772 protein-coding genes, 5 tRNA genes, 1 other RNA gene, 20 pseudogenes, 3 riboswitches and 1 other annotated feature (2 of these 802 running past the window's edge) are annotated in these 922,746 nt (G+C 51.8%); of the genes and pseudogenes, 566 read left to right on the top strand and 232 right to left on the bottom strand.

The window, feature by feature from the left end:
* Both DYE26_RS12920 and DYE26_RS12915 read right to left on the bottom strand, forming a co-directional pair.
* Positions 1 to 922, bottom strand: partial view of a YheC/YheD family endospore coat-associated protein gene (locus tag DYE26_RS12920; protein ID WP_036624429.1) — the 5' portion only. The gene continues 191 nt to the left of window position 1, outside the view; only the first 922 of its 1,113 coding nucleotides appear in the window; its start codon is at positions 920 to 922; its stop codon lies beyond the left edge, outside the window.
* A 14-nt stretch (positions 923 to 936) separates the two neighbouring features.
* Entirely contained in the window at positions 937 to 2,307 is a 1,371-nt protein-coding gene (locus DYE26_RS12915; RefSeq protein ID WP_036624427.1) for a YheC/YheD family endospore coat-associated protein, read from the bottom strand.
* 256 nt (positions 2,308 to 2,563) lie between these two features.
* On the opposite strand from DYE26_RS12915, the gene DYE26_RS12910 reads away from it, so the two are divergent.
* The 3 genes from DYE26_RS12910 to DYE26_RS12900 all read left to right on the top strand — a co-directional run bounded on the left by DYE26_RS12910 (position 2,564) and on the right by DYE26_RS12900 (position 5,080).
* Entirely contained in the window at positions 2,564 to 3,727 is a 1,164-nt protein-coding gene (locus DYE26_RS12910) for a DUF445 family protein (RefSeq protein WP_036624425.1), read from the top strand.
* 603 nt (positions 3,728 to 4,330) lie between these two features.
* Complete coding sequence (locus tag DYE26_RS12905) at positions 4,331 to 4,675, top strand: YlbF family regulator (protein WP_036624424.1); 345 nt, start codon at positions 4,331 to 4,333, stop codon at positions 4,673 to 4,675.
* Between the two features lie 111 nt (positions 4,676 to 4,786).
* The gene (locus DYE26_RS12900) at positions 4,787 to 5,080 is read left to right on the top strand and encodes a hypothetical protein (RefSeq protein WP_036624422.1); all 294 of its coding nucleotides are present in this window, start codon (positions 4,787 to 4,789) and stop codon (positions 5,078 to 5,080) included.
* Between the two features lie 595 nt (positions 5,081 to 5,675).
* Here the strand turns inward: DYE26_RS12900 and ilvB are convergent.
* Positions 5,676 to 7,385 carry a biosynthetic-type acetolactate synthase large subunit gene (ilvB, locus tag DYE26_RS12890; protein WP_036624418.1) on the bottom strand — a complete coding sequence of 570 codons (1,710 nt, stop codon included), beginning with the start codon at positions 7,383 to 7,385 and terminating at the stop codon, positions 5,676 to 5,678.
* 175 nt (positions 7,386 to 7,560) lie between these two features.
* Between ilvB and hemG (DYE26_RS12885) the strand changes: the two genes are divergently transcribed.
* Both hemG (DYE26_RS12885) and DYE26_RS12880 read left to right on the top strand, forming a co-directional pair.
* Complete coding sequence (gene hemG, locus DYE26_RS12885) at positions 7,561 to 8,994, top strand: protoporphyrinogen oxidase (protein ID WP_036624415.1); 1,434 nt, start codon at positions 7,561 to 7,563, stop codon at positions 8,992 to 8,994.
* Between the two features lie 5 nt (positions 8,995 to 8,999).
* Complete coding sequence (locus tag DYE26_RS12880) at positions 9,000 to 10,088, top strand: TIGR04053 family radical SAM/SPASM domain-containing protein (RefSeq protein ID WP_036624414.1); 1,089 nt, start codon at positions 9,000 to 9,002, stop codon at positions 10,086 to 10,088.
* Positions 10,089 to 10,635: 547 nt separating this feature from the next.
* Here DYE26_RS12880 and DYE26_RS12875 read toward each other — a convergent pair.
* Positions 10,636 to 10,872 (bottom strand): DUF2249 domain-containing protein, encoded by a 237-nt coding sequence (locus DYE26_RS12875; RefSeq protein ID WP_036624413.1) that lies wholly within the window; start codon positions 10,870 to 10,872, stop codon positions 10,636 to 10,638.
* A 20-nt stretch (positions 10,873 to 10,892) separates the two neighbouring features.
* On the bottom strand, positions 10,893 to 11,126 hold the full coding sequence (locus DYE26_RS12870; protein ID WP_036624411.1) for a DUF2249 domain-containing protein: 234 nt from the start codon (positions 11,124 to 11,126) through the stop codon (positions 10,893 to 10,895).
* Positions 11,127 to 11,372: 246 nt separating this feature from the next.
* Between DYE26_RS12870 and DYE26_RS12865 the strand changes: the two genes are divergently transcribed.
* On the top strand, positions 11,373 to 12,095 hold the full coding sequence (locus DYE26_RS12865; RefSeq protein ID WP_036624410.1) for a YwiC-like family protein: 723 nt from the start codon (positions 11,373 to 11,375) through the stop codon (positions 12,093 to 12,095).
* Between the two features lie 52 nt (positions 12,096 to 12,147).
* Complete coding sequence (locus DYE26_RS12860; RefSeq protein ID WP_036624407.1) at positions 12,148 to 13,482, top strand: DRTGG domain-containing protein; 1,335 nt, start codon at positions 12,148 to 12,150, stop codon at positions 13,480 to 13,482.
* A 228-nt stretch (positions 13,483 to 13,710) separates the two neighbouring features.
* Here the strand turns inward: DYE26_RS12860 and DYE26_RS12855 are convergent, their stop codons facing one another.
* The 3 genes from DYE26_RS12855 to DYE26_RS12845 form a co-directional block, all read right to left on the bottom strand.
* Entirely contained in the window at positions 13,711 to 14,010 is a 300-nt protein-coding gene (locus tag DYE26_RS12855; RefSeq protein ID WP_036628498.1) for a YtpI family protein, read from the bottom strand.
* Between the two features lie 985 nt (positions 14,011 to 14,995).
* A complete protein-coding gene (locus DYE26_RS12850; RefSeq protein ID WP_051985597.1) occupies positions 14,996 to 15,493 on the bottom strand; it encodes a sporulation membrane protein YtrI in 498 nt (165 codons plus the stop codon).
* On the bottom strand, positions 15,490 to 15,819 hold the full coding sequence (locus DYE26_RS12845; RefSeq protein WP_036624406.1) for a YtrH family sporulation protein: 330 nt from the start codon (positions 15,817 to 15,819) through the stop codon (positions 15,490 to 15,492). The genes DYE26_RS12850 and DYE26_RS12845 overlap by 4 nt, the downstream gene beginning before the upstream one ends.
* Positions 15,820 to 15,932: 113 nt before the next feature.
* Here DYE26_RS12845 and DYE26_RS12840 point away from each other — a divergent pair, with 113 nt between their 5' ends.
* The 10 genes and pseudogenes from DYE26_RS12840 to argS all read left to right on the top strand — a co-directional run bounded on the left by DYE26_RS12840 (position 15,933) and on the right by argS (position 30,919).
* Positions 15,933 to 19,904, top strand: coding sequence for a DNA polymerase III subunit alpha (locus DYE26_RS12840; protein WP_115311219.1), 3,972 nt, complete (start codon positions 15,933 to 15,935; stop codon positions 19,902 to 19,904).
* 391 nt (positions 19,905 to 20,295) lie between these two features.
* A pseudogene (locus DYE26_RS12830) lies at positions 20,296 to 21,485 on the top strand (IS3 family transposase).
* A 1,132-nt stretch (positions 21,486 to 22,617) separates the two neighbouring features.
* Positions 22,618 to 23,106: a phosphatidylglycerophosphatase A family protein gene (locus DYE26_RS12820; RefSeq protein ID WP_036624404.1), complete on the top strand. Its 489-nt coding sequence runs from the start codon at positions 22,618 to 22,620 to the stop codon at positions 23,104 to 23,106.
* Positions 23,107 to 23,448: 342 nt separating this feature from the next.
* Positions 23,449 to 23,637, top strand: coding sequence for a hypothetical protein (locus DYE26_RS12810; RefSeq protein ID WP_036624401.1), 189 nt, complete (start codon positions 23,449 to 23,451; stop codon positions 23,635 to 23,637).
* Between the two features lie 94 nt (positions 23,638 to 23,731).
* The gene (gene accD / locus DYE26_RS12805) at positions 23,732 to 24,625 is read left to right on the top strand and encodes an acetyl-CoA carboxylase, carboxyltransferase subunit beta (RefSeq protein ID WP_036624400.1); all 894 of its coding nucleotides are present in this window, start codon (positions 23,732 to 23,734) and stop codon (positions 24,623 to 24,625) included.
* On the top strand, positions 24,626 to 25,828 hold the full coding sequence (locus DYE26_RS12800) for an acetyl-CoA carboxylase carboxyltransferase subunit alpha (RefSeq protein ID WP_371861071.1): 1,203 nt from the start codon (positions 24,626 to 24,628) through the stop codon (positions 25,826 to 25,828).
* 192 nt (positions 25,829 to 26,020) lie between these two features.
* On the top strand, positions 26,021 to 27,442 hold the full coding sequence (gene pyk / locus DYE26_RS12795; RefSeq protein ID WP_036624399.1) for a pyruvate kinase: 1,422 nt from the start codon (positions 26,021 to 26,023) through the stop codon (positions 27,440 to 27,442).
* 115 nt (positions 27,443 to 27,557) lie between these two features.
* On the top strand, positions 27,558 to 27,977 hold the full coding sequence (locus DYE26_RS12790) for an acyl-CoA thioesterase (RefSeq protein ID WP_036624397.1): 420 nt from the start codon (positions 27,558 to 27,560) through the stop codon (positions 27,975 to 27,977).
* A 381-nt stretch (positions 27,978 to 28,358) separates the two neighbouring features.
* Complete coding sequence (locus tag DYE26_RS12785) at positions 28,359 to 28,751, top strand: FxsA family protein (protein WP_036624396.1); 393 nt, start codon at positions 28,359 to 28,361, stop codon at positions 28,749 to 28,751.
* Positions 28,752 to 28,793: 42 nt separating this feature from the next.
* Positions 28,794 to 29,018 (top strand) — a binding site (T-box leader).
* A 56-nt stretch (positions 29,019 to 29,074) separates the two neighbouring features.
* Entirely contained in the window at positions 29,075 to 30,919 is a 1,845-nt protein-coding gene (gene argS / locus DYE26_RS12780) for an arginine--tRNA ligase (protein ID WP_036624395.1), read from the top strand.
* An 8-nt stretch (positions 30,920 to 30,927) separates the two neighbouring features.
* On the opposite strand, the gene ytvI is transcribed toward argS, so the two are convergent.
* On the bottom strand, positions 30,928 to 32,046 hold the full coding sequence (gene ytvI / locus DYE26_RS12775; RefSeq protein ID WP_036624394.1) for a sporulation integral membrane protein YtvI: 1,119 nt from the start codon (positions 32,044 to 32,046) through the stop codon (positions 30,928 to 30,930).
* Positions 32,047 to 32,396: 350 nt separating this feature from the next.
* On the opposite strand from ytvI, the gene citZ reads away from it, so the two are divergent.
* From citZ to mdh, 3 genes are all read left to right on the top strand, one after another.
* Complete coding sequence (citZ, locus tag DYE26_RS12770) at positions 32,397 to 33,509, top strand: citrate synthase (RefSeq protein WP_036624392.1); 1,113 nt, start codon at positions 32,397 to 32,399, stop codon at positions 33,507 to 33,509.
* An 86-nt stretch (positions 33,510 to 33,595) separates the two neighbouring features.
* The gene (gene icd / locus DYE26_RS12765; RefSeq protein WP_036624390.1) at positions 33,596 to 34,891 is read left to right on the top strand and encodes an NADP-dependent isocitrate dehydrogenase; all 1,296 of its coding nucleotides are present in this window, start codon (positions 33,596 to 33,598) and stop codon (positions 34,889 to 34,891) included.
* 12 nt (positions 34,892 to 34,903) lie between these two features.
* Complete coding sequence (mdh, locus tag DYE26_RS12760; protein WP_036624388.1) at positions 34,904 to 35,845, top strand: malate dehydrogenase; 942 nt, start codon at positions 34,904 to 34,906, stop codon at positions 35,843 to 35,845.
* Positions 35,846 to 36,489: 644 nt separating this feature from the next.
* Here mdh and DYE26_RS12755 read toward each other — a convergent pair.
* From DYE26_RS12755 to yedE, 3 genes are all read right to left on the bottom strand, one after another.
* Positions 36,490 to 37,404, bottom strand: coding sequence for a transposase (locus DYE26_RS12755; RefSeq protein ID WP_051985596.1), 915 nt, complete (start codon positions 37,402 to 37,404; stop codon positions 36,490 to 36,492).
* Between the two features lie 283 nt (positions 37,405 to 37,687).
* Entirely contained in the window at positions 37,688 to 37,927 is a 240-nt protein-coding gene (yedF, locus tag DYE26_RS12750) for a sulfurtransferase-like selenium metabolism protein YedF (RefSeq protein ID WP_036624387.1), read from the bottom strand.
* A 68-nt stretch (positions 37,928 to 37,995) separates the two neighbouring features.
* A complete protein-coding gene (gene yedE / locus DYE26_RS12745; protein ID WP_051985595.1) occupies positions 37,996 to 39,210 on the bottom strand; it encodes a selenium metabolism membrane protein YedE/FdhT in 1,215 nt (404 codons plus the stop codon).
* Between the two features lie 345 nt (positions 39,211 to 39,555).
* Here yedE and DYE26_RS12740 point away from each other — a divergent pair, with 345 nt between their 5' ends.
* Positions 39,556 to 39,981: a hypothetical protein gene (locus tag DYE26_RS12740; protein ID WP_036624383.1), complete on the top strand. Its 426-nt coding sequence runs from the start codon at positions 39,556 to 39,558 to the stop codon at positions 39,979 to 39,981.
* 60 nt (positions 39,982 to 40,041) lie between these two features.
* On the opposite strand, the gene DYE26_RS12735 is transcribed toward DYE26_RS12740, so the two are convergent.
* A complete protein-coding gene (locus DYE26_RS12735) occupies positions 40,042 to 40,395 on the bottom strand; it encodes a helix-turn-helix domain-containing protein (RefSeq protein ID WP_036624381.1) in 354 nt (117 codons plus the stop codon).
* Between the two features lie 164 nt (positions 40,396 to 40,559).
* On the opposite strand from DYE26_RS12735, the gene DYE26_RS12730 reads away from it, so the two are divergent.
* The 12 genes from DYE26_RS12730 (at position 40,560) to DYE26_RS12675 (ending at position 54,727) form a co-directional block, all read left to right on the top strand.
* Positions 40,560 to 41,450: a glycosyltransferase family 2 protein gene (locus tag DYE26_RS12730; RefSeq protein ID WP_036624380.1), complete on the top strand. Its 891-nt coding sequence runs from the start codon at positions 40,560 to 40,562 to the stop codon at positions 41,448 to 41,450.
* 103 nt (positions 41,451 to 41,553) lie between these two features.
* The gene (locus tag DYE26_RS12725) at positions 41,554 to 42,420 is read left to right on the top strand and encodes an SDR family oxidoreductase (RefSeq protein WP_036624377.1); all 867 of its coding nucleotides are present in this window, start codon (positions 41,554 to 41,556) and stop codon (positions 42,418 to 42,420) included.
* Between the two features lie 251 nt (positions 42,421 to 42,671).
* Complete coding sequence (locus DYE26_RS12720) at positions 42,672 to 44,249, top strand: fumarate hydratase (protein ID WP_036624376.1); 1,578 nt, start codon at positions 42,672 to 42,674, stop codon at positions 44,247 to 44,249.
* 1 nt (position 44,250) lies between these two features.
* Positions 44,251 to 46,053, top strand: a complete 1,803-nt coding sequence (gene pnpS, locus DYE26_RS12715) for a two-component system histidine kinase PnpS (RefSeq protein WP_036624374.1) — start codon at positions 44,251 to 44,253, stop codon at positions 46,051 to 46,053.
* 105 nt (positions 46,054 to 46,158) lie between these two features.
* Positions 46,159 to 46,881, top strand: coding sequence for a response regulator transcription factor (locus tag DYE26_RS12710; protein WP_036624373.1), 723 nt, complete (start codon positions 46,159 to 46,161; stop codon positions 46,879 to 46,881).
* Between the two features lie 113 nt (positions 46,882 to 46,994).
* On the top strand, positions 46,995 to 48,161 hold the full coding sequence (locus tag DYE26_RS12705; protein WP_036624371.1) for a methyl-accepting chemotaxis protein: 1,167 nt from the start codon (positions 46,995 to 46,997) through the stop codon (positions 48,159 to 48,161).
* A 198-nt stretch (positions 48,162 to 48,359) separates the two neighbouring features.
* Positions 48,360 to 49,115: a phosphate ABC transporter ATP-binding protein PstB gene (gene pstB, locus DYE26_RS12700; protein ID WP_036624370.1), complete on the top strand. Its 756-nt coding sequence runs from the start codon at positions 48,360 to 48,362 to the stop codon at positions 49,113 to 49,115.
* An 18-nt stretch (positions 49,116 to 49,133) separates the two neighbouring features.
* Entirely contained in the window at positions 49,134 to 49,793 is a 660-nt protein-coding gene (gene phoU, locus DYE26_RS12695; protein ID WP_036624369.1) for a phosphate signaling complex protein PhoU, read from the top strand.
* A 176-nt stretch (positions 49,794 to 49,969) separates the two neighbouring features.
* Positions 49,970 to 52,639 carry a DNA polymerase I gene (polA, locus tag DYE26_RS12690; RefSeq protein WP_036624367.1) on the top strand — a complete coding sequence of 890 codons (2,670 nt, stop codon included), beginning with the start codon at positions 49,970 to 49,972 and terminating at the stop codon, positions 52,637 to 52,639.
* 23 nt (positions 52,640 to 52,662) lie between these two features.
* Positions 52,663 to 53,574, top strand: a complete 912-nt coding sequence (gene mutM, locus DYE26_RS12685; protein ID WP_051985594.1) for a DNA-formamidopyrimidine glycosylase — start codon at positions 52,663 to 52,665, stop codon at positions 53,572 to 53,574.
* Positions 53,571 to 54,167, top strand: coding sequence for a dephospho-CoA kinase (coaE, locus tag DYE26_RS12680; RefSeq protein WP_036624365.1), 597 nt, complete (start codon positions 53,571 to 53,573; stop codon positions 54,165 to 54,167). Before mutM ends, coaE begins: the two co-directional genes overlap by 4 nt.
* Positions 54,164 to 54,727 (top strand): lytic transglycosylase domain-containing protein, encoded by a 564-nt coding sequence (locus DYE26_RS12675; RefSeq protein WP_036624363.1) that lies wholly within the window; start codon positions 54,164 to 54,166, stop codon positions 54,725 to 54,727. Before coaE ends, DYE26_RS12675 begins: the two co-directional genes overlap by 4 nt.
* A 69-nt stretch (positions 54,728 to 54,796) precedes the next feature.
* Here DYE26_RS12675 and DYE26_RS12670 read toward each other — a convergent pair whose 3' ends face one another.
* Positions 54,797 to 55,027 (bottom strand): alpha/beta-type small acid-soluble spore protein, encoded by a 231-nt coding sequence (locus tag DYE26_RS12670; protein WP_036624362.1) that lies wholly within the window; start codon positions 55,025 to 55,027, stop codon positions 54,797 to 54,799.
* A 125-nt stretch (positions 55,028 to 55,152) separates the two neighbouring features.
* Between DYE26_RS12670 and nrdR the strand changes: the two genes are divergently transcribed.
* The 7 genes from nrdR (at position 55,153) to DYE26_RS12635 (ending at position 62,187) form a co-directional block, all read left to right on the top strand.
* Positions 55,153 to 55,623 carry a transcriptional regulator NrdR gene (nrdR, locus tag DYE26_RS12665; protein WP_036624360.1) on the top strand — a complete coding sequence of 157 codons (471 nt, stop codon included), beginning with the start codon at positions 55,153 to 55,155 and terminating at the stop codon, positions 55,621 to 55,623.
* 182 nt (positions 55,624 to 55,805) lie between these two features.
* On the top strand, positions 55,806 to 56,768 hold the full coding sequence (locus DYE26_RS12660) for a phosphate ABC transporter substrate-binding protein (RefSeq protein ID WP_036624359.1): 963 nt from the start codon (positions 55,806 to 55,808) through the stop codon (positions 56,766 to 56,768).
* 88 nt (positions 56,769 to 56,856) lie between these two features.
* Positions 56,857 to 57,759 carry a phosphate ABC transporter permease subunit PstC gene (gene pstC, locus DYE26_RS12655; RefSeq protein WP_036624357.1) on the top strand — a complete coding sequence of 301 codons (903 nt, stop codon included), beginning with the start codon at positions 56,857 to 56,859 and terminating at the stop codon, positions 57,757 to 57,759.
* Complete coding sequence (gene pstA, locus DYE26_RS12650; RefSeq protein ID WP_036624356.1) at positions 57,756 to 58,643, top strand: phosphate ABC transporter permease PstA; 888 nt, start codon at positions 57,756 to 57,758, stop codon at positions 58,641 to 58,643. Before pstC ends, pstA begins: the two co-directional genes overlap by 4 nt.
* Positions 58,644 to 58,655: 12 nt before the next feature.
* Positions 58,656 to 59,414: a phosphate ABC transporter ATP-binding protein PstB gene (gene pstB / locus DYE26_RS12645; RefSeq protein ID WP_036624355.1), complete on the top strand. Its 759-nt coding sequence runs from the start codon at positions 58,656 to 58,658 to the stop codon at positions 59,412 to 59,414.
* A gap of 310 nt (positions 59,415 to 59,724) precedes the next feature.
* A complete protein-coding gene (locus DYE26_RS12640) occupies positions 59,725 to 60,639 on the top strand; it encodes a transposase (RefSeq protein ID WP_051985593.1) in 915 nt (304 codons plus the stop codon).
* 918 nt (positions 60,640 to 61,557) lie between these two features.
* Positions 61,558 to 62,187, top strand: coding sequence for a DedA family protein (locus tag DYE26_RS12635; protein WP_036624352.1), 630 nt, complete (start codon positions 61,558 to 61,560; stop codon positions 62,185 to 62,187).
* A gap of 91 nt (positions 62,188 to 62,278) precedes the next feature.
* Here DYE26_RS12635 and DYE26_RS12630 read toward each other — a convergent pair whose 3' ends face one another.
* On the bottom strand, positions 62,279 to 62,467 hold the full coding sequence (locus tag DYE26_RS12630) for a hypothetical protein (RefSeq protein ID WP_036624350.1): 189 nt from the start codon (positions 62,465 to 62,467) through the stop codon (positions 62,279 to 62,281).
* 183 nt (positions 62,468 to 62,650) lie between these two features.
* Between DYE26_RS12630 and DYE26_RS12625 the strand changes: the two are divergent.
* Positions 62,651 to 63,485, top strand: a pseudogene (locus DYE26_RS12625) (helix-turn-helix transcriptional regulator).
* 39 nt (positions 63,486 to 63,524) lie between these two features.
* Here DYE26_RS12625 and DYE26_RS12620 read toward each other — a convergent pair.
* The 4 genes from DYE26_RS12620 to DYE26_RS12605 form a co-directional block, all read right to left on the bottom strand.
* Positions 63,525 to 64,358, bottom strand: a complete 834-nt coding sequence (locus DYE26_RS12620; RefSeq protein WP_036624349.1) for a carbohydrate ABC transporter permease — start codon at positions 64,356 to 64,358, stop codon at positions 63,525 to 63,527.
* Between the two features lie 22 nt (positions 64,359 to 64,380).
* Positions 64,381 to 65,268 carry a carbohydrate ABC transporter permease gene (locus tag DYE26_RS12615; protein ID WP_036624347.1) on the bottom strand — a complete coding sequence of 296 codons (888 nt, stop codon included), beginning with the start codon at positions 65,266 to 65,268 and terminating at the stop codon, positions 64,381 to 64,383.
* 36 nt (positions 65,269 to 65,304) lie between these two features.
* Positions 65,305 to 66,678 (bottom strand): ABC transporter substrate-binding protein, encoded by a 1,374-nt coding sequence (locus DYE26_RS12610; RefSeq protein ID WP_371861000.1) that lies wholly within the window; start codon positions 66,676 to 66,678, stop codon positions 65,305 to 65,307.
* Between the two features lie 260 nt (positions 66,679 to 66,938).
* Positions 66,939 to 69,038 (bottom strand): NB-ARC domain-containing protein, encoded by a 2,100-nt coding sequence (locus tag DYE26_RS12605; protein WP_036624342.1) that lies wholly within the window; start codon positions 69,036 to 69,038, stop codon positions 66,939 to 66,941.
* A 462-nt stretch (positions 69,039 to 69,500) separates the two neighbouring features.
* Here DYE26_RS12605 and DYE26_RS12600 point away from each other — a divergent pair, with 462 nt between their 5' ends.
* Positions 69,501 to 72,950 (top strand): S-layer homology domain-containing protein, encoded by a 3,450-nt coding sequence (locus tag DYE26_RS12600; protein WP_036624340.1) that lies wholly within the window; start codon positions 69,501 to 69,503, stop codon positions 72,948 to 72,950.
* A gap of 377 nt (positions 72,951 to 73,327) precedes the next feature.
* Here DYE26_RS12600 and DYE26_RS12595 read toward each other — a convergent pair.
* From DYE26_RS12595 to DYE26_RS12585, 3 genes are all read right to left on the bottom strand, one after another.
* Positions 73,328 to 73,400: transfer RNA gene (locus DYE26_RS12595), tRNA-Lys, on the bottom strand.
* Between the two features lie 14 nt (positions 73,401 to 73,414).
* Positions 73,415 to 73,490: transfer RNA gene (locus DYE26_RS12590), tRNA-Ala, on the bottom strand.
* Between the two features lie 303 nt (positions 73,491 to 73,793).
* On the bottom strand, positions 73,794 to 74,111 hold the full coding sequence (locus DYE26_RS12585) for a DUF2642 domain-containing protein (protein ID WP_036624339.1): 318 nt from the start codon (positions 74,109 to 74,111) through the stop codon (positions 73,794 to 73,796).
* Positions 74,112 to 74,272: 161 nt separating this feature from the next.
* Between DYE26_RS12585 and DYE26_RS12580 the strand changes: the two genes are divergently transcribed.
* From DYE26_RS12580 to DYE26_RS12515, 15 genes are all read left to right on the top strand, one after another.
* Entirely contained in the window at positions 74,273 to 74,560 is a 288-nt protein-coding gene (locus DYE26_RS12580; protein ID WP_036624338.1) for a Dabb family protein, read from the top strand.
* A gap of 66 nt (positions 74,561 to 74,626) precedes the next feature.
* The gene (locus tag DYE26_RS12575) at positions 74,627 to 75,055 is read left to right on the top strand and encodes a DUF86 domain-containing protein (RefSeq protein WP_036624337.1); all 429 of its coding nucleotides are present in this window, start codon (positions 74,627 to 74,629) and stop codon (positions 75,053 to 75,055) included.
* 193 nt (positions 75,056 to 75,248) lie between these two features.
* Positions 75,249 to 75,620: a YtxH domain-containing protein gene (locus tag DYE26_RS12570; RefSeq protein WP_036624336.1), complete on the top strand. Its 372-nt coding sequence runs from the start codon at positions 75,249 to 75,251 to the stop codon at positions 75,618 to 75,620.
* A gap of 159 nt (positions 75,621 to 75,779) precedes the next feature.
* Positions 75,780 to 76,595 carry a glutamate racemase gene (gene racE / locus DYE26_RS12565; RefSeq protein WP_172531699.1) on the top strand — a complete coding sequence of 272 codons (816 nt, stop codon included), beginning with the start codon at positions 75,780 to 75,782 and terminating at the stop codon, positions 76,593 to 76,595.
* An 80-nt stretch (positions 76,596 to 76,675) separates the two neighbouring features.
* The gene (locus tag DYE26_RS12560; RefSeq protein ID WP_036624335.1) at positions 76,676 to 77,305 is read left to right on the top strand and encodes a TraX family protein; all 630 of its coding nucleotides are present in this window, start codon (positions 76,676 to 76,678) and stop codon (positions 77,303 to 77,305) included.
* Positions 77,306 to 77,343: 38 nt separating this feature from the next.
* On the top strand, positions 77,344 to 77,505 hold the full coding sequence (locus DYE26_RS33420) for a hypothetical protein (protein ID WP_164815245.1): 162 nt from the start codon (positions 77,344 to 77,346) through the stop codon (positions 77,503 to 77,505).
* Positions 77,506 to 77,599: 94 nt separating this feature from the next.
* A complete protein-coding gene (locus DYE26_RS12555; RefSeq protein WP_036624333.1) occupies positions 77,600 to 77,839 on the top strand; it encodes a hypothetical protein in 240 nt (79 codons plus the stop codon).
* Positions 77,840 to 78,119: 280 nt separating this feature from the next.
* Positions 78,120 to 78,422, top strand: coding sequence for a heme biosynthesis protein HemY (locus DYE26_RS12550; protein ID WP_036624332.1), 303 nt, complete (start codon positions 78,120 to 78,122; stop codon positions 78,420 to 78,422).
* 350 nt (positions 78,423 to 78,772) lie between these two features.
* Positions 78,773 to 79,885: a thiamine pyrophosphate-dependent dehydrogenase E1 component subunit alpha gene (locus DYE26_RS12545; protein WP_240534165.1), complete on the top strand. Its 1,113-nt coding sequence runs from the start codon at positions 78,773 to 78,775 to the stop codon at positions 79,883 to 79,885.
* The gene (locus DYE26_RS12540) at positions 79,882 to 80,871 is read left to right on the top strand and encodes an alpha-ketoacid dehydrogenase subunit beta (RefSeq protein WP_036624330.1); all 990 of its coding nucleotides are present in this window, start codon (positions 79,882 to 79,884) and stop codon (positions 80,869 to 80,871) included. The genes DYE26_RS12545 and DYE26_RS12540 overlap by 4 nt, the downstream gene beginning before the upstream one ends.
* A gap of 27 nt (positions 80,872 to 80,898) precedes the next feature.
* The gene (locus tag DYE26_RS12535; RefSeq protein ID WP_036624329.1) at positions 80,899 to 82,245 is read left to right on the top strand and encodes a 2-oxo acid dehydrogenase subunit E2; all 1,347 of its coding nucleotides are present in this window, start codon (positions 80,899 to 80,901) and stop codon (positions 82,243 to 82,245) included.
* A 15-nt stretch (positions 82,246 to 82,260) separates the two neighbouring features.
* Complete coding sequence (lpdA, locus tag DYE26_RS12530) at positions 82,261 to 83,649, top strand: dihydrolipoyl dehydrogenase (protein ID WP_036624326.1); 1,389 nt, start codon at positions 82,261 to 82,263, stop codon at positions 83,647 to 83,649.
* A 170-nt stretch (positions 83,650 to 83,819) separates the two neighbouring features.
* Complete coding sequence (rpoN, locus tag DYE26_RS12525; protein ID WP_036624325.1) at positions 83,820 to 85,121, top strand: RNA polymerase factor sigma-54; 1,302 nt, start codon at positions 83,820 to 83,822, stop codon at positions 85,119 to 85,121.
* Positions 85,122 to 85,155: 34 nt separating this feature from the next.
* Positions 85,156 to 87,102, top strand: a complete 1,947-nt coding sequence (locus DYE26_RS12520) for a sigma-54-dependent Fis family transcriptional regulator (protein ID WP_051985592.1) — start codon at positions 85,156 to 85,158, stop codon at positions 87,100 to 87,102.
* A gap of 68 nt (positions 87,103 to 87,170) precedes the next feature.
* On the top strand, positions 87,171 to 87,404 hold the full coding sequence (locus DYE26_RS12515) for a YuzB family protein (protein WP_036624322.1): 234 nt from the start codon (positions 87,171 to 87,173) through the stop codon (positions 87,402 to 87,404).
* Between the two features lie 465 nt (positions 87,405 to 87,869).
* Here DYE26_RS12515 and DYE26_RS12510 read toward each other — a convergent pair whose 3' ends face one another.
* Together DYE26_RS12510 and DYE26_RS12505 are read right to left on the bottom strand one after the other, a co-directional pair.
* A complete protein-coding gene (locus DYE26_RS12510; RefSeq protein ID WP_036624321.1) occupies positions 87,870 to 89,177 on the bottom strand; it encodes an FtsW/RodA/SpoVE family cell cycle protein in 1,308 nt (435 codons plus the stop codon).
* On the bottom strand, positions 89,174 to 89,506 hold the full coding sequence (locus tag DYE26_RS12505; protein ID WP_036624320.1) for a PadR family transcriptional regulator: 333 nt from the start codon (positions 89,504 to 89,506) through the stop codon (positions 89,174 to 89,176). Before DYE26_RS12505 ends, DYE26_RS12510 begins: the two co-directional genes overlap by 4 nt.
* Before the next feature lie 437 nt (positions 89,507 to 89,943).
* Between DYE26_RS12505 and DYE26_RS12500 the strand changes: the two genes are divergently transcribed.
* A complete protein-coding gene (locus DYE26_RS12500; RefSeq protein WP_036624319.1) occupies positions 89,944 to 90,906 on the top strand; it encodes an acetylxylan esterase in 963 nt (320 codons plus the stop codon).
* Between the two features lie 39 nt (positions 90,907 to 90,945).
* Here the strand turns inward: DYE26_RS12500 and DYE26_RS12495 are convergent, their stop codons facing one another.
* Positions 90,946 to 91,332, bottom strand: a complete 387-nt coding sequence (locus tag DYE26_RS12495; RefSeq protein WP_036624318.1) for an MmcQ/YjbR family DNA-binding protein — start codon at positions 91,330 to 91,332, stop codon at positions 90,946 to 90,948.
* Between the two features lie 165 nt (positions 91,333 to 91,497).
* On the opposite strand from DYE26_RS12495, the gene DYE26_RS12490 reads away from it, so the two are divergent.
* The 3 genes from DYE26_RS12490 (at position 91,498) to DYE26_RS12480 (ending at position 93,799) form a co-directional block, all read left to right on the top strand.
* Complete coding sequence (locus DYE26_RS12490; RefSeq protein ID WP_051985591.1) at positions 91,498 to 92,160, top strand: TetR/AcrR family transcriptional regulator; 663 nt, start codon at positions 91,498 to 91,500, stop codon at positions 92,158 to 92,160.
* Positions 92,161 to 92,231: 71 nt separating this feature from the next.
* Positions 92,232 to 92,975, top strand: coding sequence for an SDR family NAD(P)-dependent oxidoreductase (locus DYE26_RS12485; protein ID WP_036624316.1), 744 nt, complete (start codon positions 92,232 to 92,234; stop codon positions 92,973 to 92,975).
* The gene (locus DYE26_RS12480; RefSeq protein WP_051985590.1) at positions 92,972 to 93,799 is read left to right on the top strand and encodes an EFR1 family ferrodoxin; all 828 of its coding nucleotides are present in this window, start codon (positions 92,972 to 92,974) and stop codon (positions 93,797 to 93,799) included. Before DYE26_RS12485 ends, DYE26_RS12480 begins: the two co-directional genes overlap by 4 nt.
* On the opposite strand, the gene DYE26_RS12475 is transcribed toward DYE26_RS12480, so the two are convergent.
* Positions 93,796 to 95,838, bottom strand: a complete 2,043-nt coding sequence (locus tag DYE26_RS12475; protein WP_036624315.1) for an LTA synthase family protein — start codon at positions 95,836 to 95,838, stop codon at positions 93,796 to 93,798. The two genes, DYE26_RS12480 and DYE26_RS12475, sit on opposite strands and share 4 nt — an antisense overlap.
* Before the next feature lie 93 nt (positions 95,839 to 95,931).
* A complete protein-coding gene (locus DYE26_RS12470; RefSeq protein ID WP_036624314.1) occupies positions 95,932 to 97,077 on the bottom strand; it encodes a THUMP domain-containing class I SAM-dependent RNA methyltransferase in 1,146 nt (381 codons plus the stop codon).
* Between the two features lie 181 nt (positions 97,078 to 97,258).
* Between DYE26_RS12470 and DYE26_RS12465 the strand changes: the two genes are divergently transcribed.
* Entirely contained in the window at positions 97,259 to 97,888 is a 630-nt protein-coding gene (locus tag DYE26_RS12465) for an O-methyltransferase (RefSeq protein WP_036624313.1), read from the top strand.
* A gap of 51 nt (positions 97,889 to 97,939) precedes the next feature.
* Here DYE26_RS12465 and DYE26_RS12460 read toward each other — a convergent pair whose 3' ends face one another.
* The gene (locus DYE26_RS12460; RefSeq protein WP_172531698.1) at positions 97,940 to 98,263 is read right to left on the bottom strand and encodes a winged helix-turn-helix transcriptional regulator; all 324 of its coding nucleotides are present in this window, start codon (positions 98,261 to 98,263) and stop codon (positions 97,940 to 97,942) included.
* Here DYE26_RS12460 and DYE26_RS33415 point away from each other — a divergent pair.
* Positions 98,255 to 99,058: an MFS transporter gene (locus DYE26_RS33415; protein WP_170180929.1), complete on the top strand. Its 804-nt coding sequence runs from the start codon at positions 98,255 to 98,257 to the stop codon at positions 99,056 to 99,058. The genes DYE26_RS12460 and DYE26_RS33415 overlap by 9 nt on opposite strands.
* 447 nt (positions 99,059 to 99,505) lie before the next feature.
* On the opposite strand, the gene DYE26_RS12450 is transcribed toward DYE26_RS33415, so the two are convergent.
* The 3 genes from DYE26_RS12450 to shc form a co-directional block, all read right to left on the bottom strand.
* The gene (locus tag DYE26_RS12450) at positions 99,506 to 100,219 is read right to left on the bottom strand and encodes a cupin domain-containing protein (protein WP_036624312.1); all 714 of its coding nucleotides are present in this window, start codon (positions 100,217 to 100,219) and stop codon (positions 99,506 to 99,508) included.
* Positions 100,220 to 100,340: 121 nt separating this feature from the next.
* On the bottom strand, positions 100,341 to 101,345 hold the full coding sequence (locus DYE26_RS12445; RefSeq protein WP_036624310.1) for a glycosyltransferase family 8 protein: 1,005 nt from the start codon (positions 101,343 to 101,345) through the stop codon (positions 100,341 to 100,343).
* Between the two features lie 143 nt (positions 101,346 to 101,488).
* Positions 101,489 to 103,393: a squalene--hopene cyclase gene (gene shc, locus DYE26_RS12440; RefSeq protein ID WP_051985588.1), complete on the bottom strand. Its 1,905-nt coding sequence runs from the start codon at positions 103,391 to 103,393 to the stop codon at positions 101,489 to 101,491.
* A 145-nt stretch (positions 103,394 to 103,538) separates the two neighbouring features.
* Here shc and DYE26_RS12435 point away from each other — a divergent pair, with 145 nt between their 5' ends.
* Complete coding sequence (locus DYE26_RS12435; RefSeq protein ID WP_036624309.1) at positions 103,539 to 104,717, top strand: alanyl-tRNA editing protein; 1,179 nt, start codon at positions 103,539 to 103,541, stop codon at positions 104,715 to 104,717.
* Here the strand turns inward: DYE26_RS12435 and DYE26_RS12430 are convergent.
* Complete coding sequence (locus DYE26_RS12430) at positions 104,706 to 105,620, bottom strand: LysR substrate-binding domain-containing protein (protein ID WP_036624308.1); 915 nt, start codon at positions 105,618 to 105,620, stop codon at positions 104,706 to 104,708. The genes DYE26_RS12435 and DYE26_RS12430 overlap by 12 nt on opposite strands.
* Before the next feature lie 151 nt (positions 105,621 to 105,771).
* On the opposite strand from DYE26_RS12430, the gene DYE26_RS12425 reads away from it, so the two are divergent.
* The 4 genes from DYE26_RS12425 (at position 105,772) to DYE26_RS12410 (ending at position 110,075) form a co-directional block, all read left to right on the top strand.
* Positions 105,772 to 106,548, top strand: a complete 777-nt coding sequence (locus tag DYE26_RS12425) for a class I SAM-dependent methyltransferase (protein WP_036624306.1) — start codon at positions 105,772 to 105,774, stop codon at positions 106,546 to 106,548.
* 237 nt (positions 106,549 to 106,785) lie between these two features.
* Positions 106,786 to 107,763, top strand: coding sequence for a carbohydrate ABC transporter permease (locus DYE26_RS12420; RefSeq protein WP_036624305.1), 978 nt, complete (start codon positions 106,786 to 106,788; stop codon positions 107,761 to 107,763).
* On the top strand, positions 107,760 to 108,584 hold the full coding sequence (locus DYE26_RS12415; RefSeq protein ID WP_036624303.1) for a carbohydrate ABC transporter permease: 825 nt from the start codon (positions 107,760 to 107,762) through the stop codon (positions 108,582 to 108,584). Before DYE26_RS12420 ends, DYE26_RS12415 begins: the two co-directional genes overlap by 4 nt.
* A gap of 84 nt (positions 108,585 to 108,668) precedes the next feature.
* The gene (locus tag DYE26_RS12410) at positions 108,669 to 110,075 is read left to right on the top strand and encodes an ABC transporter substrate-binding protein (protein WP_036628480.1); all 1,407 of its coding nucleotides are present in this window, start codon (positions 108,669 to 108,671) and stop codon (positions 110,073 to 110,075) included.
* Positions 110,076 to 110,711: 636 nt separating this feature from the next.
* Here the strand turns inward: DYE26_RS12410 and DYE26_RS12405 are convergent.
* Entirely contained in the window at positions 110,712 to 111,935 is a 1,224-nt protein-coding gene (locus DYE26_RS12405) for an MFS transporter (RefSeq protein WP_036624302.1), read from the bottom strand.
* 604 nt (positions 111,936 to 112,539) lie between these two features.
* On the opposite strand from DYE26_RS12405, the gene hemE reads away from it, so the two are divergent.
* The 13 genes from hemE (at position 112,540) to erm (ending at position 127,927) form a co-directional block, all read left to right on the top strand.
* Entirely contained in the window at positions 112,540 to 113,601 is a 1,062-nt protein-coding gene (hemE, locus tag DYE26_RS12400; protein ID WP_036624301.1) for a uroporphyrinogen decarboxylase, read from the top strand.
* A gap of 69 nt (positions 113,602 to 113,670) precedes the next feature.
* Positions 113,671 to 114,609: a ferrochelatase gene (gene hemH, locus DYE26_RS12395; RefSeq protein WP_036624300.1), complete on the top strand. Its 939-nt coding sequence runs from the start codon at positions 113,671 to 113,673 to the stop codon at positions 114,607 to 114,609.
* A 5-nt stretch (positions 114,610 to 114,614) separates the two neighbouring features.
* Positions 114,615 to 116,039: a protoporphyrinogen oxidase gene (hemG, locus tag DYE26_RS12390; RefSeq protein WP_036628478.1), complete on the top strand. Its 1,425-nt coding sequence runs from the start codon at positions 114,615 to 114,617 to the stop codon at positions 116,037 to 116,039.
* Between the two features lie 127 nt (positions 116,040 to 116,166).
* Entirely contained in the window at positions 116,167 to 117,525 is a 1,359-nt protein-coding gene (locus tag DYE26_RS12385; protein ID WP_036624299.1) for a CapA family protein, read from the top strand.
* A 66-nt stretch (positions 117,526 to 117,591) separates the two neighbouring features.
* On the top strand, positions 117,592 to 118,353 hold the full coding sequence (locus tag DYE26_RS12380) for a glycerophosphodiester phosphodiesterase (RefSeq protein ID WP_051985587.1): 762 nt from the start codon (positions 117,592 to 117,594) through the stop codon (positions 118,351 to 118,353).
* Positions 118,334 to 118,975 carry a fumarylacetoacetate hydrolase family protein gene (locus DYE26_RS12375; protein ID WP_036628476.1) on the top strand — a complete coding sequence of 214 codons (642 nt, stop codon included), beginning with the start codon at positions 118,334 to 118,336 and terminating at the stop codon, positions 118,973 to 118,975. Before DYE26_RS12380 ends, DYE26_RS12375 begins: the two co-directional genes overlap by 20 nt.
* A gap of 5 nt (positions 118,976 to 118,980) precedes the next feature.
* Entirely contained in the window at positions 118,981 to 119,829 is an 849-nt protein-coding gene (locus DYE26_RS12370) for a DUF92 domain-containing protein (protein ID WP_036628475.1), read from the top strand.
* A gap of 280 nt (positions 119,830 to 120,109) precedes the next feature.
* Positions 120,110 to 122,152 carry an ABC-F family ATP-binding cassette domain-containing protein gene (locus DYE26_RS12365; protein ID WP_036624298.1) on the top strand — a complete coding sequence of 681 codons (2,043 nt, stop codon included), beginning with the start codon at positions 120,110 to 120,112 and terminating at the stop codon, positions 122,150 to 122,152.
* Positions 122,153 to 122,722: 570 nt separating this feature from the next.
* Positions 122,723 to 123,316, top strand: coding sequence for an RNA polymerase sigma factor (locus DYE26_RS12360; protein WP_036624296.1), 594 nt, complete (start codon positions 122,723 to 122,725; stop codon positions 123,314 to 123,316).
* Complete coding sequence (locus tag DYE26_RS12355) at positions 123,282 to 124,484, top strand: DUF4179 domain-containing protein (protein ID WP_036624294.1); 1,203 nt, start codon at positions 123,282 to 123,284, stop codon at positions 124,482 to 124,484. Before DYE26_RS12360 ends, DYE26_RS12355 begins: the two co-directional genes overlap by 35 nt.
* Positions 124,485 to 124,636: 152 nt before the next feature.
* Positions 124,637 to 124,831 carry a hypothetical protein gene (locus DYE26_RS12350; protein WP_036624293.1) on the top strand — a complete coding sequence of 65 codons (195 nt, stop codon included), beginning with the start codon at positions 124,637 to 124,639 and terminating at the stop codon, positions 124,829 to 124,831.
* Between the two features lie 307 nt (positions 124,832 to 125,138).
* A complete protein-coding gene (locus DYE26_RS12345; protein ID WP_082208076.1) occupies positions 125,139 to 126,482 on the top strand; it encodes an MATE family efflux transporter in 1,344 nt (447 codons plus the stop codon).
* Positions 126,483 to 127,078: 596 nt separating this feature from the next.
* Positions 127,079 to 127,927, top strand: coding sequence for a 23S ribosomal RNA methyltransferase Erm (gene erm / locus DYE26_RS12340; RefSeq protein WP_036624290.1), 849 nt, complete (start codon positions 127,079 to 127,081; stop codon positions 127,925 to 127,927).
* Between the two features lie 66 nt (positions 127,928 to 127,993).
* On the opposite strand, the gene DYE26_RS12335 is transcribed toward erm, so the two are convergent.
* Entirely contained in the window at positions 127,994 to 128,497 is a 504-nt protein-coding gene (locus DYE26_RS12335) for a hypothetical protein (protein ID WP_036624289.1), read from the bottom strand.
* A gap of 117 nt (positions 128,498 to 128,614) precedes the next feature.
* Positions 128,615 to 128,830 carry a helix-turn-helix domain-containing protein gene (locus tag DYE26_RS12330; RefSeq protein ID WP_036624288.1) on the bottom strand — a complete coding sequence of 72 codons (216 nt, stop codon included), beginning with the start codon at positions 128,828 to 128,830 and terminating at the stop codon, positions 128,615 to 128,617.
* A gap of 476 nt (positions 128,831 to 129,306) precedes the next feature.
* On the opposite strand from DYE26_RS12330, the gene DYE26_RS33410 reads away from it, so the two are divergent.
* Positions 129,307 to 129,477, top strand: a complete 171-nt coding sequence (locus DYE26_RS33410; RefSeq protein WP_164815309.1) for a hypothetical protein — start codon at positions 129,307 to 129,309, stop codon at positions 129,475 to 129,477.
* Positions 129,478 to 130,127: 650 nt separating this feature from the next.
* Here DYE26_RS33410 and DYE26_RS12320 read toward each other — a convergent pair.
* The 10 genes from DYE26_RS12320 to DYE26_RS12285 all read right to left on the bottom strand — a co-directional run bounded on the left by DYE26_RS12320 (position 130,128) and on the right by DYE26_RS12285 (position 136,819).
* Entirely contained in the window at positions 130,128 to 130,406 is a 279-nt protein-coding gene (locus DYE26_RS12320; RefSeq protein WP_127463477.1) for a hypothetical protein, read from the bottom strand.
* Between the two features lie 47 nt (positions 130,407 to 130,453).
* Entirely contained in the window at positions 130,454 to 130,639 is a 186-nt protein-coding gene (locus DYE26_RS12315; protein ID WP_036624285.1) for a hypothetical protein, read from the bottom strand.
* Between the two features lie 145 nt (positions 130,640 to 130,784).
* Positions 130,785 to 131,078, bottom strand: a complete 294-nt coding sequence (locus DYE26_RS34200) for a phosphodiester glycosidase family protein (RefSeq protein ID WP_240534164.1) — start codon at positions 131,076 to 131,078, stop codon at positions 130,785 to 130,787.
* A gap of 3 nt (positions 131,079 to 131,081) precedes the next feature.
* A complete protein-coding gene (locus DYE26_RS34195) occupies positions 131,082 to 131,462 on the bottom strand; it encodes a hypothetical protein (RefSeq protein WP_240534163.1) in 381 nt (126 codons plus the stop codon).
* A gap of 231 nt (positions 131,463 to 131,693) precedes the next feature.
* On the bottom strand, positions 131,694 to 132,572 hold the full coding sequence (locus tag DYE26_RS12305) for a hypothetical protein (RefSeq protein ID WP_240534162.1): 879 nt from the start codon (positions 132,570 to 132,572) through the stop codon (positions 131,694 to 131,696).
* A gap of 193 nt (positions 132,573 to 132,765) precedes the next feature.
* Positions 132,766 to 133,803: a M42 family metallopeptidase gene (locus DYE26_RS12300; RefSeq protein ID WP_036624284.1), complete on the bottom strand. Its 1,038-nt coding sequence runs from the start codon at positions 133,801 to 133,803 to the stop codon at positions 132,766 to 132,768.
* A 39-nt stretch (positions 133,804 to 133,842) separates the two neighbouring features.
* Positions 133,843 to 134,217, bottom strand: a complete 375-nt coding sequence (locus tag DYE26_RS12295; protein WP_051985586.1) for a LapA family protein — start codon at positions 134,215 to 134,217, stop codon at positions 133,843 to 133,845.
* A gap of 91 nt (positions 134,218 to 134,308) precedes the next feature.
* Positions 134,309 to 136,099: an oligoendopeptidase F gene (gene pepF, locus DYE26_RS12290; protein WP_115311294.1), complete on the bottom strand. Its 1,791-nt coding sequence runs from the start codon at positions 136,097 to 136,099 to the stop codon at positions 134,309 to 134,311.
* A 244-nt stretch (positions 136,100 to 136,343) separates the two neighbouring features.
* Complete coding sequence (locus DYE26_RS33405) at positions 136,344 to 136,517, bottom strand: hypothetical protein (protein ID WP_036624283.1); 174 nt, start codon at positions 136,515 to 136,517, stop codon at positions 136,344 to 136,346.
* A gap of 68 nt (positions 136,518 to 136,585) precedes the next feature.
* Positions 136,586 to 136,819 carry a hypothetical protein gene (locus DYE26_RS12285; protein WP_115311217.1) on the bottom strand — a complete coding sequence of 78 codons (234 nt, stop codon included), beginning with the start codon at positions 136,817 to 136,819 and terminating at the stop codon, positions 136,586 to 136,588.
* A gap of 236 nt (positions 136,820 to 137,055) precedes the next feature.
* Here DYE26_RS12285 and DYE26_RS12280 point away from each other — a divergent pair, with 236 nt between their 5' ends.
* The 4 genes from DYE26_RS12280 (at position 137,056) to DYE26_RS12265 (ending at position 141,337) form a co-directional block, all read left to right on the top strand.
* Complete coding sequence (locus DYE26_RS12280) at positions 137,056 to 137,253, top strand: cold shock domain-containing protein (RefSeq protein WP_036624279.1); 198 nt, start codon at positions 137,056 to 137,058, stop codon at positions 137,251 to 137,253.
* A 510-nt stretch (positions 137,254 to 137,763) separates the two neighbouring features.
* Positions 137,764 to 139,155, top strand: a complete 1,392-nt coding sequence (ltrA, locus tag DYE26_RS12275; RefSeq protein ID WP_036621729.1) for a group II intron reverse transcriptase/maturase — start codon at positions 137,764 to 137,766, stop codon at positions 139,153 to 139,155.
* A 173-nt stretch (positions 139,156 to 139,328) separates the two neighbouring features.
* On the top strand, positions 139,329 to 140,360 hold the full coding sequence (locus DYE26_RS12270) for a helix-turn-helix transcriptional regulator (RefSeq protein WP_036624277.1): 1,032 nt from the start codon (positions 139,329 to 139,331) through the stop codon (positions 140,358 to 140,360).
* Between the two features lie 77 nt (positions 140,361 to 140,437).
* Entirely contained in the window at positions 140,438 to 141,337 is a 900-nt protein-coding gene (locus DYE26_RS12265) for a hypothetical protein (protein WP_036624276.1), read from the top strand.
* A gap of 309 nt (positions 141,338 to 141,646) precedes the next feature.
* Here the strand turns inward: DYE26_RS12265 and DYE26_RS12260 are convergent, their stop codons facing one another.
* On the bottom strand, positions 141,647 to 142,294 hold the full coding sequence (locus tag DYE26_RS12260) for a nitroreductase family protein (RefSeq protein ID WP_036624275.1): 648 nt from the start codon (positions 142,292 to 142,294) through the stop codon (positions 141,647 to 141,649).
* A gap of 166 nt (positions 142,295 to 142,460) precedes the next feature.
* The gene (locus tag DYE26_RS12255) at positions 142,461 to 143,654 is read right to left on the bottom strand and encodes an MFS transporter (RefSeq protein WP_036624273.1); all 1,194 of its coding nucleotides are present in this window, start codon (positions 143,652 to 143,654) and stop codon (positions 142,461 to 142,463) included.
* Positions 143,655 to 143,782: 128 nt separating this feature from the next.
* On the opposite strand from DYE26_RS12255, the gene DYE26_RS12250 reads away from it, so the two are divergent.
* The 4 genes from DYE26_RS12250 to DYE26_RS12235 all read left to right on the top strand — a co-directional run bounded on the left by DYE26_RS12250 (position 143,783) and on the right by DYE26_RS12235 (position 146,950).
* A complete protein-coding gene (locus DYE26_RS12250) occupies positions 143,783 to 144,103 on the top strand; it encodes a hypothetical protein (protein WP_036624272.1) in 321 nt (106 codons plus the stop codon).
* Between the two features lie 162 nt (positions 144,104 to 144,265).
* Positions 144,266 to 145,291 carry a DUF2600 family protein gene (locus tag DYE26_RS12245; RefSeq protein ID WP_155621186.1) on the top strand — a complete coding sequence of 342 codons (1,026 nt, stop codon included), beginning with the start codon at positions 144,266 to 144,268 and terminating at the stop codon, positions 145,289 to 145,291.
* A gap of 20 nt (positions 145,292 to 145,311) precedes the next feature.
* Complete coding sequence (pfkA, locus tag DYE26_RS12240) at positions 145,312 to 146,283, top strand: 6-phosphofructokinase (RefSeq protein WP_036624269.1); 972 nt, start codon at positions 145,312 to 145,314, stop codon at positions 146,281 to 146,283.
* 454 nt (positions 146,284 to 146,737) lie between these two features.
* The gene (locus DYE26_RS12235; protein ID WP_036624267.1) at positions 146,738 to 146,950 is read left to right on the top strand and encodes a DUF3906 family protein; all 213 of its coding nucleotides are present in this window, start codon (positions 146,738 to 146,740) and stop codon (positions 146,948 to 146,950) included.
* Here the strand turns inward: DYE26_RS12235 and DYE26_RS12230 are convergent.
* The 4 genes from DYE26_RS12230 to DYE26_RS12215 form a co-directional block, all read right to left on the bottom strand.
* Positions 146,929 to 148,299, bottom strand: coding sequence for an MATE family efflux transporter (locus DYE26_RS12230; protein WP_036624266.1), 1,371 nt, complete (start codon positions 148,297 to 148,299; stop codon positions 146,929 to 146,931). The genes DYE26_RS12235 and DYE26_RS12230 overlap by 22 nt on opposite strands.
* Positions 148,300 to 148,492: 193 nt before the next feature.
* Positions 148,493 to 149,686 carry a putative glycoside hydrolase gene (locus tag DYE26_RS12225; protein ID WP_036624265.1) on the bottom strand — a complete coding sequence of 398 codons (1,194 nt, stop codon included), beginning with the start codon at positions 149,684 to 149,686 and terminating at the stop codon, positions 148,493 to 148,495.
* Between the two features lie 184 nt (positions 149,687 to 149,870).
* Entirely contained in the window at positions 149,871 to 150,071 is a 201-nt protein-coding gene (locus DYE26_RS12220; protein WP_155621168.1) for a hypothetical protein, read from the bottom strand.
* A gap of 169 nt (positions 150,072 to 150,240) precedes the next feature.
* On the bottom strand, positions 150,241 to 151,068 hold the full coding sequence (locus tag DYE26_RS12215) for a YitT family protein (protein WP_036624263.1): 828 nt from the start codon (positions 151,066 to 151,068) through the stop codon (positions 150,241 to 150,243).
* Positions 151,069 to 151,299: 231 nt separating this feature from the next.
* Between DYE26_RS12215 and cshA the strand changes: the two genes are divergently transcribed.
* Positions 151,300 to 152,862, top strand: coding sequence for a degradosome RNA helicase CshA (cshA, locus tag DYE26_RS12210; RefSeq protein ID WP_036624262.1), 1,563 nt, complete (start codon positions 151,300 to 151,302; stop codon positions 152,860 to 152,862).
* A gap of 56 nt (positions 152,863 to 152,918) precedes the next feature.
* Here cshA and DYE26_RS12205 read toward each other — a convergent pair whose 3' ends face one another.
* Positions 152,919 to 153,023: a sporulation protein YjcZ gene (locus DYE26_RS12205; protein ID WP_082207865.1), complete on the bottom strand. Its 105-nt coding sequence runs from the start codon at positions 153,021 to 153,023 to the stop codon at positions 152,919 to 152,921.
* A 179-nt stretch (positions 153,024 to 153,202) separates the two neighbouring features.
* On the opposite strand from DYE26_RS12205, the gene DYE26_RS12200 reads away from it, so the two are divergent.
* From DYE26_RS12200 to DYE26_RS12190, 3 genes are all read left to right on the top strand, one after another.
* The gene (locus tag DYE26_RS12200; protein WP_036624261.1) at positions 153,203 to 154,006 is read left to right on the top strand and encodes a YesL family protein; all 804 of its coding nucleotides are present in this window, start codon (positions 153,203 to 153,205) and stop codon (positions 154,004 to 154,006) included.
* A gap of 107 nt (positions 154,007 to 154,113) precedes the next feature.
* Positions 154,114 to 154,303: non-coding RNA, 6S RNA (gene ssrS / locus DYE26_RS12195), on the top strand.
* A 176-nt stretch (positions 154,304 to 154,479) separates the two neighbouring features.
* A complete protein-coding gene (locus DYE26_RS12190; RefSeq protein WP_036624260.1) occupies positions 154,480 to 154,878 on the top strand; it encodes a DUF1499 domain-containing protein in 399 nt (132 codons plus the stop codon).
* Between the two features lie 118 nt (positions 154,879 to 154,996).
* Here the strand turns inward: DYE26_RS12190 and tpx are convergent, their stop codons facing one another.
* On the bottom strand, positions 154,997 to 155,518 hold the full coding sequence (gene tpx, locus DYE26_RS12185; RefSeq protein ID WP_036624259.1) for a thiol peroxidase: 522 nt from the start codon (positions 155,516 to 155,518) through the stop codon (positions 154,997 to 154,999).
* Positions 155,519 to 155,626: 108 nt separating this feature from the next.
* Here tpx and DYE26_RS12180 point away from each other — a divergent pair, with 108 nt between their 5' ends.
* Together DYE26_RS12180 and gltC are read left to right on the top strand one after the other, a co-directional pair.
* Positions 155,627 to 156,241 carry a rhomboid family intramembrane serine protease gene (locus tag DYE26_RS12180; protein ID WP_036628469.1) on the top strand — a complete coding sequence of 205 codons (615 nt, stop codon included), beginning with the start codon at positions 155,627 to 155,629 and terminating at the stop codon, positions 156,239 to 156,241.
* Positions 156,242 to 156,340: 99 nt separating this feature from the next.
* The gene (gene gltC / locus DYE26_RS12175; protein WP_036628467.1) at positions 156,341 to 157,252 is read left to right on the top strand and encodes a glutamate biosynthesis transcriptional regulator GltC; all 912 of its coding nucleotides are present in this window, start codon (positions 156,341 to 156,343) and stop codon (positions 157,250 to 157,252) included.
* Between the two features lie 91 nt (positions 157,253 to 157,343).
* Here the strand turns inward: gltC and DYE26_RS12170 are convergent, their stop codons facing one another.
* On the bottom strand, positions 157,344 to 158,042 hold the full coding sequence (locus DYE26_RS12170; RefSeq protein ID WP_036624258.1) for a zinc metallopeptidase: 699 nt from the start codon (positions 158,040 to 158,042) through the stop codon (positions 157,344 to 157,346).
* 73 nt (positions 158,043 to 158,115) lie between these two features.
* Positions 158,116 to 158,541: a MerR family transcriptional regulator gene (locus tag DYE26_RS12165; RefSeq protein WP_051985585.1), complete on the bottom strand. Its 426-nt coding sequence runs from the start codon at positions 158,539 to 158,541 to the stop codon at positions 158,116 to 158,118.
* Positions 158,542 to 159,155: 614 nt separating this feature from the next.
* On the opposite strand from DYE26_RS12165, the gene DYE26_RS12160 reads away from it, so the two are divergent.
* The 3 genes from DYE26_RS12160 to DYE26_RS12150 all read left to right on the top strand — a co-directional run bounded on the left by DYE26_RS12160 (position 159,156) and on the right by DYE26_RS12150 (position 162,441).
* Positions 159,156 to 160,556, top strand: a complete 1,401-nt coding sequence (locus tag DYE26_RS12160) for an ammonium transporter (protein ID WP_036624254.1) — start codon at positions 159,156 to 159,158, stop codon at positions 160,554 to 160,556.
* 65 nt (positions 160,557 to 160,621) lie between these two features.
* A complete protein-coding gene (locus DYE26_RS12155; RefSeq protein WP_051985584.1) occupies positions 160,622 to 161,713 on the top strand; it encodes a DUF294 nucleotidyltransferase-like domain-containing protein in 1,092 nt (363 codons plus the stop codon).
* Entirely contained in the window at positions 161,710 to 162,441 is a 732-nt protein-coding gene (locus tag DYE26_RS12150; protein ID WP_036624252.1) for an exonuclease domain-containing protein, read from the top strand. Before DYE26_RS12155 ends, DYE26_RS12150 begins: the two co-directional genes overlap by 4 nt.
* 434 nt (positions 162,442 to 162,875) lie before the next feature.
* On the opposite strand, the gene DYE26_RS12145 is transcribed toward DYE26_RS12150, so the two are convergent.
* Entirely contained in the window at positions 162,876 to 163,352 is a 477-nt protein-coding gene (locus tag DYE26_RS12145; protein WP_051985583.1) for a M67 family metallopeptidase, read from the bottom strand.
* Positions 163,353 to 163,471: 119 nt separating this feature from the next.
* On the opposite strand from DYE26_RS12145, the gene DYE26_RS12140 reads away from it, so the two are divergent.
* Complete coding sequence (locus DYE26_RS12140) at positions 163,472 to 164,062, top strand: TlpA family protein disulfide reductase (RefSeq protein ID WP_036624251.1); 591 nt, start codon at positions 163,472 to 163,474, stop codon at positions 164,060 to 164,062.
* Positions 164,063 to 164,147: 85 nt separating this feature from the next.
* Here the strand turns inward: DYE26_RS12140 and cimA are convergent, their stop codons facing one another.
* Complete coding sequence (cimA, locus tag DYE26_RS12135; protein ID WP_036624250.1) at positions 164,148 to 165,767, bottom strand: citramalate synthase; 1,620 nt, start codon at positions 165,765 to 165,767, stop codon at positions 164,148 to 164,150.
* A 188-nt stretch (positions 165,768 to 165,955) separates the two neighbouring features.
* On the opposite strand from cimA, the gene DYE26_RS12130 reads away from it, so the two are divergent.
* From DYE26_RS12130 to DYE26_RS12115, 4 genes are all read left to right on the top strand, one after another.
* Positions 165,956 to 167,263: a DNA polymerase IV gene (locus tag DYE26_RS12130; RefSeq protein ID WP_036624249.1), complete on the top strand. Its 1,308-nt coding sequence runs from the start codon at positions 165,956 to 165,958 to the stop codon at positions 167,261 to 167,263.
* 99 nt (positions 167,264 to 167,362) lie between these two features.
* The gene (locus tag DYE26_RS12125; protein WP_036624247.1) at positions 167,363 to 167,605 is read left to right on the top strand and encodes a ferredoxin; all 243 of its coding nucleotides are present in this window, start codon (positions 167,363 to 167,365) and stop codon (positions 167,603 to 167,605) included.
* Positions 167,606 to 168,015: 410 nt separating this feature from the next.
* Positions 168,016 to 168,756, top strand: coding sequence for a Bax inhibitor-1/YccA family protein (locus tag DYE26_RS12120; RefSeq protein ID WP_036624246.1), 741 nt, complete (start codon positions 168,016 to 168,018; stop codon positions 168,754 to 168,756).
* 264 nt (positions 168,757 to 169,020) lie between these two features.
* Positions 169,021 to 170,487 (top strand): L,D-transpeptidase family protein, encoded by a 1,467-nt coding sequence (locus DYE26_RS12115; RefSeq protein WP_036624244.1) that lies wholly within the window; start codon positions 169,021 to 169,023, stop codon positions 170,485 to 170,487.
* Between the two features lie 14 nt (positions 170,488 to 170,501).
* On the opposite strand, the gene DYE26_RS34545 is transcribed toward DYE26_RS12115, so the two are convergent.
* Complete coding sequence (locus tag DYE26_RS34545) at positions 170,502 to 170,633, bottom strand: hypothetical protein (protein WP_255310295.1); 132 nt, start codon at positions 170,631 to 170,633, stop codon at positions 170,502 to 170,504.
* A 170-nt stretch (positions 170,634 to 170,803) separates the two neighbouring features.
* Between DYE26_RS34545 and DYE26_RS12110 the strand changes: the two genes are divergently transcribed.
* From DYE26_RS12110 to DYE26_RS12085, 6 genes are all read left to right on the top strand, one after another.
* Positions 170,804 to 171,898: a quinone-dependent dihydroorotate dehydrogenase gene (locus DYE26_RS12110; RefSeq protein WP_036624242.1), complete on the top strand. Its 1,095-nt coding sequence runs from the start codon at positions 170,804 to 170,806 to the stop codon at positions 171,896 to 171,898.
* Positions 171,899 to 171,931: 33 nt separating this feature from the next.
* Positions 171,932 to 172,747 (top strand): GTP diphosphokinase, encoded by an 816-nt coding sequence (yjbM, locus tag DYE26_RS12105; RefSeq protein WP_036624241.1) that lies wholly within the window; start codon positions 171,932 to 171,934, stop codon positions 172,745 to 172,747.
* Positions 172,737 to 173,228 carry a DUF309 domain-containing protein gene (locus tag DYE26_RS12100; RefSeq protein ID WP_036624239.1) on the top strand — a complete coding sequence of 164 codons (492 nt, stop codon included), beginning with the start codon at positions 172,737 to 172,739 and terminating at the stop codon, positions 173,226 to 173,228. Before yjbM ends, DYE26_RS12100 begins: the two co-directional genes overlap by 11 nt.
* A gap of 523 nt (positions 173,229 to 173,751) precedes the next feature.
* Positions 173,752 to 175,296 carry an RsmB/NOP family class I SAM-dependent RNA methyltransferase gene (locus DYE26_RS12095; protein WP_036628463.1) on the top strand — a complete coding sequence of 515 codons (1,545 nt, stop codon included), beginning with the start codon at positions 173,752 to 173,754 and terminating at the stop codon, positions 175,294 to 175,296.
* 3 nt (positions 175,297 to 175,299) lie between these two features.
* Positions 175,300 to 176,055 carry a pseudouridine synthase gene (locus tag DYE26_RS12090; RefSeq protein ID WP_036624238.1) on the top strand — a complete coding sequence of 252 codons (756 nt, stop codon included), beginning with the start codon at positions 175,300 to 175,302 and terminating at the stop codon, positions 176,053 to 176,055.
* A 437-nt stretch (positions 176,056 to 176,492) separates the two neighbouring features.
* Entirely contained in the window at positions 176,493 to 177,314 is an 822-nt protein-coding gene (locus DYE26_RS12085) for a Cof-type HAD-IIB family hydrolase (protein WP_036628462.1), read from the top strand.
* A gap of 19 nt (positions 177,315 to 177,333) precedes the next feature.
* Here the strand turns inward: DYE26_RS12085 and DYE26_RS12080 are convergent, their stop codons facing one another.
* From DYE26_RS12080 to DYE26_RS12065, 4 genes are all read right to left on the bottom strand, one after another.
* Entirely contained in the window at positions 177,334 to 178,341 is a 1,008-nt protein-coding gene (locus DYE26_RS12080; protein WP_051985582.1) for a GNAT family N-acetyltransferase, read from the bottom strand.
* Between the two features lie 434 nt (positions 178,342 to 178,775).
* Positions 178,776 to 180,083 carry an MFS transporter gene (locus DYE26_RS12075; RefSeq protein ID WP_036624236.1) on the bottom strand — a complete coding sequence of 436 codons (1,308 nt, stop codon included), beginning with the start codon at positions 180,081 to 180,083 and terminating at the stop codon, positions 178,776 to 178,778.
* Between the two features lie 155 nt (positions 180,084 to 180,238).
* Positions 180,239 to 180,820, bottom strand: coding sequence for a DUF2087 domain-containing protein (locus DYE26_RS12070; RefSeq protein WP_036624234.1), 582 nt, complete (start codon positions 180,818 to 180,820; stop codon positions 180,239 to 180,241).
* A 524-nt stretch (positions 180,821 to 181,344) separates the two neighbouring features.
* On the bottom strand, positions 181,345 to 182,889 hold the full coding sequence (locus DYE26_RS12065) for an RsmB/NOP family class I SAM-dependent RNA methyltransferase (protein WP_115311293.1): 1,545 nt from the start codon (positions 182,887 to 182,889) through the stop codon (positions 181,345 to 181,347).
* Positions 182,890 to 183,060: 171 nt separating this feature from the next.
* On the opposite strand from DYE26_RS12065, the gene DYE26_RS12060 reads away from it, so the two are divergent.
* The 3 genes from DYE26_RS12060 to DYE26_RS12050 are packed head-to-tail and all read left to right on the top strand — an operon-like array spanning position 183,061 to position 189,084.
* Positions 183,061 to 184,182, top strand: coding sequence for a glycosyltransferase family 4 protein (locus tag DYE26_RS12060; protein WP_036624233.1), 1,122 nt, complete (start codon positions 183,061 to 183,063; stop codon positions 184,180 to 184,182).
* Positions 184,183 to 184,195: 13 nt separating this feature from the next.
* A complete protein-coding gene (locus DYE26_RS12055) occupies positions 184,196 to 185,698 on the top strand; it encodes a metallophosphoesterase family protein (RefSeq protein ID WP_036624232.1) in 1,503 nt (500 codons plus the stop codon).
* Complete coding sequence (locus DYE26_RS12050; RefSeq protein WP_036624230.1) at positions 185,695 to 189,084, top strand: AAA family ATPase; 3,390 nt, start codon at positions 185,695 to 185,697, stop codon at positions 189,082 to 189,084. The genes DYE26_RS12055 and DYE26_RS12050 overlap by 4 nt, the downstream gene beginning before the upstream one ends.
* Positions 189,085 to 189,417: 333 nt before the next feature.
* Here the strand turns inward: DYE26_RS12050 and DYE26_RS12045 are convergent, their stop codons facing one another.
* The gene (locus tag DYE26_RS12045; RefSeq protein WP_036624229.1) at positions 189,418 to 190,464 is read right to left on the bottom strand and encodes a YkvI family membrane protein; all 1,047 of its coding nucleotides are present in this window, start codon (positions 190,462 to 190,464) and stop codon (positions 189,418 to 189,420) included.
* 169 nt (positions 190,465 to 190,633) lie between these two features.
* On the opposite strand from DYE26_RS12045, the gene DYE26_RS12040 reads away from it, so the two are divergent.
* The 6 genes from DYE26_RS12040 (at position 190,634) to allD (ending at position 194,632) form a co-directional block, all read left to right on the top strand.
* Positions 190,634 to 191,206 carry a xanthine phosphoribosyltransferase gene (locus tag DYE26_RS12040; protein ID WP_036624228.1) on the top strand — a complete coding sequence of 191 codons (573 nt, stop codon included), beginning with the start codon at positions 190,634 to 190,636 and terminating at the stop codon, positions 191,204 to 191,206.
* 113 nt (positions 191,207 to 191,319) lie between these two features.
* Positions 191,320 to 191,652 carry a hypothetical protein gene (locus tag DYE26_RS12035; RefSeq protein ID WP_036624227.1) on the top strand — a complete coding sequence of 111 codons (333 nt, stop codon included), beginning with the start codon at positions 191,320 to 191,322 and terminating at the stop codon, positions 191,650 to 191,652.
* Between the two features lie 149 nt (positions 191,653 to 191,801).
* Entirely contained in the window at positions 191,802 to 192,017 is a 216-nt protein-coding gene (locus tag DYE26_RS12030) for a hypothetical protein (protein ID WP_036624225.1), read from the top strand.
* Positions 192,018 to 192,097: 80 nt separating this feature from the next.
* Positions 192,098 to 192,442: a carboxymuconolactone decarboxylase family protein gene (locus tag DYE26_RS12025; RefSeq protein WP_036624224.1), complete on the top strand. Its 345-nt coding sequence runs from the start codon at positions 192,098 to 192,100 to the stop codon at positions 192,440 to 192,442.
* Positions 192,443 to 192,745: 303 nt separating this feature from the next.
* The gene (gene allE, locus DYE26_RS12020; RefSeq protein WP_036624223.1) at positions 192,746 to 193,534 is read left to right on the top strand and encodes a (S)-ureidoglycine aminohydrolase; all 789 of its coding nucleotides are present in this window, start codon (positions 192,746 to 192,748) and stop codon (positions 193,532 to 193,534) included.
* A gap of 24 nt (positions 193,535 to 193,558) precedes the next feature.
* On the top strand, positions 193,559 to 194,632 hold the full coding sequence (allD, locus tag DYE26_RS12015; RefSeq protein WP_036624222.1) for an ureidoglycolate dehydrogenase: 1,074 nt from the start codon (positions 193,559 to 193,561) through the stop codon (positions 194,630 to 194,632).
* A 73-nt stretch (positions 194,633 to 194,705) separates the two neighbouring features.
* Here allD and DYE26_RS12010 read toward each other — a convergent pair whose 3' ends face one another.
* On the bottom strand, positions 194,706 to 196,337 hold the full coding sequence (locus tag DYE26_RS12010) for a PucR family transcriptional regulator (protein ID WP_036624221.1): 1,632 nt from the start codon (positions 196,335 to 196,337) through the stop codon (positions 194,706 to 194,708).
* A 336-nt stretch (positions 196,338 to 196,673) separates the two neighbouring features.
* Here DYE26_RS12010 and DYE26_RS34190 point away from each other — a divergent pair, with 336 nt between their 5' ends.
* The 4 genes from DYE26_RS34190 (at position 196,674) to allB (ending at position 200,984) form a co-directional block, all read left to right on the top strand.
* Positions 196,674 to 197,123, top strand: coding sequence for a hypothetical protein (locus DYE26_RS34190; protein WP_240534161.1), 450 nt, complete (start codon positions 196,674 to 196,676; stop codon positions 197,121 to 197,123).
* Entirely contained in the window at positions 197,039 to 197,899 is an 861-nt protein-coding gene (locus DYE26_RS12005) for a hydantoinase/carbamoylase family amidase (protein WP_240534160.1), read from the top strand. The genes DYE26_RS34190 and DYE26_RS12005 overlap by 85 nt, the downstream gene beginning before the upstream one ends.
* 194 nt (positions 197,900 to 198,093) lie before the next feature.
* Positions 198,094 to 199,605: an allantoin permease gene (allW, locus tag DYE26_RS12000; RefSeq protein WP_036624220.1), complete on the top strand. Its 1,512-nt coding sequence runs from the start codon at positions 198,094 to 198,096 to the stop codon at positions 199,603 to 199,605.
* Positions 199,602 to 200,984: an allantoinase AllB gene (gene allB / locus DYE26_RS11995; RefSeq protein ID WP_036624219.1), complete on the top strand. Its 1,383-nt coding sequence runs from the start codon at positions 199,602 to 199,604 to the stop codon at positions 200,982 to 200,984. The genes allW and allB overlap by 4 nt, the downstream gene beginning before the upstream one ends.
* A gap of 163 nt (positions 200,985 to 201,147) precedes the next feature.
* Here allB and DYE26_RS11990 read toward each other — a convergent pair whose 3' ends face one another.
* The 3 genes from DYE26_RS11990 to DYE26_RS11985 are packed head-to-tail and all read right to left on the bottom strand — an operon-like array spanning position 201,148 to position 202,967.
* The gene (locus tag DYE26_RS11990; protein WP_036624217.1) at positions 201,148 to 202,080 is read right to left on the bottom strand and encodes an AEC family transporter; all 933 of its coding nucleotides are present in this window, start codon (positions 202,078 to 202,080) and stop codon (positions 201,148 to 201,150) included.
* A 13-nt stretch (positions 202,081 to 202,093) separates the two neighbouring features.
* Complete coding sequence (locus DYE26_RS33135) at positions 202,094 to 202,537, bottom strand: hypothetical protein (protein WP_127463419.1); 444 nt, start codon at positions 202,535 to 202,537, stop codon at positions 202,094 to 202,096.
* Positions 202,538 to 202,580: 43 nt separating this feature from the next.
* Positions 202,581 to 202,967, bottom strand: coding sequence for an alpha/beta hydrolase (locus tag DYE26_RS11985; protein WP_036624216.1), 387 nt, complete (start codon positions 202,965 to 202,967; stop codon positions 202,581 to 202,583).
* 182 nt (positions 202,968 to 203,149) lie between these two features.
* Between DYE26_RS11985 and fdrA the strand changes: the two are divergent.
* The 4 genes and pseudogenes from fdrA to arcC form a co-directional block, all read left to right on the top strand.
* A pseudogene (gene fdrA / locus DYE26_RS34185) lies at positions 203,150 to 204,871 on the top strand (acyl-CoA synthetase FdrA); the annotation flags it as partial.
* A gap of 30 nt (positions 204,872 to 204,901) precedes the next feature.
* Complete coding sequence (locus DYE26_RS34180; protein ID WP_240534241.1) at positions 204,902 to 206,164, top strand: YlbE family protein; 1,263 nt, start codon at positions 204,902 to 204,904, stop codon at positions 206,162 to 206,164.
* Positions 206,157 to 207,059: an oxamate carbamoyltransferase subunit AllH family protein gene (locus DYE26_RS11975; RefSeq protein ID WP_036624213.1), complete on the top strand. Its 903-nt coding sequence runs from the start codon at positions 206,157 to 206,159 to the stop codon at positions 207,057 to 207,059. Before DYE26_RS34180 ends, DYE26_RS11975 begins: the two co-directional genes overlap by 8 nt.
* A complete protein-coding gene (gene arcC, locus DYE26_RS11970) occupies positions 207,025 to 207,966 on the top strand; it encodes a carbamate kinase (RefSeq protein ID WP_036624212.1) in 942 nt (313 codons plus the stop codon). Before DYE26_RS11975 ends, arcC begins: the two co-directional genes overlap by 35 nt.
* Before the next feature lie 199 nt (positions 207,967 to 208,165).
* Here the strand turns inward: arcC and DYE26_RS11965 are convergent, their stop codons facing one another.
* Positions 208,166 to 208,633 (bottom strand): YhjD family protein, encoded by a 468-nt coding sequence (locus tag DYE26_RS11965; RefSeq protein ID WP_051985581.1) that lies wholly within the window; start codon positions 208,631 to 208,633, stop codon positions 208,166 to 208,168.
* Positions 208,634 to 208,982: 349 nt separating this feature from the next.
* Here DYE26_RS11965 and DYE26_RS11960 point away from each other — a divergent pair.
* Positions 208,983 to 209,070, top strand: a tRNA-Leu gene (locus tag DYE26_RS11960).
* A gap of 2 nt (positions 209,071 to 209,072) precedes the next feature.
* Here DYE26_RS11960 and DYE26_RS11955 read toward each other — a convergent pair.
* The gene (locus DYE26_RS11955; protein ID WP_082207862.1) at positions 209,073 to 210,362 is read right to left on the bottom strand and encodes a tyrosine-type recombinase/integrase; all 1,290 of its coding nucleotides are present in this window, start codon (positions 210,360 to 210,362) and stop codon (positions 209,073 to 209,075) included.
* An 80-nt stretch (positions 210,363 to 210,442) separates the two neighbouring features.
* On the bottom strand, positions 210,443 to 210,688 hold the full coding sequence (locus DYE26_RS11950) for a helix-turn-helix domain-containing protein (RefSeq protein ID WP_036624211.1): 246 nt from the start codon (positions 210,686 to 210,688) through the stop codon (positions 210,443 to 210,445).
* 712 nt (positions 210,689 to 211,400) lie between these two features.
* Between DYE26_RS11950 and DYE26_RS11945 the strand changes: the two genes are divergently transcribed.
* Both DYE26_RS11945 and ltrA (DYE26_RS11935) read left to right on the top strand, forming a co-directional pair.
* Positions 211,401 to 212,591 (top strand): M48 family metalloprotease, encoded by a 1,191-nt coding sequence (locus DYE26_RS11945; protein ID WP_036624210.1) that lies wholly within the window; start codon positions 211,401 to 211,403, stop codon positions 212,589 to 212,591.
* Between the two features lie 1,180 nt (positions 212,592 to 213,771).
* Complete coding sequence (ltrA, locus tag DYE26_RS11935; RefSeq protein ID WP_036624208.1) at positions 213,772 to 215,172, top strand: group II intron reverse transcriptase/maturase; 1,401 nt, start codon at positions 213,772 to 213,774, stop codon at positions 215,170 to 215,172.
* 115 nt (positions 215,173 to 215,287) lie between these two features.
* On the opposite strand, the gene DYE26_RS11930 is transcribed toward ltrA (DYE26_RS11935), so the two are convergent.
* The 3 genes from DYE26_RS11930 to DYE26_RS11920 form a co-directional block, all read right to left on the bottom strand.
* Positions 215,288 to 215,644, bottom strand: a complete 357-nt coding sequence (locus DYE26_RS11930) for a hypothetical protein (RefSeq protein ID WP_036624207.1) — start codon at positions 215,642 to 215,644, stop codon at positions 215,288 to 215,290.
* 549 nt (positions 215,645 to 216,193) lie between these two features.
* Entirely contained in the window at positions 216,194 to 216,394 is a 201-nt protein-coding gene (locus DYE26_RS11925; protein WP_036624206.1) for a helix-turn-helix domain-containing protein, read from the bottom strand.
* 72 nt (positions 216,395 to 216,466) lie between these two features.
* Complete coding sequence (locus DYE26_RS11920; RefSeq protein WP_036624205.1) at positions 216,467 to 216,847, bottom strand: sigma-70 family RNA polymerase sigma factor; 381 nt, start codon at positions 216,845 to 216,847, stop codon at positions 216,467 to 216,469.
* Positions 216,848 to 217,468: 621 nt separating this feature from the next.
* On the opposite strand from DYE26_RS11920, the gene DYE26_RS11915 reads away from it, so the two are divergent.
* The 5 genes and pseudogenes from DYE26_RS11915 to DYE26_RS11900 all read left to right on the top strand — a co-directional run bounded on the left by DYE26_RS11915 (position 217,469) and on the right by DYE26_RS11900 (position 219,922).
* Positions 217,469 to 217,672 carry an AbrB/MazE/SpoVT family DNA-binding domain-containing protein gene (locus DYE26_RS11915; protein ID WP_051985580.1) on the top strand — a complete coding sequence of 68 codons (204 nt, stop codon included), beginning with the start codon at positions 217,469 to 217,471 and terminating at the stop codon, positions 217,670 to 217,672.
* A 328-nt stretch (positions 217,673 to 218,000) separates the two neighbouring features.
* A pseudogene (locus DYE26_RS34850) lies at positions 218,001 to 218,171 on the top strand (SIMPL domain-containing protein); the annotation flags it as partial.
* A 153-nt stretch (positions 218,172 to 218,324) separates the two neighbouring features.
* The gene (locus tag DYE26_RS34680; RefSeq protein ID WP_051985578.1) at positions 218,325 to 218,642 is read left to right on the top strand and encodes an SIMPL domain-containing protein; all 318 of its coding nucleotides are present in this window, start codon (positions 218,325 to 218,327) and stop codon (positions 218,640 to 218,642) included.
* A 309-nt stretch (positions 218,643 to 218,951) separates the two neighbouring features.
* Complete coding sequence (locus DYE26_RS33130) at positions 218,952 to 219,335, top strand: hypothetical protein (RefSeq protein ID WP_127463418.1); 384 nt, start codon at positions 218,952 to 218,954, stop codon at positions 219,333 to 219,335.
* A gap of 14 nt (positions 219,336 to 219,349) precedes the next feature.
* The gene (locus DYE26_RS11900) at positions 219,350 to 219,922 is read left to right on the top strand and encodes a hypothetical protein (protein ID WP_036624204.1); all 573 of its coding nucleotides are present in this window, start codon (positions 219,350 to 219,352) and stop codon (positions 219,920 to 219,922) included.
* Between the two features lie 374 nt (positions 219,923 to 220,296).
* Here the strand turns inward: DYE26_RS11900 and DYE26_RS11895 are convergent, their stop codons facing one another.
* Genes DYE26_RS11895 through DYE26_RS11880 form a run of 4 tightly spaced genes read right to left on the bottom strand, consistent with a single transcriptional unit; the run spans position 220,297 to position 224,692 of the window.
* Positions 220,297 to 220,962: a class I SAM-dependent methyltransferase gene (locus DYE26_RS11895; RefSeq protein ID WP_115311215.1), complete on the bottom strand. Its 666-nt coding sequence runs from the start codon at positions 220,960 to 220,962 to the stop codon at positions 220,297 to 220,299.
* A 36-nt stretch (positions 220,963 to 220,998) separates the two neighbouring features.
* Positions 220,999 to 221,940 (bottom strand): hypothetical protein, encoded by a 942-nt coding sequence (locus tag DYE26_RS11890; RefSeq protein WP_063836319.1) that lies wholly within the window; start codon positions 221,938 to 221,940, stop codon positions 220,999 to 221,001.
* Positions 221,941 to 221,975: 35 nt separating this feature from the next.
* Positions 221,976 to 223,583 (bottom strand): glycosyltransferase family 2 protein, encoded by a 1,608-nt coding sequence (locus DYE26_RS11885; RefSeq protein WP_036624203.1) that lies wholly within the window; start codon positions 223,581 to 223,583, stop codon positions 221,976 to 221,978.
* Positions 223,580 to 224,692 (bottom strand): tetratricopeptide repeat-containing glycosyltransferase family 2 protein, encoded by a 1,113-nt coding sequence (locus DYE26_RS11880; RefSeq protein WP_036624202.1) that lies wholly within the window; start codon positions 224,690 to 224,692, stop codon positions 223,580 to 223,582. Before DYE26_RS11880 ends, DYE26_RS11885 begins: the two co-directional genes overlap by 4 nt.
* Positions 224,693 to 224,910: 218 nt before the next feature.
* On the opposite strand from DYE26_RS11880, the gene DYE26_RS33125 reads away from it, so the two are divergent.
* The 4 genes and pseudogenes from DYE26_RS33125 (at position 224,911) to DYE26_RS11865 (ending at position 228,867) form a co-directional block, all read left to right on the top strand.
* The gene (locus DYE26_RS33125) at positions 224,911 to 225,108 is read left to right on the top strand and encodes a hypothetical protein (RefSeq protein WP_127463417.1); all 198 of its coding nucleotides are present in this window, start codon (positions 224,911 to 224,913) and stop codon (positions 225,106 to 225,108) included.
* 209 nt (positions 225,109 to 225,317) lie between these two features.
* Positions 225,318 to 227,300 (top strand): annotated as a pseudogene (locus DYE26_RS11875) (collagen-like protein).
* A gap of 75 nt (positions 227,301 to 227,375) precedes the next feature.
* Positions 227,376 to 227,675 (top strand): hypothetical protein, encoded by a 300-nt coding sequence (locus DYE26_RS33790; protein WP_176599715.1) that lies wholly within the window; start codon positions 227,376 to 227,378, stop codon positions 227,673 to 227,675.
* Positions 227,676 to 228,120: 445 nt separating this feature from the next.
* Positions 228,121 to 228,867 carry a succinylglutamate desuccinylase/aspartoacylase family protein gene (locus DYE26_RS11865; protein WP_063836318.1) on the top strand — a complete coding sequence of 249 codons (747 nt, stop codon included), beginning with the start codon at positions 228,121 to 228,123 and terminating at the stop codon, positions 228,865 to 228,867.
* 244 nt (positions 228,868 to 229,111) lie between these two features.
* On the opposite strand, the gene DYE26_RS11860 is transcribed toward DYE26_RS11865, so the two are convergent.
* Positions 229,112 to 229,873 (bottom strand): YheC/YheD family protein, encoded by a 762-nt coding sequence (locus tag DYE26_RS11860; RefSeq protein ID WP_036628448.1) that lies wholly within the window; start codon positions 229,871 to 229,873, stop codon positions 229,112 to 229,114.
* A 195-nt stretch (positions 229,874 to 230,068) separates the two neighbouring features.
* On the opposite strand from DYE26_RS11860, the pseudogene DYE26_RS34845 reads away from it, so the two are divergent.
* Together DYE26_RS34845 and DYE26_RS11850 are read left to right on the top strand one after the other, a co-directional pair.
* Positions 230,069 to 230,188: pseudogene (locus tag DYE26_RS34845) on the top strand (DUF6492 family protein); the annotation flags it as partial.
* 350 nt (positions 230,189 to 230,538) lie between these two features.
* Positions 230,539 to 230,679, top strand: a pseudogene (locus tag DYE26_RS11850) (transposase); the annotation flags it as partial.
* A gap of 274 nt (positions 230,680 to 230,953) precedes the next feature.
* Here DYE26_RS11850 and DYE26_RS11845 read toward each other — a convergent pair.
* Positions 230,954 to 232,348, bottom strand: coding sequence for a helix-turn-helix domain-containing protein (locus DYE26_RS11845; protein WP_036624201.1), 1,395 nt, complete (start codon positions 232,346 to 232,348; stop codon positions 230,954 to 230,956).
* Positions 232,349 to 232,799: 451 nt separating this feature from the next.
* Between DYE26_RS11845 and DYE26_RS11840 the strand changes: the two are divergent.
* Positions 232,800 to 233,170 (top strand): annotated as a pseudogene (locus DYE26_RS11840) (transposase); the annotation flags it as partial.
* Between the two features lie 82 nt (positions 233,171 to 233,252).
* Here DYE26_RS11840 and DYE26_RS11835 read toward each other — a convergent pair.
* Positions 233,253 to 233,786 carry a hypothetical protein gene (locus DYE26_RS11835; RefSeq protein WP_036624200.1) on the bottom strand — a complete coding sequence of 178 codons (534 nt, stop codon included), beginning with the start codon at positions 233,784 to 233,786 and terminating at the stop codon, positions 233,253 to 233,255.
* A gap of 383 nt (positions 233,787 to 234,169) precedes the next feature.
* Between DYE26_RS11835 and DYE26_RS11830 the strand changes: the two genes are divergently transcribed.
* The 4 genes from DYE26_RS11830 (at position 234,170) to DYE26_RS33115 (ending at position 237,050) form a co-directional block, all read left to right on the top strand.
* Complete coding sequence (locus DYE26_RS11830) at positions 234,170 to 235,300, top strand: hypothetical protein (RefSeq protein ID WP_036624198.1); 1,131 nt, start codon at positions 234,170 to 234,172, stop codon at positions 235,298 to 235,300.
* 95 nt (positions 235,301 to 235,395) lie between these two features.
* Complete coding sequence (locus DYE26_RS11825) at positions 235,396 to 235,950, top strand: hypothetical protein (protein WP_036624197.1); 555 nt, start codon at positions 235,396 to 235,398, stop codon at positions 235,948 to 235,950.
* A 345-nt stretch (positions 235,951 to 236,295) separates the two neighbouring features.
* Positions 236,296 to 236,478 (top strand): hypothetical protein, encoded by a 183-nt coding sequence (locus DYE26_RS11820; RefSeq protein ID WP_036624196.1) that lies wholly within the window; start codon positions 236,296 to 236,298, stop codon positions 236,476 to 236,478.
* A 260-nt stretch (positions 236,479 to 236,738) separates the two neighbouring features.
* Positions 236,739 to 237,050 (top strand): hypothetical protein, encoded by a 312-nt coding sequence (locus tag DYE26_RS33115; protein WP_127463416.1) that lies wholly within the window; start codon positions 236,739 to 236,741, stop codon positions 237,048 to 237,050.
* A 475-nt stretch (positions 237,051 to 237,525) separates the two neighbouring features.
* On the opposite strand, the gene DYE26_RS11810 is transcribed toward DYE26_RS33115, so the two are convergent.
* Entirely contained in the window at positions 237,526 to 237,864 is a 339-nt protein-coding gene (locus DYE26_RS11810) for a helix-turn-helix domain-containing protein (protein WP_051985576.1), read from the bottom strand.
* Between the two features lie 551 nt (positions 237,865 to 238,415).
* Between DYE26_RS11810 and DYE26_RS11805 the strand changes: the two genes are divergently transcribed.
* From DYE26_RS11805 to DYE26_RS33400, 14 genes are all read left to right on the top strand, one after another.
* Positions 238,416 to 239,258, top strand: coding sequence for a hypothetical protein (locus tag DYE26_RS11805; protein ID WP_036624193.1), 843 nt, complete (start codon positions 238,416 to 238,418; stop codon positions 239,256 to 239,258).
* 411 nt (positions 239,259 to 239,669) lie between these two features.
* Positions 239,670 to 240,371, top strand: a complete 702-nt coding sequence (locus tag DYE26_RS11800) for a hypothetical protein (RefSeq protein ID WP_036624192.1) — start codon at positions 239,670 to 239,672, stop codon at positions 240,369 to 240,371.
* A 3-nt stretch (positions 240,372 to 240,374) separates the two neighbouring features.
* Complete coding sequence (locus tag DYE26_RS11795; protein ID WP_036624191.1) at positions 240,375 to 241,874, top strand: phage baseplate assembly protein V; 1,500 nt, start codon at positions 240,375 to 240,377, stop codon at positions 241,872 to 241,874.
* Positions 241,875 to 241,890: 16 nt separating this feature from the next.
* Entirely contained in the window at positions 241,891 to 243,003 is a 1,113-nt protein-coding gene (locus DYE26_RS11790; protein WP_036624190.1) for a pentapeptide repeat-containing protein, read from the top strand.
* Between the two features lie 15 nt (positions 243,004 to 243,018).
* Positions 243,019 to 243,549, top strand: coding sequence for a hypothetical protein (locus DYE26_RS11785; protein ID WP_051985575.1), 531 nt, complete (start codon positions 243,019 to 243,021; stop codon positions 243,547 to 243,549).
* Positions 243,549 to 243,929 (top strand): DUF4280 domain-containing protein, encoded by a 381-nt coding sequence (locus tag DYE26_RS11780; RefSeq protein WP_051985574.1) that lies wholly within the window; start codon positions 243,549 to 243,551, stop codon positions 243,927 to 243,929. The genes DYE26_RS11785 and DYE26_RS11780 overlap by 1 nt, the downstream gene beginning before the upstream one ends.
* A 17-nt stretch (positions 243,930 to 243,946) precedes the next feature.
* A complete protein-coding gene (locus tag DYE26_RS11775) occupies positions 243,947 to 249,736 on the top strand; it encodes a DUF6531 domain-containing protein (RefSeq protein ID WP_051985573.1) in 5,790 nt (1,929 codons plus the stop codon).
* A 4-nt stretch (positions 249,737 to 249,740) separates the two neighbouring features.
* The gene (locus DYE26_RS11770; protein WP_051985572.1) at positions 249,741 to 250,274 is read left to right on the top strand and encodes a hypothetical protein; all 534 of its coding nucleotides are present in this window, start codon (positions 249,741 to 249,743) and stop codon (positions 250,272 to 250,274) included.
* A gap of 313 nt (positions 250,275 to 250,587) precedes the next feature.
* The gene (locus DYE26_RS11765) at positions 250,588 to 252,690 is read left to right on the top strand and encodes an ATP-dependent nuclease (RefSeq protein ID WP_036624188.1); all 2,103 of its coding nucleotides are present in this window, start codon (positions 250,588 to 250,590) and stop codon (positions 252,688 to 252,690) included.
* A gap of 1 nt (position 252,691) precedes the next feature.
* Positions 252,692 to 254,446 (top strand): UvrD-helicase domain-containing protein, encoded by a 1,755-nt coding sequence (locus DYE26_RS11760; protein ID WP_051985571.1) that lies wholly within the window; start codon positions 252,692 to 252,694, stop codon positions 254,444 to 254,446.
* 743 nt (positions 254,447 to 255,189) lie between these two features.
* Positions 255,190 to 256,050, top strand: a complete 861-nt coding sequence (locus DYE26_RS11755) for an ATP-binding protein (protein ID WP_036624187.1) — start codon at positions 255,190 to 255,192, stop codon at positions 256,048 to 256,050.
* 77 nt (positions 256,051 to 256,127) lie between these two features.
* A complete protein-coding gene (locus DYE26_RS11750; protein WP_127463415.1) occupies positions 256,128 to 256,688 on the top strand; it encodes a helix-turn-helix domain-containing protein in 561 nt (186 codons plus the stop codon).
* Positions 256,689 to 256,928: 240 nt separating this feature from the next.
* Positions 256,929 to 257,120: a hypothetical protein gene (locus DYE26_RS11745; protein WP_036624185.1), complete on the top strand. Its 192-nt coding sequence runs from the start codon at positions 256,929 to 256,931 to the stop codon at positions 257,118 to 257,120.
* A 64-nt stretch (positions 257,121 to 257,184) separates the two neighbouring features.
* Positions 257,185 to 257,349, top strand: coding sequence for a hypothetical protein (locus tag DYE26_RS33400; protein ID WP_164815214.1), 165 nt, complete (start codon positions 257,185 to 257,187; stop codon positions 257,347 to 257,349).
* Between the two features lie 203 nt (positions 257,350 to 257,552).
* Here the strand turns inward: DYE26_RS33400 and DYE26_RS34540 are convergent, their stop codons facing one another.
* From DYE26_RS34540 to DYE26_RS11640, 20 genes are all read right to left on the bottom strand, one after another.
* The gene (locus DYE26_RS34540) at positions 257,553 to 257,771 is read right to left on the bottom strand and encodes an RHS repeat domain-containing protein (protein ID WP_172531697.1); all 219 of its coding nucleotides are present in this window, start codon (positions 257,769 to 257,771) and stop codon (positions 257,553 to 257,555) included.
* 808 nt (positions 257,772 to 258,579) lie between these two features.
* Positions 258,580 to 258,744, bottom strand: coding sequence for a transposase (locus DYE26_RS11735; protein ID WP_082207860.1), 165 nt, complete (start codon positions 258,742 to 258,744; stop codon positions 258,580 to 258,582).
* A gap of 545 nt (positions 258,745 to 259,289) precedes the next feature.
* Positions 259,290 to 260,084, bottom strand: coding sequence for a hypothetical protein (locus tag DYE26_RS11730; RefSeq protein WP_036624184.1), 795 nt, complete (start codon positions 260,082 to 260,084; stop codon positions 259,290 to 259,292).
* Positions 260,085 to 260,838: 754 nt separating this feature from the next.
* Positions 260,839 to 261,852: a hypothetical protein gene (locus DYE26_RS11720; protein ID WP_240534158.1), complete on the bottom strand. Its 1,014-nt coding sequence runs from the start codon at positions 261,850 to 261,852 to the stop codon at positions 260,839 to 260,841.
* Between the two features lie 95 nt (positions 261,853 to 261,947).
* Complete coding sequence (locus tag DYE26_RS11715; protein WP_036624182.1) at positions 261,948 to 263,762, bottom strand: VirB4 family type IV secretion system protein; 1,815 nt, start codon at positions 263,760 to 263,762, stop codon at positions 261,948 to 261,950.
* Positions 263,763 to 263,779: 17 nt separating this feature from the next.
* The gene (locus DYE26_RS11710) at positions 263,780 to 264,604 is read right to left on the bottom strand and encodes a C39 family peptidase (protein ID WP_036624181.1); all 825 of its coding nucleotides are present in this window, start codon (positions 264,602 to 264,604) and stop codon (positions 263,780 to 263,782) included.
* A gap of 3 nt (positions 264,605 to 264,607) precedes the next feature.
* Entirely contained in the window at positions 264,608 to 265,288 is a 681-nt protein-coding gene (locus DYE26_RS11705; protein ID WP_036624180.1) for a hypothetical protein, read from the bottom strand.
* Between the two features lie 21 nt (positions 265,289 to 265,309).
* Positions 265,310 to 266,971, bottom strand: coding sequence for a DUF8193 domain-containing protein (locus tag DYE26_RS11700; protein WP_240534157.1), 1,662 nt, complete (start codon positions 266,969 to 266,971; stop codon positions 265,310 to 265,312).
* A 72-nt stretch (positions 266,972 to 267,043) separates the two neighbouring features.
* On the bottom strand, positions 267,044 to 267,619 hold the full coding sequence (locus DYE26_RS11695) for a DUF6550 family protein (protein ID WP_051985570.1): 576 nt from the start codon (positions 267,617 to 267,619) through the stop codon (positions 267,044 to 267,046).
* 108 nt (positions 267,620 to 267,727) lie between these two features.
* A complete protein-coding gene (locus tag DYE26_RS11690) occupies positions 267,728 to 268,264 on the bottom strand; it encodes a hypothetical protein (protein WP_036624179.1) in 537 nt (178 codons plus the stop codon).
* Positions 268,261 to 268,656 (bottom strand): DUF4320 family protein, encoded by a 396-nt coding sequence (locus DYE26_RS11685; RefSeq protein ID WP_036624178.1) that lies wholly within the window; start codon positions 268,654 to 268,656, stop codon positions 268,261 to 268,263. The genes DYE26_RS11690 and DYE26_RS11685 overlap by 4 nt, the downstream gene beginning before the upstream one ends.
* A gap of 22 nt (positions 268,657 to 268,678) precedes the next feature.
* Positions 268,679 to 269,551 carry a hypothetical protein gene (locus DYE26_RS11680; protein WP_036624177.1) on the bottom strand — a complete coding sequence of 291 codons (873 nt, stop codon included), beginning with the start codon at positions 269,549 to 269,551 and terminating at the stop codon, positions 268,679 to 268,681.
* Positions 269,552 to 269,569: 18 nt separating this feature from the next.
* Complete coding sequence (locus tag DYE26_RS11675; RefSeq protein ID WP_051985569.1) at positions 269,570 to 270,322, bottom strand: JAB domain-containing protein; 753 nt, start codon at positions 270,320 to 270,322, stop codon at positions 269,570 to 269,572.
* A gap of 15 nt (positions 270,323 to 270,337) precedes the next feature.
* Positions 270,338 to 270,559, bottom strand: a complete 222-nt coding sequence (locus DYE26_RS11670) for a hypothetical protein (protein ID WP_036624176.1) — start codon at positions 270,557 to 270,559, stop codon at positions 270,338 to 270,340.
* 11 nt (positions 270,560 to 270,570) lie between these two features.
* Positions 270,571 to 271,509: a type II secretion system F family protein gene (locus DYE26_RS11665; RefSeq protein ID WP_036624175.1), complete on the bottom strand. Its 939-nt coding sequence runs from the start codon at positions 271,507 to 271,509 to the stop codon at positions 270,571 to 270,573.
* The gene (locus DYE26_RS11660) at positions 271,506 to 272,849 is read right to left on the bottom strand and encodes a CpaF/VirB11 family protein (RefSeq protein WP_036624174.1); all 1,344 of its coding nucleotides are present in this window, start codon (positions 272,847 to 272,849) and stop codon (positions 271,506 to 271,508) included. The genes DYE26_RS11665 and DYE26_RS11660 overlap by 4 nt, the downstream gene beginning before the upstream one ends.
* Positions 272,846 to 273,691 carry a hypothetical protein gene (locus tag DYE26_RS11655; protein WP_051985568.1) on the bottom strand — a complete coding sequence of 282 codons (846 nt, stop codon included), beginning with the start codon at positions 273,689 to 273,691 and terminating at the stop codon, positions 272,846 to 272,848. Before DYE26_RS11655 ends, DYE26_RS11660 begins: the two co-directional genes overlap by 4 nt.
* Positions 273,684 to 274,436, bottom strand: a complete 753-nt coding sequence (gene cpaB / locus DYE26_RS11650) for a Flp pilus assembly protein CpaB (protein WP_036624173.1) — start codon at positions 274,434 to 274,436, stop codon at positions 273,684 to 273,686. The genes DYE26_RS11655 and cpaB overlap by 8 nt, the downstream gene beginning before the upstream one ends.
* A 24-nt stretch (positions 274,437 to 274,460) precedes the next feature.
* On the bottom strand, positions 274,461 to 274,898 hold the full coding sequence (locus tag DYE26_RS11645; protein ID WP_036624172.1) for a prepilin peptidase: 438 nt from the start codon (positions 274,896 to 274,898) through the stop codon (positions 274,461 to 274,463).
* Positions 274,895 to 275,230: a hypothetical protein gene (locus DYE26_RS11640; protein WP_036624171.1), complete on the bottom strand. Its 336-nt coding sequence runs from the start codon at positions 275,228 to 275,230 to the stop codon at positions 274,895 to 274,897. Before DYE26_RS11640 ends, DYE26_RS11645 begins: the two co-directional genes overlap by 4 nt.
* A 186-nt stretch (positions 275,231 to 275,416) precedes the next feature.
* Between DYE26_RS11640 and DYE26_RS11635 the strand changes: the two genes are divergently transcribed.
* Positions 275,417 to 276,682 (top strand): HipA domain-containing protein, encoded by a 1,266-nt coding sequence (locus tag DYE26_RS11635; RefSeq protein ID WP_036624170.1) that lies wholly within the window; start codon positions 275,417 to 275,419, stop codon positions 276,680 to 276,682.
* 33 nt (positions 276,683 to 276,715) lie between these two features.
* On the opposite strand, the gene DYE26_RS11630 is transcribed toward DYE26_RS11635, so the two are convergent.
* The 11 genes from DYE26_RS11630 to DYE26_RS11580 all read right to left on the bottom strand — a co-directional run bounded on the left by DYE26_RS11630 (position 276,716) and on the right by DYE26_RS11580 (position 285,373).
* Positions 276,716 to 276,925, bottom strand: coding sequence for a hypothetical protein (locus DYE26_RS11630; RefSeq protein ID WP_036624169.1), 210 nt, complete (start codon positions 276,923 to 276,925; stop codon positions 276,716 to 276,718).
* A 4-nt stretch (positions 276,926 to 276,929) separates the two neighbouring features.
* Positions 276,930 to 277,766, bottom strand: coding sequence for a conjugal transfer protein TrbL family protein (locus tag DYE26_RS11625; protein ID WP_036624168.1), 837 nt, complete (start codon positions 277,764 to 277,766; stop codon positions 276,930 to 276,932).
* 30 nt (positions 277,767 to 277,796) lie between these two features.
* Positions 277,797 to 278,036, bottom strand: a complete 240-nt coding sequence (locus DYE26_RS11620; protein WP_051985567.1) for a DUF6133 family protein — start codon at positions 278,034 to 278,036, stop codon at positions 277,797 to 277,799.
* A 62-nt stretch (positions 278,037 to 278,098) separates the two neighbouring features.
* Positions 278,099 to 278,371, bottom strand: a complete 273-nt coding sequence (locus DYE26_RS11615) for an Mbov_0395 family pilin-like conjugal transfer protein (protein ID WP_218032579.1) — start codon at positions 278,369 to 278,371, stop codon at positions 278,099 to 278,101.
* A gap of 65 nt (positions 278,372 to 278,436) precedes the next feature.
* Positions 278,437 to 280,026 carry a VirD4-like conjugal transfer protein, CD1115 family gene (locus DYE26_RS11610; RefSeq protein ID WP_218032578.1) on the bottom strand — a complete coding sequence of 530 codons (1,590 nt, stop codon included), beginning with the start codon at positions 280,024 to 280,026 and terminating at the stop codon, positions 278,437 to 278,439.
* Entirely contained in the window at positions 279,986 to 280,489 is a 504-nt protein-coding gene (locus tag DYE26_RS11605; RefSeq protein ID WP_063836316.1) for a hypothetical protein, read from the bottom strand. Before DYE26_RS11605 ends, DYE26_RS11610 begins: the two co-directional genes overlap by 41 nt.
* Entirely contained in the window at positions 280,486 to 281,337 is an 852-nt protein-coding gene (locus DYE26_RS11600; protein ID WP_036624166.1) for a hypothetical protein, read from the bottom strand. Before DYE26_RS11600 ends, DYE26_RS11605 begins: the two co-directional genes overlap by 4 nt.
* Positions 281,338 to 281,350: 13 nt before the next feature.
* Positions 281,351 to 282,055 (bottom strand): hypothetical protein, encoded by a 705-nt coding sequence (locus DYE26_RS11595; RefSeq protein ID WP_036624165.1) that lies wholly within the window; start codon positions 282,053 to 282,055, stop codon positions 281,351 to 281,353.
* Positions 282,056 to 282,328: 273 nt separating this feature from the next.
* Positions 282,329 to 283,567: a MobP3 family relaxase gene (gene mobP3 / locus DYE26_RS11590; RefSeq protein WP_036624164.1), complete on the bottom strand. Its 1,239-nt coding sequence runs from the start codon at positions 283,565 to 283,567 to the stop codon at positions 282,329 to 282,331.
* On the bottom strand, positions 283,545 to 284,024 hold the full coding sequence (locus DYE26_RS11585) for a hypothetical protein (protein WP_051985565.1): 480 nt from the start codon (positions 284,022 to 284,024) through the stop codon (positions 283,545 to 283,547). The genes mobP3 and DYE26_RS11585 overlap by 23 nt, the downstream gene beginning before the upstream one ends.
* A 371-nt stretch (positions 284,025 to 284,395) precedes the next feature.
* The gene (locus DYE26_RS11580; RefSeq protein WP_036624162.1) at positions 284,396 to 285,373 is read right to left on the bottom strand and encodes a DUF3991 and TOPRIM domain-containing protein; all 978 of its coding nucleotides are present in this window, start codon (positions 285,371 to 285,373) and stop codon (positions 284,396 to 284,398) included.
* Between the two features lie 259 nt (positions 285,374 to 285,632).
* Here DYE26_RS11580 and DYE26_RS11575 point away from each other — a divergent pair, with 259 nt between their 5' ends.
* From DYE26_RS11575 to gapS4b, 3 genes are read left to right on the top strand one after another with little or no spacing between them, the layout of a single operon-like run.
* Positions 285,633 to 286,685 (top strand): nucleoid-associated protein, encoded by a 1,053-nt coding sequence (locus tag DYE26_RS11575; RefSeq protein ID WP_036624161.1) that lies wholly within the window; start codon positions 285,633 to 285,635, stop codon positions 286,683 to 286,685.
* Positions 286,686 to 286,702: 17 nt separating this feature from the next.
* Positions 286,703 to 287,626, top strand: coding sequence for a GapS4a family protein (gapS4a, locus tag DYE26_RS11570; RefSeq protein ID WP_036624160.1), 924 nt, complete (start codon positions 286,703 to 286,705; stop codon positions 287,624 to 287,626).
* Between the two features lies 1 nt (position 287,627).
* Positions 287,628 to 288,773: a GapS4b family protein gene (gene gapS4b / locus DYE26_RS11565; RefSeq protein WP_036624159.1), complete on the top strand. Its 1,146-nt coding sequence runs from the start codon at positions 287,628 to 287,630 to the stop codon at positions 288,771 to 288,773.
* A 253-nt stretch (positions 288,774 to 289,026) separates the two neighbouring features.
* On the opposite strand, the gene DYE26_RS11560 is transcribed toward gapS4b, so the two are convergent.
* From DYE26_RS11560 to DYE26_RS11525, 6 genes are all read right to left on the bottom strand, one after another.
* The gene (locus tag DYE26_RS11560; protein WP_036624158.1) at positions 289,027 to 289,554 is read right to left on the bottom strand and encodes a DUF4367 domain-containing protein; all 528 of its coding nucleotides are present in this window, start codon (positions 289,552 to 289,554) and stop codon (positions 289,027 to 289,029) included.
* 156 nt (positions 289,555 to 289,710) lie between these two features.
* Entirely contained in the window at positions 289,711 to 290,205 is a 495-nt protein-coding gene (locus tag DYE26_RS11555) for a hypothetical protein (protein ID WP_036624157.1), read from the bottom strand.
* A 798-nt stretch (positions 290,206 to 291,003) separates the two neighbouring features.
* The gene (locus DYE26_RS34840) at positions 291,004 to 297,525 is read right to left on the bottom strand and encodes an SNF2-related protein (protein WP_036624156.1); all 6,522 of its coding nucleotides are present in this window, start codon (positions 297,523 to 297,525) and stop codon (positions 291,004 to 291,006) included.
* A 45-nt stretch (positions 297,526 to 297,570) separates the two neighbouring features.
* On the bottom strand, positions 297,571 to 298,017 hold the full coding sequence (locus DYE26_RS11535) for a DUF6075 family protein (protein WP_051985561.1): 447 nt from the start codon (positions 298,015 to 298,017) through the stop codon (positions 297,571 to 297,573).
* On the bottom strand, positions 298,001 to 299,062 hold the full coding sequence (locus tag DYE26_RS11530) for a ParB N-terminal domain-containing protein (RefSeq protein WP_036624155.1): 1,062 nt from the start codon (positions 299,060 to 299,062) through the stop codon (positions 298,001 to 298,003). The genes DYE26_RS11535 and DYE26_RS11530 overlap by 17 nt, the downstream gene beginning before the upstream one ends.
* Complete coding sequence (locus DYE26_RS11525; protein WP_036624154.1) at positions 299,052 to 299,843, bottom strand: ParA family protein; 792 nt, start codon at positions 299,841 to 299,843, stop codon at positions 299,052 to 299,054. Before DYE26_RS11525 ends, DYE26_RS11530 begins: the two co-directional genes overlap by 11 nt.
* 454 nt (positions 299,844 to 300,297) lie before the next feature.
* Here DYE26_RS11525 and DYE26_RS11520 point away from each other — a divergent pair.
* The 18 genes and pseudogenes from DYE26_RS11520 to DYE26_RS11445 all read left to right on the top strand — a co-directional run bounded on the left by DYE26_RS11520 (position 300,298) and on the right by DYE26_RS11445 (position 311,820).
* Positions 300,298 to 300,556, top strand: a pseudogene (locus DYE26_RS11520) (hypothetical protein).
* Positions 300,557 to 300,751: 195 nt separating this feature from the next.
* On the top strand, positions 300,752 to 301,441 hold the full coding sequence (locus tag DYE26_RS11515) for a class I SAM-dependent methyltransferase (RefSeq protein ID WP_036624153.1): 690 nt from the start codon (positions 300,752 to 300,754) through the stop codon (positions 301,439 to 301,441).
* A 204-nt stretch (positions 301,442 to 301,645) separates the two neighbouring features.
* Positions 301,646 to 303,256, top strand: a complete 1,611-nt coding sequence (gene nikA / locus DYE26_RS11510) for a nickel ABC transporter substrate-binding protein (RefSeq protein WP_036624152.1) — start codon at positions 301,646 to 301,648, stop codon at positions 303,254 to 303,256.
* 12 nt (positions 303,257 to 303,268) lie between these two features.
* Entirely contained in the window at positions 303,269 to 304,210 is a 942-nt protein-coding gene (gene nikB / locus DYE26_RS11505; RefSeq protein WP_036624151.1) for a nickel ABC transporter permease, read from the top strand.
* Positions 304,207 to 305,070: an ABC transporter permease subunit gene (locus DYE26_RS11500; RefSeq protein WP_051985560.1), complete on the top strand. Its 864-nt coding sequence runs from the start codon at positions 304,207 to 304,209 to the stop codon at positions 305,068 to 305,070. The genes nikB and DYE26_RS11500 overlap by 4 nt, the downstream gene beginning before the upstream one ends.
* A 2-nt stretch (positions 305,071 to 305,072) precedes the next feature.
* The gene (locus DYE26_RS11495) at positions 305,073 to 305,939 is read left to right on the top strand and encodes an ABC transporter ATP-binding protein (RefSeq protein ID WP_051985559.1); all 867 of its coding nucleotides are present in this window, start codon (positions 305,073 to 305,075) and stop codon (positions 305,937 to 305,939) included.
* Positions 305,917 to 306,720, top strand: a complete 804-nt coding sequence (locus DYE26_RS11490) for an ABC transporter ATP-binding protein (RefSeq protein WP_036624150.1) — start codon at positions 305,917 to 305,919, stop codon at positions 306,718 to 306,720. Before DYE26_RS11495 ends, DYE26_RS11490 begins: the two co-directional genes overlap by 23 nt.
* 140 nt (positions 306,721 to 306,860) lie before the next feature.
* The gene (gene rpmG / locus DYE26_RS11485) at positions 306,861 to 307,010 is read left to right on the top strand and encodes a 50S ribosomal protein L33 (RefSeq protein ID WP_036624149.1); all 150 of its coding nucleotides are present in this window, start codon (positions 306,861 to 306,863) and stop codon (positions 307,008 to 307,010) included.
* A 21-nt stretch (positions 307,011 to 307,031) separates the two neighbouring features.
* Complete coding sequence (locus DYE26_RS11480) at positions 307,032 to 308,237, top strand: GTP-binding protein (RefSeq protein WP_036624148.1); 1,206 nt, start codon at positions 307,032 to 307,034, stop codon at positions 308,235 to 308,237.
* Between the two features lie 109 nt (positions 308,238 to 308,346).
* Positions 308,347 to 308,484 carry an ATP-binding cassette domain-containing protein gene (locus tag DYE26_RS34160; protein ID WP_227872656.1) on the top strand — a complete coding sequence of 46 codons (138 nt, stop codon included), beginning with the start codon at positions 308,347 to 308,349 and terminating at the stop codon, positions 308,482 to 308,484.
* Positions 308,471 to 308,689, top strand: coding sequence for a hypothetical protein (locus DYE26_RS34155; protein ID WP_227872655.1), 219 nt, complete (start codon positions 308,471 to 308,473; stop codon positions 308,687 to 308,689). Before DYE26_RS34160 ends, DYE26_RS34155 begins: the two co-directional genes overlap by 14 nt.
* Positions 308,658 to 309,053 (top strand): annotated as a pseudogene (locus DYE26_RS33390) (metal ABC transporter solute-binding protein, Zn/Mn family); the annotation flags it as partial. The gene DYE26_RS34155 and the pseudogene DYE26_RS33390, both read left to right, overlap by 32 nt.
* A 51-nt stretch (positions 309,054 to 309,104) precedes the next feature.
* Positions 309,105 to 309,527 carry a Fur family transcriptional regulator gene (locus tag DYE26_RS11470; protein ID WP_036624147.1) on the top strand — a complete coding sequence of 141 codons (423 nt, stop codon included), beginning with the start codon at positions 309,105 to 309,107 and terminating at the stop codon, positions 309,525 to 309,527.
* Positions 309,528 to 309,544: 17 nt separating this feature from the next.
* The gene (rpsN, locus tag DYE26_RS11465) at positions 309,545 to 309,814 is read left to right on the top strand and encodes a 30S ribosomal protein S14 (protein WP_036624146.1); all 270 of its coding nucleotides are present in this window, start codon (positions 309,545 to 309,547) and stop codon (positions 309,812 to 309,814) included.
* 217 nt (positions 309,815 to 310,031) lie between these two features.
* On the top strand, positions 310,032 to 310,238 hold the full coding sequence (locus DYE26_RS34150) for a DUF3024 domain-containing protein (protein WP_082207856.1): 207 nt from the start codon (positions 310,032 to 310,034) through the stop codon (positions 310,236 to 310,238).
* Between the two features lie 43 nt (positions 310,239 to 310,281).
* Entirely contained in the window at positions 310,282 to 311,091 is an 810-nt protein-coding gene (locus DYE26_RS11455) for an AAA family ATPase (protein WP_036624145.1), read from the top strand.
* 52 nt (positions 311,092 to 311,143) lie between these two features.
* On the top strand, positions 311,144 to 311,311 hold the full coding sequence (locus tag DYE26_RS11450) for an NAD(P)-binding domain-containing protein (RefSeq protein ID WP_082207855.1): 168 nt from the start codon (positions 311,144 to 311,146) through the stop codon (positions 311,309 to 311,311).
* 17 nt (positions 311,312 to 311,328) lie between these two features.
* Positions 311,329 to 311,820: a hypothetical protein gene (locus DYE26_RS11445; protein WP_036624144.1), complete on the top strand. Its 492-nt coding sequence runs from the start codon at positions 311,329 to 311,331 to the stop codon at positions 311,818 to 311,820.
* A 74-nt stretch (positions 311,821 to 311,894) separates the two neighbouring features.
* On the opposite strand, the gene folE2 is transcribed toward DYE26_RS11445, so the two are convergent.
* The gene (folE2, locus tag DYE26_RS11440; RefSeq protein ID WP_082207854.1) at positions 311,895 to 312,824 is read right to left on the bottom strand and encodes a GTP cyclohydrolase FolE2; all 930 of its coding nucleotides are present in this window, start codon (positions 312,822 to 312,824) and stop codon (positions 311,895 to 311,897) included.
* 278 nt (positions 312,825 to 313,102) lie between these two features.
* Between folE2 and DYE26_RS11435 the strand changes: the two genes are divergently transcribed.
* The 7 genes and pseudogenes from DYE26_RS11435 to DYE26_RS11405 all read left to right on the top strand — a co-directional run bounded on the left by DYE26_RS11435 (position 313,103) and on the right by DYE26_RS11405 (position 319,033).
* A complete protein-coding gene (locus DYE26_RS11435; RefSeq protein ID WP_036624143.1) occupies positions 313,103 to 313,552 on the top strand; it encodes a Fur family transcriptional regulator in 450 nt (149 codons plus the stop codon).
* A gap of 234 nt (positions 313,553 to 313,786) precedes the next feature.
* Entirely contained in the window at positions 313,787 to 314,548 is a 762-nt protein-coding gene (locus tag DYE26_RS11430; protein ID WP_036624142.1) for a class I SAM-dependent methyltransferase, read from the top strand.
* A gap of 38 nt (positions 314,549 to 314,586) precedes the next feature.
* Positions 314,587 to 315,627: a FecCD family ABC transporter permease gene (locus DYE26_RS11425; protein WP_036624141.1), complete on the top strand. Its 1,041-nt coding sequence runs from the start codon at positions 314,587 to 314,589 to the stop codon at positions 315,625 to 315,627.
* Positions 315,624 to 316,403 (top strand): ABC transporter ATP-binding protein, encoded by a 780-nt coding sequence (locus DYE26_RS11420; RefSeq protein WP_036624140.1) that lies wholly within the window; start codon positions 315,624 to 315,626, stop codon positions 316,401 to 316,403. The genes DYE26_RS11425 and DYE26_RS11420 overlap by 4 nt, the downstream gene beginning before the upstream one ends.
* An 81-nt stretch (positions 316,404 to 316,484) precedes the next feature.
* Positions 316,485 to 317,498: an ABC transporter substrate-binding protein gene (locus tag DYE26_RS11415; RefSeq protein ID WP_036624139.1), complete on the top strand. Its 1,014-nt coding sequence runs from the start codon at positions 316,485 to 316,487 to the stop codon at positions 317,496 to 317,498.
* 73 nt (positions 317,499 to 317,571) lie between these two features.
* Positions 317,572 to 317,913, top strand: a pseudogene (locus DYE26_RS11410) ((2Fe-2S) ferredoxin domain-containing protein); the annotation flags it as partial.
* Between the two features lie 52 nt (positions 317,914 to 317,965).
* Positions 317,966 to 319,033: a CobW family GTP-binding protein gene (locus DYE26_RS11405; RefSeq protein ID WP_036624138.1), complete on the top strand. Its 1,068-nt coding sequence runs from the start codon at positions 317,966 to 317,968 to the stop codon at positions 319,031 to 319,033.
* A 65-nt stretch (positions 319,034 to 319,098) separates the two neighbouring features.
* Here the strand turns inward: DYE26_RS11405 and DYE26_RS11400 are convergent, their stop codons facing one another.
* Entirely contained in the window at positions 319,099 to 320,097 is a 999-nt protein-coding gene (locus DYE26_RS11400; protein WP_036624137.1) for a CobW family GTP-binding protein, read from the bottom strand.
* A 205-nt stretch (positions 320,098 to 320,302) separates the two neighbouring features.
* On the opposite strand from DYE26_RS11400, the gene DYE26_RS11395 reads away from it, so the two are divergent.
* The 7 genes from DYE26_RS11395 (at position 320,303) to DYE26_RS11365 (ending at position 326,582) form a co-directional block, all read left to right on the top strand.
* On the top strand, positions 320,303 to 321,121 hold the full coding sequence (locus DYE26_RS11395) for a MerR family transcriptional regulator (RefSeq protein ID WP_036624136.1): 819 nt from the start codon (positions 320,303 to 320,305) through the stop codon (positions 321,119 to 321,121).
* Positions 321,122 to 321,171: 50 nt separating this feature from the next.
* On the top strand, positions 321,172 to 321,846 hold the full coding sequence (locus DYE26_RS11390; protein ID WP_036624135.1) for a DUF554 domain-containing protein: 675 nt from the start codon (positions 321,172 to 321,174) through the stop codon (positions 321,844 to 321,846).
* A 614-nt stretch (positions 321,847 to 322,460) separates the two neighbouring features.
* On the top strand, positions 322,461 to 323,495 hold the full coding sequence (locus DYE26_RS11385; protein ID WP_036624134.1) for an amidohydrolase family protein: 1,035 nt from the start codon (positions 322,461 to 322,463) through the stop codon (positions 323,493 to 323,495).
* Positions 323,496 to 323,513: 18 nt separating this feature from the next.
* Positions 323,514 to 324,140, top strand: coding sequence for a hypothetical protein (locus DYE26_RS11380; protein WP_036624133.1), 627 nt, complete (start codon positions 323,514 to 323,516; stop codon positions 324,138 to 324,140).
* 240 nt (positions 324,141 to 324,380) lie between these two features.
* Positions 324,381 to 325,052 (top strand): response regulator transcription factor, encoded by a 672-nt coding sequence (locus DYE26_RS11375; protein ID WP_036628423.1) that lies wholly within the window; start codon positions 324,381 to 324,383, stop codon positions 325,050 to 325,052.
* Entirely contained in the window at positions 325,049 to 326,128 is a 1,080-nt protein-coding gene (locus DYE26_RS11370) for a HAMP domain-containing sensor histidine kinase (protein WP_036624132.1), read from the top strand. The genes DYE26_RS11375 and DYE26_RS11370 overlap by 4 nt, the downstream gene beginning before the upstream one ends.
* A gap of 73 nt (positions 326,129 to 326,201) precedes the next feature.
* Positions 326,202 to 326,582, top strand: a complete 381-nt coding sequence (locus DYE26_RS11365) for a hypothetical protein (RefSeq protein ID WP_036624131.1) — start codon at positions 326,202 to 326,204, stop codon at positions 326,580 to 326,582.
* An 81-nt stretch (positions 326,583 to 326,663) separates the two neighbouring features.
* Here the strand turns inward: DYE26_RS11365 and DYE26_RS11360 are convergent, their stop codons facing one another.
* Positions 326,664 to 327,431, bottom strand: coding sequence for a MurR/RpiR family transcriptional regulator (locus tag DYE26_RS11360; RefSeq protein ID WP_036624130.1), 768 nt, complete (start codon positions 327,429 to 327,431; stop codon positions 326,664 to 326,666).
* 180 nt (positions 327,432 to 327,611) lie between these two features.
* Here DYE26_RS11360 and DYE26_RS11355 point away from each other — a divergent pair, with 180 nt between their 5' ends.
* From DYE26_RS11355 to DYE26_RS33110, 3 genes are read left to right on the top strand one after another with little or no spacing between them, the layout of a single operon-like run.
* A complete protein-coding gene (locus DYE26_RS11355; RefSeq protein ID WP_051985558.1) occupies positions 327,612 to 329,054 on the top strand; it encodes a PTS transporter subunit EIIC in 1,443 nt (480 codons plus the stop codon).
* 43 nt (positions 329,055 to 329,097) lie between these two features.
* Positions 329,098 to 330,576 carry a sulfatase family protein gene (locus DYE26_RS11350; RefSeq protein WP_036624129.1) on the top strand — a complete coding sequence of 493 codons (1,479 nt, stop codon included), beginning with the start codon at positions 329,098 to 329,100 and terminating at the stop codon, positions 330,574 to 330,576.
* A gap of 15 nt (positions 330,577 to 330,591) precedes the next feature.
* Positions 330,592 to 330,747, top strand: coding sequence for a PTS glucose transporter subunit IIA (locus tag DYE26_RS33110; protein ID WP_144245273.1), 156 nt, complete (start codon positions 330,592 to 330,594; stop codon positions 330,745 to 330,747).
* Positions 330,748 to 331,159: 412 nt separating this feature from the next.
* Here DYE26_RS33110 and DYE26_RS11345 read toward each other — a convergent pair.
* Positions 331,160 to 331,398: pseudogene (locus tag DYE26_RS11345) on the bottom strand (transposase); the annotation flags it as partial.
* A 321-nt stretch (positions 331,399 to 331,719) separates the two neighbouring features.
* Here DYE26_RS11345 and DYE26_RS34835 point away from each other — a divergent pair.
* Positions 331,720 to 331,875, top strand: coding sequence for an NAD(P)H-dependent oxidoreductase (locus tag DYE26_RS34835; protein ID WP_213510683.1), 156 nt, complete (start codon positions 331,720 to 331,722; stop codon positions 331,873 to 331,875).
* A gap of 179 nt (positions 331,876 to 332,054) precedes the next feature.
* Here DYE26_RS34835 and DYE26_RS11335 read toward each other — a convergent pair whose 3' ends face one another.
* Positions 332,055 to 332,708, bottom strand: a complete 654-nt coding sequence (locus DYE26_RS11335) for a GntR family transcriptional regulator (protein WP_036624127.1) — start codon at positions 332,706 to 332,708, stop codon at positions 332,055 to 332,057.
* Between the two features lie 152 nt (positions 332,709 to 332,860).
* Here DYE26_RS11335 and uxuA point away from each other — a divergent pair, with 152 nt between their 5' ends.
* The 3 genes from uxuA to DYE26_RS11320 all read left to right on the top strand — a co-directional run bounded on the left by uxuA (position 332,861) and on the right by DYE26_RS11320 (position 336,792).
* Positions 332,861 to 333,937: a mannonate dehydratase gene (uxuA, locus tag DYE26_RS11330; RefSeq protein ID WP_036624126.1), complete on the top strand. Its 1,077-nt coding sequence runs from the start codon at positions 332,861 to 332,863 to the stop codon at positions 333,935 to 333,937.
* Positions 333,937 to 335,547: a mannitol dehydrogenase family protein gene (locus DYE26_RS11325; protein WP_036624125.1), complete on the top strand. Its 1,611-nt coding sequence runs from the start codon at positions 333,937 to 333,939 to the stop codon at positions 335,545 to 335,547. Before uxuA ends, DYE26_RS11325 begins: the two co-directional genes overlap by 1 nt.
* A 222-nt stretch (positions 335,548 to 335,769) precedes the next feature.
* Positions 335,770 to 336,792, top strand: coding sequence for a LacI family DNA-binding transcriptional regulator (locus tag DYE26_RS11320; RefSeq protein ID WP_036624124.1), 1,023 nt, complete (start codon positions 335,770 to 335,772; stop codon positions 336,790 to 336,792).
* A 72-nt stretch (positions 336,793 to 336,864) separates the two neighbouring features.
* Here DYE26_RS11320 and DYE26_RS11315 read toward each other — a convergent pair whose 3' ends face one another.
* Positions 336,865 to 337,824: a sugar kinase gene (locus tag DYE26_RS11315; protein ID WP_036624123.1), complete on the bottom strand. Its 960-nt coding sequence runs from the start codon at positions 337,822 to 337,824 to the stop codon at positions 336,865 to 336,867.
* Positions 337,825 to 338,123: 299 nt separating this feature from the next.
* On the opposite strand from DYE26_RS11315, the gene DYE26_RS11310 reads away from it, so the two are divergent.
* Entirely contained in the window at positions 338,124 to 338,762 is a 639-nt protein-coding gene (locus DYE26_RS11310; protein ID WP_036624122.1) for a bifunctional 2-keto-4-hydroxyglutarate aldolase/2-keto-3-deoxy-6-phosphogluconate aldolase, read from the top strand.
* Between the two features lie 69 nt (positions 338,763 to 338,831).
* Here DYE26_RS11310 and DYE26_RS11305 read toward each other — a convergent pair whose 3' ends face one another.
* From DYE26_RS11305 to DYE26_RS11295, 3 genes are all read right to left on the bottom strand, one after another.
* Positions 338,832 to 339,146 carry a DMT family transporter gene (locus DYE26_RS11305; RefSeq protein ID WP_036624121.1) on the bottom strand — a complete coding sequence of 105 codons (315 nt, stop codon included), beginning with the start codon at positions 339,144 to 339,146 and terminating at the stop codon, positions 338,832 to 338,834.
* Between the two features lies 1 nt (position 339,147).
* A complete protein-coding gene (locus tag DYE26_RS11300; RefSeq protein WP_036624120.1) occupies positions 339,148 to 339,495 on the bottom strand; it encodes a DMT family transporter in 348 nt (115 codons plus the stop codon).
* A 108-nt stretch (positions 339,496 to 339,603) separates the two neighbouring features.
* The gene (locus tag DYE26_RS11295; protein WP_036624119.1) at positions 339,604 to 340,188 is read right to left on the bottom strand and encodes a TetR/AcrR family transcriptional regulator; all 585 of its coding nucleotides are present in this window, start codon (positions 340,186 to 340,188) and stop codon (positions 339,604 to 339,606) included.
* Between the two features lie 232 nt (positions 340,189 to 340,420).
* Here DYE26_RS11295 and DYE26_RS11290 point away from each other — a divergent pair, with 232 nt between their 5' ends.
* The 13 genes from DYE26_RS11290 (at position 340,421) to DYE26_RS11230 (ending at position 358,059) form a co-directional block, all read left to right on the top strand.
* A complete protein-coding gene (locus tag DYE26_RS11290; RefSeq protein WP_036624118.1) occupies positions 340,421 to 341,077 on the top strand; it encodes a response regulator transcription factor in 657 nt (218 codons plus the stop codon).
* 2 nt (positions 341,078 to 341,079) lie between these two features.
* Complete coding sequence (locus DYE26_RS11285) at positions 341,080 to 342,510, top strand: HAMP domain-containing sensor histidine kinase (RefSeq protein WP_036624117.1); 1,431 nt, start codon at positions 341,080 to 341,082, stop codon at positions 342,508 to 342,510.
* A complete protein-coding gene (locus DYE26_RS11280) occupies positions 342,507 to 343,265 on the top strand; it encodes a hypothetical protein (RefSeq protein ID WP_036624116.1) in 759 nt (252 codons plus the stop codon). Before DYE26_RS11285 ends, DYE26_RS11280 begins: the two co-directional genes overlap by 4 nt.
* A gap of 244 nt (positions 343,266 to 343,509) precedes the next feature.
* Positions 343,510 to 344,628: a DUF418 domain-containing protein gene (locus DYE26_RS11275; protein WP_371860950.1), complete on the top strand. Its 1,119-nt coding sequence runs from the start codon at positions 343,510 to 343,512 to the stop codon at positions 344,626 to 344,628.
* Between the two features lie 358 nt (positions 344,629 to 344,986).
* Positions 344,987 to 345,445, top strand: coding sequence for a PTS sugar transporter subunit IIA (locus tag DYE26_RS11270; RefSeq protein ID WP_036624115.1), 459 nt, complete (start codon positions 344,987 to 344,989; stop codon positions 345,443 to 345,445).
* A 314-nt stretch (positions 345,446 to 345,759) separates the two neighbouring features.
* Entirely contained in the window at positions 345,760 to 347,580 is a 1,821-nt protein-coding gene (locus tag DYE26_RS11265) for a cache domain-containing sensor histidine kinase (RefSeq protein ID WP_036624114.1), read from the top strand.
* Positions 347,581 to 347,623: 43 nt separating this feature from the next.
* Entirely contained in the window at positions 347,624 to 349,207 is a 1,584-nt protein-coding gene (locus tag DYE26_RS11260) for a response regulator (RefSeq protein ID WP_036624113.1), read from the top strand.
* A gap of 162 nt (positions 349,208 to 349,369) precedes the next feature.
* The gene (locus DYE26_RS11255) at positions 349,370 to 350,275 is read left to right on the top strand and encodes an ABC transporter permease (RefSeq protein ID WP_036624112.1); all 906 of its coding nucleotides are present in this window, start codon (positions 349,370 to 349,372) and stop codon (positions 350,273 to 350,275) included.
* A gap of 2 nt (positions 350,276 to 350,277) precedes the next feature.
* Positions 350,278 to 351,147: a carbohydrate ABC transporter permease gene (locus tag DYE26_RS11250; protein ID WP_036624111.1), complete on the top strand. Its 870-nt coding sequence runs from the start codon at positions 350,278 to 350,280 to the stop codon at positions 351,145 to 351,147.
* An 18-nt stretch (positions 351,148 to 351,165) separates the two neighbouring features.
* On the top strand, positions 351,166 to 352,749 hold the full coding sequence (locus DYE26_RS11245; RefSeq protein ID WP_036624110.1) for a type 2 periplasmic-binding domain-containing protein: 1,584 nt from the start codon (positions 351,166 to 351,168) through the stop codon (positions 352,747 to 352,749).
* 114 nt (positions 352,750 to 352,863) lie between these two features.
* Entirely contained in the window at positions 352,864 to 355,515 is a 2,652-nt protein-coding gene (locus DYE26_RS11240) for a glycosylhydrolase-like jelly roll fold domain-containing protein (RefSeq protein WP_036624109.1), read from the top strand.
* Between the two features lie 68 nt (positions 355,516 to 355,583).
* Positions 355,584 to 356,447, top strand: a complete 864-nt coding sequence (locus tag DYE26_RS11235) for a beta-galactosidase trimerization domain-containing protein (protein WP_051985556.1) — start codon at positions 355,584 to 355,586, stop codon at positions 356,445 to 356,447.
* Positions 356,448 to 356,484: 37 nt separating this feature from the next.
* Positions 356,485 to 358,059, top strand: coding sequence for a glycoside hydrolase family 43 protein (locus DYE26_RS11230; protein WP_036624108.1), 1,575 nt, complete (start codon positions 356,485 to 356,487; stop codon positions 358,057 to 358,059).
* A gap of 574 nt (positions 358,060 to 358,633) precedes the next feature.
* Here DYE26_RS11230 and DYE26_RS11225 read toward each other — a convergent pair.
* The gene (locus DYE26_RS11225) at positions 358,634 to 359,389 is read right to left on the bottom strand and encodes a class I SAM-dependent methyltransferase (RefSeq protein ID WP_036624107.1); all 756 of its coding nucleotides are present in this window, start codon (positions 359,387 to 359,389) and stop codon (positions 358,634 to 358,636) included.
* A gap of 149 nt (positions 359,390 to 359,538) precedes the next feature.
* On the opposite strand from DYE26_RS11225, the gene DYE26_RS11220 reads away from it, so the two are divergent.
* Genes DYE26_RS11220 through DYE26_RS11200 form a run of 5 tightly spaced genes read left to right on the top strand, consistent with a single transcriptional unit; the run spans position 359,539 to position 364,474 of the window.
* Complete coding sequence (locus tag DYE26_RS11220; RefSeq protein ID WP_036624106.1) at positions 359,539 to 361,140, top strand: ABC transporter substrate-binding protein; 1,602 nt, start codon at positions 359,539 to 359,541, stop codon at positions 361,138 to 361,140.
* Positions 361,140 to 362,087, top strand: a complete 948-nt coding sequence (locus tag DYE26_RS11215) for an ABC transporter permease (protein ID WP_036624105.1) — start codon at positions 361,140 to 361,142, stop codon at positions 362,085 to 362,087. The genes DYE26_RS11220 and DYE26_RS11215 overlap by 1 nt, the downstream gene beginning before the upstream one ends.
* Entirely contained in the window at positions 362,087 to 362,887 is an 801-nt protein-coding gene (locus DYE26_RS11210; protein WP_036624104.1) for an ABC transporter permease, read from the top strand. The genes DYE26_RS11215 and DYE26_RS11210 overlap by 1 nt, the downstream gene beginning before the upstream one ends.
* Positions 362,887 to 363,741: an ABC transporter ATP-binding protein gene (locus DYE26_RS11205; RefSeq protein ID WP_051985555.1), complete on the top strand. Its 855-nt coding sequence runs from the start codon at positions 362,887 to 362,889 to the stop codon at positions 363,739 to 363,741. The genes DYE26_RS11210 and DYE26_RS11205 overlap by 1 nt, the downstream gene beginning before the upstream one ends.
* The gene (locus DYE26_RS11200) at positions 363,686 to 364,474 is read left to right on the top strand and encodes an ABC transporter ATP-binding protein (RefSeq protein ID WP_051985554.1); all 789 of its coding nucleotides are present in this window, start codon (positions 363,686 to 363,688) and stop codon (positions 364,472 to 364,474) included. Before DYE26_RS11205 ends, DYE26_RS11200 begins: the two co-directional genes overlap by 56 nt.
* 2 nt (positions 364,475 to 364,476) lie before the next feature.
* Here DYE26_RS11200 and DYE26_RS11195 read toward each other — a convergent pair whose 3' ends face one another.
* A complete protein-coding gene (locus DYE26_RS11195; RefSeq protein WP_036624103.1) occupies positions 364,477 to 365,442 on the bottom strand; it encodes a LacI family DNA-binding transcriptional regulator in 966 nt (321 codons plus the stop codon).
* A gap of 147 nt (positions 365,443 to 365,589) precedes the next feature.
* Here DYE26_RS11195 and DYE26_RS11190 point away from each other — a divergent pair, with 147 nt between their 5' ends.
* Positions 365,590 to 366,912 carry a 6-phospho-beta-glucosidase gene (locus tag DYE26_RS11190; RefSeq protein ID WP_036624102.1) on the top strand — a complete coding sequence of 441 codons (1,323 nt, stop codon included), beginning with the start codon at positions 365,590 to 365,592 and terminating at the stop codon, positions 366,910 to 366,912.
* Between the two features lie 96 nt (positions 366,913 to 367,008).
* On the opposite strand, the gene DYE26_RS11185 is transcribed toward DYE26_RS11190, so the two are convergent.
* The gene (locus tag DYE26_RS11185) at positions 367,009 to 369,327 is read right to left on the bottom strand and encodes an AraC family transcriptional regulator (protein ID WP_036624101.1); all 2,319 of its coding nucleotides are present in this window, start codon (positions 369,325 to 369,327) and stop codon (positions 367,009 to 367,011) included.
* A gap of 259 nt (positions 369,328 to 369,586) precedes the next feature.
* Here DYE26_RS11185 and DYE26_RS11180 point away from each other — a divergent pair, with 259 nt between their 5' ends.
* From DYE26_RS11180 to DYE26_RS11075, 22 genes are all read left to right on the top strand, one after another.
* Entirely contained in the window at positions 369,587 to 370,525 is a 939-nt protein-coding gene (locus tag DYE26_RS11180) for an ABC transporter permease (RefSeq protein WP_051985553.1), read from the top strand.
* Between the two features lie 9 nt (positions 370,526 to 370,534).
* Positions 370,535 to 371,419: a carbohydrate ABC transporter permease gene (locus DYE26_RS11175; RefSeq protein WP_036624100.1), complete on the top strand. Its 885-nt coding sequence runs from the start codon at positions 370,535 to 370,537 to the stop codon at positions 371,417 to 371,419.
* Between the two features lie 83 nt (positions 371,420 to 371,502).
* Positions 371,503 to 373,035, top strand: a complete 1,533-nt coding sequence (locus tag DYE26_RS11170; protein ID WP_036624099.1) for an ABC transporter substrate-binding protein — start codon at positions 371,503 to 371,505, stop codon at positions 373,033 to 373,035.
* Between the two features lie 32 nt (positions 373,036 to 373,067).
* Entirely contained in the window at positions 373,068 to 374,114 is a 1,047-nt protein-coding gene (locus tag DYE26_RS11165; protein ID WP_036624098.1) for a glycoside hydrolase family 130 protein, read from the top strand.
* A 234-nt stretch (positions 374,115 to 374,348) separates the two neighbouring features.
* Positions 374,349 to 378,935: a polysaccharide lyase family 8 super-sandwich domain-containing protein gene (locus DYE26_RS11160; protein WP_051985552.1), complete on the top strand. Its 4,587-nt coding sequence runs from the start codon at positions 374,349 to 374,351 to the stop codon at positions 378,933 to 378,935.
* Between the two features lie 491 nt (positions 378,936 to 379,426).
* Entirely contained in the window at positions 379,427 to 380,395 is a 969-nt protein-coding gene (locus DYE26_RS11155; protein WP_036624097.1) for a helix-turn-helix transcriptional regulator, read from the top strand.
* 235 nt (positions 380,396 to 380,630) lie between these two features.
* Positions 380,631 to 380,831 carry an S-layer homology domain-containing protein gene (locus DYE26_RS11150; RefSeq protein WP_036624096.1) on the top strand — a complete coding sequence of 67 codons (201 nt, stop codon included), beginning with the start codon at positions 380,631 to 380,633 and terminating at the stop codon, positions 380,829 to 380,831.
* A 956-nt stretch (positions 380,832 to 381,787) separates the two neighbouring features.
* Positions 381,788 to 382,900, top strand: coding sequence for a Gfo/Idh/MocA family protein (locus tag DYE26_RS11145; protein WP_036624095.1), 1,113 nt, complete (start codon positions 381,788 to 381,790; stop codon positions 382,898 to 382,900).
* Positions 382,900 to 383,790, top strand: a complete 891-nt coding sequence (locus DYE26_RS11140) for a carbohydrate ABC transporter permease (RefSeq protein WP_036624094.1) — start codon at positions 382,900 to 382,902, stop codon at positions 383,788 to 383,790. The genes DYE26_RS11145 and DYE26_RS11140 overlap by 1 nt, the downstream gene beginning before the upstream one ends.
* 11 nt (positions 383,791 to 383,801) lie before the next feature.
* The gene (locus DYE26_RS11135) at positions 383,802 to 384,644 is read left to right on the top strand and encodes a carbohydrate ABC transporter permease (protein ID WP_036624093.1); all 843 of its coding nucleotides are present in this window, start codon (positions 383,802 to 383,804) and stop codon (positions 384,642 to 384,644) included.
* A gap of 120 nt (positions 384,645 to 384,764) precedes the next feature.
* Complete coding sequence (locus DYE26_RS11130; protein WP_036624092.1) at positions 384,765 to 386,129, top strand: ABC transporter substrate-binding protein; 1,365 nt, start codon at positions 384,765 to 384,767, stop codon at positions 386,127 to 386,129.
* Between the two features lie 188 nt (positions 386,130 to 386,317).
* Positions 386,318 to 387,013, top strand: a complete 696-nt coding sequence (locus tag DYE26_RS11125) for a response regulator transcription factor (protein ID WP_036624091.1) — start codon at positions 386,318 to 386,320, stop codon at positions 387,011 to 387,013.
* Between the two features lie 224 nt (positions 387,014 to 387,237).
* On the top strand, positions 387,238 to 388,569 hold the full coding sequence (locus DYE26_RS11120) for a 2-hydroxycarboxylate transporter family protein (RefSeq protein WP_036624090.1): 1,332 nt from the start codon (positions 387,238 to 387,240) through the stop codon (positions 388,567 to 388,569).
* A gap of 46 nt (positions 388,570 to 388,615) precedes the next feature.
* Positions 388,616 to 390,862 carry an ATP-binding protein gene (locus DYE26_RS11115; RefSeq protein ID WP_051985550.1) on the top strand — a complete coding sequence of 749 codons (2,247 nt, stop codon included), beginning with the start codon at positions 388,616 to 388,618 and terminating at the stop codon, positions 390,860 to 390,862.
* 42 nt (positions 390,863 to 390,904) lie between these two features.
* Positions 390,905 to 391,198: a citrate lyase acyl carrier protein gene (citD, locus tag DYE26_RS11110; RefSeq protein WP_036624089.1), complete on the top strand. Its 294-nt coding sequence runs from the start codon at positions 390,905 to 390,907 to the stop codon at positions 391,196 to 391,198.
* Positions 391,199 to 392,071: a citrate (pro-3S)-lyase subunit beta gene (citE, locus tag DYE26_RS11105; protein WP_036624088.1), complete on the top strand. Its 873-nt coding sequence runs from the start codon at positions 391,199 to 391,201 to the stop codon at positions 392,069 to 392,071.
* 19 nt (positions 392,072 to 392,090) lie between these two features.
* Positions 392,091 to 393,641 (top strand): citrate lyase subunit alpha, encoded by a 1,551-nt coding sequence (citF, locus tag DYE26_RS11100; protein WP_036624087.1) that lies wholly within the window; start codon positions 392,091 to 392,093, stop codon positions 393,639 to 393,641.
* Positions 393,642 to 393,704: 63 nt separating this feature from the next.
* Positions 393,705 to 394,877: an NAD(P)-dependent malic enzyme gene (locus DYE26_RS11095; RefSeq protein WP_036624086.1), complete on the top strand. Its 1,173-nt coding sequence runs from the start codon at positions 393,705 to 393,707 to the stop codon at positions 394,875 to 394,877.
* A 5-nt stretch (positions 394,878 to 394,882) separates the two neighbouring features.
* Positions 394,883 to 395,944: a [citrate (pro-3S)-lyase] ligase gene (gene citC / locus DYE26_RS11090; RefSeq protein WP_036624085.1), complete on the top strand. Its 1,062-nt coding sequence runs from the start codon at positions 394,883 to 394,885 to the stop codon at positions 395,942 to 395,944.
* Entirely contained in the window at positions 395,941 to 396,555 is a 615-nt protein-coding gene (citX, locus tag DYE26_RS11085) for a citrate lyase holo-[acyl-carrier protein] synthase (RefSeq protein ID WP_063836313.1), read from the top strand. The genes citC and citX overlap by 4 nt, the downstream gene beginning before the upstream one ends.
* Positions 396,552 to 397,424, top strand: coding sequence for a triphosphoribosyl-dephospho-CoA synthase CitG (gene citG / locus DYE26_RS11080; RefSeq protein WP_036624084.1), 873 nt, complete (start codon positions 396,552 to 396,554; stop codon positions 397,422 to 397,424). Before citX ends, citG begins: the two co-directional genes overlap by 4 nt.
* A gap of 456 nt (positions 397,425 to 397,880) precedes the next feature.
* Positions 397,881 to 398,909: a LacI family DNA-binding transcriptional regulator gene (locus tag DYE26_RS11075; protein WP_036624083.1), complete on the top strand. Its 1,029-nt coding sequence runs from the start codon at positions 397,881 to 397,883 to the stop codon at positions 398,907 to 398,909.
* Positions 398,910 to 398,953: 44 nt separating this feature from the next.
* On the opposite strand, the gene DYE26_RS11070 is transcribed toward DYE26_RS11075, so the two are convergent.
* Positions 398,954 to 399,865 (bottom strand): helix-turn-helix transcriptional regulator, encoded by a 912-nt coding sequence (locus DYE26_RS11070; protein WP_036624082.1) that lies wholly within the window; start codon positions 399,863 to 399,865, stop codon positions 398,954 to 398,956.
* Between the two features lie 170 nt (positions 399,866 to 400,035).
* Here DYE26_RS11070 and DYE26_RS11065 point away from each other — a divergent pair, with 170 nt between their 5' ends.
* The gene (locus DYE26_RS11065) at positions 400,036 to 400,887 is read left to right on the top strand and encodes a sugar phosphate isomerase/epimerase family protein (protein WP_036624081.1); all 852 of its coding nucleotides are present in this window, start codon (positions 400,036 to 400,038) and stop codon (positions 400,885 to 400,887) included.
* A 47-nt stretch (positions 400,888 to 400,934) separates the two neighbouring features.
* Positions 400,935 to 401,957, top strand: a complete 1,023-nt coding sequence (locus DYE26_RS11060) for a Gfo/Idh/MocA family protein (protein WP_036624080.1) — start codon at positions 400,935 to 400,937, stop codon at positions 401,955 to 401,957.
* Between the two features lie 375 nt (positions 401,958 to 402,332).
* Here the strand turns inward: DYE26_RS11060 and DYE26_RS11055 are convergent, their stop codons facing one another.
* Genes DYE26_RS11055 through DYE26_RS11045 form a run of 3 tightly spaced genes read right to left on the bottom strand, consistent with a single transcriptional unit; the run spans position 402,333 to position 405,725 of the window.
* The gene (locus DYE26_RS11055) at positions 402,333 to 403,937 is read right to left on the bottom strand and encodes a response regulator transcription factor (RefSeq protein ID WP_036624079.1); all 1,605 of its coding nucleotides are present in this window, start codon (positions 403,935 to 403,937) and stop codon (positions 402,333 to 402,335) included.
* Positions 403,938 to 403,951: 14 nt separating this feature from the next.
* Positions 403,952 to 404,587, bottom strand: coding sequence for a sensor histidine kinase (locus DYE26_RS11050; RefSeq protein WP_164815202.1), 636 nt, complete (start codon positions 404,585 to 404,587; stop codon positions 403,952 to 403,954).
* Positions 404,550 to 405,725, bottom strand: coding sequence for a HAMP domain-containing protein (locus tag DYE26_RS11045; RefSeq protein WP_115311210.1), 1,176 nt, complete (start codon positions 405,723 to 405,725; stop codon positions 404,550 to 404,552). Before DYE26_RS11045 ends, DYE26_RS11050 begins: the two co-directional genes overlap by 38 nt.
* A gap of 201 nt (positions 405,726 to 405,926) precedes the next feature.
* Here DYE26_RS11045 and DYE26_RS11040 point away from each other — a divergent pair, with 201 nt between their 5' ends.
* The 4 genes and pseudogenes from DYE26_RS11040 (at position 405,927) to uidA (DYE26_RS11025) (ending at position 410,891) form a co-directional block, all read left to right on the top strand.
* Positions 405,927 to 406,820: a carbohydrate ABC transporter permease gene (locus tag DYE26_RS11040; protein WP_036624078.1), complete on the top strand. Its 894-nt coding sequence runs from the start codon at positions 405,927 to 405,929 to the stop codon at positions 406,818 to 406,820.
* A gap of 13 nt (positions 406,821 to 406,833) precedes the next feature.
* On the top strand, positions 406,834 to 407,664 hold the full coding sequence (locus DYE26_RS11035; RefSeq protein ID WP_036624077.1) for a carbohydrate ABC transporter permease: 831 nt from the start codon (positions 406,834 to 406,836) through the stop codon (positions 407,662 to 407,664).
* 60 nt (positions 407,665 to 407,724) lie between these two features.
* Complete coding sequence (locus DYE26_RS11030; RefSeq protein ID WP_036624076.1) at positions 407,725 to 409,077, top strand: ABC transporter substrate-binding protein; 1,353 nt, start codon at positions 407,725 to 407,727, stop codon at positions 409,075 to 409,077.
* An 11-nt stretch (positions 409,078 to 409,088) separates the two neighbouring features.
* Positions 409,089 to 410,891 (top strand): annotated as a pseudogene (uidA, locus tag DYE26_RS11025) (beta-glucuronidase).
* Between the two features lie 198 nt (positions 410,892 to 411,089).
* On the opposite strand, the gene DYE26_RS11020 reads toward uidA (DYE26_RS11025), so the two are convergent.
* Positions 411,090 to 412,172, bottom strand: a complete 1,083-nt coding sequence (locus tag DYE26_RS11020) for a hypothetical protein (RefSeq protein ID WP_036624075.1) — start codon at positions 412,170 to 412,172, stop codon at positions 411,090 to 411,092.
* Between the two features lie 820 nt (positions 412,173 to 412,992).
* Between DYE26_RS11020 and DYE26_RS11015 the strand changes: the two genes are divergently transcribed.
* Positions 412,993 to 413,370 carry a hypothetical protein gene (locus DYE26_RS11015; protein WP_127463407.1) on the top strand — a complete coding sequence of 126 codons (378 nt, stop codon included), beginning with the start codon at positions 412,993 to 412,995 and terminating at the stop codon, positions 413,368 to 413,370.
* A gap of 74 nt (positions 413,371 to 413,444) precedes the next feature.
* On the opposite strand, the gene DYE26_RS11010 is transcribed toward DYE26_RS11015, so the two are convergent.
* Complete coding sequence (locus DYE26_RS11010; RefSeq protein ID WP_036624073.1) at positions 413,445 to 414,356, bottom strand: hypothetical protein; 912 nt, start codon at positions 414,354 to 414,356, stop codon at positions 413,445 to 413,447.
* A 90-nt stretch (positions 414,357 to 414,446) separates the two neighbouring features.
* Positions 414,447 to 415,883, bottom strand: coding sequence for a hypothetical protein (locus DYE26_RS11005; protein ID WP_036624072.1), 1,437 nt, complete (start codon positions 415,881 to 415,883; stop codon positions 414,447 to 414,449).
* A 521-nt stretch (positions 415,884 to 416,404) separates the two neighbouring features.
* Between DYE26_RS11005 and DYE26_RS11000 the strand changes: the two genes are divergently transcribed.
* From DYE26_RS11000 to DYE26_RS10990, 3 genes are all read left to right on the top strand, one after another.
* A tRNA-Leu gene (locus DYE26_RS11000) sits at positions 416,405 to 416,489 on the top strand.
* Positions 416,490 to 416,832: 343 nt separating this feature from the next.
* Positions 416,833 to 418,893 (top strand): polysaccharide deacetylase family protein, encoded by a 2,061-nt coding sequence (locus tag DYE26_RS10995; RefSeq protein ID WP_051985548.1) that lies wholly within the window; start codon positions 416,833 to 416,835, stop codon positions 418,891 to 418,893.
* A 236-nt stretch (positions 418,894 to 419,129) separates the two neighbouring features.
* Complete coding sequence (locus tag DYE26_RS10990) at positions 419,130 to 419,453, top strand: iron-sulfur cluster biosynthesis family protein (protein WP_240534154.1); 324 nt, start codon at positions 419,130 to 419,132, stop codon at positions 419,451 to 419,453.
* Here the strand turns inward: DYE26_RS10990 and DYE26_RS10985 are convergent.
* Complete coding sequence (locus tag DYE26_RS10985) at positions 419,440 to 419,676, bottom strand: LysR substrate-binding domain-containing protein (RefSeq protein ID WP_082207845.1); 237 nt, start codon at positions 419,674 to 419,676, stop codon at positions 419,440 to 419,442. The genes DYE26_RS10990 and DYE26_RS10985 overlap by 14 nt on opposite strands.
* Here DYE26_RS10985 and DYE26_RS10980 point away from each other — a divergent pair.
* The 8 genes from DYE26_RS10980 to DYE26_RS10945 all read left to right on the top strand — a co-directional run bounded on the left by DYE26_RS10980 (position 419,651) and on the right by DYE26_RS10945 (position 426,776).
* The gene (locus tag DYE26_RS10980) at positions 419,651 to 420,370 is read left to right on the top strand and encodes a YbfB/YjiJ family MFS transporter (protein WP_227872645.1); all 720 of its coding nucleotides are present in this window, start codon (positions 419,651 to 419,653) and stop codon (positions 420,368 to 420,370) included. The genes DYE26_RS10985 and DYE26_RS10980 overlap by 26 nt on opposite strands.
* Before the next feature lie 100 nt (positions 420,371 to 420,470).
* Entirely contained in the window at positions 420,471 to 421,544 is a 1,074-nt protein-coding gene (locus DYE26_RS10975) for an NAD(P)H-dependent flavin oxidoreductase (protein WP_036624071.1), read from the top strand.
* Positions 421,545 to 422,087: 543 nt separating this feature from the next.
* Complete coding sequence (locus DYE26_RS10970; protein ID WP_036628404.1) at positions 422,088 to 423,155, top strand: methionine ABC transporter ATP-binding protein; 1,068 nt, start codon at positions 422,088 to 422,090, stop codon at positions 423,153 to 423,155.
* Positions 423,152 to 423,832, top strand: a complete 681-nt coding sequence (locus tag DYE26_RS10965; protein ID WP_036624070.1) for a methionine ABC transporter permease — start codon at positions 423,152 to 423,154, stop codon at positions 423,830 to 423,832. Before DYE26_RS10970 ends, DYE26_RS10965 begins: the two co-directional genes overlap by 4 nt.
* Before the next feature lie 96 nt (positions 423,833 to 423,928).
* Positions 423,929 to 424,390 (top strand): S-ribosylhomocysteine lyase, encoded by a 462-nt coding sequence (locus DYE26_RS10960; protein WP_036624069.1) that lies wholly within the window; start codon positions 423,929 to 423,931, stop codon positions 424,388 to 424,390.
* Between the two features lie 5 nt (positions 424,391 to 424,395).
* A complete protein-coding gene (locus tag DYE26_RS10955) occupies positions 424,396 to 425,166 on the top strand; it encodes an SDR family NAD(P)-dependent oxidoreductase (protein WP_036624068.1) in 771 nt (256 codons plus the stop codon).
* A gap of 38 nt (positions 425,167 to 425,204) precedes the next feature.
* Entirely contained in the window at positions 425,205 to 426,053 is an 849-nt protein-coding gene (locus DYE26_RS10950) for a MetQ/NlpA family ABC transporter substrate-binding protein (RefSeq protein ID WP_036624067.1), read from the top strand.
* A gap of 9 nt (positions 426,054 to 426,062) precedes the next feature.
* A complete protein-coding gene (locus DYE26_RS10945; protein ID WP_036624066.1) occupies positions 426,063 to 426,776 on the top strand; it encodes a 5'-methylthioadenosine/adenosylhomocysteine nucleosidase in 714 nt (237 codons plus the stop codon).
* A 307-nt stretch (positions 426,777 to 427,083) separates the two neighbouring features.
* On the opposite strand, the gene paiA is transcribed toward DYE26_RS10945, so the two are convergent.
* The 3 genes from paiA to DYE26_RS10925 form a co-directional block, all read right to left on the bottom strand.
* Positions 427,084 to 427,611: a spermidine/spermine N(1)-acetyltransferase gene (paiA, locus tag DYE26_RS10935; RefSeq protein WP_115311209.1), complete on the bottom strand. Its 528-nt coding sequence runs from the start codon at positions 427,609 to 427,611 to the stop codon at positions 427,084 to 427,086.
* Between the two features lie 150 nt (positions 427,612 to 427,761).
* Positions 427,762 to 428,076, bottom strand: coding sequence for a DMT family transporter (locus DYE26_RS10930; RefSeq protein ID WP_036624065.1), 315 nt, complete (start codon positions 428,074 to 428,076; stop codon positions 427,762 to 427,764).
* Positions 428,073 to 428,414 carry a DMT family transporter gene (locus tag DYE26_RS10925; RefSeq protein ID WP_036624064.1) on the bottom strand — a complete coding sequence of 114 codons (342 nt, stop codon included), beginning with the start codon at positions 428,412 to 428,414 and terminating at the stop codon, positions 428,073 to 428,075. Before DYE26_RS10925 ends, DYE26_RS10930 begins: the two co-directional genes overlap by 4 nt.
* A 272-nt stretch (positions 428,415 to 428,686) precedes the next feature.
* Positions 428,687 to 428,787, bottom strand: a riboswitch (guanidine-I (ykkC/yxkD leader).
* A gap of 344 nt (positions 428,788 to 429,131) precedes the next feature.
* Here DYE26_RS10925 and DYE26_RS10920 point away from each other — a divergent pair.
* The 7 genes from DYE26_RS10920 to DYE26_RS10890 all read left to right on the top strand — a co-directional run bounded on the left by DYE26_RS10920 (position 429,132) and on the right by DYE26_RS10890 (position 439,991).
* Positions 429,132 to 430,874: a sensor histidine kinase gene (locus tag DYE26_RS10920; protein ID WP_036624063.1), complete on the top strand. Its 1,743-nt coding sequence runs from the start codon at positions 429,132 to 429,134 to the stop codon at positions 430,872 to 430,874.
* Positions 430,875 to 430,877: 3 nt separating this feature from the next.
* Positions 430,878 to 432,479 carry a response regulator gene (locus tag DYE26_RS10915; protein WP_036624062.1) on the top strand — a complete coding sequence of 534 codons (1,602 nt, stop codon included), beginning with the start codon at positions 430,878 to 430,880 and terminating at the stop codon, positions 432,477 to 432,479.
* On the top strand, positions 432,476 to 433,981 hold the full coding sequence (locus DYE26_RS10910; RefSeq protein ID WP_036624061.1) for an ABC transporter substrate-binding protein: 1,506 nt from the start codon (positions 432,476 to 432,478) through the stop codon (positions 433,979 to 433,981). The genes DYE26_RS10915 and DYE26_RS10910 overlap by 4 nt, the downstream gene beginning before the upstream one ends.
* Positions 433,982 to 434,153: 172 nt before the next feature.
* Positions 434,154 to 435,956, top strand: a complete 1,803-nt coding sequence (gene uidA / locus DYE26_RS10905) for a beta-glucuronidase (protein ID WP_036624060.1) — start codon at positions 434,154 to 434,156, stop codon at positions 435,954 to 435,956.
* Between the two features lie 20 nt (positions 435,957 to 435,976).
* Positions 435,977 to 437,386: an MFS transporter gene (locus DYE26_RS10900; RefSeq protein WP_036624059.1), complete on the top strand. Its 1,410-nt coding sequence runs from the start codon at positions 435,977 to 435,979 to the stop codon at positions 437,384 to 437,386.
* A gap of 184 nt (positions 437,387 to 437,570) precedes the next feature.
* Positions 437,571 to 438,764: a hypothetical protein gene (locus DYE26_RS10895; protein ID WP_036624058.1), complete on the top strand. Its 1,194-nt coding sequence runs from the start codon at positions 437,571 to 437,573 to the stop codon at positions 438,762 to 438,764.
* Positions 438,765 to 438,788: 24 nt separating this feature from the next.
* Entirely contained in the window at positions 438,789 to 439,991 is a 1,203-nt protein-coding gene (locus DYE26_RS10890) for a macrolide family glycosyltransferase (RefSeq protein ID WP_036624057.1), read from the top strand.
* Between the two features lie 94 nt (positions 439,992 to 440,085).
* Here DYE26_RS10890 and DYE26_RS10885 read toward each other — a convergent pair whose 3' ends face one another.
* The gene (locus tag DYE26_RS10885) at positions 440,086 to 441,024 is read right to left on the bottom strand and encodes a VOC family protein (RefSeq protein ID WP_036624056.1); all 939 of its coding nucleotides are present in this window, start codon (positions 441,022 to 441,024) and stop codon (positions 440,086 to 440,088) included.
* Between the two features lie 195 nt (positions 441,025 to 441,219).
* Here DYE26_RS10885 and DYE26_RS10880 point away from each other — a divergent pair, with 195 nt between their 5' ends.
* The 11 genes from DYE26_RS10880 (at position 441,220) to DYE26_RS10830 (ending at position 456,733) form a co-directional block, all read left to right on the top strand.
* A complete protein-coding gene (locus tag DYE26_RS10880; protein ID WP_036624055.1) occupies positions 441,220 to 442,224 on the top strand; it encodes an ROK family protein in 1,005 nt (334 codons plus the stop codon).
* Positions 442,225 to 442,407: 183 nt separating this feature from the next.
* Positions 442,408 to 443,628 (top strand): MFS transporter, encoded by a 1,221-nt coding sequence (locus DYE26_RS10875; RefSeq protein ID WP_036624054.1) that lies wholly within the window; start codon positions 442,408 to 442,410, stop codon positions 443,626 to 443,628.
* A gap of 454 nt (positions 443,629 to 444,082) precedes the next feature.
* The gene (locus tag DYE26_RS10870) at positions 444,083 to 444,889 is read left to right on the top strand and encodes an HAD-IIB family hydrolase (protein ID WP_036624053.1); all 807 of its coding nucleotides are present in this window, start codon (positions 444,083 to 444,085) and stop codon (positions 444,887 to 444,889) included.
* Positions 444,890 to 444,917: 28 nt separating this feature from the next.
* Positions 444,918 to 445,184: an LbetaH domain-containing protein gene (locus DYE26_RS10865; protein ID WP_036624052.1), complete on the top strand. Its 267-nt coding sequence runs from the start codon at positions 444,918 to 444,920 to the stop codon at positions 445,182 to 445,184.
* Positions 445,185 to 445,277: 93 nt separating this feature from the next.
* Positions 445,278 to 445,403 carry a hypothetical protein gene (locus DYE26_RS34535; protein WP_255309995.1) on the top strand — a complete coding sequence of 42 codons (126 nt, stop codon included), beginning with the start codon at positions 445,278 to 445,280 and terminating at the stop codon, positions 445,401 to 445,403.
* Between the two features lie 270 nt (positions 445,404 to 445,673).
* A complete protein-coding gene (locus tag DYE26_RS10855) occupies positions 445,674 to 446,009 on the top strand; it encodes an RpnC/YadD family protein (protein ID WP_036624051.1) in 336 nt (111 codons plus the stop codon).
* A gap of 306 nt (positions 446,010 to 446,315) precedes the next feature.
* Positions 446,316 to 447,395, top strand: coding sequence for a FecCD family ABC transporter permease (locus DYE26_RS10850; RefSeq protein WP_036624050.1), 1,080 nt, complete (start codon positions 446,316 to 446,318; stop codon positions 447,393 to 447,395).
* 4 nt (positions 447,396 to 447,399) lie between these two features.
* Entirely contained in the window at positions 447,400 to 448,161 is a 762-nt protein-coding gene (locus DYE26_RS10845; RefSeq protein WP_036624049.1) for an ABC transporter ATP-binding protein, read from the top strand.
* A gap of 16 nt (positions 448,162 to 448,177) precedes the next feature.
* Complete coding sequence (locus DYE26_RS10840) at positions 448,178 to 449,206, top strand: ABC transporter substrate-binding protein (RefSeq protein WP_036624048.1); 1,029 nt, start codon at positions 448,178 to 448,180, stop codon at positions 449,204 to 449,206.
* A gap of 147 nt (positions 449,207 to 449,353) precedes the next feature.
* Positions 449,354 to 450,415: an NAD(P)/FAD-dependent oxidoreductase gene (locus tag DYE26_RS10835; protein WP_036624047.1), complete on the top strand. Its 1,062-nt coding sequence runs from the start codon at positions 449,354 to 449,356 to the stop codon at positions 450,413 to 450,415.
* A gap of 237 nt (positions 450,416 to 450,652) precedes the next feature.
* The gene (locus tag DYE26_RS10830) at positions 450,653 to 456,733 is read left to right on the top strand and encodes an S-layer homology domain-containing protein (RefSeq protein ID WP_051985546.1); all 6,081 of its coding nucleotides are present in this window, start codon (positions 450,653 to 450,655) and stop codon (positions 456,731 to 456,733) included.
* A gap of 687 nt (positions 456,734 to 457,420) precedes the next feature.
* Here the strand turns inward: DYE26_RS10830 and DYE26_RS10825 are convergent.
* Entirely contained in the window at positions 457,421 to 458,158 is a 738-nt protein-coding gene (locus DYE26_RS10825; RefSeq protein ID WP_036624046.1) for a cyclase family protein, read from the bottom strand.
* A gap of 50 nt (positions 458,159 to 458,208) precedes the next feature.
* The gene (locus DYE26_RS10820) at positions 458,209 to 458,778 is read right to left on the bottom strand and encodes a GNAT family N-acetyltransferase (protein ID WP_036624045.1); all 570 of its coding nucleotides are present in this window, start codon (positions 458,776 to 458,778) and stop codon (positions 458,209 to 458,211) included.
* Between the two features lie 165 nt (positions 458,779 to 458,943).
* On the opposite strand from DYE26_RS10820, the gene DYE26_RS10815 reads away from it, so the two are divergent.
* The 5 genes and pseudogenes from DYE26_RS10815 (at position 458,944) to DYE26_RS10795 (ending at position 465,017) form a co-directional block, all read left to right on the top strand.
* A complete protein-coding gene (locus tag DYE26_RS10815; protein WP_036624044.1) occupies positions 458,944 to 459,582 on the top strand; it encodes an Imm41 family immunity protein in 639 nt (212 codons plus the stop codon).
* Positions 459,583 to 459,686: 104 nt separating this feature from the next.
* Entirely contained in the window at positions 459,687 to 460,679 is a 993-nt protein-coding gene (locus DYE26_RS10810) for a LacI family DNA-binding transcriptional regulator (protein ID WP_036624043.1), read from the top strand.
* Positions 460,680 to 460,782: 103 nt separating this feature from the next.
* Positions 460,783 to 462,618 carry a beta-glucoside-specific PTS transporter subunit IIABC gene (locus DYE26_RS10805; protein WP_036624042.1) on the top strand — a complete coding sequence of 612 codons (1,836 nt, stop codon included), beginning with the start codon at positions 460,783 to 460,785 and terminating at the stop codon, positions 462,616 to 462,618.
* 91 nt (positions 462,619 to 462,709) lie between these two features.
* A pseudogene (locus tag DYE26_RS10800) lies at positions 462,710 to 464,179 on the top strand (glycoside hydrolase family 32 protein).
* A 31-nt stretch (positions 464,180 to 464,210) separates the two neighbouring features.
* Positions 464,211 to 465,017: a Nif3-like dinuclear metal center hexameric protein gene (locus tag DYE26_RS10795; protein WP_036624041.1), complete on the top strand. Its 807-nt coding sequence runs from the start codon at positions 464,211 to 464,213 to the stop codon at positions 465,015 to 465,017.
* A gap of 342 nt (positions 465,018 to 465,359) precedes the next feature.
* Here DYE26_RS10795 and DYE26_RS10790 read toward each other — a convergent pair whose 3' ends face one another.
* Positions 465,360 to 466,175, bottom strand: coding sequence for a lipase family protein (locus tag DYE26_RS10790; protein WP_036624040.1), 816 nt, complete (start codon positions 466,173 to 466,175; stop codon positions 465,360 to 465,362).
* 168 nt (positions 466,176 to 466,343) lie between these two features.
* On the opposite strand from DYE26_RS10790, the gene DYE26_RS10785 reads away from it, so the two are divergent.
* The 5 genes from DYE26_RS10785 (at position 466,344) to metE (ending at position 472,666) form a co-directional block, all read left to right on the top strand.
* Positions 466,344 to 467,051, top strand: a complete 708-nt coding sequence (locus DYE26_RS10785) for a metal ABC transporter ATP-binding protein (RefSeq protein WP_036624039.1) — start codon at positions 466,344 to 466,346, stop codon at positions 467,049 to 467,051.
* Positions 466,997 to 467,869 (top strand): metal ABC transporter permease, encoded by an 873-nt coding sequence (locus DYE26_RS10780; protein WP_036624038.1) that lies wholly within the window; start codon positions 466,997 to 466,999, stop codon positions 467,867 to 467,869. Before DYE26_RS10785 ends, DYE26_RS10780 begins: the two co-directional genes overlap by 55 nt.
* Entirely contained in the window at positions 467,850 to 469,019 is a 1,170-nt protein-coding gene (locus DYE26_RS10775; protein ID WP_036624037.1) for a metal ABC transporter substrate-binding protein, read from the top strand. The genes DYE26_RS10780 and DYE26_RS10775 overlap by 20 nt, the downstream gene beginning before the upstream one ends.
* A gap of 332 nt (positions 469,020 to 469,351) precedes the next feature.
* Entirely contained in the window at positions 469,352 to 470,263 is a 912-nt protein-coding gene (locus DYE26_RS10770; RefSeq protein WP_036628402.1) for a LysR family transcriptional regulator, read from the top strand.
* A 114-nt stretch (positions 470,264 to 470,377) separates the two neighbouring features.
* Positions 470,378 to 472,666 carry a 5-methyltetrahydropteroyltriglutamate--homocysteine S-methyltransferase gene (metE, locus tag DYE26_RS10765; protein ID WP_036624036.1) on the top strand — a complete coding sequence of 763 codons (2,289 nt, stop codon included), beginning with the start codon at positions 470,378 to 470,380 and terminating at the stop codon, positions 472,664 to 472,666.
* Between the two features lie 123 nt (positions 472,667 to 472,789).
* Here metE and DYE26_RS10760 read toward each other — a convergent pair whose 3' ends face one another.
* From DYE26_RS10760 to DYE26_RS10750, 3 genes and pseudogenes are all read right to left on the bottom strand, one after another.
* On the bottom strand, positions 472,790 to 473,104 hold the full coding sequence (locus DYE26_RS10760; protein WP_036628401.1) for a DMT family transporter: 315 nt from the start codon (positions 473,102 to 473,104) through the stop codon (positions 472,790 to 472,792).
* Positions 473,105 to 473,114: 10 nt separating this feature from the next.
* Positions 473,115 to 473,297, bottom strand: a pseudogene (locus tag DYE26_RS10755) (SMR family transporter); the annotation flags it as partial.
* A gap of 269 nt (positions 473,298 to 473,566) precedes the next feature.
* Positions 473,567 to 475,471: a BglG family transcription antiterminator gene (locus tag DYE26_RS10750; RefSeq protein WP_036624035.1), complete on the bottom strand. Its 1,905-nt coding sequence runs from the start codon at positions 475,469 to 475,471 to the stop codon at positions 473,567 to 473,569.
* A 194-nt stretch (positions 475,472 to 475,665) separates the two neighbouring features.
* Between DYE26_RS10750 and DYE26_RS10745 the strand changes: the two genes are divergently transcribed.
* From DYE26_RS10745 to ptsP, 7 genes are all read left to right on the top strand, one after another.
* Entirely contained in the window at positions 475,666 to 475,974 is a 309-nt protein-coding gene (locus DYE26_RS10745; RefSeq protein WP_227872675.1) for a PTS sugar transporter subunit IIB, read from the top strand.
* A 15-nt stretch (positions 475,975 to 475,989) separates the two neighbouring features.
* Entirely contained in the window at positions 475,990 to 477,219 is a 1,230-nt protein-coding gene (locus DYE26_RS10740; protein ID WP_036624033.1) for a PTS sugar transporter subunit IIC, read from the top strand.
* 32 nt (positions 477,220 to 477,251) lie between these two features.
* Positions 477,252 to 477,596 (top strand): PTS lactose/cellobiose transporter subunit IIA, encoded by a 345-nt coding sequence (locus DYE26_RS10735; RefSeq protein WP_036624032.1) that lies wholly within the window; start codon positions 477,252 to 477,254, stop codon positions 477,594 to 477,596.
* Between the two features lie 18 nt (positions 477,597 to 477,614).
* Positions 477,615 to 479,054 (top strand): glycoside hydrolase family 1 protein, encoded by a 1,440-nt coding sequence (locus DYE26_RS10730; RefSeq protein WP_036624031.1) that lies wholly within the window; start codon positions 477,615 to 477,617, stop codon positions 479,052 to 479,054.
* A complete protein-coding gene (locus tag DYE26_RS10725) occupies positions 479,051 to 479,695 on the top strand; it encodes a YczE/YyaS/YitT family protein (RefSeq protein WP_036624030.1) in 645 nt (214 codons plus the stop codon). The genes DYE26_RS10730 and DYE26_RS10725 overlap by 4 nt, the downstream gene beginning before the upstream one ends.
* Positions 479,696 to 479,798: 103 nt before the next feature.
* On the top strand, positions 479,799 to 480,080 hold the full coding sequence (locus tag DYE26_RS10720; RefSeq protein WP_036624029.1) for a phosphocarrier protein HPr: 282 nt from the start codon (positions 479,799 to 479,801) through the stop codon (positions 480,078 to 480,080).
* On the top strand, positions 480,065 to 481,780 hold the full coding sequence (gene ptsP / locus DYE26_RS10715) for a phosphoenolpyruvate--protein phosphotransferase (RefSeq protein ID WP_036624028.1): 1,716 nt from the start codon (positions 480,065 to 480,067) through the stop codon (positions 481,778 to 481,780). The genes DYE26_RS10720 and ptsP overlap by 16 nt, the downstream gene beginning before the upstream one ends.
* A 124-nt stretch (positions 481,781 to 481,904) precedes the next feature.
* Here the strand turns inward: ptsP and DYE26_RS10710 are convergent, their stop codons facing one another.
* Together DYE26_RS10710 and DYE26_RS10705 are read right to left on the bottom strand one after the other, a co-directional pair.
* Complete coding sequence (locus DYE26_RS10710; RefSeq protein ID WP_036624027.1) at positions 481,905 to 482,213, bottom strand: hypothetical protein; 309 nt, start codon at positions 482,211 to 482,213, stop codon at positions 481,905 to 481,907.
* 100 nt (positions 482,214 to 482,313) lie between these two features.
* Entirely contained in the window at positions 482,314 to 482,733 is a 420-nt protein-coding gene (locus tag DYE26_RS10705; RefSeq protein WP_036624026.1) for an RrF2 family transcriptional regulator, read from the bottom strand.
* Positions 482,734 to 482,907: 174 nt separating this feature from the next.
* Here DYE26_RS10705 and DYE26_RS10700 point away from each other — a divergent pair, with 174 nt between their 5' ends.
* From DYE26_RS10700 to DYE26_RS10685, 4 genes are read left to right on the top strand one after another with little or no spacing between them, the layout of a single operon-like run.
* A complete protein-coding gene (locus DYE26_RS10700; RefSeq protein WP_036624025.1) occupies positions 482,908 to 484,500 on the top strand; it encodes a spore germination protein in 1,593 nt (530 codons plus the stop codon).
* 35 nt (positions 484,501 to 484,535) lie between these two features.
* Positions 484,536 to 485,741 carry a Ger(x)C family spore germination protein gene (locus DYE26_RS10695; RefSeq protein WP_036624024.1) on the top strand — a complete coding sequence of 402 codons (1,206 nt, stop codon included), beginning with the start codon at positions 484,536 to 484,538 and terminating at the stop codon, positions 485,739 to 485,741.
* A complete protein-coding gene (locus tag DYE26_RS10690; RefSeq protein ID WP_036624023.1) occupies positions 485,738 to 485,959 on the top strand; it encodes a hypothetical protein in 222 nt (73 codons plus the stop codon). The genes DYE26_RS10695 and DYE26_RS10690 overlap by 4 nt, the downstream gene beginning before the upstream one ends.
* Before the next feature lie 45 nt (positions 485,960 to 486,004).
* A complete protein-coding gene (locus DYE26_RS10685; protein ID WP_227872644.1) occupies positions 486,005 to 487,099 on the top strand; it encodes a GerAB/ArcD/ProY family transporter in 1,095 nt (364 codons plus the stop codon).
* 59 nt (positions 487,100 to 487,158) lie between these two features.
* Here the strand turns inward: DYE26_RS10685 and DYE26_RS34145 are convergent.
* A pseudogene (locus DYE26_RS34145) lies at positions 487,159 to 487,384 on the bottom strand (TetR-like C-terminal domain-containing protein); the annotation flags it as partial.
* A 189-nt stretch (positions 487,385 to 487,573) separates the two neighbouring features.
* Here DYE26_RS34145 and DYE26_RS10675 point away from each other — a divergent pair.
* From DYE26_RS10675 to DYE26_RS10600, 16 genes are all read left to right on the top strand, one after another.
* Positions 487,574 to 488,176, top strand: coding sequence for a TetR/AcrR family transcriptional regulator (locus tag DYE26_RS10675; RefSeq protein ID WP_227872674.1), 603 nt, complete (start codon positions 487,574 to 487,576; stop codon positions 488,174 to 488,176).
* A 26-nt stretch (positions 488,177 to 488,202) separates the two neighbouring features.
* Positions 488,203 to 488,571 (top strand): OsmC family protein, encoded by a 369-nt coding sequence (locus DYE26_RS10670; protein WP_051985545.1) that lies wholly within the window; start codon positions 488,203 to 488,205, stop codon positions 488,569 to 488,571.
* A 40-nt stretch (positions 488,572 to 488,611) separates the two neighbouring features.
* Entirely contained in the window at positions 488,612 to 489,949 is a 1,338-nt protein-coding gene (locus DYE26_RS10665) for a cytosine permease (RefSeq protein WP_051985544.1), read from the top strand.
* 64 nt (positions 489,950 to 490,013) lie between these two features.
* Positions 490,014 to 492,110 carry a hydantoinase/oxoprolinase family protein gene (locus tag DYE26_RS10660; RefSeq protein WP_036624021.1) on the top strand — a complete coding sequence of 699 codons (2,097 nt, stop codon included), beginning with the start codon at positions 490,014 to 490,016 and terminating at the stop codon, positions 492,108 to 492,110.
* A 3-nt stretch (positions 492,111 to 492,113) separates the two neighbouring features.
* Complete coding sequence (locus DYE26_RS10655) at positions 492,114 to 493,613, top strand: hydantoinase B/oxoprolinase family protein (protein ID WP_051985543.1); 1,500 nt, start codon at positions 492,114 to 492,116, stop codon at positions 493,611 to 493,613.
* A complete protein-coding gene (locus DYE26_RS10650) occupies positions 493,597 to 495,354 on the top strand; it encodes a hydantoinase B/oxoprolinase family protein (RefSeq protein ID WP_036624020.1) in 1,758 nt (585 codons plus the stop codon). Before DYE26_RS10655 ends, DYE26_RS10650 begins: the two co-directional genes overlap by 17 nt.
* Before the next feature lie 892 nt (positions 495,355 to 496,246).
* A complete protein-coding gene (locus DYE26_RS10645) occupies positions 496,247 to 496,978 on the top strand; it encodes a FadR/GntR family transcriptional regulator (RefSeq protein ID WP_036624019.1) in 732 nt (243 codons plus the stop codon).
* Between the two features lie 94 nt (positions 496,979 to 497,072).
* Positions 497,073 to 499,139, top strand: coding sequence for a hydantoinase/oxoprolinase family protein (locus DYE26_RS10640; protein ID WP_036624018.1), 2,067 nt, complete (start codon positions 497,073 to 497,075; stop codon positions 499,137 to 499,139).
* Complete coding sequence (locus DYE26_RS10635) at positions 499,136 to 501,109, top strand: hydantoinase B/oxoprolinase family protein (protein ID WP_036624017.1); 1,974 nt, start codon at positions 499,136 to 499,138, stop codon at positions 501,107 to 501,109. Before DYE26_RS10640 ends, DYE26_RS10635 begins: the two co-directional genes overlap by 4 nt.
* 67 nt (positions 501,110 to 501,176) lie before the next feature.
* Positions 501,177 to 502,352, top strand: a complete 1,176-nt coding sequence (locus DYE26_RS10630) for an ABC transporter substrate-binding protein (RefSeq protein WP_036624016.1) — start codon at positions 501,177 to 501,179, stop codon at positions 502,350 to 502,352.
* 30 nt (positions 502,353 to 502,382) lie between these two features.
* Entirely contained in the window at positions 502,383 to 503,498 is a 1,116-nt protein-coding gene (locus DYE26_RS10625) for an ABC transporter ATP-binding protein (protein ID WP_036624015.1), read from the top strand.
* Positions 503,495 to 504,412, top strand: coding sequence for an ABC transporter permease (locus DYE26_RS10620; protein ID WP_036624014.1), 918 nt, complete (start codon positions 503,495 to 503,497; stop codon positions 504,410 to 504,412). The genes DYE26_RS10625 and DYE26_RS10620 overlap by 4 nt, the downstream gene beginning before the upstream one ends.
* On the top strand, positions 504,402 to 505,223 hold the full coding sequence (locus DYE26_RS10615; RefSeq protein WP_051985542.1) for an ABC transporter permease: 822 nt from the start codon (positions 504,402 to 504,404) through the stop codon (positions 505,221 to 505,223). The genes DYE26_RS10620 and DYE26_RS10615 overlap by 11 nt, the downstream gene beginning before the upstream one ends.
* Before the next feature lie 60 nt (positions 505,224 to 505,283).
* The gene (locus DYE26_RS10610) at positions 505,284 to 506,516 is read left to right on the top strand and encodes a M24 family metallopeptidase (protein WP_227872643.1); all 1,233 of its coding nucleotides are present in this window, start codon (positions 505,284 to 505,286) and stop codon (positions 506,514 to 506,516) included.
* 61 nt (positions 506,517 to 506,577) lie between these two features.
* Entirely contained in the window at positions 506,578 to 507,780 is a 1,203-nt protein-coding gene (locus DYE26_RS10605; protein ID WP_036624013.1) for an MFS transporter, read from the top strand.
* A 132-nt stretch (positions 507,781 to 507,912) separates the two neighbouring features.
* Entirely contained in the window at positions 507,913 to 508,623 is a 711-nt protein-coding gene (locus DYE26_RS10600) for a Crp/Fnr family transcriptional regulator (protein ID WP_036624012.1), read from the top strand.
* 65 nt (positions 508,624 to 508,688) lie between these two features.
* Here DYE26_RS10600 and rd read toward each other — a convergent pair whose 3' ends face one another.
* Genes rd through DYE26_RS10585 form a run of 3 tightly spaced genes read right to left on the bottom strand, consistent with a single transcriptional unit; the run spans position 508,689 to position 511,329 of the window.
* A complete protein-coding gene (gene rd, locus DYE26_RS10595; RefSeq protein WP_036624011.1) occupies positions 508,689 to 508,853 on the bottom strand; it encodes a rubredoxin in 165 nt (54 codons plus the stop codon).
* A gap of 28 nt (positions 508,854 to 508,881) precedes the next feature.
* Complete coding sequence (locus DYE26_RS10590) at positions 508,882 to 510,069, bottom strand: NAD(P)/FAD-dependent oxidoreductase (RefSeq protein ID WP_036624010.1); 1,188 nt, start codon at positions 510,067 to 510,069, stop codon at positions 508,882 to 508,884.
* A 24-nt stretch (positions 510,070 to 510,093) separates the two neighbouring features.
* A complete protein-coding gene (locus DYE26_RS10585) occupies positions 510,094 to 511,329 on the bottom strand; it encodes an FprA family A-type flavoprotein (protein ID WP_036624009.1) in 1,236 nt (411 codons plus the stop codon).
* A 185-nt stretch (positions 511,330 to 511,514) separates the two neighbouring features.
* Between DYE26_RS10585 and DYE26_RS10580 the strand changes: the two genes are divergently transcribed.
* The 4 genes from DYE26_RS10580 to DYE26_RS10565 all read left to right on the top strand — a co-directional run bounded on the left by DYE26_RS10580 (position 511,515) and on the right by DYE26_RS10565 (position 516,554).
* Positions 511,515 to 511,823, top strand: coding sequence for a cupin domain-containing protein (locus DYE26_RS10580; protein ID WP_036624008.1), 309 nt, complete (start codon positions 511,515 to 511,517; stop codon positions 511,821 to 511,823).
* A gap of 46 nt (positions 511,824 to 511,869) precedes the next feature.
* Positions 511,870 to 512,199, top strand: coding sequence for a cupin domain-containing protein (locus DYE26_RS10575; RefSeq protein ID WP_227872642.1), 330 nt, complete (start codon positions 511,870 to 511,872; stop codon positions 512,197 to 512,199).
* A gap of 387 nt (positions 512,200 to 512,586) precedes the next feature.
* Positions 512,587 to 513,501 (top strand): transposase, encoded by a 915-nt coding sequence (locus DYE26_RS10570; protein WP_115311208.1) that lies wholly within the window; start codon positions 512,587 to 512,589, stop codon positions 513,499 to 513,501.
* Positions 513,502 to 514,337: 836 nt separating this feature from the next.
* The gene (locus tag DYE26_RS10565; RefSeq protein WP_036624005.1) at positions 514,338 to 516,554 is read left to right on the top strand and encodes a heavy metal translocating P-type ATPase; all 2,217 of its coding nucleotides are present in this window, start codon (positions 514,338 to 514,340) and stop codon (positions 516,552 to 516,554) included.
* Between the two features lie 106 nt (positions 516,555 to 516,660).
* Here the strand turns inward: DYE26_RS10565 and DYE26_RS10560 are convergent, their stop codons facing one another.
* Positions 516,661 to 517,041 carry an ArsR/SmtB family transcription factor gene (locus DYE26_RS10560; RefSeq protein WP_036624004.1) on the bottom strand — a complete coding sequence of 127 codons (381 nt, stop codon included), beginning with the start codon at positions 517,039 to 517,041 and terminating at the stop codon, positions 516,661 to 516,663.
* A 245-nt stretch (positions 517,042 to 517,286) separates the two neighbouring features.
* Here DYE26_RS10560 and DYE26_RS34140 point away from each other — a divergent pair, with 245 nt between their 5' ends.
* The 8 genes from DYE26_RS34140 to DYE26_RS10525 all read left to right on the top strand — a co-directional run bounded on the left by DYE26_RS34140 (position 517,287) and on the right by DYE26_RS10525 (position 526,943).
* Positions 517,287 to 517,562 (top strand): LacI family DNA-binding transcriptional regulator, encoded by a 276-nt coding sequence (locus DYE26_RS34140; protein WP_227872641.1) that lies wholly within the window; start codon positions 517,287 to 517,289, stop codon positions 517,560 to 517,562.
* Complete coding sequence (locus tag DYE26_RS10555) at positions 517,562 to 518,104, top strand: substrate-binding domain-containing protein (RefSeq protein ID WP_255310096.1); 543 nt, start codon at positions 517,562 to 517,564, stop codon at positions 518,102 to 518,104. The genes DYE26_RS34140 and DYE26_RS10555 overlap by 1 nt, the downstream gene beginning before the upstream one ends.
* A 291-nt stretch (positions 518,105 to 518,395) precedes the next feature.
* Positions 518,396 to 520,138 (top strand): sensor histidine kinase, encoded by a 1,743-nt coding sequence (locus DYE26_RS10550; protein WP_051985541.1) that lies wholly within the window; start codon positions 518,396 to 518,398, stop codon positions 520,136 to 520,138.
* The gene (locus DYE26_RS10545) at positions 520,135 to 521,772 is read left to right on the top strand and encodes a response regulator (protein ID WP_036624003.1); all 1,638 of its coding nucleotides are present in this window, start codon (positions 520,135 to 520,137) and stop codon (positions 521,770 to 521,772) included. The genes DYE26_RS10550 and DYE26_RS10545 overlap by 4 nt, the downstream gene beginning before the upstream one ends.
* 197 nt (positions 521,773 to 521,969) lie before the next feature.
* Entirely contained in the window at positions 521,970 to 522,827 is an 858-nt protein-coding gene (locus tag DYE26_RS10540) for an ABC transporter permease (RefSeq protein ID WP_051985540.1), read from the top strand.
* 27 nt (positions 522,828 to 522,854) lie between these two features.
* Positions 522,855 to 523,742 carry a carbohydrate ABC transporter permease gene (locus DYE26_RS10535; RefSeq protein ID WP_036624001.1) on the top strand — a complete coding sequence of 296 codons (888 nt, stop codon included), beginning with the start codon at positions 522,855 to 522,857 and terminating at the stop codon, positions 523,740 to 523,742.
* Positions 523,743 to 523,792: 50 nt separating this feature from the next.
* Positions 523,793 to 525,505: an extracellular solute-binding protein gene (locus tag DYE26_RS10530; protein ID WP_051985539.1), complete on the top strand. Its 1,713-nt coding sequence runs from the start codon at positions 523,793 to 523,795 to the stop codon at positions 525,503 to 525,505.
* Between the two features lie 16 nt (positions 525,506 to 525,521).
* The gene (locus DYE26_RS10525) at positions 525,522 to 526,943 is read left to right on the top strand and encodes a glycoside hydrolase family protein (protein WP_036624000.1); all 1,422 of its coding nucleotides are present in this window, start codon (positions 525,522 to 525,524) and stop codon (positions 526,941 to 526,943) included.
* 89 nt (positions 526,944 to 527,032) lie between these two features.
* Here DYE26_RS10525 and melA read toward each other — a convergent pair whose 3' ends face one another.
* A complete protein-coding gene (gene melA, locus DYE26_RS10520; RefSeq protein ID WP_036623999.1) occupies positions 527,033 to 528,331 on the bottom strand; it encodes an alpha-glucosidase/alpha-galactosidase in 1,299 nt (432 codons plus the stop codon).
* Positions 528,332 to 528,508: 177 nt separating this feature from the next.
* Between melA and DYE26_RS10515 the strand changes: the two genes are divergently transcribed.
* Complete coding sequence (locus tag DYE26_RS10515; protein WP_036623998.1) at positions 528,509 to 529,384, top strand: helix-turn-helix transcriptional regulator; 876 nt, start codon at positions 528,509 to 528,511, stop codon at positions 529,382 to 529,384.
* Positions 529,385 to 529,389: 5 nt separating this feature from the next.
* Here DYE26_RS10515 and DYE26_RS10510 read toward each other — a convergent pair whose 3' ends face one another.
* Entirely contained in the window at positions 529,390 to 529,845 is a 456-nt protein-coding gene (locus DYE26_RS10510; protein WP_036623997.1) for a VOC family protein, read from the bottom strand.
* A gap of 156 nt (positions 529,846 to 530,001) precedes the next feature.
* Here DYE26_RS10510 and DYE26_RS10505 point away from each other — a divergent pair, with 156 nt between their 5' ends.
* On the top strand, positions 530,002 to 530,433 hold the full coding sequence (locus DYE26_RS10505; protein ID WP_036623996.1) for an Lrp/AsnC family transcriptional regulator: 432 nt from the start codon (positions 530,002 to 530,004) through the stop codon (positions 530,431 to 530,433).
* 713 nt (positions 530,434 to 531,146) lie between these two features.
* Positions 531,147 to 532,673, top strand: a complete 1,527-nt coding sequence (locus tag DYE26_RS10500; protein WP_036623995.1) for an ABC-F family ATP-binding cassette domain-containing protein — start codon at positions 531,147 to 531,149, stop codon at positions 532,671 to 532,673.
* 434 nt (positions 532,674 to 533,107) lie between these two features.
* On the opposite strand, the gene hcp is transcribed toward DYE26_RS10500, so the two are convergent.
* Positions 533,108 to 534,793, bottom strand: coding sequence for a hydroxylamine reductase (hcp, locus tag DYE26_RS10495; RefSeq protein ID WP_082207839.1), 1,686 nt, complete (start codon positions 534,791 to 534,793; stop codon positions 533,108 to 533,110).
* Between the two features lie 198 nt (positions 534,794 to 534,991).
* Here hcp and DYE26_RS10490 point away from each other — a divergent pair, with 198 nt between their 5' ends.
* The 6 genes from DYE26_RS10490 to DYE26_RS10465 all read left to right on the top strand — a co-directional run bounded on the left by DYE26_RS10490 (position 534,992) and on the right by DYE26_RS10465 (position 543,492).
* Entirely contained in the window at positions 534,992 to 535,549 is a 558-nt protein-coding gene (locus DYE26_RS10490) for a sigma-70 family RNA polymerase sigma factor (RefSeq protein ID WP_371860998.1), read from the top strand.
* Positions 535,536 to 536,762, top strand: a complete 1,227-nt coding sequence (locus tag DYE26_RS10485; RefSeq protein ID WP_036623994.1) for a DUF4179 domain-containing protein — start codon at positions 535,536 to 535,538, stop codon at positions 536,760 to 536,762. The genes DYE26_RS10490 and DYE26_RS10485 overlap by 14 nt, the downstream gene beginning before the upstream one ends.
* Before the next feature lie 26 nt (positions 536,763 to 536,788).
* On the top strand, positions 536,789 to 537,784 hold the full coding sequence (locus DYE26_RS10480; protein ID WP_036623993.1) for a DUF5643 domain-containing protein: 996 nt from the start codon (positions 536,789 to 536,791) through the stop codon (positions 537,782 to 537,784).
* Between the two features lie 164 nt (positions 537,785 to 537,948).
* Positions 537,949 to 538,935: a DUF5643 domain-containing protein gene (locus DYE26_RS10475; protein ID WP_036623992.1), complete on the top strand. Its 987-nt coding sequence runs from the start codon at positions 537,949 to 537,951 to the stop codon at positions 538,933 to 538,935.
* A gap of 149 nt (positions 538,936 to 539,084) precedes the next feature.
* Positions 539,085 to 540,047: a DUF5643 domain-containing protein gene (locus DYE26_RS10470; protein WP_036623991.1), complete on the top strand. Its 963-nt coding sequence runs from the start codon at positions 539,085 to 539,087 to the stop codon at positions 540,045 to 540,047.
* 340 nt (positions 540,048 to 540,387) lie between these two features.
* Positions 540,388 to 543,492 carry a X2-like carbohydrate binding domain-containing protein gene (locus DYE26_RS10465; RefSeq protein ID WP_036623990.1) on the top strand — a complete coding sequence of 1,035 codons (3,105 nt, stop codon included), beginning with the start codon at positions 540,388 to 540,390 and terminating at the stop codon, positions 543,490 to 543,492.
* Here DYE26_RS10465 and DYE26_RS10460 read toward each other — a convergent pair.
* Positions 543,489 to 543,989 (bottom strand): hypothetical protein, encoded by a 501-nt coding sequence (locus DYE26_RS10460; RefSeq protein ID WP_036623989.1) that lies wholly within the window; start codon positions 543,987 to 543,989, stop codon positions 543,489 to 543,491. The two genes, DYE26_RS10465 and DYE26_RS10460, sit on opposite strands and share 4 nt — an antisense overlap.
* Positions 543,990 to 544,114: 125 nt before the next feature.
* Here DYE26_RS10460 and DYE26_RS10455 point away from each other — a divergent pair, with 125 nt between their 5' ends.
* The 6 genes from DYE26_RS10455 (at position 544,115) to DYE26_RS10430 (ending at position 552,328) form a co-directional block, all read left to right on the top strand.
* Entirely contained in the window at positions 544,115 to 545,158 is a 1,044-nt protein-coding gene (locus tag DYE26_RS10455) for a LacI family DNA-binding transcriptional regulator (protein WP_255310095.1), read from the top strand.
* Between the two features lie 130 nt (positions 545,159 to 545,288).
* Positions 545,289 to 545,471, top strand: coding sequence for a glycoside hydrolase family 30 beta sandwich domain-containing protein (locus DYE26_RS10450; protein WP_155620184.1), 183 nt, complete (start codon positions 545,289 to 545,291; stop codon positions 545,469 to 545,471).
* Positions 545,472 to 545,498: 27 nt separating this feature from the next.
* Positions 545,499 to 548,726 carry a hypothetical protein gene (locus DYE26_RS10445; protein ID WP_036623986.1) on the top strand — a complete coding sequence of 1,076 codons (3,228 nt, stop codon included), beginning with the start codon at positions 545,499 to 545,501 and terminating at the stop codon, positions 548,724 to 548,726.
* Between the two features lie 187 nt (positions 548,727 to 548,913).
* A complete protein-coding gene (locus DYE26_RS10440) occupies positions 548,914 to 549,507 on the top strand; it encodes a TetR/AcrR family transcriptional regulator (RefSeq protein ID WP_036623985.1) in 594 nt (197 codons plus the stop codon).
* 90 nt (positions 549,508 to 549,597) lie between these two features.
* Complete coding sequence (locus tag DYE26_RS10435; RefSeq protein ID WP_036623984.1) at positions 549,598 to 550,827, top strand: MFS transporter; 1,230 nt, start codon at positions 549,598 to 549,600, stop codon at positions 550,825 to 550,827.
* 235 nt (positions 550,828 to 551,062) lie between these two features.
* Positions 551,063 to 552,328 (top strand): Nramp family divalent metal transporter, encoded by a 1,266-nt coding sequence (locus DYE26_RS10430; RefSeq protein WP_036628385.1) that lies wholly within the window; start codon positions 551,063 to 551,065, stop codon positions 552,326 to 552,328.
* A gap of 6 nt (positions 552,329 to 552,334) precedes the next feature.
* Here the strand turns inward: DYE26_RS10430 and DYE26_RS10425 are convergent, their stop codons facing one another.
* On the bottom strand, positions 552,335 to 553,180 hold the full coding sequence (locus tag DYE26_RS10425; protein WP_036623983.1) for an HAD-IIB family hydrolase: 846 nt from the start codon (positions 553,178 to 553,180) through the stop codon (positions 552,335 to 552,337).
* Between the two features lie 88 nt (positions 553,181 to 553,268).
* Between DYE26_RS10425 and DYE26_RS10420 the strand changes: the two genes are divergently transcribed.
* Both DYE26_RS10420 and DYE26_RS10415 read left to right on the top strand, forming a co-directional pair.
* Complete coding sequence (locus tag DYE26_RS10420; RefSeq protein ID WP_240534153.1) at positions 553,269 to 554,261, top strand: LacI family DNA-binding transcriptional regulator; 993 nt, start codon at positions 553,269 to 553,271, stop codon at positions 554,259 to 554,261.
* A 451-nt stretch (positions 554,262 to 554,712) separates the two neighbouring features.
* Positions 554,713 to 557,178, top strand: coding sequence for a family 43 glycosylhydrolase (locus DYE26_RS10415; protein WP_036628382.1), 2,466 nt, complete (start codon positions 554,713 to 554,715; stop codon positions 557,176 to 557,178).
* A gap of 74 nt (positions 557,179 to 557,252) precedes the next feature.
* Here the strand turns inward: DYE26_RS10415 and DYE26_RS10410 are convergent, their stop codons facing one another.
* Both DYE26_RS10410 and DYE26_RS10405 read right to left on the bottom strand, forming a co-directional pair.
* Positions 557,253 to 558,356 carry a DUF4179 domain-containing protein gene (locus DYE26_RS10410; protein WP_036623982.1) on the bottom strand — a complete coding sequence of 368 codons (1,104 nt, stop codon included), beginning with the start codon at positions 558,354 to 558,356 and terminating at the stop codon, positions 557,253 to 557,255.
* A complete protein-coding gene (locus DYE26_RS10405; protein WP_036623981.1) occupies positions 558,343 to 558,882 on the bottom strand; it encodes an RNA polymerase sigma factor in 540 nt (179 codons plus the stop codon). The genes DYE26_RS10410 and DYE26_RS10405 overlap by 14 nt, the downstream gene beginning before the upstream one ends.
* 246 nt (positions 558,883 to 559,128) lie before the next feature.
* Here DYE26_RS10405 and DYE26_RS10400 point away from each other — a divergent pair, with 246 nt between their 5' ends.
* The 7 genes from DYE26_RS10400 (at position 559,129) to DYE26_RS10370 (ending at position 569,232) form a co-directional block, all read left to right on the top strand.
* Positions 559,129 to 560,160: a hypothetical protein gene (locus tag DYE26_RS10400; protein ID WP_036623980.1), complete on the top strand. Its 1,032-nt coding sequence runs from the start codon at positions 559,129 to 559,131 to the stop codon at positions 560,158 to 560,160.
* Between the two features lie 190 nt (positions 560,161 to 560,350).
* Entirely contained in the window at positions 560,351 to 562,669 is a 2,319-nt protein-coding gene (locus DYE26_RS10395) for a helix-turn-helix transcriptional regulator (protein WP_036623979.1), read from the top strand.
* A gap of 202 nt (positions 562,670 to 562,871) precedes the next feature.
* Positions 562,872 to 564,188: an ABC transporter substrate-binding protein gene (locus DYE26_RS10390; RefSeq protein ID WP_036623978.1), complete on the top strand. Its 1,317-nt coding sequence runs from the start codon at positions 562,872 to 562,874 to the stop codon at positions 564,186 to 564,188.
* 51 nt (positions 564,189 to 564,239) lie between these two features.
* Positions 564,240 to 565,130 (top strand): carbohydrate ABC transporter permease, encoded by an 891-nt coding sequence (locus DYE26_RS10385; protein ID WP_051985538.1) that lies wholly within the window; start codon positions 564,240 to 564,242, stop codon positions 565,128 to 565,130.
* Between the two features lie 37 nt (positions 565,131 to 565,167).
* Positions 565,168 to 566,019, top strand: a complete 852-nt coding sequence (locus DYE26_RS10380; RefSeq protein ID WP_036628378.1) for a carbohydrate ABC transporter permease — start codon at positions 565,168 to 565,170, stop codon at positions 566,017 to 566,019.
* A 27-nt stretch (positions 566,020 to 566,046) separates the two neighbouring features.
* Positions 566,047 to 567,510: a sulfatase gene (locus tag DYE26_RS10375; protein ID WP_036623977.1), complete on the top strand. Its 1,464-nt coding sequence runs from the start codon at positions 566,047 to 566,049 to the stop codon at positions 567,508 to 567,510.
* A gap of 255 nt (positions 567,511 to 567,765) precedes the next feature.
* Positions 567,766 to 569,232, top strand: a complete 1,467-nt coding sequence (locus tag DYE26_RS10370; RefSeq protein WP_036623976.1) for a sulfatase family protein — start codon at positions 567,766 to 567,768, stop codon at positions 569,230 to 569,232.
* A 16-nt stretch (positions 569,233 to 569,248) separates the two neighbouring features.
* Here DYE26_RS10370 and DYE26_RS10365 read toward each other — a convergent pair whose 3' ends face one another.
* The gene (locus DYE26_RS10365) at positions 569,249 to 570,286 is read right to left on the bottom strand and encodes a LacI family DNA-binding transcriptional regulator (RefSeq protein ID WP_036623975.1); all 1,038 of its coding nucleotides are present in this window, start codon (positions 570,284 to 570,286) and stop codon (positions 569,249 to 569,251) included.
* Positions 570,287 to 570,875: 589 nt separating this feature from the next.
* Between DYE26_RS10365 and DYE26_RS10360 the strand changes: the two genes are divergently transcribed.
* From DYE26_RS10360 to DYE26_RS10335, 6 genes are all read left to right on the top strand, one after another.
* Positions 570,876 to 572,243: an MFS transporter gene (locus tag DYE26_RS10360; protein ID WP_051985536.1), complete on the top strand. Its 1,368-nt coding sequence runs from the start codon at positions 570,876 to 570,878 to the stop codon at positions 572,241 to 572,243.
* 69 nt (positions 572,244 to 572,312) lie between these two features.
* The gene (locus DYE26_RS10355) at positions 572,313 to 573,767 is read left to right on the top strand and encodes a sulfatase (protein WP_036623974.1); all 1,455 of its coding nucleotides are present in this window, start codon (positions 572,313 to 572,315) and stop codon (positions 573,765 to 573,767) included.
* Between the two features lie 50 nt (positions 573,768 to 573,817).
* A complete protein-coding gene (locus DYE26_RS10350; RefSeq protein ID WP_036623973.1) occupies positions 573,818 to 575,524 on the top strand; it encodes a glycoside hydrolase family 3 protein in 1,707 nt (568 codons plus the stop codon).
* Positions 575,525 to 575,625: 101 nt separating this feature from the next.
* Positions 575,626 to 576,267: a beta-phosphoglucomutase gene (pgmB, locus tag DYE26_RS10345; protein WP_036623972.1), complete on the top strand. Its 642-nt coding sequence runs from the start codon at positions 575,626 to 575,628 to the stop codon at positions 576,265 to 576,267.
* 189 nt (positions 576,268 to 576,456) lie between these two features.
* Positions 576,457 to 578,025, top strand: a complete 1,569-nt coding sequence (locus DYE26_RS10340) for a PTS transporter subunit EIIC (protein ID WP_036623971.1) — start codon at positions 576,457 to 576,459, stop codon at positions 578,023 to 578,025.
* A 5-nt stretch (positions 578,026 to 578,030) separates the two neighbouring features.
* Positions 578,031 to 578,741: an N-acetylmannosamine-6-phosphate 2-epimerase gene (locus tag DYE26_RS10335; protein WP_036628376.1), complete on the top strand. Its 711-nt coding sequence runs from the start codon at positions 578,031 to 578,033 to the stop codon at positions 578,739 to 578,741.
* A gap of 57 nt (positions 578,742 to 578,798) precedes the next feature.
* Here the strand turns inward: DYE26_RS10335 and DYE26_RS10330 are convergent, their stop codons facing one another.
* A complete protein-coding gene (locus DYE26_RS10330) occupies positions 578,799 to 579,602 on the bottom strand; it encodes a MurR/RpiR family transcriptional regulator (protein ID WP_051985535.1) in 804 nt (267 codons plus the stop codon).
* Positions 579,603 to 579,834: 232 nt separating this feature from the next.
* On the opposite strand from DYE26_RS10330, the gene DYE26_RS10325 reads away from it, so the two are divergent.
* The 7 genes and pseudogenes from DYE26_RS10325 (at position 579,835) to DYE26_RS10295 (ending at position 588,322) form a co-directional block, all read left to right on the top strand.
* Positions 579,835 to 581,322 carry a sulfatase-like hydrolase/transferase gene (locus tag DYE26_RS10325; RefSeq protein WP_051985534.1) on the top strand — a complete coding sequence of 496 codons (1,488 nt, stop codon included), beginning with the start codon at positions 579,835 to 579,837 and terminating at the stop codon, positions 581,320 to 581,322.
* A gap of 17 nt (positions 581,323 to 581,339) precedes the next feature.
* Positions 581,340 to 582,665 (top strand): annotated as a pseudogene (locus tag DYE26_RS10320) (MFS transporter).
* A gap of 86 nt (positions 582,666 to 582,751) precedes the next feature.
* Positions 582,752 to 583,429, top strand: coding sequence for a FadR/GntR family transcriptional regulator (locus DYE26_RS10315; RefSeq protein WP_036623969.1), 678 nt, complete (start codon positions 582,752 to 582,754; stop codon positions 583,427 to 583,429).
* A 686-nt stretch (positions 583,430 to 584,115) separates the two neighbouring features.
* Positions 584,116 to 585,576 carry a sulfatase family protein gene (locus DYE26_RS10310; protein WP_036623968.1) on the top strand — a complete coding sequence of 487 codons (1,461 nt, stop codon included), beginning with the start codon at positions 584,116 to 584,118 and terminating at the stop codon, positions 585,574 to 585,576.
* Positions 585,577 to 585,625: 49 nt separating this feature from the next.
* Positions 585,626 to 586,453: an ABC transporter permease gene (locus tag DYE26_RS10305; protein WP_082207834.1), complete on the top strand. Its 828-nt coding sequence runs from the start codon at positions 585,626 to 585,628 to the stop codon at positions 586,451 to 586,453.
* Positions 586,450 to 587,244, top strand: a complete 795-nt coding sequence (locus DYE26_RS10300) for an ABC transporter ATP-binding protein (protein ID WP_036623967.1) — start codon at positions 586,450 to 586,452, stop codon at positions 587,242 to 587,244. The genes DYE26_RS10305 and DYE26_RS10300 overlap by 4 nt, the downstream gene beginning before the upstream one ends.
* A 13-nt stretch (positions 587,245 to 587,257) precedes the next feature.
* The gene (locus DYE26_RS10295; RefSeq protein WP_051985533.1) at positions 587,258 to 588,322 is read left to right on the top strand and encodes an aliphatic sulfonate ABC transporter substrate-binding protein; all 1,065 of its coding nucleotides are present in this window, start codon (positions 587,258 to 587,260) and stop codon (positions 588,320 to 588,322) included.
* A 29-nt stretch (positions 588,323 to 588,351) separates the two neighbouring features.
* Here the strand turns inward: DYE26_RS10295 and DYE26_RS10290 are convergent, their stop codons facing one another.
* The 3 genes from DYE26_RS10290 to DYE26_RS10280 form a co-directional block, all read right to left on the bottom strand.
* Positions 588,352 to 589,074: a response regulator transcription factor gene (locus DYE26_RS10290; RefSeq protein WP_051985532.1), complete on the bottom strand. Its 723-nt coding sequence runs from the start codon at positions 589,072 to 589,074 to the stop codon at positions 588,352 to 588,354.
* A gap of 29 nt (positions 589,075 to 589,103) precedes the next feature.
* Positions 589,104 to 590,606 carry a sensor histidine kinase gene (locus DYE26_RS10285; protein WP_036623966.1) on the bottom strand — a complete coding sequence of 501 codons (1,503 nt, stop codon included), beginning with the start codon at positions 590,604 to 590,606 and terminating at the stop codon, positions 589,104 to 589,106.
* Between the two features lie 168 nt (positions 590,607 to 590,774).
* On the bottom strand, positions 590,775 to 592,025 hold the full coding sequence (locus tag DYE26_RS10280) for an anaerobic sulfatase maturase (protein WP_227872635.1): 1,251 nt from the start codon (positions 592,023 to 592,025) through the stop codon (positions 590,775 to 590,777).
* 208 nt (positions 592,026 to 592,233) lie between these two features.
* Here DYE26_RS10280 and DYE26_RS10275 point away from each other — a divergent pair, with 208 nt between their 5' ends.
* The 8 genes from DYE26_RS10275 (at position 592,234) to pgmB (DYE26_RS10245) (ending at position 603,018) form a co-directional block, all read left to right on the top strand.
* Positions 592,234 to 593,250 (top strand): helix-turn-helix domain-containing protein, encoded by a 1,017-nt coding sequence (locus tag DYE26_RS10275; RefSeq protein WP_036623965.1) that lies wholly within the window; start codon positions 592,234 to 592,236, stop codon positions 593,248 to 593,250.
* A complete protein-coding gene (locus DYE26_RS10270; RefSeq protein ID WP_051985531.1) occupies positions 593,247 to 595,073 on the top strand; it encodes a cache domain-containing sensor histidine kinase in 1,827 nt (608 codons plus the stop codon). The genes DYE26_RS10275 and DYE26_RS10270 overlap by 4 nt, the downstream gene beginning before the upstream one ends.
* Positions 595,074 to 595,086: 13 nt before the next feature.
* Positions 595,087 to 595,614 (top strand): extracellular solute-binding protein, encoded by a 528-nt coding sequence (locus DYE26_RS34525; protein ID WP_255310273.1) that lies wholly within the window; start codon positions 595,087 to 595,089, stop codon positions 595,612 to 595,614.
* Entirely contained in the window at positions 595,517 to 596,602 is a 1,086-nt protein-coding gene (locus DYE26_RS10265) for an extracellular solute-binding protein (protein WP_306436779.1), read from the top strand. The genes DYE26_RS34525 and DYE26_RS10265 overlap by 98 nt, the downstream gene beginning before the upstream one ends.
* Before the next feature lie 519 nt (positions 596,603 to 597,121).
* Complete coding sequence (locus DYE26_RS10260) at positions 597,122 to 598,471, top strand: glycoside-pentoside-hexuronide (GPH):cation symporter (RefSeq protein WP_036623964.1); 1,350 nt, start codon at positions 597,122 to 597,124, stop codon at positions 598,469 to 598,471.
* Positions 598,472 to 598,980: 509 nt separating this feature from the next.
* Positions 598,981 to 600,531: a sulfatase family protein gene (locus DYE26_RS10255; RefSeq protein WP_036623963.1), complete on the top strand. Its 1,551-nt coding sequence runs from the start codon at positions 598,981 to 598,983 to the stop codon at positions 600,529 to 600,531.
* A gap of 37 nt (positions 600,532 to 600,568) precedes the next feature.
* Positions 600,569 to 602,275, top strand: coding sequence for a glycoside hydrolase family 3 protein (locus tag DYE26_RS10250; RefSeq protein WP_036623962.1), 1,707 nt, complete (start codon positions 600,569 to 600,571; stop codon positions 602,273 to 602,275).
* A 101-nt stretch (positions 602,276 to 602,376) separates the two neighbouring features.
* Positions 602,377 to 603,018 (top strand): beta-phosphoglucomutase, encoded by a 642-nt coding sequence (gene pgmB / locus DYE26_RS10245; protein WP_036623961.1) that lies wholly within the window; start codon positions 602,377 to 602,379, stop codon positions 603,016 to 603,018.
* A gap of 24 nt (positions 603,019 to 603,042) precedes the next feature.
* Here the strand turns inward: pgmB (DYE26_RS10245) and DYE26_RS10240 are convergent, their stop codons facing one another.
* Positions 603,043 to 604,158, bottom strand: coding sequence for a GerAB/ArcD/ProY family transporter (locus tag DYE26_RS10240; RefSeq protein ID WP_036623960.1), 1,116 nt, complete (start codon positions 604,156 to 604,158; stop codon positions 603,043 to 603,045).
* Between the two features lie 190 nt (positions 604,159 to 604,348).
* On the opposite strand from DYE26_RS10240, the gene DYE26_RS10235 reads away from it, so the two are divergent.
* Genes DYE26_RS10235 through DYE26_RS10225 form a run of 3 tightly spaced genes read left to right on the top strand, consistent with a single transcriptional unit; the run spans position 604,349 to position 607,328 of the window.
* Positions 604,349 to 605,869, top strand: coding sequence for a spore germination protein (locus DYE26_RS10235; RefSeq protein WP_036623959.1), 1,521 nt, complete (start codon positions 604,349 to 604,351; stop codon positions 605,867 to 605,869).
* A 3-nt stretch (positions 605,870 to 605,872) separates the two neighbouring features.
* Positions 605,873 to 607,087, top strand: coding sequence for a Ger(x)C family spore germination protein (locus DYE26_RS10230; RefSeq protein ID WP_036623958.1), 1,215 nt, complete (start codon positions 605,873 to 605,875; stop codon positions 607,085 to 607,087).
* Positions 607,088 to 607,094: 7 nt separating this feature from the next.
* The gene (locus tag DYE26_RS10225; protein WP_036623957.1) at positions 607,095 to 607,328 is read left to right on the top strand and encodes a hypothetical protein; all 234 of its coding nucleotides are present in this window, start codon (positions 607,095 to 607,097) and stop codon (positions 607,326 to 607,328) included.
* A gap of 401 nt (positions 607,329 to 607,729) precedes the next feature.
* On the opposite strand, the gene DYE26_RS10220 is transcribed toward DYE26_RS10225, so the two are convergent.
* Positions 607,730 to 608,920 carry an ROK family protein gene (locus tag DYE26_RS10220; RefSeq protein WP_036623956.1) on the bottom strand — a complete coding sequence of 397 codons (1,191 nt, stop codon included), beginning with the start codon at positions 608,918 to 608,920 and terminating at the stop codon, positions 607,730 to 607,732.
* A gap of 273 nt (positions 608,921 to 609,193) precedes the next feature.
* Between DYE26_RS10220 and DYE26_RS10215 the strand changes: the two genes are divergently transcribed.
* Both DYE26_RS10215 and DYE26_RS10210 read left to right on the top strand, forming a co-directional pair.
* Positions 609,194 to 609,829 carry a chromate transporter gene (locus tag DYE26_RS10215; RefSeq protein ID WP_036623955.1) on the top strand — a complete coding sequence of 212 codons (636 nt, stop codon included), beginning with the start codon at positions 609,194 to 609,196 and terminating at the stop codon, positions 609,827 to 609,829.
* A gap of 13 nt (positions 609,830 to 609,842) precedes the next feature.
* The gene (locus DYE26_RS10210; RefSeq protein ID WP_036623954.1) at positions 609,843 to 610,376 is read left to right on the top strand and encodes a chromate transporter; all 534 of its coding nucleotides are present in this window, start codon (positions 609,843 to 609,845) and stop codon (positions 610,374 to 610,376) included.
* A 329-nt stretch (positions 610,377 to 610,705) separates the two neighbouring features.
* On the opposite strand, the gene DYE26_RS10205 is transcribed toward DYE26_RS10210, so the two are convergent.
* The 3 genes from DYE26_RS10205 to DYE26_RS10195 are packed head-to-tail and all read right to left on the bottom strand — an operon-like array spanning position 610,706 to position 612,934.
* Positions 610,706 to 612,145, bottom strand: a complete 1,440-nt coding sequence (locus tag DYE26_RS10205; protein ID WP_036623953.1) for an erythromycin esterase family protein — start codon at positions 612,143 to 612,145, stop codon at positions 610,706 to 610,708.
* A 48-nt stretch (positions 612,146 to 612,193) separates the two neighbouring features.
* Entirely contained in the window at positions 612,194 to 612,397 is a 204-nt protein-coding gene (locus DYE26_RS10200; protein ID WP_036623952.1) for a helix-turn-helix transcriptional regulator, read from the bottom strand.
* A 36-nt stretch (positions 612,398 to 612,433) separates the two neighbouring features.
* Entirely contained in the window at positions 612,434 to 612,934 is a 501-nt protein-coding gene (locus DYE26_RS10195) for a DUF6773 family protein (RefSeq protein WP_196427608.1), read from the bottom strand.
* Between the two features lie 274 nt (positions 612,935 to 613,208).
* Here DYE26_RS10195 and DYE26_RS10190 point away from each other — a divergent pair, with 274 nt between their 5' ends.
* From DYE26_RS10190 to DYE26_RS10170, 5 genes are all read left to right on the top strand, one after another.
* On the top strand, positions 613,209 to 614,564 hold the full coding sequence (locus DYE26_RS10190) for a PTS sugar transporter subunit IIC (RefSeq protein ID WP_036623951.1): 1,356 nt from the start codon (positions 613,209 to 613,211) through the stop codon (positions 614,562 to 614,564).
* 62 nt (positions 614,565 to 614,626) lie between these two features.
* Entirely contained in the window at positions 614,627 to 614,938 is a 312-nt protein-coding gene (locus DYE26_RS10185; RefSeq protein WP_036623950.1) for a PTS sugar transporter subunit IIA, read from the top strand.
* Complete coding sequence (locus DYE26_RS10180; protein WP_036623949.1) at positions 614,939 to 615,244, top strand: PTS sugar transporter subunit IIB; 306 nt, start codon at positions 614,939 to 614,941, stop codon at positions 615,242 to 615,244. It abuts the gene before it with no gap.
* Between the two features lie 77 nt (positions 615,245 to 615,321).
* On the top strand, positions 615,322 to 616,818 hold the full coding sequence (locus DYE26_RS10175) for a sulfatase family protein (RefSeq protein WP_227872634.1): 1,497 nt from the start codon (positions 615,322 to 615,324) through the stop codon (positions 616,816 to 616,818).
* Positions 616,819 to 616,835: 17 nt separating this feature from the next.
* The gene (locus DYE26_RS10170; protein WP_051985530.1) at positions 616,836 to 618,701 is read left to right on the top strand and encodes a BglG family transcription antiterminator; all 1,866 of its coding nucleotides are present in this window, start codon (positions 616,836 to 616,838) and stop codon (positions 618,699 to 618,701) included.
* 729 nt (positions 618,702 to 619,430) lie between these two features.
* Here DYE26_RS10170 and DYE26_RS10165 read toward each other — a convergent pair.
* Positions 619,431 to 620,744 carry a helix-turn-helix domain-containing protein gene (locus DYE26_RS10165; RefSeq protein WP_051985529.1) on the bottom strand — a complete coding sequence of 438 codons (1,314 nt, stop codon included), beginning with the start codon at positions 620,742 to 620,744 and terminating at the stop codon, positions 619,431 to 619,433.
* Positions 620,745 to 620,881: 137 nt separating this feature from the next.
* Here DYE26_RS10165 and DYE26_RS10160 point away from each other — a divergent pair, with 137 nt between their 5' ends.
* The gene (locus tag DYE26_RS10160) at positions 620,882 to 623,173 is read left to right on the top strand and encodes a glycoside hydrolase family 3 C-terminal domain-containing protein (protein ID WP_051985528.1); all 2,292 of its coding nucleotides are present in this window, start codon (positions 620,882 to 620,884) and stop codon (positions 623,171 to 623,173) included.
* A 474-nt stretch (positions 623,174 to 623,647) separates the two neighbouring features.
* Positions 623,648 to 624,760: a POT-type proton-dependent oligopeptide transporter gene (locus tag DYE26_RS10155; protein WP_036623947.1), complete on the top strand. Its 1,113-nt coding sequence runs from the start codon at positions 623,648 to 623,650 to the stop codon at positions 624,758 to 624,760.
* 235 nt (positions 624,761 to 624,995) lie between these two features.
* Here DYE26_RS10155 and DYE26_RS10150 read toward each other — a convergent pair whose 3' ends face one another.
* Positions 624,996 to 625,853, bottom strand: a complete 858-nt coding sequence (locus DYE26_RS10150; protein WP_036623946.1) for a helix-turn-helix domain-containing protein — start codon at positions 625,851 to 625,853, stop codon at positions 624,996 to 624,998.
* Positions 625,854 to 625,997: 144 nt separating this feature from the next.
* Here DYE26_RS10150 and DYE26_RS10145 point away from each other — a divergent pair, with 144 nt between their 5' ends.
* On the top strand, positions 625,998 to 628,277 hold the full coding sequence (locus tag DYE26_RS10145; protein WP_036623945.1) for a beta-L-arabinofuranosidase domain-containing protein: 2,280 nt from the start codon (positions 625,998 to 626,000) through the stop codon (positions 628,275 to 628,277).
* Between the two features lie 434 nt (positions 628,278 to 628,711).
* Here DYE26_RS10145 and DYE26_RS10135 read toward each other — a convergent pair whose 3' ends face one another.
* Both DYE26_RS10135 and DYE26_RS10130 read right to left on the bottom strand, forming a co-directional pair.
* Positions 628,712 to 629,626 (bottom strand): transposase, encoded by a 915-nt coding sequence (locus tag DYE26_RS10135; protein WP_115311206.1) that lies wholly within the window; start codon positions 629,624 to 629,626, stop codon positions 628,712 to 628,714.
* 461 nt (positions 629,627 to 630,087) lie between these two features.
* Positions 630,088 to 631,626: a sulfatase family protein gene (locus DYE26_RS10130; protein ID WP_036623943.1), complete on the bottom strand. Its 1,539-nt coding sequence runs from the start codon at positions 631,624 to 631,626 to the stop codon at positions 630,088 to 630,090.
* A 183-nt stretch (positions 631,627 to 631,809) separates the two neighbouring features.
* On the opposite strand from DYE26_RS10130, the gene DYE26_RS10125 reads away from it, so the two are divergent.
* The 15 genes from DYE26_RS10125 to DYE26_RS10055 all read left to right on the top strand — a co-directional run bounded on the left by DYE26_RS10125 (position 631,810) and on the right by DYE26_RS10055 (position 652,748).
* A complete protein-coding gene (locus tag DYE26_RS10125; protein ID WP_036623942.1) occupies positions 631,810 to 632,664 on the top strand; it encodes an AraC family transcriptional regulator in 855 nt (284 codons plus the stop codon).
* A 68-nt stretch (positions 632,665 to 632,732) separates the two neighbouring features.
* A complete protein-coding gene (locus DYE26_RS10120) occupies positions 632,733 to 634,532 on the top strand; it encodes a cache domain-containing sensor histidine kinase (RefSeq protein WP_036623941.1) in 1,800 nt (599 codons plus the stop codon).
* A 3-nt stretch (positions 634,533 to 634,535) separates the two neighbouring features.
* Positions 634,536 to 636,164 carry a response regulator transcription factor gene (locus DYE26_RS10115; RefSeq protein ID WP_036623940.1) on the top strand — a complete coding sequence of 543 codons (1,629 nt, stop codon included), beginning with the start codon at positions 634,536 to 634,538 and terminating at the stop codon, positions 636,162 to 636,164.
* A 111-nt stretch (positions 636,165 to 636,275) separates the two neighbouring features.
* Positions 636,276 to 637,847, top strand: a complete 1,572-nt coding sequence (locus tag DYE26_RS10110; protein ID WP_036623939.1) for an extracellular solute-binding protein — start codon at positions 636,276 to 636,278, stop codon at positions 637,845 to 637,847.
* 33 nt (positions 637,848 to 637,880) lie between these two features.
* Complete coding sequence (locus DYE26_RS10105) at positions 637,881 to 638,840, top strand: ABC transporter permease (RefSeq protein ID WP_036623938.1); 960 nt, start codon at positions 637,881 to 637,883, stop codon at positions 638,838 to 638,840.
* Between the two features lie 14 nt (positions 638,841 to 638,854).
* The gene (locus tag DYE26_RS10100; RefSeq protein ID WP_036623937.1) at positions 638,855 to 639,760 is read left to right on the top strand and encodes a carbohydrate ABC transporter permease; all 906 of its coding nucleotides are present in this window, start codon (positions 638,855 to 638,857) and stop codon (positions 639,758 to 639,760) included.
* A gap of 53 nt (positions 639,761 to 639,813) precedes the next feature.
* Positions 639,814 to 641,835 carry an alpha-L-arabinofuranosidase C-terminal domain-containing protein gene (locus tag DYE26_RS10095; protein WP_036623936.1) on the top strand — a complete coding sequence of 674 codons (2,022 nt, stop codon included), beginning with the start codon at positions 639,814 to 639,816 and terminating at the stop codon, positions 641,833 to 641,835.
* 267 nt (positions 641,836 to 642,102) lie between these two features.
* The gene (locus DYE26_RS10090; protein WP_036623935.1) at positions 642,103 to 643,866 is read left to right on the top strand and encodes a glycoside hydrolase family 2 protein; all 1,764 of its coding nucleotides are present in this window, start codon (positions 642,103 to 642,105) and stop codon (positions 643,864 to 643,866) included.
* Between the two features lie 197 nt (positions 643,867 to 644,063).
* The gene (locus DYE26_RS10085) at positions 644,064 to 645,839 is read left to right on the top strand and encodes a sigma-54-dependent Fis family transcriptional regulator (protein ID WP_036628363.1); all 1,776 of its coding nucleotides are present in this window, start codon (positions 644,064 to 644,066) and stop codon (positions 645,837 to 645,839) included.
* Between the two features lie 174 nt (positions 645,840 to 646,013).
* Positions 646,014 to 646,895, top strand: coding sequence for a 4-hydroxy-tetrahydrodipicolinate synthase (gene dapA / locus DYE26_RS10080; RefSeq protein WP_036623934.1), 882 nt, complete (start codon positions 646,014 to 646,016; stop codon positions 646,893 to 646,895).
* 35 nt (positions 646,896 to 646,930) lie between these two features.
* Positions 646,931 to 648,115 carry an iron-containing alcohol dehydrogenase gene (locus DYE26_RS10075; RefSeq protein ID WP_036623933.1) on the top strand — a complete coding sequence of 395 codons (1,185 nt, stop codon included), beginning with the start codon at positions 646,931 to 646,933 and terminating at the stop codon, positions 648,113 to 648,115.
* 10 nt (positions 648,116 to 648,125) lie between these two features.
* Positions 648,126 to 649,409, top strand: a complete 1,284-nt coding sequence (locus tag DYE26_RS10070; protein WP_036623932.1) for a four-carbon acid sugar kinase family protein — start codon at positions 648,126 to 648,128, stop codon at positions 649,407 to 649,409.
* Positions 649,406 to 650,404 carry a 4-hydroxythreonine-4-phosphate dehydrogenase PdxA gene (pdxA, locus tag DYE26_RS10065; RefSeq protein ID WP_036623931.1) on the top strand — a complete coding sequence of 333 codons (999 nt, stop codon included), beginning with the start codon at positions 649,406 to 649,408 and terminating at the stop codon, positions 650,402 to 650,404. The genes DYE26_RS10070 and pdxA overlap by 4 nt, the downstream gene beginning before the upstream one ends.
* 25 nt (positions 650,405 to 650,429) lie before the next feature.
* Complete coding sequence (locus tag DYE26_RS10060) at positions 650,430 to 651,380, top strand: phosphoglycerate dehydrogenase (RefSeq protein WP_036623930.1); 951 nt, start codon at positions 650,430 to 650,432, stop codon at positions 651,378 to 651,380.
* Positions 651,381 to 651,428: 48 nt separating this feature from the next.
* The gene (locus DYE26_RS10055) at positions 651,429 to 652,748 is read left to right on the top strand and encodes an MFS transporter (RefSeq protein ID WP_036623929.1); all 1,320 of its coding nucleotides are present in this window, start codon (positions 651,429 to 651,431) and stop codon (positions 652,746 to 652,748) included.
* A gap of 107 nt (positions 652,749 to 652,855) precedes the next feature.
* Here DYE26_RS10055 and DYE26_RS10050 read toward each other — a convergent pair whose 3' ends face one another.
* Positions 652,856 to 655,198, bottom strand: a complete 2,343-nt coding sequence (locus DYE26_RS10050) for an AraC family transcriptional regulator (protein WP_036623928.1) — start codon at positions 655,196 to 655,198, stop codon at positions 652,856 to 652,858.
* 137 nt (positions 655,199 to 655,335) lie between these two features.
* On the opposite strand from DYE26_RS10050, the gene DYE26_RS10045 reads away from it, so the two are divergent.
* Complete coding sequence (locus tag DYE26_RS10045) at positions 655,336 to 656,880, top strand: extracellular solute-binding protein (RefSeq protein WP_051985526.1); 1,545 nt, start codon at positions 655,336 to 655,338, stop codon at positions 656,878 to 656,880.
* A gap of 492 nt (positions 656,881 to 657,372) precedes the next feature.
* On the opposite strand, the gene DYE26_RS10035 is transcribed toward DYE26_RS10045, so the two are convergent.
* Positions 657,373 to 659,334, bottom strand: coding sequence for a hypothetical protein (locus DYE26_RS10035; RefSeq protein ID WP_036623926.1), 1,962 nt, complete (start codon positions 659,332 to 659,334; stop codon positions 657,373 to 657,375).
* 275 nt (positions 659,335 to 659,609) lie between these two features.
* Between DYE26_RS10035 and DYE26_RS10030 the strand changes: the two genes are divergently transcribed.
* From DYE26_RS10030 to DYE26_RS09980, 11 genes are all read left to right on the top strand, one after another.
* On the top strand, positions 659,610 to 661,157 hold the full coding sequence (locus DYE26_RS10030) for an extracellular solute-binding protein (protein ID WP_036623925.1): 1,548 nt from the start codon (positions 659,610 to 659,612) through the stop codon (positions 661,155 to 661,157).
* A gap of 98 nt (positions 661,158 to 661,255) precedes the next feature.
* A complete protein-coding gene (locus DYE26_RS10025; protein WP_036623924.1) occupies positions 661,256 to 662,224 on the top strand; it encodes an ABC transporter permease in 969 nt (322 codons plus the stop codon).
* 69 nt (positions 662,225 to 662,293) lie between these two features.
* The gene (locus DYE26_RS10020) at positions 662,294 to 663,169 is read left to right on the top strand and encodes a carbohydrate ABC transporter permease (protein WP_036623923.1); all 876 of its coding nucleotides are present in this window, start codon (positions 662,294 to 662,296) and stop codon (positions 663,167 to 663,169) included.
* A 177-nt stretch (positions 663,170 to 663,346) separates the two neighbouring features.
* Entirely contained in the window at positions 663,347 to 664,465 is a 1,119-nt protein-coding gene (locus tag DYE26_RS10015) for an IS110 family RNA-guided transposase (RefSeq protein WP_036622457.1), read from the top strand.
* A gap of 661 nt (positions 664,466 to 665,126) precedes the next feature.
* A complete protein-coding gene (locus DYE26_RS10010) occupies positions 665,127 to 666,251 on the top strand; it encodes a glycoside hydrolase family 88/105 protein (RefSeq protein ID WP_036623921.1) in 1,125 nt (374 codons plus the stop codon).
* A complete protein-coding gene (locus tag DYE26_RS10005; protein ID WP_036623920.1) occupies positions 666,238 to 667,590 on the top strand; it encodes a glycoside hydrolase family 28 protein in 1,353 nt (450 codons plus the stop codon). The genes DYE26_RS10010 and DYE26_RS10005 overlap by 14 nt, the downstream gene beginning before the upstream one ends.
* A gap of 147 nt (positions 667,591 to 667,737) precedes the next feature.
* The gene (locus DYE26_RS10000; RefSeq protein WP_036623919.1) at positions 667,738 to 668,727 is read left to right on the top strand and encodes a pectinesterase family protein; all 990 of its coding nucleotides are present in this window, start codon (positions 667,738 to 667,740) and stop codon (positions 668,725 to 668,727) included.
* Between the two features lie 773 nt (positions 668,728 to 669,500).
* Positions 669,501 to 670,853: a citrate transporter gene (locus DYE26_RS09995; RefSeq protein ID WP_213510780.1), complete on the top strand. Its 1,353-nt coding sequence runs from the start codon at positions 669,501 to 669,503 to the stop codon at positions 670,851 to 670,853.
* 15 nt (positions 670,854 to 670,868) lie between these two features.
* Positions 670,869 to 673,001: a hydantoinase/oxoprolinase family protein gene (locus tag DYE26_RS09990; protein WP_036623918.1), complete on the top strand. Its 2,133-nt coding sequence runs from the start codon at positions 670,869 to 670,871 to the stop codon at positions 672,999 to 673,001.
* 34 nt (positions 673,002 to 673,035) lie between these two features.
* Entirely contained in the window at positions 673,036 to 673,743 is a 708-nt protein-coding gene (locus tag DYE26_RS09985; RefSeq protein ID WP_036623917.1) for a hypothetical protein, read from the top strand.
* Positions 673,727 to 674,395, top strand: coding sequence for a GntR family transcriptional regulator (locus DYE26_RS09980; RefSeq protein WP_036623916.1), 669 nt, complete (start codon positions 673,727 to 673,729; stop codon positions 674,393 to 674,395). Before DYE26_RS09985 ends, DYE26_RS09980 begins: the two co-directional genes overlap by 17 nt.
* Positions 674,396 to 675,391: 996 nt before the next feature.
* On the opposite strand, the gene DYE26_RS09970 is transcribed toward DYE26_RS09980, so the two are convergent.
* The gene (locus tag DYE26_RS09970) at positions 675,392 to 676,321 is read right to left on the bottom strand and encodes a DMT family transporter (RefSeq protein WP_036623914.1); all 930 of its coding nucleotides are present in this window, start codon (positions 676,319 to 676,321) and stop codon (positions 675,392 to 675,394) included.
* Positions 676,322 to 676,428: 107 nt separating this feature from the next.
* Between DYE26_RS09970 and DYE26_RS09965 the strand changes: the two genes are divergently transcribed.
* The 12 genes from DYE26_RS09965 (at position 676,429) to DYE26_RS09910 (ending at position 692,073) form a co-directional block, all read left to right on the top strand.
* On the top strand, positions 676,429 to 677,874 hold the full coding sequence (locus DYE26_RS09965) for an aminotransferase-like domain-containing protein (protein WP_051985525.1): 1,446 nt from the start codon (positions 676,429 to 676,431) through the stop codon (positions 677,872 to 677,874).
* 185 nt (positions 677,875 to 678,059) lie between these two features.
* Positions 678,060 to 679,619, top strand: a complete 1,560-nt coding sequence (locus tag DYE26_RS09960; RefSeq protein ID WP_036623913.1) for a response regulator transcription factor — start codon at positions 678,060 to 678,062, stop codon at positions 679,617 to 679,619.
* Between the two features lie 4 nt (positions 679,620 to 679,623).
* Positions 679,624 to 681,420: a cache domain-containing sensor histidine kinase gene (locus DYE26_RS09955; protein ID WP_036623912.1), complete on the top strand. Its 1,797-nt coding sequence runs from the start codon at positions 679,624 to 679,626 to the stop codon at positions 681,418 to 681,420.
* Between the two features lie 172 nt (positions 681,421 to 681,592).
* Positions 681,593 to 682,936: an ABC transporter substrate-binding protein gene (locus DYE26_RS09950; RefSeq protein ID WP_036623911.1), complete on the top strand. Its 1,344-nt coding sequence runs from the start codon at positions 681,593 to 681,595 to the stop codon at positions 682,934 to 682,936.
* 110 nt (positions 682,937 to 683,046) lie between these two features.
* Positions 683,047 to 683,955 carry a carbohydrate ABC transporter permease gene (locus DYE26_RS09945; RefSeq protein ID WP_051985884.1) on the top strand — a complete coding sequence of 303 codons (909 nt, stop codon included), beginning with the start codon at positions 683,047 to 683,049 and terminating at the stop codon, positions 683,953 to 683,955.
* Complete coding sequence (locus tag DYE26_RS09940) at positions 683,948 to 684,772, top strand: carbohydrate ABC transporter permease (protein WP_036623910.1); 825 nt, start codon at positions 683,948 to 683,950, stop codon at positions 684,770 to 684,772. Before DYE26_RS09945 ends, DYE26_RS09940 begins: the two co-directional genes overlap by 8 nt.
* Before the next feature lie 506 nt (positions 684,773 to 685,278).
* Positions 685,279 to 685,860 carry a pyridoxamine 5'-phosphate oxidase family protein gene (locus DYE26_RS09935; protein WP_036623909.1) on the top strand — a complete coding sequence of 194 codons (582 nt, stop codon included), beginning with the start codon at positions 685,279 to 685,281 and terminating at the stop codon, positions 685,858 to 685,860.
* Between the two features lie 102 nt (positions 685,861 to 685,962).
* Complete coding sequence (locus DYE26_RS09930; RefSeq protein ID WP_036623908.1) at positions 685,963 to 686,463, top strand: MarR family transcriptional regulator; 501 nt, start codon at positions 685,963 to 685,965, stop codon at positions 686,461 to 686,463.
* Between the two features lie 91 nt (positions 686,464 to 686,554).
* A tRNA-Leu gene (locus DYE26_RS09925) sits at positions 686,555 to 686,639 on the top strand.
* A 716-nt stretch (positions 686,640 to 687,355) separates the two neighbouring features.
* Positions 687,356 to 689,107, top strand: coding sequence for an FtsX-like permease family protein (locus DYE26_RS09920; protein ID WP_244927435.1), 1,752 nt, complete (start codon positions 687,356 to 687,358; stop codon positions 689,105 to 689,107).
* 57 nt (positions 689,108 to 689,164) lie between these two features.
* The gene (locus DYE26_RS09915; protein ID WP_051985524.1) at positions 689,165 to 690,640 is read left to right on the top strand and encodes an ABC transporter substrate-binding protein; all 1,476 of its coding nucleotides are present in this window, start codon (positions 689,165 to 689,167) and stop codon (positions 690,638 to 690,640) included.
* Positions 690,641 to 690,675: 35 nt separating this feature from the next.
* On the top strand, positions 690,676 to 692,073 hold the full coding sequence (locus tag DYE26_RS09910) for an ABC transporter substrate-binding protein (protein ID WP_036628355.1): 1,398 nt from the start codon (positions 690,676 to 690,678) through the stop codon (positions 692,071 to 692,073).
* Between the two features lie 254 nt (positions 692,074 to 692,327).
* On the opposite strand, the gene DYE26_RS09905 is transcribed toward DYE26_RS09910, so the two are convergent.
* The gene (locus tag DYE26_RS09905) at positions 692,328 to 693,206 is read right to left on the bottom strand and encodes an AraC family transcriptional regulator (protein WP_036623906.1); all 879 of its coding nucleotides are present in this window, start codon (positions 693,204 to 693,206) and stop codon (positions 692,328 to 692,330) included.
* Between the two features lie 403 nt (positions 693,207 to 693,609).
* Between DYE26_RS09905 and DYE26_RS09900 the strand changes: the two genes are divergently transcribed.
* From DYE26_RS09900 to DYE26_RS09880, 4 genes and pseudogenes are all read left to right on the top strand, one after another.
* On the top strand, positions 693,610 to 694,980 hold the full coding sequence (locus DYE26_RS09900) for an MFS transporter (RefSeq protein WP_036623905.1): 1,371 nt from the start codon (positions 693,610 to 693,612) through the stop codon (positions 694,978 to 694,980).
* 28 nt (positions 694,981 to 695,008) lie between these two features.
* Positions 695,009 to 697,498, top strand: a complete 2,490-nt coding sequence (locus DYE26_RS09895; RefSeq protein WP_036623904.1) for a glycoside hydrolase family 31 protein — start codon at positions 695,009 to 695,011, stop codon at positions 697,496 to 697,498.
* Between the two features lie 414 nt (positions 697,499 to 697,912).
* Positions 697,913 to 699,199: an MFS transporter gene (locus tag DYE26_RS09890; RefSeq protein WP_036628354.1), complete on the top strand. Its 1,287-nt coding sequence runs from the start codon at positions 697,913 to 697,915 to the stop codon at positions 699,197 to 699,199.
* Positions 699,200 to 699,407: 208 nt separating this feature from the next.
* A pseudogene (locus DYE26_RS09880) lies at positions 699,408 to 700,491 on the top strand (GerAB/ArcD/ProY family transporter).
* A 55-nt stretch (positions 700,492 to 700,546) separates the two neighbouring features.
* Here the strand turns inward: DYE26_RS09880 and DYE26_RS09875 are convergent.
* The 3 genes from DYE26_RS09875 to DYE26_RS09865 all read right to left on the bottom strand — a co-directional run bounded on the left by DYE26_RS09875 (position 700,547) and on the right by DYE26_RS09865 (position 703,645).
* Positions 700,547 to 701,377, bottom strand: a complete 831-nt coding sequence (locus DYE26_RS09875; RefSeq protein WP_036623903.1) for a carbohydrate ABC transporter permease — start codon at positions 701,375 to 701,377, stop codon at positions 700,547 to 700,549.
* Positions 701,378 to 701,401: 24 nt separating this feature from the next.
* Positions 701,402 to 702,289, bottom strand: coding sequence for a carbohydrate ABC transporter permease (locus DYE26_RS09870; protein ID WP_036623902.1), 888 nt, complete (start codon positions 702,287 to 702,289; stop codon positions 701,402 to 701,404).
* Between the two features lie 105 nt (positions 702,290 to 702,394).
* Positions 702,395 to 703,645, bottom strand: coding sequence for a sugar ABC transporter substrate-binding protein (locus tag DYE26_RS09865; RefSeq protein WP_036623901.1), 1,251 nt, complete (start codon positions 703,643 to 703,645; stop codon positions 702,395 to 702,397).
* A gap of 468 nt (positions 703,646 to 704,113) precedes the next feature.
* Between DYE26_RS09865 and bglX the strand changes: the two genes are divergently transcribed.
* The 7 genes from bglX to DYE26_RS34675 all read left to right on the top strand — a co-directional run bounded on the left by bglX (position 704,114) and on the right by DYE26_RS34675 (position 714,733).
* Entirely contained in the window at positions 704,114 to 706,279 is a 2,166-nt protein-coding gene (gene bglX / locus DYE26_RS09860) for a beta-glucosidase BglX (RefSeq protein ID WP_036623900.1), read from the top strand.
* 45 nt (positions 706,280 to 706,324) lie between these two features.
* A complete protein-coding gene (locus DYE26_RS09855) occupies positions 706,325 to 709,681 on the top strand; it encodes a GH36-type glycosyl hydrolase domain-containing protein (RefSeq protein ID WP_036623899.1) in 3,357 nt (1,118 codons plus the stop codon).
* A gap of 17 nt (positions 709,682 to 709,698) precedes the next feature.
* On the top strand, positions 709,699 to 710,664 hold the full coding sequence (locus DYE26_RS09850) for a LacI family DNA-binding transcriptional regulator (protein WP_036623897.1): 966 nt from the start codon (positions 709,699 to 709,701) through the stop codon (positions 710,662 to 710,664).
* 174 nt (positions 710,665 to 710,838) lie between these two features.
* Positions 710,839 to 712,191 (top strand): glucoamylase family protein, encoded by a 1,353-nt coding sequence (locus tag DYE26_RS09845; RefSeq protein WP_036623896.1) that lies wholly within the window; start codon positions 710,839 to 710,841, stop codon positions 712,189 to 712,191.
* A 116-nt stretch (positions 712,192 to 712,307) separates the two neighbouring features.
* Positions 712,308 to 712,898, top strand: a complete 591-nt coding sequence (locus DYE26_RS09840) for a TetR/AcrR family transcriptional regulator (protein ID WP_036623894.1) — start codon at positions 712,308 to 712,310, stop codon at positions 712,896 to 712,898.
* 329 nt (positions 712,899 to 713,227) lie between these two features.
* Positions 713,228 to 714,280, top strand: coding sequence for an NADH:flavin oxidoreductase (locus DYE26_RS09835; RefSeq protein WP_036623892.1), 1,053 nt, complete (start codon positions 713,228 to 713,230; stop codon positions 714,278 to 714,280).
* Between the two features lie 354 nt (positions 714,281 to 714,634).
* On the top strand, positions 714,635 to 714,733 hold the full coding sequence (locus tag DYE26_RS34675) for a DUF2262 domain-containing protein (protein ID WP_304363942.1): 99 nt from the start codon (positions 714,635 to 714,637) through the stop codon (positions 714,731 to 714,733).
* A gap of 136 nt (positions 714,734 to 714,869) precedes the next feature.
* On the opposite strand, the gene glpK is transcribed toward DYE26_RS34675, so the two are convergent.
* The 6 genes from glpK to DYE26_RS09800 all read right to left on the bottom strand — a co-directional run bounded on the left by glpK (position 714,870) and on the right by DYE26_RS09800 (position 723,549).
* A complete protein-coding gene (gene glpK, locus DYE26_RS09825; protein ID WP_036623891.1) occupies positions 714,870 to 716,366 on the bottom strand; it encodes a glycerol kinase GlpK in 1,497 nt (498 codons plus the stop codon).
* A 10-nt stretch (positions 716,367 to 716,376) separates the two neighbouring features.
* Entirely contained in the window at positions 716,377 to 717,315 is a 939-nt protein-coding gene (locus tag DYE26_RS09820) for a transketolase family protein (RefSeq protein ID WP_036628353.1), read from the bottom strand.
* Entirely contained in the window at positions 717,315 to 718,163 is an 849-nt protein-coding gene (locus DYE26_RS09815) for a transketolase (RefSeq protein ID WP_036623890.1), read from the bottom strand. The genes DYE26_RS09820 and DYE26_RS09815 overlap by 1 nt, the downstream gene beginning before the upstream one ends.
* A 53-nt stretch (positions 718,164 to 718,216) precedes the next feature.
* Complete coding sequence (locus tag DYE26_RS09810; protein WP_036623889.1) at positions 718,217 to 719,680, bottom strand: L-fucose/L-arabinose isomerase family protein; 1,464 nt, start codon at positions 719,678 to 719,680, stop codon at positions 718,217 to 718,219.
* 645 nt (positions 719,681 to 720,325) lie between these two features.
* Positions 720,326 to 722,197: a beta-glucoside-specific PTS transporter subunit IIABC gene (locus tag DYE26_RS09805; protein WP_036623888.1), complete on the bottom strand. Its 1,872-nt coding sequence runs from the start codon at positions 722,195 to 722,197 to the stop codon at positions 720,326 to 720,328.
* Between the two features lie 77 nt (positions 722,198 to 722,274).
* Complete coding sequence (locus DYE26_RS09800) at positions 722,275 to 723,549, bottom strand: glycoside hydrolase family 140 protein (RefSeq protein WP_036623887.1); 1,275 nt, start codon at positions 723,547 to 723,549, stop codon at positions 722,275 to 722,277.
* A 250-nt stretch (positions 723,550 to 723,799) separates the two neighbouring features.
* On the opposite strand from DYE26_RS09800, the gene DYE26_RS09795 reads away from it, so the two are divergent.
* On the top strand, positions 723,800 to 724,849 hold the full coding sequence (locus DYE26_RS09795; protein ID WP_036623886.1) for a LacI family DNA-binding transcriptional regulator: 1,050 nt from the start codon (positions 723,800 to 723,802) through the stop codon (positions 724,847 to 724,849).
* A 54-nt stretch (positions 724,850 to 724,903) separates the two neighbouring features.
* Here DYE26_RS09795 and DYE26_RS09790 read toward each other — a convergent pair whose 3' ends face one another.
* Positions 724,904 to 725,872, bottom strand: a complete 969-nt coding sequence (locus tag DYE26_RS09790; RefSeq protein WP_036623885.1) for a LacI family DNA-binding transcriptional regulator — start codon at positions 725,870 to 725,872, stop codon at positions 724,904 to 724,906.
* Between the two features lie 125 nt (positions 725,873 to 725,997).
* Here DYE26_RS09790 and DYE26_RS09785 point away from each other — a divergent pair, with 125 nt between their 5' ends.
* The gene (locus tag DYE26_RS09785; RefSeq protein ID WP_036623884.1) at positions 725,998 to 727,440 is read left to right on the top strand and encodes a glycoside hydrolase family 1 protein; all 1,443 of its coding nucleotides are present in this window, start codon (positions 725,998 to 726,000) and stop codon (positions 727,438 to 727,440) included.
* Between the two features lie 231 nt (positions 727,441 to 727,671).
* Here the strand turns inward: DYE26_RS09785 and DYE26_RS34135 are convergent, their stop codons facing one another.
* On the bottom strand, positions 727,672 to 727,776 hold the full coding sequence (locus tag DYE26_RS34135) for a hypothetical protein (protein WP_036623883.1): 105 nt from the start codon (positions 727,774 to 727,776) through the stop codon (positions 727,672 to 727,674).
* 171 nt (positions 727,777 to 727,947) lie between these two features.
* Here DYE26_RS34135 and DYE26_RS09775 point away from each other — a divergent pair, with 171 nt between their 5' ends.
* Together DYE26_RS09775 and DYE26_RS09770 are read left to right on the top strand one after the other, a co-directional pair.
* On the top strand, positions 727,948 to 729,993 hold the full coding sequence (locus tag DYE26_RS09775) for a TOMM precursor leader peptide-binding protein (RefSeq protein ID WP_082207828.1): 2,046 nt from the start codon (positions 727,948 to 727,950) through the stop codon (positions 729,991 to 729,993).
* A 19-nt stretch (positions 729,994 to 730,012) separates the two neighbouring features.
* A complete protein-coding gene (locus DYE26_RS09770) occupies positions 730,013 to 731,971 on the top strand; it encodes a hypothetical protein (protein ID WP_124332870.1) in 1,959 nt (652 codons plus the stop codon).
* Positions 731,972 to 732,508: 537 nt separating this feature from the next.
* Here DYE26_RS09770 and DYE26_RS33385 read toward each other — a convergent pair.
* From DYE26_RS33385 to DYE26_RS09755, 3 genes are all read right to left on the bottom strand, one after another.
* Positions 732,509 to 732,661: a hypothetical protein gene (locus tag DYE26_RS33385; protein ID WP_164815231.1), complete on the bottom strand. Its 153-nt coding sequence runs from the start codon at positions 732,659 to 732,661 to the stop codon at positions 732,509 to 732,511.
* 67 nt (positions 732,662 to 732,728) lie between these two features.
* Positions 732,729 to 734,768: a methyl-accepting chemotaxis protein gene (locus DYE26_RS09760; RefSeq protein ID WP_036623882.1), complete on the bottom strand. Its 2,040-nt coding sequence runs from the start codon at positions 734,766 to 734,768 to the stop codon at positions 732,729 to 732,731.
* Positions 734,769 to 734,894: 126 nt separating this feature from the next.
* Positions 734,895 to 735,593: an N-acetylmuramoyl-L-alanine amidase family protein gene (locus DYE26_RS09755; protein WP_036623881.1), complete on the bottom strand. Its 699-nt coding sequence runs from the start codon at positions 735,591 to 735,593 to the stop codon at positions 734,895 to 734,897.
* Between the two features lie 156 nt (positions 735,594 to 735,749).
* Between DYE26_RS09755 and DYE26_RS09750 the strand changes: the two genes are divergently transcribed.
* A complete protein-coding gene (locus DYE26_RS09750; protein ID WP_036623880.1) occupies positions 735,750 to 735,965 on the top strand; it encodes a YqzE family protein in 216 nt (71 codons plus the stop codon).
* Positions 735,966 to 736,001: 36 nt separating this feature from the next.
* Here DYE26_RS09750 and DYE26_RS09745 read toward each other — a convergent pair whose 3' ends face one another.
* A complete protein-coding gene (locus DYE26_RS09745) occupies positions 736,002 to 736,148 on the bottom strand; it encodes a hypothetical protein (RefSeq protein WP_164815232.1) in 147 nt (48 codons plus the stop codon).
* A 22-nt stretch (positions 736,149 to 736,170) separates the two neighbouring features.
* On the opposite strand from DYE26_RS09745, the pseudogene DYE26_RS09740 reads away from it, so the two are divergent.
* Positions 736,171 to 736,443, top strand: a pseudogene (locus tag DYE26_RS09740) (sigma factor-like helix-turn-helix DNA-binding protein); the annotation flags it as partial.
* A gap of 253 nt (positions 736,444 to 736,696) precedes the next feature.
* Here the strand turns inward: DYE26_RS09740 and DYE26_RS09735 are convergent.
* From DYE26_RS09735 to DYE26_RS09720, 4 genes are all read right to left on the bottom strand, one after another.
* The gene (locus DYE26_RS09735; RefSeq protein ID WP_115311203.1) at positions 736,697 to 737,893 is read right to left on the bottom strand and encodes an IS4 family transposase; all 1,197 of its coding nucleotides are present in this window, start codon (positions 737,891 to 737,893) and stop codon (positions 736,697 to 736,699) included.
* 429 nt (positions 737,894 to 738,322) lie between these two features.
* Positions 738,323 to 739,369, bottom strand: a complete 1,047-nt coding sequence (locus DYE26_RS09730; protein WP_036623875.1) for a hypothetical protein — start codon at positions 739,367 to 739,369, stop codon at positions 738,323 to 738,325.
* Positions 739,370 to 739,529: 160 nt separating this feature from the next.
* Complete coding sequence (locus DYE26_RS09725; RefSeq protein WP_036623873.1) at positions 739,530 to 740,642, bottom strand: YqhG family protein; 1,113 nt, start codon at positions 740,640 to 740,642, stop codon at positions 739,530 to 739,532.
* Between the two features lie 5 nt (positions 740,643 to 740,647).
* On the bottom strand, positions 740,648 to 742,423 hold the full coding sequence (locus DYE26_RS09720) for a DEAD/DEAH box helicase (protein ID WP_036623872.1): 1,776 nt from the start codon (positions 742,421 to 742,423) through the stop codon (positions 740,648 to 740,650).
* A gap of 119 nt (positions 742,424 to 742,542) precedes the next feature.
* Between DYE26_RS09720 and DYE26_RS09715 the strand changes: the two genes are divergently transcribed.
* The 6 genes from DYE26_RS09715 (at position 742,543) to DYE26_RS09690 (ending at position 750,043) form a co-directional block, all read left to right on the top strand.
* Positions 742,543 to 742,806, top strand: a complete 264-nt coding sequence (locus DYE26_RS09715) for an oligopeptide/dipeptide ABC transporter ATP-binding protein (protein ID WP_036623870.1) — start codon at positions 742,543 to 742,545, stop codon at positions 742,804 to 742,806.
* Positions 742,807 to 742,916: 110 nt separating this feature from the next.
* Positions 742,917 to 744,674: a sensor histidine kinase gene (locus DYE26_RS09710; RefSeq protein ID WP_036623868.1), complete on the top strand. Its 1,758-nt coding sequence runs from the start codon at positions 742,917 to 742,919 to the stop codon at positions 744,672 to 744,674.
* A 4-nt stretch (positions 744,675 to 744,678) separates the two neighbouring features.
* Positions 744,679 to 745,917, top strand: coding sequence for a response regulator (locus DYE26_RS09705; RefSeq protein ID WP_036623866.1), 1,239 nt, complete (start codon positions 744,679 to 744,681; stop codon positions 745,915 to 745,917).
* 3 nt (positions 745,918 to 745,920) lie between these two features.
* Positions 745,921 to 747,213 carry an ABC transporter substrate-binding protein gene (locus tag DYE26_RS09700; RefSeq protein WP_115311202.1) on the top strand — a complete coding sequence of 431 codons (1,293 nt, stop codon included), beginning with the start codon at positions 745,921 to 745,923 and terminating at the stop codon, positions 747,211 to 747,213.
* Positions 747,214 to 747,354: 141 nt separating this feature from the next.
* Complete coding sequence (bglB, locus tag DYE26_RS09695; protein ID WP_115311201.1) at positions 747,355 to 748,455, top strand: beta-galactosidase BglB; 1,101 nt, start codon at positions 747,355 to 747,357, stop codon at positions 748,453 to 748,455.
* 22 nt (positions 748,456 to 748,477) lie between these two features.
* Entirely contained in the window at positions 748,478 to 750,043 is a 1,566-nt protein-coding gene (locus DYE26_RS09690; RefSeq protein WP_155620433.1) for an MFS transporter, read from the top strand.
* Positions 750,044 to 750,114: 71 nt separating this feature from the next.
* On the opposite strand, the gene DYE26_RS09685 is transcribed toward DYE26_RS09690, so the two are convergent.
* The 5 genes from DYE26_RS09685 to DYE26_RS09665 form a co-directional block, all read right to left on the bottom strand.
* Positions 750,115 to 751,032, bottom strand: coding sequence for a TraB/GumN family protein (locus DYE26_RS09685; RefSeq protein ID WP_036623859.1), 918 nt, complete (start codon positions 751,030 to 751,032; stop codon positions 750,115 to 750,117).
* Positions 751,033 to 751,127: 95 nt separating this feature from the next.
* On the bottom strand, positions 751,128 to 751,844 hold the full coding sequence (locus tag DYE26_RS09680; protein WP_036623858.1) for an ABC transporter ATP-binding protein: 717 nt from the start codon (positions 751,842 to 751,844) through the stop codon (positions 751,128 to 751,130).
* A gap of 16 nt (positions 751,845 to 751,860) precedes the next feature.
* On the bottom strand, positions 751,861 to 753,162 hold the full coding sequence (locus DYE26_RS09675) for a hypothetical protein (RefSeq protein ID WP_036623856.1): 1,302 nt from the start codon (positions 753,160 to 753,162) through the stop codon (positions 751,861 to 751,863).
* A gap of 16 nt (positions 753,163 to 753,178) precedes the next feature.
* Complete coding sequence (locus tag DYE26_RS09670; protein WP_240534150.1) at positions 753,179 to 755,260, bottom strand: peptidase domain-containing ABC transporter; 2,082 nt, start codon at positions 755,258 to 755,260, stop codon at positions 753,179 to 753,181.
* Between the two features lie 22 nt (positions 755,261 to 755,282).
* Complete coding sequence (locus DYE26_RS09665) at positions 755,283 to 755,558, bottom strand: response regulator transcription factor (protein WP_036623854.1); 276 nt, start codon at positions 755,556 to 755,558, stop codon at positions 755,283 to 755,285.
* 235 nt (positions 755,559 to 755,793) lie between these two features.
* On the opposite strand from DYE26_RS09665, the gene DYE26_RS09660 reads away from it, so the two are divergent.
* From DYE26_RS09660 to DYE26_RS09625, 8 genes are all read left to right on the top strand, one after another.
* Positions 755,794 to 756,006: a mersacidin/lichenicidin family type 2 lantibiotic gene (locus DYE26_RS09660; RefSeq protein ID WP_036623852.1), complete on the top strand. Its 213-nt coding sequence runs from the start codon at positions 755,794 to 755,796 to the stop codon at positions 756,004 to 756,006.
* A 77-nt stretch (positions 756,007 to 756,083) separates the two neighbouring features.
* Positions 756,084 to 759,272 (top strand): type 2 lanthipeptide synthetase LanM family protein, encoded by a 3,189-nt coding sequence (locus tag DYE26_RS09655; protein WP_036623850.1) that lies wholly within the window; start codon positions 756,084 to 756,086, stop codon positions 759,270 to 759,272.
* A 394-nt stretch (positions 759,273 to 759,666) separates the two neighbouring features.
* Positions 759,667 to 761,439 (top strand): sensor histidine kinase, encoded by a 1,773-nt coding sequence (locus DYE26_RS09650; protein ID WP_036623848.1) that lies wholly within the window; start codon positions 759,667 to 759,669, stop codon positions 761,437 to 761,439.
* Positions 761,432 to 762,229: a response regulator transcription factor gene (locus DYE26_RS09645; protein ID WP_036623847.1), complete on the top strand. Its 798-nt coding sequence runs from the start codon at positions 761,432 to 761,434 to the stop codon at positions 762,227 to 762,229. Before DYE26_RS09650 ends, DYE26_RS09645 begins: the two co-directional genes overlap by 8 nt.
* Before the next feature lie 139 nt (positions 762,230 to 762,368).
* Positions 762,369 to 763,712, top strand: coding sequence for an ABC transporter substrate-binding protein (locus DYE26_RS09640; RefSeq protein WP_036623845.1), 1,344 nt, complete (start codon positions 762,369 to 762,371; stop codon positions 763,710 to 763,712).
* An 11-nt stretch (positions 763,713 to 763,723) separates the two neighbouring features.
* Entirely contained in the window at positions 763,724 to 764,587 is an 864-nt protein-coding gene (locus tag DYE26_RS09635; RefSeq protein ID WP_371861041.1) for a carbohydrate ABC transporter permease, read from the top strand.
* A gap of 2 nt (positions 764,588 to 764,589) precedes the next feature.
* Complete coding sequence (locus DYE26_RS09630; protein ID WP_036628346.1) at positions 764,590 to 765,420, top strand: carbohydrate ABC transporter permease; 831 nt, start codon at positions 764,590 to 764,592, stop codon at positions 765,418 to 765,420.
* Positions 765,421 to 765,462: 42 nt separating this feature from the next.
* Positions 765,463 to 767,007, top strand: a complete 1,545-nt coding sequence (locus DYE26_RS09625; protein ID WP_036623843.1) for an alpha-L-rhamnosidase-related protein — start codon at positions 765,463 to 765,465, stop codon at positions 767,005 to 767,007.
* A 424-nt stretch (positions 767,008 to 767,431) separates the two neighbouring features.
* Here the strand turns inward: DYE26_RS09625 and DYE26_RS09620 are convergent, their stop codons facing one another.
* Entirely contained in the window at positions 767,432 to 768,334 is a 903-nt protein-coding gene (locus DYE26_RS09620; protein ID WP_051985518.1) for a transposase, read from the bottom strand.
* Between the two features lie 590 nt (positions 768,335 to 768,924).
* Here DYE26_RS09620 and DYE26_RS09615 point away from each other — a divergent pair.
* From DYE26_RS09615 to DYE26_RS09550, 13 genes and pseudogenes are all read left to right on the top strand, one after another.
* Positions 768,925 to 770,727 (top strand): sensor histidine kinase, encoded by a 1,803-nt coding sequence (locus DYE26_RS09615; protein ID WP_036623842.1) that lies wholly within the window; start codon positions 768,925 to 768,927, stop codon positions 770,725 to 770,727.
* Complete coding sequence (locus DYE26_RS09610; protein ID WP_036623841.1) at positions 770,705 to 772,261, top strand: response regulator transcription factor; 1,557 nt, start codon at positions 770,705 to 770,707, stop codon at positions 772,259 to 772,261. The genes DYE26_RS09615 and DYE26_RS09610 overlap by 23 nt, the downstream gene beginning before the upstream one ends.
* A 210-nt stretch (positions 772,262 to 772,471) precedes the next feature.
* Positions 772,472 to 774,174, top strand: a pseudogene (locus DYE26_RS09605) (ABC transporter substrate-binding protein).
* Between the two features lie 45 nt (positions 774,175 to 774,219).
* Positions 774,220 to 775,191 carry a glycosyl hydrolase gene (locus DYE26_RS09600; RefSeq protein ID WP_036623840.1) on the top strand — a complete coding sequence of 324 codons (972 nt, stop codon included), beginning with the start codon at positions 774,220 to 774,222 and terminating at the stop codon, positions 775,189 to 775,191.
* 148 nt (positions 775,192 to 775,339) lie between these two features.
* Positions 775,340 to 775,939, top strand: coding sequence for a GNAT family N-acetyltransferase (locus tag DYE26_RS09595; protein WP_306308149.1), 600 nt, complete (start codon positions 775,340 to 775,342; stop codon positions 775,937 to 775,939).
* A gap of 181 nt (positions 775,940 to 776,120) precedes the next feature.
* On the top strand, positions 776,121 to 776,876 hold the full coding sequence (locus DYE26_RS09590) for a lipid II flippase Amj family protein (RefSeq protein ID WP_051985517.1): 756 nt from the start codon (positions 776,121 to 776,123) through the stop codon (positions 776,874 to 776,876).
* A gap of 386 nt (positions 776,877 to 777,262) precedes the next feature.
* Positions 777,263 to 777,415 carry an ATP-grasp domain-containing protein gene (locus tag DYE26_RS34130; RefSeq protein WP_240534149.1) on the top strand — a complete coding sequence of 51 codons (153 nt, stop codon included), beginning with the start codon at positions 777,263 to 777,265 and terminating at the stop codon, positions 777,413 to 777,415.
* A gap of 525 nt (positions 777,416 to 777,940) precedes the next feature.
* Positions 777,941 to 779,449 (top strand): malate:quinone oxidoreductase, encoded by a 1,509-nt coding sequence (locus DYE26_RS09575; RefSeq protein ID WP_082207827.1) that lies wholly within the window; start codon positions 777,941 to 777,943, stop codon positions 779,447 to 779,449.
* 264 nt (positions 779,450 to 779,713) lie between these two features.
* Positions 779,714 to 781,984, top strand: a complete 2,271-nt coding sequence (locus DYE26_RS09570; RefSeq protein WP_036623836.1) for a helix-turn-helix domain-containing protein — start codon at positions 779,714 to 779,716, stop codon at positions 781,982 to 781,984.
* A 235-nt stretch (positions 781,985 to 782,219) separates the two neighbouring features.
* Positions 782,220 to 783,182, top strand: a complete 963-nt coding sequence (locus DYE26_RS09565) for an ABC transporter permease (protein WP_036623835.1) — start codon at positions 782,220 to 782,222, stop codon at positions 783,180 to 783,182.
* A 25-nt stretch (positions 783,183 to 783,207) separates the two neighbouring features.
* Positions 783,208 to 784,107 (top strand): carbohydrate ABC transporter permease, encoded by a 900-nt coding sequence (locus DYE26_RS09560; protein ID WP_051985515.1) that lies wholly within the window; start codon positions 783,208 to 783,210, stop codon positions 784,105 to 784,107.
* A 51-nt stretch (positions 784,108 to 784,158) separates the two neighbouring features.
* Positions 784,159 to 785,805: a type 2 periplasmic-binding domain-containing protein gene (locus DYE26_RS09555; RefSeq protein ID WP_036623834.1), complete on the top strand. Its 1,647-nt coding sequence runs from the start codon at positions 784,159 to 784,161 to the stop codon at positions 785,803 to 785,805.
* A 117-nt stretch (positions 785,806 to 785,922) separates the two neighbouring features.
* Positions 785,923 to 786,963, top strand: a complete 1,041-nt coding sequence (locus DYE26_RS09550) for a glycoside hydrolase family 88/105 protein (RefSeq protein ID WP_036623833.1) — start codon at positions 785,923 to 785,925, stop codon at positions 786,961 to 786,963.
* A 30-nt stretch (positions 786,964 to 786,993) separates the two neighbouring features.
* Here DYE26_RS09550 and DYE26_RS09545 read toward each other — a convergent pair whose 3' ends face one another.
* The 4 genes from DYE26_RS09545 to DYE26_RS09530 form a co-directional block, all read right to left on the bottom strand.
* Positions 786,994 to 788,922: a sucrose-specific PTS transporter subunit IIBC gene (locus DYE26_RS09545; RefSeq protein WP_036623832.1), complete on the bottom strand. Its 1,929-nt coding sequence runs from the start codon at positions 788,920 to 788,922 to the stop codon at positions 786,994 to 786,996.
* A gap of 24 nt (positions 788,923 to 788,946) precedes the next feature.
* Positions 788,947 to 790,422, bottom strand: coding sequence for a glycoside hydrolase family 32 protein (locus DYE26_RS09540; protein ID WP_036623831.1), 1,476 nt, complete (start codon positions 790,420 to 790,422; stop codon positions 788,947 to 788,949).
* Between the two features lie 140 nt (positions 790,423 to 790,562).
* A complete protein-coding gene (locus tag DYE26_RS09535; RefSeq protein ID WP_036623830.1) occupies positions 790,563 to 791,564 on the bottom strand; it encodes a LacI family DNA-binding transcriptional regulator in 1,002 nt (333 codons plus the stop codon).
* Positions 791,565 to 791,675: 111 nt separating this feature from the next.
* Positions 791,676 to 792,254 (bottom strand): NAD(P)H-dependent oxidoreductase, encoded by a 579-nt coding sequence (locus DYE26_RS09530; protein WP_036623829.1) that lies wholly within the window; start codon positions 792,252 to 792,254, stop codon positions 791,676 to 791,678.
* Positions 792,255 to 792,343: 89 nt separating this feature from the next.
* Between DYE26_RS09530 and DYE26_RS33105 the strand changes: the two genes are divergently transcribed.
* The 9 genes from DYE26_RS33105 (at position 792,344) to DYE26_RS09490 (ending at position 799,270) form a co-directional block, all read left to right on the top strand.
* Positions 792,344 to 792,535, top strand: a complete 192-nt coding sequence (locus DYE26_RS33105; RefSeq protein WP_124332889.1) for a hypothetical protein — start codon at positions 792,344 to 792,346, stop codon at positions 792,533 to 792,535.
* Between the two features lie 36 nt (positions 792,536 to 792,571).
* A complete protein-coding gene (locus DYE26_RS09525; protein ID WP_082207826.1) occupies positions 792,572 to 792,742 on the top strand; it encodes a helix-turn-helix domain-containing protein in 171 nt (56 codons plus the stop codon).
* A gap of 65 nt (positions 792,743 to 792,807) precedes the next feature.
* Positions 792,808 to 793,494, top strand: a complete 687-nt coding sequence (locus DYE26_RS09520) for a FadR/GntR family transcriptional regulator (protein WP_036623827.1) — start codon at positions 792,808 to 792,810, stop codon at positions 793,492 to 793,494.
* Positions 793,495 to 793,552: 58 nt separating this feature from the next.
* Positions 793,553 to 794,782 (top strand): MFS transporter, encoded by a 1,230-nt coding sequence (locus DYE26_RS09515; protein WP_036623826.1) that lies wholly within the window; start codon positions 793,553 to 793,555, stop codon positions 794,780 to 794,782.
* 12 nt (positions 794,783 to 794,794) lie between these two features.
* Positions 794,795 to 795,577, top strand: a complete 783-nt coding sequence (locus DYE26_RS09510; RefSeq protein WP_036623825.1) for an ABC transporter ATP-binding protein — start codon at positions 794,795 to 794,797, stop codon at positions 795,575 to 795,577.
* A gap of 159 nt (positions 795,578 to 795,736) precedes the next feature.
* On the top strand, positions 795,737 to 796,696 hold the full coding sequence (locus tag DYE26_RS09505; protein ID WP_036623824.1) for an AAA family ATPase: 960 nt from the start codon (positions 795,737 to 795,739) through the stop codon (positions 796,694 to 796,696).
* Positions 796,697 to 796,714: 18 nt separating this feature from the next.
* Positions 796,715 to 797,362, top strand: a complete 648-nt coding sequence (locus DYE26_RS09500) for an RNA ligase family protein (RefSeq protein WP_036623823.1) — start codon at positions 796,715 to 796,717, stop codon at positions 797,360 to 797,362.
* Positions 797,363 to 797,724: 362 nt separating this feature from the next.
* Positions 797,725 to 798,789, top strand: coding sequence for a suppressor of fused domain protein (locus tag DYE26_RS09495; protein WP_036623822.1), 1,065 nt, complete (start codon positions 797,725 to 797,727; stop codon positions 798,787 to 798,789).
* Positions 798,790 to 798,796: 7 nt separating this feature from the next.
* Complete coding sequence (locus tag DYE26_RS09490) at positions 798,797 to 799,270, top strand: hypothetical protein (RefSeq protein WP_036623821.1); 474 nt, start codon at positions 798,797 to 798,799, stop codon at positions 799,268 to 799,270.
* 51 nt (positions 799,271 to 799,321) lie between these two features.
* On the opposite strand, the gene DYE26_RS09485 is transcribed toward DYE26_RS09490, so the two are convergent.
* Together DYE26_RS09485 and DYE26_RS09480 are read right to left on the bottom strand one after the other, a co-directional pair.
* On the bottom strand, positions 799,322 to 799,927 hold the full coding sequence (locus DYE26_RS09485) for a pentapeptide repeat-containing protein (RefSeq protein ID WP_036623820.1): 606 nt from the start codon (positions 799,925 to 799,927) through the stop codon (positions 799,322 to 799,324).
* Between the two features lie 28 nt (positions 799,928 to 799,955).
* Positions 799,956 to 800,192, bottom strand: a complete 237-nt coding sequence (locus DYE26_RS09480) for an RNA chaperone Hfq (RefSeq protein ID WP_036623819.1) — start codon at positions 800,190 to 800,192, stop codon at positions 799,956 to 799,958.
* A gap of 338 nt (positions 800,193 to 800,530) precedes the next feature.
* Here DYE26_RS09480 and glpX point away from each other — a divergent pair, with 338 nt between their 5' ends.
* The 6 genes from glpX (at position 800,531) to DYE26_RS34830 (ending at position 804,072) form a co-directional block, all read left to right on the top strand.
* Positions 800,531 to 801,523 (top strand): class II fructose-bisphosphatase, encoded by a 993-nt coding sequence (gene glpX / locus DYE26_RS09475; protein ID WP_051985514.1) that lies wholly within the window; start codon positions 800,531 to 800,533, stop codon positions 801,521 to 801,523.
* Positions 801,524 to 801,607: 84 nt separating this feature from the next.
* Positions 801,608 to 801,775 (top strand): hypothetical protein, encoded by a 168-nt coding sequence (locus DYE26_RS33380; RefSeq protein WP_155620417.1) that lies wholly within the window; start codon positions 801,608 to 801,610, stop codon positions 801,773 to 801,775.
* A 93-nt stretch (positions 801,776 to 801,868) separates the two neighbouring features.
* Positions 801,869 to 802,426 (top strand): GNAT family N-acetyltransferase, encoded by a 558-nt coding sequence (locus tag DYE26_RS09470; RefSeq protein ID WP_227872893.1) that lies wholly within the window; start codon positions 801,869 to 801,871, stop codon positions 802,424 to 802,426.
* Complete coding sequence (locus DYE26_RS09465; RefSeq protein ID WP_127463422.1) at positions 802,408 to 802,902, top strand: YdbC family protein; 495 nt, start codon at positions 802,408 to 802,410, stop codon at positions 802,900 to 802,902. The genes DYE26_RS09470 and DYE26_RS09465 overlap by 19 nt, the downstream gene beginning before the upstream one ends.
* 24 nt (positions 802,903 to 802,926) lie before the next feature.
* On the top strand, positions 802,927 to 803,448 hold the full coding sequence (locus DYE26_RS09460; protein ID WP_036623818.1) for a hypothetical protein: 522 nt from the start codon (positions 802,927 to 802,929) through the stop codon (positions 803,446 to 803,448).
* A 444-nt stretch (positions 803,449 to 803,892) separates the two neighbouring features.
* Positions 803,893 to 804,072: a SecDF P1 head subdomain-containing protein gene (locus DYE26_RS34830; RefSeq protein ID WP_371860971.1), complete on the top strand. Its 180-nt coding sequence runs from the start codon at positions 803,893 to 803,895 to the stop codon at positions 804,070 to 804,072.
* Positions 804,073 to 804,077: 5 nt separating this feature from the next.
* Here DYE26_RS34830 and DYE26_RS09455 read toward each other — a convergent pair whose 3' ends face one another.
* On the bottom strand, positions 804,078 to 804,899 hold the full coding sequence (locus DYE26_RS09455) for a class I SAM-dependent methyltransferase (RefSeq protein WP_036623817.1): 822 nt from the start codon (positions 804,897 to 804,899) through the stop codon (positions 804,078 to 804,080).
* A gap of 185 nt (positions 804,900 to 805,084) precedes the next feature.
* Here DYE26_RS09455 and DYE26_RS09450 point away from each other — a divergent pair, with 185 nt between their 5' ends.
* The 14 genes from DYE26_RS09450 to DYE26_RS09385 all read left to right on the top strand — a co-directional run bounded on the left by DYE26_RS09450 (position 805,085) and on the right by DYE26_RS09385 (position 823,679).
* On the top strand, positions 805,085 to 806,662 hold the full coding sequence (locus DYE26_RS09450; protein WP_036623816.1) for a sensor domain-containing diguanylate cyclase: 1,578 nt from the start codon (positions 805,085 to 805,087) through the stop codon (positions 806,660 to 806,662).
* Positions 806,663 to 806,760: 98 nt separating this feature from the next.
* On the top strand, positions 806,761 to 808,359 hold the full coding sequence (gene dcuS, locus DYE26_RS09445) for a DcuS/MalK family sensor histidine kinase (protein WP_082207825.1): 1,599 nt from the start codon (positions 806,761 to 806,763) through the stop codon (positions 808,357 to 808,359).
* Complete coding sequence (locus DYE26_RS09440; RefSeq protein WP_036623815.1) at positions 808,356 to 809,066, top strand: response regulator; 711 nt, start codon at positions 808,356 to 808,358, stop codon at positions 809,064 to 809,066. Before dcuS ends, DYE26_RS09440 begins: the two co-directional genes overlap by 4 nt.
* Before the next feature lie 158 nt (positions 809,067 to 809,224).
* Entirely contained in the window at positions 809,225 to 810,580 is a 1,356-nt protein-coding gene (locus tag DYE26_RS09435; protein ID WP_036623814.1) for a 2-hydroxycarboxylate transporter family protein, read from the top strand.
* 336 nt (positions 810,581 to 810,916) lie between these two features.
* On the top strand, positions 810,917 to 812,080 hold the full coding sequence (locus tag DYE26_RS09430) for an NAD(P)-dependent malic enzyme (protein WP_227872901.1): 1,164 nt from the start codon (positions 810,917 to 810,919) through the stop codon (positions 812,078 to 812,080).
* 360 nt (positions 812,081 to 812,440) lie between these two features.
* A complete protein-coding gene (locus DYE26_RS09425; RefSeq protein ID WP_036623812.1) occupies positions 812,441 to 813,379 on the top strand; it encodes a toxin Cry1Ac domain D-VI-related protein in 939 nt (312 codons plus the stop codon).
* Positions 813,380 to 813,772: 393 nt separating this feature from the next.
* Positions 813,773 to 814,318: a GrpB family protein gene (locus tag DYE26_RS09420; protein WP_036623811.1), complete on the top strand. Its 546-nt coding sequence runs from the start codon at positions 813,773 to 813,775 to the stop codon at positions 814,316 to 814,318.
* 24 nt (positions 814,319 to 814,342) lie between these two features.
* A complete protein-coding gene (locus DYE26_RS09415; protein ID WP_036623810.1) occupies positions 814,343 to 815,233 on the top strand; it encodes a PhzF family phenazine biosynthesis protein in 891 nt (296 codons plus the stop codon).
* 687 nt (positions 815,234 to 815,920) lie between these two features.
* Positions 815,921 to 816,937 carry an NAD-dependent epimerase/dehydratase family protein gene (locus DYE26_RS09410; RefSeq protein ID WP_036623809.1) on the top strand — a complete coding sequence of 339 codons (1,017 nt, stop codon included), beginning with the start codon at positions 815,921 to 815,923 and terminating at the stop codon, positions 816,935 to 816,937.
* Complete coding sequence (locus DYE26_RS09405; RefSeq protein ID WP_240534148.1) at positions 816,937 to 818,139, top strand: dihydrodipicolinate synthase family protein; 1,203 nt, start codon at positions 816,937 to 816,939, stop codon at positions 818,137 to 818,139. Before DYE26_RS09410 ends, DYE26_RS09405 begins: the two co-directional genes overlap by 1 nt.
* Positions 818,140 to 818,193: 54 nt before the next feature.
* Complete coding sequence (locus DYE26_RS09400; RefSeq protein WP_227877117.1) at positions 818,194 to 820,281, top strand: alginate lyase family protein; 2,088 nt, start codon at positions 818,194 to 818,196, stop codon at positions 820,279 to 820,281.
* A gap of 129 nt (positions 820,282 to 820,410) precedes the next feature.
* Positions 820,411 to 821,835: an extracellular solute-binding protein gene (locus tag DYE26_RS09395; protein ID WP_371860969.1), complete on the top strand. Its 1,425-nt coding sequence runs from the start codon at positions 820,411 to 820,413 to the stop codon at positions 821,833 to 821,835.
* Positions 821,836 to 821,855: 20 nt separating this feature from the next.
* Positions 821,856 to 822,815 (top strand): carbohydrate ABC transporter permease, encoded by a 960-nt coding sequence (locus DYE26_RS09390; RefSeq protein ID WP_036623807.1) that lies wholly within the window; start codon positions 821,856 to 821,858, stop codon positions 822,813 to 822,815.
* Positions 822,816 to 822,854: 39 nt separating this feature from the next.
* On the top strand, positions 822,855 to 823,679 hold the full coding sequence (locus tag DYE26_RS09385) for a carbohydrate ABC transporter permease (protein WP_036623806.1): 825 nt from the start codon (positions 822,855 to 822,857) through the stop codon (positions 823,677 to 823,679).
* On the opposite strand, the gene DYE26_RS33100 is transcribed toward DYE26_RS09385, so the two are convergent.
* Positions 823,672 to 823,947, bottom strand: a complete 276-nt coding sequence (locus DYE26_RS33100) for a hypothetical protein (protein ID WP_127463421.1) — start codon at positions 823,945 to 823,947, stop codon at positions 823,672 to 823,674. The genes DYE26_RS09385 and DYE26_RS33100 overlap by 8 nt on opposite strands.
* A 710-nt stretch (positions 823,948 to 824,657) precedes the next feature.
* Here DYE26_RS33100 and DYE26_RS09380 point away from each other — a divergent pair.
* The 5 genes from DYE26_RS09380 (at position 824,658) to DYE26_RS09360 (ending at position 830,588) form a co-directional block, all read left to right on the top strand.
* Positions 824,658 to 825,656, top strand: coding sequence for a Gfo/Idh/MocA family protein (locus tag DYE26_RS09380; protein WP_036623805.1), 999 nt, complete (start codon positions 824,658 to 824,660; stop codon positions 825,654 to 825,656).
* The gene (locus DYE26_RS09375; protein WP_127463420.1) at positions 825,640 to 826,803 is read left to right on the top strand and encodes a sugar phosphate isomerase/epimerase family protein; all 1,164 of its coding nucleotides are present in this window, start codon (positions 825,640 to 825,642) and stop codon (positions 826,801 to 826,803) included. The genes DYE26_RS09380 and DYE26_RS09375 overlap by 17 nt, the downstream gene beginning before the upstream one ends.
* A gap of 43 nt (positions 826,804 to 826,846) precedes the next feature.
* Positions 826,847 to 828,175: a helix-turn-helix domain-containing protein gene (locus DYE26_RS09370; protein WP_036623804.1), complete on the top strand. Its 1,329-nt coding sequence runs from the start codon at positions 826,847 to 826,849 to the stop codon at positions 828,173 to 828,175.
* 103 nt (positions 828,176 to 828,278) lie between these two features.
* Complete coding sequence (locus DYE26_RS09365) at positions 828,279 to 829,577, top strand: beta/alpha barrel domain-containing protein (protein ID WP_036623803.1); 1,299 nt, start codon at positions 828,279 to 828,281, stop codon at positions 829,575 to 829,577.
* A 24-nt stretch (positions 829,578 to 829,601) separates the two neighbouring features.
* A complete protein-coding gene (locus tag DYE26_RS09360) occupies positions 829,602 to 830,588 on the top strand; it encodes a dihydrodipicolinate synthase family protein (protein WP_051985510.1) in 987 nt (328 codons plus the stop codon).
* Here DYE26_RS09360 and DYE26_RS09355 read toward each other — a convergent pair.
* Positions 830,563 to 832,887: an Ig-like domain-containing protein gene (locus tag DYE26_RS09355; protein WP_051985509.1), complete on the bottom strand. Its 2,325-nt coding sequence runs from the start codon at positions 832,885 to 832,887 to the stop codon at positions 830,563 to 830,565. The two genes, DYE26_RS09360 and DYE26_RS09355, sit on opposite strands and share 26 nt — an antisense overlap.
* A gap of 418 nt (positions 832,888 to 833,305) precedes the next feature.
* Here DYE26_RS09355 and DYE26_RS09350 point away from each other — a divergent pair, with 418 nt between their 5' ends.
* The 7 genes from DYE26_RS09350 (at position 833,306) to DYE26_RS09320 (ending at position 838,857) form a co-directional block, all read left to right on the top strand.
* Positions 833,306 to 833,833, top strand: a complete 528-nt coding sequence (locus tag DYE26_RS09350; RefSeq protein WP_036623802.1) for a SecY-interacting protein Syd — start codon at positions 833,306 to 833,308, stop codon at positions 833,831 to 833,833.
* 126 nt (positions 833,834 to 833,959) lie between these two features.
* Positions 833,960 to 834,535, top strand: coding sequence for a DUF1572 family protein (locus tag DYE26_RS09345; protein WP_036623801.1), 576 nt, complete (start codon positions 833,960 to 833,962; stop codon positions 834,533 to 834,535).
* Positions 834,536 to 834,551: 16 nt separating this feature from the next.
* Entirely contained in the window at positions 834,552 to 836,084 is a 1,533-nt protein-coding gene (locus tag DYE26_RS09340; RefSeq protein WP_051985508.1) for a YcdB/YcdC domain-containing protein, read from the top strand.
* A gap of 525 nt (positions 836,085 to 836,609) precedes the next feature.
* A complete protein-coding gene (locus DYE26_RS09335; protein WP_051985507.1) occupies positions 836,610 to 837,017 on the top strand; it encodes a hypothetical protein in 408 nt (135 codons plus the stop codon).
* 10 nt (positions 837,018 to 837,027) lie between these two features.
* Complete coding sequence (locus DYE26_RS09330) at positions 837,028 to 837,381, top strand: DUF3139 domain-containing protein (protein WP_036623800.1); 354 nt, start codon at positions 837,028 to 837,030, stop codon at positions 837,379 to 837,381.
* Positions 837,382 to 837,436: 55 nt separating this feature from the next.
* Positions 837,437 to 837,997 carry a GNAT family N-acetyltransferase gene (locus tag DYE26_RS09325; protein WP_036623799.1) on the top strand — a complete coding sequence of 187 codons (561 nt, stop codon included), beginning with the start codon at positions 837,437 to 837,439 and terminating at the stop codon, positions 837,995 to 837,997.
* Between the two features lie 50 nt (positions 837,998 to 838,047).
* Positions 838,048 to 838,857, top strand: coding sequence for a GNAT family N-acetyltransferase (locus tag DYE26_RS09320; RefSeq protein ID WP_036623798.1), 810 nt, complete (start codon positions 838,048 to 838,050; stop codon positions 838,855 to 838,857).
* 123 nt (positions 838,858 to 838,980) lie between these two features.
* Here DYE26_RS09320 and DYE26_RS09315 read toward each other — a convergent pair whose 3' ends face one another.
* Positions 838,981 to 840,228 carry an RICIN domain-containing protein gene (locus tag DYE26_RS09315; protein ID WP_036623797.1) on the bottom strand — a complete coding sequence of 416 codons (1,248 nt, stop codon included), beginning with the start codon at positions 840,226 to 840,228 and terminating at the stop codon, positions 838,981 to 838,983.
* 335 nt (positions 840,229 to 840,563) lie between these two features.
* On the opposite strand from DYE26_RS09315, the gene DYE26_RS09310 reads away from it, so the two are divergent.
* From DYE26_RS09310 to DYE26_RS09270, 9 genes are read left to right on the top strand one after another with little or no spacing between them, the layout of a single operon-like run.
* The gene (locus DYE26_RS09310) at positions 840,564 to 841,202 is read left to right on the top strand and encodes an NUDIX hydrolase (RefSeq protein WP_036623796.1); all 639 of its coding nucleotides are present in this window, start codon (positions 840,564 to 840,566) and stop codon (positions 841,200 to 841,202) included.
* Between the two features lie 20 nt (positions 841,203 to 841,222).
* Entirely contained in the window at positions 841,223 to 841,672 is a 450-nt protein-coding gene (locus DYE26_RS09305) for a VanZ family protein (protein ID WP_036628324.1), read from the top strand.
* 33 nt (positions 841,673 to 841,705) lie between these two features.
* The gene (locus DYE26_RS09300) at positions 841,706 to 842,164 is read left to right on the top strand and encodes a GNAT family N-acetyltransferase (protein ID WP_155620427.1); all 459 of its coding nucleotides are present in this window, start codon (positions 841,706 to 841,708) and stop codon (positions 842,162 to 842,164) included.
* Between the two features lie 13 nt (positions 842,165 to 842,177).
* Positions 842,178 to 842,690: a GNAT family N-acetyltransferase gene (locus tag DYE26_RS09295; RefSeq protein ID WP_036623795.1), complete on the top strand. Its 513-nt coding sequence runs from the start codon at positions 842,178 to 842,180 to the stop codon at positions 842,688 to 842,690.
* Between the two features lie 25 nt (positions 842,691 to 842,715).
* Entirely contained in the window at positions 842,716 to 843,231 is a 516-nt protein-coding gene (locus tag DYE26_RS09290) for a hypothetical protein (protein ID WP_051985506.1), read from the top strand.
* Positions 843,232 to 843,270: 39 nt separating this feature from the next.
* A complete protein-coding gene (locus DYE26_RS09285; RefSeq protein ID WP_036623792.1) occupies positions 843,271 to 844,002 on the top strand; it encodes an SDR family NAD(P)-dependent oxidoreductase in 732 nt (243 codons plus the stop codon).
* A 29-nt stretch (positions 844,003 to 844,031) separates the two neighbouring features.
* Positions 844,032 to 844,913 carry a pentapeptide repeat-containing protein gene (locus DYE26_RS09280; protein WP_036623791.1) on the top strand — a complete coding sequence of 294 codons (882 nt, stop codon included), beginning with the start codon at positions 844,032 to 844,034 and terminating at the stop codon, positions 844,911 to 844,913.
* Positions 844,910 to 845,830, top strand: coding sequence for an AraC family transcriptional regulator (locus tag DYE26_RS09275; RefSeq protein WP_082207823.1), 921 nt, complete (start codon positions 844,910 to 844,912; stop codon positions 845,828 to 845,830). The genes DYE26_RS09280 and DYE26_RS09275 overlap by 4 nt, the downstream gene beginning before the upstream one ends.
* Positions 845,827 to 846,525: a YjjG family noncanonical pyrimidine nucleotidase gene (locus DYE26_RS09270; RefSeq protein WP_036623790.1), complete on the top strand. Its 699-nt coding sequence runs from the start codon at positions 845,827 to 845,829 to the stop codon at positions 846,523 to 846,525. Before DYE26_RS09275 ends, DYE26_RS09270 begins: the two co-directional genes overlap by 4 nt.
* Positions 846,526 to 847,477: 952 nt before the next feature.
* On the opposite strand, the gene gcvPB is transcribed toward DYE26_RS09270, so the two are convergent.
* From gcvPB to gcvT, 3 genes are read right to left on the bottom strand one after another with little or no spacing between them, the layout of a single operon-like run.
* Positions 847,478 to 849,163: an aminomethyl-transferring glycine dehydrogenase subunit GcvPB gene (gene gcvPB / locus DYE26_RS34125; protein ID WP_036623789.1), complete on the bottom strand. Its 1,686-nt coding sequence runs from the start codon at positions 849,161 to 849,163 to the stop codon at positions 847,478 to 847,480.
* A complete protein-coding gene (gcvPA, locus tag DYE26_RS09255; protein ID WP_036623788.1) occupies positions 849,151 to 850,515 on the bottom strand; it encodes an aminomethyl-transferring glycine dehydrogenase subunit GcvPA in 1,365 nt (454 codons plus the stop codon). Before gcvPA ends, gcvPB begins: the two co-directional genes overlap by 13 nt.
* 18 nt (positions 850,516 to 850,533) lie before the next feature.
* Positions 850,534 to 851,673 (bottom strand): glycine cleavage system aminomethyltransferase GcvT, encoded by a 1,140-nt coding sequence (gcvT, locus tag DYE26_RS09250; RefSeq protein ID WP_036623787.1) that lies wholly within the window; start codon positions 851,671 to 851,673, stop codon positions 850,534 to 850,536.
* A gap of 111 nt (positions 851,674 to 851,784) precedes the next feature.
* Positions 851,785 to 851,914: riboswitch (glycine riboswitch) on the bottom strand.
* 3 nt (positions 851,915 to 851,917) lie between these two features.
* A riboswitch (glycine riboswitch) is annotated at positions 851,918 to 852,022 on the bottom strand.
* 198 nt (positions 852,023 to 852,220) lie between these two features.
* Here gcvT and gcvH point away from each other — a divergent pair.
* Positions 852,221 to 852,616, top strand: a complete 396-nt coding sequence (gcvH, locus tag DYE26_RS09245) for a glycine cleavage system protein GcvH (RefSeq protein ID WP_036623786.1) — start codon at positions 852,221 to 852,223, stop codon at positions 852,614 to 852,616.
* Between the two features lie 108 nt (positions 852,617 to 852,724).
* On the opposite strand, the gene mtnB is transcribed toward gcvH, so the two are convergent.
* From mtnB to DYE26_RS09215, 5 genes are all read right to left on the bottom strand, one after another.
* Positions 852,725 to 853,378: a methylthioribulose 1-phosphate dehydratase gene (mtnB, locus tag DYE26_RS09240; RefSeq protein WP_036623785.1), complete on the bottom strand. Its 654-nt coding sequence runs from the start codon at positions 853,376 to 853,378 to the stop codon at positions 852,725 to 852,727.
* Positions 853,379 to 853,417: 39 nt separating this feature from the next.
* A complete protein-coding gene (gene proC, locus DYE26_RS09235; protein ID WP_036623784.1) occupies positions 853,418 to 854,278 on the bottom strand; it encodes a pyrroline-5-carboxylate reductase in 861 nt (286 codons plus the stop codon).
* Between the two features lie 68 nt (positions 854,279 to 854,346).
* Positions 854,347 to 855,594 carry a glutamate-5-semialdehyde dehydrogenase gene (locus DYE26_RS09230; protein WP_036623783.1) on the bottom strand — a complete coding sequence of 416 codons (1,248 nt, stop codon included), beginning with the start codon at positions 855,592 to 855,594 and terminating at the stop codon, positions 854,347 to 854,349.
* 29 nt (positions 855,595 to 855,623) lie between these two features.
* Positions 855,624 to 856,730, bottom strand: a complete 1,107-nt coding sequence (gene proB, locus DYE26_RS09225; protein WP_036623782.1) for a glutamate 5-kinase — start codon at positions 856,728 to 856,730, stop codon at positions 855,624 to 855,626.
* A 1,255-nt stretch (positions 856,731 to 857,985) separates the two neighbouring features.
* The gene (locus DYE26_RS09215; protein WP_036628320.1) at positions 857,986 to 859,161 is read right to left on the bottom strand and encodes an aminotransferase class I/II-fold pyridoxal phosphate-dependent enzyme; all 1,176 of its coding nucleotides are present in this window, start codon (positions 859,159 to 859,161) and stop codon (positions 857,986 to 857,988) included.
* 440 nt (positions 859,162 to 859,601) lie between these two features.
* Here DYE26_RS09215 and DYE26_RS09210 point away from each other — a divergent pair, with 440 nt between their 5' ends.
* The 5 genes from DYE26_RS09210 to DYE26_RS09190 all read left to right on the top strand — a co-directional run bounded on the left by DYE26_RS09210 (position 859,602) and on the right by DYE26_RS09190 (position 863,774).
* Positions 859,602 to 860,615 carry a LacI family DNA-binding transcriptional regulator gene (locus tag DYE26_RS09210; RefSeq protein ID WP_036623780.1) on the top strand — a complete coding sequence of 338 codons (1,014 nt, stop codon included), beginning with the start codon at positions 859,602 to 859,604 and terminating at the stop codon, positions 860,613 to 860,615.
* Positions 860,616 to 860,718: 103 nt separating this feature from the next.
* Positions 860,719 to 861,378: a ribulose-phosphate 3-epimerase gene (gene rpe, locus DYE26_RS09205; protein ID WP_036623779.1), complete on the top strand. Its 660-nt coding sequence runs from the start codon at positions 860,719 to 860,721 to the stop codon at positions 861,376 to 861,378.
* A gap of 28 nt (positions 861,379 to 861,406) precedes the next feature.
* Positions 861,407 to 861,838, top strand: coding sequence for a ribose 5-phosphate isomerase B (gene rpiB, locus DYE26_RS09200; protein ID WP_036623778.1), 432 nt, complete (start codon positions 861,407 to 861,409; stop codon positions 861,836 to 861,838).
* Between the two features lie 59 nt (positions 861,839 to 861,897).
* Positions 861,898 to 862,857 carry a DUF7916 family protein gene (locus DYE26_RS09195; protein WP_082207822.1) on the top strand — a complete coding sequence of 320 codons (960 nt, stop codon included), beginning with the start codon at positions 861,898 to 861,900 and terminating at the stop codon, positions 862,855 to 862,857.
* A 104-nt stretch (positions 862,858 to 862,961) separates the two neighbouring features.
* Entirely contained in the window at positions 862,962 to 863,774 is an 813-nt protein-coding gene (locus DYE26_RS09190; RefSeq protein ID WP_036623776.1) for a carbon-nitrogen family hydrolase, read from the top strand.
* Here DYE26_RS09190 and DYE26_RS09185 read toward each other — a convergent pair.
* Entirely contained in the window at positions 863,762 to 864,682 is a 921-nt protein-coding gene (locus tag DYE26_RS09185) for a LysR family transcriptional regulator (protein ID WP_036623775.1), read from the bottom strand. The two genes, DYE26_RS09190 and DYE26_RS09185, sit on opposite strands and share 13 nt — an antisense overlap.
* A 174-nt stretch (positions 864,683 to 864,856) precedes the next feature.
* On the opposite strand from DYE26_RS09185, the gene lepB reads away from it, so the two are divergent.
* Together lepB and DYE26_RS09175 are read left to right on the top strand one after the other, a co-directional pair.
* The gene (gene lepB / locus DYE26_RS09180) at positions 864,857 to 865,411 is read left to right on the top strand and encodes a signal peptidase I (RefSeq protein WP_255310022.1); all 555 of its coding nucleotides are present in this window, start codon (positions 864,857 to 864,859) and stop codon (positions 865,409 to 865,411) included.
* A gap of 260 nt (positions 865,412 to 865,671) precedes the next feature.
* Positions 865,672 to 866,592, top strand: coding sequence for an AEC family transporter (locus DYE26_RS09175; protein WP_036623774.1), 921 nt, complete (start codon positions 865,672 to 865,674; stop codon positions 866,590 to 866,592).
* A gap of 11 nt (positions 866,593 to 866,603) precedes the next feature.
* Here DYE26_RS09175 and DYE26_RS09170 read toward each other — a convergent pair whose 3' ends face one another.
* Genes DYE26_RS09170 through DYE26_RS09160 form a run of 3 tightly spaced genes read right to left on the bottom strand, consistent with a single transcriptional unit; the run spans position 866,604 to position 870,350 of the window.
* Complete coding sequence (locus DYE26_RS09170) at positions 866,604 to 867,716, bottom strand: GerAB/ArcD/ProY family transporter (protein ID WP_036623773.1); 1,113 nt, start codon at positions 867,714 to 867,716, stop codon at positions 866,604 to 866,606.
* Positions 867,713 to 868,867 (bottom strand): Ger(x)C family spore germination protein, encoded by a 1,155-nt coding sequence (locus DYE26_RS09165; RefSeq protein WP_036623772.1) that lies wholly within the window; start codon positions 868,865 to 868,867, stop codon positions 867,713 to 867,715. The genes DYE26_RS09170 and DYE26_RS09165 overlap by 4 nt, the downstream gene beginning before the upstream one ends.
* 4 nt (positions 868,868 to 868,871) lie before the next feature.
* Positions 868,872 to 870,350 carry a spore germination protein gene (locus DYE26_RS09160; RefSeq protein WP_036623771.1) on the bottom strand — a complete coding sequence of 493 codons (1,479 nt, stop codon included), beginning with the start codon at positions 870,348 to 870,350 and terminating at the stop codon, positions 868,872 to 868,874.
* Positions 870,351 to 870,657: 307 nt separating this feature from the next.
* Here DYE26_RS09160 and DYE26_RS09155 point away from each other — a divergent pair, with 307 nt between their 5' ends.
* From DYE26_RS09155 to DYE26_RS09105, 10 genes are all read left to right on the top strand, one after another.
* The gene (locus DYE26_RS09155) at positions 870,658 to 872,055 is read left to right on the top strand and encodes a transposase (protein WP_155621591.1); all 1,398 of its coding nucleotides are present in this window, start codon (positions 870,658 to 870,660) and stop codon (positions 872,053 to 872,055) included.
* A gap of 681 nt (positions 872,056 to 872,736) precedes the next feature.
* Positions 872,737 to 874,161 (top strand): 3-isopropylmalate dehydratase large subunit, encoded by a 1,425-nt coding sequence (leuC, locus tag DYE26_RS09145; protein WP_036623769.1) that lies wholly within the window; start codon positions 872,737 to 872,739, stop codon positions 874,159 to 874,161.
* A 27-nt stretch (positions 874,162 to 874,188) separates the two neighbouring features.
* Entirely contained in the window at positions 874,189 to 874,779 is a 591-nt protein-coding gene (leuD, locus tag DYE26_RS09140) for a 3-isopropylmalate dehydratase small subunit (protein WP_036623768.1), read from the top strand.
* A gap of 479 nt (positions 874,780 to 875,258) precedes the next feature.
* Entirely contained in the window at positions 875,259 to 876,797 is a 1,539-nt protein-coding gene (locus DYE26_RS09135) for an N-acetylmuramoyl-L-alanine amidase family protein (protein ID WP_036623767.1), read from the top strand.
* Between the two features lie 38 nt (positions 876,798 to 876,835).
* Positions 876,836 to 877,462 (top strand): GerMN domain-containing protein, encoded by a 627-nt coding sequence (locus tag DYE26_RS09130; RefSeq protein ID WP_036623766.1) that lies wholly within the window; start codon positions 876,836 to 876,838, stop codon positions 877,460 to 877,462.
* Positions 877,463 to 877,787: 325 nt separating this feature from the next.
* The gene (locus DYE26_RS09125; RefSeq protein WP_036623765.1) at positions 877,788 to 879,236 is read left to right on the top strand and encodes an N-acetylmuramoyl-L-alanine amidase family protein; all 1,449 of its coding nucleotides are present in this window, start codon (positions 877,788 to 877,790) and stop codon (positions 879,234 to 879,236) included.
* A gap of 21 nt (positions 879,237 to 879,257) precedes the next feature.
* Positions 879,258 to 879,860, top strand: a complete 603-nt coding sequence (locus DYE26_RS09120; protein WP_036623764.1) for a GerMN domain-containing protein — start codon at positions 879,258 to 879,260, stop codon at positions 879,858 to 879,860.
* Positions 879,861 to 879,932: 72 nt separating this feature from the next.
* Positions 879,933 to 882,251 (top strand): S-layer homology domain-containing protein, encoded by a 2,319-nt coding sequence (locus DYE26_RS09115; protein ID WP_164815271.1) that lies wholly within the window; start codon positions 879,933 to 879,935, stop codon positions 882,249 to 882,251.
* A 178-nt stretch (positions 882,252 to 882,429) separates the two neighbouring features.
* Positions 882,430 to 883,101 (top strand): endonuclease III, encoded by a 672-nt coding sequence (gene nth / locus DYE26_RS09110; protein ID WP_036623763.1) that lies wholly within the window; start codon positions 882,430 to 882,432, stop codon positions 883,099 to 883,101.
* A gap of 39 nt (positions 883,102 to 883,140) precedes the next feature.
* Positions 883,141 to 883,419 (top strand): hypothetical protein, encoded by a 279-nt coding sequence (locus DYE26_RS09105; RefSeq protein WP_036623762.1) that lies wholly within the window; start codon positions 883,141 to 883,143, stop codon positions 883,417 to 883,419.
* 270 nt (positions 883,420 to 883,689) lie between these two features.
* On the opposite strand, the gene DYE26_RS09100 is transcribed toward DYE26_RS09105, so the two are convergent.
* Positions 883,690 to 883,908, bottom strand: coding sequence for a hypothetical protein (locus tag DYE26_RS09100; RefSeq protein ID WP_036623761.1), 219 nt, complete (start codon positions 883,906 to 883,908; stop codon positions 883,690 to 883,692).
* 361 nt (positions 883,909 to 884,269) lie between these two features.
* Between DYE26_RS09100 and nifB the strand changes: the two genes are divergently transcribed.
* The 10 genes from nifB (at position 884,270) to DYE26_RS09050 (ending at position 895,460) form a co-directional block, all read left to right on the top strand.
* Entirely contained in the window at positions 884,270 to 885,706 is a 1,437-nt protein-coding gene (gene nifB, locus DYE26_RS09095) for a nitrogenase cofactor biosynthesis protein NifB (protein WP_051985504.1), read from the top strand.
* A complete protein-coding gene (nifH, locus tag DYE26_RS09090) occupies positions 885,703 to 886,566 on the top strand; it encodes a nitrogenase iron protein (RefSeq protein ID WP_036623760.1) in 864 nt (287 codons plus the stop codon). The genes nifB and nifH overlap by 4 nt, the downstream gene beginning before the upstream one ends.
* A 58-nt stretch (positions 886,567 to 886,624) precedes the next feature.
* Positions 886,625 to 888,079 (top strand): nitrogenase molybdenum-iron protein alpha chain, encoded by a 1,455-nt coding sequence (gene nifD / locus DYE26_RS09085; protein ID WP_036623759.1) that lies wholly within the window; start codon positions 886,625 to 886,627, stop codon positions 888,077 to 888,079.
* The gene (gene nifK, locus DYE26_RS09080) at positions 888,076 to 889,608 is read left to right on the top strand and encodes a nitrogenase molybdenum-iron protein subunit beta (protein WP_036623758.1); all 1,533 of its coding nucleotides are present in this window, start codon (positions 888,076 to 888,078) and stop codon (positions 889,606 to 889,608) included. Before nifD ends, nifK begins: the two co-directional genes overlap by 4 nt.
* Positions 889,609 to 889,690: 82 nt before the next feature.
* Entirely contained in the window at positions 889,691 to 891,058 is a 1,368-nt protein-coding gene (nifE, locus tag DYE26_RS09075; protein WP_036623757.1) for a nitrogenase iron-molybdenum cofactor biosynthesis protein NifE, read from the top strand.
* Complete coding sequence (gene nifN, locus DYE26_RS09070) at positions 891,048 to 892,373, top strand: nitrogenase iron-molybdenum cofactor biosynthesis protein NifN (RefSeq protein ID WP_051985503.1); 1,326 nt, start codon at positions 891,048 to 891,050, stop codon at positions 892,371 to 892,373. The genes nifE and nifN overlap by 11 nt, the downstream gene beginning before the upstream one ends.
* A complete protein-coding gene (locus tag DYE26_RS09065) occupies positions 892,348 to 892,758 on the top strand; it encodes a NifB/NifX family molybdenum-iron cluster-binding protein (RefSeq protein WP_036623755.1) in 411 nt (136 codons plus the stop codon). Before nifN ends, DYE26_RS09065 begins: the two co-directional genes overlap by 26 nt.
* Before the next feature lie 16 nt (positions 892,759 to 892,774).
* Complete coding sequence (locus DYE26_RS09060) at positions 892,775 to 893,374, top strand: DUF269 domain-containing protein (RefSeq protein ID WP_036623754.1); 600 nt, start codon at positions 892,775 to 892,777, stop codon at positions 893,372 to 893,374.
* 40 nt (positions 893,375 to 893,414) lie between these two features.
* Positions 893,415 to 894,245, top strand: coding sequence for a HesA/MoeB/ThiF family protein (locus tag DYE26_RS09055; protein ID WP_240534147.1), 831 nt, complete (start codon positions 893,415 to 893,417; stop codon positions 894,243 to 894,245).
* A gap of 87 nt (positions 894,246 to 894,332) precedes the next feature.
* On the top strand, positions 894,333 to 895,460 hold the full coding sequence (locus tag DYE26_RS09050; RefSeq protein WP_036623753.1) for a homocitrate synthase/isopropylmalate synthase family protein: 1,128 nt from the start codon (positions 894,333 to 894,335) through the stop codon (positions 895,458 to 895,460).
* 512 nt (positions 895,461 to 895,972) lie between these two features.
* On the opposite strand, the gene modB is transcribed toward DYE26_RS09050, so the two are convergent.
* Together modB and modA are read right to left on the bottom strand one after the other, a co-directional pair.
* On the bottom strand, positions 895,973 to 896,647 hold the full coding sequence (modB, locus tag DYE26_RS09045) for a molybdate ABC transporter permease subunit (RefSeq protein ID WP_036623752.1): 675 nt from the start codon (positions 896,645 to 896,647) through the stop codon (positions 895,973 to 895,975).
* 9 nt (positions 896,648 to 896,656) lie between these two features.
* Positions 896,657 to 897,505: a molybdate ABC transporter substrate-binding protein gene (gene modA, locus DYE26_RS09040; protein WP_036623751.1), complete on the bottom strand. Its 849-nt coding sequence runs from the start codon at positions 897,503 to 897,505 to the stop codon at positions 896,657 to 896,659.
* A 190-nt stretch (positions 897,506 to 897,695) separates the two neighbouring features.
* Here modA and DYE26_RS09035 point away from each other — a divergent pair, with 190 nt between their 5' ends.
* The 3 genes from DYE26_RS09035 to DYE26_RS09025 are packed head-to-tail and all read left to right on the top strand — an operon-like array spanning position 897,696 to position 900,967.
* The gene (locus DYE26_RS09035; protein WP_036623750.1) at positions 897,696 to 898,715 is read left to right on the top strand and encodes a helix-turn-helix transcriptional regulator; all 1,020 of its coding nucleotides are present in this window, start codon (positions 897,696 to 897,698) and stop codon (positions 898,713 to 898,715) included.
* A gap of 34 nt (positions 898,716 to 898,749) precedes the next feature.
* Entirely contained in the window at positions 898,750 to 899,724 is a 975-nt protein-coding gene (locus DYE26_RS09030) for an aldo/keto reductase (RefSeq protein WP_036623749.1), read from the top strand.
* Between the two features lie 49 nt (positions 899,725 to 899,773).
* The gene (locus DYE26_RS09025; RefSeq protein ID WP_036623748.1) at positions 899,774 to 900,967 is read left to right on the top strand and encodes a hypothetical protein; all 1,194 of its coding nucleotides are present in this window, start codon (positions 899,774 to 899,776) and stop codon (positions 900,965 to 900,967) included.
* Between the two features lie 204 nt (positions 900,968 to 901,171).
* Here the strand turns inward: DYE26_RS09025 and DYE26_RS09020 are convergent, their stop codons facing one another.
* Positions 901,172 to 901,561: a hypothetical protein gene (locus tag DYE26_RS09020; RefSeq protein WP_036623747.1), complete on the bottom strand. Its 390-nt coding sequence runs from the start codon at positions 901,559 to 901,561 to the stop codon at positions 901,172 to 901,174.
* A gap of 478 nt (positions 901,562 to 902,039) precedes the next feature.
* On the opposite strand from DYE26_RS09020, the gene DYE26_RS09010 reads away from it, so the two are divergent.
* The 12 genes from DYE26_RS09010 to DYE26_RS08955 all read left to right on the top strand — a co-directional run bounded on the left by DYE26_RS09010 (position 902,040) and on the right by DYE26_RS08955 (position 919,550).
* A complete protein-coding gene (locus DYE26_RS09010) occupies positions 902,040 to 904,001 on the top strand; it encodes a hypothetical protein (RefSeq protein WP_036628313.1) in 1,962 nt (653 codons plus the stop codon).
* 20 nt (positions 904,002 to 904,021) lie between these two features.
* Positions 904,022 to 904,606 carry an RBBP9/YdeN family alpha/beta hydrolase gene (locus DYE26_RS09005; protein WP_036623746.1) on the top strand — a complete coding sequence of 195 codons (585 nt, stop codon included), beginning with the start codon at positions 904,022 to 904,024 and terminating at the stop codon, positions 904,604 to 904,606.
* A gap of 270 nt (positions 904,607 to 904,876) precedes the next feature.
* The gene (locus DYE26_RS09000; RefSeq protein ID WP_036623745.1) at positions 904,877 to 906,526 is read left to right on the top strand and encodes an S-layer homology domain-containing protein; all 1,650 of its coding nucleotides are present in this window, start codon (positions 904,877 to 904,879) and stop codon (positions 906,524 to 906,526) included.
* Between the two features lie 195 nt (positions 906,527 to 906,721).
* Positions 906,722 to 910,474, top strand: a complete 3,753-nt coding sequence (locus tag DYE26_RS08995; RefSeq protein WP_172531696.1) for a dynamin family protein — start codon at positions 906,722 to 906,724, stop codon at positions 910,472 to 910,474.
* 278 nt (positions 910,475 to 910,752) lie between these two features.
* Entirely contained in the window at positions 910,753 to 911,940 is a 1,188-nt protein-coding gene (gene purT, locus DYE26_RS08990; protein WP_036623742.1) for a formate-dependent phosphoribosylglycinamide formyltransferase, read from the top strand.
* Positions 911,937 to 912,392, top strand: coding sequence for a GNAT family N-acetyltransferase (locus tag DYE26_RS08985; protein WP_036623741.1), 456 nt, complete (start codon positions 911,937 to 911,939; stop codon positions 912,390 to 912,392). Before purT ends, DYE26_RS08985 begins: the two co-directional genes overlap by 4 nt.
* A 421-nt stretch (positions 912,393 to 912,813) precedes the next feature.
* A complete protein-coding gene (locus DYE26_RS08980) occupies positions 912,814 to 913,728 on the top strand; it encodes a transposase (protein WP_051985501.1) in 915 nt (304 codons plus the stop codon).
* A gap of 750 nt (positions 913,729 to 914,478) precedes the next feature.
* Positions 914,479 to 915,726 (top strand): branched-chain amino acid ABC transporter substrate-binding protein, encoded by a 1,248-nt coding sequence (locus DYE26_RS08975; protein ID WP_036623740.1) that lies wholly within the window; start codon positions 914,479 to 914,481, stop codon positions 915,724 to 915,726.
* Positions 915,727 to 915,762: 36 nt separating this feature from the next.
* Positions 915,763 to 916,746, top strand: coding sequence for a branched-chain amino acid ABC transporter permease (locus DYE26_RS08970; protein ID WP_036623739.1), 984 nt, complete (start codon positions 915,763 to 915,765; stop codon positions 916,744 to 916,746).
* Between the two features lie 19 nt (positions 916,747 to 916,765).
* A complete protein-coding gene (locus tag DYE26_RS08965; RefSeq protein ID WP_036628310.1) occupies positions 916,766 to 918,052 on the top strand; it encodes a branched-chain amino acid ABC transporter permease in 1,287 nt (428 codons plus the stop codon).
* Positions 918,049 to 918,849, top strand: a complete 801-nt coding sequence (locus DYE26_RS08960; protein WP_036623738.1) for an ABC transporter ATP-binding protein — start codon at positions 918,049 to 918,051, stop codon at positions 918,847 to 918,849. The genes DYE26_RS08965 and DYE26_RS08960 overlap by 4 nt, the downstream gene beginning before the upstream one ends.
* Entirely contained in the window at positions 918,846 to 919,550 is a 705-nt protein-coding gene (locus DYE26_RS08955) for an ABC transporter ATP-binding protein (protein ID WP_036623737.1), read from the top strand. Before DYE26_RS08960 ends, DYE26_RS08955 begins: the two co-directional genes overlap by 4 nt.
* Positions 919,551 to 919,995: 445 nt before the next feature.
* Here the strand turns inward: DYE26_RS08955 and DYE26_RS08945 are convergent, their stop codons facing one another.
* Complete coding sequence (locus tag DYE26_RS08945) at positions 919,996 to 920,586, bottom strand: C40 family peptidase (RefSeq protein WP_036623735.1); 591 nt, start codon at positions 920,584 to 920,586, stop codon at positions 919,996 to 919,998.
* Between the two features lie 247 nt (positions 920,587 to 920,833).
* Between DYE26_RS08945 and DYE26_RS08940 the strand changes: the two genes are divergently transcribed.
* Complete coding sequence (locus DYE26_RS08940) at positions 920,834 to 922,507, top strand: response regulator (RefSeq protein ID WP_036623734.1); 1,674 nt, start codon at positions 920,834 to 920,836, stop codon at positions 922,505 to 922,507.
* Positions 922,504 to 922,746: the beginning of a sensor histidine kinase gene (locus tag DYE26_RS08935; protein ID WP_036623733.1), read on the top strand. Its footprint extends 1,548 nt past the window's final position; the window shows 243 of its 1,791 coding nt (coding positions 1–243); it begins with the start codon at positions 922,504 to 922,506; its stop codon lies off the right edge, out of view. The genes DYE26_RS08940 and DYE26_RS08935 overlap by 4 nt, the downstream gene beginning before the upstream one ends.

The raw sequence follows: 922,746 nt of genomic DNA, 5'->3' as shown, positions 1-922,746 counted from the left end.
ACTCCAGGTATTCCGGTACCCGCAAGGACAGATGGCGGATGGTTTGAACGACGGATTTACCGCCGTCTTCCCCAAGCTCCCGAATCAGATAAGGCAGCGCTTGATGCGCCGTGCCGCCGCCGTGAAGATTGGAGGTCAGCGAATGCTTCGGACCGACCCGCACCGCCATTCCCGTTAAGCTCCATTCCCCTTTTTCGTTTTTTTGCATGAGAACTCGAATATCGAACGGCTCGCCTTGCGCGTTGTTTAACTGCAGATAAGGCTGGATCAGAAAGGGGCGGGCTCCGATAAACTTATCGATCCATTCCAGCCCGGCTTTACGGGAAGAGAAACGCCGTTTAAACAACGCGTTGCTGCCGCTCCGGCCGACCATTCCCATTCCCTTGCCGGAGTCCGTCAGCTTGACGTAAAGCGTCCTTTTGCCGTGCGTACCGTTTCGGGGTTTCAGAAAAGCCTCTCCGTCATGGGCTTCAAGCCATTCGGCGAGCTGCAGCGGACCTTCGTACAGCGCGGTTTCCGGCAAATAAGGAGCGAGATCCCGGTATTTGCTTAACGCCTGGTACACCGCCCATTTTCCCGCAAGCCCCCGCGCCAGGTAGATATACGGATGTTTGGCGGCCAGCTTAGACAGCAGGCGCTGTTTGCGCAGCTGCCCTTTGCGGTCATAGGTCAGGCAGCGGTCATAAATGATATCCGGCAGGGGGAGCCGTTTGCGGACCCAGCCTCCCCGCTCAAACATGTAACCCGGAATCCCGCTTGCGTTGCCCTCCGAAATCGAAGGCAAACAAAATACGTAAACGCACACGCCCTTCCTTTCGCCGATCCGGCAAAGCTTGCGGCAAAAAGAAGCTTCAGCGAAAGGAAGCGGGCCTTCGCTTTCGGCGACAAGAACGCCGACGCTGCCTTTGAGAGCATGATCCATCGGATGATTCCTCCTTAGAAGCCGGACAAATAGCGGGTGTATTCTATAACTCGCTTGACCGACGGGCGGATCTTTCCGGCGCCCATCGGGGTGTTGTCGTTTTTGGAAGGTTTGGAGTTGACCTCAATCAGCCAAACCCGGCCGCTGATGTCGACCGCCAGATCGATGCCGAATTCCCCGAAATGGGCCGGCAAATTGGCGTCAACGCCCTGGGCGATGTCCAGCGCCGCCTTTCTCAATCTGGCGTCGACCCTGCTCTTCATTCCCGGCTGCAACGAACTGCGCGAGATCGCCTCCTTAACCGTGCTTAGCGTGCCTCCGCGGGCCAGGTTGGACACGAAGTGCTGGTTTCCGGCAATCCGGGCGACGATCGAGGTCGTGCTCCACTTGCCGGCCAGATTTTTCTGGACAAGAGCGCGGAAATCGACCGGCCGATGATCGATCTCGATCAGGTGCAGCCCTTGCTGAATCTGGTACCGGGTCGCCTTCATGCGGCCGGACAAGGCGGAGAAAAGCTTGGTTAGGCTGGGATAGGTATGGCGCCGCGTACCGCCGACCTGGGTGGTTAGCGCCTGATAGACGCCGTTTTCGAGCCTTGAAATGCGAATGATCCCTTTTCCCAAACTGCCTTTGACCGGCTTCAAAAAAACGATCGGGTATTTGGCGCACATGGCTTTGAGCATGGAGTAGCCCCGGAACAGATGGGATTCCGGCAAATAACGGAGCAGCGAGCCGTCTTTGGCCAGCGCGTCGAACACCTCGGTTTTATCGAGATATTTCTCGTTGAAAAAATGGCTCCCGTAACGGGATTTTACTTCTTTCATAAAATGCTGTACGCTAGGTTTGTTCTCCAGTTTGCGGGAGGTCAGCCGATTGTAAAATACGTCTGCGGCCGGCAATTGGGTCTTTTTCCATTCGTCTTTGTAGAAGACCCAGCCGGACACTTGTTCGGAATTTTTGCCGATATGCTCCGGCGTAAAAAAGTAGACATACACCCCTTGCCTGGAGCAGGCGTTTGCGAGTTCCCTGCAAAATAACGTCATTTTACCGAAAGGTCTTTCCGGATTTTCCGCATAGTCCTGGCTAAGCAAAACGCCGAGCAAGGGGCCGAATTGAATGGTAGATGAATGAGGGCGATATGTGAGCCGCAGCGGCGATCGCGGCTGAATTCCCATTTTCCTTGCAAGTCCAGCACTCATTCGAACTCCGTCGGATCTGGTTAAAGGGATGACTTTTACACTGTGCCGGAATGATCCGAAGGCCAGGAAGAGTGGAAGATCGGTCGGTATTTTCCACTGTTTGATCAGCATGTCTCCGAGCGCGAGAGTATCGTCTTCAAGCAGGCCCGGACTCATGATCTGTACCGTCATTTTTTTGGAGGGCATGTAGCGGATCTCCTTCCAAGCTAAGCTTGAGTCTTGGATGCAAGCAAAGATCGTCTGCGTCAAATGCATGTAATGCATCATATGAGGACATAGAATCCTTGGTGATTGACCTATGCCCGTTTTCGCGGGCTATCGGGCGGGTGATGAAGCAATGTTTCCCGGTCCGGGCGCGGGCTGAAAGCGGAAACTGCGAGCGAAGAGTTAGGTAGTAGCCTAAGATATTAGGTAATTGCCTAAGATAAAGGAGGAAACCTGGGTGGCCGATTGGCTTTATGTTGTCATTAACGTGGTGGTGGCTGCCTTCGTGGGCGGAATAACCAATCATTTTGCGATTAAGATGCTGTTTCACCCCAGAAATCCGGTACATATCGGCAAGTTCAAGGTTCCGTTTACGCCGGGGCTTATTCCGAAGCGGCGGGACGATATCGCCGAGTCGCTGGGCCGGGTGGTGGCGGAATACCTGGTTACGGCCGAAGGGCTGCAGGAGACCGTGCAGCGGCCGGCCTTCCGGCAAAAAGCGGAGGGGTATTTGCAAGGTTTGATCGAGCGCTGGGAGGCAAGCACGTTGACGCTTGGCGATGCGGCCGTGCGGATATGGGGCGAAGCGGGATGGGAAGCGCTGAAACCGCGGCTGGCCGCCGAGGCGCGGCGAGCGTCGGCGGCAGGATTTGAAAGCCTGTGGCGGCGTTACGAGTGGGATAGCATTCCTCTAAAAAAGCTCATTCCCGGCTGGTCGGAGGCAAGCCGCAAGAAATGGAGCACCGCCGCGGCGGAAGCGATTCTGCAGGCGGTGGAAGAAGAGCTGCTGTCGGCCGCAGGGCAGCGGATGCTGTCCAAGATGGCTTCGGGCCTGATGGACAAGGCCGGCGGATTCCTCGGAACGATGGCGGCGATCTTTGTGGATGAAGATAAGCTGGTGCAAAAGCTGACGCCGGCCCTTGTCCGGGCGCTGCGAGGGGAGGAGGCGGTAAGCAAAACGGCGAAGGCGATCGAAACGCGGCTTGAGCAGTACGGAGACAAACCGGCCGCGGAGCTGCTTGCCGCCCTGACCGGGGAGGAGGCTTTGGACTGGCTTATGGGGAAGCTGGAGCTTCTGCCGGTGGAAGCATGGATCGAACAGGCGGAAGGAATGCCGCTCCGCTCCTTGCTGGCCCCCTGGAAGGAGCGGGCGGCCGCGGCGATTCCCGCGGTGGCCGAACGGGCGCTGCGCCTCACGGCTCAGGGGATCCCCGCGGCCATGCAGGCCGTTCAACTGCCGCAGCTGGTTGAGGAGCAGGTGCGGAAATTCCCGGTGGAACGCCTAGAGGAGATCATCCTCAGCGTGTCCGGCAAGGAATTCCGCGCGATCACCTGGCTGGGCGTGCTGCTCGGTGGGGGCATCGGCTTGTTCCAGTCTTTGTTGATGCTGGTGGCAAGGTAAAGCGGGTAATACTGGGTGGAATTGATGATTTTGGGTGATTATAGGTAACGTTGGGGCAATGCTGGGTAAAGTTAGGTAATTATGGGTAAAATAAGGTAAAATTAGGCAACTTTGGTCAATGCTTGGTAATACTGGATAAAGTCAGGTAATGTTAGATAGTGTTAGGTAGTGTGGTAAGAAGGGTTCACCGCATCTCGGGCGCCGTGGTGCAGGCTTTTGCCGCATAACTTTGACGTTCCGAGTGCCGGAGATGGTTTCGCACCGCGCGCCGGGAGCTGCGCGTGGTGCGAAAGTAATGGCGGCCGGCGAATTGCTTCTGCTCATTTGACGCAGGGATAGTGGAGTGATGCAGGGATAGCGGAGTGTGACGCAGGGTTAGCGGCGTTGCAGCATTAATGGGATGCAGCGTTCAGAATTTCGCGCCGGTGCCTCCTTCGGTGACGGCGGCAAAAATAGCGGAAATTTATGTGCTTATTATCTTGATATGAGCCTGTCCATCTCCATTAGCGGCATTTTTTGTTCTTATGTTAGCTAGCGTTCCAAAATTATTTTTCCGAAGAAAGCATAAATTTTTGAATAAGGCCAATTTTAGGAGGAAAACGGATGAATATTTATGACAAAGCGCATGATTTGGCGGCAGCCTTGAAGGACAGCCCGGAAGTGGCGGAAATTACGGATGCGTTGAAGCTTATAGAAGCCGACCCGGAGGGTAAACGGATGCTGGACGATTTCCGCGTCCGCCAAAACGCGGCGCAGCAGCGGATGATGGCGGGGGAAATGCCGTCTCCCGAAGAAATGGAACAGATGGAGAAGCAGTTCGAGGCGCTGAGCCTGAACCTGAACATTCGCCGTCTGTTTGACGCGGAACGCCGGCTTAGCATCATTATCCAGGACATCAACAAGATCATTACGGACAGCTTGCAGCATTTGTACGGGGCGGGAATGTAAAACTTAAAAAGGTTCTCATATTCTTTCGTTTCCCTTCATAGATTAGAAGAGAACAAGAGGACAGGCGAGAGTGCGAATCTCTTAATCTATGAAATGAAGGAGCTGCGAAAGATGAAAACGGTAAAGAAACCGAACAAATGGAAGCATGTCGTTTATTTGATTCTGGCGCTGGCGATGCTCGTGTACGCGCTGCCGCTCATTTCCTTTGATCCAGGGGCCGGCTGGGTATCGCTGTTCGGCGCGGTCTGGGCGGGTTTTGCCTTTCTCGTGATCGGGGCTCATCTGCATTTTTTGCTGGGCGTTAGCGAAGAGAAGCAACGCGAGCTCGACAAAATCCGGCGGGCCAAACTTCGGGAATGGGAGCTAAAGTGGCAGGAGGAAGGCGGCCGCGGCCAGAGTGTATAACGCCGGTTGCCCGGCAAGGCGGGTTCGTTGGAACCATGCCGAGCTTGGGCTAAGACAAAAAGGGCTTTCCCGACGAAGACGGTTCTTCTCGGGGGCCCTTATTTGCATTATTTTAAAAAAACTCGGCAGGGTAGAGGACGACGCGCAGGTAGAGGAGGGAAGGAGTTTTATTTACCTCGAATTGGCCAAGGTGAGCTCGTTTAGCGCAAAATAGTTATATGGGTCCGTTAGCTAGGTTGGGAAATATCCGGGAAACGGGCGGACAAAGTCTCTGGAGTGCGTTGGCGCAGCGTCCATAAATCAGCAAGAGCCCCGGCCCAGGAAAAACCTCGCCGCCGGCGAGGTCCTTTGCCCGCGCAAACCCATACGCTCAGCGCAAGGGGAGGGATGGATATGGGGGTCCACCCGCTGTAAGTTTCAGGTTCTTATCAAACTTGCTTTAAGGTTAGAACCTGACTCTAAAGGCGGGCCGTAAACCTTCCACCCCATACCCATTTCCTCTTCTGTTCTACTACGAGAATCCGTTCCCTTCTTTGATGTGCAGCAGCACCGGGGACTTTGGTTTTGCCTGCCTGGGCCATGCTTCCACCGGGAGCTACAGCTCGCCTTCGCCCGTCAGCATCTTGTCGTTGCTTTCTCCGGGCGGCACCATCGGATAGACGTTCTGCTCTTCCCGGACGTTGAACTCCATTAACGCGGGGCCCGGAATTTCCAGCGCCTGGCGAATCGCAAGTTCGGCCTCCTGCACCGTCTGCGCGCGAAATCCGGGGACCCCGTAGGCGTTCGCGAAGGCCGCAAAGTCCGGCGAGGAAATTTGCACGGAGGAATAACGCCGTTCATAAAACAGCTGCTGCCACTGCCGGACCATGCCCAAATAACCGTTGTTCAGGATGGCGATTTTAACCGGCAGCCGGTAGTCGACGGCCGTCATTAATTCCTGCAGGTTCATTTGAAAGCTCCCGTCTCCGGTCACGCACAGGATCGGCCGGTCATCGCCCTCCAGGGCGATCGCCGCGCCGATGGCGGCGGGGAAGCCGAAGCCCATCGTGCCGAGTCCGCCTGAAGTCAGGAATGAACGGGGGCGGGAAAATCTGTAGTGGTGAGCGGTCCAGATTTGATGCTGTCCGACATCCGTAGCCACGACCGCATTGCCCTCCGTCAGTTTGTCGAGCAGCTTAATGACTTCCTGCGGGTTCAACGTGCTTTTGCCGTCAGAGGCGGTAAATTGCGGGACCTTTCGTTCCCAGCCGGCGGCGTCTTCCGCCCATTCGCTTCCCAGGCTATCGCAGGGTTGAGCGTTCAGCTGGGCCAGCAGTTCCCGAATACCCCCCTGGATGCTCAGATCCATGGGGATATTTTTGTCCAGCTCGGCATCGTCGACATCGACCTGGATCTTCCAGGACTGCGGGGAAAACGATTTGGCTTTGCCGGACAAACGGTCGTTTAGCCTCGTGCCGAGGCAGATAAGCAGGTCGGCCTGATGGACGGCCCGGTTGGCGGCATAGGTGCCGTGCATGCCGAGCATGCCGAGGTACAGCGGATGCCGGGAGGGAAAAGCCCCGATCCCCATCAGCGTAGTCGCGACGGGAATCCCGGCGTTCTCGGCGAACCGGACGAGCTCCTCGGCGGCGCCGGACGAGACTACCCCGCCTCCGGCTACGAGAACCGGGCGGCGGGATGCCCGAAGTTTGACCCGGATGAGGCCTGCGGACTCGTCAGGAATCGGCGGGGCGGGTTGATAGCCGCGGATCGAAGCTTGCAGGGCCGGAACCAGCCCCGTTTTGGCCGCCATTATATTTTTGGGCAGATCGATCAGCACTGGTCCGGGTCTTCCCGTCGTGGCGATATAAAAGGCTTCCTTCACGATCCGCGGCAATTGGGCGATATCCGTAACGGCATAATTATGTTTCGTCACATCCATCGTCATGCCGAAAATGTTCACTTCCTGAAAGCTGTCGCGCCCGATCAGATCGGTGGATACCTGCCCCGTCAACACCACCAGCGGCACCGAGTCCATAAAGGCGTTGGCAATCCCCGTCACCGCGTTCGTAGCTCCCGGTCCCGAGGTGACCAGGGCCACGCCGGCCCGTCCCGTAACCCGCGCATAACCGTCCGCCGCATGTACGGCGGCCTGTTCGTGCCGGGTCAGAATATGCCGGATGCCGGAGCATTCATAGAGCGCGTCATAAATCGGGATCACCGCTCCGCCGGGATACCCGAAAATCGTATCGGCTTTTTCCTCCAGCAAGCATTCGATCAACAGCTCTGCTCCCGTTTTAAGCCGCAATGTCTGGTTTATACTCATCGTTAGCTTCCTTTCCGTTTGATTTTTGACAATTTTAACCGAGAAATGTTGATCTCGGAGTGACTCCAGTCATAAAATGCGCGGGGGTCCGGAGGTTACGATAGCATTAGGAGTTCATAGGCCGCTTAAGCATGAGGCGTTTGGCTTGCGGCATTAAGGAGGTCGAAACTTAAACGTGAGCAAAAAAATCGCCGTCATCGGCGGAGGCATAACCGGGTTAAGCGCGGCTTATTACGTGCGTAAATTGCTGCGTGAACAGGGGGTAAACGCTGGGGTTACCCTCGTGGAACAGTCCGATCGGCTGGGCGGCAAAATCCGTTCCCTACGACGTGACGGCTTTACGATAGAACAGGGCCCGGATTCAATGATCGCGCGCAAGCCCGCCGCGCTGGAATTGATCCGGGAACTCGGGCTGGAGGATAAGCTGGCGGGAACGAATCCGCAGGCGAAGCGAAGTTATATATTGCATCGCGGCAAATTCCATCCCATGCCGCCGGGGCTGATGCTCGGCATACCGACGCAAATGTGGCCGATGGTCAAGACGGGGCTGCTCTCTCCGGCCGGCAAGCTGCGGGCCGCGATGGATCTGCTGCTTCCCGCGCGGCGCGGCGGCGGCGACGAATCGCTCGGCGGCTTCATCCGCCGCCGGCTCGGCAGAGAAGTGCTGGAGCAGATGACGGAGCCGCTTCTAGCCGGCATATATGCCGGGGACACCGAACAGCTTAGCTTGAAAGCGACGTTTCCGCAGTTTATGGAGATGGAGCGCAAGCACCGCAGCCTGATCCTTGGGCTGCTGGCCGGCAAAAAGCAGCCGCCGCGGCCGGGGGGAAGCCAGGTCCCGCTGCCGAAGGCCGCGCAAACCAGCATGTTTCTGACGTTGACGGGCGGTTTGGAGGGACTGACGGAAGCGCTGGAGGAATCGCTAAGCGAAGAGAAAATAATTACCGGCCAGGCGGTAACCGGACTGTCGCAGCAAGAGGCGGGTTATGAGCTTAACTTAAGCGGGGGCGAGCGTTTGAACGCGGACGGAGTCATTTTGGCAGTTCCTGCTTTTGCTGCGGCCCGGCTATTGGATGGCGTTCCCGAAGCCGCTTACCTGGAGCGGGTCCGTTATGTGTCCGTGGCCAATTTAGCCTTCGCCTACCGGCGGGAAGACGTTCCGCACGATTTGAACGGCTCCGGCGTGCTTATCCCGCGCGGGGAGGGGCGAATGATTACGGCCATTACCTGGGTTTCTTCGAAATGGCTGCATTCGGCTCCCGGCGATAAAGCGCTGCTGCGAGCCTATATCGGCCGCCTGGGCGACGAGGCATGGACCGCGATGTGCAGGGCCGACATCGAGCGCCGGGTGGCCGCCGAGCTGCGCGATTTGCTGGGCATCGCCGCCAGCCCGCTGTTTTGCGAGCTCGCCGCTTTGCCGGAGTCGATGCCCCAATATCCGGTCGGGCATGTCGAGCGGCTTGAGGCGCTGCGCGGGGCATTGTGCCGGGCGAAGCCGGGGCTGCTGCTGTGCGGCGCGGGATATGCCGGCGTAGGCATTCCCGACTGCATCCGGCAGGGCAAGGAAGCCGCTGAAAGCATGGCGGCTTATTTGAGGGATGGACGGTGAGGCAAATGATTCAAGACAGGGACTACAACGTAAATCCGTTTATCGTCATCTGGGAGGTGACGCGGGCTTGCGCGTTAAAATGCCTGCACTGCCGGGCGGAAGCCCAGTATCATCCCGATCCGCGCCAGCTTAGCCTCGAGGAAGGGAAGAAGCTGATCGGCGATATCGCGGAAATGGATAAACCGCTGTTCGTGTTTACCGGCGGCGATCCGCTGATGCGCCCCGATTTGTTCGAGCTGGCCCGGTACGCGATTCAGGACAAAGGGCTGCCGGTCTCGATGACGCCAAGCGCCACGCCGCGGGTCACATTTTCCGCCGTGCGTAAGGCCAAGGAGGTCGGCTTGTCCCGCTGGGCATTTAGCCTTGACGGTTCGACGGCCGCAATCCATGATCATTTTCGCGGAACACCGGGTTCCTATGAAATGACGATGAAAGGGATCGGTTTTTTGCAACAGCTCGATATTCCGATCCAGATCAACACGACGGTCTCCCGCTACAACCTGGACGACCTGCCGCGGATCGCCGAAGCGGTAAAGGAGATGGGGGCCGTGCTTTGGAGCGTGTTTTTCCTCGTGCCGACGGGCCGGGGGATGGTGAGGGACATGATTACGCCCGAGGAGCATGAACGGGTGATGGAATGGCTGGCCAAGATGCAGCGGGCGATGCCTTACGGCATCAAAGCGACGGAGGCGCCGCACTATCGCCGTGTGTTTTTACAGCAGCAAAAGCGCGGAGGCGGTGCCGGCGAAGAGGCCGGGGCGGTGAAGCGCAAAGATGTGCTCGGCCGTTCGCCCAAGGGCGTTAACGACGGGGACGGCTTCGTGTTTATCAGCCATACCGGCGAGGTGTACCCGAGCGGATTTTTGCCGGTAAGCTGCGGCAACGTCAGGGATTCTTCGCTATCCGACATATACCGGAACTCGCCCGTCATGCGGCAGCTCCGCGACAAGACATTGCTGAAAGGCAAATGCGGCGCCTGCGAGTACAAGCAGCTTTGCGGCGGTTCCCGGGCCAGGGCGTACGCCGTGACCGGCGATTATCTGGAAAGCGATCCGTACTGCGCTTATGTACCGCGGGGGTATGAGCGGAAGTAGCTTCCGGTCGTGGAGCTTGAGGAGCTCGAGGAACTCAAGGAAACGGATTTTTCGCGAATATTCAGACTGTTGAGAAAGTCCATTTTTTAAAATTTGAACACAAAATTCGGGCTCAAGTCCAAAATCAGTGCTTGATAAAATAAATGATGACGTAGATGTGGGGGCTCTCCAGACCATTTTGCACGATTATCCCTATGGTTCAGGAAGTCAGGTCACCTGCTCAAACGGGATAATCGTGCAAAGCCTCCGGATAGCTAGTCTCGCTCCAGGCCACGGTCTGTTGCCGGCAGATCGTTTTAAATCGATTTTTCTTTGCGAAGGCGAGAGTCACCACACAAAATTTTAAATTATGGAAAAGTCTAAAGACTTTCTCAACAGTCTGGAATATTGCGGCTGCTCGGCCGAACCGTTGCGGCAGCTATGCAAAAAGAGAGGATACAGGGGCCGGCATCACCGGTTCCCGTATCCTCCTTCGCTTTAACGGCCGTACATTCCCGGGTCAAGAAACCCGCTTGCCGCTTGCCTCTAGCCTTTGATTTCCGGGGGTTCACTTGCTTTTTCGTTCGAAGGTTACTTTCCAGTGCTCCTCCGCCACCTGCTCGCATTGATTGCGGTACCCTCTAAGTTCCATCAGCTTCAGCAGCGGAACGGGCTTGAGCGTGGCGTGCAGGACGAAAATCTCGCCTCCCTTCAACTGCTTAACGGTGCTCATAATGATTCCTAACGGCTCCGCTCCCTGGCGCAGCTGCGGGCGTACATCAAGCTCGACAACCCGGTTCTCCATGATTCGTCCACCTCCAAACTTTAATTTTTGCCGATTTTCACCCGGAATGTGTCCGGCCCTTCTTCAAGATACTCCCAAGTGAACCGTCCGGGATGCATCGCCTCAAATTGATAACGCAGCGGCACCGGGTCATGATCGTTGATCAGCAGCATGGCTTCTCCCGGATGCAGGGCTTCGTAAGCGTCAAAAATAGTTTTATGCTTAAGCTGCGGCGGATACTCGGTGGCGTTTACGGTTGCTTTAATCGGATTCATTTTGAAGTCCTCCCTAATTGATTAGTTAAAATTTAAAATCTTATCGTTCGCCCTCATTATATCAACGGCTTCGGAATGGATTGTGATATCAGTCACAAGATAAAAAACGGCACGATATTCGCTCTTTTTTCTGTTGGGAAGCTGTCATGATTACAGTGACCGGCGTCACTGGAGCGATTTCCTCCGGCGGATATAATGATCCGTAATTTGCCCCATCCATTTGAAAAATAAGGAGAGGACGCCGTCATGCGCTTGAAGCATTATATCCCCAATCAGCATGGAGCCTGGGCGATGTTGGTCCTTCCGTTCCTGTTCGGCATGGCCGCCTCGACCCCCGGGTGGATCCATGCCCTGCTGTTTGCTTGCTGGCTGCTGATCTACTTGCTGATGTTTCCTTTGCTGCAGTGGGTCCGCACGGGCAAAGGCGATCGCTACCGCAAACCGGCCTTGCTGTATGGAACGCTTCTCGTCCCTGCCGGAACGGCGCTCGCCTTGCTTCGCCCCGACATCATCTTGATGGCCCTGCTGTTCCTGCCTCTGTTTGCCGTCAACGTCTACTACGCCAGGCAAAAACGCGAACGCGCCCTGGTTAACGACATCGCCGCCATCGTGCAGTTCAGCATCATGGTGTTTGTTTCTTTCAGGTTGGGCGGAGGTACGGACTACGGGGCAGCCGTGGAGCTGTTTTTGATCAGCATCGGCTATTTCGCGGGCACGGCTTTTTACGTCAAAACGATCATCCGCGAGCGGAACAACCCCCGGTTCTATTTCTATTCCGTGAGCTATCACCTGATATTGTCGCTGCTCGCCGCTTGGCTGTTCCCCCTTTCGCTATTGCTGCCGGCTTTGCTGCTGCTGGCCAGGGCCGCATGGTGTCCGCGCATACGGATCACGGCAAAGCAAACCGGAATCATGGAAATTGTCTATTCCGTGATCGTGCTTGCGGCCGTATGGATGACTTATGCCTGAACGTGTATAATGGAAACAGAGTAGTACAGATTCGGGCAAGGGGGTATAACAGTTGGAGGGGCAGGAAGAAAGCGTCACAAAACACGAGCAGCTGCTTCAACATATCGAACAACTTAAGATCGGTACGAAAATTTCCGTGCGCAAGCTGGCCAAAGCGATGGGCGTGAGCGAGGGAACGGCTTACCGCGCGGTCAAAGAGGCGGAAAACCTCGGCATCGTCATCACCAAGGAGCGGATCGGCACCGTTCGCGTGGAGAAGAAGCCGCGGAACATCTCCGATCAGCTTACGTTCGGCGATGTAGTCGACATCGTGGAGGGACATGTGCTTGGCGGCGGCGAAGGGCTGGACAAAACGCTGCACAAATACGTCATCGGCGCGATGAAAATCGATGCCATGGCGCGGTATATCGACGCCGGAAGCCTGCTGATCATCGGGAACCGCGACAACGCCCATTCGCTCGCTTTGGAGCAGGGAGCGGGGGTGCTGGTGACCGGGGGCTTCGGCACAAGCCGCGAGGTCAAAGCGCTGGCGGACAAGCTGGCGCTGCCGATCATTTCCTCGCGCCACGATACGTTTACCGTTGCATCCATGATCAACAGGGCCATTTTCGACCGGTTGATCAAGAAAAAAATCATGCTGGTGGAGGATATCGTCGCCCGTAAGCCGCGGGTGAACATGCTGAAAGCCGCGAGCAATATCTCCGATTTTGACGAGTTGTCGCTGGAGACGGGGCATCAGCATTTTCCGGTCGTGGACGAGTGGAACCGGGTCATCGGGATCGTCAGCCGCAAAAACGTGGAGGAGCTCAGCGGGGATCAGCCCATTGAAAAGTGCATGACGCGCCATCCGATTACGGTGGGACTGCAGACGTCGCTGGCTTCGGCCGCGCAAATCATGGTTTGGGAAGGGATCGATTTTTTGCCGGTGGTGGACCGCAACCGGAAGCTGGTTTCTTCCGTCACGCGCCGGGAGGTGCTGCAGGCGATGCGCGACGTGCGCAACCAGCCGCAGCTCGGGGAAACGTTCGAGCACCTGATGTGGAACGGTTTTGCCGAAGAGCGCGACGCGGAGGGGAAACTGTTTTTCCGCGGGATGATAACGCCGCAGATGGCTACCGACCTCGGCACGATTTCGCACGGCGTGCTCACCTCGCTGATGACCCAGGCCGGCCTGCGCACCGCCAAGGACGCAAGCGGCATGGACTTCGTCGTCGACAACATTACGACGTATTTCGTACGTCCGGTGCAGATCGAAAACCCGGTCGTCATCCTTCCGGTCGTGCTGGAAATGAGCCGCCGGGCCTGCAAGCTGGAGATTATGTTAACTTATCAGGACTATCTCGTTTCCAAGGCGGTCATGGCGCTGCAATCGATCGATCACGCATAGCGGGCCGGATGAAACCGGCCGGTTGGAAGAACCGCTCATAGGCAGCACGGGCGGACCATGCGGATAAGGCCGAAAGATCGGAATTCAGCGGAGTCAGCCGAACCGGATGAGCAAGCCAGTTGACTCGGGCGAGCCGGGATTTTGGGGAATTTCCTGCATATAAATTCCAGCAGGCAACTACTTTCCGGAGGTAATTTCTTGGCATAAATTTCTCATAGATGAGCTTAACTACTCCGCCTTTTGGCGGGAAAAGATGCCGTGATTGCGGATGCCGGCAAAAATGTTAAACGCGCCCAGCACCATAAACAACGCGCCGATCACGACGCGGAGCGAAGAGCCGCTGAACATGAACATTTGGATCAGCGCCAAAATAATGAGCGTGACCCCCATGCTGATGTTGGTTTTGGCGGCGGACAGTCCGCGAACCTTAGGGTCGAGCGAACGGCGCGACTTAAAGCTGAAAAAGACGGAACAAACGCAGGCGATAATGAGTACGGCGTACAGAATGTATTGAATCGTTTGGATCATGGGAAGATCTACAGCTCCTTTTTTACAATTGGCTTGATGGCTTTGAAAAATGCGGGTGATGATCATCGCGGGGATGATCATCGGCTTGGCTTGGGAATAGGCGCTCTTAACCCCGGCTAGCCGGCTACTGCATCAACGAACCGCTGATTACTGGAACAATGAACCGCTGATTGCTGGAACGGCCGACCGTGGCCTTCAAAATAGCGGCACTTTTATGTCCTTATTATCCGGAGCCAGGCATGTTCATCCCCTTTAGCGCCATTTTTTGTCCTTATTTCCCGATGAATGGTCAAAGCGACGGCATTTCCTAGCGATCGGGGGAAAATAACGGCATAAATTGCCTCTATTTCTCTCAAATGAACGGATATCGCCGGAATAACAACTTTTTTTGCTCTTATTTTTCACTAGCGTTGCATTAAAGATTTCCCAAAAAGCTACCCGGGATCTAACGGTTGTAGCAGTTGCTATTTTACGAAAAAAGGCCTTTTCTAAATTCTAACGGTTGTAAGCGTTGTTATTTGCCTGAATCTAAGCCCAAATAGCCGGATTTCAGTGAAATTAGCACCATGGCAACCGTTACGATTTAAAATCAACGTTTTTGGAACAAATAGCGCTTGTGGCAACCGTTAAAATATGGGTATGGGCTAGAAAATGTATCTTGTCAGATTTAATGCAACGCTAGTGTTTATTTTTCCGCCGCAGTTTCCCGGTCTCAATCATCCTTGCAGTCAGCCTGTTTTTTGCGGGTGTGCTCGTGATCAAACTCCGTTTTTTTAATAACCGGGTTCGATAAAAGTTAAAAAAACGGAGTTTCAGCACCGAGAAGGTTGGATGAAGCTAGGGTCTGAGGAGCGGAGCGTACGTTTAAGGTACGTGAGCACCGGAAGACCCGGCTGAATTCAAGATTCGATGCCGAATCCGCTTCGAGCACACAACTGCGTGATCAAACTCCGTTTTTTTAACAACCTTATTGTAGCATGAAAAGTTAGAGCCGGATATACGGCCGCATATCCACCCACACCTGCAGCACCCCTTCGCTCACGAGCATCGTTTTAACCTGGATGCTGTACTCCTTGTCGCGTACGATATAGATTTTCCGGTTCAGCAGCGTCCGGGCCATTTTGGCATCGGAGTCGATGTCGAAAATGTTCCTGCCGCGAAGCACCTCAAGCTCGTCATGGAGCTGCTTGGTGACTTCCTTGACCGCCAGCGAATCGAGCGGAGGATCCCGTTCCTCCACGCGCACCTTGATCTCTTTGATCACGGTCGAGCGGTTATTGTATTTTTTCAGCGTCCGGAGGTCCTCCTCGGCTTGATGCAGCTGGATTTGCAGATCCTTGTTTTGAATCCACAGCACGTTGTAGCTTGTCTGATAGATTACGTTGTATACGATGCTTCCCGCCACCATCCCCAGAATAAACACGGCGGCAAGCTGCAAAAACCGACGGAATCCCTTGATTTCCGGCCGCTTTGCTTCATTCATCCCCGGCTTCCCCCGCACATCCATCTCACCAGCTCGGAACCCATGTGGGCGCCAAAGAATGCAAACAGCAAATACAAAATCTGCTTGATGGCCGGGGACAGGTTTCCGTCAAAAAAATTGCTTTCGATGACCCGCATCGGATCGATTGTGCCCCCGATCGCGGCGGCAAGCGCCCAAATTTTAATGCGGTCGGCGATGTCCAGCATCGTTTGGGTCGGCGGCTGCAGGGAAACGACGGCCCCGATCCCGCCAACCATAGCTCCGCCCACGACGATTCCGAATGCGATAAAAAAGTCCATAACCGCTTTGCTCAAAAACGAACTCACGATACAAGCTCCCCTTTCCGAGGTCTGTCCTATCCTCTACCATTCTATGGGCGCGCTTGGGCTATGTATGATAAAATATTTATAGAGTTTGAAAGCGAAAAGGAGGGGATCGCATGGACAGCTTCGTTCATCTGCACGTACATAGCGAATACAGCTTGCTCGACGGCGCGGCCAGACTGGAAGAGCTCGTCGCCAAAGCGGCGGCTTCCGGCATGAAGGCGCTCGCGCTGACGGATCACGGTGTCATGTACGGCGCGGTTCCTTTTTATAAATTGTGCAAAGCTCACGGGATCAAGCCGATCATCGGCTGTGAAGTTTATTTTACGGCAGGCTCGCGCAAGGAGCGGGGGAGCCGTCAGGATCAGCCGATCCACCATCTGATTTTGCTGGCTAAAAATGAAACCGGGTACCGGAATTTGATGAAACTCGTCTCGATCGGCCATCTGGAAGGCTTCCACTACAAACCGCGGATCGATTGGGAGGCGCTGGAGCGGCATCGGGAAGGGCTGATCTGCTTGAGCGCCTGTCTGGGCGGAGAGGTGCCGCATCATTTGCTGCGCGGATCTTACGAGGAAGCGAAAAAAGCGGCGCTGCGCTATAAGTCGGCGTTTGGCGGAGATTTTTATCTGGAGCTGCAGGATCACGGTCTGCCGGAGCAAAAAAAGGTAAACCTCCAGCTTATTCAGCTGGCGCAGGAGACGGGGATCGAACTGGCGGCCACCAACGATGTGCATTACTTGAACAGGGAGGACGCCGAGGTTCAGGATGTGCTCATTTGCATCGGCACCGGCAAAACGGTCGACGACGAAAACCGGCTCAAAATGAACACGGACCAGCTCTACCTGAAAACCGGGGATGAGATGGCCGCGTTGTTCCCGCATGTGCCCGAGGCGCTGGCCAACACGGTAAAAATAGCCGAGCGCTGCGAGCTTGAGCTGGAATTCGGCCGCCATATTTTGCCGGCTTACCGCCCGATTCCGGAAGGGCTGACCGCGGAGAGCTATTTGGCTGAGCTGTGCGAAAAAGGGCTGGAGGAGCGCTACGGCCATCTGGACGTGTGGCAGGACAAAGCGGATCGGGAACGGCTTGAGCAGCGGCTGCGTTATGAGCTGGAAGTGATCGGCAAGATGGGATTTTCCGATTATTTTCTCATCGTTTGGGATTTCATTGCCTTCGCTCACCACAGCGGGATCGTTACCGGCCCGGGCCGGGGATCGTCGGCAGGCAGCCTGGTTGCTTACGTGCTGCGCATCACCGATGTCGACCCGATCAAGTATAACCTGCTGTTTGAACGGTTTTTGAATCCCGAGCGGGTGACGATGCCGGATATCGATATCGATTTCAGCGACGAGCGCCGCGACGAGGTGATCGCCTATGTGGCAAGCAAATACGGGGCCGAGCACGTGGCCCAGATCATTACGTTCGGGACGATGGCGGCCCGCGCCGCCGTTCGCGATGTGGGCCGGGCGCTGAACGTGCCGTTTGGCGAAGTCGACAAGGCGGCGAAGCTGATTCCGGCGCATCTGGGCATCACGATTGAACGGGCCCTTAAGGAAAGCCCGGATTTAAAAGCGATGTACGAATCGGCGCCGCGGATCAAAGGGCTGCTGGACATGGCGATGAAGGTGGAAGGCATGCCGCGGCACGCCTCCACGCACGCCGCCGGGGTCGTCATCTCGCGCGATCCGCTGACGGACGCGGTGCCGCTGCAATCGGGGAGCGAGGATGCCGCTTTAACCCAATATTCCATGGAAAACCTGGAAGCGATCGGCCTGCTCAAAATGGACTTTTTGGGCCTGCGCACGTTGTCCATCATCGAGCGCTGCCTGCGCTGGATCGAAGAGCAGACGGGAAGTGTCCCCGATTTCCGGCATGTTCCCGATAATGATCCGGCTACCTATGACATGCTCGGACGAGGCGAAACGACCGGGGTGTTCCAATTGGAGTCGGCGGGGATGCGCCGGGTTTTGCGCGAATTGAAGCCGACGTTGTTCGAAGATATCATTTCGGTGAACGCGCTTTACCGTCCCGGCCCGATGGAGTTCATTCCGAAATACATCGCCAGCAAGCACGGGCAGATTACCGTCGAGTTTCCGCATCCGGATCTTGAATCAATACTGAACGACACGTATGGGATCATCGTTTATCAGGAGCAAATCATGCAAATCGCCTCCAAAATGGCGGGATTTTCCTTGGGAGAAGCCGATTTGCTGCGGCGCGCCGTCTCGAAGAAAAAGCGGGAGGTGCTGGACGAGCAGCGCGGCCATTTCGTCAGCGGCAGCCTGGACCAGGGTTATACCGCCGAGGAAGCGAACGCTGTATACGATATGATCGTCCGCTTTGCCGATTACGGCTTCCCGCGGGCGCATGCGGCCGCCTATGGCGTGCTGGCGTTCCAGACGGCGTATCTGAAGGCGCATTATCCCGTCCAGTTCATGGCCGCGATGCTGACAGCCGTTATGGGCAGCCACCGCAAGGTGGCGGAGTATATCGTCGAATGCCGGCGGATGGGCATCACCGTGCTGCCGCCGGACGTGAACGAAAGCGGCGTGTTGTTTACGCCGCAGGCTCGGGTTGGCGCCGGAGCTGCGGACGGGAGCTTCGCGGGAGGAACGGCGGGAGGCCCGGAAGCCGGGGGAGACGTCACCGCAGCGGAAACCGTCTTGGCGGCGCGGGGGCAGGCCGGCGCTTCCGGCGGAGAAGATGCCGCGGAGCCCGTTAGCCCCGCCGCGGCCTTGGGGGTGATCCGCTTCGGGCTGGCAGCGATCAAAAACGTCGGCACCCAGGCGATCGAAAGCATTATGCGCGAGCGGAAGGAGCGGCCGTTCGACAGCCTGCTCGATTTTTGCCGCCGCGTCGATCTGCGCACGTGCAACAAGCGCGTTATCGAATCGCTGATTCAGGGCGGCGCGTTTGACTCCCTCCCGGGGCACCGCGCCCAACTGCTGGCGATGCTGGACGAGACGGTGGAAGCCGCGCTTAAATGGCGCAAGGAGCGTGAGGATTTGCAAATCCAGCTGTTCGATTTTGTGGAAACGCCAAACTGGGACATCGAGTACCCGGATGTTCGGCCGTTTACCGCCGCGCAGCAGCTGGAATTGGAGCGGGAGCTGCTCGGACTGTACCTGTCCGGCCATCCGCTGGACGATTACGATGAGCTGCTTGAGCAGGAAGGCGCCGACCGGCTGATGGATTTGGCCGAAGCGGCGGATGAAAGCCGGACGGTGGTGGCCGGGATGGTCGTGTCGGTCAAAGCGATCACGACGAAGCAGGGCAAGGCGATGGCCTTCATGGAGCTGGAGGACCAGATCGAGCGCTGCGAGGTCGTGTTGTTTCCCGAAGTGTGGCGGCGCTGCTCGGCACACGTCAGCAAGGGGGCCTTGCTTGCGCTGCGCGCCACCGTCCAGCTGCAGGACGAAGGCTTCAAGCTGCTGGCCGACGAGGTGGCCCCGCTCGGCGCGCCAGCGCTGGCGCAGCTGCGCCGCGGGCTCACCCGCGGGCGCGGGGCGTATGGCGGCGCCGGGAGAAGCGCCGCAGCGGGCAGCGGCGGCGGAGCGGACGCGGGCGCGGGCTCGCGCGCAGGCGGCAACGGCAGCGCCGGCAAGGGCGCGAGCGCCAGCCGAAGCGGCGGCGCCGAGCAGCCGCCCGCGCGCGCAGCGGCGGCGCAGGGCGCGCCTGCGGCCGCGGCCCGGCCCCGGCGCGAGCCCGCCGCCCCGGCGCCGGCAGGGGCGCCGCAAGGCGCCGCCGGGCAGGCGCCCGGCCATGGCGCCGCTGCCGGGCGTCCCGGCGCCCGCGATGCCGCGGCCAACGCCGCACCGCCCGCCGCGGGCGGCCGCCGCGGACAGAAGCCGCCGGCGCAGCAGCGCGTCTTCATCAAAATCACGGCCGCGGCGGAGAACGCGCGCCTGCTGGAACAGCTGAAGACGCTGCTGGAGCAGCATCCCGGACCGGTCGGGACGGTGCTGTTCTACGAGAGCACCGGCAAGCTGCTAGCCTTGTCCGAACGTTACAACATCAAACCGTCCCCCGCGCTTTTCCGCGAAATGGAACAGATGCTCGGTCCGGATACCGTCAAGGTGAGATAACCGGACTTGGCGTTCTTGCCATTGGTCAAGTTCGCATCATGTCCGTTGCCCGGTCTATTGCTTGGCTCCTGGCAAAACTTGATGGTGAAGTGCTGAGAAAGGTGCGCTTCGCGAAAGACTAGCAAATCGATCCGGAAGTAACATAGCTTGTCTCTAAGTGAGTACCATAAATAGTGTTTGCCATCCATTCCTGGCGATAGTATGGCAAGTGCTTAGCGAGCATGGTGCAAAAGTCAGACTGGTGGATCACCAAAAAATAGCGGAACTTTAAGGCCTTATTTTCATGAAATGTGCATGTTCAACACCATTAGCGGAATTTTTAGAGCTAGAATAAAAAGTGGACACCTCGTTAAGAGAAAAAGATAATGGAACTATCTGAGGAGGTGTTCACATGGGTGAACAACGGAAACGATATAACGAAGAATTTAAGAGACAAACGGTAAAATATCTCCAAGAACAGACAAAGTCGGTGGAGGACGTAGCCTTGGAGCTAGATATCCCAGCAAAGACATTGCATTCCTGGAAGGCGAAATACCGTGAGTTTAAGAACGAACCCATCACAAACGTCGAACGCGTTCGGGAACTCGAACAACTCTTGAAAGACAAAGAGCGTGAACTCCGCGAAAGCCAGCAGCGTATCGCCGATGTGGAAGAGGAACTGGCCATCGTAAAAAAAGCAGTGCACATCTTCAGCAAACCAAAGAAGTAAGGTTTCAGTTTATTGAAGATCACCGCTCCGAGTTTTCTTTGGAGAAGATGTGCCAGGTTTTTAGAGTTTCCCGGAGCGGCTACTACAAATGGCGAAACAAAAAGCCGAGTGAGCGAGCATTGCGTAAGTTACACCTGCTGAAAAGGATTACTTATCACTTCAACGATTCCGAGCAGCGTTACGGGGCCCCTAAAATCACGTACTTGCTGAATCAGGAAGGCGAGAACGTAACGGAGAGGACGATTGGTTTATACATGCGGGAGCTCGGCTTTCGCGCCTGTGTCGCACGTAAATACAAAGTGCAAACTACCGATTCTAACCATGACTTACCGATTGCTCCCAATATCCTTAACCAGCAGTTTCAAGTGAACAAACCCAATAAGGTTTGGGTTACCGACATTACGTACATTCCTTGTAGAGAAGGTCGGCTGTACCTTGCCAGCGTTATGGACCTATGCACCCGTGAGATCGTGGGCTGGCGTTTGAATGACCGAATGACAACCGATCTTGTTCTGGACGCTCTGAAGGATGCCTATGTGGCCAAAAGGCCTAAAAAAGGGCTCATTCATCATTCGGATCGAGGGAGCCAATATGCGTCCCACGAGTACAGAGAACAACTCAAAATTTACAAAATGACAGCCAGCATGAGCCGCAAAGGCAACTGCTACGACAATGCTTGTATTGAATCCTTTCACAGCATCCTCAAGAAGGAGTTGATTTACTGCAAGCGATTTAAGACCAAGCAGCAAGCCTATGACGAGATCTACCGTTACATTGAATTCTTCTACAACCGAAAACGGATCCATGGTTCACTCGGCTATTTGTCACCGGTTCGCTTTGCTGCGCAATTTAATAAGAGAAAAGTTGCTTAAAAGGGTGTCCACTTTCTTGACAGAGGTCCATTTATGGCCTTAATTCCCAACGAATGGTGCACAAAATGGCTATTTTCATGCGATACGAAAAAATAACGCCATAAATGTCCGCTATTTCACTCAAAGTGGGGAGATTGCCGAAATAGCGCCATTTTTTTCCTTATGTTTTCTCCCGAGCAAGCTAACTTGAAAAGGATGTAAAAGCAGCCCTCCTTGCAAAATGGAAGCGACAAGCAACCATTGAAGGAGGGTTTCGTTATTGGTAAGCCCAGATGTACAGTGGAGGCGGTACAGATCCAAAAAGGCGTTAGACTCTGCCGCATTGGGATTATTGGATACCAGTAACACGGGCGGTCAGCAGGGTCTTCTAATTTTGCAGGCAACCCCAGCCTGGCCCAAAAAATACAAAGCAGCCCACTCGTCCCCATTTACCTCACATTGGAAAAATCCAATAGATGGACGAAGTTCGAACGGAATTTTGAACTCTCCTTGGAAATATCCAATAGAATTCGCAGCGAACCGTCCCATTTCACTGTGCCGCTCCTAATCTATTGGAAATTACCAATTACGCTGAAGACCGGCCATTCGATTTCCAATTCTATTGGATAATTCCAATCTGAACGATGTGTTAGGCTGCGGAAGTCTATCGCCCGGCTATACTGGCTATTCAAGCTCTATAAGAACCCCCTATACCAGCGGATTTTCAGGCTTGGCTCCGTTTTAACGAACATTTTTTACGCTTCAAGCATACACTTAGGAACACAATACGCCATGAACAAGGACCCCCCGGGGCCCGAGTGAGATGATATTTCGGAAAAACGCGCTGCATCCGGCACCTGCTCTGGCGCCCGCACCTGCACCCGCTCCGCGCGGTGCTGCGCCGCTTGGCGGCGGCCAGTCGACCGAGGCGCCCGTATAGTTTGCGGTAAACGCACAATCGGCCGCACAGTGACGCACCACGGTTGGCCATGCCATAGAAGCCGGCATTCGTTGCCGTGCTTCCCCCGCCGGGACAAGGCAGCGGTGCGGGTATGGCCTTGACCCGGAGCGCACCTCGGGGCACGCCCCGGAGCAGGCCTCGGAGCACGCCCCGAGCCGGACCGCATTTTTTCGGAATGAAGGAGGAAATCGGATGACCTATGAAATTGCGGAAGCCCAGTTGCTGCGCAGAGGCGTTAGGCTGGAGGAAATTGCGCAAATCGTGTATTCCTTGCAAATTGCCTATCATGACGATTTGACGCTGGAGCAGTGCTTGGACAGCGTAAAGGCGGTGCTGCAAAAAAGAGAGGTGCAATACACTTTGTTTACGGGGATCGCTTTGGATGAGCTGGCGGAGCAAAAGCTCCTTCCCGAGCCGCTGCAATCGATCATGGAAGCGGATGAGCCGCTGTACGGCGTTGATGAAACTTTGGCATTAGGCATTACGAGCGTTTTCGGAATGATCGGGCTGACGAGTTTTGGGTTTTTGGACAAGGTTAAGCCCGAAATCATCGGCAAGCTGAACAACAAAGGCTCCGATATCCACGTATTCATGGATGATCTGGTGGCCGGACTAGCCTCGGCCGCTTCGGCCAGAATCGCCCATAACCACAAAAATGCCGCCACTTATTCCCAAAAATAACAGCGCTCCCGCCTCCGAATTAAAGGAGTTGCGCTGAAGAAGAGGAAATGCTATTGAAAATAAGGGAGCTGCTATTAAAGATAAAATTTCAAGCAGAGGCAGTGCTTTTTTTAGCTGGACAGCTTATGACAAGCTTCGCGGCAAAGCGGAGCCCGCGGGTCCCCTCTCCGGCGGGAACGGGGCGTTTTACGGCGCGGGATGACAGCCTAAAAATCCGACGGATTTCGCGCGCTCCGCTTCCATTTTGCGACCTTTCCCTTTGTTGCGGGGGATTTGAAAATTATGTTATCATAACTCTATTATACGGGCTCAAAGATTAAAGTAGGGGGCTTTGAAAAGGACATGTGGACTGTAATGTATATTGCGCCAACCGCCAAGGTTGCGGATATGATCAAAACGAAACTCACCGAAGAAGGCTTCCTCGTCCAAACACGTCCTGTCAATTTATCCAAGCAGCAGTTCGAAATTCTGGTTCCTTCCGGGGAGCTTGAGGAAGTGCAAGAGGTTTTGAATTCGATTTTGCATCCTTAGGCGGAATTGTCCACAAAAGGGCGCAAGGCTACGGTGCGATAGATCCATGACTGTATTACTGGCCATGAATATAAACGGCTGAAGAGGTGTAGTTGTGTTTAAAGACTTGTTTCAGAAAAAAAGAAAATACGCGACCATTCCTTCAGAACGTCGAGGGAGCGAAGAGGGATCGCAGTCGATGGACCGGCCTAAACGGGAGATTCCCGAAGGCCTGATGAATAAATGTGCCCGTTGCGGCAGTATTCAGTACAGCAAGGAACTGGAGAAGAACTTTAAAGTTTGCCCTTCCTGCGGCTATCATATGCGGCTTAACGCGCTGGAGCGCGTCCGCTACACGCTGGACGAAGGAAGTTTTACGGAATTCGACGCCGACCTGATCTCCGTCGATCCGCTCGAATTTCCGGGGTATGCCGGCAAACTGGAGCAGCAAGCGCTGAAGTCGGGTTTGCGGGAAGCCGTCGTGACCGGACAAGGCACTATCGGCGGTTTTCCGGCCGTTGTGGCGGTCATGAGCTTTGATTTTTTCACCGGCAGCATGGGTTCCGTAGTCGGGGAAAAAATTACGCGCGCCATCGAAGCGGCGACGGAGAAACGGCTGCCGATGATTATTTTTTCGACGTCGGGCGGAGCGCGCATGCAGGAAAGCATTCTGAGTTTGATGCAAATGGCGAAAACGAGCGCCGCTTTGGCCCGATTGAGCGAGCAGGGCGGCCTCTACATATCGGTCATTACGGATCCGACGACCGGAGGCGTATCGGCCAGCTTTGCCATGCTTGGAGACATTATTCTGGCCGAGCCGGGTGCGGTGTTTGGCTTTGCCGGCAGAATCGTGATCGAGCAGACGATCCGGCAAAAGCTGCCGGACGATTTTCAGACGGCCGAATTCAACCTGCAGCACGGGCAGCTCGATTTGGTGGTTCACCGCAAGGAAATGAAAGCCACGCTGTCCAAATTGCTGGATTTGCACGGTGTGAAGGGAGGAGCATAAATGGCGGGCGAATTGCCTTTCGAAACGCCGCTTGTGAAGCTGCGCGAGAAAATTCAGGAATTGGAGCAGTTCGGTAAAGAAAAAGGCATCGATTTTGCCGAGGAGATTGCTCGTTTGGAAGAACGGTACCGGCAATTGGAAGAAGAGATTTACAGCCAGATTACGCCGTCGCAAAAAATGCATCTGGCCCGGCATCACCAGCGTCCGACTTCCCTGGATATGATCGGCCTGATCTTTGAAGACTTCATTGAGCTGCACGGGGACCGGGTGTTTGGGGACGATTTGGCTGTCGTCGGCGGATTGGCCAAGCTGAACGGGGTTCCCGTGACGGTGCTTGGCCAGCAGCGCGGGAAAGATACGAAGGACAACATCGCCCGCTTCTTCGGAAGCGCGCATCCGGAGGGCTTCCGCAAAGCGCTCCGGCTGATGCAGCAGGCGGACAAGTTCCGGCGGCCGATCGTTACGTTTATCGATACGAAAGGGGCCTATCCGGGCATTACGGCGGAGGAACGGGGACAATCCGAGGCGATCGCCCGCAACCTGCGGGAAATGGCGATGCTTCGGGTGCCCGTTATTTGCGTGGTCCTTGGCGAAGGCGGCAGCGGCGGAGCGCTGGCGCTGGGCGTCGGCAACCGCGTGCTGATGCTGGAGAACGCCATTTACTCCGTCATTTCGCCGAACGGGGCGGCTTCGATCCTGTGGAAGGACGCTTCCAAGGCGGACCAGGCGGCGGAAGCGATGAAGATTACCGCCCAGGACCTGCTGGAAATGGAAGTGATCGAAGAGATCATTCCGGAGCCGCGGGGCGGGGCCCATCGCGATTACGAAGCTACCGCAAGCGCCATTAAAGAAGCGGTCGTCCGCCATTTGGAGGAATTGTCGATCATGCATGCGGACGAGCTGCTTGAGGACCGGTACCGGAAATTCCGGAAAATCGGCAAGTTTACGGTGGCCGGAAAGGCGAAAGCGCGTGTATACACGGGATCTCCGGCGGGTTCCGCCGTGCCGGCGGAGGGCTCTAGCCAGGAAAAGACGTCTCCGGCTGATTCGGGCGCTGCCGGGCGTGCCGGCGGAGAGGCCCGCGAAAGGGAAGCCGCCGCCGGGAAAGCGGCTGCCGAAGTGGAAGCGGCAGGGAAAGAAACCAGCAACGAGGGCGGTACTGAAGAAAACGCGTCCTCGGAATTGGTCCACAAGCAGGAGTAAAACGATCGGTAGCCGAAAAATCGGGGCTTTGGCCTCGGATTTTTCGGCTATTATAGATTGTTTTCGCAGTGTAAAACAATAGAATGTTCGTGACAATATGATAAACTTCCTATACAAATCGACAAAATTGTAGTAAATTTAGTTGTTGGAAAAGACTATATAGAGAGAACTATTAAAACGGAGGAAACCCAAATGCGCAAAACAAAAATCGTATGTACCATCGGTCCTTCCAGTGAATCGTTAGAGAACATCAAAAAGTTGATCATGGCCGGAATGAACGTCGCTCGCCTGAACTTCTCCCATGGAGATTTTGATGAGCATGGAGGCCGGATCAAGACGATCCGCCAAGCGAGCGCGGAGCTGGGGAAATCAATCGCCATACTGTTGGACACCAAAGGTCCGGAAATCCGCACCGGCAAATTGAAGGAAGAACCGATCGAACTCGTGCAAGACGAATTCATCACCCTTACTACGGAAGAAATTCTCGGGGACAAAAATCGCATCTCGATTACGTACAAAGAGCTTCCGGGTGACGTGGAAGTAGGTTCGACCATTTTGATCGACGACGGTTTGATCGGACTGACGGTAGTTGACATCCAAGGTACGGAAATCAAATGCCGTATCGTCAACGGCGGCACCATCAAGAGCAAGAAAGGCGTTAATGTTCCCGGCGTTAACATTTCCCTGCCAGGCATCACCGAGAAAGACGCTAACGATATCAAGTTTGGGATCGAGCAAGGCATCGATTTTATTGCCGCTTCCTTCGTTCGTAAAGCGAGCGACGTGCTTGAAATCCGTCAATTGCTTGAGAAACATAACGCAACCCATATTCAAATCATCTCCAAAATCGAAAACCAGCAGGGCGTCGACAACCTGGACGAAATCCTGGAAGTGTCCGACGGTTTGATGGTAGCCCGCGGCGACCTTGGCGTGGAAATCCCTGCCGAAGACGTGCCGCTGGTGCAAAAAAAGATGATCGAGAAATGCAACCGCGTCGGCAAACCGGTTATTACCGCCACGCAAATGCTCGACTCGATGCAGCGTAATCCGAGACCGACCCGCGCCGAAGCGAGCGACGTGGCGAACGCGATTTTCGACGGTACGGACGCAATCATGTTGTCCGGGGAAACGGCTGCCGGGAAATATCCGGTGGAATCGGTGCTGACGATGGCCCGCATTGCGGAAAAAGCCGAATCCGGCCTCGAATACCGTGAAATTTTCATCAAACAAAGCAACGCCCAACAAACGACCGTTACGGAAGCGATCAGCCAGGCGGTGGCCAACTCCGCGCTGGAACTGAACGCCAAAGCGATTATCACTTCCACGGAAACGGGTTATACGGCGCGGATGGTGTCCAAATATCGTCCGAAAGCGCCGATCATCGCGGTGACGACCGAAGACCAGACGCTGCGCCGCTTGGCTTTGAACTGGGGCGTTACGCCGGTGAAGGGCCAGGTTGCTTCGTCCACGGACGAAATGTTCGACAAGGCGATGAAGGGCGGCCTGGATTCCGGAGTGGTGAAGGAAGGAGATCTTGTTGTCATTACCGCAGGGGTTCCGCTTGGACGCTCCGGTTCTACCAACTTGATCAAAATCGGCCAAATCCGCAAGTAGTTCCATTTAGTATATAGCAGCGATCGTGCGAACGATTTAAAAAAAGGCAATGGGGAACCCTGTAAAACGGGAACCATTGCTTTTTTTGCAGCGTGAGAAAGGAGCGGGGGATCACGTGTATGTCAGCGAACTGGCGATAGAGCCAAAATATTTTGAATTCGATATGATGGGGATTATTTATCACGCCCACTACCTCGGTTGGTTTGAGGCGGGACGTTCGAAGCTGTGCGAGGACCTAGGCTTTAAATATATCGATATGGAGCGGGCGGGATATATTTCTCCGGTTCATGAAATGAAGGTGGAGTATAAAAAGGGCATCCGCTATGGCGACAAGGTGCTGCTTAAGACATGGATCATCGAAAACGGCGGCGTGAAGACCGTTTACGGGTACCATGTGTTTAACGGCGAAGGCGTGCTTTGCGTAGAGGGTTCGTCCTCCCACTACGTTGTACGGCGCGAGGATTTCAAGCCGGTCCAGTTTAAAAAGGTATTTCCCGAGTGGTTTGCGGCCTTTGAGGAAGCGAGCAAACCATGATTTTTGATTCTCCTCCTTTGTAGCGGTAAAATACATATATACGATCAATATTTTATTATGCTGCGAGGATAAAGTGCGAGTTCAAAAAGTCGGCTTTTCAGCACCGAGAAGGTTGGATGAAGCTAGGGAATGAGTAGCGGAGCGTACGTTTTGGGTACGTGAGCAACGGAAGGTCCGGCTGAATTCAAGATTCGACGCCCGATCCGCTTCGTGATTTGCTTCGTGATAAGAAAAACTCTATCGATGAACAATCAAAGAAGACAGACCGCCCTAAGATGAAGTTTTTCTTGCGATTTAAGGAAGAAACGCTTCGGTGACTATTCATTCTTAAATCTTCAAAAGATGACTTTTTGAACTACCTCTTAAAGGAGTTTTATATATATGCGTAAATGGATTGCTGCTTTAGTCATCATCGTCCCGCTTGTGGAATTTTGGGGATATTTGTTTGTCGGCGAAAGATTGGGGGTCGGGAAGACGATCTTTTTGACCTTGGCCACTTCGGTGATCGGCGGGTTGATGATGCAGTTTGAAGGGCGCAAGGTGCTGGCGGATGCCAGAGCCCAAATGACCGGCGGGCAGATTCCCGGGCGGATGGTGCTGGACGGCATTTGCGTTTTTGCCGGCGGCATCCTGCTATTGATCCCCGGATTTGTGACGGATATCATCGGGTTTACGATGGTGTTTCCGCTAACCCGGCCGTTGTACCGTTTCCCGCTGATGAAATGGATCCATAAAAAAATGAAGGATGGCACGATCACCTATTTCCGGCGTTGACTTTTTGTGCTTTTTCCAGTATATATATTTAAAATTACATCGTTAACATTGATGAACGGGATAGTAGTTCATGCCGGATAGTCACAGCGAGCCGGAAGGGTGGAAGCCGGTACGAATGGCGTGAATGAAGCGGACCCGGGAAATGGTTTGCCGAACCTGGAACAAGTGTAGGCAAATCCGGCAACAGGCCGTTATACGTATAGAGTGGCTAATTATGGTTAGCACTTAGAGTGGCACCGCGGGAACCAAAGGTCTCTCGTCTCTTTTTGAGACGGGGGCCTTTTTTGTTTGCTGAATTTTGGATAAGGGAGCGGGTTTCGTTTATGGAAAAATGGAGAAAAATGACGGCCTGTCTAGTGGCGCAGAGCCTTGCCGGAATCGCCGCCGAAGAGATCGAGGCGATGCTGGAATATCCGCCCGAGGAGGAGATGGGGGATCTGTCTTTGCCTTGTTTCAAGCTGAGCAAGCAGCTTCGCAAGCCGCCGCAGGAAATCGCGCTGGAACTGAAGCAGAAACTGGAGTGCAGGCTGGGGGAACAGTCGAGGGAACAGTCAGGGGAACAGCCGAAAAAACAGCTGGAGAAGCAGCCGGATAAACAACCGGCCGCTCCGGATGCGCCGAATCTCCTTCACACGCACGCTGACGTTTCCGCGATCTCGCGCCTTGAGGCAAGTTCGGGCTATTTGAACTTCCATTGGAACAAAGGGATTTTTGCCCGGGAAGTGATCGGTGAAATAGACGCCGCCGGCGAAAAATACGGGGAACAAAATATCGGCCAAGGCCGCGTGATCGTCATCGATTATTCCTCCCCCAACATCGCCAAGCCTTTTCATATCGGGCATTTGCGTTCGACGGTGATCGGAAGCGCGCTGTACCGGATCTTCTCCTGTCTTGGATACCGCGTGATCGGGGTCAATCATCTGGGAGACTGGGGGACGCAATTCGGGAAGCTGATCGTCGCCTACCGTTTATGGGGGGATGAAGAACGGCTGGCGTCGGGGGCGATCGACGAACTGCTTCGCCTGTATGTTCAGTTTCATGATGAGGCGGAGCAGCGGCCGGAATTGGCGGATGAAGCGCGCGCCTGGTTCGCGAAGATGGAGCAGGGCGACGAAGAAGCTTTGCGGCTGTGGCGGAAGTTCGTTGTTTTGAGCATGACCGAGTTCGAAAAAGTGTACCGGCTGCTTGACGTGCGTTTTGACTATGTGACGGGCGAAAGCTTTTACAATGACAAAACCGCTTCGGTGATCAGGGAGCTGCGGGACAAGCAGCTGCTGGAAGAGGACGGGGGTGCTTGGCTGGTGAAGCTGGACGCCTTCGCTATGTCCCCGGCTTTGATGCTCAAGCAGGACGGCAGCACGCTGTATCATACGCGCGACGTGGCGGCCGCGCTCTACCGCAAACAGGCCTACGATTTTCATAAGGCGGTTTATGTGACGGATTACTCGCAAAGCTTGCATTTTAAACAGTGGTTTAAGGTGGTGGAGCTGATGGGGTACCCCTGGGCGGCGGATTTGGTGCATGTTCCGTTCGGACGGGTGGATTTGGGAGGAGTCGGCCTGTCCACACGCAAGGGGAATGTGGTTAAACTGGAGGAACTGCTGGAACAGGCGGTGATGAAGGCGCGGGAGATTATCGGGCTAAAAAATCCCCATCTGGAGCAAAAGGACGAAGTGGCAAGGCAGGTGGGCGTCGGGGCGGTCATTTTTCACGATTTAAGCGGCAGCCGGATCAAAGACATCCATTTCTCCTGGGAAGAAGCGCTAAGCTTTGAAGGGGAAACAGGGCCGTATCTGCAATATGCGCATGTCAGAGCGTGCAGCCTGCTGCGTAAAATGGAACAACAGGATACACGCGGCGATGGGCGAGACGGCTGCGGCTGCGCAAAAACCGAGCTGTTGAAGCATCCGGCGGAGTACGAGGTGGTAAAGCGGTTATCGCAGTTTCCGGAACGGATCCAGCTGGCCGCGGACAAAATGGAGCCTTCCATCGTCAGCCGTTATTTGCTCGATTTGGCCCAGGCGTTCAACCGTTTTTATCGTGAATGTGCGGTGCTTGTCGATGATCGCGAGCTGCGGGAAGCCCGGGCCGCTTTGGTAAAATGCGTGCAAATCACGCTGTACAACGGGCTGCGTCTCCTGGGCCTGCAGGCGCCCGAGCGAATGTAGGGAATTTTTCACCTCAACCTTCCGTGCAGGATGTAATTGCGCAAGTCCCGCACCACCCCGGCGCGGAAGGCCGCGCCGAGGACGACCAGGGTCACGGGCCCGACGATCAGGCCCAGCACGCCAAACAGCTTCAGACCGGCAAACATGGCGATCAAGGTGGGCAAGGGGTCAAGGCCGACGCTGCTGGCCAGCACTTTCGGTTCGATGAGCTGCCTGGCGACCAGGATGATGCCGTACAGGACCGACAGGCCTATGCCGAGCGTCATGTCGCCGGTCGCAAAGGCATAGATGAGCCAGGGGATCATGATCGTTCCTACGCCCAAATAAGGCAGCAGGTCGACGAGCCCGATCAGCAGAGCGTAAGTGAACGCCGATTCCACCCCCAAAATCAGCAGCCCGATCAGCACGATGAAGGCGGTAATGGAGATCATGATAAACTGGGCGCGCAAGTAGCCGGATAAAGCCTTTTGCAGATCTTTCCAGATGTCGCCGGCGGTTCTCCGGAACGGGGCGGGAATGCTGCGCGCCAGAAAGCGCATGTCCCGCTCCCAATGGCTGCTGATAAAAAAAGTCGCGAGCAGTATGACGGCGAGAATGACGCCGAGGTTCGGCAGCGAAGATATCAAACCTACCACAATGTTTAAAAAATTGTTGACGAGGTGCGAAACGGCGGAACCTATCTTTTCCGCGGTGTTGTCGATGTTTTTGTGGATCGTATTTTCATAGCCGGGATTGTCGGCGATAAAACGGTTGATTTCATTAAGAATCGACTGGATACTGTCGCTTTGCGTCCAGGAGATAAACAGGCGCCTCCACTCCTCGATGCGGACGTCGAAGGACTCGGCCAGATGGATCAGCTCCTTGACGAGCCGCGTCAACGCCGCGGACAGGATGATGGCGGCGCTGCCGAAATAGACGAGCAGCGAGACCGTAACCGCCAGCCACCTTGGCAGCTTCATATTTTGCTGAAGCCAGAGGACAAACGGATTCATCGCATAGGAGATCAACCAGGCGATCAGAAACGGGTACAGGAGCGGGATCAGCCAGTAAACCGCGGCGAGGGAACCGACAACGACGACACAAATCCAGCTTCCGCGCAATACGCGTTTGACGACTACGCTATCCAAACGGCATTTCTCCTTTTTCGTGAATACATGTCCTAGTTCTATGATATTATCGGTCAGCAGGGAGTATGACGAGCCTACTTTTTTCAATTAATGTGACATTTTTTATTGCAAAACTGAAATCGTTTACAAAAATTCTTTATGATCGTGAAAGAAATTTTTGATCTGACGGGCTGCGCCGTAGCGGGTTCCCATGCTCCGAGAAATCCAGTATGATGGATTAGTAAGGATTTATAGCGTGATTCCTTTTTTCAGGGTCGTTTTCGCGTCAGTTCATAAAAATTTAAAATTTTAATTTGAAAATGTTTTCACAGCTTGTTGCTCACAAAATGTTAACAAAGGAGAGATGTATCATGACAGCTACGAAAGGCCTGGAAGGCATTGTTGCGGCAACTTCCTCGATCAGCTCCATTCATGACGGCGTGCTCTGCTATCGCGGCATTAATATCGATGATCTGGCCGAACGCGCTAGTTTTGAAGAAACGGCTTACTTGCTGTGGAATGGCAAACTGCCCAATAAGTCCGAGCTGGAACGGCTGCAGCGGCAGCTGAGCGACTATGCCGCGGTTCCGGAGGCGGTTCTCGCGCAGATGAAGTTGTACCCGCAGGATGCCAACACGATGGCAGTGCTTCGTACTGCCGTATCGGCTCTTGCTTTGTACGATGAGAACGCCAACGACAACACACGCGAAAGCAATTTGAAAAAAGCGATCAAGCTGCAAGCTCAAATTCCGACATTGGTTGCCGCGTTTGCCCGCATCCGCCAAGGCAAGGAAGCGCTGGCTCCGCTGAAGGGCGTCTCCATCGCCCACAATTTCTTATACATGCTGACCGGCGAAGAGCCCGACCCGATCGCTGTCCGGGCGCTGGACCAGGCGCTGGTGCTGCATGCGGACCACGAGCTCAATGCTTCCACGTTCTCCGCGCGCGTAACGATCGCAACGCTGTCGGACATCTACTCCGGGGTGACGTCCGCGATCGGAACGTTGAAGGGGCCGCTCCACGGCGGGGCCAACGAAGCGGTGATGAAAATGCTGAACGAAATCGGCACGCTGGATCAGGCGGAAGCTTATATTCAGCGGAAGCTGGCGAACCGGGAGAAGATTATGGGCTTCGGACACCGCGTTTACAAAAACGGGGACCCGCGGGCCAAACATCTGCAGAAAATGTCCCGTCAGCTCAGCGCGCTCAAAGGCGACTCGACGCTGTACGACATTTCCGTCAAGGTGGATCAGCTCGTAACGGGGCAAAAAGGGTTGAAGCCCAACGTAGACTTCTATTCCGCTTCCGTCTATACGATGCTGGGCATTCCGGGCGATTTGTTTACGCCGATTTTTGCGATCAGCCGCCTCTCCGGCTGGACTGCGCATATTTTGGAGCAGCTTGAGGACAACCGGCTGATCCGTCCGCGCGCGGAATATGTAGGGGCCACGAACCAGACTTACGTACCGATTGAACTAAGATAAGCAGCAGTGCGGGAGCTCCATGGCGATTTATGATAAAATGGAGACCGTGAATAGTTGAAACGATCAACGAGGAGGAAACCGAAAACATGTTGAAGCTGGAAAAGTTTGATCTCCCTACCGAAGGTGAAAAAATTACGATTCAAGACGGGAAGCTGCAGGTGCCGAACCACCCGATCGTTCCGTTTATCGAGGGCGACGGCACCGGCCGCGATATCTGGAAAGCATCCAAACGCGTATTGGACGCCGCCGTGGAGAAAGCTTACGGCGGCGACAAGAAAATCGCCTGGTACGAGGTTTTTGCCGGGGAAAAGGCCTTCAATGCCTACGGAGAGTGGCTGCCGGCTGACACGCTGACCGCGATCCGCGAGTATATTGTGGCCATCAAGGGACCGCTGACGACGCCGATCGGCGGCGGCATCCGCTCGCTGAACGTGGCGCTCCGCCAGGAGCTGGACCTGTACGTCTGCTTGCGCCCTGTCCGCTATTTTGAAGGGGTGCCTTCCCCGGTGAAGCATCCGGAGCTGGTGGATATGGTGATTTTCCGGGAGAACACGGAAGATATTTATGCGGGAATCGAATACAAGGAAGGCTCCGAGGAAGTCAAGAAAGTGCTTGCGTTCCTGCAAAACGAAATGGGCGTGAAAAAAATTCGCTTCCCGGAAACGTCCGGCATCGGCATCAAGCCGGTTTCCGAGGAAGGCTCGAAGCGCCTTGTCCGCGCCGCCGTGGAATATGCGATCAAGCATGGCCGCAAGAGCGTTACGCTGGTGCATAAAGGCAATATCATGAAATTCACCGAAGGCGCGTTCAAAAACTGGGGTTACGAAGTGGCTGAAGCGGAATTCGGCGACAAAGTGTTCACCTGGGCCGAATATGACCGGATTAAGGAGCAGTCGGGTACGGAAGCGGCGAATCAAGCGCAAAAGGCCGCCCAGGAAGCCGGCAAAATCATCGTGAAGGACGCCATTGCCGACATCGCGCTGCAGCAGGTGCTGACGCGCCCGACCGACTTTGACGTCATCGCCACGCTGAACCTGAACGGCGATTACTTGTCCGACGCTTTGGCTGCGCAAGTGGGCGGCATCGGGATCGCGCCGGGGGCGAACATCAACTACGTTACCGGGCATGCGATCTTTGAAGCGACGCACGGCACGGCGCCGAAATACGCCGATCTGGACGTCGTGAACCCGGGCTCCGTCATTTTGTCCGGCGTCATGATGCTTGAGCATCTCGGATGGCAGGAAGCGGCTGACCTCATTTACAAAGGACTGGAAACTTCGATTAACAATAAGACGGTAACCTATGACTTCGCCCGCCTGATGGATGGCGCCAAAGAGGTGAAATGCTCCGAGTTTGCCGATGAAGTGATCAAAAACATGTAGGGAGGCCCCCGCATGGCTATCCAACGCAAAAAGATAACCGTTGTCGGCGCCGGTTTTACCGGCGCAACCACGGCGTTTATGCTCGCGCAAAAGGAACTTGGGGACGTTGTGCTGGTTGACATTCCGCAGTTGGAAAGCCCAACGAAGGGCAAAGCGCTTGATATGCTCGAGGCCGGCCCGGTTCAAGGGGTCGACAGCCGGATCGTCGGCACTTCCTCCTACAAGGATGCGGCCGGCTCCGACATCGTTATCATTACGGCGGGGATCGCCCGTAAACCCGGGATGAGCCGGGACGATCTCGTCAACACGAACGCGACCATCGTCCGCTCTGTATGCGAAAACGTGAAGAATTACTGCCCGGATGCCACGGTCATTATCCTCAGCAACCCGGTGGACGCGATGACTTACGTGGCTTACCAAACGCTCGGTTTTCCGAAAAACCGCGTCATCGGCCAGTCCGGTGTCCTCGATACGGCCCGGTACTGCACGTTTATCGCCGCAGAGCTGAACGTTTCCGTGGAAGATGTGCGCGGTTTTGTGCTTGGCGGCCATGGCGACGACATGGTCCCGCTCGTGCGCTATTCCAGCGTCGGCGGGATTCCTATCGACACACTGCTCCCGCCGGACCGCATCGAAGCGATCGTACAGCGGACGCGCGCCGGTGGCGGCGAAATCGTCAGCCTGCTTGGCAACGGCAGCGCTTATTATGCACCTGCGGCGTCGCTGGTGCGGATGACCGAAGCGATTCTCAAGGACAAGAAGCGGATATTGCCGGTGATCGCCTTGCTTGAAGGCGAATACGGCTACGACAATTTGTTCATGGGCGTGCCGGTCGTTCTTGGCGGGGGCGGCATCGAAAAGGTGTTCGAGCTTGCCTTGACAGCCGAGGAAAAAGCCGCGCTCGACCAATCCGCCGCCTCCGTCAGAAGCATAATTGCGGTCGTGAAAGGTTGATCGTTGGATAATCCACTGTTTATTTCTGCCCTTAAAACCCGCCCATTTAAAACTGGGCGGTTTTTTTAAGATTAAGGATTTATAACTCAACTTTCTCGCAGAGCAAAAATCAGCTTGAGTCCCTGAATTGAAGGTGTTCAAAGAATTAAGAGGGGCGGACAGAAGAGGTGTCTGGCTCAACCTTATAATCCTTGCTTGCCTTGCCAGTCAAGTCGAAAACCGATCGTGGCAAGAACCACGGAAGGGCGTTGAAAGCTTGAGGATAGGGAAGTGGGGTGGGCGGCAGATCAACACTCGCTGTCCGGAGACTTTGCACGATTATCCCCTTTGATCAGGTAGCAGAGAGTTGATCAGGTAGCAGAGAAACAGACAAACTCGGGAGAAGAAAATACTTGGTAGAGGAGCAGATAGGTTCGAGATAATTTAGACGGGCTTAGGAGAAGGAATCAGGTTTAGGGGAGGTGAAACAGACCGGACAAGAGACCAAGACAGGAGATCAAGGCAAGACGCCAAGAAAACGAAAAGATCGTAATTTTGCTGTTGCCTGAACCCTTCCATCTGCAGCAATGCCCGCACAGTTCATGCTAACCCCTACCCATTAAGTTGATCCGCATCAAGTAACCCCCACCGTTATAGCGTCTCGATCAGGCCGCAGCCGCAAGGGGCTGGTTCGGTTGGCGCGCGATCAGCCGGCGGTAAGGGATCGCCGGAATCGCCACACACATGCGCAGTAACTTCTGCCGCATCGTTTCTTCCGCTCCGGGCCTTTCTTCTTGCAGGCGCAGCCGGCGGCGTCCGGTGTACTCGTTCAGATACGCCTGCAGATGCTTTAGTCCTAAGGCTCCATACGTACTCTTCAGCGATTCCCACGCCTCTCTCACCACTCTCCGCAAGGGAGCATACAGCCGAAAGGCTTGAGGGAACGACTGCACCGCCGATGTACGGACATCCACATGCCCGCCAATAAACGCGATTAGATTGTGACGGCTTGCCCTTTCTTCGCTTCCCCGCTTATACGGCACCAGGCGGATTTTGACCTGTTCCAGCTCGCCCGACTCCGTGACCGTGCAGCCCGCTACGACCGCCGAGGCGTACGGATGCGAAAGCTGACACCGGGACGGATTACGCCCGTACTGATCGCTATTCACCTTCACGTCTCCGGAGAGCAGTTCCCGGGCATCGAACTCCCCTACGGCATGGCGTATTTTGTGCAGCATTGACCAGGCGGTCTTGTAGGTGACCCGGATCACCTGGCGGAGCCGCAGCGCCGAGATGCCGTCAGGGAGCAAGAACAACTCCAGGGCCTGGAACCACTTCACCAGGGGCAGATGCGTTCCTTCAAAAATCGTGCCGACCAAAGGCGATGTTTGATGCTTGCAATTTCCGCACTCGAACAAAGGGATATGCCGGGAAGTCAGACGGCTGCACCGGGTGTGAGCGCAGCGCGGGCAGACGAAGCCGTTTGGCCACTTCATCGCGATTAGCGCCTCCATGCAGTCCTGCTCGCTGTTAAAACGGCTGCTGAATGGTTGAAGTTCCGTTCCCGCATTGATCTCCATGTTTGCTCGCCCCCGAATCAAGAATATACGAACACAAGTTCCATTTATTTCATTATACCAAACATTCGTTCCCTTATCAAGCCGAAAATCTCACCTGAACCGCCTCATTTTTTTCCTATCTTTTTTGATCTTTTCTTCTCACTTTTTTTGGAACCCTTGCTCTAGCCCCCCCTGCTCCCTGCTCCATGAACAAAAGGGATAATCGTGCAAAGGCAGGCAGCAGGCAGGAGCACCAAGACGCGATAAAAAAGCCGGCTGCCTAACGGCAACCGGCCGATTTTGCTCATGCCCGAATGTAAAACCGCATTTCCCGGCCTTCCAGGACAGGTTCCTGCTCCAAAGCATAGCCATGCTTGACGACCTCTTCCGGCACGTTGCGGAAGGCGGCCGGGCAATCCGCGATCACGAGCAGCAGCTGCCCCTTGGTCATTTCCCGCAGCGTCTCCAGCGTATATATCACCGGGTAGGGGCATGATTCCCCTCTGACATCCAGCGTGTAATCAACAGTTAATTCAACCGACATGCTTATTGCCTCCTTTATTGGGTTGTATAGACGACTAAAATAGACGACAAGGTAAACGGCGCGTCGCCCTAAAGGTTTGGACGGCGAAGCCGGTTCCTGAGTCCGCTGCCGAAGCGGTAATGCTTGTTCCAATAAGCCGCAATCAGGTTTCCGGCGGCCAGCACGGCGAGCGTTGCGAGCAACGCCGGTCCCGGTCCCATCGCTTCGAGCAGATTGATTTTCGCTCCGTTCTTCACCAGCGCATTGTAGACGCCAAGGTGATCCCAGGCGTAGGCCAGAGCCGTGGCGCCGATGATGTTGCCGGCGAAGACGGGAAGAAATACGATCTGGCCTTCCATCAGCCGGTACATCATCCCCGTTTCGCAGCCGCCGGCCAGGACGATGCCGATGCCGAACAGCACGCCGCCGACGAATGTGCTTGGAGCGGAAATTTTGGTGATCGGGTCCATTCCGCAGACCAGCAAAATGATCAGTGTAGCGACTGTGCTGATCGCCATCCCGATGATAATGGCTTTGGTCATCGTCGCGCGGCCGCTGATCCACAGATCGCGAAACGCCGAGGTGAAGCAGATTTGCCCCCGCTCGATCAAGATCCCGAAAGCAGCGCCGAAAGCAGCGGCCACGCCGAGCATAGTCCGGCCGGTGATGAAGAAATAAACGATGAGTCCCGCGTAGCCGAGCGCCAGCACGATACCGATCAGTGGCTGTACCGTGCGGGAGACTGCGGCCGGGGAAGCGGCGTTGCCTTTGGTCAGCATGGGCCTGCCTTTCCACCAGGCCCAATTGACGATTTTCACGCCTCCGTAAGTGCCAAGCGCCGTAGCGATCATAAAGATCCAGGAGTGAAAGGAGAACTGCGGAACGCCGGTGAAGAAGGCGGCCAAATTGCAGCCTAACGCCAGGCGGGCGCCGAAACCTGCGATGATCCCGCCGATAAAGCCCTGTACATAGCGGCGCTTCTGCCTGGGGACGCGAATTTTAAAATTGTTGCTGAGCAAAATCATGATGAGCGCGCCGATAAACATTCCCCAGACGATCCACCCGTCCGTCCGGCTGAAGGTTGTTCCTTTCATCGGAACGAGCTGAAAATAAGCCCAATCCGAGAGATCCGCGCCGAACAGCTGAAGAACATGTCCTCCAAGGCGGGTGAATTCGCCCGTCACAGCCCACACTGTCCCGGTAATCCCAAAATATACGGCGCTAAGCAGACCGGCCAGCCCGATCGCCGCGTAAGGATTCCAATACGAGGTTAGCCGCGAATCCTGCAAAAACTTCACAATCATTACTCCCTTGCTTGTCATAATTAAGTTGAGCCGCTGCCTGCCAAGGGCATGCCCAAGGGCCACAGATCATTTTATCATACTCGCCGCGGGATGAAAGGGAAAATTTGGGGGCAGAAAGGGGTAACCTTAAGAGTCGGCGTTAGACTAGAAGGCTGGCGGCTTATCCGTGGTTCGTCATCCTGGGGCAAAGGCTCGGTTACGCAGGAAAAAGGCAAAATCAGCTAGACGGTGAAGCGACTGCCTTGACCCTTCTCTACTAAATTTAAGCCCTTCCCAACAGCCGTTCCATTTATTTTTATAATAGTTTATAATAAATGTAATTGACGTTGAAAGGCGGTTGTGTTAATGTATCAGGTCATGTTATTCCTACATATTATCGGGGCTTTGGCGCTCGGCTTTTATTTGGTTTTGCCGTTTGTGCTGGGTACGCTGGGCAAATTGTCGCTCGCCGGGCAGGAAGGCACCGTATCGGCCGTAAGAACGTTGAACCGATTTGCGCAATTTGGCCTGATTCTTCAGCTTTTGACGGGCGGGTATTTGATCGGTCAGGGCGACTATTCGGTGCCTTGGATGATCGTCATCGTCTTATTGTTCCTGGCCATCGGCGCGCTTAGCGGGATTATGGGCAAGCCGCTGCGTCTCGCGCTTGAGGGTATTCGCCAGAACAAACCGATTACGGCCGAAGAAGGCAAACTGCGCACATTAAGCGCGGTGTTGGCCGTAGCCGTGCTCGTCATTTCGTTTTTTATGGTGTTCAGCACCATTATCTAAATCCGCAAACAAAGACCTGCCGGAACTACCCGGCAGGTCTTTGTTTGCTAAATAGCGGTCTTATGAAGGATCTTTCGTTTCCTTCTGCAATTCATCCAGATGGGTGAACATCAGCTTCAAGATATCCAGCGCGAGCTGTTTCTCTTTTGAGGTGCGGCCAGCCATGATTTGCTGAATTTGATCCATAAAATGGTCATCGCTGATTTCCAGCGAATCATGGAGCAAATAATCGACGGTAACTCCCAATTGGTTAGCAAGCTTCACGAGCGTTTCCAAAGATAAACTGCGTTCGCCTCGTTCAATCTGTCCTATGTATGCGTCCGAAACCTCGATTTTTTCGGCGAGTTTCTCCTGGGTCAAGTGCATTTTATGCCGTTCCTGGCGCAGCCTTTTCCCTAATGCCTCGTAGTCCATAAAACCCCTCCTGTATTTACCATAGTGAGAACTAAAGGGAAAGATAATAAACTAAGTGTTTTGTTTGGGTTTACTGAAAGTATGAATTGGGTTATTATGGAATCATAGTCTTTACTGATTTACAATAATTTATAAATAATACCCATTTTTAAGGAGCTTATATGATGTCTAGCGAATCAAAGACCGTATCGATTATTATTACCGTAAAAAACAACGGAGTCGATCTCTACACGACGATGGAGTCGCTTAAGGTGTCGCGCACCTCGCTTCCATATGAAGTAATCATCGTCGATGAAGGCTCGGTGGATGGATGTTGCGATTTTTTGCTGGGTTACCGCTTTGAGAAACCGTTCAAACGCCTGAAGGGCATGGCCGGGGTGTCGGCTCGAAATCTCGGCGCCGCGCATGCCGCCGGAGATTACCTGATCTTTTGCGGGGCACATCTGTATTACGATGACGGGTGGATGGAGGCGCTGCTTGACCCGCTCTTTAAGGGAGAAGCCGATTGCTGTTCGCCTTCCTTTGTTATGCATGAGCGTTCCGTGTCGCCCAAGACGGAAATCGTTTCGGGATGGCTTAAATCCATCCGAAGTTATCCGGCCGTTGCGGAAGATAAGATGGACTTGCCGTGGTTGTCCTGGGAATGTTTTGCCATCCGGAAGGACCGGTTTCAGGAGATAGGCGGGATGGAGGACGGATTTGCCGGCAAAGAGCTGGAAACCGCGGAATTTTCGTTTAGAATGTGGCTGCTGGGAGGGACCTGCCGTTATGTTCCGGAGGTGTCCCTCGTTCAGGTTTTTCGGCAAAATTTTCCTTACGATCATAGCGGGGAACGCTGGGGACGGGATCTGATGATGCTGGCCTGTTTGCATTTCTCGGAACCCCAAATCTCGTTTTGCCGGCAGTTGGTAGAAGAGGTTTTTGGCCGCGAAGGCGGGGACGAGCGGGAGCTGCGGGAGTTGCGGGAGTTGACGGAGGAAAGAAGGCGGAAGTATGCGCTTCGCCGGCAGCACGACGAAACGTGGTTTCTCAAACGCTTTGGCATTGTGTTTTAACAAAGGGGGAAGGGCATAAGCTCGCCGGTACGGGTCTATCCTATAAGTGCGCGAACAACCTCTATGAGGAATAGTCGACAACACGGCAAAGGAGAGTGCCAGGATGGACCTTGGACAGAGCAAGCAAACGATGCCTCCCCAGCATCAAAATCAGCAGCCCGGCGTCGAAGCGGACATGTATCCCCGCCCGGTATATGAAGGAACGTACAAAGCGGCCGGCAAGCTGAAAGGCAAGGTGGCGCTGATCACCGGCGGCGACAGCGGCATCGGACGGGCGGTTGCGGTGGCTTACGCCAAAGAGGGAGCCGGCGTGGCGATCGTCTATTTGAACGAGCACGGCGATGCGGAGGCGACGAAAAAAGAGATCGAGCAGGAAGGAAGCAAATGCCTGCTGATTTCCGGGGATATCGGCGACGAATCTTTCGCAAGGGAAGCGGTCAAGCGGGCGGTGGACGGGCTCGGCGGCCTTGATATTCTGATCAACAACGCGGCGGAGCAGCACCCGCAGCAGGATATTTCAGGAATTACGGCCGAGCAGCTGGAGAGGACGTTCCGCACGAATATTTTTTCGATGTTTTATTTGACCAAAGCGGCCTTGCCCCATTTGAAAAAAGGCAGCGCCATTATCAATACGGCATCGGTGACCGCTTATAAAGGAAACCCGCAGCTGCTGGATTATTCGGCGACCAAAGGCGCGATCGTCAGCTTTACGCGCTCATTGTCGATGAACCTGGCCGGCAGCAAGGGGATACGGGTCAACGCCGTCGCTCCCGGACCAATCTGGACGCCGCTCATTCCGTCCACCTTTGACGCGAAGCAGGTGGCGGAATTCGGCGGGACGACGCCGATGCAGCGCCCGGGCCAGCCGGAGGAGGTCGCGCCGGCCTACGTCTTCCTCGGCTCGGAGGATTCCTCTTACATGAGCGGCCAGGTCCTGCACGTCAACGGTGGCGAAATTGTGGGCGGATAGTGATCATAGCATATCCCCTGCCTCTCCGGCTTATCGAGAGGCGGGGATTTTTTTGTGCAGTGATAAACCTCTCTTTTTCGGAGTTTATTTTGGACAGAAATCGTCATCTTAAAGTAGTTCTTATGTTATTATAAACTTGTTGAAGAAGATATGATTTGCGATGCAATTTTCAATTTAATAAAGAAAAAGCTTGCCGGGCTTTTTCGGGCTTATGTGCTTATCAAGAAGACGAGAGAGGGGATTCTTGGACCATGCGACAGTTTGAAGAAAGCGTATACCAATTAATCGTGGAGACCTCCACCAATTTGCCGGGGGACGTGCGGCGGGCGATCAACCTTGGCCGCTCCATGGAAAACCGGGCCACGCGGGCCGGACTGGCGATGTCGACCATCTCCCGCAACATTAAAATGGCGGAGGAGCAGGTGTCGCCGATCTGCCAGGATACCGGAATGCCGACTTTCATCATCCATACTCCGGTCGGGGCAAACCAGATTGAAATGAAGCGGGCCATCAAAAGCGCGGTACAGCGGGCCACCAAGGAAGGCAAGCTGCGCTCGAACTCCGTGGATTCGCTGACCGGAGCGAACAGCGGCGACAATTTGGGGCCGGGCACGCCGGTCATTCATTTTGAACAGTGGGAAAACGACTTTATCGATATGCGCCTGATTCTGAAAGGCGGCGGCTGCGAGAACAAAAATATTCAATACAGCCTTCCCGCCGAACTGGAAGGCCTGGGCCGCGCGGGCCGCGATCTGGACGGGATCCGCAAGTGCATTTTGCACGCGGTGTACCAGGCTCAAGGCCAGGGATGCAGCGCGGGCTTCATCGGCGTCGGCATCGGCGGCGACCGGACGACGGGCTACGAGCTGGCTAAACGGCAGCTGTTCCGCACCGTTGACGACGTCAACCCGAATCCGGACCTGGATCGTTTGGAACAATATATTATGGAGACGGCCAATCAATTGGGCATCGGCACAATGGGCTTCGGCGGCGAAGTTACCCTGCTGGGCTGCAAAGTGGGGGCCGAGAACCGGCTGCCGGCCAGCTTTTTCGTGTCGGTAGCTTACAACTGCTGGGCTTTCCGCCGGCAAGGGGTGGCGATCGACGCGGCCACCGGCGCGATCAGCGATTGGTTGTACGAGCGCGGCAGCGGTGTTTCCGTCGAGGAACCGGCGGAGCAAGGAGCCGAAGATATTGCCGCAGCAGGGATTGCCGCCGGCGCCGAGGCGTCCGCGCCCGCGGGGCAAAGCCGGGAAATCGTGCTGCAGACGCCGGTCACCGAGGAGCAGATCCGGCAGCTTCGCGTGGGCGACGTGGTAGTGTTCAAAGGCGAACTGCACACCGGCCGCGACGCTTTGCACAAATATTTGATGGATCACGATGCCCCGGTGGATTTGAACGGCGCGGTGATTTACCACTGCGGGCCGGTCATGCTGAAGGACGAGGCGGGCTGGCATGTCAAGGCGGCGGGACCGACGACCAGCATCCGGGAGGAGCCGTATCAGGGCGATGTCATGAAGAAGTTCGGCATCCGCGCGGTGATCGGCAAAGGCGGAATGGGCCCCAAGACGCTTGCCGCTTTGCGGGAGCACGGCGGGGTATACTTGAACGCCATCGGCGGGGCCGCCCAATATTATGCGGAGTGCATCAAGAAGGTGAACGGCGTCGATTTTATGGAATTCGGCGTACCGGAAGCGATGTGGCATCTTGAGGTTGACGGGTTTGCCGCGATCGTCACGATGGATTCCCATGGAGACAGCCTGCATGAAGGAGTGGAAAAGGACTCGCTCGCGAAGTTGTCCGCATTCAAAGAGCCGGTTTTTAAATAAGATGAAGACGTTCAGAACCAAGCTTTCCCTCATTTTGATGGGCCTGGTCGGCATCTCGATGCTGGCTGCCGGCCTGACGATGGCCCAGCTGTTTAAAAATTCCCATATCCGTGCCCTGGAGGAAAACATGGAGCGGGAAATCAGCCTGCTGGAGGACACGTTCCGGTTTGTCCCGGTCCAGGGCAACGCAAGCGCGGAAGCCTATTACACGGAACAGGCCAAAGCCCTGAAAAAAATGACCGATTCCCGGGTCACCTTCATTACCCTGGACGGAAAGGTGGTCGGCGATTCGGAAATGGATCCGGAGGGAATGGATAATCACGCCCATCGGAAGGAAATCGAGTCAGCGGAGGGTGGGAGTGCAGGCAGCGCGATCCGCTATAGCCATACGGTCGGCGAAAATATGCTTTACGTCGCCCGCCGCGTCACCTCCGCGGACGGATTTGACGGATACATCCGCCTGTCGATGAGCCTGGGCGCCGTGGAAAAGGGACTCACCCAAGGATGGCTGCTGATGGCCGGCGGGCTGCTGATTTTATTCCTCGTTGCCGGCTTCGTCAGCTACCGGATCGCCGCGGGAATGACCCGTCCTCTGGAGCAAATCACGCGCGTCGCGCATCGCATCTCCAAGCTGGACTACAACGCCCGGGTCAAGCTTGCCCGCCGGGACGAAATCGGCCAGCTGGGCGAGGCGATCAACGGGATGGCGGACAGCCTGCAGCAGCAGCTCAAGCGGATTCATGACAACGAAGATTTGCTGCAAAGCGTGCTGGCCAACATGACCGGCGGCATCGTGATGGTCGACGCTTCGGGCGCTATCGCCCTGATCAACCGGGAGGCGGAGCGTATCCTGCACGTCAAGGGCTATCAGCTCCTGGGAAGACCGTACCGCGACATCAAACGCAACTATGAATTTACGAAGTTCGTCGAGGAAGGGATTTCCCGCCAGGAAAATGTCCAGGAGGAACGCAACGTTTACGATCCCGAGGAAAAAATATTGCTGTTCGACAGCGTGCCGATGTTCGAGGATAACGGGAAATACCGGGGGATGCTGTTTCTGCTCCGGGATGTGACCGACATCCGCCGGCTGGAAAGAATGCGCAGCGAATTCGTGGCCAATGTGTCCCACGAGTTAAAAACGCCGATCGCCGCGGTCAAAGGCTTTGCCGAAACACTGCTCGCCGGAGGCGTCAAAGACGAGGAGACGGCCCGTTCGTTCCTGCAGATCATTTACGATGAAGGGGACAGGCTGAACCGTCTGATCGGCGACATTCTCGACCTGTCCAAAATCGAATCCAAGCTCGTGCCGCTCGAATACGCTCCCGTAAATCTGAAGGAATTGTTCGACAGCATCTACGAGGTGCTGCTGCCCGCGGCCAAAAAGAAGTCGATTGCCATGGCCCACGACATTCCCGACCACCTGTTTATGGAAGGGGATGAAGACCGGCTGCGGCAAATTTTCATGAACCTGCTGTCCAATGCGATCAGTTACACGCAGGAAGGCGGCAGAGTCCGCGTCGATGTCGCAATTTTGGGCGAAGGCGGGGAAGACGAGAAGGTTCGCATCGTCGTCAGCGATACGGGGATCGGCATCCCGAAAAAAGATCTGCCGCGCATTTTCGAGCGTTTTTACCGGGTGGACAAAGCGCGGTCCCGCAGTTCCGGAGGAACCGGTTTGGGGCTGTCCATCGTGAAGCATCTCGTCGATCTGCACCACGGCACGATCAGCGTGGAAAGCAAAGTCGGCGAAGGCTCCTCATTCATAGTCGAGCTCCCGTTCATGCATACTTTGGATGAGGGTTAGTACAAGTTGAACCGATTTTACCCATTTTTATATTTTTTACACCGCGTTAACATTCCCGTGATATGCTGGGCTTGTCATCATCACATGTAGAGATGAGGGGGTTCTATGACGCAACGTCTATTGGTTATCGAAGATGAACCGACGTTATCCAGGCTGCTGTCTTACAATCTTACCAACGAAGGCTATGAGGTTGTCGTGGAAGATCATGGGCAGACCGGATACGAGACGGCGCTCAAACAGAAGTTTGACCTGATATTGCTGGATTTGATGCTTCCGGGCATGAACGGGTTTGAAATCATGTCCAAGCTGAGAAGCGAAGGCGTGACGACTCCGGTAATTATTCTAACCGCCAAAAATACGGAGGAAGAAGTGGTGCAGGGCCTCAAATCGGGCGCTGACGATTATATTACCAAGCCTTTTGGCGTTGCCGAACTGTTGGCCCGGGTGGCGGCGGTCCTCCGCAGAGCGAACGGCCAGGAGGAGCGGGAATCCGCGGTGCCGGACAACTCCCAGATTTCGCTGGGGGCATTGACCATTTTCCCCGAGAAATACGAGGTTACTTTAAACGGGGAAGCCATTACGCTAAGGCCGAAGGAATTTGAGGTACTGCTGTATCTGGCGCGCAAACCGGGGGTCGTGATGACCCGCGACGATCTGATGAACGCGGTCTGGGGCTTCGATTACATCGGAGGTCAACGTACGGTGGACGTTCATGTCAGTTCGCTGCGCAAAAAGCTGGAGCTCGATCCCCAATCGGTGCATATCGATTCCATTCGCGGCGTCGGATATAAGCTGGTCGTAAACAAGAAAAAAACGCCCATCACTTAAGCAAGATGATGGACGTTTTTTTACATACGGTCAAAATGCCGCAAACATTAAGGAAACAGTTTCCGGTTATGCTGTTTTAATGAATACGCACCAATCTGAGGGGAGTTGTTCGTGTGGGAGCACAGACGGTAGCGGAATTGGAACGTCCGGAGCCGGTTCAAACCATAGCCGGGGAACCGGGGACGGAGGTGGCGGTTGCGCCTGAGCGGGAGGAAGCCGAGGTGGATGTGCGCATGTACTGCCGAAGCGTGCCGGTCATCGGGCGGGAGGAGTCCTGCCGCAGCGTGCTGCGGCGGTTCCAGCGCGAATCCGATCTTTCATGCATCGTCCTTTGTGATGAAAGTAACAAACCGCTGGGGATTTTGATGCGGGACCGGTTTTACCGCTTTTTGGCCGGGCGTTTTGCGGCCGATTTGTTCTACGATCGTCCGGCGTCCGTTTTTGCCGACGAGCATCCGCTCGTATGCGATTTGCTGACTCCGGCCAGCGATGTGGTGGATGCGGCGTTAAACCGGGAGGACGCCCATTTTTACGACAGTTTGATTATTAGCGAAAACGGGCGTTTTTACGGCATTCTGACGGTGCAGGATCTCATGCGGATGTCGCGCGATCTGCAGCGGGAAGCGGACCAAATCCGGGGAGAAGTCGTTCGCGAAAGCCGTTCGCTGATCAAAGATATCGAACGTTCGGTTCGGCAGGTGTCCGAATCGGCCGGACGCAGCTTGCGGGAGTCGGAACTGATGAGCGGGCAAGCCGAAACGGGCCGGGCCGAACTCGAAGAAGTGAAGGCCTCCTTCGACAGAGTGCTGGTGACGTCCCGCAGCCAGGCCGCGCAAATGGCGGAGCTGCTTGAACGGACGCAGCAAATTTCGTCGATCACCGCCAGCATTCAGGAGCTGGCTAATCTGAGCGGGATCCTGGCGCTTAACGCTTCGATCGAAGCGGCGCACGCCGGAGAACATGGACGCGGTTTTGCCGTCGTTGCAAGCGAAATCCGCAAGCTCGCCCTGCAGACGCAAAAATTGTCGGGGGATATCGGGGAAACGCTGGATATCGTCAACCGTCATGTGCAGCAAGCGGCTGCGACGTCCGGCCTGACGGCCGCGGAGATGGAAGCCGGCCATAGGCGGGTGGGCAAAGCGGATGCAACGTTCGAAGCCTTGGTCCGGTCGGTCCGGTCGGTGGAGGCCAGGGAGCGGGAGATGCGCGATGCCGCGGATGTCGCTGCGCGAAGAACGGAAACCGTGCTGCGGGAGCTGGACCAATTTACGAACGCGTAAACATATTTTACATTGCGTTTACATTTTGATTCATTTTCTTTTACATAAGGAAGCTAAAATAGATAAGTATTTGATCATAATAGAACTATACATGCAATTGATATAAGCCAAGGCTGCTTCTAGCACGGACTTTCGTTTTGACGCGGGTGCGTGCTTCGAGTTTATAAGTGTGCGCTATTTTAACTAAGGAGATCTGACATGGAAACCGCGATCCGGATTCAGCATTTAAACTTATACTATGAGCAATTTCATGCGTTAAAGGACGTTTCTTTGGATATCCCCGAGAGAACGATTACCGCCTTCATCGGACCGTCCGGCTGCGGCAAATCGACGCTGCTGCGCACGTTGAACCGGATGAACGACATGATTCCCGGCACGCGGATCGAAGGTTCCGTGGAAATCGCGGGGGACGACATCTACGGCGATGAGGTGGAAGTGGAGGAGCTGCGAAAACGGGTGGGGATGGTGTTTCAACAGCCCAATCCGTTCCCGAAATCGATTTACGATAACGTGGCTTACGGTCCTCGCCTGCACGGGATCAAAAACAAAGCCGCCCTCGACGAAATTGTGGAGCAAAGCCTGCGCCAGGCCGTTCTTTGGGACGAGGTGAAGGATTTCCTCAAGCGCTCGGCGCTCAGCCTGTCGGGCGGGCAGCAGCAGCGGCTTTGCATTGCGCGGGCAATCGCGGTGCAGCCTGACATTCTGCTGATGGATGAAGCGACTTCGGCGCTGGACCCGATTTCCACTTTGAAAATCGAAGAGTTGGTCCAGCAGCTCAAAGACAGGTATACGATCGTGATGGTCACGCATAACATGCACCAGGCGGCGCGAATTTCCGGCCGGACTGTCTTTTTCCTGAACGGGGAAATCGTAGAGGCCGACGATACGCAGAAGCTGTTTTCCACCCCGCAGGATTCGCGCACAGAAGATTATATTTCCGGTCGTTTCGGATAACAAGGAGGCTGCTGCTGAATGATTCAAAGAAAAGAATTCGATCAGAACCTGGAGGAACTACGGCAATTGCTCGGGCAGATGGGCGAGCATGTCGAACAAGGGCTTGCGGGAGCTATCGAAGCCCTGCGGACCATGGATTCGCAGAAAGCCAAACAAATCGTCGAGCGCGATATCGAGCTGAACCAGATGGAAGAGCAGGTGATGGAAATCGGCTCACGGCTGATTGTGACGCAGCAGCCGGTGGCCAAGGACCTGCGGCGGATTATCGTCGCGTTCAGAATTTCCAGCGATCTTGAACGGATGGGCGATTTGGCCGTCGATATCGCGAAGGTGACGATGCGCCTGGAAGGCCAGAAGCTGATCAAACCGCTGATCGATATCCCGAAAATGTCGGACCTGGTCATCCTGATGCTGCGGGAGTCGCTGCAGTCTTACTTGGACGAAAATACGGATCTGGCCTATAAGATGGCCAAGGACGACGACGAGGTCGACCATCTGTACAGCCAGATGATCCAGGAGCTGTATACGTTTATGATCGAAAATCCGGATTCCCTGCAGCAGGCGATGCTGCTTACCTTGGTCGGACGGTATATCGAGCGGATCGCCGACCATGCCACGAACATCGGCGAAAGCGCGGTGTATCTCGTCACCGGACACCGCCCGGACCTGAATCAGTAAGATTGTGCCAAAAACACGTTATATACCGGTTGATCAACCGGCAGTTGCTTGCATAAGATGCAGGCCGCTGCCGGTTTTATCGTTTTTGCGCTATTTGCGGGGCATCGCGGTGTTAACCGGGGGCGCGCTGTGTTATCATAGGTAACAGGAACAAAACACTCGGGACGAGGTGTCGTATGGATAAATTGATCCTTATAGATGGCAACAGCATTATTTACCGGGCATTTTTTGCGATGCCGCCGCTGACGAACTCCGGCGGGCTGCATACGAATGCCGTTTACGGTTTTACCAATATGCTGCTCCGGCTCATTCAGGAGGAGCAGCCGACCCATATACTTGTGGCGTTTGACGCGGGCAAAACGACGTTTCGCCACGAAGGCTACCAGGAGTATAAAGGCGGGCGCGACAAGACGCCTCCGGAGCTGTCGGAACAGTTCCCGCTGATGCGGGATCTGCTGGAAAGCTTCGGCATCTCCTGGTTTGAACTCCCCGGGTACGAAGCCGACGACATTATCGGCACGATCAGCAAGCAGGCCGAGGATTCGGGCCGCGAAGTGCTTGTCGTCACCGGCGACAAGGACATGCTGCAGGTGGTCACGGACCGGGTCAAGGTGGCGCTAACGCGCAAGGGCGTTAGCGAAGTGGAGCCTTACGGGCCGAAGGAAATCGAGGAGCGCTACGGGCTTAAGCCGCTGCAGATCATCGACTTGAAGGGGCTGATGGGCGATGCGTCCGACAATATCCCGGGCGTGCCGGGCATCGGGGAGAAGACGGCGCTGAAGCTGCTGCATCAATTCGGCTCCGTGGAGGAAGTCTTGGCCCATACCGATGAGCTCAAGGGCAAAATGAAGGAAAATCTCGTGAACCATGCCGAGGATGCGCGGCTGAGCAAGCAGTTGGCGACGATTTTCCGCGAGGTGCCGGTAGAGCGGTCCTGGGAGGATATGAAGTTCTCCGGCATCGAAGAGGACAAAGCGGTGCCGATGCTGCGCAAGCTGGAATTCAAATCTTTGCTGGAGCGCTTGTCCTTTACCGCGGGAGCGGGCGGGAACGCCGCGGCGGATGGGGAGGCGGCGCAGGCGGCGGAGGACGTCAGCGTGACGATGGTGGACGTGGACACCTTGCCGGAAGTATCCGCGCAGCTTGCGGAAGTCGAAGGGATCATCATCGAATCTTACGGGGATAATCCGCACCATGCTACGCTGATGGGACTGCTGCTGTCGACGCCGAAGCGGCATTTCTTCCTGCCCTTTGAATTGTTGAAGCGGGAGGAAGCGGCGGACGTGCTGTCCTGGCTGGCGGACGAAAACGTGCCTAAACGGGGGTACGATTTGCACCGCGCCGACCTCGCCTTGTTTTGGCAGGGGATCGCTTTTGCCGGGGCCGAACATGACGTCCAGCTTGCCGCTTACTTGCTCGATCCGACGGAAAACGACCAGACGATCAGCGGGCTGGCCGCAAAATACGGGCTTCCGCACATGCCTGCGGATGAAGACGTATACGGCAAAGGCGCGAAATTCAAGGTGCCCGATCCCGAGACGCTCGGCCGGCATTTGGCCCGCAAAGGGGACGCCCTGCTGCGCATCGTTCCGCTCCAGCGCGCCGATCTGGAGAAATACGAGATGCACGGGCTGTTCTACGACCTGGAGATGCCGCTGTCGCGGATTCTCGCCGATATGGAGAAGCAGGGCGTAGCCGTCAACCGGGAAGACCTGAAAGAGCTCGGAGTTGAGTTCGAAGCGCAGATCAACAAGCTGGTGGCGCAAATTTATGAAATCGCCGGGCAGGAATTCAACCTGAATTCACCTAAACAATTAGGAGAAATTCTGTTCGATAAACTGGGGCTGCCGGTCATCAAAAAGACCAAAACAGGTTATTCCACCGACGCGGAGGTGCTGGAGAAGCTGGCGCCGTATCACGAGATCGTTCAGTTTATTCTGGAATACCGCCAGCTGGCCAAGCTGCAGTCCACCTATGTGGAAGGGTTGCTGAAGGAAATCATGCCGCGGACGGGCAAGGTGCACACGTATTTCCGGCAGACGGTCGCCGCCACCGGGCGCTTAAGCAGCCAATATCCGAACCTGCAAAATATTCCGATCCGCCTGGAGGAAGGCCGCAAAATCCGCAAAGTGTTCGTTCCTTCGGAGGAAGGGTGGTTTATTCTCGCCGCCGACTACTCCCAGATCGAGCTTCGCGTCCTGGCCCATATTTCCGGCGACAAGGGACTGCAGGAGGCCTTCCTGCACGATATGGACATCCACACGAAGACGGCGATGGACGTCTTTGGCGTCGGGCCGGACGAGGTGGACGCGAATATGCGCCGTTCGGCGAAGGCGGTCAACTTCGGCATCGTGTACGGGATCAGCGACTACGGATTATCCCAGAACCTGAACATTACGCGGAAGGAAGCGGCTCGCTTTATCGAGCAATATTTTGACGCGTTCCAGGGCGTCCGCCGGTATATGGACGACATCGTCAAAGACGCCAAACGCGACGGTTACGTTAAAACTTTGCTGGAACGGCGGCGTTATTTGCCGGAAATCAACGCGTCGAACTTCAATTTGCGTTCGTTCGCCGAACGCACCGCGATGAATACGCCAATCCAGGGAACGGCGGCGGATATCATCAAACTGGCGATGGTGAAAATGGACAAAGCTCTGTACGAGCACGGCCTGAAGAGCCGGATGCTGCTGCAGGTGCATGACGAATTGGTATTCGAAGTCCCTCCGGAGGAGCTGGACATCATGAAGAAGCTCGTGCCGGAAACGATGGAGAACGCGATCAAGCTGTCCGTGCCGCTGAAGGCGGAGGTTAGCAGCGGGGTCAACTGGTACGAAGCGAAGTAAAACGAGTTAAGAGGTGACTTGGTATGCCGGAATTGCCGGAAGTGGAAACGGTCAGAAGAACGCTGACCGAATTGATCGTGGGGAAAACGATCCGCTCCGTCAAGGTGTCCCTGCCGCGAATCATCCAGCGGCCGGACGATGTACAGCGGTTTGAGACGGAGCTTGCCGGCCATAGAATCGTGGAAATCGGCCGCAGGGGCAAGTTTTTGCGGATCGTGATGGACGGGCTTGTGCTCGTTTCCCATTTGCGTATGGAAGGCAGATACGGATTGTATGGCGAGGGTGAGCCCGTCGAAAAGCATACGCACGTGATTTTCAAATTTACGGACGGCACGGAGCTGAGGTATAAGGATGTAAGGCAGTTCGGCACGATGCATTTGTTTCCGCCGGGGGAGGAATTTACGAATCAGCCTTTGGCCAAACTGGGACTGGAACCGCTGGACCCTTCCTTTACGCCGGAGGTGTTCCGGCAGCTGATGTCGCGGCGGAAGACGAAAATCAAACCCGTGCTGCTGAACCAGGAATATGTTGTCGGTTTGGGGAATATTTATGTGGATGAAGCCTTGTTCCGGGCCGGCATCCATCCGGAGCATCCGGCGGACAAGCTTAGCGGCCTTAAGCTTGACCGTTTGCACGATGCGATTGTGGCCACGCTGAACGAAGCGGTGAACGCCGGCGGCTCCTCGATTAAATCGTATGTGAACGGTCAAGGGGAGATGGGCATGTTCCAGCATGCCTTGCGCATCTACGGACGAACCGGCGAGGCTTGTCTCGAATGCGGGCATCCGGTGGAAAAAACGGTCGTAGGCGGCCGGGGAACCCATTTTTGCCCCAAATGCCAAAAGCCATACCGCCCCGGCCGCGAGCAAAGCAAAGTTAAACCCGGACGGCCCGCTTCCCGCGTAAGCGAAAACAGTGAGGTGTTGAAAGGATGAACATCGGCCTGACCGGCGGCATCGCCACCGGCAAAAGCACGGTATCCCGCATGCTGGTTCAGAGGGGAGCCGCCCTGATCGACGCGGACGTCATCGCCAGGGAAATCATGGAGCCCGGGCATCCGGTGCTGGCCGCGGTAGCGAAGCGCTTCGGACAAGCCGTACTGCACCCGGACGGGACGCTCGACCGCAAAAAGCTGGGCGAAATCGTGTTCGCGGACCCCGAGCGGCGAAAAGCGCTGGAAAGCCTGACGCATCCGGCGATTCGCGCCGAAATGAAACAGCGCCTGGACGCGCTTGAAGCCGCAGCTCCCCGCCGCCTTGTCGTCGCGGATATTCCGCTGCTGTACGAATCGGGACTGGAGCGGTTTTACGAACGGATTATGGTAGTCTACGTGCCGCGGGATCTGCAGCTGGCCAGATTGATGGAGCGGGACGGCCTAAGCCGGGATGAGGCGGAACGCAGGCTGAATGCGCAAATGGATATCGAACTGAAAAAAGAAAGGGCGGATATCTTGATTGACAACAGCCGTGGACTGGATGAGACGGAACGTCAGATTGACGAGTTTTGGCGGGATCAGGGAATGCTATGAGGTGGCTTCGCAAAAAAAGAGTGCTGCTTTTGTTATTCCTGGGGTTTATCGTTCTGATCTTTTTTAATTCCGCTTGGCTCTCGTTGTTTTATCCGATTTATTATAAAGAAGAAATTCGTTATCACGCGAAAAACAACGGCATCGATCCGTTTATCGTGGCGGCTATTATAAAAGTGGAAACCAATTACAAGCCCGGAGCCCAGTCCAAAAAGGGAGCTTTAGGGGTTATGCAAATCATGCCGGACACCGCGAATTGGGTCATTGCGAAGGCGGGCTTGCCCGATACGTCGCTCGATCAGGTGCAAAATGAGATCGGGACCAACATCGAAATCGGGACTTGGTATTTAAAGTCGCTGTCGGAGCAGTTTGACGGCAATGCGATCGCCATGATCGCCGCTTACAACGCCGGGCCGACCAATGTGAAAAACTGGATCAAAAGCGGGAAATGGGACGGCCGTCTGGAAACGTCCAAGAACATTCCGTTTGGCGAAACCCGCCATTATGTGCAACGGGTAACGCATTACTATAAACAGTATTCCGACATTTACAACGAGTTTTGATCGCTGGTACGATAATAAAGAAGCACTGACGGGCGTCAATTCGCCTGTCAATGCTTCGGGGTGATCGGCTTATCTGAATTGGCCAGCTTGGCCAGCCAGCTGTTGCTCAGCGATGGTAACCAAGCGTTTCGTAATGAAACCACCGATCGAACCGTTTTCGTAAGAAGTCAGGTTACCAGCATATCCGTCTTGTGGGAAAGAGATGCCAAGTTCCTGAGCGATTTCATATTTCATTTGATCCAATGCTCCGGAAGCTTGTCTAACCACCAGGTCGTTCGAAGAGTTATTATTTTGTGCCATGATGTTCACCTCCTTGTGGTTGGTAACAGTATTATGTGCCGGGACTATCAACTTCATTACTTTTTTTTGAAGTTATTTATTGGCATTAATGTAAATTGCATTTTTTGGAAAGGAGGGAACTTGCGTTGAAATGTCCGTATTGCGATTATTTGGGGACAAAGGTGCTGGATTCAAGGCCGGCCAACGAAAACAGGTCGATCCGCCGCCGGCGGGAATGCGAGCAATGCAGCCGGCGGTTTACGACCTTTGAAATGGTGGAAGAAATGCCGCTGATCGTCATCAAGAAGGATGGAAGCCGCGAGGAGTTCAGCCGCGAGAAAATGCTGCGCGGGTTGATCCGGGCTTGCGAGAAACGCCCCGTTTCCGTGGAGCGGCTGGAAAGCATCGTGTCCGAGGTGGAGCGGTCCGTGCGCCATTCGGCCAATGCCGAAGTGGAAAGCCGCGAGATCGGCGAACTGGTGATGGAGCAATTGTATCCCGTGGACGAAGTGGCTTATGTTCGTTTTGCTTCGGTGTACCGCCAGTTTAAAGATATCAATATGTTTATGAAGGAACTGACCGGGCTGCTGTCCAAAAATACGAGAGAACTCGAATAGCCGGATTTGAATAAACACTCCCTGTATTTAATTAAGGGAGTGTTTATTTTTGTTTGCCATTGTCGAAATTAAGGGATAACCGCCAGGTGCATTTTACACAAAGTTTACATTACGAAAACACGGGATTGATCTTCGCCGCCTATAATCAGGTTGTAAAACAAATAAGGGGGAAACCTGAGACAATGAAAAAGAGTATGCTTATGGTTTTGACTTTGGTATTAAGCTTGACCTTGGCGGCTTGCGGTCAGGGCGGCAACGCGAAAACTAACACCTCGGGTGCTGAAGGCGGTAATGGAGGTGCGACGAGCGAGGCAGCGGCAAACAATGGCGGGAACAAGGCGACTTCGGATTTGTCCGGTTCGGTCCTGTCTGTAGGTTCCTCGGCGCTTCAACCGCTGGTAGATCAAGTTTCGAAAAAATTCATGGAGCAAAATCCGAACGTATCCATTCAGGTTCAAGGCGGAGGCAGCGGCACGGGGCTGACGCAAGTTTCCGGCGGACAGGCTGACATCGGCAACTCCGACGTGTTCGCTGAAGAGAAGTTGGAAGCCGCTCAAGCTTCCGAACTGGTTGACCACCAAGTAGCGGTTGTCGCTATGGCCGCTGTAGTAAATCCGGATGTAACGGTCGACAACCTTACGAAAGATCAACTGGTGCAAATTTTTACGGGTAAAGTAACGAACTGGAAAGACCTGGGCGGCCCGGATCAAAAGATTCAAATCGTAAACCGTCCTTCGAGCTCCGGTACGCGCGCCACCTTTGAGAAATACGCGCTTGGCACGAAGACGGAAGACCTGCAAGGTTCGATCCAAGAGGATTCCTCCGGTACGGTTAAGAAGCTTGTCGGCGAAACGCCGGGAGCCATCGGTTATCTTGCGCTTTCCTACCTGGATGAAACCGTAAAAGCTGTGAAATACGAAGGCGTGGAAGCAACAGTGGACAATGTGGCTAACGGCACTTATCCGGTATGGGCTTACGAGCATATGTACACGAAGGGCGAGCCGAACGAAGTCGTTAAGGCGTTCCTGGACTATATGGTCTCCCCTGAAGTACAAGGCGATAACGGCGATGTTGTGGAACTCGGCTATATCCCGATCAGCAAAATGCAAGTTAAACGCGATGTGGACGGCAACATTACCAAGTAAATAACAGTATATACGATAACATCATATCGGCAGAGAGAAGAGGCGGACATTTCTGCCTCTTTCTGTGCTGTGTAAAGGGAGAGGTTTCATGGCTCAATCCGGCGGAAACAAAAAAGTACAGCCGCACATTATAGAGGAATGGACCGGTAAAATATTTACGTCATTTTGCATCGTGCTGCTGGTTGTGACGATATTTTCGATGGTGTATTTTGTCTCAACCAGAGGTTTAAGCACCTTTTTTCAGGACGGGATTTCGATCGGCCAAATTTTCGGAAGCACGGAGTGGAGACCGGACGGAGTTCCTCCGGTGTTCGGAGCGCTCCCATTCATTTTGGGATCGTTCAGCACTTCGATCCTTGCGGCCGTCATTGCGGCGCCGCTCAGCATCTGCGCAGCCCTGTTCATGGTCGAAATTATGCCTAAATTCGGCAAAAAATTTCTGCTGCCGGTAATCGAGCTGTTGGCCGGGATTCCTTCGGTCGTTTACGGTTTTGTCGGCCTGAGCGTGATCGTCCCGTTTTACCGGGATATTTTTCCCGGACAGGGCCTGGGCATTTTTGCGGGGGCGACGGTATTGTCGATTATGATTTTGCCTACGATTACTTCCATCGCCACGGATGCGATCACCGCTCTTCCTCCCGGATTGAAAGAAGGTTCTTATGCACTTGGGGCCACGCGGTGGCAAACGTTGTGGCGGACCGTCCTGCCGACCACGATGCCGTCGCTGCTCACCGGGGTCGTGCTGGGGATGGCCCGGGCCTTCGGGGAAGCGCTCGCCGTACAGATGGTCATCGGGAACGCGCCGCACATTCCGCGCTCGCTGTTTGAATCCACCTCCACGCTGACCAGCGTCATCACGCTCAGCATGGGCAATACGGCCATGGGAACGACGCAGAACAACGTGCTGTGGACGCTTGCCTTGATTTTGATGCTGATGACCTTCGTCTTCGTCTTTATTGTACGTGGGCTGGAAAGGAGAGCAAAGCGATGAGTGCAAAAACCGCAGATAAAATCGCCACTGCCGTCATTGTTACGCTGGCAGGCGTTATTGTGCTGATCATGGCCGGGCTGCTCGGATTTATTTTAATCCGCGGGCTCGGGCATGTCAGCTTTGATTTTCTGACCTCTCCGCCGGAAACGATCAAGGCGGGCGGGGGGATCGGTCCGCAATTGTTCAATTCCCTGTTCCTGCTTGTTCTGACGCTGATTATCACGATTCCGCTTGGACTCGGGGCGGGCATTTATATGAGCGAATATGCGAAACCGGGCAAACTGACGTCTTTTATCCGGCTGATCGTTGAGGTGCTGTCCTCTTTTCCGTCGATTGTCGTCGGCTTGTTCGGTCTGCTCGTGATCGTTAACGTGTTTGGCTTCGGCTTCTCCCTGTTCTCCGGGGCGTTGGCGTTAACCGTGTTCAACCTGCCGCTGATGGTGCGGATTACCGAACAGGGCATGGCCAGCGTGCCGCAAGCGCAGAAGGAAGCAAGTCTGGCGCTGGGCCTGTCCAAATGGAAAACGATCAAATCGATTATGCTGCCGATCGCGATGCCGGTGATCTTGACCGGGACAATTCTGGCCGCGGGCCGCGTGTTTGGCGAAGCGGCGGCGCTGCTGTTTACGGCCGGCATGAGCAGCCCGAGGCTCGATTTCGGGAACTGGAACCCGCTCAGTCCAACGTCGCCGCTGAATCCGTTTCGCCCGGCGGAGACGCTGGCCGTCCACATCTGGAAGATCAATTCCGAAGGGCTGGCTCCGGATGCTCCCGAAATCGCCGCAGGCGCTTCGGCCGTGCTTATCATCACGGTGCTTCTGTTCAACCTGCTCGCACGTTGGGTCGGCCGCCTGATGTACAAGAAATTTACGGCTACGAAATAGGAGGGCTCCGAGGTGCAAAATACCGCATTATCCACCAAAAACTTGAGCGTGTTTTACGGAGAAAAGCAGGCCGTGAAAGAAATCTCACTCGACTTCGCCTCACGGCAGGTGACGGCGTTAATCGGCCCGTCCGGCTGCGGGAAATCGACGTTCCTGCGCAGCTTGAACCGGATGAACGATTTGATTTCCGGCGCGCGGATCACCGGGGACATCTGGATCGGGGACGACAATATCAACGATCCGAAAACCGACGTCGTGCTGCTGCGGCAAAAGATCGGCATGGTATGGCAGAAGCCGAACCCGTTTCACAAATCGATTTATGAAAATATCGCTTTTGGACCGCGTTACCACGGGATTCGCGACAAGAAAAAGCTGGATCAGATCGTAGAGGAGTCGCTCATCAAAGCCGCGCTCTGGAACGAGACGAAGGACCGGCTGCACAGCTCGGCGCTCGCGTTGTCCGGCGGCCAGCAGCAGCGGCTTTGCATCGCCCGTTCGATCGCCGTTAATCCGAGCATCATTTTGATGGACGAACCGGCATCCGCGCTGGATCCGATTTCGAGCGCCAAAATCGAGGAACTGATCGCCGAATTAAAACGCGAATACTGCATTATTATCGTAACCCACAACATGCATCAGGCTGCGCGGGTATCGGAAAAAACCGCGTTTTTCCTCATGGGGGAACTGGTCGAATATGACGACACCAGCAAGATCTTTACGAATCCGTCGGAAAAACGGACGGATGATTATATTTCCGGCCGGTTTGGATAAACCGGTTGCTTTATAGGACCGAGCCAGGGGAGACTGCCTTCTCAGGCTCGGTTCTTGCCCCTTAAGATTATTAAACTCTTGATGTTCCTGCATGCTGCCTGCCTTTGCACGATTATTCCTTTCGCTCAGGGAACAGGGGATGGGGGCTAGAGCAAGGATTCCAAAAAAGAGAGAAGAAAAAACAAAAAAAGATGAGGAAAAAATGAGGCGGTGCAGGTGAGATTTTTGGCTTGATTAGGGAACGTAGGTTTGGTATAATGAAATAAATGGAATTTATGTTCGTGTATTCTTGATTCGGGGGCGAGCGGGCATGGAAGTCAATACGGAAACGGAACTTCAACCATTCAGCAGTCGTTTTAACAGCGAGCAGGCCTGCATGGAGGCGCTAATCGCGATGAAGTGGCCAAACGGCTTCGTCTGCCCGCGTTGCGCTTACACCCGGTGCAGCCGTCTGACTTCCCGGCATATCCCCTTGTTCGAGTGCGTAAAGTGCAAGCATCAAACATCGCCTTTGGTCGGTACGATTTTTGAAGGAACGCATCTGCCCTTGCTCAAGTGGTTCGAGGCCCTGGATTTATTCCTGCTTGAAGGCGGCATCTCGGCGCTGCGGCTGAGCAAGGTGATCCGGGTCACCTACAAGACCGCCTGGTCGGTGCTGCACAAAATACGTCATGCCGTGGGGGAGTTCGATGCCCGGGAGCTGCTCTCCGGAGACGTGAAGGTGAATAGCGATCAGTACGGGCGTAATCCGTCCCGGTGTCAGCTTTCGCATCCGTACGCCTCGGCGGTCGTAGCGGGCTGCACGGTCACGGAGTCGGGCGAGCCGGAACAGGTCAAGATCCGCCTGGTGCCGTATAAGCGGGGAGGCGAAAAAAGGGCAAACCGTCACGATCTAAACACGTTTATCAATGGGCATGTGGATGTCTGTACATCGGAGGTGCAGTTGTTCCGTCAGGCCTTTCGGCTGTATGCGCCCTTGCGGAAAGTGGTGAGAGAGGCGTGGGAATCGTTGAAGAGTACGTATGGAGCCTTGGGACTGAAGCATCTGCAGGCGTACCTAAACGAATACACCGGACGCCGCCGGCTGCGCCTGCAAGGAGGACGGCCCGGAGCGGAAGAAACGATGCGGCAGCAGTTACTGCAAATGTGTGTGGCGATTCCCGCGATCCCTTACCGCCGGCTGATCGCACGCCAACCGAACCAGCCTCTTGCAGCTGCGGCCTGATCGAGACGCTAGAACGGTGGGAGTTACTTGATGCAGTACAACTTAATGGGTAGGGGTTAGCATGAACAGTGCGGGCTTTGCTGCAGACGGAAGGGTTCAGGCTACAGCAAAATCACGGTCTTTTCGTTTCCTTCGCGTTTTGTCCTTGATCTCCTGTCTTGATCTCCTGTCCGGTCTGTTTTACCTCCCCTAAACCTGATTCCTTCTTCTATGCCCGTTTAAATTATCTCGAACCTATCTGCTTCTCCACCAAATATTTTTTCTCCGAGCTTGTCTTTCTCTCTGCTACCTGATCAAAGGGGATAATCGTGCAAAGTGTCCGGACAGCGAGTGTTGATCTGCCGCCCACCCCACTTCCCTATCCTCAAGCTTTCAACGCCCCTCCGCGTTTCTAGCCGAGATCGGTTTTCGACTTGACTGGCAAGGCAAGCAAGGATTATAAGGTTGAGCCAGGCACCTCTTCTGTCCGCGTATCTTAAATCTTTGAACACCTTCAGCTCAAGGACTCAAGCTGATTTTTGCTCTGCGAAAGTTGAGTTATAAAATTCCGGCGTGGTAGAGGGCGATGCGCAGGTAGAGAGGGGAGGAGAAGAGGGTTCAGGGGGCTAAGGGACACCAGAGCCGTTATTTTCGAAAAAACGGAGGTTTGTAACATATAAAACACGAAGGACGGACACAGATGATCTTATTTACTTTAAATCGGCCCGGATGCACTGGTTTTGAGCCAAGAGTCACGTGGGTCCGTTAGAGCGGCGTCTATTTTACGGATTCGAGCTTTCCCTTCCCCCGGCCCCCGGTCCAGGATGGAACCCGCCCTAGGGCCATTTTGGATTGGAAATTCTCCGCGTATACTGTTAACATAAAAAAGAATAGGGCGAATTGATGGCGGCGCCTTGAACTCATAAAAGGAGAACGATCATGAACGTGCTGGCTTGGATTGAGCGGATGTTCGAGCATTACGGTTACTTTGTACTGCTGCTCGGACTGCCGGTGGATTTTATCGCGCTGCCGTTGCCGCCGGGGCAAACGACGCTGACATATACCGGTTATTTGGCCTATAAAGGGGTACTCCAATTCGTTCCGGCTTTGCTGGCCGGTTACGCAGGATCGGTGATTGGCGTAACGATTACGTACTGGCTTGGCCGCCGGATCGGGGCGCCGCTCGTTGAGCGCTACGGCAAATGGATATTTTTGAAACCTTCCCACTTGGAGAAAACCAGGCGCATTTATGAGAAATATGGAAACAAAATGCTGTTGATCAATTTTTTTGTGCCGGGGGTCAGACAGTTTTTCGGATATTTCGTAGGCATCATTCGCATCCCTTACCGCACGTTTGCCCTCTATGCCTATACCGGGGCAGCTATATGGGTCACCGCTTTTGTAGGCATCGGATTCGTGTTCGGCGAGCAGTGGCAATACGCGATCGGGCTGGTGGAGAAATATCTGAAATATTTCTTTATGGGCCTTGGGGCTCTGCTGCTGGTGATTGTATATATGAAGTGGAGAAAATGGCGGTTGAAAGTGGCCAAGCTATCGCGAAACTCTTGAAGAGATAGTTCACACGCACTTAAAGGCGCCCTGGGCAGGTGATCCCGCGCCTTTTTTTCTTATTGATCCCTTTATGAACATTTTGAAATTGTTATGATCCTTTCGGCTTAGGGTCCTTCGCCGCCGTCCCGTCGGCTGCCTCTTCCTCGCGCAGCTTCAGCAGGGACAGCAATTCGAAAAAGTTGCCCAAGGCGGCGAATCCGGCTCCGATAATGGCCAGGTCACTAGCGGTAATTATCCCATCGTCCGTTTTTTTCGTCTTTCGTTTTCTTTTTGTCAAGCACACCACCTGCTTTGAAGTCAACTTGCTTCATCATATGCTGCAAATGAAAGCGATGGTCATGTTTAAACGAAACTGGGCGAACCGAAAACGGCGCTTGGCCCATCCGAAGTCCGAAGTCCGATATTCAAAGTTCGAAGTACGCTTCAATTTAAGACGCGGCCCCGCAAGCGAGCTGTCATTATGTCCAAAGTCGATAACATGCTATCCATTCTTTGGCTGCTCCGGTCGGGAAGGAAAATGACCGCCCGGCAGCTGGCGGACGAGTTGGAAATCCACATTCGAACCGTATACCGCTGCATTGACTCTCTATGCGCCAGCGGCGTGCCGATTACCGCCGATTCCGGACCTAACGGAGGCTATCGGATTCTCGGCGATTTTATGGAGTCGCCGTTGCTGTTTGACGCAGACGAGCAGAAAGCGCTGGTGCACGCTTCGATATTCGCCAGGGAGGCGGGATATCCGTTTTCCGCCGCGCTGGAGCGGGCGGTAGCTTGTTATGGAGTATGCGCGGGGCAAGGATTCGGCTATGGAGTGCCGCGTGTTTGATTGCTATGGCATCATCCACTGGAAAGGGACCTGGTATACGGTCGGATTTTGCCGCCTGCGCCAGGGGCTGCGCAGCTTCCGGGTAGACCGCATCGTCCGCCTGGAGCCTTCGGATCACCGGTTTGAACGGCCGGCGGATTTCTCCGCGAAAGATTTTTTGCTGGGCGGTTTGCTCCCGCCTTCGCTGCAGGAGAAGTCCCTGGTTACCGTTCGCATTGCCGGACATGACCGGATCTTAAATGAACTGCAAAACCATTGGATGTTCGGGCACACGCTGGTGCGGCGGAGTGAAGGGGAGGCGGAATTCAAAATGGATGCTTCCGCCTTGCATACCTATGTGCCGTACTATTTGCTGCCTTACGGCAAAGCGCTGAAGATTCGCGAACCCCACCGGCTTGTGCGGCGGATGGCGGAGATCTGCGCGGACATGGCCGCACACTACGAGGGAATGAACATGGAATTTGAATAATAAGGAGGCCGCGTTCGAGGACGCAGCCCTGCTTCATTTTTAGCCTTTCGTTCCGCCCTGAAGGCCAAACCCTTTGGACATAAAGCGCTGCGAAAGGATATACAATACGATGGAAGGGATCGCATACAGAATGGAGAAAGCAGCCAGGTTCCCGTACTCGACCATCCCGTATTGTCCGAAGAACTGGTACAGTTTTAAGGAAGCCGGGAAATTTTCGGGATTCTGCAGCAGAATGTACGGAACGAAGAAATTGCCCCAGCTTCCCGAGAACGTAAAGATGGCCACCGTGCAAATGCCGGGGATCATCAGAGGAGCAACCACTTTGCGGATGCCCGTAAACACCGACGCTCCGTCGACCCATGCCGCCTCTTCCAGGTCCTGCGGCACGGAATCCATAAAGTTTTTCAGCATCCAAATTCCATAAGGCATCGAGGAAGCGACGTAAAACAGAATCACCCCGTAAATTTGGTCATACAAATTCAAGGTAAGGAACAATTGGTACACCGGGACCATCACCGCCGTAATCGGCAGGGAGGTCATAAATAAAATGGTCAGCATGAACGGCTTTTTGTATTTCATTTGGTACCGCGATAAGGGATAGGCCGCAAGCAGGGCCAGGATGACGACGAGCACCGCCTGGCCGAGCGACATGATGAGCCCGATCAGGAAGGCGCGCTGATTTTCCCGGCTGGTGATCACCTCGATGTAGTTCTCCGCCGTGACCCGGTGCGGCAGCTTAAGCGTCTGCATCGCGTTCGAGTCGATCGAGGCGACGATGACCCAAAGCAGCGGCAGCACGAAACAGATGCCGATAAAGGTAAGAATGGCGTACGGCAACATCCTGTAGACGATTTTGCGTTGTTTGGCGTTCATACGAAGTCTCCTTGTCAAAAGGTTATTTCAACGAGCGGATATAGAACAGGCTGAGCACCACTCCGATCAGCAGGAGCAGCAGGGAAATCGCGGTTCCGTATCCAAGCTGGTAATTGACAAAGGCCTGATTGTACATAAAGATCGGCAGCGTCGTCGTCGAAGTGCCCGGCCCTCCGCCGGTCATGGCGTAGATCAGCCCGAAAACCCCAAGCGTCTGCAAGGTAACGAGCATCATATTGGTGACAAAGCTTTCCTTAATATAGGGCAGGATGATCCGGGTGAGCACCTGCCATCTCGAGGCCCCGTCGACGACGGCGGCCTCTTCGACCTCGCTTGGCACATCGTCCAGCGCCGCTTGAAACACGAGCATGGAGAAGGCGGTTCCGTGCCAGATGTTGGCTAGGATAATCGTTAGCATCGGCATGGTGAACAGCCAGGTGACCGTCGGGATGCCGAAAAAAGCGAGACCTGAGTTTAACGTGCCTTCGTCCCCGAAAAAACTGTACAGGCACAAGGCGCAGACGATTTCCGGAGTTACCCAGCCGGCCAGCACGATCGTGCCGATGACGCGGCGGAACAGCTTGTTTTTATGCTTCATCAATAAAGCGATGACAAAGCCGAGCACCTGCTGGCCGATCACCGCCGAGCCAAACAGGAAAATCAGCGTATTCCAGATGCTGATGCGAACCGTCGGGTCCTTGAACATATGGATATAGTTATCGATCCCGACAAACTTCAGCTCCTTCGCGGACTCTCCGGTTAAGGCCAGGTTCGTGAACGAATAGAAAAAGGTCAGGAACACCGGATATATAAAGAAAATCAGCATGATGAGGACGGACGGAAGCAAAAAGTAGAGCCACGTTATTGAGTTTCTTTTTTGCCGATACGGTTCGGCCGTTATGCTGCTCATATCGTTCTCCTCCCCCGGTAGGCAAAGCGCTCTCCGCTATTTTTGCATCACATGATCTTCGCCGACGATGCGGGTGACGTCTTGAGCGTATTTTTTGGCGGCGTCGGCCGGAGAGGTTCCCGTTGCCACGGATTCGACCATCGTTTGGATTTGAGTGGACACCTCGGGGTACTTTTCCTGGGCCGGTCTGAACTCGGCGTTTTGCAGATATTCCGTGGCGATTTCGTTAAACGGCATTTTCGTGTATTCCGGATCTTTGGCCACGTCGGCCCGGACCGTAATGTTGCCGGAGGACATGACGAGTTTTTGGCTGTTTTCTTTACTTAACGCATATTTGATGAACTCCCAAGCTTCGTCTTTATGTTTGGCATTGCTTGGGATGGACAACGCCCAACCGCCGGCCAGCGTGATCGTGCCGGGATCCTGGCCTTGACTCGTCGGCATCGGGGCAAAGCCGAGCACGTCTTTATATTCGGGCCAAGGGGCGGCCCCGGTGTCCAGATAATTGCCGGTAATCCAGGAACCGTCGAGCGAAATCGCCAGCTTGCCCTGGGGCAAATATTCGCGTGAAGCGGTGTTGCCGGCCTGGCCGTTCAGCACTTTGGAGAGTGGCGGCCCGTGCTGCTCCTTGTTCACGGTTTCAATAAATCCGAGCGCGTCGAGGATGCCTTGGCTCTGTACGATCCATTTCCCCCCGGCGTCGTCGTATAGCCGTTCGCCCGTGCCGTACAGCAGCATTTCATAGGTCTGCATCGAGGTGGCTTCGCCCGTCGCCTTGCCCATGTTCATCCAGATCGGCACGACGTCCGGCTCCTTCTCTTTGATCGTCCGGGCCGCGTCCAGCACCTCGTCCCAGTTTTTGGGCCGCCAGTCCTCGGGAAGTCCGGCCCGCTTGAAAATTTCCTTGTTATACCAAAGCCCGCGCGAATCGGTATTGTAGGGCACCCCGTACACCTTGCCGTCGCTGGCGGTTACGCCTTTTTTCATCGCTTCGATAAACGAGCCGTTGGTCCAATCCTCCCATTCTTTCAGCCGTGCATCGAGCGGTTCAAGGTACCCCGCGCTGGCGTCGGAGTTCAGGATAAAAGTATCCTCGGTAACAATGTCCGGCGCCGTATCTTTCGATTTCAAAGCCAAAGCGACTTTGGCAAAATAGTCCCCTTCGGACGCCTGAATCGGCGTCGGCTTGATTTCCACGTTTTTGTCGGGATAGCCGGCGGCAACTTCTTTAATCCATTTGTAAAACGTGCCCTTTTCCCCGGCGCCGTCGTCCCGGTACGTGACCGTAATCGTCGTTTTTCCGGACCCGCCGGCCCCTTCGTTGCTTTTGCCCGAACAGCCAAACAGCAAAGCTCCGCACAACGCGATGCACAACACGACGGACGTAATCCGCCAACCTTTCTGGTTCATGAAGGCCATGTTTTTTCCCTCCCAAAGTAAGTATGCGGATAGAGAAGCGAAAAAGCTTGCCGGATTGTATCCGCTTACAAGCCCTTTTGATTAAAACATACTTTCCTGCCGGAACAATTATTCTAAATTTGAATGGTTCTTTATAGGTATGCAGGGTTGGGAATAGAGGTGATTGGCGGAGAAAAGGGAAGGAAGCGCCGGCTCAGCGTGAAAAAAACGGACCGACCCCGGACGGATCGGCCGCGTATATTACCGGACTTCTAGTTTGAAACCAGGCGTGTCAGAGCAAGCGCAAAATGTTCCAGGGCAGTCCGGGAATGGCGGTAAAATGTTGCCCGGCTCATATGGAAACGGGCGGCGAGCTCGTTTTTGTTCCATTCTTTCTGTAAATAACTTGCCATAAGGATTTGCTGTTCCGTTTTCGTTAACGGGTAGGCGGGCGGCTCGGCGGTCAGAAGATCGAGCGCGTATTTTTGCGCGGCGGCAGCGGGCAAACGCAGCGCACGAACGGCCGGTATCCGCTCCAACTGCTCCGTATCGTACAGATGCTCCAGCAATTGCTTAGCGGCTTTGCCGTCGATCGCCACGGATGCGCTTTGCCCAGCTTCCGGCAGAGGCACGTTTGGCGCCTTGTCTGCGGGACCGGTCTGCCGGATCACATTTTGCACCCACTCGTCAAACGCAGCTTGCCGGAAATCGAGTTCCCAGCGGGTCAGTTCTCCCGTTTCCGCGGGCCCTTCGGGCTTGATCCGGCCGGTTTCCTTGAAGCCCAGCAGGGAAAACAAGCTGCTTAAATGCGGATCTGCGGTGATATTGATGCCCTTGAATCCGCGGGTCATAAAAATCAGCCATTGCCGCATCAGCAACGCGCCCAGTTCCTCGGGGCCGTACAGCGGGTGCCGGCTGTTTACCGCGGCGAGCAGCACGCAGATCGTGTCGGCCGCTTCCGCGGGAAGACGGCGCAGCGCGGGGGCCTCCTCGCCAAGGATGGACAGAAGCCGGGGAGCGTAACGTTCCATGAGCGGCATCGTCCCGGCATGCAGCCAGAAGCCGGCGCAAAACGCCAGCGGGACTCCGCCCGGATCACGTACGACAAAAACCCCCTCGGGATGTTTGGCGGCGATGGTTTCCAGCAATTCGTGATATTTTTGCGGATCGACCAGCTCGGATTGCCAATCGGAGTGGGAAATCGACCAGGCCAGAAACCGCTGCAGACCGTTTAGATCTTCCGGACGAAAAGGGCTATGTTCCTGCGGCTTCAGGGTGGAAGAAAAATCGGCGTAGGCATGGGCGGCCGGCAGGAACTCGCGGTACAGCTCCAGCACATGAGCGGCAATCTGCATCTGCCGGCGTTTATCCGCCAGCCGGAATTGTTCGGCGAGCAGCTTGAACACATCAAGGCGCAGCTGCTGAAACTGGCTGGGGTTTCTTCGGGCGTGCTCCTCCCGCAAAAGGCGGGCGACGACATGGTGCAGGGACAGGCCGTATGGAGTGCTGCGGATAAAGGACAGCTTGCCGAGTTCAAAATAGCCGGAAGCGCTGAGCGGTTCGTCCAGCAATAAGTTGATGGCGGGCTGATCGGCTGCCGGCAGCAGCGATAGGACGGTTAACGCCTGGTACAGGGAAGGGGAAGCGGCCTCTTTTAAAAATTCGGCGCTAAGCATGCTGGGGATTTCCCGGACATCCCCTTCCCGGGAACGCCGCCAGTCCACGATCGTCGCCAGCAGCAGGGGAAGACCTTCCGTTTTTTGGGCAATTTCCTTCTGCACGGTTTCTTCCAGGCCGCTATTTTGCAAATACTCGTGGATCTCTTCACGCGAAAAAAGCTTGAGGGGGAACGTTTGAATGCGGCCGCCCCAAAGCGGATTCGTGCGCCATTTAAGGGGGAGGCCGTTTCGCGAGGCGATGACGAGCAGCACTCCCGCGTCTTTCAGCCTCGGCAAAAAGCTGGAAAGCAGCCAGCTTTCAATCAGGTCCAGACGTTCGCAGTTATCCATCACCAAAACGGAACGCTGCCTGGACAGCTCCGCAATCAGGTAAGGCAGAAGGGGAACCTCCGGGTCCCTGAATCTGCCGTATTCGCTTTGCAGGCTCATTTCGAGACTGGATAAAAAAACTCCGGAAGTCGTTAGCTCGGACTGACCGTCCAGCCATACCGTCAGCAGCGAAGCTTGCTTGGCCTTATGAAACATTTCCGTCAGCAGCGTTGTTTTGCCGATGCCGCCGATGCCGGAAACCGAAAATAACCGCAGCTTCCTGCCGGGGTCCGCCAACCAGTGCTCCAGACTGTTCATTTCCCGGGAAAAGCCGATCACTTGACGGCGGGCAATTTCATTTTTTTCTGTCGATAATGACTCCATTCCCCATCTTCCTTCTGTATTTAAAATCTGAAACAAAAATGAAACACCACGATCATGCCACTATATTACACTATGAAATGCGACTATTAAAAATAAAAATTCGTATTTTTTAAGATTATACAGGTTCAACCTAATCATCAGTGCTTGACAGTCAAGCCGGCAACAGACCGTGGCCTGGAACGAGACTCGCTATCCGGAGGCTTTGCACGATTATCCCGTTTGACCAGGTGACTTGGCTTCCTGAACCAAAGGAATAAAGGTGCAAAGTGGTTTGGAGAGCCTACCTCCATCTCCGTCATCATTTATTTTGTCAAGCACTGATTTTGGTCTTGAGCCATTATAGAATCTATAAATTCGTAGGTAGAGAGGGGGGAGAAGAGGGACTGGACCTGGTGGGCTAAGGGACACCAGGGCCGTTATTTGTGAAAAAACGGGAGTTTGCAAAATGTGGAGGGAGCCAATATGACAAAACGCTTATCTGCTTTCTTAGCCTTACTAATGATTTTTACGATATTTGAACCGTGGGGAATCCGTGCCGTCCGTGCCGAAGCCGGCCTGGCTCCGCCTGAAGCGGATGGCTGGGTTCAAATATCCACGGCGGAACAGCTGATTTATATCGACCGGAACCAAGAGGCATATTTAAACCGAAACCTGTTGCTGCTGGGCGATATTGATTTGGCCGGGTATGGCTGGATTCCTTTCGGCGGCAACGAGCATGCCGCATTTAGCGGAGTTTTTGACGGAAGGGGCCATTTGATCACCGGGGTCAGGGTCATCGACGATGAGCGGGAAAATGTCGGATTTTTCGGCAGCTCCACCGGCATGATCAAGAACGTGGGGGTAGATGTTCATATCGAGGGAGGCGCCTATACCGGCGGTCTGGTCGGTCTGATGAGCGATGGCAGCATCGACCGTGCTTATGTAACGGGCAGCGTCAAGGGAGGGACGAACGCCAATCCGGCTGCGGTTACTGGCGGATTGGCAGGAGGTGCCATAGGCGAAATCACTCGCTCCTTTTCTTTGGCTTCCGTCGTTAGCGGTACGGCCCCCAACATCTATGTCGGCGGGTTGGCCGGCAGTCAGGGCAGGGGCGGGATCAGCGATTCGTATGCGTTAGGAAACGTATCGAACCAGACCAGCGATAATTATTATCTCTTATCTGCCGGTCTTGTGTCTCATATCGTTCGCGGCAGCGTTCAGCGCACTTATGCGGCCGGAAATGTCGACAAGTCCAATTTGGCGGGGGCATCCTACTCGTTGATCGTTGGATTGGTGGGTGTAGCCGATTTCGCAGGTTCTTTCGTTGCGGATTCTTTTTTCGACTCCGTTACCACCGGGGTAACGGCCGGCAGCGATCCAAGCGGAGCGAACGCCCGCGAGACGAGCGAGATGCAGCGGCAATCCACATATACGGATGCGGGCTGGGATTTTACGAATACGTGGGCGATCAATCCGAACGTGAACGGCGGGTATCCTTACCTCAGGCCGGCGATTCTGACCGTGGAATTGCCGGATGCGGTCAAAGCTGTCTCTTATTCGGTTTCGCTTGCGGGATTTGACGGTGCAAGAGGCGGAATCACCTGGAGCGCGACCGGCCTTCCCGCCGGCCTGAGCCTAATCGGTACGGGGGTGCATACGGCGGTACTTCAGGGCACGCCAGCGCAGCCCGGCACCTACAGCATCGATATCACGGCAACGGATGCCGGGGGCGCCACCGATCGTACGACGCTCCAGTTGACGGTTAAAGAGCAAGCGCCCGAGTTAGCCGCCTTCCGCGTCGGCCCCGGCGCCGTTTATAAATCCGTCAAGGCAGCGGCAGAGCCCCAAGGGGCGGATCATACGTTTGCTTATACGCTTACTGATTCCGCGGATGTTCGGCCGCTGCTTGGCGCCGAGCTTCCGGCCGCTGCGGCGGCGTACCGGTTGGAGGAGGACATTCCGAACGTTGCCGCAGGACAGTATTTAAACGTATATGAGGCGGATTTGCATGGCTTGATCCGGGCCTTGAGCAGCGTCCGGCTTGCGGCCGAAGATATTCAGGCGGTGGTTCGCGTCACCGGCGTAAGGCTGGAGCCGGACCGGCTGACGTTTGTCTTAGGCGAGGGGCCGCAGAAGCTTGCGGCTATCGTCGAACCCGAAGGCGCGACCGAGCCTGCGGTAATTTGGAGCTCCAGCGCTCCGGGGGTGGCCGAGGTTAGCCAAAACGGCGAAGTCGCTCCTGTGGCGGCCGGCGAAGCCGACATCACGGTCACGACCGTGGACGGCTCCTTTGCGGCAGCTGCAAAGGTGACCGTAACGCCGCCTCCGGCCACCGCCGGAACGGTGACGGGAACCGTTTACGGAACGGGGGACGCCCCGCTTCCCGGGGTCACGGCTGCCGTGTACGGCAGCAGCGCCACGACCGACAGCCAAGGGAATTTTACGTTGTTTAACATTCCCGAAGGCAAGCAAACCGTTTCATTTACGGCTTCAGGCTATAAACCTTATTCCCTGACCGTTAATGTAACTGCGGGCGAGATCACGGATACGGGCCGTATCGTGATGACGGTCGAAGACACAGCGGAAAATCCGGGCGGCCCCGATGATCCGGATAATCCGACTGACCCGACCGATCCTGCAGATCCGGGCACCCCGGGGAGTTCCGGCTCCTCGCGATCGCATCGCGACGGTTCTTCAGGCGTGGCGGATAAAACGGTAAATGCTCCGGGGGAGAGTGCGGGGGAACGGATTTATATAAACGGCAAGGAAGTTCAGACAGCTATCGTAAAAGAAACGGCGGGCGACGGCAGAGCCGTCACGCGGTTTATCCTGGACGGCCCTCTCTTAAGCGCCGCATTTGGTGCAGAACGCGAAGTTATCATAACCGTTAACGGCTCGGATCCGATCATGGTGACCGATTTTCCCGCGGAAGCGCTGCGGGAGTCGCTCCTGAGGCAGCCCGAGGGAATGCTGCGGATACGCGCCAATGGGGCGAGTTACGGCTTGCCGCTGCACGTCATGGACAGCATACCGGGCGGTTTGGTCCTAAGCGCCGCCATCGGCAAACAGACGGATGCCGCAGCCGGGGAACTGCAAGAAGCGCTGGCCGGACAAGGCTGCCAAATGCTTGCGGCACCGGTAGATTTCTCGCTTTCCTTAGACGGCAAGGAGCTGGCCGATACGGGAGCGGTTTACACGGAACGCTCGATCAGGCTTGACGCCGGGGTTAATTCCGCCAAGTCCACCGCGGTGCGGGTCGATGCAAACGGGCGGGCGCATTTTGTCCCTTCGGTATTTCAAGCGGCAGGGGACGGAACCGAAGCTTTCATCTATGCGCCGCATAACGGCACGTACACCGTGGTTCAATCGGAACGCACTTTTTCGGATGTCCAGGATGGGCACTGGGCGAAATCCGAAATTGAGCTGCTCGCGAACAAGCTTGTCCTGACCGGCGGCTTTGACGGGCGTTTTACGCCCGACGGTCAAGTCACCCGCGCCGAATTTTCAGCGATGCTCGTACGGTCCTTAGGGCTTCTTGAAAAAACGGGCCCATCCGCTTTTAACGACGTTCCGGAGGGGGCCTGGTATGCAGGGGCGGTGGAAGCTGCCGTTGCTGGCGGGCTCATTAACGGGTATCCGAACGGATCGTTTAAGCCGAACTCGCCGATCACCCGCGAACAAATGGCGGTCATGATCGCCCGCGCCGTAAGCTTCGCCGGGGAATTGCCGGGAACGGATCCCCTTTCGCTCGAGCGCTTTTTCGACCATTCCGGCATCGCGGGCTGGGCTCAGGAACCCGTCAAGCAACTGCTTGCGGCAGGGATGATCGAAGGCGCGAAAAACAACGCGTTTGCTCCCGGCGAATTCGCTACCCGCGCCCAAAGCGCCGTTTTGCTGAAGCGTATGCTGGAATACCTTGGGTTTATCGATTAATATATGAAAAAAAGAAGCCCCCTTAGGCGGAAGCGGTAAGCAACCGTTATAAGGGGGCTTCTTTTTACTAGCGTTGCATCGTCTAGTCGCACAAATATGCTAACGGATGCCATGGCCGCTATTTGTCCCAAGAACGTTGATTTCAAATCGTAACGGTTGCCATGGCGCTTATTTCGCTAAAATCCGGCTTTTTTGCTTAGATCCAGGCAAATAACGACGATCACAACCGTTAGATTTCGGGACGCTGCCTGCGGGAAAACTTGAGCAGAAGTTAACTTTCTTCTTTGGTCTAAATAGGGACCTTTATTACCGTTATTTCCGTGACCACCGCAAAACACGAGATAAATAAAAAACGGCATCTCTGCCGTTTTACTCTATGGATCGTCAGGGACTCGAACCCTGGACCAGATGATTAAGAGTCAACTGCTCTACCAACTGAGCTAACGATCCTTAAGGTGTAATTATGGTGGAGCCAAGGGGGATCGAACCCCTGACCTCATCGCTGCCAGCGATGCGCTCTCCCAGCTGAGCTATGGCCCCGTGAGCGACTATTTTATTATATAAAAGTGAGTGCTGGGTGTCAAGCTATTTTTTAAAAAAATATTCTATGAAAATTAAAGCGAGCTGGATTGTGCGAATCGTTTTTTGTCGGACGATGATCAATATGTTACGTTATATTGTCAATATCGCGTTGTGGACGGCAAGATCGCCGAGCATCGCGGACGGCTCGATAGGATAACGATGCGGCACCAAATTTGGGGCAAAGGGCAGTGGCCTGAATTGTTTTGTATTCTCGCAAAAAAAATCCGGCAATGATTAGCCGGAAGCAAAAGGTGAAAAAGATCAGTTCTCTCTCAACCGAATCGCCGTAATTCTGGCGGCGGGCACGATTACGCGCTGCCCAAGCTCGTCGCTCAGGTCCAGGGAATCGCTTTGCACGGAGATTAAAATTCCGCGCAGGGCCGAGTTTGACGTTTCGATCGAAATGTTTTGGCCCACCGATTGCGACAGTTTTTGCTGCGTGCCGGGATCGGGAAAAGAGGCGGCGGCGATGCTTTCCTCCAGCCGCTCGACGCGGCCGGTCAGCAGTTCCAACTGCGCCTGAAGCCTGCGAATCCGTCTGCGCAGCGGGCCGTTAAGAAAGAAGCGAAGAAGGCTCATTAGGTGTCACCTCCTCTATCAAATACGGTCTCTATCAAAAGAGACAATATATAGTATGTTGATAGATTCATAGCGTGCGGGTGCTCGTCTTTCCTGCGGATAGCGGTTATGTTATATTTTGTACAGATACCGAATTTGAGCATAGGGAGAGACGTTTAAAGATGATAAAGCATATCGTTTTGTTTAAATTAAAAGACGCGTCGCCGCAAGGCGTGGAGCGTACGGCCGCGGTGCTGCGCGGATTGGAAGGCAAGGTGGAGCAGCTGCGGGGGCTGGAGGTCGGCATTGACGTGGTCCGTTCCCAGCGTTCCTATGACATCGCGCTGATCGCCACCTTTGATTCGCTGGAGGATCTGGAAGGATATCAGGTTCATCCGGAGCATAAAAAAGTGATCGAACATATGACCCAGGTCCGGGAAAGCCAGGTGGCCGTCGATTTTGAATTTTAACGTTCCCGGAGGGGGACCGTTCTCGAATAAGACAGCCGCTACGTACGGGCTGAAGGAGGAAACGCCGTGTATTACGTAAACCGGGAACAAATCGAACGCAGGCTGGAACTTTTGCCGGAACTGACCAAGGTGTTGCGGGGGGCGGCCAAGGCGCCGCAGCCTTCTTTGCTGGAGCGCTACGCGGAGGAACGCGCCTTGCATTTGGCGGTGGAGATCGTCACCGACGTCGGCAGCTACTTGATCGACGGCTTTATCATGCGCGACGCCAGCAGCTATGAAGACATCGTGGACATCATTTTTGACGAGAAGGTGATCGATTCCGGGCAGCATGCGATGTTAACGGAATTGGTACGCCTCAGAAAACCGCTGGTGCAGGACTATTATGCCTGGGACCGCTCGCAGGTTCGGGGACTGGTGGAGCGGCTTCCTGGCGTTCTCCCAGCATTTGCGGAAAGCGTGCGGGACTATTTGACCCGTGAGGACATTACTTCCTGAAGCAAACGGGCTAATCATTGACAAGCCGGCAAAAATTGAGACTCGTCCGGTGTGACCAATTTGGGCGCCGCTGCTTATATATAAATTAACTATATAGGCATTCGCCCTGATCCAGGGTTGACCGGAAGTCCGCAAAGCGGCTCCGCGCCGCCCCCGTGTGGGCAGGGAGATGCCGGCAAGGGAGAGATGAGCCGTGAGCAAAGGAAACAAAGGTTGGTTGTGGGGTGCCGCTGTCGGCACGATCGTCGGTTCGGTGGCCGCGCTGTTGTTCGCTCCGAAACCCGGACGCGAGCTGCGCAAGGATATCGCGGACGGGGCCCGGCAGGTCGGCGAGAAGACGCAGGAGATCGCCGGCAAGGTGACGGAGCAGAGCGCTGCCTTGGTCGGCAAAATTAAAGACAAAGCCGAAGGAATCATCGGCGAAATTCAAGCGCGCCGTGCCGGCCATGTTCCGGAAGAGGAAGAAGCGCAGACGGCGCAAGCGTCGGGATTTGCGGACGATACCGCAGGCGAAGCGGAAAAGGACGCGTTACTGGCCGGCGCCGCGCCTAAAGAAGAATCCTAATCCAGCGAAGAGGACCCCGTTTTGCGGGTCTTTTTCTATGTCCGGGGCACGGCTTATTCCTTGTTCCGCCCTCTAAATTGAGTTAATATTTAGGTACGCTTTGCGCGCCAATTTCATAAAGTAACGGGAGAGAAGTAAACTACACATGAAGGATGCGGTATGTTCGTGCAGCAAGCCATCGCTATACTAGACTCGGGAGTGGGAGGCCTCACCGTCTGCAAGGAAGTGATGCGGCAGCTTCCCAGAGAGAAAATTATTTACTTCGGAGATACGGCCAGAGCTCCCTACGGTCCCCGTTCTCCCGAAGAAGTCCGCTTGTTTACCGAGCAAATCGTCGATTATCTCATTCAGTTCGATCCGAAAATGATCGTCATCGCCTGTAACACGGCAACGGCGGCTGCGCTGGATTATATTAAGGCGAAGGTTAAAATTCCTGTCATCGGCGTGATTCATCCCGGTTCCAGGGCAGCCATCAGCGCCACCAAAACGGGGAAAGTCGGGGTTATCGGCACGATCGGCACCATTTGCAGCGGCGCATACGACAAGGCCCTCCGCGAACTCAACCCGCAAATCGAGATCGTCAGCGAAGCTTGTCCCGACTTTGTCCCCCTTGTTGAGCGAGGGCTCTATGAAAATCCGGAGACGCTTTATGTCGTTCAGGACTCGCTGCGGGATATGAAGGAACATCCGATCGATTGCCTGATTCTGGGCTGCACTCATTATCCTTTTTTAAAACGGCCGATTCAGCAGGTTATGGGTCCCAAAGTCAAACTGATCAGCTCTGCGGATGAAACGGCCCGGGAGATCAGCACGGTTTTGCATCAAAAAGGCTGTTTGGCGCGCGGGGACGGAATTCCGGTGCATCAGTTTTTCTGCAGCGGCGATCCGGGGATCTTCCGCAAAATCGCCCGGCAATGGCTGGGGGAGCAGATCGAGCTGACGCCCATCGTGTGGCAGGTGTTCAGCGCAATCTGATCATGCCTTGAAACCTTTGGCGGGATGTTCTCCCGGCCAAAGGTTTTTTTCAAAACTGTCCAAGAAAAGAGGTGCGGGCCATGCAATTCATAGCGATGATCACAATGTTGATCGACCATGTCGGGCTGCTGTTTTTTCCCGGAGAAATGCTGTTGCGGATCATCGGGCGGATCGCGTTTCCCCTTTATGCCTACGCGCTGGTACAGGGGCACGTCTACACTTCCAATTACCGGAAATATGCTTGCCGTTTGTTTATCATCGCCGTTTTGTCGCAAATCCCCTATCAGCTCGCTTTCGACACCAACGGCCTGAACGTCGTCGCCACGCTATTCGTCTCTTCTCTGATACTCAGGCTGCTGGATTCGGTCAAACCGGGGATTGTATCCGCTCTCACGATCGCGGCGGCCTGCGTCATTATGGAGGTTCTGCCGTTCGACTACGGCGCCTACGGACTGCTTCTCGTGCTGATTTTCAAGTATGCGGGCCAGGGCAGGATGGTCGTGATGCATCTGCTCCTGAACTTGGCCTATCTTTTCGCCTACGGCTGGGTGATTCAACTGGCCAGCATCGTTCCGACCCTGGTGATTGCGTACGGGCCCGGGCTGTGGAGAAGATTGGAGTCCTGGACGCTGCCGCGCTGGGTATGGCGGGCTTTTTATCCGGCGCATCTGGCTGTTTTGGCGGTGGTGGTGTATATTTTAAGGATATAACGGAAAAAACCGAACAGCACGGGGGAGGAGGCTCCCCCGTGCCCGCGTTAATAAACGGCGGCCGGTTCGTGCCGGGAAACGGCCGCCGCGTTCATTCGCTCGTATTTGGCTTGATCTTGAATCAAAACAATCCGGAGAAGGCCAAGCAACTGTCGCAGGTTACGACATCCGCCGGTTTATCGAAGTCACCCGAGCTATAAATTTTGCGCCGGGAAGGTTCCGGATGCTGAAATCAACGATTTGGGATAAACTATATAGTAGGAAATAAGGATTCAAAGAGGAGGGGGAAGTCATATGAGATGGACGAAAATGTTATCGCTTCGGCATTGGTCCCATATTTTTCGCCGTACTCTGCCGCTCCTGACCTCCGGGAACGTGCCGTTCACCGACAAACTGCTGCTGGTCGCGCCGGCACTGTTGTATTGGTTTCTGCCGGACGTGCTGCCGTTTATCCCGATCGACGATATGGCCGTGACGATGCTGTTGATGAATTGGTTCGTCACCCGGGCCGAACGGAAATATCCGGGAGTTTAGCTATGGCCTCGCCCGGCGTACGCCGGGGGGCTTTTTTCGGTTAAGTCTTCCCGGCGGTGTTGCTGGGAGATTATCGGTGCTGTGGCAACCGTTAGAATAATTTCGTGTTTAGAAATGTATCTTGTTAGATCAGATTTGATGAACTGATGGTGCAAGGCGGATTTGTAGCAGACAGTTTGCAGCGGGCAATTTTTAGTAGACAGCCTTGCTTGTTTAGCTGGGTTTCTTTACAATAGGAATGTTAGATGTCTACCCATTAACTTGATATAGGAGCGATCGTATGAACGTGAAAATTACCCGCAACGCGGCGAAAGTGATAAAAAAAGAATTGGAAAAGGAAGAAAACCAAGGCCTGGTGCTTAAAGTATTCATCACCCACTCGCATGGCGATCACGCCCACTATGGCCTGGATCTGGTGAAACCGGACGAGAAGGGACAAATCGTAAAAACGGACAAGGAGATCGACGTGCTCGTGGAAGGTACCGATCCGCTGCTTGACGGCGTGAAGATCGATTACTTGTATTTTCCGGAGGAAGGCTTCGTCATCACCAACCCGTCCAAAGGCAATCACGGAGATCATTAATTATTCGGTTCAGTTCGGTTTATGTGTTAAGTTCGCCATTTTAGAATTCCCAAAATGGGACGATTCTCGCACTCGAGATTCCCGTTTTGGGAATTTTTTTGCACCCGGTTGATTGCGCGCCGGTAGGGCAGCCGTGCGAAATGTTCCTGTTGGCGCGGAAAACTCAAAAATTTCTGCCCGCCGTGGCATGTTGGCACGGAAATTGCTTGTTATAAAGGTGAACCGCTTGTTGTTAGATTTTAAAATGCATCATTTTTCGGCCGAGCAGAAGCGTTCAATAATCGCGTAAGAAAAGCTGCCGCTAAATTGCGGTTTGTTTCCCTTTAATTTTCGTCGTACAGAAGCTTTTCTTGTGGGGAAGACGCGGCCGGGGAAGGGAGGGGGGCTGTGAATCCGGGGACGGCTGGGCCCGGTATGACAAGCGGTATTGTCCAAACGAAGCGAACCGGGAGGGGATTGTTTTGAGCGGGAAGGCATTAAATATTCCGAATGAACTTGTGATAGAGATGTATACAAAAATGCAGCGGATCCGCAAGTTTGAAGAAACGGCGGGGGCGTTTTTTTCCGAAGGGAAGATACCGGGATTCGTGCACTTGTATATCGGCGAGGAAGCGATAGCCGTAGGGGCCTGCGCAAATTTAAGAGACGACGATTTCATTACGAGCACGCATCGCGGCCATGGGCATATCGTTGCCAAAGGCGGCAATCTGAAGCTAATGATGGCGGAGCTGTTCGGCAGAGAAACCGGATACTGCAAAGGCAAAGGCGGCTCGATGCATATTGCGGATGCGGAGCTTGGCATTCTGGGGGCGAACGGCATCGTCGGGGCAGGCCACAATATTGCGGTCGGCGCGGGCTGGAGCGCGCAGTACAGGGGGACTGACCAGGTTAGCGTTTGCTTTTTTGGAGACGCTTCCACGAATATCGGTTCATTTCATGAGGCGCTGAATCTGGCCAGCGTGTGGAAGCTGCCGGTTATCTTCGTGTGCGAAAACAATCTTTACGGCATCTCGGTTAGCCAGGAAAGGCATCAGGCGATTAAGGATATCTCGCTGCGCGCGGCGGGGTACAACATTCCTGCCGTAACCGCAGACGGCAACGATGTCTTCGCGGTGTATGAGCATGTGAAAGCGGCCGTTGAAAGGGCAAGATCCGGCCTGGGCCCCAGCTTGCTGGAATTTAAAACCTACCGTCACCGGGGCCATTTTGAAGGGGACCCGGCCGCATACAGACCGGCGGAAGAGGTCGAGGAGTGGCTTAAGAGAGATCCGATTCCGAAGCTGGAACGATACCTGCTGGACCAAAAAATAGCCGATGCGCAAGGATTGGAAAAAATCCGCTCGGAAGTGGATGCCGAACTTCAGGAGGCGCTCGATTTTGCCTCCGGCAGCCAGGTGCCGGCGATCGGGACATCGGTTGAGAATATTTACTCTGACTTGATCGAGGAGGCGCGCGTACGATGAAAAAAATGACTTATGGCGAAGGAATCCGGGAAGCACTGCGCATCAAAATGCTGGAAGACCCGAACGTCGTGCTGCTGGGAGAAGATGTAGGGCCGTACGGCGGCACGTTTGGCGTGACCAAAGGGCTGTGGGAGGAATTCGGCGAGAAGCGGGTCCGCGACACCCCGATCTCCGAAGGCATCATTGTCGGTGCGTCGGTCGGGGCGGCCGCGACGGGACTGCGCCCTGTTCCCGAGCTGATGTTCATGGACTTTCTGGCGTTCGGGATGGACAGTCTGGTCAATCAGGCGGCCAAGATGAGATATATGTTCGGCGGCAAAATCTCCGTCCCGATGGTCCTGCGCCTGCCGACGGGCGGCGGGATGAACGCGGGCGCGCAGCATTCCCAATCGCTTGAAGCCTGGGTGACCCATATCCCCGGCCTGAAAGTGGTGTTTCCATCCAATGCGGAGGATGCCTGGGGGTTGATGCTGACCGCGATCGAAGACAATAACCCGGTCTGTTATTTGGAGAGCAAGGCGTTGTATGCGCGCAAGAGCGAGGTGCCGGACCATGTCGCCCCGATTCCTTTCGGAGTGGCCAAAGTAAAACGGGAAGGCCGCGATGTTTCGGTGATCACTTACGGAAAGCAGGTCCACGATGCGTTGACGGCGGCGGAGCAGCTTGCGCGGGAGGGGATCGAAGCCGAGGTGATCGACTTAAGATCGCTGTATCCGCTCGATAAGGATATGATCCGCGCTACTGTAGCCAAGACCCACCGGGCGGTCGTCGTTACGGAAGAAGTGAAGCGGGGCGGATATGGCGGGGAGCTTTCCGCGATGATTTCCGAGGAAATGTTCGATGAGCTTGATGCCCCGGTGGTAAGGATAGGCGCGCTGAATACCCCGGTTCCGTATGCTCCCGATCTGGAAACGGTTGTGCTTCCGAATGCCGCGGACATCGTCAACGGAGTCAAAAGCATGGGGTTGAACAAAGCGATCCTGTAGAACGAGCTCAAACATGGAGGGACGAAAATGGCCGAAATTATCGTGATGCCCAAGCTGGGACTGACCATGACGGAAGGAAACCTGTCCAACTGGCGCAAAGCGGAGGGAGACCGCATCGAGCAGGGGGACATCCTGTTCGACGTGGAGACCGACAAATTGTCCAATGAAATCGAGGCAAAAGTAAGCGGAGTGCTGCGAAAAATCCTCGTTCGCGACGGCGAGGTCGAAGTGCTTCGTCCGGTCGCGATCGTCGGTACGGAGGATGAGGATATTTCCGCATTGTTGGCCGAAGCCGGCGGCAGCGTACCGCAAGCCGGGACCGGCGAGCTGAACCGGCCGGAAGGGGCGGAGGCGGGGGACGCCCCGCTCTCTGATGCGGTCGAAGCGGCGGCGGTGGAAGGCAGAATCAAAGCTTCGCCGCTCGCCAAAAAAACGGCGGCCGAACTTGGCGCGGATCTGACGCGTATTCCGGGAACCGGTCCGGGAGGACGGATCACCGCAGCGGACGTTCAGCGGTTTACGTCGGTTTTAACAGGCGAAAAGAAGGCGAAGGCATCGCCTGCCGCCGTAAAAACCGCTGCCGCTTTAGGCGTGGATATCTCCGGCATCCAGAAAGATGGGAGAATTATGAAGTCCGATGTGCAGGCCCACTTCGCCAAGGCAAACGCCCAACCGGGCGATGCCGGTTCGGAGCCGGCAGAAATGACGCGCCGCGTGCCGATGAACGCCATGCGGAAAGTCATCGCCAAGCGAATGCGGGAAAGCCAGGAGATTTCGCCTGCGGTTACCTACAATCTGAAGGTGGATACGACGAATTTGGGGCTGCTCCGGGAGCAATTGAAAGACAGCTGCAAAGTAACTTACACCGATCTGCTGGTAAAAATCGCCGCGAAAGCGCTGATCGAACATCCGTTGTTAAACTGCTCCATAGAAAATGATGAATTGGTGCTAAGAAGCTATGCCAATATCGGCGTTGCCGTCGGGCTGGAGGACGGCTTGGTCGTACCGGTCATCAAAAACGCCGACCGCAAAGGCCTGCGGGAAATCGCGGAGGAAGCGCGGGCACTGGTTGGCAAAGCGAGAAATAACGGGCTTGCTTCAAGCGATATGTCGGGCGGCACGTTTACGATTACCAACTTGGGGATGTACGGGATGGAATCATTTACTCCGATCATTAATCAGCCCGAAGTGGCGATTCTGGGCGTTAACGCGATCCTTGAGACGCCGGTGGCCGTCAACGGCCAAGTCGCCGTGAAGCCGCTGATGAACCTGAGCCTCACCGCCGACCACAGAGCGGTGGACGGCGCGGTGGCGGCCGCTTTTATGCAAAAGTTGAAACAGTATGTCGAAACGCCGGCACTGCTTCTACTATAAACGGGGGGAGAAAAAATGAAGATCGTGGTGCTAGGAGGCGGTCCCGGCGGCTACGTAGCGGCGATCCGGGCGGCACAGCTTGGCGCGGACGTAACGCTGGTGGAGAGAAAAGCGCTCGGAGGGACCTGCCTGAATGTCGGCTGCATCCCGACCAAGGTGCTGCTGCACACGGCGGAGCTTTACGCGCAGCTCAAACGGGACGGAAAAGAACTCGGGCTGGAGGCGGGGGACATTTCGTTCAATTGGCCGCAGCTTCAAAAAAGAAAGGATCACATGATCAAACTGAACGCAGGGGGCATCGACGCTCTGCTGAAAAAGCACAGAATCGCCAAAGTGATGGGCAGCGCAACCTTTACCGGCGAGCATGAGCTGCAGGTGACAGCGGCGGATGGAAGCAAGCAAACGAGGCATTTTGACCGGGCGATTATCGCCACCGGCTCCGAGCCGGCGCAAATTCCGATTCCGGGCGCGGATTTGGACGGGGTGATCACCAGCGATGAGGCGCTTTCCCTGCCCGAAGTGCCGGGCAGGCTGTGCATCATTGGCGGCGGGGTGATCGGCTGCGAATTCGCCAGCGTATACAGTAGCCTCGGGTGCCGGGTGACGATCGTCGAAATGTTGCCCGAACTGATCGCGGCCATGGATCAGGATGCGGTAAGCTGCCTGAAGAAGCAGTTTGCCAAAGAGGGAATACAAATCCATACAGAGACAAGAGTGGAGAGTATCGAGAAAACGGGCGGAGGATTGGTCGTAAGTACGGCGTCGTCCGCAGGCAGCCGCACGATTGAGGCCGACAAGGTGCTGATTTCGACCGGGCGGAGGCCGGTTACCGACGGATTGGGGCTGGAGCGCATCGGAGTCGATGCGGACAGAAACGGAATCAAGGTTAACCGGCGCATGCAGACGAACCTTGCGCACATCTATGCGATCGGCGATTGCACCGGCGGAGTCATGCTCGCGCATGTCGCCTCCGCCGAGGGGATGATTGCCGCAGAAGCGATCATGGGCGCGCCTGCGGACATCGATTTCCGCACGATCCCGTATTGCGTCTACACGAGACCGGAGCTGGCCTCGGTAGGGATGACGGAGAAATCGGCCAGGGAGCGGGGGTATGAAGTGAGAACGGGGGTATTTCCGCTGCAGGTCAACGCGAAATCGATGATTATGGGCGAAACGAACGGGCTAATCAAGGTTGTCGCCGACGCCGCTACGGATGAAATCCTCGGGCTTCATATCGCCGGCCCCAGGGCAACGGATTTGATCGCGGAAGGTGCGCTGGCCATCCGGCTGGAAGCGACGCTGGACGAAATCGTCACGACGATCCACGCTCATCCCACCGTGGCCGAGTCGCTTCCGGAAGCGGCTCACGCAGCCCATCACCGGGCGATTCACCTGTACGGATAAAAAACAATCGAAGCCGGCGGACCCGGCAGCTCCACTAAATCGCCTGGGTAAGATGAATGTTTCATATTTTATTCATCTTATTCAGGCTTCTTGCCGATACAAACGAATTATAATAAGAGTAAGCGAATTTGTAAGCGCATTCAATAATATTTTTACAATCAGGTGAGCGTATGAAAATTGCTATGGAAATGAAACAGACAACGTCGCTTTCCCCGCAAATGAGGCAAGCGGTGCAAATTTTGCAGATGGGTTCACAGGAGCTTGAGGAATACGCCTTGCGGCTCGCCGCCGAGAATCCGCTTATCGAGGTGACCACATTCGCGGATCGTCTAAGCCGCAGGAACAGGAACGATACCGGCATGCATTTTCCGGATGTAGAAGCAATGGCCGCTCCCGGCGAAGAAAGCCTGCACGATGTTTTGATGGGCCAGTTGAATCTGCTGACCCTATCCAAACGGGAATATCGGACAGCCCGCTACTTGATCGGCTGCCTGGACGGGAACGGTTACCTTGAGATTGCTCCGGAGGAGGCGGCGAAAGCGTTGGGCACGGATACGGATAGCGTGCTCCGCGCTCTTCGCCTCGTGCAGTCTTTGGAGCCGGCCGGCGTCGGCGCGGCGGATTTACAGGAGTGTCTTTTGCTGCAACTGGAGCATAGAGAGGAGATGACACCGCTGCTGAAAGAACTCATTGAGCGGCACTTCGAACAGCTCTGCAAACAACGCTTTGATGCGATTTCCAAACGATTGGGCGTTCCCAAGCGCGCGATTGTTGAAGCGTACCGGGTGCTTCGTTCGTTGAACCCCCGTCCCGGCGGCGGTTTCGAAAGCGGGCAAAAAACCGTATATATTGTGCCTGACGTCCTGGTTGCCGCTAAGGACGGGGGCTTCGACATCAAGCTGAACGACGCCGTTTGCCCCGAAATAGCGATTCAGCCTTCGTACCGGAATTTGCTGGAGCAAAATCTCGACGACGGTACCCGGCAGTATATGGCGCGAAAACTAGAGCAGGCAAGATGGACCATGAGCTGCATCGCGGCTCGCCGGCGGACCTTGTTTCGCGTAACGGAAGCGATAGTGGAGTGGCAGGAAGCCTTTTTTCGAAAAGGGCCGAAGCATATGGCGCCGATGGTGCTGAAGGATATTGCCGGCCGGCTGGGCCTGCACGAATCTACGGTAAGCCGGGCGACCAAACATAAGTATGTCCGCTGCGATTGGGGAACTTATGAACTGAAGCGGCTTTTCGCGCCTTCGCTGAACCGGAGCGCATCTTTGCGGTTGGGCGGGGATGCTGCGAAGCGGATGATTCGTGATATTATCGATCGTGAAAATAAGAACAAAACCTGGAGCGACCGTGAAATCGCCGAATTGCTGCTTAGCGAGGGGATTCGCATATCCCGCAGAACCGTGGCCAAATACCGGGAGAGCATGAATATCGCCAGCGCGGCCGATCGAAAGCAGCGCCTGATCTAAAAGAAACAAACCGGACGCGAGGAGTGATTGTCGTTTGCTGATCAGCTATGAAAAGTCGATCGAAAATTGGGAGCAGTTCACGAAATATGGTACCATAACGGCGGATACAAGGATGGAGATTGCCGAATCGTGGATTCGCTGCAGCGAGGCCGGCGTCGATCCTTTGCACGGCAGAGGAGAGCAAGTCTCTTCCGCAGAACTTTCCGTTCGCTTAAACGACCGGAAGCAATTAATCGCCGTGGCCAGGCCGGTAATGAACAGCATTTTTCAAATTATTAAAAGCACGGTATACGGCATTGTCTTAACCGACCAAGACGGAGTTATTTTGGAGACGGTGCATCATGAGACGATCGAGCCGGAATGCGCGAAAGTGAATTTTTTTCAAGGAGCCCGCTGGGATGAGCGAAGCGTGGGCACCAACGCGGTCGGAACGGCGCTGGCGACGGGCCGCCCGATCCAGGTGCTCGGGGGAGAGCATTACTGCACTTCCCATCATCCGTGGACCTGTTCGGCCGCACCGATCCGCGACAGCAGGGGAAATATCATCGGCTGTCTCGATTTGTCGGGAAAAGTGGAGGACGTTCACATTCATACGTTCGGGATCGTGGTCTCCGCCGTGATCAGCATCCAGGAGCAGCTCAATGTGATGGAGACGAACGGACTGATGGATACCGTGTTTAATTCAATGATGGATGGGCTGCTCCTGATCGATACGGAATACCGCATTCAGCGAATCAACAGCCGGCTTGCCTCGATCTTCAGGCTGGACGCGAACGAGATCTATCGGCTGAACGTGAGGGAAATGCTGAACGCGCGGGATATCGAGAACGTGGTTTTTCGCGGAAAACAGCATCTGAGTTACGCGGACTGCACCATCAAGGCCGGAGATCAGCGGGTTGACTGCATGGTCAACATTTTTCCTTACGAATTTAATAACCGGGTCCTGGGCGCTGCCATTTTGATCAGGGAAGCGGGACAGGTGCGCAAGGCGGTCAATCAAATTGCCGGTTTTAAAGCCAACTACAGCTTTGAAGATATTGTAACGCGCCATCCGGCGATGCTTGAAACGATTGCTTTTGCCAAAAAAATCGCCAGAACGGACTGCACCGTCCTGATTGAAGGAGAAAGCGGAACCGGCAAGGAGTTGTTCGCGCAATCGATCCATCAGGCCAGCAGCCGGGCAAACGGACCGTTTATCGCGATCAATTGCGCCGCACTCCCCAAAGAACTGGTAGAAAGCGAGCTGTTCGGCTACGAGAAGGGCTCTTTTACAGGCGCGTTGCGCGAAGGCAGTCCGGGAAAATTCGAACTCGCACACGGAGGGACGCTCTTTTTGGACGAAGTCGGCGAGCTGTCATTGGAAATCCAAGCCAAGCTGCTTCGGGTGCTGGATAATCACAAGGTCAGGAGAATCGGGGGACGGCATGAGCGGACGCTGGACGTCAGGGTCATCGCCGCGACGAACAGGGACTTGGAGGAAGAGGTGGCGCTCAATTCATACCGGAGCGATTTGTATTATCGCTTGAATGTGATCAACATAAAACTGTTGCCCTTGCGGGAACGGCAGGAGGATACAGCGGAGCTGGCCAAGATGTTTTTGCACGCATGCAACCGGGAGAACCCGGGGCCGCCGAAGAAGTTCAGCGCTTCCTTCCTGGGGGCGCTGCAGCGGCAGGAGTGGAAAGGAAACGTGCGGGAGCTGCAAAATATCGTCAAAAGGGCGTATTATGTAAGCGAAGCAGAGATCATCGACGAATCCCATTTGCCGGAGGGCATGCGGATAAGCCGGCATGACGGCGGCGCAGCGCTCCCGCAGCACGGAATGAAAAGCCTGCGGGACAGGGAAAGGGAGGACATTGTGCAGGCGTTGCAAGCCTGTGGCGGCAATGCGGTGTCCGCGGCGAAACTTTTGAATATCGGCAAGTCCACCATCTACAGAAAAATCGGCGAATACGGAATCAGAGGCCGGTGGAATGGATAATCAGCGGGTTTAGTGCTATAATCAACTATTGGATATTAGCAGAGTAGACAAAAAAGAAGGGAAACAGCATGGCTAACGATATTCGGATTTGCGATAAATGCAATCATATCCGTATGAAGACGATTGTACCGAAATTGCAAAAGCTGGCGCCGGACGCCGAAATCAAAGTCGGCTGCAAATCGTATTGCGGTCCTTGCGGCAAAAGAGCGTTCGTATATATTAACGGCCGGTACATCAGCGCGCCGACGGAAGAGGAAGTGCTGGCCAAAGCCGCTCCGTTCGTGAAAAAACCGAAACTTTAGAAGGCAGCCGGTATAGAGCTGCCTGGAAATTGGGCCGGAAGACGCGGCCCAGGGATGGCCGCCGGGGTTTGTGCTCCGGCGGTTTTTTAGAGCTGGCTCAACTGAGCTAACTGGGTCAACTGCGTTAATTACGCCAAGTGCGCCAAGTGCGCTAAGTGCAAAAGTGCATGCGATTTTCGTCGAAATTCCTCGAAACGGGTGGTTCAACTGCAAAAATGCAGTTCATTTTTTATCCAAAACACTCTTTTTTATCAAACAGCCCCTAAAGAGATGCACTTTTGCATTTGGCAGGTCTTATCAGGGGAGTATTGGCCTCAATCGCCTGCACTTTTGCATTTCATGAAATGACGTAACATTCTCCAATTGTCGCATTGTCCTCTATCGTTACATGACCTCAAATTGTAGCACCGAGCGCAACACCAAGCGCTGGGAGCTGGCGCGGGCCTCAAGCGCGAGCGTTTCCTGTCACCTTACGCGAATCATATCCTTCCGCCGGTATACGCTGTAGATGAGTCCGATGGCCGCCAATTGCGCGAGCAGCCCGCTTCCTCCGTAGCTTAACAGAGGAAATAATACGTCGGAGATCGGCAAAATCCCGAGCGACATCCCGATGCTCCAGACGAATTGAACGGCGAATAAGGCTCCGAGACCGGTAATGAGCATTTTTCCGTAGGATTCTTTTATGGCCAAACCTGCCTTCATCAAATGGAAAATGAAAAACAGGACGCTGAGCAAAACGAGGGCCCCGAACAACCAACCTAAACTGTAAACAAGATATGTAAATATGGTATCCGAATGAATGGAGGGCAACCAGTCCATTTGCAAACCGAAGCCATGTCCCCGCCATCCGGCCGAACGAATAGCCTCATCGATTTTCGTATAAGTGTATCCGTAACCATCGGGGTCCCGATAGCGCCATAAAAAGCCGATTAGCCGATTCTGGCCATACCCGCTAAGCAGCGCCGGCAAAAGAAAAATCGCCGTGACCAGGGAAAGGTACGCCATCACCCAGCGCCGTCCATACCCGGAAAAAAACAACATCAAGGCGAAGGTAACGGCGTAAAGCATCAGGTTCGCGATGGACGGGATCGATGCAAACAGCAGCAGCGGGATGATGCCGAAAACAACGATCTGCCGTAAAGCGGTCCGGCCGTTTTCATATCCCCGGGAAAAAACGCCTGCCGCCGCGATGGTAAAAAGATAGGGGCAGAAAACATTGAAATTCAAACTCAGCCCAAGCGCCCCGATAACCCAAAAACTTGCACCGTTAACCTGTTGGCCCAGTAAATGGGCCCCCAGCAAAATCACGATCGCTGTTCCGTAAATCGCCCACGAATAACTGCGGAGACCTCGATAATGAATCCGGCTTAACACGAACAAAACCGTCAATCCTACCGCCATATAAAAAGCTTGTCTGACAAGCAGATCATAGTTCGACATCCTTCCGCTACCGGCAGCATAACTAAGCTGCACGGCATACATAGCCAGCAGCGCAATCCCCAGCAGCAGCGTCAAGACGGACAGCATGGCCCATGGAACGCGCGGTTTGTGCACCCGGTTTAACCCCCGCGCGACCGCATCCGTATCTCCCATCTGGGCGATGGCCTGCCGGGCGGCCGTCTCGTCGTCCAAGCCTTGGGCGCGCAGGGATTCCGACAGCTCGTCCAAATGGCCGGCTATCTCCTCGCTTATTTCTTGGCGCAGCTCTCGCGCCTTTACTTGCCTGCTTACCTGTTTCGTGTACTCTTGCAAAAGCGGATGCAAATTTCTCATGCCGGTCCCTCCCCTAGCACCCGGTCCACGGCACCCCGGAACAGCTGCCATTCCCGTTTCTTTTCCTGAAGCTGCCGTCTGCCGCTATCCGTGATCCGGTAATACTTGCGTTTACGCCCCTCGGCTTCTTCCCAATAGGACTCCAGCCAGCGCTCCGTCTCCATGCTGTGGAGAATCGGGTAAAGCGTGCCCTCCTTCAAGGCAAATGTGCCTTCCGACATACGCTCCAGCTCTTTGATCAACTGGTAGCCATATAAGTCCTGCTTGTCCAGCAGCGTCAGGATCAGCATGCCTGTGCTTCCTTTAAGCAGTTCTTTATTTACTTTCAACTTTGGCGCCCCCTTCCCAATTCATACCAACCATTATACATAGAATTAGTATGCATCGCAAATCTATGTATAAACAAGCGCCGATTTTGAGATTGAGCCCAATTTTAACGGTAAAAAAGTCCGCTATTCATGGCGCTCCAACGAATTTTGCCGCGATAGCGGACTTTTTTGTCCTTATTTTCCCAGCGAAGGGTTGTAAATGGTGGTTACACCACTTGCGCTGAGAAATAACGCCATAAAATGTCGTTATATTATAATAGAGTAGTCCCATCACCGATATACCGCCCAAAATTACCGCTATTTCTCTTAACTTCCGACTTGCTGCTGGGTGACTCGGCTAACTTAACCTAGAATAAGCGGTTTGATGTATTCCGGACGGAAGGATAGAATGGACTCAAGCGTGTTTTCAGTAATATATGAAAAACAAGGAGAATGACATGGGAGCGATTCAAGAACGCATTGCGGAAGTGGCGGGATACCAGGCCAAACGTACGGCGAGAGAGGATTTTGACGAGTTCTGGAGCCGGACGCTGGACCGGTTTGCGTCCAAACCTTTGAACGGCCGCCGGGAGCGTGCGGAAACGATGATGCAGGGGATTACGGCCGAGCATGTGACGTTTGAAGGCTTCGACGATACGCCGCTGCACGGCTGGTTTTTGGTGCCCAACGGGAGCGGAGAAAAGAAAAAGCATCCCTGCCTCGTGATCTATCAAGGCTATCAGTGCCATCGGGGGCTTCCGGAAAATTACGCCGCTTGGCTGCTGATGGGATACGCCGTTTTTGCCGTCGATACGCGGGGGCAAACCGGGGAGACGGGGAACCGGCTGACCTCCGGCCAAGGCATCGTGAAAGGGTGGATGACCCAGGGCATCTTGGAGCCGGAGCAATTTTACGCCAAAGCGATGACGATCGACGCTTGGAAGGCGCTGCAGTGGGTCAAAGCGCAGCCGGAGATCGATCCGCAGCGGATCGGGGTGTACGGATCGAGCCAAGGGGGCGGCCTGGCCCTGCAGATGGCGGCGTTAAGCGACGTTCCGCGCGCGGCCGTGGCCAATGTCCCCAATCTGTGCCATCTGGAGTTCGCCTTGATGAATTCGACCGGTTCGGTAGCGGAAATCGCCGAGTTTCTGGCCAGAAATCCGGGAGAACTGGAGCGGGTGCTGACAACGCTAAGCTATTTCGATAATCTGAACCTGGCCGAAAAAATCAATATCCCCGTGCTGTATTCGGCGGGCTTCAAGGACATGATCTGCTGGCCGGAGACGATCGCCGCGGCATACAACCGCAATCCCGCGCCGGGGAAGGAACTGCTTCTCTATCCGTTTATGGGCCATGAGGAAGGTCCCGACGAGCACCGTTTGAAGGTCTACGCTTTTTTGCGGGAGCAGTTACAACGTTAGCCGGGCAGCCGCCCGGCCTCTTTCATTTGTTCCGCAGGTTCAAATATCGCCGGCGCGGTCCCCTTCTATTCTCATCAGGACCGCCTCGCGAGCCGCCTTCGTTAATCCGTTTAGCACCAGATCATAGGAATGATCGATCATCGCTTGCAGATCGTCCATCGGCAAGCTGCCATCGGCGGTCACCGTGTTCCAGTGCTGCTTGTTCAAATGATAACCAGGCTGTACGCAAGCATGCTGCTCCCTTAGATTGGCGGCGATCACCGGATCGCATTTTAAGGAAATCCGTACGGCGGACTCGTTTTCCGAGGCGGAAATCAGGGCGAATATTTTCCCCCCCACCTTCATGACCATCGGGTCCGGACCAAAGGGATATTCCTGGACGGCTCCTTTTTTCGATAAGCAATAGGCTGTTAGTTTGTTGTACATAGTCACTGGCATCTCCTTCCACAATCGGCTCTATGATTTCCGTGCTACTAACTATACCATGTCCGCCGGAAGCGTGTTAAGAGCCCGCAGCGGTTATTGCTTGACACGTTCCTGATTTCACATTAAAATCTAAACGGTTAGTTTATTTTAGTGGAGAAGATGATGATGACCGACAAAAAGAAGAGGACTTACGATGCCGCCCGCACTAAAGCGATCATTCTTGACGCGGCGGAAGGATTGTTTGCGGAACATGGCTACTCCGCAACGCGAATCGATGCGATCGCCGATGCGGCAGGCTATAATAAAAGTCTTATTTATCAGTATTTTAAAGATAAGCTGGGACTTTATACCGAAGTGGTCAAGCGGGCCGACCTGTTCGGCAATAAGATGCTGGAGGAGCAGGCCGGGGACCTGCTTAAGGATGAGACAACCGCTTCCGACCCGAACAAGTTCCGGCAGCTGCTTGAACAAGTGGTGGATTTTTCCTATCAGCTATTGATGGAAAACCCCCGTTATTTGAAAATATTCGCCTGGGAAGCGGCTGAGGATTGGAAGACATGGAAGAAAATCGCCTACAATCCGGACGATTTTTCCCGGTTGTATGAATTGGCTTTGGCGGCCAAGGAGAATGGAATGATCAGGCGGGATATGGAACCGATGATGGTCCCGATGATTCTGATGAATACGGTGATCCCGTTCCTTCAATCTTTCCGGAGATTTAGCGAGATTTTTCCGGATGACCGTATGCCGCCGATGACGCAGGAACAGTTTAGAGAACAGATCGCAAAATTCGTTATTTACGGTGTAATGGAGCCAAGTATCCTGTAGCCTAGGGAGCTTGGCGTTCTTTTCGCCTTAAATATAAATAACTAGTTAGATTTAAATGGAGGACTGATTTTATGAGATTTCAGCAAAAGGCCGTTATTGTCACCGGAGGAGCCGGCGGGATCGGGGCCGCAGCAGCCCGATTGTTCGCGGAGGAAGGAGCTAAGGTGGTAATTGCCGATTTATCCGAGGAAGGGCAGATGCTGGCGGATGAATTAACAAAAAGCGGGCTCACGGCAAGTTTTATAAAAACGGACGTGACCCAAGAAGGTGAAGTCGAGCGGATGGTGGAGAAAACCGTCGAGCGCTACGGCAAGCTGGATATTCTGTTCGCCAACGCCGGAGTCGGAGCCGATGGCTTGGCGGATGAGTTAAGCCTTGAGGATTGGCAGCTTGCCATAGATATCAACCTAACCGGTGTGTTTCTTTGCAACAAATATGCCATCAAGCAAATGCTCAGCCAGGGGAATGGCGGCGCGATTGTCAACTGCGGCTCTGTGCATAGCCATGTTGGGAAAGCGAGAGTGACCGCTTACGCGGCGGCTAAAGGCGGCGTGAAAATGCTGACCCAATCTGCGGCGATAGCTTATGCGGCCAGAAATATCCGCGTGAACGCTGTGTGCCCGGGGTACGTCGATACGCCGATGATCAACCGCTTGGGCGAAGAGGTCAAAAACTACCTCATAGGTTTGCACCCTGCAGGCCGATTGGGCACGGCTGAGGAGATCGCTAAAGCGGTTCTGTTTCTGGCCAGTGACGACGCTTCATTCATCACAGGAACCAGCCTGATGGTGGATGGGGGATATACGGCGGTATGACGAGCATGCAGATTTTTTATTTTTCGGGAACGGGCAACTCCCTTTTTATCGCCCAGGAGTTGCATAAATCGTTTCCCGAAGCCACCGTTGTACCGGTCATCCAATTAACGGACTATCATATTAAGGCTGATGCCGTAGGTTTCGTTTTTCCGGTTCACGCGTTTACGATGCCGGCACCGGTTAAGCATTTTTTGGAGAAAATAAACCTGGACGAGGCCTCCTACCTTTTTGCTATAGCAACCCGGGGAGGCTCTCCCTGCAATGTATTTCGGGATATGGACCGTCTGCTTCGAAAAAAAGGAAAGGTGCTGAACGCGCACTGGTTTATCGATATGCCCAACAATTTTTGCCATATCGCGGATACGCCTGATCAGGCGCTCATAGAAAGGTTGTGCGCGGAAGCGCTGGTCAAGCTGGAACCGATAAAAACGGCCATCAGGAACAGGGATGAGGTTCACGCGCCGGACTCGGAGAAGTCGTTTTGGAGAAAAAAGCTGCTTTTTCCGGCTTTGTCGGCCGTCTTGCGCAAAACGAACTATTTGCACACGGACAAAAATTTTTATGCCGACGACCGTTGTATCGGGTGCGGCCTGTGTTCGAAAGTTTGCTTATCCGCAAAAATTGAGCAGAAGAACGGCAGGCCGCATTGGAATGAAGAGAAGAAATGTTATTTTTGCTTCGCCTGCATCAATCACTGTCCGCGCCAAGCCATCCAAATCCGGAAAACGAAGTCGATGACCAAAGGCAGGTACCGTCATCCGCTATACACTGCATATGATATCGCACAGCAGAAAGGGAGGCTTAACAATCCGTCGTCATCCTAGTTTTCCTTTCTAAAATCAGCGATCAGGTTGCCGGTGATGATCGCGTCGGAGATGCGCAGCCGTGTCTGAGCTTGCTCGTAGGGGGCGCGGCAGCGCCCGATCTCCGCCGCATCCCGGGTTTCCAAGTCGTAGCACTGCCCGTTTTCGAAGCGGTTGTCGGCCGATGGAATGTAATACAGCTTGCCGTCCGTAAACGCCCCCGAGCGCAGTACGACGAATCGGTCCGTTTCGGCGCCGGCGAACAAGTTGTTGCCCATCATGTAATATGGCGCCGAAGAAATGCCCAGCAGATGAAGCAGCGACGGGGCCATATCCAGCTGTCCGGCAGGCCGCTTATCGGTGCCGGTGAATTTGCCGTCCGGCAAATGGATCAGCAGCGGCACCTGGTTCATGATTTGATGCATGTCCAGATCGGTCAGAGACCTGCCGAGAAACCGCTCGTAATCCGCTTTATCCGTAAGCGAATTGTCGTGGTCCCCATAGAAATACAGGATTGTGTTGTCCCATAACCCTGCTTGCTTAAGCCCCTCGACCAGCTCGCCCAAGGCGGCGTCCACGTAATGGACGGACTGCAGGTAATCGCCAAACATCGTGCCCTCGAACTCCCCGGTGTCCAGTTCTTTCTTGTCGGCCGGCAGCGTATACGGATGATGGCTGGACAGGGTGATCATAAAGTTATAAAACGGCTGCTTTTCCTGCGTCATCAGGGCCAGCGACTGGCGGAAAAACGATTTGTCGCCCAGGGACCAGCCGAGCGGTTCGTCCATCGTGAAGTCTTTTTTGCTGAAAAAGCGTTCGTAGCCTATTGCCTGATACATATTGTTGCGGTTCCAAAAGCTGCCTTCGTAAGCGTGAAAAGCCTCTGCCGTATATCCCCCTCGCTCCTTCAATATCCGCGGCAGGACATCATACATATGGTTCGGATAACGCATGGCCACCGAGCCGACCGGCAGCGGATGCAGCGAGCTGTGCGATGAAAAGTCCGCATCCGAGGTGCGCCCTTGTCCGGTCTGGTGATAATAGTTCGGATAATAAAGGCTGTCTTTCATCAATCGGTTGATATTGGGCGTAATTTCCTGACCGCCGATTTGTTTGCCGATCACAAAATTCATAAACGCTTCGGCTTGAATCACGAGCACGTTGCTGCCCGCAAAGCCGCCGAACGTTTCGTTCCGCACCGCGCGGCGGCTTTGCGCTTCGTCAAACCAGCGCTGGATTTCCGCCCGTTCCTGCGCGGACACCGCGCTGGTTCCGGCGAGCCGCTCTTTAACGTATTTCGATGCGTCGTAAAAATGAAATCCCAACAGGCCGGTCACATTGTATAGCGAGACGTTCCACCAGTTGTTTTCGAACAGGCTCCCCGCCCATGTTTTGGCGTAATGGCGGATCGGTCCCAGGGTGAGGACAAAGCCGAGCGCAAAGGCGATGACGCCGGCGGAAAAGCGCCCCAGCAGGCGGCGCCGTCCTTCTTGGCGCCGGGCGGCTTCCGGCAAGAAGCCTGCACCGCCATCCGCCCGCCGGTCTGCCTGGTGGAACATCGGTTCACCTTGTCCTAGTCCGCCGCCGCGTTCGAATCCTTTCTTCAGCGCCGTCATCCCCAGCTTAAGCGCCAGCCAAGCTCCCCAATCCGCGATCAGCCATAGGTCGTACGGATAAATCAGCGACCGGATGCTGCCGCCAAGCTCCCCGACCTGACCGGCCTGCAGCAGCACGGGCACCGTAATGAAATCCCTGAAATAGCGGTAATATACGAGAGCGGAAAAAATCAGCGCGGTGAGCAGCACGTTCAGCACGGCCAGAGCGAGCGATCTACCCCGCGGCGGCAGCCACAAGGTCCAGAACGAGACAAGCATCGCCGAACCGATGGCAATCAGGTCGTCGAGCAGGTTCATGTCGATATAGAGGGCGTGCAGCTGACTGTGCAGAATCTTAAGCTTTAAAAGAATCGCAAGCACGAACAAAATATATCCAAACGGGCGGTACCGCAGCAGCCAATTTATCCGCTTGGCAAACCCGCGATCCCCGGCAAAACGCAGCATGTTCTAAAAAAACTCCTTTCCTTAACTTAATCGTTCAAAAAGTCAGCTTTTCAGCACCACTACCTATTTAAAAGGGAGACCCTTCCTCCGCGGTTAGTGGCGTGGAGGAAGGGGCCCGAGGAACTGCAAATATTGGCATTCGATACGGCCGTTGTACAGCTTGCGGCGTTTGTCCGCCTTGCGCTGAAAATCATGCTCGAACTGTTTGGTCGGCGTCAGGGCGAAAAAGGACCAGGTAGGCAGTCCGGCCATGATCCGGCCGAGCTGGGCGATCAGCTTCCGCACTTCCTTTTCCTCACCGATCCGCTCGCCGTAAGGCGGGTTCGTAATCATGCAGCCGTAATCGCCCTGCGGTTGGATTTTGACGGCGGGGAGGCATTCGAACTTGATCTCTTTTGCCAAACCGGCGCTTTTGGCGGCGGCCTTGGCGATTTCGACCGCCGCCGGGTCGATGTCGCTGCCGGCGATGTTCAGCGGGGTATCGTCCCGCACCGCGTCAAACGCCTCTTCCCGGGCCTCCTGCCATAAGCGCTCCGGCACGGCCGGCCAGCTTTCGGCATTAAACGTGCGGCGCAGCCCAGGCGCCAGGTTCCAACCGATCATCGCCGCTTCGATCGGCAGCGTGCCCGAGCCGCAGCAAGGATCGTAGAACGGCCGCACCGGATTTTGGTTCCAGCGGCTGAGCAAAATCAGCGCGGCGGCCATCGTTTCCTTTAGCGGCGCCTCCGTCGCATGCTTGCGGTAGCCCCGCTTGTGCAGAGCCGGCCCGGTCGTATCGAGCGTGAGCAGCGCCTTGTCGTTCAATAGATTGACTTCGATGACATAACGCGGGCCGGTCTCCTGAAACCATTCGGTAGAGTGCGACTGCTTAAGCTTTTCGACGACCGCTTTTTTGACGATTCCCTGGCAGGCGGGGACGCTGCTGAGCTGCGACTTGTGCGACCGGCCTTCCACCGGGAATTCCCCGTTGGCGGGAATCCACTCCTGCCAAGGCAGCGCTTTGGTGCCTTCAAACAGCTCGTCGAAGGTTAGGGCGCTAAATTCGCCCATCTTGATCAAAACCCGGTCGGACGTCCGCAGCCACAAATTGCAGCGGCAAATATCGATCAGGTCGCCGGTGAAATGGACGCGGCCGTTTTCGACCGCCGTATCTTCGTATCCCAATTCTTTCAATTCGCGCGCCACCACGGCTTCCAGCCCCATCGGGGCGGTCGCGATCAGTTGCAAAGGTCCAGACATTCCTGTAGATCACTCCAGCTTCGGCATTATACTTGTGAGAACTGCGCAAAAACCATACAATTCAGTATAGGCCAATGCTTGCCAAGTTACAAACGGTTCTTTGGATCGCGATGCAAAAAATGTTTGCGCGGCGATCTGTGCCGTATACATAAGGAAACCAAAAGAAAGGATGTAGATTGCGATGCTGACGCCGGAACAATACGGAGACGAATTATACGCCAAAGATGAAGTGCTGGAGCGGGTGACGCGGTCCATTTTGGACAGCGGCTTGCGGGACGTGTCGATCGCGCCGGGGTATGGGCGGCTTTTGACCTTGCTGGTTAAACTGGCAGGAGCTAAAGCGGTGCTGGAGATCGGCGCCCTTGGCGGCTACAGCGGGATCTGCCTGGCCCGGGGGCTGCCGGCGGACGGGCGGCTCGTGTCGCTGGAGCTGAAGGAGGAGAACGCCGGATTGGCGCGGCGGAATTTGGCTGCCGCCGGATTCGGCAGCCTGGCCGAGTACATGATCGGCCCCGCGCTGGACAGTCTGGCGACGCTGGAGGCCCGGGAGGAGCGGTTCGATTTCTTTTTTATCGATGCGGACAAAGAAAACTATCCGGCGTACCTCGAATATGCGATAAAACTGGCCAATCCGGGCGCGCTCATTGCCGGGGACAACATTTTGCTGCGGGGGCGTACGCTCAACGAGGAGAAAAACGGCCCGTCGGTGCAGGCGATGCGCAGGTTCAACGAGATGATCGCCCGGGACGGGCGGCTGATCAGCACGCTGCTGCCGGCTTATGACGGCCTTGCGCTGGCGATGGTGAAATAAGGCTTATCATTCGTCCCCCGGCGTCAAACTCCGCGCCGGGGGATGCTTGCGTTATCCTTCAGCCGCTGCGTGTTCTTTCTCCGCGCTTTCCTTCGCTTCGGCCTCTTTCCACCTGGCCGCCCATTTCTCCATTTCCTTAAGCGAGCTTTGAAAATCCAGGCCTTTTGGGGTCAGTGAATATTCGACCGTAACCGGGACGGTGGGAAAAACCTCGCGGCGCACGATGCCGCTTTTCTCCAAATGCCGCAGCGCATCGGTCAACGATTGCGTACGGACGATCTTCAAATCGCGGTGGAGCTGCTGAAAGCGCCGCGGGCCTTTGGACAGCTCGGCGATGATCAGAAAAGACCATTTGGCCCCGAGGATTTGCAGCACGGAGCAGATATCGGAAAGGTCCTCGGTTTCAGCAGCGCGATGATTTTGGGAATTCCGCTCGGCATGGCCATTGCCGAATGGCTGAACTGGCGGGCGATTTTCCTGATCCTGGCCCTGCTTAGCATTGGGGTGGTGTACTTGATTAATAAGTTGGTTCCCCCGATGGAAGGAGATGCGGCGGTTCCTTTCCTCCGGCAGTTTAAAGTTCTCGGCAGCGCGGTCATCGTCAGCGGGCTGCTGATTACGTTGTTTAGGGAGTCGGGCAATAACCTGCTGTTTACGTACGTCATTCCTTTTTTGCAAAATATTCTGGCCTTGCCTGCTTCCTCCAGCAGCTTCGTCATGCTCTGGTTAGGCATTGTCGGGGCTGCCGGATCGCGCCTGGGCGGTTACTGCATCGACCGCTGGGGAGTCTCCCGCGTGCTGCTCGCCGGTCTGGTGATGCACGCGGCCACCATTTCAACTTTGCCTTTATGGGCGGGCCGGACGATACCGGGGATCGCCTTCCTTTCCTTGATGGCGCTAGCCATGTTTGCCACAGGAACGGCGATTCAAAGCTATTTTATTGCGCGGGCGCCGCAGTCCTCCAACCTGGTGTTAAGCATCAATACCTCGATCACCCACTTGGGGCTGGCGCTTGGCGCCGGCGGGGGAGGTCTTGTGCTGGGGTCGACGGAAACGCTGTACTATCATCCTTGGCTGGGGGGCCTTTTGGTCGGACTAGGCCTTGCGGCCGCCTCCGTAAGCATCGCTTGGGGGAGAAAGAAAAGCCGGAGCGAATTGTCGCTGAATTAACTTTGCCGGACATGCGGTTCTAATTGCGCTGCGAAATGAGCCCTCACGAGCGCTAGACATAGAGTCTCGTGCCCCGTTTATTGTTGGAGCAGGGGGTTGGAGCAGGGCCAATTCCGGAAAGCTGCAAAAGTGCAGTTGATTTTTAGCAAAACGCCCCAAAACGGCTGATCAAGTGCAAAAGCCGAAAGTACATCTCATTAGAGATTGTTCGATAAAAAAGGGTCTTTTGGCCGGAAATGAACTGCACATTGCAGTTGAGCCACCCTTTTTGAGTAAATTCGACGGGAATCGCATGTACTTTTGCATTTGGCGGGAAATCTCGCACTCGCATCCAACGGAAATGCATCGGAACTCTTTAAATTTAACGAATAAGGGGCGTCCCCAAGCCGTCAGACGACTTACGGGACGTCCCTTGCTGTTCATAGCGGAGTCCTCCTGGCCGATTTTTTAAGGACCGTCGTGATACAGATGAGCCCAGCCGTTTCCGATGACCTGCGGCCGCCGGGGATTGCCGTCGCTTTGCTGGTACGGGCGAAGACCGTAGCCCTGGTTGTAGGGGGGATGGCTGGTGTGGGCGGTATTGGGCTGGTGATTCTGCGTTTGGTAATAGGCGCTCTGATGTTCTTTCGGACAGCCGGATGGCGGCCCGATGATTACGGTTTGGTTCAGCGGGGCAAGCGCCTCGCGAACTTTGGCCGGATCGAGGCAGTACATATGCGCCAAGGCCTCGGGCGGCGTGAGCCGCAGCATATCGGAGGCGGGGATGATTTCCGGAACCGGCGCGTCGAATATGGCTAAAAAATGCGTTCCATCCACGGTAGCCGTGTCATAATGCCACCAGCCCTGCGGGATGCTGGTCGCCTGGCCGGGCCGGGTCGGATAATGCCGCAGCTCTTTCGTAAACGGATTGATGATCGAGACGACGACCTCGCCCGAAATGCAGTATGCGAGCTCCGAGGCGTTTGGATGGTGGTGCGGTTCGATGGCGTTGCCTTTGTCCAAATAAGTGTCCAGCATCGACATATTGCCGAGCGTATTCAGCTGTTTGATGGACAGCTCGTTGATAAAATTGCGGTTATCCTTTTTAAAGGAGGTGTTGCGGTTGACGTCGTACGTAAATTGCGCGGATGGTGAAGTGAAGTTCATGCTAGAGACCGCCATGATTGTTCCCTGCCTTTCTTATTTCGCTTAGGCGTTGTACTTCTACTGAATATCTATGCACAGGGCCGGTAGACTATGATTCGGAACGAACCTCAGGTTTGCATTTGCCGCAAGAACCTCGTCAACGGTAGATTCGCCGGCGAATTCGTCTTCTTTTTCGGATTCCTGCCGCCCTGTTGCTCTTGGCTGATTTGACAGATGTCAAATTGATTAAAGCAATCCGGACAAATCTGCTTCTTCTGATTCGGAGCCTTCTCCCGGCTGGTTTCCGCTTTCCCGATTTCCTGCGGCTCCCCTGTCTTCTCGGGCTGGAAGAGCCCGGATACACGGGTTTTGCGGCCGTTTGTTCTGCCCATGGCGTCATGCTGAGGTAATGCTTGTAAAGTTCCCAGCCTGAAGACTTACGGTCCCAGCATTTTTCATCCCCGGCGAAATGGACGATTTTATTGGTAAAGTCGTGATCGGCCGCGGCCATGTTGAATAAGTTGAAACGCACATCCAAAGGCAGGTAATTTCCGCCGAAAACCGCATTGAGCGCATCCTGGTCGGGCATGGTGGTATCGGGGAAATTCCGTAAGAAGTTTAACGTTTCTTCGTACCAGTTAGGATTAGCGCGGATCGTGTTCAAGGCGAATAAAATAACTCCGGAGTTAAAATAATGTTCCGGATTCAGCCCTTTGGAGCTGATCAGATGCGTGACATTCATGATGTTCTGGTCCCAAACCGCGCCCAGATAATAATTACTTAAATCGACCTGCCACAGTTCTTCAAGGTCCATGTTCACCAAAACATCGCAGTCCAGGTAAATAACTCTATCCGCCGGTATGACGGCGGGCAGCAGCAAGCGATACATGCAGGCCGGCGTCCACACTTCAATCGAGCCCACGCTCGTCATCACCTGGAGCATATTTTCAGGCAACACTACGGGATAAAACTGAATCGTCTGATTGTAGCTGGCGGCTAAATTAATGAGTTTTTGCCGGTTATCCTCGCTCAAAGTCTCGTCGTGCAAAATATGCACATTTACTGAGGATCTCGTATTTTGGAAAACCGACGCCAACACGACACCGGCATGCTCGGTATACTGCCCATCCTTATCCTGAAAAGCCAAAGCTAATTCGATCATCGGATTTATCCTTTCTTCACGTTAGTTGTCTGCACATTATACGTTAGCCGCGGATAAGTGGATAAGGCGTTAAACCTAAGCAATGAACCCAAATTTGCCGCCGCGCTCCGAGGGACAGGCGCTTATTGCCGCACCCGCCCCGCTTAATCTCCTCCATACTTCTTCCGGTAATGCCCCAGCGCCAGCAGCGGCCAGATATAACGGTAGCTGTGGTAGTGTACGTAAAAATACCCGGGCAGGCCGGCGCCTGTGGGATAAGAGGCGGTCCAGCCGTCCTCGTGCAGCATCGCGATCAGCCTAGCGATTCCTTGGTCGATCTCGGCCGTGGGCCGGTCGTGCACGGCGATCAGGGCGTCCAGCGCCCAAGCCGTTTGCGAAGGCGTGCTGGCGCGAAGCGGCACATAGCGCTCTTCACGGTCGCTGCGGCAGGATTCGCCCCAGCCGCCGTCCGGATTGCGCACGCTCAACAGCCAGCTTACGCCTTGGGCAACGGCATCGTGATCCGAAGCCAGGCCGGCGGCCTTCAGCCCCGTAAGCGCGGCCCACGTCCCGTAGATATAGCAGATTCCCCAGCGGCCGTACCATGATCCGTCCGCTTCCTGATGGCGGATCAGCCAGTCGGCGCCGCGGCGGATGAACTCGTGGCGGGCGTCCAGCCTTGCGAAATTCCCCAAAAACTCCAGCGTCCTTCCGGTAAGATCCGCTTCCGAAGGATCGATGGCCGCCGCTTTGGCCCCGTCGATGGCGAGCCAGGTGAGCATTTCCTTGTTCGTGTTTTTTTCGAAGGCCGGCCAGCCGCCGTCGTCGTTCTGCATGGAGAGCACCCAGTTGAGCCCGCGGTTCCACGCTTCGAGGCAGGCGGGTTCCCGTCCGGCCAGGCTGTGGATCGCCCGCAGGGCGGCCGTTGAATCATCGACGTCGGGAATGATCGTGTTGGTGTCGGAAAATCCCCAGCCCCCGGGGGCGACGCCGGGATTGTGAATTTGCCAGTCCCCGGCTTTGCGGTGCTGCCGGGAACGAAGATAGGCGGCGGCTTTCCGGATCGCGGCGTGATCCTCGCTTAGCCCGGCTTCCTGCAGGGCGTAAGCGATCAGCGCGGTATCCCAGACGGTGGAAGGGGAGTTTTGGATCGTGACTTCGCCGCCTGTACCGCCCGCGCTGCAGCGCATCGCCGCCAAGCCGTCGACGGCATGCGTGATGAGCGGGTCCCGGCGGTCGTACCCGAGGGCAAGCAGGGCGAACACCATCAGCACCGTGCAGCTGGCATACGTATACAGGCTGCCGTCCGCCTCGATCCGCTCCAGGATGTATTGTTCGGCCTTCTTGACGGCGGCCTGGTGGATACGCTGCGGGGAGCCGATCAGCCGGCCGATCCCCGCTTGGATGTGGGCGAGCAGATCGCGGTTTTCCCGGGAAAGCTCCTCCTCGTCAAAGCCGCGGCCGCCGCCATACAGATCGCTTAAATCCGGAGTATGCGGCGTTTTCAGGGAGAAGTCCCGGTCGGCCATGATCAGCAGCGGAACCAGATGAACCCGCGAATATCCGGAAAAATCAAAAAAACTGACCGGAAAAGACGGCGGCAGGAGCAGAATTTCCAGCGGAATGGAGGACAGGGCCACGGGCCATTTGCGCTGTCCCGTGGCGGCGAGCAGCGCTTTCGTGAGCAGGCCGCCCGCCATCTCGATCCCTCCGGCGGCTTGAATGTAATTTCTGGCCCGGCGGATCGGCTCGTCCTCCGGCCGGCTGTACCCGGAGAACAGCAAGGCGTAGTACGCTTCCACCGTCGCGGACAAGTTCCCTTCCCGCTCGTCTTCAAACCATCGCCAGCAGCCCTCGGGCTGCTGCGCGGCGAGGATGCGGTCGTGCAGCGAACGGATCAGCTCTTCGCTGCCCGCGCTTAGCGAGCGGAGCAGCACGATCACGCTCACGTCCATGGCCGTTCCGTTTTCGAAGCAATACCGCCAGGTCCCGTCCGGCTGCTGCCGCCGGACCAGTTCATCCGTCAACCGGCCGATTTCCCGGCCGACCCCGCTGATAACATGTCCCATTCCTTGCTCCTCCTTAAAGCCGTTTTCACTCGTAACAGTATATGAAGGACGAAAAAGGGAAATGAGGGGAGGCGCATCTTTCCTTTACCGCAGGCGGGAAAAATTGTATGGTAAGGGTACTTGGACACGGGAAGGGAAATGAACGATGACAAAAAGACTGTATTTCGAATCTGCTTATCTTACCGAATGGCAAACGCGCGTCAGCCGGACGCTGCAGCGCGCGGACGGGGATTATGTCGTCCTCGAGGAAAGCGCCTTTTACCCCCATGGGGGCGGGCAGCCGAACGATGAAGGAACGATCCAGGGGATCCCGGTGCTTGACGTGATCAGCGAAAATGACGAGGTGCTGCATAAAGTGGAGCGCTTGCCTGACGATACGGCCGTGAACTGTACGGTGAACTGGGAGCGCCGGTTTGACCACATGCAGCAGCACAGCGGCCAGCATCTGCTGTCCGCCGTCTGCCGCGAGCTTTACGGGGCGATGACGGTCAGCTTCCACCTGGGGGCCGACTACTGCACGATCGACGTGGAGCGCCCCGAGTTCACGCCGGAACAATTAGCCGCCATCGAGCTGGCCGCGAACCGCCATATTTATCTGAACCACGAGATCGTCAGCTATTTCGTGACCGGGGAGGAGGCGGCCAAGCTGCCTTTGGTGAAGCGTCCGAAGCTGACGGAGAACATCCGCGTCGTCGAGATGAAGGACGTGGAATACAACGGCTGCGGGGGAACGCATGTCTCCTCGACGGGCGAAATCGGAATGATCAAGCTGTTAAAGGCCGAAAAGCAGAAGGGCAACACCCGGGTCTACTTCAAATGCGGTTATCGGGCCTTGGCCGAATTCAACGAAAACCAGCGGATTTTGGGGGTGCTGACCGGCAAACTGAAAACGAGCCGGGAAGGGCTCGCCGAGCGGATCGAAAAATGGGAGCAGGAGCAAAAGCAGCTGCAGCAGGAATTGGCCAACGTGAGGGCCATTAATGACGAATACTTGGCGCGGGAACTGCTGTCGCGGCGGGAGGGCGGGATCGTGGCCCATGTTTTTGCGGACAAGCCTTTGAAGGATGTGCAAAGCCTGGCGGCAAAGCTGACGGCGGACTTAGACGCAGACGCGCTCGTGCTGCTTGCGACCATGGCCGGCAACAAAGCGGTGATGGCTCATAACGGGGAAGCGGCGGTTTCCTGCGGCGCTTTTTTCAAAGAGCATCTGCCGGCTTTTAACGGCAAGGGCGGCGGCAGCGATAAGCAGGCGCAGGCCGGGTTCGAATCTTGGGAGGAAACGCAAGCTTTCGTGGAATTCGCCAAACGGACCTTAGGTTCCTAAATCCAGCCTCCGTCCGTATGGATTTTCCCGAACGAGCCGGATAAAAGCCTCCGCCGCCGGAGACAACGGCTCGTTTTTGCGCATGCAGACGGAAAAAATATTTTGCGGCTCAGGTCCCTCCACGAACACGCGGGACAATCGGCCGCGTTCCACCTGCTCCCTGACGACCAGCGACGACACAAAGCTGGCTCCGTACCCGGCGATCACGGCTTGCACGGTTTCGTTCAGCCCGTTGAACTGCAGGGCGATCCGCGGCGCGGGGGCGTTAAACGTCCGGCACAAGGCCAAAAAGCGCTCCCGTGTGGAACTGCCCGTCTCCCGCATGACGAAAGGCTCCCTGACCATTTCCGCCAGGCTGACCTGCCGGCCCGCGTACCGGTGATCCGGGGCGACGACGAACCACAGCTCGTCCCGGAACAACTCCTCCGAACGGATCGTCTCCGGATATTCCTCGGCCAATCCGCCATAAAACGCCAGATCCACCTCCACCCCCAGCAGCTGCTTCAGCGCATCGCTGGAATTCGTCGTATTGATCGTCATTTCCACCTGATCATACCGCTGCTTGAACTTGGCGATCCAGGTCGGGATGAGAAAATGGGCGGGCAAATACGTGGCCGCCATCCGAATATGGCCGGTCTCGCCCTCCCGATAATCCTGCAAAAACCGTTCGATTTGCTGCTCGACGGCAAACAGCCGTGCGCTTAACGCATACAGCTTGGCGCCGCCGTCCGTGAGGGCGATCCCTCTTCCGTGCGCTTTCAGCAGGGGGAGGGCCAGCTCTTTTTCTAATTTTTTGATCTGCGCGGAGATCGCCGGCTGGCTGATGTTTAACAGCTCCGACGCGCGCGTCACGCTGCCCGTGGATGCGATTGCGTGAAATAGCCGCAAGGCGTGCAGGTTCATAAAGACGCTCCCTTTCTACCCTTTCTTTATCGATTCATATACCAAATCTATAGATAGTTAATAAAGATATATTATATTTATCGTTTGTTTTCAACTACAATGGTTTCAAAAGGAAGAGGCCACCCCTTCCGGACAAAGGAGCTGAACAGCCATGGATATTTTGAATCCGGCGTTTGATTATGACAAGTATGGTCACGAGTACTCCGGGTACCGGCGGACGGACCCGCGGATTGCGGAGTATGTGCACCGGGCCCTGGGGGACGCCAAAACCGTCCTGAACGTAGGAGCCGGGGCGGGCTCATACGAGCCGGCGGATCGGTATGTCGTTGCCGTGGAGCCTTCCCGCGTCATGCGCGAGCAGCGGCTGGCCCGGGGGAAAGCTCCGGCGGTGATCGGCCGGGCGGATTCGCTGCCGTTTGACGATCAAGCCTTCGATGCCTCCATGGCGATGATCACCGTCCACCACTGGCCCGATATCCGCCGGGGCCTCACGGAGCTGCGGCGGGTGACGCGGGACACGGCGGTTGTGATGACCTTTGATCCCGCCGCGCTGGAGGGGATTTGGCTGGCGCATTATTTTCCCGAACTGATCGAAATCGAACGAATCCGGATGCCCGCGCTGGACGTCATTGCCGAGGCTTTGGGGGGAGACTGCGAAATCGTGCCGGTCCCGATCCCGTTTGACTGTATTGACGGTTTTCAGGAAGCTTTTTACGGGCGCCCTGAAGCTTTTTTGGTGAAAGAGGTGCGGGCGGCCCAGTCGGCCTGGGAATTCCTGCCGGAAGGGGCGGAAGAGAAGCTGGTCCAACGGCTGGCCGACGACCTTCGCTCCGGCGAATGGGAGCGGCGGTTCGCGGCTTACCGGCAGACGCCTTTTCATACCTGCGCGTTAAGCTTGGTCGTGGCGGATGTGCGCGGCCGGGTGTAGAAGCGGAAAATTTAATTTAATGGATGCCAGGCGCGATGCCGCCGTTATGAAGCGTTATGAAGGCGCAGAAGGACGGCGGTTTTTTGCGGTTTCCTGCGGCTTTATTTTTTAACGTAATTTTACATATTTGACTTTAGATTGATGTTCCGATAACGCTCTGTTGACACCCAAGCCTTACACTGGCAAAGGAATTATCCTGTACGACAAACTTCATTAGCAAAAAAGGAGGCATCCTCCATGAGCGAGCTGGACAATCCGCTCAGTCTGCCGGGAAGCGGCCCGTCCGCCGCGTTAACCGGATCCAAGACCCGCGCTGCCGGCCGGACCGCTTCGATAAAAAGGCAGAAGCTCCGCGAGAATACGCTCGCCTATGCATTTTTGGCCCCGTCGCTGCTGTTGTTCGGCGTTTTTTTGTTCTATCCGCTGCTGAAGTCGGTTTACTTAAGCTTGCACAGCACCGATCCGACCGGCCGCGTCGCCGCGTTCGTCGGCATGGACAATTTCGCCGGCCTGTTCTCCTCCGGTTTGTTCGTGAACGGAATGAAGGTCACCGCGCTGTTCGCTTTGCTGACGGTGCCGGCGGGGATGCTGCTCGCCCTCGCGCTCGCGGCGCTGACGCATACGCGGCTGCCCGGCAAACGGTTGTTTCAATTTGCTTTTTCGCTGCCTTTGGTATTGTCCGTCGGCTCGGCCGCGGTCATTTGGAAGTTTCTGTTCCACCCGACGCTGGGGATGCTGAACTATTTGCTGGGGCTTGCCGGCGTCTCCCCGGTGCAGTGGCTGGTCAGCCCCGATTGGGCGCTGGTATCCATAGCGCTGATGACCGTGTGGATGAATCTTGGCTTCAATTACATCATTTTGTCCAGCGGCATGCAGGGCATCCCGGACGAACTGTACGAAAGCGCCACGATCGACGGAGCCGGACCGATTACCGTGTTTCGCAAAATAACGCTGCCGCTGCTGTCGCCAACGCTGTTTTTCCTGCTGGTCGTGTCGATCATCAGCGCGTTCCAGTCGTTTGGGCAAATCAATATTTTGACCATGGGCGGGCCGATGAACCGCACGAACGTGTTCGTCTATACCATTTACCAGGAGGCGTTCGTAAATTTCCGGTTCGGCACCGGAAGCGCCCAGGCGCTGCTGCTGTTCCTTGTCATCATGCTGCTGACCTTGATTCAGTTTAAGTGGGTGGAAAGGAAAGTGCATTATCAATGACCAAACTTACCGCAGGCCGGGCCGCCGTTACGCTGCTGCTCGCCGTTATGGCCGTGCTCGTGCTGTACCCCGTCGTCTACAGCTTTTTTATGGCGGTGATGACGCCGGAGGAAGCGAGCATGTATCCGCCGCGCATCGTGCCGCACTCGCTGAATGTGGCCAATTTCATCGAGGTGTTCGGCATTGTGCCGATCGCCGCTTTTATCGGGAACACGTTCCTTGTGTCCGGCGCCGTTATGGCCGGGCAGCTGATGACGTCCAGTCTGGCCGCCTACGCTTTTGCCAACATGCGCTTTAAAGGCAAAGGCCTGATGTTTGGCCTGTTCATGGCGACGATGATGGTCCCGTGGGAAGTGACGATGATCCCGAATTACCTGACCGTGCGCAGCCTGAATTGGCTCGACAGCTATCAGGGCTTGATCGTGCCTTTTTTGGCCACGGCGTTTGGCACGTTTATGCTGCGCCAGTTTTTCCTGCAGCTGCCGAAAGAATTGTTCGAGGCGGCAAAAATCGACGGATGCGGGCATCTCCGCTACTTCCTGTTCCATGTGCTGCCGCTGTCGCGGCCGGCGCTGGGGACACTGGCGGTGTACTCCTTTTTGAACATGTACAATGCTTATCTATGGCCGCTTCTCATTACGAACAGCAAACCGATGCGCACGGTACAGATCGGCATTTCGATGCTGGAGTTTCAGGAGACGACCTCCTGGAACCTCGTGTTCGCGGGGATCGTGCTGGCGATATTGCCTTCCCTGCTGCTGCTCGTGTTCGGGCTGAAGCAGCTGGTCCGCGGAATGGCGGCGGGAGCGCTGAAGGGCTGAGCGGTGAAAGGATATGCCGTGTGGCCGGTCGTTGTCAACTGCCGCTGGCAGATGATGAATATAAACAAGGGAGAGATTCGTATCATGAAAAGGTTTCGCCACAAAAACAGCATGCTGCTGCTGATCGCCGCCTTATTCGTCGTCCTGGCCGGCTGCGGCGGAAATTCGCACGGAGCCGCGAACGGCGCTGCCGGCCAGACGGGCGGGGGGACGAACGCCCGCAGCGAAGACACCGCCAGCGCCAGCGGCAACGCCAAAAAACCGGTGCACATCACCTGGTGGCATTCGATGTCCGGCGCCGGGGAGAAAGCGATTAACGAGCTTGTATCCGATTTTAACGCCAGCCAATCCGACATCGAGGTAGAAGCGGTGTTCCAGGGGAAATACGACGAAAGCTTAAACAAGCTCAAAGCATCGCTCGGTTCAAACAGCGGGCCGGATTTGATCCAGGTGTACGAAATCGGCAGCAAATTCATGATCGACTCCAAGGCGATCACGCCGGTCCAGCAGTTCATCGACGCGGACGGATACGATTTGTCCCAACTGGAGCCGAACATCATCCGTTATTACACGATTGGCGGTAAGCTGAACGCGATGCCATTCAATACGTCCAACCCGATTCTCTACTACAACAAGGACGCTTTCAAAGCGGCGGGGCTCGATCCGGAAAATCCGCCGAAAACGTTCGAAGAATATGAAGCGGCGGCCAAGGCGCTCAGTAAAGACGGCAAGCCGGGCGCAGCGATCGCGATTTACGGTTGGTTTATGGAGCAGCTGTTCGCCAATCAGAACGCCGAGTACGTGAATAACGGCAACGGCCGGGAAGGAGCGGCCACCGAGTCGCTGCTCGCCTCCGAAGCCGGCGTGCAAACGCTGGAATGGTGGAAAAAGATGGTCGACGAAAAGGTTGTCGCCAATCTGGGCCGCAATACGGAGGACACGAACGCCGCCTTCGCCGCCGGCCAGGTCGCCATGACGCTGGATTCGACCGCTTCCCTGCGCAACATCGTGGAGATGGTCGGCGACAAATTCGAAGTGGGCACCGGTTTCCTGCCAAGACCGGCCAGCGCCAAGGAAGGCGGCGTGATCGTGGGCGGAGCCAGCTTGTACATCATGAATAACAAGCCAGAAGAACAGCAAAAAGCCGCCTGGGAGTTTATCAAATACGTGGCCTCGCCGGAAGCGCAAGCGAAATGGAGCGTGAACACGGGGTACTTCCCGATCACCAAAGCAGCCTACGACCAACAGGTGCTAAAGGACAACATGGCGAAATATCCGCAGTTCCAGACGGCCGTCGACCAGCTTCACGCATCGGCAGCGTCAACCGCGACTTCCGGCGCCGTGATGGGCGTATTCCCGGAGGCGCGCCAAATCGTGGAAGGCGCGATCGAAGAAGCGCTGAACGGGCAAAAAGCGCCGCAGCAGGCGCTGGAAGACGCCGCCAAGCAAATTACCGATAAGATCGGTCAATACAACGCGACTGTGAAATAAATCCGAATTTGAAGCGGAAAATAAGGAGGAAGCCGGGCGACCCGCGCCCGGCTTTTTCAATCGGGGGGAAAATTTTGATTAAACAACCGCTAAACGAAGATCCGGCTGCCTTATGTGTACGTTTGACCCTGAGTCAAAGGGGGATGCTGTTTGAGGGTTGTAGCTGTTTGGTGGTTGTAAAAGGTACAGTTATTTATCGGCAAGTGGAGCAAGGAGCTTGGTTAAATGCAAAACATGCAATTAACTTCGTTGGTTCCGCTAGACTGGCAAAAATGTTTGGATGCAGTTGCAGAATATGCGATTAAAACGTGCTAACCCGCTTTTTCGTTGAAATCTAGTTGTACGTTTTGCAATTAATCGTTCGAGCCGGATCTTCCGACGTGAATATGGATGCGAATGCGAATGTGAATGGACCCCAATACCTGCGACCGGCTGCCGTTGGGCTAATGGACTAGCCCCGCCTATGAGCCGCCCCAACCTCTCCCCAGCCGTGTATGAGCCGCCCTAACCTCTCCCCAGCCGTGTATGAGCCGATGCACGCCTTATCAGCAGCTATGAATGGGCCGATTCATGCTACCGCAGCAGCTATGAATGAGCCGATTCATGGCACTCCAGCCGCCACGTATGCCGCCGCACTCACCCGCGCCCATGGCGCAGCAGTGTGAATTTCGGCTTTTCGTACAGCTTGATTCGTACCCATATCGTGTTGATCAGGAGCAGGATGCCGGAGATGATGAACAGGCCCTCGATACCGATAAAGCCGGCAAGGAAGCCGCCGATCAGCGAACCCAGCATGTTGCCGAGGGCGAGCGTGCTGCTGTTGAAGCCGAACGCCCGGCTTTCCATCCCGTCGGGGGTGTAAAAGCGGATCAACGCGTTGACGCTCGGCAGCAATCCGCCCATAAAGACCCCCATCAGAAACCGGATGACGATAAGCTGCCAGACGGTATGGACAAACGCTTGCGGAATCAGCGTGGCCGCCGCCCCGATCAGGCAGTACGTCAGGATGCGATGGGCTCCGACCTTGTCGCTGACCCGGCCGAGCACCGGCGAGGTGGCCATGTTGGAAATGCCGGTGACCGCGCTGACAAATCCGGCCCAGAACGAAACATTGGCCGCCGCCCCGTGCAGCTTCTCCACGTATAGCGGCAGCAGCGACATCGGGCTCAGCATGGCGAATTGCAGCAGAAAGGTTACGGCGAACAACGCCGTCAACTGCGGCGTTTTGTTGAGCTCAAGGAACCCTTGCAGCACGGAGGGCTGCGGGGTATGGGCCGCTTCCTCGCGGTCGAAGTTTTCTTTCACGAACACGAGCGCAAGGACCGTGCCGATAAACATTAACGCCCCGGTTATGTAAAAGATCGGGCGAAAGCCGATATACTCGGCCATTAGGCCGCCGATGAGCGGCCCCAGAATCGTGCCGGCGACGTTGCCGGATTGGATCGTGCCCATGGCAAAGCCCATCCGTTCCTTCGGCGCTGTGCCGGAGATGAGCGAAACCGAAGCGGGATTGAACCCGGAGATCGTCCCGTTGAGCAGCCGCAGCGCCAGCAGATGCCATGGCTGAGTCGCGAAGCCCATCAAGGTAATCACGATGGCCATGCCGAACCCCGAGCGAAGCAGCATGATTTTGCGCCCGTATTTATCGGAAAGCTTGCCCCAAAACGGCTGAAAAATAAATGACGTCGCAAAGTTGGCGGCGAAAATCGTCCCCGCCCACAGGCCGATGGCGTGCTCGCCTTGCACATGCAAATCCCTGGCCAAATACAGCGAGAGGAACGGCGTAATCATCGTCATCCCGGCATTGACCAAAAACGCTCCAAACCAAAGCACGATGAGATTGACTTTCCACGTCTTCAAAGTGCTTTCACTTCCTTTCCGCGCATCTGGTTGCAAACGACAAACTTTAAGAGCTATATAAGTGGAACTATTGATTGTCCGGATCGGGGCAGCCGTGTGAAATGTTCTTACGATCGCTGTTGTTCGCGGATTTCTGTAATTTAACTAAATTCAGATACGGTAGAAATCCGCTCACAAAGGCGACCAAGCATATGCTTCCGATGCGGCTTTCTTACAGAAAGCTTTGAGTTTCTTCAGAATCATTTCACACTCTTGCCTACTTCCGCATTTCTATAGTTCAACTTATATAGTTCAAAAAGTCCGTTTTTGATCACGTCTTCTAAGTATATCACAAGTAAGCCGGCGTAGTTTGCGGGCGGTTTCATCGCATTTTCATGCGATTGTCATGCGATCGTCATCCGATTTGCCGTTGTGACAGTTGTTACTTACTTTTAAAAAGGGCATAATGTAAATTAGAATGTTTATAGAGGAAGTTCAAAAAAGTCATACTTTCTCGGTGCTCTCGGTGCTGAAAACCTGACTTTTTGAACATCGCTTAGAATGTAAGTCCTAATGGCCTAACTGCATTTAGAATTGCTTTTATAGCGTATTGGAGGCGTGTTGGTTGGTTTATAACGATCGTTTGATCCGGGCCTTGAGAAGCCAGGAGGTAGATCGTCTTCCTGTTTGGTACATGCGCCAGGCGGGCAGATATGATCCCGATTACCGAAAAATCAAAGAAAAATACAGCTTGCTGGAAATTTGCCGGCAGCCCGAGCTCGCGGCGGAAGTCACCCTGATGCCGGTCCGCAAGCTTGGGGTGGACGCGGCCATTTTGTATTCCGACATCATGAATCCGGTTGCTTCGCTGGGCGTCGAATTCGACATCGTCAAAAATATCGGACCGGTCATCGAGCAGCCGATCCGTACGGCGGCGGATATCGATCGTTTGAAGCCGATCGAGGTGGAAAAGGACTTGTTCCATATTTTGGAAACGATCTCTATCCTCGACCGGGAGCTGGACGTGCCGCTCATTACGTTTGCCGGCGCGCCGTTTACGATCGCCAGCTATTTGATCGAAGGCAGCCCGTCCAAAAGCTATATCCGCACCAAAGCGATGATGTACGGCGAACCGGAGCTTTGGTTTAGGCTCATGGACAAGCTGGGCGATATGGTCATCGCCTATTTGCGGGCCCATGTACGTAGCGGAGGCAAAGCGTTTCAACTGTTCGACAGCTGGGTCGGAGCGCTGGCGCCGAAAGATTTTCAAAAATATGTGCTGCCGACGGTCACTCGTATTTTTGCCGAACTTCGGGATTTGGATGTACCGAAAATTTATTTCCCCGGGGTGAGCTCCGGGGAGCTGCTGCCGGCGCTGACCGGCCTCGCGGCGGATTGCATCGGCTTGGACTGGCGCGTGTCGATTTCGGAAGGCCGGCGCCGGACGGGCGGGAAGTTTGCCGTTCAGGGCAATCTGGACCCGTACGTGCTGACCGCGCCGATGGACGTCATCAAGCAGCAGGCCAAGGAAATTATCGACGATGGCATTAAAGCCCCCGGTTTCGTATTTAATCTCGGCCACGGCCTGTTCCCGGAAGCTTCGATCGACAAGCTGCGGGAGCTGACCGAATTTGTGCATGCCTACTCGGCCGAAGCGATCGCCAGCCGGGCGGTGCCGCGGACTTAGGCAGACGGCGCGGACGGCGTAATTTACTTTATTTTGAAATAATAATGGATCAGAGGTGACCCCATAATCGTGAAAACAAAAATCGGTGTTTTGGTGATGTCTTACGGCACGCCGGAGAGTATGGACCAAGTAGAGGCTTATTATACGCACATTCGGCGCGGCCATCCGCCAACCGCGGAGCAGCTCGCCGAACTCGTCGGCCGCTATGAGGCGATCGTCGGAGGCGTTTTTCCGCTGCGCGCCAACACGGACAAACAGGTCGCCGCGCTGCAGGACACGTTAAACCGCCTGAACGCGGGCGCGGACCGGGAATTCGTTTGCTATCAGGGACTGAAGCATGCGCGGCCGTTCATCGAGGACGGCGTGGCCGAGATGGCCAAAGACGGGATCAAGGACGCCGTCGGCATCGTTCTGGCCCCCCATTACTCCGTGATGAGCATCGGCGGCTACATCAAACGGGCCGAAGCGAAAGCCCAGGAATCCGGGATCCGCATGAGCTTCGTACATAGCTACCATCTGCATCCGAAGCTGATCGAGGCTTTTGCCGCTCGGGTGTCCCGCAAGCTGGACCAGTTCGAGGAAGCCGGCGCCAAGCGGAATGAGGTGAAGGTGCTGTTCAGCGCCCACAGCCTGCCGGAGAAAATTTTGGAGATGGGCGATCCGTACCGCGACCAGCTGATGGAAACGTCGCAAGCCGTTGCGGACAAAGCCGGGGTGAGCAACTGGCAATTCACCTGGCAAAGCGCGGGGCGGACGGCCGATCCATGGCTCGGTCCGGATATTCTGGACACTTTGAAGGACTTGAGCCCGGAGGTGGAGGACGTGCTGGTGGCTCCCGTCGGATTCGTGTCCGACCATTTGGAGGTGCTGTACGACCTTGACATTGAGGCCAAAACGATCGCCAAGGAGCTGGATATGCGGCTGGAACGGATCGAATCGCTGAACACCGAACCGCTGTATATGGAGGCGTTAAGCGACGTCATTATGAATACATGGGAAAAGAGATGAGAACGATGAGCGAATCTTCCCGCAAGGTTGTCGTTATTGGCGGAGGATTGACCGGACTCAGCGCGGCTTTTTACATCCGCAAATTTTATGGGGAAAAAGGTGTTGAACCGCAAATCACGCTGCTCGAAAAAGGAAAAACGATGGGCGGCAAAATCGACACCCTGGAGCAAGACGAGTTTGTGATCGAAAAAGGTCCTGACTCCTTCCTGGCCCGCAAAACGGCGATGATCGAGCTGGCGCGGGAATTGGGGCTGGAGCAGGAACTGGTGCAAATGAATCCGAACGCGAAAAAAACGTATATCGTCAGCGGCGGCCGCCTGCATCCGATGCCGTCCGGCCTGGTGCTCGGCATTCCTACCGAGCTGGAGCCTTTCCTCGCAACCGGCCTCGTGTCCTGGAACGGCAAAATGCGGGCGATGCTCGACCTGGTCGCCCCGCCGCGCATGAGCGAGGAGGACGAATCGCTGGGGGCCTTTATCGAACGGCGGCTCGGCGTCGAGGTGCTGCAAAATATCACCGAGCCGCTGCTGGCCGGCATCTATGCGGGCGACACCTACAAGCTCAGCCTGCAGTCGACCTTCCCGCAGTTCGGCGAGGTGGAGCGAGCCTACGGTAGCTTGATCAAAGGCATGATGAGCGGGAAAAAGCCGGTCGAGACCCACACCGGAACGAAACGCAGCGCCTTCCTGACGTTCCGCAAAGGCTTGAAAACGCTCGTGGAAGGCCTGGTGAAGGGGCTTTCCGGCGTGGATCAGCGGCTGGAAAGCGAAGTGGCGGAAATCCGGCGTTTGGGTGAAAGCCGCTACGAGGTCGTTTTAGCCTCCGGCGAAAAGCTGGCGGCGGACGACGTCATCGTGACCGTGCCGGCTTTTGCCGCGGCCGACCTGCTTAGACCGCACGTCGACGTTGCCGCGCTCGATGCGGTCAATTACGTCTCCGTGGCGAACGTCGTGCTTGCCTTTGAAAGGGAGGACGTGACCGGCAGCTTCGACGGCTCGGGGTTCCTCGTGCCGCGCAAGGAAGGCCTGAACATCACGGCCTGCACCTGGACCGGGATCAAGTGGCTGCACACGAGCCCGGAGGATAAGATGCTGCTCCGCTGCTACGTCGGCCGATCCGGAGACGAGGACAAAGTGTTCCTGTCCGATGAGGAGATCACCGCACTGGTGCTGCGCGATTTGCATAAGCTGATGGGCGTGACGGCCCGGCCGCTGTTCGCGGAAATTACCCGCCTGCCGAAATCGATGCCGCAGTATCCGGTTGGCCATTTGCAAAGCATCGCCGCTTTCCGGAAAGGGCTTGAGGCCGCGCTGCCGAACGTTTATGCGACCGGGGCTGCGTTCGAAGGCGTAGGTCTGCCCGATTGCATCAAGCAGGCCAAAGAGCTGGCGCAGCGGATGGCTGAGAAATTGACGGTTCCTCAGGCCTAAGGAAAGTTCCCCCTGCGGGGGAATTTGCGACCCCTTGCCTATAAAATAGGCGAGGGGTTCTATTTATTTTCCGATCCCTGATATAATAAAATTATACGGTCAAATACAGCGTTAAAAGGAGTCCGTAATGTACCCGCCAAGATCGGAAAAACGTAAGCAACGAAAACAAGAAAAACAACACCGGCAAAACCGCTTGTGGGTGTTGATCAATTTGACTCTCATCTCGTTGATCATCGTGCTCGGGACTTATTTCTATTTGGAAGAACGCACGCGGCAGGACAGTGCCGGGAACGGCGCGGAACAAACGGGCGGCGATCCGAACATCGCTCTGGGAAATCAGGGAGATCATGAAAGCCCGAATGTCTCTCCGGCACAGGAGGGAACCGGTGAAGATTCCGCTAAGGCGGAGAACGGTTCTTCACCCGGGAACGGGAACGCCGGGGCAGGAGACGCTGCTGCGGATGACGGAGCACCTTTGAACCCGGACGAATCCAGCTTGGAAGAGACACCAAATACCGACGGCGACAAGACGGAGAGCGGAGAGGAACTGCTGATCCATTTTGCGGGCGATACGATTTTTTCGGGCAAGGTGGAGGAAAAGCTCGAGCAAGCCGGCTATGATTATCCTTATAAGTTTGTTCAGGATTTGTTTCAAAACGACGATCTCAGCGTGCTGAACCTGGAAACGCCGGTCACGGCGGGCGGCGAAGCGGCCGAAAACAAAACGTTTGTGTTCAAATCGCCGCCCAAAGCGCTGGGCCCGATGGCCGCTGCCGGCGTCGACGCGGTGAACCTGGCCAACAACCATGTATTGGACCAAGGCGTGCCCGGTCTCAAAGATACGTTAAAGAATTTGCGGAAGAACGGAATTTTATATGTGGGTGCGGGCGAAAACAGCAAGGAAGCGTACGCGCCGGTTTACGTCGAACGCAAAGGCGTGAAAATCGCTTTGTTCGGCTTCAGCCGCGTCATCCCGGAGTATGAGTGGACCGCTTTGAAGAAGCACCCGGGCGTGGCGGCCGTATATGATCCCGAACCGGCGCTTGCGGCGATCCGCGAGGCGCGCAAACAGGCCGATCTGGTGCTGGTGGTGGCTCATTGGGGCAAGGAGCGTGTGACCGAACTCGAAGACCATCAGCAGGAATTGGCCCACGCGTTTATCGACGCCGGAGCCGATTTGGTGGTCGGCGGCCATCCGCATGTGATGCAAGGTTTGGAGAAATACAAGGGGAAATGGATTGCCTACAGTACGGGCAACTTTATTTTTACGAGAGCGCTGGATCAGAAAACTTGGGATACCGCCGTATTTGCGGCAAAATGCACGCGTGAAGGGGACTGCAGGCTGCAGCTTGTCCCGTACCGCACGGAGCTGGGGCAGCCGGTGCCGATGACGGCGGAGGACGGGAAGAAGCTGCTGGAAGAAGTGGAGAGCTTATCGCCCGGCGTAACCATCAATGAGAAGGGCGAGGCGTCCGCCTCGGGGTGATCGGTGCGGCGAGCAAATGAATGGAACATGAGTGCGAACGTCTATGGCTGCAGGGAGGCGATAAGCTTGCGTAATCAATGTGTAGCCCATCGGGGATTTTCCGGCATTGCGCCGGAAAATACGATGGCCGCGGTCAAGCTGGCGATGGAGCAGCCCGAAGTCCACTGGATCGAGGTCGACGTTCAGCTCTCCAAAGACGGCGTTCCGCTGCTGATTCATGATTTTACGCTCAACCGGACGACGAGCGGAAGCGGTCCGGTCAAGGACAAAACCTGGGCCGTGCTGCAGGAGCTCGATGCCGGCAGCTGGAAATCGCAAGCTTACGCGGGCGAGCGATTGCTCAGTCTAAGCGAGTTCCTGGACGCGATCGCCGGCCGCCTGCGGGCCAATATCGAAATCAAAACGGAAGGAAATCTCTACCCCGGCCTGGAGGAAAAAGTGATTTCCGCCGTCAAGCGGCGGCATATGGAGCAGGAGGTTGTGCTTACCTCCTTCGAACCTCGCGTGCTGGCGAAAATCAGAGAAATCGGCCGCGGCATCCGCACCGGTCTGATCATCGACCATTATCCGAAAGACCTGCTGCTTCGGCTGCAGCTTCTGCGCTGCAGTTTCCTGTCCATCCATTACCGCGCCTTAACGGCGGAGCTTGCGGACAAGGCGTCAAAGCGCGGGATCGAGGTGATGGCCTGGACGATGGACGAAGTGCGGCTGCTGCGGAAGGTTGCGGCGCTTCACCCCGGTATCCTGCTGTGTACGAACCGTCCGGATGTTTGGCGTACGGCTATTTTAAATTGGAGGAAATGCCATGATGAACAAATTGATCGCTAACGTATTTTGCGTCGGCCGGAATTACCGGGCGCACGCGGAGGAACTGGGCAACGACGTCCCGGCCGAGCCGATGATTTTCCTGAAGCCGTCCCACGCCGTAACCGTGATGGACGGGAGCGGAATCGCGCTGCCGGCGGACCGGGGAGAAGTGCATTACGAAGCTGAACTCGTACTGCGGATCGGCCGCGGCTATGAGCCGGGCATAACGGTCGACGAACTGGTGGACGCGATGGCGTTCGGCATCGATTTTACGCTGCGGGACGTGCAAAGCGAGCTTAAGAAGAAAGGCCATCCCTGGACGGCGGCGAAAGGGTTCCTCCATTCCGCGCCGCTCACGCCTTACATCGCCTTCCCCGGAGCCGCCGAAACCGCGCAGGAGGACTTCGTGCTGCGCAAAAACGGGGAAATCGTGCAGCGCGGCAACATCAGCCGGATGATTTTTTCTTTGCAGCAGATCGTGGATTACATCGCCGAACATTACGGGCTGGGCGCAGGGGACCTTATTTTTACGGGAACGCCCGAAGGAGTGGGGCCTGCCTGTCAGGGGGACAAGCTGGAACTGGCGTACGGTTCGCGGACGCTCGGCAGCTGCGTGATTGAAACCGGCCCGTCGGCAACATGATGATGATGGATTGGATCGTAGGGGCGCTATGCGCCCTGCTTGTGTCTGGGGCGGCTTACCTGAAACGTTCGTTGTCCCTGTCGGGGATGGTTGCGGCTGCGGTGATGGGGACGGTGTATTACGGCGCGGGCAGCCTGTTTTGGTTTGGCCTGCTGTTGCTGTTTTTCATCAGCTCGTCCGTGCTGTCTCATTATCGCGGCGACCGCAAGGAGGAATTGGAGCGCTCCTACGCCAAAAGCGGGCGCCGGGACGCCGGGCAGGTGCTGGCGAACGGCGGGCTCGGCATGCTGGCTTGCCTGGGCAACTGGATTTGGCCGGACCCGGGCTGGGGCTGGTTTTTTGTCGGCACGATGGCCGCGGTCACCGCGGACACCTGGGCGACCGAACTGGGCGGCCTTAGCCGTACGGCGCCGCGCTCCATTGTGACCGGACGGCGAATCCCTCCGGGAACGTCGGGCGGCGTGACCTTGCTCGGCAGCGCTGCGGCGCTGGCCGGGGCCGTCTTCATCGGCGGTGGGGCCTGGCTGCTGCTTGCCTGGACGGGGGATGCGGCGGGCGGCGAGCCCGCTGGCACTGGCACTGGCACTGGCACCGGCGCATTTGGGCTTGTGCGCTGGGCGCTGATCGGCGGCCTGTCCGGTTTGTTCGGCGCGTTTGCCGACTCCTGGCTTGGGGCGACGGTGCAGTGGATGCACCGCTGCAGCGTTTGCGGCAAAGAGGTTGAGGTCGCTTCCCATTGCGGCCGGGAGACCGTGCCGGTGCGCGGCTTCCGCTGGATGAACAACGATGCGGTGAATCTGCTCAGTTCCCTGGCCGCAGGCGGGCTGGCCCTAGGAATCGGTATGATACTATAAATTGCGAGTTCAAAAAAGTCGGCTTTTCAGCATCGAAGCGTATGCTTTCGATGTGCGTTTTTTCTAAACGCTGTAGGTCGGATGAAGCTAGGGACGTCAGGAGCGGAGCGTACGTTTTGGGTACGTGAGCACCTGAAATGTTTCCGAAGGAAACATGCTTCGAAAGCATAAGCTTGGCCCGGCTGAATTCAAGATTCGATGCCGATACGCTCCATGGTCTTGCTTCGTGATCAAAAGCTGACTTTTTGAACGACATCTAAATATAAAGTAGGGATCAGGCATGAATATACTAACCGTCGAACATATCACGAAAACCTATGGAGAAAAAGTGCTGTTTCAGGACGTCTCCTTCGGCATGGAGGAAAACGACAAAATCGGCGTCATCGGCGTCAACGGTACGGGCAAATCGACGTTTCTGCGGGTGATTGCCGGGCTGGAAGCGGCCGATGACGGACGTATTGCCATAAACCGGGATGTACGGGTGAATTTCCTCGCGCAAAACCCGCAATACGATCCGGAAATTTCCGTCCTGCGCGGGGTGTTTCAAGGCGGGGGGCCCGAGCTGCAGGTGGTGTCCGCTTATATGGAGGCCGAGGAAGCGCTGGAGCAAAGCCCGGAGGATGCCGCCCGGCAGGCGGAGCTTACGCGGCTGGCCCAGGAGATGGACCGGCTGCAGGCCTGGACGCTGGTCAGCGACGCCAAAAGCGTGTTGTCCAAGCTGGGGATCGGCGATTTTGGCCAAAAGATGGGCACCTTGTCCGGCGGGCAGCGGAAACGGGTGGCGCTTGCCTCCGCGCTGATCGTTCCGTCCGAGCTGCTCATTATGGACGAACCGACGAACCATATCGACAACGATTCCGTGGCCTGGCTGGAAACTTATTTGCAGAAGCGGCGCGGGGCGCTGCTGCTCATTACCCATGACCGCTATTTTCTCGACCGGGTCTGCAACGTCATGCTGGAGCTCGATCACGGGCGGCTGTTCCGCTACGAGGCGAATTACAGCCGGTTCTTGGAGCTGAAAAGCGAACGCGAGGAACGGGAAGCCGCATCCGAGCAGAAGCGGCAAAATTTGCTGCGCACTGAACTGGCCTGGATTCGGCGCGGGGCGAAGGCCCGCTCGACGAAGCAAAAGGCGCGGATCGAACGGTTTGAGCAACTGCAGGCGGCGAAAACCGAATACAAAAGCGATGCGCTTGATATTTCGGTCGCTTCCACGCGCCTCGGGCGCAAAATCGTGGAGATTCACGGGATCCGCAAATCGTCCGGGGACCGGCTGCTGATCGGCGATTTGACCTATACGGCGGTGCCCGGAGACCGCGTCGGCATCGTAGGTCCCAACGGCAGCGGCAAATCGACGCTGCTGAACATGATCGCCGGGCGGATCGAGCCGGATCAGGGAGAAATCGTGATCGGCCAAACGGTCAAGCTGGGGTATTTCACCCAGGAGCACCAGGAGATGGACGGTAAACAGCGGGTGATCGAATATATCAAGGAAGCTGCGGAGGTCGTCGCCACCGCCGACGGGACGCGGATTACCGCGGCGCAGATGCTCGAGCGTTTTTTGTTTCCGCCGGACATGCAGTGGACGCCGATATCCAAGCTGTCGGGCGGCGAGAAGCGGCGTTTGTATTTGCTGCGCGTGCTGATGGGCGCGCCGAACGTGCTGCTCCTCGACGAGCCGACAAACGATCTCGATATTCAGACCCTGACCGTCCTGGAGGCGTATTTGGACGAGTTCCCGGGCGCCGTATTCGTCGTCTCCCATGACCGCTATTTCCTGGACCGGACCGTCGATAAAATCATGGCGTTCGAAGGCGGCGGCGTGGTGGCCGTGCATGTCGGGGACTACAGCGACTATGAGGAGCGGCTGCGGGCAAGCGGCGGCGGATTAAGCAAGACCGCAGCTGGCGGCGGACCGGGCAAGCCGGGATCCGGTGCCGGAGCGGGCAAGCCGGCGGCCGGCGGGGCGAAAGCTTCCGCAGGGAGCGGTTCGTCCGATCCATCGGGATCGGGAACCGGCCATTCGGACGCGGCAGCGGGAGCAGACGCCTCGAACTACCGCGGCGCTTCCCGCGGCGACAAGCTGAAATTCAGCTATAATGAACAGCGGGAATTTGAAACGATCGAGGCGACGATCGAAGCGGCCGAGCAGCGCCTGGCGGATATTGCCGGGGAAATGGAAGCGGCGGCGAGCGACGCTGCCCGGCTGCAGGAGCTGATGAAGCAGCAGGAGGAAGCTGAAGCGGAGCTGGAACGCCTTATGGAGCGCTGGACGTATTTGAACGAACTGGCCGAAAAAATCGCAGCCCAGCGCAATTCATGAAGCGGATGGCTTCATGTCAGGTTGTGGAATGCACACAGCTTAAGATAACGCTAAAAATGCGCTATTCCAGGACTTGAGCGCCCAAAAGATTGATTCACCTTAAAAATCGGCGTTTGGGCGCTTGATGGCATGACCATGACCCCGTTACCAATATCAATTCCAATACCATTGGGTTAACTAACCATCATCCTTCAAAAATAGCGGCACTTTATGTACTTATTATCCGGATAAGATCATGCCCATCCCCATTAGCGGCATTTTTTGTCCTTATTATCCTATGAATGGTGCAGATCGCGGGCATTTCCTGGCGATTCGAGAATATAGCGACATAAATTTACGCTATTTCTCTATCAATGGGGGATATCGCTGAAATAACGTCATTTTTTGCCCTTTTGTTTTTCGCCGGAGTTTCTCACATCTACATCCGATGGACCCGAATGATGGCCACTTTGCAAAAGTTGGCCTCATCCGGGCCTTTTTTTTGAGATTCACGCCAAAATTGAGGGGCATGTCACAAAACGGCATTTTCGGGTTGTTATATAGGTGTAAACAGCAAAGGAGGTGAGCTTTTTGCAACCAGTCATCCCCGGGGAAACGACGGATCGGAACCTAAAAATCGAAGCGCTGATTGAGCGCGTGAAAGCTGGCGATAAAGAGGCTTACGCTCCCATTATTCAACGGTTTGAACGGCAAATGTATACGTATTGTTATTACATTTTGCGCAATCACGAGGAAACAAAGGACGCGGTTCAGGAGATTTTTATCAGGGCCTATATGAATCTTCATCAGTACAGCAATCAAGTTTCGTTTTCCGCCTGGCTGTACAAGGTAGCCTACCATCATTTGATCAATATGAAGAAGAAGCAGGCCCGATTGTTGAAATTGATCGACCGCTGCCAGGAACAGCATCCGGTGCCGGAGATCTCTCCGCATCAGTCGGCGGTAGAGGAACTATTAACGTATCTGACGGCGGAGGAACGCCATATCCTGCTGCTCAAGTCGGTAGAACAATACCGTTTTGAGGAGATTGGCGAAGTGATGGGAATCAAGCCGGCGACTTTGCGCAAAAAGTATGAGCGAATACGCAAAAAGCTGATGGAAAAAGCCACTGAAAAAGGAGTGTTGGCCCATGGGACGTTTGCCGGATCGAACGGAGTCCGCTGAAATGGAGGCGATCGAACGAATGATTCGTCATTCGGCGATGCCGAAAACAAGCATGAGCGGTGAAATTATCGACAAAATTGGAGAGATGAATATGAGCAGAACGAGAAAACACGCTGCAAACAATAGGAAAGTATGGAAACGGACCGTAGTTGCCGCTTCGGCCGCCGCTATTCTCGGGGGAGGGATCATCGGCTCGGGATTCGTGTCCCCGGCGATGGCCGAGGCTTTAAAGCAAGTTCCGGTGTTCAGTACGCTTTTTAAGGGGACTACTGAAGAGTCCGTGAAGACTGCAATGGATCAGGGAATCGTCAAAGCCCCGAACCTGAGCGTAACGCATGACGGGGTGACGCTGAAACTGAGCGATCTATTGTATGACGGGACAAGACTGTCCTTTATGCTGGACCGGGAAGGCGTGGATCTTGAGGGGACAGCTTCCCCATACCCTAGAACAGAGGGAGTTATTGTGTATGGTGATGCGCCTAAGGTTGTTCCTGAGGAAGAGCAGGAGAAGGGCTACGTAAGTAATGTAGATGTTCTTATTAATGGTGAACCGGCACGATTTGGCGGGTTTGGGGATACTGGGAAACGTGAAAATGCGTACGAAGTCGAGATGTCGGTGGGCGAGAACCCGGAAGTGAACTGGGGCGACGAATTTGAATTGACGATTCGAGCCGAAGTAACGCGGATCGACGAGCCGTTTGAATTTAAAGTTCCGGTCAAAATCACGGACAATGCCATCTTACTGCAGCCAAATGCCACCAAAACCTACGAGGATTTCAGTTACACGGTAAAGCAGCTTAAGCTTACGCCTGTAACCACCCGACTGGTCATCGACAGCACCGGGAAGGTGCCGAGGTCCGCGGAGCAAACCGGCGATTATATCGCCAGCATGATGTATTACGATATTGTCGACGATCAGGGCAACCTGCTGGACCAGAATAAGTTCGGATATTTCCACAGCGAGCCCGAAACCGAATACCATGTTGACGAGCTGTACAGCCCGTTTAACGGGACGCCGAAGTCGATCACCATCAAACCGTTTACCCTCACGGTGAATAAAAACGACTGGAGCGTTGTCGGACAGGGCAAAGACAGCAACGGAACTTACAGCCGTGGCGACAAAACTTACATCAAAGAACTCGAAGTAACGATTCCGGTTGAGAAATAAGTGACGAACGGGGCGGTTCTCGGGGCGAAAGCTCGGAGAATCGCCCCTTTGACTCACTACTGCAGGTGGAGGCGCAGTTTTCCTTTTTATGATATCATGGGGCTAAAGATTGAATGTTCGGAGCCCATCTTGAATCAGGAGAGTGAGAGAACGTGGAATTTTACGGCGGCGATCAGCGGCCTTTTTTGAATTCGATGGATGAAGAGGCAGCCAAGCTTAAATTCAAGGAAAAAGAACAGCGGCTTCTAAATGAGGGGGTGCGGGGAGTTTTTCGTGAGGCGGCGAATTTGTTGATCACTATGGGGATTCTCGCGCTGATTTTCGCCCTGTTCATCGCCTTTAGGTGAGGAACTTTAAAAACGGAAGCTCCGGAGAGGTAAATGGGGATTAGTCCCTATTAATCTCTCTTTTTTTCGGATAAACGGGGAAATGGGCGATTTCAGCGGGGAGCCTTTATTTATGATTGCTGATATAATATTGTGCGGACCATTTAAAACGATCCATAAGCTGTAACTGATAGAACTCTTCGCGCTGAAGAGTCTTTTATTTTTTCTCTTTAAATATTTTTGACGAAAAAGAAGTGATTACGTGGTTAACGCAGCCATCCGCGCCAAAACGCACCGTTTTTTGCACAAACATTTCTCCGCCGAATCGATGGATTACCGGCAGATTATCGCCTTGATCATTCCGATCCTGATCGACCAGGCGTTTATCGTCGGACTCAATCTGGTCAACACGGCGATGATCAGTTCCTCCGGCGTCGCCGCGGTCAGCGCCGTCAATATGGTCGATTCGCTGAACATTTTTTTGATCAACGTTTTTGTCGGCGTCGCGACCGGGGGCACCGTCGTGGTGGCGCAGTACAAAGGAAACCGGAACGATCAAATGGTGTCCAAATCGGCGGCCGGCTCGGTCTCCTCGGTATTTTTGCTGGCGCTGGCGATCAGCTTGCTGATTATTTTGCTTCATAATCCGACCTTGAACCTGCTGTTCGGTTCCGCGGAGGCCGACGTGTTCAGCAACGCCAAAACATACTTGATCGGCAGCAGCGTTTCCTTTTGCGGGATTGCGATCGTCGAGGCGGTGTGCGGGGTGCTGCGGGGCATAGGGAGGTCGCGGGCATCGCTTTTTCTGTCGCTGATCATGAACTTATCTTACGTCCTGCTGAACTTCGTGTTCATTAATCTGGCCGACATGGGCGTGTTCGGGATGACCATAGCCGTCAATGTTTCGCGGTATTTGGCCGCCGCCTGCGCGATTTATTATTTGGTCAGGGTGGACGCTGCTCTGCACATTCGGATCCGGGACATGTTGATGGCCAACTGGGGGATGCTGAAAAAAATCATGTCCATCGGCCTGCCGTTTGCCGCAGAGCAGATGTTTTTTAACGGCGGGAAGATCCTGACGCAAATTTTTATCGTCAGCCTGGGAACTTACGCGATCGCAGCCAATGCGATTAGCTCGTCGCTGGCGGGCGTGGTGCAAATTCCGGCCAACGCCTTGTCGATCGCCATCGTCACCGTGGTGGGGCAGTGCATCGGGCGGGGAGACGTTGGGGACGCCAAAAAATTGACGCGCTCCTTCATCTGGCTGTCGTCGGCCACGTTCATCGTCATGGGGCTAATCATCCTGCCGCTGTTTCACCCGCTGGTGTCGCTGTTTCATCCGCCCGCGGAAATCGTGGGCGAAATCTTTGCGATTATCCTGATCAACACGATCATGCAAATTCCGTTGTGGTCGATCAGCTTTATTACCCCATCAGCCTTGCGGGCGGCGGGCGATGCCAAATATACTTCGGTCGTGTCGATGCTGTCCATGTGGCTGTTCCGCGTCGTGCTTGGCTACATTTTGGGCGTCGTCCTGCCGTTTGGCGTCATCGGCGTATGGCTGGCCATGAATATTGAATGGGGAATCCGGGGAGCCATCTTCCTGCGCCGGTTCTACGGGACAAAATGGTATCGGCATCGGCTGGTTGAGGCGGAGCCGGCGAAAATTTGATATTTCCTAGTTTCTATGCTATTCTTTCTCATATCTTAGTTGAACGGAGGGTTACGTGTGATAGATTTTTCCCGATAAGAAAAACGTGCGCTTACACGGTTTTCTTGACATTCTGCCTGTAGCGGAGTAATCGGGATTGGTCTGCCCATGCGGTAACCTGTCATTTGATATGCATCTGGAAAAGAAGCTTTCCCCAGCGAATCGCGGGGAGGTTTATTTTCCGCACCCGATTACGGCTTGCACAGGCAGAGAACTGCCTGTGTTTTTTGTTGTCCAAAATGTGGATTTTTACGGAAAGGAGCATCACGTGTGATAAACGACAGACTGAACCGCCGCGAATTGAACAATTAAATAACGTTCAAGCGCTCTGCCTGCGAGGCGGAGCAACGGGTTCAGTCTGCCTTTTTTCTGCATACAATCGTAACGGTTTGAAGGGAAGGTGGGGCATCTGCCTTCTTTTTTGCGTGCTTAAATGATCTTTTCCCGGCTGGGGAGGGATTGTTTTCGCTGCACATTCGGGCTTTTTTACGTGCTGACTCCCTTTGCTCCGGCCGCAGGCTGGGAAGCTGCGACGTTTTGCGAAGGGATGAGCGCAAGTGAGCCGAAAAATTAAAAAACCTAACCAAACCCGATTAAAACGAGGAGAACCTCCCAATGACTTGGCACAGCATTTGTTGCATAACCGGAAGCTCATTCGGGAGATCGTCGCCATGGCCGGTATTTCGGAAGGGGATACGGTGCTGGAGCTGGGGGCCGGCCAAGGGGCATTAACGGCCGAGTTATGCCAAAAAGCACAAAAGGTAGTGGCTGTCGAATACGACCCGGCCTTCGTCGAGATTCTGAAGCGGAAAACCGGACACTACGCGAACATAAAGGTAATTCACCAGGATATCCTGAATATCCGTTTTCCGAAGGAAGCTTTCCTCGTCGTGTCCAATATCCCTTACTCCATCACGACCCCGATTCTAAAAAAATTATTGAGCCAGCCGGCAACGCCTCTGCAAAGGGCTGTCCTGGTCATGGAGAAGGGGGCCGCCAGGAGATTTACGGGAAGACAGGTGAAAGACCCGTACGTATTGGCGTGGAAAATGTGGTTCGATTTCAAATTTATTCAGATCATCTCCAGGGACAATTTCGCTCCCCCGCCAAGCGTCGATTCGGCGCTGGTGCGGATCGATCGGAAACGCGAACCGCTTGTACCTTATCATGAACGCAGCGTTTTTCTGGGGCTTGCGGAAGCTGCGCTAAAATCTCCGTATGCTTCATTTGATGCCGTTTTAAGCGCCTTTTTCACCAAACCGCAATTAACGGTTTTGAGGAGAACATTAGGCATCGATGGCACGCGGACAGCGGTCGGAACCTTAACCGAAGCGCAATGGGCGACGGTCCACCACGCCTTGATCCGCTACGTCCCCCGCCACCGCTGGCCGAAACCGCGAAAATGATGGCCTAAGCGGAAGAAGCCTTAGTTGACTTTATGCCAACTGAGGCTTCTTTGTCTTGTGATATAGTTAATCGATTGCTCCCAGCTTCCATTGGCCGCTTTTGTCCTTGACTAACCAATAATCTTCAGAACGTTCAAAGACTTCACTTTCCATTCTGGCTTTTGTTTTGACTCTAACAATTAATCTATCATGGTCCTTTGTAATACCTTCTAAAGACTCAAAACTATAATCTCTATCAAAAAAATATTCACTTATACCTTCGGAGTCCTCTCGGTAATATATTCTCCGAAGTGCCTGTTCATCCTTATTGGCCAAGGCTTCCAAAGTGGTTTTCATAAGGGACTTAATTTCTTCCGTGTACAACGGATCGTCCAAGGCGTCGAAGTCTACAAAAACACCGGTTTGAAAAGAGTCGTCATTTTCTACTTGCTGATTTTGAGAAGCGTTAGCCCCAATGAATTGAGTTTCGTTTTGCTCCTGAAGATGATCCTTATTGCTCTCATTTGAACACGATGTTAGTATCCCTAGTGTAACAATTACTGTTACAGAATATATAATCAATTTGTTCATGGATTTTTCCCCCATATTTTGCTTTTTATCTATATTGACGTTTGTAAGATGGAAAATGTCTCCTTGTTTTTTGCGAAATAGAAAGTAAAAAGTGTGTTTGTCAGGAATATGAGTAAATTAATCCGCTTTCATAAATAAATCTATCATTTCCACAACGATACTTTGAACCGCGTCTTCTTGTGGCATTTTCATATACATGCTAAGTTTGTAGATGTCATTCTTATAATATTCAATTAGTTTATACATCGCGGTCTGATCATGATTTCTTGCCAATTGCAACAGGTTCAGGAACTCATCTTCTGACATAGGTACTTCAAGGTTTTTCTTTTCCATTGATTTACCCCCTGTTGGCTTATATTCAATTCTTTAGCAAGTTGAACTTCGGTTTTTTCGTTTATATAAATCTCGAAAATAATTTTCCTTCCGATGTCTGTAGGGATTGAGTTGATTAGATACTCTACATATAACTTACGATCCACTTCGTTTTGAAAGTTGGCTGCTCGGCTAACGTTTTCCGACTTTAAAGGTAATTCATGTTTAGAGGTTACTCTTGCCTTGTATTGAATCTTCCAAGCAATTCGTTTTAGTTCTCCTCTATAGTAATCCATAATCGTTTCTTTCTTCACACTAATCACCCCATATTTTAGAATTTTATATAATATATGGCGATTCATAACTACATTTAACAAGTGAAAAGAATGGGCGTGTGAGACAGTTCAATAAAATATAACAAAATGTTCTTAAATTAGATATTGTATTTTCATCTCTCAAATTACCATATTTAAAAAAAGTATGAAGGAGAGAGTTTTATGGATTATGAGGAATTTGCTTCATTCGTCACAAATGTTGGTTTTCCGGTCGCCATGTGTTTTATTTTGTTGAGGTATGTGCTTCAAACGATTGGAAAAAAGCTGGACAAGCTAGATTCATCACTTAATGAATTGTCTGATGCTATTAAATGTATTAAGCAGAAAGAATGAATCTCTATTAATAGTACAAAAAGCAACAAAGCCTTAGTTGGCTCTTATGCCAACAAGGCTTTGTTGTTAGAAATATCGATATGTTCATGTTGTTGACATGCCGAATATTATGGTTATTTTAATAAGGGAAGCAAGCTAAATTAAACCCACAACTTCCAAGACCGTTCTTGCCCTTGACTAAGCAATAATCTTCATTACGTTCAATGACTTCATTTTCAATTCTGGCTTTTGTTTTGACTTGAACAATTTAATCTATTATGGTCTTTCGTAATACCTTCCATAGACTCGAAATAATAATATCTTTCTAAATAATCTTCAAGAATTGTTTCGGATGGCTTGGTGTAATATATACTTCGAAACGCCTGCTCGTCCTTATTGACCAAGGCTTCCAAGGTGGTTTTCATAAGGGACCTAATTCCCCAGTATACAATGGATCGCCCAAGGCATCAAAGTCTACAAAAATGCCAGTTTTAAACGAGTCGTTATTTTCTGCTTACTGATTTTGAGAAGTGTTTGTATCAATGGTTTGAGTTTCGCTTGCTTCTGAACATGATCCTTATTGCGACATGATGTTAGTATTCCTAGAATAACAATTCCAGTTGCAGTATAGATAACAAACCTCCTCATAAGTTAACCCCCATCCCGCAATCCTAATCAATCGCTCCAAGTACCCAGTGCCCTTCTTTATTTTTAATAAAGTAAAAAAATCCGTTAGGTGTCTCCCTGATTCCATGATCATCTTTGACTTTGCCTCTGACTTCAACAACAATTCTACCCGAACGATCTTGTTCGATAGTTCCCAAATAATCATAATAATAATCTTTACCAAATAAGTACATATAAGTATCAGCGGATTGCGTATCTCTAAAAACACTCCGATACGATTCTTCATCTTTATTGGCCATTGCTTCCAGGGTAGTTTTCAGCAATGTCTTAATTTCTGCATTGAATAATGAATTGTCAATGGCATCAAAGTCTATATAACAACGCCGGTTTGAAACGAGTCGTTATTTTCTGTTTGCTGATTTTGAGAAGTATTTGTATCAATGGTTTGAGTTTCGTTTTGCTCCTGAACATGATCCTTGTTTTTCCCATTTGCACATGATGTAAGTATCCCTAGAGTAACAATTCCAGTAACCGTATAGAAAATCACCTTATTCATAAATTATCCTCCATATTTTCTTTATATAAATATAGACGTCTAAAATATGGAAAAGTTACCTTGTTTATATTGCAAATTTGAAAATGAGACCGCCGGCTACCAATAAGGTAAACCGGGGTCTCAATCTAGGGTATATTTTTTGTATTTATTCGTTTCTTAATGCAACCATTTGATAAACTTCTCGCTCATCACCATACACTTTTTTCTCTTTGCACTTCATTTGTGAAGAACCACTGCCATCCAAGAATATCCCATTGACGAGCGTTCCTGAGCCGACCTTTTCCTTAATTGCGGTTCTAAATTCTGCGGCAGTACATTTTACATCAGTAACAATAAGCCAAATGTTATTAGTATTGTTGTATACAAGGCCAGTTCGAAATGCATTTCCGGTTCTATTCTGCATATTTTCTTTATCAGCCTGAAGCCCAGGTACTGTCACTGTTTAGAGACATGCTAATACCGCCTTGCGCCAATATCTCGTTCGTTTAATGACGTGGAGATCAGCAGCGGACTTAACGATTTGTACGGAAAATTGACTTTCCGTAGCGTCCCAAACCAATGTACCGCGAGCAACCTTAACATTTTCATATCCGCTTCCGTAATCATTTTTAGTCCCATTTACCGGTTTATCATTGTTTAAAGCAATTTGAAGTAAGTTTCCAGTATCAGGATCGAAATAACCACCATTAACACCATAGTAATTTTGACTGGGTACATTAGACGCACCAATATAATTAATCCAGATATTATTCGGGGAAGTTTTGATCGTGTGCAACTTAACTCCATTCGAAGCCGTGTAAGCAGCATATGTGTAATTTGCCATTTCAATCGCTCCTCAAATATTATTAGTGAGGGGATATTAGGGGGAATCAGCGGCTGTAGGTCATTCCCAAACCTGCAAACTCGCTGCCGTTTTCTCTCTCACCCATAAAGGTAAATTTAGGAGCGAAAATACAAGCAGTTGATATAAATTTCTAACTGAAAAATAAAAAAACAATTCTCCGGCAAAAATCCATCGAATTGTCTTTTTGTTAATTCTATTTGTTTTATGCCATTACTGAATCGCAATAATCTGCCGCAGATCGCGCGAGTCGCCGTGGAGTTTGACCTCGGCGGCGTTCAATTGCGAGGAGCCGTCGCCGTCGAGGAAGATGCCGTCCACGGCCGAGCCGGGAGCGATCGTCTCCTTGACGGCGGCGCGGAAGGCCTCCGCCGTGCAGCGGGTCGGCGTGACGATCAGCCACAGCCGCCCCGTATTGTCGTAGACGAGGCCGGAGCGGAGGCGCTCCTCGTCCGGGTAGGGCAGATGCTCGGCGTCCACGGCGGCCGCCCGCCATCCGGCATCGTCCTGCAGCTTCATGCTGACGCCGCCCTGGGCGAAATAGCGGCTGCGGTTGGTGACGGTAAGCTCGGCGGCGGCGGAGACGACCTGCACCGAAAAGCGGCCGGCCGCCGCATCCCAAACGAGCGTGCCGCGCGCGTATTTGGCGTTGAACCAGCCGGAGCCGTAGTCGCCGGCAGCGCCGTGGACCGGCCGGTCATCGTTGACCGCGATGGACAAAACGGCGTCATTGTAAAAAAATCCGCCGTTAATGCCGTACACGCGGTAATCGCCCAACGGCCGGTCCGCGGCCCGCAGCTCGATATGCTCCGGCGAAGCGGACAGCGCGTGCAGCTTCACGCCGTTATCCGCGGCGGTTTCAACATAAGCGTAAGCATGGGGAAGGAGGAATCGGCTTCCCCACAAGAGCATCGCCAGGACGCCGAGGAAGATGACCGCCGCTGCAGCGGAGGCAGCGGCCCAGCGCCCGAGTCCACCGAGTGCTCCTGGCCTTTTGGGTCCGTCCGGACCGGTGAACTCGGACGATTCAGGGCCTTTGGTTCCGGACAATTCGGTTTCCTCGGGCGATCCTGGGCCTTTGGTTCCGGACATCCCAGTTTCCCCAGGCATCTCCATTCTGCCGGTCCGGACTTGTTCCACGGTTTCCTTGTGCCCTCCCGGGCCTGCGGTTCCGGCCGTTCCGGTTCCAGCGGACCGATCCTGTCCCCCGGTCCCCTCGGATCCTCCCCGGTTCTCGCTGCGCGAACGCTCTGCTTCCGGGCCATCGAGCTCCCGGCGAGGCTCGTTACTCGGCCACATACGCGGCGAGCAGGCGGGTCGTGTTGATGACGGCCTGCTTGTGCGTCCGCTCCATGGCGTGCGATGCGTGCACGCCCGGACCGATCAGCGCGGCGCGGATGTTGTGCCCGCCGCGCAGCGCCGCCGAGGCGTCCGAGCCGTAATGCGGGTAAATGTCGACCGCGTGCGGGATTCCCAAGCCTCGGGCGAGTTCGATCAGCTTGCCGGTCATGTCGTAATCGTACGGCCCGCTGGAGTCTTTGGCGCAAATCGACACATCGGTCTCTTTGCAGCTTAAATCGTCGCCCATCGCGCCCATGTCGACGGCGATCATTTCGTTAACGCCGTCCGGAATCCACGCTGCGCCGTGCCCGACTTCCTCATAGTTGGAAATGAGGAAAACCAGATCATGGCGCGGCGTCCAGCCCTCGCGCCGGCTTGATTCCAGCAGGCCGAACAGGGCGGCCACGCTCGCTTTGTCGTCGAGGTGGCGGGACTTGATGTACCCGCTGGATGTAATGACCGCGCGGGAATCGAAGGAAATAAAGTCGCCGGCGGAGATCCCCAGCTTCAGTACGTCGTCTCTATTTTCCACTAACTCGTCAATCCGCACTTCCATATTTTTCTCCTCGCGTTTGAAGTCGCGGGCGTCGGTGTAAACGTGGACGGAAGGCTGCGCCGACAAGATCGTTCCTGTGTAAACCTTGCCGCTGCGGGTATGGATTTGGCAGTATTCGTTTTCGATGCTGTGCATCATAAATCCGCCTACCGAGGTGATTTTCAGTGTGCCGCGCTCGGTGATCGAACGGACCATCGCCCCCAACGTATCGACGTGAGCGCTCAGCGCGATCCGCCGGGACGAATCGCGGCCGGGCAGCGTCAGGATGGCGCCGCCTTTTTCGTTAAACGAACAGGGGATGCCCAGGGCCTCCGCTTCGCGCCCGATCAGCGTCATTATACCGCGCGTAAAGCCGCTCGGGCTTGGCGTATCGAGCAGCATTTTCAAAATGTTTAAAATATAGGTTTCATTGGGTTGAATCTTCATGGGAACCTCCTCAAAAATTAGGAACTCGCTGCCGCCGGATCAATGATCGGACGAAGATAAATCTTCCGCGGAAGGTTCCGCCTTGCCGGCGGATTTTTCGCTTTTGCCGGCCGCTTTTTTCCCTTTTTCGGCTTTTTCCGGTTCGGGGAAAATGTAGCCGGTCGCTTCCTGGATATGTACGAGTTTGGCCTGCAGGCCTTTCACTTCCCGCTGCAGCCGGTATCCGCGGTAGATGCCAAACGAGCCGACGATGATGCCGCCGAGCAGCGTGCAACCGAGGATCAGCAAGATCAGCGGAAGGCTGACCGCGCCGAACAATAAATTCACCTGCACCGGGTTGACGTTGATAACGGCAAACACGGCGGTGATCAAGGCGAAAATAAGCGCTAAAATCAAGGACCATTGAATTCGCATGAGGTAACACCTCCTTTAGGTCAGTATAAAATCCCTTGCCCGCTCGGGGCAAGGGATTTTATGGAACCGGGCGGCCGCATGGGGCGCGACGCTACTTCGTCAGTTGCTCCATTTGCTCGATGACGTCTTCGAACACGCTCATCGCTTCGCGGATCGGCTCCGGCGAGGACATGTCGACGCCGGCTTTTTTCAAAATATTGATCGAATAGTCGCTGCCGCCGCTCTTCAGGAAGCCGAGATAGCGGTCGACCGCCGGCTGACCTTCCTCCAGGATCTGCTTGGAGAAGCTGGTCGCCGCGGAGAAGCCGGTGGCGTATTTGTACACGTAGAAGCTGGTGTAGAAATGGGGGATGCGCGCCCATTCCATTTCGATATCCTGGTCGACGGCCATGTCTTTGCCGTGGTATTTTACGTTCAAATCGTAATAAATCGCAGACAGCTCCTGCGGGGTCAGCGATTCGCCGGCTTCCGCCTTCTCGTGGATGATTTTCTCGAACTCGGCGAACATCGTTTGCCGGAACACGGTCGTCCGGAACTGGTCGGCGTAATACGTCAGCAGGTACAGCTTCTGCTTCGGATCGGTCGATTTTTTCAACAAATAATCCATCAGCAGCGCTTCGTTGGTCGTCGAAGCGACCTCGGCCAGGAAAATCGTGTACTGGGCATCGCGATACTTCAAAGCTTCGTCCGAAAAATGGGAATGCAGGGCATGGCCCATCTCGTGCGCGAGCGTAAACATGCTGTTCAGGTTGTCCTTGTGGTTGAGCAGCACGTAAGGGTGGGTGCCGTAAGCTCCCCAGCTGTAAGCGCCCGTCCGCTTGCCTTCATTCTCGTACACGTCGATCCAGCGGTTTTCGAAGCCGGAACGAAGCGCTTTGAGGTAATCTTCGCCGAGCGGCTTCAGGCCGTCCTCGACCATCTTTTTCGCTTCCTCGTAGTTGATATCCCATTTGTATTCCTCTACGAGCGGGGCAAACAGGTCGTACATGTGCAGCTCATCGACGCCAAGCAGCTTCTTCCGCAGCTTCATGTAGCGATGCAGCAGCGGCAGGCTTTCATGAATCGTGTCGATCAGGTTCGTGTACACTTCCTTCGGAATGTTGTCGCCATACAGGGACATTTCCAGCACGGAAGGGTATTTGCGCACCCGGGAATAAAACATGTTTTTGTTAATGTTGGCGGTTAAAGTTGCCGCGATCGTATTTTTTTGCTTGCGGTACGTTTCGTAAACGGCTTTAAACGCCCGCTCCCGCACTTCGCGGTCCGGGTTTTCCAGGAACTGAATGTAGCTGCCGTGCGTCAACTCGACTTCGTTCCCGTGTTCGTCTTTGATTTTCGGGAACTTCATATCCGCGTTGTTGATCATGCCAAAAATTTGCTGCGGCGCCTGCGACAGATTGCCGACCTGGGCCAGCAGCGCCTCTTCCGTTTTGCTCAGCACATGCGCTTTCTCGCGTTTGATTTCCTGCAGCGTAAATTTGTAATCCGCAAGCTCAGGGTCGCTGATCAGACGGTCAAGCTCCTGTTCCGGCAGGGACAAGATCTCCGGAGTAATGAACGACAGCGCTTCGTTGACCTCGACGCTGAGTTTTTTCGCCTTTTGCACAAGCGCCTGGTATGTAGGGTTGGTCGTATCCTCATCATGATGCAAGTGAGCGTAAACGTACAACCGCTCGATTTTTAAGGAAAGATCGTCTTCCAGCTCGAAAACGGCCTTGATGTTTTTGGCGTTGTTCAGTTGGCCTTCGAATTCGGAGGCTTTGCCCTTCAATGCCTTCAGTTCTTCGTACGATTTGTCCCAAGAAGCCTGGTCGGAAAACAGATCCTCAAGCTTCCATGTATTCTCCTGCGATACTTCCGAGCGTTTCATTAAGGTGCTCATCGGAATCCTCCTTTGTTTTGGGTAAGGTGAAGCCGCGGGCTGGCCCGCGGCGGAGCCGCCTTGCAGCGTGGAAATCAACAGGCAGCAGGACAGCAGCAAGGGGATGGTACGCGGCCATTTCATAACTAGGAAACCTCCCGGATGTCTTGATCGGAAGCCCGGCGCAGTACGATGATTGAATTTGCTCGCCATGGGCATTATCCTAGTATGGGCCGCCTGCCGAAGAAATATTTGCCACCCGCTCCTATGCCAGAAAGCTGTAGATGATTAAGCCAAACGACACCACTACCATAATCAGGGCGGTGAGGGCGAGGCCGCGTTTAAGCCGGGGGTGGATGTTGTTCTTGTTCATGATCAGTATGACGGCCAGCGCAAACGCACAAATAATGAAGATTAAAATGCTGGAACTGCTATTCATTCATCGTTGCCCCGTTTCATTAATATGATTGCCAAGCAGGCTTGGCAAAAGGAGAAATGACCGGCCGTCTAAACCTGCCTGAAGGCGTTCATGATGTCGCTCCATTCCGCTTCGTTGCCGGCAAAATCCTCTTTGGGAAAACGGCGGTTCACCCACTCCATCATCGCCGGGCGGCTGAGGAAGGTGTGCGATTCTTCGCCCCACTGATCGGAAATTTCGCGGAGAATGATGTATTTGCCTTGAACTTCTACAGTCATCATATTCCACTTGTCTTTTTTGTATATTTCGTGTTTTTTGATCATCGCAATTCTCCAATCTTTGGCTTTGCTCGCAGGCTTAGAAGCCGCGCATAATTGGTAATATTTTTATGTAAAATGATAACTCACGCTCTGGAGGAAAGCAAATAAAACGATCGTTTCTTCGCCGCCGGCGACCCGGAAAAAACCTTTCGAAAATTGTCACGTTGCATTGTCTGTGGGCATAGAGTATAATATGGATATTCGCCAACGATGGCGGTTATTTTTAGGAGGTTGTTCATTTGAAAGGTACAGTTAAATGGTTTAACGCAGAAAAAGGCTATGGCTTCATCCAAGTTGAAGGTGGCGAAGACGTATTCGTACACTTCTCCGCAATTCAAGGTGATGGCTTCAAAACTCTGGAAGAAGGTCAAGCCGTAGAATTCGAGATCACTGAAGGCAATCGTGGTCCTCAAGCTGCTAACGTAATCAAATTATAAGATCACTTCCGGCAACGGATCACTTATAAAGTTTGGTTCCAAGCGCGATAATGAAAAGCACAGCTCTTTATAGGGCTGTGTTTTTTTGTATGTACGCCCAGCATGGGCGTCATCTATAGGGTGAAAGTCCCGAGCGGGGGCTGGCGAGCGCCTACCGCTAGCCAAGGGCAAGGGTGTCCATCGCGAGGTGGAATCTGAAGGAAGCCGGAGGCAAAAGCACGGGCCAAGGTACACAAACTGGATTTGAGGCAGGATGAACCGGATGAGCTGCCATAACACAGCGAAATCCAAAGCCGCCAAGGATCACTCCTGTAAACTCCAGTGGTCGTGGGCGGAAAGATGACGTTCTTATCTGGGGAGGCCTGCGGGAGAAAAAAAAAAAATGCGAAGTCACTTCGTAACCGCAACCGAGAGGCTGCGCTGAACCCGCAGGAGTCAGCAGAGGCCATAGTACGCAAGTACGGGACGCCGGAAAGCGGAAGGGCCGAACCGAAAGGAGAGAGGAAACCGATGCGTTCGCGTGAAGAGCAAAGACAGCCGAATATCCCAAAAGGGAGCTGCCAACAAAGAGAAGCGGTGAAGCCGTCAGGGTATGTTGGAGCGCCGAGTTCTTCATCGGCACAAATCGATCCTTCCTCTCACGAGGCAAGTAACGACTTGTTGGAGCGAATGCTCGAAGGGGAGAACCTCAGGCTCGCCTATAAGCGAGTGGTACAAAACGGAGGTGCCCCCGGTGTAGACCGAGTAACGGTAGCGGGGCTACAGGCTTACCTGAACACACGCTGGGAAACGGTGAAAGATGAACTCCTAACGGGAACGTACAGACCGATACCTGTCAGACGGGTGAAAATCCCCAAACCCGGAGGCGGTGTAAGGCTGCTCGGTATCCCGACCGTGATGGACCGCTTCCTCCAACAAGCACTTCTGCAAGTGATGAACCCGATTTTCGATGCCCCCTTCTCTTGGTACAGCTACGGCTTTAGACCGGGGAAGAGAGCACACGATGCCGTGAAGCAAGCCCAGCGATATATCCAAAGCGGTCTGCGATGGGTCGTAGATATGGATTTGGAAAAGTTCTTTGACCGGGTGAACCACGACATTCTCATGGCAAGAGTGGCAAGGAGAGTGACAGACAAGCGAGTCTTGAAGCTGATTCGGGCCTACTTGGAAGCCGGAATGATGGAAGGTGGCATCTGCCAGAAGACGGACGAGGGAACTCCGCAAGGCGGTCCGCTAAGTCCGCTTCTGGCAAACATCTTACTCGATGATTTGGATAAAGAACTGACAAAGAGGGGGCTGCGGTTTGTTCGTTACGCGGACGACTGCAACATCTTTGTAGCGAGCAGGCGAGCAGGTGAACGAGTCATGGAATCGGTCACACGATTTGTGGAAGGAAAGTTGAAACTGAAAGTGAATCGGGACAAAAGTGCAGTGGACAGGCCATGGAACCGGAAGTTTCTTGGCTTTAGTTTCCTGTCGAATAAACAGGCGACGATTCGATTGGCTCCCAAGACAATCTCTCGATTTAAAGAGAAGATCCGGGAGTTGACAAACCGTACCCAATCAGTCTCCATGGAGGAACGTATATCTAGACTGAACCGTTACCTCATGGGATGGATTGGATATTTCCGAATCGCATCGGCGAAGAGCCACTGTGAAAGATTCGACCAGTGGATTCGAAGAAGACTTCGAATGTGCCTATGGAAACAATGGAAGCGGGTACGCACCCGAATTCGTGAACTTCGGGCACTCGGAGTCCCAGAATGGGCCTGCTATGTTATGGCAAACTCCCGCCGGGGTGCATGGGAAATGTCTCGAAACACAAATAACGCCCTTCCGACTTCCTACTGGGAAGTGAAAGGGCTGAAGAGTTTGCTTTCTCGTTACCTGGAGCTTTGTTAACCTTTTGGAACCGCCGTATGCGGACCCGCATGTACGGTGGTGTGAGAGGACGGGGGTTAGTCACCCTCTCCTACTCGATATATTCGTATTTTAAAAAAAGACGGCAGATTGGTGACAATTCGTTGTCACCAATAGCCTGATATAGTGAACATAAGCGGGAGGCAAAGAGCAGGATGAAGCGAATGGACAGGATGATGGCGATCGTCATGGCGCTGCAGCAGCGTCCGGAAACGGCGCTGTCCCTGGCGGACAAGCTGGAGGTTTCCAAACGGACGGTGCTGCGCGATATACAAGCGTTGTCGGAGATCGGCGTTCCGATCAGCGCTGTGTCCGGGCCGGGCGGCGGCTACCGGCTGATGGACGGCTACCGGCTGCCGCCGCTGCAGTTTGATGCCGGCGAGGCCTTGACCGTTTTGCTTGCTTTGGACGCGATGGCCAAATACAGCGACAGCCCCTTTGGACAGGCGAAATGGACGGCGGCCGACAAAATCCGGTCAGCGCTGCCGGGGTCCATGCTCGGCCAAATCGCCCCGCTGCTTCAACATGTGGAGATGGAGGTGCCGGACCGCCGTTATAAGACGCCGCATCTGAAGGCTTTGATGTCCCACGCCGCCGCGGGGCGATGGCTGCGCGTGTTGTACCGGTCGCAAAACTACCGCCGGCACCTTACGATTCGGCCGAAGCGGGTGTATGCCGCAAACGGGTTTTGGTACTGTGAAGCCGAGTCGCTGGAGCACGGGGAGCCGCGGACCTTCCGCGTCGACCGGTTCGAGGACATCGCCGAAACTTCGCCCCCGCAGGCCGCGGGGGCCGAACAGAGGGAGGGCGGCACGGACGTCAAGGGAGTCAAGGGAATTGAGGGTGATAGGGATGTTTCGGACATAAACGGCAGCTCGGACGTCACGGATGTCAAAAGCGGCAAGGAAAGTACCGCACCTCCGGCGGGAAAAAACGCCGTGCATCTCCGCGTGAAGCTTACCTATCGCGGTTCACTGCTTGCCGAGCAGGATCCGCATTTCGGCCATGAGGTTCAGCAGACGGGCGATGAAGAGTGGCTGCTGGATTGCCGTTTGCCCGCCTCGGAGCTGAATTGGGCGGTGTCGTTCTTTTTTGCGATGGGGCCGGACGCCGAAGTGGCTGAGCCCCAGGAATTGCGCCGGGCGATTCGCGAACGGGCATTGGCTTTGGCGCAAAAATACCAGTGAAGACGAACATCTGCCGTTCCATTGCGATCGGGCGGTGTAACGGCCAAGAACTTGAACCTATATAAGGAGGAAGCGATATGGAAAAAAGAGAACGGGAAACTTTGCGGCGCGCCAGGGAGTTTATTTACACAAACGCCAGACTGCTGGATCGCAAAAGATTTGCGTTCCATTTTGAAGCCGGTTCGGCCGAGGAGGTTTTGGATGCGCTGAAACCTTACCAGAACGCGGACGGCGGCTTCGGAAACGCGCTTGAAGCCGATATGCGCTGCCCGCAAAGCCAGCCGGTCACGACGGAAACGGCGCTGATGGTGATCCGGGAAGCCGGCGGGTTTGGCTCGGACATGATGGACGGGGTGCTGAGGTATTTGCGGAGCATCACTTTGGACGGCGGCGGATTGCCTAGGGCGACCACGGACGTGAACGCCTATCCCCACGCGCCTTGGTGGACCACCGAGCGGGACGGGATTCCTTCGCTGAACCCGACCGGCAGCATCATCGGGATGCTGCTTGCTCAGCGGGAGCGCACGGATTTTGGGGAGGAAGCGTGGTTTCGGAGCAATATCGCTTTTCTGTGGCGTTCGCTGGAGAGCGGTGGCGTTCCGGGGGATTACCATGACGCTGCGCAGTGGATCGCATTCTTGGAGCATGCGCCCGAGCCGGACCAGGGGAGAGCGAGCCGGTTGAAGGCGGCGCTTGATGACTGGCTGGCCGGGCCGGGCGGCATCGAGCGGGACCCGCTGGCAGGCGGATATGTCTACAAGGTGCTGGATTATGCGTCTTCGCCGGACAGCTACGCCGCCCGTCTGGTGACCGCGGAGGAGGTCAGCGGCCATCTCGACGCGCTGATCGCATCGCAACAGGAGGACGGCGGTTGGCCCTTGTCGTTTCCGGCGGTAAGCCCGGCGGGAGAACAGGAGTGGCGGGGCTGGCTCGCTGTGGACAGGCTGAAGACGCTCAAGGCCTACGGGCGGTTGTAAGATAAAAGAGGTCCCCGCGAGCAGCTTCTGCAGCTGTCCGGGGACCTCTTTTACTTGAAGCCACCTTTCATTGGAAAAATCCAATAGACTGACGTGGACATCGAACGCAATTTTGAACTCACATTGGAGATATCCAATAGATTTCGCGTAAACCGCCCGGTTTGCACTCTGCCGAGACTAATCTATTGGAAAAATCCAATCAAGCAGCTGTGTTTGCAAGCTATTTTACGATTCTATTGGATATTTCCAATCAGCGCGTTTCAGCACGTTGTGTCAGGCCGTGGCCGGCCAAACAGGCGCTGCTGGGAGCTACTCCACGATTCTAAGGATTTCCGCGACCTCCTTGCGGGGAACGGGTTTCGGCGCGATGGCCGGGTGGCCAAGCGCGATCACCATGTTTACTCCGCGGTCGGCGGGGATGTCGAGAAATTCGCGCAGCTTCTCCTCGGCCAGCAGCACCGGTCCGGTCATCGGGCAGGTGGCGAGGCCTTTGGCGTGGGCGGCCAGCATCAGGTTTTGGGCGGCGAGGCAGCTGCTTTTCAGCCCTTCCTCCTGCCACACTTCCGGCGAAACAAAGTCGATCGGATCGAAGATTTTTTCGCGGAATTTGGAAGTGTATGGGGTCGAAAGGCAGACGATCAGGGCAGGTGCCCCGGAAAATGCCGTGGCATAAGGCCCAAACGATTTCACGAGCAGCTTCGCTTCCCGTTCCAGCCCTTTCCCGGCGGCGCGGGCCGCCGTTTCATGCAGCTTCGACCAGGTAAACTCTTCGATTTGTTTGATTTTCTCCGAATTGATCACTGCGATAAATTCCCAGGTTTGCGAGTTGGTATCGCTGGGGGCATAACGGGCGCAGTCGATAATGTCCTCGATATCGGAAATACCGACGCGCTCCTCGGTAAATTCCCGGATGCTGCGGCGGGTTTTCAGCACGTCTTGAAACGATGCGTACTCCATGTTTTTCACCTGCTTTATATGATTTAATACCAGGTACTATCATCTAATATTAACTATTATATAGTAACAACCCTATCGCAACAACTGATCTTTCAGCAGGTTAATAGGGAGAGCGTTTTGCGGAACTGCGGTCTTTCGGGCGCGGTCCGGCTACAGGGGAAGCGCCTCAGGCTTCTTCATCCAAACCGGCAGATTTGTTCAGGTTAGCCCGGCGGACGAAATAGCGGCCGGCAAAGCCGATAAACGCGACGAGCGAGGAGCCCATGGCTACCCAATAAAAAATTTGTCTTCCCAGCTGTTCAAAGACGATGCCGCCAAACGTGCCGCTGAGCAGGCCGGACAGGCTCGACCACATGATGGTGTAAAAGGCCATTCCCGTTGCCCGGAATTGTTCCGGAACCAGCCGGGTCAGCATGCGGATCGCCGTCACGTAAAACACGCCGAACGTCAATCCGTGCATCATTTGGATCAGCAGGATGCCGTAGGCCGATTGGGTTAATCCCATCAGGAAAAAGCGGACCGCAAACAGCAGGCTGGCGAACAGCAGCAGCGGCAGTTCCTTGTATTTGTCCCCATGGAAGCTGAGATAGATAAACACGGGGATCTCCGACAACGACGAGGCCAGCATCGCCCAGCCGATCAAGTTTTCGCCGGCGCCAAGCTCCTTAAGGGAAATCGTCAGGAAAGCGTCGTTCATCCGCGTGCCGATCGCCAGGCAGAAGACGCAGCCGAAAAACCAAAGCAGCTCCTTCTGCTTTAAAATCGTCCAAATCCCCGACAAGTTCATTTTTGCCAATGATGCCGGCTGATCCTTCACCCAAAGCACGAGCAGCAGGGCAAGTCCGGCGACCGCCATTTCCACCCACATCGTGTTTGCGGAGCCGACGCGGTCAAGCACATAACCGATGGCGATGGCAAATACGGCGAATCCGACGGACCCGAACAAGCGGATCGAGATAAAATTGATGCGATACCGGTTGGCGGTGGAGATGAGGATCGTATCCGACAACGGGAACACGGGGTAATAGAAAAAATAGAATACGGTAATCACGGCGATAATGACGGAAAACGCGGTGGACTCCGACAGGACGAACGCCAGCGCGGCTTGGCCGGCCAGCAGGATCAGCAAAATCCGTTTGATCGTTTTATAGCGGTCGCTCGCGAGGCTCCACAGTAAATTGGAAAATAAGGATATCATCGGTCCAAGGGCGTACAGGAGGCCGATCTGGCTGTTTGTGAAGCCAAGCTGCGCATAAAAAAGCGGAAAATAGGAGGAAACAAGGACGCTTGTTCCGTATACTGTAAAGGTAAAGGCTCGAAGCCACTGAATGTCGGGTTCGGCCAACGGTCTTATTTTCATGCCGGTTTCAAAACTCCGTTTCTGATGAATGAAGTTACCGCTAGTATAACAGAAAAAACCAAAGCGGGCGGTACTAAAATTTCCAATACAGGCAGTTTATTTTATACGATAAAAGGAGGCTTTTCGCCATGAATCATTCCTGTTTTGTTTACGACGAGCGGCTGGACATCCACGTTCCGCTGCTGGAGCGTCCTTTTGAGGAATACGCTTTGGAGGAACGGTTGTCGATGATCGAGGTTTGGGAGGACATCCGCGGCCGCATTCCGAGCAAAGTGATGGTGCTGGAGCGCGCGATCGAACGGATGCTGCGGGAGATGAACGAGGAAAGCGATTTCGAGAGAAGCTGCCGGATTAACGGGGAAATTGCCGAGCTGGCCAGCCGGATTAACGATCTGCATATTTGGTACCGGACGACCCAGGACGAATCCTCGGTCAAAGGGCATATGTGATATTGATTATATTTGTGCTAAAAGTTGGATCATATTATAATAAAGAATGATTTTCTTTTCAGTTTGATTTTCAAACTGCGCATTACACAATGTAATGGGGGCAGGGCAGTGATTGAACTTGAGCAAAGCCGAAATCAGTTTCCGAGAGAGCCGATCCGGCTGATGAGCCGGGTATACAAGTTTATTTTGCCGGACGTCCGTCAGAAACTGGATGGCTGGAGAGAAGAGGCGGAAGCCATTCCCGACCCTGAACTCAGAAGGCAGGCGCTCGCCAGCATCGCTACGAAAGAATTTCACTGCCAGGGCGGCGCCGTCTACGCTGCCGCTAACCTGCCGATGCGCCATATTTTGATCCCCTTAATCGTAGCATTTCAGACGATCAGCGATTATTTGGACAACCTGTGCGACCGCAGCACCTCCAAGGATGAGCAGGATTTCCGCTTATTGCACCAAAGCATGCTGGATGCCGTTAATCCCGGCGGCATGCTGCAAAATTACTATGCCCTGCGTGCGGAGCAGGACGATGGGGGCTATTTGCACCGGCTGGTGCGCACTTGCCGGGCCAATATCGCCGAGCTTCGCGGATATGCCGCAGCCATGCCGTTTATTATCGATTTGGTTGGGCTCTACTGCGATCTTCAGGTGTACAAGCACATCGATCCGCAGCTGCGCGAAGCCAAACTGTTAAGCTGGTGGGAAACGCATGAATACCGGGCGCCGCAATTGCGCTGGAACGAATTTGCCGCCGCCACCGGTTCGACCTTGGGCGTGTTTATGCTGTTTTTGGCGGCCAGCAACCCGGGTTTGGACGGGAAGAGCGCCAAGGTGATTCATGATGCTTATTTCCCCCATGTGTGCGGGCTGCACATTATGCTGGATTACTTAATTGACCAGGCGGAGGACGAGCTTGGCGGAGATTTGAATTTTTGCAGCTATTACGATAATAAGGAAACGATGCTTGACCGAATTGCGTTTATCGTCGAGGGAGCGCGGCGGGACATCAAAAAGTTGCCTGCTTCCTCGTTTCATAAAATGATTATAGAAGGGCTGCTGGCGCTTTATTTGTCCGATCCGAAAGTCAGCCAGCAGGAAGACATCCGTGAGGTATCCCGGCGACTGATGCGAAGAAGTCCGCTGATGAGGTTGTTTTTCTTTGTCAATAGCCGTTGGATTCGCAAATATTTGTAAATTTTTTAGGAGGAATTATCATGTCAGCAGTGAAAAAAATCGCAATTCTTACGAGCGGAGGAGACTCCCAGGGCATGAACGCTGCAGTGCGGGCCGTCGTGCGCAGCGGATTGTTTTACGGGCTTGAGGTTTACGGCATTCAGCGCGGCTATCAAGGCCTGCTCAACAACGACATTTTCGCGATGGATATCCGCAGTGTGGGCGATATTATCCAGCGCGGCGGAACGATTCTGCAGTCGGCGCGGTGCCTGGAGTTCAAGACGCCGGAAGGACAGCAGAAAGGGGCGCAGATTTTGCGCGACCGCGGCATTGACGGACTGGTGGTCATCGGCGGGGACGGCTCCTATCAAGGGGCCGAAAAGCTGAGCAAGCTGGGCATCAAAACGATGGGCTTGCCGGGAACGATCGACAACGACATTTCCTTTACGGACTACACGATCGGCTTCGATACGGCCGTCAGCATCGTCGTGGACGCCGTCAACAAGCTGCGTGACACGATGTCCTCCCATGAGCGGGCGTCCGTCGTCGAAGTCATGGGCCGCCACTGCGGGGATATCGCGCTGCACGCCGGTTTGGCCGCAGGCGCCGAAACGATCCTGGTACCGGAAGTTCCGTTTGATCTGAACGAAGTGGCCGACCGTATGAGACAAAACTTCGACAACGGCAAGCGGCACAGCATCGTCATCGTGGCCGAAGGCGTGGGCAAAGGCGATGATGTCGTGGAAGCGATCAAGAAGCGCCAGCCTTCCCTGGAGCCGCGCGCAACGGTGCTGGGCCATATCCAACGCGGCGGTTCGCCGACTCCGTTCGACCGCAACCTGGCCAGCCGGCTTGGCGACTTTGCCGTTCGCAGCCTGATCGCGGGCGAATCGAACAAAGCTTGCGGCATGATCGGCGGCGAAATGGTGCTCACCGACATCGAGAAGGTCGTCGCCACGAAAAAGCAGTTTAATATGGAATTGTACGAGCTGGCTTCGCGGTTGTCGCAATAAGGGCGGGGAGCTTGGCATATTTATTATTAAGCAAAATAAAACGGGCAAGTTAAAAGCCGAGCCGGGTTTTCCCGGTTCGGCTTTCTATTCTTTGCGATTAACGGACATCATAGGCTTTTCGAATCAAACTATCGTCCGCCGGAAATCTAACGGTTGCAGCAGCGGCTAATTCGCGAAAAAAGCCTTTTTCAAAACTCTAACGGTTGTGATCGCCGTTATTTGCCTGCATCTAGGCACACTAAGCCGGATTTCAGTGAAATAAGCGCTATGGCAACCGTTAGAATATTGGTGTGGCTAGAAAATGTATCTTGTCCGATTTGATGCAACGCTAGTGGGTTCAGTATTTTTCGAGCAAATAGGGGCTCTCAGGTCCCTCGGCCCAAATGCGATGCGCTAGTCTTAGCCAGTAACCTGCCGGGAAGTAAACTAATGTAAAACAAAGGAGGACATCGACATGTACCTGTATCGCCTGGAGGCGGAGACTTCCGCCGGGCTGCTGGCGCTGGTCATTGCCGCGGAGGGGGAGGAGCAGGCGTTTGCCGCCGCGGAAGAACATGTGCGGCGGCATATTTCGCCGGCTCCGGCGATCGGCGAGATCAGCATCGTGGAGAAGAAGCGGATCGCGCCCGGCGCGGGATATGTGATTCAAAGCGGCTCGCCGGCCTGAAGCTTGCGGCCGATTCTCCGCTGGATGACGACAAGGCGGCGCAGCAGCAGGACGGCGGCGACGGCGAGTCCGGTAATTAGGCCGATCCAGTAGCCGTAGGGGCCTTGCGGCGTATAGTTGGCCAGCACAAATCCGAGCGGAAGCCCGATGATCCAGTAAGCCAACAAGGAGATCCAAAAACCCGGATTAACGTCCTTGTATCCGCGCAGCACGCCCTGGGTAGGCGTGGCGATCGCATCCGACAATTGAAAGAAAATGGCGTAGATCAAAAAATGCTTGGTCAGCGCGACGACTTCGGGATCGCTGGAGTAGATTTCGGCCACGCTTTGGCGGAACAACATCAGGAGGACGGCGGTAACCAGCGCCATCCCCGCGGCCGTGCCGACGCCCAAAACGGCATATTGGCGGGCGTCCTTCAGGCGCGCGGCTCCGGTCTCGAAGCCGACCAGGATGGTCAGTGCAAGACAGATGCTAAGCGGAATCATGTAGAGCGTGGAAGCAAAGTTGTTGGCCGCTTGATGAGCGGCGATCGTAAGCGTGTCGAACCGGCTCATCAGCAAGGTGACGGCGGCAAACACCGCCGTTTCGAAGAAGATCGCGAAGCCGATCGGCACGCCGAGCTTGGTGAGCTCACGCCATTTTTCGAGCGATACTTTATGCAGTTTGCGAAATACGCCGTAGGAAGCAAACGGCTCGCTGCGATGCACGATCCAGACGGCGATGAGAAAGATGCACCAATATGTAAAGGCGCTGGCGATGCCCGATCCGATGCCGCCGAGCCTTGGGAAACCGCCGTGGCCGAAAATGAGCAGGTATCCGGCGCCCACGTTCAGCGGCAAGGAGATCAAGGTAATGATCATCGAAGTGCGGGTTTGTCCCAACGCGTCGATGAACGAGCGCAGCACGATGTATCCGAACAGCGGCAGAATCCCGGTTGAAATGGCCGCGAGAAAATAAAAGGCCACATGGTGCACCTTCGGCTCGAGGTTCATCCCGTTCAGCAGAGGGGAGATCGCGAAGCCGCCGGCAAGGAGCACGACCAGCCCGACGGCGAACCCGAACCACAGCGCTTGAATTACATGGTATCCGACCTTGTCGTGCCGGCCGCCGCCCACCAATTGCGAAACGATGGGGGTGATGCCCATCAATATTCCGCTAAGCCCCGTCTGCACCGGGACCCAAAGGCTGGACCCGATCGCGGTTCCGGCCAGGTCCGCGGGGCTCGCGTGCCCCGACATCATCGTATCGAAAAATGTCATTAAGGACATCGTTACTTGGGTAACTAAAATCGGGATAAGAATACGAATAAATTGCCCGTATTTTTGTTTCAAGCCGTTAGTTACTTTCATTGGCCCATTCTCCATTTCCTGTGCCGGAAACCATGCCAAAACGCAAAAACGCCAAACCAAACCCGGGCGCTTGTAGCCCGGGTCCGGTTTGCTCGATGATCCCGGGCGCTTATGGACCGGGTTTGGTTGGATGGTTTACCGTTAATTTCCCTATTAAGTAGTCTGGCCGCAAATGTTGCAGCATAACGTTTTTTTACTTATAGGACACGCCCTCCGTATACCGGTTGGACGCGTTCCATAACAGGTACTCGTCGACGTTCATGTCGCGCAGCGCGCGGATTTGCTCTTCAACTTCATGTTTGCCGTATTTTATATAATGTCCTTTCCCCAGCCAGCTCGCCGTAAAATCCTGAATCCACGGACGTATGATCGGCTGCTCCTCGCCCAGCGGGGCCAGTTTGTCCTGGGTATCCTTGATGGCTCCTTTGATCGTCTGGTACGGCGCTTTGTCGGGATCTTTGGCGTTGAACCAGCCCGTCGAATAATGGCTCGGGTAGATCATCGGGCAGATGATGTTGACCTGGTCTGAGATTTTGACAAAATCCTGGCCGATGCCCTCCGCGGCCGGCACCGATGCCGCATAGCCGAAAATATCGACCGAAACGCGGATGCCGAGCGGCTCCAACTGCTCTTTGGCGTATTTCACGAACGAGGAGACGGCGTCCACGCGGCTCATCTCGCTTTTTTCATAGTTTAACGAATCGGCTCTTTTCTCAAAACCTTCCGGGAAACGCACGTAATCGAACTGGATTTCTTTAAAGCCGAGTTTGGCCGCTTCCTTGGCGATTTCGATGTTGTAGTCCCACACCTCTTTGCTGTACGGGTTGACGAAGCTGTCGCCGCCTCCGTTGCTCCACACGGAGCCGTCTTTTTGCACAAACGAATATTCCGGATGCTTTTTGGCCAAAATCGTATCCTTGAATACAACAATCCGGGCGATCGGGTAAATGTCGTGTTTTTCCAGCCGCTCCATCAAGGCCCCGATGTCGCGAATGAACGGCTGGGCTTTTCCCAGCTTGTTCAGCTCGGGATTTTCCGTTTTGTAAGTGATGTAGCCCGAATCGTCTTTAATGTCGATGACCATGGCGTTCAGCTCCGTCTTATCGACGAGGTCGACCAGCTCGTTCATGCGCGAGCCTCCCGCGCTGTACGCCGTGACATATATCCCCTTCACTTTGGGCGCCTCCCCCAGCGAAGCGGCCTTCACTTCGGCAGGGGTTAACGGATCGTCGATCCGGCCGGCGGCCAGGTTGGCGGCCATCGTTTGCACGACTGCTGGAAGAATGGATTCCGGTCGGCCGTTCCCCGCGGCTTGATCCGCCGCCGGCTGCACACCTCCATTCCCCATACTCATAACTAGCAGCAGCAGCGTCCAGATGATATTCATTTTCCCTTTCCTCTCCCTTGTATACACTCGCTTTTGATTATATCGGAAGGAGGGCTGTCAGAGGGAAACAGGATTGTCACTATTGGAAATATTTTTAAAAGTTTCATAGATTGCCGCGCAAAAAAGGCCGCTTCTCTCGCCGCAGCAAAAGAAACGACCGGGTGTTGCGTTTGTTTATCGCTTTTCAATGAAGAAAAGCCGGGTTTTGGTGCTCGCAGATGCTGAATTGAATGATCTCCAGCGCGTCCTGCGGTTCCAAGATGGTCAAGCCATCCCGGAGGACGATCATCGAATCAAGTTCCTTCTGCTTCAAGAAAGGCAGCATGTCAGGGAACCACTTCATGACGATCTGTTCCAGTTTTACCGTTTCCATTTCCACATTCATCACCCTTTCCACTTAAGAAATATTCACCCCGGAATGTTCCTAAATCGGAAAAGCACAAAGCCTGTGAAAGCAGGTAAAGCTGATATTTATGGAATTGACGAAGGAACCGCTTAGTTCATTATAGCAGAGAAACCGGCGCTTGAAAACGGAGGATCGTTCCATAAACCGGTCATCTTCGGCGGAAGGAACCCATGATCCCGACGGTCTCCACGATATTGACGAACGCCTGCGGATCGGTTTGCTTGATGATTTCCCGCAGCTCGGTCAGTTCGTATCTCGTCGTCACCGTCATCAGCATATCTTTTTCCTTATGGGAGAAAGCGCCCTCCGTTCTAATCTTCGTCACCCCGCGGGGCAGGGTCAGCAGCCGCTGCACCATCGCTTCGGTTTTGTCGGTCACGATAAACAAAGTAATTTTGATATGGCTGACATGAATGAGATCGACGACTTTGCCGGTGATGTAAATCGAAATCATCGAGGCCAGCGCGAGATCCCAGTTGCCCTCCAAATATCCCATCGCCAGAATGACGCTGGCGTTCAGGCCGACCAGCACGTTGCCGACCGGAAAATCGCGATACCGGGTAATGATCGAGCCGATGATATCGAACCCTCCGGACGATCCGCCTACCCGGAAGGAAATCCCGCTGCCGATCCCCACGAGCACGCCGCCGAATACGGCGGAAATCAGCGTATCGGAAGCGAGCAGCTTGTCCGGCGTCGGGATGAGTTCAATGAACCAGGTGGCTCCGGCTACCGACAGGATGCTTAGTCCGACGAAACGTCTGCCGAGCAAAAACAGGCCGGCGATCAGAATCGGCGCGTTGTAGGCCAGATACATCGTGCTGATGCCAAGCGGCGAAAAATACGCCGTAAGCATGGCCAATCCGGATACGCCGCCGCTTAGCAAATGGAGCGGAACGAGGAACAAATTGAAGCCCGCGGCGATCAGGAGCGCTCCAAGCAGAATGACCGCGGCATTTCGAATTTCTTTAATCATGGATCTTCACCTCGGAAATAATAGAAGTATCCCAACCTGCTTGCTGGTGTTCCATTTATGTTTTGTGCTATAATGTTTGAGATATTCTTGAGTAGGGAACCTTTTCGGTTATTACAATAGAGCGATATGTAAAAATTACAGGCTGTTTGGACAGTCTATAAACGTTTAGCGCTACTTAAGAATACAGTTAAGCCGGTGGGAATGTCCACTATATAGAAGGAGTAGAACAAGTTGAGCACATTTGCAGAATTCGGCCTAGAGCCTAAAGTATTACAAGCCATCACGGAACTCGGTTTTGAGGAAGCGACGCCGATCCAGTCCAAATCGATCCCGATCGCCTTGACCGGACGCGATTTAATCGGACAAGCCCAAACGGGGACGGGGAAAACGGCGGCGTTTGGCCTTCCGCTGATCCATAAAATCCCGAAGGAAGAAGACCGCATCGTAGCCCTGGTCATGACGCCGACCCGTGAACTCGCCATTCAGGTCGCCGAGGAAATCGGCAAGCTTTCCCGCTTCAAAGGCATACGCTCCCTTCCGATCTACGGCGGACAAGATATCGTACGCCAAATTCGCGCTTTGAAGAAGAGACCCCAAATCATTATCGGCACGCCGGGCCGTTTGCTTGACCACATTAACCGGAAAACGATCAAACTCGACGATGTACAGACCGTCGTTCTCGATGAAGCGGATGAAATGCTGGATATGGGCTTTATGGACGACATTCAGTCGATCCTGAAGCTTGTGCCGGAAGAACGGCAGACGATGTTATTCTCGGCCACGATGCCGGCGAATATCCAAAAGCTGGCGCAGCAGTTCCTGAAAAATCCGGAGCATGTCTCCGTCATTCCTAAGCAGGTTAGCGCGCCGCTGATCGATCAAGCCTACATCGAAGTGCACGAGCGCCAGAAATTCGACGCTTTGACCCGCTTGCTGGATATGGAATCGCCGGAACTGGCGATCGTGTTCGGCCGGACCAAACGCCGGGTTGACGAACTTTCGGAAGCTCTGCAAAAACGCGGTTATTCCGCCGACGGGCTGCACGGCGACTTGTCGCAGAACCAGCGCGACAACGTGATGCGCAAGTTCCGCGACGGCAGCATCGATGTGCTGGTGGCTACGGACGTAGCGGCGCGCGGGCTGGACGTATCCGGCGTAACCCATGTCGTCAACTTCGACCTGCCGCAGGATCCGGAAAGCTATGTGCACCGGATCGGCCGGACCGGGCGCGCGGGCAAGGAAGGGGCCGCCTACTCGTTTGTGACGCCGCGGGAAATCGACCATCTGCATTTTATCGAGCGCATCACGCGCCATAAAATCACCCGCAAACCTCTGCCGAGCATCGCCGAAGCGATCGAAGGCAAGCAGCGGATCACCGCGGAGCGCCTGCTGGAGCTTGTTGAAGCCGGCGAACTGAATGAATATAAAGGCATCGCCATTCAGCTGCTGGAGCAGTACGATTCGGTGAACCTGCTGGCGGCGGCATTCAAGCTGATTACCGGGGATAAAACGGAAAATTCGGCGATCGAATTAACGCCGGAAGAACCGATCCGGGTAAAACGCCGCAATCCGGACATCCGGTCCAGCGGGCGCAAGCCATCGGGATACGGCAGCCGCGGCGGAGGGTACCGCCGGGACAACCGCGAGGGCGGCAGCCGCGGCGGTTATGGTTCCAAAGGAGGCTACGGCCGGGACGGCGGGCGCGACTCCTACCGTTCCTCCGATCGCAAACCTCGCTCCGGCGGCGACCGCAGACCTTCCAAATACAGCGAAAACAAATCTTTTGACAATTGACAAAACAAAGAAGGCGGAGATTATCTCCGCCTTCTTTGTTTCATATGTGCTTTGAATTAGATGAACAGCGAACGGCTCACAATAACGAGCAGAATAAACAATACCAGAATTACACCTGTAGAAGTAAAGAAACCTCCTCCAAATCCCAAACCTGCAGACATGAGATAACCTCCTTTAAAAATTTGAGATGTTTTGTGGTTACGGTATATAGTATGGCAGACCCCATGCATGGGATTAGACGCCAACCCATAATCGTCAAATTAGGCGCTGGAATGGGATGGACGAATCATGTATAGTTAAGATAGACGGAAACAAACTATGCTCGAGAGGAGATTTTTGCTTGGAATACAAAGGTTTTATGGGCGGTTTTTATAAAATCACCGAATGGATTATGAGGATCTCAGGCAGCAATCTGCTGTGGCTCCTGTGTTCATCTCCGTTTTTGTTTTTCCTGCTGACGAAGCTGCTGTTGCTGCAAAGCCCTGACGCGCCCCAGGAAAATCTGACGTTATGGGCGATGGGGATATTGGCACCGTTTACATTGTTTCCCGCCACGGCCGCGCTGTTTTCGGTGACGCGGAAATGGGTGATGGGCGAGGCCGATCTAAGCATCATCAAGGTGTATTTCAAAGGATATAAGGAAAATTATAAGCAAAGCATGCTGGGCGGAATTTTCTATACGCTTTTGATCGTGATTATGTACGTGGACTACACGGTATACATGAACCAAATCAGCAATATGCAGATTATCGGCATGATCATGCTGTTTTTGCTGTTTCTGCTGCTTTTGTCCCTGTTCAATTTTTTCTCGCTGGTGGCGCATTACCATTTGGGCGCGGTCCAATTGATCAAAAACGCCATTTTGTTCACGATCATCCGCCCGTTCCGCACGTTGTCCACGCTGATTTGCGCGGTGGTGCTCGGATTTTTGACGATGCGCTTCGGCTGGCTGATCCTATTCGGCTTCGGCAGCTTGACCGCGCTGGTCGCTTTTTACAACTTCTACATCGCGTACAATAAAATCCAGGAGAAAGTGGAGAAAATGCGCCAGGCGGAAGAGGAATCAAACGGCATAAACTTGTCCAAACCCGATGACGATCTGGAGCTGAACCTGCCGGCGGGCGAAGACAAGGAGAAGGACTAAAGCGGTTTGATAACTTGCTTTCCCGCCCGTTAAACCGCTTTCAAATTTTCTTTGTTTTTCCATCCGGCCTTGGTTTACATTTCGATGATGAAGCACTATAATAGGTTTACGTCCTGCGATGTGCGTTGCGGTTTCATGTTGTTTTGAACCAATGACAATGTCTCGGGAGACCTATATTGCGGCGCAGCTGAAAGGCCCTATCCACCGGATGAGGGGACTTCAAAAACGTCGTTGCGGTCACCCACCTGCGGGTGCAGGTTCGAGACAGCGTAACCGGACGGCATAGGCGGGTCTACATACGAAACGCGAACTGCACCTTGTCCTCTTTTTGCACAAAAGGGAACGGGGTGCTTTTTTTTGTTGCGCGCTATCTGCGGCGCTCGCTTTTGTTTGTCTTCCAACAATGTTAAACTATGAATAAAGAAAACGCATACCCTAAAGGTTTTTTAAGGATCGTGAAGGAGGAAGAACAGTTGTCATTGAAGCGAACGTTGACGGGAATATTCCGGAGCCAGGAAGGAACGAGCGATCGCGCCAAGGTGCCCGAACTGAAAACGAGATATTACCAGCTATCGAAAGAGAAGCTCTGGGACGAAGTGTCATCCACGCTCAAAAAAATCCCGGGGTACAAGGTGCTGCACGAGGTGCCGAACGTCGGCGAAATTACGCTGGAGAAACGCACCGCCTTTGGGAGAACGATGGACATAACGGTGTCGATCGTCGGCACGGGGCCGGTCCGCAGCGCGGTGGACATTTATTCCGCGACGCGCGGGTCGCTTGGCGATTTGGGGGCAAACTACCGAACGATTCTGCATCTGTTTTCCGTTCTGGATAAGAAGCTGTCCGCGTATAAAGTGTCCTCATCTACATAATGTACGTCAGTAACAAGCTTGCCGTATGGACGCCGAAGCTTCAGAGGTGCACCGCCATACATCAAAAAAAGCGAGCAGGGAGAGCTCTCTCCTACTCGCTTTTCATTTTGACCCTGGTTTAGGACAGCAACGCTTTAACGGCCGCTACCGCCTTGTCGTAATCGGGATGCTCGGTCATTTCGCCCAGCACTTGAACGTATTGGATTTTGTTCTCCTTATCCACTACGAACACGGCGCGCATATCGAGCGCGAACTCTTTGATGAGAACGCCGTATGCTTTGCCGAAGGAGTTGTCCTTGTAATCGGACAGCGTAACGACGCGGTCAACGCCGGCGGCGCCGCACCAGCGGGCTTGGGCGAAAGGAAGGTCCGCGCTGACGGTCAGCACAACGACATCGTCGCCCAGGCCGGCGGCTTCCTCGTTAAAGCGGCGGGTTTGCGCGTCGCATACGCCCGTATCCAAAGAAGGAACGACGCTAATCAGCTTGATTTTGCCGGCAAAGTCCTGAAGGGTCGCTTCCTCCAGCAGATTTTTATTCAAGCGGAAGTCTGGGGCCGTGTCGCCAACCTTGAGCTCCGGTCCGACCAGGGTAAGCGGATTGCCTTTGAATGTAGCTACGTTTGCACGTTCTTGCGCCATGTACATTTCCTCCTAAACAGATGGATTTATTCATTCAAAATTAATTATAATCTTTTTAAAAAGAAAATGTCCAACATCAGGAAAAAAAGAATGCAAAGGATGGATCCGATGATTTTTATCCGCTATGAAAACTGGAGAAGTTATATCCGTTACTATCCCGTGACCTGCTTGTTGTTGGCCGCGAACATCATCATGTTTCTCGTTTTGACCGTTAACGGGGGTTCGCTAAACACCGATACGCTGCTGAAATATGGCGCGATAGCCAATTTCGGACCGTTCGAGCACGAGTGGTGGCGGCTGTTCACGGCGATGTTCCTGCACATGGGCTTCGGCCATTTATTCTCCAACGGCTTTGCGATTCTCGTGTTCGCCCCGCCGCTGGAGCGGCTGCTTGGCCACTGGCGCTACGCGCTGCTGTATCTCGGCAGCGGCATCGTCGGCAATCTGCTCAGCTTCGGGATGTATCAGCAATCGGGGGAGCTGCACCTTTCCGTCGGCGCTTCAGGCGCCGTCTACGGGGTGTACGGGGCGTTTTTGTACATCGCCCTGCTCCAGCGCCACCTGATGGACGAAAGCTCGCGCAAGACCCTTTACAGTTTGCTGATCGTCGGTGTCATTTTTTCGCTGGTGGCCCCCAAAATCAACTGGATGGCGCATTTCGGCGGGCTTGTCGGCGGCTTTTTCATCTACGGATTGATTATCCGAGTGTTAAAACGGCGTTGAACCGGGGGCGGGGAAATGGTACATTTATGTTAAAAAGCCTTATTTTTTAAAAGCCCTAATTCGGATTATCAGTGGATGCGAAATGGAGCGATCGGACTCGTGGAATTAAGACAATTGCAATATTTTGTGAAAGTGGCCAGAAAAGAACATGTCACGCAGGCGGCCGAAGAGCTGCATGTGGCGCAATCTGCCGTAAGCCGGCAAATCCACCAGCTTGAGCAGGAACTGGGCGTCAATCTGTTTATGCAGAAGGGAAGAAACCTGCATTTGACGGCCGTCGGACAACTGTTCTGCAGCCGGGTGGAGACGATTTTGAAGGATTTGGACCGGGCGGTGAACGAGGTTCACGAGTTTATCGACCCGGAGCAAGGGGAAATCCGGCTCGGATTTCCGAATAGTCTGGGCATTCATATCATTCCCAGCGTCGTGGCGGAATTCCGCAAGCTGTATCCCAACGTGAAATTCCGTTTCCGCCAGGGAACCTACCCCACGTTAATCCGTGACGTCGTCTCGGGAGAAGTGGATCTGGCCTTTATTTCTCCGTTTCCGGAAAATCATGACCAAGTGACGGGCAATGTGGTGCTGACCGAGGATTTGGTGGCGATTTTGCCGCCGGGACATCCCTTGGCCGGGGAGCAGAGCATCAAGCTCAGCCAGCTGAAAGACGAGAAGTTTATTTTGTTCAGCAAAGGCTATTCCCTGCGGCCGATCGTTTGGCACGCCTGTCTGGAAGCGGGATTTACCCCGAAAATCGCCTTTGAAGGGGAGGAGACCGACACGATCCGGGGGCTGGTGGCCGCCGGTATGGGCGTCAGTCTGCTGCCGGAGATGGCGCTGTTTCAAAGCTTTACGCTTCAGCCCAGCCGGGTGCGGATTTCCGAGCCGAAGGTGACGCGAACGATCGGACTTATCCACAGGATGGATGAAAAGCTGCCGCTGGTGGCCCAGTCGTTCCGGGTGTTTTTGCTGGAATATTTCGGACTGCAGGTCGATACACCGCCGGCCCAATAGCAGTGCTCAAATCTTTGCCGAAACAAAACAAGCGCCAGCGGCCGGGGAGAATCCCCAGACCGCTGGCGCTTGTTTTTTGTAAAATGAACGATTAGTTGTCCTCGCGGCTGCTCGTGCCGCCGAAGAAGATCAAAGCATAGCGGAACAGCTCGAGTAAGGAAACCAGCGCGGCGGCGACATAGGTCAGCGCGGCGGCGTTCAATACTTTGGCAACGCCGCGTGTTTCGTCGTGCGTAATGAACCCTTGCTGCACCATGATTTTCCGGGCCCGGTTGCTGGCGTTGAACTCGACAGGGAGCGTAACGAGCTGAAACAAAACCGCGGCCGAGAAGAAAATTACGCCAATGCCGACCAGGTTGTACGCTCCGAACAAGAATCCTGCGAGCAGCAGAAACGGAGCGACGCCGGAAGCGAAGTTGACGACGGGGAACATCCGGTGGCGCAGCACCAGCATCGGATATTTCTGTTTGTGCTGAATCGCGTGGCCCACTTCGTGGCAAGCCACCGCCACGGCCGAGATCGATCTTTCATAATATACCGGCTCCGACAAACGGACGACGCGGTGAATCGGATCGTAGTGGTCCGACAGGGCGCCGGGGACCGGTTCGATCGGTACATCGTACAGCCCGTTGGCGTCAAGCATCCGTCTGGCGGCGTCATGTCCGGTCAAGCCGTACATGTTGGCCACCTGCGCATATTTGTTGAAAGTGCCCTTGACCCGAAACTGCGCCCACAGCGACAAGGCGAAGGCAAGAAGAATCGGGATCAGCATAACGTCTGAATATAACATGCATCATTCCTCCATTTAGGATTAAAGTTGCTCGTTGATGAGTCAGAGGCTTCCTGCTGCAGGCAATTATACGTTATGAAAAAGGGCCGTGATTGACCAGGAACCGGAGCGCTTCCATGCAGGCAAGGCTTTGCGGCATCAGGTGCGCAAAGGCGCGTTTCACCTGGTTCGGCTGCAGATTGGAGATCAAGGGCTCCAATTCTTTAACCTCTCTTTGCAGCTGCTGCAAGTGAAGTTCCAGCGAACTCAGCTTCTCGGACACCTGTTCCTCGTGCGTGACGCGATCCCACTGCTCCAGCTTTTCACGGATTTCTTCCAGCGTATATTTCTCCTGCTTCATTTGATTAATACGTTCCAGTCTGGTCAAGGTTTCAGCGCTGTATAAACGGTAATTTTTCTGCGTCCGTTTCTCCGGGGAAATCAGCCCGAGCTTGGTGTAATAATCGATCGTGCGCTCGCTGACGTTTGCGGCCTTGGCCAGTTCCCCGATCCGGTACATTTTCTTTACTCCAATATGATCACCTCTCCCGCCTATCCAATGCTTATATTTATATCTTATGTATATTTATGATACCGATCATTAAGCGTACAGTCAAACGTCATACTTTATTTTTTATAGTAACTGTTTGGAGGCAACCTAGAAATCCGTCCTTGACAGCCGGCTAGAGCCAGACAATTGGTATGGCGAATTCTCAGCCTGCAAATAGCGGTATTTTTTGTACTTAATAACCGGTACTATGCATGCTCAGCCCCATTAGCAGCACTTTTAGTCCTTATTTTCCTGTGAATAGTCCAGAACACGGGCGTTCCCTTGCAATTCGAGAAAATAGCGGCATAAATTTCCACTATTGCTCTCAAATGGACGTAATTCACCGGTATAGCGACATTTTAGGACCTTATATTATTCGCTGGAGTCCGTGGCGATAAAAATTGTACTCTGCCGGAGCAAACTTCATACAAAAAACGCATTAAAATCTAACATCTAGTGTTAATATATATGCGATTAATTAGATTTTTTCAAAAAAACTATTGTCATATCTGCTTCTTTAGTCTTATAATCACTTTAACAATTCATTTTGTGTTAGGAAACATAACATTAGGGGAGTGTGTAAGATGAAAAAGAAATGGCTCTATGGTCTATTGGCATCGGCAGCAATATTTGCATTTCCGGTCTCGGCTTATGCGGCGGAAGGGGAGATTACCGCACCGGTGCTTGAGCTGGGCTTGAATTCATTGTTTGTTTTCGTCGCGGCGATGCTGGTATTTTTCATGCAAGCCGGATTCGCCTTGCTGGAGGCGGGCACGGTCCGGATGAAAAACGCCGGCCACGTAGCCGGTAAAACGGTGCTGACGCTGGGCATTGCCGTGCTTGCCTGGTGGCTGCTCGGCTTCGGCTTCGCATTCGGCGACGGCAACAGCTTCCTGGGAACAACCGGGTTCCTGTTTGGAGGCGCGGGGGATATCGGTTCGTTCAGCGTTTTTGCGGAAAACGGCGTCCCGCTTAACCTTAACTTCCTGTTCCAAATGGCTTTTGCGGCCGTATCGCTGGCCATCGCTTGCGGCGGCATGGCGGAACGCGCCAAGCTTAGCGTATATATCGTTTTCGGAACGATCTTTATCGTTATTATTTACCCGATCGTGGCTCACTGGGTGTGGGGCGGCGGTTGGCTCGGCAACTTGGGAATGCAGGATTACGCGGGTTCGACCGTCGTCCATCTGACCGGCGCAACGGCGGCGTTTGCGGCAACGATTTTGCTTAAACCCCGTCTTGGCAAATACAACAAAGACGGCAAGCCAAACAACATTCCGGGGCACAACCAAGTATTGACGGTTCTCGGCGTTATCATTTTGTGGATCGGCTGGTTCGGTTTTAACCCGGGCAGTGCCTTGACGCCGCTGAACGATGGATTTTTCGGTTATGTCTTGATGACGACCAACCTGGCCGCTGCAGCGGGCGCTGTGGCCGCTCTGCTGATCTCCTGGGCGGTTATGGGCAAATCCGACATTCCGAGCATGCTGAACGGGGTGCTGGCCGCGCTCGTCGCCATCACCGGTTCTTGCGCATTCGTGGACGCTTGGGCTTCGGTCGTGATCGGCGCCGTCGCCGGGATCCTGACGTTCTTCACCGGAAGATGGATCGAGCGGGCCGGCATAGACGATCCGATCTTCGCTGCCTCCGTGCACGGGATCGCCGGGGTATGGGGCGCGATTTCCACGGGGCTGTTCGCCACGCCTGAGCTTGTAGAGAAGACCGGAGTTGGCGCTCCAGGCCTGGTTTACGGCGGCGGATTCGGACAATTGGGAGTTCAGCTCCTTGGGGTTATCGGCACGTTTGCGTTCGTTCTGGTGCTTTCCTTCCTGATTCTTGGGGCCATGAAATGGCTGATGGGGCTGCGCGTGACCGAAGAAGAGGAAACGATGGGCCTTGATATGAGCGAACACGGCACTTACGGTTATCCCGAACAAATGAGTTTGCTGAACAAAAATACTTCTTCCGGTATTCCGGCTGAATAATAATAATGCGAGAATATACCTTATGAAAGCTTGGGGTTCCGGGAACAGGAAGGGAGATGGCGCCCATGAGCCACGAAACGGCGATGAACAGCGGCGGTCTGCAAGCGATCCGGTCGGCATCTTCTCCCGGATCGCTCAGGTCGGCCAGAATCGAGGAGCAGAACCGGCTGCACGGCCGCTTCGCCTCGATGCCGATTCTGGAATGGAACCGCGCGGTTGGGGAAATGCATGACGCCGTTATGGGGCAGGCTTGCCATTTATGCGAAGAGTTGTTGCGGCAGGAGGGCTTTGGCCCTCCTCCTTCACATTATGCTTTCGTTGCATTTGGCAGCGCCGGACGGGCGGAGCAAACGCTGTGGAGCGACCAGGACAACGGCCTGGTTTACGGGGACGGCGATGACGCGGAGAACGCCGCTTATTTTGCAGCGTTCGGGAACAAGCTCTCGCAAATTTTGGAGCAGGCCGGTTATCCTCCGTGCCCGGGCAACGTGATGCTGTCGAACCCGCTGTGGCGGGGCGGTTTGAGCCGTTGGGAGAGGCAGTTCATGGAGTGGCGCGAGGCGCTCGGATGGGAGCAAGTCCGCTACTTGATGATCGCTTCGGACATGCGCCATATCTACGGGGATCAGGCGTTATCCTGCGCTTTGCGCAAAACGATGAAGCGGATTATGGAACTTGATCAAGGGACCGAGCGGGACGTGATTGCCGCGGTTTTGCGCAATACGGTGCGCCACAAAGCCGCGCTCAATATCCTCGGGCAGGTGATTACCGAAGCGGCCGGCGAGCACGCCGGAGATTTTGACGTAAAATACGGCCTCTATATACCGATTGTGAACGCGGTGCGTTATTTTGCCCTGCAATATGGGATCGAGTCTTCCTCGACCGGGGAAAGGATTTCACAGCTGTACCAGCTTGAAGCGGTTCCGCCCCGGTGGCTAGAATCGTGCCGGAAAGCTTTTGCTACGGCGGTTAAATTCCGGTCTATCGCTCCGCCGAAGCTCGAAGACGGGATGTTGACGGGGACCCACTATTTGCCGCAAGCGATGATCAAGCAAAAAGAGCTGCGGCGCGAGCTGCGGGATGCTCTCGGCACAGTCAGGCTGATGTACCGGACGCTGCAGAGACAACATCGGTACGCGGAAAGGAAATGGCTATGAAAGAACCTATGAAAGGAAACGGCGGTTTTTGGGATGCGTTAAAGGCCGGCGGAGTGCCCAGGATCGCTTCGATGCTTGGGGCTCCCAGCGCCCAGCAAATCGCGTTTGTCCGTTCGCTGACCAAAGGGCAGCGGCGCCCGGAGACGCTCCACGTTCCGCTATCGGAACTAAAAACAGCGGTCTTTGACCTGGAGACCACAGGATTTCATTACCATTACGGCGATGAAATCCTGTCCTTCGGGGCCGTCAAAGCGGAAGGGGAGGACATTAGCGAAGAAGTCTACTATTCCCTGACTAAACCGGCCTGCACGATCCCGGAGCGAATCATCGAGCTGACCGGGATTACGCCGGAGATGGTTCAGGATGCGCCGACCCTGCTCGAGGCGCTGCGCGAATTTATGGCGTTTGTGGACGACCGGGTGCTGGTTGCGCACGGAAGCGCTCATGATAAAGCTTTTCTCGATGTGGCGTTGTGGAAAACGTCCAAGGCTCACCTGGGTCACCGGGTGCTCGATACGATGATGATCGCGCGCAAGCTGGAGCCGGACCGGCCGATCTCCGGGCTCGACGAGTGGCTGAATGTATGCGGGATTCCCATTACGCGGCGCCATCATGCCCTGGAAGACGCCAAAATGACGGCGCGGCTGTGGACGGTGCTGATCGGCCGCTTAAGGGATCGGGGGGTAATTACGTTAGGTGATCTGTACACGTTCCTGAGCAAAAACTGATGATAAGGAAGAGTAATTGCTAAGTATAACTTCCTTTTATCGCAAGAGAAACCGCCGGAGAAATTTTCGCTCTATTCGTCCGGCGGCCCCTTGGTTTGCAATTCGTGTCCTGGTATCCCTGCATGCTGCTTTGCACGATTATCCCTCTTGTTCAGGGGGGGAGAGGGTGGGGGCTGATCACGGCACTTTCATTTTTCCCGGTGTTTTGCCCCATTCCTCCTGTCTGGTCTGCTTCATTTCTCCATAAACCTCCTTCTCACAAACCTGTCTGACGATCTTGAACTAATGATCTCGAACTAATGATCACGAATATGTCTGCTTCTCCCAAACCTATTTTCTGCTCCTGAATTTTTCTTCCTCTCTGCTTCCGGATCAAACGGGATAATCGTGCAAAAGCGTCCGGACAGCGGATGTTGATCTGCCGACCAACCGAGCTATGGGTTTAGCTTAATCACGTCCTGTCTTCCCACAGATGCGCGTTGCAGCGTATAGCGGCCGTCCGCTTCGCGTACAATGGAATAAGCGTTTAAACTCCAGCCGTCCGGTTCGCCGGGCGGCTTGTCATTTCCCGCAGGCGAGCCGATAAGATAGAGCTGGACTTGCGCGGCGAAATGCTGCAGCTGTTTTAAATCCTCCGGCGAAGGCACAGGCCTTGACGTGGGATGGGTGTGAAAAATCCCTACTAACGACGGATCAAAGCAACTGCGCACCCATTCGTCCGGAGCCAGTTCAAATCTGTGCAGCGGGGCTGGCGACGTATTGGCTACAGGGAGGTAGCCGGTGATGACTGTGAACGGGGATTCCGCGTTCGTGCCGAACAGAAGCCCGCAGCCTTCCTCGGGGAAACAGTTCCGCCCATGTTCAAGCATTTGCCTGCGTATGCCGTCCGGTATAATCCATTTATTTTCCATTCATTCTCCCGCTTTCCGTGTCCTGCCCGCTCCAGGTTGTTTCGAATATTGTAACAAATCGCGAAAAAAGGGTACAATAGCGTAAAAAGAACTATAATAGCCGGAAAAGGAAGAACAGGATGAAACGAAACCGATGGATTTTGTCCGGCGTTCTGCTTGTGCTGCTGGTGCTTGTGTTGATGGACCGGGGCACACAGGAGGGCTGGCGGTCGATCTTTGGCGGGGCCGGTTCCGAAGCGGCAGCCGGGAAAAACGGGCAGTCGCTCGCGGCGATGGCTGCGGCAGGAGCGCCGAAGCCGGGCACGCCGTCTCCGTCTTTTTCACTGATGGGGCTCGATGGAAAGCAATATGACGTCGGCGGCAAACGGGATAAACCGCTGCTGCTCAACTTTTGGGCTTCCTGGTGCGATCCTTGCAAGGAAGAGGCCCCGGAACTGGTCAAGCTTGCGGATAAATACAAGGATTCGCTTGACGTATACGGGGTCAACGTGACGTTTTACGACAAGCTGGACGACGCCAAGGCATTTGTCAAAAATTACGGATATACCTTTCCCGTCTTGCTCGATGAGAAAGAGGAAGTGTACAGCCGGTTTAACGGCGTCGCTTTTCCCACCAATGTGCTGATCGACGAGAACGGCATCATTCAGGACGTCATCCTCGGCGTCATTTCTCCGGAAGAGCTGGAGGCGAAAATTAAACAGCTGCTGTAAAGCAGGGATTGGCCGGCAAAAAAAGCGCGGGCGGCAGGAGACTTCTCTCCTTGCGCCCGCGCTTTATGTTTAGCCAAACGGCGGATCATTGATTCACCAAACCCGTGCCGGCGTACGGGAGTTCTTCGTAATCCTCGCGTTTGGTCTGCCCCAGCAGAGCATACCGGATACTGTCGACCAGCGCTTCCCAGCTCGCTTCGATTACGTTACTGGATACGCCGACGGTGTTCCAGGAGTTGGTGAAATCCTTGGATTCGATCAATACGCGCACTTTGGAGGCGGTGGCGTCTTTGTCGTCGAGGACGCGGACTTTATAGTCCGACAAATGCATATCCTTCAGCCCCGGATAATACGAAATCAGCGCTTTGCGCAGCGCATTGTCGAGCGCATTGACCGGACCGTTGCCTTCGGCGGCCGTATACACGCTCGCACCGTCGATGTTCAGCTTCACGAACGCTTCGGACACAACCGGTCTGTCGGCCGTTTTTTCCACCAGCATTTTAAAAGATTCGAACACGAACAGTTCCTTCAGTTCGCCGCTTGCCTGGCGGAGCAGCAGCTCGAGAGAGGCGTCGGCGCCTTCAAATTGATAGCCCTGATGCTCCAGCTCCTTGATTTTGCTGATCACCGCCCGCGTGCTCTCGTTTTCCGGATCAAAGTCGATGCCCATTTCCTGCGCCTTGGACACGATATTGCTCTGGCCGGCAAGCTCGGAGACGAGCACGCGCTGGCGGTTGCCGACCAGCTCCGGCTCGATGTGCTCGTATGTGCGGGAATCGCGAAGGATCGCGGACACGTGGATGCCGCCTTTGTGCGCAAATGCGGCCGTGCCGACGTAAGGCTGGTTCACCGGCATATGCACATTGGCGATTTCGCTGATGTAGCGCGCCGTATTGGTCAACTGCTTAAGCTGCTCTGGTTCGAGAACCTGGTAGCCCAGCTTGAGCTGCAGATTCGGGATGATTGAGCATAGGTTGGCGTTGCCGCAGCGTTCGCCGTACCCGTTCATCGTCCCCTGAATTTGCGTCGCCCCCGCCCGCACCGCGCTAAGGGAGTTGGCCACCGCCAGCTCGCAGTCGTTATGGGTGTGAATGCCAAGCTGCGATCCGGTGATCGTACCGGCCAGCACGCTGACGATATCGTGCACCTCATGCGGCATCGTTCCGCCGTTCGTATCGCACATGACGAGCCAGTCGGCTCCGGCTTCTTCCGCTTTACGCATGACGGACAAGGCATATTCCGGGTTGTTTTTGTAACCGTCAAAAAAATGCTCGGCGTCGAAAATAACCTCCAGCCCTTGCCGTTTCAAATAAGCGATGGAATCGTAAATCATCGCCAGGTTTTCCTCCAGTGTCGTTTGCAGCGCCGTATGCACGTGGAAGTCCCAAGATTTGCCCACCAGCGTGGCCGCCGGCACGCCGGACTCGATCATACGCTTCAAATTGGCATCATGTTCGGCCAAACTGTCCTTCCGGCGCGTGCTGCCAAAAGCGGTGATTTTCGCCTGAAGCTTGAGCTCCTTGACCCGCTTGAAAAACTCGATGTCTTTGCTGTTGCTGCCCGGAATGCCACCTTCAATGTAATGGACACCCAGCTGATCCAGCTTCCCTGCGATCTTCAACTTGTCGTCCGCTGACAGGCTGATGCCCTCGCCTTGAGTGCCGTCGCGCAAAGTGGTGTCGAAGATGGATAAAGCCTTTGACATGATGGAAGTGTCCCCCTTTGGTTGTTTTCGAAAATACAAGCTCCGTGTGTATTAATTTCTAATTATAGCATCTGCTATTTTAAATGTAACACGCTTTTTGCGAAATTGCATGGTCCAATATTGACCGGCATTCCTTGGAAAGGTATGCTGAGGGGGAGAATAACGAATGATAAACGAGGGGAAGCAACGTGAAAAATGCCGCTGATTATTATCCCGCCCGGGGCAGGGTCATTCTTCATGTCGATATGAACGCCTTTTACTGTTCGGTGCATGAGGCGGAGGAGCCGGAGAAATACCGGAACCGTCCCACGGCCGTGGCCGGCAGCGTCGAACTGCGCAAGGGCGTTATCGTCACCTGCTCCTACACGGCGCGGAAAAGGGGGATTTCCACCGGAATGACGGTCAGCCAGGGACTAAAAAAATGTCCGGAGCTTCTTGTCATTCAGCCGGATTTTCATTTGTACCGCAAATATTCCCGGGCGTTCATGGACATCGCTTACGAATACACGCCTTTGCTGCAGGCGATGTCGATCGACGAATGCTACCTGGATATTACCGGGTCCAAGCAGTTCGGCACGCCGCTGGAGATTGCGGCCCAAATTCAGCAAAGAATTAAAAACGAACTGGACCTTCCCTGCAGCATCGGCGTTGCTCCCAACAAGCTGCTGGCGAAAATGGCCTCCGATATGAAGAAGCCCAACGGCATTACGGTGCTCCGAATCCGCGATGTGCCGCGGCTGTTGTGGGACAAACCTTGTAACGAGTTGTTCGGCGTCGGCCGCAAAACGGCGGAGAAGCTGAAGAAGATGCGGATCTACACGATCGGCCAGCTCGCTGCCGCGGACGAAAACAAGCTGATCGAACGCTTCGGCGTGGCCGGAGCCTGGATGAAGCGGGCGGCGAACGGGATCGACGATTCCCCGGTGAACGACGAACGCGAGAAAAACAAGTCGATCGGCCATACGACGACGCTGCCGGCGGACATCAGCCGGATGGAGGATGTGCAGCGGGTTATGCTGAATTTGGCCGACCAGGTTGCCCGCAGGCTGCGGCGGCAGCAGCTGATGGCGCAAACGGTGCAGATCACGATCCGCACGCCGGATATGAAGACGATCACCCGCTCGCAAAGCCTTGAGACGGTGACCGAGCAGGCGGAGGAAATCTACCGCGAAGCCTGCGAGCTGTACCGGCGGCACTGGAGCGAAGATAAACCGGTGCGCCTGCTTGGCATCACGCTGCAAAATCTGGTGCCCAAAGAGGAGGCCGCGCTGCAGCTCGATTTGTTCGATTACGAGCAGCAGCCGAAAAAGGAATCGCTCACGCGGGTGATGGACATGCTGCGCGACAAATTCGGCGAAAACGCCGTTTTGACGGCGGGCATGCTGACCGACGATCCTTCGGCGCTGATCCGCGACCACAAAATTCGCGGCACCTCGCTGCAAACCGATTTTCTCCGGGAACAACGGGGGAATCATCCTGATTCTCGATTGGAATAATACGGAAAATGAATTGAAATTGCTTTCTATTTATATTATAGTGGTCATGGTGATATAAAACACCGGACTTGTACCGTTTATTCAGGAGGCAGATTAAAGATGGCAAAATATACTTGGGTTGAGAAGGACACTTGCATTGCGTGCGGCGCTTGCGGCGCTACTGCACCGGATATTTACGATTACGACGATGAAGGCTTGGCGGAAGTTATCTACGGTGAGGACAAGAACCGCGGCGTGACGGAAATCCCGGAAGATTTGTACGACGATCTTCAAGACGCTTGCGACGGCTGCCCGACCGACTCCATCAAAGTGGCGGATGAGCCGTTTAATAAAGAAGGCTAATTTCCGATAGCGAGTACAAGCAGGAGACCTCACCGCAGCGGTGGGGTTTGTTTTTTTTAACAGACAGTTTGAAGGGACGGTTTGGGGCCGTGGGGAGTTTGAGCGGTTCAACTGCAAAAGTGCATCTGATCATGAGCTTTTTGATAAAAAAGAGGTTTTTGAACGGAAATGAACTGAAGTTTTGCATTTGAACCACCCTTTTCGAGGAGTTTCGACGAAAATCGCATGCCCCTTTGCATTTCGTGGATTTCGTGGATTTCGTGGATTTCGTGCATTTCGTGGATTCGCGGGAACTTCGCGGGATTTAGGCAGGTTAGTTCGAGCCCAAAATGGAAACGACAATATGTTCTAGTATAGTTGGAATATTTTATGATATCATAGTAACAAATTGATAAATGAGGTGTTGTTTCTTGATCGGACGCAGCGGTAACCCAACTTTAAGGAGCGATACGTTTGACAGGCCGGACTCATTTTCCGGAATGAACGCGATGACCGTCGAGGGGACGGTAAACAAATCGTTTATCACATTAGTCATCCTCCTCGGCAGCGCGTTCAGCGCATGGATGCTGTATTTCGACGGGATGAACGTTGTCCCGATGGCGATCGGAGGAGCGATCGTCGGGTTGATCCTGGCGCTGATCGTCAGCTTTGTGCCGAGAACGGCCCCGTATCTGGTCCCGGTTTACGCCATTGCCGAAGGGATGTTCCTGGGGGCCCTTTCAGCCACTTATGAAGCGAAGTTCAATGGAATCACGCTACAGGCGACGCTGCTGACCATGGGCGTGTTTGTGGCTCTGCTTATCGCCTACAAGACCCGGCTGATCAAGGCGACGGAAAACTTCAAGCTCGGAGTCGTCGCGGCTACCGGGGGCGTGGCCCTCGTCTATCTGCTCAGCTTTATTCTCGGTTTGTTCGGAATTCAGGTGCCGTATCTCCACAGCAACGACTGGATCGGCATCGGCATCTCGGTCGTGATCGTCATCATCGCCGCCTTGAACCTGGTGCTGGATTTCGATTTCATCGAAGAGGGAGCCCACCGGGGAGCACCGAAATTTATGGAATGGTACGGCGCATTCGGCTTGATGGTCACGCTGGTATGGCTGTACCTGGAAATCCTTCGCCTGCTCGCAAAATTGGCGAGCCGGGATTAAGCAATTGGAACCAAGCGGCTGTATAGGTTGAACCTACGAATAAGCAAGAGTCAGGCAATTTATATAGTTCTAAAGCGCGGAAAAGCAGGGCTTCCTGCTGGCCGCGCTTTTTGCTTTTTCCGAAATGTCCCGGAAAATGTTAAAGCGATGTAGGTACTAAGTCGCAAAATCCGCTTTTCTCGCAGGTTTGGGTTAGAAACGCCATCCATTTTGCCGATATAGTAATAGTTGAAGCTTAACTTTTCCATTTGATGGAGGAAACGTATGGGGGATTCAGCCTACCTCAAAAAATTTGTGGAAAACCACCCGAAAAACAAAATGGCCTGGTATTTGCTGGGCAAGGAATACGAAGCAAGCGGCCAGACGGGAAAGGCACGGTACTGCTATATTCAGGCGGGCGGCGTCTATGAAGCTTTCGAAGCGAGCAAAATTCCGGAGGATTTATGGATGGGCTACAAAGCCGACTTGCTGCAGGAGACGAAGCAGCGGGAGAAGCGTAGCCGCTTTCTGCGCAAGCTGGGCATCGCCCTGCTGATCGCCCTGGTGGTGATCGGGCATCCCTCGGCTTATGCGCCGAGTGAAAAAACGGCCGAACCGGCCACGGCCGGCCTTCAAGATGAACCGGGAGCGGAGACGGATCCCGCTGTACCGGATGCCAAGCCGGCCACGCCGCCGGGAAAAGCTCCGGCAAAGGCCGGTTCGGCCGGCTCGGCGGACGCCGTCAAAGGGCCGGTGTTTACGGCGCAAGGTTACGCTTTCGGTAAAGCCAAGGCCGGCGCCGAGGCGCTCGGCGGGCTGATCGATTTGCAGAACCGCACCGGCGCGCCGATTCTGAATGCCGTTGTGCTCGGCATGGAGCGGGAAGGAGATTATTTGCTCTGGACGGACGGCATGCCGGTCGTTTATGAACTGGAGCAAAACCCGGATCAAGGAACGACGACGATCCAATCCTATGACGCGGAAGCATGCCGCTGCACCCCGCCGGACGCTTCCGGCTTGCAGGCGGCGGCCGAGCGGTGGATTCCGTACCAGGAGTCGCTGGGCGTGCTTGCTTCGGCGATGCAGAGATACAAGGAAGGTACGGGAGCATGGCCAACCGGTCTTGACGATCTGACCGGCCCTTTTCCGGACAATTGGCTTGCCGGCAGCGATCCTGTTATGGTCAAAACGTTCGGGCCGCTGCTGAAGAGGCTGCAAAACGCCGCCGGTTCCGGTGCGGCGGGTCAGCCGAGCGCGAATTCGGACGCGGTTAAGGATAGTTTAGCTCCGGAAGAACAACCGTACTTCAGCGAGCCGTTTGAGATTATCGTGGACAAGAAAACGCATGTGCTGGCCGTCGTCAGCGGTGACAAGCTGATTCGCAGTTATCCTGTGGGACTGGGCGGCGACAGGACGCCGGAAGGTTCTTTCGCTATTTCGGACAAAGTGATCAACCCGAATGGAAGAGACAACGGCGAGTTCGGCAGCCGCGGCATGCAGTTATCGGACACGAACTACGCGATTCACGGGACGAACGATCCGGACAGCATCGGCAAAGACGAATCGCTGGGCTGTATCCGCATGGGGAAAAAGGATGTCGAAGAACTGTTCGATCTCGCCCCGAAAGGAACGAAGGTGACGATAGGAAAGGGGATTTTGCCAGACCTGGAGAGCGTCCCGAAAGAAAGATTCAAGCTCGGACACCGCGAGGATCAGACCAATCCCCATCGAGTATATCACTGGCTTAACTAAAAAGACTTTGAGTTTTACGTCAAAATCAAGAGGACGGTAGTTGCCACAATAAGCGCCGCGGCGATGGAGATCGACCAGATGAGCGCCTTCTTGTTGACTTCGTCCTTTTTTTGCTGGAGCGTGGGCGGTACACGTTTGGTTGACATGGTTATCCCCTCCCTTTTTATTCCTATTGTAATGGCTTTCATTTTAAAATTCCATCACTTTGTAGTGGTTTTCACATGCGGCGAGGTTAAACTTTTCTTTTTGGCCGGAAACGGCTAAACTGTTTATAGAAAAAATGCACAGGAAACAGCGATCGGAGTGGACAAATAACGTGTTGTATCGGCTTTTGGGGAAACCCGTTTTTTTTCGGATGGATCCGGAAAATGCCCATCATTTAGTCATTGACGGTTTGCATAATGCGGCAAAAATACCGGGGGCCCTCACCCTCATGCGCGGTATGTACGGCGTTCCGGAAGTGCCGGAGCTGGCCACGGACTTATTCGGAATTCATTTTCCTTCCCCGGTGGGACTCGCCGCCGGACTCGATAAAAACGCCGACGCGGTGGAGGGTTTTTCGGCCATCGGCTTCGGTTTTATGGAAGTGGGGACGGTGACTCCGGCCGGGCAGCCGGGCAACGACCGGCCGCGGCTGTTCAGGCTTCCTCCGGAGGAAGCGCTGATCAACCGGATGGGCTTCAACAATCGCGGCGCGGAGGAGATGGCGGCAAGGCTGCGGGCGTTAAAACAGCGGCCGATTCCCGTCGCCGTGAACATCGGAAAAAACAAAACGACGCCTAATGAAGAGGCGTTTCGCGATTATGAGAAATGCGTTTCGGCGCTGTATCCGTATGCGGACTTTTTTGTCGTTAATATCAGCTCGCCAAACACGCCGGACTTGCGTAATCTGCAGCATGGCGACGAGTTGTCCGGGCTGCTGCGGGCGGTGACGAACCAGATGGCGGCGGAGGCAAAGAAACATGGCGCGAGCAAAGCGGTACTGGTGAAGATTGCCCCCGACGTAAGCGACCGGGAACTGGAGTATATGGTCGATACGATCGAAAAAAGCGGCGTCTCCGGCTTGATCGCCACGAATACGACCGTTTCCAGAGAAGGGATTCACCATAAGAACGCCAAGGAGACCGGCGGGCTTAGCGGCAAGCCGCTGGCCGCCAGATCGACGGAAATCGTCTCCCGCGTTTATCGCCAAACGGGCGGCAAACTGCCGATTATCGGTTCGGGCGGGATTTTTTCCGCTGCCGACGCCTATGACAAAATACGTTCGGGCGCCAGCCTGGTGGAAATTTATACTGCGCTGATTTATGAGGGGCCGGAGATCAACCGGAAGCTGCATCGCGGCTTGAGGGAGCTGCTTGCGCGCGACGGGTTTAGCCATATTTCCGAGGCGGTGGGGGCCGACCACCGCTAGAAAACCGGGTTACAGAAGACAGGAGGCATAGGGATGGACAGTAGAGATTGGGGAACATTTTTGCTTCCATATGAACAGGCTGTTGAGGAATTAAAAGTGAAATTCAAAACGATGCGGTCCGAACTAAAAAAACGCGAAGAATACGCGCCGATTGAATTCGTGACCGGACGGGTCAAAAAAATTTCCAGCATTCTAGAAAAAGCCAAACGGCTGAATGTGTCCATGGACGATCTGGAGACGGGCATCGAGGATATCGCCGGCATCCGCATCATGTGCCAGTTCGTGGAGGATATCCGGCGGGTCGCGGAATATATCCGCATGCGCAAGGACCTGAAGGTGCTGTACGAGAAGGACTACATCACGAACTACAAGGAAAGCGGCTACCGCAGCTTTCATATGATCGTCGAATACCCGGTGCAAACCGCGCTTGGGCAAAAAAACGTGCTCGCCGAAATCCAGATTCGCACGCTGGCGATGAACTTCTGGGCGACGATCGAGCACTCGCTGAACTATAAATACCGCGAAAGCCTGCCGGAGGAAATGCGCGCCCGGCTGAAAAAAGCGGCCGAGGCCGCTTTTGTGCTGGACAATGAGATGTCGAGCATCCGTCAGGAAATCCTGTTGGCGCAAAAAAGCTTTGAGGACGACTCCAATATCGTGTCGTCGCTGCTCACGGCCATTCACCAGCTATATTTCTATCATCTCGTCTCGGAGGCGATCGACGCGCAGCGCCGGTTTAACAAGCTTTGGGAAGCGAAAGACTTTGAAGGCTTCAAGGAACTGCTGACCGAGGTCAAAGAGCTAATCAAGCGGCACAAAAAAGTGGAGGAGCCCGGCGATGAGCTATGAGCCGCTGTACGTGGCGTATCTGGTTTATTTTAACCGGGACCGCGATTACTTTGAGTGCCATGAGGTGCTGGAGGAGCTGTGGCTGGAGCGGGATCACGATCCGCTGTACAAGGGCCTGCTGCAGGTAGCCGTCGGGCTGTTCCATGCGCGGAGCGGAAACGTTTCGGGCGGCCGGAAAATGCTGCTGTCGGCGCTGGAGCGGCTCGGCCCGTATCCGGAAGGGGCGCTGGGGATCGACCTCGGCAAGCTGCGCCGGGAGGCGGCGGCTTATGCGGAAGCTTTGGAGCCCCGGCAAAACCGTTCTTTTGCGTATTATGATTTAACGATTGATATTGTCGATCCGGCGCTGCGTGACGCCGTGGAGCAAGCGGCGGCGGAGATCGCCCCAAACGTCCCGCAGCGGCGCAAGCCGCAGCGGGGCGAAAAACATGAGGAACGCCGGCTGAAGCTGGAGCAGCGACAACGGGAATTAAACGGCTGATATTAAGGCTCGCCTATATCGTTTATTGGGGCGGGCTTTTGCCGTTTCCGGGGCAAAACGGGCGGCCTAAGCGAAGTCTATTGGATATTTCCAATGTGAGGTTGGACAGTGCGGCTGCGATTTTCTGGTGAAGAAATCCGTGAGTCCGCTTCAGGCTCCAATAGTTGCAAAATGAACGGTTATTTATCCGGAAATGCTGTTACAGCGCTTGAATAAGTGCAAATCCTGCAACTACTTCGCTTCTTTCGAAAGAAAAGCCAAAAGAATGGGATGTAGTTGTATGAGATGCAATTAAAACGATTGGCTTGGCAATTCGGTATACTATAGCTGTATGATTTACAGTTAATCATTAGATAATCATCAGATAATCGTTAGATAATCGTCGGAGTCTAGTCATTTGCAGCGGAGTTTTACACGGTTCGCGCCGCTGTTTTGGATGAACGGGCGTTTCCCGGAAATAGGGAACCTGTGGTACAATAGCGTTGTTTTTCAACAAGAGTTTCTGAAGAATGGATGGTACGAGATGACGGTGCAACTACCGAGCGTTTTTCTGGATAGAATGCGGGAGCTGCTTGGGGATGAGTATGAGGCGTTCCTGTCCTCCTATGACGATCCCAGGCATGCGGGAATCCGCGTCAATACGTTAAAAATCGGCCTGGACTCGTTCCTGAAGCTGTCCCCGTTTGCGCTCCGTCCGATTCCGTGGTGCGAGGCGGGCTTTTATGTGGATGAACGGGTCAAGCCCGGCAAACACCCGTACTACCATGCCGGATTGTATTACATACAGGAGCCGAGCGCGATGGCGCCGGCGGAGCTGCTGAACGTCTCGGAAGGGGAACGGGTGCTGGATTTATGTGCGGCTCCGGGGGGCAAGTCGACGCAAATCGCGGCCCGCCTGAATGGCAAAGGGGTGCTCGTTACCAACGATATCCATGCGGAACGGACGAAGGCCTTGGCCAAAAACATCGAGCTTTACGGCGTGCGGAACGCGGTGGTGCTGAACGAAGCGCCGGAGCGGATCGCCCGGGCTTTTCCGCATTATTTCGATAAAATCCTGATCGACGCCCCGTGTTCGGGCGAAGGCATGTTCCGAAAGGATGAAGGCATGGCCCGGCAGTGGGAACGGCATTCGATCGAGAAATGTACGGTCATGCAGCGGGATATTTTGAAAACGGCGGCGGCGATGCTGGCGCCCGGCGGCAGGATCGTTTACTCCACCTGCACGTTTGCGCCGGAAGAGAACGAGGCGATGATCGCGGAATTTTTGCTGGGGAACCCGGACTTCGAGGTTGTCCCCGTGCCGCGGGACGCCGGTATTGCCCCGGGACGGCCGGATTGGCTTTGGCTAAGCAGCGAAGAAGGGGGCGTTATGGCTTCGGTCCCTGAGGAAATCAAAAAGCAAACCGCCGGCTGCGGCAGATTATGGCCGCATAAGGTGGAAGGCGAAGGGCATTTTGTCGCGGTGCTGGAGCGAAATAGGGAGGCGCACGTTCCGGAGGCCAAGCTTGCGGGCGGGCATGAACGCATCGCTTCGCGGCAAAGCGGAGCAACTCGCGGTGGAGCGGAGGCTCGCCCTGCGCTGCGTTCCCGTCAAGCGGCCGGCGCGGACAAAAGGGGCTTCGGCGAACGGGAGACGCTGGATAGCTGGCGGGCTTTTGCCGCGGAGCATTTGCGGGCCGAACTGCCCGGGACGAAGCTGACGTTCGGCGGGAACGTGTACCTTTCGCCGGTCGCCAAAGAACAGCTGGACGGGCTAAAGGTCGTTCGCCCAGGCTGGTATGCCGGCACGGTCAAAAACGGCCGGTTTACGCCAGGGCATCCGCTGGCTACGGCGCTGGCGCCTTCCGAGGCGGCCAGAACGCTCGACTTGTCCGTGGACGGCGGGGAGGCCGTCCGCTATTTAAAAGGAGAAACGCTGGAAATCGAAGCTTCGCGGGTCCATACCCGCGATGGAGCTAATCCGAAAGGTTATGTGCTTGTCACCGTGGACGGTTATTCCCTCGGCTGGGGCAAATGGCAAAACGGCCTGCTCAAAAACGAATATCCGGCCGGCTGGAGGTGGACATAACGAATGAGTCCAGGCAAAAAAACGCAAAGACTCGACAAAATCCTGGGGAATCTCGGATACGGCTCGCGAGCCGAAATCAAAAAGCTCGTGAAGCAGGGCCGGGTGACCCGAAACGGCGCGGTCGTCAAAGATAGCGGCGCGCAATGCGACCCTTTCGGGGACGTCATCGAGCTCGATGGAGAACGAATCGTATACCGGGAATTTGTTTATCTGATGCTGCATAAGCCGCCCGGTGTCATTTCCGCCACCGAGGACCTCCGGCAACAGACCGTGCTCGACTTGCTGCCGGCGGAATTCCGTGTGTTCGACCCTTTTCCCGTCGGACGTTTGGACAAGGATACCGAAGGCCTGCTGCTGCTCACGAACGACGGCCAGCTGGCCCATGATTTGCTGTCCCCGCGCAAGCACGTGCCCAAAACGTACGAAGCCATCGTCGACGGCCACGTCGGGGACCGCGAAGCAGAGCGATTCAAACAAGGCGTCGAACTCGACGACGGCTACATCACCCTGCCCGCCGAGCTCGACGTCCTTGAGCGAAACACACTCGCCGACGGCACCCTAACTTCGCGCATACGCCTCACCATTTCCGAAGGCAAGTTCCACCAAGTGAAGCGAATGTTCGAAGCCGTCGGCTCCAAAGTCGCTTACTTAAAGCGCATTTCCATGGGCCCGCTCGTCCTCGACGAAGTGCTCCCCAAAGGCGCCTTCCGCGAGCTGACCGAAGCCGAGCTGGCCGCTTTGAAAGCATATAAAAAGTAAACAAAAGTAGCTAACGCTTTGCGCTGAAGTAAAGTGAATCCCGAAGGGAGAGCGGCTCCCAGGCACGAACGTTACAGTGAAAACAGCCTGCGTAGCAGTCCCCGCCCCCGCAGGAGCGCCAAAAGCAGAGCGTGCCCAAAGGGCGGCAAGCGGCTGATTTCCCATAGTTACCCGGGTGCGTGCGAAAGCAGCAGTGCCTGCAGCGTGTTTCCAGGTAACCCGGGAGCGCCCCAAGTAAGACGTACCCGAAGGGGGAAAAGCGTTCCACGCACGAAGCCAGGCGCATTCCCGCAGGGAACAGCCGCAGGAGCGCCTCTGCAGCTCCCACGTTAGTCCAGTTTGCGGGTATCCAAAGGGCAGCAGGCCCTTGGGGCCCTCCCTTACGGTAAGGGAGGGTTTGGGAGGGATGAGACCCGTTGAGAAAGGAAATGACAATGATGAAATACAAGCTAATCGCTTTGGATGTAGACGGAACTTTATTGACCGATGATCATGAATTGACGCCGGGCACGATGGAAACGATTCGGGCCATCGCCGATCAAGGCGCGGAATTTGTGCTGTGCACCGGACGGGCCCCGATCAGTTCGCTCCCTTTTATGCGCCGGATCGGCCTGGAGGGGTATGTCATTACACATAACGGCGCGGTCACGGTCGACGTGCGTACGGAGGAAGTCGTTCATGAATTTGCGCTTGACCGGCAAGGGCTGGAGCCATATATGGAGTATTGCCGCAAGCATAAAGTGCATTTCGACATCAATACGACGTTTACCGTATACGTGGAAGGAGCATCCCGCTTGAGCCAGGAAGTGCTGGATATCTACAGCAAATTTTTCGTGGTGCCGCAGGATCTTCCGGCTTGGGCCGAGCTGCGCGAACCGATCGTCAAACTAACCGTTTCGGGGGAGATGGAGCAGCTGGACCGCGTGTTTGCGGAATGGAGCGAATGGCCGCAGAAGTTAAACATGCTGCGCAGCGGCGATTTTTTCATCGATTTGATGCATAAGGATGCTTCCAAGGGCGCCGCGCTGCAAAAGTTGGCGGAAAAGCGGGGCATTCCGGTGGAAAACGTCATGGCCATCGGCAATTATTATAACGATTTGACGATGCTCACCTTCGCTGGGCTTGGCGTGGCCATGGACAATTCTCCACAGGAGGTTAAAGCCGCGGCCGATGCCGTAACGGCGTCCAATAACGAAGAGGGCGTTAAACTGGCGCTGGAAAAATATTGCTTGGGAATTACCCGGGAAATGGGCGAATAGCGACTAGCCACGAGATAGCTTAAAAATGCAGGCCAAGCTCTCGCTGTAGCTCGCACACCATCTTGTAAGTTCCCGGCTCCGCCCGGAAACCGATCAGATCGCGATTTATGTGCAGCATCGGCCCGTTCATGGAGTCGTTGTGCGTTTTTAAATAGGGAACCGCGCAGGCGCGTGCCGTTTGGATGCCAAGCATCTTGAGGGCGAGTGCAATCCGGCGTCCGCGGTATTCCCGAAGCACGCCGGTATACTCATGATACATCGCCAGCGTCTGTTCGTTCTGCTGCAGCGTAACGACGCCCACGTATCGGCCGCCGTCCTTGGCGATATGAATCCACTCCGGGCGTACCCCGGGCTGCTCGATGCTCCACTTTTTCCATTCCTCGAACCAGGGAAAGTCGCCGGAGAATCCGGGAATGTCCAGGTGCGTGACTTTGTACAGCTCATGCAGCTTTCTCTCGCTTGCTTCTCCCGGCTCCTCCGCCAGCGTAACGAACCGGATCCCCGATTGCTCCACTGCCTTGATCGATTCGAACAGCTTATCGTTATCAAACGCAAACGGGTCCAGTACGGATTCGAAAGTATGCCGTTCCTTGATGTAGCCGCGCCGTTCCGCAAAAGCTACCCCTTCCTGATCGTTCTCACGGACGTGGCTGATCAGGCGGGAAGCCTTGACTTCAACGGACCACCGCAGAAGCGCATCGTACAAAGCCCGGCCAACTCCGTTACCGCGTTTTTCCGGATGCACGACAACGGTTTGGAGCAAAGTCCCCGGGTCCGACCAGGGGGCCCTCCACGCATGGGCGTAACCGATGACAAGCCCGTCTTCGTTTTCAGCCACCCATTTAGGGCGATCCCAACCCATCAGCTTTCCTTCTTCGTTGTAATGCAGCTTTCCCGGAGGAATTTTGTCCTCTTCTTCCTTGAGCAGTTCGGCCGTCGTCGGCTCGGACCAAATGAAATTCAGCAGCGGCGCAACTTCCGTAAAATCGTAAGGCCGCTCCATTTTGCGAATCGTAAATTTAGGCAAATGATCTGCCTCCTCTTTGTTTTTATAAGAGCGAGTTCAAAAAGTCGGCTTTTCAGCACCGAAGCTTATGCTTCCGATGTGCGTTTTTTCAAAACGCTTTAGGTTGAATGAAGCTAGGGACGAAAGTAGCGGAGCTACACGTTTTCGTAGAAAACGGCTTCGGAAGCATCCGCTTGGCCCGGCTGAATTCAAGATTCGATGTCGAATACGCTCCATGTTCTTGCTTCGTGATAAGAAAAACGTATATCGAAGCACCTTCTAGGAAGCCAGACCGCGATTAGCGGTAGTTTTTCTTGCGATATAAGGAAGCTAATACTTGGACGTTTATTCTTTCTTACATCTTCAAAAGATGACTTTTTGAACAACCTCTATAAGAGCTTCTACCGCATTATCCCATATGCGGCTTCCCGGTTCACGGTAAAGTTCCGCTATATTTAAAGTGACTCGGACTCTATGTTCGTACGAGCCTGCCGGGATTGGGACATGGCCCAGGCGATTCCTGCTACGGCTCCCAACAACGTAAATAAAATTCCGGCAGCCAGGCCAAGGAATCTGGGGGCCACTAGGTCGAGGAGAAAACCGGCAGTCAACATCGACACCCCCATGATCGCATTTTGCAGCGCGGCCAGCGTACCGAAGAAGCGCCCTTGCCAGCCGGCGGGAACCGTCTTCATCAAAACCGTTTCGTTGCAGGCGTTGCCGATGCTGGACACCATGGCCGAACCGATCATCAGGATCAGGGCGAGAACAAAAACAGCGCTTTGGCTGATCAGCATATGGATCGCACCTTCCAGCAGCAGGGCGAATATCGCCACCGTTTCCATGCGCCGGCCGATTTTCCCGGTGATTTTGGAGCCCGCCACAAGACCGATCCCCAAAGCGCCGTACAGCAGGCCGATGCCGATTTCTCCCATATGAAACACTTCCGACGCGTAAACGCTAATCAGAATGTTAATCATCCCGTCGCCGATCGGCCAAATAGCAAACACGATGATCATCAGCCGCAAATACAACGAATGGGACAACAGCAGGCGAAGCGCTCCCGGAGGCTTGCTTTGGGGCTCGGGGAGGGGCCGCGAGATCTCTGGGGCTGCCTCTGTAAACGCCCCGTCCGAAAGCCCCGACGATGCAACCGAGCCGCGTGCTTCCGCAGCTTGTCCACGTTCCCGGGGGAGATCCAGTCCGGACAAAAGCAAAGCCGACGCGAGAAAAGTCAGGGCGTTCAGCATGAACGACGCCTGACCGCCGCTCAGGGCGGAAACGAACCCACCGGTCACGGAGCCGGCGATCAGCACGTAACCGACCAGCGCCTGCTCCAAGCTGTTGACGGCCAGGAGATTTTCCCTGCGGACCAAACGGGGAATCACGGACATCCGGGTTGGAGCATACAGCGCCTCGCCGGCCGATAGCACAAACGAGCTGACGTAAATGATCCATACATCGTCCGCCTGCCGGACCAGCAGCGGGGTCAATGCAAAGAAAAAACGGGCGACATCCGTAAAGATCAGGAGCGATTTTTTGGAAAAACGGTCGGCGAGCATCCCTCCCAGCGGCCCGAACAGCAGATAGGGAACCAGGCGAACGGCAAAAGTAATGCCGACGGCCAAACCCGATCCCGTCAGCGACAGCAATAGACCGAGAACGGCAACCTGGCTGAAGCGGTCTCCGATGCCGTTCACGATCCCGGCGGCGAACAGGCGCGCATACTGTTTTTCTTCACGCAGCGTATGCTTGTGCTTCATTTTTGTATCAGACTCCTCTGTAAGCAGAATAAGATAGCAATCTAATTTGATATTTATCTAATTTGTTAAGCAAAAAAAAGCCATGCGGCCAGACGTCCTAAGTACGCCCGCTACCGCATTACCGGCCAAAATAGTTATTACGCCGAACGGCGGTTCTAGCTTTTGCCCCACATTTCCGGAGGGTTCAGCTCGTAGATTCCGTTTTCCCGGTACATATAGTGGTTCATGATAAACTCGCGGCGGATGGTCGCAAAATCCTCGTGAAATTTCCGGATGTACTCGTTGATCTCCTTCTCCGTATATTTCCGGCGCGGCTCCAAACCTTTGACAAGGCGTTCGAGCACGATCAGTTTTTTCTTGCGCTGGGCAGGCAGATGCTTTAACGTGCCGTCCTTGTTGAAAAAGCTGCTTTCGACGGACGCTTTTCGCTGCGCTTCATCTTGTTTGCCGTCCGCTGCCAGGGGCTGCGTTTTGCCGACATTCAGAATGGCCTGGGCCTGCTGGGTTAAGCTTTTTTCGTTCAGATAAAAATAAATCGTATTTTTGTCCCGGCGCTCATAAATCAAATCGGCTTCCCGGAGCTTGGTGATGTGATGGGTAATGGTCGGCGGCGTGACGCCCAATTTTCCGGCAAGGGCCTGGCCATGAAGCGGCCCGCTTTGAAGCAGCGCGATGATCCGGATGCGGGTGACGTCCCCGACGGCTTTGTGGAAATGAACGAGGCGGTCAAGCTGCATGTTTATCGCTCTCCTGATTTTATAATCATCTAATTAGATAGATGTATTATTCCATGGAAAAAGCTCGTTGTCAACAAGCATGAGGCGGGAACCCGGTTGATTGCTCAGGAAACCGCTTGGTAGGGCCGCGGAATGCTGGGGATGATACGTTCTTTTTGCGGGGTGAAGGGGGCGGTTGGCGAGCTTGGGAGAAAGGTTAAAAAAACCGGCTGTTTATAGCGTTCGTGTCCTGGTATCCCTGCATGCTGCTTTGCACGATTATCCCTCTTGTTCAGGGGGGAGAGGGTGGGGGCTAATCACGGTCATTTTTCCCGGTGTTTTGCCCCATTCCTCCCGTCAGGTCTGCTTCACTTCTCCTAGACCTCCTTCTCACAAACCTGTCTAACGATCTCGAACTAATGAACTCGAACATGTCTGCTGCTCCAAACCTATTTACTTGTCCTGAATTTATCTTGCTCTCTGCTTCCGGATCAAATGGGATAATCGTGCAAAGCGTCCGGACAGCGGATGTTGATCTGCTCTCATTAACAGTGCTGCCGCAAGCCTTTGGGCAGGTGGTTTTTGAGCTGGCCGCCGCTGGCTTTGCCCCAGCCGAGCGGGAAGCTGGCCCCGCCGCAGGCGATGGTGACGAGGTGCCAGCCGCGCAGATCGGCGGGCACCTCCAGCGTTTCGCCGCGCAGGTATGCGGCCGCGGAAGGCGAGTCTTCGCCGAGCGTCCAGACCCGTGCGGCTTCGGGCGCGCCGAGCGCCATCGCGAGCGCGTGGGCGGGCTGGAACCGGCCTTTGCGGACGTCGCCGAGGTGCAGCCCGGCGCGCGGGACCTTCAGGCCGGCCAGGTGGTCCGGCGACAGCGGCAGGCTGCTGCTGGCAGGCAGCAGGTACAGCGCTTCGCCGAACAGGAGCGGCGTGCCGCTCCCGGGCGCGAAGGCGTCTGAGGCGGGCAGCTCGTCCGCCGCCCAGGCGCGGAAGGCGTCCCAGGCTGCGGCGGTCTCCCGGCCGGCGTGGCCGGCACGCAAGTCGCGGCGGCCGCGGCTGGGGCGCTCCCCGCGCCCGCCTTTGGCGGCGGTGCCGCCCGGGTGAGCGTCCGCGCCGCGCCGGAGGGCGGGCCCCCCGCCGCCCGGGACGACGCTTTGCACGCCTGCGGGGAGGGTGCCGCCGTGTCTGTGCGCGCCTGCGGCGAGGATGCCGCTGCGCCCCCCGCCGTCCGCTTCGCCGTCCCGCTCGAGCAGGGCGACGTAGTGGCCCTCGCCTTCCTCGCGGTGCGGCCAAACCCGCTTCTCGGCGATCAGCCGCAGGAACGGGTACGCCTCCAGCAAGCGGCGGACCGTCTCTTCGTTTTCGCGGCGGTTAAACGTGCAGGTCGAATAAGCGAGCCGCCCGCCGGGTCTGAGCATCGCCACCGCGTCCTGCAAAATATCCCACTGCCGCGCCGCGCACTGCTCCACCGCCTCCGGGGACCATTCGGCCACGGCCTCCGGGTCCTTGCGGAACATGCCTTCGCCCGAGCAGGGGGCGTCCAGCATGATCCGGTCGAAGGCCAGCGGGAAGCGCGCGGACAGCTCCCGGGGTGCGGCCTGCGTCACCACGGCGTTCCGGATGCCAAGCCGCTCCACATTTTCCGCCAAAATGCGGGCGCGCTGCGGATGGATTTCGTTGCTGACGAGCAGGCCTTGTCCGGCCATTATGGCGGCGATTTGCGTCGTTTTGCCGCCGGGAGCCGCGGCCAGATCCAGTACCGTTTCGCCCGGCTGGGGATCGAGCAGCTCCACGGCCGACATCGCCGAAGGCTCCTGAATATAGTATAGTCCGGCGGCATGATAGGGATGTTTTCCCGGCCGGGTGCGCTCCTCGTAATAAAAGCCCGTACCGCACCAAGGAACGGGGCGCAGCGCGAACAGCTCCGCAAGCCGCGCCGCCGCCGTGCCGTGCAGCCCGACTTTCAGCGTATTCAGCCGCAGCCCGTATGCGCGGGGGCGGGCATAGCTGGCGAGGAACCGTGCTCCTTCGTCCCGGCCGAGCATCGCCAGCACCGACTCGCGAAACGCGGCGGGCAGGGTAGGCATACTCATCATGTTTACTGCTCCTTTCACCAAAAAAATCCCGGTACCTATTTACTTCAGCAGTGTATCATATTGCTTTTCAATCTCAAAAGGGGAATGGATGTTCCTTCCTGCCTATGGCATAATGGAAAAAGAAGCGGTTCATCCGCCAAAAAGAACGACGCGATAAAGGAGAACCCTATGAGACTGTTGCAGGCTTTATTTTTTCCCCCGGAACAGCCGGGGGGCGTATCGTCGATGATCCCGCATCTGCAAGACCGGTTTAATCTTCCCCACTGGGAAATGGAATTATTTTCGCTGCCGAAACGCATCCGCTCCAAAGGGACCGATCCCGTACAATTTGCCACCTTTGATTGGAAGGAGTTCGGGGACAGTCCGATCGTGCAAAAATATGTGCAAACGTATCGCGATTACTTATGGTGGACCAAGCTGCGGATTAAACAGCCGTACGATTTGGTCCATGCCCATCACCCGATCGCCGGGCTGGCCATGAAGGAGGTTTTCCCGGGTACCCCCGTGATCCAGAGCGTCCACTCAAGCTACGAGCGCGAGCTGATCTTAAACGGGCGGATTCGTGCGGACGGGCCGGAGCACCGCTTCCTCACCTCGCTGTATAGGGAGCTTGAGCACCGGACGGATCGGCTGCTAACGGTGTCCCGGTCGTTTGCCAAGTACCTGGCTTCCTATGTGGAGAAGCCCGAGGCGATCGGCGTCATCCCGAACGGTTTTGACGAGAAACGGTTTAAGCCGGTGCCGCACGAAAATGAAGTGGCTCAGTTGGTGACGGTCTGCCGCCTCGTTCCGGCCAAAGGGCTGGACGTCTTGCTGAACGCGTGCGCCGAGCTCAAGAAGCGGGGGCACAATTATGTACTGCATATTATCGGCGACGGTCCGATCCGCCAGGAGCTGGAGCAGCTCGCCCAGCGGCTGGGCATTTACAATGAAACGATTTTTTACGGGTACACGCTGCATCCGGAGGAGTTTATGCCGTTTTTCGATATCTTCGTCCTGCCTTCGCGGGCCGAGGCGTTTGGCTCCGTGTTTGCCGAAGCCGCCCTTTGCAGCCTGGCGCTCGTCGGCACGGCGGTCGGCGGGATCGCCGAGCAGATCGAAAACGGAACGAACGGCCTGCTCGTGCCGCCGGAGGACGCTCCGGCACTGGCCGAGGCGCTGGAGAAAGTGATCGTCGATCCGGACTACCGCTATCAGTTGGCGCGCAGCGGTTCGGAGAAGGCCAAAGCGCACTATTCGCTGAACCGGGTTGTGCATGAGCTGAAAAAACTGTACCTGCAATTCAAATAATGGAGCTGGTATCATGAAATCATTTCGTTTTCTCCACGCCGCCGATCTGCATCTGGACACCCCGTTTTCCGGGATGTCCGGCGTGCCGGATCGGCTGCGTATCTTTTTGCGGGACTCGACCTTCGCCGCCTTCGAACGCCTGATCCGACTGGCGATTGCGGAAGCGGTCGATTTCATCGTCCTTGCCGGCGACATTTACGATGCCGCCGATTCGTCGCTGCGCGCGCAGCTGCGGCTGCGGGAAGGCTGGGACAAGCTGGGGCGGCACGGCATCCCGGTTTATCTCATCCGCGGCAATCACGACCCGCTCGGCAGCCGGCGCTTGCGCCTCGAACTGCCGCCGCATGTGACGGAGTTCGGCGGTCAGGCGGAAAGCCGGGTGGCTGTTCGGCGGAGCGACGGAGCGCCGGTTGCGGTCGTCAGCGGCATCTCCTACATAACGCCGTCGGTGACGGAAAATCTGGCGCTGCGGTTTCGCCGCGATGAGGCTGAGGCGAACTCCTCGCAGCTGTACCGCATCGCGCTGCTGCACGCGAATGTGGACGGCCAGGAGGGCCATGACGCTTACGCTCCATGTTCGCTGCGCGAGTTGAAGGAATCGGGCTACGACTATTGGGCGCTCGGGCATATTCACAAACGCCAGATCCTTAGCGAAAATCCTTGGGTTGTTTATCCCGGCAACATCCAGGGGCGCAGCTTGAAGGAAACCGGCCCCAAAGGATGTTATATCGTCGATGTGCATGAGAACGGGCAGGCAAGCTTGGCGTTCCACCGGCTGGATCAGGTGCTGTGGCGGGAAATTGCGGTGCCGATCGACGGTTTGACGAGCGAGGAAGCGTGGAAGGACCGGGTGGAGGAAGCGCTGGAGGCGGTACGGGAAGCTGAAGCCGCGCGGATCAGCGTCGTGCGGCTGACCTTTACCGGGCGCGGCCCGCTCCATACGCTGCTGCAGTCCGGGCAGGAGGCCGCGGAGCTGCTGCAGGAGCTGCGGCGCCGGGAAAGCCGGCTGCTTGAGGAAGGCGGCTTGGGCATTGCTCAAGAGAATGCGCCGTTTGCTGCAGCGGACGGTTCAGCGGAAGTTGGATCCGGCGGGACGGCAGACGATGCAACGGGGAGCGCTCCGGGCAAAACGTTAAACGATGCGGCAAGGAACCATGGCATGACGGCAACGGATGCGGCGGGCGATTTAGCGGCGCGGGCGCCCTTGAGCGGCGTCGTTTGGCCGGCCGGCTTTAAAGTGGAGACATCGCTGGAGATGGACCGCTTGGGGCTGCTCGAAGAGGACAGCTTCCTCGGCGAGCTGCTGCGGCTTGGCGAACGGGCCGAGCGGGAGCCGGGGCTGCTTCAGGACCTTACCGGCAGCGCGCTGGCGCCGCTGGCGGAGAACCGGACGCTAAGACGGCTATTGAAGGAACTGGCGCCCGAAGAGCGGCTCGGCTTGCTGCGGCGGGCGGAGGAGCTCGCTTGGGCGCTGCTGGCGGAAGATGAAACGGCTGGCGGGAGGGGAGCATCATGAGGCTGGAGAAATTGCAGGTGAGCGGGTTTGGCCATTTGCACGGCCTGGATGTGGAACTGCCGGGCCCGGTCACCGTTTTATACGGACCGAACGAAGCGGGAAAAAGCACGCTGCTCGGTTTCGTCCGCGCGATGCTGTTCGGCATCCCGTCGCGGACGTTTGCCGCCGAGCGGTTTGAGCCGGCGCGCGGCGGCGTGCACGGCGGCGCGCTGACGATTGCCGCGGAGGACGGCTCCCGCTGGGTCATCGAGCGTTATGCGCAGCCGCCGGAAGGCCGAAGCCTGCCGGGCACGCGCGGCGACCGGCTGCGGATTACGCGCAGCGATGCGGACGGCCGGCTGCAGGAGATGACGCAGGAACAGATGCAGCGCGAGCTGCTGGGCGGCTTGTCCAAAGCGATGTTCAAACAGTTGTTTGCCGTCTCGCTTACGGAGCTGCAGGAGGTGGGCGTTTTGCAGTCCGAGGAGCTGAGCCGCTATTTGTTCCACGCCGGGATCGGCGGGGGCTCAGCGGTGCTGCGCGGGGAGAAAAAGCTGGCCCAGGACATGGACAAGCTGTACCGCCCGCGCGGCCGCAATCAGGAGATCGCCCAGCTGCTGCAGGCGGTCGAGCGTCTGGAGCGCGAAGCGGAGGCGGCCAAAGCGCTGCTCCCGCGCTACAACGAGGTGCTCGAGCAGCTGGAGGAGCTGGCCGGGGAGTTGACGGCCAGCGAGGCGGAGCGCGCTGCGGTGGCGCGGGAAACCGCCCGCTTGCAAAAGGCGGCGGAGAGCCGCGGCGACTGGCTGCAGCGCGAAGCGATCCGCGCCGAGCTGGCCGCGCTGCCGGCAGCGGCGCGCTTCCCGGAGCAGGGGCTGGCGCGCTGGCAGGCGCTGCAGGCGGAGAAGGACCGCCTGCAGCTGGAGCGCAGCGACTGGGCCCGGCGGCGGGAAGCGCTGCGGGCGGAGCTGGCCGCACTGCAGCCGCGCGCGCCGGTGCTGGCGCGGGAGCCGCTGCTGCGGCAGCTGGCCGGCCGTCTGCCGGCCTATGAGGCGCGGCGGCGCGAGCTGGCCGAACTGGCGGGCGAAGCCGCCCTGGTCCAGGCCCGGCTGGCGGAGTGCCTGCGCAGCATCCATCCGGCATGGCGCGCCGAAGACCTGCGCGCCTTTGCCGGGACGGTCGGCGAACGGGAACAGGTTCGCCGGTTCAGCGCGCGCTTTGCCGCCTACGATAAGGAGATGGAGCTGCTGCAAAGCGAGCGCTCCAAGCTGGAGCGGGCGGCGGCGGGCGCGGAGACGGCGCGCGCGAACGCGGCGGCGCGGCTCGAGGACAGCGCGGCGGCGGGACGCCGGCAGTTTGCGATGCTCCTCCCGCAGGAGCGCGGCGAAATCCGCGCTTTGTGGAGCGAGCTTCGCGGCGAGCTCGACCGCTGGCGGGATAGCGCGGCCTCCCGGCGCGCCGAAGTCCGGGCGGCCGACGCGGAAGCGCTGGCCGAAACGCGGCTGCGCGCGCTTTACCGCAAGCTGTTTGCCGCCGCCTGCGTGCTGACGGTCGCGCTTCCCGCCGTGTTGTGGCTGGCCGCGGAATCGCTCTGGAGCGCTGCCTTCACGGGCGTGCTGCTGCTGGGGCTTGACGTTTACCTCGCCATCGGCGCTTTCCGCGGCAAGCCGGCGGGGGAGGCCGGGCGGCGCTCCGCGCCGGCGTCTCGCCGGCCTGCCGGAAGAGCCGGGGAAGCCGGCGAGGAGATGGAGACGCGCCTTGAGGCGCTGCTGTCCCGGTTCGTCCGGCATCCGCTAACGGCGGCCTCCGCGGCGGGAAGCGGCTTCGCGGCTTCGCTTCGCACGGAAGCCTGGGACGAGGAGGAGCGGCAGCTGCGCCGGCTGATGGAAGAATGGCAGCTGTGGGATCAGCGCCATGACGCGCTCGAAGCGGATGCCGCGGCCGCGCAGGGCCACGCTGCCGCCGTCAAGGATGAGCTGCAGCACGTGGAGCGGGAGCTGTCCCGGCGGGAAGGAGATTTTGCCAAGCTCGCCGCCGAATGGGAGCGCTGGCTGGAGGAGCGGCGGCTTTCCACCGACCTGTCGCCGGAGGCGGCGATGGACGTGTTCCATTTGGCCGGGCAGGGACGGGAATGGCTGAGCCGGATCGACGGGCTGACGGACAAGATCTCCGGGCTGCGGGCGGAAAACGAGCGGTTTGAGCGGGAATGCCTGGCTTTGCAAGACGACGGCGGGCCCGGCGGGCAAGCGGCGGACGCTCCAGAAGCGAAACGTGCTGCGGACGATCCGGAAGCGAAACGGGCGGCGAACGGCGGCGTTTACGCCGGAATTCCGCTGTCTTCCGCTGCGGCGCCCGGTCCGGAAGCCGGCTCGGACGGCGCTAACGGGAGAGCGGCACCAGAAACGGCGGGCTCCGGGGCCGGCGCGGCGATAAAGCTGTTGGAGGATGCCCTGGCGGAGCTTGAACGCGAGCTGGAGCGAAAAGCCGGGTACGACCGGCTGGCCGCCAAGCTGGCGCCGCTGGACGAGGAAGGGCGGCGCTTGGAGGATCGGCTGCAGCAGGTGATGCAGGCGGAGGAGCATCTGCTCGCGGAAGGAGAAGCCGAGGGCGGGGAAGAATTTCTCCGCATCGGGGCCGCAGCCGAGCGGCGGGAAGCGCTGGAAAAGGAACTGCGGCAGCGCGAGCTGGCGCTGTTTGCCGGTATGGATGAGGACAAGCGAAACGATCTGGAGCGGCTGCTGAAGGGCGTGGACGAAGCGGAATTAAAGCGGCGGCTCGAAGAAGCGCGGGCGGCAGGCGAAGGCGCGGAAGTCCGCTGGCGCAAGCTGCAGGAACGGCGCGGCCGTTTGCTGCAGGAACAGGAAAGTCTGGAGGCGCGCTGCCGGCAGGAGGATTTGGCGCAGCAGCTGGCGGAACAGCAGGCGGCGCTGGAGGAATACGCCGATAAATATGCGGTGATGGCCGTATGCCGCGAGTTGATTTCCCGCGTGCGGCGGATCTATGAGGTAGAGCGCCAGCCGGCCGTGCTGCAGGCGGCATCGCGGTATTTTGAGCGGATGACGGGCGGAACGTACCGGCGGATTGTGATGAAAATAGGCAGCCAGGAGCTGATGGCCGAGCATGCGGAACATGGTCCGATCGACAGCGCCCGTTTAAGCCGGGGGACGGCGGAACAGCTGTACTTGTCGATGCGGCTGGCTTTATCCGAAGCGGTCGCGGGAGGACAAGGGAGTTTGCCGCTGCTGCTCGACGATCTGTTCGTAAATTTCGATGCCTCCCGTCTCGAAGGAGCGCTGTCGGTGCTGCGGACGGTCGCTAAGCGCCAGCAGATCATCATGATGACCTGCCACGAACACGTCGTGGGCCGGCTCAAAGCGGAGCTGCCGACGGCGCATATCGTTGAAATGTAACGTGGGTCGCTGCGGCCGATCCAATGCATGTAACGCTTACTACATTTCATTTCTAACCATTAAAACGATTCTAACGGTTGCCATAGCGCTTATTTAGCTAAAACCCGGAGATTTGGGCTCAGATTAGAGCAGATAACAACGCTCACAACCGTTAAAATTTAGAAAGGGTCGTTTTTGGCAAAATAGCGACTGATACAACCGTTAGATTTCTGGCGTGATCTCAAATAGAATAGCGGGCAAGGTATTCCGGAGATCAGGCAAGGTGTACCGGAGATTTTGTGTAGGCGTTAATGCAACTCCAGAGGCTTCCGGCCCTGGAACAGCCGCAGTCCGCTAGTTTCCGGTTTTTCCTTTGCTCTTATAGGTCGCCAGCATAAAGGCCCAAAACAGGCTGAACAGGCCGAATATCGGGTAAAGCACCGAAAGCAGCGAGCTGAAGCCGAACTGGCTGGTTATGTAGCAGATCAGCAAAATCGTGACCGAGATCAGCATCGGCGGTACTTGCAGGTGCTGCCGCAGCTGCAGGGTCACGCCGTAGACGTCGGCCACGAACGTGCTGAAGATCTCCATAAAAATCAGCAGCACATAAATGAGCTGGACGGTTGTCCCAAGCTGCTGGGCAATGCTGCCCATCGGAATCTCATATTGCACGATCCCCGGCATATTGGCGGAGAGCGCAAAGTGGCCGGCCATCAGCATGAAGCCGACGCCCGCGCCGCCGATAACCCCGCCCATGACGATTACCTTCCGGCTTGTGGTGTGGCTTCCGATCGGCACGAGCACGGCTTGGGCCATCGACAGGTTAAACGCGGAATACATGAGCGGAGATACCCATGCGGCCAGCACCCCGGAGTCGGTTTCCAGCGTTAAGAAACGGGCCGCTCCCGGCGAGCCGAGCGTATAAAAAATGATCACCAGCGAAAGGATCAGCATCAGCGGCACGACGAGGGAATTCAGCTGCATAACGCCTTTGATCCCCCGTCCGAGCAGCAAAAAGGTAAAAATCAAAGTGATCCAAAGTCCTGTCTGATAATGCAGACCCAGATGCTCCATGAATACGGAGCCGGCTCCCGCCAGCATGACGCTGTTGACGCCGATCAGGACGATCAGGGTAAACAGGCTAAGCATACGCCCGGCGCGCTCTCCGAACAGCTTGCGGTTCAGGTCCTCGTACGAAGCGGCCTTGATCTCGCGGGCGAGCAGCATCATTTTGGTGCCGAGCCAAACGAACAGCAGGGTGGACAGCAGAATCGTAAGGACGCCCCATTTTCCATACCGGGTGAAAAACTGGAGAATTTCCTGTCCCGTCGCAAAGCCGGCGCCAACAACGGTACCGATATATGTGAAAGCGATCTGCAAAACCTTCACGCTATTTTTCATGGTTTTCCCCCCGGTTCATGTGCTATATATAGTACAAGGTATGTTGTCCAAGAACGGGACATGACTCAAACCCATAGAGAGGTAGTTCAAAAAGCCAGCTTTTAAAGATATTAAGGAAGAATGCTTTTTGAACTCTCACTATAGAGAATGACTTATGGAGGAAAAAAAGATGGAGCTGTTAAAGCAAAAGATTACGGAGCAAGGCGTGATCGTTTCGGACCAGGTGCTGAAACTGGACGGTCTGCTGAATCATCAGGTGGACCCGAAATTGACGATGGAAATGGGCAAAGAGTTTGCGAAACGGTTTGGGGATGCCGGGGTTACGCGGGTCGTGACGGTGGAATCGTCGGGGATCGCCGTGGCGTTCGCGACGGCGTACGAGCTAGGGGTGCCGCTGCTGTTCGCGCGCCGCAAAAAAACGCTGCTGGCCGAGCCGGACATGCTGTGCGAGCGGGTGCCTTCATTTACGAAAGGCATCGTCACGGACATTCTCGTATCGCGCGAGTTTATTAGCGAGAACGACCGGGTTTTATTCATCGACGACATCATTGCCAACGGCGACGCGGCCCGGGGGCTGATCAAAATCATCGGCCGCGCCGGAGCGGAGTTGGTCGGAGCGGGCATCGTCGTAGAAAAATGTTTCCAATCCGGGGCCCGGGCGATTCGCGATCAAGGGATCCGTTTGGAGTCGTTGGTCCGCATCGCGTCGCTGGATGGCGGGCAAATCACGTTTGCGGACTAGGTGCGGATAAGGACAAAGCAAGCTCGGAAAAAGAAACAATTTTGCAAGCAATCCTTTGCAGCACCCCTTTTTTTCGCTATAATGAGGATTACTAGGGAGAGGAGGCTTAAAAAATGGGGAAAGAATTGGCAGTAGACGCGGAGTTTTTCCTTTCGAAATTGTCCGAAGCGAAGATTACCTTTGAACGTGCCCTGGATTGCAAACATACAGAGTTTGACGACCTTTATCCCTATATGCTGGAACATCCTCAGTTTTTCTGGTACAAACGCTATGTAGCATGGTCGCAATTGTTGACGATAACCGGGCTGTGCCAAGAGCTCGATGTGCCCTGGAAGGAACAGTTCAGTCCGCAGCAGGTGGGGTATTTGGAACAACGGGTCATGTCGGCCAAGGTGCTTGATTTTTGGTTCGAGACGAATGACAGCAAGGAGCATGCTTCGCGGTAAGCGGCAGGCTTAAGTCATGATGATTTTTTTCATAAGGTTCTGGAGTACTGAAGACTCCGACTGGCTTAAAGGCCGGCGGGGTCTTTTTCTGCATGGCTGGATATCGGATGGATCTATTGTATAATGAGAGCTGGAGGTGGGTGTTACCGATGATCACGGATGAAGAATTAAACGCATACCGTTTATCCGGCGAAAAAGTTCGGGTGATTCGCGATGCGATCGAAGCCAACGACGTCCGCGGGATTGTGGTGGCCTGGGATGATACGCATGTGCTCATTCGCAGGCCCAACCGCAATGTGGTCAAGCTGGACCGGAATTATATTTACCAGCCTTCGCGGGAACCGCGGGTTACGCCGGAGGTTTAGCATATTTTTTGCCGGGCGGGACATCGTATAAATGATACGATTGACTATCCTCTACATTACAGGAAAGGATGCTTAAGCCCATGTCGCTCGTGAGCGAGAAAATCAAAGCGTACAAAGACGAGATCGGCCGATACGGCGATTTCCTGCCGGGCATCACGGAAGCTTATCACGCGTTTACCGGAGCAAGCCTTGGGGACGGCGAGCTGGACGCCAAAACGAAGCAGCTGATCGCGCTCGGGATCGCTTTGTCCACGAATAACGAAATCTGTACGTTCTACCATGCCGAGGAGGCGAAGTCAAAGGGAGCGACCGATGCGGAAATTTTGGAAACGGTCGCCGTGGCTTCCGCGGCTTTGGCCGGAAACGCGCTGTCGCAGGGGGTAACCCGCGTGCAGCAGGCTTTGTCCTCGCCGCCTGTGCAGTAACGGAGGAAAGGGACCTTTCAGGTGATGGATCACACCTTGGAGGGTCCCTTTTTTGCTATACTTGCCGGGAAGGCGCCATCGTGCGCGTTCTGGAAGAGGGCTTCGAAGGAAGACTGCCCTTGATAGAAGATGCATCCATACCTCGAATTTTGTGTGAGATACCGGATTTCTTTGTTCATCATCAACAACTTTGCAGCGAGAATTGTAGCTTTTGAAACTAGTTTCATACTGAATAAGCGTTTACAATGAATTGAAACAGTGCTGTTGACTGTCATACTATTCATGGAAGGGAATCGATCAAATATGGGTTATAAAAATAGTAACGTCGGCTATCTTGACGGTGTATTGACATCGCGTGCAGTCGTTAAAAAAAACAACTACGCCATTTTGCCGCATGATGGTTTAGTGAATAACGTTGTCCCGGGATTTGAGAATACGCGAATCAGCATTTTGGGTTCTCCCAGAATCGGAGCCAGCTTCTCCGACTTTATCGCCGAATTTTTAGAAGGCGGAAAAAATGAGTTGGGCTTTGGCGGCGAAGGGATTGAAACGTTTGTTTATGTAATATCCGGAAAGTTAAATGTAAGCGATAGCAATGAAACGCATGAATTAACAGAGGGAGGTTATGCTTTCTTCCCTGTAAACGAAAAAATGTATTTCGAAAATGGACAGACTGAAACAACGGAAGCTTTCTTGTACCAACGCAAATACGAGCCGTTAGAAGGGCATGAAGCTTATAAAGTGGTAGGCAACCGCGCGGATCTTACGCCTATTCATTATGAAGGTATGGAAGATGTATTATTCTGGAATTTATTGCCTGCCGATGATTTAGGATTCGATATGAATATGCATATTTTAGACTTTGCTCCTGCTGCCAGTCACGGTTATGTAGAAACCCATTATCAAGAGCACGGCGCTTATTTATTGTCCGGTAAAGGGATGTATAATCTGGACAACAATTGGTATCCGGTTGAGAAAGGCGACTATATCTTTATGGCCGCTTATACCCCGCAAGCCGCTTATTCGACAGACCGCAAGGAGCATTTAGCTTACGTATACTCCAAAGACGCGAATCGCAACCCGGGTGTATAAGTGTTGAGAAAGGAGCTATAAAGAGTGTCGAATGTTGAAGAAGAAGTAGTAAAAGTTAGCGGGGAACATTTGCACATATTAATCAAAAACAAGCTTATCAAAGCGGGTTTGAAAGAAGAGCAAGCCGCGGAAACGGCTAATCATTTAGTATATGCCGACTTATGCGGCATCCATTCTCACGGAGCTGTGCGCGTTGAATATTACGCAGAGCGTATTCACAAAGGCGGCATCAATATTCATCCCGAGTTTTCGTTTAAACAAACGGGTCCAAGCTCCGCGATCTTCCACGGTGAGAATGCTCAAGGTCATTATGCAGCCAACGAAGCATTGGCCCCAGCCATAAAGATGGCAAAAGAAAGCGGCGTAGCGGTTGTCGGCGTATCGAGAGTGGGTCATACGGGAACGCTGTCCTATTATGTGCGTAAAATTGCCGAAGCCAATTTAATCGGGATCTCGATGTGTCAATCCGATCCAATGGTTGTACCGTATGGCGGTGCGGAAACCTATTACGGAACCAATCCAATCGCATTTGGCGTGCCGAGTAACGGAGCGGACCCGTTAATCTTTGATATGGCCACAACGGTACAAGCATGGGGTAAAATTCTCGATGCGCGTTCCAAAGGCAAATCGATTCCGGATACCTGGGCAGTGGATAAAAACGGCGCTCCGACAACAGATCCGAATAAAGTGAACGGATTGCTGCCTATTGCCGGACCGAAAGGCTACGGCCTCATGATGATGGTAGACATTTTATCCGGGATATTGCTTGGACTGCCGTTTGGCAAAGAGGTTAGCTCGATGTATCGGAATTTGCATGAAGGGCGAAATCTTGGACAGCTTTATATTATTATTGATCCCGAGCGTTTTGTCGGTCTTGAACTGTTCAAACAATCTATTTCGCGTACGATGAAAGAATTGAATGAGATTAGACCCGCAATCGGCTTTGACTACGTTCAGTACCCGGGACAAGGCAGTCATGAACGTTACGCGAAAAACTTGCAAGAAGGGGTAGAGATTCCCGAATCGATTATTAGCTACCTTGAGTCAGACGACATTCATTACAATCGTTATGAAGGACTCGGCGCTTTTGCAAATTAATTTAAATAGATATAAGCATTGAAGCTTGAATCGTGAAGGCTTGTTGATGATTCAAGCTTCAATGCTTTTTTGTTTAAAGATCTTCTTCGCTGAGCGCGAGCGCGAGGCGTAAATTCAGTGAATGACTGGGCGAATTGACGGCGTGACCGAGTATTTCTTCGCAGCGAAGAATACGGTATTTGACCGTATTGCGATGCACGAATAAAGTGGAGGCTGCGCTGGCAATTTCGCATTGTGCGCCTAAGTATACCGATAACGTTTTGCGTAGTTCGATTAGGGCAGGGTCTTTCGGATAAGCAAAATCTTTTAATATATTCTCGCAGAAAAATCGAACATCATTTTTTTCAAGATGATGGAACAACTGAACCATCCCTTTATCCTTATAATGGATAATCGGCTGAGTTTGCAGCTTGCTTTTACGTTCGTCGAACACCAGCTTTGCTTCAATGTAGGATTGGTTAATGCGTTTCCAATCTGTATACGGGTTTCCGATACTAAAAATCAACTCTATATTCAGACTGTCATTGAGCTGGGTACGAATAGCCAATAATTTTTCGTCCAGATCCGGGGCTTCGCGTTGGATTAAAATGATAGTCTCTTTTGTAACACTAAAGAACAACACCAAGCCGTTCGTGAAGTAATCCGGAATATGTTTTTGCAACCATTGCGAGGCTAATATTAATCGTTCCTCCTGATTGAGACTAGGCGCCGTATCTTCTAAAGCCGCTTGGCTAAAAACGTGAACAACTTGATAATAATCGGACAATAAGTAACCGTATTTCATGTTTAATTCAAAGGAACGTACGGACGGATCCGAACTGGAATGGTAATCAATCAGTTCTTTGAAATATTCGGTTGCAATCGACTGTTGAGATTCCGATACTTTTTCGTTTTTGAATAAAACAAACGATAATACCATAGCCGCCTGGTCAATCGCAAAACTGGAGATCGGATAAGGAATTTGTTCGGGATTAACCACAACCAAATAATGCGGAAAGTGAGAATGGACTTGAATCGGAACAAGCGAGATCTGAATTTCATGCCCTTTTGGACTATGGATAATAAATGAATCGTCCTCTTTATTTGTTTCGTGAATTTTCTGTATGATCTGATTCACATAATGCTGCACAGGATTGCTGGAATGATTGAAATGTTTGGAATATTCCATAATTTCTTTGAATGGATTCAATAAAATAATCGGCGTTTTAACGATCTGGCTTAATTTGTTGATAATAATTTGATTAGTCGCATTTTGCAGCAGTAAGTTAAAAAATTTTTTTTGAATATCCAGGGCAAAAGAGATTTCTTCATAACGCGTTCCCCATATTTGATTTAACAATTGATGCAATAGCGAGCCTAACGAATAGTTATTGGGAATTTCAATCAACGGGAAATTAACTTTCTCTGCATATTCAATAATTTGAGGCTCGATCTCACCCAAGAACCGTCCAGTCTTAATCCCTAAACCCACCGCTTTGGCGCGAATCAAAGAATCGATTAAAGAAATTAGTCCTTGTTGGTCGTCCGCATAGCTCATCGCCGTTGTTAAAAGCAAGACACCATTCGGAATATAGTATTCAATATCGGGTGTTTCAGAAATCTCTACACTTTGAACGGTTTGGTCGGTGTCGGTCTGACCAACATTCGTTAATAATCTTAGGTCTGAATAGCGGGGTAAATTTAAAATATCAGCAATCGTAGTCATATTCGTATCCTTTCTTTAACTATGAAATAAAGATCGGAATGAAAGAATCGACAGTCATCTGGAAGTACAATTTAGTATACAGATATTATTTGACTTGTTCAATCTGCACATAACTTAGAGGAATTCGAACAGGTTTTTGCTATTGACGGCACACGTCCTGGGCACCGTTAAACAGATGTGACTTTTTAAACATTAATCGCAGCTGTACAGAGTCAACAAAAATAAATAACCTTTTGTGTAAATGAACAGTGATTGTGAAAGCGGTTATCATTATACTATTTTTAGAAAAACCGTTCAAATTATGTTTAGAGAAGGTCAAATTAGGAGGGAATCTTGGTGATAAAGTTAGAACCACAAACTGTAGATGATTTGATGGATTGGATATCCGGGATATCAGATAGACAAGGTCCTGGAACAACGCGTTTGCTTTATAGCAAATCGTGGCTTGAAGCACAAAATGCATTGAAGGAAAAATTCGAAGAACTTGGCATGACAGTTGAATTTGATGAAGTAGGTAACTTATTTGCGACATTAGAAGGAACTGACAGCCCAGAAGAGATCATTGCGACAGGATCTCATATTGATACGGTAGATAAGGGTGGACGTTTAGACGGACAACTTGGGATAATAGCAGGTTATATAGCCATTAAGGAATTATTGAAAAAAAAGGAAAGCCTAAAAAAACGCTGCAGATTATCTCGATGGCTGAAGAAGAAGGATCACGTTTCCCATATGCGTTTTGGGGTTCTAAAAATATCTTTGGCATTGCGGACCGTAATGATGTAGAGCATATCAAGGATGCTCAAGGCGTGAGCTTCGTCGATGCAATGCATGAGAGCGGGTTTAATTTCTTGGAAGGAAAACCAAGGCACAATAAGATTTCTGCTTTTATTGAATTACATATCGAACAAGGTAATTTCCTAGAGAATACGCATAAGCAAGTTGGTGTCGTGAATGCCATCGTGGGTCAGAAACGCTATGATATCACGCTTAAGGGACAAGCCAACCATGCTGGTACAACATTGATGGAGTACCGAAAAGATACGGTTGAATGTATGGCACGAATCATTACGCAAAGTATCGATAAAGCGAAAAAAGAAGGCAATCCACTCGTTCTTACGTTCGGTAAAGTTGAGCCTAAGCCTAATACAGTGAATGTCGTTCCTGGTGAGACGCTCTTCTCTATGGATTGTCGTCATACAGAAGAAGCCGTATTAGATCGATTTACGCAGGAAATTGAAAGAGACATGAAAGACATTGCGCGGCAAATGGGTATCGACATTCATATCGATCATTGGATGAATGAGAAACCAGTTCCTATGGACCCTGAAATTATCCGTATTATTGAATCTGTATGTAAAGACAACAAATTGAATTATGAAGTGATGCATTCAGGGGCTGGACATGATTCTCAGATTTTTGCAGCTTATGTCCCAACAGCTATGATCTTTGTACCTTCTATTGATGGGATTAGCCATAATCCTAGAGAACATACTGAAGCGGTAGATATCGTACCTGGTATTCAGGTTTTGGCGGGTGCCATTGAGAAACTGGCCTATTGATTTATCACAGAAAACTCGCTGAAGACGAAAGTTAAGTCTAATCAAAGTAACCAGTTGTTTTGATAAATTTAGCTATTGTAGACAATGTTTTAATGAATATAAGCGCTTACAATTAATTTGTAACCATTGTTGGAAGTTATCGGTTCCGTAGGAAATAGGTTATTGAATTGGCGAATGTTGAAGGGGGGAAACAGTTGGAGAATCTAGATTATCAGGTTACAAATGATGATATTGAAGTATACCGGCAGAGGGGCTATCAAAGTGAGGATATTTTGCCCAAGACTCCAAATAAGCGGAATATGAGTACTTTGAATTATTTTACATTGTGGATGGGTTCGATTCACAACATTCCTAACTATGCTGCGGTTGCAGGTTATTTGTTATTGGGACTGTCATCATTAAATGTAATCATTGCAATAACTCTCAGTGGATTGGCTGTTGCATTATTCATGGTTATTAATGGGCGGGCAGGGGCTAAATATGGGATTCCTTTTGCCATGCATTTGCGTTCAATTTACGGCAGCGTAGGAGCGAAATTACCAGGATTTCTAAGAGGGTGCGTAGCTGCGATCGCATGGTTCGGTGTTCAAACATATACCGGGGCGGCAGCTTTAACGATTCTGGTTGGAAAAGTGTGGCCAACCTATTTAGAGATTGGCGGCGGAGCGGATATCTTAGGTATATCTGTGCCGGAATTAATTAGTTTCGTCATATTTTGGATTGCGAATATGGCGATTGGTCTTGGAGGAGGTGGAACCCTTAATAAGTTTACAGCAGTACTTAGCCCAATTATTTATATTGTATTCGGCGGGATGACGATTTGGGCAATCCATGTTGGAGGAGGAATTGGCAATATTCTTTCATACGAGGGAGTTCAAACAACTGCCGTAAATCCCGTCTTTGGTTACCTTGTCATCATTGCTTCAGTATTAGCAGTATGGGCGGCACCAGGAGTGAGTGTATCTGACTTTACCCAGAATGCTAAGTCACAAAAAGACCAAACCGTTGGCCAGACAGGTAGTTTATTTATAGGATATCTCATTTTTGCAATCATGTCAGTTATTATCATTATTGGCGGCACGATTCATTATGGTGCACCAACTTCAGGCAATGGAGTATTGGATTTTATTAATCAATGGGATAACGTGCCTGCGATATTATTGACCACATTAGTGTTTTTGATGACGACGATTTCAACCAATGCAACGGGCAATATTATTCCTGCAGGTTATCAACTAACAGCACTGTTTCCTAAATCGATCAACTATCGTAAGGGCGTTATCATCGCTGGAGTCATTAGTTTCTTAATTATGCCATGGCGTTTTATGGCTGATGGCAGTGCGATTATTGCTTTTCTCAATGCGGTCGGTGCATTATTAGGACCTGTTGCAGGTGTAATGATTGCTCATTATTATTTTGTGAAAAACCAAGTCATTGATTTAGATCAACTATATTATGATGCTGAAGACGGTTCAGTGAAAAGGATATATTACGGAGTTAATCGTAAAGCGTATACAGCAACCATAGTAGGTTTGATTTTATCACTTATTGGGCAGTTTATTCCGGTATTATCCGTGCTTTCTGATATTGCTTGGATAGCGGGGTTTGTGTCTGCATTTACTATTTATTTTGTTTTAACAAAGTTATCATCCAACGAATTAAGTATGGGGATTGAAAATAATAAAAAAAAGGAGGAAGCTAAATGAGTTATGATTTAGTTATTAAGAATGGTTTAGTGATACTAGACAGTGGAGAAATCCAAACAGATATTGGTGTTAATAATGGCGTGATCGTTACGATTGGATCTAACCTTGAAGGAACAAAGATAATAGATGCAGAAGGGTTAATTGTTAGTCCTGGTATGATCGATGCTCATGTTCACATCACTGAACCGGGTGGCGGGTATCGCGATGAATGGGAAGGTTATTCTACCGGGACTGCTTCTGCAGCAAAGGGTGGTGTAACATCATTCTTAGAGATGCCGCTCAATCAAGTTCCTGCTACAACAAATGGCGAGACATTGAATATTAAATATGCGGCGGGTAAAGGGAAACTGAAATCCGATGTATATTCTTACGGCGGACTGGTTCCTTACACAGTCGATGAAGGTGGTATCCAAGAATTAGATGAAGGCGGCGTTATAGCTTATAAGTGTTTTATGGCGACATGCGGAGATCGTTCTATTGATGGTGACTTCATGAATGTTGATGACTACTCTCTATATGAAGGTATGAAACAAGTTGCTAAGACAGGAAAAATATTGTCTATTCATGCTGAAAATGCCCGGATCACTGATCGACTTGGAGAAATTGCTTACAAAAACAATGAAACAACACTAAAAGCCTATGTAGCAACACGGCCCGTATTTACAGAAGTTGAACCTATTCAACGCGCCATCTTATTCGCAAAAGAAACCGGTTGCCGCATTCATATCTGTCACGTTGCTTGTCCAGAGGGTGTTGAAGCTGTTGCGAAGGCGCGCCAAGAAGGTGTTGATGTAACTTGTGAGACATGTACGCATTACCTATACTTTGAAACAGAAGAATTGGATGCGATTGGTCCAGTTGTAAAATGTTCACCACCAATCAGAGATAAGAAAAATCAGGACGGTTTGTGGAAACAATTATTAGCAGGCAATATTGCCTTTGTTACATCAGACCATTCACCATGTACACCGGACTTGAAAGACAAAGAAAACGCCTTTGAAGCATGGGGCGGTATATCCGGATTGCAAAATAATGTGGATGTTCTATTCGATGAAGGCGTCCAAAAACGCGGGATGTCATTAAAACAATTTGCTGAAATCATTGCAACAAACGTTGCTGATCGATTCGGGATCGATAACAAAGGACGTATTAGTGTAGGTAAAGATGCAGATTTTGTATTAATCAAACCAGATGCACCTTACACATTACAAGCAGAAGACTTGGAATACCGCAACAAGATCAGCCCATACATCGGTCGTGAGATTGGTGCACAAGTTGCGATAACGATTTTACGAGGTGAGGTCATTTATTCCCAAGCAGAAGGTGTGACAAAGGATTTTCCTGGAGAATTTGTAAAAATACAGTCGAAAAATGTATGAAACCTAATATCGTTTAGTAATGGTTCGTGACCCCGGAATGTAGATGAAAATCTAGCTTTCCGGGGTCAACTTGTATTGAACCTAATTTTCGAAATTCAGGTTGATAACTATCAAGAAAATACTCCTCTTTCAAAGCGATCAGCTTATGGAAGAGGAGTATGAGTTAGAATAATAATGTAATTATAGGAATAGAGATCATTGACATCAATGATGATAAGAATACGATCTGACTCGCAAATTTAGCATCATTACCGTAATTATTACTGAACATGGCCACATAGGAGGCAGTAGGCATTGAAATCATCATAGCCGGAATAACTAGAGCCGGACCAGTCAGACCAAACAATTTAAGCACCATTGTTATAATAAATGGAACGATGAGTAGTTTGAATGCAGCAGCTATATATAAGTATTTATTCTTAAATGCCTCATTGATATTACTGCGTGACAACATCAGTCCGATCACTATCATTGCAAGGGGGGATGTCGCAGGACTCATTGTATCAATCACACTGTTAAGTGGTTCAGGTACTGACCACTGGAAAATAAAGAAAATCAAACCAATGATAATTGAGAGGATTCCCGGACTGAAGAGAACTTTCTTCCAATTGAATCCTGTAGTCTCTGATCCATTGCGGGAGATTAAATAAACGCCTACTGACCACGATACGATCTCAAATATAAAGCCAGCTCCAACAACGGCATAGAATAGGGCATCAGGTCCTAGTAGACTTAGGATGATGGGATACCCCATGAACGATGTATTGGATAGTAATAATGCCGTTTGGAAGATATCTTTTTGCCCTTTAGATAAGGAGAGTCGTCGTGAGACTAAAAAGCCTGCAATAAACATAACAACATAGCAGAAGATCAAAACTCCCAATATGACAAACGACGTGTTCAGTCGCTCTTGATTCATCTCAAGCTGCATGGCAGAAAAAATTGTAGCCGGCATCGTTATATAAAGAACTAACTGCGTTATATCTTTTTGCCCTTTTTCGGAGATTAAATTTACGCGACCTGCAATAAATCCAATAACAATTAGTAGAAATAAAACAAATACTTTCTGTAAAGTTAGAAAAAAATCTATTTGCATCAAATAATTCCTTTCAACTGTATTTTTGTTGGGGATTATTCAGCCATTCAACTAATACCGTATATATGTTTATTCCTAAAGTATCGATATGAGTTCGGTCAAAGTCATGTTCATTTGATTCAACGATATGAAGTGTGCTTTCCGGTATATATTTATGCAGCCATTTTGATTGTCTTACAGATACATCGGGATCTTGGTGAGCCGCAGTAATGAATGTTGGCGGTAAGCCCATCAATTGTTCCTTTGTTAAAGAATATGTTCTTTGATGATCTATATCATCAAGGATAACACGGAGCCAATCCCCACGTTGACGAGCTGCTAAGTAGAGAGGATAGCGTTGATCAGTCGGCGCTGAGCTAATAGGTCGATTTCCCGCCAACTGCTGGATCATCTTATCCGATACTTTCGGATAATTGAGGAAGTGTCGACTAGGTACAGTGAAGCTTGCATCGCTCAATGTGTAATATCCGTAAAACACAATCACCCCGCGAGGCCGAACGCTAGCATGAACAGCATGATACAAAGCCAAATACCCCCCCGGCAGAACGTCCCATTACATAGTAATTAGAAGGATCGATCTTTAACGTATGCAGCCCTTCTTTCATAAACCATTCGATTGAACGATGTATAGCCTGCATAATAGCCGGCAGCTTACTTTCAGGGGCAAGCAAATAATCCAGGGCGAGCAGGCCATAGCCGTTTTCCGCTAATAGAGATATATATTTTGGGGGCAAATCTTCTCTGTGACCGAAAATCAATCCTCCCCCATGAAAGTAAAGAATCGTTCCTTTATAGGTTTGATTTTTACTTCCGCGATAAAAAGTTCCATATAATTGCAGCTCGTTAATCGTATGAATCGGAATCGTAATGCGTTCATAGGCAAACAATTCACTCAGCACCTTTTGTACAAACTTTTATTTGGTTTGACGATTGTATTTATTAATATATCACAAAGCATCCTCGACTCTTTTATTTAAAGTGCACAAAAATATAGGCGTTTTTATAGAGAGTGCTCATATTTCGACCTTATGAAAGCGGTTATACTTATGAAGTGAAAAGGAGGGGTATTATGTTGTATTCCGTAATTCAAAAAAATAATTATCAAGATTCGATCAATTTAATGTTGTTAACAAACTCCATTAATGAATTAGATGGCGTTAAACAAGGTCAGGTTATGATGGCAACAGACGCTAATAAAGATATTTTAAAAGCGGCTGGGCTATTCACCGACGAAGTCGAAGCCGCAGGCGCTAACGATATGGCGATTGTTGTCGAATCCGATGATCAGCATGTGCTCGATTCGGTTGTTGAAGAAGTAAAGCGCTTTTTAAGCGATCTTTCCGGTAAGAAAAAGGACAGTGGGGTATCAAGCGTTGACAATTGGAAAGATGCTTTAGAAGCGATGCCGGACGCCAACCTGGCCCTATTCTCCATTCCGGGCATCTATGCTGCCGACGAGATTGAGAAAGCTTTGGATTTAGGGTTACACGTATTTTCGTTCAGCGATAATGTGAGCCTGGAAGATGAAGTGCGCCTCAAACAAAAAGCGCATGAAAAAGGCTTGCTCTTGATGGGTCCAGACTGTGGCACCGGCGTATTATCAAGTGTTCCATTGGCTTTCACTAACGTAACCAATCCTGGGAATATCGGAATTGTTGCCGCATCGGGTACGGGCATCCAGGAAGCCACCACGATCATCGATCGCCTGGGCGGCGGCGTCGTTCATGCGATCGGGACAGGCGGACGAGACTTAAAGGAGGACGTTCAAGCGCGGACGATGATTGATGCGGTTGTCGCTCTTGAGCAGCACACTCCGACCGATGTGATCCTCATTATTTCCAAACCGCCGGCAAAAAAGGTCCGCGACCACGTCATGAAGCTGCTGCAATCGTTATCCAAACCGGTCGTTGCCCTGTTTTTGGGCGAGAAACCCGAAGCGCACGTCGGCAATGTGTCGTTGGCCTATACATTGGAAGAAGCCGCCAAAATTGCGGTCGATATCGCCAATGGAGATGAAGTCAAAGCGAACTACAACGATCCGATTGAGTTCCAGGTCGATCAACCGCTGCCGGCAGGCAAAACCGTAAAAGGCTTATATTCCGGCGGAACGTTGGCGAACGAAGCCGCTACCCTTATTTCCGATGCGCTCGGATTAAACAATGTTAAAGGCGAAGAAGGCTATATTTTAAACACGCAAGGATTTCAAGTGATGGATTTGGGCGACGATGTCTATACGCAAGGCAAGCCTCATCCGATGATCGACCCGGAAGTCAGAGTAAATAAGTTAAAGGAAGTATTGAAAGACCAAACAACCGGCATTATCTTGGTCGATGTGGTGTTGGGATACGGAGCGCATCCGGATATGGCGGGCGCACTGGCGCCGAGTATCCAAAAGGCTTTGGAAGAAGCTAAAGAAACAGGGCGCCAGCTGTATGTCATCGCCAGCGTTGTCGGAACAGACAATGATCCGCAAAATTATGCGCAAGCCGTTCAAACGTTAAAAGAGGCCGGCGTCATCGTTGAAAGCAGCAATGCGCGTGCCGTTCGACTTGCCTTGAAATTAATGGGACATGAACTGCAGGTAGCCGATAAAGGCCGCGTCGAATATACGGAAGCGAAAATGGATGTACCAGAACCAAGCGAGAAAGTCCTGGATTTGTTGAATAGCGTACCGAGAGTAATTAATGTCGGGCTTCAAAGCTTCACCGAATCCATCATCCAATTTAATGGGCAAGCTTTACATTTCTCATGGCGGCCAAAAGCCGGCGGCAATCAGAAGTTAATTCGCATCTTGAATAAACTGGAAAAACGCGAAGCGGAAATCAACGCGGCAAATGATAAAGTCGTTAGCCGATTGTTGGAATCTCAACCCTTCTTGGTAGATGCGCGTCCAGCCAAAGAAGTTATTCCGGAACTAAATACCGGCGAAAAAGTCATTCTTCATGCCGGACCGCCGATCAAGTATGAAAATATGACCGGGCCTATGAAAGGTTCTGTAATCGGCGCTATGTTATTCGAAGGATGGGCAGCGGATCATGAGGACGCCCGTCGTCAATTGGAAAACAATGAAGTGAAATTTATCCCATGCCACCACGTCGGTGCAGTAGGACCGATGGGCGGAATCACTTCCGCCAATTTTCCTGTATTCATCGTAGAAAATAAAGCGGACGGTACAACCGGCTACTGCATTATGAACGAAGGTATCGGTGAAGTGCTTCGTTTCGGCGCCAATAATGAAAACGTCATCCAACGATTGAAATGGATGCGCGATGTTCTGGGGCCGGTATTGGGACAGGCTTTAAGAACGTTCGGCGAAGGATTGAACTTGAACGTCATGATCGCCCGGGCAATCGGTATGGGAGATGAATTCCACCAGCGTAACATCGCGGCGTCACTCGTATTTCTAAAAGAAATTACGCCTGCGATTGTCACACTTGACGTGGAGGAACAAGATAAAGCGGACGTGATTCAATTCTTGGCGAATACCGACCAATTTTTCCTGAATATTATGATGGCCACAGGCAAAGCGATGGTTGATTACGCGCGTAAAGTAAAAGAAGGCTGTGTCGTGACGACCATGTCGCGCAACGGGGAGAACTTTGGGGTTCGGATCAGCGCTTTGGGCGATGAATGGTTTACAGGTCCCGTGAACACGCCGGACGGATTATACTTTGCGGGCTATTCGGCAGAACTGGCCAATCCGGATATCGGAGACAGCGCCATAACGGAAACAGTCGGTGTCGGCGGCATGGCTATGATCGCAGCGCCGGGTGTGACACGTTTTGTCGGATTAAGCGGACTGAACGATGCGCAGGCCATTTCGGAAGAGATGCAGCGCATTTCCATTACGAACAATCCGGCCTGGGCTATTCCGAACTGGAACTTCAAAGGCGCGTCATTGGGGATTGATATCCGCAAGGTTGTAGAAACCGGCATTACGCCTATTATCAATACAGGTATTGCTCATAAGGAAGCCGGTGTCGGTCAAATTGGTGCGGGTACGGTCAGAGCGCCTCTCGTGTGCTTTGAAAAAGCATTGGTTGCTTACGCCAAATCGTTAGGCATCAAAGTGGAAGATGAATAAACGCAATATAAAATGCGAAAAAGTTTATATCAGCCCGTACGTGCAGCATATGATCCAGCAAAAAGGAAGTATCCTTGCGCGAATCCATTCGATTTTTTCGAATGGATTCAACCTAACATACAAAGATCGCTTATTGTTCGTCGGAAAAGATTTGGAGAGCTTATCGGCAATCGGACTCGCGATCGACGCTGCAGATTTCAAGCTTATCCAAGCAGGGCTATCTGTCGGCGATCCGGTAAAGATAAGCAGCAGTTTTTCCCGACCCGAAGAAAAACTTAGCCTGATATTTATTTGTTACACCCGGCCTCAGGTGACAACGATGACGATCCCGTCGGTCCACAGCGTGGATCTATCGATACCGTACGTGCCGCATGAGCAGCTGGACAAAAGCGATTTATTGCATCTGCTTGAAGAAGCGGTTATCTGGGAGCAATCCGGATTCGCTTCATCGCCGCTGAAACCATTGTACGAAAACTTCGTTAACGAACCGAATTGTTTATCTGAAGAAGCTGTCCGAGCTTTGATCGGCGCGGGAGTCGGCTTAACGCCTGCCGGCGATGATTTTTTACAAGGGCAGATCCTGTTTGAGCGCATAACCGGCAGCGGAACTTTCTTAACCGATATGACGCAGCGGCAATTACAGCATCGCTCAACGACAGATGTGAGTCGAGGGTACTATCAGGCTCTGTTTGATGGGTATGCAAATGCCCAGTGGATAAAGCTTTGTCAAGCGATTCAATCCGAAAATAAACAGCAACTAACAGAGGCGATAAAAAAGATACAAGCATACGGCGCAACCTCTGGAAACGACACTTTAATAGGTGTTCTTACTTTTTTAAAACAAGCAAATGGAGGAAGTTATGGGCAAAAGAATCGTAATCGCGTTGGGCGGTAACGCTATATTGAACGACGATCCTTCCCCTCAGGGACAAATTGAAGCTTTGCGTTATACGAGCAAACAATTAATCGAATTAATCAAGCAAGGACACCAGCTCATTATTAGCCACGGTAATGGGCCTCAAGTCGGGAATTTGTTGTTGCAACAAACATTGGCTAAATCCGATAAAAACCCGGCTTTACCGCTCGATGCATGTGTGGCGATGACTCAAGGGAGTATAGGCTACTGGCTGCAAAACACAATGAATGAAGCTATGGTTGAAGCCGGACTTCACCATCAAGTGGCATCGATTGTGACTCAAGTCGTCGTTGACGAAAACGATCAGGCATTCAGCAACCCCACTAAGCCGATAGGACCGTTTTTCACTCAGGAAGAAGCGGAAAAAGCAGCTGCTGAAACGGGCGAAATCTATGTGGAAGATGCGGGCCGAGGGTATCGAAAAGTTGTGCCTTCCCCTAAACCCCTAACGATCGTCGAGTACCCAATCATCAAAACCCTGATCGAAAACGGATATGTCACGATCTCGGCCGGCGGAGGGGGGATTCCCGTAATAGAAGTAGCACATGGTTATAAGGGAGTCGAAGCCGTCATCGATAAAGACTTTGCCTCTGCGAAGCTGGCGAATCTTGTCGAGGCCGATTATTTGTTCATGTTAACAGGCGTCGATCATGTTTATGTCAATTACAATCAACCCAACCAGGAGAAATTAGAAGCGGTCACCGTCGATCAATTAAAAAAATGGATTGATGAAAATCAATTTTCGCCGGGCAGTATGTTGCCCAAAGTTGAAGCCGCCATTTCTTTTGTAGAAAGCCGCCCGCAAGGCAAAGCGATTATTACTTCACTGGACAATATTAATGCTCTTTTTGCCGGAGGCTCGGCCACAGTTGTGTTAGCAGGGTAAATTACCCAATTATGTGAAAATCCTTGATTTCATGAGTCAAGTCAAAGGGAGCGACCGATGCGGAAATTTTGGAAACGGTCGCCGTGGCTTCCGCGGCTTTGGCCGGAAACGCGCTGTCGCAGGGGGTAACCCGCGTGCAGCAGGCTTTGTCCTCGCCGCCTGTGCAGTAACGGAGGAAAGGGACCTTTCAGGTGATGGATCACACCTTGGAGGGTCCCCTTTTTGCTATACTTGCCGGGAAGGCGCCATCGTCCGCGTTCTGGAAGAGGGCTTCGGAGGATGACCGCCCTTTGGCCGCCGCGCCGCCGCTGCCGCCCAGATACGCGCGCATCCGCGAGGACACCTCCCGCTGCAAGCCGGCCCACAGAATGCGCATCTTGCCATGGAAACCGCGGCAGCGGTACTCCGCCTGGATGCCGTTCTCGTCCTGGCTGATCCGGTATATTTCGATGTTGCGCTCGCGGAACTTGCCGTGAATCTCGGCCAACACGAGGGCCACCCGCCGTTCTCCGCCACGAATGAAATCGGCGTAAACCTCGGGGCTTTTCAGCACCCCGCTTTGCTCGAGAATCCGGGCGTCCCGCTGAAATACTTTCTGTAAAAATCCTAGCAGCAGCGCGCTTTTGATTAACGCGAGCTCATCCTCCTTGAGGCCGGGAACAGCCATGGGAAAACACCGCCTTTATATGCGAATATATGCGAACTTATGTTCTTATCATACCCTATTGGAGCGGTTTTAATCAAGGGGAGGTTTTATACCGGTCCAAGCAAAAAAAGGTTGTTGATTTACATCAAAATACATGTTATTATATATAACGTTGCTGCAAAAACAATGCACCGACAAAATACGCGGTCGTGGCGGAATTGGCAGACGCGCACGGTTCAGGTTCTAGTGCGGATGTCAAGGATTTGCCCTCAAAAACCTTGGTGTTATGCGGTTTTTCGTAAGTAGTGGTTTCAAGTTCTCTCCTGTAGTTCTCTCCTTTTTCTGAGGAGCGATCGGAGAGGTAAAAAATGCGGTCGTGGCGGAATTGGCAGACGCGCACGGTTCAGGTCCGTGTGGGCTAACCCCCCGTGGAGGTTCGAGTCCTCTCGACCGCACCAATCTAACAATTAACGAGCTCTTGAGCTTCCTCTTGTGGAGATTCAGGAGCTTTTTGCATACTTGGAATTTGCAAAGTATTACTCATCACTTGAGCTGAAGAAAGCTTTGAGCTGTATTCAAGATGAACATAAATATTGGCGGTAGTGGAATAATGGCTATGCCCTAACCATGCCTGAATTTCCTTTAAGCTGACACCGTTCGCAAGCAGTAAGCTGGCGCAACTGTGCCGAAGATCGTGAAACCGAATCCGCCGTAAATTATGCTTTTTCAGGACGAGCGGAAAATGTTGAGTAATGTAACCCGGCTTAATTCGCTCTCCCAACTTATTGACGTAAATATAGTCCTGATATTGGTTGCTGTAAGAGTCCTTGTACATAGCCTGATTCACTTGCTGCTCTTCAAGCAGTCGCAGTAGCAACTCTAGGAAGACAGGAACGAGCGGCAAAGTACGATAACTCGATTTGTTCTTGGCCCGGTCCTTTTCCACTATAATTTGTTTGCCCTGATACGACACAGGGATAACTGTGTGCTTAATGGTAATCGTCTTGTGTTGAAAGTTGATGGCGCCCCATTTAAGTCCAACAATTTCACTTCGCCGCAGCCCGTAAAAAGCTGCCAGAATGACAGCCAACTCAACCGGATCGCCTTTCACGACTTCGAACAAATCGTTTAGTTCATCGCTCGTGTAGTAGCTTCCGATAAATTGGTTTTTCTTGAGCCGCTTGACTTTGTCTGCTGGATTCGAAGGAATCATGTCCAATTCAAAAGCATGCTGCAAGGCCTGTCTGATGTTGGCATGATAATGCAGTACAGTGTTTGTAGTCAGCCCAAATTCTTTCAAGACATACTGATAAAAATCGTGAAGGTGTTTGGGTTGCAGTTCCTTCAGATAAATTCCTTTTTCCCGGAAGTACGGGACGATCCTGGTGTTAACTGCAAAACTATAAGCCGAATGGGTGGTGATTTCAACTTGGTATTTCATCATTTCAAGCCATTCCACCATGAAGTCGGCGAATAAAACGTTGTCCTCTTCCATTTTTTCGTTTTCTTGGAGTTCCAATGTCTCCTCGATTTTTTCTTCAGCAACCAGCTCTTCCGCATTCTCCAGGACAGCTTCTGAGGGGGGCACAAAATTCTTGCGCGCCTCTAGCAACATGCTTTCCGCTTTTTTCTTGTTGCCTTTTACCGGAAGCTTGGTGGGAATCCATTTGCTTTTTCGTTTTCCGCCATCTTTGTAGTTCAGAACGATATAAAAAAGCCCCTTCTTTTCCTGTAGGTGGCCTGCTACCATATTTGAAGATATCCCTCCTTGGTTAGCAGCCCGATCTCCTACCATTGACACTATTAGCATATCATAGTGCTGAGATTGGTTCAATGCACTAAAGCGTCGCAGTGAATAGTAAGAGAATCGGTCATAATGCTGTGAAGGTAGGAGATGATGTTGGCTTTGGGGATTTTGTAAGCTCTGCCGATTCTAAAATGTTTGATTTTGTTTTCTTGCAGGAGCTTGTAAGCCGATTTGGTGCTAATGCCGCCTAGCATCTCGCAAAGTTGCGGAACATTGACGACATCGGGGTAATTTTGAAACATCAGTTTGAAAAGCTCAGGCGGGCACATACTAATAATCTCCTCTCTTAAATAAATTTTTTTATGTAGGAAGAAGGAGAAATGAGAGTAACAGAGAAATCATGTGGAAAAGGGAATGAATGCCTGTTTCAAGCTACAGGTGGCAAGCCTGCATCATAACTTCGGTTTTCCGAAGCTCCCCCTCATCCGAGCGGGCTGCCCCCAATACCGTGACGTTGGCCAGGCAGAAGTATCATTATCCCTCATGCCAGTTATCGCGATTCAACCCGCCACAGATTGATTTCAGCCGGTAGTTGGTCGCTCGTGTTAGAAACAGTCATGGCGCTACCGCTTCGTCGCTTCCGCTATTTACGGAGGCCGAGGAACGTACTTGAAATAGGCAGTATGAATTTGTCAAGGAACGTGATTTTAGAGAATGAACACAGGGAAGATCATCAATGATCTTCTACATACTTAAATGGGGTTTCCCGTCAAAAAAGCAACCAATGGTTGTACGATTATATGAGTTAAATAGCGAAAGTGCCTTTTTATGTTGGATGGACTACATGATAATGAAGGAGAGATCAGTATAAGCGGCAGGGAGACTGCGGAAAGATCATTTCAAATTCCAAGTAGTGATTTTAAAGATTTATGTCGTTTTTAGAATAGTTGACTTTTGATTATTTTGAAGTTCAGATTCCTTTCGAAGAACGAGCTTTAGAAAAGTAGAATACAATTGGGTACAACATGTGAGGGAAAGAGAATGGGAGTCATTTATTCCATTAGTTTTATGTTTGGCAACCTATTTGCTTATGCTCGATTACTTTCATTAGCAAAACTAGTTGTTCAAAAAAGGGATATCCAGCATTTATATTCATTTTTACTTATTCTATTATCGCATCTGGTCCCCGCAATAATTGTTGTAATGTTTTTTCAATCGAACGTGTCGATTTTTTATCATCTAATCATGATAGCTGCTTTAGTAATGACAGGAAATAGGTGGACAAAAATATGGTCTGAAGTGTTAGATAAGTTTGAAGAACAACTCGATCTCAATGAAAGCGAACCGCCCTTCAACCACACAAATATTAATCAAAGGTCAATTAAAGAGCAATTTATTTCGAGATTTAAGAAGCAGTTGATTTTATTCATTAACCGTATTTTAATCGTACTTTTTAAGCGCAAACTATTGATTGAAAAGTTGATGTCGGAAACTCTACTATTCCCTCCAAACAAACGAGTAGTAAAAATTTTTATGGATACCCAAGAACAGTTGGGGATGCACGGTATAGAGCTTTTTATAACAATTAGTAGTCGATCGCCAGGTTATGCATATTTAAAACCATGGTTCCGTAAAGGAAGGAACGCTGTTGTTTTAACGACTGAAGCTTGTGAAGAATTCTCAGATGAAGAGTTGAAAGCTTTAATTGCTCATGAATTGATACATATTAAGTATAAGGATTATGATTTTAAAAGTACTTTGTTTTCTACGAGTACAATTTTTTTGTTTATCGCTGGGATGCTCACTTATGTATATATCGTAGGCATTATTAGTGCGTACTTAGTCTATGTAGCACTTGTTTTGGTTTTAGCAATCCCTGTTATGATGATTGTTTTTTTGGGTATGTTAATTTACTTGCTGTACGCCAAACATGGATATTGGTATCAGATTCGAGAAATGCGTGCAGATAGAAAAGCATGTGAGTTAATTCCTGAAATCAGATTAGGGTTGATAAAGCTGCTTAAAAGAATGCAGAATGAAAATATGGAGACAAATATACCTTGGTATAGGAAGCTTCCGGAAAGATATAGCAGGTGGCATACACACCCTAGTTTAGACTACAGGATTCACTTACTTCAGAATTATAAGAAATGGTCATATAAAGAATATATAAGGCATTTCTTTCAGACATTAAAATGGGCAATTACTGGAAAAGGATGGAGTGGGGATTAATTGCTTATTGCAACGATGAGACTTAAAATGTCAATGCAAGAGTCGATTCCAAAATACAATTAGTAGCTCCATGGTATTTGGGTGGGGGAAAACTAATGATAGTCAGACTTCCCTCGATCCTTGGCAAATCGCTTATATATGGCCTACCTTTTTAATTTTCCTACCGGTTCCAGAATCCAATAACCGGACACCCCCTTCTCCAGTATTAAATTAGACTCGCTTCAATTCTCGACCGCACACCAACACCATCGGAAGAAAACGCCCACTTCTTCGGAAATACGATAACTAATAATAGATTTCTTGAATTTTATTATTGGGATGCTATAAACGATAGAATACAACAGATTGGTTTACGTGCTTATATTACCATATTTTCTGAAAATGGATTTATATGGATGAATTTTGAATAAATTTATTTAGGATTTGTTTATTTTCTTAGTTTTTGTAATAGTCGATCTAAAATGAAACCAACAAGATACCAGAAAACTAATGTGGTGAGATAAACTACCGTTATTGGAATATCTACTTTTCGTACAAAAAGAGAGGATTCGTATAACCAGACCAACGGACTAAATATGGCAAATAGTATGTTGTAGTCATCATTTCCCGAAATATTTACAATTATAATGAAAAATGAAATTAAAACTAACCAAAATCGAAATGATTTCATTAAAAAACGAAAGGGCTTCATAATTTATACCTCCAATTTACAAAAGCTCATCGTTTCCAAATGCAAACGATGAGCTTTTTTGGGTGTGCGCCCGGCATGGGCGATAACTCGGCGGTGAAAGTCCGCTACAGGCTTGGCAGTAGGAACTGCTAGCTGAAGGCAAGGGTGTCCGCCGCGAGGCGGAATCTGAAGGAAGCCGGAGGCAAACCCTCGGTCTGACGAACAGAAATCACATAGAAGGCATCATGGGACGGACGAGCTTGCACTACAAAGCAAAGTCCAATACTGCCCGAATCCCATGGTGTAAATGTGGCAGATAGATGAGGGGAAAGTTATCGCTCTTACCCGGGGAGGTCTCACAGACGACAAGTAGGAAAAAAAAAATCCGAAAGACGGAGTAAAGCTTGCTGTGAGAAGTCAGCAGAGGCCATAGTACCCGGAAGGTTTTTTTTCGGGGAAGGGCCGAACAATCGTAAGTCTCGAGTACATACCGAAAGGAGAGTCGACGCGATGAAAGCAGAATACCGAAAGGGCTACCTGCAAAGGGATAGCGTGGAACGCGAAGAGCATGCGGGAGTGCGGAGCGCCGGCATTCGGGAACGTAAAGAAAGAGGCGGTGCAACAGACCTGCTGGAGCAGATTCTGGACAGAGACAATTTGAACAGAGCCTACAAGCAGGTCAAACGCAACCATGGAGCGCCAGGAATCGACGGAATGACCGTAGAAGACGCGCTACCATGGCTGCAGGAACATAGAGACGAGCTGTTGCAAAAGATCCGGGAAGGCAGATACAAGCCCAGCCCGGTACGGCGCAAGGAAATTCCCAAAGCGGATGGAAGCGGAGTACGGAAGCTTGGAATACCCACGGTCGTGGACCGAGTGATTCAGCAGGCAGTCGCCCAGCAGCTCCAGCCCCTGTTCGAGCCGCTCTTCTCGGAGGAAAGCTATGGCTACCGCCCCGGTCGGAGCGCACAACAGGCCATTCGTAAGGTGAAAGATTATGCAGAACAGGGATACGGTTACGCAGTAGAAATCGACCTCTCCAAATACTTCGACACGCTGAATCATGAGCTGCTTATGCATCTTTTGCGCAAACAAATTCAGGACAGGCGCGTAACCGAGCTGATTAAGAGATATCTGAAAAGTGGGGTTATGGAGAACGGGGTGCACTGCAAAACAGAAGAAGGTTCCCCTCAGGGAGGCCCCCTGTCGCCGCTTCTGGCGAACATCTACCTGAACGAATTTGACCAAGAGATGAAAGGCCGCGGAGTGAACGTCATCCGCTATGCAGACGATATTGTGGTGCTTGCCAAAAGCAAACGGGCAGCGGTGCGGCTACTGGAATCCTGCGGGAAGTACCTCGAGACCAAACTGAGACTCCAGATAAATACGCAGAAAAGCAAGGTCGTTAGCGTAGTGGCCCGAAAGCACTTCAAATTTCTCGGCTTTGCCCTGGGAAAGAACAAGAATGGTGTGTACATCCGTGCCCATGGACAATCCCTCGCAAAAGCGAAGAAGAAGTTGAAAGAACTCACGAGTCGCAGCCAGGGCAGAAATGTTCGCCAAGTCATGGAAAAGGTGAAAGTCTACATTCGGGGATGGATTGGTTACTACTATGTGGCCGACATGAAACGGATCTTGCAAAGCTGGAGCGAATGGTTGCGAAGACGACTGCGGATGTACATCTGGAAACAGTGGAAAAAGCCGCGAACAAAAGCACAAAACCTGCGGAAGCTGGGGATACCGGAATGGCAGGCTTACCAGTGGGGCAATTCCCGTCTCGGGTACTGGCGCATCGCCGGAAGTCCAGTGTTGTCTCGTTCTATAACAAACAAAAAGCTCGTACAGGCAGGATATTATGACTTTCCTGCGCAATACGAGCGTCTACGTAAATTGCACTTATGCGGTTGAACCGCCGTATACCGAACGGTACGTACGGTGGTGTGAGAGGTCGGCTACTCATCTAATGAATAGCCTCCTACTCGATTAATGGATGGTGAAGGTAATACTGCAATGTAATGTATTCCTATTCCAGATAAGTAGTCAAGGCATGATACGGTGTCATTTTAACAGCACTTCTAAGAAGCTCTGTGGCTTTTTTTTCATTCATAAGGTGTTGCATGGGAGAAAGGGCCTGAATTAGTTCAGTCTTTAATTCTTTCAACTGAACAGGTTTATTGTCTAGGTGGATCAGAACATGCTTTTTTAAAACGGTTTTAATTGCAGTCACTTGATCAGGAGTTAATTCGTTTGCAATAATCCAATCCCAGAGCCGATACTCTTCTGGCTCAAGTACAATTTGCCGGAACAGTTGTAAGTATAATTCCAGTCGCTCAACCTTTTTTTCTAAGGCCTCAACTTTTTTTTCCATAGTTTCACTCATGTTGTTTAACCTCTCAATTATAAGAAAATTAATACTAAGACATTAGCGATCCTATTAGCGACAGAACTATTGATTGATCCACAGGTAACACTTATTATAGCTTGTACAATTGCGTTTTGTACAGTTCCTTCGAGAGCATCACCTAGACTTGCTACAAAGTCTAATTCATCCGCAATTTCCCCGACAGCTTTATCAACAAGCATCTTTTAATTTTGTGATAGTAATTAGTTACGCAATGAGTTAAAAAATCGAACGCTTATAACCATCATAAAAAAGAAAGGGGAAGCATAGGGGCTCCCCCTTTTCGACCAAGACGATAAAACTGATAATCTCCATAGGCTGCAATATCTATTTTTCGCTAGGTTGCCGCAATGAAGTCAACTGAAAATAGCAATTGTTTTAAATTTTAAAAGGAAAAATTGGGGGTGAGGATTCTTTTCGACTCCCTAATTTCAAGGGACCGCATTTATTTCACAAAAGCCTACTTGCAGGTGAAAAAAAGTATATAAAAACAAGCTCCGATTACTTATACAGCGCTTATTTATTATTTTAATGATAATACCGATTGAGATCGAAACGACGAACAGCAAGAATGAACTCCAGAATTAATTGTTGCTTGCAATCTTCATTAAGTCTCCCATTTTGTCTCGAGTATTTATTAATTAGCGGCTCGTAACGATGAATAAGTTCGGCTTCAGCCTGTGTATCACCGTTTTGAGCGGGTTGAATCAGATCTATAACTTCACGCATAAGCAATGCCCTCCTTTGATTAATGTTTTCATCACAATTAAAGAAGGAGGAGCACGCATGCGACAGTAAAAATTATGATTGAACCTCCAGGTGACTTTTAAGCTTCACCAATACATTCGATTTTGATTTAGTGATGGCCTGTCTCGTAACACCAATAAATTGAGCGACTTCTTTATCTGTTTTGTCCTGAAAAAATTTCAGATATAGCACCTTTTTTTCTGAGGAGCTCAAAGACTCAATGGCTTGTGAGAGTGCTGCATAATCTTCAAAAGTTATTGTAGTACTTGTCCGGATGTTAATGGCGATCTTTGGCTCACATTCATCAAACGGTACAAGAACAGAATCTCGATATAGCTTCTTGAAATAATCCCTGCTAGCGTGTTTAAGACATACTTTAATATAGTTGCTAAACCCTTTTTCAACTGCTTCACAAGCCCCAAGTTTTGAGCCCATTTGTACCTCTCCTTTCATTTGTCTCTTATTTGGTAAATAGGAACTAGGTGGCAAAAAGGCAACTCAAAAGACATAAAAATATCCCTCAGAACAACTAGAGACCATATTTGAGTTTGATCTCTAGAAATTGGAGGGATATATTATAGCTAAACTATGCGATTCTTTTATATGAAAAGTTATGTACTGTTCGAGTACACGCAGTTGAAGATCTGAATGCAGGAAGGACACCACAAACAACGAACCTGCCCTCCGTCAGTAAATACGTGTCCTAAAGGTGATTCAAATTCCGCTACCAATGGTACTTGACGACCCTGATTACTTTTTTAGAATAACAAATAATCTCTGGTTTTCCAACTGCTTGGTAGGTCTTTATATCTATAATGAATCAAGACTCCAGAATTTGATGGTGGTGTTATTGATCTGTCTTATATGCCTTACTCCGACGCACTAACAGCGGAAGAAAAGCAAATGGATGGAGAAAAATAAAATGAAATTGAATTCCGGTTCTGAATGAAATTCCTTTGTATGAAGCTACAAAATCCCTTTTATTCATGATTCAGTATATAATAAGATAAAATATACAAAGGTTAGGAATATGAAGAAATATTTGGGGGATAACTCATGAAAAGTACAGGGATTGTTCGGACGATAGATGAGTTGGGGCGTGTCGTGTTGCCCATTGAATTAAGGCGATTGTTGGAAATCGAAGAAAAGGACCCTATGGAGATTTTCGTTGATCATGATGCTAAGCAGATTATGTTTCGCAAGTATCAGGGACAAACATGCATATTCTGTCAAATCCTCAATCTGCATGCCCATGAATGACGAACATCGGAAAGCCGTATGAGGGAAAACCTCACGTACGGTTTGATGGGGGCAGAAAATCATATGCCCTTTACTCTTGCGGAAAATCAGTGGGCCAATCCATTTTTTGGAGCTAGCGAGGGCTTACATCCCGGATCAGTAGTATGTCGTTAACGATCGAGCTTATTTAACCGAAAAGACGGGATTTCAATTTCTAACAGTTGAATTCACGCTTGTTTGGGTGAAAAAGGCTAGAATTAATTTATTCGCCGATTATTCTTATTTGCTGAAACATTTGTCCGTGGAGCGTGTTTAGTAGTTAAATTCAACCAACGCCCCCGAGAGCAGTATTAATACTAACGTTGTCAGCGTTCAAGGAAAAGGCGAGATTACCGTGAAGCCGGATGTGGCTTATTTGTCCATCGGCGTCGTCACCAAAGCGAAAACAGCCCAGGAAGCGAAGAAATCGAACAGCGAGAAAGCGGCCAAACTGACCAAACTGCTCAAGGAAACTTGTGGCATTAATAAAAAAATATCTAAGCCAGTCAATTCTCGGTCCGCCCCGATTATACGTATAACGATAAAACGGGAGCGGAATCCATCAGCGGGTATATGGCCTGTTATTCGCTGGATGTGACCTACCGCAACCTGGATAAGGTAGGAGAGCTCCTGGATGCGACTTCCGCTGCCGGGGGCCAATCAAATCGAAGACATCCGCTTTGGCACCGAGAAACCGGATCAATACGAAGAGGAAGTCATCCAAAAAGCAATGGCCGATGCGGGCCGGAAAGCGGGCATCCTTGTCAAAGCGGTTGGCCTCACCTTGGGTCAGGCGGTAAGCATCAACATGGAGAACGCCAGCATGCCGAGCATTTCGGTGCAGTACAAGACGGTTAACGAGGCTGCCATGGACAGTGCGGGAAGTGCCCACGTAGAAGCAGGAGAAATCGAAGTGCAAGCAATGATCAACGTGGTTTATGAGATGAAGTAACTATCAATATTTATAGTTGCCGACCTATGAGCGACTAAAAGGTAAAGTTCGCCCAAACTGTGAAATGATGAGGGTTAATTCTTACAATGTTTAAGTGATAGACGGTTAAAGTTGTCAGGCATTCATTAATCCAATTTTGGAAAACAGGACTTGAATTGGGTATACTTCCCTTTTATAATTATACTGTACCAATTGCTGGTGGTGGAAACTAAATAAGGGTAGTTGGAGGTGTCTTTGGGAGGGAATAAAGTTTTTAAATAGTGCCAAGCCACTAGTGATGCTAAGTAAATAGGAAAGGGGACAGGACAAATGAGGGGACTACGGAAACGATTAACTGCAATTTCAATACTCGCATTAATCTTAAGTTTTTCATTTGTGTCAAATGCAAGTGCTTGGTTGGAATATAGCGCCGGTATTAGTTATGGTTGTAGTCGGGACTATGTTCAGGGTGCTGTATCAGCGGATGACGGCCCAGGAGACCCAGTTTATGTATATACTCGCGTCTATTTTGAATTTTATCAGGACGGTGAATTTGTAGGCTCAAAAGAAGATGATGGTTATCCGGCATCTGGAGCCAAAACGGCATATTGCACGCACCCTAGTTCGTCAAGTTACTGGATGCCGTACAATATCTACCGTGAGACGGATTCAGGTGAAGGTGACGATTTCGGCGGTAATGAATACTGGCCATAAGGAGATGATTTCCAATGAAAGCTAAAAAAATAATAGCCTTGCTTTCCACAGTTTCTATATTGGCAATCGGTTTTGCATCCTACTCATTTGCAAGCAATGATCAAGAACAGGTGGAAATAAATGATCAGAAACCTTATACCGATATTAAACCACAGTTACTGGATGAAAAAGCAGAAGTTCGCGATCACAAACCTTTTACTGAAGTCACAAAACCGGAAGTATTGGATTTTTTGAACAAGAGTTGGGAAAAGGGAAAGAACAAGTTAATAGAGATTAAAGGTGAAAAGATTAAAGATTGGAAATTAATAAATGTTGGTGATGTCGATATTGAATTTGTCAAAAATCTTAGTAAAGAAGAAGCCAGCTCATTTAATAAGGCTTTTTTCAGTGAAGAGAGAAAGAACTCTTTGCAAGTTGGTGATCGTTTTCCAGCCCTTCTCTTAAGCAACTCCTCTGATGAAGCCATACTATTTTGGGAACGTAAAAATGGCAATATTGTTTATATTGAATTGTCCAAATCAACCGGTACCAAAAGTGTCAACGGAACAGGCAGTTGGTCTAATGGAACGGCCACAGAACTCCGATAATTTTCTGATAAAAAGATGCTGCTAAAGAAATAGTCAGTTGTGGCTATTTCGGTACAGTTAATTAGTTAAAACCACCCGCATAGGGTGGTTTAGTTTTTTATTTTAGGCCACGGTCGAAGGTCTGATGAAAAATGATAACGGAGTTTTGCAGAGACAGCTAAGCGTCACCTCCAACGAGAAGGTAAAAAACATCATCGCAGAAGGGAATTTTGTTACAAAAATAAACAAAGAGCAGAGTTCTCCCGGCTCTGCTCTATTTTACTTTACCCAGTTTACCGCATTATTGACTTCCTTTCTACAAGGAATGGTTGGCCTGGTTAAACATTCTGAGAAGGGGAAATTTTTTTCTGGTAATGACAGTTCTGTTCGCTTGGTCAGGAAGGGTTTACCATTTCAATTTGTTTTTCATATTCAAGCAGCGGAACCCGACAAATGGTAACGAGCAGATAACCGGGGAAGTTATCCTTCTGCGATGAATGAAGCGACTCATACCATGAACGGAAGGCTGTTTTAACAGGTTCGGACTCATGAATGAAATCGAGAAAAGCAAGGCTGTCAAGAAACCCGGTGTGCTTCTCTTCCAGAAATACAAGCCCGCTCCGTTCGGCAACGGTCCGCAAGCTAGTCACCGGATGTTCTTTGCCGTACATCCATGTTCCTTCTTTTTCCGCGATCGCTTTCCCCACCACATAAGGCAAGCATCTCGCGTTTGGCGTCATCACCAGTATTGTCCCTCCCGGCTTGGTAATCCGGGCCATTTCCCGCAGCATCGCGACTTGCTCATCCTCTTCGAAGTGTTCAAGCACACCGGCATTCCAGGTCAAGTCGAATCGGGCATCTGGAAGTCCGGTATTCCGAATGTCGGCTTGAAGAAAGGTCGCGGGGACATGTCTCTCGAAAAAGGCTTGCCGGCTGTTTCTCAGGGCTTGTTCCGAAAGGTCGATCAAAGTTACGTTAGCACCTTCTTCCGCCAGTTTTAAGGAGACTTTGCCCGTCCCCGAACCAGCTTCAGCAATTTGTACACGGTCATTCAAGGTGATTACTTCTCGAATTTGCTCGTAGATCGTTTGGCTGAGCTAATCCCACTCGTAAGAGACATTTCCCGACCAAATTCGATCCCAAACCTGATTCTGATATGTCCCTTGCATTTCGCAAGTCATAAGTTCCTCACTCTTTCTCAAAGGGATGTATTTATGGAAGAGATCCCGGAAGCCGGAATGATCTCCATGAAGGCGGGACAATTGCCGGAAACCGTAAGCACCATACTGGCTTGCCAGACCTTCTTCGTTGCGAAGAACTTCCGTTCCAAAATTGGGCAAAGACATGCGCTGAGCGAGCGTGGCGTGGTAAACCCAACTGGATAAACAGCATTTGGGGCGCCATCCGCTACGGGTGCCCATGTAGTAGGCATAAGCCAACAACAGACTGTCATCCTCGAATCCCTGTGTGCCCTGCAAAAAACGAACATCGTAACCCCCAAACTCGCGGAGAAGCTCAGCACGATGCAGGACCGGATGTACAAATCCCGGTTTCAGCCCCTCCCGAGGCAATTGCTCCAGAAGCTGCAAAATGGCTTCGGGCGAAGAGGGAAGATCGATCCGTTTTCCCAGCGGCTGCAGCTCTCCGTAGGCCGTTAGAAGGCCTGGACAAATCATGGGTTCATCGGATGACGTTAAGAAAGAAATTAGAGGTGCATACCAATTCCGAGGAAACAGCATGTCGACGTGAATCTCCGATATAAACGGAACACTCGGATATTGCTGCTCGATATAGTTGAAGCATGCCTGGCGGGCGAACGCGATCCCATCATTGTTGCCGCTTCCGAGAATGTCGGCCGACACTTCGCTTCGTGTGACTAGGGATTCCACTTCCTCGAATGACAGCGATCCTTGGTTGTAAATGACAACATGATGGTCGCGGGAAGCGCCAAGGCTTTTCAAGCACTCGAAAGCCATCGCGATGTCCGCTTCCCGGTTTTCCGGGCGGATGAACAAGGGCAACGTATGAATAACATCCATTTCAGTTGTTATCTCCTTTCATTGCGATAAGCCGCTTACTCAGTCCATTCCACCAAATTCGGCACGGGATCTAAAATCGAGTCGTATTGTTCCCGCCAGCCGTAAGCGCCGCCGGGATCCAGCTCCCGGTAGCGGTGCAGCTTTTCGTGCCGATCCTCTTCCTTGGCCCAGCCGAAGTGCTTCACTCGAAGGGGAGAAAGCCGATGCGGCAATTCAAATATATTTGCGGGAAATCGGCCGCAGTGCTGAGGCGTTTCTTTCCAACGGTAGGTGAAGGATGGGCGGTAACGAACCAGAAACGGACGGTAGGTCAAATGCGAACGCCAGTAGGCGTCTTCCCGGTAATGCGTTGCGTTCCAAAAATCGTATAAACGGAAACAGAACACATCCGTCTCGTTTTGCTGAAGCATTCCTTCGATTTCTTCGGCGAAGCGCCGTTCAAACCATTCATCGGCATCCAGATTAAGAATCCATGTTGGATCGGTACGAATCGTCTCCTGCCATTGCTGCCGGCGCAGCTCGACTTCATTGTCGAATTTGGACCTTGAGTTGCGGACGAGTTTGACGGGAAGTCCCTGCAGCGTATCCATAACCACATCAACCGACTCATCGGTGCTTCCGTCGTCAATGACGACCGCTTGACCGATATAGGCGCTATGTTCTTGCAAGGCTTGCTTCAGATACCGTCCGGCCTCGTTTCTCACGATCATTGACAAGGTGAGGGGGAGGTGACGGCGAAGGAAATCCGCGCATCCGGACCCATCCGGTTGGCTCGCGGAAGGAATTGCTGCCTTAGTGTTTTTTTCGGATCGGACAGGAATGGGGGTTGGCTTCTCATAATGAGCAAGAAAGTCGTCGGCCCCAGGCAAATCGCTATTCCGATAAATGTGGTACGCGGGAAAATGAGTATCCGCATATAAAGACAAGCCAAGAGCGGCGGCACGGATGCAAAAATGACGGTCTTCACCCCAGAACGACAAATTCGGAATCGGCCGAAAGTTCACGCCGGCATCCAGTGCCCGTCTGCCGATCAAGGTGCAAGCGCCCAGTCCTCCTACTTCATAAAACCCCGGAGTACGCAGCATGTCTATGAACGATTTATATCGCTCTGCAATTTGTTCATCGTTAAGCTGCTCGCCCCGTTTTTGCACCCACTGGGTGTACTCATCTTGCAACCAAACCTGGGGCTGGGGTTCGGCCTCGGGCTGCCACCGGGTCCAGAACACTTCCGAAACGATGTCCACCTTGGCCTCCAGAAGCTGTTCTATCGTATGCGGGTGAAGCAGAATATCCGAATCGACGAGAAAAAGGCCGTCGAATTGCTGCTCTCGGGCATGCTGAATAAATATATTTTTATAACCCGCCACTTTCCAGACTAAATGCTCGTTCCAATAATGAGTTGTGTCGTTGCGGATGTAATCGGAGGACGAGGTCATCCGCTTGATGATCGTTCCGGCGTGATGAGAAGAAAATTTTTGAAGCAGTTCGGCAGATGCCGGATCGTCGTTATCGTCGATAAAAAAGAAGACAGCCTCATAGGAAGTTCGTTCAAGGTTCGCGAGCGAGGCTAGAAATCTTTGGAGAATTTCGGGCTGCTGGCGGATCGGACTTCCAATCAAAATACGAAGTATTCCCCCGCTCATGAAGACATTCCCCCTGCTGCTGCTTCAAGGGGCTGCTCAAGTCTCGTTCGGAAGTATTCCCGGTTCTTCAGCATCCGCGGGTCCTCCGGCCGGTAATGCAGGGCAAGTTCATTGTGCTGGGAAGCAAGTTCGTATTTGCCGATCCGGTCGTAGCATACGCTTAATTGCAAATGCGGCAGCCAGGTCCAGAAGGCGGGATTGGCAAATCCTAAGTGATCATCCTCCGGTTTTGCTTGAATCGCCGACCTATACCAGAAAATAGCGGCTTTATAGTTTTGTTCGTTAAGAAAATGGTACCCGAGCCTACAGCAGAATTCAGCCCGTGGGTGGTCATATTGCAAGGAACGCAGGGTAGCTTCCAGCTCTGATTGGCGGTCCCCCAAGGCATGGTAACAGTCGGCCAGCTTGCCGCAGGCTGAAATATTATCTTCGATCCAGCCCTTGCCTCCGTTCAAGAACGTCTCATAATACCGGATTGCTTTGCGGTGAAACCCGTGATCCTTTAGTTCGTTAGCATAATAATAGATATCCCTGGGAGTGAGTTCTTCTTCTACGGACAGGCGGCGTTCATATATTTTTAAATTGCGATCCGAATCTTTCCCGTCATTTTTGCTGAGATGGGTAATGGCGATATCGCTGTGTACGGTATGGCCGCCGACTTCCAAGTATTCATGAACCGGGCCGATCCAGCGGAAATTCCGTGATCGCCGGACGAGCCGGTTACGCCTCAGACTGAACGTAACGTTCCCGTACTCGTCCTTGCTAAGATGATACAACATGGTAACGGAATCCGCGTTAGGATCAAGCGTTTGCTTTAATTCGCGCAGTTTGTCCCGGTCCGCCGGCTCGATGACATCATCCGCGTCCAGCCAAAGAATAAAATCCATCGTCGCCTGTTCGAAGGCGTAATTCCGTGCGGCGGCAAAATCGTCGACCCAGTTGAACGTATAAAACTGCGAGGTAAAACGGCTGACAACGGATTTAGTGTCGTCAGTCGAACCGGTATCGACAATCACAATTTCATCGACGAGGTCAGCCGCCGTTTCCAGGCATCGCCCGATGGCAGCTTCTTCGTTCTTCACGATCATGCACAGGCTTATAGTAATCACTCCATGCCCTCCATCTAGGTCGAGTTAATCTAAATTACTGCTATGTATTCAGAAATTGCCTAACTGGTTACTGGTACATCTGGTGTGAGTGTCGTTACGGTGTTTTTAAATTGAATATAGGTTAACACCGTGGTGATATTCGCCTCCCAACCATAGACTATTATGATACATGGAAGTTCTGGGCTAACCGAATAAATCAGCTAGATGGGGGAGGATTAATGACCAGCCGACGAAGTTTTAACCAATTGTTGAAAGATGCTAATTGTCGTTTATACAAAGCAGAGCGTTTTTTAAATTGCGGAAAAGTTAAGCAAGCAAGAAATGATATTGTCGATTCCATTAACATTTTGAGTCGTGCGCTTGTGAGTTTAAAACGCAGGAGAGCTAAGAAAAAAATGAGGAAGAGTACAACATGAATAACATGGAACGCTCGGGGAAAAAGGGGATAAGAAAAATAAAATTAACCAGGAGGTTACTGCGAGTAGCGAAGAAACTTGCAAAACAACAAAAAATAAGCTCAGCTAAGCGGAAAGTTGCAAAATCTCTTCTTTATCTAAGTCAAGCATTAAGATGTATCGATATGCATGAAATAAGAAAGATAAAGGAGCGAACAAGACCATTACAAGTGGGTGCTCCCCCAACGAAAGCACCTGGACCAGTTGGTGTACCAGGGCCGACCGGTTCCACTGGCCCTAACGGAGGGCTAAGTCTCGGACAGCATCTTTTTAATGTTATCGGCACGACGGGGGCGGCCAGTGTTGGGGCTGGGGAGAAGATAACGTTCTTGTCTGATACCTTGGAAATTGAAGTAACCCCGGGATCGGCAAATGTAAGAATAGAAGATCCGGTGCCAGGGGCAGGAGCTATAGGGGCAACTGGATCGACGGGTGCTACAGGAGCCACAGGTGCTACAGGAGCAACAGGAGCAACGGGAGCGACGGGGCCGACTGGAGCAACTGGAGGGACTGGTGCAACAGGAGCGACAGGTGCCACGGGTGAAACAGGAGCCACGGGCGCGACGGGAGCAACAGGAGCAACTGGATCGACGGGTGCTACAGGAGCCACAGGTGCTACAGGAGCTACGGGAGCCACGGGAGCCACGGGAGCGACAGGAGCAACAGGAGCCACGGGACCAACAGGAGCCACAGGAGCACAGGAGCAACAGGAGCCACGGGAGCCACCGGAGCCACAGGAGCAACAGGTGCCACAGGAGCGACGGGTGCCACGGGAGCGACAGGTGCGACAGGGGCAACGGGAGCGACCGGAGAAACTGGAGCAACGGGAGCGACAGGAGTAACGGGAGCAACCGGAGCAACAGGGGCAACAGGAGAAACGGGGGCAACAGGAGGAACAGGAGCTACGGGAGCAACAGGTGCAACGGGTCCGACTGGAGCAACAGGAGCGACAGGAGCCACGGGAGCCACGGGAGCAACTGGAGAGACTGGAGCAACTGGAGAGACTGGTGCCACAGGTGCCACGGGAGCGACAGGAGCGACGGGTCCGACTGGAGCAACTGGAGAGACTGGAGAGACTGGAGCAACGGGAGCCACAGGAGCAACAGGAGCTACGGGAGCAACGGGAGCGACGGGTCCGACTGGAGCAACTGGAGAGACTGGAGCAACGGGAGCAACAGGTGCCACAGGAGCAACGGGTCCGACTGGAGCAACTGGAGAGACTGGAGCAACAGGAGCGACGGGTGCTACAGGAGCAACTGGTGCCACGGGTGCGACAGGAGCAACAGGAGTGACGGGTCCGGCTGGAGCAACTGGAGAGACTGGAGCAACAGGTGCCACAGGAGCGACGGGAGCAACGGGAGCGACGGGAGCAACAGGTGCCACAGGAGCGACGGGAGCGACGGGAGCAACAGGTGCCACAGGAGCGACGGGAGCTACGGGAGCAACGGGTGCAACGGGAGCGACAGGAGCAACAGGAGCAACAGGTGCCACAGGAGCGACGGGTGCCACGGGAGCGACAGGTGCGACAGGGGCAACAGGAGCAACCGGAGCAACGGGAGCCACAGGGGCAACAGGAACAACAGGAGCCACAGGAGCGACCGGAGAAACTGGAGCAACGGGAGCAACGGGAGCCACAGGGGCAACCGGAGCAACAGGGGCAACAGGAGAAACGGGGGCAACAGGAGGAACAGGAGCTACGGGAGCAACAGGTGCAACGGGTCCGACTGGAGCAACTGGAGAGACTGGAGCAACAGGAGCGACAGGAGCCACGGGAGCAACTGGAGAGACTGGAGCAACTGGAGAGACTGGTGCCACAGGTGCAACGGGTGCGACAGGTGTGAACAGGGGCAACTGGATCGACGGGAGCAACAGGAGCGACCGGAGCAACAGGAGGAACGGGAGCCACAGGAGCAACAGGGGAAACGGGAGCAACTGGAGCCACGGGTGCAACTGGAGCAACGGGAGAGACAGGAGCAACAGGAGCGACAGGTGCAACGGGAGCCACAGGGGCAACCGGAGCAACAGGTGCAACAGGAGCGACCGGAGCAACAGGAGCGACCGGAGCAACAGGTGCAACAGGAGCCACAGGAGCCACAGGTGCAACAGGAGCAACAGGAGCAACAGGAGCCACTGGTGTAACAGGGTCTTTTTGAGAATTTCAAGTATCTGAAAATTCACCTAATACAACAGGTAGTTCAGCTATCCCAATCACCACAGTTGCAACCACCTTGAAAACAATCACAATTACTGGAGTAACAGCAGGAAGCAGTGTTTGGTTAACCGGAATTGTCGGATGGGAATCAACGGCAGGAGCTACTGCAATTCAGCTACAAATTCTTCGTGGGGCGACTATAATTTTCAGCATTAATCAACATGCAACTGCAAATAACACATTTGAAGTCACCAGTGTCGATCATGTAGATTTAACCCCCGGAACAGGAAATATTACGTATTCCTTAGATGCTTTAACTTTGGAAGGTACTGCGAATGCTATTGGAGCCATTACTTTTACCGGGGCATTGATTTAGGCACAAAAAGTGATGCTGTCTTGCCATAATTTTATGCAGCAATCCTTGTGTATACTTTATTTAATTAAGCAAAAAACCGCCTCTGAATTGTGATCAGAAGCGGTTTTTTATTTTGTCTTGTTCGCCATCAACATTAAAGGAAGATTTGGAGACATCGGAGCGGGTTAGTTAGCTTTGGTACTGCTGTCCTGAAAGAATTTTACATCAGTTTGCCTTTTTGAAGGCAAAACCCGACGTACAGTTGTGTAATGGAGTTCCACCATTCTGTATCGAGCGGAGTGACCGTCACACCAAGTGATATTCGTACGATACCTCTTAGTCTTATCAAGGGCATTTCCTTAACATATCTAACCCCAATAATCCGCAGATTGCTCGGTCATTCTGTACGTGTCTCCCAATAAAACATACCCGTATGATATCTTATCACACAGGAGGTGAGAGCCTTATGATGATCAGGAAACAGTTTCTAGCGCAAAATTCCAGTTATAAAACACCGTATTATGTTATTGAAGGTAAAAATCCGGGAGAAACCGTCTTTATTACTGCGGGAATTCACGGCAATGAAATAGCCAGTATCCGTGCGGCCCAGCAATTATTGGATAGGTTGCGTAGAGGAAACTTGAAGATAGAAAAAGGCAAACTCATTCTCGTTCCGACAGTAAATAATCAAGCATATAAAAAACGCATTCGCGGCATTCCTGATTTGAATAGGACTTTTCCTAGGAGCGTGCATAAATCGGCCAAGCATCCGCTCGCTAAAGAGTTGTTTGAATTAGCAAAAAAACATCGCCCCAATTGGTATATTGATCTTCATGAAGCAAACGGGTTGTCTAAAGTAAATCCCAAAAGACTGGGTCAGACACTCATAATCAACCCTGGCAGTAAAGCTCAGCCTACAGTTAGAAGAATTGTGGGCAAGATAAATAGCAGTATCGATATTCCAAAACATCGCTTTAGCTCACGTATTAAACATAAGGAAGGTACAGGGCGTACGGCAGCAAGCCGGCTGCTTCATGCCAAAGCCATAACTGTAGAGACATGCTGGAGCCTGCCCCTATCCAAAAGAGTTCATTATCAAGCTCGTATCATTCATTATTTTCTTGAAGAAGCAAATTTAATGGGGAAGCGTCCTCCAAAAACAAACAACAGAAAGCATGTTAATTATGGTTTTGTTGGGGCAACGCTATTCTAGATCATGTAATGAATGAAGCGTATATCATTATATGCTTAACAATGACGAATAAAATGCAATTATATACAAAAACTTAAAAATCAAAAGCGGGCGTTATCCTCAACAGAGGATATGCCCGCTTTTGGAGATAGCGTATTTTGTCTTTAATAAGCAATCATACTCATGTTCTCGTTTAGTTATATGGAGAAGTATAAGTTAATTCCTACTTAAAGTAGAATACATAAATTAAAGCAATGCCATTTTTTTATTTCACTTTTGAAGCAGCGCGCCGGTAGCATTGCCTGACCCTACGATACATCGTCTTGTCCTTTAATTGATTAAAAATAAAGGGATCCGGTTTGACATTCACCTCAATAATCCAGGGCTTCATACCACGGTCCAGCCCAATATCCACGCCGATTTGCTTCAGGTGAGGGTATTTTTTCTTCATATGACGGGCTATGTGCAGGCTAAGCTCATTCATTTCCCGAACCAGTTCTTTTCTTCGTTTTGGGGATGCATGGGATTCCAACAGCTTATGAACATCCATCGGCTTACCGCCGCTATGATAATTGGTTACGATTTTTTTCGGATGACCAAGGCGACCGATAATGCCGGTAGCTTCCCACTGATGGCTTGGGTTTAACTGGATCATGACCCGGATGTCAAAACGTCTGTTGTTGTGCTTGAGCAGATGGATACCTTTCTGAACTAGATAGCTTTTTTTGCGCACCAGACGTTCTAGACTTGCATGGAACGATTCAAAGTTGTCGAACGTCAGTCGTTTTTGCTCAATTTGGTAGGCAAAACTTTGAGGATTCACCTTCTCTGCTTTAATGACACCCATTCCGTAAGTACCGCTCTCAGGTTTAATGTACACCATACCGTATTTGCTAATCATAGACTTCAGATTGGCCTTGTTATACCTCTGTGTGTCAGGGATAAACGGTTTAATGAAGCTGTTATTGAGAATTACTTTTGTTTTCACCCATTTGCTTCTTAAAGGCTGCAATTTTCCAACCTTCACATTTACCTCTCCCTTCAGCAGATGCAATAGACCTGCGACTTCACCATGACCATGCATTATATGCAGTAATGATAAAGCAACCCTAAGCAAAAGCCCCCCTATTTTAAAAAAGGCATACTCGCTTACGCCCTGACCAAACCGTATTTGTACACATACCATGAAAAAAATGTAATCATTTGTGCAAGGAATGAGGAGATGGAAGTTCAGCGTAGAAGACAGTTAAATCGTGCGCCTATGATCGATGTGCTAATACCTGCTATCGAAAAAGATTTAGGTACCCTTCCCTACGTTATCGATAGCGTTCGCCGTTATGTATAGCATCCGATTGGACACATTTTTATTGAAGATGGGCGGTAACGAACTAGAAACGGATGGTAGGTCAAATGCGAGCGCCAGTAGGCATCTTCCCAGTAATGTGTTGCATTCCAAAAATCGTATAAACGAAAATAGTATACATCCACCTTATTTTGATCAAGCATTCCTTCGATTTCTTCGGCAAAGCGCCGTTCGAACTCCGCATCCAGAAGCGTTGCAGGTCTCACTTTAATTGGAGATTATACTGGAAATGCGGTTGTCCCCCAAACAGACCGTCTTGTCAGCGTTTGGACAGATACTCGCACAGGAACGGAAAACATTTGGTTTGGCGATAATCAATAGACTTCTGCACGATTGAGCGAAGTTTCGCGGATGCCAAAGAGCTCCACGGACTTCACTATTGTCGGTTTCGCAGCAAGAAAAAAGTCTTAGAGCAAGCGCTCATGACCGCTATATGTCAAAAAATCAAGAAGATCGCCCTATCTGGTTAAGCTGGCCAGGTGGGGCGATCTTCTTATATTTTAATACTCAATACTTCAGAAATTCATCCAACTTATTCAAACGAACTCAAAAAACAGAGCTTTGCCAATAGCCTGAAGTGGGTATCCACACTCCTTTTCTTATTTCAGCTGTGTATTTACATAATCGGAGTCAAATAAACCGCAGCTTTCAGGTTTTCTTTTCAATCAGCCGCCTCCATGAGTGAAACCCAAAAGTTGAATGAGGTTTTGTGTGTTAACAAGAACGGAAGTAACAAAAAGCAAACTAGTTGCCAAATAGAGAAGCGGCCTTGTCTTTTTCATCTTCATACACCTCATTAATCAGATTTTGATAGGTTGATTTCGTTTCAGATGAAGCTGCAGCTCTAAAGCGTTCAAACAATCCAACTGATTTAATTATACATGATCTCTTATTGATTTTTGCAGATAATTCCAAACAGTGCAATAAATATTTAAATCCAAACGGATACAGATTACGATTAAAATAATAAGCCGCTAATTCGTGCAAGAAGTCAGCGAAAGCTGTAGCGATCAATTGGTCTGTATATAAACCAATAGTGTGCTGATCCTTTATATAGTCGACGATATATGAATCAAATCGTTCCAGGATATCATCTATTTCGAGATCAAATCGGTTTGCTGCTTCAATAATATTGAACAATCCAGGCAAAACCTCATCTTTATTCGTTTCCATGTAATCGATATACTTCGGAATTACACTTGAATCCCCTGATAGAAGCGTATACGCATAAGTATTGACTCTGGCCCATTCTTTAAATAAATGAAGCCAGTGAAGCGCATCGTTATCTTTTTCCTCTACCCATTCCAAATCAGAGTAAATATTCGTATAATGCAACGCCTGCTTATAATCTTTCCTTGCCTCACATACACAAGCACGGAGAAGATTGGCATATGCACAATAAAAGAATAATGGTCTCCCAGGCTTTTTGGAAGTTTCTCTTTTTTTGATTTGATGTGCTAATTTATATTGAATCCTTCCCTTACACTCCAAAATTACCGCCAATTCCTCAACCTTATCCCAATTATAAAGTGCACGGTAAATGTTTGCCAAATCCTTCAATGCATCCAGTTGATCTATTTCATCCAGACGCTCTACATATGGTTCAAACTGATGGGATAGCAGCATATTGTGAGACTGGTTATTGCCAAGCCTAATCTTAAATAGGCGATATTGGCACAAGGCCAACCGTTCAGAATGCTGATTTCGTTCGCTCATAGCCACATTTTCGTAAAGAATCGCCGCCGCTTCATGTTTGCCTATTTCAAACAATTCCTCAGCCAGATCAAACAAAAGCGGGGAGTATAACAAATTATCGAGCAGTAAAGCCACAACTTCGCGTATATGATCTAACTTGTCCAGTTCGGCACAATTATGTATAAAAGGTCTTACTCTTCGCCAGTCAGGGTTCATCTCCTGAAGATAATCCCGAATATAGGTCTTATAAAAATGCCCTTTTGAAAGCCCCATTGCTCCAGTTATCCGATCCATTTGATCGACCGCCAGCGGACGTGCACCGCTTAGAACTGCGCTAATAGTTCCCGTGTTGATCTCGGATCTCCTTGCCAATTGTGTAAGGTTTAGATTATTCTGCTGCATAAATTTATTAATTTCTGCGATAATCGTGGTTGTCTGAATCATTCAAACCCCCCCTATTAGGACCATGCAGACTAGGAACCCCAAATTATAAATTTTCTTTTTGATCAACGGTCAATTTCTACTAATAATCTATTACAAATGTTACCATTTGTCAATAAAATACATTTTGAGGGTTGATTTTAAGATAAATCCAGAAGTCTAGCTCAAAACGGAAAACGACGAAAAAGATGCTTCTGTTTAAGTGTTATGATAACTGTTGTGCAATTGGCAAAGTTAGACATAACCAATTATAAGTTCAGTCGAGGGGAGGACCAAGCAATCCTGTAGTTAGTTTCCCCTGAAAAAATCAGGACTGGAGCAAAAATAAAAAGGAATTCAAACACTTAAAACGGAAATTGTTATTGACCAGATAACAATGCGTTTTGAGGTGAGTTGAATTCCCTTTGTTCATGAATTCAACATAACCTCGGAAATTCCTTTTGAGGTGATGAAAGTGTTGAAACTTCGTGAAGAACAGTTGACCTTATGGGATACCATCATTCCAGAATCTGTATGGTCACTGCCCGAACTAACAAAAGTCGATGCGCTACTTAACGATAAGCGATTTATGCAGCCCTTCATAGAAAAGCACAACACCCGACGAGGTCGTCCTACAAAACAATTGAATCCTTCCTGCGATTAATGTACTTGAAACGTCGGTACAACTTTGGTTACGAGACACTCGTTCAGGAAGTCGGTGACAGCCTCACTTGGCGTCGTTTTTGCCGGATCTCTATTGACGAGAAGATGCCGGATTCCACGACTTTAATCAAAGCTCGCAAACGCTACGGCGATGAATGGGTGGAACAACTAATGGAGATATTGGATCGAGAAAAAAGACGGTTGAGTAAAATTCTCAACCGTCTTTTCTTGTATGTACAAACCATGAGAGAGGTTATTTGAAAAATTATCTATCTCCCTTAACCACAGCCAAAGAATTTGCAATTTTTTGCAAGTATTCTATAACTGCGTCTTCTTTGATATGCTTACCATTTATTTTATCAATGACGATCATGTAGTTCCTCTCTTCTTTATCAAACCGCAATACATAAAATAATTTGCCATCCTTGTATTCAGCTTTTGTTCCATCACTTAAAGAGACGGCGTAACTCCCGCTTAATTTGGAATTCTCAATTTGAGCATTAACGTGAACACGGATTTTCTGATTATCACTTACATATTCCGTTTTTAGGACAGATCCACATCCTACAATACGTACACTTTTTAAAGTTGCATCAAATGGTAACCATGTTGGCATTAATACAGGACTCGAAGAAGCCGTTAATTCTTTATATTCTGTAACAGCTTTTTCAAGAGTATCAAAAAATGTTATCGGATAGCACTCCCCATTCGCTTTTGGCGATGCCAAAACATAGGAAGTATCTGTCAGCCCAACCAATGCAACTAATGCTAAAGAACACTTCATGAGAAACTTCTTCATAAATATCCTCCTCCAAGCCGGCTTTCAGTACTTTCTGTTGATATGATTATTCCCTATAATCCCCTTATCTCATCTTTATTATTAATGATTTGTTTAGATACCCACCCTGCGAATGTGGATAGCCCTTCCTGTTAGTAGAACCTAGTGCTTATAGAGGTTCGCTCACAATATGACGAGCGGCAACTGATTCGGACAATGTCAGCTTATCTCCGCCCCATCTCATATACGCTATCTATCCGCTTACAAACGCTACTCTCCCGATGAGGCTGGAGTTATAATTTTTTAATATTAATGTACTATATACCGACTTGAACCAACATGGTAGTATGTGGAATAACATGGTAAATATCTCAAAAATATATTTTGTAGGGAGGATGGAATTAGTGAAGAAATTGCTTACCGCTACACTTTCTCTAGTAATTTTATTCGGAGCAGTTCCATTAGCAGGTGCAGATGAAATAGCTGAAGATGAACAAATTGTTCCTTTTCGCGAGAGTACCCCTGTGAAAATCGAAGCTGACATATTTGAAAGTATTGTTAGTAACTCTATAGAACAATCAGCTTATGAAATTAGTTCAAATGAGAAGAATTTTGAGTCTAAAATGGATGAACTTAGTAGGATAAATTCAGAACTGCTTTTAGCTGAAGCGATAGAGGAAAAAGGTATTTCAGGAGAGCTTCCGTTCACAGTAGAAGCAAAACGAGAAGAGTACAATAGGGTTGAGGCTGAATTGGTTTCTATGGGGATGAAAAAGTTGAACAATAATGAGGTGAAGACGTTATTAGAAAATGAAGGGAAATACTCAATCAATGCCATACCAGAGTTTCCAGAAGTACCTGACAGTACGAGTTCAAATACTTGGTATTCGAAAGGACCTTCTAGGACTTACGATAGTAAGACCAAACAATACTATAATGTTTATTCTATCTATGCTGTACCTAAAAATTTAACAAGTAGTATGGCGGATAGAGTAGACTTCGATATGTGGTATAAACAGGACAATGCCGAAAGACTTTTAAACAAATTAATCTCTATTTATGCTCAAAAAATTGTTGCTACTGTTAGGGCAATTTCTTGGTACCCTTGGGAGCTGCTTTGGCCAGATGGAGGTCAACCGGAGAGTCTTTCAGGTTCTGATTATAATATTTATGGCTCTGCGGCTACAACAGTTTGCTTTGCATTTGTAAAACCTGAGAAAAAAGAAGATACCTATTATCATTTAACACTCACATCACACTCATTAAGTCTAGCTGTTTTGCATAATTTAAGAGGAGTTGGGAAAAATGGTGAGGCTATTGCGGTATCAATACCTACATACGATACTATTCAATCAAGTTACTGGGAGTCGGTAATACGTGCCCGGCAGTTTTATATTGAGTCACAGACCGCCGGACATGTAGTTAGTGCCATTCCTACACTTAAGTACTACAGCGGAACACACAGTGACCCTGATCAGGATATTATTAAAGAATACTATCCACCTATGGCTTCTTTTATGGCAGATGTATATTAATAAATAGTTATTGCTGAATAGAAAACTGAAAATTATCAGTTTTCTATTCTTTATTTTGTATTTATCCATATTTATATACAAAAAGGAGGCTCTTAATGAGTAAGAAGGGGACAGTTACATTTATATTAATCATTTGTGTAGTAAGTACTATTGTATTGCTTTTAATCTACATACGTCCTATCTCAGTGGACATAAAACTAAATGGAGTTCGTTACTCAACGGTTTTGAATGATGAGTCTATTATCCAAACTGAAACTGTCGTTATGCAAGGGACTTTAAAAAGAAAGTTGAATGGCGAGCGTACCTTTTCAGGTACTTTAGGTAGTGGAAAAAATGAGTTAGAGTTACAAAAAAATATGAGGAAAGTAGATATTCTGTTTGATCCTGAGGGGTATGGTAAGATGATGTCAACACAAGTTAATCAACAGGCTGATTGGAAGCCTGAGAACTACAGATATGGTATCATTTTTGCAGATTTTAATAGAAAAGAATTAACAATTCAATTGAATGAATTAAACGAAAAAAGTGTTGAACGGTGGGTTCAGGGCGAAGGAAACTTAATAACTGCACCAGCTTCTAACAAAGCCGACGCGTTGAAAATATCCAACAGACTTATGGAGAATTTCGTAAACTTAGAAAAAAAACAATAACGAAGGTCTTCCCATTTACGTATAGGAGCGTAGATTTCAATTGAGTCCTTCATAATGAATCCTCCAAAATAAATAATTATATTTACAAATATATACCAAACGGTTTATAACTTGTAAATAGGTAGTATTTTGAACAAAGGATTTTTTTCTGAGCATTGGCAAGATATTTGACGTGGGTAGCCAAGCAAAGGTTAAACAATCGGTGCCTACACCAGAAGGGACAGTATTTGTGATTATGGCAGTAAGAGAATATGCAAAAAGAAGGTTCCAAACCCGAAGTGGGGACACCAACAAGAATTAGAGTTGTCTATGACAAGAGCACACAAGATTATGGGGGGGAGTGCAATGGACAAATGGGAAAAACAAGAAAAAAATAAGTTTGAAGAGTATAAACGTAAGCCTTTCATCAATTTTGCTGATTCGATGAATCGTGCTGAGATCGGTGATTGGAACGCCTTAGCAAAGGGCGGTTATTTGACTACCATAGTCATCATTGTAGGACTTCTTCTTTTCTTATACTTTAGATAGAGCTTGTGGTTCCCAAAGAGTTAAAGCCATTCTAATAGTGAGGTGTTTTATGGGTACAAAATATAAGCATATAATCTGTTTGACATGGGGATACAGATTTCCATATTCTGATTCAGACTCATGTGTATTATTTGCGGTTTATATCCTGAAGGCAATCCGAAATACGATCGAATACTCGAAGATATTTATTTTGAAGGCGATACTGGAGCTAATTGTTATAAAATTATCGAAGGCATTAAGGAAAATTTTCCACAAAAAAATTGTGGAAATATCGAGCTACTAAAAAGTTAAGCCAAACCGGTTTATATCAAGCTGAATTTAGACATCCATTAGATATTAAAACTGGAAGTTTAGATAATCTTACTAGTCGTCAGGGTAATATTTTGAGAAGAGTTATTAGCAAGGAGAGAAATTCAGAAGCATACGCGGAAATGATAATTGATGAATTAAATCAAATTTTAGCCGAGCCTGATTACTGGTTAGGGGAAGGAAAAAATTTGGCATTAAAAAAGTTTCGCGAAGAAACAATAAACCTTTTTATACCCCAACTAAGCCAAGGTAAATATTTTTAGAATTAAATCAAGTTGGGATCTGATTCATTATTAAACCCTTCTATAAAATAATGATGTGATCAACAAAGAATTTATTAAGATAAAATGATGTCATAAAATTAAGAGGACCAGCTTATGAACTGGTCTTTTTTTTTCTCTATAAAAATTTTAAAGCCTTCGTTCTACATACCTCCGTGATGACCTAACACATGGAAAATTAATGGAAAAGAAATAACAATTAATGAGAAACTTGCCAACAGGAGTTTTGCTTATGATCGGCACGACTTTGCTTTCTGTAGCGAAGCGGAAAGCCTCCTTCAGGTCGGACCGCTTTCAGGATTGTTCTACTAGTTCGAAAAGACGTGCTAAGAAACACGTCTTTTTCTGTAGAAAAGGATCAGGAATGAATCTCAGTCTTATGGACATGCGGCCGCGGCAGAAAAAGAAGACGGTGAAAGCGGAGTTGATATGATAAGTATAGGTGAATGAGTAGGGGCTAATTATTTTCCTCATTCACTATTGCATGAATTACATGATAAATCATCTTTTGCTTAGCATCGCTTTGTTGGAGCATGAGTGTTAAGCTATCCCAGACCCACTTTTTCTGGTAAAGATACTCTTCATGATCGTTTTCGAGTAGCGCAAATATGCTGATATCAAGTGCTTCAGCGATTTTAACAAGCGTTTGGATTCGTACATTTTTTTCTCCGCGTTCTAACCGCCCTATGTATGTGCCTGTTGAGCCAATGCAATCTGCTAATTGTTCCTGAGTCAAATGCTTGGCCAAACGGTATAAGCGGATTTTTGCACCGATATGTTGCATTATATTTAACATAACTACACCTCTTAGTCAGTGTAGACGATGGAATGCTTTAAGTTGGAGGCCTTATAGAGTCAAATTAATAAATAAGATTGATGTTTTAGGAATGGTTAGGTATAATTTTCCATAGACCTCCATTTTTTTTACGAAAATCATATGTTAATACAACCAAGGTTCTTATCCAAATTGTTAGCCAAATCTATATAGAATAAACAATTTTCCTGTTTTGTTCTATTAGGGGAGGGATACCAGATCCAATTGTGCAGTACTATTCGCCAGAAGGATATTTTTATTTTTTGGTACAGTTGCTTATTACAGGTTCTCTTGGTCGATTGCATAATTCATCGAGAAAAGATCAAAAAACTGCGATATGGATGATGTAAATGGAACTGGGTAATCAATCGTTAAGTAGCTTATTCCATGAACGACTAGGGAGAGAGTGTGACCTAAAGTTCATAAAACATCTTTAGTGTTAAAATTATACATTTCAGGACACTTTAATTGACTGCAGGTAAATTATGCCTTATATTATTTTTAGGAATAAAATGGGGTAGGAGGTAATTTCAGTGAGTGAATTACGCCTGGATGATTTGAAAATCGATTCCCTGGTTGATCTGTTAAAAGCCACATATGCCCTGGAAGATTGGGACAAGATGATCGAAATAGCGAATAAGCTTCACTTGTCTGCACTAGGACTTGAAGAGGAAAAAACAACCAAACACAAAACCTATGACAGGCATCCAATCTATTATTTTGGATTTAGCCAACTGGCAAAAGGCGTTGCGCTGCAGAATAAGGGGCTATATAAAGAAGCAAAGGCCCTTATCGAGAAGTACAGCGATCTATCCTGGTTAGATGACGGAAGCAAGGAAGCCCGCGAAGAAATTAATTTTTTTAAAATGTTCGCCAAAGCAAACATGTTCGCTGTAAACGTGCTTCAAGGCAATTTAGAATATCTGGATCCATATGTTCAATTCCTGAGAGAATCTAGAATTGATGAGTTGATGCCAGGATTACTTAACATTACCGAAGCAGCAATAAAACATAATTTCGATGTTGAAGAGATATTAGAATCTTTTGAAAACGATATAAATAAGGCAATCGAATATTACAAACAACGGCGAGCATTATACCTGATGAAAGTATTCTATAGATTATCGCTGTATTACTTTGTTCGTCAGCAATACAGTGTTGCAATAGACAAAACATTTCAAGGTTTGGAATTATCTGATATACTAAAAGACACAGTAGCGTTCAAAAAGTTTACTGCTCTGTTTGAGTCATTTAGAGAACATGCCAACGAAGATCAGCAAAAGCGGTACATTGTTTTCATGAATGAAACTCTCAAGGAGGAATTAAGCAATGAAAAAGGCATTTTTTTCGATGGTCGTCGTATTGGGATTAATTAGTGTTGTCGTAGCACCTGTTGTACCGAGTACGCCCGGAACAATAACTGCAAATCATGGGTTGGAACATTAAGCTGGCTGGATAGCTTTCACTGGAGACCGGAACCCGGAAGGGGGCCGGTTTCTTTTTTTATGCCCGCTTGAAAATTACCCCAAATTACGGAGATCGGTGTAAAACAAATGGAAGTTTATACCGATATACATAAGAAAGGGTTTTGTCATTCCTTTATCCTATACATCTCCAACGGTTAGTGCAAGAAAGGACGTACCTGCGCAGCTTAGACAGCGATTGCTTTCTCGACGGTTTTATCGGGATGGGGTCGCTGTTTTTTGTAACTGTCGGGGTGTTGGCTGGGGGGAGCGGCGGAAGTTGTTAGGTCTTAAGCGAGTACATATGGCGAAAGAGGTGCTTAAATGACCAACTTTATCGATGAGCAGTTTCTGAGGATGATTCAGGAGGAAGAACAGCAGGAACAAGAACGGGTTCGGGAGAATCGGCTTTCCATTCCGGAGGTAACAAGAGCGGTTCTTGCCGGGGAGCTGGAACTTGAAAAGGAAAGCATTGAGTTTACTGTAACGGAGGTGGTCCCGGGGCAGGTAGCCTTGCGTTTGCCGGTGTCTTTTAGCGAAATGCCAGAGGCCTATGCGAAAATCAAATACCCGTCCGAACGGCGTCCCAAGCTGATTTACACCAATGATACCCTGACGGTCAATGTGACGGTCAATCCTACGGAGAATCGGCTGTTTGACGATGAGATGGAGGTGTATCAGGCGGAATTGCTGAAGATGCTGAAACGCATGCAGCCCAATGCCTCCTGGTTGTCCAACGGGGTGTTTGCGTTGGGCGAGGTTGAACCGGAAGCAGGACAGCATTCCCAGGGACGACCCGTGCAGACGGAACAACAGGGCAAAAAACGGGCCGGATATTACGAGTTTGTTTCCCCGGCGATGGACGGGAACATTTATAACTTGACTTTTTTTATGGCCTGGGAAGAAAAAGGGCTTTTCTTCGGGGTGAATTGCATGGAAAAAGAGATGAAGTTATGGCGTCCGATCGCCCACGGTATGATGGCATCCTTACAGGTGATTGGCCAGGAACACAAAGGGGAGGGATAAGGCATGGAACAGACGCTGAATTCGTACATTGTGATCGAACCGTTTGAGCTGGAGCGGTTGCAGGAACTGAAGATCGACAAGCGGATGAACGAGCATGTCAAACTGACGTTTAAAGGGATCGTTCCGGAGAGCCGTAAAGACAGTTACGTGCAAATGGCTGACGCGCAGACGGAGATCGTGGTGAAGGAGGTCGATGAGCAAGGCAAGCGGGTGACGCTGTTCCACGGCATGATTCTGGATGTTGAAATCCAGATGGCTCAAGGGGTGCACTTCATTTCCGTGGATGCGGTGTCAAACACCTATAAGCTGGACTTACAGCCGGTGGACCGGTCTTTTCAGCAAATCGGTTTGGCCTACCGGTCCTTGATGAATCAAGTCATCGGCGCCTATCCCCAGGCGGACTTAATCGATTACGCGTCGAACGGGTCCTCGCTGGAGAGCATGATTTTGCAGTATCAAGAAAGCGATTGGCAACTGCTTAAGCGGCTGGCTTCGCATTTTCATACGGGGATTGTCCCCGCTGCCATGGATGAGCGGATCTTGTGTTATGTCGGGCTGCCCGAGCTCGGCAGCAAAGGCAAGCTGACCGTGCACAATTACCGCGTTCAAAAACGGATGGACCTGTATCAGCAGGCGCAGCGTGCCCGTATTCCAGGGGTCTCGCAGCATGATTTTGTGTTCTATGAAGTGGAGTCGCCGCAGGTGCTGGATGTCGGGCATGAGGTGGAGTTTAACGGGAAAAAGCTGCTTGTGAGCCAGGTCGGGATGGTCCTGGAACAAGGGGTTTTAAAACGCAGATATACGTTAGCCAGAGAAGGCGGGTTGGTGATCCCGAAACAGTATAACACCATGATCGTCGGTGCTTCGGTCCAGGGGCAAGTCCTCGCCGTAAGCAAGGATACGGTCAAGGTACATCTGAACATGGATTCAGCTCAGGATGAAGGAACGGCCTGCTGGCTACCGTACTCGACGATTTACGCATCTGCGGACAATGCCGGATGGTACTTCATGCCAGAGCAGGGGGATAATGTGCGGATTTATTTTCCGACGCATGAGGAGAAGGACGCCTTTGCCACCAGTTCAGTGGCGAAATCCGGAAGTTCCGGCGGCGGCGCTTCGGGTGGTGGAGCAGCCGGTTCGGGCGTAGGCGCGGCGAGAGCGGGGACTAGCGGCTCTGGCGGTTCGGCCGGCGCGGGAGGCAGCGATCCGATGCAGGACCCGGAAATCAAAACGCTCAAGACGAAGAACGGAAAAATGATCGTGCTGGCACCGGATTACATTATGATTTCCGGGGACGGTGTATCGATTCTGCTGGAGGATGAGAACGGCATCACCTTGACCAGCAGCAAGGATATTAAAGTGACCGCGACAGAAAATGTGATTTTGCAGTCAAAGAACATTACGCTGGCGGCGAGCGAGAAGGTGGAGATGAGCTGCAAGGACAGCTCGCTGGTGATCGAAAACGATGTCGTGCTGAAAGGAAATCAGGTGCGAAACAATTAGGACAGGGGGGAAGAGCTTGACGGATCCGGTAGTAGAACAGGAGATTGCCGCACTGCGGGACGCGCTGCTGCTTAAAGCCGACGGGATTTGGCGCAGCGGGATGATGGAGCCGCATTCCGCCGAGCTGATCGAAGCGTTTCGCAAGCTCTGCTTGCGTATCCGCGAGCAGCAGGTAGGCGGGACGAAAGCTGGAATCGCCTTTATTCATTTTTCTTATTTGCGGTCCTGGCTGCTGCAGGGGAAGCTGGTTTACAGCCTGGAAGCTTACGATGACCGCTGGTATGTGGACCGAAGCGAGTGTATGGAGCTGGTTGAACTGCCTTGGTTGCACTTGTTTTTACAGGACTTTAAGCAAGAATTGCGTAAAAAACTGCTCAGAATTATGCCTGAGCTGGACCAGGATGCGATCCTGCTGCGGGAGATCGCGGTTCTTCACCAGTTTGTAAGAGAGTGGATACGGCGGATTGTGCCGCGGCTGCTAGACCTGCCGGAATTCCGGCTGGTGGAGCGGGCCGATGTGCTTAGATTCCGCACCGGGGAGTATAAGGACTTCAGTGAACAGATTTGGATGGAAGACGTTTCGGAGAAGGATGCGGCGGTCCTGAAGCGCTGGCTGGAGCAAAAATTGCCGAATGTTTATATGAACAGCGACTTCCGTGGATTGAATTTGAGCGGAGGGAGTTATGAAGACATCGATCTGCGCTACAGCCACTGCACGGGGAGCGATTTTAGCGGTTCGCGGTTGCAGCGAAGCGTCTGTATCGGCACCGATTTTAGCGGCAGCAACCTGAGTGGCGCCGACTTAAGCCAAAGTTTGCTGTACGATGCCGATTTCAGCGGAAGCGATCTGCGCGGTGCCCGGTTTACGGAAGCTGTGGGCGGGGAACGGTTTATCCACGAGGGGATGGTGCTGGGGTTTGGCGGCGTCCGGTTTAACGATGCCAACCTGGAGGGAGCGAGCCTGCTGTATGCCGATTTGGGCGGGGCTGATTTTCAGGGCGCAAATTTAGCCGGGGTTACGGTGATGAAACAAGATTCCATGAAATGGCAGCTCAGCGAGGAGCAAAAGCGCAGCATCATCTGGATGGAGGAAGACGAAAACGGCGTTCCCGTACCGGCTGGGGGATAAGAAGGGAAGGTGGCTATGCATTATTTTTTACTGGAGCAGGATGAACGGAGCAAGCCGCTGCTGGTGATCGGCGGCCAGCGGGATAGCGATAGCGGCAGCGGTAACGGTGGGCAGGAATACAACAGTTTGTATGTCCGGGAGGAAGCGGAAGTCGAGTTTATCGATTACGTGGAGGGGCCACGGCGTCTGGTGTCCAACCGGATGAAGCAACTGCTGGAATTATATGAATTCGGCTTGGGCTGGACTTCCGTTATTCTAACGGCAAAAGAAGCAAAGCGGCAAGAGCTGTACTGGTTTTTGGAACCGAAAGAACGGGATGTGTTATCGAAAAAAAGCAAGCGCGATCAGTTCGGCAGGGTGACCGCGTTGGTCCTGGACGGAAATCGGCTGCGGCGGGAGCGGTTGTTTTGCGCGGAAGGGCATGTGGTTGTCCATCTGGACGTAGCCGAAAGCCTGCTGCGCCGGGCTTATACGGGGCTGCGTTTGATTCCGGTGGAAGTGGACGGTGGATTGGACATCTTAAGGAACCAGAAGGGGGCTAAATGATGGTATCTGCAAAAATGGCACGCACCGTCGTGCAGGAAGGGGCCAGCGAGGAGTTCAGCTACGTGGTGCGTGGAGCGATGCTGCGTTGCGCGTGCGGCAGTCATCCGAACATGCTGAATTTACCTACATGCCACGGCATGTATATCAAAGGCCAGCCGCTGATGAATGTGGCCGACAGCAAGGTCGACGATAATATTTCCACCTTCGGGGTCTGCGATGCGAGAGACAAGCCGTGTGAGCCGGAGGTGCATATGGAGTGGGTAAACGGCAAGCCGGACCTCTTGGTCGAGGGCAAACCCGCGCTGCTGAGCTGCTCTTACGTCAATTGTGTGCATCATGAGAATGGCATTATTTATGTGGAAGACGACGGTCAGAAATAAAAGGAAGGAGGAGCGGGATGCTGGATCAAAAAGAACGAAAGTACGAGAGTCTGACGCTCCGGGATCTTTATCTAAAGTGGCCTTACGGCCAGCTTCGCCTGGAACGGATCAAGATTATCCGCCATCCAGGGGATCACGCGCGAATGCTGCTGCGGGGCCTCTTGCCGGAGCATAACGGCGAGCAAATTGTCGAGCGGGCAAGCAGTGACGATCCTATCGGGTTATGGGGGCATGGCCGAGACGGCCGGCAGGACTATCCGCTGTTCCTCGGGCAGCTTCATCAGCTTGACCTGCATGAGGTGCAGAATAATCAATACGTGGAGCTGGTCGTGATCTCGCCTACATATCAACTGGATGTTGAGCGCAAAAGCCGCTCGTTCCAGCAGATGAATATGCGCTACCGCGAAGTCGTCGATGAGGTGTTATCGCCTTATCGGCACCAGCTTCAGGAAAATACGTTCGATACGTCGCGGTCCATCGGCAAGCTGCTGCTGCAGTACGAGGAAACGGATTGGGAGTTTCTGCAGCGAGTCGCTTCTCAAGCGGGGGCGGTGTTAACCCCGGATGTGGCCGGCCATGAGGCGCGGATCTGGATCGGAGCCCCGGCCGGATCGGGGCGGCTGAAACTGCCGGAAGGGACGGCTTACCGGATCGGACGCAAGGTTGACGCTTTCTTGACTGCGATTGCGGCGCCGAACGAAAGGCTGCAGGAGAGATCTTTTACCCGTTGTGTGGTCAGACTGGAGCAACTGCTGCAGTTAGGCGATCAGGTGGAACTGAACGGAATATGGTTTACGGTGATGGGCCTGGAAGCGGAACTACACAAGGGAATTCTGGAGTTTGATTATTTGTGCGCTCTTCCGGAAGGGATCCGGCAAAATCAGCGGTATAATCCGTATCTGGTCGGGCTTGCGGTTGAAGGCAAGGTCATCGGGGTCGCACCGAACAGGGCCAAAGTGCATCTGGATATAGATCAGGAGCAGGATGAAGCGGAAGCTGTCTGGTTCCCTTATTCTTCGCCGTTCAGCCACTTGCTGCATACGATGCCGCAGGTCGGGGCGCGGGTTAAGCTGTATTTTCCGGGAAAAGACGAAGACGACGCGATGCTGATCAATTCGGTGCGCACGCCTCTGTCCGCCGGCGGGGAAGCGGCCGCCAAAGCCAATCAGAAAATGGCCGATTCCACGGTAAAGTCGTTTACGACCAGCTATGGTAAGGATTTTATGCTGGGGCAGCAGGACATTTCTTTTACGGCCAAGGAGGGCTCGCTGTTCCTGTCGATTCATGAAGATACGGGGATAGAGCTGCATAGTGAACAGGATATCATCTGGATGGCGCCGGAGGAGATCGACTTTAGCGGATTTAAGCAGTTTCAGGCCGTCGCGGAGGAGGAGATCATCGTCGTCGGCAAGGGCGGCAGCGTGATCATTAACGACAATGTGGAAACATCCGGCGAGGTCATTGTGGCCGAGGGCCGGGATCGGCAGTCGTTTGCGAAGCTGACCAATCCGGAAGCCGAGCAGGCGAAGATCGATAAGGAGAAGGAAGGGTTTTGGGATAAGGTTCAAATGGGGCTGGACGTGCTTGGCATGTTGCCGGGCGTCGGCGCCGTATTTGATGTGATTAATGCGGGGGTTAGTCTGGCGCGCGGCGATTTTGTCGGCGCGGGGTTATCGCTCGTCTGTATGATTCCCGGGGTCGGAGACGCCTTTGGGGCCGCCCGCCTGGCGGGGAAAGCCGCCAGCAAGATCGGCAAAGCGGTGATGAAGGTTGGCGGCGAGAAAGTATTGAAGTTAGGCAAAAGCCAGATGGACAAGGTGCTCACGGCCGCGAAAAAGGTCATGGGTCAGACCGATGTCATTCAGAAGCAGGTCGCGGAAAAGCTGGCGAAAATGCAGGACGAGCTGGCGGAGAGAACGGGCAAGCTGGTGCAAGCGGCCTTGGAGAAATCCGGTTTGGATAAGGCGTTGACCGCTCTAAATCACAAGGTACTGGCTAATTTCAATTGCACGAAAAAGCTTAAGGATAAGTTTTGTCACTGGGGCTTTGAACCGGTGGACTTGATCACCGGGGCGATGATGAGCCAAGCGACCGACTTTGAATTCCCTGGCCCGCTGCCCTTGGTCTGGGAACGCCGATGGATCAGCGACAGCCGGTTCAGCGGATGGCTGGGCCATGGCGTGCATCATGCGCTGGATATGCGTTTAGCCGTGTTGAAGGAGGGCATCGGGGTACTGCTCGGCGATGGCCGGGCGGCGGCGTTTGAACTTCTGCATCGTGGCCGCGTGGAGACGTTTAACCGCTCCGAGCGGTTGACGCTGCGCCGTATGGGACACAACTATGCGATGTTTGAGCATGAGCGGCGGTTGACGTATTATTTTGCACCTGTGACCGGGAACGGGGGTTGGCGGGCACCTGCCGCGTTAGCCGACGGTTCGCCTCGGGGTATGGAAACGGGTTCGAAGGCGCAGGGGATGCTGCAAGCAGAAGCGAAGGAACAAGCTGAATCGAAGGTGTGGGCTATAACAGCAGGAGCGAAAGTAAAGGTCGGAGCGGGAGCCAAGGCGGAAGTTGAAGCGGATGTAGACACTGAAATGGAAAATGAAGTTTCCGTTCCGTACCAGTTGGTGCGGGTAGAAAATGAGCTCGGACAGCGCATTGAGCTGCATTATGACGAGCGGGGCTTTTTGCAGCAGGTCATCGACAGTGTGGGACGGGTGCTGGATATCACTACGGATACGGCGGGACGAATTACGAAGGTCACCCATTTGTACCGCACGAATCCGGACAGCCCGCTGAGCGAACGGCGCGAAGTGTTGGTGCAATACCGGTACAACGAAGCGGGTGATCTGATCGCCATTACGGACGCGCTGGGCCAGACGACGTATCAAACCTATGACCAGCATCTGATGACCGAGAAAAAGGATCGCAACGGGTATAGCTTCTACTGGCGCTATGACGGCCCAACCACGGGAGCGCGCTGCGTGCATACGTGGGGCGAAGACGGGCTGCTTGAAGGGCGCATCGCTTATTTTGACGGATACAACGAGGTGACGAACAGTCAGGGGCATACGACAAAGTATGAATATACGCCGGAGTATTACTGTACAGCGATCACCAACCCGCTAGGCGGCAGATACGAATATACCTATAGTGATACGGCCGACCTGCTGAGCGAAACAGATGAGAATGGCCGATTGACGCAGTATGTGTATGACGAGCTTGGACAATTGGTTCAGACGATCCAGCCGGACGGCGGCAGTTGGCAGTATATGTACAGCGAGCAGGGGCAACTGCTGCAAGTGACCGACCCGGAAGGCGGGAGCCAATCGTGGGATTATGATGAACAGGGGAGATTAAACAGGGTCGCTAGCGCGGATGGGACCGTGGCAACGTTCATGTACGATGAACGTCATCGGATTTGCGAGGTGCGGAACCCGCAGGACGCGGCGACGTTGCTGACGTACGACGATCACCATAATCTAACCCGAATGACGCTGCCGGATGGAACGAGTGCCGAGTGGAGCTACAATCACCGAGGAGAATGTTTGCAAACAACGAGTCCGCTGGGCGCAAATCAGTATTTTACCTACGATGCTTTGGGACGGGTAGTCCGGGCCGAACTGCCGGATGGCAACGTGGTCAAGCTGCAGTATAATGCGTACGAAGATGTCATCGTCGCGGAGGATTCCAAGCAGCGCGTTACGTTCGGGTATACACCGCTCGGACAAATGACCTGGCGCGAAGCAAAAGGCAAGCGGGTTGAGCTGGTATATAACAACGAGGAAGAGTTGACGGCAGTCGTTAATGAGCATGGGGAGCGGTATGAGTTGGAACGTGATGCCAACGGTGAAATCGTTCGAGAAACCGGGTTCGACGGCATCGTCAGACAATATGTGCGTAGTCCTGGCGGTGTGCTGGAAAGGGTAGAGCGTCCCGGCGGCCGGTGGACGGCATTCAGCTATGATGACATGGGCCGCATAACGCAAACAGCCTACAGTGACGATATGACCGAAACGTTCAAGTACAACCGGATCGGGGCTTTGCTGGAGACCACCAATCCGTTTGCCACGGTCAAGCTGGAGTATGATGCAACCGGCCATCTGATCCAGGAATGGCGCGACAAATATTGGATCGCCAGCAAGTATGATGAACTCGGCAACCGGACGGAAGTAATCAGCAGCCTGGGTGCTCGCATCAAGATAGACCGGGATATGCTGGGTCAGATTAGCCAGTTGCAGGCAGAGCAAAAAGTGCAGGAGCAAGAGCAGGCTGGTCACGGCCCAGCCGGAACGGGCATACCTTGGACTGCGGAAATGATCTATAACAAGCTGGGTCAAGAGATCGAAAGGCTGCTTCCCGGCGGAGTAGTGAGTAAATGGCAATACGATATTATCGGAAGACCGGAACGGCACAGTGTTAGTAGCGGTGGCCGCGAAAGCCGAAAAAGAAGGTATGCCTGGGATATCAATTACCGCCTGAAATCGCTGACGAACGAACTGACAGGTAAGGCGATCCGCTATAACTATGACGATTTCGGCACCTTGATCGGGGCTAGCGACGAGTTCGATAAAATCTTCCGCATGGCGGACGATGTAGGGAACTTGTACAGCAGCGGCCATCGCACGGACCGGAAATACGGCGCAGACGGGCGATTGCTCGAATTCCAAGGAACGAAATACAACTATGATGAAGAAGGCCAACTGATCGAAAAACTGGAGCAGGACGGCAGTCGCTGGTGCTATGAGTATTACGGCAACGGCATGATGAGCAGGGTCGTTCGTCCAGACGGCAAGGAAGTGGTGTTCACCTATGATAGCCTAGGACGCCGGATTGAGAAGCACTTCAACGGCGTAGTATACTGTTATATGTGGGATGGGAACCAAATTTTGCATGAATGGACAGCGGTGAGTAAGCAGGACAAGCATGAGGGAAAACTGGAGTTTGACTTAGCTGCACCTCAAGGAGCGGCAGAAAAATTTAGGTCCCTATTATCTCAACCTTCTCCACAAGAGCCCGACCCTACCACAATGACGACCTGGGTGTTTGAAGACGGAACCTTCCGCCCGGCCGCCAAAATCACGGCTAACGGTACGTACAGCATCATCACTGACCACCTGGGCACCCCGGTAGAAATGTATAATGAACATGGGGAACGAGTATGGTCTTGTCAACTGGACATTTACGGCAACGTCCAAAATATTTATCTCCAGGGCAAAAGATCCGATTGTCCGTTCCGTTACCCAGGTCAATATGAGGACGAGGAAACAGGCCTGTACTACAACCGCTTCCGCTACTACTCGCCGCATGAGGGGATGTATACGCAGCAGGACCCGATAGGGCTGGCAGGGAATAACCCGACGTTGTATGGGTATGTGGATGATCCGAATGTCTGGGTTGATGAGTTTGGGTTAGCCAAAACCCCAACGTATAAACTTCAAAAATTATGGAAAATGTTTACCGGAGAGAATGCATCTGGAGATATACATCATGGTTTTCCGGAACAATATAAAGATATTTTTAAACAAATGGCAGACATTGATGTTAATGATCCTAAATATTTTTACGATTTAAGCAAGAAACAACATACTAAAAAGCCTGGAATTCATACTAATAGTAGTAAGTTGGGTAAAAACTGGAATATTGTTTGGAAGAATATTTTGAATGAATCTAAAATTAAATTTTCAAATGCTTCAAAACAAGAAATGAAAACTTATTTTGAGATGGTTTTAGACAGTATGGCAAAGAAAAGTAAAATAAACTCCAGAAGTTCCACGTCAATTAAAAATTATTCGTATAAGAGGTGAGACTGTGTTTAAAAAGAGAAGCTTTGAGGAAATAGTAAACGGATTGCAAAGAAGAAAAAACTCAATTGCTGTTAGCGAATTATTTCCGAAGGAGTACTTATGGGTTTGTGAAAATTTAGCTGATAATAAAATATCCGAAGACTGCATTCTCCTTTCGTATGAAAAAGCAAAACAGTATAACAAAGATTATCGTAAAGATTTTACTGAATTTGACGAAAATTTTTGGATATTTGGGGAAAGCGGACAAGGGGATCTATGGTTAATTAATTTAAACAATAATTTTAATAGTTTGATTTATTTCTATGATCATGACATTGGAGATTTTCTTTCTGAACATGCATTGAATTTAAATATAAATTTAGAAGAATGGTTTATATTGGCTGATCTAATATCACAAATGGAAGGACTTATAGATACACAAGCCGACATTTATTTTGATGAATATTTGAACCTTAAGGCCGAGTATAGACAAGAGCTGCTTACTGAAATTGAAGAAATAAAAAAAGGGTTATCGAGTATTTATCCATTTGAACTATAAACCTTTTAAAGTCACAAAAATAATTCAAATGAGCGCGGGGTATACTGAGTTTGACTTACGTGGGGTGGTTGATTATTCCAGCACGGAGTCGGAGGTCTATCTCGTGCTTTTTTTATGTAATCTACATATACACTTTCGATAAATAATGACATTATACTGTGATGATTTATGGGTTGTGACACAATACACAGATGAATAATAGGACTGCCTTATGTTGCATTTTATAGTGTAATAGACCTATATAGAAAACGAGTATTATGGTAGAATTTCCTATTAGAAGAAACAGGATAATACTACGAATGGAGGATTTTTTATGCATATATCCAGTCTGAAAATCAGGAACTTTAGAAACTTCAAGAGAGCTAACTTTATTTTTAAGGAAGGCGTTAATACAATAATAGGTGCCAATGGATCGGGAAAAACAAATGCCTTGTTTGCACTTAGACTCATAATAGACGATAGTTTACCAAGATCGTCTACAAACCTGCTCGATACGGATTTTAACCGTTCTCTTTTGAATTGGCGTGGGCATTGGATTGTCATTAGTCTGCATTTCGATAACCTCTCTAATGATGATTCGTCTCAAGCCCTCGTTTTTCAGGGTACGCATACAACTGAAAATAGCGGTTCATTAAATCTTTACTTTAGGCCAAAGTACGAAGTTCGTAAAAGATTATTTGAAATGAGTCAGGAATTTGTGGAAGATGAACAGTTTTTAGAGTACCTCTCATCTATAAAAATTAATCAGTACGAATCAGTTTTATATGGGAGAGGATTAGCTGACTTTAGTCAGGATGATGTATATACAACGTTAGTTGGTGACTTCTCTAGTTACAATTTTCCTAATCCAGATGAAGAAGATAATAGTCTCCTTGGCACACCTGCTAACCAATATGTATTTAAAAATGATTTTGCTTGTACATATGCTAAAGCCCTAAGAGACGTAATAGGGGATTTGAAAAACCCACGAACATCACCGTTGCTTAGAATGCTAAGTAACTTAAACATTAATGAAACAAGCACTGAAACTGTCAGTAGAACGATAAAAGATTTAAATTGGCATATAACTAACTTACCAGAAATTAGAGAATTGGCAGATGGAGTTTCTCAGTCATTACATAAAACAGTTGGTTACACTTATGCGCCTAGAATCGAAATCAACTCAAACTTATCTGATGATTTCAAAAATACTTTAAGAGCATTAAATATAAAAGCTGGTGAATTTGCAGGTGAAGACTATATTGGTGATTTATATGAAATGAGCCTGGGTGGGGCTAACTTGCTTTACTTAGCTCTGAAACTCGAGGAGTATAATCGACTTGACCATGAACAAAATAAAGCAGCTCATTTCTTGCTAATAGAAGAACCCGAAGCTCACTTACACAACCATATCCAAAAAACCTTATTTCAAAAATATCATGACCATGAAAACACCCAAATTATATTAACGACTCATTCAAGTCATATTTCTTCATCGTGTTCACTCGATTCCGTAAATATTCTATATGTTGAGGACAATTGCTGTGAAGTTTCACAACCTAGTAGTGGATTGGATGTCGACGATGTAAAAAGAATTGAACGTTTTTTAGATGCCACAAGATCGACATTGCTATTTGCAAAGTCTGCGATTTTGGTTGAGGGCGATGCTGAATTAATACTCATTCCTGAAATGGTAAAGAAGGCATTTGGAATTACGTTGGATGAAATAGGAGTTAGTCTAATTAATGTTGGGAGTACACAATTTACAAATTTAGCAATCCTGTTCTCTAAAGAACGAATTAGAAGAAGATGTGCTATAGTCACGGACAATGATATTTCAATCGTACCATTAAATGACGAAACGTATGCGGATAAAGAATTTCAAAAAAAATGCAAACAATCGCAAGAGTCTGGAGAAGAACGAAGAAAAAAACTTGATGAGTTTTGCCAGGACAATAGTTTTATTTCGGTATTTTATGCAACTAATACATTTGAAGTGGAATTACTTAAGGAAGGAAATAGAAACGTTATAGAAAATGTTATAAGAAAAGATATTTACAAACGAAAAACGGATCAAGATAGTTCTGTTGAAAAAATAAATAGCCCGGATCTGAGTGTTTACGGGAAAGAAATTCTGCGTTTAGCAAATAAAGAAGGTAAAGGATGGTTAGCATTAGCTATTGCAGCTAGGTCAGATAAGAATGTTGTATTTCCTGAGTATTTACTAGAAGCGTTAGCATTCGTTGCCACTTTACAAAAAGATCAAATTACATCGGTTATTAAACATCATTTGGGGAATGGGTATAAAAGCTTTATTAGCACAGTTAAGATGCTTTACGGAGAGAAACCAACTGAGACGGAGATTATTGAATCATTTTGTTCACTTCATAAAGATAGTATGGTAACTAAGTTTATCACTTTGATGGGGAGGGGATAGTTTGATTCTCCTTAATACATTAAGCACTGAACAAAGGGAAATCGTCGAATTTAATGATAACTTGCTAGTTATTGCTTGTCCCGGTAGTGGGAAAACAAGAACGCTTGTAGCCAAATTAATCTATGAGGGGATGAAACTAAAGAAAAATGAGAAAGTCGCTGCAATAACGTATACAAATTTAGCTGCTGAAGAAATAGAGCTTAGGCTTGAGGCTAACTTTGTCGATAATCAATTTTATTGGGGTGGAACGATACATTCTTTTTGTACAAATTGGATAATTAAGCCCTTTTCTCATGTTCTCGATGAATTAAAATATGGATACTCCTTTTTGGACGAAGACGATGTTCAAGAAATTACTGATAATATTATGGATACCCTAAATTTAAGAAATATAGATTTTAATACTCGACGTAATCAAAATGGAGATTTTATAAGCATTAATGATGAAAACGATTTAATACTTAAAGAATACGACCGCAAGCTAAAGAAAGAAAGACTTGTTGATTTTGACTTAATATTATTTTATTCCTATAAGATATTAAAGAAAAACACCTCGATAGCGAAGAACTTATCGACTATATTTAAATGGATTCTTATTGATGAGTATCAAGATACTCAAGAATTGCAGTACTTAATAATTGGTGAAATAATAAAAGCTGGTTATAATGAAACGAAACTGTTAATTGTAGGAGACCCGAACCAAGGAATTTATCAGACATTAGGTGGGGTTTCAAAAACAAAACAAGAAATTGTTGAATGTATAGGTGGCTATCAAATTAATGAGAAAAGTTTAAATGGTAATTATAGGTCTACTCAACAAATTATTAATATCTATAAAAATTTTCAAATTTATGGAGATTCAATAGAAGCAAAGGGCAAGAATAAAGATAATACTTCACTTATTTCTTTTAATAGAGATGTAAAAGTAGAGAGTTTAGCCCAGTATATCAGAAACCTAATTTATGAATTACATAATAGTAAAGGTATACCGTATAATGAAATAGCTGTGATAGCTCCACGATGGCAAGAATTAATAAATATGGCAAGATCAATAAAACAATTAGATCCAAATTTACCTTTAGATGCTGCTGGACTATCTCCACTTTACAGAGATGATAATAATTTATTTTATCATCTTGCAAAACTACTCTTATCCACTCCAGCACCAGATAAGGTAATATTGCGCATGAGATGGGCAAATGTTCTACTCGAGTCTTTGGAAGAAAAATTACCGCAAATATCTGACTCAAATCTCAGTCCGCAAAAAATTTTAAAAGTAATCAACTCATTTTCTTCTTCCAGTGTATTGGGGATAGAGTACTTAAAAGAAGGTTTTTCGTATTTCTTTAACAGGATAAATATCGACATTAATTTGTTTTCAAATTTGGTGTTGGAACTGAATGAATTTGAGAAAAAGTGCATCAAAAGGCAGACAAGAAATGGTATAGGGGATTCGATTGCTATATATAAGAATGGATTTGCAAAATCGGGAGGAATAACATTTATCACCACTCATAAATGTAAAGGACTTGAATTCGATACGGTAATTGGATTTTGTTTATTATGGGGATACCTTCCTCATTGGACCAACATATTCTCACATGAAACAGATGAAAATGAAATATCAAGAAAGTTACTTTACGTCCTCTCATCAAGAGCAAAGAATAATCTGTTTTTGATTGCAGAGTCAGGTAGAAGAACAACTCGAGGCACACCTTACAACGCAAATCGTCATTTAATTGAGGTCTTTCGTTAGTAGAAACAAAAGGTTTTCACATTAAAAGAGGCAAGTAAATCATGAAAAATAATGATTACTTGCCTCTTTTTAAAATATTGTATATTTCGAAAATGTTCTTAATTCTGAAATATCACTTTCATTTATCAGTGAATATCTAAATCAGCTTTTTTTCGGATGATTATCTGATACAAATAGTGTTAAAAACAATAAAAAAATTATATGAATATACTACCTGAAACACTCGAAAAATCTGAAAAATTCAAAACTACAGAAATAAAAGTAGGTGAACTTGATTTTAAAATATTAAGTTAGGTCGGGATATCGAAAGGGTTAAAGGAAGATATATGTAACTTTCAAAGAAAGAACTTGTTAAATTATTCGTAAATGCAGAACAGTACATGCTAGAGCAGTATCGGATTTGGATAAGATCTCAGTTTGAGTCGTATAAATAACTAAAAGAACGTTTGTTTAGTGTAATAACATAAGGCACTAGTTGCCGCTAATGCCAGGCGAACTCGGGTAATTGTACCATATTTATGAGTAGCGTTATGTTGTTGGTTTAGAATTTCAGGATTATATATAATTCCTTCAGAGATATGTAGATCATTATTATCAAAGGTTGTTTTGAAATAGTCCATCGGTTTCCGGTGGATATTTTTCTTTTGCAGTAAACAAGAACTAAATATATAATTATATATACCTATTTCAGTAATTATTGCCAGTTATTTAGGCGATTTGACTTTAAGGGAAGGGGTCAGTAAGTGGAATTAAAAATTCGTAATAAGTTAACTCGATTTACAATTAACAACACAATTGATGACGTAACCTTAAAGAAAATAACAAGATTGAAAAAACTTGATCTTTCAACAGTATCCTTTGCGGATCCGTATGGAATGATATTGCTGTTACATCTTTTTGATTATTTAAAAGGTATCGATGAAATTATTTTTCCAGATAATGTTGCATTAACTTATTTAGAACGTGTGGGATTCTTCTCGAACGTGACCTCATATATTCGATTAAATCAAGAAATTTTAGATCTTAATGAGAAAGTGGTTAGAAATAATAACAATACTTCAATGCTGGAAATAACTAAAATTTCAAATATGAATGATATAGTTCAGGTACTAAACAAAGTAAACAATCAAACAGGAATAATTTTGGAAAAAGAATTGTATTACAATTTCGATGATACAATTGATTTCCTGACTATTTTGTCAGAGCTTCTTAATAATATAACACGACATAGCAAATCTTACGGTTATGTTTGTGCTCAAGTTTATAAATACCCAAATTCCAATAGAAAATTTGCGTCAGTCTGTATTTCAGATAATGGAATAGGAATAAAACAATCAATAAATGAAAGTAAATATATTGGGGCTACCAATTGTTCAGATAGATCAGCATTAAGAATTGCAATTATTGATGAAGTAACAAGTAAAAAAAATGGGGGATGTGGATATAAAGGTATTAAAGAAAAACTAAAAAAATTCGGCGGTTCACTTTATGTTAGATCTGGTTCAGCCGAGATCCTTATTAGTGGAAAAAGTAAGCCTAAAATCACCGACAGGCGTTCTTCATTTTATGGGACTCAAATTGAGCTTATACTTCCACAGAGGTAGTTATTGACATATAGATAAAAATAACGTAAGCTTGTACATAAGGTGTTAAATAAAATATGTTTAAAGGGTGCGCCGAAATGAATACAAATATGACTATCATCGATGTTGGAGTAATAAGTCGAAATATCATTGGTTCCGATCTTATGTTTCTCCGTGAACAAGGCGCAAAGATTCGTGCTGCTATAGAACCATTGATACATAATGCTGAACATGATGTTGTTGCACTTGATTTTTCAAATGTAAAAGCCTTGGATTTTTCATGTTCTGATGAAGTTGTTGTCTTTTTTCAAGAACATGTAAACAATTTGAAGGGTAAGGGGCTTGTTCTTCAAAATTTATCTAAGAATCACATTGAAAACATATTAATTGCTCTTGATCGAAAAAAACAAGCAATATGGTATTACAACGGATCATATTGGACATTATTAGGAGAAAAATTGCCTAAACATCTGACTGAATTAGCTCAAGTAATTAGAGAAAAGAAAACAATAACTGCTAGGCAACTCGCCGATGAATTAAATGAGGATATAAACAGTCAAAGTACAAAATTAAAAAAGTTGTATGATCATGGTTTAGTGCGACGCATCGAAGAGAAATCTTCTGAAGGAGCACAATATATTTATAAATCATTAGTTTGATCCTACTAAAAGTGGGATCAAAAATTACATAATGGTTTAAATAAAATCTGTTTAAACCATTATGAGAAGGAGTAGAAATATGCGGGAAGAAAAAAACCGTCAGCCTGTTAGAGGACCAACGGTCAAATAGTTTTGCAGCAGTGATAGCCGCAAATTAAGACCTTCACCTGAGAAATGATTGGTTTTAATTTTATCATTGTCGTTGGCCTCTGACAAGAAAAATATCAGAGGTGTTGTGTAATGTTAGTTTGTACTCCATATATTACTCTTAAGAATGGGCAAAAACTTTATGCTCATGAAAAAGGTCTCGAGGTTTTTTGCTTTGAGGTTTCTGAAGAGCAGCATAAAAAATACTTGGAGAAAAAAGATAAAAGAAATAGCAAATCATCAAATATAACTAAAGATAAAGTTAAAGATAAAGATACTGAGTAAGGCATTTAGTTTAAAGGTTTTGTGCGGCCAAAACCTATTTTGTTTGAAAGAAGGCAACTAATAAATGGCAAAAAATACTGGAGAGGGCTTCCGTCGTGGCGCTGTAGATAAACGTTCGCAGTTTCAAGGACCTAATGGTAACTATATAAAGAGAGATGTTGAGACAGGACGATTTTTAGACCAAAAAACATCTGGTGGAAAATTTAAGGGAGTGAGAAAAGAGAAATGAATTTTAGGGCCCGGCCGAACATCGACCGGGTTATTTTTTTAGGAATCACGCGCTACTTTTAAGATGTAAAAAAATATCATATTCTTGATAATCTACTGCCCCCTTCCCCTTAGGGACACATCCATTACTACTATCCATTACTACTAAACCCAAACACGTCCACTTCCGTATTCGGATCATACACATACCCATACAACGTCGGGTTATTCCCCGCAGCCTATCGGGTCCTGCTGCGTATATATGCCCTCATTAGGCGAATAGTAGCGGAAACGGTTGTAGTATAGACCTGTTTCCTCGTGCTTATATTGACCCGGGTAACGGAACGGGCAATCGGTACTTTTGCCCTGGAGATAAATATTTTGGACGTTACCGCAAATGTCCAGTTCGCAAGACCATACGCGTTCCCCATGTTCATTATACATTTCTACCGGGGTGCCCAGGTCGTCGGAGGTTTTCCTATTGAAATATTATATCCATTTGATATGAAAATGGCTAATATTGAATTATTAGGAAAAGAATATAGGTGAGAATCTGACTGGTGATCGTAAGATCCATGTTGCTTCCCTGATCTGCAGATATACCTTTCTAAATCCCAATAGAGCCTGTTTGCTAAAGTAAACGTTCTTGTCACCTTTACGAACTACTCGTACTAAAGCTTTATTCATATCTAAGTTGAGAAGTATCCAACCAGCCCGGGTCCGCGCATAGTCTATCTTTATGTATTCGCCCAAGCTGCTGCTTACTTCCGTCAGGTTGCCAAGTCATACCTTCTGGTGATCCGATATTTATCCCACCATTCCTGGATCAAACTGCCGGTTGCATTATATTTCAGCCCAGCGATCGGATTGCTTATATCACTAGTACCTATCACCTGGGCAAATACATACAATACTCCAAAAGAGAATGGATAGTTAACCGAAATAGGGTCGAAGTCGGTGAATGCCCAGAATGTGTGCTTTCAGATCAGCATCCCGGTCTACTCGTTTCTCCCTCTGTTTATTTAGAAGTTGGTGGGATACGAACGGCGGCATAGTTGATTCGCCCCCTTTTTCACACCAACGCTTAAATCCTTGCCTAGCAACACCATGGCCAGGAGAGCAGTCATACACTCCGTGAAGGCTTCTTTCCATTCCTATACACTGCGCAGAAGCGGATGGTAACTGAGCAACGTTTCCAATCGCTTTCTTTACCAAGGGATTCTGCGGGCAGATTGAGCAGACGATGGTTGGATTATAGATCGGCTTTCGTCCGAGGTGACAGGGAGTTCTGGACGGTTTTCCGAATCTCCTGCACACTTTCAATCACATAGCCATGGACGTGGAAGCGATCGGCGATGCGAACCGCATTCGGAAAAAATTTGCGAATCCAGGTGTGGTATACCTGAGCTAAATCCATCACCACGGCCTCGGTATCCAGCAAAAGGAAGCCGGGATATTGATTGGCATAGAGGCAAGGGGACCCTCCAACTTGCAGTTGGGAAGCAGAACCAGCATAGCTTCTACTCTCTGGTTGTGGATGCCTGTGTTACAGGTGTGCCCTTTCTTAATGGCAAAGTCACTGACACCTAAAACCAGGTCCTTAGTTTTCTGTGTCTTTCCAAACTTGCTTATAGATCTGCTCGTATTCTACGGGGACTGCCTCATTATCGATGCGTTGTACTGTGCTCGCTGGTGCTTATTGCATCCGGGCACTATGCGCAGAGATGAACCTAGGGCTTGTTCGAAAGCCTGGGGGCCGGAGGGCCTGCTGTAACGCTGCTTGGGGCCGACGAAAGCGAACCAATGTTTCAGCACGTGAAATAGTCGATCTTCTCAAACGCGCCAAGATGGCGGACACTGCTCACGCCATTATTTTCTTTCCAATTAACCGGCTGGGCGGATCCGCAGCAGGAAGTATCTATGCTCTTTTATAAAAGCATAGATTTCTTTTTATTTAAGTAATTATTCATATTTTCTCTTCGGATAAGACTTGATTGTACGCAAAATACTAGCTATATACAGGTAATTGTTTGATTTTGAGAAAAGAATAGCTTCAATATTTCTTCTCCAAATCCATATATAAGATGACAAGAGAATAGCAAAAATAAATAACAGGATATTTTTATCGATATCAGACCAGTTCAAGGTTTTGCTTACTGTTGCATTCCAAAATGGGAATAAGAACGCAGAGAAAATCGCGAAAGGCAACCATTTTTGTTTCCGGATGGTTTCGCTCTTTTCAGTGTAATGTCCAATCAAATAATCAATGTAATCACAATCTAATTTTCTTTCATTCTTTAAAAACTCATACACAGCGTCACAACGGACAGAAAAGAGAATATCTGTATTGAATTTGATGGAGAGTCTACTGACTAGAAATGAGAGGTCACTATACTTTCTTTTTACATGCAAGTTTGATGATACTCCTGTAGCAATCAAACAAAAGATTCCGATCAACAGAAGTCCTGCGAAAGCTGGGCCATAATAAGTAGGCGGATCAACATCCTTAACAGCTATGTTGATGGTACTTAGCGTAACAAGAATAATAAGAATACACAATGTGATAATTCCAATAACTTCAAAGACAATGGCCCGCTTATCCATTATGATTGACCATCTAGAATTTTCCTTAAAGCAGATTTTATATAATTTCTGCTTCAACTTTTGGTCTTTAACCGAATGTTTTGTCCCATCAGATACAGAGATTCTGTTCCTGGATCTACTTCTATTTCTAAAAGTTCTTGAGTTTTTACTCATTGGCATCCCTCCTATATTATTTATCGACTCAAAATCAAATTTATGTAATTCAGGAAATAATGACCAAGGAATGTATTAAGGCAGCAGGCATAAGCGTCGTGTGAATTCTGGACGTAAATTCCTATGACGCAAAAGATTGCGAATGGTCTTGAAATAGATACATAATTAATTTGAAAACAAAGCCAGCATGACCAGAAGGGGGAACGACCTTGAGCTGAAGGTTCAGGAAAATGTGGTTAATGGCAAAATTCAAACGACAGAGCCAGGGGAGAAATGGATAACGGAGATCACCTGGGATATGTTGGGTCAGATTAGCCAGTTGCAGGCGGAGCAAAAGTGCAGGAGCAAGAGCCGGCTGGGCACGGCACATCCCCAGCCGGGGGAGCATTTGTCATGATTGGCAAACGAAACGAGATACATAAAATTGTACTAAAATGGGTTATTATCGGAGTTGCAGCATAATGTCATCCGCATATGATAAAGTATAGAGATAAGGAGCAGTGATTAGAAGAGACTCCTTTATACAATAATCGACTAAGAGCTTACAGAATGAGACCGTTAGCTTCAAGATTTGATACACTTCCCCTTGGCTCCCCCCCTTCCGGAAGATGTGTGAAGCCCTTATACGCCTTGCGTTGCTCGTTAATAGAGCATTGCAGGCTTTTTTGTATTTTATAGAAAATAGATCGAGGAGTATGCGGAATATTTAATGCTATGGGGGTCCTAATTCATTCCGTTAGGAATTGCTATTCATTTAATTAGAGGTATATTTACTTAGCAATTTCTGATAAACGGATGCGTTGATTTTGTCATCAAATAAATCGTGCGAATTCTCGCCAAACATCAAGTTATTATTCATGCTCTCCACATAGGGACGAATGTTTTTTGGGACGCACAGCGCCAAAGAATAGACCTCAATTTCTTTGCACCGCTGCATTGCCCGATAAAATACCGGCAATTCATACGGCATTGCCGAGCCGCAGAGGATACGTATATCTGAATTTACAAACGTTTCGGGTAACATCTTTTCGCTAAGAACACCACAATCGATCACAATAAAATTGTATTCCCGAGTCAGCTCATTAGTAAAATAGAGATGGTTGCCTTCAATGACGTAAGCGTTCCCTTCTTGTTCAGGTTGAAAGAGTTGCACAATATGCGCCAGATGCTTGCTCACATTTGCTTCCACATAACAAGCAGAGCCTCCATGATGGTTGATCCAACACATCAAATTCATTGCGGTCGTTGTTACCCCTACGCGCCTGTCGCTTCCGGCAATGGCGATCCTAATATTGGTACATTCAAAGCGGTATTGTCGTTCTTCAAAAGTGAAAAGGTTCGGTTCATTGACTTCCAAGATAGATGGAGCAGGGGAGATAAACCGCTGCATCCCCTGTTCAGAAAAGCACTCTCGGATTTCTTCCCGCAATGGATCAATTTCTGCGGCCGAAGCGATATTCGTAATGCCAGCTTGTATCAACTGCTGCAGGAAAGAAGTGTTTTCTGAAAGCCCGATCGCAATAACAATAACACGAATTTCGTACATCGTTTGAAATGATAATAGCGCCTGTACCATTTCCTCATCGGATTCCAGGATCGCTTTTCGATCAATAGCTACAAATCGTACATGGATGAAATGCCGCATGTCTTTGACCACAAAAGAAAGGAGCGAAAACTGTCCAATCAGTTTCTTTACCGGTAGATTTTGCTCCTGCTCTATCATATCCAATAAATTGACGTGATCGTTACTGGTCAGATACAAAATCATGGTCAGCCTTCCTTCATAAACAATAAAATCGTCCCGACAACCACAAGGGCGACGTAGAGGAAAAGCTCAAGAAGCTGTTTCTTTTTATCCAACTTTTATCGCCCTCCCGCTGTTCCCATATAAGCAAACTTATACTCGGGAATTTCAAAATGAACATGCATTCGTTTGGAGCCGATCATGAGCAAAGCGTGTTCGCGTTTTTTACTTGCCAATAGTTCCTCTTCCGCTTCAGTCAGGTTGTATAGCTCCCGTGTTTCTTGCAGGTTTTTCCCATCGGTTCCCATCAGTATTTTGATGCAAGGGATGTCAAGCAAGGCTTGTCCGTACATTTTGACCTCGGGGGCAAGAAAGTCAACGACACTGTGGGAGATGATCGCAAGGCCCGCCTCGTATTTCCGGGCGCGCTTTTCAACATTTCGGAGGAAGACGAGGCTTTGCGGTACGTTCGGGTCGATCATGAGGTAAGATTCATCGCAGATGAGCAGTACCCGCTCATTCCGATCCCGTGACATCTGTTCCCAGCACCAGGACAATAGGTTAAAATACTGCGTTCGTTTAATGTTGTCGGAGGTATTTTGTAATGTGTGGGTATCCAAACAAATGCAGCGGCTGCGGGTTTGAATGGTACTATGGCCGTTCCACAGAAAAGCGTCTCCGCCGCGGGCAATATCATGCAGCAGCAGTGACAACTCTTTATAGATTTCATCGCCGTGCTTTTCTTCTTTGGCTTGCAGGAGTTCGTACAGATCGGAGAATGTAGGAAAGTCGGTGTTGCGTAACTGGCTAATGTCGGTATTCCAAGTGATTTGGAACTGATTATATAGTTCAATCAGGCATTGTTTGAGAACGGCTTTCTGCATCATCGTCAAATCGGGGACGTAAAGGTTAAAAAAGATCTCCAAGTTTTTCAAATGCAGCGCCAAATCAGACATTCCGTTGCCTTCGTCCTTGTAGAGCGGGTGCGGTTCGTCTTCATCGTCGCGGGGAGCGGGGCGGATTTGCAACGGATTGATTTTTCCGCCTGCTCCGCCGCCCGCATTAATCCAGTCGCCGTTCAGCCGCTGGCATAACTCCTTGTACTCGGACTCCGGGTCGATAAAAATAATTTTGGTTCCCTTCATGTATTCACTAAGCGCGATATGTTTAACAGCCGTTGATTTGCCGACGCCGGCCACACCCATGACGACGATATTGGAGTTAGTCCGATCACCTCCCCGTCTCCAGAGATCGACGATCACCAATCCGCCGTTCGTATCTCTAGCCAAATAATATCCGGTTCCGTCATTAAAACCGGAGCTGGCAAAAGGAAAACCGCCGACAAAGGAACTCATCGGCATGATTTTGTCCAGCACCTGCTGAATCTGTTCCTGTGCGGGGTACAACGGGGAGAGGTGTTGGAAACTTTCTTTTTGCAGATGAGCCAGCGTGCGGATTTTGCAGCGCATCATGCTGAATGTGTTTTCCACACGCCGAAAGGCGCGCGTGAACAATCTTTCTTCATGGGCAAACGGCATGACGACTAAATTCATGAGTCCTACCGTCTCGCCGTTTTGGTCGATTTGCAGCATAATATTCTCGCCGTCAACCGCCGCCTTTTCGGCCCGTTGCCTTGTGAGCGGGTCTTTGGCGGTATCGGCGAGACTGCGGTTTTGCGTGATTGATTTAGAGATGGCATTTATCAAGGTGCTGTTATCGATAGGGTGGAAACCAATAGCCACCATTGTCGCGGGAAGGTTGGTCAGCGTGGACAGCCAGCCAATCTCAACTTTTTGCGGATATTGGATCACACCGTAAACTTTGGCTGATTCTTCTCCGACGGTCAGACCGTTCCGGGCAAAGGAAAGGCCCATGGGGGTGATCGCATTTAAAAGAGAGGCATTGACGCTTTGCTCAGGTATTTTTGTACTCATTGGACATATTACTCTCCTTACTTATGGATAATCCAAAACGGACCGCCGGCACCGGCGTTCTTCCGGGCTTCCTTTAGAATGATGGAGAAATCCCATGCCTTTTCGCTGCGTTTCTTGCTTGCTGGGTCCGCAACCAGGATTTGACCGTCATCCGTAACGCCGCGCAGGACGATAAAATGGCCGGAGGAAGTGAAGTGGCCTTTGCCCATGATGGCGATGACCAATTTGCCGCTAGCCAGGGCGTCGATGATTTTTTGTTGCTCTTTGGCCGTAGCTCCATCTACTTTTAAACCGAAATGTCTGGCTCCGTCGGGAATCAAGCTATGGTAACTGCCGGTCCCTTCCGCCAAATAGCCGTTATCATAGGCCCATTTGGACATGGAAACGGGATCGACGGTTTTATCCGTAAGCGTGGACACGACTATCGCCAGTGATGTCGGCCCACAACCGGCAACCCCAATCGTATCGCGAGGGCCATAAGGCTTATCCGCCCAACGCGAATCGAGCTGGTTGTAGTACACCACCTCGCGGCTGCCGTCTTTGAACACAACACCTTCGTATTGCTGGCCGTAGCTCTCCCTGTAGCTGTCATCGTCTTTTTGAACCAACTGCGTGTACCCGTAATCGGTTCGCATTTCATCTACAACGAACGCTTCATCTTCGGTCAGCCAAAGTTTGAGCGTTTCAAGAGGCGAGGTCAGCAGTTGTAGCACCATGGCAGCAAGCAGCAAGAAAGCCACGGCTGGAGCGATGATCAACATCAATATTTGCTTGCGGGCTTGTTCATCTTGAGCGACTTTTACAGCCAGATGTGCCAGCAGTTTTGCCGTTGTCGGGTCCAACCATCACGCCTCCTTTCGTACCAGAAACGGAATCGCGTTCTCCGGTTCGTCGAGGTCCAGATGCGTATAGGACGGATTGTTGACCAGATTACATAATCGAACGATTTCTTGTTGTTTCAAAAGATGAGCCTGTACTTGGGCGTCTTCAAAATGCTGAACCAGCCGCTTGGCTTTCTCCAAAAGCTCCCGTTCGCCGCCTGTGTCCTGCTTTTGCCAGATTGCCAGATAAAATTGACGCTCCACCACCTCGCCCGATAACGCTAAAGCGTTCATTTCCAGCACTTCATGGCGCAGCAACTCCTTTTGTGTGGCGTCGGCAGCGGGAAGCAGGGAGGACAGATCGTTGATCAATGGCGAAATGTCAACCGGCCGGCTGACTGCTAGAAACTTGAAGGGAAACCGGATAGAGGAGAGTTCAGCCGTTAATTTGCGAATTAGCAGCCGCTTTTCGGTCAAGCTTAGTAAATCCAGACTGATCGGGAAAATACGCAGGTAGCAGAGCAGGTAGCTGTCCTTGGTGTAGAGAAAATGACCGTGAATATCTCTGACATTGACAAATTGCTGAGCCGTTTGCACCGCGAGATCCGCCGTTTCTTTGGAGCGGCGTTTGCCATGACGGAGAAAAAAGAAAGCTGCTCCTCCGCCGAACAGGCAGAGAAGCAGCATGAGGATTGGCAGCAGCATGTTCGTAGCACCATCCTTTCGCTATTTGTTTTTTTGTGGGGCGATATGCCAGTCGGAAAACAGGTTGCCGGAAATGGTTATCGGGGTTTGAAGTTGTAACGTAAGCATGCCGTCGGGCGTCCATGCATCCATTACCCGGGTGATTGGAGTGTACGATCCGTCCGGGTACCAAATAGGGGTGAAATGCACGCGGCTCTCATAAGTGGAAAAGTCATTGGGCTTCAGCCAGAAGCTGACGTTATATCCGCCCGTTTTCAGATCGTGCAGCCGCCAATACGACTGATATAGAAATTCGGGAAAGTAGGATACGGCAGTTTGCGCGCCAGTGATATGGCTGCCAGGTGCATTCGAAGATAAGATGGTGGACGTGCGGAGATCAATACCGTATCCGGATTTGAGGAAATTGGTTGTTGAGGGGGATTTGGAGTCGGGGAGAATGGATTGCGATGCAGACAGCGTGGCGAAATAATCTGTCCAATCGAATTCCCACCAGCCGTGACCTTCCCCATCCGAATGCCAATGTGCCGACCAGACGCCCCAAGAGGAAGATGTCTTCGTAGTGTAGGAGGGGACGGAGGGTTGGCGGAAGCTGTCATTTCGATCCGTAGCTTTGGGGTCGGGCGGTACATTTTGATTGAGATCGACAATGGAGGCGGTAATGGAGGTAGCATTCAAATTTCCGGTGGAGGAACTAACATGTATGGAAAGAGCCTGCGGTTTGCTAGGTGTACGCCACTTCATCCAAACAAGCTGACTTTCTCCTTCCGGAATGACGATATCGGTTACCTTATAGCTGCTTCCCAAGATGCGGAACGTCACGCTGGCCGGGGAATCGGGTGTGATCTGGTCTGAGGTCGAAAGCCATACGGAAGTAATGACGTCGGTGTTGGTTCTGTACTGGAAGTTTTTTTGGCTAGGCGGAGGCGTCACTGGCGCCTCATTAAACCGTACAATACCAAGCCCTAGGGAAGTGATGATCTGGTGATTGCTGACCCGACCGCTGGTAGATCCGTTCCAAGCGGGATATCCCAGGTCAGGAGTTTCCAAAAACATCGCCAGAGGTAAGTTTTGATGTGTAAGGCTGACCATTTTGGAGCGCAGACCGCCATTCAGGAGTTGATCGTACAAGGCCGCTTCGTGAGCTGTCATCCCCATAAAACCGCCTTGAAACGTGAAATATGCAATCGGCTCCAGAAGGAGTTTGTAGTCTCCGCTCGTCAATGTGTTGTAATCGATTCCGGTATCATTGGCGACCATTTTGACGGCGCCTTCTGAACAAAAGTACCTTTTGATAACCTCAATGTCGGTAACTGAATCGCCGGAGCTGATGATTTTGGGGAGGGGGACAGCGGGCTGTTTGTACTTGTAGCTATCATTGTAGGGGGTTAATCGGCCGTGGTTTTGGTATTGTATCTTACTGACCTTCCCGAAGTGAAATAAATTATTAGGTAACGTCTTGTTCGTATAGTCGATTGGGTTAGAGACTACGGCTTTATCACTTGAGCGGATGACGGTGATTCGTACCCCATCATAACCAGGAGTCCATTTATTTTGAGATGTTCCTGAACCCATTCCACCCCCGCCGTTATCGATATTTCCGTCACCGTCAGCAAAAACCCAAGTTGCACTAAAGGAAAGGGTGATTACAGAAATGATGAGAAGGATGAGTGTCCGCTTCAACACACAGTCGCCTCCAAAAATCAAAGGAGCACAGGTTTTTACCTGTACTCCCTGAAGTATTATTATAGATTTCGACTAGTCCATGGTCCCCACTTGCTTATCCCAATCCCCGTCCGATTCGCTCTTACTACCCTGATTAGGCTCTCCTTTTTCAACCCATCCAAATCCGGGGAAATACACCTTTCCGCTGCTATTTTGCTCGCCTACCTTAGGCTCTTCCTTCGGTTTGCTCGGCTTCGTTTCCTGATCATCATTTTTCGAAGGAGAGACCGGGGATTGCGGCTTGTCTGTTGTTTGTGGCTTGGATTTTGGTGGTTTTGTCGGTTTTGGCGTAGACTCTGGTTCGGTAATCGGAACTTCAATGTGCTGAGGGCCCTTTTCCGGCTGCAGGATAGGTGATTCAGTAATTGTTGGTTCCTGTTCGGGTTTTACGTCTGACACTTTAGGTAAAGAACTTGGTTGCTCAGTTTCGGGAGAATTCGATGTTGAATCTTCCGGTATAACAATGGGAGTGGGAACAGAAGGGGAAGGAGTTGCATTTGTTACGGGTTCAGTTTGAACTGGTTTATCCGATGAGAGGCCCATGGCCCAAATTCCGATGGCCCCAAGAACTACGATCCCGCCTGTCACTAGCCAAACTTTTCGCTTCATACGGATTCATCTCCTTTTACGTTAGAAGATCAAGAAAAGGAATGATTTCACTTTTATTATACTGTATAAATCTGTAAATTCCAACTCGAACCGTGGTATGATTTGTCGTTAAAATCGCGGTCTATATACGGCTTGCACATTCAAGTCGGCTTGCATGGGGGGCAAATGGCCCCAACCAAAAGAGAGCGGAACCGTCAAATGTATCTTCGCCTCGGCGGTGAATTGGCGGGCCGAGCCTGGCGATGCCGGGGCAAAAGGTGAATTGAGAATCTTTACATCAAGTCCGGAAATGCTGTATTCGATTCGATCTGAGGACTTACGAACGTACGCAGTCCCTTCTTGCATAAGCCCCAGATCACGACGAATTCGGCCATTAATATCGCCGGCCGACCATAGTTCCCGCCACTCGTTCCCGGACCGGCTAAAAGCACCGGAGTAACTTTGACGCAAACTACTGTAAATATGGCTGTAGTTTTCCGTCGCGACAGCAATAATGGCGCTTTGAGTGGTGCCTCGTACCTGTGCGGCGATGATAGTTAACCGAAAATATTCAAAAATACCGCAGGAGAGAAGCATGATGAATAATACGACGGTCACCGCAAACGGGTATCCGCTGCCGGATCGGTTGTTCCAAAGAAGGTTCATTTCCAGTATACCTCGGACTTTCCGGTTGCGGTGGCCGACAGTTCGATGGGGAACGAACCGAAATTCCCAAACAACCCAATGTTAACGTTCGTTCGAAGGATGACCGTCACTTCCTCGTTAATTTGAATCCTTCCGGTTTTGCTCCATTCGATGGCAGGATCTACCCCGGTTTGTTCTTGCAGTTCTTTTATCCGCTGCGACGTTTCCGGTCCGATTCTGCCAGCAGTTTCTGCTTCGCGCGTCAGTTCATCGGCGAACGTGTTAAGCTGCTGTTGTGTTATAAATACCGGGAACACTTTGATCGCAAGGGCGATACACAGCAGCGCAACGAGTACGATAACAACCACATCGACATACCCTTCTCCACGGCGGGAGGCGATCACTCGCTTCATAGAAAGCCTCCTTTCTGAACTACTAAAACAGCTTGCCGAGCGCTCTGAATATTTCCATGCCGATAATGACCATGTATGTTAGCATGAAACAAGCCAGCATCAGGAACGAATATTTTCGGATTTTACCGGGGCGCTTCATCGCGATGCGTTTCAACCGCTGAATTTCCAACAGCTTGAAATCATGCGCCAGCATTTCGAAATAGACGACGCCTTGGTCGCCGCGCAGGACGGCAAGCAGGCCACGTACCACGTCGGACAGCATCGTGCTGCCGATTCGGGTTTCCAGCCGTATCAGCGCAGTTTCTAAATTGCCGCTTTTCATATCCGCAATCGTCATTTGCAATTCATGGTTCAAGCTTTCCCCGGCATTGCTGGCGTAGGCTTCCAGTATGCGTAAGACATCCCGTGAAGCTTTCAGTTCCTGGGAAATGGTTGCGACAAAACGCGGCAGTTCCGTCTCGATTTGTTCCCTTTTTTTTCTTACCGCTTCATCTGCGGAGCGAATGTCTTTAAAAAAAAGGGTGATTGCCAGAAAGATCAATAGCGGTGAGAGGAGCGGGAGTAATGGGAGCAATGCGATACCGGCGCAAAAAATGAGTCCTGCCTTGATTACTGCTTGCGCGACAAACACTTCAGGAGTGAGACGAATGCCTGCGGAACGAAGCGTTGCTTCCATTTTGCGCCTGTAGTAATCTGTCAGCGGCAAACGTTCGGCCAGCCATGCCGAAAGACGAAAGTGCAACACCTCCAAGCCTGACGTATTGGTTTTTCCTAACTTGGCTGCCTGTAAAATAGCTTTCGTATTGGCCCGGGTTGAGATATGAAAAAGGTCGGCCAACAGTAAATAAGCTCCGGCTGCAAAACACATTCCAAAGCCAAAGAGAAGACCGGTCATATTCGGGTAACACCTCCTTTACCGTTCCCAGTCCTCTTCAAGAGGGGCTTGATTGGCGAACCAGGGTTTCAAAGAATCATTGTAGGAAGGCCATTCTACCTGTTCCATGACATTCGTGGTAATGGCTTCATAATTTGCAACTCTCTCAGCGATTTTTGGCAATTTTCCCAGTTCGGCTAGAGAAACGTAACCGGTATTCCCGATAATGATATGGTCAAGAATATCGATGTTTAATGGTTCAAAAATGTCGACCAAGCGTTTCGTTAGCAGGATATCTTCGGCAGTGGGCCTCATCGTGCCGCCGGGATGATTGTGAGCCAAAATCATCGAAGCACAGTCGCAGTTGAGCGCTGCTTTCAAAATATAACGCGGATAAATAGGAGCCTGGTCGATGCCGCCCTCGGCAAGCGTGCGCGTTTCAATGATGTGATTGCCGTTGTCCAAAAAGGCAACCATAAATCGCTCCCGATCCCGGACACCTTCCAGCAGCGCGTTAAAGTAACTTCCCGCGTCATGCGGGGAACGTATGACTTGCTTGGCGTGTTCCTCTTCCCATTTCAGGATTCGATAGGCCCGAAGAAAGGCATTGAGCTGATCGAGTTTTTTTAACTGCAAAGCGGTAGGTTCCAAGGCGAAGGGGCGCTCCAGCACGTTCATCAGATTGTTTGAAGAACCGTATCGTTCCAGTTTGCGAAGCGGGATTTGGGTTAGTTTATGAACAGATTGAATAAATTCTCGAGCATATTTCCCCATGGAGGCGAGGTCGTCCATACCTGTGTCCTCCTTTCAGTGTGCGGACGGGACATTTGGTCCGGAAAAGTGACGGATCATGACTTGCACCGCCTGCAGCTTCTCTATACTCGCGGCGGAGAAAGACGACCATTCTTGGAGTTGCCGAAAAAAATCGTCCAGCCCGTACAGCCGAATGAGCTTTTCTAGACTATCGAATTCCTTGGCATCAGCATCAATCAATGTGCCCAGTATAACGGCAATTTCATTGTCGTTCATGGTCTTCCTCCCTATCGTTTGTACTCTAACGGGCGCGTCAGTCGGATAGCCGCAGCCAACGAGATCAGTAGAGTAAAGACGCATAGCGCCAGCACAATTTGACCGGGGGGCGTGTGCATTAACGCGCTGTACCAGTCCCGGTTCAGGAAATAAAGCAGCGGAATATTGCCGATAAGCAATAGCGCCATAGTCAGAAACTCTTTAAGCGGTTCGTACAGCGCCACGTCCAATTCAGCGGATACGACGCGCATATCCGACAGCTTGGTCACGATCGGCATCAGCGTTGTTTTTAATGTCCGGTCCTCTTGGCACGCCATAAGTGCATCACACCACTCCTGGAACACGCCATTGTCAATTCGCCCGCGCAGTTGCGTGAGCGCTAAACGAAGATTGGTATGGATCAGTTTGGATTCCGCCAGAAATGCTTGAAACACATCGGAAACAGGCGGATGCAAGTAAGGCAGATTTTCTTCTACGGCAGATATAATGTTCTCGCTCCGCAGATAAGAAGTCGTTACGACGGATAACGCCGTTTCGAGTTCGGCGTGAAGCCGCTTTTTATAGAATGTGGCAGCAAACAATACGATCCAGAACGGCAACATAGCAAAGCCGCCTGTGAGTACAGGCAGCAGCCAGACATTGCTGAGCAGCAGCGCCAACATTGCGCCGCCGACAGCGAGCGAAAGTGAGAGGACGAACAGCCATCCGATCCGCTCCCCGTGGCCGGTTTGCTGCAAGATGGCTCTAGCCTCGGCAATGGTAGCCTGCCAACCTTTCAGCTTTTTCGGCTTTTGCACCATGCGGATTTGTCGGCCGATTGGCAGTTTGCGGGTTTGCCGGTGCTGCATTCGGTCGGCAAGCTCCTGAAATAACAGCCGGGGGGACAAGCGGAGCAGAAGCAGGATGCCAGCGGACAACCCGATAAAGGAGAGCAGCAGCAAGAACGTCAAAGCTCTTCACCTCTTTCTACCAATTGCTCAAGAACGGATAGCGGCAAGCCGTTTTCCACTAAGCGCTTTTGCAGTCCGGATGAGATATCGTTTACCTTTTCAAAATCTCCTTCAATGCGAATTTGTCCGGCGTTTTGCTTGGTGGAGCGGACAGCGTAGCGATATAACGGTACGATTTCCCGGGTTCCATCCGGCAAAATACGGCATTCGGTGATTTCCATAATGCGGCGGACGTTATCTTCCAGCTTTTTTACGAATAGGACAATCGGAAATGCTTCGGTCACCAGGTTATACAGCGTTTTGTCGTTCATTTCGTATTTTTGCGTACAAAGCGTTACCATCCGATAATACGTGGCCAGGCAAGAATTGGCGTGAGTTGTGGTTATCACCGTATGGCCGGTTCGTGCAGCTTCCTGGGCGGCGAAAGCTTCGGCGGATTTCATTTCCCCGACGCAAATGACGTCGGGGTTGGCGGTCAAGGCATATTCCAGCAGCTTCTCCTGATCGATATTTTGACGAGGGTCTTCGCTGGAACGGGTGACCGTATGCACCACATTGTTCAATACGCTCCCATCATCGTCGGTAATAACGAGGTCAAACTCCCGGGTGCCATTTTCGATTGTAAAGATACGCTTGTCATATGGAATCGTGGATAGCAGCCAGCTCATCAGTGTCGTTTTACCGCTGCCGGTCGCTCCGGTGACACAGATGGATAAGCCGTATCGCAAGCAAAGACTCAAGAAATCCAGCATATCGCCGGTTGCCGTGCCGCCGCGGATAAAATCCTCCCGCACAAGCTTCTGCGGATTGACAATCCGAATGGAAGCGGAAATGCCTTTGTCTTTGTCCGTAACCGGCGCACCGAACACGGTAATGCGGATATTGTTGGCCAGGTGTCCGCGAACGATAGGTTGCGAGTAGTCGAGAATCATGTCGGACTGATGCAGCAAACGCCGGATGACGTTGAGCGCATGTTCCGGGGAAGAAAATTGCTCGTCGGCAGGTAATATACGGCCATCCGTGTAGCTGATTTTCACGTCGTTATAGCTGTTGATATTGATTTCCTCGACTTCCCGTGAAAACAGATACCGGGTCAAGAAAGAATACTCTACCATCTCCGCGTACAATCGATCGGCCAATTCATCAAAAGAAAATCCCGGTACATGCAGGCGATGGTCGATTAGGTACTGGTTGATATAGGCGATTAGCTGCTGCTTTTGTTCAGCCGGATGACGGCTGAGCAACGTCGCATATTTACCCGAAAGATAGACTTGCACTTCTTTCAATACGTCGTCAAACGGTTTGGATTGGCTGGAAAAGTAAAGGGCGGCTTGATTCACTTTCTTTCACCTCGCCGTCTCAAAAGCAGTTTCTTGAAACCCTGAACAATAGCCGCGCCATTCAGTGCGGGGGACGCTTTGGGCCGAATTGGTGAAAGTTCTTCGGGTACAATGAGCTGCATCATTTGAGCAATGCCTTGTTGGTAGGCAGCCGTTTCCTTGCTGGCCGGCAGTGCTTCCAGCAAACGGGCTTCGAGTGCTTGCTGCTCCAAGGCGTGGAGATGCGGAAGCTCAATCCGAATACCGCCGACAACTTGACTGTACGCACGGCTGTCCTGTCCGGGCCGAACGTTGGATAGAACCGAAACCGAGGAGGCGTGCTGAAAGCGGGCATCGGACAACAGAGGCAAACTGGAAGCGTGGAACATCATGCTTTTCAAGTCACAAGTATGGAAGCGGAATACGGTATCGGCCAATTCTAGCGCCACGGTGGAAAGCAAACTTGAGGATACGTAGCTGGTGCAATCCACCAGAACGACATCGGCGATATGCCTCGCCAAGGTCAGAAAGTCCACGGCCCGCTCCCGATCGTAGTTGGCATACGAAAAGGCATGATCTCCCTTGCTGTAGCCGAGAAGGCCCAGCCTAGGCGAGCTTTTGATCGAGAACGAAAAACGAAGCAGATCATCCTGGGCAAGCGCTGGTAAGCTGAGCAGTTCTCCGAGAGAATGTTGTTTGTTCACGATTTGCGGAACCAAAAACGGAATGGAGGGGCAAAGCGGATCGCTAAAGATCGTGAGTACATTTTTATTTTTAGCGCCAAGTGTTTGGGCCAGTTTGAGCGTAGTAATCGTTTTTCCGCTGGATGGACTGCCCCAGATGGCGATGAGTTTGTTACTCATGGGCAAGGTCCTCCGTGTTTGCTTGTTTGGACGTAAAATATTCATCCTGTTTGTCGATGAACATCTGTGAGGTTTTTGCATCTCCGCGATAAACGAGTGCTGCATGCAGTTTGCCTTTGGTTTCGATGTCGGTCAGAAGCACCGCTTGCTCCGGTAGCACGTGAAGAGTAATTGTGGAAGGCAGTTCCCTGTCATCCTCGGGAGTTTCCCCGCTGTTTCCGGTCTGCGCGTCGAGACCGCTGCTGGTCGTTACCGACAACACCTCCACATATTTCAGTTCCGGGGGCAGGGTTGTCGTGCGGAGCTCGCCGTAGTCGGCGGCTATCAAACTGATAATGTCGCCGGGCTGCAGCTTGCCCGACAGCCCTGCCGCAAGACTTTTGATCGTGACAGACAAAGCTTGTTTTTGTCCATCCAGCCGAGTCAGGTAAGCATCAAGCGGAACAGCCGATAGCTTGGACGGCAGCAAGTAGTCCCCCTTTTTGAGGTCCGTCGCAGCATACTTTCCGACCACATCGTCGACGGATTTCAGTACCTCTTGAGGCAGATGGAAAGCCCCCACTTCAACGGTTTCCAACTGTTCGGATTTGATTGGTATTCCTTTGTCTACGTCTTCGATAACCCGCACAATAGCAACCGTTTTGCTGGCACTTCGATTAAGCAGCGGGGCAATGCCGAGGCAAAGAATCAGGGAGAGGATAATGCAGCATGCTCCAAGGATGGAGCGATTTTTGAACCAATTCATTGACCGTCGAATCCTCCTCGTTTCTCAACAAAAATGGAGTAGCCAAAACGCCGCAAAACCGCCGGCCGAAAGAAAAGGGGCCAGCGGCAAGGGAGTTTTTGCGGCTTTTGCTTTGCCGCCGCGAATAGCAAGTCCGGCGGCAAAGAAGAGTGCAAGCGACAAACCTAAGATGCTTTGCATTAAGGCGCCGATAGGTCCCAGCACAAAGCCGGAAGCCGCCATAAGCTTGATATCGCCGCCGCCGATCTTCCCGTTGGTAATGATAGCCGCAAGCAAAAAGGGAAGGCCGGCGACAACAAGCCCGGAAACGGCTGAGATCAGGGAAACTTGCAGCATGCCAGTGCCGAAGATCGCGAGCGGCAACCTATTGGGGATTTCACGGGTTCGGATGTCATGGTAGCTGGCCGCTAGAAGCAGGGTACCGAACAACAAACCTTTGGCAATCAGAAGTGTAAGCATCATGATTTGCACTCCGTCAGCGGCCATTCGTCCAAGCGGCGATAAGGATACGTTTTCTGACTTTTGATAAAGTGAATCATAAATGTGATCTGATCAAGCACAGACAGATTGTGCCGGTCTTTCGTCGTCATCATCACCGAAGTGGACACTCCGATCAGAAAGACGACCACGGCCATCGGCACACCGCCCCAAACGATCCATAACACGATGGCGGTGAGCGCGGCAGCGAGCGATCCAATGACCGTTTGACCAAGCTGACGTTGACCGAAGCCAGGAAACCATTCCGCTTCCGGTTTCACTCCGAGAGGAATATACAAGGATTGATCCTGTTCCATGGAATACGGAACCTCCTTTTTATGACGCATGAGACTGGTTTTATTAAGCAAAGGAAAGTCGACAAAAATGAAGCAAAAAAAAGGAATTTGAGCTATGATAGAAGTAATCGTGCAACTGCTTGTACATGAATTGATTAATAATGCATAGCAGGTTCGTACAAGATGAGGGGAAGAGGAGTGGTGACAATGGCGGATGCATGGAACAAAAAATATTTGTTAAAACACAAAAACGTTCCGGTTGCGGAGATCGAGCTTGACGAAGCGACCGGCGCCATTTCCGCTATCGGCGATGTGTATGACGAACGCCACGTTCCCATTGGAATACCGGTCAAAAAAGGACGCATTGATCGTTCAGCACTCAATGAATGGTGGCGGGGCCGCGCCATTCCTGCCAGCCGGGACGGCATTAAGGAAGCTCTGATCGAGTTGAAGCTGGCCACGACCCAAAAGCTGCTGGATAAAAGTTTGGGCCTCAGTTTGTCCGACCAATATTGGATTTGCCCCTCAGATTCAGATGTCGATTGGTCGCGAGTCAATTTTTTCGACAACGCTTTTTCTGAAGATGTCGGGAATGTGTTGCTCGGCAGAGGCATACAGGATGAAAGTTTAAGCTTGATGTCGCCGGATAACACTTCGGATGGCTGGTTAAAAAAGAAATGGACGATCTTGGATGGGAAACGTTGTCTCATCAAGGGCGGAAGCGGTGCCATTCAACAGGAACCTTATAATGAAGTGCTGGCCAGCCGATTAATGCAGCGGCTCGGTATTCCCCATGTTACTTATTCGCTGCTTGTACAGGACAATTATCCATTTAGCGTCTGTGACAATTTCATCACGCCGCAGACGGAACTGGTGACGGCCTGGTATGTGATGCAGACCCGGCAAAAACCGAATCACATTTCGGTTTATCAACATTACGTGAATTGCTGCGAGGCATTAGGCATTCCCGGCATCGTCGATGCGTTAGATCGGATGATTGTCGTGGATTATCTTATTGCCAATGAGGACAGGCACCAAAATAACTTCGGCGTCATTCGGAATGCGGAAACGCTGGAATGGATCGGGGCCGCTCCGATTTACGACAGCGGGTCTTCTCTGTGGTTTACCAAGCCGCAGGCGCTCATTTCGCCAACGGTTAAACTGACCTGCAAGCCCTTCAAAAATGATCATAACGAGCAAATCAAACTGGTTACATCCTTTGACTGGCTGGATTTGTCCCTACTTCGTGGGCTGGATGAAGAGTTTAGGGAAATCCTGAAGGGTTCGCTGTTTATTGACGATGCACGATGCGATGCTCTTTGCTCCGCCTTGCAAAAGCGGGTAGACATGCTTGCCGAAATTGTGCATTCCCGCACGCCCCGCTATTGGGTGGATGATCGAAGCGCTGATGTCCTGGAGAATACAGCTTATAGCGGCGAGCTATCCGATGACGATTGGGAACCTGAACAATGATGAGAAAGAGCCTGCGTCATCGCCCTTTTCCCTTTACCGGTAATAATAGAGAATCAACTCCTTGATTTGCCAAATGCTTTCTGCAAGCACATAAAACAGCGCCACGTTACGGGCGCGTTTTTTATAGCGAGCAGCCTCTTCATCGGCTCCGGCTAATCGTACCATGCAGTAAATAAAGCGGGCCGAGCAACCCAGGCGAATCAGGACAATGAGCGCTTGCGCCAATTCTTCCAAGGTGACCATAGGATCACCCGGCTTTCATCATCTTGCGAGCCATGCCAACCAGTCTGACGCTGTGGTATACATTGTTCACAATGCCGCCTCCACCGCCTGTTGTAATCAAGAAATCCGAAAGGAAGCGCGGCGTGCGAATAGCCAGCACCATACAGGCCATGCCCCAGAATACGTGGTTTTGCAGCATCAGCCCGACGCCTAGCTTGGCCAAGGCGATCTGAATAACGACCGCCAACATGGACTGCATGAATTTTTGGGCGTAAGCGCGAAAGACGCCTCGGTCATTGTCTAGCAGTCCGGCGCAAGCAAGCGGAATCCCGACACGCAAGATGAACATTTCCAGTCCCCGCATCAGGAATTGAAAATAGAGAATGAAAAAGCAGATGACAAAAATGAGCCCAAAAATCGCGGTTACAAGCCCCGCCGAACTGATGGCCTCTACCCAGACTTGCCAGTCATAACTGGTCGATTGCCCAATCGCGTTAAGCAGCAAATCGGTCAGTTCTTCCACAATTTGAGCAAGCCAAGAGTAGATGGTGGGAAAACAAACGGCAACCGCCATCGCCCGGAAAAAGTTGGTTAGCAAAAATAGCGGTTCTTCGTCAGGGTCGCCGTCCGTCCACAGTACATAGATTTCAAATCCTTTCTTTAAAAACTTGAGAATCATTAGAGCGATGCCAAACGAAAACAAAATGTCGTACAAGCTTTCGGCGAGGTCCACGCCGGTTGATAGCGACATGAACTGTTCCGCGTATAAGGAAATCGGCATAATGTCTTTTAACAGTGTGTCCATGTAAATTAGGGCACCGTTCAAAATCGCGACGATGAGCAGTAGCAGGATTTTCTCCATCGCCTTCTCCTTTTCACGAGGTTGCTTCGATCACCGTAAGGATCCCCCGTAATCGAACATAGCTTTAATTCGCTCCGATAACGTAGGCAGAATCGTGTCTTCAAACAAAAGGTACAGCCCCGCCAGCACCAGCGCCCCGATGACAACGCCCATCAAGATTTTGACCGCCGTATCAACAAACCCCTCGGCACGCCGGTTGCCGAGCGCTTGCTTGGTCCGAGTAACCGAGTGGGCGATTTTCTTTTTCGCAGCTTTCAGCCATTGCTTCATATTGGGTAACCTCCTAAATGGTATGAAAATTGAAAAGCCTGCCGTAATCGAGCAGGCTTGCCTTACTTATAATAGCCAACGATGATGTTCAATGTAGCCGAGCCGAGCACCGCGCCAATGCAGGAGACGACAGCGGCAATGATTCGATTGTTCCATTTTTTCTGATCCATTTCGTCTGCTGCGGACCGGCGAATAAAAAAGTAAATGATGAGTACGCCGGACACGACAGGAGACAAAATCATCAGCCATGTGGTCACATCGTTAATCAATTTTTCCGTGCCGGTAGCCAGCTTGCTATCTTTGATATCGGAGGCAAAGGTGGAGGAATCGGACATAAAGAAAAGGAGTCCTGTCAAAGCTGCAGATACCGTGTACCGAATTACCGCTTGCCCTCCTTTCTTCAATCGTCGAACGAAAAAGGGGGAAAACCATTTTGCGCTGCCGCCGCACGCTGCTGTTCCGCTAGTTGCCGGGTGATGTCCTTGTGGTAGTACACCCATATGTTCCATAGTTTCACCTCCTCTCGCGTGTTGGTCCGAATCGGCCGCCGTGCTTCCCGTTCCTCCCGAACTCTGCGGTTATGCTCCTTGTCCCCGAGCCCCATCATGCGGTTGAATGCCCATTTACCGAGATCGGGAGCATACATCATGGCCGGATGACTGCGGGATAGGACGATTTGATAGGGACGCGAGATGCGGCGCACTTCGTCCACGGTGAGCAGCTTGCGTTCCAATAAATTGAGCGAATGCGAAGTGCTCGGTGTCGAGTATTTGCCGTGCGACGAAGAGAGCGAATAGCTGGAAGTGGTGTATGTTCCTAACTTTTCGCTAATTTCTCGCAAGGTTTCGAGGTCGTCAGCCTGCATATATATCCACGTCTGGCAGTTAGACTTGATTGTGCTGGCGGCATGGGCATCATACTTTTCTTTGAGTTGCTCGAAGCTTTGCAGAAACAGGTTGAAACGCATCCCGCGTCCGCCGCCGACCGTCAGCTTGTTCGTGAAGTCGGCGATCGGCGTAAAGTTGCCAAACTCGTCCAGCAGGAAGTTAACGCGCCGTTTCAGTCGTCCGCCGCGCTTGTCAGCCTCGGCTGTTAGCAGTTCATAAAGCTGCGAGACCATCAGGGATGCAACAGGGTAGAACGTGGTCTTTTCATCCGGTAAAACAATAAAAAGCGCTTGTTTCTTTTCGCCGAGCTGGGCTAAAGAAAAGTCGCTTTTATGGGTAATCGCGTATATGGATTTGGAGGTGAACAGCCGCAGCGTCGTTAATGCCGACGTATAGAAGCTGCCTTTGGTACGGGAAGGTGCGATATCGGAGATACTAAGCAGCGCTCGGGCCGGATGATGCTGCGGCAATCGTTTGACGTACTCTTGCATCGGCGTTTTGTTACCGATTTGCTTGTTCATCTCGGCCAGAAACCAATACGAATTGGTCAAGTTCTGGTATTCGGGCCATTTGATATTATCCCATACGACACTGAGAATGGAAGCAGCTATAACCGACATTTCGCCGTTGGTCCAGATCTTCTCTCCTTGGGCTTTGCCGACCAAGACATTTGTCATATCCCAAGCGAGCATTTCGGCCTGTTCCTGATCGCCAGCAAGAGCGGCATCGATAATCGGCTGAAGCAAATTGTAGTGGTGACTTTTTTCAGGGTGGCGAAAGTCGAGTTCCAGCACTTCGTAGCCCAGTTTCTCCAGCATGGGGCCACTATAGTGAAGCAATTCCGCTTTCGGATCAGAAATCACCATCGATTCGCCTGCGAGGGCCAGCAAACCGATGGATTGCAGAACAACCGAACGGGATTTCCCGCTGCGGGTTGCTCCAATGCACAGCGTGTGCACATCATCGCCGACAAAGTAAAGCTTCTCACGTCCGCGTTCCTGACTCATTCCCAGCACGATACCACTGGAATTGAGGTTGAGCGGATATTCCTTGGCGGGTGAATCAGGTTTGGGGATCGTTTGCGGATGAAACAGCTTCATCATGCCATTCCTCCTGTTTCGGCGGTTTTAGAAAGTTTAAGTCGTCATAACCGGTATCGATCAAATGACGGATCAGCGGATGGCTAAGATCAAGCGAATAATGGTCAAAAGCTCGAGACCATTCCTCTTCCTTTAACCAGCGAGCCGATCCGTGTTGATGCTGACCGGTTGGAATCGGGGTTTCAATTCCAGGGGCCACCCGTTGCAGCTTGCTTTGATAGGGACGGCTGTTTGCTGTGAAAAACAGAATGGCAAGCAGCAAAAGGAAGCCTTGCAAACAGACGAACAGCAGAACATGCTGTCGATTTGATATCAGACTAGACAAGCACGATTCGATAGGGGGCCACGCAAGTCGGGACGTATAGCCGGACAACAGACGATGAAGGGCGGTGCTGATAAAGAGATTTAGAATACCTCCAATCCCGAACAGAAGCAAAGAAATAGCCCATCTTTGTTTCGTTTTCACAGTTCCAGTTCCTCGGTCGGTTCAAAAAAGTCGTCGGGCTCCAGTTCATTGGTACATAACGTTATGAGGGTGGGATTGTTTGCAGCATGGGGTGTACGGTATTCCTGTTTATGAGCTTGCTCCGCAACCTGATCCAATTGAAGTTGCAAAAACATAGTTTTGGGTGCAGGGCGGTCGTGGATATGCCCCCATTCTTCGGTGTGTTGGTTATGCATTGCTACATACAGCGGCTCATCCACGCAGAGCGTATGCAGCAAACTGTCTTCATCGACCACCTGGGCCATGACGGCGGGATGAGAGGCAGATAACTCATAAACAGGAACCGCACAACGGTCCAGTGGATAATGCAAATATTCACCGTGATTTGCAGCGTGCTCTTGTGCAAAGTCCGATAAGCAATGGTTAGCGACGGTCTGGTGCACGGCAAGCTGCCATTTTCCGTCGCTCTCCAAAAAATACAGTCCATTATGGAGAGGTTGGCTATTTGTCACCGTTCCCCAAGGTGTATTTTCCGGAGCCTGTAGTGAGCCGAAATATTCTGGAGCGAAAAACTTGCCTTCCTTGGCAAGCTGCTCCGGACTGCCGCAGCGCTCTTTGAACTCAGGATCCGTAATCGCATTATTTTGGAGTAATTCGTAGGCAGGAACTACACTTTTGGCATCGTCAAAGTATACATGGTCACCGTGTTGTTCACCGATGTTGAGCGCTTCTTCGCCTAACAGTTCTTTGGCGTGGTCGGCGTCGATGACGATTCCGCTGCCCCGTTCGGCTATTATTTCATACACATGCAGGGCAATCTCCGCGCAGGTCAAAATGTTGCCCCAGATGGAGCTTTCCGGTCTGGGCATGGGAGTCCTCCTTTCAGCGGTCTTCGGCAAATTCCAGTGCTTCAGGGTTGCCGTCATAATCGTGGGCAAATTGCTGATCGTAATTTAGTTGAATGTCCCGATCTTTTAGCTCGGGCAGCACATCTTCCAGTTTCTCTATCAGGATTTGTGCCTGTTCGAATTGGTCGATCGTTTTGTCGTTTGGGCTGATGAGGAATTTAACCATTTCGTCGTGAATGAGGATAAGTTCGTTCTCGAAGAACAGCTTCTTTTCATTCACTAATCCGCTGCGGCACGCGAAGTTTTCCAGCGCTTCTTCCTTGTTGTAGAAGTATTGCCGCTGTACCGGCGCGCCGTTGTCCGGAGACAAGCGGTACGTGGAAAAGACGTATTCAAACAACGGATGGTGCTTGCACGCCAGGACGACATTGTCGTATTCGCAGAGTTTGTAGACAGCATTTGCAATTTTGGGCGTATTCTCGGAATATGGTTTTTCGGTGCATATCCCAAGCTGCAGCGCCGTCTTCCGGGCGAAGTCCTGTATTTGTGACATCAGCCGATCCGGGACGGTCACAAACGGATTGCGCTCGATCGAATCCGTACGGGTATAGAAGGCGACGAGTTGGTCCTTCAAATAAAGGTCTGCCAAATAATCCGCCGAAGTTGAGCGTTTGACTTCGATGCCCAGTTCCGTCAGGGCTGTGAAGAACGCCTTGTAAAATTCACTTTTGCTTTTCATTGAACGCTTCGTTCCTTTCGGATATGACGGCTTGTTTTTAGATGAAAGAGGATATAGCGTGGGGATTCAATCGATCATTTGGTTTCACGGTCGTTCTTTTGCTCAGGCCGAGAAGCGGAAGGCGCAGCGGCCATATTCGTTTGCTTGGACTTGTCCGATTGGACGGATTTTCGGCGCGGAGGCTGTTTCATTAACTGTTCCAGGGATTGCAGATGTCCATCTGTAAAAAGCATGTCGTTTCATCCTTTCGGTTTTTTATAGGTTTACCTATGATTACCATTCCATACCGCGATCCTTGTGCCGGAGCAGCCATTCCTTTTTGGCGAGCTTGGAGAAGTCTCCGCCCATGACTTTGGCTTTGTCGTCATAGTCTAGTTCTGCCCGCATCATCCAACCTTCCGCCGCAGTAAGCAGTTCCAGTAGCATCTGCTCGGCCAGCGCATATTGCCGATCGGCTTCTCGAATGCTCGACTTGGCTTCCTTCTCCAACTGAATCATCGTCCGGACGGTTAGAAGAATACGGTTCGCAATACGTTTTTCCGCTTCGTTTCGATAACCCGTACGGAGTTTTTCCAGCCGGTCCGGATGGCTGTCGTAGAGCATAGCCAACTTCAGTTTGGCTTGCACATAGTTCTCTACCATTTGTGCCAAATACCGATTGTCATTCAGCATGTCATGAACCATTGCATCCACTCGTAGCTTGGTTTCCGGGGGCAATAGCTTGTAGACAAGTCTGCCGCTTTTCGGCATGTTCCTGCGCAGCTCGAATAATTTTTTGGCCCATTGCTTGACCGAATCGGGTTCGATCAGGTGATGCTTGGGGTAGCGGAGCAGGGAATCCTCATCATCTTGTTCAAATCGATGTTGTAACGCTCGAAAAGCTCTTGGATTTAGTCGCTTCATATAGGCTTCAAATTCTTCAATGATGCTGTCCGTCACTTCGGTGATACCAGTTTTGAATTGGTCTCGTTGCACGCAAAATTCCCTGATTTTGTACGCGAAGGTGTCTTTGATGAGCTGTTTGCGAATACGGTTCGGAATTTCGGGATGAGTGAAGTTCTTTATGATAGTTTGCGACTTGTCCCAAAACACAATATGGAGATGAGGGTGATTGCGTTCATTATGGAAGGCAGCGGCCCAGCACAAGTTTTCAATCTTGATCCGATTATGAGCGGCAAGGGTGGAGATATGCTGTTCGATATACTGTTGCCAATCGGTGAAATCCGTTAAACCGAGTTCAAGCGCGGTCTCGGTTCGAAATGAAATGACACTGCGGTACATATTTTTGCCTTCCCGCGAAATTTGCCGGGCAATTCGTGCGACTTCCTGCCAGGAATCAAATGTTTGCAGACTGCCGGGCTTAAGTTTGCCAAACAATCCGTGGCTCATGTTTTCATGCCGAACCGCACCGGGGCGGGTGGCAATATAACCGATATGCACATAGTTGCTGACTGCGGTTTTCGGGTGATTGGGATGAAAAAAACGTTGTTTATAGATCAGCGATATCGCCATCACCTCCGCGTAACCGTTCCAAATTACGCTCGAATGAGTCGCCAGAGAGGAACAGCTTTTCCGCATCGGTCAGCTTCATCTTGGTATATTCGACCGCAAGCTGCCGTGCTTTCCGCTCGATTTCCCGAAAGGTGGTATAGCGGTTCGTATCAATGAGATCGGCAATGATCGCTATGGTGGAATAGTACGCCGCGGCGGACATAATGAGGTCTTTGCTGGCAAGTCCGGCCAGACGGTTGCTAAGGCCGTTAATGGCAATCGAGATCTCTTGCCGAATGATGCCGGTGATGAAGTCGATCTCCTGGGTGTAGGCTTCGATGGACATTCCCTTTTGTACGAAAGCCCGTACAATATCTGCCATGCTAAGATGTTTGGAGGCTGCGTATTTCTTCAGCGCTTCATATTGCTTTTTGGGAAGCTTGACGGTGATCTGGACTGTTTTCTCGGTATTGGCCAATGGCACCACCTTCCTTTTGTGAATTCCGTGTGACATTCGATCATCGGGGCAAAACCGGTAAAAATGTCGGTGGAAGCTCTGCTTCCACGCGGTGTTTCACGCAAAATGACATTTTGCTATTCCTGCCTTTAACCTCCACCCCAAGAGGCGGGCCTCTCGGGGCGGAGGACGGCAGTTCTTTGATCCGATGAGAAAAAAGGGAGGGGGACATGATTTCATCGCTCCTTATTAAGGATAGAACAGCAAAAAGCCACATCCCTCATTTGGAATGTGGCAGATCGCAGTATGCTCAAATTCTTATTCGTCTACCAGTGATAAAATATCCGTTTCCTGCGCGTGTTGAAGCAGGATCTCTTCGATGTGCTTAGTTCTTATCGTCCAAGCATGTCTTCTTGAACACTCCGTTTTCGTTCTTCCTCTATTATATACCGTCGGGTACACAAATCTTCATTCACATCTTTGCTTACAGGTGTTTCGACGGAGGTTGCATATCCTAGGCAGGCGTACTTAGCGGCAAATTTAAAGGCAGCCTCTTGTCCCCAATTGGGAGCCGGGCTGCTGTCCTGAAAGGTGGCGTTAACATCGTTGTCCAAGCAAAAAATGATCTTCTTGATGTCGTGATGCCGCAAGAAGCGTTCCAGCGCCTGATCTGACAAACAACCCAGCGAAATTCGATGGTCGACTTTCCAGTCCTGACCGTCCAATTTCAACAAGGTGGCATGGCTCATCGCGTCGATCGGGCTTTCGCAAACATAGACCTTCCGACTGGTTCCGGCAATATGGAAAGGATAACTTTTATCCGAAAACGGTCGATCCTGTTTGAAAGGTCGATTCGCCCATGTCCCGCGAAGGGAACAGTATTTGGCCGAACCGTCCTGATCGTACCCGACAAAGACACAATTTCCGGTCATATCCTGCTGGTATAGCTTCTTTTCACGCATCAAACGGAAGACGATTTCTGGTTCAATGCCCCGAACATGGATAAGATACCAGGAAATACGCCTATAATTGGGCGCTTTGTCCGGGAGCTGCAGCTTGCCGGAAGGTTTGGGAAGGATAGGTGCGGATTGATGCTGCGGTAAGTCAGTTCCAAGCAAATACGCAACGGCCTCTTTAAAATCCATCCGCATAAATTGCATTACAAAGTCGATGGGTCCGCCACGAGAATCGGTTGAGAAATGGTAGTATTTGTTGCTATCCCGGAAAAAGTAAAGACCGCCACTTTGCTTCGCATGAAGCGCGCGGCGGCCGCCATTTTCGAGGATGTAACCATGTAATTTGGCGAATTGGATTAGGTTGATGTTATTCGCTTGGGTGATTTGGGATTTTGTAAAGGGAGGCTTATTCATGACTTTTCCTCCAAAATTAGATGATTGAGAAAAATTTTCAAAATGATGATTGTAAATCATCAAAGAAAAAAGGAATTCATAGGAAAATGTCGAAAATAATACTTACATTTATGAAAAAAGATTCTTTAGCCTCTTTTTAAATTAGTACAGGTTCTAACGATGAGGTTCTTATAGGTCTATTGGGGACGGTATTTTGAACTATCAAATTTTAGGGGTAAAGTGTATAAAAATATTTTTAAGTAAGAGAAGGTGAATCTTAATGGTTGAATTTGATGAATTGGATATAGAGCAATTAGTCGTACATAAAATTGGGAACAAGATGCGAGATGAAGGAATCGAGATATCTCAGAGGCTGCATGACTTAAATGACTCAAGTATGAAGGAAATACTCTTGAAATTTTTCCTGAGACCATTTAAAGCGGAGAAATTTTTCAATTTTACACATGAAGGTCAGCTTGATTTAAACGAAGTCTACTTCTACGTGAAGAATATCTTTACTGGAAAAGGAAGCTTTTATGATGAATCGGTTAGGATTTTAAAACACTTATATGAAAAATCAAACCATCCGAATATTAAGTCAGGCGAGTTTTATGTGGCGTATTTTAAAAATCATTCTTTAACCAATAAAAGAATTGATGTAATAGGACTTTTTAAGACCGAGAACAGAGATACATATTTGAAGGTAAATCAAGCCAATGACAACTTCAACATCAATTATGATAGAGGAATTAATATTGATAAGCTAGACAAAGGTTGTTTAGTAATTAATGATGAAATGCAGAATGGATTTAAAGTATTGATTATTGATGCTTCTGCTAAGTCACAAAATAATGAAGCACAATATTGGAAAAATAGCTTCTTAAATTTAAAAGAGGTTATGGATGATAATTACACCACAGATGCATTCCTTAAAATCTGCAATTCCTTTTCGTCGAATATTAATGTTGATCAACTGAATAATACGACCATCAATGATACATTCAAGTTTAAAAATTCTACATATAACTACTTTGAACAAAACAGCACATGTTCTTTGAACGATTTTCTAGAAGATGTTTTTGATAACGAAGAGTTAAAAGATGAGTTCCTTGAATATAAAGCAAGGTATGAGGAAAAAAATCACATAATTCCTATTGAAACATTTAATATATCACCTACAACTGTTATGAAATTGAAAGAACGATTTAAAAGCAAAATCAAGTTAGACACTGGGTTTGAAATAAAAGTAGTAAATGATAAATATCTAGAGAAGGGCTTTGACGAAGAAAAAAACATGTCTTTCTATAAGGTTTATTTTCGTAGCGAAAAGTAAAGTAAGGAGCGATATTTATGTCAGGAGAGAATTCAAAAAGTTCTGGTGAGTTTGGAGAGAAGATTGTCCTAAATTTACTGAAACTAATCGGTTGGGGAAGTGCTGATTACAATCCAACAATAGAATGTTTCAATGAAGAACACGATAGAAAAAATAAGGAGCATGGTCTCGATTATATTTTTTCATTTGAAAGTCCTTTAATTAATCACTTGCAAGATGACGTATTGATTTCTTGTAAACATAATAAAGAAAAGTACCCGGATTATCCAACATCAGTATTTAAAAAATATCTCTATGAGTTAGCAGAAGCGATGGATTGCTTTCCTTATGACCAAAAATATAGTGAAACTCGAGTCGGCAGAAGAATTCAAGAACGGAAAACCAGTGGAATAATTTTTTGGTTATCAAGTAAAGAAGACATAGAAAGAGATATTATTAAGGAAATAAAGGCATTTAGAAATACAGACAAAAAAGCCGAATATGGTCCCATTTACTTGGTAGATAACAATAAAGCAAATTTTCTTTACAGATCGATTAATTATGCCATAAGTAAATATGGTGACTATAACTTTTTTTATCATCCAACAGGATACAATGATGTTGATCCATTTGTGTCGACTAATTATGGTAAGAAACTTCCTGTACAACTAATTAATTCGAATGTCTTGCCTTTGCGTGTTGATCCAAGTGAATCAGGACCAACACTATTGATGTTTGTCAATGAAAACTTTAATGAAAATTCTTTAAAAAGAATTATGGGATTTACGCAAAGATTAACGAATAGCTGGGCAAAACAAACTGTTATTCTATATTACGATTATTTAGAAATTGAGCATAGAAATATCGTGCAAACAACTAAGCGTTTATTTGAAGGTAATTTTATTGAAACAGTTGAAGTTCGATCGTTTAAGGATACTATTTCAATATTGGGAGAGGAATAAAATGCTGGACAATAATTTGCCAAAGCTGAATGTAGAAACTATTCTTCCCTTTGGAGACAATTTAAGACCTTTAGTTTCTTCATCTAGAGTATTATCGGATAATGATTTAAAAAGTTTTCTTTCTTCAAAAGGAATTTTTACTAGTTCCAATGATCGGAATGAGACAGTTCCTTTGATTACAATGTCATTACTAAGCCCACTAGAGTTCGAAGTGCTTCTCGAGAAACAAAAAGATAAAGAATCACAAATAAAGAGAAGAAATAGAGATTTAGAGTGGCTTTCTGACAAACCCTTATTTGAAGCATTAAAAGGTATAAATATTCCTTTAAAAGACTTAATACCTCAACACTCAAGTAGTTATGAAATAATAAGTCAGAGTCCATTGAGACCTGTAAATGGAGATCCGAATCATCTTTCTTGCGATTTTGAAATTGAGAGAACGGACCGTTCAAAGGACATGTACACACAACATAGTCTGCATAAAGGATATATCGAACTAAAATTATCCGATGATAAGAAATTATTAAATATCGCTATGGAACATACAGCAGAAGAAACACATGAAGTAAATGAAAAATGTACTAGATATTTAAGGGATATTCTTTTAAGAAAAAATTGTATTTCTAACAAAGAAACACAAAAAGTTACCTTTAATGATTTTGATAATGCTGCTCGTGTTAGATTTTTCTTAAATTTACTAAACACATCGCTTGATAAATCAGATACATTTGAATTTCTTCAGATAACTAATGTTGAGATTTCTGTTGATGCAGAAAAGCCGCTTCCAGAAGGTATTAAATGGATGGAACGAAAAATCGATAATATGAAATTTAAGGGAAGGGCTATTCATGAAACAGAGTTGTTAAGAGATCCTAAGTACCATAATTCTTTAATCTTATCTTCCGTTAGAGCAAACTATGATTTTAAAAGTCTTTACTCAACAGGAAGTTGTACTTTTGAGTTTGGCTTTCCAGCTAGAGGAAATATACCACAACCTAATACTGAGTTTATATATAAGTTACTGAACTTTAATTTTGAATCAAAAACCAAGGCCAAAAACAAAGTACAAGGTTTTCTTTACGCCAAATTTGACGAATTTAAAACTATTGCCTATAAAGTAACTAAGGGTGAGAAGGTAACTCAATAAGCAATTTGTTTTATTCAAGCCGCTATCTGCGGCTTTTTGTTTTTATTTAAGTCAATTATTTTCTGCTGACTGTGTTCATCATAGCTTCGACTTCATTAAATCATAAAAGGTTCTTTATCAAGTTGTTCTGCTCTTAGTTTCGTAAGGGGTGTTGTTCTCCAGCAGATAAATTGCCGCTAGGAAAGGGAGACAACATCTGCATCCCATCTGATCTTCTTTAAGCAAGTAGCCTTTCTTCAGGTATGGATTGAGATCATTCGACTGCTACCATTGATTCAGCAATTTTTATTAACGAGGCTTTAGGCAATTTAGAAGTATCTAATTCCATATAAGTATTTCCCTCAATCCATTTCAGGACTCCACCAGTAGGTTGTTTTCCTACATAGGGTATATACCACCCTTTCTGCCCATTAAGGAATACTTGCTCACCTTGGGGCTTTAATTCAATCTTCTGAGTAATTTTCTTTGAGTGTTGGGTTCCTTTGTTTATATCCAAATTAACTATTTCTTTTTCGACAATAGAATTATTTTTTAATTGTCTCACTCCAAATAAATATGCATCATTGTCGTCAAAATAATTAATCAGAATATAATTTGCTTTGGCAGCGATACTATCAGGTACTTTTATTTCGTAATTTGTAGCCGATTCAAATACTGTTGGTACATATATTTTAAAGTCCGTCCTTTGTTCAAGCTTTTTAATTGCTGTGCTATCCTGTACCGAAGTTCCAATTATGTTTGAAAGCAGCAACGTTATTGTCAAAAAAAACGACTGCAACATATCCCTCGCTCCTTTAAACTGTTTTTTTTTGATAAAAATATTATATCCACTAACAAAAATCTTATTCAAAAACGATGAAAAACCTTTCGACCTCTTTTAGAGAAGGGAAAGGTTTTTCATGATTGTTTATATTTTTACTGATGGTGATTTAAAAATTCAATCGTATGCATATCCGTCAACAAGCACATAAGTTCCGCCAACAACATCAGTGTTATCCATGTTTTGCCAACTTACATTAATAGTCGCGCCGCTAGGTAATCCCGAAACTAAAAAGTCCGTCGGAGTTGTTGTATCACCAATGCTCTTATTGAGCAGAACTTTACCAGTATTGAAATCAGTGAAAGTCCACATGATATGAGCTTTTTCACCAGCGTGTACTCCATAAACTTTATAGTCAGAAAGGTAGAATGAGGTTACACCGCTGTTCAACACCACAGTAAAGCCTCCATATTCCCCCACATTCTCGGAGCGAACGTAGAAAGGACCATACTCACTATAAGCCTGGACTGAAACTCCTTCTTGCGATGGTGTTACTGGGATGATTGAAGTAGTTTCATTGGCTGTCGAATCGGCGTAAATAGAACCTCCTAAACTTAAAATGAGTACAAGGGAAAATAAAGAGGACAGAACGATTTTTTTGGAAAATTTCATTTTTCTTCAACTCCTTATTCTAAAGTTTAGAAAATTGAAATATATATGAAGCAGACAATAAAAACAATTGCCAATTTCTTGATCAGAGAAATTGGTTTTTTTGTGATGCATCACCTGATAGAATTATATCAATATATTTCCATTTTTACTAGAGAATAAAAAATCGCTTTGTGTCGAATGCCAAATAATTTATCAATTTTCGTTCTTCGATAAAAATTTGTCTTTTTTCCCTTTAGTAGATAGCTCTATAATAACGTTTGTCTTAAAGATACAACTCGATTCGCTGTTTTAACTTATCCCCTGATTTGACTCGTAGGTGGCAGAGTACTTGTTTGGTCTTCTTGGCAAAGGAACTTTTGATCACATTCAGCCAGGAACCCTGCTTGGAGGTGAAGTTAAACTCAAATACGTTTCGTTTCTTTGAATATATGGACAGAAATGGTTGTCTAAAATGGTTTAAACGTGCAGTTCGGGTTGTAGTGAGCGTTACAACTATTTTAGAAAATCAACAAATTCTCGGATCCGTGGGCTATCTTTCACTGAACCGATGACTTCGTCCTTCACTAAATACGCTCGGCTGCAAACTTAGCGTTCCATAACTTTTATATTTGAATCACGGCCTAGAGTGAATGCTCACCAGGAACGGTAGGCAGGTTTTCGGCTACATTGCGAAATTTTGTGCCACGGATATTCAATTAAAAATAAAAAGTGGAGGGGGTTGAAGTTGAAAGTCAAAAACCAAGAAATAAAAAATGCGATGTAGAGTTGCCGACTATAATTGCTATAACTTTAAAATTCTTATTCTAGCTCAGAGGAAAATCCTTTATTTCTTTGTCCAGATTGCCCGTCCTCAATTTGCTCATCCATCATGATTTCTTGTCCTTGCAGCTCCTGAAACTCCAGTGCCGAGTTGATTTCAGATTGCCGTGCCACCAATTCCTGCAATTTCTGTTCAAATTCGAACGGCTTTGCTTTCTCAAGCTGTGCAGCCTTGTATTGATCATCCAATTCCTTCTTCTTTTGTTCCGCAGCCTGAAGCAAGGTAGGGATTTTCTCAATGGCATTTTCGATTCGAGAAATATTGCCCAGTTCAGAGTCGCCTAAATCGATAGCATAGCTTTTCGCTCCTCTAATCTCCACATGCATGTTGTACATAGACTGCCGTGCGAGGTGAATTTCAAATCCCCGATAAGCCCCAATCCGAAGTGACTCATCAGGTTGTAAGACCGTCATATTATACAGGAGCAGAAGCATTTCGCCTGCTTTTGGACGTTCCGTAAAGGTTTTTCCGTCCAAGTCCATGAAAAACGGTTTGTTCCGGGTCTGCTCAAGCAAACGAAAGTCTTTTTGGAGTTGCGAGATTTCTTGTTCTGTTCTTTGAAGCGATTGCGGATACTGTTTGATTTTGGATTCGAGCATCATTTGCTCATTATGCCAGTTGGACTTTAGCAATTTCAGGCGAGTCACTTCATTATCGACTTGCATCTTTTCGGCCAACAAAGGATTGTCCGTCGCGATCGCTTTCACTTCCGCCGCGGATAACACGGTTTCGTCCGCGTCATCACAGGAGCGGGAAATGCTTTTGCCGGTCATCACTTGCGAGATGTATCGGAGCTTTTGCTCCTGGATTTGCCAAAGATAAGCATCAAATGTCCCTTTTGTGACATAGCGGAAGATCTGGACAACGTCGTTCTGGTTACCTTGCCTCAAGATGCGGCCGTCCCGTTGTGTGATGTCTGCTGGACGCCATGGACAATCCAGGTGATGGGCGGCAATGAGCCGGTCCTGAACGTTTGTGCCGGTCCCCATTTTTTGCGTGGAACCCAGCAGTATCCGAACTTCGCCGCGGCGTACCTGTTCAAATAAGGCTTCCCGCTGGACATCCGTATGTGCGTCATGAATAAAGGCAATTTCATGCTCTGGGACGCCTCGCAGAATAAGCTGCGTTTTGATTTCATCATACACATTAAATTGCCCTGGTTTCGGAGTGCCGCTATCGCAAAAAATCACTTGAGTCAATCGATCCGTTTCTGTCCGTTTCCAAATGTCGAATGTGTTGGAGATACAACGGTTCAACTTTGATGTTGGATCGGAAGGAGCGGTTTCATCCACCAGACGGGGATCGATGGACATCAACTTTGCTTCATTCGTGAGCTTGAGCATATTGTCCTCGGTGGCGTCCACTTCATTGTTTCGGATCTTCTCGGCGCGTACGACAAAGTCGTCCATCATTTGCTTTTGAAAGAAAGAACATTCGCTGACGATAACGGTCGGTTTTCCGCCTTCCAGTTGTGGGGTGGGCAAATTAAGCATGTCCGCCGTTTGGATGTCTGCTACTAAGCGAAACAAACTCATTAGCTCCGGCAAATTATGAAACTTGGCGAAGCGGGATTTCATCCGGTACCCACTACCCTCTGGAGTGATCTCCAGCGACGTGACTACTTCCCCGAACGTCGCCGCCCAGTTATCGAAAAAGTTCAAGCCAAGTTTTTGCAGCAAATGTGGTTGAAGGTAGCGCTGCATGACATATAACTCCGACATGCTGTTGCTGATCGGCGTACCGGTGGCAAAGATGACACCGCGGCCATTGTTCATTTCCTGCAGGTACTGACATTTGAGCAGCATATCCGTTGCCCGCTGGCTGCTGGATTTGCCGATGCCGGCAACGTTACGCATTTTGGTGAACGTGAAGCAATTTTTATACGCATGCGCTTCATCCACGAACAACATGTCTACGCCCAACTGCTCGAAGGTGAGCAGGTCATCCTTCTTTTGTTCGTTGACTAGACGCTCCAAACGGGATTTCAAATTGTTCTCGAAAACGACCATCTGCTTGATGCTCCAGTTGTCTCCCTTTTCTTTTTTCATTTGTTCGATCATGCGGGAGACGTTGCGGATTTCATCTCGCAGCAGTTGTTCCTGACGTTCCTTGGAAATCGGGATTTTTTCAAATTGGCTATGGCCGATAATGATTGCATCGTAATCACCCATAGCTATCCGTGAAACGAAACGTTGGCGATTGGCGAGGGCAAAGTCTTTCTTCGTCGTCACTAAAATGTTGGCTGCGGGGAAGAAGCGCAGAAATTCGTTGGCCCACTGTTCGGTCAAATGGTTGGGGACGCAGTACATCGGTTTCTGAACGGCTCCAATTTGTTTCAAATACATGCCAGCGGCAATCATGGCTGCGGTTTTGCCCGCCCCCACTTCATGGGCCATCAGAGCCGTACCCGAGTAGATGATTCTTGCAACGACATCTTTCTGATGCTTGCGCAGCTCCATTTCTTCGTTCATGCCTTGAAAAACGAGATGATCGCCATCATAGTTTCGGGGCCGGATCGTATTGAATTTGTTGTTGTAAATGGCAAGCAGGTCTTGGGCACGGTCTTTATCTCGAAATAACCAGGACGAGAAGGCTTCTTTCATCTGCTGCTGTTTGGCGCGGGCGATCATCGTTTCTTTGGCATTGACGACATACTTGGTTTGCTCGTTACCGTTACTGTCCAGGTAGGTGACAGGATCGCGAACGGTGATGCTCTGCAGATTCAGACTGCTTTCAAAAATCTCGTAAGCGTTGACGCGAGAGGTTCCGAAGGTTTGATTGACTTTAATCGAATTCCGTTCCAGCGATTTTCCGGATACGCGCCAAGTATTGGTATATTCCAGATAATCCACATCGATAGTTTGATTAGCCTGGAACACCTTGGCCGATCCAAACGTTTCGTACATAAAGTCACGATAATAACGAACGGGAATCCACGGACTGCCGATGCGAAAATCTATATCTCCCGGCATAAGTGGAGGAGGTTGCACACGGGTTAGTGCTTCGACGTTGCGGGTAAACAGCTCGGGATGTTCCTGAGCTTTCAGCGTGGCATAGGCCAGCTTATCTTTGACATTGCCGGATAAATACTCTTCATCCAGTTCCCAGCCTTCTTCCTCGTCGCCGGTATATTTTTGAGGATTGAGAAAAATGCGATCGTCCAGTTCCTCACGGACTTCGGAGGTGGTTTTCCTGCACAAATGAGCGATGTAGGGCAGGTCGATTTTCATTCTCTGGTTCAGGCAAATTTGTAGGGCTTCTAGTGCAGTCTCCGCACGGTCTGGCAAACGGTGTTGCCTGATGGTTGGTCGGAAAAAGATGGCGGCTTTCGTCCACGTTTTGTCTGCTGTTAGATCCTCGATAGAACGAAGCAGCGGTAATTGATCGTCATCGGCAAAGGCTGTGGTGTTGGCCCGTTCGTTTATTGCACCGTGTTCCCGAACAAAACGGTCGTACACCTGATTCAGCATTCGCTGCGCTTGCTCCAGCTCGGTCAACGGATAGCCGTCGCGGGTTTGAATCTGAATGACATCAAGCAATGCCGCTTTGATTTCGCATAGCCCTTTGATCCTTTCGGCTTTTTTGCCCTTGATGTCCTGGGGCAACAAGTAGCCATCTTCACAATAGTAAATCCGATCATTTCTAACGACATAGGTAAAGTTCTTGGTCCCGGAAGGAGCTTTGATTCGATCTGGCTCTACGTCAAGAATATCCAATTCTTCTTCCGGCACATCCGGCAGCGCGGCGAAATTGGCTTGTAACGCAGCAAGCGCCTGCTCCAGTGCTACCGACAACTCTTGGCCCTCATGCGGCATGCAAGCTGTACTTCTTTCTCCCCCATACATGCCGCGATCCCAAACCATGTTTCCAAGTACCATATGGGGATGGGAGAGATAGTAACGGTTCAAAGGAATCCCGTCCATTGTTGTGCCAACATACACCCACTCGGGCATTTCTGCTTTTTGAAGTTGGATGGGATGTTCCCGTTTTTGCAAAAAAACAATGTCGGTGGTTACTTCGGTACCTGCCAATGATTGAAAAGCGGTATTGGGCAAACGGACGGCGCCGATCAAGTCAGCCTTTTGTGCCATGAGCTCCCGCACTCTGGAATCCTGCTTATCCATCGTTCCTTTGCTAACAATGAAAGCCAGAATGCCGCCGGGTTTAAGTAAATCCAATGCTCGAATGAAGAAATAATCGTGAATCAGATAGCTATTTGTATATCGTGGATCAAAGACGCGAACGTTGTGGAACGGGATATTGCTAAAAATGGCGTCAAAACGTGTATCTCCGAAGTCCTGCGTTTCAAAGCCTTGCAGATGGATATTTGCTTTAGGGTACAGTTGGCGCGCAATACGGCCCGTTATACTGTCCAGCTCCACACCGTGCAGTTCGGCATTCTCCCATGCTGTCGGCAAAACAGAAAAGAAATTACCGGTTCCCATGGAAGGCTCCAGCAGTTTGCGGTTCGTTCCGTCGGTCAAGCCAAAGCGAAGTAAGGCATTATGGATAACCTGAATAACAATCTGTTCCGTATAAAAGGCGGTAATGGTCGAGTTTCGTGCCGCGGCGTATTCCGTTTCATCCATCAATTGTTTTAACTCGTGGTACTCGGATTCCCAACCGGTAGCCGAAGGGTTAAAGGCATTGGCCAGTCCGCCCCAACCTACATAACCTGCTAAGACCTGTTGCTCATCTGGAGTCGCCAGCCGATTCTCCGTCTCCAATTGTTTCAGCAGTTGAATAGCTTCGACATTGCGTTTATATTTGCTTTTTGGACCGTTAGGATAGGGGGAGGCTTCTGGGTTAAAGCGATAATTGCCGGTTACCGTTTGAATTGGTAAAGCAGGCGTGGCTTCAGGGATGCTGTCGGTGGATTCTTGGCGGTTTGAAACAGCGTCGGAGCCGGAATCCAAAATTGTAGACTCAGACGCCTCATGTTCGATTTGGGCAACGTAATCGAACAGCGTCCATTCCGGTTCAATCGGTGGGTAGGGGGCAAAACGTTCATCATAACGCCCCTCTTGAATCAATCGCAGGGTCGTCGCGGCGACTTTATTCCATGTAAATGCCGCTTCATGAGAGCCGTCAGCATCTATCCATTCCAGTCGCATTCCTTTACTGTCGTGGTCGTAACCACGCAATCCATTCCCGAATTCGCCTCTAGCGCCGCCAATACCATATAGAGATTTGAGTACAGTGCTAAGATTGGCGGCTTTGACGGGGTGGTGCTCCATTACGAACGTATAGACACGTTCTTTGGTTGTTGATCCGCTTCTGCTGCTTTGCAGTAGGAGTTCCAACATGTGATCTGCGGATATCTTTTCTTGCTGGCCGTGTTCCTTTCTGGGCAGAAAAAAAGAACCGCTGGTGGGCGGCTCTGGATCGGATGAGAATGTTGTTATCGCGGTTTCAGTATGATGTCGTTCAGGACCAGTTCCTCGGCGGTCGCTTTGATCTGATTGAGGTGGCGTGTCCGCTCCAAGATGTCTTCCGTCTGCGGCATGGGGTGGTGCCTCATAAGCTGCTTGGTCAATGTGTCCATCTTCGCGTGGGCTTCCTGCTCTACTTGGTGCATTTTTTTCATCAGATTGCCTTGCATCTTGAGAATCAGGAAGCGCTGCGGGTGATGATTGCGGAGGAAATTCAGCGCCATCCGGCCGTACTTGCCCAGCGGCTGCTGGTCGGCTTCCGCCTGGTTCGAGATTTGCAGGTCGGGATACTGAAGGCCGTCGATCTCGTGATAATTCAAGTTGGACTTGCTGTTGCTCATGATAAATTCTCCTTTCATTAGTAAGGATTTTTACATGGCGGGCGATGTCTTGCAGGATGTCGCGGGATACCGTCGTTACTTGATGCCCCAATCGGGCGGCAAGCGGCAGCGAATCGAAATGGACAATGGTGGAGAAATCCATTCGCTCCGGTTCCGGCAATTTGCATCGCCGATGAACCAAAAACACGACGCTATCCTGAATGATGTCCTGCATGTGTTGTTCAAAGCCCGTTGCAGGAAGCATATCGAAAAAATGATCTTGCATATCTAAGGTCCAGTCTTGCAATACCTCATCCATGGAAGAGATGACGGCATCCTTTGCCATGTTGGATATACAAACGCTAATATTATGTGTTTCGTAAGAAGACAACCGTCCGGCCAATTCCGTAAGATCGATTTGTTCCAGATTCCAAAGGACAGGCGGCGCTTTGCCCGTTGTTTGCGTTATGTCAAACAAGTGGTTTAGAACAAGGTTGTCTTGCCCGAAATCGCAGACGGCAATACTTTTTTCTCCTTTCTTTACATAACGACCAATCTTGTTCCAAACGGGCAGGGGGGCCAGCATGGTGGCCTCCGGGTTTTGACTGTAAATGAGCAACATATTGTCGAAAGAATACTTGTAGATGGAGGCGGCAAAGGATAGAAAATCGGTCCAAGCATTTCCGCTTCGGGTCAAGTCTGCTATAGCTGACTCATATAGGCTCTGCAACCGTTCGACTCGTCGCATGTTGGCCCTCCTTTCTTTGGCGACTTTCCCTTCTCGAAACTGCAATCAATGTTCTAGATCGCATTCCTCATATCTTTCCGCCGCGCTATATGGAAATTGCACAAAATCGCGAGAATGAATCTTCGCATATTCGGGATAACGCAGTTTAACGGCTTCAAAGAAGTAAGGCAACAGACCGGTATCAAACATAAAGTACGGGCTGTAGTTGCGAGATGCATCCCGGTCTTCGTCCCCGGAATATCCATTGTACAAGTTGAACGCAAGACGAGTTAATTTGAGGGTGGAACTGGTTTGCCAGCCTTTATTCAAGCCTTCCAGGCAAATGCTGTTTCCATCGAAATCGTACAGGTCGCGAACGTGGGAACGGGTTTGTTCTGTCAAGCCGAACAAAAAAAATAAGGCTTGGCGATACGGGTCCGTCTGGCTGTGTGTCATGCGAATCATGCCTTCATAAAATTGGTGATGGTCAATGTCTTTAAACTTCGTTAGCATGGTCATCCTCCTCAATTTCTTTAGATTGATGTTGCTGACGTTGATGGGCAAAATACATGCCCAGTGCTTTGTCGATAATCTCTTCTACTTCCGAAGCTTTGCTTTGCGGTGAGAAATATTTTGCGTACACCTTATGCTTAAGCTTGAAAGGAGCCGGTGTTTTACTTCTCGGCTTGCGAGTGGCCTCCCCAGATAAAATCCGTACGACCTGTTCATCAGTGAGTTTGCCGGAGTATTCTCGCAGCAGCGAGGATTTCTTCATATCCACCTTGTAGCCTTGTCCCGAAAGGAGGCCGTCGACCAGACGTTGCTCGGCCTCGGAAAGGTAGGAGAGATCGACTGCAGGGTAAATGCCGATTTCGGCATCGTCCACGCGTCGTTTTAACTCAATAGTTAAATGGTTGATCCGCAACAAACGGGCAACCGTATTTTTTGACAAACCATATTCAATCCCCAATTTTTCATCCGTTCGCAACTTCGCCCCTACTAGGGGCGAAGTTGGATTTTCTTTGATGTACTGCGGATTTTCGAGCTTTTGAAGCTCCTCAATGATGTCATTTCGCTTCCCTTGAGAGAACATATCCGAATATCGCAGCGACAACACTTTGGCTTTTTCGGAAGGGAGCATCTCTGAAAAGGAGCGTTGCAACACATTGGTTTCAACCACGTACATGAGCGCTTCTTCATCCGATAGATTTTCCTTGACGATGCAGGGAAGGTGATCGAGTCCTACCATCCCGGCGGCGTTCATCCGGTTGTGGCCGGCCAGCATTTCATACTCGCAGCCATTTTCGTCCGGTTCAATCTTGCGGATAATAACCGGAACCAGAACGCCGTTGACCTGGATGCTGTCTGCCATGTCCGTCAGTCTTTCGTCTTCGTAGAGACGGAATGGATGATCTTTATACATTCTGATTTTACTTATAGGAATAGTTTGGATTCCTCCGGACTGCACAGAGGGAGCGGAGGGCTCCGAAGGTTGTTCCGAAAGCAACAGCAATTCGTCGATGCTGGCAAGTTTGGGGACAGGGCGCTTACCCGCCATGATTCATCAGCTCCTTTGCCAAACCTTGATAGGCGCCAGCCACTTTGGATTTCGGATGAAACTCTATGATGCTTTGGCTGTAAAAGTTCGCTTCACCAACTTTGACGGACAAGGGAATTTGCGTTTCAAAAATACGAATGCGATCACCGTAATAATCCTCAATCAGACGGAAAGCCTCTTTGTACAAGTTGGTTCGAACATCGCACATCGTCATCAGGATGCCTTCAATAGAAATGCGGGGGTTGATCCGCTTTTTTACCTTGACGATAATGTTTAATAGTTGCGTAAGTCCTGTTGCCGACCAGAGCTGCGGATTGACGGGAATCAAAACGCTATCGCTGGCTGCGAGCGCGTTGATCGTCAGCAAGCCGAGTGACGGGTTTGTGTCGATGATGATGAAATCGTACTGCATTTTCATCGGCTCCAGCAGCGCGGCCAACGTCTTTTCGCCGCCCATCTCATCCCGGAGGTTCATTTCAGCAACCGACAATTCAATGTTGCTCGGGATGAGGTCAATGTTCCCTTGGGAATGAAGATATTGGTTAGGGGAGGGCAGAGGCTCATCTCCCATGACTGCGTTCATGATGTTGAACATGCTGACGTCCAACTTGTCGGGCTGCTCGATGCCGAAACATAAGGTTAGATTACCTTGCGGGTCGAAATCTACCAGAAGAACCTTTTTTTCTTCATTGGATAAGGCGTAAGCCAAATTGTAGGCGGTGGTCGTCTTGCCGGTGCCGCCTTTTTGATTAGCGACGGTAATCGTCGTTGCGTGTCTCATATTAACCCTCCCCGAAGCGGTCGCTTCGTTAATTTGTCAATGGCAGGGAGTGGGCTGGTTTGGTCGTTGTTCTCTCCGAGTTCTCTCAAACGTCCAAAATTGGCCGCATTTTAGGGCATTACTGGGAGTCCTTGCGGGGCTTGGATTTGAACGAAAAAACCGCCAAAAACCCCGATTTCACAAGGCTTTTGACGGTTTTTTAATTCCGTTCCATTGACTTATATTCCGCTTAGTTCCGAATCGCATACAAGATTCAGGTCCGTGTGGGCTAACCCCCCGTGGAGGTTCGAGTCCTCTCGACCGCATCAATCCCTTCAACAACAGGTTTCAGATCTGCTCTTCTGTGCAGATCCGAAACCTTTTTTAACATTATGGAATTTATAAATTTCGGGGTAGGAGTAGGACTGCCATTATTTTAATATTGTTAATGCACCAACGGGTGGGAGGACAGGCCATGAACAAAGAAGAACAGGTCATAGTGGGTTTCAGGGACTTATTCAACAAGATGGTTTACCTTAATAAGTTCAAGATGGAAGACAGTCTTAAGGGTTATAAGCCTTCTGAAGTGCATTGCATCGAATGCGCGGGATAAAGCCGTATTTGAGCAGGAAACCGAGAAACAATTTGACAGTATGCTTGGATTTATGGAAAAGTATAGCAGGCATTTGGATGCGGAAATAAAGAAACAGGGTATAGATATGAAGCCGGAATAAATTTTAATCATGAAAATGACACCACGGGCAGCTGGACTCTTATTGAGAACGGGCTGCTTTTTTTTTGCTTTTAAAAGAGCGTGAAATGTCTCGTAGTCAATTTGAATTGACATCATGGAAATATGTTGGTAAACTTCTTAAACGTAATAATTACGATTAATAATCTGGATATCATATTTGAAAGGAGTCAGCTATATGAAAGAGGAAGCGTTGTATGACCGGTGGTGGCATGCGCCGGCGGAGAGCGAACAGCAAATGGAGGATAGTCACGCCCCCTTTTGGGAGAAAGTGCTGGACCGCATAGTGGAGAAGGAGGGGATGCGGGATTTCTCCGTTTTGGATTTTGGGTGCAATCAGGGCGGATTTCTGCGGTTTCTATACGCCCGCCATTCGTTCAAGGAAGGCGTCGGAACGGACCTGGGGATCGAATCGATCCGGGTGGCCAATGAGCGGAAGGGGGACTTGCCGCTTACGTATGTAGCGACGGCGTCTCCGGAGCAATGGGGGCAGCGCTTTGACCTGGCCGTAAGCACCGCGGTTATCTATCTGATCTCCGATCTGCGGGAGCATGCCCAAAAAATCAAAGCAGCGCTCAAACCTGGAGGCGTATATTACGCAAGCTACAGCGATTACAGCAACAACCCGAGCCTGCCCCAAATGCGCGAGAAAATCGACAGCGGCGGCAAGCTTCCGATGAATCTTCACTCGCTCGACGATATTGCCGGGGCTTTCCTCGCGGAAGGTTTCACGGCGGGCATCACTCGGCTGACGCCGAAAACGTTCATTCCGCTGTCCGCCAATGAGCGGTTCTTCCAAAGCGTGCGGGATCGCATTCAATACGAATATGAAGAGGCCTATCTGTTCCGTTTTACGGCGCCTTTATAAAGGTTGTTCAAAGAGTCGTCTTCCCATGACGAAGTAGGTTCAAGGAGCGGGATCGACGTCGAATCTTGAATTCAGCCGGGCCTTCCGTTGCTCACGTAGGTTTGCCTACGCTCCGCTACTCAGTCCCTGGCTTCATCCAACCTTCTCGGTCCTGGAAACCCGACTTTTTGAACTCGTACTTAAATAAATAGAGGAGATTTATTTATGACGAACCTTAAAATGAAAACCGGCTTGTTGGTGCGAATCGTGACGGTGCTGCTGTTGGCGGCGCTGCTAGGAGCCTGCTCCAACGCGGAACAGAGCCAAACGCCGCTTAAAGCGATCTCAATGGCGTGGCCCCGGGACGTCGGCCCGCTGAATCCGCATCTGTACACGCCCAGCGAGATGTTCGCCCAGTCGATGGTGTACGACTCGCTTGTTTCTTACGGCGCAAACGGGGAAATCGAACCCGCCCTTGCCGAAAGCTGGGAGATATCCGATGACGGCTTGACCTATACGTTTCATCTGCGGCAGGGGGTTCGATATTCCGACGGCTCCGCTTTTGATGCCGACAATGCCGTGCGAAATTTCGAGGCGATCCTGGCCAATCGAAACCGGCACAGCTGGATGGGGATCGTTCGCCATATCGGCGAGGTGAACAAGGTGGATGAGCACACGATCCGCTTGCGCTTGACCGATTACTATTATCCGGTGTTACAGGACCTTTCCTTTGTGCGTCCGTTCCGCTTTCTGGCCGATGCGGGGTTTCCGGAGGACGGCAAAACGTCCGAAACGATTGCGGGGCCGATCGGTACCGGTCCCTGGAAGCTGAAGGAGTATAAAAAAGACGAATACGCGATATTCGAGCGAAATGAGCATTATTGGGGCGACAAGCCTCGCCTGGAGCAAATTACGGTGAAGATCATTCCCGATCCTGAATCGATCGTCATGGCGTTCGAGAAGGGCGACATCGGCCTGATTTATGGCCAGGGCGTGATCAGCCGCGACAGCTTTCAATATTTGAAGGACTCGGGGAAATACGGCGTCGCGCTGTCGGAGGGACTCAACACCCGCGGCATCATTATGAATACGCAGATGGACGGCACCTCCGAGCTGGCGGTGCGGCGGGCGATCCAGTACGGCATCGACAAAGACGCGCTGCTGCAAAACATCACCAAAGGAACGGAGCTCAAGGCGGATACGGCGCTCGGGCGCAACGTTCCATATGCGGATCTCGATCTGAAGCCGATCGATTACGATCCCGGCAAGGCCCGGCAACTGCTGGATGAGGCGGGGTGGAAGCTTGACCCCGGTTCCGGCATACGGATGAAGCAAGGCCGCCCGCTCAAGCTGAAGTTTGTTTACATCGAGACGGAAGCTGTGCAGAAGCAGATGGCGGAAGTCATCCAAGGCGATTTGGCCAAAATCGGCATCAAGCTCGATCTCCAGGGAGCCGAAGTAATGCTGGGGCTGCAAATGCTGCGAAACGGCGAAGCAAATATGAACTTTTGGTCCAGTTACGGAACGCCCAACGATCCGCACAACTTTGCAACGGTCATCGCGACGCCGACGATGGACGGATTGTACGAGGCTTTTTCCGGCCTGCCGGAAAAAGCTGAAATGGACGGCATCGTACAAAAGGCGCTGATCAGCAAGAACGACGAAGAACGCAGCCGTCTCTACGCCGAGCTGCTGTCCCGCATTCATGAGCAGGCAGTCATTTATCCGATTTCGTACGAAGCCAACGCGGCGGTCTATCAACCGCAGTTGACCGGCGTCGCGCCGACGGCGTCCAAATACCGCTTCCCGTTGGAAACGATCGACGTTGCTCCATAAGCGGGTGGGCGGATGACACGGTTTATTTTCAGACGTCTGGCCGAACTGCCGTTTGTGCTGCTGGGTGTGTCCCTCCTGACTTTTCTGCTGGTCCGGCTGGTGCCCGTGGAGCCGGCGGAAGTGATTCTGCGGCTGTCGAACTTGCCCGCGACCGATGAGGCGGTGGTGGAGGTTCGAGCCGAATTGGGGATGGATGAGCCGTTCTACGTCCAATATGGGCTATGGCTTTCCCGGACGATCACGTTTGATTTCGGGTCTTCCTATGTGAGCAAACTGCCGATTGCGGACGAGATCGCCGCCAAATTTCCGGCCACCCTCCAGCTGGCCCTGTCGGCCTTGCTGTTAACCGTCTTGATCGGCGTGCCGCTGGGCATTCTATCTTCACGATTTCATACCCGCTGGATGGATCGGGTCGCTGCGGTTTTCATGTACATAGGAGCGGCAATGCCGCGCTTTTGGCTCGGTTTTTTGCTTCTTTATGTCTTTTCGCTCAGGCTCGATTGGCTTCCGTCTCAGGGCAAGGCGGGCTTAGCGCATCTCATTCTGCCGTCGCTCACGCTGGCATTGCCCCAGATAGCGGTGGTGGCTCGGCTGCTCCGCAGCCAAATGCTGGAACAGATGCGGGAGACCTTTGTGTTGTTTGGCCGATTCAGGGGGCTGGGCGAAGGCTTCATTTTGGTCCGTCATGTGCTGCGGAACGCTCTGGCGCCGATTGTTACCGTTCTGGGACTCGGCATCGGGAATATGCTCGGCGGGACGGTGATCGTCGAGCAGGTGTTTGGTTGGCCCGGCATGGGCCGATATTTGATGGAATCGATCCTGAACCGTGACTATCCGGTGATCCAATGCTACGTATGGCTGATGGCGGTTGTATATGTAACGGTGAATCTGGTTGCGGACGGAATACAGCGGCTGCTCGATCCCAGAGCGGAGTATGGAGAGGGGAAGACATGAGGCTGAATCCGTCGAAGATGAACGCTTCGTCCTCCGGAGCTCGTCTGATCCAAAGCGGGGATATGCGGCTTGCGGGAGCCGCGCTTGTCTTCTTGCTGCTGCTCGGCACGGCCGGGGCGCTGGCCCCCTGGATCGTGCCGAACGATCCGGACCTGGTCGCTCTGGCCGTCCAATTCAGCCCGCCTTCCTGGGAATATCCCTTTGGAACGGACCATCTGGGCAGGTGCATCCTATCCAGGCTCTTGATGGCCATTCGATATTCCCTGGGGGGAGCTGTCGCCGTTATGGTGTGCAGCGTTGTCACAGGTACGGTTACGGGGGCTTTCTTTGCCTGGAAAGGCGGCCTCCTTGATCGGTTGTTTATGCGCTGCTGCGATCTGCTGCTGGCGTTTCCGACCCTTGTCCTGGCTTTTGCGCTTGTCGGAGTCATGGGCCCCGGATTTGTCAATTTATTGCTGGCCCTGATCTTTTCGCAGTGGATTGCCTATGCCCGATTTGTCCGCAGTTTGGTTCTGTCTTTGAAAACCGGCGATTATGTGCGGGCGGCGATCGTATCGGGGACCACAGGCTGGAAATTGGTGCGGAGGCATTTGATACCGCAGGTGGCCATTCCCGTGGCCGTGCTCCAATTCCTGGAAACGGGAGGCGTCGTGCTGGACATGACAGGTCTTACGTTCCTCGGGCTGGGGGTTCAGGCGCCGGAAGCGGAGTGGGGGATGATGTTAAATGAAAGCAAGTCTTATATTTGGCAGTACCCTTGGCTTATGGTGTATCCCGGAATAGCCATTTTGCTTACGGTCATTGCCTTTAATTTGATCGGGGATGGGCTTCGAGCCTGGTTCGACCCCAGGGGGCGGTGAAGATGCGGACGGAATTTGCAAGCAATGCTGCCTTGTTGGACTTGGATCATGTCACGGTTAGCCATCAGCGGAGTCAACATCGCGTATTGGAAAATATCTGCCTGTCGCTTCCTCCGCATGGGGTTCTGGGCGTTGTAGGCGAGAGCGGCAGCGGCAAAACGATGTTGTGCCGGGCCGTGATGGGCCTGCTACCTTCGGGGTTCCGGATAAGCGAGGGCGAGATCCGGTTCAGAGGCAATGCTCTGGGGAGGTTGACCCCGCGACAGTTTCGTTCGCTGCGAGGCAGTAAAATGGCGATGATTATGCAGAATCCCATAGCGTCGTTTAATCCTCTGCGCACGATTGGAGCTCATTTGACGGAAACGTTTTGCCTTCATCTTGGCGTCAGCAAGAAGGAGGCAACCGATTTGGCGGTAGCGTCTCTGAACAGAGTCCGGCTGCCGCGTCCGATGGACTTAATCAAGCAATATCCGTTTCAGTTAAGCGGAGGCATGCTGCAGCGGGTGATGATCGGCATGGCTCTGGCCTTGAATCCGGATCTGATCGTTGCGGATGAACCGACCACCGCGCTGGACGCCTGCAACCGGAAATCCGTTTTGCAGGAGCTGAAACAGGCGCAGCGGGAGACCGGGGCCGCGGTTTTGCTCGTCACCCACGACCTGGACGTGATCGCCGAAATGGCGGACACGGTCGTGGTGATGCGAAGCGGTAGGGTGGTGGAAACCGCGCCCTGCGCCCGATTGTTTGATGCTCCCGAGCATCCTTATACCCGCCGTCTTTTAAGTGCCCGCCTAAGCTTTCCGTTGAATTCGGACACGCTATATCCGACTGTAGGAGATGTTGCTCATGATCCTGCTGGAACTAGATGAGGTTACCAAAACATTTCCCGCGAAGATCGGGGGCTGGCGAGGGAGAAAAGACCTCTACCTCGCGCTTGATCGGGTTTCGCTGCGGATCGGAGAGCGGGAATGCGTTGCTTTGGTGGGGGAATCAGGGTCGGGGAAAAGCACCCTGGGCCAGCTTATTCTGGGACTGGAGCGGCCTGACTCGGGCGCGGTGCGGTTCATGGGACAAAATTGGCATTGCATGACGTCCCGCGAGCGCCAACCGCTTCGAAAGTTTATGCACGCGGTTTTTCAAAACAGTTCCGCCGCGCTAAATCCCAGGATGAAGGCAGGAGACATCGTGCTCGAACCGCTGTATAACTACGAGAAAATGGGGAAGCAGGCGTATAGGGAGTGTGCAGGTGAGCTGCTGGCGAGGGTAGGACTTGATCCGTCGTCCGCGGACCGTTACCCGCATCAGTTCAGCGGCGGAGAGCAGCAGCGGCTGGCGATAGCCAGGGCAATCGCTGTGCGGCCAAAGCTGATTGTTTTGGACGAAGCGACAAGCAGTTTAGATGCTATCACGCAGTACGAAGTCCTCGCATTGCTGAAAGAGCTGCAGCGGAAATTGAATATGTCCTACTTGTTTATTACCCATGATATGAAGGCAGCTTGTGCTTTTGCCGACCGGCTGCTGGTTATGCACGAAGGCCGGATTGTGGACGAGTCTTCCGTCGACTTCGTCAAGAACCTCTCGCATCCCGCCGCGCTGAAATTGCTCGATTCAATGCTCATAACGCATCCGAGTCAAAGAGCGCGCCCTTGACCTTTAGGGCAGCTCCTTTCTTTATTTTTGGCTCGCATACATATGAAATGACGGACACCATCGGAGTGATTGACAGGAAGGGGAAGGGAGAGTAAAATAATTAAATCGTAATGATTACGAATAAAAGGAGATGTTTTAAAATGAGGGTTGTGATTACCTTGGCGTGCACCGAGACGGGAGATCGCAATTACACGACCACCAAAAATAAGAAGACGCATCCCGAACGCATGGAATTGCGCAAATACTGCCCTCGGCTCAAAAAATACACGCTGCACCGCGAAACGCGTTAATGGATGAGAGGAGATCGGGTTATGTTAGCGCAGCAGGCAACGAAGAAAATACCGATAACGGTTTTGAGCGGTTATCTGGGGTCCGGGAAAACGACCTTGTTGAATCATGTTTTGCATAACAGGGACGGATTGAAGGTAGCCGTCATTGTCAATGACATGAGCGAAGTGAATGTGGACGCCAATCTCGTAAAATCGGGGAATGCATTATCCAGAACGGAAGAAAAACTGGTGGAGATGTCCAATGGCTGCATCTGCTGCACGCTTCGGGACGATTTGCTGCGCGAGGTGCAGAAGCTGGCCGGTGAGGGGCGCTTTGATTATATCCTGATTGAATCGTCGGGAATCAGCGAGCCTATTCCGGTGGCGCAAACCTTTACTTATGCCGATCCGGATTTGGACATCGATTTAACTGTCCTGGCCCGATTGGATACGATGGTTACTGTCGTCGATGCCAACCGCTTCTGGCACGATTTTGCGTCCGGGGAAAGCTTGCTTGACCGGAATCAGGCAGTGGGAGAAAACGACTATAGGGATATTGTAGATCTTTTGATTGATCAGATTGAGACCTGCGATGTTTTGCTGCTCAACAAATGCGATTTGGTAGAGGAGCAGGAACTGGATAAGCTGGAAGCCGTCTTGAGGAAGCTTCAACCGACGGCCAAAATCATTCGCACTGTGAATGGGGTTGTGGATCCCAAGGAAATTTTAAACACAGGTTTGTTTGATTTTGAAAAGACGAGCATGTCCTCCGGGTGGATTTCGGAGCTTATGAAAGAAGAGCACACTCCGGAAACCGAGGAATACGGAATAGGGTCTTTTGTGTACCGCAGCAGAATTCCATTCCACCCCCAGCGTCTCAGCTATTTTTTTAGCAATTGGCCCGTAGAAGTCGTTCGCGCCAAAGGACTGGTATGGATCGCGGCGCGCGGCGATCTGGCGGCATCGTTAAGTCAGGCGGGTCCTTCCATTCAGTTTGGTCCCGCCGGATATTGGCTCGCGGCTTTGCCGGAAGATCAGCAGCGCGAAGTGCTGGACAGCGAACCTGAAGTTCTGGAACGCTGGGATGATACATGGGGAGATCGAATGACCGAACTGGTCTTCATCGGTATGAATATGGATCAAAAAGATATTGAGGCAAGGTTGTCCCGTTGCTTGTTGAATGAAGAAGAAATGAAGCAGGATTGGAACAAATTCCATAACCCGCTGCCTTGGCCGGTTGAAGTCTAAGCCGGTTTGGCGGTCGGGATTTACAAATCGTAATAATTACTATATTATGTTTTTTGGTAATACGTAATAATTACGATTAAAAGAAGAGATCGATGCGATTTTATCATCCATGCATGAGGTTGTATTTGGATATGGGCATGAGCCGGTCATTGAAAACTTGTCTCTGGACATCCATGCCGGGCAATTCATCGGCATCGCGGGGTCGAACGGCGCGGCCAAAACGACTTTGCTGAATGGGACTGCTTAAGCCCTGGAGCGGTTCGGTCCGGTTGGGCGGGGTTCAGGAAGACGGTTCAAAGATGACGGTGGGGTATGTGCCGCAGCAAGTGGCTTCCTTCAATGCCGGCTTTCCCAGCAAGGTGATCGAGCTGGTCCGTTCGGGCTGTTATTCCCGCGTAGGACTTCGGCCGGTTCAAGGAAGCCGAGCTGGAGGCGCTCGACAAGGAATTTAGCGAAAGTCTGAAAGATGCCAAGCGTAAAGACTTCATTACACAGTATGCCGCATTTGGATACCTTGCCAAACAATATGGATTGACTCAGCTTTCGATTGCCGGGTTATCCCCCGATCAAGAACCGTCGGCTGCTCAAATGACGGAGATTATCGAGTTTGCCAAAGAGCACAACGTGAAGACGATCTTCTTTGAAACTCTGGTCTCTTCCAAGGTGGCCGACACGATCGCTTCCGAAATCGGGGCAAAAACGGCGGTGCTGAATCCGATAGAAGGTTTGACGGAAGAAGAGTTGGCCGGCGGCCTCGATTATATTGCGGTTATGCGGCAAAATCTGGATGCGTTGAAGGCGGCGTTGAACGAATAACGCCATAATCACAGTTGTGATGGGGATGTGCAAACCGGGGGAGATGAAAAAATGGGGAACAAGCCGAATCAGTTGATTCAAGCCATGAAGTCCAAAGGCTTACGCATGACCTCGCAGCGCAGATGGATCGCGGAGCTGTTCTCCGTCTCCACCGGTTTCGTGTTGCCGCGCCAAGTTCACGCTTATATCGCGGAGCGCCTTCCGGGGGTCAGCTACGACACGGTATACCGCAATCTGCGATTGCTGACGAAGATCAATCTGATTGAACAATTCGATTTTCCGGAGGGGGTCCGCTTTAAGCTGAGATGCGGTCCGGACCGTCACCACCATCATCTCATCTGCATCAAATGCCAGCAAACCTTTCCGCTCGATTTTTGTCCGCTGGACAACGATATCGATCTGCCGGCATCGTTCCAGATCGTTTCGCACAAATTCGAAATTTACGGCCTATGCGGCGCGTGTGCCGCAAGTTAAAGGAGGGAAGATCAGCCATGGCCAAGAAATCAAAAGTGGTTAAAGAACTGAAAAGACAAGCGCTGGTGCAAAAATATGCCGAAAAGCGCAGAGAGCTGAAAGAAAAAGGGGATATTGCGGCTTTGCAAAAGCTGCCCCGCGATTCATCGCCCACTCGTCTGCATAACCGTTGTGCGGTAACGGGGCGGCCGCGAGGATATATCAGCAAATTCAAGGTGTCCCGGATCGTCTTTCGCGAGCTGGCCCACCAAGGGAAAATTCCCGGCGTGAAAAAAGCCAGCTGGTAATACCGACGAGAGGGGCCGATGTCAATAGCGCACACCGTAGTTCGCGGGCGTGCGCTATTGGCGTTTGCGGTCAGCCGAACCCGCCGGCCCGCCATTCCGTCAATAGCGCGGGTTCATCCAATTCGTATCCAATATTGACCAAATAATAAGGACCTAAGAAAAAAGGCAGATTGTTATATTGGTTACATCACAGCTGACTATGAGGTGATCGTGGTGGATTCGTTTACGGCCCTATTCTCACGGACGAAAATGGATCGGTTCCGCTATCGTACAGTTCCGTTTGGAGCAAAATAATTGGAGCGTGTATGTCAAAAATGCGAACCAAGACTGGGAACCGGTTAAATCCATTGCGCCCCATCCGGATTTCGAGCGGCAGTTGGAACAGGTCGAACTGGATCGTGAGGGGATCTTTTGGGTTTTATAGGCAGGACAAAAAGTCGCGAATCGAATAAAGGAGTATTGCATACATGAGCAAAAACAACAACGCAAATTTTCGCCTTCCCCGCTCCAAAGGTACGGATATGGCAACATATTATGCGCCGAAAGAGTGCAAAAAAAAAGTAGAACGCATCGTTCTTGCGCCTATCAATCGGCAAATCGTTGAAGAGTTTATTACGATTCTCGGGATGAAAGAGAAGTTCGAACAGTACGATGTTCCGATTCCCAATAAAATCGTCCTGTTCGGACCGCCGGGTACCGGAAAAACGCTAACCGCCTTTTATATCGCCGCTTGTCTGGAACTCCCGTTAATTTTAGTCAGGCTGGATGCGCTGATTCACAGCCATTTGGGAGAGACGGGGAGCAATATTCGCAAAATTTTTGACTATGCCAAAACGACGCCGTGCGTCTTGTTCCTGGATGAGTTCGACGCTGTCGGCCGAACGCGCGATAACAACGATGAGGTCAAGGAAATGGCCAGAGTGGTGAATACCCTGCTGCAATGCCTGGATGAATTCGAAGGGAACAGCGTCTTCATCGCCGCCACCAACCTGGAGGCGGAATTGGATCAAGCGGTATGGCGCCGGTTTGATACGAAAATGACTTACGGCATGCCGGAAGATACGGACAGAGAACAATTTATTCGCCTGCACCTGGAAGATTTCGAGCATGAGGAGACGCTTCATAAGGCGGCGCCGGATTTGCTGACGGGGTGCAGCTTTGCCGATATGGAACAAATCCTGCTCAAAGCCAAGCGGAAGGCGATCATTGGAGGTACCCCGCTTGGCCGCACGCATATCGAAGACGCTTATTCGGAATACAAGCCTAAAATACTTTGATCAAGCCATAAATCGACGGCATAGAAGGATAAATAACTGGGAGGTGTTGGCCATGGAGCTTTTCGATTGCGTTGTTGTTGGCGGGGGAGCTGCGGGTATTGGCTTGGGCAGCTTGCTGCAAGAGCTTAACGTAAAACGCTTCGGTATTTTTGAAAGAGCGAGCGTAGGCGCTTCCTTTAGAATGTGGCCCAAGGAAATGCGAATGATCAATTCTGGCTAACCAGAGGAGGGAGCCTGTTGGCATACATTAGCAGCAAGAACGAGAAAGAGAAGGTGATCAGCGTACATTCCGCAGAAAGGTGGCAACGGAGGGACCTGGAGCTTACAAACTGGTTGCGAAGCGTCAAACAAAGAAAGCGAGCCAAGCAAACGGTATGGCTCGGCAATATAGAGGTTGATGCGGAGATGTTCCCGGCGCTTGTTTGCCTTAAGCGAATACAGATCCAAACCGAATTTTCCTGTGCGGGCGTCAGCCCGCTGGATGAACCGGAGGATCATTCGCTTTATGCTTATATAACTATGCTCGCCTCCGAGAAAACCGATAGGTTCGTGCAATTTGCCATGGAGCGGATGAGGCATCGTCTGCTTGTAACGTTTGAGCCGTCGCGGAAGCGGTACGACCTTTCCTCTTTTTTTATCGGACATAACCGTTCCTTTTGTTTGCTCTTGCAGCGTTGCGCCGAGACGTTTGCCCGGCTTGAACAAGATCGGACAGCGGACAGTCGATAATCGTATCGGGGGCGTTCCTGGGAACCCCCCTCTTTATTTTCAAATTGTGGAGTGCAGGAGAAGAAAAGTCGCTGTTAATGCGTCAGCGCTTCATTTCTTTTATCGTACGTAATCACTGCATAAGCATCATGCATATGAATCGATTCCTCATTTCGACATTCCACCGTGAAAGCTTGCACCGCCTCCATTTCATACAAATCCGCAGCGACAAGCCTCACCATATCTTCCACGAAACGAGGGTTTTCATAAGCCTGTTCCGTGACCCTCTTCTCGTCCGGGCGTTTCAGAACCGGGTGAAGCGCACTGCTGGCATTGGATTCCGCTGCTTCCAGCAACATCGCTTTCCAATCACGCACCGGGGGCGAAGCCGGATCGATCTCGACGGTCATCGTCACCATCCCGCGCTGATTATGAGCACTGTATTCGCTAATTTCCTTGGAGCATGGGCATAACGTGGTTACGGCTGCTCGCAGACTTACTTCAGCAGTAAAGGGCTTCCCCTTCTCATACGCGGTTTTGATCGAGGCCTCCGCATGATTTAGCCCCGCATTCTCCGTAACCGGGGCCGTTCGTTCGTAAAACCAAGGAAAAGTCATCGTTATTTCGGCCTTGTCCTGTCCCATCCGTTCCGCAAGGTCACGGACAAAATCGCACAGATCCGGAAGTTCGCTTGTCCAGCCTTTTTGACGATATCGTTCCAATTGTTCCGTCAGCCTGCTCATATTAATGCCTTTGGACTCCCGAGGCAAGCTCGTAGTCAGCGTAATCGTCGCAACACTGGTTTGGGTGCCCGGCTCCATTTCGGAACAAACCAGGATCGGGTGTTGAACCCTGCAAATACCGACACGGTCAATGGGAAACAGGTAGTCTTCCCGACGATTTTGTAAATCGGCCATTTGTTCTTTGACTGTCGGTTTATTTCCGGGAATGGGGGCAGTGGAACCGAAGCGTCGATGCCGCTCCGGTTTGGCGGGGAGAATCTTTTGGTTTTTGATTGGTTGCATTGTATACACCTCATGATCGTGCGGTGCGGTTCAAGCGGATCGTTGATTTTTTTGCCGTAATTAACGATTTGCCCGGGGAACCGATCATGCACATATGTTTATTCGTAATTATTACTAATAAAGTTTACTATAAAATTCGGATCGGGTAAACATATCGCTTGGTGAAAATGACAATCCCCCCCTTTCTTTGCTAAAATAAAAAGACAGAATTCTTTCTGACGAAACGTCCGTACGCAAGCGGGATGCTTCGTATACCGAAGAAGGGAACGTGCGATGTTATGAAAGAAAGCCAATCCAAAGTAAGAGAGATGCTGGATACAATGGCGCGGAACGGATGGAGGGTGACCGAGCAACGAAGAACGTTGGCGCAAATTTTTGCCGACCATGAAGGTTACCTGTCGCCCAAAGATGTCTACGATCAAATGTCCGTCCGTTATCCGAGCATGAGTCTGGATACGGTTTACCGCAATCTCCGGATGTTAAGCGAGATGGGGGTATTGGAGCATTTCTACTTTATGGATGGCGGCTTGAAATTCAAGGAGAATTGTACGGCGCACCATCATCATCACTTGATTTGCGTCAATTGCGAAAAAACGCTTCCTTTTGATTATTGTCCGATGGACCATGGCCTTGAGTTGCCGGGGAATTACAAAGTGCTGCGGCATCGTTTTGAGGTTTACGGAATTTGCGAGTCCTGCCAGGCACAGCAGAATGAAGAACAACCATAGGGTAGATAACAGGCTGCCTGTATCCATTGATCAGTAAGCATGCAATCTCTTCGGGAGAGAGCATGCTTTTTTTACGGGATGGATAAAATCTATTGATAATCGTAAAAATTACGAATAATATAGTAGAGTAGCACTTATTCCTAAGGAGGACGTGGAGATGGAGAAAAAAGACGGGAATATCAGGTTGTATATTAATCGTAATTATTACTATTAAAATGGCGGGTGGAGAAATCGATGAGCATAGGCGAAACGATAAAATGGTATGAAAAAAGCTTTGGCGAAGACTATTTGCTTGTCTATAAGCATCGCAATCAACAGGAAGCCGATCGTTTGGTTCAAAAGGTTATGGACTGGTTGAAGCTGCCCCCGGGAAGCCGAATCCTCGACCTTTGCTGCGGAGCGGGCAGGCACGCCTTGGCACTGGCCGATGCCGGCTATCGCGTCACAGGCGTAGATCTTTCCCCCGTACTGCTGCGAAAGGCAAAGGAAGCCGATTCCGGCGGATGCGTTAGGTGGGTTGAAGCCGACATGCGCGCTTTGCCGGAAGACGGCACTTTCACGGAATACTTTGATGCGGTCGTCAACCTGTTCACTTCGATAGGCTATTTCGAGACGGACGGCGAACAGCTTAACGTCCTGAAGCAAATCCGGATGGCGCTCATGCCGGGCGGACGTTTTGTCATCGATGTTTTGAACGCCGGGTATATCCAAGATCATCTCGTTCCTTTTTCCAAGCGGAAAGAGAACGGCGTGGTCATTTCAGAGAGCCGATCGATTCAAAACGGCTTCGTGACCAAGGAAATCGTGATCGAAGAACCGGGGAGCCGGTCCCGCAGCTATACGGAACGCGTGAAGCTTTATTCGCCGGAGGTGATGAAAAGCATGTTGGATGGCGCGGGCCTTCAGTTGGAAGCGATGCGTGGAAGTTACGACGGAGAGGCCTACGATGAGCGGCATTCTCCGCGAATGATCCTGCTGGGGTATCGGGAGCCATGAACAACAAGAGGCAACCCCAAGCTGCCGGGAGCCGCTTCATGTTCTCCGGGATCGTGATCATGCTGGCAGCCTTGCTGCTGGTGTCGGTTACGATCGCGGTGATGCTTGGCCCGGTGGCGATCGGCCCGGCGACCGTCTGGAAGATCGCATTTTCCCATGTGCCGGGCTTCTCCGGATGGGTGGAGGAAACCTGGAGTGCCGGTCAAGGGCATATCATTTGGGATATCCGCTTCCCCAGGGTCCTCCTTGGCGTAATCGTCGGTGCCGGATTATCCGTTGCCGGCGTCGCCGCTCAAGCGCTCATGCGCAATTCGCTGGCCGATCCGTATATTCTTGGCGTATCGTCGGGAGCTTCGGTCGGGGCGACACTCGTCATCCTGTTCGGAGCGTTTCAATTTTTCGGACAATATGCCTTGTCTCTCTCGGCTTTTCTCGGTTCGCTGGCCGCGATGGGGATGGTGTATCTGCTGGCGCGGGTAAGGGGAACCCTTTCCACCACGAGGTTGTTGCTGTCGGGAATCGCCATTTCCATGATGATGTCGGCGGCCACGAACTTTATCGTTACGATGGCGCCGCGGGAGGAGGGCATCCGCACGGCGCTGTACTGGATGATGGGCAGCTTGACGGGGGCGAAATGGGGGGATTTGGGCCTGCCCGCTTTCGTTGTACTCGCCGGCGCTGCGCTGCTGTTGTTCCAGTATCGGGCGTTAAACTCGCTGTTGATGGGCGATGATGCGGCCGTTACCTTGGGCGTGAACATCCAAAGTCTCCGCATCGGCTTGATATTGACCCTGGCTATGCTTACGGGCACGCTTGTAGCGATCAGCGGCTCCATCGGGTTTGTCGGGCTCATGATCCCGCATATCGTCAGGCTGCTTTTTGGTTCCGACCATCGCCGGGTACTCCCGATCAGCTTGCTGCTGGGAGCTCTCTTTATCGTATGGGCGGATGTCCTGGCCAGACTCGTCCTGGCGCCAGAGGAATTGCCGATCGGCATCGTCACCGCGTTATGCGGCGGCCCGTTTTTTATCTGGCTGCTGCGGCGCAGCTCGTATACGTTCGGGGGTGGACAGGAATGAACATCAAAGTGGAGGAGCTGTCTTTCGGCATTCGGGACAAACGCTTGATCGAAGCCATATCCCTGGAAATCCGCGAAGGGGAGTTCGTCGGGCTGATCGGTCCGAACGGCAGCGGAAAATCGACGCTACTCAAAAATATGTACCGCGTGCTGAAGCCCGACAGGGGCGGTGTCTACCTGAACGGACAGGATCTGTTTCGTATGACGCAAAAGGAAACGGCGCGGCAGATGGCAGTCGTCAGCCAGGAAGCAAACGTCGCCTTCGATTTTGCGGTCAAGGATATCATTATGATGGGGCGCGCTCCCCATAAGCGCATGCTGGAGGCGGACTCCGCGCGGGATCACGAGATCGCGGAACAGGCTTTGGCGCGGGTAGGTATGGGGCACGCCGCATTCAGCAGCTTTTCCACCTTGTCGGGGGGCGAAAAGCAGCGCGTGCTGATCGCAAGAGCGCTGGCTCAGGAAGCCGGCTTTTTGATCCTGGATGAACCGACCAACCATTTGGATATCCGCTACCAGCTGCAGATGATGGATTTGGTCAAGACGCTCCAGCTGACCTCGTTCGCCGCACTTCACGATTTGAATATCGCCGCCTATTACTGCGATCGCATCTATGTGCTGGAGGCAGGCAGGATCGTGGCGTCGGGGAGCCCCGATGAGGTGCTGCGGCCGGATTTGCTGCGCCGCGTTTTCGGAGTGGAGACGCAAATTTCACGGCATCCGTATACGGGAAAACCGTCGATTACCTACTTGCCGGAGATGATCGCAAACCGATGAAGAAGGAGTCCTAATATTTGGGGCCCGCAAGCTTTATGAGGTTGTTCAAAACAAACAACGATCATACGGAGGAGAAAGATCATGAAAAAGAACATCACCCCGGCGCTTCTGCCGGCCATCCTTATTCTGCTGGCGGTGCTGATCGCATGCGGCGGCGGCAAAGGTCCGTCGGCATCCCACATCTCACCGTCAAGCCCGTCCATATCTTCAACAACCGCCGGGGAAGGGTCTGTCGAATTGGAGAATATGGGGGAAAAGCTGAGCTTCCCGGAAGCGCCGAAACGGGCTATAACGCTCAATCAGCACGCGACTGAGGTAATGCTGGCGCTGGGCCTCGAATCGTCGATGGTGGGGACGGCCTATCTGGATGACAGCATCCTGCCCGAATTCAAGGAAAAGTATGACGATATCCCGGTATTATCGGATAAATATCCTTCCAAAGAAGTTTTTCTGGACGCTTCGCCTGATTTCGCTTACGCGGGCTGGCAAAGCGCGTTTACGGAGGAGACGCTCGGTTCCCGGGCGGATTTGGCTGCTCAAGGCGTGATGACCTATGTGCAGGAATCCTCCAATACACCAAAGCCGACGCTTGAGGATGTGTATCGGGACATTTTGAATATCGGGAAAATTTTCCGCGTGGAGGACCGGGCCGAAGCGCTGGTGGACGGGATTCGCGGCGAGCTGGAAGAGATTCAGGCGCAAATCGGCTCCGTAGAACAGCCGCTTAAGGTTTTTGTCTATGACAGCGGGGAGGACAAGGCGCTTACGGCGGCCAATACGTATTTGACCAACCTGATCAATCAAGTGGGCGGAAAAAATATTTTCGACGATATCGATAAGGGATGGGCAGAAGTAAGCTGGGAAGAAGTGGTCCATCGCGACCCGGATTTGATCATTATCATCGACTACGGGGACACGACTGTAGAGCAAAAGAAGGAACGCTTAATGAGCCTGTCCTCGTTGGCCGATGTGAAGGCGATCCGCGACGAGCGGTTTATCGTGTTGCCGCTATCGGCGGCGGCCGAGGGCGTCCGGGCGCCGATCGCGCTAAAAACGCTTGCCGCCGGTTTGTATCCGGATAAAGTAAAACCGTAACTTGACACGAGCCCCCGCGAAAGGCCGATTTTCAGCTTTTTGCCGGGGAGATCTATCGACAGGGAGGCTGTTCATGGCAACTTGGGATTTGCAAGAGACGTTCTGCCATTTTCTTATTTGTAACGGCGGCAGCTGCATGCAGCGGCAGGCCGAGGAAGTAACACAAGCGATCAGGGACGAAATCAGTTTGCTCGGAGCGGATCGGCAAATGCACACGACGCGTACGCGCTGCAACGGACGATGCGCCGACGCTTGCGTCGTGATCGCTTATCCGGAAGGGGTATGGTACAAAGATATGACTCCTGAGTTGGGCAGGGAATTGGTACGCCGACATGCCGCCGAAAGTCGTTTAGAGGAACGAATCGTCTATAGGTTTGAGCAACGATTTGTGGCTACCGGGCTTTCTGTGGCAGGCCAAAAAAAGCCATCCGAAACTGTGATTCGCGGCGAAAGGGGGAGCATACAAGATGAAAATCGTTCCGATTCTGATATTGTCGGGGTTCCTGGGAAGCGGGAAAACGACCTTGCTGACCCGAATGCTGGATGACTGTTTAAAGAAGGGGATCAAGCCTGCCGTGATCATGAATGAAGTGGGCGATGTCAATTTGGACGGCCAACTGGTGGATGGGGCGGTACCGATGAGCGAAATGCTTAGCGGCTGCATCTGCTGCACGATTCGCGGCGACTTGGCCATGGAAACCAGGCGGCTGATTCATGAAGCGTCCCCCGATCTGATTCTCATTGAAGCAACGGGGGTTGCCAACCCGATTGAAATCTTGGACGCGATCACGGAAGCGGCTTTGCTTACCCCTATCGAGATCCGGGCGATGATTACCGTCGTCGACGCGGCGCATGTTCTGCATCGCTCCCGCGGAGGAAAGGGCAAAACCTACCGGTTGATGACGGATCAAATCCGGTGCGCGTCGATGCTTGTCCTGAACAAAAGCGACCTGGCAGGTACGGAAGAATTGGAGGAAATTCGGAAGATCATGACCGAGTTGAACCCGTTCGCTCCGATCGTAACGGCAGCTTATTGCGACATGGACGAAGCCGTTTGGTTGCGGCTGCTTGCGGAGAAAGCCGAAGATGGCGCGATCGATCGCTTGCTTGCAGTACGGGAGGAGCGGCCCGGCGGCGGCAATCCTGACGACCATAGGCACGAACATGAGCACGATCATGAACGTGAACAAGAGCATGAACATGAGCATGAGCATGGACACAGTCACGGCCATTCCGGACACCATCATTCCTACGATCATGTCATGGTGTGTTCACACTATTTTCCGGAACCGATCGATGGCGGCCAGTTGGAGCGGGTGATGAGGGAACTGCCCAAGGGGGTTTACCGGGCAAAAGGCATTTATACATCCAAGGAAACCGGGGAACGGGTGATGTTTCAATTTGCCTATGGGCAATTGGAACTGATTTCGATCCGGCCGCAAGGTCAAGTTCAAGACGTGGCCGTTTTTATCGGGGAGCATTTTTCAAAGCAGGTTCTGCTTAGGAAATTGGAGGAAGCCGTTAGGTCTGCATAAGCTAATCAGAAAACAAAAAGAAGCGGCACGTTAGCGTGTTCGCTTCTTTTTTACACCAATCCGATTTAGTCGGCTACGCAGGCGGCAAACTGCTTGCGGAACCATTCCTCGTCCAAATTTCGCCCGATCACAACGAATTCGCTGGCCGGCACCTCATCGAGTTTCCAGTCCCGGTCCGGATACGCGCCGAACAGCATGTGAATGCCTTGGAAAACCACTCTTTTTTTGCTGCCTTTGATATTGAGGACCCCTTTGTAGCGGAACGTGTCCACGCCATGTTCGATCAGCCATTCGTTAATGAAACGTTCCACCTTTTTCAAATCGAGCGGGCGGGATTCGCGGAAAAACACGGAGAAAACCTCGTCATCGTGATCGTGGTGTTCTTCTTCCAGAAATCCGGGTTCAACCTCCAGTTTCTTCTCCAAATCGAAAGCGCCTATGCCCAGGATGCGGTCGATTTCAATTTGCGATTGCTGCGTACGGTAGATCTTGGCCGCATGGTTCATCGCGTGCAGGCGCCCTTCCAACTGCTCAAGCTCTTCTTCGGAAACGAGGTCCGTTTTGTTGAGCAGCAGTACATCGGCAAAGGCGACTTGTTCTTGCGCTTCATGGCCCTCATCCAGATGTTGTCCGGCATGCTTGGCGTCCACCACCGTGACGATCGCGTCCAGCTTGTAGAAATCGGCAACTTCGTCGTCAACGAAAAAGGTTTGCGCCACCGGGGCGGGATCGGCCAAACCGGTGGTTTCGATCAGGACGCGGTCGAAATCGGCTTGACGGCGACCGCCCTTTCCGAGCTTCGCATTTTTCAAATCAGCGAGAATGCGGATAAGATCGCCCCGGACCGTACAGCAAATACAGCCGTTGTTCATTTCAAATATTTCTTCATCTGCGCCAACGACAAGTTGGTTGTCGATGCCGACTTCTCCGAATTCGTTGACGATGACCGCGATTTTCTGGCCGTGTTCTGCGGTTAACACATGATTCAACAGGGTCGTTTTTCCGGCGCCGAGAAACCCCGTCAAGACCGTAACAGGGATGCGAGGATCTTGTAAGGTTGCCATCTAATTCACTCCTTCAAATAGGGTAAGTTGCTTAATCGTAAATATTACTATTAAATTATAGGATTTGGTGAATGGATTGTCAAACTGCTTTTTCATCGGCTTCAGCAGCCGCTTCGTTAAACCAAACTTTTCTTTCGAGAAGGGTTTTTATTTTGCACTCTAGCATGGTATTGTAACTTTATCCATTATAAAAAAGAGGTACATTATGAATGAACTATTTTCAATAGGAGAAGTTTCCAAACTGTTTAATATAGATGTCCGCCTGCTTCGGCATTATGACAAAATATCCTTGCTGAAGCCGGAGTTTATCAATGAAGAGAATGGTTACCGGTATTATTCTACACGTCAATTTGAGTGCCTGAATACGATCCGTTATCTTCGCTCTTTAAATGTGCCGCTTCCTATTATCCGCGAGTTTTTTGATAATCGCGACGATAAAAAAATGCTTGAAATTCTTATGGAACAAAAAAGACAGGTAGATGAGGAACGGAAACGACTGGATCGGATAGAAAAGAAGATTTACAGTCGGATTCAGCAAATTGAAGATGCCTCACAAACTGAATACGGCAGAATAGAAGAGCGCACATTGGACGACAGGACGCTTGTCATGCTGAAGAAAGAAATCTCCGTTGCAGAGGATTTGGAACATCCTATCCGAGAATTGGAGCAAAAGAATTCTCTCAACTCCGTTATGTTTCTCGGAAAGGTCGGTGTCTCGATTTCATCCGAAAATCTATTGAAACGGAATTTTGATAAATTTTCTGCCATTTTTGTTGTTCTTGAGCCAGGGGATGATGATGTGAAAGACACATGTTGTCTGCCGGGCGGATGTTATCTTACCCTGCGCTTTCATGGTACACACAAGGATGCGGAGCCGGCCTACGTCAAAATGTTTCAGTACATGGAACAAAAGGGATATGTTCTCGCAGGAGATTCATTTGAATTTGCTTTAATAGATTACGGACTCACCAACGATCCTTCAAAATTTACTACCGAAATACAAATTCCATATAAAACAACTTGACCCTCCAACTATTGGAGGGTTTATTGTGTTTCAAAAAAGGAGGAGGATTAATGTTAGGTACCATTGTAAACACTGCTGCTATTTTGATCGGCAGTGCAGTTGGAGCATGTTTGAAGAAAGGAATAGGGGAAAAACATCAAAATGCATTATATAACGCTATGGGACTTGCAGCCTGTGGTCTAGGCATTCACGCTATTGTTCAAAATATGCCCAACAGCCATTTCCCAGTGATGTTTATTATCAGTCTGGCAGCAGGAAGTCTGATAGGCTCCATGTTGAGTTTGCATGAAAAGTTTGAAAAACTTACTGCGAGTTTTACAAAAGGAAATATTGGGCCAGGACTTTCCACGGCAATATTGTTGTTTTGTGTTGGAACATTATCCATTTTGGGCCCGATGGAAAGTGCTCTTCATGGCGACAACACCTATTTGTATACAAATGCTACACTGGACTTTGTCACTTCGCTGGTTTTGGCATCAACCTATGGAATTGGGATTGCTTTATCTGCAGTACTGTTATTTTTATGGCAAGGGGGGATATATCTCTTTTCAGGATATTTATCGAGTTTTTCTGCAGAATTATTAACTGAAATCTCGCTTGTAGGTGGTTTCCTAATCTTTAGCTCAGGTCTTTCCATCTTGAAAATTAAGGATTGTAAGGCTCTGAACATGTTGCCATCCTTATTTGTGCCAATTCTGTGGTTTTTGATAAAAACTGTAATCTAACACATAAAGGGGAAATTGCCGTGAAATTTATTGTTCAACCGGGGGTTTTTCAAGTTCTGAATGATGTCCGATATTTCAATTGCAAGGTGCAGACAGGTTGGGTTGATTCTGAAAATAGAATGTTTAATGTAAGTTCATAGGCTTTGTGATTATTTTTACGATTTCTTGACCTGTTGATCTCACTTTTACTACACCTTCCAGCTATATTACCCCCCCTGGAGGTTCGATTCCTCTCGTCAGCCTTTAACAAATGAAAGAGCTCTTGAGTTTCCCTTTGTGGAGATTCAGGAGCTTTTTGAATTTTGGAACCTGCCATCAAGGATATTACTAACTTTAATATATCTTAAACATTTCGTAATCAACTTAAAAACAACTGCACAATACAATACAGGCATCAGAACGAAAGGATGATTCATTTGGAAAACAAACTTCGAAGAAAAAATCAAAAATCGTCTGCATCGCGCCTGGGAGGAATGGAAGCCCGGTTACGAAGACTGGCTTAAGTGCCCAGATGGGCTTTACAAGACTTGAGCTGATTTGAAAACAGCCTGTAACGAAGCAATGCCGGTTATCATCGCATGGCGAAAGCTCAAAACTCTAAAATGGAGGTTTTTATGGAGGATACAAAAAAGAGACGGATGATGCCACTCCTTCTGTTGTTAACGGTGGTCTTTTCGTTCAACGCTTGGAGCAGTGCTTCCATTTCCGCTGCCAAAACTATGGATACTAAAGCTGAAACTAAGGGGTCCGAAAAAAAGTCGGATGAGCGGCAGAGCACGCCGGCGTTGGATGTGGTTGACACGCAAATCCATATTGGGCCAGGCGGGATCAAGGAAACGCTGGCTGCGATGGATGCGATGGGGATTCAATCTGTGCTGATTGATGAATTTTGGCTGCCGGGTACGGATTATAAACCCCATCATGATCTATCGGAGGGGGCGATCCGGCCTATCAACCCAACGGCCGAGCTGGCTGCCCAACTCTACCCCGAACGCTTCTCGTGGGTTCTCAGGGTAGATAGAATGGACCCGGAATACGCAGCTATCATTCGGATGGTCCGTGATGCGCCATCCGGACGCGGGATAAGAATTATTCCCGGCATGACGCTCAAAGATACGCAAGCCTTTGCCGACGGCGAGTATGATCATATCCTGGCGGCTACCGAAAAAGCCGGTCTTCCGCTGTTTCTTTACCTGCCCGATCATCCTGAACTCATCGCTGATGCTGCAAAGAAATTCCCCAACCTGCGCATCATTGTTGATCATATCGGACTTTACAGCAATGCTATGCGTACGATGTTCGGCGGTGCCGTCCCGGCGCGTTCCCCGGAGGAACAGCAGGCCTTGTTTGATAAAGTGCTGGCGCTTTCTACATTTCCTAATATTGCGCTGAAATGGTCCCACGCTTCAGAAATGTTCGACACCCCGGTCTACCCCGGTGAGGACCTGCAGCCCCTTCTGCGCAAGGCAATTTCAAGCTTTGGCGCGGATCGGATCATGTGGGCCAGCGACTTTTCGGTCAATCAGCGGGGAGAAAACTGGTCAGAGATCCTGTACGGAGTTAAGGGGAATTTTAAACTGTCCGACCAGGAGCGTGCGGCTATACTTGGCGGAACTGCACGCAAGTGGTTGAATTGGCCTGTTCAATAACCTTCTAAGGAGAAAAAAATGACTAAAACATTCAAAAAAATCGGTTTATTATTTGCGGCAACTACTCTTGTTTTTGGCTTAGTAGCATGTAGTTCAAATGTATCAAGCCAGAGTGCAAATGAGTCAACAAGAAGTGAAGTTCTTTCACAATCCCACGAGGTAATTTACGAAATGAATGAAGTAACCAAGGACAATAGCAAGGAGTTGCGCTTGACTTCCCAAAAAGAAGCAGAAAAATTATACGGAGATTCAAAGGAACTTTCTGATCAAATCAAATTAACTTTATTTAATTGGTGGGGAAATTGGCAACCAGACTATGAGTCTTGGTTAAAGATTGCGGATGGCTTATATGCTGAGAACGCTGATATTACAGCTATTGGTGGCGAAAAGCAGAAGTACAGCGATTACAGAGTTGCGATGAAATCTCAACGTGACCAATTCGATATGGAAATGGGACCAATTATGAATATTACTGTGGATGGAAATACAGCGACACTGATTTATTATATGTACCTAACACCAAAGGCTTCACCTGATACAACAATTAGTATGATTGTGACAGAATATAATACCTTTGGAGAGGTAGATGGTAAATTAATGGTAACCGACCTGCATCTCTATACCGATGGCGGCGGTATTCATTAATTTTATTGATTCGTTTTAAAACCAACTCTGAAATTAGATAAGACAATAAAACAGACTAGCCGATGATGGCAAAACTTAAGCTGATTTCCAACAGCCAGTAACGGAAGTAAGCCGGTGCGTGTATTGATCACGCGCATCGGCTTTATTTTTTTTGAAGTTGCTTAATGCAAGGGGGAAACCGCAAACATAACTTTAATATCTCTCTGTTATAATAGGAGAAAATTCATGGGGGCGTGGCCTATGTTTAAAATATTGGTTGTGGAAGATGACAGGGAGTTAAATCACGCTGTCTGCTCTTATTTGAATCAGAATGGGTATCAGGCTCTGGGGTGCCTGAACGCCAATGAAGCATATGACGCCATGTACGGAAATCTGTTCGATCTGATCGTCTCCGACATCATGATGCCAGGGACGGACGGCTTTGAATTTGCCGAAAGCATCAGGAGCCTGAATCAAGAGATCCCGATTCTCTTCATGACGGCGCGGGATGATTTTGCTTCCAAACAGCGGGGATTTCGTGCGGGGATCGATGATTACATGGTAAAACCCATCGACCTGGACGAACTGGTCTTACGACTTGGCGCCCTGCTGCGCAGAGCGAAGATCGCGTCCAGCAAACGGCTGGAAATCGGGAGCCTGACCCTGGATAGCGAGGAATATACGGCCTATTTGAAGGACGAGGAAATCCCATTAACCGTCCGCGAGTTCAACCTGCTGTACAAGTTGTTGTCCTATCCGAAGAAAACATTTACCCGTTCGCAGTTGATGGACGAGTTCTGGGATTCCGACACCTCCTCCGGCCCCAGAACCGTGGATGTGTACATGACAAAACTGCGGGACAAATTTTCTGAATGCAGGGACTTTGAAATCGTTACCGTGCATGGGCTGGGATACAAGGCGGTGGTGAAATGAAAGGGTACGATTCAGACATACGGGTGACCCGCAGCCTGTTTTCTCCTTGGCATTATCTGTTCTTTTTCCTGGTGATCTCCTTTGTGGTCAGCTGCTGTTTCCTGCTGTTTTTTGCGGGATTGGATCTTCCGGAGGCGGTAATCTCGCGCAGCGCACCAATGACCTTTGCGAATGTGGTTTTCCTGAGTGCACTCTTTTGCCTGGTTGACGGTATCCGCCGGAAATTTACCGTAGAGCGTCCCGTAAAACGAATTCTGAAAGCCACGCGCCGCATCACTAAGGGCGATTTCAAGACACGTATCCAGCCCATTCATGGACCGAATAGCAGAAATGAATTCGATATCATTATCGAAAATTTGAATCAAATGGCGAAAGAACTCTCCGGTATCGAAACATTGCGTACGGACTTTATCGCCAATGTCTCCCACGAACTGAAGACACCGCTGGCTGTGATCCAAAATTATTCGACCATGCTGCAAACCCCTGCTCTGCCGGAAGAGAAGCGGATGGAATATGCCAAAACGCTCACATTAGCTTCCCGGCGGCTGTCGGACTTGATCACCAACATTTTGAAACTGAATAAGCTGGAAAATCAACGGATTTTTCCAGAAACCCAAAAATACAACCTGGGCGAGCAGCTTCGCGAATGCCTGTTGGGGTTTGAAAACACATGGGAAAAGAAAACGTTGGAGATCGGCATAGACATTGAGGAAGACATCGCGGTTGAAGCGGATGCAGAACTTTTGACGCTGGTGTGGAACAACCTTTTTTCCAATGCCGTGAAGTTTACCGAGCCGGGCGGTAAAGTGAGCGTCAGTCTGACAGCGGAAGAAAATTGGGCCGTGGTCAAGGTATCGGATACAGGCTGCGGGATCAGCCCGGAGGTAGGAAAGCACATTTTTGAGAAGTTCTATCAGGGCGACAAATCCCATGCAATGCAGGGCAACGGCCTTGGACTTGCCCTTGTTAAACGTGTCATTGATATTGTCGGCGGCGAAATTTTGGTGGAAAGCGAACCGGGAAAGGGAAGCACCTTCCTTGTTAGGCTGAGGAGAGGAACCGAGGATGCGATTTAAAAATATCCATCTAAATATCGCTCGCTCATTCTGAAATATAGCTTCATCATTTACCTAAAGGGAGGCATTGGACATGGAAAACGAAAACAAAACTTTTACCTATATGTATTCCGCAAAGCAACAGGAGGAAGTGAACAGCATCCGTCAAAAGTATATCCCCAAAGAAGAAAACAAGATGGAACAGTTGCGCAAGCTGGATAAAAGCACTGAAACACCCGGAACCATCATTTCGATCATAGTCGGGGCGATCGGCGTGCTGCTCATTGGCGTTGGACTATGCTGCACGTTGCTTTGGATAAACGCCATGCTGATTCCGGGGATCGTCGTCGGTGTCATCGGTATCGCGGGCGTAGCTCTAGCCTATCCGCTGTTCAACTTCATCACGAAAAAGCAGCGCGAGAAGTTGGCTCCGCAGATTATGAGACTTAGCCAAGAGCTGATGGATGAGAAGTGAGCGGTAAATAGCTTAATGCGTAGCGGCAGCACTGAAAGGAGGAAGTATGCGAAGGAAACACATAAAAAAGAACACAGTATTTTATTTTAAACGCGCACTCATTTTCTCCTTAAGATATTGCTCAAACTCAAATGTAATTAAATCAATAATATTGTGTATGAAACTGGAGGTAAAATGAGTCTCATCAGAGTCTTCAGAATAAGTTGAAATATTAAAGACAGAATGATGACTAAGCCAGTTTTGACTGGTGTTTGTAAAGGATATAACCGGAATTTTTTTAAGTAAAGGTATGGCCAAGGCTTCTTTCATGGCATGATTTTCGCCGGAAAATGAAAATACGATCAACAGATCCTCGGGTTCCAATTTTTCGATGACCGCGCTTGTTAAATGAGTTCCGATGTCTAAAGGGATCAGGCTCATGCTGATGCCCATTTTTAAGAAATTGCGTTGCAGCACCTGGGCCTGAAGCTGCTGGCTCAATCCTGTAGACAGCAAATAAATCCGCTTACTATTATAGATTTTGTCATACAGCTTTGGTAAATCCATTTGCTTTGTTTTATTCAAGATATGAATCAATTGCTGCCCAACATGCTCAATCGGAATGACCGGAGAAGTCTGATTATTGTGATTGTCCCATTGAATCAGATATTTAAATTCCGAGTAGCCTGAAAAGCCCAGCTTTTGTACAAATCTGAAGATGGAGGACTTGGAGGTAAAGCTTTTTTCAGCCAATTCCACAATACTGAGGTTAGAAATCTCCGCTTTGTGGCTCAGAATAAAAGCAGCGATTTGGTGATCCAATTCATTTAGTTTGGCATAATGTTTCTCTAAGATTTTTTCAAACTTCATCGTAAATCCTTTCTTTCCCAATCATTTTCTGAATGTTGGACAATTTCCCAAGGTTCTTTGAAAGTGTTTTTTTTCGTTTGCAGCGACTTTATACTAAGTTTATCGTAAGCGCTTGCTTAAAGGCAATGGTTCGACTAATCCGGATTAGAACTACTTGCAGCTGCGGAAGGAGCAAACAGGATGAGCTATGAAGCACTGGCTAAGGAAATCATTAAAAACGTAGGCGGGTCCGGCAACATTTCAAGTTTGGAACACTGCGCGACACGCTTAAGGTTTAAATTACATGACGACGGACAGGCACAGACAGAAGATTTAAAGAAATTAGATGGAGTAGTAACGGTTGTAAAAAGCGGAGGACAATATCAAGTTGTCATTGGGCCGCATGTAGCCGATGTATATAAGGAAGTGGTGAAGGCAAGACAACAAGGCGGCGGTGATGCTTTATCCGAAGGCGAAGGTGCGTCAGCCGCTCAAAAACCCGACAAGAAGGCAAAGGTACTTGATCGCTTTATCAATGTGATCTCGGGCGTATTCACACCGGCATTAGGTCTTTTAGCAGCTTCAGGCATCGCCAAAGGCTTGGCGGCGGTCTTATTGGCCACGAACGTATTGTCCGCGCAATCCGGGGCTTATATTTTATTATGGGCGATTGGGGATACCTTCTTTTATTTCTTCCCGATTATCTTGGCCTATACTTCCGCAAATAAGTTTGGATTGTCGCCCATTTTGGGCATCATCATCGGAGCTTCCCTGGTCTATCCAAGTTTGACCGCTTTACTGAGTGAAGGAAAACCGATCTATACCCTCTTTGAGGGAACGATTTTTCAGGCGCCTGTATACTTTGAGGTGTTCGGAGTACCGATTTTGTTAATGAAGTATGCGCAGTCGGTCATTCCTTCAATCATAGCCGTTTTCTTTGCCGCCAAAATCGAGAAATGGTTAAAAAGGGTGCTTCCCAAGGTGATTCAAATGTTTATGGTGCCTTTTGCCACTCTGATTATTATTGTTCCGCTCACTTTTTTAATTATTGGTCCTGCGGCGACCTGGTTAGGAGCTATATTGGGCTTTTTGGCCAAGGGAGCATATGATTTGAATCCAACGCTTGCGGGTTTGTTTATCGGCGGATTATGGCAGGTGTTTGTGATGTTCGGCCTGCATTGGGGATTGATACCTATTAGCTTAATTACGATAGCCCAATTTGGCTTCGATCCGCTTCTGGCTTTGATGCTGGGCACGCCATTCGCCACATTGGGTGCGGTGCTGGGCGTCTTTTTGAAAACCAAAAACTCCAAGCTGAAGACGCTGTGCGTTCCATGTTTTGCGACGGGGATTTTTGGCATATCGGAACCTGCCATTTATGGAATAACGTTACCCAATAAGTATCCTTTTATCTTTACCCTTGCAGGGGCTTCCATCGGTGGAGGGGTAATGGGATTCCTGGGCTCCAAAGCTTATGTGGTCGGCGGTATGGGGATTTTGGCGTTGCCTAATTACATTAACCACGGGAACTTCGACATGGGCTTTTTCGGGGCTGTCATCGGAATTACGATTGCCTTCATCGTCACTTGCTTGCTTACCCTTTTCTTTTGGAATGACAGTAAAAGCGTAAATGCCGTTAAATAACCGCCGTGAAAATAAAGAAGCAACTCAAAAGGATGGAGAAACCATGAGAGCTCTTATGATTATGTTTGATACATTAACCCGCAGTTTTTTGCCTAACTATGGAAACGATTGGGTACAAGCGCCTAACTTTGAACGTTTAAGAGAGAAAACCGTGACTTTTGCCAACTTTTATGGCGGAAGCATGCCATGCATGCCGGCAAGAAGAGAGCTGCATACAGGGAGATATAACTTCCTTCATCGTGGCTGGGGGCCGCTGGAAAGCTTTGATAACTCGGTTTTTGAGAGGCTGCAGGAAGCGGGGGTTTACTGTCATCTGGTCACGGATCATTCTCATTATTTCGAGGATGGCGGAGCTACGTACCATAACCGTTATTCGACTTGGGAGGGGTTTAGAGGGCAGGAAGGCGACCGTTGGGTTCCGCGCAGTCAAGCAATGTCCATGGATAATCAAAACCCTTTCAATAAAACAGGAATTTCGGCAGTACAGCATTACGCCAACAGAACCAGACAAGTAAACGAAGAGGACATGTCCAGCGTTCAAACGATTCAGGCCGGCTTGGATTTTCTTGCCCACCATCATGATAAGGATAACTGGTTTTTGCAAATTGAATGCTTCGATCCCCATGAGCCTTTTTATGTTCCGGAGAAGTATCGGCAGCTATATGATTGCAAGGAAGATAAAGACATCCCCTTTTGGCCAAAGTATCAAAAAATCGATTCGGACAGTAATCATGAACAAATCGACGGGATGAGAAAAGAATATGCTGCATTGCTGAGCATGTGTGATTATCATTTGGGCCGGGTGCTGGACTTTTTGGATGATCACAACATGTGGGAAGATACCTTGGTTATCGTCAATACGGATCACGGCTTCCTGCTGGGAGAACATGACTGGCTGGGCAAAAATATTGCACCCATGTATGAAGAAATTATCCATCTTCCGTTCTTTATGCATATCCCCGGAGAAGATTATAATGACGGGAAAGTTTACGATGGATTGTGTCAAACCGTAGACATTGCGGCAACCCTGTTGGATTATTTCAATATTTCCGATGATTACCATCGTGACGGCAGGTCTTTAATCTCCATGATCAAAGAGGAAATGGGTCATCATGCTGAAATTCTTTTTGGGGTCAATGGCGGACATGTTGGCGTGTATGACGGCAGGTACGTGTATATGCGCAGCTCGGCCAAACCGGATAACGGACCTTTGGTTAATCAGACGCTGGCGATGACAAGAATGAGGGGCTTCTTTACCGATGATTCCTTATCGCAAGTGAAACTGGTCCCGGGAAATCGCTTTACCAACGGCATGCCCGTATTGCAGCTGCCTGTTGAAAACTATATTAATTCTTACGGAATCGGAAATTTGCTGTTTGATATGAAAAAGGATCCAAAGCAAGAAAATCCGTTGACTGATCCAGAAATTGAAAAAGCCATGATTGAAAAGCTGGTTAAAAAAATGAAGGAGATCGAGGCGCCGCTGGAAGAATTCGAACGGCTTGGCCTAATCAAGAAATAGGAAGGAATAAAGCTTATGTTTGATATCGAGCTTATTCAACAGGCCGGTTATCCATTCGTGACGCCGGTCATTGTACCGGTTGGCCAAGAGTTAGTTAAGCGAGTTGACATCTTACAGAATAGTAACGATGATACACGGCCTGACATCGATTTGTTGCGTATTGTTTTATGACATTGCCTAAATAGAACGGGTTCCCGCTCTGCCTTTTCCGGCAGAGCAGGAACCTTTTTGTTATTTAGCGTACCTAGAGGCACGGATGGATGACTCATCCAATTTACGGAATATTGTGAAAGTTGAGGCAGATCAACATCCGCTGTCCGGACGCTTTGCACGATTATCCCGTTTGATCAGGGAAGCAGAGAAAGAGATAAATTCATGAGAAGAGATAGGTTTGTAAGAAGCAGACTGTTCGAGATCATTAGACAGGTTTGTGGGAAGGAGGTTTCGGAGAAGTGAAGCAGACCTGACCGGAGGGATGGGGCAAGACACCGGAAAAAATGAAAGGACCGTGATCTTGCTGCAACTAGAATCCGTTTGCATCAATGCCGGCACCGTTCAACCACTTCTATCAAGCTGCTGCCGCAAGGGGCAGATGCGTTCCTTCAAAAATCGTGCCGACCAAAGGCGATGTTTGAGGCTTGCATTTTCCGCACTCGAACAAGGGGATATGCCGGAAGCCAGACGGCTGCACCGGGTGTGAGCGCAGCGTGGGCAAACGAAGCCGCTTGGCCACTTCATCGCGATCAGCGCCTCCATGCAGTCCTGCTCGCTTTGGTAACGGCTGCTGAATGGCTGAAGTTTCGTTCCGGTATTGACCTCTATGTTCACTCGCCCTCGAATCAAGAATTCACGAACATAAGTTCCATTTATTTCATTATACCAAATGTATGTTCCCTCATCAAGCCGAAATTCTTACCTGAACCGGCTCATTTTTTCCTTATTAATCCCTTACCCTAGCCCTCAACCCCTCCCCTCTGAACGAAAGGGATAATCGTGCAAAGGCAAGCAGCATGTGCAGGGACACCAAGACACGAACGCTTTCATGCGAAAAACCTTGTCCGATAGAATGCTCGATCGTGCTCTTTATCAGATGTCCGCCCAGATCCGTCAATTTTTCAAACTTTCTATATATTCCAAGACGATGTGCTGACCTTCGGATGGGCATTCGGGCCCGGCGGCGACCATTTGAGGGGCAAAGAGTTTGTCGTGGCGACAACGACAGGCGGGGAGGAGAAGGGATACCGCGCTGGCGGACACAATTGGTTTACGCTCAGCGAATATTTGCGACCGATCCAATGAACATTGAGCCGGTGCAACGGGACTTATTTACCGGCCTTCGTCTCTTACAGGCCATCGCCCGAGGAGCTGCCGCATGAGGTTAAGCGGTATGTTCAGCATATTATGAGCCCTCTGGCCGCCTTGGCCCAGTAATAACAAGATAAGCGGGGCTTCGGCCCCGCTTTTGCTATGAAAAACGTCTATGCCTTAATATACTCCGAGAAATTCTCCTGCAAGTACCGTGAATTAATATCTTCCCGCAGATGATGGTCGATCAGTTCGTCAAGTTTATCCAGTTCCTTATGCATCATCATTTCGAGAATGGTTTGATGCTCTTTATGGATGTCCACCAGCTTTTCCTTCCTCAACATATGCAGTCTGCGGTATCTGGCGTAATGGACACTCGTCTGCTGGATCAAATTCCACAGGAACTCTCGCCCGGCCAATTGAAACAAGGACTGGTGAAAGGCGTCGTCCAGGCCCAGAAATCGTTCGCTGTCCTCGTCCTCATCGATGACGGCCTGCTGCTTGTCCAGGATCTCCCTGAGCTCATGAACTCCTTTGAGCGGGAGATGGGCGGACAAATCTTTGCTGATTTCTTTTTCGAGCACGCTTCGCAAATAAATCATTTGTTCGACCGACTCCAAATCAATAAAGGAAACAAGGTTGCCTTTTTTGGGATAGATATCGATATAGGATTCCAGACTGAGCTGCTTCAGCACATCGCGAAGCGGGGTCCTGGAGATCCGGAAACGTTCGGACAGGGCGGTCTCGCTAAGAATGGCGCCGGGTTTTAGCTTTAGGGTAAGGATTTCGGTTTTTAGTGATTTCATGATCTCATCTTTAATGGACATGTTGACTCCTGCTTTGGTTTTTGTGTTTATCTGGCATACATCATGTTAACACAATTAAAATTCGGACCTGGTGATAAATCTTACAGACGCTTACCAATCTTGTGTTTTATGATCAACTCAATCTTGTATACAAGAAGGAGGAGATCATTGAAATGAATATGACATGGCGCTGGTATGGGGAAGGGAACGACAATATTACGCTTGACCATATTCGGCAAATTCCCGGAGTTATGGGCATCGTCTGGTCCTTGCATGACAAGGTGGCCGGGGAAGTATGGGAAATGGAACGGATTCAGGAAGTGGCGGATCAGATCACCAGCAAAGGCTTCAGCACCGCCGTCGTGGAGAGCGTCAACGTTCATGATGATATCAAAATCGGCTTGCCGACACGCGACAAATATATCGACATCTATATCGACACTATCCGCAAGTTGGCCAGGGTTGGCGTTAAGGTGATCTGCTATAATTTCATGCCGGTTTTTGACTGGACGCGCACGGAACTGTACAAGGAGCTTCCGGATGGCTCGAACGCGCTTTTTTATGAAAAGGCTGCCATTACGGATAATCCGCGGGAGATGGTGAACCGGATTCTGAAAGGGGCCGGAGAATTCACGATGCCGGGCTGGGAGCCGGAACGGCTGGCGAAGCTGGATGAGTTGTTCGCCGCCTATGCGGATGTAACGGAAGAGAAGCTGTTCGAGAACCTGAAATATTTTTTGGAGCGGATTATTCCGGTATGTGAAGAGGTGGATATCAAAATGGCGATTCACCCCGACGATCCGGCTTGGCCGATCTTTGGCCTGCCGCGCATTATCCGCAGCCGGGACACAATCCGCCGTATGCTGGACGCCGTGGACAGTCCGTACAACGGCCTGACTTTCTGTACGGGCTCGCTGGGCACGAATCCGGAAAACGATCTGCCGGCGATGATCCGCGAGTTCCATGACCGCATTCATTTTGCGCATATCCGTAATGTGAAAGTGTTTGATAACGGAGATTTCATCGAGGTGTCCCATCGCGGGCGCGATGGCAGCGTAGATGTCGCGGAAGTTGTAAAAGCTTATCACGAAAACGGATACACCGGTTATGTGCGTCCCGATCACGGGCGGCATCTGTGGGGAGAAGAGAAAAACTGCCGTCCGGGCTATGGCCTGTATGACCGGGCGCTGGGCGTGATGTATTTGCTGGGCGTTTGGGACAGCCTGGAAAACGCTAGGGAGGCCAAGTAATGCTGCGTCTTAGCCGGGAAAGTCTAAAGGCTGGCCGATCCGCCTGGGAAGCGGCGGGCGTTGAGCTGCCGAAGTTCGAACTGGAGACGGTAGCGGCGAATACGCGGGTTAATCCGCGGTGGGTTCACTTTGGCGCAGGCAACATCTTCCGGGGATTCGTGGCGAATGCCCATCAACAGCTGCTGGACAGCGGCCAAGCGGATACCGGAATTATCGCCGCGGAATCGTTTGATTTTGAGATGATCGACAAGGTCTACAAGCCTTACGACAATCTGACGCTGCTGGTGCTGATGAACGCGCGCGGCGAGTTTCAGAAGAAAGTGGTCGGCAGCATTGTCGAAGCCCTTGCCGCGGACAAAAACCGGGCAGCGGATTACAGCCGCCTGATCGAAATCTTTGAGCAGCCGAGTCTGCAAATGGCCAGCTTCACCATTACGGAAAAAGGATATTCGCTCACCGGTCCGAACGGCCAATATCTAGGGATCGTGGAACAGGATATCGCGAACGGTCCAGCACAGCCGATTCATGCGATGAGCATCGTCACTTCGCTGGCGTACCGCCGTTATTTGAAAGGCCGGTATCCGATGACATTTGTCAGCATGGACAATTGCTCCCATAACGGAGACAAGTTAAAGCAAGCCGTCTTGACGATGGCCAAAGAGTGGGCGAAGAGAGGTTTGGTTGAAGGCGGATTCATCGACTATCTTGAAGATGAACACAAAATTACGTTCCCGCTGTCCATGATCGATAAAATCACGCCGCGTCCGTCGGAAACGGTGCAGGCGGCGCTCTTGGAGCAGGGGATCGGCGATATGGAGGTGATCGTCACCTCCAAGCACACGTATACCGCGCCTTTCGTCAATGCGGAGATCAGCGAATATCTGGTGATCGAGGACAAGTTTGCAAACGGCCGTCCGCCGCTTGAAGAGGCCGGGATTATATTCACGGACAGGGACACCGTCAACAAGGTGGAAACGATGAAGGTCACGACCTGTTTGAATCCGCTCCACACCGCACTCGCCGTTTCCGGCTGTCTTCTAGGATTTACATTGATTGCGGATGAGATGAGGGATGATACGCTGCGCAAGTTCGTAGAAACGATAGGCTACACCGAGGGGCTTCCGGTCGTGGTCGACCCCGGCATCCTGAGTCCCAAGGGGTTTCTGGACGAGGTGCTGCAGGAACGTTTCGCGAATCCGTTTATTCCCGACACCCCGCAGCGGATTGCGACCGATACTTCGCAGAAAGTAGGCATCCGTTTTGGTGAAACGATCAAATCCTACATGCGAAGGGAAGACCTTAACCCGGAAAGTTTAACGGCCATCCCGTTGGCGATTGCCGTCTGGTGCCGTTACTTGCTGGGCGTGGACGATGAAGGCAAGCCGTTCACTTTAAGTCCGGACCCGCTTTTGGAAACGCTGCAAAGACATTTGGCAGGGGTGAAACTAGGTGATAAAACTGCGGGAGTCCGCGCCATTCTTGAGGATGGGCAGATTTTTGGCGTTCCTTTGTACTCGATTGGGCTCGGCGAGAAAATTGAGGGCATGTTTTATGAGATGCTGGAAGCTCAGGGGGCCGTGCGGCGAACGCTGGATAAATATCTGAAATAAACGCAAGGGAGCTTTTGGAACTTATTGAGCTCGGATATCTCGTATATTCGGAAGCCTTTCCGGAAACAAACCGAGGTAGGGACTAACAAGGCATGTCCTGAATCGGGTTTGTGAAAGAAGGGCTTTTTTACTTTTGGGCTATTCGGACCGGAATCTGTGTTATTATGAAAGATATGAACTGTTTTTGCACAAAACTTATTTGGAAAGAGCGGAGCTTTAATGATGAAAAAGCTGACTATCGACGATGTCGCCCGTAGGGCCGGCGTTTCCAAAAGCACAATATCCCAGTACTTGAACCAGCGGTATAAGTATATGAGCGAAGCGACGCGGCAGCGGATCGCCGAAGTCATTGAGGAGTTGGATTATCGGCCGAACGGCCTTGCCCGCAGTCTGAAGCAGAATCGCACTCATCTCGTTGGGATCATTGTGGCGGATATCGACTATACTTTGTCCATCCAGTGCGTCCGCGCCATCGAAAGCGAGCTGCAGAACCGGGGGATCCAGGTTTTGATCTGCAATGCTGACGAAAATCCGGAGAAGGAGCAGCTCTATATTGAAACACTGATTGCCAGACAGGTTGACGGTTTGATTGTGTTCCCTACGGGGCATCAATCTTCGGCCTACAGCCGTCTTGGCGAACTGGAGATGCCGTTCGTTTTCATTGACCGTCTGGTTGACGGCGTCAGCACCCAGAGCTTGCTGCTTGATAACGAAATTGCCGCCAAAATGGGAGTAGAAGAGTTGGTCCATAACGGGCATACCCGGATCGGTATGATGACGCTGCCGCTGGGGGAGCAAGGGATTACTCCGCGCAAGGAGCGGCTTGGCGGATTCCGCAAGGCCATGGAGGAGGCGGGCTTGCCGCTGCGGGAAGAATATCTTGTGAGTGCTCCGGCGCAGGAGCTCGGAGCCCGGCTCTCGGAACTCATGGCGCTTCCGGAGCCGCCGACATCGCTGATCGCCGGCAACGATATTGTGCTGGCCGAGCTGTTGAAAGCCTCCAACCGGCTGGGGATTTCCATTCCCGAGCGACTGTCGGTCATTGGCATAGACGATGCCGACTTTGCCCGCATCTACAACCCGGTCATCACCACGATTTGTCAGCCCGCCCATGAGATGGGCGTTCAAGCCGCCAAAGTCATTCTTTCCGGCATCGAGGATCGGGACAGACCGATACCTATTACGTACCGTTTTCCGCCCGCGCTTCGGCGTGGGGAGTCGGTGAAAAAATTGGAGATTCGGTAAAGCCGGCAAGAACCTAAAAGGACTTTGACTTCCTCAGCGTGTGGAGGTCAAAGTCCTTTTAATATCGCGATTTTAACTGACAGTTACGGCTGATGCCATAAATGCCTCCAATTCAGCGCGGCTTGGCAGGCCGTCCGAGTCGCCCGGCGACATAACCGCCAGCGCGCCGATCGCATTCCCCCTGGAGACAGCCGACTGGACATCCAGCTTCTCCAATAGTCCGCTAATCACGCCGGCGGCGAATCCGTCGCCCGCGCCGACTGTATCGACAACCCGTTCCACTTTAAAGCCCGGCACAAAGCCGTGGCCCTGTAAACTCTTGTAGAAAGCCCCGCCCGGCCCCATTTTGATGACGACCAGCGAGACGCCCTGCTTGAGATAGAAATCGGCAATCTCCTCAGGCTCCTCCAACCCGGTTAACAGGCGCCCTTCGCCGATGCCGGGAAAAAACCAGTCGGAGCGGCAGGCCAGCTCGTTGATCGTCCGAATCATCGTCTCTTGGTCGCTCCATAATACCGGCCGCAGATTGGGATCAAACGAGATTGTCCGGTTTTGACTTTTCATGTAGTCCATAGCATGGCGCGAGAATTCCAGCATGGATGGTGAAAGCGCAGCCGAAATACCCGTGACGTGCAGATGAGCGGCCGAAGCAAAGTAATCCGGGTCAAAGTCGGCGATACCAAGGGTGGAGGCCGCGGACCCTTTACGGTAATACTCCACCTTAGGATCCCCGTTTAGTACCCTGGACTTTAGAAGCAGGCCGGTCGGTTTCTCATGAGTTAACTTCACCTTGGAGGTATCGATGCCCTCTTTGTTCTGGGCATCCAGAATAAATCGTCCCAGGCTGTCCTCCCCAAGCTTCGTGATATAGCCGGTTTGATGACCGAGCCGGCAGAGACCGATCGCTACATTGCTTTCGGCTCCGGCCAGTGCTTTGGAGAAAGCAGCGGCTTCGTGAAGTTCGCCGACTTCATCGGCGCGGAACATGACCATCGGTTCGCCGAAAGTGACGGCGGCCAAGGCTTTTGACATGTAAGATTCCCCCTAAAGACTAATTATCCTCAAAATATCATATAAACCGGTTTTGTACAATGCTGGTGTTTACATTTAACATGAGGATGTCAACAAAATCGATTAGAAAATAGCCGTTTTTATTGTTATTTACGGAAATTCTAAAAAAACATTGACGGAGCCGATAATTGTGTTTAGTATCTAGTTGAAGCAGAAAATGCTAGGTTTTAATCTTATTTTGATAAAATAATTTAGTAAATTTATTTAGGTGTGTAATGACTAGTCATGATCAAAGTAAAGAGGCAAAGGAGAAGAGTTCTATGAAGAAGCTAAAAGTGTTGGGAAATTTGCAGGAATGCGGCGTAGTAGCGGTAATCCGGGCGGAAAATGCGGAAGATGCCTGTAAAATGTCGGCAGCCTGTATTGAAGGCGGCTTAACCAATATAGAAGTGACGTTCACGACGCCGGGCGCGGAAGAAGCCATCCGCCGGCTGGTATCCGAGTATGGAAAGCAGGCGGTCGTCGGCGCCGGTACCGTGCTTGATCCGGTTACGGCGCGAATTGCCATTCTAGCGGGGGCGGAATTTGTGGTTAGTCCGTCGTTCGACAAGGAAACGGCGCAGCTTTGCAACCTCTACGGAATTCCTTATATGCCGGGCGTTCTGACGCTGGGCGAAATCAAGGAGGCGTTGAAGCTGGGGGTTGACATCCTGAAATTGTTCCCGGGCAGCGCTTTCGGTCCCGATTTCGTCAAGGCCGTTAAGGGCCCGATGCCGCATGTCAGCATTATGCCAACCGGCGGCGTTGATCTGGAAAATATGGAACAGTGGCTTAAGGCCGGCTGTATCGCCGTCGGGATCGGCAGCAACCTTACGGCTCCGGCGAAGCAAGGCCGCTACGACCAAATCGCGGAATTGGCGGAAGCGTATGTATCCAAGTACCGGGCACTAAGTAAATAGAACGGGGCGGGAACAACGCCAGGCTGTAAAGAGATGGCTCCTGTATGGATCAGGAGTCATCTCTTTAAGTTATGAAACTGCTTTGAGACCAACAACACCAACGACAATGATCAAGAGACTTATCATGCGCCCGATGCTTTTGGATTCACCAAAAAAGATCATGTTTACCAGAACGGCAGCGGAGGTTCCTATTCCAATCCAGACCGCATAGGCGATGCTGACTTGCAGATAATTAAAAGAAGCGTAAAGAAAGGCAAAAGAACCTCCAAATCCGCCAAAAAACATCAGCAAATTCAACATGGATTTCTTTTGGCTGAATTTTTTTAAACCAATGACTCCAGTCAGCTCAAATAGAGCAGCAATCAATACGAATAGCCAACCCATATTAACGAACTCCTTTTGCCGATCCGGTTTCCGGCTTATTGTCGAATAGTTTTAAGGCAATTACCCCAATGACCAGAATCCCCATAAACAGACCTTTTGCAATGCTGAATTCCCCATCAAAAATCAGGATGTCCATTAGGGCCGTGCCCACTGTACCTGCGGCTGCAAAAACGGCGTAAACGGTGCCGGTCGGCAATGACTCGCAGGCTTTTGCAAGAAACTGCATATCGACGAGAATTATGACCATGATGATAACCCAGTGCCACCAAGTATCGGCAACATTGAATCCAAAGACCCAAAGCAATTCGAATAGAGAAGTTAAAAGGACAAAAATCCAACCTTTATTCATAGACCCTTTTCCTTTCCGAAAATTCAAAAAAAGTCACCGCACGATTAATGAATGAACGTCAGTCATAATAATTCAAAAAAATAAATGCAGATTTGCCGGTACTTTGCTTCAGTTTCTCCATAATGATCTCTTGATGAAATGAAATACCCGCGTCTTATAAACGTCCAGGGGTTCTTCTTGTTCAAGTCCGATATAAAATCGTTCGGCAGCATTTTCAATCAGATTGATGAGAAGTTTGGCCGTCCATTTGGCATGAAGATCGCTGACGATCTCATTATTGTTCATGGCTTTCACTAATATGTTCTCAAGCCAATCATAATAAGGAGAATAGATGGCTTCCCATTTTTCCATGGAATGATCGATCGCAAGACCGGAATAACAAAGGACAAGGATTTCTTTGTATGAATCGGTGATGTCGAAGGTTTCGCTTATTACAACCTCCAAAACGTCCCAAAAGCTTTCTTTATCCTGTGCTTTTTCTTTGATTTTACCAAAAGTGATGCTAAGAAGATGATCCGCAATCGCGGGGATTAACGCTTTTTTGGATGAGAAATATAAATAAAACGTTCCTTGGGCAACGCCCGCTTTTTTTACGATATCCGAAATAACCGTCTTATCATATCCTTTTTCCGTTATGACCTCCATGGCCGCGTTTAAAATAAGCTGGTATTTCCCATCAGAGAAGTTTGCCAATATTCATCCCCCTCCTTTTTGATTAATGAATGATTATCATTCATAATACGTGAATGCGAAAATACTGTCAAACGTTATTCCCGGTTAGCTGGACTGGCAGAACTGTCTTTAGTCCAAAAAAGAATTTAGATGAAGCAAACGTAAACCACTATACAAATTCACTTTTTAAGAAGAAAGATATATAATCAAAGGCATATTTTGAATCCTTACGGGTTAGGAGTGCGAAAATGTTTTGGGCAAAAAAATCTTAATTGTTGAAGACGACATCAATATTTCAAAAATCATCAAAATGAACTTGAATGTCGTAAATTATGAGACGACCGAAGTATACGATGGACAGGCCGCCTGGGAGATGATTCAGCGCGAAAAGTTCAACCTGGTTTTGCTGGATGTCATGATTCCGGGGATCGACGGGTTTGAACTCATGGAGAAAATCCGCCCGCTGCAGATCCCGGTGATTTTTTTAACGGCGAAAAATGCAGTAATTGATAAGGTCCAGGGTTTGAAGCTGGGGGCGGAGGATTACATCGTGAAGCCGTTCGAAACCCTTGAACTGCTGGCCCGCATTGAGACGGTATTACGCAGATTCGGCAGTGAAGAGCATGTCATTGAATTTAAAGAGCTTCAGGTCTATTTGGATAAAAGGGAAGTAAGGGTCAAGGGACAGCCCGTGGAACTGACCATCAAGGAATTTGATCTGCTCGTCGTTCTTTTGAAGAATAAAAACATCGCTCTGTCCCGGGAACAACTGTTGGATAAAGTTTGGGGGATCGCTTATTTTGGCGAAACGAGAACCGTAGACATGCATATTAAATCGCTGCGCAAAAAGCTTGGACTGCATGACCACATTATCACGGTCTATAAAATCGGGTACCGGTTGGAGGACTAGGCATGAGGTTTTGGCAGAAAATATCCCTGTTCTCGATCTTGACTTTTATCGTCATCTTTAACCTGGCTTCGGTGCTGATCATCGAGCGGAACCACAGCAAGATGCTCCAGCAGGAAATCAATACGATGTTACGGGAAAATATGAATATTCGTTCGACGATGGAGGCCGTGGCTCCGCTCCTGAAAATTTACAATGACTTTGATTATGAAAAAACGGTGTTTACGAATATAGGAAATGAGTTTGTTGCCAGAAACAACGACCAGAAAATGTATTTAAACATCGTAGATAATATGAACCGCAAGGTATTCAACAACGTCGATTTTACGGGGCAACATCCGGAACTGCAGGGGTCGTCAGAGGACGAGATCCGGTATATGCTAAGCGATGTCGGTCGGAGGACGATTTTGTTTACCTCCAGCCTGGTTCATATTAATCAAAAAAAATACGCCATCGGCTATATGAAAGATGTCACCCCGATTTATCAGGAGCGTTTCGAACAGTATAATTTTTTCTTGAAAGTTGATTTAGCCGCCTGCCTCATCTATATGATCGTGATGTTTTTGATCAGCAAAGGACTTACCAAACCGATCGACAAGATGGTTAAAACCGCAAAGGTGATTGCCCAAGGGGATTTCTCGAAAAGGGTGGAGCTCAAATCCAAAGATGAAATCAGCAACCTGGCCCATCATTTTAATCATATGGTTTCGGTGGTTGAAGATAAAATTATTGAACTGGAGCGGCACAATCTGGAGAAGCAGCGGTTTATCCAAAACTTCACCCATGAACTGAAAACGCCGCTGACCTCGATCATCGGCTACGCTGATTTTTTGCGGGTGACGAAATACCAGGAGGATGTTTTTCTGGATGGGCTGAATGTCATTTACAACGAGGCCAAAAGGCTCGAATCGCTCTCTTTGAAAATGATGGATTTAATTTTGGTACAAGCGGACCATTTTGAGATGAAGATGGAGAATCTAAGAACCGTGATTGACGAAATGGATTCGGCTTTGGCCATGGAAGCGAAGGATAAAAACATTCGCCTGGTTTATGACTGTAAGGATTGCCGGCTCTGGATGGAGAAGGATTTAATGAAGAGCCTCATCTTCAATCTGGCGGATAACGCGATCAAGGCTTCCGCCGAGCATGGGGCGGTAACGATTCGCACGTATGAGGACCATCATCAGTGTGTCCTCACCGTGGAAGACCGCGGTATCGGAATAGCTCCGGAGCATGTGGACAACATTTTCGAACCGTTTTATGTATCGGATAAAGCAAGAACGCGCAGCTACAATGGAGCAGGGTTAGGATTATCCATCTGTCAGAGCATCGCTAAGATTCATCATGGGACGTTTGAAGTGGCCAGTGAAGAAAACAAAGGAACAACCGTCACCGTTAGGTTTGATGTGAAGCGCGAAAGCGAGGTGGACTCATGAAGGCAATAAAGCTGCTTATCAGCGGGATAGCCTGCCTGATCTTCCTTACGGGTTGCAACGAATTTTATCAACCTGTCGCCAAAGATACGGTCATGATCAAAAAAATAAATCAAGTCATGCCGGAAAATAAGCTGGAGTACCCTGGAACATTATCGGAGGACACCGTGAAAACGTTAAGTGTTGATGCGGTAAATCGGCTTTTAAAGACCAATTTATTGGTGGAGGACATAAACCTCGAAGTCAGCGCATCCGATCTGCAGGAGATCAAAAGTATGCTGTATTCTATTATAGGAGATACGAGCGCAGACCCCCTTGTGCGGTATAAAACGGAATTGAACGCTATTCCTAACGGGATATACCGTGTAATCATAACCAATCCGCACAATCCTTATATTCAATATACCGTGGCATTGAATTCAAAAGACGGAGATATCCTGGAAATTAACAATTATGCACGAACGGAGTATTCCCCCGGTAAAGGAAGCGAACCCGACAAAGATGAAGCGATATTCACAGCTAAGCAGTTTCTGAAACGGTTGAGCGATGTAAATCCGGATGAGTTGGAACTAGGGAAGGACTCGTTTTTCTGGGGAGCAACAAACGACGCAACTTTATTCTTCCGGGATAAAAAGACGAAAAAAACGCGGTACGTCGTATCGGTTGACTCGAGTACGAAAGAGATATCAGGTTTCAGCAAGGGGATTATGACGGTGTTATCTTATTCATATCTGGCTAACCTCTCCCAATCTGACTAGCTTTAAGCTCCCCTAATTCTAATTTGCCGATCAAGAGACGCATGGCGTCTCTTTTTGTTTGGAATGCGGACATGATTATATGTTCCACTTTTTCCCTCCGCAAGTTGCAATATTTTTTACATCTTCTTTACATGTTGATCTAACTTTTACTACATCTTCCCGCTATATTGGAATAGCATCACATCCCCCATCGGGACAGGGAATTATGAAACAAAGTTTTGAACTTTTAGAGGAGGAGTACATATTGTCAATCGGTAATAAATCGCGGGGAACGGGGCGTCTTTTGGCGCTTGATGCAGCGCGGGGGTTGGCGGTCATAGGGATGTATGTGCAACACTTTGCGCTGAACGGCATGAATGGCGCGATCGTCTCCGGAAACACGACGCTGCTATTTGTGCTCTGCGGGGGCATCTCCTACTCGATCATGGCGGGGCGCATGAAGGATCTAGGAACGGAGCCGACCGCGTTCCGAGCGCGGATGCTCGCGCGCGCGGTATTTGTCGATACTATCGGGTATCTTCTCATTATGCTGAATACTCCGTACGGGGTGATTTTGCCCGCCTATGCGGCATTGTTCGTACTAGCGCTGGTGCTGGTGCGGCGTTCGACGCGTGCGCTTTTTGCGGCGGCGGCCGTTCTGCTCGTGGTGAGCCCGCCGCTGATGGTTCTCGGAGGGAGCTTTCTATCGGGGGCGTTCCTCCTGCGGGATATAGCGGGCGGACCGATGTCCGGTCTGGCACTCGCTCCAGCTTTCGTCGCCGGGATGGCGATCGGGCGTCTCGATCTCACCAAAGCGCGCACCGCACTCTCGCTTGCGGGCGGCGGCGCGGTCATGCACGCTGTCGGTAAGCTGCTGGGCGCTTACGTCCTTCCCGGGCTAAGCCGTTCTTTTGAGCAGTGGCTCATCCGCGTTCAAGGTGCCGCCCCCGTCCAGCCGGACCCTTACGCCATCTGGCCGCTTAACGTGGAACAGCCGTTGTGGCACAGTCTGCTCTGGACAGCTCCGCACAGCGCCTCGACGTTCCAGACGCTGACGGGGCTGGGGGCCGCGCTTTTGGTGCTGGGACTGGCTTGTCTCGTCCCGAAGCGGACCGCTGTCGTGCTGGGGCCTTTCGCGGCAGTCGGACGCGTGGCGTTGACGATGTACGCGGCACAGTTCGTCGTGATCTGGGTTCTTGAACGGGCGGGGATCGATTATGGCCTCGGAGGGATTCCATTCGGCGACCTGCTCGTCGTCATCGTGACGCTGGCGGCGGGCTGGCTGATCGCGCGGCTTCCCGCCGGTCCGCTCGAGGCGCCGATGCGTCGCTTCGACCGGGCGTTCAGCGCCTCACGGCCGGCTGGGGCACCGCCGTCCGGATAAGCGTGCGCCTGCCGGAACAGCTCACCCTTGGGGTGGGCTTTTTTTATAGGGTTAAACGATTTTACAACTCTATTACGCCTCGACCTCACTTCTAATATATGAAAGTTCTATTATTTATACCTGAACGGGAGGCGAATGATTAAAATAGCCCGCTCAGCAACAAAGGAAAAGGGGATGCATTATTCCATGTTTAGAAAATTGATCACCAGGCGCCGTCTGACACTGGTTTTATTGCTTGCGCTGCTGGTCGGAGCGATAAGCTGTTTCAGTGACTGAGGCAAGTGCTGCAGCTCCTGCTGCAGAAGGGCAAGCTGTTCCGGCGAAAGCAAGTTCAAACTCTGCAGGGGATTCGCCGAGCTTGAAGAAAGAGGTGCTTCACAGTCCATTAACTGGAGATGTGAAATCCTTGACTGAGGTTCCTGATCCTGCTTTTGCAGAAGGTGCTATGGGGAAAGGGGTTGCCATTGTTCCGAGTGTTGGCCAAGCCGTGTCGCCAGTGAACGGTACGGTTGGCACCATTCTCAAGTCAGGTCATGCTGTAGTTCTGCTATCCGAGAGTGGTGCGGAAGTACTTATTCACATTGGAATCAATACGGTGCAATTAAAAGGGCAGTATTTCACCCCTCGGGTTAAGGTAGGAGATCAGGTCCGCAAAGGGGATCTATTGATTGAGTTTGATCTGGAGAAAATTAAGGAAGCCGGTTACAATCCGATCACACCAATTATTATCTCGAATACCGACGATTATTTGGATGTTATTGAAACAACAAGCTCAACGGTTACAGCCCAAGATAAGTTGCTGACGCTTGTTGTCTAAGTGAACTACGCTGAAAGGAGACTCATCTATTAGAATGAGGCTGGCGGATTGATCCGCTTGGTCTCGGGATTGCTTCTTTCTAAGCTCTTGAACCAGCCTCAAAGGCCGTTTCAAGAGCTGTTTGCGTTCTTGGCGTATTCATGGGAACTATTTTATTCCCAAAAATGACCCGGCAGCAACTTAAATTCGTCCTCTTTACGTAATTTGTAAAAGGGATATAATCAAAGCTTGAAAGCGGATACAATTAATGTGGTAAAATGGTGGAGGGTTGGTTTTCGGCAATATGAGACACTAATTCAAGGAAGGACTCGGATATGGAGCATAACCATTGGATCCGCAAGGCGGTTTTGAGAATAAAAAACATGAGGTTCCAAAACAAATTAATGTTGGGATACCTGCTCATTTGCGTTATTCCGCTTATCGTTGTAAGCGTAATCATATTCCGCCAGTCGGCAGTGGAACTGGAAGAGTCTTCTCAAGAGTTCGCGGCTCTGTACACGTCTCAGATCAGGACTTCCTTGAACGAATTCATGAAAGAATACGATAAGGTGACCAAGTCGGTGCTCATCGACGGCGAACTGATCTATAAGCTCGGGGACGAGCGGAACAGGTCGATGGATGAATTGATTTTACAGCGGGTGGCCGTTCAGCGGTTGCTCATGCGGGTCGCTCTGCTTAAACCGGAGATCGGTACCGTGATGCTGGTGAGCCGCGATAACGCCGTGTATCAGTATACGACTACCACTAACGTGGTCAACGAGAACGCACTATTATCCCAAAATTGGTTTAAGCGGCTCCGCAGCTCCGATGAAACGTTTTTTATTACCGGGCTGCATGATCGTTCCTATTACGATGACCAAGGAGAAGGCGCCATGGTGACGGTAGGAAGAGTCCTCCTCAACTCGGACGGGGCCTATGCGGGAATCCTGCTCATCGATTTGGACCCGTTTGCCTTGCTGCAGCTTGATCAAGATTTCGTCTCGGCCCGGGACAAATACGGGATGAGCGTCACTATTAGCAATCGCCATGGAGAAATCGTCTATCAATCCGACGCCGCCAGCGGCCGGCTGTCCTGGCAGCAGGTATTGGAATCAGGCGGGGGAGCTTATATCAAAGTTAAAGGCGGCAAGAACAGGATTATTTTAACGGGAAACACCGAACTCGGCAAATTGTTGGTCAGGACGGAGATCCCCCGCGAAAAGCTTCTGGCCAAGATCAATCAGATCCAAGGGGTGACCTTGATTGTGATCCTGGCAAGCTGTTTGATCATCGCACTCATGTCGTTTGGATTAAGCTATACAATCACGAGGCCGATCAAGGCGCTCCGCAAGAGCATGAAGCAAGCGGAACTAGGCCAATACCTGCCCATCGAGAAAAAGCAGGCCAATGACGAGATCGGCAGCCTGGTCAATAGTTACAACAAGATGATCGTAACGATCCGCACCTTGATTGAGGATGTGTACATCGCGGAGATTAAGCATCGCCGAGCCAAGTTCATCGCGCTCCAGAACCAGATCAACCCGCATATGCTGTACAACACCTTGGAATCCATCCGCATGAAGGCGCTGGTGAATGATGATGAGGAGACGGCCGGCATGATCAAAATTCTGGCTCGCATGTTTAGGCTTGCTTTGGGGAAAGAAGGCAGGCAGCATTCGGTGAAGCATGAATTGGAATATACGGCGAATTATGTGCAGCTCCAGAACCTAAGGTTCGACCATAAGTTCCTGCTGGATATTCGAATTCCCGAGGATATTCAGCAATGCAGCATCATCCCGCTGGTTTTCCAGCCGATCGTGGAGAACAGCATCAACCATGGGTTCGAAGACTACAGCCAGACGATGAATATCGCGATTGAAGGTTTTTGGACGGAAGAAGGCGAGATCCTGATCCGGATGACGGACGACGGAATCGGCATGACTGAGGACAAGCAAAAGGAGCTGCAAGTTTTGTTGGAGGCGGCGGGGTCGGACAAATACAAGCTGGATATGACGGATGAGCCCGCCGGTAAAGGGTTGGGCTTAAAAAATATCGCGGAACGCATCAAGCTTCATTATGGAGACCGGTATTATCTGATGATTCGTTCTGGAATCGGGCAAGGGACGACGGTAGAAATTTTAATCCCCAAGATCTAAAGACGCTATGATGGTGCGAAATGAAAAAGAGAGGTGCCCTGGGATGAAGCTAGTCTTAGTGGATGACGAGAAAGGAATTGTGGACGGCCTTAAAAAAATAATCGGCCGCTATGTTCCGGATTGTGAGGTCGTTGGCGCAGCTTACAACGGTTTGGAAGGGGTCAAGTTAATTCAAACACGGCACCCCGACATCGTGATCACGGATATTCGGATGCCGCAGGCGGATGGCCTGGAAATGATCAAAATGCTGAAAGAGGCGGGCAACCCGGCCAAATTCATTCTTTTGAGCGGGTATGCCGACTTCGAATATGCGAGGCGGGGCATGCAGCTGGGGGTCCAATTTTACATCAATAAGCCGGTGGAGGAAGAGGAGCTTCGCGACTGCGTCCGTCAGGTCATGGAGGACATCCGGACGGAACGGGCTAAACTTCGGGAAGTGGACGACCTGAAGCAGGAGGCTCACAGCCGGATGCAGGAAAATGTACTGCGGGATATTCTTGATAACGGCAGCGATGGTTTGGTTCATATGGAAGAAACCCTGCGGATCGCCGGTATAGAAGCGGTGGGGGTCCGGTTTATATGCGTCTTGCTGGAATTTGACGAAGGTTTCGGCTGTATAAAAGAATTCGGTCTTCGGCCAGTGTTTCAGCAGATCGACCGGGCCTTGGAGCGGTACCGGGCCGTATACCGGTTCCGATATTCCGGTTCTCAGGTGGCCGTTGTAGTCACCCATGACGGAGCTGCCGGGTACGAGGAACTGGTCCGTACCATACTCGGCCTGAAGGATACGCTGTTTCGGGAACTGAAATTGTCCGTCACCGCCGGAATCGGCACTTTTCAGGAACGGGCGGCGGGACTCGGCCAATCTTTTGAGGAAGCCCGCTATGCCTTAAGCTACAAGGTCATCAAGGGGGAGGGGGCCGTGATCGCTTATCCCGAGACGGTCAATCTGACGGGACGGCGCCATCCCGTTCCTGAAGAACTGATTAACAAACTGGAAGCAGAGCTCGACAATATGAATGAAGAGGGATGTGTCGCCATCATCCGCGAGATTTTCCGGGGCATGGAAGTTCAGCAAGGTATGAGCCCCACGGATCTCCAGGTGTATTGTATAAACATCCTTTTATCGAGCGTGCGGAAGATGTCGTTTCAGCAGCTGCAGCAGAATGATTTTCTCGGGCGCAATATCCTGTCTCTAGAGGCCATCTCCAGCTTCCGAACGCTGGAGCGCCTGGAGAAATGGATGATTCAGGTCATTCGCTGCATCATTGTGTTTAAGGTAGAGCATCATGTGCCCAAGAAGAAGGATATCATCGCCGAGATCAAGGAATACGTAACGCAGCACTACCATGATCCGATCACCCTTGCGGAACTGGCCTCCCGGTTTTTCATCAGCCCTTATTATTTAAGCCAGTTGTTTAAGCAAAAGACGGGGGATACCTACATGAATTTTCTGGCTCAGGTCCGAATCGGCAAAGCGAAAGAACTGCTGGAGCGAACGGATTTGAAGGTTTATGAAATTTGCGAGCGGGTAGGGTACTCGGATACGCAGTATTTTGCTCGGCTATTCGAGAAATTGACAGGTTTGAGACCTAGCGAATACCGCAAGAGCCGATCGCGCGCTTAATTGAAACTTATTGTTAGGCCACTCCGCGCGGGAGTGGTTTTTAATTTATCCTTAAAAATGGCCTGGTTGGAACTTAAAAACGACCGATTGGCGATGGTTGCCCCCGATTGTATAGTAAAGATGTAAGCGAATTCAACAACCAGATATCAAGGGGGGAACCAATTGAGAGCAGTTCCATTTCATCGAATGAAGGTATATTGGCCGCTGTATGTGATGGCGATTCCGGGAATCGTTTTTCTGATTGTGTTTAAATTTATTCCGCTGGCCGGTTCTGTAATCGCCTTCAAGGATTATTCGGTTTTCCGGGGTTTCATTGATAGTCCTTGGGTAGGTCTCAAACATTTTAGCACCTTGCTTCACCATCCGGACTTTGCCCGAGTGTTCGGCAATACCCTGACGCTGGGATTTTTCAAGCTCGTTCTGATTTTCCCGGTGCCCGTTTTGCTGGCGCTGATGATCAACGAGATTCGAAAATCGGCGCTGAAGAAAGGAATCCAGACCGCGCTGTACATTCCGCACTTTTTGTCCTGGGTGATCGTGGGCGGTATTCTCTTCGATTTCTTTGCGATCAGCGGCTTGTTCAACATTGTCATCGGGTGGTTTGGTCATGAACCGGTGTTGGCCATGCAAGAAAGCGCATACTTTCGGCCTGTTTATGTGCTCGCTTCGATATGGAGGGATGCCGGGTGGGGAACCGTGGTGTATATGGCCGCCATTAGCGCGATCGACCCGCAGCTCTATGAATCGGCGATGATCGACGGCGCCTCCAAGTTCAGGCAAATCCGCCACATTACCTTTCCGCTTTTGCTGCCGACCGTACTGGTGCTATTTTTGCTTGAGATCGGCAATTTCCTGGATCTTGGCTTTGATCAAGTGTATAATCTGCTCACTCCGATGACATACAACGTAGGGGATATCCTGGATACGTACGTATTCCGGACGGGCATTCAGCAAGCGCAGTACAGTTTCGCCACGGCGGTAGGGCTGTTTCAATCGGTGATCGGGTTTATTATGGTGTACACCTTCAATAAGTTGTCCAAGAAGGTTTCGGATGGGGGGCTCTGGTAGGCATGGCTGAATCAAGAGGGGAAAAAATATTTGGTACGGCAATAACTGTCCTGCTTATCCTGTTTTCCATTATAGCGATCATACCGCTCCTGTCCGTGATTGCGACCTCGTTTAGTTCCAGAAGTGCTGTCGATATGAATCTGGTAACGTTATGGCCGAAAGAGTTTACGTTAGACTCATGGAAATATATTATCGATCGTCCCGACTTGTGGAAATCGTTTTTCCTGACGCTCGGCACGACGTTAATCGGCACGGTGTTGGCGCTCCTGATGACCGCCTTGTTCGCCTACCCGCTGTCGAAGCCCGAGTTCCGCTGGGGTTCCGTGATTATGGTGCTAGTTGTGATTGCCATGATCTTTAAAGCGCCGATTGTGCCTTATTTCCTGACAGTCCGCGGCGTTGGCCTTTATGATAATCCATTGGTCCTGGTCATACCGCATATTCTGAATCCGTTCAATTTAATCATCATGAGGACCTTCTTCAAGCAATTCTCCAAGGAATTGGAGGAGGCCGCCTTTCTTGAGGGCTGCGGATATTTCCGGATGCTGTTCCAATTCGTGCTTCCGCTATCCAAGGCTGTACTGGCGACCCTCGCTTTATTCTACGGTGTGGTGTTATGGAATCAGTTCCAGCATCCGCTTTTCTTCTTGCAGAATCCGGACTGGTTTCCGCTGCAGATTAAGATCCGGCAGTTCATCACCGACGGTAACGTGATTATGGCCGGTGCCCCGACCACGGCTGATCTTAACTATAACGAGCGGACTTTAAGAGCGGCGACCGTGATTTTTGCGATCATCCCGATCATTCTGGTGTATCCTTTCCTGCAGAAATATTTCGTTAAAGGAGCCATGATCGGCTCCGTAAAAGGGTAATTAAAAGGGGGAAACAGTATGAAACTTAAAAAGATCAGCCTATTGCTGGCGACAAGCATTCTTGCAATAACCACTGTATTAACGGGTTGCGGCGGAAACAAAAACGCTTCCGAAGGTTCAGCGGCTGCGAACCAGAACCAGAACTCCAGCGGGGATGAAGTTGTCGATATTGAAGTGTGGGGCACCAACATCGGATATAAACCGATCGAAAAGGGCAGCAAGCTGTATGAATTTTATAAAGAAAAGCTTGGCGTCGGCGTCATTCATCCGTATGTGGAATGGAACGGGGGCACCAACTACCTGAATCAGTTGAACCTGAAAATCGCCGCAGGGGAAATGCCCGACTTGTTCTTGCCCCAGCAGGGCATTGAAGACAGCTTGGCTAAAAACGGGGCGATCGCCGATCTGACTGATTTGTTGCCTCAATATGCGCCGAATTTATGGAATGCCATTCCGCAGGATATGTGGGATATTGTTAAGGCCAACGATCCTACCGGTCAAGGGAGAATCTACTATATCCCCGGTGTGGTGGACTACGGAAGATATGCCGGTATGATCCGCCAGGACTGGCTCGATAAGCTGGGGCTGCAGATGCCGAAGACCCAAGACGAATACGTTAAGGTTTTGGAGGCGTTCAGGGACAAGGATCCTAACGGCAACGGCCAGAAGGATGAGCTTCCGACCGGCGGCCGGGAGGAAGCGCGCTGGATGGATCATTTGTTCGCCATGTATGGGGTAGCCATGTTCGAAGGTTATCCGGACTGGGACATTTATGGCGGCGAGCTGACTTATTCCGCGGTGACTCCCAATATGAAAGCGGCTTTGGAGTTCCTATCCAAGCTGTACAAGGAAGGATTAATCGACAAGGAATCGCTGTTGAACACCAAGGATAAGTGGGACGGCAAGATTCATTCGGATAGGGTAGGAAACTATTTTCACTGGGTAGAGTCCGGCTATTTGCCTTTAGAAAATTTATATAAGAACACCGGCGTGAAGGCAGAATTTACCGTACTCCCTGTACCGGAAGCCGAAGGCTATAAGGGCTTTTATACATGGAAGAGATTTACGCCGCCGGCCTGGGTGGTCAAGAACAACAAGGATGAGGAGAAGCTGATGGCCACCATGAAGCTGTTGAACAATATGTACGATAAGAAAAATTGGAAGGATCTGTACCTTGGGGTGGAAGGAATGCATCATACCCTAAAGGATGGCAAAGCGACCTTGCTTCCGGACGACAAGAGCACGCAGGAAAACCGGATTCTCGATCCGTATGCCAAAATATCCACCCTTGATTTCATGATCGATCTGAACAAGAGCACCGCTTCGGAAGATCGAATGTGGGCCATTGATCAAGTGAACCGGAATATGCAGGAAGCTCAGAAGTACGCCAAAATCATCGCCGGTGACGGCATGCCGGCCAGCGTCTACGATGGCTACCCGGACATTAACAATCGCACGCTGTACGTGGAATACGCCACCAAGATCATTATTGGCCAATATCCGATCAGCAAGTTCGACGAATTCGTCGATAAGTGGTATCAATCGGGCGGCGAAGAAGTGACAAAGCGTGCTAGAGAATGGTACGCGAAAGTGAAAAGATAATTACCCGAACAAGTCTATCCGCCCGGCATCCCTTTGAAGTCGGGCGGATATTTCCATCTACATCTAAGCTGCGGCATCTGAAAGGCTGAAACTAAGTTGAAACAGGGGGCAATCATGAACAAACGTTTACAAGAAGTGCTTGAGGGTCAAGAACAAAATTATATTCTTCCATTTCTCTGGCAGCATGGCGAGGAGGAGCAGGCGATTCGGGAAGAAATGGCCCGTGTTCATGAAGCCGGAATCGGCGCCGTGTGCGTGGAGTCCCGGCCTCATCCGGATTTTCTAGGGCCGAAATGGTGGAAGGATATGGACATTATTATGGAGGAAGCCCGGAAGCGGGGCATGAAGGTATGGATTCTTGATGACGATCATTTTCCAACGGGACATGCGGGAGGCAAAGTGAAGGAGGCTCCTGCGGAGCTTCACCGGGTGTTTTTGGGGGAACGTTATGTCGATACGATCGGTCCTGCCAAAGGGGCGTCTTTGTTAGTGGACACTTTATTAATGTGCGGACTTCGGCCAACGATCTCTGAGCCCCAACACGCGAGCGGCAAAAATAAGCTGGTTTCGGTGGTCGCGGTCCGCCGCGATCCAGCTAATGGAGTATTGCTGGGTGACCGTGTTGATTTAACCGACCTTGTGCATGACGGTATCCTTTATTGGGATATCCCTGAAGGGTATTGGCGGGTATTTGTTCTTTCGGAAAATAAGGATGGCGGCAGCAAGGCCCAGGAAGATTATTTGAACCCGCTGGACCGGGAATCGGTGCGCATTTTGCTTGATACGGTGTATGAAGCTTTTTACGAACGGTATGGGGAGGATTTCGGAAAGACGATTGCCGGTTTTTTCTCGGATGAGCCTGGATTTTATAATGACCCGGCAACCTTTGATTTCGATTCGAAGCCTGGAAAACGGGGAGTTCCGCTTCCCTGGAGCCGGGAGATGCCGGCCCTGCTCGAACAGGCGCTGGGGGATGATTACCGTAAATGTCTATATCTTCTCTGGGAGGATGCGGGAGAACAATCCAATATCGTACGGTACACCTATATGAATATCGTCAGCAAGCTTTATGCGGACCATTTCTGCAGCCAAATCGGTGCATGGTGCAGAGCCCGCGGCGTAGAATACATCGGGCATGTCCTGGAAGACAACAACGTTCATGCCAGACTTGGTTCCGGCGCCGGACACTTCTTCCGCTCGCTCTGGGGGCAAGACATGTCGGGCCTTGATGTGGTGCTGTGGCAGATCGTTCCCGGCTTCGATGAATTGTCTTACCGCCAGCCAACCGGAGAGACGGATAGTGAATTCTACCACTATGGCCTCGCTAAGCTTGGCGTGTCGCTCGGACATATTGATCCGAAAAAACAAGGCCGGACGATGTGCGAGCTGTATGGGGCGTATGGCTGGACGGAAGGGTTAAAGCTGATGAAATGGCTCACCGACCATATGCTGGTTCGCGGCGTCAACCAGTTTGTCCCGCATGCTTTTACCCAAAAAGCTTTTCCGGATCCGGATTGTCCACCGCATATGTACGCAAGCGGGAAAAATCCGCAGTACCGTTACTACAAGCATTTAAATCGGTATATCAATCGGATCAGTCACCTGATTTCGGAAGGCAGGCATGTGGCGACCGCGGCCGTCGTGTATCACGCTGAAGCCGAATGGTCCGGGAAAGCAATGTATTTTCATAAGCCGGTGAAGGAATTGATGCAGCATCAGATCGACTGCGACGTTCTGCCTATCGATGTTCTTTTGGAAGCGGCCACCGTCAAGGGCGGCAAGCTGCATGTTCATCGCGAGGATTATAAGTGCTTGATCGTACCTTATGCAGAAGCGCTTCCGGCGGCGACGGTCCGGAGTTTGGCCGAGTTTGCCGAACAGGGGCTTGCCGTTCGTTTTGTTGACGGGCTGCCGCTAAGATCGAGCGAGGGGGAGGATGTATCCGCCGAACTGTCCGAGCTTGCCGGTCACCGGAATGTGAAGGCCGTTTTATTGGATAAACTGGCGCAAGACCTTATTATAGACGGACATTTCGATATTAGAGTTGACCAATATGAGCCGTATTTGCGGAGTTATCACTACAGCCATGACGATTTGGATGTGTTTATGTTCTTTAACGAACACCCGCAGCAAACGATTCGTACGAAGCTGGTTTTGCCTGTCCAAGGCGCTGTATATGCCTATGACGCCTTCCTGAATCGATTGACCCGCGTGGAAGCGGCCGAGGGGGATGACGCGGGAACGGTGCATCTTGTCCTCCATCCCTATGAATCTATCGTACTGCTCCATGGCACCGCGCTTGAAGGTTATGCAGCCGCGCCGGCACGCTATGCGACGGGTTCGGGGGTGGAGCTTGCCGGCGAATGGACCATATCCCTCGCTAAAGCTGAAGCGTATCCTCATTTCCAGGAATGGGGAAAGGTAACGGCTCTACCGAATATGAGCGGGCCTGATGGTTTGCCGCGATTTACGGGCACCTTCCGTTATGAAACGGAATTTGAGTGGGACGAAACCGCGAACGGGGCTTTGCTGGATTTGGGCGAGGTCTATGAAACAGCGGAAGTATGGTTAAACGGCGAGCACATAGGTGTCCGCATCTGTCCGCCTTATCGCTTTGAAATCAACGGTCTGCTTAAGAAGGGCAATAACAAGCTGGTCATTGAAGTTACGAATACGTTGGTCAAAGAACAACGCGACTTCTTGTCGTCCTTTGCGCAGCAGGAACCTAGCGGACTGATCGGGCCCGTTCGGGTTTGGTGTGCTTGAGAATGGTACGTACGGATTATTTTCCATCTGCCGCGACATCAATAAGGATAAGAAAGGTGCCATTTATGATGAAGCATACATTTAATGTGCCAGACCTTAAAAAAATCCGTTTGATCGTGAACAGTGATGCCAAGAACGAAGCAGACGACCAATATGCAATCGTTCACGCACTGTTATCGCCCCAATTTATCATGAAAGGCTTGATTGGTGCCCATTTCGGCGAGGAGAGAAGTCAAACCTCAATGATGGACAGTGTGAAGGAAATCGAGCTTCTGTTGGACCTCATGGGTTTGTCGGGGGAATACCCTGTTTTTTGTGGAGCCGAACGCGCCGTCGAGGGCGGGGGGCTACTTGTGCTCGGCTGCCGCAGCGGCTACAAGGACATGACGGGACAGTGCTATATGCTGCCGTTTCCGGGACCGCTTGCCGATTTGTGCGGGATTGAGGTGGAGGACTTTACGCTGATCGGACCGCTGCAGCAGGCGCCGGATATACAATGGGAAGGCGGCGCTGTCCTTAAAGGAGACACCTTTGCCGACATTTTGCGCGTGACATCGGACAGCGCCGAAGTGCTGGCTGCTTATGCATCCGAATATTATGCGGGCAAGCCTGCTCTCGTACGATGCAAGCGTGGCGAAGGGAGCACGTATTACTACGGAAGCGTGTTTACCGAAGCGGTAGCCGGCGCGCTGCTTGACGAGATTGGACTGACGTCCCCGGCTGCGGAATGGGCCGAGTTGCCTGAGGATGTAGAGTTGGCCATCCGCACGCATGAAAAAACGCAAAAAAGCTATGCCTTTTTAATGAACTATGCCCATACGGAGCAGACGGTCGTCTTTCGAAGCCCCAAGCGCGATCTGCTCACGGAAAAAGTACTGCAAGGCGGTTTCCCGATGCAGCCCTTTGAAGTATGCGTCATCGAGCTTTCTTAAAATGAGGGGAAATGAAACAATTTGTAGGAGGAGTCCGATGAGCTATATTATTAATCCCGTATTGCGCGGCTTTAACCCCGATCCCTCGATTCTTCGCGTCGGAGACGATTATTATATCGCCACATCGACCTTCGAGTGGTTTCCCGGGATCCAAATTCATCATTCCAAGGATTTGATTCACTGGAGAGTGTTGACCCATCCGCTCAATCGGACATCCCAGCTTGATATGCTGGGCAACGTAAATTCCGGGGGAGTCTGGGCGCCTTGTCTGAGTTATGACAACGGGATCTTTTACTTAATTTATACGAATGTCAAGTCACGCAAAGGGGCCTTCAAGGATACGCATAACTATTTGGTGACTTCAACCGATATCATGGGTCCGTGGTCGGAACCCGTTTATTTAAACAGCAGCGGCTTTGATCCTTCGCTGTTTCATGATGATGACGGCCGCAAATGGCTGTTGAATATGATCTGGGATTTCCGCAAAGGGAGAAACCAGTTCGCAGGGATTGTCATTCAGGAATACGCTCCAGCGGAGAAAAAATTAATCGGCCCGGTGACCAACATTTTTCAAGGAACCGAGCTTGGGTATACGGAAGGTCCGCATCTCTACAAGCGTAATGGCTATTACTATCTGCTAACCGCCGAGGGCGGAACGAAATACGAGCACGCCGCCACCCTGGCAAGATCGACTTCTATTTTCGGGCCTTATGAGGTGGCTCCCCATAACCCGATTCTGACCAGCTTCAGCCATCCCGAACTGCCGCTCCAAAAGGCGGGACATGCGTCATTGGTCGAAACCCAAACGGGCGAGTGGTATATAGCCCATCTTTGCGCAAGACCTACGGCGGAACGCTATTGCACCCTGGGCCGGGAAACGGCGCTGCAGCGCTGCTATTGGGATGAAGACGATTGGCTGCGGCTGGATGGCGCGGGGAATATTCCAAGCTTAGAGGTGAAAGCTCCGAATCTGCCGGCTCACCCGTTTGAGACCGAACCTGAAAGAGATGATTTTGACGAACCGCAGCTTCGTATCCAGTGGAACACGCTTCGCATTCCGCCGGATTCAAGCTGGCTCTCCTTAAGTGAAAAGAAAGGGTACTTGCGTCTAAGGGGGATGGAATCGCTAAGCTCATGGCATAGACAAAGCCTTGTGGCTCGCCGGCAGCAGGCATTTTGCTGCGAGGCCGAGACGGAGCTCGAGTTCAACCCGGAGCACTTTCAGCAAATGGCCGGCTTAATTCTCTATTATGATACGGATGATTACGTGTACTTAAGAATAACGCATTTGGAAGGGACGGGAAGGGGGCTTGGGATCATTCGAACCGCAGGAGGGGAGTACAATGAGGTTCTTGAAGCCGATGTTCCGCTTCCGGCTGAGGGTCCAATCAAGTTGAAGGCGGTGGTAAACCGGGAGAAATTGCAGTTTTCGTATGCTGCCACTGGTTCCGAATGGAAGCCGGTAGGCCCGGAAATCAATATCCTCCACCTTTCGGATGACAGCGCCAACCCGCTCCGATTCACGGGAACGTTCGTTGGAATGTGCGTGCAGGATTTAAGCGGTACTCGCAAAAATGCGGATTTCGATTATTTTGTATACAGGGAGTTATAATTAGCCCCGGTTTTCGAGGCGACTTTGTGGATCGGATCCAGCAGTTGTAATAAAGCGATCGCTCCATCCGAGCGTATCTGTTTCCTATTCCAGCTTTCTCTTGGTCTATTGTTGAAAGGGATAGTTGCAGAATATACAGTTACTTACCCGGAAAAGCTGCCACAGTGCTTGATTAGATGCAAAACCTGCAATTACTTCGCTATATTTCGAAGAAGAACCAAAGAGGCGAGGAAATACTTGTATAAAATACAATTAAACGAATAATTGGGTAAATGGATGTAAAGTTAGTTGTATGATTTGCAATTATTGGTCAGGGCAAAACGATCAAGCACATTTTGCCCGCCATCCGACCAGCACGCAAGGCGAAATAAATAGGCAGCAGTGTTTTTCTGTTTTGGTCAAGGCTAAGATTTTATTCGCACTCCGTCTGTACAGCTTCAGCGGTTAGGCCGATTTTAGCCCTGCGAAAGTTGAGCAACTATTTTTTACCCGTTCGGGCTTTTCCTACTCCAACAACCATCGTATGGGAATAGGACTATAGAAATCAGAGCCGTAAATAGACGCCGCAAGGCGTCTATTTTTCGGCAACGATCGCGAACATAGGTCTGTGGCGGTTTAGGATTTTTTCTCCTGGACTATAAAATTCAGCATCGAACCCTTCATGGACTTGGATTTTAGTAAAGCCAATAAATTTAAACATTTCGCTGTCCCATCCAGGTCTTCTTACATAAGTCAATGGCAAGGTGAGCGCCAGTCGATCTCCTTCCTCGATGTCTTGCTCTTCGCGGTACGGCAAGTAACCTTGCTCGATCGCCTCCTCCTTGGCTTTTCTGAAGAGCTCTGCCTCCTGGGGATGGCTCAAAAACAAATTCCAATTTGCGTCGAAAATAATAACTTGGCCATCGTCGCCCAGCATCCCATGCCAATTTTGATAAGCCGCAACAGGATTGTATAGGAACCAGGTGACATTCCTGGAAATGATGACATCAAAAGTTTCCTCAGTTTTGTATTCGATGATATCCGTCTCCACAATCCTGATATTGCAGTTGTATTTTTGCGCATTTTGCTTAGCTCTGGCCACCATTTCAGGCGAGGAATCGATGGCGGTAACCCGGTGCCCCATACGGCTAAGCAAAACCGCAAAAAATCCGGGCCCCGTTCCAACATCGAGGATTTTTAAATTCCGTTTTCCGGATAAAAGATTACTCAGGATCGCGTTCCATTGATCGTATGTATCCGTTGCAAATTCGGTATTAACGATTTCATCATACACCGCTGCTCCTTTGTCCCAATAATCACGATATTGCTCTGCAAGCTTATGCTCAGTCATTAACCCGGTCTCCTTTATTAAAAAAATATGTTGCAAATCGTAACAATTACGATTAATAATATACAAAGATTACTCTGTTTGCAAGTGGCCATGATCATTGCGCCCGTTTAATCGCCAACATCGAAGGAGAAGAAGTAGGAGGAGTAGGGATGTTTAGCAGATATGGTTTCAGTGTTGCCGCCGTTTTGACGTTGTTGTTGCTTATAGGGTGTACGCAAGCCCAAAGTCCGGTTTCCGATGCCGGCCATGAAACAGACAAACAAATCGTTGTAGCGGTAACCCAGGATACGGAAGGGGATAAACTCGATGCCGCGACCTACAATGGAGCACGGCATGTGCATGCCGCTATATATGATGCGCTGGTGGGATATGAAGGGGAAGGCAAAATGGTTCCCGGCTTGGCCGAATCATGGGAAATCTCCGCTGACGGAAAGAAATATACTTTTCAGCTAAGAAAACAAGTGAAATTCTCGGACGGCAGTCCATTGAATTCCGCGGCTGTTAAGTTTTCTTTGGAGCGGGCGGTCGGCAGAGAAGAGAACGCTACGAATGAAATCTCCCGGTTGCTGACAAAAATTGAAACCCCCGATGACAACACCGTCGTACTTACGTTCAAAGAAACCGCAACTCAAATCTTGTATGAGCTTAGCCAGGCCAGGCCTTTTCGGATCATGAGTCCAAACGCGGTAACTCCTGCGGGAGATGTGGATGGAGAATTTCATCAAGCAATCGGCACGGGGCCCTGGAAAATAGGCAGCTATCGGCAAGGAGTCGAGACGGTTCTGGTTGCAAACGAACATTATTGGTTGGAGCAACCGTCGGCGTATTCGCTTGTTTTTCGAGTCATTACGGATCCGCAGGCCAGGGTGCTTGCGCTGCAATCCGGAGAGGTAGATCTTGCGGGCGGGGAAGTGGGCAATATTCCGGCGGAAAGTCTAAGTATTTTTCAAAATAACGGCAAATATGCGGTAGAAACGGGCACCAGCACCATGTCCTATTTTTTGGTGATCAATCAAAACCATGCGGCTCTGTCGGATAAAAATATACGCCAGGCGATCAATTACGGAAATGATACGAGTAAATACACGGATGGCAGCGGTGAACCGGTCAAAGGGTTGTTTCAACGGGAAGTCGCCTTTGTCACGGACGATAACCAGCCTTTTTATCCTTACGACCCTGAGAAGGCAAAACAATTGATCGCAGCCGCGGGCTACGAATGGAATGAGAAAAAGCAGCTTTATGAGAAAGACGGACAAGTCCTGGAGCTGCGACTGGTAATTCAAACGGAAGAATATCCGGAGTGGAAAGAGATGGCGGAAATTTTCCAGGACAACATGAAGCAGATCGGCATCCAAATAAACATCGTAAATCAGGAACGGGCCGCTTACTACGATACGTTATGGAGCAGCAAAGAATATGACCTGCTTATGTACCGGACTTATGCGGATGCGCAATTGCCGTACCGATTTCTGTCTTCTTTATTCTACAGCTCACCGTCAGCGCCGGGCGTTGCTTATCAAGACCGGCCATTGTCCGACCTGCTGGATCAGATTGCTTCCACCGTCTCGGCAGAGCAGCAGCAGGCGTTATTTGACCAAGTGTTTGTTCGCATGCATGAGGAAGCGATGACGGTGCCGGTTTACTACGCCAAGCAAACCTTTGTTCATACGCGCGAACTGGCCGGCTTTACTTTCAATGCCATAGAGGATGATCCTGTAAAGTGGCATCACTTGAAGAAGGAAGCACAATAATGCTGCGTTCCATTACCCAGCGTCTGTTGATGTTAATGCTCACGTTGGTCCTGTTTTCATTGTTCGTCTTCACCCTAATGCGTCTGGCGCCGGGAGATCCGGCGTCGATGATGCTGCTGAACATCGGGGCGGTGCCGGAGCGATCATTGGTGGCTCATTTGCAGGCGCAATGGGGGCTTGATCAATCGTTTATTCAGCAATACATGGCTTGGGTTGTTCAGATATTCCAAGGAGAACTGGGAAATTCCTTTATGTCCGGCGAACCGGTGTTACACGAAATCATGAACCGTTTAGAACCGACGCTGACCCTGATCGTAGGCTCCTTTTTACTTACGGTGTCTATTTCAATACCGGCCGGAATTTGGTTAGGCTTGAATGCAGGTTCGTTTGCGGATCGCGTAGTTTATTCGGTTACCATTTTGGGGCTATCCATTCCCTTATACTGGCTCGCGATTCTGCTGATGTATGCTTTCGGTGTGATCTGGCCCGTTCTTCCGATCGTTGGCAGCTCTTCCGTACAGCATTATGTGCTTCCGGTAACGGCGATCTCCCTAATCCAAAGCGTTTACTTCATTCGGATGGTGCGCTCATACACCGTGCAATACAGTAAATTCTCTTATATTGAAGCGGCAAGAGCCAGAGGTTTGCGGCCCGCTATTTTTTATCCGGCTTATCTATTCCGCGCCATGTTCATCCCGATCCTGACGTTAATCACGACCAGCTTGCCAAGCTTTTTTGGAGCCTCGATCATCACGGAAACGATTTTTAGTTTTCCGGGGTTCAGCAAATATATGCTCGAGGCGATTTACCGCCGTGATTTTCCCGTCATTCAGGGGAGTGCGCTGCTGGTGGCCGCTTTTATATTTGGGTTTAACTTTGTGGCCGATATCCTTTATTTTGTGGCCGATCCGCGTGTTCATCTTGATAAACAGAGGTGGGAACTATGATGAACCTCGTTTGGGCGAATAAACTTCCTGCAGCGGCTTTGTTGTATATTGCGGTTCTTATGATTGCCGGGCTGAGCGCATCGTGGATTTCACCTTATGACCCGTTCCAAACCGATCATCAAGCAAAGCTCCTTCCCCCAAGCCTCGCTCATCCGTTTGGAACGGATTATCTGGGAAGAGATTTGTTAAGCCGGGTGATTCACGGGATCGGCGACTCCGTGTTCCCCGTTTTCATAGTCCTCAGCGTCGTCATGTTGATCGGACTGTTCGTCGGCGCGCTGAGCGCTTTTTGGGGGAATAAACTTGACCTGTTGATGATGAGCGTGACGGATATTTTTACGGCCTTGCCGAATGTCCTGCTCACCATCGTGGTGGTTGGTTTTCTCGGTTTTGGCATGGAGAATGTTTATTTCGCGGTGATTCTTTCCTGGTGGGCCAAGTACGTAAGATTAATTCGCGGTTTGATCCATGATGTGAAAAAGGAGCCGTATATTATGGCCAGCAGGGTAAGCGGATCGTTTGGCATGAGAACGATAATCCGGCATATGATCCCGAATATCGCCCCGCAGCTGGGAACCATGCTGATTCTGGATGTAAGCAAGGTGATTTTGACTTTATCCGGTTTATCCTTCTTGGGAATTGGCGCGCAGCCGCCTTCACCCGAATGGGGGGTTATGTTATTGGATGGGAAAAATTATTTGCAGGTTGCGCCATGGATGGGGTTTTTCCCGGGCTTGATGATTTTTCTGACCGCCTGTTCGTTCCAGATTGTCGGCGAGCGGCTCAGGAGGGAGAAATAATGGATACCGTAGTAGACATAAAAAATCTGCATATTCGGAACGCATTCGGCCAGCCGCTGGTACACAATAGCAGTTTTTGTTTGGAGTCGGGGAAAACTTATTGCCTATTGGGGGAAAGCGGAAGCGGCAAGACGTTAACAAGCAAAGCTGTTTTAGGGATGCTGCCTGCCGGTCTGCAAATGTCGGGCGAGATCCTGTTGCGCGGCCAAAACCTGAATCGTTTATCCCAAAAGGACTGGCGCAAAATCAGGGGGAAACAGGTGGGCGTCATTTTTCAGCACCCTGAGCAAGCCTTGCATCCAGCGCTCCCGATCGGCAGACAATTAGGTGATCATATGCTTAGCCATTTACCGATATCGAGGCATGAGGCTGAGCAACAAGCGGAAAAGATGCTGTCTCAAGTGCTCTTGAACGATACGGCGCGCGTGATGAAAAGTTATCCTCATGAGCTGAGCGGCGGAATGAATCAACGTGTCATGATTGCGATGGCGCTGCTGTTAAAGCCTGAGGTAGTGATTGCCGATGAGCCGACGAGCGCCCTTGATGTCACCACCCAGGCTGAAGTCATCTCCTTATTGCACCATCTGATATCGGAGCTGAACAGGAGTATGTTGTTTATTACGCATGATGTGCTTCTGGCCAGTTATCTTGCGGATACGATCGGTGTGATGCGTGACGGAGAAATCATCGAGCAGGGAAGCGCCGAGCGAATATTAGGACAACCCGAGCAGGAATATACCAAACAATTATGCAGGTATCGATCGCAAAGATTCCTTAACAAAGGAGGTGCCGGTCCGAATGCTCCAAGTGCTGCAGCTATGCAAAAAAATGAATGGAAAGCAAATTCTGAGTGACATCCATTTTACGATAGAAGCTGGAGGGTCCCTGGCTATCGTAGGCGAGAGCGGCAGCGGTAAATCCACGCTGGCCCAGCTGATCATGGCCTTAAAGCAGCCGACATCGGGGCAAATTATATTTAACGGGCAACACCTGCCCCGCAAAGGAATAAAAGCGTATAAAGAATGGTATCGCGATATTCAGATTGTTTTGCAAAATACAGCCTCAACCTTAAACCCGGCGCTGAGCTTGTTTCAGTGTCTGGAAGAACCGTTAAAGAACTTTACAAGCTTGAACAGAACGGAACGCAAAAAGAGAATTTTAGAGTATTCGGACAAAGTGGGGCTTCGTGAGGAACTTCTTAGATACCGGCCAGGTAAATTAAGCGGGGGCCAGTACCAAAGAGCCTGCCTGGCCAAAGCGCTGATCATCCATCCCAAACTATTGATCTGTGATGAAATCGTCTCGAACCTTGATATCGTATTGCAACAGCGGATCATAGAACTGCTTAAGTCCATTCAGCGGGAACAAGGGTTGTCTCTTCTGTTCATTACCCATGACCTCTCGCTTGTGCCCGGACTGTGCCAAGATATTTTAGTAATGAAAGACGGAAAAATGATCGAGCAATTTCATACTTCCGACCTCTATAATGAGCGCGTGCGGGACGCCTATACGATCGCGTTGCTTAAATCAACCGAAATGCTTGAAGCCAAATGGATGATCTGGAAAGAGCCGGGCCCTCTTCATTAAATCTATGTCGATCTTCGCTCAACCACGTTAAACTCCAGAGAATGCAGTTTAGGGACGGCTTGCTCCAGCATTCCCTTTATAATATTAAATGCATTCTCTGCTTGTTTATCTACGGGATAATGGATGGTTGTCAGATCCAGCAGGTGGGCGATGTCTGTATTATCAAATCCCATAATTCCCACATCATCCGGCACCGAAAATCCGGCGCGCCGCAGCTCCGTTAAAATCCCTGCCGCTACCTCGTCGGTCGAGCAGGAAATCGCATCCGGCTTGTCCGCTTGTTTTATCCACCATCGCGCTACTTCTTCTCCATCGCGAATGGTCATCTTATTATGAAATTGCGGGAAGCCTTTATCTTTTAATCCGTACTTTTGAATAAAATCCTCATAGGCTCTGATTCGTCCCAGGGTATTCAGGCCTTTGGACGAGTATACGTTTAAAATTTTCCGGTAACCTTTGGCGTATAGATACTCGAGGCCAAGCATGTAGCCTTGATATTGATCCATAAAAACGGACGGTATCGTGTCACTGACGAGACGTTGCCAAGTTACAATCGGTCCGTATTTCGTGTAGGATTCGATGACATCCCACTCATTCGTGCGGAGCAGGCAAAGCAGGGCGTCCAACTGCTTGCTGCGCAACATTTCAAGAGCTTCAAGTTCCTTATCGCAGTTTCCGTTTGTCATGAAAAGCATGACGTTAAATCCGTATTTTTGGGCAATCGTATGAAATGAGCGTATGAGCGACATTAACAGTGTACTGTATGAAACGGCGATAACCCCAATGATCCGGGTCATGCCTTTTTTTAAAGATTTCGCATTGGAATTGGGTACATAATCCAACTGTTCAATGATGTTTAAGACTCTTTCTCTCGTTAAATCGCTTACATAGGGGTGCCGGTTAATTACGCGTGAAACCGTTGCCGTAGAAACGCCTGCAAGCCGTGCGATCTCTTGGATATTTGCCACCTGTGGACCACCTCCTCATTAAGCATAGCATTGTTTTGAGTACTTACAAAGTTGAACAACCCCTAAAAATAGGGTTTGACCTGTAATGCATTACATCATCTACAATCGAATTGTCAAAAGAAACGAAGAACGAAGGAGGGTATTTCAATGAAAAAAGGATTAAAAATCGTTACGATCGGCGGCGGGTCAAGCTATACCCCCGAATTGATCGAAGGGTTTATTAAACGGCACCATGAACTTCCGCTCAGGGAACTTTGGCTTGTCGATATTGAAGCGGGGAAAGAGAAGCTGGAAATTGTCGGAGCCATGGCAAAAAGAATGGTAAAGGCAGCGGGAATCGACTGTGACATTCACTTGACGCTGAATCGGAGAGAAGCGCTGGTTGATGCCGATTTTGTCACAACCCAATTCCGGGTGGGCCTTTTGGATGCTCGCATTAAAGACGAAACGATTCCGCTTCGTCATGGGATGATCGGTCAGGAAACCAACGGAGCAGGCGGCATGTTTAAAGCGTTCCGCACCATTCCGGTCATCTTGGAGATCGTCAATGATATGAAGGAGCTTTGCCCTGATGCCTGGTTGATCAACTTTACGAACCCGGCGGGAATGGTAACGGAAGCCGTGCTGCGATACGGCCGGTGGGAGAAGGTCATCGGTTTGTGCAACGTTCCCATTATGGCGACTAAGAACGAAGCCGCTGTACTGGAAAAAAGCGAAGAAGAATTGTTCTTCAAATTTGCCGGCATTAATCACCTGCACTGGCACAAAGTCTATGGCCGAAGCGGTGAAGAACTTACCGCTGAAGTGATCGATAAACTTTACGGTCCCGATGCCAAACCGGAAAAAATCGTGGAAAATATAAAAAACATGCGCTTCTTGTATGAACAAATCCGTCAATTGGAAATGCTGCCTTGTCCTTATCATCGTTATTATTACATGACGGATAGCATGCTGAAAGAAGAGCTGGAAGAGGCCGATAAGGAAGGGACCCGCGGGCAGGTAGTGAAACGTCTGGAAGAAAGTTTGTTTGAGCTTTATAAAGATCCCAACCTGGATTACAAGCCCAAAGAACTGGAGCAACGCGGGGGAGCATACTACAGCGACGCAGCTTGTGAAGTGATTAATGCCATCTATAACAACAAAGGAACGCGCATGGTAGTCAACACACGCAACCGCGGGGCGATTAGCGATCTGCCTTATGACAGTGCCATTGAAATTACGAGCATGATTACGGCACACGGTGCGGAGCCTGTACATTTTGGCGCATTCCCGTCCGCTCAAAGAGGGCTATTGCAGTTAATGAAGGCGATGGAAGAGCTGACGATTGAAGCGGCCGTCACAGGAGATTACCCAACAGCACTACAGGCATTTACATTGAATCCCCTGGTGACAAGCGGCGACGTGGCTAAAGTGGTTTTGGATGAATTGTTGGAAGCGCATAAAGAGCATCTGCCGCAGTTTAAAAAATGATGATTTGGTAACGTTCATAGCAGTGCATTAGGAAGAACAAATGGATGGGCCTGTACGGACCATCCATTTGTTTAAAGGTAATTAAAAGGATTCTTATTAGGATGTGGTGTTTTTATGCATCCTCCGATATTGGGCTGGCGTCATTCCATACACCTTTTTGAAGATGGAATAAAACGTGTTAAGCGACGAAAATCCGTATTTCTGGATGATCGGCTCAATCGGCGAGTCGGAGGCAAGCAACTCCTGACAAATGTAATTTAGGCGCTTCTCCGATATCTTTTCCGTAATCGACTGGTTTGTCTCCGCTTTATACAAACTGCGGAAATAGTTCACGGACAGACCCAAATGGTCGGCCAGCATTTTTGCGGACAAGTTCGAATCGGTTAAATGTGCTTCAATGAACTGGTCCGCCTGCTCGATCAGGGCCGCGTTTTTGGACAGACTGCGGGCAGCCTCAATGTCTTCAAGCGTCTTGGTTATAAGCGCTTCCATCCAAGGCACTACGTTTTCCATCGTCTCCTGCTGTATGATCTGATTCTCGATAGAAGTCAGCCCCCATGAACTGGGCAGCGGCTGACTGGAGTGCTCCTGCATAAGCCGGCGTATGTTCATAAACAAGGTAATCAGCGACATTTTACATTCAAAATAGGGCAGTCCCCGCAGCTTGACCACGGCTGAGCGTATGATTTCCAGAACCGTATCCGCGTTACCCTTGGGAAGAGCCTGAGCGATCTGCCGCTCTTTGTCCACAGGCAGATGATACAGTTCTCCGGGCGCGTCGGCCAGCCATGCTTTCACGACGAGCGCTCCGTGCCCGAATCGGAACCGTTCCTGCGTCAGTTCATACGTCTCCATATATACTTCATGCATGTCGGTCAGGCTGGGCAACGTCCTACCCCAAGCGACGGTCGTGCCGATTGACAAATACTGCTCCATTAACTGCTTAGATACTTGCAGCTTCTTTGCAAATTCTTCGGACAATGGAGCCGATAAGACAACCGCCACGTGATCGTTCCCCATGTCCACCGTTTGCAGCTTGTGCTTGGAAAATTGCAGCGACTCTTGAATAATATTGGACATTGCAAATCGGAGTAGACGCCGGTCCTTTTCCGGGTAGGCCTCCGTAAATTCCGAGAAGTGGTCGATCCGGAAGATGGCCACCGACAGCTGATCTTCCGGCAGAGCAATTCCCCATTCTTGAAATTGAGCACATATTTCCTCTGCCGTATGATAGATACCCCCCAGAAAATCCCGTAAAAACCGCTCCCTACCCAGAATTTTAGTATGCCGCCAGTGCTCGGTCAGTTCATAAATCCGATTGTGTTGGGCTGTAAACACATTGGATAAGTAGTCAAGTTCATTTGCGCTATATCCTTCGCCGGGCTTTTCCGCTTGATGCTGGCGCATCACTCTGCTAATCAGTTCTTGAATAGGCGAGTACACCCGTTTGGAAATCAGAACGATCACGGTCAATGATGCTATGAACAGAATGAGGAACAAGATCAGGCTTGTGTTGCGAAGAACAGTGATTTTTCCCAAAATGACAGACTTCGGGATAGTTTCGATAAAACTCCAATCCTGAATCCCTTTAATGGAGGAGCCTGCGTAAACCATCAGTTGCTCTTCCTGATTGCGGGGCTGAAACAGCTTCCATCCGCTTTCGCCCTTATTCCCTTGGCTCCTGAGCTCCGCAATTTGTTCCTGATTCAAAGGAATGCTGCTAAAAACCGTCTCATCCCGATCATTCAGAACAGTGACCGACCTGTTCGCATAATTCGAATTGTTCTGAAGCAAGGTCATTAAATTATCAGTATCTATATTCAGAACGAAAGCCGAGATGGAACTGCCTTTTTCGTAAAATCTTACGATGCTAATCACCTCTTTGGCCTTAATCCCGACAAGCGGAATGGACAAGGTTCTCGGAATGAGAACGCTGTGATCCGTTGTAGCCGGATCCTGCAAACGCTTAATAATGTCCTGGTCGTAAAAAGCTTCCGCATCACTCAATCCAAGTCTGGAATCTACTACAGTATTTGTGTAATCGTTGATTAGGTATACCGAATCGATAGACGGATTGGCGTTCTTGATTTCGATAAGCCGTCTCCATACCCCATAAGTTTCAAAATCGCTGTATTGATCCGAAAGGGCATTCACCTTGAGGGTACTGTCATCGCTGGAGGAGAAGCTGAATTCCAAAGACCATTCCATCAGACGCGCAGTGTTCCGGGCACCGTTCAATAGCAAGGATTCGGAATGATCGCCGATCTCTTCCAGAAGCGTCTGGGAAGACTGCCAATAGAGCAGCGCAAAAGATACAGCCAGAACCAGAACGTTTGCACTGACAAAATAAAAAATAAGTTTCATATAAGTAGGATGCCGCTTCAGCGATGTGAAAAGTGGAAGTCTGAACTTCATTGCTCTGAATCCCCCGTTATTATAACTTCCGATTCTTATCATTTTTAGATTATTAATTATAGCATAACGAGCATTCCTGTCTGCAGAATCGGTTATTTTCGAGGGTAGTGTTGTTTTTGGGAAGTTCGTAAATCTGCGCTTGCAGGAAAAATTGGAGCTTGCCGGAATTGCCGTTGCAGTGAGGGCTCGGTAAGGTAACGGTATAAATAACGGGACGCAGATGCGATTGCCTGTTTTGATGAAAGGGGGAAGTAAAAGTATGCAATACCAACTTAATGCAAGGAAACGGTCCAAGCTGAAGCATATTGTTCGTAATCCTTTTCTCTATGCTATGGCCGTACCGGGGCTGCTGTTCTTTCTCGTATTCAGTTATTTTCCCATATACGGGATTATGATTGCCTTCAAAGACTATAATTTTGCCAAAGGAATTACGGGAAGCGAATGGGTCGGTTTTAAAAACTTCAACTATTTTTTTACTTCGGATGACTTCTGGGTCATCCTGCGCAACACGCTGATGCTGAACATGCTGTTCATTTTGTTTACTACGGCGGCTGCTGTATTAATCGCGCTAATGTTCAATGAAATTCGCAATAAGTATTTCAAACGAATTTCGCAGTCTCTCATTTTTCTTCCTTATTTTATGTCCTGGATTGTGGTAGGAATGATTGTCCAATCCTTATTCGGCGGGGAAGAGCCGATGATCAATACTTGGCTGCAAAATTTCGGCTTGGAACCGGTCAACTGGATGTTTGAGTCGAAGCTGTGGCCTTTCATTCTGACGGTTATTCGCGTGTGGCAAGGAGCCGGTTATCTTTCGATTATTTTTCTGGCCGCGATTACCGGCATATCGGAGGATTTGTACGAGGCTGCCCGGATTGACGGGGCATCTAAGCTGCAGATTGTGTTGCGCATTACGCTGCCGCTGCTCGTTCCTACTGTTATGATCATGACTTTGCTGGCCGTAGGCAAGATTTTCAACGGGGACTTTGCCATGATCTATGCCATCATTGGAGACAATTCCTTGCTGTATCCGACTACCGACGTCATCGACACCTTCGTATTCCGCTCCATGAGACAGCTGCATGACTTCGGCATGTCTTCGGCGGTCGGCCTGTTCCAGTCGGTTATGGGTCTGATCTTTGTCATTGCCGCCAACTGGGTAACCCGAAGGGTGTCTAAAGAATCCGCTTTATTCTAGGAGGTAACGATGAGACAGAAACAGAGTGCTGCGGATCGGACTTTTACGGTATTTGCCTATACGTTCATTTTGTTGTTCACTTTATTTTGTCTGTTTCCTTTTCTGCTGATGATTATCGGATCGTTTACGGACGAGGGGGAACTGATTGCGCACGGGTATACTTTATTTCCGCAAAAATTATCGCTGGACGCTTATAAAGCGGTTTTGCAATCGGATGTGCTGCTGAGCGGCTATGCGGTCACGATTTTTATCACCGCCGTAGGCGCATTAAGCGCGCTGTGCATTTCCGCAATGCTCGGCTATTCTCTGGCCAACAAGCGGAATGTCCTGCAAACGCCGTTTCTGATTTTCTGCTATTTGCCTATGCTTTTTTCCGGAGGCATCATTCCGTTTTATATTGTGGTCAGTCAGTGGCTGCATTTGCAGAATACCGTTTGGGTGCTAATTTTAACATTATTATGCCAGCCGTTCCTCGTCTTTTTGCTTGTCAGTTTCTTCCGCACAATTCCCGAGGAATTGGAGGAAGCCGCAAGAATTGACGGGGCGAATGAGATGAGAATTTTCTTTCAAATTATGATACCGATCTCGAAGCCGATTCTGGCTTCCGTCGGTCTCTTTTATGCCCTGAACTACTGGAATGACTGGTTTATGGGATTGATGTTCGTGGATAATGAGAAGCTGTTCCCGCTGCAATTGATTCTGCGCCGGATGGTATCCAATATGGAGGCCGCCAGAAATCTCATTCCCGCCGCCGCAGCCATTGCCGTAACGCCACCAACCTATGGTGTGCGGATGGCGACAACCGTGCTGACGATCGGCCCGATTGTCTTGCTGTATCCCTTGCTTCAAAAGTATTTTGTCAAAGGTCTAACGGTAGGAGCTGTCAAAGGGTAATCGAGAATTTCCGGCATTAACCGGATCAGCCCGGTTAATCATAGATACTTTTTTTCTTCATTATATAAAGGGAGGTTAACGAAATGAGATTGAAAAAATGGTTTGGCGCGGTGACGGCCACAGTATTGGCTTTGTCATTGATGCTGGCGGGCTGCGGAGGCAAAACGGGGACTGGCGGCAATGAAGGGAATGCTCCAACGAATACGGAAAACACTACATCCGCACCGAAGGAAACGGTGACCCTGAAAGCTTATTTCCCGGGAGATAAGCCGGCGGGCTTTGACGATGTGCTGCAGGCGGTCAACGACAAATTGAAAGCGGATAACGTCGGAGCGGCCTTGAATATTAATTTCTTGCCGTGGTCCGATTACGGGAATGCGGTATCTGTGAAGATGTCTGCCGGGGAAGATTTCGATATGTATTTGGATGCCCCATGGTTGTCGATGAATCAGATGATCGCCAGCAATTCTTTGCTGGAACTGGATGCCATGGTGGCCGAGCGTCTGGAGCTTAAAGCGTCCATTCCCGATGAAATGTGGGAATATAACAAATTCGACGGCAAAATTATGGGCATTCCGCTCGGCACCACCCAAGGCCCGGTATACGGCCTGCTGATCCGCAAAGATTTGCGCGAGAAATACGGACTTCCCGAGTTGAAAACGCTCGAAGATCTGGAGAAATTTTTGTATACGGTCAAGGAAAACGAGAAGGACGTCAGACCCTTCGTCATTAACGGCATAAAGGCCGATAAACTTCCATTTATTCTGAGCGAATCCGCTAATCTGGCGCTCGATGAAGTGCTGGAAATCGGCGTCAGCATGTTCTCCTATTCAACCAAGGACAAGAAAGTTGTCGGTCAATGGGCAAGCCCGATGATTGCCGATGGTTATGAACGCGTCACCAAATACTACAAGGACGGCATAATTTCCAAAAATATCGCGCAGGAGCAAAATGCGGAAACCTTGTTCAAACAGGGAAAATATGCGGCCACCTATTATGCTGCAGACGGTGTGGAGGGATTGAAATATTCGGATATGCTGAAGGATGGCAGCGACAAGCTTGAGGTTTTCGTTCCAAACGGTGATAAGGCGGGGCCGTATACCGCTTTCCAGCAATGGAATTTCCTTTGCATTCCGACTTCATCCAAGCACAGCGATTTGGCTCTGGACGTAGTCAATTGGTTGTCCATTAAGGAAAACCACGATTTGATGGAATACGGCATTCAAGGGAAGGATTGGGAGCCTGCCGGCGATACGAGCTATAAGGCGCTGTCCAACTATTCGTTCCCGGGCTTTGTGCTGACCTGGCGGCCAACGCTGAACCGCACGCCGGATACGATGATGCCGGATGACAAGAAGTGGTTCGACTTCTCCGCCGACCCGGCTAATTTCACGCTTAGTCCGACGGCAGGCTTCAGCTTTAACGCTGAAAAGGTGAAGACGGAATATGCCAAAATTACGCCGCTTCACGATTCGTTTTTCCTGCCGCTTAGTCAAGGTGTGCTGTCTGCGGATGAAGGCAAGGCGACGCTGGAGGAAAAAATGGCGAGCCTCGGCGGACAAAAAGTGATCGATGAAATTCAAGCGCAAATCGACGCCGTTACATCCGGTAAATAACAATCATTGAAAGACGGAAAGAGGTATCTTACATGAACGTAAAACGCTGTGCGCAAAATCCTGTTATACGTGTCGGGGACGTTGCACCCTCCCGCCCCGACTTTCGAGTGCTTGGAGCGTTTAATGCAGGCGTTGCGCAAGTACGGGATGAAATTATTCTGTTGCTGCGCGTTTCGGAAGCTCCGGTATCGGACCGGGTGGACGAAGTGCTTGTCCCCCGGCTTAACGAAGCGGGCACCGATGTACTTATAGAGCGCTACGACAAGGCTGACCCGAGCTATGATTTCTCCGACTCGCGCTTCGTAGCAAGGGACGGACGAACGGCCATGCTCACATCCTTATCCCATCTGCTGGTGGCGCGAAGTAAGGATGGCGTTCATTTCGACATCGAGCCGCAGCCGGCCTTGTTTCCGGAACACGCTCTGGAAGCGTGGGGGATTGAAGATCCGCGCGTGACCCAAATCGGGGACATGTATTATATCACTTACAGCTCCGCCTCCGCTCGCGGCGTTGGCGTTGGCCTGGCGGAGACCCGGGATTTTCGAACATTCAAGCGTCACGGGCTTATGCTCGCTCCCGAAAATAAGGACGTCATGATATTCCCGGAGAAAATTAACGGCAAATACTACGCTTTGCACCGTCCGGTGCCGAAGTCGTTCGGTTCCCCCGAGATGTGGATTGCCGAATCGCCCGATCTCATACATTGGGGGAACCATCGCTTCTTGATGGGGCTTAGCGAACAAGGCTGGGATTCGGCTCGAATGGGCGGCGGCGCGGTTCCGATTCGAATCGATCGCGGCTGGCTTGCGCTGTACCACGGCGCGGACAGCAAGCATCGCTATTGTATGGGCGCAGTGCTGCTCGACTTGAAAGATCCGGCCAAGGTGATAGCAAGATCTCGTGTACCCGTATTGGAGCCGGAAACCGCCTATGAGGTGAATGGATTTTTCGGCGGGGTCGTGTTTTCGTGCGGAGCCATTTTACTAGATCAAACGATCCGCATGTATTACGGTGCCGCGGACGAAGTGATGGCTGTAGTGGACATCCCGTTGGAGGATATATATAGTACGTTTTTTTGAAGGGTTGAAGGCAGTATTTGCTGCCTTCTTCAATCCATTAATGTGAAAGCGTTATCAACAACGTTTTTGAGCTTAACAAGGAGGAGCATGAGAATGGCTAACCCAAGGCAAAGGTTTGTAAAGAGGTGGATATGTCTTACTACGGTTTGTTTAATGATATCATCGATATTTTTATACTCGCCCGTATCGGCGAGCACTCCCGGGGAAACGAATGCTTCTCAAGAGCTCGCTGATATGAAAATGATGAAAAAGCGTATGGTCGATTTTTACATCTCCAAAGATATTATAAATGATGGAACGAACGGTCGGGTCGAATGGACCTTCAAATCACAGGCTGGTACTTATTTATCCAATCAAAACCCGGATGGAAGCTGGAGCGATGTCGATTACGCGAGTACAACCTCCGCCGCCAATGGGAGAGGTTGGTCGCCCTACCTTGCCTTAGACCGGATGCAGTCGATGGCGCAGGCATTCGCTGACCCGAGTGATCCAAACTATCATAGTGCAACACTTTTGGAGGGGATTCAAAAGGCGCTGGATTATTGGTTCACGGTAAAGCCGACTTCAACCAACTGGTGGGAGACCGGAATCGGCAAACAATTAAGGCTGGAAAAAATTGCGCTTCTATGTGAAGGCTATTTAACGGCAACGCAAGTCTCCAATATTATCGGCACATTAGACAGCAGCCCGCACACGGTCGATGGAGCGAATTCGTCCTGGTACAATCAAAATTATATGTACCGCGGCTTATTGCTGGAGGATGCCCAGATCGTCCGGAACGCCGTGGATGCGTTTAACGTACTGTCGAATGTGACGACGACGGTGACGGGAATCCAGTCGGACATGTCTTTTTTCATGCATGGAAAAACGAATTATACGACGGGCTATGGAAGAAGTTTTGCCAGAGATATGTCATTCTGGGCCTACATTACCTCGGGCACCGCGTTCTCGTACAGCGAGGCGGCGATTGATTCGTTATCGTCATACTTGCTGGACGGCACAAGGTATCTTGTGAAAGGCGATGTTGCCGATCTGGGCATCGGGATGAATGGACCTGATTGGCCGGATTATGCGAGCGCGGCTTTGACCTTCTATGAAGATCCAATGCAATGGATGCAGACGGCCAATCCGAAGCGGGCTGCGGAGTTTGCCAGTTTTCTTGACAATATTCGCATGATCGGCACGAACACGAGCAACGGGCTGGACGTGAGCAATATGACGCAATGGCAGACGCTTGTCTCCTCCCATATGCGAACGGACTACGGAATTACGGTCAAGATGGCCTCCAGCACGGTTAAAGGCGGCGAATGGAGAACGATTCATCCCAGCGGATATAACCTGTTGTACTGGACACCGCAAGGAGCCACTGCCATTCAGAGAACCGGTGACGAATACAGACCTGTTTACCCGTTGATGGACTGGGCCCATGTTCCCGGTACGACGGCCCCGTACGTGCTCACGAAAGACGGGAATTTCAACAATCCCAAAACGTTTGTAGGCGGAGTGACAAACGAGCGTTATGGGGCCACCGCATTTGATTTTAACAAGTTGAATACAAGCGGAAAGAAAGGCTACTTCTTTTTCGATGATGAGATGGTGGCGCTTGGTGCAGGAATCGCTTCGACGAATACCGCGCCGATCCACACGACATTGAACCAAAGTCAGGCGATAGGCGAAGTTCTCGTAGACGGCACCCCGTTAGCAGACGGAACGATGCAAACGGGCGGACGCTGGGCCTATAACGATCATATCGGCTATATATTCCCGAATCCGACAGATTTTCAAGTAAAACGGGAGACGAAAACCGGAAAATGGAGCGATGTCATCTTGGGAAGCTCAACGGAGGCGATGACCAAGCCGATTTTTTCGATTTGGCTCGATCATGGCGTGAAACCCACAAACGCTTCCTATCAATACATTGTATTGCCGAACAAAACCTCCGAGGAGGTCAGCAGCTACGCGAGCGACAACCCGATAAGTATTCTTTCGAATACATCGTCCGTCCAGGCTGTCCGGCATAATTCTCTGGGAATTGCGGAGTTGCTGTTTTATCAACCCGGAACGGTGACGGTGAGAGACGGTTTGATTGTCACAGTAGATCAACCCGTAATGGTTATCGTTGACGAATCCGCAGCACCTGTCCGTATTTCGGTCGCCAATCCCGAAACACCGGGGATTACCGTGAACGTGACGCTGGATCGAAACGGAGAAACATCCACGACAAGCTATACGCTCGGCAAGGATACGTTCACAGGCCGAAGCATGACTTTGGATGAGGGGGCCTCCATCGACGACAGCGGATTCGATCTCGCTTACAGTAAAGGCGCGACCGCTTCATCCAGCAAAGACAATCGATATGCCTCGAATGCCACGGATCTTTACAGAACTTCGTATTGGAGTTCAAACGATGCGGATCATGAATGGATTTATGTTGATTTGCAAAATCAATATTCGATCAATCAAGTTAGGCTAAATTGGGAGAAAGCGTACGGGAAGAGTTATAAAATTCAAGTATCGGACGACGCTGTCACCTGGACGGATGTTTACTCAACGACGACGGGTGAAGGCGGAATCGAAGACATTTCTTTCAGTCCGGTAAGTAGCAGGTACGTTCGTATGCAAGGAGTTCAGCAGGGTGCCGGAAATGGCTACTCGCTTCATGAATTTAACGTGTATGAAGCAGTACCGCCCAATCTTGCAGAAGGCAAGCCGGTAGTGGCAAACTCGTCCAAAGCCGCGAACGTGGGGCCCGGTTATGCAGTCGATGGCTCACTTAGTACCCGTTGGGGATCTAACTATTCCGATCCGCAGTGGATCTATGTCGATCTTGGCTCTAGCAGGTCCATCCAGGAGGTAGCTCTACATTGGGAAGACGCGTATGGCGAAGCGTACCAAATTCAGGTTTCCGACGACGCGACGAATTGGACCACCGTTTACAGCACCACAACCGGAGACGGCGGAATCGATAGAATCTCCTTCGAACCCGTGAAAGCAAGATACGTTCAGATGTATGGTACGAAAAGAGGAACCAAATACGGCTACTCACTCTGGGAATTTAAAGTGTATTCGGCTCTTGCTACCGCCCCGGACGCACCTGCCGATGTGCATGCCGTCGGTCATGACGGGTCCGCTGAGGTAAGCTTTGCCGCGCCGATCCATAACGGCGGAAGCGAAATTACAGGCTATAAGGTCACCGCGTGGGCAAACGGAGAAGCTGTTGCGACGGCGGAAGGTTCGGACAGCCCAATCACCGTCACCGGTCTGACGAACGGTACGGCGTATACCTTTACGGTGATCGCAAGGAACGCCACATGGGAATCGGCCTCGTCCGCGCCGTCGAACGAAGTGATCCCATCGCCGGATGAAGCATCTGTTCCGGCTTCGCCTGCGAATTTGACGGCGGCGCCCGGCGACCGAGCCGTAACCTTAAGATGGGACGCTTCAGCGGAAAACGTCACCTATTCCGTGTACCAATATGAAGGCATGGCGGCGCCGGCCGATCCGGGCAACTGGCAGTTGACTCAAGCCAGCGTAACGGAAGCTACGTATACGGTAACCGGATTGACGAACGGAACGAGCTATGCGTTCACGGTGAAAGCCGTAGATGCGAGTGGTGAGAGTGATTTCTCCATGGCCGTGACGGCGACGCCCAATTCGACATTGTCGCAGGTTCCGGCAGCGCCGGTTCTTCTTGCCGCTTTGGCGGACGACCGGAAAGTTTCGCTGAGTTGGGATGCCGTGGCTGGAGCGGGTCGCTATGTCGTTTACAAGTATGCAGGGTCTGCGGCTCCGGTTGATCCAGCCGATTGGGAGCAAGTGCAAGCGAACGTCACAGAAACCGCACACACCGTAACCGGTCTGACGAACGGCACGCGATACGCGTTCTCAGTGAAAGCCGTGGGAGCGGGGGGCGAGAGCAAGTTCTCCAATGCCGTGACGGCGACACCGAAGGCTCCGCAACCGGAGACGCCGGGCAGCGGCACAGGCAATGACAATGATCATGATAATGGCAATAATACTTCCGTTATCAAATCGGCCAACGGCACCATCCTTATTCCGAGCGGCAGGACCGGTGAGGTTAGTCTCGATAACGAAGTTATCCTTACGATCGGCGCAGGAGCGGCGGAGCAAGAGCTGCGCATCGAGATCGAGAAGCTGCTCAGTACGGCAAACCTCGTATTCGATAAGGAAACGCTGGTCAGCAACGTCTTTGAATTGACGAAAAATATGGCTGGAAACTTCAAGAAGCCGATCGTCATCTCGATGAAGTTCGATCCGTCTCTCATAGGAGACAATCAAAGAGTCGCTATTTTCTATTATGACGAAGCAAAGAAAGTATGGATTGAAATAGGCAGCGTCGTGAAAGGCGATCGAATTACGGCCGAGGTGGATCACTTCACCAAGTTTGCGGTCATGGCTGTTGGCGAGAAGAAGGACGATAGCGGCGAATCGAACGAGCCGGCGCCATCGTTCATAGACATTGAGAAACATTGGGCGAAGAGCGCCATCCTGAGCGTGGCGGGCATGAAGTTTGTCAGCGGCTATCCCGATGGAACGTTCGAGCCGAATGCCGCCATTACCCGCGCTGAATTTACGGTCATGCTGGCCAATGCGCTTAAGCTGGAAGGAGCAGGTTCAGCGGCTGCGTTTACGGACGAGGCCAAAATCGGCGGATGGGCGAAGCAAGCGATCGCGAACGCTGTTGAAGCAGGCATTGTGAGCGGGTACGCGGACGGCAGCATCCGGCCGAATGCGCGTATTACCCGAGCGGAAGCGGTGACCTTATTGGTGAGAATATTGGAGCTTGGTACAGAACAATAAAACCTAGAAATTACGTTTGGAATTGTCTTTGTAAGCGGTCTTCCACGGACAACTGCGGGCGGGTATGCGTGATCTGCGCAGAACCCGCTTTTTTTGTGTTTTCATAAGGGGCCTGCCGTTTTGGTGCAGGGTTTCTTTAAGACAGTTTTCTTATTTGCTTGTCGACTCACTTGGTGATGCAAGATATCATATATTTCGTTGCTGCAAAACATCGCACAACAAAAAAATCGCGGTTGTGGCGGAATTGGCAGATGCGCTGGATTGGATATTATTGGATAACGCAAATCGGTTGCTTCATGCAGTGGCCTCAAAAGGATAAGGCGAATGTATGATGAATGCACGTAACCGTTGCGCTATTACGATAAGTTGGACTGTTGTTTGGTTAGGACAAAACAAAACAGATTCTCTCTTTTCCGCAAGTAAAATCAAGTAGTGCGATTTCCATTACTCTATAATGACTATAGGGTGGTTGAAACGAGGTGAACTGACGAATGTACGAGTGGCATAAGCAAATTCAAGTAATTGTTGATGAAATTGACGAATGTATTAAACACCGTAACGGTGAAGCTATAACGCTAAGGTTTCTTTCTCGCAAGTTGGGTTATTCCGAATTTTATACTACGAGAAAATTTAAGGAAATATCGGGTATGCAATTTAGGGATTATCTGCGGCATAGAAAATTAGCCTTTGCGCTAAAAGAGCTTCGGGATTGTGAAAAAAGCATTTTGGATATTGCTTTTGAGTATGGTTTTTCATCACATGAAGCTTTTACCAGAGCTTTCAAAGGAACATATGGTGTAACTCCAAGTGAATACCGAAAAAAGCCTAAGCCTGTCGTTCTTCGCACAAAAATAAACCCTTTCGACCGCTACTTTTTGGGATTGGGGGAGATTGGTATGATGAAATCTACAGATGATGTTAAAATTTATTTTGTAACCATTCCCGCACACAAATTTTTGCACATTAAAAACTATGAGAGTAATGGGTATTGGGATTTTTGGCAAAAGCAAAGTTTTATTCCGGGACAGGACTGCGAAACAATTTGCGGCTTACTTGATAGTATCAAGGGCAAACTAGATGACGAAGGTGGGAGCGAATCTAACGGCGGCAGCGGTCAGATTATGGCGTACATTAATGACCCGGACGGCAGACTCTGCGATTGGGGTATTCCACGTACAGAGTGTTATGGTGTACGACTTCCTTTTGATTATAAAGGCGAAGTACCACCACAAATGCTTATGATCGATGTTCCCGAAGCCGAGTATATTGTTTTTGAACATGGGCCGTTTGATTATGAGCAGGAAAATCGCAGTGTGGAGGAAAAGATTGAAAAGGCAATGGCAACTTTTGATTTTGTGGGCACTGGTTACTGCTTTGATACTTCCTCCGGTAGAATAATTTACTTTTATTTTAATCCGGAACGGTTTTTTAAGTATATCAGACCAGTGCGGAAGTCATAATTAATAAACGGCACCTGTCCCATGCGATAGGTGCTTTACTACATATGATTAAGTCCTGACACTGCTCCTCACAGATTGATTTAAATATAGAAAGTGAAAATATGAACAAAACCGGTGATGAAAGTCGTAGCGTCCATCCGTTAAATTTAACGGATACTCAAAACGTGGAGGTGAAGAAATCTTTTGTCGCCCGCTGTTGCTTCGTATGTCGTCCTGAAGAAAAATAATAAAATGCATGAAGCTTGTCAGCGGCTATCCGGATGGAACGTTCAAGCCGAATGACGCCATTACCCGCGCGGAAATGGCGTCGCTGATCGCTAGAGCGCTTAAACAGTCTGATGAAGCAGGCGCCACGACCGGCTTCGCGGACGATAAGGACATCCCGAAGTGGGCGAAAGGCGCGATTGAGGCGGAGGTACAAGGTAAGAGGAGTTGAAAATATGGCGGATGCTTGGAACAAAAAATATGTGCTGAAACAAAAACGTCCTGGTTGCGGAAATCGAGCTTGACGAAGCGACGAGTGCCATTTCGGCGATCGGCGAGGTATATGACGCACCGCACGCCATCCGCGGACGATGGGGAACCGGAACGATGAGAGGTTAAAAATGCGAAGGTGATGGAAAATGATCCAGTGGGCTAACTCCCCTTGGATCATCGAGCCCTCTCGACCGCGCCATATTAAGAGTGAATCTAGCCACAAATATTCTAACGGTTGTCACAAGCGCTATTTGTTCCAAGTACGTTGAGTTCAAATTGTAACGGTTGCCATGGCGCTTATTTCGCTGAAATCCGGCTATTTTTGCTTAGATTCAGGCAAATAACGGCTCTCGCAACCGTTAGAATTTAGAAAAGGTCTTTTTTCGGAGAATAGCCGCTGTTGCAACCGTTAGATTTCCGGGTAATCCTTTGCTTCCTCGCTGGCGGGTAAGCAGATGGTGTCCTCTTTTGTATCCTCGGGAATCATCATGCTTTTGGCGGTCAGATCATTTCAAAATATCGGATTTTTTCCGTAAGCATGCGCTCTTTGTCGGAGAGGCATGTTTTTTTCGTACTCGGAATATGTGCAAAAAGGCGCAAACAATAATGGCAAAAAATCGTTGACAAACGAAAAAAACGTGCAATAATTTATGTTAATAATATCAAATTTGCCGCAAATATAAGTGCAATATTTCGTGAAATTTGCCTATGGCGTGAACCCGTTTTTTCTTGCGTTACAGAATGGAGAGTGCGTAAAACAATGGTATCTAAGCAGTGTGTCTTCTTAGGGCAATATTTTATTCAGGATGACATTCGCTAAATCCGAATCCTTTGCAAGGAAAAACGCGGCGATAACCATCACGTATTCAATCGGACAATTTGCGGCAAATCAATGCGAAAAAGGAGTGTGCTGCTATGGGGAAGATCAGAATGGGATTTATCGGTGTTGGCGATATGGGATCACACCACGCCCTGGGGTTTGACCAACTGGACGACTGTGAGGTGCTGTACATATGCGATATGAACGAAGGGAACGTAGCCCGGGCGTTAAAGGAACTTCATAACAGCAAGCCGGTTATCTGCTCCGATTACCGCGAACTGCTGGACAAGGAAGATCTGGATGCCGTCGTTATCAGCGTGCCGAACTATATGCACCGGCCGATCGCGGTGGCTTTCCTGGAGGCGGGCAAGCATGTTTTTCTGGAAAAGCCGGTCGCGCACACGCTGGAAGATTGCGATGCCATCATCGCGGCCGCGGAGAAGCATCAGCGCATCCTGCAGATCGGTTTGGTCTACCGCTATTCGAATGTCTACCGCAGACTGGCGCATGAAGTGGGGATGGGACGGCTCGGCGAGGTGAAAATGATGTGGTGCAAGGAATTCCGCGATTCTTTTCCGCCGGCGGACTGGTTTTATGATAAGACGAAATCGGGCGGATCGATCGTGGAGAAGGATTGCCACCACTTTGATATTTTCAACTGGATGATCGGGGCGAACCCGGTGCGGGTGTTTGCCTCCGGCGGACAACACATGATCAAGCAGGGGCAGCCAAACCTGATCACCAATTCATACAGCCACTATCCGGCGAAAAATATCGACAATCCCACGGTGGTGGACCACGCCTTTATTACGATCGACTACGATAACGGAAGCAAGGCCAATCTCGGTTTGTGCCTCTACTTGAAGCCGATGAATTTAATGGGAGACGGGCTGGAAATCGGCCTGATCGGCAGCAATGGCGCGCAGATGGTGGTGAAAAACGACAAAACGATCGATATCGCCGGCGGGGAGAATTCCACCCGGGACCATCTCGACATCGACGTCATTTCGGACTCGATTATGGGCGGACACACCGGCGGGCAAGCTCAGCGCATTGATTTCCTGAATTGCATCCGCAGCAACAGGCAGCCTTTTGCCAGCGCCGAGGTGGGAAGGAATGCTTTGCTGATCGCTTTGGCCGCGGAGAAATCGATTACCGAGGAGCGGTACGTTTATTTGAAGGAATTAACCAATCACGGGGTGTCGTGATGAACCAATTACGCAAATATGACACACTGGTCTTCTTTCTTTTTATCCTGCCCTGGATCATCGGGTTTACCGTCTTTTTTCTGGTTCCGTTCGGCACCTCGATCTTCTACGCCTTTACGGATGCGAAGCTGCCCGGTGCGGTCAATTATCAATTCATCGGCCTCGCCAACTTCGTCGAAATGCTGAGCGATCCCATCTTCAGCAAAAGCTTGTTTAATACGATGTTTTTTGTGATCATCGGGGTTCCGATCGTCTGTGCCGGGATGTTGCTGCTGGCGATGCTGCTGAATTTCAAGGTGAAGGGAATCGCCTTGTACCGGACGTTTTATTATTTGCCCACTTTGGTGCCGATTGTGGCCACTGTGATTATCTGGCGGCTGGTGTTCAACTCGGAATTCGGGATATTGAACGCGGTCCTCGGTATGTTTGGTGCCGATAAAATCGATTGGCTCGGCGGAGAGCATACCATCAAGCCGGTCATCATCCTGCTCCAGGTGTGGATTTCCGGCAGCGGCGTGCTCATCTTCCTGGCCGCCTTAAAAAATGTTCCCCGGCATCTTTATGAAGCGGCCGAACTGGACGGAGCAAGCGGCGTCCGGCGATTTTTTTCGATCACGCTGCCCATGATCAGCCCGTCCATTTTGTTCGTGGTCATTATTCAAACGATGTACAACTTTCAGATGTTTACGGAAGCGATGCTGCTGTCCAAAGGCGGGCCGAATTATGCCTCCTACACCTTCGTCTACAACATTTATAAATCCGCATTTACCGATCTGAAGTTCAGCATGGCGATGGCGCAATCGCTGTTCCTGTTTGTGCTGATCGCTCTGGTGACCGCTGCGCTTATGAAATTATCCAACCGGTATGTTTACTATGAAGCCGAAAATTAGGGGGAACACGAATGAATGATGGACGAAAAAGCAGTTTCGCTGCGATCTTATCCAAGTATTTGCTGCTCTCGGCAACGCTTTTGTTGTTTGTCGGACCTCTGGTGTGGCTTCTCTCCACGATGATGAAAACCAAGGCGGAGACCTACAAGGTACCTCCCGCTTTATTGCCCGAGCATTTTACCTTTGAAGCTTTTGAACGGTTGTTTGCCGTACAGCCGCTGATGTGGCGCTGGATTCAAAACTCTTTTGCCATCTCCATTCTTGTCGTCCTCGGGGCCGTCTTTTCAAGCTCGATTGTGGCCTACGGATTCTCGCGGTTCACGACGAAATACAAAGACAGGCTGTTTGCGATTGTGCTCATGACCTTGATGATCCCGCCCTCCATCATGATGATTCCGTCCTATGTGCTGTATACCAAGCTCGGGTGGATCGATACGTGGTTGCCGCTCATCGTTCCAGCTTGGCTTGGAAGCGCATACTACATCTTTTTGTTTCGCCAGTTTTTCCTGACCATTCCTTTGGAACTGGATGAAGCCACCTATTTGGATGGCGGGAACCGCTGGACGGTTTATGCGCGGGTGATGATGCCGTTATCGAAGCCGATTATTATCACCACGATTATTTTTGCTTTCGTTAACTCCTGGCTTGATTTCCTCGGACCTTTCCTGTACATCAAGGACAACCTCAAGTTTACGCTCAGCGTGGGGCTGCAGCTGCTGATCGGGCAGACCAGCCAGGACTTTCCGGCGCTTGCGGCCGGAGCCTTCATCAGCATCATTCCGATCGGCCTGCTTTATCTCTTCGCCCAACGCTACATTGTCGAGGGGGTGGTGCTGACCGGAACGAAAGGATAATTCAGCGGAGCTGAGCAATTCTATAATCGCAAGAAAAACTACCTTTAAACGCGGTCTAGAGCTTCCTTGAAAGTACCTCGATAGACGTTTTTCTTACTATCCAAATAGGGGGTAATTTGCTTGAAAACAAAGCGCAAATGGTTGATCGGCAGCTGGGTTCTGATATTGACTTTGGTGATGGGGCTGGCAGGCTGCTCCCAAGGAGCGGATAAACCCTCGGCGGCGGCGGCGGATTCTGATTCTGCCGGACAAACGGCCGGTAGCGGGGCGGGAGAACCCGTCACGATCACGTATTCCCAGTGGGGAACGGCTGAGGAACTGCAGCGCGTGCAAGAGCTGCTTGATCAATTTATGGAGGCCAATCCGAACATCACCGTGAAGCTGGAAGGCAAGGCTTGGGGAAGCTACTGGGACGGGCTGACCGCGAACGCCGCCGGCGGCACGCTGCCCGATGTTTTTAAAACGAGCTACGCCTACATTGAAAAATACGCCGAGCTTGGCATCTATAAAGAACTGGACGGCTTGCTGTCCGCCGGTTCGTTTGATTTGAACCATATCGATGCAAGCTTGCTGAGTTTGCATAAATATAAAGACAAACAGGTGTCGCTGCCGATCGACGGCAACGTGATTGTCTGGTATTACAACAAAGCGCTGTTTGACGATCCCAAAACAAATCCAAAGGGCGCGGCTGTCCCATCGCTTGAACCGACCTGGGATGAGATCATCGACATTGCCGCGAAAATGACGCTCGACAAAAACGGCAAAAGCGCGGATGAGGCCGGCTTTGATGCCAAATCAATCGTCCAATGGGGGATGTCGATCTCTCCGGGCTCATCGATGGACTGGTTTCTTGAGCCGGAGCTGTGGTCGAACGGGGCCAAGCTGGTCAACGAGGACGGTTCGCTGGCGCTGGATACTCCGGAGGCGCAAGAGGTGCTTGAACTGTTTATCGATCTGACGAAAAACAAAAAGATCAACACGACCCCCGCCCAGATTGAGGGGCTTGGCGGCCAGGTGAACCTGAGCATTACCACAGGAAAGGTAGCCATGAACCCGGGCGGCAACTGGAATACAACGAACTATAAAGAAGCGGGCATCGATTACGGGATAACTTACCTGCCCAAGTTTAAAACGGCGCAGACGGTGGTGCAGCCGGCCGGCGTAGCGATCAGTGCGAATACGAAATATGAGGAGGCGGCTTATAAGCTGCTGTCCTGGCTGGCGGGTCCCGAAGGCCAGATTGCGCTGGCGAAGCAGGGATATTCCTTGCCCGCCAACAAAGCGGCAGCCGGCACGTATGTGCAAACCACGGGCGAGGCGAATCAAATTTTCCTCGACGCTCAGAAGTTCGGCATTATCTCGCCGTTTACGGCGAAGAAAACCGATCTCGTCTGGACCTACGGCGAGCAGGCGCTGAAGCTTCCGCTGGCGGGCGAGGGCGATCTGCAGGCCGCGCTTCAGGATTTGGCGGCACAGATCAAATGAGGTAGCTATAAGCCCGCTCCACGAGCGGGCTTTTTTCGTTCCAGGGAGCTCACTCCTTATACCAGCCCATTGTCCCATTTTTGTCATCGCCTTGTGCATTAATTCACAAGTTAATGTTATAATAGGGAGCGGATGTTTTCTTAACAGGGGAGAGGCATGATTTTTGACAAAGGGAGTGCAGCAAGGGAATGAGTAAAGCCAAGGTGCTTATCGCCGACGATGAAGATTATATTCGAAAGCTTGTCAAAAATGTACTTGAAAGCGATAACATGCAGGTGGTTCAAGCGGAAAACGGAAGTGAAGCGCTCAGTATAATCCGGAATCAGGCTATTGATCTGATCATATTGGATATCGTGATGGATGATTACGACGGGTATGACGTGCTTGGAAAAACCCGGGCCATGGGCATCTATACGCCCATCATCTTTCTTAGCGGCAAAAAGGAAGACACAGATCAGATTATCGGTTTTGGTCTGGGAGCCGACGCTTATATTACGAAACCGTTCAGTCCGTCGGTGCTTAGCGCACAGGTCAAAAACCATATTAAGCGCTACCGCGAGCTGATCGAATTAAAGGACGCGTATACGAAGCTGACTCAAGGTCCGTTCCTGTTTAATCTGAAATCCTATACATTTTATAAAAACGGTGCTGAAGTGCCGCTTTCTTCCAAGGAAGCTCTGCTGATGAAATTTTTCATGGAGAATCCCAACCAAGTATTCAGCAAGGAGCAGTTGTACCAAAACGTTTGGAAGGAAACGGTGATCGACGATAATACGATCATGGTCTACATCCGGCATTTGCGAATGAAAATCGAGGATAACCCCGAGAAGCCCAAGCATATACAGACCGTATGGGGTATTGGATACCGTTTCGCCGTGGATTAAGCAGGCTCGAAATACAAGCGGTTGGATTGGGAGATTTCCCGATCCGGCCGTTTTTTTGTATGGCGGGATTCTTAAAATATTTTAAGATTCAGTCAGAATACTTTAAGCTTTGCTCTTTATGATGAGGATGTGTCTCGAGACAGTATCAAACTTGGATCACAACAGGAGATGAAAGCGTTTGTTTATGATTGTGAAAAAATGCCCTAATTAAGAGGAGGAAGAATATGATCAATAATCCGTTAGAACTCCCTCTGCAGCAACAACCGGTTTGGAAAAAGGTGTTAAGCTACCGGATTGGAGGCGTCATACCGGTAGGGGTGTATATTCCGTTTATGCTGGTGGTCTATTTTCTGATTCACAGCGGTCATTTTCCGCAAGATATGCTCGGGGCCGCATCCATTATGATGCTTTATGGTTTTATTCTGGGCGAAATCGGCAAGCGAATTCCGATCCTTAAGGATCTCGGAGGCGCTCCCATTTTGGCGACATTCGTACCGTCCTATATGGTCTATGCCGGACTGATGCCGCAAGCAGCAATTGATACCGTTACCGTATTCATGGAACAAACCAACTTCCTGTACCTGTACATTGCCATCGTCATTTGCGGCAGCATTCTCGGGATGAATCGGGATTTAATGGTGAATGCGATCGTAAAGCTGTTCGTGCCGATTATTGCCGGTACCCTTCTTGCCACAGGTGCAGGCATGCTTACAGGCATCGGTCTTGGGCTCGGCGCCTACAAAACATTCTTCTATGTGCTTGTTCCGATTATGGCCGGCGGCGTAGGGGAAGGTGCGATTCCGCTGTCCATTGGCTATAGCCAAATTCTAGGCACAACACAGGAAGAAAATTTCGCGGCCGTTCTACCGGCAGTGATGCTGGGCAGCTTATGCGCGATTATTTTATCGGGGTTGTTGAACAAATTGGGGCAAAAGAAACCGGAGCTGTCAGGGAATGGCACATTGCTCAAATCAGGAGACAGCGACGTATTAAAGTATGCGGAAGACAAGGACAAAAAACCGATCAACCTGAACCAAATGGCAACAGGTGCCGTCATGGCCGTCGGTTTTTTCATGCTCGGGAACTTGGCGGCTGAAGCTGTTGGGCTGCCTGGTGTAATCGTTATGCTATTCGCTGCTGTTATTGTGAAGTACTTCAATCTTCTGCCAAAGCAGCTTCAAGATGGAGCGCAAATGATGCAGCGTTTCTTCGTCGTCGCTGTAACTTACCCGCTGCTGCTTGGTATGGGCGTGGCTAAAACACCTTGGGAAAGCCTAGTTTCCGTATTGAGTCCCGCTTATTTGATTACAATTGCCGTAACCGTCATCACTATGGTTGCAACGGGCTATTTTATAGGAAAGTGGATGAATATGTACCCGGTTGAAGCGGCGATTATTACCGGAACCCGCTGCAGCCAGGGAGGAACGGGCGATGTGGCGATTCTGACCGCTTGTGACCGGCTGCAATTGATGCCCTTCGCACAGGTGTGTACCCGTCTAGGCGGCGCGGCTACTGTAACCGCGGCTATCTTCCTGCTTCGCTGGCTAACGCTCTGAGCAATTTCTTGCCGTTTATGGAACAGCCCGGAGGGAATGAGCCTGTATGCATTTCAACTTGAGAAAGCAGCTGAAACGAAAAAGCTTGCCTTATAACCTAGTATTATTTGCGCTTCCATTCATCGTTCTGATCCTCGTTCGGATGGCTTATTCGGTTTATATGGACAGCGAACGGACGGTGATCCGCCAGCAAGAGGAGCAACTGCTGACCATAGCCAAACTGACAAGCAAAAATTTGGAGGCTTCCTTTGAGGAGCAAATCCGCAATCTCGAAATTGTGGCGGGAAACCGCAGTGTCGCTGCCGGTTTGGCGGATAGTGACACGGGGCCTGTACAACAAGCGATAGAAGCTTATTACAAGGCCAAGAAAGAAAGGGTTAACAGCATTATTGTGATCAACAGAGCGGGAAGCATAATGAACACCTATCCCCGAATGAACGATGCCGAAGCCCAAAAAATTTATGACCTGGTCAACGAGGATATCAAGCGGGCCATGAAGGAAAAGAGACCTTTGATCGGGGATGCGAAGCTTGAACAGCCGGAATCGTATGTATTGCCTATTATTCATCCGGTATTTCTGGACAATGAATATGAAGGCATGCTGATCAGCAGCGTGGATCTGAACGCCTTGTATGAACAGCTCGTCAAACCCGTCAAGGTTGGGATGAAAGGTTACATTCATGTGAAGAACGCTCGGGGGATTTATCTTATGAATCCGAAACGGGACAATATCGGGAAGTCCGTTGAGACCTTGAAGAGGATCTATCCGAACCTGGATTACAAGGACCTAGACAGGCTGATAGATATGCAGATGAGCCGGGAGGAAGGGTCCGCGGAATACAATTCTTACTGGTGGATGGATAAGGATTTCAAAAAAACAAAGAAATTCGAATCTTTTTCCAGGCTCCGATTTAATGAGTTCTTTTGGGTCGTTACCGCCGTTATGGATTATGAAGAGGTAAAAGGCCCGATCGCTCAAAGCAGGATTAGGCTCCTTGAGATCTTTGCCACGATTCTGCTGATCCTTTCCTGCGCTTTCTTCATTATTATGAAGACTCAGCGAAAAAAAGCGGCACTGGAAGTGGAAACCAAATATTTGCGGAAGCTGAATTCCACCAACGAGGAATTAAGAAAGAAAGATATGCAGCTGCTGCATTCCCAGAAACTTCAGGAACTCGGCATGCTTACCGGGGGCATTGCCCATAATTTCAACAACCTGTTGACTCCGATTCAGGGTTATTCTGAAATCATTTTGCACAAGCTTGACCCCAAGGATGAGATCCATGAGTATGTGAACGAAATCTACGAAGCTTCCGAGAAGGGCAGGAACATCATCGAGCAGATTCTCGTCTTCAGCCGTACCGACAGCGGTAAAGGCAAGCATGCAGCCGTAAGTTTAGAAGAACTTATTGCTGAAACGCTGAATCTGGTGAAGCCGATTATTTCCCCCAATATCAAAGTGATTTTCGAAAAGAAGGGCGGCTCATCGGCGATTCTTGCCAATAAAGTACAGATTCAGCAGGTAATTATGAATTTGTGCAACAATGCCTGTCATGCCATGAAATATAACGGCGGAGTATTGAATGTCACGCTGGAGAATGTGCCCGCACAGGAGCTTGAGCAAATTCAGGACGAAGTAACTGATACGTCTGGCGCATATGTGAAACTTTCTATTTCCGATACGGGTCACGGGATGAGCAAGGACACCATGTCTCGAATCTTCGACCCGTTCTTTACGACAAAGGTTGCAGGCGAAGGCACTGGGCTGGGACTGTTCATCGTTTACGGCATCATCAAAAATCACAATGGCTTTATTACCGTGGATAGTGCAGAAGGGAAAGGAAGCTCCTTTACGGTCTACCTCGCTCAGGCACGTTCGCTGATTGCCGGCCGGCAATCGGATTTGCCGCCCGTTACTGTAGAGCCCAAAAGCATTCTGTTGATCGATGACGACAGGAAAGTATTGAGGGCCATGAGAAGAGGTCTTGAGTCGGTGGGCTACAAGGTGTTCCCTGAGCAAGACAGCATCGAAGCGCTGAAAATTTTCGAGCAGGCTCCGACCCGGTTTGACGTTGTCATTACTGACCAGGCTATGCCTTACCTTAAAGGTCTGGAGCTTGCGGAACGGATGAAGGCGCTGCATCCCCGGATCAAGATCATCCTGGTGACGGGATTGGTCGAGGAAAATGTTACCCGGTACAAGGAACGTCTGATTATAGACGATTATATGTGCAAACCAGTTACGGGCTCGGGATTGGCAAGGGTGATCGGTGACATTTTCCGGTCCTCGTAAATCGGCATTACAAAAAGCACATTATCAAAAGAGGTGTTTCATGTGAAGATCAAACAGACGGCTATTGCAGGCACGCTGGAATCAAGCGACATATCCATTGCCGTCGAAGATAATGATGGCAGAGGGATCGAGATCGAACTTGTCAGCACGGTTGAAAACCAGTTTGGCGGTCAAATCCGCAAAGTAATCCGGGAAACGCTGGAAGGATTGGGAGTCAAGGACGTATTGGTGCGGGCCAATGACAAAGGCGCTCTGGATTGCACCATTCAAGCAAGAGTCAAGACAGCGGTAGGCCGTGCGGTTGATGGGAACCTCCGCCCATGGGAGGAGAAATAAATGAGCAGGCTTAGAAGAACGATGCTTTATGTACCTGGCAATAACCCGGGAATGATCCGGGATGCTCATATATACGGCGCGGATTCCATAATGATTGACCTGGAGGATTCCGTTTCGCTGAATGAGAAGGACGCCGCACGTCTTCTCGTCTATCATGCCTTGAAGACATTGGATTTCGGCAGCACCGAGATCCTGGTAAGAGTCAACCCGCTTAATACCCCCTACGGAAGAGACGATTTCGAAGCCATCGTAAGAGCCAAGCCGGATGCAATCCGGCTGCCCAAAACCGAAACGCCCGCAGATGTGGTCGAAGCGGATGAGCTGATATCCGAGATTGAGACAAAGATTGGTTTGCCTTGCGGCACCATCAAACTGTTTGCGGCTATCGAAAGCGCCAAGGGGGCCTTGAACGCCGAGCGGATTGCCACGGCAAGCAGCCGACTGATCGGGATCGCGATCGGAGCGGAAGATTTCGTAACGGATCTGAAGACAACCCGTTCCCGGGAGGGAATCGAACTGCTTACGGCCCGCAGCTTCGTCTTATTCGCCGCCAGGGCAGCGGGGATAGCCGCGGTCGATACCGTATTCTCCAACGTGAAGGATGATGAAGGATTCGCGGGGGAAGTGAAGCTGATCAAGCAGCTTGGTTTTGACGGTAAATCGATCATCAATCCGCGCCAGATCGAAATTGTCCATCGGATCTATTCGCCGACGGAAGATGAAGTGGAGAAAGCGCAGCATGTTATTGAAGCTATAGAAGAAGCGGAAGCCAACGGTTCCGGTGTCATCAGCCTGAACGGGAAGATGATTGACAAACCGATCGTGGAGCGGGCCCGCAGGGTGCTGGATCTTGCGGCTGCTGTAAAAATATAAGCGAAAAAAGGTGAATGTTATGTTTAACGAGGCGGGAAGAGAGATTCCATCGTTTATTGACGGGATCGGACCGCTTGTCCCCTACCGCGAGAAAGCGGCCAACGGCCAGTATAAAAATACGGAGAGATCGAAGGACCGACAGCATAACCCGTCCAGGGACAAAGTCATGGGCTCCATCGAACAGGTCATTGAAGCGACCGGCTTAAAGGATGGAATGACGATATCCTTCCACCATCACTTCCGGAACGGGGATTATATCGTCAATATGGTTATGGATGTTATCGCCAAAATGGGTATTCGCGATCTTACCGTTGCGGCCAGTTCCCTCACCGACATCCATGCCCCTCTGGTAAAGCATATCCAAAGCGGTGTTGTCCGCAGAATCGAAACAAGCGGACTGAGAGGCGAGCTTGCCCATGCTTACTCCCGCGGGATGTTTGACATTCCCGTCATAATCAATTCCCATGGCGGACGGGCGCGTGCTATTGCGTCGGGAGAATGTCCGATTGACGTCGCCTTTCTGGGCGTGCCTTCCTGCGATCCTTACGGAAACGCCAACGGCTATTCCAGAGGAAACGATGCGGCCTCCGCGTGCGGTTCGCTCGGTTATGCCAAAGTAGACGCCCAGCATGCCAAGAATGTCGTTCTCATTACTGACAATCTTGTAAGTTACCCGAATGTGCCCTTTGCGATACCTGAATCTCAGGTGGATTATGTGGTGGTGGTGGATTGTATCGGCGATCCCAAGGGCATTGTATCGGGTGCAACCCGGTACACCAGCAATCCGAAGGAACTGCTGATCGCAAGGCATGCTGCCGACGTAATCGGTGCCTCCGGCTATTTTTACGACGGCTTTTCGATGCAGACCGGGTCCGGAGGAGCCTCTCTGGCTACTACACGGTTCTTGCGGGAAAAGATGCTTGCCGCGAACGTCAAGGCCAGTTTCGCTCTTGGCGGAATTACCCAGCAAATCGTCGATCTCCATGAAGAGGGGTTGATTCACAGGCTGCTGGATGTCCAGAGCTTTGACCTGAGGGCGGTGGAATCCTTAAAGAACAACAGGTTCCACCACCAAATCGACGCCGAGTATTATGCGAGCCCCGACAACGCGGGATGTGCGGCCCACCAGTTGGACGTAGTTGTATTGAGCGCCCTTGAGATTGATCTGGAGTTTAATGTGAATGTTATCACAGGCTCCGACGGTATGATTCGGGGAGCCTCCGGAGGCCATTGCGATACAGCAGCGGGAGCGGCCGTATCCATTATTGTCGCGCCGCTCATCCGCGGTCGCATGCCATCGATTTTGGACAGGGTCAATACGATTATAACGCCGGGTCATACGGTGGATGTTCTGGTAACAGACCAAGGCATTGCGGTCAATCCGCTGCGGCAAGATTTGCTGAATAACCTGAAGTCGGCCAAACTCCCGGTTGTGTCCATCGAAGAGCTAAAGGAAAAGGCAAACCGGGTCGTTGGCCATCCTGAGCCGATCAAGTGGGCGGATAAGGTCGTAGGCATTGTCAAATACAGGGACGGGTCGGTTATCGATGTTATACGCCAGGTCAAGTAAGGAACGATAAGAGCCGAACGGATCTGGATCAATATTACATGTTCATGCTGGAGGTTGGGACAAATGAGCATAAGGGAAGAAGCGCTACAGGCGCACAGGGTGAGCAACGGCAAGCTGCAAATTGCAGCGAAAATTCCGCTTAATAACAAGCACGATCTAGCGCTGGCGTATACGCCGGGGGTAGCGGAACCTTGCAAAGAAATTGCTAAAGACAAAGAAAAGGCCTATGAGTACACGATTAAAGGCAACACCGTCGCCATTCTAACGAACGGGACGGCCGTTTTGGGGCTTGGCAATATCGGTCCCGAGGGGGGATTGCCCGTCATAGAAGGCAAAGCGCTGCTGCTTAAGGAGTTTGGCAACGTAAACGCATTCCCGATCTGTATCGACAGCCTTGATCCCGATGAAATTGTAAGAACCGTTCAAGTCATCGCACCCGGTTTCGGAGGTATTCATCTGGAGGATATTAAAGCGCCTGAATGCTTCTACATCGAGGATAAGCTGAAGGAAACGCTGAATATTCCCGTATACCATGACGACCAGCACGGGACTGCGGTTGCGGTGCTCGCGGGTCTGTACAACGCCATGAAGATTGTTGATAAAGCTCTGGATGGCATACGCATCGTGATCAATGGCGCGGGCGCGTCGGGTATCGCCATCGCGAAACTGCTGCTTGCGGCGGGGGCGAAGCATATTGTGCTGTGCGATATCGACGGCGCGATTTCGGAAAACGCCGGATCAATGAACGAGGCCCAGGAAAGAATCGCAAAAGTCACGAACAGAGATTTTGAGACAGGAACTCTTGATGAAATCATTAAAGGCAAGGATGTCTTCATTGGGGTGTCGGTTGAAGGGGTGTTGACAAAGGAAATGGTGCAAACGATGAATCCGGACAGCATCGTTTTCGCTCTCGCCAACCCGGTGCCGGAAATTATGCCAGAGGATGCTTATCAAGGCGGAGCAAGAATTGTGGCGACAGGCAGATCCGATTTTCCCAATCAAATCAATAATCTGCTGGTATTCCCGGGTATTTTCAGAGGCGCTTTGGAGGCAAGAGCCCGGGATATTACGGACGAGATGAAGCTTGCCGCAGCTCAAGGCATCGCCGGGCTGGTGAAGGATGAGGAACGGAATGAACACTACATCGTTCCGGACGCTTTCGACAAGAGCGTGAGCCGTGCCGTCAGCGAAGCGGTGATCCGAATCGCCCGGGCGGCGGGAGCCGCAGGGAAATAATTCGCATGTGGATATTGGAAATGGAGGAGCAGGTTCTCAATCTGGAGTCGGGCAGGGATAAGGACAGACTGATTGCTTTTTTGAAAACCCGGGGTCTTACGCTGGATAACGACATTCAGTACGCTATGGCGATTGAAGAGGAGGGACGTATTGTCGCAACGGGAGCTTTTTCGGGAAGGGTGCTGAAATGCATCGCTGTAGACGAAGCGTATGCAGGCAGGGGATTGTCCGCCCGTATTATGAACCACTTGATCCGTGAGCAGTATAGAAGAGGCCGATCCCGTCTCTTTATGTTCACGAAACCCAAGAACAAGATGATATTCTCCGAACTCGGCTTTCACATCGTTGTCGAGACACCTACTGCTGTTCTGTTGGAGAACCGGAAGGATGGCTTAAGCCGGTATCTGGATGAAATCGGGAGAGAGTGCGGGTACGGGGATGAAGTTCATGTGGAAGAGATTCATAATGCAGGCGCGGTAGTTCTCAACGGCAATCCTTTTACGCTGGGGCATCGGTATTTGATCGAATACGCTGCCGCGAGGGTACAAAAGCTTCACGTATTCGTGATATGGGAAGACCGGTCCGTGTTTCCGCAGGAAATCAGATACAGGCTGATTGAGGAGGGCACCAGGCATCTATCCAACGTGGTGCTTCACCAAGGGCGGGACTATATTATATCCGCCGCGACCTTCCCGTCTTACTTCCTCAAAAAAGATGCGGATGCGGCCGAGGTCCATGCCGAGCTGGATCTGACCTTGTTTTCCCGGCATATCGCCCCCCATTTGCGGATCACCAAGCGGTTTGTCGGGGAGGAACCCTCCTGTAAAGTAACCCGAACCTATAACAGAGTCATGAAAAAGCTGCTTCCTGCATGGGGGATCGAAGTGGAGGAAGTGCCCCGGATTTGCAACGGCCAGGAAGCGATAAGCGCATCACGGGTGCGGGAGCTGATCCGGAAGGGGGATGTGACTGCGGTGAAAGAGCTTGTTCCGGAGACCACTTACCGGTTCCTGCAGTCACCCGAGGCCGGTGAGGTCATTCGTTGCATACGGGGAGAATTGCGATGACAGATGCGGATGATGAGTTTGAAGTTACGCTGGAAGAGATGCTGAAAGCGCGGGACCGCAGAGCGGCAAAACAGAGACAACTCCTCCTGACCCATTCGCTGCCGCTGATTTCCATGACGGTCAATATTCCCGGTCCCAGGAAATCGACTTTAATGAGCCGGCGGATTTTTCGGGAAGGTTACGATGCGTTGCTTGAGCGGCTTGCCGGGACCGATATGAAGCTGGTCTTTAAACAGATAGACGACCTGATCACAGGTCCCGAAGGATATATTATTGTCAATGCGGATGAACGGATCCTGAAGCAGTTTGCCGTTCAAACAGAGACGATTCACCCTCTCGGCAGATTGCTTGATATTGACGTTCTGGGAAGAGCCGGTCAACCCATTTCGAGAAGCGATTTGGGTTATCCACGCCGAAAGTGTCTGTTGTGCAGGCAGGATGCGCACATTTGCGGAAGAAGCAAGGCCCATTCCGTAAATGAACTTTTGTACGCCATTCGTTCTATCGCTGATGCCTATTTTCAGGCAGCATGCGGTACGCGGGCCGATATTCGCTGCGGGAAAACCATCAAGGAAGTGGGGGAAACAGAAGGGGAGTATGTCTATCGATGAAAATGCAGAAGACGGAAATTAGCGGGAAGCTGGAAAAGACGGCGTTGCTGTCGCTGTTGCTTGAAGTTTCCTCCAGCCCGAAACCGGGCCTGGTTGACCGGTTTAATTGCGGCGCTCACCGGGATATGGACTTTTTCACCTTTATGGAGAGTTCGGCCGCCTTATCCGGCTATTTCGTCAAATGCGCGCTGCTGGGCACGGAATTTCAGGGAGATCATCCTAAGGAACTGTTCCGCAGATTGCGCCCTGTCGGAATTGCAGCCGAAAGGACGATGTTTCAAGCCACGGGAGGCGTGAATACCCATAAAGGTCTTGTATTTTCGCTCGGGATCTTATGCGCGGCTGCGGCACACCTCATGGCGGTGCTTGAAACGGAACTGCTGGATGCGGAAGAACTCTGCGGACTGATCGCCAACATGACGGAGGGGTTAAGCCGCAGTGAGCTGGCATCCATGAACAAATCCGCAGGACTCTCCAACGGGGAGAAGCTGTACCGTAAATACGGCTTAAAGGGGATACGCGGAGAAGTGGAAAGGGGATTTCCCACGGTCAGAAACGGATCACTCCCGGTTTTCCGGCAGTTAAAGGCGGCGAACACGCACCATATGAACGAGATCTGCGTGCAGACCCTGCTTCACTTAATGGCTGTTAATGAGGATACGAATGTTGTGGCAAGACATGATTTGGATACGCTGGAGTATGTCCGGCAGTATGCCCGCCGAGTTTTGGAAGCCGGAGGGGTGCTGACGGAAGCGGGCAAATCAATGGTTCTTCTTATGGATAAGGAATTCATCAAAAGAAATATCAGCCCTGGCGGGTCGGCAGATTTGTTGGCCGTTACCGTCATGCTGGATCGGATTTGCATTTAATTTGGGGCCGGCCTTTCGGTCCGGTCCTTTCCCTATTTCCTCCCTGCGTAGTATGAATATATGTTGAGAGGCATTTTCTGACAGTGAAACTGGGAGGTATCATCATTCTCATTGGATTTATCCAATAGAATGGGAACTTGAGTGGTCATACGGCCGATTGATTGGAAATTTCCAATAGATCAGACTCAGCAGGGCGCAAATCGGGCGACTTGAGCGAAATCTATTGGATATTTCCAATGAGAGTTCAGAAAGGCATTTTATTACCGTCATTCTATTGGATTTTTCCAATCTAAAACTGCCCGCCTCCGCCTAACTCAGGTAATCAGGAAGAACTTGACATATCATGGCATGAACTATAAAATGAGTTTGCCGCAACTTTGCGCAATTTTCTTTGCGAGTTGCATAAATAAAATGTCCTTATTACTTGAAGCGGGATTGTAGAGAGGAACAGCAAAAATGGCGAGATTAAAAGATATAGCCGAACAGGTGGGAGTGTCGATCTCAACGGTTTCAAGGGTAATGAAAAATGATGCCAACCACTCGGTGAGTGAGGAAACACGGCGGAAAATCTGGGAAACGGCAGAGCAAATGGGCTATCATTCGCAGCGCGCCGCCAAGGCAAAAAAGAACCAACCCAAACACGGTTTCCGGGTCGGTTGCGTTGTAGCGATGCCCCAGAACAAATATAACAATCCTTATTTTTCGATTATTCTGGAAGGGATCGAGAAAGAACTGGCCGCTTCCGGAATGCGTCTGGAGTTTGTGCACAGTCTGGAAAAGCAAGGCGACCTCCAGCAGCTGCAAACTTTGGTGAAGGAACGCCGCCTTGACGGACTGCTGATTGTGGAACGGATCGAGCAGGAGGCGTACAAGTGGCTGAAAGCGAACGTCGGCATCATCGTGGGGATTGATCTGGCGGACAAGGAGATCCCTGTGGTCAGCTACGACCGGTCGGCCGCGGCGAAAGAAGCCGTGCAATATCTTATTGCCCAAGGCCACCGGCGGATCGCCTATATCGGCGGCGCGGAGCTCGATGACGATTTCCGCAGCGAAAAACGTTTTCTCGGCTACCAAAGCGCGATGCAGGAGGCCGGATTACCCGTCCAGGAAGATTGGGTGATCGATGTAAAATGGGATGTTTCCTTGAGCTATGAGCTGACCAAGCAGGCCTTCGAGAAAAATAACGATCGGCCAACGGCTATTTTTGCCGCCAGCGATATGATGGCGATTGCCGCGATGCGGGCGGCCGCCGAGCAGGGACTGAAAATTCCCGAGGATATCGCTTTTTTTGGTGTGGACAATATCGAAATATCGGAGTTTACCTCGCCCCCTTTATCCACCATCCATGTACCCAAGCTGGAAATGGGCATGTTTGCCGTTAAAATGCTGCTGGATTACCTGAACAACCGGTATACCGTTCCGGTCAAACTGATCGTACCTTACACCATGATGCTTCGCCGGTCCTCGGGCGGCAGCAGCGAATGAAGCTGGCCGTAGGGCCTTTTTTCGCTTTGCGCCAAATCCGTACTTTAGAGAATCCGTGAAAGCTTGCGGTAAGCGCGCGGCGAGATTCCTTCGTTTGCGTTAAATAAACGGCTGAAATAATGAATATCGGAATACCCCACCTGAGCTCCTACTTCTTCAATCGTCCAGTCCGTATCCCGAAGCAGTCTGCATGCCTCGCGATGCCGGACGGTGCGCAGGAATTCCCCGGGAGGCACGCCGATGATTTGCCGGAACAGCTTGGCGGCATGATCCACGCTCATCTGCAGCTCGGCGGCAATCCGTCTGCCCGACCAGTCCTCCGCAGGAGCGGCGTCGATACGTTCCGCCAGGCGCTTGATGCGCTCTCCATGCTCCGAAACCCCGGCGATCCGGCGGGCCATTTGGGAACGCAGTAAATGCGCCAAAATCTCCAACATTAACCCCTTGCATACCAGCTCAAACCCCAGAGAACGCCTGGCAAATTCATGGATAAGCTGTTCCATCGCCTGAACGCACTCCACAGACGGCGAATAGACGGGATCCGCGGAAAAGGCCAGCCCTCGATCCGTTCCCGTCACGGCCTCGGCGGCGAGCTTGTCCCATACCATTCCTTCCTCGGGGATCAGCAGATCCTCCTCCTTTTGAATCGTCACATCGCTGAAAAAATCAAAGTGAATGCCCATCAGCTTGGCTTCAGGCACGGAAACAATTTCGTTTTGATGGTAGACCCCGCACGGCAGGAAAATGAGCTGCCCGGCCGAAAGCAAATAGCGCTGCCCGTTCATGGTCGTGGCCATTTCGCCATGGCAGACGTACAGCAGCTCGAAATCGTACAGCCTCCTTACGGGAAACCGGCATGGGGGGAGGGTTTGAAATTGAGCGTAATGAATGTTGGGCGACCAGGCCGTGAAGGGGGCGGTGCGCGTTTTTACGGATAAAGGGCGATTTTCACTCACGGGAAAGAACCTCCTTGCTCACAAAATCACGGAATGAGATAAAAATTAACTTTTTTCGCTAAATAAATTATGTCTTGGAGTCAATATAATGAGTGTATAAACACAAAAAAACAAAATTCATAACTATGGTATCACCTTAACGGAAAAATGCAAAATAGGGAGGAAGGACGATGAAGAAGGGAATTAACATCTGGTCGTTCCGCGAAGGGACAACCATTGCGGAAAGCGCGCGCCTGGCGAAGGCGGCCGGCTTTGAAGGGATTGAACTGTCCTTGAATGAGGAAGGCGAGCTTGGGCTGCAGATTACGGAAAAAGAGGCTGTCCAAATCCGCCGGCAGGTGGAGGACGCAGGTTTGGAAATATGCGGCCTGGCTACCGGCTTGTATTGGTCTTATTCCATGACCAGCGAGCAGGTGTCAGTCCGTAGCAAGGCGTCCGATATCTGCAAAAAGCAGTTGGAGCTGGCGGCGGCGCTTGGAGTTGACGCGATTCTGGTGATTCCAGGGGCGGTCGGCGTGGATTTCATTCCCGGCTCCGAGGTGGTGCCTTACGACACAGCTTACGACCGTGCTTTGGAAGCGATCGGCAAGCTGGCGGGGGAAGCGGAGAAGGCCGGCGTCTCCATCGGCATCGAAAATGTGTGGAACAAATTCCTGTTGTCGCCGCTGGAAATGCGCGGTTTTCTTGACGCCGTGGGCTCGCCTTATGTCGGTTCCTATTTGGACATCGGCAATGTTCTGTACGCGGGTTATCCGGAGCATTGGGTTCGCATCCTGGGGCCGCGCATCAAAAAGGTGCACTTCAAGGATTACCGCCGCGAAGCCGGCGGGCTGCATGGATTTGTGGACCTCTTGGCGGGCAATGTAGATTACCCCTCCGTTGTGGCCGCGCTGCGCGAGGTTGGCTACACCAATTACGTCACGGCCGAAATGATCCCGCATTATGAACATTATTCCGAACAGATCATTTTCAATACTTCGGCGGCTATGGATGCCATTTTGGGACGAAAAGAGGCTTATTAACTTTAAGAGGCAGTTTTATTGAACGCGTACTTTAAGGAGGCAGCGCGATGCTGAAAATTGGTCTTGTCGGCTTCGGCTTTATGGGCCGGATGCATTTTGACAATTATGTTCGTCTGATGGCCGAAGGGGAGCCGATTGAGCTTGCGGCGATTTGCGATCTGAGGATCGATGAATTGAAGGACAGCAAAGCGAACGGCAACATGTCGACGGGACAGGAGATTTATGATCTGTCTTCCTACCGGCTGTATGATCATGTGGAGAAAATGCTTGCCGCAGAGCAGCTCGATATGATCGATCTGGCCGTTCCCACCTACCTGCATGCGGAGATGGCTTGCTCGCTTCTGGAACGCGGGTACCATGTATTCTGCGAAAAGCCGATGGCCCGCTATTCCGCCGATGCCCGCCAAATGGCGGAAACCGCCAAGAAGCACGGCCGCAAGCTGATGATCGGACAGTGCCTGCGCTTTTGGCCGGGTTACGTATACCTGAAAGAAGTGATTGAGGACCAACGTTTTGGCCAGCCGACGGCCGGATATTTCTACCGCGGCTCGGGAGCGCCGAAAAATTGGTTTCTCACCGAGCAATTAAGCGGTGCGGCTCTGCTGGATATGCATATTCACGATGCCGATATGATCCAGTGGCTGTTTGGACCCCCGGAGAAAGTGTCGACCATCGGGCGCAATGTCATCCCGGGCAGCGGCTACGATATCGCGTCCACCCATTACGCCTACCCGGACGGCAAGGTGATCAACGCCCAGGTTGACTGGACGCTGGAGGGAGATTTCGGTTTTTACATGGGCTACCGGGTCAACTTTGAACGGGGGAACATCGTATTCGACGGCAGCTCCGTAACCGTAAATCCCAATGACCAGCCGGGCTTTAAGCCGGAACTGCCCGCGGATGACGGCTATTACCGGGAGTTGAAGCATTTCATCGCGGCGATTATCCACGATCAACCGCTCGTCATTTGCACGCCGGAAAGCGCCGCCGCCTCGGTCGCGCTGGTCGAAGCGGAAGAGAAGTCGGCCAATGCTGGTGGGGCTTGGGTAAGCGTTGATGTAATGGGGTAAAGCCGCGATTCATTGCTCTTGGTCTGCTGTTGAATGGAATAGTTGCAAAATAGACAGTTACTTATCGGGCAATGCGGCCACAGCGCTCGGGTAATTGTAAAACATACAATTACTCCGCTATCTTTTGAAGAATAGGGGGAGAGACGAGGTTATAATTGCATGAAGTGCAATTACAACGAATGATCGGGTAGATAGATATAAGTTAGTTGTATGATTTGCAATTATTCGTCAAAGCATAGGGTGATTTTGTCTCTACGACAGTTAAGCTGCGAATTCCGCAATCTTCAAAAAAGCTTCCAGACCACTGCTTGAGTGGGGTTGGAAGCTTTTTCGCCTGCTGCATCGTCTGAATAAGTAAACTCAATTTAGAACAAGCTAAATCGACTTCCGGAACTCGTTCGGGGACATGCCGGCGAAATTCCGGAAAAGCTTGATAAAGTAGCTCGTATGCTCATAACCAAGCTGCTCGGAAATTTCCGCAACGTTCAAATCGGACTGGTTCAACAATTCCTGCGCTCTTTCCATTTTCGTACGGGTAACAAATTCGACGAAGGTTTCCCCGGTTTCCTGCTTGAAAATCCGGCTGAAATGAGACGGGTTCAGGTTTAGACGATGCGCCATTTCTTCCATCGCGATTTTCTCTCCCGTATGGATCTGAACGTATCGCTGCGCCTCGGCAATTTCCCGGCGTACGGTCTGTTCCCGCAGCGCCTCTATTTCGACGGATTTTTTTTCGAGAAATGCCTGAAGCCATTCCAGCAGATGGTCCAGCGTTTCGATCGAAGCGATTTTCCGCTGCAGCATTTCGGTGTTGAAGCTGGTGACGAAGTTTTGCATGACGGTGTACTTGAGCTGGAGCTCCATGGTCATTTTCAGCACCCAGCATTTAACGGCTTCGACGGGATAGACTCTGCTTTCGATAAATTTTTTCCATTCCTTGACAGCCAGCGATATCCGGGCCTTGTCCCCGGCAACAATGCAATCTTTCATCTCCTGCAGGGCTTTGGAATAATGCAGGAAGATGTCCTCTTTCGTTGTCTCCACAGGCAGCATTTTCGCATAGATACGCTCGCCCGCATAGAAACGGAACGTTTTGGCGTCAAACAACCGCTGAATTTCTTTTTTCAATTGGAGCAAATCGCCGCTGACCTCACCGCGGACAAACGAAATGCCGACGCGCAGATGTTGATACATCTGTTGTTGAACGCGCAGCAGTTCTTCCCGCACGTCCTCATAAAGATTTCGTTTTAACGTATGGGGAAAGGGGAACAAAAACAGGTATTGCTGTTCGTTCAGCACAAATATAAAGCTCTCGCTCAACCGGACTAACTCCTGCAAGGCGTTATCGATGACGAACTGCATGTTGACGGCTCCGCCAAAGCGGATTTCCAATTCAGCGGCCCGTTCCGGCCAGGCGGCAACCGGAAGATAAGGAACGCCGCCCCGGAGAAGGATTCCGAAATTTTGAAATTCTTTTGCCCATTCCACTTCGTTCCAGACCGGCTGTTCAAGAAACTTGCGGATGAATCGGGAACGTATAGCGGATAAATTCTGCTGAACTACGTTTTGGAGTTGGTTCCGGTCGTTTTCCAAGCGTTTTTCCTCGGTCAATTGATTCGTCAACCGGTCCAGTACGGAAACGACCTGATCGATCCGGAGACTTTCCTTCAAAATATAATCGCTTACGTTCAGCTTTACGGCCGACTGCGCGTAGTGAAAATCTTCGTGACAAGACAAGATGACCGCCTTCAGCCGAGGGTTGAGCGCGCTCGCTTTTTCGATTAATTCCAGGCCGTCCATCACGGGCATTCCGATATCCGTAACGAGAATGTCCGGACGATGGAGTTGGCAAGCCTCCCAGGCTTGGCCGCCATCGGAACAAACGGCGGCCAATTCCAGGCCAAGGTTCGGCCAGGGGATGCCGGCGCTCAAATATTCCAATACCGTATAATGATCGTCAGCGATAAGAACTTTAAACATGATGGTCATCCTCCTTACGTTTTCTCGACCGGCAACAGCAGCTCCACGCTGGTGCCCCGGCCCCGTTCGCTTTGAATGTCCATATCGAACCGATCCCCGTACAGCAATTTCAAGCGGCTGTAAACGTTAAACAGTCCGATTCCGGCGGACGGGATTTCTTCTCCTAGGGCCATTTGCTCAATCAGCTCCCGCTTTTGGAAGTTCAGCCGCTTTTTTAATGCTTCAAGCGTTTCTGGAGTCATGCCCTGGCCGTTATCTTCAACCGTTATTTTTAAGGAGGAACCGGCGCTCTGCGCCTTGACCGAGATCATCCCGCCGCTCCGGGAAAATCCATGTTTGTAAGCGTTCTCGATAATCGGCTGCAAGATAAAACGCGGAACGGTAACGGCAAACGGGTCGGCATGAATTTCCCAACGGGTCTCGATTGGAAATCTTGTGGTAAATTTCATTAAGTCCGTATATTGCTTGGCCGTTTCGATTTCGGCGTAGAGAAGGGCGAATTCATCCTGCTTGGAAAGGCTTGCCCGCAGCAACGAGGACAGCGAACCGACGACGAGGGCGGTTTCTTCATCGCCTTTCATCAGCAATTTCAAGCGGATCGAGCTCAGGACGTTAAATAGAAAATGCGGATGAACTTGCGCCTGCAGCATCGCCATTTCCGCTTGACGCTTTAATTCCTGCTCCATCTTCACTTGCGTCAGGATTTGCTCGATGCGATTCGAGCATAAAGTCGAACGAACGGCCAAGCCGGCCGATTTCATCGGGGCCGCGAATGTTGGAACGCACGCTCAAATCCCCGGACTCCACTTTCTTCGCCGCTTCCCCGAGCGCCAGCACCGGCCTGGTGAAGCGCCGCAACAAATAGGTTAGGGCGAGCAAAAAGCCGATCGCGAACATGGCTTGCAGTATTAACATCGTTCGATACATTCCGTTTAATTTTCCCGTAAGCTGCTCGTAAGGAGCCACGCTCACGAGCTTCCATCCCGAAAAACGCAGCGGGAGCGAAAGAAACAATTGATTTTCTCCGCCTGCTTGAATGATCTCCGGCGAAGCGGGCACCTCCCGCGGCAGTACGCTCTCAAACCGGCTTCCGATCAAATCGGGATTCCGATTTGAGATGATCCGGTTGTTTTCGTCCAGCAGGAACACGTCCTCCTCCATACCGGCAAAAAGCTCACGGATGGTGTTTTCCGTACGGCTGACCATGAGATAGGCAAACGGCGGTTTATTTACGGTCTCGGTCAAGGCCCGTGCGGTCATATACACGTACTTCTGTTCAGGATACAGCGGAGGCAGGTAGTTTTCGAGTCCGCCTAAAAACAACGTCTCGTAAGCCGTCAGGTGCTCCGCCCTTGAAAACCAGTCCTCCCGGAAAAAAAGCTGCGGCTCAAAGTCATAGAACGAGTAATCGGAATAGGCCCGGCCGTCCCTCGTCAGTAAAGTCAGGCGCAGGTCCCGCTTCTCGCCGGCGATTTGCTCCAACCGGGTCGTCAGCTGCCGCGCGGCGACCGGACTTTCTTTCGCCTCTTCCAATAACGTTTTAATTTCCGGATCAAATTGCACGAAATTCGATATGGAAACCATTTCTTCCAATATCGATTCCACTTGAGACTGTACAATCATAAGCGATTGCCTCGCTTTTCCCAGCGTATGCTCGCGAATAATGATTTTGGAATAAACGCCGGTCGTGTAAAGCATGCCGAGCGCAGGCAGTACAAGGCAGGCGATTGAAGTAAGAATCAGTTTTTTCCGCAGGGACACATGCTTGAAGTTCAGCCTTATTCCCATTTGTTGTCCACCACCTCGGCCGCAATGAATCGATTGTGTTATAAGGAAATATTAAAGCATTTCTTGGGCCGATTCATTCAACATTTTTTTCTAAGCGGAAAAAAATATCGCAAATTTTTTTTCGATTAGAAAAAATCGTTCCATGTGCGCCGGACACGCCGCGCCTATAATGAGGGAGAAACAGAGAACGACAATGAGGTGATGAAGGTGACTCGAAAGCAAGCGTTTTATGAAACCGTTACCGGATATCTGTTTATTTTACCGATGCTCGCTCTGACAATGACGCTGGTCGTCATTCCGATTCTGCTGTCGGGGGTGATCAGTTTTTCGGACTGGAATTTCATTGCTGGCATCGGCGGACTGAAATTCGTCGGATGGGACAACTATATCAATCTGTTTCAGGACGAAGCGTTTCACCGCTCCTTGCGGAACAACGTGGTGTTGATCGCGGTCGTTCCGGTGTCCATGTTCATCGCAATGGTGCTCGCGGCGCTGATCAACAAAGGAACGTACTTTAAGAGTTTTTTCAAAGTCATTTATTTTATGCCGTTTATTTCCAGTATTGTGGCGATCGCTTTGCTTTGGAGAGTGCTGTTTCATCCAAACAGCGGCCCGATTAACGGTTTTTTGCGGTCGATCGGCATCGATCACCCGCCGATGTGGCTGGCGGATCCGAATTATGCGCTGCTGGCCGTCATGATCATCATGGTCTGGACTTCGCTAGGGTTTAACATGATCATTTATCTGGCCGGACTGCAAGGGATTCCCCAGGATCTCTACGAGGCGGCTGACGTGGACGGTGCTTCGCCGCTCCGCCAATTCTTCAGCATTACGCTGCCTATGCTGTCGCCGACGACCTTTTTCCTGTTGATTACGGGGGTGGTGGGATCTTTCAAGGTGTTTGACCTGATTATGGTGTTGACGAACGGCGGGCCGGCCGGCTCGACCTCTGTCATCGTGTTCTACCTGTATGAAGCGGCTTTCGTGAATCTGGAATCCGGATATGCTTCCGCCATGGGCATCGTTCTTTTAATTCTGATTTTGTTCATCACCCTGATCCAATGGGTCGGACAGAAGAAGTGGGTAAATTATTAGGAGGCCGTTAAACATGAAATCCATACGTCTAAACCGGGTCATCATCACGGCGCTTATGGGCATCGCGGGAATCTTCTTTATCCTGCCGTTCCTGTGGATGTTGTCGGCATCGTTCAAGCCGGAGCTTGAGGTGATGACTTATCCGATTCAGTGGATCCCGAGCACGTGGAAAATCGTTGAAAACTACAGCCAGGTCTGGCTTGGAAGCATCCCGTTCGCGCTTTATTACCTGAACAGCATCGAAGTGACCTTGCTGACGACCGCATTGTCTTTGATCATTTCCGCCATGGCAGCCTACGGATTCTCCAAGGTTAATTTCAAAGGACGGGACGTGGTGTTTATGCTGGTGCTGGCCACGTACATGATTCCGCATCAAGCCATTCTCGTACCGCAATTTATCATGTTTCGCTGGCTTGGGTTGTTCGACAATCACCTTGGCCTTGTGCTGTTGGGCGGCTCGGGGGTGCTGGGGACGTTTTTGCTGCGGCAGTTTTTCATGGGGGTTCATAACGAAATTATCGAATCGGCAAGGATCGACGGAGCGAATCACTGGCGAATCTTTTTCCGGATCGGGTTGCCGCTGGTCAAACCTGCGCTTGCGACTTATATGATTCTCCGTTTCATTTGGACTTGGAACGACTATCAGAACCCGCTTATCTTCCTGCGTACCGATTCGTTGTTTACACTGCAGCTTGGCATCCGTAAATTTGCCGATTTTAACGGCGAATTTTATTCGCTTATGATGGCGGGCGCCGTGTCCGCAATCTTGCCGTTGTTGATCATCTTCATCGCAGGCCAGAAGCAAGTCATTGAAGGGGTGGCCTCGGGAAGTGTCAAAGGATAAAGAGGAAATCAAAAAGTCATCTTTTGATCACGAATTTTAACAAACCAAGGGGGAAATCGCATGTTGAAAAGAAAATGGACTCGTTTTATCGCCGCGTCGGCAATCCTTGCGCTCGTCGTTTCGGGATGTGCTTCCGGTTCGGGAGAAAGTCAGAAGCAGGGGGCCGGTTCGAACGGCGGCGCGCCGGAGAACGGTACGGTAACCATCAAACTGCATACCTGGTACCCGAAGAAAACCGACAATTGGGATGTTGCCATCGCGGAATTTGAAAAAAAATATCCGAATATTAAAGTGGAGTTCGTTTCCGCGGAAGACAACAATTCCAACGAATATTACAAGAAGCTTGATCTGGCGGCCGCCTCCGGGGAGGATCTGGACGTGATGATGTTCGGCAACATGAACTACCTCAGCCAGCGCATGGAGCTCGGCATGCTGGAGCCGATCGACGGCTATTTGGAGAAGGAAGGCGTCGTGCTTGCGGACGAGTATACGGTAGATACCGGAATCGCGGGAAAAACGTACGGGTTGCCGGGCAAATCCGTCCTGCCGATGGTGTTCATCAATGAAAACCACCTCAAAGAGGCGGGGCTTGAGCTGCCGAAGGACTGGACGTGGGAGGAGTATATGCAGTATGCCAAGGCGATGACGAAAACCGATGGCGGCAAAACAAGATACGGAACTTATTTTCATAGTTGGGCCACGCAGGCGTACTTTATTCAAAATATGAATCAAGCTGTCGGCGCAAACCTAACCACAGAGGATGGAACAAAAGCGAACGTGGATACGCCGAACGTTCGCAAGTCGTTGGAGCTCCGGCTGCAAGGGGAGAAGGAGGGCATCGTGACGCCGTATGCCGAAGTCGTCAGCCAGAAATTGAACTATCGTCCGCAATATTTTAATCAAGAAACCAGTATGATTACGATGGGCTCGTTCCTGGTTCCGGAAGCCGGGGGGACGGAACAAGTGCCGGCCACGTTCAAAACGGTATTCGCTCCCCTTCCAAAAGTGAACAAGGAAGATTCGATTTCGGGCAATGTCAGCGGCGATGTGTTGGGGATCTACAGCAAATCGAAACACAAGGAGGAAGCGTACACGTTCATCCGCTGGTACACGACGGAGGGAATTACGCTGCAAGGGAAATACTTCCCTTCCTGGAAGAAAGCAAATATGAACGAAGTCATCGATCGTATTATTGCCGGCACAAAAACCCCGGAAATGATCGACAAGGATTCCTTGCTCTACGTTCTTGAAAATACGAAGCAATCGACGGCGGCGGTCGCGGTGCCGTTCCATGCGGAACTGGAAAAAGTGTTTGTGGAAGAATTCGACGCGATGATGCTGTCGGCCCAGGACCTGGATACGACCGTTAAAAACGCCCAGGAACGCATTCAGAAAATCATTGATTCCAAATAGGAGGGATTTCCTTGCTTTACCCTATTGTAACCGCTTCCCGGTCGGTCATTGATTTAAGCGGAATATGGAATTTCAAACTCGATCCCGGCCGCGGATTCGCCGAGAAATGGCATGAACAGCCGCTCTCCGCTACGATCCCGATGGCGGTTCCTTCTTCGTACAACGACGCGGGCGTTAGCGCCGAGATTCGCCATCATGTCGGCTGGGTTTGGTACGAGCGGGAATTCGCCGTGCCGAGCGCGCTTTCCTCAGAGCGGATCGTTCTCCGCTTCGGTTCGGCCACGCATGAAGCGAAGGTGTACGTCAACGGCCGGCTGGCGGCCACGCATGTCGGCGGGTTTACGCCGTTCGAGGCGGAAATCAACGGACTTTTGGCCGCGGGGAAAAACCGGCTTACCGTTGCGGTCCATAACGTGCTGGATGAATCGACGCTGCCCGTCGGCAACTATACGGAGCAAGAGGTGGAAGGTCTCGGCAAAATCGTCCGCAATCGTCCGAATTTCGATTTCTTTAATTACGCGGGACTTCACCGGCCGGTCAAAATCTATACGACGCCTTGGGTCTACGTTCGGGATGTTGAAATCGTATCCGACCTGCGGCCGGACGGTTCCGCCGCGGTGCATTATAAGGCGGACATCGGCGGCGGGACGGCCGCAGCAAAGGTCAGTATCCTGGATGAGGACGGAGCCGTTGTCGCGGCGGGGGAAGGGGCGCAAGGCAGCCTGCTTGTCGCGGAAGCAAAGCTCTGGGAGCCGCTGCGCGCTTACTTGTACACGCTGAAAATCGAGCTGCGGCAAAACGGCGAGACGATCGACGAATACGAGCAGCCCTTCGGAATCCGCACCGTGGAGGTGAAAAAAGGCAAGTTCCTCATCAACGGAAAACCGTTTTATTTTAAAGGATTCGGCAAGCATGAGGATTCCCCGATTCACGGCAGAGGATTCAACGAGGCGGCCAATGTGATGGATTTTCGTTTGATGAAATGGATCGGCGCCAATTCGTTCCGTACGTCCCATTATCCGTATTCGGAAGAGCTTATGCGCTTGGCCGACCGGGAAGGATTCGTCGTCATCGACGAGGTGGCGGCCGTCGGCTTGCATTTGAACTTTATGGCGGTTCAATCGGGCGGCCCGAAACGGGACACATGGCGGGAAATCAAAACCCACGAGGCGCACCGGCAGGCGATCCGCGAATTGATCGCTAGGGATAAAAACCACGCATGCGTCGTGATGTGGTCGATCGCCAACGAACCGGCGACGGCGGAGGACGGGGCGTAAGAGTATTTCGAACCGCTGTTCCGGCTGGCGAAGGAATGCGACCCCCAGCGCCGCCCGGTCACCGTGGTGACCTTGCAGGAAGGGAGCCCCGAGCACTGCAAAGTATCGGATTTGGCGGATGTTCTGTGCTTAAACCGCTATTACGGCTGGTATGTGGAGGGCGGGGAGTGGGAGCTGGCTAAAGCTAAGCTCCGCCAGGAATTCGCTGGTTGGCAAAAACGCTGCCCGGATAAACCGATCATCATGACGGAGTACGGCGCGGATACGATCGCCGGGTTCCACGATATCGACCCCGTCATGTTCACCGAAGAATTCCAGGTTGAGTTTTTGCGGGCAAATCATGAGGTTTTCGACGAGTGCGGCAATTTCGCCGGGGAACACGTCTGGAATTTCGCCGACTTCCATACCAGCCAAAATATTATTCGGGTTCAGGGCAACAAGAAAGGGGTCTTTACCCGCGACCGCAAACCGAAATCCGCCGCACACGAGTTGAGGAAGAGATGGCATTCGATTCCGGATTTTGATTATAAACCTTAATTTTTTTGGGGCGTTTATTAGTATTTTTATATAAGAAAAAAATAAGTAAAGGCGATCGAGACGGTTACCCTGTTCGATCGCCTTGTTTAACGCTATAATCATCTTCGAGCGCTTTGCTTGGGGGGGATGCATTTGTTGTTAAGCCGATTTGCCGTTTTTTACTTGGTAAGTCGATCATAAAAGAACTGATTAAAGAAGTTAGCTTAAAAACCATTTCAGTTCATAACGATTTGAATTCCCAAGAATAATATGTTCTTCTTGTTTAACGTTCACATAAATTTGCTCTAACACTTTATGAATTAGGCTTATTTCAGTAATAGAAAGGGATTTTACGCCTTGAATCATTTCATTGATTTTTTTAGTGTCTTTTCTCATAGTTTGCTTTATCATTTGATTTCGATAAATTAGAGCGGTTCTCTCAAGTTCTTGGTAAGTTTTAGCGATGTCCGGGTTCCTTATGATTCCTAGCGTCTCCATATATCTAATTCTGTCTATCATACATTTCTTATGTTCCCATAAAACATGAAAAAGTCTAAGGTCTATGCTAACCTTATTCTCGATTAATAGAAACAAGTACTCGACTACCTTATCGTAAACCGCTACACCTAAAGTTAAATTTTTGGCCCAACTTAAACTTTGATCGTCCCGTATTCGGGTATCTCTCGATGCCAAAAAGTCCTCTAATGAGTCTTTGACTTTAAGCAGATCAAATTGAAATTTTACATTTTGTTTAGGTTTGAGTAAAAGTACCTTCTCGTAATTATCGATGTTATAAATCGGCGGACTCGAATAAGCCTGATCGAATTCTTCAAAAGTGCACGTTGTAAACTTATACTTGCCCCCGAAATTGTCTGCAATCTTTATTGTTTGCATATTTGTGTCATAGCCATAAATCAGTAATTCATGTGCATGATCAGCTTGTTTATACCATTTAAGGTTGGAAGCCGAGAGGAATTTATGATTCACCTTCATATGAATATAGTATCCTGAATTAATACAATTCACGATAAACGAAATGGCATTGAAATTTCCCAGTACTTCTTTATTGATGATTTGCACATCCAGAAAAGGACAATAGTAAGGTACCCACGTGATCCATTGTTGAAAGAAATCAAGCTTAAGATGTGAGCCCTCTGGGTGAGAAGATAATTGTATAAAGTTGCTTAACATCCAGGGCATAAATTCCTCACCTGTAGCAGACATAATCGCCAAAGGGTTGGCATAATAAGGGTAACAATTGATTCCCGGGTACTCTACCGGGAGTTTCCGTTCTAAACTCATTTTTCCATCCTCCCATTATTTACAGCACAGAACTTGTGAATATAATTACAAAGCGGTGAGCAATTGTCAAATTTGAACACAGTATCCTTTATTGTTACTGCATTTGCTTTTTATTGATCTCATTTGTATATGCAAATTTTAAGAAACAATCTTAATAAAAAATCCCGAAAAAGCTTACCACCATCATTTTACTGGCAGTACATAGAAGTGGAATTGTGCAAAAAGTCAAAAGAAATAAACAATTGAACATAAAAATGTGCAGTATTTTAAGCATTAAGATGATTTTATGACTTATAATTTTATGCAAATGTAAATAATAATTATTGACTTATGGTTTGATTTGGAGTAAGTTTTTGTTTGTAAAGTATTGGAAGTTGGAATTTGAAGTTATTTTTGACAATGTTAAATGTGCAAATGTAATTTTTTGATTATGTAGCTCAAGTAAGGGCTTATTATTGTGACTTAGAGTTAATGCAGAAATTAGAGTATATTTCCCGAAAGAGGAAGGGCTGTTTTTCAGGTTTAAATATTGGAGGCAAAATGCTTAAATCAAAAAAATATACGACATTGGATTTCATAATTGTACCATTAAAAATATTACCGGTGCCAACTATTTATACTATTCTAATAACGATTCTAAATTCGTTTATACCTGCTTAGCTAATGTTATCAATACAGCGACGATCTTTCTAATAGTAAGACTGATTATTCGTCTATTTATTTCATTGGCCGGACTAAATAATATACATAGGGGAGTAACTTGTGCAAGATGGTCAGCACAGTCAACTTATAAATACGGATGGTGAATATAAAAATATATATGAATCCCAGAGAAAATGGTATGTTGTTGTCATTGAAGGAGGCGATTCCGCTTGTAATTCGATTGCTGGAACCAGACGGTGAAATGCTTTGCTTGGTAAGACCTTTGTTTGAGGTTGCGGATCCGCAAATCCGTAGAACTGGGATAATAGACAATCCCGGAATATATCGACAAATTCTCAAAGAGCTTGTCGGTTTTACAGAAAGCATCGGGCTTCGCGTTTTGGGTATCACGAACAGCCCGGTTACTGGGAATAAAGGAACGAAGGAATTTTTTCTATGGCTCGGTCAGGGCGGACCCTTTGCAGGTAGAGATATCCACAAAGACATCGATGTTGCTGTTAGCGAGGCTGCCAAACTAAAAGCATATAGTAAATAAGAATATGATTTCGCCTGCGATCGAGTATAAAACCGGCCCGCAAATGCTGTATAAGCCATTTGCGGGCCGGTTTCTCATATCTGCTTTCCGAGGATAAGCGCGAAGTACTCTATATTTCTTGTTAAAAAGTCTTTGTTCTCAAAGGCTGTATTCTGGAACTTGCTGTTCATATCTTCTAAGAACGTTGCCATATCTGAGGTGTCGGCGCCTGCAAACCGATTGTCGATTTTCGTGTTGTTCAAAACCGAATTCAAATGGTTGTTTTCAGCGCGGTAGCTGTTCGACCATTGCGGATTCTTCGCCAGCTTCTGATTAAATTCCCGCAGAATTTCCGCAAAGCCCGCGCCGCTGCCGCCATTCACCGCATCTTTGAGAATCTCGGCTATTTTATTGGCGGATTCCGGATCATATTTTTTCATCAAGGAGTCGATATTGACATAATCATCAGGCGCTCCTTCAGGCTTGCGGGGGATATCGATATAGCTTGCCTGGCCGGTCTTTGGATCGACCGTTCTCGTTTTGGCATATGCGGCGATCTTATCCATAGTGGCAAGGAAATCGGCCGCTTCGCCCTTTGTCATGTAATTGTCCGCGATAAATTTCGCCTGAGACAGACCGCTCTCAAGCAGCGCCGCCCGTTTGCTTTCATCCGCGACGGAGCCGTCCGGAACAAAGTTGGAGCTAATTAAGTAGTTTACGGCTTCTTCCACTTCCGGCGCTTTTCCTTTAAGCAATTGCTCTAAGGAAGTATCAATTTCAGCAGTAAAAAACGGCCTTATCGAATGGTGCTTAATCGCGCCTACAGGCAATTCGCGACTGCTAACCCCTTCAGCCAGCCGCTTGGCCGCCTCGCTGATTTCCACGCTGTCGTGCCCCGGCAGGGCGAAGCCCGTTTCCAGTTTCAATTCGTTGTTCGCTTGGTTGTTATCCCGATTTTGAGTGTAGAGTCTAGGAAGCGATGAGATCGCATTACTTTCGATTTTCATGTTATACCTCCTTGTACAACCCCATAAAAAAATATGCCGATATACATAAATATATCGGCATATTTTCCCATACTTTTAACTTAATCTCATTTATCCTCCGTAGATGCTGTACGCAAAATGATAAACTTCTTGCTGAGCATTAACGTCGATATTGTCGGCTACCGCCGCGATTACTCCGCATATATCGTAATAATGGGTGAAGCTGATCGGACCGGGCAAATAATTGCTGATGCTTCCCGTCGAGGGCGGTAAACTCAGGGTTACGGAAAACTCTCCGGCGCTGTTGGTATTCGCGTACCCGACTCTCGTGCGGTTACCGCTGGATTCGGACCAATACGGATTTTCCCAAAGGACGATGACGCTTGTGTTCGCAACCGGAACATTATCCGCAGTGGAAACCTTGCCGTTCACCGTAAATGTTCGTCCGGTGATTCTATATTTTTTTCCGTAATAATAAGATGGATAATCGTTAGGTCCGCCGTCCGAGTTGAATCCGGTAATCTGAATTTTTTCGGCTCGCAATACGGGCGTCAGGGCCAAAGTATAATTGGTAGTTTCAGAGTATGTCCCTGTGGTATAAACGCGGAGATAATATGAGCCGGTGCCTAGCTGTACGTTATTGTTGGCCGGCGTGATTAACTGCAGCCGGTTGTCGCTCAGCACCGCATAGACCTCCGCTTTATAACCTTTCGCGGCAGAAGCGCTGTCTAAAGTGATATTCATGGCATCATAATTCCGGCTGCTTGGCACGGTCAGTACATACCAGTCGTTATCAACGATGGAGTTAAGCGAACGGCTGGAGAGATAGGACCCGCCCGTATTTACCGTGATCCCATAAGCATGAAAAGCATTTTCGTCCGTTTCGAAGCTGTCGTACACCCTACTTATAGCAACGGTCAGATAAAACGGATCATTGATGCTGCCGCCCTTTTTGGCGTGAACTTCAAGCAAATAAGCTTTTTCCGACGCAGAAGCGTTGTTTACTCCGACATTTTCCGAAATGGTGGATCTTCCGTAACTATAATTGTTAAAATAGGTGCCGTAGATGGAGTAGTCGATTAGAGCAACCGGGGTATTTGTAGACGCATCGAGTTCATATAAATACAGATCATAGTCCAGCTGCTCCGAGCGGGGAAGGTCGAGCTGGGCCTGCAATATTTCGCCGGCTTGTACATAAATGGGGTATAAGTACGCGGACTCCCCTTCCCTGGCCAATACCCCCGTGTAAGTGGCATAAGTGGCCGTTGTGGCGGAAACGGTGCTTGTTTTAGCAAGTGTACGGGCGGCATGTGAGGCTATGCGTTGAGAACTTTCAATACTATCCAAATCACTGACAATTTTATGCTGATTGGCTTCGCTAACGTCAACCCCTGGTTCGGCCTTAACAAGATGGTTAATAACATCAGGTTGATTCGCGGTTTCGGTTCCGGTTCCGGGTTCGGGTTCGGCGGCAAATACAGTGAGATTAAACGCAAGCAACAACACGAGGCTTAAAATCATGACCATAGACATCCTAGCAGCCTTCATGATTATAACTCCTTTCGTAATAAGGAAATGTGGAGGAGTTCAAGTTCTAAAGCAGGTGACGGCTTTCTACTTTAGGCCTCCTAACCTGTCCGTTTGTGCTTCATCCGTTGAACTGCCTGCCCGTAGCCGATGAAGTTCACGGTTGTTTAATCTACTGTTTTCACAGGTACTACTATCTATTAAAGCGCTTTTATTAATAGAAAATCAAGGAAATTTATAGAAAAATTTAGGATTTTGTTAGAATCAGGTTTCACCGCCCCGGCAATACATCGAGAATTGTGTTCACGACCAGTTCCGGCTGCGCTCATCGACGGATTGGTCGTGCATAGAATCATGCAGCCCATGCAGCCGGACCGGCTGCCGGCGGAAAGGCTGGAAAAAATCCTGGAATCTTATTTGGCGGGTTTATGTGCTTAACCACTTTTGAACTGCTGCTGCGGGTGTGAATTTTTTGTTGACTCTTCTGGAGATGCATGATATTATAAATTTCGTTGCTGCAAAACAATGCATCGACGAAACACGCGGTCGTGGCGGAATTGGCAGACGCGCACGGTTCAGGTCCGTGTGGGCTAACCCCCCGTGGAGGTTCGAGTCCTCTCGACCGCATCAGCTTAAACAAACGAGCTCTTGGGTTTCCCGTCGTGGAGATTCAGGAGCTTTTTGCATATTCGGAATTGGTAAGGTGCTGCTCCTCCACTTGTACTGAACTGATCCAACAATATCGTACGTTAATGGGATGCGGGAGCGCCATAAATTTGTGCTTGTAATAATGCGCTCTATTTTTGTACGGAATACTGCGTCTAATTTGCAATTATGATAGATTATATGATAGTCTTTCATTTGCTCCAATTTCATGTTTTACAATTTAGCTACTAGTTCTCTAAAACTCTGATACAATTACTATATATACTATTTTAGTACATAAAATAATATTGCTGAAAGTAGGTCAATGGAAATGAAGCAAAGGCATCATTGGTTCAGACTTGTTGTGTTTACCGTAATGGCGCTGGCCTTGGTTTTTACAGCCGGAGCCGATTACGCGGCGGCGGCCTCCTCAAAGGGGACCAAAGCCAATAAAATGGTGGCGTTAACCTTTGATGATGGACCGGACAAAAAATATACCGATAAGGTGCTTGATATTTTGAAGGAACACAAAGTAAAGGGCACGTTTTTTGTAGTAGGAGACAGGGTTAAGCAGTATCCCGATGTTATGAAACGCATCGTACAAGAAGGTCATGCTCTGGGCAATCATTCGTGGAGTCATTCTGAATTAACCAAGCTAAGCAAAGAGAAGGCCCGCCAAGAAATTGTAAAGACGGATAATGCGATTCGCGAGATTACCGGCGCTGCACCGACCATGATGCGCCCTCCCTATGGGGCGACATCGGCTCGGGTGAAGGGAGAAATTAAGGCGTTGGGACATGCCGAGGCGCTGTGGAATATAGATACCCGGGACTGGGCGGCGGACAGCTCCGTTGCCGATATTCTCAAAGCGGTGAAGTCCAACTCCAGTAACAAGATCACCGTGCTGATGCATTCCGGGGGAGGAAAACGGGATAAGACGGTCAAGGCGCTTCCCCAAATTATTGATTACTACCGGTCGAAAGGCTACACTTTTGTTACGATGGCCGAACTTAACGGTTTGCCTGACAATCTGGGAGGATCCAAAGCTTCCAGCGGCTCTACGGACGCCGCCGACGCCGCCGACGCTGCCAACGCCGCCAACGCCGCCGACGCCGCCGACGCCGCAAAATCGCAGGCTTTGCAGGATACCGGCAAAATAGCTACGGTTACTGTTGACAGTTTAAACATTAGAAACGGCGGCGGCTTGCAGTATGAGGTAATCGCCAAAATTCCTGAGGGCTCGCAAGTCACCCTTTTGGCCAATGAAGGGGATTGGTTCCATGTCAAGTTGCCGGATGGACGGACGGGTTGGGCAAGCGCCGGCTATTTAAGCGTCAAGTCGGATGCTTCTGGCGATACGCCTCAACTTGATGAGGCGAATAGCGCTACCCAACGCAACATCCGTTTGATTTACAATGGCTCGGAAGTTAATTTTCCGGATGCAAAACCGTATATGGATGCAAACAGCAGAATACAGGTGCCCGTCAGGTTTATGGCAGAATCCCTGAGCTTTTACGTGAAATGGGAGGGAAGCGTGACTCAAAAAACGCTTATTTTATCCAAAGGCGATGTGAATGTCGAATTGAAAATCGGCGACAACTCCGCTGTTGTCAACGGGATGCCAATAAGTATGGATACTAGCGCGATGTTACTTCAGGGAAGAACCTATGTCCCTTTACGATTTTTGAGTGAACTTGCCGGAATGGATATTACGTGGAGCTCCGCCGACGATACCGTTACACTGTCTTACAAGAAGCCGGTAGAAGACATCGCCAAACCGCCAGAAGACACCGCCAAACCGGCAGAAGATTACACCGCACCGCTAGAAGGCAACGCTGCACCGCCAGAAGACAATGCCGAGGATTGGACCACGTCCGGCGATACTTACATATTGTCCGCTCCAAGGGCTACTGTCGAGCAAGCCAAAGCATGGGCAAGGGCCAAGGGAGCGACGGACGTGTTCATAGATCTAGCGGATATTGTCTGGGAGGAGGCGCTCGAAGCGGGCGTCGATCCGGTTGTGGTGTACTGCCAGGCTGCAAAGGAAACGGGCTTTGGAAAATTTGGCGGCTTATTGGATGAAACGTTTAATAATCCGGCCGGCTTAAAAACGCAGGTAGGCGGCTCCGACACGGATCATCTGGCACATCAGCGCTTTTTCAGTTGGCAGGAAGGGGTTCAGGCGCAGATTGATCACTTGGCCCTGTACGCAGGCGCTCCAGGTTATCCTAAAGCGTATACACCCGATCCAAGGCACTTTCCAGGTTTGTTGGGGCAGGTCGTTACGGTGGAAGCATTAGGCGGATCATGGGCGACCAGCCCCACTTATGGCATCGAAATTGTTGGGATGATGACGGAATTGGAAACGACGGCAAGCAACTTCTAAGAGATCGTCTCCCTGGCCTGAATCGCGACGCGAAAACAACGAATGTCTTTGATTAGTACACCGATAAATTTAAACCCATGGCTGAATTTTGTAGTCATGGGTTTTTTATATTAATACTTATAAGCTCACTTTAATCAACGCTTTTCAAGCTGTAAGCAACCGAGGTCGTGTTATAATGTAAAAACACCGTTAAAGCTACTGAACCAAAAAATTGAAGACGGATGGAGGGACTGAAGGTGATCATTTCAATTGATGCCTACACGGAAGAAAAACTAGCGGAAAGTTTGGCAGGACGTCCCGGTTTTTTTAAGCTTTTTTATGATACCGAGGATTGCGGGTGCAATGGGGTGTTGGTCATCCACATTCTTGAGAAACCGCTTGAAACCGATATTACGATTACGGTAAAACAGTTTACTTTTCTGATCGACAAGCAGCAGGAGAGCTTGTTTGACAATACATTGAAGCTGGAAGCGGATCGAGCATATCCGTCGTTCAAGGTGACCAGTGATTCGGCATTATACAGTGCCAACATCAGGATTAAAGACGTCAGGGGGAGTTGAACCTCTGTCTTGAAATCCGGATAAATTCGGACATAGCTGCAGTTTCATAAGTATCTTTACGGCGTATGAATAGAGTTGGTGTTAAATAGGATTTATCCGAAATCTGATGAATGCGCAAGTTATATTGGACCATGGCTCTTTCAACCACCGAGCGAGGTAACAGGGATACCCCGAGACCCGCATGAATACATCCAAGGATGCCTTCCAATGTTCCGAACTCCATGATCTTAGCCGGAATAATTCCTTGCAAATGCAACCAATCCTCGAGTTTTGTTCAAAATGCTGAATCCCCGAGTTTATCAGCGGAAAATCCAGCTATCTTCGCCTGGCTTCTTGTTGCTTATGGGCTCGAGGGGTTGGGTTATATAGTAAGCGCGACGTTTCTTGTAGCCATGGTTAAGCAAATGCCTCAAGTGTCAAGTTTTGCCGACTATAGCTGGATTATCGTTGGGATAGCGGCGGTACCATCAACCGTGTTCTGGTCCTGGTTGGCAAGTAAAGCCGATTACATCAAACCGTTGATTATTGCGCTTGTCCTTCAGGCCGTTGGGGTCATACTGCCGGTATGGCTTCCCAATATATTCGGCGTAACGTTAGGGTCTATCCTTTTTGGCGGCACGTTTATGGGCATTTCCATGCTTGCTCTCGCCGCGGCTCGTATGTCTAGACCATCCAGTGGGAATAGAGCCATTGCTTTGATGACGGGCTTTTTTGGTATCGGGCAAATACTCGGTCCCATCGGAGCCGGAATCGTGTTGGAAGTGACGCATAGCTACAGCCTATCGCTTCTTTTGGCCACATTGGTGCTTGTTGCTGCCGCTATAATATTGCTAATTGGTGCAGTTATTTCAAGTCAAAAAGCGGCGATGGGAAATTTAAACCAAACTCGTATTCATCCTGATCAAGAGCTAATTTAGATCGTAGGCAATTTGCGTTGGAACCAGATACAAATGGAATGGATGATTAACGAAAAAAATTAAAAGTCTGAGATTTTACAATAAAAGGAGGTCCTTAAAAGTGCTTGAAACTGATTTGACGCGTACGCTTAAAATTCGCTACCCGATTTTTCAAGCGCCGATGGCCGGTGGCGTTTCGACACCCGAATTAGTTGCGGCTGTTTCAAATGCCGGCGGGCTGGGCAATCTGGGGGGCGGATACTTAACGCCGGAGCAACTCCGGAGCGAGATCCAAAAAATCAAGCAGCGAACGGACCGGCCTTTCGGAGTAAATTTGTTTGTGCCTGAGCAAGCGGAAGAGTCGGAAGAAGCAATTTACCGGATGACGGATTATCTGAATAAATACCGCATCGAACTTGGCACGGCTCAAAATCCATCGCTTATGAAGTTTTCAGAATCATTTGAGGAACAGGTACAGGTACTTTTGGAGGAGCGTGTACCCGTATTTAGCTTCACGTTTGGCATACCCTCTCAAGACGTGATCCAAACCATAAAACAGCATGGAATATTCATCATTGGAACGGCAACAACGGTTGATGAAGCCAAGCAATTGGAAGCAGCCGGCGCAGATGCCATTGTGGCTCAGGGGAGCGAAGCAGGCGGGCATAGGGGGACCTTCACGAAAGACCCTTCTCATGCTTTGATCGGCACGATGACTATTGTTCCGCAGATCGTTGACCATGTGTCGATCCCGGTCATCGCAGCGGGGGGAATCATGGATGGGCGGGGACTTGCAGCAAGCCTTATATTAGGAGCTTCAGCCGTACAGATGGGCACGGCGTTTCTGGCCTGCCCCGAGAGCGGAGCCCACGAAACGTACAAACAGAAAATCCTCTCGACAAACGAGGACTCCACGGAAATTACGCGTGCATACTCCGGAAAAGCTTCAAGAGGCATTCAAACCCAATTTATGATTGACATGCATCAGTACCCGGGAACCATCCCGGCTTACCCTATTCAAAACGCGATGACCCGGGACATTCGCCAGGCGGCTGCAAAAGCGAACAACCCCGAGTATATGTCACTTTGGGCGGGTCAGGGCCTTCGGTTAGCAAGCGGCCAAACTGCCGCTTCAATTGTTAAACAAACCATCGATCAAGCCAGTGTTCTTGTCCGAAAACGATCTTCTATTTGAATGTTTGACAATAAATAGGGCTCAAAACCGAGATCAGTGCTTGACAAAATAAATTATGATAGTGTTCGTGTCTTGGTATCCTTGCATGCTGCATTGCACGATTATCGCTTTTGTTCAGGGGGGGAGAGGGTGGTGGCTAATCACGGTCCTTTCATTTTTTTCGGTGTCTTGCCCCATTCCTCCCGTCAGGTCTGCTTCACTTCTCTTAAACCTCATTCTCTTAAACCTCTATCTCACAAACCTGTCTAACGATCTCGAACATGTCTGCTGCTCCCAAGCCTATTTTCTTCTCCTGAATTTATCTTCCTTTCTGCTTCCGGATCAAACGGGATAATCGTGCAAAGCGTCCGGACAGCAGATGTTGATCTGCCGATATTTCTTGCCATGATCGGTTCCCGGCTTGACTGTCAAGCGCCAATTATTAGGTTGAGCCATAAATAGGGAAAAAAATTTTGTAGCAATTCCGAGTAAACTGATGTAAAATGACAGAAATAAATTTTCCGGAACAGTCGTAGTGTAGAAGTTTAGAAAGGGTTGGGCATCATGATTACTTTATCCAATATTCAAGTTACCTTTGAAACTGGGTCACAACCGGTTACAGCCGTTCAGGATATCAGCTTGCAGGTTGACGCGGGAGACGTATACGGCATTGTCGGCTACAGTGGGGCCGGGAAGAGCACGCTGGTTCGTGTGATTAATCTGCTGCAGCGGCCTAAGGCGGGAAGTGTGGTAGTAAATGGGCAGGATTTTCTGGCTTTGCAGCCTAAGGATTTGCGCTTGGCCAGGAAGCGGATCGGGATGATCTTTCAGCATTTTCATCTGATGAACTCCAGAACAATCTATGACAATGTGGACTTTCCCTTGAAGAGTTCCAAGCTCTCGAAGCGTGAAAGGGACCGGAAGGTTAAACAATTGCTAGAGCTGGTAGGCTTATCGGATAAACTGAATGCTTATCCTTCACAATTGTCAGGGGGGCAGAAGCAAAGGGTAGCTATAGCCAGAGCGCTGGCGAATGATCCGGAAATATTGCTGTGCGATGAAGCGACCAGTGCCTTGGACCCGAAGACGACGCTATCCATTCTGGAATTGCTGAAAAATTTAAATCAAACGCTGGGACTGACTATTGTCATTATTACGCATGAAATGCAGGTCGTGAAAGAGATCTGCAATAAGGTTGCCGTTATGGAAGCCGGGCGGATTATCGAGCAGGGCGATATCGTCTCGATCTTTAGCCGTCCGCAAAATACGTTGACCCGTGATTTCATTAATACGGCTACTCATATTGAGCAGATGCTGGACAAGCTCACGTTGCATCCTTCACTCCTTCATCTGAAGGATAACGATATGCTGTGCAAGATTTCTTATATCGGCGATAGTACAAGTGAACCGGTTATCTCCGAGCTTACTGCCCGTTACCGGGTTAAGACGAATATTTTATTCGCGAATGCGGAGATCTTACAGCAGACGCCTATTGGCAATCTGATCGTAGTGATGTCCGGCTCTACCAGTGATCTGGAGGAAGCTTTGCGCTACTTGCAGTCGGCTCGGGTAGACGTTGAAGTTATCAATTCCCGGCTTCTTCAGAATAGTAAGGTGGGTGATCCAGCATGAATGAGTTTTTTACGAAATATTTCCCTAACATCTGGAATTTAAGAGAGGACATCCTGCTAAGCACCTATGAGACGATTTATATGGTGGTCGTTACCTCGTTATTTTCCGTGTTATTTGGAATATTGTTTGGCGTCACCCTGGTTGTGGCGGACAGGGGAGGGATTCTCGAGAACAGGCTGGTTTATAGTGTGTTGGAGAAACTCATTAACTTGTTCAGATCCATTCCCTTCATCATTCTTATCGCTGTTGTCGTGCCGCTTACCCGTCTTATTACAGGCACATCGATCGGCATGAATGCGGCGATCGTGCCCCTGGTCATCGGCATCGTGCCTTTCTATGCCCGGCAAATACAGAATGCGTTAGTGGAAGTTGATTCCGGGATTATTGAAGCAGCTCAGTCAATGGGGTTGGGGCCGCTTGAGATTATTTTCCGCGTGTACCTGAAAGAAGGCTTGTCTGCGATTATCAGGGCCTCCTCGGTGACGATCATTAACCTGATCGGACTGACCACGATGGCTGGGGCCATCGGCTCGGGCGGCTTGGGTAGTTTGGCTATCAATAAGGGGTACAACCGATTCCAGACGGATATTACACTTGTAGCTACGATTCTGATCTTGATTCTGGTGTTCGTGTGCCAATTCATCGGGGATTATTTCACCAAGAAGACGACGCATTGACATCGGGGTATTACTAGGGTTTGCGCGGGATACTGCCTCTAATCTCTGGGCGGGTACCGGTCAAATATACAACATTATAAAAAGGACTGAAAAACAATGGCAAAAGTAGAAAGCTTCCAATTGGACCACACGATCGTAAAGGCTCCTTATGTCAGGGCGGCAGGGCTTGAGCATGACGAAAAAGGCAGCACTGTGCAAAAATATGATCTTCGCTTCCTGCAGCCGAATAAAGACGCTATTCCGACGGCAGCACTTCATACCCTTGAGCATCTGCTCGCTACCTATATGAGAGACGAGATTCAAGGCATCATCGATATTTCTCCGATGGGATGCAGAACCGGATATTATCTGATTCTCTGGAATGAGCATGATCCCGAAGAGATCGCATCCGCATTGGAACGAACGCTGAAGCGCGTGCTGGAAACAACCGAGGTTCCGGCTGTCTCAGCGCTGGAATGCGGCAATTACAAGGATCATTCCCTGTTCTCTGCTCAAGAATACGCGAAGATCGTATTGCAATCCGGAATCAGCAGAGATCCTTTTGAAAGAGTATTGTAATCGCCATGATTACTTTGGATTTATCGCCTCAAACGGCGGTTGTAACCGGCGGCAATTCAGGCATTGGACAAGGCATCGTACAAATTTTACTGCAGAGCGGGGCCAGGGTCATTTCTGCCGATCTCGCTCATGAAGGGGATTATAAAGAAGTTAACGGGCAGTTGTTTGAGTCCAGATTGGATTTGTCCCGATCGGAGGATATCTATCGCTGGTCAAATATTGTGTTGGAACAGGCGGGGATTCCGGATATCGTCGTGAATTGCGCTGGCACTTCCACGATGGATTACGTGATTGACAGCAAGCTGGAGGATTGGGAGAAGGTATTCTCCATTAATTCTACGGGGTTATACCTGGTATCGAAAATATTTGCGAAAGCGATGGTCGATGCCGGAAAGCCGGGCAGAATTATCCAAATGGCTTCGCAGGCCGGCAAGAACGGCTACCGGGCTATGGGCGGATATTGCGCATCGAAGCATGCGGTGCTTGGATTAACCAAGGTGATGGCGATTGAACTGGCGCGGCATAACATACTCGTCAATGCGATATGTCCGGGTATTGTGGAGACGCCAATGAAGCATCGGGAGCGCATCGAAGGCGGATTAATCCGCGGCATGACGGCCGAGGAGATCTATGCGGAGGACTGTTCCCAAATTCCGCTGGGCAGAACGGCCGAGGTCAGGGATGTTGCCAACGTCGCTCTTTTTTTGGCCAGTCCCTTGTCTTCGTATATGACAGGGCAAGCCATCAATGTAACTGGCGGTATGACCATGCATTAGGAGAAATTTGCATCCAGATATAAAGGGGAGAAGATTATATGAGAAAAAGTAAACTATGGGGCGGACTAGCACTCGGATTGGTATTGATACTGACGACTGCGGGCTGCGGCGGCAACTCATCGGGCGATGGCGAGAAGATTGTTATTGGTTCACAGGGTTCCGATGCTCAGATTTGGAAGCATATCGCGCAATCACAAGCGGCTAAGGATGCCAAGCTTAATATTGAAGTCAAGGAGATCAATGGCGGCGTTGAGTTGAACAACGCTACCAAGGAAGGCGAAGTCGATGTGAACGCTTTTCAATCCTGGGCTTATCTCGTCAACTATAATAAAGAAAGCAATGCCAATCTGGTAGCAACAGCGACCACATATCTTGAACCGATGGGCATCTATTCACAGAAGATCAAGGATATTAAGGAGGTTCCGGACGGCGCCCTCGTCGCCCTGGCAGATAACCCGGCCAATACGGCCAGAGGCTTAAGCCTGCTGCAGGCTGCCGGGCTGATCAAATTGAAGGATGATTTTAATTTGGGGACAGGTACGGTTAACGATATTGTCGAGAATCCTAAAAATCTGAAGTTCAAGCTGATCGACGATACGACCGGCCCGCGGGTGATTCAAGACGTCGATCTGGTACTGATCGGCAATACGATTGCTCTGGAAGGCGGATTGAATGTCCTGAAGGACTCTTTGTTCCATGAGGAAATTTCCGTAGATACGAAGAACAGCATCAATGTGCTGGCGACTACTTCCGATAAGCAGAATGATCCAGGCATTCTGAAATTAGGTGAGTTGTATCACAACGAGGATACGCAGAAATATATTGAGCAGGAGTTCGGCGGCACAAAGGTGCCTGTAAATAAGCCGATCTCTTATCTGCAAGAATAGAGAGGCTCTATGCGGATTGCTATAATTGCGGCGATGGAGGAGGAGATAACTCCTTTTCGCAGTCGGGCTCAAATTACGGCCAGGACCCAAGTAGGCAAGGTTATCATTGAGGAGGCTGTGTACCGGGGCCAATCCCTAATCCTCGTAGAAAGCGGCATCGGCAAAGTCAACGCAGCCGTCGCAACCACGCTGTTGATCGAACGGTATCAGCCGGATCTGATCCTAAATTCCGGATCGGCTGGCGCATTTGGCGCAGGATTGAGCGTCGGCAATGTCGTTGTTGCAACGCGGTACATTTATGGCGATGTTGATGCTACTTGCTTCGGATATGAACCCGGTCAGGTTCCGCAAATGCCAGCCAGCTACGATTTGGATGCTGGCTTGCTGGATCGGGCGAGGAGAGTAGCTGCAGCGGCAGAGCTCCAGTATTCTCTCGATTTCGGATTAGTACTGACCCTGGATTCATTCATGAGTGAGCCGGAGCGGGTAGAAAGGATCAAATCAACCTTCCCCGCCGCCAAGGTATCGGATATGGAAGGGCTGGGCATAGTGCAGGCCGCTGCGCAATATGGAATACCGGTATTAGCTGTAAAAGCGGTATCCGATATCGCCGGACATGGCGGTGTGACGGCTAACAGCTTCGATGATAATTTGGATGCCGTTGCCGCTCATGCCGCACACTTTACGGATCTGCTAATTCAGCAGCTTCAGTTGGGTCTATGAAAAGGTATTAAATGAATCCATTTTGAAATTCAAAAAGAGCGAGTGTTCGTGGCCGGATTTCCACAAATGCTCGCTTTTTCTTTTTTTGAATTCAGAAAGCTGATTACTCTGCAGTGTAACAACCCAATTCTTAGTAAGTATTATTGTTGAAATCAAAGCTTTTAATCACGTCAAGACCAAGCTTTTTGGTATGGGCAGCGTATGATCTGTGATTGATATGGTTTATAAAAGTTATCAAAATCGGATATTTTTTGCTCATTTGCATCCACTATAGCAGATATATCCTCAACAGTAGCGTTTCTATATATCATTGTGAACCTCCTAGTGTTTTGGACATTATCAAATCAACCTGCTCTTCATCCCCCATATAAAAAGAGTGAGCCCCGGTTTGAACAAAACCCATTTTTTTATAAAAGTCGATGGCGTTTTCGTTCTTTTCCCAAACTCCCAGCCAGACCGTCTTTTTGGCTTGGCTTATGGCTATTTCCAGCGCTTTGTTGATTAGATATTTTCCCAGCCCTTTTCTTTGAAATTTGTTTCTTATATAAATCCGCTCAATTTCGAGGGACTCATCACCCATGTTTTCGGATTGGGCGTCATTCATATTTACCTTTAAATATCCGGCGGGTTCTTCATTAAACCAGATGAAATAGAATTCCGAAAAGCTATTGGACAGTTCCTTTTCCAACTGGTCAGCGTTAAATGCTTTTTCCAAATAGGCTTGCAGGTTTTCGGGTGAATTTTGATCTTTAAATGTATCGTTGAAGGTTTCAATGCTTATTTCTTGGAGTGTTTGCAAATCTTCACGGCGGCATTTTTTTATTTTTACGGTCATTGTTATAAGCTCCTTTTTATTTTTATCGCCTAGTCGGATGGCGGGCAAAAGTGTGTTTGACCGGCCCCACTCTGACCATTAATTGCAAATACATCGACGCTTATTTCCCAATTTCATGTTTCCTTGAAAGTACGCCGATATACGTTTTTCCTAACTGACTAGTTTCAGCCCCACAGCAGAGCCGAGGACCAATCCTATACACAAAATGCGCATTATGTTTCGCGGCTCATTATAGAGGATCATTCCCAGGATCGCTCCGCCAGAAGCGCCGATTCCAGTCCATACGGCGTAAGCTGTTCCCATGGGGAGTGTTGTCATGGCCAATGACAAAAATACAAAACTAAGGCCAAAACCAGCTATCAAAAGAGTTAACGATTGCCAATTGCGGGATTGATTAAACTTGTTGATAAGCAGTACCCCGGTCATTTCAAAAAGGCCGGCCAGAATCAAATACACCCAGTTCATATTCCGCTTGCCTCCTCCTTCTTGTTTTTGCTAAGCACTTTCAGTCCAATCACGCCAATGAGCAGCAGGCCGATCAAAACTATTTTCGCAGCGCTTAAGTCAGCGTTAAACAGAAGGATATCGGCAACCACAGTCCCTGTCGTCCCCAAGCCGACAAATACGGCGTATACCGTTCCAACCGGTAATGAACGCGCTGCCCTGATCATCAAATAAAAGCTGATGTAAATAGCGATCAGTGTACCACCCCATTCCCAAAAGTGATCCGCATGCTTCAACCCAATAACCCAAGCAACCTCGAATATAGCCGCAACAATGACGGAAATCCACGTTTTGTTCATAACTCTTTCCTCCTTAAACTCTTTTTTTAAATTTGGGCTCAAGACCAAAGTCGATGGAGGTAGGCTCTCCAAACCACTTTGCACCTTTATTCCTTTGGTTCAGGAAGTCAAGTCACCTGGTCAAACGGGATAATCGTGCAAAGCCACCGGATAGCGAGTCTCGCTCCAGGCCACGGTCTGTTGCCGGCTTGACTGTCAAGCACGGATGATTAGGTTGAACCTAAATTTAGCCACAAAAAAATAGCCTGGGAAATAAACCGCTAAATGCGTTTATCTCCCAGGCTTTTATCCCTCCGTGTCACAGCCGCTTGGCTGTGCGTTTTCTCTCGGACCGGACCAGTCTTGCGACCGCGGAACCCTAGAAAACTTTTATATTCGGTTATTGGCTAAAATCATGCTAACACACGATGTGATTTAAGTCAATTTTCAATACCTGGTCAGCCTTGCCCCCAATATATACCATATGGAACAAGCAGAGTTCACGAGGAGAGGGGGCCCCCTCTCTTCTTTAGCGTTTAGAGAAAATGGCCTTACGCTTGTGAGAGCTTAAATAAGAGTATGTCGTAAGATGCACAGTGAATTGTCGTCAAAACGGTAGTGTGGGAATGAGAAATTTGTTATGATTCTGTAATCGAAAAATAACCGATAATAGGATGATGACAGGACTGCCCTAGCCCGCTTCGGCAGTCTTTTAATGAGAACGTGGGGTGAAGAGTCGTGAAAATCCGGCATATTTCACTGAATTCGCTGCGATTCAAGATGGTTGTGGGGCTGCTGCTGGTTTTGATTCCGCTCATCACGCTGCTGATCTATAACAACTACTACAGCATCCACGTTGTGCGTAACCAAGTGACGCTCTCCAATAAAAATTTACTTTCTTTATACACAAGACAGATCGACACCCAACTGCAGGATGCGGATCGAAATCTAATTCGTTTGTTGACTTACGACTACAGCATCCAGTCTATGGGCGCCCCTAATTCGGAGGACGAGTACCAAATGGCCAAGTACCGTGTCTCGCTTACGCTCGCGAACGATATTACTCTCTACAAATCCGTCGATGCTTTTTTTGTGTATTCCCGTGCAAGGCAGGATTTATTGGACGTTTTTAAGGACGGGGTTCCCTTTTCGGAAAGGGATCAGGTAGAGCAGTTTTTGCACCGTTTCCTTGGTGATCGCACCATTCTTGCGGAGACCGGCAGCAGCAAATGGTTTGTGCGGAAAATCGGACAAGACTACTATGTACTGCGAGTGCTTCAATCGGGCGACCTTTATATCGGGGCATGGGTAAACGCGAAAACATTGCTTATCCCGCTTCATTTGATCGATCTGGGCAAGGAAGGAAGCGCGCTGCTCGTAACCAATCAGGGAGAACCGATGGTCAGCACCAATCCTTTGATGGTTGAAAATATCGATTTCACGATGGGGTTTGAGCAGTCTTACACGTCTGGAAGTAAAAATAAGGTGTTAATCGTCGGGGAATCTTCGCAAATAGGTGATTTTAACCTGGTAGCGGCTATCCCGAATGAGCAAATTTTGCAGAATCTGCCGCATTTGACGCGAATCATTGCGTTCATTTCACTGGCTTCCATTGGTCTTATCCCGCTCAGCCTGCTGTTGCTTCGCCATATCCTTCTCCTGCCGCTCAAACGGTTGATTTCCGTTATGAGAAGGATCAACGACGAGGGCAACGTAAAAATGCGAATCAAGCCGTACCGTACATCCGATGAATTTCTGTTGCTTAATGAAACCTTCAACACGATGATGGGGCAAATTGAGGATTTGAAAATCAGCGTGTACGAAGAGCAGTTGAGTAAACAAAAGGCGGAACTGCAGCACCTGCAGCTTCAGATTAATCCGCATTTTTTCATGAACTCCTTGAACATTTTGTTTAATCTGGCCCAAGTAAAAAACTACGAATTGATTCAAGAAATGATCTTGTGTTTGGTGCAGTATTTCCGTTTCATGTTCCGCAGCAACTTGACGTTCGTCTCTCTGCAGGAGGAATTGCAGCATGTCCGCAACTACGTCCGGATTCAGGAACTCCGCTTTCCGCACAGCTTAACCTGTACCATCAACGTTCCTGACTTTCTGGAGAATGTTCAAGTACCGCCGCTAGTAATCCAAACCTTCTTGGAAAATTCGATCAAGCACGGCGTGACGCTGGAGGAGCCTATACATTTATCTGTAGATATCGATTTACAGGAAACCGGGCTGGAGCCATATATCGAGATCTTCATCCGCGATACGGGGAAAGGGTTCGAGGAGGAGATACTAACTCAGATACGCTCAGGAAACCGTGTCGTTGACGAAAAAGGCGAGCATATCGGAATATGGAATGTTCGCAAGCGATTGCAGCTGTTGTATGGCGATAAAGCGGCCCTTTCTTGTTATAACGGTTTTCCGCGCGGTGCCGTTGTAGAAATCAGGCTTCCATATTATTCGGAAAGAGGAGTCTAAGGAATGCTTCAATTATTGATTGTTGACGATGAAATTCATGCCGTAGAGGGGATCCGTTCGGGAATGGATTGGCATAAGCTAGGCATAACAGCCGTGTTCACCGCTTTTACCGTAAAACAAGCCAGGGAGCTGTTCGAAAAAGAACGGATCGATATGATGCTGTGCGATATTGAAATGCCGCAGGCCACAGGATTGGAGTTGACGGCATGGGTCAGGGAGCGGTATCCGCAGACGGAAACGATTTTCCTGACCTGCCATGCCGATTTCAAATATGCCCAGGAGGCTCTCCAATTAGGGAGTCTGGATTACATTCTCAAACCGGTCCCTTTTGGCGAGCTTGAGAAAGTACTTCTTAAAGCGATCCATAAAATTAACAAGAAAACGGAATTAGCCGAATACAGCCAATATGGCCGATTCTGGTTCCGGCATCAGCCGGTGTTGATCGAACGGTTTTGGCTGGATATTTTGGACCAGACGATCCCGCCGCAAGCGGAGTCGGTAAAGCGGGCCGCGGACGAGCGCAATCTCCCTTATACCGAAGATATGAAATTTGTGCCGGTTCTTATTAGTGTGCAGAGGTGGCATAAACTATTGACTTTGCGCGATGAGAAGATTTTGGAATTTGCGCTTAGAAGTTCTGCCGAAGAAATTTTGCTCGGTCCCCGTCAAGACGGAAAAGTAATTGTGATCGGCAGCGGACGATTGCTGGCCATTTTATCCGCGGAGAGCAATGGAGAGATCGAATCATCGCTGAGGGAAGCTTGCGAACAATACATCGCGAGTTGCAGGCAGTATTTTTACTGCGATTTATCCTGTTACATCGGAGAAAGTGTCCGCGGACACGAGATGTTCGATATGGTAAACCGGCTTAACGCTTTAGAGGTAAACAATGTTGCATATAACAATAAGGTTTTCCTGCTGTCCCGTGTTCGATTACTACCTCCCGTCAATCGGCTCCCTGATATGAGCTTGTGGGCGCTCATGCTGAAGGAGGGAAAGGACAGCCGGGTATTGGAAGAGGCGGCCGGTTATTTAGATCGGCTCGTGCAGCAGGATGCATTGGATGCGAAGCTGCTGCGCCAATTTTATCAGGATTTCGAGCAGATGTTGTATTATATGCTTCAGACCAAAGGGATTCAGGCTCATCAATTGTTCAGCGATAACGTTTCAGTGGGACTTGCTGCGAGCGCAACCCGTTCCGTGACCGAACTGACCGCATGGATGAAGCATACGGTTGGCAAAGCGCTGGAATATGTAAACACGGTTGAGCAATCGAAGAGTGTTATCGAAAGAGTCAAGCATTACATTAAACTTCATATTGCACAAGATCTGTCGCGGGAAGACATAGCGAATCACGTGTTTTTGAACCCGGACTATCTGACCCGGATCTTCAAGAAAGAGACCGGGATGGCTGTCTCGGATTATTTGTTTCAGGAACGGCTCAAGCGGGCGCAAGAACTGCTCGCCAATACCGATATGCCGATCAGCGCCGTCGCATCCCATATCGGTTACGCTAACTTTTCTCATTTTTCCCGGATGTTCAAGAGGTACACCAGCCTTACTCCAAACGAATATCGCCAGGCAAATCAGGGGGAATGGTCATGACGATAAGCCTAAAGGGTGTAAGCGCTCTCCTCGTTGCGGCGGCGCTTCTTTTATCTGCATGTGACGGCAATAATGGACAAGCGCCGGCAGCGGGAGATCGGTCCGCGAAGCCGACGGAACAAGCGGTGGAGCTGAATGTGGCTTTCCCGATCTTCAGAGCAGTGCCAAAGGACTTGCCTTTGGTGCAGGATTCGATTAACAAGATCGCACAGGAGAAAATCAATGCAACCGTAAAATTAATACCGATCAGCTACGGGAACTGGGACCAACAAGTCAATCTGATGCTCAGCAGTGAGGACAAGCTGGATTTGATGTTTGTCGAAGCAAATAATTACAGCAACTATGTTGCAAAAGGGCAACTCGTTGCGCTGGACCAGCTGCTTGAGCAGCATGGCCAAGGGATACAAAAAGCGCTGGACCCCGTCTATTTGAAAGCGGCCCGAATTTCAGGGGCTATTTACGGTATTCCGACGGTACGCGACTTTGCCAACAATCATGGATTTACCATGCGGCAGGATCTCGCGGATAAATATCATATTGACGTCAGCCACATTCGTACGCTGGATGATGTAGAGGCGGTCTTGAAAACGATCAAGGCTAATGAGCCCAATGTAGCGCCGTTGATTCCGGGCAACATTGGCCGGTCCATGCTTGATTCGTACCACACGTTCGACACGCTCGGCGATTCGATTGGCGTATTGCCGAATTATGACAACAATTTCAAAGTCGTCAATTTATACGAATCTCAGGAATATGCGCAGTTTCTCCAAAAGATGAGAAGCTGGTACACTCAAGGTTTAATCCAGAAAGATGCCGCAACGAATAAAACGTCCCAGTTCGATTTAATCAGGTTCAATCGCGGTTTTTCCTACTTCTCCAACATGAAGCCCGGGTTTGAACAGCAAGAATCGAAGAGCAGCGGCGTAGCGGTGGTTACGGCAAGCTTGCTTCCGCCGGTATCGACAACCTCAAACGTAACGAGTGTTATGTGGGGGATTCCGGTCAATTCCAGAACACCGGACAAAGCAATGGATTTCCTGAACCTGATGTATTCGGACAAAGAAATCGTGAATCTATTCGATTGGGGGATCGAAGGGAAGCATTATGTGTCACACTCGGATAACGTCATTGATTTTCCTCATGGCATCGACGCTCAAACTTCGGGCTACAGTTTAAATTTGGGATGGTTGTTCGGCAATCAATTCCTGTCTTATGTATTTAAAGGAAGCGACCCGACGATTTGGCAGCAAATGGATGAATTCAACAAGTCGGCAATAAAATCCAAGGCGCTTGGCTTTACGTTCGATGCAAGTCCTGTTAAGACGGAATACGCCGCGGTGTCCAATGTGGTTACGGAATACAAGCTTCCGCTCGAAACGGGCAGCGTCGATCCGGATAAGATATTGCCCGAATTTATTTCCAAGTTGAAATCCGCCGGAATCGATAAAATTATCGCGGAGAAACAAAAGCAGCTCAACGAGTGGGCGAAAAACAATAAGTAACGAGTTCGGAAAATTGCTTATGCTCCGGTCAACCTGACGTTGACCGGTTTTTTTGTTGGCGCAAAATAGTCGGCAAAGTGCAAAGAGGAAGTCGGGGAAACGGTAGTTGGACAAACAGGATTTCATTATTATGAGGGTACATGACCAGAGCATGAAACAAGGAGTGTTGTTGATGTTGTATCCCATAATGACCGAAACCCGCAGTTTGCTTGAGCTTAATGGAGTGTGGAACTTCAAGCTCGATCATGGTGCCGGTTTTGATGAGCAGTGGTATAAATCCAGATTGCAAGATGCGATTCCAATGGCCGTCCCAGCCTCTTTCAACGATATCGGGGTAACCGCCGATATTCGTGATCATGTAGGTTGGGTTTGGTACGAGAAAGAATTTACATTGCCCGGTGCGATGAAGGACGAGCGTTTGGTGTTAAGGTTTGGGTCAGCCACAAATACGGCCAAGGTTTATGTCAACGGGGAGTTTGTTGTCGAACATAAAGGGGGATTCCTTCCTTTCGAAGCGGTGATTGATGATTTCGTCCATACGGGGGCAAATCGTTTGACTGTGGCCGTTAACAATATTGTTGATTATTCGACGCTGCCTGTAGGGCTTTATACGGAGATTGAGCTTCCGGGAGGCGGTAAAGAACTTAAAAACCGTCCCAATTTCGATTTCTTTAATTATGCCGGCATTCAGCGCCCCGTGAAGATTTACACGACTCCTCAAACGTTTATTCAGGATGTCACGGTGGTTACGGACATTGCCGGGAATTCCGGTGTGGTGAATTATTCTGTAGATTTTTCGGGCTCCGCCGACGTTCACGTAACCGTGCTTGACGAAGACGGGCGAGCGGTGGCCGCGGCAGACGGTGCCGAAGGTGCTGTCACCATTTCCGATGTACGGCTATGGCAGCCTTTGAACGCTTATTTATATACATTAAAAATAGAGCTAATCCGGGATAACAGCTTGATCGATGTATACGAGCAGCCCTTTGGCGTGAGAACTGTGGAAGTTAGGAACGGACAGTTTCTGATCAACCATAAACCGTTTTATTTTAAAGGGTTTGGCAAACATGAGGACACGCCCATTCACGGAAGAGGGATGGATGAAGCCGCTAATATCATGGACTTTAATCTGATGAAATGGATGGGGGCCAACTCTTTCCGCACCGCTCATTATCCCTATGCGGAAGAAATCATGCGTCTCGCCGACCGGGAAGGGTTTGTGGTTATTGATGAAACTCCTGCTGTAGGTCTGGATCTGAATTTTCTGGTGATGTTAACCGGCGGTGAGAAGAAAAATACGTGGAAAGAGGTACAGACTTTTGAGCATCATCAGCAGGTGATCAACGATTTGGTTAAACGCGACAAAAATCATCCTTGCGTAGTGATGTGGAATGTAGCTAATGAGCCAGCTTCTTATGAAGAAGGTGCCTATGAATACTTCAAACCGCTTATTGAATTGATGAGGGAAGCCGACCCGCAACAACGCCCGGTTACCTTAGTCACTCATATCGAGGCTTCGCCAAAGGCGGATAAAATCGCCGAGCTGGTGGATGTGCTGGCATTTAATCGTTATTACGGCTGGTATGTTGATGGGGGAGATTTAAAGTCCGCGAAAGCCAAGTTACGCGAAGAACTTAACGGTTGGCTGCAGCGCTGCCCGGAAAAGCCGATTATGATGACCGAATATGGAACCGATACGATCGCCGGCCTTCATGATGTGGAACCCATTATGTTTACGGAAGAATACCAAGTGGAGTTTTACAAGGCAAACCACGAAATCTTTGATGAATTTGACCATTTCGTGGGGGAGCAGGTCTGGAATTTTGCGGATTTTGCCACAAGTCAGGGAATCATCCGTGTACAGGGCAATAAAAAAGGGATCTTCACCAGGGATCGCAAGCCTAAAGCCGCAGCCCATGAATTAAGGAAACGGTGGACGCAAATTCCTGATTTCCATTATAAACAGAGCGAATAATCAGCGGGGGTGGAGGAAACATGAATCCGGAAAAAAATCTCGAAACTTTGCAAATTGAGCAAACAGGCACACAGACCAGAAAGTTTGGTTTTAGAGATAAGTTCGGCTATATGTTGGGGGATTTAGGCAATGACTTCTTCTTTATGCTCGTAGGATCCTACTTATTGGTCTATTATACAGACATTCTGGGGATCAGCCCAGTTGCTGTAGGGGTTCTCTTCATGATCGCAAGACTATGGGATGCGCTCGCGGACATTACATGGGGCAGATTTATCGACACAAGAAATCCGGGCAAACAGGGGAAGTTCCGGCCCTGGATTTTTAGAATGTCATTTCCGCTCGTCATTTGTGGCGTGTTAATGTTTGTACACATTCCCGGGTTGTCAGACGGCTTTTACGTTGCGTATGCCTATGTGACTTATATTTTATGGGGTACTTTGTACAGCACGGTCAACATTCCTTATGGTTCTATGGCATCTGTCATCACAGGTAATCCTGTTGAACGCACTACTTTATCTACTTTCCGTACGCTCGGTGCCACCATCGCTCAGTTGTTTGTCAATGCGGTAGTCCCATTGATTATTTTTGTAGACAACAAGATAGACGCAAACCGAATTTTGCTTGCTGCTGTTCTCTTTGCCATTTTATCTTTGGCTTCATATCTTGGATGCTTCCGATTGTCTACAGAGCGAATTACTTCCTACAACTCAAATAATAAAGTTAAATCCTCTATGTCTACAACATTAAAGGGATTGCTTAAAAACAAGCCGCTGATTTCAATTTTGGCTGCATCGTTGATTTTTATAGTGTTTTTGACCTTGATGGGAAGTACCAACGTATATTTGTTTAAAGATTATTTTAGTAGCTCTACAGCATTAAGCCTGGTAGGTGTAATGCAGGTGGCAACCGTTCTCATCGCCATGCCCCTGGCCAAACCGCTGGTTGCAAAATTTGGCAAGAAAGAAATTACCTGTGTGGGGTTGCTTCTGACCGTCATGGCATATGGAATACTGTACTTCTTACCGGATCTTTCAGCCAATCAATTTGTGGCCCTTTCCGCTATCGGCATGTTTGGTTACGCTTTCTTTAACTTAATGATCTGGGCCTTTGTCACGGACATCATTGATTATCATGAATCTCTAACAGGTTTGAGGGAGGACGGTACCATCTATTCTGTCTATTCATTTTCGCGAAAGGTGGGCCAAGCGGTCGCCGGAGGAGTTGGCGGATTTGCCATCGGACTTGTTGGCTACAATGTTAAGCTTGAAGTTCAGGAACAAAGAACCTTGGACGGTATCTATATGCTGGCTACTCTCGCGCCGGCGATCATTATTCTCTTTGCATTTTTAGTTATCGTTCTGCTGTACCCGTTGAGCAAAAATCGGACTCTGCAGCTTGCGGAAGATTTGAAGAAAAAAAGGAACGGTTAATTCAACAAACAGCCAAAATGAAGAAGCGATCCTGTATCACTCGCGTGATATCGGATCGCTTCCTGGTTTTTACCTCTTTTTCTTGATGTGTATAATAAGAGTTACAGCAAAACAAGGAGTAATATCAACTTTTTCCATGTTCATGCGTCTATAAGAGTATCATAGTCGTTTGGAGTGATCTTATTTGAATTTTAAAATTTTGGTCATTAGCGCCGCCTGCTTGTTGTTGAGCGCAGCTTACGGGAACGTTGCGGATCCCGGGCAAGCTTCCGGGGCAAAGGACAGCCCGGCATCGCCGCAAATATCGAATACGGCCAGCGCTTCGGCAACCTTTGCAGATGCCGCTGAAGGCGGGGAACTGCCGCTATTGTGGCAAAAATATGAAGGCTCCGGGAAAGTCCAAGTGCTGGAAGAAGGGTTGCAGCAGGCGGATCGCATCGTGAAAGAAACAGCTTTGAGCGGGGGAGACGCTTCCCGGGGAAACAAGATCGTCATTTATACCCGCAAGAACGATACCGATTCTCTTTATGCAGCCTTAGTCCGAGATCATCTCGTGTACGATTTGGGAACGGTAGCCGGATATCATTACGATCAGGACGACGCTGTGACTGTCGAGAGCATTATGTTATTCGGTAAAAAAGTCGTCAAAATCCAGGGCGCCGTCGGCGCGGCCGCTTCCATGACCCGTTACATTGAGTTGCAAGACGGGGAGCCGGTGCAGCTTATGGTGATCGATGAAGGTTATGCCGCGGAAACGGATGTGGACCACGACGGCTTGCCTGAGGTGATCGTGAGCTCGGGGACGGTCCCGCATACGTCGATTTACCGGTGGAAAGACGGGCATATCGAGCGGAGCAACCTTAACGAAGCGTTGCGCGCGGAAGCTGTTTCCATCACCGAGGAGGGGGCGGTTTTGGCCGCGTTCGGCAAGGATCAGTCCCACGTCAAGCTGTATTGGATGAAAAAGGGCGGACTGCAAGAATTTAGCCAGTACGCAAGCGACGAATACTACTCCGACCGTTTCGTTACCATCCCATATACAAGCGAAGAAGTAAAACACATCCGGGAACAAGCCGAAGCCGCCCGCGTTTTTGATCCTTACGTACCGCGAAAAGGCGTTGCTACGGACTACGGAATGACAGCGGAGCAAGAGAAAGCTGGGGTGGTGAAGCTGACATACCCGCATTTTGCCGTCCGGCAGTCGAGCATGGATTTGCGGCAGCAGGAGGAAGGAAACGGGACTTGGTATATCACGCGCGGATCGACGCATATTTCCATCAGCACGGCCAAGTCGGTCAGCAAGGAGCAATTGCTGTTTGCCGCCGCGTCGCTTGTTCCGCTTGACGAATTGAAGCCGACCGGCGGAGAATACGAATAAATTTGTCAAGAAAGGGTGATGGCTATGGCACGCGTTTTATTTATCAATGGAGGCTCCGAGGGACATATCAATCCAACTCTCGGTGTGGTGCAGGAACTTGTCCATCGCGGCGAAGAGGTGGTGTATTTCGTTGCCGAGCAATTTCGCGATCGCGTGGAGCGGACGGGCGCAAAAGCGATCACCTTCGACGTCGGGAAATTTCTGGAGGCGTTCCTTGCGGGCGGAAGAACGCCTTGGGCGCGGGTAGGCGGACTATTGCGCACCGCCGATAACGTCATTCCCAGCGTCCTGGAGCAAACCAAGGGAGAGCGCTTTGATTACATCATCCATGACTCGATGTTCGGCTGCGGGCGTTTGCTTGCGCAAATCCTCGGTTTGCCGGCGATCAACTCATGCTCGAGTTTTGCCATGGAGCAAAGCGGCTTTGACCGTCTGCAGGAGGGCTTGTCGCGCCATTTTCCGGCAGACGTGAATGAACGGGCCATTAAGGAGTTCCAGCAGCTGGTCAGCGAGGTGCAAGCGAAATACCATGTGCAAGCGGGCTCCGCTTACGAAGTTTTTTGCAATCCAGCGCCCATGACCATTGTTTACACTTCGAGACCCTTCCAACCCGATGGAGCAAGTTTCGATGAGACGTACAAGTTTGTCGGGCCGTCTGTCGTGCCGCGCTCCAACGATTCATTTGATTTCTCCCGAGTGGACACGGAACGCCTGATTTACATATCGCTCGGCACGGTTTTCAACCAGGCGTTGGATTTTTACAAGCTTTGTTTTGCGGCGTTCGCCGAAACAAAGTACACCGTGATTTTATCCGTTGGCAGCCGAACCCGGATGGAGGAATTGGGAGATATTCCGGCGAATTTTATCGTGGCGGGCTACGTACCGCAGCTGGAAGTGCTGCAGCGCGCTAAATTGTTTATCACCCACGGCGGGATGAACAGCACCAGTGAAGGCCTGTATTATGGCGTGCCGCTGATCGTACTGCCCCAAAGCGCCGACCAGCCTGTAATAGCCCGGCGTGTCGCTGAACTGGGCGCAGGCGTCCAGTTAAATCAAGCAGACTTAACTGCGGGAGAACTCAGAGAGGCGGCGGAGAAGGTGCTGGGCGATCCGTCGATCCGCAAGGCATGCGTTGAACTCGGCGATTCGTTCCGGGCCGCGGGCGGCTATCAGCAGGCTGTCGAAGAGATTTTTGCGTATAAACGAAGTTTGGGCATAACTGAATAATTTGAACGGCAAAATAAAGTGCAAAACGGGAGGATGCCGGCCGGCGGGCCGTGTCATTCTCCCGTTTTTTACGAGTTCATTCAAGCGCGGCGATTTATCCTCGATCCCCTTGGAACGCTTTTTGCAGCTCCGCAAGGTCGAACTTTTTCATTTTCAAGAACGCCTGCGTGACGCGGTCAATTTGCTCGGGCGTGCCCTTGGTCATCATTTCGTCCAGCAGAGCGGGGGAGATTTGCCACGAAACGCCGTATTTGTCTTTGAGCCAGCCGCACTGCTCGGCTTCGGGGACGGCGGAAAGTTTTTCCCAGTAGTAGTCTATGTCCTCCTGCGCCTCGCAATTAACCAACAGGGAAACCGCTTCGTTGAAGTTGAAATGGTGTTCATGCGCGCTGTCCATGGCCGTAAACCAGGTATTTTCCAGCATAAAGTCGGTGAACATCACCGCTTCCTCCCGGTCCGGCTCATGGCCGGGGCCATACCGAAACAGGTTTCCCGATTTGGCATTGCGGAAGACCGAAAGATAGAACTCGCGCGCTTGTTCCGCTTTACCGTAATTTTCGCCCACGAACATCATGGAGGGGATGATCGCCGGCCGCGGCTCCCCGTCCGGATTCGTCAGCATAAGCTGCCACGAAACGCCATACTTGTCCTGAATCCAGCCGTACCGTTCGCTGAACGGGTACTTATCCAGCGGCATAAGCGCGGTGCCGTCTTTGGACAGCTTGCTCCACGCCTCGTCGAGCATCTCCCTTGCGTTCTCCTCCCGGGACGGGTCGAAATTTACGATAAACGAGATGGAAGGGTTGATCTTAAAGTACGGCCCCGCAGAGATCGCCATAAACGGATGTCCCCAGACGGTAAACGTAACGAGATCGGAATCGCCCGAGGGCGTATCGCGCAAGGTCACTGCGCTCGTGACTTTAGAATCCGGGAAGACGGTACAATAGAACTCCGCGGCTTCCTTGGCCGCTTTGTCGAACCACAGGTGCGGGATGATGGAACGGGTCAGCGAACCGTTTTTGGCGTCATTCATCACATTTTCCTCCTAAATTGTAAGGTGGACAATCGTTTTTATTGTACCCGAAAAATTGAATTTACGTTTCTTATCGATTGCTACCCTGTCGGCGGCATATAGAAAAAGATGAAAACCGGGGGATATCCGTGTAAAATTATCTATATGTGCGAACAGGTTATGGATTGGAAACATGCTCATTAAAGAGGGATACTGATGAAAAAAGCAAACGCTAATTTAATAAAAGAAATCAATTTAAACAATGTGCGCCAGGCGATGAAACGGGTGGAAACGGCAACCAAACCACAGCTGGCTGCGTTGACCAAACTGAGCGTAGTTACGGTGAATTCCCTCGTAAAAGAACTGCATGACCTTGGTGAGATATTTGAGGACGAAACCGTTCCGTCCAACGGGGGAAGACCGGCGCTAACCTATCGATACAATTACGATTTTAGTCTCGCGCTCGTCATTTACATGAAGGAGACCCAAGGGCAGGAGCTTATTTCCGCGGCAGTCGTGAATCTGGAAGATCATATTTTGCAAAAAGAAGAATATGTAATGCCTGTTTTTGACCGGCAACAGTTCTATGACATGATTGAACGCTTCCTCACGTTGTATCCCTCCATTAAAGTAATTGGCATCGGCATTCCCGGACAGGCCGTCAATGGCGAGATTACGGTGAGCGCTCATCAGGCGCTGATGGGTGTGCGCATGATTGAAGATATTGAAACGCAATTTGGATTGCCCGTTATGGTGGAGAATGATGTTAATGCCGCTATCAGCGGGTATTGTGCGAACCGGGATCCGGATGACGAGCAATGTGTACTGGGTATTTATTTTCCCGCGAAATACCCGCCAGGTATGGGCATTTATCTTGATGGAAAAGTATTCAAAGGAAAAAACGGCATGGCCGGAGAGATCAAGTTCCTTCCTATGGATGTGGACTGGTATCATGAGATGGACAAGGAAACGTTTGTGGGCTCGGTATGCCAAGTCATTCAAAGCGTAAATGCCGTGCTTGCTCCGGACAAAATCGTGATATACCAGGACATGGTGGGAGCGGATATCTGGAACTCCGCGTGGGAAGCTTATCGGACTCAGCATCCCATGCCGTCATATCCTGAAGTGATTCTGCAGGAGACCTTTCAACAGGATTTTGAGACGGGCATGCGCTGGCTGACGCTCAAAGAATTGGAGCCGGCCTTAAGCCATTTTAATTGACTTGGAACCCCTTGATCGAATCTTGGGGTTTTCTTTTTGCCGTTCAACTCCATGTATTGACAAAAGAGAGCTGCTGATGCATATTAAATAAATGAACTTTATAAAGTGATTTAAGTAAGGTGCTTTCATTAGGAAGCAGATGAAACTGGGATCATATACCTTCACTATGAAAGGGGAACTGCTATGGCAACTTGGTTCTTAATCATTATATATCTGGCGTTTATTAGCCTGGGGCTTCCCGATTCTTTGCTGGGATCGGCCTGGCCCGTGATATGGCCCGACATCGGTGCTTCCTTCGGCTCTGCCGGGATCTTGTCCATGGTTGTGGCGGGAGGGACCATCGTATCCAGTCTGGCTAGCGGGAGCCTAATTCAGCGCTTGGGGACGGGCAAGGTTACCCTGATTAGCTGCTGTCTGACTGCCGGTGCGCTGCTTGGATTCTCTGTGGCTCCCTCGATGATCTGGCTTGTTCTTCTGGCCATTCCTCTTGGCCTTGGCGCAGGTGCCGTTGATGCGGCCCTGAATCACTATGTGGCTGAAAATTACAACGCCTATCATATGAACTGGTTGCACTGTTTCTGGGGTGCGGGGGCAACCATGGGGCCGATTATTATGTCCGCCTATATTGCCGGCCATCACTCCTGGAGAGGGGGGTATGCAGCAATTTCGATGGTACAGTTCGGACTCGTCATTATCTTGTTTGTTACGCTCCCCCTATGGAAAAGCGTCGCCGCCCGCCGCGAGCTTGAACATTCGCAAAACGAAGTACAACAGACCCAAGTTGAATCCGTGATCGTGCAGCCGAACGGAAGTTCCAAAGCCAATGTCCTCCGCATCAAAGGCGTCAAATATTCCCTTATCGCTTTTTTATTCTATTGCGGGGTTGAAACCACGGTAGGGTTATGGGGAGCCACCTACCTGGTCGGTGCGGGAAATATTGCGGCGGAGACGGCTGCCGGCTGGATCTCTTTATACTACGGGGGAATTACCGTCGGAAGGCTGGTTACCGGTTTTATTACGATGAAAGTCCATAATCGTGTGTTAATCCGGTGCGGTCAGATTGTCGCCATTGCCGGCGGGATCATCCTTTTGCTTCCGCTGTCCGTTCCGCTTTCCCTCATTGGATTCATTCTGATTGGACTCGGCCTTGCTCCCGTCTATCCAGGGCTTCTTCATGAAACGCCGGCCCGGTTTGGAAGGGAAAATTCAGCGAGGCTGATGGGGTATCAGATGGCGGCCGCATATACGGGAACCACATTTCTTCCCCCGCTTTTTGGAATCATCGCCACACAGACGGACATAACCTTGTTCCCGTTTGTTGTGCTTGCTTTTCTTATCTTCATGATGTTGAGCGCGGAGAAAATAAACCGCATTTTAAGCAAACAAGAGAAAGCGAGGATTTAGGATGCTTTCATACATTATCTTATGTGCCGTCATATGGACTGGAACCTACACGTGTCTATCGATGTCGAAACAGCCCGTGGAGGTGAAACCGGTTCGTTCCATTGAGGATTTATTTGAATAGAATTAAACCTTGACATGTAACGCGTTCCAACATTTATGCTTTTAATGTATCAGCCAAGTTATCACGTGATTGGTGCAGATACTTTATAAAACTACATTATAAAGGGGTTGTATTAACTTTTATAAAAGGGGGTAGAGTGCGCCATGTCAATCATCGTTCAAGCCGTTTTAGGTATATGCATACTGATTGGCGTCTATTTTGCGGTTAGAGGTGCGGTTGAATCTCCCCGGACACATATTTACGCCCGACGTTTACATGAGAAGTTCACACGCAATGTTCATGGAAATGGGGATGAGGACGAAGATAAGAACGTGCACTAGAAGGAGGACTGACATGATTAAACTCGTCGTGACCGATCTGGACGGTACTTTTTTAAATAATGAGGGATCGTTTGATATCGATTTGTTTAACCGGGTATATGCCGAAATGCAGAAAAAAGGTATGGCTTTCGCTGCCTGTACCGGGAAGCAATGCGAGAGAGTGGAGAAGTTGTTTGGAGAGCATGGCAAAGGCATCTGGATTCTGGGAGATAGCGCAACAAGAATCAAAAAGGATGGGGAGGTTGTCAAGGAGTTTACGATTGATTATGATCTGGCCCGGAAATCCATTGAAGAGATTCAAAATTTTGACCCGAAGATGACGATTATTGCCTGTACCAGCGAAGCGGCTTATGTTGATGCCACGATAAAAGACGAATTGTTCAGCGTGGTTAAAGGCTCTTATGAAAAAGTGGTTAAACTTGACTCGTTTAGGCAAATTGACGGTCATTTTATTAAAATTACCGTTTACGATCCCGAAGGCCGCAGTTCTGCGTTAAGAAAACATGTGGAAAATATGCTGCTGGGGCAAATCTACATCGTTGATTCTGAACCTAGATGGCTGGACATTACCGCGCTCCACACCCATAAGGGGGAAACGGTCAAAAAACTCCAGGATATGCTCGGAGTGACGTTCGAGGAAACGATGTCCTTTGGGGACGGTGAAAATGACGTGGAACTGATGCGCATTGCAAAGTACAGCTTTGCGGTCGGCAATGCTTGCGAGAATACCAAAAAAGCGGCCAGTTTTATCACAAAGTCCAATGAAGAGAATGGTGTGTTGTTGACCATACAGAAGCTGATGGATCTAACGAAAGTATAATTTAATACGCCCGGACGAAAAGGCAAAAATGGATGAAATGATCCGAAGTACTCTTGGAAAAGCAGGCGCAAATGTACACATTGAACCGCCTTTTCACTGTGATTATGGAAAAAATATCGAGGTGGGCAACAACGTTGTGATCGGGGCAGGCAGTGTGGTGACGAAAAATATTCCGGATAATGTGATTGCCGTAGGAAGCCCATGCAAAGTGGTCCGGGAAATCACGGAAGAGGATCGAAAATATTATTTTAAAGATAGAGAATTTGATGTAGAGGACTATCTTCCAAATGGATAGACCGCAAAATTCGGCATAACCCACTTCATGAAAAACGATAGTCTGAGACAGTTACGATTACAATTATTTTCATGGAAATTTTGGGGGAACCTCATGGACAAGATCACAAACCTTTTGAAAAAGCATTACGATCTAGAAGTTACCAATAAATTACCGCAACAGGGCGGTTGGGCGGCGCTTGCTTTTAAAGTATACAGCCACGAGAGCTCCTTCTCCTAAAGGTTTATGAAAAAAGCCGGGCATCGACCCCAAAATGGACCGCTCTCATTGATCATTATGTGCCGATTACGATTTGGCTTATGGAACATAGCCGCTTGAAAGGCAGGCTCCCCGTTCCCGTGCCAACCCAAACCGGCGCCTGTGGAAGCCGATTTGATGTTTTTGATTGATGAGCCAAATTATGAAGATTTTGTTGACGTCTATCGCAAAGTTCATAACGATTTATTTACGGAGGATTTTACGGCTGCAAGGAAGGTTGGATGATGCGCGATGGCCCTGATCATGTCGGTGGCGGATCTGTATTTCAATACCGATCCCGAGGAAGATAAGCGGTTGCTGGAAGAGTTGAAGGAACAATACCCGGAGGAAGGTGAATCCATGATGAAACTGATGCCCGCGTGGAGTCGTTTGGGATACGAGGAAGGTTTGAAAGAAGGTATGGAGGAAGGTATAGAGAAAGGGATAGAACAAGGCATGGAAAAGGGCATCGAGAAAACTGCCCTCAATATGCTCCGTGAGGGGATGGAGATATCGCTGGTAGCCAAAGTTACGGGGCTGTCCGAAGAGCAAGTGGTGAAGCTGAAGAAAACAAGCTTTATAAAATGAACTAAATACAAGAGAATTTGCGAACAAAACTGAATCCGGACACGGGATTTCTTTCGCTGCTTTCGAATCCTGCCAGACGGGCTTTGGAGCACAAGGGGATCACCACTTTTAAAAGCTTTCCGCCTTTATCGAAAACTAATGTACTATTACAACAGCAGTAATTGAGAGCGACTCTCAGTTACTGCTGTTTATTTTTGCGATTTTCTCAATAGCGATTGAATTTTGGCAAATTATAACGTAATATATGATAATGATTCTCATTATCATATATTTTTTTGCTAGCGCAATGGCTGAGGAGGTGAATTTTTGAACAGCGTAGACGTCCAAAAACAAAAGCTAGGCAGCATCTACTTTGTTTTCATATTTTTCTTATTATGCTTGATTCTCATATCCGCCGTTTTTTCCGTATCCATCGGTCAGGTTCATATTCCGTTCCGTCAAGCCATGGAGATCATGGTACATACATTGACAAACGGCCAATGGGGGTCATTGGATCAAGTCGAAAGCGAATCTTACTTGAATATCATTTTGCAGGTTCGAATGCCCCGCGTCATTTTTGCCTTGCTCATCGGCATGGGGCTTTCTTTGTGCGGAGCCGTGATGCAGGCCGTGGTGCAAAATCCGCTCGCCGATCCTTATATTCTCGGCATTTCGTCGGGGGCGTCGCTAGGGGCGACATTCGCTATTCTGGTCGGGTTTGGCAGCGGCGCCCTGTTGTCCCAGTTCGGCGTTGCTTTTGGAGCCTTTGTCGGCGCTATGATCACTTCGGTCGCGGTGCTTGTTTTGTCCAGCATCGGCGGCAAAGCGACCTCAGTGAAGCTCGTTTTGTCGGGGGTTGTCATCGGCGCGTTGTGCAGCTCCTTTTCAAGTTTGATCATCTATTTTGCCAACAATGCCGAAGGCATTAAGACGGTCACTTTTTGGTCCATGGGGAGCTTGGCCTCGTCCAGTTGGGAAAAAGCGCCGATCATGGCGGTTGTCGTTTTGCTGGGATGCGCCCTGTTTCTGTTTCAACACCGGGTGCTCAATACGATGCTGGTTGGCGACGAATCCGCCATTACCCTCGGCATCAATTTAAGCGCCTACCGTAAATTTTATATGATCGCCGCCGCTCTTATCACGGGAACCATGGTTGCTTATGCTGGAATGATCGGTTTCGTGGGGCTGATTGTCCCGCATATTTCCAGGGGCCTGTTCGGCGCGGACCACAAGCGGTTGATGCCGGGAACGCTTCTGCTCGGGGGGCTGTTTTTGATATGGTCGGACATCTTATCCAGAACGCTCATACACAATGTCGAATTACCCATCGGGATCATTACTTCGGTGATCGGTTCGCCGTTATTCATCTACATGATCGTAAAAAAAGGCTACAATTTCGGAGGGTGACAAAATGGAATTGACCGCGAAAGGAATGGAAGTCCGCATCGGCAAAAAGGAAATCGTCAAAAATGTTTCGATTCTGGTGAAGAACCAGCAATTCGTCGGCCTGATCGGGCCTAACGGCTGCGGAAAATCGACGCTGTTAAAAAGCATATACAAAAGCTTAGTGCCCCAAAAAGGCACCGTTTTTTTGGATGACATGGACGTGCTGAAGACCTCCGAAAAAAAAGTTTCCCAGCGCCTCGGCGTGGTCGGCCAATTTAATGAAATGAATTTTGATTTAACCGTTCAGCAAATGGTGATGCTGGGCCGAACGCCGCATAAAAAATTGCTGGAGTCGGATAAGCGGGAAGATTATGCGATCGTGGAGGAAGCGTTGGCGCGAACGAATCTGATCGATTATAAAGACCGCAGTTATTTATCGCTGTCCGGCGGGGAAAAACAGCGGGTGAATTTGGCGCGAACCATCGCGCAGCAGCCTAAATTTATGATTTTGGACGAACCGACGAACCATTTGGACATCCGCTATCAGCTGGAAATTTTGTCCTGTGTGAAAGGTTTAAACATCGGCGTACTGGCGGCTCTTCACGATTTGGAGATGGCCGCGCATTATTGCGATTATCTGTATGCGATCAAAAACGGCGAGGTGTATGCGCACGGCACGCCGGATCAGGTACTGACGCCGGAAACCATCGAGTCGCTCTATCAAGTCAAATGCCAGACTTATATTAATCCCGTTACGAACGGGCTGGGGTTCGCTTTTGGAATATAAAGGGGGAGAATGATCAGTGAAAAAGCATGTGCTAACAGGCATCGCTTTAGCCGTGATGCTGACATTAAGCGCTTGCGGAGGGACGGCGGCGACAAGCGGCCCGGACGAAACGCAAACCGAAGCGCAAAGCCGCTATCCTGTAACGATTCAAAACTTTACGAAGGCGGAGGGCGGAACGACTTGGGAAAAGAAAGAGCAAGTGTTCGATAAAGCGCCGGAACGTATTATGGCCAATACCCGACCGGCGGCGGAGTTGCTGCTCCATTTGGGGTTGGCCGACAAAATCGCCGGGGTAGGGGCAAATTTCGGAGCCCCGGATAAAGCGGTGGAAGCGGAATACGGCAAATTGAATATTTTAAGCGACGAATACGTCGGCAAAGAGGTGACGTTGGGAACGAACCCCGACCTGGTATTCGGCCGCGGCGGTTTGTTCGATAATGCCGACTGGGGAGTGGGAACCGTAGACGCGCTTAACGACATGGGCATTAAAACGTACGTCCTGGAATCTTCGGTCGCCGGGGGAACGTATGACTCGATCTATAAAGATCTGGAGAATTTAGGCGAGATCTTTAGCGTGCAGGATCAAGCCAAGAGCTTTATTCAGGAGTTAAAGGACAGACAAGCAACCATCGCCTCGAAACTATCAAGCATTACGGAGGAAAAAACGTTCGCTTACTTGCATATAAGCGATCCCAAAGAAGTGAACGTCTACGCGGCCCAAGATGAAACGTTCTTCAACGACGCTTTCAAAATGGTTAAATTGGACAATATTTTTAAGAATGAAACCGGGGAGGTTAGCGTAGAATCGCTGATTGAGGCTGACCCGGACGTGCTAATCATTCCGGATTGGGCCACAACCGGCGGCGTTAGCGCCGACAAGCTCAAAGAAGCGCTTTACGCCAATCCCAAATTATCCAGCATGAAAGCGATCAAAAACCAGCAAATTTACGCGGTGGATTATAACTATATGTTCGGATACAGCTACAATACGATCGATGGGATGGAATGGTTGGCCAAGGAGATGTACCCGGACTTGTTTAAATAGCAAACAGCCGACCGCATCGTGGTTGTGACCGACCGGGGACCGGGGCATCGCCGAGCAGGGCCGGCACCAAAAGCTGGTGGCCGCGGCGGGATTTACAGCCGCTTGCACCGGGCGCAATTTGGGACTTAAAAGGCGGGAGGGAAATAGATGACGCAAGATTTGGAACTTTATGACGTGACGATTATCGGAGGCGGACCGGCCGGATTGTATGCGTCTTTCTACAGCGGAATGCGCGACATGAAAACGAAGCTGATCGAGGCGAAGGAGGAGCTCGGCGGCCGTACGCTGATTTATCCGGAAAAGATGATTTGGGATGTCGGCGGAGTAACGCCGATTCGCTGCGAGCGGCTTACGCAGCAAATGATCAAACAGGCGATGACGTTCGATCCTACGATCGTATTGGGGCAGCAGATCAGCGAACTGGAACGGCGGGCCGACGGCACGATGATGCTTACGTCGGCAACGGGCGAGCGTCACTGGACAAAAACGGTGATCCTCGCTTTGGGGCGGGGGGTGTTAAAACTCGCGAAGCTGGACATCGAAGGGGCCGAGCGTTACGAGGTCGGCAATCTGCATTATACGGTGCAGGAACTGGAGGTATTCCGCAACAAACGGGTGCTCATTTCCGGCGGCGGCGATTCTGCGGTGGACTGGGCGAACGAATTGGAACCGTTAGCCGCAAGCGTCACCGTCGTACATCGCCGCGAGCGTTTCGGAGGGCATGAGCGCAATGTGAAACGGATGATGCAGTCCTCGGTTCGCGTCCTTACGCCGTATGCCGTGAAACAGCTGCGCGGCAGCGCGGACGGCAAGGCGATCGAGGGGGTATCGATCGCGCGCGTCGACGCGGAAGGCCGATTGTCGGAAGAAGCGGTATGGCTCGAAGTGGATGCGGTGATCGTAAATCACGGATTGCGCGGCGATTTCGGCAATATCGTCAACTGGGGGCTGGAGATGGGGCCATGGGACATCCGCGCGAACGAAAAACTCGCAACCAACCTCCCGGGGATTTTCGCCGCCGGAGATGTGGCTCATTATGCCGGCAAGCTGCATTTGATCGCCGGCGCCTTCACCGATGCGGCGCTGGCGGTGAACAGCGCCAAGCTGTACCTGGAGCCGGATGCGCCTGCGGCGGCTTACGTCTCTTCCCATAATGCCATATTTAAGGAGAAGAACATTGCGCTCGGCGTCGCGGAGGAAGACGCATGAGCGGGAAAATGGTTGAATGTATCCCCTTCAAGGACTGCCGATTGGCAGTCTTTTTTTGATTGCATGTTAATGTTCATTTGAACGAGATTTCATAAAAAGGGCGGGATAATTTACCTGCATATAATCGTCGTTTTACATAACCGTTGTATATTTTTCAGAGTGCCTTTGAACAAGGACAGAAAAAAATGTCGGGAAAATCAGACACTATTAGAAAGGGTGCAAGGAAAGTTGAACTGGGTGTACTTGAAAAAATGGGGTTCGATCGCAGCCGTTGCCGGTCTGCTGCTGGGAACGGCAGCGCCTGCCGGATACGCGGAAGCTGGCGGTCAAAACGGATTTCAAGCTGTGGCCGCAGCGGCAGATGAAAGTACGGGGAACGAGGCGGAAGGACAGGAGCAAACGCTGCAGATTGTGCATACGCCGGCATCGGCTACGCATGAGGCCGGGCAAGATTTAACGATAGCGGCCCTCATCACGGGCGCCCAAACAACGGTGACCGCTTCGGTATATTACCGGGTGGACGGTCAGGGCTTGGAAGAGGTGTCCATGGCCGGCGGCAGCGGAGATGAATATTCCGCTGATCTGAATGGCGGCGGGCTGAGCGGAAGCAGCTTGACCTATTATATTGAAGCCCGCGATGAAGAAGGAACTTCGGCACGAAGCGACGACTTCACTGTGGAGCTTGTGAGGGGCGGGCAGCCCGGCATTGAAGCAAAGCCGCTGGATTTGCTGATTACCGAACTGGTGCCGGACAGCGATAACGTAAACGGAGCGGACGCCTACGAGTTTGTGGAAGTGTACAACAACAGCGGGCGCGATTTGGATTTTGCCGACTTCAAGCTCGTTTATAACACGAGTACGGAGTGGCCGCTGGAGGGAAGCGCAAACGCCGTCATCCCGGCCGGCAAAGCCATCGTTTTGTGGGTCATGAACGGAAAAAACAACCAGCTTACAGCCGGCGATTTTAACCGGAATTATGGAACGGGGCTGACCGAAGGAACGGATTTGTTCCGGATCAGCGGCGGCGGCGGTATGTCCAATGCCGGCCCGCGCCAGCTTGAAATCAAGGACGCTGCGGGCGCGACGCTGGTATCGGCCGCTTATGAGAACGATGCGCAGACCCAGATGAACATGGGTATTTTCTATCAGCGTCCGACGGACGGAAACGTTGCAATGATCATGATGGACGGTCCGGGAACGCTGCCCGCAACGCCGGGGGCCGTAACGCAGGAGCAGACGGAAGCTCCGGCGGGGGCTGCTTTTTCGATTAAGCATGCCCCGGTGACAAGCGTGGACGCCGCGGCCGGCATGACCGTGGAAGCCTCGTTGGAACCGGCCGGGCCGGAGATGGCGGGCGTTACCCTGAATTTTTTATATAAAACGGCTTCCCAATCGAGGTATGCGGTTATTGCGATGAAAGCGCAGGACGGCGTTTATACGGCTTCCGTCCCGGCGGACCAGCTCACCGAACCTTCCTTGGAATATCGGATTGAAGCGGTCGGCGGGAGCCAGCCGGTGTCAACGGACCTGTATACGGTTCAAGTTGTAAACTTTCCAGATTTCGATCCGCAGAAGGCGCCGCCGCTTCTGGTAACGGAAATCGTCGCCAACACGACCAACGTTAATGGAGCGGACGGGTACGAACTGGTGGAAATCTACAACAATTCGGACCGGGACGTGAATTTCCGGAACTACAAGCTGTACTACCGTTATACGGATAAAGGTCCGCCGGGGGACGTATTATGGTCTCCGGACAAGCAGGACTTCGTGATTCCATCCGGGCAGGCGGTTGTGTTCTGGATCATAAGCGACAGCATCACGGCGTTGACCGCTGCCGATTTCAATAAATTTTACGGGACAAGCCTCGAGGAGAACGTGGACTTGTTCAAAGTCCCGGCCGGCGGCATTTCCAACTCGGGACGACGCGGATTTGTCATTAAAACGAATGCCGGCAAGGAAGTTTCGGCGGCTTATTATGATGCCGACACCGTTTATGAAGACGGCAAAACGGAAACGAAAGAGAACACCGGCCTCCAGTATAAATATCCGGTTAACGGCAGCAACCAAATGATTAAAGTGAGCGGGGGATTGCAGTTTCCTGCGCCGGGCGCCGTGGATTCCGCTCAAGTGCCGGATACTCCGGTCTCGATTGCCGATGACACGGTGCCGCCTACCATAGAAGACCGTACCGGCATTACGACAACGGATCAAAGCCAGGGCTTCGAAATTAAAGGCTGGGCGCAGGACGACAAAGAAGTGGCGTCCGTGACCCTGTACGTTAAATCGGACAAGCAAACCGAATACGTTCCGTATCTGCTGACCGAGGATTACGGCGATTTGCATTACCATCACAAGGTTTACGCGGCCGATCTCATCGGACGCAAGTTCATCCAATACTACTATGTGGTATCCGACGGTTTCAATGAAGTGACCTCCCCGGAATACAAGGTCGAGATTACGGGCGGACCGGATCAGTCCGAGCTGCGCCTCAATCTAAAGGACGGCGACCTGCTCAGCGGAACGAAGACGGTCAAAGGCACGGCCAAAACCGGCGGACCTGACAGCGTGACCTTTGAGATCGACGGAAAGCCCGTTACGGAAGGCACGAGCGCTGCTCTGGAGCACGACGCTTACTTTGTGTTCGATGTCAAAAACGTCGACTACTATTTCAAAAATGCCATTACCATGGGCCCGGAGGAGCTTAAGGACGAAACGATCCTGTATACGTTCCTTGATCCGATTACTTCGTACCAGACGTTAAGCTTCCCGATCGAAGGGGGCCGTTTGCAGCCGGGCGGCGACAACGTCATCTATATCCGCGCCGGTTCCAAATCCGGTCCGTTTGACGATCGGGCGGAAGAGAATAAGGACGATTTCGAGATCAAAAACGTGCGGCTGGTGCTGGCCGACGGTACGGAAATTACCGACCCGGCTTATGCCGAGCGGGACAAAGAGATCAAGATGGGCGATTCGGCGGGTAAAAATGAATCCATCGGATTCCGCTTCGAACTTCCGGAGAGCCTGTTTGCGTCCAAGGCGTTTATGTGGGACACCACGGGGGCAGCGGACGGGGAGCATACCGTCAAGGCGGTCAGCGGCGAGCTTGCGGCCAGCGCCAAAGTGACGGTCGATAACACGCCGCCGAACATTGCTGCCAGCGTCGAAGACGGAAAAATGTACCGCGGTAAATTTACGATCCGGGCCGAAGCCAGCGATGCCCTTGCCGGGGTGGAAAAGCTCGAAACCGCGCTTGACGGAAAAGCCGTGCAATTGCCGCTGGAGACCAGCTCTTCCAAGCTTGCGCCGGGCAGCCACGAACTGTACGTCAAAGCAGCAGATAGGGCCGGAAACGCGGCGGAGAAGACGATTCGCTTTGAAGTGCCGGCCGAAAATCCGGAGGCGCCGCAGCTGATTGCGCCGGCCAACGGCCAAACCGGAGTAGGCAGCACGGCCGAACTTAAGGTGAACGTCAAGGACCCTAACGGTGACGACATGAACGTTTCTTTTTACCGCGGGTATCTGTATGACGGAGCGCATCAGGACCGCTTTACGGGATTCCAGAACACGGCGGATACGGAACCGCCCGGTGAGCTGGCGCCTGCCGGGGAGAAGAGTCTGACCGGCGAGGATTACGCTAAAATCGGGGCGGTCGACGGTGAATACCTGACCACGGATGCGGATGACCGCTTCCCTTATCAGCGTTATGAGATCAAACTGGACCCCTCCGTGAAGCCAAGCGACCGGGTGGACGTGGAATGGAAGGGCAAATCCCTGCCTGGGCGCAAAGTCAGCCTGTATGCTTGGAGCGCGGCGGAGTCGAAGTGGGTCACCTTGGATCAGGTGATCGCCGGCGCGGAGGATTTTATCCTGAAGTCGACCGTGACTGCAGGAGCTTATGCGGCGGGTGGCATTATCTCGGTGATGGTGCAGGATGAGATCGCCGGAGAAGCCGCCGCTTTGGCGGACAAGAGCGGTCCGGTATCCGAAGATCCTTATGATTTTTCGTTTATCTGGATGTCGGATACCCAGTACTACGCGCAGGATTATCCTTACATTTATCAGAAGAACGTGCAGTGGATCGCCGAAAATAAGGATAAATTGAAGCTGAAATACGTCATTCACACCGGCGACGTTGTCGATAAGGCCGACCAGGAATACCAGTGGATCGAAGCCGACAAGGATATGAAGGTGCTGGAGAACGCCAATATTCCGTACGGGGTGCTGGCCGGAAACCATGACGTGGGCCACCAGAATAACGACTATTCCCAATTCACCAAGTATTTCGGGGATTGGCGCTTTCAGGACAGCCCGGTGTTTGCGGGCTCCTATGAAAACAACCGCGGACATTACGATCTCGTCTCCGCAAACGGCAATGATTTTATTATCGTGTATATGGGCTGGGGATTGGGCGATAAAGAGATCGAGTGGATGAATCAAGTCGTGTCCATGTATCCGGAACGGAAGGCGATTCTGTGTCTGCATGAATATTTGCTCGTCTCGGGCAACCGGGCACCGATCGCGGAGAAAATTTTTGAGAAAGTCGTCAAACCGAACAAAAACGTCATTGCGGCCTTGTCCGGCCACTATCATGATGCCGAACTCAAGCTGGATGCGCTTGACGACAACGGAGACGGCATCCCGGACCGCAACGTATATCAGATGCTGGCCGATTACCAGGGCGCTCCGGAGGGCGGCCTGGGTTATATCCGGCTGATGCAGTTCGATATGGCGAACAACAAACTGCATATCAAAACCTATTCGCCATACTTGGATGACTATAATTTCTATGATCCCGCGGAGTATCCGGGCAAAGACGAATTTTCGCTGGATTTGGACCTTCAGGCGGCGACCAAACGGGTGGCCACCGATTATATCGGGGTGAAGGTGTATACCGATCAGTTGATCGGCAAGCAAGCGGGCGTAAAGAGCGGCGAAAACGCTGCGGTTAACTGGACGGGACTGGGCAGCAGCGCCTACTATCAATGGTACGCCAAGGCGGAGGATGCCAACAGCGGTCTAACGCTGTCGGACATCTGGGGCTTTTATACCGGCGCCGGCGGCAGCAAGCCGGGAAGCGGCAGTTCGGGAGGAGGCTCCAAATCGTCGTCCTCAAGCAGCGCCGCCACTACCGCTCCGGTCAACCCGCCTGCGGCCGAGCAGCCTGCAAATGACGGCGTAACCAGCGGCGTGATCGCGGCGGCTCCGGCCGGAAACGGCCGCTATGAGGTTTCCGCCGATCAGCTTCGGAAAGCGGCGTCCGCGGCTGCGAACGGTAAGATCGAAGTTCAGGTGAAGCCCGAGGATGCCGAGGCAGGTCGTCCCGTTATCGTGGACCTGGATGCGGCCACCCTTGCCCAATTGGCGAAGGAGCGCAAAGTATCTTTGTCTTTGAGCGCACCGGGCAGCCAAATTACATTTGCCCAGGATTCGCTGCGGAATCGCGTTGGAGATGCCGATAAACTCAGCGTTAAACTGGGATACCAGGCTGCCGGAAATAGCGGTCTGGAAAAAGGGATGACCTCCACCGGCATCGCTTATGAGTTAGGGTTGTCTTTAGTCAAGGGGAGCGAATCGGCGGATTACGGGAACCTGGAATCTGCCGCGGAAATTCGGCTGACGCTAACGGAGGAGCAAGCGAAGCTGCTGAATTCCGCTTATGCCGGAGTGTACGAACGGGTGAACGGCGGACTGCGTTATATCGGCGGATCGTTTGACGGCCGGACGGTTACTTTTACGGCCGATCATGCCGGAATCTATGAAATCGTTGAGCTGCGGAAGGATTTTGCCGATCTGCGCGGCCACTGGTCGGAGGATGTCGTGCGGCAGCTTGCGGCCAAACATCTGATTCAAGGGCTGGACGCCGAGCGTTTTGCCCCCTCCGCTCCGGTGACGCGGGCCGATTTTTCGGTCGTGATGATGCGGGTGCTTGGGGCTCGGCCTGACGCTGTCGTAGTTCGGTTTACCGACCTGCCGCCCGGGGCGTATTATGCGGAAGCGGTGGAGCAAGCCGCATCGCTTGGCCTGGTTCAGGGCAGCGGCGGACGCTTCCGTCCGGCGGACGGCATCACCCGGGAGGAAGCGGCGGTCATCTTAAGTAAGATGGCCCTGGCCATGAACGCTTCCCTGACGCCGTCCGGCCAAGGCAAGGATTTTGCCGACGCTGCTTCCATCTCCGTATGGGCGCGGGATGCCGTAAGCCAAATGCAGGCCGCTGGCATGCTGAACGGAAAAGGCAACGGCCGTTTCGAACCGAAGGGCTCCGTCACCCGCGCCGAGATGGCTAAAATGATGAGCGAAATGTTAAAGCTGAAGCGTTAGGGCTTCGCAAATACCGGATGGATTAAAGCGAGAGGCGATTGGTGCCGGATATATCGGCCCGATCGCCTTTTTTAAGATACTGGAACTCAACGTTCGCAGGACGAAAAAACGGCTTAACCGCTGATACTGTACAGATGGACTACGAGTAAAATTTTAATCTTGACCATTAATTGCAAATCATACAACTAACTTTACATCTTTTTGCCCAATTACTTATTTAATTGCATTTCATACAACTACTTCCTCGTCTTTTTGCTTCTTTATCGAAATATAGCGGAGTAATTGCAGGTTTTACACTTGATCAAGCGCTGTGGCAGCATTTCCGGATAAGCTACTGTATATTTTGCAACTATTCCTTTCAACAATAGACCCAGAAAGCTGGAGTACGAAGCAGGTACACTCGGATGGAGCGATCGCTTTACCACGACTGCTGGAATTAATCCACAAAGTCGCCTAAACGACCGGGATAGTTTTTCAGTGTCAACTTCAGGTCTCGATAGCTGCTTCGACCAATTATATCAACACTTACTTGCCAATTTTCATATTGCGAAAGTTGAGTTAGATAATTTCCGGCGGGGTAGAGGACTGTGGCCCAGGTAGAAGGGGGAGAAGAGAAATCTGGAAGCTGACGGGCTGTAGTAGAAAAACACGCCGCTTTGGCAACGGCGCGTTTCAATTGGGGCGGCTTTACGGCAAAATGGCAAATGACCGCACCGGAAATCCCGATGCTTTGTGCGGCTTCGGTACGATATTAAAGATGACGGCGCCCGTGGCAGGCACTTTATCCAAATTGCGCAACAGCTCGACCTGATAGGTGTCTTGCTCAAGCACGTAATACTCGGCGAGAAGGGCGCCGTTTTTTTGATAATCGCTGCTTGCGTCCGTGTCAAACGTTTCATGGCCGATCGCCTTGATGTTCCGTTCTTGAAACAGAAATTTCAGCGCGGCCAGCGACCAGCCGGGGGTGTGGCTGTTGCCGTCGGCATCCTTGTTGCTGAACGCTTCTTTATCAGGCCAGCGCTTGCTCCAATCGGTGCGCAGAGCGACAAAGCAGCCCTCCGCGACCTTGCCGTGTTCGGCTTCAAATTGCAAAATATCTTCTATGCTGAGCGTATAGTCATGGTTTTCCGCCGCTTCTTTGGATTTATCGATCACAATGAGCGGGAGCGCCAGCTCCTTCAACTCCAGCTCGTCCAGAAAGCGCTTGTTCCGGACAAAGTGAATCGGGGCATCCAGGTGGGTTCCGTATTGCCCTGCGAACGTAAAGCTTTGCGCCAAAAAACCGTCATCATGATCGAACAATGTCGTAAATTCGGCGTCGGGAAAAGCCGCAAAATGAGGGGAGTCCGGACCAAACGTATGCGTCAAGTCCACCCATTCTTTTTCTTTCAACAATTGAAATGCGCGAATTAATTCGTTGCCCATATTATCGTCACCTCATCCTTTTTTTGCTTTAGTTACACCTGTTAGCGCCGTTATGCACCTTCTTGGGAATGCAGAGCGCGAAATTCGTCCTCCAGCATCGACATCAGGATCGAATCATGGAATCCGCCGTCCATAAAGAGCTCGTCGCGCAGCACTCCTTCCCGGCGGAAGCCTATTTTCTCATACACATGAATCGCGCGCGGATTAAACGAGTAGACCCCCAAATGAATCCGGTGCAGCCGCAAAACCTCGAAGCCGTAACGCAGCATATGCATCAGCGCTTCCGTTCCGTACCCCTTCCCGCGATGCTCGGTTCCTTTGATCCCGATCCGGATGTTTGCGCTCCGGTTTACGGGATCGATCTCGTTTAAGACCACTTCGCCAATCAATTCGCCCGAATCCTTCGTTACGATGATCAAGTCGATCCGGTCCTCATTCGCCTGGCTGATCTTTTGCAGCCAAACTTCCGTACTTTCCCGGGTAAAATCCCCCTGGCTCCCCGTCAGCCGCAGCATCTCCACATCCTGCAAAAAGGCGAAATAGGCGTCCAGATCCGTGACGCGCGCATAACGCAGTTCAATGGCCTTTCCTTCGATACGGATTAAATGATCCTGCACCATTTCCATACCTCCCTGGTTTTAAGCCTGTTTTTCGAATTACCTTATTTTAACTTGGACATCACGTTTTGGCGATATAATTTACAAAAAAAGCGCTCCCGGTTATCGTAGAGTTATACAGAATAACTAACCGCCAAGATTTCACTTGGAACCAAGGAAGGGAACCTGATGAACCAGCATTTGCAAGTATTAATGGATAATTTTCATGGCGCGGAAAATAGCTTTTTGTACCGGTTAAGCGAAGAGGCGTTTTTCGATGCGGACTTATTTGGGGAGTATTATCAGAGCTTGAAGGAGATCGTCCGGCAGACGCTCGGACAACCGCTTGACCGGGAGCTCGCCAGGGCCGTCAGCTTCACGCAGGCCAAAATCCTCGAGCATCTCCTTTGGGAATATGCCGACGATGACGCGTTTCAAATCGGCAACTTCCCCTTCGGCCGGCTGCATGCTTTCATCGAGCGGCTGAACGCCGCGGTTGACGGCTATTTTCAAGGTTATCTCGTGGACGAACAAAGCTTCGGCGGCGAATGGCTCACCGAGCCCGGTCCTTCCGTGATTCATCTGGACTTTTTGAAGCAGGGGCTTGATATCCACGCCGTGGGCTTCAAAAACAAAGACGGCGCCTACGAAGTATTTCTGGACGAAGGGGAGGACAAAGCGCTTGCCGATTCTCGCGTTAGCCGCAAGGAAGCGCGCGGCAGATTCATATTTCCGGCGCCCGATGCCAGTGCCGCCTTCCGGATTTTTCACGAATGGGTGATGAAAAATTATGCGCCGTACAGCTCCGCGATGGGGAGGAGAACATGAAGCCGCCACCGGACCGATATCGTGATCTAAGTGGCTTTGTTTAACAATATGGGATAAAATACATCCCATAGAATCATAATTTTTTGATACACGGGGTTGGAAGAATGAAAACAATTGCGGATATCGCCAAGCTGGCCGGCGTGGCCAAAAGTACGGTTTCACGCTATCTGAACGGCGGGCCGATCAGCGAAGCGACCAAAAAGAAGATTGAACAAGTTATCCATCATACGGGGTACGTCCCCAACACCTTTGCGCAAAGCCTAAAAGCCAAAAAAACCAACATTATCGGAACGGTGGTTCCCCGGCTCGATTCTTTTGCTTCGTCGCAGGTGTTAATCGGGATTGATGAGCAATTGAGAGCGCTGAATTACCAAATGTTGATTGCGAATACCAATCAGGATTTGGAGCGGGAAATTGAAAGTATCTACAGTTTGTCCAATCAAAAGGTGGCCGGCATTATTTTGCTTGCTACGCAAATTACCGACGCTCATCTGGAGGCGTTCGATAAAATGAACATTCCTGTGATCCTGGTAGGCCAGCAGCATGACCAAGTGTACAGCGTGATACATAACGACGAATCGGCCGGCTACGAAATCGGCAAATACGTTCTTCGGAATGGCCACCGGAAAATCGCCTATCTGGGCGTTTCCGAAAAAGATATCGCAGTCGGCTTGAAGCGCAAGGAAGGGTTCAAACGGGCCGTGAGCGAAGCGGGGAACTGTGAAGTTAAGTACTATGAGACAAGCTTTAAAATGGAGGAGGCGGTGAAAAAAGCCGGCGGCATCATCGACGCCTTCCATCCCTCGATTCTGGTATGCGCGACCGATAACATTGCGCTTGGCGCATTAAAAGCGGCTCACCTAAAAGGGATTCGCGTTCCCGAGGATTTGTCGATCACAGGTTTTGGAGGGTATGAAGTCACCGAGATCACCCACCCCGGATTGACTACGATTAAGTTTTATTATAAGGACGCAGGCCGGGACGCGGCAGGCGGGATGATCAAACTGGTTAACGGAGAGGATTTTCCGCCGGTCACGTTATCCAAATTTGAAATGATTGAGCGAGAAAGCGTTGACAATAAATCGAAAAGGGAATAGAATAACTCGCATGGAACCGGTTCTAGTCATCGGTTTTCTTTTTCAGGAGTTTTGGAACCGGTTCCTCTTAGCGTTTTAATTTACATTTTAGGGAGAGAAGGAAATGAGCTATCAAAAGTTGGCGAAGGATATTCTCCAATCCGTCGGAGGGGAAGAAAACGTATCAAGCCTCACTCATTGCGTGACCCGATTAAGATTCATGCTCAAGGACAATAACAAGGCGGATAAAGAAAAGCTTGAAAAATTGGATATTCTCCAAGTTGTTGAAAGCGCGGGCCAATTTCAAGTCGTTATCGGCATGCATGTCCCCGAGGTGTATAAAGAGATTACGAAAATCAGCAACATCGGGAGCGGGAATGAAAGCGCTGCAGAAGACGGCGGCAAATCGAACGGCAAGAAAAAGTCCAAAATTTTCGATGTGATTCAGGGCAGCTTTTCGCCCATTATTCCGGCCATTTTAGGCTCGGGTATGTTAAAAGCGTTGATCGGCATTCTGGTCATGCTGGGCTGGCTTTCGCCGGAAAGCGGCACCTACTTTATTTTGTCCGCCGCTGCCAACGCCGTATTTTATTTCCTGCCGATCATCCTCGGGGTTACGTTCGGTATGAAAATGGGGGTCAATCCCTATGTCGCAGGCACGATCGGGGCCGCTTTGCTGGAGCCCAACTTTACAGGGTTGCTGCAGCATGGAGACAAAAGCTCATTTATAGGCATTCCCGTCGTGTTGATGACCTACTCGTCCACGGTGTTCCCGGTTATTTTGGCGGTCAGCACCTATGCCGTACTGGAAAGATTCCTGAAAAAAATCGTTCACAAAGATTTGCAAACCTTAGTGATCCCCATGCTGTCATTGATGATTGTCGTGCCTCTGACCGTCATCGTGTTTGGTCCGTTTGGCGTTTATATCGGGAATGCGCTTGCTTCGGCCATTAGTTTTGCCATGGGCAAAAGTGCGATTTTAACGACTTTTGTGTTCGGCGCGGTTTCAATCCCGGTAGTCATTATGGGGCTTCACTGGGCGCTGGTTCCCGTGATGATTTCAAATCTCGCAACGATTGGATACGATCATCTGTTGGGACCCGTACAAGCCACGGCTTTTGTGGGAGCGGGCATTGCGCTGGGCGTTTTTTTGAAAACGAAGGATAAAAATATTAGATCCACGTCACTCTCCAGCTTTATCCCGGCTTTTTTATCGGGGATTACGGAGCCGGTTATTTATGGTTTGTTTTTCCGCTTTAAGCGTGTGTTTATTATCGCCATCATTATGAATGCGATTGCGGCCGGGCTGTGCGGCGCGTTTGGAGTCAAAGCGACGCAAATGGCCGGGGGGATTTTCGTCATTCCGACTTTTCAGCCGGTTTGGGGATATGTGATTAGCATGGGCGTTGGTTTCTTTGGCGCGATGCTGCTGGTTCTGCTTTTTGGTTACGAAGAGAAGAAGAAAGCGCCGGAGAACGCGCTTGAAGCGGATAATAAGGATGCCAAAGAACTGACGGTGGCAAGCCCGCTAACCGGAAGCGTTAAAGCGTTAAGCGAAGTGAACGACCCGGCTTTCTCGTCCGAAGCGATGGGAAAAGGGGTGGCCGTCGAGCCGGCCGAAGGGAAGGCGGTATCACCGGTGAATGGCGTAATTTCCAACGTTTTTCGCACGGGTCACGGCATCTATATTACTTCGGATGAAGGTACTGAAATTTTAATCCACATCGGCATTGACACTGTCAAATTAAAAGGACAGCACTTCTCGCCGCAGGTGAAGGAAGGCGATCGTGTCAAACGCGGAGATCTGCTTGTCAGCTTTGATCTGGACAAGATTAAAGAAGCGGGCTACGAAGTCACCACGCCGATCATAATTACCAATTCAAGCACTTATAAAAACATCGCTCGGACGGAAAAAGAAACGGTACGGATCAATGAGACCTTATTGAGTTTAACGCTTTGATACGAAACTTTATTGCCTTTTGTGGAACCGGTTCTGCAAAAGGCAATACCCATTTTAAATTGCAGATGCAGAATATAAAGGAGCAACACAAATGGAGTGGCTGAGAGAACAAAAATACCGCCGAATCGAGGATGCAAGTGAAGATGAGATGAACCTGCTGCTATCCAAAGTCAATCGTTGTCCTTGGCGGCAAACCTTTCATGTACAGCCTGTCATGGGACTTCTTAATGACCCTAACGGATTTTCTTTTTTTAATGGAGAATACCACTTGTTTTATCAATGGCACCCTCTGGGCCCGGTCCACGGTTTAAAATATTGGTACCACACCAAATCCAAGGATCTGGTTCATTGGGAAAATGCCGGAATCGGCCTGAAGCCGGACGCTGTTTTTGACCGCCACGGAGTTTATTCGGGCAGCGCCAATGAGAACGACGGGAAGCTGCACTTATTTTATACGGGCAACACGCGGGATGAGAATTCGGTTCGACACCCCTATCAATGCATTGCCGTGATGGACTCATTCGGAAACATCTCCAAGCTGGACAAGCCGGTGATTGATCACGCCCCAAGCAGATATACGGAGCATTTTCGCGATCCTAAAGTGTGGAAGGACGGGAACAAATTCTACGCGGTGATTGGAGCTCAAAGAACGGATGAAACAGGCTGTGCCGTCCTATACAGCTCACTCGATTTGCTGGAATGGACATTTGAAGGAGAAATCGGGACTGAGTTGGGGCGTTTCGGTTACATGTGGGAATGTCCGGATTATTTTGAATTGCAAAACCATGGAGTGTTTATTTTTTCGCCGCAAGGATTGGAACCGGCCGGAGAGCGATATCGGAATATCTATCAAGCGGGTTATGTCCTGGGCGGAACATTGGATTTGCGGGAAAAAACGCTGCGGCACGGTCCGTTTGCCGAGCTTGACCGGGGCTTTGATTTTTACGCTCCGCAAACGATGGTGGATCCTGCGGGACGGCGGATTTTAATCGGCTGGATGGGCTTGCCAGAAATCGATTATCCGACCGACCCGAGCGGATGGGCGCATTGCTTAACGCTGCCGCGGGAATTAACCGTTCATGGCGGGAAACTGATTCAACAGCCTGTTCGGGAGCTTCAGACTCTCCGCAAGAAAGAAGCTAGAGCGGCCGACACCATTTTTAACGATGCTAAAAGGTATGAAGGTTTTACGGGAGCCGCATATGAACTGATTTGTGAATTTGCAACTGGAGATGCGGCGGAATTCGGGATTGAATTTCGCGCGGGCGATAAGAACAAAACCGTGGTGAAATATGATGCCGTGCAAAAAAAGGTAATTCTCGACCGCACCTTATCCGGCGAACCAACAGGTGTGGAGTATGGTACGGTGAGAGCTTGCTAAGGGGATGGCGATAAGATAAAGTTTCATTTGTTTGTGGATACTTCCTCCGTAGAGGTATTTGTAAACGAGGGGGAAGAAGTGTTCACCGCCAGAATTTTTCCGGACCAAGCCAGTCAAGCTATTCGTTTTTTTGCAAAGGAAGGGCAAGTTGCATTTCAAGCCGTAATATGGGATTATTAAAACCTTTAGATAGAGAGGAAGGCGGAAGCAGATGAAAGTAGGGGAAGTTATCGAGGCGATTATTGAGGATTCATGCGGTGCTTTCCGGCTGGAAAAAACATGCGATCAGTTAATTAGCGGAAGCTATGATACGCCGGTGGAAGGAATCGCAACGACGTTTATGGTCACGATTGAGGTGATCAAGCAGGCCGTTGCCGCCGGCGCCAATATGATCATCACGCATGAGCCGAGCTTTTATACGGGGAAGGATGCCACCGATTGGCTGAAGGAAGATCCATTATATGCCGCCAAAAAAAAGTTGATCGAAGACAACCGTTTGGCGATTTGGCGTTACCATGATTACATGCACCGGGCCAAAACGGACCGGATTTACGATGGACTTCTAAGGGAAATCGGCTGGGAAAACAACTTGGTGGACGAGCAGCGCCCTTTTCTCTATCGGATTCAAGAGACGACTTTGGCCAAGTTGGCGCGGTTTTTTAAACGGAAATTGGCGATGGACATGATCCAAATTGTCGGCAATCCCGAAATGAAATGTTCCAGGGTCGGGATTTTGGTCGGTGGAGGCAGCTTAGGCCTGGGCAGAGAACAAATGCCCATGGAGTTAATGCGGGACGAGGACTTGGATGTGATGGTTTGCGGCGAGATCACGGAATGGACCCTTTGCGCTTATGTCAATGATGCAGCGATGCTCGGCATGAACAAGGGCATGATTGTGCTGGGCCATGAGCGGAGCGAGGAATGGGGCATGAAATTTATGGCGGAATGGCTGAAGCCTTTGGTGGGCGGTATTCCGGTTACATTTATCGATTCGAAAGAGCCGTTCGTTTATTTATAATATGGAAAGATGATAAGCCACTAGCTGCAGCATTTGCCGGTTAGCGGCTTCTTAACTTTGTTTCGGATGCCTCGATGAGACAGCCGGAACGACCAATCGTTGGCCTTCAAAATAGCGGAACTTTATGTTCTTATTATCCGGAGCAAGGCATGTTGATCCCCATTAGAGGATTTTTCTGTGCTTATTTTCTATGAATGATCCAGAGATGCGTTCATTTCCCTGCGATTCGAAAAAATAGCGACATAAAATTCACCTATTGCTCCCAAATGGACGGATATCGCCGGAATAGGGCCATTTTATGTCCTTATGTTTTTCGCTGGAGTTGGAGCCCAATTGTAGTTTTTAAACAAATGAATTTAAAGACAGCCGGGAGGATACCGGGACCGGGCAAAACCCCGGGCTTGCCGCGGCCAGCCGCTCGGCGTAATCCGCATCCAGCTTGGCCAGTTCCGCAAAGTAACTTTCGATGACGTGATTGGCGGGTACGGAGCCGTTCTGGAAAATCAGCGGGCAGGAAGCCGGAACGTGGCGGTAATAGTACGTTTTTTCTCGTTTCGGAAGCTTGTAGATATAGGGCGGCGCATGGCTAACGACGTCGAACGGGTTGGCGATTCGGTAGCTGTTGGGGACGTATTTGGCGAAAGCTTTGGCAAAATCGGGATCGCCGACGCGCGGGGAGCCGAACGTAAACAAAACGGGGGTACGCGCGGTGTTTGCCGCCATGTCGACGGCGCATAAGGTGGCAAGGGCCCCGCCTAGACTATGGCCGGCAACGAAAAGGGGTTTTTCCTGCGGCAAGCGGCGCAGGGCGGACAAGACCTGCTTCCGGGCCGAAGCGTAAATGCCGGTGAAGCCGCGGTGAGTGAGGGAGGACTCCTTGATATAACCGCAGCTTTTTTGCGAGGCGATGGCGTCGGCGATCCAGTTGGTCGTCGAACTGGTGCCGCGAAAAGCGATCACGATTTCCTCCGGGGAATGGAGAATGAATCCGAAGCGTTCCCAAACGCCGATGAAGGATTTGGCTTCGATCGTATCAAACAGCGAATATCCGGGCGGGAGGACAAACGATCCGTCTTCGTTCGAAAATTGCGCGTAGGTCTGACTGCACACCGCGGCCAGAAATAAAGCCCGCTGAACTTGAGCCGCATTTAATTCCATTTCTAATCCCCCCTTTTTCCTCAATATATTTAAAAATCCAGGGAAAGGTGCCCATTCCGCCGCAACTAATGAATAAGTAAAACAGCAAAGGGGTTTACAAATCGTAATGATTACGATAATATATTTGACGTTAATACGTAATGATTACGATTAAAGGAAGAGGTTAGCATGATTTTATCGTCCATGCGCGAGGTTGTTTTTGGATACGGGAACGAGCCCGTCATCGAAAACTTGTCCCTCGACATCCATACCGGACAATTTATCGGGATCGCGGGGGCCAACGGTACGGCCAAGTCGACTTTGCTCAAGCTGATGCTGGGGCTGCTTAAGCCTTGGAGCGGTTCGGTGAGGTTTAACCGGTTCCAGGAAGACGGTTCAAAGGTGGTTGTCGGCTATGTGCCGCAGCAAGTGTCTTCCTTTAATGCAGGTTTTCCCAGCAAAGTCATTGAACTGGTCCGTTCGGGCTGTTATTCCCGCTTGGGGTTGTTTGGCCGGTTCAAAGAGGAGCAGCGGCAGGTTGTAGAGCGCAGCTTGAAACAGGTGGGCATGTGGGAGTTTCGTAATCGTAAAATCGGCGAGCTGTCGGGAGGCCAAAAACAACGCGTCTGCATTGCCCGGGCGCTGGCCCAGGAGCCTCAGGTGCTCATATTGGATGAGCCCGCTACGGGCATGGATGCGGCGAGCCGGACGGCGCTTTACGAGTTGTTAAGGCAAGACGTAACGAGCCAAGGCCGGACGGTGATTATGGTCACCCACGGGCTGGAGGAAACGGCGCCGTATCTCGACACCTTGATTAGGTTGGAGCGGGAGGAGGATGAAGGATGGCGATGTTCGGTTACGAATTCATGCAGCGCGCCTTTTGGGCAGGAGGTTTAATCGGGATCATCGCTCCGCTGCTCGGGGTTTACCTTATGCTTCGCCGCCAGGCGTTGATGGCGGATACGTTGTCCCATGTATCCCTGGCCGGGGTGGCTTTGGGCTCGGTGCTGCATCTGAATCCTGCGCTTTGCGGTTTTGCGGTGGCCATTGCCGGAGGAGTCGTCATCGAGCAGCTTCGCCGTTCCTACCGTACATACAGCGAACTGCCGGTAGCGATCATCATGAATTCGGGGCTGGCGCTTGCCGTCGTGCTTATGAGCGTGAAGCAAAATTTGAGTCAAAGCTTCAGCTCTTATCTGTTCGGCTCCATTGTCGCGGTTGGCGATACTCAATTGTTCCTGATCGCTGTCGTTGCTTTGGTCAGTTTGATTTATTTTATTCTGCTGCGGCGCCCGCTTTATCATCTGACGTTCGATGAGGAAACCGCCGCGATTTCCGGCGTCCGGGTTAAGCTGCTGTCCTTTTCCTTCGCGGTGTTGACCGGGATGACCGTAGCCGCGGCCATGCCCGTCGTAGGCGTGCTGCTGGTGTCGGCGCTAATCGTGCTGCCGGCCTCGCTGGCTTTGCGCGTCGCTTCCGGTTTTGCGGCGGCGATCGCCATCTCTGTCGGCACCGGGCTGGTTGGCGTTTTTTCCGGCCTAAGCGTTTCGTATTACATCAACACCCCGCCTGGGGGAACGATTGCCTTGATTTTGCTCGTTTTTCTGGTGGTCACGATCCTATTGCAAAAGCTGCTGCGGGTTCGCGGCCGGCGGGCTGCCACACAACAAATTAAAAAGAAGGAGTACATGAAAAATGAAATTTTGGAATCGTAGTATCATCGCTTTATCTCTATCTATGATGTTGGTTGTGGCCGGCTGCGGATCAAACGCCAATACACCGGCCAATAGCGCGGGAACGGGCGGCTCGTCCACTGCGCCGGAAGCGTCCGCCAATACGCCTTCCACGGAAAAATTGGAAATTAAAACGAGCTTCTATCCGATGTACGAATTTACGCGTCATGTGGCGGGGGAACTGGCCAACGTGGAAAACCTCGTTCCCGCCGGCATGGAGCCGCATGATTGGGAGCCGACGCCCCAGGACATGGCCGCGATTACCGAGGCTGACGTACTCGTGTACAACGGAGCTGGGATGGAAGGCTGGGTGGACCAGGTGCTGGAGAGCGCCACGGGGAAAGGGCTAAAGGCGATTGAAGCCAGCCAAGGGCTTGAAATCGTGGAAGGCGCGGAAGGGCATGAGCATGCACATGGCGATGAGGCCCATGAAGATGGGGAACATGCGCATGAAGAGGGTGAACATACGGATGAGGAAGGTGACCATGTGCACGAGGAGGGTGAACATACGCATGAGGAAGGTGACCATGTGCATGAAGAAAGCGAGCATGCGCATGAAGAAAGCGAACATGCTCACGATGATAGCGGGCACCACCACGATCACGGCGGCTTGGATCCGCATGTGTGGTTGTCGCCGGCGCTGGCGATAGAGGAGGTTCGCAACATTGAAAAGGGACTGTCCGCAGCCGCTCCGCAGTACGCGGACCAGTTTAAAGCCAACGCCGATGCATATGCAGCCGAGCTGGAGGCGCTCGATAAGGAATTTGCCGCAACGCTCAAGAACAGCAAACGCAAGGACTTTATTACCCAGCATGCCGCCTTCGGTTATCTGGCCAAACAATACGGGCTGACCCAGGTGCCGATCGCCGGGCTGTCGCCGGAACAGGAGCCGTCGGCAGCCCAGATGGCCGAAATCGTCCAGTTTGCCAAAGAGCACAACGTGAAGACGATCTTTTTTGAAACCCTGGTGTCCTCCAAAGTGGCCGATACGATCGCTTCCGAAATCGGAGCAAAGTCGGCGGTTTTGAATCCGATCGAAGGCTTGACCGAAGAAGATTTGGCTAAGGGGCTGGATTACATTGGCGTGATGCGCCAAAATCTGCAGGCCCTGAAGGCTGCGCTTAACGAGTAGGAACTAGCACAAACGGCCTGACACAATGTTCTGATTGGATAAATCCAATAGAATTGAAATTGGAAAGTGAATACAGCGACACTCATTGGATATTTCCAATAGATTAAGCTCGGCAGGGTGCAAAACGCCCGACCTGAGCAAAATCTATTGGATTTTTCCATTTAAAGCTGCAAATCACATTCGATCCCGCCAATCTATTGGATTTTTCCAATGAGAGGCGGGTATTTGCTTGCTATAAATTCCCCGGGTGCTTGCCCGAAAACGGGTTCGGTGTTACGTTAGGAGAAACCTGTATAATCGATGAATGCCAAAGGGTGAATATATCTATGAAAATAACGTTACAGCAGCTTCGTTACGTCGTGGAAGTGGCCAACCGCGGTTCGATGAACGAGGCGGCGAGAAGATTGTTTATTTCCCAGCCCAGCCTTTCCAACGCCATCCGGGAGCTCGAGGAGAACATCCAGATGACGATTTTCGAGCGGACGAACAAAGGCATTACGCTCTCCAAGGAAGGCGCCGAGTTCCTCGCGTACGCCAGACAGGTGATGGAGCAGGCGGAACTTTTGGAAAACCGCTACCTGAACGCCAAGCCGTCGCCCCAGCATTTCTCGGTTTCCACCCAGCATTACGCGTTTGCGGTTAACGCGTTTGTGCAGCTGGTTCAGGAATACGGGCAGGACGAATACGAGCTGGCCTTGCGGGAGACCAAAACGCACGAAATCATCCAGGACGTCAAAAGCCAGCGCAGCGAAATCGGCATTTTATATATCAATGAATTCAATTCGAAGGTGATCAACCGGCTGCTGAAGGACGGAAATTTGATTTTTAACAGCCTGTTTAAGGCGAAGGCGCATATCTTTGTCAGCATCCGCAATCCTTTGGCGCAGCATGCCGTGGTCACGCTGGATCAGCTTCAGGATTATCCGTATTTATATTTCGAGCAGGGGGAGTTCAATTCGTTTCATTTTGCCGAGGAAATATTGAGCACGCTTTCTCATCGGAAAAGCATTAAGGTGAACGACCGGGCCACCCTGTTTAATCTGCTGATCGGCTTGAACGGGTACACGATCTCCACCGGCGTGCTTAGCTCGGACCTGAACGGAAATGAGATTATTCCGGTTCCGCTGGCCAGCGACGAAACGATCAATGTGGGGTGGATTTGCCATCGCAACGCCAAACTGACCAAGCTGGGCGCGGCCTATATTGAGGCGTTGGAGCAAACGGTGGTGAACGAAGCGCGTTGATATAGTTTTTGGTTATAACAGGTAATAGGTAATTAGATTTACTCTATAAACTTTAAAGTATGCTATCTTATTCCTAACCATTTTGAGAAGGATGAAACGAGGAGTGAGACGCATATGAAAAGCGCTAATTTGGGGTATCCACGCATCGGACGAAACCGCGAGTGGAAGAAGGCGTTGGAAGCTTACTGGTCCGGCAAGCTGGAGGAAAAGGAGCTCCACGAGGAACTCAAAGGCATACGGCTTCAGAACTTGAAGCTGCAACAGGAAAAAGGAATCGAAGTGATTCCGGTCGGCGACTTCACTTACTATGACCATGTGCTGGACACGGCCGTTATGTTCGGGCTGATTCCGCAACGGTTCGGTTACGAAGGCGGAACGCCGGATTTGTCCGTTTATTACGCCATGGCCAGAGGCAGCCGGGAAGCCGCGGCCTGCGAGATGACGAAGTGGTTTAATACGAACTACCACTATATCGTGCCGGAGCTGGGGGAGAACCTCGAGCCTAAGCTGACCCGCAACCGTCCGCTTGAAGCCTACCGCGAGGCCAAAGCAGAGCTGGGCATCGAAGGCAGACCGGTCATCGTCGGGCCGTATACGTTCCTGAAGCTGTCCAAGGGGTATGCCGCGGATCAGCTTGAGAACTGGATCGACCGGCTGCTTCCATTGTATGGGCAGATTCTGAGGGAACTGGCGGCGGAAGGGGCGGAATGGGTGCAGATCGATGAGCCGATTTTGTGCACCACGCTAGCCGAAGAAGAACTGCCGCGCATAGCCCGCATTTATGACAAACTGGCGCAAGAAGCCCCGGGCATCAAGCTGTTCCTGCAAACATACTTCGAAGCGGTCGATCACTACCAAGCCGTCACGGCGCTTCCGGTTCACGGCATCGGTTTGGATTTCGTGCATGACAAAGGGCGCAATTTGCAGGCGGTTCGCGAGTTCGGGTTTCCCGCAGACAAGCTGCTGGGCGCAGGTCTGATCGATGGCCGCGCCATTTGGCGGGCGGACCTGGACAGCAAGCTGGAAACGCTGCAGACGCTGGTGGAAGCGGTCCCGGCGGACCGGATTGTAATCCAGCCTTCCTGCAGCCTGCTGCACGTCCCGATCAGCGCCGAAAATGAGCGCACGCTGGAGCCGGTTTTGCGCGGAGCGCTCGCTTTTGCCGACGAGAAGCTGGAGGAGGTCGCGCTGCTGGCGAAGGCCGGCCGGCTTGGCTACGATGCCGTCCGCTCCGCAGCGGAAGGCGCGAACCATGCGCGCCGCGCGCTGCAGCAGTCGCCGTCCCGCAACAGCCGGCAGGTCCAGCAGCGGATGGCCGCTTTGGCCGCGCAGCCGACTTCCCGCCCGGACAGCTATGAGGTGCGGAGCAAGCTTCAGCGGAAGCGCTGGAACCTGCCGCTGCTGCCGACGACGACGATCGGCAGCTTCCCGCAGACGCCGGAAATCCGCAGCGCCCGGCAAAAATGGCGCAAGGGCGAATGGACGGGCGAGCGTTACGAGGCGTTTATCAAGGAGCAGATCGGGATTTGGATCGAGCTGCAGGCCGAACTCGGGCTGGATGTGTTGGTGCACGGCGAGTTTGAACGGAACGATATGGTGGAATTTTTCGGGGAGAAATTGAACGGGTTTGCCTTTACGGCGAACGGCTGGGTGCAGTCCTACGGTTCGCGCTGCGTCAAACCTCCGGTCATCTATGGCGATGTGGAATGGACGGGGCCGATGACCGTGGCGGAAACGGTGTACGCCCAGTCGCTAACGGATAAGCCGGTGAAAGGAATGCTGACCGGTCCGGTGACGATTTTGAACTGGTCGTTTGTGCGCGACGATAAGTCCCGCGAAGAAGTGGCTTATCAGATCGCGCTTGCGCTAAGGGAAGAAGTGGAGGCGCTGGAAGCCGCGGGCATCGGCATGATCCAGGTCGACGAACCGGCGCTGCGCGAAGGCTTGCCGCTGAAACGGGAACAATGGCCGGCTTATTTGGAATGGGCGGTACGGGCGTTCCGGCTGTCGACCTCCACGGTCCAAAACGAGACGCTGATCCATACGCATATGTGCTACAGCGAATTTCATGACATTATCGATTCGATCAACGCGCTGGACGCCGATGTCATCTCGATCGAAACCTCCCGCAGCCACGGGGAGCTCATTGAAAGCTTTGAGAAGAACACTTACGACAAGGAGATCGGCCTCGGGGTATATGACATTCACAGCCCGCGCGTGCCTTCGGCCGCCGAAATGGGCTTGATGATCGACCGGGCCCTGCGCGTTCTCGAGCCGGCCCAATTCTGGATCAATCCGGATTGCGGCCTGAAAACCCGTAAATACGAGGAAACCGTCGCCTCCCTGCGCAATATGGTGGAGGCCACCAAGCAGGCGCGCGAAAAATACGCCATCAAGGCGTAAGTTCCGGCCAGCGGCGGACTTGTCCAAAAAAACAAAAGCATGCGTTCCCCTTCCGGGAGCGCATGCTTTTTTGGATTTCGATTATTCCCGAGCAGGCAGATTCACATTTTGCTTGTTAAAGGGTTATGAAACCGCTTTGAGTCCAACAACACCAATAACAATGATCATGAGACTGATGATGCGCCCGATGCTTTTGGATTCACCAAAAAAGATCATGTTTACCAGAACGGCAGCGGAGGTTCCTATTCCAATCCAGACCGCATAGGCGATGCTGACTTGCAGATAGTTAAAGGAAGCGTAAAGAAAGGCAAAAGAACCTCCAAATCCGCCAAAGAACATCAGCAAATTCAACATGGATTTCTTTTGGCTGAATTTTTTTAAACCAATGACCCCAACCAGTTCCAATAGAGCAGCAACAAATACGAATAGCCAACCCATATTAACGAACAAAAACGGCGTAAACGGTGCCGGTCGGTAACGACTCGCAGGCTTTTGCAAGAAACTGCATATCGATGAGAATAACGACAATGATGATACCCCAGTGCCACCAAGTATCGGCAACATTGAACCCAAAGACCCAAATCAATTCGAATAGAGAAGTTAAAAGGACAAAAATCCAACCTTTATTCATAGACCCTTTTCCTTTCCGAAAATTCAAATAAGTCGCCGCACGATTAATGAATGAACGTCAGTCATATTGCTGCAAAAAAAATAAATTCAGATTTTCCGGTGCTCTTCTTTATGTTCTCCGCAACGATCTTTCGATGAAATGAAATACCCGCTTTTTATATACGTCCAGGGGTTCTTCTTGCTCTTGGCCGTATAATATCGTAACGGGAAATCCTTGATTATGAATGACTTTCATTCATTATACGGAGGTGCGTAAACATTGTCAAAACCTTACTCCCAGCAGGCGATCAGTTGATTGATAAAATCATCGAAGTGCTCCAGGGATGACAGCAGATTCACATTTTTGTCGTCCGTCAATATGGTGGCGAGCGCATCGAATACGTCGCGGAATATTTTTCGATCCTCTCCGCTGACGGTGATCAATAACACAATTTTCACGGTGGAAGCATCCCATTTAATCCCGTTCGGATTCAAATAAATGAACATGCCCGTTTTGCGGGATTCCATTTTGATCGCATGCGGAAGGGCCACTTGTCCGAACGCGGTAGAGGACATCGCTTCCCGTTCCATGATTTTGGCGAAAAAATCCTCGTCCGTATAGCCGTCCCGGTTCATCGTTTGACAGATAAACCGTAAAACTTCCTCTTTCCCGGACCTAGCCGTGGAGCTGCAGAAATGCCTTTCGTCCAAAAAAGATTTTAGATGGTACTTAAATTGATTTTTCTTTTTTTGCTCTTTTAACTCAAAGATTTTGTCCGACACTTTTTCCCGGTCGCCTTCAATAAAAAACGGAGTGATCACGACATACGGGATTTCCGGAATTTTGTGCAATTGGGCGGTAGAAATGATAAAATCGCTGGAAGCATAATTCAAATCGCTTTCGTCCGTGACAATCGAATGAATCGATATATCGTTGCCAAAATACTGCTGCAATTTATTGATCATCTGCACGTTCATGTTGTAGTAGAGCGGAAACAGCACCGTGCACGAGATTTTTACGTTCGTTTGCCGCTGCAATTCAATTGCATACCCGAGGTGAAAAGCCAAATAGGCGATTTCATCGTCGCTGATCCGATAGCCCGTTTTTTCTTTAATCACATGGGAAGCGTGCACGGCGCAATCGTAAATAAGCGGGCATTCCCTTTTAATCGTATTGGTTAGCGGATTTTTCGTTGAATGGTTGTTTTTTAAACGCATCAACAAATTTTTCACATGCAGCGTAAAACGCGTAATAAAATCGGCATCGGCAATACTGATATAGTAATACTTATCCAAGTCGGAGGCGATTTCGCTAACCAACTCGATACAGTCTTTCCCGGCAATCCGTTCCAGGTCGCTGACTTCAATTTGCGTAAAGTTGACGTTTGTTCCGTTACACGAAATCAAGAGCGCCAAATCGGCGATTTCCTCTTCCGAATATTGGACGTGAAAATAGGATTCCAATTTAAAGGCGATTTCCTTGGCGATTTGATGTGCGGTGTTGTCGGTATGATAATTTACGGTCTTATTTAAAAACTGAGAATCATGTTTCATTCTGTCCAGCGCAATCGTGATGTGGATGATCACATTGGTTAAATAAAAATCATTGGTGAAAAAGTGATGGGAAGAAAAGGTTTCAACCACGGCTTTCCGGATGTAGTCCACATTTAATTCATGATAAAACCTTTTGATTTTATCGATGTCGATAAAGCTTCCGTCGGCTTCCTCGTACAAAATGCTGCTCATGAGTTTGCGCTTGTCCTTTTCTTTGCCGCGCAAACTTAAATGATCCTTCACCAAACTCAATTCCAGGTTGTTTTTGGCCAGCTTTTCCTTAATCAGCTTTAAATCCAGCCTTAGCGTGGACTCGCTGATAAACAGAGCGTCGCTTAAATCATAAATGGAAATAGGCTGACTCGTGTGCACCAGTTTTTTCAGAATATAAGCGATTCGTTCGGATTGCGTTTGCGGGATAGCTTTTTGTTCGTTGGCCAGAAAAGTATTCACCTGATCCGTATCGACTTTATAACCTTTATTCGACGATAGGATTAACCCATGGTGAATAGCATTGATCTCGCTTATATAAGATTTGATGGTGCGTTTGGACACGCCGTACTTGTCCGCCAAGCTTTGCGACGAAATCCAGTGGTTACAAGAGCTTAAATATTGAATTAAATCGATATACTGCATTTTCATAGGCGATTCCTCACTTCAAAATGTTGCACCATAGGGGTGCAGTTATTTATTTGAGACCGGTTTCGGGTTTGTAATATAGTTTGGTTGTAGATGATAGCGCTGTCAACTACGATTATGGGAAAAACATTGAAAACTTATACTTTCTTTAATCTTAGACAAAAGCGAGGAGGATTACCATGGCAAATGCAGGCGAAATGGTAAACGTGTTATTAATCTGCGGGTCGGGAGCAAGCTCCGGTTTTATGGCTGCCAATATTCGCAAAGCCGCTAAAAAAAGAAACTTGAATATGGATATCAAAGCCAGAGGGGAAGCGGAAATCGAAAATTACATTCATGATATCGATGCTTTATTAGTCGGCCCACACTTGGCCTATATCATGGATGATATCAACGAGCTTACCAAAGACACCGATGTCAAAGTGCTCTTAATGAAGCCTTCTTATTATTCCACGTTGGATGGGGAAGCGGCTTTAGATGATTTGCTGAGCGAGTTGAACAGCTAAAAAGGGGATAAGACAATGAACAAATTAATGGAATGGCTGAAAAACGACTTTTCTCCGAAGATGAATAAAGTAAATAACAATGTATGGATCGTCACGCTGAAGGATTCCGTCATGCAACTGTTGCCTTTCATTCTTCTGGGATCGGTATTTTGCCTGCTCACCATCCCCGGCGATGTTTATCAAATCAAAAACTACCCTAATTTTTGGGTTCCGTTCGGATGGACGATGGGCATGCTTTCGCTGCTCGTTTCATTCCTGATTCCATTCAATTTGATGGAGAAAAAGAAGTTAAGAAAGCAGCGTTTTATCGCCGGTTGCACCAGTTTGATCGTTTTCTTGATCATCATTACTCCCCAGGTCGTTAAAGACGGCGCGGTTGGTTTTTCCCATAGTTCTTTGGGAACCGGGGGCATGTTCGTTGCCATCATCGCCGCTCTTTTCACCGGATATATCATGAGTCTTTTTGGAAAATTCTCTTTTTTCAAAGAAGAGTCCGTCATCCCGGACTTTGTCAGAGCCTGGTTTGACTCTATGCTGCCTATCGGAATCACTTTGGTTGCGGCTTGGGTATTGGTCGATATCGTTCATGTGGATATCTACAACATCATTTTGAATATTTTTATGCCGTTGGCAAATGTAGTAGAGACGCCTTGGGGATTCATGCTGATCATATTTATTTACTGTTTCCTGTATTCCATGGGGATCTCCAGTTGGGTGTTAACCCCGGTCACCAAACCGATTTTTCTGGCGGCCATTACCGCCAACGCGACCATGGGGGCGCATAATCTCGTCACGGCCGAAACAATTTTTTCCGCATACTTGTTTGTAGGCGGCGTGGGCTGTACGTTACCTCTGGTTATTATGCACGCGTTCTCTAAAAGCACCAAGCTAAAAGCGCTGGGCCGGGCAAGCTTTATACCCGCCATCTTTAATATCAACGAGCCTTTGGTATTCGGTTCGATCGTATGGAACCCCTTATTGATGCTGCCGATGTGGATCATAGGGATTATCTTGCCGGCGCTCGTTTGGATCGGGACCAAAGTCATTCCTTTCGGCTCCATCCCGAAAGTGATCTTCGATCTGTGGTACGCTCCATTTCCCATCTCCACGTGGATTACGACAGGAACGATCACAGGCATGATTTTGATGCTCATCTGCGTCGGGGTAGCTACGCTGATTTGGTACCCATTTTTCAAAACCTACGAAAAACAAGAACTTGAAAAAGAATCACCGCAAACCAATTAAACGATTAACACCTCTATAAAGGAGATTTTATTATGACTTCGGAACAAGTAGCTCAACAGGCGATGCAAATCATTTTGCACGCCGGGGAAGCAAGAAAGCATTGTACGGAAGCTTTAAAAGATATTGAAAACAGCGACTTCGCCGGAGCGAAGGAGAAGATGAAATTAGCCAACGACGAAATTGTGATTGCCCATCGCGTGCAAACGAACTGCATTCAAAAAGAAACGGAAGGCGAACAAGGAGAGTATTCGGTTTTATTTGCCCATGCGCAAGACACGCTCATGACGATTTATAGTGAAATAAATATGGCCAAGCGGCTGATTGACATTTTCGAGCGCTTTGATCAGAGGCTGAGCCAATTAGAAATCAATAAATAAAGAGAGGAAGTAAGCAAAATGAAGAACATTCCATCAGGATTTCCGGCCGATTTTTTATGGGGAGGAGCCATCGCCGCCAATCAGGCGGAAGGGGCTTACAATGTGAACGGAAAAGGGTTAAGCGTTGCGGATATTAATGAATTTACGGATAAAGTTCCTTTAGATAAAAAGTACAATTTAGAACTGACGACGGACTATGTTAAGGAAGCGATGCAAAGCGAGGACCGCGTTTTCCCGAAACGTTGGGGCATCGATTTCTATCACACTTATAAAGAAGACCTGAAAATGCTCAGCGAACTTGGACTAAAAACCTTCCGCACCTCGATCAATTGGACAAGAATTTTTCCAAATGGCGACGAAGCGGAACCGAATGAAGAAGGTTTGAAATTTTACGATAACCTGATCGACGAAATTATTGCGAACGGGATGGAGCCGATGATCACCCTGTCCCACTATGAAATGCCGCTGCATTTGACCCTGGCTTATAAAGGGTGGTACTCCAGAGAAATGATCGATTTCTTCGTCCGCTTTAGCCAAGTCATTCTGGATCGTTACCATAAAAAAGTAAAGTACTGGATTATCATTAACCAAATCAATTTAATTGTTCACGAATCCTTTAACCATCTGGGCATTGCGGAAGATGTAGTGGATGATTTAACCTCCGCCAAATATCAAGGTGTACATCATGAATTTGTGGCTTGCGGTCTGGTCACGAAATATGCCAAAAGCCTGGATCCTAATTTACAGATCGGAATGATGCTCTGCGGGGGGCCGGCCTATCCGGCGACCTGCAAACCGGAAGATGTCTTCGCTGCCGTTCGCAATAATCAAATGGAGTACTTCTTCTCCGATGTGTTGCTGCGCGGATATTATCCCGGTTACGCGTTCCGCTATTTCCGCGACAACAACATTACCGTGGAATTTGCGGAGGGCGACGAAGAAGCGTTGAAGCATACGGCCGACTTTATGTCGTTCTCCTATTACTACACTCGTATTGTCGATGAAGAGAGCATGAAAAACAAAACAGGTCCTTACCGCAATTTTGAACTTCCGGCCAACCCTTGGGGATGGACGATTGATCCGCTCGGGCTTCGCACCATGCTGAACCTGTTCTATGACCGGTACCAGTGTCCGATTTATATCACGGAAAACGGGATCGGCTACCATGACACATTGGAAGAGGACGGTTCCATCCATGATTCCTATCGTATTGACTATTACCGGGCCCATATTGAGCAAATGAAAGAGGCCATTAAAGACGGGGTAGATTTACGAGGTTATTATGCATGGGGGCCGATTGATATTGTAAGTTGTTCTTCCTCGGAAATGAGCAAACGCTACGGATTTATTTACGTGGACCAGGATGATTACGGCAAGGGCAGTAAAAAGCGCCTCCGGAAAGACAGCTTTTACTGGATGCAAAAAGTGATCGCTTCCAATGGAGAAGACTTGGATTGAGGTTGCGTTATCTCCCGGCCCTTGGGAAATTTGGCGGGCGTTTGATCATTGTGGTCGTTGCCACGATGTTAAGCGCCCTAGCCGTTAATTTATTTATCGAGTGCAATATCGGATCCGATACACTGACGGTTTTGTTGGATGGACTGCATAAAAGCCTCGGAGTCAGCGTCGGTCTTGCCAGCTTTAGCGTAAGTATTGTATTTCTGGCTGCGGGGCTACTGCTGAATCGCAAATCGATCGGCTTTTCTTCCATCATGTATTCCTTTTTGATTGGGCCTTTTATTAATTGGATTCATCCGTTTATTGCCAATCTGGAGCTGGCGGATTTATCGCTAGTAGGCAAAATCGTCATCGTCATCCTGGCTAATTTTTGTTTCTCCATGACTTATGTGTTGTTGATGAATTTTGGCAATGGCATGTACGCCTTAGACGCGATTTTGCGATATACGGAAGCAAAGTTCGGAATCAGGTATGATCTTGGCAGAATCGGTGTAGACGCGATCTTTTTAAGCGCCGGATTCTTGTTCGGCGGGATCGTGGGGATCGGAACGGTTATAGCGTTTGCTTTAACGGGGCCGGGAACTTTGCTGCTTGAAAAGTTGCTATTTAAATTTGGAAGGCGATATAAGTTGAACGGATGAAAAGGCGGTAATTCAAGAGCGATCGTAAGCATATTTCACGCGGCCCCCCATTACATGCAATCATTAGTTCAACCTATATAGAGGAGGAGAGGAGATAGAAACTATGGTAAGAAAAACATTTACAGTCATTGACGAGCTGGGAGTACACACACGTCCGGCTTCAACTTTGGTTCAAGCCGCAAGCCAGTTTGATGCCGAGGTGAACATCGAATATAACGGCCGATCCGTAAACCTAAAATCGATTGTGGGCGTGATGTCTTTGGGTATTCCGCAAGGAGCGCAAATTCAAATTGCTGCGGCCGGTTCCGATGCGGATCAGGCGATCCAAGGGATTGAAGAAGCTTTGAAAAACGAAGGGCTTGGCGAACCATGCGAAGTCATCTGAAAGGCATCGGCGCTTCAGCCGGTATAGCGATCGCCAAAGCCTACCGCCTGGAGGAGCCGGAGCTTAAAATCGTAAACAAGAACATCGGAGACAGGGACGCCGAAAAACGGCGATTGGAGCAGGCCATTAGCCAATCAAAGGCGGAGCTTGAAAAAATTAAAGAATACGTAAACCGTGAGTTGGGTGCTGATAAAGCGGAAATTCTCGCCGCTCATTTATTAGTATTAAACGACCCGGAACTATTAAATCCGGTTTTCGATCGGATAAGCACGGAAGGCGTGAACGCGGAATTTGCCTTAAAAGAATCAGCCGACAGATTTGTTTCCATGCTAGAATCGATGGATAACGAATATATGCGGGAACGCGCCAAAGACATCCGCGATGTAACGAATCGGGTGACCGCGCATTTATTAGGCGTGCAAATTCCCGATCCAAGCTTGATTTCCGAAGAAGTCGTCATCATCGCCGAGGATTTGACGCCTTCCGATACCGCGCAGTTAAATCGCCGGTATGTGAAAGGTTTTGCAACAGATATCGGCGGCCGTACTTCCCATTCGGCGATCATGGCCCGCTCCATGGAAATCCCGGCTGTCGTCGGCACAAAACAAGCCGTGTCCAGGATTGAACATGGTGTAATGGTGATCGTTGATGGTTTAGAGGGCGATGTCATCATCGACCCATCATCAGAAATCATTGCCCAATATGAAGCGAAAAAAGCAAACTACGAAACGCAAAAAGCGCAGTGGGCCAAATTGGTTCATGAGCCGACGGTAACGAAAGATGGCGTGCATGTGGAGCTGGCCGCAAACATCGGCACGCCGGCTGACGTGAAAAGCGTGCTAGAAAACGGAGCAGAAGCGGTCGGACTTTACCGTACGGAGTTCCTTTACATGGGCAGAGACCGGCTTCCGACAGAGGCAGAGCAGTTTACCGCTTATAAAACCGTTCTGGAAAAAATGGAAGGGAAGCCGGTGGTTGTCCGTACGCTGGACATTGGCGGCGATAAAGAGCTGCCTTACTTGAAGCTGCCCAAGGAAATGAATCCGTTTTTGGGCTTTAGAGCGATTCGTTTATGCTTGGAAGAGCAGACGATTTTCCGTACCCAATTACGTGCTTTATTACGGGCCAGCGTCTATGGCAATTTGAAGATCATGTTCCCTATGATTGCAACCGTTTCTGAATTTAGGGAAGCCAAAGCCATTCTTTTGGAAGAAAAAGAAAAGCTGGCGGCAGAAGGCGTCAAAGCCGCGGATCAAATTGAAATCGGCATGATGGTGGAAATACCGTCCACCGCTGTCATGGCCGATCAATTTGCCAAGGAGGTTGACTTCTTCAGCATTGGCACCAATGATTTGATCCAATATACCATGGCCGCCGATCGCATGAATGGACGCGTAGCTTACCTGTATCAACCCTGCAATCCCGCGATTTTACGTCTGATTTCAAGGGTCAGTGATGCGGCGCACCAAGAAGGCAAGTGGGTCGGCATGTGCGGGGAAATGGCCGGCGATCCGATCGCCATTCCTTTATTGCTTAGCCTGGGACTTGATGAGTTCTCGATGAGTGCAACATCCATTCTTCCGGTACGCGCGCAAATCAAAGATCTGTCAAGTGAACATGCAAAAAGCGTGAAAGAGGCCGTTCTATCCATGAAAACGTCGGAAGAAGTGATTGAGTTTGTAAAAAGGACCTTTAATTGATAATGATTGCAGCATTGGGTTAAACTTGAAAGGCGATCCTGCCGGATATTTCGGCAGGACCGCCTTTTTTTAGATTATCGAACGCGATCTGGGTTCCATGAAATTACGTCGATAGATGTTTTTCTTAAGCATCCTGCGCAGCATAATTGCCGCGGGTAAAATAGCGATGAACGATTCCGGCCAGCGCAATGGCGGCGATGACGACAAGCCCCGAATAAATCAGAATCGCCGGGAGGAAGCCGATTCGTTCGGCCCCAAAGCCGAGGATCAGCACGGGAAGACCAGCCCCCAAATAAGTGACGGCATAAAAGCTACCCCGCATTTCCCCGTACAGGCTGTAAAGCGGTGCGGGGATATTGGCGCCCATCATAATCATGAGCAGAGCGTAAGCGACAAACCAGAAGGAAACGGCTTTTGTTGAACGTAAAGACACGAGAAGACCTCCTTAAGTTAATGTAATATTTTTTGTTACATTAAAACGAATGAAGAATTAAATGTAATAAAAAAGATACAATTTATGGTGAAAAAAACGGCTAGCTGTAAGCCCGTTTTTCTATCCGTTCCAGCACATCCGCGATCGTGTATCCAACAAGGAGAGCCAAGACCTGATGTTCGGTCGATTCGAAAATATCATCCATGGCCCGCTCAATATTGTTTCCAATCATGCATTTCTGATCCGAATTGGGCCATTTCGGCTTCAGTGGCCCTCCCGAGGTCAAAGCGTACAATTTGTCCAATGTGATGGTCCGAGGATCGTCGGCGAGGTAAAACCCGCCATGCGCCCCCTGCTTCGATTGAATATATCCATGCTTTCTAAGCATGGACAGTACTTTACGGACGCGAACGGGATGGATCGCTACGCTCTTGGCAATATTGTCGCTTGTTCTCAAACTGGTGGGCGCATACGCCAAAAATACAAGGCTATGCACGGCCACTACGAAATCGCTGTTCATTTTCATCACCAAATGTAATATATAAAATTACATTTTCGTTGCCAAGGCCATGAAGCCGTCCCGCATGTCCCGCCTTTGGCAGGCATGGCCTTTTGATACGCCTGCGAATAAATTGGAATCCAATTGGTGAATTTATCTAAATAAACCATATTTTTTTGAAAGGATTTCGTCTCCATGAGAGGACGCCGCCTGCTCAAAGGCTTGACCAAACGGACGAAAACAAACCGGGACCGGAGTCATTCCGCTCCCCAGGAAAGCAGCCGGAATTCGCAGCCGCAGCGGCTTTATCCGGGTCTGCGGCAAAACGAAGACCAACTTCGTTCGCTTTATGACAATTGTGCGGACGTCATTTACCGTTCCTTTCTGATCGGCGGCAAAACCCAGGCTCTGGTAATGTACATAGACGGGTTAGCCGATTCCGAAGGGATCGAGCGGTTCGTCATAGCCCCGCTCATGCTGGCGGAAGCCGATGACAACAAGGATTTAAGGCAGCTTATCGACCGTAAAATATCGGCTTCGCAAGTGAAAGAATTTACGACGTTTGAGAAAGGCGTCGAACTTCTTGTGAACGGAAACGCCATCCTGCTTTGCGACAACCAGGACGCCGGCATTGGCTTAGGGCTGACGAAATGGGAGAAACGCTCGATCGAGGAGCCTTCTGCGGAAGTGGGGATTCGCGGGCCGCGCCAAGGCTTTACCGAATCCTTGCGCACCAATACCTCGCAATTGCGGCGGATTATCAAAACCCCGCTGCTGAAAATGGAAGAGACGAAAATCGGCGAATACACCCAAACCAATATTATTCTGGCCTATATTGAAGGACTTGCGGATGAGACGTTGATCAAAGAAGTGCGGACCCGGCTGCGGCGCATTGAGATCGACGGCGTTCTGGAAAGCGGGTATATCGAAGAAATGATTGAAGATCAGCCTTACTCTCCTTTCCCGCAGTTGCTCAGCACGGAACGTCCTGATGTGGTTTGCAGCAGTTTGCTGGAAGGGAAAGTGGCGATTTTAACGGAGGGAACGCCGTTTACCTTGATCGCCCCGACAACGTTTTTCTCGTTGATTCAGTCGCAGGAAGACTATTATCAGCGTTATCTGATCTCTACAGTTATCCGCTGGCTGCGCTATGCCTTTATCGTCATCTCGCTCGTGCTTCCATCGGTATATGTGGCGGTGCTTACCTTTCATCAAGAGATGGTCCCCGGTGCTCTGTTGATCAGTATGGCCAGTTCCCGGGAGCAGGTGCCTTTTCCGGCGTTGATCGAGGCTTTGCTGATGGAGATCACTTTTGAAGCGCTGCGCGAAGCGGGGGTGAGGCTCCCCAAGCAGGTTGGCGCCGCTGTCAGCATCGTCGGGGCGCTGGTTATCGGCCAGGCGGCGGTCCAAGCCGGGCTCGTGTCCGCGCCGATGGTGATCGTGGTCGCGATTACGGGAATTTCTTCATTTATGGTACCCCGTTATATCGCCGGAATTTCCGTGCGGATGCTGCGGTTTCCCTTGATTTTTCTGGCCGGAAGTTTGGGCCTTGTCGGCGTTGTGATGGGGATCATCGCGGTTGTTCTGCATATGCTCAGCTTGCGCTCCTTCGGCGTCCCCTACTTGTCCGAAGTGGCCGCTCCCCATCCAAACGAATGGAAGGATGTTCTGGTCAGGGCGCCCCGCTGGAAGATGAACACGCGTCCGCGCTTTACGGGAAAATATGACAAATACCGGCAGTCATCCGGCCAAAGGCCCGGCCCTATCCGAGGGGACGACGCTGAGTAATCAAAACAAGCGCCCGGCAAAGGAGAATCGGATGGATGAAGACATCGATCAAAACATGGATAAAGATGGCGGCTTTCCTTCCGCTGCTGCTTTGTTTGGGGGGATGCTGGGACCGTACGGAGCTGAACGATTTGGCCCTGGTTACCGCGCTCGCTATCGATCAGGCGGAGAACAATCAGGTTCGGGCAACCGTGCAATTTATCCTGCCGCAGAATCAGTCGGGAGGGGGGATGACGGGAGGCGGCGCAGCAGGGGGCGGCGCTTCAAAACGGACATCCATCCGTACGGAGATGGGCCGGGATATCACCGATGCTTTGTCCAAGCTGCAGCGGGAAATTCCCAGAAAGATGTTTTGGGGGCAATGCAGAGTGTTTATTTTCAGCGAGTCCGCGGCCAAGGCAGGAATCCGGGAACATCTCGATTTTCTGGTCCGTTTTCCTTCGTCGCGGGAACGGGCTTATATGTTCGTCAGCAAAGGAGAGGCGGAGAAAACGCTCGAGCTGTTTCCGCCGAGCGAAAATTCTTCGGCCCAGGTGCTGCGGAAGCTGGCTGATCTGGAGAGCGGTATGCGCGTCACGATGCACCAACTAAGCCTAATGTTATCCGGGGATTCACGCGCGGCTGTGCTGCCGATGATTCACATCCTGCCGAAAGCCAAATCCGCCGAGCCGTTTCAAACGATTCCTTACTTGCTGGGAGGCGCCGTGTTCAAGGAAGACAAAATGGTTGGGGAAATTTCCGAAAAGGTCACCAGGGGCATCATGTGGCTCAGAAATGAAATTGGAGAATACACGTTGGTGTTTGAAGCGAAGGGAGCGGAAGGATTGGTGTCGTTAAAACCGGTGAAAGCCAAAATCAAGCTGATTCCCAAAATTGAAGGAGACACCTGGAAGATGTTCGTCCGGGTGAAGACGCACGGAGATATCATTCGGAACGGCACTCCGATGGACCCTATGAACCCGAAATTGCTCAAAGAGATGAGCAAGGGATTCGAGGAGGATGTAAAAGAACGGATCGAGTTGGCGTTCGATGAGGTTCAGCGGAAACACAAAGCGGACATTTTTGAGTTCGCCAAAGTATTCCACCGTAAATATCCCAAACAATGGGAAAAAGTTCAGGACCGCTGGGACGAGCAATTTTCCAAAGTTATAGTTATTCCGCAAGTGGAAGCCAGGATTCTAAGGCCGGGACTCATCAGCTCCCCGGAAGGGCTGCCGAAGGAAGAGGTGAAAAAGAAATGAGATGGTTTTTTTTCTGCGTCGTCACAATCTCCGCGCTGCTGATCGCCCGTCTCGAATGGCGGAAACTGAAAGAAAAACCGGTAAGGGATAAAGTCGTATTCGCATTCCTGCTCCTCCTGGTGTGGGTCCTGTCCATGTTCGATTTGCCCAATACGCCGGGCCCCACTACGGCGCTTATGTTCATTTTCAAACCGTTTCGGGGACTGGTAGAACCATAACCGAACTTTTTTGTTGCACAGGATTGATCCAAGGCGAGGTGAACGATGATGTTGGAAAAGGGAAAAATTTCGGCTTTTCAAATGGGGCTCCTGATGTATCCGGCCGTGCTGGCTTCCGGGTTTCTGGTATTGCCGACCATCACGGGCCAGTACGCCCAAAACGATCTTTGGCTTACCTGCTTACCGGCCGCCTTGATAGGTCTGATTGCCGTATATACCGTGACCCGCTTGCATGAGCTTTTTCCGGGGCAGACGGTCGTTCAATACAGCGGGCGGATTCTCGGTAAAATTCCCGGAAAAATCATCGGCCTTGTCTATATCACCTACAATCTGCATGCGTCCGGGGGAGTTACCCGGCAGTACGCGGAATTTGTCACGGGCAATTTTTTATTTAAAACTCCGCTCATGATCGTAATGGGATCCCTGATCTTGCTGAGCGCGATCGCCGTGCGCGGCGGGGTGGAGATGCTGGCCCGGAGCACCGTCATTTTTTTGCCGCTGTTTATTCTCCCTGTGTTTTTTCTATTGCTGCTGATCCCCGATCTGGATGCCAAAACGATATTTCCGATTTTAAGCCACGGGATAACCCCGGTCATGAAAGGGTCATTTATTATGATGGGCTGGCTCAACGAATTGTTCCTGATGACTTTTTTTCTGCCCAGCCTGACCGATCCGGAGAAGGGGAGGAAATGGGGATACATTTCAGTGGCTATGATCGTTTTGTTTTTGACTTATTCCAACCTGATCGCCTTATTTCTGCTGGGGCCGGATCTGCGGAATAAAGTGTACCCGCTGCTCGTCGCCTTCCGTTATATCGGCGTCGGCACTTTCCTGGAAAATTTGGAATCCTTGCTGCTGGCGATGTGGGTCATTGGAAATTTCCTGCAAGTCGGCGTCTTTCTCTACGCCGCCTCGCTTTCCCTGGCTCAATGCTTTGAGCTTTCGGATTACCAACCGATCGTGTTTCCGCTCGCCCTGCTCAGCTTGGCCATCGGCATTTGGGATGTGCCCAATTTCCCGGTGTTCGGCGAGATGGTAAGGATGGCGGTACCGTTTCATATCTTAACGACGAATCTGGTGATCCCCCTGATTTTGCTGGCCGTCGCCAGCCTGCGCAAGCGGAAAACGGCAGGGGAATGAGGTCGATAAAGAATATTAAGTTCAATAATGTGGGGACAATCCCCTTTTCTCATCGCACTTTACTGTATTAAACCGGCCGCAAAGTAGGGGCCATTAATGGTTATAGTTGATAGGATACCATTGTTGCATAACCCCTATAAGAGCCGATGAAATGTAAGAAGATAAGTAATGGCCAGGAACAAGCAGATCTTTTTCATTCAAAAGCACGCCGGAATTATTTTCAACCAGTGTTTTTCGCATAAAATCTTTCAACTTTGTTTGGAAAGACAAATCTCCTTTTGAACTTGGTCCATTTCCGGCTTCCCGGAGAGCAATGCTGAAGGGAAAACAATATGACTAGCCGGCGGTAAATCATTTACGGGAATTTCCCATTGACGAATTCATAGTTTTTGGATAGGATTAATTACAAAAAACTGACTGACGAGTCAATCGGGAGGAATGGCGTTGCCGGAGGAAGCTTACTCAGGAAAAAGCATGGAACGAAGGCGGGAACTGCTGAGTATCGCGGTTGAATTATTCGCCAAAAATGGTTATCACAAAACCAAAATATCGGATATCGTGCGTCAGGCGGGCGTGGCGCAGGGCACCTTCTACTGGCATTTCAAAAGCAAAGAGGCCATCGCGCTGGAGATTATCGCCAATGGACGCGAGGAAATTTCCAAGGTGATTTCACAGGGGTACCGGACCCATTCGGGCACGGTGGTTGATATGGTTCAAGCATCCGAAGCCCTTTTGAAAAATCTGTTCCGTTTTGCCAGCGCGAACCGGTATCTGATGGAGCTGCTGCTGGGCAGCGGGGCTTCCGACGAAGCGATCCGCCAGGCGGCGAGCGAGGCCCGCATCGAGATGGAGCAGGCTTTCCGGCGCAACATAGAACGGGCCATGGAACTGGGGATGCTCCCGCAGACCATCGACCCGAAGCTGCGGGCGGCGATGCTGATGAGCCTTATTGAAGGGATGATCGCCAGATGGCTGTTCGGTCCCCAGGCTCCGGAGTCGCCGTTGTCGGATATTACGTTGGACGAAATTTCGGCCCAGACGGCCAGGTTCGAATTTTTTGGATTGCTGGGCATTTAGTTAACCGGACGAAAGAAGGGACAGCATTGATTACTGTTGCGTGGGACGGAAGCATCTATCGAACGACAAGCAATTATGCTTATAAACCGCCGGAAGGCGCTGAATTTTCGCCGATGGATATTATGTGCGAGGCCCTCGGCATGTGTATTGCCGTCTCGCTGGTTCGCCTCCTGGAACAGGATGAAATCACGGGCGAAGCGCTTCGTGTGGAAGTCGAACCTTTCAAAGCGCAGGCAGGCTCGCCGCGGGTGGAGAAATTCCGCGTACAGGTGGAGCTCCCTTTTTATTTGGAAGAGCCTTATAAGGAGAGGCTGCTTACCCAAGCCTCCAGAATCTGCACCATCGGCAATACGATCAAACGGGGCGCCGAGATTGAATACGAAATAAAAGCATAAAGGGCGGTAAGCTCATATTCACGAAAACGGGGGAATCCACATGTCAACGGCACCACAACAGACGAAACCTGTTACACTGGATGATTATGCCATTCAGGCAGTACCGCAATCCGAGCGCAAAGGATTGTTAAACGTTGCTTTCACCAGCTGCGGCTGGATTATTTCGTTGTCCACCATTTTTGTCGGCGGTTCGTTAGCGGCGGGCATGACCTTCGGAAAGGCGATTTTGGCCGGACTGCTGGGCATGCTGATCTTGGCGGTATACGGCTTTTTTCAAGGTTGGATGGGCGCAAAATATGGCGTTTCCACCACGGTGCTGGCCAGACAAGCTTTCGGCCGGACGGGGGCCAGCCTGTTCGGAATTCTGCTCTCGCTCACGATGGGCATCGGCTGGTTCGGCTGGCAGGTGGCCTTCTTCGGCTCCACCATTGAGCAGATGTTCCCCGGATATTGGTTCGCGGATCCGAACGTGGCCATCATTTGGGGCGGCGCGCTGATGATGCTGACCGCGCTGATCGGGTACAAAGGCATTACGTACCTCAGTTTTGTAGCTGTGCCGATGGTCGTTGTGCTGTCCATCTGGGGCATTTGGGTCGCCGCCGATCAAACGGGCGGATTCGCCAATTTATTTGCGGCGCAGCCGACAGGCGATCTGATGAGCCTCTTTGCCGGGGTTACGCTGGTGGTCGGCAATGCAGCGCTTGGGGCCGTCGTTTTTCCGGATGTAACGAGATACGGGAAAACACCTTTTTCCGGCGGATTCGGCGCAGCGGCCGGATATTTCATCGGCGGTATCTTCTCGGTGATCGCCGGTGCGGCCATGACCTTTGCCGCCCAGATTCCGGAGTTCGGTTCGACCCCGAACATTCCGGCCGTAATGGCCAAGCTGGGCATGGGCTTTTTCGCGTTTTTGATCCTCGTCTTTGCCCAGTGGTCCAACAATGACAACAATCTTTATACCGGCGCTTTGGGGCTGCGCAATGTCGTGCGGCTGCCGAAATATATTCTTGTGATTGTCATGGGCGCACTCGGCATCGTGATCGCTTTGACCGGGTATCAGGATCATTTCGTGCCTTTTCTGAACTTCTTAGGGGTATATGTACCGCCGATAGCTGGGGTCATGATTGCGGATCATTGGTTTGTGCGCCGCGGAAAGTATGCATTCGGACAGGGAACGGAGTATGCGGCCATCAACGCGGCGGCCATCTTGGCCGTCATTGCGGCCGGGCTTATCGCCTCCCATATCGCCTGGGGGATCAGTCCGATTAATTCCACCATCCTGGGTCTCATTATTTACCCGATTATCACCGGGGTACTTCGGGCGCTGCGGATACCGTTTGAACTCGGCAAGTCCACCGAGGATTCCACCGGCTACTGATCTTAAGCCAAGGCATGATTTTCAATTCGATGATGACGATGAACACAGCAGGAGGTTGTAAACGATGGCTTTGACTGAAACAAAAAGCTGGAAACTAGGAATTGACGTGGGCGGGACGTTTACCGATCTTACCGCGCTCGATGAGGAAGGGCGCATTACGGCGACCAAAACCCCATCCACTCCCGATCCGTCGGACGGGGTAATCCAAGGCATCGCCAAAATCGCCGGCCAGCTTGGGATGACGGCGGAGGAACTGTTGAAAAACTGCACGCTCCTCGTCCATGGCACGACCGTGGCCACCAATACGATTTTGGAGTATTCCGGAGCCAAGGTCGGCCTGATCACGACGGAAGGGTTCCGCGATGAAATCGAGTTTCGCCGCTCCTATAAAGAGAGCGTGTTTTCCCCGCGTCTTCCGGCCCCGCATCCGATTGTTCCGCGCCGGTTGCGGATCGGCGTGCCAGAGCGTGTAAGCGCCCAGGGGGAGGTCATCCGCGAACTGGATGAACAAGCCGTGCGGGAGGCGGCGGCGTTCTTTCAGGCCGAGGGCGTCGAGGCGGTGGCTGTTTGCTTCTTGTTCAGCTTCCTCTATCCGGAGCATGAACAGCGAGTGAAAGCGATATTTGAAGAGGTTGCCCCGGAGATATTCGTCACCCTGTCGGTGGAGGTTCTTCCGCAAATCCGCGAATTTGAGCGGGTCAGCACAACGGTGGTCAATGCCTATACGGCTCCGGCCATGAAACATTATCTGGAGCGCCTTGAAAACCGGCTGAAGGAGCTTAAGTTTGCCGGGGAGCTGTTCGTGATGCAATCGGGAGGCGGCGTGCAAAATATCGTGCAGAGCGGCCGCCTGGCTGCCAGCTGCCTGTTGTCCGGACCTGCGGGCGGGGTGACCGCCGCTGCATTTTTGGGGGATCGGCTTGGTTATGCCGACTTGATCACGGTAGACATGGGCGGAACCAGCTACGACGTGTCCGTCATCGAGAACCTGCAGCCGGCCCTCACGACGGAAAGCTGGATCAGCCGTTACCGGGTGGCGCTGCCGATGCTGGACATCCACACGGTCGGCGCCGGAGGCGGCAGCATCGCCTGGATCGATGCCGGCGGCATGCTGCGCGTCGGTCCGCGCAGCGCCGGATCTACACCGGGCCCGGCGTGTTATGGAAGAGGCGGTACGGAACCGACCGTAACGGACGTGAATCTGGTGCTTGGTTACATGAATCCGGACCATTTTCTTGGCGGCGAGATGAAGCTGGACAAGGCGTTGTCCGAAGAGGCTATTCGCAAATATATCGCCGAACCGCTTGGGATTAGCGTGATCGAAGCGGCGTTGGCGATTTCCGAGATCGTGAACAATAATATGTCCAACGCGATCCGTTTTGTCACGACGCAGCGCGGCCATGATCCGCGCCGGTTTGCCCTGCTGGCCGCGGGCGGAGCCGGAGCCGTGCACGCCGGCCGGCAGGCCGAGGATTTGGGCATTGAAATGGTCATTGTGCCCGGATTTGCTCCTGTTCTGTGCGCGCTCGGCGACGTTGTCGCCAACTTGAAGGTAACGGAGCTGCGGACATTTTATGCCGCGGGCGGCGATCTGGATCTAAGCAGAATGAATGAAGTATTCGAAGGCATGGAGCAAGCGGCGAGAGAGAAGCTTGGCGGCCATTCGCGGCTGAAGCTGCACGAAGAAATCCGCCGTTATGTCGATATGCGGTATGCGGGCGAAGTTCATGAAGTGACCGTGCCGATCCGGACGAGAACGCGCAAAGTGACCGCTTTAAATATGGATGCCACGATCTCCCAGTTCCATGACATGCATGAACGCTTATATGCGCATAAAAATACCGGACAAGAGGTGGAAATCCTGAATTTGCGCCTGGATTTGATCGGGGTCCGCGAACGCATTGAGCTGCGGGAAGCCCCATTCCAAGGCGAAGATCCGCAGGCGGCGCTCATGGAAGTGCGCCGGGTTCATTTCGGGATCGAACCGGAAGAGACGAACATTTACGACGGTTCGAAGCTGGCGCCCGGCAATCTGATGGTCGGTCCGGCGGTCATTGAACAATGGGGAACCACGATCGTCGTCTATCCGGGCCATGAAGCGTTAATCGATGCGGGCGGGAACTGCATCATTGAAGTCAGACGCGATAGAGAAGGGGTGTAATCGATGTCGACCGCACACCAGATTTCAGATCAGATCATTTACGGCAAGCTGGCTTCGGTCAGCCGTTTTGCGGGTGAGCGGCTTCGGCGCGTATCCCGTTCCGCTCTGATCGCCGAATCCGGAGCTTATGCCGCCGGATTGGTGACAGGGGACGGATCGCTGGTCCATCAGGTACAATCCGAAATCGAGCACCTGTACGCCCTCAGGTCGGTGTCCCGCCATCTGCTGGATTATTTCGCTTACGATCTTGAGGAAGGCGACGTTCTGATTTCCGCGGATGTATATAAAGGCGGCACCAAAGGACAGACCCTGACGATGCTGCTGCCGGTATTTGCGGGCGGGGAGCTTATTGTTAGTCCGGTGATCCGGGCCCAGATGGCCGATCTGGGCGGTGAAATCCCCGGAGGTTATAATCCGGAAGCCTTTGAAGTGTGGCAGGAAAGCATGCGGTTAACGCCGGTGAAGCTGTTCAAGGGAGGCAAGCTCCAGCGCGACGTGCGCCGTTTCGTGCTGGCGAACGGCAGATCTCCGGAACTGCTGGAATCTGACTTGCTGGCTATGCAAGCCTGCCTTGAGGAAGCGCGCCGATCGATTCAAGCGGTTGTCGGCAGTTACGGATTGCCTGCGGTGCATCAAGCGATCGAGCGGATGAACGAGCGTACGCGACTTAGGACGGTTGAACTGCTGCCTGCTGTGACAGGCCCTCTTTCGGGCGCGGCGAAGCTGGCGATCGCCCAGGCCGATGTGGGCATCCAATTGCAAATGGAGCGGCGGGATCAGCGCTGGAAGTTTGATTTTACCGGAACTTCGGAGCAGGTACCGCTTCCTTATAATATTAGCCGGGAGACTGCGTCGGCTTGTGCGGTGACGGCGCTTCTGGCCGGTTCCATGGAAGACCTGGAGATCAATGACGGCTTGCTGGACGTATTCGAATTTGTTTTGCCGGAAGGCAGCCTGGTCCACGCGGCTTTTCCGGCGGCGACCGCGTTTGGGTTCTTGACGTCCGGACAAGCCGTCGCCGCTGCGGTAACGCAGGCGATGCGCGCCGAAGCCGATCCTGCATTTCCGGCGGTCCACGGCCCTTCTCCCTTGACCGTTCTGTATCCGCCCGTCGGTTCGCAGACCCCAATGGAGCCGGTATTTCTGGAGCCCGGTTTCGCGATTGCGGAAAACGGATGGAGCGCACCCGTGCTGCAGGGAGCCCGCAGGCTGGTCTCCGCCGAGGAGCTGGAGTGGCGGAGCGGGCTGCGCATCGGATACCGGAAGCGGCTTGAAGACGGGGATATGGAGGTGCGGCTGGACGTGCTTCGCGGCAAGTATGAGGCCGCTATTTTTGTTCCCGAAGGAGGGACGGATGTGCGTATTGTTGCCGGAGACGGAGTTCGTAGCGGAACGGCAAAAGGCATCCCGGTTACGGCAGGAGCCGCGCTCGAATACCGCTACGCTTCGGCCGAACCTTTGAAACGACTGGTAAAGGAGGATAACGATGGCCCGTCCCGTTAATGAATGGATTTTATCGCAGGTCGTTGGCGGAACGCTGGATTCCGTAGCGGAGGAGATGAGCGCCGCTGTAACGCGGACCGCCAGATCGCCTCTGTTTAATGAAGCCCACGACTTCACGACCGGCGTCTTCGATTTTATCGAAGGCCGTACCCGGCTGGTGGCCCAGGCTCCCGGCTGTACCCTGCATTTGTACGCAGTGGTCAGCGCTGTCGATGAGCTGCTGGACGCGTTTAAAAACGATCTGCATCCCGGAGACATTTTGCTCGTAAACGATCCTTATTACGGCGGCTCCCACAGTCTGGACTGGACGATTGTCATGCCGGTCTTTCACGGGCGGCGGCCGGTGCTGCTTCCGGCCGTCCGCAGCCATATGGGCGATAACGGCGGGCCGGTGGCGGGCGGCTACAATCCGCGATCCCGCGACATCTGGCAGGATGGATTGCGGATTCCGCCGCTCAAGCTGTACGAACGCGGTGAGAAAAGACAGGACGTATTCGAGCTGATTACGGCCAACAACCGGCTGGCTCACTGGCTGGAAGGCGATCTAGACGCCATGATCGGCGCCTGCAAGCTGGCGGCGCAGCGGGCGGACATGCTGCTTAAGCGATACGGCTACACTTCGGTGCGGCAGGCGATTGATCAGCGGATCGAGTATACCGAGCGGCGGGTACGGGAAGAAATCTCAAGCTGGCCGGACGGCACTTATACCGCGGAGACGTATGCGGACCATGATTTTCAGGGAAACCGGGATATTAAAGTGAAGGCTACCGTAACCGTCTCCGGCAGTGACCTGACGATCGATTTTGCAGGCTCGGCGAAACAGGTGCCCGGGTTCATCAACAGCCCGCTGTCGAATACAACGTCGTTTGCGTTTGTCGCTATTTCCACTTGCTGTGACGAGAGTATCCCCATCAACGAAGGGTACATGAACCCGGTCACGGTCAAAGCCCCGCTCGGCAGCGTCGTGAACCCGAAGCCGCCGGCTCCGTGCGGACATGCCACGGCTTGTACGGGAGCGGAAATTGCCGAGGCCGTCTTGCTGGCCATCTCCCAATGCGCCCCCGAGCGCGTCGGAGTGAATGCGCATAAGCTTCCGCTTGCCTATACAAACGGACAATATCAAGACGGGCGTCCTTGGGTGAACCTGAATTTCTTCGGTTATACCGGCGGCGCCGGCGGGGCCTATGAAACTGATGGCTGGGGACTGTACCCTCCGGTTATGACCGGGGTTATCCTGCCGTCCATCGAGATGAATGAAATTCAGTATCCCAGCCGCGTGCTGAAACACGAATACACCGCGGATTATACCGGTGCCGGACAGTGGCGGGGCGCACCAGGGCTTCATGTGCTGATCCAGCACCTGGAACCCAGTCATACCAGCGTCATGATGGCGGGGGTTCGGAACACTACGCGCGGCTTGTGCGGCGGGGAGGATGCGCCTTCCAATCTGGTTGTCCTTCACCCCGGAGACAAAGCACCGCTGGAAGTGCGGGAAACGGCGTTTCACGTGCCGATGAACGGCGGGGGAATCATCGAATTTCACCGGGCCGGCGGGGGCGGCTGGGGAGATCCGTGGCAGCGTGATCCCCGGCTCGTCCTCGAGGATGTTCTTAGCGGATTTGTCTCTGTTGAAGGCGCCCGTCAGGATTATGGAGTTATCATTCTGGAGGCAGGAATGGATTTTATCCTGGACCATGAAGGCACAGACGCCCTTCGTCAGAAAGGGAAGCTAGGCAGATAACAAACGGTTTGGGGATATAGATAGGGATATAGATAGGAACACAGGGGATGTTATAGAATAATTTGTTTGCAGCGCTTAGGCGGGGCCTGTTTTCATTTACGGATGACGCGGGCTTTGCTTAAGCGCTTTTTTAAGATATAAGGAAGAAGAAAAGTTTCAGAGCCAAAGCCTCCTTATCGCAAGAAAACTAACTTTTTAAACGCGGTTTGGCTTCTTCGAAAGTATGTCGAGAGACGGTTTTCTTACGGCTCAGCATGGAAACCGGCGTATGATAGCCGGCTGCCGGAATGACGCTACCACTAGTCCAAACCCGGGACTTCTAAATAGCGGCACTTTATGTACTTATTATTCGGAGCCAGGCCCGTTCATCCTCATTAGCGGCATTTTTTGTACTTATTTCCCTATGCATGGCCTAGATTGGGGGCATTTCCCTGCGACTGGGGAAAATAGCGGCAAAAATCGTCTCTATTTCTCTCAAATGGATGGATACCGCCGGAATAACGCCCTTTTTTGTTCTTATGTTTTTCGCCGGAGTTTCTCGTGGGTAGCCAGATGTAAAGCTATTAATCTATAACTATTAATCTATTAAGCTGTTAGGCTGTTAGGCGTAAAACTGTAAAACTGTAAAACTGTAAAACTGTAAGGCTGTAAATTCAGATATGTCCAGCGCCGTCCCACTACGATAAAAAGGAATGGAAAAATATTGAATATTTAAATCCTTACTTATCCCATGAGATTAATTGACAAGACGCAAAAACGGCTATATAATCACTTTAAATCGATGAAGATTCCATAACTGGAGAAAATATTCAACCCGGAATCTGAGCCGATTATTCAATTGAATTATGTTAATCATCATTGATTATTAATGTTCATCAGGCAGGAGGAACGTATGATTGCCAAAGAATACGACCAGATGAAACTGGAGTATGAGCTGCTCTCTTATTTGGATAAGCAGGAAACTCCGGTCGGCGCCACGACGCTGGTGCTTGTGCTGGACAAGAAGTTCGGGCTCAGCCAGGCGTCGATCGGCCGGAAGCTGATGGAATTCGATACGCTGGGGTATACCGAAAGCGTCGGCCGGAAAGGGCGTTTGCTTACGGCTGCGGGCAAGGAGCGGCTTACGGAGCTGAACCGGCAGCTTGCCCAACTGCGCGACAATTCCAAGCTGCTTGACGCCCTGAAAATATCCGACGAGCAATCGCTAATCAATATATTGGTGACGAGACGGGCTTTGGAACGGGAGACCGCATGGCTAGCGGCCACTAACGCCAGCGAACGGGATATCGTTCTTTTATGGGAATCGATCGCCCTGCAGGAAACCGCTTTGTCCGAGGGCAGGATTCCGATCGCGGAGGACCGGGAGTTTCATGAGCGAATCGCCAGGGCTGCCGGCAACCCGATCCTGCTTCACGCTTTGCGGCTCGTTTGGGGCGAGGGAGCCCATCTGCCGGCAACGGCCACGATCCGGAAAGCGGTCGGCAGCGAACTGGTTGTCGATCATCGCAGAATCATCGGCTGCATCGAGAGCCATTCTCCCTACGAGGCGGCGTCCGCCATGGTCAACCATATCAATCAGCTGATCGAGGATGTCCGCACTTACTTTGGCGGTCCCCGCTCTTAAAGCGGTATTAAGCCAAGGAACCAAAAAAACGATAAAAGAGGTAGTTGCCTGATTTATTAAACTCTCACTAAAAAATTACAAAGGGGAGGTCAACATGACCCAAAAATACCGTCTGGGCATCGATATTGGCGGAACCTTCACCGACGTGATGCTGACCGGCCGTTCGGGCGAGGTAGCGGCGGCGCTTAAAACGCCATCCGTACCTTCCGCTCCGGAGCAGGCGATCTTTAACGCGCTGCGGCAGTTAAAGGACAACGGCATCGACATCGGGGCGATTGAGCTGTTTGTCCACGGTACGACACTGGGAGTCAACACCTTGATTGAGCGAAACGGAGCGAAGACGGGTCTCCTTACTACCGGCGGCTTTCGCGATGTGCTGGAAATCCGCCGGCTGCGTTTGGAGAATACAACGGATTTATACGGGGACAAGGCTTTGCCCCTGATTCCCCGCCATCTCGTCAAGGAGATCGATGAACGCTGTTTGGCGGATGGACGGATCTACCGTCCGCTGCGTCCGGAAGAACTGCGTCGGGCAGTAGCGGAATTGCTGGAAGAAGGGGTTACCGCAATCGCCGTCTCGTTCCTTCACGCGTATCATAACCCGGAGCATGAGCGCCAGGCGGCCGAGCTGATCCGCCGTGAATTTCCCGGCGTGTTCGTTTCGGCGAGCAGCGAGGTTTGGCCGCAGCAGCGGGAATACGAGCGAACGTTGGCCACCGTCATGAACGCATATGTGGGCTCGCGCATGAGCGAATATTTTCAGCGCCTGGAGGCCGGGGCGTCGGAACAGGGGCTGCGGGCGCAGGTGTTGTCCACGATGTCCAACGGCGGGATTATGACTGCCCGGCGGGCGGCGCAGGAACCGGTCAAAACGCTGCTCTCCGGCCCGGCGTCCGGCGTAATCGGCGCCACGCATGTGGCCCGTCTGGCCGGCATCGACAAGGTGATCACCTTCGATATGGGGGGCACGAGCGTCGATGTGGCGGTGATCGATGGCGAGCCGGCCTACTCGAGCGAAAACCAGGTCGGCGATTTTCCGGTCATCATTCCGGCGGTTGATGTGACGGCGATCGGCGCCGGCGGAGGTTCGGTCGCCTGGGTGGATTCGGCGGGCGTGCTGAAGGTAGGTCCGCGCAGCGCGGGCGCCGATCCCGGACCGGCCTGCTACGGCCGGGGCGGCCAGGAGGCGACGACCACGGACGCTTACGTGCATCTCGGCATCATTCACCCCGAGCGCTTTCTCGGCGGAGGCATGCCGCTGGATGAGCGGCTCGCCGCCGCGGTCCTGACCCGGCTCGGGGAGCGGATCGGCCTCGATTCCCGCGCGGCCGCCCAAGCGATCATCGACGTGGCGACCGCCAATATGTACGCCCAGTTTACGCCGCTCATGGCCCGCAAAGGGATCGATCCCCGGGACTTTACGCTGCTGGCCTACGGGGGAGCCGGTCCGACCCACGCATTTTTGCTGGCCCGGGAGGTGGGCATCCGGCGGGTGCTCATCCCGCCTTCCCCCGGCACGCTGTGCGCGACCGGCTGCGTGGTCGCCGACCTGCGCAACGACTTCGTCCGCACGGTCTATAAGACGGAGCAGCAGCTGCAGCCCGGAGAAATCGGCGCGACGTTACAAGGCTTGAAGGAGCAGGGAGGGCGCTGGCTGAGCGAGGAGAGCAGCCGGGGGATCGCGCTGGAGACGAGCTATGTGCTGTTCAGCGCGGATATGCGCTATGAAGGGCAAGCCTTCGATATTGAAGTATCGCTTCCCGCGGAAGAAACGGAGGCGGAAGCTGAAGCTGAAGCGATCCGGCGTTTTCATCAGCGGTACCATGACATTTTTGGCATCAGCCAGCCAGGCGATCCCGTCATGTTCGTCAATCTCCGGGCCTCGGTGGTCGGGGTTACCCGCAAGGCGGGGGCGATCCGACCGCCGGAACGCGCGGCGGATCGATCCGCCCCTGGCACACCGGACAAGCGCCAGTTGTTCTTTGACGGCCGGTCATGGACGGCCAGCGTACTGAAGCGGTCCGAACTGCCGGAGGAGTCCGCACCTGCGCTGTCCGGTCCGGTCATCGTTGAAGAGTACGATACGACGGTGTTTGTTCCCCCGGGCTATCGGGTCTGCCGGGACAAGCTGGGCAATATGATCGGGGAGGCGGAAGCATGAGTACCGACCGGGTGTTTCTGGAAATTTTCAAAAACCGGGTGCAGGCGATCGTGGAGGAAATGGCGGGTGTCGTTCTCCGCACCGGCTTCACGGCGTTTGTCAAAGAGACGGGCGATTTCGGCACCTATCTGCTGTCGCCAAAGGGCGAAACCTTCGGCTCCCCGCTGGAGACCGGATACAGCCTGTCGCTGGGAATTCCGGCCGAGGAGGTGCTCGCCGCGGGCGAGCCGTGGCGGGAAGGGGACATCGTGATTTGCAACGATCCCTATACCACCGGCGCCATGGCCACCCATTTGCCGGATGTCTATCTGCTGAAGCCCTTTTTTCATGACGGGCGGATTATCGCCTTCGGGCTTTGCTTTATTCATTCCTCGGATGTCGGCGGCAAGGTGCCGGGCAGCGTCTCGCCAAGCGCTTACGATATTCATCAGGAGGGCATCCGGATCGCTCCGGTCAAGCTGTACGAAGCCGGCGCGCTGAACGAGCAGGTGCTGAACATGTTCCTGCACAATTGCCGCATCCCCGATCAGAACTGGGGGGACCTGCGGGCGCTGATGGCCGCGCTGAACCGCGGGGACAAGAGACTTGCCGAATTGATCGCGCGATACGGACCGGAGCAGATCGAGCGGGGCATCGAGGATCTGCTCGCTTACGCGGAGACGCGGGTGCGGCAGATTATCGCGGACATCCCGGACGGGACGTACGAGTTCTGGGACTACATCGAAGGCGGTCCCGGCGGATACCCGGTGCGGCTGCGGTGCGCTCTGATCGTCAGGGGGGACGGGATATTGCTCGATTTCCGGGGAACCGATCCCCAGGTGAGAGCTTCGTTTAATATCCCGACACTGAACAAGCAAGGGCATTATTACCTGGTTCCGGCGCTAACCCGCTACTTCCGCACGCTGGACCCGTCGATTCCCTGGAACTCGGGGATGGTGCGGATGATCGGCAACGAGGCGCCGCCGGCCAGCATCCTGAATCCGGAATTCCCGGCCGCGGTCGGCGCGCGGGCTTCCACCTTCATCCGGCTGATGGATGTGCTGACCGGTGCGCTCAGCCGGGCCCAGGAAAACAAGCTGCCGGCGGCCGGCGCGGGACAAGCCGCAATCGTGATGCTGGCGATGACCGATCCGGTCTCCGGCGGCCGAAAGGTGGGCGTCATTCAGCCGATCTGCGGCGGCTCCGGCGCGAGGCCGATGAAGGACGGGATCGACGGCATGGATTTTGCCGTCGGCCATCTGCGCAACATTCCGGTCGAGACGGTGGAGGTCGACATGCCCGTGCTGATCGAGCGTTACGGCCTGCGCGCCGATTCCGCCGGAGCCGGCAAATACCGGGGCGGCAGCGGGATCGAGCTCCGGCTCAAGGTGCTGAGTCCCGATACGGTGCTGACGGCGCGGAACATGGAGCGCATCCAGTTTCAGCCGTGGGGGAGACTTGGCGGCCGGGCCGGGGCGCACGGGGTGGCTTTGAAAAACGCGGGACAAGCCGCGGAGGAGGATCTCGGACGCATCGATGAGCTGCTGCTGCAGCCGGGCGACACGGTTGCCTTTCTCTCGCAGGGCGGCGGCGGATACGGCAGCCCGTATGAGCGGGACCCCGCAGCCGTGTTAAACGATGTGCGCAGCGGACTAGTGTCCGAGGCGGCCGCGCGGGAGCAATACGGCGTCATTCTGCGCGCCGGCCAAGTGGATGGCGAAGCGACCCGGCTTTTGCGAGCGGAAGCGCCTAAGCTGACGGCTTCCTTCCACTATGGAGAGGCGCGGGAACGCTTCGAGGCGGTCTGGAGCGATGAGCTGCAGCTTGCCGTCGGCGCGGCCCTGGCGGCTTATCCGCTGGCCCTGCGCGATTATCTTAAGCGCCGGACGATGGCCGAGGCGGACCGGAGGATCGCGGCCGGGGAACAGGTGCGGCCAAGCGACGCCGCGGACATCATGGGGGAAATTCACCGCAAATTGCTGCTTGGATAATGTGAGGCGTGCGGCAAGGACTTTTTTTCAAAATCCAATTCATATTTAATCAGGAGGTTCGATTGCAATGAAAACAAGAGCGAAATCGATCGTATCTTTATCCATCCTGCTGGTCCTGTCCCTGGTATTCCTTGCGGCTTGCGGCAACGGCGCGGGAAACGGCGGCAGCGCCGAAGGCGGCAATGGCGGCGGCAACGCGGCCAATTCGCCGACGACTCCGGCCGGTAACGGCGGTTCGGGGGAAAAAATCAAGCTGAGCATGTTCATTTGGGCCGGCGCCAATCAGGATGTCGTTCCGAAAGAGGTCGTCGCGAACTACATCAAGGAGCATCCCAACGTGGAGGTTGAATTTGTGGAATCCTCCAACTCCGTGATGTATCCGAAAATGCTGGCCGCCAAAAACGCCGACCCCAACAATCCGGTGGTGAATTTCGGCTATTTCAATGCCGACGCTTCCGCCAAGGGCATCAGCGACGATATGTGGGAGCCGCTGGACCCGGCGATCGTGACGCATATGCAGGATATTCCCGAACAGTACCACACGGCGGACAACCGGGGGATCGTATGGGGCGTGAGCAATTTTGCGCTTGTGTATAACAAGGATTTGGTGAAAACAGCGCCGACAAGCTGGAGCGATTTGTGGGAAAACAGCGAATTCAAGGATAAAGTCGCGCTTTGGGACTATATGTTTTACGCCTACATTGCGCCGGTCATTGAACTGAAGGGCCAGGAGCTCGGCGCCTCTTATGAAAAGCCGGAAGAGGCATTTAAATTCTGGGCGGAGCATGCGGATCAGGTCCGCTCCTTGGTAACCTCCAATGACCAGTTGAAAAATATGCTGGTGTCCGGCGAAGCGCTGATCGCTCCGTTCAGCTCGCAGACCGCGCAAACCTGGATCGATGATGAAGGGCTGCCGCTGGGCGTAGCCATTCCGAAGGAAGGGTTCATTTCGTTCCCTTATTCCCTGCAGGTCGTCAAGGGTTCGACCCCGGAGCAGACCCGGGTGGCCAACGAAATCATTAACGAGCTGCTGGCTCCGGAAAATCTGACCCGCTACGCGGAAGTCACAGGAACCCCGGTGACGAGCACCGCCGCGGCCATTCCCGACAAATACAAGGATGATCCGTCCTTCTCCGTCGAGGAGCAAAACAAAGGCCTGAACCCGGACTGGGCGACGATGGCGAAAGATGCCTCGGTGTGGAAGGATTTTTGGGACCGTCTGGTCAAGACGAAGCTGAATTAATCAAAACGGCATGGGAGGGGGCGGCTTGGGATGCCCGAGACAGAGAAACAAACGGCGATTGAAGCGCAAAACGTCGTCAGAAAATTCGGCGGGCAGTATGCGGTGAATTCCGTCTCTTTTGAGGTGAAGCAGGGGGAGTTTGTCTCCCTGCTCGGCCCCAGCGGCTGCGGAAAAACAACGCTGCTGCGCATGCTCGGGGGGCTCGATCGGCCCGACGAAGGCGCGATCCTGCTCGCCGGACGGGATGTGACGAAAATTCCCGCGTACGGCCGGGACACCAACATGATTTTTCAACAGCTCGCGTTGTTCCCGCATATGGATGTGTACAAAAATATCGCTTACGGCTTGCGCATGAAGGGGCGCAGCAAAGCCGAGATCCGCGCCAAGGTCGAACGGGCGCTGGATCTGGTTCAGCTGCCCGGCTACGGCGGCCGCTCCGTCGCCCAGCTCTCCGGCGGCCAGGCGCAGCGGGTGGCGATCGCCCGGGCGCTCGTCAACGAGCCGAAGGTGCTGCTGCTGGACGAGCCGTTGTCCGCGCTCGACGCCCAGCTTAGACTGGACATGCAGCGCGAGCTGAAGCGGATTCAGCGGGAATCCGGGACGACGTTTATTTTTGTAACCCATGATCAAAAAGAAGCGCTGAACGTCTCGGACCGGATCGGCGTGATGCGCGGCGGTAAGCTGCTGCAGTACGGCACGCCCGACGAAATTTACGAGCGTCCGGCGGACAGCTTTGTCGCCAAATTCATCGGCGACACGAATCTGCTGCCGGCCACGCTTGTTTCGCTAGCCGGCGACGCGGCTACCGTCCGGGCGGCCGGCGCGCTCTCCCGCGTCCACGTCGGCCCCGGCGCCGCCGCGCTAGCCGCAGGCGGGCAGGGTAATATCTCCATCCGCTACGAATACGTCCGGGTTGGGGAGGACGCCGCGCAGCTCGGCAACACGCTGAACGCGATCGTGGAGGACGTGCGCTACGGCGGCACGTTTCTGCAATACGAGCTGCGGCTTGACGGCGAGCATCGGCTGACGGCGAGCGTGCCGCATTATCCGGGGAACCGCCGCTATGAGACCGGTGAATCCGTTCCGATCGGGTGGGAGCCGAAGGACGCGATTCTGCTGCCCGGAGACGGGGAGGGGGAAGCGTGAAGGCCGCGGCAAATCGCCGGCATCGGCGCTGGTCGCCGCCGGACAGGTCCTGGGGCGCGGCGCTGCTGCTCCTGCTGCCGTCCCTGCTGCTTATGGGCATTATTTATATCGGCTCCCTGTTTATTTTCGGCCGCTACAGCTTCGATTCGTTTGCGGGAGGACATCTTGTTCCGGCCTTCCAATGGGACGCCTACGCCGCGTTTCTCGGCGATCCGTATTATTGGAAGCTGATCGGGGACACCTTTTCGCTGGCGCTGAAGGTGACCGGAATTACGCTGCTGCTCGCCTATCCGCTGGCTTATTATTTGGCCTGCGTCCGCAAGCCGGCATGGCGGCAAACCCTGCTGCTGATTACGTTTATGCCGCTGCTGGTCAGCGCGGTCGTCAAATCCTACGCCTGGATGGTGCTGCTATCTAGGCAAGGCCTGCTGAACTGGCTGTTTATCAAGCTCGGACTCACAGAGAACGGCTTTGAGATGACGCTTAACGAAACCGGGGTGATCATCGCGCTTGTGCATATTTTTTTACCCTTTATGGTAATTCCGATTTTGAGCGTGCTGGTGCAGCAGGACAGCCAATTGAAGGCGGCGGCCCACGACCTGGGCGCGGGAAGCGTACGGGCGTTCCTGACGATTACCCTGCCGCTGTCGGTGCGGGGCATCGTATCCGGCATTCAGATCGTGTTCACGTTATGCCTGACCGCGTTTACGACGCCCGCCTTGATCGGCGGGGGAAGAGTGATGACGCTGCCGACGTTTATTTATCAGCGCACCCTGGACACCAACTGGCCGATGGCCGCCGTGGCCAGCCTGTTTCTGATTCTGGCCTCGACCCTGGCGGTTTGGGCGCTGAACCGGCTTGCCGATCTGCTTGCTTTTCAGCGGTCCAAAGGAGGGAAAAGGCATGCGGCTTAGACCGAAATGGATCGGGGCGGCGCTGACGGTCGTCGCGCTGGCGGTGTGCCTCTTTTTGCTTGCACCGCTGATCATCGTCGTGATCACCTCCCTGAACCCGGCCTCTTACAGCGTGTTTCCGCCGCAGGGGCTGTCGCTCAGATGGTATGAAAACCTGGCTTCACAGCCGCAGTTTCTGCGGGCTTTCCGCAACAGCGTGATCGCCTCCGGCTGCGCTACGCTGCTGGCGCTTACGGCGGGCACGCTGGCCGCGCTGGCGATTCAGCGCTACCGTTTTCCCGGACGCAATCTGCTGCGCGCGATTTTTATGTCCCCGATGGTCGTGCCGAAAATCGCCCTGGGCGTCGCTTATCTGATTTTATTCTCCCGGCTGAAGATTGCCGGCGGCCTGCTTGCCCTGATCCTCGGGGAAGCGGTCACGATTTTGCCGTTTGTGCTGTCCATTATCGGAAGCACGCTGGCCAATTTGAAAAAAGAGTACGAAGAAGCGGCGGCCGATTTGGGCGCGGGTCCGGTCCGGAGCTTCTTCACGGTCACGCTGCCCCAGATGCGCATGGGGTTGCTGCTGAGCGGCGCGTTGTCGTTTATCTTTACTTTTGATCAGGTGGAGACGGCCTTGTTGATCCTGCGCCCGCAGAACAATACGCTGCCGATCGAGCTGTTCCTGTATATGGAAAAATGGCAGGACCCGACGATCGCGGTCGTATCGACGCTGATGCTGCTATTGGCGCTGGTATTGTTCCTGGGACTTAGATTTTTGCTGCGCTCGGCTCCGCAGGTACAGCAGGTACTGGGAAAAAAGGATGAATAGCTGCAGATGCAAGCTATGGAAAGCTATGGAAAGCTACGGAAAGCGAAGGAGGAACCGTCAATGAGTGCAGAGGAAGTGCGAGTGCGGCCGGAGGCCGCACTGGGCGGCATGGCCAACCGGGAACGCGCCGCAAGCGTGATGGCGCGTGAAGGGCTGCAGGCGCTGGTCGCCACCACGCCGGAGAATATCGCCTACGTGATCGGGGCGCCGCTAAGGACGACCAACTGGTCGATGCAGATTTACGCCGTATTGCCAAAGGATGCGGGGGCGCGTCCGCGCCTTGTTTTACCGACAAACCGGCTGGGCGTGATCGCGCAGATGGGCGTGCCGGACGCGGAGCTGTATTTGTTCAGCGACTTCTTTGTCGAAGGTTCGCCCGTAGGACAGCCCTCGACGCCCGATATCGATTTGTTTTATGACTTGCTGGGGCGGACGGCGGTTTACCCGGGCCCGCTCGAAGCGCTCGCGGCCGCGCTGAAGGATCTGGATATCCCGCAGGGGCCGCTTGGCGTGGATGAAATGCGCATCAACCCGGCGCTCTATGCCAAACTTGGCGAATCGCTGCCGGCGGGTCATGTCCGCCCGGCCTACGGCTTGTTCCGGGAGGTCCGCCAGGTGAAAACGGCGGCAGAGGTCGCCCGTTTGCGGCGGTCCGCCGAGCTCAATGAACGGGTCGAGGAGGAAATGATCCATCTGATCGCGGACGGGGTCCACGAGGAAGAGCTGGCCGCCCATTACCGGGACCGGATCATCCGCGCCGGCGGAACGCCGGCGATGATCGCGGTCGGGGCGGGACCGCGCAGCGCCTTGCCGCTGATCGAGCACTATTTCCACCGGGTACGGCCGGGTGAACAGGTGCGGTTCGACCTGTGCTGTCAGCTCGACAGCTACTGGGCGGATACCGGACGCACCGTGGTGCTGGGGCAGCCGTCCGAGTGGCAGCGGCGGCATTTCGCGGCGGTCCGCGGCGGCTGGGAGCGGGCGCTGGAGCTGGTGCGCCCGGGGGTCAAGGCTTCGGCGGTGTTTGCGGCCGCCGTTGAAACGGTGCAGCGCGGCGGGATTCCGCATTATCGCCGCCAGCATGTGGGCCACGCCATCGGCCTGGAGCTTTATGACGACATCGTGCTTGCCCCGGGAGACCACCGGGAGCTGCAGGAAGGGATGGTGTTCTGCGTGGAGGTGCCGTATTACGAGCTTGGCGCCGGAGGCTTCCAAATCGAGGATACCGTCGTAGTTACGAAGGATGGATATGAATTTTTGACGCATCTGGACCGCAAACTTTTTGTGCAGTAGTTGCACAGTAGTTGTAAGTAGCGGTGAGAGTGTAACTTTGAAAAGAGGTCTTGATCACTCCATGGAATATATCCTGAAAGGCACGCGGTCATTTCGGAACACCGCCCTGGCGATGTTCGCCGGGGGGTTCTGCACCTTTGCGGTTTTGTATTGCCTGCAGCCGCTGATGCCCGAATTTTCCCGGGAGTTTGGCGTTTCGCCGGCGGTTGCCAGCTTGTCGCTGTCGATTTCAACGCTGACGATGGCGGTCACGATGCTGTTTGTCGGGGCGGTTTCGGACAGTCTGGGCCGCAAGGTGGTCATGGGCTGCTCGCTGTTTGGGGCGGCGCTCGTCGCCCTGCTCATTGCCTTCAGTCCGGGATTTGGTGCCCTGCTCGCGCTTCGCGTCGTGCAGGGCATCGTACTTGCCGGCCTGCCGGCGATCGCCATGACCTACCTGAGCGAGGAGATCGATCCGGCCAGCCTTGGCTATGCCATGGGGCTGTACATCAGCGGCAATTCGGTGGGCGGTATGGGCGGCCGCGTGATCACCGGCATGCTGACGGATGCTTTTGACTGGCGGGTGGCGGTAGGGGCAATCGCTTTGTTTAGTCTGGCGGCGGTGCTGCTCTTTTGGCGTTGGCTGCCCGCTTCCCGCCATTTTAAACGCCAGACGTTTGCCTTTGGGGACATTTTGTCCACACTGCTTGGCCAATGCAAGGATGTGCGCCTGCTTTGTTTGTACGGGCTCGGTTTTGTCCTGATGGGCAGCTTTGTCACCTTGTTCAATTATATCGGCTACCGGCTGACGGCTCCGCCGTACGAATTGAGCCAGACGCTGGTGGGGTGGATTTTCATCGTTTATGTGATGGGAACGATCAGCTCCACATGGATGGGCAAGCTGGCCGACCAATACGGCCGGTATGCCGTGATGGGTCTGGCGCTGGGCATGATGCTGGCCGGCGCCCTGCTGACGCTCGCGGGAAGTTTGGGCATGATCATCGCCGGCATCTCAGTGTTTACCTTTGGTTTCTTTGGAGGACATTCCATTGCCAGCAGCTGGATCGGCATTATCGCCACCGAACACAAATCTCAGGCTTCATCGCTGTATTTGTTCTTTTATTATGTAGGTTCCGGCGTAAGCGGCACCATCGGAGGGCTTTTCTATTCCAGTTACGGCTGGAATGGCCTCATCGCCATGCTGGCCTGTTTTCTGCTCGCCGGTCTTTTGTTGAGCTTCGTACTGCGTCAACGGGGTGCGGAGCAAACCGATCATATGATTTGAGAAAGCGGATTCAAAAAGTGAAAGCAATGGTTCGTGACTCCAATCACAAGCTGGACAGCCTGTTTATGCTATTTTTAAGTAAAAATTTAATGTCCTAAGAGCTTGAGGTTGGAAAAAAAAGGGGAAAGTACGATGGAAAGCTGCCGCCATTGCAGCGAGGCGCTGTGCACCCGCAAAGTTCCTATATTTGCTTCGTTGTCCGAAGAGGATCTGGCCAAGATCAGCACGATGATCAAACATCGGAAATATCGCAAGGGACAAGCGTTGATTTTGGAAGAACAACCTTCGGAAACTTTGTTTATTGTCCGCGAGGGTTACGTGAAGCTGTTGAAAATTACGGCGCAAGGCAAAGAGCAAATTTTGCGCGTTCTTTCGACGGGTGAGTTTTTCGGCGAATTGAGTATATTCAACAGCGGCGAGACCAGCAACTTTAGCGCCTATGCGCTGGAAGACACCGATGTTTGCCTGTTGACCAAAAAGGATATGGGACTGATCATTCAGGAAAATCCGGATATTACGTTAAAGCTGCTGCAGAGCATTACCAAGCGCTTGGCCGCTACGGAGAACCTGGCGCAAAGTCTGGCCACAAACGATCCCGAAATCCGCATCGCTTATATGATTTTGGAGCTTGGCCGCAAATACGGCAAAGCGGATCAGGATCAAGATCGCATTAAGATCAGACTTCCGTTATCGCGTGAAGAGATGGCCAACTATGTAGGCGTTACAAGAGAAACCATCAGCCGCAAGTTCAGTAAATTCGAGCAGGCGGGAATTATTGAACTCAACGGAACACGGGAGCTTACGATTTGCGATATCCAAAAACTGAATGACTATATTGATTAATCAGGACAAACGCCCCGTTTTCCGCCGTCGTTTTGCGGAGAGCGGGGCGTTGTTTGGGTTAGCGGCTAATCTTCAATAGGCAGAAACTGGCTTTTGTCTTCGCCGCAAACCGGACATACCCAGTCTTCGGGAAGGTCTTCAAAAGCGGTCCCCGGCGAAATACCTTCACCGGGATCTCCCACGGCCGGATCGTAGATATAACCGCAAGGCTGGCATATATATTTTTTCATCGTATAACATCTCCTCTGGTTTGAATTTTTAATGGATTAAACTGCGGACAAGCTCCGTTTCCGTGATTTCAAGGGATTGCTCTATGGCCGCTTTATAAGGCAGAGCAGCGCTGACATTGGCAAAAACAACAGCTCCGCAAATCGCCCCGTTTTTGATAAAAATCCGTTTGTAAGGCCCAGAATCCGGACCGCAAAGGCTATTGTCGCATTGCTGCTCATCCGTCAGGCCGATGGAGAACAAAGGAGCATTAAACGCATTGGATACGGTCATCGGCACCGGCCGGCGGTAAACGGCGGCATGGCCCGCCATGTTGGTCCCGGCGATTTTGCCTTGTTCCATGGCGCTGTTCCACAGGCCTTCCGCCCTGCCGCGAAATTCGGCAACATCGCCGGCGGCATAAATGTGTTCGGCGCTGGTTTGCATGTGCTCGTTAACGACAATCCCCGCTCCGACTTCAAGTCCGCTTTGGCGGGCTAACTCAGCATTGGGAATCACCCCGATCGAATATACGACATGCTCGCAGGGCAAAAATGAACCGTCTTCAAGCTCCACGCCTTCGACGCCGCTAATGCCGGCAATTCTGCGGACGCCTTGTCCCAACCTTATCTCAGTTCCCTGTTCGGCGATTTTTTCTGTTAGAATGGCCGCAGCCCGTTCATCCAGTTGGCGGGCCATCAGCCGCGGCGACGCTTCGACTATCGTGACGGAATATCCGGCCCGGTTCAGGGACCAGGCGGTTTCCACCCCTTGAATGCCGCCGCCGATGACGCAGATTCGGTCTCCGCCCTGCAAAGCTTGTTTCAGCTTGTCCGCGTCGTTTCTGCTGCGGATATTGTGCACATGAGGCAAAGACGCGCCTTCAAGATTCAGCTTGCGGTTCACGGCTCCCGTGCAGAGCAGCAGCTTGTCGTACTGCACTGCTTGGCCGTCTCCGGTCATGACCGTCCTGGAGTCCGGATCAATGGAAACAACTGGTGTCCCGGCATGATAAGCAATTTTATGCTCGTGGTACCATTTTTCCTTCTTAATCAACACATTGTCGCTGTGCAAATCGGTGAATAATCCTTTGGACAATTTCACTCGATTATAAGGAAGGCCGGATTCGTCGCCGAAAATGGAAATTTCCGCCGCTTCCTGCCGTTCGCGGATCGCTTTGGCCGCGCTGATGGCGGCCACGCCGCCGCCAACAATAACGTAATGACGATGTTCAGACATGGTTTTCTCTCCTTTTGCCGGACCCTAGATCACGCTAAGCAGCAGATCCGCGACGAACTCGGCGGCGTTTTTGATTTTTCTGACTTTGTCTTCGTCATTAGGGGTGAACCGGATGCGCACCGGGAATTCAACGTGGGTCATGCCGGTCGTTTTGATCACGTTGGAGGTGCTTTGCACCTGCATATTTGTGGCATTCAAGTAATCCTGCACGACTTCGATCGCTTCGCCGCTCCATCCGTACGAACCGAAAGCCGCGCCAAGCTTGCCTTCCAGATTCATGTCCGGAAGTTTCTTGAGCAGGCTTTCCAGCTTGCCGGTCATATCCGCATATTTGGTGGAGCTGCCGATAAAAACGGCATCGGCAGCGGCGATGCTGTTCAGCACATCGGCTTCATCCGCTTTATCCACGTCCCATAGCTCAACGCCGATACGGTTTTCCTCGAAGCTGTCTTTTAGGATTTGGGCCATTTTTTTGGTGTTGTTTTTAAACGTTGCATAAACGATGGCCACCTTTTTGTCTTGCTTGGTTTCCGTGCTGAGTTCGGCATACAAACGGATATATTTGCCGATGTCGCTGCGGAGAATAAAACCATGCGACGGGGCGATCATTTGGATGTCCAAGTCTTTGACGGCTTCGATTAAGGTTCGCACATATCTTCTGTGCGGATGGATGATGGCCCGGTAATACCCGGTAAAATCCTCGGTGACATCAAACCCGGCTTCATCCGCAAACAGGCTGTTTACGGCCACATGGGTACTGAAAATGTCGCAAGGAAACAAGATTTTATCTTCCACGCAGTAAGTGATCATCGTTTCTTCGGTGTGCAAATAAGGTGTTTCTTTAAATAGAAGCGTTTTGCCGCCGATATCCAGTGTATCGCCGTCCTTGACCGCCAGATATTGACGGTGCTGGAGCTTGTACATTTGCTGGATTTCCGGAACGGCTACTTCCGTACATACAATCGTGGCATTGGTTGCCCTGGCGGCCAGCGCCGCTAGTCCGCCCGAATGATCGGGTTCGGTATGGTTGATGACAATGTATTGGATATCCAGCGGGTTGATCAGTTCGGTGACATGGTCGGCGAACTCTCTGCCGAATTCCATATCGACGGTGTCGATCACCGTCGGTTTGCCGGTTTTCAGCAGATAGGAATTGTAGGTGGTGCCTTTGGTCAGAAGCAGCCGGTGGAAGGGAACCTCGCGGTTGTCGATTTTTCCGATCCAGTATACGTCCTTGCTGATTTCGAATCCGGGTTGCATATTTGAAAACCTCCTGTGGAATGGATTTAGGAACAACTCGATTGTATATCTCGCGGCTTGTCCGGCAGAGGATTGAAATCAAACCAAAAAAATACTTGAACCGCCTTGAAAATTTGATTTGAATCCTTCTTTTTGCGGGTTGGCGGATTTACAATGAGGTAAATTACGAGGGGAAGGGAGAAGCTATGAACCTTGAGCCGGAAAAAACGTTTGCCGTAAAGGAACTGGTGCAATACCGCAGCCAGCAAATTAACAGCCGCTTTTTTTCATATCTAGGCGTGGACGCGGTGCTTTTTGCCTTTGACGATAATGAAAGCATAAGCTCCGAATCTGCCGAGGCACCCAAATTGTTATATGTTTTTGAGGGACAGCTTGAAGTTGCCGTTGACGGGAAGAAGCTGGCATTAAACGAAGGGGATTCCGTCGTGATTTCGGCGCAAAAAAAACATGCCCTCCAAGCGGCGGGCAGATGCAAGTTCGTGCAAATTGGCTAATTGACTAAGATGAACAACATTATTTTATATATTTGGAGGAATGAACATGAACATTAATAAATTACCGCAGGCAAAAGTATTAAAATTGGCGGATGAAATAACGGTTGAACAACACCAGATTTCCAGCAAAACGCTAGTGCAGCGTCCGAACCTTGGAATGACCTTGTTTGCGCTCGATCAAGGAGAAGAAATCAAAAAGCACTCTTCTTCCGGGGATGCGATGGTGAATGTCATCGAAGGCACAGCCGAGATTACGATCGGCGATGAAGTGTACACTGTTAGGGAAGGCGAAACTATTATTATGCCGGCAAACATTCCCCACGGCCTGAAGGCGGTAGAGGAAGCCTTTAAAATGCTGCTGATTGTTGTAAAGTGACAAACAATGGGCATATGCACTCCCAGATCAAAGTGGTCAAAACTATACTTGAATAGGATATTGTCAACTAAAGTGTCTTTTCAATAGTCAGAATTTGACAAATACCTTAGTATGTAAAAAAATCTAATGTGGCTGTTTATGGCGTTTGTCTCTTGGTGTCCCTGCATGCTGCCTGCCTTTGCACGATTATTCCTTTCGCTCAGGGAACAGGGGATGGGGGCTAGAGCAAGGATTCCAAAAAAGAGAGAAGAAAAAAACAAAAAAAAGATGGGGAAAAAATGAGGCGGTGCAGGTGAGATTTTTGGCTTGATTAGAGAACGTATGTTTTGTATAATGAAATAAATGGAACTTATGTTCGTGTATTCTTGATTCGGGAGGTAAGCGGATATGGAAGCCAATGCGGGAACGGAACTTCAACCATTCAGCAGCCGTTTTAACAGCGAGCAGGACTGCATGGAGGCGCTGATCGCGATGAAGTGGCCAAGCGGCTTTGTCTGCCCGCGCTGCGCTCACACCCGGTGCAGCCGTCTGACCTCCCGGCATATCCCCTTATTTGAGTGCGGAAAGTGCAAGCATCAAACATCGCCTTTGGTCGGCACGATTTTTGAAGGAACGCATCTCCCCCTGGTGAAGTGGTTTCAGGCGCTGGATTTGTTCCTGCTGGAGGGCGGCATCTCGGCGCTGCGGCTGCGCCAGGTGATCCGGGTCGCCTACAAGACCGCCTGGTCGATGCTGCACAAAATACGTCATGCCGTAGGGGAGTTCGATGCCCGGGAACTGCTCTCCGGAGACGTGAAGGTGAACAGCGATCAGTATGGGCGTAATCCGTCCCGGTGCCAGCTTTCGCATCCGTACGCCTCGGCGGTCGTAGCGGGCTGCACGGTAACAGAGTCGGGCGAGCCGGAGCAGGTCAAAATCCGCCTGGTGCCGCATAAGCGGGGAGGCGAAAAAAGGGCAGACCGTCACGATCTAACCGCGTTTATTGGCGGGCATGTGGATGTCCGTACATCGGCGGTACAGTTGTTCCCTCAGGCCTTTCGGCTGTATGCGCCCTTGCGGAGAGTGGTGAGAGAGGCGTGGGAATCGCTGAAGAGTACGTATGGAGCCTTGGGACTGAAGCATCTGCAGGCGTACCTGAACGAATACACCGGACGCCGCCGGTTGCGCCTGTCCGGAGGACTGCCCGGAGCGGAAGAAACGATGCGGCAGAAGTTGCTGCAGATGTGTGTGGCGATTCCGGCGATCCCTTACCGTAAGCTGATCGCGCGCCAACCGAACCAGCTCCTTGCGGCTGCGGCCTGATCACAGTCTTTTCATTTTTCCCGGTTTCTTGCCCCAACCCTCCCGTCAGGTCGGCTTCCCTTCTCCCGAATCTGACTAATGATCTCGAACATGACTGCTTATCACAAACATACCCCCTTTTCCCCAATATATCTTCCTCTCCTGAATATATCTTCATCTCTGCTTCCTGATCAAACGGGATAATTGTGCAAAGCGTTCGGCCAACGGATGTTGATCTGCAGCAGAGCCCAAAGAATATTTATGGGTGCGCATGGGTAAGAAATGAAGCCCCGAGCCATGGCGGGACCCGCTCTCCAAATCATGCGGGTATGGCGGCGGCTTTTCTTAGGGGGAAAAAGCGAGGCTCAACCTAGAAATCGGTGCTTGGCACGGCCGGCTATTGAAACGGCCGCGCCAATCTCCTCGGCTCCGCACTGGATCTCGGCCTTCAAAATAGCGGCACTTTAGGTACCTATTATTCGGGTTCAGGCATGTTTCTAAATGTTAGATGCATTTTTCGTCCTTATTTTCCTGCGGATGGTCCGGTATGCGTGAATTCCCATGCGATTCGAGAAAATAACGACATTGCTTCTACGTACCGCTAAGTGGACGGATATGGCCAGAATAACGCCCTTTTTTGCCCTTATGTCTTTCATTGGAGTTCCTCGGGCAGCCTAACCAATTAACCGGATCGTCTTTGCCATTTGCGTAACCGGCTCCTTTTTATCCGCGTCGGAACCGCAGAAAAAGGGGCCCAAGCTGTGCCGAATTTCGTTGACACTGGCTAACCAACAAGAATATACTATATATGAACATTTACTCATATATCGTTTTAATATTGAGGAGTGAGCAAGCGGATGGAAACGGCTGCAGGTATAGTTAAACGCAAATTCGTTCTGGAAGGCTTGGATTGCGCGAACTGCGCTATGAAAATCGAAAACGGTGTTCAGAACATTGACGGGGTTTCGGCTTGTTCGGTGAATTTTGTGAACAAAACGTTAACCATGGAAATGGTCATGGACCGCAGCGAGGAGATCCTTGAGCAGACCAAGAAAAAAATCCGCGCGCTGGAGCCTGACGTCAAAGTATTGGAGCAAGGAGCGGCGGGAATTAAACGTGCCCATAACCACGGCCACAGCCGCGGCCATGATCATGCTGACGATCGCGGTGCCGAAGCGGCTGAGGATGGACACGGCCATTCCCATGACCACGGGGCGCAAAGCCTTAAAATCATGGTCGCCCGCCTGGCTGCAGGTTTTGTCATCGGCGCGGCGGCGCTATCGTTATCCTTGGGTCAGGAGCTTAAGCTGATCCTGTTTCTGGCCTCCTACCTCGTTGTGGGCGGGGATATCGTCTACAAGGCGCTGAAAAACATCGTCAGAGGCCGGGTGTTCGATGAAAACTTCCTGATGGCGATCGCAACCGTCGGTGCGTTTGTGATCGGGGAGTACCCCGAAGGCGTGGCCGTCATGTTCTTTTACCAGATTGGTGAACTGTTCCAGAGCATTGCCGTCAACCGGTCGCGGAAATCGATCAGCGCGCTGATGGACATCCGCCCGGATTTTGCCAATTTGAAGGCGGGCGACGAGATCAAACGGGTGAGTCCGGAGGAAGTGCGGATCGGCGATTTCATCGTCGTTCGTCCTGGCGAGAAAGTACCGCTTGACGGTAAAGTCGCGGAAGGAAGCTCGGCTATGGATACCTCGGCGCTGACCGGCGAGTCCGTACCGCGCGAAGTGGCTGCCGGCGATGATGTGCTGAGCGGATTTATCAACAAACACGGGGTTTTGACGGTCGAGGTTACGAAGGTGTTTGGCGAGTCGACCGTGGCCAAAATTCTCGATCTGGTCGAGAACGCAAGCAGCAAAAAGGCTCCGACGGAAAACTTTATTACAAAATTTGCCCGTTACTATACGCCGTTTGTTGTCATCGTCGCCGCTTTGCTGGCCGTTCTTCCTCCGCTGATCATTAGCGGCGCGACCTTCGCGGATTGGGTATACCGGGCTCTGGTATTCCTGGTCATTTCCTGTCCTTGCGCCCTGGTGGTTTCAATTCCGCTCGGCTTCTTCGGCGGCATCGGCGCTTCCTCCAAGAACGGCGTGCTGGTTAAGGGCAGCAATTACCTGGAAGCGCTGAATGACGTCAAATACGTCGTGTTCGATAAAACGGGAACCCTGACCAAAGGCGCGTTTAAAGTTAACGGCATTTACCCGCAAAACGGATGGACCGAACAGGAACTGCTGCGTCAGGCCGCTTTTGCCGAAATGCACTCCACCCATCCGATCGCGGAGTCGATCAGGGAAGCTTACGGAAGGGAACTGAAAGAAGAGCTGCTCTCGGGGTACAACGAAATATCGGGCCACGGCATTCAGGTTATGTTCGAAGGCAGGGAGGTGCTGGCGGGCAACGCGAAGCTAATGAAGCGGGAAAATATCGCTTTCGCCGCGCCTGCCGAGCTGGGCACCATCGTGCATGTCGCGGTCGGCAGGCAATACGCCGGTTATTTGGTCATTGCCGACGAGGTTAAGGAGGATTCGGCACAGGCGATCCGTTCTCTGAAAAATCTCGGCGTGAAGAAGATTGTGATGCTGACGGGCGACATCAAGGCGGTGGGCGAAGCGATCGGCAAAAAGCTGGGCGTCGACGAGGTCCGGGCCGAACTGCTGCCGCAGCATAAGGTGGAGGAACTGGAGAAGATCGACCGCCAGAAAGCGGGCAAAGAAAAGATCGTGTTCGTCGGCGACGGGATCAACGACACGCCGGTGTTGGCCCGAGCGGATGTCGGCGTGGCCATGGGCGGCCTTGGGTCCGACGCGGCGATTGAAGCGGCCGATATCGTCATCATGACCGATGAGCCTTCCAAGCTGGCTTCGGCAATTCATATTGCGAAGAGCACCCGGCGCATCGTATGGCAGAACATTATTTTTGCGCTGCTCGTCAAAGCGGTTTTCCTGCTTCTGGGCGCGTTTGGGATTGCGACGATGTGGGAAGCGGTGTTCTCGGATGTAGGCGTCACTCTGCTTGCCGTTCTGAACGCGATGCGCGTATTAAAAATCAAGCCCAACTTGAGTTAAGGGAATGGGGTTGGGCGAGATGGGCAATCGCCGATCCCGCTCCCGTCCCCGGCCGGAGCGCGCTGCTCGCCGGGGCCGGGACGGGGCCGATCTGCGGTTTTTCGTATCATCCGTGGTTGGTGTGCTGAAGGGTTTGGAGAAAAATTTGCTCGATGTGAGCGTCGTCAAGCGAATAATAAACCGTCTTGCCAACCTTGCGCCGTTTAACGATTCTCAGGTTGCGCAGGTACCGCAGCTGGTGGGAAACGGCCGACTGCCCCATTTCGAGCAGCACCGTCAAATCATGCACGCACAATTCCCTTTTTAGCAGGGCGCTGATGATTTTCACGCGTGTCGGATCGCTGAAAGCCTTAAACCAATCGGCAAGCTGAACCGCCGCCTGGTCATCGATGAGCTCCGCTTTGACCTCAGCCAAATCCGCCGCCGATCCTAGGCAGCTCGTATCGCATTCTTCTGCCGTGTTTGCCGTATTTATAGAACGTGTCATTGAATATCACCCTTCTACGCTAGGCGTTTGCATATATTATACTTAAACGAAATCATTACTATTAAAAGATTGCTGTCATCACAGTATCACATAAGCAACCTTTAAACAAGTTGCCCGAGGACGCCTGAATATACGGAATCCGGGCCGCTCCGGGCTCGTCAGAAATGAAATATTCCACGCAGTAAATTGAAGCGCTTCCAATCCGGTGTTATGATAAGTTCAGCGAAGATGAAAGCGGGGATTCCATGGCAAGTATCAAGGATGTCGCGCAAATGGCCGGAGTGGCGGTAGGAACGGTCTCCCGGGTCATCAACAACTCGGGGCCGGTCAAATTGGAAACGCACCGGAAGGTGGAAGAGGTCATCCGGCGGATGAACTATGTTCCCAATGAAGTAGCCAGGAACTTTAAAATGCAGAAGTCGAAAATGGTTGCGCTGCTGCTGCCCAGTATTTGGCACTCGTCCTTTTCCGAATTGGCTTATTATGTCGAGGACGAGCTCGATCGCAGCGGATTAAGCTGATGCTCTGCAATAGCGGCGGCAAGCCGGAAAAGGAGCTTTATTACCTGGATATGCTCCGGCAGAACAAAGTGGCCGGGATTGTGGGAATTACTTATAACGACATTGAGGACAATGTCGGCCCCGAAATTCCGATGGTCAGCATCGACTGCCATTTCAACCGCCCGATCACCTGCGTTACTTCGGACAATTTCGCAGGCGGCCGGCTCGCGTTGCGGGAGTTGGTTAAGGCCGGAGCTCAAAAGCCCGTCTTCATTGGAGCGGTTGCGGCCATGCCCAGCGAAATGATGAACCGCAAGGCGGGATTTGCGTATGAAGCGAGGCGGCTTGGCGTGGACTACGCCATATTTGAACGGCCGGATCCGATCGCGGACGAAGCCGCGTATTTCGATGAATTTTTCCGTATCCACCGGGAGACCGACGGCGTGTTTGCCATTAATGACATGTTCGCCGCCAAATATATCGACCGGGCGGTGCAGTTGGGACTGAAGGTTCCGGAGGATGTCAAGGTGATCGGTTACGACGGAATCCAGAGCCATCCTTAGTTCCACGATCCGCCAGCCGGTGGAGGAGATGGCGCGCACGGCCGTTCAATTGCTCTTTCGGATCATGGGCGGGGAAAGGCAGCTGCAGGAAGCTTACCGGCTGCCGGTCGTTTTCAGGCGGGGCGAAACAACCTGAGCGATTGCCGAGAGGTTGTTTCGGACAAAAAATGGAAACGTTTCACTTTATTTTGGAAGCGCTCTCTGAAAGGGGATGAAGATGCTCACTGCCAGGGTAGTGTATTGGTTAATGGTGTGGCGGGACGGCGAACATCGAGGGAAAGGGATGGGTCTATGAGAAGCAAAGCGCACGCGAATAATCTTGTTTTCGACATGCTCTATAAACGTTTTTTGCTGGTGATTGCCGCAATCCTGGTGATCGCCATTATTTTCGGCGCCGTATTGTTTTTGCGCAGCCAGCGGTATTATTCGGAGATTATTTACTACAAACAGGTTGAGCGGCTAAAATTCGTGCATCACGATATCGAAAGTGAAATTGAAACGATCAAACGCATCCAGTACGGCGTCATGATGGACGAGAATGTGGACAATATACGCTATCTTTATGCGTCCAGCCCTTATTTCCAGCGTTATCAAATGATCCGCGCCATGATGGATCAAATGAAATCGCTCAAGAACAGCAGCCGCCTGGTGTCTAATGCGGAAATTTACTTCAAGTCCATCGGCAAAGTGATCGGCACCGACGAAATAAACGATATGAACCCCAAGACCTGGGATGACATGCAGCAGGAGCTGTTTAAAAATACTAAGAATACGTCCACGCTGCGGACATACAATAACCGCTTGATTGTTATGGAAGCGGTTACAAATGCGGCGGACAGCCGGGATCTTGACTGCGTCCTGATTGTGGAGCTGGATCAACGGGCGATCGAAGAACAACTGAAGAACGCCCAGTTGACCGACGAGGATATCATCGTGCTGACCGGCGGCGAACGGCAATTTATCGTCTCCAGCGCGCGTGCGGGAGACACCCTGACGGTTGATGCGGCGGCCGGACAGCAGGTTATGCTTGGCGGCAGGCGGTTCGATGTTATCCGGAGCGAATCCGAGGCCCTTGAGACCCAACTGCTGTGGCTTTACGTAGATAACACGAATCAGGTGGTGATCGGGATCGCCCTGACGCTGCTGCTGAGCTTTATCGCGATCATCGCGGCCGTCGTGCTGTCCGGTTTTCTGGAATCCTACCGCCGAGTGTATCATCCGCTGAAGCTTCTGCTGGAGGATGCCTTCGAGCAGGTTCGGGCCGGAAACTTCAAGTACCGGATTACCCGGGACGAGCCATCGTATTTTGCCAAGCTGTACGACAGCTTCAACGGAATGGTCGGCCAAATCGATTTTCTGATCGAACAAGATTTAAAACAGCAGCTTCTGATCAGCCATGCCCAATTGAAGCATTTGCAGGCTCAGATCAATCCTCATTTTATGTACAACAGCTATTATCTTCTTTATCGCATGATCAAAATGAAAGACTACGAGAACAGCGTCGCTTTCTGTGAGCATCTCGGCAAATTTTACGAGTACATTACTCGTGACGGCGAGGACGAGAAGAGGCTTCGGGAGGAGGTGGAGCATGCGCGGAACTACGCGGCCATTCAGGGCTACCGCTTCAAACAGCGCGTTAAGATCGACATTGCCGAACTGCCTGAGCGCTGGGCGGACACCCCCGTTCCCCGCCTGATTCTCCAGCCTTTGTTGGAAAACGCCTTTCAGTACGTTTTTGAAAAAGTTTCTTCGGACTCGTCCGGCTGCTTGAGCGTCTCCTTCCGTGAATGCGGCGGGGAACTGGCCATCCGCGTCGAGAACAGCGGGGAGCTGGATACGGAAACGGTGCAGCATATCCGCACTCTAGTCGAGACGGGGAGCAAGGACGGACAGATCACGGCGTTAACGAATATTCACAGACGGCTGCAAATTTATTTCAAAACGCGGGCCGGACTATCCATTTCCAAATCGCGGTTCGGCGGACTTTGCGTCGAAATTCGCATTTTGAACGAAGAAAGCGAGGGGGTAACATGAACGAATCTGGCCGGAAGCTGTTGATCGTGGACGACGAGCCCACGATTGCCGACGGATTGCAAATGCTGTTTCGGGAGCGGGAGGAATTGGGGCTGGAGGTGAAGGCCGCCTATTCGTCCAAAGAGGCGCTCGGCGTATTTGCGGAGTTTGGCCCGGACGTGGTTCTGCTCGACATCCAAATCCCGGGCGTCACCGGGCTTGAATTGGCCGGGCGCATGCGCGCGCTGCACCCTGCCGTCAAAATTATTTTCCTGACCGGTTACGACTATTTCGAGTATGCCTACAAGGCCATCAAGCAAGACGCCACCGATTATATTCTGAAAACCGAGGGGGACGACAAAGTCATCGCCGCGGTCGCTGCGGCCTTGGACCGGATCGCCTACGAGCAAGGTTTGCAAAACCAGTATACGGAGGCCCAAGCGCGTCTTGCCACGCTGCTTCCGGTATTTAGGGATCATTTGCTGGCGGCGTTGCTTAACGAATCTTCGCCCGATGCGGGCGCGATGTTTCGGGCGATGGCCGAATTGGACGAATCGTTAACGCCCGCCCAGCCCGTGCTGGTTCTCCTCGGGAGAAGCTGCACGGATCAATTGCCGTTGCCGGTTAGAGGGCTCGTGCAATTGACCGTGGAGCAAATTTTGCGGGCACAGCTTCATCCGTCGCCCTGGCAAATTTTCAGCGCAAGTCATCGGGAGGATATTCTCTGGTTTCTGGCCGGACGCGACAGCGGGCCCGGCTTGCCGGCGGTACCGGTGCCGCTGCTGGAGGATATTCAGACGATTTTAGCGGAACGGGCGGGATGCAAGTTTTCCTTTGTGCTGGCGAGAGAGCAGGTTAACTGGATGGAGATCGGCCGCGTTTACCGCTCGCTCCAAAGAACGCTGGCGCTCTTTGATCTGTGCAGCCAGGAAGGAATCGCCATGGAGGGAGAACGATATCCCGAGTCTTCCTTGGCGGAGGAAGAAGAGTGTGCGGATATCCTGCGTCTGCTGCCGCGAGTGGAATTGCTTAAGACCCATCTGCAGAACGGAAATCTGAAATCGTTCCGCAGTCTTCTGGACGAGTTGTGCCGGGTCCTGTCCGGAGTTCGCGGCGGGTACACGCTTCATGCCATCGAGCTTTATCTGACGGCCGGAAAGGCGCTGCTCGGGCATTTGAACGAAACCCGGTTATATTCCGCGCTGCCGGGCGATATCGATTTGGCGCTGCTGTACACGCCTACCCGAATGCAGGGCTGGCCGGAACGGGCCGGATATTTGGAAAAGCTGGGCCGGGCGCTGTGCGAGGCGGCGGACGCGGAACGCCGGTTCAACGCGGAGGCGACGATTTGCCGGATCAAAGACTATATCGGCCAGCATTTGGCGTCGGATTTGTCCTTAAACGCGCTGGGCCGGGCGACGGGCTTCAACCCCAGCTATCTTTCGCGGATATTCAAGCGGGATGTGGGAATCGGACTTCACGACTATATCACCCGGCGCAGAATGGAACTGGCCCGGTCGCTGTTGACCCACACGAAAATGAAAATTTACGAAGTCGCGCAAAAATGCGGATACGACAACACCAACTATTTTATCCGCATCTTCAAGTTGACGGTGGGGCTGACGCCGCAAGAATACAGAAACCGTCATGCTTAAAAAGGAAGGCTCGAAACCGCAAAAATAAGTAAAGGAATGGAGATAAAAGTCTAAAGATTAGCATGGGAAACAGCGCGGAAAAGCCGGATAATGAAATTGCGATCGCAAAGTAAGCGCTTTAAAAGGGGGAGATTAGAATCGCAACATCCGGCAAATCAAAGAAAAAATGGTTTCTCAAGGAGCTTCCGTTCCATGTCATGCTTTTGCCGGCGGTCGTCCTGACGATCATTTTCCGCTATGTTCCCATCGCGGGATTGTCCATCGCATTTATGGATTATCAGCCCGTTTTCGGTTTTTTCGATCAGAGATGGATAGGCTGGGACAATTTTGAGTACGTTTTCAATTTGCCCGGATTTTTCAATGTTCTGTGGAACACCTTGTTTATCGCCGTGATGAAAATCATCGGCAATCTGATCGTGCCGGTTGTGTTCGCCCTGCTGCTTAACGAAGTGCGCAACCGCCTGTTCAAGCAGTCGGTGCAGACCATGCTGTATTTGCCTCACTTCTTGTCATGGGTGGCGCTGGCCGGGGTGCTCATCGATATTTTGTCCCCTTCGTCGGGAATCATCAACAACACGCTGGCCGCGTTAGGGATAAAGCCGATCTTTTTTCTCGGCAACCCGGAAACTTTCCCGTACACGCTCGTCATCACCGATGTTTGGAAAGAATTCGGCTGGGGAACGATCATTTACCTGGCGGCGATCACCACGATCGACCCGACTCAATACGAGGCGGCGATTATCGACGGGGCGGGCAGATGGAAGCAGACGCTTCACGTCACTTTGCCGGCGCTGGCGCCCGTCATTTTGCTGCTGATGGTGCTCGGTATCGGCAACGTGCTTCAGGCCGGGTTTGACCAGGTTTACAACCTGTACAGTCCGCAGGTGTACAGTACCGGCGACATCATTGACACCCTGGTCTACCGCATCGGGATCGTGGATGTGCAGTTCGGCCCCGCCACCGCTGTCGGCTTCTTCAAATCGGCCGTATCCTTCGTCCTGATCGTTATCGGATATAAGCTGGCCAACAAATGGGCGGGATACAAGGTGTTCTAGCCGCTTATACGAAAGGGGGGCCTGGCTATGGAAAATTACGCATCCAGAAAAGTGTTTGTCGTGTTTAACGTGTTGCTTTTATCGTTTATGGCCTTTCTCTGCCTGCTGCCAATTCTGAATTTGATCGCGGTTTCATTCAGCTCCCGCTCAGTCGTGGAGGCCAATCAGGTGGGGCTTTGGCCCAAAGGCTTCAACACCAGCTCGTTTCAATACATTTTTGCCAATCCGCAATTTTTCAAATCGCTGTGGATTACGGTGGAACGGACCTTCCTGGGCTGGGCTGCCGAACTGGCGTTGACGATCCTGGTCGCTTATCCCTTGTCCAAATCCAAAAAAGCATTTCGCCTAAGAGGCGTCTACGTCTGGTTTTTCATGGTGACGATGGTGTTCAACGGCGGACTGATTCCCACGTATCTTGTGGTCAACGAACTGCATCTGGTCAATTCCGTTTGGGCGCTGATTTTGCCGGAGGCGGTGGCGATGTTCAATGTGCTGCTGATGCTGAATTTCTTCCGTACGATTCCCGGCGAACTGGAGGAGGCGGCTCTGATCGACGGAGCCGGGTGGCTGGTCACGATGGTCAGGGTCTATTTGCCGCTTAGTCTGCCTTCGCTGGCAACGATCACGCTGTTCATTCTCGTCCGCCACTGGAACAGTTGGTTTGACGGGCTGATTTTCATGAACTTGCCGGACCGTTATCCGCTGATGACCTATTTGCAAACGATGGTGCTAAATCTGGATTTGTCTCAGCTTTCGTCGACGGCGCTCGCGAACAATCCGCAACTTTTGGAAATTACCGGCAGATCGCTCAGATCGGCTATGATTCTGGCCTGTACGCTGCCTATTTTGCTGGTTTATCCGTTTTTGCAGAAATTTTTCGTCAAAGGGATGCTTCTCGGGAGCGTCAAAGGGTAGACAAGTCCGTATTCGGCTCATGACAGGAACAATAAAAGGGGGAGAGAGATTTGAAACAACGGAAAACGATCGTGCTGAAAGGATCTCTTATTGTATTGCTTGCGCTGGCGATGGCCTCCATATCGGCCTGCGGGGGCGCGGCAAAACCGGAGCGGACCGGCGGCGGGGCCGTTTCTGCGCCGGAGAACGACGGCCCGCTGGTAAAGTATGAGCCGGCCATCGAGTTGTCGGCAATGAAGAACCTCTACGGGGATGAACGTTACCTTCCCGGCGATGATCTGAACAACAATGTTTGGACCCGGGCGTACGAGCAGGAACTCGGCATCAAAATCAATTATAAATGGGCGGTGGCCGGCGAAGGCTTTCAGCAAAAGGTAACCATGGCGGTTGCCTCCGATGATCTGCCCGATATTATGACGCTTCCGGCAAAAGACTACTTCACGCTTGCCAAAGCGGGGAAATTGGCCGATCTGACGCCGTATTTCGACAAATACGCTTCGGACACTTTGAAATCGACGTTAAACGCGGACGGCGGAAAACAGATGAAAACCGCTTACGTGGACGGAAAGCTCTACGGGATTCCGCAGACGGGCGGCTTCGACGCGACGGCGGATATGATCTGGATTCGCCAGGATTGGCTGGAGAAGCTGAACCTTCCCGTGCCCAAGACGCTGGATGACGTCGTGAAGATCGCCAAAGCGTTCAGGAATGATGATCCTGACGGCAACGGCGTCAAAGACACGTTCGGCATCGGTTTTCAGAAGGATCTGGTCAGTTCGACCGCCAGCTTTGAGGGCTTTTTTGCGGCGTATCACGCCTATGGCAAAGCTTGGATTCGCGGGGAGGACGGAACGATTTCGTACGGAGCCGTCAAGCCGGGGATGAAGGACGCGCTGGCGAAGCTGAGAGAAATGTTCGCCGATGATCTGATTGACGTAGAGTTCGGCGTCAAGGATTGGAAGAAAGCGGGCGAAGATATCGCCGCGGGCAAAATCGGCTTATTCTACGGAAGGGAAGGATTGCCCTGGATGAGCGCCAAGGACGCCATCGTCAACAATCCGCAGGCCGAATGGATTTGCGTGCCGATCGTCTCGGCCGACGGCCAGCCGGCCAAACCGGTCACCACGGTGACGATGGAGCGCTATTTTGCCGTCCGCGCCGATGTCGCGCATCCGGAAGCGCTGCTGAAAATCATCAACCTGTTCCAGGACAAAATCAACAATCCGCAAACGACGATGGAAACGCTCAATACCTTCGGCGTGGATCCGGAGAGCGGCATCAACTTCGCCGCGTACGCCTTCGGCGGCCTCGATCCGTCCGAGGACAAACCGAATAAATACTTCAAACAAATCAACGACGTGCTGCAGGGCAAGGAGAAGCTGGAAAATATTCATCCGGAGGCGATCCGTTACTACAACACGATCAAGAACTATATGGACAACGGGATGGATAAAGGAGCCGATCCGCTGGGCTGGAATTATTACAAATTCCTCGGTCCCGAAGGCTCCTGGAAGGTAATCGGATACTACCGCGACAACGATCTGCTTGAACGGTCGGCCTGGTTCGGACTGCCGACGCCGACGATGAGCCAGAAAGGAGCCACGCTGGATAAACTCCAGGAGGAGACGTTCATTAAGATCATCACGGGCAGCGCTCCGGTCTCCGATTTCGACGCGTTCGTGGAAAACTGGAAGAAGCTTGGCGGAGAGCAAATCACCAAAGAAGTCAATGAATGGTACAACGCCACTTTTGAGGCGAAATAAGAGGGGGTTAGATCGGATGAAGCAGGGAAGCAGATACCGATTTTACATGCATGAGGCAGAGCGGGGGGACATGCCGGGACCGGATACTTGCGGTGATTTTATGCCGTTCTTTCATCAGGGAGTTTATCACTTGTTCTACTTGCATAAGTACTGCGTGTATGAGGTCGCCACTACGGATTTCGTCCATTACGGAGAGCCGCGGCTGGCGATACCGTGCGGCAGTCCGGAGGATCAGGACTGGCATATCGGCACGGGGAGCGTCGTCGAACGCGAGGGCGTGTTCCATTTCTACTATACAGGCTTTAACGAGAGCAACCGGGATTGCGCGGGCAAGCATGAACAGGTGCTGATGCGGGCCGTCAGCACTGATCTCGTCCATTGGGAGAAGGACGCCTCGTATTGTGTGACGCCTGACACGGAGCATTACGGCGGCTTGCATTGGAGAGACCCCCAGGTGTTCTGGAACGACCGGGAGCGGGAATATTGGATGGCGGTGACGGCGACCGAAAAGGACGGAGATCATAACCGCGGGGGCTGCACCCATATTATGAAGTCGTCCGATTTACAGAGCTGGCGTCCCGGTACGGCAATTTACGCTCCGGGAACTTTTGCTACCCATGAGTGCCACGATATTTTCCAAATGGGCGAATGGTGGTACATGATCTTCTCCAATTATACGCGCTGGTGGGAAACGCGTTACCGGATGGCCAATAGTCCGGCGGGGCCGTGGATCACGCCGGCGGCAGACGATATGTTTGACGGCCGGGCCTTTTATGCCGCGAAAACGGTCTCTAACGGCACAAACCGTTACCTGGTCGGCTGGCAGGCCATCCGCTCCGGGATGGACGACAAGAAGCCGTACCAGTGGGGCGGAAGCGCCTTGGTGCACGAACTCGTGCAGCGCCCGGACGGGACGCTCGGCGTAAAACCGGTGCAGGCTTTAGCGGAATCCTACCGTAGAGCGCGGCCCCAAGCCGCGGTGGCTCACCGCGGGACCTGGACGTTTCAAAACGGAGTGTGCGGCAGCGAGCCTTACGGCTTCGGTTGGGCCGAGGTCGGAAGCATGAGGGAAGCGTGTATGGTTAAAGCGAAGCTTCGCTGGGCGCCGGGAACTCTAGCATGCGGACTCATGCTGCATATCGGCGGGCCGCGGCTGGAGAAATGGTGCCAGGTTCGGCTGGAGCCCGCGCGGAACAGAGTGGTCTTCGACCGCTCCAACAAATTTGACGGGGATCAAATGTTTATCGAAGAACGGTATGTTTCGCTGGCGGGTACGAATGAGGCGGAAGTCAAGGTGTTCGTAAACGGCAATGCAATCATTATTTATGTCAACGACACAGCGCTGGCTACGCGAGCCTATGATTACGAGCCGGGCGGCTGCGGAATTTTTGTCGAGCATGGGGAAGCGGAGTTTTTGGAGCTTGATATCTTGGAATAGACGAGCGCCAAGTAAGCGCGCGGGAGATTTTTCTCCCGCGCGCTTTCGGTGATTTTCCGGAGAAGTCGGCATCGGAGATAGCAGACGGTTTAGCGGTAAGCCGGCAGCCAGTCGCCGTGCGCTTCGATCAAGTCGTCGCACAGCGCGACGATATCGTCCATGGACAGCTCCGCCGAAGTGTGGGGGTCCAGCATCGCCGCGTGGTAAATATGCTCTTTTTTGCCGGTGATAGCCGCTTCGATCGTTAACAGCTGGGTGTTGATGTTCGTCCGGTTCAAAGCCGCGCACTGCGGCGGAAGATCGCCGACATAAGTCGGAGTGACGCCGCTGGCGTCCACCAGGCAAGGCACTTCGACGCAAGCTTCCTTCGGTAGGTTGGGAATCAACCCAGTGTTCATCACGTTGCCGCCGATTTTGAACGGCACGTCGGTTTCAATCGCCTCCATAATATAGGATGCGTATTCATGCGAACGCTCATGTTTCAATTCCGCGTTGTTCACGAGCTCCTCCCGCATTTTTTCCCAGTTAGCGATCTGACTCACACAGCGGCGCGGGTATTCGTCCAGCGGGATTTGGAAGCGGTCGATCAGCTCGGGATAATTGCGCTTGATAAAGTAAGGGTGATATTCGGCGTTATGCTCCGACGATTCCGTGATGTAAAACCCAAATTTCAGCATCATCTCAAAGCGCACCATGTCCTTGTGGGGCTGTTTTTGTTTTTCCGCCGCCCGCCGTTTGATTTCGGGGTACAAATCCGCGCCGTTCCGGGTAACCTCCAGCAGCCAGGCCATGTGGTTGATTCCGGCGATCTTCGCCTGCACTCCGGTTTTGTCCATTTCCAAGCTTTTGAACAGGTCGGGGATGCAGGCTTGAACGCTGTGGCACAGCCCGATGGTGCGGACTTGGCCGTACGTGTTCATGACGTTCGTCAGCACGGCCATCGGATTTGTGTAATTCAGAAATAAGGCGTCGGGACAGACTTCACGGATATCGGCCGCGAATTCCAGCATGACCGGGATCGTCCTGAGGTTGCGGAAGATGCCGCCAATCCCGACCGTGTCGGCGATCGTCTGGCGCAGCCCGTATTTTTTGGGGATTTCGAAATCCGTGATGGTGCAGGGATCGTAGCCGCCGACCTGGATGGCGTTAATCACGTATTTTGCCCCCCGCAAGGCTTCTTTGCGGTCGCTGTAAGCTTTGACGACGCAGGTGCTGCCGCTGCTGCGCTTCAGATTGTTCAGCATGTTCTCCGAGTCCCGCAGCCGCTCAAGGTCGATATCGTACAACGCCAGTTCAAATCCCTGCAGAGCGGGCGTTTGCATGCAGTCGCCCAGCACATTTTTGGCAAAAACCGTGCTTCCAGCCCCGATAAATGTAATTTTCGACATAAAAAACTCCTCCTTTTGAGTATGCAGCCAGCTTATATTCATGCCTTCAATATAGCTTAGGCGGAAGGGGAAAAGTATGGAGGAATCGAAGATAGATATAGATAAATGTTGTATGGGGGATTTTGAATACGGTAAACTGGCAAGGAAGCCGAAAATGTCTTGATCCGGAGGTTTGTGATGATTTCCGACCATTACATGTTTGAAGACAACATCAATCCCGATTTCCGGGAAAAAGACGTCACCCTGCTGTTCAGCGGAGAAGGCCGCCCTCATCCCGCTCATAAAATCGGACCGTCCGTCCATGACTATTTTCTCATCCACAGCGTCCTGGAGGGGGAAGGGGAGTTTCGCTGGAAGGATCAATACCGCCGCTGCTGTCCCGGTGATACTTTCGTCATTTTTCCGGGCGTATTGTTTTCGTATGAGGCCGATTCGCAAAATCCGTGGCATTATGCATGGGTCGCCTTAAAAGGAGCGGGCGTCTCCAGGCAGCTGGCCGACGTCGGCATTACGCCGGGCAGTCCTGTTTGCCATTCCGGGGACATCGCGGCCTTGCATCGCCCTTACACCCGGATTCGGTCGGCGTTCCGGCATGCGGACGACCCGAGGCTGGAGAGCCTGGAGGCGTCGGGATGGCTGACGCTGTTGTTCCATCAGTTCGGACTCGCGAACCGGCAATTGCTGCCTGCCCCCGAAACGAGTGAGCCCGCGATGATCGACCGGCAGGTGGAGCAGGCGGTCCGCTGGATTACGCTGCAATACTACCAGCCGATCAGCATCGGCGAGCTGTCACGTAGGCTCGGCTACCACCGCGCCCATCTGTTTCATGCTTTCAAGGCGCGAACGGGACTTTCACCGAAACAGTATTTAATGAAAGTGCGGATCGAGAAGGCGAAGGAACTTTTGGCCGGACCGCTCACCGTGGACCAGATCGCCGCTTCGGTCGGCTTTAACGACGCCCTTTATTTCTCGCGCCAGTTCAAAAAGGCGACCGGTCTGCCGCCAAGCGAATACCGCTATGTCTATCGCCAAGTTCGCCGCGATGACGGATAGAGCATTTACTTTGGCTGGGACAGATCAAAATCCACGTCCTCCAGGATTTCGACGACCTCTCCGTTGGGGCTGTGAATCACGGCGCTTCTGATCACCAGAGGCGGATCGCCAAGCGTCAGGTTATCCGGCTCGATATAGGGCTTGGCCCCATGGTCGAGCGCTTTGCGGTATACAGCGTCGACATCGTCGACGTAAAAGGCGATATGCAGCAAAGCTCCGGAAACGGCATCTTCGTCCGCGAGCGCATTTTTGCCTTGTGCGGGAACGGCCGCTTCGTTGTCGAAAACCTCGATGCATGTCCGCCCGTCGGGCGAAATCAGCATGGAGGCGTCGGTAATCCGGAAAGCCGGAAGATTCCAATGGTGGCCGAGCTTGAATCCGAACACCTCTGTATAAAATGCGATGGTTGCTTGATAATCCTTGGCGCGGATAGCCGCGTGGGCGAGTCCTTTGATGCTCATTTGCATCCCTCCTTATTGTTATGAGTTGATTATACGAAGGCTTAGCCGTATTAAAACATGCAAATTGTAAGTGTTTTTTGTATTATATTTTCAAAATATAAGTTTTTTCACACCGATTTCTTTAATTTCGCAATAAGCTCCAGGAGGTACTTGACGATGAAACCCATCGATGATGTCGATAAAAAAATTTTGCGGATCCTGCAACGCAATTCCCGGACGCCGATCTCGCAAATCAGCAAAGAAGTGTCTATGTCGCAGCCTTCCGTTAAAGAAAGGATCGTCAAACTGGAAGAAAACTACGTGATTTCCGGATATACGATAACGCTTAACTTGCGGGAAATGGAACGGGGAACGAACGCTTTTATTCTGCTGAAAACGGAGCTGTGCCGACAGCTTGAAGCGTTTTGCGAACAGGCGCCCGAAGTGTCGGATTTGGTGCGGATTAGCGGGGAGTATAATTACCTGATCAAGCTTCAGGTTCCATCTGTCAAAGAGTTGGCCGAATTTCAGGATGCGATTATGAAGTTTGGGCCTTCGAAATCGCATATAGGTACGAAAAATATTATCGAAAATAGAGTTATTCTCTAGGCTGAATATTTTCAAACGGAAAATCCGGCATAAGTTTGCATCGGTGCTCCGGCATATGTTAATATTTCATCTGTATAAATGCGTGCTCAAAAAGTCGGATGACTTTTTGAACGTTCTCTATAAGGAAGGTGCTTGAAATGTTGTATATCAAGCTGGTAAAACTCGTCAGAACACGCCGCTCCGTACAAATGAACACGATGAAGCGTTGTGCGGAGCTTAATGGGGAGCGTAAAGCTTCCTATATTCATCGGCTGAATGGTCTTTATTAAAAAGCGTAGGTTTACTATGCTTCTTTAAGTGTGACCATTAGCCGATTGAGCGTAAGGGCCGTCGACAATGCTTGTCGATGGCCCTTTGTATTTGGCCGCGAGTTCGCCGTACGTTTTTACCGTTCGGCTAACTTGCGCCTTAATCATCAAGCAGAGGGCCGGCGTCCGAAGGACGCCGCTCTCTGCTTTTTTTTATTTCGCTATACGGTGCGAAAAATCTAACGGTTGTGAGCGCGGCTAATTGAGCCAAAATGGGGAGTTTCGAAATGTAGCGGTTGCCAGGTAGCTTATTTCCCGGTTTTTCTTGGGAAAAGGGGCTGTTTTGCACCAATAAGCGTGCCGACAACCATTAGAAAAGGCCCCCCATCTTTTCGGCCTAATAAGCGCAATGGCAACCGTTAGCGTAAAAATGTGCTGGTCAGAGCCAAGAAAAGAGGATAAAAAATGAGCTTACTTCAAGTTGAAAACCTATCGCATAGTTTTGGAGACAAAAAGTTGTACGACAATGCTTCCTTTGAATTATTTAAAGGCGAACACATGGGGATCGTCGGCCAAAACGGGGCCGGAAAAAGCACGCTGATCCGCGTCTTGCTGGGCGAAATCATGCCGGATCAAGGCAGCGTCAAGTGGCAGTCGCAGATTCAGATTGGACACTTGGACCAATATGCCGAAATCGACGGAAACGATACGATTGCCGAATATCTGAAAACGGCGTATGCCGATTTGTTCGAGATGGAGCGCCGCATGAACCGGTTGTACGAGGAATGTGGGGCTAGCGGCGATACCGCCGCTTTGCTCCAGGCTGCGGAATATCAGGAGAAGCTGGAGGCCCGGGATTTTTACTTGATCGACAGCCAGATTCTAAAGGTCGCTTCAGGACTTGGCCTCGACGCTATCGGCTTACAGCGCCAAATCGGGGAGCTAAGCGGTGGACAGCGGGCGAAGGTAATATTGGCCAAACTTTTAATTGAAGAACCGGACGTTTTGCTGCTGGATGAACCGACGAATTTTCTGGATAAGGAGCATGTCGCGTGGCTCGCAGGTTATCTGGCGGATTTTGCCGGCGCCTTTATCGTTGTGTCCCATGACTTCGAGTTTTTGGAGAAAGTGACGACCTGTATCTGTGACATCGAGTTCGGAACGATCAAAAAATATTACGGCAAATACTCCGACTTCCTGCGGCAAAAGGAGCATCTGCGGGAGGATTACGTGCGCCGGTATCATGCTCAGCAGAAAAAGATCGAAAAAACGGAGGAGTATATCCGCCGGAATATCGCCGGCGTCAACTCCAAAATTGCCCAGGGGCGCAGGAAGCAGCTCGAACGGATGGAAAAGCTGGCTCCGCCCGCGTTTACCCATAAGCCATCGATCCGTTTCCGCGAGCTGCCGCTGTCCGCGCAAACCTCGCTCAAAGTCAGCGATCTTGAGGTCGGGTATGGCGCTCCGCTGTTGCCGAAAATCCATTTTTCCGTAATGGGGGGACAAAAGCTCGTGATTACCGGGTTCAACGGGATCGGCAAATCGACGCTGCTGAATACGCTGGTTGGGCGGATTGCCGCGGTTTCCGGGCGGTTCCGGTTTTCGGAGCAGGCCAAAGTCGGGTATTTCGAACAGGATTTGAAATGGGCAAACGGCGCGCTTACCCCGCTGCAAATCATTTCGGAGCGGTTTCCGGGCCTCGGGACGAAGGAAATCCGCCGTTACCTGGCGCAATGCGGCTTGAAGGACGAGCTGGTTACCCAGGAAATCAGCACTTTAAGCGGCGGCGAGCAATCCAAAGTCAAATTGTGCGGCATGGTGCTTTCGCCTTGCAATTTTCTGATCCTGGACGAACCGACGAACCATCTGGATGCGGAAACGAAAGCGGCTTTACAGGACGCTTTGCGCCAATTTCAAGGCAGCGTCATCCTCGTGTCCCATGAGGAGCGGTTTTACCGGGAGTGGGCGGATAAGGTCATTAGTTTGGGATAAACCACGGATCAAGCTTTGGAACCGTTAAACGGTCAGAGCAGGGACGAGGTTAAGTGCGGATGCGCCATCAAAAAGTTCAGCCCCAAAACGCGGGCGGCGGGAGGCATAAGCTCCCGGGTTCGCGTTCTATCAGGATGATGTATCCTAAACCGGCCGCCACACGGGATCAACTGCAAAAGTGCATTTGATTTCCCTGGCAGATGCCATTTTGGAGTGATGAAATGCAAAAATACATCTGACTTGGAGCTATTCGGCAAAAAAGTATCTTTTGACCGGAAATGAACTGCACATTCGGCATTTGCATTTGACGAGCCTATTTCGAGGGATTTCCCGTTTCGACGAAAATCGCCTGCACTTTTGCGCTTTGCGGGAGTTGCGCCTCAAGTTGCATAAACAAAAGACCTGACCGCCGGTCAGGTCTTTCTCGTAATACTTTACGCTCCAAGGAACATCTTCATGTCCTCTTCCACGGTCGTGATGCCGCCGATGCCGAATTTTTCGATTAATACTTTGGCGACGTTCGGCGACAGGAACGCGGGCAGCGTCGGCCCCAGGTGGATGTTTTTGACCCCGAGGTACAGCAGGGCCAGCAGCACGATAACCGCCTTCTGCTCATACCAGGCGATGTTGTAGGAAATCGGCAGGTCGTTGATATCTTCCAGGCCGAAAATTTCCTTTAATTTCAGGGCGATGACGGCCAGCGAATAGGAGTCGTTGCATTGCCCGGCGTCCAGTACGCGGGGAATCCCGCCGATATCGCCCAGGTCGAGCTTGTTGTATTTATATTTGGCGCAGCCTGCAGTCAGGATGACCGTATCGCGGGGAAGCTCCCGGGCAAAGTCCGTGTAATAAGAGCGCGATTTCATCCGTCCGTCGCAGCCGGCCATCACGAAAAATCTTTTGATCGCGCCGGTTTTGACGGCTTCCACCACTTGATCGGCGATGCCGGTCACGGTGTGGTGGGCAAAACCGCCGACAATTTCGCCGCTCTCCAGTTCGGTCGGAGGTTCGCAGCGTTTGGCGTGCGCGATGATTTCCGAAAAATCCTTCGGCTGGCCTTCCGGGCCTTCCGGGATATGCCGCACGCCGGGAAATCCGGTGTTTCCGGTCGTATACATGCGGTCCTTGTAGCTTGCCTTCGGCGGCACGATACAGTTGGTGGTCATCAGAATCGGGCCGTTGAACGCGGCGAATTCCGTCGTTTGCAGCCACCAGGCATTGCCGTAGTTGCCGACGAAATGATCGTATTTCTTAAAGGCCGGATAGTAATGAGCCGGCAGCATTTCACTGTGGGTGTACACATCCACTCCGGTGCCTTCGGTTTGCCGCAGCAGTTCCTCCAGGTCTTTCAAATCGTGGCCGCTGATCAGAATCCCCGGCCGGTTCCGCACGCCGATATTCACTTTGGTCACTTCGGGGTGGCCGTAGGTGCCGGTATTGGCCTCATCAAGCAGGGACATGGCCTCAACGCCATATTTGCCCGCCTCCATCACCAAACCGACGAGATGATCCGCCGTTAAGGAGTCGTCCAAAGTGGCGGCCAGCGCCCGGCGCATAAACAAGTCGATTTGCGGGTTCGAATGGTCCAACTGAAGGGCGTGATACGTATAGGCGGCCATCCCTTTAAGACCGTAGGTGAGCAGCTCGCGCAAGGAGCGGATGTCCGGATCGGCCGTGGCGAGCACGCCGACACTCTTGGCTTTGGCGTCAAACGACGCTTCGTCGTCCGCCTGCCAAACCGCCGCGTCGGGAAGCTCCGCCGCAGCGCCTATACGCTGTTCCTCCCAGTGGCGTCTTACTTCGTCGCGCAGAGCAAGCGCTTCGCGGATTTTGGCGACGAACACGTTGCGGTCAAAGTTGGCGTTCGTAATCGTGGCGAACAGTGAATCCATAATAAAGACCGATGCACGCCGGTCTAAAGCTTCGGGGAGCTCGGTCCCCACGGAGAAAAAGGAAATGCCTTTCAGCACATAGATGAGCAAATCCTGCAGGTTGGCCACGTCATGCGGTTTGCCGCAGACGCCCTTGATCGTGCAGCCGGTCCCGCCGGCCGACTCCTGGCATTGAAAACAAAACATGGACGGCTGCGAAATGTCCGGATTCGAAGCTGTTTGGTTCATTTCAAAATAACCTCCTTTGGGAGAATTTAACGGATATACAGAAGAATACCGCCGGATCGGCCGCGGCCGGGTGATTGTAATCACTCTAATTGGGGCTAGGGTCTAAACGAACGTTGAACTTTTTTTGAAGTAGATATAACATTTTCAGAGGCTGACCCATCTAATCTTGCAGAGGGCCCTCAAAAGGAGTTGAAATTCGTGCAACAAGATATGGTACTGGAAGTCAAGCGCGCGCAGCGGGGGGATCGTGAGGCGTTTATCCGGCTCTTCCGGAGGCTGGAACCCGAACTGTACGGCTTGGCGAAGTCCATTGTGAGACGTGACGAAGATTGTGCGGACGCATTTCAGGAAACAACGCTTAAAGCGTATAAATCATTGTCGACATTGCGGCAGCCGAAATATTTTAAAACCTGGGTAATTCGGATTTTAATCAATGAATGCAATCAATTGCTGCGCATGCGCAGTAGAACCGTCGTGATGGCGGAGCTGCCGGAACCGGCGGGAGCGGCGCGGTTTACCGGGGAGTATGAAGAGAACCGCAAGCAGGATCTCCGCGAGGCGGTGGAAAACCTGGACGAAACTTTAAGAATCGTTATCCATCTTTTTTATTATCAGGATTTGCCGATCAAAGAGGTCGCGAGCGTGCTGGAAATTTCGGAGGGAGCTGTCCGGGGGCGCCTGCATAGGGCCAGAGGAATATTGGCCGACAAGGTTAAGCGAATGGGAAGGGAGGAGTTGGCTTATGAAAAAGCGTGATCTTGAAAAAACGCTTCGCGACATCGGCAAGGAACGGTTGACTGAGGTCAGGGAGGTTCCCGATATCATTCGCCGCCGCCAGGATGAGGTTTACGCTTCCTTGGCCGATCTTCCGATGCAGACCCGAAGCGGCCGGAAATCCCGATTCTCCAGGACCTTTAAAGTGGGAGTGGCCGCCGCCGCAGCAATCGCCGTTTTGACGATCGGGCTGGGCAGTGCCATGGTGTCGCCGGCGCTGGCCGAATCGCTCAAAAATGTCCCTATCCTTGGCGGCATCTTCAAATTGGCCGGCGATCTGGGGCTGCAGACGGCAGAGGAGCACGGACTGGCCGAGGAAACGGACGCAAGCGTCACCCATGATGGAATTACCCTTCGTATCCCCCAGGTTGTTTATGATGGCATTCGCCTAACTTTGGCGGTCAAGCGCGAAGGGGAAGGGTTTACCGGGGGAATTCTGGACCATAAGTTCGTAGGTGAAGGCCGGGAGAGGGATGCGATTTACCCAAGAGGGGCTGTACGCGATTGGGAGATGCTGATCGATGGCCAACCAACTTATAATTCTAAAAATCATAAATTTAGTTCAAAAGGAGGGCCGACAGCCGATCCCAATGCGGCGCTGTACGAGTTGTCGGTCATTTCGGAAACGGGCGATTCGTCACAGATTCTTCCCGATCGTTTTGTGCTGACGGCCAAATTTTGGCTGGAAGGCGTTGAGGAGCCGTTCGTTTTCGAACTGCCCGTTCGCAAAAACACGAGTCGTCTCGTTGAAACCTTTGGAGAAACGAGAGAGTGGAACGGGATTACGCTTACGCTTCAGCAAATCCAATATACGCCGATTACGACGAAGGTGGTTTTCGACATCAATGTAGAAGATAAAGCAAGTAGACCACTTAGAAATAATTTACTGTTCGATCTGTGTGACGATCAAGGCAGGAATCTGGGATTGGTAGGTGGCGTGGGGATCTACTACGATAACGGACAGATGCACGCGCGGTATGAAATGCTGTTTGACCGGCTGCAGGAGGTTCCGGATACGGTTACGCTCAAGTCGTTTCAGCCTGAATATATTGACCCGTCGACCAAGCCGGGAGAATCGGGGCAATATAAAGTCGACAGCAACGGAGAAGTCGTTAGAAACTACGTGAAGGAACTGGAGATTACCGTTCCGGTAAACCGGACGGGTTTGGAAAAGTTATATGATTTTCAGAATTAAACAAGGAAATATGGAGGGTGCAGGAGATGAAAAATATATATAAAGTAATGACAACCGCAGCTTTAATGGGGATGCTGGTCGGTGGAACGGCTTGGGGAACAGTGGAAGCAGCCGGTTCGGCAAAGGCCAAAGCGCCGGCAGTGAGCAGCGCGGCGCAAGCTTCCGCGGCCAAAGCCGACAGCGTTACCCAGAACGGCATTACGCTGACCGTCAGCAAAGCGCTGTATGACGGCAACTATGTCAGCCTTACGCTGCAGCGGAGCGGCACAGGGTATACCGGCGGCATCACCGATGGGAAGTTTAATGAAGCGACCGAGGAATACGAGCGGCCCAAAGGCGCGATTAAAAACATTGAAATGTTTATCGACGGCAAATCCATCTACGAGTTCGGCGGGGGAGGCCTAGGCAAAAGACCAAATCTCGGCTGGGGACCGCCTTCCGCACCGGATACGGTGGAAGTTCAACTGATCGATCCTTCTTGGCTCGGCAGCGACGATATGGTTTCCCCAACTTTCCCGGACAAGTTCAAGTTAACCGCGAAGATCACCCTGGAAGGCGTGGATAAGCCGTATACTTTTGATTTTTCACTGCAAAAAAACGCGGACAATCTGCAAGCCCTAAAGCCGAATTTGACGAAAAAACATGGGGATTACAGCGTCACCTTAAGCAAACTTAATGTGACATCGACCTCCACTCGCTTTCAGTTGATCGAGAAAGGGCTGAAAAAAGGCGAGCATTCGCACATCTTGTATGAAGTTGTAGATGATCAAGGTAACCTGCTGGACCTAAAGTCCGGTTCCGGAACCGACGAGAATAACAAAAATGGCGATAAGTATAATGACTATGTGTTCAGTCCCCCGGAGAAAGACGCCAAGTCGATTACAATCAGAGCTTTCGAGCCCGATTTTGTACCCGATAATCCGAATGATCCGTCATCTCCCGGCATCTTTAAAACGGACAGCAACGGTGAACTCATTAAGAACTATATCAAAGAGCTGGAAATGACAGTTAATATTAAGTAAAAACAAATCCCGGTTAGCGGACGGGCCTGCAGCAAATCGCTGCAGGTTTTTAAATTTTTCACGCTCAAAATATAACGTTTTAGTGTACTTATCCATCTAATCCAATAGAGAACTCAATGAAGAGGGATTTCTCGAAAATCAAATCTCATGGAGGGGTTTTTCGAATGAAAAAAGCATATAAGGTGATGTCTTCCGCGGCGCTGGCCGGCGCGCTGTTGCTCGGTACGGCCTGGGGGGCTGCGGAAGCGGCCGGGCCGACGGCGGCAGCGACTTCAGCGGCGAAAAGCGGCGGGACGCTGAGTGCGGCCAAGGGCAAAGCTCCAAGCGTAACTCAGCAAGGCATCACGCTGGAGGTTTCCCAAGCAATCTATGACGGCAACTATGTCGGCATTACCCTAAAGCGGAGCGGCAAAGGGCTTACCGGCAGCATAACTGGAAAATATGATGAAAAGACCGAGGATTATATTTATGAGAAAGGCGCAATTAAAGACCTCGATCTCTTTATCAACGGTAAATCCGCCTACCAGTATGGTGGTGGAAAGTCTATGTCCCAAAGACCAAGCATCGTACGGGGGCCGGGCGCTACACCGGACACGATGAAAATTTCAATGGTCGATCCATCCTGGCTTGGCGGCAGCCTCAAAGCGTTTCCGGACAAGTTCAAGCTTACCGCCAAAGTGACTTTGGAGGGTGTGGACAAACCGTATACGCTTACTATGACGTTGCAAAAAACCAAGGGAAAGGCTTTGAAACCGAATCTAACGAAAAAACGCGGGGATTATAGCGTTACCTTAAGTAAACTTAATGTGACATCGACCTCTACCCGAGTTCAGTTGATTGAGAAAGGGTTGGACAAAAACAAGTCTTCGCATATCATGTATGAAGCTGTGGATGATCAAGGGAACGAGATGGCGATGATTTCAGGTCATGGAAGTGACGAGAATAACAAAAATGGCGATACGTATAATGACTTTGTGTTCAGTGCTTCGGGGAAAGACGCCAAGTCGATTACAATCAAAGCTTTCGAGCCCGGTTTCGTACCCGATGATCCAAACGATCCAAATTCTCCCGGTATATTTAAAACGGACAGCAACGGCAAATTGATTAAAAACTATATCAAGGACCTGGAAATGACGGTTAATATTAAGTAAAAGTCAAATCCGGCAGTGGGCGAGCCTGCAGCTAGTCGCTGCAGGCTTTTAATTTTTTACGCTCAAAATATAACGTTTCGGTGTACTTATCCATCTAATCCAATAGCGTGCTCATATAAGGAAAGGAAAAATTTAATGGAGGGATTTCAATGAAAAATACATACAAGGTAATGTCTTCTGCGGCGCTGGCCGGCGCACTGTTGTTCGGTACGGCCTGGGGGGCTGCCGAAGCGGCCGGACCTATGGCGGCAGCGAATTCAACAGCGAAAAGCGGCGGGACACTAAGTGCGGCCAAGGCCAAAGCTCCAAGTGTAACTCAGCAAGGCATCACGCTGGAGATTTCCCAAGCAATCTATGACGGCAACTATGTCGGCATTACCCTGAAGCGGAGCGGCGAAGGGCTTACTGGCGAAATAACTGGAAAATATGATGAAAAGACGGGGGAAGATATTTATGAGAAAGGTGCAATTAAAGACCTCGATCTCTTTATTGATGGTAAACCCGCCCACGAGTACGGCGGCGGAAAGTCTATGGCCCAAAAAACGCAGATCACTCAGGGAAAGGGTTCCACAAAGGACATGTTTGACATTAGAATGGCCGATCCATCCTGGATTGGCGGCAATCTTAAAGCGTTTCCGGACAAGTTCAAGCTTACCGCCAAAGTGACCCTGGAAGGCGTGGACAAGCCGTATACACTGGATATGACGTTGCAGAAAACCAAGGGAAAGGCCTTGAAACCTAATCTGACCAAAAAATCCGGAAAACTAAACGTCTCGCTGGGCAAACTTAATCTGACTTCCAGCTCCTCCCGAATTCAACTGATCATAAAAGGGCTGGAAAAGGGTAAGCCTTCTCCTATCAATTATGAGCTTGTGGACGATCAAGGCAAAGAACTTAAAAAGATCTTCGGTCACGGAAGTGACGATAATGACAATAATGGCGTTATATATTACGATTTTGTGACCGATGCCTTGAGTAAAAACGCCAAGTCGATCACGGTCAAAGCTTACCAGTACGAACTCGAGCCAAACGGGACAGCAAAAGAGGACAGCAACGGTGAAACCATCAAAAACTATATCAAGGATTTGGAAATGACCGTAAAAGTAAAATAATCGTCGTCTTTATTGGCTTGCTCTGTGCGCCGAGTGTTGTGGCGCAGAGCAAGCTTTTTTAGATTACATAACATTCTGTTGGAATAGAGTAAACCAGGAAATTCTTAAAAATAGAAATGATTTCAAAGTAATATATAACATTGAATTATATTACATAATAAGGTAATCTATGATTGGAAGATTTAAACAATACTAGACTCTATCGGATCGGGTATGACAAAACCCGACGGTATTCGCCAAAGGAGGGATGTCGAAAAACAAAGATTGCGTGCTTGCTGTCTGCCGAATATTAACGAGACTACGAGAGACGGCAAAATAACTCACTTGGGAGGGATATTTTATGGGAAAGAGTAAACATCGCTTAAAAAAACTGTCCGTGCTGGCGGTTGCGTTTATGATCGCCGGAACCTCTTATTCGGGATTTACGTCCCCGGCGCTGGCGGCTGCAGGTGAGCCTGCAGCCAGCGAACCTTACGTGTGGAAAAACGTTATGACCGGAGGCGGAGGCGGCTTTATTCCGGGGATCGTGTTTAACGCCAGCGAACCCAACCTCATCTATGCCCGGACGGACATCGGGGGCGCTTATCGCTGGGAACAAGGCACCGGGACTTGGAAGCAGCTCCTGGGCTGGGTTGGCATGGATGATTGGAGCAAGAGCGGCGTCGACGCGCTCGCCACGGACCCGGTCGACCCGGATCGGCTCTATTTGGCGGTCGGGACGTATACGAACAGCTGGGATCCCCATAACGGGCGCATCCTGCGCTCCACCGACCGCGGCGAAACGTGGGAGGAGACGGAGCTGCCGTTCAAGGTCGGCGGCAATATGCCGGGCCGGTCGTTGGGAGAACGGCTGGTCATTGATCCGAACCAGAACAACGTTCTTTATTTTGGCGCCCGCAGCGGAAACGGTTTATGGAAGAGCACCGACTACGGGGAAACCTGGAGCAAAGTAAGCCAGTTCCCGAATCCCGGCACTTATGTGGAAAATCCCGACAACGAATATCAAAGCGATATCACCGGATTGGCCTGGATCACTTTTGATCCTGCAACGGGCTCGCACGGACAAGCGACGCAGACGATTTACGTCGGGGTAGCGGATAAGAATGAAAGCGTGTACCGCTCCACGGACGGAGGCGAGACCTGGGAGGCGGTTCCGGGGCAGCCGAGCGGGTATTTACCGCATCACGGCGTCCTATCGTCCGATGGCTTCTTGTATATTACCTATAGCAACGGCGCAGGACCGTACGACGGCACCAAGGGCGAGGTATGGAAGCTGAATACGTCCACCGGCGAATGGACCAATATCAGCCCGGTGCCGAGCAGCAGCGACGATAACTATTACGGATACGGCGGTCTCGCCGTCGACGCGCAGAATCCGGGTACCGTCATGGTAGCTACGCTCAATTCCTGGTGGCCGGACGCGATTATTTTCCGCAGCACTGACGGCGGAGCGACCTGGAGCCGCATTTGGGACTGGAACGGCTATCCGAGCCGCACCTTGCGTTACAACCATGATATTTCCGCCGCTCCTTGGCTTGACTTCGGGAACTATCCGATTCCTCCGGAAATCACCCCGAAACTCGGCTGGATGATCGGCGATCTGGAGATCGATCCGTTTAATTCCGACCGCATGATGTACGGAACCGGGGCGACCATTTACGGGACCGACAATTTAACGGAATGGGATAAAGGCGGCAAAATCGACCTGGAAGTGAAGGCCGAGGGAATCGAAGAAACCTCGGTCACCGCCCTGATCAGTCCGCCATCGGGCGCTCATCTGCTCAGCGGAAACCTTGATGTGACCGGCTTCCGGCATGACGACCTTACCCAAGCGCCGGCAAAAATGTTTACGAATCCGGCCGGGACCGTGGATATGGATTACGCCGAACTCGACCCGGGCTTCATCGTCCGCGTCGCCACGGTAAACCGGTCGGAAAAACCAAACGATAAAGCGATCGGCTTCTCCCGCGACGGCGGCGGGAATTGGTACACCGGCGGCGAGCCGTCCGGCACTTCCGGCGGAGGCACGATTGCCCTGGCCGCTCGCGGAGAGAGCCTCGTCTGGAGCACCTCCGACGTCGGCGTACACTATTCGAAGGGCGGCAATTCCTGGACCGCCAGCAGCGGCGTGCCTGCCGGAGCGCTTGTCGCCTCCGACCGCGTCAATTCCAATCTATTTTACGCTTTGTCCGGAGGGAGCCTATACGTCAGCCGTGACGGCGGCGCCAGCTTTACGAAAACAAGCGCCACAGGACTTCCGGCATCCGGCGATCTCGATCTGAAAGCGATGCCTGGACGGGAAGGGGACGTTTGGGTGGCCGGCGGCAGAGCATTTGACGGCAACTCGGGTCTCTGGCATTCCAGCGATGCCGGCGCTACTTTCACAAAGTTAACGAGCGTGGAAGAAGCGAGCGTTATCGGGTTTGGTAAGCCCGCCCCGGGACGTAACGTCATGGCGCTGTATACGAGCGGGAAAATCGGCGGAGAGCGCGGCTTTTTCCGGTCTGATGACGGCGGCGAGAGCTGGGTGCGCATTAACGACGACCAGCATCAATATGGCACCACCAATTCGGCCATTACCGGCGATCCGCGCATTTTCGGGCGGGTATACATCGGAACCAACGGATACGGCATCGTCTATGGCGATACGACGGTGACGCCGCAGGAACCGGAAGAGCCCGGGGAGCCGCAAGAACCGGGACAAAATGCTACGATTTCGCCAACCTCTGCCACTTTCGACCTTAAGCAAGGCAACCAGGCCGATATCTCTGTGGCGCTGACGCTCAACGACAAGACGTTTAGCGGCATTTATAACGGGACGACTCAGTTGAAGGAAGGCGTAGACTACACCGTCTCCGATTCGAAGGTGACGATTCTGCAAGACTTTTTGGCGGCGCAGCCGACAGGAACATTAAAGCTGACTTTCCGCTTTAGCGCCGGTGCCGATGCCCTGCTGAACATTGCGATCGTGGATTCGACCAAGGCGCCAAACGGCAGCCTGCGGATTGAAGCGGTCAACGGAACGCTGCAGTCCACGGCCAACACGCTGAATCCGCGCATCAGACTAACCAATACCGGGACGGAGGAGCTCGCGCTGAAAGACGTTACTTTGCGTTATTATTACACGGTTGACGGGGAAAAGGGGCAAAACTTGTTCTGCGATTGGACGCAAGTCGGCAGCGGCAATGTAACCGGAAGCTTTGTCAAATTGCCGGAAGCCGCTAATGGGGCCGACTATTATGCGGAGATCGGTTTTACGGAAGCGGCCGGAACGCTTGCTCCGGGCCAGACCATCGACCTGCATATTCGCATCTCCAAGGAAGATTGGAGCAACTACAGCCAAAGCGACGACTATTCCTTTAACCCCGATGCCACGTCTTATGCCGAAACACTCAAAATTACCGGATACGTTGGCGGGGCGCTGCAATGGGGGCTTGAGCCTTAAGAGACATAAGGTAAGGGATAATCAGCATGAAGCATATAGAGTGATACGTGAAAAGTGGAGCATGGGGCAAGAAGTTGATGCTTGAGATGCCTGAAAATGAAGTATGGACAGCAGCCGATCCACTTTTTACTCCACAACCAATGGTTGCAGTCATATAGAGGCAGGCCGGCATGGGAGAAAAAGGCCCACTTGCCGGCCTGTTTTTTGAGAAGAGGGGTTGACCTGACCCGGTTAAGTTGCGGAGGCCACAGCTGGACAAGGCTTCCCAAAGCCGTGGAAAAACGGAAAAAAAGGGCGCTATTATCTCCAAAAGTAAGGGGTACTACCAAAATAAAGGAATTTTTTACCGCTATTATTGGCAGCTGAGGGGAAAGAGACGCTTTTTCCAAGTCTGGTTCCCAAATAGGAACTAAAAGTTCCTCTATTTTTTGGGCGAGAGGTAAAACTACAATAATAGCGCCATAAATTACCGTTATATCTGCGAACCGGTTGTTCATCGGCCTTCATCGGCGTGAGAAGCTGCGGTTTTGTCGTCACTCGGGACCATTATGATCGGCTCCTTTCGTAAAGTTACGACATGATCCAAGGTTGACTTTCCGGGGCCAGGACGGCTACAATTTCCATGAGTCTTGCAAGCATTTCGACAAGGAGGGGCGAAGCCATGATCACGATATATGATATTGCCCGGAAAACCGGGTTGTCGCCTACGACCGTATCGAAGGCGTTCAACGGCTATTCCGATGTCAGCGAGAAGACGCGCCGTAAAATTCTGGATACGGCCGAGCAGCTTGGCTATGTGCCTAATGCGCATGCGCGCTCCCTGACGACCAAACGCTCCTGGACGATCGGCATGCTGTTTATCGAACCTTCCGGAGCGGGCGTTCTGCATCCGTATTTTGGCGGGGTGATCGAGAGTTTTAAGCAAGTGGCGGCCTTAAGGGGTTACGATTTGATGTTTATTTCCAAGGACATTGGCGGCAAAAAAAGCGGATACCTGGAGCATTGCAAAATTCGCGGCATCGACGGGGTTGTCGTGATTTTGCCGGACGCGGCCGACCCCTATTACCAGGAGCTGTTGGATTCGAGCTTGCCGTGCCTTCTGCTGGATCAGGAAAGCGCACGAAAAAGCACGATCTGCTCCGATAATGCGGAGGGAACCCGGATGGCGGTGGAATATTTGCATTCGCTGGGGCACCGGAGGATCGCGCATATCGGCGGCGGGCCGACGTTTGCCGGAAAGCAGCGGCTTGCGGGTTATCTGCAGGCGATGGAACGGCTAGGGCTGCCGGTTCATCCCGGGCATGTCGTGCAGGGGAGCTGCGATTTTACGGTCGAAAGCGGCAAAAAAGCGATGGAGCAGCTGCTTCAGGCCGAGGAACTGCCAACCGCGGTGTTTGCCGCCGGCGACAATTTGGCCGTAGGCGCCATGATCGCGATCAAGGAGCATGGCCTTAGCGTACCGGAGCATATTTCTATCGTCGGCTTCGACGACATCCAAATGGCGAAATACTTAACACCCGCCTTGACCACGGTAAGGCAAAACACATATTTGCTTGGCAGCAGGGCCGCCGACATGTTAATCTATACCATAGAAGGCGGGGCCGTTATCCAAAGCGATTGTGTTCCGGTGGAGCTGGTCGTTCGCGATTCCTGCCGTGCGCTTTAAAGCCAGCCCCATTTTTTTTCGGAAAAATCGAAACCGGTTTCGGTCCTTGTATTGCAAAGGTTTGGTGAATATTCAAGGCAAACATCGGCCATTTCAGCAAGTATATTCGCCCGGGAGCGTGCGGATCGGCTTGGAAACAACGGGAGCTCCGGGTCTCCTTGGCACCGCGTTTCGCAATCCGGACGGCGGCATCTCCATAGTCGTGCAGAACGAAATTGATACGGCGCAGTCCTTCGTCCTGGAGCTGGGCGGGGAAAACGTCACGGAAACTTTGCCGGCGCACTCGATCGCCACTTACATCATCAAAGGTTAAATCGGCCAAAACGGAGGGATATGCCATATGACTAAATATACTTTTGAGCAAAATGCGTTTGTGATCGAACAGTTTGATCAGGCCAAGCCGTTTTCCAGCTTTCTGCCCGGCCTGGCCGGTCTCAAGGGGATTCCGATGTGGACGTTTTACGTCAACCGCGGCCAGGCGGTGTGCAGCTTCGGCATCCGGGACAAAAACAGCCCGATTATGGAATTTTCCCCGGCGAGTATTACCTACCAGTCGGTGGCGATGAAGGGCTTTCGGACCTTTGTCAAAATCGAGGGAAAACAGGGAGTTTACGAGCCGTTCCAAAGCGCCTTCCCCGATACGGCAGCCAAACGGCGCATGCGGATTCTGCCCAACGAGCTTGTGATCGAGGAAACGCATGAAGCACAGGGGCTTAAATTCAAAGTGACTTATTTTCACATTCCGAACGACGATTATGCCGCGTTGGCACGGAAGGTTGAAATTACCAACATTTCCGGCTCGCCGCTGAAACTGGAACTGCTGGACGGGATGCCGGAGATTCTGCCGTACGGCGTGGAGAACGCGGGCTACAAGGAGATCGGCAATCTGCTGCGCAGCTGGATGGAGGTCGGCAACCTGGACCGGGGCATCCCTTATTACCGCGTCCGCTCCAGCACGCATGACGAGGCGGAGGTCAGCGAGGTGCAAAGCGGCCATTTCTATTTGTCCTTTGGCGATGACGGCGGGAAGCTGCCGGCGATTGCCGACTTCGAGCTCATCTTTGGCGGCAACACGTCGCTCGCCCACCCCGACCGCTTTGCGGCGGAGCCGCTCGCGGCGCTGACCGCGCAGCCGCAGTACTGCACGAACAAGGTGCCGTGCGCGTTTTCGGCCCTATCCGCCGAGCTTGCTCCGGGGGAAAGCCGCTGCGTTTATACGCTGATCGGGCATATCGACAGCGTCGAGCGGCTGAACGCCAAGGCTCCCGCGATCGCCAGCCCGGCCTACTTCGCGCAAAAATACGGCGAAGCCGGCGCGCTTACGGAGAGCCTGACCGCGGATATCGCCACCAAAACCGCCTTGCCGCTATTCGACGCTTACTGCCGGCAAAGCTATCTGGACAATTTCCTGCGCGGCGGGTATCCGTTTATTTTCGAAAACGGCCGGGAAGGCTTCGTGATTCATCTGTATTCCCGAAAACACGGGGATCTGGAGCGGGATTACAACTTTTTCTCGATCGCCCCGGAATATTATTCGCAGGGAAACGGCAACTTCCGCGACGCCAACCAGAACCGCCGCAGCGACATCTATTTCAATCCGCGCGTCGGGACGTTTAATATCCGTATGTTTTTCAGCCTGATTCAAGCGGACGGTTACAACCCGCTCGGCGTGGAAGGCACCAGCTTCCGGGTTCCGGCCGCTAACAAGGACGCGCTGACCGCCTACCTGGACACGGCCGCAACCGGCAGCCGGGAGGAGTTGGCTGAGTTGTGCCTGGGCAAATTTACGCCGGGCAAGCTGAGCTCGTTCGTGAACGGGCGCGGCATTGCTTTAAACGTGACTGAAAACGAATTTCTTAGCGGAATTTTAACCTTGGCCGATCAGCATATCGAAGCTTCCTTTGGAGAAGGATACTGGTCGGATCACTGGACGTACAATATGGATTTGGTCGACAGCTATCTGGATATTTTTCCGGACCGCAAGGAGTGGCTGCTGTTTGAGGAGCAAGAGTACGCCTTCTTCGACAGCCCGGCCCGCGTGCTGCCGCGAAGCGAGAAATATGTCATCGCCGCGGGCGGCGTTCGCCAGTACGGCGCGCTGGTGCATGACGAGGAGAAGATGGAAAAGTTCGGGCTGACCTTAAAAGACACGAACTGGCTGAGAACTGGCCATGGAACCGGTGAAATTTACCGCACCAACTTGTTCGTGAAGCTGTTGTCGCTTGGGCTGATTAAGTTCGCCACGCTTGATCCGTTCGGGATGGGCGTGGAGATGGAAGCCAACAAGCCGGGCTGGAACGACGCGATGAACGGCCTGCCGGGCTTGTTCGGCTCGGGGATGAGCGAAACGTTCGAGCTGAAACGGCTGTTGCGGTTTATCGAAGCGGCGTGCGCGGAGGAGGGGGCGGCGGATCGCGAAATCGCCGTGCCTGAGGAGATCGCGGACCTGCTTGAAGAGGTGGAGCGGCTGCTGGCGGAGCATCTGAACGGGACGCTGGCCCAGTTCGATTACTGGGACCGGGTCGCCGCGGCCCGCGAGCGCTACCGGGAGGCGATCCGCTTTGGCATTGCGGGCAGCGAGCGCAAGGTGCGGCTGGGCGGTCTTGGCGGAACGCTGCGGTCGATGCTCGGGAAAATCGAGCGCGGCATCCGCGAGGCCATTCGGCTTGGCGGCGGGCTGACGCCGACGTATTTTGCTTTTGAAGCCGCGGAGTACGAGCCGGTGCTGAACGGGCAGGGCGAGCCGGTCATCAGCGGCTACGGCCTGCCGAAGGCGCGCGTGAACAAGTTCGCGGTCCGGGCTTTGCCGCATTTTCTAGAGGGCCCGGCCCGCTGGCTGAAAACGGTGGAGGACGTAAACGAAGCCAAGCAGGCCTATGAAAAAATCCGCGCAAGCGATTTGTTCGACGAACGGCTGGGCATGTACAAAACCTCGGTCAGCCTTGACGGCGAATCCCATGAGATCGGGCGGATTCGCGCCTTTACGCCGGGCTGGCTGGAGCGGGAGTCGGTATTTTTGCACATGAGCTACAAATACCTGCTGGCGCTGCTCAAAAGCGGCCTGACGGAGCAGTTTTTCGCCGAGCTGCGCACGTCGTTGATTCCGTTTCTCGATCCGGCCGTCTACGGGCGCAGCACGCTGGAAAATTCGTCGTTTATCGCGACGAGCGTCAACCCGGACCCGCAGACCCACGGCCGCGGCTATGTCGCACGGCTCAGCGGCTCTACCGCCGAATTCCTCAGCATGTGGACGGCGATGATGGCCGGAAAACGCGTCTTCCGCATGAACGGAAACGAACTTGTCCTGGCGTTTAATCCGCAGCTGCCGGGCTGGCTGTTCGATGAGCGGGGCGAGCTCTCGTTCCGGTTCCTCGGCACGACGGACGTAACGTACGTCAATCCGCAGAAGAAGAATACGTACGGAGCCGATCGCGCGGAAATCCGGCGGCTGACCGTGCTAGAACAGGGCGGGACCCGGACTGTGGTCGACGGTCCGGTCCTTGCCGGTCCGCTGGCTGAAGCGGTCCGCAGCGGCCAGGTTCAACGCATCGAAATTGAGCTGGGCTAGCGGTTTAATAATGGGAAGGGGCTGGGGAATCCCGGCCCTTTCCGTTTTTCCAGCAGAGATGAGGGAAGGCGAACGGCAAGCAGAGCGGCAAAAGTGAAGCCTAAAGAGCCTCCGGCGATGTTTGAATTTCAGGCCTGCTTTTGCTAAGATATAGAACGAACGTTCAGTATAGAAGGGGGTGTTCCTGATGAACAAAAAGCTGCAGCAGACCCTTGAAACCAAAAAGCGGATTGCCGACGCGGCCAAAACGCTCATTTTTAATAAAGGGTACAAGGCGACTTCCATTGAGGATATCGTGGAGGCCTCCGGCAGCAGCAAAGGGAATATCTATTACCATTTTAAGAGTAAGGAAGGCCTATTCCTGCATATAATAAAGGAATGGGACGAGGAATGGGAGCAGCGCTGGGGAGAGAAGGAGCATTTGTATCCTACGGCGATGGATAAACTGTACGGGATGGCCGACCAACTGGCGCTAGACGAGTTGAACCACCCGATTTCGAAAGCGATCGATGAATTTATGAACAGCGAAGATTTGGCTGAAGATGTAAAAACCAAAATGGCGGAGATTTTCGCAAGCCATTTTGCTTTCAATAAGCAACTGCTTCAGCAGGGCATCGCTGCCGGTGAATTTGCGCCTGGCGACACGGAAACCCTCAGCGTTGTTCTGGAAAGTCTTTTGGCAGGATTAAGCGAGATGACCCGGGTCGTTAAATTCGCGGATGTGCAACGGTTGTATCATGATGCGGTGACCGTGTTTCTTCGCGGCATAACCCCGAGATAAACTTAAGTTTTTTTGTCGGAATACAGACCGAACGTTCAGTATATTGAAAAGATAAACCTGCATTATCATTCATCATTGGAGGAAAACTGTATGTCTTTGTTGATTCGAAATAACGGGGCGATTCTGCTGCTGATGATCAACATTTTCCTGGTTTTTACGGGAATCGGGCTCGTCGTTCCGATCATGCCGACTTACATGAACGAGCTTCATATCAGCGGCAGCATCGTTGGGATGCTGGTTGCCGCGTTTTCGCTGACTCAGCTGGTGTTCTCGCCGTTTGCCGGCCGGTTGTCCGACTCGCTTGGCCGCAAAAAAATCATCATCGCCGGGATGCTTGTTTTCGCCGTGTCGGAATGGCTCTTCGGGGCGGTCAGCTCCCCGGTGCTGCTGTTTGCGGCGCGAATGCTGGGAGGCCTCGGGGCGGCGCTCATTATGCCGGCCGTTATGGCCTATGCGGCGGATGTCACGACGGGCGAAGAAAGAGCCAAAGGGTTGGGACTGATCAACGCGGCCATTACGACGGGCTTTATTATCGGCCCGGGGATCGGCGGCTTTATCGCCGAGTTCGGGATCCGCGTGCCCTTTTATGCCGCTGCCGTTGCCGGGCTTATCGCCGCCGTGGTTACGACTATTTTGCTGCCCGAATCGCTTAACATCGCCAAGCAGCGGCGGGAAACGGCGGAAAATTTGCCGCAGCCGAAGCGGGAGAGTCTGCTCGTGCAACTGCTTCGTTCGTACCGGCAGCCCTATTTTATCAGCCTGATTATCGTTTTCGTGCTATCGTTCGGCGTATCCAATTACGAAACAGTGTTCGGCTTGTTCGTTGATCATAAATTCGGCTTCACGCCGCGGGATATCGCCCTGATCATCACGTTCGGCTCCATCTCCGGCGCTGTCGTGCAAGCGACCGTGTTCAGTGCGATTCTCAACCGGTTCGGGGAGAAGCGGGTGATCGCCGTCAGCTTGATAACGTGCGGGCTGTGCATCTTGCTGACCCTGTTTGTCCACAAATATTGGCTGATTTTCCTGGTGACGTTCCTGGTGTTTTTGTCCATCGATATTGTGCGGCCGGCGGTCGGCACGCAATTATCCAAAATGGCCGAGGATCAGCAGGGATATGTCGCCGGTCTTAACTCGGCGTATACCAGCCTCGGCAATATCGCGGGTCCGCTGGTCGCCGGTTACTTGTTCGATATCAATATCAATTATCCGTACGTCTCCGCCGCAATCGTCCTGATTATCTGCTTTTTCTTGGCGCTAAGGCCCGTTTCGGGGCGGACCGCCGGTACTGCGGGGCGGCAGGCGGATTTCGAACATTAAAATAGCGCCCTGCGATTGATATGTCATTTGGCTAAAAAAGCCGGTGTGGACTAGGAAACAGTCCGCCGGCTTTTTTTATTTCATGAATGTGTATTTACATTTTTCAAAAAGAGGACTATACTCTAATCAGAAAGTTGCACTGAGGAAACTTTAATGTATAGAGGCAAATCCCATGTGCATTTAAGGAGGGATTGACATGATAGAGCAAGGTGTTGTACAGCAACAACCGGCTAAAATGGACCATAGAGCGAAAAAGACTAATGCATCCGCGCATGCCGCACTGGACGGGAAGGTTAAGGGGCTGAAGCGTCTGCTGCCCTTTCTGGGCCCGGCGTTTATCGCCGCAGTGGCCTATCTTGATCCCGGGAATTTTGCGACCAATATTACCGCGGGTTCCAAATACGGATATCTTCTGTTATGGGTGATCGCCGCTTCCAACCTGATGGCGGTGCTGATCCAGACGTTGTCCGCCAAGCTGGGCATCGCCACCGGCAAAAATTTGCCCGAGGTCGCGCATGCCCGGTTCCCCAAAGGCGTTTCGATCTTTTTGTGGATTCAAAGCGAACTGGTCATCATCGCCACCGATTTGGCCGAATTTATCGGAGCGGCGCTGGGGCTTTACCTGCTGTTCGGCATCCCGATGCTGCCGGCCGCCATCATTACCGCGATCGGTTCGTTCGCGATACTGGAACTGCAGCGCCGGGGCTACCGGACGCTGGAAGCCGGGATCGCCGGCATGGTGATGATCGTCGTATTGGCGTTCGCTTTCCAGGTGGTCGCCGCCAAACCGGATCTCGGCGCGGTCGCCGCGGGCATCGTCACTCCCCGCTTCGAGGGCGTGGACAGCGTGCTCCTGGCCGCGGGCATCCTGGGCGCCACCGTAATGCCTCATGCGATTTATTTGCATTCTTCGCTGACGCAAAACCGGATCGTCGGCCGCAACGAAGCGGAGAAGAAGAAGATTTTCAAGCTGGAGTTCATAGATATCGTGCTGGCGATGATTATCGCCGGAGCGGTTAATATGGCGATGGTTATCGTCTCCGCGGGGCTGTTTTTCAAAAATGGACTGGTGGTCGAGGACCTGGACGTGGCTTTTCGCGAGTTCGCGCGCTTGTCCGGACCGGTTACCGCCATTTCCTTCGGGCTTGGCCTGCTGATCGCCGGCCTGTCCAGCTCTTCGGTGGGCACGATGGCCGGGGACGTGGTGATGCAGGGATTCATCAACAAGCGGATCAATCTGTATCTCCGCCGGGCCATTACCATCGTACCGCCGCTGGCGATCATTATTTCGGGGATTAATCCTACCAACGCGCTTGTGTTGAGCCAGGTCGTTCTCTCGTTCGGCATCGCTTTTGCCCTGATTCCGCTTATTATGTTTACTTCAAACCGGGACATTATGGGCGGTCTGGTCAACCGGCGTTTCACCAGCATATTGGGATGGCTGATCTCCGCCCTGGTCGTCGGCCTGAATCTGTTCCTGTTGGCGCAAATGCTGTTGTGAGTTCGGCTACGAGTTATTGTTTGTTTCCTGCGAAAAAAGCTCGCTTAATACATGCAGGATTCCCTGCGCATACGGATATGGAGCAACCCGGGAATAAAGCGACTTCGCTTCCCGGGTTGCGTTTTGCAGCAGGTACCCGTGCTTTACCGCTTTTAACATCTCAAGATCGTTCCCGCTGTCGCCGAAAGCGATCGTTCTGTCGAAGGGAACTTTTGTGGAAGATATCAGAAAGTCCGCAACCGCTTTTTTCCCCGTTCCTTTCGGGATAAAATCAACGTCGTAAGCCCCTTCGGGGTCGCCCGCTTTCGGATTGCACGCGTTGACGTTGAGCCCGACGCCCAGGTTAAAGGCCAATTGTCTAATGATATTCAAGTCGTATGCCGTTTTCGCTTGCGACTCGGAATAGTAATAATAGTTCATTTTGTACCTGGCTTGGCCAAACTGGGTTTGTTCATGCAGCAGGATGCCGTATACCGACTTCAGTTCACTGATCAGGTCTTCCACGCCGCGGCGGGAAAAGCCTGACAGCCGGATGATCTTCTCCCACGCAGGGCTATGCCGGAACTGCCCGTCAGGCTCCGCCTGCCAAAGCTCCGTGCCCAGGTTGCTGCCGATGAAATGGGGAAGGTATGACAGACCGGCCAAGGACATCTTGTGTTCGATATGCGAGAGGCTGCTTCCGGTTACAAAGCCGATTTTGACAAGGTGACGCCAGGCAAGCAACTGCAGATATTCCTCTAGCTCATGCAGCATCCGAAGCTGCTCCGGTGTCCGTTCATGGGGAAAATAGGTTTCGTCGAAGTCGAACAAAATAAGATGAAACGTTTCCTGTGAGGTTTGAAATGTACGCATGATTCTATATGCTTCCTCCCGGTAAGTAATTGGGTTAGACTTAGGATACATGCCGGGAACGTTCCCAGGTCAATAGCTTAAATAAGGAGTGGTTTTTATTCCAACCATTCACGATATTTCCCGCCGTAGCGGGGTCTCCAAATCGACCGTATCCCGCGTCTTGAACGATCATCCTCACGTTTCGAAAGAAAGCAGGGATAAAGTGCTGCGGGCGGTGCGGGAGCTCGCCTATGTCAGAAATGCGCACGGGGTTCAGCTGCGGCTGCAGTCGAATCGTATGATCGGCGTGATTGTCCCCGATTTGAACCGCCCCTATTTCAGCGAACTGGTGAGCGCGCTGGGCAAATCTTTCAGTGAGCACGGCTTGAAGGTGGTTGTCCATCAGACGTATTTTTCACGCGAACTGGAACGGGAAGTGTACGGCAAATTGGTCCGCCAGGAAATGGACGCGGTGATTATTACGCATTCTCTTTTTACGGAGCAAGAGGTCAGAGAACTGGCGGGATCCAGCGTTGCCCTGGTTTGCAATGAACCATTTCCGGGGAAATGGCTGGATGTGTTCGCCTTGGATGAAGCAGACGCCATTTATCAAGCCGCAGCCCATTTGTTGGCCAAGGGGCGGCGGAACTTGATTTTCTGTATGGATCACCGCACGCCGTTGCAGGATAAAAGGTGGGAAGGGTTTAAAAGCGCCCATCGCCATTTTGGACTTCCGTGTACGGAGGCGCAGAGATTCGGCGGCATCCATCAAGTTCAGGACGGCTTTGCACTCGGACTTGAGTTGTTTGCTTCTGAGCAAAAGCCGGACGGAATCGTGGCCGGAAGCGATGAGGCGGCGGCCGGTTTCCTGCGCGCGGCGAAAACTTGCGGCGTCATCGTTCCGGAGGAAACGGCCGTCATCGGCTTCGACGACCATCCGATCTGCCTGGTGACCACGCCGGAATTAACGACCGTTCAAAACCGGATTGCCGACATGGTCCGGGATGTTACGGACTGCTTGAACCGGCGGCTGCGGGGAGAAGCGTTCGCGCCGATGTTGCGATCTTATAAGGCCGTGCTGATTGAGCGCGGTTCGTCGTAAAGCACTTAAGCTGCGGCTTTGCCTCCCTTGGCTGGCCATTATCGGCATTGTCATTGGATTTATCCAATAGAATTGGAAATTGGGTGGAAAATGTAGTGGTTAGATTGGATATTTTCCAATAGATCGAGCTCTGCAGGGTTCAAAACGGGCGAATTGAGCGAATTCTATTGGACTTTTCCAATGGGAGCTGCAAATCGCATTCGATTTCCCCTAATCTATTGGATTATATCCAATGTGGTCCGTTAGGCTGGGAAATACCCGGGAAATAGGCGAATAAGGTCGCTGGAGTCCGTTAGAGTAGCGTCCAAAGTTTAGAAAGAGCAGAAGTCCTCGGTGCTTCTGCTCATGAGGATTAAGGGCTCCTCCTGCTTCATATAATTAAGCGTTTACAGCACAAGGCCACTCTGCAATGTCAGGCATTCATTTGCGAAGATGAGGAGGTTATCATGTGGTGAGAACGTATCGATGGCTGTTCACGCTGATCGTCATCCTGTCTCTTGCGGCGGTTCCGTTCACGGCATCAGCCTATCAAAATCCGCGAACCTTGCCGGATGAATGGGGGCAGTATGGGCTGGGGGATCCCTATGTTCTGAAATTTAACGGCTATTACTACTTGTATGTGAGTACGAGAGATACGGACGACGGGGTAAAAGTTTGGAGCTCCCGGGACCTGGTGAACTGGAACTATCGCGGACTGGCTGCGACGGACCCGATTACGCACGGGGCATACGCGCCTGAGGTCATTTACTGGAACGGAACGTTTTATATGTACACCTCGCCCGCCGGGAACGGCCATTATGTGCTGAGCAGCACAAGTCCTACCGGACCGTTTCAAGTTGTCACCGGCAATCTCGGGAAATCGATCGACGGCCATGTCTTTATTGATGATGACGGTTCGTTCAGTTTTTACCATGCCGCTCCAGGCCGTATCGACGCCGCGCCGATGAGCAGTCCGACCACGATCGGGGCAAGTGCGTCAACAAGGGTCGGGATGGGGGGATGGACGGAGGGAGCAACGGTTTTTAAACGCAACGGAAAATACTATATGACTTATACCGGAAACCATGTGTTCAGCAAAGGGTACCGGGTGGACTACGCGGTGAGCACGTCGGGGCCGAGATCAGGTTATGTTGCTGACGGCCTCAATCCCGCTTTAATCAGCACGGAGGGACTGACGGTGGGGCTCGGCCATAATACGGTGACCGTCGGCCCGGATTTGGATACGCATTATATGCTTTATCATAATTTGGAGGGGCCGGGCATTGTCGGACCGCTGCGCCATTTGAACATGGACCGGATCGTTTGGAACAATGACAGGATGATGGTGCTTGGCCCCACGACGACGCCGCAGCGCGATCCGGAAATGCCGGATTTCTACGACTATTTTGACCGCTCCGCGATCGGGAGCAATTGGACCAATGTGGGCGGCGGCAATTGGGGCATTTATAATCAGCAGTTAATGTGGCAAAATGCGCTCGGCAATACAACCTGGTACAAACAAGTGACGGCGGCGGCCAGCGCGGCGGATTATACGGCCGAATTCAACATGAAGGAAATGAACCGGGGGACCTCCGCCAATCCGAAATTCGGCGCTGTCTTTTCCTATACGGATGAGAACAATTACGGCGTCGCGCTGCTCAGCTCGAAAAATAACCGGCTGGAGACGTTTTTCCGCATCGGCGGTGTGGATCAAGCTTGGCAGACGTTCTCTCTGCCGGCCGGCTTCGATTATTCAAAATGGCACAGCATTCGTGTCGAAAAGTCCGGATCCACGTTTAAGTATTTTGTGGACGGCATGCATAAAGGGACGCGAACCGCTAATTTGGGAGCAGGCAAAATCGGCGTGATGACGGAAGATACGCATGCGGATTTCGGCTTTGTCGCTTTTAGCAACGACGTCAACGGTAGCAGCGCCTGGGACGCTTATAAACCGGTTCCAGGCACAATCGAAGCGGTGCATTATATGAAAGGCGGCGAGGGAATCGCCTATCACGACACGACGGGCAATAACATAGGCGGCGCTTACCGGTCCGATGCCGGCGACATCCGCCTGAACAGCGAAGGGCTGTTCAATTTAGGCTGGAATCAAACCGGAGAATGGTACAAATATAAAGTGAATGTGGCGGCGAGCGGATATTATGATATCGACTTCCGCATGGCCACGACGATGGACGGCGTGCAAATCCGCGTGTGGGACGGTGCCACGGATTTAACAGGCCTGATCGGTGTGCCGAATACGGGAGACTGGGAGAACTGGCGGATCGTCACGAAGAAAAGGGTGTATCTTAACGCCGGAGAGCGGGAGCTGAAAGTGGAGTTTGTCACCGGGGAAGCGGATTTTTCGCGGATGACGTTCCATAAACATGCTACCGTCCCGGCGACAAGCGATCATTTCGATGATGGCAATGACAACGGGTGGACCCGCTTCGAAGGCACATGGGCGGTGGAGAACGGGGAGTACAGTTCAGGCGGATCGGGGCCGGCCAAAGCCGTGTTCGGAGACGCGGGATGGGCGGATTATACGGTGGAGGCCGATCTCAAGATGATCGATTCCGGGGGCGACGCAGGGCTGCTCGTTCGAGTGTCCAATCCTTCGCATGGCACCGAAAGAGGCCAGAATAATTTGGATGCCCTTCAAGGATACTACGTCTATTTAACGACAAGCGGAGTAAACCTGGGCAAAATGAATTATAACTGGAAGTTCCTCGCCGGCTCCGCGCAGTCGTATTCCACGAATACCTGGCATCATATAAAAGTTGTCGTTAGCGGCACGAACATCAAAGTGTTTGCGGGAGATATGGCAAGTCCAAAGATCGACTACACCGACACCAGCTTGAATCCGTTCACGCACGGTAAAATCGGGGTTAGAACCTTAAACAAGCATGCGCATTTCGATAACATTTCGGTGTCACAATGATGACAAAGAGCCTGCAAATAAACTGCAGAGGACTGCCCACAGACGGGCAGTCCTTTTTTACTGCTGGCGCCAGATTACTTCCTATCCACCGGAAGGCTTAACTCAAGCTCAGGCAGGTATTCCTTTTGAATTCCTCCATCCGAACTGTACTGAAAAACGTAAGGTTTGATGACAATCGTGTCCGGAACTTTCTCAAAAGGAGTAAACAAAGTCCTAAGGCCCTTCGGTTGGTTGGCTTCCAGGGTCTCTCCTTTGCCGCTGATGAACTCCAGCGCATGTCCCTGGCCATCCGTTACGTCATAGTCAAAGGTTTGAGCGGATGTGGCGGGGTCCAAGTACTTATCCGGCAGCTTGTCAACCAGCTGGGTATAGGTCGTTTCAACGGCAACGGTGGATGGAGTGATCTCCACTTGATCGACGCGGAAGCGAAGGATCTTATTTTCGGATTGGGCTTCCGGCTTCAGTACGACGTTCTGGCCGGCTGTTTTGACAACGGGCGTAACCAGTTGAAACGGTTTTTCATTCCCCTGCAAATACAGGTTGACTGTCAGTTCAAATTGATCGGGTAAGTCCTTCATATCGGTGAAATTCATCACGGTAGCGTTCGCTGAACCAATAGGTCCTCCTAAACTCCCGGGTTCGGCTTCCAACGGTTTCCCGTCAACAAACAACTCGGTTTTTGCAAGCTGGGCACTCAGCGGCTCGCTGGCACCGGCATCTCCTTCACGCTCCAAGGCCATGGACAAACGCGCACCGTCAAAGACAATTCCGGAGATTTTCAATTTCAGACGATCCTGACTCGCTTCGGCTCGTGAGGCTTGCAGGATGCCTTTCTCGTCGGCCGTTTGAAGCCCTAAATCACCGATCAGGTTAAATACGTGTCCCATTCCCGGCACTTGCTTCAGCGATTGGGCCATGGCGGGTGAAACAAAGGCCGTTCCAAGGATACTGGCACTTAATACAACTGCTGAGGCGGCCGCGACCGAAAATCTGCGCCACGGATGATTCGTGTTTTTCCGGCGTTTCAAATCAGCGGTTGTTTCCATCAACGGTAAACCCAACTCTATACTGGTGTAGGTCTCTTCCAGTCGTTGTCTCACTTGCTCGGGTATTTTACGTTCCCCCCCCATTTTCGACATTTCCATAGCCAATTGCTTGTTCAAATCAATAGCTTTCATTTAACTTCGCCTTCCCTTCCCCGGAATATTGGAGCATATTGATCAATGCCTTACGTGCACGGTGCAGCCGGGTTTTGACCGCACTCTCGGAAATGTCGAGACAGTCCGAGATTTCTCTGATCTGCATGTCCTGGAAGTAACGCAACGTTACTACAACCCTCATAGACTCATCGAGCTGGTCCACAACTTGCCGCAATTCAACCTGCCCATATTCATCCCCTGATACGGAAGGCTCGTAATGTAAGGAAGCCATATCTACGGTTGCTTTTCTTTTGCGGTGTATCTGATTGCACTTGTTAATCAATATCCGAAAAATCCAGGTTTTAAAAAATTTGGGCTCGCGCAATGAAGATAAGGATTGGTAGGCCTGGATCATCGTCTCTTGCAAGGCGTCGGCACAATCGTCGTCATTTTGAAGAATGCTGTAAGCCATTCCGTACATGTCCGTCTCGATGCTGCGCATGAGCAGAACGAAAGCATGCCGGTCTCCGGCCTGGGCCTTGATGACATCGGATTCGAGTTTCAAAACGGCAACCTCCTTTCGGTTTATATTAGTTAGATGACATTGCGGAAGATAAACGTTACATACTAAATTTTTAAAAATGCCGTACTATCAAGTACATATAAGGAAGCAATAAACTAAAGAGGGCCAAGATATTGACGGACTTATGAAAATAAATTGAATAAGGATGTAACGTTCCCGGAAAAAAGGTGATCTAACTCTATGTAACATTAATTCGACACCTTACTTACGATTTAGGAGGAGCATTGTATGAACAGAACTGGAGCATCTAAGTATAGCACTATCATGAAAGCCGTGGGAATAACGGTATTGGCAGGGACGCTTGCTGCATGCGTGCAGCAAGCGGAAGTTCAGGCGAGCGCACGGATGGATTCTTCAAGCAACCCGGCTTTCGCCGCAGGTACATCATTGAGTTCGCCCTCTATTCAAAAGGCTGAAAAGAAGCTGGAGGAACTGACGGGGAAATCACTTACATTGGGTAAGGCCGTGAGCTTCCCTGCCGGTTGGATCCTGGATGTTCAGGGAGCGGAAGGAGGCGAGGTGACCTTCAACAAGAACGGAGAGATCGATAGTATCAGTGTAAAAATGAAATGGAGCGACCTGAGCGCTTCCCATCAGGAAGCTATGCAAAAAGCGCTGGATACCGTAATTTCCGGAGGCTCGGCACAGGCGGAACACGTGAGGCTGAGAATGGACTACAATGATACCGATCCGAAGCTCAAAAATAAGCTTCAAATGACGGCGGAGGTTCAGAACACCACAATAAATGTGCTGGACGGAAAATTGAGTATGGCTCTGGAAATCCTGAAGATACAAGATGTCCCTGAGGCAGCGGTCAAATCCGCCAAAGCCGTCATCGCGAAGGTGGATCACGTCAAAAAAACGGAGGCGCTGACCCAAGCATTCCTGATTACCGAACCGAATGCCGTCCAATATGAACTGCGTTTTGGGACACCGACCTCCAAATACCCGGTTAGTGTGAATATCGACAAAAAGACCAATAAACCAACAGGACTTTATTTGGGGTTTCTTGAGGACAAACCTGCCAACAAGAGCGAGGCGCAAATCAATAAAGTCATGCAAACTCTGAAAAATGCAAACATGGATAAACTTAAAAAGACAGCCGTTCCCCAAATTAAAAAATGGCTGGGGATGGATCTATCCGGCTACAAGCTGACCAAGGTTGCGAATGAGCCAGGCAATGCGGTCTTTACCAAAAGCGGCGCGCCGTCGGTCAAGGTTTCGTATAATTCCAAGGGAGAACTGTACTGGGTGGACTAGACTAGCTAGCGCCGACCGCCGCATTGAATTCTCATTTTTTCTCGATCAATTTGAGCCTGCAAATAAATTGCAGGCTTTTTCCATAGATATGGCGCCACTCACCTTCCCGTCCGGTACAAATGTGGTATGATGAATAAAGTAAAGACACAGATTTGTCACATTATCCATCGACAACGGGGGGCACGGGATCATGAAAAGTTTGATGGAGCTTCTTTTTAACGATAAATACCGGTCTTTGTTCTATCGTTTATCCGCCGCGCTGGGCCTGTTGGTTGTGCTGGCCGCTTTAGGTTTTGTCATTTTAAACAGCGCTTACAATCACCTTCAGCAAAAGGCCAGGCTGGAGGATTTAAGCAAAAAATCGGAGACACTTTTCAAGAATTACTATAATAATTTATTTCAAGATGTGGACAAGAAGTCCGTCGATCTATCCAATAACAAGAAATTGATGAATATATTAAAGGGTACGGAACGAGGCGGGGACATCAGCCTCACCGACATCATCAATAGCGGCGCCGATTTTTGCTGTATGATCTCCATCGATATCTACACGCGCGATCAGGCGTTTCGTTACAACCATGGCCAAATCGTCAATATCCCGCTGATGAGCGATGAGGAATGGTCGGCGAGCAGAGCGGACATCATAAAGGGCGCTAATTGGAGAATAGATGACACTGCTGCGGCTGCCTCCTCGTCTCCTCCGGCTGTGCATATCCTGCGCAGCATTCCCAATATTGCGGCGGAGCCGATCGGTTTTATCAAAATCAATTTAAACAGCCAGTCACTGTTCCAAAATCCGTTTCAGAGCGGCCAGCAGGAAAAGATGTGGCTGGAGTCGCCCTCGCATTTATTATTTTCGTTAAGTACGGGGCAACTCGATCAGGAGGCCATGGCCAGCGTCCCCCGGTTCGAGCCAGGCGCTTCCGACTCCATTTCTTTGGACGGCAAAAATTACTTTTACGATGTTTTGCCTGCCCGGTTATCGGGATGGAATTTTGTTTATGCGGTTCCCGAGGGAAGCGTAACGAATGGGATCTATTTCGGTTCCGCCCTGTGGCTCGCGTTTTTCCTTCTGTTTATCCTGTTAATTTTCTATACGTTCACCCTGATGCGCAGTGTCTTCGGAAAAATACGCACGATTCAAGAAGTCGTTGGGAGCTCGAACGTTACGGGCGTCAAGAACGGCAGAAGTTTCTCCCTTAACGTGCTGATTAACAGCGTAGCCGCTTTGAAGGAGCACCGGGAAAATATCGAATGGATGTATCAGAAAAACATCCCGATCTTGAAAAAAGCCCTTTGTTATCGGCTGCTTCATCACGATCGGGGGGAATGGCCGGATATTCAAGAACAGATGGCGCAACTCGGATTCACGTTTTCCACTTCCCTGTTCTCGGTTATTTTGTTTCGCATCGATAAATATTACGACTTTCTGCAGACTTATAACAAGGCGGATCAAAGCTTGCTGCGCTTTTTTGCTTATAAAATGGCTGAAGAGATGGGCGGTCAGTCCTTCAAAGTTTTGATGTGGAATACCGAAAGCCGGGATATCGTCATGATCGCCAACGCCTTCGTTCCTATGGAGGAAGAAGTTTTCAAAGCCCAACTTGAAAGCGCAATCCATTCAATCGTCGACCAAATCAACAGTTACTTGAAAATTACCATTACCGCCGTTATCGGCCATCCGGTCCAAGATGTTCGGCATATTCCGGATAGCTGGAATCGGGTCGGCAATTTTATGGAAAGTAAAAGATATGGCGGCGGCTGTCACGTGCTGAAGTGCTGGGATCAAGACGATGAAACCCCGTTTTTTGCGGATATGCTCGAAGTCTCGCGGGGGCGGAAAGACGCCTTGCTTCAAGCCGTCAAAAGCAACGATATCCGGCAAATCGATGAAGAGCTGGAGCGGACGAAGTTGTTTTTGGAGTCTTTGGACGGTTATCCGATGATGTTTGTTCAACAGTTATTGATCGATTTCGTGATGTCGGCCGCCTATGCGTTAATGGAGATGGGCTCGAAGCTGCAGGTCGAAAAAGTATTCGCGGAGATGCATTTGGCCATGCAGCGCATCGAAAGCATTGAGGAAGCCGTGGCCTGGTTCAGGAGCAAACTGTCCTATTGGCTTGAAACCATGGAAGAGGAGCGTGCCGATCACACCGGATTAATGCCGCATGTGCTTGAATACGTGAACGCCAATTACGACCGGGAGATTTCGCTTGGCGGCATCGCTGCCGAATTGCAGCTGAGTATCGCGTATTTAAGCCGTCTGTTCAAAAAAAGCACGGGCAAAAATTTCATGGACTATTTGATTGATTTACGGATCGAACGGGCCAAACAAATGTTGACGGATTCGCCGGAGACGGTACAGCGGATCGGAGAGAAAGTCGGGTATATAAACACCCAAAGTTTCATTCGCATCTTCAAAAAAAACGTCGGCGTAACGCCGGGCCAATACCGGGAAAGCAAAACCCGCGAGACCGTAAAGCGCTTGGATGCGGGCAAGGTCTACTAGTGAGACAACCTCTACTAGCAAAAATCATTCATCGTTCAAAAAAGGTTCATCCGCCGAAAAAAGACCATTTGGGCTGGCGTGCAAATGATGATCATCGGATCAAAAATGCACGCTATTTTTTTTGATTCGGGCAGATTATATTCAAAGCCAAGATCAGCCGCTTCGATCGGCGGATCAAATTTAAAATCGGGGGGAAGATCCGATGTTGCAAAAAAGGGGAAAAGCTTTTCTATCGTTATTCATGGCCACGCTCGTCCTGTTGGTTTCCGCGTGTTCGTCTGGCGGCGGAAACGCGGAAACAAGCGGAAGCAAAGGGGGAAACACCGCGGGGGAGCAGGTGACGCTAAAGGTATGGGTACCGATCAATACGCCGGAACTCGACGCGGTGTATAAGCAAATCGGCGCCGACTTCGAGAAAACGCACGAGAACATTAAGGTGGAAATCACGACCATCCCTTTCTCCGATTACTTCCAAAAATTATCGGTGGCCTACGCCGGCGGCATTCAGCCGGACGTCCACGGGCTCGGATTCGGCCAATTGATCTCGACGGTCGACCAGGGCAATTATATGGATTTGAACACCTTGATCCAAAATGACAGTTGGTCCGGCAAAGACGATTTCTTTCCGGACATCCTGAAAGCCGGGGAATGGAACGGCGGACTGTACGGCCTGCTGATTCCCGAGATCCGTCCGTTTGTTTGGAGAAAGGACTATTTCCGGGAAGCAGGACTTGATCCCGAACAACCGCCAAAGACTTATGCCGAATTGTTTGAATTCGCCAAGAAGCTGGCCAAGAAAGAGAACGGAAAAGCCGTGCGCTCCGGACTCGATATTACGACGAGCACCGTCAACAACGCGAACTCGGAACAATCGTACTTAAGCCTGCTGCTGCTTAACGGTTTGAACTTGTATGACGAGAAAGGCAATCCGACATTCGATTCGCCGGAGTCGATTAAGGTTCTGGAGCAGGTCATGGATCTCGTGAAAGATAAAGATATCGTGTTTCAGACGGATGTGAACGTAACGGGAACCTTGTTCCAAAACAATTTGGCGGCCATGTCTTTTGCCAGCTCCTATTCATTGACGCAGTTAAGCAAGTCGATCGGCGCGGAGAATCTCGGGTATTCCCTGCCGCCGAAAGGGCCAAACGGCGAGCAAACCTCGCTGATGCTGGGAACGTTCATGACCATGGCCAAGAAAACCGAACACCCGCAAGAAGCTTGGGAATTCCTGAAATTTATGTTCTCGCCGGAAGAAATGCTGCCGTTCTCCAAAGCATCCGGCTACATCCCGCCGCTGAAATCGCTCCAAGACGAGTTCGTGAAACTGGATCCAGCTAATGAAGTTATTTTTGAATCGATGAACGACGCCAGCAGCTATTTGCCTTCGGCCAACTGGAATACGATCGTCAAGTACCTGCGGATCGGCTTGGAAGAAGCCTACTTCGGGAAAAAATCGCCGGAGCAAGCGATGGAGGATGCCGCGGAAGCGGCCCGGCAAGAAAGCGCCAAAAAGTAAAAAGCGAATTCCGGGGCCCCTATGTGCTGCTGTTATGCTCAGGGGGCCTTTATGGAAAGGGGAAAACGCATGAACGCGACCTGGAGAAGAAAACTAACGCCCTATCTATTGATATTGCCAAACGTGCTTATCTACTTCATTTTTATTTTTGTTCCCCTTTTATGCGTCATCTATTTAAGTTTCACCAACTACAGCATCTTGTCCCCCGGCCATTGGGTGGGGTTGTCCAATTACGAACGGATGCTGGAAGATCAATTGTTTATGGGCGCCGTCAAAAATACGTTTGTGTTTTGGATCGTGTCGGTCCTGCCGCAGATGGCGCTCGGTTTGGTTCTGGCCGTTTTGTTGAATTCGAAAATTAAAGGGCTTTCTTTTTTCCGTGCGGGGTTGTATTTGCCGAGCGTCATCTCCGGGGTCGCGGTATCCATGACATGGCTCTACTTGTATGACTTTCAGAGCGGTCCGTTTAATGCGGTGCTAAAGGGGCTGCATCTGAATCCGGTCAATTGGCTGGGGGATGCGCAGTACGCCTTGATGTCGATCAGTATTCTCGGCATCTGGGTCGGGACCGGATACGCGTTGATCGTATACTTGGCGGGTCTGCAATCGATCTCGCAGGAATTGTACGAGGCGGCCAGCATCGACGGGGCTTCGAAACTGCGCATTTTTTTCCGGATCACCGTGCCGCTCTTAAATCCGATGACGTTTTTCATTTTCGTGACCGCGACGATCCGCTCGTTCCAAGTCTTCGATTACGTTTACGTGATGACCAAAGGCGGGCCGCTGAACGCGACGAATACGATCGTCAACAGCATTGTGGATACCTCTTTCGCGCAGTATGAAATGGGATATGCTTCGGCGCTCTCCATTTTCTTGCTCGTCATTACGCTGGTCATTACTTTGATCAACTACCGAGTCGGAACGAAAACGCTGGATAGCTGAACGGAAGAAGGGAGAGAGACCGTTGAAGAAGCTCGGCATGGCAAAGATTCTAGTCTACGTATTTTTGATCGTGATTACACTGCTCAATTTATTTCCCGTTGTGGTCATGATTTTTACTTCGCTGAAGGGGAACGATGAACTCATTTCGGGAGCGTTCTCCCTGCTGCCCCACGATTGGCATTTCGAAAATTATCTGAAAGCGATGGAGAGCGGGAAATGGGGGCTTTATTTCAAAAATTCCTTGATCGTCACCCTGGTCGTGACGGCCGGCAGTCTCTTATTCAACACGCTAGCGGGGTATACGTTTGCCAGAATCCGCTTTCGGGGCAGCACGATCATCTTCGTGTGCTTGCTGGCCGGGATGATGGTGCCCGCGCAGTCGATTGTGGTTCCGCAGTTCATCATTATGAAAAGCATTCCGCTGTTCGGCCATAACGACATTTGGGGCCAGGGCGGAACGGGCTGGCTGAACACGTATTACGCTTTGATCATTCCCGCTTTGTCCGGGTCGATCGGCATCTTTATGGCCAGACAATTTTTCTCGGGGTTTCCAAAAGACTTGGATGAGGCGGGTTATATGGACGGGTTGGGTTATTTCGGAACTTATCTGAGAATTTTCTTGCCGTTAAGCGGTCCATTGATGGCGACACTCGGCATTTTGAAAATCGTTTCCGTCTGGAATGAATTCTTCCAGCCGCTGATCTTCACGAACACGGAATCGATGCGGACCATCCAATTGGCGTTATCGCTGTTCAAAGGAGAGTTTACGATCCAATACAACTTGCTGATGGCCGCCACCGTGCTGGTGTCGTTGCCGATGCTCGTCGCCTTCCTGTTGTTCCAGAAACAGTTCGTCGGCAGCATCGTCTCGTCCGGCGTCAAAGGTTAAATTACGAAAGAAAGCGAGGTAAATGTGATGAAAGCAATCATGCTGATGTTCGATACGTTAAATCGGCACATGCTGCCCCCTTATGGATGCGATTGGGTCCACGCGCCAAACTTCAAAAGGTTGGCCGAGAAAACCGTCGTTTTCGATCATGCCTACGTGGGGAGCATGCCTTGCATGCCCGCGCGGCGGGAACTCCATACGGGACGTCATAATTTCCTGCATCGCAGCTGGGGGCCGATCGAGCCTTTCGACGACTCGATGCCCGAACTATTGAGCGAAAACGGCGTATACACCCATCTCGTCACCGATCACCAGCATTACTGGGAGGACGGCGGCGCGACTTATCATACCCGGTATAGCTCGTGCGAGTTGATTCGCGGCCAGGAAGGCGATCCCTGGAAAGGGGAGGTCGCCGACCCGGAACACCCCGAATCGATCGGGATGAAGGCGATGGGCCGGCTCGTCCGCCATGACTGGATCAACCGTAAATACATTCGCGAAGAGCAGGATTTTCCGCAAGCGCGTACGATGGAAAACGGGTTGGAATTCATACGGACGAACCGGAACGAGGATCGCTGGTTCCTGCAGATCGAAACGTTCGATCCGCACGAGCCGTTTTATGCTCCGCAAAAATACCGCGACCTCTATCCCCACGATTACGCGGGCAAGCATTTCGATTGGCCGCCGTACGGGCCGGTTACCGAGACAAGGGAGGAAGTGGAGCATCTGCGGTACGAATACGCGGCGCTGCTCAGCATGTGCGACCACTACTTGGGGAAAGTGCTGGATGTCATGGATGAGTTTGACATGTGGCAGGACACCTTGCTGATCGTGAATACTGATCACGGGTTTCTGCTGGGCGAGCACGATTGGTGGGCCAAATCGGTGATGCCTTATTACGATGAGATCGCGCATATGCCGATGTTCATCTGGGATCCCCGCAGCGGGAAGCAGGGCGAGCGCAGGCAAAGTCTTGTGCAGACGATCGATTTGGCGCCGACGCTGCTCCGCTACTTCGGGGCCCACGTGCCGAAGGACATGCAAGGGAAAGACCTCGAAGCCACGATCGCCAGCGATCGGCCTGTCCGCGATTCCGCGATCTTCGGCATGCACGGCGGGCATGTGAACGTGACGGACGGGCGTTATGTCTATATGCGCGCGCCGATGACCGAATCGAACATGCCGCTATACAACTATACGTTGATGCCCACACATATGCGCAGCCGCTTCTCCGTGGAGGAACTTCGCGGCTCGGAACTCCATCCGCCGTTTACGTTCACGAAGGGCGTCCCAACGCTGAAAGTCCAAGGTGTCGGTCTCTACAATCGGGCCCATGCGTTCGGCACTCTGTTGTTCGATTTGCAGCAGGACCCCCGGCAGGAGCACACGATTCAGGACGAGGCTTTGGAACGAGCGATGATTCAGTTGTTGAAGCGGAACATGGAAGCGAACGAAGCCCCGCCCGAGCAGTATGTACGGCTAGGTTTATAGATCAAGCGCCACCATCATTTATTATCTAAATAAGTTGAACTAAAAAAAGTCGGGGGTTAGGCAAAAGTGTGAAATGATTCTGAAGAAACGGCAGTGGTCGCCTTTGTGAGCGGATTTCTACAGTATCTGAATCTACTTAATAAAAGAAATCCGCGAACAACAGCGATCGTAAGAACATTTCACACGGCTGCCCCATTCCGTACAATGATTAGTTCAACATATATAAAATCCATGGATGAAGGAGCGAGCTAAAAGATGCGCATCTTGTTTTTGGATCTCGATTCGACGTCGCCCGACCATTTGGGATGCTACGGGTACCCCAGAAATACATCCCCGAATATCGACCGCATCGCGAAACAAGGCGTCCGGTTCACCAATTATTACACGTCCGACGCTCCGTGTGCGCCTTCCCGCGCCGCGTTCATGTCCGGCCGTTTCGGTATCCATTCGGGACTCGTGGGCCATGGGGGAACGGCGGCGGACTTCCGGCGAGAAGGGGAGCCCCGGCAATTCCGCGATTTGCTGACGACCGAAAGCCTTCCGGGATTCCTGCGGTCAGCGGGCATGAAGACCGTGCTGTTCAGCCCTTTCGGAGAAAGACATTCGCAATGGACCTTCTATGCGGGTTTCTCGGAAATCCACAATTCGGGCCAAAGCGGCATGGAATCGGCGGAGGAAGTAACGCCAAGCGTACTGGATTGGATCGACCGCAATTCGCAGGACGACAATTGGTTTCTGTATGTAAATTATTGGGACCCCCATACCCCTTACCGGGCACCGGAGGAATTTGGGAACCCGTTCGCCGGTGAACCGCTGCCCGAGTGGATGACGGAGGAGATGCTGGAACGTCACCTGAGGAAAGTCGGTCCGCATAGCCCGCGGGAAATCAACATGTTCGACAATCGGACGAACCCCAAATGGCCGCGCCAACCCGGCGAGTTTCTCGACATGGAAGGCTTGCGGCAAATGATCGACGGCTATGACTGCGGAATCCGCTACGTGGATTCACACATCGGCCAGCTTATCGACGCGCTCGGCCGCAAGGGCGTGCTGGAGGAACTAGTTATCATCATCTCCGCGGATCACGGCGAAAATCAGGGACAACTCGGCATTTACGGCGAACATGCCACGGCGGATCAAGGCACATGCCGAATCCCGATGATCATTTGCTGGCCGGGCGTTACCCGGCCGAACGTCGACGAAGGACTGCACTATCATCTGGACTTTTTGCCGACCATAGCCGAACTGCTTGGCAAGAAACCTTCCCCGACCTGGGACGGCCGGAGTTATGCGCCCGCTTTAACCGCGGGAACGGACTGCGGAAGGGATTATCTGGTCTTGTCCCAATGCGTTCATGTCTGCCAACGCAGCGTGCGCTTCGGGGATTGGCTGTACATGAGGACGTATCACGACGGTTATCATTTGTTCCCAAAAGAAATGCTGTATAACCTGAAGTCGGATCCGTTCGAGCAGCAGGACGTGGCAGCTGAGCATTCGGATGTCTGCATGCAGGCCGTCTATCGGCTAAACGATTGGCATGACGAGATGATGGCATCCATGACTTACGACGTCGATCCGTTATGGACCGTCATTCAAGAAGGCGGCCCTTATCATGCGAAAGGCCACCTTCCGTATTATGTCAAGCATTTGGAACAAACGGGCCGCGCCGACGCCATACCCGAACTGAAGAAGCGGCATCCGCGGGAATTTCGGCAGGGGTAGGCTGGAGAGCCCGCTTTCATAGAGTCAATGTCTTTACGGAATTTCGTTCGATGATCGTAGGGTTGACAATAACCTCTCGGTTGGCCGCCTGATTGCCTTGAAAATATGCGAATAGCAGGGTGGCCGCTTCGACAGCCATCCGATAAACGGGCACATAAACGCTGGTCACGGCGGGAACGCATTGGTTCCCGTCGTTTTTGCTGTGCTCGATGGTGATGAGGGAAACGTCGTTCGGCACATCAAGACCCAAATTATTGAGGAAATTAATCGTTTGCTGAGCTTTGGATATATCGTCGAGAAGTAGAGCGGTCGGTTTGTCGCCTTGTTGCGAAAAAACCGTTCCTATTAATTCCAGATAGGATTTCAAATCACCGGCATAAGTAAAGTGTTTAACGATCAAATCATCACCGCTGTGCTCTGCTTCAAACTCGCGGATTACCGGCTTAATCGGGGCCGTTTCCGCCGTAAGCACGGCAATTCTCCTATGGTTGCGTTCGTAAAAATAGTCCAGTATCTCGCGATGATACTGCTTATAACGCGCATAAACGTTCATTCCGGCCTGGTCAAACAGCTTCTCCCCGATATAGACGACGGGCAGTTGCATGGTAAGCAGCTCAAACAAGGAAGAACATGCAATAGGGGCGCTTCCCAAAATGAGCCCGTCAATCCGTTTCTGCTTGATAAAAGCATAATATTGCGGGGGAGTTTGATTCGCTAAAATCCGGTCGGCTTCGTTCGTTTCATTGATTAAAAGAAGGTGAAAACCGTGCTGAACCAGGACGGAGTTAACTCCATTGATGAACTCCAGCAGATAGGTGCTGTATAAGGACCGGGTAGAGTCAAGGGGCATGGAAAAATACAGGCCGATTAATTTGGTTTCGCTGTTGGCCAAATTTTGGGCGACGACATTGGGAACGAAGTTCAGTTTGTTCATCGCGTCGATGACTTTTTTTTCGGTTTTTTTGCTCACATAACCGCTTCGGTTCAATACGCGGGAGACCGTGGAGATGGAAACTCCGGCTAAATGGGCTACATCGTATATTGATACTTTCATCATTAAATCCCCGCAGGTGCAAATCTGCATGTATTTGAGAAATGGAGCCGTACTAAAGATGTGGTAGCGCTTCTCGAATTTAAGTTAGCATAATGGGCGAAGCTAAGTCAATTCGCTGTCTTTTCAAGTGAACCATATTTTGGCAATCATTTTTGGATTGAAAAGAAGGCGGTTCCCATGTATAATCTGGGAAAGCGCTTTACCAAAGGGTATAGATTAATCCGGCAGCCGGATTAACCCTAATGAGGTTCGTTAAATGTGGAAGCGCTTCTATATTGTCTGTCGGCTGAAATGAGGCATGGCCATGGCCTGAAAGCGGAAACTCGGAAACAAGCGAAATGTTTATTTGTCAAGCGCTTTGTTATTTCTGATGTGGAAGCGCTTCTATATTGAGATCAGGTCGCGAAACGCCTGCTTTAAGGAGGTGTTTGGAAAAATTAATGGTATAGCAGGTGTGAAAGAAAGGAGGTGTTCAGCCCAATGTGGAAGCGCTTCTATAAACCGGATTCGACATAAAGCGCATTGCAAAGCGGATAATCGGCAACACTGAAACGAATGTATTCCTATCCAAAATTTGGGGGTTGAAACGATGAATGCAACAAAACCGCAAACAGCCAGCAAAGGGAATATTTTTCAATATTCATTGGGCGGGTTTGGTTCCAATATTCTGTTTTTTCTTCAGTTGTCTTTCTTGATGTATTTTTACACCGATGTCTTCGGTGTTTCCCCGGCCGCCGTCGGGTCGCTGTTTTTGGGAGTCAGGCTGCTTGATGCCATATTCGATCCGATGATAGGAATACTGTCCGACCGTACGAGAACGAAATGGGGGAAATATCGCCCTTATCTGATTTTTGGTTCTCCTTTGCTGGCGACCGTAACCATACTGCTATTTACGGCTCCGGATTTGAGCCCGTCGGGCAAAATCGTCTACGCGGCATTTACTTATCTCTGCTACTCGTTAGTATCCTCCCTTGTGAATGTTCCGTTCCACTCCTTAACGGCGGTCATGAGCAAGGATCCGAATCAAACGACGACGATTTCCACCGCCAAGCAATTTATGGCGCTGCCGGCTCAGATCCTCGTTAACGCGGCGGTGCTGCCGATGGTCGCTTTTTTCGGAAAAGGACAACAGGGCTGGCTGATCACGGCGATCCTCCTTGGGGTGATCTCTCTATTTTCCTATTGGATTTGCGCGAGCGGTACCAAACGTTATGATACCCTGGACGGGGATAGCGGACATTTGCATCCACCGCTCAAAACACAGCTAAGCCTTGTCGCCAAAAACAGACCGCTGCAGATTTTAATGTTCTCTATGTTCCTGAACCTGGTTGCCACGACGACGAACGCTTCAGTCGCCGTGTATTTCTGGCAGTATAACGTAAACGACGTCAGCTTGTACTCGCAGATCTCCTTATGGGGGCTAATTTTGTCCGTGCCTATGTATGCCCTTACACCGTATATCGCGAGAAAGATCGGCAAGAAAAACGTGTTTCTGTACGGCAGTCTCGCGTCCATTGTGCCGACCGCAGTCATCTTGATAACTCCGTATGAAAACGTCACGGCTTTATTTATCGCCACAGTCGTAAAGACGGTATTGGGACCTTTCGCCGGAGCGATCGTGTGGGCGATGATTCCGGATTGCGTTCAGTATGGAATTTGGAAAACGGGCATTCAGGGAGCCGGAACCGTAACCTCTTCCTGCGTATTCGTAAATAAGCTGGGATCGGCGATCGGCGGTGTGCTGGCGGGGTTTATTCTAGGCGCCGTCGGGTATGTGGCCGGGCAGGCGCAAAATCCCGAGGTGCTGCGGACGATTCTTTATCTGTTTGCGGGCGTACCGCTGATCGCATACATCGGCACGATCATCGTGCTGAAATTTTATCATATCCCGCCGGAGGTTTTTCAAGCGTCTTCAGCGGATCAACCAGAGGACCCAGCTTCCGGGGTAACCGTTTAGGTTCCATTGGTCTTACAAACTTAAATATATAGATATCTCGTATGTATTTTGGAAGGAGAGGATTTTGCAATGAAAGCCATTATGCTTATGTTTGACACGTTAAACCGGAGAATGCTTCCCCCTTACGGATGCGATTGGGTGCATGCTCCCAATTTCCAAAGATTGGCCGAGAAAACCGTGGTTTTCGATCACGCTTATGTCGGCAGTATGCCCTGTATGCCGGCGCGCCGGGAACTGCACACGGGAAGACACAATTTTCTTCACCGCAGTTGGGGGCCGATGGAGCCGTTCGACGACTCGATGCCGGAGCTCTTGAAAAATAACGGCGTATATTCCCACATGGTGACTGACCATCAGCATTATTGGGAAGACGGAGGAGGCACATACCACCCCCGTTACAGTTCGTACGAACTGATTCGCGGGCAGGAAGGCGATCCCTGGAAAGGCGAGGTGGCCGATCCGGAAATGCCGGATATGATCGGGATGCAGCACGATTTAGTCCGGCAGGACTGGGTTAACCGGAAGTACATTTGCGAAGAAAAGGATTTTCCGCAGGCGCAGACAATGGAAAAAGGCCTGGAGTTTATCCGGCAAAACTGCGGCCAGGATCGCTGGTTCCTGCAAATTGAAACCTTTGACCCGCATGAGCCGTTTTTCGCCCCGCAAAAGTACCGGGATTTGTATCCGCACGAGTACAACGGCAAGCATTTCGATTGGCCGCCGTACGGCCCGGTGAAGGAGACGAAAGAAGAAATCGATCACGTACGGTACGAGTATGCGGCTTTGCTTAGCATGTGCGATCATTATTTGGGCAAAGTGCTGGATACCATGGATGAACTTGATCTGTGGAAGGACACGATGCTGATCGTCAACACCGATCACGGCTATTTGTTGGGAGAACATGACTGGTGGGCCAAGTCGATCATGCCTTTCTACCATGAGATCGCGCATATGCCGTTGTTTATTTGGGACCCGCGCAGCCGGAAGCGCGGGGAGCGGAGGAACAGCCTGGTGCAGATGATCGACATGGCTCCGACGCTGCTGAAGTACTTTGGTTTGGATGTTCCAACGGATATGCAGGGGCAGGATCTGAAGGATACGATCGATCAGGACCGGCCGATCCGGGAGGCGGCATTGTACGGGATCCACGGCGGGCACGTGAATGTGACCGATGGACGTTACGTTTATATGCGGGCGCCAGTGTCCAAGGACAATTCGCCGCTGTACAACTATACGCTTATGCCTACGCATATGCGCAGCCGGTTTTCGGTTGAGGAGTTGAAGGAGGTAAGCCTTCAGGAGCCTTTTTCGTTTACCAAAGGGGTGCAGACGCTGAAAATCAAAGCATCCGGTTCCAGGCATTGGCATTCCTTCGGCACACTTCTGTTCGATACGGAGGCAGATCCTTTGCAGCAGCAGCCGATTCAGGATCCGGAACTGGAGCAAAAAATGATCGGCCTGCTCAAGGAGCGAATGGAGGCGAACGAAGCGCCGGCCGAACAGTATGTGCGGTTAGGAATATAGCCCGGTGGGCAGATGCACGAAAAATTTTATTTCTTGAGGAGCTGAGAAACATGGTTGATTTGAAAGCCAAACCGTTTAATTTGTCCGCTGAAGATATCGATTGGGTGGAGCGGACGCTTGCAGGAATGACGCTGGACGAGAAGGTCGGGCAGCTGTTTTGCCTGGTCGGCTATTCCGATGAAGAAGAATATTTGAAGCGGCTGGCGGCGGAATACAAGGCCGGGGGTTTGATGTGCCGGCCCATGCCGGCGCGGGATATTCTGAATACGGTGCAAACGCTGCAGCGGAACGCCAAAATTCCAATGCTGATCGCGGCCAATTTGGAGAAGGGCGGTTCCGGCATCGCCGAAGAAGGCACCACCATCGGATCGGTGATGCAGGTGGCCGCCACCGATGACGACGAGATGGCCTACAAACTAGGTCTCGTCTGTGGACGCGAAGGCGCGGCGGTGGGCTGCAACTGGGCGTTTGCGCCGATCATCGACATCGATTACAACTTCCGCAACCCGATTACCAATACGCGCACATTCGGCTCCGATCCGGAGCGGGTCCGCCGCATGGGCATCCAGTATGTCAAAGGCGTGCAGCAAAGCGGTGTCGCGGCTTCGATCAAGCACTTTCCGGGCGACGGGGTCGATGAGCGGGACCAGCATCTGGTGGAAAGCGTCAATTCCTTGTCCTGCGAGGATTGGGACGCCACCTACGGCGCCGTGTACAAGGCCTGCATCGAGGAAGGCGCGATGACGGTGATGGTCGGTCACATCCTGCAGCCGGCCTACAGCCGGAGGCTTAATCCGGCACTAAAAGATGAGGAGATTTTGCCGGCCTCTTTATCCTACGAATTGGTGACGAAGCTGCTGAAAGAACAGCTCGGCTTTAACGGTCTGGTGGTGACGGATGCTTCAACGATGGCGGGAATGATGATTTCGATGCCAAGATCGCAAGCCGTTCCGCGGGCAATCGCCGCGGGCTGCGATATGTTCCTGTTCTGCCGCAGCCTGGAAGAGGATTTCAGCTATATGAAGCAGGGCATCGAGGACGGGATCATCACCGAAGAGCGCTTGAATGAAGCGCTGACCCGGATTTTGGGGCTGAAAGCGGCCTTGAAGCTGCACCGCAAGCAGGCGGAGGGGACGCTCGCCCCCAAGCTGGAGGAAGCGCTCAAGGTGCTGGGCGCGAAGGAACACCGGCAATGGTCGGTCGAGTGCGCGGATAAGGCGGTCACCTTGGTCAAAGAAGAAAAAGGGGTGCTGCCGATTCATCCCGACAAATACAAACGCGTCCTTTTCTATGATATTGAATCCCAACAGGGAGTGGCGTACAGCGCGCGCGTCGGGGCCGCCGAACTGTTCAAGGAGAAGCTCAAGAACGAAGGATTCGAGGTGACCACGTTCGAGGTGAATCCCGGGTTTGAAGGCATGATGTCGGCGCAAAGCGAAGTGCTCGGCAAATACGATCTGATCATCTATTTGGCCAATATGGTGACCAAAAGCAACCAAACGGTGGTGCGGATCGAATGGAAGCAGCCGATGGGGGCCAATGTGCCGACCTTTATGACCACCATTCCGACGCTATTCCTTTCGGTCGAGAATCCGTACCACCTGTTGGACGTGCCGCGGGTAAAAACCTATATTAACGCCTACAATTCGAACGACAATGTGCTGCAGGCGCTGCTCGACAAGCTGATGGGCCGGTCGGAGTTCAAAGGGACAAGCCCGGTCGATGCGTTTTGCGGCCTGTGGGACGCCAGATTGTAAGCAGGATCAAGCTATCGCGACAGGAAGCTGCCGCAATTCGCTGCGGAGATGATAGAGCTGCAGGAATCAAGAGAGAAAGCGGAGCAGGAGGAGGGAGAAGCATGAATCGGCGGTATCAGGCGGTCATTTTCGATTTGGACGGGGTGATCGTCTCGACGGATCATTATCACTTTCAGGCGTGGTCCGAGTTGGCCCGGCAGGAGGGGATCGCATTCAACGAGCAAATCAATCACCGGCTGCGCGGCGTCAGCCGCATGGAAAGTTTGGAGATTATCTTAGAGAAAGCAAGCAAGCGTTATACGCCGGTGGAGAAGCTGGAGCTGGCCGAGCGGAAAAACGAGGTTTACCGCGGTTTGCTGGGCAACCTGACCGATGGCGATATGCTGCCGGAGGTGGCGGATACTCTGTCCGTCCTCCGCGAGCGGGGATACAAAATCGCTATCGGTTCGTCCAGCAAAAATACGCCTATCATTTTGGAGCGGATCGGCTTGTCCGGTTATTTCGACGCGGTGGCGGACGGAAACGGGATCAAAAACAGCAAACCGGACCCGGAGGTGTTCCTGCTGGCGGCCGGCAAGCTGGGCGTTCCGCCCGCAGGCTGCCTTGTCGTTGAGGACGCGGAAGCGGGAATCATCGCGGCCAAACGCGGCGGCATGGCGGCAGCGGCCATCGGCGAGGCGCGAAGCTGCCACGAAGCGGATTATTCATTGACGAAGATCGAAGATTTGTTGCTGATCGTGTAAATAGAGTGCAAAAAATGATGCCAGAGGACGCTTGTACAGCGCCTTGGGCATCTTTTAGTTTTTTTGGACTATAGTTTGAGAAGTAACGTAATATATTACACGACATGAAAGCGATTTATATTTTTCTTGACGAAAATTATTTTCATATTTATCATAAGAATGAAAATAGATTTAGAGGAGTGGTCGCTCATGAAACGATACTTTGAGAAGGCGCAAAAATTCGGCAAATCCTTCATGCTTCCCATTGCGGTACTGCCAGCTGCAGGTCTTTTGTTAGGCATCGGCGGCGCATTATCGAATCCAAATACGATCAGCTCCTATCCGCTTCTGCAAATCATCTGGCTGCAGCAGATTTTTACCGTGATGAGCAGCGCCGGAAGCATTGTGTTCGATAATCTCGCTTTGATCTTCGCCATCGGCGTAGCCGTGGGGATGGCAAGAGCGGATAAAGGAACAGCGGGACTGGCAGCGGGGCTGTCCTATCTGGTGATGAATGCCTCGATCCATGCGATGTTGATCAATACCGGGAAGCTTGCCGCAGACAACCTGGCAGGTGCGGGCCAGGGCATGGTGCTGGGAATTCAAACCTTACAGACAGGGGTTTTGGGAGGAATTGTTGTCGGATTGGTCACGGCGTGGCTGCATAACCGGTACAATAAAATCGAGCTTCCCCAGTTTCTTGGCTTTTTCGGCGGTTCCCGGTTTATTCCGATCGTTTCGTCGTTTGCGGCCATCTTCATCGGCATTGCCTTATTTTTGGTCTGGCCGACAATCCAAACCGGTATAGCTAGCCTCGGCAGTCTGGTCGACAAAACCGGTTATATCGGGACGCTGTTTTACGGATTTTTCTTGCGTATGCTGGGGCCTCTGGGGTTGCATCATATTTTCTACCTTCCCTTCTGGCAAACCGGTTTGGGAGGAACCATGGAAGTAGCGGGCAAAGTATACGAAGGAACGCAGAATATCTTTTTTGCGCAATTGGGCGATCCCGCAACCGGGAAATACTTTATCGGGACATCCAGATTCATGTCAGGCCGGTTTATCACGATGATGTTCGGTTTATTGGGTGCCGCGCTGGCCATTTACCATACGGCTAAACCTGAACGTAAAAAAGTGGTTGGCGGATTGATGCTGTCTGCCGCGCTCACTTCATTTTTAACAGGGATTACAGAGCCTTTGGAATTCTCTTTCTTGTTTGTAGCTCCCGTCCTGTACGTGATTCATGCCGCATTTGACGGGTTTGCTTTTATGCTGGCGCACATTTTCGAAATTACCATCGGCCAGACGTTCTCCGGCGGATTGATTGACTTTATCCTGTTCGGAATTCTCCAGGGCAATGGGAAAACCAACTGGATCCTGGTGCCGATCATCGGTGTAATATGGTTCCTCCTGTATTATTTCACGTTCCGGATTTTGATCGTTAAACTGAATCTGAAAACGTTGGGGCGTGAAGATGAAGCAGTGGCTGATTCGGAGGCAGCAGCTCCAGGGAACGGCGGTACTTCATCGCCGCCCGGAGAATCCAGATCGGCTGCCATATTGAAGGCGCTTGGCGGTACGGAAAATATTACGGACCTGGATTGCTGCGCTACGCGGCTGCGGGTTACGGTCATCGATAAGGATAAGGTGCAAAAGGACGCATTTGCAGCTACAGGAGCTAAAGGTGTTGTATTTGTCGGGAACGGAGTGCAGGTGATTTACGGACCTCAGGTCACGGTAATCAAGAATGAAATTGAAGAATATTTGGAAACGGAGTAATGGCAATGAATGATCTGGAAAGACTAGGATTAAAAGGCGGTCTCGTTGTATCGTGTCAGGCATTGGAGCATGAACCCCTTCACAGTCCGTATATCATGGGCCGAATGGCGGTAGCGGCCAAAGCAGGCGGGGCCATTGGGATTCGGGCCAACACGGCAATAGATATCAAAGAAATTAAAGAGCAGGTTGATCTGCCCGTCATCGGAATTGTAAAAAGAAACTATGGAACCAATCCGGTGTTCATCACACCGACGATGCGTGAAATAGACGAATTAGCCGAAGCCGGGGCGGAGATCGTAGCCTTGGATGCAACGCTCCGGCCAAGACCGGACGGCAGGACATTGAAGGAGTTTGTCGGCGAGATCCGCCGTAAATATCCTCGGCTGCTGTTGATGGCAGATATCTCGGCAACAGCTGAAGCGGTGAATGCGGAACAACTTGGTTTTGAATTGATATCTACGACTTTAGTCGGTTATACAGAGGAGACGGCCGGAAGTAAACTGTACGATCATGATTTTGCCATATTAAAAGATATCGTGTCCCATGTGAAGACTCCGGTTGTGGCGGAAGGAAACATCATGACGCCGGAGATGGCGGCAAGCTGCCTGAAAGCAGGAGTATACTGCGTTGTCGTTGGCGGAGCCATCACCCGTCCGCAGCAGATTACGGAACGCTTTGTATCGGAGATTGCAAAATTACAGCACCGGACAAAATAATATTTTTGCAAAAGAGCGAGTATCGGCGGCCGGATTTCTGCCAATGCTCGCTCGTTCTTATTCCGCTGAATAAAGCGCCTGCAGTGTTTGCTGCCGTGCTTTCATTAAATTTTCGTCTTCAAGCAAGAGAAGAGACATAACGTCCAAAATATAAATGATGGCGAGCTGGCTGTTGATGAAATTCACGTCTCCCGATCGTCCAATATCCGGCGTGAATAGACAAATATCCGAAACTTCGGAGAGGGGGGTATGGTCAAAGTTGGTGATTCCGATGACTTTGGCGCCTCTTTTTTTGGCCTGACCCAAAGCATGGCTTACCTCTGTCGTACGTCCCGAGTTGGACAATCCAATCACAACATCATTTTTCCCGAGAAGGGAGGCGCTCATCGTCATCATATGTGAATCCGTAACAGCATCGGCCACAAGATTCATCCGGGTTAGTCTGTATTTAAATTCCAGGGCGGAGAGGCCGGAACTGCCCAAACCGTAAACATAGATTCTGCGGGATTTCTTAATCAGTTCAACCACTTCTTCAATTCTTCCGGTATCCAGCATTTCGGCCGTCGCATTTACGATGTCATTGTACAGATTTTGCGTTTTGACAAAAATATCCGTATCATTGCGAGGCTTTTGGGCTTCCCGGTTCAGCAGAATTTTGAAATCGACAAAAGTGTCGCAGCCCACTTTCTTGCAAAAACGGGTAATTGTTGACGTTGAAGCATTTGTATACGAGGCCAAATCCTTAATATTGATATTGTTAATGGATTGCCGATTGCGTATCACGTAATCGGCAATCTCTTTTTCCTTGGCTGAAAATCGTTGATATTCAAGCTGCAGTATGTCAATGACACTGGAGGACATCACAAAAAGCCTCATTTCTATTAGGATGGTATATGATCCATTTTAACAGTAGGTTTCCGTGAAAACAAAACAGAATAAAAAGGATTGAAGCATCCGCAAAGATCCTATATAATAAAATTCATCATACCAATATATAAATTGATCATACAAATATAAGGAGGTGGTTGTTACCGGCTGATGTTACGTTTATCGGATTGAAATTTTGCGGTTAGATTTTGGAGGAGGACATAAAGTGGGAGAACACAGCAGTAATACAAAGAAAAATGTTTTATTGATCACGGTGGATCAGTGGCCGGGAAGTTTATTGGGGAGTCAAGGCAGAGACGACTTTTTTTCGCCTACACTTGATGAGTTGGCCAAAGTCGGCGTGATTTTTGGTAACGCATACAGTCCGACGCCGGTTTGTATTCCGGCCCGGCGGGAGATCATGACGGGAACAGGTTCAAGAACGCATGGGGACAGGACGTTTAATGAATTTCTAAAAATGCCGGATGTTCCTACGCTTCCCGAAGTTTTCAACAACAACGGCTATCAAACGTATGCCGTCGGAAAATTGCATGTGTATCCGCAAAGAGCGCGGATCGGATTCGATGATGTCATTTTAAATGAAGAAGGGAGGAAGGTTAACTTTCCCCATGAGATGAGGGAGGATGATTATACCCGTTTTATCAACAGAGAGGGATATGCAGGATTGGATTTTGCCCATGGCATGTCAAACAACAATTATATAACAAGACCATGGCACTTGCCGGAGGAGTTGCACCAGACGAGCTGGACATCCAGGCAAATGTGCGAACAAATTATCCGCAGAGACCCGACGAAACCTGCTTTTTTGTACTGTGGTTTCACGGCACCGCATCCGCCGGTTGTTCCTCCCCAAGTTTTTATGGATATGTACAACGATGTGGATATTGAGCGCCCCTATATCGGCGATTGGGCGAAGGATGCGGAATCCGTCCCGTATCCTGTGAAGTATTACAGCAGTCTATACGACATTAAAACGGAAAATTCACTTCGCAAAGCCAGAAAGGGTTTCTATGCCTCCTGTACCCATATAGATTATTCCATTAGGTCGATCATCGGGACGCTTAGGGATGAGAAAATTCTCGACAACACGATCATTGTCATTACATCCGATCATGGAGAGATGCTGGGCAATCACAATCTATGGGGAAAAAATCTCTTTTATGAAGATGCCGCTAAAGTTCCTTTAATCATCGTGCCTGCCATAGATCGTGGAGACTGGGGATTTAATACCACCGATGACCGATTGGTGGAACTGAAAGATATTATGCCTACATTGCTTGATATGTGCGCTCTCCCCATACCTGAAACGGTAGAAGGTATATCCCTGGTGAATAAAAAGAACAAGAGAGATTACGTCTACGGAGAACTATGGGAAGATGACAGAGCCACGAGGATGATCCGTACGGAACAATTTAAACTCATTTACTATGCTGTCGGGAATCAGTTTCAGTTGTTTGATTTGGTCCATGATCCCCAAGAAATGGTGGATCTCTCCGGTAACGCCCAGTATGAGAACGTAAAAGCAGAACTGACGGAAATTTTAATATCGCATTTATATGGCAATGATGTTGAGTGGTTGGAAGGCGGGAAGCTTATAGGAAAACCATCCAAATCATTCGCATATAAACCCGTTCAAGACAACTGCGGTATTTTAAGCAACCGCGATTTACTGTTGCAGCGCGGAATTCGATAATAAGCGGGAGGTTTAAAATGAACAATCTTCAAGTCAAAAGAAGCCATATTCGCTGGACGATCATAATCATGTTATTTATCGTTTCATCTCTAAATTACGCTGACCGGGCGGCCATCTCCATCGGTGCTCCATCCATGCAAAATGAACTCGGAATCAGTGCAGTCGCGTTAGGTTATATATTTTCAGCTTTTTAATGGGCCTATGTCGGCGCCCAAATTCCGGGCGGATGGCTGCTTGATCGTTTTGGATCCAAAAAAATCTATTTCCTTAGTATTTTCTTTTGGTCCCTCTTTACGCTTTTTCAAGGATTCGTTGGATTTCTTGTAGGCGCAGCACTAATTGCGACCCTTTTTATTTTAAGATTTTTAACCGGATTAGCGGAGGCGCCGGCCTATCCTGCCAATAGCCGGATCACGGCATCCTGGTTTCCCACGAAAGAAAGGGGGACGGCAGCTTCGATCTTTTCTTCGGCCCAGTATGGAGCAACCGTTATCTTTTCTCCTCTTATGGCGTATGTAACACAAACCTATGGTTGGAAAAGCAATTTCATCCTTATGGGAACGCTTGGAATTGTGTTAAGTCTTGTTTGGCTGAAGTCGATCTATAGTCCGAAAGATCATCCGCGCATCAATAAGGCCGAGCTGGACTATATCGAGCAGGGTGGAGCTATGGTTGATTTGGATACCAAAGCGACCTTGGACAATAAAGAATCAAAATGGCCTTATATTAAACAATTGTTAAAAAACCGGATGATGATGGGGATTTTTTTCGGGCAATATTGTATTAATGTGATGACTTATTTTTTTCTGACCTGGTTTCCGATCTACTTGGTAAAAGATCGCGGCATGTCCATTCTGAAAGCGGGTTTTGTAGCTTCTTTGCCGGCACTTTGCGGTTTTGCGGCGAGCATATTAAGCGGAATCTTTTCGGATTACTTGATTAAAAAAGGATGTTCTTTAACCGTAGCAAGAAAAGTTCCCATCATAGCGGGTATGTTGATGTCCATGACGATCATCGGCTGTAATTACGTGAACTCGGAAGGCCTTGTTATTTTTCTGATGTCTTTAGCGTTTTTTGGCAAAGGATTCGGCGCGCTTGGCTGGTGCGTGGTTTCCGATGTTGCGCCCAAAGAGGCGCTTGGCATCAGCGGAGGTTTGTTAAATACGTTTGGAAATATTGCCGGTATTATCACGCCGATTGTAATCGGATACATTATTCAAGGAACGGGGTCCTTTAATTTAGCGCTTGTCTACGTTGGGATCCATGCTCTGGCGGCAATTTTATGTTATTTGTTTATTGTAGGTAAAATTGAAAGATTTAAATTACAGAAGCCTAAGTTGTAAGCGCTTAATAGCCGTTCCTATTCCCTCATTAATAGTAAGATGTTATACTTGCATTATTATGAAAATATTATTAATGGGAGAACAACATGGCTGAACATTTTTCCGGTTCAGAAAAAGTTCCGTTTTCTAAAATCTTATACAATTTTATCTTACAAAAAGATTATAAAAGCGGAGATAAACTTCCCACAGAACGGGAACTGTCGGAACACTTTGGCGTGGGGAGAAGTTCGGTTCGTGAGGCGTTAAGCGGATTGAAAGCATTAGGAATCATCGAGGTCCGGCAAGGATCGGGATGTTATGTGAAGGAAATCAATTTGGCATCGCTTCTGCTTCCGATCCAGGGACAACTTTACAATAAACGGATCCTTGTTGAAGAAATTATGGAAACAAGAGTGGCGATCGAGTTGGAAATTATCCGGCTGGCCGTAAAAAGGGCCACTCCCATCATGTTGGATAAAATTGAATCCTACTTAACCTCGGTTGAGCAAGATTCCGCCCAACATTTTGCCTTCGAACAATTGTTGGCCGAAATGGCGGGAAACCGTATATTAATCATGATGCAAAGTTTAGTCCATGAGCTTTGGCGCGATATCACAAGCAAGGGCTGGCGGCGTAGAAGCATGGAAATTAGCCATCAAGAACATCTGGATATTTTCCGCAGTATTAAAAACAGAGACTTGCCGTCTGCGCTCACAAAAATGGAAAACCATCTGTTGTGGGGCGTAAAATACTTTGATGAAATGAATGATCCGACGCAAAGCTAATATTGTAAAACGATGGAGAGCCGGATCCGCCGAAATGCGGACGTCTGGTTCGGGGAAGGGCCTGGGTGTCAAACTATCCTCACGGATGGGGCGACCCAGGCCTATTCGGTTTTCGAGGTGACTTCATGGATAGATCCAGTAGTTGTAGTAAAGCGATCGCCCACCCGAGCGCCCTTGCTTCCTATTCCAGCTTTCCTGGTCTATTGTTGAATGGAATAGTTGCAAAAAGTACAGTTACTTATCCGCAAATGCTACCACAGCGCTTGATTAAATGTAAAACCTGCAATTACTCCGCTATCTTTTGAAGAAAAGGCAAAAATACGAGGAAATAGATGTATGAAATGCAATTAAACGAATGATTAGGTAAATGGATATAAAGTTAGTTGTATGATTTGCAATTAATGGTCAGAGTGGGGCCGGTCAAACATTACTTTTGCCCGCCATCTGACCAGGCGAAATAAATAGAAAGCGGTTCGTACTCCGTCTACACAGCAATCAGCGGCTAAGCAGATTTTGGTTCTGCGAAAGTTGAGTTATAAGTTAAGTGACCGGCTCGGCCGAAAAAAGGTTTGAAAAAAGTTCAAACTTATTTTATCCGCGACGAGTCTTTATAATCCTAATTGAAAGCGCATTCAATAAAATTGAAGGAAGCGCTGCTCTCAAAAAAACGAACGGGGGGAACACGGGTGAGAATTATTTATTTTGATATCGATTCGCTCCGGCCCGACCATATGGGGTGCTACGGATACGAAAGAAACACGACGCCGCACATCGACCGGATCGCGGCGGAGGGGGCCCGCTTTAACGGTTGCTACACCGCGTCGTCGCCTTGCGTGCCTTCGCGGGCCAGCTTTATGTCGGGACGTTTCGGCATCAACCACGGGGCGCTGACCCACTGGGGGCCGGGCTGCGATTTCGATTATCCCGACGGGGACGGCCACAGCCGGACGGTTCCGTTTTTTACGCGTTATTTGCGCGAGGCCGGGTACAAGACGGTGACGTTTTCCTCCTTCGGCGACCGGCACCATGCCTGGTGGTATTTCGCCGGTTGGAACGAGGTGCACACCCATTCGCTGAAAGAAGGCAACGAAGATGCGCACGAGGTGAATGCGGCGGTTATTCCCTGGATCAAGGCGCATGCGCACGAGGAAAACTTTTTCCTCCATATCCAGTATTGGGACCCGCATACGATGTACACATATCCGAAGGAATATGCGGATCAGTGGAAGGACGTCCCGGCAAAAGCGTTTCCCGATGCCGCAACGATCGAAAAGCACCAGGCGGACCGGTTTCCGCGCTCGGCAGCTCTTCTGCATACGGCAAGCCGTATTCCGGAGACGATGCCCGAGCGAATCCGGGACCGGGAGGATTTCATCCGGCTGATCGACGGTTACGACGGCGGCATCAGCTACATGGACCGCTGCATCGGGGAGATCATGGAGACGCTGCGGGAGATGGGGATCGAGGATGAGGTATGCTTCGTCATCAGCGCGGATCACGCCGAATCGTTTGGCGAGCACGGCATTTACATGGAGCACGCCAACGCCTCGGAGTCGGTTCACCATATCCCGCTGATCATCAAGGCGCCCGGAGTGACGAAACCCGGCACGATCGCGGACGGGCTTGCCTACAACGTGGACGTGATCGCCACGATTACCGACATGGTCGGTTTGCCGGTACCGGAAGGCTGGGACGGCCAGTCGTTCCTCCCCGCTTTGAAGGGCGAAGCCTGGCCGGGCCGGGACCATCTGGTGATGGACCACGCCTTGTACGCTTGCCAGCGGGCGGTCAGGGACAAAAAATGGTACTATATGCGCACCTATCACGAGGGGCTTTACCGCTACGATCCCGTGGCGCTTTACAATATGGAAAACGACCCGTATCAGACGGCGAATGTCGCCGGCGAGCATCCGGACGTCGTCCGGGAAATGGATCACCGCCTGATGAACTGGCTGCATGAGCATGCGGGAAAACCGGGCGGCAAGACCGACCCGCTGCAAAAGGTGATCCGGACCGGACCGTTCAAATATGTCACCGTGAGCCAGTGGGTCAAGCGGCTGCATGACGAAGGGTACTACGAAGACGCCAAGGAGCTCGCGGCAAAGTATTCGCATGAAACGCTGGAATCGGCTTACGGCTCGGCATAAAGGCATAAACTTCGGCCCTACGAGAACAGTATAGAAAGGTTTGTTCGATATGACGACAAAAACAACCAAAATCGAAAGCCAAGCCGTCCGGCAGGCGGAGGGCCCCCGGAAGACCTGGAGCCAAATTCCGGGCGGTGTGATCATCCTGTTGTCCTTCGCCGTTGGAATCGCCTTTTGGGCGCTCATCTCCAGAATTCCGTCGGTCGGAGCGATCGTATCCGACCCGGTTACGATCGTGAAAACCTTTATACAGGAGCTTTCCAGCGGCAGGCTGTGGACCAATATTTATGCCAGTCTGTTTCGGGTTCTGGGCGGGTTTGTGCTGGGACTGGCGGCGGCCATCCCCGTCGCTTTCCTGATGGGCTGGTACAAGCCGGTCCGCATGATCGTCGAGCCGTGGATTCAGTTTTTCCGCACGATTCCCCCGATCGCGCTGATTCCGCTGGTCATTGTCGTCCAGGGCGTGGGCGAGGGGGCGAAGCTGTCGATCATTTTCGTCGCGACCTTCCTGGTTATGGTGATTTCGATCTTTCAGGGCGTCGTGAGCGTGGATCCTACGCTGATCAAGGCGGCGAAAGTGCTGGGCGCGGGCGACAAAGACATTTTCTTCGAAGTCGTGGTCCCCGCCTCGTTCCCCTATATTCTGGTCGGCGTGCGCTTAGGGTTGGCCAGCGCCTGGACGACGCTGGTTGCGGCGGAACTGACCGGAGCGAACAAGGGAATCGGCAACATGATCATGGAAGCGGGCTTGTACTTCCGCATGGACATTATCATCCTGGGCATTATCATCATCGGGATCATCGGTCTGGCCATGGACAAAGTCGTTTTGTTCCTGGAGAAAAAACTAACGGGTTGGCAGGAGTTGAGAAAATCATGAACGCAATCGCGGAAAAGACGCCGAAAATCGAAATCGATAATCTGTCCAAAGTGTATCAGGGGCGATCCGGCCCTGTCACCGCCCTGCAAAACACGCAGCTTGCGATCGGCCAAAACGAATTCGTCTGCGTCGTCGGGCCCAGCGGCTGCGGCAAAACGACGCTGCTCAACATCATCGCCGGGCTTGAAAACGCAACGACCGGCACCGTAAAGGTGGAGAACCGGATCGTCACCGGCCCGGGCAAGGAACGGGGAGTCGTCTTCCAGCAGTACGCCTTGTTTCCCTGGAAAACCGTGCTGAAAAATGTGGAATTCGGCTTGAAGCTTAGAGGCTTGGGGGCCAAGGAGCGCAGAGAGCGAGCCGAAAAGTATCTGGAGCTGGTGGGGCTGAAAGACTTTGCCAACGCCTATCCGAAGGAACTGTCGGGGGGTATGAAGCAGCGGGTGGCGATTGCCAGAGCGTATGCCGTGGAGCCCGAAGTGCTGCTGATGGACGAGCCGTTCGGCGCCCTGGATGCGCAGACGCGGGCGCAGCTGCAGGAGGAACTGCTGAAAACGTGGGAGAAGGAAAAGCGCACCATCTTTTTTATCACGCACGACGTGGAAGAGGCGGTTATTCTGGCGCAGCGCGTCATTATTATGAGCGCAAGGCCGGGCCGGATCAAGGAAATGATCGATGTCGACATTCCATACCCGCGGACGCAGGAAACCAAATTGTCGGACCGCTTCGTCGAAATCAAAAACGAGATTTGGTCGAAGGTTTACAAAGAATATATGGATGTCAAAAAATAAGGGGGATTCACCTATGAAAAAAGTAAGCGTTTTAATGATGGCATCGCTGCTCGGTCTGACGCTGATCGCCTCGGCTTGTTCATCCGGGCAAGCGGGAACGGGCGCGGGAACAGGCGCGGGAACAGGCGCTGGAACTGAAAATCAACCGCCGGGGGCATCGGGCGAGACGCCCGCGATCAACGTAGCGTATATGCCGGATATGCACGGCGCAACGCCGATCGTCATCGGCGAAGAGAAGGGCTTCTTCGAAGAAGCGGGAATTAAAGTCAATGCGGTGAAATTCTTGAGCGGTCCGCCGGAGTTTCAGGCGATGGCTTCGGGCGACATCGACATCGCGTATATCGGTCCCGGAGCAACGTTTCTCGCCGCCCAAGGCCAAGGCAAAATCATCACCGTCGACAGCCTGAATACGGGTGATGCCGTGCTGACCAGAGCCGATTCCGGCATCGACAGCTGGGCGGATCTGAAAGGAAAAACGGTCGGCGTGCCGAAAGGAACGTCCGGCGAGATGATCCTGAACCTGGGACTCAAGTCCGCCTCGCTTAAACCCGAAGACGTTAATATCATGAATATGGACGTGGCCGGAGCCGTATCCGCTTTCGTGTCCAAAAAAGTCGACGCGGTTGCGATCTGGTCCCCCTATACGGCCGAGATCGAAAAGCAAGTCGGAAAAGAAAACATCAAAGTGCTGGGCAATAACGAGACGTTTTTCCCGGACTATGTGTTCCCGCAAAGCTGGGTGGTAAGGCCCGCGTTTTTGGAAGAGCATCCGGACCTGGTCGAGAAGTTTTTGAGCGCGTTCTCCAAAGCGAACGATTACCGCATCGCCAACCTGGAAGAAGCGGTCAAGCTCACCAGCGAATTCACGCAAGTGCCCGAAGATTCGTTAAGCATGCAAATCGAAACTACGCAGTGGTTGACGACGGAAGAGATGGTCAAGCATTTCGAGGACAACACGGTGTATACCTGGTTTGAAAGCCTGGAGAGTTTGTTCGTCGACAACGGCAAAATGACGGAAGTCGTTCCCGCGGAACAATTCGTCAGCAAAGATACTTTCCTGAATGCCGTGAAAAAATAAGCTCCGCAGGTAAAAGGGGACAGGACGCCTTAGCGGGCGGCCCTGTCCCCTTTGTTCACTTGGCGGAAAAACGGAACGGCTCCCATCTCGTTGATCAGGTTGACGATTTCCTTCGTCCGCGACTTGTTGAATTTTTTGAGCAAAATATTGATCTGCGATTTGATCGTCGACATTTCGACTTGACGTTCGGCGGCGATTTCGGAGATCTTTTTGTGTTTTAGCAGCAAATCGATGATTTCCATTTCCGTCGGGGTCAACTGGGATAAAACATTGATGGAATCCAGCAGCGACTCCTGGTTATGGCGGATGCGCCTGAACTCGTTTCTGATTTTATAAGCGATTTCCGGGCGGATCGGAGACGAGCCGTTGTAGGCCATGCGGATGCTGTCCAGGATCTCGTGTTCCTCCGCGGTTTTCAGCACATAATCCACCGCCCCGGAATCGAAGGCGCTGAACACCGTTTCATCGTCCTCGTGTACGGTCAAAAAAATGATCCGCACGTCCGGATACGTCTGAATCGTTTTTTTGGCGGCGAGGATGCCGTCGTGCTTGAAATCCATTTCGATGTCCATAAGCACGACATCCGGCTTAAGCCGCTCGACCATATCGCAGGCGGCTTTGCCGCTGAAGGCGTGGCCGACGAGCTCCATGTCTTCCGCGGTGTCCACCATCAAACGGAAATGCTCGTTCAGAATGTCGAAATCCTCGACGACGAGAACGCGAATGATCATTGATCCGGGTTGTTTTTGCATACGAGAGCTCCCTTTCTTTGCGGCGGATTTTAATCGGTGATATAGATCGGCAAAAATATCTGAAACGTCGTTCCGGCTCCGGGAGCGCTGGTTACGTCGATATAGCCGAAGTGGCCGCTAACGACCTGCTTGGTGTAGGAGAGGCCCAGCCCCCAATTGCGATTCGTGTTTTTGCTGGTGTAAAAGGGGTCGAAGATCTCCCCCAGCTGCTCCGGCTCGATTCCGCTGCCGTTATCGATCATCCGAATGACCAGCCACTTTTCCTCGGAATACGCTTCAATCCGCACCCGTCCTCCCTGTTGGCTGTCGATGGCCTCGACGGCATTGACGATAACATTGTGAAGGGCGTCGGACAGGTGGCCGGCATCCGCCAATATTTTCGGGTCGTCCTCCGGCGCTTCGTATTCGATGCGAATCGAATCGGGTATCCCTTTGAGACTGCCGAGCAGTTCCTCCATAAAAGCGCCTGCGGAAACGGGCCGCAGCTGGAGAAAATTCGTTTTGAACGACTTGTACAGCTGGTCGAGCCGGTCCAGGGTATGGTGGATGATCGCTCCCGACTGCTCGAGTTGCTGGAGCAACTGCGAATCGGCGCCGGAACGCTCTTCCCTGAGCCTGGCCGTTTGTTCCATCTTTTTATTCAACACCTGCAGCGTAAGGAGCTGGTTTTTCAAGGCGTGGGTAAAAATTTTTGTGCCCATGTCGGCGGTTTTGAGTTTCCGTTCCAGGCGCAAATCGAGCTTCCCCATATTTTTTTCGACCCTTGTATAACGCCAGATGGCCAGCAGGCTGACGAGCGAAACGCCGCCCGTAAACAAGATGCTGAAATACCATTCGAACAAATTGAGCGGCGGATTAAAATTCGAAAAATCGGAGTAAAGCACATAATAGGTCCGGATATCCGTCACCTGCAAAGGCCCCATGAAGCCGAGGTAGAAATAAAATCCGTTCAGCCCAAGCAGGCCGAGCAGAATAAAACTGATTTGTTTTTTGATCCAGGGAATCGTGATGTTTCGATATCTCCGCAAAATCAAAAAGAAGGCGACCAGCGCCGATAATACGATCCACCCCCGGGTGACCCAGCCGATGACGAACGTGTACTTTCGCTCGACCGTGTTCAATATCCATTTATAAACGACGGGGTCGTAGAACACGATGTTGAGGAGGGGAAGGAGGCTGTTCAGCGCAATATACTTCCATAATTTTTTGAACGGCTTGTTCAAATAAAGCGTGATCGCAAGGCTGAGCAAACCGAAAATAAACACGGACCGCCCGATCGTAATCATGCGGCTGATGTCCCCGATTTGCAGCGGGGAGTGCAGCAGCACGTTGCGGATCGCTTCATTAAAGAACAATACTCGATTGACCTTGAAATAAAATCCGCCGTACTTGGCCAGAAACAGGACCAACCCGGACATGCTCAGAAACCAGCCGAACAGCACGCAAGCCATCCAGTAGGCGGCAGGGCTGCGGGCTTTGGTGACAAACAAGATGAGGGCTGACCCCATTAGGAACAACAGCAGAAGAGTCATAGGGACGGCTCCTTTGGTTGGTTTACCGGAAGTGATTAACCGACGGTAAGCGCTTTCTAAAAGTAATGGTTTCATTATAAAGGATCGTACTACTGCCTGTCATGAGGAAGGATGTGTAAAAGAAACAGGAGCCGTGGATTCAGCTCCTGTTCCTATTATTTTCAAAGGTTAGATCGCACCGCAGCACGCCTTATGCTTCTTGCCGCTGCCGCAAGGGCAAGGCTCGTTGCGGCCTGGAGCTTTGCCGGCGAAATAGCGCTGCAAATTGTGGCTGTAAAGCTCCTTGCGCAGCTTATCGCCCATTTCCTGCATTTGCTCATGAGCATGGGCATAAATCTGCTTATAGCTTTGGCAGAAGAAATCCGGAGCGGACTCGGTTCCCTCAGCGTTCCATTTACGGTTCCGCGGGCAGCCGCCGTAGCATAAACGCTGCCATTCGCAAGACCGGCATTTGTCCGGCAAAGCCGGCTTCATCCGGTGGAAGCGCTCGTAGTTCGGATGGGCCAGCATGTCGGCGATGGAAGCGCTGGCCACATTGCCGACGGTCCACTGTTCATTGATGAAGAAATCGCACGGAAAAGCATCGCCGTTTTGCTCAAGCACGAGGCTCGTCGGACATGCCGCCCGATGCACGCACAGCTCCGCTTCGCGGTTAATGTAAACGCTCAGCATGTTATCGAAGAAGCGTACGGAAACCTGCGGGTCGCCGCCATTGTACCACTCGTCGAACACTTCGCAGAGGAAGTCGCCGTATTCCCCCGGCGTAATTTCGTAGACACCGGGCTGGTCCACTTGCTGGGAACGGAAATCCATGCAGGGGATGAACTGGACGTAGTCGAAGCCGTGCTCCCGGTAAAACGCCATCAGTTCCTTGGCTTTGCCTACGTTTCCTTTATGGATCACCGTCAAAATATTAAAATCGACCTGGTGCTTCCGCAAATGCTCGATGCCGGCCATAACCCGGTCGAAGCTGCCTTTGCCCTTGGAAGTCACCCGGCGGGCGTCATGAATCTCCTTGGGGCCGTCGAGGCTCACGCCGATCAGAAAATTATAGGTTTTAAAAAATGAAGCCCAGCGGTCATTGATCAGCGTGGCGTTCGTCTGCAGCGAGTTGCTGATGATCGTATGCGGCGGGGCGTGCAGGGCTTGCCGATAAACGACTTCCTCGAAAAACTCCAGCCCGGCCAGCAGCGGTTCCCCGCCTTGCCAGGCAAAGTTGGCGGCGCCTTGGCTGTGCTCCATGTAATTCTTGATGAATTTATCCAAAATGGCGGAATCGATCCGGTTGATTTTTGGCCCCGGCTTACCGCCGCAGGTGCTGTAATAACAATAATCGCACGCCAGATTGCAGTCCTCCGACACGGTTTTCCACATCACGCCGATGTTGGAATGGCGGGTTGTCATGCAGTTTCCCGACAAAGCGATCCCCCCTGTCTTATGTTTAATTCTATGATTATTTCAAAGATATCATTCAGTCTAAATAATGTCAAAATAATAAAAAGTATTCAAGTAAAGCGCTTTTACTAGATTTATACAGCGGGAAAACTCCTGTTCTTTATTCTAATATGAAATTATCTTTGCTATAGTCAGTTAATGAAGAGATTATAAACTACTCCGGGGGATGCATATGTTCCATGTATTGGTTGCCGAGGATGAAGTTTGGATTCGCAACGGGATCGTGGAGATGATCGAGCGGTTTGGGCTTGATTTCAAAGTCGTGGCCCAGGCCAGCGACGGAATGGAGGCCTGGAATCTGATCAACGAAGTGTGGCCGAACGTCATTATCACCGATATCGTCATGCCGGAGCTCGACGGGTTGTCTCTGCTCGGCAAATGTGATGAATACAAGCTGGGCATCGTTCCGATCGTGATCAGCGGCTACGAGAACTTTGCCTATGCCCGGCAGGCGATCCGGTACGGAGCGACGGAATATTTGCTGAAACCGGTCGTGGCCGAGGATTTGAGACAAGCCTTGCTGCGCTCTTTGGAACGGCTGCAGAGCTCCGTGCACCTGTACGAGCCTCTCCATCAGATTCAGGAATTTCTGGGCGTGATGGAAGTGTGGGATCATCAACGTTTGGTTTCTGAAGCCGGCCGGATCCTTGGTTTCATCTATAAGGTGAAGGCTGCGAATCCGGGGATTCGAAACGGACTGCTCCGCATTTTCTCGGACAAGCTGAACGAGCAGCTAAGGAGTATCGATCCGCATCACCAAAACCTGGAGCTCGGGGAGGCGACGGGCAAACCCGCGGCACAAGCCCATTTTGCGCATTTGCTGGAGCAGTGGTCGCGCCGCTTGAACGGGGCCTCCTCCGGCCGGAAAAGCTTTCTGGGCAAGCGGGTGAGCGAATATGTTCAGCAAAATTACGCCAGGGAGATCACGCTCGCGCAAATCGCGGAGTATACCGATCTTAGCGTTTCCCGGTTTTGCGTGCTGTTCAAGCAGCATTACGGGGACTCTTTTATCAACTATTTGAACAAATACAGAATCGAGAAAGCAAAGCAGCTGCTGCTGGAACCGGATCTGAAAGTTTACGAGGTGGCCGATATGGTCGGGTTCTCCTCCTTGCCCTACTTCAACCGATTGTTCAAGAACCTGACGGACGAGTCGCCGGGTGAATACCGCAGGAGCCTGGGCTTATGAATATCAATCTTTCTCCCTTGCGTTCCATCAAGCAAAGAATGATCGCGCTGTTTTTCGGGCTAAGCCTTTTGTCGGTGTGCCTGACAGCCGGATTTTCCCACTATTTCTACAGCAAAGCGGTCAAAGAGGAATTCGTGATGATCGCGGAAGAAGCCACGGGACGGCTGAACCATCATCTGGAGTTTTATTTCCGGCAAATGAAAAAATCGACGAACACGCTGCTGAACACCGATCTGGTGCAAAAATGGCTGAACGAGGGCTACACTCCCCATGTAGAGGATATCGCCGGAATTGAAAAGGAAATGAACACTTATGTGTCATTCAATTTTCGGGAAATCAACAATATGTTTCTCGTTTCGAATGACCGGCGGGTTCTTCCGCTGAACAACAGCTATATCCCGGAAGACCGGCGCATGATGGAAGCCTGGTTTAAGGACGTCCGGGAAGTTACGGTATTGCCTACCCATCGCCTGAACGAAAACGGCCCCTTGGTTATGGATATGATTATCCCGATTTACAGCACGCAAACGACGGCGCAGATCGGCAAGCTGGTGCTGCAGTTTTCTTTGACCGAAATCGACGCTGCCTTCGATAAATCCCGGCTGGGGAAAAGCGGCTACTTCTTCCTGTTGTCGAAAGAAGACATCGTGGTCAATCATCCCGAGAAGGAGTGGGTGGGCAAGGCGCGGAAAGACACGCCGCTCGGCGGACTGAATTTGGATCCGGAAAACGCCACCGGCGCCCAAACGTGGAACGGCGAAGCCTATCTGGTTTCTGTCTATGAATGGCAGTATACGGGGTGGAATATCGTTTCCGTTGTCCCTTATGCCGAGATGGCCAAAGGGTTGAACTCCGCGGTTTTATCGACGATGATCGCTTTGGCCATCCTTGGGGCTTGCATCCTTTTGATCATTCCTTTCCTGGTGTCTCAGTTTGTAGGCCCGATCAAGCATATGAAAACGAGGATGGAACGGGTCGCCAAAGGCAATCTGGAGGCCAGAGCGTCGCAAATCTCCGGCATCCATGAATACCAGGTGCTGACCAACAGCTTCAATTATATGGTGGAGCAGCTAAACGATCTGATGCGGGAAATCTCCGAATACAAGGTAAAAGAGGTCGAACTGCAGTTAAGGCAAAGCGTGGCCACGGTCAGAGCGCTGCAAAACCAAATCAATCCGCATTTGCTGTACAACACGCTGGATATTATTAAGAGCATCGCCTATTTGGAAGATGTTCCGCTGATCGAGAAAATCGCCCACAACTTGGCGGACGTATACCGTTATGCTTCCAAAGGATCGGATCAGGAAGTGACGCTGCGCGAGGAGCTAAGCGTGTTGATCAAGTATCTGGACATCGTGCACATCCGTTATCCGAAAAAATTCGAAAGCAGTGTCCGGGTGAACGAGAAATTTATGGAGTGTCCGATCATCAAGCTAACGATTCAGCCGATCGTGGAAAATGCCGTCAAATACGCCGTGGAAGCGAAAGGCGGGAATGCGACGATAATTGTGAACGCTTACGACGAGGGCTGCGATCTTGTCGTCGAAATCGCGGACAACGGCCCGGGAATTCCGGAAGCGCGGCTTGCGGAACTAAGAGGACAATTCCGCGGAAGTTCGTCCGCCGAAGATACGTTCAGAGGCGAGTCCATCGGACTGGCGAATGTCCATGCGCGGCTTCGCTTGAAATACGGCGAGCCTTACGGAATCTCCGTACATTCTTTCCCGCGACGCGGCAGCGTGGTCAGCATCCGGATTCCTTTCGGAAACGGAAACGAAAACGAAACAGGCGATGCGGTCCGAACAGGCAAAAAGTGCGAGTGAAGGGAGGATAGGCATGAAAAAATGGTGCATGATGCTGTTGTCCGCGTTTTGGCTGGCCGGGCTGTTTGGATGTTCCAGCGCTGCCGGGAACCGATCGGCGGGGGAAGCGGCGACCGGCAGCGGGAAGACTGGAGCACCCGTAGAACTGAATTTGATGACGTTCAGCTTTGCGGGAGGAGGCTGGCCGGAGGATCATGCGGTCGTCCGAGAGCTGAATAAACGGCTGAACATCAAGCTGAACATCGAGTGGATCCCTATGGACGTTTACGGGCAGAAGTTGAACGTATTGGCGGCTTCCAATGATTTTCCCGATGTATTCTTGGTCGAAGGCCCGGAATTCAACAAGTGGAAAGACAAAGGTGTCTTTACGGATATCGAACCTGAGCTTACCAGGTACCCTAATTTCACGAAATATTTGAGCCGCGAATACTTGGAGCTGATGAATCCCAAAGGAAAAATGTACGGATTGCCGTTTTATATTTACGGACACGCGGGATTCTCTGATCATCCGCAAGGATTGGCTGGACAAGCTGGGGCTTAAGGCGCCAACCACGGTAGATGAATTTCTCGAAGTCGCCAAGGCGTTTGCGCAGGAGGACCCGGACGGGAACGGCAAGGACGATACTTACGGGTTTTCGTTCAGCATCGTCAACGGCAAATTGACCAATCTGGATGCGATTATAGGCGCTTTCGGGTTGGGGAACGAATGGAGCGAGCAGGATGGGCGGCTTGTTCCGCTGCAGGTGCAAACGAAGGAGCTCAAGCCGTTTCTCGCTTTTCTCAGGGAGGCTTATTCGTCAGGGGCGCTCGACCCGGAATTCGCCACAAACAAGGTCAAGGATCCGCTGGCCAAATTGGAGGCCGGAAAAGTCGGCATCGCCACCGTCGTCCCCAACGAATTTTATACCTCAACGCTGCCGGCCTTGAAAAAGAACGCCCCCGGGGCCGAACTCGTCCAATTGATTCCCCCGAAAGGACGGGGCGGACTGCAGGCGACGCATACGATCGGGAACACGAGCAAAATCGTCGTCAACGCCCGTATCGCCCCCGCCAAGCAGCAAAAAGCGCTGGAGCTGTTGAATTACCTGCTGTCCGACGAAGGCTACGATTTGATCAAAAACGGCGTTGAAGGCATTCACTACCAAAGAACCGCCAAAGGAACGTTCGAAAAGCTCCCGGCGTTTGACAAGGACCGTCCGCAGCTGCTCTCCGTGTGGTTTTTCCGCCGCTATGACCCGGAGGTCCAGATCCGCAAGTGGGATGATCCGCAGTACGCCGAAAACGTCCTGAAGTTTTATGAAACCAATGCCAAGTATCGTTGGAAAAATCCCGCGGAAGGCCTGTCCAGCGAGACGTTTGATCAAAAAGGCCTCCGGCTTCTGGGAAGATGGGTGGACACGATGAGCAAGGTGGCCATGGATCAGCTTCCTTTAAGCGCCGTGGACGAGGCGGCCGCGGCCTGGAAGCGGGACGGCGGAGATCGGATCATCCGGGAGATCAATGAGGAGTACCGGAAGACTAAGGAATAACATACCCGAGTTGCGGGATATCCCGGCCATGCACATGTTGCATGGCCTTTTTTGGCTCAAGCTAGAAGTCGGCGGCGCTCGATAGCCGGCTGCCGGAACGACCGACCGCCGGCCTTCAACATAACGGCACTTTATGTCCTTATTATTCGGAGTCTGGCCTGTTCATCTCCATTAGCGGCATTTTATGTGCTTATTTTTATATGAATGGTCCAGAAGGCTAGTATTTCCTTGATATAGAGGAAACTAGCGGCATAAAATTACCTCTATTTTTCTCAAATGTATAGATATCGCCGGAATAACGCCATTTTATGTCTTTATTTTTTTCGCTGGAGTTTCTCAAGTTCCGCAAAAATCCGGCAACAAACAAAAAGATCGGTTAAGGACTTCGCTTGGGAATGGATGTAGAGTAAGGAAGGGCCAAGGCATGAAGGGTGATTCGGCAGAAAAGAGAACAGGCGGCCGCATGGTAACGAAAGCGCTTTACGGATAGGAATAAACCGCAACGGGAGGCAGTGACGAATGAAGGAGAAAAATCAGGTTTCATTAAAAGAAAGAATCAGCTACGGGTTGGGGGATACCGCGTCCAATCTTGTGTTTACTATCGTAACCACGTACCTTATGTTTTTCTATACCGATGTTTACGGCCTGAATGTGGCCGCGGTGGGCACCTTATTCTTGGTAGCCAGAATGATCGATGCATTGGACGGTCCGATTTTTGGGGTGTTGATCGACCGTACCAGCACCAAATGGGGGAAATCCAGACCTTATTTCCTCTGGCTTTCCATTCCGTTTGGGGTCGTCGCGATATTGACGTTCATGACCCCCGATTTAAGCGCGACGGGTAAAATCGTTTACGCGTATGCGACATACATCGCGTTGGGGATTTTGTATGCGGGCGTCAACATTCCGTTATCTTCGCTGCTGCCGAGCCTTACCAGCAATTCGCAGGAAAGAACCGTGGTCAATACGTACCGGATGGTCGGAGGCCAGACGGGCGCGTTCATCGTCAATGCCGCGGTGCTGCCTTTGGTCGCTTTTCTGGGCGGAGGCAACCAGCAGCAGGGCTTTCTCTATACCATGATTTTGTTTGCTGTGATCGGCGTCGGGCTCTTTTTCATCACGTTTGCAAATACGAAAGAGAGAGTCCAGTCCAACGGTAATAAGCCAATTCCTTTTAAAGAAGGCGTGAAAGCGCTGAAGGGAAATTGGCCTTGGTGGATTTTGCTTATCGTCAACGTGCTGCTGTTTATCTCTACGATCATGATGAACCAATCGACGATCTATTTTCTCAGATATAATCTGGGCCGCGCCGATTTGGTGCCGGTGCTGAACGGATTGTCGAGCTTGATGCTCGTCGGGATTATCGCGGTGCCGTTTATGGCCAAAAAACTCGGTAAACGGAACACGGTGCTCCTGGGATTCATTCTGGCCGTGGCGGGACAACTGATTATCTTTGCCGGCTCTGAGTTCCTTTCGGTTCCGCTCATGGTAATCGGAAGATCGCTGGCGAAGATTGGACTTGGCGTGGTGGCCGGCATTAAATTCGCGATGATCGCCGATACGGTCGATTACGGTGAATGGAAGACCGGCGTGCGCGCGCAAGGGCTGCTGATGGCGGCTTCCACCTTTGGCGTCAAATTCGGCATGGGGCTCGGGGGAGCGATCGCCGCCTGGATTATGTCGATGGGGGGATACGTTCCCAACCAGGCCCAGACGTCTTCCGCATTGCTCGCTCTTCAATTCAATTTCGTGTGGGTGCCGTTGATTTGCTTCGTGCTTTCCATCGTCCTCATGATGTTCTACCGGCTTGATCAACAAGAGGAGACGATGAAGGAGGAGCTTCAGAACAATCGGATCGTTACGGCTTAGGGCAGCGCTGATCGGCAGGTACGTAAAAAGGAAGCAAGGCATCTCTTCGGGGTGTCTTCTTCGCTTTTTAAAAGATGGGTGAGGGCCGCAAGGTTACGTTTGCGGAGGCTAAGGTGGCCGCGGTATTAGCGGTAAAAAAGGGCGTTATCCCCGGCAGAAAAGGGAGATCGGTCGATTTAGAGGGATTTTTTACCGCTATTTGTGGGCGATCAGGGCGAAAAGGCGCTTTCTCCGCGTATGGCAGGAAGATAGATACAAAAATTACCGCTATTTGTACGAGAGGACGGAAAATCGCAAAATAGCGCCATAAATTACCGCTATATCCGGCAAAGAGCTCCTCTACTCCCGCCCGGCAGAAAAATAGGGCAACAAACAAAAAGATCGGTTAAGGCGCCGCGGAGGGATTGCCTGTAGAGTAGAACATGTACGTATGTCGGGAATTTGGCTATGGAGGCCGTTTACAGTGAGTGTTTGCAATTCGTAAATTTCAACTTGGAGGAGATTGCCTTATGAGAGTCTTGTTTTTGGATCTGGATTCGACCAACCCGGAACATCTGGGCTGCTATGGTTATCATCGCAATACGTCGCCCAATATCGATAAAATCGCCGCCGAAGGCGTCCGTTTCACCAATTACTACACTTCGGACGCGCCTTGTGCGCCCTCCCGCACCGCGCTGATGAGCGGGCAGTTCGGAATTCGCAACGGCCTGGTCGGCCACGGCGGTACGGCGGGGGACATGAAGCTGGAAGGCGAGCAGCGGGAACTGATGGGCCGGCTGACCCGGGGCGGGGCGTTCCCGTCGTACCTGCAGCTGATCGGCGGACTCAGCACCACCTTGATCAGTCCTTTCCCGCAGCGCCACTCAACGTTCGCTTTTTATGCCGGATTCAACGAAATCATCAATACGGGGCATCTCGGGAACGAGTCCGCGGATGACGTAACGCCCGTGGCGCTGGAATGGATCGAACGGAATGCCCAAAAAGACGACTGGTTCCTGTACGTCAATTATTGGGACCAGCATACCCCTTACCGGACGCCGCTGGAATACGGAAATCCGTTCGAAGACGATCCGCTGCCGGAGTGGATGACGGAGGAGGTGCTGGAACGGCACAAGGACATGGTCGGTTCCCACAGTGCGCGGGAGCTCAACATTAATTTCAGAACCAAGAGCTACGATAATGCTACATCCCCCGATTTTCCGCGTCACCCCGGGGAAATTCTCGACATGGACGGCCTGAGAAAGATGGTCGACGGTTACGACTGCGGCATTCGTTATATGGACGACCATTTGGGCAAGCTGTTTGCGGCGCTGGAACAGCAGGGCGTGATGGAAGATTTGATCATCATGATTACCGCCGACCATGGCGAAAATATCGGCCAGCTCGGCATCTATGGCGAGCATGCCACTGCGGATCAGGGGACCTGCCGGATTCCGATGATCATCCGCTGGCCGGGCATGAAGCAGGGCCTCGTCGACGAGCGGCTGCATTACCATCTGGACCTGCTGCCGACGGTAGCTGAACTGCTTGGGGCAGACCCGATGCCGGATTGGGACGGCACCAGCTATGCGCCGGTCCTGCGGGACGGAACCGATTGCGGGCGGGATTACCTCGTGGTGTCGCAGTGCGCCCACGTAGTGCAGCGCAGCGTTCGTTTCGGTGATTGGATGTACATTCGCAGCTATCATGACGGTTACCACCTGTTTGACAAGGAGATGCTGTTCAACCTGCGGGAGGACCCGAACGAGCAGCGCAATGTTGCCGCCGAACACCGCGACGTTTGTATGGAGGCCGTTTATTTGCTGAACCAGTGGCATGACGAAATGATGGTCCGTTCGGGGGATGATCGCGATCCGTTGTGGACGGTGATGAAAGAAGGCGGGCCTTTCCATGCCAAAGGTTATTTGCCGGGATACTTGAAGCGGCTGGAGGAAACCGGAAGGGCCAGCCAGGCTGCGGAACTTGCGCGCAAGCATCCTCAGGAGTTTCCGCCGAAGCCGGCCAGTGACATCGAGAAGCTGGTTAGAAAGCGGCTCACGGAACAGATGGGCCCGCATTGATTCGTATCATCCATTTTATCGCTAGGAGCTGAACAACGTGGCCAACTTGAAAGCTAAACCATTTTATTTATCCGATGAAGATATCGCCTGGGTACAGCAGACGATCGCCGGCATGACGCTGGACGAGAAGGTCGGGCAGCTGTTTTGCCTGGTCGGCTATTCCGATGAAGAAGAATATTTGAAGCGGCTGGCGGCGGAATACAAGGCCGGGGGCTTGATGTGCCGGCCCATGGCTGCGAGCAGCATCGTAAACACGGTGCAAACACTGCAGCGAAGCGCCAAGATCCCTCTGCTGATCGCGGCCAATTTGGAGAAGGGCGGCTCCGGCATTGCCGAAGAGGGCACCACCGTCGGGTCGGTGATGCAGGTGGCCGCCACCGATGACGACGACATGGCCTACAAGCTCGGCGTCGTCTGCGGGCGCGAAGGCGCGGCGGTGGGCTGCAACTGGGCATTTGCGCCGATCATCGACATCGATTACAATTTCCGCAATCCGATTACCAATACGCGCACATTCGGCTCCGATCCGGAGCGGGTCCGCCGCATGGGCGTTCAATATGTCAAAGGCGTGCAGCAAAACGGGGTCGCGGCTTCCATCAAGCACTTCCCGGGCGACGGGGTCGACGAGCGCGACCAGCATCTGGTGGAAAGCATCAATTCCTTGTCCTGCGAAGAATGGGACGCCACCTACGGCGCGGTGTACCAAGCCTGCATCGAGGAAGGCGCGATGACGGTGATGGTCGGTCACATCCTGCAGCCGGCCTACAGCCGGAGGCTTAATCCGGCACTAAAAGATGAGGAGATTTTGCCGGCCTCTTTATCCTACGAATTGGTGACGAAGCTGCTGAAAGAACAGCTCGGCTTTAACGGTCTGGTGGTGACGGATGCTTCAACGATGGCGGGAATGATGATTTCGATGCCAAGATCGCAAGCCGTTCCGCGGGCAATCGCCGCGGGCTGCGATATGTTCCTGTTCTGCCGCAGTCTGGAAGAAGACTTCGGCTATATGAAACAGGGCATCGAGGACGGGATCATCACCGAAGAGCGCTTGAATGAAGCGTTGACCCGGATTTTGGGGCTGAAAGCGGCCTTGAAGCTGCACCGCAAACAAGCGGACGGCACGCTCGCGCCCAAGCTGGAGGAAGCGCTCAAGGTGCTGGGCGCGAAGGAACACCGGCAATGGTCGGTGGAGTGCGCGGATAAGGCGGTCACCTTGGTCAAAGAAGAACCCGGAGTGCTGCCGATTCATCCCGACAAATACAAACGCGTCCTTTTCTATGATATTGAATCCCAACAGGGAGTGGCGTACAGCGCGCGCGTCGGGGCCGCCGAACTGTTCAAGGAGAAGCTGAAGAACGAAGGCTTCGAGGTGACCACGTTCGAGGTGAATCCCGGGTTTGAAGGCATGATGTCGGCGCAAAGCGAAGTGCTCGGCAAATACGATCTGATCATCTACCTGGCCAATATGGTGACCAAAAGCAACCAAACGGTGGTGCGGATCGAATGGAAGCAGCCGATGGGGGCCAATGTGCCGACCTTTATGACCACCATTCCGACGCTATTCCTTTCGGTCGAGAATCCGTACCACCTGTTGGACGTGCCGCGGGTAAAAACCTATATTAACGCCTATAATTCGAACGACAATGTGCTGCAGGCGCTGCTCGACAAGCTGATGGGCCGGTCGGAGTTCAAAGGGACAAGCCCGGTCGATGCGTTCTGCGGATTGTGGGACGCCAGATTGTAAGCAGGATCAAGCTATCGCGACAGGAAGCTGCCGCAATTCGCTGCGGAGATGATAGAGCTGCAGGAATCAAGAGAGAAAGCGGAGCAAGAGGAGGGAGAAGCATGAATCGGCGGTATCAGGCGGTCATTTTTGATCTGGACGGGGTGATCGTCTCCACGGATCAATATCACTTTCAGGCGTGGTCCGAGCTGGCCCGGCAGGAGGAAATCGAATTTAACGAGCAAATCAATCACCGGCTGCGCGGCGTCAGCCGCATGGAAAGTTTGGAGATTATCTTAGAGAAAGCAAGCAAGCGTTATACGCCGGTGGAGAAGCTGGAGCTGGCCGAGCGGAAAAACGAGGTTTACCGCGGTTTGCTGGGCAACCTGACCGATGGTGACATGCTGCCGGGGGTGGCGGATACTCTGTCCGTTCTCCGCGAGCGGGGATACAAAATCGCTATCGGTTCGTCCAGCAAAAATACGCCGGTTATTTTGGAGCGGATCGGCTTGTCCGGTTATTTCGACGCGGTGGCGGACGGAAACGGGATCAAAAACAGCAAACCGGACCCGGAGGTGTTCCTGCTGGCGGCCGGCAAGCTGGGCGTTCCGCCCGCAGGCTGCCTTGTCGTTGAGGACGCGGAAGCGGGAATCATCGCGGCCAAACGCGGCGGCATGGCGGCAGCGGCCATCGGCGAGGCGCGAAGCTGCGTAGAAGCGGATTATTCGCTGGTGTCGATAGCGGACTTGTTGCTTTATGTTTAACGGCGGGGGATATGCCCCCTTCACTCACGTTTTTTGCTGCTGTAATCGGGCCCTGGATTTTCTGACATAATAAACAACCATCAGCAGCAAAGGGATCCCAAAGCCGATAGTAAAATCCCAGTCGACCCAATAGGCTGGGATTTTTTTAATGTAGAAAATAATATCTTTCGATACCAGCTGAGCACATCCAAATACGAGAAAACCAACCGGAAAAATCAAGGAACGGAAACTTTTCAGGTTAAACAGTTGAGCGGTACCAAGCGTAAAGGCATAGAAATATAGCGCCGTTTTGAAAAAGGTGGTGATTACCCACACAATGGCCATGAGCGCTTCGATTCTCTGCAGAAAATTGCCGATATTGATTTTTTGGGCCAGAATATAGGCGGCGTAAAATTGATGCTCGCTTAGATAAGCGCCCAGAACGGTAAGGGAAAGAAACAAAATCAGATTCAGGACGGCCGCTCCGATAATCATGGTGAGAAAGATATCCCGGTTGGTATTTTTGCTCTGCTTAACGTACGGATGCACCATCTGAAATACGATCATTTCGCCAAACGGATAACTGATGCCAAACAACACGGAGTGCAGCAATTTGGGCAAAGGCGTATTCATGATCGGGAACAGATTTTCCAGTTGGACCTGCGGAAGCAGCAGAAACATCAATGAAGCGAAAAACAGAATGAACAGCGGCAAAAATATTTCAGCTGCCCTGGCAAGCGTCTCGAGACCAAGGCGGAGGCCGTATATCACCAGGAACAGGGTCATGAAACGAAAAACGGCGCTTGGAGTCTTTTCAAAAATTTGCGTGCCCATGAAATCCTCGATTTCACGAATGTAGATGGCTGTTGCCATTAGAAAGAAAAACAAATAGAACAGGTTGACTGCAGTTCCGACCCACTTTCCTAATATTTTGTTAATTTTTTCGATGAGGTTCAACTGCGGATAAAAATAATGTACTTTGATCGGAATCGCTATGCAGGCAAGCCCCAGCAGCAAGCTGATTAAACTTGCGATCCAGGCGTCCTGATGCGAATCGGCTACCATGGTTAAGGGATAAATCAGCGCCATGTCGCCAACAAACACAAACAGGACAAGCACAATCAGTTGTCTTGAAGATAAGCGTCCTTTTTCCAAGCCCATGTTCCTATACATCCTTCCGCCTATGGCCTACTTTTCGACCCCGGTACGCGAATTTAAGCGCCAGTCTGTGCTAGTATGCCGGTAATGTATTGACAGTATGCCCTCTTTCTGGATTTTTCCGGAATAATAATGGCCGAATAGACCAAAATAAGCAAAAAACGCCTATTGGCGGAAAACCCGGGTGACGAGAGTGGATAAATCAATAAGCCTAAAAGGTCAATTGTCGACCCGCCTGCAGGAGAACGAAGCCCTGCTGCAACAAGCGCTTGGCGGGAGCACGGATCTGGTGAAAAAGAAGCTGATTCTAGGGACAAACATAGAGCTGGTCTTGTTTTTTATCGATGGACTGGTGGATACCGGCACCCTTCACAATTCCATCCTTTACTCGCTGACCGAGCGGGGATTCTCCGAATTTGATGAACCGGAAAAGATGGATGCCGAGCAAAAGCTGCAACTTCTCAAGGATTGCATTTTGATGGCTGGAGATATAAAGGAAATCGCCGATTACGATAAGCTGCTTCATGATCTTTTATCGGGATGCATCATACTGCTGCTGGAGGGAGCGAATACCGCGCTGCGGATCGCGCTTCCCGGCTGGGAGGACCGCAATGTCGGAGAACCCAGCTCACAGACGGTTTTACGCGGGCCGATGGAGGGTTTTACCGAACGTTTGCGCACCAACACGGCGCTGATCCGGCGGAAAATCAAGGATAGCCATCTATGGCTCGAGACGTTTCAAATCGGCAAGGCAACCCAGACCGATGTGGCCATTATGTATCTCAACAACGTTGTCAATGCGGAAATCGTGGCTGAAGTAAAGCGGCGTCTGGCCAAGATCGACACGGACAGTATTTTGGAAAGCGGCTATATCGAAGAATTCATTCAGGACACGGCCATTACCCCGTTTCCCACGATCTATAATTCCGATCGCCCCGATACGATCGCGGCGGGAATTTTGGAAGGAAAAGTGGCCATCCTGGTGGACGGGACGCCGTTTGTTCTGCTTGTTCCCTCCTTCTTCTTGAATTTCTTCCAATCCGCAGAGGATTATTATCAGCGGGCGGATATCGCCACTTTGCTGAGATTCATCCGCTATTTGTCATTTTTTATCGCAATGCTGGCTCCAGCGCTCTATGTGGCCATTACTACGTATCACCAGGAAATGATTCCGACCACCCTTGTGATCAGCCTGGCCGCGCAAAGGGAGGCGGTGCCTTTTCCGGCTTTCGTCGAAGCGATGCTCATGGAGGTCATCTATGAAGTTTTACGCGAGGCTGGCGTAAGAATACCGAAGAACATCGGCCAGGCCATTTCCATTGTCGGGACCCTGGTTATCGGACAAGCGGCCGTAGAGGCGGGGTTTATCTCATCCGCCATGGTCATCATTGTGTCCGTTACGGCGATCTCCAGTTTTGTGATTCCGGAGACGGGGATGTCCATCGCCGCCCGGATCATCCGTTTTGTCCTGATGGCGCTGGGGGCGTTTATGGGATTGTACGGCATTTTGTTCGGCATTTTTATCATCGTGCTGCATTTGGCCGGGCTGCGGTCTTTCGGCATGCCTTATATGAGTCCGCTTGGACCTTATATTCAAAGCGATTTGAAGGATTCCGTGTTCCGCTTTCCTTGGCCGAAGTTAACAACGAGACCCAAGCAAACTGGGCCAGTCGACCTGAAGCGGCAAGGACAAACCGGAGGGGAGGAACCGTAAGCCATGATGCGAACGCTGAAATCAACCCTGTGCGGGTTCCTGCTGATCATTTTGCTGCCTGCTTTGCTGAGCGGTTGTTGGGAAAGGAAAGAACTCAATGAGCTGGCTTTTGTCCTGGGGTACGGATTGGATAAGGAAGGAGACCAATTTAAAGTAACGATGCAGGTGGTTATTCCTTCGGAGATCGCCACATCCACCACCGCAAAGGGAGGCGGAACGCCGGTCACCGTTTACGATTTTAAAGTCAAGACCATTTACGAAGCCTTGCATGAATTCACTTTAGCGAGCTCCCGGTCAAGTTACTTGGGGCATATCCGCGTATTGGTGCTTGGCGAGGAGTTGGCCCGGGACGGCATCGGCAAGGTGCTGGATGTCATTCTAAGAAGCCGTGAGCCACGGTCGGATTTCTATATCATGGTAGCGCGGGATGCCCAGGCTTCCGAAGTGCTGCAGTTTTTGACGCCGCTGGACAAATTGCCGGCCAACCGGCTGTTTTATTCCTTGCAGAAATCGTCCAAGGCAACCGCCAGAACCACGCCCGTTACCATTGACAAACTGGTTGACCGTTTGGTAGCCGAGGGGAGAAACGTCGCGCTGTCGGGCATCGAGATTGTTGGCGACCGTTCTGTGGACGGGGATGCGAAAAACCTGAAAAGCACGAGGCCCAAAGCAAGCTTGCTGCTTCGCGGCCTCGGCGTGTTTAGAAAGGACAAGCTGCTCGGATGGCTCAACGAAATGGAAACGATAGGTTATAACTATATCATGGGTGAAGTCAGCGGGAGTGCCGGTCCGGTCATGGGGGAGGACGGGCAACCCATCGTGATGGAGGTGCTCCGATCTTCAACCAAACGCAAGGTCAAAATCATCGGCGGGGAGCCGCATATTTATATTACCGTCCGGGCTACAGTCAATGTTGAGAGCACACAGAGCACGGATCGGCTGGATGACGACCGGGTGATCAGAGAATTGGAGAAAAAGTCGGAACAACGGATCATTTACCTCATGGAAAATGCGGCCGATCATATTATTGAGAAATACAATTCCGATATTTTGGGGTTTGGCCAACTGATTTACCAATCCCATCCGAAGGTGTGGGAGAAGCTGAAGGATCAGCGGGAAACTTACCTGAAAACGCTGCCCGTTCATTATCAAGCTTCCGTACATATCAACCGGATTGGCACCATCGATAAATCATTTCAGGATGACATAAAGGGGTGAGGGCCAAATGAAGGACTTTCTGGCGGTGCTGCTGGTTGCCGCATGCTGTATAGCGATTGATCTGCCTTCCTTGGCCCGCTCCCGCCGATTCGGCCAGCTTGCCGTCTTCATCCTGCTCTGGATCGCCGGCATTTCGGCAACACTTTGCACTGTATTCAAGGTGCAGGTTCCCAGCCCGCTTTATTTCATCATTTGGTTATATACGCCTGTCAATGATTTGTTTCAGCGTATGTTAGGATGAAACTTTTCGCGAGCTAGTAGACGATTCTGGAAATAACGTTAGCTTGATGGCAAGTAAAGACTTGAGAAAACGGAAAAATGGCCTATTGAAGATCTCGGGTGACAACATAAAGGAAAAAAAGGGCGCTATTTCCGCGACATCCCCTATGTTGCGTAAAATAGAGGAATTTTATGGCGCTATTTTCACGATTTAGTGGCAAAAGGCCGCCTTTCGACCTGTTCATCGAAAAATAAGACCCAAAAGTTCCCCTATGGTGATGAATGGGCCCAAATTCGAAAAATAAGCCCCTAAAGTTCCGCTATTTCATGGGGCTGATACTGTGCACAAGACTAATACAGTAGAACAAAGCGATCCATAGCCCCCGTCCGCAGATAAGCCATATTGTTTTCCGGATCATTCTACTAGTTTCCTTCCCACTCCTGCAGCATCATCACGGCCGCCCCGGTGGCCACGGCCTCCTCAAGCAGCAGACCTTGTGTGAACACCGGGCTATACTCGGGATAATGGTAGGTGTTTTTCTTGGCGATCTCCAGCGCGGTATCGAATACGAGCGGGCTGGCGCTGACGAGCGGGCCGCCCAAAATGACGTATTCGGGATGAAGCGCATTGATCAGGTTGGCCAGTCCAATCCCCAGATAAGCGGCTGTCTCCATAAACTGCTCTTTAACCAGCGGATCGTCTTGCGCCAGGGCGTCAACCAGTGTGGCAAAGTTGACCTGATCCGGCAAAATGCCGGAGAGCAGGCTGCCGCGTCCGATTTTTAGCTGGGTGCGCACCCGTTCCTCCAGCGCCGGCACCGACACGAAAGCCTCCAATGCCCCGTAATTGCCTTTTTCCCGCAGCCTTGGCCCATTGGCCTGGATGATCATCTGGCCGATCGCCCCTTCGGTATCCACGGCCCCGCGCAGAATCTGGCCGTCGGACATCGCGGCCGACCGGATGTTAACGCCGGAGTGAACGTAAAGGGCATGCTGGATGTTTTCAGTCCGCAGCGCCCAATGCTCGCCGATTAACGCGGTGTTTGCGCCATTGTCGAGTTTCGCCGGAAACTCCAGCCGCTCCGCAAGCATTTCGCAAATCGGCACATTGCTCCAGGAGGGGGCGGGGAAAAATTCCGGTTCAAGGATGATTCCTTTTCTTTGGTCCAGCGGACCGACCGCTCCGATTCCCATGCCCAAGACGTCGCCGGGCGAGATGCCGTGCTTGGTCAGGAACTCCCGGGCGCTGTTCACAACGTGATCGACAAACAGCTCGGGCGTCATCTGTTCGTCCATTTTCCAACGGGTCAGGGACAAGGTGTTGATATGCATATCGTAAAGTCCCAGCGTGGAATAAATACGGGAGATTTCCAAGCCGAACAGATAGCGGTACGTCGGATTGGTTTGAAATAAAATCGGCTTTCTTCCGCCGGTGGAGTTGCCGAGTCCGGAGACGATGACCAGCCCCTGGGAGGTCATCTCTTCAAGCAAGCGCGTCATGCTGCTGCTCGTGAGCGAAAAGTGGTTTAACAAATCGGCTTTGGAGACGGTCCCGAGGTAGGAAATCCGGTCGTAAACCTGTTTTTTTATCGAAGGATTGGAATGAGTAATCATAACGTACGTTTCTCCATTTCCAAGTTAATTAGTCGGGATATTAAAAGTATAACGGCAACGTCGTGTTATTTCCAGTTAATTTCATCAGAATAATCAACATAATTTCTGTTTGAAATTATGTTTGGAAAAATCCACGATTCGGGAGTTGCGAATTGCCTGAATTTTACGAATTTTTTATAAATTTATCACAACTTTAATCCAAAATGAAATTAATATGATATAATGCTTATAGCTTCTAGTAAAACATGACGAGACAGAAAAGGGTGAGTTCGGATGAAGAACGCGCTAACCCGGCGAATGAACATCCTATGGCAAATCTTTTGTGTGTTTTTTAAAATAGGGCCTTCCACGTTTGGCGGGGGCTACGCGATGATCGCGACGATCGAAGAGGAGATCGTTCATAGAAAAGGGTGGATGAACCAGGAGGAAATGGGGGACATGGTGTCCATTTCGGGATCAGCCCCCGGCGGCGTGGCCGTCAACTCCGCGGCTTTCATCGGCTATCGGCTGGGCGGAATCCCCGGCGCCGTGACGGCCGTGGCCGCGATTACGCTGCCTACGTTTATCATCGTTTTTCTCCTGAGCCTATTAAGTTACATTTTCAAAGATAACGCCAAAGTGGCAGCCGCATTAAAAGGCATTCACGCCGCGGTCGTTTCCCTGATCATCTTAGCCGCTTTCAAGATGTGGAAATCCTCCGTTCTGGATGCAGCCACGCTGGTGATCGCGGGAATTGCGGTCGCGCTCCTCTTATTTACCGGCATTCATTCGTTTTATCTTATTTTGGGGGGGCCGATCGCCGGGACCATCGTCGTGTTGATTAAGCGGAAATGCGGGATGACCGTACGGACGGAAAAGGCGCGGACCGAGGAGAAACAGGAGCTTCACTTCCCGGAATACTACATCTAAAGGGTGATCATCTATGCTTTGGCAGCTGTTTTTGGTCTTTATCAAGGTAGGGCTCATTTCCTTTGGCGGCGGCTACGCGGTCATGACGCTGATCCAGCGGGAGGTGGCGGCCATGGGATGGGTGGATGCCGGGGAGTTTCAGGAGATTGTCGCTTTGGCGGGGATGGCCCCGGGCTCCATCGCCACGAATGCGGCCACGCTGATCGGATATTCGCAGGCGGGCATTTGGGGAGCGATCGTGGCCACGATTGGCATCATTTTGCCGTCGCTTATTATCGTCATCCTGCTTACGGCCTTCTTCCTGAGACTCCAAAGCAACGATTGGGTCAAATCGTCGTTTTACGGTCTGCGCCCGATTGTGACGGGTCTGATTATTTACGCCGCCATCCATTTCGGACTCAGCGGGCGGAGCGAACCTTTGCTGAGCTGGTCCATGGCCGGAACGCTGCTGATCATTGCCGGAAGCCTTGCCCTGGTAACCAAATACAAAGTTCATCCGTTTGCGGTCATTTTGCTGTCCGCGGTCGCGGGAATCGTGCTGTTTTAAATTAGGGGCCTCCTAATTTGCCGATTAGGAAGCCCCTGTTGTTGTTGAGAAACTTCTACGAAAAATATAGGGACAAAAAACGTCGTTATTCCGGCGAGATCCGTCAATTGGAGGGAAATAGAGGAAATTTATGTCGCTATTTTCCCGCGCCGCAAGGAAATGCCGGCGTTCTGGACCATTCATAGAAAAATAAGTACATAAAGTGTCGCTAAATGGAGATGAACAGGCCAGGCTCCGGATAATAAGTACATAAAATGCCGCTACTTTGAAGGCCGACGGCCGGTCGTTCCAGGCAGCCGGCTGTCAAGAACCGGTTTCCAGGGTGAGCCTTAATTGGCCGCGCTCGATTTCGATGTTAAGTACTGCGGCGAGTTTACGCCATCGATCAGCAAAAGGCCGTCGTATTGATCGCGGGGGACCAGGCTTTCCGGGAACATGCCCCAGCTGTAAGCAAACCGCGGCTCGAACATCCAGGAGTTCCCGCGTTCTCTGCTCTGGTAGCGCAAATCGACGAACGTATACGGCGTCTTGGCCGCGGACAGGATCGATTCGACCGAACCGGGCTCCAGCGGAAGCACGTCGTGCACGGTTTTGGTGTTGTCCGCCGTTTTGCCGCTGGCCGGATACAGACCGATGGTATAGCTGTATTTTTTCATCTCGTCCGGGAGCAGTTCGCCCATCAGTTTCACCGGGTACGGCGTGCCTATGACTTCGCTGTGCGCTTTGCGGATATGGTCGTTATGCCCCCAGACGATAAATTTCTCCGTTGGATACACTTCGGTGACCAGCCACATCAGATTATCAAGCATCGTCTTGTCCCGCCATTCCATCGATTCGAAAAACGGGGCGTAGTCCCCCGTTTGTATCCCGAGGTTGGCGCGAATCGAAATCTCGGCGTACTCTTTGGCGAAACGGATGCGTTCGTTCAGGCTTCGTTCCAGCAGCACCGGGAGTTTGGCGTTGTCCGGATACCGCTCTTTCAGGGCGGCCTGTGTTTTTGCGGATTCTACATTTTTTAAGATATCGTTATAAACCTGGATGATAGCGCTTTTGTCCTCTTGGTATCCTTTCAGATCGGTGCCGTTCGCATAGTCGGACAGCTTCTGCTCCGTGTTCGCCAGACGTTCTGCCAAGGTCTGGTCCTGCAGCCAGCCGCCGTCCAGCAGCGGATACTGCAGCTGCATGTCGAATCCCGTTAAGGCGAGAGGCTGGTCGCTTTGTTGCGCAGCTTTAATGTAATCGAACAACGGCAGGATTTCCTTGGACCACCAGACGCCAAAAATCGCCTCCTTCATCGTCTGCTCCGCGCTTTGGGCAGACGACTTGCCGTAGGCTAGCGAGGTGTTCGCCAGTCCACTTTCAAAAGCGAGGACGTTATATCCCATTTCTTCGTGAAGGAATTGGATCAGTCTCGTTTTGGCCAGACTAAATTCCGCCACCCCGTGGGAGCTTTCCCCGAGAAATACGATCCGTTTGTCCAGCAGCAGCGGCTTCAGCATGCTCAGATCTTGAAAAGCCTTGCTCCGGTCGGCGCTTGCGTTCACGGGCTGAATCGTCTCCAGCTTGTAGGCGTGATCGTTTGCCCACGCTTCCCAGTCCTTGATTTTGTCTTCGGCCGTGCGGGCGGGGCCGGGAGAGACGACTGTTCCTTGAATACTCTGATTACTCCCGCCGGATGCGGCCTTCGTTTCCGGACTGAGCGCGGCCCCCAGAAAAATCGCCGTAATTAACCCCAGCGCAAGGGTGCGTTTGATTGTCTGTTGTTTCATGAAATGATCTCCTTCACCATTTGAAATTTGGAAACATGACCCGGGCGTTCAAGATGAATCGTCCTCCCAAAACAGCTCGTCAAGCGTGCGGGATAGCGCCTTGCAGATGGCGATGCACAAGCTGAGGGTGGGATTGTATTTGCCTAGTTCGATCAAACCGATCGTTTGCCGCGACACGCCTACGATCTTGGCCAGTTCTTCCTGGGACAGGTCTTTTTCGACCCGGGCCATTTTTAACCTGATATTTTTCATGCAAAATCACCTGTCTCCCTTCCCTTGGCCGCCGGGTTACTCCTGGTCATTTTGCGATGCTTTGCGGCTCAGCTTGTTGGCCATAAAGTGCATCAGCGTCAAGCCTCCGGCAAACAGCGGAATATACAGGCCGATTGAAAACAAAAATACCATCACAAAGTACTTTAGGTAAGTGTTCTCATCGCCGTACAGGACGGCGCTCCGGATGCCGATCAGCAGCGCCAGCGCAAGTCCGATGGCGAGTCCCGTATATAAGGTGAGCTTGCCGTAGGAGCGTTTGCCGCTTTGTTCATAAACCTCGACCTCATCCGAATAAATGCCGAGCGCGATGCTGCGGATGACGTAATACACGCCGCCCGCCAGCAGGATGATAACTTCGAGCAGCGTGGATTGTTCACCGCGGTAGGCAAAGGTCTTCCAAAGGACGGAGACGCTGCAAATGATCGCGATCAGCACGTAAATTTCCTTATAGATTCGGTTTTTCAACTGCTCAATGCGCTCATCGCGCACCGTTCCTTTTTTGTCGAACCATTTCATCGTGATGTCTCCTTTCAGATTTGACTTAGTCATAGTATAAAATATATATTGGACATTTTGCAATATATATATGTCAATTTGCTAATCAGCGAACTGCCCGCAAGGGTGGCTTCCGCTGCGTTTTTTCCGTTTCATTCGGAAAAAACGCAAATTGAATGCGCTATCATGTGAAATATAATTGAACTATAACCACATAAGCTTATGCTTCCGCTGCGAGTTTTGCTCGAAGATCATTCAGGAAGTAGCGCTCACAAAACTTTGAGGAGGGTCTGCAATGTTCGACAGAATGTTGGAACGTATTGAGGGGGTCATGGCGCCGGTTGCCGATTGGGCTTCAAACAACCGCTATTTGCGTTCGATCATGACGGCCATTTTATCCACGCTTACACTTACGATTGTCGGAGCGATCGCCGTGATCATCGGCAAGCCTCCCATCCCGCAGGTCGTTCTGGAATCATCCGGGTTCATTCCTTCCCTGCTCCAGGGCTGGGCGGCGTGGGGGGAACAAAACGCCTGGCTTCGCGGCATCAACGATATTTCCACGGGCATCATTGGCATCGCTTTCACGCTGGCGTTTACTTTTAACCTTGCCCGGCACTACAAATTAAACGAGACGGGGGCCGTCATCAACAGCGCGATGATTTATTTTCTCCTCGTCGGCCAGCCGCAAACGATCATGGTTAACGATGCCCCCACGCTCCAAGTGGCGATGTCGGCGTTCGGCTCGTCCGGGATTTTCTCGGGAATTGTGATTACGATCATTACCGTCGAGCTGATCCGTTTCTTCCAAACGAAAAAGATCGGGTTCCGCTTTCCCGATTCTGTCCCGAATTACGTGCAAACGTCGTTTAACGCCATTCTTCCCGGCATTGCGGCGGTCATAGTCTTCGTCGGGTTGGACAAGCTTTTGCTCGGCTTGACGGGCGCTCATTTGTCGCAGTTGATCACCAACTTGTTCGGGCCGCTGGTGCATAACTTTGACAACGTCTACATGGTCGGATTCTTTATGGTGCTGATCAATTTGTTCTGGTTTCTGGGCATTCACGGCGGAAGCATTGTCATGCCGATCATATTGCCGATCGAAATCCAAAATATCGTTTCCAACCTGAACAATTATTCGGCGGGCCTGCCGTACGACAAGGTGTTTACAACGCCCGTTCATTTCGGCTTCATCGCCATCGGCGGCGCCGGGGTGTTTGCTTTGGCCCTGCTGAACACCCGCAGCAAGTCCAAAGGGCTTCGCCAAGTCGGTAAGATCGGCATTCTGCCGGCCATATTCAATATCAGCGAACCGACGATGTTCGGTACGCCGATCCCGCTAAATACGCGATTGTTGATTCCGTTTCTGCTGGTGCCTGCGGTCAATACGGTAATTACCTATGCGGCTTTTCACTGGTTCGATATGCTTAACGCACCGATTCTGAACGTGCCGGCGCAAACGCCGGTGATCCTGATCGCCATGGCCGCGTCGGCTTCGGTGAAGGCCGGTCTGGTGGCGCTCTTCATCATTGTGGTGGATGTGGTTATCTATTATCCGTTCTACAAACGCCTCGAGAGTAAAATGGTTGCCGAGGAACAGGAAGAGGAGCGCCTGGCCGCGGCCGGGGAAGGAACGCCAAGCCACAACTAGCAACGAAAGTATCGACTTAAAGTGTAGTTCACCTCTCAAATCTGAATAAAGGATGAATGGGAATGGAGACAAATCATGAACTTAATCTGGAACAAATTTGCATGGAAATGATCTCATCGAGCGGCACGGCCCGGGGACTTCTCTTGGAAGCGATGGACTACGTCAAGCCGAAAAATGAACAGAAAATACGGGAACTGTTCGAGGAGGCAAACACTTTGCTGCGCCGGGCGCACCGCAGCCAAACCTCGCTGATGACCGGCGAGACCAACGGGCGAAAGGTTGAGATGTCCGTATTGGTGGTTCATGCTCAAGACCACTTGATGACGACCCTGACGATTCGCGATTTGGTTGAAAAATTAACGGAGGTGCTGTAAATGAACATTTTATTGGTTTGCGCAGGAGGAATTTCCACCAGCATTTTGGAGAAAAGCATTCGCGACGCCTTTGGCCCCGAACGGGCGGACTGGAAGGTAGAAGCGCATCCGGTGGATCAGTTGGAAGCTTTAATCGACGACTTCGACGTTGTGCTGCTTGGCCCGCAGATTCGCCATAAGCTGCGCGCGGTGGAAAAAACGTGCGCGGCCAAAGGCAAGCCGTGCGAGGTGATCGACAGCCGCGACTACGCGCTGTCCAAAGGGGATAAAGTGCTTAAGCGGGCGATCGAGCTGGCGGGGGCTTAGGCGTCTAGTGAAAAACCGGCTTTCTGAACTCGCATTTCCAATTTAGTAAAGGAGGGGAAAAGATCAAGTGGTGGAGTATGCCGGAGGGTGCAGCTTCACCGCTTGGTTTGCCTATGCCGAAGAAACCGAATATTGTCGTGGTCGTTGCCGACCAGTGGAGAGCCGATTCCATCGGCTACACCGGCTGCGAAGCGGCCGTTACGCCCAACCTGGACGAACTCGCCAAGGAAGGGGTCGGCTTCTCCAACGCGTATTGCCAGCTTCCGGTCTGCGTGCCGAGCCGCTGCTCGTTTCTGTCCGGGTGGTATCCGCATACGCGGGGCTTCCGTACGATGCATCATTTAATGGGACCGGAAGAAGCCAATATTTTGCGGACGCTGAAACAAGACGGTTATCATGTGTACTGGGGCGGAAGGAACGATTTCCTGCGGGCCGATGCGGACGCCTTCGACTACTGTTCGACCAGGGACGACCGGTACAGAGCTTTTTTTCAGCAAATGAGAGAACGGAAAACGAAGCAGCAAGCAGCGGCGGCCGAGCCGGGGCCCGGCCCCAAGGAATACGATTATTCCCACTTCCGCGGGGTTACCGCGAGCGACGACAAGCGGATCGACCGGGAGCAGATTGAACATGCGATTGAATTTGTGGAAGGATATGGACAGGAGGAGCCGTTTTGCCTTTACCTGGCGTTGTCGCTGCCGCATCCTCCATACGGTGTGACGCAGGAGTGGTACGACCGCATCGATGGAGAGAAAGTTCCGGCCCCCGTTCGCCTCACCGAGGAGGAATGGGCCAAGAAACCGGCGATTTTGCGGGGCATCCGCGGCAACCAGAAGCTGTACGAATGGTCCGACGAACGTCTGAAGGAAATGAAACGGGTATACTATGCGATGGGCACGGAGCTGGACGCCTATGTCGGCCGGCTGCTGGATGCCCTTAAGGCGAAAGGCGTTTATGACGACACGCTTGTCGTTTTCTTCAGCGATCATGGGGACTATACGGGCGATTATGAAATCGCCGAGAAAAACCAAAATACGTTTGAGGATATGCTGACCCGGGTTCCGCTCATCATCAAACCGCCGGCAACTATGGCGGTTAAGCCGCGCGTGACCTCCGCGCTGACCGAACTGATCGACATCCAGGCTACCTTGCTGGATTTGCTTGAGATTAAGCCGGACTATACCCATTTCGGCAAGTCGCTGCGCCGTGTGTTGGAAGGGGAGGACGAGCTGCGGGACGTCGTGTTTGCCGAAGGCGGTCGCCTTGAAGGGGAGAACCATTGCATGGACGCCGGGCACGCGCCGAGCAATGAATATTGGGCCAGGACGGTAGAGCAGGAGAAGCTGCCCCAGCATACCAAGGCGATGATGATTCGGGACCATAGATATAAATACGTCTACCGGCATTACGAGCAGGACGAGTTTTACGATATGCGGCAGGATCCTTATGAGCGGAACAATTTGATCGACGATCCGGCATACGCGCCGCTGATCTCCAAGTTTAAGGAACGGATGCTCCGGCATTTTTTCGAAACGGGGGATGTCGTTCCGCACCGGTATGACCAGCGGACTTAAATGATAGACACGTAAGGATGATCCAGGTGAACTTAACCGAAAAAGAAACAAACCTCTTAAAGCTGTTTCTGGATAACGAACAGCCGCTGCCGGTCAAACAACTAATGCTCAGCTTAAACATCAGCGACAAAACGCTGCGCAGCATGGTCAGGAAAATCAACGCTTTATTGGGAGAGTTCGGCGCGGAAATCGCGCTCTTGCGCGGCAGCGGATATGTGCTGGAAGGCGGGGACAGACCGGCGATCCAGCGGGCTGCCGAGGAGGCGGGGGCCTCGGAGCAGGCGCTGGCGGTTCAGGTGTTCCGCTTGATGATCGATCTGCCGGGATATGTGACGATGGAGAACATCGGCGAGCGTTTCTATATCAGTAAAAGCAAGCTGAACGGCGTGCTCGGCAACATGAAGGAGCAGATGAAGCCGTTTGGTCTTGAGCTAAAGGCCAAGCCGCACCACGGCATGAAAATCGCCGGGGAGGAGTTGGGCAAAAGGCTGGCGATCGCTTCGCTGCTGCGCGAGCAACAGTATCTGCGGCCGGGTGAATTTCAAGCCGTCGAACCGATCGTAATCGGTGAATTTCAAGCCCGCAGCATCCGGTGTTCGGATATCGTGCTGGAAAATTTGATCTATCATATCAAAATCATGCTCAGACGCTGCGCCATCGGCCATGTCATCCTGCTGGAGCGGAACGGCGGGTATGAGGACAACCCCGATTTTCACCTGACGGACGCCATTCTCGGCGGTTTGGAGCGGGAACTGAAGCTAACGCTTCCGGCATCCGAGAAAATGTACCTGTACTCGTATCTGATCGGCCAGATCAGTTCGATCAAACAGGACGCGTTAAAGGACACCCGGGTAAAAATCGAGATGATCATCGACGCGTTTTTGCAAAAGATCGAGCAGGTTTACGATGTGTCGCTATGGGATGACAGCCGGCTGCGCAGCGGTCTGGTGTTCCATTTGGAGCCTTTGATCGGCCGCCTGCACAACGACGTGCATTTGAAAAATCCGATTCTGAGGGAGATCAAGCAGCAGTTTCCCTTCGCTTTTAACCTGGCCGTACTGCTGGCGGAAGAAATTCAGCGGATCTATCAGAAGAAGCTGATCGACGACGATATCGCTTACCTGACCATGCATATCGGTTTGGCGCTTGAGCGTGACGTGCAAAGGGGCAAAATCCACTTTGACCGAATCGCCATCGTCTGCACGACCGGCCAGGGAACGGCGGAATTGCTCAAGTTCAAAATCGAGCATACGTTTCCGAACGCCCATTACGTCAAGACGTTTTCGCTGTTCAACAAAGAGGAAGTGCTGAAATTTGCGCCCGATATCGTCTTTTCCACCGTGCCGGTCGAGATCGGCGGCATTCCGGTGGAGATTATCAGTCCCTTTTTTACCGATGAAGATAAAGCGAAGCTTACGGTTTACCAGAAACGGAAGGAAAAAGAGCGGCTGATCGGGCGGTATTTTTCCGAAGATTTGTTTTATGGGGCGCTATCCGCAGGGACGAAGCAGGAGGCGATCCATAAAATGTGCAGCCGCATCGCCGAAACCGGTATTACCCCGCCCGATTTCGAGGAACTGTGCCTGATCCGCGAAAATCTGGGCAGCACCGCTTTCGGCAATTTGATCGCGCTCGTGCATCCGATCGAGCTGTGCTCGGCGGTCACCAAAGTCGGCGTGGGCATCCTGAAGAAACAGATCGACTGGGCGGGCGTCCCGGTGAAAGTCGTGTTCGTGATCGCCCAGGCCAAAAGCAGCGAGGCGCGGGATTTGCTGCTGCTGATCCAGGAAATCGTCCACGACTCGTCCCTGATGATCCGGCTATGCGAGGCGGAATCGTTTGCGGAGTTCAAGCGGATATTGCTTAAGGACGCGGGGCGGTAAGGTTAAAGACATATGGGGCGCCGGCGTATTATTTTACGGTAGCGTCACGGGGCAAAAATCCGCTGTACTTGATGCCGGTACAAATTAATAGTTGGATAGGCATAAATAGTGATACGCCATGCGGGTGAGGCCGGGCGGGGGGCCGGCCCCTGGCCTTTAAGTTTATCTTGGAAATCTAACGGTTGTAAACGTTGTTATTTGCCCTGATCCAAGCCAAAATAGCCGAGTTTTAACGAAATAAGCGCCATGGCAACCGTTACAATTTGAAATCGGCGTTCTTGGAGCAAATAGCCGCTGTGGCAACCGTTAGATTAAATACGCAACATCAAAACAGGAGCCCGCCGATCAGTTGGCGGTGCTTTTTTGTGTTGCGCAGAGAGACCTGTTAAAACCAGGCTGCTCAAGCAACTACAGCGAAAAAAATAAGTACAAAAAATGGCGTTATGCAGGCGATATCCGTCCATTTGAGAGAAATAGAGGCAATTTATGCCGCTATTTTCCCGCGCCGCAAGGAAATGCCCATGTTCAGGGCAGTTCAAATGAATATAAGTACATAAAATGCCGCTAATGAGCATGAACGTGCCTGGCTTCGGATAATAAGTACCTAAAGTGCCGCTATTTGAAGGGAGACGTTACCGGCCATTCCAACTAGCCGGCTGTCATGCCTCCATAAGTGACCGCTATTTGCAAGTACTGGAGCATTTCGAAGACATGGCAGTTGGCAGGCCGTCAGCGATTTGGTTTTGTATAGTCGGAAGTCAGCCGTCCGGGGGGCGGCGGTTCCGAGCCGGCGGTTCCGAGCCGCCCATGCCGGTATTGTTTCGGCGTTACGCCGGCGTATTTTTTGAACACTTTGGTAAAATAGCTCTGGTCGTGAAACTGCAGCCGGGCGGAGATGTCGGAAAGGGAGTAGGCGGACAAGGACAACAGTTGTTTGGCTTCCTCCACCCGCTGCCGCTGGATGTATTCGGTCAGGCTGATGCCCGTTTCCCGCCGGAACAGCCGGGAGAGGTGGACGGCGCTTACGCCGGAAGCCTTCGCCAACATCGGCAGGGCAAGCTCCTCGTACAGATGATCGAAAATGTAGCGCTGGCAAACCGCGATCGGCCGGGATACGCGCTGATCCAGGCCGCGTCTTACGCCGTCGGCGAAGTCGCCCAAGGCCGCCTGCAGCGCGCTTTCCACTTTATTGACCTCCCCAAGCTCCTCGATATGTTGAATGTGCATATCGCTTAAGGTGTAAGCTTCCTCCGGAAACATGCCGCCTTCCATCGCCGCCCGCGTCGCCAGCGTGATGACGGTAATGGCGATGTTTTTTTGGTGCCGCAGGGGACTGCGCCGGGACAAAATGCCCACCCCTTGGTCCGCGAGGGCGGCGAAGGCCCGAAACAGCTCTTTTTTGTTCCCGTGTTGGATGTGCTTCAGAAACAGCTTTTCGGTGTCCGGCGAATGGTGGTAGACGCCCTCCTCCCGGGTGCCGGAAAGGCGGAGGGAAGCCAGGGCGGCCGGCTTCAGGGCGGCGCCTTCCGCCGCGGGTTCGGACGCATCGATCAAATCGGCCAGGTCCAGGGATTGGCCGGTGAGCCATTCGTGGACGAGCAGCCCTGCGTACAGCAGCCGGCTCTTGTCGATTACTGGCAGGTTCCGGTAATATGCAAGCCATACGGGGCGCTGCCGCTGCGGGACCATGAGATCCCGCAACAGTCCGGCCAGCAGGTCCTCCGGCCAAGCCGCCGAAACCGCCGGACCGATCATAATCCATCCGCCGGCAAGCTTACCTTCTTCTCCCGTGGAGACGAGGAGGAAATGTTCCAGGAAAGGGGTGGAATGCAGCATCGGAACGGCCATGGGAGAGCGTTCGCCGAGCCATTCGGTGAGCTGCTCCTGCAGGCCGCCGTATTTTGGATTTGCCGGAAGCGCATCCGGGCGGCAGCTTTGGATCAGGCCCGCGTTATCCGTACGGATAACGGGCAGCAAAGTTGCTTCATGAAGCAGGTGGCAGATGCGCTCCAACCGCCCGCCAAGATCCGGCCGTCCAGTCATAATCATCCTCCTGACAGGTTGAATAAATACTATAATTGCAAAAATTATACCATAATGAGCGAGCAAAAGTCCTTTAGAATAAAAACAATCGGATACTGAAAGCGATACCAAATCATGAGGGAGAGTGCGTATCACCTATGAAAGCGAAGATCAAGGACATCGTCGCCAAACTGACTTTGGAAGAAAAAGCGGGCCTGTGCTCCGGCCTCGATTTTTGGCATACGAAAGGCGTGGAGCGGCTCCAGATTCCCTCCGTCATGATGACGGACGGCCCGCACGGCTTACGCAAGCAAAGCGCTTCCGCCGATCACCTCGGCCTCAATGACAGCGTGCCGGCCACTTGCTTCCCGTCCGCTGCCGGACTGGCCGCGTCGTGGAACCGCGACTTGATCCGCAGCGTCGGCGAAGCGCTGGGCAAGGAATGCCAGGCGGAAGGCGTGGCCATGCTGCTGGGACCGGGAGCCAATATCAAACGTTCGCCGCTGTGCGGGCGGAATTTCGAGTATTTTTCCGAGGACCCTTATCTGTCTTCCGAAATGGCCGCCCACCATATTCAGGGGGTGCAAAGCCAGGGCGTGGGCACCTCGCTGAAGCATTTTGCCGTCAACAACCAGGAGCATCGCAGAATGTCTACGGACGCGGTGGTTGATGAGCGGACTTTGCATGAAATTTATTTGCGGAGCTTTGAGGGGGCGGTTGTGCAGTCCCAGCCGTGGAGCGTCATGTGTTCCTACAACCGGGTGAACGGGGAATACGCCTCGGAAAACCATTATTTGTTAACGGAGATTTTACGCGAAAAATGGGGCTTTGAAGGTTTCGTCGTGTCCGATTGGGGAGCGGTCAACGAACGGGCCCGCGGGCTGGCCGCCGGGCTTGAGTTGGAGATGCCGTCCAGCGGCGGCGCGGGAGACGCCAAAATCGTCGCAGCCGTCCAAAACGGCAGCTTGTCCGAAGCGGTGTTGGACCAGGCGGTGGAACGGATTCTTTCCTTTATATTCAAAGCGGCGGAAAACCGCGAAGAGCAGGCGGGCTTCGACGCGGAGGAGCATCACCGGCTGGCCCGGATCGCCGCTCAGGAGAGCATGGTGCTGCTGAAAAATGAGGGGGGCATTCTGCCGCTCAGCAAAACGGGAACGATCGCCGTGATCGGCGAATTCGCCGAAAAGCCCCGTTACCAGGGGGGCGGAAGCTCGCACGTCAACCCGACGCGCCTGGACCTGGCCTTGGACGAACTGACCAAAGCGGCGGGCGGCAGCGCGAAAATCGTGTATGCCCAAGGCTTCGAGCTGGAGCGGGACGAGTGTGACGCCGAGCTGCTGCGCGATGCGGCCGACAAGGCGGCGAACGCCGACGCGGCGGTGCTGTTTATCGGCCTGCCGGACCGCTACGAATCGGAAGGCTACGACCGGACGCATCTGCGGCTGCCGGCCAACCAGATCGCCGTGCTGGAGGCGGTGGCCCAAGCGCAGCCGAATCTGGTCGTGGTGCTGAGCAACGGCTCGCCGGTGGAAATGCCGTGGATCGGCAAGGCCAAGGCCGTTCTGGAAGGCTATTTGGGCGGCCAAGCGGCGGGCGGCGCCGTGGCCGACATCCTGTTCGGCGATGCCAACCCGAGCGGCAAGCTGGCGGAAACTTTCCCCGTGCGGCTGGAGGACAATCCCTCCTACCTGTTTTTCCCCGGCGAGGGCGATCGCGTGGAATACCGGGAGGGCATTTTCGTCGGTTACCGCTACTACGACACTAAGCGGGTGGAGCCGCTGTTTCCGTTCGGCCACGGCCTCAGCTATACGACGTTCGAATACGGCGAGCTGAAGCTGGATAAAAGCCGGATACGGGACGATGAAAAAGTCTCGGTCAGCCTGCAAGTCACCAATACGGGGGACCGGGCGGGCAAAGAAATCGTTCAGCTTTACGTCCGGGACGTGGAAAGCAGCGTCATTCGGCCGGACAAAGAGCTGAAGGGCTTCCGCAAAGTCGAGCTGCAGCCGGGGGAAACGCAAACGGTCGTTTTCGAGCTGGATAAAAGCGCGTTCGCCTACTACAATACTGCGTTGAAGGATTGGCATGCCGAGTCCGGAGAATACCGGATTCTCATCGGCAAGTCGTCCCGGGACATCGTGCTTGAAGGGGCGGTCGAAGTGGTTTCTGCAACCGCTGTGCCTGTCGTATATACGGCTAATTCGCTGATCGGAGACCTGATGGAGCAGGCCGCTACCCGGGACATCGCCAAGGAGCTGATGGCGGCCACCGGGCTGCTTGCAGCAAGCGAAGACGAGCCGGATGATATGATGCTGGCGCTGATGAAATACATGCCGCTGCGCGGCACGGTTGCTTTCAGCCAGGGCAAGTTTACGCACGCGATGCTGTCCGAGTTGCTGGATCGGCTGAACGGAGGCGCAGGAGCCCAGGCCCAGGGACGGGCGGAATAACGGAATAAAATGAAAAATGGCGCTGTTTTTGCGGAAGCACCGGACTTTCCGTGAACAGCGCCGCTTTATTTCGCTTGATCGGATGGCGAGCAAAAGCATGCTTAACCATTTGGCTCTGCCCATTAATTGCAAATCGCGCAACTAACTTTATAATCATTTACCCAAGCATTCGTTTAATTGCATTTCGTACATTCATTTCCTCGTTATTAGCCTCATTCTTCGAAAGATGGCGGAGTAATTGCAGCTTTTACACTTATCCAAGCGCTGCGGCAGCATTTCCGGATAAGTAACTGCACATTCTACAACTACTCCATTCAATAATGAACCAAGAAAGCTCCAGAATCCCCTTTTCCCCATACAGGTAACAAATGTCCACCTATCCCAACTTTACGCTACCGTTTTGAAAGAGGTAATCTGCTATATTTTATGTGCGCTGCAAGCGGTAACATAATATTGACGAAAGAAGGAACTACGATGAGCGACGAGTTGCGGCAGGGGCCTGATTCCGGCAAAACGAGGCTGGAGGACGTGCTTGACGACAAAAAATTTTTGGGGCATCCAAGGGGAGTGGGGGCTCTGGCGGCGGGGAATTTTTTTAATTCCTTCGCCTGGGGAGCGCTGTATGCGATTTTAATTTATTACCTCTATTCTCCATATACGCAGGGCTTGGGATTTACCCAAGGCCAGGCCGCGTCCATGGTTACGGCGATGGGCGCGTGTAATTCCATCTTCATTATTTTGGGAAGCTGGCTGGCCGACCGGGTGCTGGGCATGCGCAAAGCCTTGATCATCGGGAACATCGTCAAAGGGACGGCTTTCGGGCTGCTCGCTATCCCGGCTTTTTCTCTTGCCCAAGGAAGAATCTTTGCCATCCTCGGCTTGTTTTTGATGTCGCTTCCCATTATGGGGGCGAGCAATGCCTCGCTGACCGGCCAATTGTACCGTAAAGCCGATAATGGCAGACGCGACGCCGCCTTTACGATTCACACCATAGCCAACAACATCGCCGGTTTGATCGCTCCGGTATTGGTCGGTCAAATCGGGATGAAAAACTATCACATCGGCTTTCTTATCGCCGCCGTGGCCGCATTTCTCTATGGCTCCGGATCGGTAGGGACCATTTACACCGTGTTAGGATTGGTGCTGGCGCCGGTTTTTGTCTGGCTTTGGACCAAGACGCGCGCAACCCATATTCGGACGACGTATAAATACGGCTTGGGCATCCTTTTTACAGCGCTTGGCTACGGCTTATTAACTATCCCGATAGTTCTGTTTAAGGACCAGGCGCCGTACAGCTTGCTGTGGATGGTATTCTACTACCTGTTCCTGACCTTTTCGGACAATTTGGTCGGGCCGATCGGTTTATCGTTTGTGGTTAAATTGTCGCCGGACGCCTACCATACTCAGATGCAGACCGCTTGGGGACAAGCGGGCACGATTGGGAACGGCATCGCTTTAGTTTTGTTCAACTTTTATCAAACGGCTGATCAGCAAGTGAATTTATTCCCGATCATGACCGCGCTGCTGCTGGTGACGGCTTTGTTTATCTTTGTGTTCTCCAAAAATATCGAGAAGGATATGGTCTAATGCCGGGCAGCCTCGCCCCATCCAGATCAACGATAAAGTTTTGCGGATCATGGGCTCCTTCCATAGCGGCATTCCAGTAAATTTCGATACGGCGAAAATCAATGAAGCGGGCATCGGCAATTTCCAATCCGGCATCCTTTACCATAGCAACCCCCATAAAAGTATTTTAGATTTCGCGGAACCGCTTACTTAAATGGTAGCATCGATCCCTCATAAATTCGGTAACGGCAGCAAATCATTTTTTGTTGTAGTGCTTGCAGTAAAAAGTTTTGCGATATTCCGTGGGGGTGACGTTCACATATTTTTTAAACAGGCGCATGAAATATTTCGCATCCTCATACCCGACTTCGGAGGCGATTTCAACGATGCTCAAGTCGGTTTCGGTCAGCAGTTCCTTCGCATGTTTCAGCCTGAATTTGATGATCTGTTCCGAAATTCCGATTCCCGTATTTTCCTTGTAAATCCTGGACAAATAGTTCTTGTTGTATTTGAAATGATCGGCGATTTGTTCAAGCGTGATGTCTTCAAAGGCATGGATGCGGATCCAGTCCTGAATCGGCTGCAGCCGGTTGCCGTTGGATGCTTTTTGGATCAGGTAACTTTTGATTTCCGCGGTCAATTCATATAAAAGGCAGGATAAATAGGCGTTGAGGTAGCTCCGCGGTTTCTTTTCCTGATATAAATCGAGCAGTTGGTTGAACATGACATGAAAGCGCCGGGAGTCGATTTTGTTGGTGTATATGGGCAAAATGATCATCTCGTCCGGGTCTTTTTCGTTGATTTTCCGGATGACTTCCGCTTCGGTTCTAGGGCTTAAATGGTTCCCCGAAAAATGCAGCCAGTGAAATTTCAGGCGGCCTTCGCATACTTTAAGTCCGCGGTGAAACGTGTGCGGGGGGATGAGCAAAATTTCGCCCGATTCAATGGCGTAGGGAACCCGGTTGCTCTCGATGTGCAGGGTCGAGTCGATGGGGCAGATGATTTCATAACTGTCGATGACCCTTTCTTGGTGAATCCACGGTTGATTGGTAATAAAGGTGCCCGCGGACAAAAAGGCAGCCTGTTCCGAATACTCATCATCAACAAGGTACATGATGCCAACTCCTTCAATTTCGAACTCGGATATATAGTAAATATAATCCACCTATTCTTTTTTTCAACTACTTACTTCAAAACGGTTTTCTTGTAACATGAGAAGTGTGAAAGCGATTAAAAGTCTAGTTTAGGGGGAAAGCCGATGTCAAGTAAACGGAGTGATCTGGAAATCGTTCACGAGGATATGGAGGCCTTGCACCTGGGCAATTTGAAGACGGTGGAGTTCGATATTCATTTGCCGACCAAAGGGAAAAACGGCTCCCAAATTACTTGGGTGTCGAAAGACGACCGCTGGATTAACGGTTCCGGGAAAGTGCACCAGCCCGAGTACGGGAAGGGGGATAGGGTCGTACCGCTTACCGCCACCTTTCAGTTTGGAGAGGCGAGTCTGCAAAAAGTTTATGAAGTGACGATCTTGGAGGAGAAAAATAAAATCCAGGTCGATAAGATCTTTCCGATCGTGATCATGCAGGAGGCGAACCAGGAATTTTACTTGCCTTCCGCCGTGTCTATTCAAACCGTAAGCGGGGATGTTCTTGCTCATTCCGTCACATGGCACGGGGGTGAACAGCGCGTATTTTCGGAAAACGGGGAGTACAAAGCCGGCGGTCGCCTGACGGATACGATTTATGAGGTGGAAGCGGCTATTCTCATAGAAAGCAGCATTGCAAAATTGAGCCAAAAGAAACCTCAACTGCACCCCATTCCAGTCAAGAAGGTGCGTCTTCAAGGCCCTTCCTTGCCCAAAACCGCGCAGGATCGGAGACTGCAATTTCTGCTCACGGTCAATGACGACCAGATGCTTTACAATTTCCGCAAAGCCGCCGGCCTGGATACGTTAAACGCTCCGCCCATGATCGGGTGGGACGCGGATGACAGCTTGCTGAAAGGGCACACCACCGGGCATTATCTTTCCGCCTTGGCGTTATGCTATGCGGCGACCGGCCATGAACGGATTCATCAAAAACTGGCTTACATGATCAAAGAGTTGAATAAAGTGCAGTTGGCCTTTGAGGCGGACGATCGCTATCATTACGGATTTCTCAGCGCTTATTCCGAGGAGCAGTTTGATTTGCTGGAAAAATATACGCGGTACCCGGAAATCTGGGCTCCTTATTATACCCTGCATAAAATTTTGGCCGGTTTGCTGGACAGTTATCATCTCGCGGGCATTGAACCGGCGCTAACCATGGCCGATAAAGTGGGAGACTGGATCTACAACCGGTTGAGCGTTCTGCCGCATGAACAATTGAAAAAAATGTGGGGCATGTATATCGCCGGCGAGTTTGGCGGCATCAACGAATCGCTGGCCGAATTGTTTACATACACCCATAAAGAGAAGCACATTGCCGCCGCCAAGCTGTTTGACAATGACCGCTTGTTTTTTCCGATGCAGCAACAGGTGGACGCTTTGGGCGCGCTGCATGCCAACCAGCATATCCCGCAAGTCGTCGGGGCTTTCAAAATTTTCGAAGCTACGGGAGAACAAAAATACTATGATATCGCCAAGTTTTTCTGGGAATCGGTGGTGAATGCGCATATTTACTCCATCGGCGGAACCGGTGAAGGGGAAATGTTTAAGCAGCCGCACAAAATCGGCGCTCATCTGACCGAACATACGGCGGAAACCTGCGCTTCTTACAATATGCTGAAACTGACCAAGCAGTTATTCGGGGTTGAGAAGGATGCCAAGTACATGGATTATTACGAGCGAACGATGCTGAGCCATATCCTTGCTTCGACAGACCATGAGTGTCTGGGCGCCAGCACCTACTTTATGCCGACCAGCCCTGGCGGACAAAAAGGGTTTGACGAGGAGAACTCCTGCTGCCACGGGACGGGATTGGAAAACCACTTCAAATACGCCGAGGCGATTTATTTTGAGGATGCCGATTCCTTATACGTCAATCTGTTCGTGTCGTCAGCATTAAATGATGAGGAGAAGGGACTGCAGGTCGTACAATCCGTGCCCGAGGTGTTTGACGGTGGAATCAAACTTCACATTGAAGGTTTGGCGCGAGCGAATTTGAAAGTCCGCAAGCCTTACTGGCATGACGGAGAGGTTAGGGTCTTTGTGAACCGGGCGGAAGTGAAAGCGGCGGAAGAGGGCGGTTATCTGGTGCTCTCGCAAAAATGGAGTGGGGGGGATCAAGTAATCGTCAAGTTTGAGCCGCGGCTGCGTTTGGAATATACGCCGGATCAAGCGGACATTGCCTCTTTGGCCTTTGGCCCCTATATTTTGGCCGCCGTCTCGGACCGGAAAGAATACTTTGAACTGCCGATAAGCGGGGAGAATCTTGCTGAAAAGTTTGAGCGAGTGGCCGGCTCCAATCGTTTTATCTACCAGGATCAGCAGCTTGAATTTGCACCGTTGGCCGAGTTGAACCATGAGCGTTTCCATTTATATATCAAGACTATCTAATTGGAGGCGGGAGGACTCCTCGTTGCCCCTTACCGAAAAAGCCGACTTACGGAGAAGAGGGTGGCCACCGAAATGGAGTATTTTATGACGCTGAACGGATCGGAGAAAGCCTCTTTTGAAACCATTGTTTCCTCGGGGATATGTAGATCAACACTTGCTGTCCGGAGACTTTGCATGATTATCCAGTTTAATCAGGTAGCAGTGAAACAAACAAGCACGGGGGAAGGAAAAATTTGGTAGGAAGCAGATAGGTTCGAGGTAATTTAGACGGGCTTAGGAGAAGAAATCAGGTTTAGGGGAGGTAAAACAGACCGACAAGAGATCAAGACAAGAGATCAAGACAAGAGATCAAGACAAGAGATCAAGACAGGAGATCAAGGACTCATTAAGTTGATCTGCATCAAACTCCCCCTACCGTTCCAGCGTCCCGATCATCAGGCCGCAGCCGCAAGGGGCTGATTCGGTTGGCGCGCGATTAGCCGGCGGTAAGGGATCGCCGGAATCGCCACACACATCTGCAGCAACTTCTGCCGCATCGTTTCTTCCGCTCCGGGCAGTCCTCCTTGCAGGCGCAGCCGGCGGCGTCCGGTGTATTCGTTCAGGTACGCCTGCAGATGCTTCAGTCCCAAGGCTCCATACGTACTCTTCAGCGATTCCCACGCCTCTCTCACCACTCTCCGCAAGGGCGCATACAGCCGAAAGGCCTGAGGGAACAACTGTACCGCCGATGTACGGACATCCACATGCCCGTTGATGAACTCGGTTAGCTCTTGACGGTCTGCCCTTTTTTCGCCTCCCCGCTTATGCGGCACCAGGCGGATTTTGACCTGCTCCGGCTCGCCCGACTCCGTGACCGTGCATCCCGCTACGACCGCCGAGGCGTACGGATGCGAAAGCTGACACCGGGACGGATTACGCCCATACTGATCGCTGTTCACCTTCACGTCTCCGGAAAGCAGCTCCCGGGCATCGAACTCCCCCACGGCATGGCGTATTTTGTGCAGCATCGACCAGGCGGTCTTGTAGGCGACCCGGATCACCTGGCGCAGCCGCAGCGCCGAGATGCCGCCCTCAAGCAGGAACAAATCCAGCGCCTTGAACCACTTGAGCAGGGGGAGATGCGTTCCTTCAAAAATCGTGCCGACCAAAGGCGATGTTTGATGCTTGCACTTTCCGCACTCGAACAAGGGGATATGCCGGGAGGTCAGACGGCTGCACCGGGTATGAGCGCAGCGCGGGCAGACGAAGCCGTTTGGCCACTTCATCGCGATCAGCGCTTCCATGCAGTCCTGCTCGCTGTTAAAACGGCTGCTGAATGATTGAAGTTCCGTTCCCGCATTGATCTCCATGTTTACTCGCCCCCAAATTAACAATATACGAACTTTAGTTCCATTTATTTCATTATACCAAACATACGTTCTCTAATCAAGCTGAAAATCTCACCTGAACAGCCTCATTTTTTCCTCGTCTTTTTTGTTTTTTCTCTCTTTTTTGGAACCCTCGTTCTAGCCCCCCTGCTCCCTGCTCCTGAACAATGGGGATAATCGTGCAAAGGCAGGCAGCAGGCAGGAACAACAAGACACGACCCCTTTAAACAGCCCCCTTACTTGGTGCCGATTTGTGACACTGCTCGAAACGGATACGGTGCAGAAGGTAGATACACTGACCTCACCGGCACGTTTTACAAGGGATTTCTTATGCTCACGATGGGGCTGGTCGAAAGTTGAGTAAAAAAACATAAACCCCGGCCGAAACCCTAAGTCTTGCCAGGCTTTCGACCAGGTTCTCTCGGGTCGGTCTCCGGGGATCCCTACGCGTGATGAATCCTCGGCATCGGCAGCGGCTCCTTGCCCAACTCGGCCCAAACGTATTTGAGCAGAAGCTCCGATTTCAGCTGTTCATAGCCCGGTTCGTCCCACAAATTGCGCAGTTCCCCGGGGTCCTTCTCCAGATCGAAAATCTCTCCGTAGGACTGATTGTAGTACACGGTGATTTTGTAACGGGCGTCGACATACGTTTTTTGATGAATCGTCGTCGGTTCGTGCCGGAATTCGCAGATCGCGTGATCCCGCGCCTGTTCACTTACGCCAAGCCACACGTCCTTTTGGTCGACGCCGGTCATGGTCGGCGGGATCGGCAGTCCGCAAAAGGACAGGAAGGTCGGCGCCAGGTCGACCAACGATTGAATCGCGTCCGAGCGTTTCCCGGCGGGAACGCGGCCCGGGTACCTGACGATAAATGGAAGTTTGATCAGATCCTCGTAATGAAATCCTCCCTTGGCCTGCAGGCCGTGCTGGCCGAAAAAGTGGCCGTGATCCGTCGTAAACACGACGAGGGTGTCGTCCGCCAGCCCCAGTTCATCCAGCTTATCAAGAATTTTTCCGATATATTTGTCCATCAAACTGATCATGCCGTAGTATACGGCGACCAGCTTCTTTCTGTCGTAGTCGGTCAGCCGTTTCTTGGCCCCGTATTCGTAATAATGATGGGACCGGTAGCCATGGATGCCGAAACCCGTCTCCATCAGATGGGAGAAGTCCGGTTCTTCCTCCTGCGTCAGGCGGAAATGCGGCGGATTCCGGTCATGTTCTCCCGGCGTAAGCGCCGGTATCGTTAACTGCTCCGGGTCATACATCGTATCCCAGGGCTCCGGCGCCAAGTATTCGGGATGCGGGTCAAAAAAGCTGGCCCAAAGGAAAAAAGGCTTTCCTGATGTTTTGTGCTCCTCCAGACGGGCATTCGTCCGCTCGGCAATCCACGTGTTGTAATGGTATTTTTCAGGAATCGGCCACTTATACGTCTGCGCGGGATCCATCGTCCCGGTCGGCGGCAGAAAATAATCCCGCCAATCGGCACAGCCCTGCTCTTCGAGCCAGATGGCGTAATGCTGCCCCACATGGGCTTCATTCGTATGGTTTCGCGCCAACTCGACGTGATTGAAACCGTAAAACGGACCGTGGAAATTTCGCCAATAATCCAGGTTCTGCAAGATCGGGTAAGCTTCCTGCGATTCGTATTCCGGCGTCGATTTCAATGGCTGGAAATGCGCTTTGCCGATCAGCGAGGTTTTATAACCGGCTCGTGTGAAATCATCCCCGACGGTATGGCGGTCTTCGAGCAGCTTTGTCCCTAAGGTCCAGGCGCCATGCTGGCTCGGATACATGCCGGTGATGATCGATGAGCGGCTTGGCGTACAGGTCGGATTCGGACAATAGGCCCGGCTGAACGTCGTGCCCTGCTGCGCCAGGCGATCCAAATTCGGCGTGGAGATTTCGGGCTGAAACGCGCCGATCGTGTTCCAATGCTGCTGATCGCTCGTAATTAGTAAAATGTTAGGTTTGCTGGACAAAATCGATCCCCTCCCCTTATGATATTAGTGAAAATTAAGCGTTTTAGAAATAGCGTTCTGTTAGCTTGGAGTTGTCATTTTGTTGTCTGCTTAAATTGGAAAGATGAATCGCCGACCTTTCAAAATAGCGGCATTTAGAGTATTTATTTTGCCCTTATTTTATCGCTGGAGGGGAAATACGAAATGCGGGAATACGACCACGAGTTAGCCGAGTTTATTTACTATACGCCGGGGTATCTGGATAAGGAAGCGCAGCTATGGCCGGTGCGGGCCGGCCGCAGCATTGCTAAGCCCCATTACCGTGTGGGGCCCAAGCGGATCGAATGCTACAGCCTGCATTTTGTGCTGGAGGGGAAGGTGTGCCTCGAATACGCCGACAAACGGGTGGAGCTGCAAAAGGATGATTTGTTTTGCCTGTTTCCCGGGCGGACTTACCATTATTACGCGCTGCCTGAGCCGCCGCCGCGGATGAACTGGCTGGCGCTGGACGGCAGCAGGGTGGGGCCGCTGCTCGGGCTCGCCGGGATTACACCGGAAAGGCCGTTCGGCCGGCGGCTGATTTCTTCCCGCGCCCGCGAAACGCTGGACCGCACGATCGCGGCGCTGGCCGGCGTGGAACGGTGGAATCCGGCCGTATCGCTGCAACTGCAGGGACGGATTTGCCGGTTGCTCGCCGAGCTTATCCCGGACACCGCGCCCGCGAGTGCCGCCGAGCCTTCCGCCTGGATTCGCGAGTGCATGGAGTTTATGGATCTGCACGCCACGGAAGGGATTACCGTGCAGCAGGTCGCCGCGTTTGCGGGCGTGCACCGCTCCTATTTTTCCAATGTGTTTACGGCCCAGATCGGGCTGCCTCCGCAGAAATACCTGCAAAATATCCGCATGGAGAAGGCCAAGCGGCTGCTCGCGGAAACGAACGCAAGCGTAACGGAAATCGCTTTGTCGCTGGGGTACCCGAACCTGTACACCTTCACCAGAGCCTTCAAAGGCTATTACAAGATTCCCCCGCTCGCGATGCGCGCGGCAAAAAACGGGTAGCCGCGGGGGTTCATTTTGGCAAGCGTTTACATCTTTCATCTTCACCCGAACGAAAAGGAGTGCCCGATATGACGCTCATAACGCTGCGCAAGTGGATATCCTCGCCGAAGTTAAGCATCCAGGCAAAAATATTTATCGCCTTCGGGTTGCTTTCGCTGTTTTCCATCGTCTCCGTAACCGGCATCGTGTACGTGAACATGCGCGAGACGATCAAAGCTAACGCCATCACCTCAGTGTCGGACAGCATCCGCCAGGCTGATGAATCCCTCAACGTGATGTTAAAGGAAATCGACCGTTTGAACACGGTGGCCGCGACCAACAAAAACACGGTCATCGACACGGTACTTAGCCCAAGCGAGGAAATCAGCTACGAATGGTTTCAGGAGCAGAAGCGGATCACCGAGTTTTTGTCGGGGCTGATCGACTATAAGCCGTATATCTCGCGGATCGCCGTGATCGGCCTGAACGGGAAGGTGTTCTTCGCGGGCGGTCCCTGGATCGACCGGACGTTCCTGGAAACGAAGACGATGGATTATATGCTGCAAAACGGGGAACGCCATGCCTATTTTAAGCAGGGCGGCCCAACGGACGCCATCTCCGTCGGCCGTGTCCTCCGTTATAACCGGGAAACGATCGGCGTGGTGATGGTCGATTTGAATTATGATTTTATCCGCAACACGTACGGCGTGAAACCGACCGCGGACAGCATCCTGTATGTGCTCGATGAGCAAAATGAGCTCGTCTACCGCTCGGACTCGGCGCCGTTATCCCTATCTCCGCAAATGGAAAAGACGATTTACGCCCGTCCGGCTTCGGCGGGCCCGTCCGAGCTGGCGGCGGAACAAAACATCGACGGCAAATCCTATATCGTCGTCACCCGCCGCTCCGACTTTACGGGCTGGACCACGCGGGCGCTGATCCCGCTCGATTCGCTGCTAAGCGAGTCCGTCCGGGTCCGCAATCTGATGGTCGAGGTGTCGGTCGTCGTGTTTATCGCCGTTCTGATCGGGACGCTGCAGATGTCCTCCCGGACCACCCTTCACATCCGCCGCTTGAAAACGATGATGACGCGGGTCAAAGACGGAAATCTGGATTTCCCGAAAACGGAGATCGGCACCAAAGACGAAATCGGCGAATTGTACCGGGTTTTTATCAGCATGGTGGACGAGTTGAAACGGCTGATGGAAGGGATTCGCGTCAGCGAGCAGGCGAAGCGGGAGGCGGAGCTGACCGCGCTGCAGGCGCAGATCCGCCCGCATTTTCTGTACAATGCGCTGAACACGATCAAATATTTGGCCAAGCTGAACGGGGCGCCCAATATTGAGGAGGTGTCCGGAGCGTTGATCGAGCTGATGCGGGGCGTGCTCGGCAACTCAAACGAATTTCTCACCGTACGGGAGGAGCTGGATTATGTTTCCTGCTACGTATCGATCGTGAAATACAGGTTTATGAACCCGATCCCGGTTCATATGCAGATCGAGGATGACGCTTTGCTGGAATGCCGGGTTCTTAAGCTGATGCTGCAGCCGATCGTGGAGAACGCGCTGATGCATGGCCTCGGCGCAGCGGCTTCCGGGGGCTTCGTGCTGATTCGCGTCTACGGGGAGGAAGGCGATCTGAAAATCGAGGTTATGGACAACGGTAGAGGCATGACCCGGGAACAAATCGATGCTTTGCTCGGGAAAAAAGGGGAAATCCCGTCGCGATTCAGCGGCATGGGCGTTCGCAACGTGCATGAACGGATCGCAAGGATGTACGGCGAGCCTTACGGTGTCAAACTGTACAGCGAAGAGGGGTTGTACACGAAGGTGGAGATCCGGTTTCCCCGGATATGGAGTTCGGAAACTAGAGCGGAAGAGGTGGGATGATCCATGTTCCAAGTGCTTTTGGTCGATGACGAGCCATTGGTCCATCAACATGTAGGGTCGCTGCCGGGTTGGATAGGTAACGGCTTCGAGCTGTGCGGAGAAGTTTACGATGCGGAAACGGCGCTGCGGATGATCGAACGAACCCGGCCTCATGTCGCCATCATCGACGTGAACATGCCGGGCATGAACGGGGTGGAGCTCCAGCGCGCGATCGGGGAGCGGTTTCCTTCCGTCAAAACGATCATGCTCAGCAGCTATGACGATTACGATTATGTGCGCGAATGCCTGAAAAACGGAGCGGCCGATTATTTGCTCAAGCACCGGCTTGACGGCGGGACGCTGATGGCCGCGTTGCGCAAGGCGGTCGAGGATTTGGAGCTGCGGGAGCGGCCGGCCGAGAGTCGGGGCGGGGATCTGGAGATGGCGGCAAGCGCCGGTACGCGGCTGATTCGCGAGCATATCGCTGACTGCGTGCGGGGAAAACCGGGCGCAGCCCGGGAGCTGGAAGCCTATGCCCGGCAAAGCGGCCTGCTTGCGGGCGCGGTGTGCTATACGGCGGCGGCGGTGCAAATCGTCTCCTTCCGGCTGCTGACGGAATCGCACAGCGACGTGGAGACGAACCGGCTGATGCAGCAGGCTGTTGACGTCATGCAGCAAAGTTTGGGCGATCTCCCGGGAGCCATGGCGGCTTATGTCGGGAACGGGCGCTTGGCTGTCGTTCTGGCGTTCCGGGAGCGCAGTGAGCAAGCGGCCGCAAGCGAGGCCGCCAGGCTAATGAGCAAGCTGCGCCACTCGCTCGAGCTGTTCCTGAATCTGAAATGCATCTATTCCGTCGGCCATTTCGGCGGCAGCTTGGCGCAGCTCGAAGCCAGCTACCGCTCGGCCGAACGGGCTCTCGACGCATCCCCGGCCGGAGCGAAAACGGGAACCGGCAGCAAACGCGTCGCCTTGACCATCGAGGAGCAGAAGCAGCTATTGCTTACCATAGAAAATCTGGACAAGGAAGGCGCGCTGCGGTTAATCGCGTCCGTGTTCGCCAGCGTACGCCGGCAGCCGGTCCATGCCCTGCCGGTGCAAATGATCGTCAGCGAGCTGCTTTCGATCGGGAACAAGGCGCGGAAGAAATGGCTGCCGGCGGACGAAGCAGACGAAGCCGCCACGGACGAAGCCGCCGCGGGCGGGTGGCCTTCGCGCGCAGCTTTGGGGAAGATCGGCACCGTGGACGAACTGGAGCAGTGGATCTCGTCTTATTATGAAGCCCTGCTGGAACGGCTGAAGCGGCAGCGTGCGGCCGGCCCGTATTCGCAGCATGTGTCGCAGGCGATCATGCTGATTCTGGAACGGTACCAGGGCTATGTTACCTTGGAGCTGGCGGCCGGGGCGATCGGACTGAACCCTTCGTATTTGAGCCGGATCTTTAAAGAAGAAACGGGGGCGACGTTCTCCGAGTATGTCAACCGTGTGCGCATCGACGCAAGCCGCAAGCTGCTGGAAAGCGGCCGCTGTTCGGTCAAGCAAATCAGCAGCCAGGTGGGTTTTACGACGTACAATTATTTTTTTAAAGTATTTAAGGAACTGACCGGGATGACGCCGCAAGATTATATGAACCGGCCCGTAAAAATAGTGGAGTAAATAGTCATATTTTTATAATATGCGGTCTTCAAAGGCTGGACTATAATGAACGCACATCATAGGAAACGCTTACATCATGGGTTCGGCGATAAGAAAAGGAGGTCGTAAACAATGCGCAAACACTGGAAAAGATCGGCGTTAAGCATGATGATCATCGCCGGTTTGGTGCTGGGCGGGTGCAGCTCCGGCGCCGGCAAAAGCAACGAGCCCGCCCCGCAGGCGGCGGCGTCAAATGAGGTGAGCAAGGACGGTTTTCCGATCGTGCGGGAACCGATTCAGTTGACGATGTTCACCCGGATTGCCCCGGTTAACGGGCCGTTTAAAGATATGCCGGTGTTTCAGGACTACGAGAAAATGAGCCATGTGCAGGTAAAATTCATCGAAGCGCCGACGGATGGTTTTCAGGAGAAGAAAAACCTGCTGTTCGCGTCCAACGAGCTTCCCGACGCTTTGTACCGGTCCGGTCTGACGCCGCTCGAAGCGGTCCGCTACGGAGCGGGCGGCCAGTTGATCCCGCTGGAAAATTTGCTTGCCGAATACGCCCCCAATTTAACGAAGCTGATGGAGCAGTACCCGGAAATCCGCGCCGCGATCACGACGCCGGAAGGGCATGTTTACGCGGTACCGGGCATCGTGACGCTGGCCGCGGCGCGTACGGACAAGAAATGGATCAACAAAGCGTGGTTAGAGAAGCTGAACCTGAAGGTACCGGAGACGACGGACGAGCTGTACGACGTGCTGGCGGCCTTCCGTGACCAGGATCCGAACGGCAACGGGCAAAAGGACGAAATTCCGCTGACCGCCCGCGTCGGCCTGCATATCGTCACGATGATGAGCGGGTCGTTTGGCCTGGACCAGCAGCTTGGCTACAACATTAACATCGTCGACGGCAAGGTGAAAATTTGGATGGGCAGCGACCGCAACAAAGAGATGCTGATGTACCTGAACAAGCTTTATCAAGAGAAGCTGCTCGACCCGGAAGTGTTCTCGCATACGGAAGCGCAGTATTTGGCCAAACAGGGCTCGGGTAAAACGGGAGTGTTCTTCGATCAGACGAACAACAACTTCCTGCCGATCGCGGATCAATATGAAGGGATCGCACCTCCCGCAGGGCCGCACGGGGACCGGCTGCAAGCCCAGGCCTTGCCGGTGCCGCGGGATTTCGGAGCTTTTGCGATCACTTCGGTCAATAAATACCCGGAAGCGACCATGCGCTGGATCGATTATTTCTTTAGCGACGAAGGAGCTACGCTGCTGCGGTTCGGCCGGGAAGGCGAGCATTATGAATTGAAGGACGGCATTCCCTACTATAAGCCGGAATACTCGACTTCGGAGACCCAGCCGAAAATCACCCCCTACGCCGGAGGCGGAGCGCCCCATCTGATCAGCGAAAAGGTCGCTTCCTACATCAATCCTCCGCAGGTGCAGGAGGCGCAGCAGCAGCTTGATCCGTATATGCCGCAGGTTCGCTACGCGGCCCCGATGTTTGACGAGCAGACGGCGCAGGAGGTCAATATCCTGCGGACCGACATCGACAAATATTACGAAGAGCAAAGCACCAAGTTTATCGCCGGGGCGCTGAGCTTTGACAAATGGGATGAATTCCAGTCCACGCTGAAGAAGATGAAGCTGGACGAGCTGGAGAAGCTGTATCAGGAAGCTTACGACAAGATGCAGCATTGATGAGGAACTTGTGCGGATAAGGAGTGGATTTCCATGAAAAACACGGAGGCCCCGCCAGCCGCCGCAGTGCCCCGGAACCATTCGAAACGGGGCCCCCGGCTGGCCCGGGAGATCGCCAAAAGGTACGACCTGTACCTCATGCTGCTTTTGCCGCTAGCCTGGTATTTGCTGTTCCACTATGGGCCGCTCTACGGGCTGCAGATCGCCTTCAAAAATTTCAATCCGGCGAAAGGAATCGCCGGCAGCGAATGGGTTGGCTTCGATCACTTTACGCGCTTTTTCGATTCGTATTATTTCGGGCGGCTGCTGTGGAATACGCTGTCGATCAATCTGTTTTCCTTGGTTGTCGCCTTTCCGATTCCGATTCTGCTGGCCTTGCTGATCGGCGAGATCCGCAGCAAAACGTACAGCAAACTGCTGCAGAACATCACCTATATCCCGCACTTCATTTCGGTGGTCGTCATCGTGGGCATCTTGACGGTGCTGCTGTCGCCCGCCGGTCCGGTCAACCAGCTGATCCAGGCGTCCGGCGGCGAACCGGTCCGGTTTATGGAATCCGCCGGCTGGTTCAAGACCGTTTTTATCGGCTCAAATATCTGGCAGAACATGGGCTGGCAATCGATCATCTATATTGCGGCGCTCAGCGGGATCAATCCGCAGCTGTACGAAGCGGCCAAAATGGACGGGGCTTCCCGGCTGCGGCGCATCCGGCACGTATCATTGCCGGGGATCGTGCCGGTCATCGTCATTTTGCTGATTCTCGACGTAGGGCAGTTTATGAACATCGGGTTTGAGAAAATACTGCTGATGCAAAACAATCTGAACCTCGAAGCGAGCGACGTGATCTCCACGTTCGTGTACAAGACCGGGATTCTGCAGGGGGAATACAGCTACACGGCGGCGATCGGGCTGTTCAATTCGGTGATCAATCTGACGCTGCTGCTTCTGGTGAACCGTTTTGCCCGCAAAACGTCGGAGACGAGTTTATGGTAAAGGAGGCGGGGCAGATGTCCAAACGAGCCGCGGCGCCCAAGGCGCAGGCCGGCCCGGCTGACGAACGGTGGTTTGATTGGCTTGTGTACCTGATCGCGGCGGTCATTATCGTCATCGTGTTGTATCCGCTGCTGTTTGTGGTTAGCGCTTCGTTCAGCGATCCGGCCAAGGTGCTGGGCGGGGAAGTGTGGCTGCTGCCGAAGGGCGTTACGGTTGACGCTTACGCCAATATTTTGGATAACGACAAAATCTGGAGAGGTTATGCCAATTCGATTCTTTATACGGCGGTCGGCACGGCCGTCAACATCGTTATGACGCTGCTGGCGGCGTACCCGTTGTCGCGGCCGGATCTGCCCCTGCGTAAAGGGCTGATGCTGATCGTGACGCTGACGATGTTTTTAAGCGGCGGGCTGATTCCGATTTACTTGCTGGTCAAAGACCTGGGGATGGTCGATACGATGTGGGCCTTGATCGTGCCGGGGGCGGTTTCGACGTACAATCTGATCGTCATGCGGACGTATTTTCAGTCCAGCATTCCCTGGGAGCTCCAGGAGGCGGCCCATATGGACGGCTGCTCCAACTGGCGGCTGCTCGCCAGCATCATTTTGCCGTTGTCGAAGCCGATCCTGGCGGTCATGGTGCTGTTTTACGCGGTTGGACACTGGAATTCGTTTTTTAACGCGCTCATATATATCCGCAGCGAAGAATTGTATCCGCTGCAACTGGTGCTGCGCGAAATTTTGCTGATCAGCCAATCGGACGCGGTGGACGGACTTGTGGGGATGGAGGACAAGGTTTTGCTGGCGGAGAGCATCAAATATGCGGTCATTATCGTCTCCAGCCTGCCGGTGCTCATCATGTATCCGTTTGTGCAGCGGCATTTCGTCAAAGGCGTGATGATTGGGTCGATTAAAGGTTAAGCGGCTCCGAAGCTCATACTTTCTAATACTTAAAAAAGCTGGGAGGGATCAGGTTGAAGGCAAACGCGAAGATTACGATTGACGGCGGCCGGGCCAGCGGGCCTACGGTGAACCCGTACCTGTTCGGGCATTTTGTGGAGGATATCCGCGACCATATGGAGGCGATGCTGGCCTATCCGCTCAAAGACATGGATTTTGAAAGCGGCGCCGAAGGCAGAGGTGCGGTTTCCGGGGCTTGGAGCGCTTATACGAACGGGCGGAATACCCGGTACGCGCTGGAGGCGCCGGCGCCGAAGCACTCGGGCCGCGCCGTGCGCATTCGCGTCTTGAGCGACGACGAGGCGGATGCCGGGATCGCGCAGGCGGCCGCTTTAGAGGGGCCGAGCGAATATGCGGTGCGCTTGGTGGCGCGGGCGTCGGTCGAGCTGAAATACGTGATCGTCGAGGCGGCGGACCGGTGCACGGGAGAGCTGCTTGGGCTTGTTAGGATCGACCTGGGCAGCCATAACTGGCGGGAATACGAGGCGAAGTTGTCCGTCTCCCGCGCCTGCGCCAACGCCGAAATCCGGGTGTACGTGCCGGCCGACCACCCGAGATGGAACGATCATGTGTCCACCGGCATGCTGTGGCTCGATCACGTATCCCTGCTGCCGGCGGACCATATCGGCGGGGTGAAGCGCGAAGTGATGGAGATGGCGCGGGCGCTGAACGCCGGCATGATGAGGCTGGCCGGCAACTACATCAGCGCTTACCACTTCGAGCATGGCGTCGGCCCCGTATTGGAGCGGCCGGTGATGTACAACGAAGCGTGGGGCGGGTGGACGTGCAAATATTTCGGCACGGACGAATTTATCCGCTTTTGCCGGGAGCTTGGGGTGGAGCCGCTGATCTGCGTCAACGACGGGTCGGGGACGCCCGAGGAAGCCGCGCGGTGGGTGGAATACTGCAACGGCGGCATGGATACCCCGATGGGGGCGAAGCGGGCGGCGAACGGACATCCCGAGCCGTACAACGTCCGGTATTGGGAGATCGGCAATGAAGTGTGGGGCGGGTGGCAGGTCGGCACCTGCTCCGCGGGCCGCTTTGCGGAGCGCTGCGTAACGTTTGCCGAGGCGATGAAGGCGGCGGACCCGTCGCTTGTGATTTTGGCCTGCGGGCATACCGATCAGGAATGGAACCGGGCGGTGCTTGATATCGCGGGCGAACATATCGATTATTTGACCTTGCATTTGTACCACGGATACGGTCGTTTCGGGATGGACCGGGATACGCCGGCCGAAGAGCGCTACAAAGCGATCGCTTCTTTTCCCGAGTGGACCCGGGAAGATCTCCGGCGAACGCTGGAGCAGATCAGCTTGAACGAGAAGCATCGCCATGTGAAGGTGGCGATCACCGAATACAACACGATGTATTATCCGAACACGGTGCGGAAAGGGCTGCCGGATGAGCATACGCTGGGAGCGGCGGTGGCGAACGCCGCGAATCTCAATGAAATGCTGCGCGCAAGCGACATCGTGCACATCGGCAGCTTCTCCGATCTCGTAAACGGCTGGCTCGGCGGCTGCATTCGCGTGGGCGATTATTACGCCGACCAATATTGCGGCAAAACGCCGGGCTGGAGCGGCCAGCCGCTCACGGTGTACGGCACGCCGACCTACGAAGTGTTGAAGCTGTACGCGAACCGGGACATCCGGCGGCTGCTTCCCGCCGACGTGGCGTGCGGCACCTTCGCCGTGCGCGCGAACAAGCCGGCTCCGTTTGATCTCGGCGCGCTGCCGGACTTGGACGTGGCGGCGTGCGTGAACGAAGACGGGAGCGTCGTCACCGTCTTTATCGTCAACCGCAGCCTCGGGGAAGTCCGCGCCGAGCTGAATCTGCTTGGGCTAGAGCCGTCCGGGGACACACTGCTGCTGCACGAAATTACGGGCGATTCCTTTGAAGCGATCAATTCCGTATTCGAGCCGGACCGCATCGCCTGCCAATCGCGAACGGTGCCGCTTGCTGCCTGGCGGCAAGGCTGCCCGCTGCGCCCGGCGTCAGTGTACGCGCTGGAGATTAAAACCGAACGGGCCTAGTAGAATCCATTTCCATTCTAACGGATGCCGCAGCCGCTATTTGCTCCATCAACGCCGTTTTCAAACTCTAACGGTTGCCGTGGCGCTTATTTAGCTAAAACTCGGCTGTTTTGGCTCAGATTAGAGCAGTTAGCAGCGCTCACAACCGTTAAAATTTAGAAAGGGCCATTTTTCGCCAAATAGCGACGGATACAATCGTTAGATTTCTGGCGTATTTCATATGGAACAGGGCCGCATTATTCCGTGCAATTGAACAGGAGGAGAACAGTGACAACCGGAGCTTATGAGAAGGATTATCCCAGGCCGCAGTTCGTCCGGGAGCATTGGCTCAATTTGAACGGCGCATGGGACTTCCGTTTCGACGACGACAATGTCGGCGAGCAAGAGAACTGGCCGGAAAAGTTTGCGGGAACGCATACGATTACCGTTCCCTTTACGTACGAAACACAGGCCAGCGGGATCGGCATCGAGGAATTCCACCCGCAGGTCTGGTACGGCAAATCGGTTCATATCCCGAAGGAGGCCGAAGGCAAGCGGGTGATCCTGCACTTTCAGGCGGTGGATTATATCGCCAAAGTATGGATCAACGGCAGGATGGCCGGCAGCCATCATGGCGGTTACGCGGCGTTTGGCTTCGATATCACCCCTTATCTGGTTTTCGGGGCAGACAATCAAATTACGGTAAAAGTAGAGGATAGCGACGATTGCACACAGCCGAGGGGGAAGCAGCGTTGGACCAAGGACAGCTTCGAGTGCTTTTATGTCCAGACAACGGGAATTTGGCAGACGGTTTGGCTGGAATTCGTGGAGGCGCAGCGGCTGGACGCGGTCAAAATTACACCGGATATCGACCGCTCCACGGTCCGTTTCGATTACCGGATAAGCGGCGTGGAAAAACCCGGTGATTTGCGGTTGGAGGCGATCGTGACGCTGAAGGGCAAGCCGGTGAAGCGGGTCGCGCTGGCAGCGGATCGCCCGAACTTGTCGGTGGAGGTTGATTTGGTGCACGAGGCAAACGGGCCGTGGAAAAAATGCCTCTGGTCGCCGCAGCATCCGAATTTATATGACGTGGAATTTGTGCTGTATGCGGAAGATCAGGTGGTTGACCGGGTCTTTTCTTACTTTGGGATGAGAAAGATTTCGATCGAGAACGGCCAGGTGCTGCTGAACAATGCGCCGTTCTATCAAAGGTTGATTTTGGATCAGGGTTATTGGACGGACAGCCATTTAACGCCGCCCAGCGAGGAAGCGATCATTGCCGATATCGACCGGATGCTGGAAATGGGCTACAACGGTGTGCGCAAGCATATGAAGATCGAGGATGCCCGTTTTCTCTATTGGTGCGACGTCAAAGGGCTGCTGGTCTGGTCGGAAATGGCCGCGACCTTCGAATTTCACGACCGTGCGATTGAGGCGTTTACGAAGGAATGGCTGGAAATCGTCGATCAACAGTACAATCACCCCAGCATTATTACTTGGGTGCCGTTCAACGAATCGTGGGGCATTCCGTCCATCCTCCGTGACGTAAGGCAGCAGAAATTTACCGAAGGCATCTACCATCTCACCAAAGCGGTCGATCCCTACCGTCCGGTCATTACGAACGACGGCTGGGAGCATACCGTTTCCGATATTTTGACGCTCCATGATTACGTGGAAACGGGCGACGGGTTTTTGCGGCGGTATAAAGACAGCAAGGATGCTATCGTAAATAGGGAAACAACCTGCAATCACTGGAAATACGCTTTGGCCGAAGGCTACGGGTACCGCGGGCAGCCGATCATCATCAGCGAATTTGGCGGGATCGCCTTTAGGTCGGACAAAGGCTGGGGGTATGGCCGCCAGGTCTTAACGGAAGCGGAATTCCTCGAACGGTTCGAAGGCCTGACACGGGCGATCAAAAGCTTGGATTATATTTGCGGCTACTGTTACACCCAGCTTGCCGATGTGCAGCAGGAAATCAACGGACTGCTGACAGAGGACCGCAAGCCGAAAATCCCGCCTGCCCAAATTAAAGAGATCAATTTGGCCTGAAACAAATGCCTCTATTTACCTCTCATCTTTAGGGGAAAGATCCCGAACGTGGGCTCGCGGGCTCCTAAGGAGAGCTGGACCTCGTGCCGATGGAGTCGGAGCAGTACCATTTGGACTGTAAGTTATTGAAACAGTACGTTCATCTTGATTATAGTGTAACTAAGAAATGTTTATCTCTGAAACAGAGGATGATGGACGTGAAGGTACTGGCGATTGCGCCGTATGAAGGATTGAAGGAAATGATTCTCAGCTTGGCGGAAGGCCAGGATATGGAGCTGAGGGTGGAAACCGGGGATTTGCAGCAGGGGTTGAAATATGCCGAGGAAGCGGCGAGCAGCGGGACGGATATCATTATCAGCCGCGGCGGCACGGCCAAGCTGATCCAGTCCAGGGTCGCCATTCCTGTCGTTGAGATTGAAGTGTCCGGCTACGATATGCTGAGGGTGCTGACGCTGGCCAAAGGATATCCCGGCAAGGTGGCGATCGTTGGCTTCGCCCAGGTGGTCGCCGGCGCGGCGGCGGTGTGCGAGGTGCTGGATATGAAAATTTCCTCCTACACGGTTCAGGATGAATCCGGGGTTGGCCAGGTGCTGCAGGAGCTGCGGGAGCAGGGGTATCAGATTATCGTCGGGGACGTCATTACCGTTAAGGAAGCGGAAAAGCTGGGTTTGATCGGTTTTCTGCTGACCTCGGGCAAAGAGAGCGTGCTGCGTTCCTTCCAGCAGGCGCGGAAGTGGCATGCGCTGTTTGAAGCGTGCAAACGGGAATACGGCATGGCCTACCAGGTGCTTCAGGCAGAGCAGGCGGGGGTGGCTGTTTATGACCGCGAGCAGCGGCAGGTGTTCGGCAATCCGTATTTCAACCGGCAGATGGCCCCTTTTATGGATTCAGAAAAAATAGGGCGTATCGTCCGCGAGATCCTAACGGAGGGTACGTTCCATACCATGCTGGAGCAGGCGGAGCAAATCTGGCGGGTCAGCGGTTACCCGCTGCCGGGTCCGGACGGGCCATTGGCCGTATTGCGGATCGCGGGCGGCAAAAGCCGGGATGAGCTTAGGCTGCGGGGGGCTTCCCTTGTACCGGCTGAGGCCGGCTTTCGCGCGGCCCAGGTGGCCGGCAACATCGTCAGCCATAACAGCGAGATGAGGCATGCGCTGGACAAAGCGCGGAGCTATCGCGATCAGCAGCTTTCCGTCTGGATTTCCGGGGAAAAAGGGACAGGCAAAGAGCTGCTGGCTCAGTTTATTCATTTTGGCGGCGAAAGAGGGCTGCGGCCGTTTCTGAAAATCGAATGCGGGCTGGCTTCACAGGATCTGTGGGACATGCTGCTGAATGAGGAGCGGAATGAGGAACTGTTCGGCAGTCTTGCGCGCGGCACTGTATTTTTGCGCGACATTGACGCCCTTGGTGAAGCTGAGCAGAAGAGATTGGCGGACTATCTGGACAAGCAAACGCCTGCTTTTCAATGGATTGTGTCCTCCAGGGAGGATATTCTGGAGCGGACCGAGAGCGGCGGATTCAGCGCGGAGCTGTATTACAGGCTGGCGGAAGTCACGCTGCCGCTGCCTTCGCTGAGGGAACGCAAGGAGGATATTGAAGGCCTCTCTCTGCTGTACATCAACGAATATAACGCCAAGTACGGCAAGCAGGTGGTCGGGCTCAGAGATGAAGCGAGAGAGGAGCTTGAACGGTTTGAATGGCGCGGCAATATTCATCAGCTGCGTCAGGTGATCGAAGAAGCCGTGCTGCTTGCCAAAGGCTTGTACATTGAGCAGGGGGAAATCAGCGAGGTGTTGTCCACCAGGCGGATGCGGACCGAATACGGGAAACCGGACTTTGATCTCAGCGGAACGCTGGAGGAAATTGAGCAGCGGATTATCCAGCAGGTGTTGCTGGAGGAAGGCATGAATCAGGTGAAAACCGCCGAACGCCTGGGCATCAGCCGGACCACGCTGTGGAGGAAAATAAAGTAACTAGCTAAACAGGACAACATGTTTCATAATGAAACATGTTGTTTTTAATTTGAACATTTTTTCAAAATGTGTTGTTAAATTGAACAGACGGGACTATAATCACATTTGAAAGCGCTTGTATATGAAAACAGTTCAATTCTGAAACAGGAACACTTGAATATAGGAGGCTTAACCATGGAATTCAAAGGCATTATTCCCGCCATGCTGACTCCTTTGACAAAAGAGCAGCAAGTGAATGAACAGGTTGCCCGCCAGCTCACGCGGCGGATGATCGATGCAGGTGTTAACGGTGTGTTTGCCCTCGGAACGAACGGGGAGTTTCATCTGCTGGATGAACAGGAGAAGCTGAAGCTGGCTCAAATTGTCGTGGATGAGGTGAACGGCGCAGTTCCCGTTATCATGGGCAGCGGAGGGAACGCAACCGCGGACGTCATTGGACTATCGAAGAAAATGGAAGAGCTTGGCGCAGATGCCTTATCGGTCATTACCCCGTTTTTTATCGCTCCTTCACAGGAGGAGTTGTACGTCCATTTTGCCAAAATCGCCGAATCCACTGCGCTGCCGGTACTCCTGTACAACATTCCTTCACGCACAGGCGTTCATTTGGAAGCGGATACGGTGGCGCGGCTGGCCAAAATCCCCAACATTGTCGCCATTAAAGACAGCAGCGGCAAGTTTGAGAACATTCAGCAGTATATTCAGGCCACGCAAGACGAAGATTTTTCCGTGCTGGCAGGCACCGATTCCCTGATTCTGCAGACGTTAAACGCCGGAGGCAGCGGAGCGGTGGCGGCTACGGCCAACATGCTGCCTGAGGTCGTCGTGTCCATTTACCAGAACTGGCTCAAGGGGGATCTCGAAGCAGCGCAGAAGGCCCAGGACCTGCTGAATCCGCTGCGCGATACGTTCAAATACGGTACCTTGCCGTCCGTACTGAAGAAAGCGGTGGAATTGTCCGGCATTCCTGTCGGTCCGCCGAAGCTGCCGGTCAGCGAGTTGTCCGGCGAGGCCCTGGCGATTGTACAGGAGATGGTCAGCAGCTACATGCTGAGATAAACATTAGAGACAGATAATGGGAAGGAGAGTTAACGATGCAGGATTTGTATCAGTTTCAGACAGCAGCCAAAATCATCGCCGGCAGAGATAGCCTTCACACTTTAGGCGAGCATTTGGACTCCGTGGCTGCCGGAATCCGCAGCGCTTTGGTTGTGGCGCAGCCGTTTATCCAAAGCTCCGGCATCCTGGACGGCTTGCTGAAGCAGCTCACGGAGAAGGGCATTCAGGCGCAGGTGACGCTGGATATTTTGCCGGAGCCAACGCTGGAAAATATTGAAGAGGTATATCAAAAAACATTGGGTGCAGCGGGTGCGAGTTGTGATGTCATTATCGGCATCGGCGGCGGCAGCGTTCTGGACGCGGCCAAAATATTGTCCGTGCTGCCGGCCAACGGCGGCTCGATCCGCGGCTTCCTGGGCACAAACCTGATCAAACAGGCAGGCATTCCAACGGTGCTCATCCCTACGACATCGGGAACCGGCGCCGAGGTGACACCCAATGCGATTGTGACGATTCCGGAGGAAGAGTTGAAGATCGGTGTGGTCAGCCCCTATCTGCTGCCGCAGCTTGTCATCCTTGATCCGATAGTGACGCTTGGTCTGCCGCAGGCGGTAACCGCCGCCACCGGTATGGACGCCTTTACCCATTCGCTTGAATCCTTGATTTCCAACAAGGCGAATCCGCTCAGCGATATGTTTGCACTGGAGTCGATCCGCCTTATCGCCTCTAACATTCTTGAGGCATATCATCACGGTTCGTCCATTGAGGCAAGAGAGAACATGCTGCTTGGCTCGATGTACGGCGGCATGGCGCTGACCAGCGCCGGAACGGCTGCGGTGCATGCTCTGGCCTATCCGCTTGGCGGCAAATTCAAGATTGCCCACGGGGTGGCGAATTCCATGCTGCTGCCGCATGTGATGGAATTCAACATGGACGCGGCGGCTCCCCGCCTGAGAACCGCCGGTGCTGCGATGGGCCTGGATGTGCACGGGCTGTCCGAACAGCAAGCCGCGGAGGCCGTCATCCGGCGCATTGCCGAGTGGACGCAGGAGCTGAACATCCCGCAAAATCTGCAGCAGTACGGCGTATCCGAGGAAGATGTCGAGGAGCTGTCATTCTCCGCAGCGAAGGTTACCCGGCTGCTGAACAACAATCCGAAGCCGGTCAGCGTGGAAGACATGAAAGTGATCTACCGCAAGCTGCTCCCGCAAAGCTCTTGAAGGTGATGGCATGAGGATAGCAGTCATTGCCGACGACCTGACCGGCGCCAGTGATTGCGGGGGACAGCTCGTCCATTACGGCCTGCAGGTGTCGGTTGTCCTGGGGCGGCGGGAAACAAATCCGCTTCCGAACGAAGCGGTGATCCTGAATACGGACAGCAGGTCCCTGTCCGGGGAAGAAGCCTACCGGACGGTTCAGGAAGCATGCCGGCAAATCCGCAATGAGCCCTTTGACGTGCTGTACAAAAAAATGGATTCCACCATGCGCGGGAACGTGGGGCAGGAGATCAACGCGGTATATGACGTGTTTGCGCCGGATTTTGTCATCATTGCTCCCGCTTATATCGGGAATGGACGGCAGGTGATCGACGGGATTCATTATGTGAACGGCATAAAGCTGCATGAAACGGAAGCTGCTCATGATCCCAAGACGCCGGTGCAGGAATCGCGCCTGGTCAAGCTGATCGGCGATCAGGCGCAGCGGAAGGTGGGACATCTGTCCAGAGCCGATCTGGAGCAAGGAACGGAGCATATCGCAGCCCGGATGGCTGCGTTCAAGGAACAGCGGATTGCCTATATCGTTGCGGATTCCGCAACGGAAGCCCACATGGAGACGATCGTGAAGCATATCGCGCCGCTATCCTATTCGGTCATCTGGGCCGGCTCATCCGGGCTGATCCGGTATCTGCCCCAGGCCTACGGCTTGTCCCGCGTGCATACCGAGGAGGCCCTGCCGAGATCGGAAAAGCCTGTCCTGCTGGTGGTCGGCAGCGTAAGCCCGGCTGGCCGCAGACAGCTGGAGCGGGTGCTGCAGGTGGCCGGGGTGACGGGCATCGAAATGGACGCAGTTCGGGTGATCAGCGGCGAAACCGTCATGGAGGCCGAACTGGAGAAGCTGCGGCGGTTGGCGGATGATGCCTTGGGGAAAAACAGGCATGTGGTGTTATTTTCGTCGGATAAAGTAGAGGAAACAAGAAGGGCCGGGCAGCGGTTCGGCTTTGGCCCAGTGGAGATCAGCAACCGGATCTCGCAGGCGCTGGGGCAATGCGCCGCAGAGCTGGTGACTAGACACGGCCTGCAGCATCTGTTCCTGACCGGAGGAGACACGGCGCATCAGGTATTCCAAAGGCTGAACCTGCATGAATTCCGGCTGCTGGCAGAGGTGGAGAACGGCATACCGCTTGGTAAACTTTCCGGAGAACAAGATATTTTCGCAGTGACCAAGGCGGGCAACTTCGGCTCGGAAGCTGTAATGGAGAAAGCGGTGCTGAAACTGCAAGGAGGGGCATTATGAAACCAATTATCGGGATTACGATGGGCGACGCGGCGGGCGTCGGTCCGGAGATTATCGTAAAAGCGTTAGGACATCGGGAAGTGTATGCGCAGTGCCGGCCGGTTGTGCTTGGGGACGCCAAAATCATGAAACGGGCATTGAGCGTGACGGGCTCCGGTCTGGTGCTGAACCCCGTGCATTCCATTCAGGAATGCCGGTTCGAACCGGGAACGATCGATTGTCTGGATCAGAACCTGCTGCCGGAGGAGCTGCCCTTCGGCCAGCTTTCGGCGGCCGCGGGAGATGCGGCGTTCCAGTTTCTGAAGCGATCGGTCGAGCTGGCCAAAGCCGGGGAAATCCAGGCGATCTGTACAGCTCCGCTGAACAAAGAAGCCCTGCATATGGGCGGCCACCGCTATCCTGGGCATACGGAAATTTTGGCGGATTTGACCGGGACGGAAGACTATTCCATGATGCTGTCCTCGCCCAAGCTGAAGGTGATTCATCTGACGACGCATCAGGGGCTGCTTGAAGCCATTCAGTCCATCACACCGGAACGGACTTATAAGGTGATCGCGTTGGCTGATGAAACGCTCAAGCGCGCCGGATACGCGAACCCGTGCATCGCCGTCTGCGGCATTAACCCGCATGCGGGCGAGAAAGGGTTGTTCGGCAACGGCGAAGAGGAAAAGCAGCTTGTACCGGGCGTCGAAAAAGCGCGGGCGGAAGGCATTCATGTGGAAGGCCCGCTGCCGGGAGATACGGTGTTTTTCCGGGCCGTACGCGGCGATTTCGATATCGTGGTGGCCTGCTACCATGACCAGGGTCATATTCCGATCAAGGTGCTGGGCCTGGAGGAAGGCGTGAACATTACGGTGGGCCTGAAAGGCGGTGTGATCCGCACCTCGGTGGACCATGGGACAGCGTTTGATATTGCCGGGCAGAACAAGGCGGATGAAGCAAGCCTGCTGGCCGCCATCCGTTCCGCTGCCGAACTGGCGCCAAAGCGTGTATAGACTAAGATAAAGGAGGCAATTCAGGATGAAAGTAGTTTCCACATCGCCGTCGTTCGGCAAATATTCGGATGAACCGTTCCGCTACCTGGAGCAGCATGGCCTTGAACTGGTTCATCTGCCTGCTGATATCGGGGAGGAGGATTTTATCAGGGAGGCTCAGGGTGCAGCCGCGGCTATCGTTGCTTTTAATACGATTAACGGACATGTGCTTGAGCGGATTCCCAGCCTGAAAATTGTGTGTAAACACGGCGTAGGCGTCGATAACATCGACCTGCAAGCGGCCAAGGAACGGCAGGTTTGGGTGACCAACGTTCCGAACGCGAATAAACATGCAGTCGCGGATTTTGCTTTCGGGCTGATGCTGGCGCTTGCCAGGCAGATTCCGGCGGCTGACCAGGGCACCAAGGCAGGCGAGTGGCCGAAAATTTTCGGTACGGACGTTTACGGCAAGACGCTGGGCATCATCGGACTGGGCAGCATCGGGAAAGAGGTCGCGCGCAGGGCGGGCGGATTCGATATGAGCCTGCTTGCGTATGATCCGTACCCTGACCATAAGTTTGCGGAGCAGTGGAAGGTGCGTCTGGCCGGGCTGGACGAGCTGCTAAGCGAAAGCGACTTCATTACGCTGCATATGCCGCTGATCGAACAAACTCGCAATTTAATTGGAGCGGACCAATTCTCTATGATGAAAGAAAGCGCCTTCCTGGTAAACGCATCCAGAGGCGGCATCGTCAATGAGGAGGCACTGTATCAGGCTTTGAAGGAGAAAAGAATCGCAGGCGCCGCGCTGGACGTATTCGAGCAGGAACCGCTGACCGCGCACCCGCTGTTCACGCTGCCGAACTTTATCGCCGCACCGCATATCGCAGGGTATACGGATGGCGCGGTGAACACGCTTGGCATGACCTGTGTCCGCAATATTGTAGACGTAATCGTCCATGAGAAGTCGCCGCAGCACGTGGTGAACGGGCTGTAATTATTCTTAACATTGTATCCCGACTTGGGAACAGGGAGGTTAGACAACATGCAAGCTAATGAACCGACAACCGCCACTGAATCAAAACCTGTCCGCAAAAAGTCCAAAGTCCGCTGGGTTATTGCCTTTCTGATGTGGGCGGCGATTGCCATTAACTATATTGACCGCACGGTGCTTTCGGCTGCCGCTCCATTTTTGACGGATGAATTCTCGTTAAGCGAAGCGCAAATGGGCATTATCCTGTCCGGCTTCTTCTGGTCCTATGCGCTGCTGCAAATTCCGGCCGGCTGGTTTGCCGACCGTTTCGGCCAAAAGAAGACGCTTGGCTTCGCCGTCATCTGGTGGTCGCTGGCGACGGCGGTGACCGGGCTTGCGACCGGCTTCAAGTCACTGCTCGGCTTCCGGGTTGCCTTGGGCGTCGGGGAAGCGGCGGCTTATCCGAGCAATGCGGGAATCGCGTCCAAATGGTTCCCGGACAAGGAAAGAGCAACCGTATCCGGTATTTTTGACAGCGGTTCCAAGTTTGGCGGGGCCATTGCCATGCCGCTGATCGTCTGGCTGATCGCCATGTACGGCTGGAAAATGACCTTTGTCATTATCGGTGTGCTCGGCGTCATATGGGGCATCATCTGGCTCCTTTATTTCAAGGAAACCCCGGAGGAGCATAAGGGAGTCAATGAAGCGGAGCTGCAGCACATCCGCGAGGGCCAGACCAAGAAAGAGGGCACTGACAGCAAGCAGCCGATGAAATGGTATCATTTGCTGAAGCACAGAAATATTTGGGCGATGTGTATCGGGTTCTTTATGATTAACTACAACTCCTATTTCTTTATTACATGGCTTCCCACGTATCTGGTCAAGGAACGGGGCATGAATCTGATCGAAATGGGGTTCGTAGCCTCACTGCCGCTGCTGTGTGCGATGGTTGCCGAGGTGGCCGCAGGCTGGTTATCCGACCGGATTTACTCAAGCGGAAAGCTATCCTTGACCGCAACACGCAAGCTCTTTCTGGTTATTGGTCTCCTAATGGCCGCCTGCATCGGTTTTGCTGCTTTTGCCGAATCTGCCGTTCTCGCCGTGGTGCTGCTGTGTATCGCCAAGTCCGGCACAACGGTCGCTGCCTCCCAGGTGTGGGCGCTTCCGGGCGATGTGGCTCCGAAGAACATGACCTCCGTTGTTGCGGGGATGCAAAACTCCGTCTCCAACATGGGCGGTGTCGTTGGTCCGATCATTACCGGTTTCATCGTAGCCAGCACAGGCTCGTTCGTACCGGCGCTGATTTTCTCCGCGGTACTGATCGTAATTGCGATTGTGAACTATCTGTTCCTGATGAAAAAGGTAGAGCCGATTCAAGTGAAAAACGCCTGATTTGGAATACTGATCCAAGCTAACAGCGCAGAAGGGGCAGCCCGCTGCGCTTTTCTTGTTCGCAGGCCCGGATGGGAGCCAGCGATGCAAGGTCCGCCGCAATCGGCCTAAATCGATTCACGGATCTTGCCGGGCCCGTGCGAAGCGGCGGCGTCGCGGTATTGCCCCGGCGTCATGCCCTCCACCTTGCGGAAAGAACGGATAAAGTTCTGCGAGTTGTTGTACCGGAGCTTTGCCGCGATATCCTTGACCGGCATATCCGTTTCCCTCAGCCATTTCTTGGCCATTTGGAACCGGTACATCGTGAGATATTCACTGAAAGAGTACTGCGTTTCCTTGCGGAAAATGCTGCTAATATAGTTCGCATTGTAGTGCAGGCGCGAGGCGCATTCCTCCAGGGTCAGGTCGGTGTCGTAATGATGCTGGATCAAATCGATGATTTTCTCCGATATATTGTGATACTGCGCGTTTTGCCTGCTGTTGAAAATTTTGATCATCGGCTGGATGACCGTGGTCCAGAACCAGTCCTCGATTTCGGCTTTGGTGTGCAGGTCGAGCATCTCCTCAAACAACGAGCTGTTGGCGTGATGGATCTGCTGCAGCGAAATCCCCGATTCCTGCATCATGATCAGCAAATTGTTCAGCAGGCGGGTCAGCGGAATTTGATACTCTTGCGGCGAGAGCTCCTGGGCGAACAAGGACTTAAAAAGCAGGCCGGTAAGCTCTTTCGCTCTGCCCGGTTCGGCCAGCTTGACCGCGTCCATCAGGTCGTTTTCTTTATGGGTCGGGTAGTTCAAGTTCAATACATGCTTGCCGGAGTTGATGTTCTCGTATTGGACAATCACGCCGGTGCCCAGTTTTATCCGGTATTTCAGCGCTTCGATCCCTTCCCGGTAGGCGATGGATATTTTGTGAATGGATTGGAAAGGCAAGCTCATGCCGATGCTGACCTGCAGTTTCAGATATTGGCCGATTTCGTGCTGCAGTTTTTCGGTTAAAGCATAAACGGTTTGATGAAAGGTTTCGGCATTTCCGTCCGCGCTTCCGATCAAAGTCACGATGGTCTGGTCCATAATGACCGGGGCAAACCTGCTGTGGGGATCCGCCAGTTCCTCGATCATATTCTGTGCGGCGAACAGCAGCAGGTTGAGATCTTTTTTCTCATAAGCCGAATCGTCCGCAAAATCGAGCGCCAGCGCGATGACCGCCATCGTTTGCCATTCCTCGATTTGATCTTTGTAGCCGTGCTGTTCGAGTTTCTCCAGAAGTTCGCGCTTTTTGTATTTTCCCTGGAAGGCCTGGATCAAGGAAAAGGTGCGAACCTGTCTAATGTGCTGGCTGATCTCCGTTTCGAGCCGGGATTTCGACTGGAACAATTGGTGGAGCTCTTCGCCGATCATTTCAAATTCGTTGGCCCGCCTCCGGCGGACATCGGTTTTTCGCCGGCCCATCTGATTAAGGAGGCGTTCAATCGGCGAATACATCCGGCGTGAACCGAACCAGGCCAGCAAGATGGACAGGATGAGCATAAGCAAGCAGACGTAAAAGGTATACAGCCCGATTTTGCCCGCTTCCTTGGTCAGGCTTCCGATCGAAGTCACCGACAGGTACACCCAGCCGTTCAATTGGGAGCGCAAATAGGTGACGGAAAAATCTTTTTTGCCGATCAACGTTTGAAATTGCCCGGAGGGCTTAGACTCGTCCGCAATCAGGGACACATCCGCAAATCCGGTCTCTTCGAGCGGCCTGCCGATGAACGACGGATCGGGATGGATCAGAATCCGATCGTGTTCGTCGACGACAATGATGCTGCCTTGCGAATTTACGTCCGTCGCGATGACGTCCTGCAGGCTGCAAGCGGGAATATTCGCCAGGGCCAGCCCGTATTTATGCAGCTTGGAGACCGGAAGCTTCTTGATCAGGCTGATGCTGTAATTGCATGGTGCGGAATTGATGTTTTCCTCGCTGTAAAACCACGCGGACGGGGTTAAAATCCACGAGGTATTGTCTGGCGTATCCATCAGCCGTTCGAGCCGCTCGTGATCCTTATATTCGTCCAGCCGGTAAAGGCCCGAATTTTTCACCATCCAGTTCTGCTGCATGTTGATCAAAACGACGTCTTCCAGCTTCGTATCGAAGGATTGCATGTTGCGGATTTCACTGCGCAAGTCGTTGTATAATTTGAAATCGCTTTCACTTAGCGGGTTGTTAAGAGCCCTTTTAAGCACGGTCGAGTTGACCACCTGATTTAAAGTTTGATTGACAGTCGTCAATTTACGTTCTACATTTGAGTTAATTTGCGAAATCAGTTCAATTTTGCTTTGGTTGACATTTTTTTGGATTTCCCGGGTCGAAGTCAAATAGGAAAAGGTACCGATGAACAACACGGGAAGCGTGCTTACGACGATCGTAAAAATCATTAATTTGCTCAAAAAGCTTAACGGTTTCACCAATATCAGCACCTGACCTTATGTGATGAATTGCGGCTATATCAAGTGTAAAGTGTTTTACAGATAATTACAATAATCATCTCGTTAGGCAATAATCATTTTGTTTCATTCTTCGAATTTTTAGGGAGGCATAATCAATGTTCAGAAAAAAACGCGGATTAAAAAGCATGTTTTGCGCGTTTGCTATTTGTCTGATCGCCGTTTCTCTGCTTGGCGGCTGCATGAACCGGGACGCAAAACACGCGGCGGCCGGCGAAGATCGTACTTTTATTTCGATTTTGGTACCGCTTCATTTTCCTCAGCCGCCCTCCAAAGATGTCGTAGCGGAAATCGAGCGGCTGACGGGGGTGCAGCTTGACCTTCGCTGGGTGCCGGAGGGCGTTTATACCGACAAGATGATGACCGGGCTGACGACCAATTCCTTGGCCAAAGTCAGCTTCGTGAAATTTTCCGATTACAATCTGGTCAAAAATGCGATTCGTTCGGACGTTTTCTGGGAAATCGGGCCGTTTTTGGAGGAGTTTCCGAACCTCGGCAAGCTTGAACGGAAGATTTTGGATCAGACTGCGGTGGACGGAAAAATATACGGATTATATACCGAGCGCCCCTCCTCGCGGCAAGGGGTTATTCTGCGCAAGGACTGGCTTGACCATCTCGGTTTAAAAGCGCCGCAGACGCTGGAAGACCTGTATGAGGTGATGAAGCAATTTACATATAACGATCCGGACGGGAACGGGAAGCAGGACACGCTGGGCGTCGTGGACCGCAATGATCTCGTGTACGGCATTTTCAAGACGTTAAGCTCTTATTTCGGGACGCCGAACAATTGGAAAATTGAGGATGGCCATGTCATCCCGGAATTTATGACGGACGAGTACATGGATACGATGAATTTTATGAAAAAGCTGTACGACGAGAAGCTGATCAATCAGGATTTTCCGCTTACGAGCAAAGAGATTCAACGCGACAAGTTCATTCGCGGCGAGGCGGGCGTATTTATCGGGAGCATGACCGACGTTCAGCGGCTGTCCATTGAAGCGCGGGCGATCAATCCGGACGCCGAATTTACGCTGGTCAACCGGATCAAAGGCCCGCACGGATACAAGGTCTGGTCGATTCCGAACTACAACGGGCTTTATTTGTTTTCCAAAAAGGCGATCCCTACGGAGGAAGAACTGCGGGAGGTGCTTGGCTTTTTTGACCGGACCATGGACAAGGATGTCGCCAATATAATGATGTACGGATTTGAGGGGAGACATTATTATACGGAAAACGGGAAAGTGGTCCTTCCGGAAGAGACTTCGCAGCTTCGGGTGTACGAGGTGAACCCGCTGTATTCGCTGCTCATTGCCGACATCAGCAACAAAAATATTATGGAGGTCGCCAAAAAAGAACAGCTGACCTATATTGCGGATCAGCTCAGTAAGGACAATGAATCGTTTCTGGCCCTTGACCCGACGGTTCAGCTCAATTCACCGACCTTTGATGAGAAAAACGCCGAGCTTTCCGCGATCATCGCGGATGCCACATACAATTACATCCTTGGCCACATCGATGCCGAAGGCTTCAAGCAGGAAATCGAACGCTGGCAACTTAGCGGCGGCGAAACGATTATCCGGGAATTCGAGGCTTCACTTGCAGAACAAAAGAGCGATATAAGATTGTTCAAAACAAGGCTATAGAATGACATGAAACATGATTTTGCTTTGGGAGGTACACAATGTGCGAAGAGAGACTGGATCGAATCGAGGATATGCTAACTCGACTGATCGGGATGGTTGGCAGGTCAATATCCACTGCTCCGGACGCTTTGCACGATTATCCCGTTTGATCCGGAAGCAAAAAGGAAGATAAATCAGGAGAAGAAAATAGGTTTGGGAGCAGCAGACATGCTCGAGATCGTTAGACAGTTTGTGAGAAAGAGGTTTGGAGAAGTGAAGCAGACCTCACGGGAGGAATGGGGCAAGACACCGGGAAAAATGAAAGGACCGTGATTAGCCCCCAACCTCTCCCCCTGAACAAGAGGGATAATCGTGAAAAGCAGCAGGCAGGGGTACCAAGACACAAACCTTGGTTTTGATTTAGCAAGGACCTTAGCTTCCGCTTGCCGGCGGAACTTAAGGTCCTTGTTGCTTCGTTTCACGGATGCCGTGCATGCATTTTCCATATCCAATCTAGCCACGGGCCTGAAGTCTGCTGCGTATGAGCTCTCTGTTTTCCCAAAGCTGTCTTCTGAGATTGGCTTTGGAGCCTTCCAGCAAAAAATGAGGGATGCCGTTGGCTTTGGCGATTTCCACACCGGCCCAGGTTGCTTCGTGTGAGGTCGCTGTAATCAATTTAAACAGGGCGTGGGATTTGCGCAGTTCCGCAAAGATTCGCTCCGGATGTTCTCCGTTTTCATGGACGAATTCCGCCCCGGTTTGTTTGACCACGGATTCAAACCATTTGGCTTGTCCTCCAATGACGGCGATTTTGCACCCCTGCAGGAACGGTTCACTTTCCGCGGCGCTTTTTTTCTTTTTCTCCGTATTCCGCTTTCCGGTTATGGCTTGTCCGCGTTCGCGGTTCATCTCGTCCCGGTTCCGGAACACTTTTGAAAGTCTGGCGCAGGTTCCGTCCGCGGCCACATTAAACAGGCAAGGATCGCCGTCAAAGGGGCGCTGGACCTCCAAATCTTTTTCATGTACGGGAAAACGGTTTTGCGGGTTTTGGATATCTACGCAGTAGTAGGCATGGTGTTCACCCAGTTCCACATATCCCCAATATTGCTCGATGGGCGCATGCGTGTCGTCCCCTTGAAACAGCACGGTGATATGCTGAAAGACGGAGCCGTCCGGCCTCTTTTGCGGTTCGCACTCAACCTCGGCCTCATGCTCCAACCCGACGGCGTTAACCACGGATTCCGTAACCGTAAAGGAATCACCGTCTTCCAACTGGATATAACCGCCGTGTTCTTTGCGATAAAAGATCCCGGTCTTCTTGTTTGAGACCGTCGTCCGGTCCTGGACAATATCCTGCGGCGGGGCGGGCGGCTTCAAGCTGCTGGCCGCTTCCGCCTTGTAATCGGGTTCCTCCGGGTAAACGTGAAACTGTTCTTCAAGCCGATTGATGAGATCAAGCTTCAAGGAAATCTTTTTGCGGATGCGTATTTGTTCCGGCCCGGTCAGCGTGCCGCGGCGCTTTAGTGTTTCCATAAGCAGGAAGGCTTCCTCATGAAAATGCCGAACCAGCCGATCCCCACAGGCCGCGGGACTTTCCGCCAAACTGAGCCGCCTTTGCAACGCGTCTTGTTCTTTCCGGACGTTCTGCAGCGCCAGAGCGGCGTTTTTTTCGCTCTCGCGGGCCGCCTGTTGCCATTTTCTTGTTTCTTGCCGCTGCTTCTTTACATCATGCTCCAATTGGGAGTTTCTCTTCCGTTCGAACTCGTGACGCTGCCGAAGGCCGGCAAGCTCTTGTTCCAGTTCCGCTTTTGCCGCTTGAAGGGCGTTATTTTGGGCCAGCACACGCTGCAGATTTTCTTCCAGTGTCCGCAGTTCCTGCTTCAGTTTGGCGATGGTCCGTTCGGCTTGAACGCGGAGACCGCGTTCATGGTCGATTCTTTGCTTCTCTTCTTTGGCCAGCTCTTTCTTGTCCCGGGAAGGGGCCGGGGCAGGAGCAAGGGCCAGGCCGGATGGCAATTCTTGCTCCAGCTCCGCGATCCTTTGGGCGATAGCCGCCGATTCTTCGGGAAAAAAACGCAAAGCCCAATAGTAATGCCACGGCCCGTATTGCTCCTTTTTTTCTTGCTCCAATGCCAAAAACGATTCATCGGAAGCCGTATCATCCTCATAAAGGTCGCTTACGGACAATAGGATGTGCTGCAGTATTTTTAACTTTTCGTGGCGCTTCCCCGATTTCGCGCGAATGATATGGATGAGTCCTTCCATAGGGTAAGGTTTGTTCGTGGAACTCTTTCCTTTAATATTTAGCGATGATAGCAATCGCCGTTTCCGGGCATCGCTCATCTCGTGGAGAATACCGGAAAATTCCCGGATCGGAAGAGGGGCGGCCAATAATTTGACTATCGCGCCGCTAAACGGTTTGAATTCGGCTGCATCCATGCCGTTAAACGTTTTTCGTAACATTTCAACTCGCATATATTACCTCCTTTTTATTAGCGAAAGATTCGCGTCTATAGTACTTTATAGCTCCGGGGCTATACAAAAGTGATTGCTTATATTGTACATTATACTGTAATTTTTTTTATAATTTGATTAAAAAATATATTCCCATCATTCATCACCACGATAATCATTATTTCAGATATGCCCGTCGCGCCGGCCGTTATGAGGAAATGATTGTTTCCGGAATGCTCCGGCGGAATGTACTGTGAAGATGTAACCAATACATTTCATTTGGAGGTCAAAACGGTATGAAGAAAAAGTCTTTCACCCTCTTGTTGACCGCGCTTTTATCGCTAAGCGTCATGCTGGCCGGTTGTGGAAGCGGTAACAATGGAGGCGGCGCAGCCGCGACAGAACCGGGTTCGTCCACCGCGGCGAACGGAGAGAACCAATCCGCAGGGTCGGACAAACCGACGGAAATCACGATCATGCTTCCATTGAATACGTCCGAGACTCCTCCGGACACGATCAAAACCGAACTGGAGAAACTGACGAACACGAAGCTGACGTATCAGTTTTTCCCGGCCGACACTTATGAGGAAAAGCTGAATACCGCATTTGCAACAGGCTCTTTGCCGCAAGTGACCTACCTCAAAAACCAGACTACGTTTATTCAAATGAAAGAGGCGATCAAGGACGGGCAGTTTTGGGAAATCGGCCCTTATATGAGTGAATTCCCGAATCTGAACAAATTGAAGCCGGAAATTCTGAACAACACGAAAGTGGACGGCAAGCTGTATTCGCTATACATCGGCAGACCGCTTGCCCGCCAAGGCATCATTTACCGCAAGGACTGGGCGGACAAATTGGGGCTTAACGCGCCGGCCAATGTGGATGAATTGTTCGAAATGGCGAAGGCGTTCACCGAACAAGACCCGGACGGCAACGGCCAAAAGGATACGACGGGGATTGTCGACCGGAACGAATTGGTTTACGGGGCCTTTAAAACGGTATCCTCCTGGTTCGGCACGCCGAACAACTGGGGCGAGAAGGACGGTCAGCTCCAGCCGGAGTTCATGTTCCCGCAGTATATCGATACGATGGACTTTTTCAAAAAGCTTCGTGACAACGGTTACATCAACCAGGATTTTGCGGCCACGAGCAAAACCGATGCCGTCAATATGTTCACCAGCGGCAAGGCCGGACTTTATATCGGCGGGTCCATGCAGGATATCGATTCGATCCACAAGGATTTGATCAAAAACGCTCCAAATGCCGTGCTGGACACGCACAGTATGGTTGCCGGACCGGACGGAAAATTCGCCCAATGGATGATTCCGGGTTATAACAATATCGTCCTGTTCCCGAAATCCGCAGTAAAAAATGAGGAAGAGCTCAAGAAGATTCTGGCGTTCTTTGACAAGATGATGACCCCTGAAGTGGCCAATTTGATGTATTGGGGCATCGAAGGCACGCATTATACGGTAGTGGAAGGAAAAGCGCAAGCTGCGGAAAACAAGGAATTGATCGAACGCGAAGTGAAGCCGTTCAAGGACAGCGTCATCGGCGAGTTCGAAACGAACGGCATGTACGAAAGCTACAATACGCTGCCGGGGCGGATTCATGCCGAGGAATTAATCAAGGAAAATGTGAAGGTAGGCGTGCCTGACCCGACGGCGGCTCTCGACTCGCAAACCTATACGAATAAGGGAGTAGAGCTTCAGCAAATCATTACGGACGCCACGTACCAATATATCTATGGTCAAATCGACAAGGCCGGTTTTGAAAAAGCGGTGGAACAATGGAAGAGCCGCGGCGGATCGAAAATCATCGAGGAGTATAACGCATCCAAATAAAACGTAGGCCGAACAGGCAATGAGGCTGATGCTTCAATAAATAGGATGAACTAAAGAATGTGATGTTCATGAATTAAGAAGCAGAGAGGAAGAGACGCATGCAGGAAGCGACCGCTCCGTCCACTGTTACTCCCAAGGTCCAGCCTGGCAGCCGCCGCAAGACCGGCGAGCTCAGGAAGCGGCTGTGGAGAAACAAATGGCTGTATGTCATGCTGCTGCCGGGAGTGCTTTATTTTATCATTTTCAAATATTTGCCAATGTACGGGCTGATCATTTCTTTTCAGAATTACAAGCCTTATAACGGAATTATGGGCAGCGAATGGGTCGGTATGGAGCATTTCAAACGATTGTTTACCGAACCGGACTTCGCGAACATTTTGATGAACACGATCGTTTTGTTTGCCCTCAACCTGTTCATTTATTTTCCGGTGCCGATTATCTTGGCGTTAATGCTGAACGAGCTGCGGGGCAATTTTTTCAAACGGCTGTTTCAGACGCTTGTCTATTTGCCGCACTTCATGTCCTGGGTCATCATCGTTTCGATTACTTATGTCATGGTGACGATGGACGGCGGCATTATCAACGAACTGCTGGTTTATTTCGGATTTGAAAAAATCAATTTTTTGCTGAATCCCGGCTGGTTCAGGCCGATGTATATCCTCCAGGTCATTTGGAGGGAAGCGGGTTGGGGTACGATTATCTACCTGGCGGCCATTGCGGCCATCGATCCGGGACTGTATGAAGCGGCGCGGATCGATGGAGCCGGCAGAATGCGGCAGGTATGGCATATTACGCTTCCGGCGATCCGGGGCGTCATCATCACGCTGTTTATTCTGAAAATCGGCCATGTGCTTGACCTCGGGTTTGAGCACGTCTACCTGCTATTGAACTCGATGAACCGGCAGGTTGCGGAAATCATCGACACTTACGTATACACCGCCGGTTTGCGGCAGGGGCAGTATAGTTACAGTACGGCGATCGGGTTCTTTAAATCCGTGATCGGCCTGATCATGGTCGTGCTGGTTAACAAAGTAGCCAAAAAAATCGGGGAGGAAGGCGTCTACTAGAACGTGTTCAAGAAGTTAGGTTTATGGCTTCCTGAACCATCGTTTCAATATAGATGTGGAGGAGTTCATATGGTAGAAGACAGATCCATAAGCGGCAGAATATACGCTGCCATTAATTTTACGCTGCTGGCCATCGTTGCGCTCATTACGGTGCTTCCCTTCATCCATGTCGTGGCCGGTTCGTTTACGACCAACGCGGAGCTGGCAGCCAATAAATTTGTGCTGATCCCGAAGGTGTGGAGTTTGGAAGCTTACAAATTTATTTTTTCGACGAATACAATTTTCAGGGCGATGGGCGTTTCGGTTGGCGTTACTTTGATCGGTACGCTGTTCAGCATGCTGCTGACGGCGCTGATGGCTTACGCGCTGGCCCGCAAAGATCTCGACGGCCGTAAAACGCTCAATTTCCTCGTCGTCTTTACGATGTTGTTTAACGGCGGCTTGATCCCTACGTTTCTGGTCGTCAAGGAGCTCGGGATGATCGATACGTATGCCTCGCTCGTCGTGCCGTCGGCGATCAGCGCTTTTAATATGATCATTCTTAAAAACTTCTTTCAGAACATTCCGGAAGGCCTGGAGGAATCCGCGCGGATCGACGGCTGCAGCGACTTCGGCATCCTGTTCAAAATCGTACTGCCGCTTTCGATGCCCGCAATCGCGACGATTTCCCTGTTTTATGCGGTGACGTACTGGAATACGTACATGTCGGCAATTTTGTACCTGAACGACAGCGTGAAATGGCCGATTCAGGTGCTGCTCCGGCAAATCGTCGTGCTGGCGAGCGGGCTGGATCACAGTTCCACCCTGGACGGTACGGTGCCGCCGCCGGATCAGACGATCAAGATGGCGGTCATCGTGGTCGCCACGGTGCCGATTCTGCTTGTGTATCCGTTTTTGCAGAAGCATTTCGCCAAAGGGGCCATGCTCGGCTCGATCAAAGGCTAAGAGGCCGCGTTATTCCGTGTACAGCGTGACATGGTGCGTTTTTTAACCCGCAAAACGATTCTAGCTATGATGAACGTAAACAAAAGACAGCCCTCCATATTGCTACATCTCGTAGGTTAAAATGGATAGTGAAAACCAAACCATTTCAGAGCTACATAGCAAAGGAGAGCTGATACTATGCAGTCTACCACAAAATTCGTCGGTTTAGATGTATCCAAAGAAAAAATTTCGGTTGCTATTGCAGATGCAAGCGGTGAAACTCCTCGCTATTACGGGAGCATTCCTCACACCCCGGCGGCGCTGCGCAAGCTGATCAAAGAACTGGGACCGGCCGAAACGCTATCGTTTTGTTATGAGGCAGGTCCGACAGGTTACGAAACCTATCGCTGGATCACCTCCATGGGAGCCCATTGCGTTGTCATTGCTCCGTCGCTTATTCCCAAACGCCCTGGTGATCACGTGAAGACGGATCGACGGGACGCCGAGCAGCTTGCCCGTCTGTTTCGTGCAGGAGAATTGACTCCTGTCTACGTCCCGGAGCGGGAAGACGAGGCTTTGCGGGAGTTGGTTCGCGCCCGGGAGGCCGCCAAAGAGGACGCGCATCGGGCACGCCAGCGGATATTGAAGTTCCTGCTCCGCCATCACATCGAACCGCCGGCTACGATAAAGCGTCGTTGGACCCGGAAGTACCGTTCCTGGCTGGAGCAACTGACATTCCCTTATGAGCCCATGCAAGTAGCCTTCGACGAGATGCTCCATACCTTAAATGAGATCGAGCAGCGGATGGGGCGTTTGGAAAAAGCCTTGGTTCAGCAAGCCACGGTCGGCTCCAAGGCAACTCTGATTCGGGTGCTTCAGTCCCTGCGTGGGATTGGACTACTGACGGCCGTCACTCTAGCTGCTGAGATCGGTTCATTTACTCGCTTCCGCTCCCCGGCCCAACTCATGGCGTATTTAGGGTTGGTTCCTCGTGAGAGTTCAACCGGCCTGAGTACTCGGCGCGGAAGTATGACCAAAGCCGGTAACGGGCGCTTGCGCCGATCCTTGGTGGAATCCGCCTGGAGCTACCGTCATCGGCCTGCGGTGAAAGGAGATCTCGCCAAGCGTTTGGATGGCATGCCGGCCGATATACAACTGTTGTCGTGGAAAGCGCAAGAAAGATTGCATTACAAATACCGTCATCTCATTTTTGGAAAGAACAAACACAAAAATGTGGCCGTAGGCGCGGTGGCCAGGGAGCTAACCGGGTTCATATGGGCTGTTGCTCGAACGGTGGAACAACCGGTGGCTAACTAACGCCCCTTCCGTCCCCTTTGGGGAGACGCAGGGAGCGTTGCCCCCTGCACCCCCACACTCGCCGTGAGGCGTTCCTCATTTCCAATGAGGAATAGGAAAAGTGTTGATTTGAACCTAACCGCTTGTCAAGAAAAGCGCTTGACAAGCTCACGCCTGAGCACGAGGCCCGGGAGCAAACGAAGGTTCCGGGAGAGAATTTGCGTCAACCGTTTGCACTAGGTGAGTAACTGAACGTGCGCTTCTAGCTTGCAAGAGCTCTCCTTGACGAAGGCATAACATGTGGTACCAACCCACGGATAGCAGCGTGCCGACCGTCGCTCGCATTTTTGCTCTCGCGCCACGTGCTCAGGCACCTCTCACACGGAGGGCTTGACAAAAACGTTCATAGCAACGGTTGCCACAACCGCTATTTGTTCCAAAAACGTTGATTTCAAATTGTAACGGTTGCCATGGCGCTTATTTCACTGAAAGCCGGTTGTGTTTGCCTGGATTAAGGAAATTAACGACGCTCGCAACCGTTAGAATTTAGCAAAGGCCTTTTTTCGTAAAATAGCCGCTGCTGCAACCGTTAAATTTACGGCGAGCGATAGTAACGGCTTGAAAACCTGAACTTTTGCGGAAAATCGGGAAAGTATGATTTTGAAGTGAAAGGAGCTTGGAAATGACAGTTCGTTGTCCGGACACACCGATCGAGTGGGCGAGGAAGGCCTGCGATTCGCTGATGGACGCTTACGCCGCCGGCAGCCTGCCGCCCGCGCACCGCTGGCATTACCATCAAGGCGTTTTCCTGTGCGGGATGGAGCTGCTTTGGGAAGCCGTTCAGGATGAGCGCTACATCTCGTATATTCAGGAGTATGTGGATGATCTGGTGGATGAGCGGGGCAATTTTTATTTTGCCAGGGATGAGCTGGACGCCGTGCAGGCGGGGCTGCTGCTGTTCAGGTTGTATGAACGGACCGGAGCGGCGAAATACCGGATCGCGGCGGATAAGCTGCGAAACCTGCTGCTGACTTTGAACAGAACGTCCGAAGGCGGTTATTGGCATAAGGATAAATATCCTTATCAAATGTGGCTTGACGGGCTTTATATGGCGGGGGTGTTCTCGCTGAAATACGCGAATGCGTTCGGGGATACGGGGCTCAGGGCAGAGGTGCTGCATCAGGAGAGACTGATGCGCAAACATATGAAGGACGAGCGGACCGGGCTGTTGTATCATGCCTGGGATGAGAGCCGGCGGATGCCATGGGCGGACCCGCAAACCGGATGTTCTCCGGAATTTTGGAGCAGGTCGCTCGGATGGTACGGCCTGGCCCTGGCGCAATTTTTTGAGCTGCTGCCTGACGATGAGCCCGGGAGGGATGAACTCGTTAACGCTTTACAAGGGTTCGTAAATGCCCTGATCCGGTATCAGGACCGGGAGAGCGGGTTATGGTACCAGGTCGTCGACAAGGGGGAGCGGCCCGAAAACTGGCTGGAAACGTCGGGCTCCTGCCTCTTTGTCTACACGATCGCCAAAGCGGTGCAGCGGGGAATCGCCGATGAAGAGGCCTTGAGCGCCGCCAAGAAAGGGTATGAAGGGCTGACCCGTGCGGTGGAGTGGGATGATGCGGGCCGGCTGGTGCTGCCGGGCATCTGTATCGGCACTTCGGCCGGTGATTACGACAATTACGTAACGCGCCCGAAAGTGAACAATGATTTGCATGGCGTCGGCGCGTTTGTGATGGCTTGCGTCGAAATGGAATCATTATTGAACAGATCGGAGAGCAAACAAAATGTGTATGTATAATATCGCCGATTATGGGGCCGTCAGAGAAAGCGGGGTTTTGGCAACCCGGGCGATCGAAGCCGCCATCGCGGCCGCGAGCGAAGCGGGGGGAGGCACGGTGGTGGTTCCGGCCGGCACGTTCCTGACCGGAGCCATCTTCATGAGAAGCAATATCGAGCTGCGGCTTAGTCCCGGCGCGGTGTTGTCCTTCAGTACGGACCCAAACGATTATCCGGCCGTGGAGTCCAGATGGGAAGGGGTAAAAAGAGAGGTCCACGCCTCCTGCATTTACGGAGAGGATCTCGAAAACGTGTCCGTGACCGGAAGCGGCTGTCTGAACGGAAACGGGGAGCCGTGGTGGGATAAGCACAGAAACCGCCCGGAGGAGCTTAAGTTTCCGCGTCCGAAGCTGATCAGCTTTGACCGCTGCCGGAGGGTAAGCATCAAGGATGTAACTTTGGTCAACTCGCCGAGTTGGACGGTCAACCCGATTTGCTGCCGCGATGTGACGATCGACAATGTGTCGATTCTGAACCCCGCGGACTCGCCGAATACGGACGGCATCAACCCGGAGTCGTGCACGAATGTCCGCATCGGCAACTGCAATATCGATGTAGGGGACGACTGTATCGCCATCAAGGCGGGAACCGAGGATACGAAAGAGCGGATTCCGTGCGAAAATATTACCATCGTGAACTGCACGATGGTGCACGGGCATGGCGGGGTCGTGCTGGGCAGCGAGATGAGCGGGAATATCCGCAATGTGACGATAGCAAATTGCGTCTTCAAGCAAACGGACCGCGGCATCCGCCTGAAATCCCGGCGCGGCCGCGGCGGCGTCGTCGAAGATATCCGGATCAGCAATATCGTGATGGAAGACGTGATCTGCCCGTTCATTATGAATCTGTATTATTTCTGCGGACCGCGCGGCAAGGATAAATATGTTTGGGATAAAAATCCGTATCCTGTGACGGAGGAAACGCCGAACTTCCGGCGCATTCATTTTTCCGGGATCACGGCGCGCCAGGTTCACGCTTCCGCCGGGTTTCTGTACGGTCTTGCGGAGCGGTATATCTCCGAAATCACGTTCGATAACATCGACATTTCCATGGCGGAGGACGCCATTCCCGGACGCCCGGCGATGATGGCCGGCATCAGCGATATGGCGCGGCGCGGGTTCTATTTGGGGAATGTGCGGGACGTGCGGTTCAGCCGGGTAACGATTGAAAACCATGAAGGCCCGGCCTTTTACATTGAAAACGGGGATGACGTGGAAATTACGGATTGCCGGTCGAAAAATACCGCCAAGCCGGAAAAACTGGTGGAGCAGGTGACGCTCTCGTCCTTTGAATCTATATAGGATGCACTAAAGAATGTGATGCAGGCAAGGGAGTAAAATGATTCCGCAGAAACTGAAAGCTTTCTGAAAGAAAGCTGCATCGGAAGTATAACTTGCGGTCGCCTTTGTGAGCGGACGGAATAATTTGACCGGGGGGATTGGCAAACCATGCTGGTAGGAAAAGAATCGTTTTGCGATTACCGGACGATCGGGGAAGCGGTGGATGCGCTGGAGCGGGATGCCGCCATGCAGCCGGAAACCCTGTACATTTTGGCGGGACGATATGAAGAACAGGTGGTGATTTACCGCTCCCATCTTCGCATCGTCGGCATCGGGTACGTCGAAATCGCGATGAACCGGTATGCCAAGGAGCGGGATGAACACGGCGAGGAAATCGGGACGTTTGCCACGCCGACATTGTTTTTGGGCGGCAGCCATCTCGTTGTGGAGAATCTGACGATCTCGAACACGGCCGGGCAGGGCGAGCGGATAGGGCAGGCGGTGGCGGTGTATGCGCATTGCGACCAGGCAGTGTTCCGAAACTGTACGTTCAAAGGGCATCAGGATACGCTGTTCACGGGCCCGTTGCCCCCGGCGCCGCGGGAAAGGGCCGCGTTCGGCGGGATTCCGCTTAAGGAGCATCATGAGCATTACCGCCAGCACTATCAAAACTGCTATATCGAAGGGACGGTCGATTTCATCTTCGGCGGAGCGGCGGCGGTGTTCGAGGCTTGCGAAATCCGCAGCCTCGTTCATGAAGGCTGCGGCGTCGGCTATATAACGGCAGCGTCGACGCCGCAGGGGCAGCAGCACGGCTACGTCTTCCGCGATTGTTTTCTGACGGCGGAACCGGGCGTTCCTAAAGCTTCGGTATACTTGGGGCGCCCTTGGCGGGAGTATGCGCAAACCGTGTTTGTTGATTGCCTGATGGATGAACATATTCATCCTAAGGGCTGGGACAACTGGAACAATCCCGCCAACGAGGCGACGGTCCGGTATATGGAATTGGGGACAAGAAGCAAGGATGCCGCCCGGCTGCGCTCGTTGCGTGTTCCGTGGGCGGGATATGCGGAAGACACGGCGAAAGAATACGAGTATCGCCCGGAACATGTATTTTCGGGGACGGATTTTTGGCGGCAGGAAAGGCTTGATAGGTAAGCAAGCGGCCGATTGAACCGTGTTTGTTGCCGAAAGAGCGGAACCCGGGAGAAGACCGCAAAAAAACCGTGAAGACCCGACGAGGGCCCGACGAAACTCGACGAAGACCATCGAATAACCTTGAGTTAATCCGTTTTTTTGCGGGGGCCGGCGCCTCGTGAAGGGACCAACTGCCGAATCAACTGCAAAAGTACATCTGATTTCACGCAAATCCCCTTTTTTGAGTGAATGAAATGCAAAAATGCATCTGTTTTGGAGCTATTTGATAAAAAAGTATCTTTTGGGCGGAAATGAACTGCACTTTTGCATTTCGATGGGCCGTTTCGGGAGAATTTGACAAATATCGCATGTCCTTTTGCAGTTTGTGGAAATTCGGGGAATGCTCTGCCCCCTCCGGTCCTGTCGTAAACGGCAATGGTAAAACCGCCGGCCCACGAACCCGTAGCGCTTCGTACCATCATGCATCCACTAATACTCAGCACGCAACTCAGCACGCAACTCAGCTCGTAAATTTGCCTTCACGGTAATTTGCGGGCTTTTTTGCATGGCAAGGCGAATTTAAGCGATTTCAAAGTTATGTGAAAATGTATATTGACGTTATACAACGGCCATGGTACCATTTGACACAAAACTAACATGTCAGTTATAGCAAATAGCATGTTAGTATGTTAGTTGGCGTTGTTTTATTCCTAATTCAGTAGTGCTTCCGAAGCGAGTTTCTACGATGCCGTATTGAGGAAGCAATGCTCACAAAACTTTAAGGAGGGCATTTTGTGGATGCAGCCAATTTTGTAATCGGTTTCATGATGGTCCTGTCGTTTTTCGGACTCGTATGGTACTGCGTGAAGGGCTATAACCTCATGGTGGGCTTTTTTATCATGTCGGTATTATGGACGGCACTCGCCTTAATCGGTAACGCGATTTCCCCCACTGGTACGATGGAAGGGCAATCTTGGGTTTCCGTGCTGACGAATGTGTTTCAGACAGGACCCGAAAACTACGGTAAAGCTATCCTTGTAAACATTTTTTTCGGGGCTTTTTTCGGCAGAATTTTGATCGACACCGGGATCGCCGCGACGTTAATCCGCAAAGTAGTGGAACTGGGCGGAGACAAACCGCGAGTGACGATGTCGCTCCTATGTATTGTTACGGCCGTAATTTTTACCTCCATGACCGGGATCGGGCCGGTAATTTCCATTGCCGTCATCGTATTGCCGATCATGCTGTCGCTCGGCATTCCTTCGCCGATCGCCTTATTTTCCTTCATGGGCTCCATTATGGCCGGGATTTTCGGGAATATCGTCAACTTCAAACAGTATCAGGCGATCTTCGCCACCGCCAACGAAAGCTACGCCAGCTATGATTATAACGCCTACTTCACCTTCGGCATGATTGCGATGGCCGTCTCGCTGGTCGTTGTGCTCATTGTAGCCAATCTTTCCATGAACAAGAAGAAAATATCCCGCGCCTGGGCGGCAACGACGCCCGAAGAACAAAATTCCGGAGATGCGCCCGCCATTTCCTGGATTTCGATCATTCTTCCGGTGATCGGCGTGGTTGCGTTCAAAATTCCGATTATTTTCGGATTTATTGTTGCCGGCCTGTTCGCTTTGTGGACCTGCGGCAAGCTAAAGGGCGGATTTGCCGGCATTTGCCGCATGCTTTCAAAGCAGTTTGCCGACGGCGCGATCGATGTGGCGCCCATGATCGGCTTTTTGCTGACGCTCGCCATGTTCAACAACGCGGCTACATATGCTTCCCCTTATTTTAAAATTCTATTTGGCGGAGTGATGCCGCAGACGGCGCTTTTGCTATGCATCGTGTTTGCGGTTTTAACGCCGCTTGGCTTCTTCCGCGGGCCGATGAATCTGGTCGGGTCCGGGGCGGCCATTCTGGCCGTGGTTGTATCGACGGCCGCCTGGCCGGTGCAATTTTTGTATCCATTATTCGCCGTCACCACGGTTGCACCGCAGCACCTTGACGTTACCCAATCCTGGGTCGCCTGGGGATTCGGCTATACGAAGGTACCGGCCAGGGATTTCATGAAGATGTCCATCCCTTCAGGCTGGATTATTGGGATTATTCTATGCGCCGTCGTTTTTGTCATGTACGGTAATCTCGTATAAGGTTGGAGGATAAACATGGGCAGAGTAATTCGCATGGGGATTGATGTAGGAGGGACGCATACCAAAGCCGTGGCCATTGACAACGAAACCCACGAGATTATCGGCAAATCGTCGGTCAAAACGACGCATGACGATGCCAGGGGCGTGGCCGCCGGAGTAGTAAAATGTTTTCAAAACTGCTTGCAGGAAAATAACATCCGACCGGAGGATGTCGTTTTTGTGGCGCACAGTACGACGCAAGCAACCAACGCGCTGATCGAAGGCGATATCGCCCAGGTCGGCATTGTCGGGATGGGCAAAGGCGGATTCGAAGGTTTTTTGGCCAAAAGACAGACGAAACTAGCGAACATCGATTTGGGAAACAACAAAGCGATTCAAATTTTCAACAGCTTTATCAATGTCAAAAAAATGACGCAGGAAACCGTGCTGCAGGTCATCGAAGAGATGGAAAGGATGGGGGCGCAGGTGATTGTTCCGTCCATGGCCTTTGGCGTCGACAACGGCAGACCCGAGCAGCTCGTGTATGAAGAAGCGGAGAAAAAAGGCCTCCCCACCACGATGGCGTCGGATATTACGAAGTTGTACGGACTGACCCGCAGAACAAGAACGGCGGCGATCAACGCCAGTATTTTACCCAAAATGCTGGACACGGCAAATTCAACGGAGCGGTCCGTAAGGGAAGCCGGCGTCTACGTGCCTCTAATGATTATGCGCGGCGACGGCGGCGTGATGGAAATCGGAGAAATGAAGAAACGCCCGATTCTTACGATGCTTTCCGGTCCGGCCGCTTCGGTGATGGGCTCTTTGATGTATTTGCGCGCCTCCAACGGCGTGTATTTTGAGGTCGGCGGCACGACAACCAATATCGGGGTTATCAAAAACGGGCGGCCGGCGATCGATTACTCGATCGTCGGCGGTCACCCCACCTATGTCAATTCGCTGGATGTGCGGGTGCTTGGCGTGGCCGGGGGTTCGATGGTCCGCGCGGCCAAAACCGGAGTCATCGATGTCGGACCGAGATCCGCGCATATTGCCGGCCTCGATTATGCGGTGTTTACCGACCCGGCCAAAATCAAGGGGGCCAAGGTGGAATTTTTCTCGCCAAAACCGGGTGATCCGGCGGATTATGTGGCGATCCGGCTGGAGAACGGCGAACGGGTGACGATCACGAATTCCTGCGCGGCCAATGTGCTGGGACTGGTGAAGGAAGAGCATTTTTCCTACGGCAATGCGGAAGCGGCAAGAAAGGCGATGCAGGCGCTGGCTGATTATTGCGGGACGACGGTGGAAGATATCGCGGGGCAGATTATGGAGAAGGCGTACGCCAAAATCGAACCGGTTATTTTGGCGCTGGCGGACAAATACAAGCTGGAGAAGGATCAGATCTCTTTGGTGGGGGTCGGGGGCGGAGCGGCTTCGCTGATCGTGTATTTTGCGGAAAAGATGGGACTAAAGTACAGCATCCCCGAAAATGCCGAGGTCATTTCCTCGATCGGCGTCGCCCTGGCCATGGTCAGGGACGTGGTGGAGCGGATCATCCCGTCGCCTTCCAAGGAGGACATCAGCGCGATTAAAATGGAAGCGATGAATAAAGCCATCCAAAGCGGGGCAACGCCGGAAAGCGTGGAAATCCATATCGATATCGATCCGCAAACCTCCAAGGTCACCGCGATTGCCACCGGTTCCACGGAGGTCAAAACCAACGAGCTGCTAAAGGAATGCAGCGAAGCGGAACTGAAGGAAATCGCCGCAGGCGACATGCGGATTTCCGCTGAGCGGACAGAGTTGCTGGAGAAAACCAGATACTTTTATATTTTTGGCGAAAAGGTTGAAAAAGCGGGAGACGCCGTGGCCGTCCGTATCCTGGACAGCAAAGGCTTCATTAAAATTCAGCGCGGCCGGGCCATGGCGATCAAGACAACCGCCGGAGCATATCTCAAAGCCGTGGAACAACTGTGGGAAGCGATGGCCGTTTATAAAACGGAGCTCATTGCCAGACCGGACTTTTATCTGTGCATCGGCGCGCGCGTTATGGATTTTACCGCATCCGATTTCGCACAGTTGGAACTGTTGATGGATATTGAAGTGTCCACCTTTGAACCTGAGACCGAGATCATCGTGGTCGCCGCCAATATCAAGCAGAGTTGAAAACGGTGGAAAACGGAAGGGGAACGGAGGGAGCATGGGGGAGCCAAGCAAATTGGGAGATATGCTCTGGGCGCTGCTCAGGGTGAATGATGAAACGTGGGGACGGTATGCTTTTTCGAGGGATCTTTTAAACCAGCGTATACGGCCGCAGCAAAAAGCGGAGCTGATTGCGGGGGCGGTTTCTTGCGGCAAACAATATGCCAGGCGGATCAGCGGGGAGTATGGATGTGCGGATGTACGTTTGCTTGCCGAAAGGTTGAAGCTCCGGATCGAGTTCCAGGATGCTTCCGTGACGGGAAAACGGATTCTGTTTGCCTGCTATACCCCGCCTGACAAAGTAACAATAATGGTGGAACCCGTGCGCAAGGCGGCGCGGCTGGTGTCCGGGGAAGCTCCGGGCTTGGTTGATCTATTTCGGCAAGATGATATAATGAATACTATCCTGGGGCATGAAATTTTTCATGTTGTGGAAGAGCGGTTTGAGCCGGAAATTTATACGCGGACCGAAAAAGTCGTATTGTGGAATTTGCTTGGGCTTAAACACCGCTCTACGATCCGCGCTTTGAGCGAAATCGGCGCCATGGCGTTTACCCGGGAGCTGAACGGACTAAATTACTCCCCGTTTATTCTGGATTTTCTTTTGTACTTCAGTTACGATTCTTCCGGCGCGGAAACCATATATCGTGACGTTTTAGGAGTGGGTTCGGGAAGGTGTAGGGAAACCGTTGAAGATAATAAATAACAGCAGTTCATTAAATGACGTAACTTACAATAAAATCAAAGAAGATATTATGAATATGACGTTGGAGCCGGGCATGGACGTTAGCGTTCAGAAGTTGTCCGAACGTTACGGCGTCAGCAGGACGCCGGTGCGGGAAGCCGTTGTGCGCCTGCAGCAGTCGGGACTTGTGGAAATCTATCCCCAGCGCAAAACGGTGGTTTCCAAAATCGATTTGCAGCGGGTACGCGAGGAATGGTTTATTCGCACATCGCTGGAATCCGCCGTGGTGGATGAATTTATCCGCAAGTGCAGCGAGCTGGTGGCGGACACGATGCAGGAATTGATCAACAAGCAGAAGAAATACACGGACAAAAAGTATTTTATCGAGTTTTATCATAAGGACAATCGTTTTCACCAGCTTATTTTTGAGACGGCCGGAGAATCGCTTGCCTGGAATACGATTGAAACGGTAGCTTCCCATTACAATCGCATTTGTCTGTTGTACGGCAAGATGGAGGGCGCTCTGCCATCCCATATCCGTCAGCATGAGAACATGGTCGCGGCCATTCGCCGCCGCGATGCGGAAGCCCTGCGCCAAGCCGTGAAGGAGCATTCGGGCAGCCTGTTGGAGCAGGTGAACAGCATGGCCAAGCAATACCCGCAGTTTTTCTGAATCCTAGAATGAAGAAGCTCCCCTAGAATCAAGGAACCGCCATTGTATGTGAATGGCGGTTTTTTTAACGTTATCAAATTTCCGGTCAGGCAGAGGCCGATGAGGCGGGTAGAGAAGCGAGGAGAACTCGAGGAGAAGCGAGGAGAAGAGAGGAGAACTTGAAGAGAAGAGAGGAGAGGAGGGAGCTGGAGGCTAAGGGGCTCCATAGAGCCGTTATTTTCGGAAAAACGGAGGTTTGCAAAATTTAACGGACCCATATGACCTTATTTCACTCGAATCGGTCCGGATGACCTGGTTTTCAGCTAGATAGAGACATGTGGGGCCGTTAGGCCGGGAAATACCCGGGGAATGGGCGGATAAGGTCGCTGGAGTCCGTTAGGGCAGCTTCCACAGATTCGAAAGTGCCGAAGTTCTCGGTGCCCCTGCTCATGCAAGAAGGGGAAGGATTCTCGTAGTAGAACCGAAGAGGAAATCCCAACACTCCTGCGCAACCAGCGTATGGGTGTACACGACAAAGAGCCTCGCCAAAGGGAACGCTTTTCTAAGTTAGCTGAATCAACCGCAGGAGCAACTGATCAAATGCAAAAGTGCATTTGATTTCAGACAAAATTCCCTTTATGAGCGGATGAAATGCAAAAATGCATTTGAAAATCGTCGAATTGATCAAAAAGTATCTTTTGAGAGGAAATGAACTGCACATTTGCATTTGAGCTGCCCACATTGAGGAGTTTCGACAAAAGTCGCATGCACTTTTGCATTTCGCCGGATATCCTGCCCTGGGGCAAAGGCGCCAGCTCAAGGGAAACCCCCGGCCCATGAACGCGGCGAGCCCTCCGGTTCGTGCCGGCCTCGCCCGCCGCGCCAACCTTGCCGGTCTCGCCAACCTTGCCGGTCTCGCCTACCGTGCCGGCCTCGTCTATCGTGCTGGCCAGCCCGCCGCGCCAGCCTCGCCCACCGTGCGGGCCGCGCTTACCTAGCCGGTCTCACCTACCGCGCCTACCCCGCTTCGCTTGCTTTACCGGCCAGCGCTGCTTTTTTCCCCGCCAACTGCTTCAGGTTGTCCAGGTTGACGAGCGCGATTCCGCCGATAATCGTAAGCCCGCCGATCACGGACACGAAAGAAAGCGGCTCATGGTAGAGCAGCACGCCCAGGGTAAGGGCGATCAACGGCGAGATATAAAGCCAGGTCGCCGGGAACACGGGATTCGTTTTGGCGACAAGCCAGTAGTATATCGTATGGCCCATCATGGAGCCGGCCACGATCAAGTACAGCAGCGGCAGCAGCGCATTTGGCGCCAGCATGGACCCGATGTTGATGTTTTCCGTAAACAGCGACAAAACCAGCAGCAGCGCCCCGCCATGCATCATCTGCGCCGCGTTCAAGGCGATCGGCGAAGTATCCTCAAACCGCCGGATGACGCGGCGGGAATAGACGGTCCCGGCCGCGTAAAAAGTCTCGCCGAACAAAACGGCGGCGCAGGCGAGCAGCCAGAGCGGGCTTAGCGCAACCGTCAGATCGGGCAGCAGCAGCAGGATCACTCCGGCGAACCCGGTAAGGCAGCCTGCCCAGGAGCTGCGGGCCAGCTTGCGTCCGGAGATGCGGGTCTCCAGCAGCAGAATCATCAGCGGCCCCGTCGCCGACAATACCGCGGCAATGCCTGAGCTCAAATACTGCTCCGCCCAATACAACGGGGCAAACACGCCGAAGGTGAGCCCGGCTCCGGTTAGAAACATCTCCTTGCGGAACAGCAGCGACAACTGCGCTTTCTTTTTCCACGCCATCCATACAAACAGGACGCAGCCCGCCAGAAAAAAGCGAATCCCCGCCGAGAAAAAAGGCGGCGCCCCGGCATCAACCCCCACTTTAATGGCCAAAAAGGTCGTCCCGAAAATGAGACACATCACGATGTAATTCAGTAAAACCATATTCATTCCTCCTGTCGTTGTCTCCATCATACAGGAGACTTTATAGAACAGATCGAATATAATAGAACAGATTGAAGTTGAAATGGAAGGAAGGGGGCGGGACTGGAGTGGAAAACGATAATTCCTCCGCGTTCTCCGCGTTCTCCGCAGTTCAAGCGGATAAGCTGTACGAACAGGTTTACGATTATGTGCAGGAAAGAATCCGGCGCGGGGAGTGGCGGGCCGACGAGAAGCTGCCTTCCGTGCGGAAGCTGGCGGCGGAGCTTCAGGTCCACCGGCTTACGGTGTTTAAAGCTTACCAACTGCTGAAAGCAAGCCAAGCCGTATATGTGAAGGATAAATCAGGCTACTATGTGTCGCCCGGCAGCAGTCTGCCCGCCGAAACGCGGGACGACCCGATCGTCTTGGCCAGCGTTCAGGGCGGCAGCCTTTCGGAAATCCATCAGGTCCAGGCCGACTATCAATATTCCAAAGCGCTGCTTGATCCCAACCTGCTGCCGAACCACTATTTCTCGGAATACGTGAAAAAGGTGTTCGATTTGTACCCCAAAGTTCTGGGCACCTATGGAAGCATACAGGGAGATATGGAGCTGCGGGAAGCTTTATGCGGTTATTTAGCCGATCAATATCACTTCCATCTGTCGGCCGATGAACTGCTGATAACCTCCGGTTCGCAGGAGGCCATCGATTTGCTGGCCAGAGTTTTGGTCAAACCGCGGGACGCCGTTTTAATGGAAAGGCCCACTTACAGCCCGGCGATCGATGTCTTCAGAGGGCGGGGGGCCAACATCGTTCCAATCGAAATAAGCGAATCCGGCTATCGGCTGGATGAGGTGGAAAGACTGATGCAGTCCTATAAGCCACGCCTCTTTTATCTCAACCCTACCTTTCATAATCCTACGGGCTACACGATTCCGGCCGAGCAGCGCAAAAGACTGGTCGAGCTTGCCCAGCAATATCAATGCCTGCTGATCGAGGACGATCCCTACCGGGATATCTATTTCGGCAAAAAACCTCCGCTGCCGCTGTTCGCCTATGATACGGAGGGGTGGACGATCTATATCCGCAGCTTCAGCAAATACGTGGCCCCGGGGCTCAGCATCGCCGCTACGGCCTGCCGCCCGCCCGTGATGAAACATATCTTAAAAGCCAGATCTTTGTCCAACAGTGGAACGCCGCTCCTGAATCAGAAGATTTTTCTGCATTATTTCTTTTCGCAGCGGATGCAGCAGCATCTGGAAAAGCTGCGGATCGCGCTGGCGATCCGGCGGGACATCATGGAGGAGGAGCTTGCCGCGGCAGGCTGGGAGTGGTCCAGCCCGGAGGGGGGCTTTAATTTATGGGTCAAGCTGCCCGAGACGGTCTCGATCGATAGGCTGCTCGTCGAAAGCGTGAAGCAGTCCATCACCTTCGTGCCTGGCTCTATCTGCGACCCGTTAAAATCGTTCTCATCCTGGATCAGGCTCAGTTATTCTTATCTGAACGAGCAGCAATCGCGGGAAGGTCTGAAGCGGTTTGTCGGGTTGTGCCGGATGCTGGAGCGCTGGGAGTAGCGCTTCAGGGGGCCGCGCCCCTGTCGGCGCCAAAGGCTGCGGCCTTTTAATGCGAAGGTTTACGGCTGCTTGCCAATTTTTGATCTTATGTTAGCATATATAAATTGGAGATGCGCATATCTGCATTCGCAATAATGAAAACGCTGTCAAATTATGTGCAACTTTCAGCAAAAGGGGGACTGGGGATGCGCGAGCTGTGCAAAATCTTGATCGTTGATGATGAAATTTTGGTGCGGCAGGGGATTAAACACCATTTGAACTGGGAGCAATACGGCTTTCAAATCGTCGGCGAAGCCTCGAACGGCAAGGAAGCGCTGGAGATGATCGGACGGTTGTCGCCCCATATCGTCATTACGGACATCGTGATGCCGGTCATGGACGGCGAGGAATTTACCCGAGTCTTGAAGGCGCATTATCCTCAAATCGAAGTTGTCGTGCTCAGCAGTTACGGGGAATTCAATTATGTTCGCTCCACGTTTCAGAGCGGGGTTGCCGATTATATCCTGAAGCCCAAGCTGGAGACGGAGGAGCTGCTGCAGGTGCTGCAAAATACGGCGAGGAAAATTCCGGGACTGCATTATAAAGAGCTGACGGGGGATGGCGGTTTGCCGCTGGATCAAATGCTTGAGCGGCTGTTGGCCGGCTTTCAGCCCGAGGATGGCGAACGTCTCCGGGAGTTTTTTCCGTACGACATGTTTATGCTGCTCGGGGCGGACCTCAGCCGGGTCGCCGGGGAGCCGAACAGCTATATCGCCGGGCTTGCCGCCGGCCTGGAGGCGCGTCTGAAGGAGGCGCCTTTTGCGGTACGGCCAAGGACGATCCCTGTGGACGGCAAGCGGCTGCTGATGCTGGTCAACCTGCCGCGGGAGCACGTTCGCCAGGCCGTTCACGCCGTCAAAGAGCTTGCCGCCGGCAAAGCGGAGGCCATGCCCGAAATGGTCTGGGCGGTAAGCTCCGGCTTTGCGGACCTGAACCGGCTTGAGGCGGTTTACCGCGAGGAATGGCTGCAGCTGCTCCACTTCCGGTTTTATTTTCCGGAGCGGGTCCTGATGTTGCAGGATGAACTGCCGCCCGCCCGGGAGCCGGAGGTTTTTGAGATGAAGCGGCTGCTGGCCGACCTAAGAAAGGAACGTTATGGCGAGGCGTTTGGCCGCTTGCGCGAATATGCCGCCGGGGCCGCGGGCAATTACCGGACTCCGCCGTTCGAGTTCAAAGCGTTTCTCGGCAACGCCATTTTCAACATGACCGTCGTCATCACCGAAACGAATGAGCGCCTGAAGGAACTGGACGATATGAAATACGCTTATTTTAAAGCGATCGACGAGGCGAAGGACGCAAGCGAAGCGGTTGGGCTGCTGAACGCGTTTCTGGAGGAGGCAGAAAAGCTGGCGGCCGCCAATTCCCAGCCGGCTGCCGCTGGCAATATGAAGCAACTTTTGCAATATATCGACGAGCATTACGGCGAGCCGCTCACCCTAAGCTCGCTCAGCCGGCATTTTCATTTTAATCCGTCGTACCTTTCCAGCTATTTTTCGGCCCATAATGCCGAAGGGTTCAGCGAATATCTGAACAAAATCCGCATCAGCAAGGCGGCCGAGCTGCTGCGCGCCAGCGAGCTGACGATTTCGGAGATCAGCGCGCGGGCCGGCTATTCGGACCACAGCTATTTTACCAAGGTGTTCAAGAAGCAGACGGGGATGTCGCCCAGCCAATACCGCAGACATACTGACGGCAAGAGGGACTGATTTTATGCAAAAAGCGCTTGAAAAACTGCGCCGCGTGCGGCTGTTTACCAAACTGTTCCTGGTTATGACGGTCAGCATCGTCGCCGTCTGCTTGCTGACGTCGCTCATTACGATCCGCATGTCGGAGCGGCTGTTTGCGGAAACGTTCAGCATCACCAACGGCAAGGTGCTGAAGCAAATCAACACCAGCCTCGATTCGTTTAACGATTCGATCGTAAATGCCGTTACTTTTGCCGCCCAGAGCGGTACGGTAAAAACCTATTTGACCGGCGGGGAGCTGGATTCGGTTTCAATGTCCAAGGTGTTCTACCGCATGTCGGAGCAAATGGACCGGCTTGCTTCCAATCTGGGCGCCTTTGATGTGGCCGTGACGATCACGGGCATCAACGGGCGCAGCTATTCGACCGACCGGTCCTACTGGCCGGTGACGGGGGAGGAGCTGGCGGCGGATCCGCTGACCGCAAGGACGGCGGCCAATCCCGGACGCATTCTGTACCAATACGATACCCGGCAAGGCGAAGGCGGGCCGGAGCATTTTATCATCGCGAGCAAAGCGCTGGTGGACCGGACCAGCGGACTTCATTACGGTACCCTGTACATCGCGATCCGCGAGCGGGAATTTAAGCAGTTTTACGAGAATTTCACCAGCGTCGGCAACGATGTGCTGGTGCTCGATAGGAGCGGCATGATCGTGTCCGCCAACCGGCCGGAACTGATCGGGACCGCGGCCCCGGAGCTTCTGGACGATGCCGAAGCGATCGCCCAGAAGCGGCTTGATTACCGCAGCGGCACCGTGCTGGGCAAGGAACGGATTATTTTGTCCAATAACTTGCCCTCGTACAACTTTTACCTCGTCAACCTGATCGATCGCCAGCATACCGCAAGGCAGATCATCAATGTGAAGTCCGTGGCGTTTACCTGCATGGTCATCATCTTGTTTGCGATGCTGGCCGTATTCGTCATGTCGCGCAGGCTGACCGGTTCGCTGACGCGCCTTGTGCGCCAAATGTCCACGATCGCGAAAAAAGATTTCAGCAACTACATAACGGTAAGCGGAGGTTTTGAGGTTAGAGAGCTTGGCAAGGCGTTTAATTACATGCTGGATGAGCTGAACGATTACATCCGCCGGCTGCTGGAGACGCAAAAGGAGCGGCGGAACGCGGAGCTGGCCGCGCTGCAGCGGCAGATTAATCCGCATTTCCTGTACAACACGCTGGCGTCGATCAAAATGCTGGTGCAAAAAGGGAGCAAAAGCGCGGCCGCGGAAACGATCAACGCGCTGATTTCGCTGCTGCAAAACACGATCAGCAACGTCAGCGAAACGATCACGATCGGGCAGGAGCTGGAGAACATGAAAAATTACGTGTTCATCAATCATGTGCGGTACGGCGACCGGATCAAAGTGAATTATTTCGTCTCCCCGGACTGTCTGCTTTACGAGGTGCCGAAGCTGATCATCCAGCCGTTTATCGAAAACGCCTTTTTTCACGCCTTCAACGAAAAAAACGAAGGGACCATTTACATCCTCATCTCGAAAAACGACGGCTCGCTGGTCTGCGAGGTGGTCGATAACGGCGACGGCATGGAGCTGACCGATGGCGCGGATGCGCTGCCGAATCCGAAAAGCAGCCGCCAGCTGTTTACCGGCATCGGTATCCAAAACGTCGACAACCGGATCAAGCTGCTGTATGGGGAGCCTTACGGGGTGCATATTTCCAGCGCTAAAGGGGAGGGGACGAAAATCCGCATCGTTCTGCCGCTGCTGGCCGGTGCTGACGAAAGCAATGAAGCAGCCAAATAAATTACCAAAATCCAAAAATATGACCAGACCCGTGAATGCGCTTTCCCGCAATGGACAATAAAATCACCAATCCGCACAAAGATATTTCTAACCGCCCCCATTGCCGCGATGCTATCATAAAAACGGAATTAGGAAGCGCTTTCCAAACAAACAAGCAGGGGGATGAACTAAGATGAAGAAAAGCTTGATTCTGATGCTTGCCGGTATGCTGCTGATGTTGACCTTATCCGCTTGCGCGGCGGGTCCGGGCGGAGCGGGAGGGTCCGGCGGTCCGGAAGGGACGGCGGACTCGGGAGCGGGGAATGGCGGCGGCGGTTCCGGCGGCAGCCAGGAAATCACCGTCTGGGCCTGGGACCCCAACTTCAACATCGCCGCGCTTAGAATCGCCAAAGAGAGATATGAAGCGAAACATCCGGACGTGAAAGTAAACATCGTGGAATATGCGCAGGCCGATATCGTGCAAAAACTTAACACCGGACTGAATTCGGGTACGACAAAAGGGCTGCCAAACATCGTGCTGATCGAGGACTATCGGGCGCAAAACTTCCTGCAGGCTTACCCCGACGCGTTCCGCGATATGTCGGGCGCGATCAAAGCGGAGGATTTCGCGGAATACAAAATCGGGCTGACCAGCTATAACGGCAAGCAATACGGGGTGCCGTTCGATTCCGGCGCAACCGGGCTGTACGTCCGGACGGACTATCTGGAGCAGGCCGGTTATACGGTGGACGATTTGACGAACATCGACTGGAACCAGTACATCGAAATCGGCAAAAAGGTCAAGGAAGCGACCGGCAAAGACATGCTGACCCAGGACCCGAACGATCTCGGTATCATCCGGGTGATGGCGCAGTCGGCCGGCACCTGGTATTTGAAAGAGGACGGCAAAACGCCAAACCTTGCGGACAATCCGGTCATCAAGGAAGCGCTGGAAACGTACAAAGCGATGTTTGACGCCAATATCGTCAAAATGAACGCGGACTGGAGCCAGTTTTTGGCGGCCTTCAACAACGGCGACGTTGCTTCGGTGCCGACGGGCAACTGGATTACGCCTTCGGTTAAGGCGGAGGCGTCGCAAGCGGGCAAATGGGCGGTCGTGCCTACGCCGCGGCTGGCCGGAAGCGCGGGTGCGGTAGGCGCGTCAAGCCTTGGCGGCAGCTCCTGGTACGTCATGAACATGGACGGTCAGGACACCGCGGCGAATTTCCTGGCCGAGACGTTTGGCTCCGATGCGGAGATGTATTCGGAAATGCTGGAAAAAGTCGGGGTCATCGGTTCGCTGAAAGCCGCCTCCAGCGGCGACGCTTACGATAAAGCCGACGAGTATTTCGGCGGGCAGAAGATTTACGCCGACTTCGCCAAATGGACGGAAGAGGTGCCGAAGGTCAATTACGGTCTGCACACCTATGCGATCGAGGATATTCTGGTTATTGAAATCCAAAATTACCTGAACGGCAAAGACGTGGACAACGTCATTCGCGACGCCCAGGCCCAGGCCGAAGCGCAATTGCAGTAACCTCCCGCGGTCATAACGGTAAAACCTTGGGCTGTTCCCGGTTCAAGGTTTTATTGTTATCCGCCCGGCTTTATGGATTGTATCAGAGATAAAGGAGATGAAACCCGATGATGAGAGCATCCGACCCCGCTTCCGCCTCCGCCTCCGCCATGCGCCTGAAAGCTTCCGCCGTCGGCTGGCTGTTTGTGATCCTGGCTGTGTTGATGATCGCGGTTTTTTATTTTTACCCGATGATTCAGGCCCTGATCCTGTCGTTTCAGACCGGCACCGGCTCAAACTTAAGCTTCAACGGGCTTGGCAACTACAAGCGCCTGTTTACTGACTCAATGTTCATCACCGCGGTCAAAAACACGTTCATTTACCTGATCGTGCAGGTGCCGCTTATGGTGCTGCTGGCTTTATTTATTTCCGTACTGCTGAACGACCGCCATTTGAAGTGGAAGGGCTTTTTCCGGACGGCGATTTTCCTGCCCTGCATCACCTCGCTGGTGGCGTATTCGGTTATTTTCAAATATTTGTTTGCGGACGGCGGACTGGTTAATTCGCTGCTGATGGGCCTGCATGTCGCGGGCGAACCGATTCATTGGATCACCGATCCGTTTTGGGCGAAGGTGACGATCATTATCGCCATTACGTGGCGCTGGACCGGGTATAATATGATTTTTTACTTGTCCGGCATGCAAAATATCGATCCATCGATCTATGAGGCGGCAAAAATCGACGGGGCCTCGGCGGTTAAGCAGTTTTTCCGCATTACGGTCCCGATGCTGAAGCCGATCATTTTGTTCACCTCGATCACTTCGACGATCGGCACGCTGCAGCTGTTCGATGAAGTGATGAACATTACGAAGGGCGGACCGGGCAATGCCACGACCTCGATCTCGCAGTTCATTTACAATCTGTCGTTCAAATATTCGGCGGATTTTGGGTACGCGGCTACCGTTTCGTATTCGATTGTGATCATGATCATCGTGCTGTCGATCCTTCAATTTAAAGTGGCAGGTGACCGCAATGCTTAAAGTCAAAAGAATGTCGATGTACCTGTTTCTAGCCGTGGCGGCGTTTGTGTCTATCTTTCCATTTTTGTGGATCATCGTCAGTTCGACGAATCCGTCCGTCGATGTTACCCGGGGGCGGCTGCTGCCGGGAACTTATTTCCTGACCAATCTGGGTAATTTGCTGGATTCCGCCGATATCCTCGGCGCTATGAAAAATTCCTTGATCGTCTCCGTATCGACGACGCTGCTGGCGCTGCTCATCGCCTCGCTGGCCGGCTACGGCTTCGAAATCTACCGCAGCAAGGCGAAGGATATCGTGTTTAACGTTTTGCTGCTGTCGATGATGATCCCGTTTGCGGCAATGATGGTGCCGTTGTACCGGATGTTCGGGAAAATCACCAACCTGATCCCGCTGATCGGCATCGATACGCTGGCCGCGGTGGTGCTGCCGACGATGACGACGGCGTTTCTGATTTTCTTTTTCCGCCAGAGCACGAAAATGTTCCCGAAAGAGCTGCTGGAAGCCGGACGGATCGACGGTTTGTCCGAACTGGGGCTGTTCTTCCGCGTGTATGTGCCGACGATGAAAACGACGTACGCGGCGGCGGCGATCATCACGTTTATGAGCAGCTGGAACAACTACATGTGGCCGCTGATCGTCCTGCAAACGCCGCAGAAGCAGACGGTGCCGCTGCTGATTTCGACGCTGGGCTCCAGCTACGCGCCGGATTACGGACTCATCATGCTGGCCATCGTCATATCGACGGTGCCGACGGCGCTCGTATTTTTCGTGATGCAAAAGCATTTCGTGGCCGGGATGATCGGCTCGGTGAAGTGATAGTGCGCTCTGGGCGGCGGCCGGGCCGGCCGCTGAATTTTTCACTAACCCGCCGGCCTTCAAATATAGCGGCACTTTATGTACTTATTATCCGGAACCCTGGCTAGTTCACTCCATTAACGGCCGTTTATGTACTTATTATCCGATGAATGGCGGAGATATCGGCCATTTCCTAGTAATCATGGAAAATAACGACATAAAAGGTCTCTATTTCTCTCAAATGGGCGGGGATCGCCGAAATAAAGACACTTTATGTCCTTATTTTTTCGCTGGAGTTGCCCAGGCGGCCTGGTTTTGCAGGTCTGTCTCCCTTTTAAACATTGGCCGCATCCTACAAAGAGGAATGCGGCTCTTTCGCACGGTTCTTGGACGATCGCCAGCAACCCGTCAAACATCCATTTTACTATTGATTTCCAAAGGTAATTATGATAATTTTGTTTCAAGGTTAACAATATTTTCAGAAAATCTGTATGGTATCCCAATATCATGAAAAAGGTGGAGAGGAAATGGGGATTAAACACGATGTTCTTTTGCCGAAGCATAAAGAGTTCATTCAGCGTCAGCATCTTTTCTTTGTCGGTTCGGCGCCGTTGTCGGAAGAAGGGCATGTAAATCTATCGCCCAAGGGCTATAGCTCCTTTCGCATTCTGTCGGACAATCAGGTGGCCTACCTGGATATGTCCGGCTCGGGCAACGAGACGAGCGCGCATATATTGGAGAACGGCAGAGTGACCCTGATGTTCTGCGCGTTCGAGGGGCCGCCCTCCATTGTGCGGCTTTATGGAACGGGGACGGTCGCGCTGCCCGGGTCAAACCGGTGGGAGGAGCTGTATCCGCTGTTTGATCCGCTTCCGGGAGCAAGACAAATGATTATCGTCGACGTTCATATGGTGCAGGACTCGTGCGGCTTTGGGGTTCCGTTTATGAAGTATGAGGGCGACCGGAAGAAGCTCAAGGAAGTATCGCTGAAGTTCAGAAAAGAACAGCTTGATAAGTACTGGCATGAAAAGAACGCGGCAAGTATCGACGGATTGCCGACGGCTTTTGGTTTGCCTGATTTGCAAGAAAACGAACGCCTGCTAAAATAGAATAATAAAGATAATTCCTGATGAACCTCAGTATTATCCTTATTTAAATTGTTATCGAGTAAACAAAACCGGAAATTCAACAGGAAGAAAGGGGGGGAGAAGGTGAACTCGTCCGAGAAGTTAAAGCAACTGGTTTACGGGCAGTTTCTCCATTTTTCGCATATGATGGAGCAGTCGTTCGATAGGGAGTTGGACGAATTCGCCGATCAGGCGCGGGAAATGGGGCTTGACTCGTTTCCGAACAATTTGACGACCGTTCATGTGCTCGACTGCATCGGCAACCACGAGCCGATCAACAACACTACCATTGCCGACAAGCTGAATTTATCGAAAGCGAGCATTACTAAAATCAGTGCCAAGCTGCTTGAGGAAGGGTATGTGAAGCGCGGCCAGTTGAACGACAATAAGAAGGAAGTGTACTTCAGTCTGACGCCAAAAGGCAGGCGGATTTTCGAAGCGCATGAAGCGATGCACAAGATGATGGAACGCAGGTTTTTGGACACCTTTGACTCGTTTGCCGAAGCCGAACTGCTGGCGGTGCTGAAGTTCTTCCAAACGATGGCCGACTTTCTCAACGAGAGGCAATCGGCCGGGGTTAAGTAACGGTAAAAAAGTTGTTTTCCTGCCTTGACTCCCCCAAATATTCGTGATATTATAAATTTCGTTGCTGCAAAACAATGCATCAACGAAATACGCGGTCGTGGCGGAATTGGCAGACGCGCACGGTTCAGGTCCGTGTGGGCTAACCCCCCGTGGAGGTTCGAGTCCTCTCGACCGCATTAACTCAACAATGAATAAGCCCTTGAATTTCCTTTCGTGGAGATTCAAGGGCTTTTTGCATATTCGGAATTTGCAAGGTATGGATTATCACTTGGGCTGAAGCAAGCTGCGAGCTGTATTCAAGATAAACATAAATGTTGGCGGGCGTAGAGTAATGTGTAGGCAGATTAAATTCTGGTGCGAGTGTTATAGATAATAGATTCCTAATATCTAAAGATCCTATGATAGGGCTCTAGGTAGAGTACATAATAACGCAAAGGAATCCGCTTGGATTTACTTTCAAGTCGGAAAAAGGAGCTGGACTTATGTCCAAAATTTGAACAGACTGCCGAACGCAAAGGCGAACATAATCTTAACCATGATGTAAGCTGTGATTAAGGTAAATCGATAGTTCCCAAGCCGCCGATAAGGTACATTAATAGAGAAAGAACCAATGATCGGGTATCTCTTGAAAGGGATGAAAAGCATGATCATTTTGCAAGTTTTCAGAAAATTATCAATTTTTTGTCTTTCTGGGGAGGGAATATAAATGAATTTTCCTCGGTTCGCGTTTAATAATGTCAGACGCAACGGCCGTGCTTACACGGGATATTTATTAAGCAGCGCATTTATGGTGATGATTTTTTTTACGTATGCCGTTTTCATCTATCATCCTGAAATTCAGCGTGCGCCGATGGGCAAAATGACGTTAATCTGCATGCAGGTTGCCGCGTACGTGGTGTTTGTTTTTGCGATCTTTTTTGTGCTTTACTCGATCAGCGCTTTTTTGAAGTCCCGCAATAAAGAGTTTGGGATTTTAATGATGCTGGGCGCACAGCCGGGACAAATTAATAGCCTGATTTTTCTGGAAAATATGATCATCGGCACAGTTTCCATAGTCACCGGAATCGCCGGCGGGCTGCTGTTGGCCAAGCTGTTTTTACTGGTCAGTACAAAAATGATCGATATGAACGAGCTGGACTTTTATTGGCCATTAAAGGCAATTGCACTGACGGCGAGCTGCTTTGTTGCTTTATTTGTGGCGATATCGCTTTTTACGCTGCTGTTTATTCGCAAAAATCGGGTGCTGGAGCTTTTGAAGGGCAGCAGCAGGCCGAAGCGGGAGCCGAAAGTTTCAATTTGGCTTTCCATATTGGGCGCGATTTTACTGACTATTAGTTTTGTGGCCCTCGACAAGGACACTCTATCTCCGAAAGTTCTGATGATCGCCGCTTTTTCCGGTATTTCCGGCACCTATCTCTTTTACTCCCAGCTGTCAGTTCTCCTCATTCGTTTGCTCAAACGAAATCGAAGGCGTGTATGGCGCGGCACTAATTTGTTGTGGATTTCCGAGATCAGTTATAAGCTGAAGGACAATGCCAAAATGCTGTTTCTGGTGACGGTTGTTACTTCGATCGCTTGCATAAGCGCAGGCTTCGTACTGGCCGTTGATCAAGACAACAAGCAGCAGTTTTTGAACAATAAATTTGCTTTCAGGTATGACGTATATCAGCCAGAGCGTATCGATGCGGAGCTGGCCACTATTGAGCAGTCCATGCAGGAAGCGGGCATCGCTTTTGAGCGGTATCGGATAGATTCGATTGGCGCTATGCTGCAGAATTATGCCCACGACCCAACAACTGGCAGCGATGTAGAGTTTGTTCGGGCAAGCCAGTTTAATGAACTGGCGGCTTTGCTGGAGGTAGAGCCGTTGGAGAATCTGCCTTGGCAAACGGCTGTGGCGGTTTATCCGGACGTTAAACGTTTGCCCAGGCAGCCCTTAAAGTTTGAGGGAACCGAGTCCAGCATTACGATTGTGCAGGAAATCAGCATACCCCAGTTGGGAGGCGTTAGTAATGCAGGGGTTATGCTCATTGTTGAAGATGCCTTTTTTACCCAATTAACAGCTGATTTATCTAGCAGACCAGAGTATCTCTATCATGTACCATCCTGGACACAGCTTCCCTCGCTGCAAGATGAGCAATCCAAGATCGGCAGAGAGCTGTACGCATGGAATCAGCAGCAAATGAACGGCTGCGTCGCAGACTGTCTGAATAATATTTTGACGGTTCGTTCCGACAAATACCGGAGCACGAAAGATACGACCTCCGTGTTCAGCTTTATCGGAATTTTTATCGCCCTGATCTTCTCGATTTCGACGGCAAGCTTTTTGTACTTCAAGCTTTATACGGAGCTATCTGCCGACAGCCGAACGTACCATGCCCTGTCCAAGATCGGATTGAGCAGCGGAGAAATGAGCGCGGCGGCTACGAAGCAAATTGCTTTTATCTTTTTTATTCCGATTCCGATATCCGCGATACAAACGCTTGTGGTTTTGAAGTCTGTACTGAGATATATGAGGATCTCGCATGTCTATGTCTATACGGCTACTTTTACAGTGGCACTGGCTTTTCTGGCCGCCCAGACCGTCTACTTTATCATTGCGAGATCGCGTTATGTGAAAGCTTTACAGAAAATGATGGTATGAACAGCCGCCAGGACTTATGGGAAAGATGAATCAGTTTTTCAAAAAGGGGGATTCCGTTTGCGCAAGTTCAAGTTAACATCGATGCTGCTTATAGGTTTACTAATGATTGGGTTGGCAGGTTGTACAAGCTCGCCGGCGGCAAACACTGTTAAGTTGAAGGTGATGACTTACGACAAAGAAAACAGATACTTTAATCATCAATACGGTGATATGTTCCATGCCGAGAACGGTTCGATTAAGATTCAGCTTGTTAGACCCAAAAGTGTGGAACTTGAGAAGACCGCTTCGAACTATGTGCAGGCTCTTGAGCAGTCTATCGAACAAGAACAACTCGATGTTCTTTACTTAAGTATTGATGATTATAACCGATTATCAGCAGCAGGGTTCTTGTTGGATCTTGAACCGCTGGCGGTGCGGGATCACTACAATATCGACACGATTTATCCTTCCATCACCAGCTTTCTCAGGGAGCAAGGCGGCGGGAAGTTGTATGGTTTTGCACCTACATTCCAGCGAAAAGCCATTTTTTACAATATTGACCTGTTTGAGAAATATGGAATTGAGCCGCCACGCGACGGGATGACTTGGCAAGAGCTGATCGACTTAGCAGCACGATTTCCTACCGATGGAGATGAGCAGTCTAGGATATACGGGGGATTCACTAGTTTTGGGTTAAACAAAGAAAACCCTCTGGATGAACTAGGTACGTGGATCGGTTTATCTATGGGATTAAAGGCAGTTAACCTTGATACAATGCAAGTTACAATGGATACAGAAGGCTGGAAGCAAGCGTACGAACTAGCTCAAGCGGCATTATCAACGAATGCCCTTCACAAGGGAGGATTTAACGCGGATGAAGATTTCGATGGACAGCAACTTTTTGCTAAGGGGCGGCAAGCGATGTTGATCACTGATGAACCTAGCTGGGCCTATAGTGTACTTGACTATATAAAAAGTGATAAATCAGGGGTTAAGCCATTTAGGGTGGGTATGGTGGTTGGTCCAGCAGACCCGTCCAACCGAGAAATAACCAGAGATCTGAATATGAATAATGACTATGTATATGCGATTCGTGCCAATTCCTCCAATGTAGATGCCGCATGGGAATTGTTGAAGTTTATGCAGGGTGATAAGGTTGCCAGCAAATTGGCGAGAAGACCTGATCATGGTATACCTTCACGCATGGGTCAAACAAGCGATTATTATGGAATTAACTTGGATGGATTCTATCACTTAACCTCTTTGCCGCTAAGTAATTATTATGATGATCCTAATAGTAGTATTATTACGGATGAATTCAAAGAAAGATATGAGGAGATTTCGTATCGTGAATTGACCCAAGTAGAGAAGTCTCAAAAATCCCTTGATGACGCACTACAGACGATTCAACGAGATGCGCAAGCTGCCCTTGATGAAGCAGTCCTTGTCAGGACAGTTAATGGAGAAAATGGGAGTTCAGAGCCGGACAAGGGCATGGCAACGGAAGACATGACCATCCATTGGGATGATTTCAAGACAGTACCTTTTAAATGACTATGCTGCATGTTGAGCAGAGACAGGAGTCGATGATGAACAAAACATGGTTGCAAGTACTTACGATGCTTGTTATTAGTTGCCTGGTACTAGTAGGTTGTACAAGTGAATCTAAGGGTCCGATTGAACCAAAGGAGAATCAAGAGACGACTACGCTTAAGGTCATCTATCAGGATTCGGAATTATTCTACAAGCAATATGGAGATTCGTTCACGACGCTTAATGATCATATCCAATTTGAAGTCATCAGTGATGCGGACATTTACAAGGATATGGGGGACAAGACGAAGGAAGAGGTGTATGCAGAGTTTATCCGTGAAGAACAGCCGGATATCTTGATTCTGGATGCTCATCAGTTTAAAAAACAAATTAACGATGGAGTACTGACTGAACTTGATTCGCTTAGTGCTAGAGATAACTATAATCTAGATGGGTTCGTTCCTGGTTTAGTTGATCAGTTTCGTGAACTAGGCGGTGGTCAATTGTATGGGCTTACTCCGTCATTCTCAAGCAAGGCGATATTTTATAACAAAGACCTGTTCAAGAAAAATGGCATAGAGTTACCATCTGATGGAATGAGTTGGTACGACATCATTGAGCTTGCCCGCCGTTTTCCTACTGAAGGGGATAAACAGACACGAGTTTACGGATATAGCGGTGGAGATGTGTATGAAGCCCCTATGGATCTAGTTACACTGATTGATAAGATGAGCCGGGCTGAAGGATTGTCGATCGTGAACACAGATAAGATGCAGGTGACCTTAGATACAGATGCGTGGAAGAAAGTGATTCAGACTGCTATTGAGGCAGGCCAATCGGGAGCTATTTTTAATTCTATGGATGAATTATTCACCCGTGGAACGAAAGAGGAGTTTTATGACAGCCAACCATTTCTCATGGGGCGTTCTGCTATGCATATTGGATCGGTAACGTCGCTAGCACTTATGGATCATTTCAAGAATGATGTGAACGATGATGTCCCCTTTGAACTTGGGATTGCCGCCGGACCCGTCGATCCTCTTGATCCTACATCAACTTATGTAACACCAGGTGATATATTCGCCATTAATAAAGCATCAGTCCATCAAGATGCCGCATGGGAATTTATTAAGTATGTGTGCGGTGAAGATTATGCTCGTGCTAGCTCTGAATCTAATGAATTGTTGTTAGGTCAGCAACTGTTATTAAGTCGATCAGGATTTATGAAGGACTATGAAGGAATCAGTTTAGAGCCGTTCTATCGGTTAAAATCAAAATTTCCAAGGCGTAGTGACGATTGGTACAAGCTGCCTGATCCATTCTTCAACGATTTTGCGGCGGTCTTAAGCCGAGAACTAGAGCTTGTGAAAAAAGGGCAAAAATCCCTTGATGATGCGGTAGCAACCGTAAAGTCCGAAGCGCAAACGCTGCTTGATCAATCTGTAAAGAAATGATAGCCCAATAAACTTGAGTTGAATACTGTGTAAGATGGAGGGAAGTAGCAGAGCCGAATGAGGAGAGAGTGCCGAAGTATGATTGAAATCGATTGTATGGGAGATCCGGATCAAGGCTTGAGCTGTATGTTGTACAGCTCTTTTTTTTTATGGACAAATACGGCAGAAATGCAGCACCGTGTCCCTTGATCGCAGCCAGCTTAACGGCCTCAATGGAGTCAAGGCTGTAGAGAATGTAATCACCGCTTATATCGTTAATTTTTATTCAAATTTGACGCAACCATCAGTTCATAAAACTGCTTTGGAGTAACACCATATTCATTCTTAAAAGCTCTAAAAAAATTTGAATAATCGCCAAAGCCTGACTGTTTGTAAACACTATTTATTGGATAGTCTTTAAGAATTAACTCTTTTGCTTTAATTAATTTCTTCTGCACCATATACCTGTGAATAGTGGTGCCTGTATGCTTTTTAAATTCCCTGGATAGATGAAATTTACTGAGATAAAACTGTTTGGAAAGTTCATCAATGGAGATGTCTTCTTCTAAATGATCATTAATATACTCAATTATCCCATCGATGAGAATGCTCTTCTTTACAGAAATATCCAGGTTTGATGTGTCGTTCAAAACAAGATTGCTTAAGTTTACGACAAGCTCCGCAATATAGGCCTTATATAGCAAATCTTTGCCTAACCCTTGGTGGTTTTCAAGACTTAACAGCTTATTGAGCTGTGTCTTCGCATTTTGCTGAAATTCAATGTCCGCTCTTATTACATTTCTTTTTTTAACGCTTTCAAAGCATAAAGTAAGATCCGTTTCTTGGGATGATAATTCTTGGAGAAAGGATTTGTTTATCCAAAGTACAATCCGTTCATAGGGGACTTTCATACTATTAATAACTGCTTGGTGGAGCTCCTTTGTATTAATCAATATAATGTCACCCGGTTTTATATCGTAGGATTTGCCTTCGATCAAATAAGTAATGTCTCCGGAAATAAATAAATAAATCTCATAAAAATCATGATGATGTAAATACAACAAAGGAATATCGGAGTTTAAAAAGTGAAAAACCTCATAATCGCTGGAAATCATATATTTGCGAGTAAAAAACTTATGCAAATTTCTTTTCATTCGTGGTCCCCTTTTCAGCACAATGACTTGTATAAATTGTAACTAAGATTACTGAAGAGTTCTACTGAAAAACGTTGTAACTGGCGAATAGAATAATAATTACATGCGAAGATGAGCTGTATGATATTTTACTACAGCAATTTTTACAAGTTTTGAAGCAATTAAAACATATTTTTTTATCGTCATTTATCTATAATTAAAAACATGTTTGTGAAATTAATTGCAATTGTGGAACAGGAATTAAGCCAAAAGCCTGCTATGGCGCAGATGGTGCTTGAAAAATTCAAACCATAAAGTAAGCGCTAACAAGTAAGCGCTTTAACAAAGGCATTTCCAGATATTTGGATGAAATGCAGCCTATTTCATCAGAATATATAAAACATATTTTTCGGGAGGGCTATGTATGGAAAGCAATCCAAAACAAAAATTGCCTTTGAAGGAAAAGCTTGCTTATGGATTTGGGGATTTGGGAAATGGGTTTATGTTTGATTTAGGGCAATCATATCTGCTGAAGTTCTTTACGGATGTGCTTAATATTCCGGCGGTGGTTGGAGGAACTGTCTTCTTAATATCAAAAATATTTGACGCTTTTGCAGATGTAACTGTCGGAACGATTGTAGACTCCAGAAAGAAAATAGGGAAAAGAGGAAAATTCAGGCCGTTTATTTTATACGGCACACTGCCTCTGGCAATCACTACGGTACTATGCTTTTTAGTTCCGAATCTATCGATGGCCGGAAGAATAGCCTTTGCTTATATTACCTACATGCTGTTTGGATTAGCCTATTCTTTTGTAAATATACCCTATGGTTCATTAGCAGCAGCGATGACTCAAGATTCAGTAGAAAGAACCAAGCTGGCTTCCTTCAGACAGGCCGGTTCCAATTTGGCCGTACTGATCACAGGGGTAGCCGTAATACCTCTAATACTGAATTTTTCCGATTCCAAAGTAGGTTATCCGGTAGTCATGGGATTAATGGCCTTGATTGGTACGGTTTTTCATTTAATTTGCTATAAATATACGGTAGAACATGTAAGAGTTGACGCTCCGGAGAAGAAAAAAGAACCTATAAGCAAAATGTTTAAAGTGCTTTTCTCAAATAAACCGCTAATGATCTTGAATCTGATGAGCTTATTAACCATATCTTTTTACAATCTGAAGGTAGGTATGATGGTATATTATGCTCAATATGTCCTCGGTAATGCAAACTTAACAGCAACTTTAAATTTCGTAAGTATCGGCTGTTCATTGATAGGCGTTGCTGTAATGCCGCTTGTCGTTAAAAAAATCGGAAAGAAAGCTACTTTTTTAGCAGGATTGGGCATATGGGTGGCCGGCGATCTAATAAATTACATGCTTCCCGGAAATAAAGCTGTATTTATAACATTTTCTTCTATAGCCTGGTTTGGAACGGCTTTCATGAACGGTATGACCTGGGCATTTATATCCGATGCCGTCGAATACGGCGAGTGGAAAACAGGAGAAAGAACCGAAGGAATTATTTATTCTACTTTTAGCTTCTGCAGAAAGCTTGCACAAGCTTTAGCCGGATTTATTCCAGGAGTGGTTTTGAGTCTGATTGGATACATTCCTAATGTTCAGCAATCAGCCGAAACATTAGCTGGAATAAAATCATTAATGCTTCTGTACCCGGCTATTGGAGCAGGAATTGCTATTTTGACTTTTGTATTCTTGTATAATTTAACAGATGATAAATATAAGCATATTTTAGCGGAATTAAGCGCAAGAAAAGAAGCTAAAGCGATCCAATAGTTTGATTGACTTTTAGGAGGGAAAACCAATGAAAATAAGCAATAAAATGATAAGTATAAAAAATTACGATAACTATTTAAATATTGATACCGATGCCGCTAAATATAGAATTGTCTTACTAAATGATGAAATTGTAAGAATTCGTTGTACTTTTGATGAAGAATTTGCGGAGGAAGCATCCTATTCCCTGATTATGACTGCGTGGGAAGACAAAATGGATGGCTTGCTAAGCGAGGAAAGAAAGAGAGTACGGGCAGTTGGAAGCAAATACGAGGATTTAGGCACTTATATTCGGCTATCTACCAAAAAGTTAAAAGTAAATATATACAAAGAGCCTTTTGCTATAGAGATTACAGATAAGGAAGGCAATGTGTTGCATTCCGACTTGAAAGAAAAATCCTATGTAAAAGATGCTCACGGAAGACTCTATCATTATTCCTGTATGGATGACGAAGATTGTTTCTATGGGTTTGGAGAAAAAACAGGCTACCTAAACAAGAAGAAAAAAAGATTAAGAATGCACAATGTTGATACTGTAGGATATGATTCAGAGCATACAGATCCGCTCTATAAGCATATACCTTTCTATATCAAATTTAACAAAAAAAATAGCATAGCCAGCGGAATATTTTATCATAATTCCTTTGATTCCGTTTTTGATATGGGATGTGAGAGAAGCGGTTATTGGAATAAGTATAGTTACTTTTGCGCCGACGGCGGAGAGCTGGACGTATTCTTTATCTATGGCCCGAAAATAAAGGATGTTATAAGAAACTACACGGATTTAACGGGAAAAACTGCACTGCCTCCAAAGTATTCCTTGGGATATATGGGTTCAACCATGTATTATACGGAATTGGATAGAAACTCGGATCAAGCTATTCTGCAGTTTCTTGATAAATGCAAGGCAGAAGGAATTCCTTGTGACGGTTTCTTTATGTCATCAGGATATACGACAGGAGAAAATAATAAAAGATACGTTTTTAACTGGAATTTTGATCGGTTCGCAAATCCTGCACAATTTGTAGGTCAAGTAAAGGAAAAAGGGGCTTGTCTAGCGCCCAACGTAAAACCCGGTATGCTGACTTCTCACCCTTTATACAAGGAATTTGCCGCAGCGGGGGCCTACATAAAGGATGAAAAAGAAGAAAAGTCACAAATTGACAGATATTGGGGAGGCCCGGCTTCCTTTGTGGACTTTACCAATCCTAAAGGAAGAGAATTATGGAAAAAGCACCTAAAACAAGCTTTAGTTTCACTTGGGATTACATCGATATGGAATGATAACAATGAATATGAAATAAACAATTCCGAAGCTGTTTGTCATTTTGAAGGTATGAAGCAAAAAGTGAGTGCTTTACGGCCAATCATGCCTAATCTAATGGCTTTTACGGCAAAAGAAACCATAGCGGAAGCAGATCCAAATACAAGACCATATATCATCAACAGAGCCGGATTTGCGGGAATTCAGCGTTATGCCCAAACCTGGGCCGGAGATAACAGTACAAGCTGGAAGAGCTTAAAATTCAATATTCCCGTAATACTTGGAATGGGACTGTCAGGAGTTGCCAATCAAGGCTGCGACATAGGAGGCTTTTATGGTCCGGCACCTGAGCCGGAGCTATTTGTAAGATGGGTTCAGAACGGAATTTTTCAGCCAAGATTCTCCATACACTCCTGCAACAATGATAATACCGTTACAGAACCGTGGATGTATCCATCCTATACAAAATATATTAGGGAAGCTATAAAGCTTAGATATACATTAGTACCCTATTTGTACTCCCTGCTATTTGAAGCATCAACTGAAGGTGATCCGGTCATGAGACCTTTAGTTTATGAATTTGAAAATGATAAAAAAGTGTCTGAAGAAAGCTTTGATTTTATGTTCGGAAGTTTTATATTAGTAGCCAACGTCCTTGAAAGGGGGGCAAAAACAAGAAAGGTGTACCTTCCGGAAGGAGCCGCTTGGTTTGATTGGAATACCAAACAGGTCTATGAAGGAGGGCAAACTATTGAAGTAGAAGTTGCATTAAATTCAATTCCTATGTTCATTAGAAGTGGAGCCATTATCCCGATCAGTGAAGGCTTAATGAATATTCATCACGATTCGATTGATAAACTTAAATTTTTAATAGAACCATCGGAGGAATCCAGCTTTGTATTATATGAAGATGATGGTATTACTAATAATTATAAAAATGGCGAATACTTAAAAACCTTAGTATCCGTGAAAAAAACGGATGGAGTTAAAATTACTTTTGAAAAAGAAGGTAACTATAACAAACAACCTAAAGAAATTAATATCGATTTAATATGCAGAGATGTAGCCCCGGTCCAAATATGCTTAAAAGATATTAAGCTGCCCATGTTACTGGATAAAAAACAATGGGAATTAAGCGAAGAAGGCTGGTATTTTGACACCGAGCAAAGAATAGCTAAAATAAAATATCCGAATCTCGGTGAAAATTATGATCTTCATGTTAATTTCAGTGTAAAGGACTTAATTTCCATTTAATTGGCGAACTGGACTGGGACGATCGCCGGCCGAGGCTCCCCGCCCGGATTCGTCAGCATCCGTTTTCTTCGCTCTTTAAATGTGCCGATTTCTTTACATGTTTGAATTAATATGACAAATCCAGATTTAGATGACAAGCCGCTACGATAAATTTCATTTCAGCTAAAAACCACCGGATTCCAAGTTTCACTGGATTCCGGTGGTTTTTCTGTTTGTAGTTTCTAAGGCAATGACGAGCCTTTTTGTTTGGCTGAGGACTTAGTTTATTGCTTATGTACATAGGACTGACAAAATCTTAGAGTGGTCAATAAATTTCCTTTATGAATAAAAGAAGGAAATTTAAGGATTTTATAGAATTTACATATAAAGGAATTGAAAATCAGCAAGGCTAAGCAAAAGAAAGGGGTAATTTTTTTGATCAAGCGGTCTTTTTATTATCTGTGGGGGTCTCAGACGATCTCCAATGTTGCAGATATTATCTACATGTTGAGTATAACGGTATTGGTGTTCAGCTCTAGCAATTCTTTAATGCAGACCACTTTGATTCCGCTGTTCCGTTTGTCAGCCCAAGTGGTTAGCGGGCTGGTCGCACCTATAGTTCTCAGCCGATTCAGGCTCACGCGGATTTTGCTGTTCTCCCAACTAGGGCAGTTTATCATTTTTACACTGCTGTTTCTTTACTTGTGGACCAACCCCGGGCAAGGGTCGTTTCTTTTCATTTTTGTGATGGTGTTTGGCATGTCCTTTCTGGACGGCTGGACCAACCCGGCGCGAAATGCGCTTGTCCCCCGCTTGGCCAGCGGTGAGGGACTCATGCGCGCGAACAGCTTGGTAGCCGTCAGCGATCAGGTAGTTAAATGTGCAGGATGGGCGCTCAGCGGGATTGCTGTAGCCTGGCTCGGTTCACTGAATACGCTTTTGATCGCATCCTGTTGTTATTTGTTGGCTGCAGCGGTCACTACATTCATTCGTGATCCGCTGGATGATCGGGAATCCGGCTCCGAATCTCCAATACCCGCGACTCAGCCGCCGGCAGCAGCCGAATCAAAGGGCTCGCATTGGAAAGAACTTGGGGCAGGATGGCGGATTATTTGGCATAACCGCCGCATTCGTTCTCTGATGATCGTGGACAGTATAGACACCATTGGGGGAACCTCCTGGCTTGGTGTATTTATTCTGGCGTATGTAACTCAGGTGCTGCATAAGGATGCAAGCTGGTGGGGGTTTATGAATGCTTCCTTTTTCTCCGGGATGATTCTGGGCGGGCTGGTTGTTGTTGGTTTGGTCAAACGGTTGCAAAAAAACAGTTATTTGTACATGCTGGGAGCATTGTTCGTGTATGTGCTGATTACGGTAGTGTTTGCTCTCAATACGATTCCGGCCGCTGCGCTTGTTCTTTTTGCCGTCTCCGGATTACCGGTGCAAATGGCCGGGATTATTCGCCGTACCTTGCTGCAAACAAGTGCTCCGGCGGCTCAGCTCCCCAAAGTAATGGCAGGGATTGACGTGCTTACGAACCTTGGCTTTGGTTTATCTTTATTGTTCCTGGGTTGGTATGCGGACCGTTTTGGAATGGTACAAGTGTATTTGCTGGCTGCGGCTATGACGACAATTGCTGTCTTGATCGGGTTGTTCTATCGGAGGGATTTTCAAGAAAGTGCGCAAGTGGATCATCCAACCGTCAAGGGTTCAGGGATTTGAAGCAGTGCCATTCGTAATACGGGTCATACGTCATCAAGAGTATGGCCCCAGTTCGGATTTTTTCGAAAGCCTCCTTAAGGTGTGGATGAACAAATACATTTTAAAGGCATTTAGTTCAAGAAGGGCGTTCCCGAAGTGTTGGGGAGCGCCTTTTTTAATGAAATGAAATCGGGATTTTTTTTGGCTAAAATAACGTAATAAGGAAAAAATGTGCAAATCACATATCGGCTACTCGGCTATTATGTTGACGGGGGGCTTGCGGATGGTGGAAAAAGGGAAGATTTCTGCGGGGCGGGATTTATGGCTGTCGCCTGTGCACCTGGCCGGTATCGCCTTCGTGCTGGCCATGCTGCAGCTCGGCCGCATGTTTCCGGGAGAGACAAGCATCGCTTACAGCAAGCGGGTGTTAGAAAAGCTGCCGGGTAAAGCGGCGGGGCTTATCATCGTGTTTTACACCGCTTACCTGACCAGCGTTATTCTACGGATTTACAGCGATTTTATTTCCTCCGTATTTTTGGAGAATTCCCCCTCCCTAGTCACCGCCGGCGGAATAATGTTTCTTGTGGCGTATGCGGTCAGGGGGGGCGGTGCTGGGGCGGCTGGCCCAGCTGTTTCTGCCGGTTACGATCGTAGTGTTCGCGCTGCTGAGTATTCTCACCATCCCTGAATGGAACGTATCAAACGCTCTGCCGATCATGGGGAACGGACCGGTTCCTTCGCTTAAGGGAGCCATCGTTCCGTTCACCTGGTTCTCCGGCTATCTTTTGTTGGGATTGTATTTCCCGTTATTGTCGAATCAGCGGAAAGCGGCGTTTTTCGTTTTGACGGCCTGGTTTGGGGAAATGATTACACTTGCGGCGTCCGGACTTGTGTCCGTTTTTCTTTTTGGCGAGTATGCCGGTACATTAAACTATCCGTTTATCGAAGTCGTTCGTTATATTGGACTCGGTGAGTTCTTTCAGCACATTGACGCCTTGCTGCTGGCTGTATGGCTGCCGGGGACGTTTATCGAATTGGCCGCGTATTTCTATGCGGCGGTGACGGGAATGGCCGAATGGATTGGACTCAAGGATTATCGGGCGCTTGCCTTTCCGCTTGGATTTTTGGCTTTGGTCGTGAGCTTCTGGGGCCTTTCCGGCGCTGCTGATTTTGCTCATTATTTGGCGACGAGTCATGTTTGGTTCGATTTTTCGCTGGTAGTGTTCGGCTTTATTCTCTTCCTGACGGCATGGATCCGCGGCAAACTGGGGGCTCTAAAACCAAATAGAGTGCAGGAGAAAGATGGGATGTGATATCAAAAAACCGCCGGAGGATTTCTCCGGCGGTTTTTCTCATGCCAGGACGGGGTTATTTCATCCCTGAGATCGAATAGTTTTCGATGATGTGTTTCTGGAAAATGATAAAGATGATGATAATCGGTACGACCATAAATGCCGAACCCGCCATCTGCAGCGCGAAATTTCCCGCGTACTGGCCTTTTAGCAGCTGCAAGCCGACCGACAGCGTATACAGCTTCTCGTCGTTGGCGATGATGATCGGCCAGAGGAAGCTGTTCCAGCCGGCGATAAAGGCCAAGATTCCCTGCACAGCCAGGATGGATTTGGAGATCGGCAAGGCGATTTGCAGGAAGATACGGAACTCTCCGGCGCCGTCCAAACGGGTCGCTTCCAGCAGTTCGTCGGGAATCGTCGACATAAACTGGCGGAACAGGAAGATGGCAAAGGCGCCAACCATGCTCGGAAGCGCGATCCCCACCAGCGTATTGGTCAGACTCATCATGTTCAGGATCAGATAGACCGGAATCATCGTGACCTGACCGGGAATCATCATGGTGGCCAGCACGAGGTAGAACAAGCCGTCCCGGCCTTTAAACTGGTATTTGGCAAAAGCAAAGCCGGCTAGCGCGTTCAGGAACAATCCGAGAAAGGAAAAGACGACGATGATCAACGTATTGCGCAAATAAATGCCGAACTGCATATTTTCAAACAGCTCGCGGAAGTTGTTCAGGGTAAACTGCTGCGGCCACAACGTTGGCGGAATTTGCGCCACTTCGCTTTCCGTCTTGAACGAGGACAAGATCATCCAAACGAACGGCAGCAGCATCAGCAGGCCAAGCACGCCCAGCAGGATACCAAACAGCCATTGCAGCGTTTTATCGCCAGAGGTTTTGGTTTTCATGCGTATACACCTCCCGGGATGGCATCAGACATCCGCTTCCTTATTTTGGAATTTGTATTGCACGAGCGTAATCAGGATTATCGCAAAAAACAAAATAAAGGATCCTGCCGCGGCATATCCGAATTTACTGAATTGAAAACCGTTATTGTAAATAAACAGGGCCACGGACAGCGTACCGTCGAGCGGACCGCCGTTGGTCATGACGAACGGCTCTTCGAAGAATTGCAGCCAGCCGATCATCGTCGTCATCGACACGAAGAAGATGGCAAAGCGCAGCAGGGGGATGGTGATCGACCAGGTTTGCCGCCACGCGCTGGCTCCGTCGATTTGCGCCGCTTCGTAATACGTCTTCGAGATGCCTTTGAGCGCGGCGATGAAGATGAGCATGTTGAGGCCGATTGCCCGCCAAACGGCCAGGATGATCAGCGAAATTTTCGCCATGACCGGATCCTGCAGCCAAGGGACAGGCCCCAGGCCAAGCGAAGTCAAAATATAGTTGAGCAGCCCCAGCGACGGGTTGTACAGATAGCTCCAGACGACGGCGACCGCCACGACGTTGGTGACCGACGGCATATAGAAAATAACCCGGAACGCTTTGAAAATGCGGGCTCTTCCGGCGTTGATCAACAGAGCGATCATGAGGGAAATGACGATCACGAGCGGAACGCCGATGATAACGTAGAACAAGGTGTTGAAAATCGATTTTTGAAAAGAAGGATCTTGCAGAACTTCCTTGTAATTGTCGAAGCCGATGAAGCTGATGTTCGAATAGTCGGCCAGTCCGGCCATATCCATGTCGGTAAAGCTGATGACGAGCGCGATGGTGATCGGCAGCAGCGAAAATAATGCCAGCAGAATCAAAGTCGGCGCAACGAATACATAAGGGGCGTTTTTTTGCGATAAGCCTTTCATTGAGAATCACTTCCTTTATTTATGCGCTTCTTAAACCTAGGCCAAACCGCGGTTTGCCGGGCAGCCTAGGCTGCCCGGCGGGTTTCGGCGGTATCGCGGCTGCTGTTATTTGTTCAGGATTTTCTCCGCTTCGGCGTTGAAAACGTCCATTTCGCTTTGGACGTCGGCACCTCCGCGGACGATGCGTTCAAAGCTCTTCAAATACGTTTGGGCAATTTGTTCCCAGCTTGTCAATAGCGGCATCGGTTCGGAATGCTCAAGCTGTTGCTTAAGGGCCTGGTAGCTCGGATCGTCTTTCAACGACGGGTCTTCCCACGCTTTTACGTTAGTCGGAAGCGATTTGGTCAACTGCATCCACTTGACCTGCGTTTCCGGTTTGCTCATATATTGAATGAACTTCAATGCCTCATCCGGATGTTTGGTATATTGGAATATCGACAAGTCGGAGCCGCCCAACGCCGAGATGTTGTTCTTTTTGGCCGGCAGCGGGGCGACCGCCCATTTTCCTTCGAGTTCCGGGGCTTGCGTTTGGATCAAGTTGATATTCCAAGGACCGCTGATGAACATCGGAACGATGCCATCGCCTCTAAGTCCCTGCACCGCGTCCAGCCCCGCGTCGACAGGAGCCGAACCGTCCTTGAAGAATCCGTCCAGATATTCAACGGCCTCCACGAACTCGGGCTGGTTGAACAGCGGTTTGTTTTGGTCGTCCAGCAGCTTGGAGCCGTTTTGGCGGGCGAACATAAACGCCAGCGATTGCTCTTTCATGTCGATGCTGATGCCGTATTTGCCTTGGCCGCGTTCAGCCAGCTTTTTGGCGGCGGCGCGCAGCTCTTCCCAGGTTCTCGGGGCTTGATCGTACCCCGCTTCTTTAAGCAGGTCGGTGCGGTAGAACAGCACGCGGGTTTCGGTATACCACGGAATCCCTACGATTTTCCCGTCGTACTTTGTCGTGTTCACGGCACCCGTAAAAAATTGATCCTCTTTGAACTCGGGATATTGATCCACCAGGGAAGTCAAATCAAGCAAGGCTCCGGCGCCCGCAAACTCCGGAATCCAGGTCGTTCCCATCTGGATGACGTCCGGCCCTTTCTTCGAAGCGACGGCCGTCAGCAGCTTGTCGTGCGCATTGGACCATGGCAGGGCCTGAACGTTGACCTTAATGTCCGGGTTTTCCTTCATGAAATCGCCGGCAATTTGCGGCAGCGCTTTGGCTTCATCGCCCATCGCCCACACGCTGATTTCTACCTGCTTGGTGCCGCCGGAAGCCGTGTTGTTGTTTGACCCGCAACCGGTAAGAATGCCGGCGAGAACCAGCGAGCTTGCCAAAATAGTCGTTGCTGTTTTTTTCCACATAAGGATCGTCCTTTCTTCAATAATTGCTGTAAGTAATATGAGGATTCCAGAAGTGAATTTATACAAAAAAGCTTGTAAACTAGCTGACGGGATAAGCACCTCCTTGCCTTCGAGTGAAAGTCGTCCCCTTGTCGTAAACTAATGGTGTGCCAATGCAAGCGGCACGGTTCTCTTGGAACGTTTCGATTTCAATGAAGATAGATTGTTTTATCCGTAAACGAGAAGCTAGTGAAACGTTTCGATTCATTATAAAACAGAATGTAATCGTATTCAATAGATTTTTTTCGGCAATATAAATTTTCTTAAAATGTTAAATTGATTATATTAGAACGTTTCGACAGTTTATGAAATCGCATTCAATTGAAATTGACGTATTCGAGGATTCGATATATAATCCACTTATTCCGTAAATTGAAACGTTTCGATTATCTTGTGATATCGTTAAGTATGAATAAGGGTGGGGATGAAATGAAGCGGCAACCTATCGAGACTTATGTGGAGCAAATGACGCTTGCGGAAAAAATCGGCCAGCTGCTGCAATTGGCGGTGCCGTTTTTCGAAGGGGCCAAGACGGAAGGAGAAATCACCGGCCCGATGGAGGGGCTGGGCGTTTCCGAGGAAACCGTGCGGAATACGGGATCGGTGCTCGGATTGTCGGGGGCGCAGGAAGCCATCAACGTTCAACAGGCTCATTTGCGTAAAAACCGTTTGGGCATTCCGCTGCTGATCATGGCCGATATCATCCACGGTTACAAAACGATTTTTCCCGTTCCGCTGGCCATCGGTTGTTCCTGGGACTTGAAGCTGGCGGAACGAAGCGCCGAAATCGCCGCCCGGGAAGCGGCGGTTTCGGGCGTTCACGTCACGTTCGCCCCGATGGCCGATCTGGTGCGCGATCCGCGCTGGGGGCGGGTTATGGAAGCGACGGGGGAGGACCCGTTTTTAAATGGAGAATTTGCGCGGGCGTTTGTGCGGGGCTTTCAAGGCAAGGACCTGCAAAACGACACGAGCCGCGTCGCCGCTTGCGTCAAGCACTTCGCCGCCTACGGCGCGGCGGAAGGAGGCAGGGACTACAATACGGTCGACCTGTCGGAACGGCAGCTGCGCGAATACTATTTGCCGGCTTACAAAGCCGCGCTGGATGAGGGCTGCGAAATGGTCATGGCCTCGTTCAATACGGTGGACGGCATCCCTTCGACCGGCAACAAACGGCTGTTGCGCCGGCTGCTGCGCGAGGAATGGGGGTTCGGCGGGGTGATCATTTCGGATTGGGGCGCCGTCAAGGAACTGATTCCGCACGGCGCCGCCGCCGACGAGAAGGAAGCCGCCTTGCGCTCCATCGAAGCGGGCATCGACATCGAAATGATGACGACCTGCTATATGAAGCATTTGGCGGAGCTGGCGGAAAACGGCGTCATCGAGGAAAAGCTGATCGACGAAGCCGTGCTGCGGATTTTGCAGCTCAAGCAAAAGCTGGGATTGTTCGACAATCCGTATCGCGGAGCCGATCCGGCGCGGGAAGCGGAAATCGTGTTTTGCGGCGAGCATCGGGCCGTTTCGCGCGAGCTGGCGGCGAAATCCTGCGTTTTGCTAAAAAACGAAGGGGTGCTCCCGCTGCGGCGCGATCAATCCATCGCGCTGATCGGTCCGTTCGCCCAAAGCGGAGACATTCTTGGGCCGTGGTCGTGGCATGGGTCGACCGAGGCCGCGGTCCGTTTGCACGACGGCATCGCCGCCAAGATCGGCACGGGCCGTATCGCCGTCGCCGAAGGCTGCGGCATCGAGGAGGCCAGCCCCCGGCAGCTCGCAGCGGCGCTTCGGGCGGCGGAAGGCGCCGACGTCATCGTGCTGGCGCTGGGCGAAAGCTCCGAGATGAGCGGCGAAGCGGGCTGCCGGGGAGATATCCGGCTGCCGCAGGCGCAGCTGGCGCTGATCGAACGTCTCGCCGAGCTCGGCAAGCCGATGGCGGCCGTGCTGTTCAACGGCCGGCCGCTTGACCTGCACGGCGTAGCGGACCGCGCCGATGCCGTGCTCGAGGCCTGGTTCCCCGGCAGCGAAGGCGGCCACGCGATCGCCGACCTGCTGTTCGGCGACGTGCAGCCTGCAGGCCGGCTGACGATGTCTTTTCCCTATGCGGCGGGACAGATCCCGGTTTACTATAACAGTTTCAATACCGGCCGCCCCAAGGATGCGCCGGACGCGCAGGTGCGTTACGTGTCGCAGTATCTGGACATGCCCAACGAACCGTTGTATCCGTTCGGATACGGTCTGAGCTATACCGCGTTCGCTTACGGCGAACCCGAGCTGTCGTCGCCCGAAATGACCCCGGACCGGCCGCTGACGATCAAGGTGAAGGTGACCAATACCGGAGCCGTGGCTGCCGAAGAAACGGTGCAGCTGTACGTTCGCGATTTGGCGGGGGATGTGGTGCGTCCGGTCAAAGAGCTGAAGGATTTCCGCAAAATCCTGCTGCAGCCGGGGGAGGCCCGGGAAGTGGCGTTTGCGCTGACAGAGCCGCAGCTGCGTTACCATCATGCCGATTTGACTTTTGCAAGCGACGCGGGGGATTTTCTCGTTTACGTCGGACCCAACAGCAGAGACGCGGCGGGCCTGCGCTTCAGTCTGCGCTTATAGCTTGCTTATAGCCTATAGAAATAAATGAATGAGGGAGTGGGGATTATGGCGGAAATGGAGGCGAAAACGGTCCTTCAAGCGGGGGATTTGGCCTTTGCGTTATGGAATAGCGGCGATATGTACGAAATGAAATACCGGGAAACGATGATCAACCAGCTGTTGTCCGGTCCGGTGGAAGGCTCGCTGAACAATCTTTATTTGCGGCTGCACCGGCCGGAAGGCATCCAAGCGCTTCCCCTGCTCGGCGTCCGCTCGAACGGCCGGGTGAAAAGCGGCGCGGAGGCGGCTGTTTGGGACGGCGAGGCCGCGGGCATCCGCTGCCGGGTCGTTTTGACGCTGGACCCGCGGGGCGTTTGGTTTTGGGACGTCCGGCTGGCGGGGCAAACCCCGTACGAGATCGATGTCGTATACGGCCAGGATGTCGGCATCGCCGAACAAGGGGCCGTGCGCAGCAATGAAGCGTACTTATCGCAATACATCGACCACGCCGTCTTCCGGCACGCGCGCTGGGGAATGGTTGTCTGTTCCCGGCAAAACCAGCCGCAACGGGGGAAATTCCCGTATTTGCAGCAAGGTTCGCTGACGGGGGCCATCGGGTTTTCGACCGACGGATTTCAGTTTTTCGGGCTATCGTACAAGGAAACCGACCGGCCTGAAGCGCTGGCCCGGCCGGACCTGGCGGGCGATATCTATCAATACGAGTTTGCGTACACGGCCCTGCAGTCGAAACGGCAAATCTTGTCCGGAGAGGCGCGGTTCGTGTTTTACGGATTGATTCAGGAAGACCATCCCGCGGCAATCGAGGCGCTGGAGCACGAAGAGCTGATAGAGGATGCTTGGCGCAATGTTGAATCCAAAGCGGCCGCGGTTTCGGCGGCGAATGCCGCCGCTGCGGCGGTGCCGGCATCGCGGGCTGCGGCGATCGGCGAGCCGCTCGGTACCGAGCCGATGGATGAAGCCGAACTCGAAACATTGTTCCCGCACCGGCATCATGAGGAGCGCGAGAACGGGACGCTGCTGTCTTTTTTCACGGATACGCATGAGCATGTCGTACTGAAGGAAAAAGAGCTTCGGGTGGAGCGCCCGCACGGCATCATCCTGATGTCCGGCGGCAATGACCGGATGAACGCGGACGTCATCACGACGACCTCCTATATGTACGGCGTTTTTAATTCACAAATCGCGGTCGGCAATACATCGTTCCACAAACTGGTTTCGAACGTCCGGAACGCGCTGAACGTTTCCAAGGCGTCGGGGCAGCGGATCTACGTGGAAATGGACGGGGTTTACCGGCTGCTGACGATGCCTTCGATGTTCGAGATGGGCTTCAACTATGCGCGCTGGACGTATAAAACGCCGGACGACACGATCATCGTGACGAACCATACGGCGGCGGAAGCGCCGGAATTGACGCTGCGCGTCGCTTCCGCCAAGGGACGGGCCTACCGGTATTTGGTGACGAACCAGATCGTCATGAACGATCATGAATTCTTGCTGCCGTACCGGATGGAGCAAGGGGAAGGAACGCTGACGTTCCGGGCCGACCGCGCGGCCATTTCCGCTGCGGTTTATCCGGATTTGGCCTACCGGATGCACGTTGCGGGCACGGACTTCCAAGTATTTGATGAAAGCAAGCTGGCTCCCGGCGCGGAGCCGGGCAGTTCCTCGCTGGTGGTGCTGGAAACGGAGCCAAGCGCGGAATGGACGCTGACCGTGCAAGGGCTGCTGAACGGCGGCGAACCGCCGCTGTCCGGCCGCGGGGAGCGGGAAGAGATCGCGCGTTACCGCGATTTTCTGGGCCGGGTCATGAACGGGTTCCGTTTGACGGCGGAAGGCGAAGCCGCGGAGGAACTGCAAAAGCTGAACGCGCTCGCCTGGTGGTACACGCATAACATGCTGGTGCACTTCTCCGTGCCCCACGGGCTGGAGCAGTACGGCGGGGCGGCCTGGGGAACGCGCGACGTTTGCCAGGGACCGGCGGAATACTTTTTGGCCACGCAAAAATACGGGGTGGTCAAGGACATCCTCAAAACGGTGTATGCGCACCAATACGAGGAGGACGGCAATTGGCCGCAATGGTTCATGTTCGACGGTTATTTCCGGATCCAGCAGGAGGAAAGCCACGGCGACATCATCGTATGGCCGCTGAAAGTGCTGGGCGATTATTTGGCGGCCACCGGGGATTACGGGATTCTCAATGAAGAAGTTCCGTATACGTTAAAGGAAGGCTTCGAGCCTTCTGCGGAAACAGCGACGATCCGCGAACATGCGAAGAAGGAGATCGGCTTCATCCGCAGCCGCTTCCTGCACGACACGTTTTTGTCGTCCTACGGGGACGGCGACTGGGACGATACGCTTCAACCGGCCAACGCCCAGCTCAAACGGTATATGATCAGCAGCTGGACGGTGGCGCTGACGTACCAAACGTTCCGCGGGCTGGCGGAGGCGCTGCCGGCTGAGGAGCAGGCTTGGGCCGACGAGCTTGCGGACCTGGCGGCGGGCATCAAACGCGATTTTAACAAATACATGCTGGGCAGCGAAGTGATTCCGGGTTTCGTGTACATGGAAGAGCCGGGGCAAGCCGAACTGATGCTGCATCCGGCGGATACGAAAACGGGCATCCGCTACCGCCTGCTGCCGATGACGCGCAGTATGATCGCCGAGTTGTTGACCGCCGAGCAGGCGGAAGCGCACTACGCTCTGATCAAGGAAAAGCTGTATTATCCGGACGGGGTGCGCCTGATGGACCGGCCGGCGAACTACCGGGGCGGCGTCAGCGCGCATTTCAAGCGAGCGGAACAGGCTGCCAACTTCGGACGGGAGATCGGGCTGCAGTACGTGCACGCCCATATCCGCTTCATCGAAGCGATGGTCAAGTTGGGGAAAGCCGAGGAAGCCTGGAAAGGATTGCACATGATCAATCCGGTCGGCCTGCAGGAGGCCGTGCCGAACGCCGAACTGCGGCAAAGCAATACGTACTTCAGCAGCTCGGACGGCAAATTCGCCACCCGTTACGAAGCGGACGAGCGGTTTGACGAGCTGCGGCGCGGCGCCGTGCCGGTGAAAGGCGGCTGGCGGATTTACTCCAGCGGCCCGGGGATCTACATGAATCAGCTGATTTCCAACTGTTTAGGCCTCCGCCGCCATGGGGAAGATCTCGTCATCGATCCCGTGCTCCCGCCGCATCTCGACGGGCTGCGGTTCGACTTCGTCTGGATGGGCGTCCCGACATGCTTCGTTTACCGCATGGACGGCCAGGGACGCCGGGTGCGGATCAACGGCCGGGACGTTCCCGTCCGGGAGAACCCCGGATATTACCGCAGCGGCGGGGTTCGCCTCAGCCGGCAGGATTTTGCGTCGGCGGGGACCAAGGATCATAACGTCGTTGAAATCTTTATGTAATTGAGGGGAGAAATTTTGTGGTTAGCATTAAGGACATTGCCAAACAGGCCGGATTTTCCATCTCCACGGTATCCCTCGCCTTAAACGGCAGCCCGAAAGTCACGAACGAGACGAGCGCGAAAATCCTCGCCGTCGCCGAACAATTGAATTATGTGCCCAATGCTGCCGCGCGATCCTTAAAAACCCGGGAGTCCAAAATTATCGGCGTATATTTAACCGACTTCAGCGGCGCGTTTTATGGCGACCTGCTGCACGGCGTCAAAGAGGTGCTGAGCCGGAAGGAATACGACATGGTCGTGTGCAGCGGCAAGCAGTCCCATCGTCTGCTACCGGAGCGCATGGTCGACGGGGCGATCATTTTGGATGAGACGTTTTCCAGCGAGGAGCTGCTTAAATACGCCGATCTCGGGCATAAAATCGTGGTGCTCGACCGCGAGCTGGATCACCCGAACATCAATCAAGTGCTGCTGGACAACAAGGCGGGCGCCGCTTTGGCCGTCGAGCACCTGATCGAGCAGGGTCACCGCAAGCTCTACGTCGTGACGGGCCCGAAGGGCTCGTACGATTCGAAGCAGCGGCTGAAGGCGGTGAAGCAGACGGCGGACCGTTTCGACGGAGTGGAGCTGGTTGAAATCGAAGGGAATTTCAACAAAGCCGACGGGGAACGGGCCGCCAAGCGGATCCTTCGGGAATACACTTCTCCCGTGGCCGTCTTTTGCTTGAACGATGAGATGGCGATCGGGCTCTACGATGCGGTGAAGCATACCGACTATGTGATCGGCAGGGACATTCACGTGATCGGCTTCGATAACATCGAATTGTCCGAATACACGGTGCCGCGGCTGGCGACGATCGATTACTCCAAACGCAAGTGGGGGGCGCTGGCCTCCGAGCAGTTGCTGAAGGTGCTGGCCGGCGAACCGGTCGAGCACGAACGAATATACGTGACGCTGGTCAACGGCGATTCGGTGGGAAAAGCATAAGCCGGCGCGTCAACGCCTATATACGCCAAGCGGTTTCCAAGGAGGCCTGTTCTCGTATGACCGCTTGGCGTTTTTTTATGTAGAAATTGAAGATTTGTCCGTGTAATTTAGATCTTTATGATATTATAATTAGTGAAACGTTTCGATAAAATAAAATTCGAGAGGAGCACATGAATGAAAAAAGGAAGACTCATTAGTTTCATGTTGATCGTTGGCCTTTTAGCAAATCTGATGGTAACTCCGCTGGCCTCAGCCAGTAATGGCGGAAATCAAACTGCTTTTCGCGCAGAATTGAAAGCGATTGCAATGAAGACTTATAAGTATTTTCAGGACCATACGGATCCGAAAACGGGAATGACTTATGATGAGGTGCGCGTTACGGAAGACGGAATCAAAGAAGCAAAGCATACCTCGCCGACAAATATCGGCATGTATATGATGAGTACGGTTTCAGCGCATGAATTGGGCATTATTTCAAAAAAAGAAGCGGTTAAGCGCATTCAAACCACTTTAAATACGCTCGAAAAGCTGGAAAAATGGAACGGCTTGTTCTACAACTGGTATAACACGGATGACGGTTCCATTAAGAAAGATTGGGGGCAATTTATCTCTCAGGTGGATAACGGCTGGCTTTCCGCAGGTTTAATTGTCGCCGGGCAAGCGTATGAAGAGCTGCGAGGGCAAACAAGCAAGCTGGTTGAGAACATGAATTATGCACCGTTATATGATCCGGAAGTCGGCCAATTCCGCGGCGGCTATGATGTCGCTCAAGGCAAACTGACCGATCATCATTACGGAATGTTTTACACGGAACCGCGCGTGGCCAGCTATATTGCCATCGGAAAAGGCGACGTACCTAAGGATCATTGGTGGAAAATGTATCGTACATTGCCGAAAGAATGGGATTGGCAAGCTCAGATTCCGCAAGGACAAAACGCGCAGTATGATGGAGTGACCGTTTTCGAGGGGCACTATGAATACAATGGCGTAAAGTTTGTGCCAAGTTGGGGAGGAAGCATGTTTGAAGGGCTTATGCCCGGAATCGTATTGAAAGAAAAAGAGCTTGGCACAAAAGCATTGGGATTAAACAATAAACGTCATGTAGAGCTGCAAATCGCCTATGCCAAGGAAAAAGGCTATCCTGCGTGGGGGTTCTCTCCCTCTGCAACGCCGACCGGATACAGTGAGTTTGCGGCAACACCGCTGGGTACATCAGGCTATAAAGACGGAGCGACCGTAACTGCGCATGCTGCATTTCTTGCTCTGGAGTATGCGCCCGATGCTGTGCGGGAAAACATCAAAACTTTCAAAAAGTTGAATATGTACGGCAAATACGGGTTCTATGATTCTGTGAATGTAGAAACAGGAGAACTTGCTAAAGCCTATCTGGCACTTGATCAAGGGATGATTATGGTGTCCATTGCCAACTATGTCAAAGATGGCGTCATTCGCAATTATTTCCACAGTGATCCGATCGGCCAAAAACCGGAGGCATTGTTGGAAAGAGAAGTATTCTCCATTCAATAAAAAATGGCACCGAATCATTACGATTCGGTGCCATTCTATAAGGACTCTAAATGATACGCGATTGGTCCCCGCCAATATTTGTTGACTTGGCGGTCAAGAACTGATATGATGCATTCATGAGCAGACCAAGGGAATTTGATGTCGATCGTGCGCTGTGCCAGTCTATGGAAGTTTTCTGGGCGAAAGGCTTCAAGTCGACTTCCTACGAAGATTTGACGCGTACGACGCAAGTGAAGAAGCAAAGTTTATATTGCGTATTCAAGGACAAACGCGACTTGTTTTTAAAAGCGCTGGCCTTGTATCGCGAACGGAGCGTAGCCATCCTGGAAGAGCTGGCCTCCGAGGAGATGCCTCCTTTGCGAAAACTGGAATCCATCTGCGAAGCTGCGCTTTATCCGCATGAAGAGGCCATGCGCCGGGGATGTTTTATGGTCAATACCGTGTTGGAATTTGGAGCCGACGATCTGGAGGTTAACCGCGAGGCTGAGTTGATGTCCGAACAAGTCGAACGCATCTTTGAGAGGGTCATCCGCAGCGGCCAGGAGCGGCAGATGATTACGACGCGCCAGACCAGCAAGGAACTTGCCGCTTTATTGAATAACATGCTTAACGGCGCGAAGGTCATGGAGAAGTCGGGCGCTTCCCGGGAGCGGATCGATGCGGTGCTGCGTTCGACTATTGCCCTGCTGGCATCGGAGAATGCTTGATGGACTGGAGGGGTCAGGCCAAGAATGCCCCAGAATGCTGATTTGTGGAGTGAATGGTTGAAGTTGCCGGACCTTCACTCTGCGACATAGGTAGTTAGCGTGCCAAATCCGCTTAAGCTCTTCGTCGGAACTGCAAGATCGGGGTGTCTAATTTTTTTGTGTTTTTATTGACTGCGCGGTCAAGTATGTGGCGGTCTAAAAGCAAGGTAAAGGTGGTGATGCTTAGCGCTGGTGCGGAAAAGCATATTTTTTTGTGATTTTCTTGACCGGGGAGTCAAGAAAATCGGGCCAAGAAGAAACAACCATAAAAATTGATTTGGAGGTTTTTTATGACTTATTCTCAATCCACCCAATCCACCCAATCCACCCAAGCTTTGTTTCAACCGTTCACCATCGGGAATATGACGCTGCCTAACCGTATTGTAATGGCGCCGATGACCCGGCAATTTGCACCGGGCGGCGTGCCCGGTCCGGATATGGCCGCTTACTACCGCCGCCGGGCGGAAAACGGCGTCGGACTGATCGTAACCGGAGGTACGCTGATCGATCATCCGGATACGTCCCATATGGAGAACATACCGCGGTTTTTCGGCGAAGCCGCATTAGCCGGCTGGGCTAACGCAGCGGCCGCGGTGCATGAGGCGGGCGGACGGATCATCCCGCAGCTTGCCCATATAGGAGAGCGGGGCCATGTCGGGGATTATTCGGAAGCGGAGCTCGCCGATATCGTTCAGGCATTCGCACGGGCGGCCTCCGCAGCCAAGCGGATCGGCTTCGACGGCATCGAGCTCCACGGCGCGCACGGATTTTTGATCGATCAATTTTTCTGGGAAAAGACCAACCCGCGCAACGACCGTTACGGCGGCGACATCGCCGGGCGCACCCGGTTTGCGGTGGAAGTCATCGAAGCCAGCCGCCGCGCTGTCGGCCCGGATTTTCCGATCGGGCTGCGCTTCTCGCAATGGAAGATGAGCGACTACACGGCGAGACTGGCTGAAACGCCGGAAATGCTGGAACAAATATTGGCGCCCTTGGCCGAGGCCGGGGTTGATATGTTTCATCTATCTACACGCCGTTTCTGGGAACCCGAGTTTGCGGGCTCCGAGCTGAATTTGGCCGGATGGGTCAAAAAGCTGACGGGGAAGCCGACGATTACGGTCGGATCGGTTGGCCTGGACGGCGGCTTTGCAAAGCCGGACGGAAAGGATGCGGGAGCTGAAGCCATCGGCGCGTTGATCGCAAGGCTGGAACGTGGAGAATTCGATCTGGTGGCCGTAGGCCGGGCTTTGTTGGCCGATCCCGCTTGGGCAAGCAAGATTCGCGACGGCCGGTTCGACGAATTGATCCTCTTTACCCCCGAGGCCGAGCAAACACTGTATTAAGCTCCAGCGAATATTTCATCTCCATATCAAAAGTTGACCCTAACGAGTGCGTTAGGGTTTCTTGTTACATCTGAAACATGGCTCAATCTACAAATCGGCGCTTAACAGTCGGCTGCTGGGTCAACCGCTCCCCCGGACTTTTGAATAGCGGCACTTTTTGTACTTATTATCCGTTGGCCTGGCTGGTTCATTCCCATTAACGGCATTTTATGTACCTATTCCGGGTGAGCGATCAGAAAGCGGGCATTTCCTGACGATCCTAAGAAAATAGCGCCATAAATCGCCGCTATTTCTCTCAAATGGCCGGGGATCGCCGAAATAAAGACACTTTATGCCCTTATTTAGTCGCTGGAGTTGCTCTACTTTAATGACGGCGATATGTTTTGGGGACATTCGATCATAGTGCGGGGTCATTGCGACGGCACGTTCGAGCCGGCTGAAATAGCCGGGTAATTCCGCATCCCAACCGGTCATCGCCGTGAAAATACAGCCCGGCCAGCTTTAATAAATCTAAAGACCGCTGACAATGATCCGGGGGGCCATGTCAACGGTCTTGTTTGCGTAATAAGAAAGCGGATGGACTGGGGCGTTACTGTCTTATAACGGAGCGAACGGCATTTTTCCAGCCGGAATAATTGCTTTCCCGAAGTTGCTCGCTCATGACGGGCTGAAATGTCTCGTAAAGATCCGCGTCGGCGCTTATTTGGTCCAAACCGCTCCAAAAACCGGTCGCCATGCCGCCGAGATAAACGGAGCCCATGGCCGAAAGTTCGGGACAAGTGGAACGCGTCACTGCCTGCCCGAGAATGTCGGCTTGAAATTGCATCAGCCAAGGGTTGGACGATGCGCCGCCGTCCGTGCGCAGCCCGCGCAGCGGCATCGCGGATCGCTGTTCCATAAATTCCACGGCGTCGCGCACCTGGTATGCGATGCTTTCCAGCGCAGCGCGCAGGATATGGGCTTTGCCCGTTCCCCGGTTCATGCCGACAATGGCCGCCCGTGCGTTAGGGTCCCAGTAGGGGACGCCCATCCCGACGAAAGCCGGGATCAAGTAAACGCCTTCATTGGAGGAAAGCCCGTCAATCGATTGTTGCAATTCCTCAAAGGTCGAAAACAAACCCAGATTGTCCCGAGTCCATTTTATACTGTCTCCGGACGAACGAATAACCGCTTCCAGAGCATACGTAACCTTTCCGCCAGCGCCCCAGGCTATGGCGGTTACGAGCCCCGCGCCGCCGTCAACAGGTTCATTCCCCACGTTCATCAGGACCGAGGTTCCCGTGCCGTACGTCGCTTTTGCCGTTCCCGGTGCGAAGCACAAATGGCCGAACAACGCGCCTTGGGAGTCGCCGATGATGCCGGCGATGGGAACGGGGGAGGATAAGAGGCTGTCATCGCCGGTGTAACCGACGATATCATCCGAGGCTTTCACCTCGGGAAGCAGGGAGATGGGGACTCCGAACAGATCGGCCATTTCCTCATCCCATTGCAGAGTGTGAATATTAAACAGGGAGGTGCGGCTGGCGTTGGTGTAATCAGTAGCGTGCACCTTGCCGCCGGTCAGCTTCCATACCAGCCAGCTGTCCATAGTGCCCGCAAGCAGCCTGCCTTCCTGCAATAAGCGGGGGGCTTCCTCCGCATGGTCGAGCATCCATTTAAATTTGGCCGCGGAGAAATAAGGATCCAGCAGGAGTCCGGTTTTGGAGCGGACCCGCTCTTCATGGCCTTCGTCCTTCAGCCGCTCGCAAGTTTCGGCCGTTCTTTGGCACTGCCAGACGATGGCGTTGTATACCGGACGCCCAGTGGCCTTATCCCACATCACGGCGGTTTCGCGCTGATTCGTAACGGTTAAAGCCGCGAGTTCCGCGGCGGAGACATCGGCCTGCCGCAGAACCTCGCGAATACAGCTTTTTACGTTGTCGTAGATTTCGAGCGGATCATGTTCCACCCACCCGGGGCGGGGATAGATTTGTTTGTGCTCCAAAGAGGAGCGGGCGGTCACTTTCCCCTGACGGTCGACCAACAAAGCTTTGGTGCCCGAGGTGCTTTGGTCCACCGCCAAAATATATTTTTGCTTTGCTTCCATCGGCCTCACCTTATCTTTTGCTAATCAAATCAAGCGCAACCTGCTTAATGTTGTCCCCGGTGATGCCGTAATGCCGGAACACTTCGGCCGTCTTGCCGGCAATGGCCGGTTCGTCCGGGATGCCGAGCACCTTCATCGGAACGGGATGGTTCTGAACGACAACTTCCGCGACGGCCGCGCCAAGTCCGCCGTAAATGCTGTGCTCTTCCACCGTGATGATGGCTCCCGTTTCTTTTGCCGCCGCGATAATCGCTGCTTCATCCAACGGTTTAATGGTGTGCATATTGAGCACCCGGCAGGAGACACCTTCCGCAGCCAGCGCTGCGGCGGCGTCCAAGGCGACGCGCACCGTTTCGCCGGCGGCGATGATCGTGACGTCCTTGCCGTCTTTCATCGTTACGGCCTTACCGATTTCAAACGGATAGTCGCCGGACTCATATACATCCTCGACCGGGTTGCGGCCGATGCGGACGTACACGCCGCCATCGTATTTCACCAACGCTTCGGTCAGTTTTTTCGTTTCGTGGCGGTCGGCGGGAAGCACGATGGCCAGGCCCGGAATGGCCCGGGCGACGGCGATGTCCTGTACGGAGTGGTGGGACATGCCCAGCGCGCCGTAGCTTATGCCGCCGCTGATTCCGATCAGCTTGACGTTGGTGCGGGAGTAGGCGACGTCGACCTTGATTTGTTCAATGCTTCTCATGCTGAGGAAGCAGGCCGGCGAAGTGACGAACGGCTTTTTGCCGCTGTGGGCCAGGCCGGCCGCCATGCCGACGATATTTTGCTCGGCGATGCCGACCTCGACGAACTGCTCGGGGTAGGTGCCGGCAAAAGGGGCCATCGCCGCCGAGCCGCGGGAATCGCTCGCCAGTACCATAATATCGCGGTCTTCCTTGGCCAGTTCCAGCAGCGTCTCGCAAATTACTTGACGATTCGGAATTGTGTTCATCATTCATGCACCGTTCCTTTCTGCGTTAATTCTTCGATGTAGGCCTGCAGTTCGGCGTGAGCCAAGCGAAGCTGTTCGTCGTTGGGCACATGGTGGTGCCATGCCGGCACATTTTCCGCAAAGGAAACGCCTTTGCCCTTAACCGTATTGGCCATGACGAGGGTTGGCTTGCCCGTGGCTTCGGGAATGGAACGCAGCGTGCGAACGAGTTCGTCCATATCGTTGCCGTCGATGGAAACGACGTGCCAGCCAAAGGCGGCCCATTTTTCTTCCAAAGGCTCAAGCCCCATGACGTCCTCGGTGGGACCGCTGATCTGCAGCCGGTTGCGGTCGATGATTCCGACCAGGTTATCCAGCTTGTAATGGGCCCCGGCCATGGCCGCTTCCCAGTTCGACCCTTCGGCCTGTTCGCCGTCGCCCATCAGACAGAAGACGCGATAGGAGCGTCCGTCCCGTTTGGCGGCGAGCGCCATGCCGACCGAAATCGGCAGGCCGTGGCCCAAAGCGCCGGTGTTCATTTCGATGCCCGGTACCTTATTGTTGGGATGGCCGATCAGGCGCGTGCCGAATTGGCTGTAAGTTAGAAGCTCCTCTTTCGGGAAAAAGCCGAGATCGGCCAAAATGCACCAGAGCGATTCGACGGAATGGCCTTTGCTGGCGATAAAACGGTCGCGTTCATCCCATTTCGGATTCGCTGGATCGATGTTCATAATTTCATAATAAAGGGCCGTCAAAATGTCGGTGTTGCTGAGCGACCCGCCGGTGTGGCCGGTTTTGGCCCGGTGAATAATGGTCAGAAGGTCCATCCGGATTTGCGCGGCTTTGATTTTCAGTTCTTGAATGTTCATGGTTTCCTTATGTCCTCCTTGAAATGGATTGTCCGGTGCTGTCGTACATCATCTCAATTGGGAATGCCGGCAGACTTCTTTTGCGCCAGGTCGGACCCGCGGAGCCAACGCTGAATTTCTTGTTCCGTAGGGTCTACGGGATCGGCCGTCAAACCGGGAATGTAATTGCATGCTTCATAAATGGCCGGGATGACGTTCGCATGGATGCCGACGGAATGATGCACATACGGTCCTTTGACCAGCTTTTCTTCCCACAGCGGCCAGTCGTTGACTTCAACCCATACATAGGAGCCGCGGGTGTAAGGACCGGAGATGCCGCGAGCTTTGCCGAGGAAAATGGAATACTCGCCGTGATCCCCGTCGAAGCGCGCGATCGTCATTCCGCCGCCGCGAATTTCGCCTTCGTGCGTTCCCGGCGAATGGTCGTCGAACAAAAAGTGCTTTCTCAGCTTCGGTTTGTCCTCCACGGACAGCGATACCGGGAAGTTGCCGCAGTGGAACAGCAGCTCGCCGTTTTCGTTCTCGGGATGGCGCACCGTAATGTCGGCAAAGAAGGTGGGGGCCGTGTTCATCGCCGCCGCCTGCACCATGACCGAAGTGATCGCTCCGTGAATATCCGTTTCGCAGGTCACCGGGATCTGTTCGTCGGTCAAGATGGCGTTGGCCAGGCAGGGCATGATCCCCATCGCGTCCTGCAGCGAAGACCAGCATTGAATGGCGATCGCGCTGCTGCCGGTTTCCCGGGCGAACGATTTCATGGCGACTTTAAGGGCGGCGATCCGGCGAATATCGTCCTCGGTCACTTCGCTGTAGTCCAGCTTCTCTTTGATGTAATCGATCGTTTCCTGCAGTTCCGCGCTGTTTCCGGCGGCGATTTTTTTGCTGCGAAGCTGAATATCGACCAGGGTGATCGGATGGATTTCAATGCCGAATTTTTCCAGCAATTCTCCCTCGTTGCAGATCATCGTCCAGAAAGAAGAGGGGCGGGGACCGATTTGCAAAATGCGCAGGCTTTTAAACTGGCGCACCACATTGGCGGCGGCGATAAAGTTGGTGAAGCCGCGTTCGAACACGGGGTCCGTCACCCAACTGTTGGTGACATACGTAAACGGGACGTTGAAGCGGCGAAGCACTTTCCCTGTGGCGAAAATCCCGCATTGCGTGTCGCGCAGGCGCATGCCGTCGGCCAGCGGCGCTTCGTCGCGCGGACCCCACAGCAGAACCGGCTTGCCTAAGGCCTTGCCGACGCGGGCGACGGTATCCTCGGTGCCGAAGTTGCAGTGCGGGAAAAAGACCGCGTCCACCTCTTCATCCTTGAAGCGTTTGATGATCTGTTCCGCGTTGATATGGTCGTCATAGAGCAGCCCTTCCTCATTAAGTCCCTCAAGATCGACGATATCGATGTCCATGCCGAAGCTTTCGATCTGTTTGCGGATTTCCACCTTATACTTAAAGGCATCTTCGGCGCTGAACACGAAGCGCCGGGTAGGGGCGTAGCCCAATTTCAGTTTTTTCATAATCTGCATCTCCTCTCGACGTGAAATAAACTAGGGGATAAAGATACTAAAATAAACTAAACTAATATTAGATATTTAGAGATGATTAATCTCTATATCGTCATGTTAACACCGAAAGAAAGCGGAGTCAATGGATGTTTTAGTTGAAATTAGCTTAAATAAATTAAATTATTATATAAAGTTAAGTTTAGTTTAGATTAGGTTGGGTTATGCTGGGTTGGGTTGTGCGTTCTCAATCGTGCGGGGGATGTGGTCGTATTGCGAAAGTAGTTGGCTTTACTGGCTTTACCAAAAAATCGGTGCTTGACTAACGGGCTAATCTCAAAGGATCAAACTTATCTGGAACGTTTTTTCGCTCTAACGGATGCCATCGGGCTTATTCAGCGAAAAAGCAGTGGTTTCTTCTTTTAACGGTTGCAGTCGCGCTTATTTAAGCGAAACCGCCTCATTACTGCCGCTAAAACGGAAAATAAGCTCGCTGGCAACCGTTACATTTTGTATTTGCTCATTTTTATCCAATTAGCGCCGCTCACAATCGTTAGATTTTTTTCGGCGCTCATTTACGCTATTGAAGGTGTCCCGCGGCTCCGCAAATGCGGGCATAAATAAAAAGGGAAGCAAGCGGCTTGCTTCCCCAAAGCTTGATTATTTAATGAAAATAAGCGGATCGCCCGGGCGTACATGCCCGTATTCCTTGACGCTGATTTCCGCATAATCGGCAGTGTTGGAGACGAGAACGGATGTCGTCATATCGTATCCGGCGCTTTGGATTGCTTCGAGATCGAACTCGACCAGCTTGTCGCCTTTTTTGACGGTATCTCCTTCTTTGACGATAGCAGTGAAGTGCTCACCTTTTAATTTGACGGTGTTAATGCCGATGTGAATCAGGATTTCAGCGCCTTCTTCCGAAATCATGCCGATGGCGTGTTTCGTTTTGAACACCGTGTGCACGGTTCCGGAGAAAGGGGCATAAGCAGCGCCTGCCGTAGGAACGATCGCCGCGCCTTTACCCATCGCTCCGCTGGAGAAAGCTTCATCCTGCACTTCACTTAACGGAATCCACTCGCCATCCAATGGGCTGAAAACAGTCATTTCACTCGTTCCTTGCTCCTTTTGGGCAGAGGCGTCCGCCGCACGGTGCCCGCTATCGGCTTGAGCCGGAGCGGCGTTTTTGTATCCGAACAGATAAGTTAAGATAAAACCGCCGACAAAAGCCACGACCACTGAAATCAGGAGTCCGATGAACCCTTTGTCCACGCCTTCCGGACCGATAAACATCGGGATGCCAAAGACACCGCCTCCCGCAATACTGTAGTAGTTGTTAGTTCCAAACATGCCCGCGACGGCGCCGCCGAGACCCCCGGCGATGGAAGCCAGGATAAAAGGCTTTTTCGCCGGCAGGGTAACGCCGTAAATGGCCGGTTCCGTAATCCCCATAAACCCGGCAATCGTGGCCGAGGTGGCGATTGGTTTCAGGCGTTTGTCTTTCGTTTTCAAAGCAATAGCGAATGTGGCCCCCGTCTGGGCGAAGATGGTGCAAAACAGCATGCCGTTGATCGGGTCGAATCCTTTGTTCATGATATTATTGATCAGAATCGGAATAAACGCCCAGTGCAGCCCGAAGATGATGATGGATTGCCAGAATCCGGCCAGCAGGAGGCCGGCGATAAGCGGGCTCAAACCATAAACCCACAAGCTGCCGGCGGCCAATTGGTCGCTGACGAACGTGGACACGGGTCCGACGGCAAGGAAGACAACCGGCGTGACGATGATTAAAGTCAACAGCGGTACAAAAAACATTTTCATCGATGAAGGCATATACTTGTTGATAAATTTTTCGACAACTGCCGCCAAATAAGCCCCGATAATAATCGGAATGACCGATGAAGTGTAATTGAGCAGAACCACCGGGATATTCAAGAAGGTTAATGCCGTGCCTTCATTAAATGCCGCAACCATGGTCGGGTATACGAGAGCGCCCCCGATCAACGCTGACAAGTAAGGATTTCCGCCGAATTTCTTGCCCGCGGAGAAGCCGAGAAAGATCGGGAAGAAATAAAACAAAGCATCGGCTGTCGCGTACAAAATTTTGTAGGTGCCCATGTCCGCGGTCAACCAATGGAAGGTCACGAACAAGGAGAGCAGACCTTTAAGAATACCAACCGCCGCCAGCACGCCGACCACCGGCATGAACACGCCCGAGATAATATCGACAAAACGGCTGAATAAATTTCCTTTCTTTTCTTCTTCGACGGGGCCGGCTTCCGCCGATATCCCCGGCAATTTCGTCAACTCGGCGTAGACTTTCGGCACATCGTTGCCGATAACGACCTGGAATTGTCCGCCGCTTTCAAGGGCGGTGATGACCCCGTCGATCCGTTTGACCTGTTCCTTGTCCGGGAGGGAGCTGTCCTTGAGTTTGAAGCGCAAACGGGTCATGCAGTGAATGACGCTGCTTACGTTTTCCGCTCCGCCCACCGATTTGAGGACTTCTTTTGCTGTTTTTTCGTAATTCACTTTACTCACTCCTTGAGGTAATGATGCTTACTCAAACTGTATGCGCTTTCCTTAAGGCCAAAAAAGGGCAAGCGATTTCATTTTCGTTGGCCGATGACAACCACGTCTTTTTCAAAACAGTGCATCGGAATGACGGACTTCCCGCCGCTAACTACAACCTCCGTGACGGCAAATCTTTTGTTTTCCAGATCGATCGTTGTAAAAGAGTAGCCGCTGACGTCGGCGTTCAAGCGGACCTTGGTGTTTACCGGAATATACAAAACGATGGTTTCATCATTCGCGGCGGCGCGTATTTCCGGAGTTTCGTTCAGCACGATGTCGGCCGGCGGGAGACCTGCCAGGTTATAGCTTTCGAACAGATATTTGATAAAGCCGTAATCCCAGGCGCCTTCGAACCGCAGCGCATCCCTCCAGTCGTAAGGAGCGTCAAATCCTTCCCCTTCAACGATGCCGAACTTTTTGCCTTTTTTATGCCAGCTCCAGATTCCGTGCGCGCCATAGGTGATTCCTGCGCCTCCGCCAGCCAGCAAGCTTTGCCATGCGGCTTTTCTGGCGTCGAACGTGGAGTACCTGCCGTACACGTTGCGGCTGTAGCTGATTTGTTCATAGCAGGGCTCGCCGTTAATGACAGGGCGCGTACGCGGACGCGTGTAAAAATGCCCGGCGATTTCATGGCCCATATATTGAAATTCCGAGTTATGCCCGGATTGATACATATAAAAGTCAAGCCCGTCATGATTTTCGAACTCCTCCGGGAGATCTCTCAACCTGCCTTGAATATGGAACGTTTTTAAGCTATCCGGATTAACGGCTTGGACCACTTCAAGCGCTTTCCGATAATACGCGTTGGCCCGCTCGCTCGGAAAGTCGGTATCCCCGCTGATCAAGTAGATCGGGTTGAATTTGGAGAAGCGCTCTACGGCATATCTGACGTATGGCTCGACGCAGTCCAGCGGCATTTTATTGCCTTTCTGGAACATCTCCGCCCAGGTGTCCGGCACATAATTGCACCACAGGAGCACCAAAGCCGGAATGAAACCGCGCTGCACGGCCATGTCCAGCATTTGTTCCGCCCGGTCGAAATACGCCTCGTTTAAGCTGCGGTAATCGTACGAACCGTCTTCGTTCAACAAAAACGGATCGATCCGGATATCCGACTCGCTGGCGTCCCATTGACGCAGAACATTGATTTGAAGTGCGTTGAAGCCCTGCGTTTTCCGAAAATCCAAATATTCTGCCCACTCTTCCAAAGAGGCGTTGGTGAAGATGCTCCATACCGTGTCCGCCAAATAGAAAAAAGGCTTTTCGTTTAGCGTAAAGGTTCTCCGGTTTTTAGCGATGGATACGTTCACCTTAGATCACCTGCCCTTTCTTGACTCTGAAAAAACACAATAGTTTATTTAATTTTATATAAACTATAAACGATAAAATGATAAATTAACTAAAATAATCCGCTTTCACCTTGAATATTAGCATCGGAAGGAGATTTAGTCAAATAATTTTTTTATAAACAAAAATTAAGTTTAGTTAAGTTTATGTCGTAAACTTTTGTGTATAATAGTGTTATAATTTACACAGTCTTTTAAATTAGGAGTGGTATTGATGAAAATAGATGATATCGCCAGACTCGCGGGGGTTTCCAAAGCGGCCGTTTCCCTGGCTCTCAACAACAAAGCCGGCGTCAGCGAAGCGACGCGCCAGCATATCCTTGAAATTTCCAGGGCCAACGGGTATACCCCGCGGACGTTTAAAACCCATAAAGTCTCGGCCAAAAACAGCTCCGTGATGCGATTTATCGCCTGCAAAAATGTGGATATCGTCACCGAGCATTACGAATCCCAGCCGTTTTTCAGCGAACTCATTCATCATTTAACGTCCTATGCCGGAGAACAGGGCCACACGCTGATTATTTCTTCCATCCCGATCCAAAGCTTGAAAGAAGAGATTCAGCAGCTCGAAAATGAACAGCCCTCCGCGGGAATTTTGCTGCTCGGCACGAATTTGCCGGCGCAGATGATCGAAAGCGTTTTATCGATCCATCCGAATCTGGTCATCCTGGACACTTGCTTCGAGCATATCGACGCGAGTTTTGTTGCCATTAACAACTACCTTGGAGGTTATCAGGCGGGGAAACATCTCATCGCTTTGGGGTACCGAAGCATTGGCTACATCGAGTCGGAAGTGCGGATTTTCAATTTTATCAAACGCAAGGAAGGATTTATGGCTGCGTTGCAAGAGGGGAATATGGATATCGCTGAGAATCTGACCTTTGCGATGAACCCGATGTCGCTGCTGTCGCAGGACTCTTTTAAAACAGCGGTGGAGAACATGAAGCATTTGCCTTCGGTTATATTTTGCGAAAATGATTACATGGCCATCAGCGCGATTAAAACTTTCCAGGAACTGAACATCAAGGTGCCCGAGCAGGTGGCGGTCATGGGGTTTGACAATATCCGCGAGGCCAAGGTGATCAGTCCCGAGTTAACGACGATCCATGTCAAGAAAGACATCATGGCGAAGACGGCAATGGACATGTTATTGCGCAAGGTAGGCGGCCGGAAAGATCAAAATGTACAAATTCTGGTCAACACGGAAGTGATTGAGCGGGGGTCCTGTACGGCTCAAAACGGGGTGCGGGGAGAGCGCGGGTAAGTTTTCCGCCAAGTCTCTCTCTCCCGGTACAACTCAACCGCAAATTACCCCGCTTTAACTCGTTTGGCGTTCAACCAGCCGATAGCTTAAGGATAACGGCTCCAAGGGTTCGTCGCCAATGATGTTCCATATCCAATAAAAGGCATTTTGTGCCTGCTCCTTGATCGGATTGTGAATGGTGGTTATGCCCAGGGAGGCGGACAAATCGGTATCGTCAAAGCCGATAATGGCCAGCTCCCCGGGGATCGCCAGATGTTGGCGGCGGGCCTCGTTTAATATGCCTGCGGCCGCGTAATCATTGGCGCAGAGGACGGCTTCGGGCGCTTCCTTCATGGCGGCGAGCGAGCGCCAGGCTTGTTCGCCGTCAAGCATGCCGTAGACCTCGTAACGGTACCAATCGCGTCTTACCGGCAGGCCGCGTTGCTTCATGACGGCTTCAAACGCCAGCCTGCGGCTTTTGGTATTCAAGCTGTTTGGCCTTCCGAAAGCGTTGGCGATGCGCGTAAAGCCTTTAGCCAGCAAGTGCTCCAGCCCCAGCCGGTAACCCTCGCCCTGATCCATCGCCACGGAAGGGATCTGGCCTGCCCGCATCCGCTGCCAGGAAATGATCGGCCCATAACGGCAGTAGGCGGACAGTTTCCCCGGGTCATTCACGCAGGTCATGATCAGCAGGCCGTCCACCCGTTTGCTCCGCAAATCTTCAAACGCCTGCAGCTCTTTCGCCTTATCCCCTTGAGAAGTATAGATAATGGTCTGGAATCCATAACCCACAGCAGCTTGTATAAAATGGTTCAAAAAGGAAATGGTAGTTTCGTGCAGGTGCTCGATGACGATCCCGATTTGCTGGGTCCGGCCTTTCGACAGCGCCACGGCGTTGCGGTTGGGGGCGTAGTCGAGCTGGTTCATAATTTGCAATATTTTCTCCCGCGTGTCCGGGTTCACATTCGGCGAATTATTGATCACCCGTGACACCGTTGCCCGGGAATAGCCGGATAGTCTCATGATCTGTTCAAACTTTGACATGCAAATATCCCTTTCCGAAAAAGTTAAAGTTGACATGTAACCCGTTCCAACATTTAGGCTAAAAATAAAGGATGTCTCGCAATAAGTGTAACATAAAATTATGGAATGATTGGAGTGTGGTGCAAATGAGTAACAGCAGCAGCAAAACCGGGAGTGAAATCCGGTTTCCGGAAGGGTTCTTATGGGGAGGCGCCGTCGCGGCCAACCAATTGGAGGGCGCCTATAACGAAGACGGCAAAGGTTTATCCGTGCAGGACGTAACGCCCAAAGGGCTGTTTGGCCCGGTAACGGAAGCGCCGACGCCCGACAATATGAAGCTGGTGGGCATCGATTTTTACCACCGTTACAAGGAAGACATCAAGCTGTTTGCGGAGATGGGCTTTAAAGTGTTCCGCACCTCAATCGCCTGGTCGCGGATATTCCCTAAAGGCGACGAGGCGGAACCAAATGAAAAAGGGCTGCAGTTTTACGACGATCTGTTTGATGAATGCCTGAAATACGGGATTGAGCCGCTGGTCACTTTGTCCCATTATGAAACGCCTCTGCATTTGTCGAAGGAATACGACGGCTGGGTCAACCGGATGCTGGTCGATTTCTATAAGCGTTATGTCACTACGGTGTTTAAGCGGTACAAGGGAAAGGTGAAATACTGGCTAACGTTTAATGAAATCAACTCGATTCTCGAGGCGCCGTTTATGAGCGGGGGCATCTACACACCGAAGGACAAGCTGAGCAAACAGGATCTTTATCAAGCCGTGCACCACGAGCTTGTGGCCAGCGCTTCCGCGGTCAAACTATGCCACGAGATCGATCCGGAGGCCGAGATCGGCTGTATGATTCTGAGCATGCCGACCTACCCGCTTACGCCTAATCCGGATGACGTGGTTAAAGTGATGGAATTTGAACACCGGAACTATTTCTTTGGCGATGTGCATGCCCGCGGCGTATATCCGGGATATATGAAACGTTTCTTCAGAGAGAACGGAATCGAAATCAAATTCGAGCCCGGCGACGAAGAAATTCTGCGGCATACCGTTGACTTTATTTCGTTCAGCTACTATATGAGCGTGTGCCAGACGGCCGATCCGGAGAAACTCGCCGCCGGCGAAGGGAACATCCTCGGCGGGGTTCCCAATCCGTATCTGAAATCCAGCGAATGGGGCTGGCAAATTGATCCTCAAGGGCTGCGCATCGTCCTGAACGCCTTCTACGACCGTTATCAAAAACCGCTGTTTATCGTGGAAAACGGGCTGGGAGCGGTCGATGAACTGATCGTGAACGAAGCCGGAGAGAAAACGGTGGAAGACGATTACCGCATTCAGTATTTGAACGATCACCTCGTACAGGTGGCGGAAGCCATTGCGGATGGCGTGGAAGTGATGGGTTATACGACCTGGGGCTGTATCGATCTGGTCAGCGCTTCGACGGCCCAGCTCAAGAAGCGTTACGGCTTTATTTATGTCGACCGCCATGACGACGGCTCCGGCACGCTTGAACGCTATCGCAAAAAATCATTTTATTGGTACAAAGAGGTCATCGCGACCAACGGCAGCAGCCTGAAGCGTTGAAGCCGGAAAACCAAAAACCGCCAAAAGCCTTGTGAAATCAAGGTTTTGGCGGTTTTTATTTTTGTTCCATTGATTCTCTAAAAGCCGCCGCCCCGTCCGGAAGCTAGGAGTTGACCACGCTTGGAGCGGCGTCTATCGGTTGCTGACGCTGCGGTTGTTCGTGCGAACGGTGTGAACGTCATGGCGGCTTGAAGTGCATGCATAGGCGGTTTCAAGCCGGCAGCTGATCGGTTAGATGAACAGGGATCTAGAAACGATAACCAACAGGATGAAAAGCACGAGAATAACGCCAGTGCTAGTGAAACCACCGAAACCTGCACAGCTAAATGCGCTCATTGTTCGCCACCTCCTTTGCTTTGCTACAACACCAATATATTGAGCATAGACCAATTTGGATTGGACGAATGTAACGATTCTAATCATCGACTAATTTTTCTGCGTAACGATACATACGCCCGGAACATAAATTAGGGATAAAACAGGCGAACTTAAATGGGAGGATTTACAATGACAAGGTTGGAGGGCGGCAATCCGCAAGACGCTGCCGAAGGTTCCGGGCGGCATCGCCGGACGGTTGCGGTGATCGGCGAGGGCCTGCTGGCCGAGTTGGTTTATAAAGAGCTGTCCGCGCAAAATGAGGCCGTATGGAAAAACGGACGTAGTGAATGTAATGAGCGTAATGAACCTAGTGAACCTAGTGGACGGATTGGCGGTTTGCCGGAGGAGACGGGGCTTATCGTATGGATTTGCGGCGGCGAAAATCCGGCGGCGGATCTCAACGCGGAAGAAGCGCTGCGGCAACAAGGCGTCCCTTGGCTGCGCTGCCTTGTTTCCGGGAGTGAGGCGGTGATTGGGCCTTTGGTTCATCCGGAGACAGGAGGGTGTTGCCGGTGCGCGGACCGGCGGCGGGAGATTGCCGGACGTGACGGCAGCGATGTCATGGCCTCGCTGTTTTCGCTGCTCGAACCGGAGGAAACTTCCGCCAAAGCGCCTCCTTCGTACTCGGGGCTTGCTCATGCGGCTTATATCGCCGTGAATGAGTGCCGTCTTGTTCTTAGCGGAAAAAAAGCCCGCTCGCAGGATCATCTGAATATCGTTAATCTGGAGACGCTGGAGAGCTCGCTCCATTATGTTCTGCCGGATCCGTTATGCGAAGTGTGCGGAGAACTTCCCGCCGATTCCGCCTTGGCGGCATGGATCGAACTTGCGCCAAGGCCCAAAGCGAGCGCGGACAGTTACCGCTCCCGCCGAATCGACGACCTGAAAGATGGGCTTATTCATGACTATTTGGACCCCCGTACGGGCGTGTTTAACAAAGCGTCGATTGACCTGGTTTCCCCGTTTGCCGGGGCATATGTGAATATGCCTTCGTTGATGACGGGAGACGAGGTTTCGGGGGGCCATAGCCATCGTTTTGCGGAAAGCGGGCTGACCGCCATTTTGGAAGGATTGGAGCGGCGTTGCGGTTTCGTTCAGCGGAGCAAACGCACGATGGTGCGCGAAAGCTATAACCGGATCGCCGAGGAAGCGCTCGATCCCGCCACAGTGGGGTTATATCAGCCGGAACGGTATGCGGCGCCGGATTTTCCGTTCGAACCGTTTGACCCGGACCGCGCCATGGGCTGGGTTTGGGGGTATTCTTTTTTGCGGCGGCGTCCTATATTGGTTCCGGAGTGCTTGGCCTATTACAGCTGGAATTACGGGGAGAGCTTTGTCGAGGAAGGTTCCAACGGGTGCGCTTTGGGGGGGAGCCTGGAGGAGGCTATTTTCTACGGGATTTTGGAGGTGGCCGAGCGCGACGCGTTTCTCATCACCTGGTATGGACAATTGCCCGTCCCGCGGCTGGACCCCGATTCCGCGGAAGATCGGGAACTAAGGTTGATGATCGAAAGGTTTCAAGCGGTTGCCGGGTATGAGGTTTATTTGTTTGACATGACGATGGAAAACCGGATACCGGCCATTTTGGCGCTGGCGAAAAGCAGGGAGCCTCGGAACATGAATCTGATCTGTGCGGCGGGTTCTCACCTTGACCCGGCACGGGCGGCGAAAAGCGCTGTGCATGAGCTTGGCGGACTGGCGGCTGCGTTAAACGAACGGTTTGCGGAGCGGCTGGACGAGTTGCCGGACATGTTCCATGACCCCGATTTGGTCCTGCAGATGGAGGATCATGCCTTGCTGAACGGTTTGCCGCAAGCGGAGGAAAGGTTTGATTTTTTGCTGGGCGGCCGGCGGCCGATGCGGACGTTTGCGGAACAATTTAGGCGGAAGGCCGGCCATTCCGATCTGACGGAAGATCTGAAGGACATCCTGCAAATCTTCGAACGGTTGAATCTCGAAGTGATCGTGATCGACCAGACGTCTCCGGAAATTTCGCGCCATCGTTTACACTGCGTCAAAGTGTTGATCCCGGGTATGCTGCCGATAACGTTTGGACATCAGCTCATCCGGCTGAACGGGCTGGAAAGAGTGCTGAGGATACCGGCGGAGCTCGGATACGCGGCGGAACCGTTAACGCTGGAGCAGCTTAACCCGCATCCGCATCCTTTTGTGTAAACCAAGGAGGAATGACCACTTGAGTCCACATCGGCTTCAAACAGTGCGGCCGGATGACATCCTGGCCGTTGGCTCCGGACCGGTTTTCTTTTCGCTTCTGTCCGCTTTGACCCGGTCCGGGTTCACCGATTTCCACTTGTGCATGACCGGTTCGGCCTCCGCCGATCGGAAGCCTCTGGCCGAATGGCTGCGCGGGGCCCGCCAAGCGGCTCCCGAGGCGAAGCTGCGGGAAGCTGTCTTGGGGCAGGAAGATGCTGCCGGCTGGCGGAATGCCGTGCGGCCGCATCAAACGATTCTTTATGCGTCACAGGAGGGGGAGCCCGGGGAACTGCTGCTGCTTGAGCAGGCTTGCCGGGAAGAGAATAAGGCGCTGCTGCCCGCCGTCTGCTTGCATCGGACGGGGGTGGCGGGCCCGTTCGTACAGCCCGGCCTGGAAGGCGGCTGGGAGTCGGCCTGGCGCAGGCTGCACGAGACTGCGCTTTGCCGAGGCCCGCAGCGGCAGCCGGTTTCTGTGGCGGCGGGCGCGCTGCTCGCCAACGCGCTTGTCTCCCGGCTGCTGCGGTATATTGCGGGAGAGAGTGGGGCGGGGGAGGGAAATTTAGTCTACCTGCTTGATTTGGAGACACTGGAAGGCGGCTGGCATGCTTTTTTCCCTCATCCGTTCGCGCATGGACGGAAGGGGATCCCCATCGAAAATCTGCAAATTTCCTGGCGGCGGCTCGAACAAATTTCCGATCATTGGTTTGAGCGAACCTCTGAGCAGTGGATCAAGCAACCCTCTGAGCGGTGGATCAAGAAAAGCCCTGAGCGGTGGATCAAGCATACCTCTGAGCAGCGGATCAAGCAAACCTCCGACCACCCGACTGACCAGACTTCCGACCAACCGTTTAAGCAAATTACTAAGTGCGGAATCGAACCAATCTTTGAAGGCAGCCTCCCGGCTGGCTGGTTCTCTTACTTCGGCCGCTTGACCTCGGGGCAAATCGGGATTTTCCACGCTTGGGAGGAGGGCGGTTTAAGCCAGCTGCCGCTCGCTCAATGCCGTGTGCAGTCAGCCGATCCGTTGTCGGAAGGTCCCGCAAGCTTGCTGCCGGACCTCGTTTGCGCCGGACTGACGCATGAGGAAGCGCGCCGGGAAGCGGGACTGACCGGAATCGAAGCATATGTATCGCGGCTGGCCGAAGCGCTTTTGGACGAAACCGGCGGGGTTATCGGCATCGGTGCGGGGGAGACGGCGGCGGAGGCGCTCCGCCGGGGGTTGGAAGCATATTTGTGCGAAACGTTGCGCAGGCGGATCTGCGGACAGACCCGCGTGCAGGCGGAAGAGCGGGAGTGTGAGGGGAAGCGAGCGCAGGAGCAGGCGGAAGAGCGGGTGTACGAGCAGAAGCGGGAGCAGGAGCAGGCGGCCGAACGGGAGCATGAGCAGAAGCGGGAGCATGAGGGGAAGCGGGGGCAGGAGCAGGTGCACAAGCAGTCGCAAGAGCTAGTGCCGTCCGCCGCCTGTGTTCGGCTGGGGAACGTGGAAGATAAGCACTGCCGCTACTACTTGCAAGTTTTAAACATCATGCGGGGCGAACCGGTGATCGGCTTGGGAGAAGCCGTGTCCGGGTTTCCGGTGTTTTGGGCGGGAACGGGCGGGGCTTGGTACGGCGGTGTCGGCCTTAATCACACATTTGCGCTGCGGAATGCCCTTCGAGCCGCTTTAATGATGGCGCAAAATACGCAAGATCCACCGGGCTCGGTCTGCCGGCCCGCCAACGTGCTGGAGATTCCCTCTGTGCAGTTGAAACAGGATGCTCCCGTTCTTGTTGACATCGACAGCATTGATGAAACGTTCCAACCGGAGGTCTTGTTCGACGCGCTGCAGGTTGTGAGGAAGGACGGGTATCATCTAAACGTGGTAGATCTTGCTGTGGAGCCGTTCCTGAAAGAGCTGGCTGTATTTGGCGTGTCGCTTCGGGTAGGTGGAACATCGTGAACATTTGAATGAACCAACTGCAAAAGTGCATTTGATTTTCTCCAGATTTCCTCTCTAGAGCGTTTGAAATGCAAAAGTGCATTTGATTTGGGGCCATTCGATAAAAAAGACAATTTTGGCTGGGTATGAACTGCATTTTTGCATTTGAACCACCTGTTTCGGGGGATTTCGACGAATATCGCATGCACTTTTGCATTTCGCAGGGTACGGTGCACTTCCGCATGGGTATTCTGTGTGGCATACCGCAGGTATTCTGCGGTGCAATACTAGGTGGGGCAGGGGGGCGCAGGGCATTCTGCGGTGCATTGTGCAGGGGTGCGGGATAAAACGTAGGTATTAAAGGTGGCATACCGCAGGTCAATTCTTTTGTGTATTCTACCAGGGTGCGGGATAGTACCGTAGGGCCTTTCCGCGCGGCGTTTCGCGGGCTGCGGCATGGTTTGGACTGGCTGCGATCAAATTCGCTGCGATCAACTCGATGGAGAAGTATTTCATAGCGACGACCGTAACCGGAGGACTATTCGCCGCAGCCGTATTTCACTGCGGCCGTATCGGCCACTGCCTATTCGCCACAGCTGTAACCGCCGTACCTTTTCGGCCCCAGCCGTATTCGCCGCGACCATGCGCGGCCATGACCGCCGCCGCCGGACAGGCCGCCACTGGACAGGCCGCCGCCGGACTGGCTGCCACCCGGACTAGCCGCCGGGCTGGCCGCCGCTGGATAGGGCCGCAGCCGTAATAGCTGCGGCCCTATCCGCTACTCCACTTTGAATTGCGCCGCCGCCTTGGTCAGTTCCTTCGCCAGCCCGTCAATGGTTTGCACCATACCGGCGAGCTGTTGGACGGTTGCCGATTGCTCCGTCATCGTGGCCGAAACCTCCTCGACGGAAGCGGAGACCTCTTCGCCCGATGCCGAGAGGCTTTGGACGGAGCCGAGCACTTCGTCCTTGTCGCTTTCCAGGCGGCCGACTTCTTCCGCCATCTTTTTGATCTGGTCGGCAATGTCGGCGGTTTTATCAAAGATAACGTTAAAAGCTTGCCGCGTCTGGCCGACAAACTGGTCCTGCATGGCTGCGATCTTTTGAATCTGGGCCACGCTTTGGTAATTATCCTCCACAAACGCGAGGTTTTCCTGGATGATACCTTGAATATGAGCGGACTGCCGCGAGCTTTGCTCGGCCAGCTTGCGGATTTCCGCCGCCACGACGGCGAAGCCGCGGCCGTGCTCGCCGGCTCTCGCCGCCTCGATGGACGCGTTCAGCGCGAGCAGGTTGGTCTGTGCGGCAATTTCGGCAATCGCGCCCGTGATGCTGTTGATTTGCTCCGAGCTTTTTTGCAGCTTGAATGTCATCTCGGAAATCTTGTTCACTTGTTCTTCGTTTTGCTCGTTAATGCGGATCAATTCGTCCACCACTTCGTTGCTCGTATGGAACACGCCGACGATTTCCTCCGAACGCTCTTTGGCGGATTGAGCTTTCGAGCTCATGGACTCGAAACTTTCCCCGAAACCGAAAAATTTGTCCACGATATGTTCCGTCTCCCGGGCTTGAGAATCCATCGCTTTGGCGATTTCCTGCGAAGTGGCCGACGTTTCGCTGACGGATACGGCCGTTTGCTTCGAGGAAGCTTCCAGCTCCTTCGTACTTGTCCCAAGCACCTCGATCGTTTTGTTCATATTCCGGATCAAGTCCTTGTTGCGGCCGACCATTTGGTTGAAGCTGCCCGCCAATATTTTAAGCTCGCCTTCATAGCGGTCCTCGTCCGCGTTAACGGTAAGATCGCCGGAAGCCATTTGCCGGAACAGATGGGTTAATTGCGTCAGCGGCTTCGCGATGTAACGGGAAAGCAACAAGCCGAAGCCGACAGCCACGAGAATGATCACAAAGGTTAAAATAGCGGTATTGCGCAGCATCACCTTAATCGGCTGCTTAATGTCGTCCAAAGAATCGACGACCGTAACGGTTAAGTCCGGGCCCGGAATCCGGTTGATCCGCAGGTATTCGTTGTTCATTTCGAGACTGGTTTTTTCGATTTCTTGACTCCCCGTGTTTTTTACAGAACCTGCGAGTTCAGCAATGACCGTACCGATTCTTGAAGGGTCTTTGGAATTATATAATACCGTTCCGCCGCGGCTGACGATTTCGATGCTGCCTTCCCGGTTGATGGAAACTTCGCCTAACGTGCTGAAAAAGAACTGGCTGTCGATCGTCGTTACGAAAACGCCCAGCACTTTGCCGTCCGTATCCTTGATCGGCTGGGCAAAAGCGAGCAGCAGCTTGCCGGTGCTTTTCGATACGATGGCGTCGCTGATGTAAGGCTGACCTTTGAGCGCTTCGCTAAAGTAATCGCGGTCCGATCGCGATTGCCCGATATTTTTCACGTTTGTTCCGGCCACAATCGTCCCTTTGGCATCCGTAAGCAAATAGGAATCGATGTCCCCGGTTCCTTCCAAACTGCTTTTCAGAATTGCGTTCGCTTGGTCCAGATAAGGATTGGCTGACGAGAAAAATTGTTTATCCGTGAGTTCGCCGGATTCTCTTAGTTTTAGCAGGCTGCGGAACGTATTGTGCTCCGATATGAGGAAGGTGGCTTGCTGCTGCAGTTGGACGGCCGTCGACAATCCGCCTCCCAGCCGGTCGGCCATCACGTTGATTTCATCTTTGCTCTTGCTCAGCGCCACGCTGGACGCCTCCCGGTAAGTCAGAATGGAAGCGGCCAGCAAAGACGCGATCACCAATAAACAGACGAAAAAGGGTATTTTCACGCGCAATGAAACAGATTTGATCTTTCCGGCCATTCCTGATGGTTTTCCTCTCACTACTTTTCAACTCCCCTATGCTTCTCTTTTTCTATAGCTGCTAACGAAAAGATATATCGGTTGCGGAGCAGGAGTTATGTAGTGGAAATTTAACCCAAAAGGAGCCTACATCACCGTAAAATATTCGGCGATGCCGGTGTAAATCGCTTCGGCGATCTTTTGCTGGCCGCTCCGGCTAATCAGCTGGGCGCGGTCTTCCGCATTGCTCAAAAAGCCCATTTCAACGATGACGGCAGGCGATTCGACATGCTTCAGCAGGTAAAACGGTTTGCCGATCTCAGGGATCGAAGCTCTGTTCAGATTGTAAAACCGTTCCAAGGCATTCTGAATGGAGGCGGCCAGCAGCGCGCTGCGCCCTTCGTTCTGGTGCAGGACAAGCGGTCCCCGTTTCGATTTGTTCCGGCCCCAGTTCACGTGCAGGCTGACGACGATGGAAGCGGGAAGCTGCTCGCTCAGCTCCTTGCGCTGGGCCAGATCCCTCATATGGCGGGAACGGCTGCGCGACCAGCGGTTATCGTCGCTGAGGGCGTAATCGCCCGTCCGGTTCAGAATCGCCCGGTATCCGTGGCTTCGCAGCACGACGTAAAGCCGGCGGCCGATCTCGAGGTTGATGTCTTTTTCCATAATTTCTTCGTAAGAGGTACCGCCGTCAATGCCGCCGTGTCCCGCATCGATCAGGATGACCGGCTCCGGAAAAACGTGCCGCAGATCCTTGTCATCCGCACCAGCGGGACTTCCGCACAAACCGAGGGCAAGGGAGACGATAAGCAGACCCGCCAGCGGATACCGTATCCGTATTTTCATGGTACTCCCCTTTTCAGGTTTTATTTCTTTTATAGATTGAACTTCCCGTGCCCAAATCATGCATGTACCGCCGCCGAAGGCGGGTTTAGGGAACGGCTTCCCGGAGCAAACTAGAGATAAGCAAAGGCGAGCATATCAAAAAAAGGAGAGCTTAGCATGGCCAAAGGCGATGAACTGGTAAAGTACATTACCGAAAAAGTTGTCGATTTCGTAGAAACCCCCAGGGAAGTCCGGCGGGAACGTTCCAGGCCGAAGGAACCGTGGACACGCCGCTGGTTCGGGATGATTCCTTTTTCAGTATCTTTATGGGCAGAGCAGCTTCCGGTAAAACGGAAAAAGGAAAAGGAGCATTCCTCTTCCGGCGAGGGGTAGAACAACGGATAAGGGTACGCGATGTTCGCGCACCCTTTAGTTATGCCGGCCGGCTTTTTGCGGGGCTTTGCGGATGATCGAATCGTCTTCCTCCATGAAAGACCAAAACGGATATTCTTCGGGCAGACGGCTCGCTACGTCGGGATTATGAATTTGATACAGGTCAATATAATCGGTGTTCAATCTCCGCAGGCTATCCTCTACCTGCTTCGCATCGACGATTCCCCGCCTGCCGGACATTTACCGGGAAGCGCTGGAGCTGTCCGAGCTGCAGGGCATGTCGCAGAAGCAGCTTAGCAGCCACCTGGGCATTTCGTACTCGGCGGCCAAATCACGGGTGCAGCGCGGCCGCGAGATGCTGAAAATGATGCTGACCGGCTGCTGCCACATTGAATCCGACGCTTACGGCAACATTACCGATTTCTATATCAAGCTGGCTGAACCGCCTGTTTACCAGAGAAAACGCAGAAAGGCGTAAACGGTTATGCGGTTTGCGGATTTGCGGAGGGGAGGAACCAGCGTTTCGCCTGAGGAGCTTCCGAGACAAACATAGGGGCAAAAAAGGCACTAGCGTTGCAAGAACACTAACATCAATTTTCAGCAAAACCCACATTTGGATTATTGAAACTATAAATGGATTTTTTTACAGTCATTTTTTAAGCTTAAGACCAAAAAGTCAAGGTTACCTAATGCGTAGGTCGTGATGTCCCATTAAATGTATATAATGGATATTATTCCTTGAACTTGCTTGGCTTAATTATCCCAACCATTGTGCGCACCGATAACGCTTTGGGACCTGACCCCGGACGTCTCCCCGGACTACTTCGACTGGGTTTCCGATCCAGTTCGGTTCGAAAGGATCGCCATGAACGGTACAAATACTCGCGGAGAATCCGGAGCACTTGCCAGTTTGTTTTTGCCGTTTGGGTGCTGTGCCGGATGTGCTCCACGAGCAAGGCAGTAATTAAAGCCAAGAATAACTGGTTCCAAATAGCCTGTGGTTTATGACTGTGCAGCTTCTTCAATCGCAAATGTTGCTTCAGCCATTTAAAATACAACTCGATGAGCCAGCGATTTTTGTAGATCTGCGCGATTTCTTCAGCGGTCTTATCCCATACCGATGTAAAAATACGATAAGTCCGTTCCTGCTCGTCATAAAACTCCACCAAACGAACGGAATGTTCCATGGATCGGAAGGAACTGCCCACGCAAACCTTGGCGTCCCGCGTGATGCTCGAGCCTTCCGGAACAGGATACTCCTCAATGACGGTGGCAAGCGCGCGATCTCGCATACGGATCACAAACTGGATGTTGTCCTGGACCCATTGATCCATCCGGGCATAATCATCATAACCGCGATCCATCACATAGATCGCATCCGAGGGGACGACCAGTTCAACGGCCCCCGCACGATCCCCTACATTGAGCGAACTGGGGATCATGGCATCAGGAAATAGCTTGTCGGGAGCTGTAACAACGAGGCGCAGATGCATCTTGACGCCGCTACTCTTATTTGACATCTTGGCCCAACTTCCAAGTTGAAGCGGCAGTCGAATGCTGGAAGAATCAATGATGTGCAATTTCCCGCTCTGGCCCTGGTGGCAAGCACGTTGCTGTGTTTGTGATGCCAGATGCTGAAACATCCACTCCAACAGCTCCGTTGGGATCTGATCGAGTTTTCGGGATAATTGCGAGCCGCTGATACTCTCCAACTGTAGAAGCTGCTGAAGTTTCGGCTCAGCACGAAGTGCAATTTCCATTTCACCGTAAGATGACCATTGTTTCAACTGAGCATTGATGAAGAGCATGATCGCTTTCATCGTGGTAAGTTTCTTGGTGTAATGGTCGAAGAGTAAACGTTGATGCACATCGATGGGCAGTAAGGAAATCAGTTGACGAATGACCGTTTTAGCTTTAACGTTATCCATGGATGGTCTCCTTTTGTAGAGAGTTATGGACAACGTACCTACCTCTTTACAATAGGAGATTTTTTATGCTTTTTCCATGAAAAATGATCATAATTACCCATATTTAACTAATATTTGATTATTCGCGTTAGGTTTTATGCAACGCTAGTGCAAAAAAGGCCGTTATTCCGGTGACATCCGTCCATTTGAGCGATATAGAGGAAAAATATGTCGCTATTTTTTCGAATTGCAAGGAAATGCCCTTGTTCCGGGCCATTCATACGAAAATAGGGACTAAAAATGCTGTTAATGGGGCTGTACATGCTTGGCTCCGGATAATAAGGACAAAAAGTTCCGCTATTTTTCGCGGGAAGGGAGAATTTCGCAAGCTTACTCCCGTTTCGATATCAAAGAAACCGCCGAGGAAATTTCTTCGGCGGTTTTGCTCATTTAACCGGGATAAGCGACGAACTTGCCCGGCTGCGACTTCAGCAGAGCATCCAAAGCGATAAGCCGGATCGACGGGCCTTCGCCGGTTAATACATATACGGGGCCGTTCAGGGAGGTGCCGCCGGCTGCGGCATCGGTCCCGGAGGATGCGCCATCCTGCCACGTCTGGTACCCATATATCGGCATAGGAATCGAATAAGTGCGTTCCGGGCCCGATGCGGCGAAGATCAGCTGCTTGCTGGATTGAAGCTTGCGGATGAACGTTTCCTGCTTGACCGGGAGCGGACCTTGCGTCATCCACAGCAAATTGTCGTAAGGATTAAACCGGCTTGCGGTGTAATGGATTTCGCCGGGAGCCAGCTCCGCCTGGCCGCTGCCCGCTGCGAGCCGGGGGGCTTGATAAAGGGCGGCTTGCTTGTCCCAGGTGTCCGCCGTTTCGGGCAGCCATTCCCCGTCCGCGGCGTGGATGAACCGCGGCGATTCGTCATCCGGCAGGCGGACCATCCATTCGGCCAGGGCGGGGCCGGCATACAGCGGCGTAACGCGGATTTGGCTGAGCTGCTCCGGCGTCATCTCCGCGGCAAGTTCGCTATTTTTTAGGGCGGCCTTCAGCAAGGAAGGGGCAAACACGTTATGCGCGCCGAGCCCGTATTCAACCAGTTTGTATTGGCCATTGGACGTGGCCGAAATGATCAGGTAACCGTTCAAGCGCGAATCGCCGCCGGATCCGCCGGGGAGAACGGTGACCAGCCAGCTGTGCGTTCCCGGGCCAAGCGGTTCGATCACGGTTTTTGCCCCAAGCCAGGCGTTGAACGGTTCGGTTTGCGCCAGCTTCCGTATCGCGTCCTCGGCAAAAATACGGAGCTGCTCGGGAGCATTGTCGGCCGTTTGAAGGCCGGCGGCCGGTTCGGAAGCTGCGCCCGGGGCTAAAGCGGCGGCATAGCCGGCGGCTTCTCCCGGCTGTGCGAGTCCGCCGGCGCAAGCCAGTCCGATGCTGCATAAAATTTTCAGCGTAATCGTGATGTTTCGGGGGATGGTTCCAAACATCGTTCGCCCTCCTATATATGGGATGGGAGTGGTCAGCTTTTGCGATTGCTTGTCCATTGTACCGAAGCCGGGGCAAAAAGGTTGTTGCAACCTGTCGCGCTTTGAGCCTTTGTCCAGCTTCTATTTTTGCGGTCTTTTAGCGAGATCGGTCTATTTCTGGTCACCGCTGCGAACGCAGGTGAAAGATGCCGCAGCCCAAGGCGGATACGACAATTCTCGGCTCGTATTGCCAGCGGATTTCTTCCCGCCTCGCTTCGTATTGGTTCAAGGCCGCCTGCTTCCGCTCCTCATCCGGGTCTTTGAGCAGATCCTTGTAATAAGCTTCGATAATCTCCAACTCGTCCCGCAGGCGTTCCCTGGCCTGGATCGACCAAATCTTGTCGCAGGCGCCGAGAAGTTCGGACAACCGATCTTCGAGAGCGGCCCGGCCCGCGTCCAAGGTCAGCTTCGTCGGCTCGATATGGACGTTCTCCGGAAGGCGCGGGACGAGCGTGGCGCCGGATAGTCTTTTGTCAAAGGCTTCGTCGATTTTTCCGCTTAGCAGAGAGACGCCGAAGAAATGGAGCTCTTCCCGCTTCATGTCGCAGCAGAACTCGACTTTGAAGCAGACGCCAAGCCACGGTTCGTAAGCGGCCGGAAGCAGGGCCAGGCGCTGGCGCGTCCCCGGCTCCTCGAACAGATAGACGTAGCGGCCGCCCCGTTTGGCCGCCTCGAAGATCTGCCTTAGCCGGGAGCTGCCGAACGTCAGCTCCTCGCGTTGAATGCGGCCCGGTCCCAGGATCGGCAACGGGCGCACGGGGCCGTAATAGCGGCCGAGGAGGGTATCCTCCAGCGACTGGCCCGACTGGCCCGGCTGCGGTCCGGCCCCGGCAGCGCCGCCGGGGCCTGGCGCGTTTGCCTGAGCGCCGGCGCCGCCAGACCCTGGCGCAGCGCCTGCGGTTGCCGGACCGCTGCCGCTAAATCCGGCCGCGGCGCCCTTGCCGGCATTCGGCCCGGCGGCAGCGCCCCTGCCCGGCTTCGGCCCGGCCGCCTGCCCGGCTTCGGCCTCCCGGTGCCGCTCGGGGTCGAAGATGAACGAAAACGACATCGTCTCCGGCTCGGCCCCGGTGCGTTCGATAAACCCCCAATAATAAGGGCGGTTCGTCAAATCGCGGTCGGCCCGGGGCGACAGCTTAACGGTGACATGATAGGGGGATTTTTCGAGAAATTGGCACTCGGTTGCTTCAAGATACGTCATCACAAGCTTGCGGATTTGCTCGCTCGTCATCGTCATACGGGTCAACCTCCCAACAGCTGTTTCAGATCGCCGCCTCCGTTATCGCCGGTTTGCACGTCCAGCTCCGATTTGATCGAATGGAACGAGCGGCCGAGCGAATCGACGCGGCTGGCGATTTCCTCGTCGCTTTTGGATTCGAGCATGATTTTGTAAATGCTTTTTTCCAGGGAATGCTCCTTCTCAAACCGCTCCAATATCACGTCAAGGTCTCCGATAACCATTTCGAACATGTTGATTTTTTCGTGCAGCAGGTTCACGATATACTCTTCAATCGTCCCTTTGGTGGACAGGTTGTAGATTTTGACGTCATTTTGCTGCCCCAGCCGGTGCACGCGGCCGATCCGCTGCTCCACCCGCATCGGATTCCAGGGCAAATCGAAGTTGATCATGTGATGGCAAAACTGCAGGTTGATGCCTTCGCCGCCGGCTTCGGTGGCGATCATCACCTGGGCGCGGTCGCGGAACAGGTCCATCATCCAGTCCTTTTTGCCGCGGTTCATTCCGCCGCGGTAGGGAACGGCCGTTATGTCCCGGTCGCGGAAATAGTTCAATAGGTATTCCTGAGTGGCGCGGTATTCGGTAAAAACGATGACCTTATCGTTCATTTCGCGAATCAGTTCCATCGTTTTTTCGGCTTTGCTGTTGGCCTTGATCTGCCGGATCAGGTCGACGATGTCCCAGATTTTATCCCGCAGGGGCGAATCGGGAGCAAGCTTCTTCGACAGGTTGACGAGCGTGACGAAAACGGCGTCGCGGCTGCTGCATACTTCGCGCTGGAGTGTTACGAGCGAGAGCATGCTGTTCAAATCGCCGCCGGCCGCCTGATATTGGTCTTTGACGAAGGAAGTGACTCCGTCGTACAGATTTTTTTCTTCCGGCGACAGTTCGACGTCGATGTTCCGGACGATCCGCTTCGTGAATTCCAGCTCCCCGTCGGCGCGGCGGTTGCGGATCATCACTTTGGAGAGCTCTCCCTTTAGCTGCTCCTCGTTTTTCGGCAGGCGTTTGTCCACGACGAAATTGGCCGCGAATTCGCTTTGCCCTCCGAGCTGGCCGGGCTTGAGCAGCGTGATCAGGTTGAACAGCTCGTCCAGGTCGTTTTGCACCGGCGTCGCCGTCAGCAGGAGGCAATATTTTTTGCGCAGCTGCAGCATAAATTGATAGTTCGTCGTTTTTTTGTTTTTCAGCTTGTGCGCTTCGTCGACGATCAGCATGTCGTATTCATTGCTCAGCAGGATCGATTTATGGGGATCGCGTTTGGCCGTATCCATCGAGGCGACGACGATGTCGTTATGCCAAGAGTGTTCCTTTTTCTGGGCGACGGCAGGGATGCCGAATTTCTGATTGAGCTCGCGCACCCACTGCAGCACCAAGGAAGCGGGCACCAGGATCAGCGCTTTGCGGACCAGCCCGCGGACGATGTATTCTTTTAAAATCAAACCGGCTTCGATCGTCTTGCCCAGGCCGACCTCGTCGGCCAGGATGGCGCGCCCGCGCATTTCAAACAGCACCTTGCGGGCGGTTTCGGTCTGGTGGGGCAGCGGCGTTACCTGCTGCAGATGCTTCAGGCACTGCATTTCCTCAAAGCTCGTGACCAAAGAAGCGGTTTCCGCCTCAAGGGCAAGATTGAACAGCTTCCAATCGTCCCAGGGCCCGCCTTTTTCCTGCCGGGCCGCAAGCTCGCCAAACCAGCTCCGGTCGAATTCGACCGGGACCTCGGCATGCGGGGGCGGATTCTTGATCAAGCTTGGGGAATCGCCGGGGGGATGAGCAAACATGATGATAAAACCTCCCTTTTGTGCTTGTACATCCGACTTGGTTTTTTCGACTCGGGAAGAGATGAAGCGGCGAACTGTTTCTTTGCTCAAAAAGTAGGCTTGGCAGATGTAAGTGTAGTATGGACGAAAAAGAGGCGGTTCATAACATAGGCGGAAGTTTGCGCTTCGGCGGAATGAGGCGGAACCGATTCACGGCATCCTATTTTCCGGACTCTTATAAAATACTATCCATTCAGGGCGAGATCCCGTCTCCGCTCAATCCGCCAAGCGGGTGTGCGTTCCATCCGCGCTGTCCTTTTGCGGCGGAAACGTGCAGGACCGTTAAACCGGCACGGAAAAAAGTTTCCGAAGGCCATTTTGCGGCCTGCCATCTGGTGAAATAGGCAGGGAGGCCGCTGCCGGCGAGGTGAGTGAATTGCATCATATAACAGCTTTAGAATTTTACGTACTATAACAAATAGAATTGGATTAGCCAAGGGAGCTATTATATCCCATGAAAAAGATATGGTCGCGCATTGCGAGTTATTATAAAAATGCGAAGCTAAACGTAAAGCTCTTATTAACGATTACCTTGATTATGATGACAACGCTGGTCCTTGTATTGGGAGGCCTTCAATATGCCTTTTCCCTTTATGATGAGCAAATCTACGCCAAATCCTCGCAAGTGTTGATGATGTCGTCCAACCGCATCGAAGAGGAGCTTGAAAGCGTGGAAGAAGTTAGTTACAACATCGCGGTTGATCCGTCTATTCAAAAAATGTTGTTGGATCTGCAAAAAAATGTAACAGGCTATGATTTCTATCGCCTTGAACAGAAAATCGGCGACGAATTGAAAAAATACGCGGATCAGGAAACTTGCATCGATGCGATTTATTTATACGATTCGGCAGGAAGGGAATTTTCAGCCGGGGATGGCGCAAGCCCTTTAAAGAAGAAGGATAAGGAGCTTGCGCTGAGCCAGGCGGACCCGTATGAAGGCAAAAACTATTGGATGGAGTTGGCCGGATATAATGGGGATATTATTTCTGTCCGCCTGATCCGGTCTTACGGGAACCTGGATTTTGAGAACATCGGCAAACTGCTTGTCCGCGTTAATTTAAACAAGATTGTAAGCGGTTTACCGAAACCTCGCGGAGAAATAGCGGGAAATATTGTGATTACGGATGGAAATGGGGTTTTCTATTCGGAAAAAGGAATGGATGCGGTAAAAGATTATCATTTCTTGGCCCCAAATGATCAGGGCTACAGCATTGAACGCGTTCATGGGGAAAGAACTTTTGTCAATCATATTACGACCGGCTTTAAGGACTGGACCTACTGGAGCCTGATTCCGTTTCACATGATGTTTTCCAAAATCACTGCCGCGAAGTATACTTTGGTGCTGGTTTTTATGTTTATGTTCGTTTTTCTTATTTCCCTTGGTTTTAATTTTTTAAGAAAAATTACGGACCCCATTCAAGAATTGGCCTTTACCATGCGGGAGGTTCAAAGGGGGAACTTTCACGCCGTGGATTTATTGGAGCCCGCGATGGTTGATCAAGGCGAGGTAGGGATTCTTTACCGGAATTTTATAACCATGATCCACAGAATCGACGAGTTGATTCAGGAGAACTTCGCTAAGCAGCTCCTGGTCAAGGAAACTGAATTTAAAGCGCTTCAGGCTCAGATTAACCCGCATTTTTTATACAATACATTGGAGTCCATTAATTGGCTGGCGAAAACCAATAAACAGCGGCAAATTTCAAGCATGGTGGAAGCATTGGGCCACCTTATGAGATACTCCACAAATTTCAACCGGGATTTCGTTACATTCGAGGATGAAATCGATATGGTCAACAGTTACTTAACCATTCAAAAGTACCGGTTTGGCCAGCGGTTTGAATTTCACATGGATGTTCCCTTTTACGTTAAAAAATACAAGATTCCCAAATTAATATTGCAGCCGCTGCTGGAAAATGCGTTTAAGCATGCCGTTGAGCCTTCCGTCGGTTTGTCGGTTATCAAGTTGCAAGTTGATCAGGAAGCGGACAGGCTATTGATCCGGATCGAAGATAATGGGCCAGGCATAGATCCCTTTATACTCCAAAAAGTAAAAGAAGGCCAAATCGTTCCTAAAGGCACCGGAATAGGATTGAACAATATCGATGACAGGATCAAGCTTTACGCTGGGGAACCATATGGGTTAAGCATTGAAAATCTTTCGGGAAAAGGGACCGCGATTACGGTGATACTGCCTGTTCAAACGGGGTGATAGGATGTCTTATAAAGTGTTGTTGGCGGATGACGAACAGATTATTGTCCAAGGGATTTCCAGTATCGTCGATTGGGAAGCATTGGACACGGAACTTGTGGCAACGGCGGAAAACGGGATCGATGCGTATGAAAAGATGGCCCGGCTTGAACCGGATATTGTGATCAGCGATATCCGAATGCCCGGCATGGACGGACTTAGTCTGGTTTCAAAGGCGCATCAGGAATTTCCCGCCATGAAATTTATCCTATTGTCCGGATACAGTGAATTTGAATATGCCAGAACGGCTATGCGTTATGGGGTTAAAAATTATTTGTTGAAGCCGTGCAACGAGGATAAAATTACAGCCGCGCTTCAGGAGATCATTCATGACTTGGAGCAAGAAAAGGCTCAGGATACCCTTGTCAGCCAGCTTCAGGAAAAATACGCACAAGCTCAGCCCTTGATTAAAGCGCATCTGTTAACCGAATTTTTGGCCGGCCGGAACTATTCAAACAACGATTTATCCTTCTATCAGCAGCTTTTCGACGTAGAGATCCATCATCAGCGCGTAAGACTCGTGCTTTTTAAGCCGGAAGGTTCGTTTTCTTATGAGCATTTATTTGCTATCAAAAATATCGGCGCCGAGATCTTTGATTCCGTCCTGTTAAGTATGAATATGGGCGAAAATGCCTTGTTTCTGATCGAGGATAATCATGACGCAGAAAAATTGCGGCAAAAAATCGAACAGATTAAAGAACTTGCCTGCCAATATTTCAAAAAGGATACCACCGTCGCCATAAGCGAAGGGGATCATCTCCACAACGCCGGGAAGCTGTACCGTGAGGCTATGGAATGTTTGGAACACCGTTTTTATTTGGGAGAAGGAAGCATTATCACGCGAAAAGATGTCCTGGCTTTCAAGTCAAAGCATTCTTCCGTGATCAACAGAGTAATAGAAGTTCTAACGGAGAACCTGGGCAATCCCGATTTATCGCTTAAAATGGTGGCCAATGAGATTTTATATATGAATCCGGATTACCTCGGAAAACTGTTTAAACAGGAGACCGGCCAGAGATTCTCAACATATCTGACTAAGCTAAGAATTGAAAAAGCCGTGAAGCATATTGCCAAAATGGATGACGTGAAGGTCGGAACCTTGGCGGAAATCGTCGGTTTTGGCGACAATCCCCAATACTTTAGCCAGGTTTTCAAAAAATATACCGGCTGTACGCCGTCTGAATATCGCAAAAGGGAGGGCTAGAGCTTGAGAAAGTCCGGTTTGATATTCATGTTGTTTATATTGTTCCTTTCCATGGCTGCCTGCGATGCAGGCCATCAGGGAAACAACGGCGGTAAAGAAAATGAAAAAGCGACCCTGCGCGTGGCCTGGTGGGGCGTGCAATCCAGACATGATTACACGATGAAAGTGATTCAAATGTATGAGCAGGAACATCCCAATGTAGAAATTGTGGCGGAATACGCCAGCTGGGACGATTATTGGAAGAAGCTTGCCCCGCGGGCGGCCGCCAGCGGGTTGCCGGATGTGATTCAAATGGATAGAGCTTATTTGTTTCAATACGGCGCAACCGGCCAACTGGAGGATTTAACCCCGTACATAGAAGACGGCACGATTGATGTTAGCTCCATTGACGAAAACGCGATCTCCGGAGGAAGGCTGGCCGGGAAACTTTATGGCTTCCCGCTTGGGTCGAACGTTCTTTCGGTGATTACAAATGATGATCTGATGCAGGCAGCGGGTGCCAAAATGGACGATGAAAACTGGACTTGGGATGACTTTGAGCAAATCGCGATCGCTGTCCATGATGCCGCCGGCGTGTATGGTACAAATGGAATGTACCCTGCCGATGTATTTTTTCCGTACTATTTAAGAACACAAGGCTCGCGGCTTTACAATGAAGACGGGACAGGCCTTGGCTACTCGGACGATGGGTTATTTGCCGATTATTTTGAACGGCAGCTGCGGTTGGTTGACGCCAAAGCGTTCCCGACTCCGGACGTTCAAGCGCATATCACAGGAATTAACGATGATCTTATCGTAAAAGGGAATGCCGCCATGAGTTGGAATTGGTCCAACCAATATTCAGGATTTGCCGAATCGGCCGCAGCGCCGTTATCCATCCATCTGCCTCCCGAGCATGCGGACAAGGCGGCTTTATTTTTAAGGCCGAGCATGTTCTTCTCGATCCCCAAGAGCTCAACGCAAAAAGAACAAGCGGCCAAGTTTATCGATTTCTTTGTAAATAATACGGATGCCAACATGTTGATCAAAGGCGACCGGGGCGTTCCGGTCTCTGCAAAGGTGATGAAAGAAATCAAACCGGAATTGTCCGAAGTTGACACCAAAATCTTTGATTACGTTGAAAAGGCATCCCAACATGTACGCACTACCGATCCGATCGACCCGCTGGGCAATGCGGAAATCATGAAAGCGCTTGACGATCTGTCCGAGCGGATTTTATTTAAGAAAATTACCCCGGAACAGGGAGCACGCTCCTTTAGAAAGCAAGCGGAAATGATTTTAGACAAGAATAAGTAATCGTCCTGCAAACAAGTAGGTTTTTTAAACGTAAACCTCTGTTTTTTTTATGGTTCCATGAAAGCATTTTCTCTACAATGATGGTGTGAGTGAAAGCGGTCACAATGTTGCGGATGGAGATCATGATTTGGAGGGATTACTGTGTTGCAGGAAAGGGCGATCGCCAAGCAAGAGGTCGTTGATTCCATTCATTTATTAATGAATAATCTTACGGAAATCAAGGACCAAAGCGGTGAATTTTTGCTTAATTTTGATGGGTTGATTGTGGACGACAAAAGCTGGCATGTATGGAACTGGCCGCAAGGTGTAGGGTTATACGGAATTTATAAATACTGGAGATTAACCAATGACCAAAGAGCGCTGGAAATCATAAATGAATGGTTCCATGCCAGAATCCGGGAAGGGGCGCCGCCGAAAAACGTCAATACGATGGCGCCGCTGTTAACGCTGGCTTTTTTGTATGAAGATACCGGAAACCGGACCTACCTGCCCTACTTGGAGGATTGGGCGGAATGGGTCATGCATGATATGCCTCGCACAAAAGAGGGCGGATTGCAGCATATGACTTATGGACCGGAAAACAAAAATCAGCTTTGGGACGACACGTTGATGATGACCGTGCTGCCGCTGGCGAAAATCGGGAAATTGCTGAATAAACCTGAATACCTGGAAGAGGCCAAAAAGCAGTTTCTCATTCATATCAAATATTTAACGGACAGAAAAACCGGTTTATGGTATCACGGCTGGACCTTTGAAGGAAAACACAATTACGCCGAAGCGCTTTGGGCAAGAGGAAATTGCTGGATCACCATTGCGATTCCCGAGATGATCGAGATCTTGGAATTGGAAAAGGGAGATTTTCTCCGCGAATTCCTGATTGATACATTAAACAGACAAATTGAAGCTCTTGCCGATTACCAGGATGAAAGCGGTTTATGGCATACCTTAATCAATGATCCGACCTCTTATTTGGAAGCCTCGGCGACAGCCGGATTTGCCTATGGCATTCTAAAATCCGTTCATAAGCGGTATGTCAGCCAGGAATATAAAGAAGCCGCCCACAAGGCTATTCGCGGAATCATGGCTGAAATTAATCAAGAAGGGGCGCTGCAAAAAGTATCCGTAGGAACAGGCATGGGCGACACCCTGGAATTTTACAAGGGAATCAGAACGACCGCCATGCCTTATGGACAATCGCTTGCCGTGCTGTGCCTGTCGGAATATCTTCATACTTATATCTAACGCCAAAGTGAAAGCGGTTAAAATGGAGGGGAGTAAAGTGGTTAGACAACCCAAATTTATTAATTATATGTCCTATGGGTTAGGCGATTTCTTAGGGGCGGGCGCCTTTGCTCTGACAGCGGCATGGTTGCTTTTCTTCTTAACGACTTTTTGCGGCCTCACTGCCGTGGAAGCCGGTTCTATTTTTGCGATTGCCCGGATTGTTGATGCGATTGCGGCGCCGACTATGGGATACATTACGGATAATTTTCATAAAACCAAACTGGGCCGCCGCTTTGGAAGACGCAAGTTCTTTATACTGGCAGCCGTTCCGCTTGTCCTTGTCTATACAGCGATTTGGGTTTCCGGTTTCGGTTACTGGTATTACTTATTAACCTACATCTTGTTTGAAATTGTGTATTCGATGATTTTGATTCCTTATGATACGCTTGCCGCCGAGATGAGCAGCGACTATAAAATACGTTCGAAGTTTACGGGCGCCAGAATGTTTGTCGCTCAGGCTTCGGCCGTATTCGCCGCATTTATTCCCGGCCGGCTTGTGGAAGCCTTGGGTAAGGATGATCCACTTACCTACCTGTACTCAGGTATTATTTTCACGGTCATATTTGTAGTGGTATTGTTGCTGCTGTACAGAAATACATGGGAACGTCCTTTCGATGAAATCCCGCAAGAGGAAGTCATTGATAAAAGAACCTTTTTACAAAATGTTCATAAGATCTATGCGGATTTATTCTCGACTTTGCGGGTAAAAACATTCCGCCACCATCTGGGGATGTATTTGGGCGGATATTTAAGCCAGGATGTATTCAACGCGGTGTTTACTTATTTTGTTGTTTTTGCCCTTATGCAAAGCGCCGTAGCCGCATCCAACCTATTGACCTTTATGTATGTCATGCAGTTGTTCGGCGTATGGATTGCGCTTACTTTAACGATTAAATTGAATCCTGCCCCGGCGTATAGAACGGCAATTTCCCTCTTTATCGCAGGGATTGTCGGATTTATCGTCTTAAAGTTCACCGGAACGCTAAACAGCACTGCTTTATTGTTCCTTATGATCGGCATTTGCGGGTTGGGACGCGGCGGTTTGAACTACATTCCCTGGAACAATTATGCCTTTATTCCGGATGTGGATGAAGCTTTAACCGGGCAAAGACGTGAAGGGGTGTTCGCCGGTGTCATGAGCTTGATCCGAAAGGGAACGCAGGCGCTGGCTGTCTTTTTGGTAGGCGTGGCCTTGCAGGAAGCGGGGTTTGTATCCGGACAAACATCGCAGCCGGATTCAGCGGTAACGATGATTATTTCCATCTTGCTGTTCGGTACGCTCTTCTTTTTGGCGGGAGGCCTAATCATCTCCTATCGTTACAAATTAACCAAAGAAAATCATGTCATTTTGTTGGATGAAATTAAACGCTTGAAAAACGGCGGGTCTAAACAAGAGGCTGCACCGGAAGCCCGCAAAGTTTTTGAACAATTAACCGGTTGGGAATATGAAAAAACATGGGGAAACAACACGGTAGGGTATGAAAATCTGTTGAAGTATAAGGAGAAACAAGATAGTCATGAAACCAAACATAAAGTAATTGTCTAAACCAGCAGTTAAACAGCCTGCAGCGGCGTCATTGCCGGCTGCAGGCTGTTTATTTTGCGGCGAACCGTCTGTCAATTCTTTTCCATCATTTGGATAAGTGCAGGGTAGTCGTGGATGGCGACTCCGCCAAACCCGTCATGGTCCGCATAAAAATCCGTCACGGTATTTAATTGCTGATTCATATATTTCAGGCCTTTGTTGTAGTACGTAATTTCATTCGTGATAGTGCCGCCGTTCGGAGAATTGGTCTCCGCGCCGATATAAATCTTTTTGCCTAATTTGGCCGCATAATCGGTTTCCGCCAGGGTTGCGCGGATCTGTTTCTCGGCCGTGTCGCGATAGGCCATGATGGATACGGTGTCCACGATGTCCAATACAAAATAACTTAGCGGCTTTTTCTCCCCGCCGGTTTGCACGATGACCGGATTTTGCCCCGTTGCATACCACCACGGAATCGCTGCGTTGAACTCCAAATTCTCCTTGCTTGAGGCAATTTCATTCGCGATTTTCTTCAGAACCTGGATGTATTGATAGCAAACGGAGCCTCTTTTGTTTAAATATTCGGGTAAGGTGTGCGGTTCAATATCATACTGAATTCCGTCAAATTTGCTGGCCGGATGGGACGCGTTATAGGAAATCACTTGGCGCAGTTCCTGCAGCGCTTCGCGATGATGGGTTTCCAGCGCCCAGTTGGCTCTGCCGACAAGCGCGAACACGCGTATTCCGTCCTCATGCGCTCTTTGGATCAATTCCTCATAAGTTGCGGGCTGATCCTCCAACGTCTTTCTTGTCCCGATAAACAATAAGTTGATGTCATTTTCCTTTAAAAACTGCAGCAGCTGTGTAATCTTGTTGGAATCGGAAGCCGCTTCATAAAAATCCCAAACCCATAGCGCTTTGGTTTGCTCATTATTCGCATGAGCCGGGGAAGGGACTACATTCACCAACGTCAAACAAACCGCCAACACTAAAATCGCTATTTTTCTCACTCGGTTCTCTACTCCATTCTTTTTAGATCTGCAGGGTTTATTTACCAACAACCAGATTAACATAAAAATGGAATTTGTCGAATGATCTGTTGGGCCTATTGTGAGGTTTTATTTGCCACGTAGAGACTCTCCAAATCCCCCGTGGCTTTGCCGGCATATACAATACGTCCATTTCGCAATATGGCGGCTTGATTCGCCAGTTTTTCCGCTAGCCCGATAATATGAGTGGATAACAGGATGAGAGCACCTCGGGCACAGTATTGCTGCAATGTATCGCGCACGATTATGACTTGATCCGGGTCAAGTCCGTTGGTCGGCTCATCCAAAAGAAGGATATCCGGTTCGTGCAGCAATGCGGATGCCAGTGCAACCCGCCTTGCCGTTCCTTGGGACAAAGCGCCAATCGCGTAGTTGCTGTACGGTTCCAATGTAAAATGCTTGAGCCAGTGCCGTATTCGCTCCTCCAGTTGATCAGGGGAGACGCGGCGCAGTTGGCCGATAAGCCGCATCATTTCGATTACGGTCAAAAATGGATACTGAAACGGAAACTCCATCATATAGCCGATGCGTTTTTTATATTGTTGGTCCTGCCAATGAACCGCTTGCCGGCCCAGCAAAATGCTGCCTTGCTGGACCGGCTTCATCCCTGCCAGCAAATGCAACAGCGTCGTCTTACCTGCGCCGTTGGGACCGAGCAGTACCGTAATTTCTCCCCCCTGTAGGGTCCAATCGATGCCATGCAGGATGCGTTTATCTTCGTAAGCATAGCTGACTTGCTGCAGTTGCAAGGACAGCGCTAAGTTTGTCTGCATCTTATTTGATCTCTCCTTACATTGAAAACTTGCCGGGAAGACTTTCAGGTACCTGGCGTAAAAGTCGATAAAATCCAAATTGTATGGTTATAGAGACGATTATGAATAGTATTTGATGCGCTTGGTGTAAATAGATGAGCAAAAACATGCAGATTGTAATTAAAAGCTGAGCGGGCAGCGAAATACGCCCTTGAGTTGTAAGATGATATCCAGCCAGTAAACTGAATGAAACAAATGTGGAAGTAAGCAGCAGGCACTGCGCTAATAACTCGAAAAACGACCATGCCGTCCAAGTCCAGTCTAAGCGAAATCCCCAGATTAAGGTATGAACGATGAACATACTTATGCCTACTGTCCCATAAAAAAGCCATTTTGCCCATAATCCTCTATTCCAAGCACCCAAGGTAACGGTGTATAGTGCTATTCCTCTGCCTTCGGCTACGAAGCTTCTTATAACCCAAACGTCGCTGACCAGCCAGACCATCAAGGCCGCGCCTACCGGGACAACTATCGGGGTATCAACTGCTGAATAGTAGGTAAAGAGCTGTAATAAACAAACGGCAATAAGAAAAGGAAACATATCTTTGAAGCGGGTTAGAAAATATACCTCTTTACGAAGTAACGGATAGCGGGACAGGATATGCCGTTTGGCGCCGGATTCAGCCGGCGGGGCTGCGCTTATCATTCGCGGCCAGGAGAAGCGTGACGCTTGAAAAGCGGCGATGTATTGCAGCAAGGTAACGGCGATTGCAACGATCAGCCGAACCGCAGGTATCATGGGCAGCATCATCAATGAAATATTAAGCGCCAGTACTGTCAATAACAGCAGGGCTAACGATAGCGATCCGGCTGTTCGCTCTCTCGCCATTCCCGAAAGTGCCACAAAGCAATAAACACCGAGTTCTGCAAAGGAGAGTCCGAGCAACAGCATTAGGAATGCTTGTCCGAAACTATATGACGGTGACCAAAGCAACTGACCCAGCAGCATCCAAACAAGCACAAGAACAAAGGGGGACTTTTTCCAGATCATATATGAGGTTAAAAAACGAGCCCCTCGTCCAAGCGACCATAAGAAGCGCATTTCCGCCATCATCAGGTTCCCGGCAAACAGACCAATTCCAACGGTCATCCCTATTAGCCCCCAACAGCCCGTTATAAATGTGGATGAGAAGCCCTTTTCGGCTAACGCCGTAGTGAATTGATATGTCCCGCGGAGCAGTAAAAGAAGGAGAAACAGCGTTAAAACGATATCGCGCCATGAAATATACTTGATCCGAATGAGATAAACGGATGCGTAAAGCTTAAAACTTGAACTCATTCTAATCTTTCTCCTGTTAAGAAATTGGTGAGAATGATTGCTTTTCTTCCTGTGAAGTATAGAGATTGTAATATTGCCCTTTTAAGTGTAATAATTCCTGATGGGTTCCTTCCTCAATTATTTTCCCATTATCAAGAACTACGATACGATCAGCATGTCGAACAGTACTTAAGCGATGAGCAATAATAATCTGAGTGCATTGAATATGACTTAAAGAGTCACAAATAAGCTGTTCCGAAGCCGAATCCAATGAACTGGTTGCTTCATCCAGTACAAGGATTTTAGGTTGATGTAACAATGCACGAGCGAGGAGAAGCCTTTGTCTTTGACCTCCGGAAAAATTAAATCCGTTTTCGGATACCATTGTTTGATAACCTAGTGGAAGCTTCATAATGTCATCGTGAATGGCTGCTTGTTTCGTAGCTTGAACAATCATGTCCAACGTAATATCGTTATGATGCATTCTTATATTATCTGCGATAGTTGAATTAAATAAACGAGATTCTTGTACCACGGAACTAATTCGTTTTCGAAGCTCTTGCTTATTCCATAGATGTAACATTGTTCCATCGATTTTGATAAAACCTTCGGTTGGTTCATATAGACCAAGCAACAATTTGGCGAGTGTGCTTTTTCCAGATCCCGACGTTCCAACAATAGCTAACCGTTCACCCGGACGTACATTGAGAGAAATATTCTTTAGAACTTCATTACCATATTTATTGTATTTAAAGGAAACATCACAAAATTCAACGTGACCTTGAAAAGATATAGAAGGTACCTTTTCTCCTGTATATTCAGGTGGACTTTCAATAACATCTTGTAATCTTTGAATATAGGTTCGAACATTCACTATATCAGAATAGGTTTGCCCCAAAGAAACAATAGGAACTATAAAAGAGGCAGCCAATGCTTGAAAACCCATTAAACTTCCTAGGGTTGCATTACCTTCAAGTACGTAATAAGCCCCTGGCCATAGTACAAATAAGGGGAGCGTCAATTGAATACTAACCGAATTGGAGCTTAATATCGATGTCCAAACGTTTCGCTTTTCAGTTGCTTTTAGTTGCTTTTCAAAGATTGACTTCCATTTTGCAACGGCATCCCTTTCTGCCCCTAATAATTTCAAATCAGTAATATTCTGAATATTTTCGGATAAAAATCCGTACAGTTCAGTTTGAGTGGAAACTTCCTGACGGGATAATCTTTGCGAAATGTATGAACTTAAAAAAATGAATCCAAGCATGAAAATCCCTATAATAATAACAATTATACCCATACTAACCATTTTATTTAACATTAATGCTGCAAAGGTAATAAAAGAAAGGCAGTCAATTATAATAGAAACAACACGGTTTGAAAGAACATTTCGGATTAGGATATTAGAATTTGCTCGAAAAACAAGTTCGCCTCCCTTTCGATTTTCAAAAAAGTTATAAGGGAGCATAAAAAGTCGTCCAATATATTGTGTCATCATCGTTGTATCTATTTTGGACTGCAGCTTTGCAATAAGCCATCCCCTTAAACAATGAAATCCTAAAATATACAAAAATAATAGGCCGATAGCTGCACTAAATGGAAATAATAAATTTTGATGTTGTCCTCCTATTACGACATCTATGAACCACTGTGTTAATTGAGGAATGAATACTCCTAAGGCCTGTAAGAACAAGGCTACAAGAATGATAGAAAAAAGCAGTTTCCATCCTTTGAGTACGGACAAAATAAAAAAAAACTCTTTCTTCCTTTTTTTCGGTGTAAAAAGATCTCCGGGGGTAAGTGAAAGAACAAAACCTGAAAATTTTTCACCCAATTCTTTTATATTAATTCCGTACCGTCCCTTAGCCGGATCTAGTATGCTCACCTTATATTTCCCAAATTTCTCCATCACAACGAAATGATTATTGTCCCAAAATAAAATGAGAGGGGGCTTCATACGATCTAGTTGCTCTGTAGTTATCTTGTATCCTTTACATTCCAATTTATATTCAAGAGCCATCATTTGAAGTTGATGCATGTTTACTCCAGAGGGGGCTTCCCCAAATTTTTTTCGCATTTCCGGCAGAGTTGTATTGTACCCATAATAACCCAATATCATTGCTAGACAAGCCAGGCCGCATTCACTGTGTTCCATCTGTTCGATGAAAGGAATCTTTTTTTTGAATATGTTCAGCTGGAATCACCTCCAAATTATTCGTTATGCAGACCAGCCCAAAATAATGGGCGACTATCGCAAGTTCAGCTCTTGTTTTAATATTCCATTTGTGTTTAATAGAAGCTACAATTTCACCGGTACGTCGCATACTTATACCTAACATCTTTGATATCTCGCTATCTTTAAGTCCTTGTGCCACAAGAATTGCGACTTCTTGTTCCCTGCAAGATAATTTCGCCAACCCCTTTCAACCTCCTATAGAGCTATGAATAAATTTAAATAAAAAGCTGTGTCGAAATTTAAAAATTGTATACGATAAAAATACATAATAATACCATTATTTACTTGTAATAATAATTATCCAACTATTTTCATTTATTGTCAAAGACATTTCTGCAGCTTTATGAAGTGCAATCAAATCTTTTTTTGTAATATATTAGAATAGAAGTAAAAAATAAATGAAAGGAGGTTGCTATATGACAACGCAAGATTTGGTAAAGGCTTGGAAGAATCCTAACTTCCGCTCTGCGGATGTTGTTCATCCTGCTGGTGACGCTCTGGTAGAAGTAGGTGCGGAAGAATTAGCAAGAGTACACGGCGGTCTGGTTGAACCTCAAGCTACTCCGACAATTACTATTCCAATTACCATTATTTCAGGATTATTTTGCTTCCCTACAACGGTGCACTAAGGAAAATAGGCTGCTAGAAGGGTACGTATTAATTACGTACCCCATCTTTATTATTTAGATAAGGAGTGAGCGCTTAGATGAAGGAACAATTTTTACGTTCACTTTTTGTACATGAGCGGTTGCAATTGTTACATAATCATGAAATTACCCGTGCCTTTTCCCAGCAGCAAAATAATTCGGCTCTAGAGGAATGGTTTCAGTTTGCTCTAGTTCAAACAGAAGCGAAAAGAAAAGCTAAGCTTGAGTCATTGGGAGTTAATGAATTAATTTTCGGATCGTTAATACAGACCACACAGGATTTAAAATGGAACGAGAGCTGTCTTCCAGCTATTATGGATTACAATGCAGATTGGTTAACGGTACTAGAGGAAGCATTGGAATTGAATTGCCAAATAAAGATAAAAGAAAATGAACAACGTTCGATCGAACTTCTAGTAAGACCATTTTTGTTATGGGCAAATATGAAGTTGGAAAATTTATTGGCATCCATTGATGCACAAGGAAAATATATAAGTACTTCCCTCTTAATATCATCAATTCTACCGCATTTGACATCCCAGTTATGTAAAATAGCAGGGCGTTCCTTTGTCCTGGAATTACATGTTGCGAAGGCAATGCAGGAACTGGCAGGTGACACTCCGGAAGAACGGTTCTCAAATTTTGTAGAAAAACACATGGTTGACAACGGTAATCTTCGATTGTTTTTTTTAGAGTATGCTATGTTTGCCAGATTACTTTCGGAACGGACGGTCATGTTTGTTACCGTCATAGAAGAAGCAATAACACGATTTATTCAGGATTGGAAGGTGCTGAAGGACACATTTCAACTAGAAGAAAGCCCTCTTATTGCGATAAAGGCTGATTTAGGAGATTCTCACAAGGGCGGAAAAACTGTAATGCGCTTTCAACTTAAATCTGGTCAATCTTTTATGTATAAGCCCAAGTCCCTGGCTGTTTCTCATGCATTCCACACTTTTTTAAGTTGGATAAATAGTAAAGGGTTTTATCCTGAGTTTAAAGGAGTCCCAATTATAGATCGAAAAGAGTATGGATATGAAGCCTTTGTGAGAGCGGAACAATGTGAGACTAAGGACCAAATTCGGAGTTTTTATCGGCGATTAGGTGCTTACTTAGGAGTCGTTCATCTCCTGGAAGGTGCGGATTTCCACAGTGAAAACATTATTGCTTGCGGAGAGCATCCAATGCTTATTGATTTGGAGACATTGTTCCATAACCAAGTTAAGCAAGATGTTCCTGATTCAGCCGATGTAGAAGCTCAATTTGCAATACGTAATTCTCCTATAGGGACATCATTCTTACCAATCCTTTTTCATCAGGACGAAAAAGGATTGGGAATTGAGTTAAGTGGTCTAAACGATAGGGAGCAATTAATTCCCTACAATGTGTTAAAGGTTGTAGATATGAATACTGATAATATGCGCTATATTCGGGCGCGGCATATCACTACATCAAGTCACAACTTACCATCATTGAACGGCACAACCATATCAGCTGCTGATTACTTAACCGATTATGTAAATGGCTACAGGGATATTTGTTATTTCTTTATCGAGAACAGAGAAGAAATGCTCAGCACCGATGGACCATTAAAGATATTTTCTAAAGTTCCAGTACGTATCCTTCTGCGAACCTCCCAATTTTATATGAATTTTCTTCTTGAATTAACACATCCCGATTATGGAAGAGATGCCCTTGACTATGAACGTTTGCTCGATAGAATGTGGTTTTCCTACCTTGACGATAGGCTTATTTCTTCAGAGATAAAGGATTTGCGTATAGGGGATATTCCTTATTTTTATTCGTTCCCCGACTCTCATCATCTGTGGGATAGCCGTGACCAAAAGATTGATAATGTTTTTAAAGAAACCGCCATGGATCATACTAAACAGAAGCTGTTATCTCTGACTCCTGAAAAAATTGAATTATACGCTAAATGGATTACCGAATCTATTATTGGCTCATCTTTAAGCAAAAAAATTCACTCTGTTGAACCAGAGGCAGCTAATATGGATACGACCAAAGAGTCGGTTATTAAGTCGGATCAATTTTTAAATGAAGCAGTCAGAATAGGCGAACAGCTGGTAAAGGAAGCTATATTGAGTCGTAACGAACGGACAGCAACTTGGATAGGATTAAATCCTAATTATTTGGGGCAACTAGGTATGTCTGGACTAAGGGGGGGCTTATATGATGGTACAGGCGGCATTTCGCTCTTTTTTGCGCATTTATATCGAATAACGCAGAAACAACACTTTAAGAAATATAGTCTGGCGGCATTTCAATCGACGTTAGAGAAATTTCCAATGACCATTAAATTTCCATCTTCTTTTTATGGACAGGCTTCCGTACTATATGTTATCACCCAACTGGAAAATATAATGGGGGAAAATAAAGAATGGAAACAGCATCGTCTAAATCTATTGGACAATTTGAGTAGAAGTGTAGAGCAGGACACATTCTATGATTTACTTGGGGGGGCAGCTGGAGCTATTCATGTCCTCCTCAACGAATCAAAGATACGTGGTTCGGAGCAGGAGATTGAGATTGCCTCTATGTATGGAGATCACTTGCTTAAAAATGCCCAAAAAAGTGATAAAGGATACTTTTGGCAGTCAAGCGTGTTATCAGATGTTTATGTAGGTTTAGGACATGGAAGCATGGGAATTGCTTGGGCCCTTTTCCGTCTTGCAGCGGTCACAGGAAAGGAAGCTTATCGTGAGACAGCAGAAAATGCACTTCAATATGTTCGTTCTCATTATTCGAGTGAATGGGGGAATTGGGTTGATTGCGAAGCTGGTACCACCCTGGCTAATTGGTGTCACGGAGCAAGTGGAATCGGAATTGGTTTGACGATGTGTCTTCCATTTTTACGATCTTCACAAGTCAATCAAGTTACTAACGAAATTGAACAGGCAGTAGCGACGACGATTCGATACGGTTTCGGCAAAAGTCATTGTTTGTGCCATGGCGATCTTGGAAACTTAGAATTATTACTTCTGGCGGGAAAATGCTTGAATCGGCAAGAATGGGTTGAAATGGCCCGAGGATATGGAAGGGAAGCTGTAAATTACTATCAGAGCAAAGGAGAGTACTTGACAGGTATCACTAAGTGCTCAAACATTCAGGGACTATGGTTAGGTCTATCCGGGATAGGATATCAAATGCTCCGTCTTGCTTCAGATAAAGATTTCCCTTCAATTTTATCGCTTCAAGAGCCGCTCGTCCAAACGAGGTCATTAAGATAGGCTATTTTATTCACGGCACAATACTTGTTTTTCAAGATTGCCACTAGCTGTTTGGTGATCTCTACAACATAGTAAGGGAGCACGTCATTAACATTGGTGGTGTCAAAGGGAATGTGGTCATGAGTACATCAAGTAGGAGGCTGGACGAAGCCAGATTTGCGTCTCCTGTGCCCTATACGTAAAATATAAGTCTTGTATGCCGCCCAGAACTCGTTCCGGGCGGTTTCTTTATTTACTTGTTCGGAGCGACTGCACCCATATACTTTGTTCACAAGATCGCTGAAATTTGTTAAAGCTTATTTCGGGATGCAATTTGCAATTGTCCTCCATTGAGTCTTCTTCACAATATCGTATACAATAAGATAGATTTAGCGGAAGGAAAGAGGCGATCCAGATGAAGGAGAAACTGCACCAGTTCTATTCAAAAATCCGGTTTAAAAAGATTCGTAACCGCTTTCTTGCCGCGATGATCGTATTGTCGATTCCGCCGCTGTTTCTGTTGGGCTACCTTTCCTTCAACATTGCGAAGGATACGCTGCTGGAAACGAATAAAAAAACGGACCAGGTTCACCTAAGGTCATCCAGCGAGGCGGCCGACCTCATCTTCCGCAACATCGTCAATTTGAACCGCTCCGTTATTTTGAACGATGAAATCCGCGACCAACTGCGGGCGAGTCAACATTCCGATGAGGCGAGTGCCGGCGCCAGGCACGAGAAGATTTTAAGCCAACTCCAAAAGATGGTGAACAATTTGTTTATCAACTCCCGGTATGTCGATTCGATGTGTCTGGTTGATCTGCAATTGAAGGCCCATTGTTTAGGACGTTCCGATAATTTGGGGGTTTATGAGGGAGACGGCCAGGGAGAGAAGATCAAATTGTCGCCATGGTACGCCAAGGCCGTTGAATCCCAAGGTCAAGTCGAGTTTTTTCCCGATAACGTATTAGGGGATACGTCTTATACTTTCTCCACGGTCAAGCTGTTCCGGGATTCCGAAAATATCAGCGGTGAACCGATCGGCATTCTCATCATCAATATTTCCAAATCGATCTTTGATTCCATTTTTACGGAGACGGACAAACAGGCCGGAGAATACATCGTATTAACTTCAGCCTCGGAACTCATGGAGGTTATTTATCCGCGAAATTCCTATATCGAACTCAATGGCCTAGCCGGGGGAAAAAACGATCTTTATCCGCGGCTTGAAAAACAAGGTTACATGGTCGTGGATTTCAAAAATGAAACGACGGGCTGGACATTTCTCCATATCATTAAATTGAGCGAGTTGTTGAAGCAGTCCCGGCAGATCGGAACGGTTACGACGATTATTTCTTCCATGATCGCGCTCGTCGCTTTGGTGTTGTCCTATTTTATCTCCGGCAGCATAACGCGCCCGTTGCTCCAGTTAAAGAAAATGATGCTGGACTGGACCAAAGGGAAACGGGATTTCGGCGAAACTTTTGAGCATGATGAAATAGGGGCCATAGGGCAGACGTTTAAAAAGATGGCCTCCGAAAATGAAGAGCTTAGCGAGCGGCTCGTCCATACCGAGCTGAAGGAGCGGGAAGCCGAATTGCGAGCACTGCAGGCGCAGATCAAGCCGCATTTTTTGTACAATACGCTCGATTCGATTTATTGGATGGCTACGATTCAGAACAATCAAGATGTTGCCCAGATGGCTTTTTCCTTGTCCGAAAGTTTTAAATTGAGCTTAAATAAAGGCAAAGAAACGATTCCGGTCTATAAAGAACTTCAGCACATCGAACATTATATGACCATCCAAAATATAAGATACAATCATCGATTTAAATATATTGAAGACGTTCCCAGCCAGATCAAGAGCATGGAAATTTTGAAACTGCTGCTGCAACCGTTGGTTGAGAATGCTATTTACCACGGGCTGGAGCCGAAAGTAGTAGAGGGCACCGTGTCGCTTCAGGGGGCCATGGAAGGCGGGTTTCTTACCTTTGTGATCGAAGACGACGGCGTCGGAATCGAGGATATGGAGCAAACGGAACAAGGCTACGGACTGCGCAATGTTAAGGAGCGGATTAAGCGGTTTTACGGCGAGGCGAGCGAACTGATCATCGACAGCAAGCCAGGCTCGGGGACCCGGGTTGAGCTGCGGATTCAACAAAACGGCAATGAGGTGAAGCTCGATGTATAAGGTTGTGATTTTTGATGACGAATATATTGTGCTCCAGGGGCTGCGGCACCTGATCGATTGGAACGGCTTTGGTCTTGAGCTGGCCGGAACGGCCTCGGACGGTTTGTCCGCGCTGGAGATAGTCCGCAAACAAACTCCGGACATTGTGTTTACCGATATCCGCATGCCCGGTATGGATGGACTAAAGCTGATTGAAGAGATTATGGCAGAAGCGCCTGATACGTACTGTATCGTGTTCAGCGGTTTTAATGAATTTGAATACGTGAAGCGGGCGCTTAAGCTTGGGGTGATCGACTATCTGGAAAAACCGGTCACCGTGGAAAGCATCCAGAGCTCCATCCAAAGAGTGTTGTCGCGAATCGAAGCGGATCTGGAAATGGTGATGTTAAGAAAACAGGTCGAGGAAAGAGGAAACGTTTCTAAGACCGGAGCGGGAGCCGAAGCCGACGGCAACGCCAAACAGGGAGCGATCGACAGAGCGAGAGCTTATATCGAACAAAACGCATCCGGAGATCTATCCTTAAACGAAGTGGCCGAATATGTCGGCATGAATGTCGCTTATTTAAGCTCGCTATTTAAGGAGGAGATGGGGGAGAGCTATATCAAATTTTTGACCCGGCTGCGCATGGACCTGGCTAAAGAGCTGCTGCTGAAAGGATATAAAGTCCATGAAGTCAGCGAGCGCGTCGGTTATCATACGTACCGGCATTTCTCGGAAATTTTCAAGAAGCATATCGGCGTGACTCCCGGGCAATTTAAAGAGGAACAAGAGGCGAGAAACAATCATTAATAGGCTCCGTCCAAAAAAAAAACGGACAGAAATCTATAAAAAGAAGCAGTACCTGGCAGGGCAAGTCAAATTTAAAATAAAAGCAACAGAGAACCCGGGCTCTGTACACAAAACTATAACTGTTCAGGGGGAAGGCCCAATGGGTAAGCCGAGAAGAATCGCCGCCGCATTGCTTTGTGCCGTGATCATGGTCGGATTGATGGCCGCGTGCGGAAATAAACAAAACGATGCAAACCATGCTGCTTCCGGAAATAACGGAACAAACGCTGCGAAGGAAACTGTAACCATCTCGCTGCTGACGGATAATACGCAAGAACAAGTAAGCGCTGCCAAAGCGGTGATCGCAGCGTTTCAAGCAAAATATCCTTACATTACGGTCGAACACGAGACACGTCCCGGCGGTTCCGAAGGCGACAATCTGGTGAAAACGCGCATCGCCACCGGGGACTTAAATGATGTCATTTTCTATAATTCCGGTTCCTTGCTGCAATCGCTCGCTCCTGAAAAGAATTTTGCGGATTTGACAAACGAGCCTTTTATGGCCAAGGTGATGGAGTCCTACAAGCCGACGGTAACGGTCAATGGAAAAGTATACGGCGTTCCGGCGGGCTCCACGATGGGGGGCGGTTGGTTCTATAACAAAAAGATCTATGCCGATCTCGGTTTGTCCGTTCCGAAAACCTGGGCCCAGCTCATGGATAACAACGAAAAAATCAAGGAAGCGGGCATCACTCCGGTGATCGGATCGTACAAAGACAGTTGGACGGCTCAGTTAATCGTGCTCGCCGATTACTACAACGTACAAAAGCAAGATCCGTCGTTTGCCGAAAATTATACAGCCAATAAGGCCAAATACGCGGATACTCCCGCCGCTTTGCGAAGCTTTGAGAAATTGTCGGAAGTGAACGAAAAAGGATTTATGAACAAAGATTTTCAGGCCACCACTTATGATGCGGGGCTGAAAATGTTGGCCGAAGGAAAAGGGGCACATTATCCGATGCTGTCCTTTGCGGTTCCGGCGTTGGAGCAAAACTTCCCGGACAAAATCGGCGACATCGGATTTTTTGCCCAGCCGGGAGATGCCGCGGAGTCGAACGGTTTGACGATCTGGATGCCGGGCGGGGCTTATGCTTACAAAAACAGCAAACACGCCGCGGAGGCCAAGCTGTTCCTTGAATTCCTCACGACGCCGGAAGGCATCTCCGCATGGATGAACGCCTCAAAACCTACCGGGCCGTGGCCGGTAAAAGGAATTGAAATACCGGACAGCGTCGCTCAAGTCGTCAAGGACATGCTGCCTTATTTTGAATCGGAGGAAACGACAGCTCCCGCACTGGAATTTGTAAGCCCGATCAAAGGCCCGAATCTGCCGCAAATTACGGCTGAAGTCGGCTCCGGCATCACAAGTGCCAAACAGGGCGCGGAGAACTATGACAAGGATGTCAAGAAACAAGCCCAGCAGCTCGGATTAGAAGGCTGGTAAACCGAATCATGATGAAGTTATGGAAACAGACCTATTCCTATACCTTTTTGTTGCCTGCAGCCATCGTATACACCATTATTTTTCTTATACCGACCGCGCTTTCCTTTTTCTTTAGTTTGACACGCTGGACGTTATCGGATTGGGAGTTTATCGGACTCGAAAATTTCGTTACTTTTTTTCAGGAATCGTCTTTAAGTATCGGTTTTAAAAATACGCTGATTTACGCGCTCGTTACTTGCGTTGCCAAAGTGGTTTTGGGGCTGCTGCTCGGAACGTTCCTTACGTCCAAAATCAAAACCAAGGGGTATTTGCAATCCGTGCTGTTTTTTCCGACGCTGGTCAGTACGATCGCGGTCGGCGTGGCTTTCAGCACGATGATGCATCCGACCCAGGGCGTGATTAATCAGGCCCTGCAGGCGATCGGCATCACCGGACCGGACTGGCTCGGAAATACGAAGCTCGCGCTTTTGTCGGTCGCGTTCGTCGACGTTTGGAAAGGCGTAGGTTTTGCCACGGTTATTTTTGTCGCCGGGATCTTGTCGATCCCGGAGGAGTATTATGAGGCGCTGCAGATCGATGGCGGCAGCGCCTGGAATAAATTCTGGAACATCATTGTTCCGCTCAGCCGGCCTGCGATGAACTCGGTGATCATTCTTTCGTTCATCGGCGGCTTGCGTTCCTTTGATTTGATCTGGGCGATGACGAAGGGTGGCCCCGGGTTTACAACGGACGTGATCGCCTCCATCATCTACAAACAATATCAGGGTGGATTCTACGGTCTGGCCACGGCAGGCAACGTCATTTTGTTCCTGTTCGTGTCTCTGCTCGCCTTCCCGCTTAGCCTGTATCTTAACAGGAAGGAGGTAAGCCTATGAGTATGAGACGCAAAGCCGGACAATTCACGGTTGAGCTACTGGCGGTGCTGGGCACGATCGTGTTGTTTTGGGTTCCGCTCTATTTTGTCATCGTCAACGCCATGAAGGACTCGCAGGAAGCCTCTTTATTAAACATGCAATGGCCTTCGCGGATTCATTTATGGGGGAACATCAAGGAAGTGGTTCAGGCCAGAGATTACATGCTGCTTCGGGCATTTTACAACAGTACGGTGATGACGGTGCTTTCGATCGCTATTTTGGTCATCATTTGCGCCATGGTAGGTTTTATCCTGCAGCGGCGTAATGACAAAGCGAGTCCTTACATCAATTTCCTTGTGCTTTCGGGGCTTATAATTCCTCCGGCGATTGTTCCGACGATTTGGGTCTTGGACCTGGTCGGCTTGTTTAAAACGATGGCCGGCATCGTCGCGGTCGAAGTCGCGCTTGGCTTACCGTTTTGCGTCATCCTGTATAGAGGATTTATCGCCGGTATCCCCCGGGAAATCGACGAGGCGGCCGTCATCGACGGCTGCGGCAAATACCGGCTGTTTTTCCAGATGATCCTGCCGCTGCTCAAGCCGGTATCCGCCACGATCATCATTACACAGTCCGTGTTTATCTTTAACGATTTTACGAATCCCTTGTACTTCTTTCCCGGATCGGACAATGCAACCGTTCAGTTGACGTTGTACAATTTTACGAGCCAATTTGTGTCCCAATGGAATCTGTTGTTTGCGGACATTTTGATTATTACGATCCCGATGCTGCTGCTGTTTGTAATATTTAACAAACAAATTGTCTCCGGCATGGTCTCTGGATCGGTGAAGGGCTGATTTGTAAGCTATTCCTATTAAGGTACAGGAGTTGAATAGAAAGTGGGAATACGTCAGGAATGGGTTGAGAAGGCGCAAAATCTGATTCCAGAGCTGTTGGAAACAAGCGTTTATCCGCAAGAAGTTATTGCGGTGTACCCGGATGAAGCAGCGTTCCAAGGTTGGAGGAAGGAATCTTTAGGTTCCTATGAGCGTGTTTTGGATCAACCGTTTGATAGCGGCGAAAGCTTTATCCTCGATTTTGGAGATCACCAGGTGGGCTATGTGACCTTCAAAATAAAAGCGACGGGCAGCCCGCAGGACGCGCCGCTCCGACTTAAATTGATCTTCGGTGAAATGCCGTGCGAGGTCGCGGAAAATTTCGACGATTACAACGGCTGGATCAGCCGGTCCTGGCTGCAGGACGAAGTGATCAATATCGACGTGCTGCCTTGCGAACTGAAGCTTCCGCGACGTTACGCGTTCCGGTATTTGAAAGTCATCGTTCAGGAGACTTCGCCAAAGTTTAAGGCCGCGTTTGAGAAGATTTATTGTACAAGTGTAAGCTCGGCTGATCCGGCAGGATTAAGGCCGCTGCCCGATGATTTGCCGAAAGATGTGGCCACGATGGACCGTATCGGGATCAAAACGCTGCAGGATTGCATGCAAACCGTATTCGAGGATGGTCCGAAACGGGACCGGCGGCTGTGGATCGGCGATTTGCGGCTGCAAGCGCTGGCGAACTATGTAACTTTCGGGAACTTTGATCTGGTTAAAAGATGCCTGTATCTGTTCGCCGGTATGACGCTGGATAAAGGGGAAGTAGGCGCTTGCCTGTTTGAAAATCCCGAACCGCATGTCGATGACACGCTGTTGTTTGATTATTCGTTGTTTTTTGTCGCTGTACTGCACGACTATTACGCGGCATCGGGGGACAAGGAGCTGTTGCAGGAGCTGTGGCCGGTTGCCCTTGAACAGCTGGATCTGGCATGGCTTAAGGTCGGAGCCGATGATCTTGTCACGGACGACCCGTCCTGGTGGTGCTTCGTGGATTGGCATCCGGAGCTGAACAAACAAGCCTCGGCGCAAGCCATATTTATTTATTGCCTCAAACGGGCGATGGTGCTGGCGCGCGAGCTTAGCCGCAAAAATGAAGCGGAACTCATTGTAGAGAGAATTCATTTACTAAGCAAGGCGGCTGTAACGCAATTATACGATCCGGGTCATGGTTTCTTTATCAGCGGGAGGGACCGCCAAATCTCATGGGCCTCGCAAATCTGGATGGCATTGGCCGAGGTTCTGGAACCCAAAGACAATGATGCGCTTATGAACCGGCTGTTTGAAAAGCCGCCGGCGATCAGGCCGAACACCCCTTACATGTACCATCATTTGATTGAAGCGCTGCTTGTCACAGGAAACAAAGAAAAAGCGCTGGAGCAAATGCGGGCTTATTGGGGGGAAATGGTCAAAGACGGTGCCGACACATTCTGGGAGGTTTACAACCCCCAGGAGAAAAAACTATCCCCATACGGAAGCAATCTCATCAACAGCTATTGCCATGCATGGAGCTGCACACCCACTTATTTTATCCGCAAATATTTTGTTTGAATGATTTCCCGCTTGAAGGACCCAGGATTCCAGAAATGGACGATCCCGGTCCTAAAAGTCAAGCCGGCAACCGATCGTGGCAAGAAGTGCCGGAAGGGTTGAAAGCTTCAGGAAACGGAAGGCTGATGGGTTGGTCGGTAGATCAACATCCATTGGCCTGACGCTTTGCACGATTATCCCGTTTGATCAGGAAGCAGAGAAGAAGATAATCAGGTGAAGGAGATATATTTGCGAGAAGCAGATATATCTAGGAGAAGAAATGTTCGGGAGAAGCAGTTATGTTCGAGATCATTAGTCAGGTTTTGGGGAAGGGAAGCAGACCTGACGGGAGGGATGGGACAAGGTACCGGGAATAACAAAAGACCGTGATCTTGCTGAGCCTGAATCCGTTTGCAGTAACGTCTGTACTATTCAAGGATTTCTTTCAGGCCACAGCCGTAAGGGGCTGGTTCGGTTGGCGCGCGATCAGCTTACGGTAAGGGATCGCCGGAATCGCCACACACATCTGCAGCAACTTCTGCCGGATCGTTTCTTCCGCTTCGGGCAGGCGCAGCCGGCGGCGTATGGTGTATTCGTTCAGGTACGCCTGCAGATGCTTCAGTCCCAAGGCTCCATACGTACTCTTCAGCGATTCCCACGCCTCTCTCACCACTCTCCGCAAGGGCGCATACAGCCGAAAGGCCTGAGGGAACAACTGTACCGCCGATGTACGGACATCCACATGCCCATTGATGAACGTGGTTAGATCTTGACGGTTCTCCCTCTTTTCGCCTCCCCGCTTATGCGGCACCAGGCGGATTTTGACCTGTTCCAGCTCGCCCGACTCCGTGACCGTGCATCCCGCTACGACCGCCGAGGCGTACGGATGCGAAAGCTGACACCGGGACGGATTACGCCCATACTGATCGCTGTTCACCTTCACGTCTCCAGAGAGCAGCTCCCGGGCATCGAACTCCCCCACGGCATGGCGTATTTTGTGCAGCATCGACCAGGCGGTCTTGTAGGCGACCCGGATCACCTGGCGCAGCCGCAGCGCCGAGATGCCGCCCTCCAGCAGGAACAACTCCAGGGCCTGGAACCACTTCACCAGGGGGAGATGCGTTCCTTCAAAAATCGTACCGACCAAAGGCGATGTTTGATGCTTGCATTTTCCGCACTCGAACAAAGGGATATGCCGGGAAGTCAGACGGCTGCACCGGGTGTGAGCGCAGCGCGGGCAGACGAAGCCGTTTGGCCACTTCATCGCGATCAGCGCCTCCATGCAGGCCTGCTCGCTGTTATAACGGCTGCTGAATGGTTGAAGTTCCGCTCCCGCATTGACCTCCATGTTCGCTCGCCCCTGAATCAAGAATTTACGTACATATGTTCTGTTTATTCCATTATACCAAACACACGTTCTCTAATCAAGCTGAAAATCTCACCTGAACCGCCTCATTTTTTCCTCATCTTTTTTGTTTTTTCTTCTCTCTTCTTTGGAACCTTTGCTCTAGCACCCCCTGCTCTCTGCTCCATGAACGAAAGGGATAATCGTGTAAAGGCAGGTATCAGGCAGGGACACCAAGACACGAACGCTATTGACAGCTACCTTAGTCCGGCATCCTGGAATCAATAGAGCCTTTTAATTCGAAAAGAATTCACCAAACAAATAATAACAATATAGATAACAAAAAAATAAATATATTTATCCGAAAATTTTGGATATGCGGCATTACATTGACTAATATAGACGGTTGGGAGTACATTATTCTAGTATAAATATAACAAATTACATAACAAATTAAAGGATAGAATAACAAAAAAACGTCCTGACGATGCCGGTTCGCTTTCTTCGAATGATATTTAATACCGGTCCCTTTTTCGGGTGTCGTTGGTATGGGCTTTTTTAGGGAACTTCTGAAGACTGGGGGAGGCCGGAAGATGAACTTTGTCAGAATACTAAACGACATGAAGCTAAGGAAGAAGCTGTCGCTCGCCTTTATTACGGTTGCGGTGCTCCCGCTCCTGGCCAGCGGGATATATTTAACGGGCAAGTTGCGCGAAATTATGGTCATGGATGCCTTCGAACAGGCCGCGAATAATGTAGACCGCGTGCGGAAGCGAACGGAGGAGGTTATCAAGGTGCCGCTTGACATCTCCTATCGCCTTTCAAACGACAGCCGTATGAAATCCGTGGCGAGCCGCAGCTATGGCAGCTACATTGAGGTTATTCAGACATACCGCCAATACTCCGACATACGGGATTATATGCGGCTGTACAAAGAGATCAAAGCCATTCGGCTTTACACGCCCAACCCGACGATGCTGAATAACTGGGAATTCATGCAGCCGGACGCCCGGACGGAGCAAGCCGAGTGGTACCGGATGGCGCTTAGTAAAAAGGGACTTGCCGGCTGGGTATATATCCAGGATGAGCGGGACCAGAAGTATTATTTAAGTCTGGTGCGAAAAATCAGTCTGGAGGAGCCCCGCAAGGAAAGCGTACTGGTCATCAATGTCAATACCGGAATGCTCAATTCCATCCTTGCTCAAGAATCGTTTTCGACCATGATTGTGGACGACCGGAATAATATCGTGGCGGCCAACCGGCCGAATTTATACGGCAAAAATCTCAGCGAAGTGAACGCCGGAGACAGCATGCTGACGCAAAGAGACGGCAGCTTCGATGTCGTCATGGACGGAAAGCCGTCCAAAGTCGTTATCGCCAGTCTGATCCCGGAGAGCAGTTGGAATGGGCTGCGGGTCATTTCTGTGTTTACGGTGTCGGATATCGTTCGGGAGGCGAACGGGGTGATCCGGCTGGCCACTTTGGTTATAGGAGGTTGCCTGGTTGTTGCGGTGCTGCTGGTCCATGCCTCGGCGTCTCTCATAACGAGCCGGCTGCTGCGGTTAAGCAAGCATATGTCCAGAGTTGGCGCCGGATCCTGGAATACCTATCTTGATCTGGACGGAAAGGATGAGATCGGACAACTCTCCAGGCAATTCAACGCTCTTGTCCATCGGGTAAGCCAGTTGATGCGCGAAGTGGAAGAGAGCAACCGGCAGAAGCGGTTGCTGGAACAAAAGCAAAACGAGATCAAGTTTAAAATGCTTGCAAGCCAGATCAACCCTCACTTCCTCTTCAATACCCTCGAATCGATCCGGATGGAAGCGCATCTTCGGGGGGAGGAGGATCTGGCGCAAGCGGTCTGGCAGCTTAGCAGCTTGATCCGCCATAGTCTGGAGGTCGGCAGCGGCAAAATCCGGCTTTCCGAGGAGCTCAATATGGTGCTTTGCTACCTGGAGCTGCAAAAGTTCCGGTATGAGGACCGGCTTCAATATAAACTGGAGATTGCGCCGGGCACCGAAGAGATCGAACTGCCGCCTCTGATCATCCAACCGCTCGTTGAAAACTCGATTCTTCACGGGTTGGAGCGGAAGGAGGAGGGCCCGACGCTGATCACCATCCGAACGGAATTTGGCGGAGAGGGCGAAGTGTTCGTAGAGATTCGGGATCACGGGGCCGGAATCTCTCCTTTGAAGATGCAGTCCTTGCAAAGGCAGCTGATGGAACCGGAGGAAGCCGGACGGCGGATCGGGCTCCGCAACGTGCATGATCGCCTGCAGCTTACCTACGGCAAAGGTTCGGGACTTTCGATTGAAAGCAAAGAGGGAGAAGGTACCCGGATTACATTTTGCATACCGAGGGGGAAGGAACCGAATGTTCTCAGTGATGATTGTTGATGATGAACCGAAATTGCGCCTTGGGCTGCAAACCTTGATCCCGTGGCGGGAGCTGGGATTCGAAATCATGGGAACGGCGGCGGGCGGAAACGAGGCACTCCGTGTTCTTGGGGAGCAGACCCCCGATGTACTGCTGGTCGATATCCGAATGCCCGGCATGGACGGGCTGCAGTTGCTTCAAGAAATCCGCCGTCGAGGCTGGGATGTTCATGCAATCGTGCTCAGCGGTTACGCCGACTTCGAGTACGCCCGCCGGGCGCTCCAATACGGTGTTGAAGCATATCTGCTCAAGCCGGTGAACAAAGAAGAGTTGGCTGCTCTGCTTCAAAAGATACACGGTCAGCTTTCCGCAAAACTGCAGGAGAAGAGGGGGCAGCAGGAGGTCCATTCCCGGGAATGGGCGGTGTATTCCCTGCTGTCAAGCTCGCATGATTGGGGAAGCGTTTCCTTGGATGAGTTGGCTGAATCGCTTGGAATCAATTGGATGACCTATCAAGTTGTATTGATCGCTTTTCCGGATCTGCATTCGGAGGAGGATGGGCGAATTCGCAGCTTCCGCGATCGGTTGGCGGCATCATATGCCTCGGATGGCCAAGGCGTTGTTCTCTATTTTGCTCCTTATACCGTTCTGCTTCTGGGCAAACCTCCGGCAGGAGACCTCGGCCGGGCCGAGCTGTACAGAGACCTGCAGCTGCTGTCCGGAGAAATCCGCGCCCGGATGGCTGCGGCGGCGGGCGAAACGGTCCGGGCGCTGCCGGAGATCACGAATTCGTTCCGTACCGCGCGTTCCCTGCTGGAGCGCAGCTTTTTCTTTGACAAGGGGAAACTGCTGACATCGGAGACTCTGGAAAGCTACCGGACGGCGGCCTCCGTCTCTGCCGATGCATCCTTGTCGGACGGAGAGGAGGCGGCCTTTCGTCTCTATTATTTGGTTGACGTCGGACATACGGAAGCGATCCATTCCTTTCTGGAAGGCGTTGCCGCGCAAATGGCGATTTCAGGGAAGGGAGAAACGGAGATTCGCGAGCGGTTCTTTTATTTAGCCAATGAAACGGTTCGAAAAATTCCCCCTCGCCTCTGGCCGGAATCCGGTTATCCAGGGGAACCGGCCCAATTCCTGGCGGGCATTTACGGTCAGCGCTATATCCGGGATCTTGTCGGTTATGTGGCCGCAGTTATGGAAAGATGGGCCCGCTGCGCGGATTATACCAGCCGGGACAACGAAATGAAGCGCATGCTCGATTTCATAGACCGCCATCACCACGAAAATCTGAGGCTGGAAATGCTGGCGGGATTGTTTAATTACAGCAGATCTTACCTGGGCCAGCTTTTTAAAAACTACACGGGGGAATACTTCAACGCTTATCTCGACAGAGTTCGGGTCGAAAAAGCGAAGGAACTGCTGGCGCAGGGGATGAAGGTATATGAGGTGGCTGAGAAGGTAGGATATTCCAATGTGAATTATTTTCACAACAAATTTAAAAAGATAGCGGGGCGATCGCCCTCCTCGTATCAGAAAAATGATAAATCATGATTGTTTCTGAAAACATTGTAGATTTTAGAATGAAATTGTGCGAAATCCGCGATATGTTTCAAAACCGGCATTTGCATTAGGATGATAGCAGAGAGGGGGGGAATCAATAGATGAAAGCGATAACACTAAAAAGCCAAACCGGCAGCGGACTGAAAAGCAAGCCGCCTGAGGGTTCAATCCTATTATTAAAAAGGGGAGTGCTGTATCATCATGAAGAACCATATAAAAGGAACGTCAGCTTCGCTGCTGGCGATGCTTCTCTTGCTTAGCCAGCTCGTGGGCTGCGCCGGCAACAATTCTGCGGATGGAGGAGATGCGGATCAGGGGAAGAATTCGGGCGGCAGCGGCTCGGGTCCCATTAAGCTGACCTATTTTTCCGAGGATCCGAGTGCCAACTGGAATGACATGCATGACCGAATTGGAAAGGTCATTACGGAGAAAACGGGCGTTGTTTTGGATGCCGAATTTGCCGTAGGGGACCCCGTGCAGAAGGTATCGATCATGGCCGCAACCGGGGAGGTTCCCGATCTGATCGCGGCCAAGGCGGATCTCGGCAAGCTGGTAGACGTGAGCGCGGTTCTCGACCTGACGGATTTGATCGAGAAGCATGCTCCGAACATCAAAAAATGTTGGGCGACAAGATCGTTCGCGCCAAATACAGTCTGGAAGACCAAGCGATTTACGCGATTCCGACATGGTCTTCGGTCGACGAGCGGAAATTCAAAGCCGAATACGGATTCCAATTGCAGCATCGCGTCGTGAAGGAAGCGGGTTATCCTGAAATTCGCACGGTAGAGGATTACGAGAAAGTCATCAAGGAATATTTGGCCAAACATCCGACCGATGAGAACGGCAACAAAAATATCGGGTTAACGCTTAATGCGGATGATTGGCATATGTATCAGGTGACAAATACGGGCTTCTTTACAACAGGCGCGCCGGACGACGGCGAATATTACGTCAACCAGGAAACATATGATGTAACATACCACTTCCGCCGTCCGGAGGAACGGGAATATTTCCGCTGGCTGAACCATATGAACGATATCGGTCTGCTGGATACGGAAAGCTTTGTGCAAAAGACGGACCAGTTTAAAGCCAAAGTCGCTTCCGGACGGGTGCTTGGACTGATCGATCCGGCATGGGACTATGGCGAGGCGCAGCAGGCGCTGAAATCGGCCGGCAAATTCGATCAAACCTACGGTCATTATCCGGTTACGATGTCCGAGAAGTACAAAGACACCAGCTTCTGGCCGGCCGGCTTTGACGGCGGTTACGGCATAGCGATATCCAGCAAGTGCAAGGATCCCGTAGCGGCAATCAAATTCCTGGACTACCTAGCCTCCGAAGAAGGACAGATCCTTATCAACTGGGGGATCGAAGGCGAGGACTACATTGTTCAGGACGGGAAAAGAATCGTGCCCAAGGAAATCCAGGACAAAATGGACAGTGAAGGCAATGCCTACATGAAGGAGTCGGGTCTTGGGCTGTATTGGAACCTCACGGTCCATTACGGCGACGGAATCAAGGATTCCACCGGAAACTACTTTACGAAGAGCAACGGCAAATCTTTGGCCGCTTCCTACAGTGAGCCTGAAAAAGAAGCTTTGGCGGCTTATAACGTCGAACACTGGAGAGACCTGTTCCCGAAAGAGGAAGAGTTCCCGGAAAGAAAGGCGGGCGCGGTTTACAATATCGCTCTGCCAAGCGACAGCAAGGCCGCGATCCTTATGGCCAAAATGAAAGATATTACATGGAAACGGATTCCGGAAGCCATTATGGCCAAGCCGGAACAGTTCGATAAAATCTGGGATGATTATATGGCGGAGTTGGAAAAAGCGGGCGTTAAAGAGATGGAGGAAGCTTTTGGCCAATACGTCAAGGACCGTGTCAAACTTTGGAGCGGCAATTAGCCGCTTGAATGAAATCCGGTGAACGGAAAGGCAGGATACGATACGATGCAAACGATCAATACGGCGCCATGCAACCCTAAAGCTTCCGATGAAGTAAGGTCGGTACTGAACTATTTCGGCGAAATTAGAGGAAAAGGCATTATTACGGGACAGCACACGCAGACGATCGCGCAGGAGGAGCTGCATTACATTCGTGAAGCAACGGGGAAATTGCCGGCGCTCTGCGGCTTCGAATTGTTGGGCTACTCTCCCAACATCAATTATCAAGACAGCGGCGAGGAATGCCTGCTGGAAGTCGCCGAGAACAAGGATACACTGCAAAAGGCCTGGGAATGGGCGGAAAAGAAGCAAGGCCTGATTACTTTCACATGGCATTGGTTTTCTCCGCTCAGCGGCCGGGATAAAAGCTTTTATGCGGAACATACGGACTTTGACGCGACGAAGGCGATAGTGGAGGGTACCGCGGAATACAAGGCCTTGCTGTCCGACATGGACTACATGGCCGAAATTTTGCGGGAATTCCGCGACAAACGGATTCCGATTTTGTGGCGTCCTTTCCATGAATCGGAAGGAACCTGGTTCTGGTGGGGGAGCAAAGGCCCGGAAGCAGCCAAGCAGTTGTACCGCATTATGTACGAGAGGTATACGAATCATCACGATTTGACCAATCTGATCTGGGTATGGAATTCGCCGCTGTCCGAAGGTTATGTCGGGGATGAAGTGGTTGATATCATTTCCAGGGATTTGTATCCTCCGGCTCACCAGCATACGGACTTGCGCAAGGAGTACGAGGAATTGGTTCGCATCACGCCGACTCCGAAACTTGCCGCTCTCGGAGAGATCGGGCCGATTCCAAGCGTCCGGAGTTTGTCCGAATCGCGAATCCCATGGCTGTGGTTTATGACCTGGTCCAACGATTTTGGCAAAACGGAAAAGTTCACCACCAAAGAGGAACTTCGCAGCGCATATCACTGTGATTACGCCATCACTTTGGATAAGCTGCCGAAGCTATATTAGTGCACAGCCAATTAGCACACAGCCAGCATCGGCCAGGGACGATAAAAGACTATCGCCCTCCGGTTTGAAAGATGTATAATCATGGAAGAAGCTCAGACGGCAAATGCCCCAGCCTTAGATAAGAGCATCTAAAGGCTGGGGCGTTTTTGTGAATGCAGCAACGTTAAAGAAAACCAATGTGAAATTTTTGAAAGGTGTGATGTGGTATGAGAAATATCCATTGTATTTTAATAATTGGCTTGTCGGTGAAAGCATTATATTAGGTAGAGAGCCAGGAGCGGGCCTCTCTACAAATTGGAGGGTTCCGATGATTAGATTACTCAGTATTAACAAAGATAATTGGGAAGAATGTGCAGCATTAAGACCGGGAAAAGAGCAGCGGCAATTTATAGCACCCAATGTGTACTCCATTGCTGAAGCGCAGTTTTTGCATGGATTTTCGAGTATGGCTGTATATAAGCATGAGACAATGATTGGGTATGCGCTATATGGAATTGATCCGGATGATAATAATTATTGGATGTATCGTTTTATGATCGATCGGCGTTTTCAAGGTAAAGGGTACGGATTTATGGCCGTTTGCAAAATAATTGAAGAGATAAGAAACCGCCAGGATAGAACGGATGTACTGATTTTGGGATATAAACCTGAGAATGAGAGAGCAAGAAGGCTTTATTTAAAGGCAGGATTCGTAGAAGATGGATTGGCACCGTGGGGAGAAGTGATCGCAAAATATAGATATGTGTAAGTTATTCGCAGTTGGCATGAACATCGCTTAGCCCTGAATTCTCACGGCGGGACGACTGGCGTCGTCCCTTGGCCGTTCAGAGATTACCCAATCCGCCTGAATTTCTGACCGACGATTATAGTGCTTTGCAAGAGGAATATGGATTCAGGTACATAATTTAATTGCTGTTTTTATACTAACTATGATCATACATATGGTTGAAACTTCATCTTACGCATTACGTTTAGCTGGGGTTAAAATAAACAAACTTGCTGTAGCACTTTCATTACTGGGGATTACTGTCCTGATCTCCCGGACAGCTAATCTGATTCAAGCACCAATGACGGCAAAGTTTATAGACTATGGGAAGGTTGACTTGAATTTTGATGTTTTAGGATATTTGAGGATTATCATAGTTGCCTCATCTTTTGGCACAATATTAGGTATTCTCCTTTTTCCTACACTTGTTAACTTATGGGGGCGGGTGATATCTAAGTTTGAAATCGCAGGGTCCTTGCCAAAGTTGATTTCAAGTGTGACAATAGGTCAATTGATAAACACAAGGCATTATATTCAAAAGCCGTCGTTCCGCCTTTCAGGGTTCCGGTATCTTGGGATTCCAAAGCGATTTATTCTTTTGAATGTTTTGGTAACGGCTATTTATACGGTTGGTGTTATATCTTCCCTCTACGCAGCGCGCTTGGTTCCTGAATTGAGCACATCCGCATCACAGTCATCCGGGCTAATTAACGGTATGGCCACGATATTGTTGACGATTTTTATAGATCCGCAGATAGGATTAATTACGGATAAGGCTTGCAATAATGCGGTCTACAAAGAGAAGTTAGGGAAAATCTATTTGCTGCTGATGATTTCGCGTTTTTTCGGAACCTTACTGGCACAATTCTTATTAATACCCGCCGCCTATTTTATCAGTTTTGCGATTAAGATTTTTTGAGCGTTAAAAGTATATTTTGAAATATGATTCTCCCTATCAAATTAAGTTGGTGGAACAATTTTTGAAAATCTATAGGGACGTCAAGTTATTCCCCCAAATCCAATTTGCATCACAAGATAATACCTACCTGGTCTATGCTTTTATTGAGGGGAAACACATGTTGACCGTGGGATAAAGAGCGTTTGGTTAAGAGAAATCGTTCAAGGGTTATTCAATAAATATATTATTTATGAAGAAGAGGCCATGTGGGGAAGAATAGAGTACCCGCGGCGGACTTGGCAAGAATTCAATGAAATAAGTATATCGTTTGTTTTTCTTAAATCAGGTTGGTTCATAGGTTTGAGTATTGGGATGAAGCCCCTTATGACGCTGAGGATAAAGTGAATATGGATGATTTTTTGGAAATTGCCAAGCAAATTAGAAGCAACTTTTTTACGATGGATATTGCTAAAACCGAAGCAGGGGGGTGGATCGTAATTGAAGTTGGAGATGGACAGGTTTCGGGATTACCCGAAGGTGAGTGTAGCACGATTTTATAAATCGATTAAAGATCTAGTAAGTTGATGGGCTGCAGGCCGAATAATCAGATAATATCGATATCTCGAATATGGGCTGTCCGAAGATACTGCTGAGAAAAACTGCTGGGAAAACTGCTGTGAAAAAAATAAGGGTAAAAACTGTCGTTATTCCAGCGGTAACCGTCCATTTGAAAGAAATAGAGGAGATTTATGCCGCTATTTTCTCGAATCTCTAGGAATTTCCCGCGTTCTATACCATTCATGGAGAAATAAGTGCTTAAAATGCCGCTAATGGATGCGAAAACACTTGGGTTCCGGATATAAGTACATAAAGTGCCGCTATTCTGGATTACACACAAAAACACCTTATAACTATCGTTTATTAAGCGGATAAATAATATTTTTTGTCCATTTTTGCGGGGATGCACTATGATATAATTAACTGCAAAAATAATTATGTGTCTATACCACTTCCTGGCTTGCTGCACGACTAAAGCAGGAGCGCCTGCCTCCTTCTGCAAATCTTAGGTTATAAGGACTGATAAAATGAGCAACGGACAAACGAAAACAGACGTTATCTTGATCGGTGCCGGAATCATGAGTGCGACCTTGGGGTCACTGCTGAAAGAATTAGCGCCTGACTGGGAAATTACGGTTTTCGAGCGGCGCGCCATAGCAGGGGAGGAAAGCTCCAACGAATGGAACAACGCGGGGACGGGGCATTCCTCCTTGTGCGAGTTGAATTATACCGTCGAGAAGCCGGACGGGTCTATTGATATCAGCAAAGCGATCAAAGTGAATGAAGAGTTTCAGGTTTCCAAACAGTTTTGGTCTTATCTCGTACACAGCAAGCTGATTCGCAATCCTAAAGATTTTATCGTGCCGGTGCCTCATATGAGTTTTGTACGAGGGGAAAAAGATGTCACCTTTTTGAGAAAACGTTATGAAGCGCTTTCAAACCACCCGCTGTTCCAAGGGATGGAGTTTTCCGACGATCCGGACCAGCTAAAAGAATGGATTCCGCTGATGATGAAAAACCGGACGTCCAATCAGCCTATTGCAGCCACAAGAAGCGAAGCCGGTACGGATGTTAATTTCGGCGCATTAACGCGCATATTGTTTGATCACTTAAAACGTAAAAACGCCGATATCCAGTTTAACCGCCATGTGGAAGATATTAAACGTACCGCTGACGGCTCGTGGGAATTGAAGGTACGGAATGTCGAGAGCGGTGCCGTTTCCCGCCATACGGCGAAATTCGTCTTCATCGGCGGCGGGGGAGGAAGCCTCCATCTGCTGCAGAAGTCCGGTATTCCCGAAGGAAAAGGGATTGGCGGATTTCCGGTAAGCGGATTGTTTATGGTATGCCAGAACCCGGAAATTGTCGCGCAGCATCATGCCAAGGTGTACGGCCAAGCTCCGGTCGGCGCTCCTCCGATGTCCGTGCCGCATCTTGACACCCGATTTATCGACAACAAAGAATCGCTGCTGTTTGGACCGTTTGCCGGCTTCTCGCCAAGGTTTTTGAAATTCGGTTCCATGTTGGATTTGATCACTTCCGTCAAACCGCATAATCTCGTCACAATGCTGGCGGCGGGCGCCAAAAACGCTTCCTTGACCACATACCTGATCAAGCAGGTAATGTTGTCTAAAGAAAAACGCATGGAAGCTTTGCGGGAATTCGTTCCGAACGCGAAAAGCGAGGATTGGGATCTGCTGGTGGCCGGCCAGCGCGTGCAAATTATTAAAGATACGGCTGCCGGAGGCAGAGGCACGCTTCAATTCGGCACGGAAGTGATCAGCGCCGCCGACGGTTCCATTGCCGCGTTGCTTGGGGCATCGCCGGGCGCTTCCACCGCCGTTTCCGTCATGCTCGAGGTCATCCAAAAATGCTTCCCGGAACATATCCATGCATGGGAGCCGAAGATTAAAGCCATGATTCCTTCTTATGGTGCGTCACTATCGAATAACCCGGAGCTTATTCGCGAGCTTCATGCTTCCGCAGCCCGGACGCTGGGGCTAAAAGAAACTTGGCCGTTGGAGGCAGTGCACTAGACAACCATTGCCGCTAACGAATAGCGAATGATTAACCGTTTCTTTTGTAACCCTTTACACGCATTAGCAAAAAGGTGTTGGATGAAAATCCGGCACCTTTTGTTGTATAATTTACCAGTGTGTATTCGGTGAAGCTCACATGAGGACAAAGGCTTTCGGCATAAGGAAGAACCAGATGCGCACGTTTGTGTAAGCGCTTTTATATCTATTCGCGAGTTGAACGTAACGCTTCAACGGCAAATCCATGATGGGAAGAGGGGAAAAATGAAACGAATTCCGATGATGCTTCAACTGGGGCTGATCCTGTTTTGCGTCATGGCAGTTCCCGTGACAATCCTGACCTGGTACAGCGGGGCGCAGATTATGGGCAATTCGGAAGACGCCATCGCGGAATCTTCATTAGCGGGATTGAACGCCAACCGCAAGCTGAACGAAAATGCGCTGAACAACCTGGCCCAAGACACGGTGCGCCTGGCCGCCACCAGCATCTTCGACCGTATTCGCAGCTTTGAGACCTTCGCCGAGCTTAATGAAAATTACAACAATGTGAGCGGTGCGTTGTCGGTGCTTAAGGAACTGGTGAATTTGAATCACCGGGTGGACGGCGTATACTCGTCCTATTTTTATCTTAACGGTGCGGATTATGTGGTTTCCACCGACAAAGGCATTACGACGCTGGACCGGTACGAGCCGATCGGATGGATGGACGAAGCTCTTGCCGGACGCCGGGGGATCAGCGGCGTCTGGTATCCCCGCCGGATGGCTTCAGGGGAAACCGTCGTTTCGTATGTGCTGCCGTTAAACCGTCTTTCCACCACGACGCGCGGCACGATCGTGGTCAATTTGCGGGAAAAGCAAATCGGGGCGTATTTGCGTTCGGCGGAGCCGGGCGGACATGGCTACCTGCTCATGAAATCGGACGGCACCATCATCTCGCACAATGATAAAACCTTGCTGCTCAGCGACGGCGCGAAGCAGCCGTTTATGCAAGAGGTTTTGGAAAGCGGGGCGAAGGAGGGATATGCGTTCCATGAGCTCGGGAACGAGCGGCTGCTGTACACATGGTCTCGCTCGAACCTGTTCGGGTGGTGGAATGTCAGCATTTATTCGCTGGACGAACTGATGGCCAAAACCCGCGCTTTGCAGCGCAGTATTCTTTTGCTGACCGCCGTCCTTATTTTCATCGGATCCATATTGGCCGTTTTTCTGGCGACATGGCTGTCCAAACCGCTGCGCGAGCTGGTGCGGGCCGTGCGCGCCCGCGGCAACCTGGGGGTGGCGGGCAAAAGTGAACTTGCTTTCCTTGACGCGGCGTTCCGGCGGATGCAGGAGGAAGAAGAGGAGCTCTACAAGCTGCTGCAGGAGCGGGAACAGGATACCCGCAGCCTGGCGATTCACCAATTATTGCGGGGGGAAGTGGCGAAACCGGCCGCGGAAATGTTCTCGGAGCCATATTTTCTGGTTGCCGTCGTCTCCATAGACCGTTACAGGCGGTACGTGAACAAAACCAACCCGGAGACGCGCAGCTACCATCGGTACCTCCTCATCTCGAAATGCGACGGCTTGTTTCCGGCGGGGGTTCATGCGCGCTGCGCCTACCAAGGGGAGGGCTGCTTCGCCATCGTAATCAATTACGGGCAGGAAGAACATGAACGCGGCTTAGACGGAATCAAGGAAGCGCTCGCTGCGATTGGCGGCAAAGCGGCGGAGCTGCTCGGCCATTCCGTAACGATCGGCGTCAGCGGCCGGGCGGAAACGAGCTCCATGCTTCAAGACCGCGTGGTGGAAGCGATGGAAGTGATCAAGCACCGCATGATCGAAGGCGGCGGCGGAATCACGTTTTGGAGGCAGGATGCCGAACAAGGCATTAATTATATTTACCCCGCGAACAATGAAAGGCGTATTCTCAACTATTTGGATACCGGCGATCTCGACAGCATCATGAACGAGCTTGCGCTCATCCGAAACGAAATTCAATCCGCTCAGTATATCTCCTATGACAATATCATGTTCATCTATAATCAATTGATCGGCGTTACCATCAAACATCTCAGGGAAAATCAAATCAGCACCGCGCGTATTTTTGCGGGGAGGGGAAACATTTACTCCGCGATCGCCTCTATAGACACGCTTGACGAGCTTGAGGAATATCTTCGCGAGTTCTTCGGCGATATTATTCAGTACCTTGCGCGGAACCCGGGCGAAACGGGGTATGGGGAGCGAATCATCCGCTACCTGGAAGCGCATTTTTGCGAGGAAATCGTGTTTGAAGAGATGGCCAAGGACATCGGCATCAGTTATTCCTATATGCGCAAGATCGTATACGAGCTAACGGGAAAAAGTCTAATCGACTACATCAACCTGCTGCGGATCGAAAAAGCGAAGCGGCTGCTGCTGGAGACGAAGCTGAACATGAAGCAGATTGCCGCGGAGGTCGGCTACTATAATGTTCAAAGCTTCAACCGTTTTTTCCGCAAATACGAGGGGATGCCCCCAAGCAGCTACAAGGCTTCCAAATGCCGGACATCGCCCTGAAAACCGCGCCATTTTTGCTCATATGATTAAAAATTGATTATTTTTCGGAACGGACAAAGAAATGTGGGGCAACAATCAAAAATGATAAGAAAAATCAAAACTCATGATTTACCGATCCGAAGCGGGAAGGGTATGATGAGACACAAACTCGCCATTGCCGATGGCGGCTTGGGCCGCCTGCCGGTTTGAACGGCAATGGCTTGAGGAAGGCCATACCGTAAGGGGAGGTGAACCTGTGAAAGTTGAAAGCGCTTCAAATAATGAACCCGCTTTAGCGGACCGAAAAGCGGTCAGCCGGGGATTCGCTTATTATCTCCGGCGGGACAGCCAGCTCTATTTGCTGCTGCTGATTCCCATGGCGTTTGTGCTGGTGTTCAAATACGCGCCGATGTCCGGGCTGGTGCTGGCCTTTAAGGACTACAAAATCGCCAGGGGGTTCTGGGGCAGCGAGTGGGTGGGCTTTGAGGTGTTTGCCGAAATCTTCGCCAAACATGATTTTGGCCGCGCCGTCCGCAATACGCTGCTGCTCAACACGCTCGACCTGCTGTTCAGCTTCACGATGCCCATCGTGCTCGCGCTGCTGCTGAACGAGATCAAAAGCGTCAAGTTCAAGCGGATTAATCAGACGCTGCTGTATCTGCCGCATTTCTTGTCCTGGATTATTATCGGCGCGATCGCTTATCAATTGCTGAGCGAAAGCAACGGCGTGGTCAACAATGTCATCGAGATGATTGGCGGCACGCGTATCCCGTTTCTGCAGGAGGACACCAACTGGCTGATCAGTTATTTGGCGATCGGCGTCTGGCAAAGCATGGGTTGGGGAACGATCATTTACCTGGCCGCCATGAGCGGTATCAACCCGGAGCTGTACGAGGCGGCGACCGTGGACGGCGCGGGGCGCTGGCGGAAAGTCTGGAACGTCACCCTGCCCTCGATCCGCGCGACCATCGTTACACTCTTGATCATGAACCTGGGCAGGGTGATGGAGGGCTCGTTCGAGCGGATTTTTGCCTTGCAGAACAAAGCCACTACGGAGTTCACAACGACCATCCCGGTGTTGGTGTACAGGTGGGGGATCGAAAGCGGCAACTTCAGCCGCGCGACCGCGCTCGGGTTGTTCCAGTCCGTCATCGGGCTTGCGCTTGTGCTGCTAGCCGACCGTATCGCCAAAAAACTCGGCGAAGACGGTCTATTGTAGACGCTCTATAGAAAGGGGGCGAAATATGAAAGCAGCCACAAACACGCTGGCGGCGCATCGCAAACGGCGATTTGACATTTGGGATGTGCTGATCCGTTTCGCATTGATCATGGCCTCGCTGGTCTGCCTGCTGCCGTTCATTCACGTCGCGGCGAAATCTTTAAGCGACGATGCCTTTGTAATAGCGAACAAGGTGTTTCTCTGGCCGCAAGGGTTTACCCTGGAAGCGTACGGGAAAATTTTCGCCGACGCCAGCATTTTGCGATCCTTGTATGTTTCGGTGGTTGTGACCGTCCTGTTCACCATCCTCGGCATGATTATTACGATCTGCGCGGCCTACCCGCTTTCCCGAAAGCAGCTGAAGGGACGCACGGCGCTGACTTTCCTCTTTATGTTTACCCTGTACTTTGGCGGCGGCATCATTCCCGAATACATGCTGATCAGCAATCTCGGCATGCTTGATACCTGGTGGGCGCTGATTCTGCCGCAAGCGTTCAGCGCGTTTAATCTGCTGATTATGAAGACGGCGATCGCGAACAGCATTCCAACCAGCCTTGAAGAATCGGCGAGAATCGATGGCGCGGGGCACTTCCGGATATTATGGAGCATCGTTCTGCCGCTTTCCAAGCCGATCATTGCAACGCTGTCGCTCTTTTACGCCGTTGGGCGGTGGAACGCCTATCAAGACGCGCTGTTCTACATTAAGCAACGGGTCGATTTACGGCCGCTCCAGCTTAAATTGTATTACCTGGTCATCCAGGCGAGCGAAAGCTTTCAGCTGGAGGCCACGCAAGTATCGCTGAGCAATCCCGAGGTGCTGAAGGCGTCGTGCGTCGTATTCGCGACCCTGCCGATCCTTTGCATGTATCCTTTTATTCAGAAATATTTTGTCCAGGGGGTAATGCTTGGGGCCGTCAAGGAATAACAGCGTTTGGCAATTGAAGGTTCAAACATATTTCATGGGGGGAAGTAAGCTATGGGCAAGAAGAAAATCATTTCTTTGTGTTTGGCTTTATTTGTCACCTTGGGGTTGCTGACAGGCTGCATGAACGGCGGCAACAAAAGCGCGAATCCGAACGGCAATTCCTCCGAGCGGCCTCCAGCCGCGAACAACAGCGCCGGGGGCGATTATCCGGATTACTCGTCCGGTTTTCCCGAAAACGTCACTTTGGAAATTCCGGTTTATGAACGGGCGTTCGAGGGCTGGAACGTGACCGACAATTACTACACGCGCTGGATACAAAAAGAGTTCGGCGACAAGTATAACGTCACCCTTAAGTACGTGCCGATCACCCGCAGCAACGAGGTTACGGACTATGAGCAGCTGCTGGCCTCCCATAAAGCGCCGGACATCATTTTCCACTACGATATGCCGCAGGCGCTGGCCTACTATGGCGAGGGCGTCATGCAGGAGCTGAACTGGGATGAAATTGCCCATTACGCCCCTACGTATTGGAAGAACATGGGCGACACCATTAAACAATATGGCGCCGTAGAAGGCGAAAACGTGTTTTTCTTCGGCGAGCGTCCGAGCTTGGACAGCTTTACGGCGCTGATCCGGAAGGATTGGGTGGAGAAGGTCGGCATGAAATTGGAGGACCTGACTTCGCTTGAGAAATTTAACGAAATGCTTGCGAAGTGGAAGGAATCCGGTCTTGGCGCCGGCGGCGAAAGCCTCAAGAAGAACAACTATACCTTTAATTACCCCTTCCGCGATTGGCCGGTCGACGAGAAATACCGCGCGCTGTACTCCGATCTCGGGGTTGCCGATCTGACCACCGCCGACACCGAGCGCTATTTGCGCAACCTGAACTATCAATACAACAACGGTTTGATTGACAAGGAATTTTATCTGCGCGATGACGACAATAAAATCAAGGCCGAGTTCGTCGCGGGCAAGACCGGGACATACTTTTTCTACCTCTCAAGCAATACCGACGTCATCTCCGCTACGCTGAAGAACAACCCGGATGCGGAATTCGCCGTCCTGGATACTCAGGCCATAACGCCGGAGGGACGCAAGCCGCAGGGACGCGCCTACTGGCCATTCGGCATGATTATGGGCATCAACTATGAAACCACCGATATGGAACGAGCCGCAGTTTGGATGTACCTGGAATGGATGAGCCAGCCGGAAAATCTGTTTTTCCTGCAGAACGGCGTCGAAGGCCAGAATTATACGCTTGATGCCGACGGCATTGCCGTGAAAAACGCGGATTTTAAAGGCGAATCGGCCCTTTCCCAAAACAACAACAAAGACTACTGGTGCCTTGTCATCGAAACCGTGAAATACGACGATCCGCAAAAAATGCGCGAGGCCTACCTCCGCAGCATGTCGCCTCCGGGTTACGAAGCTTTGGCCGAACAATCATTGGCCTATTACGACAAGTATGCGGAATTCCGCACGCCGGACGCTCTCTATAGCGTCGTACTGGAGAAGGTGAACGAATACAAGGCCGATCTCAATTCGCTTTTCCAGGAGCTGTACGTGAAGATTGCCATCGCGCCCGAAGCCGAGTTCGACGCCACCTACGAGGCGGCCAAGAAAACGTATCTTGACGCCGGGTATCAAGAAATTTTGGACGAAAAGCAGGCGGCGATCGATGCGGGGAAATTTAAATAAAAGCCGGCTCATTAGCATTTGATTGCAACCGTTTTCAGATTTGTGCGTACGATTCATTAAAACTTATTTCGGAGCCTTGCAAGGTCCTGCAGGGCTCCGGTTATGGAGGATGGAACGATGAAATTGAATGCAGACCCGTCCGAGCTGATGCAAATCATCGGGCGCGTGGCGGAATACACCTTCGGCATGGATTTGACTTGGGACTGGCCGTGCGGCGTCGCTTATTACGGGATCAGCCGGGCGTTCGAAGCCACCGGGGAGCAGGCCTATCTGGAGCGGATGGCCGAGTGGTGCGATGAGTACATCGAGGCCGGACTTCCGGTGTGGACGGTAAACACGTGCGCGATGGGCCACATGCTGCTAACGCTGTATGAGCAAACGGAGGACCGGAAATATCTTGAACTGATTTTGAGCAAGGCGGATTATCTGCAGAACAAGGCGCTGCGCTTTGGGGACAGGGTGCTCCAGCATACGGTTTCGGCGAATAACGATTTCCCCGAGCAGTGCTGGGCGGACACCTTGTTTATGGCGGCGTATTTTATGCTGTGCGCCGGCGTGAAGCTGGGCGAGAAGGCGCTTATCGATGATGCGCTGCACCAGTTTTATTGGCATATCAACTATCTGCAGGACGAGGACACCGGACTCTGGTACCACGGCTACAACAACATCAGCCAAGATCACATGTCCGGCATTTACTGGGCGCGCGCCAACGCTTGGGCCGCTTATACGATGTCCCGGGTGGGAAAGGTGCTGTCGGAAGCTTATTTGTATCCGCCTTTTATGCATATCGGAAGCTCCTTGCGCGATCAGCTCGCCGCCATCAAAAAGCTGCAGCGTGAGGATGGCCTTTGGGGCACCGTGCTCGACCACCCGGAATCGTACGGCGAGGTATCGGCGACGGCGGGCATCGCGGCGGCGATGGTGGTGCAAGGCAATCCGCTGCATGGCAAATATGTACAGCGAGCGCTGGACGGGATTTTGGCCAATATCGCCGCCAACGGGCGGGTGCAGGGCGTTTCGGGCGGCACCGCGGTCATGAAGGACATTGAAGGCTATCTCGGCGTGGACAAGAAATGGGCCCAAGGCTGGGGCCAAGGGCTGGTGCTGGCGCTGCTTGCGGGCGTGATTGAAAATAACAAGGGCGATAAGCAGTTATAACCGCTTGCCGCCCCGAAATACGAATAACATTTATTTTTTCAAATTTACCGTCATTACATGATCCTGAACCGCCGTTACGTTTCTTTCCCCGGAAGGAATAACCTGTTCGACGGAATCGAGCCCGGAAGGGATGAGCACGGGGGTAACCACGGGAAGTTCCGCTTCTCTGATTACATCCATGTCAAACTCGATGAGAAGCTGCCCTTTGGTTACTTTGTCCCCCGTGTTCACATGGGCCGTAAACCCGGTTCCTTTTAATCCTACCGTATTGATGCCGATATGGATCAACAGTTGCACGCCGCTCTCATGTTCAAGAATAACCGAATGCTTGCTTTTATCCATCACATGGGCCACGGTTCCGTCAAACGGAGCGAACGCTTTGCCCTCCGTCGGCTCGATGGCGATGCCTTCCCCCATATGCTTTTCCGCAAATGCCGGGTCCGGGACCTGCGTGATGGATACGGCCTTGCCCGTGATGGGGGAGGGGATCTCCAGCTTATCAATAGCTGGGGCCGGCTTGGCGGCCGGCGCTTCCGCCGCGGCTTGAGAAGCTGCGGACCCGCCTTCTTCTTTGACCGCTTCGTTTTTGTAACCAAAGAGCCACGTTAATGCGAAGGCGACGGCCATCGCCGCTACGTTGGACAAAATGTACATCGGAAGCTGACTGTTCAGGTACAGAAGCGTGCCCGGGATGACCGTAATCGACATGCCCGTTCCGGCCAAATGGAAGAACGAGGCCAGGAAACCGCCGACCGCTCCGCCGATCAGCCCCATAATAAACGGCTTCATATATCTTAAATTAACGCCGAAAATGGCGGGTTCGGTAATCCCCAGGAAAGCCGACAGCGAGGACGGCAGGGCGAGCGCCTTGAGCTTCATGTTTTTCGTCTTCAAGCCTACGGCCAGGCACGCCGCTCCTTGGGCGGCCATCGCCGTGGTAATAATGGCGTTAAAAGGATTGCTGCCGCTCTGTTCGAGAAGCTGAATTTCCAGGAAATTGAAAATATGATGAACGCCCGAAACGACAATAATTTGGTGCAGGAAGCCTATCACGAGACCGGCGGCGCCAAACGGCAGGTTAAGCACGCTCACCGTTCCATGAAGCACCCACAACTCCAGGGAATGGAACACCGGTCCGATCACGAACAATCCCAGCGAAATCATGATCAACAAGGTAATAAACGGCGTTAAAATCAAATCCAACGCTTCCGGAATGCGTCTGCGCAAAAACTTCTCCAGCTTTGCTCCCAGCAAGCCGACAAAAAACGCCGGCAATACGGAACCCTGATAACCTACAATCGGAATAAAGCCGAACATGACCAGCGGGTGGGCGGAACCGTCCGCCACGCTGTAGGCGTTGGGAAGCGCCGGATTGACCAGCATGAGGCCAAGCACGATCCCCAGCACCGGACTCCCGCCGAAAACTCTGAACGCGGACCAGGCCACAAGGGCCGGGAGGAAGGCAAAGGCCGTGTCCGTAAGCACTTGCGTAAATAACAGGAAGTTAGGCGATATATCCTCAGGAGCCGCCCCGAACCAAGCAAGGATCAACTCCTGGGTCAGCAAACCGCGCAGGCCCATGAACAGCCCGGTTGCTACCAGCACGGGAATGATCGGAACAAATACGTCGCCGAAGGTGCGGATCGCGCGCTGGAATAGACTGCCCTGTTTTTTTCCCTGGGCTTTCAGATTCTCTTTCGAGGTGCTCTCAATGCCAAGCTTTTCGACTTCTTCAAAGATTCGATTGACCGTTCCTGTCCCGAAAATAATTTGATATTGCCCGGAGTTGAAGAACGCGCCTTTGACTTTATCGATATTTTCGACTTGCTGTTGCTTGATTTTGTCCTTATCCAGCACCATGATCCGCAAACGTGTCGCGCAATGGGCGATAGAGGCGATGTTTTCCTTGCCGCCGACCGCTTGGATCACTTCTTTAGCAATCTGCTGATTTTCCGACATTGCTTTCGTCCCCTTTTCCAAAAATTATATATCCCATTTGAGGACACGGAATTCCGCGCTTCCATCGTAAGAAAACAAGCGTATTTCCGTACTTCCGGGATCCGGGAAGATGCGGCTTGTAAACACTTCCTCACCATCATTGACAAAAATTTCAACCGAGGACGCGTCCACGAAAAGATGAAATTTGAGCTTGCCCGCGGCCATGCGGCAGCGGCAGCGGCGGATATTTCCGTTGATCTCGTCCAGGGCCTTGCCCGATAAGGAGCGGTCGAGGATGATTTGATTCGCGGCTCCGTCGTATTTCAGAACCGTCTTCTCCCGGCCGCCGGCGCGAAACTCGAGTCCAACCGCTTCGGCATCGCCAATTGCAACTTCACAGATCAGTTCGTAGGAGATGCCTTCGAAACCGTCGAGGCGTTTTGTCTCGTTGTTTAGGGCAACTTCGGCGCTGCGCATCGCTTTTCTAAGCTTGGCGAGCTCCGGCACCGGCTGCTGGATCAGCTTCCCGTCCCGCAGCGTGAGTTGGCGGGGAAGCGTCAAGCAGCCTGACCAGCCGTTTGCGTCCGTCGGGTAATCCACGTCCGGCAGCCCCATCCAGCCGACCAGGAGGCGCCGCCCATCGGGAGCTTGCATCGTCTGCGCCGCGTAAAAATCAAACCCCCGGTCCAACTCCTCAAACGGTCCGTGATCGAATTCCAGGGTTAACGGATCCAGCGGTTTTCCGATCACATAACCCGTCTGGTAGATGTTGTTGAATCTGTCCCCAGCGGCTTCCAGGCCTTGGGGGCAAAACAGCAAAACTCCCGAATCATCCAATTCAAAATAGTCCGGGCATTCCCACATGTATCCGAAACGAGGCAGCCGGGTTTTGATCTCTCCTTTAAACTCCCAATGGAGCAGATCTTTGGACCGGTACAAGACCGCGGCTCCCGTACGGCCTTCTCTTTGGGCGCCGAAAACGCAGTAGTAATCGTCCCCCGATTTCCAAACCTTCGGATCCCGGAAATGGTCCGTATACCCGGGAGGAACCGAGGAGATCACCGGCTGTTCAAGCTTGGAGATTAAACCGCTTTCATTCATCCAGGCCAAACATTGGTAAGGATGCCTGTTCCACGTTTCATCCCGCGTATTTCCCGTATACAGCAAATACAACCGGCCGTCCTTTTCAATGGCGCTGCCCGAATAGGCGCCGTGCGAATCGTAAGGGCCCCCGGGTTCAATGCCGATTCCCGCGCTGTCCCAGGCGGCCAGATCGGCGGACTTGGTATGGTACCAATATTTCATCCCGTGATCGGTCCCGAGAGGGAACCATTGATAGAACAGGTGATATTCGCCTTGATAGTATGAAAAGCCGTTCGGATCGTTGAGCAACCCTGTCGGGGGTTGGATGTGGTAGCTTTGCCGCCAGACGCAGCGATTGACTTTATGCCGGAGTTCCGCCAATTCGCCGGGTTTCGCCTGAGCAATCAGCCGGTATTTTTCTTCTCTCGTCATCTTCATTGCTGTACTCCATTCTGACTTGGGATCAACCGGTCCGGAACTGGTTCCAGATCAATGAAAAAATATATCGGAACCGGTTCCAGTTGATGCCAAAATTTATCCGGCCCACCTTTTTCAAGATGGAACCGGTTCCTGTGAGACTATAATAACGGATTGGATAATAAATTGTCAACGCTCTCCCGCTCGATGAGCTCAACGTCCATCAAGGTCAGCTTGTCCACCGGTTTCTCATTCACAAGCTGGATGATGTTGTCGGCCGCTTTTTTCCCCGCCTCATAATAGTGGTATTTCACCGTCGTCAGGGCAGGGTGGATGATTTCCGTGATATCGTATCCGCCAAAGCCGGTAACCGACAATTCTTCGGGAATCCGAATCCCCTTTAAATGGGCCGCTTTAATTACGCCAAGCGCGATATTGTCGGTGGCGCACACGATGATGGAAGGCCGCGTCTCTTCGAGCAGCCGGGAGGCCGTAAGCACGGCGTCGGACATTTTAAAGCTCGTCTCCAGGTAGCTTGCCTCACAGTCCGGACAGGCGGCCAAAGCTTCTTCAATGCCTTCCTTTCTGCGTATGCCGACAGCCTCATCTTTTTCGGTAACTCCCAAATAGACGATCTTCCGGTGGCCCTTGCTTAAGACATGCCGCCCCATCAGCCGCCCGGCCTGTTTGTCATCGTGAATCAGGCTGTGAATTTGATCATTTTTCTGCCCTACCAGAATTACGGGGATGTCGATCTGCTTGATCGCCGTTAAATGGGCTTCCGTGACTTGAGCGGCCAACAGGATAATACCCGAGATTTTTTGCCGGGCAAAATCATAGATCGCTTCAATTTCCCGGTCCATGTCCTGACTCGTATTCGAAATCAGCATTTGGTAATGATTGCTCCGCAGTGCTTCATCGATCCCGATCAAGGTTTGCGAAGTGGCAAAGGAATCGAGGCGCGGAACCACCGTGCCGATAAAATTGGTTTTCTTTGCTTTCAGGCTTTGGGCAAAGGTGTTGGGGACATAATTTTGCTCTTTGATGATATGCTCAATTTTCCGCCGCGTCTTCTCGCTGACCGGTCCGCCGTTCAAATAACGGGAAACCGTGCTTTTGGCCACGCCCGCCATGCGGGAGATATCAGAAATCGTTTTTATCATAATATAACTCCTCTATCGAACAGCTCACCATGAATATAATAGGCTTCTTCACCATTATACTCATTTCTGTTCCATGAGGCTAAGCTTGGATCAACGGCCCCTGTTAAGAGTTCAAGCAAGCGATGCTCCAAGCTTCCTTGATTTCTCGAGCCACTTGGCGCGCATGGCTTCCGTCGAGGATGACACCGGACTGAATTCCGTAATGCGCACCGTTTTGATGCCGCAGAAGCCTAAAATATTGCGCTTCATCACTCGATGCCCAGCCCGCCTGTATATCCACCGGTTGTACCAGGGCGGGGTGTCCATAGTGACGAGCAAATGCGCGGTTTTCCCCTTCAGCAGCTTATCCCAAAGCGGGGAATTGTCGCGGTACTTATAAGCGAAGCCGGGCAAAAACACGCGATCGAAAAATCCCTTAAGCACGGCCGGCATCGTCCCCCACCAGATCGGGTAAACGAAGACGAGATGATCCGCCCAGCGAATCAACTCCTGCGCTTTGAGCAGATCCTCTTCCAGCTCCATTCTTTTCCGGTATCCGTATTTTAAGTTTGGCTCAAATGACATGCGGCTTAAATCAAGTTCCCGGACGTTTGCGCCTTTTTCCGAGGCGGCGGCTTCCATGTAGGCATGGGACAAGGCGGAGCAAAAACTTTGCGGGTCGGGATGCCCCGTAATGACAAGAACATTCAACGTTGGTACCTCCTAACGATGGGATGCGATATGTGTGATATTATCTTGATTAAGAACTTATTTTCAGCATACAGCAGCCGGGGAGCCGGTTGAATGATGAAAAACGAACAATTGTTGAGGATTTACGCAAAAAGAGGGGCGGCTGTTGTATGGAAACTGAGGGGTTTGCGATTTCTATTCTGTATCCGATCATGAAAGCGATGGCCCGCAAAGGATTGGACTTTCAGCATTTTTGCCGGGCAGCTTCTTTCGATGCCGGTACCATCTCATCGTCCGCATGAGCCACATCCTACAACGATTTGTCCGCCGGCGTACCCATGGAGATGGCCGAGGCCCATTTGCACCAAAACGAATACTCGATCAGCGGGATCGCCTACCTGCTTCACTATTCGGAACCAAGCGCGTTTCACAGCGCCTTTAAAAAATGGACGGGACAAACGCCGGGACAATTCTGGGCGGAAGCGGCCAAAGGATTGCTTCGTCCATAAGTCTGGAATTTTTTGTTGTGCGATGTTTACCCATGTGATAAACTTCATAAACAGGAGATGATCAGATGAATGATAAATTTTCGTTTAAGACGATAAGCCATCACAAGCTTGTGGATGATGTCGTCAATCAATTGCAGCTTAAAATTTCGACGGGGGATATCCGGCCCGGAGATAAAATTCCGACAGAGCCGGAGCTGATGGAGATGTTCGGGGTAGGGCGGTCCACGATCCGGGAAGCGATCCGCGTCCTGGTGCACGCCGGACTGCTGGAGAAGAAACAAGGGTTCGGGACTTATCTCAAGGCCAGTCCGGTTATCCAGGAGCCCCTTGTGCAGCGCCTGCATCGCGCGGAGCTCATGGAGGTGTACGAGGCAAGGAAGATGCTGGAGCTGGAGATTTCCCGGTTGGCCGCTCTCCGCCGCGACGAAGAGGATCTGCAAAATATGCGCAAACATTTGGACGAGCGCGGCTTGGCCCTGCAGCAAAACGACCGGGAGCTCTACGCCAAATCCGATATCGAGTTTCACATGGCCGTGGCGCTCGCTAGCAAAAACGGCGTGATTATCGATTTGTTCCGCACCTTTTCCGAGGTGCTGTCCGACGCTTTGCGCAAATTAAACAAGGAGTACGGTTCGCATGATCCGCATTCTTACTATCACGAGCAGCTGTACGAGGCGATCAAGCAGCAGGACCCGGAGCTTGCCGTAAAGTGGACGCTCCTTAATCTGGAAGGCACGATTGCCGAGCTGTAACCTAATTTTTTTGTGTTCAAACATCTGATGATAAGATGTTAATGATCGGAGGAGTACAATGAAATCTTTAACATGGCAAGCCACCGTATACTCCATATTATTTTCGGTCAGCCTGGTCCATCTGCTGAACGACTCGATTCAATCCGTTATTCCCGCGATATTTCCGGTTCTGCAACAATCGCTGCAGTTGAGTTATACGCAAATCGGTTGGATCGCCTTTACCTTGAACATCACGGCTTCCATGTTTCAACCGCTGATCGGGTTATACACGGATGCGAAACCGAAACCTTTTTTGCTGCCCGCCGGCGTCGTGTTTTCTTTGCTCGGGATGGTTGTTTTGGCCTTCGCCTCCGATTTTTGGCAGGTCATTTTGTCGGTTGTGCTTATTGGAGTCGGTTCTTCGGTGCTTCATCCGGAAGCTTCCCGGGTCGCTCATCTGGCGGCCGGACCCCGCAAAGGGTTGGCCCAATCCATCTTTCAAACCGGGGGAAACGTCGGTCAGGCCTTGGCTCCGGTGTTTACGGCCTTGATTTTCGTCCCGCTCGGGCAGTTTGGGATCATATGGTTTACGTTGGCCGCGCTGGCCGCGATTATCGTGCAAATTTACGTTGCCCGTTGGTATCGGGGGTATCTTCAGAGGCAAGCCGTAAAGAAAAAAGAGACGCTTCCAAGGGAAAACCGGCTGCCCGCAGCGAAAGTGGCTTACGCCATCGGAATTCTGATTATGCTGCTGTTTTCAAAATTCGTATACATGGCCAGCATGACCGGTTTTTATGCGTTTTACCTCATTGAAAAACACGGGCTAACCACGGGGCAAGCGCAAGTTTTGCTGTTTGTGCTGCTGATCGCCGGAGCGCTGGGGACCTTTGCCGGAGGGCCGCTGGCGGACCGGTTCGGCCGGCGCAACATGATCTGGTTCTCGATTTTGGGCACGGCGCCTTTTTCGATGCTGCTTCCTTTCGCCAATCCGTTCTGGTCCGCGGTGTTATGCTTTTTTATCGGATTTATTTTGCTGTCGGGCTTTTCCGTGATTATCGTTTACGCGCAGGAGCTGCTGCCGGGGAAAGTGGGCACCGTTTCGGGGCTGTTTTTCGGCCTCGCTTTTGGCCTCGGCGGCTTGGGATCGGTCGTGCTCGGCGCTTTGGCCGACCATACGAGCATTACGTTCGTCATTCAAATTTGCGCCTACCTGCCGCTGATCGGTCTGCTCGCCGCGTTTCTTCCGACGGATGCCGCGTTACGGCTGAAGCCGGCAGCGATCGAAGCATCGATTACCCCAAATGCATAGGAGGAACTGGTTATGACTAATCGGATTGAGATCAAAGACGTTCTTTGGAGACGCGAGCAAAAAATCATTTTAAAAGACATCAACTGGACGGTCCGCAAAGGGGAGCATTGGGCGATCCTGGGATTGAACGGTTCGGGAAAAACGACGCTGCTGAATATGATCACCGGCTATCTTTGGCCGACGCAGGGAGAGATTTCCGTGCTGGGGGAAAGATACGGGGCGGTCGATTTGCGGGAGCTGCGCAAACGGATCGGCTGGGTAAGCTCGTCCTTTCAGGAACGGATTCACCCGGGCGAAAAAGCGCAGCATCTGGTGATCAGCGGGCTGCACGCATCGATCGGGTTATTCGATAAGCCGGCGGAAGAGCATATTCAAAAAGCCGTGCACCTGATGGAAACGCTCGGCTGCGGGCATCTCGTCGACCGCGGGTACCAAACCTGTTCGCAAGGCGAAAAACAAAAGCTCCTGATCGCCAGAGCGCTGATGGCTTCGCCGGAGCTGCTTATTTTGGACGAAGCCTGCAACGGACTGGACATTTTGTCCAGGGAATCGCTGCTGCAAGCGATCGCCAAACTGGCGAACCAGGAGGATGCGCCCACGCTTTTGTATGTGACGCATCATGTGGAGGAGATACTTCCTGAATTTACGCACACCTTGCTGCTTCGCAGGGGCAGCATATTTGCCGCCGGAAGAACCCCGGAGGTGATTAACGGCGAGCGGTTGTCGGCTTTATTCGAAACCCCCGTGCAGGTCGACTGGAGAAATCAGCGGGCCTGGCTGTCGCTTGTGCAGTAGCGCGTTCCGGGCATAAAACGGCTTCGCTCCCTATCGGCGGATTAATGCGTTTATAGCATTTATCCGCCTTTTTGTTATGGGAAAATAGGCGTATTTTGCACACATTCCGCAACTTTTTGCCATATACATCATATTACATGTTGAAAGGAGGTGATGACGATGAGTACCGTACACATGCTGGCCGGCATTCCGGGCAGCGGCAAAAGCCATTATGCCAAGGAGTGTTGCAAGCGGCACCGCGCCGTACTGGTGGCCACGGATTCCATCCGGGAGAGATTGTTCGGCAGCGAAGCCAGGCAAAAAAACACGTACCTGGTGTTTCAGCAGGCCCACGCGGAGGTCGAACAAGCGTTGGCGGCGGGAAGAAATGTCGTGTTCGACGCGACCAATATCGGCCGGGACCGGCGGGTGCAATTTCTGCAAAAATTCAAGGATGTCCCCGTAGAATGCCATATCTGCGCCACTCCTTACGAGATCGCCAGGGAAAGGATTCGGGCGAGAAAACGCAAGATCGAAGACAAGGTGCTGGAGAAGTATGCCAAAAACTTTGAATTTCCCGTTCTGGGCGAAGGCTTCGAACGTTTGCATCTCGTCCACACGCCAGCGGACGTAAAGCTGGACAGGGCCGGACTGGAGCGGCTGCTGGCAAGCAAACCGGACCATGACGAGCTGTTCGGGTATCTGCGCGCTTCTCCTTATTTCGCGGCGATGCTCGGTTATGATCAGGAGAATCCGCACCATTCCAAAACGCTGTCCGAACACACTTACGCCGTGCTGGAATATATCAACGCCTTTTATGAAGGGGAATTTCTGCTTCAAATGCAGCTTGCGGCGCTGTTCCATGATGCGGGCAAACCGTTCTGCAAGGTGTGGAAGCCGGCCCGGGGCTATTATTCGTATTACGGCCACGAGCATGTATCGGCGGGGATCGCCTGCCATGTGCTGAAGGAGCTGGGATATGACGATGATTTTATTCTGCGCGTCGTAAACATGGTCAGCTTCCATATGGAGATTTTGCACGGCGGGGATAGTGGAGCGTCCAGGATTTATCATTTGCTGGGCGGGCACCTGCTGGCGGAGCTGTATTTCTTCGCGGAAGCGGACACGTACGGCAAATAGAAGAGAAAGGGGATTTCCATGAGAATGAAATATCCGAAAACGCTGCACCTGCCCTGGTCGAGAAGCTATACGGACGACGATAAAATATTGCGGAGCACCGCGCATTTTGCCGGCCGGGAAGTGGTTATCACCGAGAAAATGGACGGGGAAAATACGACGATGTATGCGGATTTTCTGCACGCCCGATCGCTGGACAGCAAAGACCATCCCTCCCGGCATTACGTCAAAACGCTGCATGGGGGAATCCGTTATCTGATCCCGGACGGTTACCGGCTGTGCGGGGAAAACGTGTACGCCAAACATTCGCTGGCGTATTCATCCTTGCCCGGCTACTTCATGCTCTTTTCGGTGTGGAACGAGCGCAACATTTGCCTGTCCTGGGATGAAACCGAAGCTTGGGCGGCCAAGCTGGGCATTCCTCATGTTCCTGTCCTGTACCGCGGACCCTGGAGCGAGGAGGCGGCCAAAGCGTGCTACACGAAGCGGTCGCGCTGCGGCGGCGAGCAGGAAGGATATGTCGTGCGTCTGACTTCGGCATTCGCCTATGAGGACTTCAAACGTTCCGCCGCTAAGTTCGTGCGCCAAAACCATGTGCAAACCGATGAGCACTGGCTGAGCAAGCCGGTCGAGCCGAACGGATTGGCCCCGGACGGTCAAGCGGGCTGAAGGGGCGAACAATAGCAACAAGGGATAGAAAGAAGCATAGGCCGAAATAGTGAGGAGGGTTTATCATGTAATCCTAAAACATGGTTTTTCACAAGCTTAAGCCGTTGGAACTGCCTGATACGAATTTTACATAGGGAACACGAACTAAACGGGGATAGGCCAAAGGGAGCTATTCTTGTTCCGTACGATTGCTTTCATTGATTATACATAGCGTATAGCTTTATACTGATACATCAGCGGGCTATGGAAATCCCTTCCTTCTTTGGGGTTCGTCTGCGGAAAACGGGGAATCCTGCCTCTTGATTTTGGCTTTATACATAATGACGTTCAAGGAATCGAGTTTATTTTTGGAGGAATCGAACATGAGCGAAGAAGAAGTGGTTACGACCGGCTGGGACGCTATAGAGGCGCAAATGCAGCAGATTTACGGGGATCAGGAGCCGAAGCATTACGGCACGCTGATTAAATATGTGCTGGGAGGTCCGGACCCGCTGGACGGGATCAGCGCCTATAAGGCGGAAAAGCCGGTTCCGCATTGGCATTTTGTCACTTTCGGTTTCTCCGAGCTGTACGGGAAGGAGTCCGAGGATGCCGAGTACAGTGGATACGGCTTCGAGCTGACCTTCCGCTTGACGCGCGGGGAGGATGAGGAGGAGCCGCCGGCCTGGGCGCTGAATCTGCTGCAAAATATGGGGCGGTACGTGTTCAGAAGCGGAAATGTGTTCCGCGCAGGCGATTATTTGGATGCCAACGGTCCGATCTGTGCCGGCGACGATACGAAGCTGACCGCGCTGGCTTTTACCTGGGACCCGGAGCTTCCGGAGATCGATACGCCGAACGGGAAGGTCGAGTTTCTGCAAATGATCGGCATTACGGGCGATGAGCTGGAGGCAATGCAGGCGTGGAATACGCGGGGGATGCTGAAGGCGTGCGAGGGGCATCTGCCCGGTCTCGTCACGGATTTATCGCGCGATTCCGTGCTGGAGGTTCCGGCGATTGCTGAAGCGGTGCAAAACGGAATGGAGCGGGACGGCTCGAGCACCGGCTTTTTGTTTGTCGATCAGCTCGCCTGGGAACCGGGGAAAAACCGCTTGTTCGGCAAAACGCCGGCTGCGCTTACGCTTGGAGCGAAGCAGGCCGGGGTTGTCGGGAAGCTGATCCGGGGCCGGATCCTCAAGGGCAAGGATCTTACTCTGGTGGGCCAGGGAATCCAGGTCGTCCTGAAACCGGGGGATCAGGCCGGATTCGAAGCCGGGGAAGATGAGGTTGTGCTGCGGCTGGACGAGGCGTCCGTCGCCGAACTCGCCGGGCAAATGCAGCCGAAGGCAGCGACGGTTAAGCTTTCTTCGTTAAAAGGAATGGTTATTCAAGTCGTAAAAACGCATATCAAGGATCAGGAAGGGAACGTTGTCTTGACGATCGGATAGAGAGCGCTTGATTAGGGAAGCGGCTGCCGGCGCTGCAATTCATAAAATGGTTCATGCCGGAAGGGCGCGGAGCTTCACCGCGGAGATCGTCCATTTGCTGCCCCGTGAAACGAATCCGGAGGCGTTCCGCTTTATGGCGTACATGTTGGACGATGCCGGCGTGGAAATGCTGCCGCTGCTGCCTTTTTTCACGCATTCCCATCAAGACTTTCGCGTTCAGGCCGTTTATCAGGCCGGGAGGTCCAGCCCCAAAATGAAGGCCGCCCATATAGCGGATTTTGCGAAGGCGCTGGATGACCCGGAAATCCGGGTGCAACACACCGCGTTGCAAGCGCTCGGCGGGGGAAACGATCCCCGCTTGCTGGAGGTCTATGAACGGTTGCTGCGGCAGCATAAGAACGATGGGGATTACTATATCCGGTCCAACGTCCGTAGGCGGCTGGCATTCCCGAAGCGTATAGAAAATCGAGCGCACCGTTAATCTTGTACCCCCAGCGGCCTTGCCGCCCGGGGGAATTTTAGCTGCCCCAGTTTAACCTATCTTGGCTCCGTAACAAAGCGAAAACAAAACGGACTGTTCCCTGTCCATTTTTAACCCGGTAACATCAAAGGTCTTGAAATCCACGCCTTCCATGTTGGCTCCCCGGATGTCGGCACCCTGCAGTTTTGCTTTGGCAAGCACGGCCATGGTCAGATCGCAATCTCTTAAATCGGCTTTCTCCAGGTTGGCTCCGGACAAGTCCGCTTCGTAAAATTTAACCCCACGCAAGTCCTGTTTTACCAGACGGGCATGCCGTAAATTTGTATAGGACCAATCACCTTGCAGAATCGTAATCCCATCCATATGGCAGCCGGAAAAATCCGAACCGGTCATTTTGCATGTGTCGAATTTGGCAACAAACAGATCGGCGCCGTGAAAGTTGCAGTTCACAAAAGCGGATTCTTTATGAATGGAGCCGTTTAAAGACGCCCCGCGAAAATTGCACTCCACGAAACGGCAGTTGCCCGACACAATCTCGTCCAGTGATCCGTTAGAAAATGAGCAGCGGTTAAATGTGCAGCCGATGAGTTCGCCGTATTTTAAATCTTGCGTGCCAAAGTTTACTCCTTCATAAGTTTGATTGCTGTACTGAAACATTGAACGCCTCCTGTGTTTCGTTAGAGAGTTAACTGGTAGTTTTATTTGTAGGTTCGGCAATGATCGTGGATAATGCGTGTTTGTAAATCATGCTCTGTTTACCGGAGAGCGTGCGAAACAAGATGACATATTTATCGAATAATTCAACCGTTCCCTTGAGGGGGACGCCATTTTTGGTGATGACCGTACATTCCCGCCGATCTTTCCACAGGAAGTATAATTGTTGATCCTGAGCGAACTCCTTGTCCCCGCGATTTTCAAGCATCTCTGATCCCTCTCCTTTCTTAAAAATAGACGACTTCTTCCGCGGAATCTCACTTTAAATATAGCACACGGCTGTCAAGCCCCGTACGGCCTTTATGAAAAGTCAAGGGCAATATTTTTCGGCCTATTGACAATTCGCGAGTAATTATATAACGATTCGGCCGCGGCCTTTTTTTGTCGAATTTTTAACTGCGGCAATTAGCCCGGATCTTTGGGTCTATAAATCTCATCTATATCCACAGTAAAATATATTAATTTCTTAAATGACTTGATTCGTATTATAGTGGAACTACAAAAAATTACCTAAACCTTGATGGATAAAGAAAGGTGGAAACTAGTTTGAACCGTGAATTAGAGTTGGCGGTCGTTCGCGTTACGGAAATGGCCGCGCTGCAATCGGCGCCATGGATTGGCAGAGGAGATAAGACCAGCGCTGACGATGCGGCAACCTCGGCGATGAGAAGCACGCTCGACTCCTTATCCATTAAGGGAACCGTCGTCATTGGCGAAGGCGAAATGGATGAGGCTCCGATGCTGTACATCGGAGAGAAGGTGGGGAACTGGCATGGCGTGGAGGTTGACGTAGCGGTGGATCCGCTGGAAGGCACTTCGCTGGTGGCAAACGGCCTCAGCAACGCTTTGTCGGTCATCGCGATCGCCCCGAAAGGCAATTTGCTGCACGCGCCCGACATGTATATGGAAAAATTGGCAGTAGGGCCTGCATTGGCAGGGAAGCTTAGTTTGCTTGATCCTGTGGAAGTTACGTTAGCTAAAGCCGCCGAAACGCTGGGGAAGAAAATATCCGATTTAAGCGTAATGGTGCTTGACCGCGTGAGACATCAAACGTTGATTGACACGCTGCGCGAGTGCGGTGTGCGGATTAATCTTTTGCCCGATGGCGATGTCGCCGGGGCGATGGCTCCCGCTTTTCCGGAAACGGGCATCGATCTTTATCTTGGCTCGGGCGGCGCGCCGGAAGGCGTGTTGGCCGCTGCTGCGCTGAAAGCTTTGGGCGGCGAATTCCAGGGCCGGTTAATGCCGGACGGCCAGGTACAATACGAGCGCTGCATCGCGATGGGACTTGCCGACCCCAATCAGGTATTATTGATGAAAGATCTGGTGGGGAACGACGATGTCATTTTTGCCGCAACCGGCATAACTAATGGAGATTTTTTGGGCGGGGTAAGGGACCTGACGAACCAGCGCGCCGAAACGCATTCCATGGTGCTGCGGGCCAAAACCGGGACGATGCGGTTTATCCGAACCGTTCATCATCCTGCGGAGCAGGCCGGACGCGATGGGGATTTATTCGATAGAGCCATGGTGATCTGACGAATCCCCCCTTTATGCATAAACGGGAATGGAAAGTGCATCCTAAAGTGCGAAGAGATCGCAACCTAGGAGGTGTTTTTTCGAATGGATCATAAGCCCAACCAGCAAGCCAAAGCAGAAGACCAAACGGCGGAAATCAACAAAACCCGGGAATCCGGGGACAGCGATACGGAATTTGCCGAAGATTTCAGCGCCCACGATTACCGCTCCGCTTTTAAAAATCCGAAAACGGGCGAGGAACGGCTGTACTAGCGGATTGGGGGATGGATGATAGGATTGGGTCAGGAGGATTTTAGCCTCCTGGCTTTTTTGTTTATTTTCTCATCGGTCTTGTGATGTATAATCATGGAAGAAGCCTTGAACAAGAAAGGACGGTTTATGATGAACAATCTCGCGTTAATTGAACCGGCCAAAGCATATCAAAGCCAATACATCGAAATGATCGAGGAATGGAAGGAAACCGGAGAGAAGCTGGTTCCTTTTGTGCTGAGATTCGATTACGAAGATTTTGGTTCATTTCTGGAGCGATTAATCATTTTAAGGGACGGCCCGGTAGAAGATGGAAAGACGGTAAACAGTTCAACGTTTTGGCTTGTTGAGGATCATGAGAGAGTGGTCGGCGCGGCAAATATCAGACACAGACTAAACGATTCCCTGCTTAACATCGGCGGGCACATCGGATATGGAATAAGACCCTCGGCCAGAAAAAAGGGTTACGCCACGGAGATTCTGAAACAGGCATTAATCCATGCCAAATCAATGGGAATATCGCGCGCTTTGCTAACTTGCGACAAGGATAATATCGGATCGGCAAAAGCGATTCAAAAAAACAACGGCATTTTGGCTTCCGAGGCGGTCGTCGGCGGAGTTGAGATACAACGTTATTGGATCTCTTTAACTTGAGGTGTTTTATGTTAATAAAATGGGTTACCTGTACGGTAGCTAGTGCAAAAAAAGAAGCTTTTTCGCAAGCCCAGTCCCGCTGGAGCTTGCTTTCGCAAGTGCCGGGGTTCATCGCTCAAATCGGCGGATGGAAACGCAAGGGGGATGTACTGGAAGCCCATATTTTCGGATTTTGGGAGACTGCGGAATTATACCGCGAATTCATGGATATTTTCCATGATGAGATCTTCCAAAAAACCGGGCAACCTGGGACGTATGAAAGCATCAGCGTTCGTAATGGCGAATTTGCGGGAAATATAAGCACAGTCGATGTTTATCGTCTTGACCGGGTCGTTATTTCCCAAAATGCATATCAAGCGTATTTAATGCAAATGATTCGGCAGGGAAGCGAAGCCGCCGCGGGAGTCTTTAACATGGGCGGGATGGAGGAGCCTGCATTGGCTGTTGAATTGGAACCTGTCTCAAGCGTTAGTTAGATGAATTAATAGGGAGGGCACTTGATGAGACCCCATGAGCTGTTTCCGATTATCGAAAGGTTGGAAAAATGCAACATTACATATTCATTGGGCGGCAGCGCGGTATTGTACGATTTGAAATTGGTTGATGCCGTAAATGATTGGGATATTACCGTGGATTGCGCAAAAGAAACGCTAATCGAAGCCATCCAAGACTATGACTGGGCGGAACAAAAAAGCGGAGACCATCCATTTGCCAGCCAGTACCGGATCAAAATAGATTCGCTCAATATTGAATTCATAGGTTATTTCGCCTTACATACGGATCATGGAGTGCTGCGGCTGCCGGTGAGTCATGTGGGGACGTGGGACGGCATTCCCGTCTCGAGCCCTGAAATCTGGTACGTGGCGTATTATTTGATGAACCGAAAAACAAAAGCAAATCTGCTGCTAAATTACCTGAAAGAAAACAGGAGCACAGTGAATGCTGCCTTAATACGTCAGCTGATTAATACCAAGATGTTAAATGATGAATTGGAACAAGAATTGGGCTCTCTATGTAATTAACTACAAGATGAGGGATTACGATAGAAAGCGGTGCTTTACGGCCGGCTACTGGAACGACCAATAGCAGCCTTCAAAAATAGCGGAACTTTATGTCCTTATTATCGGGATATGGGCATGTTCATCCTCATTAACGCCATTTTTTGTACTTATTTTCTTATGAATGGTCCGGATCACGGGCATTTCGATATAATTTGAGAAAATAGCGACATAAATTTCCACTATTTTTTTCGAATGGGTGGATATCGGCGGAATAACGCCATTTTTTGCTCTTATGTTTCGCCTAAAAGATACTCCGAGAGGATTTCAATCCTCACGCTGCACGCGGAACTCACGAATCGAAGGGTCATTGGCAATTTTGTGATCGATCATGAGTTCGGTTTCGGTATCTAACGGCCCCACAGGCAAGGAATATTTTATAAGCGGGCGGTTTAAGAACCCAAAAAGCTGGAAGAGATCACGCAAAAACTGCTAGGCGAAGAATTGTCCATCTACTGCGATGAAGAATTAATTACCTCCCCGACTATACAGCAAGTACTGACATCGGGAGACTTCAGCATAGGCGGGGAATATTCCCTGAAGGAAGCAAAAAGTTTGGTGGATACGATCAAATTAAGTATGGAGTAAACAGTTCAACAAAAAGCCACGCCCAACAAATGCGGGCTTATGCCGTGCAACGACTCCTGCTGCTCGACCTTGCGGACGATTTCCAGCAATTTGGCTTTGGCTTCGGGATCGTCCCATTTTTTTTCAAATGAGGGCACGATCCAGGCGGGGCCCTCCACGCTGTAAATCTCAATATTCATAAGGCCGGCATCCGTTAATTCCTGCCTTAGCTCGCCAGGGATATGGAAAAAGGATCTGGAAATAAAATAAGGGTATTTTTCCGGCCGGACATGTTGTCCGTGATCCAATTCCCTGCCGATCATCTCAAAAAAGTCCTGCTCCAGGATAAAATCATTTTTTTGGCCGAAGACGGATAGTCCCCATAAGGTGGAAGAAAATCTGGTGATGACGCTGGCGATAAGGATGCCGCCCGGTTTTAAGAGCCTTTTGGCCTCGGCGAGCGCCGCCAGACGATCATCCCCGCCGGTTAAGTGATACAAGGGCCCCATCAGCAGCACCATGTCGGCGCTTTTGGATTCCCTGTTGATGTTTCTTGCGTCAGCCACTTCGAGTTGATATATCTCCGGATTGTTTTCTTGAGCGTATTTGATTTCTTGCGGGGCAAGGTCAAATAAATGAACCTCATGACCCAAGCCGGACAACCAGGACGAATACAAGCCGATCCCGCCTCCGATATCATATATCACGCTTTTTTGCGCAGGCAAATATCTGGAGATTAGTTCCCGGGTCCGCTCCCATTCAAGCTTGCCGATTCCCCTTTGCAATCTGCCAATCTCGGCGCCCTCGTTATAGTAACTCAAAATCTCCTTCTTCTCATCCTCTTCCATAATTCCACCTCGCTTCTTTTAATGGGATATTTTACACGTTGTTTATTGAGAATGAAAGGAAAAAATGCACCAAGAGGTTTTGCCGCATTGCTTCATGGTGTATGGACTCGGGCGCGTTTCTGAAGTACTATGATAACAGTTTGGCAGCAGGTTAAATTATCAACGAGGAGTAGGAATCCGGCTTCATGCATATCCCTAAACAACCGATAAAAATCAGTCTTTCCGTAGTCTTGTCCGCCATGGTTTGTTTCTCCATTCTGATCACCATGTCCATCATGACATACACCCAATATAATAACGAAAAACATTCTCTCTTCCAAAACACGATGTCGCACAATTTATCATCGGCGCAAAAGATGGCGGTTACTACCGAGGCGCTGTTTTTTTCGATGCGAAAAACCCTTCATTCCGTAACCAATCTTTCGCAAATCCGCACCATGGATATATCCAACAAAGAGGAGTTACAGCACATTTTCGATCTTGTCCGGCAAAGCAGCCCGTATTTCAATTCCGTATTTTGGACCGCTGAAACCGGGCAATTTCGAGCTGTTTCCCCTTATGGCAGCAATATGAACAATGCACGGGTAACGACGAAATGGGCTTTGGAAGCTTTAAACGGCAGAAAATCCTACATCTCCGAGCCGTATGTGAGTCCTACGGGACGATTGATCGTTTTTATAAGCGAGCCGGTTTTTGATGAACTGGGCGGTTATCGCGGCATGATCGGGGGGACGATTTACCTGGAGAAGGATAATATCCTGCATAGTATTTTTGGCTCCAATGCGGGCAATGAAACGGACTCCTATTCCTATATCGTTGATTCCGCGGGCAAGCTGCTTTACCATCCGGATCAGAGCCGGGTGGGGGAAAAGGTGCCTGACACGATTGTGCGGCAATTTCGGGCAGGCAATAGCGGTGAACTGCATTTGAGAAATACGCGCGGCGATGATTATTTGGCGGGTTACGCGAGAGTCGGCACCAACGGCTGGGTCATTGTCATGCAGACTTCCGAGCGATCGATTATGGCCGATGTCAACGACAACCTGCTTCACCTGATCCGGGGCATGCTCGTTCCGGTCGCGGTCATGTTGATTCTTGCCGGATTTATTGCCGCTAAAATCGCCGCGCCTTTTGCCCGATTGTATAAAATTACGAAAGTCATTGCCGCCGGTCAAGATGTGTCTTTGCAGGAATTCAAACCCCATTGGAACCGGGAAGCCGATCAATTGAACCGGATGATGAAAGCGGCCGCCGAAACGCTGGCGAAACAAACTTCTTCGTTGCAGCAGGAAGCGATCACCGATCCGTTAACCGGGCTGTTCAACCGCAGAGAAATGGAACGCAGCCTGGATTTATGGGACAAAAAGGGGGATCGGTATGCCGTATTGCTGCTGGATATCGACCACTTCAAGGCGGTAAACGATACTTATGGCCACCAAACCGGCGATGAAGTTTTAAAAACGGTCGCCAACGTCATCGCGAAGTCCAGTCCTCCAGAAGCGGTATGTTCCCGTTATGGCGGGGAGGAGTTTGTCATCCTCCTTCGTGAACGGAATATGGACGAGGTGTACGGGATCGCCGAACGAATACGACAAACGATAAGCGCGGCTCCAACCCCCTTTGCCGGGAAGATTACCGTCTCCATCGGCATCTCGTTATCCCCGGAGCATGGCGTAAGCCGCGACGAGGTGCTGCAGGCCGCGGACATGGCTTTGTACCGTGCCAAACGCGAAGGGCGTGACCGGACGATCGCCGCGGAATGATGGCGCCTTACGCCGGATAGCCGGATTCACATAACCTTCACTGACTTTTGGCGAAATAACGGAGTATAATCAAAGAAAACTTCGAAGGATGGCGAAATATGAAATTCTTCGGCCGAACGCTGCGTTTGCAAACGACGATCACCTTAATGGTCTGTTCCGTGCTGGCATTGGTCCTGCTGGCCGTATATTTGCTGTTTAATATGAAAATCTCCGGGCTGACCCGGCAAGATTTGGAGCATAAAGCGATTACGATCGCCCGCACGGTTTCCAGGGATCCAACCGTTCTGAGCGCGCTGAACGGCCAGGCGGACGCCGGACTTGTCCAGGAGTTTACCGAAGAAATCCGTACGCTGAACGGGGTGCAGTTCATCGTCGTTATGGATGGGCAAGGCATCCGGCTGTCCCACCCCGATCCGGCGAAGATCGGGCGGCACTTTATCGGCGGCGATGAAGCCGCAGCGCTAAATGGGAAGGAATCCGTATCCATCGCCAAGGGAACCTTAGGGAAATCCGTGAGAGCGTTTTCTCCGGTGATCGTCGGCGGCAAGCCGGTTGGCGCGGTTGCGGTCGGGCTGGCGCTGAACGATGTTAATTCGGCCGTGCGGCAGAACCGCTGGATTATTTATTTGGGGATGGCCGCCGGCGGCGTGCTCGGCGTGTCCGGGGCGGTGCTGCTGGCCCGCCGGCTCAAGCGGATGATGTTCGGCATGGAACCGGACGAAATCGCCAAGCTGCTGGAGGAGCGCAGCGCGATGCTGCAATCCGCCAAAGAAGGCATTATCGCCGTGGATGCGTTGGGGGTCATCACCTTGATCAACGCCGAAGCGAGCAGACTGATCGGCATCACGGAAGCCGGCGGCCGCTCGCAGGAGCTTTGCCCGCTGCTGCGTATGGACAAGGTGCTGGAGACCGGGGAGCCGCTGAACGACATGGAGATGGAGCAGGACGGAATGACGTTGCTGGCCAATGTTGTGCCCGTCAAGGTGAACGGGCGAACCCAGGGCGCGATTGCCACGTTTCGGGACAAGACCGAAATCGACGTCCTGATGGAGCGGTTGTCGGGCGTTTCGCTGTATGTCGAAGCCCTGCGGGCTCAGACCCATGAATTTATGAACAAGCTGCATGTGATGGCCGGTTTGAACCATATGCGGCGCTACGATCGCCTGGAGGAATACCTGAGCGGGACCATCCGGCATTTTCAGTCGGAGGCCGGGATGCTTGTGAAGCAGGTGAAGGACCCGGTGATGGCCGGCTTTCTTTTGGGCAAGCTGAGCCGGGCCCGGGAAGCCGGCGTGAAGATGCGTATCCTCGAAGAGGACGTGCTGCCGGAATGCGCCAATGCGGAAACGGCCCATGAGCTGGTCACCATTGTGGGCAATCTGCTGGAAAATGCGCTGGAGGCCGAGCCGGGCGAAGAAAACAAAGATATTTCCGTCGGCTTCTCCCATGAAAACTCACAGTTGACCGTGACGGTTAGCGACAACGGCGCGGGCATCCCGGGAGAGATGATCAAACGGATCTACGAGCAGGGCTTTTCGACCAAAGGCAAGGGCAGAGGCATCGGCTTGTACCTGGTGATGCGCGGCGTCAACAAACTGGGCGGGCGCCTTTGGTGCCAAAGTGCGCAAGGTTCGGGAACGAAATTTATCGTACGCATACCGTATGAAGCAAAAGCATGGGGGACTCATGACTCATGATTAATGTACTCATCGTTGAAGACGATCCGATGGTCGCTGAAATGAATAAATTTTATTTGGAGCAGATTGAGGACTTCCGGGCCGAGGGTTGGGCCGAATCCGCCGAGCAGGCGCTCGGCCTGCTGGATTCCGCGCATTACGACCTGCTGCTGCTGGACATTTACATGAAGGGAAGCAGCGGGCTGGAGCTGCTGAGCGAAATCCGCCGCAAAGCGCTGCCTACGGATGTGATCGTCATCTCGGCCGCCAGAGACAAGAGCAGCATCCGGCAGGCGCTGAACAATGGGGCGGTTGATTATTTGATCAAGCCTTTTGAGTTCAACCGCTTTCGCCTGGCCATGGACGCGTATCGCAAGCGGGCCGCGCTTTTCAAGAGAACGGGCAGCATCGTCCAGTCGGAGCTTGACTCGATCACGCATGCCGCCGCGGACGAAGGCCAAAGCCAGCCGCTGCCCAAAGGCTTCACCCGCCAGACGCTCCAAGCCGTATGGAACGCGATCGAAGCGGCTTCCGCCAATGGCTTCACAAGCGTGGATATCTCCGCGGCGACCGGGATTTCCCGGGTTTCCGCCGGCAAATATTTGACCGAGCTGGAGGCCAGGGGCATCCTCGAAATGGAGCTGATCTACGGGACCGTAGGCAGGCCGGTGCAGAAGTACAAAATAACGCCGCACGGAAAGATCCAAATCACGAAATATTTGCAATAAAGCAAGCCCTCCTTGCGCGAGCAAGGGGGGTTGTCTGTTTTGTGACAGCGCTTACTTTAAAAACTTTAAAAATTCGATCAATATCTACATAAAAACAAAAGCGCTTACAAAAAAGCTATGATGAGGCTGAATTTAATCAAAGGAGGCCTATTTCCCCTATGGAAAAAACTGTACAGACGCAGGCCATTTCGCGTGAACCGAAGTCACAGCCCGCCGACAAAGCGGAAGGTTTGCTGTCCAAAGCGCTCAGCGTAAAGATCGGTGTGATTCCTTTGCCGGTTTACATCGTGCTGGCCCTCGTTATAGTCGCTGCCGCCGCCGTCGGCCAGCTGCCGAACGACATGATTGGCGGCTTGGCCGTAATCATGATTATGGGCGTGCTGCTGAGCCATCTCGGGTTTAAGCTCCCGCTGCTCAAGAACATCGGCGGTCCGGCGATTTTGTCCTTGATGATTCCGTCGTTCCTCGTGTTTTGGAACGTGCTGAATCCTCCGGTCGTTGACGCCGTGCACACGCTGATGAAGACGTCCAACTTTCTTTATTTGTACATCGCCTGCCTGGTGGCGGGAAGCATCACCGGGATGAACCGCCAGACGCTGATCAGCGGGTTTATCCGGATTTTCATTCCGATGATCGCGGGTACGGCGGCCGCCGTCGCGGTCGGGCTGGTCGTGGGCATGCTGTTCGGCTATACCGCCCACCATACGCTTTTTTACATTATCGTTCCGATCATTGGCGGCGGCGTAGGCGAGGGCATCCTGCCTTTATCGATCGCCTTCTCGCAGATTCTCGGCGGTGAATCGGGGCAATACGTGGCGCAGATGATTCCGGCCGCGGTTATCGGCAACGTCTTCGCGATTATCGGGGCCGGCATTTTGAAGAAAATGGCCGACAAAAACCCGTCGATTACCGGCAATGGCGTTCTTGTCCGGGAGAAGGGCGGCAAGCAGCTTGGCGGAAGCCATTACGATGCGGAAAAAATCGATTTCCCGCTGATGGGCGGCGGCCTGCTCTTTGCCTGCAGCCTGTTCATCTCCGGAAGTTTGCTGTCGCCCTACGTCGGCATACCCGGCCCGATCCTGATGATCTTTGGCGCGGCGCTGCTGAAAATTTTCAAGCTGCTTCCGTACAAAATCGAACAAGGCGCGTACCACCTTTACAAGTTCGTGTCCGGCACCCTGACCTGGCCGCTGATGGTTGGCCTCGGCATTCTGTATATCCCGTTGGAAGACGTGGCCGCGCTCATTTCCATACCTTACGTGCTCGTCTGTGCGTCGGTAATCGCCGCGATGATTGTGACGGGCTATATAGTCGGAAAATGGATCCGGATGTACCCTATAGAAGCCGCCATCGTGACAGGCTGCCGCGGCGGGCTCGGGGGAACGGGCGATGTGGCCATTCTTTCCGCATCGGGCCGGATGGAACTGATGCCTTTTGCGCAAATCTCCACCCGGATCGGCGGGGCGCTGACCGTTGTCGCGGCTACGCTGCTGATCTCCGTCTGGGGAGGCTGAACTTAAGGATTTATTGATTGGATAGGAACATTGTCATAAAAAATACAACATTCGATATGGAGGCGACCCGCGATGAATCAAACGCTGGATCATTCTTATTTGTTTTCGCTGCGCGTGCAGTACAAAAGCGGCAGCGACTATATGGCAAACTTGGTGAACATTGTGGAGACGTATCAAGGAACCGTGCTTCAAGTCGAGCTTCAGGATCCGAACGAACAGGGGATGGCGGAGGCCGAAGTGAAGATCTCGGTGCAATATCAGGAGGATAGAGAGTTTATCGAAACCGCGGCACAAAAGCTCGGCAGCGGCGATATCGTGGAGCGGCTGCTGGAAATTATGCAATTGCATGAGGGCGGAAAGCTGGAAACGACGCTTAAGCATCCGATTCTGAGCAAGGAGGATCTCTCCAAGGTATACACGCCGGGGGTCGCCAAGGTTTGCCAGGCCATCGCCGAGGACCAGGAAAAGGCCTACCAGCTTACGACCAAAAAGAACACCGTCGCCGTCATTTCGGACGGAACGGCCGTGCTTGGCTTGGGGGATATCGGACCGAAGGCGGCGATGCCGGTCATGGAGGGCAAGGCCGCGCTGTTCAAGCAGTTTGCCGGGGTGGACGCCGTTCCGATCTGCCTGGATACGAAGAATACGGAGGAGATTATAGCGATCGTCAAAGCTCTGGCTCCAACCTTCGGCGGCATTAACCTGGAGGATATCGCTTCGCCCCGCTGCTTTGTCATCGAGGAGCGGCTCAGAGCGGAGCTGGACATCCCCGTATTCCATGACGATCAGCACGGAACGGCCATCGTGGTGCTTGCGGGATTGCTGAACGCGCTGAAGGTATGCGAAAAAAATATCCGCGAGGTCAAAATCGTCATCAACGGCGTTGGAGCAGCGGGCATTTCCATCTCCAAAATGCTGCTGCAGGCGGGCGCGGTTAATTTGATCGGCGTCGACCGCAAAGGGGCCATCAACCGCAGCGCGGCGTACGAGAACCAGCACTGGAGCGAATTTGCCGAATATACGAATCCGCACAATGAACAGGGACCATTGTCGGAAGTGATCAAGGGAGCGGATGTGTTTATCGGGGTCTCGGCTCCAAACGTGCTGAAAGTCGACGATCTGCGGAACATGGCCAAAGATCCGATCGTGTTCGCCATGGCCAACCCGACGCCGGAAATCGATCCATTGCTTGCCGCGCCTTATGTCAAGGTGATGGCGACCGGCCGCTCCGACTATCCGAACCAGATCAACAACGTGCTCTGCTTCCCGGGGATTTTCCGCGGGGCGCTTGATTGCGAGGCGACGGACATCAACGACGCGATGAAGCTGGCGGCGGCGGAAGCGATCTCCTCCGTGATTGATCCGTCTGAGCTAAGCGAAACTTATATCATCCCGGATGCGTTTGATTCCCGTGTGGTCGAACGAATCCGGCTGGCGGTGGCCAAAGCTGCCGTAGACAGCGGCGTAGCGCGTAAAAATTCGCTTGTCGATATAAAGTGACGGCGGGCTAAAATCCGGACTATATTCGGAAATGGCAAGTGATGTCGGCTAAAAATAAAAAAATAAGCGAGGCTGTCGCCCCATGGTTGTTCAAGGTATAATCATGGCAGAAGCCTTAAGGCCGCAACCGACCCAACCTGGGATATGAGTATCTAAGGATGGGTCGTTTTCGTTTATCGTATTTTACTGATGAAACTTTGAAGTCGTCTCTTGCAGCTCTAGAAAATATTTGGTAATGTTAATTTATTACTTTTTACCTATAAATCCTTGGGAGTCCGAGAGTCTTAAGTCATTGAGATAGGACTGCCAGGCTTGTAGTGACGCCTCGCGCTAGTTACATCATTATAAGGAGAATGGAACATGAAGAAAGCGCCAATCATTGCTATTGCATTTGCTTTAATAGTAGTGTGTGTGGCCGGTTTTATGGTTTGGAAAATTAACGATGATAAAGTGAAAAAAGAGATGGCTATCCTAGCAGATATTTCTAGTATTCAAGAACAGGTAAACACCCTTTATCAAGACGAACAAAAAAAGAATCTGGCTGATCCGATTGACAAAGATATGATCCAAAGAGTACATAAATTATTTGCAGCCTATGATAATAAAGAGCTCTCTCCCGAAGCTTCCGCACTATTAGCCAAAGCCTCTTCGGACATAAGCGATGTAGATAAGATGTATGCTTTAAAGCAGAGCATAGATAATCTGTTCGACGAGAATGGAGCCATCGTGGAGTCACCTGACATAGAGTCCGGCAAAAGCCAGCTGGAGGCATTGAAGTCGGCTAAGCCGGCCTTTGTAGATGAATTAACGATTAAAATAAATGAGGCTGAAAGTCAATTCAAACAAATCTCGGCAGCAACCAAGAAGGTGGATTCATTATTTACATCATCAGAAAAAACGGCTGTCAAAAAATCCATCAAACAAACCGAAATTAACGAGGCAAAAGCAAGTGTAAAAAAGATTAAACAACATAAAGCAAAAACAGATTTATTGTCGTATGTACAAGTTGCTGACGTATATCTGGATGCCAAGATAAAAGCAGAAGCAAAGGCAAAGGCCGAAGCGGAAGCTAAAGAAAGAGCTGCAGCCCAAAAAAATTCTTCTTCTAAAAAATCTAATGACACTTTAGATCTTAAAGGATGGGTACCCTATAGTCCAGGGGATGCAGCCACCTTGCTGAAATATCTAGCATCGGGTGATGTTGTTGAATACAACGGCCAATATTGGGCTTCTCCAGAACTGGTAAATATGATGGCGAACGAAGAGGTTGTATATATTCATGATATAGCAAATGATTAAAACAAGCCTATCAGCAAACATGCTGTAGCAATAGTGTAACGAAAAGACGGCAAACCTTGCATTCAAGACATTTCTTGAGCTAGGGCTTGCCGCTTTCTTTCGTTATGCAGACCAATTTGCTCTCTTACGCTCTCATAGCCTTAGAGAAATATTTTTTTCGTGATACCATAGACTAAGATTACTATAAAACCTGGAATTATTCTGAGCAATAGAAGCCTGGCCGCATCTGATGGTCAAATTTGGGGTGAAATCGTTGGCGAAATATGCTGGAACCGGATGTAAGGGGACTTCCGCCCCTTTAGTAATATGGGTTTGAGTGGAATTCGGAATTGTATATGAGAAGGGCGGCACAAGGTAGATTAAAGGAGTTGTAAAAAAAAGGAGCTGTTAAACATGGAGGACCAATGGAAAATAGCCAAGTATGATCCGGCATGGAAAGATTTATTTTGGCAGCTTGGCGCCAGGTTGAGAAATACGCTTCAAGAAACGGCGTTACGCATCGATCATGTTGGTTCGACGTCGATTGCAGGAATGGACGCCAAGCCGATTATAGATATCCAGGTATCCGTTGCCGTTTTGGAGGATGAACTCAGCTATCGAGATAAAATCGAATTATTGGGATTTCAATGGAGAAGCGATAACCCGGACAAGTCCAAACGCTATTTTCGCGAAGTGCCCGGGAGCAGAAGAACTCATATTCATGTAAGGCGCGCCGGGAGTTTTGCGGAACAAATGACGTTGCTTTTTAGAGATTATTTAAGAGAGCATCCAGAGGATGGCCGGAAATACGCCGATGAAAAGCATCGGCTGATGAAATGGTTCGCGCATGACCGTTCCAAGTATGTGGAAGGCAAGGGCCCCATCGTATGGGAGATTTTGCACCGGGCCCATCTCTGGGCGCAAGAAACCGGATGGCAGCCGGGTGAATCCGATGCGTAAACCGGAATGTTCGGAGGAGAAAACGTGAAGAAAGTAAAAGTTCTGCATTATGATGCCTTTTCATCCGTAGTCAATCAAGGAAATCCGGCTGGGGTGGTGCTGGACTTCCAAGGCTTGAACGAAGACGACATGCTCCGCATTGCGGGGAAAGTCGGGTTCAATGAAACCGTATTTGTCCTGAAGTCGGACAAAGCGGATTTAAGGCTAAAGTATTTTACGCCCGGACACGAAATGAATTTATGCGGTCATGCGACGGTCGGCGCGTTATATTGCCTTAGAACCCGGGGGTTGCTGGAGGACAAAAACAACTTCCATATCGAAACCAATGTCGGCGTGCTGCCCGTTTCTTTTGAAAACAAGGATGAACAGATTTTGATTACAATGCAGCAAGACGCTCCCCGCTTTATTCCGTTTGAAGGGGATGTACGGAAGTTGGCCGAATCCATCGGCTTGACTAAGGAAGAGCTCGATCTTTCCAAACCGATCGTGTACGGCAGCACAGGGACATGGACGTTGTTGATTCCTATCAAGGAGTTAAGCAAGTTTAAAACCATGCAGCCCCGTAACGAGGATTTTCCTCAGATTTTGGCCGAAAATCCGCGGTCATCCGTACATCCGATTTGTTTTCAAACGTACGACGGGGAGGCCATGATGCATTCGCGGCATTTTTCTTCGCCTTTTTCCGGTACGGTGGAGGATCCGGTCACCGGCACGGCTTCCGGCGTGATGGGGGCGTATTACCTGAAGTATATCAACGAGCGGCTGCCTTTGCTGGAATTTGCGGTTGAACAAGGCCAGGAAATAGGCAGGGACGGCAGAGTTTGGGTGAGAGCGGTGCGCAATGGCGGCAGTATGGACGTTTTTATATCGGGAACGGGAGTGTTTGTAAAAGAAATGGAAGTCGATCTGGAATAAAGGAGCCGGAAACGCTAAAGTTTTAACGGACCCAGATGATTTTATTGCCCACTGGCGTTGCATAAACTCAAGCTCGCGCACAAGACAACTTGTAGCCTTGATACATTTCAGTTTTCCCGCAAAGGCTTATAAAAATAGGTTTGCAGGAAATCTAACGGTTGTAGCAGCGGCTATTTTCCGAAAAAGGCCCTTTTCAAAACTCTAACGGTTATGAGCTCCGTTATTTGCCTGATTCTAAGCAAAAATAGCCGGATTTCAGTGAAATAAGCGCTATGGCGACCGTTAGAATTTGAAATCAACGTTTATGCAACACTAGTGCTTATTCCCTATAATTCTTCCCAATAGACTTATCCGGAGCCATATAAGGTCTTCCGGGTCCGTTACAGCGGGAAATACCCGGGAAACGAGCAAATAAGGTCTTTCCTGTCCGTTAGGGTTTAGCACTGTTTCCGCACTGGTTTTGCACTAGGGAAGTCCGCCTCGAAATATGGAGCCGCCAGGCGGCCGACAGCCACCCACACCTGCCCCGGACCACCAACACGCGCATAAGGAGAAGTTCGCAAGGCCTCACACAGCACAGGCAATTTAGGACGATATATGGTCGTTGTCTCGTATTCCCGCCGCTTCTAACATAAAGGTAACGCAGCAGGATTTGAAAAAAACAGTTGCGCGGAAGAGGTGGGAGCTGTGAAAACGGTAAATGAGCTGGAGCAGCGTCTAAGCGAGCCGTCCGACCGGCTTGTTCGGGACCTGGCCAAACTGGACGGCGATTTTCTGATCCTGGGCGTCGGCGGCAAAATGGGACCGAGCCTGGCGAAGCTGCTCCGGCGGGGGCTGGCGGCGGCCGGTAAAACGGCCAAAATCACGGGGGTGTCCCGGTTTTCGACCGGCTGCATGAGAAGTGAACTGGAAGCGGCCGGGATCGCTACGCTGGCGGCCGATCTGCTTGATGAGCAAGCGCTGGCCGGTTTGCCGGAAGCGCAAAACGTCATTTACATGGCCGGCAATAAATTCGGGACGACCGGCCGCGAATATTTCACCTGGGCGATGAATGCGTATTTGCCGGGGCGGGTGGCCGAAAAGTACAAAACCTCGCGGATCGTGGCTTTTTCGTCCGGGAACATTTATCCGCTGACCGACATTAAGCTTGGCGGGGCATCGGAGGAGACCGCGCCGTCGCCTGTCGGCGAGTATGCGCAGTCCTGCCTGGGGCGGGAGCGGGTATTCGAATATTTTTCCCGGAAAAACGGGACTCCGCTATTAAACTTCCGTTTAAATTATGCAATCGATATGCGGTACGGCGTGCTGCTCGAGGTTGCCAAGGCGGTCAAGGAAGGCAGGCCCATCGACCTGAACATGGGAATGGTCAACGTGATCTGGCAGGGGGATGCCAACGAAATGGCCATCCGTTCACTGCTGCTTTGCGTATCGCCTCCGGTCACGCTGAACGTAACCGGCCCGGAATCGGTATCGGTGCGCTGGTTGGCCGAGCGGTTTGGCGATGCCTTTGGCGTGAAGCCGGTTTTCACCGGCGAAGAGCAGCCGACCGCGCTGCTTAGCAACGCCTCGGCCGCCCATGCCCAATTGGGTTATCCGCGGGTATCGCTCCGGCAGATGATCGAATGGACGGCGGGATGGGTGGAAGCCGGAGGAGAGACGCTTAGCAAGCCAACGCATTTTCAGGAACGGGCAGGTGCGTTTTGATGGAGGAAAGTAAACAAAGCATGCTGCCCGCGCACCCCAATCGCCCCAATCACCCCAATCAATCCAATCAACTCACTCAACTCAATCAATCCAGCCAATCTGTCTTAATCGGATATAACGGGCCACAAAACCTCCCGTCGCTCAAACCCGAAATTCACCAGCTGCTGCATCGCGGGACCGTGATTCCGGCCCACCCGCTGGCGCTCGATGCCGGCCGCCGGCTCGATGAACGGAGACAACGGGCGTTAACGCGGTATTATATAGCGTCCGGGAGCGGCGGAATCGCCGTAGGCGTGCATACGACGCAGTTCGAAATCCGGGAACCGGGGATCGATCTGTATGAGCCGGTGCTGCGGCTTGCCGCCGAAGAAGTGGAGCGGGCGCGGCTGGGCCGCCCGTTCATTAAAGTGGCGGGGATCTGCGGGCCGACCGGGCAAGCGGTGCGCGAAGCGGAAACGGCCGCCGGGCTGGGCTACGACTTGGGTCTGGTCAGTAACGGCGGGCTCATAGACTTGAGCGAAGCGGAGCTGATCCGCCGCTGCGAAAAGGTATCGTCGGTCATTCCGGTGTTTGGCTTTTATTTGCAGCCGGCGGTCGGCGGCAAGCGGCTCAGCTATGCGTTTTGGCGGGAGCTGGCGGAGCTTCCCGGAGTGAAGGCGATCAAGATCGCGCCGTTCAACCGGTACCAGACGCTGGATGTCGTTCGCGCGGTGTGCGAGTCGAGCCGCGGAGACGACATTGCGCTATACACGGGCAACGACGACAACATTGTGGCCGATCTGCTGAAGGCGTACCGGTTCCGGAGCGCGGACGGACAATGGACGGAGAAAAAAATCGCCGGCGGCCTTCTGGGGCACTGGGCGGTGTGGACGTCGAAGGCGGTGGAGCTATTGGAGGAAATCATCGCGCTGCGCGAGCGGGGGGAAGTCCCTTCCGCCGAATGGCTGAGCCGGGGAGTCGGGATCACCGACGCGAATGCGGCTTTTTTTGACGCGGCGAACGGGTTCCAGGGCTGCATTCCCGGCATTCACGAAGTGCTGCGGCGGCAAGGGCTGCTGGCGGGCAACTGGTGCCTCAATCCGGACGAACAATTGTCGCCGGGACAAATTGAAGAGATTGAACGCGTCTATCGCGCATATCCTGATCTTAACGACGATGAGTTTGTCCTGCGGCATTTGGCCGAATGGCTGAATGAAGCGTAGGCTGCCGTTTTCGGGCAAAAAGCCTAACTACGAAAAAGGAGGCGGATGAAGCCGGTGTTGCCAAACGATACCGCGGCGGGAAAGAAAGCTCTGGAGGCGAGGCGTTTTTACTGGAAAGAGGAGGATCGCGGGTTTATTGCGGACGCTTGCCGCAAGCATTGGCCGGAGGAAGTGCGGGAGGTGATTCACCGTGCCGAACTGGCCTGCCGGAACACGTTTATTTTCACCCATCGCTGGGATATGGAGCGCTGCGAGGAGGAGGTCGTGTTTCCGGGACGGATCGACTGGAATTACCGCCACCGTGGCGACCTGGAGTGGCTGGTGATGCTGAACCGGGCGAGATATATGGGCGAGCTGGGGCAAGCCTATTGGCTCACCGGGGAAGAGCGGTTTGCGGAAGGCTATATTCGCTTGCTGAAGGATTGGATGACGCAAAACCCGCTGACTGAGGAAGAAGTGCGGGCCAGCGCTAACCGGGCCTATAACGTAAAAGACACCTGGCGCAAGCTGGACAGCGGCATCCGGATCACGCACTGGTTGAAGGGGTACTATTGCGTCCGCGTCTCCGGGCTTTGGGGGAAAGAGGAGGAGGCGTTGTTCAAGGAAGCGGTCCGCCGGCACGGCATGTACCTGAGTCTCGCCTATACGCCGCATGATAGACAGAGCAATTGGGGGTTTTTGGAGACGAACGGTTTGTTTCAGCTGGCGTTGCTGTTCCCCGAGGTTGAAGGTGCGGACGAGCGGCTGAGGACGGCGATCCGGCGGCTTGAAGAGATGTGCCCGCTGCAGGTGTTCGAAGACGGGCTGCATAACGAGCAGTGCAGCATGTACCACCACGAGGTGCTGCACTGTCTGTTCGAGTCGGTGTGGCTCGGGGAGTTGAACGGTGTGCCGCTGCCGCCCGTCCTGAAGGACACCTTGAACCGGATGTACACCGCTTCGCTGGCGCTCGTGCAGCCGAACGGGCGTCAGCCGGCCTTAAGCGACAGCGACGCGACGGACATCCGCGATGTGCTGGCGCGAGGCGCGGTTTTGTTTGGGCGCGGTGATTTGAAGTCGCAAGGGTACGAAACTCTCGATTATGAAGGAATTTGGTTTTTCGGCCCCAAAGGCTTCGCCGGTTACGAGCGGCTTCCGGCCCGGGATCCGGAATTTGTCTCAATAGGGCTGGAGCAAAGCGGCTATGTCTTTATGCGCAGCGACTGGCGCCGCTCGGCCCGCTATTTGACGTTCGACGCCGGGCATATGGACGTGATCCGGGCGCACGGACACGACGACCTGCTGCATATCAATTTGTTCGCCTACGGCCGGGAGTTCCTGACCGATCCCGGGCGCTGCACGTACATGGAAAATGCGTACCGCCAATATTTCAAGGAGTCGCTTCAGCACAATACGTTGTCCGTCGACGGCAGGACCGTTTCAACCTACGTGGACTCCTGGAAATGGCGGGACCCGGCCCGCCCGCTTGATGCCTGGCGGCGGCTCACGCCGGAATACAATTATGCGCAGGCAGGGCATGACGGGTACTGGCGTTTGCCGCATCCGGTGCAGGTGCTGCGGCAAATTTTGTTCGTCAAACCGGATTACTGGATCGTGGTCGATACTTGCCGGGCGCATGGCGAGACGGTGCATGACTATAGGCTCCCGTTTCATTTTGCCGAGGGGCTGGAGGTGAGCTTTGAGGAGGACGGCCTTGCCAAAGCCTGCTCCCCGAACGGAAGCGGACCTTTGCTGCGCTTGATCCCGCTGGGACAAGTGAAGATGGAAGCGGAGCCGTGCTGGATTTCCCGGAATTACAACGAGAAAACCTTCTCGAGCAGACTTGTTTTCCGGCAAAAGGGGAGCGGCTTCACCAAATTCGTGACGGTGCTGTATCCGGCCAGGACCGCTGAAGAAGCCGCGCCCTCGGTGCGGGAGCTGGAAGTGCTGGACAGCTACGGCAGCAAAGTTGCGCCGCATCTGGCTACGGCCTTATCGGTGGCGCGCGAAGGCGAAGACGGCGGGGAAGATGCGGTTTTGTTCTCCCATCAGGGGCCGCGCGGCTACCGGTTTGCCGGTGTCCATCTGAGCGGCGACGTGCTGCTGGTGCGAAAATCCGCCGCGCTCGGCGACTCCGTGCGGACCTACACCGTGAAGGTTTGAAAATTTTTTAGGTCGTTTTAAGGACGTTCACCTTTAGTAAGAATGCAAGTACTTTGAAAATAAGGAAACCACACTAGCCATGGACACTATAGAAAAAAATGACACGGGGTGGAAATTCGAGCTGGGGGGATGAACATGAAACGGCTGAACACCAAGCGGCTGAACAGTAAACGGGCGGGTCTTTTATTTACTTTTTCGTTGCTATTCGCACTGTTCATATCAGCCTGTTCGGGCGGCGGCGGAAGCGGGGCGGCCACGGGAAATAGCGGCGGACCGGGCGGGCAGGCCGGGCAGCAAAACCAGGGGCAGAAGGGGTCAGGCGGGGCTGCGGAAACGGTGGAGCTTCGGCTCGGGTATTATTCTTCCGCGCAGACGGACGCCAAAATGCAGGAGCTGATCGGCAAATTCCAGGAAAAGCATCCAAACATTAAGATCAAAACGGAATCTTCGCCGTACAATCAATTTTTCCAAAAGCTCGATACCCAAATCGCCGCCGAAAGCGCCCCTGATGTCTGGCTGTCCGACGGCGTGTTCGTGCCGAAGTACGCGGAGCGCGGTGTGCTCAAGGATCTGACCGAACTGATCGATCGGGATCTGGGCAAGGACGACTATTACGGGCTCGACTTCAACAAAGACGTAAACGGCAAATACTGGGGCGTCCCGCAAGGCATCCAGATCGCGGTGCTGTACTATAACAAAGACATGTTCGATGAGGCCGGCGTCGCCTACCCGACCGAGGATTGGACCTGGGATGATCTCAAGGCGGCCGCCGGAAAGCTAACGAAGGATTCCGCCGGAGCTTATGCGACCGATGCCGCTTTCGACAAAAACAAAATCAGCCAGTACGGCCTGACGTTCTTCAGCATTACCGAAGGCTGGATGACCGTGCTGAAATCGTACGGGGGCGGCGTGCTCGACGAAACGTTAACGAAGTCCATTATCAATACGCCGGAAAACAAGCGGGCGATGGAATGGATCGTCGACGGCATGCAGCGCGAATGGTTCACGGCGCCTTCGGATTTAAAAAGCTTCCAGAGCAACATGGCTCCGTTCCCGAGCAAAGCGGCGGCGATGCGGATCGGCATATACGCCCGTACGATCGACGCCAACAACGCGGGGTTGAACTACGATGTGACCCTGCTGCCGAAGGGGCCGGATGGCAAACGGTTTGCTCCGGTCATCGCCAACTCGTGGGTGATCAACAAGCAAGCGGAAGGCGCCAAAGGGGACGCGGCCTGGGAATGGGTGAAATATTGGGCGACGGAAGACGAGGTGCAAAACGAATGGGCGTCGCTCGGCGAAGCGGTTCCGGTGAAAAAATCGGCGGCCAACTCCGAGCGGTTTTTAAGCGGCAAACCCGACAACAAGCAGGCGTTCCTGGACAGCTTCGAATTCGCCGGGACGCTGGACGTCAACGCGGTCTGGAGCGAATGGGTCGGAAAGTTCGGCGACAGCGTCAACCGGGCGTTTGAAGGCGAGATCGGCGTCGACGAGGCGCTGAGCCAGGCGGATAAGGACGTGCAGCAGGTGCTGGACGAATTTTATAAGAACTAGACGGAAAGCGCGTGATAAGCATGTTGAAAAAAACGGAAACCGTGCGGACCGAAGGCGGGCAGAAGTCCGCCCGCGTCCGCCCAAAACGGCTTAACAACGACGGCCAATGGGGACTCCTGATGGTGACCCCTTATCTCGTGCATTTTATCGTGTTTGTGCTGGGCTCGCTGCTCGCTTCTTTGTATTTCAGCTTTTCTAAGTACGATATTTTGAACCCGCCGCAGTGGACGGGGCTGGACAATTACCGGAAGCTGCTAAGTGAGCCGGTGTTTTGGAAAGCGCTGGGGAACACCGTTTATTTTACGGTTTTGTTCGTGCCGCTGCAGACGGTGCTGGCATTGATTTTGGCCGTGGCGCTGAACCAGAAGCTCAAAGGGCTGAAGTTTTTTCGGCTGGCGCATTTTTTGCCGGTGATCTCCTCCTGGACGGTCATCATGTACGTGTCCGACGCAGTGTTCAATCCGCGGTTCGGCTTTGCCAACGCGCTGCTGCAAACCATCGGCCTGACGCCGCAAAAATGGCTGCAGGATGAGCATCTCGTCATTCCGCTGCTCGTGCTGATCGCGGTGTGGAAGGGGATCGGCTACATTATGGTCATATACCTGGCGGGTCTGCAGAACGTCCCTTCCGATGTCTATGAAGCCGCGGAAATCGACGGCGCGGGCACGCTGCAAAAGTTCCGCCGGATCACGGTGCCGCTGATCTCGGGCACAACGTTTCTGGTGCTGATCATGAGCACGATTTCGACGTTTCAGGCGTTCGAGCAAATTTACGTCATGACCGGCGGGGCGCTGGACGCTTCGTCCGCGGGCGGTCCGAACAAGGCCAGCCTGGTGCTGATGATCTACCTGTATCAGGAAGGTTTCTCGTTCCTGCGCATGGGCTACGCCTCGGCGATCGCCTGGGTGCTGTTCGTCATCCTGTTTTTGCTGACGGTCGTACAAATGTCGCTGCAGAAAAAGTGGGTGCATTACGAATGAGAAAAGACGCCGAAGCGGGAAAGAAGGGGGGGCCGGCGCATGAAATGGAACCGTTGGCGGGGCGCCGTGGGATATGCGGTGATGATATTAAGCTCGCTGGTGATGCTAACGCCTTTTTTGACCACGCTGTTTAATTCCTTGAAAAGTTATGCCCAATATACACAGGTGCCCCCGGAATGGATTCCTTCGCCCGTGCAGTGGAGCAATTATGCCGAAGTGTGGAAAATGGGGCCGTTCGGGCAGTATACGCTGAACAGCGCCATCATCACGGTGTTGTCGGTCGTTGGCGCGCTGATTTCCTGCTCTATGGTGGCGTTCGCTTTTGCCAGACTGAAATTTCCTTTGAAAAACACGCTGTTCCTCGTCGTGCTCGGGACGATGATGATTCCGCCGGTCGTGCTCATTATTCCGCAGTTTGTCATCTTCAAATCGCTGCATATGCTGGATACGCTGACCCCGCTGTGGATTATCGAATGGCTGGCCCAGCCGTTCGGGATCTTCCTGATGCGTCAGGCCTTCCTCGGCATCCCCCGCGATTACGAGGAGTCCGCCCGGCTCGACGGCTGCAACCCGTTCCAGATTTACCTGCGCATCTTTGTGCCGATGTGCAAACCGACCTTCGCGACGCTGGCGGTGTTCACGTTTATGACGAAGTGGAACGAAATTTTGTCCCCGGCGATCTTCCTCACCTCCAAAGAAAACTTCACCCTGCCGATCGGCATTTTGTCCATGGCCGGCCAATGGTCGGGAAACGAGCAGTACATGGTCGCCGCCGCGCTGATGAGCCTGATCCCGATCCTGCTCGTGTTTTTGTTCGCGGAGAAATATTTTGTGCAGGGCAGCAACTCTGCGGGGATTAAGTAGGCCGGGAGAATTTCATCAGGGAAGCTGCTCCGCTGGGATAAGCAGGGCAGAGGAAGTAGTCCAGGGCAACAGCTTCGCAGAGAATAAGTAGGGCCGGTGAAGTGGCGCCGGGGCAGTAATTCTGCCGGGACAGCAGCTTCGCCGGCATTAAGTAACGTGAGCGCGATTCAAGCCAAATATAACGGAAAAAAATGTCGCTATTTTGACGATGTTCCCCATTTTGAGAGCAATAGAGGTAATTTTTGCCGCTATTTTCTTTGAATTGCATGGAAATGACCACTTTGCACCTTTCGTTGGAATATAAGGACATAAAATGTCGCTAAGGGCGTAAACATGCTGCGATTTGGAAAATAGGGCCATAAATTGGCCGCTATTTTTTTGGGGCTCATAAAAAGAGTGGGAAAAGTGCGTTTAAATGGCAAATAAGCACTAGCGTTGCATTAAATCTGACAAGATACATTTTCTAGCCCATGCCAATATTCTAACGGTTGCCACAAGCGCTATTTGCTCCAAAAACGTTGATTTCAAATTGTAACGGTTGCCATGGCGCTTATTTCACTTAAATCCGGCTATTTGGGCTTAGATTCAGGCAATTAACGACGCTTACAACCGTTAGAATTTAGAAAAGGCCTTTTTTCGTAAAATAGCAACTGCTACAACCGTTAGATTTCCGGGGGGCTTTTTTGGGAAATTTTTAGCAAAAGTTAATGCAACGCTAGTGTCAAATAAGGTCTCTGGTGTCCTCTGGTAACCGTTACATCCTGAAAACTCGTGGTTTCGGCGAAATAGCGGCGCTGGAGTCCGTTAGAACGGGCCGCAAAGCTTCAAAGGCCGGTCGAGTTGAGAAATGAGCCGCACCGGAGCGGTATTGTGAAATGTAGCATGAACCATACCACATGAACTGTGCATGAATTATACCATGGAGCGAGTCGGGAACCGCAACGTAACCATATATATTTTGGCCGGGGAGGGAACAGGATGGCCTGCCGGGTGGCCCTGATCGGGGCGGGCATCATATCGGAAAATCATTTGGAGGCGATCGTACAGATGGGTCCGGAGCGGTTAACTGCCGTGGCCGTGGCGGATATCGATGAGGCGAAAGGCCGTGCGGCCGCGGAAAAATACGGCCTCGCCTTCTACGCCGGCTACCGGGAGATGATCCGCGAACAGCGGCCGGATATCGCGATCATTGCGCTGCCGCATTATCTGCATGAAGAATGCGCCGTTTTCTGCGCGGAGCACGGCTGCCATCTGTTGCTGGAGAAGCCGATGGCCTTGAGCGTGGCCCAGTGCGACGCGATCTTGGCCGCCGCAAGCGCGGCCGGGGTTAAGTTGATGGTCGGCCACACCCAGCATTATTTGCCGTCTAACTTGCGGGCCAAAGCCCTTATCCGCAGCGGTCGGCTAGGAAAGTTGGTGGCGATCCACGATACGCGGCACCTGCCTTATTTTGGCGGCGGCCGGCCCTGCTGGTTTTTCGAGAAGGCCAAGGCCGGAGGCGGAATCATGATGAATCTTGGCGCCCATTCGATCGACAAAATTCAGTGGCTCACCGGCAGCCGCATCCGCAAGGTAAAAGCCAACCTCAGTTATGAAGGCAGGTTCGGCGATGTGGAAGGAAGCGGCGTGGTTTTTGCGGAGACGGCAAGCGGCCTGGGGGCGGTCATCGTCCAGTCCGGGTACGAAGGCGTGGCCAAAGACGAAACCGAGCTGATCTTCACCGGCGGAATGGCGAAGTTAATTTCCGCCAGAGGGCTGTGGATCAGCCGGAACGGGCGGTATGAGCCGGTTGCGGGCAGCAATCGCGGCGATTCCGCAGACCCGTTTTGCCTCCAGCTTCAGGATTTGCTGCAGGCGATTGAGCGCGATGCGGAGCCGGACTGCTCCGGCGCTTACGCCCGGTCCGTCATCGCTGCGCTCGAAGCGGTGTACTGTTCGCATGAAACGGGGGTGGAACAAATTGTGCGAAGCCCGTAAGCCCCATGAAGATCACCAGCGCTATTTAGTCGATGCGCCGCCGGATACACTGGGGGCATCGGACACGCAGGATGCAGTGTGTGTACCGGACACGCAGGATGCGCGGTGTGAACCGAATGGGCGGGATGCAGCGTGTGTACCGGACACGCAGAGTGCGCCGTGTGCACAGAACACGTTGGATACAGCGTGTGCACCGAACACGCAAGATACGCCGGACGTACCAATCACGTTGGATATGCTGGATGTCCCGCTCCCCCAAATTTCCCTTGAGCCCGGCGGCAGCAACATGAAGTTCAGCCTCTGCTCGACGGGGCTGAAATCGCTGACGCTGGAGGAGGTGCTCGCCGCGTGCGAGCAGTTGGGGCTGCAAGGCGCCGAGTTGTGGATCGGCCATCTCGAAGACTTCGCGCACCGAGGCGGCACATCCGCCGATCTCCGCCGGCTCCTTGCCAGGCATCGGTTGGCCGTTCCGGCGATCAGCGATTACACGTATTTTTCCCGGAGCGACAGCGAATCCGAACGGGATGTAACCCGCATCAGCCAAGCGGCGGAGTGGGCCGCGGCGATCGGCTGCCCGCGAATCCGTACGTTCGCGGGGCACCTGGCTTCGCGGGAGGCGAGCGGCGAGCAGTGGAGCCGGGCCTTTATCGGCTTGGATAAAGCGCTAAACGCTTGCCGCGAGCAGGGAGTTAAGCTGGCGGTGGAAATCCACAACGGCACGTTCGCCGATACGGCGGACTCCCTTGCGGCGCTGCTTGGGCAAGTAGGGCAACCCAGGCAAATAAGACACCCCAGGCCACCCAACCAACCCAACCAACCCTGGCCACCCGGGGAGCTTGAGCTGATTTACGACGGCTTTAATCTGTTTGTCGACCGGCTTGATCCGCTGCCGGTGCTGAAGCGGTTTTACGGCTCCATCACGCATGTACACTTTAAGGACTACCGCTGGAACCGCGACAACTGGGCGTTAAGCAAGCCGGTTCCCGTACTGCAGGGCGATGCGGACCACCGCTCCATTTTGAAGGAGCTGCGGGCTCAAGGTTACGGCGGGTTTATTTCTTTTGAATATTTCGGGGAGGATGTTCTGGAGCTAACGCGGCAGTCGTACGCCGAAGTGAGGGATTACTTGTCCCGCACGACTGCCTGAACCGAAAAGCCCTTACAAGCCTCAAACGGAGGTGAAGGCCGTCATGAACATGAAGGTGGCGGTGATTGGCCCGCACGATCTGGTGGAAACGGTGCTGCAGGCGGGCGAAGTTTTTCCTGAGTTGTCCATGTTCCCCGCGCCTTATCCGCACGAGCAGGATACGCTGAACGTCGTCGCCGGCGTGCGGGAACGGGCGGATATTTTGCTGTTTACCGGTCCGATCCCTTACCGGTTGGCGCTCGATAGCGATCCCGGGCTGCCGATGGTGCATGTGCATTATTCCGGAACCGCGCTGTACAAGGTGCTGTTTGATTTTTTCCGGCGGCGGCCGGCGGCCTTTGACGAGGAGGTCCGCATCAGCGTCGATGTGCTTCAAACGCAAGAGCTGGCCGAACAGCTTGACGAATTGGGCTTAACGCGCCGGCAAATCCACGTGAAATCCTACGCTTCCGGAATCCGTCATGACGACCTGGTCGCTTTTCATTACGATTTATGGAAAAAAGGCCGCGTAACCGCCACCGTCACCTGTGTGACCTCGGTTTACCAGCAGCTGTCCGAGCTGGGCGTTCCCGCGTTCCGCGTCATCCCCACCCGCTCGTCGATCCGCGACTGCCTCAGCCGGGCGCTGCTCGAAGGGAAAAGCCTGCGGCTTAGCCGTACGCAAATCGCCATCGGCATTTTAAGCATCGACCATTATGAGCGGGTGCTTAAGGAGGCGGTCTCCGAATACGATATCCAGCGCAAAAAAATCGTGCTCCAGCAAATTTTGGTCGATTTCGGCGAGGCGACGCAGTCGCTGATCAAATGGAACGATTCGGGAGAAGCCTCTTTTATTACGACGCACGGTATCATTGAGCAGGTGACCCGGAAATTTCAGGAGGCCCCGCTGCTGCTGGAGGTGATGGAACGGCTGCAGTGGAACGCCAGCATCGGCATCGGGCTCGGTCGGACGGCCAACGAAGCGGAAGGAAAAGCGCGGGAAGCGCTGCAGAAAGCGAAGGCGGGGGGCGGGGGCAACTGCTTTTTGATGATGCAGGACGGTCTCGTTTACGGGCCGCTGGGATCGGAGCTGACTTTAAAATATTCGGCGCGCAGCGAAGACCCGGAGCTGATCTCCCTGGCGAAAAAAGCGGGGCTTAGCGTCGGCACGATCAACAAGCTGATTTCGCTCTGCCGCCGGCTGGGCACTTCGACCCTGACCGCCGCACAGCTGGCGGAGGGCTTCGGCATTACGCTGCGCAGCGCGCGGCGGATTATGGCCGCGCTCGAAAAGTACGGCATCGCCTCGATCGTAGGCGAGGAACAGCCGGTGGGGCGCGGCCGGCCAAGGCAAATTTATGCGCTCAACCTGGAAAATCTCCGTTCGGAGTAAACCGCCGAATTGGTTGCAAATGTTAAAAAATTGCCGGAACAAGGATACGGCCGGCCATTTCTGAATACACATCTTCAAGAACCTAATAACAGAGGGGATGAGGATGATTAACCGCCTTATTTTGCCGGCCGGTCCGCCGCGGATTTCACGGGAGGACGCGGTGCGGATACGCCGCGATTACGAACGGTTCAGCGAAACGGGGCTGCCGGAGCGGCTCGAACGCTATTTGCTCGAACAATACGGACTGGATGTATCTTCACATTATGGACCGCGCCCGATCAAAAATCCTTTCGGCAAAGCCTCGGGCCAATTGTCGCTCAGCGCTTACCAGGTCCAAGCCGATGCGGAAGCGGGCCTCGGCTTCGTTGTGCTCAAAACGGTCATCGCGGAGGACGAGCAGGGCGAACGCTCGATGAAGGAATGGGCCGTCAAGGAAACGCGGATGGAAGTGGGCCGGATCGTCGGCAAAGAAACGGGAGAGCCGGGCTGGAACGTAACCTGGCAAGGCCGGGGCTGGCACGGCAGTTTTGACGAGTATTTGAGTTTCGTTCGGGAAGCGCTGCAGCTCGGGCGGGAACGGGGAACCGTGGTCGTGCCGTCCTGTAAATACCATCTGCCTGCCATAAGCGAGGATTTTCGTTTGGACGAATACCGTTATACAACGCGGCGCTTGGCGCAAGTCTGGAAGGAGGCCGGCGAAGCCGGTCCGCTTCAGCTGGAGAAAGATTTCAGCCCGACTTTGGCCGGCTCTGACCGGGCCGCCCAGCGCCCGGCGATTATACGCTGGCTCAGGGAGGTGCCGAAAGCGATCCGGTCGGCGCTGCCGGACGGGGATATACGGCTGGGCATCAAGCTGATGAACACGCTGTTCGATGACGAGTTCCAATTGCGGACGGTAAGGACATTGGCGGAAGAAGGGGCTGCCGGGGCGGATTATATCGTTTACGCGAACCGGCTGTACGACTCCGGCCGTCCGGCTGCCGGCGGCGGTAAAGCCGGGGCGGCCTATGGCGGACCGGACCTCAGCGCGCGCAATCTGCGGATTTTGTCCGGGCTGCGCCGGCTGGAGCTGCAAGGCGAGCTGCCGTTCCCCGTGCCCGTCCTGTCGGGAACGGGCGACGTGCACTCTGGCAAAATGGCGCTGGAATATGCGCTGCGCGGCGTTTCGAGCCTGCAGATGCATACGTTGTTTCAATTGCCGGGCGACGCCTACAGCATGAAGCGGGGCTCCAAAACGCAGCGCGCGCTGCATGAATTATTTTTCCATCCCGATGTAGGATTGGTTGCTTGGATGCTTCATTTGCGCGAAACGGGCGAAATCGCCGGCCGCAGCGGAACAGCTTCATTCCTTGAGGTGACGAATTGGTATCGGGACCGGGGACGCGCTTTTTTTCTGGAGTAGAAAAAGAAAAGGAAGGTTGTACGAATGAATAACACGGATGCCGTGAAAAACGCATGTACTTGGGGGTTGATCCCCGCCGTGCCCGTGCCCCGCTATTATACGGGACAAATCCACGCGAAAGCGCAGGAAGCCTACGCGCAGTATCTTTCGGAACAGCCGATCGCCGGCGCCGCCGTTTGGGCGCATACGGGCAGAGGGCTGCATTTGGATCGGCATGAGCGCAAGCAGGTGCTGGAGGTTTGGAAATCCGCGCTGGGCGAACAAAAACTGCTGATCGCCGGGGTGGGAGCGATTCCCGACAACCGGCTGCTGGGGAGCATGAAAATCCGCCAGTGGGAACGGGACAGCCTGGGCATGGCCGCCGATGCGATTCATTGGGGGGCCGACGCCCTGCTCGTGTTCCCGCCGGCGATTTTCAAGGGGCTGCCCCCCGGGGAACGGGATGAGGCGATCGTAAGCTATCATTGCAAGCTGTCCCGGTTCGGCTGCCCTTTGGTGCTTTTTTATTTGTATGACGAGGCCGGGGGCGTGTCGTATTCCGCAGAAGTGCTGCGGGAACTGCTCGCGCTGCCCCGGACGCTCGGCATCAAAGTGGCCACGCTCGACAGCGTCATGACGCTGCAGGACGTATCCACGCTGATTTCGTCCGAGTTCCCGGAGAAGCTGCTCATCACCGGAGAGGACCGGATGTTCGGTTACTCGCTGATGCGCGGGGCCCGCAGCGCCCTGGTCGGATTGGGCGCCGCGTTCCCGGGCATCCAGCGCGATCTGATGCGGACGTTCGCAGAGGGGAATTTCGAAACCTTTCTGGCGCTATCCTCGCGGGTTGACGCCTATGCCGAACGTACGTTTATGCAGCCGATGGACAAATACATTTTGCGGATGCTGTGGTGCCTGGCGTTGTCCGGCGTCATTCCGGAGGAAGCCGCCCATGATATCGCCGGATATGAAATGACCCGCGTGGAAATCGAAACGCTCCGGCAGGTTATTGCGGATCAGGCGTTGTACTGAAAGCCGTCTTGGACCACGAGGCGGTCGCGTTACGCCGCTCATCGTAGGCGGACGCCCAATAGTAGCCGGGGGCCACGATCCGCTGCGGCCAGAAACCGGCTTCGCCGGAAGGAAAGGTCAACGCCTCGGAGCTTCCGGTGGCCAAACCGTCCGCGTCGGTCCGCATTTCGATGTATCGGCCTCCGCTTTGCGTAAACCGGCCGTATACGGCGGCGGTCACGCCATCGCCGGTTTCCAGGTCGACGATGTGCAGCGACACCTCGGCGCGCGTTCCGTTAAAGACCACATCCATATCGCCGATGATCATCGGCCGCAAATACGTGGATGCCGTCGCGCTTGAGGTTGCGGAGGTGGCAGGACCGACATTTCCGCTGATATCCATGGCCGCAACTTTGTAGTAATAGGTCGTATCCGGCAGCAGGCCCGAATCCACGTAGGTCAAATTCCGCGAGCTTCCGGCGAGACTGCTTTCATCCGCGGTAAAATCCGGCTCCGTGCTGCGGTATATCAAATAATGCTCAATGTCGGAGTCGTCCGTGGCCCGGCCATAGCTTAAATTGATGCTTTGATAATCGAACGCCGCCGCCTCCGGATCTCCGCTCAACGCGGACGGGGGCGAGGTATCCTCCGGCTTGACGCGCCACAAGTGGCCGTCCGGTCCCCAGACGGAAGGCAGCCAGCGGATGGAATCGTAGTGGTGCATGGCGATCCCCGCAAACGCGGGATTGCCGTTGAACGCCGCGTACACTTTGTCGAGCTCCGCTTCCATGTAAGTCCGTCCCTCTTCGCGGAAGGTGATCGTTTCAGGATCGCCGCTGTTTGCGATATCGAGCGTTTCCACGCCGACCACGACGGAATTCGGCTTGCCGATCGCGTTGGCGTAGGCCAGTTCGCCTTGCGCCTGGGCGATGATGCCGGCGCTGCCGTCCGCGGTATCGCGGTAATCCATGATCGAAATATAGTCGCTGATGTCCTGGACATGCTCGGACAGCCATTTCGTTTCGCCGTTCCACGTAATATCGCTGGAGCTCGCGCTGCTGTCGAACCAGCGCGGGATGGCCGGCCCGAAGGGCAAATCGATGCCGGCGGTGTCCCGGCGGTCGATCATTTTTTGCAGGACATCCAGATATTGCCGCTGAACGGAGGGCTTTTCGGCTCCGAATTCGGGCAGGATATAAGGTTCAATATCCACGTTGACGCCGTCAAAGCGTTCGTCCGGCGCGGCGGAGATGTTGTAGTTGATCACTTTTTCCATCTCGCGGATCGCATGCTCGTGATATGGTGTAAGCGCTCCCAAATATGGAGGAGTCGTACCGCCGGCGATGCAGGCATGAACCTGGTACCCGTTGTCGTGCGCCCACCGCACGAAATCGCGGACTTTTTCCGGATATTCCTCCAGGATGTCTACCCCGCCATAGGGGAACACGCCGACATAAAAAGTGGTGATCGGATCCGAATCGAAGGTGGAGGTGTCGTCGGCAAACGCTTTTAGCGCGGTCCGCGAACCCGGGTTAAGGAACAGGTTGTAGGCCGCTTTTTCCCAAATCCACATGGCCCGATCCTGTTTTGCAAGCGTAATATCCTCGTGGGTTCCGCTGCCGGTGGAAGCATAGACGGTTAAGCTGCGGCCGATGTTCCCCCGCGAATCAACGGCCCTGGCCTCAATGCTGGAGGTTTTGTTGCCGAGGCCTTTTGTGTTCCAGTTGTACTTGTATACTTTTCCGGATTTCCCCGCCCGTTTCCACGCACCTCCGTTAATTCTCACCTCCACTTTCGTCAACGGGTTTGGGGAGGCAACAAAGACTTGAACCGTCGTGCCGGAACCTTTGACCTTCTCCCCGTCGCGCGGGCTGATGATGGTCACGACCGGCTTCACCGCGTCCGGATTGTTTACGGTGATGACGGCGGGGGCGCTGGTCACGCCATAACGGGTAGTGCTGTTCGTTCCTTTGGCGACCAGAGTGATCTCCCCGTCATACCGGCTTGTGTCCAGTTCGGCAGACCATGTGCCCGATTCCGCGCCGCTTTCCCCTTCCATCCGGGTATCGAGCTGCTCGGTGCCGCCTACGATCAGTTTGATGGCGTAAGCTTCGCTATAACGGCCGGATACGGTGATCGTCCCGACGTCCACATCCTCGCCGTCCGCAGGCGTGTCGATGGTCAAGGAGGACTCGGCCGATGCGGCGGGAAGCGAAGCCAGGGGCCACAGGGGAAGCAATGCCGCGGACAGTAGCGCGATGCAGAGCCTAAACAACCAACAGGAAACGCCGCCATTCCGCTTCAAACGATGAGCTAACATCTTCATCTCCCTCACTTTCACGCGGATGAGCACCCGCCGATTTTTTCTCATTGTAGCGGCAATATTTGCAAAGGAAAATATCCGTATATCGTCCTTTAAAGCGGGCTTGTCTTGGGGATTGGCGGGGGAAGTGGGGTTGCGGTTTGGCTGATTGGAAAAATCCAATAGCTTAGCCTTAGAAACTGCTGAATCAGCCGTCTGGTTGGAAATATCCAATAGATTTGCTCGATCAAGCTCTTTTTTTCAATGTTGGGGTAAATCTATTGGAAAAATCCAATCAACCCTGCTATTTGGAGATAGCCTTCCAATTCTATTGGGTATTTCCAACGTGAATTGAGCAGCGATTCGTTTTATGGCAGAGTATGCCTATAAAGCATGCTATACTGGGATTATCCGGCGAATAAAGGAGCTATATATGATGCTTAAAGAGACACTTCAACACTTTCTACAACAACATTATCCAGGTGCCTATCAAGTAAATACGGAAGAAGTTGATTTTTCGGCGGCCGAGCGGGAGCTTGGGTTTACGCTTCATCCGGAACTGCAAGAATATTACGGGAGTTTTTATTTTGAGGAGTTGGAAGGGGTTATCGATGCGTCCCAGGTGCCGTCCACGGATCAATGGGGAAACTGGTTTGAATTCAATAAAGAATCTAAGCTCCATATCGCGCTTCAAGGTTTGGACCCAAGCCAGACCATCAATGAACAGCTCATGAATAACTACACCGTATGGACCGGCGGAAATGACTTTGGGCAGCGGATCTGGATCGGTTCCATCTATGCGAATATCGGCGAAATTTTGCTGGTTTTTAACAATCAAACGGGAGCGGTTGAATGGATTGATACGGAATATGGAAACTTTGGCGATTTGCAGCAGGATCCCAATGGCGTGCTGACCCCTTCCATTACCGAATTAATACAAGCGTTAAAAGCCATAAAGCTGTAGATCTGGATACCGGCGAAAGCAGATGCCGAGAACCGTTTGATCCGTTTCGGAATCGTATTTCCCAGGAGCAGGTATCTATGTTAAGATATATGAAAATTCTGGAAAGAAAAGAAGGAGGAACATCCCATGGACGTGAATCAAATCTATCTGGAAAGCGTAGAGAAGCAATTTCTTTACTATAAAACGCTGGGAGAAAAAGCGATGGCTCAATTGGAACCGGACCAATGGTTCGCCGCTTTTAACGAGGATTCCAACAGCATTGCCACGATCGTAAAGCACCTGTGGGGAAACATGCTTTCGCGCTGGACCGATTTTCTTACGTCCGACGGGGAGAAACCTTGGCGCAACCGCGATGCCGAGTTTGAAAATGATATCCTAAGCCAAGAGGAACTGCTGCAAAAATGGAATGAAGGCTGGGATTGCTTGCTCAGCGCCATTCGTTCCGTCCGGCCGGATCAATTGACGCAAATTGTATATATCCGCAATGAAGGCCACACCGTTATGGAGGCGATCAACAGGCAGCTGGCGCACTACCCTTACCATGTCGGGCAGATCATATATGCCGCCAAGATTCTGAAGAAAACGGACTGGGACAGCTTGTCCATCCCAAGAAACCGCTCCTATCAATATAATGAGACAAAATTTTCGCAAGACAAGGTCGTCAAAAACTTTACCGACGATGAACTGAAGCGCTTGAAGTAAGGGGGAAGCCACACTCATGGGCATTGATTTCAATCAACTTCGCCAAATCGCGCAAACCATTGCCGCAGTCCCCCCGCATTACCGGCTGGAGATGGAGGACAGTGTTCCCCAGGAGGAAGAGCGGGAACGATGTTTTATTTGGGAGGATCCCGGCGATGAGGAGCAGCAAATTGAAGTCTCCCTGGATATCGCCACGGGAGTTCTTACCCGGTTTAGCATAAACGGGCCGGAGGGGGATAACGGGGCGGAAACCGCAAGCCTTTTGGCGGATGAAGATAAGCTTAAGCTGGCGAAAAAGGCCGCGGATGCCTTTGTAGCCGAATATCATCCCGAGCCTGGCAAACTGACCTTCTGCGAAACGATGAAAAGACGAATTCCGTATACGTTCGCCTATCGCCAGGAAGCTTTGGGCTTGCCGCTCCCGGAAACGGGGTGCGAGCTGACGGTGGATCACCGCTTCAACGTTACCCGTTATCGGCTGGAAGGACGGTTGGACAAGACGATTCCTATACCGGGCCGGCCCGAGGCGATCGCGCCTGAAGCGCAAGTTTTAGAGGACCACAAGCAACGTCTGCGGATGAACCCCATTATTTTAAACCTGCATCCTTCCATCTATGAAATAAAAGGCAGCGAATCCGAATACCTCCTTGTTTATGAGCCTGAGCCGGACCATGCCCTGATCGACGCGGCCACCGGCCGCGACCTGTTCGGACCTGATCATTATGTTTTGCCGCCGAGCCGCCCGCTATCTTCGAGTGAGAACATAATGCAAGCGCCGCCTCTTTCGGAAGAGTCCTGGGAGCAGCGGCTGGGTATCGATATGAACCGGTATGTCCTGGAAAAATGTTCGGACGATGAGGAAAGAATCACACGGATCTATCAACTTAAGACGCAAGAGGAAGAGGAGGTTGAACGGGATCCCCTGTCGGCGGAAGGTTATATGGAGCGAAAATGGGGGGACAAGCTGCGCTTTTTCCGCAAAGCTTCGATTATGGTGCAGGTGGAAAAATCGACGGGACGGCTGGTTGGTTATCACCATACGGGCTGTGGCGAGGAAGGGAGTCCCGCGCTAAACCGGGCCGAGTGCTGGGAAGTGGCGGAACGGTTTTTGCGGATGGTTTTCCCGGATTATACGAAGTATCTCCAACTGCAAATGGATGCCGAGGACGAGAGGGAAGAGGAGCGGTCCAGGGAATTTTTTTACCTGCCGGTTTATATCGGCGGCATCCCCCTTCATCTCGAACGGGTAACGATCAGCGTGTGCACTGCTACCAAAGCCGTATGCATGTATATGGGGACTTCTTATGAAATGATCGAGGCTCTCGCTTCAAGGCAATTCCATCCGGCGATTACGCCCGAACAGGCCTTCGGGTTATATGCCGGGCAGCTGAAACTTCGTCTAAAGTGGTTTCTGGATCGTGATCAGGAGACGCCGGAATACCGGCTCGTGTATCAATCCGATCCTACGGCGGCGAACCGCCGTGGGGAAAAGCGGCGCCTCGCTTTTATCGACGCGGTGACCGGGGAGTTCATTTTGCGGAGGGAATAGACAGTAAATTCGGCCCCGCCCAGAAATCGGCGTTTGACTGCCGGCTACCGGAAACGGCAACCAACTGTCGGCGGGAGCAACCGTGGCAGGAGAAAGCGTCGGTAGGACCAACCGTCTGTAGACCAACCTTCGGCGGGACCAACTGGTCGGCAGGACCTCAAAATAGCGGCACTTTATGTGCTTATTACCCTGATATGATCATGCTGGTTCCCATTAGCGGCATATTTTGTACTTATTTTCCTATGAATGGTCCGAAACGCGGGGATTTCCTTGCGGTTCGAGAAAATAGCAACATAAATTGTCTCTATCTCTCCCAAATGGACGGATATCGCTGGAATAACGGCATTTTTTGCCTTTATGTTTTTCTCGCTGGAGTTTTTCAGACAGCCTGGCGGTTGCAGCTTTTCTCGGGGCAATACCATCGCGCTGGAAAGCTGAACGGGTTAGGATGAAGATGATTTTGTCAAAAAGTTTTGAGCCGGAAAATTAGGTCTTAATCTGTCTTTGAGGAGCGGTTTGTGTATTATGAAACGGTTATGGATCATCTTGGTGTTCGTATTGGTCGCCGGATGCCAGAGCAAGCCGGAATCACTCCCTTTACGCCCCCTTTCCTTGTCGGAGGTTTATCCCGGCGATATTTTGCAAGTCGATAAAGTGATTTTGGCGGATGGCTCAACGGGAGCAAGAAGGGTGATCGAAGACCGGCAGCAAATTGCGGAATGGATTACCCGCATCAAAGATATCAAGCTGACCCCCGATCAGAACCAGGAGGACAGGACGGGGTTTATGTTTGGGATAAGTTTATATGAGGGAGAGGAAAAAAAGCTAGGGTTTATTCCAAACCTCATCCAAGGCGTCTACTATAAACCTAACTCCGAATTTGAAGGATACATCAGAGCGTTTTTTGAGAAGTATTTCGATAGAAGGTTCTAAAAACAAAGGAATGATTCCTATCAGAAAAAAGTTTAAAACGGGGTTGGCCGTCCTTTTGATTATGCTCGTCGCAACGCCTTTTGTGTATGTTCAGGCCAACAAAATCATCTATGCCCAAAGAGTAACCCATTATCTCCTGGAAGAACAACATTATGCAAAGTCGGATATCAAGTCGGTTAAAGGCGTATGGGGGATCAAATTGCCGGCTTTTTACGCGGTAGTGACCTTTAAGGATGAGCCTTACGTCGAATATGTTTATTTTGCGCACAATGAGGTGCTGCAGTTCAACTACAGACTGACCAAAGAAGGGCAAGAGAAGGGGATTACCAAAACCGATTTAAAGCATTACGTGCCTTATGATTGAAGCCGAAGGTACAACCGTATCCCTGCAGAATGACTTAAATAAGGAGCGACGGAAGATGAAGTATTTCAAAAAAATGGAAGCGGACAGGCTGTATTTGTCCCCGGTGAATCCGGAGGATATCGAAACATACACGAAGTGGATCAATAACTTATCTTTGTCTTTGAAAATAGGTTCTCCCGCTGAAGTGTTCAGTTTGCCGCGGGAACAAAGCGTGCTCGAAAATATGGCCCGGGAAGGGCAAAATTTTGCGGTTGTGTTGAAAAATAATGACGAACTGATCGGGAATTGCTCCTTGTTTGCCATCGATCAGGTTCGCAGAGTCGCGGAGCTTGGAATTTTTATCGGCGAAGATCGGCAGAGAGGTATGGGCTACGGGGCGGAAGCCATCAAGCTGTTGTGCGAATACGGCTTTAAAATACTAAACTTAAACAACATCATGCTTCGGGTTTTCGAGTTTAACGAGCCGGCCATCAAGTGTTACGAAAAAGCCGGGTTCCGCCTCTTTGGCAGAAGAAGCCAGAGCTATCTCGTTAACGGAAAAGCTTACGACGAATTATATATGGAAATTTTGCGAGATGGGATGACCTCCCGTTATCTGGACGCTGTGCTGCCATAAAAGGGAAAAATGATATTTCTATCGCCAATATATTTTTTGCGAGGTGGGACATGCCCAATTTGCCGTCGGGAGCTTTAATCCAACAAATCGTTTCATCTGAAAACGACTATATGTATGATCGCATGTTGGCCATTCAACGCAGGCCGGGCAATCCGGAAGGAGTTGAACTCCGCCGGTTCGGCAACGCCTTGTGCATTTACAGCCGGACCATGCCCTGGCCTTCTTTTAATACCGTAAAAGGATTAACCGCTGCGGACGTGGAATTCATCGACCCGATCCTCGAGTTTTACCAATCGAGAGGACGAGCCCCCCAATTCGAACTCGTCCCGTCGCTTGTGGATCAGAATATACTTGCCCGTTTGGCCGAACGCGGATTTTTTCAATCGGGATTTCACACCTCTTTATACCTCTCAGAGCTCCAAACTCCCCATATCGACGAGATGGATGGAATCACCGTTAAAGAACTTCAGGAAGACGAGTTTATGACTTATGCCATGATTCATTGCCGGGGAACGGGGTTGTCGGACGATGGCATTCCGTATGTCGCCGAAAATAACAAGGCGCTTTATGGCAGGCCCGGCTGGAATTTTTATTTGGCCTATGTGAAGGAGGAGCCTGCCGCCGCCGGCGTAATGTATATCAAGGACGGCATAGCATCGTTCACTTTTGCGGCCTCTTTGCCGCAATTCCGGAATCGTGGCTTACAGCAAAGGCTGTTGCATCGGCGGATCGCGGAGGCATCCCGCCAGGGCTGCAAGCTGGCCGTCGGCCAGTGCGCTTTTTTATCGCAAAGCCACAGAAACATGGAGCGGGCCGGCATGAAAATCGGCTACGTCAGAACGAACTGGATCGCACGATAAAATGGAAGGCGGGGGGAAGTGTTGGTGATGGAGCTGTTAGCTGTTATGAAGCGGCAAACGGGAACCCCGCCGCTCAACGCTCACGGGTTTCCCGTTTGTCGTTCGATCATATGCCGCTTAGTTTTAGTTCACTTTCGTAAACAACCATTTCTGCGCATCCGTTCCGTTGTCGGTGTATTGCTGAACCGCCGCGCCGTCCGCCGTAGAGGCGCTGGACACGTCCATGACCAGGCCGCTGACTTTGGAGACCAGCTTATAGTAGCCTCCGCCTACATCGACAATTTTCCACCGCTGGGCATCGGTTCCGTTATCGTTCCACTGCTGCAGTTGCACGCCGCTGGCCGTGCTTGAGCTCGGCACATCCAGCACCTTGCCGCTGTGCATCGCCGTCAGCTTATAGTAACCGCTGCCCATATGCTCCACCTTGAAGCGCTGGTTGGTTGCGGTGTAATTGGTCCACTGCTGCATTTTGGCCCCGTCCGCCATGGAGACGTCCGTCACGTCCAGCACTTTGCCGCTGGCTTTAGAGGTCAAAGTATAAACGGCGCCGCTTTCAATGTTGGATGAACTGTTCGAGGCTTGATATACCCGAACGTAGTCGACCAGCATTTGCGACGGGAATGGCGTCGAGCCGTCCGGACTTCCGGGCCAATTGCCGCCGACCGCAAGATTCAGCAGAATGAAAAACGGCTTTTGGAATTCCTCGGTGTTCCCGGTCCCATTTTCGATATAAAATTCATTGAATTGATTGCCGTCCACGAACCAGCGAATGTATTTGGAGTCCCACTCGATGCTGTACGTATGATATTGGGAAAAGTCCAGGTTCCCGGATGTCCGCCCGTAATCCGCATGCCCGCCCGCATCCCAATGTACGGTGCCGTTTACGAACGGATTGTGGTTAACCCGTTCCATAATATCGATTTCCCCGCAATAAGGCCAGCCGACCGTGGAAATGTTGGAACCCAGCATCCAAAATGCCGGCCACAGCCCTTGTCCGGAGGGAAGTTTGATTCTGGCTTCCACTTTGCCGTAAGTAAAGTTTTGCAGCCCTTGGGTTTTGATGCGGGCCGAAGTGTAATTCATGCCGCCATAGGATTCTTTCTGTGCCGTGATAACCAGATTGCCGCCCGTCACCTGCAGGTTCTGCGGCCGGTTGGTGTAATACTGCAGCTCATTATTTCCCCAGCCTCCGCTGCCGGTACCGATTTCGGCGGTCCAGTTGGCCGTATTCAGCGAGGAGCCGTTAAATTCGTCGCTCCAAACGAGTTTCCAATCGGTTGCGGCGGAAGCGCTGGGAGCTGCGGCGGGGAAGAAAGACAAGATGAGAGTGAACAGCAGAAACAGGTAGAGAGGTTTACCAAGCTTCAACATTTTTTTTCACTCCTTTTAGTAGTTTGTCTTGCTAATTTCGTGCCCGGCAATCTTAGATGCCAAATGATAGCGCTATCAATGAAGTTATTTCCATTATAAGGTATGAAATGATATTTTTACAACTAAAATTTTCATATTTTCCAAAATCGATTTATAGAATTCAGAAAATGGATGTATAATCATGGGAATAAGGTAGGAGGAGAAGCTATGAAATTCATCGTTTTGTTCGGGCCGCAGGCGGTGGGCAAAATGACAATACATTCCTAAGTCCGGAAGAAACCGCAAAGGCCATTCGGGAAAAGTTTCGGTTATAATGGAACAAAAGGAGAAACCACATGAACGAAACCGAATATTTTGACGTTTTTACGCCGGATCGGATCAAGATAGGCAAGGAAGCCCGCAGCGTTGTCCATGCCAAGGGATTGTGGCACCAGACGTTTCATTGCTGGATCTGGAAGCGGACCCCGGAAGGACCTTATCTGCTGTTTCAATTGCGCCACAAAAACAAAGACGTGTTTCCTTCGCTGCTGGATATTTCCTGCGCCGGACATTTGCAAGCAGGGGAGGACGTGCCGGACGGTGTGCGCGAACTGGAAGAGGAGCTTGGGATCGCGGTGGCGATTGACGATTTGACCTATTGCGGCATGGTGGCTCAGGAGCACATCGTATCGCCTCAGTTAATCGACCGGGAATTTAATCATGTGTTTATTTACGAGTATGGCCGCGATCTGAAAGACTACCGCATCCAAACGGAGGAGATTTCCGGGCTGTTTTGGGTGCGGCTTAGCGATTTTCAGCGATTGCTCAGCGGGAAAACTAAGTTTCTTTCCTCGGACGGTCTCCTCATAGACGAAGCGAACGGAGCGTCGAGCAGCTTGACGAAATCATGGTCCCTTGCCGACTTCACGCCCAATACGCCCCAATATTACGAACTGCTGTTTGTGAAGTTGAAGGAGCTTGCAAAGGAATCTTGAGGGGGATGATCGTGGCATTGATGAGATCCGTGCGCGGCAAGGCGATCATTATGCTCATCGGTTATTCGCTGCTATTAATCTACTGGATGCTTTTTGGATTCGGCAGAGTGTCCCATAGTACGTATATGTATAATCTCAAGCCCTTTTCGACGATTGGCCTGTATCTTCGTTCGTATGAATTTATGTCTGGAATCTGGCTGGTCAATTTGATTGGAAATATCGGCGTCTTCGTTCCGTTTGGCATCCTGCTGCCGCTCGTTTTTCGGGGCAACCAGAGAAGGTCATGGGCCGTTTTTATAATCGGCGTTTTTGTGTTGGAGTCGCTCCAGCTTCTATTAAAAAGAGGAAGCTTTGACGTAGACGATTTTATCTTAAATACGTTAGGTTTTGGGCTGGGATTAGGAGTATATAAAATCTGCGAATGGATGATGAGCCGTGGACATAAGGACAGATCAAAGCAAAGACCATAAAGCTGTATTATACAATAATAAGGAGAATATCTTATGAACACCCCTATTTCTATCAAACAAGCCGGTCCGGAGGATTTGGAGGCGCTGGCTGCATTGTTTAACGAGTATCGTATCTTTTATGAGCAAGCTTCCGATATGGAGGGGGCCACACGGTTTTTGTCGGAACGGCTGTCCCGGAATGAATCCGTTGTATTTCTGGCCATCGATGAGGCTGATCAAACGCCGGTCGGGTTCACGCAGCTGTATCCGTCCTTTTCTTCGATATCGATGAAGCGGTTGTGGGTTCTCAACGATCTTTACGTGCGGGAGGAGTACCGCAAACAGGGGGCGGGGAAGCTGCTGCTGGAAGCGGCTAGAACTTATGCGCTGCAGACGAACGCCAAAGGACTGGAGCTGTCCACGGCCATCGCCAATGAGCGGGCCCAGCGGCTTTACGAAACAAGCGGATATATCAAGGATACGGAATTTTATCATTACTTCTTAACTTTGTAGCCGGAGGTATAAAATGAAGATCGATTTCCCCGTCTCGGACAAGCTTCATTTGCGGCTAACTACGCCGGGGGATATTGAATTCGTTCTTGCAGCCGAGCAAGATGAGCAAAACCGGCAATTCATCACCTCTTGGACGAAGGAGCGGCATCTCCAAGCATTGGATCAAAAGGATTGCCTGCACCTCATTATCGAAGATGAAAGCCGCCGTCAGGTTGGTTTTGCGATGCTGTTCGGTATTGAAAGCAGCAATCATAACATTGAACTGAGGAGAATCGTCATCGTCGATAAAGGCAAGGGGTACGGAAAAGAGGCCCTGGAATTGGTCAAAACGTTGGTTTTTACCGGCCTTGGGGCCCACCGTCTGTGGCTCGATGTAAAAGACTTCAATTTACGGGCCCAGCATGTTTACGAAGCGGCCGGTTTACAAATCGAAGGGAAATTGAGGGAATGCGTCAAGGCCGGCGATCGGTACGACTCTTTGTTTGTCATGGGCATGCTGGATCGGGAATTTTTCGGATGGTCCTAAAAAAAATCCGCGGGAGATGAACGGCGTGGAGCATGGAGAGTTTGAGGAACTTTTTTTGAAAATTACGTACCACCGAATGTGCGATATGTACTGGCCAAAGTTAAAAATCGCCCTGGAAGGGGTGGAACGGGAAATTCTATGGCGCGAACCTTACCCGGCGGGAAATACGCTGGGAGGGATTGTTTTGCATGTGTGCGAGCATATCGCCAGAAGCTGCCTAAGGCTGCAAAATTTAGAGCGGCAATTAAAGCCCGGTTTCGAGAACTATTTTCCGGCTAATGGACAGACAGCCGAAGAGCTGCTTGCTTTGTTCGAAGCCCAGCTGGATGATTGGAAGCTGCTGATGATGAAATACTTAAGCCGCGAACAGGCTCTCGAACAAGAGCAGGTTCACCAGTTGTATCATTTGGCCGAACATACCGGTTATCACCTGGGCCAGGTGCTGGACCGGGTTCAGGCCGCGACCGGCCGAAAGTTTGCTTTTACCCGAAACGGTCTGAACGAGGCCTCTTTGCGGGAAAAAATCGACGCCAAAGCGTGAAACTGCAGGCCCGGAAAAGCTGAACAAAGGAGAACGACCATGTTATCGACACAGAAAATTATCGTTACCGGCGCCGCCTCCGGCATCGGCAAGGAAATCGCCTTGCAATGCTTACAGGAAGGAGCCTCCGTCATCGCGTGCGATTTAAATGAGGAGCGGCTGCACGAGTTGGCGCGAACTGCCGATTCCCCGAACTTGTTTACGTATAAGGTGAATGTACGCCATTATGACGAAGCGGCCGCGCTGTTTGCGGCTTTGGATAGAGAGCATGGCGACGCCGACGGGTTAGTGAACAATGCGGGAATTTACCTTGGAAAAAGCATCCTGGATTATAAGGAAGAGGAAATCGACAGCGTGCTTGATGTGAATATCAAAGGCGCCGTGTATTTTTCGCAATTTTTCGGAAAACGGATGCTTGAGCAGCGTAAGCAAGGGGTTATCGTCAACATGTCCTCCGTCTCCGGCCTGGAAGGAAGCTCAGACGCCGTTTATGGACTTTCGAAAGCGGCCCTTTTGGGGCTTACCAAAAGCTGTGCCATGAATTTTGCGCCTTATGTCCGCGTCAACGCGGTCGCGCCTACCATGGTGGACACGGCGATGATGGAGCGTATTCCGGAATGGCGGAAGCGGGAGTATGTCAGCCATCAATTGGTAAACCAGCCGTTGACGGCGGAGGACGTGGCCCATACCGTGATCTTTTTGTTGTCCGAAAAAGCAAGGCATTATACCGGAGCGACGTTTGATATAAACAGCGGCTGTTATTTAAGATAAACCTGAAGACAATGGGGGGAGATTGGAAAATGTCCGGAGAGCAACTTCATAAAGAGCAGCCGCAAGACAGGACCAGAGCTGATCTGCAAGCCGACTGCGAGCATTGCTTTGGCCTGTGCTGTGTGGCGCTGCCTTATGCGGCGTCGGTCGATTTTGCGGCCGATAAAGCTGCGGGAGAGCCCTGCTCCAATCTGCGGGACGATTTCCGCTGCGGCGTCCATGACAGCCTGCGGCAGCGGGGTTATCGGGGCTGCACGGTTTACGACTGCTTTGGGGCGGGGCAGAAAATATCGCAGGTAACTTTCGGCGGAATCAGCTGGCGGGAAGCCCCGGAGTCCGCGGCGCTGATGTATGAACTGTTTCCGGTGATGTGGCAGCTTCACGAGCTGCTTTGGTATTTGGACGAAGCGTTGGCGCTGGAGCCGGCCGGTCCGCTTCAAGAGCGGCTCCGCATGGCTTATGACGATACGGAACGGCTCACCCGTTTGAGCCCGGCCGAACTCCAACAGGCGGATGCGGCGGCGCAGCGCGCGAAAGTGAATGCGCTGCTGCTGGAGATCAGCGAGCAGGTACGGAGCGCCGCGCTTCGCGGGCTTAAGAATACGGCGGGCCGCCGCCGCAAAACCTACGGGCGCGGCGCGGACCTGATCGGCGCCAAGCTCAAAGGGGCGGATTTGCGGGGAGCGAACCTGAGAGGGGCCTATCTGATCGCCGCCGATCTCAGGGATGCCAACCTTAGCATGGCCGATCTGATCGGAGCGGATTTGCGCGATGCCGATCTGCGCGGCGCTGACCTGTCGAGTTGCCTTTTTTTGACCCAAATGCAGCTGAATGCGGCAAAAGGCGACGGGCGCACCAAGCTGCCGCCGAAATTTGTCCGTCCGGCCCATTGGAACGGAGCGAGCGCATGAGCGATTACCTGGACCGGATCGAAAGCGTAAAGGCGTTTATGTTGCAACATTTAAGCGAAAAGCTGAGCCTGGAGCAATTGGCCGAGGTATCCCATTTCTCCAAATATCACTTTTCGCGGGTGTTTGCGGCGGTGACGGGGGCGACGCCCATGGCATATATGAACCGTCTGCGGTTAAACCAAGCGTTGGCTTACTTGCTGGAAACCGATAAAACAGTGCTGGAAATTTCCGCGTTATGCGGGTTTGAATCGGCCTCGAATTTCAACGCCGCGTTCAAGAGGCATTTTGCCAAAACGCCAAGTGAAGTTCGCCGTGCGCGGCAAAAGGACCGCAATTTTTCATTATCTTCCCGCAATAACCAGGAAGCTGAACCCGCTGCCTCCCTGTATGATTCAAATAGGAATCGTAATTTTTTGAGGAGGGTTTGGCAAATGAACGTAACGATGAAGGAATTGCCCGCTTTTGAGGTGGCTTATGTAAGGCATGTAGGGAGCTATTTGGAGACGTATAAGGCTTGGGCGAAGCTGGGCGAGTGGGCGGGCCAAAACGGGCTGTTTCCGCCGGAGCAAGCTTTTATCGGAATTTCACTGGACGATCCGGCCGCCACGGAAGAATTCGCTTGCCGTTACGATGCCTGCGTAACCGTGCCGGACACGCTGAACCGGGAAGACGCTCCGCCCGAATTAGAGTTCAGGACGCTGCCGGGGGGACTTTATGCGATGTTTTATTTTTACGATACGCTGGATAAATTTGCGATATTGTTTCAAAGTATTTTTGGCGGATGGCTGCCGAATAGCGAATACGACCCGGACGATAGGCATTGTCTGGAGTTCAGCATGAACAATCCCGCGGACGATCCCGAGGGCAAGGCAAAGGTCGAACTGTACGTTCCGGTAAAGAGGAGGACTAGCTTTTGAAGTATACGCACATCTTGTTTGACGCGGATGAAACGCTGCTCGATTTCTCGCAGGCGGAAGCATTTGCGTTAAGCGAAGCGTTAAAGCATGAGGGGATAACCTGCACGGACGAAGTGGCTCAGGCGTATAAGTCGATTAATAAACAGCTTTGGACCGAATACGAACAGGGGGAAATCGGCCAGGACAAGCTTAGAACGGAGCGGTTTGAACGTCTGTTCCGCGAGCTGGACCTTGCCGTTGGCTGCGGAGTCGGCCCGTTTAGCGGACTGTATACGCAGTTCTTGGGGAAAGCTTCTTTTTTGGTGGAAGGCGCGGCTTCGGTCTGCCGGGATTTGATCGATTCGGGCCTTCGGTTGGCGATCATCACGAACGGCATCAAAGAAGTGCAAATGAGCCGGATTCAAGGCTCGGAGCTGACCGGCTGCTTTGAAGCGATTGTCGTCTCCGAGGAAACGGGCTACCATAAGCCGGAGCGGGGCATTTTTGATTATGCGTTTGACAAACTGCGGCTTACGGACAAGACCCGGGTGTTGATAGTCGGCGATTCGTTAAGCTCGGATATCCGTGGCGGAGTGGATTACGGGATCGATACCTGCTGGTTTAATCCGCGGCAGTTGCCGAATGCTTCCGGCGTCCGGCCAACCTATGAGATACAGCGCCTGGGGCAGATTCGCGGGCTTGTTGCTGGGGCGTAAGGCAGTCGGGGCAACGCAAATATGAATGCTTAACGGCCGGTCTGTCCGCTTTCTGCGGGCAGGCCGTTTGTTTTTTTGGGAGGGTAGCTCCTCTTGATGGGTTCAAATGCAAAAGTGCATCTTGTTTTCGAAATTTACGCCTATTTGAACCGGTGAGATACAAAAGCCGCAGAGGTCTTCCGCCATGAATCCGAATGTGCTAAAGACACATACCGCTTTGGGGTAGAGTGTTCGGCCTGCAATAGTGCATTCGAAACGCTCCAAGCGTCCGTCATCTAGGAGGGGAAGATCTGCATTTTATCGGATGGAAACAAAGAACGATTTCAATTGAGTCCGGCATTTTATGAGAAAGAATTAACGGTAGTTGGATCGAGTGACGGTTGGGATTATGCCAAACACTCCGCATGTTTTTTTGGACAAATTAAAAATACGCCTTTCGTAAATCGAATATTCGAACTTCAAATTACCAAGGATGAACTAATCCAGTGTTTCGATTCGCTAAGCTAAAATAAAATAAATCCGTTAAAGGTTTTGGTAACATATTAAAATTAACAGTACCGAAGAGCGCTTCGAAGCTTGCCCAGGCTTTGGTTTAACCTTTGCGCCATTCCTCGGCATATCTTCGGACGTGCCTCGGCATATCTTCGCTATACGTGCATGGGCTCCCGTTGCTATGGTGGCGTAATTAAGCGGCAGTCGCGGACTTTGTTTCTCGTCCGGGGCTGCCGCTGTTCGAGTATATAAGGGGCTTGTAAAGCTGCCTTTTGGGGCGAACTCGATTAACTGTTTAACAGCCGCAAGTGCAAAAGTACATTTGGTATTTCTTCAAAATCCGTTTTTGGGCGCTTGAAATGCAAAAGTGCAGTTGAAAAGAGGGTTTAAGGAAAAATATGGTTGTATTATTGAGAATGAACTGCACTTTTGCATTTGGGGTGTCGCACATTGATCTCCGCTACCCGCAGGCGCAGTTCAGCACCGGCTTCCGGGCGGCCCCGGTTTCGTCCAGGCGCGTTACCGGCGTAGTGTACGGGGCGTTCAGCAGGAGACCTGGGTTCGTCTCCGCTTCCTTGGCGATGGCGATCATACAATCGATAAACCCGTCGAGCGTTTCCTTGCTTTCGGTTTCCGTCGGCTCGATCATGATGCATTCCTCGACGTTCAGCGGGAAATAGATGGTCGGCGGGTGGTAGCCGAAATCCAGCAGCCGCTTGGCGACGTCGAGCGTGCGGATGCCGTATTGGACCAGCCCGCTGCCGGACATGACGAATTCGTGTTTGCACGATTGATCCGAGTAAGGGATCTCGTAATAAGGAGCCAGACGCTTCATCATGTAATTGGCGTTCAGCACGGCGTTTTCCGAAACCTGGCGGAGTCCCTCCGGGCCCAGGCTGCGGATATAGGCGTAAGCGCGGACGAGAATGCCGAAATTGCCGTAATACGCTTTGACCCGGCCGATGGAGGCTGAGCCTTGTGTACCCGGCAAGCCGCCTTCGGGGGCTGGGCTGGGCGAGCCAATGGAGGCAGTAGAAGTCGGGGAGACGCACGGGCCGTCGGAACCAACTGAGCCAGCCGAGCCAGGCGAACCAATTGAACCAACCGAGCCAGCTGAGCCAGCCGAAACGGACGGCTTTCCCGTGCCTACCGTCGAGGCGAAGCCTGCCGCCCCCTCCGGTCGCCGGCCGCGGATGGCGTAACGGCCGGATTCGTCCATGACGACGGTCGGCTCGGGCAGAAACGGTGCGAGCCGCTTTTTGACGCCGACCGGACCTGCGCCGGGACCGCCGCCGCCATGCGGCGTGCTCATCGTTTTGTGCAGGTTGAGGTGGACGACGTCAAAGCCCATGTCGCCGGGCCGCGTAATCCCCATAATAGCGTTCGAATTGGCGCCGTCATAATACAGCAGGCCGCCGGCCGCATGGACGATTTCGGCGATCTGCACGATTTGCTGCTCGAACAGGCCAAGCGTGTTCGGGTTGGTGAGCATAAGGGCGGCGGTATCTTCGCCGACGGCCGCCCGCAGCGCGTCCAGATCGACCATGCCGCGCTGGTTCGAAGGGACGGTCACCGTCTCAAAGCCGGCGACCGCAGCGCTGGCCGGATTGGTGCCGTGCGAGGAATCCGGCACGATCACTTTCGTCCGCTTCTCGCCGCGGCTTTCGTGATAGGCGCGGATCATCATCAGGCCCGTCCATTCCCCATGCGCCCCGGCGGCCGGCTGCAGGGTGACCTCGTCCATACCGGTAATCCCGGCCAAATCCCGCTGCAGCCGGTACATCAGCTCCAGCGCGCCCTGCAGGCTTTCCTCCGGCTGATATGGATGAATTTTGGCGAAGCCGGGATAACGGGCCACATCCTCGTTGATTTTCGGGTTGTATTTCATCGTGCAGGAGCCAAGCGGATAAAACCCGTTATCAACGCCGAAATTGCGGCGGGACAAGGCGGTATAATGGCGCACGACATCGACCTCGTACACTTCCGGGAACGAAAGCCCCTCGCGGCGCAGCATTTCCGGCGGCACCAGTTCCTCCTTCGGGACGGCGGGGACGTCGCATTCCGGCAGGGAATAACCGATCCTTCCGGGCCGGCTGCGTTCGAAAATAAGCAATTCCTCCGGCTTGGTTTCATTTATTTCGCGCATATCGATTCCTCCATTACGCTGACGAATTGGTCGATTTCCGCTTTGCTGCGTTTTTCGGTCACAGCGATCAGCACATGTCCGGCGAGTTCGGGGTAGCTGCGCCCCAGATCAAATCCGCCGATAAATCCGGCCTCGAGCAGCTTTTGCTGCAGCTGCTGCGGATCGGCGCCTTCCGGCAGCCGGATGACGAATTCATTAAAAACCGGGGCCGGAAAGGGGAGGCCTACACCCGGGATGGAAGCCAGGCGCGTTTTGGCGTAATGCGCTTTTTGCAGGTTCAGCTCCGCGACCTCGGCCATGCCTTGTTTGCCCATGAGCGACATATACACAGACGCGGCGAGGGCGAGCAGCGCCTGGTTGGAGCAAATGTTGGAGGTCGCTTTTTCGCGGCGGATATGCTGCTCCCTAGCTTGCAGGGTCAGCACGAACCCGCGCTTGCCGTTACGGTCGGTCGTCTGCCCGACGATCCGCCCGGGCATCCGGCGCATGTAGCTGTCCGCCACGGCGAAAAATCCGCAGGTCGGGCCGCCAAAGGAAGACGCGATGCCCAGCGGCTGCGCGTCGCCGACGACGATATCCGCGCCCAGCTTGCCCGGCGCTTCCAGCAGGCCCAGCGACAGCGGGTTGCAGCTGACGATCAAGAGGCCTCCGCGCGCATGAATCAGCTCGCCGATGGCGCGGATATCTTCGAGGGAACCGAAGAAATTCGGGTTTTGCACCAGCACGGCGGCGGTGTCTTCCGTGATGGCCGTCTCCAGCGCCTTACGGTCGGTAACGCCCGCATCCCAGCCGACCTCCGCGATTTCCAGATTCAGGCCGCGCGCGTAAGTCGCCAGCACCTCGCGGGCTTCGGGGTGAACGGTCCGGGCCACGACCAGCCGCTTGCGCCGGGTGGCGGCCGCGGCCAGCGAGCCGGCTTCAGCAAGTGCCGTCGCTCCGTCGTACATGCTGGCGTTGGCCACCTTGAGGCCGGTCAGCTCGCAGATGTAGGACTGGAACTCAAAGATCGCCTGCAGTTCGCCCTGGCTGATCTCCGGCTGGTACGGCGTATATGCGGTGTAAAATTCGGAGCGGGAAACGACATGTTGGATGACGGAAGGAATATGATGATCGTAAATGCCCGCGCCGAGGAAGCTGGCGTAACGGTCGGTGTCGGCATTGCGCGCGGCGAGCGCGGACATGTGCCGGGTTAAGGCGTATTCGTCGAGCCGCGGGGAAACCGGCAGCGCGCCTTTAAAACGGATCTCCTCGGGTATATCCTGAAACAGCGCTTCGAGCGAAGGGACGCCGATCGCTTCCAGCATTTCGGACCGGTCCTGTTCGGTCAGCGGCAAATAACGGTGTTTTATCATAAGTTTCTCGTACTCCTTTCACGGCTTGGCGGATGCGTTTCGGCGATAAAACGGCAGGGGGACGACTTTGGCTTTCAGCCGTTTGCCGCGGATTTCAACCTCGAGCACGGTGCCGGCCGCCGCGTGGGCGCCGGCGATCAGCGCCAGGCCGAGGTTTTTTTTGAGCGTCGGCGATTGCGTGCCCGTAGTTACTTCGCCGATGGGGTCCTCGGTGCCCGGCGCAAACACCGGATAATGCGCGCGCGGAATGCCCCGGTCGATCATCTCCAGACCGGCCAGCCGCCGCGGTACGCCTTCTTCATGCTGCCTGAGCAGCGCCTCCCGCCCGATAAACGGGCCGGAGTCCCACTTCACGAACCGGCCGAGGCCGGCTTCCAGCGGCGAAATGCTCGGCGACAGCTCCTGCCCGTAGAGGGGAAGGCCGGCTTCAAAGCGCAGCGTATCCCGGGCGCCGAGCCCCGCCGGCACGAGTCCGCGAGGCTCGGCGGCCCGCATCAGCGCGTCCCAAAGGACCGGGGCGTCTTCCGCGGCAACGTAAAGCTCGTACCCGTCCTCGCCGGTATAGCCGGTGCGCGAGAGCAGCGTTTTAATGCCGCAGACTCGGGCCGCGGGTTTAAACGTGAAGGGGCGTAAAACGCTGGGATCATACCCTTCGCACAGGGGAGAGAGGATGGAGGCGGCCAGCGGTCCCTGCAGCGCCAGCAGCGCCGTGGCCGCGGAAACGTTGCGCAGACTGACGCCTTCGGCGGGCAGATGCCGGCACAGCCATTCCCAATCCTTGGCGATGTTCGCGGCGTTGACGACAAGCATGTATTTGCCTTCGTCCCGTTTATACACCAGCAGATCATCGACGACGCCCCCGTCCGGATAACAGAGCAGGGTGTATTGGGCTTTTCCCGGCCCCAGCAGGCTCACGTCGTTCGTCGTCATCCGCTGCAAAAAACTTTCCGCTCCGGGACCCTCGGCGTAAAACTCGCCCATATGCGATACGTCGAACAAGCCGGCCCGCTCGCGCACGGCCTCGTGCTCCTTCTGAATGCCGCTGAACTGCACCGGCAGCTCCCAGCCGCCGAAATCGATGCAGCGCACGCCTTCATACCGGGAGTAACAAGAGTATAGCGGCGTTCGTTGCAATAGGGGTTCTACGGGTTCGGACATTTCATCACCTCGTTTGGCCGCGGTGGGCCGTATTTTACCTGCACACATCATGAAAAAATAAAAAGACAGGCCAAGAAATTCCGACCGGCAAACGAATCGGATATTCCCGGGCTCTGTCCTTTGTACCTGAGAGTTACCCTGCGGCAAAACACCGGTCATCTTGCGCTCCGGCATTTTTGAAAAAGCAGGTTTCCCCTTGGGTGATCCGCCTTCTGTCGATAAAGACGAATTCTCTCCAGAGACGCGTCCGGCAGAGGTCCTTTTGCCTGAGAGATTCACCGCTTCCGCAACGGCTTGCTCCTTCGGCGTTACAATTGCCTGGAATTGTAATCTCTCCCTCTGCCTTCAACCGCTGATTACATCTACATTAATACTCAAAACCGCGAAATATGTCAATAAACTTATCATGAAAATATAAAAAATATTTTATTTTTGTATTATGCAACGCTTTCATTTTTTGAATCTATAAATTATGTTAGTAATATTGACACTACAGCTAGGTTTGGAATAATCTGAACGAGAAAGATCCGGAAGAGGAGGAATACGCATGTCTGCCAATATTAGGGAAAATCTGTGGTATAGCGATGAACATGAATGGGTGCTGGATTTGGGGGACGGAACGGTAAAAATCGGCATTTCCGACGTGGCTCAGCATCGCTTGGGCGATATTGTATTTGTGGAGCTGCCGGACCTTGGAACGGAAGTGGAAGCGCAGGACGGCATCGGCACGATCGAATCGGTCAAAACGGTGGCGGATTTGTTTACGCCGGTCAGCGGAACGGTGCTGGAGATCAACGCGGAGCTGGAAGCGGCGCCCGAGCTGGTGAACGAGGAACCTTACGACGGGGGATGGATGGTGCGGATTCAGCTTCGGGAAGACCCCGCCGCCGCTTTTTCCAAGTTGATGGATGCCAAAGCTTATGCGGAGTTTCTTGAAAGATAAAGGGCCTGTTACAGCGTAAAATAATCTCGCGGCAGCGAGGAGGGCGCGGCTTGCTTGCCGCATGGTGTCTTAGCGCTTCGCTGGCCGGGAGTTTGTTTAATGCGTCATTTACGTTTGTTTGCGCGGAAGCAGGAGGGAGCGGTACAACGCTTCGAACATAAATTCGAAGGCCTCCAGACGGGATACGGCATCAAACGCGGTGGAGCCCCAGGCGTAGATGCCGTGGCCCCGCAGCAACAAGCCGGGAACCCGGGTGTCGAGCGCGGCGGGAATCCGCCTTTCCATTTCGGCGATGTCGGCGTAATTCGGTACGACCGGGATGCGTACAGCGGCGTCCTCCTCCCAGATGCCCAGCGCTTTGATCAGCTCGTTGCCCTGCAATTGAACGAATCCTTCGTCGCCGAAATATTCGCTGAGCACATTGTTAAACACGGTGTGCACGTGGAGAATCGCGCCGCAGCCGGTCATCCGGTAGATCTTCGCGTGGACCGGCGCATCGTCGCCGGGCGTCAGCTTCGTAGCTTCGCTTGGCGTTCCGGCGGCGTCCACAAACAGGAACTCCTCGGCCGGAAGGTTCGTCCGGCCTTTCATGCCCGATGTTACCGCAAAATGATAATTGCCCGGCGCGAAGCTTCCGACCCGGACGGACAAGCTGCCGCTCATGGCCGGAAGCCAGCCGCGGGCGGCAAGCTGCTCCTTGACGCCGCGCAGTTTGCTGAGCGCAGCTTGCTTTTCCTCCAACGGAATGTCCGAAAAATTCATCCAGGCCGTCCTCCTTCGTGCTTCATTCAGAATCTTGGCTTACAGAAGCGACTTTCGAACCGCCTCGCCCATTTCCAAAGACCGCTCGGCGGCGCGGTGCACCGCGGCTTTCACGTTCGGCCGGAACCCGCCCGCTTCGAGCACCTCCAGCGCCGCCTGGGTCGAGCCGTTCGGCGAGGTGATGTCGGCCCGGAGCTTGGCCGGATTTTCGCCGGTTTCCGCCATCATCAAGGCGGCCCCAAGCACCGTTTGCACCGTCAGCCCGCGCGCTTGCTCGGGGGTTAGCCCGCCTTCCACGCCCGCTTCGATCATCGCTTCCATCATGTAATAAATATATGCGGGGCCGCTCCCGGAAACACCGGTCAGGATTTCCATCCGTTCCTCCGGAATCACGCTCACCATGCCGACCGCTTGAAACATGGACAAGACCTGCGCTTTTTGCTCCTCCGACATTTCGGCGGAGAAGGAGATCCCGGTGGCGCCGCAGCCGATGGAGCAGGACGTGTTCGGCATCGTCCGGGCGACCGGGATGTTGCCGCCGAGCAGCGCCTGGATCGTCGCAATCGACAGACCGGCGATCAGGGAAACGATCATTTGCCCTTCGCGCAGCATCGGGCCGAGTTCGCTAAGCGCCTCCCCGGCATCCTTCGGCTTCATCGCCAGGACGATGATCGAAGCTTCCCGGAGATGCTGCCGTTTGGCGGCTTCCTCGTTTGCGGCCGAGACGCGGTAAGTCTGCGACAAATAGGCCAGCCGTTCCTGGCTCGAGCGGTTCAGCATGGCGATTTGCTCCGCGGCGGCGACGCCTTTATGGATCAGTCCGCGCACGATCGCTTCGGCCATCGAACCGGCGCCGTAAAAGCAAATCGAGGCGGAGGCAAGGGATATGTTCGGGTTCATGGGAATTACCTCCTGATGTAGAGAATGGATATTGGCTAACAGGGATTTTTTTCAGGCTTATTGCAGGTTTACTCCCGGATTTGCCCGTTCCCCGTAATGATATATTTGCTGGATGTCAGCGCAGGCAAGCCCATCGGTCCTCTGGCATGCAGTTTTTGCGTGCTGATGCCGATTTCGGCGCCATAGCCGAATTCAAAGCCGTCCGTAAACCGGGTGGACGCATTGTGGTACACGGCGGCCGCGTCGATTTCCCGCTGAAAAAGCTCCGCGGTTTGCCGGTCTTCCGTAACGATGCATTCCGAGTGTTTGGTCCCGAAACGGCGGATATGATCCAGCGCCTCCTCCAAGTTGCGAACGACCTTCACATTCAAAATATAGTCGTTGTACTCGGTCGCATAGTCTTCTTCGGTAGCCGGATTCGCCCAGGCCACGAGGCGTCTCGTGGCTGCGCAGCCCCTTAATTCGACGCCCGCCTCCTTGAAGCGGTCCGCCAATTCGGACAGATGCCGGGCGGCGAAGTCTTCATGGACGAGCAGCGTTTCCATCGAATTGCATACCGATGGGCGCTGTACTTTGGCGTTGAGCGCAATGGAAGCGGCCATTTCCGGGTCCGCGGCGGCGTCCAGGTACGTATGACAGATGCCCGCGCCCGTCTCGATCACCGGTACGGTAGCGTTTTGCACGACCGTTTGGATCAGCGAGCTGCCGCCGCGCGGAATGATGACATCCAGCAGCCCGTTCAGCTTCAGCATCTCGTCGACGGCCGAACGGTTCGGGTCCTCGATGAGTTGCACGGCGTCGACCGGGCTGGCGGTGGCGCTTAACGCCTCGTGGATGATCTCGACGATTTTGCGGTTGGAGGCGAGGGCGGAGGAGCCGCCGCGCAGCACGACCGCGTTGCCGGTCTTAAGGCACAGTCCCATCGCGTCGACCGTCACGTTGGGGCGGGCTTCATAAATGATCCCGATGACGCCGAGCGGCACGCGCTTCTTCACGATATGCAGGCCGTTCGGGCGGTCGATCGTCTCCAGCACGTCTCCGACCGGATCGGGCAAAGCGACGATCTGCCGCAGCCCTTCGGCGATGTCTTTAATGCGTTTCTCGTTTAAAGCAAGCCGGTCCAGCATCGACGAAGAAGTGCCGTTCTCCCGGCCGCGCCGCAAATCTTCCTCGTTGGCCGCGATAATCGCGGCGCTGCCGTCCACAAGCGCTTTGGCGGCGGCCAGCAGGGCTTCGTTTTTTTGCTCCGTCGTCAGGCGGTTCAGCGCGGATACGGCGCCGGCGGCCCGCTCGGCTTTTTGTCTGACTTCACTCATGGTTTTAGGCCTCCTTATGATTCTTTGATTTATGATTTTAACGAAATCCATTCGTCCCGGTGAATAACTTCCAGACGGTGGACGATTTCCAGCTTCTTGATGACCTCCCCGCTGGGAAGCCCGAGAATTTCCTGCAGCTGCTCGGCGTCGTAATTGACGATCCCGCGTCCCAGCACTTCCCCGCCGGGATTGACGACTTCCACGACATCTCCCGTATGAAAGTGGCCGGTTGCGCACTTTACGCCCACCGGGAGCAGGCTGCGACCGCCGTGAATGAGCGCTTCTTCGGCGCCGGCATCGACCGTCAGCGTGCCGAACGGGGTGGAGAAGAAGCCGAGCCATTGTTTTTTGCGCGGCAGGGCGGACCCGTGCGCTTCAAAGTAGGTGCCGCGGCCGTCGCCCCGCAGCGCCGCCAGCAGATCGCCGGGCTCCCCTACCTTGCCGACGAAGACGGGAACGCCGCCGATCGAAGCGATTTTGGCCGCGTCGATTTTGGAGCGCATGCCGCCCGTGCCGACCGCGGAGCCCGCCCCGCCGGCGATCGCGTACAGGTCGCCCGTGATTTCGGCGACGCGGGCGATGCGCGTGGCGTTTGGATCAAGGCGCGGGTCCTTGGTGTAAAGCCCGTCCATATCCGTCAAAATGAGCAGATGCTCGGCTTTGATCAAATTGGCGACCAAGGCCGACAGCGTGTCGTTGTCACCGAATTTCAACTCGTCCAGCGACACGGTGTCGTTTTCGTTGATGATCGGCAGGACGCCCTGCCGCAGCAGCTCTTCGATCGCCATGCTCGCATTGCCCGTCCGCTTGCGGTTCTGAAAATCGGAGCGGGTAAGCAGCACCTGGGCCGCGGATACGCGATGTTCGGCGAGCGCTTCGCGGTACGCCTGCATGAGCAGCGCCTGGCCTACCGCGGCGGCCGCCTGTTTCTCATGCAGCAGCTTGGGCCGCTCGGGGTAGCCGATTTCGCGGAAGCCGGCGGCCACGGCGCCGGAGGTGACGAGCAGGGGCTGGTACCCGGCCCGGATGAGACCGGCCAGCTCGGCGGCGAAATAACGGACGGCGTCCCGGTTTAACCCTCCTTCCGACGAAGTCAGCGAACTGCTTCCGATTTTGACGACGATGCGACGCAGCATGGTGACCACTCCTCCAAAACTTGAATAATAACGTGTGTGTGCGGGTAACGGATGGTTGCGCGAGCCGCAGGATGTAACGGACATGAGAGCCGCTAATCAAGCAAAAACGGTCTTTTCCGCATTTTCCCGCAAAATAAAAAAACTTCCGCCTTTGCACGCAAAGGACGAAAGTGTGACTTCCGCGGTACCACCTTTATTGATGAGGTTTCTCATCCGACTCGGATTGCCCGGTAACAGGGGCGCTGTCCGGCTTTGGGGCCGGCCGCTCGGGGGTAGGATTCGGAAAGGGCAAGCATGTAAATTCTCTCAGCCGATGGAATTTACTCTCTGGAGCGCCGCGGTCTTTCGTACTGGTCCCGTCTATGCGTTTGTATGGATGTCCGATATGAATACGATTACTGTTAGGATACCACCGTACTTTCTTTTTTGCAAAGAAAAAAGCTAAATGGGGCTCAAACTAAAATTGGGCGCTTGATAACGAGTTAACGAAGGGCGAACACCGTTGGCTGGGAGCTTGTGTTCAAGCTTGTGTTACTGACGAGCTGCCGAACGACGAACACCATCGGCTGGGCCAGCAAGATAGCGGCATTTTATGTACTTATTGTCCGGAGCCAGGCATCTTCATCCCCATTAGCGGCATTTTTTGTTCTTACTTTCCTGTGAGTGGCCCCAGAACGCGGACATTTCCTTGCTGCCGGGGAAAATAGCGGCATAAAGTATCTCTATTTCGCTCAAAATGGGGGGATCGCCGAAATAACGCCCTGCTTTGTCCTTATGTTCACTAGCCCTTGCATTTTACTTCTTGCACAAGACAATTTGTAGCCCTGATACATGCAGAATTCCCGCAAAAGCTCAGGTTTTCGAACCGATCCAACCGCCCGCCGGAAATCTAACGGTTGTTGCAGCTGCTATTTTACGAAAAAAGACTTTTTCTGAATTCTAACGGTTATGAGCGTCGTTATTTGCCTGAAGCTAAGCGGAAATAGCAGGGTTTCCATGAAATAAGCGCTATGGCAACCGTTACAATTTGTAATCTATGTTTTTGGGACAAATAGCGGTTGTGGCAACCGTTAGCATAGTTTCGTGCTTAGAAATGTATCTTGTCCGATTTGATGCAATGCCGGCCCCCTTATGTTTTTCGCTAGGGCGGCCGTGGGAAATGTTCTTGCGATCACTCCCCCGCCGCGGATTTCCTTAATCACTTAAAAATTCAGTACTCTTGTCTAGCTCCGCCACTTCTTTAGTCCAACTTATTTTAAAACAAGCCGAGCCGTCCGATTCGCCGTGCGGCTTCCTGCAGGCGGTCTTCGCAGCTGAGCAGTCCGATGCGGACGTATCCTTCGCCGTGTTCCCCGAAGCCGATCCCCGGCGCTACCGCAACTTTGGCTTCCCGAAGCAGCAGTTCGGCAAACGCGGCGGAGGTGAAATCCTTTGGAACCGGAAGCCAGCTAAAGAAGGAGCCCCGCGGTTTGGAGGCATGCCAGCCGATTTGCTCCAAAGCCTGAAAAAAGGTATCGCGGCGCGACTCATAACGCCGGGCGAGTTCCGTAACGCAATCCTGCGAACCGGTCAGCGCCGCCGCGGCCGCCGCCTGAACCGCGCCGAACAGGCTGACATAAATGTGATCCTGCAGCAGGTTGATCAGCGAGATGATCCCGGCGTTGCCCAGCGCAAAGCCGACCCGCCAGCCGGCCATGTTGTACGTTTTTGACAAGGTGTAGAATTCGACCCCGACTTCTTTGGCGCCGGGAGCTTGCAGGAAGCTGGCCGGACGATGCCCGTCGTAACCGATGGCTCCGTAGGCGAAATCGCTGGCGACGACAATCCGGTTGCGGCTTGCGAATTCCACGGTGTCTTCATAAAAAGAGAGCGGAGCAGTCGCCGCGGTCGGATTGTTCGGGTAATTCAGATACATCAGTTTTGCCTGCTTCAAATCGGAGGTCGGAATGGCCTTGTAATCGGGCAAAAACGCATTTTGCTCCGTTAATGGCATAAAGGCCAGCCGCGCCTTGGCCAAGGCCACGCCGGACCAGTAGTCCGGGTAACCCGGATCGGGCACCAGGCAGATGTCCCCCGGATTCAAAAGCACCTGGGGCAGCTGGACAAGTCCGGTTTTTCCGCCGAACAAAATGGCCACTTCCCGCTCCGGATCAAGCTGTACGCCGTAATCCTCCAGGTACCGCCGGGCAACCGCTTCTTTCAGAAACTCATAACCTCTAAACGGAGAATATTTATGGTAAAGCGGGTTTTCCGCCGCTTGCTGAAGAGCGTGAACGATATGGGGCGGCGTAGGCAGGTCGGGATTTCCTTGTCCCAAGTTAATGACGTCATGGCCCGCCGCGATTTCTTGATTGACATTCTGCACAAGGCCCGCGAAAAATTGGGTCGGCAGCCCCTGCATGACATCGGCAACCGGCAGGGGGAAAGCCATGGAAGACGGGTTGATGGTTTCGTTGATTTCCTTCATCGTGATCACTCCGGTCCGGTTCAAAAATGATAATGTTTATAATTTATCATGAGAATTTCGAGGTGTATAGGAGGAATAAAAGCAGGGATAAATTTCCGCAACTTGTCCGCGAATTTATGGTTTGACAGCCCCGAGATGTGGTGGTAAGATACGAGTTAAATAAATGGGTAATCGATTACTCGTTTATGGATTGCAGAACGATCATATGGGGGGGAGTATCACAAAGAAATATTAATCTATTGGGTAATCGTTTACCCCGCAGACGGGTCAGGTTAGGAGGCATAAAGCATAAAGCAGATCCTTGCTCTCCGAAACATTGACACTCCAAGGAGAAACGTGTTACATTGATATCAAATATGAGTAAACGATTACTCGAATTCGGTATCAGTGAGGGACGATGTGCAATGAAAAAGGGCAACCACATTTCAATTAAGGAAATCGCCCGTCTAAGCGGCGTTTCGGTGGCCACGGTCTCCCGCGTCATCAATGATAACGGCCGTTTTTCCGACGAGACGCGGAAGAAGGTCATGGATGTGATCAACAAGCACCATTATGAAACCAATTTCGTGGCCAAAAGTTTGCGCATGAACAAATCCCAGACGATCGGTTTGCTGGTTCCCGATATCAGCAACGAATTTTTTGCCGCGATCGTTCAGGAAATCGAGCGTCTCTTTTTTGAAGAGGGGTATTCCACGATTATATGCAATACGGCCAAAAGCGCCGAGAAGGAAAAGGAATATTTGAAAACGCTTGAAGGGAAGATGGTGGACGGACTGATTTGCATCTCCGGCCAGGAGGAAATTCTGACCGATATTTTGCGGAGAAACGTTCCCATCGTTTGTATTGACCGCCGGCCCAAAATCAACAAGAACGTGGCCTTTATCGAATCGAATCATCTTGAAGGCGGACGGCTTGCTACGGAGGAATTAATCCGCAAAGGGTGCAAAAACATTCTGCTCTTGACCAAAAGGAACAATTTATCTTCCGTCAATGAGCGGCTAAAGGGTTACGAGGAAGCGTTAAAGCAGTACGGTTTTCCGATTCATGAACAAAATGTGGTTTATATTGATGAGCACAGCAATAATCTGGAAGGTGCACGAAAGGTCATCCAGAAAGCGCTGGATGCGGACTTGTCTTTTGACGGCATTTTCGCCACGAACGATTGGCTGGCCTTGGGAGCGATGCTTATGCTGCAGGAGAAGGGCTACAACATCCCTGAGCAAGTGAAAATCGTCGGTTTCGACAACAACCAGATATCCAAGTACTGCAATCCGCCGCTGACCACGATTGACCAGGATGAGGCGATTCTGGCTAAACATGCCTACGCGAACCTGCTGGACATGATCAACGGCTCCGCCGTAAAACATGGGCAGCACACACGCGTTCCGGTTCATTTGGTGGAAAGAAAGACAACTTAATTTTTGCGACTACAAGAGACATTTGTAACCTCCTTTAAGGAAAGGGTGTTACAAATGCAAGAACTATGAGTAATCGATTACCCAACTTAAGAAGGTGATTTTTATGGGCAAACTATTGTGTCCTTCGATGATGTGCGCCAACTTCAAATCGTTGGAAAACGAAGTGGCCGCATTGGACGCAGCGAATGTGGATATTTACCACATCGATATCATGGACGGGAAATTCGTTCCCAACTTCGGCATGGGGCTTCAGGATTTGGAATTGATCCGCAAGCAAACCGGCAAGATGGTCGATGTTCACCTGATGATCGACAGCCCCGGCGACTACATTGATTTGTTCTCCGCGAAAGGGGCGGATATCATTTATTTTCATCCCGAGGCGGACAAACATCCGGCCCGCACCATCGATCGCATCCGGGCCCATGGCGTCAAAGCCGGTATTGCCCTGAACCCCGGAACTTCCCTGGCTGCCGTGGACCCGCTGCTCAGCTTGGTCGATTATGTACTCGTTATGACGGTGAACCCGGGATCTGCCGGACAGAAATATTTACCGTATGTCGACGAGAAGATCCAAGCGCTGCACGCCTTGAAAAGGCAAAAGGGGCTGCCGTTTACGATCGTCGTTGACGGGGCGATCTCGGAAGAGAAAATCGAAGAATTGTCCGAATATGGCGTTGAAGGCTTTGTCCTCGGGAGTTCGACCCTGTTCGGCAAACCGGAATCTTATAAATCGATTATCAGCAGATTAAAGAGCGGCGCTTAAAGGCTGTAAAGCGAAGGAGGAATTTTGCATGAAAATCGCCATTGGCAGCGATCATGTCGCGGTGGAGCTAAAGTCGGTCATCTCGGCCTATCTCGAAGAGCTGGGGCATGAGGTCGTCGATTACGGACCGCAAACCGCCGAACCCACCGATTATCCCAAATACGGCAAGCTAGTTGCCGAAGCGGTAGCCGGGAAGCAAGCGGATGCGGGGATTCTCATCTGCGGGACAGGTGTAGGCATCTCGATCTCCGCCAATAAAGTCAAGGGAATCCGGGCGGTCGTATGCAGCGAACCTTATTCGGCCCAGTTGTCCAAGCAGCACAACAATACGAATATTTTGGCTTTTGGCGCCCGTGTTGTCGGCAGCGAATTGGCGAAAATGATTGTAAAGGCGTGGCTGGATGCGGAATTCGAGGGCGAACGCCATGCGGACCGGATCGCGATGATCGAAGGTACCTGAGCAGCAATATTTGTGTTAAACGGATGGCTTATAAATAACGATATCTGGAGGAGATTACAGTGGCCAAACGACTGATAGCATGCAAGAAAAGCGATATCATGAAAATGAATGCCATGGAGCTGAAGGAAGCGATTTTTGCTTCCGAAGGCCGGGTCATCATGGGACAGCATCTGGTCAAGATCAATGCGGGATTGGTCGACGGGGTGACGAACGCCGAGATTCAAGCCGCATTTGGGGCGGATATGGTGATGCTCAACGGTTTTGACATGGTGAACGAGCAGGCCAATATCGGGCTTCGAGAAATGGAACACGGAAAAATGGCCGATAAGCCATACAGCTTAAACCAGGTTAAAGAATGGGCCGGCGTCCCGCTTGGCATTTTATTCGAATGCCCTAGCCCTGAAGCGAAAGTGGCGGGCGAGCGGTATGTGGAAGCGAAAGAAGGCAGGGTGGCTTCCAAAGAGAACTTCCTGCGCGCGCTGGAGATCGGCGCCGATTTTATCGTGCTTGGCGGCAATCCGTCGGCCGGAACGACTTTTGAGCGAATTATCGCGGCCACGAAACTGGCCAAAGAAACGCTGGGAGATCAAATGCTAATTTGCGCGGGTAAGTGGGAGGACGGTACGATCGAAAAAGTGTTGGGCGACCCGCTCAGCGAAAGGCCTTCCAATGAGATCATCAAGGACCTGATCGATGCCGGCGCCGACGTGATTACCCTGCCGGCCCCCGGTTCGAGACACGGCATTACGGTAGAACATGTCAGAAGCTGCGTGGAATTCGTTCATTCGTACAAACCGGGCACTTTGGCCCTTTCCTTTCTGAACAGTTCGGTAGAAGGGGCGGATGTGCAGACGATCGCCATGATCGCCTTGATGATGAAGCAGACAGGCGCGGACATCCATGCGATCGGAGATGGGGGATACGCGGGCACGCCGCTGCCGGAGAACGTCTACCAACTGGCTTTATCGATCAAAGGAAGAAGACACACGATCAAAAGAATGGTGGGCAGAAGCAGGTAAGGGAAGTTTTCTGTCAGACTCTATATGCCGAATTTTCGGCTTATTGCCGCCCGTGAAGCAGCAAGCTATCATATCTGGTATAGTGCTCTTAAGGAGTGAATAATATGGCGGAGCTACAGCAAGGAAAATGGCGGGTGGCCCTGGTTCAGGGCGATATCAAGCTGGGGGAACCGGAGGAAAACCGCAGGGCTATGCGGGAACTGTTGGAGCGGGCGGTCCGGGAGCATCCGGACCTCGATCTGGCCGTGCTTCCGGAAATGTGGAACACGGGTTACGCCTTGGAACGGATTGACGAATTGGCCGACACCGAAGGCAAGGCGACGCGGGAGTGGCTGTCGGCGTTTGCCGCGAAGCACCGCATTCATATCGTCGGCGGCTCTATTGCCGAGAAGAGGGACGGGAAAATTTACAATGCCATGTATGTTTTTGATCGCGAGGGAAAAGAGACGGCCCGTTATGCCAAACTTCATCTGTTCCGGCTGATGGAGGAGGAGAAATATTTGGCGCCGGGGGAGCGGAACGTCGTCTTTGAATTGGACGGCACGAAAGCCGGAGCGTCAATCTGCTACGATATCCGGTTTCCGGAGCTGGCCCGGACGCTGGCCCTGCAGGGCGCCAAGATCCTGTTCGTCCCCGCGGAATGGCCGCATCCCCGGCTCCGTCACTGGCGCACGCTGCTGATGGCCCGGGCGATCGAAAATCAGATGTACGTGGTGGCCTGCAACCGGGTAGGCAGCGGGGGCGGATCGGACTTTTTCGGGCATTCGATGATCATCGACCCGTGGGGCGAAATCGTGACGGAAGGCGGAGAAGGGGAAGAAATCGTTACCGGAGCCGTCGAGCTCCCGCTCGTGGATGAGGTTCGCGGACGTATCCCCGTTTTCGCCGACCGCCGCCCGGGCTGCTACGAATTATAAGCCGCGTCGCGTTGCTCCATCGTCGCCTTGAACGTGTCGATAAAAGCCTCCGCCGCTTTGGACAAATAACGTCCTTTCCGGTAGGCGATGACCAGCGTACGGCTCGGCACGGGCTCAGCGAGCGGCAGATAAGCCGGGATCAGCTCGCTGCGTTTGGCCCGGGCGATAAAGCGGGGAACAAGCGTGATGCCCATCCCGGCCGCGACCAGCGATTGCACTGTTTCGATGTTGTTGCTTTCGAATACGACGTTCGGTTCAAAGCCCGCGCCGCGGCACAGGTCGACCGTCAGCTTGCGGAAGCCCTGGCCTTTTTTCAGTACGATAAACGGTTCGTCCTGCAGCTGCTCCAGCTTCACGCCGCTTCTGGCTTCACCGGAAGAGGCGAGGCGGTGATTCGGCGGCACGGCCAGGTCGATGATCTCTTCGCCGATCGGCTCGTATGCGAGCGTCGGCTCCTGCAGCGGCAGCGACAGCAAACTCAGGTCGGTGCCGCCGCCGGCCGTCAGCTTCTCCAGATTAAGCGACGTATCCTCCAGCAGCGTGATTTCGATGTCCGGGTACGCATCCTTGAAGGCGGGCAGCACGTAAGGCAGCAGATGGGAGCCGGTGATCGGCATGCTGCCCACGACGACGCGGCCGGCCCGCAGTTGGGAGATGTCGTCCATTTCCTGGCGCAGCTGGGCCACGGCGTCCATAATTTTTTGCGCGTGCCGAATAAAGCTTGCTCCGGCATAGGTCAGCTCCACCGTGCTCGTATTGCGCTGAAACAGCTTGACGCCAAGCTCCTGCTCCAGCTTGGACAGCTGCTGGCTGAGGGAAGGTTGGGCGATATGCAGCTTGTCGGCGGCGCGGGAAAAGTTTTTTTCCTCGGCGATTTTCAGCGTGTACAGAAGTTGTCTTAGTTCCATTTCATCATCCCTCTTATAAGAAATTCCTATAATAAAGTATACTATATATAGGCGGAGAATGCTTGATTTCGATATCGCAAACCACCTGGGATATTTAGGAAAATTTGTTTTGTGTCCCTATTCCCCGTTATAATAGATGGAAAAGTTAAAGTTATTATTCTGGAGGTCTTTCGTTTGAAGAAATGGTTGAAAGAAATTGTCGGATGGGGCGGATCGATCGCGCTTGGATTTGTGTTAAGCATGATTATCGGCATTTTTGTGATCCAGCCTTACCGGGTAGACGGCCATTCAATGGAACCGACGCTGAACGACAAGCAGCGCATTTATGCCTGGAAGTTTGCGCATGTGCTGGAGAAGCTGCCGGAATACGGCGATATCGTCATTCTCGACAGCCGGGTCGACCGCAGCCGTACGCTTTTGGACGACATTAAAGAGCATCCCTTGATTACCTGGTTATCCGGCAGAGGACAGGAGGATTTTTTCTATGTCAAAAGAGTGATCGGCCTGCCGGGAGACACGATTGAGGTGAAGGACGGACATGTATTCCGCAACGGGGAGCAGCTGGACGAGCCTTATATTAAGGAAAAAATGAATGCGGGAGCCGCTCAGGTCTGGGACATTCCGGACGGTTACGTGTTTGTCATGGGCGACAACCGGAACAACAGCAACGACAGCCGCAGCATCGGGCCGATTCCGCTCGACCATGTGATGGGGATCGATTCGTTTTAAGGCCGCGGGTTGAACCTGCAGCTTGCGTGCACGAACATTCATATGAAAAAAACAGCTCCTTTAGGTGAATCTGCCTGGTGGAGCTGTTTTTTTGGTGGCCGCAGATTTTCCCAAATCTAATCTTTCAGGCTTAATACACGCGGAAAAGTTATAGGGAATAGCTATTAGTTATATTGTTTTCAGGTCTTGGACGCCTTTTGCGGACAGGGGTACAATAGGGCAAAACAAAACTATCAAGCGTGCAGAGGAGTCCGGCAACTATGATACATACGGTTTTAGCTACGCTGCTTCATGTAATCGTTCCGCTTTCGATTCCGGTAATTGCCGGCGCGCTGCTGGCGCGTTTTCGCGGTTTGGACACCAAGCCGCTGCTGACTTTATATTTGTATGTGCTGAGTCCGGCGATCATTTTCGATACGCTGATGAACGCGCATATTTCCTCGGGCGATGTGTTCAGCACGATCGGGTTTTCCTTGTTGAACCTGGTGCTGATGTGGGGCCTTGCCAAGGCGGGGGGCCGGCTTCTGAAGCTGGACGCGCCGGAAGCGGCCGGGCTTACGCTCATATCGGCGCTGACGAACAGCGCCAACTACGGCTTGCCGCTTGTGCTGCTCGCTTTCGGTCAGCTCGGGCTCGATAAAGCTTCGCTTTATGTCATCACGCAGATGATCATCGTTAACACGGTTGGCGTGTATTTTGCCGCCCGTTCGCAGTTTTCCGTAAAAAGCGCGATCCGGTCGGTGTTTGCCCTGCCGGCGATCTATGCCGCGGCCGTGGCGTTTTTTCTTCGCATGACGCACCTGCAGCTCCCGGCGGAGATCACCCAAGGGGTTTCCATGGTGGCGGCCGCTTATTCGCCGGTTGTGCTGACGGTGTTGGGCGCGCAGATGGTGAAGGTCGGAAGATCGGACGCCGCTCCCGCCAAGCGATCCGCGGTTTGGGCCGGCATTGCCGTGAGGCTGGCCGCGGCGCCCGTTGCCGCTTATATCGCATTAATCGTATTGGGCATTACGGGTACGCTATTTTCCGTCCTGTTCATCTTGGCTTCGATGCCGGTCGCCGTGAACGCCGTCGTTCTGGCCGAACGGTTTGACGCCGCGCCCGGGCTGGTGTCGAGATGCATCGTGTGGACGACGCTGGCTTCGTTTGTCGTGCTGCCGGTGCTGCTCGTGCTGGTTTAGTTCACCGAGAGTTAAGCATTGAGGCTTCCTTTTCGGCGGAAAATGAAGGATGAGATTAACAGCAACAGCGGTATTAAAGCACAAGCAACGACTCCGAAATAACCGGTTAATTGGCCCATCCTGTCGATTTCCACAAAATTTTGAGGATACATGGCTGCGGCAAACAGTAAAACTAACGGAAGGTAATAGATGTACCTGTTCCATTTTTGCGTAAGTTGGCTGAGTCCGGCGACAATGTAAAAATAGTAATTTGCTGTGGTCATGTAAATTTTAATCGTCCACAAAACGATAAACAACAATTCAAACCGTTCCAGGAACGCGCCGGGAAATTCGATTTGCTGGGCAAAAGAAACAACCGGCCACTGCAAGCGGGAAACTTCTTCCACGGACATGCAGGCGATGACCATCGTGACCATGAGGAGATACAGCCCCATGGCGACGGCATAGCCGATCGCCCCCGCCTTCCACGCCTTTTGCGGATGAACCATGAAACTCGTTAAGATGAGCATGGATTCGAAACCTAGGGTTGAAAAGGGAACTACCTCCAGAGATTGAAGGATCGGCCTCCATCCCTTATGAAAAACGGGACGCAAATAATCCGGATCGAAATGGTTGATATTGAGAACAATCAGCAGCAAAAAAACGACAAAGGTTAAAGGGAAAAAAAGCTCCACCAACCGCACCATCACATGAAGGCCGCCCGAGGTCAAATAACCGACAAGCAGCAGAAACGGGATAAGAATCGCGCTGATCGGTGTTCTCTCCAGGGCCAGAGCTTTGATAAATTCCGCCATCATTCTTACTACATGCGAGCAGACCAACAGGCAGTATACAATAAATGAAAGGTTGATGAGGTGTCCGATAAATTTACCCGCAACCCGTGTACTTATCTTATAAATCGTCTCCCCGGGAAATCGCCGGCATAAGCTCACATTGATAAAAACGGCGACCAAACCCAGCAAGCTGGACAAGAGCAGTCCCTGCCAAACATCGGGAGTTTGCGTCTTTTCCGCTATACTTCTGGGCAAACTCACAATTCCCACGGCGTACACGGTCGAGGTGACCGTAAGAACGGTTTGTAGAGTGGAGATTTTTTCATGTTTCATGGTAGGCAGATTTGTCATGGCGACCCCGCTCCTTTAGAATAAGCTCCCGTTCTCCTTACTTCAACATCCACCAGAACGTCGATCGGGATTTGACTGAAAGTATCCGGCCAGTTGTTCTCCACGCGATCCCAGGCTTCGGGATAGTCCGTTTTTATTTTTGTGCGAAAACCGGCCACATCCGCTTTTTCCTTCCGAAGTTTGCTTAAAGACCGAAGCACGCTCTCTTTGATTTCTTCCTGCGCCGCTTCCCTGGCCGTTTGCAGAAACGGTTCCTTCAGAAGATCGGCAGAGACAACCCGGTTCTCGTTCAGATTAAGGGCGGTTTTAATCCGGACCGTAAATGAGATATCCTGTCCATTGGCACGCGGGATGAGTTTTCTCTTCACTTTGTCGACTTCAAATACCATCGCGTGGTTCGTCCGCGGATCCTCGGCTTTAACAACAGTCCCCTCCGTGTTTCCCAGCATCCAATTGATCCCGCTGATATCCTCCTCGTCTAGCCAGCCGGCAAATTTCTTCGTTTGGCCGCTGATCAGGGCCGCGCCTGTCAGACGATTGCCGCCTTCGCCGGTATCCAGCCGTTGAATTAAAAAATCGGCTCCCTGCGAAATCCGGATCGAAATGTCTCCCAACGTGATCTTTGGTGGTATTTTTTCGTTTAAAGCGCTGTTTTTGGCTAGATCCCTCAAATCCACGGAAGGGATGTCTTTATGTTTGCCCGTCTTCGTCAGAGCTTCTTTGGCACTGCCCTTCACAACCATAACAACCGAATTTCGGCTCGTTTTGTAGGAGCGGTTATACGTATCCAGCAATTGGTCGATCCGCCACTTCCGCAAAGCCTGATCGCTGATCAAGACCAGCCGGATAAAATTGTACAAGGGTGCACGAGCCACCTGTTTCGCCTGTTCTCTAGAGGCATACTGGATGGAATCCCCGTAAAGCGTTGTTATGTTGGTGTATGCATTTTCTTGTTTTTTCTGAGCGATTAAATGCTGATAAGTAAGTTCAAGCATATCCTGATCCATATCGATGGCAACGCCGAGAATGATGCTCAAGTCTTCGATTTCCCTGCTGTCCCAGCAACCGGCAAGCACGGCGCAGGCCATCCATCCGGCAATGCATTTTTGCAGCAGCCGGATGCGGCGGAACCGAAAGATAAAAGCTGTCATAGGTTTACTTCCTTTTTCTGTGGGACAATGTCTCGTCCTGAGTTTTTAACGTTAATGAACGCTTTTTGAGATACCTGAAAGGAACGCGAACCCAAGTATCTTGCTGATCTCTTAATCGGATCGGGGCCAAAGGCGCCATGTAAGAAACGCCGAAGCTTTTGATCCGAACCATATGGGCACCCAGAAATATGAACGACAGGATCACCCCGTAGAGCCCGTATACCGAGGCAACCAGCATAACCGGGAAGCGCAGCAGGCGGATGCCGATACTGCCGCTGTACTGCGGACTCGCAAAGGATGAGATCGCGGTAACCCCGACGATAATCACCATGAAAGGACTGACGATCGACGCCTCAATGGCCGCTTCCCCGATGACAAGCCCTCCAACAATGCCGATGACCTGGCCTATGCCTTTGGGCAGCCGCAAGCTTGCCTCGCGCAGGATTTCCAATGACACTTCCATGATTAGAGCCTCGACAAAGACCGGAAAAGGGATGCCTTTCCGCGAGGCCACAATGGACATGACCAGATCGGGCGGGATGAGCCCGGGATGGAAGGAAACCAAGCTGACGTATAGGGAAGGCAGGAAAGTTGCTATAAACAACGCCATTAGACGAAGAATGCGAAAAAATGACCCTAACGGGAACCGTTCGTAATAATCCTCCGGGGATTGGGCCAGCATCCAGAAAGTCATCGGAGCTATCAGCACGAACGGCGTGCCGTCCAGCATGATGACAACCTTTCCGCCCATCAGGGCGCTCACCGCTTTATCCGAGCGTTCCGTCGCTTGAAGCTGCGGAAACGGAGACCACGGTGTTTCCTCGATCAATTGCTCTACGATCCCGCTATCTTGTACATCGTCGATGTCGATGGCTTCAATCCTTTTTTTGATGTCCTGAACCAGTTCCGGATTGGCAATGTCGGCGATATAGAGCACGGCCAAGTTTCGGGAAGATCTTTTTCCAACCCGGTATTTATCGATTTTGAAACTGACGTCCTTCACAAATCGTCTGATCATGGCAAGATTGCTGGCCATGTCTTCGACAAAACCTTGCCTCGGTCCTCTTACCAAAGTTTCGGTAGCGGGTTCTTCCACATTTCGAGCAGGGAAATTTGCGGTCTCGACAATCAGCGCTTCATCGATTCCTTCAATGAGCAGGCAAGTCTTCCCCGACAATACTTCCAAAACACACTTATCCAGAAACTCGCCCGTTTCAATTCCGACCGGCGAAGCGGTCTTCTGCAGCAGGTCTTCCTTTAATGTTTCCGGGGCATACGCAGGTTTATTGTCCCCGAGCCCCGCCAGAATCAACGGTTTGACGATTTGTTCATTAATTGCATTGATGTCCGCGATCCCGGAGAGATAGACAATGATGACTTGAAAGCCGGTTTGCCCTACATCCAATTCCTTGAAGACGGCATCGGAAAAATGGCTAAGGGTGCGCTTCAGATATTCCACATTTGCTTCAAGCGGCCTTGCCATGGCGATCCTCCTCAGAAACGTATCCGTGAACTTTAACAGGTAATATGTGTAAAAAAAAATAATATTCGTATCTCAACTATGTGCGTTTTTCAGGGGAAGAAGGACTGCCCGATAAGATTCAACTGCAAAAAGGAGTCAATTTCATAATTCAAAACGCTTGATATAACTGGATTTTTTGGGCATAGAAAAAGGAGTACCTCCCCAAATCTCGAAGTAATAGTGACCAAACCAAACTCGAGAAAGAGAAACGGAGGTAATCCCTATCTATTCAATTCGCCAAACGGAGTTGTTTTCCTTCGAGGAATTAATGGAAATGCGCCCCGAAGATAAGTACAGCCAAATCTTCGAGCATTTGGATCTTGCCCCAGTCATGCAGGCACTCAGCAAACCAAAACGTCGCGGGCGTAAGGAAGAATTAAATTATCCAGCCATGGTATATTCGCTGCTCATCGCAAAGATGGAGGGTATAGAATTCGTCTCTTCCATCATAAAACGTCTGGAAAGCAGCGAGGAGTTTCGCATCCAATGCCGGTTCACCGGCTCGGACCGTATACCAAGCGAATCGACCTACTCTCGGCTGAATCTGGCGCTGCAGCAAAAGGGTCTGCTCGAACAGGTGCTGGACCGTTTGGTGAGAGCCGCTCATGCCGAGGGTTTCTTAACGGGAGCTCATATCGCCGTCGATTCCTCGGCGGTTGAAGCGTGGGACTGCCAATATGGAGAATCTGCTGCCAAACGCCGAGCCGCAAGGAAACAGAAGCAAAAGAAGGAATCTTCGGTGCAACAGCTCGAAATGGAGCCCGTTCTCCCCGTGTCTGAGACCGAACCCACGAAGCCGACAAAGCCGGTTTACGGGCGTGGAAATTGCTCGGCCGAAGAAAAGGAGCGCCGCCGTAAAGAACGGGAAGCATACGAGGCGAGCCTGCCCCCTTTCGAAAAGAAAATAGAAAACATGTTGCCCTTCACCTACGACGAGCTGTTTGAAGCGATGCCCAGGTCTGCTTCGCGTTGCACCAAGAAAAATTCGAAAGGCAAGCTCACCACCTGGTATGGCTATAAAGCCAACATCGTAGTGGATACCGATAGTCAGTATGTGCTCAGCGGGGTACTGAGCTCGGCTCATTTGAACGACCAACGCATGGCTGTACTGTTGCTCAAAGGTCTTCCACTTAAGTTTCCCATGCTGAAGGTGAAATATGGGTTGGGGGACAAAGGCTACGACAGCACGCCCATTTACGAGTTGATTCGTTCGCTCCAAGCTTACCCGATCATTGATATCATCCACCATACGGCTCCGCCGGAAGGGATGAATCTTGATTATGGTCCGGTTTGCAAAGAAGGCCACGCCTATCGGTACGACAGCTTTGATCCCAAGTATGAGACACTTCGGTATACCCGTCCAAGCGAGTGCAAGGAATGTCCGTTTGCGGAATCCGGCTGCCAAAAGGTGTTTAAAATTCGGATCGAAACGGACGTGCGTAAGCACACCTATCCGGCAAGAGGCAGCAAAGGGTTTAAAGAACTGTACAAAAAGCGAACGGCTGTCGAGCGTGTCTTTGCCTATCTCAAGGGTTACTATGGATTGAAACGAACACGTCACCGCGGTGTCCGAGCCAACGTCGACTTCCAACTCAGTATACTTGCGTACAACCTAACCAAGTTTGCACTCGATAAGTTGAATAAACGCCTGCCTCAAGCAGCATAACCGTATTTTTTTAAACAAGCAGCATTTTATTTTCGGTAATTATAGCTCTATATTCGAATCGAATTATGAAATTGACTCAAAAGTGCATTCTATTTTCCGTAAATCACCACTTTAGAGGGATTGAAATGCAAAAGCTTTTGCATTTGACGGGATTTTCGGGGCATTCGGGTGAAAATCACCTACACTTTTTCATTTCTTTAGATTTCCTCAAATTCCTTTTATGCTAGAATTTAGACGATGGGAGGATTAACATGTTGAGATTAATAAAAAAACTGAGCTTCTGGCTGCCGCTGCTTTCGTTGATTGTTTGCGTTTATAATCTCACGGGATACGATGACAAAAACCTGTTGCTCGCTCTTACAAGCCCACCGTTATTATGGTTTAATCATGAGTTGACGAAATTGCACTATATGATGAATAGCGAATTATTGTGGCAGTTCGTTCTTTATGGGATTCATTTTTCCTTCTGGTTGCTTGTTGGTCTAGCAATAGACTGGATCATTTCAAGAATAAGGGCTTACTTATAGGCTGACCCTATCACAATTATAGTTATTATATCTTGGAACAATTAACGGGAACGTGCTATATTGAATTCAACATACAAAGCGCTGGCCGATTGGTCGTAAAACCGCCGGCTTTCCGCTTTGTTCCAGGTTCGATTCCTTGTGTGGGGTGAAAAAAATGAGCAGCAAAAAAACGATGTATGAGAAAATTTGGGATAATCACGTGATTTATCAGGAAGAGGGCAAACCGAGCATTATTTACATCGATTTGCATCTCGTGCACGAGGTCACTTCGCCTCAGGCGTTTGAAGGCCTGCGGCTGAGCGGCCGCAAGGTTCGCCGTCCGGATCTGACTTTCGCGACGATGGACCATAACGTTCCGACCAAAGACCGCTACAACATCAGCGACCCGATCTCCAAGCAGCAGATCGATACGCTGTCGCAAAACTGCCGTGATTTCGGCGTAACTTTGTACGATTTGGACACGATCGATCAAGGCGTTGTTCACGTTATGGGGCCGGAGCTTGGCCTTACGCATCCCGGGAAAACGATCGTCTGCGGCGACAGCCATACGTCGACGCACGGCGCGTTTGGGGCATTGGCCTTCGGAATCGGCACCAGCGAGGTGGAGCACGTGCTGGCTACGCAATGCTTGCAGCAGGCCAAAGCCAAGACGCTGGAAGTACGGTTCGTAGGTAAACGCAAACCGGGCGTAACGGCCAAAGACATGATCCTCGGCGTAATCGCCAAATACGGCACCGATTTTGCGACCGGATACGTCATTGAGTATACGGGCGAAGCGATCCGCGAGCTGTCGATGGAAGAGCGGATGACCGTCTGCAACATGTCGATCGAAGCCGGCGCCAGAGCGGGGCTGATCGCTCCGGACGAAACGACGTTTGACTATTTGCGCGGGCGCCAGCATGTGCCGCAAGGCGAAGCGTTCGAGCGAGCGGTGGCTGAATGGAAAAAGCTGGCGACTGACGAAGGCGCGGAATATGACCGCGTGGTCGAATTTGACGTGGATTCGCTGATTCCGCAGGTAACCTGGGGCACGAGCCCGGGCATGGGCACCAGCATCGACGGACGCGTCCCTAATCCGGCGGATTTCGCTACGGACAACGAGCGGAAAGCGGCCGAGAAGGCGCTTGAATACATGGGCCTGACGCCGGGAACGCCGATGACGGACATCGAGATCGACTACGTGTTTATCGGTTCCTGCACGAACGGACGGATCGAAGACTTGCGCGCGGCGGCGCAAATCGCCAAAGGCTACAAGGTTTCCGATAAAGTGACGGCGATTGTCGTACCGGGCTCCGGCCGCGTGAAATTGCAGGCGGAAAAGGAAGGCCTGGACAAAATTTTCACGGAAGCCGGATTTGAATGGCGCGATGCCGGCTGCAGCATGTGCCTGGCGATGAACCCGGACGTTCTCCAGCCCGGACAGCGCTGCGCTTCCACCTCCAACCGGAACTTTGAAGGGCGGCAGGGACGCGGCGGCAGAACGCACCTCGTTTCTCCGGCGATGGCAGCCGCGGCTGCGATCAAGGGACGTTTTGTCGATGTTCGCGAGTGGGAAATCAAAAGCGAAGTCCTGAGCTAATCAAGGTAAAAAGGGGAGAATCGATCGATGGAAGCATTTAAAAAACTGACCGGCATCGTCGGTCCCGTGGACCGCGTCAATGTCGATACCGACGCCATTATTCCTAAGCAATTCCTTAAACGCATCGAACGTACGGGGTTTGGACAATTTTTGTTCTACGAGTGGCGTTTTGACACCGAAGGCAATGTCAATTCCGAGTTTGATTTAAACAAATCGCGCTATGAAGGAGCATCGATCCTGATCTCGCGCGCGAATTTCGGCTGCGGCTCTTCGCGGGAGCACGCGCCGTGGGCGATTCTCGATTACGGATTCCGCTGCGTCATCGCGCCGTCATTTGCCGATATTTTTTACAACAACTGCTTTAAAAACGGCATCTTGCCGATCAAGCTGTCGGAGGAGCAAGTCGAAGAGCTGTTCCAGCGCACGGCGGCCCATGAAGGCTACAAGCTGACGGTGGATCTGGAAGAAAAGACGATTAAGGACGAACACGGCCTGAATATCGCTTTTGATCTCGACGAGCACCGCCGCCAATTCCTGCTGCAAGGCCTGGACGACATCGGCCTGACGCTGCAGCACGAGGATTTGATCGCAGCTTACGAGAAAAGAAGATTCGGTTAAACTTTAGCCGTCAAAGAATGGGAGCTCCCGGTTTATGACCGGGAGTTTTTTTGCGTTCATAAGGCGGTGGCGGCCGCGTTTACGGGAGCCGCAGAAATAGCGGCGGTTTTTGTGCTTATTACCCGGATCCAGGCATGTTCATCCCCCTTAACGGCATTTCTTGTCCCTATTTTCCTATAAGTGATCAGAAAAGCAGGTGAGTTCTGACGGGCTTAAGAAAATAGCGACATAAAATTCCTTTATTTCGCTCGAATGGTCGGATACCGCCGGAATAACGCCACTTTTTGCGCTTATCCTTTTCGTTGGGCCTAAGGTGGACGGCTCGCGCGTCATCGAATGTCCGTTTTTGTAGCTCTTTGAAAATATAAGTCTATCAGGAGGCGCTATTTTCTGATATTATGGAAGTAATTAGCAGCCTTTTGCGGATGAGGATTCTTTTTGTCGGTAAATTTAACTAGGGTGAGGTAGGGATGAGGTTCATGAAGAAAATCGGCTTTTTCTTGTTTGCGTGGCTTTTTTTGCTTGGACTACCGGGATTAAGCCACGCGGCTTCGTCCGGCACGCACATTTATTTGGACGGCCAAGAGCTGGTGCAGCCGGAAAATGCGCAGGCCGGGATTGTTCAAGGGAGCGTGATGGTGCCGATCCGCGTGATCGTCGAAGGGCTTGGCTACGATGTTGCTTGGGACAAGGCGAGCAGTACGTTGACGATCAAACAGGCGGGAACCAACCTGAAGCTGAAGATCGGCGAAGAAACGGCCGTTGTGGGCGAACGGAAGGTAAAGCTGAACGGCGTTCCTTTTCTGCAGGGCGATACGACTTTGGTGCCGCTGCGGTTTGTCGGCGAGCAAATGGGGTTGAATGTAAGCTGGAACAACGAATCCAAATCCGCGTATTTATACAGTCCGGTCGGCGGTTCGGTGGACGGCGTTCTGCCCGGGCATGTCAGCGGAGCCGCGGCGCCGGACGGAGAAATCAAGGTGCCGGCGGATGAGCCGGAGCAAGACAATACATACATCCCTTCCAACGACGACGATAAAGGCATTACCGCCGATATGCCGCAGGGAGAAGGGAATGGCGGTACGGTAAACGAGCAGACCGGCCCGGCGCTCATTACGGGGATGGGCTTTGGCGAAAACCGGTTGATACTTGCGGTATCCGGCAGCGTTGAACCGAACGTGTTTACAATGACCGCTCCCGACCGGATCGTCGTGGACGTTCCGAATGCCGGGTTTGACAAGTCTTTTCTGGAGCAATATCCGCTGGACGAGTATAATAAAGGGGAGCTGGCGACCGCCGGAAATCCGGACGTGTCGAAAATCCGCTATTCTATATACAGCGAAGTTCCGGGGACGGTCCGCATCGTGATCGATCTAAACCGCGGCAGCCAATTTAAGCTGACGAATAACGGCGACGGCCTCGTCATCGTTGACTTGACGGCGGATGCAGCAAACCCGGGCCGCGATCTGGGAATAAACGGTAGGCCGATCGTCGTCATCGATGCAGGACATGGCGGCGGCCAGCCGGGGGCGACCAGCGTAACGAAGCGGCAAGAGAAGGATTTTACGCTGGCGGTGGCGTTAAAGGTACAGGCTCTGTTGGAGCAGGAGCCCGGACTCGATTTAATAATGACCCGGGATTCGGATGTGACGTTGTCGCTGCAGGATCGCGTAAAAATAGCCAATGATGCAGGCGCCGACGTGTTTGTTTCCATCCACGGCAACAGCATCGATCCGCCGGCCAATCCGAGCGGTTCGGAGACGTATTATACCCGGGAGGAAAGCATCCCCCTCGCCAACGTGATGCACAGACATCTCGTCCAGGCAACAGGGCTGGCGGATCGCAAAGTGCGCTACAGCAGTCTGCACGTGACCCGCGAGACGACGATGCCCGCCGTGCTTCTTGAAGTGGGGTACCTCAGCAACAAGAACGACGAGTCTCTCATGTATGGCGAAGAGTTTCAACAGCGCGTTGCCGAAGGCGTCGTTGCGGGGATTAAGGAATACTTGGGCCTGTGATTTTGTCGGAGATAAACGATAAACAAGGGGGTAGCGGCATGAGAAAAATGGGATGTCTTTTGCTGATCATCGCTCTGTTGGCGCTGGCGGGCTGCGGACAAAAGCCTGCAGCTATGCCGGCGGATACCGGGAATGCTTCAAACGCCGCGGAAGGCGGCGCGAATAATGGCCAGGGCCCGGCGGCCGATTCCAGCCAGGGTGCCGGTGGCGAGGGAGCGGGCCAAACCGATGCAAGCGGGCCGCAGCAAACATCGGAGCAGGTCAAGCTGACGGTTAAGGTTTATTTTACGGATAATGATCTTATAGAATTGAAGCCGGCCGAGCGTGAGATTGAGGTGCCGAAAGGGCAAGAAGACCTCAAATATGAAGAAGCGTTTAAGGCCCTGCAGTCGGCCGATCCAGGTTTGATTTCTTTATGGGAGAAAGTGAAGCTCAACAGCGCCGCTTTTTCCGAAGCGAACGGCGAGCTGGCGCTCGATATTGAGTTGCCGGACGAGGCCCGGCTCGGCGCGGGCGGCGAGGCGCTAGCCATCGATGCGCTGAAAAAGACGATGTTCCAGTTCGACGAGGTGAAGCAAATCGAGGTTACCGTAGGCGGAGAAAAGGTCGAATCGCTTATGGGCCATGCGGACCTTGAGCACCCGATCACCAGATCCGGAAGCTAAAGGAATTTTGGAAAGTTTACATGCAGAAACGAGGCTGTCCCAAAAGGTCGTCTACCTTAGGGAGCCTCTTTTTTTACGCTGTTTTTCTTCCGAAGAGTCAAATTGCCTACCTTCTTTTGGAGGGTTTGAGGCTTTGCTTTTCGCAAAATCAGGAAATGCAGTAGTTTGATAGGAAACAGTAGCAAATTATACGCAGAAAAATGCCATAATTTCGCAACTTTTCAAGGTTCGGAGCGTCTAATATGTCGTCTGGTGATGTCGAAGATTTGGGTAAGGTTTCATCGGCCGTCATGAGGCAAAAATACTAGGATGGTAGGGGTGACGAATGAGGAAAAAAAATTTGGCGGCAATGTTGTTCACTTTAATTTTATTGTTTGCGTTTTCGCAAACGGGACATGCTGCCGCGGGAAGTACCAGTGTTTATCTGGATGGAAGGGCGCTAACCTTGCCCGAAAATGGACAAGTCCAAAATGTAAATGGCAATGTGATGATTCCAATTCGTGTCGTCGCGGAGGAGCTTGGTTTTGACGTCAACTGGGAAAAAATGACGGGCACGGTAACCATACAGCAACCCGGAACAATTCTCACTTTGGCCGTCAACAAGACGACGGCAACGGTAAACGGCAGTGAGTTCATGCTGACGGTTGCCCCCATGCTGGCCAAAGATACCACGCTTGTCCCTTTGCGATTCGTGGGCGAGCAGATGGGGCTTGCGGTATCTTGGGACAATTCCAGCAAATCGGTTTATTTAACGAGTCCGAGCTCCGGCAGCGGTAGCGGCAGTATCGATAGCCCCGAGTCGGGCAACGAATCGGAGCAGCCGGGAACGCCGATCGAGCCGGAAAATGGCGGTGAATTGGCTTCCGTCAACGGCATCAGCTTTATTGACAATCGTTTGATGATCGACGTGGACAAGAACGTGACGCCGAACATTTTTACGATGAATGGCCCCGACCGGCTAGTGGTAGATCTGCCGCAAACCGTTTTTGCCGAGTCGCTTGCGACCGGCCAAACGATGGATAGCAATCAGAGCGGTATGATGGAAGTGATCGATTCTCCAGACGTGTCCAGCGTTAGATTCGCTTTGTTCAGCAGCGATCCTTGGACCGTACGCGTCGTGCTGGACCTGAATCATCAGGTGAATTATTCACTGGTAAACGAAAATGACGGACTTATTATCGTTGATTTGAATGCCGAAGCAATTGCTCCAGGGGACGGAACGGACACAGATGGCGGCTTGACTACGGTCGTGATCGATGCCGGGCACGGGGGGAAAGATCCGGGAGCGAGCAGCATCACGAAGAAAAAGGAAAAGGACTTCAACCTTGCCGTCGCTTTAAAAGTACAGCAACTGCTTTTGGAACAAGGGCCGAGCATTAACGTCGTGATGACGCGCGAGAGCGATACATATCCGACACTGCAGGATCGGGTGAAGATTGCGGAAAATGCCAATGCGGACATTTTTATTTCCATCCATGCGAATTCCGGCCCGGCGACGGCGACCGGAGTTGAGACGTATTACACCCGCTCCGAAAGCGCGGGTTTGGCGAAGGTTATGCACAAACATCTCGTGGAATCGTCGGGGCTTCCGGACCGCAAGGTGCGCACGCAAAGCCTGCACGTCACTCGTGAAACGACCATGCCGGCGGTGCTGCTGGAATGCGGATATTTAAGCAACAAAAACGACGAAGCCCTGCTATACACGGAAGAATTCCAGAACAATGTGGCACAGGGAATTGTCGATGGAATCAAAGAATATCTCGGCGTGAACTAAACGCGGGAAGGAGGAACAACCGTGAACAGAAAAGGATGGGTCATGGGGATGCTGGTTGTTTTGCTCTTGCTGAGCAGCGGTTGCGGTCAAAAACCGCAGGCCGCTCCGACCACCGGAACGGGAAACGCAGGGTCGAACGAGGCTGTCGGGGAGCCTGTGGCGGCGGCTCCGCAAAATGAAGGGCAGGGCTCGCAAGGAGAGGATAACGGGAAGGAGCAGGCACAATCGCCGCTGCAAACAACATCGATCGAGGCTTATTATACGGATGATAACATGCTGGAGTTAACGAAGGAAACCCGGCAAATTTCGTTCGAATCCGATCAAGACAAATATTTGGCGGCGCTAAAAACGCTGCAGTCCAGCGAAAATACCGGCTTGTTTGCTCTCTGGGAGAAAGCTGTTTTTCACTCGGCTACGCTTGCGGATGGAGTATTGACGGTCGATATGTCGCTGCCTGATGAGGCGCGCCAAGGTGCCGGCGGAGAGGCGCTGGCGATCGAAGCGCTGACCAAAACGCTGTTTCAATTTCAGGAAGTTAATGCCATCGAGCTGCTCGTTGACGGGGAAAAGGTCGACACCTTGATGGGACATGTCGAATTAGATCATCCTCTGTTAAGAAATTAGGGGAAAATTGAAGGAACTCGCCTGCCCGCGTCGAACATGACAAGGAGAACTTTTTTAAAAGGGGAGAATTGGATGGCATCATTTAAACGCAGTTCTCGAAGAAATGCCCATAGAGCGGTTTCCGCCATGCTCGTAACGGCGATGTGTTTCAGCGGAGGCGCAGCAGTGTTCGCCGATGAGATGTCTTCCACATCTACGGGAACTTCGCAAACGATTTCCTCAACGACGTCGTTGTTCAGCGACGTGGCGAACGGTTTTTGGGCGGAAAAACATATATATAAGCTGGCCGCCGAAGGGATCATTCTTGGCGATGCCGGAAAATTCCGGCCGGGGGACGTCGTAACGCAGCAGGAAGCGATCACGATGGCGATTCGGCTAATGAATCTGGAATCCCAATTGGGCAACGGCTCGAAAGTCCCGGCGGATTTGAAAGTCGGCAACTATTTCAAGCCTTATCTGGAGCTGGCGTTGTCCAAAAATCTGCTGGATAAGAACGAGGAAATCGCCGCAACGGCGGACAAAGAATCCTGGGGCGAGAAAAAAGCGACGCGCGAGTGGGTTGCCAAAATTCTCGTTCGGGCCTTGGGAAAGGACGCTGAAGCGAAAGCTTCGGCAACCTTGTCCACGGGTTTTGCCGACCAATCGAGCATTTCCGTGAATGCCCGCGGATACGTGAATGTCGCGGTTCAATTGAAAATTACGACCGGGGTTGAAGGCAAAAAGTTCGACCCGCAAGGGAAAGTGACGCGTGCGCAAATGGCTGCGTTTTTAAGCCGTGGCAGTGAGTATATCAGCGCCAACTATAAGAACGCGTATGAAGGCATCGTCACCAATTTGACAGGCGACAGACTGACGTTATACGCGAACGGACAAACGAAAACCTTTGCTTTGGACAACCGTACCGCTTATTTCGCCAAAGATTCCGAAGTCAAAATCAACAAAAGCCAATTGAAGCTGTACACGAAAGTTTTGGCGGTTGATAAGGCGGGTTCGGCCGCTTACGTTGAGATCATCGATCCGGCGGAGCAGTTGGACAGCGTGGAAGGAACGATGCTGCGGATACTTGGCGACAACCGCTTGCTGCTGCTCGTCGGTAACGAGCCCGAGACGATTGTGTATGACGATAGCACGGTTTTCCTGGATCAAAGCGGCAAAGCGATCAAACCGGCTAATCTCCAGCCGGACACCAAGATGGTCGTTAAACGGGAAACTTACTCCGGCCAGCACAGGCCTATCATCATTCAATCGACCGTGTTAAGCAAGAATGGAACCGGTGTGATCGAAGCGGTTTATGCGGACGGCAACACCGTTACCATTAAAGATCAAGACGGCACGACGGGGAAGTATGAAGTCGATAAAAATGCGCTGCTCCAGTACCAAAATCAACTGATGAGCTTAAGCGAATTGCAAAAAGGCGCTGCTGTTCAATACACGGTAAAAAACAGCGTTCTCGTCTCCCTCAAAGTGACCGGAAGCACGGAGCGGGCGCTCGAAGGGACGTTGCTGGAAATCGGCACCGACGCCAACATGCTGACGATCAAAAGAAGCGGCGGTGCCCTGGAAACGAGGCTGCTTGACGATAAGCCTGTGATTAAGATCGCCGGGATTGCCAATCCCGGCATCGACGATCTGATCGCCGATCTGAACAATGGGGACCAAGTCAAGCTGACGCTGAACAGCACCGATGTTGTAACCGGAATCGAGGTTCTCGGACGCAATGTGAAGCATCTCAAACAAGCGACCGTCGTTTCCTACGATACTAAACTGCAGGCCCTGATGGTTATGGACTCGGAAGGAAAACCGCATGCGTTTACGCTGGATGATAAGACGGAAGCGTATTACGACTCCGATTATGATGATCTAGATTTGGATGAGCTCGAGGATCTTCTGACTAAAAATCGAATTGTTAATATCGCTTATTTGGGTGACCGGGTGGTTTCCGTTCAGGTCATTTACAAATACGTCGGCAAGTTTGTGGAGGCGGACACTTCCAACAAAGAGATCGTAATTGAAGTGGAGGGGGAACTCCTCAGATTGCCTTACAACTCGAGTTTGGATATGGAGATTTCCGGAAAATCAAAACCTACCTTTAATGACTTCTCTAAAGGGGATCCGGTTGTAGCTGTTCTGGATTCCAGACAAGACAAGGTAGAATTGCTTGGCCTCAGAATCTCCAAACAATTTGAAGTAGCGTATGTAAATGCTTCGAGTGACCGCATCGGCATAAGTAAAGACAATTTCAGCAACTATATTTATGTGAAGGACGCCCGGTTTTTGGATAATAACGGAAATGTCATCAAGTTGTCCGATTTGCATGAAGGGGATACGATCAGCATTGATTTTGAAGGCCTGACGGCGGTCAAAGTGAAGAGAGTAAATTCACCAAGGTGACACAACGATTTCCGTGCAATCGCTCAAGGAAAATGATAAAATTGTTTTGTATTTCAGGCAGAGACGAGCTGGTTGAAATCGAAAAGCAATAATCGATCATTTTTCGTGAGATTAACCGTCTTGATGCGGGATGTTTCCCGGATCAAGACGGTTTTTTCTCGGGTAAAGGGGTGGAGACATGAATGCTGCAGATGTCCGTCATATATTGGACACCATCGGTGCCATGTTTCCGGATGCGCGCTGTGAGCTGAACCATAGCAACGCTTTTGAGTTAACGATTGCCGTGCTCCTGTCCGCGCAATGCACCGATGCGACCGTGAACAAAGTCACGGCGGATTTGTTCCGGAAGTATAAAACGCCTGAAGATTATCTTTCGGTTCCGTTGGAAGAGCTGGAGCAGGACATCCGCAAAATCGGTTTGTTCCGCAGCAAAGCGAAGCATATTCAAAACCTGTGCCGGATTTTGCTGGAACGATACGGGGGAGAAGTGCCGCGCGAACACGAGGAGCTGGTACAGCTGCCCGGGGTCGGAAGGAAAACGGCCAATGTGGTCGTTTCCAATGCGTTTGGCGTCCCGGCGATTGCGGTTGACACTCATGTGGAACGTGTCAGCAAACGGCTTGGGCTGGCAGGGTGGAACGATTCCGTCCTGGAGGTCGAAAAAAAGCTAATGAAGCGGGTGCCGAGGGACGAGTGGACGTTAACGCATCATCGGCTTATTTTTTTCGGGAGATACCACTGTAAAGCGCAAAACCCGAAATGCGAAGTCTGCCCGCTCCTGGACGTGTGCCGGGAAGGCAAGAAACGTATGAAAAAACCGAGAAGCAGGAAAAATAAAGAAGATGCGTAACCCAGCAGACAAAGACAATAGTAGAGGATGAGAGACCCTATGAAATGCATTTCGGTGTATACCGACAGCTTTGAGCAGTTTTCGGATGTATTTGAGCAAGTGATTGATCTGCAATTAGGCGAAAATGACGAACGCGAAGTGGAAGGTTTGGTCGTCAGCAATTCCGGCGAAGTGCCCGAGCACTACTTGGAACGGATGTCCGCCAAACCGGAGGTTGTCGTGATGAAAGACAAAACCAGAGGCATCACCATTTTGCAGCACGGAAAAGTGTTTGAAATCCTGCTTCCTTCCGATGAAGCTGCTGAGGTCGTTAGCTAACAATCCAGTAATGGGAAATTCCGGCCGTTCGGAAAGTGCGTTGATCGCGGTTTCCCTAAGCCCCGAAAAACAAACAGAATCCCTTTTGCTTAAGCCGATGAGCGTTCCTCCGGTTTAAGCGGAGGGGATTTTTTGTGCTTCCTGGACTTTTGGAGAGCTCCGGCTTAAACATTTTATAGGCTCAAAACCGAGATCGGTGCTTGACAAAATAAATTATGATAGCGTTCGTGCCTTGGTATCCCTGCATGCTCTGCATGCTGCTTTGCACGATTATCCCTCTTGTTCAGGGGGGAGAGGGTGGAGGCTAATCAAGGTCCTTTCATTTTTCCCGGTGACTTGTCCCATTCCTCCCGTGAGGTCTGCTTCACTTTTCCTAAATATCCTTCTCCTAAACCTTTTTCTCACAAACCTCCTTCTCACAAACCTCCTTCTCACAAACCTGTCTAACGCTCCCGAACTAATGATCTCGAACAGGTCTGCTTCTCCCAAACCTGTTTTCTTCTCCTGAATTTATCTTCCTCTCTGCCTCCGGATCAAATGGGATAATCGTGCAAAGCATCTGGGCAGCGGGTGTTAATCTGCTGACCAACCCGCCGGCCATTGATGATTATGTAAGCAATTGAGAATTTGAAATGTAAACGCATCCATGTGATTCGCATGTTAATTAATATGACATAAATTTTGACCGATTTGTTAACTTGCTGCGAAATGGACGGAATTTGGTGATACGTTAATTGACGTAGTTTTAACGTGAAACTATGATATAGATAAATTTTTACAGTTTATTCAAATTATTCGGGCCCGTTGATTTGGAAAGCTGACACTGAAGGAATAGAAAGGAGAGGAACGCATGGATCCCATAAGCGCGGACGTCCGCCCAATCTTAAACAGCGACATCGCCAGGCACCCCTGCTACAGCGAAGCGGCGCACCGTTATTTTGCGCGGATGCACGTGCCGGTGGCACCGGCTTGCAATATCGGGTGCCATTATTGCAACCGAAAGTTTGACTGCGTTAACGAGAGCAGGCCCGGCGTCGTCAGTGAAGTGCTGACTCCGGAAGAAGCGGCCCGCAAAGCGGCCGGCGTCGCCGCCCAGCTTCTGCAATTGTCCGTCGTCGGCATTGCCGGTCCGGGCGATCCTCTGGCCAATCCGGATAAGACGTTCGATACGTTTCGCCGGATCCGCAGCGCCGTTCCGGATGTTACGCTTTGCCTTAGCACCAACGGCCTAAACTTGATGAAATACCTTGATCAAATCGTTGAACTTGGCATTGCCCATGTCACGATCACGATCAATGCGGTCGATCCGGATATCGGCAGCCAAATTTACGGTTGGGTATATGACGAAGAATCGGGCCGCAAATATGAAGGCCGGAAAGCGGCAAGCTTGCTTATCACCCGCCAACTGCTCGGGCTGAAAGCCCTAAGCGACAAAGGGGTGCTGGTCAAAGTCAACTCGGTGCTGATCCCGGGCGTCAATGACGTGCATATGCCGGTTCTGGCCGGCATGGTGAAGCGGTTAGGGGCTTTTATGCACAACATTATGCCGCTCATCATCGCTCCGGGCAGCCGTTACGAACAGGAGGGCCGCGAGGCGCCGCCGCCGAAGCTGCTGCACGCCGTCCAAGAAGCTTGCGGCGGAGCGGGGGCGCAACTCATGAGGCATTGCCGGCAGTGCCGCGCCGATGCCATCGGCCTCCTGGGAGAGGATCGCAGTGGCGATTTCACTTGGGAGCGGCTTGCATCGGCGCCGCCGCTTGACCCGGCAGCGCGGGAGCGGCTGCAAGCCGACCTGGAGGAGAAAGTGAAGCGGCTGGCGGAACGCCAAGCGGCGAAAGCGGCTGCCGGACGCCGGCCGGAAGGCGGGTGTGCTTGCCCCGCGGCCACCGCTTCGGGAGCGCCTGCGGAAACTGCTGGCTATAGGCTGAGAGCTGCAGTCGCTTCCCGGGGCGAAGGCCGGGTCAACCTGCATTTCGGCCATGCCAAGGAATTTATGGTGTATGAGACCGACGGACAGGATGTTACCTTCCTCGGGATTCGCAAAGTGCAGGCTTATTGTCACGGCAAAGCGAGCTGCAATGGGGATAAAGCGGCGACGCTGCAGGAAATTATCGACAGCTTAAGCGATTGTTCGGTGCTTTTTTCGGCGGGCATCGGCAAAGTACCCGAAGCTAAGCTGAAGGCGGCCGGCATCATCCCGGTAGTCAAACCTGGCCAGATTGAAGAACTGATTTTGCAGCATGCCAAATATGAAACCAAATTTCTAAAATGGAGGTCATTCCTATGAGACAAATCGCATTTTACGGAAAAGGCGGAATCGGCAAATCGACGACTTCGCAAAATACGCTGGCCCAGCTGGCCAAAAAATTCAATCAACAAATTATGATTGTCGGCTGTGACCCGAAAGCGGACTCTACCCGGCTGATTCTGAACACGAAAGCGCAGCAAACCGTTTTGCATTTGGCGGCGGAGCGGGGTTCGGTCGAGGATTTGGAGCTGGCGGACGTCATTCAGGAAGGGTTCGGCGGCATCCAGTGCGTGGAATGCGGCGGTCCGGAGCCGGGCGTCGGCTGCGCGGGACGCGGCATTATAACGGCGATCAATTTCCTCGAAGAGGAAGGCGCCTATGAAGGGCTGGACTTCGTTTCCTACGACGTGCTTGGCGACGTGGTTTGCGGCGGTTTCGCCATGCCGATCCGTGAGAAAAAAGCGGAGGAAATTTACATCGTCTGCTCCGGCGAAATGATGGCCATGTACGCCGCCAACAACATTGCGCGCGGCATTTTGAAATACGCCAACAGCGGCGGCGTCCGCCTCGGGGGCTTAATCTGCAACAGCCGCAACACGGACCGCGAGGATGAGCTGATCACCGAGCTTGCCCGCCGCCTGAACACGCAGATGATCCATTTCGTGCCGCGGGATAACGTGGTGCAGCATGCCGAACTGCGGAGAATGACCGTCACCCAGTACAACGAAAGTCATTCCCAAGCCGCCGAATACGAGCAATTGGCCGACAAAATTCTGCACAACGACATGCTGACGATTCCGACGCCGATCAGCATGGAGGAACTGGAAGACCTGCTGATGGAGTTCGGGGTCATCGAAAACGAGGAGGAGGCCGCGAAGCGGATGAAAACCGCGCTTTAAGCGCGGCCGCGCCGTAGATTCCAGATTAGGAGATAAATAAGGAGCGGGAGGTTGGAGAATGGGAACGACGGACGTGATCCAAAAGAAACAGCTCGTCGAGGAGATGCTGGAGATCTTCCCGGAGAAAGCCAAAAAAGAACGCAAACGCCATTATGAGGTAATGGAGGAGGACTACAAGCAGACTAACTGCAAATGCGCCATCAAATCCAACGTCAAGTCGCGGCCGGGCGTGATGACGATCCGCGGCTGCGCCTACGCCGGCTCCAAAGGCGTGGTATGGGGGCCGATCAAGGACATGGTCCACATCAGTCACGGGCCGATCGGCTGCGGCCAATACAGCTGGGGCACGCGGCGGAATTATGCCAGCGGTATGTTGGGGATCGACAACTTTACAGCGATGCAGGTGACCAGCGATTTTCAGGAGACGGATATCGTGTTTGGCGGGGACAAAAAGCTGGAGCTCATTTGCCGGGAAATCAAGGAGATGTTTCCGCTGGCCAAAGGGATTACCATCCAGTCGGAATGCCCGGTCGGCCTGATCGGCGACGACATTGAAGCCGTGGCCAAAAAAATGAGCAAGGAGCTGGGTATCCCGATCGTGCCGGTGCGCTGCGAAGGCTTCCGCGGCGTCAGCCAGTCGCTCGGCCATCATATCGCCAACGACGCCATCCGCGACTTTCTGATGGGCCGGGCGGAGCTGAAGGAGTGCGGGCCATACGATGTCAACATCATCGGCGATTACAATATCGGCGGGGACGCCTGGGCGTCGCGGATTTTGCTGGAGGAAATGGGCCTGCGCGTTATCGGGCAATGGTCCGGCGACGGTACGCTCCAGGAGATCATGACCGCGCATAAAGCGAAGCTGAACCTCATCCATTGCTTCCGCTCGATGAACTATATGTGCGAGGTGATGGAGAATCAGTACGGGATCCCGTCCTTGGAGTACAACTTCTTCGGTCCGACCAAAACGATCGAAAGCTTGCGCAAGATCGCGTCATTTTTCGATGAGACAATCCAGGAAAATTGCGAAAAAGTCATCGCCCGCTATAAGGACGAAATGGACGCGGTAGTCGCCAAATACCGTCCGCGCCTCGATGGCAAGAAGGTCATGCTGCTGATCGGCGGCTTGCGGGCCCGGCATACGATCGGCGCCTATGAGGACCTGGGCATGGAAATCGTGGCAACCGGTTATGAATTCGCCCACAAGGACGATTATTTAAAAACGATCCCCGAGCTGAAACAGGCAACGATCCTGATGGACGATCCGGGCGCATACGAACTGGAGGAGATCGCCCAGCGGCTCGATATCGATCTGATGGGCGCGGGCGTGAAGGAAAAATACGTTTACCACAAAATGGGCATCCCGTTCCGGCAAATGCATTCCTGGGATTACAGCGGCCCCTATCATGGTTTTGACGGGTTTAAGGTGTTCGCCCGGGACATGGATATGGCCGTCAACAGCCCGGTGTGGAATTTGGTGAAGGCCCGGCAAAAAAAGGAGGTGACGGCATGAGCGAACCTAGGACGATTTTGGACCATAACAAGCTGTTCGACAGCGAAAAATACGTCCGCCAGCGGGAAAGAAAACGCGAGTTCGAAAACGCCTGTCCGGAGGAAGAGGTGCTGCAAACCGCGGCATATACCAGGTCGCAGGAGTACGCGGACAAAAACTTTGCCCGCCAGGCGGTGGTCGTCAACCCGGCCAAAGCTTGCCAGCCGCTCGGGGCGGTGATGGCCGCCTTGGGCTTTGAAAAAACGCTGCCGTTTATCCATGGCTCGCAGGGGTGTACCGCTTATTTTCGCAGCCATTTCGCCCGCCACTTCAAAGAGCCGGTTCCCGCGGTGTCCTCTTCGATGACGGAGGACGGCGCCGTGTTCGGCGGGATGCGCAATTTGATCGACGGGCTGGAGACAAGCGTCGCGCTCTACAAACCCGAAATGATCGCGATGAGCACGACCTGCATGGCCGAGGTGATCGGCGACGACTTGTCGGCCTTTATCGGCAACGCCCGGAAGGAAGGCGTACTGCCGGAAGGAATGCCGATTCCTTTTGCCAATACGCCCAGCTTTTCCGGCTCCCATATCACCGGCTACGACAACATGCTGAAGGCGATTCTTAGTTATCTGTACGAACGTTCATCAGGGCAAGCCGTCGATCCGGCCAGCAGTGGCAAGCTGAATGTTTTGCTTGGATTCGAGCCGTATACCGGCAACTTCTCCGAACTTAGGCGCATTCTGGAGCTGTTTGGGGCGGACTACACCGTGCTGGGCGATCACAGCGGCAATTTCGATTCCGGAGCGGACGGAACTTATGCGTATTATTACGGCGGGACCCGGCTGGCCGACGTGCCGGACGCGGCGAATGCGCAGGGAACGCTGGCGCTGCAAAAATACAGCCTGCGCAAAACGGCGGAATATATCGGGGAAACTTGGGGACAGCCGGTGAAGTCGCTGCACACGCCGCTGGGCGTCGCGGCCACCGACCGGCTGCTGGAAACGATCGGCGAAATGAGCGGCAGGCCGGTCCCGGAAGTGCTGCTGCAGGAACGGGCCCGGGTCGTCGACGCGCTGACCGATTCCCACAATTACCTGCACGGCAAACGGGTGGCGATGGCCGGAGACCCGGACCTGCTTTTGGGCTTGATCGGCTTTTGCCTGGAGCTGGGGATGGAGCCGGTCCATATCGTTTGCTCCAACGGTGACGCCGAATTCGCACAGGAGGCAGGTCTGCTTCTGTCGTCCAGCCCTTACGGCGCGGAGGGTAAGGTGCATATCGGCCGCGATCTTTGGCATCTGCGCTCCCTATTGTTTAATGAGCCGGTGGATCTGGCCGTCGGCAGCAGCCATCTGAAATACGCGGCCAAAGAGGCCGGGGTGCCGCTGCTCCGGGTGGGTTTTCCGATATTCGACCGGCATCATCTGCAGCGCTATCCGATCATCGGATATCAAGGTACCTTGAATCTGCTGACCTTATTCGTAAATACGGTGCTTGAGCGGTTGGATGAAGACGCTCCGGCCCACAGCTTTGACCTTGTGCGTTAACGTACAGGGTCAATCGGTTATCCGCAAGGATGCCGGGATGCCGGGACAAGAACATTTCGGATAGCAGGAGGGATCAGAACGGATGGAAGCGATGAGTATCACAGGTTATGCCGGAATGGGCGATTCCTGCGGCAAAGAGGAACCGCAAAGCAAGCCGTGTCCGCGGCCGAAACCCGGCGAAGCCGCGGGCGGCTGCTCGTTTGACGGAGCGCAAATTACGCTTGTTCCGATCGCGGACGCGGCGCATCTGGTTCACGGTCCCAGCGCGTGCGCCGGGAACAGCTGGGGGACGAGGGGCAGCTTGTCGAGCGGGCCGCGGCTGTCGGCATACGGCTTTACGACTGATCTGGGCGAGCATGACATCATTTTCGGCGGAGAGAAAAAATTGCGCGCGGCGATCGAATATATCGCGAAGCGTTTTGCGCCGCCGGCGGTTTTTGTATATTCGACCTGCGTCTCGGCGCTTACGGGGGAAGACATCGACGCGGTATGCAAGCGGGCGGCCGCCGAACTGGGAATCGCCTGCATTCCCGTCAACAGTCCAGGATTCGTCGGCAGCAAAAACTTAGGCACCCGCCTGGCCGGGGAGGCGCTCCTTCAATACGTGATCGGCACCGCGGAGCCTGCCGCCGCCATGGACACGGCCGTGAATCTGATCGGCGAATACAACATCGCCGGCGAAATCTGGGATATCGAAAAGCTCCTAAATCAGGCCGGCATCCACGTTCGTGCCAAAATAACGGGGGACGGAAGATTTAAGGAAATTGCCGGGGCGCACCGGGCCAAAGTCAATATGATCGTGTGCAGCCGGGCGCTGCTGGGCCTCGGGGTCAAAATGGAGCGAAAATACGGGATTCCTTATTTCGAGGGATCGTTTTACGGAGCCAAGGAAACGAGCTATTCCCTGCGGCAGCTGGCTTATCTGCTGGGCAGCCGGGAGGTGGAGCGGCGCGTCGACCGCCTGGTCGAGCATGAGGAAGCCCGCGTGATGCGCGAGCTGGCGCCGCTGCGCAAACAGCTCAAAGGCAAACGGGCGGTGTTGTATACCGGCGGCGTCAAAAGCTGGTCGGTGATCTCCGCGCTGCAGGAGCTCGGGATCAAGGTGGTTGGCGTCGGCACGAATAAAAGCACCGACGGAGAGATCGCCCGGATCGCCGAACGGGTCGGAGACGACGCGGTCTACATTTCCGAAGGGGGAGCCGGGCGCATTCTCAAAACGGTGCGTGAACGCAAGGCCGACCTGGTCATCGCCGGCGGACGCAACATGTACATGGCCTTAAAGGAGCAAATCCCGTTCGTGGACATTAACCAGGAGCGGCATACCGCGTTTGCGGGTTACGACGGGTTAATCCGCCTCGCCAGGCAGGTGGCGTTTGCCCTTGAGCATCCGGTGTGGAACCTGGTGCGGACGCCGGCACCTTGGGAAAGGGAGGGACATGATGACGATTAACAAAACGAACAAGCCGCTAAGCTGCAATCCTCTGAAAATCGGCCAGCCTCTCGGCGGAGTGCTGGCGCTGCAGGGCATCTACCGTTCAATGCCGATCATCCACGGGGCATTAGGCTGCACTGCGTTTGCGAAAACGCTGCTGACGCGGCATTACCGGGAGCCGATCGCGGTGCAGACGACCGCGCTGCAGGAGATGGACGTGATATTCGATGCCGACCGGAATTTGGAGGAGGCGCTCGAGACAGTGCTGGCGAAGCATCGCCCTGACTGCGTAGGCGTCATAAGCACCGCACTCACGGAAGCGTCGGGCGCGGATTACGCCGGACGAATCAAAACCTTCAAGCGCAAGCGCAATCTCCGCGACACGCTGCTGGTGACCTGTTCGCTGCCCGATTATCGCGGCTCTCTGGAGTCGGGGTACGGCGCGATGGTCGAGTCGATCATCGACGGCCTGCTGGAGCAGACGGGGCGCAAACCGCAGCGGCCGGTAAAACGCCAGGTGAACCTGCTGCCCGGTTCTTTTCTGACGGCGGCGGACGTGATGGAGCTTAAAGAAACCATTGCTTCGTTCGGGCTGGAAGTCATCGCCCTGCCCGATATGTCCACCTCATTATCGGGGCATCTGCTGACCGGTTTTTCGCCGCTCACCCGCGGCGGGGTACCGCTGGATTCCGCCCGGCAAACGCTCCGCTCGGAGCTGACGATCGCCATCGGCTCCAGCATGGAGCGTCCCGCCCGGAGACTGCAAAATGCGGCGGGTATTCCTTACCGGGTGTTTGACGGCGTATCGGGTCTTGCGGCCAGCGACGAATTTTTTTATTTTCTGCAGGAATTCAGCGGGGAACCCGTCCCTTGGCGTTACCGCTGGCAGCGGGAAAATCTGCTCGACGGCATGCTGGACGCCCATTTCAATTATGCGGGGGCGACGGCGGTCGTTGCCCTGGAGCCGGATCATCTCGTTTCGGCGGTCTCCTGGCTGAAGGAGATGGGCGTCGGCTTTCAAGGTCTGGTCGCCTCCTGCGAGACGCCGTCTTTGCAGCGACGAGACGAGGAAATCTGGATCGGCGATTTGGAAGATGCCGAGCGGCTGGCGGCCGGGGCGGACCTATGGATCAGCAATACGCACGGAAAAAACGGGGCCGAACGCTGCGGCGCGGCGTTTATGGCGATGGGTTTTCCGGTCCTCGACGAGCTTGGAGCCTACATGTCCCTGACGGTGGGGTATCGCGGGACGATGGAACTGATCAACAAAGCGGGCAACCGGCTCATCCGAAGGGAGGAGAACCAGCATGCGCGTAGCGTTTGCCACGGATGACGGCGTTCATGTGAACGCCCATTTCGGACATAGCCCGATGTTTGCCGTCTATGAAGTCCGCCCCGGAGACGCCAGATTTTTAGAAAACCGGATCGTTCCCGCGCAAATTTCTCCGGATGAAACGGGCAAAATCGATGTGCGGATTTCCCTGATCGGCGATTGTACGCTGGTGTTCCTGATGCAAATCGGAGCATCGGCCGCGGCGCGCGTGACCCGGCGGAAAATGATGCCGGTAAAGGTGCCGCCCGGCGTTCCGATCGAGGAACAAATCGCCCGGCTGCTGGAAATGCTGCGCGGCAAGCCGCCGATGTGGCTGAGTAAAGTGCTGCTTGCCGAGGAGGAGGCCGCTTCGGAGCAAAACGGGGAGAGCCGAAAAGAGGGATAAACAAGGAGGGATCGGCATGGAAGAAGCCACATATTTGGAAGGGGGCCCGGAGCCAGGTTCCGGTTTGCCGGAGTCCGCTCTTGGTATAGCGCCAACAAGTTTCGGTTTAGCGCAAACCGATTCCGGTTTGCCGAAAACAATGGGGAGCTCCGCAAATATCGAGGAACCGGACCGGCGATTGTTAGCGGCTTTTAACCGGACTCTTAGTCAAATGATCGATGCTTACGATTACTTCGGCAAGGGCAGCGGCCTAAGCGAGGAAGAGAAGATCGCCCGGCTGCTGTTGTTTACTCCGGAGGAGAAGCAGGCGCTAAGTCAGGATTGCACGCCGAACGCCAAGCTGCGGCGGCAAGTCGAGCATGTGTTTCAAGCGCTGGCGGCGGCCCTCGAGGCGGAGACGGGGCAGCTTATGCAAAGCATGGTGGAAATGAACGGAGAAGGGTTCGGCAGGGCCATTGTGTCCAGCGGCCGGTTGATCCTTGCCTCCGTCACGCTGCGGGCCGGGCTGCGTTTTCCGTTTACTTCCGCGGCGAAGCTGGAGAAATTTGCGTTAAGCCAAATGCGGGAGGGGCTGGACTGGCTTGCCCGGCATGGGGAAGTCGCGGCTGCGCGCTGACGTGGACATCTTTTGTTTTATAAAAAGGGAGGGGGACGGCGTGCCGGAAACGACGGAGCAAAACGCGGCGAAGAAGCTGGAAAGCCTGCAATACGCGGAGGAGAAGATGGAAAGCCCGCCATACGCGGAGCAGAACCAGCAGCTTGTAAAGGAGCTTGTCCGCTATGATCGCCAGCTCAAACTGCTGGGGCGGGAGGGTCAACGCAAACTGAAGGAAGCGGCGGTGATGGTTGCCGGCATCGGCGGGCTGGGCGGAACGGCGGCGCTTTACTTGGCGGCTGCCGGAATCGGCAAGCTGATTCTGGCACATGAAGGGATCATCCGGCTGCCGGATCTGAACCGGCAAATCCTGATGGATTCCGCCCGCGTGGGCGAGGAGCGGATGACTGCGGCAGTGGAGAGCTTAAAGCGGGTCAATCCCGAGGTGATCATTGAAGGGCACAATGCCCGGATCACGCTTGCGGAAAGCGGACCATGGGTAAGAGCGGCCGATATCGTGATCGACGCGAGGTACGATTTTCCCGAACGGTACGCCTTAAACCGCCTGTGCGTCGCCGCCGGCAGACCGCTGGTCGAAGCGGCTATGTACGGGTTTGAGGTTTCCTTGACGACGATCGTCCCGGGGGAAACACCATGCCTTGCGTGTCTGTACCCCGAGCGCCCGCAGGAATGGGAACCCCTCGGATTTCCCGTTTTGGGCGCCACCGCCGGTCTGGCCGGCTGCCTGGCGGCTTTGGAGGCGGTGAAGTGGATTACCGGGGTTGGCCGTCCGTTCATCAATGTCATGCACCGGATCAACACGCTGAATATGAGCAATTATACCGTTTCGCTCCGCTGCAATCCCGACTGCGAGTGCTGCAGCAACGTTTGAAGGCTGCAGGTCTGGCGCTGCTCTGATCGGAAATATTTCTGAATGATGTGTTATCAAGAACATGCCCAACGGGAGGAGGGAACTATTATGAGGGACCTGCGGATTTGCGACACGACGCTGCGCGATGGGGAACAGGCGGCCGGCGTGGCGTTTACGGCTGCGGAAAAACTGGAAATCGCCAAGTGCCTCGCCGCCGCCGGAGTCGAGCAGGCCGAAGTGGGCATCCCGGCCATGGGCGATGACGAATGCCGGACTATCCGCCGAATCGCGGCGCTGGGACTGCCCATGCGGCTGCTGGCCTGGAATCGGGCGAACTGCGCCGACATCGATGCTTCCCTCTCGGCGGGCGTGGGTTCGGCCCACATCGCTTTGCCCGTATCGCCGATCCAAATGCGCGCCAAGCTGGGGGCGGGGCCGGCCAAAGTCATCGATTTGGGCAAACGCACCGCTTGCTACGCGCAGGAAAAAGGGCTTGCCGTATCGATCGGTTTCGAGGATGCTTCGCGCGCCGATTTCGCTTTTTTGCGCACGTTGATTTGCGCTTTTCGAAAGGAAGGGATCCGGCGGTTCCGCTATGCCGATACCTTGTCCGTTCACCATCCCGGCACGCTGTATGCGAGGGTGTCGGCGCTGCTGGCCACCTGCCCGCCCGACATCGAGCTGGAAATCCACTGCCACAACGATTTTGGCTTGGCGGCGGCAAATACGCTGGCCGGCATCGAGGCGGGAGCCAAGTGGGCCAGCACGACCGTGCTCGGCATCGGCGAACGCGCGGGCAACGCCGCGCTGGAGGAAGTGGCGATGGCTTGGAAGCATTTATACCGCGGGGAATGCGCGGTGCGTCCCGACAAGCTTAAGCCTTTGGCCGAGTTCGTTGCCCGCGCGGCCGGCAGAGATATCCCCGATGCGCGGCCGCTGGTAGGGCGGCTGGCCTTTGCCCATGAATCCGGAATTCATGTAAACGGCCTAATGAAAGACCGCCGGACGTACCAGACGTTTGATCCTTCCGAGCTCGGCGCGGACCATGTCATCGTGTTGGGCAAGCACTCGGGGCGCAGCGCGGTGCGCCTGGCGCTGGATGGAGAAGGGCTTAAGGTGAGCGAAGGAATTATCGAGACATTACTGGAGCGGCTGCGGCGGACGGCGGGGGAACGCAAATATCCGGTGGACAGCCGGGAAATCGGGGAGTGGGCGAAGGAGGAATTGGCGAAGTAATGAAGCTGTACCGGGTCCTACTGACATTTTAACGGTTGCCACAAGCGCTATTCGCTCCAAAAACGTTGATTTTTAATTGTAACGGTTGCCATAGCGCTTATTTCACTGAAATCCGGCTATTTTTCTTAGATTCAGGCAAATAACGACGCTTACATCCGTTAGAATCTAGAAAAGTGGATTTTTTTCGCAAAATAGCTGCTGTTACAACCGTTAGACTCCCGGGTGGCTTTTACGGGAAATTTTGAGCTAAAGTGAATGCAGCGCTAGTGCGAAATCACGCGCTGAAATGCCCAATAAGGACAACTGTGTCCGTCCCTTCTGCAAACCCTGGATTTTGCCGAAATAACGGCGCAATGGTCCGTTGCTAGAATCGGCCATAAGGCTCAGGGACGGCTTACGCCCGGTTTTTCAGTTTTCGGCTGGCATTCCCGGTCCACTGCAAAGAAACCCCCTCGCGGTAACCAACTGGCGGCTACCGCGAGGGGGTTTTGTCTTGAACCCTGAAGAGCGCTCTAGTCGCTTTTCAGCCGGGACGAAAGCATCAGCAGCAGAAACGACAGCAGGATCGTGCAGCCCGTGAGCGCCCAGGCCAGCGGCATATTGCCGGCATCAACGGCAAAATAAATGGCCGTCGGTATCGTTTGCGTCCGGCCGGGAATGTTGCCGGCGACCATCAGGGTGGCGCCGAATTCGCCCAGCGCGCGGGCGAAGCCGAGAATAAAAGCCGCTTGCAGCGAGCGCAAGGAGAGCGGCAGCACGATATGAATAAGCACCTGCCACTCGTTGGCCCCTTGCGCGCGAGCCGCTTCCTTGACGTCTTTGTCCACCGACTGAAACCCGGTTTTCAGCGCTTGATAGATCAGCGGAAAGCTGACAACGCTGGCAGCGACGATCGCCCCGAGCGGCTGGAACACAAAGGACAGGTTAAACCAGGCGGAGGCCGCCTGGCCGATCCAGCCGTTGCGGCCAAGCAGCACGAGCAGGATAAAGCCGACGACGCTGGGCGGCAGCACAAGCGGCAGCAGGAACGCCGTCTCCAGCAGCGATTTGCCGTAAAAAACCGCGGCCGCCATCCGCCATGCCACCACAAGTCCGAGGAGAAATGCAATCACCGTTGCGGCGATCGATACCTGCAGCGACAGCAGGACCGGCGACCAAAAATTTTCCGACACGAATAAAGGATCCATTACGATCCGCTACTCCGCCGGGTTGAAACCGTATTTTTTGAACACTTCCATCGCCTCAGCGGATTGCAAAAACTCGTAAAAAGCTTTGGCCTCGTCCGGATGTTGGCTGCCCGTCAGCACGCCGGCCGGATATTCGATCGGGTCATGGCTTGCCGGATCCGCGGTTAGCGCAATCTTCACTTTGTCGGAGACGGCGGCATCCGTTTTATAAACAAAACCCGCATCCGCATTGCCCGTCTCCACATAGGACAACACCTGCTTCACATCTTTCGTCAGAACCAGCTTGGGCTGCAAACTATCCCATAGTTTATAATAGGAAAGAGTTTGCTGGGCATATTTGCCGGCGGGCACGGATTCGGGTGTCCCGATGGCGATGTTCCCGGCCTGGTCCAGGTCCTCCAGCGCGTTAATTTGAACGGCAGAGTTCCCCGGAACGATGAGTACCAGGTCATTGGTCAGCAGGTTTGTCGATAATTCTGAATCGATAAGTCCTTTGTCCAGTAGAGCGTCCATTTGCTTCTTTCCGGCCGACAAAAACAAATCCGCCGGCGCGCCTTGCTCGATCTGCTGCTGCAGCGTCCCGGATGCGCCGTAATTAAAGGTGAGGTTAACATCGTTATGGGCGGTTTCGTAGATCGTTTTTAACTCGTCCATACTTTCGGTAAGACTGGCCGCGGCGGAAACGAGCAGTTCGACTTTTGAGGAAGCGCTTGAATTTGCGCCGGAAGCTTCCGCCTGGGCGGCGGTATCCTGATTGGCCGATGCGCCGCTGTTTGCTGTATTTCCGCAGCCGGAGATGACCAGCAAAAGCGCGGTCATCATCGCGGCCAGCAAAGGTAGCATTTTTCGTTGAAACATGAATCTTCCTCCCTGGTTATAACTAATTATATCTAGATTATACTAAACATAATGAAGTGTATAGAGACTTTGCGCACATTTCAAAAATAAAATTCGTCCTGACCGCGCCGTTCATTGAAATATAGCGGGAACATCAGTAAGATAAGTCTAGCTGGAACAATCCATAGATGACGTGTACAAGGAGAAACTCATGACCGAACCGATCTCTTACACGACCGAAGAAATCGCCAAATTGCTTAAAGTATCCAAACTAACCGTTTATGATCTGATCAAAAAAGGAGAGTTGCCCGCATATCGCGTAGGCAAACAAATGCGGGTGGATTCCACGGATCTCGAAGCGTATAAACTTAAAGCGAAAAGCGGAAGCATGGCAGGCAGTACTGCGCCAGGACGGCTCGGCGGCGGCCCCGCCGGATTCGTCGCGGCGGACGTTCATTTGGCGCCGTTGGCTCCCGTATCGCCGCCGATAGTCAGCGCTGACGCCAACGAAGGTGTAAAACCGCTGGTCATCACGGGACAGGATCCGGGTCTTGATTTGTTGGCGAAAGCGCTGGAAAAGCGAAGCTCCAGATTCAGGCCGCTGCGCTCCTTCGCCAGCAGCATGGACAGTTTGGTGGCCATGTACAACGGCGGGGCGGATATCGTCAGCACGCATCTTTACGATGGCGACACGGGAGAATACAATCTTCCGTATATCCGCAAATTGTTTATTTCTTTACCTTATCTTGTCTTTCATTTCGTGACGCGCAAAGCGGGATTTTACGTGAAGCAGGGGAACCCTTTGGGAATCGCGGCCTGGGAGGACCTGACGCGTCCGGATATTCGCCTGATCAACCGGGAAAAAGGCTCGGGCGCGCGGGTCCTGCTTGACGAGCAGCTGCGGCTCAGGGGGATTGTGCCGTCGTCCGTAAACGGCTACGACCAGGAAGAAACGACCCATATGGGGCTTGGCGGACGGATTGCGCTGGGGCAAGCCGATGTCGGCGTCGGCAGCGAACGCCCGGCCCGTATCGCCGGCTTGGACTTCATCCCGCTGATTGCGGAGCGGGTCGACTTGGTCGTGCTGAACAAACCTGAAAACCGGGAATGGATTGGCCTGCTTCGCGAGGCGCTGCTGTCAGCGGAGCTACGGGACGTGCTGTTTTCCTTGGGGGATTACGATTTGTCCTCAACCGGACAACTGATCGCAGGCAGCGAAGCCGGTTTGTGAGATAAGGCGCGTGAAAAGGACAAGGGGGATTATTATGAAATATCGGCGTCTGGGAACAAGCGGACTTGAAGTTTCGGCGCTCGGCCTGGGAACAAATGCGTTCGGAAAACGCGCGGATCGGGAAACATCGATCAGACTGATCCACCAGGCTTTGGACAGCGGCGTCAATTTTATCGATACGGCGAATATTTATGCCAGCTCCGAATCCGAGCGGATCATCGGCGAAGCTTTGGCGGATAGAAGGCAGGGCGTGGTGCTGGCGACGAAGGCGGGGCTAGTGCGGGGAGAGGGACCCAACGCCAGCGGTTCTTCCCGGCTGCATTTGCAGCAGGAGCTGGAGCAAAGCCTCAAACGGCTGAAAACCGACTATGTCGATCTGTACCAAATCCATACGTTTGACCCGTATACACCGCTGGAAGAAACGCTGCGTACGCTGGACGACATGGTCCGCGCCGGGAAGGTGCGCTATATCGGCGCCTCCAATTACGCGGCCTGGGAATTGATGAAAGCGATCGGAATCAGCGAAAGCCGCGGCTGGACGAAATACATTTCGACGCAGGTCAGTTATTCGCTGGCGGACCGGACGCCCGAACAGGAGCTTGTTCCAATGTGCACGGATCAGGGCGTGGGGATTATCCCGTATTTTCCGTTGGCCGGCGGCATTCTTAGCGGCAAATACCATTCCGTTAAAGAGGCGCCGGCGGGCTCGAGAGCGGATACCGATCCTAACTTCGGCAGGTTTTTGGATGAAGAGCGGATTGCCCTTGGGCGGCAGGTGAGCCGGCTCGCCGCCGATCGCGAGACCTCGGCCAGCGCGCTGTCGCTGGCTTGGCTGATGACAAGGCCGGCGGTCTCGACGGTGATCGTGGGCGCGACGCGGCCGGAGCAGCTCGAGGATAACTTGCGCAGCGTATCCGTGGATCTAGATCCGGAGCTCCTTACGCAGCTTAACGATCTGAGCGACCGTTTCCGCTATGCAAAGCCGTTTGCCTGGTATCGGCTGCCGTAGCCGCCGGTCCGGATCAATCTTGCGTTCAGGAAGGACAGGAATCGTATACATGACAAAGGGCAAGTCAACAATTTTCAAAAATGCACTGCTCGTTCTGCTGGCGGCGGGAGTTTTGGCAGGATGCCAAAACGAGGAGAAAGGCGCGGCTGAAACCGCGACTGCGCCAGCGTCGGCGCCAGTAAAAGACACCGCTGCGGAGCCGACGCCGAGTTCAAGCGGTGGGACAGAAGCCGCGCCAACGACGGGTTCCCCGGAGCTTCAGACGAACGACGGTAATATTACAGGCCAACAGCGTATTATTCCGGGCACGTATATCATCGGCTATTATGATCCTGCGAATGTGGGGATTGCGGAAGTCAAGAAGCTTGGCGGCGGGGATCAATACCATTTGAACGTACAGGTCGTTCGGGGCTTTAGCCATCATAATGGGGAAATCGATGGCGATTTTCGCGTTGACGGGCAGCGGCTGGTATTCGCCGATGAATTATATCGCAACGTTTCTTTATCGTTTACGGATAACGCGCTGACCATCGATTATCCGGAGGAGGATTTTTTCGGAGGCGCAAATGCGGAGCCGAGAGACACTTACTTTTTGCAAAATTCGGGGACCGAGGACGCGCCGTTTCTGAGCCGGCTGTATGATCAGGCGGGGGTAGAGGAGGCCTACCGGAACGGGTTTACGGATGTGTACACCTATCCTCTGGACAATGATGAAAATTTGCTGCTGCTCCGCTCTCAAAGCAGCGTCGACCGCGCCGTCACGGCCAGTGAGCGCATCGTCATACATAACCCTAAAGAAGACCGCTTCATCCCGCTCGGGGAAGTAGTTCCATACGATCTTGACAGCATACGGGAGCAATTAAAAGCATATAACGTCGATGAGGAGCTTGTCTATGAAGTCACTCGCAAGGAATATGCCGATCGTTATAAAGAGGTGTTGATGAAGAGGTTCGATCAGGGGCAGGCGGAATTTTTGAACGGAGCGGTCAACTTAACCGAGGAAGAAGCGTTTTATATCGTCACAGGGATTGAAAATAGCACGGCAGCGGAAAACAACCGGCGGGACAATCAAAACATCGGTTCCATCTTTATCCAAGAGGTCGATCATGCGGACGAGCAGGCGGTGACGATTCATATTTACGAAGAAGTCCGCAATGACGAGACCGACACGCATACGGCGACAGCGGATTGGTTGTCGGTGGACCGTCAGACCGGCAGGGTGGTCAGCGAGCTGTTCGATTAGGGGCGGAAATCCGTGGGGGAAATAGCGGTGATCTGCACATCGTGACGGCAGCCCCAGCCAGAAAAGACTGCGGCAGATGAAAGTGAAAAATGGCGGCACCAGGAGGATTTCCTGGTGCGCCATCTTTTTTGGTAAACTCTCAAGATTGAGGATAGGGTATGTATTTTTGGGGGAACGCTTCTTTCCCATGCTTTCCCATAAGGATCAGGCAGTTGGCGACGATGCTGCAGTATCGGCCGACGACGGCGCGGGCGCCGAGCTGCTGCCTTCCGGCCGGCTGCTCTCGAATTGCTGCTTGGCCGCATCGGAAATGAGGACCGTATCTCCATGCGCATTCGACGCCGTTTCTTCTCCGTTCACCGGCTCCTCCTGCGGCTTTTCCTCCACTTCCTCCTTAACCTCGGGGATATGTGCGAATAGCGTCCCTACCGATTCCTGCTCCATTTGCATCTGCATCGCTTTGGCCATCATCCGTTTCTCCGCCGCGGACGCGCCGCTTTGGGAAATTTGCATAAGCTGCTCCAGTCTGGACGGAGGGGGCTGCTGTGCGGAGGCGCCCGATCGCAGCATAGATGACATGGATTCGAGTTTCATTATGGAAAATTCCTCCTTCTGCTGAGAATTGCTTCCGTTTACATGTATATCGGCAAGAAGACCTGTAATCTTTAAAGCAGAGCGCTCATACATGCAATATTCCGCCTTGGAGGCGAGTTTGGCTTATTGCCGGTGCGTCTTGATCAATGTGTCCGGCCCAACTCACGAATCAGACGCCGGTATACGGCAAAGGCGGGCTTCGGCGTATAGTCGTCCGCATGATGCCAAACTGATGGAAAAGATCCGGCTTGCTGCTGTCCGCATCCCGCAGGCCGAAAAGAACATAATGACTAATCCCAAACTCCATACGCAGGCGGTAAACAGTACGAATCACCGCCTCGAGGATGTGCGCCTGCTGCTGAATATTTCATCCGGCTTCCCGGCGGGAACTGAAAGGGCAAAAGATGAGGAACATAACCTATGCGGAAGAGATGGAACGGTTGGTCCTTTTAATGAAAATGATTGGAGTCTAGGCATAATGAACAACCCATCAATACTTTCCGGCATCGTTAAGGAATTCATTCGGCAGTGTCCCAGACGAGAGACCGTCCGCGACCGGACGGAAGTTGCTCAAGTGCTGAGACAAAACGGTATTCCCGTGTTTGAGGCGCTGCTTGACTTTCAGGAACAATACGGGGGAATGCATTACGAATTCGGTGGGCTTAAGGATCAAAGTATCGTGCTCGATGCCATGGGGCCTTCCCTGCCCGGCGGCGGCTTGCCCAAGGTTATGAAGCATGGGGACGAGGAAATTGTTGAATGCCTCTATTTCAGGGACATTTATTGGGATAGAAGCTGTTACATGGATAGGTACGGAACGCTGTATGTTTTGCTGATGAACGGGGGGCTGATGTTTTTCGAAAACCGGGCAGAAACGTTTATCGAAAACCAGGCTATTCTATCCAGCTTGCTGGGCAAACAGAAGCAATGGGTGACAAACACGGTTTATGAATCGCAGGTATCGGCCTGGATTTCAAATGCAGAGCCGGCTCCTATCTTGCTTGCTCCGAGCGATCAAGAAGCATCGCAATGGTGGAAAAGCCCGGACGAACGGTTATATGTACATATCAAGCGGGTAAAAGGAAAAGACGCAACCGGCATCGCCTACGCGGCGGAGGCGGATGATCTTGCACAACTTACTTCCGGGGATGTTTATTCCGCCCGAGGCTTTCCTTTCAATGGCAGCTATTATCCGGAAAAAAAGCTTCTGTATACCGACGACATCCGGCAACAGTTTTTGTTTAACCGCAAGCTTTACAACAACGGCGATTATGCCAAGGTAACAATTGCGCATGTACAGGATACGCGGGAAATGTATCTGTATTTAACCGGGCAGAAAGATTACCCCGTCGAGCGGCTAATAGAAGACTTTTTGTTGCGGCTGCCGGGGCTAGAACTGCCTGCCGGAGATTATGACGATACCTTGATCGGCTATGCGCGGGCACAGGGAGACGAAATGATCTTAAAGCTGATATCCCATATCGCCGGTATGGAATATCGTTATTTTCCCAGCAGATCGGCTGCGGAACAGATGGTGGACGGCTTGTTGTACCGGGAATTTTTGCGGCGCATGGCCTTATATGCCGATGCCTATTCTATTAACGTGCATCCTCTATATTTTAACGCTCAAAAGCTGGTGGATCGACCGGACGAGTATGAACAGGTTGAAGAGGATTACGCTGTGTTGCGGAGAATGAGGGAGTCTTATGCGCGCAACATCAGCCGGATGGCGTTGTTTTATATGAAACGCGCCCGGGAAGGAAGCGAGGCTGCTCGAAGGGCTTACCGCGTTTACGAACCTTTGCTGTTGATGTACGGCATCGGGGGATATATCATGAAAGAGCACGGCTTCATCGAGGTTGGCGGCGGCGCGTTCCATCAAGGGAGCTGGCGTCTTCTCATCGGTAAGGAGCCGATAGAGGATCTCTACCGGCGGACAGAGCAAGTTTGGAAACACCGCAACCGGGAATATGCCTTGGAGCAAATTCGGCGGATCAAATGGGACCAAAAAACGGACCAAACCGGGCGTTTAAAAGCTGGAACCAACCTTGACAGTCAGGAAATGCTGCGAATCGGGTTCAATCGATTGGAGCTTGGGCTTGGCCTAAGTCCGGATAATGTCGAGGATAGCGGCGATCCTGCTTGGAAAGGCGAGCAGCTGATGCCGGCGCTTCTCAAGGCCCGCCCCAAACAACGCGAGTTTGCGGGAACCGCCGCACCGTTAATATGCGAAAAATATGTGCGCTGGTCCATGTTGTTGGACCGGCAGCATCCCGTTGCCTTGCAGCATCCCTGTCTCTACGAGCCATTTCTTGAACTGCTTCGCGAAGAGGATAATATAGAGGAATGGGACAAACGGGCGGCCGCTTTGCTCGAGCTTATCGAACGGGAACCCATGGTGAATTATGCCGATTATTTACGCACCAAACATCAAAGATGATTTGAACTGGAGGAGAGATTATGTCCAATACACCTACACCGGACCGAAAAAAAGTTTACATCATACATGGCTACGGGGCATCGCCTAGCAGTCACTGGTTTCCTTGGCTGCGCGATAGGCTGACGGAAGCCGGGGCGGACGTTGCTGTATTAACGATGCCAAACCCGCAAGAGCCGAATTTTAATGCGTGGGTCAATCAGTTGTCCGCCTCGGTTCCCGATCTTGACGGCAATACCTATTTTGTGGCGCACAGCCTGGGCTGCATTACTACGCTGCGATATCTGCTCCGGCAAAATCCCGCCAAGCCGATCGGCGGAATCGTATTGGTATCCGGGTTTGCCAAACCATTGCCGGAATTGCCGATACTGGATGCATTCACGGAGCAGCCGCTTGACTATGACCGGGTGATTCGGTCCGCAAGCGGGCGGGCGGTTATCGCCGCAAAAGACGACTCGATCGTCCCGTTTGCCTACAGCAAAGAACTGATGGAGCAAATTCATGCCGATTTCTACGAGGTTGAGCATGGCGGGCATTTTTTGGAAAGCGACGGATTTACAACATTGCCGATCGTGTTTGACGTACTGAACAAAATGCTCTGCGCATAAAGTACAAGGTACAAGCAGGCCCGGACTCATGCCGAGGCCTGTTTTTCAATAAAGCAAGGAAATTGTTGACTTTTTTAATGACCGTATGTAGTATTTTGGTATAACCATATACGGCGAGGATTGTAACCGCTTGCGCGGGCGAAACCTAAATCGAATCGGACATTGGATTATATCCATGTTGGTTCGAGTTAGGTTTTTTTTCGTTTAAGCGGCTCGAATCCGGCTCGCCAGGCAACACATAACTCAACTTTGTAACTGGAGGTACGCAGGATGAAGAGGAAAAAAGGTACGGGTCTGATGCTAACATTAGTCTTGGCGATCGGGACCACATTGACCGGTGGATGGCCGGCGAAAGCCGAAGCGGCTTCGCCTGTGCAGATTACGGCGAACACGTATATCGGCGATACGGGAAGAATGGTTGAATCGTTTGATCTGAAAGTGAGCGACGCAGGTGAATATGCCGATTTGAAAGCGTCCGATTTCGAGATTACCGGCAATTATGACGGCTATCCGTTGAATGAGGACAACGAGGCTGTGCAAGCGGATTACACGGATGACGGGATTGAATTAAGCTGGAATGAAAGCGTTTTATCCATAAAAGTAAAGCCGTTTAAATACCCCGGGGGATCGGTTTCCGCGTTTGCCGTGACAAATGAACGTTATCCCGAACTATCGTTTAATGAAGCGTCCGTAACGACGTTGAAGACGCGGACGGTTGATGATTTTGTCGCGGGGGAGTATACGGGCACTAACGGTGAGAAGTTGAGCTACCGGCTAAAATTGAGCGCTTCCGCAGCCCCGCAACCCCTGGTCGTATGGCTGCACGGCGGCGGGGAGGTCGGTACGGACAATCTGAAGCAGCTTACCGAAAACAAAGGCGCGGTAGCCTGGATAGAATCAGGTTACGACACGTCCGTTCTGGCCGTGCAGTTTCCCAAAAACTACGGCTGGAAAATCTATGACAACGCCGAGGAACTTTCGCGGATGCGGGATTATTTTGAGGTACAGGCGGAGCTGATCGGGGAGCTTGTCGATTCCGGCAAGGTGGACCCGAACCGGATTTATGTCGCAGGGGTGTCCAGCGGCGGCGGCGGCGCGCTCCGTTTCCTGATGCAGTATCCCGGGCTGTTCGCCGGCTCGATTGTCGTTGCGGCGAAAGACACCGTGGCCGATTATACCGGTTCCGTGGAGGCGTTTAAGCGGGAGCTGCAGGATCTGACGGAGGTGCCGGTATGGCTCGTGCATGCGCAAAATGACCCGATTACGGATAGCCGGACGAGTACGCTGGCTTACGAGGCGTTGACTCAGCTGGGCAGCAAGCAGGCCAAGCTGACCATTTATGACGATGCCTTCATGGACGCTAACCGTTTTTATGGAAATTTGAAGCATTGGTCGTGGGTGCCTGTTTTTAACGATAAAGAGATGTTCGATTGGTTATTTGAGCAGAAAAAAACAGCTGCCGCACCGGTCTCGCTGCAGCAGGATGCTCAAGTGACGCGCGCGGAGCTGGCAGCGCTACTGGCTGACCGGCTGAAGCTCAGCGAGGTGATCGGCACCGGCATTTATACGGATACCGGAAATTCGCCCCAGGATCTGGCCATTCGCCAGAATACGACGGCCGGGATCATGAAAGGGATCGGCGGCGGCCGGTTTGCCCCGGATTTGGCCGTGACGCGGGCGCAGCTTGCGGCGATCGCCGATAATTTCGTGCGGAATGCGGGGCTGGAGCAAGCTTCCTTTGCGGCCAGCGCGGCAGCGTTCAGCGATGTGCCGAGCGGGCATTGGGCTGCCGAAGCGATAGCGCGTTCCGTTGCGGCTGGAATCCTGAAGGGCGATTCCGCAACCCGCTTTGCGCCGAATCGGCCCGTGACCGGGGCGGAAGCAACCAAGTTTGTGGAATTGCTGGCCGGTATGAAGTAGGAAAAATGTTAATTGCACGATTAATCTTTCTTAAAACCTGCACATTGCAGGTTTTTTGTTTTGCTAAATTCTTGCATGGATTCGCTTTTAGTTATGGGTGCGATGTTGTCTTTCCCAAGCGGGCGATGAAATGTTAAAATGTTGATATTCCAAAATGAAACTAGATTTCGCAGAGCGGAAGGCGGAGATTGTTTTATGAAACCGATTACGGCACCAACCGATTACGATATGCAGAGCAAACTGAAGGAACTGAGCGGCGCGCTGAGCGGAGGCGGGGACGACCGGGCGGCCGATGAATTGCGGGAGATTCAGGACAAACTGGAGCGGAAAGAGCTGACGATCGCTTTTTGCGGCCATTTTTCGGCGGGAAAATCGAGCCTAATCAACAGTTTGTGCGGCAAACCGGTGATGCCCGCCAGCCCTTTGCCGACCAGTGCGAATGTCGTTTTTATTCGCAGCGGGGAGCCGCGCGCGGTATTAAGCTCGTCCGATCCGGACCAGCCGCCGGTGGAGATGCCTGTAGAGCATATCGCCGACTATGCCCGCAACGGCAAAGATTATACGCGCGTGGAGCTGTGGGATGAGATTGAGCTGCTGGATCAAGGCGGAGCGCTGCTCGATACGCCGGGCGTCGATTCGAACGACGCCGGCCATGAGCTTGCCACGCACTCCGCCTTGCATTTGGCGGACGTCGTTTTTTATGTAATGGACTACAATCACGTATCGTCGGAAACAAACCTGAGCTTTGCAAAAACGTTAAGCGATTACGGCAAGCCGGTTTATATGGTCGTAAACCAGATCGACAAGCACCGGGAGGAAGAGCTGCCCTTTGCCCGGTACCGGGAATCGGTGAACCAGGCTTTTAAAGTGTGGAACATCGGGATGCAGGGCATTTTTTATATTTCATTGAAGCGGGAAGATCATCAAGGCAATATGCTGCCGGCGCTGAAGCGGACGATGAAGGAAATTTTGGCGCGGGGGTCCGGGCTGTTGGATTACGGGGCCTACATGTCGGCGGCGCAAACGGTGAAGGACCATCTGGCGCGGCTGGCGGAAAAGGAGCGGCCGCAGCGGGAGGCGCTGCTGGAGCAGGCGGGCGGCGAAACCGACGTGTCAAGCATGGAGGAGGAACTGGCCCGGCTGGAGCGGGCCGAAGCTTCCGGCGGCGAGTCCGTCCGGCAGGAGCGCAGGCAGGAATGGATGGACCGGATCGGCAAAGCAATCGATTCCGCCCAGTTGATGACGCCGGCGCTGCGCGAGCGGGCCGGGTTATTCCTCGAAAGCCGGGCGCCGGGCTTCAAGGTGAAGGGATGGTTTGGCGGAGGCGGAAAAACGGAAGCGGAAAAAGCCAAACGCTTGGGCGATTTTCTGAGCGGCTTGGGCGAGCAGACGGAAGCGCAGCTCGGCTGGCATGTCCGCCAGGAGCTTCGGGCGGTCGGCCAACATTTGCGGCTGTGGGACGAATCCTGGGAGGAGCGGCTCGACGCGATCCTGCCGCGGCCGGAGGAGGCTTGGATCAGCGAGGCTTTGCCCGGCGGGGCGATGTTGTCCGGCGAGTCGACGCTGCACTACGCCGCGGCGGTGGCGGCGGGCGTCGCCGGGCGCTACAAGCGCGCGGCCGCGGCGCTGCTGGACGCGCTGCTGGCGGCCCCGTCGCCGCTCGGCGCGGCGGAAGCGGCCGCGGCTGCGGCCCGGCGCGCTGAGCTTGCGGCGCGCCTGCCGGCGGCCCGCGCGCTGGCGCAGCTCGCCGCCGCGCGGGCCGCGCGCGAAGCGCGCCTGGGCGCGCTGCTCGGCGCGCCCGTGCCGCTCACCTCCGGGCTGCTGCCGGAGGTGCATGAACCCGCGCCGCGCCCGGCCGGCGGCGCGGCCTTTCCTGTTGCCGGCGCGGCTGCGTCCGCGCCGGTAACGGCGCCTGCGGCTGTGGCGGCGTCTGCGCCTACGCCCGCGCCTGCAGCGGCGCCTTCGGCAGCGCCTGCGGCGCCCGCCGGGCCGCCGCCGCAGGCGGGGGCCGCCGGGGGCGAGGCCCCGGCGGCCAAGACGCAGCCGCGCCCGCCGCAGGCCCGCGGGCGCGCGCTGCAGGCCGCCGCGCGCCTTGCGGCCGCGGCGGAGCTGCTGGCTCCCCACCCCGCCTTCGGGACGGGGGTGCGGGAGCTGACCCGGCGCGCCGCCGAGCTGCGCAGCGGCACGTTTACCGTGGCGCTGTTCGGGGCCTTTAGCGCCGGTAAATCTTCCTTCGCCAGCGCTCTGCTGGGCGAAGCCGTACTGCCCGTGTCGCCGCATCCGACGACCGCGGCGATCATCCGTGTTATGGCGCCAGGAGAAGGGCAGCGCCATAACACGGCCCGCATCCGCTTCAAAAGCCGCGAAGCGATGGTCGAGGATTTGGCGTATTCCTTCGGGGCGCTGGGGCTTGGCGCTTGGCAGGAGAAAGGCTGGCTGGAAACGGTCAGACGCCTCGAAGCTGCCGAGATCCCGGCTGCCGGAAGAGCGCATTTCAGCTTCCTGAAAGCGGCCGCGGCCGGTTGGGAAGCCGCCGAGTCCGTGCTTGGCCAAAGCATCGTCGCGGACGCCGCCGAGTTCGGAAGATTCGCGGCGGAAGAAGAGAAAGCCTGCTTTGTGGCCGATATCGATTTTTACTACGCCTGTCCTTTGACCGAGCAGGGGATCGTGCTGGTGGACACGCCAGGCGCGGATTCGATCCATGCGCGGCATACGGGCGTTACATTTCAATATATGAAAAATTCCGACGCGATTATTTTCATCACTTATTACAACCACGCTTTTTCCCGGGCCGACAAACAGCTGCTCAGCCAGCTTGGCCGCATGAAGGGCAGCTTTGCGCTCGACAAAATGTTTTTTGTCGTCAACGCGGCGGACCTTGCGGCGTCGGACGAAGAACTCGCGGCGGTGGTCGAGTACGTAAGGGACGGGCTGCAGACCGCAGGCATCCGGGAACCGAACTTGTTTGCGCTGTCCAGCCTGCAGGCGCTGCGGGCGGAACAAGGCGGAGCAACCGAAGATCCCGGCTTTGCCCGGTTCCGGCGGCAGTTCGCCGAGTTCCTGGAGGTTGATTTGGGCAGCCTTGCCGCGGCGTCCGCCTCCGCGCTGCTGGAGCAAACGAAGGAGCGGCTGGCCAAATGGATCGCGGCGGCCGATAGCGACGCGGAGCAGGCGGAACGGAAGCTGGCCGCGCTGACGGGCAGCCGCGCCGCTTTCGAAGCCGCGGTCAAGGAATTTATGGCTGCCGAGATCGGCCGGGAATGGAATCAGGAGAACGAAGAGCTGCTGTTCCACGTCGTACAGCGGTTAAGGCTGCAGGCGCTCGATGCGTATGCGGAATATTTTCACCCATCGCTGCTTCAGGACGGCGCGGGTCCATTGAAGCGGAACTTCGCGATTGCCATGCGCGGCTGGGTTAGTCAAATCTCCGGCGAGTTGGAGCGCGAGCTGCTGGCGACGACGCTGCGCCTGGAGCGGAAGGCGGAGGGGCTGCTGGCGAGGGAAGCGGAGAAATGGTGCCGCGGGAACGGGGAACGGTTCGATATGCCGCTTGAAGCGCCGGCTCCGTCCGGGGAATGGAGCACTCCGGAAATTCCGGAAGGCCTGCTGGACAGCGCTTATTTTCCGCCGGAAGACTATTGGCCGTATTTCAAAAATCCGAAAGCTTTTTTTGAGGGACAGGGAAAAATGCAGCTGCGCTCCAAGCTGGAGGGCCCGCTTACGGAGCGGCTTCAGGAGCTTGTGCACCGCATGCAGGGCGTTTTCCGCGACCATTATGCCGGAGAAATCGAGAAGCGCAAGCAGCAAATCGCCGGATATTTCACGGGTCTTTGGCACGAATGGGAAGACAGTTTGAAGAGCTTGAAGGTTACCGAGGAAGAGCTGGCGCATTGGCAAAAAGCGGAGGCTCAATTAGGCCGATATCGCGAGGAAACGGATGTCCGTTAGAATCGGTTCTCCGAACCTATCATTATCCCAGAAAGCTGCGACAACACCGCCGTATTGGGCTATTTGGGAATCAAGGAACCTGGAACACACCGGTAATGGATGGCTAAAAAAGGGTCTATTACGTTATGGTGGAAACCTAGTTTCGCGATTTGTAACTTTTTATCGAAAATTATCCCGAATTTTAATTAGAAGTATTGCAATCTTGGCCATAAAACCTGAAAATAAGAGTAGAGTGTTAAATGGTTGTTAACTCAGCGTTAAGGGGGATTTATCGTATCATGTGGGGGAACCCTGCATCAAGAAGCCCTAAAACGATCATGCTGCTCGGCAGCGGCGAGCTCGGCAAAGAGGTCGTGATCGAAGCGCAGCGCCTGGGCGTTCGCACGATTGCCGTCGATCGGTACGAGCATGCGCCGGCCATGGGAGTTGCCCATGAAGCCCATGTCATCGATATGCTGGATCCGGAGGCTTTAAGATCGCTAATTCTGCAAGTGAAGCCGGATCTGATCATCCCGGAGGTGGAAGCGATTGCCACTCAAGTGCTGGTCGAACTTGAAAGCGAGGGCTTTACAGTGATTCCGACGGCCACGGCGGCGAGGCTGACGATGGATCGCGAAGGGATTCGGCGCCTGGCAGCGGAGAAGCTGGGCTTGCCGACCGCGGATTACCGGTTTGCGGATAGTTTGGAGGAGCTGGAAACGGCGGTTGCCGAACTTGGACTGCCTTGCGTGGTTAAGCCGCTCATGAGCTCTTCCGGCAAAGGGCAAAGCGTGTGCCGCAGCCGGGAAGACGTGCAAGCGTGCTGGCGGATGGCGATGGAAGGCGGGCGCGCCCAAAACACGAGGGTCATCGTGGAATCGTTTGTGCCGTTTACGAGCGAGATCACGATGCTGACGGTCCGTTCGGTTTCCGGAACCGAGTTTTGTCCGCCGGTGGGGCACATTCAGCGGGACGGGGATTATGTGGAGTCATGGCAGCCTCACTTTATGAGCGAGGAAGAGCTGCGCGAGGCGCAGGACATCGCCCGCAAAATCACGGACGCGCTGGGCGGATACGGCCTGTTTGGAGTTGAGTTGTTTATCACGCCGGACGGCGTTGTGTTCAGCGAAGTTTCCCCAAGACCCCATGATACGGGGATGGTCACGATGGTGACCCAGGATTTGTCGGAGTTTGCGCTGCATGTTCGCGCGATTTTGGGTTTCCCGGTTCCTTCTGTAGAACTGTTGACGCCAGGTGCGTCGGCGACGCTCAAAGGCGGAGAGGGCCGGGAGGGAGAAGACTTCCGGATCGCGGGAATCGGCGAGGCGTTAAGCCTGCCGCGGACGCAGGTGCGCATATTCGGAAAACCGTTATGCAAACCGGGCAGACGAATGGCAGTTGCACTGAGTGCCGCAGAAGATGTGGAAACAGCTCGCAGCCGCGCGAAGGAAGCGGCAAATCTATTAAAGGTGGTATGGTCCAATTGAGTATTCAGGTGCTTTCTCCGGCTTTGGTCATTCGTAAAGGATGTTGTGACGACTGTCAACACATGCTTCCGTTAATGCGCCAGCTTCGTTACCCGACAACGCCCAGCGTGCTGAAGGAACGTCTATCCATGCTGGAAGACCATCCGTTGTTCAGCAGTCTGGTGGCGGAATTGGACGGGGTTATTGTCGGAACGGCTTTTCTGAAGCAGTATCAAACCCATGATATGAGTAGACCGGTGACGCAGATTACGGCTCTGATCGTTGATGAGAAGCACCGGGGCAACGGTTTCGGGAAACGCCTGATCGAAGAAGCGGAGAGCTGGGGACGCCAGCGCAGCAGCTCGGAGCTGATCGTGTCCACGGCACGCGAGAATTACATGTCCGCCAAATCGTTTTACGAGCACCTGGGCTTCACGAGCTTGGGTTATCGTTTAAGCAAGTCGCTGCTGTAAGCGAACGGATTGTAATTGAACCTGATAGTCTTAATTTTATATCGGCTCCCCTCTTGTTTTTGGGAAGGGGGCTTTTTTGTGTTCTGAGCCTTGGAGTGCTTGGAGAACAGCTGTAAAAGTGCATCTTATAAAGGTCCATTCGATAAAAAGACGGCTCAAAACCGTGATCAGTGCTTGACGAAAATTATGGCTTTGGTTTTATAGCTTTCGTGTCTTGGTGTCCCTGCTTTCTGCTTGCCTTTGCACGATTATCCCTTTCGTTCAGGGGGGGGGGGGGCTAGTGTACGGGATAAAGAAAAAGAGATAAAAAAAATGAGGCGGATCAGATGAATTTTTCGTCTTGATAAGGGAACGCATGTTTGGTATAATGAAATAAACGGAACGTATGTTCGTGCATTCTTGATTCGGGAGGTAAGCGGATATGGAAGCCAATGCGGGAACGGAACTTCAACCATTCAGCAGCCGTTTTAACAGCGAGCAGGACTGCATGGAGGCGCTGATCGCGATGAAGTGGCCAAGCGGCTTCGTCTGTCCGCGCTGCGCTCATACCCGGTGCAGCCGTCTGACTTCCCGGCATATCCCCTTGTTCGAGTGCGGAAAGTGCAAGCATCAAACATCGCCTTTGGTCGGCACGATTTTTGAAGGAACGCATCTCCCCCTAGTGAAGTGGTTTCAGGCACTGGAGTTGTTCCTGCTTGAAGGCGGCATCTCGGCGCTGCGGCTGAGCAAGGTGATCCGGGTCACTTACAAGACCGCCTGGTCGGTGCTGCACAAAATACGTCATGCCGTGGGGGAGTTCGATGCCCGGGAGCTGCTCTCCGGAGACGTGAAGGTGAACAGTGATCAGTATGGGCGTAATCCGTCCCGGTGTCAGCTTTCGCATCCGTACGCCTCGGCGGTCGTAGCCGGTTGCACGGTCACGGAGTTAGGCGAGCCGGAGCAGGTCAAAATCCGCCTGGTACCGCATAAGCGGGGAGGCGAAAAAAGGGCAAACCGTCACGATCTAACCGCGTTTATTAGCGGGCATGTGGATCCCCGTACAGCGGCGTTACAGACGTTCCCTCAAGCCTTTCGGCTGTATTTGCCCTTGCGGAAAGTGGTGAGAGAGGCGTGGGAATCGCTGAAGAATACGTATGGAGCCTTGGGACTGAAGCATCTGCAGGCGTACCTGAACGAGTACACCGGACGCCGCCGACTGCACCTGTCCGGAGGACTGTCCGGAGCGGAAGAAACGATGCGGCAGAAGTTGCTGCAGATGTGTGTGGCGATTCCCGCGATCCCTTACCGCCGGCTGATCGCACGCCAACCGAACCAGCCCCTTGCGGCCGCAGCCTGATTACGGTCTTTTTATTGTTCCCGGTGTCTTGTCCGATCTCTCCCGTCAGGTCTGCTTCACTTCTCCTAAACCTCTTTTTCCCGAAACCATCTAAATGATCTAGAACATGTTTGTTTCTTGGAAACAAATCTATCTATCCCGAAAATATCCTTTTTCCAATATATCTCCTTCTTCTGAATTTATCTTCTTCTCTGCTACCTGATCAAACGGGATAATCGTGCAAAGCGTCCGGATAGCGGATGTTGATCTGCCGACCAACCCGCCGGCCTTCCCTGTCTTCACGCTTTCAACGCCTTTCCGGCACTTCTTGCCACGATCGGTTGCCGGCCGGCTTGACTGTCAAGCGCTGATTATTAGGTTTTGAGTCACTTTTGCATTTCGGAGAAATCGGCACCTCTCGTAGTATGCTGGTGCTCAACTAACTTTACGACACAGTCCGCATGCTTTTTCCCCACCCCCATGCCTCTCAATCTGCTTCTACTTAAATCGCACCCGTTTTTTAAAAGTTATAATATATATCATATATTGTTCAAATAACTTACATATATGAAATAAACAGTTGACAAAAATCGCCTTTCTCGTGTAAATATGGAGTTGTAGAGGTTTTTATACTGATTTGCGTAAAAATAACTTACATTAACATGACATAATAAAAGGCGGTCAGTGAGAAACGCAAACCATTGTGTAGGCCACCGAAGCGGTTTTAAAGCCGGTTGCCTGCACGCATACAATTTCTGGGAGGGTTAAAGGATGAAGGTAAAAAAAGCTTTAGCGTTTTTCTTGGTTTCTTTTCTCATCATTGGTTTGCTTTCGGCGTGCGGTTCCAACGGGGGAGGAAACGCGAGCGGCGGCGGCAACGGAACCGAAGGCGGCAAGGGAAGCGGGGCGGCCGGAGGTTCGTCCGGCGGCGCTTTGACCGTCATCAAGATCGCTTCCCAATCGCCTTTATCCGGCGGATCGGCGATCCAGGGGGAATCGATTAAGCTCGGGGGCCAAATGGCGCTGGAGGAACGGCAAGCGGAATTCAAGGAACTCGGCTTCGACCTGCAGTATGTTCCATACGACGATCAAGGCGATCAGAAAAAAGGCGTGGCCAACGCCGAACTGATCGGCGCCGATCAGGCGGTTATGGCGGTGCTGGGGCACTTGAACTCCGGCGTATCCATTCCGAGCTCGGTCGTTTATGAGAAATACAGCATTCCGATGGTATCTCCGGCCAGCACGGCGACGGAATTTACCGACCGCAAGCTGAAGGTGGCGAACCGGGTCGTCGCCCGCGACGATTTCCAAGGGCCGGCCGGCGCCGAATATGCCGTCAAAACGGTAGGGGCCAAAAACATCTTTGTCATCCAGGACAAAACGGCTTACGGCCAGGGGCTGGCAGACGCCTTCAAAACCGCGGCCGAGGAGCTTGGGGCCACGATCGCGGGTTACGAAGGAATCACGGTCGGCGAAAAAGACTTCAACGGCGTTCTGAACCAGGTGCTCAGCAAAAAGCCGGACTTCATCTTCTTCGGCGGGATGTATGCGGAAGCCGGGCTTATTGTGAAGCAGGCGCGGGAGAAGGGTATTGCCGTTCCGATCATGGGCGGGGACGCGCTCGATTCCTCGGGGATGGTCGACATCGCCGGGGATAAATTGACGGAGGTGGCCTACAGCTCCGTATCGACCGACATCACCAAATCAAATCAGGCATGGGCGGATAAATATAAGGAGAAATTCGGCAAATCGGTCGAAAACTATTCGGCATATTCCTACGACGCGATGAACGTTATTTTGAACGGGGTGAAAAAGGCGATTGAAGATAACGGCGGCAAGCTGCCGGCGCGTGAACAGGTGCGCGACGCCGTGCGGGCGACCACCGATTTCGATGGGGTGGCCACGAAAGTCAGCTTTGACGATATAGGGGACAACAAATACGCGAAGGTGTTTATCTACAAGTTTGAAAACCAAGCTTACCCGGGCGCGATGGTTTCGGAAATTGAACAGCCCAAATAAGCTCGTACACACTTCTAAAAAAGGGGTTAGGCCATAATGGATACGATCCTGCAAACTCTTCCCCAGGTATTGGTGGACGGCCTTACTTTGGGCGCGGTTTACGCCGTGGTGGCGATCGGGTATACGATGGTTTACGGCATTCTTGAATTCATTAATTTTGCCCATGGCGAAATATTTATGACCGGCGCTTTTGTAGGAACGGCGGCGCTGCTTGGGATGAGCTCCGCCGGCTGGCTCGGCGCTCTGCCGGGCGGATTGGCTTATTTTCTGATCCTCGCGGCGGCGATGGTGTTTACGGGGGTGATGGGAATCGGGATCGAGCGGGTGGCCTACCGGCCGCTCCGCAATGCTCCCAAATTGATCTCCCTGATCTCCGCGATCGGCGTCTCCTTTCTGCTTCAGGATATCGTGCGGTTTATCGCCGATGTGCGCACCGGAAATTTCGTCGTTACCGGCATCTCGCTTTACGGCGATAACCTCAAGCTAGGGGCATCGTCGCTGTGGGGCGGGTTTAACGACGCTTTTCTGAAAACGAACACGATCATCGTCGTGGCCGTCGCCGTCGTTTTGATGATCGGGCTCGATCTGTTCGTCAACCGGACCAAGTGGGGCAAAGCGATGCGCGCCGTGGCCCAGGACCGGGAGACGGCGGCGCTGATGTCGATCAATGTCAACAAGGTGATCGCCTTGACGTTTTTTATCGGCTCCGCGCTGGGCGGCGGCACCGGCGTGCTGTTCGCGCAGCAATACGGAACGATCGACCCGTATATCGGTTTTATTTTGGGCATGAAGGCGTTCACCGCGGCGGTGCTGGGCGGAATCGGAAATATCCGGGGCGCGATGTTCGGCGGTTTGTTTATCGGCGTGCTGGAAATGTTCTCCTCGGCCAACCTGTCGGTGATTACCGGCGGAACGCTGGGCGGGGAATACAAGGATGTCGTCGCTTTTCTGATTTTGATCGCGGTGTTGATATTCAAGCCGGAGGGGCTGTTCGGCAGAGCCCTCAAAGAGAAAGTGTAGGTGAAGCTTCGTGAACCGACTGAGTGTATGGCTGGGACGCAGCAAAGCCGCGCAAGCCGCGCTTTTTTCGTTGTTCGTGATCGTTACGGCCGCGAGCGTCTATTTTTCGGATAAATCCGTGGTTGCGTTTTTGCTGCTCCTGGGTTCCTTGCTGCTGCTTTATTACACTACGTTTCCGGTCTCCATCAAATGGGCGATTGGAGCGGTTTTGGTGCTGCTGGTCATTCCGTTCGCCACTTCGGGCGGGCCTTCGCACCAGTCCTACATGGAGGTAGCGACGCAATGCGGCATTTACATCGCGATGGCGCTTGGTCTGAATATCGTGGTCGGATTCGCCGGCCTGCTCGATCTGGGGTTTGTCGCCTTTTTCGCCGTCGGGGCTTACACTTACGCGATTTTTGCGACGCCGCAGGCGAATGAATTTATTGGCGGGGGGCTGTTTCCGCTGTCCGGCGGAGCTTTCTGGATCTTCATCGCAATCGGCGGGTTTATGGCCGCGTTGTTCGGCTTGCTGCTCGGCCTCCCGGTGCTGCGCGTCAAAGGCGATTACTTGGCGATCGTCACGCTGGGCTTCGGCGAAATCATCCGGATCATTTTCAACAATTTGGATAGGCCGGTGAACATTACGAACGGGGCGATGGGGTTGTCTTCGATTCAGGCGCCCAGCTTGTTCGGCTACAAGTTTACGTTTCCGAACCAGTATTATTTTATCGTGGTGTTCATTTTGGCGCTCGTCATCTTCAGCGTAAAAAGACTGGAGCATTCCCGGCTCGGACGGGCTTGGAAGGCGATCCGGGAGAACGAAATCGCCGCCCAGTCGATGGGCGTGCCGCTGATCCGGACCAAGCTGACCGCCTTTGCCATCGGCGCCTCGTTTTCCGGGATGATGGGCGTTGTGTTCGCCGCCAAGCAAACGTTCATCGATCCGACCAGCTTTACGCTGCTGGAATCGATCACGATTTTGGTGATGGTGCTGCTGGGCGGCATGGGCAGCGTGCCGGGGGTTATCCTCGGCGCGGCGCTGGTAACGATCCTCAATTTGCAGGTGCTGACAGAGCTGACCAATTGGCTGAACCAGCTAACGCTGCAAGGGGTGCTCAACATCCCCAGCTCGATTTCCCCGTCCAAAATGCAGCGGCTCATATTCGGCGCCATCCTTGTGCTTATCGCGATATTCAGGCCTAACGGCTTGATTTCGGCCAAAAATCGCAAGGTGGACGGCGAGCGGCTTAGGGGCCAGCGTTCTTCTCCTGTGCTTTCGTTCCGGCAGCAGGGCAAACAACAGAGCGGAGGTGTCGGCAAATGACCGTTTTGAAGGTGAAGGGTCTCGTGAAACGCTTCGGCGGACTGACGGCGGTGGACGGCGTCGATTTTTCGTTCCCCCGCGGCAAAATATCCGCCGTAATCGGGCCGAACGGGGCCGGAAAAACGACTTTTTTCAATATGATTACGGGCATCTATGCGCCGGACGAAGGCGTGATTGAATTGGAAGGGAAATCGATCGTGGGCGTCAAACCGCATCAAGTGGCGAGCCAAGGAATCGCCCGGACGTTTCAAAATATCCGCCTGTTCGGCAGCATGACCGTACTCGAAAACGTGATGGTCGGCAGGCATATTCATTTGAAAGCGGGGTTGCTCGGGACTTTGCTTTCCTTGCCGAAATTCCGTCAGGAAGAGGAGCAGGCTCAGCTTGAGGCTTACCGGCTGCTGGAATTTGTCGGCCTGGCGGAGCTGCTGAACGAGCAGGCGGGAAGCTTGCCTTACGGGGCGCAAAGACGGCTGGAAATCGCCCGGGCGCTGGCGGCAAAGCCGAAGGTGCTGCTGCTGGACGAACCGGCGGCGGGCATGAACCCGCGGGAAACGGCGGAGCTGATCGGGCTGATCCGGCAGATCCAGGAGAATACCGGGATGACGATTATTTTGATCGAACACGATATGAAGCTGGTGATGGAGTTGTCCGAGCATATTTTGGTGCTGGACTACGGGATGAAGATTGCCGAAGGCGGCCCCGAGGCGATCCGCAGCCATCCGAAAGTGATTGAAGCGTATTTGGGAAAAAGCGCGGTTGCTCCGGAAGCGCGTAGGCTTGAGGTGATTTCATGAGTCTCTTGGAGCTGGGCGAAGTCCGCGCTTATTACGGCGCCATCGAGGCGTTGAAGGGCATCTCTCTTAAGGTGGAGGAAGGGGAAATCGTCTCGCTGATCGGCTCGAACGGGGCCGGTAAATCGACGACGCTGAAGGCGATCTGCGGGCAGGTGAATACCGTCGGTGAAATCCGCTTTGCCGGGAGCGAGATGTCTTCGCTGCCGCCGCACCGGGCGGCCCTGAAAGGGATCGCGCACGTGCCGGAGGGGCGGCACATTTTCCCGCGTCTGACGGTGAAGGAAAATTTGGAACTGGGGGCTTTTTCGGTAGGCGATAAAAAGGCGGTCAAGCAACGGATGGAGCGGGTGTTTGCTTATTTTCCGCGGCTGAAGGAACGGCTTGGGCAAATGGGCGGAACGATGAGCGGCGGGGAACAGCAAATGCTTGCGATCGGCAGGGCGCTGATGATGGAGCCGAAAATCCTGCTGCTTGATGAGCCGTCGATGGGGCTGGCCCCGATCATTGTGGAGCAGATTTTCGAAATCATCCAGGAGCTGAACCGGGAAGGCATGACCGTGCTGCTGGTGGAGCAAAACGCTTTTCAGGCGCTGCAGATCGCCCATCGCGGCTACGTGATGCAGACCGGGGAAATTTTGCTGGAGGATGAAGCCGGGCGGCTGCTATCCAATGAGCAGGTTAAGGAGGCTTACCTGGCCTAAAATGCGGACGATTCTGTATGGCTGCACAGCAAGCTTTCAGGCGGCAAGCGTTTCCCGGCGTTTCCCGGCGTTTCCCGGCGAGGAAAGCAAAAACGGCCGTTTCGCCGTAAAGCTTGCGTACGGTGCCAAGTGCCGCAAATCAACAAAGGACTGCGTTCCCCAGAGCATATGCGGCCGGTGACCGGCTGCCGGAGGGAGTGCAGCCCTTTGCTATTAAAGTTATAAAAATAGCGGAACTTTAAGGTCTTATTTTCCAGAGTTGAACATGTTCATCCCCATTAGCGGAATTTTATGTCCTTATTTTCCGATGAATGATGCCAAAAGCGGGCATCCCCCTGCGATTTGAAAAAATAGCGACATAAGTTTCCCCTATTTCACTCGAAATGGGGGAAACGGCCGAAATAACGCCATTTTTTTCCCTTATGCGCTCGCTTGCTTGCCAGAATTAATTCGCGGCATACAATTGATGCTGCTCCAGCGAAGCCGCGGCTCTGCGGGAATAGCAGTACAGCTCGCGGTACGTTTCCAGGTTTCCGCGGAACACCAGCTTCAGGAAGGAGCAGGTCGACAGATCGGACGGGGTCGTTAACCCGGCGGACTTGTCGAGCAGCTTGACGCCGGCTTCCTGAAACACGGCGCTGACGAACTGGGAGCAAAAATAGGATTTTTCCCCGCCTAGCTCCATGTTGAGAATGACGCCCAAAAGGCCGAGAAAATTATAGTTATACTGTTCGCCGTTTTCTTCGAATTTTTTCACGTAGTTTCGCATGTGCATATAGGTTTCCTTGCTGACTTTGCAGCTGTACAAGGCGCAGGTTGCTTTTGCGAATACGCCGCCGTGAATGTCTTCCTTGACGAACCCGCCGTAAATCGGAATGAGCGGGTGCTTTCGCCCGAAGCTGTAAACTTCGCGGAGCTCGGGGTCAAAAGCGATGGAAGCATGATTGAACGGGGCTCTCGTATAAAGGCCGATCATCTTGGCGACCCAGGTTTTCGGATTGCTTAATAAGATGTAGATTTGCGTTTCATTCGACATTGTTTAACCACCAACATTTGAATTGATTGCAGTTCCATTTGATATTATCATGGTACTTCGTTTGCGGGAATACAAAAACAGACCGGAGGCGGAAATAAAACTAGACTAAGGTCTTGCTTCTCGTCCTTCCGCGTTTACCGGAGCGTCATTTACTTTTTGCGGGCGATACGATAAAATCGGGGGGAATTCCAGGGATAAAGAAGAGGATGAAAGAGAATGAAAGAGAATGAAAGAGGATGGTCCACCGATGTACAAGTTGATTTTGGCCGATGACGAAGAGGATGTGCGGGAAGGGCTGCTGCAGTTGATCGACTGGGAAAGCGTCGGGTTTGCGGTGGCGGACACGGCCGAAAACGGCAAGGAAGCCGCGGAAATGGTCGAGAAGCATGTGCCTGATGTAGTCGTTACCGATATTCAAATGCCGTTTATGAACGGCCTGCAGTTAGCCGAGTGGATCCGCGGCCATTATCCGGCGACGAAGATCATTATCCTGACCGGTTACGAGGAATTCGAATATGCGCAAAAAGCGATCCGGCTCGGCATCGACGAGTATATTTTGAAACCGTTTTCGGCGGCGGAGCTGGCGGATATTTTGCGCAAGGTGAAGGAGCAGATCGACGCGGAGCTCGCCGAAAAGGAAAACGTGCAGCTGCTGACCGAGCATTACCGCAAAAACCTCCCCGTGCTCCAAAGTCTGTTCCTGTCCTCGCTCGTATCCAGGCGGCTAAGGGAAACGGAGATCCAGGAAAAAAGCCAGCATTACGGGCTTGATTTAAACGGCAGCGAATACATGGTTTCGGTTCTTCGCATCGATGCCGCGCCGGGCAGGAAGGAAGCGGCAGGCAACGGAGGCGGGGATAAAACCCGCATGGCAAGCGGTTCGATATCTTTAAAAGATACGAACGATACCCAACTGCGGTTGTTCGCCGTCTATAATATCGCCGATGAAATCGTAAAAGGGCATCCGGCGGATAAAGCGTTTATCCACCATGACGAGGTGGTGCTGCTGAGCATCCGGCGCCATGAGGGCAGCGAGGATCTGGCCGCCCGGACGCTGCAGCTGCTGGAGGAAATCCGCTTCAGTGTGGAGCGGTTTCTGAAGCTGACGGTCACGATCGGAGCCGGCCGGGCGGCCGCCCGTCTGAACGATGCCGTAACCTCCTATGAGGAAGCGCTGAAGGCGCTTGATTACCGGGTGATCCTGGGCGGGAACAAGGTGATCTGGATCGAGGTTGTGGAGTCCCGGGAGTACGTGCCGCTGGCGGTCGATGAACTGAAAGAGAAGGAACTGGTGCGCTGCCTGAAAGTGGGAAGCGATCAGGAGCTGGAGCGGCTCCTTGAGGACATGTTTGGCGTATTGGCCGACAACAAAGTATCCTATCAGGACTTCCAGGTTTACCTGCTGGAAATGTTGACTGCGGTCATCAAAGTGGCCAAGGACAGCCATGCGGATTTGGACAAGCTGTTTGGCGAGGGGCCCGGTTTTCTCGGAACATTTGCCAAATTTGCCCACGCGGACGAGGCGAAAGCCTGGTTTTTGGACATTTGCATGAAGCTGAAGCATTCGATCGCTTCGGACCGTCAATCCAGCTATAACAAGCTGGTTGAGGAAGCAAAGGAATACATTTTGGCCAATTACGGGGACCACGATCTCTCGATCGCCAAAGTATGCCGGCATTTGCATATCAGCGCCGGTTATTTCAGCAATATTTTCAAAAAGGAAACGAAAACGACCTTTGTAAGCTATTTGCTGGGGGTGCGGATGGAAGCCGCCCAGCGTTTGCTCGCCGCCACCGATTTGAAGGCGTTTGAAATCGCCGAGCGGGTCGGTTTTTCCGATCCGAACTATTTCAGCTTTTGCTTCCGTAAAAAATTCGGCATCTCCCCCAAAGAATACCGCGGCGGGGCGAGAAATCCATGAGGCTGTGGAAATCGGCCAAACAGCTGCTTCGGGGTTTTCATATCCGGAATATTCAGACGCTTATCTCCTTTTCCTCCATCATCGTTACGGTGCTTACGGTCGTGCTGGTCAGCACTTTGCTGTACAACCGTTTTACCCGCGCCGCCGAAAAGAATGTGGAGCTTAGCCTGGAGGAAATCGTCGAGCAGGTGAACTCCAATTTGGAGCTCTACGTGAGCGGGATGCAGGATGTATTCGAA

The sequence above is a fragment of the Paenibacillus macerans genome, from assembly GCF_900454495.1.
GTDB lineage: Bacteria > Bacillota > Bacilli > Paenibacillales > Paenibacillaceae > Fontibacillus > Fontibacillus macerans.
This window is presented reverse-complemented; position numbering and strand designations above follow the sequence as displayed.

Coding starts and splice junctions, on each gene's coding strand:
- DYE26_RS10735 (WP_036624032.1), top strand. CDS start 477,252: ATGACTTCGGAACAAGTAGCTCAACAGGCGATGCAAATCATTTTGCAC.
- DYE26_RS12435 (WP_036624309.1), top strand. CDS start 103,539: ATGACAAAAAGACTGTATTTCGAATCTGCTTATCTTACCGAATGGCAA.
- yedE (WP_051985595.1), bottom strand. CDS start 39,210: ATGATTGTGAAGTTTTTGCAGGATTCGCGGCTAACCTCGTATTGGAAT.
- DYE26_RS10550 (WP_051985541.1), top strand. CDS start 518,396: ATGAGAAGCAAAGCGCACGCGAATAATCTTGTTTTCGACATGCTCTAT.
- gcvPA (WP_036623788.1), bottom strand. CDS start 850,515: ATGATAAAACACCGTTATTTGCCGCTGACCGAACAGGACCGGTCCGAA.
- purT (WP_036623742.1), top strand. CDS start 910,753: ATGTGGGGGAACCCTGCATCAAGAAGCCCTAAAACGATCATGCTGCTC.
- DYE26_RS10480 (WP_036623993.1), top strand. CDS start 536,789: ATGAAAAATATATATAAAGTAATGACAACCGCAGCTTTAATGGGGATG.
- DYE26_RS12205 (WP_082207865.1), bottom strand. CDS start 153,023: ATGTCTGCAGGTTTGGGATTTGGAGGAGGTTTCTTTACTTCTACAGGT.
- DYE26_RS09130 (WP_036623766.1), top strand. CDS start 876,836: ATGAGAAAAATGGGATGTCTTTTGCTGATCATCGCTCTGTTGGCGCTG.
- DYE26_RS09280 (WP_036623791.1), top strand. CDS start 844,032: ATGTCCGGAGAGCAACTTCATAAAGAGCAGCCGCAAGACAGGACCAGA.
- nifN (WP_051985503.1), top strand. CDS start 891,048: ATGACGATTAACAAAACGAACAAGCCGCTAAGCTGCAATCCTCTGAAA.
- DYE26_RS34840 (WP_036624156.1), bottom strand. CDS start 297,525: ATGCGACGAGTCGAACGGTTGCAGAGCCTATATGAGTCAGCTATAGCA.
- DYE26_RS10740 (WP_036624033.1), top strand. CDS start 475,990: ATGAACAAATTAATGGAATGGCTGAAAAACGACTTTTCTCCGAAGATG.
- DYE26_RS10790 (WP_036624040.1), bottom strand. CDS start 466,175: ATGGAATTAAATGCGGCTCAAGTTCAGCGGGCTTTATTTCTGGCCGCG.
- DYE26_RS10980 (WP_227872645.1), top strand. CDS start 419,651: ATGCCTTCCAATGTTCCGAACTCCATGATCTTAGCCGGAATAATTCCT.
- DYE26_RS34680 (WP_051985578.1), top strand. CDS start 218,325: ATGCGACTTCCGCTGCCGGGGGCCAATCAAATCGAAGACATCCGCTTT.
- DYE26_RS11455 (WP_036624145.1), top strand. CDS start 310,282: ATGAGCAAAAACAACAACGCAAATTTTCGCCTTCCCCGCTCCAAAGGT.
- DYE26_RS12075 (WP_036624236.1), bottom strand. CDS start 180,083: ATGAAGCACAAGCATACGCTGCGTGAAGAAAAACAGTATGCGCGCCTG.
- DYE26_RS09560 (WP_051985515.1), top strand. CDS start 783,208: ATGAAAGCAGCCACAAACACGCTGGCGGCGCATCGCAAACGGCGATTT.
- DYE26_RS11315 (WP_036624123.1), bottom strand. CDS start 337,824: ATGTCAAAAGCCTTGGCCGCCGTCACTTTCGGCGAACCGATGGTCATG.
- DYE26_RS09935 (WP_036623909.1), top strand. CDS start 685,279: ATGGGGATTAAACACGATGTTCTTTTGCCGAAGCATAAAGAGTTCATT.
- DYE26_RS10890 (WP_036624057.1), top strand. CDS start 438,789: ATGGCACGCGTTTTATTTATCAATGGAGGCTCCGAGGGACATATCAAT.
- DYE26_RS10705 (WP_036624026.1), bottom strand. CDS start 482,733: ATGAACAGCGATTTCGTAGTGGCCGTGCATAGCCTTGTATTTTTGGCG.
- DYE26_RS10885 (WP_036624056.1), bottom strand. CDS start 441,024: ATGAATGACGCCAAAAACGGTTCGCTGACCCGTTCCATCATCCCGCAC.
- DYE26_RS10610 (WP_227872643.1), top strand. CDS start 505,284: ATGAGTGCAGAGGAAGTGCGAGTGCGGCCGGAGGCCGCACTGGGCGGC.
- DYE26_RS11525 (WP_036624154.1), bottom strand. CDS start 299,843: ATGAGACACGCAACGACGATTACCGTCGCTAATCAAAAAGGCGGCACC.
- DYE26_RS12045 (WP_036624229.1), bottom strand. CDS start 190,464: ATGAAAAATAGCGTGAAGGTTTTGCAGATCGCTTTCACATATATCGGT.
- DYE26_RS09940 (WP_036623910.1), top strand. CDS start 683,948: ATGCTTAAAGTCAAAAGAATGTCGATGTACCTGTTTCTAGCCGTGGCG.
- DYE26_RS10730 (WP_036624031.1), top strand. CDS start 477,615: ATGAAGAACATTCCATCAGGATTTCCGGCCGATTTTTTATGGGGAGGA.
- glpK (WP_036623891.1), bottom strand. CDS start 716,366: ATGGAAGCAAAGCAAAAATATATTTTGGCGGTGGACCAAAGCACCTCG.
- DYE26_RS10775 (WP_036624037.1), top strand. CDS start 467,850: ATGAAATTTTGGAATCGTAGTATCATCGCTTTATCTCTATCTATGATG.
- DYE26_RS10560 (WP_036624004.1), bottom strand. CDS start 517,041: ATGACACGTTCTATAAATACGGCAAACACGGCAGAAGAATGCGATACG.
- nifE (WP_036623757.1), top strand. CDS start 889,691: ATGGAAGCGATGAGTATCACAGGTTATGCCGGAATGGGCGATTCCTGC.
- DYE26_RS11030 (WP_036624076.1), top strand. CDS start 407,725: ATGTTGAAAAGAAAATGGACTCGTTTTATCGCCGCGTCGGCAATCCTT.
- DYE26_RS10505 (WP_036623996.1), top strand. CDS start 530,002: ATGAAACCCATCGATGATGTCGATAAAAAAATTTTGCGGATCCTGCAA.
- DYE26_RS12670 (WP_036624362.1), bottom strand. CDS start 55,027: ATGGCACAAAATAATAACTCTTCGAACGACCTGGTGGTTAGACAAGCT.
- DYE26_RS09670 (WP_240534150.1), bottom strand. CDS start 755,260: ATGATATTGGGTTATTATGGGTACAATACAACTCTGCCGGAAATGCGA.
- DYE26_RS10240 (WP_036623960.1), bottom strand. CDS start 604,158: ATGGGCTTGGAAAAAGGACGCTTATCTTCAAGACAACTGATTGTGCTT.
- DYE26_RS11975 (WP_036624213.1), top strand. CDS start 206,157: ATGAATAAACGCAATATAAAATGCGAAAAAGTTTATATCAGCCCGTAC.
- DYE26_RS12335 (WP_036624289.1), bottom strand. CDS start 128,497: ATGAACAAATTGATTATATATTCTGTAACAGTAATTGTTACACTAGGG.
- DYE26_RS09420 (WP_036623811.1), top strand. CDS start 813,773: ATGGAGGACCAATGGAAAATAGCCAAGTATGATCCGGCATGGAAAGAT.
- DYE26_RS11185 (WP_036624101.1), bottom strand. CDS start 369,327: ATGAAGTTCAGACTTCCACTTTTCACATCGCTGAAGCGGCATCCTACT.
- DYE26_RS12585 (WP_036624339.1), bottom strand. CDS start 74,111: ATGAGCCTTCTTCGCTTCTTTCTTAACGGCCCGCTGCGCAGACGGATT.
- DYE26_RS10210 (WP_036623954.1), top strand. CDS start 609,843: ATGCTTTGGCAGCTGTTTTTGGTCTTTATCAAGGTAGGGCTCATTTCC.
- DYE26_RS12635 (WP_036624352.1), top strand. CDS start 61,558: ATGAACGTGCTGGCTTGGATTGAGCGGATGTTCGAGCATTACGGTTAC.
- DYE26_RS11965 (WP_051985581.1), bottom strand. CDS start 208,633: ATGGCTGTTCCCGGCCTCAAGGAGGATGAGCTCGCGTTAATCAAAAGC.
- DYE26_RS09575 (WP_082207827.1), top strand. CDS start 777,941: ATGAGCAACGGACAAACGAAAACAGACGTTATCTTGATCGGTGCCGGA.
- DYE26_RS10555 (WP_255310096.1), top strand. CDS start 517,562: ATGCTCTGCAATAGCGGCGGCAAGCCGGAAAAGGAGCTTTATTACCTG.
- DYE26_RS09755 (WP_036623881.1), bottom strand. CDS start 735,593: ATGAAAATACGGATACGGTATCCGCTGGCGGGTCTGCTTATCGTCTCC.
- DYE26_RS11945 (WP_036624210.1), top strand. CDS start 211,401: ATGGGAGTCATTTATTCCATTAGTTTTATGTTTGGCAACCTATTTGCT.
- DYE26_RS09275 (WP_082207823.1), top strand. CDS start 844,910: ATGAGCGATTACCTGGACCGGATCGAAAGCGTAAAGGCGTTTATGTTG.
- DYE26_RS34535 (WP_255309995.1), top strand. CDS start 445,278: ATGGACAAGATCACAAACCTTTTGAAAAAGCATTACGATCTAGAAGTT.
- DYE26_RS10290 (WP_051985532.1), bottom strand. CDS start 589,074: ATGCAAAAACAACCCGGATCAATGATCATTCGCGTTCTCGTCGTCGAG.
- DYE26_RS10125 (WP_036623942.1), top strand. CDS start 631,810: ATGCGGGAATACGACCACGAGTTAGCCGAGTTTATTTACTATACGCCG.
- DYE26_RS11235 (WP_051985556.1), top strand. CDS start 355,584: ATGAAGCATACATTTAATGTGCCAGACCTTAAAAAAATCCGTTTGATC.
- DYE26_RS11400 (WP_036624137.1), bottom strand. CDS start 320,097: ATGGCAACCTTACAAGATCCTCGCATCCCTGTTACGGTCTTGACGGGG.
- DYE26_RS10815 (WP_036624044.1), top strand. CDS start 458,944: ATGAACCAGCATTTGCAAGTATTAATGGATAATTTTCATGGCGCGGAA.
- DYE26_RS12580 (WP_036624338.1), top strand. CDS start 74,273: ATGATAAAGCATATCGTTTTGTTTAAATTAAAAGACGCGTCGCCGCAA.
- DYE26_RS10020 (WP_036623923.1), top strand. CDS start 662,294: ATGGTAGAAGACAGATCCATAAGCGGCAGAATATACGCTGCCATTAAT.
- DYE26_RS12170 (WP_036624258.1), bottom strand. CDS start 158,042: ATGTTATATTCAGACGTTATGCTGATCCCGATTCTTCTTGCCTTCGCC.
- DYE26_RS12255 (WP_036624273.1), bottom strand. CDS start 143,654: ATGAAAATAAGACCGTTGGCCGAACCCGACATTCAGTGGCTTCGAGCC.
- DYE26_RS34140 (WP_227872641.1), top strand. CDS start 517,287: ATGGCAAGTATCAAGGATGTCGCGCAAATGGCCGGAGTGGCGGTAGGA.
- DYE26_RS09540 (WP_036623831.1), bottom strand. CDS start 790,422: ATGAAGATGACGAGAGAAGAAAAATACCGGCTGATTGCTCAGGCGAAA.
- DYE26_RS10260 (WP_036623964.1), top strand. CDS start 597,122: ATGAAGGAGAAAAATCAGGTTTCATTAAAAGAAAGAATCAGCTACGGG.
- argS (WP_036624395.1), top strand. CDS start 29,075: ATGGAAAAATGGAGAAAAATGACGGCCTGTCTAGTGGCGCAGAGCCTT.
- DYE26_RS10700 (WP_036624025.1), top strand. CDS start 482,908: ATGAGAGGACGCCGCCTGCTCAAAGGCTTGACCAAACGGACGAAAACA.
- DYE26_RS11045 (WP_115311210.1), bottom strand. CDS start 405,725: ATGGGAATAAGGCTGAACTTCAAGCATGTGTCCCTGCGGAAAAAACTG.
- DYE26_RS11200 (WP_051985554.1), top strand. CDS start 363,686: ATGCTCCAAGTGCTGCAGCTATGCAAAAAAATGAATGGAAAGCAAATT.
- DYE26_RS10585 (WP_036624009.1), bottom strand. CDS start 511,329: ATGCAACCCGGATTCGAAATCAGCAAGGACGTATACTGGATCGGAAAA.
- DYE26_RS11325 (WP_036624125.1), top strand. CDS start 333,937: ATGCTGCGTCTTAGCCGGGAAAGTCTAAAGGCTGGCCGATCCGCCTGG.
- DYE26_RS09545 (WP_036623832.1), bottom strand. CDS start 788,922: ATGTCGGAAAATCAGCAGATTGCTAAAGAAGTGATCCAAGCGGTCGGC.
- DYE26_RS09690 (WP_155620433.1), top strand. CDS start 748,478: ATGGAGGGGAGTAAAGTGGTTAGACAACCCAAATTTATTAATTATATG.
- DYE26_RS11165 (WP_036624098.1), top strand. CDS start 373,068: ATGAACGTAAAACGCTGTGCGCAAAATCCTGTTATACGTGTCGGGGAC.
- DYE26_RS09655 (WP_036623850.1), top strand. CDS start 756,084: ATGAAGGAACAATTTTTACGTTCACTTTTTGTACATGAGCGGTTGCAA.
- rpsN (WP_036624146.1), top strand. CDS start 309,545: ATGGCCAAGAAATCAAAAGTGGTTAAAGAACTGAAAAGACAAGCGCTG.
- DYE26_RS11575 (WP_036624161.1), top strand. CDS start 285,633: ATGGTTGAATTTGATGAATTGGATATAGAGCAATTAGTCGTACATAAA.
- DYE26_RS08955 (WP_036623737.1), top strand. CDS start 918,846: ATGAGTCTCTTGGAGCTGGGCGAAGTCCGCGCTTATTACGGCGCCATC.
- DYE26_RS09505 (WP_036623824.1), top strand. CDS start 795,737: ATGAGTACCGTACACATGCTGGCCGGCATTCCGGGCAGCGGCAAAAGC.
- DYE26_RS11150 (WP_036624096.1), top strand. CDS start 380,631: ATGAAGCTTGTCAGCGGCTATCCGGATGGAACGTTCAAGCCGAATGAC.
- DYE26_RS12755 (WP_051985596.1), bottom strand. CDS start 37,404: ATGGAGATCAATGCGGGAACGGAACTTCAACCATTCAGCAGCCGTTTT.
- citF (WP_036624087.1), top strand. CDS start 392,091: ATGTTTAACGAGGCGGGAAGAGAGATTCCATCGTTTATTGACGGGATC.
- DYE26_RS09340 (WP_051985508.1), top strand. CDS start 834,552: ATGGGCATTGATTTCAATCAACTTCGCCAAATCGCGCAAACCATTGCC.
- DYE26_RS09230 (WP_036623783.1), bottom strand. CDS start 855,594: ATGAGTGAAGTCAGACAAAAAGCCGAGCGGGCCGCCGGCGCCGTATCC.
- bglX (WP_036623900.1), top strand. CDS start 704,114: ATGAAGCGGCAACCTATCGAGACTTATGTGGAGCAAATGACGCTTGCG.
- DYE26_RS09160 (WP_036623771.1), bottom strand. CDS start 870,350: ATGGCAAGGCCGCTTGAAGCAAATGTGGAATATCTGAAGCGCACCCTT.
- DYE26_RS12560 (WP_036624335.1), top strand. CDS start 76,676: ATGCAATTCATAGCGATGATCACAATGTTGATCGACCATGTCGGGCTG.
- DYE26_RS11175 (WP_036624100.1), top strand. CDS start 370,535: ATGAGACAGAAACAGAGTGCTGCGGATCGGACTTTTACGGTATTTGCC.
- DYE26_RS09405 (WP_240534148.1), top strand. CDS start 816,937: ATGGAGGAAAGTAAACAAAGCATGCTGCCCGCGCACCCCAATCGCCCC.
- DYE26_RS09750 (WP_036623880.1), top strand. CDS start 735,750: ATGGCCAAAGGCGATGAACTGGTAAAGTACATTACCGAAAAAGTTGTC.
- DYE26_RS09845 (WP_036623896.1), top strand. CDS start 710,839: ATGAAAAAAGGAAGACTCATTAGTTTCATGTTGATCGTTGGCCTTTTA.
- DYE26_RS10370 (WP_036623976.1), top strand. CDS start 567,766: ATGCGCATCTTGTTTTTGGATCTCGATTCGACGTCGCCCGACCATTTG.
- DYE26_RS10640 (WP_036624018.1), top strand. CDS start 497,073: ATGACCCAAAAATACCGTCTGGGCATCGATATTGGCGGAACCTTCACC.
- DYE26_RS33100 (WP_127463421.1), bottom strand. CDS start 823,947: ATGCAATTCAAAGAAAATAGCGGCAAAAATTACCTCTATTGCTCTCAA.
- DYE26_RS09950 (WP_036623911.1), top strand. CDS start 681,593: ATGAAGAAAAGCTTGATTCTGATGCTTGCCGGTATGCTGCTGATGTTG.
- DYE26_RS11845 (WP_036624201.1), bottom strand. CDS start 232,348: ATGATTCAGACAACCACGATTATCGCAGAAATTAATAAATTTATGCAG.
- DYE26_RS12375 (WP_036628476.1), top strand. CDS start 118,334: ATGAACAAATTGATCGCTAACGTATTTTGCGTCGGCCGGAATTACCGG.
- DYE26_RS10150 (WP_036623946.1), bottom strand. CDS start 625,853: ATGTACCTTGTTGATGATGAGTATTCGGAACAGGCTGCCTTTTTGTCC.
- DYE26_RS10475 (WP_036623992.1), top strand. CDS start 537,949: ATGAAAAAAGCATATAAGGTGATGTCTTCCGCGGCGCTGGCCGGCGCG.
- DYE26_RS10360 (WP_051985536.1), top strand. CDS start 570,876: ATGAATGCAACAAAACCGCAAACAGCCAGCAAAGGGAATATTTTTCAA.
- DYE26_RS10820 (WP_036624045.1), bottom strand. CDS start 458,778: ATGGTGCAGGATCATTTAATCCGTATCGAAGGAAAGGCCATTGAACTG.
- DYE26_RS12085 (WP_036628462.1), top strand. CDS start 176,493: ATGAAATACAAGCTAATCGCTTTGGATGTAGACGGAACTTTATTGACC.
- DYE26_RS11795 (WP_036624191.1), top strand. CDS start 240,375: ATGGAACAGACGCTGAATTCGTACATTGTGATCGAACCGTTTGAGCTG.
- DYE26_RS11620 (WP_051985567.1), bottom strand. CDS start 278,036: ATGAAGCAATGGCTGAAAGCTGCGAAAAAGAAAATCGCCCACTCGGTT.
- DYE26_RS10805 (WP_036624042.1), top strand. CDS start 460,783: ATGAGCTATCAAAAGTTGGCGAAGGATATTCTCCAATCCGTCGGAGGG.
- DYE26_RS09905 (WP_036623906.1), bottom strand. CDS start 693,206: ATGAAAAGAAATTTGCATAAGTTTTTTACTCGCAAATATATGATTTCC.
- DYE26_RS09350 (WP_036623802.1), top strand. CDS start 833,306: ATGCTTAAAGAGACACTTCAACACTTTCTACAACAACATTATCCAGGT.
- DYE26_RS11415 (WP_036624139.1), top strand. CDS start 316,485: ATGAAAAAGAACATCACCCCGGCGCTTCTGCCGGCCATCCTTATTCTG.
- proC (WP_036623784.1), bottom strand. CDS start 854,278: ATGAACCCGAACATATCCCTTGCCTCCGCCTCGATTTGCTTTTACGGC.
- DYE26_RS11675 (WP_051985569.1), bottom strand. CDS start 270,322: ATGGACGACCTCGCCTCCATGGGGAAATATGCTCGAGAATTTATTCAA.
- citZ (WP_036624392.1), top strand. CDS start 32,397: ATGACAGCTACGAAAGGCCTGGAAGGCATTGTTGCGGCAACTTCCTCG.
- DYE26_RS10145 (WP_036623945.1), top strand. CDS start 625,998: ATGTCAAGTAAACGGAGTGATCTGGAAATCGTTCACGAGGATATGGAG.
- DYE26_RS10825 (WP_036624046.1), bottom strand. CDS start 458,158: ATGGGCAACGAATTAATTCGCGCATTTCAATTGTTGAAAGAAAAAGAA.
- DYE26_RS11010 (WP_036624073.1), bottom strand. CDS start 414,356: ATGAAAATCGAAAGTAATGCGATCTCATCGCTTCCTAGACTCTACACT.
- DYE26_RS10175 (WP_227872634.1), top strand. CDS start 615,322: ATGCCGGAGGGTGCAGCTTCACCGCTTGGTTTGCCTATGCCGAAGAAA.
- DYE26_RS12600 (WP_036624340.1), top strand. CDS start 69,501: ATGACAAAACGCTTATCTGCTTTCTTAGCCTTACTAATGATTTTTACG.
- DYE26_RS10835 (WP_036624047.1), top strand. CDS start 449,354: ATGACGCAAGATTTGGAACTTTATGACGTGACGATTATCGGAGGCGGA.
- pdxA (WP_036623931.1), top strand. CDS start 649,406: ATGAAACCAATTATCGGGATTACGATGGGCGACGCGGCGGGCGTCGGT.
- DYE26_RS10630 (WP_036624016.1), top strand. CDS start 501,177: ATGAAAACAAGAGCGAAATCGATCGTATCTTTATCCATCCTGCTGGTC.
- DYE26_RS09630 (WP_036628346.1), top strand. CDS start 764,590: ATGAGACGCAAAGCCGGACAATTCACGGTTGAGCTACTGGCGGTGCTG.
- DYE26_RS34130 (WP_240534149.1), top strand. CDS start 777,263: ATGGATGATTTTTTGGAAATTGCCAAGCAAATTAGAAGCAACTTTTTT.
- DYE26_RS12035 (WP_036624227.1), top strand. CDS start 191,320: ATGGGGAAAGAATTGGCAGTAGACGCGGAGTTTTTCCTTTCGAAATTG.
- DYE26_RS11615 (WP_218032579.1), bottom strand. CDS start 278,371: ATGTCCGATTCCTCCACCTTTGCCTCCGATATCAAAGATAGCAAGCTG.
- DYE26_RS12410 (WP_036628480.1), top strand. CDS start 108,669: ATGAAAAGGTTTCGCCACAAAAACAGCATGCTGCTGCTGATCGCCGCC.
- gapS4a (WP_036624160.1), top strand. CDS start 286,703: ATGTCAGGAGAGAATTCAAAAAGTTCTGGTGAGTTTGGAGAGAAGATT.
- DYE26_RS11925 (WP_036624206.1), bottom strand. CDS start 216,394: ATGCGTGAAGTTATAGATCTGATTCAACCCGCTCAAAACGGTGATACA.
- DYE26_RS09510 (WP_036623825.1), top strand. CDS start 794,795: ATGACTAATCGGATTGAGATCAAAGACGTTCTTTGGAGACGCGAGCAA.
- DYE26_RS09660 (WP_036623852.1), top strand. CDS start 755,794: ATGACAACGCAAGATTTGGTAAAGGCTTGGAAGAATCCTAACTTCCGC.
- DYE26_RS09820 (WP_036628353.1), bottom strand. CDS start 717,315: ATGAACACAATTCCGAATCGTCAAGTAATTTGCGAGACGCTGCTGGAA.
- DYE26_RS12285 (WP_115311217.1), bottom strand. CDS start 136,819: ATGATCAAAAAACACGAAATATACAAAAAAGACAAGTGGAATATGATG.
- DYE26_RS10795 (WP_036624041.1), top strand. CDS start 464,211: ATGAAAGTAGGGGAAGTTATCGAGGCGATTATTGAGGATTCATGCGGT.
- DYE26_RS12810 (WP_036624401.1), top strand. CDS start 23,449: ATGTGGACTGTAATGTATATTGCGCCAACCGCCAAGGTTGCGGATATG.
- DYE26_RS12180 (WP_036628469.1), top strand. CDS start 155,627: ATGATTTTTATCCGCTATGAAAACTGGAGAAGTTATATCCGTTACTAT.
- DYE26_RS09320 (WP_036623798.1), top strand. CDS start 838,048: ATGCCCAATTTGCCGTCGGGAGCTTTAATCCAACAAATCGTTTCATCT.
- DYE26_RS12445 (WP_036624310.1), bottom strand. CDS start 101,345: ATGATCGAATTAGCTTTGGCTTTTCAGGATAAGGATGGGCAGTATACC.
- DYE26_RS11435 (WP_036624143.1), top strand. CDS start 313,103: ATGAAAGAAAGCCAATCCAAAGTAAGAGAGATGCTGGATACAATGGCG.
- DYE26_RS11145 (WP_036624095.1), top strand. CDS start 381,788: ATGGGGAAGATCAGAATGGGATTTATCGGTGTTGGCGATATGGGATCA.
- DYE26_RS09785 (WP_036623884.1), top strand. CDS start 725,998: ATGAGTAACAGCAGCAGCAAAACCGGGAGTGAAATCCGGTTTCCGGAA.
- ltrA (WP_036624208.1), top strand. CDS start 213,772: ATGAAAGCAGAATACCGAAAGGGCTACCTGCAAAGGGATAGCGTGGAA.
- DYE26_RS09455 (WP_036623817.1), bottom strand. CDS start 804,899: ATGGAAGAGGATGAGAAGAAGGAGATTTTGAGTTACTATAACGAGGGC.
- yjbM (WP_036624241.1), top strand. CDS start 171,932: ATGGACAGTAGAGATTGGGGAACATTTTTGCTTCCATATGAACAGGCT.
- DYE26_RS11240 (WP_036624109.1), top strand. CDS start 352,864: ATGAACAAACGTTTACAAGAAGTGCTTGAGGGTCAAGAACAAAATTAT.
- DYE26_RS12915 (WP_036624427.1), bottom strand. CDS start 2,307: ATGCCCTCCAAAAAAATGACGGTACAGATCATGAGTCCGGGCCTGCTT.
- DYE26_RS10115 (WP_036623940.1), top strand. CDS start 634,536: ATGTTCCAAGTGCTTTTGGTCGATGACGAGCCATTGGTCCATCAACAT.
- DYE26_RS10900 (WP_036624059.1), top strand. CDS start 435,977: ATGAATCCGGAAAAAAATCTCGAAACTTTGCAAATTGAGCAAACAGGC.
- DYE26_RS10340 (WP_036623971.1), top strand. CDS start 576,457: ATGAAACGATACTTTGAGAAGGCGCAAAAATTCGGCAAATCCTTCATG.
- nth (WP_036623763.1), top strand. CDS start 882,430: ATGAATGCTGCAGATGTCCGTCATATATTGGACACCATCGGTGCCATG.
- DYE26_RS12330 (WP_036624288.1), bottom strand. CDS start 128,830: ATGGAAAAGAAAAACCTTGAAGTACCTATGTCAGAAGATGAGTTCCTG.
- DYE26_RS12125 (WP_036624247.1), top strand. CDS start 167,363: ATGGCAAAATATACTTGGGTTGAGAAGGACACTTGCATTGCGTGCGGC.
- DYE26_RS11600 (WP_036624166.1), bottom strand. CDS start 281,337: ATGCCCAGACCGGAAAGCTCCATCTGGGGCAACATTTTGACCTGCGCG.
- DYE26_RS10070 (WP_036623932.1), top strand. CDS start 648,126: ATGAGGATAGCAGTCATTGCCGACGACCTGACCGGCGCCAGTGATTGC.
- DYE26_RS11360 (WP_036624130.1), bottom strand. CDS start 327,431: ATGAAGTTTGAAAAAATCTTAGAGAAACATTATGCCAAACTAAATGAA.
- nifB (WP_051985504.1), top strand. CDS start 884,270: ATGGATCCCATAAGCGCGGACGTCCGCCCAATCTTAAACAGCGACATC.
- citG (WP_036624084.1), top strand. CDS start 396,552: ATGAAAATGCAGAAGACGGAAATTAGCGGGAAGCTGGAAAAGACGGCG.
- DYE26_RS09010 (WP_036628313.1), top strand. CDS start 902,040: ATGAACAACCCATCAATACTTTCCGGCATCGTTAAGGAATTCATTCGG.
- DYE26_RS10845 (WP_036624049.1), top strand. CDS start 447,400: ATGGAATTGACCGCGAAAGGAATGGAAGTCCGCATCGGCAAAAAGGAA.
- DYE26_RS10685 (WP_227872644.1), top strand. CDS start 486,005: ATGATGTTGGAAAAGGGAAAAATTTCGGCTTTTCAAATGGGGCTCCTG.
- DYE26_RS11220 (WP_036624106.1), top strand. CDS start 359,539: ATGTTTAGCAGATATGGTTTCAGTGTTGCCGCCGTTTTGACGTTGTTG.
- DYE26_RS08960 (WP_036623738.1), top strand. CDS start 918,049: ATGACCGTTTTGAAGGTGAAGGGTCTCGTGAAACGCTTCGGCGGACTG.
- DYE26_RS10425 (WP_036623983.1), bottom strand. CDS start 553,180: ATGCGTACATTTCAAACCTCACAGGAAACGTTTCATCTTATTTTGTTC.
- leuD (WP_036623768.1), top strand. CDS start 874,189: ATGGAAGCATTTAAAAAACTGACCGGCATCGTCGGTCCCGTGGACCGC.
- mutM (WP_051985594.1), top strand. CDS start 52,663: ATGCCGGAATTGCCGGAAGTGGAAACGGTCAGAAGAACGCTGACCGAA.
- DYE26_RS09335 (WP_051985507.1), top strand. CDS start 836,610: ATGAAACGGTTATGGATCATCTTGGTGTTCGTATTGGTCGCCGGATGC.
- DYE26_RS11050 (WP_164815202.1), bottom strand. CDS start 404,587: ATGCTGCAGGCGCAAGTTCATCCGCATTTTCTATTTAACGTCCTGAGC.
- DYE26_RS11775 (WP_051985573.1), top strand. CDS start 243,947: ATGCTGGATCAAAAAGAACGAAAGTACGAGAGTCTGACGCTCCGGGAT.
- DYE26_RS08945 (WP_036623735.1), bottom strand. CDS start 920,586: ATGTCGAATGAAACGCAAATCTACATCTTATTAAGCAATCCGAAAACC.
- DYE26_RS11765 (WP_036624188.1), top strand. CDS start 250,588: ATGCATATATCCAGTCTGAAAATCAGGAACTTTAGAAACTTCAAGAGA.
- DYE26_RS34155 (WP_227872655.1), top strand. CDS start 308,471: ATGGGACTGCTTAAGCCCTGGAGCGGTTCGGTCCGGTTGGGCGGGGTT.
- DYE26_RS10025 (WP_036623924.1), top strand. CDS start 661,256: ATGCAGGAAGCGACCGCTCCGTCCACTGTTACTCCCAAGGTCCAGCCT.
- DYE26_RS11420 (WP_036624140.1), top strand. CDS start 315,624: ATGAACATCAAAGTGGAGGAGCTGTCTTTCGGCATTCGGGACAAACGC.
- DYE26_RS10985 (WP_082207845.1), bottom strand. CDS start 419,676: ATGGAGTTCGGAACATTGGAAGGCATCCTTGGATGTATTCATGCGGGT.
- pstC (WP_036624357.1), top strand. CDS start 56,857: ATGGCTCAATCCGGCGGAAACAAAAAAGTACAGCCGCACATTATAGAG.
- DYE26_RS09990 (WP_036623918.1), top strand. CDS start 670,869: ATGGGCAGAGTAATTCGCATGGGGATTGATGTAGGAGGGACGCATACC.
- DYE26_RS10945 (WP_036624066.1), top strand. CDS start 426,063: ATGCGGATTGCTATAATTGCGGCGATGGAGGAGGAGATAACTCCTTTT.
- DYE26_RS12250 (WP_036624272.1), top strand. CDS start 143,783: ATGAATCATTCCTGTTTTGTTTACGACGAGCGGCTGGACATCCACGTT.
- DYE26_RS12150 (WP_036624252.1), top strand. CDS start 161,710: ATGAAAGAACCTATGAAAGGAAACGGCGGTTTTTGGGATGCGTTAAAG.
- DYE26_RS11305 (WP_036624121.1), bottom strand. CDS start 339,146: ATGGGTTGGCTATTCGTATTGATTGCTGCTCTATTTGAGCTGACTGGA.
- dapA (WP_036623934.1), top strand. CDS start 646,014: ATGGAATTCAAAGGCATTATTCCCGCCATGCTGACTCCTTTGACAAAA.
- DYE26_RS10925 (WP_036624064.1), bottom strand. CDS start 428,414: ATGAACAAAACGTGGATTTCCGTCATTGTTGCGGCTATATTCGAGGTT.
- DYE26_RS10430 (WP_036628385.1), top strand. CDS start 551,063: ATGGACCATAGAGCGAAAAAGACTAATGCATCCGCGCATGCCGCACTG.
- DYE26_RS10690 (WP_036624023.1), top strand. CDS start 485,738: ATGAGATGGTTTTTTTTCTGCGTCGTCACAATCTCCGCGCTGCTGATC.
- DYE26_RS09360 (WP_051985510.1), top strand. CDS start 829,602: ATGAATAACACGGATGCCGTGAAAAACGCATGTACTTGGGGGTTGATC.
- DYE26_RS09390 (WP_036623807.1), top strand. CDS start 821,856: ATGTTGAAAAAAACGGAAACCGTGCGGACCGAAGGCGGGCAGAAGTCC.
- mdh (WP_036624388.1), top strand. CDS start 34,904: ATGGCTATCCAACGCAAAAAGATAACCGTTGTCGGCGCCGGTTTTACC.
- nifK (WP_036623758.1), top strand. CDS start 888,076: ATGAGCGAACCTAGGACGATTTTGGACCATAACAAGCTGTTCGACAGC.
- DYE26_RS10100 (WP_036623937.1), top strand. CDS start 638,855: ATGTCCAAACGAGCCGCGGCGCCCAAGGCGCAGGCCGGCCCGGCTGAC.
- DYE26_RS10590 (WP_036624010.1), bottom strand. CDS start 510,069: ATGTCTGAACATCGTCATTACGTTATTGTTGGCGGCGGCGTGGCCGCC.
- nifH (WP_036623760.1), top strand. CDS start 885,703: ATGAGACAAATCGCATTTTACGGAAAAGGCGGAATCGGCAAATCGACG.
- DYE26_RS09170 (WP_036623773.1), bottom strand. CDS start 867,716: ATGACAAATCTGCCTACCATGAAACATGAAAAAATCTCCACTCTACAA.
- DYE26_RS11800 (WP_036624192.1), top strand. CDS start 239,670: ATGACCAACTTTATCGATGAGCAGTTTCTGAGGATGATTCAGGAGGAA.
- DYE26_RS09215 (WP_036628320.1), bottom strand. CDS start 859,161: ATGGCTTTCCCCCTGCCGGTTGCCGATGTCATGCAGGGGCTGCCGACC.
- DYE26_RS33400 (WP_164815214.1), top strand. CDS start 257,185: ATGGCAAAAAATACTGGAGAGGGCTTCCGTCGTGGCGCTGTAGATAAA.
- hemG (WP_036628478.1), top strand. CDS start 114,615: ATGAGCGAATCTTCCCGCAAGGTTGTCGTTATTGGCGGAGGATTGACC.
- DYE26_RS10135 (WP_115311206.1), bottom strand. CDS start 629,626: ATGGAGATCAATGCGGGAACGGAACTTCAATCATTCAGCAGCCGTTTT.
- DYE26_RS10155 (WP_036623947.1), top strand. CDS start 623,648: ATGAGCGACGAGTTGCGGCAGGGGCCTGATTCCGGCAAAACGAGGCTG.
- DYE26_RS11430 (WP_036624142.1), top strand. CDS start 313,787: ATGAGCATAGGCGAAACGATAAAATGGTATGAAAAAAGCTTTGGCGAA.
- DYE26_RS12355 (WP_036624294.1), top strand. CDS start 123,282: ATGGGACGTTTGCCGGATCGAACGGAGTCCGCTGAAATGGAGGCGATC.
- coaE (WP_036624365.1), top strand. CDS start 53,571: ATGAACATCGGCCTGACCGGCGGCATCGCCACCGGCAAAAGCACGGTA.
- DYE26_RS09725 (WP_036623873.1), bottom strand. CDS start 740,642: ATGACGATGACGAGCGAGCAAATCCGCAAGCTTGTGATGACGTATCTT.
- DYE26_RS34540 (WP_172531697.1), bottom strand. CDS start 257,771: ATGTATAATGAACATGGGGAACGCGTATGGTCTTGCGAACTGGACATT.
- DYE26_RS10215 (WP_036623955.1), top strand. CDS start 609,194: ATGAAGAACGCGCTAACCCGGCGAATGAACATCCTATGGCAAATCTTT.
- DYE26_RS11920 (WP_036624205.1), bottom strand. CDS start 216,847: ATGGGCTCAAAACTTGGGGCTTGTGAAGCAGTTGAAAAAGGGTTTAGC.
- DYE26_RS10485 (WP_036623994.1), top strand. CDS start 535,536: ATGAAAAAGCGTGATCTTGAAAAAACGCTTCGCGACATCGGCAAGGAA.
- DYE26_RS12025 (WP_036624224.1), top strand. CDS start 192,098: ATGTCGCTCGTGAGCGAGAAAATCAAAGCGTACAAAGACGAGATCGGC.
- DYE26_RS10170 (WP_051985530.1), top strand. CDS start 616,836: ATGATCCAGGTGAACTTAACCGAAAAAGAAACAAACCTCTTAAAGCTG.
- uxuA (WP_036624126.1), top strand. CDS start 332,861: ATGAATATGACATGGCGCTGGTATGGGGAAGGGAACGACAATATTACG.
- DYE26_RS12450 (WP_036624312.1), bottom strand. CDS start 100,219: ATGGCGGTCTCTAGCATGAACTTCACTTCACCATCCGCGCAATTTACG.
- DYE26_RS33130 (WP_127463418.1), top strand. CDS start 218,952: ATGAGGGGACTACGGAAACGATTAACTGCAATTTCAATACTCGCATTA.
- DYE26_RS12385 (WP_036624299.1), top strand. CDS start 116,167: ATGTACCCGCCAAGATCGGAAAAACGTAAGCAACGAAAACAAGAAAAA.
- DYE26_RS11355 (WP_051985558.1), top strand. CDS start 327,612: ATGAGCTATGAAGCACTGGCTAAGGAAATCATTAAAAACGTAGGCGGG.
- DYE26_RS10745 (WP_227872675.1), top strand. CDS start 475,666: ATGGTAAACGTGTTATTAATCTGCGGGTCGGGAGCAAGCTCCGGTTTT.
- DYE26_RS09960 (WP_036623913.1), top strand. CDS start 678,060: ATGCGCGAGCTGTGCAAAATCTTGATCGTTGATGATGAAATTTTGGTG.
- DYE26_RS11245 (WP_036624110.1), top strand. CDS start 351,166: ATGAAACTTAAAAAGATCAGCCTATTGCTGGCGACAAGCATTCTTGCA.
- DYE26_RS10865 (WP_036624052.1), top strand. CDS start 444,918: ATGGATGAAATGATCCGAAGTACTCTTGGAAAAGCAGGCGCAAATGTA.
- DYE26_RS12140 (WP_036624251.1), top strand. CDS start 163,472: ATGAAACGAAACCGATGGATTTTGTCCGGCGTTCTGCTTGTGCTGCTG.
- DYE26_RS10365 (WP_036623975.1), bottom strand. CDS start 570,286: ATGAAAGTATCAATATACGATGTAGCCCATTTAGCCGGAGTTTCCATC.
- DYE26_RS10910 (WP_036624061.1), top strand. CDS start 432,476: ATGACGATAAGCCTAAAGGGTGTAAGCGCTCTCCTCGTTGCGGCGGCG.
- DYE26_RS10950 (WP_036624067.1), top strand. CDS start 425,205: ATGAGAAAAAGTAAACTATGGGGCGGACTAGCACTCGGATTGGTATTG.
- DYE26_RS11735 (WP_082207860.1), bottom strand. CDS start 258,744: ATGGATTTAGCTCAGGTATACCACACCTGGATTCGCAAATTTTTTCCG.
- DYE26_RS11535 (WP_051985561.1), bottom strand. CDS start 298,017: ATGCTAACGAAGTTTAAAGACATTGACCATCACCAATTTTATGAAGGC.
- DYE26_RS09815 (WP_036623890.1), bottom strand. CDS start 718,163: ATGAACATTCAAGAACTGAAAATCAAAGCCGCGCAAATCCGGATGGAC.
- DYE26_RS12060 (WP_036624233.1), top strand. CDS start 183,061: ATGAGACTGTTGCAGGCTTTATTTTTTCCCCCGGAACAGCCGGGGGGC.
- DYE26_RS11075 (WP_036624083.1), top strand. CDS start 397,881: ATGGCGAGATTAAAAGATATAGCCGAACAGGTGGGAGTGTCGATCTCA.
- DYE26_RS09500 (WP_036623823.1), top strand. CDS start 796,715: ATGAGAATGAAATATCCGAAAACGCTGCACCTGCCCTGGTCGAGAAGC.
- DYE26_RS10075 (WP_036623933.1), top strand. CDS start 646,931: ATGCAGGATTTGTATCAGTTTCAGACAGCAGCCAAAATCATCGCCGGC.
- modB (WP_036623752.1), bottom strand. CDS start 896,647: ATGGATCCTTTATTCGTGTCGGAAAATTTTTGGTCGCCGGTCCTGCTG.
- DYE26_RS11780 (WP_051985574.1), top strand. CDS start 243,549: ATGGTATCTGCAAAAATGGCACGCACCGTCGTGCAGGAAGGGGCCAGC.
- DYE26_RS11825 (WP_036624197.1), top strand. CDS start 235,396: ATGAGTAAGAAGGGGACAGTTACATTTATATTAATCATTTGTGTAGTA.
- DYE26_RS09775 (WP_082207828.1), top strand. CDS start 727,948: ATGACAAGGTTGGAGGGCGGCAATCCGCAAGACGCTGCCGAAGGTTCC.
- DYE26_RS09600 (WP_036623840.1), top strand. CDS start 774,220: ATGCAAACGATCAATACGGCGCCATGCAACCCTAAAGCTTCCGATGAA.
- DYE26_RS10275 (WP_036623965.1), top strand. CDS start 592,234: ATGTTCCATGTATTGGTTGCCGAGGATGAAGTTTGGATTCGCAACGGG.
- DYE26_RS10375 (WP_036623977.1), top strand. CDS start 566,047: ATGAAAGCAATCATGCTGATGTTCGATACGTTAAATCGGCACATGCTG.
- DYE26_RS12245 (WP_155621186.1), top strand. CDS start 144,266: ATGAGCCGGGTATACAAGTTTATTTTGCCGGACGTCCGTCAGAAACTG.
- DYE26_RS10535 (WP_036624001.1), top strand. CDS start 522,855: ATGGAAAATTACGCATCCAGAAAAGTGTTTGTCGTGTTTAACGTGTTG.
- DYE26_RS09345 (WP_036623801.1), top strand. CDS start 833,960: ATGGACGTGAATCAAATCTATCTGGAAAGCGTAGAGAAGCAATTTCTT.
- DYE26_RS12160 (WP_036624254.1), top strand. CDS start 159,156: ATGAAAAAGAAATGGCTCTATGGTCTATTGGCATCGGCAGCAATATTT.
- DYE26_RS12070 (WP_036624234.1), bottom strand. CDS start 180,820: ATGCAGCTTGACCGCCTCGTTCATTTCCACAAAGCCGTCGGGGACGTC.
- DYE26_RS11750 (WP_127463415.1), top strand. CDS start 256,128: ATGAATACAAATATGACTATCATCGATGTTGGAGTAATAAGTCGAAAT.
- DYE26_RS09425 (WP_036623812.1), top strand. CDS start 812,441: ATGAAGAAAGCGCCAATCATTGCTATTGCATTTGCTTTAATAGTAGTG.
- DYE26_RS34135 (WP_036623883.1), bottom strand. CDS start 727,776: ATGAGCGCATTTAGCTGTGCAGGTTTCGGTGGTTTCACTAGCACTGGC.
- DYE26_RS10205 (WP_036623953.1), bottom strand. CDS start 612,145: ATGAAACAACAGACAATCAAACGCACCCTTGCGCTGGGGTTAATTACG.
- DYE26_RS10470 (WP_036623991.1), top strand. CDS start 539,085: ATGAAAAATACATACAAGGTAATGTCTTCTGCGGCGCTGGCCGGCGCA.
- DYE26_RS10220 (WP_036623956.1), bottom strand. CDS start 608,920: ATGATTACTCATTCCAATCCTTCGATAAAAAAACAGGTTTACGACCGG.
- hcp (WP_082207839.1), bottom strand. CDS start 534,793: ATGAACCAAACAGCTTCGAATCCGGACATTTCGCAGCCGTCCATGTTT.
- DYE26_RS11890 (WP_063836319.1), bottom strand. CDS start 221,940: ATGGATGTTATTCATACGTTGCCCTTGTTCATCCGCCCGGAAAACCGG.
- DYE26_RS12740 (WP_036624383.1), top strand. CDS start 39,556: ATGTATCAGGTCATGTTATTCCTACATATTATCGGGGCTTTGGCGCTC.
- arcC (WP_036624212.1), top strand. CDS start 207,025: ATGGGCAAAAGAATCGTAATCGCGTTGGGCGGTAACGCTATATTGAAC.
- DYE26_RS11990 (WP_036624217.1), bottom strand. CDS start 202,080: ATGCAAATAGATTTTTTTCTAACTTTACAGAAAGTATTTGTTTTATTT.
- DYE26_RS10605 (WP_036624013.1), top strand. CDS start 506,578: ATGGAATATATCCTGAAAGGCACGCGGTCATTTCGGAACACCGCCCTG.
- melA (WP_036623999.1), bottom strand. CDS start 528,331: ATGTCGAAAATTACATTTATCGGGGCTGGAAGCACGGTTTTTGCCAAA.
- DYE26_RS09910 (WP_036628355.1), top strand. CDS start 690,676: ATGAACAAAACATGGTTGCAAGTACTTACGATGCTTGTTATTAGTTGC.
- DYE26_RS12220 (WP_155621168.1), bottom strand. CDS start 150,071: ATGAATGTGGAAATGGAAACGGTAAAACTGGAACAGATCGTCATGAAG.
- DYE26_RS09870 (WP_036623902.1), bottom strand. CDS start 702,289: ATGAAAGGCTTATCGCAAAAAAACGCCCCTTATGTATTCGTTGCGCCG.
- DYE26_RS10190 (WP_036623951.1), top strand. CDS start 613,209: ATGTTCGACAGAATGTTGGAACGTATTGAGGGGGTCATGGCGCCGGTT.
- DYE26_RS10460 (WP_036623989.1), bottom strand. CDS start 543,989: ATGAACAACCGGTTCGCAGATATAACGGTAATTTATGGCGCTATTATT.
- DYE26_RS11035 (WP_036624077.1), top strand. CDS start 406,834: ATGAAATCCATACGTCTAAACCGGGTCATCATCACGGCGCTTATGGGC.
- DYE26_RS12640 (WP_051985593.1), top strand. CDS start 59,725: ATGGAAGTCAATACGGAAACGGAACTTCAACCATTCAGCAGTCGTTTT.
- DYE26_RS11635 (WP_036624170.1), top strand. CDS start 275,417: ATGGCGGATGCATGGAACAAAAAATATTTGTTAAAACACAAAAACGTT.
- proB (WP_036623782.1), bottom strand. CDS start 856,730: ATGCTGCGTCGCATCGTCGTCAAAATCGGAAGCAGTTCGCTGACTTCG.
- DYE26_RS11885 (WP_036624203.1), bottom strand. CDS start 223,583: ATGAGCGGGGGAATACTTCGTATTTTGATTGGAAGTCCGATCCGCCAG.
- DYE26_RS11810 (WP_051985576.1), bottom strand. CDS start 237,864: ATGTTAAATATAATGCAACATATCGGTGCAAAAATCCGCTTATACCGT.
- DYE26_RS10720 (WP_036624029.1), top strand. CDS start 479,799: ATGGTAAGAAAAACATTTACAGTCATTGACGAGCTGGGAGTACACACA.
- DYE26_RS12265 (WP_036624276.1), top strand. CDS start 140,438: ATGGAAAAAAGAGAACGGGAAACTTTGCGGCGCGCCAGGGAGTTTATT.
- DYE26_RS12675 (WP_036624363.1), top strand. CDS start 54,164: ATGAGGTGGCTTCGCAAAAAAAGAGTGCTGCTTTTGTTATTCCTGGGG.
- DYE26_RS11500 (WP_051985560.1), top strand. CDS start 304,207: ATGAGGCTGAATCCGTCGAAGATGAACGCTTCGTCCTCCGGAGCTCGT.
- DYE26_RS09115 (WP_164815271.1), top strand. CDS start 879,933: ATGGCATCATTTAAACGCAGTTCTCGAAGAAATGCCCATAGAGCGGTT.
- pstA (WP_036624356.1), top strand. CDS start 57,756: ATGAGTGCAAAAACCGCAGATAAAATCGCCACTGCCGTCATTGTTACG.
- DYE26_RS09760 (WP_036623882.1), bottom strand. CDS start 734,768: ATGGCCGGAAAGATCAAATCTGTTTCATTGCGCGTGAAAATACCCTTT.
- DYE26_RS33110 (WP_144245273.1), top strand. CDS start 330,592: ATGTTTGATATCGAGCTTATTCAACAGGCCGGTTATCCATTCGTGACG.
- DYE26_RS09535 (WP_036623830.1), bottom strand. CDS start 791,564: ATGATAAAAACGATTTCTGATATCTCCCGCATGGCGGGCGTGGCCAAA.
- DYE26_RS10760 (WP_036628401.1), bottom strand. CDS start 473,104: ATGGGTTGGCTATTCGTATTTGTTGCTGCTCTATTGGAACTGGTTGGG.
- DYE26_RS09590 (WP_051985517.1), top strand. CDS start 776,121: ATGATCATACATATGGTTGAAACTTCATCTTACGCATTACGTTTAGCT.
- pyk (WP_036624399.1), top strand. CDS start 26,021: ATGCGCAAAACAAAAATCGTATGTACCATCGGTCCTTCCAGTGAATCG.
- DYE26_RS11190 (WP_036624102.1), top strand. CDS start 365,590: ATGAAAAAAGGATTAAAAATCGTTACGATCGGCGGCGGGTCAAGCTAT.
- DYE26_RS10510 (WP_036623997.1), bottom strand. CDS start 529,845: ATGAGCATCAAAGGACTCGCCCACGCGGCTATCCGCGCCAAGGATTAT.
- DYE26_RS11450 (WP_082207855.1), top strand. CDS start 311,144: ATGGAGCTTTTCGATTGCGTTGTTGTTGGCGGGGGAGCTGCGGGTATT.
- DYE26_RS10185 (WP_036623950.1), top strand. CDS start 614,627: ATGGAGACAAATCATGAACTTAATCTGGAACAAATTTGCATGGAAATG.
- DYE26_RS10200 (WP_036623952.1), bottom strand. CDS start 612,397: ATGAAAAATATCAGGTTAAAAATGGCCCGGGTCGAAAAAGACCTGTCC.
- DYE26_RS10570 (WP_115311208.1), top strand. CDS start 512,587: ATGGAAGCCAATGCGGGAACGGAACTTCAACCATTCAGCAGCCGTTTT.
- uidA (WP_036624060.1), top strand. CDS start 434,154: ATGTTGTATCCCATAATGACCGAAACCCGCAGTTTGCTTGAGCTTAAT.
- DYE26_RS11005 (WP_036624072.1), bottom strand. CDS start 415,883: ATGAAGGCTGCTAGGATGTCTATGGTCATGATTTTAAGCCTCGTGTTG.
- DYE26_RS09470 (WP_227872893.1), top strand. CDS start 801,869: ATGGAAGAAGCCTTGAACAAGAAAGGACGGTTTATGATGAACAATCTC.
- dcuS (WP_082207825.1), top strand. CDS start 806,761: ATGAAATTCTTCGGCCGAACGCTGCGTTTGCAAACGACGATCACCTTA.
- DYE26_RS09985 (WP_036623917.1), top strand. CDS start 673,036: ATGGGGGAGCCAAGCAAATTGGGAGATATGCTCTGGGCGCTGCTCAGG.
- DYE26_RS12735 (WP_036624381.1), bottom strand. CDS start 40,395: ATGGACTACGAGGCATTAGGGAAAAGGCTGCGCCAGGAACGGCATAAA.
- rpiB (WP_036623778.1), top strand. CDS start 861,407: ATGAAAATCGCCATTGGCAGCGATCATGTCGCGGTGGAGCTAAAGTCG.
- DYE26_RS11370 (WP_036624132.1), top strand. CDS start 325,049: ATGAAAGGGTACGATTCAGACATACGGGTGACCCGCAGCCTGTTTTCT.
- DYE26_RS10785 (WP_036624039.1), top strand. CDS start 466,344: ATGATTTTATCGTCCATGCGCGAGGTTGTTTTTGGATACGGGAACGAG.
- DYE26_RS11160 (WP_051985552.1), top strand. CDS start 374,349: ATGAAAATGATGAAAAAGCGTATGGTCGATTTTTACATCTCCAAAGAT.
- DYE26_RS11515 (WP_036624153.1), top strand. CDS start 300,752: ATGAAAGAGGAAGCGTTGTATGACCGGTGGTGGCATGCGCCGGCGGAG.
- DYE26_RS09185 (WP_036623775.1), bottom strand. CDS start 864,682: ATGGAACTAAGACAACTTCTGTACACGCTGAAAATCGCCGAGGAAAAA.
- DYE26_RS09295 (WP_036623795.1), top strand. CDS start 842,178: ATGAAGATCGATTTCCCCGTCTCGGACAAGCTTCATTTGCGGCTAACT.
- DYE26_RS11225 (WP_036624107.1), bottom strand. CDS start 359,389: ATGACTGAGCATAAGCTTGCAGAGCAATATCGTGATTATTGGGACAAA.
- icd (WP_036624390.1), top strand. CDS start 33,596: ATGTTGAAGCTGGAAAAGTTTGATCTCCCTACCGAAGGTGAAAAAATT.
- DYE26_RS33410 (WP_164815309.1), top strand. CDS start 129,307: ATGGATTATGAGGAATTTGCTTCATTCGTCACAAATGTTGGTTTTCCG.
- DYE26_RS12155 (WP_051985584.1), top strand. CDS start 160,622: ATGAGCCACGAAACGGCGATGAACAGCGGCGGTCTGCAAGCGATCCGG.
- DYE26_RS11365 (WP_036624131.1), top strand. CDS start 326,202: ATGGAAAACGAAAACAAAACTTTTACCTATATGTATTCCGCAAAGCAA.
- DYE26_RS12100 (WP_036624239.1), top strand. CDS start 172,737: ATGAGCTATGAGCCGCTGTACGTGGCGTATCTGGTTTATTTTAACCGG.
- DYE26_RS09640 (WP_036623845.1), top strand. CDS start 762,369: ATGGGTAAGCCGAGAAGAATCGCCGCCGCATTGCTTTGTGCCGTGATC.
- DYE26_RS10695 (WP_036624024.1), top strand. CDS start 484,536: ATGAAGACATCGATCAAAACATGGATAAAGATGGCGGCTTTCCTTCCG.
- rd (WP_036624011.1), bottom strand. CDS start 508,853: ATGAAAAAATATATATGCCAGCCTTGCGGTTATATCTACGATCCGGCC.
- DYE26_RS10870 (WP_036624053.1), top strand. CDS start 444,083: ATGATTAAACTCGTCGTGACCGATCTGGACGGTACTTTTTTAAATAAT.
- DYE26_RS10315 (WP_036623969.1), top strand. CDS start 582,752: ATGGCTGAACATTTTTCCGGTTCAGAAAAAGTTCCGTTTTCTAAAATC.
- DYE26_RS12510 (WP_036624321.1), bottom strand. CDS start 89,177: ATGAGAAATTTGCATCCGCTTTTGCAAGAGTACACGAAACAGGTAAGC.
- DYE26_RS11595 (WP_036624165.1), bottom strand. CDS start 282,055: ATGAAAAGCAAAAGTGAATTTTACAAGGCGTTCTTCACAGCCCTGACG.
- DYE26_RS09300 (WP_155620427.1), top strand. CDS start 841,706: ATGAACACCCCTATTTCTATCAAACAAGCCGGTCCGGAGGATTTGGAG.
- DYE26_RS11020 (WP_036624075.1), bottom strand. CDS start 412,172: ATGAGTTTAGAACGGAAACTCCCGGTAGAGTACCCGGGAATCAATTGT.
- lpdA (WP_036624326.1), top strand. CDS start 82,261: ATGAAGATCGTGGTGCTAGGAGGCGGTCCCGGCGGCTACGTAGCGGCG.
- DYE26_RS10015 (WP_036622457.1), top strand. CDS start 663,347: ATGCAGTCTACCACAAAATTCGTCGGTTTAGATGTATCCAAAGAAAAA.
- DYE26_RS12720 (WP_036624376.1), top strand. CDS start 42,672: ATGCGACAGTTTGAAGAAAGCGTATACCAATTAATCGTGGAGACCTCC.
- DYE26_RS09945 (WP_051985884.1), top strand. CDS start 683,047: ATGAGAGCATCCGACCCCGCTTCCGCCTCCGCCTCCGCCATGCGCCTG.
- DYE26_RS11490 (WP_036624150.1), top strand. CDS start 305,917: ATGATCCTGCTGGAACTAGATGAGGTTACCAAAACATTTCCCGCGAAG.
- DYE26_RS11655 (WP_051985568.1), bottom strand. CDS start 273,691: ATGAGTAACAAACTCATCGCCATCTGGGGCAGTCCATCCAGCGGAAAA.
- DYE26_RS11250 (WP_036624111.1), top strand. CDS start 350,278: ATGGCTGAATCAAGAGGGGAAAAAATATTTGGTACGGCAATAACTGTC.
- DYE26_RS10385 (WP_051985538.1), top strand. CDS start 564,240: ATGGAAAGGGGAAAACGCATGAACGCGACCTGGAGAAGAAAACTAACG.
- DYE26_RS12005 (WP_240534160.1), top strand. CDS start 197,039: ATGGCTGAAGAAGAAGGATCACGTTTCCCATATGCGTTTTGGGGTTCT.
- DYE26_RS11155 (WP_036624097.1), top strand. CDS start 379,427: ATGTACGAGTGGCATAAGCAAATTCAAGTAATTGTTGATGAAATTGAC.
- DYE26_RS11280 (WP_036624116.1), top strand. CDS start 342,507: ATGAAGGCAATAAAGCTGCTTATCAGCGGGATAGCCTGCCTGATCTTC.
- DYE26_RS10295 (WP_051985533.1), top strand. CDS start 587,258: ATGAAAAAAGTAAGCGTTTTAATGATGGCATCGCTGCTCGGTCTGACG.
- leuC (WP_036623769.1), top strand. CDS start 872,737: ATGAGCAGCAAAAAAACGATGTATGAGAAAATTTGGGATAATCACGTG.
- DYE26_RS10225 (WP_036623957.1), top strand. CDS start 607,095: ATGAAGGACTTTCTGGCGGTGCTGCTGGTTGCCGCATGCTGTATAGCG.
- DYE26_RS11785 (WP_051985575.1), top strand. CDS start 243,019: ATGCATTATTTTTTACTGGAGCAGGATGAACGGAGCAAGCCGCTGCTG.
- DYE26_RS10915 (WP_036624062.1), top strand. CDS start 430,878: ATGCTTCAATTATTGATTGTTGACGATGAAATTCATGCCGTAGAGGGG.
- folE2 (WP_082207854.1), bottom strand. CDS start 312,824: ATGCAACCAATCAAAAACCAAAAGATTCTCCCCGCCAAACCGGAGCGG.
- DYE26_RS10810 (WP_036624043.1), top strand. CDS start 459,687: ATGAAAACAATTGCGGATATCGCCAAGCTGGCCGGCGTGGCCAAAAGT.
- DYE26_RS10540 (WP_051985540.1), top strand. CDS start 521,970: ATGCTTTTGCCGGCGGTCGTCCTGACGATCATTTTCCGCTATGTTCCC.
- DYE26_RS10335 (WP_036628376.1), top strand. CDS start 578,031: ATGAATGATCTGGAAAGACTAGGATTAAAAGGCGGTCTCGTTGTATCG.
- DYE26_RS09460 (WP_036623818.1), top strand. CDS start 802,927: ATGAGACCCCATGAGCTGTTTCCGATTATCGAAAGGTTGGAAAAATGC.
- mobP3 (WP_036624164.1), bottom strand. CDS start 283,567: ATGGCGATATCGCTGATCTATAAACAACGTTTTTTTCATCCCAATCAC.
- DYE26_RS12615 (WP_036624347.1), bottom strand. CDS start 65,268: ATGAGCAGCATAACGGCCGAACCGTATCGGCAAAAAAGAAACTCAATA.
- DYE26_RS11040 (WP_036624078.1), top strand. CDS start 405,927: ATGAAGGTGACTCGAAAGCAAGCGTTTTATGAAACCGTTACCGGATAT.
- DYE26_RS09025 (WP_036623748.1), top strand. CDS start 899,774: ATGACAAAGGGCAAGTCAACAATTTTCAAAAATGCACTGCTCGTTCTG.
- pfkA (WP_036624269.1), top strand. CDS start 145,312: ATGTCAGCAGTGAAAAAAATCGCAATTCTTACGAGCGGAGGAGACTCC.
- DYE26_RS12295 (WP_051985586.1), bottom strand. CDS start 134,217: ATGCGAATTCAATGGTCCTTGATTTTAGCGCTTATTTTCGCCTTGATC.
- DYE26_RS09715 (WP_036623870.1), top strand. CDS start 742,543: ATGGACGAAAAAGAGGCGGTTCATAACATAGGCGGAAGTTTGCGCTTC.
- DYE26_RS10875 (WP_036624054.1), top strand. CDS start 442,408: ATGGCAACTTGGTTCTTAATCATTATATATCTGGCGTTTATTAGCCTG.
- pnpS (WP_036624374.1), top strand. CDS start 44,251: ATGAAGACGTTCAGAACCAAGCTTTCCCTCATTTTGATGGGCCTGGTC.
- DYE26_RS10545 (WP_036624003.1), top strand. CDS start 520,135: ATGAACGAATCTGGCCGGAAGCTGTTGATCGTGGACGACGAGCCCACG.
- DYE26_RS11715 (WP_036624182.1), bottom strand. CDS start 263,762: ATGAGTACAAAAATACCTGAGCAAAGCGTCAATGCCTCTCTTTTAAAT.
- DYE26_RS11690 (WP_036624179.1), bottom strand. CDS start 268,264: ATGAACCTTCTTTGGAACAACCGATCCGGCAGCGGATACCCGTTTGCG.
- DYE26_RS09710 (WP_036623868.1), top strand. CDS start 742,917: ATGAAAAAGATATGGTCGCGCATTGCGAGTTATTATAAAAATGCGAAG.
- DYE26_RS12710 (WP_036624373.1), top strand. CDS start 46,159: ATGACGCAACGTCTATTGGTTATCGAAGATGAACCGACGTTATCCAGG.
- DYE26_RS10105 (WP_036623938.1), top strand. CDS start 637,881: ATGAAAAACACGGAGGCCCCGCCAGCCGCCGCAGTGCCCCGGAACCAT.
- tpx (WP_036624259.1), bottom strand. CDS start 155,518: ATGGCGCAAGAACGTGCAAACGTAGCTACATTCAAAGGCAATCCGCTT.
- DYE26_RS10000 (WP_036623919.1), top strand. CDS start 667,738: ATGCTGGTAGGAAAAGAATCGTTTTGCGATTACCGGACGATCGGGGAA.
- phoU (WP_036624369.1), top strand. CDS start 49,134: ATGATTCAAAGAAAAGAATTCGATCAGAACCTGGAGGAACTACGGCAA.
- DYE26_RS12785 (WP_036624396.1), top strand. CDS start 28,359: ATGCGTAAATGGATTGCTGCTTTAGTCATCATCGTCCCGCTTGTGGAA.
- DYE26_RS09835 (WP_036623892.1), top strand. CDS start 713,228: ATGACTTATTCTCAATCCACCCAATCCACCCAATCCACCCAAGCTTTG.
- DYE26_RS33405 (WP_036624283.1), bottom strand. CDS start 136,517: ATGAATAGCAGTTCCAGCATTTTAATCTTCATTATTTGTGCGTTTGCG.
- DYE26_RS11120 (WP_036624090.1), top strand. CDS start 387,238: ATGATCAATAATCCGTTAGAACTCCCTCTGCAGCAACAACCGGTTTGG.
- DYE26_RS12315 (WP_036624285.1), bottom strand. CDS start 130,639: ATGAATAAGGTGATTTTCTATACGGTTACTGGAATTGTTACTCTAGGG.
- DYE26_RS11640 (WP_036624171.1), bottom strand. CDS start 275,230: ATGGAACAGGATCAATCCTTGTATATTCCTCTCGGAGTGAAACCGGAA.
- mtnB (WP_036623785.1), bottom strand. CDS start 853,378: ATGAATTTTTCGGACATTCCGTTGGAGGAAAAGCAAGCTGCGCTCAGC.
- DYE26_RS08980 (WP_051985501.1), top strand. CDS start 912,814: ATGGAAGCCAATGCGGGAACGGAACTTCAACCATTCAGCAGCCGTTTT.
- nifD (WP_036623759.1), top strand. CDS start 886,625: ATGGGAACGACGGACGTGATCCAAAAGAAACAGCTCGTCGAGGAGATG.
- DYE26_RS09790 (WP_036623885.1), bottom strand. CDS start 725,872: ATGTCAAAGTTTGAACAGATCATGAGACTATCCGGCTATTCCCGGGCA.
- DYE26_RS10180 (WP_036623949.1), top strand. CDS start 614,939: ATGAACATTTTATTGGTTTGCGCAGGAGGAATTTCCACCAGCATTTTG.
- DYE26_RS10270 (WP_051985531.1), top strand. CDS start 593,247: ATGAATATCAATCTTTCTCCCTTGCGTTCCATCAAGCAAAGAATGATC.
- DYE26_RS09005 (WP_036623746.1), top strand. CDS start 904,022: ATGTCCAATACACCTACACCGGACCGAAAAAAAGTTTACATCATACAT.
- DYE26_RS09430 (WP_227872901.1), top strand. CDS start 810,917: ATGCAATTGCATGAGGGCGGAAAGCTGGAAACGACGCTTAAGCATCCG.
- DYE26_RS09705 (WP_036623866.1), top strand. CDS start 744,679: ATGTCTTATAAAGTGTTGTTGGCGGATGACGAACAGATTATTGTCCAA.
- DYE26_RS12800 (WP_371861071.1), top strand. CDS start 24,626: ATGGCGGGCGAATTGCCTTTCGAAACGCCGCTTGTGAAGCTGCGCGAG.
- DYE26_RS12550 (WP_036624332.1), top strand. CDS start 78,120: ATGAACGTGAAAATTACCCGCAACGCGGCGAAAGTGATAAAAAAAGAA.
- DYE26_RS34525 (WP_255310273.1), top strand. CDS start 595,087: ATGAAAAAATGGTGCATGATGCTGTTGTCCGCGTTTTGGCTGGCCGGG.
- DYE26_RS11625 (WP_036624168.1), bottom strand. CDS start 277,766: ATGGAGAAAATCCTGCTACTGCTCATCGTCGCGATTTTGAACGGTGCC.
- DYE26_RS11645 (WP_036624172.1), bottom strand. CDS start 274,898: ATGATGCTTACACTTCTGATTGCCAAAGGTTTGTTGTTCGGTACCCTG.
- DYE26_RS12040 (WP_036624228.1), top strand. CDS start 190,634: ATGGAGCTGTTAAAGCAAAAGATTACGGAGCAAGGCGTGATCGTTTCG.
- DYE26_RS10955 (WP_036624068.1), top strand. CDS start 424,396: ATGATTACTTTGGATTTATCGCCTCAAACGGCGGTTGTAACCGGCGGC.
- DYE26_RS09330 (WP_036623800.1), top strand. CDS start 837,028: ATGATTCCTATCAGAAAAAAGTTTAAAACGGGGTTGGCCGTCCTTTTG.
- DYE26_RS09900 (WP_036623905.1), top strand. CDS start 693,610: ATGGAAAGCAATCCAAAACAAAAATTGCCTTTGAAGGAAAAGCTTGCT.
- DYE26_RS10390 (WP_036623978.1), top strand. CDS start 562,872: ATGTTGCAAAAAAGGGGAAAAGCTTTTCTATCGTTATTCATGGCCACG.
- DYE26_RS09495 (WP_036623822.1), top strand. CDS start 797,725: ATGAGCGAAGAAGAAGTGGTTACGACCGGCTGGGACGCTATAGAGGCG.
- DYE26_RS09395 (WP_371860969.1), top strand. CDS start 820,411: ATGAACATGAAACGGCTGAACACCAAGCGGCTGAACAGTAAACGGGCG.
- DYE26_RS10285 (WP_036623966.1), bottom strand. CDS start 590,606: ATGACTCTTCTGCTGTTGTTCCTAATGGGGTCAGCCCTCATCTTGTTT.
- DYE26_RS10750 (WP_036624035.1), bottom strand. CDS start 475,471: ATGAAAATGCAGTATATCGATTTAATTCAATATTTAAGCTCTTGTAAC.
- DYE26_RS11115 (WP_051985550.1), top strand. CDS start 388,616: ATGCATTTCAACTTGAGAAAGCAGCTGAAACGAAAAAGCTTGCCTTAT.
- DYE26_RS09875 (WP_036623903.1), bottom strand. CDS start 701,377: ATGAAAACCAAAACCTCTGGCGATAAAACGCTGCAATGGCTGTTTGGT.
- DYE26_RS10255 (WP_036623963.1), top strand. CDS start 598,981: ATGAGAGTCTTGTTTTTGGATCTGGATTCGACCAACCCGGAACATCTG.
- DYE26_RS09440 (WP_036623815.1), top strand. CDS start 808,356: ATGATTAATGTACTCATCGTTGAAGACGATCCGATGGTCGCTGAAATG.
- DYE26_RS09370 (WP_036623804.1), top strand. CDS start 826,847: ATGAACATGAAGGTGGCGGTGATTGGCCCGCACGATCTGGTGGAAACG.
- DYE26_RS10780 (WP_036624038.1), top strand. CDS start 466,997: ATGGCGATGTTCGGTTACGAATTCATGCAGCGCGCCTTTTGGGCAGGA.
- DYE26_RS09955 (WP_036623912.1), top strand. CDS start 679,624: ATGCAAAAAGCGCTTGAAAAACTGCGCCGCGTGCGGCTGTTTACCAAA.
- DYE26_RS12500 (WP_036624319.1), top strand. CDS start 89,944: ATGGGAGCGATTCAAGAACGCATTGCGGAAGTGGCGGGATACCAGGCC.
- pstB (WP_036624370.1), top strand. CDS start 48,360: ATGGAAACCGCGATCCGGATTCAGCATTTAAACTTATACTATGAGCAA.
- DYE26_RS11955 (WP_082207862.1), bottom strand. CDS start 210,362: ATGGTAGCAGGCCACCTACAGGAAAAGAAGGGGCTTTTTTATATCGTT.
- nikB (WP_036624151.1), top strand. CDS start 303,269: ATGACACGGTTTATTTTCAGACGTCTGGCCGAACTGCCGTTTGTGCTG.
- DYE26_RS09485 (WP_036623820.1), bottom strand. CDS start 799,927: ATGTTTCAGTACAGCAATCAAACTTATGAAGGAGTAAACTTTGGCACG.
- DYE26_RS09480 (WP_036623819.1), bottom strand. CDS start 800,192: ATGCTTGAAAATCGCGGGGACAAGGAGTTCGCTCAGGATCAACAATTA.
- citX (WP_063836313.1), top strand. CDS start 395,941: ATGACAGATGCGGATGATGAGTTTGAAGTTACGCTGGAAGAGATGCTG.
- rpmG (WP_036624149.1), top strand. CDS start 306,861: ATGAGGGTTGTGATTACCTTGGCGTGCACCGAGACGGGAGATCGCAAT.
- DYE26_RS11320 (WP_036624124.1), top strand. CDS start 335,770: ATGAAAAAGCTGACTATCGACGATGTCGCCCGTAGGGCCGGCGTTTCC.
- DYE26_RS10625 (WP_036624015.1), top strand. CDS start 502,383: ATGCCCGAGACAGAGAAACAAACGGCGATTGAAGCGCAAAACGTCGTC.
- DYE26_RS09555 (WP_036623834.1), top strand. CDS start 784,159: ATGGGCAAGAAGAAAATCATTTCTTTGTGTTTGGCTTTATTTGTCACC.
- DYE26_RS11950 (WP_036624211.1), bottom strand. CDS start 210,688: ATGTGCCCGCCTGAGCTTTTCAAACTGATGTTTCAAAATTACCCCGAT.
- DYE26_RS11900 (WP_036624204.1), top strand. CDS start 219,350: ATGAAAGCTAAAAAAATAATAGCCTTGCTTTCCACAGTTTCTATATTG.
- citC (WP_036624085.1), top strand. CDS start 394,883: ATGTGGATATTGGAAATGGAGGAGCAGGTTCTCAATCTGGAGTCGGGC.
- DYE26_RS10645 (WP_036624019.1), top strand. CDS start 496,247: ATGATTGCCAAAGAATACGACCAGATGAAACTGGAGTATGAGCTGCTC.
- DYE26_RS12660 (WP_036624359.1), top strand. CDS start 55,806: ATGAAAAAGAGTATGCTTATGGTTTTGACTTTGGTATTAAGCTTGACC.
- DYE26_RS11425 (WP_036624141.1), top strand. CDS start 314,587: ATGTTCTCCGGGATCGTGATCATGCTGGCAGCCTTGCTGCTGGTGTCG.
- DYE26_RS09310 (WP_036623796.1), top strand. CDS start 840,564: ATGAACGAAACCGAATATTTTGACGTTTTTACGCCGGATCGGATCAAG.
- DYE26_RS09190 (WP_036623776.1), top strand. CDS start 862,962: ATGGCGGAGCTACAGCAAGGAAAATGGCGGGTGGCCCTGGTTCAGGGC.
- ltrA (WP_036621729.1), top strand. CDS start 137,764: ATGCGTTCGCGTGAAGAGCAAAGACAGCCGAATATCCCAAAAGGGAGC.
- DYE26_RS12465 (WP_036624313.1), top strand. CDS start 97,259: ATGCTGACGCCGGAACAATACGGAGACGAATTATACGCCAAAGATGAA.
- DYE26_RS09065 (WP_036623755.1), top strand. CDS start 892,348: ATGCGCGTAGCGTTTGCCACGGATGACGGCGTTCATGTGAACGCCCAT.
- DYE26_RS11230 (WP_036624108.1), top strand. CDS start 356,485: ATGAGCTATATTATTAATCCCGTATTGCGCGGCTTTAACCCCGATCCC.
- DYE26_RS11495 (WP_051985559.1), top strand. CDS start 305,073: ATGCGGACGGAATTTGCAAGCAATGCTGCCTTGTTGGACTTGGATCAT.
- DYE26_RS09050 (WP_036623753.1), top strand. CDS start 894,333: ATGAGGGACCTGCGGATTTGCGACACGACGCTGCGCGATGGGGAACAG.
- DYE26_RS09210 (WP_036623780.1), top strand. CDS start 859,602: ATGAAAAAGGGCAACCACATTTCAATTAAGGAAATCGCCCGTCTAAGC.
- DYE26_RS09515 (WP_036623826.1), top strand. CDS start 793,553: ATGAAATCTTTAACATGGCAAGCCACCGTATACTCCATATTATTTTCG.
- DYE26_RS12165 (WP_051985585.1), bottom strand. CDS start 158,541: ATGTACCGGATCGGGGAACTGGCCAAGGCCGCAAACGTCAGCGAGCGC.
- DYE26_RS11390 (WP_036624135.1), top strand. CDS start 321,172: ATGTTAGGTACCATTGTAAACACTGCTGCTATTTTGATCGGCAGTGCA.
- rpoN (WP_036624325.1), top strand. CDS start 83,820: ATGAAAATTGCTATGGAAATGAAACAGACAACGTCGCTTTCCCCGCAA.
- DYE26_RS11865 (WP_063836318.1), top strand. CDS start 228,121: ATGATGATCAGGAAACAGTTTCTAGCGCAAAATTCCAGTTATAAAACA.
- DYE26_RS09000 (WP_036623745.1), top strand. CDS start 904,877: ATGAAGAGGAAAAAAGGTACGGGTCTGATGCTAACATTAGTCTTGGCG.
- metE (WP_036624036.1), top strand. CDS start 470,378: ATGAAAAGCGCTAATTTGGGGTATCCACGCATCGGACGAAACCGCGAG.
- shc (WP_051985588.1), bottom strand. CDS start 103,393: ATGGGACATGTTATCAGCGGGGTCGGCCGGGAAATCGGCCGGTTGACG.
- DYE26_RS11555 (WP_036624157.1), bottom strand. CDS start 290,205: ATGAAATTTTCCAAAAAAATCGTTCTGTCCTCTTTATTTTCCCTTGTA.
- DYE26_RS10965 (WP_036624070.1), top strand. CDS start 423,152: ATGAATGAGTTTTTTACGAAATATTTCCCTAACATCTGGAATTTAAGA.
- DYE26_RS10395 (WP_036623979.1), top strand. CDS start 560,351: ATGAAAAGTTTGATGGAGCTTCTTTTTAACGATAAATACCGGTCTTTG.
- DYE26_RS12415 (WP_036624303.1), top strand. CDS start 107,760: ATGACCAAACTTACCGCAGGCCGGGCCGCCGTTACGCTGCTGCTCGCC.
- DYE26_RS11610 (WP_218032578.1), bottom strand. CDS start 280,026: ATGATGAAGCTGTTTCATCCGCAAACGATCCCCAAACCTGATTCACCC.
- DYE26_RS10440 (WP_036623985.1), top strand. CDS start 548,914: ATGAACAAAAAGCTGCAGCAGACCCTTGAAACCAAAAAGCGGATTGCC.
- pepF (WP_115311294.1), bottom strand. CDS start 136,099: ATGAGCACCTTAATGAAACGCTCGGAAGTATCGCAGGAGAATACATGG.
- DYE26_RS09035 (WP_036623750.1), top strand. CDS start 897,696: ATGACCGAACCGATCTCTTACACGACCGAAGAAATCGCCAAATTGCTT.
- DYE26_RS09795 (WP_036623886.1), top strand. CDS start 723,800: ATGAAAATAGATGATATCGCCAGACTCGCGGGGGTTTCCAAAGCGGCC.
- DYE26_RS10330 (WP_051985535.1), bottom strand. CDS start 579,602: ATGTCCTCCAGTGTCATTGACATACTGCAGCTTGAATATCAACGATTT.
- DYE26_RS10930 (WP_036624065.1), bottom strand. CDS start 428,076: ATGAACTGGGTGTATTTGATTCTGGCCGGCCTTTTTGAAATGACCGGG.
- DYE26_RS09135 (WP_036623767.1), top strand. CDS start 875,259: ATGAAGAAAATCGGCTTTTTCTTGTTTGCGTGGCTTTTTTTGCTTGGA.
- DYE26_RS12870 (WP_036624411.1), bottom strand. CDS start 11,126: ATGAATCCGATTAAAGCAACCGTAAACGCCACCGAGTATCCGCCGCAG.
- DYE26_RS33125 (WP_127463417.1), top strand. CDS start 224,911: ATGACCAGCCGACGAAGTTTTAACCAATTGTTGAAAGATGCTAATTGT.
- DYE26_RS12480 (WP_051985590.1), top strand. CDS start 92,972: ATGACGAGCATGCAGATTTTTTATTTTTCGGGAACGGGCAACTCCCTT.
- rpe (WP_036623779.1), top strand. CDS start 860,719: ATGGGCAAACTATTGTGTCCTTCGATGATGTGCGCCAACTTCAAATCG.
- DYE26_RS11350 (WP_036624129.1), top strand. CDS start 329,098: ATGAGAGCTCTTATGATTATGTTTGATACATTAACCCGCAGTTTTTTG.
- DYE26_RS09125 (WP_036623765.1), top strand. CDS start 877,788: ATGAGGAAAAAAAATTTGGCGGCAATGTTGTTCACTTTAATTTTATTG.
- DYE26_RS09730 (WP_036623875.1), bottom strand. CDS start 739,369: ATGTTTGGAACCATCCCCCGAAACATCACGATTACGCTGAAAATTTTA.
- DYE26_RS12225 (WP_036624265.1), bottom strand. CDS start 149,686: ATGAATATCATCTGGACGCTGCTGCTGCTAGTTATGAGTATGGGGAAT.
- DYE26_RS10195 (WP_196427608.1), bottom strand. CDS start 612,934: ATGAAATGGTTCGACAAAAAAGGAACGGTGCGCGATGAGCGCATTGAG.
- DYE26_RS09970 (WP_036623914.1), bottom strand. CDS start 676,321: ATGGTTTTACTGAATTACATCGTGATGTGTCTCATTTTCGGGACGACC.
- DYE26_RS12270 (WP_036624277.1), top strand. CDS start 139,329: ATGAAGCGAATGGACAGGATGATGGCGATCGTCATGGCGCTGCAGCAG.
- DYE26_RS08995 (WP_172531696.1), top strand. CDS start 906,722: ATGAAACCGATTACGGCACCAACCGATTACGATATGCAGAGCAAACTG.
- DYE26_RS10515 (WP_036623998.1), top strand. CDS start 528,509: ATGATTTCCGACCATTACATGTTTGAAGACAACATCAATCCCGATTTC.
- DYE26_RS10635 (WP_036624017.1), top strand. CDS start 499,136: ATGAGTACCGACCGGGTGTTTCTGGAAATTTTCAAAAACCGGGTGCAG.
- DYE26_RS11095 (WP_036624086.1), top strand. CDS start 393,705: ATGAGCATAAGGGAAGAAGCGCTACAGGCGCACAGGGTGAGCAACGGC.
- DYE26_RS09155 (WP_155621591.1), top strand. CDS start 870,658: ATGGAAATGCGCCCCGAAGATAAGTACAGCCAAATCTTCGAGCATTTG.
- DYE26_RS11720 (WP_240534158.1), bottom strand. CDS start 261,852: ATGATTTTGTATCTGACCAGTAACGATCACGTCAATTTATTGGATATG.
- DYE26_RS10970 (WP_036628404.1), top strand. CDS start 422,088: ATGATTACTTTATCCAATATTCAAGTTACCTTTGAAACTGGGTCACAA.
- DYE26_RS11480 (WP_036624148.1), top strand. CDS start 307,032: ATGTTAGCGCAGCAGGCAACGAAGAAAATACCGATAACGGTTTTGAGC.
- DYE26_RS11385 (WP_036624134.1), top strand. CDS start 322,461: ATGGAGGATACAAAAAAGAGACGGATGATGCCACTCCTTCTGTTGTTA.
- DYE26_RS11820 (WP_036624196.1), top strand. CDS start 236,296: ATGGACAAATGGGAAAAACAAGAAAAAAATAAGTTTGAAGAGTATAAA.
- DYE26_RS10230 (WP_036623958.1), top strand. CDS start 605,873: ATGATGCGAACGCTGAAATCAACCCTGTGCGGGTTCCTGCTGATCATT.
- DYE26_RS09620 (WP_051985518.1), bottom strand. CDS start 768,334: ATGGAGGTCAATGCGGGAGCGGAACTTCAACCATTCAGCAGCCGTTAT.
- nikA (WP_036624152.1), top strand. CDS start 301,646: ATGACGAACCTTAAAATGAAAACCGGCTTGTTGGTGCGAATCGTGACG.
- DYE26_RS10575 (WP_227872642.1), top strand. CDS start 511,870: ATGAACATTAATAAATTACCGCAGGCAAAAGTATTAAAATTGGCGGAT.
- DYE26_RS09435 (WP_036623814.1), top strand. CDS start 809,225: ATGGAAAAAACTGTACAGACGCAGGCCATTTCGCGTGAACCGAAGTCA.
- ilvB (WP_036624418.1), bottom strand. CDS start 7,385: ATGAGTATAAACCAGACATTGCGGCTTAAAACGGGAGCAGAGCTGTTG.
- DYE26_RS11405 (WP_036624138.1), top strand. CDS start 317,966: ATGAAAATCGTTCCGATTCTGATATTGTCGGGGTTCCTGGGAAGCGGG.
- DYE26_RS11135 (WP_036624093.1), top strand. CDS start 383,802: ATGAATGATGGACGAAAAAGCAGTTTCGCTGCGATCTTATCCAAGTAT.
- DYE26_RS10300 (WP_036623967.1), top strand. CDS start 586,450: ATGAACGCAATCGCGGAAAAGACGCCGAAAATCGAAATCGATAATCTG.
- DYE26_RS09550 (WP_036623833.1), top strand. CDS start 785,923: ATGAAATTGAATGCAGACCCGTCCGAGCTGATGCAAATCATCGGGCGC.
- DYE26_RS12260 (WP_036624275.1), bottom strand. CDS start 142,294: ATGGAGTACGCATCGTTTCAAGACGTGCTGAAAACCCGCCGCAGCATC.
- DYE26_RS10380 (WP_036628378.1), top strand. CDS start 565,168: ATGGCAAAGATTCTAGTCTACGTATTTTTGATCGTGATTACACTGCTC.
- DYE26_RS12875 (WP_036624413.1), bottom strand. CDS start 10,872: ATGGAGAACCGGGTTGTCGAGCTTGATGTACGCCCGCAGCTGCGCCAG.
- DYE26_RS09680 (WP_036623858.1), bottom strand. CDS start 751,844: ATGCAGACAAACTTAGCGCTGTCCTTGCAACTGCAGCAAGTCAGCTAT.
- DYE26_RS11745 (WP_036624185.1), top strand. CDS start 256,929: ATGTTAGTTTGTACTCCATATATTACTCTTAAGAATGGGCAAAAACTT.
- DYE26_RS09895 (WP_036623904.1), top strand. CDS start 695,009: ATGAAAATAAGCAATAAAATGATAAGTATAAAAAATTACGATAACTAT.
- DYE26_RS10305 (WP_082207834.1), top strand. CDS start 585,626: ATGACGACAAAAACAACCAAAATCGAAAGCCAAGCCGTCCGGCAGGCG.
- DYE26_RS09865 (WP_036623901.1), bottom strand. CDS start 703,645: ATGTGGAAAAAAACAGCAACGACTATTTTGGCAAGCTCGCTGGTTCTC.
- DYE26_RS12535 (WP_036624329.1), top strand. CDS start 80,899: ATGGCCGAAATTATCGTGATGCCCAAGCTGGGACTGACCATGACGGAA.
- DYE26_RS10445 (WP_036623986.1), top strand. CDS start 545,499: ATGACTAAATATACTTTTGAGCAAAATGCGTTTGTGATCGAACAGTTT.
- DYE26_RS10400 (WP_036623980.1), top strand. CDS start 559,129: ATGAACAGAACTGGAGCATCTAAGTATAGCACTATCATGAAAGCCGTG.
- DYE26_RS10165 (WP_051985529.1), bottom strand. CDS start 620,744: ATGACTGGACGGCCGGATCTTGGCGGGCGGTTGGAGCGCATCTGCCAC.
- gcvH (WP_036623786.1), top strand. CDS start 852,221: ATGTCTGCCAATATTAGGGAAAATCTGTGGTATAGCGATGAACATGAA.
- DYE26_RS10615 (WP_051985542.1), top strand. CDS start 504,402: ATGCGGCTTAGACCGAAATGGATCGGGGCGGCGCTGACGGTCGTCGCG.
- DYE26_RS09450 (WP_036623816.1), top strand. CDS start 805,085: ATGCATATCCCTAAACAACCGATAAAAATCAGTCTTTCCGTAGTCTTG.
- DYE26_RS10500 (WP_036623995.1), top strand. CDS start 531,147: ATGAGCTTACTTCAAGTTGAAAACCTATCGCATAGTTTTGGAGACAAA.
- DYE26_RS11630 (WP_036624169.1), bottom strand. CDS start 276,925: ATGGTCACCTTGGAAGAATTGGCGCAAGCGCTCATTGTCCTGATTCGC.
- DYE26_RS12055 (WP_036624232.1), top strand. CDS start 184,196: ATGAAATCATTTCGTTTTCTCCACGCCGCCGATCTGCATCTGGACACC.
- DYE26_RS10035 (WP_036623926.1), bottom strand. CDS start 659,334: ATGCGAGTTGAAATGTTACGAAAAACGTTTAACGGCATGGATGCAGCC.
- DYE26_RS10435 (WP_036623984.1), top strand. CDS start 549,598: ATGTCTTTGTTGATTCGAAATAACGGGGCGATTCTGCTGCTGATGATC.
- DYE26_RS11375 (WP_036628423.1), top strand. CDS start 324,381: ATGTTTAAAATATTGGTTGTGGAAGATGACAGGGAGTTAAATCACGCT.
- DYE26_RS10005 (WP_036623920.1), top strand. CDS start 666,238: ATGTGTATGTATAATATCGCCGATTATGGGGCCGTCAGAGAAAGCGGG.
- DYE26_RS10350 (WP_036623973.1), top strand. CDS start 573,818: ATGGTTGATTTGAAAGCCAAACCGTTTAATTTGTCCGCTGAAGATATC.
- DYE26_RS11395 (WP_036624136.1), top strand. CDS start 320,303: ATGAATGAACTATTTTCAATAGGAGAAGTTTCCAAACTGTTTAATATA.
- DYE26_RS10055 (WP_036623929.1), top strand. CDS start 651,429: ATGCAAGCTAATGAACCGACAACCGCCACTGAATCAAAACCTGTCCGC.
- DYE26_RS11930 (WP_036624207.1), bottom strand. CDS start 215,644: ATGAGTGAAACTATGGAAAAAAAAGTTGAGGCCTTAGAAAAAAAGGTT.
- DYE26_RS09355 (WP_051985509.1), bottom strand. CDS start 832,887: ATGTTAGCTCATCGTTTGAAGCGGAATGGCGGCGTTTCCTGTTGGTTG.
- DYE26_RS34545 (WP_255310295.1), bottom strand. CDS start 170,633: ATGTCAACCAAACGTGTACCGCCCACGCTCCAGCAAAAAAAGGACGAA.
- DYE26_RS12425 (WP_036624306.1), top strand. CDS start 105,772: ATGGATATTTTGAATCCGGCGTTTGATTATGACAAGTATGGTCACGAG.
- DYE26_RS10565 (WP_036624005.1), top strand. CDS start 514,338: ATGGAAACGGCTGCAGGTATAGTTAAACGCAAATTCGTTCTGGAAGGC.
- DYE26_RS11170 (WP_036624099.1), top strand. CDS start 371,503: ATGAGATTGAAAAAATGGTTTGGCGCGGTGACGGCCACAGTATTGGCT.
- DYE26_RS10960 (WP_036624069.1), top strand. CDS start 423,929: ATGGCAAAAGTAGAAAGCTTCCAATTGGACCACACGATCGTAAAGGCT.
- DYE26_RS09525 (WP_082207826.1), top strand. CDS start 792,572: ATGGAGATGGCCGAGGCCCATTTGCACCAAAACGAATACTCGATCAGC.
- DYE26_RS12855 (WP_036628498.1), bottom strand. CDS start 14,010: ATGATCCAAACGATTCAATACATTCTGTACGCCGTACTCATTATCGCC.
- DYE26_RS12900 (WP_036624422.1), top strand. CDS start 4,787: ATGAAAACGGTAAAGAAACCGAACAAATGGAAGCATGTCGTTTATTTG.
- DYE26_RS09365 (WP_036623803.1), top strand. CDS start 828,279: ATGATTAACCGCCTTATTTTGCCGGCCGGTCCGCCGCGGATTTCACGG.
- DYE26_RS10455 (WP_255310095.1), top strand. CDS start 544,115: ATGAGTCTTGCAAGCATTTCGACAAGGAGGGGCGAAGCCATGATCACG.
- DYE26_RS11915 (WP_051985580.1), top strand. CDS start 217,469: ATGAAAAGTACAGGGATTGTTCGGACGATAGATGAGTTGGGGCGTGTC.
- gcvPB (WP_036623789.1), bottom strand. CDS start 849,163: ATGCGCGAAATAAATGAAACCAAGCCGGAGGAATTGCTTATTTTCGAA.
- DYE26_RS10600 (WP_036624012.1), top strand. CDS start 507,913: ATGGAAAGCTGCCGCCATTGCAGCGAGGCGCTGTGCACCCGCAAAGTT.
- DYE26_RS12370 (WP_036628475.1), top strand. CDS start 118,981: ATGGATTGGATCGTAGGGGCGCTATGCGCCCTGCTTGTGTCTGGGGCG.
- DYE26_RS12470 (WP_036624314.1), bottom strand. CDS start 97,077: ATGTCTGGACCTTTGCAACTGATCGCGACCGCCCCGATGGGGCTGGAA.
- DYE26_RS09060 (WP_036623754.1), top strand. CDS start 892,775: ATGGAAGAAGCCACATATTTGGAAGGGGGCCCGGAGCCAGGTTCCGGT.
- yedF (WP_036624387.1), bottom strand. CDS start 37,927: ATGTCGGTTGAATTAACTGTTGATTACACGCTGGATGTCAGAGGGGAA.
- DYE26_RS09615 (WP_036623842.1), top strand. CDS start 768,925: ATGAACTTTGTCAGAATACTAAACGACATGAAGCTAAGGAAGAAGCTG.
- DYE26_RS12300 (WP_036624284.1), bottom strand. CDS start 133,803: ATGAAGATTCAACCCAATGAAACCTATATTTTAAACATTTTGAAAATG.
- DYE26_RS09720 (WP_036623872.1), bottom strand. CDS start 742,423: ATGTTTGCTCATCCCCCCGGCGATTCCCCAAGCTTGATCAAGAATCCG.
- allE (WP_036624223.1), top strand. CDS start 192,746: ATGGGTTATAAAAATAGTAACGTCGGCTATCTTGACGGTGTATTGACA.
- DYE26_RS10655 (WP_051985543.1), top strand. CDS start 492,114: ATGTCGACCGCACACCAGATTTCAGATCAGATCATTTACGGCAAGCTG.
- DYE26_RS10465 (WP_036623990.1), top strand. CDS start 540,388: ATGGGAAAGAGTAAACATCGCTTAAAAAAACTGTCCGTGCTGGCGGTT.
- allB (WP_036624219.1), top strand. CDS start 199,602: ATGAGTTATGATTTAGTTATTAAGAATGGTTTAGTGATACTAGACAGT.
- DYE26_RS12620 (WP_036624349.1), bottom strand. CDS start 64,358: ATGAACGCCAAACAACGCAAAATCGTCTACAGGATGTTGCCGTACGCC.
- DYE26_RS11180 (WP_051985553.1), top strand. CDS start 369,587: ATGCAATACCAACTTAATGCAAGGAAACGGTCCAAGCTGAAGCATATT.
- DYE26_RS09030 (WP_036623749.1), top strand. CDS start 898,750: ATGAAATATCGGCGTCTGGGAACAAGCGGACTTGAAGTTTCGGCGCTC.
- DYE26_RS11380 (WP_036624133.1), top strand. CDS start 323,514: ATGACTAAAACATTCAAAAAAATCGGTTTATTATTTGCGGCAACTACT.
- DYE26_RS12515 (WP_036624322.1), top strand. CDS start 87,171: ATGGCTAACGATATTCGGATTTGCGATAAATGCAATCATATCCGTATG.
- DYE26_RS09285 (WP_036623792.1), top strand. CDS start 843,271: ATGTTATCGACACAGAAAATTATCGTTACCGGCGCCGCCTCCGGCATC.
- DYE26_RS12345 (WP_082208076.1), top strand. CDS start 125,139: ATGGATTACCGGCAGATTATCGCCTTGATCATTCCGATCCTGATCGAC.
- DYE26_RS10060 (WP_036623930.1), top strand. CDS start 650,430: ATGAAAGTAGTTTCCACATCGCCGTCGTTCGGCAAATATTCGGATGAA.
- DYE26_RS12090 (WP_036624238.1), top strand. CDS start 175,300: ATGAGTCCAGGCAAAAAAACGCAAAGACTCGACAAAATCCTGGGGAAT.
- DYE26_RS11470 (WP_036624147.1), top strand. CDS start 309,105: ATGGGGAACAAGCCGAATCAGTTGATTCAAGCCATGAAGTCCAAAGGC.
- DYE26_RS09315 (WP_036623797.1), bottom strand. CDS start 840,228: ATGTTGAAGCTTGGTAAACCTCTCTACCTGTTTCTGCTGTTCACTCTC.
- DYE26_RS10410 (WP_036623982.1), bottom strand. CDS start 558,356: ATGAAAGCTATTGATTTGAACAAGCAATTGGCTATGGAAATGTCGAAA.
- DYE26_RS11670 (WP_036624176.1), bottom strand. CDS start 270,559: ATGAACGACAATGAAATTGCCGTTATACTGGGCACATTGATTGATGCT.
- DYE26_RS11695 (WP_051985570.1), bottom strand. CDS start 267,619: ATGAAGCGAAAAGTTTGGCTAGTGACAGGCGGGATCGTAGTTCTTGGG.
- DYE26_RS09650 (WP_036623848.1), top strand. CDS start 759,667: ATGAAGGAGAAACTGCACCAGTTCTATTCAAAAATCCGGTTTAAAAAG.
- DYE26_RS12305 (WP_240534162.1), bottom strand. CDS start 132,572: ATGTCCGGAACCAAAGGCCCAGGATCGCCCGAGGAAACCGAATTGTCC.
- DYE26_RS11705 (WP_036624180.1), bottom strand. CDS start 265,288: ATGCTGCTGCCAATCCTCATGCTGCTTCTCTGCCTGTTCGGCGGAGGA.
- DYE26_RS09380 (WP_036623805.1), top strand. CDS start 824,658: ATGGCCTGCCGGGTGGCCCTGATCGGGGCGGGCATCATATCGGAAAAT.
- DYE26_RS12215 (WP_036624263.1), bottom strand. CDS start 151,068: ATGATTAAAGAAATTCGAAATGCCGCGGTCATTCTGCTTGGAGCGCTC.
- DYE26_RS11560 (WP_036624158.1), bottom strand. CDS start 289,554: ATGTTGCAGTCGTTTTTTTTGACAATAACGTTGCTGCTTTCAAACATA.
- DYE26_RS11260 (WP_036624113.1), top strand. CDS start 347,624: ATGAAGCTAGTCTTAGTGGATGACGAGAAAGGAATTGTGGACGGCCTT.
- DYE26_RS11065 (WP_036624081.1), top strand. CDS start 400,036: ATGAAGAAGGGAATTAACATCTGGTCGTTCCGCGAAGGGACAACCATT.
- DYE26_RS12095 (WP_036628463.1), top strand. CDS start 173,752: ATGACGGTGCAACTACCGAGCGTTTTTCTGGATAGAATGCGGGAGCTG.
- DYE26_RS10160 (WP_051985528.1), top strand. CDS start 620,882: ATGAAAGCGAAGATCAAGGACATCGTCGCCAAACTGACTTTGGAAGAA.
- paiA (WP_115311209.1), bottom strand. CDS start 427,611: ATGACCGTAAAAATAAAAAAATGCCGCCGTGAAGATTTGCAAACACTC.
- pgmB (WP_036623972.1), top strand. CDS start 575,626: ATGAATCGGCGGTATCAGGCGGTCATTTTCGATTTGGACGGGGTGATC.
- DYE26_RS10665 (WP_051985544.1), top strand. CDS start 488,612: ATGTCAACGGCACCACAACAGACGAAACCTGTTACACTGGATGATTAT.
- DYE26_RS12145 (WP_051985583.1), bottom strand. CDS start 163,352: ATGGAAAATAAATGGATTATACCGGACGGCATACGCAGGCAAATGCTT.
- DYE26_RS11265 (WP_036624114.1), top strand. CDS start 345,760: ATGGAGCATAACCATTGGATCCGCAAGGCGGTTTTGAGAATAAAAAAC.
- DYE26_RS10660 (WP_036624021.1), top strand. CDS start 490,014: ATGGCTTTGACTGAAACAAAAAGCTGGAAACTAGGAATTGACGTGGGC.
- pgmB (WP_036623961.1), top strand. CDS start 602,377: ATGAATCGGCGGTATCAGGCGGTCATTTTTGATCTGGACGGGGTGATC.
- ptsP (WP_036624028.1), top strand. CDS start 480,065: ATGCGAAGTCATCTGAAAGGCATCGGCGCTTCAGCCGGTATAGCGATC.
- DYE26_RS34160 (WP_227872656.1), top strand. CDS start 308,347: ATGCATGAGGTTGTATTTGGATATGGGCATGAGCCGGTCATTGAAAAC.
- DYE26_RS33380 (WP_155620417.1), top strand. CDS start 801,608: ATGGATCATAAGCCCAACCAGCAAGCCAAAGCAGAAGACCAAACGGCG.
- DYE26_RS12610 (WP_371861000.1), bottom strand. CDS start 66,678: ATGAACCAGAAAGGTTGGCGGATTACGTCCGTCGTGTTGTGCATCGCG.
- DYE26_RS12605 (WP_036624342.1), bottom strand. CDS start 69,038: ATGGAGTCATTATCGACAGAAAAAAATGAAATTGCCCGCCGTCAAGTG.
- DYE26_RS10110 (WP_036623939.1), top strand. CDS start 636,276: ATGCGCAAACACTGGAAAAGATCGGCGTTAAGCATGATGATCATCGCC.
- DYE26_RS12050 (WP_036624230.1), top strand. CDS start 185,695: ATGAGGCTGGAGAAATTGCAGGTGAGCGGGTTTGGCCATTTGCACGGC.
- DYE26_RS08970 (WP_036623739.1), top strand. CDS start 915,763: ATGGATACGATCCTGCAAACTCTTCCCCAGGTATTGGTGGACGGCCTT.
- DYE26_RS12850 (WP_051985597.1), bottom strand. CDS start 15,493: ATGAATGAAGCAAAGCGGCCGGAAATCAAGGGATTCCGTCGGTTTTTG.
- DYE26_RS09325 (WP_036623799.1), top strand. CDS start 837,437: ATGAAGTATTTCAAAAAAATGGAAGCGGACAGGCTGTATTTGTCCCCG.
- DYE26_RS11210 (WP_036624104.1), top strand. CDS start 362,087: ATGAACCTCGTTTGGGCGAATAAACTTCCTGCAGCGGCTTTGTTGTAT.
- DYE26_RS12490 (WP_051985591.1), top strand. CDS start 91,498: ATGACCGACAAAAAGAAGAGGACTTACGATGCCGCCCGCACTAAAGCG.
- DYE26_RS10355 (WP_036623974.1), top strand. CDS start 572,313: ATGAAAGCCATTATGCTTATGTTTGACACGTTAAACCGGAGAATGCTT.
- DYE26_RS11530 (WP_036624155.1), bottom strand. CDS start 299,062: ATGGCGGGTAAGCGCCCTGTCCCCAAACTTGCCAGCATCGACGAATTG.
- DYE26_RS34195 (WP_240534163.1), bottom strand. CDS start 131,462: ATGGCAAATTACACATATGCTGCTTACACGGCTTCGAATGGAGTTAAG.
- DYE26_RS12820 (WP_036624404.1), top strand. CDS start 22,618: ATGACCTATGAAATTGCGGAAGCCCAGTTGCTGCGCAGAGGCGTTAGG.
- DYE26_RS11060 (WP_036624080.1), top strand. CDS start 400,935: ATGCTGAAAATTGGTCTTGTCGGCTTCGGCTTTATGGGCCGGATGCAT.
- citE (WP_036624088.1), top strand. CDS start 391,199: ATGAGCAGGCTTAGAAGAACGATGCTTTATGTACCTGGCAATAACCCG.
- DYE26_RS09165 (WP_036623772.1), bottom strand. CDS start 868,867: ATGACAGCTTTTATCTTTCGGTTCCGCCGCATCCGGCTGCTGCAAAAA.
- DYE26_RS12430 (WP_036624308.1), bottom strand. CDS start 105,620: ATGAACCTGCACGCCTTGCGGCTATTTCACGCAATCGCATCCACGGGC.
- polA (WP_036624367.1), top strand. CDS start 49,970: ATGGATAAATTGATCCTTATAGATGGCAACAGCATTATTTACCGGGCA.
- DYE26_RS09635 (WP_371861041.1), top strand. CDS start 763,724: ATGAAGTTATGGAAACAGACCTATTCCTATACCTTTTTGTTGCCTGCA.
- DYE26_RS11685 (WP_036624178.1), bottom strand. CDS start 268,656: ATGAAGCGAGTGATCGCCTCCCGCCGTGGAGAAGGGTATGTCGATGTG.
- DYE26_RS09020 (WP_036623747.1), bottom strand. CDS start 901,561: ATGAAACTCGAATCCATGTCATCTATGCTGCGATCGGGCGCCTCCGCA.
- DYE26_RS09645 (WP_036623847.1), top strand. CDS start 761,432: ATGTATAAGGTTGTGATTTTTGATGACGAATATATTGTGCTCCAGGGG.
- DYE26_RS11580 (WP_036624162.1), bottom strand. CDS start 285,373: ATGAATAAGCCTCCCTTTACAAAATCCCAAATCACCCAAGCGAATAAC.
- DYE26_RS11125 (WP_036624091.1), top strand. CDS start 386,318: ATGAGTAAAGCCAAGGTGCTTATCGCCGACGATGAAGATTATATTCGA.
- DYE26_RS08940 (WP_036623734.1), top strand. CDS start 920,834: ATGTACAAGTTGATTTTGGCCGATGACGAAGAGGATGTGCGGGAAGGG.
- DYE26_RS12420 (WP_036624305.1), top strand. CDS start 106,786: ATGAGCGAGCTGGACAATCCGCTCAGTCTGCCGGGAAGCGGCCCGTCC.
- DYE26_RS10120 (WP_036623941.1), top strand. CDS start 632,733: ATGACGCTCATAACGCTGCGCAAGTGGATATCCTCGCCGAAGTTAAGC.
- DYE26_RS11055 (WP_036624079.1), bottom strand. CDS start 403,937: ATGTTTAAAGTTCTTATCGCTGACGATCATTATACGGTATTGGAATAT.
- DYE26_RS10010 (WP_036623921.1), top strand. CDS start 665,127: ATGACAGTTCGTTGTCCGGACACACCGATCGAGTGGGCGAGGAAGGCC.
- DYE26_RS09520 (WP_036623827.1), top strand. CDS start 792,808: ATGAATGATAAATTTTCGTTTAAGACGATAAGCCATCACAAGCTTGTG.
- DYE26_RS10880 (WP_036624055.1), top strand. CDS start 441,220: ATGAAAAAAGCAAACGCTAATTTAATAAAAGAAATCAATTTAAACAAT.
- DYE26_RS11140 (WP_036624094.1), top strand. CDS start 382,900: ATGAACCAATTACGCAAATATGACACACTGGTCTTCTTTCTTTTTATC.
- racE (WP_172531699.1), top strand. CDS start 75,780: ATGTTCGTGCAGCAAGCCATCGCTATACTAGACTCGGGAGTGGGAGGC.
- DYE26_RS09840 (WP_036623894.1), top strand. CDS start 712,308: ATGAGCAGACCAAGGGAATTTGATGTCGATCGTGCGCTGTGCCAGTCT.
- DYE26_RS11730 (WP_036624184.1), bottom strand. CDS start 260,084: ATGAGTAAAAACTCAAGAACTTTTAGAAATAGAAGTAGATCCAGGAAC.
- DYE26_RS09105 (WP_036623762.1), top strand. CDS start 883,141: ATGAAATGCATTTCGGTGTATACCGACAGCTTTGAGCAGTTTTCGGAT.
- DYE26_RS11205 (WP_051985555.1), top strand. CDS start 362,887: ATGGATACCGTAGTAGACATAAAAAATCTGCATATTCGGAACGCATTC.
- modA (WP_036623751.1), bottom strand. CDS start 897,505: ATGTTTCAACGAAAAATGCTACCTTTGCTGGCCGCGATGATGACCGCG.
- DYE26_RS12030 (WP_036624225.1), top strand. CDS start 191,802: ATGATCACGGATGAAGAATTAAACGCATACCGTTTATCCGGCGAAAAA.
- DYE26_RS12365 (WP_036624298.1), top strand. CDS start 120,110: ATGAATATACTAACCGTCGAACATATCACGAAAACCTATGGAGAAAAA.
- DYE26_RS10855 (WP_036624051.1), top strand. CDS start 445,674: ATGGCCCTGATCATGTCGGTGGCGGATCTGTATTTCAATACCGATCCC.
- DYE26_RS09570 (WP_036623836.1), top strand. CDS start 779,714: ATGAAACGAATTCCGATGATGCTTCAACTGGGGCTGATCCTGTTTTGC.
- gapS4b (WP_036624159.1), top strand. CDS start 287,628: ATGCTGGACAATAATTTGCCAAAGCTGAATGTAGAAACTATTCTTCCC.
- DYE26_RS12010 (WP_036624221.1), bottom strand. CDS start 196,337: ATGACTACGATTGCTGATATTTTAAATTTACCCCGCTATTCAGACCTA.
- DYE26_RS09610 (WP_036623841.1), top strand. CDS start 770,705: ATGTTCTCAGTGATGATTGTTGATGATGAACCGAAATTGCGCCTTGGG.
- cpaB (WP_036624173.1), bottom strand. CDS start 274,436: ATGAATTGGTTCAAAAATCGCTCCATCCTTGGAGCATGCTGCATTATC.
- DYE26_RS10030 (WP_036623925.1), top strand. CDS start 659,610: ATGAAGAAAAAGTCTTTCACCCTCTTGTTGACCGCGCTTTTATCGCTA.
- DYE26_RS12115 (WP_036624244.1), top strand. CDS start 169,021: ATGGGGGATTCAGCCTACCTCAAAAAATTTGTGGAAAACCACCCGAAA.
- DYE26_RS10675 (WP_227872674.1), top strand. CDS start 487,574: ATGGAACGAAGGCGGGAACTGCTGAGTATCGCGGTTGAATTATTCGCC.
- DYE26_RS12555 (WP_036624333.1), top strand. CDS start 77,600: ATGAGATGGACGAAAATGTTATCGCTTCGGCATTGGTCCCATATTTTT.
- DYE26_RS08975 (WP_036623740.1), top strand. CDS start 914,479: ATGAAGGTAAAAAAAGCTTTAGCGTTTTTCTTGGTTTCTTTTCTCATC.
- DYE26_RS11335 (WP_036624127.1), bottom strand. CDS start 332,708: ATGTCCATTAAAGATGAGATCATGAAATCACTAAAAACCGAAATCCTT.
- DYE26_RS12840 (WP_115311219.1), top strand. CDS start 15,933: ATGGACAGCTTCGTTCATCTGCACGTACATAGCGAATACAGCTTGCTC.
- DYE26_RS09305 (WP_036628324.1), top strand. CDS start 841,223: ATGAGATCCGTGCGCGGCAAGGCGATCATTATGCTCATCGGTTATTCG.
- DYE26_RS12540 (WP_036624330.1), top strand. CDS start 79,882: ATGAAAAAAATGACTTATGGCGAAGGAATCCGGGAAGCACTGCGCATC.
- DYE26_RS12495 (WP_036624318.1), bottom strand. CDS start 91,332: ATGTACAACAAACTAACAGCCTATTGCTTATCGAAAAAAGGAGCCGTC.
- DYE26_RS11300 (WP_036624120.1), bottom strand. CDS start 339,495: ATGAATAAAGGTTGGATTTTTGTCCTTTTAACTTCTCTATTCGAATTG.
- DYE26_RS11835 (WP_036624200.1), bottom strand. CDS start 233,786: ATGAAGAAGTTTCTCATGAAGTGTTCTTTAGCATTAGTTGCATTGGTT.
- DYE26_RS10580 (WP_036624008.1), top strand. CDS start 511,515: ATGAACCTTGAGCCGGAAAAAACGTTTGCCGTAAAGGAACTGGTGCAA.
- DYE26_RS10995 (WP_051985548.1), top strand. CDS start 416,833: ATGGAAATGAAGCAAAGGCATCATTGGTTCAGACTTGTTGTGTTTACC.
- DYE26_RS11285 (WP_036624117.1), top strand. CDS start 341,080: ATGAGGTTTTGGCAGAAAATATCCCTGTTCTCGATCTTGACTTTTATC.
- DYE26_RS12230 (WP_036624266.1), bottom strand. CDS start 148,299: ATGAAAGTAACTAACGGCTTGAAACAAAAATACGGGCAATTTATTCGT.
- DYE26_RS09385 (WP_036623806.1), top strand. CDS start 822,855: ATGAAATGGAACCGTTGGCGGGGCGCCGTGGGATATGCGGTGATGATA.
- DYE26_RS11310 (WP_036624122.1), top strand. CDS start 338,124: ATGAAGAAGCTAAAAGTGTTGGGAAATTTGCAGGAATGCGGCGTAGTA.
- DYE26_RS11015 (WP_127463407.1), top strand. CDS start 412,993: ATGAATCCCAGAGAAAATGGTATGTTGTTGTCATTGAAGGAGGCGATT.
- DYE26_RS12730 (WP_036624380.1), top strand. CDS start 40,560: ATGTCTAGCGAATCAAAGACCGTATCGATTATTATTACCGTAAAAAAC.
- DYE26_RS09175 (WP_036623774.1), top strand. CDS start 865,672: ATGATACATACGGTTTTAGCTACGCTGCTTCATGTAATCGTTCCGCTT.
- DYE26_RS12880 (WP_036624414.1), top strand. CDS start 9,000: ATGATTCAAGACAGGGACTACAACGTAAATCCGTTTATCGTCATCTGG.
- DYE26_RS10045 (WP_051985526.1), top strand. CDS start 655,336: ATGTTCAGAAAAAAACGCGGATTAAAAAGCATGTTTTGCGCGTTTGCT.
- DYE26_RS10525 (WP_036624000.1), top strand. CDS start 525,522: ATGAAGCAGGGAAGCAGATACCGATTTTACATGCATGAGGCAGAGCGG.
- cimA (WP_036624250.1), bottom strand. CDS start 165,767: ATGTCAAAGGCTTTATCCATCTTCGACACCACTTTGCGCGACGGCACT.
- DYE26_RS12905 (WP_036624424.1), top strand. CDS start 4,331: ATGAATATTTATGACAAAGCGCATGATTTGGCGGCAGCCTTGAAGGAC.
- gcvT (WP_036623787.1), bottom strand. CDS start 851,673: ATGTCCGAACCCGTAGAACCCCTATTGCAACGAACGCCGCTATACTCT.
- DYE26_RS12475 (WP_036624315.1), bottom strand. CDS start 95,838: ATGCTGCGTTTTGCCGGGGATCGCGGGTTTGCCAAGCGGATAAATTGG.
- DYE26_RS10650 (WP_036624020.1), top strand. CDS start 493,597: ATGGCCCGTCCCGTTAATGAATGGATTTTATCGCAGGTCGTTGGCGGA.
- DYE26_RS12865 (WP_036624410.1), top strand. CDS start 11,373: ATGCGCTTGAAGCATTATATCCCCAATCAGCATGGAGCCTGGGCGATG.
- DYE26_RS09735 (WP_115311203.1), bottom strand. CDS start 737,893: ATGGATAACGTTAAAGCTAAAACGGTCATTCGTCAACTGATTTCCTTA.
- DYE26_RS12725 (WP_036624377.1), top strand. CDS start 41,554: ATGGACCTTGGACAGAGCAAGCAAACGATGCCTCCCCAGCATCAAAAT.
- DYE26_RS09810 (WP_036623889.1), bottom strand. CDS start 719,680: ATGAAAAAACTGAAATTGGGCTACGCCCCTACCCGGCGCTTCGTGTTC.
- DYE26_RS12485 (WP_036624316.1), top strand. CDS start 92,232: ATGAGATTTCAGCAAAAGGCCGTTATTGTCACCGGAGGAGCCGGCGGG.
- DYE26_RS09675 (WP_036623856.1), bottom strand. CDS start 753,162: ATGAGTTCAAGTTTTAAGCTTTACGCATCCGTTTATCTCATTCGGATC.
- DYE26_RS12065 (WP_115311293.1), bottom strand. CDS start 182,889: ATGAGTATGCCTACCCTGCCCGCCGCGTTTCGCGAGTCGGTGCTGGCG.
- DYE26_RS11215 (WP_036624105.1), top strand. CDS start 361,140: ATGCTGCGTTCCATTACCCAGCGTCTGTTGATGTTAATGCTCACGTTG.
- DYE26_RS09855 (WP_036623899.1), top strand. CDS start 706,325: ATGGCGGAAATGGAGGCGAAAACGGTCCTTCAAGCGGGGGATTTGGCC.
- DYE26_RS12235 (WP_036624267.1), top strand. CDS start 146,738: ATGTACCTGTATCGCCTGGAGGCGGAGACTTCCGCCGGGCTGCTGGCG.
- DYE26_RS11680 (WP_036624177.1), bottom strand. CDS start 269,551: ATGACCGGTCTTCTCTTTGGCTTTGGAATGTGTTTTGCAGCCGGAGCT.